This is a genomic window from Dyadobacter sp. UC 10 (assembly GCF_008369915.1).
Classification (GTDB): Bacteria; Bacteroidota; Bacteroidia; order Cytophagales; family Spirosomataceae; genus Dyadobacter.
The window spans coordinates 3296187-4218932 of the sequence record NZ_VSRN01000001.1 but is presented as its reverse complement, the minus strand read 5'-3'; the positions used below and the strand labels follow the sequence as shown (position 1 = coordinate 4218932).

Sequence of the window (922746 nt, the reverse complement as noted above, 5' to 3'; positions counted from 1 at the left end):
TATTAAATCAAAGCATACGACTGCGCTGGTCGGATTGTCGGGTGCTGGAAAAAGTACGCTTATCAATCTGCTGGTCGGATTTTATGCGCCCGATTCAGGCAGGCTTCTATTGGATGGTAAACCTTTGCAGGATTACGATCTTCCTTCCATGCGGAATGCGATCGGCATGGTACTTCAAAAGAACCACATTTTCAAAGGTTCCATTGCGGAAAATATCCGCTACGGCAAACTGGACGCTTCGTGGGAAGAGCTGATCGAAGCCTCCAAGAAAGCCTATCTGCACGACCAGATCATGGAGCTTACGAATCATTACGATACCGATGCCCAGATGCTTTCCGGCGGCCAGCAACAGCGGATCGCGATCGCGCGGCTTTTCCTTAAAAACCCGCCCATAATTATTCTGGACGAACCCACAGCCAGTCTGGATGCAATTGCGACGGAGCAGATCAAAAATAGTTTGGATGCTATCAAAAAGGACCGGACAGTTATCATTATTTCGCACAGCCTCTCCCAGATCCTGGACTCCGATCAGATCTATGTGATGAAAAAAGGACGGGTATCGGAACAGGGAACTCACATAGAACTTTACGAGCGGCACGGCATTTACCGCGAAATCTTCGACGCATCTGCCCGCAGCATGAACCTGGATAAGATGATCGGTTTCATGAACAGAGATTGAAGATAAAAAAATATTGTACTGTATGATCCAAAAGTCCGGCAGTGTCGTAAATATGGTCAGACCTGCTTGAAATCTGTTGAGAGATTAAGTACTCAGCAGGATCTGTTTGAATTGGTTAAGATCGTGCCGTTTGTTGCGGCCAATCAAAGAATACAATTAATTATTGTGGAGGGTAAGGTAATACATAGAGAGGGTGGCAGTGCCACCCTCTCTCTATTTTGTGTAAAAAAAGGCTCCCGTGAATATTCGCGGGAGCCTTTTACATTATATTTTGTCAATGATCCGAGCTAACTTTTTCCAGGTTAAACAGATCGTTCAATACATCAATTAGTGTTTCTGCCTCTCCGCGCTTGCAAGCAGCTTTCAGTTGGAGCACGGGAAGTTTCAGGATTTTTTGCATCATACTAGTGGTAATGCGCTCCACTTTTTCAAGTTCCAAATCGCTCAGGTTTTTGGTAAAACGGGTAAGCTCTTCTTTTCTGATCTGTTCCAGCGCTCCTTTCAGTTTTTGAATAGTAGGAGAAACAACCATTTCTCTTGACCAGTCATTGAATTCAAGTACTGCTTCGTCAATAATTTCCCTGACATGAGGTACCGCTCCCAGGCGGCGGTGCAGAGCTGCGTCCGCTTTGGAGCGGATGGAATCAATGGTATAAAGCATTACACCAGGAATTTCCTCTACTTCCGGAGAAACGCTTCTCGGAACAGAAAGATCAATGAAATATTTAAATGACATACCGCGCAGGCGAACCATCATTTCCTTTGTAAAAAAGGGCTCATTGCGGGCAATGGAAGATACGATAATGTCTGCTCTTGAAATCTCAGTTTCGATTTCGGAAAAATCAACCACCCTGAAACCGAGTGATACGCCCAATTCATCCGATTTGCTACGCGTCCTGTTCACCAGTGTGACATCTGCATTCGCGTTTTCAGCAAGATTTTTACAAACGTCCGTCCCGATTTCACCTAGTCCGACAATCAGAATTTTAGGATTCGGCATCAGTCCTTCCAGCATTTCAACAGCCGCATAAGATATGGAGGCGGCCCCGTCGCGGAAAAACGTTTCCTGAGCAACACGTTTGTTGGCAAAAAAGATAGTATGCAGCAAGCGGTGCAAAAACGGACCGGCCATATTCATATCGGCCGACCATTGATAAGCATGCTTGATCTGGTTTGGGATTTGCATGTCACCCACCACCTGCGATTGCAGGCCGGTAGCTACCTGAAACAAATGCTGAACCGCAAGTTCACCATCTTCAAAAGACTCGAAATATGCTTTAAAAAGATCAGTGTCAACAATACCCTTCTCGATGAGAAGTAACTTTATAATATCCTCATTCAGATCAGATGAGGCTGAATAATATATTTCGGTACGATTGCAGGTAGAGACAACAAGGACGTCAGAAACATCGAAAAAATCCTTCAGACGAAGCATGATGCTCTTTGCTTCCGCCTCATTCAATGCTAGCTGTTCCCTGATGGCAAGAGGAGCGTTCCGATGTGATAAGCTTATTAACTTGAACTGATTATACATCACTTTGTCTAATTCAATACACAAAAATACGGCACAAAATCTCAATAGAAAAGCTATAGCAGAGTAAGCGGTTTATTTAGAAAGCATTTAAATAAAAGCCTCTTTCACTACGCTAAGTAACGCTGCTGCACCACCTGAAAATATGAGTTTGGTCAGCTTTTGAGGTGATAAAGCTGTGAACTTAGGTTCGCTCAAATCCACTAAGCTTAAATAATTTGCGTTATTTGTATTGTAACATAAATTTCCGGCCGCTCGTGCCACGGCAACTGAATGATCAGCCAAACCCCAAAGCAAAAACCTCGATTCCGGCTGCACCCGGCAGCTATCCTAAACAGCCAGCGCCTGCGCAGGTCGCTGATGGATACTTATGATCAGAAAAGTGCGTACAAATATCTGATCGGCGTCATTTTGCTTTTGCTCAGCATTAGTTCCCTCTTTTATACCAACAAGCTTGTAGAAGAACTCGAACAGCGCGAAGAAAGAGAAGTGCAGCTTTACGCAGAGGGGTTGCGCTATGTAGTGAACAGCCCGCTTGACGAGAATTTCAACGTGGTTTATCAGGTTATTCAGGATGCGGTCAATTTTTACCAGATCCCGGCCATTTATGTGGATGAAAACAACCTGACTTCGCCCGACCGGACCATGAACATTGATTTTCCAACGACTGTGAGTGCTCAGGAAAAAGAGCGGATGATTCAGGAAAAACTGTCGGTTATGAAACTGGAACATCCTCCTATTCCGGTAGAGTTGGGTAAGGGCCGCACGGGTTATATTTATTACAGTAATTCGTTCCTGCTCACGCAGCTGCGATATTATCCTTTTTTACAGCTTTCCGTGATGCTTTTGATCGGCTACCTCGCCTACCTCGCATTCAGTTCTGCCAGAAAGGCCGAGCAGAACCGGGTTTGGGTCGGTCTGGCGAAAGAGACTGCCCACCAGCTGGGAACGCCGCTTTCATCGCTCATGGCGTGGGTGGAATATTTCAGGAGTGATCCCGCTATTGACCCATCTATTGCAGAGGAAATCGAAAAGGATGTGATCCGGCTTGAAATGATCACCACCCGCTTCTCAAATATCGGCTCCGTGCCGACATTGAAAGCAGAGCCGATTGCGGAAATTGTTCACAAGTTTGTTACCTATCTTGAAAAAAGGGTTTCTTCCAAGGTCAAATTCACTGTATTTGATGAGCTGGCTGACCAGCAAACGGCACTTTTGAACAAAAACCTGTTTGAATGGGTAATCGAGAACATCTGCAAAAACGCAGTAGACGCGATGGGAGGGATCGGCGAGATCAATGTTACGTTACAGGCACCTCCTCATACCAACGAATTGTGGATTGATATTGCAGATACCGGAAAGGGAATGACGAAGGCCAGTATGAACAAGATTTTCAATCCTGGTTTCAGTACAAAAAAGAGAGGCTGGGGACTCGGACTGACGCTTGCCAAACGCATAATTGAAAACTACCACTCGGGTAAGCTATTCGTAAAGAGTTCGGAGATCGGTAAAGGAACAACTTTCCGCATCATATTAAACGCCGGCACTGCTTGATAGTACCGGCGTTCTTTCTTCGATTTTTCTATTCAATTTTATCTGTAAACGGGAACTGTCACTTCGTCTGTGGGCGGATCCAGCTGATTGCTGATATGAAATGCCCTGTCGATGATACGGACTTTGAATTTCACTTTCGTAAGAACTGCGTTGTCCAGATACCTGAAAGGTATTTTGAGATCTAGCTTGCCCTTGATCGGCCCGGCTTTCCCGTCTGGTTTCAATAATGGAAAAAATTTGAAGCTGTCACCCTCCATTACTGTTTCCGACCAGGTACTATCCCTGTTTTGGATCATTGTTACGAGCTCATAGTTTGCAGGCATTCCCCAGCCAGGTACATTCTTATAGGCGGAGGTAAAGTCAGTTTTTTGAACATCTTCCGAGGATGCACCTAAATCTCCGTCACCATCTTCAAAATCCACGGTTATGGTCACCATTTCTGTCCGTTGCAGCTTTCCCGAAACTGTGTCCGTTTCGGTATACTGATCGATTCCATTATAGTAAATCCGCGGCGTCTCATCGAAATCGGGAATATCAACACATCCAGCCATAGACACCGCAAATAAGAGGAACAGGGAAACTTTCAGCTTCATATCACTTCAATTTTTAACTTTGTATTTATATTACTACGAAAGTAACAGTATTGGCACTTCAAAACAATATAGCGGCTACTGAACTCAGGCAGCGCCTCAGAAACCAGGTCCTGACATTTGATCCCTCCGATTTCGACGAGCTGGCGCTACAAATATTCCGTTACCAGGCCGAACATAATCTGATCTATAACCAGTTCATTAACCATCTGAACATCAACACTGAGCATATTACATGCCTTACGGATATTCCTTTTCTACCCATTCAGTTTTTCAAAACGCACACCATAACAACCGGCAGCATCTCAAAAGGCGAAGTCACTTTTCAAAGCAGTGGTACCACAGGACAGCAAACCAGTCACCACAATCTCTATGATCCTGCACTGTACCGTGCTGTTTCAACTCAGATATTCGAAGAAAAATACGGAGCCCTCGGCAACTTCCATATCCTAGCCCTACTGCCGTCATACCTTGAACGAAACAACTCTTCGCTCGTGTATATGCTGCAACATTTTATTGAGGAAAGCGGCTCCCCTTTTTCAGGCTTTTATTTGCATAACACTTCTGAAATGCTGAAAAGTCTTGAAAATCTGACCAGCAAACCAGATGGCAGGAAAATTCTTCTGATCGGTGTTACGTTCGCCCTGCTGGACCTTGCTGAGAGCGACTATGACCTCCGGTTTTTGCAGGAAAACCGCAACCTGATGATCATGGATACGGGTGGAATGAAGGGACGCAGGCGGGAAATGCTGAGGGAAGAAGTTCATGATATACTTATCCATGCATTTGGTGTGGACCATATCCACTCCGAGTATGGCATGACAGAGTTGCTTTCCCAGGGATATTCAGGTGGGGCGGGGCTCTTTACACCAGGCAGGACGATGCGGATCTTTTTACGCGATATCAATGATCCGTTATCGGTATATGACCACAACATCAGTGGCTCAAAAACCGGAGGTATCAATGTGATCGACCTGGCGAATCTTGATACCTGTTCATTTATCGAAACGCAGGACCTGGGCCGTTTCGGCAATAGCAACGGAAGCTTTTATGTGATGGGCAGATTCGACAATTCTGATATCCGCGGTTGCAATTTAATGATACTCTAAGGCGTTTTACCTCCATTATTATCTCATCCGGGACAACAGCGAGAACTTTAATGCGATTTTAATCAATTCGAGCTGATTGGGAATCAGGGCACTATCCGCAACTTTCTTTATATAGAATTATTCTAACGAATTCGATTTAGAATATTTCATAATTTAGTCGGATTGTTTAAAATTGTATTAATCGAATGTATTATTACATTTTGGATTGTTAACCAATATCATACCTATATCATAATGAAAAGACGTGATGCCCTTGGCCGAGTGGCGCTTTTGATGGGAGGAACCCTTTCCGCCCCAACAATGCTGGCTTTTCTGGAAGGTTGTAAATCCACTACTGATACGACTTCCGCTACTTCTTTCTCCTTTTCCCCCGAACGCAAGGCATTAGTGTCAGAAGTTGCCGAAATAATCATTCCAAAGACCGACACACCTGGCGCAAAAGATGCGAAAGTTGGTGAGTTTATCGAAAAAATGCTGAAAGACTGCTATGCTGAGAAAGATCAGGACAGCTTCAAGAAGGGTTTGGAAATGTTGGAAAAGAAGGATTTTATGAAATCTTCTCCTGCTGAACAGACGACCATCCTGAAAGAAATGGAAACGACAGCAAAAAATGAAATGCTAAAAGCTGCGACCGAGAAAAAAGCCAGAGCAGAAGAAGATAAGAAGAAATACACTGAGGCCGGCAAGGAATACAGCGACGCGGGTGTTCCATTTTTCAGGCTTATGAAAGAGCTGACTTTGCTGGGCTATTTTACGTCTGAAGTCGGCGCCACCCAGGCGCTGGAATATGTACCGGTTCCCGGAAGATACGACGGCTGCATTGATCTCAAACCAGGGCAGAAAGCCTGGGCAATGTAAAAAAATCAGGCGAATCAGGGTCACTGACCCATTTTCATAAAATCGATATTATTCACTATGAATCTCAATTTAAAAGCAACAAAACAAGCTACTTACGATGCGATCGTGGTAGGTTCCGGTATCAGCGGAGGCTGGGCAGCGAAGGAACTGACAGAAAAAGGATTGAAAGTCCTTATGCTGGAAAGAGGCCGTGATATCAAACATATTACAGACTATAAAACCGCTACCCTCGCTCCCTGGGAACTTGAACACAGAGGACGGGTTACCACAGTCGCAAAAGAGGAATACTGGGCCGGAATGAGAACCGGGTATACCGCCAATGAAGAGCATCGGTACTTGTTTGAAAACGACAGCGAGAACCCTTACGAAGAAACACGCAAATTCGACTGGATTCGTGCCTATCACGTGGGCGGCCGGTCACTGCTCTGGGGACGCCAGAGCTACCGCCTCAACCCGATGGACTTCGAAGCGAATGGGAAAGAAGGCATAGGAGTCGACTGGCCGATCCGCTATTCTGATATAGCGCCCTGGTATGATTACGTTGAGAAATTTGCCGGTATCAGCGGCGCGAAGGACGGATTAGATGTCTTGCCGGACGGAAATTTCCTTCCCCCAATGCAAATGAATTGCGTTGAGAAGCATGTGAAAGGTGAAGTGGAAAAGAAATTTGCAGGTCGCCATATCATTATGGGGCGTGCCGCTCACCTTACCCAGCCTCAGAATTTCCACACGGAACTTGGCCGTGCAGCGTGTCAGTTCCGTAATATGTGTATGAGAGGTTGCCCTTACGGTGCTTATTTCAGCACACAGTCAGCAACGCTTCCTGCTGCACAAAAAACCGGCAACCTTACCCTTGTACCCGATTCAATTGTTTCGGAAGTAATTTTTGATGACAAGCAGAATAAGGTGACGGGCGTTCGGGTGATCAACCAGAATTCACTTGAAACGATGGAATATTTCGCAAAGATCATTTTCATGAATGCATCAGCGATCGCTTCGGCTTCCATTTTGATGAACTCTAAATCAAAACGTTTTCCGAACGGGCTCGGCAATGACAGCGACCAGCTGGGCCGCAATATCATGGACCATCACCTCGCAGTAGGTGCCCGTGGAGATATGCCCGGATACGATGACAAATACTATTTTGGCCGGCGTGCAAACGGCATCTATGTACCACGCTACCGCAACTGGGGAACCGACAAGCGCGATTACGTGAGAGGGTTCGGATACCAGGGCGGAGCGAGTCGCGACAGCTGGGGACGTGGAGTGAATACCGACGGTTTCGGAGCAGATTTCAAAAAGCAGATCTCGCAGCCGGGCGGATGGAGCATGAACCTCGGTGGATTTGGTGAAATGATACCGGACGAGAAAAACAGATTCACTTTGCACCCGACAAAGAAAGACAAATGGGGACTTCCACTTGTCGTTTTTGATGCAGCTTACGGCGAAAACGAGAAGAAAATGCGCATTGATATGATGAACGACGCAGCGGAAATGCTAGAAGCTGCCGGTCTGAAAAATGTGGTTTCTTATAACGACGAGTCGAAACATCCGGGTATCGGTATCCATGAAATGGGTACGGCGCGCATGGGCAACGATCCGAAGACTTCGGTGCTTAACAAGCACAACCAGGTTTGGGGAGCAGAAAATGTATATGTGACCGATGGCGCATTCATGACCTCCGCTTCCTGTGTAAACCCCTCTCTTACCTATATGGCCATGACTGCAAGAGCAGCCGATCATGCAGTAAAAGAGTTAAAGAAAATGAACGTCTAAAGAAATCGAAATACAATTAGAAAGCCCTGCCAGGTAAATCCGGCGGGGTTTTTTCTTTATACTTCAACCTAAACCGGCATTGATTTGAAAGACACTCCTCTGGCTCCGATACAACGTGTTTCCTCCGTTGACGCCTACCGAGGCTTCGTAATGTTCCTCATGATGGCCGAAGTTTTGCGGCTTGAACAAATCTCTGAGTCATTTCCCGACAGTGCATTCTGGTCTTTCCTCGCATTTCATCAGAGCCACGTACCCTGGGTGGGCTGCTCTCTACATGATCTGATCCAGCCTTCATTCTCGTTCCTGGTTGGCGTTGCATTACCTTACTCTATGGCGAGCCGGGCGAGCAAAAACCAGAGCACCTCGGTCATGTGGTACCATACGCTCCGGCGATCGCTCATCCTGATCTTGTTAGGCATCTTCCTTCGTTCGACGCATGCTACTCAAACCAATTTTACATTTGAAGACACACTGACACAAATAGGCCTCGGATACCCGTTTCTCTTTGCGCTGGCTTTCGTGACAGAGCGTGTCCAGTGGGGTGCATTAGTTATCATATTATTTGCTTATTTCCTGGCATTCGCCTTCTACCCTACCCCCGGTCCTTTCTTCGACTGGTCTCAAACCGGCACTACTGCAGACTGGGAACACAACTTGAAGGGATTTGCAGCTCACTGGAATAAGAATACGAACATCGCCTGGGCGTTCGACAGATGGTTTTTAAATCTTTTCCCAAGGCAAAAGCCTTTCCTGTTCAATGGAGGCGGTTATGCCACCTTAAGTTTCATTCCTACCCTGGGTACGATGCTTTTAGGTCTTATTGCTGGTAAATGGCTGAAATCAGCACCATCTTATAACTGGCTGATCAAACGCTGTGTTATCACTGCCGCGATTTTATTCGCGATGGCGATCGTGTTGAACCTAACGGGAGTTAATCCGATCGTGAAAAAAATATGGACGCCAGCCTGGACGCTTTTTAGCGGCGGATGGTGCTTTTTATTGCTTGCAGCGTTTTATTACCTGGTGGATGTGAAGAACAAAAGATCTTTCTTCCTGTTTTTGATAGTAATTGGTACTAATTCTATTGCCGCCTATATTTTTGCGCATACTATTGACAGCTTTATAGATGAATCGTTCCGGATCAATATCAACCGAAATTATGATGTGATATTTGGCCCCGGATTAAAATCACTTGTAAGCGGAAGTGTGATCCTGCTGATCGAATGGTGGATTCTGTACTGGATGTACAAGAAGAAAATTTTCATCAAGATCTGACCCTATCTTTGACTTTACAGACAATCCGGCAATGCTAAAACTTAATGCAATCCATCATATTGCGATCATTTGTTCAGATTATGAGAAATCCAAAGCGTTTTATACCAACATATTGGGATTTAAAATAGACAGGGAGGTTTTGCGTGCGGAGCGGGAATCGTATAAGCTCGATCTTTCTTTGAACGGCCAATATTGTATAGAGCTTTTTTCATTCCCTTCTCCGCCTGAGCGCGTTTCCAGGCCCGAAGCTTGTGGATTGCGGCATATCGCCTTTCAGGTGGAAAATATTGAAGAGGCGGTCTATGCACTCAACACCAAAGGAATCTCCCCTGAGCCGGTTAGGGTTGACCAGTACACCGGCAAAAAATTTACATTCTTCGCTGACCCCGACCATCTCCCCATCGAACTATATGAGGTGTGAATAGTGTGAATCAGGCCGCGGCGGTGTAAGAGATGGAGTTCTTTCTATTGCCTTCAAGTTTACTCAAAACTTCATAAAACTCGCTAATACGGCTTAGATGCTCATCCAAAATGCGGCAAGCCTCTATCTCCCGATCCATATACGTTCTAAGGGATTTATATAACTGTAGCGTTGCGCCTTCGATCTTTTTCAGGCAGGCCGCTACCTCAGAAGGTGCCTTGGCATTTTCTAAAAGCTGCAAGCAAGCAAGAGAGGCGATCTGGTTGGTTTCGCTGAGCTCTTTGTCTGTCAGAAAACATTTGAAATAATCGTAAATCGATCGTATCTCCTTTTGAAACAGGACAGCACTTACGTGTCCCTGGCTTAACAATCTACGAAATGATCCCATACTGTCCTTCTTTAGAGCTTCCAGGTAAAGTAGCTCCCGGTTTTTTTGCTCATTCCACAATGCCCTGATAATTGGAACAAAGTTGTTGCTTCTGACATTCTCCATAACCCTCAAATTTTGACCGTGCCCACCTTTGCAAAAAATGTGTGCCTGATGAGTCAAACTGAGATGCCTTATGATTATCAAAACAACAATTCCAGCGTAAATGCAAAAAAGCCTGCAATAAAAAAAATTCGCCGGTTCGACAGGTTTTGAACCGGGATATAAGCTGGGGCGAATTCGCCATAACGGTCTCAGCTTTTGGGGAAAATACCGGGACCAAATCACATACCCGATCTGATATTTTTGTCCTGAACCGAAAGCACCTAACTTTGCCGGCTTAACAATATTTGAATGCAATCGGGGTTAAATAAAACAGCATCTTTTGCAGTGCCCATTTGAAATTTAAAAATATGCTCAGAGCAACTTCCTTTATTTTATTTACTTCCCTTCTTACGATTATATCTTGTAAAACAGCTGCGCCACCTCAGCAAACGGTCGCAGAGGATAAACCGCTGCTGGAAATCGGTAACGAAAAATTTTCAATTGATGAATACCAGAGTGCATATAACAAGAACAAGTTTGCTTCGGATTCCACCAAAGAATTAACGCCAGGAGAATACCTGGAACAATATACCGACTTAAAAATTAAGGTCTTACAGGCGAAACAAGATGGCAGGGATACAACCCTGGCTTACAAAGAAGAAATCGCTTCCTACCGGGATCAGCTGGCCAAAAACCACCTTGTCGACAAAGCGCTCGTGGAAAAACTGACCACTGAGGCCTATAATCGTTTGAAATTGGAAGTAAAAGCTTCCCATATCCTGATTGCCGTATCGGAAGACGCTTCACCGGCCGATACTCTGGAAGCACACCGTGCGGCGATTGCCTTAAAGGGCAGACTGGACGAAGGGTCTGATTTTGGCGAGATTGCTGCGCGTTTCTCTAAAGACCCATCAGCCAAAAAGAATAAAGGTGACCTCGGCTATTTCACCGCGTTCCAAACATTGTATCCTATCGAAACGGCAGCTTACAACCTTGCCATAGGGAAAATTTCTCAGCCTGTTCGAAGCAAAACCGGCTATCACCTCATCAAAGTGTCTGATCGACGAGCTAACCGAGGAATGATCCAGGTTGCACATATCATGGTCCAAATGGATACTACGGCTGCCGCAGCCCAAAAACAATCAGCAAAAACTAAAATTGATGAGGCCTACAAACTTTTGCAGGAAGGAGAAAGTTGGGGGGACGTTGTTGCAAACTATTCAGATGACAAACAATCCAAAAGGAACGATGGTACTCTCCCGCTGTTTGGGATCGGAGAAATGGTTCCCGAAATAGAGGAGGCAGCTTATGCGTTGAGCAAAACAAATGATTACTCGAAACCCATTCAAACGATATATGGCTGGCATATTATCAAACTCATGCAAAAGAGACCCATTGAAACTTTTGCTCTGATGGCGCCGTCGCTTCGTAAAAAAGTAGTGACTGACTCGCGTGGAAAGATAATTGAAGCTTCCAGAGCGAAACAACTCAGAAGCAAATATCATGTACAGGAATTTGCAGATCAGTGGCAGGAAATGGCGGGATTGCAGGACAGCAGCCTGATCACCGGCAAATGGGATTACCTGCGGGCTGTTACCAAAGATTGGTCTTCGAGTACTTTGTTCAAAATCGAGCAGCAATCCTACGATGCATTATCGTTTTTGAATTATGTGAAAAGGCGCCAGCAGCGCAGGCCGAAAGATTCCTCCCCGACAGTGATATTCAGACGGTACTACAATGAATATCTTTCCGAATGCCTCTTCCAATACGAGCGGGATCATCTTGAAGAAACTAATCCCGAGTTCAAAAGCTTGCTGAACGAAATTAAAGAGGGCGTACTATTTTCGCAGGTAATGGAAGAAAATGTCTGGCAAAGATCCTTGTCTGACTCTACCGGCCAGCAGCGTTTCTACGAACAAAATAAGAGCCGGTACAATTATCCGGAGCGTGCACTGGCCACCATTATCTCTGCCAAAGACACGCAAACGATCAATTCGATCAGAAAAATACTAGCTGTTAACCCTTACAAGCTGGAACGTAAATCGAGGGAAATACTTTTTGACAACGGTTCCACGGAAATTAGCCAGGCAGAGTCAGCCGCTCTGGAAGATCTTGCGATTATTATGCAGAAAAACCCGGATTACATTGTGGAAATAGCAGGATACCGTTCTGCTGATGAACCGGAAATGGCTTCTGCCTCGCGTATCAGGAACGTTATTAAATATTTAAATAAACAAAACATCCCTATTCTGCGTATTATAGAAAAAGACTATGGTTCTTTCAGGCAATCGGCAGAGGCCGATCGTAATCGCAGGGTAGCCTTCCAGTTTTACAGTCAGTCGATCAAAGACGTGGAAAAAGTATATAATTCGGATGCAATGGCTTCCGTTGTCATCGAGGACGGCTATTTCACCCGCGAAAACCGTTTGTTGGCGAAAGCGAAGTGGGCCACGGGCGAGCAACTTGCAGAAGAACCAGGAAGCGTGGCGTGGATTAATATCCGGAAAATTGAGCCGCCCCGGCCGAAAACTTTTCAGGAAGCGCGTGGCAGTGTCATTAACGATTACCAAAAGGAGCTGGAAAAACAATGGGTAAACCGTTTGCAGCAACAATTCCCGGTGAAAGTCAATGCAGAAGAATTAGAAAAAATTAAGCGTTAGGTGTATTTTAGCATTGTCAAATATTTAATGAGAAACCCGCAGGTGTTTAAAATCGGAATTAATAATCATATGAAAATAAACAAATTGATTGCTGCCCAGTTGCTGATGATCCTAGCGCTGTTTGTCAGCCTGAAAAGCAACGGACAGGGCCAGCAAGGTGTGACACTCGATAAAATCATCGCAAGGGTAGATAACCACTATATCTTGAATTCCGAGCTAGAAGAAATGTACAACCAGTACAAGGCAGAGGGCAGAACCGCCCCGGAAAAATGCCAGCTGCTCGAATCTCTGATCATCAACAAAATGCTGCTGGCCAAAGCTGAGATAGATTCTGTTTTGGTGGAAGACAAAGAAGTAGACGGTGAGCTGGATGCCAAAATGGGTTATATGGTCCAAAGGTTCGGTTCTGAAAAGAATATCGTCGAAGCTTACGGAAAAAGCATCGACAACCTGAAAGCAGAGTTGAGACAGCAGGTAAAAGATCAGAAGATCGTCGAGAAAATGCAGCGTACCATTTCTGGTAATGTAAAAATCACGCCGAGTGAGGTCCGCAAATTCTTCAATGCCATTCCCAAAGACAGCTTACCCTACATTCCTTCGGAGGTGGAGATAGGTCATATTGTCAAGCTCGGAACGGTTACCCGCGAACAAAAAGACAAGCTACGCCAGCAACTGATAGAACTGAAACAGCGCGCCGAAAAAGGCGAGGACTTCGCTACACTGGCGCAGATCTACTCGGAAGACCTTGGCTCTGCTAAAAATGGCGGCGACCTGGGTTTTGCCAAGAGAGGGGCCATGGTACCTGAATTTGAAGGCACCGCACTCGCACTGAAACCAGGAGAAATGTCCGACCCTGTCGAATCGCAGTTCGGTTTTCACCTGATCAAGCTGGTTGAAACCCGCGGTGCGGAATATCATGCCAGGCACATTCTGTTGCGTCCCGATTATAACAAGGGAACGGATATGTCCCAGGCGACCCGCTCTCTGGACAGTTTGAAAAAATTAATTGAAATTGATACGCTGAAATTCGCGAAAGCAGCTTTGGACAATTCAGATGATAAGATGACGGCTGAATCGGGCGGTTTGATCCAGGACAGAAATACTGGCTTGTCAAAACTTACGCTTGATGCTTCCATGGACCCTGCGCTTTATTTTGCGATTGATACCATGAAAGTAGGAGAAATGAGCCCGCCCATATCCTATCGTACTGAAGACGGGAGCAGCGCGATGAGGATACTTTGGTACAAAAGCAAATCCGAGCCACACACCGCCAACTTACGTGACGATTATGAAAAGCTGGCACAGATCGTGTTAAGCAATAAGCGGAATAATGCGCTTGAAGAATGGTTTAAAAAAGCACAGGGTGACGTTTTTATAAGTATCGAGCCTGAGTATAAAAATTGCCAGGTTCTTGGTTTGGCAGCAACCGGTAACGATATTTAGCGCTGATGTAATCATCTTTAAAGCAGAAACCTAAATCTAACCCACCATATTGTGAAGTATTCATCGGACGTAGAAGCTGCCGAAGCTATGAAAGTAGCTTACGAAAAGATCCGCAGTGAGATTGGTAATGTGATTATTGGTCAGGACGAGGTTGTTAAAAAGCTGCTTACCGCCATATTCTGCCAGGGACATTGCCTGCTGGTGGGTGTTCCGGGGCTGGCAAAAACCTTGCTGATCCAGACCATCGCTTCATCACTGGACCTTAATTTCAACCGTATCCAGTTTACGCCCGATTTAATGCCTTCTGATATTCTGGGATCAGAAACGCTCGATCAGAACAGAAATTTTAAATTCATTAAAGGGCCTGTTTTCGCAAATATTATCCTTGCCGATGAAATCAACAGGACGCCTCCCAAGACCCAATCAGCGCTGCTGGAAGCAATGCAGGAATATTCGGTGACGATCGCGGGAGCAAAACACTCGCTGGACAGACCGTTTTTTGTGCTGGCTACCCAAAACCCGATTGAGCAGGAAGGCACTTATCCCCTGCCAGAGGCTCAGCTCGACCGGTTCATGTTCATGATCCAGCTCGATTATCCTTCATATGCAGAGGAAGTCAACATTGTGAAAAACACGACCAGCGATAATCGTTACGAGGTTCAAAAAGTGATCAGTGCAGAGGAGATCAAGGATTTTCAGCATTTGGTACGCCGCGTACCGGTCACCGATCACGTGATTGAATACGCTGTTAAACTGGTTCATAAAACAAGGCCGGTAGCAGGATTAGCTGTAAAAGACACAAACGACTATCTCGAATGGGGCGCAGGTCCGAGGGCTTCTCAGGCATTGATATTGGCGGCGAAATGCAATGCATTGTTATCAGGAAAGTACTCGCCTGATATTGAAGATGTTAAAGCGGTAGCGTTACCTGTACTCCGCCACCGTATTATCCGTAATTTCAAAGCCGAAGCGGAAGGAATTTCTGTCGATGATATTATCGGCAGACTGGTCTAAAATATTAAATACTAAGTATAAAATGTGCAAGTCCGGGATTTGCACATTTTTTTGTTTGAGGGATATATCAATCAAAGCTTTTCAAATGGTTATTCAAGGTAAAAATTATATCGGCTACGCATTATCGGCTGAAAGCGACCGCACTTTTCAGTCTTACGTTCCGGAAAAAGATGTTTTTCTTCCAGAGAAATTTTACACTGCCACGGAAGAAGAAGTAGCGCAGACCATGCGGCTCGCTGAAAACGCATTTGAGAAATACGCACGCATTCCAGCAAGCCGCCGGGCCGATTTCCTGATCGCGATCACCGAAGAAATGCTGGCCATCGGGGACGAGCTGCTTGAAAGGGCAAATCGGGAAACGGGCTTACCAGCTGCCAGATTGCAGGGAGAACGTGCACGGACCATCAACCAGCTTACGCAATTTGCAGAACTGCTCCGCGAAGGCTCCTGGGTGGAGGCTTCTATTGACACGGCACTGCCATTCCGTGAACCTGTTCCCAAGCCGGACATTCGTAAAATGCTGGTTCCGATCGGGCCAGTTGTCGTGTTCGGGTCGAGCAATTTTCCTTTTGCCTATTCAGTGGCAGGAGTAGATGTGGCCCCCGCGCTTGCAGCGGGAAACCCGGTGATCGTGAAAGCGCATCCGGCGCACCCGGGCGTCAGCGACCTGACTGCCCAGGCAATCGTTGCAGCGGCAAAAAGAACAGGAATGCCTGACGGTGTATTCTCCATGCTTTATGATGAAGGGTTCGAAGTAGGCACTGCCTTAGTGAAACATCCTGTAACTGCCGCAGTAGGCTTTACGGGATCGTTTAAAGGCGGAATGGCACTTCATAAGCTAGCCCAGGAACGTGAAAACCCCATTCCTGTCTTTGCCGAAATGGGAAGCGTAAACCCAATAGTTATACTGCCGAAATACCTTAAAGATCACACGGAAGACCTTGGAAAAACCATCGCAGGCTCGGTCAGCCTGGGCGCAGGGCAGTTTTGCACCAATCCCGGACTTGTGTTTATAACCCGGTCCGAAGGGATTGATGATTTCAAGGAATCATATAAAAAAGGGATCGCCGGTACAGCATCGGCGACCATGCTGACCGCAGGTATTTGCAAAAACTTTTACCGGCTCAGGGATGAAGCGCTCGGGCAACCAAACGTGGTAAAACTTGTTGTTTCAGAAAATAAAAATGAAGGTAGAAATGAGGCGCAAGCTTCCATAGCGGAGGTTTCAGGAGCAGATTTTATAGCAAATCCAAAACTGCACGAAGAAGTTTTCGGTCCGTTTTCGCTGCTGGTCATTTGTGAGAACGCAGATGAACTTTTGAATGCTGTTTCACATTTGAAAGGACAACTGACCGCCACTTTAATGGCGGACGAAGCCGAGGCTGCCTCCTACCCTGCGGTGCTGCGGCAACTGGCTAAAATTTCGGGCAGGTTTATCATGAACGGAGTGCCCACAGGTGTGGAAGTATGTCCCTCTATGCACCACGGAGGCCCTTTTCCGGCTACTGTAGATTCGAAGTTTACATCCGTCGGCCGCCATTCCATCTTGCGTTTTGTGCGCCCGCAATCTTTCCAGAACTGGCCGGATTCACTTTTACCAGAAGAGCTAAAAAATAGTAATCCTTTGAAAATAAGCAGACTGGTAAATAACATTCTGACCAACGATACACTGGATCAGTGATTCCTCAGCAAAGATTCGGGATAACCTACCTTGGTTAAAAACAAACCTTCTGCCGGGGCCTGCGCTCCGGCATTTTTTCTGTTTTTTGAGATGATAACCTTTTCGAAATCAGCTACCGTTTTTCTTCCTTTACCGACTTCCAGCAAAGTACCTACGACAGCCCGTACCATTCCACGTAAAAACCGGTTTGCCTGAATATGAAAAACGAGCATATCTTCCGTTTCCGTCCAGGTCGCTTCTGTGATCGTACATCTGAAATTATTGACATTGGTATGGACCTTACTGAAACTTTCAAAATCACTGTACTTCAAAAGCAGACCTGCTGCTTCGTTCATCAGCCGCAGATCCAGATCGGCTTTTAACAAACAAGATTGACCGAACAAAAATGGATTTTTCCGTTTGGTAATGCGGTATTCATATTTACGGTAAGTCGCAGCAAACCGGGAATTGAGTTCATCTTCCACCAGATACAAATTCCTGACAGCAATATCTCTCGGGATCAGCCCATTTAGTTTATAAATGAATAAATCGAAGTCGGTAATGGGATTATTCAAATCAAAATGCGCGAATTGTTGTTCTGCATGTACGCCGGTATCCGTGCGGCTGCTGCCGGTCAGCTCAACAACTGTACGCAGGAGTTTCGCGAGGGCTTCTTCGAGTACCTGTTGAACGCCGAGCGCGTTATTTTGCTTTTGCCAGCCATTATAAGCTGTTCCGAGATAAGAAAATTCGAGAAAATAGCGCATAATGCAAAAGTAAGGCAAACGGCAGAGATTTGCGATTTACATTCCGAATTGCGGAATTTGTTGGGAAGAAGGTTAACTTTGAGAATTGGATAATTTCATTATTGTATGATTACGGAAGATAAAAAGGAAGAGAAAAGCCTGAATTTTATTGAGGAGATCGTAGAGGCTGATTTACAAGCAGGAAAATATACCCAGATCATAACCCGTTTCCCGCCGGAACCTAATGGGTACCTGCACATAGGGCATGCTTCGAGTATTTGCCTCAACTTTGGATTAACCAACAAATTTCCCGGCTATACCAACCTGCGTTTTGACGATACCAACCCGGTAACGGAAGATACTGAGTATGTTGAAAGCATCAAGAGAGACATTCGGTGGATGGGATTCGAGTGGGAAAACGAGCTATACGCTTCCGATTATTTCGATACTTTGTATGATTTTGCGACTTCTCTGATCAGGAAAGGCCTGGCTTATGTGGACGATTCTACATCTGAGGAAATCGCTGCGCTGAAAGGGACGCCGATCGAACCCGGCAAAAACAGTCCTTACCGTGACCGCAGCGTTGAGGAAAATCTTGCACTTTTCGAACAAATGAAAAACGGCGACTTCCCTGACGGCAGCCGCACGCTTCGTGCGAAAATAGACATGGCGCACATCAATATGCTCATGCGAGACCCCATATTATACCGGATCAAACACGCCAAACACCACCGGACAGGCGATAAATGGTGCATTTATCCCATGTACGACTTCGCGCACGGTCAAAGCGATTCAATAGAAACAGTAACACATTCTATTTGTACGCTCGAATTTGCACCCCACAGGGAATTGTATGACTGGCTGATCGGACAATTGAGTATATACCCTTCACATCAGTACGAATTCGCGCGCCGGAACCTCAACTACACCGTTACCAGTAAGCGAAAGCTTCTGCAACTTGTTCAGGAAAAACATGTTAGCGGCTGGGATGATCCGAGAATGCCAACGATCAGCGGCTTGCGTCGCCGAGGCTTCACGCCTGAGAGTATCCGCGACTTCTGCGACCGGATCGGCGTGGCGCGTCGTGAAAATATGATCGATGTGGGTCTGCTGGAATTTTGTGTGCGGGAAGATTTGAATAAAAAAGCATTGCGCAGAATGGTTGTGCTGGACCCTCTGAAAGTCGTCATCACTAACTTTCCGGAAGGCGAAACAGAGATCTGCCATAGCGAAAATAATCCGGAGGACGTTTCCACAGGAGATAGGGAAATTCCGTTTACGAGGGAGATATATATTGAGAAAGAGGATTTTATGGAAAATCCTTCCAAAAAGTATTTCCGCCTTGCCCCTGGCAAAATGGTCCGTTTGAAAAGTGCCTACATTATTCAATGTGACGATTTTGTAAAAGACGAGAACGGCGAGATCACTGAGGTGCATTGCAGCTATATTGAGAATAGCAAAAGTGGTCACGATACGACCGGCATTAATGTAAAAGGTACTTTGCACTGGGTATCCGCGTCGCATGCTGTCCCGACCGAGATCAGGTTGTATGACCGTTTGTTTTCAGTTGAGGATGTTTCTTCCGAGGAAGGTGATTTCAAAGACTACATCAACCCGGAATCTTTGCATATCGTCACAGGTTACGCCGAACCCGCTTTAATTGATGCCCAGGAAGGTGAATCTTTCCAGTTCCTGCGCAAAGGCTATTTCGTGAAAGATCCCGACAGCCAACCCGGCGCATTGGTTTTCAACCGTACGGTTACGTTGAGAGACAACTGGGCGAAAGCGGCGGAGAAGTAAAATTGGTCAGGTTCCTTTTGGGGGTATTTAATTAGATTGTTTACAAATAATCTTGTTTGACACGAAGTTTGATCTTATATTTGTGTAACAATTTCCACGATCAAATACTTTGCTGTCAGTGAATACCCCCAATGAATTGTTCAGTACTGCGAAAGGCTTTTGCGTACAATGTGATCTTACTTCCAGAATCCAACTTCATTTCGGCGAAATTCAAGCTTCTTTTAAACTCCGCGATTTTCTTGCATTTCGCCGGTTTATCAACAGCATAGACATTAGAAGCAAAATTTTTGATCTCTCCGACGAATCTGACTACGAGTTTGTTGAGGCTCCGCAACTGAACATTTACCACAAACTGACGCTTTGCGAACTTATCCAATTGCGTGAGCTGGTGAATGGTACGCACTTCGCGATCGAGCTCAATTCACTCCTCCACCAACTACTCTTTTTAGAAACAGAATCAGTCTAAATAGCTCATTCTTATCATCTTAGACCAATTCCAAATATCAAATTCGATTTGGATTGATGAACTTTCGCATGATATTTGTACTTGTAATAACAAATAACTGAAAGTAAACCATGAGAGATTTATTGAGACAACGGACTTCCCTGAAAGAGGAAATAGAGATACTTTTAAACAACCAGGTTAAGATGGAAGCCGAAGCTTCTGCCAAGTATATGGCAATGGCTGCATGGTGCGATCGCAACGGATTCAGATACAGCGCTAAATATTTTATGAAGCAGTCTGAGGAAGAAAGAGAACACATGGTGAAGATCTTCAATTACCTGATGTTTGTAGGCGGAAACGCAATTTCTCCCGAAGTATCAGCTGTAAGACAAGAATATCCTACTTTTAAAAGTGTCTTTGAAGCAGCCTTACAAAGCGAAATCGCGGTTACGCAATCTATCAACCGCATTGTAACGCAAAGCCGCAAAGAAGAAGATTATGCAACTGAAAACTTCCTTCAGTGGTTTGTAAAAGAGCAGACAGAAGAGGAAGACAATGCTCGTCATGCCCTTGAACTTTTCGATGTGATCGGCGAGGAAGGTACAGGCCAGTATTTTATCGACAAAGCAGTTGGTAAAATCGGACACGAAGATTAAAAAGATTAGAAATTATCAGTCTGAGGCTGCTTCTGCAAAGAGGCAGCCTCTTGTTTTTATGCGGCTTGAAAATCGTACGTCTTTGTTTCTTCTGGGATTAAAATAGGACGGAGGCAGACTGGAATCCCGACACTCTCTCAAAGTCAAGCCGCCAAGTTAGTTTTATCCGACAAAAAACAGGTTGATTAATGTCATTGTTAGGTGAGAATTATTTATCGTACATTGTCGCAAAACCTCGACGATAAAAATCCAGCTTCAAGGATTGTTAATATCATAGAGTCTCTCTTAACTTGTATTTTCAATAAACAAACATTTACTTTTTTACGCGGCCTATTATTAATTACCGCCGGTCATTCTGATTTCGCAGTTGCTCCAAAATTTAATCCTATTAAGTTTTCGATTGGTACGTCTGCAACAACTCCTGCACTAACCGAGGAATTTGAAATCACCATAACTGCCGAGCACATAAATATTTCGCAGAATAATGCATATGTATTGAAAGACGCAAACAACTTCAAAATAAAGCTTACCAATAACTATACTGTTTGATCAATTTTTCAAGGTTTAGTCACCACAAAAATCATTCGATCCTCATACGTTATTAAATCCAGGACACATTTGTTAGAAGGTACTATTTTTAACTGTTTTACAAACCATTATGCTTATAAACCAAACTTTACTACGTTTAAACAAATGGCATTGGCTGCTTTTGCTAAGCCTGGTTATGGGTCTTTCGCCCCAGCGTGTTACCGCGCAAGATGGCCCTTTCTGTGATGCCTTTCGCACCTTCGGCAATGGGGGGATGATGGGTCAGACTATATATTCCTTGTACACGCAGGACCAAACGGTGTATGCGGGGACCAATGACGGTTTATATATTTCGCCCGAGGGGCGCAATAACTTTGTCGCAATGATTCCAGGATATGGGGGTTTTAATGCGAATGGCTTGTACGCGGTGGGCCAGACGATATATGCCGGAACCCAAGATGGGTTTGGGTTATATATTTCGACCGACGGGGGCAGCAACTTTACCTACAGGACTACCGCCAGTGGGCTGGGGCATGAGTATGTGAGTGCAGTATACGTGGTGGGGTCAACGGTGTATGCCGCTACCGCTGGCGGGTTATCGATTTCGACAGACGGGGGCAACAGCTTTACCAACAGGACTACCGCCAATGGGCTGGGGGATGATGGTGTGAATGCCGTGTACGTGATGGGGTCAACGGTGTACGCAGCTACCGCTGGCGGGTTATCGATTTCGACCAACGGGGGCAACAGCTTTACCAACAGGACTACCGCCAATGGGCTGGGGGATGATTATGTGAATGCAGTGTACGTGATGGGGTCAACGGTGTATGCAGCTACCGCTAACGGGTTATCGATTTCGACCGACGGGGGCAACAGCTTTACCAACAGGACTACCGCCAATGAGCTGGGGGATGATTATGTGAATGCAGTGTACGTGATGGGGTCAACGGTGTATGCAGCTACCGCTAACGGGTTATCGATTTCGACCGACGGGGGCAACAGCTTTACCAATATGACTACCGCCAATGGGCTAAGGAATAATTATGTGTATGACGTGAACGTGATGGGCCAAATGATTTATGTCGCTACCGCGGGCGGGTTATCGGTGTGCAGTGCTGATCCACTGCCGGTCAGCCTGATTTCCTTTACGGCCAAGGCCCAGCCCAACCGTAAGGTGATCCTGAACTGGTCCACCGCCATTGAATCGGACAACGGCGGGTTTCTCATTGAGCGCAGTAAGGACCTGCGCGCGTTTGAAAAAGTGGGCCAGGTGGGGGAGCTATCGGCCAACAGCAGCACCCGCAAGGATTACCAGCTCATCGACCAGTTGCCTTACCAGGGCACCAGCTACTACCGGCTTACTCAGACTGACCTGAGCGGCAAGAAGACGGTATACCCGGCCATATCAGTGGTCATCCGCGATGAACCCTATGGGGTATACCCCAACCCGGTGGTTGGCGGTGATGAGTTTACGCTTCGCCTGGACGAACCTGAAACGGCGAAGGTGGGCTTCTATCATGTGGACGGTGGCTCTTTTCCCTTGCAAAAGAAGGGCGTTCAGGGCGGTAACCTGCTGCTGAAAACGAGAGCCCAACTACCGGCGGGTGTTTACATCATTACCGTTGAAGAACGGGGACTATTGCGAGAGCACCGCCTGGTTGTCGAGTAATGGCGGAGACTATCAAAAGTGTGGGCCAGGTGATTCTTTAATGAGCTGAGACAAACTGCGGGCGCAGGAGAAGTTACCGACCTGCCGGGCAAGCAAATGGGTTGCAACTACAAAACGGATCAGATTTCAAATTGCCATGTTTTAATCAACAGAAAAGTAAAGTGGAGATCAGGGGCCAAAAGCCCCTTTTTTCGTAGATGGCAATTAGCAATAAATCGAATGGATTTTCACCTGTTGCCATATTTTTTGATATTGTTGCTGTAATTGCTAGACAGACCCTATAAGGTAATGCAAACGAAACTTTTACTTCTTGTACTTGTCGGTATATTGACCGGGTGCGAACCGAACGATCCGTTTAAGCGGGCGAAAGCAACAGGAATGGCCATTAACGGCAATATGTATTACCAGACGAAGCTCGGAAAATGTTTTTGGGTTGATCCAAGTACAAATAAGCAGGTCTATGTTGCTAAAAAATACTGCGGTAAAAAATAAAGAATCATTGTTAAATTAATTGCAACACTTCATCAATAGTCAATTAAAATATGCCTCAGTTAACGATAAGGGCATTTTTATAGAATAATATGAATTACCTCGACGAATTTAAAAAATTCATTTTTAGTCATAACCTGTCGACGGGAGTGCGCCTGACCCTGGGCGCGATCATACCAAGTCTAATCTTCCAACATTACGGCATCCTCAGCGACATGATTGCATTTCCGCTGGGAACGCTGATCATCGGGGCGACGGATAATCCCGGCCCCTATCATCGCAGGCGTAATGCATTGCTCGTTGCGATTGCTACCTGTTTTGTAGTCGCCTGCATTACCGGGTTTCTGCGACACCTGCACTTCGTCATCTTCATTGAAATCATCGTTTTTGGAATGCTTTTCTCCCTGGTCGGCGTGTACGGTAACCGGGTGAACAGCATTGGATTGATCGCCTTGCTCGTGTTCGTATTTAATATCGACGATCACCTCAGTGGTAATATGGTCCTGCGTACTGCTGCGATATTCGCAGCTGGCGGGATATGGTATTTCGCACTTTTTATGATCCTTCAAAAACTGCTGCCCTACAAACTGATCCAGCAGCTTTTGGGAGAAAATTTTATTGAGCTGGGCAAATTGCTGTCCATTAAAGCCGACTATTATTTCGCGAACCCCGATTATGACGAACTGTTTAACAGAATGGTACGCCAGCAGGTTCTTTTGAGAGAGAATCATGAAAATCTGAGAGAGATACTTTTTAAAACCCGTGAGATAGTAACAGAATCGACCAATAAAAGTCGGATCCTGATGCTGATGTTCCTTGACAGCATTGACCTTTTTGAACGCATACTCAATTCTCAGCAAAACTATTCGAACCTGCACCGGGCATTTGACGACACCAAAGTGCTCCGGCTTTTCGGAACATATATTACCTGGCTGGCGGAAGAGATCCAGACGATTGGAATAGCAGTTCAAAGCGGCTTCGCCTCCCACCCGCGCCGAGATCTGGACGAAGCATTCAACAAATGTCAGAAAGCATTTGAGCGGATGCGTGAATACAAAATGACGCATGAAAATATGGAGGATTTTATCATGCTGCGTCAGATCCTCAACAGCTTACAGGACGTGACCGAGCGCGTGAAGAAAATGCACCGCGCCACTACCTACGATGCGGAGGTAGGAAAAGGATATTCTTTGAATGTCGAGGGAGATAATTTTATCCCCAAACAGGAATACCATCCGCGGATTTTACTTGATAACCTTTCGCTCAAATCAAGTCATTTCCGGCATGCGGTACGGGTCACACTTGGATTACTGGTCGGATATATAGCCTCTCTTTTTTTCGAGCTCGGACATGGTTACTGGATATTGCTGACCATTGTTGTGATATTGAAACCTGCATTCAGTATCACCAAAAAGCGGAACATTCACAGGATCGGAGGTACGTTGCTCGGAGTAGCGACCGGCTTTCTGATGCTATATCTGATCAAGGACAGTACTGCGCTTTTTATCTTCATGATGCTTGCCATGATCTTGGCTTATAGTTTTTTGAAAATCAACTATTTCATCGCCTCAACTTCCATTACGCTTTACGTCATACTTTCTTTCAATTTTTTGAATCCAAACCATATTCAATCCGTACTGGAAGATCGGGTAATCGACACTATTATCGGATCAGTGATCGCCTACGTGATTTCTTCTTACGTATTGCCGGTTTGGGAACATTCGCAGATCAATCAGTATATAAAAGATGCGCTGGATGCGAACCGCAGGTATTTTGACCTTGTCGCCGCCAAATTTACCGGCAAGCAACTCAATATCAATGATCTGAAAATCAGCCGGAAAGATGCCATTATCGCGATGGCCAACCTTTCCGACAATTTTCAGAAAATGCTTTCCGAACCCAAGAGACAGCAGTTGAATATGGAGGAGTACCACCAGTTTGTGGCCACCAGCCACATGCTTACATCCTATATCGCGTCCCTGTCAACTTATGCGCAGATGCTGGATTATTCCGAATTTTCAATGGAATTTGAACTGATGATCAGGCAGATAGACAGACAGCTGCTTGCCGCAGCAGATGTGATAGAAGGCAAAGCAAGCAACAGCTTCGAAATCGCAAGGGAGTCACTGCCGCAGAACCAGAAGCTGATCGAGCTGCTTGCGCAGCGGAAAAAGGAAATTAAAGAGCTGGGTATTGAAAAGGCAGATCAATCGCCGTCGAGGAAAAGGTTATCTGATTTGAAAACCATCAACGGACTTTTCGAATTGATCAGCACGATTACGATAGACGAAATTAAAATTTTACAAAAAATAAAGGCAGCCAGTGTTTGAAATGGAAGGATTATCAGGAACAGAAAGAAAGAATATCAAACCCGGCATTTCGGTTGCGATCGTTTTGAAAAAGGACCAGCGCAGCGGGACATTAACACACGGGATTGTCAGGGATATCCTGACCAAAGCTCCCGTTCATACGCATGGTATCAAAGTCCGGCTCGAAAGCGGCGAAATAGGCCGCGTTAAAATCATTAAATAGGTACGTTCAACACATCATCATGTCATCACTCCTTTTTACGCCGATAACATTAAAAAGCATTGAATTAAAAAACCGCATTGTGGTCTCCCCGATGTGCCAATACTCTTCCGTCGACGGGTTTGCAAATGACTGGCACCTGGTTCACCTGGGAAGCCGCGCGGTCGGCGGTGCAGCATTGATTATCGCTGAGGCTACCGCAGTTTCTGCCGAAGGAAGAATTTCGCCCGAAGATTTGGGCATCTGGAAAGATGCTCACATTGAAAAGTTAAAGCAGATTACGGATTTTATTTCAGCCCAGGGCACGGTACCGGGTGTACAACTTGCCCACGCGGGCCGGAAAGCCAGCACCTATCCGGCCTGGAAAGGCCGCGGACAAGTACCACTGGACCAGGGCGGCTGGAAAACGCTGAGTGCCTCTCCTATTGCGTTTCATGCCAACGAAGACGCCCCGCTTGAACTCGACCAGCCCGGAATAAATAAGGTAATCTCCGATTTTGCAGAAGCAGCGCAACGCGCTTTAAAAGCAGGATTCAAAGTCATTGAGATCCATGCGGCGCACGGATACCTTGTCCATCAATTCCTTTCCCCGCTTAGTAACCAGCGGAACGATCAATATGGTGGCGGCTTCGAGAATAGGATACGCTTTTTGTTGGAAATTCTGGAATCAGTGCAAAAGGTATGGCCGCAAGACCTGCCCATTTTTGTGCGGATATCAGCGACAGACTGGGCGGAAAATGGCTGGGATGAGGCGCAATCGACCAGGCTGTCTGCGATATTGAAAGAAAAAGGCGTGGCACTGATTGATGTTTCGTCCGGCGGTTTGGTATCAAATGCGAAAATACCGATTGGGCCGTCTTACCAGGTACCATTTTCAGCCAAAATAAAAAGAGAGACCGGTGCTATCACTGGTGCCGTCGGACTGATTACAGAAGCTGCGCAGGCAGAGGAAATATTACAGAACAACGAGGCTGACCTGATTGTTATGGCCCGTGAGCTCTTGCGTGACCCCTATTTTCCACTGCACGCTGCGCATGAACTGGGTGAAGACATTACCTGGCCTATTCAATATGATCGCGCCAAGCCCGCGACGTCAAAGTCCGAGGCACGCAGTCAGCATTAAAAACTACCGGAGCGAGATCGCCATTTGTAAAATCTCACGTAGCGTATCCACGGGCAGGTCTTCGGCGGGTTCGATCAGAAAGATCTTCATACGCGATCGTTTTTCTGCGAGTAGCTGCGGATGGTCCACCAATTTGCCGTCCACTATTCCCAGATACGGCCTGCCCGTCCTTTTTTCGGTCCAGATATAGCAGATCCTTTTTCCACGCAGCAGGTAAAACGGCATGCTATATCTCCATACCTCCGTGATCTCGGGATCAAATGCGAGAATGTAATGCCTGAGTGCATTTAAACAACTTTTTGCCGGTTCAGGCTTCTCCCAGAAAAATCGGTCAATATCCCTTAATACCACAGGTTTACGATTGTTTATCTTTGGTGTGAATTTATTCATTTATGTTGAATCCCAGAGTAGCACTTATCGTAGGCCTGATCAGCATCAGTATTTTCCCTGTTCTCGTGAAATGGGCACCGGTATCCGGTATTACCTCTGCCTTCTATCGCATGTTTTTCGGTTTTTTACTGATACTTCCCTACGTCTTTTTTACAAAAAAATTCACCTGGCCTGCCCGTGCGCTCTGGCTGCCGATCATTCTTTGCGGGATCATTTTTGCCTCCGATATAGCAGTCTGGAATTTATCGATAACACTTTCCAATGTAACACAAGCCACTTTGCTCGCCAATCTTTCCCCTGTTTGGGTAGGCGTCTGGTCATTCCTGTTCCTGCCGGATAAACCAAGAGCTACTTTTTGGGCAGGAACGGTCGTAGCCCTGGCAGGTATTGTCATCCTGATCGGGTTTGATCATTTTCTGGAAATGAAACTGGATGCCGGATTTGGCCTGGCAATGCTGTCGGGTGTGCTGTATGCGGCGTACATGATTTTAAGCAAATCAGTGCTCGACAAAGTGGATATCGTGACTTTTATGACGGTCAATATGGCCGCTTCAAGTATTTATCTTTTTCTGATCTGTATTTTCTTCGGACAGCCAATCTCCGGTTTCGAACCAGAAATATGGAGTATTTTCGTAATACAAGGACTGATTTGCCAGCTGATCGGGTGGCTGGCTCTCAATTATGCAGTACAGAAAATGGATGCCAAGCGGGTGTCACTCAGCCTGCTAAGTCAGGCGGTTGTGAGCGGGTTGTTTGCCTGGATATTTATTGGCGAAAAAATTACACTGCAAATGATAATCGGCGGGGTCGTGATCCTGGTGGGCATTGCAATTACCTACCAAAACAAAAAGCAAATAGGAGTCATTGAAAACACAGATAAGGATACTTAATGCGCTTCCGGTAGATAAATGATGAAGGTAGCCCCAATACCAGGTTTCCCTATGGCGTCGAGCAGACCTTTATGGTTTTCAACAATCTTCTTACAAATCGCCAGACCAATGCCCGTCCCGTCATAAGAACTTCTGCCATGCAATCGCTGGAATACCTGAAAAATGCGGTCCTTGAATTGCTGATCAAACCCGATGCCATTGTCGGAAAACGAAATGTATGTGTAATTCAGACCTGAGTCTGCCTCAGAAAGTGGAATCAGATGCCCCGCGATCTGTCCGGTTTTGATCTCTATAATTGGCCTTTCCCCCGGTCTTACAAATTTCAGCGCATTGGCAATAATGTTGGTAAAAAGCTGCTCGAACTGGTACACGATCACATTTTGGTGGGGCAAGACGTCACTCTTTATTACTGCGTTCTTTTGCAGGATTACCTCCGCAAGTTGTTCCTGTGCAATTTTCAGCACTTCGTTTAAATCAGTTTTTTCAAAATGCTTTTCAATCGCATTGGCACGTGAAAACGCCAGGAGATCTACGATCAGCTGCTGCATGCGGGCCGATGATGCCTGCATTCTGTTGAAGTAATCCCTTCCTTTTTCGGACAGATTCCCCAGCTCCGTTTCCAGGATACGCGTAGCAAAAGTCTGGATTTTCCGGAGCGGCTCCTGTAAATCGTGACTTGCTACGTAGGCAAACTGGGCAAGCTCCATGTTCGTCTTGATCAGTTCGTTATTGGCAACCGTCAATTCTTTGGTACGCTGCTGGACCTTAGTTTCAAGTTGATCTATAAAAAGCTTGCTCTCATGAATATCCGTGCTCGTACCGACCCACATCATAATGGTTCCATCCGGATTTCTTTGAGGGATCGCCCGGCTCAACTTCCATCTGAATTCACCGTCAAACCTTCTCAAACGATGCTCCCGCACAAAATCAGTCCCATTTTCGATAGAAATGTTCCAAAGGCGTGTGTTTTCTTTCAGATCGTCGGGATGCACAATATGCCGCCATAAATGCTTGTGCATTTCGGCAGGGGTAAGCCCGGTATAGTCGTAGACAGATTTATTAAAGTAATTTAGATTTCCCTCCCGGTCACCGGTCCAGACAAACTGGGGCATCGAATCTGCCAGTGTCCTGAATTTGCCCTCACTGGTTTTCAGCGCGAGTTCCGACTCTTTGCGGTCGGTAATGTCCATCATGGTACCCAGCATGCGATGGGGAATATGGTTGTCCTGATAAAGTACCTTCCCTTGCGTTCTGATCCAGTGAATAGATTTATCCGGGTGAATTACCCTGGCTTCGTAATAGTAACTGCCTGTTTTCAGAGCTTGCTCAAACGCTTTTTCAACAATGGAAAACCTGTCGTCGGGATGCACGTGGTCCCTCAATTCCGCGTGGGTCAGCAGTTTATACTCATCATACCCGAATAAGGTAGCCAGGCGACCGGAATAGATAATGTCTTTCGTTTGCAGGTTCAGATCCCAGGTAGCTAGCTTGGTACCATCGGTCGCCAGGGAAAGCCGGTCAGCCGCGTCTGAAATCTGCTGACGAAATTTCACCTTTTCCGTCACATCATTAGCTGATACCATAATTGCGCCCACTTTCCCGTCTAGCTCGAATATCGGGGCATATTGGTAATCGAGATAAAAGGTCCGCGTTCCATCCGGCCCGTCTACGAAAGCGACGGCTTCATTTTCTCTGTAGATCTTACCGGTTTCAAATACGTTTTTCAGTGCCGCGCCAAACTTCTGTTGTTCCAGTTCCGGAAATACATCGAACAATTTTCGGCCGACTACGTCCTTCTCCGCCCGTCTCCACAAATCCTTCAACATCGTTTCATTCGCGATACTGATCACGAAATCCTTGCCTTTGAAAATCGCCTTGGCAAACTGGGACTGGGTTACCAGGTTTCGGAACTGATTTTCGCTCCTTTGCAGTTTTTGTTTTGACAGAACCTGCTGGGTTACCTCCGTAGCCACCACGATAATACCCGAAATTTCACCAGAGGGCTCAACCAGGGGCTTGTATATGAAATTGAAATAGCATTGCTCTGTCTTGCCGAGTCGCCGGAGCGTTACTTCGAACTCATCGCCATGAAAGGGTTCTCCTGTTTCTAGTACGTTATTAAGGATAGGCTCCACGTATTCCTGCACTTCAGGCAGGGCGTCGAAAAGAAGCTTTCCGACCAGTTCGTCTTCGGAGCGTGCGACTATGTTCAGGTACGAATCATTGGCCATTTCAACCAAAAAAGTTTTTCCGCGCAGGATTGTTATTCCTACCGGAGCCTGCTTCATGGTATCTCTGAACCGGCTTTCGCTATGGTCTGATTGCTTGTTCCCATTCTCCCGGCTGTCAAGATTTTTATTGCCGGAGTTTGAAGGTTCGCTTGAATTGTTCACCAATTTTGTCCGAAGATGTATTTTACAAATTTAAACAGTGAACAAACGGAGTGGATTAATATTGATAGTGAAAATTCTCAGGAACCAGCTTCCAGTTGTGCTTATTCCAGTCGATATCGAGAACCTGCTTGATGGCCTGTTTCAGTTTGGGAAAAGAGCCAGGTTTCCTGATGAAAAAATTTGCACCACCCTGATAGACCCTTCTGACCATCTCTTCCTGTCCTGTTGTCGAGAAAATAACGACGGGTATTGACTCCCAGGCCTTGGTTTTCCTGATCTGCTCTAAACACTCGAAACCATTTTTCCTGGGCATATTCAGGTCCAGGAATATGACGTCCGGCGGAGGCGGAACGGTCGTTTCCATGAGATTGATCAGTTCAACGCCATCATTGGCAGTAAACAGTTCTGTCGAATTGCTTACCTCTCTCAGTGCATCCTCAAACAGCATGCAATCGTCTGCATCGTCATCTGCCAGAAATATTGATTTATTTGCTTTTGCGCTCATAGTTCAAAATTAAGGATTATTACAGATAACATAATCGTTGCTCAACACATTCCCCAAAACAGGCTTTGATCATCAGGCTAACAATCTCTGAATCACATACAAGTTAGTCAAATAAAGCTTTCAAATGAAACACACCCCTCTAAAATTCCCCTTCCAGTGACTCCTTTGGTTTCTTTTTGGCCTGGTGCAAACGGTAGTTTAAAGTAAGGTTTACCTGGCGTAACCTTCCCTGCGAACTGTTTCTAGCATAAAAGTTAAACCCTTCCGTGACAGACCGGAACCGGCGTGAGTTGAACACATCTATCACACTGAGTGTCAGCGTAGCATTGTTTTTCAGAATGTCCCGGGTAGCCGCCAGGTCCAGTGTAGCGAGCGCCTTTCTCCTCCCCTGCGGTGTTTGCTGGGGCGCCTCATAATTCCCTCTGAATTGCACGTCCGTTGTCTTCCATAATGTAAACCTGGACATCATTCTTACAAACCAGCTGTACGTGTCACTTTGGAAAGTCTGGTCCACATTCGCACCATCTGTGATTGCCCTGAAAAAATTCACGCTGTTATCTATCTTCCACCAGGTATAAGGATTAAAAGAGCTCGTAAATTCAGCCCCGTATGCATCTTCCGTGCCCAGGTTTTCAGGCCGGGTGTAGGAGCTCCCGTCTTCCTGGACATTCCTGATACTCGTAATTTTCCCGTTCGTATGCCGGTAATACAAGGAGGATGTCAGCGAGCCTTTCGACATGTATTTAATGTGCCCCAGTTCGAATGCATTCGTAAATTCCGGATTGAGATCGGGGTTACCGCTCCAGTAGTTCCTGTTGTCGCTGTAAGTCGCAAACGGGCTGAGGTCATTGTACTGCGGGCGACGTACGCGGCGGCTGAAACTGAGCTGAAATGCATTCTGCTTGGCAAAGTCATAAGTCACATGTACGCTGGGAAAAAGGTTGGCATAGCGTCTTTTATTCACTTCGCTGGTCTGCTTCAATTCCGTGGTAACACCCGTCCACTCCGCCCGCAAACCGGCCTGGTAAGAAAATTTCCCGGTTTTGTTACCAACAATCCCATACACCGCATTGATGTTCTCTTCATAAAGAAAATCGTTGGTAAGGTTCGGCAGCATGATCCAGCCGCCATCCTCGGCCCGCTGCGTCACGGCATAATCATTGGTCATGTCCCGCGAGCTGCTTCGTGCACCTGCTTCAAACTTACCGTCTTTGGCAAAGGGATGCACGTAATCGGCCTGGAAAAGCAGCTGCTTCTCCGTTTCATAGTTCACAGCCCGCTGTAAAAGCGGAGGGATCCCGGAGGGACTTCCGTCCGGGTCGAATACATTTTCATTGTAATACTGATCCGAATTCTCCCAGTTATCGAGGTAGCGCACATCAGCGGTAAATTCCTGTCCTTTCCTGTCAAATGTTTTCTTATATGTGATTGAATATTCTGAGTTTGGTTCGGTTTCTGTTTCATCCTGGGTTCGAACCGTGTAACTGGTCAGATTGTTGGTACTGCCGATATAATCCCTGTAATTGAGCGTCGAAAATCGCTTCCCCTTGCTCGTACGCCATGTATAGGCCCCTGTCAGGATATTTTTGGGGTTAAAATAAAAATCAATTCCTCCCCTGGCGCTATTGGCCATACCTTTGAGATTGCTCTTCATATCCCGCTCCATAATAAATGTGGAATCGTTGCGGTACAGCTCCTGGTACACGAAGTTCTTTCCGGGTGTATTGCGGTAAGACATCGTGTAATTGATGAAAAAGTTCAGGTTTTTACGCCGGTAATTTACATTGGCAGCAGCGCCATAGTTGGTAGGGTGACCTGTGATTATATCAAAAGACCCATTGATCCCCTCTTTCCGTTCTTTCTTTAAAACAATATTAATAACCCCGCCCATCCCTTCAGCTTCGTAGCGCGCTGATGGATTTGTTATAATTTCCACCCGCTCGATCATGCTACCCTGCAACTGCTGCAAGCCGCTTGCGCCCTTGATGCTCACCAATCCCGAAGGCTTACCGTCAATCAGTATACGTACATTCCCGCTTCCGCGCAGACTCACATTCCCTTCCACGTCCACAGCCACGGAAGGCACATTTGTGAGGATATCCACCGCCGTCCCACCTGCATTTGCCAGGTCTTTACCCACATTGAATACCTTTTTGTCCAACGACAACTCCATCGAGCTTTTCTCCGCCTGGACAGTCACTTCATCAAGTGTCCGCGCAGACGCGCTTACTTTGATTAATCCTAAATCCATGGGAGAATTGGAAGCGTTCAGTGTGATACCCGGCGTAACCTGTGCTTTGTAACCGATAAATTCGGACAGCGCATAATAGTTACCTGCCGCGATATCTACGATAAATCCGCCTGTCTCGTCTGTGATCGCGCCGCTCACAAAAGAACTATCAGCCGTCTTAAAGAGCCTGATACTGGCATACCCCAGCGGGCTGTTACTCTGACTGTCAATAATTTTACCAACAACCTTCAATTTCCCTCCACGCTGCGCAGATACCATATTCGCACCCGAAATCAGGAAAATTAAAATCCCTGCCGCTAAACTTCTCCTGATACTCATTCTGTTTTTGTAATATTTTTCAATAGATAATTGCCCTGATTTTGCTATCAATAGAAACCGTTTTGCCGGGCTGATTTACTCTAACCGGGCAGATATTAGAGTCAAATATCCCTCACTCTGAACTCTTAATTCGTAACTTTGCAACCTTTTTAGCGTATCCACAAAAGCCATGAAAGAAGAAGCATCACAAACTTTAAGATTAGCATTTCCAATTATTATCGGTGAGCTGGCGCAAATGGCGCTTCACCTGATCGACAGTGCGATGGTGGGTGCGATCAGCTACAAGCACCTGGCAGCCGCCGCACTCGTTATCAATGCGATGAACATTCCCTTCGTAATCGGGATCGGCATGACGATCTCCGTGTCACAAATGGTATCGCTCGCCAACGGAAAGCAGGATGCCCAGCAGGTATCGCACTATCTGTATAACGGCTTCATACTGTGCACGGTTACCGCGCTGTTGATTTCATTTTCACTGGTATCTGGTAAAAATGTACTGTATCACCTGGGCCAGGATCCCTATGTAGTCGAACTTGCGCTTCCATTTATGAAGTTAATGGGTCTTTCGATTATTCCGATGCTGCTTTTCATGACCTTGAAGCAGTTTGCCGATGGGCTTGAATACACCCGCACGGCAATGATCTTCTCCCTGGCCGGAATGCCGCTGAACATCGTGCTGAACTGGCTGCTGATCTACGGCAACTGGGGTTTTCCCCGGCTTGAGCTGGAAGGCGCAGGCTGGGCAACGCTGATCACGCGCAGTTGCATGTTCCTTGCTTTGGGTTATGTGGTACTCAGCCATAAAACCTTTGCCAGGTACATCGCAGTGCGTCAAAACCAGTGGAAACTCAAAACCAAAACTTTGCGAGAGCTGCTGCATATAGGCGTACCCAGCAGTATGCAGATCGGTATGGAAGCCGGCGCATTCGCTGTTTCGGGCATTATCATTGGTACCCTGGGCGCCGTTTCGCAGGCCGCACACCAGATAGCGCTTAACTGCGCCTCTTTCACTTTCATGGTATCCATGGGCCTTGCGCAGGCAGGTTCGATACGGGTAAGTAACGCGCTCGGCCGCACAGACTGGTTCAAGATCATCGTAATCGGAAAAAGTACGATCCTGACCGCCCTTATCTACGGTACCATCTGCGCAACACTGTTTGTCATCTTCCGGAACGTATTGCCGGTTGCATTCAACCAGGAGCCGCAAGTGGTGGAACTGGCAGCGCTGCTATTGCTTTTTGCCGCAGTATTTCAAATATCAGACAGTACCCAGGCGATCAGTGCAGGATTGCTGCGCGGGATCAAAGATGTAAAAACACCCACCGTGCTGATCGGAATTGCATATTGGGTCATCGGTATACCTGTCGGGTATCTGCTTGCATTTCACTTTAATATGGGTGCCTCTGGCATGTGGCTCGGATTAATCCTGGGCCTTACCCTGGCTTCCGGCTTCCTGATCACCCGCTTCCTTAAAATGGGCAGAAAGAACACACTGGCCACTGCGCCGGCCTGAGCAATGCAGCGCAGTCGGCGAAATACTGAACTGGGGTAAGGTTAGGTTGCAATATCACTCGTCAAGTCATTTTGACGGGAACGATCCGTTGTTTTTAATCATTATTCAACCAAGACCATCACATTATTTTCAGCCAGCACAAATGGATTTCAACGCCGCATTAAAAAACATCTTCGTCGAAGAGAAAGACGTTCCGCATGAGTTCAGCCTGCCCGAGCTCGTTCACCAGCGCGAATACCTCAGCAATGGTATCATGAAACCCTGGAATGGTCCTGTCCACGAAGTGTATTCGCCTGTTTGTATTAAAACAGAAAACGGGCTGCAACGAAAACTGATCGGCAGCTATCCGGTTTGCACGGCTGTCGAAGCGGAAGAATCCCTCAATGCCGCAGTAGCAGCTTACAACAACGGACGGGGAGAATGGCCTACCATGGGAGTTGCGGAAAGAATCCATTGCGTGGAGCAGTTTACCGGCAAAATGATCGAGCAGAAGGATATTATTGTGAAACTGATCATGTGGGAGATCGGTAAGTCTTTTGCCGACTCCGTGAAAGAATTTGACCGGACCGTTGAATACATTTATGCAACCATCGACTCCCTCAAAAACCTTGACAGGGATTCGTCAGGTTTCGATATTGTCGACGGTATTGCCGCACAGGTAAGGCGCTCGCCGCTGGGAGTTGTGCTTTGCATGGGCCCTTTCAATTATCCCCTTAACGAAACTTTTACAACGCTGATACCTGCCCTGATCATGGGCAATACTATTCTTTTTAAACCTCCGAAATTCGGTACGCTGCTGCATTATCCATTGCAGGAAGCTTTCAGGGACTGTTTCCCAAAAGGGGTTGTCAATATCATTTACGGAAGAGGAAACACGATCGTGCCTGGCTTGATGCACTCCGGCAAGATCAATGTGCTTACGCTCATCGGGTCGAGCAAAGTGGCCAACGAATTGAAAAAACAACACCCGAAAGTCAACAGGCTGCGCGCAGTACTGGGGCTGGATGCTAAAAACGCTGCAATAGTTACACCTAACGCGGATATTGATCTGGCTGTAAAGGAAATCATCACCGGCTCGCTCTCCTTCAACGGACAGCGCTGTACGGCATTGAAGATCATCTGGGTACATAAAAGCATTGCCGACCAGTTCCTGCAACAGTTTAGTGCCGCAGTTGCCCAGCTCAAATTCGGTATGCCGTGGGAAAAGGGTGTTTCGCTGACACCGCTGCCTGAAACCAACAAGATCGAATACCTTAACGATTGTATTTCCGACGCCATCGAGCACGGAGCATCGGTGGTAAATGAAAATGGTGGAAAGTCGGAGGGTGCGTTTTTCTATCCGGCTGTGGTTTATCCGGTCAATAGCAAAATGAAGCTTTACCACGAAGAACAATTCGGCCCGATCGTTCCTGTTGTGCCATTTGAAGACCTGGAAGAAACGATCGAGTTCCTGATCGAGTCGACTCACGGGCAGCAGGTCAGTATTTTCAGTAATGACGCGGACGAAGTTGCTGCACTCATCGACCCGCTCGTAAACCAGGTGAGCCGGGTGAATATCAACACGCAATGTCAGCGGGGACCCGATGTATTTCCATTTACCGGCCGCAAAGACAGTGCGGAAGGTACGTTGTCGGTAGCCGATGCGATCCGCGCATTTTCGATCCGTTCGCTGGTCGCCTTCAAAATGAATGAGACTAACAAGCAGCTTATTAATGAGATCGTGCACGAGGATACCTCTAACTTTCTGAGTACCAAGTTTATCTTCTAAGACGTTCTTTTTATATCACAGAAAAACCCTTCCCGCCTTCATCCGGAAGGGTTTTTACTTTACGGCACGGCCTGATCTTGAATAAAAATACAATAGTTACTAAATTCGAATCAGATGTTTTCACAATACCGGCATGGACGAATCAAGAGGGGATGAAATTTTCAGGCGCAATACTTCACAGGACGACGATGATCGTGAGCTTTTGCAGGAAAAGCTGAGCGTTATCTTTCAGTACTCTACGGATGCACATTTGCTGTTTGACGAAGATGGCATTATCGATTGTAACCAGGCAGCTGTAAAAATGCTGGGCTGTCAGGATAAGAGTCAACTCCTGTCTTTTCACCCCGCCATATTCTCCCCCGAATTCCAGCCCGACGGACAAAGGTCAGCTGATAAAGCGCGTGAAATGGACCGGCTTGCTTATGAAAGTGGCTACAACCGTTTTGAATGGATTCACAAAAAAATAGACGGAAAAGAATTTCCGGTGGAGGTTACGTTGAACCCGGTCCCTATTAATAACAAAAAGGTGCTGCTGGTCGTGTGGCACGACATTTCGGATCGAAAAAAAGCAGAGGAATCGATCCGTCGCAGTGAGGCAATGCTCAGTGAGTCGCAGCAGCTGACCCATAGCGGCAGCTGGGAAGCCGACCTGGTGACCGGGCAAAATTACTGGTCGGCCGAAGCTTTCCGTATCTTCGGACTGGAACCCGACAGTGCCGGGCCAGACACGGATGTTTTTTCAAAAATGATCCACCCTGACGATCTGCACCTTTACAAAACGCACATCTGGGAGGCCATCAACAAATTGTCGCCCGCCAGCTTCGACCTGCGGATCATCCTGCCCGATGGCAAGATCAAATTTATCCACGCGATCGGTAAACCATTTTCGGACGCAACCGGGAAGGTCGTCAAGCTTTACGGCGCGATCATGGACATTGACAACCAGAAGAAAACGGAGCAGGAACTGATCCACGCAAAGGAAATGGCCGAAATGGCGGCCATTGCCAAATCCCAGTTCCTGTCGACCATGAGCCATGAGATCCGGACACCGATGAATGCGGTGATCGGCTTCACCCATTTGCTTCTGCAGCAGAATCCCCGCCCCGAGCAAATGGAATATCTCAATATCCTCAAATTCTCGGCTGAAAATTTACTGGTCCTGATCAATGATATACTCGATTTCAGCAAGATAGAAGCCGGAAAAATCGAATTTGAGGAAGTGGATTTCAATGTACTTTCGCTCCTGGAAAATATCCGCTCCGGCATCCTTCAGAAGGCCAATGAAAAAGGGATCATGCTTAAATTGAAAGTGAGCAATCCTGTGAATGTGACGGTGGTCGGCGATCCCGTGCGGTTGGGGCAAATATTGACCAACCTTGTCAGCAATGCCGTAAAATTTACAGAAACCGGTAAAGTCATCATTTCAGCGGAAGTTACCCGGCGCGAAGGCGACCGGATTACCCTGGATTTTAAAGTAGAAGATACCGGCATCGGTATCCCCCCTGAAAAAATCGAAAACATATTCGACAGCTTTACCCAGGCCACTTCCGACACGACCAGAAAATACGGAGGCTCCGGACTTGGCCTGACCATTACCAAGCGGCTCCTTGAATTGCAGCAAAGCAAAATTTTTGTTGAAAGCGAGCAGGGAAAAGGCTCGGTTTTCTATTTCAGTCTTTCGTTCAAAGTCAGCGAAAAGCATTTTTCAGAACAAAACAATGGTAGTACTTCCAACAAATTCAGCCTGGAAGGAATGCGGCTTCTCATCGTGGAGGACAATGCGATCAATGTACTGTTGATGCGGAATTTCATGAAACAGTGGAATGTAACGTACGATGTGGCTGAAAATGGGCTGGTAGCACTCGAAAAAGTGCAAATAACCGATTACGACCTTGTTTTGATGGATTTACAAATGCCCGAGATGGACGGATACGAAGCTACTTTAAAGATTCGCCAGCTGCCGGCGATCATCGCACTTACCGCATCCGCCATGATGGATATTAAAGACATTGCATTCACCGTCGGAATGAACGATTATATCAGCAAACCTTTTACACCTGCCGAGCTGTATTCTAAAATAGCTTCCTATCGCAAAGACAAATCCCTGTAATTCAACTATCAAATTTTTCTCCGCCCGCCTGGCACAGTATTAATCCGGATAGCGACAACCAACCAGCTGCCGGCATTATGAGAAAGTCATTGTCAATGCTTTACCTGTTTATCTTTTGTGTCGCGGTTTCCTGCCGCGACGATGGTACGGCTACGCGCAGCCTGATCACCAATATGGATCGGGAATTTGTTCTGAATGCGGCCGATGAGGGACTTTTTCAAATCAGTGCGGGACAAGTTGCGTTAAACAACGGTGCGTCGGCGGAATATGCTGGCTTCGGACAATTGATGATCGACGCATATACGGCCTCTAATCAGCAGCTTCAAATTTTTGCAACATCAAATGACCTGGATATTCCCACAACATTGTCGGACAAAAGGCAACAACGGCTGGATACACTGTCGGGCAGAAAAGGAATGGAGCTGGATACGGTTTATGCAGCGGCTGTGGAGACTACCCATGCCGAAACCATTGTATACTTTGAATCGCAGGCAGGCTCGGTTACCGATCCGGAGTTAAAAAAATGGATCGAGAGCAGGCTGCCCGATCTGCGCCAATACCTGGATCAGGCCCGCGCGCTGAGTGATTCCCTGAATTGAGCAACCGGAAAGCAGGCGAATTGCAAGGGATTGATGACGGGCTATCGCCACGCTGGTACAGGATTTTACATTGAGTTCCGAAAAATCGACATTATCAACAACACGAACGCTATGACACCGCAAACGATTATCGGTATTTTCGAAACCAGTGAAGAGGCTGAAAATGCCCGGGCGGCATTGCTGGCAAATGGATTTGAAGACCGATCGATAGAACTCGACACCCACGTAGACACGGTGGATGAACTGGTAACTGACGGACAGATGACCGACACGACCGAGAAAACGGAGTACCCGCAAAATACTGAAAAGCAGGGCGCTATACTAACGGTGCAAGTTTCGGATGCAGAAGGCATGAACCTCGCAACTGACATTCTCAACGATCACGGAGCGATGGACGTAAACGAATTTTCCAGATCTACGCCTGACTGATCAGCTTAAATGCGAGTAGCCGTCATTTGTTAAGATATCCCTGCCATTGTGCTGCTGAAATTCCTGGACAATGTATTCCAATTCCGCACGGTTCTTAGGGTCTACACTGATGATGATCCCACCTTCCTTCACGCCTTCCTCGAAAGTATCCGTGTGCGTCGCAGGAATTTTGGAGCCGATAATTCCTCCAAGCGTCCGGCCTGTTAATGCCCCCGCAATGCCCGCAAATACCGGACCGGCAATTGAAATGCCGAGTCCGGGAATAGCCACGAGGCTAAGAGAGACAAACAAGCCGGTCACCGCACCGGTAGTAACTCCTATCGTTTTGCCACGCTCTTCCTCAGTACCCGGAGTCGACTCCGGCTCAGAATGATCATTCGCGTCGCTCAGATGCTTGTTCAGCGTTTCGTCTGACATCAGAACTGATATTTCATCTTCGGAATAGCCTCGTTTTAAAAGCGCGTGGTATGCTTTGTCAGCATCGCCCCGGGTAAGAAATACGGCTGAAACCGTTCCCGGTGAGTCGTAAGCATAGGTTGAAGATTCCATATCAAATATCGATAGTTACTGGCCGGTTACCTGATAGGTTTCGACGTTTTCTTCTTTTTCGGCAGGTTTGATGATCATCCGCAGGGACTGGTCTTTGGTGAAATAAGCTACCATCCAGTTATAAAGCGTTTTGATCCTGTTCCTGTGATTGATAAGAGAAATGAGATGTATAAACAACCAGGCCAGCCAGGCGATCACACCTTTGAAATGCAGCTTGGGAGAAGGCATATCCACCACCGCCTTTGCACGGCCTATAATCGCCATTGAACCCTTATCATGGTAAGCAAATGGTTTCAGCGGCCGCTTTTCCACTTGTGCTTTGAAGTTACGAGCCAGGGTTTTACCCTGCTGAATCGCTACCTGCGCTACCTGCGGGTGCCCCTGGGGGAAATTACTGTCTGACAGTTGCAGGCTGGCATCGCCTATTGCGTAAATATTGTGGGTACTGTTCACCAAATTATAAGCGTCGACCAGCATTCTGCGGCCGCGGCCGTAAGCTTCTGCCGGGATACCTTCGAAAACGATGCCGGTAACACCGGCTGCCCAGATCAGCGTTTTCGCTTCAATAAAATCGCCTTCAGTAAAGAAAACTTTATCGTCGGTGAAATCAACCACGTGGGTGTTCAGCTTGATCTTCACACCCAATTTGCTGAGTTCATTATAAGTATCCTGCTGCGACGCCACGCTCATCGGAGAAAGTAATGCGTCACCTCCGTCGACCAGGTAAATTTCGCTGCCTTTTCCGGCCAGCTGCGGATATTCTTTTCGCAGGATACCATTGCGCATTTCGGCAAACATTCCCGAGATTTCGACCCCGGTTGGGCCGCCACCTGCGATCACTACTGTGAGCAGCTTTTTTACCTCGGCCGGATCATCGCAGATCGTAGCCTTTTCCATTTGGAGCAGCAACTTATTGCGCATTCCAATAGCATCTTCGAGCGTTTTCATTGGAGTGGAATTGCGTTTTACATTTTCCATTCCAAAGAAATTACTCTCCGCGCCGGTCGCGAAAACGAGCTGATCATATTCCAGTTCGCCATTTGAAAGTATAATCCTGTTATTCTCGGGAACCACTTTCAGCAATTCGCCCAGCCGGAACTGCAGGTTTTTCTTTCCTGCAAATAATTTTCTAAACGGATAACTGATGCTTGAAGGTTCTAAAAAAGCCGTAGCAACCTGGTAGATCAGTGGTGGAAAGAAGTTGTAGTTATTCTTGTCCACCAGGGTTACTTCAAAATTTTTGTCTTTGGCAAGATCCAGCGCCAGGTTTACACCTGCGAATCCTCCTCCTATAATTACAATTCTCATATGTCCTGTTATTAGATCGGGGGTTATGATTTTAATAATTCAGGTTTAGGAGAGCTTCAACGCTTTATATATGCCAAATAGCATGCCAAGGCAAATCAGGCGACAGAGTCTGTCATTTTGCCCGACTTTTTAAGGTAGCGAATATAACCATAGGTTGCGCCCAGGATTACAATTACGACTATAAAAGCCGGGATCCTTGCATCTTCATCCGGGATGACTTGGGGATATCTAAAAATAAGTATCGCAAAAATACCCAACAGCCAGACCAGCAGGGTGTTATATTCCTTTAAAACCCAGCGCTTGTAATTGAACTGCATTCCATTGAAAGCATTTGAAATACCATTGAAATTGATCAGCCAGCGATTCACACGACTGCAATAAGCGTCGAACTGGGCGCCGAACTTGTTCCGCAAAAAGTTTTCCTCCGCCAATACGATGGCCTGATAAATAAACAGGAAAAGCGGCATAACCACTCCTACATAAAACAGAGAATTAGAAAGTATGCCCACACCCAGCAGCATCAGGATATTCCCAACATACAAAGGGTTGCGGCAATGGTTGAATATACCTTCTGTTACGAGTTTCTCGGCATACACTTTCTTGTCCTTACCGCCCCGGATAATATAGGCCAGACCGATCGTGATACCACGGATAATTTCCCCGGCGAAGGTTACAATCAGGCCAATTATGATAGGAAACAAATAGTAATTTTCCCCGAAATGCTCCGGTTTGAAAAGCATCGGAGAGGGAACGAAAAGTAAGAGATAAAGGAAAATGAAAAGATTATTCCTGTATTTGAAAAAGAAGTTACCGATTGCGATCATGATTTTTTATAAGCTATCATTCCTGAAAAATTATACCATTTAAAGAATATTTCGCAATCCGCGAAACCGGCCTCCTTCAACAGGAGCATGTTTTCAGATAACTTATATGGGATCAGAACGTTTTCGAGCGCCTCTCTTTTCTGCGAGATCTCGAGTTCGCTGTAATGGTTGCGCCTTTTGTAATTATAGTAATATTTAATGAAGTCGCGATTGAACACCGAGCTTTCGGAAAGTACTTTTTCGACCAACAAAAGAACTCCACCAGGATTCAAACCCTCATAGATATTACGCAAAAGCCGCTCACGGTACAGCGGACGGACAAATTGCATGGTCAAACAAAGTATAACGACAGAGGCGTTCGAGATCGGCAAATCTTCCTGCTGTAAGTCTGCTGCACGGAGGTCGTACGGACGGACAAAACCAGCTTCCTTGAATTTCAGATCACATTTTTCGAGCATTTCCGGCGATTCGTCAATGCCGATGAATTTAATATCGGAGGGTATTAATTTGTCTACCTCAATCAGTGTGGTGCCGGTAGAGCATCCCAGATCGTACAGATAAGAACCTTCTTTCACGTGATCAGCAGCAATTTCGGCAAGCATGCGCTGGGTTTCATTGTAAAAAGGAACCGATCTGCTGACCATGTCATCGAAGACTTTCACAACCGTAGTCCCGAATTTGAAGTCGGAAGCTTTGGTTATCTCATCCTTAAAGACCTGATCCTGATTGGTGTTTCCAATATTCTCCATTTGTCAGTAATGTTAGATTGCGTTTAGATTTGTTTGGGCAAGCACATTTTTTAATAAAAATCTAACCCAAATATCAGAACTTACTCCCTAAACTTTACTAACGAGCTGCATAATCCTGCTAACAACCTGCACGAAAAATTGGCACACAACCCCTTCAGGAAGGTTTGATCCGCTGTGTTATGGTCTTCCCCGTTGCTATCTCAGTACCTTTCAATTCTATAAAAACAACATTCGGAGACCAGAAAGTACCGCCGTCGATGCGGATAAAAACCCGGCTGAGAATACATTCCTTTTTGTTGATATGGGTGTAAACGTGGTATTCGTTGCGGGGATCTTTCCGCAGTGACAGCGGCAGCTTATTGTAAGCAACAGACCGCAGCTCGTATGACGAGTCACCCTTTTCCTTTACATTGATTCCGTAGGCAAACTTGCGCTGAATGTAGTTCAGCTCTCTCCGGACACCGCCGTCGGTGTAGCGTATCCAGAACATATTGACAGGATCCTTCGTGCTTAACTTCCCCTGCCTGTCGAGGTTAAGCTGGTAGCAGATCGTATTCTCGTTCGGGTCGCGCTGAATGTAAAACAGCAGGCCCGGGACATTTCTGGGAACAGGAAATTCGTCTGGGTCGGTGAATTTGCTGTTTGGCTCTTCAACTGTTGAGTATGTCCCTGAATACGAAGAAAGTATCAGGCCAACTGTGACCATCAACAGCTTCATCACGTATTTCATCGTTGATATTTGTTTCAATAAATGGCCTGGGCGATCATTTCGCGATCACATTCGCCATGAAGAACAACATGATTAACAGCCTCCTGGTTTCCGGAAAACGGCCCGGAGGACTGAATTTTTAGGGTTGCCATGGCCGCACCGAACTCCCCGGCTTCCTGCACATCCGCCCCTCTCACTTTTTTACTCAAATACCCCGCCATATAAGTATCGCCGCAGCCGGTCGCATCAATGACAGCGGTTGGGGTATATGCCGGGATCTGATAAAAATGATCGTCTTTGTAAACCAGCGAGCCCTTGCTGCCCAGGGTAATGATCACTTCTTTCACCCCCATGCCGGCCAGGATTTTGGCGCCTTCACGTACGTCGCTGGTTCCGGTTACCACTTCCATTTCGAATTCATTCGCTTTCAAAATAGAGACAAACGGCAAGGCTTCCTTTTTATCAGCCCAGTCGGTGTAGTACACCTTTTTATCTTTTACATATCTCAGATAACCCTGAATATCCAGCGAAACTTCTCCTTTCGCTGCCAGGCTTTTCAGCAGATCGATCTGAATATCATCGGAAAGCAACGGGCCGAGGTGGAAAATGCGGGCTTTGATATCCGGCATTTGCCCCATCGTAAAGGGCGCCGCTTTGTGCAGTACATTCTGCTCGCGGTGATCCTGGTTGGCGCTGTAAATATTTTCGAAGTAAACGGTGTAAGGACTTGTATGAGAGAATATCTCTATATTTTCTTCCCGCAAAGCCGCCAGGATGTGGCTTTCCTGCTCCGCAAGCGCCGTCACCAGCATATAATTGATATCAAACTGCCGCAATGCCTTTGAAAAGTAGAACGAGGTTCCACCAGGCATGTAGTTGACAGACTGGGTCGTAACTACCTTATCGAGGGTAATGTGGCCGATCGTACATATGTCGTACATGATAATTTCATTTAATTTCATCAGGTCGCTCTCGTGCCTGACAAAAGTTTTACAACTAACCCAAACTCTTTAAAACTTTCGTAATGTGTGCAAAATCCGTGATCTCGGTCACACCTTCCGGTGTTGCCAACTTCGGGCTGGTTTCTTCCCAACCAGCTACATTCAGCCAGACCGCCGGGCAGCCGAGCTGTCGAGCAGGCTGGATATCCTTTGAAAAAGAATCTCCAACCACTACACATTCCCCGGGTTGGAAACCCAGCGCGTCGATTCCAAGCTGATAAATCCGCGGATCGGGTTTCCGGACACCTACCACGGCAGATTCGATCACATTCTGAAAACAACCGGCGATGCCAAAATCAGCCAGGATATTATTGATGTTTCCGTAAAAATTGGAAACCATCACGAGCGGATATTCGAGTGCCAGCTCTTCCAGAACCTGTTTTGCATTCGTTACAGTGGTGTGTGCGAACTCATTACATTCCCTTGCAATAACTTCAATAGCCGAATCGTCGACCGAATGTCCATTTCGTTTCAAAAAACTAAACTGTTCAGTCAGTTTGAGAAAAAGCACATCGTAAAAAACGTGTTGCGGCTGCACAAGCGGCTTGATCGCAAGCGCCCTTTCTCCATATTTATACGCTTCACTGAAAGCATCCTTACTCACATTGACGTGGTTACGCTGGTAAGCTTCCCACAAAACATGCGCCCAATGGAGGCCGTTGGTATCAATCGTACCACCGTAATCGAATAGTATTCCTTTGATCATTTTTTGCTTTTGGCTATTGGCTGTTAGCTTTTGGCTATTAGCGGTTGGCGGTTGGCTTTAAGCCTTAGGCCTTGTGCCATATCGTTTGCGCCTTAGTCTATTTGCCCAGCTGTCTTAATTCTATTTCATTACAAAATCCGATATACCGAGAAAGCCTACACCAAAAAAGGCTAACAGCTAATAGCCAACAGCTCACAGCTTAACACTTTCCACCAATTCCTCCTTCATCTCTTTTTTTCCGCTCACCAATGCCAGCCCGATCACAATCCAGACGATCTCCCTGATCCGCATGACGATACCGATGAAAAGTCCGGGCGTGGCAGAAAGACCTATACTGCGTAATGCGAGAATTAACCCGCCTTCACGCGTGCCAAGCTGCATCGGGAAGAAAAATATCAGGTTGGCAAAAAGGGATGAACCCGAGCTGACGATCAGCGATTGCGAAAGTGTCATTTCCATGCCGATCGCGTGGGCGGTAAAGTAGATTTCGAGACAGCCTATTACCCGTGCTATGAATTCGTAAACCAGCGAAGCGTAAAAAACGCCGCGCCTCTGCGCATATAATATCCTGATCTGATCGTCGACCTCATACAGGTTTTCAGCATTTTTAAGCGCAAATTCACGCGCCTTATTTCCTACAAAAGGCAGCTTTTCAAGTACCCGGAACGTACTGACCAGAAAACCCTTTTTATATACATTGATAAACCAGTATCCCAATATCAAACCGACCACCAGCAAAATCCCGCAGCCCGCAAGCATTACATCACTCAACGGAACGACGGCCACGATCAGCACAATGCTCGCCAGCCAGAAAAGCACGTGCGAAAACATGTGCATCATGCTGTAAAGCAGCACGGAAGAAGTCGCTTTTTTCATCCCCAGCGCCGGTTTCAGTTCGAGGATCCGGTAAGGTTCCCCGCCTAATGCGACGAATGGTGTAATGTAATTGATCGCATAGCCCGAAATAGTAAGTCTTAAAACTGACCAGAATGACAGGTTGCTTTCGGGCAGCCGGGGCTCGCGGATGATCGCCCGGAACGCAAATGCATTCAAAATATAGATCAGCAGCCAGCTACCTATCACTGGTATAAACCAGACGCCGGTCAGCCGGATATTTTCCCAGATCACGCCAACTCCGGTGCCATAGATCATATAGCCAAGAGAAATGACGCCGATTGCCAGGAAAAGTGCCTTATATATTTTGGTATTCATTATTTTTTCCGTTCGTAAGCTTTTCGTAAAAATATTTGCTCACTTTCTCCTGGTTTACAATCATATAAATCAGGATCGGGTTCAGAACGAACATATCGAAGAAGAAATAAATCCACGACTGGTCGATAAAGAGCCACAGAAACAGGAACAATACGCGTGTGTTGAACTGAACGATATTGGTATACTTCATCAAAGGCCTGTTCTTCGCCCTGAAATCGGTTACCAGGTTTTCAGGCAGACCATTTTTAAACCGGTCCCTCACCAGCCAGAGCAACTTTTGCAGATTGGGCGAAAACTGCTCCTGCATTTTGGTATAATTCAGGTAAAACCGCGCCACGAATTTCATCCCAAAATTCGAAGTCCAGGTAAGTCTGTCGTATTCGGCTTGCAACTCGCGGCTGTTATCCAGCTCACTACCCGAGGTTCCTTTGATAAAAAACAAATGCACATTCCGGTAATAGTCCGCCATCGCCGACTGTACCACGTGCGAGGCGCCAGCCAAACTTCCCCAAACCCAGATCCAGCCCGACCAGCCTTCATCAATACCACGAAGGCACAATGCGACGTGAATTGCAATAAACCAGAAATCGCCCGCTGCTCCGTCTAAGATCCTTCCCAGCCGGCTCTTATCGTTTGTCATCCTGGCCAGCTGACCGTCGGCGCTATCGAGAGAATTAGCAAAAACCAGTAAAAGCATTCCTATCACATTGATCCACAGCTCCTGGTAATAGAAAAGGATACCAGCAGCGACGCCGAAGAAAATACTGACGATTGTGACCGGGTTGGGACGGATGCCCACTTTGGCACAAAACAATGCGATCTGATAACCAATCGGCCGGTAAAACCAAATGTCCAGCTGCTCCTCGGTATCCCGTGATTTCAGTGAGTTTTGAAAAGCAGAATTGCTGGTTTCCTCTTTTATTTCAGATTTTTCGGTAGTGGTGGTTGCCATTAATTATGGTTTGTAAATACTTCGAATATCCTGTTTGCAATATGTCCGGCTGCCTGGTCGCGGCAGGGTGCAAAGCTGGGCCAGTCGTTCAGGTCGATAATGCGGAACTGCCCGTCTTTGCCTACAATGGCATCCCCGCCATAAATATCGATCCCGACTGCCAGGGCCGCGTCGGTTGCTACTTGCTGCAAATTTCCGGCATCGAAAGCATAGTAAGCCGAGCTGCCGTTGACTTCCTGATATTGGGTGTATTTATGGTGATTGTTGTCGTAAGGATAAAACCAAAAGAAAAAGTCCGTGCCGCGCACGCCGTAAAATTTCACCAAATCGCCCACCAAATGCTCGGAAATCACTGCATCGGGAATATCGCGCAATGCATATTCGCGCAAAATCTCCTTGGCTTCTTCCCGCGACGCGGCAAATGAAACGTCCTCTTTGTGGATCGCGTGAAAATCACCCCGCTTGATCCAGTAACCTTTGCCTTTAATGTTGTCAAAAACTGTTTCTTCCTGATAACCGGTCGGGACAATGTAACTTTCCGCGACGGGGATATTGTTTTCGTTCAATGCATTGGTCAGGTTGGTGCGAAAGCATTTTTCTATTCCAAATGCCGAGTTAACGACCTGAATTCCCTCCTTTTCGAGCTTTTGCAATTTCGCCACCACTTCTTTTTGCCTTGCCATTGTAAAGATTTTTGACTGTCGCACTTCCTGCATCGCCAAAAAATCATCTTCACAACAGATCGTGACGCGGCAGCCCAATTTTTCAAGTGCTTTGGCCGTCAGCGAAAAAATCGCGTCGTCGTTGCCAATGTGATTCGGTGAAAATTTTTTGTTACGGTGTACGCCGAGTATTTCAATTTCATTCATACGCTGCCGGAAAACGCCCCGGTCTTTAAATAATTGGTGTCAGTTTGTAATGCGTTTTTAAACCAGATTTTCCTGATTTAAAAACAGTTCAGCAGTTTGTATATCGCTGATATGGTCCACGTCTACAATTTTAGAAAATGGATAAGCCTGTAATTCAATACCTTCTGAAAGCAGCTCGCGCTGAAAATTCCGCATCCGCGAAGTCCCGCTTTTGACGGACTTACCCAGCGTATCAATCGCTTTTTTACGCAAACAATAAATACCTCCTGAAACGAATGCGGTTGCCGGCTCTCTTGAATCCGTAAATGCCGTAATTTTTCCGTTTGTGTCGGCACTTACAAACAGCGGGCTTTCATCATCGACGAATGCGGTAACCGCCATTTGTCCTTCCAGCTCCCTATTGTTTTCAAATGCATCAATGAACGCACCGAATTCTTCTTCTTTAAAAACCGTATCCGTGGTAGTAAGACAAACTGCCTCTGTTTCAGGATATTGATTTAAAAGTTCAAATGCGCTGTGCAGCGAGCTGGGGGTTGATTTAATCAGCATATCAAGTGGCAAAGTCTTGCTTAGCTCAGTCAAATGTGCTTCAAGCTCGGGGGAATTTTCATTGATTATGATCAATATCCGCTCTGCCCTGTTTCGCATAAAAATGCCTATCAGCCTGTCGATCATCATTTCCCCGCACAGGGTAACCATCGGCTTAGGAAGCTGAAAGCCCTCCTTTGCCAGGCGCGAACCCTCTCCTGCTGCTATGATCGCATATTTCATAATTGGTGTCGTTTACTTTCTATTTTAAAAATCAAGTTTGAACCGCGCTCTCACCCCCCACTCGGAAACGGTTGGGTTGTCGAGATAAGTAAACCTTTTCACCAGGTCCACGCGCAATAGCTTGAATATATTCGCAACCCCGATGCTGCCTTCGATATAAGGTGCGCGGGATAAAGTATAGCTGATCGATTTGCCCTGCTCGTCGGTCGGGAACCGGTAGAGCGACGGATGCAATGCCGGATTGTTTTCATCCCTCAAACCTCCCATTAAGCCTTTAAAACTCACTACCTCACGCAGTTTTAGCTTTTTAAGCAAGGGTATTTTGTTGAATACAAATCCATTGAGATAATACTGTACGTCCAGACTGGCGTAATGATCACTCACAAATTCCAGGAAGTTCATGAGGTTGAATGAATTCAGCTGGTAAGCGTAGGATTGGTTCGCGCGGTGAATGGTCAGCAGCGGGAACAGCACATTTTTACCAAAAATATAACCACCTTCCGCCGTTATATCGGCGTAACCAAACTGTGACAGGTAAAACCTTTTAGCCACATTTCCGGAAAGGTTGTGATAACGGTTTTGTCCGGCGAAAACGCCTTTGATACCTGCATTATAGCGAACAGTAAATACCGGGTAGCGATTAATGATCGGCGTGCGATACAATTTCCCCTGGTAAAACTGCTCATGCGGCGCATAGCGCAGTTCAAGATTCGCCTCGGTATTGTTCAGCACACCCTGGTCGCTCAATGCTCCGTCGCTGTCGAGACTCTGGTATTTCAGAATTCCCGCCGCGCGCTGGCTCCATTGATTAAAGCCGATTTTATAAGAGAAGTGGTTCTCAAATTCCCTCACATATTCGAGTTTGTAAATATCATTGTATAACCACCGGTTATTGTCGCCCCGCTTGAAGGAAAGCAGCAGGTTATCTTCCTGCACAAACTGCAATTCCTGTCCCGGGATCTTGGTATCGCGCTGGTAACTCGCGCGGATATAGTTCAGCGGAAAATGATATACCGATTTGTTATTGATCGAATAGGTACCTGCTACGAAATATTTCCATTTTTCGTCCTTGAAACCATAGGCCGCATAAGTTTCGAAATACACGCGCTTGCTCAGTTCCTGTGTCGTTCTTCCACCAAACCGCAGCCTGAAACCTTCCACGGGATTGAAACTGTAAAAGGTATTGAACGGCCCGATCTCCACTTTCCCAAACGATTTGTAACCAGCCAGGAATAGCGTCGCAATGTCCATGGTACGCCGGAACGAAGGGATCGTTTGCAGGGTATCTATATTCTTGTAAATGTCCAGTTCTATCGATTCAAGCGGAATATGCCGGGCACTTCCCCAAAAGGACTCCCCTATTTTTACATCCGGGTTGTAGGCTATTTCTTCATTCGGGCCTTTGTAGATACTGTCCGCCCGGCTCTCGTTAATGGTGTAGTTCTTAAAGTTTACAACCCGCTGACCATATAATCCGGCGCTTTTTTCACCCAGTGCAAATTCCATCGCCAGGGTAGTTTTGGAGGGATGATATCGGCCGTCGGCGCTTTTCTCAAATTCAAGGCTCGCCTCTAGGTCGCGCATGAAATTGAGGTTAATACTTTTATTGACAGTCAGATATGCATTCTGCACGCCATATTTCCCGTCGAGAGTCACGTAAAGTTTACCCTCGAAAAGCATATCGGTTTTATTTCTCGGCACAAAACCTACTTCGATCAGCCAGGGTTCATTGGTTTTAATGGTATCCCTGATAAAGAATTTATAGAATGTAGGTGCCGTGTTTGCGATCGGGCTCAGCAATAGGTTGGTCGCAATGGAAATATCGTTATCGTAGATATTAATATCCTCGTACAACCTGTTGAAATAGGAACTTAACCCCTCATTATCAATGAATTTAGAATCAAACTCCGCACGACGGTTAGCGAGCACCAGCTGCTTTTTAGTATGCGGGTTTTTACGGAAATACACCTGGGAAAGCTTTTCCTGAATATAGGCCGGCAACATATTCTTGCCGCCCATAGACGCTGAATCCTGCTGTTTGAACAAAAACTGGTAGTTCTTGAAGATCCTTTTATCTTTAAAATCGTCAGAAAGGTTACTCAGCGCAAGCGAAATCTTTTCGTACTGCTCGTACTCCACGTAGTCATTACCAGCCATTTTGTTTTCATCCTTATGCGCAATTACCTCGCGGATCAGCTGCACAGCCGGGTTGTCCTTGTTACGGTAACGTCCTCTTCCTTTCACAGTTACCTCTTTGAGCATCGATGCATCCACCGACATTTTAATATCGATGACCTGCGAAATACCGGCGGTAATCGGTTTGTCAACACTCAGATAACCTACATAAGTAAACCGGATCTTTGCATGATCTTCACGCAAAGTCAGTGCGTAGCGGCCATCTGCATCGGAAGCAGTCCCCATGGTGGTTCCGGGGATCAAAATAGACACAAACGGGAGGGTTTCTCCTGTTTTTGCGTCGGTAACGGTACCTTTAATCGTTGTCGTATTTTGCGCTATGGCCGCTCCTGAAATAACCTGTACCATACAGGCCACCAGAGCAATTTTTAACCATACCGACTTAATTATCGTTTTCATTTTTGATGATCCTAATGCATGAGCTACCCGTTCACAACCGCCCGACTACCGATGCCAGAGGCCGTAGTTGCGATTATTAGATTCGATACCAGATCAAATCAGGTGCAATAATTAAAGCCACTTATTCTCTTTGTACCAGCTTAATGTTTCCGCAAGTCCTTGTCGCAGGTCATATTGCGGCTGGTAGTCCAGATTGTTCCTGGCTGCGTCTATACTACAGTTCCAGTTAGAAGCCGTAAGCTCTTTTAGCTTCTCTCTGTTTAAGACAGGTGTTTTGGAGGAAAAGGAATAAATGATGTCCAGTAAACCTGCCAGCCATTTTACCAGAATAATGGGCAGATGCGTCCGAAAAACGTTTTTCCCGCTGATCTCTTTGAACCTGTCAGCCAATGCGTAACGGTCGTAAGCATTTCCATCTGAAATGTTGTACACTGTTACGTCTTTCTTATTTTCAGTGAGTGCGGCCAGGGTAGCGGCTACCAGGTCTTTTACATACACAAAACTCAGTCGCTGCGGTTTGTCGCCAATGTAAGCATCCAGGCCGCCTGCCAGGGTTTTGAATAAAACAAACAGATCCTTTTCGCCCGGTCCGTAAACCGCCGTGGGTCTTATAATAGTTAAGGGCAATCCGCTGACCTTTTCCAGATATTGTTCTGCCAGCAGCTTGCTTTTACCATATTCAGTAACTGGCCCGGGCAGCGTAGTTTCCGTAATCGGTTGCTGTTCCGAGTAGCTGATTGGCCCTATTGCGGCCAGACTGCTCAGAAAAACAAATCTTTTTAACGGAATATCCGCTGACATCGCAGCCTGCGCCAGGTTGAGGGAATACTCGGCATTAACCAGATTATAAGCTGCTGCCGTTTTTTCCTTTGTTACTCCTGCCGCATGAATAATGTATGTATAGTGGCCGGCTTCCAGCAAGTTTTTCAAACTTTCACGGGAACCGAAATCTGCATTCACAATTTTCAGCGCAGCTGATTGGCCGGTCCCTGGTTCATGGATGAGTTTTTTCAAAAACGCCAGGTTACTGGTTGGTCGCACGGCGGCATCTACTTCCATACCTTTGCCCAGCGCCTCCTTAACCAGATGATATCCGATAAATCCGCTTGCGCCAGTTATGAATACCTTTTCTTTCATATCGGTTTTTCGTACAACCTGTATTTTTTGTACAGATTTCCGTTGATCTGCTCAATGGCGTGGTTGATCAGATAGTTATCTTCCAGCATCCAGGAGCATTCCGCCCTGACAATTCCCCTCGCTTTTCCGTTCTGAATAATTCGTCCGTAAAGGCAGGCTTCGATGCCCATTTTGCGAAAATCCTCTACCACACCCAGTGTGAGGACACGAATGCCTTTTATATTCTTTTTGCCAAAAAGCAATTTAAAAATGCCGGTTGGCAGCAGTCTTCCTTTCTTTATTTTGATTAATATCTCGTTGATATCCGGAATACCCAGTATGAATCCTACCAGCTTGTTATCCTTTTCAGCCACCAAACAAAACTCCGCCTCCAGGATCATTTTAAGGTCCTTAGCCAGGTAATTGAACTCATTTTCCGTCATGGGGACAAAACCCAGGTTTTTATCCCACGCAGAATTATATACTTCCCGGATCTTGGCAACCTCGTCGTCGAATTTTTTCAAATCGATCTTCCGGATCACCACGCCGCTTCTGGCCAGCCTGCCTTCCAGTGCGTCAACCAATTTTACCGATCGTTCATTAACAGAGGCCCTAATGATTTCGTAGGCAAAAAGGTCCGTTTTCTTTACCAGCCCGTTGTACTCCAGCAATGTTTGGTAATAAGGTGCATTATAAGGCATCATAGCAACCGGCGGACGATCAAAACCCTGGATCAGCAATCCGCAGGTGTCATTTGTCGAAAGGTTTACAGGACCCATGAGGGTATCCGCTCCTTTTTCCTTTATCCATTTGGTTGCTTCGCCGATGAGCAGGTCGACGGTTTCCTGATCTTCAATTGTGTCGAAAAAACCAAAAAAACCATCTTTCCGCTCTGTGAATGCATTATGGTTCGTATTAAAAATGGCGGCAATGCGCCCTATTATCTTGTCGTCTTCATAAGCCAGCATCGGCTGCACCTGCGAATGTTCGTAAAAGGGGTGCTTACCGGGGGTAAGCATGTCTTTCTGAGCTATAAATAGCTCAGGAACATAATTCTTGTCGTTTTGATAGAGGCTATGCGGAAAATCAATGAACTTTTTAAGTTCCGCAGGAGAGTTTACGTAGACGATTCGCTTCATAGTCGTTGTCTTTCAATCAGAGCTTCCGGACATACTTCGCGATATACGCGTGATATTTTGTCAACTGCTTCTTCTATCTGGCTGAAAGTATGCGTGGCCATCAGAGAAAACCTGATCAATGAATGTTCGGGCCGCACTCCCGGTGAAACAACGGGATTCACAAAGACACCTTCATCCTGCAATCGTTTTGTCATAATAAAAGTCTTGTCGTTGTCCCTGATATACAGTGGGAGGATCGGGCTCTCGGTCTGTCCGAGATCAAGTCCGTTGAACAACAGCAGTTCTTTGGCATATCTTGTATTGGCCCAAAGCCGCTCAATGTGGTGAGGCTCCGATTCAATGATATCCAATGCAGCTAATGTGCTTCCGACAGAAGCCGGTGTCATGCTTGCGCTGAACATCAGTGAGCGCGCGCGATGTTTCAGATAGTCAATTGTTGCGGCATCGCCTGCAATAAATCCACCCAGCGAGGCCAGAGATTTGCTGAAAGTGCCCATTACGAGGTCGGTGATATCAGATTGCCCGAAATAAGATGCAGTACCGGCGCCTTTTTCACCGATCACCCCTAAACTGTGCGCATCATCAACCAATACCGTTGCATCGAATTCAGCGGCGATTTTATTCAATTCAGGAAGCTTCACAATATCACCTTCCATACTGAAAATTCCATCGGTAGCGATCAGCTTGTCGGCATCGTCTGGCAGCAGACTAAGCTTCTTGCGCAAATCCTTCATATCATTATGCGCGTATTTGATCACTTTCGAAAAGGAAAGGCGGCTTCCGTCTATAATCGAAGCGTGATCGCTTTCATCCAGGAGCAGATAGTCGTTACGCCCTGTAAGACAAGACAATGCGCCGAGATTTGCCTGGTAACCGGTACTGAAAAGTACTGCATCTTCCTTGCCGGTATATTTGGCAAGCCTTCTTTCCAGTTCCTCGTGAATATCCAGTGTCCCGTTCAAAAATCTTGAACCTGCACACCCGGTACCATATTTCTGAGCTGCCTTTTGGGCAGCTTCAATGATATAAGGATGCGACGTAAGCCCCAGGTAAGAGTTGGAACCAAACATCAGGACTGTTTTTCCATTGATGATAACCTCCGTATCCTGTCCGGATTCGATTGGTCTGAAAAAAGGATAAAGACCTTTTGCCTTGATGGCTGCCGCGTCTTTGAATTCGGCTATTCGCTTATTTAGTTTTTTACCCATAAATAATTAATGTCAGAATCAACAGCTTCTTTTAAAGGATGCCGATAGGCGTCAGGCTGTGGCCCGAATAATTGAAATCAGGCAAATCAATTGGTGTTGTAGACTTTGCTTTTCATGTTTAGCATAGTTAAAGGATGCTGAGTAATAAGAGAATTGATATATCAACAATCCTGGCTAACGGTTAAACCACTTACCTTCCCTTCTAGTTCACAAATCTTGCTGCTCATTTTGTATTTTACCGTTAAAAACAAATTAAAATTTTTCATCAATTCCAGTGGCCTTTTACTCCCGGATATATTCATCACTGATGCTCAGTAGGTTTTGAATTGACATTTCCATCCTATTCACGATGTTACAGATATCAGATTATCGTCACAAGATTTTATAACCTCCTCATTATCTATTGATAAACCAAAATAATCTACCAGTATACGATCAAACACTCTTCAAGCAAAATAGTATGCCATTGCCTGAATCTTCCAGTTGAACGGAATGCCTAGACTCGAATTCAAATTTGCATTAAACATTGATCAATATGGCCCGGGAGCGTTTCCTCTCCAACTCATAATTTACCGGCGGTGAGCTAGCAGGATAAGCGTAAGCAGCAGATCAAATAAATGTTCATTTTAAATATTTGTTTAACACTCCGGCAAAAAATTTAGTCTTCCCGGATCAGATAATTACAGATCATCTCTTTCACATGGTTTTTGTGACTTTCCCCAAAGGCCTCAAACTCGTCTTCCGACATATTAAAAACTTTCTGATGCATTTCTTTTCCCAAAAACAGGAATTCCACGCAACTGGTCATTAACGGGAGGATACTTTCAATACGGATTTCCCGCAGCTTCCCTGCCTTAATACCTTCGTCGAGCTGCTGGTTGAATAACGTTGATTTGAGCTGATGATACAACGCCGTTTTTACCAGTAACCGCTCCGGTTCCTTATGAATTTCGTTCATAATGAAAATGATCAGGTCTGGCTCCTTTTTCATCATCTGGTAGTTGTTTTCAACCACCTCCGAAATTTTGGTTTTGATGTCGATAGGCTTGTTCAGGATGTCGATTACATTCTGGAAATATAGCCCCATCAGATCATTGAATATTTCCATAAACAACTTTTCCTTACTTCTGAAGTAATAGTTGGTTAAAGCAATATTCATATCCGCCTCTTTGGCAATATCGCGGGAGGTTGTCCCATCAAAACCTTTCTTTAAGAAAACCCGCTTGGCCGCCTCTCTAATTTTATCCTCGCTTTTTTCGCTCGCGCACTTCAAAATGTAGAACAGTTAGGTTGTAAATGGTTCAAAACAAAGTTTTTCTAAGAATGTGCTTCAAATTTCAGGAGTAAAAACGAATTGTACAAGCGTATGAAACGAATATTTTAAACATTCATTTAAAATATTCGTTTCATACGTAGTAATTCGTAAAAAAATACAAGAAATGATTATTGCCGGAGTGTATTCCATTCGGCAAGCTTGTCGCCGCTTTTCTCAACCAGCCAGACCGTGCTGCCGGGAAAGTTCTTTAAGATCTTCTTTGTCTTTTCGACGCCTGCAACACTGAATGCTGTTGCCAGCGCGTCGGCAATCGTACCGTCGGGGGAAATTGCGGTGGTACGAACATGGAAAAGCAGTCCGATCCCGGTTTTGGGATCAACAATGTGTGAGTACCTTACTCCCTCGTACTCCATGTATCGGTATGTTGGCCCGGAAGTAGCCAGCGCGATATTGGAGAGCCTGAGCGTTTTAAGGGAATCGCTGCCGTTTGAAATGGTTATATTCCACCCATCGGAGCCCGGCGGGGGATTGGTGAGGACAATTTTTCCACCCGCGTCCATCATTGCGGAAGTAATGCCCAGCTTTTTCAACTCTTTGACAGCCTCTTCCGCTGCATATCCTTTTCCAAGTCCACCGATATCGAGCCGCATTCCTTTTTGCGTAAGCAGGACACTTTTCGTATTGGCGTTAAGTTTCATCTTCGAAAAGCCGGTTTTGCTTCTTGCTGCTGCAATTTCTTCGCTGCTGGGAAAGATATTTTTCCGGGTAGCATGTCGCCACATTTGTACCACAGGCCCAAGTGTAACATCAAAAACTCCGTCAGTTTTTTCGCTCACCGAGCGGGAGATCGCCAGAATATCGAATAAATCTTTGCTGACGCGAATCCATTTGCCGCTGCCCGACTGGGCCGATAGCCGGTTAATTTCACTCCCGTCGCGGTAGTCGCTCATGATCTCGTTCAACTCCTCTACCCTCCCGAATGCTTTTTTAGCTGCTTCATCAGCAATTGAATCGCTTGCAGCATAAAATACCAGCTTGAATGGCGAGCCCATCAATCCTTTTTCAAAACTATACCGTTTTACCTGGCCGAATAATTGAACAGGCACACTGATTACCAGTATAATAGCGGTAATTAATAAGTTTCTCATGCACAGATCTGTAAATAATTAACGCGAAAATTACGGGATTTCAATCTTTTCAAGCGAAATCTGCTCTGAAAATGTAGGCAAAAAAAGAGGGGTACGAACCTCCCGGCCCGAACCCCTCCCTATTATTGCGGTATATGAATCAGCTATGGAAGTCGAATAGACTATTTCTGTCTGCATGCTGATGATGTGAACTCATTGCGTCCTTTATCATCCCGGCTCCGATAAACGGCAGGGAAATGATCGTTGAAATGATCATCGCTATAAATAAAATGGTTGCAAAGAAAAACTTCCCGCAATAATATATGGTGTTTGACAATATGCTCATGCTCACAATATTTATTTTGCTATTTTTCCTTTTTAAAGTTAAATTAAATAATCATGCCATCGAAATATTTGGTACGATTTTGCCATATTTTAAGAAGATTCTAATAAGTAATTTGAGCAAATACGTCAACTAGTAGCATAAATTTTACAAGATGTAGTACAAATGCCCGTGAAGGATAATACAAGATTTGCTTAAATGCGGTTTGGCCGACGCCGGTGTCGCCCGTGTCGAATTGGCTCTCTGATTAGCATTGTCCGGCCCCTTAAACTTCTATATTGCATCCATACTAATTTTGCATCCCCGTCATGAAGAGGAGAACCTTTGTCAATTTGGCATCCGCAGCCGGAATAGCCGCAATTTCCATGTCCTTCATAGAATGCACCCCTAGGGAGCAGGAAACAGAAGAGGATAAGTCGCGATCGGCCCTGGAAGAAATGACAGTAGCCGAAATGCAAAAGCGCATGAAGGAGGGAAAGCTTACTGCCCGGAAGCTGACCCAATTCTACCTTGACCAGATTAAAACCATCGATGAGAATGGCCCGGCATTGAAAGCGGTCATTGAGCTGAATCCCGACGCACTAGCCATCGCTGACGCTATGGACCGCGACCGTAAAGCCGGAAAAATCCGCGGAATCATGCACGGCATTCCGGTGCTTATCAAGGACAATATCGATACTGCAGACAAAATGCAGACTACTGCCGGCTCCCTGGCTTTGAATGGGCATATTGCCCCTGCCGACGCCTTCATCGTGAAAAGACTGCGGGATGCCGGGGCGGTTATACTCGGTAAGACTAATTTGAGCGAATGGGCCAACTTCCGTTCTTCCCGATCATCCAGCGGGTGGAGCAGCAGGGGCGGACAAACAAAAAACCCTTATGTTACCGACCGGTCGCCATGTGGATCAAGCTCGGGCTCAGGTGTGGCCGTCGCTGCCAATCTTTGTGCAGTTGCGGTAGGTACCGAAACCAATGGTTCTATTGCATGCCCCGCATCTATGAACGGCGTGGTAGGAATCAAACCGACAGTGGGGCTGGTAAGCCGGTCAGGCATCATTCCTATATCGAAAACCCAGGATACCGCCGGCCCCTTTGGCCGGACTGTAAGCGACGCGGCTGCATTACTTGGCACGCTCGCAGGCACCGACCCGGCAGACCCGGGAAGGTACAAGACAGAAAACTCCTTACCTGCCGATTATACCGTATTTCTTAATGCTGACGGGTTAAAAGGAAAAAGGATCGGTGTGGAGAAATCATTCTTGGACAGACACGAAGGTGTTGATAATTTGATAAAAAATGCGCTGGACCATTTGCGAAGCCAGGGAGCAATTATTGTGGAGATTGATTTCATGAAATCGCAGGAGGTGGACGGCGCCGAATCTGCTTTACTGCAATTTGAATTCAAAGACGGTATCAATAAGTACCTCACCGCTTCCAATGCAAATGTCAAATCACTGGAAGCACTTATCGAATTTAATAAGGCAAACGAAGCGGAAGTGATGCCCTTTTTCAAACAGGAGCTGTTTGAAAATTCCCAGGCCAGGGGCGGTCTCGACACTAAGGAGTATAAGGCTGCGCTTCAAAAGATCAATAAGGTCGCCGATTTGCTTGACCGCGAGTTTGAAAATAATAAGCTGGATGCGCTTTGCGGACCTGCCACAGGTGCGGCCTGGTGCATTGATCCCGTTAATGGCGATTTCTGGACAGGTTACGGTTCCTACGGACCAGCCGCTATCTCCGGGTTCCCTTCTATCACTGTTCCAATGGGTAATCTGAATGATCTTCCGGTCGGCTTATCATTTATTGGCAAACCATTTGGTGAACCGGAACTGATCGGCATCGCATATGCTTATGAACAGGTTTCGAAGCATCGGGTGGCACCGAAATTTCTTCCGACAGTCGGCAAAAGCTGACAATTGTACACACTTTGATAGTAGCAGTTTAACTGAATGTTCTTTTATCCAGAATAGAATCAATCATTTTCATGGATAGAAGAAAGTTTGTCAAAAATAGTGCGCTTGCTATTTGTTCCATGCCGGTAGTCGCCCCGGCGTTAATTTCATTAAAAAATACAGTCGATAAAATGCCCGCCTGGCTGCTGGCTATGGTTGCGCAAACTGATAAAAGCATTGAGTCCCTGCTTGCTTATCAGGTCAGAGATAAAAATAGTAGTGACCTGGGCGGGCTCAGGGATGGGTTTGACCTGCTGAATCCGCACAGTACCTCGGCCCTGATCCAATATGGCGCTTCCGGCCTTTTTTCACCGGCTTCAAAATACTACAGATCGACCGAGCTGCTGGAAAGTATGAATCTGGCTGCACTGTACCTGATTAAAACGCAGCATGAAGACGGAACGATTGATCTGCTTTCCACCAACTTTCACTCTACACCGGACACTGGGTTTTTGGTCAAAAGGCTCACGATGTCTTATGCATTGATGAAAAATTCGGGCACTCCCGGTGTGGAGAAGGTACTGGATAATCTCAAGACATTCCTGATACGTGGCGGAAATGCATTAAGCGTAGGCGGTATCCATACACCGAATCACCGCTGGGTAGTTTCGGCTGCATTGACCAAACTAAACGAACTCTGGCCAAATCCAAAGTATGTAGCGCGCATCGAACAATGGCTGGGCGAACATATAGATATAGATGCAGATGGTCAGTTCAATGAAAAAAGCACATTCATTTATTCATCACTTAGCGACAGACTGTTGATTACCATCGCGAAGGGCATGAAAAAACCTGAGCTGCTGGATAATGTGCGCAAAAACCTGAATATGACGATGTACTACGTGCATCCGAATGGTGAAGTGGTCACAGATGCTTCCGGCAGACAGGACAAGGCGATCATTGGCACCATGGAAAACTATTACTATCCGTACCGTTACCTCGCTATAAAAGACAACAACCCGCAATACGCTGCCATGTGCAGAATGATCGAGAAAACCGCAGGGCCTAAGACAGGATCTTTCATCGACTACTTTCTGACCGACCCTTCGCTTTGGGTTGAGCTGCCTGCCGAAAAGCCATTTCCGGTGAGTTATGTAAAAACATTTCCCAATTCCGGACTGGTAAGGATCAGGAGAAATAACCGTGATAGCACGCTGATCGCGAACAATCCCGTGTTTTTTACTTTTATGAAAGGAAATGCAGTATTGCAGGGGATAAGGTTCGCGTCTTCTTTTTTTGGAAAAGGCCAATTTCAAACAGAAAAAATCAATCAGAATGGAGATAAGTGGGAATTGATCCAAAAGCTCGACGGCCCCTATTTCCAGCCTTACCCGAAAGAATCCATTGCTCCCGACGGCGACTGGGAGAAAATGCCAAAGACTTATCGCCCGCAAAGTGAAATCCAGCTTCTGGAAACCAAAGTGACTATTATGGAAACGGCCGACGGAATGGCGATAGAGATCACCACCAACGGAACCGAGCGCGTGCCAGCCGCGCTTGAACTGATATTCCGGCCGGGCGGAGAACTGAAAGGAGTAACTAAAATTGAAAACACGAAAGATTCCTGGCTTCTCAAGGAAGGCACAGGAACCTATCAGTTCAACGACGACACCATTTCTTTTGGCCCGGGAATGGCTTTGCACAAAAACATTGCATTGAGGGGAGCATTGCCTATAATGGAAGCTCCAACTGTTTTTATAACCGGTTTTACACCTTTCAGGCACGTAATCCGGTTTCAATAAAGCGACGGGCTTCGTAAGCTAGTTTCGATCCAGCCATTCCAGGATGTAATCTGCATCTTCTTTCCAGGTAGGTAACCCGAGTACAAAATGGTTGCGGCCTGAAAATTCTTTGTATTCCAATACGGAGCCGTTTTGTTTGTAAGCTTTGAAATTTCGGTTGTTCAGATGGGCAGGAATGATATTGTCCTTATCGCCCGATGTCAGCAGCAGGGGCACGTGCGGTTTTGCGAAATCTACTTTTGCCGCAGCACTTAATCCGCCCCTGGCCACCGTTTTTGATTCAGGAATTGTATTTTCTTCGTAAGTCTTTTTCTGTTCTTCCAGGGTCATTCCGTTGGTGAAAGCATACTGCCAGTCTGAGAGCGACATTAAGTATGTTTTTTTGAGGGAAGTAAATAACCCTAATGCCTTCCAGCCTGCTCTCAAAAACGAGAATTCGTACGGAAAAACACCCTGAGGAGGTACTGAATGAATTGCTACTCCGGCGGCGCCCAAACCCCTGTTTATCAAGACCTGCGTGATCAGACCACCCAGTGAATGCCCTACAATAATTGGTTTTTCAGGCAGGCTTTTGATAAAATCCGCATAATGATCGATCAGCTCCGAAAGTGTAAGTGCCGCCAGATCTGTGTCATTTGGCTGTCTTTTTCTGAGCTCCGCTGCTGGCGCATCTTTGTGGGGCCAGGCTGGGGCGTAGGTAATATATCCTTTACTTTCAAAATACGTTTTCCATTCGTCCCAACCACTGTTACTAACAAATGCGCCTGTTACGAATACGACTGTTTTTGTGCTACTGGTTTTCATGATTTCTATCCGTTTTATACTGATTTTGAACTGCTTAATGTTTTGAACAAGACAAAATTCAGCACTGGGACGGACAATAATTTTAACCTGGGTTAAAATCGTCATTTACCTGTCATTCTTTTTCGGATCCTGCTGAGAGAAGGCCCCTGAATGCCCAGGTAGGAAGCAATATGGTACAGCGGAACACTATTAAATATATCAGGGTGACTGGAAATAAGGTCTAAATAACGCTGCTCCGGGGTAAGGAACATGAATGCCTCGGCTCTGGTCATCGCGATATTAAACGCAGTCTCAGCCACCAGTCGCCCGAAACGTTCCCATTGATGAGACTGTTGATAAAGCTGTGTGAGCTGATTGATATGGATATAAACAATGCTGGAATCGACCAGTGATTGCGTGTAATAGTTGCAGGGAGTCTGGGTAACAAAGCTTTTGTAAGAAACGACTACCTGGTTCTTTGAAAAGAAGAATACATTTTTTTCCTCGGCGGTTTCATCATTCACATAATAGGTCCTGAAAACACCATCTACGATAAACCCAAGGTGTTTACAAACGTTCTTGTATTCATTGTAAAACTCACCCTTGCCATATTCCCTCTTCTGCCAGTAAGGCAGCGACAATGCAAATTCCTTTTCGTCGATCCCTGCGAAGGATTTCAATGCAAGACCCAATGATTCGATTTCCGACATATTGTTTTAAGGATGGAGGACATAACCTCAGTTTCTTTTTATTACGAAAGCTGTTATACAATACAAATAACTACTAAAAACCTGAAAGCCAGTTACGTTATCTGACTAATATTAGTTAAATTTGATTACCTCCCTGCCTGCTTAAAGTTCCGGATTCAAAACGTCTGTCACAATGTTGAAAAAGACTTATATCCTACTTCTGGTCCTTTTTACTCACGTTTCCCTGGCCAATCAGCTGCTGATCCCGATGGACAAGTCGCAGACCAACCACCTGAAAGCTTACGGCCTCGCTTACATTTTGTTAAAAGGTGATATTGACGTGGACTGGCTGCTCAATTATCGTGGCGGCAGCTTTAAGGTGCAATACAGCAAATCAATCGAGAATGAATGCAAACTGCGTGCGATTTCCTACGAGATCATTTCGGAGGCTGCCAATGCGCAGCTGGTCAGCGATATCAGTAATCCGAATATAAATATGGATGTGGTCAAATTGCATAAGGCTGCCAAAATCGCGGTCTATTCTCCTGTTAAAATCAGCCCCTCCGAGTTTGAAAATACCGACGCCGTACTTCTGGTATTAAAGTATGCCGAAATACCCTTTGATATCATTTACGACGAAGAAATCCTGAAAGGTGAGCTGCCGAAATACGACTGGCTGCATTTACATCACGAAGATTTCACAGGACAATTTGGTAAAAACCTGCGGCGCACTTCGCAAGAGGACATCAAGGCGCAGGAAGCAATTGCAAACCGGTTCGGCTATACGAAAGTGCCACAAATGAAACTGGCAGTCGCCAAAGCAATCAAGGAATTCTGTGCAGGCGGGGGCTTTCTTTTTGCAATGTGCTCAGGCGCCGAAACTTTCGATATTGCGCTGGCGGCAGAAGGTATTGATATTGTAGATAACCTCGACGGCGACGGTATCGATCCGGATGCGCAATCCAAACTGGATTTCGAAAAGACCTTTGCATTCTATAACTTCAAGTTACAGCTCGACGAATATGAGGGGATGAATTTCTCCGATATTAATTCGTCAGCGGGGAGATATCGCGGCTGGGGTGAAAGCGACGTCTACTTTTCGCTTTTTGATTTCTCGGCCAAATGGGACGTGATCCCTGCCATGCTGGTCCAGAACCACGAAAATCTGATCCGGGAATTCTTTGGACAAACCACCGCATTTTCAAAATACACCGTCAAACCCAGCTCGCTCGTCATGGGAACCAGCAATTCATCTGACCGCTACATTTACGGAGAGCTCGGCCGCGGGCAGTGGACATTCTACGGTGGACACGACCCGGAAGGGCGCGGAGGTGGAGGCAGAAGAATGCCCACAGATCTGAATCTTTACCCCAACTCGCCGGGTTACCGCCTGATTTTGAACAACATCCTTTTTCCTTCGGCGAGAAAGAAGAAAAGGAAAACGTGAATGTTATCAATTCGGTTTTGAAGGATTTGACTAGATTTGTTGAAACAACATACTATGCGAGCGACGATCACAGACATCAATCAGCTGGATCTTAATGGAACCTACACTTACGGCGACTATTTGCTCTGGCGTTTTGAAGAGCGTTTGGAGCTGATTAAAGGCAAGATTTTCAAAATGCCACCCGCCCCCAACAGAAGACATCAAACAATTCTTGGACATCTTCATTTACCAATCGGCTCATTTTTCAAAAATCACTATTGTCAGGTTTTTCTTGCACCATTCGACGTTCGCCTTCCAAAAAAAAATCAAAAATACTTCGGACGGGAAAATATACACCGTCGTACAGCCCGACCTTTGTATAATTTGCGATGAGTCCAAATTAGACGACCGCGGCTGCATCGGGGCACCAGACCTGATTGTTGAAATCCTTTCTCCGGGCAATTCCCGAAAGGAAATGGACAACAAATTCGAGCTTTATGAAGAATGCGGCGTGCGTGAATACTGGCTGGTAGAGCCTGCGGAGAATGCCGTTTTCGTTTATGTATTAAATGAAATAGGGCAGTACGTTGGATTGAAACCCGCTGTAAACACCCTGACTTCCACGATTTTCCCGGATCTTAAAATTGATCTGGAGGAGATATTTGGCTGACACTTATATATACCCAACAATGAGCTTGCCGGCATATTCCGAAGCGCCAGGCCCTCCTACCAGCTCTTTCAAATGCGAGTAGTTTTGAAGCTGGACTTTATGTTTTATCCCTCCCGGGAGTATCGACCGCAGCTCTTCTACGAGCATCTTTTCATTCAAATCGCCCTGAATAAGCTCCCTTACCACTTCTTTTTCCATGATCAGGTTAACCAGGGAAATAAAGGGAACCTTGATCAGCCTCTTCGCGATCGCGTAAGAAAAGCCGCTGGTTTTGTAACACACTACCTCGGGTACCTGAAAAAGGGCGGTTTCTAATGTAGCTGTGCCGGAAGTAACCAATGCAGCAGCAGCTACATGCAGCAGATCGTAAGTACTTTCATACACAACCACCGATTTCCCTGAAATATCCGCCCTGGCGTAAAGCGACTCGGACAGGTTTTTTACACCAGCTATTACGAATTGATATTCCGGAAAATGCGGCTGGGCTTTGAGCATAATGTCCAGCATGCTCACAATCTCCTGCCGCCGGCTGCCGGGCAATAATGCAATGATCGGCTTATGTTCGTCGAGGTTATTCTTTTTTCTGAAATCTGGATCGGGTTTGAAGCTGCTGATCGCATCCATCAGCGGGTTGCCCACGTAATCTACTTTGTAATCAAATTTTTTATAAAAATCGACTTCGAATGGGAAGATCACGAACATATGATCCACGTTTTGCTTGATCTTCCAGGCTCGCTTTTGGTTCCAGGCCCATACTTTCGGCGAGATATAGTAGAAGACTTTGATTCCTTTTTTCTTAGCAAAAGCTGCAATGCGAAGATTAAAGCCGGGATAATCGATCAGTACCAGCGCGTCGGGCTGGTAATTGATAATATCAGCTTTGCATTTTTTCAAAAAACCGGAAATCCTGTGAATGTTCATCGCCACTTCCAGGAAACCCATGAAAGCAGTGTCTTTGTAATGGGTAACGAGATCCAGCCCTTCCGCCGACATCAAATCACCTCCCCAGCCACGAAAAACGGCATTTTCATCGTTTGCCTTAATTCCTTTTATCAGATTGGAACCGTGCAGATCGCCCGATCGCTCGCCGGCAATGAGGTAGTATTTCATTCAGGTTTTAGCGGTTAGCTTTTAGCTATTCCCTTTACGATTATTCTCCGTAATACTCCACGAAGTTCTTGGGGGTCTCGATCAGTTTTATGTAGTGCAGCTTCGAGTTGGGGGATGCGTTTTGAATGGCCGGGGCCAGTATATTCCAGATTTCAAGTACGAATATCTCGCAGGAAGCCATTTTACCTGCCATAAAATCGACGTCGAGATTCAGGTTCTTATGGTCTACTTTGTCTACGATTTTTTCCCTGATAATATCCCCCAGCACTTTTAGGTCGATGACGAACCCGGTATCGGGGTCGGGTTTGCCTTTTACAGTGACAATCAGCTCAAAATTGTGCCCGTGCCAATTATTATTTGCACAGGGACCAAAAACTTCCTGGTTCTTCTCTTCTGACCATGCCGGATTAAAAAGCCGGTGAGCTGCGTTGAAATGCTCTTTTCTGGTTACGTAAATCATAAAACTTCTTTGCACTTGGGAAATCGGATGCAAAATTACATTTTGTATCCGTAGTTTTGCAGTTCAACAAGCGTATCAGTAAAAAGAATCCTTTTAACCATATATTCTTCCCATGATTATCGTAACAGGTGCGGCCGGATTTATCGGCAGCGGATTGATCAGCCGCCTCAATCAGGACGGATTTCAGAACATTATAGCAGTAGATGATTTTTCAAAAATCGAAAAAGCTGACAACCTGGAAGGTAAGACCATCAAGGAGAAGGTAGAGAGAGATGCGTTATTTGAATGGATAGACGCGAACAGCCGGGATATCGAATTTATTTTCCACATCGGCGCCCGAACTGATACGACGGAATTTGACAAAGAGATATTCGACGAGCTGAATGTAAACTACTCGAAATCAATCTGGGAGAAATGTGTCGCCTACCAGATTCCGCTGGTATATGCTTCGTCGGCTGCTACTTACGGGTTGGGGGAAAATGGTTATGACGACAATGAATCTACATTGAATCAACTAAAACCTTTGAACCCTTACGGAGATTCAAAGAATGAATTTGATATCTGGGCACTGGAACAGGAAAAGAAACCTTTCTTCTGGGTTGGGCTTAAATTTTTCAATGTTTACGGACCAAATGAGTACCATAAGGGAAGAATGGCTTCTGTCATTTTTCATGCATTCAATCAGATCAAAAAAACAGAGAAGATGAAGTTGTTCCGGTCGCATAATCCGGAATACAAGGATGGAGAGCAAATGCGTGATTTTATCTATGTGAAAGACCTGATAGACGTCTGCATTTTCTTTATGCACCATCGTAAAGATTCGGGAATATATAACCTGGGAAGCGGGCAGGCACGTACATTCAAAGACCTCGTGACCAATACCTTTGTGGCAATGAGCAAAACTCCGGACATCTCGTATATAGATACACCGGAGGATATTCGGGACAAATACCAGTACTTCACAGAAGCCAATATGAGCAAGCTGCGATCCATTGGTTACAACCGTCCTTTCAGCACTTTGGAAGAAGGTGTTTCCGATTATGTGAAGAATTATCTGTCATCCGGGAGCTACCTTTAGGCCATTAAAGTCGACATTTTTGCGTATTTTTGACCTCTGCATTAAACTCAATGACGTTTCTCTGTGTTAACATAATTACCAGGCAAAGCGTGATAAATTAAAGACTATGAGCAAAGAAGAAGAATTGTTGGAGGAAATCACCAGTTCGGAATATAAATACGGATTTGTAACTGATATTGAAGCGGATGAAGCCCCTCCCGGGCTGAGCGATGATATTGTCAGGTTCATCTCCGCTAAAAAGAACGAACCTGAATGGATGCTCGAATGGCGCTTGAAAGCATATCATCACTGGCTCGGTATGAAAGAGCCTGAATGGCCAAATGTACATTACCCCGAGATCAATTTCCAGGCTATCAAATATTATTCAGCGCCCAAGAAAAAGAAGGCGGTCGAAAGTATTGAAGATATAGACCCCGAGCTGCGTAATACATTTGAAAGACTGGGTATTTCTCTGAATGAGCAGAAAAGAATTTCGGGTATTGCGGTAGACGCGGTAATGGATTCGGAATCTGTGTTCACTACTTTCAAAGGGACACTTAAAGAAAAAGGGATCATTTTTTGCTCTATCAGCGAGGCGATCCGCGAGCATCCGGATCTGGTTAAAAAATACCTAGGCTCGGTGGTACCTCCGCGCGATAATTACTATGCAGCATTGAACTCGGCGGTTTTTTCCGACGGATCATTTGTATATATCCCGAAAGGCGTTCGCTGCCCCATGGAGCTTTCCACCTATTTCCGTATCAATGCGGCAGGTACAGGCCAGTTTGAGCGTACATTGATAATTGGTGATGAAGACAGCCACGTCAGTTACCTTGAAGGTTGCACTGCCCCAATGCGTGATGAAAACCAGCTGCACGCTGCGGTAGTAGAGATTTTCGCACACGAAAATGCGAATGTGAAGTACTCCACCGTTCAAAACTGGTACCCTGGTGACAAGGACGGGAAAGGCGGTATTTACAACTTTGTAACCAAGCGCGGCCTCTGCGACGGTCGTGGATCTAAAATCTCCTGGACACAGGTTGAAACCGGCTCCGCTATTACCTGGAAATATCCTTCTGTGATCCTGAAAGGTGATAATTCAATCGGTGAATTCTATTCAGTTGCTGTAACCAACAATATGCAGCAGGCTGATACGGGTACCAAGATGATCCACGTTGGTAAAAACACCAAAAGCCGTATTGTTTCCAAAGGTATCTCGGCCGGAAAAAGCCAGAATTCATACCGCGGGTTGGTGCAGGTTTTCAAAAGAGCCGACAAGGCGCGTAACTTCTCCCAATGTGATTCACTTTTGTTGGGAGATAAATGCGGCGCCCATACTTTTCCTTACATCGAAGTCAATAACCCTTCGGCAACAGTAGAGCACGAAGCGACGACTTCAAAAATCGGCGAGGACATACTTTTCTACTGTAATCAACGGGGTATTCCCACTGAACAAGCTGTTGCATTGATCGTAAATGGCTATGCAAAAGAAGTCCTGAACCAGCTCCCGATGGAGTTTGCGGTAGAAGCTCAAAAACTACTGGAAATCAGTCTGGAAGGAAGCGTGGGCTGATCACGATGCCCTAAAATTTGCGATTTTATAGACAAAAAGCCTTTGATTAATCATAGGCTTTTTGTATTTTATTGACCTTTCTGATACAATACATCAACAATACCTTTACATGACGCATGTTCCGCAACTGATCGTAGACCTTTCTTTAATACTCACGATGGCGGGTATCATTACCCTCATTTTCAAGAAATTGAAACAGCCAATCGTGTTGGGTTATATTTTGGCCGGATTACTTGTTGGTCCTAATTTCCACCTCTTCCCTACCATCACCGACATCAAAACCATTGAGATCTGGGCTGAGATCGGAGTGATCTTTTTGCTATTCAATCTGGGCTTGGAGTTTAGTTTTAAAAAGCTTGTCAAAGTCGGAAATACCGCCGCGATTACCGGGCTTTTTGAAGTAACGATGATGCTGATCACCGGTTTTGTCACTGGCCAGCTGATGGGATGGAGCAAAACGGATAGCCTTTTCCTGGGAGGTATTATCGCAATATCCTCTACCACGATCATATTCAGGGCTTTTGATGAGCTCGGTATCAAAACCCAGAAATTCACCCGGGTCGTATTAGGCATTCTCGTCATCGAAGATCTCACGGCAGTTTTGCTGATGGTATTACTTTCCACATTGTCAATCAGTCAGCAATTTGCTGGTTTCGAGCTGCTGCAATCCATATTGAAACTATTCTTCTTCCTGACGATCTGGTTTTTGGGCGGAATTTTCGTATTCCCTACGCTACTAAGGCGCTACCGGAATCTGATGAATGACGAAAGTGTTTTAATCACCTCCGTGGCGCTTTGCTTTGGGATGGTATTTCTGGTCACTCAAGCGGGATTTTCTGCCGCACTGGGCGCTTTTATAATGGGTTCAATTTTGGCTGAAACTACGCATGCTGAAAAAATAGAGCATTTGCTGAAACCGCTGAAAGATCTTTTCGGCGCTGTCTTCTTCATTTCTGTGGGTATGCTGATCAACCCGGGATTGCTGGTTCAATATGCTGTGCCCACAATGATTCTGGTATTCGTAGTGATTTTGGGAAAAACCATGTTTGTCACAATGGGAGCTGTTATATCGGGGCAGCCTCTAAAAAAATCAATGCAATCCGGCATGAGCCTTTCGCAGATTGGTGAATTCTCCTTCATTATCGCCACACTAGGTGTTTCTCTCAATGTAACGAGCGATTTCCTCTACCCCATTGCAGTCGGCGTTTCGGTAATAACAACATTCACAACGCCTTACATGATGAAGGCATCGGAGCCTTTTTACAATTGGTTTGAAAAAAAGTTGCCCGAAAAATGGAGGCATTACCTCAACCGTTACAGCACAAGCACTGAAACTATTACGCAAACAACCCAGTGGCAGGAGATCCTGAAATCGTACGCGCAGACTGTTGTACTGAATTCGGTTGTCGTAATCGGGATTATTTTGGCCGCTTCCCGGCAACTTGCTGATCAGCTGCACAGGGTTGTGCCGGAAAACTATGTTACGAACTCAGTATTATTCGGCATTACCTTTCTGCTGATCTCTCCGTTCCTCTGGGCGCTTATTTTTAAGAGATCCAATCGAAAAGCCTATTCGGCCATTTGGCTTAGCCGCAAATTCAGTCGCGGCCCGTTGCTGCTGCTGGAACTGTCACGTGTCCTGGTTGCGATCTTATTGATGGGCTTTTTGCTCAGCTCCTTTTTTGCGACGCCCACAGCACTGGCCGTCGCCGCAGGTATTATGCTGCTGGGTTTTGCGATCTTTTACAGAAGGCTACAATTGTTTTACAGCAAGATCGAAGATCGTTTTTTACAAAATCTGAATGCCCGGCAACTGGAAGGAAGTGGAAAATCCAAAAGGATCTTACTTCCGTGGGACGCACATTTTGCTTTCCTGGAAGTTAGTGCCGACTCAAATCTGATCGGCAAAACGTTGCAGGAGCTGAAAATCCGGGAGAATTTCGGTATTAATGTCGTGCTGATCGAGCGGGGAAGCAAAACAATTTATTTACCCAAGCCAACAGAAGTACTGTACCCCTGCGACCGCATTGAGGTAATCGGGACCGATGACCAGCTGGACATATTCCGTGGACATGTGGAAATCAGTACCAGCGGTGACGTGTATATGGCGCATGAAGATACGATCGTATTGGAGCGGATTGAGGTTAAAAATGAATACAATATCAGGGGCAAGAACATCAGAAACAGCGGTATACGTGAAAAAACGCACGGTATGATCGTCGGATTGGAACGAAATGGGGAGCGCATTCTTAATCCCGACTCTTCTATGATCATCGAAAACCAGGATGTCCTCTGGATTGCGGGAGACCGAGATCTGATCAAAGAATTTATTAATACAAAAAGCAGCAACGAAGAGACGATATCGCAGGTTATTTCCTGACGAGACCTTGCAGGCCGCCGGTATGAACGGCGACAATAATAGCATTTCTCGAAAAATAGCCTTTTTTAATCAGGTCGAAGACGCCGTAAAGCATTTTACCCGTATATACCTGCTCCAGTTGAATATCAAACCTGTTTTTGAAATCATCTATAAAGTCTAAAAGTCCGGCATTCCATTTCGCATAACCACCGAAATGGTAAGAAGTCTGCAAATCCAGTATTCCCGGATTCTGGTAGTCTTGAATAAGCCCGTCGATTTCATCTTTCAAAAAACCACCACCTTTCAATGCTGAGAAAGCCACTACATTCGCGCCTGTACACAAAATTCCAGCTGCAGTTCCACCGGTACCCGCCGCCACGCAATAATAATCGGGCACAATCCCCAATTGGTTTTTCACCTCGGTAGTTAGTTCACTCACGCCGGGAAGCGCCAGTACGGAAGTTCCACCCTCCGGTATCAGATAGGGATAATCAAATTGCTGACTTAAGCTTGACTGATATTCTTCGGACTGTCGCAATTTGTATTCCTCGCGCGTGACAAAATGCAGTTCCATTCCTTTTTGCCTGCAAAACTGCAAAGTTGCACTTTCTTCTACCGGCCTCTCTCCCCTCACTATCCCTATCGCCTTTATATCCAGTTCACTACAGGCCGATGCCAGGGCATACAAGTGATTGGAGTAAGCACCGCCAAATGTAAGAACCCTGTCGATTTCGAGCTGCTTAACCTCTTTAAGAACATATTTAAGCTTACGCCATTTATTCCCTGAAACTTCCGGGTGAATGAGGTCATCTCGCTTGACAAATAGGCGCACTGCGGCTTTTTCACATAATTCATTATGCAGTTCCTGCAAAGGCGTCGGAGGCGAATGACTTAGTAAGTCCACTAATTTTGATATTTTTGTTTCCGTTCAATTTAAATAGAAATGTCCGAAGACCTTATTGAAGTTACGTCAGATGAAGACGATCTGTTTGAGCATTACCGGATTGTGGCCGACAAAGGTCAGGGTTTGATCAGGCTTGATAAATATTTGAACCTTCATGTGGCCAATGCATCGAGGACAAAAATACAAAACGGAATCGAGGCAGAGGCGGTCAGGGTAAATGGTCTTCCTACCAAAGCCAGTTACAAAGTAAAGCCGCTGGATATAATCACACTTTCGCTGCCGCAACCTCCGCGTGATACCGAAATTCTCCCTGAAAACATTCCGCTTGATATTGTTTACGAAGATGATGCGCTATTGATCGTCAATAAGCCAACCGGCATGGTTGTGCACCCAGCATACGGAAACTGGACAGGCACTTTGATCAATGGTCTGGTCTATCATTTCCAACAACTCCCTACGGGCCGTAACGGCGAAGGAAGGCCAGGACTTGTTCACCGAATCGATAAGGACACCTCTGGACTGCTGGTAATAGCGAAAACCGAATTTGCTATGTCCTTTTTGGCCAAACAATTTTCCGATCACACCATTGAACGAACCTATTATGCGCTGATCTGGGGAGAACCTAAGGAAGCAGAAGGAACGATCATAGGTCATATCGGGCGAAGTATCCGCGACAGACGAGTAATGGATATGTTCCCTGACGGCAGCTATGGGAAGCATGCAGTTACGCATTATCAGGTCATTAAAAATCTGCGTTATGTTTCGCTTATCAAATGCAATCTCGAAACGGGACGAACTCATCAGATAAGGGTTCACATGAAACACCTTGGCCACCCAATTTTCAACGATACAACTTATGGTGGAGATAAGATATTACGCAGTGTATCGAGCGGAAAATATAAAGACATGGTAGAAAGCTGCTTCGGCCTGCTACCAGGTCAGGCATTGCATGCAAAGTCACTGGGTTTTATTCACCCTACATCCCGGGAGTGGGTACAGTTTGATACCGAGCTACCTGAAAACTTTCAGGCAATTATCGAAAAATGGGAAAACTATTTAAACTACTAGTGGCAACAGGTATATTTTAGATTTAAGGTTGCTTTTAAGAAAAAACATCAGCATGACAATTTTAACCAGACAGGGAAAAGCAGAGGATATTCCGGCGATTTTTGAATTAGTAAAAGAATTGGCTATCTACGAGAGAGCGCTCAACCAGGTATCCAATAACGTGGAAAAAATGACGCGCGATTACCACGAAAAACTGTATGATTTTTTCGTAGCGGAATCCGATTCAAAGATCATCGGCCTTTCGCTCTACTATTTCCGGTATTCAACCTGGAAAGGAAAGCGGCTGTATATGGAGGATATCATCGTAACCGAATCCATGCGCGGAAATGGTATTGGAAAGATACTGTTTGATGCAACAGTGACCGCAGCGAAGGAAACCGGATGCACGGGAATGCTTTGGCAGGTTTTGGACTGGAATACTTCTGCGGTGGGCTTTTACCGCAAGTACGGCACCAACTTTGACAACGAATGGATTAATTGCAGCCTTGATTTTTAAGGGCCTGAGATTGACTTGTCCGAACAGATTCTACTTTAATAAATCGGGGCGCCGCTCCTTTGTCCTCTTAATAGCCTGCTCATAACGCCACTCCTCGATTTTAGCTTCGTGCCCGGACATGAGAATATCCGGCACTTTGTTGCCTTCGTAATCGGCTGGTCTGGTGTAAACCGGTGGGGCAAGCAGATTGTCCTGAAAAGAATCCGTCAGTGCGGAAGTTTCGTCATTTAAAACGCCAGGTAAGAGTCTGATAATCGCATCGGCCAGAACAGCCGCAGCGAGCTCTCCCCCGGAAAGTACGTAATCACCTATACTTATCTCTTTTGTGACAAACAGGTCTCTGACGCGTTGGTCAACTCCTTTATAATGGCCACACAACAAAATCAGATTACCTTTTAAGGATAACTGATTTACGGTTCGCTGCTGCAAAAGCTCGCCGTCCGGAGTCAGGTAAATAATCTCGTCGTAATCCCGCTCCTCCTGCAAAGACCTGATACATCTGGCAATCGGCTCAATCTGCATGACCATTCCGGCGCCTCCTCCAAATGCATAATCATCAATCGTGCGATGTTTGTTTGTCGAATAGTCCCGGATATCATGCACATTGACACTTACAAACCCACCCTGCTGTGCGCGCTTCAAAATAGAATGCGCAAAAAAGCTATCGAGCAGGCTTGGAACACAGGTTAATATATCAATCCGCATCATCCGGTGTATTTGCTGCTGAATCTTTGTCAAGATAAACATCCAGTAATCCCTCTGGCAGGTTTACAATAAGCTGTTGCTTTTCCTTATCGGCTTTCAAAACGATCTCAACAGCAGTTGGGATGAGTATTTCAGAACCCTGGTAATCCATTGCAATCAGATCCTGCCCATTCAGTGTATACACATCCCGAACAACACCCAGCGCGCCGGACGTTTGATCCACTACGGTAAAGCCCTTTATTTCGTGATAATAAAAATCCTCGTTACCAAGCTCTTCCAGGTCTTCCAGGGGAAGATAAAGCGAACTTCCTACAAGCGCCTGCGCTTTTGCCATTGAATCTACATCTTCGAAAGAAACAATGGCATTACTTTGCTTTTGAAGATTAATATCCTGAATAAAATATGGAACCAAATCTCCTTTGATTTCCACATAAACAGATTCCAGCCCATCATAATCATCCGGATAATCCACATCCAGATAAATTACCACATTGCCGGCCGTCCCGTGTGTTCTGACAATATATCCCAGTAAAAAACAATTATCCTGCGTCATGGATAATAAAAATTAGGATGAATATAAAAAAGTATGAGTCTGCACGGCATTACCGACAGACCCATAAAAAGTATTGAAGCAATAATTATTCCGCAGATTCTTCCTGAGTTGTAGCAGCAGGTGCCTCTGTTTCAGTTTCAGTTGCGTCAGAAACTCCTTCTGCAACTTCGTCCTGCACTTCTTCAACTTCTGTAACCGGCTCTGCTGGAGGCGCATTTTTCTTAGCAATCGCTTCTGCGCGAGTTTGGCTCACTTTACGTTCTGCATCCAGTTTCGCTTGCTTGTCAGCATCCTTTTTCTGCGTTAGGGTGTCAGCCGCAGTCGCTTTACGATCTGCTTTCGATCCTTTCCAATCTTCGAAACGTGTATCTGCAACTTCCTGTGTGATTGCACCTTTCAACACACCTACCTGCAAGTGCTTGCGCAATAAAACGCCTTCATGTTGCAAGATAGAACGCGCCGTATCAGTTGGCTGAGCCCCTTTCAAAAGCCAGTCAACTGCCTTATCCGATTCCAAAACGATGGAAGCAGGATTTGTACCTGGGTTGTAGATCCCCAATTTTTCGATGAAGCGACCATCACGTGGTGCTCTGGCATCTGCGACTACGATATCATAAATCGCTTTCTTTTTGCGTCCACGACGCGCTAACCTGATTTTAACTGCCATTATGAATTTGTTATAGCGGGAACTCGTCCCTGGATTAAACAGGGTGCAAAGGTAAGAAATTATCTCTGTTTATAAATATGGAGGCATAAAAAAAGGGAAGACATTGCTGTCTTCCCTTTTCAGTCTTTTGTTCAAATTATCTGCGGAAACCGGCAGGATAAGTTGAGCGGATTGAGTTGTTTGGCAAAATCTTGATCTCAACGCGACGGTTGGACTGCAGACCTTCAACCGTTGTATTCTCTGCGATCGGGCGGTACTCACCGTAGTATTCAGCAATGATACGGCTTGGATCTGTTAAACCGGCACGGATAAGGAATCTCTTAGCGGCATCAACCCTGCGGCGGGAAAGTGATACGTTGTAGCTGTCAGAAGCACGGGCATCTGTGTGACCTACCAGAACGATGCGGCAGTTGGTACGCATGTTCAGCAATTCAACCACTTTGCTCAAAGTTTCTTTCGAAGGATTACGGATTATTGCTTTGTCAGTATCAAATTCGATGTTGCTGAACAATGCTTCGCATTCGTCTTTCGGAAGGTTATTTTTGATAGCGTCTCTGATGATTTTATCAATATCGAGTGCAACACCACCACCTGAAACAATGCTACCGGCTGGTGTATTAGGTTCTTTGTCGAACAAATCTGCAACACCGTCGCCATCAGTATCAGTATAAAGACGTGGATCAACCGGCTTAGGCATATTTGCTTTTGCAATTGAATCCGCATCGTCCATAGTTGGATTGTAAGGTACCGGTATCAATTGCTTTGGATTAGCCCAACGAAGGTGGTAACGTCCGCTTGCAGCGTCATATTTACCGTCTTTTGCTCTCACTGCATTTTTACCTAGTTTGTAAGTCAAAGCAAGTGAAAGCATTCCGTAAGCGTCATTTCTAGAATCTCCCTTTGCAAATGTCCAGATACCCTGTTGTGAGTCATAGTCGCTCAACCCACCAACTGTTGCATCCATTTTCTCTGTATTTACAAAGTTATGTGTGTAATCCAAACCAAGGTCGAATCTTGGAGATAGCTCATAGTGCAATGTAAAACCAGCTGGAACTACCCATTCACGTGTATAAACTGAACCATTACGCTCCCATTTTCCCGCTGTTTTAGAGCTCTCGCCTGTATTAGTCGAGAAGTTGTCAGCCTGGCCAGTGTTCACATCTCTCCAATCGATATCAGTATGGTAGTAGATAATACCTGCTCCAAGGTGCGCATCAAACTTCCATCTGCGCAGCTTGTTGTAACCTAAAAGCAGACGGTTCAGATTCATTGTTCCATCCAATGTCACCTGAACAAAAGATGGACTATTGAAAGTGGCGCTATAAGTTCTGTCCGTCAGAGAGCTCTTGTGATTATCTTTCGCTCCCTGCAGGCGTCCATTATAACCCACAAGTTGAACACCAAAGATGGGCGACAACTGCTTGTTAATGGAAAGGCCCCAGCCTGCGGTGAATTCCTCTCTGTCCCCGCGCCTGAAGCCACTGTATTGCGATAAATCTCCGAAGAATTTTGTAATCCCCCCGTATCCGGTAATGGACCAGGTATTCATTTTGTTGGGTCCGTCATACGTTCGATTTTGGGCAGACGTATCCAAACTCAGCAGGGACAAACAAAGTAAAGCAACGTAAAGATTCTTTTTCTTCATGGGAAACACGCGTTATGTGATTCAATATTGCACTATAAAATAAACTCAAAAATAAGAAAAAAGGGTAAGCCTGTAAGCCGGATTCTGTTCTCCATGCGGTTTAACTGCCTGGAACTCCTACCATTTATCCAGGATTCAGGTCACCCTGAACCTCTAACGATCTACCCGTGCCGACGTTCCTGAGAACGGGGACGAGCAGCCCCACAAACCGACACCTATTTGATCTTTCAGCCCGTAAGGTTTACCGTGCCCCGACTGTCACCAGTCAGGCGGTGGGCTCTTAATCCACCATTTCACCCTTACCCCAACATTATAAAAAACATGCCAAGGCGGTATTATTTCTGTGGCACTGGCTGTCAACAAACCGTTCCCAATCTGCTGCCTTCCTGTTAGGAAGTACGGTACTCTGCGCTGCCCGGACTTTCCTCTCCGGCAAAATTACCGCAGCGGTAGGACAGCTCACTCCTTTCCTCTGACCACAAAGCTAACAAATACTTTCTTTTGATCAGCAGTCAATATACTATAAAAAGTAAAAATTTATGGTACAGATGCGCACTATTCTGTCCGTTTTCCTTCAAATTCACTTCAATCCATCGACCTTCAAATTCACTTTTCCGTGTGCAAAAACGACCGAATAAAGGTGTTTCGGAGTGAGGTAAACCTTGTCAGGCTGAATGTCCGAAAGCGTACCTTTTAGGGTAACTCCGTCTGTAACCTTGTAGTTACCAAGCGCTTTCTGAATGGTCTGCTTCGCTTCCGTGATCTGGTCGCCGACCGGGAATGTCATTTTCTTTTCCATCATTCTGCTAAACTGTCCCTGCAACAACCAACCCGCTGTGCGGACAATTGTATTTCTCGTTTCCAAATCATAATCAAGCCCTTTCAATGACAACTGCTGCGTCGCCGGATCGTAATAAGGGACGCCTTTTAAGTAAATATATCCTGAAATACTTCCCGCAAGCCCTGCCTTAATGACCAGTTTGTCGTTCTGACCATACAGCTCAACAGAAGTTACGTTCACTTTATATTGCCCACCTAAAAACGAAAAGGTTTCTCCCTTCATTTTTGCGGTTGCAAGCCGCGCTGCATCTTCGTAAGAAACGACACTGATCAGCCCGACTTTGAAATCATCGTTCACTTGCTGTGTAATTTGTAGATCGGGCAGCTTTTCGACAGCCGTCACGCTAGGCTTGGTGGCGGACGTGATGGTTTGCGTATACCCTTTGATTCCCAACACTGCTCTGATTACATTGTTCTTTGCCAAAAGCGGAGTCATCACCACACTTGTTGGCACTACTACCAGCCACGTATCAAACTCCTCCGCCAGCATTACCGGCTGCCTGACGATATTCCAGGCGAGTTCTGCATTCTTTTTCAATTCCAGATTATTCGCTACTTCCTGATCGATCGCCTCGGTTATTTTATCAAAATTCTTATTCAGCATTCTGCTGGCCATACTTTTGATCGGAATGTTCAACCCGGCCACTTTAATGCTGGGATCTGAGATCCAGTCGTAGCTGTCTACATAAGTCTCTGATTTAATCTGCCAGTTTGCGGCAATACCGATTTTGGAAATCAGTCGGATCCGTATAGAAAACTCCGTGTCCTTATAACCCGACATCGTGATTCCCAGCGGACTGACTTTATAGCCAGCACTCACCCAGATTTTTAATGGAACTTCAAATAAAAAAGAAGAGTCGATCGCTACGACGCGGATCGGACTGATTTTCCAGACTTTCGCTTTGATATTATCATTGTTATCATCCTGGTAGCTATTATCCTCATAAATCAGACCCTTAATCTTTGCATTGATCTGATTTTCGATCTCCGAAACCGGTAGCTCGATCGGAACATTCATGACGGACAAGTGTTTCTCATTCTGGATTGCCTTATCCGTGTACTTATATTCTTCCATAGGTGCTTGAGGAGAGGTGCTTTTGGAACGACACTGCCATTGGCTCCATACAATGACCGATAAACAGAACAGATATAATATCCTGGCCAGCAGGCTACTTGATTTTGACGAGGGTTGCACCGTATCCGAATTTATCTTTTAATGCATCTTTAAAATAAGCCACGTGCTTGTGCTTGCTCAGACGCCGGTGCAGTTCATTTTTCAATGCACCGCTACCCGCTCCATGGATAAAAGTTATTTCTTCCATACCATTTGCAATTGCATTCTCAAGGTTTGCTTCAAAAGCGCTGAGCTGTGTTTTCACTATATTTTCGTTAGAAATCCCGGCCGTATCGATCATGAGTTTTTCAATATGCAAATCAACTATCGTGTCCGGCTTTTCAACCTTCAACGGCTCTGAGCCTGCTCCTCTCAGCATGCTTTCTTTCAATGCAGCAGAAAGTTCTTTGTCGGTTAGAACCGGTTCTTTTTTAAGATTTTCCTCGTCGAGCTGATAAATAAATGCCTCTTTATCCAATACCGGTGCTTTTCTTTTGCTTTTATAAAAAGATTGGGCGCGGCATTTTATTTTTTTGCTCAAAGATTGAGGCAGCAGATGTTTCCCCTCCCTGAAATACAGCACATTCAATTCAAAAACCGGCCATTCTTCAAAATCCTTCATCAATACTTCTGCCAGCTTTTGCGACTGCCGCGGCTGCAAAACACCCGCTCCCAGCCCGGTCTGTGCCTGATTCTGAATGGACGAAGCCGTAAAAGGCAAAATCCAGTCCGTATTATTAATGATATGTACCGTCAGTGATTTATCATTAATTGATACAAATGCAAGGTAAATGCCTTTCTCTGCAAAGGGTGCATTGCGCGGAACGATCATATCCGACTTTGCAACAACCTTCCCAGGTTCCTGCCCCTTTTGCATCCGCTGCGATTCTACCGGCGAAATAGTAACCACTTCATTCCGCAGCACAGGAATCCTGAAACCGTCCTCAATTTCTATCTCAACCACATTCCCTGGAAGAAAAGCGTAGATAATACCTTCTTCTCTCCCATGTACCAGTCTTACTTTATCTCCGATGTTCATATTTAATGCGTTAATAACTCTGGTCCCTCCTATTCTCAAAAATAAAACGGCTTAAAATCGATACCATGCCTGCTGAACTGCAATGCAGGAGCAGGTATCTTTAAGGAATTGACAAGGAAGCCGATAGTACGAACAAATTTACTCTTTGTTTTGATCTTGGTCAGGTCGATATCAACAGACAAATAAAATTGCCGGTAAGGCCGGTAACCCATTTTCCGGCTCGTGGATACTTCTGCCGAAACCATGTCGTGAATCCCATAACCAACTGAAAAGCAGAGCCAGCCCGGCCAACTGCTTCCCGGAAAAAATGATTGCGGACTGGCAGACAACCAGTAGGTCTGCCCATTGTAATCTTTCAGCCAACTTTCTGTCAAACTCTTTCCCAGCAGCTCCGGCCGCACTTTCGCCAGACGGGTTGCGTGAAATGAAAACTTGGGATGAATACGGACTTCGTCCCATAATGCCACTTGGCCGAGATATAAAGCAGAGCCCGCGATATTGCCGATCATATCTCCCGGTGAGAATCCGTAATCGGGTGAAAAGCCGTCGAGGATTTCAATGGGGGTTTGGAAAATAATGCCTGAAATAGCCCCGTAAACAAGCATTTGCCTTTTCGAAATACCTGTTTTTTTATAAAGTGCAGCCGTGTGACGGGCGATCTGGAATGATGTGTAAACGTGCCCCACTTTGTCCATTTGAAGCCACTCGCGGGAATCGTCCTGAATCGTGAAGTTGGTGAGCGGCTGTTTGTACCAGGATTTACTCAGCCCGTAGATCGTTCCAAGGTACAAAACAGATTGAGCTGCAAAAATCCCCCGTAACATCGCATAATTTGGCCGCTTTATCCCGACCGAATCCGTTACATCAGTTACAGCGAGTGAGTCACTTTTTTGCGAATAAAGGGGTTGAAAAAAGCAAGTGAAAATAAGAAGATAAACAATTGCAATTGACTTCGAAATTCCGGAAAACACGATTTTAGTATCCGCCATGGTACTTTCTTAATCCCCATTCAGCGCCGAGCAGAAGTATCAGCAAAAAAAACAGCCATTTCATATAAATCAATTCAACCATTTCCTCAGAGCTGTCCAGACGGTCGGCGGGGCGTTCACTTTTTAACTTTTGTACGTAGGAAGCAAGCGAAGAGGGCTTAAGTAATTCACCACCGGAGCGGCCGGCAAGTTCCCGCAGCATGCCGAAATCGGCAGTGGTATTATTCATTTCCAGATCAACATTTTTGACAATAAACTGTCCGGCTGACCGCTCCTGACCTGCCCGCAAAGCCGTAGAAGCCATGTAGCGGTATACACCCTCCTGCAGGCCGGTCATATTAAACCTGGGCGATTCGCTGGAATGCGTATAGGTAAATTGCTTTGTTTTGCCTTTTTCATCCGTAATGTCCAGCTTCACTTCCTGCCCGAAAATCGGTTCGTAAATATCGTTATAGATCTCTGTCTGAAACGTTACCTGTTCTCCGGCTTCAAACTCATTATTGGTGGGATAAACCCTGAATTTACGCTTGTCTTCCCGTAGCGAAAGTATCTGAATCAGTTTCTGAAAAAGATTATCGACCACCTCCTGCTTATTGGTTTGTGCAAATTCTTCCTGTCGCCACTGCCACAATCCTTCCCCCGCGAGTACAGCTACTTTATGGTCACCGCTGGTGTTCAAAACGAGCAGAGGTTTGCTGGTATTCAAGGTCCCTACCTTCTGATAAAGAATTGTTTCTGTGCCTGAGGAAAGATTATATTCCCCAAACGGGACCGAAAGTGGTGGCAGCCTTTCCAGCAATTTCAGACTTTCTGTGTCAAAATTAAGCTGCTGAAATGCCGGATTGAAGCGTGCAGTAACTTTGTCAAGCTGGTTGTTGGAAGTATTGATCGTCAGCGAGCGGTTGAGCGAATTCGCCAGCGGCACTGCCGACTGGTTACCTAGTATAAAGAACAAAGGTGTTTTAGCGTCGATAAACCTCCTGATCTGCGCATTCCCAAGTCCAAGAACATTCGGTATCTGGTGCAGTATCACCAGGTCATAAGGTTTCGTAGCCGCGGGTACATTAGTGGAAATCGACAAAATATTAATATCCAACTCATAATTTTCATTCGCCTCTATCACGCTTCTCAGACTCTTAATATCCGGGTGCGGCGCCAGCGCCATGATCAGGACCTTTTGTTTACCGTCGATAATATCAATATACACATCCCGGCGATTATTCCGTTTGGAAGTCTCACCCGAGACCTGCCCGATTTCCAGCGTAAAATGCTGCACTCCCTTTTGAGCAGAAGTAGCCTTGAAATCAATCGCCTTGAAGAAGTCCGGCCGGTCGATCGCTACATTCTGACTTTGGATCACCCGCCCGTTTTGTTTGAGCGTGACCGTAGTTGCTTTGCCGGCAAGCCCGTTTGCAGCAATTTCAGCCCGGATCGGGAATTCGTTGCCGAGGTATGCGATCCGGTTATTAACCACATCTTTGATACGGATATCCAGATCCGGCACCGTGTCGCCCACGGCCAGCGGGCTCACTTTAAAAGGAAAATTGTTATAAGCCGGAGAAACACCCTGATTTACAATACCATCAGAAACCAGGATCACTTCCGTCAGGTTCCTGCCCTCAAAGTTGCTGCGGATCGATTGCAGCATGCCGGTCAGGTCTGTTTTATTTTTGTCAAAACGTATAGAATCGGGCTGCGTTTTCGAAGTACCGCTTAATGTCTCCATACTTACTTCAAAGCCGGAAGCATTCAATTGTCCGGTCGCTTCGGCCACGTCCTTCATGACGGCTTTCCCGTACGCTCCTACCGACTCTGAATCATCAATCGCGAAAACGATCTTGGCCTTATCGACAGAAGTTTCCGTCTTCCTGACCAGCGGACTGAGCAGCAGAAAGCAAATTAACGCAACCGTGATTCCACGGAAAGCCGCCAGAATATAGTTCCACTTTTTACCCCAGGAAGCAGTTGGCTGATACAACAGAAATGCATACAAAAGCCCGGCCGCAATGCAGAAAATAAGGAACCAGTAAGGAGTTTGAAAGATAAGTTCGGACCGCATGTGCTCAGAGTCAATAGCTGGCAATGTTACAATATACAATGAAACAGCCAGCTATTCTACAAACGAAGAAAGACACTAGGTTAACATACCACCGTCGACCTGAATGACCTGGCCGGTAATATATCTGGACAGATCCGAGGCCAGAAAAACGCAGGCGTCAGCCACTTCCTCAGGTTGTCCGCCGCGCTTCATCGGGATGGATTGTTTCCATTCCTCCACTGCTTTGGATTCTACCGCGCCGGTCATTTCCGTTTCGATAAACCCGGGGGCAACTGCATTGGACCTGATGTTACGGGAGCCTAATTCAAGTGCGATGGATTTTGTAAAACCGATAATACCTGCTTTGGAAGCCGCATAGTTGGATTGGCCTGCATTTCCGCTGATCCCAACCACGGAAGTGATATTAATGATCGATCCGCTTTTGGCGCGCATCATGCTTTTGGTAGCCGCTTTTGTCAAATTAAAAACAGATTTCAGGTTGATTCTGATTACCGTATCCCATTGCTCTTCGCTCATTCTCATCAACAGTCCGTCTTTGGTCACGCCTGCATTGTTGATCAGCACATCGAGCTTTCCGAAATCGGCTACTACATCGGTTACGAGCTGGTCAGCTGCCTGGAAATCAGATGCATCGGAGCGGTAACCTTTTGCCTTTACACCAAAAGCTTCGAGTTCCTTGGTCAGCGCCTCGCCTTTTTCAACACTGGAAAGATAAGTAAATGCAACATCAGCTCCCTCCTGGGCCAGTCTCAAAGCAATCGCACGACCAATTCCCCGGGAAGCTCCGGTTACCAATGCAACCTTGTTTTCTACTATTTTCATAGATGATTTATAAATCTGTCAAAAAGAATAAATGGTTGGCAAAAATAGGGTTTTAGACATTACTTAAGTGAAAAACGGAGCTATTTTACTGAGAAAGCCGGGCACCCGGGCGCCCGGGAACGACTATTTTCAAACCTTATCAAATGGATAGCTGTTGTCTTTTTACAGTAATTACTTAATAAAAACTTCAACCATGTCAGAATCATTAAAAACCGCATTGATAACCGGCGGGTCCAAAGGAATAGGGTTCGGGATTGCCCAGGTACTTATTAAAGAAGGAATCCGCGTCGCAATTACCAGTCGCTCCAAAGAGAACGCAGAGCAGGCCGCCGCCGAGCTCAACAAGATCAGTGAAGGTTTCGCGATCGGGATCGAATCGGATGTGAGAAACTATGAGTCGCAGCAAAATGCAGTGCAGACCATACTCAACAAATGGGGCCAACTGGATTATTTTATCGCCAATGCAGGTGTCGGACATTTCGCTCCGATTGAAGAACTTACCCCGGAACAATGGCAGGAAACAATTGATATTAACCTGACAGGCGTGTTTTTCAGTGCAAAAGCATCACTAGCTGCATTGACCAGCTCGAAAGGTTATTTCATCTCTATTGCAAGTCTGGCCGGAACCAACTTCTTCGAGAACGGAACTGCCTACAATGCAAGCAAATTCGGCTTGGTAGGCTTTTCACAGGCGATGATGCTGGACGTAAGGAAAGCGGGGATCAGGGTTACTACCATCATGCCCGGCTCCGTGGCCAGCGAGTTCAATAACCATTCACCTTCTGAAAAAGATGCATGGAAAATCCAGCCTGAGGATATCGGTCAAATTATTTCGGACCTGATCAAGTTGCCCGCACGCACATTGCCGAGCAAAATTGAAGTAAGACCATCTATGCCTTCCAAATAGGTCAGATTTTATACCACTTCGGATAAATCAAGACCGAGAAAAGCATTCCGGCGGCGACCAATAACAGCAGCGGAATTTTATACAATATAAGTAAGGTCAGCCCTACGAAGCCGAAAAGGAAAACTTTCAGCGGATCGTCGGGCTGACCTTCTTTTTTATAAAAAAACAAATGGATAACTGTCAGGATCGTTAGTCCCAATAAATAAACCTGCAAAATTTCACCCACACTTAAAGCCGCATTCCGGATTGCTGCGAATGTTTCCGGCAAAATAATGATCGCGTGAAATATCACAATGCGCATAAAGCGCCTAAAAGGCGATACCGGCATCGACCTGCCCCAGAGGCAAATTTCATTTTCCCACTTATAGTATTCAAACGAAATCCCGGAGTTTAAAAGGTAAGCCAGCGACAACCCGACGGCTGGTAACCGCAGATCATATACATCCGTCGAATAATAAAGCATTGTGCCGGTAGCACCCAGTATCGGCCCCAATTTTCCCACAAGCAAAGTGACGCCACGCTCCTGAAACAGCCACTCGACCGACCAGTATAACCAGGAAACCGGCCGTCGAAACGGCCATTTAATACCCCCCGCACTCGATATAGCTACATATCTGATAGGATTCCGCAGCCGCCATTCTGCGATGCCCGCCAGGAGGGCCGCAAGCAGTGGATAGTAGATGAAAACAGGCCAGATATTGGTCAAAATTTTGTCCTGGGCAGCAATTGAAATGAGGTAAACTCCATAATAGAGAATCGGCTGAAGGAATGCGAGCGCCATAAAAGTCAGTCTTTTTACCCGCACGAACACCGGCCAAACCCGGGCGTCGTAGATAAATGTGTATTCGGGTAATTTCCAGAGCTGATATACGAATTGCGCACAGAACAATGAATAAAGCAGCCAGATGCAGAATAAATACAGCATGCCATAGGATCCTGTCAGAAAAAAAACGGCGATGGCATGATGTTCCGCGCCGCCCATAAATCCGAAAAGAATGCCAAGCAAAACTAGGAACATTCCCGCACGGCGCCTGAAAAATTCGTAGACTGTGGAAGTGAGCAGCGTTTTCATGGCAGCGAAAGCGGAACAAGCGTCTTATTGCGCAGCCCGAAACTTTGCGTGATTTCCAGACCTTCCTGCTGAAAAGGCTGGTGCGAAGAAAGCAAAAATGTGACGCCCGATTCGTGGTAAGTCCGGATGATACCAAACAAAGCTTCTCTCGCCTGCTTGTCAATCGTGATCAGCGGCTCATCGAGAATAATGATTTTGGGATTACCTAAAAAAGCCAGCGCCAGCGAGACCTTCTTGACCATTCCACTGGAACAGCTGCCAAAGTTGTTTTTCAGATAATTGATGCCAAGCCGGGAAATAAGCTCGTCCGCCTGACCTTCCGGCGCCTTTTTGGCCTCGGCGACAAATGCGATCAGGTCGGCGGGCGTCAGAAATGCGGGGTACAAAGGTTCAGCTTCGCCCAGATTTAACCTTAACCTGTACTCGACCGGATGTTTTTTAAGATCAAACTGCCCATCGATCACTACAGATCCCGTGCAAGGCAGCATGCCCGATAATGTCCTGAAAAGCGTTGACTTACCTGCGCCATTTTCGCCCTGAACCCAGTAAATCCCGTGACTTATTGCAAAATGCGCAATTGCAAGAATTTCCAGATCTCCATACTGTTGGCGCAGGTCACGAATTTCCAGAACCATTCGACTTAAAGCGATTTGGTTTGCGGATTGTACCCAAACTCGTCGATCAGCTGCTGCAATGCGACGGATTCTTCATATTTGTACAGATCCTTGTTGAAAAGCGCGTCGTGGCCGGCATTTTTCAGACTGATCCAGCTGTGCGTCGCATAGGGATCGTAGTCGAAATGTTCAAAAGAATGGCCCAGGTTATTCATATCTGCAAACCATTTTACGCCCACATCCAGCCTGTCGTAACTTCCGAATGCGGAGCCCTTTCCGACCGGCAACGTATCTTTTCTGGTTTTTTCCAGATCGATCATCGCCACATATTCATTGAGCCGGCATTCGGGAAGCGGCCACGGAGCCGCAGGATCGACGACCTCCGTGTAGGTGGATGTGCGCGCCTGAGGATACTCAGCAGACAACTGCATTAATTCCTGATATCCAGGCTTATATTGTGTATAAGTCTCAGGCTGACAAAGTTTCGCCGCAAAAGCCGGGCACACCCAGCATTGACCAATATGGCCGATCCCGGAAGCTTCGCCAATGTGTTCGAGATATTCCTTCACCAGATCGCCTTTGAAATACACATCATTATGTATCACCAGCAGGTACTTTTTTCTGGATTTCTCCCAGGCATACTGATACCGGATCGCACGCCTGAACCATTTCAGTTTAAGTAAAAAGTTAAATTTCAAATTCTTGGTCCACAACCAGAAGCTGGGTTTGTAGTACACTATTTTATCCCCGAAATGATCGAAAATAAACTGAAAATTTGAAGGTTCAGGCTGCTTGGCTTCTTCAACGAAATAGATCTTATTGATCCATTGACCCGAAGTCTTCATTAAGGTAAGAAGGGTAACGGCGGTTTGATAGGGTTTGCCGTAAGCATTGATCGCAACGTCGACACTGGCTTTCTGAGGGGTCATGATGAAGCAATTTTATTTTCTTGTATAGATATTTTTCATGGTGATGATCCGCTTTGGAAATCCGAATTTCAGGGAAATCGGGTTACAAACAAAATCGCCGGCGGAGGATTAAGTAAGAGGTATCAAATCGCGGACGAAAATTTCGTATTTTTCATTTGTCGGGACACACTCGCCGAGTATATTTGAAAAAATTTAAATTAATAGAAGGGTATTTTCAAAAATATTAGAAACTATTCCTATTCCCCATCCTATGAAATCCAACCGCAGATCCTTCCTCCGCTTATCGGCTCTTGCTTTGCCATTTACAAAAGTGAATGAATTGTTTGCAAAAGCCCCGGCAGCGAACATGCCGCTGGTTGTATCCACCTGGGATAGCGGTAAAATCGCCAATGGCGGCGCCTGGCCGGTTTTGGAAAAAGGCGGCAGCGCATTGGACGCTGTGGAGCAGGCTGCGATCGAGATAGAAAATGAGGTTAATTGCTGTGTTGGCCTGGGCGGTAACCCGGACCGTGACGGTTTTGTAACACTCGACGCCTGTATTATGGATGATAAGGCAAATTGCGGCTCGGTAGCGTTTGTGGAGCGGATTAAACATCCTATTACCCTGGCCCGGAAAATAATGGAGACTACGCCGCACGTGTGTCTGGTAGGGGAAGGCGCACAGCAGTTTGCAGTCGCAAACGGCATTCCGCTTGAATCGGGTGAGCTGTCGCCGGACGCGAAGAAAGCTTATGAAGAATGGTTGAAAAAAGGCGAATACAAGCCCGTTATCAATATAGAACACCAGCAATCCAAGCCTGCAAAAGGGCACGGACCATTTGCGCCAAACCGTTTCGACGACGGCTCCTTTAACCACGATACGATGGGCACAATTGCCATGGACGCGAAAGGAAACCTGTCAGGCATGTGCACTACGAGCGGAATGGGCTTTAAAATGCGCGGCCGGGTGGGTGATTCTCCGATTATCGGCGCCGGGCTTTTTGTTGATAATGAAGTGGGCGCTGCGACTTCCTCAGGTCAGGGAGAAGAAGTGATCCGGATCTGCGGCACGCACACCGTCGTGGAGTTGATGCGCTCGGGACTTTCTCCGGAGGCAGCCTGCAAAAAGGCTGTGGAACGCATTATCAAGATCAATCCCGAAAAAGCAAAAACGTTTCAGGTCGGCTTTATCGCAATCAATAAGAAAGGTGAAGTAGGCGCATACTCGATCCAGAAAGGCTTCAATTATACGGTTAATGACAAAACCGGAAAGCAGCGGATTTTGAATGCCAAAAGCCACTTTGCCTGATTTTAGCGTTCGCGCTTTTACATTTATAATTTCCAGAAAACATGAATTTAAAGTTAAAAGCAATGCTGCTTGCAGCTTTGCTAACAGGAAGCATATCGTTTGCCCAGCAGCATGCTGAGCAGGATCATTCCAAATATGTTGCGCCGACCGATCCGCTGGTGCAGCAAAAGCTGGCCAAATGGCAGGATGTGAAATTTGGCCTGCTGATGCATTGGGGAACGTATAGTCAGTGGGGAATCGTGGAGTCCTGGTCACTTTGCCCGGAAGACGAAGGCTGGTGCGAGCGCCGCGGGCCGCATTCGCATGATTGGTACGCTTATAAAAAAGCCTACGAGGATATTGCCAAGACATTTAACCCCGTCAAATTCAACCCGGAGCGCTGGGCGCAGGCCGCTAAAAATGCGGGGATGAAATATGTGGTTTTTACAACAAAACACCACGACGGATTTGCGATGTTCGATTCCAAGTACACCGATTACAAAATCACCAACACACCATTTAAATCGAATCCTAAAAGCAATGTGACGAAGGAAGTACTGTCTGCATTCCGCAACCAGGGCTTCATGACAGGTACTTACTTTTCAAAACCTGACTGGAACACGGAGTTTTACTGGTGGAAATATTTCCCGCCAAAAGACCGGAATGCTTCCTACGACCCTAAAAAGCGCCCGGAGCTTTGGAATAAGTTCAAAGATTTCACCTACAATCAGATTGAAGAGCTGATGTCCGACTATGGCTCCGTCGACATTCTATGGCTCGACGGCGGCTGGGTGCGACCAATGAATACCATCGATCCGAATATCAGCTGGCAAAAAAGTATTCCTTATGAGCAGGATATCGATATGGCCCGCATTGCTAAAATGGCGAGATCACACCAGCCGGGACTGCTTGTGGTAGACAGAACGGTCACCGGTGAGTTTGAAAATTACGTTACACCCGAACAATCCATTCCTGATCATTATATGTCGATCCCGTGGGAATCGTGCATGACAATGGGCGATTCATGGTCATACATTCCGAAGGAGAATTTTAAATCGACTCAAAAACTGGTGCATACGCTGGTTGATATTGTCGCAAAAGGCGGGAATCTGCTTTTAAATGTAGCACCAGGCCCCGACGGAGAGTGGCACGAAGAAGCTTATACACGCCTCGAAGAAATAGGAAAGTGGATGAATGTAAATGGTGTCGGTATTTACGAAACCAAGCCGCTCGCCCCCTATCGTCAGGGCAAATGGGCGTTTACAAAAAAGGGGGATACCACTTATGCATTCTATCTGGCCGATGCAGGCGAAAAGCTGCCTGAAAGCCTGAAACCGGAAGGATTACCAATGCCAGCCAATGCAAAGATCACTTTGGCAGGAAACAAAAAAGCTTTGAAAATCAAAGATGGTGCAATCCAGATACCGGCGAAAATTGCAGCTGAAATCGGTCAGCGGCCGGCTTATTTGTTTGTGATTGATTAGGAAGGGAAGGATTTGTACTTCCTGCGGTATTCTATTACCATCCCATTTTTTTTAGATCATTGATCGGATACCTCGGCTCATTGCTTTCAGCACGCATGAATTCAAGCAGAAACAAATCTTCAGACTTTTCGCTTTCGATGATGTCAAGTTTTTTTTCATCTCGTCCGGCGTCCAGTTTCCACGTTGCTTTTTAACACTGAACGTTGGCGCCGGCATACCAATTTGTTCTGCCAAATAAGCATCCTTGAACCCAGACTCCTTGATCAACAGGCTCATGTTTTTGCTTAATTCCATATAGTCATCAACAATATTGAACATAGCATGAAATTATCTGGAACGTTGAAGTGTATTCAAACTTAAGAATGAAAATTACGCTTTTTGTTGTGTACCTACACCAGTTAAGCCGTTTCAGGCCACACATCAACATCACCTGATAAAATCATTAATCTCTTTCAAAAAAAACCGATCTTAGCTTTAAATTAAACCTGCACTTTACCTTTTACCATTGATGAGAAAATCCATAACTGCGCTCTTCCTCCTTACGGCGCTGAATACCTTCGCCCAAACTCCCCCAAAACCTTACGGCGCGCTTCCGGCTCCCAGACAGATACTTTGGCACCAGACAGAGGTTTACGGCCTGATACACTTTACCCCTACCACCTTTGAAAACAAGGAGTGGGGTTTTGGCGATGCTGATCCGAAGACTTTCAATCCAAGTGATTTTAATGCCGAACAGATCGTGCTCGCAGCCAAGGCAGGTGGCCTGAAAGGAATTGTTCTGGTAGCCAAACACCACGACGGATTTGCGCTCTGGCCGACGAAAACCACAGAATACAATATCTCCAAAAGCCCATTCCGGGATGGAAAAGGGGATCTGGTGAAAGAAGTGGCCGACGCGACAAGAAAACACGGACTTAAATTCGGCGTATACTGCTCGCCCTGGGACAGAAATAATGCGAAGTACGGAACGCCGGAATACCTGGCGATTTACCGCGAGCAGCTCCGCGAACTTTATACCAATTACGGAGAACTGTTTATGTCGTGGCACGACGGCGCCAACGGCGGCGATGGATACTATGGGGGCGCCAGGGAAAAACGCTCGATCGACAATACGACTTATTATCAATGGGATTCCACCTGGACAAACCTGACCCGCAAATTGCAACCTAATGCCAACATTTTCAGCGATATCGGCTGGGACGTGCGCTGGGCAGGCAACGAAGACGGCAGCGTGAACGAAACTTCGTGGGCTACTTTGACCCCAAAACCTTCGGAAGGCCAGAATGTAGCCGTACCGGGCCAGGCGAATGCGACTGAAAACCCGGGCGGCACCCGCAACGGAAAGTTTTGGATTCCGGCTGAATGTGACGTTCCATTGCGTAAGGGCTGGTTTTATCATCCAAATGAAAAACCGAAAACACCCGAAAAGCTATTTGATCTATACCTCAAAAGCGTAGGTCGCGGCGCGGCATTGGATCTTGGCCTGGCGCCCGACACGCGCGGACAGCTGCACGCAGACGACGTTGCTACATTAAAAGCATTCGGCGATCGCGTGAGCAAGACTTTTGCGACCAACCTGATCAGCCGGGCTACTTCGAAAGCAGTGAATGTAAGAGGCTATAATTCTATTTACAGCGCCAAAAATATCCTCGACGGAAAGCCGGAAAGTTATTGGGCGACGGACGATGATTTCAAAACACCCGAGGTGATCATGGACCTCGGCCAGCCGATCGTTTTTGATATCATCAGCATTCAGGAATTCATCAAACTCGGCCAGCGAATAGAGGAATTTGCAGTTGACGCCTGGCAGGACAATAATTGGAAAGAAATTCACAAGGGTACCAGCATTGGCGCCAAAAGGATCGTCAAACTGGAAGCACCGGTTACTACACAAAAAGTGAGGCTGCGGGTCACCAAATCGCCCGTCAGCATTGCGATTAGCGAGTTCGGATTGTACAAAGATTCGGAATAGCAAAAAAAAGGGTTGCCAGTCGGCAACCCTTTTTTTTGATTACTCTTTGGTCAAACGTGCCAGTCGCGCATACATTTCCAACATAGCGCCCTGATCAATCAGTGATTTTTCAGGTTTCCTGCCCATCAGGTTATGCTCGTCCCGCTCCTCTTTCCAGATCCTTTCCGCATCATCGACGAAAAAGCTGAAAATGCTTTTGTCCTTATTCACTTTATAAAGCTCCTCATAGCCGCGAAGTAACACGACATTGAACCAATAGTTTCCCGGCAATTTGTTGTTCACATAAAAGAAGTCCCGGGCCGCCTCAGCGATCTTATTTGCCTCATCGAGATACTTCTTTTCTTTGGTGATTTCATATAATAATACATTGGATTGCAGCATGGTACCCGTATTATAAGTGTACTTGGCCGAGTCAATTTTCATGGAAGGAATCTTGATCGCATCCCAGTAAGTACCGTCAGGAGAACGTAAATGTTTGTTTGTCCACGTATAAAGGTCCAGTGCCGTGTTCAGGTATTCGGGCTTTTTATTCAATTTGTATAACTGCAGCGCCACAAGGATTCCCGGACCATTTGAGCAGGTATTCTTTGTGTTTTTTTCATCCTCCTTCCAATAAAGACCGCCGCCTGATTTTTTGTCGTAACCCGTCATCATAAACCTGTAAATCTCCTCCGCCAGGTTCAGATAAGATGGATTCTTGTTCCGGTTATAGGCATCGAGCGCCGCAATCGCGATCCACTGATTATCATCATAAAACCGCGAATCCTTTTGCTCTTTTGTGACATAAGCCTGGTAACCCGGCGCCAGCGCATCATTATTTTTATACTTCGCAATTGCATTCAAAACCGGCTGCATCAGCTGGCTTTCCGAAAGCGTTGCCTCTGCCTCATTCTCGGCTTGCATTAATGCACAGAGCGGCCACAGGTACGAATGCGGCTTTTCATTTTTTCCATTCGTTTCAATATAAAGGCCAGATTTTTGATCATAAAATACCTCGTTGATATTCGCATTGATCAGCCTGATACGCTCCTGGTAATGAATGTTTTCCTGGGCATTGCCAGATAGGAAACAGCAACAACTAAAGAAGCTCAAAAGCCACGATCTTTTCAAAAGCATGATTATATCGGTTTGGTTACGTTCTTTAAACAACGCGGGCGAACAATTTTACCATCAGTTACATCTAACTTTTCACAAAGCGCCAACAGGAGCAAAAACCCAGTTTTATATTGCATTTAGGAAAATAATACAATTTTCTTTTGATATTTCAAGGAACTACGAAACACTATTTTATACAGGTTGCACATCACCTATATTTGATTCAGCAACAACCCTGACCGGACATTATAAAATAGTTATTCACCCTAAATCATCGCCTCCTTCAATAAAAAAAGGTGAATGATGTCGCCACATCACTCACCCGAAATAAACCCTCAACCAGATTGTGACCCGGATTGCTGCCCCGAAAGGAGCTTGGGATTTTGTTTGCCAATTTTTACAAACCAACAAAACGAACAAAAGTATGAAAAAAACCTTTTATCGGCGGATCTGCCCGACTAAAAATTTGAAAATCAGGCTACTACAAGTATTGACTATTCTCCTGCTCAGCGCGTTTCCGCTTGTTGACGGATATGCGCGGGCAGTGCCGGATAGCCGCCTGGAATTATCGCACGAACAAAACGCAGACCTTTCAATTAAAGGAAAAGTAACCGATGCAACCGGCGCTACTGTTCCCGGCGCCACAGTGGTTTTGAAAGGGAGCTCATCCGTCGGTACCACTACCGACGCGGATGGAGCCTTCACGCTTTCAGTACCCGACGGCAGTACTACCCTCGTCGTCTCCTCGATCGGTTACCTGACCCAGGAAGCGGATATCACCAACAAATCGCAGATTGATATTGTACTCCAATCGGATGTAAAGGCGTTGAGCGAAGTGGTCGTGACCGGATATTCTTCACAATCCAAGAGGGATATTACCGGCGCAGTTTCGACTGTTGATGCGAAGGAACTGACCAAAGTTGCTGCGCCCAATGTGGCCCAGCAATTACAGGGACGTGTTGCCGGGGTAACAGTGACCTCCAACAACACGCCGGGCGGCGAAGCGACAGTCCGTATCCGCGGTTTTGGGACGATCAATAACAATGATCCTCTATACGTGATCGACGGAGTTCCTACCAAAGGCGGACTGAATAGCATTAACCCGAATAACATCGAGTCCATGCAGGTTTTGAAAGATGCTTCTTCTGCCTCAATCTACGGTTCAAGAGCGGCGAACGGGGTTATTATTATTACTACCAAAAAGGGCAAAGCAGGCGCAGCGAGATTCACATTCAACTCACGCGCGGGTTTACAAACCGGTAAAGTAGACCTCGATCTGATCAAGGATCCGCAGCAATTTGGTGACCTCCTATGGACGCAGCGCCGGAATGCAGGGGTTTTGACAAATGGAAATCCTTCGCACCAGCAATATGGTAACGGGCCGAACGCAATGGTACCCGACTATATTCTGGCTGGATCGAACTACGGTCTCTCGGCAGGTGATCCGAAGGTTGACCCGTCACTTTACAATTATAACCGCGCCGGTTTTTACCAGATCGTGGAAGCGAACAAGGAAGGCACCGACTGGCACAAGGAAATCCTTCGTCCGGCTGCGATCCAGGAATATAATATTGGCGCAACAGGTGGTACCGAAACCGGCCGCTATGCGATTGCATTAAACTATTTCAAGCAGGACGGGGTATTGATCCATACTTCTTTCAACAGATATTCACTGCGTTCCAATACTGAATTTACCTTCAAAAAACGCGTGCGCCTGGGCGAAAACCTGGAAATCAGCTATACTGAAAACAAAGGTTATTACAACAATAACGGAACGTCCAGCTCAGCCAATAACCAGGACGGAAACCCGATCGGAAACGGGTACCGGATCCCTTCGATCATACCGGTTTATGACATTATGGGCAATTTCGCTGCAACCCGCGCAGCTGGACTGGGACCTGCTACCAACCCCGTTGCACAGCTTTACCGCACCAGAAATAACCAGGCGAATAACTTCCGCGCATTCGGTAACGCCTATATGGAAATCGATATCCTCAAAGATCTGACTGCGAAATCGAGTATCGGTATTGATCTGAACAGTTTCAACCGCGTCGGTTACACCCTGCTTGACCTGGAAGAGGCAGAAATTGAAGCTGCAAATGCATTGACAAATGAAAACGCGTACGATATCAACTGGACGTGGTCCAATACACTCAATTATAACAAATCGATCGGTACTGATCACAAGATCAATGTATTATTGGGAACCGAGGCGATCAAAGGTACCGGCCGCAACTTCAATGCGACGCGCACCACGTTTTTCTCCGAAGATCCGCAATATATGTTCCTGAGTTCGGGTACTGCGGGTATTAACAATGCAGGCGGAGGTTACGAGTGGGCGCTTTTCTCGCTCTTTGGAAAAGTTAACTATTCGTTGAAAGACCGCTATTTACTCGAAGCCACAGTACGTCGCGACGGGTCTTCCCGTTTTGGACAAAATAACCGTTATGGAACATTCCCGGCATTCAGTGCGGGATGGAGACTTTCCGAAGAAAGCTTCCTGAAGCCTGTCAGCTGGCTGGATGATCTGAAAATAAGGGCCGGCTGGGGACAAACAGGTAACCAGGAGATTGGTAATTACAACGGTTTCAGCACCTACCGCTCCAACCTGGGCTTGTCATCCTACCCGATCGGCGGCGGTAACAACTCGGTGGAGCCGGGCTTTGACACAGAAGCATTTGGTAACCCCAATGCAAAATGGGAAACTACCACGCAAACAAACGTTGGTTTGGACGCGACTTTCCTGAAAGGCATGTTCAACTTCAATCTTGATTTGTACAACCGTACTACTTCCGACATGCTTTATCAGGTAGCACTTCCTGCAACTCAGGGTGTTGCCACGATTCCTTTCGTGAATGTGGGTGAAATGAACAACAAGGGAATTGACCTTGCCCTGGATTTCAACAACAAAGCATTGAACGGCGACCTGACCTATTCAGTCGGAGTGGATTTTTCGAGCTACAAAAATGAAGTGGGTAAACTGAATAACAGTTCGTCAGCGGTATTGCTCGGCCCGGCGATCCGCAGCTACACCTGGACCCGCTCGGTCGCAGGCATGCCGCTTTATTCATTCTATGGTTTGCAAATCGACGGCATTTACCAAAATCAGGGTGAAGTCGACAAGGGCCCGAAATATCCTGGCTATGCAGCTGTGGGTAAATATAAATACCAAGACACCGACGGCGACGGCACCATTACCGACAACGACCGGGTGTTCCTGGGCAACCCCCACCCGGACTTTACCTATGGTATCAACCTGAACGTAGGCTACAAAAACTTCGATTTGTCTGCATTCTTTCAGGGTGTAAAAGGAAACGGCATTATCAATATGGTAAAGCGCTGGGTTGACTTTAATAATCAGGCGGGTAACAGAAGTTTACGCATGCTGAATGATTCCTGGACGCCAGAAAACCCCGACGCTGCTCTCCCGATTTTAGATGCCAACGATAGCCGCAGCCAGCAGCCTTCCAGCTACTTTATCGAGGACGGTTCTTATTTCCGTATGAAAAACCTGACACTCGGCTACACTTTGCCAGGTACTGTTTTGTCAAAAATCGGATTCGAAAGTGCGCGTGTCTACTTACAGGCTCAAAACCTTTTCACGATCACGAAATACAGCGGGATCGATCCTGAGGTAACTTCTGTGGGCGCGACGCCCGGCAGTACTGTATTGGGTGTGGACCAGGGGAACTATCCTAATTCCAAAATGTACCAGATCGGTATCAACTTCGGGTTTTAGTAATTGAGAAAAAACTTTTTATCTGTGAATAATAAGCGAATAGATATGAAAAAGAGCATATTAACTGCAATGGTTTGCGTAGGAATGCTGACTTCCTGCGGCAAAGAGTTTCTGGAAACCACGCCGCTGGGTGTTGGAAACGAGCAGTCACTTTCCAATAAAAATGGTGTCAACGCGGTACTGATTGGCGCTTACAGCTTGCTCGACGGCGTCGGCGCAGGTCCTGTAAATACGTCGTCGGTAAGCAACTGGATTTACGGTTCCGTTGCTTCCGACGATGCTTACAAAGGTTCGGACGTAGGTGACCAGGCGCAGATCACGACGATCGAGCGTTACATTCCACAGGCAGATATCGGTGCATACAACGATAAATGGGTGGCCGTTTACGACGGGGTTTCCCGCTCCAACAATGCGATCAAACTGACCGGCCTGGCAACAGACATGACCGACGCGGAAAAAGCGCAGGCATTGGGCGAAGCGCGTTTCCTGAGAGCCTGGTACCATTTCGAAGCAAAAAAGCTTTGGAATATGGTCCCTTACGTAGACGAAAACGTGACAGACTTCATTAATCTTCCAAACGATCAGGATATCTGGCCGATGATCGAGGCAGACTTCCAGTTCGCGGTCGATAATGTCTCTGCGACCAAAGCGCAGGTAGGAAGAGTAAGCAAATGGACAGCGAAAGCTGCGCTCGCCAAAGTACATATGTACCAGCAGGATTACGCCGCTGCCAAGCCGCTTTTGGACGATGTGATCAATAACGGCCCTTTTGCATTGGTCAACAGCTTCCACGACAATTTCAGGATCGCGACAGAGAACAACAGCGAATCTATTTTTGAAGTGCAGATGTCGGTAGGTGACGGCGGGAATGGGCAGAACGGTAGCTGGGGCGATAACTACAACTTTCCTTACGGCTCGGCGCCAGGCGGTTGCTGCGGATTTTACCAGCCTTCTCAAAACCTGGTAAACGCATTTAAAACCGACGCGGCGGGCTTGCCTCTGCTGGATACATTTAATAGTGTCGACGTTAAAAATGACGAAGGATTGGCTTCAACCGATGCATTTACTCCTTATGAAGGAACACTTGACCCAAGACTTGACTGGACCGTCGGTCGTCGGGGCCTGCCTTTCCTGAACTGGGGTGTACATCCCGGCAAAAACTGGATCCGTGACCAGGCATTCGGGGGGCCTTATACGTTCAAAAAGTTCTTTGCTTACAGCGGTGAAAATGCCGGCGCAGAATCGCCGCGTGCGAATGCTAACAATTACCGCGCGATCCGTTTTGCCGATGTACTCTTAATGCGTGCCGAAGTGGCTGTGGAGCAAAATGACCTGGCGACCGCATTGAAGATCGTAAACCAGATCAGGACGCGCGCGGGTAATGTGGTGGTGACCGATGCAAGCGGGAAGCCTGCTGCTAACTACCTTGTGAAGCCCTACCCTGCTTTCTCAACGCAGGACTATGCCAGAAAAGCAGTACGTTTCGAGCGCCGCGTGGAGCTTGCCATGGAAGGTCACCGGCATTTCGATCTAGTTCGCTGGGGCGTAGCTGACGTGGTTTTGAATGCTTACCTCACCAAAGAAAGTGTGAAAAGAAGCTATCTGAAAGGAGCCACGTTTGTGAAAGGAAAAAGCGAGTACTTCCCGATCCCGCAAGCTCAAATCGATATTATGGGGGCTGATGTTTTGAGGCAAAATCCTTAATTTTTATTAATGCCACGAATACGCGAATGAGGCACGAATGTATTAGTGCCTTATTCGCGTATTCGTGGCTCAAGACTTAATAGGTTTGCATCGTTCTTAATGTGTCGCAAGCTATTTTTCATAATGATAGCGACAACGGACAATGATGATTAAATCGTTCTCGACTTTATAAACCAGGCGATGCTCTTCGTTAATGCGTCTTGACCAATGGCCTGAAAAATTCGAGCGCAGCATTTCCGGCTTTCCTTTCCCTTCGAAAGGTGTCCGCAGGCACTCTTTGATCAATTCATTGATTTTCCTCGCGATAATTTTATCTGTTAATTGCCATTCCAGATAATCTTCCCAAGCGCCTGTCTGCCAGGCGAGCATCATGGTTCTATCAGATCCCGAAAAATGAACTTACCATTTTTAACATCGTCAATCGCCTTCAGCAAAAGCTCTCTGTTGCGAGGATCGCTCATTAAATAGTCGGTGGTGTCCATTTGGGCAGGCGATTCCTTTTGAGTTTTGATGGTCCTCAAAAAATTCCTGATCGCTCGTTTTTCCTTTTGTGACGGCACTGCAAGTCTCAACATAGTGAAGGTTTTAAAGATAAGTATGTGTTATGAAATGAGGAACCGGGACAAATATAGACAAAATCCCAGTTACCTGCTCCGTACCGACGAGCCCCTTACGATCAGTTCCGTTTTCAACACTTTGCGTTCATGCAAACTAATATTTTCAGCATCAACCAGTTGCAGAATCCACTCGGCGGTGGTTCGGCCCATTTCCAATGTCGGCTGCCGAATGGTCGTGAGCCCCGGCCCAATGTACGCTGACTCCGGATTATCGCTAAAACCGACTACCCCCAGCTCTTCCGGAATACGGATTCCCTTTTCTTTCGCGATCAGCATAATTTCAATCGCCGCAGAATCATTGACGGCAAAAATAGCATCGGGCCGCTCGGCGAGGTCGAGCAGATATTGACCGTAAATCCGCGCTTTTTGCTGGGTAAGCATCCCCTGGATCACCATGTGATCTTCAATACTTTTACCATATTTCTCCATCGCAGCCTGGTAACCACGTAACCTTTCACGGCTGACAAGCAGATTAAGCGGCCCGCCGAGGTGTGCTACTTTTTCATAACCATTCAGCAGGAGGTGCTCCACCGCCATAAATGCCGACTCAAAATCATTCGCTACCACTTTTGGAACGTCGATTTGTTCACAAACCCTATTGAACAGGATGAGCGGGATATCCCTTTTTTCAAACACACTTAAATGATCGAAATTGTTGGTTTCCTGTGTGAGCGAGATCAACAGGCCATCGACCCGGTTGGCGAGCATTGCCTTAGTATTCGAAATCTCAACCTGATACGATTCATTGCTTTGCATGATCGTGAGGTTGTAGCCGGCTTTGGTCAGCACCTCGTGCGCGCCTATAATCACATTGGGGAAAAATGGATTATGAAACTCCGGCACAATCATCCCGATCGTGTTAGTGCGGCTTTTTACCAGATTGTAAGCAAGCTGATTAGGCTGATAATCCAGCTGCGCCGCAGTATCCAGCACTGCCTGCCTCGTTTCAGGACTGATATCCGCGTGGCCGTGCAATGCACGGGAAACGGTTGAATTAGACACGCCCAATGTTTTGGCTATATCGATGATCGTGGTCTGGTGGCGCTTCCTTTTGAGCCGTACAGTCGTCGAAATGTCCTGTTCGGCAAATGTGAAATAGTAATTACAGGGTTTGCAAAGATAGCGCTGCTTGCCCCTGACGTAGCCCGCTTTCATAATCCCCTCCACCTGTCCGCACTTCACACATTTTATCATACAAATTGTATTATTTAAACAAACAGCCCGCTCATGCCCTGAAACTGCCTGCTACATATCCCCGATCACAAACATAAAGAATTATTATATTAAAAATACCTAAAACCATATATCGGTAACGTATTCGCAAACGTTACCGATACTTTTTGACGAATATTGAGATTTAATAGAATGTAAATAGGCTTGATTTAAGGGTTAGCAGCTGATAACTTCAATAAAAATCACCCTGCCTGCACTATTAAGGGGCATATTTCTCAATCATCGCAGCAGGCACGTGACGGAAATTATCTGTGTAGAATTGTATTATTCTGTTATTACAATCTAACCCTTTATCCTTTGTATGAAGAAACAAATACGAGTACTGTTCGGGCTACTTTGCTTATTGCTGAGCCTGACGCAAACCGCCTTCTCCCAATCGGGAACCGTTTCGGGAAAGGTGACTGATGAAAAAGGCGAGGTTGTTCCGGGAGCCAGTGTTACCGTAAAAGGAACGCAGCAAGGGACACTCACCACCGCAGAGGGCGATTTCAGCATTGATGCGCCTGCTAACGCCACGCTCGTTTTCTCGTTTGTGGGATACCTGGGAAAGGAAGTGAGCGTAAACGGACAAAGTAGAATCAATGTCACCTTGCAGACAGATACCAAAGCACTGGAAGAAGTCGTGGTTGTCGGTTATGGCACACAGCGCAAAGTTGAAACTACCGGCTCTATTGTCTCCGTTAAGGCTTCTGAACTTACGCAAACACCGGTAGCAAACCTGGCGCAAGGCTTACAGGCGCGGGTGGCGGGAATGCAGGTAAATCAGAACTCCGGTGCGCCGGGCGGGAATATCAGCGTCAGGATACGCGGGACCAACTCCATTAACGGATCCTCTGAGCCGCTTTATGTGATCGACGGAATTCAGATCTCAAATGGCGGGGGTATCACGGACGTCAGCCCGCTGTCTACAATTAACCCGAATGATATCGAATCGATCGAGGTTTTAAAGGATGCTTCTGCCTCGGCCATTTATGGCGCACGCGCTGCAAACGGGGTTGTTCTGATCACCACAAAAAGAGGGAAAAACGGTGCTACCCGCGTGACCTTCGACAGCTATTACGGAACCCAGAAAGTGACCAAACAACTCGACGTGCTGAATGCATCGCAATTTGCTCAGCTTGAAAATGAAGTTTTTAAAAACAATTATTACCCTGACCCTGCTTCACTTGGCGAAGGTGTCAATTGGCAGGACTACATTTTCAGAAAAGCCCCGATCCAGAACCACCAGCTTTCGGTGAATGGAGGCAATGAAAAAACACAGCTGGCGCTTTCTCTCAACTACTTCGACCAGCAGGGCACATTTATCGGTTCTGCTTTCAAACGATATTCTTACCGTGTCAACCTCGACCACCAGATCAGCAAGGCGATTAAGATCGGCACTAGTCTCATGGGAAGCTATTCGGTAAATGACGGTATCCAGACTGGCGGCGAAAACATCGGCGACGGCGGCGCGGTACTTTCATCTGTTTTGGGAGCAGCTATCGGCGCCCCTCCTACTTTGCAGCCTTACCGCCCCGATGGTACCATATTCCCGTTCGGCGAGCAGGCAGGAGGGCAGTATCGTGAGGTTACTAACCCGCTCAATTTTGCGCAGGTGAAAAATCTACGCTCAATCAAGAGAAACCTGATCAATGTATATGCGGATGTAAACCTGTTCAAAGGGCTTACTTACCGGGCTTCGTTTAATGTGGACCAGCGCGGGGAACTTTACGATTTTTACTCACCGAGATCTATTGTCAACAGAACCGACCTGAACGACAACTCGGGCTCCGGAACCAAGTCGAATGGCAATTTCCTGGCGCTTCTGCACGAAAGTATCTTAACCTACACGGCCAACGTCGGCAAAAACCATTCACTGAAAGCGACTGCCGTTTTTGGTACACAGCTTGAACAATCGAACAGCAACACGCTCAACGCCACAGGATTCCCGAACGATGCGACTGAAAACGAGGCCATGCAGCTTGCACTGACCCGGACCGTGAGTAGTGAACGGACCTCACAGCGTCTGGATTCGTATCTGGCTCGTGTCAATTATGGTTTCAAAGACAGATTCTTCCTTGACCTGACTGCACGGATCGACGGTTCCAGCAAATTCGGGGCCAATCATAAGTACGGATTATTCCCGGCAATATCAGCGGCTTACCGTATTATCGAAGAGCCGTTTATGAAAAGCGTTAACTGGATGTCGGACCTGAAACTGCGTGGTAGCTTCGGGATTACCGGCAATGCAGGAGGACTCATTCCATACCAGTCACTTGCCATCGCAGGCGCTACCGGCAGCAACTACATCATCGACCACACCTTCGTAACAGGTATTAACCCGACGGGCATTTCAAACCCTGACCTGCGCTGGGAGAAATCAACACAAAGTAATATTGGTATCGACATTGGCTTATTCAATAACCGCATTAGTCTGATCGCGGAGGCGTATTATAAAAAAACGGATGACCTGATCTATATCAAAGCATTGCCGATGAGTTCGGGGTATGGAAACATCCGCGGGAACTTTGCGGCACTGGAAAACAAGGGGCTTGAATTTTCGGCATCATCTCGTATCCTCGACGGGAAATTAAAATGGGACGTTTCGGCGAACGCGACCATTAATCGCAACAAGATTCTTGATCTTGACGGTGGAACGACGAAGGAACGCTTCATTACAACATACACGACCCTTACCGTTGGTCAACCCCTGGGAATGTTCAAAACGTACGTGTTCGACGGTATTAACCAAACCGGCGAGGCGATCCTGCCAGGGTATGACGGACGTGTCGGGGGCCATAAAGTAAAAGATGTCACAGGCGACAATGTGATTTCTGCCGCTGACCAGGTATTTGTAGGAAATCCCAATCCTAAGTTTATCTACGGAGTTTCCACAAACCTCTCATTTAAAGGGATTGATTTCAGCACATTCCTTTCAGGATCACAGGGTAACGACATTTACAATGCCAGCCGGCTGTCATTTGAAAACCCGCTGGGTCAACGGAATTTGCTCGCAGGCGTAGCCGATCGCTGGTCGCCGACCAATCCAAGCAACCAGTATGTAAGTGGTTTTCAGGGCGGACGTTTGCCTATTTCCAGCTACGTGGTCGAAGACGGGAGTTATCTCCGCTGCAAAAACATGACGCTCGGCTACACATTGCCGAAGTTTAAAGGAGTGGAAGGTATCCGCATTTACGCAAGCGCCAACAACCTGTTCACCATCACAAAGTACAGCGGATACGACCCCGAGGTGAATACTTACGCAGGTTCCAACACGGTGATCGGCGTCGACAACTTTGTATATCCCCAGTCGCGGTCGTTCCTGGGCGGCATTCAGGTGACATTCTAAATCCTCAAACAGCCATTTTATTTATGAAAACAAGATCTAAAATAGCAACATATATAGGTGCGCTCGGGGCTTCACTCCTGCTGCAATCCTGCGACCTGGAAGAGACGGTTTACTCTTCCATTTACACTGAAAATTTTTACAAGACCGCAGCCGATGCGGAGAAAGCATTGATTGGTGTTTACGGGGGAATTGCGGGAGTAGGCAACGCGCCTGCATTGACCATCGTGGCCGATTTCAGTGATGACCAGACTTATCCAAGAGGGGTGGTGGGCCGCAATACCCTTACACTGTTTACCTATGATGTCAACTACACGACGCAAAAAAGTAACGACCGTTTATTTGAGTCTCCTCAGCAAATCTGGCAATCCTGCTATGGAGGTATCGAGAAGGCCAACTGGCTGATCGCAAAGGTGCCGGATGCCTCAATGGACGAAACGCGTAAAAAACAGATTATCGGAGAGGCTTACTTTCTGAGGGCATTTTACCACTGGTTGCTGACCAAGAATTTCGGGGAAGTCCCTGTTAAAATCGCGCCGAGCTACTCCGAAGAGGATGCTTCCGTAGCAAAAAGCGCGAAAGCGGATATTTATAAACAGATTTACGCAGACCTGGAACAAGCTGAGTCAGCGGGATTGGCTTCCTTCCCGACTGTTGCCAAAGGCCGGGTCTCGCGCGAAGCGGCATTTGCATTACACGCCAAAGCCGCATTATACAATGAAGATTATCCGACAGCAATTGCAAAAGCAAAAGAAGTGATCACTTCGGGGAAACATGCATTGCTGCCTAATGTACTGGATGTATATCGTTACGATAATGAAGATGCTGCGCGGCTTGAAAACATATTCGCCTATGAGGTCGACCCGATTTCACCGGGATTGAGCCACCAGCTCGTCGGTTTATGCGGCCCTCCGGGAAGCGCGGGCCCCGCTTATGCAAGGACTTCTTACGGGTCGATGTTTGCATACCAGTCGTTTTTTGATTCGTTTAATCCTGCCGACAAGAGAAGACAATTACTGGACACCAGCTATATAGATAAGTCCGGCAAGGTCATATCCCAGCGCAACATCACGCCTATTACACCAGATGGTGTGCTGATCAAAAAATACATGGATCCGGTTTCGACCGTCGGTTTCATCCCCAACATTCCTATTCTGAGAATGCCGGATGTTTATCTGATCCTGGCAGAAGCAGAAGCCCGTCTGAACGGAGCCAATGCAGCAGCGCTTGAAGCAGTCAATGTCGTGCGCAAGCGCGCCGGTCTGCCCGATCTGAAAGCGGGAATTACAAAAGATGCATTGGTTGAAGCCATTTTACAGGAACGCGCGTGGGAATTCTTCGCCGAAGGTGACCGCTGGTATGATCTGACCCGCACCGGCAAATTCCTTACGGTCATTCCAAAAGCAGTCAATGCTGTTTATCCCGTTCGCAACGTCACCGCTAAAAACAAATATTTCCCTATTCCGCAGGATGAGCTCAATGCCAATTCCAAGATCGAACAGAATCCGGACTGGAAGTAACATGAATGAATGATTGATTGATTGAATGATTGAATAAATAGAAGCCGACAGCCGAAGTAATCTAATTTTATGCTCAACCTTCTGACCTTTTTCCTGCTCCTTCAAACTTCCCCTGCTCCGGACAAAGTGCGGGAGTTTACGGTCGTGGAAAATGATACTTTGAGCTATACTTTGAAGCTTGCACTGGATGATGCCGGCAGGCCGCAGTATTTTTTCAGGAACATTTTCACACCGGTTTGCTACACCAATGAATGCAAACCGGTGCATATTAATTTTTACTGGGACCTGCTGGGCAACTATATGCGCTTCGATCTGCCGCCAAACAAAGTGCTCACCAAAGTGGACCACGACGAGTTCAAGGAAGAAGATTACCAGAAGTTGCAGGACATTCTCGCGCAGCCTACCTCCATTTTTGCCGAATTGAAAATGGAAGACCTGATTACGACAGGCACCGAAAACCTGACCGACTCAGTAGACGTGAAGGCGGGGGCGACTTTAAAAACCATTAAAAATCAGGTGATAGATGGTGCGGTTTATACCTGCTATACACTCTGGCACATTGCATATGGGAAGGTGGTGCCGGAAATGCAAAAAATTATTGAAGAATACAGTGATGACAATTTGCTACACAGCTTTTTAAACAGCAGCAACTACCATTATCAATATTGGGCAATGGATAAAGTGGTGGATCCGAACGGCAATGTCCGGCGCAATTATGAAACTGATATTGAAAAGATTATCGGCGGAAAAAACATTTTCATAGCAAAGAACGCATTACAACGTGTGGGGGAAAGCTTTTTAGCAGGACAAGAAAAGCAAAGCTGGCTTTGGCAGACTTACCAAAAATCTCCCTACGCTTTACAGATCGCTATTCTGAAAAAACTGCAATCCGTCCCGGTCACCGACTCAGTCAAGGAAAACCTGAAAGCCAGTCTTCCCGAATCCAATCAAGAACAAGCATCGCTAATTAATCAAATATTGGCAAAAAACTAACTCATGAAAACATCTTACAAAATCCTAAATCCATTTAAGATCCCCGGGCTGAAGCCCGGGGCAATTGATTTTTTATTGAATTCCCGCCGGCTTCAGCCGACGGAAAAGACTATAGAAAAGACAATGGGAAATACGATGCTATCAGGACCAAAGCCCGGAACAATTGATTTCTTATTCAATGCCCGTTGGCTTCAGCCAACGGTATTGTTTCTAATATTTTTCTCTTTTTCTGTTTCTGCCCAAAATCATGTATTCGTTGAGACAGAATCGTTTGCAGACAAAGGCGGCTGGGTGATTGATCAGCAATCTTTTGTCGTAATGGGCTCATCTTACCTGATGGCGCATGGTATGGGGCGACCTGTAAAAGATGCTACCACCACGGTACAGTTCCCTAAAACCGGTAAGTACCGGATGTGGGTGCGGACAAAAGACTGGGCACCATTTCCGAAGGGTCCGGGGAAGTTCAGGCTGATTATTGATGGTAAACCTGTCGATATGGTCTTTGGAGAAAGCGGGTCGGATGAATGGAAATGGTATGACGCCGGGCAAATGGACTTGAAAGCCGGCCAGGTAAAGCTTGCAATAAAAGACCTGACAGGCTTCAATGGCCGCTGCGATGCCATTTTATTTACCGACGAGCTGAAATTCACCCCACCAAATAAGCTTGAAGGACTGACTGCCTTTCGCAAAAAACTTTTGAACCTCACCGACAAACCAATGGACGCTGGTCAGTTTGACCTGGTGGTCGTAGGCGGGGGGATTGCCGGCACCTGTGCTGCAATTTCCGGGGCAAGAATGGGACTGAAAGTTGCACTGATCCAGGACAGGCCCGTGCTTGGCGGAAACAACAGTTCGGAGGTGCGCGTGCATTTGATGGGGGACGTCGATAAAAATCATTACCCAAAATTGGGGCGGATTGTTCGCGAAATGGATAATGGTGATCCCGGAAACGGTAATCCGGATGCCAAAGAATATGGTGACGCGCGCAAGATTTCAATCGTGAAAGCCGAGCCTAATATTTCCCTGTTTCTAAACACGCATGTGTATAAAGTTGAAAAAGAGAATGATATCATTACTGCGGTGGTAGGCCGCGATATCGCTACGAACCAGGAAACACGGTTTGCCGGATCGTTCTTTACAGATTGTACCGGCGACGGAACCATCGGCTTTTTAGCAGGTGCAGAGTTCAGGATGGGACGAGAAAGCAAGGCCGAAACGGGCGAATCGCTGGCGGCTGAAAAGGCGGATGATTTCACACTCGGCACTTCCAACCTGTGGGCCTCCCTGCCGCGAGATACCGTTTCTTCATTTCCGGAAACACCCTGGGCGATCCAGTTTTCCGACGAATACCATATCGACGAACCCAAAGCCGACTGGCAATGGGAAACCGGCTTCGGGAATTTCAATACCATAACAGACGCCGAGAAAATCCGCGATCACAACCTCCGCGCGATCTACGGAAACTGGTCTTATCTGAAAAAGAACAAGGCAGCGAAATACGCGAAACATGAACTGGCGTGGGTTGCCTACATTGGTGGAAAAAGGGAATCGAGGCGTATTATCGGCGATCATATACTGAACCAAATGGATATTCAGGAAGGTAAGTTTTATCCCGACGGCTCGGTAACCGCTACCTGGACGATCGACCTGCATTTTCCCGACGCGAAGAACAGCAAGTATTTCGAAGGCCAGGAGTTTTTTGCCGGAACAAAACATATTAAGGTCGCTCCCTACACAATTCCTTATCGCTGCTTATATTCCAAAAACATTCAAAACCTGTTCATGGCGGGAAGAAATATCAGCACGACGCACGTCGCATTCGGCAGTACAAGAGTAATGCGGACTTGCGGAATGATGGGTGAGGTAGTCGGGTTCGCAGCTTCTTTGACAAAGAAATACAAAACCACTCCCCGGGGTGTTTATGAGCATCATTTACCGGAACTGATGGGAATCCTGAAAGGAGAAACAGTAGAGCCGCAGCCTTGAGTAACATACTGATTTGATGACTTTGAAAATTTCGTTTGCGCTTTTTTTAGTGGTATTGCAAATGCTTCTTACCCCGGTGAATGCGGAAACCGCCGGGGATGAGCGGATGATCTCTATTTCCGGCGAGGCGCAGGGTACTACCTATCATATTAAATATTTTGATCAGCGCAACCGGAATTTCAAAGTCCAGATTGACTCCATCCTCACGGATTTCGATCTATGCTTATCCTTGTATCGTAAAGATTCAGAGATCGTTACATTTAATAATAGTACCGGATCACACAAGTTCAAGTCGCCGTATTTTTATCCGGTTTTAAAAAAATCCAGAGAAATATACCTGGCCACAAAAGGCGCTTTTGATCCTACGATCATGCCGCTGACGGAAGCACTTGGATTTGGTGCCAGGCGTACCGATCCTGAGCTCGCTAACGTCGACTCACTGCTCCAATATGTAGGTTTTGACAAGATTCGCTTTGATGCCAGATCTATCACAAAAGCTAAAACAGGTATCAGGATCGATATGAACGGAATTGCACAGGGCTATTCGGTGGATATCATCAGCGCATTTCTCAGCAGTCAAAAAATAGACCGGTTTATGGTGGAGATCGGCGGTGAGGTGGTTTGTCGGGGAAATAAAAACGGGCACAGTCCGTGGGTAGCAGGAATTGAAAATCCGCTTAAACCGGGGACGCTCTTTGCCACTGCCAGACTGAGTGACCGTGCGATGACAACAGCTGGTAATTATCACAATCATTTCACCAAAAATGGCCGCGTTTTCAACCATATTATCAACCCAAAAACGGGCTCCATGGAAGAATCATCTTTGCTAAGCGTTACCGTTTTCGCCAAAGACGCAATCACCGCAGATGGTTATGACACCGCGTTTTTTGTCATGGGGCTGGAAGCGACAAAGCAATTTTTAACACAACACAGTGACCTCGATGCCTACCTGATTTACACCGGTGAAAACGGTAAAATCGAGGGTTACAGGACAAAAGGGATTCAGGAATTTATAACGGAAACACATAACCCATGAGAATAACTTCAGCGATATTATGTGCCTTCTTATTATCAGGAGCAGCATTTGGTCAGAAGAAACACCCGAACCAACTGAGCAATGATCATATTAAAGTTGTGTGGCAGGGAAAGGCAGACGGCACATTTCCGATCGCCACTTTACAGGTAAAAAAGGAAGGAAAGTGGATTGAAGGGCCAAAGCCTTCGGGTGAACATACTTTACTGTACTCAGCCACAAAACCCTCAACGGAACCTACCGAAACCTTTGAAAAAATTACAGGTGGGAAATTCCCGGAAGAGGCTTACCATTACCAGCAGGAACAATGGAAGGAAAGTATCAACGACGTTTCCCTCAACAAAGCCGGACAGGCGTTTCATTTTCTGCCGGGTAAAATGTTGATCAAATCGGATGCGATCGAATTTTCGAAAGAAACCGGGGTAGCGACTGTAACCTCCAACTGGCGCATCGACCCGCAAAACCCAACGGATGTTCTTGTTAAAATGACCGTTAAAGCGAAGGCGAAAGGTTACTTTTCAATGGCCACTCCTACGCTGGGAACCGTAGCCCAGGAGCAGCTCGGCTGGACTTCAGTACCAGGTTACTTCCAGGGAAACGCTTTGCAGAAGAATTTCGCATTGGCCTATGCCTACGGTCACGGCGTGCCCGACCGCCCGGTTGTGTATCGCGAGCGGTGCGCCACAACATTGAGCCCGCTCGTTACTACTAAAAACGGCGTCACATTATCTGTCATTCCGGAACCCGGACTGGCGAGAGATCCGTGGGCCAAAGACAAGATCACCCAAACGGACTGGCACATTGGCCTGTCGCATATGAACCGCAAAGGGCAGCTCGCGCCTACTATTTACTATCCGGTTCTGGGTGAAAAAAGCTCAGAACTCAATGCAGGAGAAGAATATAGCTTTTCTTTCCGGTATAGCCTCATTGCCGGTGATTGGTTCCAGGCGATCAAACATGCTGCAAATGATATTTATAAGTTTGACGAAACATTAAGCCTTCGTCAGAGCAAACAATCTCTGACCGATCGCATTGAAAAAATGCATCATTACCTTACTGATCCAAAAACTTCTCTCTGGAACATTGAAGAATTTAAAGGAAAACAAATAGGCGCGCAATCTTACCTCGGTGGTGTAGTGGGTTCGGATAAGGACGCGATGAAAAACTCAGATTATGGAGCAATGTGGATGCTGGCCCACGCCACAAACGACCCCGAGCTGACCGGCAAAGTGCTGCCTCCTGCCAAAAATTTCAAGCTCGTCCAGCAGCAAACCGACGAAGGCTTTTTTAAAGGTTCGGTGGAGGGGCAATACTACCTGGCGAAAAAGAAAAAGTTTGTCGAAGAATGGGGCGAGGTGGTCGAACCAATCGCGCTTACTTACTATGTCATGCTGGATATTGGCAATATGCTGCTTTTTGAGCCAGGTGATACCGAATTGAAAACACGCCTGAAATATGGTGCGGATAAACTGTTGAGCTGGCAAAAAGCCGACGGAAGCTGGGCAGTAGCTTATGACCGCAAAACGGAGCAAGGAGCATTCAAAGACATTAAGGATGTGCGGCCGACATTTTATGGAATGATCGTCGCCTATCGGCTCCTTAAAGATGAAAAATACCTGAAAGCTGCACAAAAGGGCGCTGATTGGTTTATTAAAAATGCAGTGGAAACGGGTTCTTTCCTCGGTGTGTGCGGCGACGCGCGTTACGCGCCGGATTTTGCAACCGGACAATCGGCGCAGGCTCTGCTGGATCTTTATGATTTTACCAAAAACAAAAAGTACCAGGACGCGGCTGTTACCTGCGCGAAAATCTACACCACTTCTATTTACACCCATCCTATCGCCAACCATAATCCTAAAACCGTCAACGGAATAGCGCGGGAAGACTGGGAGATCAGCCAAACCGGCCTGAGCTTCGAGCATGGCGGAATTTTCGGCTCCGCGACGCGCCATGGACCTATCCAGCTGGCCAGTCACGCAGGAATGTTTATCCGGATGTACAAGCTCACCGGTGAGCAGATTTTCGCAGATATGGCCCGTTCAGCTGCCATCGGCCGCGACGCATTTGTGGACAGCAAAACGAGTGTTGCGTCTTACTACTGGAATGCGATGAACCGCGGGGCCGGCCCCTATCCTCACCACGCCTGGTGGCAGATCGGCTGGATCACGGATTACCTGCTTTCGGAGGTGGAATTAAGATCCAATGGAAAGATCAGTTTCCCTAGAGGTTTCGTAACCCCAAAAGTTGGCCCGCACCAGACTTATGGTTTTGAAGCTGGGACCGTTTACGGCGATAAAGCGAAACTGGTTATCAAAGAAGGACTTGCCGAGCCAGATAAGCCTGCCATTGAATGCATTACCGCCCAATCGACGTCCAAAAACAGCATTTACATTATCCTGATGAACAATAGTTCTGCACAAACGGATTTTGCATTGAAAATAGATGAAACCAAAATCGGCGGATCAAAAAAGATTAGTGCATTGAAATGGCTGGAAAACAACCAAGCGGCAAAAATCGATCAAATAAAAATTCAACCATTCGAACAAAAAACCATCGAAATCCAATTTTAATCTGTTTCCGTCGCCTGAAGGCGGCGGCTATTGATTGATAATCTCTAATCAATTCCCGTCGTCTTCAGACGACGGACAATCATAAATCAATTTCAATTCAATTCCCGTCATCTTCAGACGACGGATAATCATAAATCAATCTCAATTCAATACCCGTCATCTTCAGATGACGAATAATCATAAATATGAATAGCTCAATTGATACAATCGTCATCCTCGTTTTCTCAGCGTTCGTATTGGGGATCGGAATGCTTTTCGCCCGGACGGGGCGGAATCTGAAATCCTTTTTTGCGGGTGGGGAGGCGGTTCCTTGGTTTATCGGTGGGTTATCACTTTTTATGAGTTTTTTTTCCGCGGGAACATTCGTAGCCTGGGGATCAATAGCTTATAAACATGGCTGGGTTGCCATTACCATCCAATGGACTATGTGCATTGGTGCACTGATTACCGCACTGTATCTGGCGCCACGCTGGAAGAGAACAGGTGCGTTAACAGCGGCAGAATTCATTCGGGAGCGACTTGGCTTACCTGTTCAGAAGACTTATATCTTCATCTTTACATTGGTTTCTGTCTTTATAAAAGGCTCGGTTCTATACCCTGTCGCCAAGCTTGTGAGTGCCTCGCTGGACTTACCATTAGTTCCTTGTACCGTTGGATTGGGGCTTTTTATGATTGCTTATACCGCGGTAGGCGGCCTTTGGGCAGTAATGGTGACGGACATTCTGCAGTTTGTGGTTTTGTCGGCCGCCGTGTTCATTCTGCTTCCATTGTCTTTTGATAAAGTTGGTGGCTGGGAAGGTTTCACCCAAGCAGTTCCTGACGATTTTTTCAATCTCTTGAATGGTGAATATACCCTTGGCTTCGTCGCCGCATTTGTCATTTACCACATCTGTTACATTGGCGGAAACTGGACGATGGTACAGCGTTATACAAGTGTGGATAGTGAAAAATCGGCTAAAAAAGTGGCATGGCTCTTTGCTGGCTTATACCTGATCAGTCCAATCATCTGGATGCTGCCGCCGATGATCTACAAGGCGATCAACCCTGCATTAACCGGCCTGGACACCGAAAATGCGTACCTGATGATCTGCAAACTGGTACTGCCTCCGGGACTATTGGGCTTGATGCTCACCGGAATGTACTTTTCTACCTCGGCCAGCGCCAATACAGCATTAAATGTCGTGTCGGCTGTTTTTACCAATGACATTTATAAAGGTATGGTCAACCCGAAAGCTTCCGACAAGCAGCTGATCCGGGTGGCGCGTGGTTCCTCCTGGTTTTTTGGTTTGGGAATGATCGGCATTGCATTGCTGGTTCCGGCGGCGGGAGGTATTGTGGAAGTGGTTTTGAGCATTTCAGCGATTTCTGGCGGTCCGCTTCTGGCGCCGCCGCTATGGGCGCTTTTTTCCAAAAGGCTGAATAGCACCGTCACGTTATGGGTAACCGGGATCGGACTTTCGGTTAACCTGTTTTTCAAAATTCTGGCCCCGCTCCTGCTGGATTTCAAACTATCGAGAGGAATGGAAACGATCGTCGGCGTGGGGCTTCCACTGGCACTTTTACTCGCCTATGAACTTTGGGCGCGCTCTAAAGACGTCATAGCAAAGGAATATCTGACCTATCTGGAAACCAAAGAACAAAAGCGCATTGATGCACTGGAAATCAATGAAGAAGAGGCGATTGAGATCAAACGTCAGAACCGTTTCGGCCTCCGCGTTATTACGGGTGCATTGCTTTTTACCGCTGTGATGCTTTTTATACTGAGTGTAATGACCACCTCCGGAACCATCGTCACCGCCGTCGTAGCCACCGTCGTGCTGTTTTCGGCATTGATTCCATTTGTAGCGTCCCGGAAAGTTAGTGTTGGCGAGATTTTACCAATTCAAGAAAATCATCCGCACGAATGACTCTTTACTTATAATCCTTTTCGAATTCCTTAACGCATTTTATGAACAACAAATTTAGAACGCTGCTTCTGATCGTTGCTTGCTGGATCTCTCAAAACGGCTTCGCGCAGTATCATATTAAAGATCCCGGGGCGATATCGCTGAATGGGGACTGGATGTTTGTGCTCGACCCGGCCGAGCTTGGACTGTCGAATCAATGGTATAAAGAAGGCGTGGCCAAATCTTCGCGACAGGATATCGTAACCGTGCCACATTGCTTCTCGACGGATCCGCGCTATGAATTTTACACCGGAACAGCCTGGTACCGTAAATCGTTTCCATGGAAACCAACCTCCGGCAAGCGTATAATCCTTCATTTTGATGCAGCTTATTATAAGACTTATGTATGGCTGAACGGTCAAAAAGTCGGCGAGCATGAAGGTGGCTATACGCCATTTAGCTTTGATGTAACTTCTTTGTTGAAAGAAGGTGGGAACGAGCTGGTGGTTGCAGTCAACAATAATACGTGGAAAACGAACACCATCCCGGGGGTAAAGGATAATGGTGATGTCAATGATTCGTTTGTCGGCTGGGTGAATTATGGGGGACTGATCCGTCCGGTTTACCTGACGATCGAGCCGGAGGTTTATGCTGAAAATATCAAGATTGAAACAACACCCGATCTTTCTAAAAACTCTGCGAGCATTACTGCGAGGATTCGTGTGAAAAACGCTTCTCAAAATGCAGCTGCGCCAAAAGTAGATATCTCGGTCTTTCATGACAAAAAACCTCTCGCATTGAAATGGAAAACAAAACCGACCAGCATCCCGGCCGGCCTAACTGCCCTTGTTGAGGCAGAAGCCAGCATTCCAGCCTCGCAGGTAAAGCTTTGGTATCTCGACCAGCCAAATTTATACGAACTGAAAGCTAACGTGGGCTCCGACTCGATCGGCTCAAAGTTTGGCATCCGAAAAATCGAAATCCGCGACGCACAGATCCTCCTCAATGGCAAGCCGCTGAAAGTGGGAGGTGGCAACCGCGTACTGGATTATCCCGGCCTCGGTTCCATGGAGCCGGACTGGCTTGTAGAAAAAGATTTCCGCCTGATGAAAGAAGCCGGTATGGAATTCCAGCGCCTGACGCATTATACACCGGCCGAATATTATTATGACCTCGCAGATAAATACGGTATGCTGATCATCACCGAAGTGGGTAACTGGCAGCTTACCGGCAAGCAAATGGACAATGATTCCATGCGCGCCAATTTCAAATCTCAGTTCCGGGAAATGGCTGAGCGCGACTGGAACCACCCGAGTGTGATCGCTTACAGCGTTGGCAATGAATATCTGTCCGAAGAACCCGCTGGTCAGCGCTGGACGAAGGACATGATTGCATTCGCCAGGGAGGTTGACCCTACGCGGCTATATACTTTCGCTACGATGAGGCTCAATGCATTGCCAGCGAAACCGGAGGACGAAGCAAGTCAGTATGTCGATTTTGTATCGACCAACACCTATGGCGGGCATGCCAAATCACTCGATCATATTCACAAACTATATCCTGATAAGCCTGTATTTATCAGCGAATGGGGTACGCGCTCGGACGGAAACGGAGGCGAGGCATATCAGGCGCAGCATATCAGGGACGTAATGGCCGAAATCCGCAAAAGACCTTACGTAGCCGGAGCTTCGTGGTGGACTTACAATGATTATCGCAGCAAATTATTCGGCACCAATGTAAATGGCTTTCGCCCGTGGGGAATCGTAGGTCCGGACCGTTCTCCACGCCGCGCCTACAAGGTTCATCAGGAGGAAATGTCGCCGTTAACGGTTGAAAAGGTCAGCTACCGGTCAGGAGAGCAAGGCACTAGCGCCTTGACTATTAAAGTTACAGCACGGGCTGATTTCCCTGCGCGCAGGCTATCCGGGTACTACATCAAAACTTCGGACACAAAGGTGAGTATACCCGAACTAAACCCCGGCGAGAGCAGGGAAGTACTTGTTCCGGTCCGGGGCTTTGAAGGGAAAGCGCATATTTCGATCTATAAACCAACGGGTTTCCTTGCGACGGAAGCTGAATTTGCATTGGAATAAAGCGCCTCGCTTTGAGCCATTGACGTAAAAAAATTTAACAAAATGATACAAGAAGAAGCTTCTGCGAAAAGAACACCGAAAACCATTGAATCTGCGGCTGATCTGGTGATTGTAGGAGGAGGATTAACGGGTACCTGTGCAGCAATTACCGCTGCCCGTGCGGGATTAAAAGTGATTCTGGTACAGGACAGGCCGGTTTTGGGTGGAAACTGTTCCAGCGAAGTCCGGCTTTGGATTCTTGGCGCCACATCGCACATGGGCAACAACAATCGCTGGGCACGCGAGGGCGGGGTGATCGACGAGATTATGCTCGAAAACATTTACCGGAATCCCGACGGTAACCCGCTTATTTTCGACACGGTATTATTGGAAAAAGTAGTTCAGGAAAAAAATATCACCCTATTATTGAACACCGCGGTTTTTGATCTTGATAAAAAACCGAATGCGGACGAAATAGACACCGTCTACGCTTTTTGCAGTCAGAACAGTACAAAATATGTACTTTCCGCACCGCTATTCTGCGACGCTTCCGGCGATGGGATTGTCGGTTTCCTGGCCGGCGCGGCATTCAGAATGGGCGCTGAATCGATGGAGGAATTTGGAGAAAAATTTGCACCGGACAAAGCTTACGGCGAACTCCTTGGGCACTCTATGTACTTCTATTCCAAAGATATAGGCCGGCCGGTAAAGTTTATTCCACCCTCCTATGCTTTGCAGGACATTACTGAAATTCCGAGATATAAGACCTTTAACCCAAAAGATTTCGGCTGCCGTCTCTGGTGGCTGGAATTCGGAGGGCGACTGGACACGGTGCACGACACCGAACAGATCAAGTGGGAATTGTGGCGAGTGGTCTACGGAGCCTGGAATTATATTAAAAATTCGGGGGAGTTTCCCGAGTCTGAAAATATGACCCTGGAATGGGTGGGTACCATTCCGGGAAAACGCGAAAGTCGCCGGTTTGAAGGTGACTATCTGATCAAACAACAGGATATTGTTAAGCAAACTGCATTTGAAGATACCGCGGCGTTCGGCGGATGGAGCCTCGACCTCCATCCTGCCGACGGCGTGTACAGCGACCAGTCAGGCTGTAACCAGTGGCACAGTAAAGGCGTATACAGCATTCCTTACAGGTGTTATTATAGCAAAAACATCAGTAACCTCTTCATTGCCGGGCGCATTATCAGCGCTACGCACGTCGCGTTTGCCTCAACCCGTGTCATGGCCACAAGTGCAGTGGGAGGACAGGCAGTTGGGATCGCCGCTGCGCTTGCTAAAAAATACAATTGCACGCCCCGCGAAGTAGGTACGCAGCATTTGGAAGAATATCAGCTGGAACTCTGGCGATCAGGCCAATATCTACCTCAAACGCAAATAACAGACCCTGCTGACTTGGCCCAAAAGGCGACGATTACTGCGTCGTCCAGTCTCCATTTGACCGAACTTTCAGGCTCGGGGCACTGGCTTGCGATCGAGCATTCCGTTGCGCAAATGCTGCCTGTGGCCGGTGCAGTTCCCGCCGTCACGATCCAGGTCGAGGCTTTGGAAAATACGGTACTGGAAGTGGAATTGCGCAAAAGCAGTGAGGTTTTCAATCACACGCCCGACGTAACGCTGGAAACCAAATCTGTTCAACTTACAGCCGGAAAACATGAGCTTACGCTGGAATGGTTGGCGAATATGCCGGAGAGTTGTTATGTTTTTGTTTGTCTGATGAAAAACAAGAGTGTGAAAGTCCAGTATTCCGATGAACGAGTGACCGGGCTGCTGACCGTTTTCAACGCGACGAACCCGGCTGTTTCCAACTATGGAAAGCAGGAACCAACGGAGGATCTGGGCGTTGATACTTTTGAATTCTGGTGTCCCCAACGCAGGCCCGCAGGTCGCAATCTCGCTTTTCGCCTCAGCGCGCCTATTTCTTTATTTGAGCCAAAAAATCTTTGTAACGGACTGCACAGGCCGATTTCTTCGCCTAATGCCTGGGTAGCAGATTTCGCTGACAAAAATCCTTCGGTAAAAATCGAATGGCAGGAACCGGTGACGATTTCGAGAATTGAGCTTGTATTTGACACCGATTCGGACCACCCGATGGAGAATGTGATTTATGTGCATCCGGAAACGGTTATGCCCTTTTGCGTGTGTGATCTGAAAATCGCGGATGAAAATGGACAGGTTATTGGAAAAATAGAAGGGAATCATCAGACCAAAAGAACCATATCGTTAGATACGCCGGTCGAGACAAAGTCACTGCATCTGACAATATTAAGCAAAAATGAGCACGTACCTGCTGCAATTTTTGAAGTTCGCTGTTATTGATCCGCGTCTGTTTTCAAGGCTGACAGTTCGCAATTTTCTTTTCTGACAAAATCAGGGGAAGGAGCGCAGGATCGATATGTGCTCTCCCTGTTCCTTTGAATTTTAATAATTAGACTTTAACTTTGCCACCCTAAATTACTCTACCAGAATAGTATACTTAATAGACTTTGAAGGAAGCGGCGGATTTAACACCCTCATCGGATATGAGCTCAGCAAACGACTGGGAATCTCTTCACGTAGCGTACATTGCTAGCGGAAATCCGGACGAAGACAGGCGACTGGCAGCGCTGGCCAGGGAAAAGGGACAGGTAGTTTATCTTCGCGACTTACCGGAAGAATCTGATGTCCGGTTCAACAGTACTGCCACAATTCCCGCAGCAATTTCTGAAAACAGAGCTTCGAAAAATCATACAAAGACACCGCTTACCTGGGAAACCATCCAGCAGAAAGTATGGGCTGCCACGATCAGGAAAAGAAGCCGGACGGAAGTAGCCGTTAATATTTTTTCTGCCATTGCGCTGATGATCGTCGGTCACCTGATCTTCACATTCTTCACCTACGACCGTCTCACGATCCTCTGGAACGAGCTCGAACTGAATGAAAATTTCTTCTACTATGTTTTGGGCGGCTTTGTGGCCCAGATGATCGACGGGGCCCTGGGTATGGCTTATGGGGTTACAGCAGCCACTTTTTTGCTCACCCTGGGTGTGCCTCCATCTGCCGTTAGCGCGAGTGTGCATAGTTCTGAGATATTCACAAGTGGTGTTTCGGGATACATGCACCTGAAATTCGGAAATGTCAACAGCAAGCTTTTCAAGAAGATTTTGTTCCCCGGTGTGCTGGGCGCAATTACCGGCGCTTATTTGTTGTCTTCCCTTGAACAATATATTTATATTATTAAACCATTAGTCGCCGTATATACGCTAATCCTGGGAATTCTTATCATACAGAAAGCGTTAAAAAAGCGGGTTGAGAAAAAGCCGATCCGGAAAATCGGCTGGCTTGCAATGGCAGGTGGGACGCTTGATTCGATAGGAGGCGGTGGCTGGGGGCCGATTGTAACTTCCACGCTGATCGCCCGGGGACGTCACCCGAAATATACCATTGGCTCGGTAAACCTGGCTGAATTTTTTGTGTCGCTGGCGAGCTCGATCACCTTTATCAGTATCATCGGATTTTCGCACTGGCAGGTAGTTTTGGGATTGATTTTGGGAGGAATGGTAGCCGCCCCTATCGCCGCAAACCTCTCACGCCGCCTGCCGATTAAAACGATGATGATCATGGTCGGAACAATCGTCGTTATTGTGAGCATCAGGATTATTTATATGGTTTTGACGGACTTGTAGGTGTTAGCGATTAGCTGTTAGCCGTTAGCTATTGGCTGTGGACGCTTCGGGGGTTTGTTTTGAGTTGAACAACGATACTACGAGATTTATATATTACTGAAATAAAAAAGGCCAAAAGCCGATAGCTAAAACCTAATTGCTAAAAGCCAAAAGCCAACAGCCTGCAAATGAAAAAACAAACCAAAGCAATACGGACCCAAACGAGCAAAACAAAGTATCGTGAGCATTCCACACCCCTGTTTCTGACCAGCAGCTTTACATTCGAGAGCGCTGAGCAAGGGAAGGCGCTTTTCGAAGAAACTGAGGCCGGAAATATATACAGCCGGTTTTCCAATCCGAGTGTACAGGAATTTGTAGACAAAGTCTGCATTCTTGAAGACTGCGAAGATGGTGTGGCTACTGCTACCGGAATGGCGGCGGTATTTGCGAGTATGGCGGCTTTGTTGAAAACGGGCGACCACATCGTGGCTTGTCGCGCATTGTTTGGTTCTGCGCATCAGGTTATTACTCAGATTTTGAGCAAATGGGGTATTACCCACACTTACCTGGACGCCGATGCATCGGAGGCGGATTGGGAAGCGGCGGTTCAGCCTAATACCCGGATGATTTACCTGGAAACGCCTTCTAATCCGGGCCTCGACCTCGTTGATCTTGCGATGATCGGGCGCATTTGCAAAAAACACAATATCATTTTTAATGTAGATAATTGCTTTGCATCACCCGCATTGCAAACTCCTGCCGACTATGGCGCGGATTTGGTTTTGCATTCAGCAACCAAGTTCATGGATGGTCAGGGACGTGTTTTGGGCGGTGTAGTTGTCGGTAAAAAAGAATATATCAAAGAGTTACGATTTTTCTGTCGCCAGACGGGACCATCTATGTCTCCGTTCAATGCGTGGGTTTTGAGCAAAAGTCTTGAAACCCTGAACCTCAGGATGGAAAAGCACGCGTCGAATGCATTACAGCTCGCGCAAGCCCTGGAAAAGCATCCTGACGTGAAACAGGTTAAGTATCCATTTCTGGCCTCTCACCCACAACACGAGCTGGCAAAACAGCAGATGAAAGCAGGCGGGGCAGTCGTGACGATTGAGCTGGAAGGCGGCTTTGAAAGAGTAGCTGCTTTTATGGATGCATTGGAAATCGCATCACTGTCGTCGAACCTGGGAGATACACGTACTATTGTGACCAATCCGAATACCACAACCCACGCAAAACTGAAGCCCGAGGAGAAAAAAGCGCTGGGTATTACCGAAGGTTTGATCCGAATTTCAGTGGGATTGGAAGACATCGAAGACCTCATCGAGGATTTCACGCACGCCGTGGAAGTGTCGGTGAAAAGTGATATATTGGAGTAGTAATCCATTTAAACAACTACATAATGCACACTGTAACAATTGAAATACCGGATGAATTGAGCAATAAGGAAGTCTCGCTTTCTATTGCCAGGCAACTGTATGAAAAAGACCTGGTATCTGCCGAGCAGGCTGCAAAATTGGCCGGTATGGAGGAGAAAGAATTTATTGCAAACGAGTTGCAGAAAGATCGGGCCGAATCCTGGTCTAAGATTAAATACAGGACTGCGGAGGAAGCTTTGCAAGAGCAGATCAAGAGACAAGGCTATACCGGTTTGAATAAAAAAGAAATGGATCGATTGAGGGACGAACTGGACATTCAGGAGCCACTTGAGCTACTCCTCTCGCAATTGACGAAATGAAGTATGTACTTGATACAAACATCATTTTAACCTATTTCAGAAAGCATTCCTCCTGGTACCGGATTGAAGAGACTTTCGGAATTTTTGAATCGGGAACACAAGTGATGATTCCCGCACCTAATAATAGGTGAATTGCGATCTCTTGCTATTCAGAATGGCTGGGGAAACCTGAAAATTGCTAAACTGGAAAAATTAATTACGCAATTTATTCCACTTTTTGACTTGACTGATGACATCGTAAATCGTTATGCCGAAATCGACGCATTCAGTCAGGGAAGGTTATCGGATAAAAAGCTGGATTGTTCAGCGAGAAATATGGGAAAAAATGATCTTTGGATTGCGGCGGTGGCGAGTACGCTAAACGCGACGCTGATTACCACCGACGGTGATTTCGATCATTTGAACAACCGGTTTCTCAATGTTGCCCGATTTGATTTGATATAAATTACACCATGAACGAAGCAATAATTTCATCTTTAAACGCCGCTATCGAAGGCAAAAACGAAACCGAATCACTCGCGATTCTGGCTGACCTTTTTCCTGGCGAAGTAGTGTTTTCAACCAGCCTGGGATACGAAGATCAGGTTATTTCAGACCTCATTTTAAAGAATAACCTGAACGTGAGTATTTTCACGCTGGACACTGGCCGGCTTTTCAGCGAGACTTATATGACGCTGCAAAAGACAAACAACCGGTACGACACCAAGATCAAAGTTTACTATCCGCAAACGCAGGCCGTAGAAGAACTTGTGAGCACCAAGGGCCCGCTTAGTTTTTACGATTCAGTTGAAAACAGAAAAGAATGCTGCTTCATCCGCAAAGTCGAGCCTTTGAACCGTGCATTGAATGGTGCGAAAATATGGGTAACGGGCATTCGCGCTAAGCAGTCCGGCAACCGCCACGATATGCCAAGATTGGAATGGGACGAAGCGCACCAGCTGGTGAAATTCCACCCTATTTTGCACTGGTCTTTTGAAGAAGTGAAAACTTATGTTAAGTCCAACGGTATTCCTTACAATCCATTACACGATAAAGGATTTGTAAGCATAGGCTGCGCTCCCTGTACACGGGCGATCCAGGAAGGCGAAGATTTCCGTGCCGGCCGCTGGTGGTGGGAAGATGAATCGAAGAAAGAATGCGGGTTGCATGCGAAATAGCTTTTGGCTTTTAGCTTTTAGCTTTTAGCTTTTAGCTTTTAGCGACAAGCTTTTCAGCGTTAATTAAGTGCATATAAAATATAAAAAGGCTGACAGCTAATAGCTAACCGCTAATAGCCAAAGCAACATTAATCTCGAAAGAAAAATAACAACCATGTCAATTTCAGTCAATGAGGCTTCGGTAGGTGCGGAAAAGAAAGCTCCGGATTATCTGGATCAGCTTGAAGCAGAAGCCATTTACATTATGCGCGAGGTAGCGGGACAGTTTGAGCGTCCGGCTTTGCTGTTTTCCGGTGGGAAGGATTCAATTACGCTGGTACATCTGGCGAGAAAGGCGTTTGCACCCGGCAAAATCCCTTTTCCGCTCGTACATGTGGATACAGGGCATAATTTTATCGAAGCAATCGAATACCGCGACAAGCTTGCCGAGCAAATCGGCGCAAAACTTGTGGTGAGATATGTGGAAGACACGATCAAAGCCAAAGGGCTGAAAGAGCAAACCGGCAAAAATGCAAGTCGTAACTGGCTGCAAACCTTCACCTTGCTGGATACTATCGAAGAATTTGAATTTGACGCATGCATTGGCGGCGCCCGCCGCGACGAAGAAAAGGCGCGTGCAAAAGAGCGTATCTTTTCGTTCCGCGACGAATTTGGTCAGTGGGACCCGAAACGCCAGCGGCCGGAGCTTTGGAATTTGTTTAACGGACGAATTCAAAAAGGCGAAAACGTACGCGTTTTCCCAATCTCTAACTGGACTGAACTGGACGTTTGGGCTTACCTGAAAAGAGAGGGTATCGAATTGCCTTCCATCTATTTCGCCCACGAAAGAGAGCTGATTTTGCGTGATGGAAAATTGCTGAACCATACTCCCGTGATTGAAAGTGACCCTGAGGATCAGATTGTGACGCGCCAGGTCCGTTTCAGAACTGTGGGCGATATGACCTGTACTGCGGCTGTTGAGTCGAGTGCAGCTACTTTAGACGAAGTGATAGCCGAAATCACGATTTCAAGGATCAGCGAACGCGGCGAAACCCGCATCGACGACCAGCAGACAGAAGCTGCGATGGAAGATCGTAAAAAGGGGGGGTATTTTTGATAGAGTTAGAAGTTCAGGAGTTTATGAGTTCAAAGTAAACACTCATAAACAGTACTCATAGACTTTAAACTCATAGACTTAAACTTACAAAAGTGGATTTACTAAGATTTATAACAGCAGGTTCGGTTGACGACGGAAAAAGTACTTTGATCGGTCGCTTGCTTTTTGACACAAAAAATATCCTGGCCGACCAGATGGAGGCCATCGAAAGAGCCAGCAAAAGCCGTAATACGGGAGAGATTGACCTTGCATTGCTAACCGACGGCTTACGTTCGGAGCGCGAGCAGGGAATTACGATTGATGTGGCCTATAAATATTTCCAGACACCAAACCGCAAATTCATCAGTATTGATGCACCAGGGCATATTCAGTATACCAGAAATATGGTTACCGGCGCTTCTAATGCAGATCTGGCAATCATTCTGGTAGATGCGCGCCATGGTGTGGTTGAACAAACACGCAGGCACTCATTGATCGCTTCCATGCTTGGAATACCTCATGTGATTGTGGCAATCAATAAAATGGACCTGGTCGGCAACTCGGAGGATGCTTTTCTTCAGATCGCTAAATCATACCAGGAACTTGCGCAGAAACTGAATATCAAAGACCTGACGATCATTCCGGTAAGTGCATTGAACGGGGACAACATTGTTGAGAGATCGGCGAATATGAGCTGGTACACCGGCGAAACGCTGCTTTCTGTTTTGGAAAATGTGAACGTACTGAAAGATCAGAACCTGGAAGACGGACGTTTTGCGGTGCAATATGTGATACGCCCTCAAACTGACGAGTTGCACGACTACCGCGGCTATGCGGGAAGGGTACAAAGCGGCAGCTTCAAAAAAGGCGACCTGATCAAAGTATTGCCTTCGGAACAGGAATCTAAAATCGCTAAAATAGAATTTGGCGGAAACGAAATAGAGGAAGCCTCTGTTTTAGAATCTGTAACGATATTGTTGGAAGATGATATCGATATCAGCCGCGGAGATACGATTGTTTCTTTGAATAATTCCCCGATCGTAAGCCAGGACATTGAAGCGCTGGTTTGCTGGATGGATGATAGAAAAACGCTGAAAGCAGGCAATAAATACGTGCTACAACACGGTACCGCGAGGTCGCGTTGTTCAGTCCGGGATATTGAATATCAGATCGATATCAATTCATATGAAAGATTGGATGAAGTGGAGAGCCTGAAACTTAACGACGTGGCCAGGATCGTTCTCAGAACGGCCCAGCCAATTGCATACGATCCCTATCAGAAAAACCGCGCAAACGGCGCAGCAATCCTGATCGACGAAACTTCGAATGTTACTGTGGGCGCCTGCATGATTGAGTAATGCCGGCGCAAGCCAGTGTCGGTGTTTTCAACGGCACCCTAACTGAAAATGTTGGTGACAACACCAACATTGGCCTAGGTGACAACACCAACATTGGCGTAGGTAACAACACCAACATTGGCCCTTAAAATATACTATCCCGATAGACGATTAGATTACCAGAAATATCACCATGAGCGAAATAATCATTTCTGACAAAGTATCCGCCGTTGCAAAGCGTGATATCGTTGATTTAAATCAAAAAATCAATGCATTTAATACGGGCGCGACGCCGGAGGAAGTCTTCCGGAAATTCCGTCTGACACGTGGCGTTTACGGTCAGCGCCAGCCGGGAGTGCAGATGATCCGTATCAAATTACCTTACGGACGCATTACAGCCGACCAGCTTGTGCGCATTGCTGATACTTCCGACAAATTCGCTACCGGAAACCTGCACGCTACGACACGTCAGGATATTCAGTTGCACTTTGTAAAACTTTCCGACTCGCCACAATTGTGGGCTGACCTGGAAGATGCGGGAATCACGCTGAAAGAAGCTTGCGGAAATACGATTCGTAACGTAACAGCGTCGTCTATCGCAGGTATTGATCCTGATGAACCTTTCGACGTGACACCGATCACGCATTCAATATTCACTTATTTCCTTCGCAATCCGATCAATCAGGATATGGGACGGAAATTCAAAATTGCGGTCTCGTCTTCCGAAAAAGACACTGCGCTCGCATTTATCCACGATGTGGGCCTGATCGCGAAAATGGGCGTGAATGCAGCAGGAGAGACTGTAAAAGGGTATAAAGTGTTGATTGGCGGCGGCTTAGGCGCGCAGCCTTTCTCGGCACAAACTGCATTTGAATTCCTTGAAGAAAAGGATGTAATACCATTTATAGAAGCATTATTACGTGTTTTTGATCGCTACGGAGAGCGGGTTCGCCGCCACAAAGCGCGGATGAAATTTCTTTTGAACGATCTTGGTCTGGAAGAAATGCTGGCGAAAGTGGAGGAAGAGCGTACTGCGGTTAAAAACAAGGTATTCGAAATTCCTGACGACCTGTTTGGTACGAAAGAAGTTGAATCCGTAATCTACGCCGATCGCGCCTCATTGAGTGAGGCGGACATTTTAAAGATTGCAGCTGAAAGCATTGATTCAGATAAGCTTGATACTTTCACAAAATGGCTGAGAACCAACACTTTCGAACAAAAACAAAAAGGCTGGCACGCAGTTCAGCTTCGCGTTTTATTGGGTGATATGCACTCGGATATTGCCCGCAGTCTGGCAAATGTGGTGCACCAATATGCGGCGGATGATATCCGCGTAACCGTAAATCAGGGTTACCTGCTCCGTTTTGTAAAAGGGGAAGACCTGGTTGCTATTTATCACGAACTTGCCAAACTTGGATTGGCTGCTCCCGGATTTGACAGCACGATGGACATTACGACCTGTCCGGGAACGGATACTTGTAACCTGGCGATTTCTAGCAGCTACGGAATCACCCGCGTACTTGAAGATGTAATGCGCGACGAATTTCCGGAAATGATTTACAATCAGGATATTAAGATCAAAATAAGCGGCTGCATGAACGGTTGCGGACAACATAATGCTTGTAATATCGGTTTCCACGGCAGCTCTATCAAGAACGGCAAACTGGTTCTTCCTGCGTTGCAGGTCCTGCTGGGCGGTGGTTTTTCAGGCGATGGTGTCGGTTTGATCGGGGACAAAGTAATTAAAGTACCGACCAAGCGCGGACCGGAAGTATTGCGTACGCTTTTCAATGATTTTGAGGCCAATGCATATGATGGCGAGTATTATAACCAATACTACCAGCGCCAGACTAAAAACTATTTCTTTCAACTATTGAAACCCCTCGCCGACTTGTCAACCGTGCAGGACGACGATTACCGCGACTGGGACCACGACGAACTGTTCAAAACCGAGATCGGTGTGGGCGAATGTGCAAGTGTGATGATCGATCTTGTCGCTACCACGATTACGGAAGGTCAGGAGAAATTGAATCTTGCCAAAGAAAATTTCGAATCGGGCGTTTGGGCGGATGCAATTTATCACGCTTATAATGTTTTGATTACCGGTGCGAAAGGTCTGCTGATGACCAAAGATGTCAATACCAACACACAATATGGTATTGTCAACGATTTTGAAACACATTTCGGACAGGATTTTGAATATGAGACCCCTGCGGAATTCCTGCTCCCTGAAAAAGCCGAAACACCTTTTAAATCGCTGGTTTTCAGTATTAATAAATTTGAACCAACCGAAGCATTTGCTACCTACTTCATAGGTACGGCAGGTAAGTTTCTTGATTTTGTCCGCAACACACGCGAGACACAATTAGCGGAAACTGGAGAACCAGCATTGCAGGAGCTCTCATTCGGAAAAGATAGTTAGGATTTGGCTGTTAGCTGTTAGCTATTAGCGGTTGGCTTAAAGCTGTTAGCCCAAGTATTAAGGTTAACCGCATTAGGCCGATAGCTAATAGCCAATAGCCAACAGCTAAAGGCTACCAGCCAACAGCTAAACTACATGAAACTCACATTAATCGGTGCAGGGCCCGGCGATCCGGACCTGATCACCTTAAAGGGCATCAAGGCTTTACAGAAGGCTAAAGTTGTGCTTTACGATTCCCTTGCCCACCCCGCTCTACTGGACTATTGCCCTGAGGATTGCGTTAAAATTCTTGTTGGCAAACGCTTTGGAAAAACCAGTTGCGGACAGGATGAAATCAACGATCTGATCGTCGAAAAAGCCAGACAATATGGCGAAGTGGTGCGTTTGAAAGGCGGCGATTCATTTATATTCGGTCGCGGCTATGAAGAGGTGATTTTCGCTGCCGGTTTCGGCATTGAATATGAGGTTATCCCCGGCATTTCCAGCAGTTACGCAGTGCCCGCTCTTGCAGGAATCCCCCTCACTTCCAGAGGAATAAGCGAAAGTTTTTGGGTAATTACCGGCACTACGAGAGCGCACCAACTCTCCAGAGACCTGCACCTCGCGGCACAGTCTTCTGCCACGGTCGTCATTCTGATGGGCTTGCATAAGCTGGAAGAAATTGTTTTAATGTATTCAGAGCTCGATAAGATGGACGAGCCTATCGCCATTATTCAAAACGGTACGCTCGAAAATCAAAAGGTGGTAACGGGAAAGATCAGCAATATTCTGCCGCTCTCGAAAGTGAGCGACATTGGCTCTCCCGCTATTATGATAATTGGAAAAGTTTCGGCACTACCGGATCTTTCACTTCAAAAAGTAACGGAGATCATGCAGGGAAATTCTGTTGCGGGGCTGGGAGATTAAAGCATTCTCAAAAACCAGCTGATGTCTAAAATTTTGCCTTTCTGGTAAAATTCCAGAAAATAAATAATCCCCGCCAGAATCAGATAACTCACGAACAGCCACTTTTTCTTGACTTCATACTGGTCGTGGTGATGTACATAATCATATACCATGGAAGCGGTGAATCCAAAGATCATCAGTGCAAAGGATAGCAGCCCGCAGTCCTGACGGTAATGCATATATGTATGCAATGCAGGCGCGCCCAGTACCAGGTACATCAGCCACATTCCAAACCCCATGCGGTACAGGTAAACACTCAGACGCCGATCATTCTTGATATCAAATAATCCTTCCAGCATGTTCATGCAATTGTTTGAAAGAGTGAATTTAAGAAAAATAGTAGACAAATGCCAACGTGTACTTACACATAGTATAACCCTGCTAACGTGTGTTTTGTCTCGATGAAACAACCCTTTTCTAAACTTCTGTTTGTCCTATTGAATCAAATTTCCAGGCTTTCATGGGAAAATGCATTCCGCCTTTCGGACTTTTTATGCTGGTCGGTTTTCCGGGTGGTCAAGTACAGGAAAAAAGTGATTTTCGAAAATCTCAGGAACAGTTTTCCTGAGAAAAGCGAGGCGGAGCTGCATTGCATAGCGCACGACTTCTATCGCCACTTCACAGATCTCATCGTTGAAACGATCAAATTCCGCACCGCTACACCACAGTGCGTGCGTGAAAGGATCGAAGGGGACATTGGTATGATGGAAAAATACTACGACAGCAAAACCAATATCATTTATCTGATGGGGCACCGGGGAAACTGGGAACTTGCCAACCTTTTTTCATCCCTCTGCTTCACCCACGAATGCATTGTGGTATACAGGCCGCTACAAAATCAGGCGTCCGATCAGTGGTTTCATGAACTCCGGACGCGCTTTGGCGCCAAGTTGGTTTCCATGGATAATATTTTCAAAGAACTACAAAAACCACGGGACAAACCGTATGTAGTGGTACTGGCAAATGACCAGTCGCCTAATCCTAAAACGGCGTTCTGGACCCAATTCCTGCACCAGGAAACGGGCGTTTTCCGGGGAGTGGAAACAATCGCGAGGCGTTATAATCTAACCGTATTATATGCAGATTTCAGTAAGGTGGCCAACAAGCGCGGCTACTATCATGTAGAAATATGCACGATCACGGACAAACCCAAAGAAGTACCCAACAATGCGATCCTCGAAACTCAGCTGCGCATCCTGCAAAGAGATATCGAAAACCAGCCGCATAATTGGCTGTGGAGCCATAGGCGATGGAAGCACAAAAGGCCCGAAATACTGAAACCAGAACAGCTACTTCGTTAGGGGACGGTTAATAGCAGGCCTTATTGAGGTCCGACCGGAACTATTTCTTTTTCAGAATTGCTATTTTTGAAGGAAAGAATTTATAGTAATGAAAACGTTGACCACCAGGCTGCTGCTGTTACTTCTTACAGCGATTTCCCGGCTCTCCTGGAAAAATTTATACAGACTTTCTGATACTTTCCGATACCTGATTTTTAACGTCGGCAAATATCGAAAAGCTGTTATCGTCGCTAACCTCCGGAATAGCTTCCCCTCCTATTCCGACGACCGGATCAGACAGATTGCTAGCGATTACTACCAGAATTTCACGGATATAATTTTTGAAACCATCAAAATGATCACCAGCCCCAAATCCGACCTGTTGGAAAGATTTGATTTGGAAATGGATTTGCTCAATTATTATTATGAACAAAAGCAAAACCTTGTGATCATGGCTGGTCACCTGGGAAACTGGGAAATGCTTAACCTGGTGGCTTCCGCCAAACTATCCTATCAGATCATCGTTGTTTACCATGAACTCGCCAACGATACTTTCGACGACTGGTTCCGCGGCTTCCGTACGCGATTCGGAACTGAAATGGTACCGATGAAAAATGCCATCTCCAAAGCACTCGAACCCCGTGACAAGCCTTTTTTATTTGTATTGATCAACGACCAGTCGCCCGTGCCGGACAAAGCTTACTGGACCCATTTCTTGCATCAGGACACCGGATTTTTCCGGGGAGGCGAACTGATCGCGCGTCGGTTGAATGCACCTGTGCTTTATATGGGTATATTTAAGGATCGGATCAGGAGGGGTTTCTATCGGGCGTATTTCCGGCTGATCACTGAGAACCCCAGACTGGAACCGACCAATGCGATCCTGCAAAGTCAGATCGAACAATTGGAAGCAGATATCATGGCGCAGCCCGATAACTGGTTGTGGAGCCACCGTCGCTGGAAGCATCGACGGCCGGCGGACCGGCGGCCGCCAAATCTGTTTCCTAACCAGCAACGTCAAACCACAAGAAGTGAGTAAACCGGTAAAATTCCTGATCCTCCGTTTTTCATCCATAGGCGATATCGTGCTGACGACGCCGGTGATCAGGTGCCTCAAACAACAGCACCCTCAGGCCGAGATCCATTATTTTACCAAAAGCAAATTTGAATTCCTGCTGCTCGACAACCCTTACGTCGACAGGATCTGGCTGCTGGAAAAAAATACAAAAGAGCTGCTCAGGCAGCTAAAAAAGGAGCAGTTTGACTACATTATCGACCTCCACACCAATATCCGCACATTAAGGATCAAATTCGCATTGCGCGTTCCTTCGTTCAGTTTCGACAAACTAAATGTGCTGAAATGGCTGATCACCCAATTTAAAATAGATTACCTGCCTGATATCCATATCGTTGACCGGTATATGGAAACTGTTTCATCATTCGGGATTACGAATGACGGGCAGGGCCTCGATTATTTTATTCCCTACAAAGACAATGTAGAACCGGACTGGCTGCCGCCCACGCACCGCGATACATTTGTGGCATATGCGATCGGCGGGCAGCATAATACCAAGAAATTACCCGTGGAGCGAATGATCGAGCTTTGCAAGAAAATCAACTATCCCGTTGTATTATTGGGCGGAAAGGAAGATTTTGAGAATGGGGAAATCATCCGGAATGCAATCGGAGACACGCTGATATTGAATACTTGCGGAAAGTATAATTTCAACCAGTCGGCATCGCTGATCAAACGGGCCGTCATCGTATTTTCCCACGATACGGGGTTGATGCACGTTGCTGCCGCTTTTAAGAAAAAAGTATATTCAATCTGGGGAAATACTGTTCCGGAATTTGGGATGTATCCCTATAAAACAGCTTTTGAAGTACTGGAAAGGCCCGATCTGGGCTGTCGGCCGTGTTCGAAAATCGGCTACAAAGCCTGCCCCAAAAAGCATTTCAAATGTATGAACGAGATATCCTTCTCTTTCCCTGTTAAAGAACTCCCGCCGGAAAATTAGTGTTACACTTCCTGATCAATCCAGGGTAATCCACAAACTAAATTCATGACAAAAAAAGTAAACGTAGGTTTGGTACAAATGAGCTGTACCGCTGATGTTGAAGCCAACTTTCAAAAAGCAACGGTCAAAATCCGCGAGGCTGCTCAAAAAGGTGCGAATATTATCTGCCTTCAGGAGCTTTTCAAATCCCTCTATTTCTGCGATGTGGAAGACCACGGCAATTTTGCCCTGGCCGAACCGATTCCGGGCCCTTCTACTAACCAGTTGAGTGCTTTGGCGAAGGAGCTCGGCGTGGTAATCATCGCTTCATTGTTTGAAAAACGCGCGCATGGATTATATCATAATACCACAGCAGTCCTGGATGCCGACGGAGCTTACCTGGGCAAATATCGCAAAATGCATATCCCCGACGATCCGGGCTATTACGAGAAATTTTATTTTACGCCCGGTGACGCTTCTTCGGGCGACCCCCAGGGAGAGGCGGGCGATCGCGACGGTTACCGGATATTTGAAACAAAATTTGCGAAGATCGGTGTGCTGATATGCTGGGACCAATGGTACCCGGAAGCTGCGCGGATTACTAGCCTGATGGGCGCCGAAATCCTTTTTTACCCGACAGCGATCGGCTGGGATACCAATGAAACCGATCCGGACACCAATGAGGAACAATACGGAGCCTGGCAAACGATCCAGCGTGGCCACGCAGTTGCGAACGGCGTTTATGTAGTTTCCGTCAACCGCGTGGGGCGCGAGGCTGATCAGCAGTTCTGGGGTGGTTCCTTTATTGCGAACCCGCACGGAAAGCTCCTCTACCTAGCTCCGCATGAAGGAGAAGTTACACATGTAGAAGAGCTTGATCTGGAAAGACTCGACCATTACCGCACGACCTGGCCGTTTTTAAGAGACAGAAGGATTGATTCATACCGGCCGATATTGAAAAGATATATTGACGCATAAAATAGATTGAAATATAATTATTCCCATTCACAGAAAAGTGAGCCCGAGATCGGAGGCTCACTTTTTTTGCTTTAAGGCGCTTACACGGCTTTATCTGCACAATTTTCTCATGACAACCAGGTGCTGCACCTTGAATCTCCTGTTATCATTTATAAACATCTATATAATAGACGTTTATAAATGATAAATGAGTTTATTTAATCCAGTAGATCACTAGAGAAGATTAAAAAATGGTTTAGTAAAATTTTTTATCAGATTATTACAATACGATTTTATATTCATTTTAAATCACCAATTTTTATTGCAAAAAAAGCTACTTATTTAATTTATTCTCTTGCATCTTTTCACATTCTCAGTATATTTGAGAAGTCGTTAAACGAATGACTGAACTTCAAGACCGAAGATATATTCCAGCCGCACATGAATATATCCGACTGTTGAGAGAGGAGCGTTCTGAAATCTAAATGGATTACACTTGATCCATTTGGCCCGTTCCGCCTCGAAAACAATATAATTTTTTAAAGACAGATTTTCCAATACCGTGGACAGGCAAACTGTTGACGCAAGGCTTTGCTTTACCTCAGCTTCGTTCATGTCTGTCCTCGATTAACGAGGGTATTGCTTTCCGGAAAAGCAGTGTTGCAAGCTTATGGCTGTGTTGTTCTGTCCATGCGAAAGTGTGTGCGGCGCACGGCAGTGTGGACACCACACAGCCATAACTTTTTTCTCCTGTTACTTTCTACCAACACATTTAACCCAACATCCTCATGCGTAAAGTTCTACTCTTAATAGTATGGGTATGCCTTTGCTCTCCGGCTGCATTTGCCCAGGTAAGGCAGCTCAGCGGAAAGATATTGGCGGCCGAAGATGGCCTTGGACTGGCCGGTGCATCTGTCATCCTGAAAGGAACGAATGTCGGTACCAATGCAGACGCGGACGGTAAATTCACTTTCTCGGTTCCGGGCGACGGGATTCTGGTTGTTTCTTATGTCGGCTTTCTGATCAAAGAGCTCCCGATCGGCAATCAGACGCAGTTTGACATTAAACTGGACGCAGATACCCGACAGCTTTCCGAGGTGGTTGTAACTGCATTTGGTATCGAGCGCGAGAAAAAAGCGCTGGGCTATACAGTACAGGAAGTAAAAGGAAGCGCGCTGACAGAATCGCGCTCGACGAACGTAGCAAATGCGCTTTCGGGTAAAATTGCGGGGGTCAGGATCCAGTCAAATGGCGGGCCGGGAAGCAGTTCTACCATTCAGATCCGCGGTTCTTCTTCCGTTTCGGGCAACAACCAGCCACTGATCGTGATCGACGGTGTGCCGATGGAACAAACCGCGAGCAAAACATTCGGAGGAGGAATTTCGGAAGTTAACCCGGACAATATCAAAGAAATGTCGGTATTGAAAGGACCTAACGCCGCTGCGCTTTATGGCTCACGTGCAGCCAACGGAGTTATCCTGATCACGACCAAAAACGGCCAGGGTACCAAAGGTCTCGGCGTAGATATTAACTCCAACATCACTTTTGAACGTCCCTGGATCAAACCTGATTTTCAGAATACTTACGGTGGCGGAAACGGTTACCGCACCTGGTACAACGACGGGTGGAGCGGCAGCATTACTGATCCCAATGAGATCGCACAGTACAGGTCGGTTTACGACTCAAGATATCCGCTGGCTGGTTCAGAAGGTACCGATGAAAGCTGGGGAGCGCCCATGGACGGACGCATGGTGAGACAGTGGTGGACTGGTGACGATGTTGCTCCACTGACTCCCCAGCCCAATAACTGGGAAGAATACTGGCAAACCGGCCGCACGATCACGAATAGTGTGGCATTGAACGGCGGAAACGACAAAGGTTATTTCCGCCTGGGCCTGAGCCGGGTAGATCAGAAAGGTATTATGTATTACAATGATTTTCACCGCAATAACTTCCGGATCAATTCGGGATATAACCTGACAAAAAACCTGAACATTACGCTTTCAGGAGAATATATCAAGTCGGGCTCGGACAACCGCAGCTACGCCGGCGGACAAGAGTTTATATGGTCGCATCGTCACGTTTCGTGGGATCAGCTGCGTGATTATGAAAGCTACGCAGACGTGCACAATCAGCGTGGCGCAGATACGGACCCGCCTCACTGGCAGCATACTTTCTTTACCAATCCTTATTTTAGTCAAAAAAACCTGCCGTCGGGCAATGAGAAGGACAGATTGCTGGGGAATATTGCATTGAACTACAAAATACTTCCTTCCCTGAGCCTGCTGGTACGTACCGGAACAGATTTCTGGAGCGACACCCGGATCAATGTTTCCAACTTTCTCCGCGTCCGCAATGGTGTTCGCACGCCGGGGCGGTTTTCAGAAGAAGTATTGCGCAGCCAGGAAACCAATTCGGATTTCATGCTGACTTACAATAAAGATATTACTTCTGATTTCGGTTTGAATGTGCAGTTCGGCGGTATTCAACGTAAAAACTATTATAAAAGAAATTACTTCTATGTGGGCGAAATGGTGGTCGACGGGCTGTACAATGCAGGCAACTCGGTACCGAGCCAGAACACCATTGAAAGTGAGATCAGGGAATCTGAAACACAAAGCTTGTTCGGAACCGCTAATTTCTCCTGGAAAGATGCATTGTTCCTGGACCTGACAGCGCGCAACGACTGGTCGAGCACATTGCCTTCGAACGCCCGTTCCTACTTCTACCCTTCCGCGTCTTTGAGCGCAGTAGTGACCGAATTGTTTGATATCAACAGTAATATCTTCTCTTTCGGTAAAGTCCGCGCCAGCTATGCGCAGGTTGGTAACGATGCAACTCCTTATCAGTTAGCACAGACATTTCTTGCAAAAGGCTCATGGAATGGCGCAGTCCCCAAATTCGGGGAGAACATCCAGATCGCCAACAGTAACCTGAAACCGGAGATCACAACCGGTTTGGAAATCGGCGCCGACCTTCGCTTCCTGAAAGGCAAAATCGGTCTCGATGTAACCTATTACGATCAGACCACGAAAGATCAGATCCTGGGTGTTGAAATTTCCAAAGCGAGCGGCTACAATACGCGTATCCTGAATGCAGGAAAGATCACCAACAAAGGAATCGAGGTTTCGATCTCGGGAACACCGGTTAAGCTGCCGGGCGGGTTCAGCTGGGATGTTTCTCTGAACTGGTCGCGTAACCGCAATAAAGTGGTGGAGCTGGCAGAAGGACTGACTACCTACACTTTGGCGACGCAAAGAGGTATGTCGTCGGAAGCCCGTGTGGGACAGCCTTACGGTACTTTCTATGGAGTTGGGTTTCAGAAATACAATGGTCAGGTCGTTTATGGAGCAAATGGTCTCCCGATCACCGCTGCGGGCCAGAACCTGGGTAATATCCAGCCCGACTGGATTGGCGGTATGATGAATACGCTGAACTACAAAGGCTTCTCACTGAGTGCATTGGTTGACGTTCGCGTCGGTGGCGATATTTATGACGAAGGTACCGGTACTGCCCGCTGGACAGGTCAATATGCGGAAACTGCGCTCGGCCGCGAAGAAGGTGTGATCGGTCAGGGAGTGCGCGAATTGACTGGGGCTGATGGTTCGAAATCTTACGTACCAAATGACATCATCGTCACGGCCAACCAGCTTTACGGTTACGCAAACCCAAGAAACTACCACGAGTCGGCGATTTTCGACGCGAGCTATGTCAAACTGCGTGAACTTTCGCTGGGCTACACTTTCAGTCCTTCTATTTTGAAAAAGATCAAAATCCAGTCTGCCAAAATATCGGTAGTAGGACGTAATGTGTGGATGATCTTCAAAAATACCCCTCACATTGATCCTGAGATCGACGCCAAAGGTGGCAACGAGCAGGGATTTGGCTACGGCGAACTTCCGAGCTCCCGCAGCGTAGGTGCAAACCTCTCATTGTCATTCTGATCCAGTCAAACGAGTTAGAGACTTTAAAGATTTTCGAAATGAAAAAAATATTTAATCATAAAACCATCTGGATGACGGCGCTGGCGGGGATTCTTACTGCTTCGAGCTGCACCAAGGACTTTGATGAAATGAACGTAAACCCGAACAGCCCTACGGCGATCGGGCCGCAGTACCTACTTCCTACCGGCATTGAAACTTCAATCGACCGGTACTGGGGACACAGGGACCGTTTTGAGCGGATCAATATTGATGCGGCAGAATTGTACGTACAGCATCTGACCCGGAATATTTACAGTAATGAGGGCGACGATTACACCGTTTCTCCTGCATTGCTTTCCAACAACTGGAAGGGCTTCTTCAACGATGGCCTGCTCAATTTCCAGCGCATGATCATGCAGACCAATCCGGAATCGGCTACTCCGAATGCGAACTATGAAGGCGTGGCGCTGGTCATGCGCAGCTGGGTATTTTCGTTGCTGACGGATATGTACGGCGCTATTCCGTATACGGATGCAATCAAAGGAACGGCGTTGGAACCGGTTTATACACCCAAATATGACGCAATGGATGTTGTATATGCTGGCTTACTGAATGATCTCAAAATAGCCAACGAAAAGCTGACAGTAGGCGGGCCGGTGATTGCAGGGGATATTCTTTACTCAGGGGATATTTTGAAATGGAAAAAATTCGCCAATTCACTTCGCCTGCGGCTCGCTAACCGCCAGGCTGCTAAAAAACCTGCTGAATCGAAGGCGGTCATGGCTGAAATTTTGGCTGACGCGACCAAATTCCCTGTATTTACCAGTAATGCAGACAATGCATCGCTGAAATGCACGACCGTACTTCCAAGCAACAACGAATGGAACCAGATCCTGATCCAGGGCGGCCGTACCGACTGGAATATCAGCAAAACGCTGGCCGACAAGATGAATGCAATAGGCGACACCCGCATTACCGTGTATGCAAATCCGAATAAAGACGGGGTGTACCAGGGACATGCGAACGGTTTGCCCGATGCGATCGCGACCAGCTACCTCGCGACCAGCTCTACGATCGGTACCGCATTCACAAAAGCCGACGCGCCGGAGGTGATCATGACTTTTGCAGAACTGAAATTTATTCTGGCCGAAGCAGTGCTCGACGGTGATATTACAGGTGATGCCAAGAAGTATTATGAAGATGGCATTACGGCTTCATTCGCACAATACAGCCTCACACCTCCAGCAGATTATTTTACAAAAGCGGGTGCGATAAGCAAGGAAAAAGTCCTTGAACAAAAGTGGATCTCCCTGTTTGGACAAGGTATTGAAGCCTGGATCGAATGGCGCCGGACCGGCTTCCCGGTATTCCCTGCACCGGACCCGAGAGCGGTACTAAATAACGGCGGTATCCTGCCGACGCGCTTCAACTACCCTGCCTCCGAATATTCATTGAACCAAAAGGCGGTTACTGAGGGTGTAAACCTGAACGGAGGAGCCGATGATATGAAAACCAAGCTTTGGTGGGCAGAGAAATAACCTTCTTTTTAACCAATCAAGAAATCAGAATTATGAAAAATATCAGATCTGCTATATCTGCAATTTGCCTGCTGGCACTGGTGACGCCCGGAATTACCTCCTGCAAAGTAGAGGATCCGTTTCTGGAAAGAGAGGTAGCGCCCGTACTGGTGGACATTGTCGGAGCCCCTTTCGGCGCACCTATTGCCAGCGAGCCTACTGTCACTTACGCCGCAACAGCAACGAAACTGACTCTATCAGCGCGCCTGCTTGAACTGGACAAGACCAATATCCTTGATCATACCAAAGGCATTGACTCCATTCCCGTACCCAATATTACGATCAAAATCACACTCCGCTCGGGCACTAGTCTTGGAGAAGTCACGTCTAATTCCGAAGGCCTGGTTACCATCGATAAAACATGGGCGGAGCTCGGCATTGCAGCCCCGAAAGCAGGCTCTATCAGCCGTATTTCGTGGACTGGAAACCACAAGGGCATTGCATTTACCAGATACTCACAAGTAGCCGCTAACTAATTGAAAAACAACCTAAGTAAGTTTATATTCAGCCGGTTTTTCTTAAATTGTACATCAGATTTTATTGATCACAAATTATCGTCACATATTACTAAAACTTTATAAAAATGAATCAGAAAATGGACCGTCGGAATCTTCTTAAATCCGGTTTAATGGCAATCGGAGGTATGACACTTGCCCCGCATTTAAGCATGGGCGCCTTCGCCAGCTCACCGTTGTCGCTGGATCCGGAGAACCGCATTTACCGCAGCCCCATGGTGAGAGAACATTTTTTACCGGATGATCGCAAAGCCCCAAAGATTATCGCAAAACTGAATGCCAACGAAAATCCATACGGTCCGCCAATGTCAGCGCAAAAAGCAGTGGCTGACTCTGTAAAAAACGGCAACCGTTACGCATGGAAGGAAATGTATGATCTTATTGATAAAATAGCCCAAAAAGAAGGTGTACCTGCCGACCATATCATGATGGGCCCGGGCTCTTCCGACCTTTTGGAAAAAGTGGCACTGGTCACTTTCATGAATGGAAAGGGAAACATTGTTTCCGCCGATCCCTGCTATATGTCGCTGGTACAGGTCGCCAAATCCGTGGGCGCAACCTGGAAGCCCGTTCCCTGCACAGCCGACTGGTCACACGACCTCAAAGCGATGGAAGCCGCAATCGACAGCGAAACAAAACTCGTGTACGTATGTAACCCGAACAATCCGACCGGCGCGATTACGAAAGGCCAGGACCTGCTCGATTTCTGTTCACGCGTTTCAGAAAAGGTGCCTGTATTTGTTGACGAAGCTTACATTGAACTTGCCGTAGGCGCGGACACTCAGAGCATGGTTTCATTGCTTACGCAAAAGAAAAATGTAATCGTAGCCCGTACTTTCTCTAAAATCATGGGAATGGCCGGTATCCGTGTCGGGTACATGGTGGCGCTTCCTTCTTACCTGGAAAGCATTAACAAGATCACACGCGGCGGAATGGGAATTTCCTATACCTCGATTTTTGCAGCCTCTGCCAGCCTCGACGACAAGGACTTCCAGGGAAACACCCGCAAGCTGAACCACGAAGCGAAACTGTATCTGTACGAAAACCTGGACAAAATGGGCTACAAATACATCCCGTCCTACACCAATTTTGTCCTGTTCCCTGTGACTATTTCCGGTAAGGAACTGCTCACCAAACTGAATGCAAAAGGAGTAGCAGTACGCGCATTCGATATCCAGAACAAGCCGTGGTGCCGCGTTAGTCTCGGCACGATGGATGAAATGAAAGCATTCGTCGGGGCGCTGGGGCAGTTGAGTTAGGGATTTTTTTAGGGGGGTATGGGTAGTTCGAGGTTGTTCGGGGGTTCGGTATTGTTCGAGGTCGTTAGGGGGTTCGAGGTCGTTTTTAATGGTTAGTAAATAGCATTAAAACAACACCGAACCATCTCCAACAACACCAAACACCTCGAACAACGCCGAACTACCTCCAACAACACCGAACTACCCTGAACCCATACCCCCGAACAAAGCCAACCCACTACCAACCATTGAACAACACCATTCAAATCCCTTTTGATCATGAGTGATGCATTGCAAAAAACCATAACACTCCTATTGCTGATTTCTTTGGGACTGCTCCTGAAGAGCAAATTCAAAAACAAGGACCAGACGAATGGGATCAAAGAAATCATTTTGTCGGTTGCATTGCCTTCCACCATCTTCATTTCCCTGATGAAGATCGACATTGACTCGTCGATGATCATCATTCCACTGGTGACACTGGTATTCAACTTTTTAATGTTCTTTTCAGCACCTCTGGCTTTCACACTATTTGGTATCGATAGAAACAGCCCGACCGGACGGACGCTGATCATGCTGATTCCCTCCCTTGCGCCGGGGCTTTCCTGTTTTCCATTTATCGCTGAATTTTTGGGTGAAAAAAGTCTTGCTATCGCGGCACTGGCAGATGTGGGCAACAAATTTTTCGTTCTGATTTCCCTCTATATTCTTGCAATGAATATGTTTTTGAAGAACAGCAACGATCAGGAAACCAGAATGGGCGGCAAGCTGAAAAGTCTTTTTGCCAGTATGTTCCAGGAGCCTATTAACCTGCTCATTTTCCTTGCGATCATTCTGCTGAGTTTGGGCATCAATTACAATACACTCCCTTCTGTTGTGACGGATCTCTTCGACAAAACCAGCGCGATGATGACACCGCTCGTACTTTTGTTCATCGGGCTTGCAGTTCAATTAAAGGAAGGAAAAAAACGCATTGTAGCAAGCATCCTGTTTTTCCGCGCTGGAATTACGATGCTGATCAGCGCAGGGATGATCTATGTGCTCAATATTAATGAACCGGCAATGATCCTGCTGGCAGTCGTGATCCCGTTGAGTGCGGCGAGCTTTTGGCCGCTGGCGCATATTTCGGCATTTAATATCAGGGAAGACGCGAAAGGGTTACCCAAAGAAAAACGGACATTTGACCTGGAACTGGCGGTATTGCTGCTCGCTTTTTCGCTGCCATTTTCGACCATATTAATCCTCGCGATCCTCTCTTCCGGCACTTTCTTCGCACACAACTCCACACTGATCACGTCCGGCTTAGTATTGATAGCGCTCGGAGCATTACCCAATGCACTCAGTAAGGTTTTTGTTAAAATGTCAAAAGCCTAGGCATTTTGAAGAATGCGCTGCCCGAAAACCCAACCGATTTGCACATTAAAACCTGCTAATGAATAAAATAATAAGTACCTCACTCCTATTGCTCGCGTCTCTGAGTCTTTTTGCACAAACGAATAGTAGCCCCGGAGAGCAGATCAAGTCGGAAGAAACGATCCGGGTTTCAAAGAAAAAGAAACGATATCAATACTTTTCGGGCAGCGCGCCGGTGACAATGGCCGATGGTACTGTTAAACCGATTGAGGACGTAAGAATCGGTGAGCATGTAAAAACCTGCAAAGGTGGAAGGTCTACAACTACCCAGGTAAAGCAGATCGATATATTCAACCAACCCTATTCTGCATTGACGGCCTTTTATCTTCGCCCGGTCACTGCTGCTATCAGCCCGGAAAACGAGCGGATTGTCCCTGCCCTCCTGATCGAAACGACACCCGATCACCGCGTTCAGACCAGTCACGGCAAAAAGCGGATGAGAAAACTGTCGAAAAAAGACGTGTTATACCATTATGAACCTGCTACCGGCCTGGTATCTATGTGGAGAATCGGCGCTGTCAAGGAAAATGCCAGGCGCGTCAATAAGGCGTACCACCTTGAAACCGTAGATGGCACTTACCTCGTAGATAATGTCATGGTCGCGAACAATTGATTTTGCCTTAACCCAAAACCTTTCCGACCTTTGCGGTTTAATTATTTACCAACCGCAATACCGTGTCTGAGCTTAATACTTCATTGACCCCCAAAGAATCAGGTTTCATTTTTCCTCCCGAGTGGTACCCACACCGGGCTACGTGGCTTACTTTTCCGCATAACGAAGCCTCGTGGCAGGGAGAAAAGCTGGCACAAATGCGGCCACAGTACCTGGCCTTCATCAAAGCGATCAGCCAGGGCGAAAATGTGGGGATTATTGCTGACAATGAGAACCTTAAAGAATTCATCATAGCCGAACTTTCCCGCACCGGCGTCGATCTTTCCAAAATCGAATTTATCATCAAACCTACCAACGATGCCTGGTGCCGCGATCACGGACCTTCTTTTGTGATCAATCCGGAGACAAAGCAGAAAATGATCGTGGATTGGGGTCACAATGCGTGGGGAGGCAAATATCCTCCCTACGACGACGATAACCGCACGCCTGCCGCGGTTGCGAAATACCTGAATTTACCGATTGTGAATCCGGGCATTATCATGGAAGGCGGCGCGGTGGAATTCAATGGCGCGGGAAGCATATTGACCAGCAAATCCTGTTTGCTCCATACCAATCGCAACCCGCATTTGAACCAGACAGAAATCGAAAAGTACCTCTGCGATTATTACGGCATGGAGCAGGTACTATGGGTGGAAGGCGGCATTGTAGGTGACGATACGGACGGACACATTGACGATACAACCCGTTTTGTGAATGAAGATACCGTGGTAGCCTGCGTAGAATCAAATCCGGAAGACGAGAACTACGAAATCCTGCACACCAACCTCACTATGCTGGAAAATATGCGGCTGGTGAATGGGAAGCAGCTGAATATCATCGAGCTGCCCATGCCGAAAGCGGTTGTAATCGACGGTTTCCGTACGCCTGGCTCCTATGCCAACTTCCTGATCTGTAATGCAGGTGTGATCGTACCGGTTTTCAATAATCCGAATGACCAGGTTGCAATTGATATTCTTGAACAAACCTTTCCGGGACGTAAAATTATCCCGCTCGAAGCTACGGAGATCATCTGGGGACAGGGTAGTTTTCACTGCCTCAGCCAGCAGGAACCTTTGATATGACAGCAGCCCCGGTACGCGCCGGGGCTCGTTATTTCAAGGCTGCTTTCTGCTGATCGTCACCGCTTCCATCACATATTTCCGATCGGATGAACTGCCGTCGTCATACCTGAAACTAATGGTGGGGTTTGCAGGATTGGCGTAGGTCAGGGCACTGTTGGCCACCGGAATGTCTTCAACCGTTATATTTCCGCTCGATTTATAAATGATCAGGTTATATGACGATTTACTCATATTCAGCGCGACAATGAAGGTGTGTGATTCATCAGGTGGAATATTGCCGGCGTGCTGCTCCTCCACAGTTGCTACATTTCTTATAATCGAAACGTCGCCCGACTGCGAGATGAAAAACCTTCCGATAATGGCAGCAGCGCCGTCGGTAATATCAATAGTAATTTTGCCGCCCAGCCCCGAATGTTTCGCTGTAAAATAAAACCACATTGGTTCCACAAAATTGGTTGAAATACCCTTGAAGCCCAGCCACTGATTATGAGCGGTCAGGCCTGACGCACTTACCTGCGTAAAGCTCAATGCCTTATTGCCCCCCGAAGCAACGATCCGTATCCTGGGTTCCAGTTCTGAGCCGAATGTCATTTCATCACCGGCAGGTTCGCCCGGCAAGTTTTTGGGCGGCAAAGTGCCTACCGTATTGCTTTCAAAATTAGCAGAGAGTATAGCAGTAGTCTTACACCCGGTCAGGCAGTAGCCGGCGATTAGCAGCAGCAGACAAAATTGAAATCCCTTCATGACACAGTTAATGTTTGGTTGTGTTCAAAAGTAGGATTTCACCGGCCTGATTCTCAGCGTACTTTTACTCGCTTGAGTATTCGGTAGCTATTCACCCAGGGAAGCCCAGTCGTCGCCTTCGTGTAAAAACACATTATAGTCTACAAAACCTTTGATCCCATCGGCCCAGCCTTTTTCGCTGTGCTGCCAGAATAATACCTTGGCATCGAGCGCGAGGTCGCTGATATCGTCGCGGGAATAGCCAGCCAGCCAGAGCGGGTAATCATCGAAGTTTCCGGCTATATATTTTTTGTAGAAATATTCATTAACGTAAATAATCGGCCGCACGCCGTAATGCTTTTCTATTTGTGTGAGCCAGTTTTTTACACCCTTAATAATGATGTCATCGGGTCTGCCAGCGTGCGTTTCCAAATCCAGTACCGGCGGCATATCCCCGGCTTCCATTGCGACCTGGCCTATGAAGTTTTGCACCTGCCTGTCGGACATCACCCGGGGGTTATAAAAATGGTAGGCCCCGCGTTTCATGCCTACCCTTTTCGCCTCGTTCCAGTTTCTTCTAAATTGTTTGTCAAGATGCGTCGCGCCTTCGGTCGCTTTGATGTACACGAAATCAATACCAACGTCCCCGGACCTGGTCTTTTTCAACTTGTCCCAATTGATTTTTGCATTGTGGTGCGAAACGTCGATTCCATGGATCGAATAACGCATCGGTAAGCGTATACCGAACTTGCTGACAAACTCCCATTGATTTTCATCCTTGCTGTCACGCCACCAGATCACGGCCGCGATCAGCAAAACTACACCTGCAACAATTGCCCATCCTTTGGGTGGAAGGGGTTTTAAGTAAGCTGTTTTCTTTGTGGAGGCTTTAATTTTCCTTTTTGCCATTGTGAGGTAAAAATACAAAAGTTCAGTGTTCCGCAGTTACAACCACTTATTTTCACATACTACCGCTCCTGTACTTTGTATTACATAGTACCTGTCGTCACCTATCTTTGTTATGTCCATCAGGGATAGCAGTCAGATAAAACCTTTAAACATTTATTAGCCATGAAAAACTTACTTAAATCAATCGCCTTCACAGTAGCATTCACTTTTGTTTTCGTTGCCAATACTTTTGCCGCGGATAAAGAGACTAAAAAAGTTACCAGCTTCGGCACCGGAATTTTCGCCTCAAAATCGGGCAACATTCATATTAGTGTCGACAAATATGCAGACTGCAATGCGATCGTGCTGGTAACCAATGACCGGGGACAAGTCATGTTCCGCGAGATAATCGGAAAGAATACTGAGAAATTCAGAAAAGCACTGAATGTCAAAAATTTGCCCAGCGGCATCTACACGATTCAGATAAGCGGCAAAGGCGAAAAGCTGACCAAAACCTTTGAATTGTCGGAACAACCTGTGGAGCGTGTGCTGGCCATTAAATGATAGCTGTTAGCCAAGAAGAAGCCCGGCGCATTTGGTTGCGCCGGGCTTTCTTTTGTATTGACACGAATCCTAAATCACCACATTGACAATGCGTTTTGGAACCACGATCACCTTTCTGGCTGGTTTTCCTTCCATCCATTTCAACACCGTTTCATTCGCAAGTACCGCTTTTTCGATTTCCTCACCAGGGGTATCCAGCGGGAAAGGAATCGAGATCCGCACTTTTCCGTTGATCTGTACGGGATATTCAAAAATAGCATCGATTACGTGCTGCTGCTCCCATTTCGGGAATGCCGCGCCCGAAACCGTCCCCGCTTCATTACCCAATGCAACCCAAAGCTCTTCTGCAATGTGCGGCGCATAAGGAGAAATCAGAATAACCAGCTCCTGCAAAATAGGTTTACTGTGACATTTCAAGCTACCCAGCTCATTTACACAAACCATAAAAGCACTCACGCCGGTATTGAAAGAGAAGTTTTCAATATCCTCTTCAATTTTCTTGATCGTTTTGTGCAGGATCTTTAATTCTTCCGGTTTCGCAGGTATATCTTTCACAACCGATTGGCCGGCGTCGTTATAAAAAAGGCGCCACAATTTGCGTATAAACCGGTAAGTACCGTCGATGCCGTGGGTATTCCAGGGTTTTGCCTGATCCAGCGGGCCGAGGAACATTTCATACAAACGCAGGGTATCCGCTCCGTACTTTTCTACGATGTCGTCGGGGTTGACAACATTGAATTTGGATTTCGACATTTTCTCGATCTCCACACCGCACACATATTTTCCGTCTTCGAGAATATACTTTGCGTTTGCTGCACCGATATCCGCGCGCGTCGCTTTGAATTTCTCAATATCCAGCACATCATTCTGAACTATGTTGACATCGACGTGCAGGCCTGAAACTTCATACTGATCACGCAATCCCGCACTGACGAAGGTCGGATTAGCGTAATCCTCACTTTTCACGCGGTACACAAAGTTACTGCGCCCCTGGATCATTCCCTGGTTAATCAGCTTTTTGAAAGGCTCTTCCTGAGGTACATAACCCCTGTCTTTCAAGAACTTATTCCAAAACCGGCTGTACAGCAAATGTCCGGTCGCGTGCTCGGTGCCGCCCATATACAAATCCACGTTCTGCCAGTAGTCAATCGCTTCCTGCGAAGCAAATTCTGACTGATTCTGAGGATCCATATACCTGTACCAGTACCAGCTGCTACCCGCCCAGCCCGGCATTGTGCTCAGTTCGTAAGCATTCCCAGAACCGTGCTGCCAATCCTGCGCCCGTCCCAACGGCGGCTCACCCGATTCTGTCGGAAGGTATTTATCTACGTCCGGCAGATTCAGCGGCAATTCATTTTCCGACATCAGATAAGGTACAGGAGTTCCGGTGCTGTCTTCTTTATAGAAAACCGGAACCGGCTCGCCCCAGTAACGCTGGCGGCTGAAAACCGCGTCGCGCAGCCTGTAATTGATCTTTCCTTTACCAATACCCTTTTCTTCCAGATATTGTATCAAAACTTTATTGGCCTCATGGAAAGTCAAACCATTGATCATTCCCGAGTTGATATATTTTCCTTCCTTCGTAGCGTCTGCCTGGGTTTCCACATCTTTCTGCGCATCCAGGATCGGAATGATCGGCAGGTCGAAATGCTTTGCAAAGTTCCAGTCACGCTGGTCCCCTGAAGGAACCGCCATGACTGCGCCTGTTCCGTAGCCCGCTAAAACATAATCGGCGATATAAACCGGTACTTTCTCACCATTGAAAGGATTGATCGCAAATGCGCCTGTAAATGCACCGGAAACCGTTTTCACGTCCGACATCCGATCCCGCTCCGACTTCTTCTGCGTCATCGCAATATACTCGTCAATCGCCCTACGCTGCCCGGCAGTAGTAATTTGATCCACCAACTCATGCTCCGGCGCGATCACCATGAAAGTAACACCGTAAATCGTGTCGACTCTTGTCGTGAACACTTCGATTGAAAGGGAGGATGGAGGAACGGAGGAAAGGGACAAAGGATTTCTTTCTCCTTCCTCCTTCCTCCCTTCCTCCATTATTTCAAACTTCACCAGCGCGCCGACCGATCTTCCGATCCAGTTGCGTTGTTGTTCTTTCAATGAATCTGTCCAGTCTACTGTGTCTAGTCCATCCAGCAAGCGTTGCGAATAGGCAGTAATGCGCATCATCCACTGGCGCATCAGTTTTTGAATAACCGGGAATCCGCCGCGTTCGGAAACGCCGTCTTTTACTTCGTCATTCGACAATACAGAACCCAGGCCAGGGCACCAGTTTACGGTTGCATCGGCCACATAAGTAAGTCTGTATTTCAGGGTAATCTTATATTGTTCTTCTTCCGACAATGCATTCCATTCTTCGGCTGTAAAAACAGGGGTATCTTCGTCAGATGGCGCATTAATCCCTTTATTTCCGCTTTCGCTGAATTTTTGGATGAGCGTTTTAATCGGCTCTGCCTGGTCCGTATCGTTATTATACCAGCTGTTAAAAAGCTCGCCGAAGATCCATTGGGTCCATTTGTAATAGCCCGGATCGGAAGTGCGCACTTCGCGGCTCCAATCGTAGCTCAGACCCAGATTTTTCAGCTGCTCAATATAGCGGGAAATGTTCTGCTCGGTTGTAATTGCAGGATGCTGACCGGTCTGGATCGCATATTGTTCGGCCGGCAGCCCAAAGCTGTCGAAGCCCATCGGATGCAGCACATTAAAACCTTTCAGTCTTTTGTAACGGGAATAAATATCGGATGCAATGTAGCCCAGCGGGTGCCCCACGTGCAGGCCAGCCCCGGAAGGATACGGAAACATATCCAGCACATAATACTTAGGTTTATCTGATTGGTTGGAAACTTTGAAGGTCCCCTTTTCTTCCCAGAAACCCTGCCATTTTTTTTCTATTTCCCAATGACTGTACTCACTCATATCTTATAATTTAATGCATTACGGAACTATAAATTGACCTTGTTCCGCAAGCTGCCCTGTGTTAGGAAGGTGACTTAAAAGACCATTTGGTCAAACGACGCGCAAAAATAGCGTTTTTTGATCTTATCAAGCTCTTTCGACTTCCAATAACCTGCAAAGCGGCCAAATTGAAGCGCTTTTGGGGAAACTAATGCCCAGGCACCGGCTGCAAACAGCTTTCTGAACCGGGCACAACTTTTTAATATAATTTAATAAAGAGGTGTTCATCATTCAAACTATCTAATTCATATCGCTATGAAAAACATGCTAATTGCGCTGTGTGCACTATTGATCAGTTATTCCGCATCAGCTCAATACGATCCTGCCTTCAGATTCGGTATTAAAGCGGGCGCTAACCTGTCGAATATCAATGGCAGCAACGATTTGTCCCTCAATTCGGGAGGAAATGCATTTGACTTCAAAGACAACGATAACCGCTCACTGGGTTTTGTAGGCGGTGTATTTTTCAGATTTGGTAAAAATGCATACATCCAGCCTGAATTTTTGCTTTCACAAAAAGGGGGAAAATTCAACGTTTACGAAGATGGTGTACAGAACTCGGACGGAAACGTCGATGTACGTTTTTCTAACCTGGATGTACCGGTTTTGTTCGGTATAAGAATCGCCAAGTTCTTCCGGATTAATGTTGGCCCGATGGCTTCTTTGAGATTAAACAGCAATGGAAAACTGGGCGATTCATTTGATGACGTAACCGGCGGCAATTCAGAGGCAGAATTCAAAAACCGCCTCGCCTACGGTTACCAGGCAGGTGTAGGAGTTGATTTCGGGCGTTTGAGCCTGGACGTACGTTACGAGGGAAACTTTACGGATGTTGTGAAGATCAATTTTAATAACGCGACCACTGCATCTCAGTTCGGCAAGAAAGGCAATCTGTTCCAGGCGACACTCGGCTTCTCTATTTTGTAAGCCAGGTGAAGCCAGCAGCAGAAAACGACGGGACCATCATTTGATCGGTCCCGTTTTTTCTTTGTTTCCCGTCGGGTTGAATCATCTGATTTCTACTTTTGCGTTTCTTTATTTAAATTGCCTGAGACCGAAACCCTTCAAATCAGGCTCTTTTCATCCAATACAGTGGCGATAAATACAGATAATGTTAGGTTGGTATTTGGATTAAAACTTAAACAGCTCCGGCTGGATAAGGGACTCTCCCTGAGCGAGCTATCTGCTAAATCAGGACTTTCCATCTCATATATCAACGAAATTGAAAAAGGAAAGAAATATCCTAAATCGGACAAAATACTAGCGCTGGCGCGCGCGATCGATGTAGACTACGACACATTGGTTTCCCTGAAACTCAGCAAACGCCTCGAACCCATTTCGGACCTGCTGAGCTCCAATATCCTCACCGAACTTCCACTCGAACTTTTCGGGATAGACCCGGCCAACCTGCTCGAAATCCTGTCCGACGCGCCCATGAAGATCAGCGCTTTTGTAGGCACACTGATCGAGATCGCGCGGAATTATAATATGTCGATAGAGAAATTCTATTTCTCTGCATTGCGCACTTACCAGGAAATGCATGACAATTATTTTGAAGATATCGAACTGGAAGCTGAACGTTTTCTGACCGAACAGGAAGTAGAGCCGGAGCGTCTGCTGGATGAAAATTACCTCGCCGAAATCCTGAAATCGAAGTTCAATTACACGATCGAACAGATTAACGAACGCACCAATCCTGAATTCTCAACGGTCCGCTCGCTGACGATCAATAACCCGCTGGGGAACCGGCTGCTGCTCAATGCGCATTTATCGTCTGTTCAGCGTGCATTCATTTACGGCCGCGAGATAGGGTATCTTCATTTAGGCCTGAAAAACCGCCTGCAAACTACCGCGCTGGTGGAAGCAGAGACTTTCGAACAATTGCTTAACAATTTCAAGGCTTCCTATTTTGCAAGTGCGATCATTATTAAAAGAAGTCTCCTGGTACCTGCCATTACCGACTTTTTTGCACAAAAAACGTGGCAACCTGAGCAGTTGATCCAGCTTATTCACGATTTCAATACCACTCCCGAATCGTTTTGTTACCGGCTCAGCAATATCCTGCCCCGCTATTTTGGCATTAACCAGATCTTCTTTTCGAGGTTCAATAATTTCTCCGGTCAGAATGTGTTCGATATGACGAAGGAAATGCACATTTCCCGGAAGCATTACCCGCATACAGTGCGGGACGAGCACTATTGCCGTCGCTGGGTGGCGCTCACGATCCTGAATGACCTGGCCGAACTGAACAAAAACAAGGAGCAGCCGCGTATATTGTGCAAGGCACAAAAATCCACCTACGTCGACACGCAGGACCAGTACCTGGTGATCAGCTTCGCACAGCAAATGTCGCCGACGCCGAATTTGAATGTAAGTGTTTCGATGGGCATTTATCTGGACGAGCAAACCCGTGAAAAACTGGCTTTTCTGGAAGATCCCAACCTGCCCTCACGGGAAGTAAACCAGACCTGCGAAAGGTGCTCGATTTACGACTGCCGGGAAAGGATCGCGGCGCCGGTTATCCTTCAGAAGAAATTCAAAAACGAGGCTTTGAGAAAAGCTTTGAAGAAAATTATTCCCTGAAAAAGCAGTGATTGCAAAGGTGTTAGGATAGTGATATTAGAAATTTCTTAAAACTTCGTCCATCGAATTATACGATGATGTACGCCGCTATATTTGCAAACTATTTGTAGATACGACTATGCCGGGCACATATAACTTGGAGGATTTTCTATTAAAGATTTCCGCTCCATTCTATCTGTTATTAATCGGGTTAGAGATCTTCCTGACACACCGCCAAAGCCACCACGACCATTCCACTAGACCCTCCTACACGTTTCGGGACAGCGTCACCAATGCAATCCTGATGCTTTGCAACGGCGGCATCGACCTCCTGTTCAGGGCATTCTACGTTGCTGTATTAATGTGGTTCTACAACCTCGCGATATTCCGTCCCCTTGAAAATCCCTATGTTTACTGGCTGCTGCTTTTTTTACTTGAGGATCTCGCTTTTTACACTTTGCATTATGTCGACCATCACTGCAGGCTTTTCTGGGCAGTGCACGTCACGCATCATTCTTCCGAGCATTTTAATCTGACCACAGGCTTTCGTTCATCGGTTTTTCAGCCGCTGTACCGTTTTATTTATTTTATTCCGCTGTCGATTTTTGGCTTTAATCCTGCTGATATCATTGTCATGTATTCGCTCACGCAGATTTACGGGATCATTGTGCATACTGAATATGTGAAAAAACTGGGCTGGCTGGAATATGTGCTGGTCACTCCTTCGCATCACCGCGTACACCATGCGAGTAATGTGCAGTATCTGGATAAAAATATGGGTATGTGCCTGATTATCTGGGACCGGATATTTGGCACTTTTCAGGAAGAGCTACCCGAAGTACCGCCGCGTTACGGGTTGACAAAATCAATGCGGCATGAAAATGTGCTGCAAACCGTCTTTTACGAATGGAAAGAAATCGGGCGGGATTTCAGCCAGCCGGTCGCTATTTCTACCAAATTAAAGTACCTGTTGAAATCACCTGGGTGGTCGCACGACGGGTCGCGGAAAACGAGCAGGGAGCTGCAGAGCAAGTTGTAGGATCGCACCGGACGTTTGCTATTTAAATGCATTGATGCCTGTAATTTCGGCGCCCAGGATCAGCAAGTGAATATCGTGCGTTCCCTCGTAAGTTACCACCGATTCCAGGTTCATCATGTGCCGCATAATCGGAAAATCGCCTGTTATGCCCATTGCGCCTAATATTTGCCGGCATTTCCTTGCCACTTCCAGCGCCATCTGCACATTGCTCCTTTTCGCCATCGAGATCTGCGCGGTAGTAGCTTTTCCCTCATTCATCAATACACCAAGCCGCCAGGAAAGGAGTTGTGCTTTGGTGATTTCGGTCAGCATTTCAGCCAGCTTTTTTTGTGTAAGCTGAAATGCGGCAATAGGTTTGTCGAACTGAATGCGTTCTTTCGCATACTTCACAGCCGTTTCATAGCAATCCACAGCCGCGCCGATCGCGCCCCAGGAAATACCGTACCTGGCTTTATCAAGGCACTGCAATGCACTTTTGATACCCGTAGCTCCCGGCAGCACATTTCCCTCAGGAATAAAAACTGAATCGAAAACCAGCTCGCCGGTAGCACTCGTGCGCAGCGACCATTTGTTGTGGATCTCGGGAGTTGAAAAACCCTGCATTCCCTTTTCCACCAAAACACCCATTACTTTGCCATCCTCGTTTCTGGCCCACACCACCGCGATGTCTGCAAAAGGTGCATTGGATATCCACATTTTCGATCCGTTGAGCAAATAGCCATCCTCCGTTTTCGTAAGGGTAGATTTCATACCGGCCGGGTTCGATCCGTGATCGGGTTCAGTTAATCCGAAACAGCCGAGCATTTCACCGGTTGCGAGTTGGGGAAGGTATTTTTGTTTTTGATTTTCTGAGCCGAATGTAAAAATAGGCCACATTACCAATGAACTTTGCACGGAAATCGTCGATCGCATGCCGGAATCACCTCTTTCGATCTCCTGACACATTAAGCCGTAGGAAATATAATCCAGTCCGCCGCCGCCATATTCGGGCGGGATGGTCGGCCCGAATACGCCTAATTCGCCAAATTTCCTGATCAGGTGAACGGGAAACTCAGCCTTCTGCGCACAAGCTTCGATGATAGGCTTGATCTCTTTTTCCGTAAACTCCCTCACCGTGTCAGCAATCAGGCGCTGCTCGGGAGTGAGAAGTTCGGAAATCTGGAGAAAATCGGTTGCGGGCATATCAGGCATACATTAGCTTGCCCTTCGCCTTCGGTATCTCGCGGTTGAGCTCCTTTGCCGTATCGATCCATTGTTCGATCACAATTTGCGCATTGGCAAGCGCTTCGCTTTGCGATGCGCCGTCGGCCATGCAGCCTGGCAGTTCGGGAACTTCTACGATGAACCTGTTATCTTCTTCGCTCCAATAAATGATGAGCTCGTATTTGCTATTCATAACTGACAAGCTTGTATTTCAAAATAATTGCTCTTACCTGTTTAATCTGATAAGGTTTGGCCTTGTTCCCATCAGCCTGGATATTTACAATTTCTACAATATTTTCCTTATAAAAAATTCTGTGACTACCTCCCGTTGTTTTTCTGTAAATCCCAGATTCAAAAGAATTGACCTTAAATCATTAAAACTAAATTGTTATCGGCTGCACCCGAAAGAAGTTTAAATATCAGTTTTTCAAATTGCCCCATCGCTTTGTTGATCAAACACCAAACACCCGTTTCACTTCAACCATATCCTTTTTATGTGCCTCGGTTGCGTTCATGGTTTTAGGTGAGGTCTTTTCCAAACATTGTTCCAAAACCAGGTGCGGTTTGATCCCTATTGCATGGAGCGAACTGACCAGCCGGGGGTAATCGATATCCCCTTCCCCAAAAGTCTCCTGCCAGATTTCGCCCTTTGATTGACGGATGTGCAGCTCGGTAATACGTTTTCCATACAATTTGACAATATCAAACAAAGCAACCTGAGAGTTGCCGGCACCCCGATATACCCAATGCACGTCGAGGCAAAGCGATACGTTTTTCGGATCAGTCGCTAAAAGCATATGGTGAAATTCCCGCGCCGCCGCCCGCAACTCAACGTCGTGCGTGTGGTAAGCGAGTGTCATTCCACGCTTTTTCAGCTCGGCGCCCAGCCTGTCCATATTTTTCGCCTGTTCAGCGAGTTGCGCATCCGACTTATTCTCTGCGCTGCCCCATTTAATAGGATTCGGGTTGGTAACAATGATTTTCGTATTCGCCGGTTTCAATGCCTCGGCAATCGATAGTACGGATTCGATGGATTTGCCCGCTTCCCCGGCGTCGTGCAGGGAAGTATTGACGTACACCGACGGCATTAACAGCTGATATTTCTTCAAAAGCGGCAAAAGTTTTGTCACTTCTCCTGCATTATTGAAAGCAGGCTCGTAAGCTTTCAGGCCGGTTGAAGCAAAATCGGCCAGTGAAGCGTCTGGATTTGCAGACCAATCTTTTCCGTCCCGGGCATAGAATGTTATCCAGGAATACTGATTGCAGGAAAGCGGGAACGGGGCCGCTTTTTCAACCTGACCGGCGGCCAAAAAAGCCGGTGTAGCAGCCAGTGCAGGTACTGCTTTGAGAAACTGACGTCGGTTCGTTTCCATATAATATTGTTGAAATTTACTATCAAAGTAGCATTAGGCAGGATGTTACCCAACCGATCGCCGCCCATTTCCTTTCAGTTTCAGCACCGGAATTTTTAACTTTGCATCAATTAAAGGATAAATCCCTTTCTTATGCATCATACGCTTCAACTTACGCTTACGCCGGAGATCGCGCTGGACGACGAACAGTTCCGTCAACATATTTTAAAAAAACTGCGCATCCGGGAGGCCGACCAGCCAATTATCCGCAAAACAAGACAGTCGATAGACGCCCGTAGCAGGCAGGTTAAGGTCAATGTGCAGGCCGAAGTTTATGTCAACGAAGCTGCCCCCACGCTGCTTACTTCTCATTTTGAATACAAAAACGTCAGCTCCCGCCCTCAGGCAATCATTATCGGCTGCGGCCCGGCCGGTATGTTTGCGGCGCTGCGACTGATTGAACTTGGCATTAAACCGGTTGTTTTCGAAAGAGGAAAAGATGTACGTGCGCGGCGCCGTGACCTTGCGGCTATTAATAAAGACCATATCGTCAATCCCGAATCCAACTACTGCTTCGGCGAAGGCGGGGCAGGTACTTATTCTGACGGAAAGCTATACACCCGCTCCAATAAGCGCGGCGATATTCGGCGGATACTGGAAATATTCGTCCAGCACGGCGCAAATGAGCAAATATTAATCGATACCCACCCGCATATCGGCACCAATAAGCTGCCGGTCGTAGTTTCGGAAATGCGCGAAAGCATTTTGAATGCAGGCGGCGAGATCCATTTCAACACGAAGGTGACCGACCTGATCGTTGAATCAGGGACGATGAAGGGCGTTGTTACCGAAGATGGTAAGGAGCATTTGGGTTTGGGTGTAATTCTCGCGACGGGGCATTCAGCGCGGGATATTTACACTTTGCTGCATTCCAAAAACATCCTGATCGAAAGCAAATCGTTCGCAATGGGCGTGCGCATTGAACATCCTCAGAATACAATAGATAAAATACAATATCACTGCACTACTGATCGCGGGCCTTACCTGCCCGCCGCTTCATATAGCCTGGTTACCCAAACGCATTACAAAGGGGTGCAAAGGGGCGCATTTTCTTTTTGCATGTGCCCGGGCGGCTTTATTGTCCCAGCGGCTACTGCTGTCGGCGAGGTGGTGGTAAATGGCATGTCGCCTTCGAAACGCGACTCTCCTTATGCCAATTCGGGGCTGGTGGTGTCGGTGGAAGAGCCGGATTTGCTGCCTTATAAATCTTTCGGTCCGATGGCAGGATTGCAGTATCAAATGGAAATGGAACAGCGGGCCTGCGCATTGGCGGGAGCCACGCAAACTGCACCTGCACAGCTGGCTACTGATTTTGTGCGATCGAGAATTTCGCCGGAATTGCGGGAAACGTCTTATCAACCGGGACTTCAATCGGTTGATTTATATGATATTTTACCAGAAAATATCGCGTTTCCGCTGCGGGAAGCATTAAAGGATTTTGGACAAAAAATGCGGGGATACCTTTCACCCGACGCCCAGCTGATCGGCGTTGAAAGCCGGACCTCCTCTCCTGTGCGGATACCACGTGAGCGGGAAAGCTGCGAGCATCCCGAGGTTAAAGGCCTTTTTCCCTGCGGTGAAGGAGCCGGATACGCGGGCGGGATTATGTCGGCCGCGATGGACGGAGAGCGCTGCGCCGAGCAGCTCGCGAAGTTATACGCCCCGGTTTAATACGGCGATTGTTATTTATTATATTTGTAAAATACCAATCACGCACTAATACTTCACACACACATTCCAGAAATCTTCCGAATGTTTGGAATGAAGTTTTTCTTTTACAGCCTGGAACATCTGCCTGTTCATATTCATGTAAGAAACTCGGATGGAACTGCTAAATTTGAAATAAACCCTGTCAGGCTGGTTGAAAGTCACGGAATTAAGCCAAAAGACCTGATCCTGGCAGAGGCTCTGGTTGAAAAGAACAGTGATTTGATTGCCGAAAAATGGCTGGAATTTCATGGAGAGTAAAACAGGTATCAACATTACCAATACAGTTATGAAGATCGTGAAAGTTTGGTTCGACGAGAATAATATATATGTTGTTACCGATAGCGGCCACACCATTGGCAATCCGATCAATTGGTTTGCCAGATTAAACGGAGCATCGCAACCTCATCGTGAGAATTATGAAATCGGTCCTGCCGGCGACAGCATTCATTGGGAGGACCTTGATGAAGATTTGAGCCTTGAAAGCTTTTTTGATTTTAACCGCGAATTGCACTATGCCAAAATATAGTTAATCCGCATTATCCCCAGACACCCCAAAGCCGCGATGGCATCACTGGAATCCTTTTCGTTATTTACTGAACAATTAACAAGAAAACTGAAGTACCCGCTGCCAGGTGACTCTGCGCACAAGCTGATGCAGGCTTCAAGCAAGCTGCGGCTTACTTTCAAACCCAATGCCCGCACACGCAAAAGCGCAATCCTGATCCTATTTTATCCGCATAAAAACGAAATATATTTCCCCCTCATCCTCCGCCCCGCCTACGATGGCGTGCATTCGGGGCAGGTCGCATTTCCAGGCGGCAGGTATGAGCTGACGGACAAGGACCTGATAAGAACAGCATTACGGGAAGCCCAGGAAGAAATCGGTTTGAGGCTGAACGACGTTAAAATTCTCGGTATACTCACAGAGCTGTTCATTCCCCCGAGCAATTTCTACGTATTGCCGGTCATTGCCGCCATGCCCTACCGCCCCGACTTCTACCCGGACCCACGCGAAGTGGAGGACATTTTCGAGATCAGGCTGGAAGAAATATCCGACATCAATATCATCGGATCCAGTGACATTCAAGTGCGTGGCGAACAGGTACATGCCCCTCACTATATGGTGCAGGGGTACAAAATCTGGGGAGCTACAGCGATGATGATCAGCGAGCTGCTGACCGTCCTGAACGCGCAGGAACCTGATATTGCAAACTGAGAATTATTGCTTTATTTGCTATATTAGCAGTTAATTCAAACCAATCTCGCGGTAATATTCGTCCTGTACCGTTCTTTCAGGCGGTGCAGTCCTTCATCGAAAGCCGTAGATTAAGACCTTACATTACTGATAGTTTAAAACCTGGTTCCTCCTTCATTTATGGACGAAAACGGAGCTACGCCTGACGTAGAAGATAGCGGATTGCATGATAAATTGCCCATTTCGGGTTTGTATGAAAACTGGTTTCTGGACTATGCCTCTTACGTAATTCTTGAGCGTGCGGTACCTGCTGTTGAAGACGGTCTTAAACCGGTTCAGCGGCGCATTATGCATGCGCTCAATGAAATGGACGACGGGCGTTTTAATAAAGTGGCCAATGTGGTCGGCTCGTCGATGCAATACCACCCGCATGGCGATGCTTCCATCTACGATGCGATCGTCAATATCGGCCAGAAAGAATTGCTTTTTGATACCCAGGGAAACTGGGGAGATATCCGTACCGGCGACAGTGCCGCTGCGGCCCGTTATATTGAAGTTAGGCTGTCACGGTTTGCCAAGGAGATCGTTTTTAATGACGATACCACAGACTGGCAGCTTTCTTACGACGGCCGGAAAAGGGAGCCGGTAACGCTTCCTGTAAAATTCCCCCTGCTGCTTTCACTGGGCGTGGAAGGTATTGCGGTTGGCCTCTCTACCAAGATATTGCCTCATAATTTCTGTGAGCTGATCGAAGCCTCCATTTCTATACTTCAGGGAAAAGACGTCACAATCTTCCCCGACTTCCTCACCGGCGGGCATATTGACGTTTCAAACTATAATGATGGTCACCGCGGTGGAAAAGTGCGGGTGCGTGCCAGGATTGAAGAAGAAGACAAGAAAATGCTTGTTATCCGCGACATTCCTTTCGGTACCACTACTACCTCCCTGATCGACTCCATTGTAAAAGCCAATGACGGCGGCAAGATCAAGGTCAAAAAGGTAGTTGATAATACGGCTGCGGAGGTTGAAATACAGGTACACCTGGCACCAGGCGTATCTCCGGATATTACCATGGACGCACTTTATGCATTTACGGAATGCGAAGTATCCATTTCACCAAACGCTTGTATTATTATTTCAGATAAGCCTCATTTTGTAGGAGTTACTGAGATTTTGAAATACAATACCCAGCAGACGGTACATTTACTGCAACGTGAACTCGAAATCAAACGACTCGCGCTTCTCGAAAAAATCCTTTACGGCTCTCTTGAAAAAATATTCATTGAAAACCGCATTTACCGCGATATTGAGGAGTGCGAAACCTTCGAGGCGGTAATCAGGACAATTGATAAAGGACTTGAACCATTCAAAGCGCAGTTCTATCGGGAGATCACAGATGACGACATAGTCGAGCTGACGGAAATCCGAATCAAGCGTATTTCCAAATATGACGGTTTTAAAGCCGACGAATTGATGCGCAAATGGCAGGAGGAATTGGCAGAAACCGAAGACAACCTGGCCAATATCACCCGTTTCGCGATCGATTATTTCCGCGACCTGCTCAAAAAATATGGAAAAGGAAGGGGAAGAAGGACTGAGATACGTGCATTCAACCAGATTTCGGCCAACATCGTAGCCGCCAACAACCAGAAACTATATGTTAACCGCGCCGAAGGGTTTATCGGATATGGTCTTAAAAAGGACGAGTATGTGATGGATTGTTCGGATATCGATGATATTATCGTGTTCAGGGGTGACGGTAAATGCCTCGTTACCAAGGTTCAGGAGAAAATATTTGTCGGAAAGGACATTATTCACTGCGCGGTTTTTGTCAAAAATGATGAGCGCAAAGTATATAACCTCGTTTACCTGGAAGGAAAAACGGGCGTTTCCTATATTAAAAGATGCCAGATCACGGCGGTTACCAGGGATCGGGAATACGATCTGACCCAGGGTTCTCCCAAATCGAAGATCACCTACTTCACCGCAAATGATAATGGTGAGGCGGAGATCATCACGGTAAGCCTCACAGCCCAGAGCAAAGCGAAAGTCAAGCAGTTTGACTTCAATTTTGCCGAGTTGCTGATCAAAAACCGAAGTGCAATGGGTAACATTCTGACCAAATATCCGGTCAGGAAAATTGTGATGAAGCAGGCCGGCCGCTCTACGCTGGGCGGTGTGGATATGTGGTTCGATCCGATCATCGGGCGCCTCAACCGCGACGAAAGAGGTGAATATCTCGGAAACTTCGGCCCGTCCGACAGCATTCTGGTGATTTACAAAGACGGATCCTACGAACTCACCAACTTCGACCTGACCAATCACTACGTACCCAATGAAGTGTTGCTCGTGAAAAAATTTGACCCTGCCCTTGCCATCACGGCCATTTATTTTGATGGCGGGCAGAAACAGCATTTTATTAAACGTTTCAACATCGAGACTTCCTCGCTGGACAAGAAATTCCTGTTTATCAGCGACGCCAAGAACAGCAAATTGCTGCTGGCCAGTGCGGACAAGCGGCCCGTACTTGAAATTGTATACCCGAAAACACCGCAGAAAGAACAAACCGCAGTGGAGTATCTGATTGAAGAAATGGTGGACTTGCGTGGCTGGCGCGCGATGGGAAACAAGCTGCCAAACGATAAATTCAAAGATATACGCTGGCTAGCCCCACTACCAGAACCTGTGGCAGAGTCAACAGAAGATCCTGAGCCGGTTGTAGAAGAGGATGAAACAAGTGAAGATGTAACCGATGGATCCGAACCGGAAGTTTTAGCTGAAAATACCGTTATCTTAACTGAAAAATCGGAGGATACCGCTGAAACTGAAGCAGATCAGCCAGCAGAAGAGAAAGAAAAACAGGTGAATGAGGAAGAGAAAGTAGGTAAATCAAAAAAAGACAATAAAAAGGGTCCGGATTCGAAAAGCCAGCTGGGTTTGTTTGGATGAACATAAGTATTAAGTCAGTGTAGCCCGGCGCCAGCGGCAACGAAACGGTCATTTTTTGCGTATAGTAAACAGATAGCAAGGCAACATTGCAAGTAACGTCGGCATGAGTGCGGACACATTCTGATTTAGGTGAAAAAAGCAATAAAGATCATATTAGCCTCACTATTCGCTTGCATGGTTTTCATCTTGCTTTGTAACTTGTGGGTAGTGTATTGTACAAGGCAATACAACTATTTCTCGATTGAAAGCCTGCCTTCCAACGATGTTGCATTGGTACTCGGTACAAGTCCGAAATCTGAAAAAGGGAAGGATAACCTTTTCTTCAAATATCGCATGGAAGCTACTGCAAGGCTATTTAAGGAAGGGAAGATCAAGTACATCATATTGAGCGGGAACAACGATTCGCAGTATTATAATGAGCCGCTTTCCATGCAAAGGGCGCTCCTGAATCTCGGTATACCTGAAAATGTAATGACCCTCGATTACGCCGGTTTCCGGACATTTGATTCTGTTGTCAGGTGTAAAGAACTGTTTAATCAGGACAACTTCACGATCATATCCCAGAATTTTCATAATGCCAGGGCACTGTATATTGCACATAATGAGGGCATTGACGCAATATCCTTCGCCGCACAGGATGTTCCGGACGGGTATTCAATGCGTACGCTGATCAGAGAATACCTGGCCAGGCCCAAAGCAGTTCTGGACGTGCACATTTTACGGCCGTCTGCGGATATAACCTCCAACAATGAGATCAGGAACAATGAGAGACCGAAGTGAGGGCATGCGTACGAGGCGATTAGCGGTTGATCGAAATGCTTTCTTTAATATCACAATATTCTTATTTCTACTTACATTAATCAGCTCGGGAAAAGCTGTATCACAAACAACCCATGTGATCAAAGGCCGGGTTACCGATGCCAGTACCGGCGACCCTATCCCCTTCGCCAATATTGCGATTAGAGCATCGCTCTACGGCACTACTACCAATTTTGATGGATTTTACCAGCTTCATTACAATCCGCCGGCCGACTCTATCAGCGTAACTTATGTCGGCTACGACAACCGCAGCAAAGCGATCCAGGCAGGGATAACCGAGCAAACAATCGACGTGCAGCTCGCTCCCGGCTCAACCCAGCTAAAAGAAGTAAAGATCTTTGCAGGTGAGAACCCTGCCTGGGCAATTTTACGTAAAATTGTGGCCAACAAAAGGAGTAATAATCCGGACAATCTGGGCGCGGTTGAATATGAGAGTTATAACAAAATCCAGATTGACATTGATAACCTTTCGGAAAAATTCAGGAACAGAAAGGCTGTCAAAAAGATGACGCACATTGTTGATAAGTATGATGAAGTGAAGGGTGAAAATGGCGAAACGATCATCCCTATCTTTATTTCAGAGTCAGTTTCTAACGTTTTTTATCGACGAGATCCTAAGAAGAAAAAAGAGATCATTAACAAAACGAAGATCTCGGGTGTAGGCCTTACAGACGGAAGCCTGACTTCGCAGCTGATCGGATCTTCATTTCAACAATATAATTTTTACAATAATTGGTTAAACCTCCTCGAAAAAGATTTCGTCTCGCCTATCAGCGAAAACTGGAAGCTATATTACGATTTCTACCTTGCCGATAGTGTCTACAATGGTTCCAGCTATGATTACCACATTGAGTTCGAACCCAGACAAGAGCAGGACCTGGCATTTACGGGGACATTCTGGGTAGATGGCGACACGTATGCATTGACGCAGATCGATGTCAATGTAGGTAAAAAAGCAAACCTGAATTTTATCGAAAAGATCAAAATTCAGCAGTCTTACGAACTTTTTGAAGACGAAGGCAAATGGGTTACTGCAAAAACGCGCGTACTAATCGACGTGGATGAACCCACAAAACAAACCGCCGGAATGCTCCTCAAATTTTATTCAGCCAACTCGAAGTTTAAGCTGAATGCCCCTCGCGATAATAAATTTTATGATACCGCGATCGAGCTGAAAGAAGACTACATGAAACATGATTCCGCTTTCTGGATCAAAAGCCGGCCCGAGGCGCTCAGTCCGAGCGAGCAACTATCATTCCAACTTGTTGATTCACTGCGGGTTTTGCCGGTCGTGAAAACTTATACCGAGATATTGAACATTCTTGTAAACGGATATAAGAAGATCGACAAATGGAATATCGATATCGGCCCTTATTTGTTTTTGTACGCTAACAATGCAGTGGAAGGGCACCGTTTCCGTATGGGTTTCCGTACAGACCCAGGTTTCAGCCGTAAATGGATTTTCAGTGGTTACGGCGCGTATGGAACGCGGGACAAAGCTTTTAAGTACGGCGCGGGAATGGACTATATCATCGACAGAAAACCCTGGACGATGGCGGGCATTTCCTATTCAAAGGATTTGGAACGTCTTGGGGTATCTGCGGAAACGATTGGCCCTAATACTCTTTTTGGGGCATTTTCGCGTTTCGGTGCATTTCGCCGGGCATACTGGCAGGAAGACATTTCTGCCTATTTCAAGCGTGAGGTTGTGAAAGGCCTGACGGGTAGTCTGCAGATCAGGCACAGGGATTTCAGGCCGCTGTTTCCCTTTGCTTACAAAACCAACCCGGAAGCCGGTATTGACTCGCCTACCAGGAGTTCTTTTGACATTACAGAAATTAATCTTGAAACGCGATTTGCGAACAAGGAAACATTCCTTCAGAATGACAACGAGCGGATTAGTATGGGCAACGGGAATTCTCCGGCATTTACGCTGCGCTACACGCTGGGAATCAGGAATTTCCTGGGAGGTGATTTTAATTATAACAAACTGTCTTTCAACGTAAAGCAAAGTTTTCGTACCGGGGTAATCGGGAGAACTTATTACAATATCACATTTGGACTGATCCCCTCGACACTGCCCTACCCGCTCCTTTATACGCCGCTGGGAAATGAGTCGCTGTTCTATGTGGACAATGCATTCAATATGATGCGTTATTTTGAGTTTGTCAGCGACCGCTACGTTTCCCTTCGGTTAGAACACAACTTTGAAGGCTTTCTGTTAAACCGCATCCCCGCTATCAAGAAATTAAAGTGGAGAATGCTCGCTACTGGAAAGCTGTTTTATGGCAGCATCAGCGACGCAAACCTTTCCCTGACTGCTTCAACCGACGAAGCAGGAAATGAGATCCAGCTGTTTAACAAACTGAAAGACAGACCGTATCTGGAACTGGGTTATGGGATCGATAATATTCTAAAAACCGGCAGGATCGACTTCGTCCATCGGCTGACTTACCTGGATAATCCTAACGTGACACCCTTTGCAGTGAAGATTTCTTTCTGGTTTAGCCTTTAACTACAGGTTACCAAGATCCTTTGCCGCGTAAGTCAGGAATACCGTTTCTCCTATCCCGACATTCAATTTATTCCTGTAAAACGAAAGCTGCTCCTTCCCATTCGTGCAGCGTATTTCCCAGTAGTTTCCATGAAAACGAATGGCTTCTACTTTTCCCTGCCATTTGCTTTTTTCCTGTTTCCGGGTAGCTTTGATCTTTTCCGGTCTGATGAAATATCGCTTCTCCCCGCTGCCAAGCCAGTTGATCCCTCCCGTCAATTCGGCTACATAGCTATTGACAGGCTGGTTATACACTTCCGACGGTGTGCCGATTTGAATGATCTTTCCATTTTTCAGGATAGCGATCCTGTCGGACCAGGCGAGCGCGTCCGATGACTCGTGCGTCACGAAAATGCAGCTGGTTTTTTGCTGCCTGCGCATACTTTCAATCGCATCGCCCAGTACGCGCCGGTTGTGGTTATCGAGATGCGCAAAAGGTTCGTCGAGCAATAATACATCCGGTTGCTCGGCCAGTGCCTTCGCTATGGCGGTACGCTGCTTTTCACCTCCCGACAACAACTTCGCTTTGTGGGTTCGTACAGAACCGAGCCCCGCAATTTCCAGCAATTCCGCTACACGCTCGTTACGGTACCCGGTATCATAAAAGCGAAGAGAATAGGCTATATTCTCTTCGACAGTTTGATTGGGAAAAAGCTCAAATTCCTGGTGTATCAACCGGATCGACTCATGCCCGGGAATCAATTCTCCGCTTACAGATTTCAGTTCATCCCCATTGAAGATAATTTTACCCTGATCGGAATCCAGAAACCTAGCAAAAATGCGCAGGAGCGTGCTTTTACCCGAGCCGCTCTCGCCCAAAATCGCCAGCCACTCTCCTGCCCTCAGTTCCAAATCAATATCAGAAAGTACAGGCTGGTCACCGAACTGTTTGGAAACCTTATCTGCGCGAAGAACCGTCTTATTTTTTGCCATTATTCCGCCCAGGTAACCTTGCCTTCAATGGGAGTCCGGCGGGCAGGTACTTCGGGGGCATCGTGGTAGCCCATGAAAAAGAGGCCCATACATTTTTGGTTTTCGGGAAGTTCAAGAAATGCGCCAAGCTCCTTCAGGACGCCCGGACTACTCCAATAGGAGCCTAATCCATAGGCTGTGGCAGTAAGCCACATATTTTGTACCGCGCACGCAACGGAAGCTGTTTCTTCCCACTCGGGCAGTTTGTCGGGGTGGAGCTCCGCATTGATAACAATTACGCAGCCTGATTTCAGGACTTTCTCACCGGCAGCGTCATAGCGCGCCTGCACATAAGATTCGGGAGGCGTAACGGTACGGTACCTTTCCGAGAAAAAGCCGGCAAGTTTGTTAAGGCTGGCACCTTTGAAAACGATGAATCTCCAAGGCTCCGTCAGCTTGTGTGTGGGTGCATAGTTGGCATTTTCAAGGATATTGCTGATCACCTCATCCGGAATCTCCTTCTGGATATAACTTGGAGGAAAAATGCTGCGTCTACTGCTGATGATTGTATTAATTGTCTTGACAGACTGTTCCATAACTACTTTTTTAATCTTAATAACTCAAAAACAAAGCTAACCATTATTCTTTCGGGGCTGTCGCCGGGGCTTTTTAAAACTGACAAATTTCCACGTTTAACTAAAAATTACCATCATGAGATGCTTCTTTGCCGTTAAACCACTATTTTACACCCTGCCTTTTTCAAAACGACTAAATTCATCCCCGAAAATTAAACAAAACCGAACGCTGATATGCTTGTTACTACTACCCCGAATATCGAAGGCAAAAAGATCATTAAGTACATTGGTTTGGTAAATGGCGAGGCAATTATCGGCGCCAATTTTTTCAAAGACTTCCTGGCAAACATCCGGGACGTAGTTGGCGGCCGCTCAGGCTCGTACGAACAGGGGCTTCGCGAAGCAAAAAGCATTGCGATCCGCGAAATGATGGACCAGGCACAGCGGCTCGGTGCCAACGCAGTAATCGGCGTGGATATCGACCTTGAAACAATAGGCGGAAACAGTTCCATGCTGATGGTCAGCGCAAATGGAACTGCTGTATGCTATGAATAAGCCGGATTTGACTTAAAAAACCTGTCTCGCGATCTGGGAAACATTATCTGATTTGCCCATTGTGTAAAAATGCAGTACAGGAACCCCATATTCAATTAATTCCCGGCACTGCTGTATTCCCCATTCGATTCCCACCTGGCGCACCTCCTTGTCGGAAGCACATTTTTCTACCTCTTTCACAAGGTCCTGCGGAAACTCAAGATGGAAGATCTGGGCGAGCACTGAAAGTTGTTTCCGGGTGGCAAGCGGTTTCAAGCCTGGAATAATGGGCACTGTAATACCCTCTGCACGGCACCTTTCTACAAAGCGGAAGTATTTTTCATTATCAAAAAACATCTGTGTAACAATGTAGTTGGCGCCAAGCTCAACTTTCTTGCGCAGGTGCTGGTAATCTGTATCGAAACTGGTCGCATCGAAATGCTTTTCGGGGTAACCAGCCACGCCAATGCAAAAATTGGTAGGAAACATTTCCGTTTCCGCGTGCAGCAAGATCCCTTTATTCATGTCACTTACCTGGCTTACAAGTTCGGAAGCATACGTGTGGCCTCCCGACTTGGGCTTAAAAACGCCAGCCGATTTCTCAGGATCACCGCGCAAAACCAGCACATTGTCGATCCCCAGATAATGGAGATCAATCAATACGTCTTCCGTTTCATCTTTGGTAAAACCTCCGCAGATTACATGCGGCACTGCGTCGACGTGGAACCGCTCCATTAACCTTGCACAAATCCCAACAGTCCCAGGCCTTTTACGGATAGGTACCCGCTCAATTATCCCGTCGGTCCCGACCCGGTCGATCAGTTCCTCCCGGTGATAGGTAACATCCACAAAAGGAGGCTTGAATTCCATGAGCGGTTCGATAGAATTGAGCAATTCATTAATATTCTGACCTTTTAATGGGGGGATAATCTCGATGGAAAACAACGTTTTACCGTTGGCCTGCTGAATAAAATCGGTTACTTTGGTCATGAAATGGTATGGCGTGTTCTGATAATGCTACAAATGAACACGATTTCGTTTTGCTAACCAATTAGTAGGGAACAAAAAAATGGCCTACCGCATTACAGTAGGCCATTCCACGTAAACCCTCCTCTATCAGTGTTCGTCAAAAATGTTATTGGGTTTCTGACGGGCGTCAGTCCCAGGCAACAATTTGCTTGACTGAATACTAATAACTAAAATTCTGTGCCAAATTATCAAACAAAGTGGGATAGAGCAATTTTTATCGAAGTTTTTTTTTAAAATTCGTAGTTTTACTACTACATTTTCTGGGAATATTCCAGTACCATTCAATTTTAATTCAACCGAGCCCTACTACCAGTGTTTATTAATTCAGCAAAGTTGGGAATTCGTTCCCCATTTGGTGGCTTTCACTATTTTTCTTTCGCTATTCTGGTCATTTCAATATGATCGATCTCGTCCTCCGGATATATTTCACTGGATTGTATAAAACCGAATGATTCGTAAAATCTTTTAAGATACAACTGTGCACCAATGCGAATAGTAACTTTGCCGTACAGTTTTTCGGTCATTCCGATGGAGATATTCAGCAATTCCACGCCAGCACCTATCCCCCTGGCAGCGGACGAAACCGCAATCCTGCCGATAGACGGATAAATATAGGATAAGCCAGGCGGCACTATTCTCGAAACGGCCACAAGGGCATCGTCGCGGTAGCCCAATAAGTGGTGGCAGAGCTGATCTTTGTTATCCATATCGAGGAAACAGCATCTTTGTTCTACCACGAATACTTGCGTGCGGAGGCGCAGCAATTGGTAAAGTTCTTCTTTGGAAAGCTCATCAAAAGTTTTGAATTGCCAGTTGAGGATCATTTTGTATATGTTATTCTTTGTGAAAATTTATTTTTTGCCTGATCTGTCCGTCTTTTTATTTTTGTGCAAAATATGATCACCTTCGTGTCATCTAAATCTTTATACAATTAACAATAACAAGCATGGGAAGGGCTTTTGAATATAGAAAGGCTAGAATGTTCAAGCGTTGGGATAAAATGGCCAAGACCTTTACCCGGATCGGCAAAGAAATCGTTCTTGCGGTAAAAAGCGGAACTGCGGACCCCGCTACCAACGCGAAACTACGTGTTCTTTTACAAAATGCCAGGGCAGCCAATATGCCGAAAGATACGATCGAAAGAGCGATCAAACGGGCAACCTCCAAAGATCAGGAAGATTATAAGGAAATGGTTTATGAAGGTTACGGCCCGCACGGTGTGGCGATTCTGGTGGAAAGTACCACTGATAACCCGACCAGGACAGTAGCCAATGTAAGAAGCTATTTTAACAAGCTCGGTGGCAGCCTGGGTACCATGGGAATGCTCGATTTCATTTTCGACCGTAAATGCATTTTCAAGATTAAGAACAATGCAAAAGACCTGGAAGAACTGGAATTCGAACTGATCGACCTTGGAGGAGAGGAAGTTTTTCTCGACGAGGAGACGGATTTGATCAATATCTACGGCGAGTTTTCTGCATTCGGTGCATTGCAGCATTATTTTGAAGAAAATGGCTACGAAATCGTAGAAGCTGACTTCGAACGCATTCCGAACGATACCAAGACTTTAAGTGAAGAAGAAGCTGCCGAAGTGGAGAAACTGATCGAGAAAATTGAGGATGACGACGATGTGCAGCGCGTGTACCATAATATGGCCTGAACCTAATGTAAGCTCAGGATTTCGTGCTGCTTTTTCATAAAATCAAATTTATTTCCGACCTCTTTTCCTAATAAGGAAGCGCCGACCGGGGAAGACGAAGAGACTGCCAAAACGGTCTCTTCATTTATTTTAACCGAACCCAGACTGACCGCGACGAAAAACCAGCCCGCAGTCGTTTCCAAAAGAGAGCCTACTGCAACGCGCTGGCTTTTTTCCCCCGGATTCACCCTTTCCAGAATCAGCCTCTCCTGGCGGGTTTGCTCAAACTGCCTTGCGTGCATATTCCTGTCGAGCTGCCCCATGGAGCGGGAAGTTTCATATTTGTCCCCCATTGAACTTTTGCCCTGGTCATTGGCCGATTCCTGTGCGGCTTCCATTGCATCCCAGGCCACGCGCATTCTTTCTTCCAGCAGCGATTTCAAATGTTGTAAAACGGTCGACTTTTCCATATCAAAGAATAAAGGTTCCCCCTTTTGGCAACCTTATTAAAACTACACTTGCCGGTAAAGTTAAGCGTTCAAAGATCCTGAATGACATTTTTGAAATTTTCTTGAGTACCAGAATTGCGGTCAGTTTTTTCTCAATGCCAGCTTCCTTGCTATCTTTGCGAAACTTTCATTGACAATTCACAATGACAAAACTTTCGGTCCGGCATTTACTTGGAATTAAAAACCTGAACGAGAACGACATCCAGACGATTTTAGATACAGCGACTGAATTCAAGGATGTCATCAACCGGCCCATCAAGAAAGTACCTTCCCTGAGAGATATTACTATCGCCAACGTTTTCTTCGAAAATTCCACCAGAACCCGATTGTCTTTTGAGCTTGCAGAAAAGCGGCTTTCAGCTGACGTAGTCAATTTTTCAGCATCCGGCAGTTCAGTCAAAAAAGGTGAAACCCTGCTGGATACGGTGAACAACATCCTGGCCATGAAAGTGGATATGATCGTGATGCGCCACAGCAGCCCGGGAGCGCCGCATTACCTGTCCACCCGCATACCTGCAAATGTTGTTAATGCTGGCGACGGCACGCATGAGCACCCTACCCAGGCGCTTCTGGATGCCTTTTCAATGCGCGAGAAATTGGGGGATCTGCAAGGGAAGAAGATTGCGATCATCGGCGATATTACGCATTCCAGGGTAGCTTTATCCAATATATTCTGCCTTCAAAAGCTGGGTGCCGAAGTAATGGTTTGTGGGCCTTCCACACTGATACCTAAACATTTAGGCGAATTGGGCGTAAAAATTGGTCACAATGTAAAAGAAGCGCTGGAATGGTGTGATGTAGCAAATGTGCTTCGTATCCAGCTGGAAAGACAGCAGATCAAGTACTTCCCCTCCCTCAGGGAATATTCGCTTTATTTTGGAATAAATAAACAAATGCTCGACGACCTGAACAAGGAAATCGTACTGATGCACCCCGGCCCGATCAACAGAGGCGTGGAATTATCTTCCGACGCCGCCGATTCCCACCACTCCATCATACTGAATCAGGTGGAAAACGGAGTAGCAGTGAGAATGGCCGTGCTTTATTTGCTTGCGCAACAATAACAAATTCTTCACCCAAAGTCTGGTACTATGTCAAACACGGAAGGAATGCTCCGCGAAGGCTCGCTCGCGAATAAGACGATCATAGTAACCGGCGGCGGGACGGGATTGGGCAAATCGATGGCTGGATATTTTTTAAAATTAGGCGCCAATGTGGTGATATGCAGCCGGAAAGAGGATGTATTGAAAAGCACTGTCGAGGAGCTGAAAGCGAGTTCAGGCGAAAATATCTTATATGTTCCCTGTGATGTCAGAAAGCCTGAACAGATCGAGAATGTGATCAGCAAAGCAATTGAAAAGTTTGGTCAGGTGGATGGCTTGGTCAATAATTCGGCCGGAAATTTCATCAGTCCGACTGAGCGGCTCTCTTACAAGGCAGTAGATGTGGTGGTGGATATTGTGTTGCGCGGCTCCTACTATTTTACATTAGCATTAGGTAAATATTGGATTGAAAAACAGATCAAAGGAACGGTACTAAGCATTTCAACGACATATGCGTGGACAGGTTCCGGCTGGGTGGTTCCGTCTGCGATGGCGAAAGCGGGTGTACTGGCGATGACCAGGTCGCTTGCATTTGAATGGGCCAGCCACGGTATCCGCCTGAATGCGATCGCGCCGGGTCCGTTCCCAACCAAGGGTGCCTGGGACAGATTATTCCCCAAAGAGCTTTCAGAAAAATTTGCATTCGAGAACAGAATCCCCCTCAAACGCGTCGGCGATCATCAGGAACTGGCTAATTTGGCTGCCTATCTCATGTCAGATTTTTCAGCATATATGACTGGTGAAGTAATCACACTCGATGGTGGCGAAGTGCTCTCTGCCGGACAATTTAATTTCCTCGGAGAAGTCACTGGTGATCAGTGGGATACGATCGAAAACCAGATCAAAAACGCGACCAGGAATCCCGGCAGCGGCCAATGAAAATTTTATTGCCGTTTTATTGGGTAATTTTGCGGGTTCCTTCGTTATTTGACAAAGGTTGAAGAAAACACATGAGAACAAGTTTTAACGTTTTGGCCCATATATTGACGGTAGCTGCTCTCGCCGGTTGCGCGTCATCCAACAAATCTGTCAAGCAATTGCCGGAGGCACAGGTCAGGTCTACGTCCACTCAGGAGGCCGCCCCCCTGGTCAGCGAAGAGCCCTCTCTCATTGCCATCCAGAGCAAATACATTTTAAAGGACACCACGCAAACCCGCGTCTATTTATACGTCGATGCGTACAAAGGTAAAAACCCGATAACACCGGCTGATTTTATCAAAACCTACAATCTCAACTATGTCATTTATTCCGACTATGGAACAAGGGAACGTTTGGGTTACGGTAATGTAAAACTTGACTCTTCGAATGTATCAACGTCAGGTCAGAAGATTGTGGTTTCTTATGACCTGAAAAGCCCGAACCGTGATTACGGCGTACTTTTGAGCGAGATCAGCCAGACAGGTACATTGGAGAAGGTATTGAATGATCTGACTATCCGATTCAAAAAACTGGATATCAATCAAACTTACGGCGTTTATACGTCCAGTAGCACGCAGCCATTGCAACGGCATTACATCAATTCGAATGAGTCGGTTGTAATAAAAAAGCTGTCCCCGGGAGATCAGCAGCAGCTGCATGTTTTTTACTATAACCACGATTTTGAACCTGCCGGCTCTCCGATGAATATCGCCAATAAGGGTATAAATAAATCGCTGGAAGTAGACAGTACCTTTACAATCCAGTCGGATCAGCCCTTGAAATTTGAAAAAGAGGGTTTGTACAATATCTTTTCCGACACTACTCAGGCAGAAGGATTAGGTTTATTGGTTGTAAATGAGCGTTTTCCAAAGGTTACGAGGCCACAACTTTTACTTGGCCCGCTGCTTTATATGAGTACAAATACGGAGATTAACGAGATTAAAAAAGCAGAGGATTATAAGAAGGCGCTTGACAAATACTGGCTGACGCTGATGAACGGGAATGCGCCGTTGGCGCAACAGTCGATCCGGTCGTTTTATAGCCAGGTGGAGGAAGCCAATCAGCTGTTTACAACATATAAAGAGGGATGGAAAACCGATAAAGGCATGATTTACATCGTGTTAGGGCCACCTGATAAAGTTCAGAGGAGCAAAGACCGCGAAGTTTGGAGTTACGACCAGCGCGGCAATGCCCAGAACGTCAATTTTACATTTAACAGAAAAAACAACCAATTTGTGGATGATCATTATGAACTGGTCCGGTACGCCGAATACCAGCCCATCTGGTATCCTGTAGTCGAAGCATGGAGAAACGGCAGTATACGGTAAGAAAACCCGCCCCAAAACAGTCCACGGCCGATATGGTCTTCGGGACACAGTCAGTATTAGAAACTCTCCGTTCGGGAAAAGAGATTGAAAGATTATTCCTGCAAAGGGAACTCGGTTTTTCAGAAATTGAAAAGCTCGCCAAAGAAACGGGCGTTCCTTTTCAGCGGGTACCTATTGAAAAACTGAATAGGATAACCCGCAAAAATCACCAGGGCGCGATCGCATTCGTTTCCCAGATCCAATACATGCCGCTGCACAATGTGCTCACGCAGGTTTATGAAGATGGAAAAACACCGCTGCTCCTGCTTTTGGACCGCATTACCGACGTTCGAAACTTCGGCGCAATTGCCAGAACTGCGGAATGTGCAGGTGTCCAGGCGTTAATCGTACCCACCAAAGGCGGCGCGCAGATCAATGCAGATGCGATGAAAACCTCTTCCGGTGCATTAAACTTCCTGCCAGTCTGCCGGGAGCCTAATTTATACGAAACGCTGTTATACCTCAGAAACAGCGGCTTACAGATTGTCGCCTGTACTGAGAAAACTGAAAAATCAGTCTATGATATTGATTTCTCAATTCCTACGGTCATTATCATGGGTTCAGAAGAAGATGGCATTTCAAAGGAATTCATCCATTTAGCCGACAGCGGCGCAAAGATCCCTCTCATCGGCCAGGTTGAATCGCTGAACGTATCAGTTGCCAGCTCGATTGTATTATATGAGGCTGTGCGGCAGCGGATTGGGAAGATCTAACTAAGTGCCCCTAACAATTACTCCTCTATTCTTTTATGCGTTTATTTTTACAATCCATTCTTTTTCTTGGCTTGTGTGTACTCTTGTTCGGCGGCTGCCGCAAGAAAAATACTGAGGTGCTTCCCGAAGGTGAAGTTATTTTGCCACGCGATATGGCGATTACAGATGCCGAGTATTCCAAAAAGAAGGACATTCTTGTGTACGTTTCTACCAATCCCAGCCAGCTCAATATTCTGAATCCTGCGCAAAACAGTACAGAAAAAGTAATGCTGGATTATGCTCCAATGAGCGTCTCCCTATCAAGCGACGGCAATTTTGCAGTAGTCGGATTTGATGCGCATCTCTCGTATATAGATTTAAATACGAGGAAAGTGATCAGTACCTATGACGTTGGCTGCGAAGCATTGGATATTGTTTTAGGTGATAACAAATGGGCGTACGTGTTTCCTAAAAGAGACCAATGGGCAAGTATCCATTGTATCGACCTGGCCAACGGAAAAGAGACATTATCCCAATATGCTTCGATTTACGCAGGATCAAAAGGGAGGCTTCACCCCTCCGGTAAATACCTTTATGTCACCGACAATTTTTTAGGACCTTCGGATATTGAAAAGTTTGATGTACAACAAGGTACAGCTACTCTGCTCTACGACTCTAAGTATCACGGCACTTACCCGGTTGAAGGCGATCTGTGGTTTTCGGAGGATGGTAAAAGGGTTTTTCTGAAAGGGCAGACGGTCATGAAACTGGCTGATAATCAAGAAGAAGATATGATATACAATGGGACGATCGCATTGGATACAATTACCAACACTGTAAACAAGATGAAAAGGATTTCCTCGCTGGACCATTCTGCGATTACAAATCGTTTGTTTGCCATTTCAACCGATTCGCTGGATAAGGGAAGGCCCAATTTACCTTATATTTACGTTTACAATGCGACCAATCTGGATTATCTCAGGAATATCCCGGTTAAAAAGGGAGCAACCGGTACCCCGACACTTGACCCGCAGTTTGTGTTCGTAAATTCTAAAGGCGATCAATTATATGTGATTACCAAAGAGCAGGAAGGCAATTCGATTAAATGGGCAATACAAGTGTTGTAAGTCCTGAACAATATCTTGAATGAAAATGCCCTGATTTCTCAGGGCATTTTCATTACTGACGGAAACTCTTCAATATCCAGCCGCCGCCCACCACATCGTCACCTTCATAAAAGACCGCAGCCTGTCCTGGCGCGATACCGTTTACGCCATCGTGAAAGCGCGCAACTATTTTATCAGGTTCAATCTGTTCGATTAGTGCCGGCGTCCCGTCGTGTTTGTATCTTACTTTGGTGACAGTTTCTAAAGGTTTTTTAAGTGAAGCATATTTTTGAAGATTTAGTTTGCCCACATACATTCCATCACGAAATAGGTCCGGCAAGTCTCCCAAAACCACTTCATTGGTTTCTTTTCTAATCTCCGTTACAAATGCTGGCTTGCCGAGCGCAATGCCGAGTCCTTTTCTCTGACCCACTGTATAAAACGGATACCCTTCATGCTTTCCGACAATAGTACCGTCTTCAAAAACAAAATTCCCGCCAGCCACTTCTGCTTCCAGACCTGGAATCCTTCTTTTTAAAAATCCACGATAATCATTGTCCGGCACGAAACATATTTCATAGCTCTCCGATTTGTTGACGAGGTCGATAAAACCCCGCTCTTTGGCCATTTCTCTGATTTCGCTTTTATGCAAATAGCCCAGCGGCAATTTTGTGCGAGCTAGACTTTCCTGTGACACGCCCCAAAGCACATAACTCTGGTCTTTCCAACTGTCTATTCCTTTGGAGACATAATATCTTCCGTCATTGAACTGCATATTGGCATAATGCCCGGTCGCGATGAATTCGCAATCCAGCCTATCGGCGCGGCGAAGCAAAGCATCCCATTTAATGTGAGTATTGCATAGCACACACGGGTTTGGTGTGCGGCCTTCGAGGTATTCGCCTGTGAAATGGTCGATCACGTAATCGCCGAACTCGGCACGGATATCCAGGATATAATGTGGGAATCCGAGCTCAACGGCGATATTGCGGGCATCATTGATAGAATCGAGGGAACAGCAACCGGTCTCTTTTTTGGTCCCGCCACTGCTGGCGTAGTCCCAGGTTTTCATGGTCATTCCGATGACCTCGTAACCTTGTTCGTGTAACATAACAGCTGCGAGAGAGCTGTCGATGCCGCCACTCATGGCGACAAGAATCCGTCCGTGTTTGCTCATTGTAGTAATCTGCCGAAGGTTGAATGCCTTCCGATTTGGTTTGATTTTGAAACAACCGAACAGATGTTCCTGCCCGGTTTGTTCCGCAAAGGTAGGCAATACTTGGGATTTAACCGGAAGACCGACATTTTACAAAATCACCTGCCGGATTATATTCTTGATATTCAGCTCAATAATCTCCGTCATACTTTCGCAATGCTGGTAATGGTTGTCTTTGAAATGCCTGGCTAGTCCTTCTCGCAGCTGATGAATGTTGTCTACTGTTGAGATATTATCCTTGATCGAAACATCGCGCAGCTCCCTCAGCCGGTGCCGCTCGCTTCTCGCCTGGTACATAATGGAGGACTGTTCTTCCTGCTGATATTGCAACACTGTTTTGTCCGTCAGATATTCCATCGCCAGTTCTACATAAGGCAGGTTTTCCTTGAAGAACTGTGGCATGTAAACTTTCAGGTTGCCCTCGTAAAACTGCTGATCGAAATCAATCGCTCTCAGCCGAAACTGAAAGTCGTCGAAATCGGGCGTAATCTGCATGACGAAATTGTATGCCCGCATATCGCCCAGCAGCGTAATGGTGCAGCGTTCGTTAAATTTTACGAACTCCTTCGCAATGCGGATCGGGTTATAATCCGTGTGCCGCAAGCGGGTTTTGGCAAATTCGTCCCCCGGAATTCCGGCAATGTGTTCTTCAATAAGTGTCTCACCATCAACCAGGTAGTTAACCTGGTTTGGCGAAAATATTTCTTCCAGCTCCAAACCATATATCCGCGAAGCATCTGCTTTTTTGACATAGAAATAATCGTAAATATCATTCAGCCGGTTCACAATTTTCACCCGGAAAGGATTGGAATTTCCGAATTTGCAATAGTCAATACGGTCAATATACTTATGCTCCACAATGCGCAGATTTCCGGAAGCTTTCAACATTGCATAAACCTTTTTCAAACCTGTATGCAGCCTTTCAAGTTCATGTGAGGGATATAGCGGACTCTCCCACAAAGTGTCCTTTCCATTTTTGTCAGTTACCGGAAAGGATTCATAAAAACTGAGCAAATCGTGGTAACTTACCGGTAAACGGGCGTCCCGCTGATAAAAACGCAGGTATTTCCGCAATTCGGGACTGACCGGATAAATCGGTTTTTTATTAATAATCTTAACATCTCCCTTTTCCATAAAGGAAGTTACACATAATTGACCGATAGTTTCAAGTCGATTCTCTGCCAAAATCTGCATTAAAAATTAATAGACTGCCTGCATGGGACTGATCGGAATAGTGGTTTGCGGAGGCGAGAGTTCCAGAATGGGGACGGACAAAAGTCAGCTTGTTTATTTTGAAAAGCCTCAATATGAACATGTAGCCGATTTACTTTCCGGCTTATGCAACGAGACGGTCATTTCCTGCAATGCAGCACAAATTGGAAGAATCGAAACGGAGTATCAAAAGCTGATCGACCTGCCTCAATTCTCCAACATCGGCCCGATTGGCGCATTGCTTACCGCATTTCATACTTTTCCTGAAAACGATTTTCTATTTATTGGCTGCGATTATCCGCTTTTAGCTAAGACTGACATTTCACTTTTTTACGATTCAATTCAGGAAGATTCTGTTGCTGCTGCCTTTTACAACAAGCATGAAAAGTATGAACCTTTGCTGAGCTGGTACTCCTCGAAAACAGGTTTGGATCTTTTCAGGCATTTTAAGTCAGGTGATTTGTCTTTACAGTCTTTTCTGCGGAATGCAAATGCGGATAAATATATTCCGAAAGATGAAACCGTAATGCAGTCGGTAGATACGCCGGAAGACTCTGCCAGGGTTACTGAGTTTTTAAAACAAAAATACAATGGTTAAAACGCAGCCAGCTTCTGTGGTTTCATGCCGGATTACAAAAGTAAACGCGGCGACAACTTCCGAAACGGGGGACTTTCTTGCTGTGGAAGAACCATTGGAAATCCGGATTGCATATCAGGAATCTGGCAGAGCGCATTGGAAAACTATTTCGGTTACCATGCGAACGCCCGGAAACGACCGCGAACTCGCCGCAGGTTTTTTGTTCACGGAAGGAATAATCCAGTCCATCAATGACATAAAAAAAATTGAATCGTCGGTATTTGAAGAAAATCTGGTACTGGTTACACTTTCCGATTCCTGCAGCCCAAATTTGCATACTTCCGAAAGGAATTTTTATACGACTTCCAGTTGCGGTGTGTGTGGAAAAACGAGCATTGATGCGATTACAACCGTTTTGCCCTTCAATCTTCCAAATACACTTCACGTAAACAGGGAATTACTCTTTACACTCGGTGCGCGACTGTCGGGACAACAAAATATTTTTGAAGAAACGGGCGGGTTGCATGCAGCTTCACTTTTTGCTCACGAAGGCACTTTGCTTCATCTTTGTGAAGATGTGGGCAGGCATAATGCTTTGGATAAACTGATCGGTGCCGCATTGCTGGCGGATCAGTTGCCGCTTGCAGGCAAGATACTTTTACTGAGTGGCAGGGCAAGTTTTGAACTGATTCAAAAGGCATTAATGGCTGGCATCGAGCTCGTTGCGGCAATAGGAGCGCCTTCCAGCCTGGCCGTGAAGCTGGCCGAAGCGCATCATTTGACGCTGGTAGGATTTTTAAAAAACGATAGATTTAATGTTTACACCGGCTATCACCGGATTACAGGTTTATGAAAATTAGAATTCAAAAAAATAAAGTGCGGTATCGTTTGTCAAAAACAGATGTAGCACAGCTGGCCGGCACGGGTTACCTGGAAGAACGAACTGCTTTTCCACAAGGCGAGCTGGCGTATGCGATCAAAAGTCAGCCGGCCATCGAAAAGCTCTCGGCTTCTTTTGAAAATCAGCACATTACCATATTTATTCCTGAGTCGTTCGCGCAAGACTGGCCGGATAATAATGTGATTGGAATCGATTCGGACATATTTGTCGGCGAGCAGGAAACGTTATATCTGTTAGTAGAAAAAGATTTCAAATGTTTGGACAATGATGCGGAAGACCAGTCTGACAACTACGAAAACCCGAACCAAACCTGCTGATTATGGCTGAATCGCCGATTTCCATTCCAGGCTCAGAGAATCCGGACAAGCTGACCGGCCTAAAAAAAGGCAAGATCAAAAAAGTAGCGGCGGGTATTCCGGCGGTTGTTTCCAGCTTTGAGAAAATCGTCAAAGAAGCCGGTATGCAGCGCGGAATGAAGGCGTTATTTAACCTGAATAAAAAAGGCGGCTTTGACTGTCCGAGCTGCGCCTGGCCGGATCCGGACGACGAGCGCTCGGGCGTGGCAGAATATTGTGAAAACGGCGCAAGGGCCGTGGCTGAGGAAGCTACCCAGAAAAAACTGACTCCCGATTTTTTTTCTCAAAATTCGGTATTGGAGCTCGGGAGGCTCTCTGATTATGAAATTGGCGGCAAGGGCAGGATTGCGCAGCCGATGGTTTTACCGGCAGGCGGCACGCATTATCAACCTATTACATGGAAAGCTGCTTTTTCAAAAATCGCATCGGAGCTTAACCGGCTCTCTTCGCCTGATGAAGCTGTGTTTTACACCTCGGGCAGAACCAGTAACGAAGCGGCTTTTCTATATCAGCTTTTTGTACGCGAATTTGGCACAAACAACCTGCCTGATTGCAGCAATATGTGCCACGAAAGCAGCGGCGTTGCATTGGGCGAATCGCTGGGGATCGGGAAGGGATCTGTAACGCTGGACGATTTTTACAAAGCGGAAGTGATTATGATACTCGGACAGAATCCGGGCACGAATCATCCCCGCATGCTCACCGCATTACAGAAAGCGAAATCCAACGGAGCGACGATCGTTTCCATTAATCCACTGCCGGAGACGGGGTTGATGGGTTTTAACAACCCGCAAAGAATGGAAGGGGTACTGGGCATTAATGCTTCGCTGACCGATATTTTCCTTCAAATTAAAATTAACGGGGACCTGGCGCTATTGAAAGCGATTGAGTCACTGCTTTTAAAAGAAGAAGATAGTAATCCCGGCGCAGTTTTCGATCAGGACTTCATCAGGCATAATACAGAAGGTTACGAAGCATTTGTCACGCACCTGAAAGCATTCAGCGCGGAAGAACTGGCATGGCAATGCGGGGTCCCTTTTACGCAAATTCAGGAAACGGCACGTTTGCTGGCTACTAAAAGCAAAATCATCGTTTGCTGGGCCATGGGGCTTACCCAGCACAAAAATGCAGTGGATACCATTAAGGAAATAGCCAATTTATTGTTATTGAAAGGCAGTATCGGCAAGCCTGGCGCAGGAACCTGTCCTGTGCGGGGCCATAGTAATGTTCAGGGAGACCGGACAATGGGTATTTTCGAAAAACCCACAGATCAACTCCTCAATTCCATCGAACGAAACTTCCAATTTTCTCCACCCAGGAAACATGGATATGATGTGGTTGATTCGATTAAAGCAATGCACGAAGGAAAGGTTGGTGTATTCTTCGCAATGGGCGGGAATTTCCTTTCAGCTACTCCCGACACCAGATATACCGCCGAAGCATTAAGTAAATGCAGGCTGACAGTACACGTTTCAACAAAACTGAACCGGAGCCACCTTGTGCACGGGGAAGAAGCGCTGATACTGCCTTGTCTCGGCCGGAGCGATATGGATATGCGAAGTGGTGAAAACCAGTTTATTTCCTGCGAAAATTCAATGGGGGTAGTACAAATGTCAAAAGGAGTTTTGCCGCCGGTTTCGGATATGCTATTGAGCGAGCCGGAGATCGTTTGCAGACTCGCGCAGGCGACATTGGGGAAACGCAGCCAGATCAATTGGCAAATGTATATTGATAATTACGATGTGATCAGGGCAGATATTGAGCGTACTATTCCCGGATTTGAGAAGTATAACGAACGTGTCCGGCAGCCTGCGGGATTTTACCTACCGAACTGTAACCGTGAAGGGAAATTTGATACTTCGTCTCAAAAAGCCCGATTCAATGTCGCCGAAATTCCGGTCAACCAGTTGGAAAAAGATGAGTTAACGATGATGACGATCCGTAGCCACGACCAGTTCAATACGACGATTTATGGTCTCAATGACCGTTATCGCGGCATTTATAACGAGCGGCGGGTAATTCTGATGAATGAAGCAGATATAGCAGACCGGGGTTTGCAGAACGGGAGTCTGGTTGATCTGCACAATGATTTTGGCGGCGTGAAACGCATTGCGCATAAGTTCCTGGTAGTTGCTTATCCTATTCCCAAAGGCTGTGCGGCAACCTATTTCCCCGAAACGAATGTGCTGGTGCCGATCGACAGCGTAGCCGACAAAAGTAATACGCCGACTTCCAAGCAGGTTGTGATCACAGTTTCGAAACATCATATTCCGGGCTCGGAAAATTAATATTGTGCTAATATTGCTTAGCAATACAAAGAGTAATTTTCGCCTCTGTCGTCGTTTAAAAAGTGACCGGAGTTTTCGGTATTTTTAATTCAGTCCAAATTTTTAAAATGAAAAAAGTATTTGCTTTACTCGCAGTGGGCCTTTTGAGCCTTACCACTTTTGAAGGTATGTCACAAAATAAGAACAAAGTGATCGCCCACCGCGGCGCGTGGAAGAATACCGGAGCTACTGAGAATTCTATCGGTGCGTTGGAACATGCGATCAAGCTCGGTTGCTATGGCAGCGAATTCGATGTGCATATGTCGGCCGATTCGGTGATTTTCGTGCTGCACGATCATTCTATCAAGGGTACGCATATTGAAAAGACCAATGCAAGCGAGCTGTCCAAGATTAAGCTTGAAAACGGCGAGTCGCTGCCGACGCTGGAAGCTTATTTGAAAGCAGGAGCGAAACAGAAGAAAACCAGGCTGATCCTGGAAATCAAAACTTCTTCAATGGGAAAGGAAAGATCACTGGCACTGGCGACGAAATGTGTGGAAATGGTCAAAAAGCTAAAAGTTGAAGACATCACCGATTACATCGCATTCGATTTTGATGTTTGCAAAAAAGTGAAAGAGCTGGCGCCGAAAGCGCACGTGGAGTACCTGAACGGAGATAAAACGCCTGACGAAATCGCTGCCGCCGGCTTAGACGGTATTGACTATCATTTCAATGTGTACAAAAAGAATGAAGATTACATTCCTGCCATGAAAGCCAAAAAACTGACCACGAACGTGTGGACAGTAAATGACGAAGCAATGCTGAAATCGTTTCTGGAAAAGAATGTGGATTTTATCACTACAAACGAGCCGGAATTGCTGCTAAGCATTTCTAAAAAATAAGCAATTCATCCGGTTGGAAATGGCTAGCCTATCTTAGCCATTTCCAACTGTCCGTTCGTTTCCTGCCAAACTCTGATCACCTGGGTGAGCTGTTTGTATTCGATCAAAAAACCGTCGTGCCCGTAAAGCGAATCGATTTCCTGAAAAACTGCGTCGGGAATATGGCGGGCCAGAAACTGTTGTTCAGAAAGTGGAAAAAGTAGATCGGACTTGATCCCCAGCACCAGTGTTTTCGCTTTTACCAAGCCCAATGCATGCACGATTCCACCACGGTTCCTGCCTACATTGTGCGAATCCATAATCTTGGATAGTACCCAATAGGAATACGCATTAAAGCGTTTCACGAACTTATCTCCCTGGTATTGCTGGTAAGAAGAAGCCCTGAAATCGTCGATCTGATCGGGGTTATCCCTTGCCTGCGTGAAATTATAGGTATCGTAATTACGGTATGAAAGCAATGCAATGGATCGTGCAGCCCGCATGCCCATTGCACCCGCTTCCGGGTGATTATCTTCAAAAGTAGGGTCCGCCTGGATCGCCATTCGCTGTGATTCGTTGAATGCAATTCCCCAGGGCGAATGCAATGCATTGGAGGCGATCAGTACGAGTTCTTCAAAAAGGTCAGGCACTTCCACCGCCCATTCCAGCGCCTGCTGGCCGCCCAGCGAGCCGCCGATGCAGATTTTAATTCGCCTGATACCCATTTCCTGCCGCAGTAAGTCCATCGCGCCGACAACATCCCTCACCGTAATCACCGGAAAGTCACGATAGTAAGCATTGCCGGTTTTTGGATTGACGGATAGTGGACCAGTTGAACCGTAGGCAGACCCCAGCACGTTGACGCAAACGATAAAATGTTTTGCCGGATCGAAATATTTACCTTCTCCTACCAGCCCGTCCCACCATTCAGCCGCATTGGAGCTTCCGGTAAGTGCGTGACAGATCCAGATGATATTGTTCTTTTCCGGGTCAATGGTTCCGTAAGTGGTGTATGATAGCTCAAAACCAGCGAGCTCTCCGCCCATTTCGAGGGAATAGGGATAGGGATGCTTGAATGTTTTTTGTTCCGACTGCATAGGTGCCAAAGCACATTTAAATATAAAATGTTGACGTCAGTGCCTGTTTTCAAATCGAAAACAGAAGTGACTGATACATCTGAAAAATAACTTTCAGTTGCAGGTGCGAGAATAAAGCCATTCGGCTTACGGAAATTTCTAACTGTAAGTACACGCGAATTGATTTTATATCTCCTAATAAATTAGGTGGGAATTAGCACCTTTCTCCATTGTGGTAGCAGGTTGCCAGAGGTTCGTAGAGCCCATTCTCTCGCCTCTTCTTTATAAATCAATCGCTGTTATGAGAAGCAATTGACTTGATGTTACAATATTAAGCGGGGATGCCTGAAAATGCAAATAAAGTAGGAAATTCTGTTTCCCGCCGCCCGGACATTTATGAGCTCTGGCGGAACAAAAGGCTATATTCAGTCGTTGCATTTTTACAGACGAATGGAATGCGATCGGGGCTAAACAACAACCAGGTAGCTCGATATTAGCACATTAACCCTTTAAAGTCAGTTCTATTGTACGGATTCATTGCTCCCGCTTACACTTACGGACAGTCGCATATTTCCCCTGAGGACCTGTACGGCACCTTTTTCCGGGATGTGCAGAATAGCCATATTTTCACGGATTCTAAAACCTTTGCAGACGCTATTCCGCTGGAAGATCCTGTATTGATCATCGAGCGGTATCATCACGAAAAACTCGCCGACGATTTTGATATTGAACAATTCGTAAGGCGCTGTTTCAGAATTCCGTCGCACATTGCTTCTACTTTCAAAGCGGACACCAGTATGTCGGTTTCCGACCATGTCAGAAAGCTCTGGCCGGTACTTACCCGCCAGCCGGAAAACCAGGAACGTGGGGGGTCGCTCATCCCGCTTCCCTATGCCTATGTTGTCCCTGGCGGGCGTTTCAGGGAAATTTATTACTGGGACAGCTATTTCACGCTACTTGGATTGAAAGAAAATGGCCGCACTGATCTCGTAGAGAGCATGATAAATAATTTTGCTTACCTGATCGACAGCTTCGGCTACATTCCTACTGCAAACCGGACTTACTACTTAACGCGCTCGCAGCCTCCGTTCTTTTCGCTGATGGTAAGGCTGTTCAGTGAAATGGAAGGGAAGAAAATACTTAAACGGTATTTACCGCAAATGCAAAAAGAATATGACTACTGGATGGAATCTGGTAGCACAAACGAGCCTTTCACCGCGCACCGCAGGCTTGTGAATTTGCCGGAAGGCGTGCAATTGAACCGATACTGGGATGACAAGGCCACGCCGAGGCCGGAATCTTTCCGGGAGGATGTGGAACTGGCCGCGCATGCCAATGAGAAATTCGGCACTTCTCACGACTCGCTGTACAGGCATATCAGGGCAGCGGCAGAATCGGGCTGGGATTTCAGCAGCCGGTGGTTTGAAGATGAAACTGATTTTGCCACGATCCATACGACCGATATTCTGCCGGTGGACCTGAACTGCCTGATGTACCACTTGGAGCAAACACTGTCCGAAGCCTATCTGCTTGCCGGGGATATGACCCTGCAAAGCGTGTATCTCGAAAAAGCTGCCCGGCGCCGCATGGCGATACAGCGTTATTTCTGGGATCCGGAAAAAAATTACTACATGGACTACGATTTCAAAAAACAAAATTTCAAGAAAGCCGTTACTCTTGCCGGCACGTTTCCATTGTTTTTTAAATTGGCGTCAAAGTCGAATTCGCACTATGTAAGGGCATATATCCGGCTTAATTTCCTGAAATCCGGCGGATTGCTGACAACCACAGTCAAAACGGGACAGCAGTGGGACGCACCAAATGGCTGGGCGCCGCTGCAATGGATTGCCTATAAAGGTTTGAGGAATTACAATTTTCACAGAACAGCCAATGAACTGTCGGCAGAGTGGCTGGGTTTGATCGAGAAAGAATTCAGGCACTCTGGTAGAATGCTTGAAAAATATAACGTTTCAGATACAAATCTGCTGGCTGGCGGCGGCGAATACGAGATACAAGAGGGCTTTGGCTGGACAAACGGGGTCTATCTCCGGATGAAAAATAAGAAGAGATAACCGTTTCGGGCACATATTAATTTTATATCATTCTAATAAATTATATTAAAAATTTCCTCCGGCACATTCAGGCGGTGGGAGATATTTTTAATACCTTGTATTGCTAACTGACCGATATTACATGAAACTTTCCTTATATCAAATAGACGCTTTCACAGATAAACTTTTTGGAGGAAACCCTGCGGCCATCGTGCCGCTGGACCAATGGCTTCCGGATGAAACAATGCTGAATATCGCCGCAGAAAACAATTTGGCAGAAACCGCATTTTACGTTCCTACCGAAGCCGGATTCCATATCAGATGGTTCACCCCGACTGTCGAGGTTGATCTTTGCGGACATGCCACGTTAGCAGCTGCCTATGTGATTTTCAATATTCAGAATTACGAAGGCAATTCGATCGTGTTTGATTCAAGAAGCGGAGAACTTCGGGTAGATTGTAAGGAGGATTGGCTCACACTCAACTTTCCGGTAGATCAGTACCACATCGCAGTTCCGCCTCCGGCCCTGGTGGAAAGCCTCAATACCACTACATTGGTGGAAGTTTATAAAGGAAAAACAGATTACCTGGTAGTCGTGGAATCGGAAGAAGTAGTTCAGAATCTTGACTTTGATATCATAGTCCTGTCCACAATTCCGGCAAGGGGCATTATTATAACCGCCGCCGGCAATGATGTCGACTTCGTTTCCCGATTTTTTGCACCTCAATCCGGCATTGACGAAGATCCGGTGACTGGTTCAGCTCATACTACATTGATCCCCTATTGGGCCGAAAAGCTCTCTAAGAACAGTCTGACTGCAAAACAGTTGTCGAAACGGGGCGGCTTTCTGAAATGTGAGCTTGACGGAGACCGCGTTCACATTGGCGGGCAGGCAAGATTATACCTCAAAGGTGAAATTCTGATCGAAGATTAACTCTTGTTTTTTCCGGTCAACTTTGATCTCTGGCCTGCATAGAGGCCGGCAAGCACCAAGCATGTCCCTAGGATTGTATAAATGGTAACAGGCTCGTCCATTAACCACCACGCAAAGAAAAACCCGAAAAGGGGACATAAGAAAAGCCACAACGCCGCCTTCACTGCATCGAGCCGCAGGAGATGAAACCAGCAGATCAACCCAATGATGGACACTGCCAGGCTCAGCCATAACACCGAACCCCAGAATGTGCCGTCAAGCCGGGTTTCCGAAAATTCGCTGAACAAAATGGTAGCGGGCAAGAGGAACACCCCGCCAAGGAAAACCTGCCAACCGTTTATCAGTAAATTCGGAAGCTCCCATTTTATCGACGCATAATAAACACTGGCGGCTGAAACGGCTATCATACTGATCAACAATATGGTAATACCTTCCGGAGTAGTATAGCTGTCGGCCAGAAGCGGGTATGTCGCTATCCCGATACCGGCCATGCCAAGTAAGATACCCAGCCATTCATCGCGTTGCGGCCGTCGTTTTAGCCACCAGGACGATAATAATACGATAATCAGCGGGTTGGTTGAAACAGCAAGGCTGCCGATCCCGGCGGCAGTATATTTCATGGCATACACGTAGAGGCCCAGATAAAGCGTTGTATTTAAAAAGCCGAAAAGGCTTAATTGCAGCCATTCACCCTTAGTCGGCAAGCGATAAGATGAATTTTTGTTAAATAAATAGGAAAAAGCGAGCAGTAAGATACCAGCGATAAAAAACCGGACGTTTGCCAATATCAGCGGCGGGGCCGATTGCACACCAAACTTAGTCGCTACGGAAGCCGAAGACCATAAAATGGAAAAGAGGATACCAATACTAATATTTTTCACACACAAAGGAAATTATGGGTCAAAAATAAGTGATGCTTCTCGGCTTCCGCCTGCACTTTTCATATTTTTGGGCATGCGTATTCAAAAAAATGTATTGTTCCTGGCTATTCTTCTATCACTTGCGAACATTCCTGCATTTTCCCAAAATCAATGGACTTACGACTTTAATAATGGGTTGAACCCCATCGAAACCGGCGGGCCGGCCCTCAAAGTACTCGGCCAGCCTGGTCAGTATATCAAAGAAAAAATTCCGGGGTCCGACTATCTCAACAGGACGATTTACCAATTTGAAAGTAATAGCGGTTTACAGTTTAACAACCTGGAAGCAAAAGGTTTTTTAAGCAAAAGCTTTACGGTTGAGATCTATTTTAAAATGAATGAGCTTGACAGCTGGAAGCGCGTTCTTGATTTTAAAAACAGAAAAAGCGATTACGGCAGTTATATCTATGACGGAAAGCTCAATTTCTACGACTATGCAATAGGCGAAAAAGCGCCTGTTCGTGCCAACCAGTATGTGCATTACGTTTATTCACGCGACTTTGAAACAAAGGTGATCAAGATGTACATCAATGGCCAATCGAAACTTGAATTCAAGGATCCGGGCACAGAGGGAATGCTCGATAATGATCAGGTACTCAATCTTTTCCAGGATGACCTGGTAGCCGGACATGAAGCAAGCGCGGGCTCTATTGCCCTCATTCGAGTCTATGACCGTGTGATGACGCCCGTTTTTGTCCGCAGGAGTTATCAGACCATCAGCAAAAATTTCAAGGAGCCAGTCGCCAAAAAGGAAAAAGAAGATCCACCGGTGGAGGAACCGGCAACAGAGGAACTGAAAAGGAATAAAAATCTGGCACTGGTAACCGGTAAAGTTTATGATGGCCGAGATCTGGCTCCGGTAAATGATGCCGAAGTGATGGTTCGTAAATCCGACAATGATTCCCTGGTCGCGCAGACAAAAACAGTTCAGGGGGTTTATAATTTTGAGCTGACGCCTTATGAGTCTTATAAAATATCCGCCCGGGCCGACGGTTTTCAATCACGGAGTATCAGCGTTAAAACCACCAATCGCTACGAGGAAGTCAAATCGCTGATCAGCCTGTCTCCGGAAACCTATTCGTCACCGCTAACTACTTTGTATTTTAATCAAAGCACCGAAGAGCTTGAAGGTAAGGCTGTTACCGACCTGGATTCGATGATAACTTACTTTCAAAAACATCCGGCCTTAAAAATTGTATTGAAAGGACATACAGATAATACCGGCAACTTTGAAAAAAACCTCGAGTTGTCCAACAGGCGTGTTGAAACGGTCAAGACCTATTTATTGACCAAGGGCATCCCGGCTGACCGGATCGAGGGGAACGGGTACGGATCAGCGCAGCCCAACAGGGTAAACCGCTCGGAGACCGGAAAGCGTTCGAACCGGCGTGTAGACATTTGGGCGGAGCCTATAAAAAGATAAAGCCACCTCATTGAGATGGCTTTATACTGACTATTCCTAAACCCTTAACCTTTTCTTTTCTTTTATATCTTTTTCGCCAGGTGATTGAAATTTATTAATTTCATGCTAACCAGGCTGAATACTTAAAGTAATGACATTGTAAATATTACTCCCTTTTTGAGCGATTAATCCTGCGCCTTAGCTTCTATCCTTTCAACTCCACCAGCACTGCGGCCTTAACCCTCTCTCAGCTGCCGTTATGGCCCTTTTGTCAGCTTATACGGCAACTCAGCTGAAATAATTGTCTTATCTACACAAATATAAAACAATTTTTATTAGCGTCATGGTTTAATTCAATTCTTATTTCCGCTAACTGTGATACAAATATCATAGATAATTTTGAAACTACAAAGAATCGAAACTTCACTAAACAGAATTATATTTGGAATGAAATATTTAATTAATGCAATTAATGCCAATATTATGCTATTTTTGAACTATTAGAATTTACAATATTTGGCAATTAATAGATTTAGCCAAACATTTAATCATCTTGAAATAATTATATTTTCTTTAAAAAGTACAATCATTGGTTATAATTATTCATTGCAGAATGTATCCCCAAAGTACAAAAAGTGATTACCATGTCACCAGCCTTGTCCAGATAGACAGGAAGTTCAGACATTTCCTCCGTGGAAAAAGGCTTTAAGACGTAATCTACTTGCCGTCCGCGTGGAAAATTATTCCCGATACCAAAACGAAGCCGGGGATATTCCGACGTACTCAGCAGTTCTTCGATGTTCTTTAAACCATTGTGCCCGCCGTGACTCCCTTTTGGCTTAATGCGCAATGTTCCAAAGGGCAGTTGCAGTTCATCCACGATTACGAGCGTATTTTCTGCACTGACTTTGTATTGGTCCATGTAATACCTTAAAGCCTTCCCGCTCAGGTTCATATAGGTAGTGGGCTTGATAAAATAGATCTGCCGCCCCTTGTATTTCCACTCCGCAACAAAAGCCAGCTTCTCAAAACTAAATTTGAAATCGTTCTGCGCTGCCAGTCTGTCCAGCACCATAAAGCCTGCATTGTGTCTGGTAAAAGCATATTCCGGGCCAATATTTCCCAGCCCGGCAATCAGATATTTCATTTGGTAAAAGTTTTTGATTTCATGATAGAGCACTTAATTTAGGCTAAAATTCAGGGAAAATACATGATACCCCAAAAACGATTGATATTGAGTAGCCCTTTGCTGGAAATAATGATCAGCCGGTTGTGCCAGCAATTAATTGAGAACCACCAGGATTTTTCCAACTCGGTGGTCATGGGTTTGCAGCCCAGGGGTATTTATTTTGCCGAACGCATCATTGCCGAACTGCGCGAGCGGACAGGGCAACATATTCCGTTGGGTTACCTTGACGCCACTTTTTACAGGGACGATTTCCGACGACGCGAATCGCCCTTAGTACCTAATAAAACGAATGTCCCGTTCCTGATCGAGGGTAAAAAAGTAATCCTGATTGACGACGTATTGGCCAGCGGCCGCATGGTCCGTGCGGCTTTGGACGCGATGACGGCGTTCGGACGCCCGAAAATTGTGGAATTAATGGTTCTGATCGACCGCCGGTACAACCGGGAACTTCCTATAGGGCCTGACTATGCCGGAATGAAAGTAAGTACTGTTGAAAGTCAACGCGTACAGGTTGAATGGAAAGAACAGGGGTTCGATGCCGACCACATCTGGCTTGTCGACTAATGATCACGGTTCCTAATCGGTTTTCAAGCCTACTTTGCCAATATCTTCCGTTTTGTAAGTCAGCTTATTGACGTAAAACACCTCCCTACCCTGCCCGATCGAAGAACTTCCAATACGCTGCATTCCGTAAGCGAGAAAGTACTGACCATACCAGGGTGAAAGATATCCGTCCTCATTATTTAATACCTTCTCTTTTTCCGACTTCGGATTGATTTTGAACTTTTCGGTTTCTACAACAACCTTATCCCTGCTGATTACCTCTGTGTGAATTTCACCTTCCTGCGGATAAGCCAGCACGAAATAATCGTCCACAGGAGTTACCTGCACCATTTCCTGCAAATCAAAGCTTGTTAAATCCTTGATCGTAATGCAATTATCCCACATAAACTTCCCGCTCCGGTCAAATCCGCACACGATCGCATGTGTGTACCGATAACCTTCCAGCGACCGGGAAATATAGGGCCGCGAAATGCCGCCGGAAATGATCGGGTTGGCGGAACGCTGATTGGGGTAATAGACTTCGGCCACAAGCACGATCTCATTTTCTGTCTGGATCAGCTCATGTACCAGCAGGCGATACCTAAACCGGTTTTCTTTACCGAGACTTTTCCTTTTACCTATTTTTTCAAGCATGCGCTGTTTTCGCCTGGGCTTCATGTAATTGAAAAAATTCTGCAATTCAGAAAATTCAATAAACTGTGGGTCAGCGGGTTTGTCGTTTTCAATATGTGTCACATACAGTCCCTGCGAATACTGCGTGCAGCCTACCGAATAATTTCCAATCAGGTAGGAATCGTCCGGATTTAATGGCACTATCTGCCCAGAGATAAAGCTGTAACGCGAGTCGCTTAATGTGGTACGTTTGAGAAACTTACCGTCATAGTTGTAAGTTTTTATCTCAAAAACACAGTTTTTCTTACGATAGGCATACGTAATCACATTGATATAACCGTCTACCTCATTGATATCCACGTTGTTGAGTTCTGTATTCTTTTCAAAGAGGCCGGGTAGCACCCTGGTCGTATGATCAAAGAATGAGTGTATGATCACAACCGGCCGTGACCTGTAATATCCCGACACCAATGCTTTGCTGCCGATTACCTTAAATTGCTGTACATCTACCCCCGCCAGCAGGTTGCCTTTAAACGTATCGATCGAACCGTCGCTAAAATTGAGCTGAAGAAACAAAAAACGGTCGGTATCCGGTTCGGCGAAAAGCCAGTACCCAAAATCAGCTCCCTTATAGGCCATTACCGGAATGTACCGGAAGTCGAGCTTGTAACCAGCCCGCCAGCTTACTTTAAACGTGGTATCATATTTAACAAATTGCCACTGCTCATTGCGGCTGCTCATATATCCGTCACCCCTGATCACAGACAATATACCCTGCTCACCAAGACTAAAAACTTCAAATTGTTCGGAGGCAGATGAATTCGTGGGGATTTCCAGCCTGTCCGACTGTTGTAATTGCGTCCATCCGATAATGGGCATAAAAACAAGCAGCCAAACTAACCTTATCCGAAAAGAAGGTAACAGATAATTGGGCATAACTTCTTCCTTCTGGGGTGTAACTCTCTTCAATATTTACCCTAATTTTGCATCAAAAAACAGAACATTACTATTAATATCAGAATATTTTCATTTAAATAAAAACATCAGAATTGTATCCGCATTTTGGAGAAGCAGTCTGACTTACACCATTTTTCATGACCATTGAGGAAATATTAAAGGCCGATATTCAAAAAGCGATCCAAAAGCATTTTGAAATCGACATCGAAGAGATCATCTTACAACCCACAAAAAAAGAATTTGAAGGATTCTACACGTTTGTAACTTTTACTTTAACCAGAACCGTGCGGAAAGCGCCGGCAGAAATTGGCCAGGTTATCGGAACAGAGCTGGTTGAAAGTTCCGCCGTGGTCGATGGCTTCAATGTAGTGCAGGGATTTTTGAATATCAGCCTAAAAGATCAGACGTGGCTGGACTTGTTTGAAACGATCAACAACCACCCTGACTACGGCACAATGCCTTCGAACGGTCAGTCGGTAATGGTGGAATTTTCTTCACCAAATACCAACAAACCGCTGCACCTGGGACATTTACGAAACAATTTCCTCGGCGATTCTTTATCCAGAATATTGAAAGCCAGCGGTTACAATATTGTAAAAACATGCCTTGTCAATGACCGCGGCATTCACATTTGCAAGTCGATGCTTGCTTATCGTGAGCTCGGAAATGGCGAAACGCCCGAATCGAGCGGGATTAAGGGTGATCACCTGGCGGGCAAGTATTATGTGATGTTCGATCAGGAATATAAGAAGCAGATCAAGGAACTCGTTGTCCAGGGAATGAAGGAAGAGGAAGCCGCAAAAAAAGCGCCGTGGATACTTGAAGCCCAAAGATTGCTTCTCCTTTGGGAACAGGGAGACGCTGACACGATTGCTTTATGGCAGAAAATGAATAGCTGGGTTTACCAGGGTTTTGGAGAAACTTACAATAAAATCGGCGTAAATTTCGACAAAACATATTATGAATCAGACACTTACCTGCTGGGGAAAGATATTATCGAAGAGGGCTTGCAGAAGGGTGTTTTTTACCGGAAAGAAGACAATTCGGTCTGGATCAATCTGACGGAGGAAGGTTTGGATGAAAAACTGGTGCTCCGCGGTGATGGTACTTCGGTGTACATTACGCAGGACCTGGGTACTACCGAATTAAAGAATAAGGATTTCCACAATGACCGCTACCTGTGGGTTGTTGGGAATGAACAGGATTATCATTTCAAAGTACTCTTCGCGATCCTGAAACGTCTGGGCCGCATTTACTCCGAAGGCTGCTACCACATCAGTTACGGAATGGTCGATTTGCCTTCTGGTAAAATGAAGTCGCGTGAAGGAACCGTCGTCGACGCCGACGACCTGATCGCTGAAATGATCCAGACTGCAGCGGACCGTACGCAAGAACTGGGCAAGATCGACGATTTCGACAGTGCGGAAGCGAAACAGCTATACAACCAGCTGGCTATGGGCGCTTTGAAATATTTTCTCTTGAAAGTAGACCCTAAAAAGAGGATGCTCTTCAATCCGCTGGAATCCATTGATTTTCAAGGACACACAGGACCATTTATTCAATACACTTATGCCCGTATCCGTTCTATTATCCGGAAAGCGGAGCAGGCCAGCATTCAGGCCGTGATTCCGGGTGATAATTATAAGCTGCATCAGGCTGAGCGTGAGCTGATTTTTTCACTTTCACAATATCCGTCGAAGGTAAATGCTGCTGCCAGTGAGTTTGCGCCTTCCCTTATTTCCCAGTATGCATTTGAGCTTGCGAAGGTTTATAACCAGTTTTATGCAGAGGTTTCGATATTCTCGGATCCGAACCCGGAAGCGACGCGTTTCAGGGTAGCTTTATCTCAGGTGGTTTCTGAAACAATTCGCAAAGCTTTGGGGTTAATGGGCATAGAAGTTCCCGAGCGAATGTAAGGGGCCAAAAGTGTTTATTCTTAAATTGTATAAACCATAACCAAAACTAGTATGAGCTTTTTAAAATCAATCCTGATTATGATTACATCCCTGATAACCGGCCTTTTCGTCGACAAAAGCGAAACTGCCGCAAGACCTGAAAATGCGCCGGCAGCAAAACAATCGCTGTATGATTTTAAAGTAAAATCTTTGGTAGGTGGCAAAACGGTTGATTTGAGCAAATACAAAGGCAAAAAAGTGGTTATTTTAAATGTTGCCTCCAAATGTGGTTACACCAAACAATATGCAGATTGGGAGAAATTCAACAAAGACCACGGAGACAAAGTGGTAGTACTGGGCTTCCCTGCTAACAATTTCGGCGGACAAGAGCCAGGTACCAGCGAAGAAATCGCAACTTTCTGTTCTGCAACTTACGGCGTGACTTTCCCGATGTTCGAAAAAGTGTCCGTACTCGGCGACGATCAGGCGCCGATATATAAATGGTTAAGCACCAAAGAATTGAATGGCTGGAACGATAAAGTACCGACCTGGAACTTCTGCAAGTATGTGGTGAATGAAAAAGGGGAACTAACCAATTTCTTCGCTTCCAAAGTATTACCGACTGACCCTGAATTCTTGAAATCTGTAGGGATTTAATAGTACATATTGACGGGCTGTCAGTTATCAGACTGGCAGCCTACATTGCCCTTCACTAATCTTTATAACACACATTGAAATGAAAGACATTATCGAAGCTAAACGCTATTTGTCCAACGCCAAAGAAATTCTTCGGGACAAAGCCATTAAAGAAAATGGACTTTACAGGGATCGGAAATATGTAAAAATGGCTGGGCACACAGCCTATGCAGGCGTGCTTGTTGCGCTAGACAGCATTTTAGGCGGAAAGAAAAAAGGCCGTAAAAGTGTAGACTGGTACAAGGAAGAACTATCAATAAGAGATAAAAAGATCCTTGGCGCATTTCTGGCTGCATACGATACACTGCATCTTTCAATGAGCTACGACGGCAATCTCAGTGCCAATGTCTCCAAGGAGGGGCTTGATCTCGCCGAACAAATTATTAATTGGGCAGAGCAAAAAGCCCAGGCATAACAACTTTATTTCGCTTCATTAAATGAATCCCTGGATTGAAGCCGCCCGGCCAAGAACATTACCTCTCTCCCTTTCCTGCATTATCATGGGCTGCTTTCTGGCTGCCTCCTCCGGCAGTTTTCACTGGTCGGTAGCAGCTTTAAGTGTACTTACTACTATCATTTTGCAGGTGCTTTCCAATTTCGCCAATGATTACGGTGATGCTGTAAACGGCAAAGATACCGAGCTGAGGGAAGGACCGCGCCGGGCTGTGCATTCAGGACATATTACTGCCGCATTGATGCTGCGGGCGATTGTGTGGTTTTCAGCGCTTGCATTGTTATCCGGTATTTCTCTGCTCATTATTGCGTTGAATGATGCGCCCAGGAATGCATTCTGGGTATTTCTGGGAATCGGTGTAGCCTGTATTATCGCGGCCATTACCTACACTGCCGGAAAACGTCCTTATGGCTACGTCGGCCTTGGAGATCTGTCCGTTTTGATATTCTTCGGCTGGGTAGGTGTGTTAGGTAGCAGTTATCTCCACACGCACCTTTGGGATTGGTCATTATTACTTCCTGCTACCAGTTGCGGCCTTTTTGCGGTGGGTGTTTTAAATATCAATAACATCCGCGACATTGAATCTGACCGAGTTACCGGCAAAAATTCGGTTCCGGTGCGACTTGGACGAAAAAATGCAATCAGATATCATTGGGTTATTCTGCTTACAGGAATGTTTTGCGTTTTATTCTACGCATTCCTCCACTTTTCAGGCGTTCAAAATCTGCTTTTTGTGCTCAGTTTTCCGCTATTCATTAAGAATGGCCTGGCTGTTTCCCGATTAAAGAAAGCACAGGAACTGGATCCTTACCTGAAACAGATGGCATTGTCTACCCTCCTCTTTGTTGTCCTTTTTGGGATTGGGGTGATTATATAAGACAGCTATTTCATGTAAGATCTGATCGCATTCCCCAGCAATTCGTAGCCCTTTGCATTGGGATGCAACCCGTCACCGAACAGCGACTCATCTATCTTGCCTTCCTTATTCAGGAACACTTTTCCCGGGTCAATAAAACCAATATTCTCCGCGCCTGCCAGCCGGGCTAATTGCTCATTCATAAGCTTGACACGCTGCTCCTGCGCGCGTCTTGGATAAATGCCGGAAAAGGTAATTTTTGCTTTGGGCTGACGATATTTCAGCGCGTCGATCAACAGCTTCCAGCCTGCTACAATTTCTTCGTCACTATTCAAATGCAGATTATTGGTGCCAATATTTACAAAAATCTCCCTGGCGTTAAAACCATCCAGCTCGCCATGGTAGATCCTCCATAATACGTTTTCAATGCGGTCCCAGCCGTAACCCATATTAACGGAGCTTTTGCCGAACGTCTTGTTCCAGGAGTCCTCCCCAACCGCACGCGGCCCTTTGGGTAAACCGCCCCAGAAATGCGTGATGGAATTACCGATCACAACTGTTGCCGGGGAAGTATTTTTGTTGTGTTCCAAAATAGCCAGATGCCGCGCCTCCCAATCGTAATTATTCAGCTCTCTGAGTTGGACAACAGGTTTCGCGGTCGATACTTCACCCTGGTATTCGTGCAGCACATTGCGCAAATGCTTTTCATAACCTTCGGCATAGCGCATCATACCCAGGTCGCTCTGGTGCGTGCCGTCAACAGTTGTTTCAATATCCTGGTCGAAATCCTTATTGGGGATCAAATACAGATTTTCAATGCCTTCTGATTTCAACTGCGCAAATGCGTTTCTCATCACTCCATTTATTTCCGTATAAAAAAGCATGTTCTGCGGATTCATAGACTCATCCGTATAACCCGCATGCTCGGCAAGCACAATAGGTGTGTCCGAATGTTTTTCTCGTATCGCTTTAACAGAAGCCAAAATTCTGCGCTTTACTTCCTCAGCCGTCATTGGTATTGCTGCATTTGGCCGTATAGTCAGATTAGGCAGGCAATCAAGGATAAATATCTTGGCGTCGATTTCATTCACCAGCTCCACCACCTCTTTCTCTAATTTCCCATTTCCTGAAAACGCCAGATTGATCAGCGGCCGGTCCATTTTTCGGCTCAATATGGAAGTCCAGGCCATACCCGGACGGGAGGCACAGGCCCCCTGCGCAATTGAAGTTCCATAAACGACAATCGGCTTGTCTGCCCGTACCGGTAAAGGAGTAAACTCAGTCCCTTCCTGCGTGCCGATTTCCAGCCATTTTACATTATTATATAGTGGCAAAAACAGCCGGTACTCTCTCCCTTTTTTATGGTAATTATCGTTGGCTGTAATGCCTTTAAAATCGTAGGTAATGGTATCTCCGAATGCATACTTTCCCGCAGCCCACCGGGATTCCCCTTCGCTGCTGACCGCATACAGGTCCACTCCGCTTACACCCGTCGCTTGCATGTGCGGCAAGGCGTGCCGGCCACCGACAGTATATCGCACTTTGATCTCGGGAGAATTGCTTCTGAACCGTATCATCAAACCGGCAGATTGGTTAGACAAGCCCCAGACTGCGTCCCTGACCACTTTTTCTGCCTTCGCTGGCAACCGGTCATAGGGATTTTTCAGATCTTTATCCCGCCACGCCTGGCCTTCAATCACCGGGAATGCGGCGCTCTGCGGATTCCACCAGTTGATTTTTACAATTTGAGCATTCGCGCCGAGGCAGCACAGTAATAAGGCAAAAGAGAGAAATTTGATCTTCATAAAACAAAAATGGATACCCTGTATTGCTACAAAGTATCCACCAGAATATTTCTTTCCTATTTCAGAAAACTATTTTACCAAAACGCCGTCGGCTATAAAGGTCAGTTCCTGTTTGGGTTCGGTGATTTTCGCAATTTCTTCCTTGCTCTGGCCTGCATCTTTGGCGTAATGCTGTAAATGCTCAACAGGTACCATTTTCTTCTGCGCCTCTCCTTCAAACACAACCGTTTTGCCTGCTATATCCTTTGGAACAAAAAATGCATAGTCCTTAAACATCACCCGCATTGTTTCACCATTGTCCAGCTTCACTTTCATCCAGCAGCCTTTCACCTGGCAGACCGACTCGACAGTGCCGCTCACTTTGGCATCCATTTCAGTTTTATCGCCCATCTTAGCCGGCAGTGCCGAAGCTTCGATCGCTTTTTTGTCGTTCACTTCTTTTCCGAACGTGTTTGCAGTTTGTGCATTTACATTGAAACCCGCCACCGCAAGACATAGTAGTATGAATAGTTTTTTCATTGAAATGATTGATTGATGATTCAATTAATTACCTGATTTAAAAGTTAATGGATCTTTGTTGCAATATATATTGATTTACTCCAATACCTCCACCCAGCCCTTGCAGTGATTACCCTGCGGCGTATCAACCACATAAAAATAAGTCCCGTTCGCAATGCCTTTGCCCCAGTCATTCTTATAATCGGTGGCTTTGTACACGAGTTTCCCCCAGCGATTAAATACTTCCAATGAAGCTGGCGAAACGGGCACGACGAAAAAATCATTTTTTCCGTCTGCATTCGGCGTGATCACATTTGCTAAGGTGAAGGGCGGGGCAGCTACTACTTTCTTCTCTATTCTCAATGGACAACCAGCTGCATTATAAGAAGTTAATGAAACAGTATATTCTCCCGGTGTTTCATATTGGTATTCGCCAACATCTTTGTCGTTTAAAGTATTCCCCTTTCCAAGATTCCATTCGTAACGCTGTGCACCCGCAGTTTTGTTATTCATCGCGTAACTGAAAGGTTCGTTGCAACCACCACCCGAAGTCACGATTTCAAAATCAGGCGCGTGGGTTTTGTCTACCTTCACAGTTATTTCCCGGAGCGGCCGGCAACCGTCTGCATACAGTCCTTCCACTGTATAAGTGGTCGTTTCGTCGGGTTTTACGGTCACGCTTTTCCCGATCGTTTCCGGCAATCCTTTTGCGGGAAACCACCGGTACTGAGGCGCGTCGCCGGACACGGTCAGCACTACCGGCGCTCTCTGGCAAGCTTCGGTATCCGCCATTTCGACGAAATCATTCTTTTTCTCAACCAGCACTTTTACCTTCTCCGTAACCTTACAGCCACTCGCATTGCTGATCTCCACGCTATACTCGGTCGTTTCTTTGACGATTGCAGTAGGATTCGCGACGGTGCTGCTGCTTAGCCCTGTGGCCGGCGACCATTTATATTGGGTCCCGCCTTCCGCAAGCAATTTCACACTTGAATTTTCGCAAACCGCAGTATCCGCTGTGACTTTTGCGCTCAGGGTTTCTACGATTATTTTTTTTTGAGCCACATCCATACGCTTGCAGCTCAGCCGGTTATAAGCTTTCAAAGTAACTGTATACTCCCCTGGCTTTGAAAATGTATATTCCGATTGCTCATCTTCCCGCGAGATCGTACTGCCGTTTACTTCCCAGATATAGTCAATACCTCCCTCGCTTTGGTTTACAAAAGTCAAAGCGAGCGGCGCGCAGCCGCGAAGTACATCTTTTTGGTTTCCTGAATAGACATCGAAGTCAGCCTCCAAACGATCAATATCAATTTTGAAAGCCGCATTGTTACAGTTGTCGCTATTATTCGTTTCCGACCAGGCTTGCGGTGTTACCGGAAAATGACTGCCGCCGCATGCACAGGTAGCATGGTAAATGGTGCCGTTCTTGTCAAACCGGCTGGTACCTCCGTCCACATGATCCCCCTGGATCTGGTTATCATCGCTCTGGCTGCCAAAATAGGTCGCATAAAGCAGCGATTTTGCATTTTGTTCAAGGATAGCAATATAAAAGTTGTTACCGTTAGTGCCAGGCTGAATTGCATCATCCGTCACTGGGAGTCCCCGCGTGCTGCTTGCCACATTGTTATTTGTACTGCTATTGACATTTCCTCCCCAACCCGCAATGTAGATATTGCCACATTCGCTGACCAGAAATGCAGTCGGCGAAATATCCGGCGCACCTTTTCCCGATCCTATTACGGTCGAAAAAATGCTTTTAGAAAGTGTCGCATCCAGTGCATGAATGAACTGTCCGCTTTTTGTATTCTGATAAACGCCCTGACTAACCGGGTATTCGCCTGTCGTCAGCCCGTAAACGTATACATTTCCGGCCGCGTCCGTATCGAGCAAATAGGCCCCATCTTCTTTTTCTGTTCCAAGATAAGTCAGTGCCACCAGCTTATCGGCCGTGTATCTGGCTACGAATGCGTCTTCAATCCCTTTTAAGGATTTTTGGTAAGAGCCTGAGATACTGGCCAATGTGCTGCTTTTGGAAGAACCGGTAATGTAGATATTCCCGCCGGGCAATGCTTTCAGTGAATAGGCTGCATCCTCTTTTTCTCCACCAATATAGGTACTCCACATCAAGGTGGTAAGCCCGGGATCGAGCCTCGAAACCACTCCATCCTGGCCACCCAGCATTCGGTTCTGCACGGGATTTTTAAGTGGAAAATTAGTCGAGTTAGTAGACGACACGATCAGTACATGATCTGCTTCATCAACTACAATTTCACCACGGAAAGCGTCGCCGTAATTTCGGATCGAAAATGATTCTGCACTGCTTACACCGTCGTTTCCCGAGCCGCCCAGATAAGTCGAAGCAGCCAGCTGTTTGCCATCGGCGCTCAGTTTTGAAATATAAATATCAGCCCCATTATTCAAGTCAAGTCCCGAAATAGGAACAACTTTAGTTCCCCCGCCAAACGCCCGCTGAAACGCATTGGTTCTTGTCGGAAAGTCTTTTGATGAGGTAGTACCAAGTATCAGCAATTCCTGTTTCGAATTCACTATCAAACTGTTAGGCACTTCCGTATCGTCTCCACCCAGGAATGTCGCGTAAATCAGATCCTTTCCGTCCGGACTGAATTTCATGATAGAAACATCAACCAGCCCTTCAAACTTCACCTGAAATGCACCGACCGTCGCAGGGAAATTTGACCCAAAGACCGTACCTCCGGAATACAGGTTACCTTGCGCATCATACGTAGCCGTGTGCCCCCAGTTGTCGGCGACAGCGCCGGAATAGGTAGAAAAAATAAGCTCGGGATCAATGGTGAGCTGCGCGCTTTTCTGATAACCTTTTGGTAAAATGAATTGGGCGGTATTGCCCGAAAGCGTAAATGCAGAAGGTACCTCAACTGCTTTGTTATTGATCTTCTGAAATGAATACGGTTCGGCTTCCCTGAACTGGCCCACCGAAGTTTTCACGATCACCTGCCCTTCCTTGCTCAGCGAAAGCTGCTCAGCGCCAGCATATTGCATTTTGATCTGCGAAGCATCCGCATTCGGGCTGACTATAAATTCGTATTTTAATTTTGATCGGTGAAGATACACGCGGAGATCGATGCCGGGGTAAAGATTTCCATATACCACTTCTTCAAAACCCCTTACATTACCTGCCCACTTAGTCTCATTCTGACCTAAAAAATAACTAAACCCGGTTGCGACGGGACTTTTCGGAGTGTGTTTAACCTGACCCGCCGCATTCGCAAATTTCACCTCCACGCCGTGCGCCGAAATTGTATTGAGATTCTGACGGGCAGCTGACGAAACAACCGGCGTTTTCGCGTGGCGCGCAGATACCGAAGCGGCATCGTAAAGCACATATACCATTGATTGGCTTTTGAGAAACAGGAACCCGCCTGGAATCTCGGCCCGGTATAGAATATCCTTTTCCCACTGACCGCGGTTTTCGATGAAATACATTCCGCCAGCCCGCGCTTTTCCGGCCAGAAAGGCCAGCATTGAAAGCATTACAAAAATTAACCGTAAAGTTTTGTGCATAGAAAAAGTGCTCGTATCCTATTTGAACGCAGAAACCGAGATGATATTTTCACAAAATTCATATTCCTGTTTTACGTTTGAACCGAGCAAAACAAGTTGATTCTGAGTGTAGTCCTTTACATGATCCAGGTACCATTGAATGCCCTGGACATCGAGATTTGTAGTAGGTTCGTCTAGAAAAATAATAGGCACGTCGGACATAAACGCAAGTCCCAGCTTGACCCGCTGCTTCATTCCGGAAGAAAAGTGGCGGATCACTTTATCTTTTGCGTGGGTAAGCTGAACAATCTCCTCAAAATCCTTCACCGAGAGGTTGTTTTTCAGTGGCTTGAACTTAACATGAAATTCGACCAGTTCGCGCAAAGTAAACTCCTCGATCAATTCAAGATAAGGCGCCGCGATAACAAGCTGTTTATACCAAAGGTCGGTTTCGACTTCCTTCCCATCAGTGTCAGTATATCGGATAGTGCCTTCCGAGGCAGGTACCATGCCGGTCAGCAGTTGCAGTAAGGTGGATTTACCACTGCCGTTTGGCCCCACAAAGGTGTAGGTCTGGCCGGCCAGGAGCTCGAAAGTAGCATTGCGGATAATCCACTCCTTTACAAATTTCTTTCCCAGTTTTTCAACAGATATCCGCACAATTCGTAGTTTTCAGCCTATTGGCAAAATGGTCGCTAAATTTTATCGCTCTTTTTATTCTTTTCCTCAATCGTCAGCTTCACCAGCTCAATGCGGGTATCCTGCATTGACACTACCTGAAACGAAAATGGCGGGATACTGACCGTTTCGTTCACATCCGGTAAGTCGCCGTAAAAATGGATCAGCATGCCGGCAAGTGTATCATAGTCACCTTCTGGTAATTCCCAGCCATATTTTTCATTTAAATAATCGAGTTCGTGGCGGGCAGAAAGTATGTAATTGTGATCGTCCAGCTGGCGTTCTGTCCAGTCTTCTGTGGTATCATATTCATCCTGGATCTCACCAAAAATCTGCTCTACCACATCTTCCACACTGATCAAGCCAGAGGTCCCTCCAAATTCATCCACAACCAATGCCAGGCTCCTTCTTTCTTCCAAAAACCGCAGCATAAGATCCCGCGCGGGCATTGCTTCCGGCACGATCATGATCGGCGTAATGATGTTGCTGATTTCTTTCGGTTTTTTAAATAGCGCCAGGGCGTGGCAGTAGCCCAAAACTTCGTCAACAGATTCCTTATGAACAATGATCTTGGAGTGCCCGCTCGACAGAAACGCGGTCCGCAGGTCCTCAATGCTCGCATTCACATTCACAGCAGAGATTTCCGTTCGCGGAATCATACAATCCCGAATACGTAAATCTTTAAAATCCAACGCATTAATAAACATTCTTTCCTCAATACTGTGATCATCAAAATCAGGATCGTCGGCCGAGATGATATCGTCGCGCAGTGAGGCATTCAGGATATTTTCTTTTACAAAAGGCTCCACCACCCAGTACAGCGGGGTCATTAGCCACTCCCCTAACCTGACGGGGAATGCTTTGAGATCAAGAATACGCGGAAAGCTTCTGCCTATTTTCACCCAACTCGTGTAACACAACATCCAGATACCTGCCAGCCCCGCGAAAAGTCCGACCACCAGTAAAATTTCCTGAAAACCCGATTGCAGCGCCAGATAGGGATAAATGGTAACGATTGCCATAAAACAGCCGAGTGCCACAGCAAGAAGCCGGATCATGCGCAGGATACGCCGCCAATAAAGTGTCTGGGTAACTTCCTCGATTTTTTCGTGGCGGAAAGAATATCGGTCCATCGAAATATCCAGCAGTACAGAGCGTACTGCGCCGAAATAGCCAGCGAGAATAAAGAAGAACAGGGTCAGGCCGAGTGATAGTGTGTTCATTTTTTTGCGGTTTTTCGCGGCTGCGGTTTATTCCCCTGCTCCTCCGGTTTAGCCTGTTTATTCGCTGCCGCTGCGGCTTTCAATCTACTAAACTGAAAAAAGAGCAGGCATATGATACTCAGCAACAAAAGCCAGTAGCTTTCGAAAAGCCCGGCCCTGCGAAATTCCAATACCCAAACCACAAAAAAGCCGAGTGCCAGTGCGAGGAGTATGGTTCTGGAAAGTTTTGAATTCATTTAAAAGAAGAAATAACCAATTTAACAGCTGATCCAGGCCGCCAGATTCAAAGATACACAGATTGTGCCAAAACGATTGTAAGTTGATAAATCTTCGTTTTAAGTCAGAATAAACCGTTTGTTTATCCTCCATTTTATGTAAAATACCTAACTTGCGGGTCTTGCCACGCAGTTCCTTTTTTATATCTGAATTGCTAAATCATTTCTTGAAAAAATATTATAAGTTACTATGAGCGAAACCACTAAACGCTTTGCAGCCGGTGTTGTCACCGGAGATGGAGTAAGCGAAATCTTCCGTCACGCCAACCAGAACAATTACGCCCTTCCGGCAGTTAACGTAGTAGGAACCAATTCAGTGAATGCGGTTTTGGAAACTGCGAAATCGGTAAATAGCCCGGTTATCATTCAGTTTTCTAACGGAGGCGCTATATTTTACGCAGGAAAAAGTCTTTCTAATGCAAACCAGCAGGCAGCGATTGCAGGCGGTATTTCCGGCGCGATGCACGTGCATCAAATGGCGGAGCTTTACGGCATTCCCGTCATTTTGCACACCGATCACTGCGCGAAAAAATTGCTTCCCTGGATCGATGGATTGCTGGAAGCAGGCGAAAAATATTTTGACCAGTACGGAAAGCCACTTTACAGCTCCCACATGCTGGACCTTTCGGAAGAGCCACTCGAGGAGAATATCGAGACCTGCGCTAAATATTTCGAAAGAATGGCGAAAATCGGTATGACACTTGAAATCGAATTGGGTGTAACCGGCGGAGAAGAAGATGGTGTTGACAACACTGATGTTGACAGCTCGAAACTGTATACCCAGCCAGAGGAAGTTGCTTTCGCTTACGAAGAACTGTCTAAAATTTCACCAAACTTCACGATTGCAGCTGCGTTTGGAAACGTTCACGGCGTTTACAAGCCAGGTAATGTGAAACTGGAGCCGAAAATCCTTCGCAATTCGCAACAATTCATTCAAGAGAAATTCGGCACTGCCGAGTTGCCGGTTAACTTCGTATTCCACGGCGGATCAGGCTCTTCACGTGAAGAGATTCGTGAAGCGATTGAATATGGCGCGATCAAAATGAATATCGATACGGATATGCAATGGTCGACCTGGGAAGGTGTTTTGAAATATTACAAAGAAAAAGAAGGCTATCTGCAAACTCAATTGGGTAACCCGGACGGACCAGATTCCCCAAACAAAAAATACTACGATCCACGCGTTTGGCTTCGTAAAGGAGAAGAAACCATGATCGCAAGATTGAAACTGGCATTCGAAGACCTGAATGCAATCAATCAGCTGGGATAATTTCCTTTTTTAAATACTATTGAAAAAGCAACCTGCGAGGGTTGCTTTTTTTTGTGCCCGAAATTCGAATAATCACTCAAATAAGCCTAATAATAATCTCCGCCAACCTGTTAATCATTTAACAGCATTATTCTACAATTTTAGTTTTTCAGACTATATAGATTGCAATGCACAAACAAGTGAGCTAATGGGATTATTATTTCAATTGCGTTATCCGCTCAGGAATATTTACACAACGATATCCAAAACAGATATACAATACAAATACCAATTAAGTCACCAAATTATATATGCTACGTACAAATCCCGCTAATATGTCCGGCGATTGGAAACAAACTCAGTTTCATCTTTCAGCCAATAAACTTTAATCAAATCAACAAAAGCTATGAAAAGAATCTGCCTCACAATTCTGATAATACTGAATTCCTGTACTTTCAAGAACCCGGTACAAATTAATATAGATACCGCTGAGTCGTATTATTGGTATAACAATGCCAAGATCCCGCTAAAATTAAATCCGCTTGAAACCTTCATTCTATTTACTGAATTTGCTGAAATAGACTCTGCCATTCAAGGGACTGTTCAGCATTCAATATTAGGGGAGGGTCTGGTACCTTATAAGACGAATCCTGCGAGAAAAAACCTGAGATGGAGCAGACTAAAAAGCAGTGAAATGATCCATGTTGAAAAGGAAGATATTCTTTACCAAGCCCCATCCTTTTTCAATGCCGCCGGAGAAATAGTCACCTTGTCCAATGTTTTTTATGTAAAGCTCAGGCAAGCAGATGACATTACAATTCTTGACAAAATGGCCGCGGATGCCGGTATCGAAATTATCGGAAGCGATGGTTCGACTTCGCTCTGGTACATGCTGGCTTGCACCAACAAATCAAAAGGAAATACATTGAAAATGGCCAACCAATTTTTTGAATCGGGCGCGTATCTGGCCAGCGAACCGGAATTATTAACAGATAACCAGGCCAGCTGCACCAACGACCTTAGCTCTGGCAGCCAGTGGTATTTCCAAAATACCGGCCAGACCCGCAGATTCACACACTGTGGTAGAGTCGCAATTATTCAATTTGTTTAGGATCGAAAATCACAAAGACTGCATTAATACAGTTCAAAAACAAAAACTGGTCTTGAAACCAGGCAAACACTCGATAGCTTTCGGTTGTTTATAACCGTTCCAATCGGATCGGAAAATGCGTGGGTGAAAAAGCTGGAAAAACATGACATTGTCGAATTGACATATCGATCTTATAAATATGTTAAATTCTAAGGTGAGACAACACTTGTAATCAGGTAGCCTCAGAAAAAATTCTGAGGCTTTTTTTGTGTCGATAATCGCGAATGCATACCGTTAAATAATTTTTCGATTATTAATTCCTGTATAGCCCGTTATCAAATCAAATAGGATACGTCTAAATCACAATTATCTACCAATATTAACTCGAAACAATAAGATAATCAACCTAATAAAAATAATCTTCACCAACCAAAAAATACTATGATCCACGCGTGTGGCTTCGTAAAGGAGAAGAAGCCATGATCGCAAGATTGAAACTGGCTTTTGAAGATTTGAATTGCATTAATCAGCTGGGATAATCGGATTAATTCCAATATTTAAGTGGAAAAGCAACCTGCGAGGATTGCTTTTTTTGTGCCGAAAAATTGCCAATCCCTACCGAGAAATAATTTGGGAGACTTACTACTGGCAAGCCTGTTACCAATTCAGATAGGCAACGTCTAAATCCCGATTATCTGCCGACACGGGTTCGGTAAGATAACAGTCACACAAACTGTTTCGGGATGAAGAAGTTCTATTTGTTTACCTTTTTCTGCACACGCTTTCTTTTCTCAGCAAACGCGCAAAACATTAATTACACTCCGCTTCACGACAATTCCATTTTTAACAGGAATATTGCAGCGAACGCGATAGTGGGAGGTACAAATGGCCAGGGAAGCGTTTCGCAAAGTGGCGCTGCCGCCTATTTAATATCGCTTTCCCCGCCTCCGGGAACAAATGGCGTCCAGCCAAATATTGCGATTGAATATAGCTCGAGCGGCAGAAATGGTCTCGTTGGTTCGGGCTGGGGTATTTCGGGACTGAGCGCGATTACCCGCGTATCTGCCAACCTGCATTATGATGATGCAGTCAGACCGGTCAGGCTGACCTCTGAGGATCGCTTCGCACTTGATGAACAGCGACTGATGTTGAAATCAGGAAGTTATGGGTCGGACAACTCTACCTATGGGCCGGAAATGGAGGATTTCTCCACTATAAAGGCGAAGGGAACCCAGGGTGCGGGCCCGCTCTATTTTGAAGTTCTCACGAAAGAAGGAGTTTTAATGGAGTACGGGAAAACCGCAGACGCACGATTTATGGATATCACCGATACCCACGTACTGTTTTGGCGACTAAATAAAGTAACTAATCCCGACGGCAACTACATTGAATATAAATACATCAACACCGATCGTGATCCAAGGATAGACGAGATCAACTTCACCGGCAATGCAGCGGCCGGACTTTTACCTTATAACAAGATCAAGTTTGCATACAAAGTAAGAGCCGACATCAACACCATTTATCAGGCGGGATCCCCGGTGACAAGCAAATACCTGCTCGACAAGATTACCCTAACCGCGGAATCAGCAGCGTTTGTAAAAAGTTACCAGTTCAACTATGGCCACGATGATATTAATTCATACTTAAAAGAGGTCATCGAAACCGGGCAGGACGGTGTATCATCCCTCAACGCAACGGTTTTCAAATATGGTGATCCACCTGTGCCATTCAGCAAAGATCCCGGCCCTGTGCTTCCGAACCCGCAAGTCGATTTCCTTTCGAGTGATTTTGACGGCAACGGAAAATCCGACCTTGTACTCGCTCACTATACGCCGTATCAGCTAAATACACCATGGGGATTGGTGATTGACAAAAAATACACCGCATTTAATGTATACCGGGACGGGGACAAAAATAAAGCGACCGGACTTATCAACCTGGATCCGGGAACGCAGATCAAAACCAATGCTTATCAACCGGGTGGTTATTCATTTTTGCGAGCCGACTTTACCGGCGACGGACTTGACGATATGCTCACCGCGGCAGTCAATACTGTCGGCAACCGTGAGGTAATAGGCAACATTAAAGTCTACAAAAGCAAGCTTTCGCCCGGGGGACAACTTTCGGATGCACTGCAGTTTACATCCACTACTATTACACGAAATACCTACCTGCACATCCCTGAGTCGAGAAATTATATTTTAAACGGCGACTTCGACGGCGACGGCAAACAGGACCTGTTTACACTTTTGGAGAAGCTTAATGCGGATAATTCGTCTGCCGGATTCGAAGCCGTTTTGACCAAGCTCGACGGTAATCTGAATCCGGCGAATCTCAAAATGATCAGAGATACCGACAATTCCAATGTGGCAAATACCTGGGCCACTGCAAGGCGCATTTTCATCATCGATTTTGAAGGCGATGGCAAAGATGATATCATGACGGTTGCGGGTAACCTCTGTGAGATACATACCTGCGTCAATCTGGCTGGTGGCAATAGCTATTTCAAAACAATCTTTTCTTCTTCAACGCTGATGAAGTCCATCGACCAAATGATATTGCCCGGCGACTATAACGGCGATGGCAAAACCGATCTGCTGTACCAGCAATACGCCGACGGACTGCAAAATTTCCTACCCTGGTTCAAAGCCATTTCCACTGGGACAAATTTTGAGAAATTGCCTTTTGCGATAGCATCCTCCAGTGGCGTGATCGTAGATAAGGACATATTGCACGCTGCCGATTTCAATGGGGACGGCCGCACAGACCTTTACCATCAGTACAAACATTCACAAAACAATCCCTCCAAAGCGGACATCTATTATTCTACCAATAACGGAAGCTACAACCAGTCATTTACGCCGAATGTTGACGCAACCTACGGACTCACAACTGTGCCATTTGATCTCAACGGAGACGGCCGTACAGAGATCCTTGTCCGCGAAGCGAATACGACAAACCTCAGTGTTATTTCACTTAAGAAAGGAGGCAGGGAGCATTTGCTTGAAAAAGTAGAAAACGGCGTTGGGTTGGTAACTTCCTGGCAATACAAGAATATGTCGGAAGGCGCTCCATTTTATGTAAAAGGTGTTGTAGGTGCAACAGATTATCCGTTTCACAGTATTCAGCTGCCCATCTATCTTGTCAACAAGTTCGATAACAAGGACGATGGTTACAGCGGCAACTCTTTCATTTACGAAGATGGACGACTCCACCGGAGAGGTAAGGGCTGGATCGGTTTCAGGAAAACACATTCATTTGACTTTATCGCCGGATATAATACGACAACCGAGAATGAATTCAATTCGACCTATTATACAGCAATACCGAAACAAACTACCGTAAACTATAATTTTGACGCACCTTCGGTTGTAGTAAGTAAAACGATACTGACCAATGAGATTGTGGTACTACCTTCCAAACAGTTCTGGTTCAAAACAACCGGTATTCATCACACGGCATTGGGCGGAGTCGTAACCACAACAGACAATTTGTTCGATGCTTTCGGGAATATTACTCAAAGCACAGTAGCTAAAAACGGGATTGAAACGACCGTTTCTAATGCAATATATCAACCGTTTCCAGGCATTGTTCCCAATAAACCAACATCAGTCACCACGACCGTCACACGGATCGGCCAGCCTGCGTTTGTTGTAACACAGGCACTTGACTATTATCCGATCGGTCAGCTTAAATCAAGAACAGATTTTGACGGACTTGCAAAAAGCGTTAAAACAGAATACACTTATTTCCCGCTTGGTAACTTGAAGAGCACAACAATAACTCCCTCAGGGCCTGACGTCACCGGGCCGCGTACCAGCTCACATTTGTATGATCCAAAAGGGAGATATGCACAAAGCAACACCGACTATCTTGGACAGATCACGAGTGCTACATATGATCCGAAATGGGGAGTACCACTCACGGAAACCGGAGAGAATGGATTGCTCACCACTTTTCAGTATGATGTTTTCGGGAGAAGCAAAAAGACAATTTTCCCCGAAGGATACCAGGTCGACCAGACCTATCAATGGAACGTTTCCGGTAATTCGGTCTGGTATACCGATATCGTACACCCCGGCAAACCCGATGTAAAAACATTTTATGACAAACTAGGAAGAGAAGTTCAAAGCCAGACAGAGGGCTTTGGAGGACAACAAATAACGCAAACACAGACCTACGACTTTCGTGGTAATATTGAAACTGCGACAGCCCCTTACAAGGCCGGCGAGCCGATTGTTACGGAGACCAGGAAATATGATGAATTTAACCGCATCTATGAAATTTCGTCCAGCATATCGCCGGTTGGCAAGTTGAGTCTCTCCTATTCATATAGTTCCGGAAATTTGATTACCACAAAAACGCGTCAGGGAACACTTGGCAACCAGGTTTCGACGACTACAACCGACCCTACCGGCAAATTGATCGGGGCTTCGGACGAAGGCGGCTCGCTGGCTTATTCCTATTACAGTCATGGCGGTTTGAAGGATATTAAACAAGCTGCCAACACATTGATCGCGAATGAATATGATGTCAACGGTCGCCAGACCAAACTGGCAGACTTGAATGCTGGTGTAACCAGCTATTTGTATAACGCATTGGGAGAACTGGTTAAGCAAACCACGGCGAATGGCGGAATCAGCACGATGCAATATGATCTGGCGGGCAGACTTAAATCCCGCATTGCACCGGAAGGAACCACTTCTTATGAGTACTATCCCGTCAACTCAGGAACGTCTTCCAATCAGATCAGGAAAATAACCGGATTCGCCGGGAATCTTGAAGAATATGGCTACGACAATTTCGGGAGATTGCAGACAGTAAAAGAAACAGTTGACGCGACGCCGCACACAACAACTTTTGGCTACAATATTTATGGCGATGTGAACTCTATCCTGTACCCGTCAGGATTCGGAACAAACCATCAGTATGATGCAAATGGTTACCCGACAACCATCAAGAACACAGCCAATACTATCACGATTTTTAACAATACCGGAATAAACGGGCGCGGTCAGGTAACTAACTACTCGCTCGGCAATGGGCTTTCCTCCGTGAATGAGTTTATCTACGGATTCGCCGCGAAGAAGCAGACTGCAGGAAAGCAGAACCTGAACATGGACTGGGAATATGGGTTGGCACTCCTGAAAAGCCGCAACGATATCATCAAAGGCAAAACTGAGACTTTCACCTATGACAATCTCGACCGCCTTAAACAAACGGACATCGGCGCATTGAGTCTGGTGACCAATTATTCGCCAAATGGGAATATTACCAGCAAAACAGATGCGGGAACCTATTCCTACGATCCATCCAGGATCAATGCGGTGACGCGCGTCACTAATCCTGCACCGTCACCCATCCCGTTGGTGCAACAGGATATTACCTATACTCCCTTCCTGCAACCTGAAAAGATTACAGAAGCAAGTACTACGAACGTTCCATTTGAGCTTACGTATACGTACGGAGCCGATTATGAGCGTATAAAAAGCGTTCTGAAACAGAACGGGAACATGGTAAATACCCGCTACTATTTTGGAAATTACGAAAAAAATATCACCGGAGCCGTCATCAGGCATGTTCACTATATCAACAGTGCAGCCGGCCTGTCGGCGATAGTAGTCAGGGAAGGTGGAGCAGATGCATATTACTATGTTTATACAGATCACCTCGGTTCTATCAGTACTGTTACCAACAATGCCGGAACAGTTGTTGCCGAGCAAAGTTTCGACGCGTGGGGAAGAAGGCGGAACCCGGCCACCTGGGCAGTATTGCCACCGACAGCCGCCACTGCATTACCGAACTGGCTCTACCGTGGTTACACCGGCCACGAGCACCTCGATAACTTTGGGCTGATCAACATGAATGGCCGAATATACGATCCGGTAGTCGGTCGTATGCTAAGCCCCGACAATGTAGTGCCTGACGCTGGGAGTACGCAGGGATTCAATAGGTATACCTATGCTATGAATAACCCGCTGAGTTATACAGATCCGGATGGGCAAAATCCGTTGCTGTTTGGGATGAAACTCGGACAATTTATTGGTTTAGGTATAGGCGCAATAGGTGGTGGTATAGCTGGCTATAAAATTGCTAAAAATAACGGAGCTTCGAACGGTGAAGCGATCGCAGCAGGTTTTGGAGGCGCGATTGTAGGAGGAGCACTAGGGTATGGTTTGGGGAGTATCAAGTACGGAAATCTGTTTGGCGGCGGAGTCGTTTCTCCGACCTCCTCTGTTGGCAATCTGAGTCCGATCTTGGATCCTGCACAAATGTATGCTAATTCCAGGGCGAGTATGCTGGTTAATAATCTCGCGAATGTTGGTATAAATCAGCTTTTACAACATCAACAATTAAAAGACATGACTACAAAATTCAATCAGCAACTGAGAGCTACCAATCAGTTCTTTCGCTCGATGAATAAGACTTTCAATGATATGCCAATCGACGAGGTCCAGCGGGCAGGACTTAAAATGAAGTTCTTCTACGAGCAAGTTAAGACTGGGGGGCCGTATGATTTAAAGAATGGTGAATACTCATTAGGAGCAATTGGATCAGCAACGATTTATAGAGGTCAGATTTTTGGACCACAAGACTACGGTAACTTTAATTTCGGAGTTGCTGCGAAAGCCTTCGGGTTGCCACTTACATTTTCACAAATGGGTGCAGGAGCGTATCAGATATATAGTGGATCAGCCCAATGGCCATGGTATGAGTCGTTTTTCGACGATCCAAGAGATTTTCAAATGATTTCGAAAGGATATAAAATAAAATGGAAAAATTGATGAAAGCTTACGGAACAAGCATTATACTAACCCTCTTGCTAATATCGTGTGCAACCACGGAAGATCGAGAGCATCTGATTTTTATAGACAAAATTGATCAAATTGAAGTAAATATGCTGACGGTTGATAGTATTATCCCCTTGCTTCCACCGCAAAATGACGCATCAAAAATTCAAAGTTATTTTTACAAGGTGCTAGATAAAGACACTATCCTCTATATCAATTTCCAAAAAATTGGATCTATATCAAAACCGTCAACTCATGGAAAGGTTGATTCAATTCTAAATGATAAAAGTAAATCTGCAAAATTCATTGCTGCTTCTAGGATTCTAGCTCGGAATAACCTGACCCATTGCCTTAATGATTTTTGTGGCTGGGTATATGTCTACAAATTCAGCAATGATCGTGGTGCCTATCGACCTGTTATATATAGTGACACCCTTAAACAACAATTGATGGTAGACTCTTGCGGCTTTACGATTATTGATAAAAAAGGAAATATTGTTTTACTAAAAGAAAAGTAATGCAAAACTACTATCTATTTAAACTTCCTGGGCAAGCAAGAAACATTTAAACTTAGGTTCGAAATTATCAACAAAGAATTTAATAAATTACCTATCAATGAGTCGCAAATTCGCTATCGCAGTATTTCTGATTAGGGTATTAAGCTGTCATCCTGACAATAACTACCGCAATTAACTGAAATTCAAAGAGCAAACAGAAATAGTCACAAAAAACATTATCAAGATGGACTCGCTTATCAATTTCTCACCTTTCAGAAATAGTTTTCAAAGTTGTTATATTGAACATAAAAACGAAGATTTTGCACTATATAACTGACAAGCAATACATAAAACAGAACTATTCTAGTATTGCTCGTGATACCAGTTACATTAACTCTATTGAGTTTAAAAAACAGCATTTAAGAACAGCACTCTTGCTCAACAATAATGATATTTCCCTTATTTTTTCACCTCGTGGATTCTTGGAATTTGTATTTTTCTATTCTAATGATCGTGGAATGTATCGCTCTATTGTTGTAAAAAAGAAAGAAGTTACAATCGAATCACTTAAAAAGTGCAAACTAAATGTAGTAGATTCTAGTGTGTATTTGTGGCTTACTAAATAGGCAAAATTGATATAAAACATTCGATTTATATGTCAAAAACTTTTTATACTCTAGATATAGATACAAAGCCTGAACTTTTTGAGTGGCTTGAAGGCTTACTTGGAGTCAAGCGGAATCCGAATAAGAATTTTTGGGCTCACGACATTACATATGCTGATAAGCGCCCTCCGATGACTGCTCCAACTGTTATCGGTCACTATCTAAATCTTTTAGAGTCCAAATATGAATTGCTCAAACAACATGGAATAAAATCATCCGATATCACGATATGGATGGTTTATGAATACAATAACGAATGTAACATGGAATTTCATCCGGAAGACACCAAAAGGCTTGGCGATAACGGTATTATTCTTTGTGTCTCTTGTTATCAGACTTCTGAAGAATAAACTACCAGGACATGACTCACTTTAAAAGTAATCTGGGACAAATGATCATGCTACTCTTAATTACATGTTTATACTACTCATGTCAAAAGAAGGAGTCGAAAGAACGAAATACAATAATGTTCAATGAAAATATTGATAGTGTCAGAATTATGTTACACTCAATGACAAACTGCCTGGAAAAGCTTCCGCCTGATAGCGATGGACTTAGCAACTACTATGTCAAAGATTCCCAGTTCTATGTTAACGGAGCCAGGTATATCATTGATGATACTTCGTCCGATCTTTCAGTCAACATAAGATCATATCTTAAAAGCAATCCCGATCTTATAAGCCTGGCATATCGCTTGAACGAAAACGGCATAACGGCTAGTCTCCCGTATACACAATGCAAGAAGCCATTATACTATTATCGGCCCACAATTGAAAACCATCGTGGTGATGATCGGTATATTGGTATTGAGGATAGTACCGGCTGCAAATACCTTGTAAATAATAATGATACAATATTAGATAGATACAAGGATTTGGTTTTGATTGCTGATAAATCAAACCCCATTTATCCAACGGAATAGAAAGAAAATCTTTTAGGCCCCTTCAAGGCAGAATAATTCTTTAAAGAAGTAAGAGACTTAAATATCGTAATACACTGGGAGCCGGAAGTGTACGACTAATTCATAGAATAAAAATTAGCTCGGTGCAATTTATCGAGATAACAATTAAGAAAATTGGATTAAAAGCAACCTCAGTCACAAATATGTCTTGTAAATTTATTATTATCTCCATTTTAGGAATTCTCGTTTATGTGCTGAACAGTTGCGCCACCGTTTACTCTCCCCCGGCCCAAATTTCATTAAATAAACAAGATTCACTCAATGGAGTTGCATTATTTTCCATATCTAATACTGAGGCACTTCTAACGAATTATCAGATTAGTATTTTCAATAATGATTTAAGGAAAATTTTTTTTCTGAATAAGTGGGTTAATGATATCGATTTAAAGAAAGATAGTGCACAAATATCTTATTCAGCTATTTTATTACCCAAGGGAAGTTACAGAGTTATAGGATGGGAGATGAGTTATCAAGACTTATATGTCAAGAAAGTCTACTTTTCGAGGGGCAACTTCTCAATCCCATTCACAATTCATGCTGGCAGGGTAAACTATTTGGGAGATTATCTTGCGGCAGTTACTTACGATACAAAAATATTAGGTGCCAGAGTACAAACTGGCGTTTATTATGTGGTATCCGATAGATTCGAAGAAGATTTTGGAGCAATCTCGAAAAAATTCCCCCAGCTGGATATAAATAAAGTCCTGCAATGCATCCCTGATTTCGCAGGATATAATAAATCCTATTCCGGTATGTACTTGAAAGGTGTCAATATTCCATGATAATTTAATCAATTCAATTAACATAAAAATGAAAAAACTATACACCGTCATCCTCCTCATTGTATTTTCTCAAACCACAAATGCGCAAAAGATCAGGTTTTTTTATGACGAAGCCGGCATGCGCGTAAAACGAGGGGAGGAAAACGCACTACCGGTAACACTGGTACGCTTCGATGTCAGAAAAATCGAGAAAGAGATGCAGATCGAAGCACTGCTGGAATGGGAAACATCAACCGAACAAAACAGCGATCGCTTTGAAATTGAGCGTAGCCACGATGGAAAAAGCTGGTACCTGGTCGGTACAGTTCCCGCAACAGGAGGCAAAAATGAAACGTCCCGCTATGACGCAATCAACGCTGCGCCGCTGGAAGGACAAAATTATTACCGGCTAAAAATGATCGACCGCGATGATAGCTTTGCGTACAGCCAGATCCGCAATATTTTTCTAGAATCGACTGCGGTTCTATACCCGAATCCAGTCAAAAACAGACTGTTTATTCAAGGGATTTTATGCAAGAGCGTGCAGGTACTTAACACTCGCGGGCAGATACTGATTGCTAAAGCCAGCGTAAACGAGGAAGGAATCGACATTTCGCATTTGCCGGACGGGACATACATTGTTAAAATAACAGGATCCGGCGGGGAAACGACTACCAGGACTATCGCCAAAAGGTAAGCTCAAACATCCGCCATCATCCGCTCCCGGTGCTTCTGTCCCCAGTTCCGCAACACCTCAATGACCACTTTAAGCGAATGTCCGTATTCTGTCAGCGAGTACTCTACCACTACCGGGATCGAGTCGTAAACGGTCCTTTTTACGAGTTCGTTGGATTCCAGATCGCGTAGCTCTTTGGATAACATTTTATCGGTAATACCGGGCACCTCCCGTGCGATCTGGGAAAATCGCTTGTTTCCGAACATCAGCGAAATGATGATCGGCAGTTTCCACTTGCCACTTAATACTTCCAGCGCGTCGCGTACAGGTAAAATGCTCTTTGTACAGTCGCCTTGCGTATGTCCATTTATTACAACCTCTGAATTTTTCATATTACACGAACTTGCTCAACTATCCTTTTGTATAGTACTTACAAATGTATAGCATAATTCTGTAAATTTGTGCCTGCGATTTGAGAATTAAAACGGTCGAAAATCAGAAAACAGCGATTAATATGAAAGTTGAAATATGGAGTGACGTCATGTGCCCTTTTTGCTACATCGGTAAAAGGAAATTTGAAAAAGCATTGGAACAATTTCCGCAAAAGGACAAGATCCAGGTGGAATGGAAAAGTTTTCAGCTCAACCCGGCTATGAAGACGGAGCCTGGAAAAAGCATAAATGATTACCTGGCGGAAGTGAAAGGCTGGTCACCGGATTATGCTGTGCAGATGAATGACCATGTGAGTTCGATTGCCGCTGAGGTGGGACTGGAGTACAATATGGATAAGGCCGTGGTTGCAAATTCATTTGATGCGCACCGCTTTGTTCAATATGCGAAGACAAAGGGCAAAGGCGATGATGCAGAAGAGCAGTTATTTAAAGCCTATTTTACCGATGGAAAAAACACTGCGGATCACGTGACACTGCTGGATTTGGGAACTCAAATCGGGCTTGATGCCGACGAATTAAAATCTGTTCTGGACGGATCAAAATTCAGCGACGAGGTTCGGAAAGATATTTATGAGGCGCAGCAAGTTGGTGCGCGGGGAGTGCCTTTCTTTGTTCTTGACCGAAAATATGCCGTTTCAGGCGCCCAGCAGCCGGAAACGTTTCTGGGAGCACTGGAAAAATCCTTCTCCGACTGGGAGAAAGTAAATCCCGAACCGTTGGTTTCCCTCGCCGATGGCGCCAATTGCACCGTCGACGGGCAGTGCGATTAGTCAGCCTGACATAACGGGGAACAGACGCGTTACTAGACAAAATCATTAATTGATACGGTTATAAAGCAGCTTCGACAGAGGCTGCTTTTTTTGTGCCCTGACTACCGGATTTTACAATCATTTTACCTTTTAATAATTCACGTACCTGTGGATAATCCACACCTCTTCTTCTGCCAAGTATCACATCTGTGTATGATAGATTGCACCGAAAATTCCATGCTGGTGTCACGACTGATAGCGTGTGCTGATAATCAAACCCACTCATCCCAACTTTTGCGATGAAATGATTAGAAGTATTTAATCCTGCTGATCAATCGCCCTAACACGGAACAGCCCTTCTAACAATCACACTAATCGATCACATGTGCGGCATTGCAGGATTCATAGATTATAACAGAGAATCAACCCAAGAAATCTTAGCTAACATAACGATGGAAATGCGCCACAGAGGGCCAAATGCATCGGGATGTAATACGTTCGAGTCAAATGCGGCGAAAATAGGGTTCGGCCACCAGCGACTTTCCATCATAGATCTATCTGAGTCCGGCAGCCAGCCCATGCAATTTGGCCACCTTTGGATTACATTTAACGGTGAGATCTATAATTACGAGAATATAAGAAAGGAACTGATTTCTGATGGCCACAGCTTTATCGGCAGTTCTGACACTGAGGTGATATTGCACGCTTTTGCTCAGTGGGGAATCGCCTGCGTCAACAGATTCATTGGCATGTTCGCCTTCGCGATATACGATCAAAAAACCGAAACGATACACTTCGTAAGAGACAGGGTTGGTATCAAACCATTTTTTTATTACTGGCATGACGGTCTCTTCTTATTCGCGTCCGAATTAAAAGCGTTTCACAAGCATCCGAAATTTAAAAAAGCGATCAACTTCGATGCAGTGGCGGCATTTATGCAACACGGAAACGTACCAACTCCTTATTGCATCTTCGACTATACCTACAAACTACAACCAGGACATTTTATAAAATTCGATATCAATAACAGAGCGTTCGAGATTAAGAAATATTGGGATGTTTATCATACTTATAACAAACCCAAATTAGACATTTCCTTTCAGGAGGCTGAGACGGAAACAAAAAGCGTATTAAAATCTGCGTTTCAGTACCGAATGGTATCTGATGTCCCGGTAGGCGTATTTTTGAGTGGCGGTTATGATAGCTCATGCGTCACCGCAATCTTGCAAGAAGATCGCGTCGAAAAGCTAAAGACGTTTACCATTGCCGTACCAGATATTGGCCTCAATGAGTCAGAGTATGCCAAAAGCATTTCCAACTATCTCGGCACAGAGCATTATGAATATAACTGTACCCGAAAGGATGCCCTGGAATTAATTTCCGATTTGCCTTATTACTATGACGAGCCTTTTGGTGATCAGAGCGCCATTCCTACCATGCTTTTGTGTAAAATGGCCTCGGAAGAAGTAACGGTAGCTTTGAGTGCAGATGCAGGAGACGAGGTTTTCGCAGGTTACAGTAGGTACGGATTTATGATGAAGCACGGCAGTACGCTTAATCGCATTCCGCCTCTTGTAAGAAGAGGGATTTCCGGAATGATGAATGTTATTTCTGCTGACCACATCCCTGTTATGAGAAATAGATACAATTTTCATAATCGGTATGAGAAATTCAAATCTTTGCTCAAAGATCCGTCAGCAAAGAATGTCATGTTAAGTCTCAGTCAGCAATTTGATGAAAATGAAATCAGTGTATTGTTTTACAAAAACATCAAATCGCTCGAAACAGCTTATCTGAATAATGGACTCTTTCAGGAATTCTACACGCCCCTTGCACACATGATGGCTATAGATTATCAGACGTTCCTGTCTGATGACGTGCTGCAAAAGGTAGACAGGGCATCTATGGCTTACAGCCTGGAGAGCCGGGAGCCCTTTACAGACCACCGCATCATCGAGTGGGCTGCTCAGTTACCTGACAAATACAAATATCACAACGGGGAGAAGAAGTATATTTTAAAAGAAATTGTTCATAAATATGTTCCAAAAGAGTTGATGGACCGTCCCAAGATGGGATTCCAAATTCCTATTGAAAATTGGTTAGCCACTGACTTGAAAAAACAGGTATTGTATTATTTGAGTGATGAGGAAATAGCTAAACAGGGTATTTTCAATCCGAATGTCGTCCGGAAATTGAGAGAAGGTTTCCTTTCGGGAAAGAAGGAATATGCACTTAAGATATGGTATCTGCTAATGTTCCAAATGTGGTACGAAAAATGGATGAATTAATAATCCCATATAAATCAGAGGATCAGACCCATAAGCTGGTACGGTTATAGAGTGATGTCAGCAAAAGCGCGAATTAGAAATTTCATCTAATTTGTGCTTATTGCAAAAAACGACAATTTCCTCTATGCGCTTCGCGTCGCTTCTCATCATTCTTGTTGGCTTACAGTCGCAGTTAATCGCGGGCGGATTAAAAGGCCGTATCTCTACGGCACAAGGAGAGGCGCTTTCCTACGCCGGCATTGCCGTAAAAGGCACAAGCAATGGAACCATGGCCAATGAAGAAGGCGAATACGAATTCGCCCTGGAACCAGGATCTTACGAAATTATTTTCCAATTTTTAGGTTTCAAAACTGTTTCGAAAAATGTGACGGTCGGTGCTGATTTTGTGGAGCTGAATATTACAATGGAAGAGCAGGCGCTGAATCTAAACGAAGCGGTTGTAGGCAAATCCAAAGAAGATCCGGCATACAGCATTATGCGCCGTGCGATCGCCAAGGCCAGATTTCACCAGCTTCAGGTGAGAGGTTACACAGCCAAGGTTTATTCGAGAAGCACTGCATTGCCTACAAAAATCCCGTACCTGCTCGAAAAAAGATTAAAAAAAGAAGGTATTCAGGAAGGGAAAGCGTTTATTAATGAGAGTGTTGCCGAAATAAAGTACCGCCGGCCGAACAGTTACAGTCAGCGCATTCTTTCTACCAGAAATAGCCTGGACAACAGCATTCCTTCTCCGAACGACTACATTCTCGCCAGCCTGTACAGCCCCGAAATTGCAGGCACGATTTCGCCACTTTCACCCAAAGCATTTTCCTATTATCGCTTTGAATATGAGGGTTATTTCGAGGATCAGGGGCAAATGGTGAACAAGATCCGGGTTATCCCGAAAGCTTATGGGGAAGGCGTATTTAAGGGCAGCTTGTTTATTCTGGAAGACCGCTGGGCAATCCATAGCTATAATTTGCAAACTACAACACGCGGCCTCAATATCTCTGCAAAGCAAATTTTCAGTCCGATCCAAAATGTCTGGATACCGGTCAACCAGCAATTCAGACTAGACGGGAGCTACCTGGGTTTTTCGGGTGAGTTCAAATACCTTGTCTCGTTATCTTATCAAAAGCTGGATGTTGATCCCGGTTTGAAGGAAGATATTGTCATCAATGATCACAAAAAAGCACCCGAAACTGCTGCAACCAAACAGACTCAAAATCTGGACAATCTAATCAAAGAGCAGAAGGAATTTTCAACCAAAAACTTCCGGAAACTCACAAGGAAATATGAAAAGGAGCAAAAAAAGCAAAATAATGCGGGGATAAGCGATAGCAGGCTGGTACGCTCGGATTCAATCGTCATAGATTCTATGGCCAACAAACGCGATACGACCTACTGGCAGACATTACGACCAGTTCCTTTGACGAAATCAGAAGTGACGAGCTATCGCATACAGGACAGCATTAAAGTTGTAAAAGATTTGAAGAATGAAAAAAAGCGGCCCGATTCGCTGTATTTCAAACCCACGCACCTGATAACCGGCAATACTTATTCCCTTGGAAACCGAAATACGTTTTATTTCAAAAGTCCAATCTGGGCGATCAGTTATAATACGGTTGAAGGCAATTCGGTCAACCTGATCACGGAATGGACAAAACGTTGGGGTAAGTCGTATTTCGTCAGCGCACGGCCTCTGATCCGCTATTCGCTTGGGCGCAAAAGGCTTTATGGAAACCTGGAAACGAATGTGGGCAATAACAAATGGAACCTGTCTTTGTCGGGCGGGGAAATGGCGAGTCAGATCAATAACAACAATCCGGTCCCGCCGCTGCCCAACAGTATGGCCGCGCGCTTTTTCGACCGGAATTTCATGAAACTATACCAGAAACAGTTTGGTAAAATCGAGTTTACGCTGCGCAATATCGCAGACGTTTTTACGCTCAATGCAGGTCTGGAATTCGAACACAGAAAAGAACTGTTTAATCTTGAAAATGCAAAACCGATCTTTTCCTGGGACAAATACAGCTATACCCCAAACCGGCCCATCAATAAAGAACTGCGCAATACCGGCTTCCCTGAGCATAATGCGACTGTCCTTGACCTCACTGCAACGATTCGTCCATGGCGTAGATTTCTGATTAAAAATGGGGAAAAACGTTACCTGCGCAGCCGCGGACCGTCTTTTATAGTTAATTACAAAAATGGACTCGCATTTGCCGGAGATGTTGATTACTCCTTATTGCAAGGCACAATTCGTCAGAATCTGAACCTGGGTCCAAGAAGTAATCTGGAATACTTCGTGAATGGAGGTGGATTTCTGAGTAAAAATCAAATGTACTTCCCTGATTTCCGGCATTTCATGGGCAATGAATTTTTCTTCCAATACGCTTATCCGCCCGATCAATTCAGAATGCTGCCTTATTATACTTATAGTACTGCTTCCCGATTCTTGCAGGCGCATGCGACCTTTTCGACACAGCGATTTGTCATTACCCGGATAGAAGCGTTGCGGACCACCGGCATTTCCGAGACGCTGCAACTGCATTATCTGAAAGTGCCGACGATCCGCAACTATACAGAGGTCGTTTACGGTATTGATGATATTCTCCGGATCCTCCGCCTGGAAGCCGTAGCCCAGTTTCACGGCAGCAAATTCCAGGGAATGGGCTGGCGGTTCGGTACGTCCATCCGGTTTGGCCGCTAATTTATTTGGCCGGGCCTCCTTTGAAACGCGGAGATCCGGTAGGTAGCGAAGGGTAGATATTATTATCGGGATTAATGTCCGCCATTCTCTGGCTCGGGTCGATCACGATCAGTGAAATGTCTCCAAGGTTTCGATCGATAGAAAAGTTATACTCGGGATAAGTCCAGCCCCAGTCTGTCAGTAACGTAGTTTTCGAATACAATTTCTCCATTTTCTCGCCCCGCATGATTTCCAGCGGAATGTAAAAGTGTTCCTGGGTACCATCTTTGTAAACCGCCACTACGTCCAGCGGCATTGGCATTTGGCCGATCCGTTCGATCACCACATCAGTTTTCGCCCCATTCGAAACCACTTCCTTGATTCCATAGTCGATGGTTTTGGTAGTACCGACAAAATCTTCCAGGTACCAGTCCAGTTCGAGCCCCGACTCTTTTTCCATGATCCGTTTCAGGTCGTTGGGATTGGGGTGTTTGAATTTCCATTCGTTGAAATAACGTTTCATACCGCTCGCCAGCTTATCCTGTCCGATAATGTAACCCAGCTGGTTCAGGAAAACGGCCCCTTTGGAATAGGCCCCCACAGAATACGCGCGGTTGCTATTATAGTGATCGGAATGTGTAGTCAAAGGTTCTTCCAGGCCGGATTTCGCCAAACTGCGGTAGCTGGCAGTGCTAGCCCGCTGCGCGTCGTTTTTTGAAGGAAAAAGATCCGCCATCACGAGGTTTTCGGCGTAGGTCGTGAAACCTTCATCCATCCAAGCATATTTCGATTCATTGGTACCCAAAATCATTTGGAACCAGCTGTGGATAGATTCATGAACAGTTACTCCCACCAGCCCCGACAGGCGCTGGCGACCCAGGATTAAAGTACCCATCGGATATTCCATTCCACCGTCCCCGCCCTGGATCACTGAATATTGCTTGTAAGGATACCTGCCAAATTTCTCATTCATAATCTGAAAACAACGCACGGCCATCGGCTGCATATCTTTCCAGTTCCTAATGATGCTATCATTTTCAGGCTGATAAAAAAAGTGGAGATCCAGATTTTCGTCCAGTTTCACCACATCATGCTTGTAATTTCGGTCCGCTGCCCACATAAAATCGTGGACTTCGGGTGCTATGAAATGCCAGGTCAGCTTTTCGCCGGACTTATGGTTTACTACTTTTTCTGTATATCCGTGTCCGATTTTGTCCGGATTTTGCAAATAACCCGTCGCGGCAATCGTATAGGCCGCATCCATTTTGATCTTCACATCGAAATCACCCCAAATACCATAAAATTCCCTGGCAATGTAAGGATTGGCATGCCAGCCTTCGTAATCATATTCAGACATTTTGGGATACCATTGCGCCATCGAATAGTCGATTCCCTCCTTGTTATTACGGCCTGTACGGCGGATCTGGACAGGTACCTGCGCTTCGAATTCCATTTCAAATGTGTGCTGTGTTTTAGGAAGAATTTTTTCCGTCAAAGTAACTTCAAGAATCGTCCCTACGACTTCGTATTTAACAGCCTTACCATTGTGTTTTAACGAAAGCACCTTTTCATAACCGATTTCGGTCGGCGATAATTTGGAGATCCTGTCCTTCACGCGCGCATCGGGGTCGGCAATTGTCCGGGAACGGACATCCATCTGGCTTCCCGGCTGAAATGCATTGAGATACAGATGATAAAAAACCTTGTGGAGGGTATCCGGTGAATTGTTGCTGTATGTAAGCTTTTGAGTTCCCTTGTACTGGTGTTTGGCGGCGTCAAAATCAATTTCCATCTGATATTTGACGCGCTGTTGCCAACGGTCGCTTTGTGCTGAAACCTTCGAAATAACAGCTATTGAAAGCAGCAGCAATACATTAAATTTCATTAGGTCTGTGATAATAGTTATGATGCAAAATAAAGGATTTGTGAGATCAAGGAGAATTTTCAACCGTAACCCCTAAACCAGATGTAAAACAAATAATCCGGCCTTATATTGAGTGAGCAGCAGGAAACAAGGCCATTTTTTCACCTTTATTGGGCATGATTCTCCCCAAAAAATAGCAAAAATGAAATTCAAAAAGCAAGATACAGCTGCCTGAAGGCAATTTTCGGCTTACTGGCTTTTGGCACATAATTGGTAATTAGCTGAGTATAAAAGTTATTTAAAACTTAACACTTTGTCAATTATGCTTAGATGGACCGTAATATTTCTGATCGTTGCTATTATAGCCGGTATTCTTGGATTCGGCGGAATAGCTGCAGGTGCTGCCGGAATTGCTAAAATTCTCTTCTTCGTATTCCTTGTACTTTTTGTATTAAGCTTATTAAGCCGCGGAGTCGGGCGATCCTGACGCCGGTTTGAGAATATGATTTGACATAACAAAATAAGAAAAGCGGTTTTAGACCGCTTTTCTTATTTATAAGCTATTCCCATTCAATAGTAGCCGGCGGCTTTGACGAAATATCATAGACGACCCGGTTAACTCCTTTTACACGATTAATAATATCATTCGAAACCTCCGCAAGGAATTCGTAAGGTAAATGTGCCCAATCAGCGGTCATACCGTCGATCGAAGTTACTGCGCGAAGTGCGACTACGCTTTCGTAGGTTCTTTCATCCCCCATTACACCTACACTTTGCACAGGCAGAAGCATCGCGCCGGCCTGCCAAACATCCTTGTAAAGATCCCACTTCCGAAGTCCTCCGATAAAAATAGCGTCGACTTCCTGAAGTATTGCCACTTTTTCAGGTGTAATCTCTCCGAGAATACGGATTGCAAGCCCAGGGCCCGGGAACGGGTGACGGCCAAGAATTTTTTCATCAATACCTAATGTACGGCCCACTGCCCTCACTTCGTCTTTGAACAAAGTATTCAGCGGCTCAACCACCTTCAATTTCATAAAATCAGGTAGTCCGCCCACATTGTGGTGCGATTTGATAGTCGCCGAAGGGCCTTTGATAGAAACCGATTCGATGACGTCGGGATAAATGGTACCCTGGCCCAACCACTTCACATCCTCGATCAAATGTGCTTCCTGATCGAAAATATCAATAAACGATTTTCCGATCGCCTTTCGTTTGGATTCGGGCTCCGATAAACCTGAAAGCGATTGATAAAAGTGCGATTTCGAGTCTACACCTTTGATATTCAACCCCATATCCTGATAAGAGTGCAGTACTTCGGCGAACTCGTCTTTTCTTAGCAACCCGTTATCAACGAAAATACAATACAAATTTGCACCGATTGCCTGGTGTACAAGCGTGGCCGCAACGGTGGAGTCAACCCCACCCGAAAGCGCCATAACAACTTTATCATTGCCAAGCTTTTTACGGAGCTGGCTTACAGTCTGTTCCACAAAAGACTCCGAGGTCCAGTCCTGTTTGCAGCCGCAAATTTTGGTTACAAAATTGTACATCAGCTTCTTACCTTCCGTAGTATGTGTTACTTCCGGGTGAAACTGGATGCCGTATGTAAGTTCGTCTTCGATCTTAAACGCGGCCACTTTAACCGATTCGGTAGAAGCGATCACATGGAAATTTTCAGGTGCGCGGACGATGGTATCGCCGTGTGACATCCAAACCTGCGAAGATTCGGACAAACCGGCCAGCAAAGAAGAATCGTTATCGTCAATTTCGAGCCGGGCACGACCGTATTCCCGGTGTTGCGAAGGCTTCACATCGCCGCCAAGTTCCTGCGCAAGCATTTGCGCGCCGTAACAAACACCTAAAACCGGAACAATTTTGCGAAACTGGTTAAGATCTATTCTTGGAGAATCTGCGTCCCGAACGGAACAAGGGCTTCCGGAGAGAATGACACCTTTGATATTTGGAGTTAGATCGGGGTAATTGTTGAATGGGTGGATTTCACAATAAACATTTAGCTCACGAACACGTCGCGCGATTAACTGAGTATACTGTGAACCAAAATCTAAAATCAGAATTTGTTCAGTCATATATATATGCTATCTAAAATGTAAAGGTAGACAGATTGACCGAAATCAAAAAACCTGCACCGACTAGAGTCGCTCGTCTCCTCGATCTTGCCACTCAAACTTTTTTTCGAGCACAATGCAACATTGTTTACTCCTTTTGTATCTATAAGCCGGTAAGCAGGCACACATTATCCGCTCATATAACATAAAAACCACTTGTGTAATCTAAGGTTCTATGTTATACCAAGTACTTACATTTGCAATGTACTGAATCTATCACCCCTGTACATTGAACATAATTTTATTAGCCATGAAGTTTTTATTAAACCTAACTGTAGCGTTGCTGCTTACTGGAAGTTTTGCGTTCGCCCAAAACACGGAACCGGCTCCGGGCCAGGGAAAAGTCTCCGGGTCCATTCTTGACGAAAAATCACAGGCATTTCCATTTGTGAATGTGTTGCTGCTGAAAGCCAAAGACTCCACACTTGTGAAGGGCCTGGCAGCCGACGAAAATGGCAAGTTCCTGTTCGATCAGGTCGCGACCGGCAAATATCTGGCACTTGTTTCCATGGTTGGTTACCAAAAGAATTACAGCAGGATATTTACGGTAGACAACAATGTGGTCGCTCTGCCCGTCTTCAATCTGAAAACAGAAACACAGGCACTGAATGAAGTAACTGTTGTGGCAAAAAAACCATTTATCGAGCAGGAGATTGATCGCACGGTTGTGAATGTGGAAAACAGCATTGTTTCCGCCGGTGCCACTGCACTTGAAGTGTTGGAAAGGGCTCCGGGCGTGACGGTAGACCAGCAAAATGAGCAATTAAAATTACGGGGAAAAGAAGGCGTGATCGTGCAGATTGACGGAAAACAGACCTTTTTATCCCAACAGGAACTCATCACACTTTTACGCAATACGCCCAGCGACAATATTGAAAAGATTGAACTGATCACCAACCCTTCGGCGAAATACGATGCCGCTGGAAACTCGGGGATCATCAACATCAAAATGAAGCGCAACAAGAATTACGGAACAAATGGAAATATCAATCTGGGAGGGGCGTGGGCACGTTACGGAAGAGGAAATGCGACGGCGACCGTCAACCACAGAGCCGGAAAAGTAAGCTCATTCATCAGCGGAGGCGCATTTTTAAACAAAGGGTTCAATAATAACGACATTTACAGAACCATTCCTTTTGAAGACAAAGTAACGATTTTCGACCAGCGCACCGAGCGTATAAACAAGTCACAATACTATAACGTGCGTGCTGGAGTCGATTATTTTGCAACAGACAAAACCACGGTTGGGGTGCTGGTTTCCGGATTTTACAATGAGTTCAGTAATCCTTTCGGACAAACCAATACCCGAATTCTGAACGAGGACCTGAGTTTGCAACGCACGTTCCGTACCAAGGTTTACAATGGCGGCAAGATGAACAATATCAGCACTAACCTCAACCTCAAACACCAGTTCAATGACAAAGGCAAAGAGCTGACATTTGATGTAGATTACGTGCGGTATGGAGGCAAAAAGAGCAGTAACCTCGACACCAAATATTATCTCCCCAGCGGTCAGCAGGACGGAAGCCCCGAAACAGTTCGCAACAATATGCCTTCGGACATCGATATCGCAGTAGCGAAACTGGATTACGCACAGCCGCTCTGGAAAGGTAAATTTGAAACCGGATTGAAATCCAGCTTTGTGGCTTCCGATAATGATATGGTTTTCGAAACCAAAGCCGACGACTGGGTACTCGACCCTACCCGCTCCAACCGTTTCAAATACACGGAGAATGTGAATGCGGCTTATGTGAATTACAATGGAAGTCTTACAAAAAAGTTGAAATACCAGCTGGGTCTTCGCGGTGAACACACGCATTCGATAGGTAATTCGGTGACTTTAAATCAGAAGCGCGACAGAAACTATATCAACTTTTTCCCAAGCGTGTTTTTGTCTAACCAGCTCGATACCAACAATGTGCTGAACCTATCGTACAGCCGCCGGATCGACCGTCCAAATTACCAGTCACTTAATCCGTTCGAATTTTATCTCGATCCATATACTTTCCAGAGAGGAAATCCAAACCTTAAACCACAGTATACCAACTCGTTCCAGCTTGTTCACGTTTACAAAAATTTCCTGAATACAACGATCGCTTACAGCCGGATCAAGGATATGATCGCCGACGAACTGCCACAGCAAATTGCTTCGGAAAATAAAACTTTTGTAACGTCAGACAACCTTGACAACCAGGATAATGTCAGTCTTACGATATCCTTTCCGATAAAGGTCGCGAAATGGTGGAATGTGCAGACAAATTTCACAGGGGTATACAACCATTACAATTCAGTATATCTGGAAGAGAAGCTGGAAATCAAGCAGGCATCCTGGAATATGTATGCAGCCAACCAGTTTACTATCTCAAAAACCTGGTCAGGCGAGATTTCGGGCTGGTACAACAGCCGCGCTTTTTACGGACTGTATCAGGCTAAACCGATGGGAATGATAAATGCCGGATTGCAAAAGAACATCTGGAATAAAAAAGGAACAATTCGTTTGAACGTCAACGATATATTCTGGACAAACAGGTTCCGCGGAAGAGCAGTGTATAAGGATATTGATTTCTTCGTGAAATCACAGTGGCCGAGCCGCCAGTTCAGGCTCACATTCACCTACAATTTTGGCAATCAAAATGTGAAAGGTGCCCGCCAGCGAAATACCGGATCTGACGATCTGCAAAAACGCGCTAACGGCGGAAGTTAGGTAGGAATCCCGGTCTAAGGGCCTGTATTCATAAATTAGTTAGGTTTGTTATGTAGAAAATCCATCCCGCGCTTTGCGGGATGGATTTCTTTTTTAAACCAAAACTATAAATCGAGATATTATTCTTCCAATGCAGCCACACCCGGAAGTACCTTACCCTCCATATACTCAAGCAAAGCGCCGCCGCCCGTAGAAACGTAGCTTACACGGTCGCCATAACCTGCATTATTAATCGCGGAAGCAGAATCGCCGCCGCCAATCAGGGAAAATGCATCGTTTTCTTCTGTTACCGCTACTACTGCTTCTGCAATCGCATTGGTACCTTGTGCAAAGTTCGGGAATTCAAAAACGCCCATTGGACCATTCCAAAGTACGGTTTTTGAGTTTTTAATGATCTCCGCAAATATCTTGGCTGTTTCAGGACCAATATCCAGACCTTCCCAATCGTCTGGAATCTCGCCAGCCGGTACTACTTTACGCTCTGCATCATTTGCAAATTTATCAGCAATTACCGAGTCAACAGGAAGGATCAGGTTCACACCTTTATCCTTGGCTTTCTGAACCAGTTCAAGTGTCAAATCTTGCTTATCTGCTTCTAAAAGCGACTTTCCGATGCTACCGCCCTGCGCCTTTGAGAATGTGTAAGACATTCCGCCGCCGATGATCAGATTATCCACTTTGTCTATCAGACGTTCGATGATCAGGATTTTATCAGAAATTTTCGCGCCGCCCATAATCGCGGTAAAAGGTCTTTCTGAATGTTCCAGCAACCTTTCTGCATTATCCAGCTCAGCCTGCATGACGTAACCGCAAACTTTATCTTTAAAAAACTTGCCGATCACGGCGGTGGAAGCGTGCGCACGGTGGGCAGTTCCGAATGCGTCCATTACCCAAACATCGCCTAGCTTTGAGAGCTTTTCAGCGAATTCTTCATTACCTTTTTCTTCTTCTTTATAAAAACGAAGGTTTTCAAGCAGAAGCACTTCTCCTGGTTGCAACGCGGCCGACAGTTCAGTTGCGCTTTCACCAATACAATCGTCAGCAAACTTCACAGTTTTGCCAAGTATCAGTGACAGCGGGTTTACCAAATGTTTAAGAGAATACTTTTCTGTGGGCCCATCTTTGGGGCGGCCCAGGTGCGACATCAAAATAACGGCACCTCCGTCGTTGAGAATCTTACTGATTGTGGGAATTGTAGCACGGATACGGGTATCGTCCGTGATTTCAAATTTGTCATTGAGGGGGACGTTAAAATCCACGCGGACCAGGGCCTTTTTCCCTGAGAAATCATAAGAATCTAATGTAGTCATGGGCAGTAAAAATTGTTTTCCATAGATAACAAATGTAATCCAATTTCTTAATTATATACCATATTAATCAGAAATGACAAGATTTAAAATAGGTATAATCCAATTTTAGCACTCAATTTTTCTAAAACCGGCATACTTAACAAAATTTTAATTCAGACTCATCTTTTGAAATCTTGCCGTAACTTTATACTTCCATTGAATTAGAAAATCCCGCTTAGATAGTCGTGCCTTCGGATCAAATTGCAGAGAATAACGGGCTTCATACAAGGTTAGAAACCGGGTCTCCAACCGGGTCTCCAACCGGGTTCCCAACCGACCTCCCACCGAAATATTACCATGAATATTTCAGCTATGTGCTGGAATTTGTAAGGAAGCGGTACTCCCATATTCTGACGGAAAAAGAGCTGGGTTTTCTGGAAACGTATGACCGGCTTTCCGAGGATGCTCAATGCCTTTTTATCCGTTTCAGTAACCGCAGCAAGTCTTTTTTCCGGGTTAACAGCCTCTCCTATTCCGAGATTTCCGACCTGCCCGCTGTACTCGAAGAGCTACATGAAAATGGATTTATAGAATCACTTTGCGACTCGCACGAAGCGCGTTTCAGCGAGATCATGGAGCTTTTTACCAAACCGGAACACCTGCTTTTTACCAAGATCCTGGGCCCGGATATCATGCCTGCCAAAAGCATTAAAAAGCCGGATCTGGTCCGCTGGCTGATGCACGAGTACGATTTCAAAACGCTGTGCGAAATCATTACCGAAACCGAGCCGGTGGTTAAGGTAACTTTCGAGGCGGAGGTGATGCTGATGAAGTTCCTGTTTTTCGGGAACCGGCACGCCGATATGACCGAATTTGTGATCCGCGACCTCGGCCACGTGCGGTTTCAGTCTTTCGATGAACAGTTTTTATCCATTCAGTTTGAAACCAGAAAGGAAGTCGATGATACTCTGACGGTTTCATTGATGAAAGAAACTTTTGATGTGATCAAAAACGAGCTGCCGCCAGAGGAAATCTACGACTGGTTTATGAACTGGTACGCAGGAAACGGCACCGGGCTCGCGCCAAAAGCATTACCTTCTTTCAATTCTCTGATTTTGAGAATAGGCGCCTGGCTGGAACGCAAAAAAATGCTCTCTCAGGCACTGGTTATTTACCAGCTTACCAACGATGCACCGGCCCGCGAGCGGCGTGTGCGACTGCTGAACAATCTGGGTGAGATCGAAGAGGCCCTGGCACTGTGCGAGGAGATCGCAGAAAACCCGCAGAATGCAGATGAACGCTATTTCAGTCTGGATTTTCAGGAAAGGATTAAGAATAAAAAGCGTAAGCTGGTCAAGCGGACTACCCAGGCTTTGAAGGATGCCGAGGCGATCGAAGTACCGATCTCGTTCCGGTTCCAGGTTGAATATGGTGCGCTGGAATATTACCGCGCGCTGGGCTACGAGGCTTTTTTTAGTGAAAATGAACCCTGGCGTGCCTTGTTCGGGCTGCTTTTCTGGGATATTATTTATGATACCAATGTGCAGACGATCCATAATCCGCTGCAACGCATTCCGTCCGACTTCTTTTTACCTGATTTTTACTACAAAAGATCAGCGCAATTGAAGGAGAGATTGGAAGCCGCCAGTTCGCGTGAGATTATCGACGAACTGGTTACCCAGACTTTTAATGATAAATACGGCATTACCAATGTGCTGGTACCCTGGTACGACGGCGCGCTGCACAAAGTTCTGACACTTACTTCCTTGTTATCGCCTGAGAAAATCCGCGCAGTGATGATGGAAATCGCATTGAACCTGCGCGAAAATACCCGCGGTTTTCCCGACCTGCTGGTCTGGAACGAAACGGATTATGCATTTATCGAAATCAAATCCCCAACCGATCACCTTTCTTCGCGGCAGCTGCATTGGCAACACTTTTTCAAAGAGCATGACGTTTCCAGCCGCATTGTGCGGGTGAACTGGATCAAGGACGAAGTTATTTCAGGATAAAATCTGCTACGACGGGCAAATGGTCGGAAGCATATTTCTCGTCGATCACCCGGGTATTCGAAGCTTTTAGTTTGTCGGATTTGAACATAATGAAGTCGATCGTTTTGTTCGGCTTTTCCACCGGGATTGTAAATCCGCATTCTGAACACGTTCTTTTAAAATGCTTGTCAAGATAGGCAATCACTTTGCTGTCTGGCACGGCATTGAAATCTCCGGCCAAAATCATCGGCAATTCTATTTTACCAAATTTTTCAATGATCGTCTCGGCCTGCAATACGCGGTTAGGTTCTTTCAACCCCAAGTGCGTGCTGGCGAAGATTACCTTCCGGTTATTCGGCAATGTAACTGTAACCGCAGCCACGGTCCGGTCCTCCTCCTTCATATCTGCGTGGATCGGCAATACATACTTTACTGAATCTGTGATCGGGAATTTTGACAACACAGCCACACCGTAATCGCCTCCTCCGTGGTCAATCGCTTTGGAAAAATAGAATTTCATGCCTGTCAGCGCGGCGATTTGCTGCGCCTGGTTCTTTCCTTTTCCTGATCTTTCCGTATTTACATCCACTTCCTGCAATGCGACAAAATCAGGTTTTTCCGCATTGATCACTTTGGCTATTGCTTCAATATCAATCTTATTTCCGGCAGAAGGCGGATTGGCGTGGTGGATATTGTAGGTCATTACCTTGAAACGCTGGTCTTTGAGTATTTCGGAATACTTCTTGGAAAAACCGGCGAGGGTAGCAAATCCTACCAGAATGAGCAGGACACGGAGCGCATTTTTCATAAAAATCTGATGGTTTAGGATTATTCAATCGCCAAAAATAAGCGTTTAGATTTTTTCCACGCGTGCTTTTTAATTTTGATTATCATTACGAAATCATTAACCACCCATTTTTATGAGGCTAAAATTTATTCTGCTGTGCCTGGTCATAATGGCAAGGCTGACTTGCACATTTGCCCAGACTAAGCCGGAGGATGTAAAAACATTTGCATTAGACAACGGAATGAAGTTTCTCGTGCTCGAAGACCATTCCATTCCCAATGCCAATATGTACATTTTCTGGAAAGTAGGCTCGCGCAACGAGGTGCACGGGATCACCGGACTTTCACACTTTTTCGAGCACATGATGTTCAATGGTTCCAAGAATTTCGGACCGAAAGAATTTGACCGTTTTATGGAAGCAAACGGCGGTTCCAACAATGCATACACAACCGAAAATGTGACTGTTTACACCGACTGGTTTCAGAAAGATGCATTGGAACCAATCTTCAAACTGGAATCGGACCGCATTGCGAACTTGTCAATCGACCCAAAAATGGTAGAAAGCGAGCGCGGCGTGGTGCTTTCCGAGCGCAGTACCGGGCTGGAAAACAGCAATTACCGGCTCCTGGGCGAGCTGGTCCAGTCCGTTGCGTTCCAGGAGCATCCTTATATGTTTCCGGTGATCGGGTTTGAATCCGATATTAAGAGCTGGACGCAGGAAGATCTGGAAAACTATTTCAAGACATACTATTCACCTAACAATGCAACGGTAGTAATAGTCGGGGATATTACTTTGGAACAGGTCAGGAAAATGGCAGACCAATACATGGCACCGATTCCTGCACGCGGGTTGCCGCCGAAAATCAGAACGATCGAACCGCCGCAAAATGGCGAGAGAAGGGTTACTACCTACAAGGATATTGCCACGCCAAATATTTTAATGGCCTACCACGTGCCTGAGACCAAGCACGCGGATTATTACGCGCTCGACCTGTTAAGCAGTCTGCTGACTTCCGGAAATTCGTCCCGGCTAACCAAATCGCTCGTCATGGATTCCACCCTGGCGACCAATGTTTCCAGTTTCACGGATCAAAGTTTTGACCCGAGCCTGTTTGTGATCTATGCCATCGCAGGCACCCATGTAACTGCGCCGGATCTGGAAAAAGCGATTGACAATCAGATCAATAGGGTGATTAAAGACGGCGTAAAGGAAGAGGAACTTCAAAAAGTGAAAAATCAGAAGCTGATGGAATTTTACCGGACATTGGAAACGATCAATGGAAAAGCAAATAGCCTCGGTAGTTACGACGTGTTTTTCGGAGATTATAAAAAAATGTTCGAAGCACCGGAACTGTATAAAAAAGTGACCGTGGAGGATATCAAGCGGGTTGCAGGCAAATATTTCACGGATCGTAACCGGACCGTGGGGTATCTTTTGCCAGAAAAATCAAAATAATCCGCCACTTCAACTCTTTTCACTGCTAACTTCTGAAATATGAAAAAGATACTATTTGTGTTTCTGGCCCTGATCACGCTGTCGGCCCAGGCGCAAAACACTTTCAAAATGCCGGCTTTCGAGCAATTCAAGCTCAAAAACGGACTTACCGTTTACCTGATGGAGCAGCATGAAGTACCGCTGATCAACGTTTCGGCGGTATTCGATGCAGGCTCGATCAACGATGGCGACCGATTCGGATTGGCCAGCATGACGGCAGATGCACTGCTTTTTGGGACCAAAAAGTACACGAAACCGCAAATCGAGGAAATGACCGATTTCGTGGGGGCGACGATCAACACCTATGCGGGCAAAGATATGGCGGGTATTACTTCTTCGTTTGCGGTGAAAGATCAGGAAAAGCTGTTTGACATTATCCAGCAGGTGTTAATGCACCCGGTTTTTGATCAGACTGAATTTGACAAACACAAGCAGCGTACCATTCAGCAGCTGGTGAGGCAAAAAGAAAGTCCGCGCGCGGTGATCGGGAGTTACATGAATGCATTCATGTTCAACAACTTTCCCTATGCAACCCCGGGAGAAGGAATACCTTCGACCATTGAAAAGCTGACAGCCGCCGACGTGAAAGCATTTTACGAAAGCAATTATACTTCCGGCCGCGGTGCCATTGCGATTGTGGGAGATTTCAAAGCAGCGGATATGAAGAAAAAAGTGACTGCACTTTTCGGTACCTGGAAAACAGCGCCTTACCGGATGGTAAAACGCGTGGCGCCTGACCTGGATTTTGAAAAAAGCCGCTTACTGCTGGTTGACAAGCCTGATGCCAGGGAAACTACGTTTTCAATCGGGGGCAAAGGAGTTGATTTCAATTCACCTGATTATGTGCCTGTGATGGTCGTCAATACGATCCTGGGCGGGCGGTTTACATCCTGGCTGAATGATGCATTGCGCGTCAATTCGGGACTTACTTATGGTGCAAGAAGCGCTTTTATCCGCTATAAATATGCCGGAACATTCTCTATCAGCACTTTTACAAAAAATTCCACAACAGTACCTGCGATCGATATGGCATTACAGGTGCTTGACAGTCTGCACAAAACCGGAATCAATGATGAAATCCTGAAATCGGCCAAAGCATACGTGAAAGGCAGTTTTCCACCTGCATTTGAATCGGCCGGGGCATTGGCGCGGCTGCTGACGGATATGCATATTTATAATTTCGACGAAAGCTATATCAATACATTCCAATCCAAAGTAGACGGGCTGACTACCGCTAGGGCGAAAGAAATTATTGACACTTATTTTCCCAAAGACAAGCTGCAATTCGTGCTGATCGGAAAAGCCAGCGAGATACGCGATCAGGTGAAAAAATATGGAGATATTACGGAAAAGCAGATTAAGGCGGATGGGTTTTAGGCGGAAGGCGCAGCTAAGTAGGTTTAGCGAGCTATTTTGCTTTTGACAGGAAACAGAATTTTAAACTATAAATCGACAAATGAAGCAAATCATCAGAATTGTGTGTCTGCTCGCGGCCACATTGACTTACCAGCAAAGCATCGCGCAAAGCAAGCCGGTGTATACAAATCCGATCGGATTGCAGGCTTATACATTCCGCGGAAGCTGGGGAAAGGGTATTGAAGCTACGTTAGACACGATCAAGTCGCTGGGTGTCACCGAAATGGAAGGCGGGCCAATCCAGGGGATGACCACCGAAGAATTGCGCAAGCAACTTGACAAGCGTGGCATTAAAATGGTTTCTATCGGTGCCGATTACAAAAAATTGGCAGAAAGCGCGGAGCAAACGATCAAAGACGCGAAAATCCTGGGTGCCAGGTACGTAATGGTAGCCTGGATTCCTCACACTGGAAAATTTGATCTTGAAACAGTTAAAAAAGCAGCTGCTGATTTTAACAAAGCTGGCAAAGCATTGAAAGAAGCCGGTATCGAACTGACTTACCATAACCACGGCTATGAATTCGAGCCTTACGAAGACGGTACATTGTTTGATTATTTAGTCAAAAACACCAATCCTGAATACGTAAACTTTGAAATGGACCTGCTGTGGACCGCATTCCCAGGCCAGGACCCTGCTGCATTACTGCTGAAATACCCGACCCGCTGGAAGTTAATGCACCTGAAAGACCTGAAAAAGGGCGTAGTTGGCAACCTCTCGGGAGGTACCCCGACAACAAATGACGTCGCATTAGGCACAGGCTCCATCGACATTGCCGCCGCATTAAAAGCCGCCAAAAAAGTAGGCGTAAAGCACTATTTCATCGAAGACGAGAGTCCATCTTATTTAAAGCAGATCCCTCAGACTATCGCTTATATTAAGGGCTTGAAGGAATAGGAAAAGGGTGGATGGAGGAAGGGACGATGGAGGAAAGGAGGAAGGGGACGATGGAGGAAGGAGGAAGTAAAATTTTCTGTTTCCTTTTCGTCCCTTCCCTCCTTCCTCCTTACTCCTTTCCTCCCTTTTCTCCCCATTCTTTCCTACTTTGCGCAAAAAATAAAAACATGGAACCTGCGCTGCTGAATAGTGTCCCTTCGCTGGACCTGGCCGATTTTACTTCCGGCAATATTGAACAAAAAGACCAATTTGTGGCCGAATTGGGCGATGCATTTACCAACATAGGTTTTGTAGCCATCAAAAACCACGGCCTGAGCGACGACTTGCGGGAGAAATTGTATGCTTCTGTACAGGAATTCTTCGCCCAGCCCGACGAGGTGAAAAGAAAATATGAATTCCCGAACCTCTTTGGGCAGCGAGGTTACATCAGTAAAGGAAAAGAAACCGCAAAAGGGTTTAAGGTAGCTGATTTAAAGGAGTTTTATCACATCGGGCAGCCTGAACCGATCGGCAATATGCCTTCCAATGTATTCCCGGACGGCTTTCCTGATTTTGAAAAATACACCCTGGAAGTTTATAAAACCTTTGAGCAAACGGGTAAAATACTGCTTCGCTCGATTGCGATTTACCTGCATTTGCCCGAGGATTATTTTGAAGACAAAGTAAAAAACGGCGATAGTTTGCTCCGCGCGCTACATTATTTCCCGATACCTAATCCTGAGCTCGTACCCGAAGGTGCTGTGCGGGCAGCTGCACATGGGGATATTAATCTGATTACATTGTTAATGGGCGCCAGTGCAGAGGGCCTGGAAGTGTTGCGCAGGGATGGACAATGGATCGCGATCACTGCATTACCTGACCAGATCGTTGTAAATGTCGGCGACATGCTCGACAGGCTGACCAACCACAAACTCAAATCTACCATTCACCGAGTGGTGAACCCGCCGCGTGAAAAAATGGGTACCTCGCGGTATTCAATACCATTCTTTATGCATCCGCGGGCGGATATGGATCTTACCAGTCTGGAAAGTTGCGTTACGGCGGAAAACCCTAAATTGTACACTAATATGACGGCCGGGGAGTTCCTGGACGAGCGTTTAAGGGAGTTGGGATTAAAAAAATAACTTAAGTACGCCATTGGCCGTTCCTCCGATTCGCCGGTTCAGATACATCATTTACCTGATGGATATCCTCTTGTTGTCGCTGACGGCATTCGGCGGACCGCAGGTACACCTGATGATGATGATCGAAAGGCTTGTCCGGAAGCGCCGTTACATTACCGAGGAGGAATTACTTGAATTACAGGCACTTTGCCAAATACTGCCCGGCCCGAGTTCTACGCAAACGGTGACTGCCATCGGCCTTAAAATTGGCGGTCAGCCGCTGGCTTATCTGACACTCATTGTCTGGTCGATTCCAGCGATGGTACTGATGACGGTCGCCGCGATCGGTATTCACTATCTGGAATCCAAATCCATTTCGCTCGATTTCACCAAGTTTGTAGGCCCGATGGCGGTGGCATTCCTGATGTACGGAGCATCTTCCATTGCCAGAAGAGTGATCCATAACACGCAGGGATGGACTTTTCTGATCATTTCTACCATTCTCGCCTACCTCTACCCTTCTCCCTACATGACGCCGGTGCTGATCGTGTTGGGTGGCGTTGCGGCTTCTCTGAATTTCAAGAAGCATGAAAAAATGGACAAAGCCCCGATCCGGGTGAAATGGCGGCCTATTATATTCTGGATCTCTGTGCTGGTGGCAGCCGCAATTGTGGGTAAGGTTACCAACTCACTACCTGTGAGGCTTTTTGAGAACTTTTACCGGAACGGCAGTCTCGTATTTGGTGGCGGGCAGGTTTTGATCCCTATACTTTACAATGAGTTTGTGGAGTTTAAGCATTACCTGACCGACCAGGAATTCCTTGCGGGTATGGCCCTCACACAGGTAGTGCCCGGACCTGTATTTTCGATTGCCACATTTGTAGGAAGCGTGTCGCTGCAAACGCACGGGATATTCGGGCAGATCGTGGGTGGTTTTGTAGCTACCGCGGGGATATTCCTGCCCGGGACTTTCTTCATTTTCTTCGCATACCCCTTCTGGGACCAGTTGAAAAAATATCGGGGGATCCGCGCCTCGCTCGAAGGCATCCACGCTGCCAGCTGCGGACTTACGATCGCAGCGGCCATTTTGCTATTTCAACCGATGATGACCGACCGGCAACCGCTTTTTACAGTTATTGTCACGATGCTCGTGCTCACATTTACCAAAACCCCCTCCTATCTGATTATCATAGTCGGGCTGGTGCTGGGGCTGGTGACGTAGCAATAGGTTACAGAGAGAATTGCAAAGGTTGTGTATATTTACCTAGACTTCATTACTAAACTTGACAGGCAGGTATATGCTTTTAGAACTGAATGACAATGTAATTAGTAGCACAGGACTCAATGAGGATGAATTGAGGATCGAGCTGGCTGCGCGTCTGTACGAAGATGAAAAAATAACCGTAGCTCAGGGAGGTACCATGACCGGTCTGGGGCGTATCAAGTTTCAGCAGGAGTTGGGAAAGCGTAGAATTGTGTGCCATTATGATGTTCCAGATCTACATGCTGATCTGGAAACACTAAATACATTATTTCGTGATCGTCGTAATTGACCAAATTGTCTTTTATCATTAAACCTTCATTAAACTTATTTAAAATGGCACATACTACTTCAAATCCAAAGATCCATGAAGGGCGCAATCTTAAACGTTTCCGCGAAATGCTAGGTATTAAGCAAGATGCCTTTGCATTTCAGCTCGGCGAAGATTGGAATCAGCAAAAAGTCTCACTTCTCGAACAAAAAGAAAAGATTGACGCCAACATTTTAAATGAGGTTGCCGCAGTTCTTAAAATACCTGCCGAGGCTATTCAACATTTTGAAGAAGAAAAGGCTATTAATATTATCACGAACACATTTAATAATCACGACCAGTCAAATGGGATGAATATCTACCCGACGTTCCATCAGCATCCTATTGATAAGATCATCCAATTTCATGAGGAAAAGATTGCATTGTATGAGCGAATGTTAAAGGAGAAAGATGAAATGATGGCAATGTTGAAGGAGGTGATTGAGAAGAAATAAAGAAGTCGCTTACCAACTTACATACTTGATAATACCCATAATAGCGTCAACAAAATTTAGAACATAGCATACATTAAATCCCTCTAATGAAATCCCTTCCATCTTTTTTTCTTTTCCTACTTTTAAACAGCTTTCTCGCGAATGCCCAGGTAAATACCTCTCCTGCATTCTTAAACAAAAGCCTTCCTGCCGAATCCCGGCAATGGGTTGATTCCGTTTTCGCTACATTAACTCCCGACGAGCGCATCGCGCAGCTGATTATGATACCGGCTGTTTCGGATGTAAAAAGGGCGCTCATAGATCCGAAAGCGAGTAGTCCGGCTCATGTTGAAAAGCTGATCCGTGAAAATAAAGTAGGCGGAATCGTTTTTTTCCAGGGCGGCCCGATGCCCCAGGCCAGACTGACGAATTTCTATCAATCCATTTCCAAAGTGCCTTTGCTGATTGCAATGGATGCTGAATTCGGTTTGGCGATGCGGATCGACAGCACCGTGCGCTATCCTTATCAAATGACGCTGGGCGCAATACAGGGAAACAACGACCTGATCTACGAAATGGGGGCACAGCTCGCCAGGCAGGCAAAAAGGCTCGGAATGCACATCAATTTTGCCCCGGTTGCAGACGTAAACAACAATCCTGATAACCCGGTGATCAGCTTCCGGTCTTTTGGTGAAAATAAATACAAAGTCGCTGACAAAGCGGTTGCTTACATGAGGGGAATGCAGGACAACGGGCTGCTAACCAGCGCGAAACACTTCCCCGGCCACGGCGATACCGGTACTGATTCGCACTACGACCTGCCACTGATCAAGCACGATGTTACCCGCATTGATTCGCTGGAAATGTATCCGTTCAAAGCATTGATCAGTAACGGAATCAGCGGGATTATGATCGCGCATTTGAGTATTCCTGCGTTGGACAAAACCCCTAACCTGCCTTCAACGCTCTCCAAACCGATTGTAACAGACATATTAAGGGACAAGCTCGGCTTCGACGGACTGATTTATTCGGACGCGATGAATATGAAGGGTGTAACCAAATATTTCCCCAACGGAAAAGCGGACGCGATGGGACTAGAGGCAGGAATGGACATTCTGGAATTCACCGAAGACCTGAACAAATCCATCACAGAAATCAAAAAAAGCATTGCCGAAGGTCGCATTACCCAGGCTGAGATCGATTTCCGCTGCAAAAAGGTATTGATGGCGAAAGCGTGGGCCGGATTAAACCGCTACAAGCCGGTCGACCTGAACAACTTATATGAAGATCTGAACCCAAAATCAGCTGAGCTGGTAAACAGGCTTTTGACAGAGAAGGCATTAACCGTTTTAAAGAACGAAAATAACATATTGCCGCTACGCGAACTGGATACTTTGAAAATAGCGTCTATCTCATTGGGCGCTGATACAATCACTACATTTCAGAAAACGCTCGGACTTTACACTTCGGTAGATCATTTTTTTCTTCCCGCAAAAGCAACGGACGCCCAGGTTGCAGCATTGAAGGCTAATCTTAAAAACTACAACCTTTTGCTGGTCGGCGTGCATTTGGGAAGTATCTCTCCCAGAACAAATTATGGGCTTACTGATCCGATGAATGCAGTTTTGCAGGATTTGATAGCGTCGAAAAAAGCGGTCGTTTCTGTCTTTGGCAATCCTTACGCATTGAATAAGATGACTAAGCCGGAACATGCAAAAGCATTGGTGATGGCTTATCAACTGACGCCTTATACACAGGACTTGTCGGCACAACTTATTTTTGGGGCGATACCAGCGAGCGGAAAGCTGCCAGTTACGGTGAATGCGCAGTTTCCTTACGAAACAGGTATTGAAACGCCGGCGATCGGTCGGTTGAAATATACCATTCCGGAAGAGCTGGGCATGGATTCGAAGGTTCTGACGCATAGAATCGACTCTATCGCCAATCTTGCCGTAACCCAAAAAGCAACTCCCGGGTGCGTGGTGCAGTTGGCAAAAGACGGAAAGGTATTTTTTAGAAAAGCTTACGGAAAACACACTTACGAAGGTAATGCGCCGGTAAAACTGAACGATCTGTACGATTTGGCCTCGGTGACCAAGATAACCGCTTCGACATTGGCATTAATGAGTTTGTGGGACCAGAAAAAGTTTGATCTGGACGCTACGATGAAGGATTACCTGCCCGATTTTGAAAAATCCAATAAAGCGGACCTGGACTGGCGGCACGTACTTACGCACAGTGCGCGGTTAAAAGCTTTTATTGTGCTGTGGAAAGAGGCACAAAAACCAGACGGCAGCTGGAAAAATAAGACATTCAGCACCAAACAATCCAGACGATACCCGACTTCCGTCGTGGGCGATAGTCTGTTCATTTTCAAAGACTACCCTGAAACCATATTCAAATCCATACGGGATTCGCCTTTGAATGAAAAAGAAGGATATGTATACAGCGACCTTTCTTTCATACTATATCCGCAGATCGTGAAAAGCTTGTCGGGAGAAAATTTTGAGGACTATCTTAAAAACCATTACTACCGAAAACTCGGCGCTAATACACTGACTTTCAACCCAAAAAGATTCTATAAACTCGAAGATATCGTTCCTACCGAGAAGGATACGTTTTTCAGAATGACGCAGCTGCATGGTCAGGTGCACGATGAGGCAGCTGCAATGCTGGGCGGATTGAGCGGGCATGCGGGTTTGTTTGGGGATGCGAATGATGTGATGAAAGTATGGCAAATGTATTTGCAGCAGGGCTATTATGGCGGACAGCAGCTTTTGAGTAAAGACGCATTGCTGGAATTCACGAGATATCAATACCCGGATCAGGGAAGCCGCCGTGGGATCGGCTTCGACAAGCCCTCATTCAAATATACCGGCAACGCACCGAAGTACGCCAGCCCGTCGAGTTTCGGGCACACAGGCTATACAGGGATAATGACCTGGGCAGATCCGGCCTGGAAGCTGAACTATGTATTTCTGTCCAACCGCGTGTACCCGACCCGGGAAAACAGCAAGATATCGACGCTCAATATACGTACTTCGATTATGGATGTGGTATACGAGGAGTTACTGAAAAAGTAGCGCAAATCGCTGCGGCGAACCTTATTATATGTCTACATTTGCAAAAATGACCTCACGCAATTATGGCACAACACTATCGGTTTGACAAAGAGAAAGCTTCTCGGCGGCCGGGCGTCACGCCGCTGAAAGATGCCATTGATCAGATGTTGGAAAAGTATAGGATCCGAACACGTTTTGATCAATCATACGTAGTCGCGCATTGGGATAAGATCATGGGTTCGGCGATTGCTACACGCACCAAAAAGGTATATATTCACGAGCGGACGCTGTTTTTGCAAATTGAATCGGCCCCGCTGAGAAACGAGCTTTTACGTGCAAAAAGCAAGATCATCGAGCTGATCAACCGGGAAATGAAGAGTGATCTGGTCGATGATGTGATTTTTATTTGAGGTACATTTGATGGAAACAAGACATTAAATAACATGGCCACACTAATAATCAACACTGAAAGTCAAGAAGTTATTGAAGCAGTAAAAAGCTTACTCAAGAAATTCAACGTATCCTATAATATCAGCGGGGAAAAAGCCTACGACCCGGAATTTGTCAAGAAGATCAAGCTCAGTGAGAAGCAGATCGACGAAGGCAAGGTCGTGACATACGAACCTGGCACTGATATATGGGATATCCTGAATACAAAATAGAATTTTCCGATAATGCTGCTGATGATTTGCGCTATTTCTTAAAATCAGGCCAGCTTGGTTTAATTAAGAAAATCAAAAACCTAATTGATTCAATTACGGAAAATCCCGCAAGTGGAATCGGAAAACCAGAGCTCTTAAAACACAATCTGGCAGGCTATTATTCCAGACGAATAGACCGCGAACACAGAATAATTTATAAGGTAGATCAACAAACAATTCGAATTCTTTCTTTGAGGGGACATTATTAATGTACCCTTTTATTTATGAATCAAATCAAACTTCCCCCTTTCCTAAAACCCGGCGATCAGATCGGGATTGTTGCCCCGGCTAGTGTCATTAAATATGAGGATATACTGGGGGGTATCGACATTTTTACAAACAAATGGGGATTGCGGGTAATAGAAGGCGACACATTAAGATCAGCCTTTAATCAGTTTTCGGCGAGCGACGAAATGCGGCTGGCAGATCTGCAGAGAATGCTGGATGATCCCTGCATCGATGCAATTATTGCTGCGCGCGGAGGCTACGGGTGCTCCCGCATTGTCGACCAACTTAACTTCGATCGGTTTCTGCAACATCCTAAATGGATTGTCGGATTTAGTGATCTGACCGTGTTGTTATCTCAGGTACTTCAACTGGGTTATGGCAGTCTGCACGCGCCAATGGCCAAATCCATTACAACTTACGGAGGTGAACTTGCGGAAGAATCGCTGCGGCAGCTCCTTTTTGGAGAAATGCCCGAGTACAAAGTCAATCCGCATGCATTGAACCGGAAGGGAGAAGCTACTGCAACTGTTGCGGGCGGAAACCTTTGCATTCTCAACCATCTGATCGGCTCCGAAACCGAAATCAACACAGACGGTACTATTCTTTTTATTGAAGATATCAGTGAATATCTGTACAATCTGGACAGAATGATGATTCAGATGAAACGTGCTGGCAAGCTTTCCAATCTGGCCGGACTTATCGTCGGACAGTTTACAGATATGAAAGATAACAAAGAGCCGACTTTCGGTAAGAATGCAAATGAAATCATTCATGAACATATTGCGGAATATGCATACCCGGTTTGTTTCGATTTTCCGGTAGGCCACGTGGGCGATAACCGGGCGATGGGAGTAGGAATGCAGGCAAAGTTTACGGTAACTTCTGAAAACGCCGCCCTTCAATTCCTGCCGGCTGTTCCCGCATTTATATAGATCAATGGAAAACTTCAAAAATAAGGTTGTGTGGATAACCGGTGCGAGTTCCGGAATCGGCGAGGCACTGGCTATTGCCTTCGCGCGGGAAGGCGCGAAGCTGGTATTAACAGCTCGCAGAAAAGAGGAGTTGGAAAGAGTGAAGCTGGCTACCGGCCTTCCTGATACGTCTGTGCTCGTATTACCGATGGATGTGACCGATCTGGAAATGGCAGGTCCGGCCGCGGAACAAGTCATTGCGCAGTTTCAGCGGATAGACATCATGGTGCACAATGCGGGCGTAAGTCAGCGCTCTTACATTAAAGACACTGATCTGGCGGTTTACCGGAATCTGATGGAAATTGATTTTTTCAGTACAGTAGCGCTGACGAAGGCGGTACTGCCATATATGACCAGACAAAAAAGCGGGCATTTCATTGTCATGAGCAGCGTCGCCGGGAAGATCGGTACGATAATGCGCTCGGGCTATAATGCTGCCAAACATGCCTTGCACGGATTTTACGATTCGCTGCGGGCTGAGGGTTATGTTGATAATATTAAAGTGACAACCGTTTGCCCGGGATATATACGTACCAATATTTCATTGAATGCATTGAATGAATCCGGTTCGAAATTTGGCAAAATGGATGCTAACCAGGCAAATGGAATTCCGGCAGAGGAATGTGCGCGACAGATTCTGAATGCGGTAAAAAAGGATAAAAAGGAAATCTATATCGGCGGATTCAAAGAGGTAGCCGCTATTTATCTGAAAAGGTTCTTCCCTACGCTGCTATTTGATCAGGTAAGGAAGAACATTCCTGAGTAGTCTGCATTATTTTTTTGGTTGTGCTTTGGCACCCTCCATATAATCCGTTGTGAGCCTGGCGAGTGACCTTACTCCCAGCACAAGGCTTCCTTCATCCAGGTAAAAGTCAGGCGTGTGATGCGGGGCAGCCTCTTCGGGATTTTTCCCTTTGGGCATTCCTCCCAGAAAGAAAAACAAACCAGGTACTTTTTGCTGAAAGTAGGAGAAATCCTCCGCGCCAGTCTTGGCAGGGATCAGACTGACGTTTTCTTTTCCGGCCACGTTTTGTAAAGTTCCGATCATCTTTTCAGTCAATGGAATGTCATTGACCGCTACCGGATAGAGAATATCAATTTTCACATCTGCTTTGGCTCCCGCGCTTTCTGCCACATTCGTAGCGATCTCATTGATCCGCTTGTGAACAAACTGGTGCATTCCCTCATCAAAGGTCCGTATTGTTCCCACCATTTTCACAGATTCCGGAATAATATTCTGTCTGATGCCACCATTGATCATGCCGATCGTAACTACTGCGGGGGCCTGCGTGAGGTTCAGGTTCCGGCTTACGATGGTTTGTAAAGAGTTGATGATCTGGGCAGAAGTGACAATAGGATCCACTCCGGACCAGGGGTAAGCTCCGTGTGTTTGCTTTCCGGTGACGTTGATCGTTAAAATGTCAACTGCCGCCATCGTCGGGCCTGGCTTGTATCCTATTTTGCCGACCTCAATTTTGGAATCGATATGCAGGCCAAAAACTGCATCCACCCTGGGATTTTCGAGCACGCCTTCTTTGATCATAAGCTCGGCGCCTCCTTCCTCTCCCTCCGGTGCCCCTTCTTCTGCCGGCTGGAATATGAATTTGACGGTACCCTGCAAATCACTTTTCATGGAAGACAGTACTTCCGCCACACCCATTAATATGGCCACGTGGGTATCGTGCCCGCAAGCATGCATTACACCCGTTTTTTGCCCGTTGAATTCGGCTGTAACAGTCGATTTGAACGGGACATCCACACGTTCTGTCACCGGCAAGGCGTCCATATCCGCGCGAAGCGCAACAACCGGCCCTGCCTTACCTCCTTTTAGTAAACCCACTACGCCCGTGTGAGCAACCCCGGTTTTCACTTCAATTCCTAATTGTTTGAGGTGGGCCGCGATCTTTTCGGCCGTCTTGAATTCCCGGTTACCCAGTTCCGGGTTTTGATGCAAATCGCGTCGCCAATCTGAAAGTTTCTTTTCGATTGACTGTGCCTTCTGATCAATTCGCGATACGAGCGCGGTTTGCGCGGCGGCGGCTTGCGCGAGAAACAGTGGTACTACCACCATTATTTTCTTTAAGAACATCAGGGTTTAAATTTTAAGTAAATATTAAAATAATACAATCGAAAAACGTGAATAAAAGTCAATAACAAAAACCACTGCTATTTAAAATTTGGCAAAATTCCTATTTAGAGGAATTCCATGAATCGGTACGTATATGAAAACCGTTTAATTATAAAAGTTAAAAGATGTTAAAGGTAATGATACGAAAAAGTTAACAAATGGAGGGTTATGTTAACAATTATATAACCATTGGTAGTTTTTCCCCGAAATTCAAACATTTACAAAATCGCTAAAAAAACCCGATATGAATTATAATATTTTCCAAAAACATAGCAGATACCAAACTATATTTTGGAAATTCGCAATAGAATCGTTGTAATGGTTAAACTAATAATTAATTTTGCAACATTGTGTTAACATAACAAAACTTATTCTTTAATCAGGTATGAGGAAGTTTCTATTATCATTACTGGGCTGCATGGTGCTTCTTAGCACGCAATTGTACGCACAGGATCGCGCAGTGACTGGCAAGGTCACAGCTGAGGACGGCTCCGTGCTGCCAGGTGTCAACATTTCTTTGAAAGGTACTACTCGTGGTACCACAACCGACACGCAGGGCGAGTATTCGATCTCAGCAGCGTCAGGCTCTACGTTAGTGTTCAGCTTTATCGGCTTTCAGTCCCAGGAAATCGAGATAGGCAGCCAAACTACGATCAATGTTTCTCTTAAGAATGATGTGAGCCAGCTGCAGGAAGTGGTTGTTACTGCCCTTGGTCAGGAGAGAAAAAGAAATGAACTGGTTTACGCTGCTCAGCAGGTCAATGCTGAACAAATCACACAGGCACGTAACCCGAGTGTAATGAATGCGCTTGCGGGTAAAGTAGCCGGTCTGGATATCAAGACAAACAACAACATGGGTGGATCGACCAGCGCGATCATTCGCGGTTACAAGTCCATTACAGGTAACAACCAGGCTTTGTGGGTAATTGATGGTGTGCCGGTTTCCAATGCCAACACCAACACATCCGACCAGCAGACAGGCCGTGCAGGAACTGACTACGGTAATGCCGCAGCAGATATTAACCCTGACAATATCGCTTCTGTAAACGTTTTGAAAGGTGCTGCTGCAACTGCATTGTACGGTTCACGCGCATCGAACGGTGTAATTTTGATCACAACCAAGCAAGGTCGTAAAAACAGTTTTGACGTAACAGTGAACAGCGGTGTGACCTGGGGCAAGATCGACAAATCTACGTTTGTAAAATACCAGAACGAATACGGCGCGGGTTACGATGGTGACGGCGCGAAAACGCGTTTCTACCGCGGTAACCTGGGATCTGGCGAAGGCAACATCACGCTTTTTGATGCAGATGCTTCTTTTGGCCCTAAATTCGATCCTTCCGTAATGGTTTATCAGTGGGATGCATTGGATCCAAGCTCACCTAATTACCAGAAAATGACCCCATGGGTTGCAGCGAAAAACGGCCCGGACAAATTTTATGAAACTGCTGTAAACTCAAACCAGAGCATCAGCATCACAGGTGGCGGTGAAAACACCACTTTCAAAGTTGGTTATACGCGGAATGATGAAAAAGGTGTGCTTCCAAATAGTAAGCTGAACAAAAACCTTTTCAACTTTTCAGCAAGCTTCGACCTGACCAAAAAACTGACGGTTCAGGCTAATGCCAACTACTCACAAATCAAAGGTCTCGGACGTTACGGAACAGGTTATGACGGCAAAAACCCTAACCAGCAGTTCAGACAGTGGTTCCAGACAAACGTTGATCTTTTGGAACAGAAAGATGCGTATTTCAGAAACGAGCAGAACGTAACCTGGAACTGGGCCAGCCCAACCAGACGTTTCGAAAACAACGGTCCTATTTATTCTGAAAACCCATATTACTCGCGCTACCAGAACTATTCGAACGACTCTCGTGATAACTTCTTCGGTTATGCACAAGCGATCTACAAAATCGCTCCGTGGGTTGACTTAACAGGACGTTTTGCATACAATGGAACGCAGGATTTTCAGGAAGAAAGAATTGCATTCAACAGTTCAAGCCCGGCGGAATACAGCCGCTACAACAGAGGTTTCAACGAAACTAACCTGGACGTAATCTTCAACTTCCGCAAAGCGATCACCAAAGACATCAACTTCTCCGGTTTGGCGGGAGGTAGCATGCGCAGATCGAAACTGAATGCAGTTAGGGCTATTACAAACGGTGGTATGGTTGTACCGGGGCTTTATTCCCTGCTGAACTCTATCAACCCGATTGAAGCTCCTTCTGAAACATATCAGCGCATTGGCGTAGACGGTCTTTATGCACAGGCATCGTTTGGTTACAAAGACCTTGTTAACCTTGACCTTACTGCAAGACAAGACAAATCGTCGACGCTGCCAAAAGACAACAATACTTACTTCTACCCTGCTGTTGGAGCTAACTTCAACTTCTCTAACCTTCCTGGCTTGAAAGCAAGCTGGCTGACAATGGGTAAACTGAGCGCCAACTACGCAGAAGTTGGTAACGATGCTCCCTGGGGAAGTACTTTGGATGTGTATGACAAACCGACTGGTCTTGGATCCATTCCTTACTTCACACTTCGTAACACAAAGAACAACCCAAATCTGAGATCAGAGCGTACAAAAAGCTATGAATTCGGACTGGAAACTGCTTTTCTTGAAGACCGTGTAGGTTTCAATTTCACTTACTACCGCTCACAGACGCTGGACCAGATCCTGCCTGTATCGATTTCTGCTGCAACCGGGTATTCTTTCAAGTATATCAACTCGGGTGAAGTGCAGAACAAGGGTATCGAGATCTCTGCCTACGTAACTCCGGTCAGAACTGCGGATTTCTCGTGGACTCTTACAGCAAACTTCGCGCGTAACCGTAACGAAGTGATCAGCCTGTATGAAGGTGTACAAAACGTACCTGTTGCCAACCTGCAAGGCGGTGTTTCTCTTAATGCTGCTGTTGGACAGCCATTTGGTGTTATCCGCGGTACAAACTTCGTATACCACAAAGACAATGGTCAGAAGGTAGTTCGTTCAAATGGTTTGTATCAGGCTACCCCAAGTTCTGCTGAAATTATCGGTAACCCGAATCCGGACTGGATCGGTGGTTTGAGCAACAGCTTGAAATACAAGACCATCTCTTTGAGCTTCCTGCTTGATATCCGCCACGGTGGAGATGTTTGGTCACTGGATCAGTGGTATGGTGAAGGAACAGGTCTTTATCCTGTAACTGCCGGTTTGAACGAATTGGGCAACCCAAAGAGAGACCCTGCGTACACTTACGATGCTGACGGTAAAAAACTGGGCTTGACCGACAAACCAGGCGGCGTGCTGTTCCCGGGTGTTAAAGCCGACGGAACTCCAAACGACGTTAGAGCTGAGAACTCAGATGGCAACGGAAACACTGCTTACGGGTACCCAGGTAACCCACCACGTGCGATGTATATCTATGACGCGAGCTACGTCAAACTGAGAGAGGTTGCGCTGACTTATTCACTGCCACAGGATTTTGTTTCCAAACTGCGCGCTTTCAAAGGAGTTGATGTTTCTCTGATAGGTCGTAACCTTTGGATCATCCACAAAAACATGAAATACCAGGATCCTGAAGAAGGTTTAGGTTCTGGATTGCTGAACGGCGCTGGTGGATACCAAAGTGGTGCATACCCTGCTGTGAGAAGTTATGGTTTCAATGTTAAATTCCGTTTCTAAAATATATATGAAAAGATTAATCATTTTCTTTCTCCCGATCCTGCTGATGACGGCCTGCGTCGACAGCCTGGACGATTACAATGTGGATGCAAAGCGTCCATCCGAAGTTCCGCCGGTAACTTTATTCTCAAATGCACTGAAAGGGCTTGCTGATACATTGACCAGCCCGAACGTAAACGTGAACAACTACCGCCTGTACGTTCAGCACTGGGCGACCACCACTTACCTCGATGAACCCCGCTACAATGTAACGGCGAGAACTGTTCCCCAGGCTTTCTGGCAGGGAATCTACAAAGGTGTCATCTCCGACCTGAACGAAGCCCGCAGGCTATTAAATGCGGACGAATTCATCGTTCCTGCCAACAAAACGGTACAACTTGCCCAGATCGAAGTAGTTGAGGTAATGGCATGGGCCACACTGGTCAATACTTTCGGAAATATTCCTTACACGGAAGCATTGAATACAGATAATGTACTTCCTAAGTACGACGACGCTAAAACTGTTTATGATGCACTGCTTGTGCGTCTGGATGCGGCTATTCCGGCATTCAGTACAACAGGGGTACCTTTTGAAAACGGAGATTTGCTTTACGAAGGCGACCTGGCACAGTGGGCTAAGTTTGCGAATTCGCTGAAACTTAAATTGGCGATGATCATTGCGGACAGTGATCCGGCGAAGGCCAAACAACTCGTTGCTGAAGCAGCGCCAAAAGTGTTTACTTCCAATAGTGACAATGCTGCTTTCCCTTATATCAGCACGCCTCCAAACTACAATGTGATCGCTCAAAACCTGAACCCGCTGTATTCCAGCCGTCAGGATTTTGTGGCAGCTTCTACCATCGTTAATCCTCTGAAAGATTTGAAAGACCCGAGGCTTCCTGCTTTCTTCACTACAAATGAAGATGACGTTTATGTAGGAGGAGCTTATGGATTTTCAAATACTTACTCTGCATTCTCTCACGTAGGTGACAACATCATCGAGCCAGATCTGGAAGGTTTGTTCCTGGATTACTCAGAAGTTGAGTTCCTGCTTGCGGAAGCTGTGGAAAGAGGTTTCATCGCCGGTTCAGCTGCCGACCACTACAATAAAGGTGTTGGCGCATCGATCGAATACTGGCTTCGCAATATCGACCAACCAGCTGCTACAATCACTGCGGCAACCGCAGCTTATCTTGCACAGCCAAAAGTTGCGTATACCACTGCATCGACCAACTGGAAAGAGAAAATCGGTTTCCAGAAATGGCTGGCACTTTACAACAGAGGCTGGGAATCGTGGGTTGAGTGGAGAAGATTGGATTTCCCGAAATTGCTTCCTCCAACAGGTGGTAATGCTCCTGCGGGACTTGCAATTCCTGTCCGCATGATCTACCCGATCAACGAACAAACGCTGAACGGTGCCAACCGTGAAGCTGCTGCAAGTGCAATCGGCGGCGACCTCGTGACTACCAAATTGTGGTGGGATAAATTTTAATCTCAGCAAATTCTTTCATGCAAAAAGGCGGGCTATGGTCCGCCTTTTTGCATTATCAGTAAAATACAATTTTGTCAGTAGAATGAGGTAACCGTTTGTTGACGAGTCAATATCTAAGATAATTTTGAGAAAAACCCATTTCACTTCCTATTCGAAGGCATTTGACAAAAACTGCACAAATAATCTTTTGAAATAAGATGGATTTCCGTTGTAATTGTCAGGACAAATATTATTTTTACAGACAAATTATTATATAACAAACCTAACTTAATGCGAAAAATTCTACTACCCTTTCTGGGAGGCTTGCTGCTGCTTTGCAGTCAGGCTTATGCTCAGAGCAGGGAGGTAACCGGGACGGTTACCTCCAAAGATGACGGGTCATTTTTACCCGGAGTTTCTATCAGGGTCGCCGGTACCAACACCGGAACGCTTACCAACGACAAAGGCGAATACAGCATCAATGCGCGCCCTGGTCAATCCCTCATTTTTTCTTTTGTCGGCTTCCTCAATCAGGAGCTGAAAGTGCCTGCCTCCGGTGGTCTCGATGTAACGATGACACTGGATGAACTTGCATTGAACGAAGTCGTGATTACAGCGGGTGGTCTTACCGCCCAGCGCCGTGAACTCGGTAACCAGTCAACTACGGTAAAGGCACAGGACATTGTGCAGGGCAAGCCGATCAGTGTTGCAGCCAGCCTCGCTGGTCGCGTGCCGGGTTTGCTGGTAATGGGCGTAAGCTCCGGGGTTAACCCGAATTACCGTCTGGTACTTCGCGGTAACCGTTCACTAACCGGTAACAACCAGGCATTGGTTGTAATAGACAACATCATTTCGACCAATGATATTCTTGGAAACCTCAATCCCGAGGACATCGAAGATATCCAGGTCCTAAATGGTGCAGGTGCAGCGGCATTGTACGGATCCGATGCATCCAACGGTGCACTTATCGTGACTACCAAAAAAGGGAAAGCGGGGGTGACGCAGTTCAGGGTATCGAATACGACCACTATTGAGAAAGTAAGCTTCCTGCCTCAATTGCAAAAAGGATTCGGATCGGGAACAACTCCGGACGATGTACCAAGTTACACTCCTTATGAAAACCAGCAATATGGTCCGGCATTCGACGGATCGCTTGTTGAAATCGGTAAACCGTTGCAGGATGGTTCCATTCAGACCGTCCCCTATTCCCCACAAAATTTCCGCGAAGATTTCTGGAATACGGGCGTAGCTAACCAGACCGACCTAAGCGTAACTTCGGGAGATGAAAAAGGCACGTTTTATCTTTCAGCACAGTATTTTAACCAAAAATCCACTGTTCCATACGACGAATACAAAAGGTACAGCGTGCGGGCTAACATTGTTCGTCACATCTACAAAAACCTGACAGCTTCGTTTAACACAAACTTCATCGCCAACCGTACCAATCAAAGCAGTGCAACCGGCGCGGCTTATCAAAACCTGCTTATGTCACCGTCGCACGTTGACGTGACCAAGTATGAAGACTGGCAAAACAATCCGTTTGCGAACCCTAACGGATATTTCAACGAGTATTTTCAAAATCCGTATTTCACGTTGGCGACCAACCGCTGGGATGCACGTAATGATTATCTGCAGGGGAATATGGAATTGAAGTGGAATCCGCTTAAACCATTGACTTTCACTTATCGCGTCGGAATGAGCGGCCGTAACCTTTCCGGAAAAGTGTTTTCAAGCAAATTCACTTATTCCGATTACACCAAGAGCATTTCGGGAAGTTCGAAGACAGATATTCCTGGCACAGTGGTAGATTACGCGGGTTATACAACTCAACTTGTCAACGACTTTTTAGCCGAATTTAAAACCAACCTTACACCGTCATTTAACCTGAATGTCGCAGTTGGTACTACTATCCGTGAAAACGCAACTAAAGCAATTGGTATCAATGCAAACGGACTTGTGATCGACGGACTTTATAATGTTGGAAACAGCCTTAACAATCCCGGTGCAAATGAAGGAAGCTATAAGGCACGTCAGATCGGTGTTTATGGAGAGGCGCGACTCGGGTTTAAGGAATTCCTTTACCTGCATGTAACAGCGAGAAATGACTGGCGGTCGATTCTGGCGAAAGAAAACAGATCGTTCTTCTATCCTTCTGCGGATATCTCTTTCATTGCCAGCGACGCTATTCCGGCTTTAAATAACTCGGATTTCCTGGAAAGCTTGAAAATCCGCGGAGGATATTCACAGGTTGGACAGGTTAACCTCGCAAACGCAGGCGCATTCGGCCCTATTCCGTTGAGCAATCTGGGCGCTTATGCATTGAACAGCACTTTCTCACAGGGCAGCAATTATCCTTATTCCAGCGGAGCTGGTTTTACGCTGGACAATACCCTTGTGTCTGCTGGTCTGAAACCTGAGATTACAACCGGTCTTGAAGGAGGAATCGATTTCGAATTTCGCCCGTGGAACATTGGTGGCGGTGTCACATTCTACAAAACCAATACTGTTGACCAGACGATTACCGTCCTGATCCCGAACTCGACAGGTTACAGTTCATTGAGAACAAACATTGGTGAAGTTGAAAACAAAGGCATCGAAGCTACTCTGAATATCACCCCGATCAAAACAACATACGGGCTTGAAGTTTCACTTGGTGCTAATTATACCTATAACAGCAATAAGGTAATTTCGTTGTCAGATCAATCCAACGAGCTTAGCTTGTCGACTTTGGGAACTGCCGCACGTGTGCTTGCGAAGGTAGGCTCTCCTTTTCCGCTTTTGCAGGTTACCCAGTACAACCGTGACCCCCAGGGCAGAATTATCGTAGATCCTAAAACAGGCTACCCGGCTACCAATGGTTCTTTCCACGATGTAGGTATCACGAACCCACCACATATCCTGGGTCTGAATGGCAATGTGGAATTCAAACGTCTGAGATTTAATATATTGTTTGAGTACCGCAATGGTCACTACATCTACAATGGTATATCAACTGGTTATGATTTCTCCGGAGCTGGTGTCCGCACTGGCTGGTTTAACCGGGACCGTTTCGTTATCCCGAACTCGTCTTACCTGAATGCAGAAGGAGAATACGTAGCGAACAACAACGTTGCTGTCAGAAGTGGTGGTGCGGATTTCTGGACTGATGGAACAAGAAATACCAACATCGGTGAAAACTACGCTAACTCGGCAGGTTTCTGGAAGTTGCGTGAAGCATCGCTGAGTTACGAGCTGCCTTCCTCAATCCTTTCTCCAACCAAAGTGATCAAAGGCGCGAGCATCAGCGTGCAGGGACGAAACCTGTTCATCTGGGTCCCTAAATCAAACCTTTACACCGATCCGGAGTATAGTGCGAATGGTGCTGACAGTAATGCCGTTGGTTTTACAACCCTTGGACAAACTCCTCCTGCACGCTATTTCGGAGGTACTTTATCACTAACATTCTAATTGAAATACTAATGAAAAGATATAACATCAGTTGGATGCTGGCGCTGCTTATCACAGCCCTTTCATCTTGTAGTGATTATCTCGATATCAATACAAACCCCAACAGTGCAACGCAGGCGGACGCTTTGCTGGTACTGCCTCAGGCCATCGTAGGTAGCGCTTCCATCAGCAATCAATTCAATAATTACGGTGCCCATCTCGGCGGATACATGGCCAATGCGGGCGGTTTCTCCGGTTTTGGCAACCTGTTCAACTACCAGTTGATACCAGGCGACTACAATGCACTTTGGGTGAATACCTACGATAATCTGAACGATTACAAATATGTGCTTGACCAGACGCAGGGTAATGATGAACTGGCTTACGCTAATGCAGCAGCGAAGATCATGACGGCCCTAAACTACCAAAAGCTGGTTGATGCATTTGGTGACGTTCCATACACAGAGGCATTGAAAAACAATGCCAACCTGACCCCCAAGTATGACGATGCGGCGACGATTTATCAGGATCTTGTGGTAAAGCTTGACTCTGCTATCACCATCATTGACGGCGCGGAATTTCCAAAATCATTGAACTCGTCCTCTGATCCGATGTTTGGCGGAGACATGACTAATTGGAAGAAACTTGCAAATACGCTGAAACTGAAAATGCTGATCCGGGTTTCAGGCGTTGCAGCTCTCAACTCATTTGTAACCGCGAGCTTTGCAGCCATGGACAAGCAGCTCGGCTTCCTGACCGACGATGCGATTGTTAACCCGGGTTATGTGAAAGACAAGCCAAATCCCCGGTGGAATTCCTGGGGCTACCAAACTACGGGCGCACTTGCCAACACTTCCCGTACTGTCACTGAATTTGCTTTCGGATTTTACAAAGGTCAAAAACTGACTGACAATGGAAGGGGATCGGTCATTTACAAAAACTTCACAACCAATACTCCGGTTAACCAACTTGGAAACGAGGTGGACGCTCCTACGATCATCACAAATTATTCTACCTGGTATACAGGTAATTTCAGCAGCTCTTCCAGCATTGGAAATGCGCTGGGAATTTTGAAAGGCCCAAGCCAGGGACAAGTGCTGTTACTACTCGCCGAGGCTGAACTGTTGCAGGCAGAAGCAAAGCTGAAAGGATTTTTGGCTGGTGATTTTGCTACAAATTTTGACGCCGGGGTTGCAGCTTCTTTCCGGTATTTGTATAAAGATGTGACCAATGTGGTATCTGCTGATAAGAATGTAGCGACCGATGTAGCAAAATACAAAGCGGATAATGATGAAAGTTATCTTGTCAATATAAAACTGGCTACCACGCCCGCCCAGCGGCTTGAGGCGATCATCACCCAAAAATACATTGCGGTTAATATGATCAACTCCGAAGAAGGTTACAACGAGTTCAGAAGAACAGGTTTCCCTGTTACGGCTCCTGCCGGCGATGGTTATCACAATATCGCCTCACTTCTTTCGACGTCTACCAGAGCCGACAAACTTCCCTCACGAATTTTGTACCCGTCTTCTGAACAGTCGTACAATGCTGCCAATTACCGTGCAATTAACCAGTTCACTGACCTTATCTTCTGGGATCCTAACTAATTAGAAATATGAAATTATCATTTAAAATAGCTGGTCTTTTCGTAATGGCGGCGGCGTTCTCCTCCTGTCTGAAGGACGATATTACGCTGGACCCGGACAAGTCGACCAATGTAATCGAGTTTAAAAATCCGTCCAGCTTTGTTTCGCCGAGCGGCAGCACTTATTCGATGTATTCAAAATCTTTTGACCTGGCGCCTGAGGCTGATTACGCGATCACCGTGAGCTACTCTGGCGCGCAAGTCGCGCCGGAAGACATTACTGTGACGCTGGGAGTTGACACTGCCGCTGTAACCCAATACAACGCAGAGCAGGAAGAAGCTTTTGATGTAATGGAGCCAAATCTGTATACAATTCCCGCTACGGTCGTAATTCCAAAAGGTCAGCGGACTTCCCAGGTACTGATTAAGGTGAAGCCATCGCAATTTGATTTCGCAAAAAACTATGTACTCCCGATTCAGATCAAATCGGCTTCTTCCGGTATTGTTAGCGGTAATTTCGGTACGATCCTGCTGGCTTTGAAAGCGAAGAACATTTATGACGCTACATACGAATCAACAGGATACGTATATCACCCGACTGCGCCCCGGGCAGTGCATGCGGAGAAGCATATGGAAACTGTATCACCAACGACTGTCAAAGTAGAACTTGGAGACTTGGGCGGCTCAGGATACTTTGCAAACGTGACGGTTGATCCGAAAACAAATAAGGTAACGATCACGCCGGCAGCAGGTGCCGCAGGTGCACCTTATACGCAGTTTGACACAGCGTTGCCAACTCCTTATACGCCGCAGTGGGATAATGCATCCAAAGCGAATAACACTTACGACCCTGCGACCAAGACCTTCTATTTGAGATATGGTTATATGGGAGGGAACGGATGGCGTGTTACAGAAGAGATTCTGGTTAGACACTAAGCGTTATTTAGTATAGAATTAGATTAACTTTCTCTGGTAGTATTTAAAAGCCGGCCATTTTGGTCGGCTTTTATTATATTGTACCTGATATTGAGTATATAAGCTCGTACTTTTCATAAATCATGAAAACATATGTCACTGTAGTCCGGGTTTTAGCGATGGTCTTACTCTTCGGCCTGATTGTGATGCTGATCCTATTCCGCACGCAGAATTGGGAAATCAGTCCGTTTTTTTACGCTATAGTCGGGCTCTTGTTAATATCAGTACTCTACGATAGTTTTAAAAACCGATAACGCAAATCCTGCACAGAACAGCCGGTTTGACATATTTAGTTAACTTTGGGAAAAACTGACCAAAAATAAAGTAATGGAGTTCCTTAAAAGCCAGCGTCTCAACAATCTCAAATATGAAATTCGTGGCGCTACGTATCAAAAAGCGTTGGAGCTTGAAAGCCAGGGATTTAAAATTCACAATTTAAATATTGGCAACCCAGCGCCTTTCGGTTTCGATTCACCGGATGAAATCGTTCACGATATCATCATGAATATGCGTAATGCGCAGGGCTATTCGGATTCCAGGGGTCTTTTTGCGGCGCGCAAGGCCGTGATGCATTATACACAGACGATCGGCATTCAGGATGTCGAGATCAATGATATCTTTATAGGAAATGGGGTAAGTGAACTGATCCTGCTTTCCATGCAGGCCTTGCTGAATCCCGGCGATGAAATTCTGGTCCCCTCCCCGGATTATCCGCTTTGGACAGCTTCAATCGCATTAAGCGGAGGCACTCCGGTCCATTATGTGTGCGACGAAGCCGCCGACTGGAATCCCGACCTTGACGATCTTGAAAAGAAAATAACCTCGCGCACCAAAGGGATTGTCCTTATTAATCCTAACAACCCGACTGGCGCAGTTTATGAAAAAGACGTACTTCTTCGCATTGCCAGGATCGCCGAAGAGCACGGACTGATCATATTCTCCGATGAGATTTACGACAAAATACTTTACGACGGGGCCGTACATTATCCAATGGGTTCGCTGGTCACCGACACTTTGTGCGTGAGCTATGGCGGCCTTTCAAAAAATTACCGCTCGGCTGGTTTCCGCGGAGGCTGGATGATTTTAAGCGGCGCAAAAAAGAAAGCGAAGTCTTATTCAGAGGGGCTCCTGCTCCTGGCCAGTATGCGGCTCTGCGCCAATGTACCTACCCAATATGCGATCCAAACTGCACTGGGCGGCTATCAAAGCATTAAGGAACTGGTAGCACCGAGCGGCAGGCTTTATAAACAGATGAACCTGGTTTATGACCGGCTGGTGTCAATACCTGGAATCACCTGTGTCAAGCCGAAAGGCTCCCTGTACGTGTTTCCGAAAATCGATCTCAAAAAGTTCGGTCAGAATACGGATGAACAATTCGTATATAACCTGCTCAGCGACCAAAAGGTACTTGTCGTAGCAGGAACAGGGTTTAACTACATTTCAAACGATCACTTCCGGATTGTTTTCCTGCCAACTGTTGACGAGCTGAACCAGGCAATGGACAAACTGGAATTTTTCCTCGAAAATCGTCGGGTGTTGTCGACCCGAACTGTGGAAGATATGATCGTTTAGTACGATCGATTTCACGTTGCTAATTATTTAAAATTCGGCTTATAGTCATAGTTATGCAGGATTCTACCGTTCAGGAAGCGAAGCGGCAGCGACTTTTTTTATTGCTCTGCGGAATATTTTTGACCAATGCTTTGATTGCCGAAATAGTCGGCGGCAAGATCTTTTCAGTAGAAGGCTTATTAGGTATTCCACCTGCAAATCTGCTTATCGGAGGCCAGCGGCTCGATTTTAATATGACCGCCGGGGTCGTCAACTGGCCTGTTGTGTTCATTACTTCGGACATTATCAATGAATATTTCGGCCGAAAGGGCGTAAAAAGGATTTCCTACCTCACAGCCGCCCTGATCGTATATACCTTCATCACGATTTTGGTTGCGACCAAGCTGCCGCCAGCGCAGTTCTGGCTCGACTTGAACAATACCGATTCGCTGGGTAATGTTTTTAATATCAATGATGCATTTGCCAAAATCTTCAATCAGGGCCTCGGCATTATGATTGGATCGATCACGGCGTTCCTGCTGGGCCAGCTGCTGGACGTTTTTGTATTTTCGTGGCTGCGCAGAAGAACCGGGAACCGGTTCATATGGCTCAGGGCGACCGGTTCGACGATGTTTTCGCAGCTGGTCGACAGTTTTGTTGTGATCGGGATTGCTTTTTACGTCTTTGGAAACTGGGATTTGAAGCAGGTTTTCTCTGTTGGCACGATCAATTATCTGTATAAAGGAGCAGTCGCAATCCTGCTTACGCCGGTGCTTTACATTGCCCATTATTTTATTGATAACTATTTAGGAAAAGCTTATGCGGAAGAGCTTTCCCACCGCGCGGCACACGAATAAAAATGCTATTTTAAAGAAATCTGCCGGCACATATTGTCCAGTATAATAGCAGTAGCAATACCCACATTCAGCGATTCAGCCTCTCCTATCCGGGGAATTGTAAGTCTTGAAGTAACGAACTCAGCTACTTCCTCGCTAATACCATTAGATTCGTTGCCCATTATAATGAAACCGCCGTTTAACGGAAATTCAAATTCATACAAAGACTGCCCGCCCAAAAAAGCACCGGCCACTGATTTACCCGAAGCATTCCCGGTGAGATATGTGGCGAGATCCGTGTAAAATGTTTGAACCCTGGTAAAAGAGCCTTTGCTGGCAGCAACCACTTTTGGATTGTAAAAGTCGGTCGTGTCATTGGAACAAACGATCTTGCGTATACCGTACCAATCCGCAACCCTGATGATCGTGCCGAGGTTTCCAGGGTCGCGGATATCGTCCAAAATCAATACAAATTCAGGTTTCTCCTGAGACAAAAAAACATTTTGCTTCGTTCTAGCAACAGCCAGACACGAATCGTTGGTTTGAAATGAGCCCACCCCTTCCAGCTCCTGCGCGGTAACCGTTTCTGTCACGGCGCTATGCAGGGATAAAATACTTGAGTATTTTTGCTCGAATTCCGGTGTTGTTAACAAGAACTCGATCTCATAATCGGAATCTAAGAGTTCGAGGACACTTTTTCCGCCCTCGACGATAAAAGACTGACTCAACTGCCTGTATTTCTTGACTTTAAGCGAGTTTATATATTTAATACGATTTTTTGAAAGCATTGAATATCAATTGTAGGGTTACATACAGCCTGCTAATTTTCCTTCTTTTTACAGGAGTATTGTCCTGCACACCCAAGTCTTCCACCACCAAAAATTTTTATCTCGGCAATTCTTCCATCAAAGGCAACCGCATTATAAACGATTCGGAACTGGATGCTTTGATACCTCAAAAACCGAACCGTCGGCTCCTCGGACTGCCATTTTTCCCTTATGTCGGGCTTTACCGCTTTGGTGAGATCTTTTATAACCGGGAAGAAAGACAGCGTAAAGTGATCGAGGTGACGCAAAATTATCAGAAAGAATCCCGTATTCATGAAAACGACCCTAAAAAGCTGGCAAAGGTGCAGCGTCGGTACGCCAAAAAACTGGAAAAAGCTCAGGTAAGAGCTACACAGGGCAATTTCTGGATGCGTGTTTTGGGAGAAGCGCCGGTTTATTTCAATCTCAGCGAAGTTGCTCAGAATGCTGAAAAAATGCAGCGGTACCTGTACAACAATGGCTTTTTCGACGCAAAAGTTGACTTTAAGCCCGACACCACCTTCAACCGGATCCGGGTAAATTATCTGGTGACCGAGAACCGACCGACGATCATACGTGACGTGTATTATCAGGTGAAAAACTACTTCGCAGATAGTATTATCAGCGCAAATGCCAAAAATGCAGTGCTGTCGGGAAAGAAGAGATATGACGGGGATACTTTTGAAGAGGAACGTGTCAGAATCGAAACACTATTGCGAAACCAGGGTTATCTGGGATTTTCGAGACAAAATGTGTCCTATCTCGTCAATGATACCATTACCAATGCACAGACAGACAGCAACTTCAAGTCTGTTGATGTAAATGTCCGAGTGGATATGCCTGGGAAAGACAATAACCCGGTCCGGTACAAGATCAATTCTGTCCATTTTGAGGTTTTGCCTCCCGTGGGCATGCCCGATTCGCTTTTCGTCAAAGACAGCAGCAGCTTGAATGGTATCCACTATACTTTTACAGATAAAAAGTTCTCAAAAAGAATACTTGACAGCAAAATTCAAGTGCGGCCAGGTGATTTTTACAGCCAGGACAAGGAGAGAAACACCCAGCAACAACTTTCCCTCACCGACCAGTTTGACTTCGTAAATTACAGCTACACGCTCGATTCCAGCGGAGCGGGCATTAACAGTTATTTTAAAGTCATTCCGCTCGAAAAGTATCAGATTTCCACAGATGTGGGTTTAAATGTAATACAGCTTCAAGGCGCTCCGGGCCCGTTCGCGAGTTTATCTTACAAGATCAGAAATGTTTTTAACGGACTGGAAAACTTTGAAGCTAACCTGCGCGGGGGTATCGAGCTGGTACCTGGTTTTTTGGGGGATCAGCAAATTTACCGGAGCGAAGAAATTGGTTTGAATACTTCCCTGATATTTCCAAGGTTGCTCACGCCAGGTAATTTTTTACAGCACCGAACTGCCAAATACAATCCACGTACTCAGGTGGGATTGGGTTATAATTACGTTAACCGGCCGGAATATACCCGCACCAACGTGAAAGTCGCGATGACTTATTCCTGGCAACCTACCAGCAAAACACTTTTTAATGTTTCGTTGGTTGATCTCAACATTTTGAACACCCAGAATATCCGCCCTGACTTTCAGAACCTGCTGGATACTCTTGAAAAACAAGGAAACAACCTTTTTACCAGCTTTCAGCGGTCATTTGTATCCGATATCAACGTCAATTTTGTTTACAATACCAACGCATTGATCGGGCGGCAAAAACGGGCCAGCTATTTCAGAGTCGCATTGGAATCGGGCGGTACGTCACTGAATATTCTGCCGCGGCAACGGGAAATGATCAAAAACGTGTTCGGTAATGACCTGCAATTTTACAAATATGTGCGCTGGAATGCGGACTATCGCCGCTATTGGCCGGTTGGCAAGAAATCTGCATTTGTTGCGCGGGTCAACAGCGGGGCGATTTATAGCTATGGAGACAGCAAGGTACCGCCTTATGAAAAGTACTTTTTTGCCGGCGGTTCCAATAGTTTACGGGCCTGGCTGCCGCGTCGGTTAGGTCCCGGCTCCGCGCCTCCGCGAAAAACCCTGAACAACCTCACCATCGAATCGCCCGGCGAATTTCTATTGGAAGGTAACCTGGAATGGCGGGGATATCTGGCCAATTTCTTCGGCGATATAAATTATGCGCTATTTATCGATGCTGGAAATGTTTGGAATTTAAACAGCACAGCGACTTCGCAGCAAAAATTTGATGGTCGTAGCTTCGGACGGGAAATCGCGGTAGGCACCGGCTTCGGCATTCGGTATGACCTGTCTTTTTTCATCCTAAGATTTGATTTCGGTATCAAAGTGTACGATCCTGCTGTCGAGAAGTTTGTACTGGATGAACTTCAATTCAATAAGCTTTTCAATCGGACCCAATCGAATTTCCTGAACATCAATCTGGGCGTGGGGTATCCGTTCTGATATTGTTTTGCATGGTCGCAATCCATGACAGTTTGTCAGTTTTTTATTGATTTCTTCCTATATTTGTAATTGTCCGCCGCTTTAAACCGCACCCGGAATCTGTTGTAGCTGCGTCCTTGCAGCCATTTAAAAGTGCCAAAGAATCCTTCTAATGGAGCAAAAAGTTGCCAGTTCGCTAAAAATATTGACCGAAGCAGATAAAGAAGCTTGTGAAACCGTGCGTATTTCGGAGAACGAGCCCGCTATTGGAAAAAAGAGACTTTTTATAGAAAGTTATGGCTGCCAGATGAATTTCTCTGACAGTGAAATCGTAGCGTCGGTAATGCGCAGTGCGGGGTATGCAACCACCTCTGACGAGCAAAACGCCGACGTCATCTTCTTGAATACCTGTGCGATCCGCGATAATGCGGAGCAGAAAGTAAGGAACAGGTTAAGGCATCTGAATTTTTTGAAACTCAAAAAACCCGGAATGCTGATCGGCGTGCTGGGATGCATGGCTGAGAGACTGAAAACACAGCTGCTGGAAGAAGAAAAAATGGTAGATATCGTCACCGGCCCCGATGCCTACCGCGATCTGCCAAGGCTGGTACAGGAAGCAGAGACTGGTCAGAAAGGTGTTAATGTTTTTCTTTCACGCGAAGAAACCTACGCTGATATTTCCCCTATCAGATTGAATTCCAATGGTGTGACGGCACTGGTATCGATCATGCGGGGCTGTGACAATATGTGTAGTTTCTGCGTGGTACCTTTTACCCGAGGTCGCGAGCGCAGCCGCGATCCGTATTCAATTGTGCAGGAATCGCGGGATTTGTTTGAACAAGGCTATCGCGAAGTCACCTTGCTGGGACAGAATGTAGACAGTTACAAGTGGGAAAACAAAGTAAATTTTGCGCAGCTGCTCGAAATGGTTGCAAAGATCAGCCCGGAACTGCGTGTCAGGTTCAGTACTTCACATCCGAAAGACATTACCGACGAGGTTTTGTACACCATTAAAAAGTACGACAACATTTGCAATTACATCCATTTGCCCGCGCAAAGCGGTAATAGCCGGATTTTGGCTATGATGAACCGAACCTATGACCGTGAATGGTATCTGGAAAGGATCGACAGCATCCGACGGATATTGGGAGAAGACTGCGGCATTTCCCACGACCTGATTTCCGGGTTTTGCAGTGAAACGGAAGAAGAACACCAGGATTCTATCTCACTCCTGGAATATGTGAAATTTGATTTCGGTTATATGTTCTCCTATTCCGAACGTCCGGGCACCCTGGCAGCCAAGAAATATCCGGATGATATTCCGGCTGATATAAAACAGAGAAGATTGGCAGAAATCATTGACGTACAGCAAAGGATATCTCTGGAAAGGAATCAGAGACTGATCGGTACAGTACAAAAAGTGCTGGTTGAAGGAACCTCCAAACGCTCAGATGATGATTTTTCCGGGCGCATGGATCAGAATAAAAGGGTCATATTCCCCCGGGAAAATTTCAAAGTAGGCGATTATGTCAATGTACTGATCACAGAATGCACGGCAGCGACCCTAAAAGGAAAAGCTTTGACAGAGGTGGAGGCCGTTTTTTGAAATTAATACGGATAAATAGCAGGTTTATCCCTTACACAGCTAATAGCCAGCGGCTGGTAGCACATCGCTATTTGAATGAATTCGACTGAAATACAAGCTATAAAGAACCGTTTCGGGATCATAGGTACTTCGCCCGGACTTAACCACGCAATTAACGTGGCCGTACAGGTAGCCGCCACCGACCTGACTGTGCTGATTACAGGGGAAAGCGGAAGCGGTAAAGAATCTTTTTCAAAGATCATACACAGTCTGAGCTCCCGCAAACACGGTCCCTTTATCGCGATCAACTGCGGCGCGATCCCGGAAGGAACAATCGATTCAGAATTATTTGGTCACGAAAAAGGTGCATTCACCGGCGCACTGGACGCCAGAAAGGGATACTTCGAGACAACCAATTCAGGAACGATCTTTCTGGATGAAGTAGGCGAAATGCCGCTTGGTACGCAGGCAAGGCTGCTCAGGGTCCTTGAAAATGGGGAATATATCCGGGTAGGCTCTTCAAAAGTTTTAAAGACCAATGTCCGCGTTGTAGCGGCAACAAACGTGAATCTGCTCGATGCGGTCAACCACGGCAAATTCAGGGAAGACCTTTATTACCGTTTAAATACAGTCCCTATTTACGTCCCGCCGCTACGCGATCGCGGGGAGGATATCCTGCTGCTCTTCAGGAAGTTTACGAATGATTTTTCCGAAAGATACCGGACCAAGCCAGTGCGCCTCGATAGCGAGGCCAAAGATTTGCTGCTCCAATATGCATTTCCAGGGAATATCAGGCAGCTGAAAAATATCGCTGAGCAGATTACAATCCTCGAAACGGACAAAGAATTACCGATCAGTACCGAAACGCTGAACCATTACCTTAACCCTGTGCAGCCAGCCAGCCGGAAAGCATTGGTCACCCTGCGCAACGGAGAAGACTCTGGCACTTCATTTTCAGAAAGGGAGCTTCTTTACAAAGTGCTTTTTGATATGCGGCGGGATATGACCGAACTGAAAAAACTGGTCAGAAACGTACTTGAAAACGACAAATACGGAGGAGAAATACTCAAAGATCACCAGGAGCTTTTCAGCTCGATCAATAACGTGGAGCCGGCTGTAAGTTCGCCTACCATTGAACCTTCGAGATTGCTCTCCCCGCCACCCGCCCGGATGGTGGATTTGGACAGGTACTCCGATGAGCGCAGTGAAATTGAAGACGTAATGCATGTTTCTGCCGAGGAAGAATCCCTTTCGCTGGAAGACAAGGAAAAGGAAATGATCATCAAAGCCCTGCGCAAGAATAATAATAAACGAAAGTATGCTGCGAATGCGTTAGGTATTTCCGAGAGGACGTTATATAGAAAAATCAAGCAGTATGATATTGAAGAATAAGTGGGCTAAATGGCCGTTGCGGGCTGATAGCAACAGTGTTAAGAAGTTTTTATTTTTATTCCTGGTTTTTAACAGTTCAGTTTTCCTTTCAGGCTGCGGCGTATATTCCTTTACAGGTACCAATCTTTCCCCCGATATCAAGACTTTCAGTGTCCTGAATTTTACGATGGGAACTGCCGGCGGCCCGTCCGATCTGCCGCAGCGTCTGACAGAAGACCTGAAAGAATATTTTCAGCGAAATACAAGTTTGACGAGTCAACCCGGCGGTGGCGACCTGGTTTTGGAAGGCTCGATAACTGGTTATGACGTACTTCCCGCAGCGCCTACCGCGAATGACCAGGCAGGTTTAAACAGGCTCAATGTGACGGTGCAGGTTCGTTATACCAATGCAAAAGATGAGACGAAAAATTTTGATCAGTCATTCACTTATTATGCCGATTTCCCTCAGGACCAGACGCTGAACCAGAACGAAGCCCGCCTCTTGCCCACTATCCGCGAAAATATTGTGCAGCAGATTTTTAATAAATCGGCCGCCGACTGGTAGGAGCCCATCGATTTTAATTAATTTCACCGTTTGAATCTAACTGAATAGCCGGGTATGGCAATTATTGAAAAAGAATCATTCAATCGGCTTGTCAAAGAACCTGCGCTTTCGGGAAATGAACTGATCACCGTGCTTGAAGCCACGATCAAGACATTTCCATACTTCCAGATTGCCCATTCACTGCTTGCAAAAGCCTCGGTAGGATCTGAAAAGCTGGACGAAACCCGCCCGAGAGCTGCCGTCTATGCATTAAGCCGGATCGCTCTGCAGCAACTTATTGAAAATAATACTGATCGCTATGATGCCGAAGTAACGGAAACGGAGGAGGTTTCTGAAAAGATTGAACTGCAAAACGGCGAAGATATCCTGATCAGTGATGTAGAACAGCAGGTAACTTCGCTTGCTTCACAGAAATCGGAAGAACAAAGGCGGCAGCAGCAGATCATTCAGGGTTTCATGAAGAAAAATCCGAGGATTAACCGCCAGGATAATAATCTTGACCCCATCGAGATCGATTTGAGCGGCAGGGTTGCCGAATCCTGGGAGGGAAGCATTGAAACCGAAGCATTTGCAAAAATTTTAATACGCCAGGGCAAAATCGAGAAAGCAATTGACATCTATCAAAAATTGATCTTGAAAAAACCGGAAAAAAGGAATTACTTTGCGAAAAAATTAAGCGAGCTATATCAGTAGTGGTTTGATGTGAAATGCTAGGTCATTCAGTCATTCAGTCATTCAGTCATTCAGTCATTCAGTCATTCAGTCATTCAGTCATTCAATCATTATTTATAAGGTATGTATTTGGGTTTGATTATTCTCGTGGCGATCGTCGCAGTATTGTTGATTCTGGTAGTTTTGGTTCAAAACTCAAAAGGTGGCGGACTTTCAAGTGAGTTTAGCGGCGCTGGTACTACTCAAATGTTTGGTGTTAAAAAAACAACCGATTTGCTAGAGCAAGTTACCTGGGGACTTGCCAGCGCTATCATTCTCATCTCACTTGCTTCTTATGTAATAGTAGGTGGCGACGACAATGGAGGCGGAATTAATAGTGTCAATGTAGACAGAGCACAAAATGCAGTAGTCCCTGGCGGTAAAATTGCTCCTGCACCTTCAGGTGACGCTACCGCACCTGCAGCAGGCCAGGAAACCGCCCCCGCGGCAACTACACCAGCCGCTCCTGCTGATACGAATAAATAATAACTTCCCGTCTTAAAAAAAAGGCTGTGAATTGCTTCATAGCCTTTTTTTTGTGCATTTAGTAGCCGGTCAGGCAATATTAATTTCCTTTAAAATCAGCTTTTTAGCAACCGGAAGCAAGGTTTCCTGCAAAGGATAATCGTATTTGGATTCGATAATATAGGTTGCCGGATTGGGAAGTGACCGGTCCTTTTTGGTCAGATCCACTTTAATCTGGGAGACGGAGTAGCCTAGTCCTATTCTCACTGTCTCCAAAAATCTGGTCTTTAAAATCCGCTCTTTCAATTCATCGTACAAAGCAACCTGGTAATGAAATACACTTACCATGGGTTGAAAGGTATGTAAAAACAGCAGGTAGCCCTCCTGCAAACGCAAGGGGACAATCCCCACCGGAGATATTGTCAGGTTTTCGGCAACCTCTGTGAAACGTTCCGTACCCTGATTAATTGACTTTTCAAATCTGGGAATCGCAAAATCAAGTATGTAATTCAGGTCCTCCATGTAAGGATCGTCCTGCAAAGCCTCTTCGTAGGTAAGCTGCCAGGTTTGCAGGTCAATACCAGTCAGGTTTTTCGGGAAAGAAGTCTTTATCTTCGTTTTATTCGCGCGGATGTTTTTACATGTCTCAAAGTGGAGCCGCAATTCAGGTAAGTGCGGATGTAAGCGGTTGAGATCAAACTCTTTATTGATGTGCTGCAAGTATGCCAGCAACACATACTTCTTATACTCGAAATCAAAAACACCTTCGGTAAGCCAGTTTTTATGCAGGTTTGTCATAGGGTCTTCTAATTGATGCCGATAAAATTTAGTCATTTTTAAAACCGGAAGCAACATTTTCCGGACACTGACAGTTTGGTAGCATTATAATCATATTGCTGCTCGGTTGAATACAAATTTGTCACACTCCCCGGAAAAAATGTCAGAGCCCTATTGCCTGGCATAGATTGTGCTTACTGGTTACCAGTCAAAACAATTACTGACAATCAAAAAAACAAACGTTTAATATTTATGTCAACTTTAGCAGAAATACAAGTGAACGTACAACCTCTGGCTGACCGTGTTCTTGTAGAACCAGCCCCAGCCGAAGAAAAAACTGCATTTGGTATCATTATCCCTGATACTGCAAAAGAAAAGCCACAACGCGGAACAGTAGTTGCGGTTGGTCCAGGTAAAAAGGATGAGCCACTTACAGTGAAAGTAGGTGATACTGTATTGTATGGTAAGTATTCAGGTACTGAGTTAGCATACGAAGGAAAGGATATCCTGATTATGCGCGAATCAGACATTTACGCCATCATCGGTTAATTGTCTGACAATTATTATTCATTAAGTTTCTCTTAAAGTTATTTCAAATTATTAACTGTTATGTCTAAGAAAATATTTTTTGACACAGAAGCACGCGACAAGATCAAGAAAGGCGTGGACACATTGGCTGACGCCGTAAAAGTTACATTGGGACCTCGCGGTCGTAACGTTGTAATCGACAAAAAATTCGGTTCTCCAAGCATCACAAAAGATGGTGTTACTGTTGCCAAAGAAATTGACCTGAAAGATCCTATCGAAAACATGGGAGCCCAGCTGGTAAAGGAAGTTGCTTCCAAAACTGCTGACTCCGCTGGTGACGGTACTACTACTGCAACTGTTCTGGCACAAGCGATCTATTCGATCGGTGTGAAAAACGTAGCAGCTGGCGCTAATCCAATGGATCTGAAACGTGGTATCGACAAAGCTGTCGCTATCATTACAAAAGATCTTGAAGCACAGAAGAAAAATATCTCCACTTCAAAAGAAATCGCTCAGGTTGCAACAATTTCTGCAAACCATGACGAAGAGATCGGTCAAATGATCGCTGAGGCGATGGAGAAAGTAGGAAAAGAAGGTGTTATCACTGTGGAAGAAGCGCGTGGTACTGAAACGGAAGTTAAAACCGTGGAAGGTATGCAGTTCGACCGTGGTTACCTGTCTCCATATTTCGTAACGAATACTGAGAAAATGGAAGCTGATCTTGAGCGTCCATATATCCTGATCTCTGAGAAAAAAGTTTCTTCGATGAAAGAGCTTCTTCCAGTTTTGGAAGCAGTAGCTCAAACTGGCCGTCCTTTGCTTATTTTGGCAGAAGATGTTGACGGAGAAGCACTTGCTACTTTGGTAGTAAATAAAATCCGCGGTGCATTGAAAGTGGCTGCTGTGAAAGCTCCTGGTTTCGGTGATCGTCGTAAAGCAATGCTTGAAGATATCGCTGTAATTACAGGCGGACAGGTTATCAGTGAAGAACGCGGTTTCAAATTGGAAAACGTTACTTTGGATTACCTGGGTACCTGCGAAAAAGCGATTATCGACAAAGACAACACAACTTTGGTAAATGGTGCAGGTAACTCTGAAGATATTCAGGGCCGTGTAAACCAGATCAAAGCGCAGATCGAGAATACAACTTCTGACTACGATCGCGAAAAACTTCAGGAGCGTCTGGCTAAATTGTCAGGTGGTGTGGCTATCCTTTATATCGGAGCTGCAACTGAGGTTGAAATGAAAGAGAAAAAAGACCGCGTTGACGATGCATTGCACGCAACCCGCGCTGCCGTTGAAGAAGGAATCGTTGCTGGTGGTGGTGTAGCTTATATCCGTGCTACTGCTGCGCTGGAAGGCGTTGAAGGTTCTAACGAAGACGAAAAAACCGGTATCAATATCATCCGTGTTGCTTTGGAAGCTCCTTTGAGAACCATCGTTTCTAACTCAGGTCAGGAACCATCTGTGGTTGTTCAGAAAGTGAAAGAAGGAACCGGCGCTTACGGATACAACGCGAAGGACAATGTATATACAGACCTTTTGGAGGCTGGTATCATTGACCCTAAGAAAGTTTCCCGTTTGGCTCTTGAAAACGCAGCATCAATCGCAGGCTTGTTGTTGACAACAGAATGTGTGATCGCTGACGAACCAGAAGAAGCTCCTGCTGCTGGTGGCCATGGCCACGGTGGCGGAATGGGCGGAATGATGTAATTCCGAAAGCATTCGTGCGAATAAAGAAAAACCGTCGGAACCCCGACGGTTTTTTTACTATCAACCAAAAATTAAAATATCCGTTCAAAACCTTCAAACGGCTATTTACTTACTCAACGTTATGAAAAACTTCTTCCTTTAGACGCAAGTCCATTGGTTCGGTCACATACTTGAGCAAAAAAAAATTTTGAAAATTTTAAGAAAGCATTTTTCCGTCCTGCATAACTAGCCGGCGGTCGGCCATTCCGGCGAGTTCTTCGTTATGGGTGACGATAATGAATGTCTGTCCGATATCATCCCGCAACTTAAAAAACAGCTGGTGCAGATCGAGCGCGGTATGCGAATCGAGATTCCCGCTGGGCTCGTCGGCCAGTACGATAGCAGGCTTATTAAGTAATGCGCGCGCCACCGCAACACGCTGCTGCTCCCCGCCTGATAACTGAGAAGGTAAGTGATCCATTCGTCCGCCAAGACCCAGCAAATCAAGCAGCTCTCTTCCTCTTTGCATTATCTCTTTTTCGCTGGTTTGTCCATTTATGTAGCCCGGCATGCACACATTTTCCAGCGCCGTAAACTCCGCGAGCAGGTTGTGAAACTGAAAAATGAAGCCGATCTTTTCATTCCTGAACCTCGCCAGATCTTTGTCTTTCTGATCGAAAACATTCACACCGTCAATGAAAACCTGCCCTTCTTCCGGCCTGTCCAAAGTGCCCAGAATATGCAGAAAAGTACTTTTGCCAGCACCCGAAGGCCCTACTATTGCGACGATCTCACCCTTTTTTACTTCCAGATCAATACCCTTCAAAACCTGTAAAGAACCATATGTACGCCTGATCCCATTTGCCTGAAGTAAATTCATGTTCTGATTGAAGATAATTGAGCTTATTCCTTCGCCCGTTTTGATTAATTCCTTAATTTGCCGTGAAAATACCAATTTACTTTTATACTCATGAATATTCACGAATATCAAGGCAAAAGCGTTCTTAAAAAATACGGTGTGCGTATTCAGGAAGGTCTCGTCGCCGACACGCCTGATAAGGCAGTGGAAGTAGCACGCGAGCTAAGCCAGCAAACGGGCACCAAATGGTATGTTGTAAAATCACAAATTCACGCCGGTGGCCGTGGTAAAGGCCGTATCGTTGGAACCGAGCAACGTGGCGTAGCACTTGCCAAATCAGTAGAAGATGTCAGGACGATCTCCAATAATATTCTGGGTAAAGTACTGGTAACTCACCAGACTGGTCCGGATGGAAAACGCGTAAACAAAGTACTTATTGCCGAAGACGTTTACTACCCAGGCGCAAGCGAGCCGAAAGAATACTATCTGTCAATCCTTTTGGATCGTGGCAGAAACTGCAATGTGATCATGGCCAGCACCGAAGGCGGGATGGACATCGAAGAAGTTGCAGAGCATACTCCTGAAAAAATCATGAAGGAATGGATCGATCCGAAAGTTGGATTGCAACCGTTCCAGGCACGTAAAGTAGCATTTGCACTTGGATTGGAAGGCGATGCTTTCAAAGAAATGGTGAAATTCATCACTTCCCTTTACAAAGCCTACGTAGAAAGTGACTCATCGATGTTCGAAATCAACCCGGTTTTGAAAACATCTGATAATAAAATATTGGCGGTTGACGCGAAAGTAGACCTGGATGACAATGCATTGTACCGTCACCCTGAACTGGCCGAAATGCGTGACACCAACGAAGAAGATCCTTTGGAAGTAGAAGCAGGTGCTAATAACCTGAACTACGTTAAATTGGATGGAAACGTAGGTTGCATGGTGAACGGCGCGGGACTTGCGATGGCGACCATGGATCTGATCAAACTTTCGGGCGGAGAGCCTGCTAACTTCCTGGATGTTGGGGGTGGCGCGAATGCACGTACCGTAGAAGCAGGTTTCCGTATCATTCTCAAAGATCCTAATGTAAAAGCGATCCTGATCAACATCTTCGGCGGTATCGTTCGTTGCGATCGTGTTGCTGCGGGTGTAGTGGAGGCTTACAAAGCGATCGGCGAAATTCCTGTACCGATTATCGTTCGTCTGCAAGGAACGAATGCCGAGGAAGGTGCCAGGATTATCAACGAATCCGGATTGAAAGTTTCTTCTGCAATAGAATTCAAAGAAGCTGCGGCGAAGGTTTCAGAAGTACTGGCCGAGCTGGGCGTTTAAAAATATCATATTGCTTCTAAAAATGGCGGCCGGTTTGGCCGCCATTTTTGTTTTATGAATCTGCGATGTCGGTGTTGTCCCGGCACCTCATATTGAACTTGTTGGTGACAACACCAACAAAGGCTAATTGGTAGCGCCCTTCGACTCCGCTAAAAAGGACAATCGTTTGTAGCATATGCTCACGCACTTTTTTTGCTACGCGTTTTAAACCAGTATCCAATACAAAACCATCGTCGTAACGAAGCTCAATAAACCCTGTAGGCCTGTCAAAATAGTATGCGTACGGTAAGTGTCTTTGGCTGAAATCCCTGTAAACTGTGATACTACCCAAAACCATGCATCATTGGTATGCGAAACGACCATTGCGCCGCTGCCTACTGCCATGACAACCAATGTGATTTGCACGGGCGTGACAAATCCGAGTGAGCCGAGTAACGGCGCCAGAATACTGGTAGTCAATACCATGGAGGATGTAGTGGAGCCTTGTGCCGTTTTAAAGAATACGGCGATAATGAATGCGATCAAGAGCAGGTAACCGCCAGACATTTCGTTATTCAGCAGCCACACGCTGACCATTTCCTTCAACGGAGTTTCCTTCAATATCGCGCCGAATGCACCGCCGGCACCTACCAGAACCAGCGTGGTTCCACAATGCTCGATCCCACTTTTGAAACACGCCATCATGCGCTCAGCAGCAGCTTCGGCAAATAGTGAATAACTGAAAAAGATCGCCAGCAAAAATGATACGAGCGGACTGCCGAAAAAACCCAGCCATTTAACCCAAACTTCCGGAAAGTCGAGGATACGTGCAAATGAGGCAAGTGTGATTAACAAAATAGGCAATACAATCGGCATGAATGCCTTCCACGCTGGTGGAAGTTGGTTTTCAGGAATCATCACAGGTTCCTCAACCGCCGCATCGGCGACAATCTCAACATTACGCGCATATTTTCCCGCAAACCAGGTGGAAAGAAACAGACTGGGTATTGAAACGATCAACCCAATTAAGATCACCAGCCCCACTGAATCTGCAATACCCAGATTACCGGCAGCGGACAAGGGTCCGGGAGTAGGCGGTACCAATGTGTGTGTTGCAAACAGCCCTCCTGAAAGCGAAAGCGCAACGGCCGCCAGTGGTCGACCGGTTCTCTTAGCCACGATCTGGTTCAGTTTATGCAAGATGATAAATCCAGAGTCGCAGAAAACAGGTATCCCCACAATTCCCCCGATTACTGACATTGCAAAAGCAGGTCGCTTTTCGCCGAAGAGCTTTAAGATCACATCCGCCACTTTGATCGCCGCGCCCGATTTATCCAGAATAGCGCCGATCACGCAGCCTAATATTACCATTAAGCCAATTTTCGACATCAATTCACCGAACCCCTTTCCAATCGTTTCCGCAAGTTTGTCAATAGGAAGTCCGGCAAAAACGCCTACCCCTATCGCCGCCAGCAGCAGCCCGACGAGCGGATGTAATTTGAAAACGGTGGAACTGAGGACAATGAATACAATCGCGGCAAAAACGATGATGATGATCATATATGGGATTTGTTACAAAAGTCCCATAACAGCTGCGTCGCCCATTACCGCGTTGGCGGGTCGTGGGTGGGCTTCGTTGAATACTTCAAGTTCTTTTTGGGTCAAGACCTTTGCAGGTTCTTCATCCACATTTCCCTGTGAATCCGTTACCGCTTTTAAATCCAGCTTTAAATGTTTAGCCATAAAGGCATACATCGCTTTTCTTTTGGAAGGGCCAAAGTCATGCTTTTCGTCTGGCAGGTGAACCGCTTCCAGCCTATCTTTCTTCCCGTATAAACCGTAAATGCTCTGGATAAAAGGAAACTCTACATTGGGTGTGTTTTTCGTCCAATCACCACCGTCTGAAATGAGTATCATAGGTCTGGGTGCGGCCAGCGCGGCTATTTCTACATTATTGGTCTGGTATTCTCCCTTTTTATGGATTGGCATTCCGCTTTCACAAACGCAACCTCCAAAGAAATAAGCCGACACCATCACTACCGGCACCGAAACCTTCACACGGTTATCCAATGCTGCCAGCAGGAAGGTCTGCGTACCACCACCTGATTCACCCGTTACCGCCACCCGCTCAGGATCTACGCCCGGAATGGTGAGTAAGAAATCCAGCGAGCGAATGCTGTTGATTGTCTGCAATTTGAGAGCCTTCGGCATTTTATGTTCACATTGCCTGGCGTCCCCCTGCCCTACCATATCCCAGACAAACACAATCGCCCCCATTCTCGCAAGCGTTGCACAGCGTTTCTGGGTCTGCTCTCGAAACCGGCCGTGCGGGTTCTCGCCATGTCCGTGCGGAGCGAGTATGCCCGCGTAAGATTTCTTCTTTTTTAATGGTTTGTATAAATTGCCAGTAACATAAATGCCCGGCATACTCTCGAAAGCCACACTTTCGATCGAGTAACCGTCCATTTCCTTTCTGCTGTGAATGATCGGCTTCGAAGTCGGTTTTACTGGCAACGTTTTCAGGTCCATTCCTTCACGGATCTGCCGACGGATCTGCTCGGCCCGGCTTTCCCAGGCGATTTTCGAAGTCGGAACGTGTTTTTCCAGGAATGCTTTGCCCTGTTCTTCGGTAAAATAGGCCCCCTGGCAAAGTTCGTGCTGCTGCGCAAAACATGCGGACGACAGGCCCAGCATGCTTAAAAGGATCGTAAAGGCGATTTTCATAAGGTAGAAGTAACGCGATTTGCCACAAAAAGCATTTCCTGAACGGAGAATACTGCTGCAGCGATTTTTAATGTAGTCTCAGAGGGGCGCTCCGCCGATGTTGGTGACAACACCAACATCGGCGCAAGCACCAGCAATGATGGTTCTCAAGTCAGACTATCGCCACTTTAATATACTTCTCCAAGATATGCGCCTCCACTTTCTTCACCATGCCCTTGTATTCCCCATCAATCTGAAAATGTGCTTCTTTATCGATGCACTCGATCACAGCGTCTTTTACAGAAATCACAGTCATGATCTCCGGGTTAAAATCCGTGTTGCCCGCGAGGATTTTAGCTGTTTCGATGAAATCCAGTTTCTTCGCAATTACAAGTTCAAAAAGCCCGTCGGCCATATCCCCTGCCGGATTGATTGTAACACCGGTACCATATTTTTGCGCATTAGCGATAATGACGATCAGCGCGTCCGTCTCGATCACTTCTCCGCCTGCGGTGATCTTCGCCAGGAAATTCTCGTGCTCGCTCAGCGTTTTCAGCATCTCACGTGCATAGCCAAGCTTACCGCGCGTTTCACTGTTTTCATAATTTTTGACCAAAAGTGCATTTAAACCCAAATCACTCAAATGCAAACTAATATCTCCATTAATAGAAACAGCATCCATATGCATGACATTGTCACCAAAAGCAACTTCAATAGCCTGGTCGATGGAACCTGAAAGGCCAAAATCGACTGATAGCCCGTTGGCAGAACCCGCGGGGATAATGCCCATGATCGTATCTAAACCAAAGGCTGCTTGCGCGACCAGTGAGATCGTCCCATCGCCTCCCGCCACGAGAATCCGTTCCGGCCTGATCGTCGTGATCATTTCCATGAGAATATCCAGATCCCGTTCGCCCGTTGTGGTATAAATGCGGAGATCGTATCCCTCCTGGCCCGTTTTTTCTATTACTCTTTCAAAAATTACGTCTTTGTTGACATCTCCGGAGATCGGATTAACAACCAGCAAAACTTTTCGTTCTGGAAACATATTGGCTAAATTAGGGACCAAAGTCTAAGTGGGTTAAAGATAGTTATGAAACGTTGTGACTTAAAGTTGTATCGCGGTTATGCGAATAAAAAGGAACTGGTCGTATTTGGACATATCGTAAAAAAATATCCCTCAGGTGATCGAAAATACACGCGTAGCGGCTTTCGGTATGCCCGGACCATCATTGAGCTGTTCTCTGTTAGGCCTATCCCGTTTCTGAAAGTTTTTCTAAAAGTGGGCAACCTCACGGCGGAAACTACCGCCGAGGCAGATGGCTATTTCAGGTTTCAGGTTCCTTTTGTCGAAAGTATGCCCAGTGGCTGGCATACCTACGAAGTGACCGTGGACGATGAAATCAATGGAAAGCAATTCCACGCAACCAGCACAGAAGAGTTTTTTGTCCCATATAAAAGTTCTTACGGACTGATTTCCGACATTGACGATACATTTCTGATCTCCCACAGCCGCCGCTCGTTCCGAAAACTGTTCCTGCTGCTTTCGCGCAATGTACAGGCGAGGAAGCCTTTCGACGATGTAGTCAAACATTACCAGCTGCTCTCTTTCGCAAGCAGGACTCACCCCCAGAAAGACAGTAATATTTTTTTTTATGTGTCAAGCAGCGAATGGAACTTGTATGATATGATTGTCAGGTTCGCCGAACTGAACGGTTTACCAAAAGCGGTTTTAAAATTAAAGAAAATCAAATCCGGCCTCGACGATTTCGTGATGACAGGCGGCGGCTCGCACCTGCACAAGCTCAGGAAAATCCATAATGTGATTAACTTTTATCCTGAACTACAATTTATATTGCTGGGTGATGATTCGCAGAAGGATCCCGAAATCTATGAAGAGATATGCCGGGAATTTCCTGACAATATCCGGGCTGTTTATATCCGGCAAACCAGAAAACGCAGCAAGGCACTGACTACCACGCTTTTAAAAAATATACAGGATTTAGGCGTTGATACATGTTATTTTGCGCATAGTAACAAAGCGATCATCCACTCGCTCGATCACGGCATCGTTTTTCAAACGCCTGCCGAGCCGGAAGTTTTACCCAAAGATATACTTTGAAACTTCCGCTAAAAGTGCAGCCGGAGTATCTATAATTGCTTCCTTATGAAAAAAATACTGATTGTAGAAGACGACCGCAGGATCGCTCAAAATATTTTCCGCGGGCTTGCCGCCGAAAATTTTGAAACAGAAATTGCATACGACGGCATTACCGGTAAGCAGCTCGCACTGGAAAAAAAGTTTGACCTGGTGTTGCTGGACGTCAATTTGCCCGGCATGCGCGGTTATGAGGTTTGTCAGCAGATCCGGATTTATAAACCCGCACTTCCCATTATCATGCTCACCGCTTATGGAGAGATCGAGGATAAAGTTGAGGGGTTGAACAGAGGCGCTGACGATTATATAGTTAAACCATTTGATTTCCGAGAATTACTGGCCAGAATCAACGCTTCTCTCAGAATATCAGAGTTAAATAATCCGGAATCCACCGACAAGATATTAAAGATTGCAGACCTGGAAATGAACCTGGGAACCAAGCAGGTAAAAAGGGCCGGTAACCCGATCGAACTTACTGCAAAGGAATTTGCATTGCTTGAATATTTCATGCAGCACAGAGGAAGGGTTGTTTCAAAAATGGATCTGGCCGAGCATGTATGGCACCTCAATTTTGACCCGGGGACAAATGTAGTGGAAGTGTATATCAATTATTTACGTAAAAAAGTAGACAAGGATTTTTCGGTTAAACTAATTCATACTCGGCCGGGAATGGGTTATATTATGAAAGAAGAATAGTTGATAGATATGAAAATAAAGGAACGTATCGCATTGCAATTTACGCTACTGGTGGCGGCGGTACTGCTATTATTTTCACTCGCTATTTACAGTGTTTCCGAACATTACCGACAGGAAGAATTTTATGACCGCCTGAAAAGCCGCGCTCAGACAACCTGCCGGCTGCTCGTCAAAGTGAAAGGGATAGATAAGGACCTGCTCAAAGCGATCGACCAGAATACCCTGTCCGAAATGCTCGATGAGAAGGTTTTGATATTCGACCGAAATAACGATATGGTCTATTCCAGCGTCGACGATAAACTCATCACCTACCAATCCTCTCTGCTGGACGAGGTAAGGGAAAAAGTGTATATCGAATTTCACCAGGGCGAAAACGAGGTGATCGGCTTGCTTTACCAGGACGAAAGCGAGCCGCTGGTAGTGCTGGCTTCGGCCTACGATACGTTTGGACACAGCAAGCTCGCCAATCTGAGACACACACTGGGATGGGGCTTGCTTGCTGGCATTGCGGTAACTGTGGGGCTGGGTATCTATTTCGCCGGGAATGCATTGCGGCCGATCAGCCGGATCAATGAGCAGGTATCGCTGATTACGGCGCAGAATTTATCTCAAAAACTGGACGAAGGCGACCGAAAGGACGAGATCGCGCAGCTGGCCATCAATTTCAATACCGTACTGGCCAGGCTAAACAATGCGTTTGAGCAGCAAAAAAGCTTTGTATCCCACGCTTCCCACGAGCTTCGTACTCCGTTGGCAGCGCTCAAATCCGAGATACAACTGGGTCAGCGTTTTACAAAAAATAATGCAGACCTGGAAGAGGTTTTCGGCAACCTGTTTTCTGATACCGAGCGGCTGATCAGCATTACCAATAGTTTGCTATTTCTGGCGCGGTCGTACGAGCATTCCACCAATTTCAAAATGACTTCGATCCATATCGAAGATCTCGTTTTTGTGGCGAAAGACGAATTGCTTACAACTCATCCAGAATACCGGGTAGATATCGACTACGAGCGCATTCCGGAAAATGAAAACGAAACGGTAGTGAAAGGAAATGAGGAGCTGCTAAAACGTGTATTCGTCAACCTGCTCGATAATGCCTGTAAGTATTCCGCCGACCGCCATGCCCGGATTATCATCGCGACTGATTCAAAATTCTGCACCGTAAAAGTGAAGGATAACGGGATCGGGATCGATAAAACCGAGTTGCCGAATATCTTTGACCCCTTCTACCGGTCGACCTCCGCAGCCGAGCAACCAGGCTTTGGAATAGGCCTTTCAATCTGTCAGCGCATCGTCGAACTCCATCACGGGAATATTTCGGCCAGCAGCGAACTGGGCGTCGGAAGTGAATTTAATGTGCAGCTAAACCACGTTTAAAAGCTGCTGCGCCCCTATTTTGCCATTCTAATTTTTTTCTAACGTTATTTTAAGCCTGCTGTAATACTGCCGTCCGAATATCGCATCATTCTAAAACAGAAAATATGCGAATTTACATGATCGGGCTGTTCATATTTTTGGCGAACAGCTTACACGCACAGGACACCCTCAATCTATCTATCAGGCAGGCTGACAGCCTTTTTCTCCAGAATAACCTTTCACTGCTAGCGGAAAAATATCAGATCGATATCGCAAAGTCCATTGAGGTGCAGGATAAGCTTTGGAACAATCCCACATTCGGTGTTGAAATAAGTGCCTACAACCCTTCCAGGGGCGCTTTCGATGTCGGCAGGAATGGTCAGAAGGCTTTTACCATTTCACAAATGATTACCCGTGCAGGGAAGCGAAACAAACAAGTGGCGCTGGATGTGGAATCGACGCGTAAAAGCGAGTACCAGTTTTTTGACCTGGTGCGCACACTGAAATTTGAGCTTCGGGAGATATTTTTCGAATCCTATTATCTGAAGCAGACAGTCGCGCTGTATGACAACCAGATCAATACGCTTACCAGCACGGTAACAGCATTTCAGAAGGAATATGAGCGTAAAAATATTTCGCTCAAAGAAGTCGTGCGCCTCAAAGCTCTGCTGTTCCAGCTTTCCAACAACCGGGCAGACATTCTTTTTGAGTTACAGGAAAACCAGCGCGACCTGCGTACCCTGCTGAGCATTGACCAGCCTGTAAAATCGGTCGTTGACAGTTCAGATATCCTCCGATACCAGCTCGATCGCTATACACCAGCTGCATTACAGGAAAAAGCATTGCAAAGTCGCGCTGATTTGAAAGTGGCCCAGTCGCAAACCAAGGAAGCGGAGCTTAACTATACTTTACAAAAGGCGCTCGCAGTGCCGGATATCGAGGTGGGAGCGATTTACGACCAGGCCAGCAATTATGTCAACAACTACTTTGGTGTGAACGCCTCTATTTCGCTTCCATTCTTCAACAGGAACCAGGGCAATATCCGGGCGGCAAAAAGCAGTATCGGCTACTATAAAACCGCCGAAAATGCACGTCAAAACAGCATTACGAATGAAGTAAATGCCGCTATTCAAAAAGTCAGTGTCGCCGACAAAGCATATCAGAGCGTAGAAAGTCAATTTTCTGATCAGTTTCAATTACTCAGCACCGGCATTTACGACAACTTCCAGAAAAGAAACATAACCCTCCTCGAATTCATCGATTTTATCGAAACCTACAACGAAAGCATTAAGGAGTACAACCGCCTGCAAGCAGACCGCATTAAAGTCTACGAAGAGCTGAATTATGTGGTTGGTGAAGAGCTATTCAATTGAAAATAACAAATATCAACATTCAAAAACGGCCTGGCCATTTCAATCCATGATGAAAAATATAGTCTGTGCAGCGGCATTTGCATTCGCTGGACTCGGTATCACCGGCTGCGAAAAGAAAAAGGAGGAAATCCGGGAGTCGAAGGCATTTATGCTTTCCGATACCATGATGAGCCGCATTACGCTCGATACTGTTCGCACGGAAGCTGTACGCAACGAACTGACCCTGATCGGCAAAGTGGTCCCGGACGAAAACCAGGTGATCAAAATTTACCCGCTTGTGGGCGGAAATGTGGAAGAAGTAGATGTGGAGCTGGGTGATAATGTTCGCAAAGGCCAGAAACTGGCCGTGATACGATCGGGTGAAGTAGCTGATTTGGAGCGGCAAATGATTCAGGCACAATCGGATCTGCTGGTAGCGCAGAAAAACCTTTCCTCGACCGAAGATCTCTTTGAAAGTAAACTGGTACCCGAACGCGACGTCATATCCGCACGCCAGATGGTTGATAAGGCACAAGCAGAATTGGGCAGGATCAAAGAGATTTTCTCGATTTATGGTCTGGGAAAATCTACGAATTACACAGTCAAATCCCCTATCAACGGTTTTATAATAGACAAAAATGTCAACCGCGGCATGCAGCTGAGGTCAGACAATACAGAAAGCCTTTTCACGGTCGGCCAGATCGCCGATGTGTGGGTGATGGCCAATGTCAACGAGAGCGATATTCCGAGGATTAAACTGGGTATGACGGCCGAGGTGCGCACGATCAGCTTTGCGGACGAGGTATTTAAGGGGAAAGTGGACAAGATATATAATGTGCTTGACCCTGATACCAAAGCGATGAAAATCCGCATTCAGCTGCAAAATGTTGGTTTTAAACTCAAACCGGAAATGCACGCAACAATAAGCCTGAATTTCGAAGAAGGCAGCCAAATGCAGGCGATCCCATCCAAAGCGATCATTTTCGACAGAAGCAAAAACTGGGTAATGGTTTTCAATGGTCGCAGCAAGATCGAAGCCCGCCCCATCAACGTATACCGCGTCCTCACCAACCGCGCCTACGTAACATCCGGCCTGCGGGAAGGAGAGCGAGTTATTTCTAAGAATCAGCTGCTGGTTTATAATGCAATGACTGAATGACCGAATGTGTGAATGACTGAGCCATCACAATTCACTCATTCACAAACTCACTCATTCACTCATTCACAATTCAGTCATTCGATCATTCAATCATTCATTAACCCATGAATAAATTCATCCGGGGGATCGTAGGATTTTCCCTTAAGAACCGCTTTTTCATTTTTTTTCTCACCGGGCTGATGGTTGTCGCCGGGGTAGTGAGCTACCGGAGTACGCCGCTGGAAGCATTTCCGGACGTTACCAATACCCAGATCATCATTGTGTCGCAATGGAACGGTCGGAGTGCCGAGGAAATAGAACGTTTTGTAACACAGCCGATTGAGATTGCCATGAACTCTGTCCAGCGCAAGGCAAATGTGCGCAGTGTAACCATGTTCGGGTTGTCGGTTATCAAGATTATTTTCGATGATGATGTAGAGGATTTCTTCGCGCGGCAGCAGGTGAATAACCAGCTTTCAACCGTATCGCTGCCCGATGGCGTAGCCCCCGAAGTGCAGCCACCTTACGGCCCGACGGGAGAGATTTTCAGGTATACCCTGGAAAGCAAAGATCGCGACAGCCGTGAACTGCTCACCTTGCAGAACTGGGTAATAGACCGCCAGTTACGCAGTGTTCCGGGCGTCGCCGACGTGGTTGCATTCGGAGGGAGGGAGAAAATATATGAAGTACAGGTTAATCCAACCAAACTCGCCAAATATGACATTACCCCCCTGGAAGTTTACGAAGCGGTTACGAAAAGCAATGTGAATGTGGGTGGGGATGTGATTGAAAAAAATGCGCAGGCTTATGTAGTGCGCGGGATTGGCTTGCTCGAATCTATCCCTGATATCGAGAACATTATCGTAGAGTACGTCAAAGGTTATGCAGTCCTTGTGAAAGACGTGGCTGATGTCCGGGAGTCGGATTTGCCACGGGTTGGACAAGTGGGGCTAGGTAAGAAAGATGATGTAGTAGAAGGGATCGTCGTGCAGCGAAAAGGTGAAAATCCAAGTGAGGTATTGGGGCGGATCAAAGAAAAGATCAGCGAATTAAACACGAAGGTCCTGCCTCCGGATGTAAAAATGGTTACCTTCTATGACCGTGACAACCTGATCGAATTTTGCGCGAATACCGTAAAGCATAACCTGATCGAGGGCATTGTATTGGTGACCGTCATCGTATTCCTTTTCATGGCCGACTGGCGTACAACAGTGATCGTATCGATCATTATCCCACTCGCGCTATTATTTGCATTCACTTGCCTGCGCCTGAAAGGAATGTCGGCCAACCTGCTTTCAATGGGGGCGATCGACTTCGGTATCATCATCGATGGGGCCGTGGTGATGGTAGAGGGTATTTTTGTAGCCCTCGATCATCTGGCGCACAAGAATGGCATGGCGCGATTTAACAGGCTGTCAAAACTTGGATTGATCAAAAAAACGGGCGGGGAGCTGGGAAAAGCCATTTTCTTCTCCAAGCTCATCATCATTACCGCTTTGATACCGATATTCAGTTTCCAGAAAGTAGAAGGGAAAATGTTCAGTCCGCTGGCCTATACACTTGGTTTTGCATTGCTGGGCGCACTGTTCTACACCCTCACGCTGGTACCCGTTCTTTGTTCATTTTTATTAAACAAAAATGTCCGTGAGAAAAAGAATCCGGTTGTTAATTTCTTCGACACTACCATTTCGCGTGGGTTTAACTGGTGCTATAACCACAAAAAAATCAGTTTGCTGGCAGCGACCGGATTTCTGGGCATTTCACTTTTCTCGGCTACCTGGCTCGGAACCGAGTTTCTTCCCCAGCTCAACGAAGGCGCACTCTGGGTTACGGCAGAGCTTCCAATGAGCATGGCGCTCCCCGAGAGTGTAAATATGTCCCGTGATATCCGTAAAGATTTGTCCACATTTCCCGAAGTAAAACAGGTACTTTCTCAGGTTGGGCGCTCCAACGATGGTACCGACCCGAACGGATTTTATTTCTGTCAATTTCAGGTAGACCTGCTTCCCAAAAAGGAATGGAAGCGAAAAATCAGTGTAGAAGAATTGACAGATGAAATGAACAAGCTACTTAGTAACTATCCCGGCGTGATTTACAACTATTCGCAGCCGATTGTGGATAACGTAGCGGAGGCAGTGGCCGGTTACAAGGCCAGCAACGGTATCAAGATTTTTGGAAGTAACCTGGAAGAATTGGAAAAATATGCAAATACAGCCATGGAGGCAATCAAAGATGTAGACGGGATTAAAGACCTAGGCTTGATCCGGAATATCGGTCAGCCTGAAATAAGTGTAATCCTGCATGATCACAAAATGGCACAATACGGCGTTAATACCGCCGATGCCCAGGCAGTAATTGAGATGGCGATAGGCGGTAAAACTGCCTCCATCTTATATGAAGGCGAACGGAAATTCGATATCCGGCTGCGCTACCAGGAACATTACCGCCGCGACGAGCAGGACATTAAAAACCTGATGGTACCAACAATGTCGGGTGGAAAGATTCCATTGAAAGAGATTTCAACCATACGTACGACTACTGGTGCGGCCTTTGTTTACCGGGAAAATAACAAGCGTTTTATCGGTGTAAAATTCTCTGTACGTGGCCGCGATCTGGGCAGTACCATTGCAGAAGCGCAGCGGAAAGTACGTGAAAAAATGACTGAGCTCCCGAAAGATTATTCCGTAGAGTGGGTTGGCGAATTCGAAAATCAGGTGCGCGCCACAGACAGGCTCGGACAGGTGGTGCCAATCAGTCTGATCGGGATTTTCATCCTGCTGTTCATTATGTTCAACAATGCGAAAGATGCCGGGCTCGTGCTGATCAATGTCCCTTTTGCGCTGATCGGTGGGATACTTGCTTTGCACGTCACGCATATGAACTTCGGGATATCGGCCGGAGTGGGTTTCATAGCGCTTTTTGGCCTTTGTGTCCAAAATGGTGTGATCCTGATCTCGGTATTCAATAAAAACCTGTCAGCCCGGATGCCACTCGACGATGCGATCCGGGAAGGGGTAAAAGCGCGTATCCGGCCCGTGGTCATGACTGCATTGATGGCAGCTATCGGTTTGCTACCCGCTGCGACTTCAACCGGTATAGGGTCTGAAACGCAAAAGCCACTCGCGATTGTCGTTATCGGCGGATTGATTACAGCAACCGTGCTTACTTTACTGATATTCCCGATCATCTACGGGTTTTTTAACCGAAAAAGCAAAACTGCTTATGCAACCTGATCGGCCCGTCACTCCGGCGATCCTGAGAAATCACTTTGATTGAAGGAATCGCCGGAGCAATCCGGCTTAAAGAAACTAGCGGTGAGGCTTATACGCGGCGCGAAAAGTCTTTTAAGAGTTTGTCACTTGGGTCATGCTTGCACCTCCTGTGGAAGGGCGTTCAGCTTGAAGGTAATGGTAAACGTCGTTCCTACTCCTACTTCGGATTGCACATCGATCCGCCCGTGATGCGCGTGGATAATGCTCATCGTTGTAGATAAACCGATCCCCATACCATTATTCTTACCCGTGAAATAAGGTTCAAATATTTTTTCCACATGTTCCTCGCTGATGCCGGAACCATTATCGGCAAAAATCACCTGAATGCTGTCGCCCTGACTTCTGGTAAATATCCGGAGGATACCCTTATCCTCTTCCATTGCCTCTATCGCATTCGTGATCAGGTTCAGAAATGCCATTTCAAGGGAAACCGGATCAAGCGGAATAGCCAGTTCCTCCTCTGCGAAGTAATTGACGATCTGTATTCTTTTTAATTGTACCCGGTCGAGTGCCGAACCGATTGCCTGTGTCAACACAGCATGCACCGAGTTATGAACCAGCTCAATATCCGTCGAAGTGGAAGGCTGCAAAAGCTGTGAAATTAAATCGTTGATCCTCGTACAGTTACGTTTGATGATCTGGGTATAAAATTTCTGATCTTCATCGGTCAGCTCCATTTCCAGCTGCTCCGCAGAGAGGTTCACGTTCGTCAGCGGGTTGCGGACCTCATGGGCGAGCATACGTACCAGGCGACCAGTAACGGCCATTTTCTCTGAAAACAAACGCTCCCGTTCCGATTGCTTCCTGGCAGTCATATCATGCAAACGTCCCTGAATGTACGGATGGTCATCATCCACTTCAACCGATGCAGAGAAAAGACAGTACTTCTTTTCCCCGTCTTTCGTAAGCAGCCGCACCTCGTGATCGTGAATAGTGTGGTCTTTGATGTTGTTCCAAAGCGCACTGAAATTTGGATCTTCGATAAGGTCCAGGATGTTACGAAGTTTGAGATTGTCCTCCGCGTACCCGGTCATCACACTGCCCGATGCATTCAGGTCGATGATGTTGCCTGCCAGGTCACTGATAAAGAGAAAATCGTTTGATTCTTCAAAAACGCGGCGGTATCTTCTTTCACTGTGTTTTAACGCCTTCAAAACCGAAGTCCTTTCCAGAGCATATCTAATGCTTCTTTCCAGTTTTTCCGCGTCCAGTTCACTTTTGATGAGGTAATCCGCAGCGCCCAGCCGCAATGCCTCTACGGCTATCTTGGTATCACCTTTACCAGTCAGAAGAATAATAGGCTCTTCACATTCGAACTGGCAGGCAAGATTGATCAGGTCGATACCCGTACTTTCCCCCAGCAGGTAGTCGAACAGGTATAAATCGTATTTTTTGGTTCTGATTTCCTTTTCAGCATCCCTGAATGTCGCGCACCAGGTAATATCGAATTTCCAGTTGACAAGGTCATTAAAGTATTCTCTGGTCAGGAAATAATCGTCCTCATCGTCATCAACGAGAAGCACCTTGATAAGTTTGTTATTCATCCTGCATCGTCCTTTACCCCACTAAATATCAAACTGCTTCATCTTATTATAAAGCGTCTTTCTGTCAATATTCAGCAAACGGGCCGCTTTACTTTTATTGAAATTAACATCGCGCAGAACCTGCATGATCATGTCATATTCAGCTTCGTTGGCTACCGTTTTCAGACTGGGCTTCGACTCGTCTGCGTCCACATTCTCTGCAATTCCGGAAATGGCGGGTGCAATTGCGGCTGGTTCTTCATCGAGATCTTTCAGCTTACGGTAATTTACGATTTCAAAAGGCAGTGACTTTTCCTCGATCAGATCTCCGTCAGAAAGTAATGTTGCTCTTTTGATCACATTTTTCATCTCCCGAAGGTTACCTGGCCACGAATAGTTAAGGAAATCGCTTTTTACTTCCTCAGAAAAACCACTCACATTCTTGCTCAGTTCGGCATTGGTTGTTTCCAGAAATGCATTCGCGAACAACATCAGGTCGTCTTTTCTGTTCCGTAAGGCCGGCACTTCGATCGTAAACTCGTTGAAACGGTAATAAAGATCTTCCCTGAACTTACCGGTTTTAGCCGATTCCAGCAGTCGCTCGTTACTGGCAACGATGATCCGGACATCCAGCTCAATCTCCTTAGAACCACCGATCCGTCGCATTTTGCGCTCCTGTACTACCCGCAAAAGTGCAACCTGGATTTCATAGGATAAATTGGAAACTTCATCTAAAAACAGGGTACCCCCATTTGCAAGCTCGAAATGCCCGATTTTGGTATTAAGCGCACCTGTAAAAGATCCTTTTTCGTGCCCGAACAATTCGCTACCCGCCAATTCTTTCGAAATCGCACCGCAATCCATTGCTACGAAAGGCATGTCTTTCCGTCGCGATCTGTTATGTATTTCCTGAGCGATCGCCTCTTTTCCAGAGCCGCTTTCTCCATAAATAATCACACTGAAATTGGTAGGGGCCACCAGGTCGACCTGCCGGAAAAGGTTATCCGAAACTTCGCTTGTACCCATAATGTAACCCGCTTTCGTCCGCGGATTCATCTTTCTGGCAGGTTTGGGGTTCGTTTCAGATGCTGAGCCTGAGGAAGCCGCTGCGGTGTATTCCTGCTCTTCGTTCTGAGAGGACTCTGCATCGGCAATAGCCTTTTTCACCGTAACCAATATTTCGTCTGGAAAAAGTGGCTTGGTAATATAATCGTAAGCGCCCAGTTTCATGACACTTACAGCGATTTTGATGTCTGAATAGCCCGTTATGATCAGCACAGGCACGTTTGGACGTTTCGCTTTGATGGCAGTAAGCAGCTCGGTTCCGGTGATATCGCCGAGGCGGAAGTCCGTCATTACAAGATCGGGCGATATGGATTCGATCAGTGCCAGACCATCTTTCCCGTTTTGTGCTGTTTCTACTATAAAATCATTCTTCGACAAAAATCTCTTCAACAGAAAACAAATATCTGCCTCATCGTCAACAACAACAATTTTTTTCATGCAGGTTTTTAGGGCTTAATATAGTTGATTTTAAATAGTCACTCTCAGTCTGGCCGTGGGTATATTCAATTGCTCGCGATACTTTGCTACTGTACGTCTCGCAACCGAGTATCCTTTTTCCGAAAGCATATCTGTGATCTGCTGGTCGTTATACGGATGTCTTTTATCTTCTGCAACAACGATTTCCCTGATCGCTTCCTGAATTTCCCTGTTAGACACTTCGGTACCGTCTTCATTGGTGACACCCTCCGTGAACAGGTCTTTCAGCAGCACGATCCCGAAAGGTGTCTGCACATATTTGTTTGTAGTAACCCTGGATACCGTTGAAATGTCCATACTAATGATTTCAGCAACATCTTTGAGGATCATCGGTCGCAGCTTTTTGACATCCCCCGACTGGAAATAATCGTATTGGAGCCTGACAATCGCTTTTAGCGTGCTAAGCATTGTATTCTCCCGCTGCTTGATGGCGTCGATAAACCATTTTGCAGAGTTCATTTTATTTTTCAGGAACTGATTCGTGGCCTTGTCGTTCTTTTGCTCGGCCATTTGGGTAAATACCTTGCTCAATTTCAGAGCAGGACTATTTCCCCATGTCAGCTGCACTTCGATCTCGCCATCCTCGGTATACCACAGCATGAAGTCCGGCTTAATACTTTCATTCACAATGGAATCGTTGCGCAGGCCAGAAGCAGGTTTCGGGTTCAGGGTTGTGATCAGTTGAATCGCCTTTTTCAGGCATTCTTCATCAAGGCCCGTAATGCGCATGATCTTGTCATAATTCCGCGAACCCAGCTCGTCGAAAGCATCTGAAACGATCCGGTAAGCCGATTTCCACGTGTCATTTTGGGTTTCCATACGGTTCAGCTGGATGAGCAGGCATTCACGCAGATCATTCGCCGCAATGCCCGGGGGATCCAGTTGCTGGATTATTTTAAGCATTGCATCCACTTCCTCCGTATCGATGAACATGCTGTTGGCGAACGAAATATCATCCGCAATCACCTCACTATCACGTCTCAGAAAGCCATCTTCATCCAAAGAATCCAGGACAAAATCCGCAATGAGCTGCTGCCTGTCATTCAATCTAAGAAAATGAACCTGTTGTTTGAGGTCGTCCCGGAATGAAATCGACTCCACCATAGGACGCGTATACAATTCATTGTCGGCCGACTGATTATTTGCGTAGGTTTTATAATCCGGTATATCGTCATCCCTGAACTCGTCCCAATCATAATAATCCTGAACGGAATTATCCTCCCCTGTCCCTGTATCTGCCGGATCCTGAAACTCGTCGGCAGTTTCTTCTGCTGCATTCTCCTCCTTCCCCTCTTCCAAAATCGGGTTTTCCTCTAACTCTTCTTTGATTCTCTGTTCAAGCTCCATCGTCGTCAAATGCAGCAAATTCAGCATCTGGATTTGTAATGGAGAGTATTTTAAGGTCTGCCTTTGCGTCTGCGTCTGTCTTTGCATAGAGCAAGTAAGGGTAAAATGGTAGTTCTCTTAATGCTTTAAATTTACGATTCTTTATCCAATCTTCGGGTAAGTAGGAGCCACGATCGCAAAGATTGCGTAGTTATTTCCACAGACTGAGTATTATAATTCAGAATGTAGAGACACTCTACACGGTCGGTGCTATTCGTCAGGTTTCAATTCCCATTTAACGACGTGGCGGCCCGGACTGAAAGCTTGAAGACAGATGCTGTCAAGCTTAGTATTTTCTTGGCATCGCAGCAAATATATTTGCCTGATAATCATAAGTATGGAGGGATCGCCGCTCGAAAAATCCGATTTTCTTCCGACTTACCGGCTCCCTCTTAATGATAGAAAAAACTTATTACAGTGCGATTTGTACATCCGCCGTCAGAGACCCGAATAAAAAGACAATTAAGTAACTAACAAAAGCCTTGCCGATTTCTCAGTAAATACGCAGGTGGTAAAAAATCCCCTCGCAAGATGTTCCCGATAAAACGAAAAAACCCTTCGGGCGAAGGGTTTGGAAATAAACGACACAGCGTGATTTAAGAGGCTGCTTCCGGCGTTTCATCGGTTGCCTTTTTGACCCACCTCAGACCTTTCAGGAGTAGTTCCCGACCTTCTTCGACGCCGTGTTTCAAAATTACTTTTTCTACAACCATGGGGACAACAAAGTTGAGAGGTGCGGGTAATCGTTTCAGCGCGGTACGGGCAAGTACTGCGCCTACGCCAATTCCTAATCCCTGCCCCGCGGCACCCGGCGCTCCTGCTGCGAGCATTTCTTTAAAGTATTCAACTGTATTTGTTACCGTGCTCTTCGGCTTTTGATCCGCTGGGGGATCGATGTTCGTTTCCATGTTGATGGGATAAAGTAGTGACCGGAACAATTGGATCCGGCCACTCAAATTTTAGTTAAAATCGTTGAATTCCCGCTTTGCAGTATCGGTGTACTCTGCGGCCTTATTTACAGCCTCGTCTTTGAGCGCCGAGCCTTCCTCTTTTAGATTGTCAGCAGCATCTTTAGCACTTTGCTTGCTCTTTTCAAGAGCGTCGATCAAGTCTCCGGCGAGACTGTTCGTTTTCCTTTTAATCTTCTTCCGCATTTTTGCTCCATCCTCCGGTGCAACAAGTAATCCGATAATTGCTCCCACGACAGCAGCTGACACGATACCTAAAATAACTTTATTACCTGACATAACTTTGGCTTTAACGTGATCAATCATTTTCAATAGGCAGGAAAAATCCTGTACCAAATGATACCCTTCCGAACATATTAACACAAACCATTAAAAATCAATACGATACGATTTAATGAACATCACTTGGTTTGGTTCAACATGTAAATAAAAATTCCTAAATAGCGGAAAAGCTTCGCAAGTTTTGCGACGACCAGACAGCATTGAATTCATTCGACAGGCGCTTTGGCGGAAAGCATTTTTTTAGGCACTTAAATGGCAGGGTTATTGCATTTGTAACCCAAATCGTAATGCACAGAGTTTTTGTAAAACCAGGCACCTCCGCTATTGATGACTAAATTTATATTTCCGACACAGCGCTATGAAGATTGTAATTATTGAAGATGAAAGGGATTTGGGAGCATTGATGCGCAATTTTCTAGTGAGACAACTTAATATCAGGGAACCCGAAACGGCTATTAAAGTAGCAGCGTCCTTAAACGAAGGAATGGCCTGTATTGCCCAGATGAAACCGGATTGGATATTCATCGACAATAACTTACCCGACGGAAAAGGCATTGGCGAGATTCAAAAAATCAGGAGTATACATTCGGACAAGAAAGTATTTGTGGTTACTATGAGTGCGATGACCAACCTGCGGGACGAAGCTTTCCGGAATGGTGCAGATTATTTTCTGGATAAACCGATCAGTTTCGTAGAGATCAAAAATATCCTGGCCCAGCACAGGGGTGAAATGCGGCCCTGAGAGCAGCTACAGCAATAAAATAGTAGAAAATTTTACATTACCTGGGGATGACCGATGGGAAAGGCGTAGAATTTTTTTCTCACAGACTCATTCTGACCACATTTTTGACCCTGTTTGCTCAAAATAGCACAGGACAACGGGTGCCTGCCCTATTCCTGGAACCAGGCAGCTTTACTTTCTGACTGCGGTATTTCACCCGCTTTTTCTTCTCACCTTCGTTTTTCTTCTTCCCGTAAGCAATCAGTTTGAAATCATATTCCGGAATGAAGTAATCTTCTTTGTATTCCGCAACCGGCAAAGGCATGTAATGCCTGCCGGGGAAAGTGAGCACGTCATACTCATAATCATACAAATAGATTGTTACGAACCCGTCCCTGCTATACTTGATGCCGATGTCTGAAAAAGGACTGTTTTCATCTGCGGAAGCGACAAGCCGCATCATTTCCTTCTGCTTGCCCTTCGCGAGTACGGTCATGTTATATTGAAATACCCGGTGCAGGGAGTCAATTTGCAGTGCTACGCCGAGATAATATTTGGCGTCTTTGATCCGCTCCTGGCCTGCATACATAACCGCAGTATTATTCAGCGCACTTTTGTCCTGATAAGTCTGATAGCTCAGTTTAGCTTCATCATATTTCTCGAGATACCGGTATACATTCCCCTGGTTTACATTGTAAAACTTCCGAGAAGGCGCTGCTTCCATGGCTTTTTTAAAATCCTCAAACGCTCCGTCATAACGTGCATTGGCCTCATTAACCTGGTGTTTTTGATCATGCCGGTTACCTATGTAAGCCTGAACGATACCGTGGTTGTTATGTAAAAAAGGCAGGTCTGGCTTTTCCCGTACGAGGCTATCGAAAAGTGCCATCGACTTATCGAGCTGATCGTTTTCGAGCAAGACGACTCCCCAGCCATTTTGCGCGTTGACATTGGAAGGGTTCAGTGAAACCGCCTTTTTGAATACGTTATAGCTTTTTTTATACATATCGAAGTGCAGCAATAAGTTCCCGTAGTTGCTCCACATCAAATCGTAACCCTGTTCGTATTGAAGCGCTTTTGACAGGAAAGTACCTGCTTCGGAATACCGTTTCTGATCGATCATGATTCCGCTCATACCTGCCAGCGCCTCATATCTCGTCGCGTCTAGTTTGATTGCCTTTTGAAAATCGTCCTGCGCTTCGCTGGTCTTTTTAAGGTAATATTCCGAAAATGCTTTTGTCACAAAAAGGTCGGCAAAGAACCGGTTATGCTCGTCCAGCGCCTTTTCCGCCTTCTTAAAATCCTTTAAAGCCAGGTCGTATTTCTGCTGCCCATAATATGAAACGGCACGGCCGAGATAGGCAGGCAAATACGTCGAATCCTTCTTGATGACCCTGTCGAAAAGTGTGAAAGCTGTCTGGTATTCACGCTTGGAGAGGTGAGTATTGGCGATACCTGATTGCAGGGCGGGTGTTTCCCTTTTCAGTGTGGAAGCCAGCTTATAGTATCGCTGCGCCTCACTGATCTGTTTTAAGCCATAATGGGAATGCGCCATGCCAAGATAAGCATCGCCTCTGAAGGTGCGGTCGTCCGTTTCGAGATAGGTAGAAAAAACAGCTTTGGCAGCACCAAACTGGTTGAGCGAAAGCAATGCATTCGCATATCTGATCTGCGCTTTCGGGTGCGTACGCGCCACTTTTTCGAAATCCTTCACAGCCCGCTTTTCATTCCCTGTCCGCATGAGCATATCTCCCCGCTGCAGCCGGTAAGCCATTTCATCTTTTTGCCTGATCGCCGCAGTTACTTCTTCAATTGCATCCTCCGTCCGTCCGCTGTATTTGTGGATCATTCCCAGATTATAATTCCACTTCCCTCCGCTGTTTTTCGAAGAGTTTCCGGCTGCGAAATCCGCTGCTTCACTGTATTTCTTTTGCTTTCCGAAAGCTACGATAGTATTCAGGTTCGCATGGGTACCGCCCGCGGCCTGACCGAAATCATTGCGTGCGGCGTCATACTTTCCGGAAAGCAAAGCAAAAAGCCCTCTGTTATAGCGGAAATGGGGTTCCTGATCATTCAGATCTAGGTCTTCCATGATATGAAAAGCCTTTTGATAGTTCCCGAGCAGAGCCAGAATCACTGCCTCGTTATTCATCTGCTGAACCGAATCAGACGGCTCAAAAGCATGTTTATGGTATAGGGAATAAGCCGCCTGCAATTCACGAATGCCGCGTTGATATGACTTTTCCCTTAACAATGCAGGATTGTTTTCTTCAAACGAACGGTTAAAAACCGGCAGCAAATCCTTGACCAATCTCTGACATTCACCAAACTCCTGAGCAGTAGCCTCCCCAAGACTTAACAAGGTCAGCATCAGCCATATACTTGACAAAACAAGTAAGTAGGTTTTCTGTACCATAGTCAAATAAAATGGCTCAAAAAGTCGTAACCTACGAGTTCTGCGTCAGAATTACAATTATTACTTTAACCGAAAGGTAAATCCTCGGTATTATATCATTTTTTCAAGAAATATTAAAACGACTAAATCAACAGTGAAGCATGCGCATTCAGGACAAATTTTCTCCCTTTTACAATCATCGTCAAATCGGCACCGGAAGTGTTCTCAACATGCACACCCTGAGCCGAAACTGATATTTTAAGCCAGCAGCCCCGGAAACCGAGACGGAAAGAATAGGACTTCCATTGTTCCGGTATATAAGGATTCAATACAAGGATCCCGTCTTTTACACGCTGACCTGCGAAACCTTTCACGATGCTCATCCAGGTTCCGGCCATCGATGTAATATGCAGACCATCCTCCGTATCATTATTGTAGTCGTCTAAATCCAGACGCGCGGTGCGGACATACATCTCATAAGCCTTTTCCTTTAAACCAAGTCCGGCCGCCAGTATTGAATGTACGCAGGGAGAAAGTGAAGATTCATGAACGGTCATCGGCTCATAAAATGCGAAGTTACGCCTGATCGTATCCTGATCGAATTCGTCTTCAAAGAAATACAAGCCCTGCAGAACGTCCGCCTGCTTGATAAAACAGGATCGCAAAATCCTGTCCCAGGACCACCGCTGATTGATCGGCCGCTGGTCTGCAATGTCTTCTACTGTCAGTATTTCCTTGTCCAGAAACCCCTGTTGCTGTAAGTATACCTGCCTTTTTTCATCAAAAGGCAGATACATATTGGCGACAATGTGTTTCCAGTCCGCCATTTCCTGGTTCAGCTTGAAATTGGTTTTAAGAATGATCTCGTTGAGCTTTCTGGAATCTTCTGTCCAGAGCTTTCCGATGATTTCGAGCGTGTAGCGCAGCGTCCAGGCGGCAATGTAGTTGGTATACCAGTTGTTGCTCACATTATTTTCGTACTCATTTGGCCCGGTAACACCCAACATCACATATTTCTCCTGCTCCGCCGACCAGTTGACACGTTGCTTCCAGAAGCGGGAAATGCCGATCAATACTTCGAGACCGAACTCACTCAGATAGCTCTCATCGCCTGTGTAGCGGGTGTAATCATAAATCGCGTAGGCAATTGCTCCGTTCCTGTGTATTTCTTCAAAGGTGATTTCCCATTCATTATGACACTCTTCGCCATTCATCGTGACCATCGGGTATAATGCGGCTCCGTCGGTAAAACCGAGCTTCTCCGCATTTTCGATCGCTTTTTGCAAATGTTTATACCTGTACACGAGCAGATTGCGCGCAACTTTCTGCTCAGCTGTTGCCAGATAAAACGGAATGCAATAGGCTTCTGTGTCCCAGTAAGTGCTGCCTCCGTATTTTTCACCGGTAAATCCTTTTGGTCCGATATTCAGCCGCTCGTCTTCGCCAGTGTAAGTCTGCCCCAGGTGAAAAATATTGAAACGAATACCCTGCTGGGCGGCTGGATTTCCTTCAATAGTAATATCATTTTTAGCCCACTTTTCAGCCCAGGCTGCCAGATGCTCCTCATACATTGTATCAAAGCCCTTTTCAAAAACACGCTGGACATATGCCCTGGCAGCCCCTAGGAGGGTTTCAGCAGCATAATTCGAGGAGGATAAATTGGCTCCGTACTTGTAAACTGTGAGGATTTCATTTTCTTTGACTTCTGCCTCTACCTTCGCCCCCACATATTTTTCCTTCCTGATTTCCTGGACAGAATCAACGGGCTTTCCATTTAAGATCACCTCAAATTTCATCGCCGACGCGACACGAAACTGCTCTACCCCGTAAGGATTTTCCTTCGTTTCCAGCACCAGACAGCCCCCGAAGTGCACGTTTTCAGCCGCTACTTCATTCCAGAACGATTCATCATAATTAGCATCCCGGTTCCTGATATTGCCGTCCAGATAAGGTGTTACTGTAAAACTTCCAGAAAAATTGAGCGGCACAATACTGTAACTGATCGCCCCGGCTTCATCATCAGCCATACTGCAAAAGCGCTTTGAATGGATCCTGACTCGCCTGTTTCCAGACAATCTTACCGTCGCAATACGTTCGAGTATTCCTTTTTGCATATCAAGTACGCGCCTGAATTCCTCCACTTCGCAGGTATGCAGATCGAGCATTTCGCCATCTATTTCAACGTCGATCCCGATCCAGTTGCAGGCATTCAGTACTTTGGCGAAATAGTGCGGGTAGCCGTTTTTCCACCAGCCAACCCTTGTTTTGTCCGGAAAGTACACGCCTGCCACATAGTTTCCAGGTAGCGTTTTACCTGTATATCGTTCCTCAAAATTGCCCCGCTGGCCCATCCGGCCGTTCCCAAGGCTCATCAGGCTTTCTGTTATTTCATTATATGCAGGATGGAAGCCATCTTCTATTATGCACCATTCGTCGTGAGTGATGTAATTTTTCATATCGGGGTAATGCTGGTGTTAAAAATAAATCAGGAGAGCGAATTGTTAAGACCTGCAAATGTATAGTTTTCAAATCCGGGAATGACAGTATCAGCCTCGGCGAGCACAGACTTTTCCCCTACCCCTACTGCATACATGCCGGCGGCTTTTGCCGATTGAACCCCCGCAACAGCGTCTTCAAACACCACGCAGTTTTCGGGAGCTATTTCCAGATCTGCGGCTCCAAGCTGGAAAACTTCGGGATCCGGCTTTCCTTTTGTAACCCGGTTTCCATCGACGATCGAGTCGAAATAGGAAAGCATATCAATACTTTGAAGGATTACCCGGGCATTTTTACTGGCAGATCCCAGGGCGATCCTGACGCCTTTTTCTTTGAGCTCATCTATAAAATGCCGCACGCCGGGCAGGGTGTCAGCTGGTGTCATTTCACTGCATAACTCCAGGTAGCGGATGTTCTTCCCTGTGGCCAGCTTAACCTTTTCTTCGTCAGTCAGTTCAACTCCGCCGATCGCCAGGATAATATCGAGCGATTCCATGCGGCTGATCCCTTTTAATAACTCGTTCTGGGCTGGTGTGAGATCAAATCCGAGTGCATTGGCGACCTCGCGCCAGGCTATATAATGGTACCTCGCGGTATCAACGATCACTCCATCGAGATCAAAAAGGCATGCATGAATAGAGGGCATATTTTCAAAATTAATATCTTGCAAAATAGTAAAAATTCCCAATCTCCTCCGCCGGGGCTTTCGAGAGGCCGATACTAGTGTAATATTTAAGAGAAAATCCAGGTCTTTATTCATTCCGTACAACCGCATTAAAGCAGAACCAGGCTATGTCCCCAGTTAACAAGAATAAGTTTGTTATTTATCAGATTTTCACCCGCCTTTTCGGCAACCAGAATACTACCAACCAATTTTACGGCACTATTGAAGAAAATGGCTGCGGCAAGTTCGATGACATTAACGATACCGCACTGAAAGCGCTTACCGACTTCGGTATCACACATGTATGGTACACGGGCATCCTGGAACATGCCACCCTTACCGATTATTCGCAATTTGGCATTCGTCCCGATCATCCGCTGATCGTCAAAGGAATAGCCGGCTCGCCGTATGCCGTGAAAGACTATTACGATGTAGATCCGGACCTGGCTGTTGATGTAAGCAATCGGATGCAGGAATTCGAGGCTTTGATCGCGCGTACGCATTCCCATCAGCTGAAAGCTATTATTGATTTTATTCCCAACCATGTGGCGAGACAATACCATTCCGACGCGCGGGCTGCCGGTGTGAAGGACTTTGGCGAAAATGATGAAGTTTCCGTGAGCTTCAGTCCGGCCAACAATTTTTACTACATTCCGAATCATGATTTTATTGTTCCGGAAGGCCACAAACCGCCGGTCCCGCTGGACGCCCCCTACCATGAAAGGCCAGCCAAGGCAACCGGAAATGATGTTTTTGAAGCGCAACCAAGCCAGTACGACTGGTATGAAACCATCAAGCTCAACTACGGTGTCGATTACCTGAACGGAAGATCCGCGCATTTTGATCCCATTCCTTCCACCTGGCTGAAAATGTATGATATTCTCAAATACTGGACGGAAAAGGGTGTGGACGGGTTCCGGTGCGACATGGCGGAAATGGTACCCGTTGAATTCTGGTCGTGGGTGATTCCGGAGATCAAAAAGGTGAATCAGGACATTATTTTTATCGCGGAAATCTATAATCCACAACAATATCACAATTATATCTATCAGGGCAAATTTGACTACCTGTATGATAAGGTTGGACTTTATAACTCGCTCCGACGACTGATCGAGGGGCACGGAACTGTGGAGGATATTACGAAAATCTGGCAGCAGGAATCGGGCGACATCAGCGAAAACATGCTGCGTTTTCTGGAAAACCATGATGAGCAGCGTATCGCGTCGCGTTATTTTGCAGGTAACCCGTGGCTTGCATATCCCGCAATGGTCCTCAGCGCTACACTTCATACGGGGCCGCTGATGCTTTATTTCGGTCAGGAACTGGGTGTTAATCCAACGGTTGCCGAAGGATTTCAGGGTGAAGACGGCAGGACTACTATTTTCGACTATTGGGGTGTCACCGAATTTCAGCAGTGGGTAAATGGCGGCCGCTTCAACACCGATCTACTGAACGAAGAGCAGCGAAAGCTCCGGTCTTTTTACGAAAGCCTGAATCATTTTGTACGGGATAATGAAGCTGTTTTTGCGGGAGAATTTTATGATTTGCAATATGTAAACGTTGACGGGCAGAGTTATAATTACGATAAAAAACTCGTTTACAGTTATCTCCGCCACACCAAAAACCAACGACTGCTCTTTATCTACAATTTCGACCGCGAAAGAACGATCGAAACGAATGTACAAATTCCCCAGGATGCGTGGAGTAACGTTTTAAAGCTGGAAAATACGACTCAATACAAGCTTATCCCTGTTTTTCCGGCCTTCGCTTCAAAACTTCAGCCGCAGGCCTCCAACATCACTTCAAGCGGCGTGCATGTAGAGCTGCCACCCGCATCGGCATTTGTATATGAGATCGTGAAAAAATAATCCGGTGAAAGTGCTGATGAAGCCGGCGCCTGGGTGGGCAGGCAGGTTTAAAACGACAGATCAGCATTGCAAATGGGCCTTATGATCATTATTTTTACGTAATTGCGAAGTTTGGAACGTATGCGACACGGCGCTCCAATTGCATTACACCCCGCTAAAAAATTTAAGTATGTTCAGAGTTGCAGTTTTTTCCATTCTTATCTCCATCACCGGCGCAGTTTATGCGCAGACGAACCTCCAAAAGGTTTTTGGACAGAAAATGGATTTGCCTGAAAGCAGCGATATCGGCACCCAGGTGCTCCGAATGAGTGAATCTTTCCTGGGCACTCCTTACGTGGCGGGCACATTGGAAGGTAATCCCACAGAAAAACTGGTGTGCAAATTCGACGGGCTGGACTGTACTACGCTAGTGGAAAGTGTAGTTGCACTCGCCGTGGCAAAAAGCGAAAATGCGACTTACGAAGCCTACAAAAATGAGCTGACGAAATTGCGCTACCGCGACGGCATTATCGACGGCTACCCTTCCCGGTTGCATTACATACTGGACTGGATGTATGAAAACGAAAAACGGGGCAGGCTGGAAAATATCACTGAAAAAGTCGGCGGAGTACCTTTTACGAAGAAGATCAATTTCATGACAAATCACGCCAATCTGTATCCTGCGATGGCTGAAAGTTCGGTTTGGGAAAAAATCAGGGAACAGGAAAGTGCGGTCAATACCAGAGAGCACAGCTACATTCCCAAAGCCGGCATTCAAAAAGCTGAGCCAATGCTGCATGATGGCGATATCGTTGCATTCACCTCCTCCGTGGAAGGGCTTGATGTGAACCACATGGGGATTATCAGCAAGATTGGCAGCAGGGCATATCTGATCCATGCCTCGCTTGGCGGCAAGAAAGTGATATTGACAAGTGTGCCGCTGGCAGAATACGTAGCTTCGGTCCCGAAACATACCGGCATGATCGTGGCACGTCTCAACGATATCTGATGAATGAATGAATTTCCTGGAAACACTTGATTACAAAAATGAACCCTGGCTGATTATACTCCTGTCGGGAGTCATCGGATTCATAATAAGTGCGTTACTTATTAATATTATCAAAATTGCCGCTTTAAAAAGGCAGTGGAGCGCGGTAAAAGCAATACGCGAAAACCTCACCAGCGTACTCTATTTTTTCGTTCCAATGGTCCTGATCACTGTCGCGACAAGGACTTACCTGGCCATTCATCCGGATTATCAATGGCTCTTCGCGATCAGTAAAATAGCACTGGTTGCCGCCACTACCTGGCTGCTCGTGCGTATTGTGATCATCGTTGAAAAAGTCCTGATGGATCATCTGGATTTCAATACGCCCGATAACAACCACGCGAGACGGATGTTCACGAAAATTAAGTTTGTCAAACGGATGATCATCATCCTGATCGTGACAATCGGACTATCAATATTGCTGCTTAGCTTCGAGAGCGTGCGGCAATATGGCGTGGGTATTCTGACGTCCGCTGGCATATTCAGCGTAATCATTGGTTTTGCCGCGCAAAAGTCACTTGCCAATTTAATGGCAGGTATTCAAATCGCATTTACCCAGCCTATCAAAATAGACGATGTGGTAATTGTGGAAGGCGAATGGGGCCGGATTGAGGAGATCAACCTGACCTACGTGGTTGTCAACATCTGGGACTTGAGACGGATTGTACTGCCGATCACCTATTTCATTGAAACGCCCTTTCAAAACTGGACAAGAAACGAGAGTGCGCTGATTGGAACGGCCTTTTTCCAGCTTAACTACCACGCACCTATCCCGCATCTGCGCGAAAAACTGAAAGAGATCCTGGACGCCACCCCGCTGTGGAATGGAAAATCCTGGGCATTGCAGGTTACTGATACGCAGGGCCAGCTGATGGTGGTCCGTGCACTGATGTCTGCTCGTAATTCAAGTGAAACATTCGACCTGCGATGCCACGTCCGCGAAAAACTGATTGAATTTATCGTTCGGGAATATCCGGAGGCACTTCCGTCCACCCGGATTGAAGACACCGAAAAACAGATCCGCGTATCTGAATGATCAAAAAATTAGCCCCCGAAAACTCCGGGGGCTAGTTGTTCTCTACTACTCACCTAACTCAATTTAATCGGGTACTGCTGTTGCCCCGCGGCATGCTGCCGGGAAGTGAATGAATATATAATGGGGTGCTTTGTCGCTGGTAAAATCAGCTACCTGATTTTGTGCTACAAAAGTGATTGAGAAGCGTTAAAGTCGCATTAACGCCGAATTAAAAGGAAATTAAAAGGGAGGAAATGTAATAGTAAAGGTTGTTCCTGAACCGAGGGCCGACGATACTTCGATGGCTGCCCCCTGCATATTGATAATGCGCTTGGTCAGCGCGAGGCCAATCCCGTAGCCAGCTTTCGTGATCGTGGCGTCGCTCCTGTAAAATGTATCAAAAATATAAGGCAGCTCAGTGGGCGCTATGCCTACCCCGCTATCCCTGAAATAAATCCTGATCTGATCATTACCAGTTTCCAGGGATACGTTAACTGTCTTATCATCAGAATATTTACATGCATTATCCATCAGGTTGCCGAATGCGGTCCTTAACAGGCTTTCGTCGCCAAACCTTTTGAGCTGCTCCTCATCGTCAGGGATTTTTTCATAGCTCACGTTTACATGATAGCCCGGATTTTTTTGTTCGGTGGAGGTTTTCGCCTGCCACAAAACTTCGTCGATGCGAACTTTGCTAAATGAGACCTTGAATGCATTTTCATCGGTACGGGCAAGTTCGAGCAACCTGTTTACGAGCTCATTCATTTCCCCGGCCTCGGCCCAGATACCCTTTAAAGCATCCTGGTATTCGCGTGGCGACCGCTCCTTCATCAGGCTCAGCTCCGCTTCGCTCATAATCAGTGCCAGCGGTGTACGCAGTTCGTGGGAGGCATGTGAAACAAAATTCTTCTGGGCTACAAATGCGATTTCAAGGCGTGTCAGCATTTGGTTGAATGTTTCCGCCAGCAATGCGAGCTCGTCCTTCTCCCTTCCTACTTTTACCTTTTCATGCAAATTACCCGCAGAAATGTTGTTGACCTGGTCGATAATATCTGCAACCGGCTTGATCGCGTCGTTGGCAAACTGCCAGCCGGCCACACTTACAAGTACCAATGACAATAGCCAGCCAATCAGGAGGATTTCACGTAACCTGTTGAGTTGGTTGATGCCCAGGTTATCGCTGGCAATGATCACTACGATCCACGGCTTGCGATGATCCTGCAAAATATGGCGGGTTACGATGACTTCTTTGTCGTGGTATTTCGTCCTGATTTCCTTCCCTCCCCGGGCATCCGCCAGGGATACTTTGGAAATGTTGAGATTTTCGGCTCCACTCCTATAAATGACAGAATCGGAGCCGTCATAAATGGTGATCTCTTCGTTCAGCAGGATTGTTTTGTTCTCCTTTTCTATTTTCTCTACATCTGCCCTGCTGATACCGTTGCTGGCTTCTACCAGCTGCGCAATGGTTTGTGCCCGCTCATTTAAAAATGAATAAAAACGCTTTTCCCTGTACTGATCATAAAAAAAGTAGATCGCCAGGCAAAAAAGCGCCATGATGGAGCCTACCAGCATGGTAAACATGAGTGTAAGGCGGGCCTTTATTGTCATTCTTCCTTAAATATATAACCCATCCCTACTACTGTGTGAATCAGTTTGTTAGGATAGTCTTTATCGACCTTTTTCCTTAAAAAATTAATGTAAACGTCGATCACATTGGTGCCTGTATCGAAACGGATGTCCCATACCTGCTCAGCGATATCAACCCGCGACACCACCCTGCCCCTGTTTCGCATGAGGTATTCGAGCAATGCAAACTCTTTGGCAGTAAGGTCAATGCGGTTGCCCGACCGGCGCGCTACTTTTTCGTCCAGGTTCAGTTCAAGGTCTGCAAGTGAAAGCACCTGGCTCGATTGCTCCCGGGCATTGTTGCGTTGGGATAGTACCTTCACCCTGGCGATCAGTTCGCGAAATTCAAAGGGTTTTACAAGATAGTCGTCTCCCCCTGCTTCAAACCCGTCGAGCTTATCGTCGATCGTACCCAGGGCAGTGAGAAAGAGGATCGGGGTAGACAAGCCATCGTTTCTGAGCTGCCTGGCCAGATCGTATCCGTTCAGCAGCGGGAGATTCACGTCGAGGATGATGACATCGAACTTATAATTAGACGCCATTTTTTTCCCAACCTGTCCATCATACGCCAGCTCAACTTCCCAGGATTGTTCTTCGAGCCCGCGTTTGAGAAAACCGGCTAATTTTGGTTCGTCTTCAACGACTAGGATTTTCATAGGAATGATCAAATGTTAATAAGCCAAATGTTGCACAGATTTCTACTTAAAAAAAGGCTGACCGAAATATCGGACAGCCTTTATGTCTATATCCACACCACTAGAACGTTGGCAGCATTCGCAATACCGCGCTCTATTATTATGCAAACTAAGAAAAATTTACAATAAATAACATGTTATTGATGAATATGCGAAATTTCATACAACCTCAATAGTAATCTGATCCCTGGTCGAAATCCGTGCGGTTGTCGAATGCACCATAGTCATCATCTTCTTCAAGCCGCATTCCTTTCACTGCTTTCTTGATCAATCCAATCTGTCCCGAGTGATAGACGTCATGCTGGATCACACCATGAATCAATGTATAATAGGAGTAATCACGGCCGGGCACGAATTCTTCCAGGAAACTGTCACTTTCCATCTTTTCCAGTTCTGAAATCAATTCTTCCTGCGATAAGCTCAACTCCATCTGGATTGCTTCCCATTCAAATTCGTCCACGATCGGAAATTTTTTCCAGTCCTTGTCCTGGGTTTTGATATCGAATTCGGCGTCTCCCTGGATCTTCCGAACTGCAAATATCCGCCAGGTTGTCATATGGTACACGATCTCCGCGATGGAATGCGTGTTATTGCTGAGCCGGACTTCCGCCATTTTAGGGGTCACGTCCCGCAAAGCTTCTACCACCGATGGGCCGTACCACGCTTCTTCGCTTTCGTACGAGTCATTGAGAACATCTATAATCCTTAAAATCTCTTCTTTTGTTTCCATACATATTGATTATTGCAAGGTGCTGCTGGTTCTTTTCAAACCAAAGATGATGATTATTGCCTTCTCCTTATTTACCGATATTCATTTTTTTGAATTGATATCTCCTGTTTTCGGGATACGACCAAACCGTTCCCAGATAATACAAAATTTATGTGTCTATCGGTTGCATGCAAGGCAATATCAGCCCGAGAATGTTACAACCAATTTTCAAAAAAAAAGGTCACTGCCAGTAAAGCAAACTATTTCGACCAAAAAATTGAGCCTAATTCTGTAAGAATAAAATTCTCGATTTCAAATTTCGTTTATTTAACAACTTTAAATGCAAGACCAAAAATGTTCAAGAAAGCTTCATTATTTCTCCTAATAGCGGGACTTGGATTGACTTCCTGTTCCAAAGACCCGATCAGTGACCTGTCCACCGAAGAATCGCTGGTGTACATTACCAACCATGACAAAGCAGCCAATTTCAAGCAGTACAAAACTTTTAGCATTGTCGACTCGGTACTCGTGGTTGAAAACGAAAGATCAGGCACGGCTCTTACCGACATCGACAGGGATGTCCTGACCCGAATTATTACGAAGATGCAGGGATTGGGCTATAAATACGTAAGCCCCAAAAGTAATCCTGATGTAGGTATTAACGTGGCCTGGATTACTAATACCTACCTGAACGTCGTTTCACAACCACTTTCGTCCTATTATGGCGGCTACTGGGGCGGCGGCTACGGATATGGTTACCCCAGTTATTACAGCTATTACGAAACCGCCGAAAGTTACTGGCTGATTTCCATGCTGGATTTCAAGAACCCCAACACAACCGATAAGACTTTCAATGTGATCTGGGATGCGCAGGTAAGGGGAGCTGGTATCGGTAACAGGCAGTTTGTGGATACAATGGTGGACTCGGTTTTTGGCCAGTCTGAATATTTAAAAGTCAACTAAAATGAAAAAAATAATAGTACTAGCCCTTCTTCTTGCAGGTGTTTTACCGGCTTTCGCGCAGGACGCGCCAAAGCTTTATACGCTGCCGTCTCCTTTTGAGCGGTACACACATTACCTGGCTACGGCTCGTCTGATGGGTGCAGTACCACTGGGCTCATTTGCCGACTCTTATATTGACAAAGCTTCTTTCAGGAATGCATCGATTTCTATCGAATGGGTATTAAGAAATTCCCCTATTTCGATCGGAGGTGAAATCGGTTCGACCTATTTTCAGAAACGTATTCCGCGTGCTTTTTATGAAGGTGAACAGGGAACTATCTCAGCAGTTCAAACCCGTACGCTATCACAATATCCTGTCGAGCTTTTTGGTAACTACCACTTCCTTCCTAAAACTTCGTCTATTCAACCCTATGCGCAGCTAAGTGGCGGGATCAGTATACTCGACAATGTGCTATATTACGGAACCCTTTCGTCCCAGCATCAAAAAATTGCTCCTAAATATGGCATAGGACTTGGTTCCAAATTCCTTTTCAAGAAAGACGGTTCAGTTGGGCTGGATGTCAGGGTAAAATATGACGGTACTGTCTACAAACACGACTATATTGAAAAAGGAATTTCATCAGTGAACGGATCGATCGGTTTGTTCTATCGCTGGTGGTAACCAATCGCTTGTGGTACGTAAAAACAAAATCTTGTCAAAATCATCTCTTATCTGGGCCACTGGAATTCTGATATTCCTGGCAGGTTCCGGCCTATGGGCCTGGAACCGCTTCGGCCCTTCCCAAAACAGGTATTATCCCGAAACCACAAAAGGGTTCCCGGTCGCTACTACAATCGATTCATCTTCAAATGCTTGTGACCTGACAATCAGGCGTTACCGGCAAATTGGTTCCGAGATGCAGTTCGAGCTTGCTGCGAAGGCAGGCGGGCTCGCTCCTTATGATGTGGAAATTTCACAATCCGGGAAAACGCAGACATTAAAAGATCTCCCGCACCGGTATGGAACCTGGCTCACTATCCAAAAAGCTGATCTTAATGCCGGAGAAGCAAGAATAAGGGTGGTCAGCCTCGGACAGCCTGGCTGCGAAACGACCGCGTCCTTCCATTTTGACGAGAAACTGAAAGAGGAAATTCCCGACGTTTCCCAGTGGATCCGGCATGGTAGCAAAGACAATTTTCTGGACGTTCGCCCGGTTTCAAGGGATGGGAAGCTCTTTTTAAAAGACTTTGCCAATTATAATGACGGCCGCACGAAAGTGGTGATGATAGACGGAATTGGTGTAAATGGCCTGGAAAACGGTATTGAAGTGCGGCCAGGGTATCTGTATTCGGTTACCGCCCGATGGATTGACGCTCCTTACAACGATTGGTGGAATGCATTAAAAAACCGTTCGGTACGTCAGCAAAATATCTGGATCTCAGGTAAAGTCGACAATCAGGCCAAGTCCGCATTGACCCGCATCGAGATCCCGGAATGGTTTTCACCTCCCCGCGGACTGAATGTTACATTTGACACGAAGTTTCCGGAATTTGACCCGATCAAAGATAAAATTGTGGCACAATACCGCCTCAACGACGAAGTTCCTTCCATCAACTACTACAAGCGTGGTATCGGATACCTGTTCAATACGGAAAAAGAATACCCTTCCAACAAACTGCATTATACCGCCACTCCTAATTATTTCAATGATAAAGACGAAAAATGGTTTGCAAAACTGACCAAAGAAGAGGTAGAAACATTGGCCGGAGTGCCCGGATTCGGCGTTTACGCACTGGACTTTGAGTTCTGGAACCAGCACTACCCTTCCGAGGTAAAACAGCGGCTGATCTGGTTTACAAATGTTATCCGTAAAAATCACCCCGAGATGCGGCTGATGGATTATTGGGGGGGAGGGGCTTACACGAATCCGCATATAAATACCGTCGGCGGCGCTAATCCGAAAGATTTCATCAAAGATTACCAGGAACCAAAGTCCAATAACTCGAATTTCGATGTATTGCCAAATGGCGAAAGTCTTCGGAAAGCGTTCACTGCTACGCCGATAGACGTTTATCCCAAGCCCATGTTCGCCATGGACGGGCAGGGCAATTCGCCTAACAATTTTGTGCTGCTTTCAGCAGTCCATTCGCTGCGGATTAACCAGCTGATTCCTTATCAGAAGGATAACAAATTTATCTTTTACGGCTGGAACAGGTATATGCCGCTTTACAAGGATCCTATTAACCCCTGGCACTACAACCTTACCGATCCAAAGGGGGAGTTGATCATGAATCAGCTGGAAATGATGCCGGCGAGTCAGGCGCTTAGCTTCTCACTGTTTTCATTGATCCTTTTTGACGGATACTATTTATGGCAGGATGGGCCGCCCTCCGGCAGCGACCCGAATGCATACAAGCTCTCGAAAGACGGCTGGGGCTGGGGCTACGAATGGTATCCAGCCGATGGAAAAACACCGGAGAACGAAGTAGGAAGAAACGCAAAAGGCAAAGGTGCCCCCTGGTACTGGGATTTTCCAACCGAATATTACGTGCTTGGGAATTGGATGGCGAAACAGGTTGAGGACGTGATCGTTGGTGGTACTGTCCAGGACTTGGCGTTCAATTTCAATGGGGACTGGATTACCCCTAAAAAAGAGCAGGCGCTCCTGGCCATTGACCAGAAGCAGCCTTTTATCACTTCAATTACAAAAGGAAAACAGATTGTTGTACTCGCTGTGGACAGCTTTCAGTCCCCGAATGCAGTCAGGACTACGAAAGTACGCCTCCCCGATGGAACGGAAACTAATGTGGAACTGTACGGAAACTGGCCTTCCTTGTACCGGGGCACGCTGACCGGGGCACGCTGACCGGGGCACGTTAAAGTAGGTTTTACGAAACCTTTATATAACTTCCAAGCCACTTTAAATGTGTGCCGTACTTGTGCATAATCTCCTGCACCGGGGGATCCTGCATGTGACCTAAAAATTCTACCAGAAACCATGTACGGAATGCTGCTTCGCCTCTGAGCGGCCGGCTTTCAATCTTGGTCAGATTAATGCCCCTATCATTGAAATCCTTCAAAAACTCATAAAGAACACCTGGCCGGTTCGTATTGGGAAGATTGGCAATAATGGTGGTTTTGTCTTCTTCACTTTTGATATTTACAAAATCCTTCGCCAAAATCAGGAAGCGCGTCCGGTTTTGATCGCTGTCCTCGATATTATCAAAAAGAATAGGAACCCCGAACAGACGGGCTGAAATGGATGAACAGATCGCCGCCGCATCCGGCTCCTCGGAAGCCATTTTTGCAGCTTTCGAGGTAGATTCAACCGGGATCAGCTCTACGTTCATACCTTCCAGGTATTCATGAATGAACTTGCCGCATTGACGGAATGCAATGTCCTTGGAATATATTTTTTTAATGTCTTTAAGGCTATCCGACTGCGAGGCGAAAGTAAAATGCACTTGCAACAGCACTTCCGCGACAATTGAAAGGTTCTTTTCCCGAAGAAAATCAACCGTTTCAATAACAATACCCTCCTGGTTATTTTCAATAGGTACCACCCCATATTTGGCCCGGCCGGTTTCTACACTTTCGAAAACCGAATGGATTGTTGGCAAGACCATATATTCGCTCATTGCGCCAAACCTGCCTTCGGCTGCCTGGTGTGTAAAACTTCCCTCAGGTCCGAGATAGGACACTCTTTCCGGTAGTTCCAGGTTGCGCGAAACTGCGAAAATCTCAAAGAAAATAGCGTCTATCGCCTGGCGGGTCAAGAGCCCGTTATTTCTTTTTTCAAGCCTGTCCAGGATCTGCTTTTCTCTTTCGGGACGGTAAATAATGGATTGCGACGATCTTTTCAGCTCCCCAACTTGCCTGACGAGCTCCATTCGCTCATTCAAAACGTTTAAAAGCTGATCGTCGAGTGTATCAATTCTATCTCTTAAATTCTGTAATTCCACAGATCGGTTTGTAAAAATGGTAGGATGCGATATCGGCCGGTGCGGCCCAGCCAGAATGCCGCCTGTACAATAGATACAATTGTAAAGACTTTACGCTGCTGATGTTACTTAATCGGTTAATGCAATGAGTTTTGGCGTGCTAGCCTGCCAGCGCAAGCTCTTCGATGTTCTTCTCAATTTTGAGGTTATCTATAATAAAACGTTGTCTTTCCGGCGTGTTTTTGCCCATATAATAGCTCAGCAGTTTCTGGATTGAAGTTTCCTTCTGAAGTATTACAGGTTCGATCCGCATATCTTCTCCGATAAATTTCCCGAACTCCTCGGGTGATATTTCTCCCAGACCTTTGAACCGCGTTATTTCAGGCTTATTGCCTAGTTTGCTGATCGCGTGCTGCTTTTCTTCGTCGCTGTAACAATAGATCGTTTCTTTTTTATTGCGAACCCTGAAAAGTGGTGTTTCCAAAACGAACAAGTGCCCGTTTCTAACCAAATCGGGAAAAAATTGAAGAAAAAAGGTCATTAGCAGCAAACGGATATGCATTCCGTCTACATCGGCATCGGTCGCGATGATGATGCGGTTGAAGCGAAGGTTTTCCACACCGTTTTCAATATCGAGCGCGTGTTGAAGCAGGTTAAACTCTTCATTCTCGTAAACGATTTTTTTGGTCAGGCCGAAACAGTTCAACGGCTTTCCTCTCAAACTGAAAACAGCCTGCGTTTGAATGTTCCGCGATTTGGTGATCGAGCCGCTGGCCGAATCCCCTTCTGTGATAAACAAGGTAGTTTCGTACCGCAAATCGTTTTTAAGATCGGTCAAATGCAGCCGGCAATCCCTTAATTTCTTATTGTGCAGGTTGGCTTTTTTGGCGCGGTCATTGGCCAGTTTTTTAATACCAGCCAGTTCTTTTCTTTCGCGTTCGGACTGTTCAATCCTTTTTTTCAATGCATCCCTCGATTCCGGGTGCATATGCAGATAGTTGTCCAGCCTTTCTTTTACGAAGTCATTGACAAAAGTGCGGACGGTTGTACTGTTCGGATCGGGTGTGATTGTATTGGACCCCAGTTTTGTTTTCGTCTGAGATTCGAAAACGGGTTCCTGAACCCTGATCGCCACTGCTGCACTAATCGAAGAGCGAATATCTTCCGGCGCGTAATCCTTTCCGAAATGTTCCCTTACGGCCTTCACCACCGCCTCTCTGAAAGCCACCAAATGCGTTCCGCCCTGCGTCGTGTATTGCCCGTTTACGAATGAGTAGTATTCCTCTCCATACTGGTTACCGTGCGTCATCGCAAACTCAATATCCTCTCCTTTCAAATGAATAATCGGGTAGCGGATCGATTCTGCATCGGTTTTGCCTCGCAGCAGGTCAAGCAGTCCGTTTTGGGATATATACTTTTCACCGTTAAAATTGATGGTCAATCCTGCATTGAGGTAGCAGTAATTCCATATCATACTATCCAGGTACTGCGGAATGTATTTAAAATTTTTGAAAATCGTGCCGTCAGGTTCGAACAGCGTGTGCGTACCGTTTCGCTGGCTTGTGGTTTCTTCCTTTGATTCGCGCAGCAATCCCCCCTGCTCGAACTCAGCGACCTTCATTTTTCCATCCCGAAAGGACTGCACCTTAAAGTAATGCGAAAGCGCATTTACAGCTTTGGTACCTACTCCATTCAACCCAACCGATTTTTGAAACGCACCTGAATCGTATTTCCCCCCCGTATTGATCTTCGATACACAATCCACAACCTTTCCGAGCGGAATACCCCGTCCATAATCGCGTACTTCCACCCGATGTTCAGAGATCTTGATTTCGATGGTTTTTCCATTCCCCATCATATGCTCATCGATCGAATTATCGACAATTTCCTTCACTAATACATAAATACCATCATCAATAGACGAACCATCCCCCAACTTTCCAATATACATCCCCGGCCTCAATCTTATATGCTCTTTCCAGTCCAGGGATCTTATGCTATCCTCGTCATATTGAACGTTTGTACCTTCCATTTTTATAATTATTCTTTTAGTCTTATTTCCGAATTTGAATATTGTATTTTAATAATTTCAGTTTTTTGTCGTTAGGCTGTTATACCTTTGAGCCAAGATCGGTAGCCCGATTAATAGAAATTGTTTAAAAATAGGAAAAATCTAATTTACTTTGCTATTACATACACATCCAAATACGACGCTGCCCGGATCCCAAAATCAAAAATACTAGTCTAACAGATAGGTTTCATGGATTTTCAGCATTTCAATAGTACAATAATTCTTCATATGAACAGATTCAGATTGACTAAAAGTTATAAATCCTTACTTCTTTATTTTCTTAGTTTTCTGATTTCTCTGCCCGCAATTTCCCAGGTAACACCCACTGCCCCAGCTACTCAGGCGCCAGCCACACAAGGCAATCAGGGAAATGCGCAGCAGACCGGACCAAGAAGTACCACGACCGGCAACACCCAAGGCAATACGCCGGGAAATGCTAATTCCCCCCAATCCGGAAATCAGCAAAATGGACAACAACCTGGAAATCAACAGGGAAATGACAGCCAGTCAAACGAAAAGGGCAAAAATCCTGCGAACCAGAACGGACAAAACGGCGAACAGAATAGTGATCAGAGTAAAGTCAACACTTCTACTTCTACCACGCTGACGCCAGAGGAAGAGGAAAAGGAAGCATTTCGCCAGAAGATCTACGGTTATTCCATTTTCGCAGATAAAAATCTGGATCCAATCCCTGATTTACAAATTGCTACGCCAACCAACTATGTTGTCGGACCTGGCGATGAATTGAACATTTACATCTATAACTACGCGGAAAGCACCTACGAGGGAGTCGTTAACAAAGACGGTAATATCCTAATTCCCAGGGTTGGCCCGGTGCAGGTTGCCGGTCGTACAATAGAAGAGATCCGGAAGATACTGATCGACAAGTTCGCGAAGTTTGTACCTGGGCTGATTGGCAGCGGAGGTGAAACCGCGCGTACGAAATTGATGGTAACGCTCGGCAATATCCGTTCTGTGAAGGTTTTTGTGACCGGGGAAGTTATTAATCCAGGCACTTATGAAGTATCATCGCTTTCGTCTGCGTTCAATGCCCTGTATCAGGCGGGCGGCCCCAATGAAATTGGATCTTTCCGCGATGTGCGTGTAGTGCGAAATGGAAAGGTCGTGTCACACATGGACATCTATGACTACCTCGTTAACGGTAAAATCGAAGGCGATATAAGGGTTCAGGATAACGATAATATTGTCGTTGGCTACTATTTAAAACGTGCAGAAATAACCGGTATGGTTAAACGTCCGGGTATTTATGAGTTAAAGACAGAAGAGAAACTTGGTGACGTGCTCAAATATGCCGGTGGTTTTCAGGATAAGGCGTATCGCGCAAGACTGAAAATTCAGCGGATTACCTCCAAAGAGAGAAAGCTGCTCGACGTTTCGGAAGGCGAATATGATAATTTTGAAATCGCGACAGGGGATTCTATTGATGTAGGTACCGTTTTAGATAGGTATGAAAATATTGTAACGATTGAAGGTGCGGTGATGCGTCCGGGCGATTTTTCACTCGACAGCAGCCCAACCCTCAAAAAATTAATTGAGAATGCCCAGGGTTTAAGGGAGGACGCTTTTGCTGGTCGGATCAATGTATTAAGAACAAGAGACGATCTGACATTGCAGAATATCTCCATGAATTATGTTGACCTGATCAATAATGTGGTGCCTGACCTCATCTTGACGCGCCTCGACCAGGTGATTGTACCTTCTAAATTTGATATGGCTGAATCTGCCTATGTAAGCGTAGAAGGTGAGGTGAATAATACGAAGATTGGTGTTAATGAGGGTAAGTTTCCTTTTACATCTGAAATGACACTGGAAGATGCGCTTGTACAAGCAGGTGGCCTTCGCGAATCGGCTTATACTTCCGAAGTGGAAGTTGTAAGGCGCAAACGAAATGGGGTTGCAGGTACCGCAAATGCACAAATTTCAGAAGTATTTAAATTTGACCTGAACAGGGATCTTTCGCTCAACAGCAAGGCTACGAATTTCAGATTGCTGCCTTTTGATCAAATCATCGTGCGGAAGTCGCCTAATTACGTGGAGCAGCAGACTGTTTTTGTTGAAGGCGAAGTGCTTGTGACAGGACCTTACACGATCGTCAATAAAAATGATAAGATCAGTGATATCATTAAAAGAGCAGGCGGACTCACAGAGTTGGCTTATCCGGAAGGTGCAACCTTACTACGTCGTACCATTGTTCGTGACCTTGAACAGCCTACTGATTATGAACAGGCTGAAATAACAGAAAATAGCATTAAAAAAGGCACAATCCTCGGCGACGTTCCTAATGTGAAAGAGGAGAAAATCGGTATCGTTCTTAAGAATATTTTGAAAAACCCTGGCTCTTTTGAAGATTTGATCGTACAGGAAGGAGATATTATCCGCATTCCGAAGCGTCTTGAAACAGTCCAGGTAGCAGGTTCTGTACTATACCCTACCACGGTTAAATATGGCAAAGGAATGTCGTTTACGGATTACATTTCGCAGTCGGGCGGGTTTACAGTGCAGTCTCTCCGCAAAAGCTCTTATATTAAATACCCTAACGGAAACGTGGACCGTACAAGAAGATTCCTTTTCTTTAACGTTTACCCGAAAGTTCAGCCTGGTTCAGAGATATTTGTACCTGTGCGGGCAGCCCCTGCGTTGAACACGCAACAGGCAATCTCAACAGCCACCGGCTTGCTGAGCTCGGTCATGGGATTAATAGTAACAGTATTGGCTTTTCGCTCAATAAGATAATGTCTCAAACACTCGCACCTGCACAACCGCAGCAAATTCCCGACGATGAACTGTCTCCAAGGGAGGTAGTTGAAAAAGTTATTGTTGTCAAAGATGCCATTATCCGCAACTGGAAAATGATCCTGCTGCTACCGCTGATCGGTTTCGGAATCGGATATGCATTGGATACTTATGTAAAGAAAGCGAACAAGTTCGAAGCAAACGTGGTGTTTAACCTCGGAGGCGGTAGCGGCCAGGGTGCTGGTTTTGGTGAAATGGCAGGCTTGCTTGGGCTGGGGTCAGCTCCGGACGCTAATATTTTTACGGGTGAAAACTTCTTTTACTTCGTGAAATCACGGCCAGTTTTGGAAAGAAATTTGATGAAGGAAGTGGATATTCATGGGAAGAAGGAGATTTTCGCCAACTTCTTTATCGATTCCAGCGGCATTAAAACTTCTGAATGGGAAGAAAGACCAGACTTGCATAATTTCCATTTCGTAACAAACGATCTAAAAAAATTGGACAGGAAGTCGAGGATCATATTAAATGAGATTGTAAAAAAAGCTGCGGATGCTACGGAGATCGCCTCACTGGATCGTAAATCGTCCTTTATTTCTATTTCTACCCTGATGGAAAACGAGGCGCTCGCAGGTATGTGGGTAACTACACTACTGAAAACGGTGGAAGAAATGTACACCGAAAACCAGACCCAGAAAACAAGAAAAACGCTTCGTTTGCTCCAGCATCGCGCCGACTCGCTTGCTACTGTGCTGGGTATAGCAGAACACAAGCTGGCAAAACAAATGGATTACAGTTCGCAAATTATGTTGCCGGAAGCTAAGGTTTCGACCAATAGTATGGAGCGTAAATCCACTTTCCTCCAGCAGCTGTATTACGAAGCAATGGCAAATGCAGAAAAAATGCAGATGTCGCTCGTGCGTGAAGCACCGCTTTTCACTGAAATCGAAGGAATTAAAGTCCCTCTTGATATGAAACAGGAGAACAAGAAAAATGCGAAGATAGGCGCCCTTGCCGGGTTAATGATCGCGTTGATATTTACTTATTTCAGAACAGTATTCAGTACTCCTGCAACCACAGTCAGAGTAGAACAAGCGTAAAAATGGCGGCGCAACACACAATTACAATCAAAGCAGGCGGTTCGGAAAAGGACTACTGGAAGGATCTCTGGCTTCATCGGCAGCTTTTATGGATTTTGTCGAAAAGGGACATCTCTGTACGTTACAAACAAACATTACTGGGTGTTGCGTGGAGCGTGCTGCGCCCTTTTATGACCATGACTGTAATGGTGTTTGTATTCAGTTACGTAGCTAAAATCGATAGTGACCCTGGGATTCCATATCCTCTCATGGTATTGAGCGGCCTGACTATCTGGACATTCTTTTCGAACACATTTCAGCAGATCAGCAACAGCATCCTGCTCAATTCGAACCTGGTATCCAAGGTATATTTCCCGAGATTGCTGATGCCGCTAAGTTCCATTGCGGTAGGTTTTGTTGATTTTTTAATCGCACTTGGCATTTTTATCGTACTTACTCCATTCTTTGACTACACGATAAGCTGGCAGATCGTATACATTCCTTTCTTTGTTTTACTTACATTTATTACATCGATGGGTTTCGGGCTGTTTTTTGCAGTATTGAATGTGCGTTTTCGGGATATCGGCCAACTGATTCCATTCTTAATTCAAGTCGGAATGTATGTGTTGCCGGTTGCTTATCCGAGTTCGCTTGTTAGAGATACCTGGTTTGAAAAATATTATAATCTGAATCCCCTTGTAGGCATTATCGGTGGTTTCCGCTGGTGTTTACTGGGAGAGAAATCGTATTTTAATCCACAAAGTTTATACTCGACGGTGATCATTTCCTTTTCGATTCTCGTACTATCTTTGATCTATTTTCGAAGGAAAGAGAACACATTTGTGGATCACATCTGAAAATTACACTAGGGCATGCCTGTCATTGTAGCTGAAAACATCAGTAAAAAATATATCATCGACCACCAGCGCAAAAGTGGGTCAACCGGCCTGCGTGATGTTGTGACGGAAACGGTCGACAAGTTATTTTCAAGAAAGAAGGCGCAGGATGATTTTTCGGACAAGGAAGAATTCTGGGCACTCAAGGATATTAATTTTAGTATCGACCAGGGCGACCGTATCGGTATTGTTGGTCATAACGGAGCAGGCAAATCGACTTTGCTCAAAATTCTCAGCCGGATTACCGAACCAAGTACGGGGCAGATCAAAATAGAAGGCCGTATTGCAAGCTTACTGGAAGTAGGAACAGGTTTTCATCCTGAACTTACCGGAAGAGAAAATATCTTCCTGAACGGGGCGATTCTCGGAATGAACAAAAGCGAGATCCGTGAATCCTTCGATGCCATCGTTGACTTTGCAGGGGTTGAGAAATTTCTCGATACTCCTGTTAAAAGGTATTCGTCAGGTATGTATGTGAGACTGGGCTTTGCTATCGCAGCTCACCTCAACCCTGAAATCCTGATCGTCGACGAAGTACTGGCAGTGGGAGACACCGAATTTCAAAAGAAATGCCTCGGTAAAATGCGGGACGTATCGGAAAGCGGGCGTACGCTGATATTCGTAAGCCACAACCTGACTGCAATCCAGGCACTTTGTAATAAATCATTTTATTTTGAAAAAGGCCGTCTGATTGATCAGGGAGAAACAACGCATATCGTTACGAATTATTTAAGCAAGGTTTCGCATAAATCCCTCGATAAGCATTGGGACAACATTGAAAGCGCACCAGGCAATGACCAGGTAAGGGTAAAGCGTTTCAAGCTATTCCCCGAATATCAGGACGACCTGAACCATATTGACGTTCGGACGCCTATCAATTTCCAGTTCGAATTCTGGAACCTGGTAGAAGGCGCGAACCTCAACTTAAGTATGCATTTATACACATTTACCGGTGAATGCATTTTTAATGTAGGCACGCAATCCGAAAGCTTCCCGAAAGGATTGGTCACCGGAACCTGCGAGCTTCCGGGCAATTTCCTTAACGACGGCTCTTACGTAGTCTCCATGATGATCGTAAAAGATACCAGCACGGTGCTTTACAACATGGAAGAAGCACTGGTATTTGATATTGAGGACTATCGTGAAAATGTTACCTGGTATGGCAAATGGCCCGGATATATTCGCCCCCAACTTAATTTTTCCATTCGCCAAACTGAACACGTAGTGAATGATTAATGTCACTAAAACCTTTCTGCCAGAACGGGAAGAGTACCTGAAATTAGTCCATGAAATATGGGACCGCGGCTACATCACCAACAACGGGCCTGTATTGCAACAGCTTGAAGAAGAGCTGAAAAAATATTTAAAAGTTGATCACCTTTATTTTTGTGGAAACGGAACCATCGTTCTGCAGATAGCGATCAAAGCGCTTGAATTGAAAGGGGAAATTATCACAACTCCCTTCTCTTATTGCGCCACTTCCAATGCAATCTTATGGGAGAATTGCACGCCCGTTTTCGTAGATATTGATGCGAAAACTTTCAATATAGATCCAGCGCTCATCGAGGCATCGATCACACCTGCCACTTCGGCTATCCTGGCGACGCACGTTTACGGAAATCCCTGTGATATTGAAGCAATTGAAGAAATAGCCAAAAAGCATAATCTTAAAGTCATTTACGACGCAGCACACGCATTCGGAGTGACTTACAAAGGCAAATCTCTGCTTTCCTACGGCGATCTCAGCACATGCAGCTTTCACGCTACCAAGGTTTTTCATACCATTGAGGGCGGCGCATTAGTATCCAATCACCCTGAACTGGACAAAAAGCTGCATTTATTGCGCGCATTCGGACACCAGGGCGATGACCTTTATTTATATGCGGGTATTAACGGGAAGAATTCCGAATTCCATGCGGCTATGGGATTGGTTAACCTGCCGCGCGTGGCGGAAATTATCCAGGCAAGAAAAGAAGTTTTCGATGCCTATGACAGCCTGCTGAACTGGGATCTGCTTTACAAGCCTGCAATCAGCAGCGATATCGAGTACAACTATGCCTATTACCCGGTCGTGTTTCCTTCGGAGGAAGTAATGTTCCGTATAATGGACGCTTTACGGGAACAGGAAATCATTCCCCGCCGTTACTTTTTCCCTTCGTTAAATACCCTTTCTTTCATGCCGCGGCAATTTGCTTGTCCGGTTTCTGAAGATATAGCATTAAGAGTGTTAAGTTTGCCTTTATATGTTGGTCTGCCCTACTCAGATATTGAGCGCATATCCGGCATCATTAATGGTCATTTATCACCATAATCGAATGGTACTTTTTTATTGGCTTGCCTTTTTTCTCTTTTTATACGGTATAGGATTTGTTGCAAAAAAGGTTGCTCAGCCTTCGCTTACTGAGTGGCTGCTCAGCTGTTTTGTCCTATTCACCGGAAGCATTATTCCCAGCGGCTTTATCCTCTCCGCCCTTGATCTCACCGCTCATGTTTACGTGTGGATCATCACCAGCTTCCTGATTCTGTCTCTTCATTATCTGATTTGGTCTTATCTGGTAAACGCTGGGCCGGGCTATTCTGTAAGATCTGTTTTATCAAATCGCCTGACAACCTTCAGGGCCTGGATCAGAGAGCTCTCTCCGTATCTGAAAGCGATTTTTCTGATCATGTTTTCCACGTTTGTATTCATCGGGGTCACGAATCTGATACTGGTGCTCTTTACCGCCCCGAACGAATGGGACAGCATGACCGGCCACCTCAATCGGGCGGTACGCTACATTCAGCGGGGAACGATGGCGCACTTTGGAGGTACAAACTGGAATATGGATACTTATCCTAAAAGCCTGACTACCATTCAGATTTACAGCTATTTAATTAGCGGAAATTTCGAAAATGCATTCAAGCTGATCCATCATGCCTCTTATTATATTTCTCTGGTTGCAGTGTTCGGCACTGCCCAGCGGATAGGCAGAAATTTGTCCGCAAGCTTCTTTTGCGCGCTGGCATACAGCCTGTTCCTCGACTTTTTAATGCAGGCTATTTCAACTGAGACGGATATTGTCATGACCGCCTATTTGAGCTGTCTGATGTACTTTCTTTTTACCTATTATTCAACCAGATCGAATAAGTACCTCTATTTCTCCGGAATGATTTTCGGGATCGTTTTTGGGCATAAAGTGACATTTGCACTGCTTCTGCCTTCGGTATTCGTGATCATGCTCTACACCGTATTCCTGGCACCTGATCTGAAAACTTTTTTTGCCCGGTTTGTCAAGCTCGGCGTTTCCATATTTGTGGCGATGCTCATTTACACCTTCCCAACCGGATATATCAAAAACATTATGGTTTTCGGGCATCCTATTGGCCCCCCGACTTCTTTGAAACACCAATCGGTCGAAAGAGCAGGACCTTTATCCAACCTTTTCGAACAGGGAAGCAGGAATATGGTCAGGTACGCTTATGATTTCTTTAATCTTGACGGTATCAGAAATGCGCAGTGGGGCTATAATCTGAATACGACCATCAGGAAACCTATTGTCGCCCTCGAAGATAAACTGCATATGCGGCTGGATGAGGAAACCGATTTCTCGATCCTGCCATTTTCCATGCAGCGGCGATTTCAGAACTACAATGCCAATCCTTACTGGGGCGTATTCGGATTTGCATTGACACTCCCCCTCGTCCTGCTGGTACTTGTGCGTGTGTTCCGGTCCAGGGTACATTGGTTCCTCGCCCTGGCATTCTGCCTTCATTTCGCAACATTATCGTATTCGGCACCCTACGATCCTTTTAAAGGGAGGTATTTTATAGAAACCGGCTTATTCGGCGTACTTTTTCTGCTACTGTTATTTTCACATCACCGCCTGTCGATCACCAAGCCGCGGCGTAATGTTTGGAAAGGTTACGTATTTGTGATTGTGGTACTGGCCTGTATTTCGGCCGTAATGTCGGTTTACCTCAATGTCCGCTGCCTGCCGCTGCCTGCCTACGGACACGAATCTGCCTTTAAAACCGAGCGCGTTAAATTTCAGACCATCGCGCGTCCCGATATTACGAAACCCTACCAGGCATTCGATTCAATCGTACCGCCGGATGCTACCGTGGCATTGGCAACCATCAATGATGATTTTGAATATCCATTGTATGGTGCGGAATTGTCGCGCAAACTGATTTCGATCAATCCTTTTGAACAAGGCCTGAAACCGATCCCAAAGGAAGCTGACTACCTGTTTTATGCCAGAAGCGTAGTAAATGATACGAGTAAGATCAAAGCTCTACCTACCGATATTCGCCTCGGTTCCGATACTACAATGACCAACCTGGATGTAAAAGGAGAGGATTATTATCTTCGGAAACTCAAATAGCTTCACATGACCATTGCAATCATGCAGCCCTATATATTCCCCTATATAGGCTATTTCCAACTGATCAATGCTGTTGATAAGTTCATTATCTACGATGATGTGAATTTTATCAACAAAGGCTGGATCAATCGAAATAACATACTGGTGTCGGGAAAAGCGCATCTTTTCACTATACCTTTAAAAGACGCAAGCCAGAACAAGCTCATTAGTGAAGTAGCATTGTCTTCGGGCGAACCCTGGCAGAAAAAGTTTTTAAAGACCATTCAACAGTCTTACCAGAAAGCCCCCTATTATCAAAAGGTTTTTGTTCTGATTGAAGAAATCGTAAATTTAGAAGTTAGTACCATCAACGAACTAACCTTGCATGCGCTGATCAGGACCTGCGCATTTATGGACATTAATACTGAAATTATCCCCTCCTCAACAATCTATAACAACACACATCTGAAAGGACAGGACAGAATTTTGGACATCTGCAAACAGGAAAATGCCAGACATTACATTAATCCGATCGGTGGAATGGAATTGTATGACAAAGGCAAATTTGAAAGAGAAGGGATTAAGCTCGACTTCATTAAAAGTCTTTCAGCTCCATATATCCAATTCAAAAATGCTTTTGTACCTTGGTTATCTGTAATTGATATCCTGATGTTTAACAGCCCCGAAGAGATCAGGAAACAACTGAAAGCTTACGAATTAATTTAGAATGGCCAAGATTATCATATTTGGAGTACTCGACACGGCAGAACTAGCACATTACTATTTGACTCATGACTCAGAGCATGAAATAGTTGCGTTCACTATTAACCGCCAGTATATAGATCAGGAATCTTTCAAGGGATTACCCGTTGTTGCATTCGAAGACGTAGAAACGCTCTTTCCGCCGACAGAACATTCCTTTTTCGCCCCGATGACCGGCCGCAATATGAACCGGAACAGAGAAGCGATCTATCATGAGGCCAAGTCCAAAGGATACCAGTTCATTTCCTACATCAGTTCCAAAGCCACCATTTTCGACAAAAGTGTTATTGGTGAGAACTGCTTTATTCTGGAAGATAATACCATTCAGCCTTTTACAACTGTCGGCAATAATGTGGTCATGTGGAGTGGGAATCATATCGGGCACCACGGGCAAATTAAAGACCATGTTTTCTTTACATCACATGTTGTGCTGTCAGGGCATTGCGTGGTTGAGCCATACTCATTTTTTGGGGTGAACAGTACGATACGCGATTATACAATGATCGCCCAGGGAACGCTTGTGGGCATGGCCTCGGCGATTACGAAAGAAACTGAGGAATGGGGTATTTACGTTGGCAATCCGGCTAAAAAGGTTCCTGGAAAACTGAGCTACGAAGCTTACTGATACATTGATATCTATGCTGGCCATGTATGAGAATGTCCCAAGTTTGAGATAGCGATAATTGTTAATGGAGCAAAAGAAAATACTTTTCGTCAGTCACGACGCGAACCGGGCCGGGAGCCAGTTGCTGCTATTGCAGCTTCTAAGGCTTTTGAAAGAGCGAGGTATCCCGATGCATCTTTTGCTTTGCAGCGGAGGAGAACTTGAAAAGGAATTTGAAGAAGTAGTGACCATTACCAGGCTCTACCAGAATAACAAAGTCGCCCCGACGCCCTTTACTGGAAAGATTTTAAAAAAGGTCAATCTGTACAAATTTTACGAAGAACACACGGTTCAGAAAGGGGCAGACAGAGTTGTATCCGAACTGGAAATGCAGAATATCGGACTTGTTTTCGTCAATTCAATCGCTAACTCCGGCGTCTACCACGACTTTCTGAAATTTCTGCACCATGTTCCGCTCGTACTTTTTGTGCACGAGCTCGCGATGTCGGTAAAAATGTATTCGCACGAAAAGCATCTGGCATTCATGCTGCACAAAGCCGATCACCTGATCGCTGTTTCTCATGCAGTAGCCAATTATTACGTTAAGAAATACGATTTCCCTCCTTCGCGCGTCAGTACATTTACACTGATCGACCACGAGCATATTGATCAGAAACTAAGAACAGTCCAGCACAATCTACTTGAAAAAACGCATAAAGTCCCGGCCGACGCGATCGTGATCGGAGGCTGCGGAAATGCCGAGTGGCGCAAAGGAAATGATATATTTAACTGGATTGCCAAGCGCGTAATACACAAAACGCAACCTTTGCCTGTGTACTTCGTCTGGATAGGCGCAGGGCCGCAGCATGAAATTTACACGCTGATTGAAAGCGATATACGTTTGATGGGTCTAACCGACAAGATTATCCTGATCCCTCCTACCCCGAATGCCCTGGATTATATCAATCGTTTTGACGTGCTCCTGCTCAGTTCACGGGAAGATCCTTATCCCCTGGTAGTACTGGAAGCAGCCTTACTGGAAATTCCGGTAGTATGCTTTGAAGATGCCGGCGGCGCACCGGAGCTCATCGAAAGCGATGCTGGCTTTGTGGTACCGTACGTTGATATTTCTGCTGCATCCGATGCAATCATTCAATTAATCCTTGATCCGGCACTGCGCGAAACACTGGGCCGCAACGGAAGAAAAAAGGTGTTAGAGCGGCACAATACCGATAAAAGCGTAGGCAGTATCGAAGCCATTATTCAAAAGTACTTACCTTTACAGGTTTCGGAACAGCAAAATCAATGACCATTGCCTTTACCATTTGCTCGATCAATTACTTAGCTCAGGCGAGGACATTAGGAGATTCACTCAAATCCACTAATCCGGATGTGAAATTCTTTATCGGGCTGGTTGATTCCCTTGAAGGCATTGCTTTCGAAAATCCCTACACAACTGAATTCCCAATGATTGAGATTGACAAGATCGAGATCAAAGATTTTCAGGAAATGGCGGAGCGGTATAATATTACTGAGCTTAACACGGCGGTAAAGCCATTTTACTTCACCTATTTTTTCAGGCATTATCCTGAGGCGACGGAAGTCATTTATTTTGATCCCGACATCATCGTCTTCCAGTCTCTTGAAGGTTTAATAAACTCACTGCAAAAACACAGTGCAGTGGTTACGCCCCACATTACAACACCTATCGAAGACCAGCTTACGCCGAATGAACTGCACCATTTAAATACCGGTGTCTACAATCTCGGTTTCGTTGCTTTCATGCGAAGTGAGGAAAATAACCGATTTATCGAATGGTGGGAAGAAAAATTAAGGTATGAATGCCTGATAGATCTCTGTAACGGACTTTTTGTTGATCAGAACTGGATGAATTTTCTGCCGGTATTTGTTCCCGATACCTTGATAGAAAGAAATCCCGGATACAACGCCGCCTACTGGAACCTGCACGAGCGCACATTTTCCTTTCAAAACGAACGGTTTATGGTCAATGGCGAATATCAACTGCTTTTTTTCCATTACAGCGGTTATGATCCTGCGAAACCGGAAATATTGTCTAAATACCAGGATCGTTTTGAGTTAGCGGATCGCACGGATCTTACCGAACTATTTGGAATTTACCGGAACAGCCTGTTATCAAAAGGAAATGCATATTACCGTAAATTCCCCTGTGCCTATATCAAGCCTGCGCCGGTTCGGCGGTACCAGCGGGTACGCAAATTTCTCAAAAAACCTATCCAATATGTGATTGGCCAATTGGAAACATTCTGATGAAAGAGCTTGTATCCGTTGTCATTCCTATCCTGAACCCCGAAATTGACCCGACCGAGGAACGGATTTTGCACCATTGTCTGGAAACCCTGCATCAGTATCCGTTGATATTCATCACATTCGAAGGTGCCGACCTCTCTATTGTGAAGGAGCATAATGAGGATATCGACGTTATTTACTTTCCGAAAAAATACTTTCAGTCACGCGACCATCTGGCTTCTCTGTTTTTGATGGAAGATTTTTACGACAGGTTCAACTGGTGTGATTTTCTGCTCATCCACGAACTGAATAGTTGGGTTGTGCGCGACGAACTCTACTATTGGTGTAAGCAGGGATATGATTATCTCACAGCCGCACCTTATTTCGACAATCCCGGAAAAATCTCAGATCATATTTTAAAAAGGCTTTCAGGACTAACTACTGACGAAAAAATACTATTCGGAAACGGTTATACCGATAATGGACTTTACCTTTGTCGGATTGAGCGAATGACAAAAACCTTGCAAAACAAACGGAAAGAGGCTTATCAATATCGGCACGAGGTCCGTTTGCAGCACGCAGACTCTGTTTTCTGGGATCTGGAAGCAAATCGTTTCTGGCCCCAGCTGAGAAAGCCTACTCATATTGTACGGAATCATTTCGCCCGAAACGTCATGCGAATCGGAAACAGCGACGCGCTACCATTTGCATTGACCGGCATTTGCCGATCAAATATCAGGGACCTGCCCTATTTTAACACCAAGCCGGAAGCCGATTAATCTTAAATGAATATTATCTATACAGTCTGTAACAGGACAAATCTGGCTCACGCACTTACTTTGGCTGATTCGGTGTCAAAATTTGAACCGGATACTGTTTTTTATCTTTGCTGGGTCGATGCGGCTCCGCTTAAAGAACTGCCTTCGCACATTCAGGCAGTTGATATCTCCCGGATCGAGATCCCGCGCTGGGAAAGCTGGGTTCAGGAATATTTTGATTTTGAACTTCTGGCAGCAGCGCGCCCGTGGGTAGCAAAATGGTTGCTAAATCTGCATCCCGATTGTGAATTACTGACATTTCTTGCACCAACCGTATTGTTGTATCAATCGGTGACGCCGGTTCTTGACCAGGGAACCGAATTTTATCTGACTCCAAACATTCTAAAACCGCTGGCTAAATCCGAAGTACTCGACGATAAACGGATTCTGAATGTCGGTATGTTTCATTCCGGGAGCTGGATATTGAAAAACAGTGAAACAACGAAGAAAACGCTGGACTGGTGGCGTAGTAGAACGCTGGACAGAGCTGCATTTGACCTTTGTAACGGAATGAATATGGATCAGCTCTGGATGAATTATATTCCGGTCTGGATTCCCAAAACAAAGATCATTTCAAACCCGGCGTGGCATTTTGGGCTGCACGCCATTTTAAATAATAGGCTCTCGGAAAATGCTGGAAAATATACGGTTGACGAAACTTCTCTTATTTCAGCAGACTTTGCCGGTTTAACTTATTTTGATGCCGTTTGGTCAAATCACCAGGCTTTGGCTGGGCAAAATCCCGCTTTTCAAAATCTGCTAAAACAGTACAAGGAAAGTCTGAAAAGTTATCAGAAGTACCTGCCGAATTCTGAACTGCCAGTATACGGAAAGCTGGCCTATATCCGCAAATACAGGGTTTTGAGAAATAACGTTGCCAAAAAGTTGTCGGCAGTTACTGAATATATTGATCAGTTTTAAACAGGATGCAATGCATTTCCTAGAAAAAAACACACATACGCTGCGTAAATTCGTATCCGGTCTGCAACTGAACGGAGATGCTGCACTAAGTAGCGTCAAAAATCTGCCGAAGCTTACTATTATTACGCCTTCATACAACCAGGCGCCGTTTCTTGAACGAACCATTCTCAGCATACTCAATCAGAACTATCCGAATTTAGAGTACCTGATCGTCGACGGCGGCTCTACCGACGAGAGTGTGGAAGTTATTAAAAAGTACGAAAAATACATTACCTGGTGGATTTCTGAAAAAGATAAAGGTCAGGTAGACGCGATCAATAAGGCGCTCAGAAGAGCAACCGGCGACTATATCAGTTTCCAAAATTCCGACGATGTATATTTTCCCGGCACTTTCAAACGTTTTGGAGAAGCAGCAGCGCAGTACAAGACCGATATTCTTTACGGTGATTTGTACATGATCTCAACCGACGACGAAGTGATTGAACTCTTGAAAACAACCTCATTCGATTTCGACTGTCAGATACTGGAAGGAATGCAGATCCATAATCAGTCACTTTTTTTCAAACGCGGACTGGTCGAAAAGTACGGGCTATTCGATGAAAGCTACCGTTTTGCATTCGATTACGAGTTTGTGACACGCTATACCGCTCACAAACAAACGACTACTAAGAAAATCGAAGGACTTGCCGGTGCACTACGCATTCACGCCGATGCCAAATCCTCGACGATCGCACACGTAGGAAGCGAAGAGCACAAGCGGGTGCAGGAATTGTACATTTCTACGAACAGTTCGGCGCTACTCAACAAAATCAAGTATCTTTGGTGCCGGGTCAGGAAAATCGTTTATTTCATTTCCCGATTCGATTTCAAATACATTCGTTACAGATTTTCCAAATGAATTGGAGCTTACTTAATGTAGCCAATAATTTTAATTATCTCAGATACTCGCTGGGCATCGCCATGATGTTCAACGGGTTTCCGCTGATATTTTTTATTAGAGATACGTTGGGCGTAGGTCCTGCCAGCAGCATTTTTACTGCTATTTTCTTCTCGTTTGCATTGGTTTTGATGGTTCCAATGCACCTATTCAAGCGGCTTTATAAACCGAATATCATCCTTTTCAACCTTGGCCTGGCGTTCCTTTTAATGGCGCTTTACTACTTCGTATTCTTTAATCATGTAGGTAAGTCCATCTCCGACGTTGGGAACTTCGTATTCACCTTCGGCTTTCTGGTCTTGCTTCTGCACGTTCCTAACGATGTGAAAGACACCCTCGTCATGGTGATTTTTCTCCTGTCTTTTTTCACGAACATCACGCTTGTTTACTCCCTGATCACCGACCCAAACTGGACGCCGGGAATGCGGGCCGCAGTGAATTTTGCTAATGAAGGGGCCCAACCAGGCGGTAATCCTCACATTACAGCACGGAATGGAGTGGTATGTATGCTTACCGCATTGATGATGCTCGGCAATACAAAAGGTCTTCTGACCCGTATTTTCCTGTTTTTTTCTGTATTGTTCGGGCTTGGTGTAGTCGTGATGTCTCTCGCCAAATCCAGCTACCTGGGCGTTGGTATTGCCGCTTTTGCCTTTTTTATTTTCCGGTTCAAAGTTTCCAACATCTTCTCCGCCATCGGAAGTGCATTCAAATTCAGAAATTTTATTTTTATCATTCTGATTCTGATTGGGATCAATTACTTCCTGTCACGCTATGGCGATATTCTAAACCTGCTTCTCGGCTACTGGGATATCTTTCAGGACCGGATTATGAATGTAATTTTCACATCTACAGGGGTCAGGCTTTCGGAAGAAGCGGATGTGGATTATTCCGCTATGGGCAGGGTGAGCGGTTTTGGAGAATTTATGGAAACCCTCTTTTCGTGGGAAGTATTTTTAGGCAGAGGCTATAAGGCCGAATATCTCGACGTTCCGATTTTGGAAGCCTGGGTAGACCAGGGGATATTCGGATTTCTGTTTTTCGCAAGCTTCAACCTGTTCCTTTTTCTGTTTGCGATTCGTGAAATTCGCAGGTATACCAACCCGCTGAGCACATTTCTGGCCTTTTTCTTTTTGTCGATGATGGTACTGCTGGTTACCGGCGGCAGACCTTATGATATTGCGTTCTGGTTTCCATATGCGGTTATGATTCGCTTCCTGGGAATCCGCTACATCGACAGCTACCAGAAAAAAACAGTCACAACGCAGCTTTCCACCGTTACCACTTAATCTTGTTCCATTTTCCGATCGCTTGCTTTACGCGCACCCGCGACAAGTCAAAATCATTCTCATGAAAGGCAGAGTCGAACAATTGGATGGATTACGGGGCATATTTTCGGTACTGGTCATCGCACATCATCACAACGCATTCAAAGACCATTATCTCTACAATAACTTCTTCGTTATCAATGCAAGCCTGTTTGTTGACTTCTTCTTCGTATTAAGCGGTTTTGTAATCGCATTAAATTACGTCGGCCGCATTCACACGCAGCGGGATTTTTTTCAATTCCTTAAAAAACGCTTTATCCGGCTTTACCCGCTACTGTTCTATACAGAAGTGATTTTTGTAATGGCCAATTTGCTGGGTGATCAGAGTTCGATGAAGAATGTCGGCAGCCTCGGGCTCTCCTACTATTTTTTCACTGCATTTGACGCGCTCACTTTCATGGGTTCCACGCCCATATTCGGATCCTGGATCAGCAACAACTATCCTTCCTGGTCTATTTCAGCCGAAATGATTTCCTATGTGGTTTTTGGGTTGGTAATCCTTCTATTACCCCGGTTTAAGTATCTGGCCTTTGTATTAATCACGATTTTATCTGCGATTTTTATCTATGCAAGAGGCGAATATCTGCTGGCTTACGATTATGGTTTTGTAAGAGGTTTGCTTTGCTTTTGCCTCGGCATTTTCACCCATTTTATCCTGGCCAGAAAAACCTTTCAACTTACAGCACTAGAAGTCCCATTCCTGATCGTGCTGCTTGCCGCTATGTATTTTGTCCATCACTGGCAGCTTAATTTATGTAAACTGATCTTTCCGCCGCTTTTTGCAGCAGGTATCATCATTTTTGCGAGCTCAAAGGGAACTATCAAACAAATGCTTTCCAGCAGGCCTTTTCAATATCTAGGCAAAATATCCTACTCCATCTACCTCAATCACGCCTTGGTACTGATATTCGTGAATGTGGTGCTCTTCCGGTTTATCAAATCGCAGCCCACGGACCTGATGATCGCGATTTCGCTCTTATCCTCCATTTTGCTTACTATTATTTATTCCCATTTTACATACGAGTTCGTAGAAATGAGATTTGGGAAATTTTTAAAGGACAAATTGAGTTAGTTATAAAGGATTTATTCACTTTATCTTTTTGAACCAAAACTCAAAACCATGGCAACTTTCGCGGAACTGATCAATGGAAATAAGCCTGTCCTTGTCGATTTTTCGGCAGAATGGTGCGGGCCCTGTAAAATGATGAAACCTATCCTGGATCAGGTAAAAGCTGATTTAGGAGATTCCACAACAATTATTAAGGTGGATGTGGATAAAAATAAGTCGGCCGCCAATGCATATAAAATCCAGGGCGTACCTACTTTGATCGTCTTTAAAAACGGCAAACCCATGTGGCGCCAGTCGGGTGTGGTGCAGGCTGATCAGCTTAAATCGATCATTAAGAAATACCTCTGATTTTTCCTCTTACCAATACTTAAACCTTTTGGAATCAATCAATAACGTCGACTTCACGGAAAGAAAACCCGGAGAATCTGCCTACGAACAGGTAACATTCAACAACTGCACATTTTCGGATTTGTCGGGCATCGACTTTATGGATTGTGTTTTCAAGAATTGTAACCTGAGTAACGCGCTGGTCAAAAACTGCAAATTCTCGGATATCCTATTCAGTAACTGTAAGTTGACCGGGGTGAATTTTTCGGAATCGAAAGACTTCGCATTTGCTGTAAAATTTGAAGAATGCATTCTGGACTACGCCATTTTTGAACGGAAAAAGTTGAGTAAATCCTTTTTCACTAAATGCAAGATCCACGGCGCAGATTTCACCCAGGCTGATTTGTCCAAATGCAAAATCCACGATTGCGACTTCTGGGACGCAGTTTTTGACAATACTAATCTGGCAGGTCTCGATTTCTCGACCAGCAAAAACTTTACGATCGACCCCGCTTCCAATAACATCCGAAAAGCCAAATTTCTATCCTCCGACCTGGCCGGTCTTTTGACCAGATTTGATATAATAATTAAATAGCATTTTGAAGCGCTGTCCATTTTTTGTTTCTTGATACTGCCAAATCTCAAAATCGATTCATGTCAGCTCACTTGTTTGCCGAAAGGGTTTTTACCGGATCAGAAGTTCTTGAAAATCAGCTCATTAAGATATTGGACGGCCAGGTTGCAGGAATGGAATATGCGGAGCCAGGCTCTCATATAACGCACGTTGCCAACCTGGCTCCCGGCTTTTTCGACAGCCACATCAACGGAGGTGAAAAATACTATTTCACCGAACGCGCTGACGAAGAGACGATTGAAGACATTTATTCGGCAAGTGTAAAAACCGGCGCCGCTTACGTACTGCCCACGCTCATTACTTCTCCGCACGAAAATATCCTGAAAGGTATCGAAGCAACAAGAAGCTTCATGGAGAAAAATCCTGGTTCAGGCGTATTGGGAATGCATTTGGAAGGTCCGTACCTGAACCCGGTCAAACGCGGTGCGCATTTGGCGGGCTTTGTCAGAAAACCCCTCAACCATGAACTGGAAGAGATTATTGAGGTGGGAAAAGGGGTAATTCGCCTGATCACGATTGCGCCGGAAATGTTTACCGAAGAGCAGATCCAAATGCTGCTCGACTCGGATATTACCGTTTCCGCCGGGCATTCCAATGCAACTTACGACGAGGCTACCAAGGCATTTTCGCAGGGTATTAACCTGGTTACGCATTTATATAATGCGATGTCAGCATTTGGGCACCGAGCTCCCGGACTGGTAGGAGCCACTTTTGATACAGAATCCGTGTACGCGCCGCTGATTATCGACGGCGTGCATTGCGATTTCGGCGCGGCGAGTGTCGCATATAAGATTAAACAAGACAAGCTTTTCCTGATTTCTGACGCACTGTTCCTGGGCGAAAAAGTGACGGAATTTAAGTGGGGTGAGTTTGACGCTTACCTGAAAGACGGCCGCTACACCAACTCCGACGGTAACCTCGCCGGCGCGACGATTTCCCTTGCCGACGCAGTTCGAAATGCAGTTCAGATTGTGGGAATACCTTTGCAGGAAGCGATCGAAATGGCGACGATCCGGCCGGCGAAAGCACTAAATCTGGCCAATCAAATAGGTCGGGTTGATGTTGGCTATCCTGCCGTGTTCACCATTTTTGACGACGCATTGAATACTTTTGAGGTGCTGAAATACTAGTATATTATAAGACAAGCAAACCTCCTGCGCGCAGATCCTGCCAGGTTTTGCTTTGGGTAAATATTTCAAAATTCCCTAAACCAGCAAGCTCGAATTCCTTTATAAACTTATCAAAATAAAAAGGTTCAGAACTGGAAATCAGTAGCTTAGAAAATATATTTACCAGCCACTCCCCGATCGCAACATCCGCCTCAATCGCCCATTCTTTCTTTTTATTAAAGAATACAAGTTCAGCTACTTCAATTATCCTTTTTCCCCGCTGCTCTTCAAATACACCCATTTCCGGCAAGCTTCCCAGCCAAACCACCAATGCATTCGGGCGACTGATCACATCTGGCAGCTCGCTGATACTTCTTTCAATATAATTGGGCGGAATGGAAGTAACCGGCACTTTGAAATCAAACCAGCGCGAATGCTGAAAATCCAGACAAACGCCGTGCATATAGTTGAACAACGATTTCCGCAAACCTTCCGAAAAACGCTCGTGCTCAGCGCCCAGCGGATCATCGTGTTCGAGATCGTTATTGGCAAACCGGCCGGTATCAGGTCCCAATCGCATGACGTCAAATTCCTCTGGATGCAACCCTACCGGACTATGCGCCGTCATCGCAAACCGGTGCCAGAAACCCGATTGAACAATCCCAGCCTGAAAAAGTTGCCGCACCATTTCCAGCGAATCGATCGTCTCCTGGGCGGTTTGTGTAGGAAAACCGTACATTAAATATGCGTGCACCATAATCCCCGCCTGCGTGAATGCATCCGCAACCCGCGCAACCTGGGCGACATTCACGCCCTTTTTCATTTTTTCCAATAGCCGGTCGGAGGCAACTTCCAACCCGCCGGAGATTGCAATGCAACCCGAAGCTTTCAGCAACAGGCAAAGATCGTGCGTAAAATTCTTTTCAAACCGAATATTGGTCCACCAAACTACTGTCAGTTTTCGACGGATAATTTCCAATGCCAAATCCCGCAGCAAGGCAGGCGGCGCGGCTTCGTCTACAAAATGAAAACCGTTTTGACTCGTTTGTGCGATGATTTCTTCAATGCGATCGCAGAGCAGCCCGGCGGTCATTGGCTCGTAGCGGCGGATATAATCGAGCGAAATGTCACAAAAAGTGCATTTCCCCCAATAGCAGCCGTGGGCGAGTGTGAGCTTGTTCCAGCGACCGTCGCTCCAAAGCCGGTGCATGGGGTTAACGATCTCAATTACAGACAAATAATCATTGAGCGGCAAGTCGCTGTAATCCGGCGTACCGGTATCTCTTTGCGCAATATCCCTTTCCCTCGCGCCATTGTGGTAAATCACCTCGCCATTGACGCGCGAATAAACCCGCTTCATCTGTCCCGCCTCCCGATTGCCGTCGAGGTGATCGAGCAGGGACATTAATGGCGCCTCGCCGTCGTCGAGACAGATAAAATCGATATAATTAAAAACCTTTGATTCTTTTAGTGAGCGCAGCTCTGTATTCGGAAAACCGCCGCCCATAACTACTTTAATAGCAGGATAATGCTGTTTTAAATATTGGCCACATTTAAAGCCTCCGTACAGATTCCCGGGAAAAGGAACAGAAATGCAGACGATATCAGGCTGATATTGCTGCAATTTTCTTTCCAAAACATCTTTCAAAGTCTGCGACAAAAGCGTATCCGGCATTTCCAGCACCTGCTCCATTTCATCAAAACTAGTAGCCGACCGCCCCAAACGCTCGGCATACCGACTAAAACCGAAATGCGGATCGATCGCTTCCTGGATCAGATCTCCCAGATCTTCGAGATAAAGCGTCGCGAAATGCCGCGCCTTATCGTGAATCCCCATTGTCCCAAACGCCCAATCCATATCTTCCAGCTGCTGAAAACGGCTGGCTTCGGGCAGGTAGCTGCGGTCGCAAATACTGTGCGCGAGGGTTGGATTTTTGTTTTTGAGAAAACGGATCACCGGGTCGATGGTGCTGATATATTCGTCGCGGAGGGAATAGATCCGAAAGCTATTTTCAGTCAGTTCCGCGTCGGAATCTTCGAGCTGGCGGAAAAGTTCGCCTAAACCTTTTGCAGAAAACAATTCCAGGATCACATCAATGCCGAGATCAGCCTGATAAGATTCCCGCCCCAGCGTATTCAAAAACCCTTTCAAGTAAGCCGTAGCCGGGTAAGGTGTATTAAGCTGGGTAAATGGCGGCGTGACGAAGAGTGTTTTCTTTTGCAAAACGAAGGTTATCTTTTAATACAAAGGTATGGTAACCGTTTTAAAGAACAGTATCTTCCGTAACTGGTTCACCTTCTAGCGACAATCACTCTCGTTTTTTCTTAACGCTACCCGCGTCGATCCGATCCAACTAGCTCTCAAAGAATCTAACAAGGGGCACTTGCAAAGCCTCCGCGATTTCCTGCAATGTATAGATCGTCGGGTTGACTTTCCCATTCTCAATTTTTTCGACCGCCTGCCTGTCTTTTCCACAAGCTCTTGCCAGATCGGACTGACTCCAACCTTTTTCGGTTCGAAGTGAAATGATCTTTTGCCCGATCTGTATTTGAAGTTCCTTTTTATTCACAGTGTGAAATTGTTAGAAAGAAATATTAACTACGTCCATTTGTTAATATGATTAATTTGTAAAATTAGAAATCGAACTAGCCCTATCGCTCCTTAAACCGGTATAATTGTAGTGAAACTACCGATCGTTATGCATTTATATCGCTTTTTGACTAGTCTTTATCTCCTGCTGCTCTCAGTATCAGCAACTTTTGCCCAAAACAAAACATACCTCCCGACTGCATTCCCAGACCGAGTTATTCTGGGGTATAAAGGAGATCCTGCAATTTCCCAGGCTGTCAACTGGCGCACTGATACGACGATTAAGGAAGCTGTCGCGGCTATTCACGAAGCTGATCCGTCGCCGGATTTTACGGATAAGGCGAAAATTGTTAAAGCTGTTACGCAAAAGGCGGTTTTTGATGAGCATACGGCATTGTATCATGAAGTGAACTTCACAGACCTCAAACCTGCGACGCAATATGTTTACCGGGTGGGCGATGGAAAAAATTGGAGCGAATGGTTTCATTTTACGACGGCTTCTGACCAATCTGCGCCGCTTTCATTCCTTTATTTTGGAGATGCGCAAAATGATGTCAGAAGCTTGTGGTCGCGGGCGGTGCGAGGGGCATATTCAACTTTGCCGAAAGCCAATTTTATGATCCACGCGGGCGATCTGATCAACCGGTCTAATAACGATTACGAATGGGGCGAATGGTTTGAGGCGGGCGGCTGGATCAATGGAATGGTACCAAATCTGGCCACACCGGGCAATCATGAATATTACAAAGATGGTTTGAAAGAGAAAGTGTCCAAACACTGGCGGCCACAATTTGCATTACCTGAAAATGGTCCGGAAGATTTAATTGAAACTGCCTACTATCTTGATTACCAGGGCAAAAGGTTTATTTTCTTAAATTCAGAAGAAGCTACTTCGGGAAAAAAGTCGCTGAACGAGCAAGCCGCATGGTTTGAAAAAGTAATCACCGAAAATCCGCAGCGCTGGAATGTTGTCATTCACCACCACCCGATCTACTCCACCAAACAAGGTCGCGACAACGATGAGTGGCGGGACAAAATGGAGCCGCTTTATAGGAAACACAAGGTCGATATTGTGTTGCAAGGCCACGATCACACGTATGGACGCGGTATCAATATTCCGGTCGGTCAGAGTCGGAAGAAACCCGATGGGCCGATTTATGTCGTCTCTGTAAGCGGACCAAAAATGTACGATATCGGCTTGCAGGACTGGATGGACCGGGCTGCCTCCAACACGCAGTTATACCAGGCGATCAGCATTGTGAACGATAAATTATCCTTCAAAGCTTACACCGTGAACGGAGATCTATACGATGCATTCGATCTTGAAAAAGACAAAAAAGGAGTGAATACGCTGACCGAGCTTTCCAATACACTGCAAATGCAGGAGCGTCTGAACTTACCTGCGCGTTACGAAAAAAGCTTCAAAGAGGCCGATTTAAAGGAATATAACCAGCGTTACCAGGATTATAAAAAGCGGAAAGGGATTAAGTAGGGCGCTACTTTTATCAAAACTATTGCCCGGCTGCCCAGAAAATAGCATTCCTGAAAATCGTCTTGTAAGCCTCACTTTCAAATAAAACCGGCGAGTGACCCATGAAAATGTAGACATTACGCGCCTTCATTTTTGGGTTAGACCAAATCACAGGATGATCGCCCATTTTTATTTTTGAATCGGGAGAGTAAGTCGATTCATCCACGCTTGCGATCACTTCCACATTGGGTCTCGGACTTTTGTCGTAGGTATACCATTCCTCTTTTTCAACCGAAAACGAAGCGGGAACGCCTTTCATAACCGGATGTTTTCGCTGCTCCACGTTAACCGTCGCAGCAGCGAAATCGGCAATGTAATTCTTGTAGCGAATACCGCCCATAAAATCAGAAAACCACGGCCAGATCTTAAAACCGTCAAATTCTCCTAGCAAAGTAGCGTGATGAAAACCGATCCAGCCGCCTTTTCCCTCATTTACATATTTTTCAAAGGCCGCCGCTGCCTCGGGTTTCCAGCCGTAGGGAACGTAATCGAGCTGGATAATAAGCTGATATTGACTTAAATATTTCTCTGTAATCGAATCTGTCTTGTCAATGTATTCAATAGTAAAATTGCTTTTTGCAGCCAGCGAATCCAGCCAGGGTTTGGCTCTTTTTGAATAGGCAATATGATGCCCGCCCGGCTCAGCCATCGCCAGCACCCTGAATTTTGGATTTTGCCCAAAAGACGTTTGGCCGATTGAAAGCAGTAAAATCAGGCAAATCGAAATCAGCCGGCTCAATTTCTTCATCAATTTCAGCGCTATGGGATTAAAATTTAATGCATTACCGGCAGTACAATGTGGCTGCTATTGGCAGCATCGTGGTGAATTGTGATTCTCGACTTCTGAAAATCGGATTCATTTGCCTCAAAAATGTTGATGAATTTCTGAGGATTGCGATCGACCAGGGGAAACCAGCTGCTCTGGATCTGCACCATTACCCGGTGGCCCTTTTTGAAAGTATGTGCGACTTCATTGAGCTTCACCGTTACTTTCTCCACCTTGTCTTTCGTAAATGGCTCAGGCTTTGAAAAACTGTTCCTGAACTTTCCCCTCAGCACTTCCGAGCGCACCATTTGCTGATAGCCGCCCATTTGCACTGGCCGCTCGCCTTCTTTGAGCGCAGGAACCGTGGAGTTAGCCGGCCAAACGTCGATCACTTTGACGATAAAATCAGCATCCGAACCTGTCATCGAAACCATCAGGTTGGCTACAATTTCACCGGTTAATGTAAGGTCTTCTGTCAAAGAATCGGTTTGAAAACTCAGCACATCAGGCCTGCGGGAGGCAAAACGCTGGTCTTCCGCCATATATTCGTTATTTCTTCGCGCACCAATTACGTTGGTATATGGAATTGGTTTAGCAGGGTCACTTTCATAACTGGTGGAACTTGGTTTCGACAAAAGTTTAGCAGGAGCCATTTTTCCATTACCGGCGAAGTTGTAGATTGTTGGGCGGACTCTAATCGGCGGCCATTCTTTATAATGTTTCCATTGGTTCGACCCTGTTTCAAAAACGGTAACCTCCGCCAAGTCAAAACTTCCTTTTCCTTTCAGATAAAAATTGAAAAATTTAGTCTCGATCTCTTCCTGAAAATACTTGTTGACATCGCCGCCAAACTGGTACTGCGCAAATCCCTTCCATTCCGGTGCCGCCCAGCCACCGTGCGTCCACGGGCCCATCACAAGTCTGTTATTATTGCCGGGAGACTGTTTTTCGATCGCCGCGTAGGTTTTCAATGCACCATACAAATCTTCCGCGTCAAACCAACCTCCTACTACCAAAACGGCAGGTTTGATATTTTTTAAATGGTTTTTGATATTCCTCGACTGCCAGAATTCATCGTAAACCGGATGCGCGGTAGTTTGTCTCCAGATGCTATTCGGATCAGCGAAATAAGGCGCGGCATTTGATTTTTTTAGTGGGCCAAAATCGAGGAAATACTGGTAAGCGTCGCTGTAACTGGCCTGGAAATGACTTTGGTAATTCTGTCCGTCGGCACTTTTCGGTCCGTCAAAACCACTGTAAAAACCGAAGTTATCCATCAGGAAAAATGCGCCATTGTGGTAACAGTCATCGCCGATAAATTCATCCGACATAGGCGCCTGCGGCGAAACTGCCACTAGGGCCGGATGCGCATCGGGCAATGCGGCCGACGAATAATAGCCTGGAAACGAAATGCCCGACTGGCCTACCTTCCCATTACTTTTCGTGTTTTTCAAAAGCCACTCGATCGTATCGTAAGTATCGCTTGATTCGTCTACGTCTTTTTTACTTTTCTTATTCGCAATCGCCGGCGTCATTTCGCGGAAAGTACCTTCACTTTTATACCTTCCTCGTGCGTCCTGATAGACGAAAATGTATTTCTCCTTCATCAAATGCGCGTTAGGTCCCAACGCGCGACGATAGTTATTGACTCCGTATGGTCGGATCGAATAAGGCGTGCGCTGCATTAAAATCGGGTAGGTCTGAGACGAATCGATTGGCGTATATATGGCGGTGAAAAGTTTCACGCCGTCGCGCATGGTAATGTATTGTTCTGTCTTTTTATAATTGCTCCGGACAAAGCCGGTGTCTTGCACAGCGACATTTTGAGCGAATGCTGAAAATGAGCATAAAAGCAAAATGTAAGAAAGGAAACTTATTTTCATAGCAGACAATTATGGGATGAAGAATGTGCTGACCAAAAATACAGAAGAAAGTGTTTGAGGTGCTTAAAACTTTTACCTTCCTGATTAATTGCCCCCGTTAACAATCGATGAAACGTCTTAAAAAAATCTTCATGTTATTCTTAATTCTACTGGCGCTACTGGTGGCCGGTGTCTTCATATTTATGCGGCAACCTCAATTTGGAAGAAAACCGACCGGCGCGCGACTGGAAAGGATCAAACAATCGCCGAATTTTCGTGGTGGCGAATTTCAAAATCAAAGTAATACCCCGGCCCTGGCTGAGGGGTCGAGTTATCTGAAAGTGATGACCAAGTTTTTCTTTGGAAAAAGCAAATTCAATATTCCCGACGCGCTTATTCCTTCGCAAAAGACTGATTTACTTAGACTTGATCCGAAAGAAAACGTATTGATCTGGTTTGGACATTCATCGTATTTTATGCAAATCGATGGCAAGACTTTCCTGGTAGATCCCGTACTGAGCGGCAGCGCCTCCCCTATTCGTTTTACCACTCCCAGCTTTAAAGGCAGTGACGTTTACGCTGTGGCGGACTTCCCTGCAATCGATTATCTGCTCATTTCCCACGATCATTACGATCACCTGGACTACAAAACGATCCTGGAACTGAAACCGAAAGTAAAACAGGTAATCACCGGCCTCGGCACCGGCGAGCATTTTGAATACTGGGGTTACGAACCTGCCAAAATCACTGAAAAAGACTGGAATGAAACGGTCGATCTGGGTGGGGATTTTAAAGTACATATTACTCCCGGGCGGCATTTTTCGGGCAGGGAATTTGCCCGGAATAAAGCGCTTTGGGTTTCAATGGTCTTGCAAACGCCCACTAAAAAGATATTCATCGGCGGCGATTCGGGTTATGATCACCATTTCAAAAAGATCGGTGAGCAATTCGGCGAATTCGACCTTGCATTATTGGAATGCGGCCAGTACAATGAAGCCTGGAAATACATTCATATGATGCCGGAAGAAACTGTAACAGCCGCAAAAGAGCTGCACGCCAGGAAATTAATGCCTGTTCACTGGGCCAAATTCTCCCTGGCTCTCCACGACTGGAACGAACCTATTCAAAGAGCCGCTATCGAAGCCAAAAAGCAAAATATGCCCCTTGTAACGCCACTAATCGGGCAGAAAGTAGATTTGGACGGCGAGCAGGTTTGGGAGGAATGGTGGAAGGGGCAGGCTTTGCAGCCTGAGTAGGATTTGTAAATTAAGCCAAAACAACTTCCCTCAGTTTTTCACCGAGTTCGTGAACAGCGACTTCTATTTTCTTTGTCTGGGCGGCCGACGGATACTTTGTACCGGCAACATAGTGTCTTACAAGCGAAGGATTTATACCGGCTCGCTTTGCGAGTGCGCCAACCTTTACATCATCGAAAATTTCGAAAAAAGCGCTCAGATCGTACACATATTCAAACTCAATATCCTCAATATTGATAGAGCGCCATTCATCGTAGGTTTTCCCATCAGCGATAAGAAAGTCTTCCAGCAACTCTTTCAGGTTATCAGTAACTTCGTCCAGCACTTTCCCACTTGTAACAGGAAGATAATCGGGGATGTTTTCAATGCGACCCCAAAGTTCATCGTCGCCCTTTTCTATTATAATTGATAGTTTCATAACAGTCTCATTTTAAGCCCGACATTTTCAGGATCTTGTTAAGTGTCCCAATAGGAATATCTTTACTCCCATGGCATGCAACTGGAATCGTTGCGGGAATTTCCCGATGTTTGAAAATCCGATGACTTCCCTTGCATCTCACTTCCTGCCAACCGCTTTCTTCCAGCAATTTGATTAGCTGCTTAGCATTCATAAAGATATAGTGTGTGAGTAAAACACAAAGGTCGCAAATTTGCGACCTTTGTCAAGTTTATTTTTTGATTTGAGCGACTATTTGTTCCAACTCCCTAATCCTATCCTCCTGCCGCAATGCCTTTCGCTGCAATTCAATGAATTCGTCTTTGCTGATATTAATATGATTAGAAAGTTCTTTCGTCTCTGAAAAAATAGGCTCTGCGCCTCCTACACCTAATAGCAGCCAAAAAGGGTCAACATTGAAGATTCGAACAATTTCTCCGATAGCATCTGCATTTAGACTCGCAGTACCTTTTTCAAATCTATGGTATGTAGCCTGCGCCATACCTATTCTTTTAGCGAATTGGGTCTCACTTAGTTGTAGAAAAGTCCTGAGTTTTACGACTCTGTTAAAATCAAACAATCCCATCAAAAAGAATAATTTTAATTCATTTCAAATATTTTTAATTCAAAATGAATTATATTTGCTAATCAAAACCTGTATAACGCAAATTACACATTATGCACATGGAAACAACTTCAATTCAGCGCACGGGCAGTTCGATTAAGCAACGGTTACTATTAAGGTTTGCGGAAGCCAAGAAAATCGTAGGAACAAACTGGCGCGACAAGCTTGCCAGGCACGATCCATTCTTCAATACCCGCGACGGTGAGGCATATATGCGGTCTGTCGGACAGGCATTCTCCGATCCCAAACGCGGGCACGTCGATCGGATTGAGATGGTTACTCTCGCTTTGGAGGAAATTGCCGGAATTGATGGAAAGGAAATTTGAGAACGGATTAAAAGGTAATCACTGCCAGTCAAACAAAAAGAGCCGCCCATTGCTGAGCGGCTCTTTCACTATTTATTAAGTGAAAATCAATCCAGCTTAGTAAAACGCAAACTTGAAATTTGACCGCTGTGAGAGATTTTCATGAAGTAGCTTCCTGAAACCAATCTCTTTACGTTGATGCGATGCACGTTTTTACCTTCCGAAATCCTGATCGGGGATGAGCCAACGTTCACGCCGGCCGCATTATAGATCAACACTTCCGTTTGACCGGCTGAGCGTGAAGAAAACTGGATATCCACATAATCCTGCGCAGGGTTTGGTGCTACCACCGTTCCCTGAATTATACCGGGATTAACCGAAATGACTTTGCTTTTTGTGAAAGTACCATCGATATCGATTTGCTTCAACTGGTAATAATTATTGCCGAGTAGCGGGCTTTCATCTACAAACTTGTACCATCCAGTGCGCTGGTCAGTCAGGGAAACGGTACCAAGTACTTCTTCATTTTTCAATTTATCGTCATAACGGAGTATTTCAAACTCTTTTCCGTCCTGCTCTGAAACCACTTCCCACGAAAGCTCAACACCTTTTTCAACAACTTCACCTTTGAAGTGTGAGACGTAAATAGGCAGCGGAACACCAATGCTGAAACGCTCAGCAGTAGCAGTCGATTTACACAATCCGCCTTGAATTTGCATTGTATAAACACCATTCGGCAGTTTGGCATAATCGACAATCGGGTGATTATTTTGCGGAGCTACCCGGTTCTGACGAACAGCGACATTCTGATCATTCAAAATCTTCCAGTCGATCGCATAAATGCCTTCTCCATCAAAAAGGAATTCTACCCGTGTATCACCTGAGCTTATCAGAGATTGCATGGTCGGCCCTTTCGGACAAGCTGTGCGGGTATCAGTAGCAGACACCGAAAAATTTCTTGTGGCAACAGCTGGTGCCTTGCAATCCAAAGCCCTCATTTCGAAAGTATATGTACCGTTTTTCAGATAATTGAATGTTACCGGAGCAGAATTTCCACCCAGCTTACCTGTCGCGCCGCTAGCTACTGCATAAGAACCTTGTAAAATACGCCATGAAAAAGTCCGCAGGTTATCGCCGCCGAAATTTACCGTCATACTTTGTGGCGTGATGGAACTGAACGATGAAACCGCAGGTCCGTTCACGCAGTCAGGGATAGTTACAACCGGCTCATTGATTGTGAAATCTCTTCTGGAAATTGTAGAAGTGCAACTTGCGCCTTCAATTTCAAGCGAATAATTACCCGGGGCCAGAGAGTTGAAATTGATATTGACAGTTTTACCGCCAGCAAGATCAGCGGTAGTGCCTGAACGCAATTCGGTATTGCCCGATTCAATTCTCCATTTCACAGTACTGATCCCATTGCCGGTGAATGTGAAGCGCAATGCAGTTTGAGTGATGTTTGTGATTCCTGACAAAGTCGGCCCTGATTCGCAATTATTCTGATTAACGATAGTCCCGGTTTTGACATCGCCAGGCCAATAGCAACCATCCAGCATTACTCTTGTAAACACACCATCCCATTTTGAGGCCATGTAACTACCATGCTCCTTGTTGATCGTCTCCGGCATCAGGCTCATATTGTAGTTAGTAGTACGCTCATCATCAATACCTTGCTTGATCATTACATACAACTTTCCATTTACGTACTTCGTATATTGATAGGTTGACCTGCCATCCTGCACGAAAACTCCCAGCAAACCCAGATTATCCATTACATGTCCGTTGCAGGTGATTCTTCCGTCGCCGGTGGTACCCAGCAGGTTCTGCGGCGCAGTACTCGGGTCTGGCCTGTTGATACAGCCCTTTATAATCGCTTCGTTTGTGGAATTATGCGGGTATCTGCCTCCTTTTAGGTTGTAGATAATATCAATATTGCTTTCTATTTTACCATTCCAATTAAGGTAGACCCGATTTTCAACAATATGGGTATAAACCGGCTGGTCATCGTTTGTCCTTCCCAGCAAATCCCCATGAACCCACGTTTCGCCACCGCACAATACGGCAGCAGCAGCCGGCGCAGCCACTCTGTTGGGAGCCTCGGTTGCTATTGTAAATGGCTTGTCGGCTAGCGCATAGGGATTATTAATCCTGTCCCCGCTCTCCACCAGCACCTTGTCGGTGTCAAAAGGCAAAACTCTACTGTCATCATTCGAAGCCGCCACAACCGGGCTGACACACCCTGCTGCAAAAACAAGTTTTAGTAGAAAATTCATAGATTGTAAAAATTAGTGAGCATTAAACCTGCATTTATTTATGGTTATTCAAAAAGTTATTCTATCGCGCGAACCAAATATACTACAAACCAATATAAATATTTCTTTTCCTTATAGAATAAAATTGCATCGGGAACGTTCCCCAGCCTTTGCGGATCGGTCTTCGAAGTCAGGATCGGGCAGCCATCTGAGTGTGTAATTATTTAATTGAGGGTTTTGTACCCTTTCAAAATGGCTAAGAGAGCGGATAAGCACAATTTGAAAACCACCAGAGAGCCGAATTGAAGCGGAGCAATGCGGGTTTCAACCTCATTTAAGGTATTTGGGCTCAAGACCAAAACTTGTGGAGCAACTTGGATTAAGCATATAATTGAGTAAGGCGATACAGGAAGAACTCAACGTTTCTTACCCCTCTGAACTGTGCTCTGAACGCTTTGATTTTCGCGTTGAAGGATTCGGCAGATGCGTTAGTGCTGCGGTTATCAAAGTAATTAACGATTGTCTTATAGTGGTTTTCAATCGAGCGGGCTACGGTATTGAATGACTTGAAGCCAGATTGCCGGACCTTTTCATGCCATTTGGCTAATCTGGTCAACCCATATATTTTTTCCGTTGTAGTCGTGAAGATGTTACTGAGCCCTATCGTTAGCTCGTACGCTTTTTTCAAATCGGGGAAGCGTTCAAAAAGAAGCAGGGCGCGTTCTTTTTGGCTGTCTGTCCAGGTATTGGGCTTTTTGTATAGCGCGTACCTGCTTCGAGCCAGTAGCTGTTTAATGGTGTCGCCATTAGATAATATCTCTGGATGATATTCATTCTGAGACATTTTAGCCTGCTCAATAGCATCGCTTTCCTGATCCAGGACTTCCCAGCGATGTTTGATCCGGATATCTTGGAGGGCATCAACTGCGAGTCTTTGAACATGGAAACGGTCAGTCACTCGCACCGCCCGTGGAAAGCATCGCTTGGCAATCAAGGACATACTGCCCGCCATGTCCAGGGTGATTTCTGACACTTTCTTCCGCAGTGGTTCCGGGATTTTGCGAAGTACTTCAATCACTGCTTCTGCCTTAGTTCCAGCCACTATTGCTACAATGCTGCCACGGCCACCTTTGGCAGATTTATTGGTAAGGATTGTATACAATTCGCCGTGCGAAAGACTGGTTTCGTCGATCGATAGATGAGATCCTAGGTTTTCGGGATACAAGAGCCATTTTTTTGCATGACCTCTTTGCTTCCAATCTTTAAATCCACTCTGAAAATCACGATACTGCCGTAGCAAAGCCCTACCATCAACGCCATAGAAACGACCAATGCTCCAAATATCATTAGCCCTCGTATCCACCAATTTCTTTTAAAAAATCCGCGAATTCAATAGTCATTCGCGTGCCTTCTGCTACTTCTGTCCAGTCTCTATGGACAACTTTGCCAGTCTTGGTATTGAGCCACCTACGACGTTTAATATGAAGGAATACCTTGTGGCCCCGAATTGGGAAATCCTGCAGGGTAATGGTGGGGAAATAACCTTTGGAGAGCAAGTCTGCCTTTATTGGATCAGCTTCTGGATAATTTTTCTCTTCCAAATAGACGTGATAACGTTCCTCTGACTTCTCTACATGGGTCAGTAAGTAATTCTCAATTATAAAATCCGGTAAGATTAACTCGATAAGCGGCAGGAAACTCTCCAAAACAAACTGGTTTGATTAAAAACACAAACCTAGATAAATCCTATCCGCTCCACAAGTTTTTGATTTGATCCACTAATGTAGGATCAAGACCAAATGTTGTGGAGCACCTTGGATTAAGCATATAACTTAGTAAGGCGGTAAAGGAAGAACTCGACGTTTCGAACGCCTCGGAACTGAGCTCTGAACGCTTTGATCTTTGCATTGAATGATTCTGCCGAAGCGTTGGTGCTGCGGTTATCAAAATAATTGACAATGGTCTTGTAATGGCTCTCAATCGAGCGGGCTACTGTATTGAATGCTTTAAATCCGGATTGTCTGACCTTTTCGTGCCACTTGGCAAGCCTGGTCAACCCGTATATCTTTTCAGATGTGTTTGTGAAGATATTACTTAGCTCCAGCGCCAGCTCGTATGCCTTTTTAAGGTCGGGGAAGCGTTCGAAGAGAAGTTGTGCTCTTTCTCGTTGGCTATCAGTCCAGGTACCGGGCTTTTTGTAAAGTGCGTATCTGCTGCGAGCCAGTAGTTGTTTGACGGTATCACCGTTAGCTAATATTTCTGGTTGATACTCTGTCTGAGAAGCCTTTGCCTGCTCAATGGCATCGTTTTCCTGGTCCAACGCATCCCATCGGTGTTTGATGCGGATTTCCTGAAGGGCTTCGACTGCCAATCTTTGTACATGGAAGCGGTCAGTGACGCGCACTGCCCGCGGGAAACAACGCTTGGCGATCATAGTCATGCTACTGGCCATGTCCAGAGTTATTTCTGTAACTTTTTTACGTTGCGATTCAGGGATTTTGCCAATGACCTCAATAACGGTTTCGGCCTTTGTTCCCGCTACGATTGCTACGATACTTCCTTTACCGCCCTTGGCTGCTTTGTTTGTAAGAATAGTATACAGTTCACCCTGAGAGAGGCTCGTTTCATCAATAGAAAGATGTGAACCCAGATTTTCAGGATATAAAAGCCATTTACAGGCATGAGGACGCTGGTTCCAGCTCTGAAAATCACTTAAATGAGTGCGATATTGACGCGAGAGACGTTTACCATTAACCCCATAAAGGCGGGCAATATTACTGGTACTGTGGGGGAACAAATCCGTCAATCTCCTTTAAAAAAAGCGCGAATTCTTTCGTCATTCGCGTACCATCGGCAACCTCTGCCCAATTTCGTTGTTCTATCTTCCCCGTGCGGGTATTAAGCCAGCGGCGACGCTTGACATGCAGGAAAACACGTCTATCACGGATGGGGAAATCCTGGATCGTAATTTCTGGCAGGAAGCCTTTCGATAAGAGAAACTGCTTGGAGCTGTCGGACTCTGAATAATTTTTCTCTTCTACATAAACATGGAGCAAATCCGATGATTTCTCCACTCTGCTTAATTGATAATAAGCCAGGATAAAATCTGGCAATAGATACTCCAACAGGGGCAAGAAACTCTCCAAAACAATTGATTTGATTAAAAATCACAAACCTAGAAAAATCCTATGCGCTCCACAAGTTTTGGCCTTGACCCCTAATGTAGAATATTTTAGAAGCTTGCCTAGAATTGATGCGGCAGTAAAACAAAAAAACCGCCTTAAAATAAGGCGGTTTTTGCAGTGATTGAAAGTGCTTTTTTGCACGGTTTGTGACCCATAGGGGAATCGAACCCCTGTTTCAACCGTGAAAGGGTCGTGTCCTAACCGCTAGACGAATGGGCCGACTGGTCTCCTACTTCGCGCGTTATTTCACACTTTCTTTCACTTTTTCGCTTCCTCTTTCCGAAAACGTGGTGCAAAGATGCACGGTCGATTTTATAATTGCAACTCTGGAAGCGAAATAAAATTCACATTTTTTATTATTCATTCATTTTCAGGCGCTTCAAATTGAAAATATTTTTTATAAGCTTATTTGAGAATATTAAATACCTGTAACTTTCTAAATTTGGGTTTGGGCATTCCTCATTTATTTACTGTCTATGCTAAAAACTATCCGCACGTTCCTGCTAGTGCTTTCCCTTCATCCACTGTTTGCTCAAACTACACCCCCAGAACAACACCTTGGCTTCCCGCTTGGCTCCAAATTCGCCTTTCACAGCCAGATACTGCAATATTTCACCCTGCTGCAAGCCCAGAATCCAGACCGGACAAAACTTGTACAATATGGCACCACCAATGAAGGCCGGCCGCTGATGATCGCATTCGTTTCTTCTCCCGAAAACATAGGTAAACTTGAAGCGATCCGTCTAAACCACTTGAAAAGCATTGGTCTTATAGAAGGGAAACCCGATGCCAGCGTACCTCCGATCGTTTGGTTAAGCTATAATGTGCACGGGAACGAATCTGTTTCAGCCAATACCAGCATGCGGGTATTATATGAGCTGCTCAACAAGCAAAATCCGCTCACCCAGGAATTTTTGAAAAATATGGTGATCATGATCGATCCGTGTATCAATCCGGACGGTTACGAGCGCTATACGCAATGGTACAACCGCGTACAAAACGCAGTACCGGACGTGACGCCTTTTGCATTGGAGCACGACGAACCCTGGCCGGGCGGCAGGTTCAATCACTATCTGTTCGATCTGAATCGCGACTGGGCCTGGCAGACGCAAAAAGAAACCCAGGAACGGATAGTGCTTTACAATCAATGGATGCCACATTTTCATGCTGATTTTCACGAAATGGGCAGTTCCAGGAGTTATTATTTCCCGCCGGCGGCCAGGCCTTTTCACAAAGATATCACCGCATGGCAGCGCCAGTTCAATGACATTATAGGTGAGTATTGCAAAAAGTATTTTGATAAAAACAACTGGACATATTTTACCAAATACAACTACGATCTCTTTTACCCGAGCTACGGCGATACCTGGCCTACTGTGAACGGAGCAGTAGGAGTGACTTATGAGCAAGGTGGCGGAGGTCGGGCCGGACTCGGTATAGAGAGAAAAGAAGAGCACGATACACTTACCCTTAGCGACCGTATTGCGCATCACTATGCAACCAGTTTGGCTACTTTGGAGGCAGTCCTTTCTCAAAAAGAAAAGATGGTATCTGAATTCATCAAATTTCATGAAAGCGCGACTAAGGCGCCGCTGGGTAATTTTAAAACCTATTTAGTCAAAACAAATGGCCGGGAAGAACGGATCAGGTCGTTTGGTAGCTGGCTTGACAAGCAGGGCATTGCTTATGGAATTGCAGGAAAGTCAATGAATACGAAGGGCACGGAGCTTACCAATTCCTCCGAAGAGTCCGTCAAAATAGAAAACAATGATTTGATTATCAGCGCATATCAACCTAAATCCAATCTATTAAGGGTCCTATTCGAACCGAAACCTGTTTTGGAAGATTCGGTAACTTACGATGTCACAAGCTGGGGATTGTCTTATATTTTCGGATTAAAAGCTTACGGCCTGAAAGAGAAGCTGGTACCTGCGAAATATTCGGCAGAAACTATAAAAAATACAGTACCGGGTTTCCCGGTGTACGCATACGTCGCACAATGGTCCGAGGTAGCCGATGTCGTTTTTCTCGCTGAGTTACTTAAAAATGGCTTTTTAGTCAAAACTTCTAATATCCCTTTCGAGATTGAGCATGTATCTTTCGGCGCAGGTGCGCTGATCATTACAAAAAAAGGGAATGAACGGGCCGATTTCGACAAGCAGGTTACCACAATTGCCACCAAACATTTCGTCAAACTTACGCCGGTCAAAACTGGTATGGTAACATCCGGTGCAGATTTTGGCGATGATCACGTTCCCGCTATCAATGCGCCAAAAGTGGTTGCAGTGAGTGGTGAGGGAATTTCACCCACCTCTTTCGGGGCAGTCTGGCACTACTTTGAAAAGCAAATCAATTACCCTGTAACAATCGTCAATGCGACAAGATTACTCACATTGCCGTGGAGTGAAATAGAAGTATTAATATTACCTGACGGAAAGTACGGCGATATTATCGGTGAAAAACAGCTCGAAGCAATGCACAACTGGATTAAAGCCGGGGGTAGACTCATCGCAATGGAAAGCGCTACGGACGCTTTTTTAAACAAACCCGGCTTTAACCTGAGCAGAAAATACTCAGAAAAGAAAAAGGACGCCGATTTTTTCAAAAAGTACGGAGATCAGGAGCGAGAAGGAGCCAGCGATTCGTCTCCTGGAAGCATGTTCCAGCTCACCATGGACGATACGCATCCGCTGTCATTCGGTTGCGGCAAAACTTACACAACGATCGTCAGGGACGCATACGAGCGAGAGTTTCTTCGCGATGGCTGGAACGTCGGATATCTGACAGAAGCCGGCTATAAAGCTGGTTTTGTAGGAAACAAAATGACAGGCAAACTAAAAAACACCCTCATTCTTGGCGTACAGGAAATAGGCGACGGAAAGATTATCTACATGATGGACGATCCCGTCTTCCGCGCCATGCTTTATGAGGGAAAGATCCTGTTTGCAAATGCGGTTTTCAGGTAGTTTTGAATGAGTGAATTGAGTGAATATGGTAGCAATGATAACCCATTCAGTCATTCGGTCATTCAGTCATTCAGTCATTCAGTCATTCAGTCATTCGGTCATTCAGTCATTGAAATACCTCACCGCCAACTCATAACCTTTCAACCCCAGCCCGCAGATCATCCCTTTGCAGCGGGAGGTAAGGTAGCTGTGATGACGGAAGGCTTCGCGGGCGTGGATATTGGAAATGTGAACCTCCAAGGCTGGTGTCGTCACTGCCGAAAGTGCGTCTGCGAGCGCAATGGAAGTATGCGTTAAGCCACCTGCATTGATAATGATCCCGTCGAATGTAAATCCTGCCTCGTGAATTTTGTCGATCAGCGCACCTTCGTGATTAGACTGGAAGTAGTGCAGCTCTATTTCGGGAAATGCGTTTTTCAACGTTGAAAAATAATCTTCAAATGACTGGTTGCCATAAACAGTGGGCTCGCGTTTGCCCAAAAGATTTAAATTAGGACCATTCAGTATCAATATTTTTTTCATTGATTCGTGCAGATTTTAATTTCGACATTGCTATGTGGCAAAGCTACATCAAACATTTCAAAAATTATCTGCGCCTCGAACGCTCGTTATCCGGCAATTCGGTGGAGGCTTACGTACGCGATGTGGAAAAGCTGGAAGAGTTTCTGTCGCTGGCAAAAATTGACCTTCCTCCCGCCCGGATTGAAGAAACCCACCTCACCGCATTCCTGAAATACCTGGCTGAAATGGGGCTCGCTGCGCATTCCCAGGCGCGCATGCTATCGGGGATAAAGGCTTTTTTCAAATACCTGTTGCTTGAAAACGAGATTCAGGAAGATCCTACCGAGCTCCTCGAATCCCCGCGCCTTCCCAGGAAACTACCCGATGTGCTTTCTTACGAAGAAATAGAGGAGATGATAGCAGCAATCGACCATTCCACCCCGGAAGGAACTCGAAACCGTGCGATTATTGAAGTTTTATATAGCTCGGGATTGCGTGTATCAGAGCTCACAGGGCTTTTACTAACACATTGTTATTTCGATATTGGCTTTTTAAGGATTCTGGGGAAAGGTGACAAAGTCAGACTGGTGCCGATCGGGAAAGAAGCGATCAAATACACACAGCTCTATCTGGAGCACGTACGGAACCAGATTGCGCCGGATAAGGACAGCGGAGATATTGTTTTTTTAAACCGCCGCGGCGGACAATTGTCGCGTGTCATGATTTTTCTGATGATCAAAGACATTGCTGAAAAAGCGGGGATTCATAAGACCGTCAGCCCGCATACTTTCAGGCATTCTTTCGCCACCCATTTAATAGAAGGCGGGGCAAGCCTGCGGGCTGTACAGGAAATGCTGGGCCACGAATCAATCACGACAACTGAGATATACACCCACCTCGACAGGGACTATTTGAAACAGATTATTACTGAATTTCATCCGCGGGGATAAACGTCATTTTACTTCTTTGAGTAACGAATCCAGTTTTAAAGAATCCGAATCAGGGGACGCTCCCGGCAATGCGCGGTTCAGTTGCTTGGGCTTGTTCCAGGGAGCGGTCGTGCGGCTCGACATATCATAGGATATGTAGGCGAAAAGCGACACAAACAGGATAAAGACTATAATGAATATCCTTCTGTTTTTATTTGATTTTTCCATTTTATTCGACTCCTCCTACCTGCTTCGGCGTTTTGTAAAGCACAAGATTGCCTGTCTTAGCAGATATTTCTTCCCATTTTTGATTGTTAAAGTCAACAAAAGCGACTCCGCCTTTTTTCATCGAACCCAGATTAGCCCCGGAAAGATACTCGGCAAAATAAGTGATATCAGGATTGTGACCAAACAGGATCAGGCAGGAAAAATCTTCCGGAACCGAATTGATCGCACTCAGGTATGCTCTTGGCCCCCCGTCATAAATTTCCTGTTTCTGGTTAATGGAGGCAGTATTCACGCCGAGCTGCTTTGCAAATATTTCCGCAGTTTTGAGTGCTCTTGCTGCCGGGCTGGAAATAAAAATATCCGGCTTTACATTCGAATCAGCTATCCATCTGCCCATTACTTCCGATTCCCCAAGCCCCTTATTATTGAGGTTTCTGTCAAAATCCCTGATCCTGAAAGTCTGGTCTTCTGCGGTAGCGTGGCGAACCAGAATGAGCGTTTTTTTCATCGCATTGTTTTTTTCCAAAAATACAGAATCCGCCTATCTTTCCTGTGACCGCATCGGCCAAAAAAATGTAGTATTTCTAAACCATTTAAAATCCCGATTCACCATTTGACATTATTTCCCCAATATTGCGCGACATTTAATCCGTATTTTTGTTCAACACGTAGCTTTAATTGAAAACTTCATATCGTTAATATAAAATGTTGCAATTCCTCAAATATGTGCTGGCCACTTTTGTCGGCATAATCCTGTTCATCTTCCTGTCTTTCTTTATTCTGGCAGGAATAGGGTCAGTGCTTTCTTCTGACGATGAAGTTACTATCAATGAAAAATCTGTCCTCAGACTCGATCTAAACCAGCCAATTGCGGAAGTTGGAGTTGAAAATCCATTCTCTGATCTGGGCGGAATGTTCAGCGGGAACGATGACGTTGTTGGGTTAAAGGATATTATCGCAGCTTTGAAAAATGCCCAGGCTGATAATAAAATCAAGGGCATTTACCTTAAAACAGAAAATCCGCAGGCCGGCTGGGCTACGTTGGAAGAAATCAGAAAGCAGCTGAATGAATTTAAAAAATCGAAGAAATTCGTTGTAACCTATGGCGAATCTTATTCTGAAAAAGGCTACTATCTGGCATCCGTAGCCGATAAAATATACCTAAATCCCGTTGGCGGCATTGAATGGAACGGGTTATCTGCTGAGTACAGCTTCTTCAAAGGCACATTTGATAAATTAGATATCAAACCACTGGTTTTCAGGGTAGGAGAATTCAAAAGTGCCATTGAAATGTTTTCCCGCCAGGATATGAGTGAGGCGAGTAAAAAGCAATCGATTGAGCTCATCACGGCAATCAATGATAATTTCCTGAAAAATATTTCAGCCTCACGGGGCATTTCCGTAGAACAGCTGAAAGGTCTTGCCGATTCCCTGGCAATTGAAAATCCGAAAGCGGCCCTGCAATATAAATTTATCACTAACGTGGGCTATCAGGACGAGCTGGATACTTATATCAGAAGAGAGCTGAAAGTCGAAGATAAAAAAGATATCTCCTTCGTAGGTGTAAATAAATACTTAAAAGGCCCATCCAAGGTTGAGGAAGGTGATTTCAATAAACGGATCGGCGTGCTGGTAGCCGAAGGTGAAATTACGTCGGGCGAAGGCAGCGACGAAAGCATTGGCTCTGAGAAATTTGTCAAAGAACTGAAAGAAATCAGGGAAAATGACAAGATCAAGGCAGTCGTAATCCGGATCAACTCACCAGGCGGAAGTGCATTGGCGTCGGATGTAATGTGGCGTGAGATCAAGTTGACCGCGCAGAAAAAACCGGTTATTGCTTCTATGTCGGACGTAGCAGCTTCCGGGGGCTACTATTTGGCAATGGGTTGTGATACCATTGTTGCACAGCCAAATACCATTACAGGCTCCATCGGTATTTTCGGCCTGGTGTTCAATGTAACTGATTTCATGAATAACAAGCTGGGTATAACTTTCGACGGTGTGGGTACCAGTCCACATGCCGACTGGCCGACTGCGACGCGTGAAATGACTGATTTCGAAAAGGCGATGATCCAGAAAAGCGTCAATGAAGGATACGAAACTTTCACCAAAAAAGCGGCGGAAGGCAGGAAAATGTCGGTTGAAAAACTGAGAAGCCTTGCTCAGGGCCGCGTTTGGTCTGGCGTAGAAGCAAAAGAAAACGGGCTGGTTGACGTGCTGGGAGGTGTTGATGACGCGGTGAAACTGGCGGCAAAAGCGGCCAAGTTAAGTGAAGGAGATTACCGTGTTCGCTACTACCCTGAAAAGAAGAAGCCTTTTGATGAATTTTTTGAAAAAGTAATGGGTGACGAGGAAGAGAAGCTTACGAGCAAGAACCTGGGAGAACTAGCTCCTTACGTGAAGATGTACAGGAAGCTTATGAACATGGGCGGTATGCAGGCGAGAATGCCTTTTGAGCTTGTAATCAAATAGACTCCTTTTAATTTTCAAACTAAAAAATCCCATCTGAACCTATCAGAGGGGATTTTTTGTTGGAATCAGCTGATTACCCTGCCGGTATTTTCATCGAGCTCCTGCCTTACAATCAGCACCGCGTGTTGATTGGGGGCGATTGCCACACCATCCAGCTTCGCGTATACCTTTGTAAATTCAGCCCCGAAATAAAGGATAATCGAGGAATAGTAGATCCAGGTCAGCAGTATTACAATAGATGCGGAAGTGCCGTAAGTGGCTCCAAGGTCAGATTTACCGAGGTAAAAACTAATGGCGAACTTGCCTATCAGAAACAAAATTGCTGTGAAACCCGCACCTACCATACATTCCTTCCATCTCAGCTTTCCGTCAGGCAGCACCTTGAAAATGACTGTGAATAAGGAAGTAATCACTGCCAGTACCAGCGCCAGGTTAATAATATAAAAGACTACTACCGAAGCTTCCGAAAAGTAACGTTCGAGTCTGCTGCTGAGTAAATCCACCACGGCGCTGGCTCCCAGCGACACGACGAGCAGAAAACCCAGTGTCAAAATCATTGAAAATGATATCAGCCGGTTTTTAAGATATTGCAGCCACCCCTTTTTAGGTTTGGATTTGATTGCCCAGATGAAATTGATAGAATCCTGCATCTCTGCAAAAACCCCTGTTGCACCGATAAGCAACGTTGCAATCCCTATCCCGGCCGCCAGACCCGATTTATTGGATAGCTCTGCATTTTTAAGGATTTCCTGCAACTGCTCTGCCGCACTTGCTCCAACCAGTCCCTTAATCTGACCAAAAAGCTCACCTTGAATTGCCTCCCTGCCAAAAAAAATGCTGAACACCGAAATGATGACCAGCAACATGGGCGCCAGGGAAAATATAGTGTAATATGACAGTGCGGCGCTCAGTTTCAACCCGTTGTCATTCATGAACTCGTTGAAACTCTCTTTAACAAGGGAAAAGTATAGTTTGATATTTTTCATGAAAATGACTTTCTGCCGGTTAATGATAATTCAATTACCGCGCAAACAGAAATATTCATGCCACTAAGGATCTCAGGAAAATTTGCCTGGCCTACAAAAGCAGCCCTGCCAGCGTTGCAGACATATAAGAAGCCAGTGTTCCGCATATCAAAGCCTTGAAACCCAGCCTGGCCAGATCGGCGCGGCGGGTGGGTGCCAGCTCACCAATGCCCCCAACCTGGATGGCGATGGAACTGAAGTTGGCAAAACCGCAAAGTGCAAAGCTGGTTATGACTACCGTTTTGGGATCCAGAGAATCTTTAACTTTTACCAGGTCCAGATACGCGACAAACTCATTGATCACCATTTTAGTACCCATGAGTGAACCGGCTGTTTCGATGTCTTTTGCGGGGACACCCATTGCCCATGCAAACACAGAGAATAGTTTTCCAAGCAAAAAGTTGAAACTTAACTGAGGAAATGAAAACAATCCACCTATATAACCCAGCAGGTAGTCCAGCAGCGCAACGAGCGCGATAAAGCCGATCAGCATGGCTATTACATTAAAACCGACTTTCAGACCTTCACTTGCGCCGCCGGCAATAGCATCGAGCAAATTGGCGTGGGTTTTCTGGATTTCCAGCTTAACTGCACCCTTGGAATCGGATTGAAGTGTTTCGGGAAAAACAATTTTAGAAATCACCAGGGCACCTGGCGCAGCCATCAGACTTGCAGCTATAAGATATGGTGCCGGTACACCAAGCGAAATATATACTGCCATGACACCACCGGCGATGCAGGCAAAACTTCCGGTCATTGACGCCATCAGCTCCGAATTGGTCATGTTCTTCAGATAGGGTTTGATCATGATTTGCGCTTCAACCTGTCCTACAAATGTGCTGGCGACATTGGAAAGCGCTTCTACTCCGCTCACGCCCATTAACCAGTACACACCCTTTGCAATAAAAGAAACCACGCGCTGCATAATGCCAAGGTGATAAAGCATATTTACCAAAACAGCCACGAAAATGATGGTAGGAATAATTTTAAAGAAAAAGACAAAGTCGTTGCCGGGACCAAAAGCACGCTGCATTAAGTCGGGCCTTACCAATGAGCTGAAAACGAATTCGGCACCTTTGTCTGAGAATGAAAGCAGTTTCTGGACTTTTTCCCCCAGCCACTGGAAAATTGCCTGACCAATGTCAGTGCGAAGAATGAAAACGGCTAATCCGAACTGAAGACCCAGGCCTACTCCCACAGTACGGTAATTAATTGCTTTTCTGTTGTTTGACATTGCAAATGCAATACCGAGGATCAGCAATATACCAAGCAGTCCCGTAAATCTTTCCATAAATATTTAATCGTCACTTTTACCCAAAGGTGCAAAATAACAACAAAATATCGGTATGTAAGACGAGGTTAAAAATATAGGAACCGACTAGATCATTTAGCGTTTTTGCCTGATTGAGCAATCACCTCGACGCTGTCTGCATGGCGATGAACTATTTTCCAGGCGTTGTTTTCCTTGCGAAAAACAACAGTTACCTGTAAATCCCTGGTTCGCCCGTTTACCATTTTGTAGTGCTCTTTTTGCAACAGGTAAGCCTGCTGCTCGCCTTCATTTCCGGCGATCTTTTCGAATGTATAGGAATCGATCTTCAATCTCGACTCCTCCGAATTGTTCAGGCTACCCTCAATAGCTTTCCAGCCTTTCAGTGCTGCATTTTTGCTATCATCCCAAAATGTGATCTCTTCATTTTGAAGCCACATCGATTTAAAAAGGCCCGGATTCCCATTGGCCATTTCCAGATTAGCCTGTTGTAATAAACTCACAGTTTCGTCAAACGAAGGTGCAACTTCCTGACTCACAGATACCATGTTCCGTAAACGATCCGGCAAAAACGGCTGACTGCTTTCCCTCGCTTTCGTTCTGTATTTAAATGAAGATGCAAGAAGTATCAGGAGAATGAAAACTGCAATATTTCTTTTCATGGCTAATAGACTATTTACTACTTCAACTTTATACAAATGTCTTATGGAAAATACTAAGAAAATAGAGTATAAATACCTGTTTGTAGCATGTTATGTGATTTATATACGTGATTTCGAGTCAAATAGTGTGCATTTGCCAAATAAAAAAAGGGAGTGAAAAATTCACTCCCTCAGGAAACGGTTACAAAATCAAATTAACTAATAGCCAAGAGTCGGTGACAACCACTTTTCGGTATCTTCTAATGACATGTTTTTTCTTCTTGCGTAATCTTCCACCTGATCCTTATATATCTTTCCGACTGGGAAATACCGGCTTTCCGGGTGCGAAAAGTACCACCCGCTGACGCTGCTGGCGGGATACATGGCGAAACTTTCGGTCAATTCAATGCCGATACTTTCTGCCTGAAGCAAATCAAACAACATTCTTTTCTCCGTGTGGTCGGGACAGGCAGGGTAACCCGGAGCCGGACGGATGCCCTTATACGCTTCCTTGATCAGCTCTTCGTTCGACAGGCTCTCACTTTTGTCGTAACCCCAAAGCTCCTTCCGCACTTTTTCATGCATTAACTCTGCGAGTGCTTCCACAAGGCGGTCTGCTAATGCTTTGACCATGATGCTGTTATAATCATCCTGATCCTTTTCGAATTTATCCACCAACGCCTCAATACCAACCCCGGCAGTTACAGCAAATCCACCCAGGTAGTCCATATGACCCGATTCCAGTGGAGCAATAAAGTCCGACAGGCAATAATTGGCCAGGTTAGAAGCTTTCTGACTTTGCTGACGCAAGTGATGCAGTACCGTCGCAGTATCTGCAACCAGCTCGCCTGCATTCAGGTTATCCTGGCCTTGCTGGCTGATTTTGTATTCAATATGACTATGAGATCCATGACGCTCGCAAGGAATTTCGCGGTTATTTTCTTCAAAGTGATGCAAAACAATATCATCCTGAATAGAATTAGCTGGCCAGAAACCTATAACGGCCTTCGCTTTCAAAGTTTTATCCCGAATAATTTCTCCTAAAAGCACGGCTGCATCCTCAAACAACTTCATTGCTTCGGTACCAACCACTTTGTCTTCGAAAATTTTGGGATACTTCCCGTGTAGTTGCCAGGTCTGGAAGAAAGGGGTCCAGTCAATATATTTGGCAATATCAGCCAGATCGTAATCATCATAAACCCTTGTTCCCAGAAATTGCGGCTTAGTGGCCACGAAATTTGACCAGTCGATTTTTGCCTTATTCTCGCGCGCTTTTTCAATACCGATATGTGCCTTCTCACCCCCGCGCTTCGCATGATCATCGCGCAGCTTGGCATATTCTGCCTTGATATCAGCCAGAACACCCGCCTGGCTCGACTCGCTCTGAATCAACTTCCCGGCAACCGGCACCGAACGCGAAGCATCGAGCACGTGAATCACAGGTCCGGAATAGTTAGGATCAATTTTTACCGCGGTATGAATGCGGGAAGTTGTGGCACCGCCAATTAAAAGTGGCGTTTTCAGGTTCCTGCGCTCCATTTCTTTGGCTACACCCACCATTTCATCCAGCGAAGGCGTGATCAGGCCCGATAAGCCGATGATATCGACGTTATGTTCCAATGCGGCTGCCAGGATCTTGTCAGTCGGTACCATTACGCCCAGATCGATGATCTCGTAATTATTGCAACCCAATACAACACCAACGATATTTTTACCGATGTCATGTACGTCACCTTTTACAGTAGCCAGCAATATTTTACCGGCAGAACTTCCGCCTTCGGATTTCTCAGCTTCAATGAAAGGCTGCAAATAGGCCACCGCCTTTTTCATCACCCGGGCCGATTTTACCACCTGCGGCAGGAACATTTTACCTTCACCGAAAAGATCACCTACAATGCTCATCCCGTCCATTAATGGTCCCTCAATTACCTCCAGCGGACGACTGAACAAATGCCGGCACTCTTCGATATCCTCATCGATATAGTCTGAAATACCCTTTACCAACGCATGAGAAATACGCTCTTTAACCGGAAGCTGCCGCCAGCTGAGGTCAGGGCCGCTTTGCGTTTTTCCCTTGTCTTTTACCGTTTCCGCGTAAGTCACCAGTCGCTCGGTGGCATCTGGCCTGCGGTTTAACAATACATCTTCGACCAGTTCAAGCACATCTTTGGGAATTTCATCATAAATACCGATCTGTGCGGCATTTACGATACCCATATCCATTCCTGCCCTGATCGCGTGGTATAGGAATGCAGTGTGGATCGCCTCGCGCACGGGCTCATTTCCCCGGAAACTAAATGATACGTTAGACACCCCGCCTGAAACTTTCGCGTGCGGCAGGTTCTCTTTGATCCAGCGTACTGCATTGATAAAATCAACCGCATAGTTATTATGCTCCTCCATTCCCGTCGCGACGGTCAGGATATTGGGGTCAAAAATGATATCCTCGGCAGGGAAACCGACTTCCTCGACCAGAATTTTATAAGCTCTCGAACATATTTCAATGCGGCGTTCCAGGTTATCGGCCTGTCCTTGCTCGTCAAATGCCATTACAACCGTAGCAGCCCCGTAACGTAAAACCGTCCTTGCCGATTCCTTGAACTTTTCTTCGCCTTCCTTCAAAGAAATAGAGTTCACGATCGACTTACCCTGCACACACTTAAGTCCCGATTCGATCACTTCCCATTTAGAGGAGTCAATCATCAGCGGTACTTTTGAAATATCCGGCTCGGAAGCGATCAGGTTTACGAAAGTCTTCATTGCCTCTACCCCGTCGATCATTCCTTCGTCCAGGTTCACGTCAATGACCTGCGCGCCGCTTTCTACCTGCTCGCGGGCGATAGTCAACGCTTCATCATATTTCCCTTCACGGATGAGCCTTGCAAACTTCTTCGATCCCGTTACATTACAACGCTCTCCGATATTTACAAAATTGGTCAGCGAAGTGATCTTAACCGGTTCAAGCCCCGACAGTTTCATAACCGTTTCGGCGGCGGGAAGCGATCTGGGTGCATGTTTTTTGGCAAGATCAGCGATTACCCGGATGTGGTCGGGCGTAGTTCCGCAGCAGCCGCCGATGATATTGATCAGGTTATCCCTCAAAAACCCGTCGATTACCTCGCCCATTTGCTCAGGCGACTCATCGTACTCGCCCATTTCGTTGGGTAACCCGGCATTCGGGTGGGCAGAAGTATAGAAAGGCGATTCTTTTGCTAAAATCTGCACATAAGGCCGCATTAAGTCCGCACCCAAAGCACAGTTCAAACCAACCGATAAGAGCGGCAAATGCGAAACCGAGGTAAGAAATGCCTCCGTGGTTTGTCCTGATAACGTACGTCCTGAGGCATCCGTAATTGTTCCCGAAATCATCACCGGAAGTGGCTGCCCTGGAACGTTTCGCCATGAATCCAGCCGCTCTACCTTTCCATTTTTAGCATCAACAAAAAATTGATCGATCGCGAAAAGCGCTGCTTTTGCATTCAAAGTATCAAATATGGTTTCAACCAAAAGCAAGTCACAACCTCCATCCGTCAACCCTTTAATTTGCTCATAGTAAGCCGTTACCAGCTGATCAAAGCTGATCGCACGGTATCCCGGGTTATTTACATCGGGAGATAGCGAAGCTGTCCGGTTGGTCGGGCCCATTGAGCCAGCTACGAATCTCGGTTTGTCAGGCTCCTTTTCCGTAAACTCGTCTGCAACTTCCCTGGCCAATCTAGCGGATTCATAGTTAAGCTCATAAACCAACTCTTCCATACCATAATCAGCCATTGCGATTGTGGTCCCGGAAAATGTATTGGTTTCGGCAATATCAGCCCCGGCCTCAAAATAGGCTGCGTGAATTTCCTTGATAATGTCCGGGCGGGTCAGTGAGAGCAGGTCGTTGTTTCCCTTCACATCCTGCGGCCAGTCGGCAAAACGGTCGCCTCTGTAATCATGATCCTCCAACTTATATCGCTGGATCATAGTACCCATAGCTCCGTCCAATACCAGAATACGGTTTTTCAGAATCTCGCGAATTTCCGCCTTGTCAGTTGCTATCATTTTATATATGCATTTAAAAAGTTCTGGTGATAAGTGCCCAAAAGGGTGAGCTTTACAAGTAACAAATTTAGTCCAATAGATTTTTTATTCAATAAATTGGAAAATATTAGACTAAACGTCTGACAATTCAACAAAACTTCCATCATTTATCTATATTCGAAGCCTGGTTGAATTGAATAAAGATATTCTATCTATGTATAATCTGGATGAAACTGATGCCAAAATCCTGCATTTGCTGCAACAGGACGCTACTTTGAAAACGCGGGAATTGTCGGAAAAGTTAAACTTATCGTACACGCCGGTTTATGAGCGGGTAAGAAGACTGGAAAAAGAGGGTGTGATCCGTAAATATGTGGCGCTGGTAGACCGGGAAAAAGTAGGCAAAAAACTGATGGCTTTCTGCAATATCGCGCTGAAAGAGCATTCTAAAAGTATGGGTGAAAAATTTGTCAAGGCAGTCACCGCGATGCCCGAGGTAATGGAATGCTTTAATATTTCCGGAGATTACGATTTTTTGTTGAAGGTGGTCGTAGACGATATGTCTCAGTATCAGCAATTTTTAATGCAAAAACTGGGATCGCTTGAAAATATAGGAAGTACGCACAGTTTGTTTGTAATGGGCGAGATCAAAAACTCGTCGGCACTGGAAATGCTCCCGGGTAAAAAATAAATACGGTTTCGAAAGATCCGAAACCGTATTCCAACTCACCCCTAACAAAAGTTCTTCAATCGCGGTGTAGTCGTGAAATTTGACTAAAACCGGTAATGTCTCTACGCATTTACTGCCGCTATAATCTGAATTACGCAGCCAATTCGCCGATTGTTGCAAGCAGAGTCACTTTTCAGACTACGTTAGATTGAGATTAGCCAATGTCCTGATTTTGAAAGAGATTGAGATTTTTGTAAATTTTTGCAACATATCATCGAAAGTCAACGTAAGTGTATGCAAGCATTAGATCCCTGACAATTTCGACCCCCTGACATTGCTATTTGGAAGAAAAATATCATTTAATGAGAACGACTTCGACTCCGTCGTAACTGCCTGCATTGCCGGTAACAGCCAGGCGCAGAGACATCTTTACAAACAGTTCTTCGGTTATTCCAAAAGCATCTGTCTCCGCTACACGTCCACTACGGAGGAAGCGGAAGAGGTATTGAACGAGGGTTTTTTGAAAGTCTTTAATAATCTGGGAAAGTACGATTCAACGCATCCGTTCAAAGCATGGTTGCGGACGATCATGGTCAATACCGCGATCAGCTACTACCGGAAGCATAAAAAGCATAGTGAGGATGTGATTTCACTGGAAGATGCTCCTTATCCTAAATTCGAGGAGGACGTAATTTCCCAAATCACTGCGGAAGAAATACTTCAGCTGATCCAGAAAATAAAGCCGGTTTACAAAAACGTATTTTTGTTATATGTAGTCGATGGCTACAACCACCGGGAGATTGCAGATTTGTTACAGATCAACGAGGCGACGGTACGCTCTCATTATGTGCGTGCAAGAGCCCGATTACAGCATTTAATCAAACAATATTACCCACATCTGTTTCCAAGCGATTGGGCCGTAAAGTCATTCAGAGGAAATGAAAACTAATACATTTGAGAACACTATACGCCGAAAATTAGAGAGTATCCAACCGGACTTTCAGGAAGCGGATTGGGCAAAAATGCAGAATCACATGCATGCCCACACGCCGCCGACGATTTGGCAGCAATATAGTTCATGGATCGGTTACGCCGCTGCCGCTTCGGTTACGACGGTTATGGCTTTTTTATATGTGAACCAACTTTCGCAAAACGACAATCTGGTTGCAGATGTAAAAAACCTGAAAAGCCAGATCGAAGTGATCCGGCAGCAGCCCGCACAGGCACCGGACACGGTTTATCTTGTCCAGGCTCCAGCTGATGGTGAAAGCTCTGAATATGTGGCTGTTAAATCGCAGGTTACCAGCCCACAACGATTTGTGCACCATGTTAAAAAACATACGCCAGCGGAATCCGGCCTTGCTATTCATTCAAATAGAGGGATTTCGGATAGTAATGATCTGGTATTAAATGGCCCAAATTTACCTGCGTTTTCGAAGCAGGCCACACAGGCAGAACTGGCTCAAAATAGCGTTGAAATTCCTGCATCTCCGGCAAATGAGGCATCTTCCGTAATTGATAATCAATCAATAACCAATTTCCCGGTCGGTGAAAACAGCCCGCTGCAATTGGTTGAGCTTTCGGCAAAAGCGCCTCTTGGTGTTAATAATAGTTCCTTCCTTTCCAGAAAGATGAATTACAGCCTGGCCAGCAGACTTTCTGCCAGGCAGATCCACAAGATTACCCGGTTTAATAATGATCAGATTGCCAGTGTAGCTGTGGGCGACAAAAAGGTTGAAAAGACTGCAAAAGCTGAAAATGTGATCCCGAAATTCAATATCAAAGCACCATACCGCTTCGGCGGCGGGGTTCAGCTTGAAGGAAACGGGACTGCAAAAACGGTTGTGGGAGAAGTACTGGTGGGCAAGAAATTTTCGATTACAGCTGGAATCAGCTGGCTGAAAGTGAAGCCGATGGAGTTTTTGACTGATAAAATATTTAAGGAAAAAATACGGAAGGATTTCAGAAGGTCGCATCCCGGCGAAGTGCCGCTGGCTTTGGATGTGTACAATATCAAAGTAAATCCCACTTTAGTACAGATCCCGCTTACGGTTGCTTTCAGGAATAATTTAAAAGATAACTGGGCCTATTATGCCGGAGTAGGAACGAATGTAACCCTGACTTCCCGCGAAAAAGTATCCTTCGACTGCGGAGCTCCGAACAAAGGTTATTTTACCAAGGAATTCGACAAAAAGACCAATACCCCGGTAATTAGCTCAGCCAATCTTTCCATGGGCATCGAGAAGACCTGGCATCCGATTGTGGTACAGGCGGAGGGTTATCTTTACACCTATTTTACACCGCTCACACCACTCAGTCCTTCTGCCGGGCCGGGGGTAAAATTGAAGCTATTGTACCAGATAGGCGGTAAAATGTAGATAATAACCTTTCAACTTTCGCGGGCATTCCTGCATTCGTGTCCGTGAAAGTCCTATTTTTGGTTTTTATTTACTCCCCTGTTAATAGCTTTTGAAATTCGCTGCAATAGATATCGGATCAAATGGTGCCCGCATGCAAATATCTTCGGTATTGCATGACGCCGGCATTTCCCGCTTCAAAAAAGTAGAATATGTTCGATTCCCGCTCCGGCTCGGCCACGACGTGTTTACCGAAGGGAGGATCTCGGAAATGAGCGAAGACCGTATGATGAAACTCATGCTCGCCTACCAGCTTTTGATGGAACTGCATGAAGTCGACGACCTGATGGCCTGCTCCACATCCGCCATGCGGGAGGCAGAAAATGGCTTGGAAGTCAGGGATAGGATCGAGCAACGCACCGGCATTCATATTCAAATCATCGACGGCCAGCGCGAAGCTGAGCTGGTTAATAATGTAGTCGTCAAATCGCTGAGCGACGGGCAATACCTGCACATTGATGTGGGTGGCGGCAGCACTGAGCTAAATTTGTATAAAGACAGGGTGAAGATCAATGCAAAATCATTTAAACTCGGTTCTGTCAGGCTGCTGGAAGGAAAAGAATCAAAGAACTCCTGGCAAAAAATAAAGGAATGGATCAATCAGAATGTGGATTACAGTCTGCCGATTGAGGCGGTAGGGACGGGCGGGAACATTAATAAGCTTTTCGATTTGTCCTCAAAACTGACTGAAAGCTCCACCAGCCTGGAAGAGATTGAGCGAATGCGTGATTACATCTCGCAGTTCACACTCGATGAACGGATCAATAAACTGCAATTGAACCCCGACCGCGCCGATGTAATTGTTCCTGCGGGAGATATCTACACATCTGCAATGAAATGGGCCGGGGCCGAAGTGATACACGTGCCCGACGTCGGGCTCAAAGACGGAATGCTTCAACTGCTTTATGACCGGGCCTGTAGGAGAAAAAAAATTTAGCAGATTGCTGACAGGCCAGTTTATCACCATACATTGTCAAGGTCTTTTGCCTCATATGAATGATTCCGGTCCGTGTAAACAGAGCCGGAATCTTCATTTTGGAGCATTAGCGGATCTTTCCTGTTCCATCTCGCAATAATAGCTACGGGAAGAAGTACCAGAAAAAAGATCAGTGTCAGCAAGATCCGGCCGTTAACAGCCCCCAGGATCTCTGCAAATCGCAGCCAGCCTTTCACGAGCAGCGAGCCTGCAACCGGAATCACAATTGAAATCACGCCTACCGTCACGGCAATGATCAGAAACCAGGGCTGCGCCTTTTCGAAAATTAAATGCAAAACGAGAAGTCCCGTAACGATAACCAGCTGTGATTTAGCTTCTTCTGTCTTTACCATAGTGTGATAATTTGAAACTAACCTGTGACGCCCCAATGCGTGACAGGTTGTGTCCTGAATAAAATACGCGATGACAAAAAGGTACTAGAATAATGTGTAAATGAATGGGGCAACCGCTGATCCGCCACCAATTACAATCAAAATACCGATCAAAAGAAGCACGAGAATCACCGGAGCCAACCACCATTTTCTTCGCTCCTTCATAAAGACAAACAAGTCAGTTAAAAAATCCATTTGTTATAGGTTAAATTATTTGAATGCTGAAAGCTATTTTCCGGATTGCATCGACTTGTACAAGCGTTCTGCTATCAATACATTGACTGCCGCACTCGCGTGGCCATCATTTTTGCCAACCGATCGCTGATTAGCTGGTATTTGAGCAATTCCCCCGCTAATTGACACCAGTTCAACTCCATTCACTGCCAGATAATTCTCAACGGGTTTGGTGTAACCGTTGCTCTTATCAATCTGAAAAAGAAAGGGGATAAAAACTGCATACATTTTTGTCTTTGTGCTGTCCTGGTATGCAATCAGGCCTGACAAATCTTGTAAATGCGCATTAAGTATGGTAGTGTCTGTATAGGCTTTCTGAACAAACTGCTCAAACGTGCTGAAACTGGCATGTGGCAGCTGCCAGTAAATGAAATTCGGCAAATAAAATCGACCGATAATACCTGAAAGCATACCCCTGACATCTGCATAGGGTTCGGTACCGGAGAGGGAAAGCCCCTTTTCTTTCGCTGCCTTCTCTATATCATTCGGAAAATACTGTAAAATAACGATGTCTGGTTTGAGAGGAAATTCATTTAATCGCTTCACTTCATCGCGTGTATCTGCGCCCGAAACCCCAAGGTTGTAAATGCTATACCGATCGGCGCCTAAACGTCGCTCCAGAATATTCGAAAAACGCTCGTCGACCGATTTCAGCCCGTGCCCTGCCGCGAAAGAATCTCCGATAACCAGTATGATCTTTTTCCCTTTGTCATCCAGAATCGGCTTATCCCTGAACCCAAGAGAATTAATAGGGCCCCAGTATTTTTGCCACCAGATTTGCGAAGCTTTTGACAGCACCCCTTCGTGACTTTGAGGAATATACATAAACAGAATTTCCAGCAAAATCAGCACTATGCCCAGCGTAGAGACTATTGTCAATATGTTCGCGGCAATACCTTTCCGGCTGGATTTCACGATTGCATAGTAAAATATCCGGATCATCTCGATGGTCAGCAATAGCCAGAAGGCCGTCTTTGCGAGCCGTATTTTGGGGCTGTCTGCGTGTGGAAAACCCGGGTAATCGAATTTAATCTGCCACTTATCGGGATAAAAAAGGAACACAAAAAGAATCGATAAAAAGGCGAGTCTTATAATGCTGGAAGTAGTTTTGGATAGCATATGTTCATCTTTTAATCAAGTACAAATTCCTCCTTCCAATTATCTTTTTCAATCCAATCCGGCTGCAATTTTTTATCAAACAGAAAATTACCCACAACCAGATAATCCATTCCGGTTCGCATGAAACACCGGTAGGCATCCTCAGGCGTACAAACAATCGGCTCGCCCCGCACATTGAAACTGGTATTGACCAGCACGGGGCATCCTGTCAGCTCTTTAAATGCACGGATCAGGTCATAGTAGCGCGGATTGGTACTTTTGTGCACAGTTTGTATGCGCGCCGAATAGTCAATATGCGTTACTGATGGAAGTTCGGATCTTTCGAAATATAGCTTTTCCCGAAGCCCAAGAGATTGGTAATCTGCCGGGACTGCCTTGCGCAGCCGTTCCGCAATGGGGTGAACCAGGAGCATGTAGGGAGATATCCCTTCAAAATCGAAGAAATCGGCGCATTCATCAGCGAGTACAGAAGGCGCAAAAGGCCTAAACGACTCCCTGTATTTGATCTTAAGATTGAGTTTTTTCTGCATTGCCGCATTCCTCGGATCTCCAAGGATACTTCTCGCTCCGAGCGCCCGAGGCCCAAACTCCATCCTGCCCTGCACCCAGCCCACTACATTTCCCGCCGCCAGCAGCTCCGCCACCCGCCTTGTGAGCGTGTCAAAATCTTCGAAACAGGTATACCCTGCCTTGTACTTCTTCGTAGCAAGGACTACATCCAGATCAGAAAACGTCGGCCCCAGGTAGGAGCCTTTGAGCGCATCGCCGCTACGCGAAACCTTTCTTTCCTGCTCAAAATAGATATGATAAGCAGCTTGTGCAGCCCCTAATGCGCCTCCCGCATCACCTGCGGCGGGTTGTATAAAGATGTCTTTGAATATCCCGGACTTCTGCAGTTTCCCATTTGCGACACAATTCAACGCTACGCCACCGGCGAGACATAGATAATCCGCCCCAGTTAGCCTCCGTGCTTCCCGTGCCATCAGAATCACAATCTTCTCTGTAACATTTTGTATAGCAAGCCCAAGATCACAATGCGCTTGCTCCAGAGCATCCTCCGGCTCACGCTTTTTGATCCCGAAAATGAGCTCCCACTTGGCCTCATTGACCATTTTAAGACCGGCAGCATAGTCGAAATAATCTTGATTTAACCAAATAGAGCCATCTTTTTTCAGATTAATCAGCTCATCCAGAATAAGTTGTTCGTACCGCTTGATATCCGGCGAACAGGCGTTTCCATAAGGCGCCAGTCCCATTAATTTATATTCACCCGAATTCACTCTGAAGCCCAAAAAATAGGTAAACGCAGAATATAGTAACCCGAGCGAATGTGGAAATTTCAGCTCTTTCAGAATTGTGATATTCCTGCCTTCTCCCAGACAGATAGAGGCAGTAGCCCACTCCCCAACTCCGTCGATCGTCAATATTGCTGCCTTTTGAAATGGAGAGGGATAAAAAGCACTGGCAGCGTGTGACAAATGGTGCTCTGGAAAAAGAAGCTTAATCTTCTTTTTTTTATCATAGCCCAGCTTGCCTAGTTCCTGACGGATCAGGCGTTTGAGAAACATTTTCTCTTTCAGCCAAACCGGCATTGCTGTGAGGAACGATCTTAAACCTTTCGGTGCAAATGCATAATAAGTCTCCAAAAGCCGCTCAAATTTGAGAAGCGGCTTGTCGTAGAAAACTACTGCATCCAATTCATTTATACTCACCCCCCCATACTCCAGGCAGAAACTAATTGCCCGAGACGGGAACGAAGGGTCATGCTTTTTCCGGGTAAACCGCTCCTCCTGAGCAGCAGCCACTATTTCCCCGTCATCAATCAACGCAGCCGCAGCATCGTGGTAAAAGGCTGAAACACCTAGAATCTTCATTTAGAGGACATTAAAACCGGTTTAAAATAAATTGAAGTTAGTAGAACACTGCTTTCAAAAGGAAATCGGCGAAAAAAATATGCCTGGCTCAGAAACACCAGTTCGTCCGGGCGGCCTTGGCAAGATTAATGATGCCAGAGACACTTGCCCGCCAGGATTCAGCGGTTTTGCTAAGAACCCGGAAAGCATTATATCTTGGGTGGACAGAGGTATGTGCGGGCATAGCTGACACTGAACTGACGGGAGATTTTCGGTCAAACCCAACTGGATAAAATAACAGGTTACTGCAAGAAAAACGTGCCTTGGCTGATTCATTCGAGACTTGCTGACAAGAAAGTACCCTCGAAAGTAATCGGAGTAAAAAAAGCGCTTTAAGTCAAACTACCGGTCGGTAGATTTGGACTAGCTAACGGAAGAATCAGGGAGCCTTCTTTTGGAAACCGTTATTTTGAAATGGGGCTGATACTTGGCGTTCGTTTCACGCGGCTCAGCTGAAAATAGCGTTTCAGCCTGATAAACGGATTTTCAAATAAATACCAAGAAACCGTCGCCAGCAAAACCAGGACAACGAGGCTTACCATTTTCAGGGAGTTCTCGGAAAATGTGAGGGTAATGTGCAGAAAGCGGTGCAGAAACTTAATGATAAAGGGTACTACAAGCGTGGGTACCAGCATATGGTAAACATACAGACCATAGCTGATCCGCCCGATATGACGCATAAATCCATTGTCCAGTATGCTGCCGATCACTGAAGGAAACCCTTTCTTATAGCTGGCGCGGGCAACCAGATAAAGGCAAAATAATGACATAGATGTTCTGAAAAACAACGTTTTCAGCCACGAATCTGTGTTATTCAAACATATATACACAAAAACAGCTAAACCTAAGATCGCGAGTACATTCAGGATTTTCAGGAATTTCTCGACGGATTTATCATAATAACTGACATAAGCCCAGATCCCGCCAAGCCCGAAAGCATCCAGGCAGGTTGGCATCAAAACGCCGTCGCTATACCCCAGTGTTGCGAGAACCCCTCTCGAAGCAATACCAAGAACTACGGTACCTATTAATGTACCTTTTAAAAACCTTTGCGGGACTGTAAGTACCACAAAAGGCCAGATTATATAAAATTGTTCTTCCACGGCCAGTGACCAGAAAGGGGAAAGAACATCCGACCAGTCGTGCAATTTTTCGATCAGAAAATTGGAAATATATAGCACATAGTACAGCGGATAATCGTATAACCGACTGGGAACCTGCGGTATAAAATCAATATACTGAATGCACCAGATAACGAGCAGCGTCAGATAATAGAGCGGAAAAATGCGCAGGATCCTGCGAAACATGAAGGTTTTGTAAGTAGCCCCAAGTCCGTGCTCAGCAAGATGGTTCCGGTTAGCAAGAAGAATGCGGGTGATCAGAAAACCGCTCAGAACAAAGAACAAAGTAACGCCAACCGGGCCATTTGCGATAACGTTAATTCCCTCGCCTTCTGGGAACCAGTGAAACAAAACCACGAGGGCAACCGCAAATGCCCGTAACCCGTCAAGTTGAGAAATATACTCCTGCTGCTTCTGCATGTGTCCATTATAACACACCAAAGAACGTGATTAATTAGTAAAAAGTTAGCTTAAAATTTTCACTGGCTTGTGATCCTCGTCCAGCGCTACAAACGTAAAAATGCCCGTAACTGCTTTCTCCCGGCCCTCTTCGTACATTTTCTCTACAAAAATATCGACGCGTACCTTCATGCTGGTATTACCTACGGTTTCCACCCTTCCGACCAGCTCGATGATCGTCCCGGCAGGAATAGGGTGCGTGAAATCAATGCGGTCAGAAGAGACAGTCACACATCTGAGCCTGGAAAAACGGGTGGCCGCAATAAATGCCACTTCGTCCATCATCGACAAAGCAGTACCTCCGAAAAGGGTATCGTAGTGATTGGTATTATTTGGAAAAACCGTCTTAAAAACGCGCGTTTCCGAAGCAGTAATTTTTTCTTCTAAGTTCAAGGTGTTGGTGGTTATTTGGGGTGTACGGGGTGGCTTAACTTGGTTCAGTGTTGTTCGGAATAGTTTGGGGTGGTTTGAGGTGGTTTGAAGTTGTTCGGTAGTTTGGTTCGAGATTGTTCGGAGTTGTTTGATGTGTCTCGGTGGTTCGAGGCGGTTTGGACGTGTATTAATATTGATATCTTAAACAGCCTCGTAATATCCCGAACCACTCTGAACGATTTCCAATTACCCCGAACAATCCTGAACAATTCCGAACCACTCTGAACGATTTCCATTTACCCCGAACAGTCCCAAACTATTCCGAACCACTCTGAACAATTTCCAATTACCCCGAACAATCCCAAACTATTCCGAACCACTCTGAACAATTTCCAACTACTTGACGCCTTCCCGCAGCAAGTTAGCCGCTGATATCATGTTTCGCAAAGCGGCTTCCGTTTCGGGCCACTTTCTGGTTTTGAGGCCGCAGTCCGGATTTACCCACAGATTGCGTGCCGGTATCACTTTTAATGCTTTTTCAAGCAGTAATACCATTTCATCGACGGTCGGGACGCGGGGGGAGTGGATGTCATACACGCCAGGCCCGATTTCGTTAGGGTAACTGAAGCTGGCAAAGGCATCCAGCAGCTCCATTTGCGAGCGGGAAGTTTCAATCGTAATCACATCCGCATCCATGGCCGCAATAGAATCGATAATATCATTAAACTCCGAATAACACATATGCGTGTGGATCTGAGTCTGATCGGCCACGCCGGCCGCACTCAGCCTGAATGCATCTACCGCCCATTTCAGGTAAGCAGACCAATTTGTTTTTCGCAAAGGCAGCCCCTCACGGATCGCCGGCTCGTCGATCTGTATTACCCTGATACCCGCTTTTTCAAGATCAACCACTTCGTCACGGATCGCCAGTCCGATCTGGAATGCAGTATCTTTCCTCGGCTGATCGTCGCGTACGAAAGACCACTGCAAAATGGTAACCGGGCCAGTCAGCATTCCTTTTACCAGTTTTTGAGAATTCGCCTGCGCAAATGCCGACCACTTCACGGTCATCGGCTCCGGTCTTTCCACATCACCATAAATCACCGGCGGCTTCACGCAGCGGCTTCCGTAACTCTGTACCCAGCCATTTTGGGTAAAAGCGAACCCGGAAAGGCGCTCGCCGAAATACTCGACCATATCATTCCGTTCAAATTCTCCGTGAACAAGCACATCAATGCCCAATTCTTCCTGCCAGCGCAGTGAGCTCACGATTTCCTCCCGAATGCGGACTTCGTATTGTTCCAATGTTAATTCGTTCTTTTTCAGGTTGGCACGAAGCAGGCGGACTTCGTCGGTTTGAGGAAATGATCCGATTGTAGTGGAAGGGAACAATGGGAGTTTCAGTTTTTCTAACTGGATCTGCTGTCTTATTTCGAAGTTATTTTGCCTGTTGAGATCAGCTTCCTTCACTGCTGTCAGCCGGGTCTTCACGTGCGGCTTGTGAATGAGCGGCGACTCCCTCCTGCTTTCTATTGCATTCTGGTTTTCGATAAAAGCATCGTCCAAAAGCAAGTCAGTACCCGCTAATCGGCATATTTCCACCACTTCTGCCAGTTTTTGTTTGGCAAATGACATCCAGTTTTTAATCTCCGGCGTCAATATAATTTCGTCCTGTTCGAAGTCAAGGTCACAGGGACTATGCAGTAAAGATGATGATGGCGCGATCATCAGCCGATCTTCTCCAAGTACATGGATGGCCTGGGAAATGAAGTCCAGCGATTTACGATAGTTGTTTTTCCAGATATTCCGTCCATCGACTACGCCCAGCGAAAGTTGGCGGGTTGAATGGGCAAAGTCTTCATGCTTCAACAATGCAGAAAGCGAGCTTTCGCCCCTGGTCAGGTCAATATGCAGCGCATCGACGGGCAGCTTGGCAGCGGTAGGCAGGTTATCTTCCAGTGCGCCGAAATAAGTCGCGACGAGGATCTTCAATTTCGGCACCGACTTCCTGATCGTCGCATAAGCAATTTCATATGCATGTTTTTGCTTCTCGGTCAAATCCAGTACCAATGCAGGTTCGTCTAGCTGTACCCATTGTGCGCCGCGGGAGTATAGTTCTTTTAATATAGATGTGTATACCGGCAGCAGGTTTTCCAGTAGATCAATTTTTTCAAAACCTTCCTCTTTTTCTTTTCCCAGCAAAAGATAAGTAACCGGCCCGAGCAGCACAGGCTTGGTTAAAATGCCTTTTTGCAATGCATCTTCAAATTCCAGGAATACCTTTTCCGAATATATCCTAAACTGCTGATTTTTAACAAATTCAGGAACCAGATAGTGATAATTGGTATCAAACCATTTTGTCATTTCCATCGCATTCAGATCCAGTCCGCCACGCTGGTAGCCACGCGCCATTGCGTAATAGAGATCAAGTTCCTTGTTGGATTTTCCATCTATTAACTGGTGATATCGTTCCGGAATTGCGCCCACTGTGAGCGACATGTCGAGTACCTGATCGTAGAGGGAGAAATCATTGGAAGGGATCAGCCCGATTCCGGCTGCTCTTTGAGTCTCCCAGTTTTCGTGGCGGATTTTGCGGGCTACTTTCTGCAGCTCTTCCCGGTCAATTTTGCCTGACCAGAACTTTTCGCTGGCTCTTTTCAGCTCGCGGCGGCTCCCGATGCGCGGGTAGCCCAGATTGTGTGACAACATAATACTAGTGTTAAAGAGTTAGTAAAAACCCTTTGAAAACACCCCCCATCCTGCTCCTGAGATCAGTACGTAACATAGGCGAAGGTAAACCCGGACTGGCTGACAGCGATTGCGCCGGATCATTTTCGATAATATGCATGGTAAATCAATGCCTGACCAGCCTCCGATCGTGAGAGAATAGCCATTGAGAGTAGCGGCAAGTCTCCTGGCTTATATCAATTTTCGCCGCCCTTCTCGTCGAAATGTTCTGGCTGTTAAGCTTTCTCATTTACAACAATGGGACACCTGGGCAAAAACCTGTTTCGGAAAAACCCGGAGCTGATATTTACAGTAGCACGACTGCCCGTGATTTGCACACGGTTCCTTTTTAGTTTGCTGGTATTGGATGAGGGTTCCAAAAGCAAAACCGCTACCCCGATTGACGGGCGTTCACAAAGAACAGCCCAAATTTAAATTGAAAATCCAGGCGTCGGAGAAACCGGGCTGATTTAAGTGAAATGGAGGAATATTCAATTTAGCGGCGGATATTTTATCTTTTTCAGCTGAAAATAATGGGCTTCAAAAGTGATTCTTGGCAGCCCATTATCATCGCTTTTCAATCTCACTCCCAGCCTCTTCATCCAATATGAACTCCGCATTGAAGTGATTTTGTAATACCGTAGCAGGAAATGCGGTTGTTACCGGGAATGCAAGTGCGCGGGCGATTACCGGTGCTTTGGCAGCTCCGGAGCCGATCAATATGGCCGTTTTTGATTCCAGAATGTGCCTGACACCGACCGTAATCCCTTTTGTAAGCGGCGTGGCTTTTTTGAAATATTTCTGCCCTACTTCCGCAGTCAGCGGGTCGAGCTCCGAAATGTGGGCGTAGGTGTCCCAGGGTGTACCAGGCTCATTCAAAGCCAGATGCCCGTTCATACCGATTCCAAGCACGATCAGGTCCAGGCCGCCCAGGGTTTCAACGATTTTATTAACCCGCACGCATTCTGCTTCGGGATCGATTGCCTTTCCGTCGAAAAAAACGATTTGATTTTCACGAAAGCCGATCGGCTTTAAAAAATCCCTGTCGAGCAGGTCGCGGCAGCTACCGTCATCATCGGCGCCAAGCCCGATCCATTCGTCCAGACCAATATAAATGCATTGCGAAAAGTCGACCGTTCCTTTCTGATTCGCAGCCGCCAGCGCCCGGAACATACCCAGCGGCGTACTTCCGGAAGGTAGACAAATTACCGCGTTCGGTTTTTTTGCAAGAAGCGTGATCACACGGTCGGCAGCCGCAAGGCTCATGGAATTGTAGTCGGGATAAATGCTGATTTTGGGCACCATTGAGTTCTAATCTTGATTTTTAAAGCATTCCAATCTAAACATTCTTTTCAAGGTGGTGAACATTTATCTTTAAAAAACACTAAAAACTAACCTGCCGAACCTAACTTTACCTTTCAATCGACAATTCATTTTTTACTACTTCTAAAAATAAAATGGAATACCGTATAGAAAAAGATACGATGGGCGAAGTGCAGGTACCTGCCCATGTATATTGGGGTGCCCAAACGCAACGCTCTATCCAGAACTTCCCGATCGCGCAGGATATCAATAAAATGCCGAAAGAAATTATCAAAGCATTTGCTTACCTGAAAAAAGCCGCGGCGATCACCAATTACGAAGCCGGCATTCTTCCAAAAGAAAAAAGTGACCTGATCGGACAGGTTTGTGACGAGATCCTGACAGAGCAACTCGACGACCAGTTTCCGCTAGTGGTATGGCAAACAGGCTCAGGTACCCAGTCTAACATGAACTGTAATGAAGTCATCGCCTACCGTGGTCATGTATTGCAGGGCGGCGACCTGGCTGATAAATCTAAATTTTTACACCCTAATGATGATGTAAACAAGTCGCAATCGTCCAATGACACCTACCCGACCGCCATGCACATTGCGGCGTACAAAATACTGGTTGACGTGACGATTCCGGGCATTATCAAGCTGCGCGATACTTTGAAAGCGAAATCGGAAGCTTTCAGGAATGTGGTCAAAATCGGCCGTACCCACTTTATGGATGCGACCCCGCTTACCCTCGGCCAGGAGTTTTCAGGATATGCTTCCCAGCTGGACCATGGCCTGCGCGCGATCTATAATACGCTTGCGCACCTTTCTGAACTTGCGCTGGGCGGAACAGCGGTTGGTACCGGTATCAATACGCCCGAGGGATATTCGGAAGACGTAGCCCGACATATTGCTACATTAACCGGCCTGCCTTTCGTGACAGCCGAAAATAAATTTGAAGCACTCGCCGCACACGATGCGATCGTGGAAGCGCACGGTGCATTGAAAACGGTGGCAGTAAGCCTGATGAAGATCGGGAACGATATCCGCATGCTTTCCTCCGGCCCCCGGTCCGGAATTGGTGAAATCCATATCCCTGACAACGAACCCGGCAGCTCGATCATGCCGGGAAAAGTGAATCCGACACAGTGCGAGGCTATGACGATGGTGGCAGCCCAGGTAATGGGAAATGACGTAGCGATTGGTATCGGCGGCTCAAATGGTCATTTTGAACTGAATGTTTTCAAACCTTTGATGGCGTACAACTTCCTGCATTCGGCAAGATTGATCGGCGATGTTTGTGTTTCATTTAATGATAACTGCGCAGTGGGCATCGAGCCGCTGCATGAAAATATCAAAAAGCATGTGAATAATTCGCTCATGCTGGTGACTGCATTGAATACTAAAATTGGTTACTACAAAGCTGCCGAAATCGCACAAACTGCTCACAAAAACGGCTCTACCCTGAAAGAAACGGCTGTTTCACTTGGTTACCTCACCCCGGAGGAATTCGATGCCTGGGTGAAGCCCGAGGATATGGTAGGAGATAACAAGTAAATTCATTCTTTTTCTGTTCAAATGCTCCGCTTTACCGACCGGAGCATTTGTTTTTTTCTAATGGAAATGAATATCAAAACCGAGCTGCTGGCTGACGAAAAACTGTCGAAAAGAAAGGCGACGCTGATTGCCGATCACGCGTGCACTTCCGAAGAAGCATTTGATGAACTTTTCAACTGCTTTATTTCAGACGATCAGCGTCTAACCCAGCGTGCGGCGCATAGCCTTAGCATTGCTGCGAGGCAATGTCCCTGGCTGATCGAACCCTACATTGGCACATTGGTAAAACAGCTGGCCCGCAGCGACGTGCACGACGCCATACTTCGCAATAGTGCGCGCATCCTGGAAGATGTTCCGATTCCGGAAGAGTACCACGGCGAGCTGATCGATATTGCTTTTAAATATGTTCTCGACAAACAAACTGCCATTGCGATCCGTGCGTTTTCGTTGACTATCCTGTATAATCTTTCGCTGATTTATCCGGAAATCAAAAATGAGCTCAGATATACCATTGAGGAGCGGATGGATTACGAAGGCCCGGCATTCATTTCCAGAGGCCGGAAAATTCTGGCACGCATTTAACTTAAAAAATCCCGGGAAATCATTTTACCTTGCTTTTTCAAACTTCCAAAAAGACAATGATCATTTATTGCCACTCCTTACTGGACAATGCATTAAGGGACAAACTTGCTGAAACTTTGTCGCAGCACGTTATCAATTACCGTACAGAAGACACAAGCGAAGAAGAAGCACGCGCCAACTTTGCACAGGCCGACTATATTCTCGGCAATCCACCCGGAGGCTGGTTCAGTAATGCACCGGAAAATCTGAAATTCTGGCAGCTCGACTCCGCCGGTTTCGATCAGTATGCATCGATTCCTTTGCGTGACAACGTAAAAGTGGCCAATATGGGCGACTGGTTCGCGCGTCCCTGCGCCGAAACCATCGTGGGAGGCGTACTTGCGCTTTACCGCGGCCTGGATACACTTACTTTATTGAAGCAAAAATCGGAATGGGTGGGTAGCAAACTGCGGACAGACCTGAAACTGTTATATATGCAAAATACGATCGTGCTCGGCGCCGGAACGATCGGCCAGGCGGTGAATGCGATTTTGAAAGGACTAGGCTGTGCCACGCACATGATGGCGCGTACTTCGCCCGACGCAGATTTGCACAGCCGCGAAGAATTACTGGAAGCATTGCCGCACGCAGATCTGGTTATCAACACCTTACCAGGCACCGCTACCCATTTTGCGAATGCAGAGTTTTTTACCAAAATGAAAAAAGGCAGTGTGTACGCAAGTGTAGGAAGAGGAAGTACTACGGATGAAAATGCGCTTCTGGAAGTTTTGAATTCGGGAAAGCTGGACGGTGCAGTACTGGACGTGACCGAAACAGAACCGCTCCCGGCAGACAGTCCACTATGGAAACTGGACAATGTGATATTGACCCAGCATACCGGCGGCGGTCACAGAAACGAGCATATGGGCAAAGTAGATTTGTTCCTTAATAATATTCTGGCTGTTGAAAATCACAGCAGCCCGGCGAATGAAGTCAACCTCTTGAAAGGTTATTGATGTATTTATAAAAATGAAAATGACAACCCCGGATTTAGATTTAGTAGCATCGATCAAAGACAAGTATTTCCAGCAATTTGGAGACGACCACGCGATCCAGGTATTCCGCTCTCCCGGGCGCATTAACCTGATCGGCGAACATACTGATTATAACAATGGTTTTGTGCTGCCCGCGAGTGTTGATAAGGCAGTCTATTTTGTGATCTCACCCAGGGAGGATAATCTGGTGAAGCTGTATGCTGCTGACCTGGATGAAACCTATTCCTTTTCGCTGGACGATCTCACCAAACCCGCTAAATCCTGGCCACATTACCAGATCGGGATTGTGGAGCAGATCCAGAAACGTGGCTTGGAGATTTCCGGGTTTCAGGCTGCTTTTGGTGGAAATGTGCCGGTTGGCGCCGGACTATCTTCTTCCGCTGCGCTGGAATGCTGCCTATTGTATGCGTTGGACGAAATTTTCGGACTCGGACTTGGCCGGTTGGATATTGTTAAAATGTCGCAAAAGGCTGAAAATGAATATGTAGGCGTACAATGCGGCATTATGGACCAGTTTGCTTCTGCTTTTGGCGTGAGCGAATCGGTAATGCGCCTCGATTGCCGCACGCTGGACCTGGAATATTTTCCATTTCCAATGGACGAATATATGATCGTGCTTTGCGACACAAGCGTGAAGCATTCACTGGCCAGCTCGGAATACAATACCCGCCGGCTGGAATGTGAAAAGGGAGTTGAGATATTAAAAAAATATGATCCTGCTATTCAGAGTCTGCGCGACGCTTCGCCTGAGTTGGTGGAAGCACATCGCGACGAATTGGGCGACGTGGTTTACCGCCGCTGCAAATTTATAACCGAGGAAATTCAGCGTGTGCTCGACGCCTGCGAGTTGCTCGTGGAAGGTAATTTACCTGCTTTTGGCAGCAAAATGTACGAAACCCACGATGGCCTGCAACATGAATATGAGGTGAGCTGTCCCGAGCTGGACTTTCTGGTTTTGCAGACCAGAAATAATCCTGATGTGATCGGTGCGCGGATGATGGGAGGCGGTTTTGGCGGATGTACCATCAATCTGGTAAAGAAAACAACCGTCGATGCCTTTGAAGAAGAAATGAAAGTTGCCTATCAAAAACAATACAATATAGATCTTCCCTGCTACCGCGTGAAAATCACTGATGGTACCGGCGAAATCGTTTAAATAAAATAACTGAATTTCCGGCTGCAAACGCTTAACCTTTGAATATGAAAAAGATACCACTTTTACTCACGGCTCTGATCGGTCTCACGCTTTTCGGATGCTCTCAAACAAAGAATGAAGAAAAAATGATCAGCACAATTTCCAAAGAAACATTCGGCGAACTTCCCGACGGCCAGAAAGCAGACCTGTACACCCTCACCAATGGTAACGGAATGACCGTCAACATTACCAATTACGGCGGCATCATCACCAAACTTACTGCGCCTGATAAAAAGGGAGAATGGACTGACGTGGTTCTGGGCTTTGACTCGTTGCAGCCTTATGTAAATGGTCACCCGTTTTTCGGTGCACTGGTAGGTCGCTACGGTAACCGGATCGCGAAAGGTAAGTTCAAGCTGAACGGACAGGAATATTCACTGCCGATCAATAATGGCCCCAATGCATTGCACGGCGGTATCAAAGGGTTTGATAAAGTGATCTGGAAGGCAACCGAAATCAAGGAAGATTCGGTAGTAGGATTGCAACTGGAATATGTCAGCAAAGACATGGAGGAAGGCTACCCGGGAACATTAACCGTGAAAGTAATCTACACGCTTGATAACGACAATGCATTGACTATCAACTACAATGCGACAACGGACAAAGCCACAGTGGTGAATCTCACAAATCACTCCTACTTCAACCTGACGGGTTTGAAAAGAGATATTCTGGATCATGAAGTTTCAATTTTATCCGACAGCATTGTGCCGGTTGATGCGACGCTTATTCCTACCGGCAAACTGAGAGCTGTGGAGGGAACGCCATTTGATTTCAGAAAACCTACCAAAATCAATGCGGGTATTAATAAGATTGACGACGAGCAGATCAAGAACGGCGGCGGTTATGATCACTGCTGGGTTATCAAAAGGACCGAACCGGGCCTGATGCTTTTCGCGACTGTGAAAGATCCTGAAAGCGGCAGGTTTATGGAAGTTTTCACGACCGAGCCCGCTGTTCAATTCTATACTGGTAATTTTCTGGACGGTAGTCTGAAAGGCAAAAACGCCACTTTTTCAAAGCGTTTCGGGCTTTGCCTCGAAACCGAGCATTATCCGGATTCACCGAATCAGCCACAGTTCCCATCGACTGTTTTGAATCCGGGAGATACTTACGAAACGACAACGAAATACCGCTTTTCAGCGAAATAAGGTATATTTCAAAAGTAATGTTACAAGCACCGCGCAGCCAGTTCCGGCAAAGCGCGGTGCTTATTTTTTGTCCAGTTCCGGATCTTTTTTGGTAATTTTGAAACATACACCACTATGCACGCTATGCCGAAAGTCATCGAATACTTTGGGATTATATTCTATTTTTATTCCAATGAGCACTTACCAATCCATGTCCATGTCTCTTACGGTGAGTTTGAAAGTATTTTCGAGATTTTCTTTGAGGATGGACATATTAGTAAAATAGCAGTTCGTAAATCAGTCGGAAAAACATCTCTGCCAGCTCAACAACTGCGTGATGCAAATCGGATTGTAGAAATGTACGCAAGTGATATTGTTAATAAATGGACTGACTTTTTTGTTCTCAAAAAGAAAATTAAAAGTACCAAAATCACGAAGCGACTATGACGCTAACATTAAAAGTGACCGACGCTAACTATTTATCAGACTACAAAATTCTTGTAAAATTTTCCGACGAGACAGAACAAATTGTCGACTTTGAGGATTTCCTGATAAAGAATACGCATCCTCAGTACGATAAATACCGTCAACCTTCGCAGTTCAGGAAATTTAAGATTGAGCGCGGGAATGTAGTCTGGGGTAAGGACTGGGACCTGATTTTTCCGGTAGACCAACTTTATTCGGGCAAGATCGATTCAATATTATAAACATCGTTTTCAAAATCGCCAATGCTAACCAGAACAGTCAAAATCAGCAATGTTACCAACTTATCCGACGCACGCTATTGTGCGGGAATGGGTGTGGAAATGCTGGGTTTTTCCATTGACGAGGATTCTCCGAACTACATTTCACCAAAGAAATTCGAGGATATATGTTCCTGGCTGGCTGGTGTTACTTTAGTTGCAGAAACCGCCGATTCGAGCGCAGAATCTATTTTAGCAAAACTTCAAAATTACCCTGTTCATGCGGTTCAAGTCGAGCAACCTGCATTGCTTGGTTATCTGAAAAGCGAACTGACATTACCCCTGATCCTGCGCATCAGCGTGGATTTGTACGAGGCTGACGAAATTCAGTCGCTACTCGACCGGTACGGAGACGCAGCCTCGAATTTCCTCCTGGAAAGTGACCAGAATGCCGAATTATCACCAAACTGGCTCGAAACGCTAAGCAACCTGGCTACGGAACATCCGCTCCTCATCGGGTTCGGCCTGAACAGCGACCTGGCATTGCATAACCTTCCCGAAAACGTCGGCATTGCGTTGCGCGGCAGCGAAGAGATCCGGCCAGGCTACAAGGATTTCGGCAGCATGATGGACATTCTGGAAGCATTAGAGGAACAATAAGCTTACTTCTGGTTCAGATTTTTAGCTTTCACTGAAAATATCCGCTTAACACGCCGTTTTACCGATAATAATTTTCCGGTTTACAGTATCTTGTATTACCTACTACCTTTGAATACAAATAAACGCTAAACTAATCATGGAAAAGAAATTGCATCGAATACCAGAACAGGCAGTTTTTGGTGGAGTAGCTTCCGGAATCGCCCAATATCTTCAAATAGATGTTGTTATAGTCCGCGTGCTATTCGTCGTGATGCTGCTATTACCCATTCCCCCAAGCTTCGGATGGACAGGTATTCTATATATCATTCTCTGGGCAGTGCTCCCAACCGGACCTGCGGTGGATGTTTATCCGGTGACCGGCGACCCATCCAAGCCGTCGGAACCATTTTTCGACAAGAAAAGGTCTGATCAGACAGTGATGATCCTGGGTGGTGTACTCGTCGTTTTCGGCGCGGTGATGTTACTTGACGATTTCCCGATCTGGTACGAATTTAAGCGTTATTTCTGGCCGATCATATTTATAGCAATCGGTGCATTTCTGATCCTGCGTCAGCGCGATAAGGACCAGGAAAACAATACGACTGTATACCCGACCACACCGCCTCCGGCAGATCCGATTACACCGGTGACACCCGAACCGGACCCGCAGCCTTACACTCCGTTCACTCCGGTAGCAGCTACCCCTGAAACGCACTTTCCGGAAGATCCTGAAAGCCCGAAATCAGATGACGAAGATGACAATCCGGTGATCAAAGTAAATTAGTAACCTCAATATAAATACCAGTAAGTCAACACTTTAATCTAAAATAGCCATGAACTTTCGAAACATTTTCTGGGGCGTTATCCTGATTATTACAGGCTCGCTGTTCCTTATTGAAGAATTAACCGCATTCGATTTTGGCCGCTTCTTCTGGCCAATCATCCTGATTACGACCGGCGGTTTGCTGCTGCTTCGCAATTTTCTGCATACTGATACTTCCAACAGATCAAACATCTAATCTATGAAAACCAACAGAGGCATTGTGTGGGGTGGCGTGCTGATCATTTTCGGGATGATCTGGCTGCTCCGAAACCTCAATCTTCTCAATATTAACTGGGATGAGGTACTTCCCTACTGGCCTGCATTGCTGATTTTTGCAGGTGCACTGTTACTGGTCGGAGGACGTGAACGTGGCTCGGCCGTCGGAGGTTTAGTTGCTTTGCTTATTACCCTGGCAGTTTTTGGCGGCATTGTCAACAAAACGCACCGTGCCTTTGATAACCGGAACAACTGGAATTTTGGCTGGGACGATTACGATCGTGACGATGACCACGACCAGGATCTGGGCTACCACGACGACAACGGTCACGATTCCGATGAGGAAAAAGACAGAGATTACCAGCGCGGGCACAGATCGGGCGATAACCGGCAAATCAATGGCACCTATAAGTACGAAATGGAGGATTTTATTCAAAAAGGGAATTTCAACCTCGAAGGTGGCGCAGGTTCGTTCAGGCTGGAAGGAAATACGGCCAAGCTTTTTGAAGCAAATACTAAAAGCACAATTGTTGGGTTTCTATCAAATACTTCTGTCAACAGGCTTGATAAATCTGCAACTGTAAATCTCAAAATGGAAGAAGGAAATGTCAAGATCAAAAATGGAGAGATTTCCAACCAGGCAAATATACAGTTGAATGAAAAACCAATCTGGAACATTGACCTGGGAATAGGCGCCGGAAAAGGGAATTTTGATTTCAGCAATTATAAGGTTGAGAAGCTGAAAGTGAGTACCGGCGTCGCAGATATGGATATCAAAATGGGTGATAAACTAGCTTCTTCCCAGATCGACATTGAGGCAGGTGTGGCTTCGGTAACGATTGATATTCCCAGATCTGTCGGCTGTGAGTTGCGGATCGACGGGGCTTTGAATGCCAAAAATATCGAGGGACTGGATAAAGTGGGTAGCGGATTATACCGCTCTCAAGGCTACGAAGGCTCAGAGAAAAAGATCATCATCGATTTCGAAGGCGGCTTGACCAGCATCAATATCAACAGATACTAATCTTCTCCCGGGCTACCCCGGTTGGTTCAAATGAATATCTTTGCAGTTTTCGCAAGGGTATTCATTTTTTTATGTCTGGTAAAATCAATAAAACGCTGGTATTGCTGTTGCTGCAAACCAGCCTTTTCGCTCAGAAACAGGAACTTCCCAAAGTGGAACAAAGTATGATCGCGCAGGGACTCGTCAATATCCGACAGGTAGACCCGGGCATATTGGTGGAGCTGAAATATTCTACGACTGATAATTTTCTAAAGAAAGACATTTACGGCGACCTGGACCGCGCCTATCTGCAACCCGAAATGGCGAAACGGCTGGCAAAAGCAAATGCCATGCTCGCGAAGGAGAAGCCCGGCTACAAGCTGCTGGTTTACGACGCCGCCCGACCTAACTCCGCGCAATATGCACTCTGGGACGCGCTGGACGATCTGAAAATCCCGGCAGGCAAAAAAACCATGTACGTCGCCGATCCGAAAATAGGCTCCAATCACAATTTCGGCTGCGCGATTGACCTGACAGTGGCTGATGAAAACGGGAAACCGCTGGATATGGGAACGAAATTCGATTTTTTCGGCCCGCTGGCGTACCCCAGATCGGAACAGGAAATGCTGAAAAAAGGAAAGCTGACGACCAAACAAATTGAAAATCGTCAGCTACTCAGGAAAGTAATGGTTCAGGCCGGATTCCGTGTGAATACAACCGAATGGTGGCATTTTGACGGCATGTCGAAGAGCCAGGCCAGGGCTAAATACGGGATGATCAAATAGATCAGTCGGCTCTTAACGTGCTGCCGCCTGACAGTTTTTTGTCGATGGCCGGATTACCCCGGTAACGCACAGCACTCGCGCCGTTTGCATCCACTTTCAGCAATTTCGAAACGCTAACCTGCGCCTGGCTCGCGCCGGAAAGGTTGATATCTGACTCTTCAACCGGCAGGTCAAATGCAATTAACTGTGAGGCTCCCGACAATTCGCCGTCCAGAAACTTAGCATTTCCCGAGAGTTTGAGTCGCGACGCACCCGTCAGGTCGAAATCCATTTCTCTGGCTGATCCGTCAAATTCACAACGCGACGCCCCGGAGAGTTCAACGTGGATCGAAGGAAGGTTTTCGAAACCAAGCAGCTTGGCATTTACTGCACCCGAGAAATTCACTTCCTCTACATCGGGCATCACGATGTCAATATCCATGCGTTTACGGTTATTGCGCCAGTCATCGTAGCGCGCAACCAGCTTTCCTTCGTGAACAAAAACGTCCAGATCGTCGAGATCATTCAGCTCTCCCGTGGCGGAAACAGAGAATTTAGCCCCGGAAACAACCCTTACTTGAAATGCGTCGCCCATTTCCAGCTCATCGAAATTTTGGAGATCGTAGGTTTCCGTATGCGTTCCGCGCGGTGGAATATGATCGTCGGATTCAACGTAAACACACGATTGCAGACATACAAACGAGAACAGAACTGAGGAAATAACTTTTTTCATGGCTAATAAATAATAAGTATGGATGTGTAATAAACGCTAGGAACTATTAAATGCCCCTTTTTTACCAAGACAACTCCCCCCCCGAGTCCCCCTATGCCAGAAATATTTTTTCCTCAAATGGGGGTAAAAGCAAGCAAGATTGTCATAAAAAAAAGGGATTTAAACTTGACCGCGACCGCTCAGACATATCATCAGCCGCTAATCGAAAGAGATTTTCTATTTTTGACCGAAAATCAAAAACAGAAATCCGTGCAACCTTCCGACCCAGATATAGTTGCTGCGATCAGGCGGGGCGACGAACAGGCGTTTGAAACGACTTTTCGTCAATATTACCCGCGACTTTGCAACTATGCCGCCTCGATGCTGAAAGATGCTGAAGAAGCCGAAGAGGTTGTGCAAACCGTTTTTCTAACGATCTGGGAGAAAAGACAGGATCTGGAAATTACGCTTTCTTTGAAGTCTTATTTGTACCGCGCCGTTCATAATCACTGTCTTAACCGTTTCAAACATGCTTCCGTGCGTGAAGTGCACCGGGAACATACGCTGCATTTCTCGAGTGAATCGTATGAATCGGTCACGGAGGTTATCCATGCGAATGAACTGGAAGAGCGGATCGAGAAGGCGGTGAGCATATTGCCCGAACAGTGTCAGAAAGCATTCAGGATGAGCCGCTTTGAAGAATTGAAGTACCAGGAAATAGCGGATCAGCTGGGGATCTCCATCAAAACCGTTGAAAACCAGATCGGCAAGGCGCTCAAAATCCTGCGTGTCGAGCTGGCTGATTATCTGCCTTCCATGCTCTGGCCTGTCTACTTATTTGTTGAACAATTAATCGCGTCTTTGTCATGAGCCAGTTTCACGAACACATATCGGAAGAACTGCTGGCACGTTACCTGGCAGAAACCGCAACCGAGGAAGAGAAAAATATTGTCGACAATTGGCGGGCTGTTTCCCTTGAAAATGAACAGGAACTAGCCACCTACCGCTTTATCTGGATGCATACCGCATCAATTCCGAGAAAAGTGGAAGTCAATACTGACCAGGCCTGGAATAAGGTTAAGAAGAAAATGGATCAGGGCCCCGCAGCTGTTCCGCTCCTGTCTTCCGAGCCTCGCCGGATTGATTTTGACCAAAGACCAGTTAAGAAAAAACTCCCCGTAACGATCTGGGCAGCAGCGGTTGTAGCCTTGCTGGTAATGGCATTTGGATGGTTTTTCATGCAACAAGAACAATCCAATTCGCTGACAGTCGCGACGACCAACAATACCAAAGAACAGCTTTTACCTGACGGGACAAAGGTTTTCCTGAACTATAATTCGGCGATCACTTATCCGGAAAATTTTAACGGAGATCTCAGAACCGTTTCCTTAATGGGGGAGGCATTTTTTGATGTGACGCCCGACAAAGAACACCCTTTTGTGATCGATGCAAACGGCACCGAAATTCGGGTTTTGGGCACTTCATTCAATGTAAAAGCGTATGAGAAAGCGCCGGTTCGCGTGGATGTGGCGACGGGAAAAGTGCAGGTAAGCAAAGCTTCGAAAAAGGTGGAACTGATGAAAGGTCAGAGCGCCGAAATTTCTTCGGACACCATTAAAAGCTTGAAAGCAAATATGAACGTAATGGGTTACCGCACGCAAGTCTTCGATTTCACGGCTACTGAGCTGAATGAAGTAATATCTACGATTCGCGACGGTTACCATGTTGATGTGCGGCTGACCAACGAGCAAATAGCCCAATGCAGACTGACCATTAGGTTTGAAAAAGAGCCGCTTGACGCGACGCTGGCCGTTATTGCGGAAACCCTCAACCTGGATCTGAGAAAAGAAGGTAAAGTATATTGGCTCGACGGAGATGGTTGTCAGTAAGATTTATAGCCCTCGGCCGATAACCAGGATCCGCATCACCCAACTACTGTTTCTGCTGGTCGCGCTAGCATTCATCAGTGCCGCACCTGCGGAGGATATCCTGGACAAACGCATTTCCATCCGGGTCAACAACCAGCCGCTCGACGAAACGTTGCAGCAGATCGGGGAGCTGGGAAATTTTAGTTTTTCTTACAGTCCGGATATGATCGATATCAAGGCACGGGTTTCCATAAATGCTTCGGATGAGCGCGTGAGAGACATTTTAAACGCGCTTTTTAAAAATAAGGTAACCTTCAAAGAGCGCCGGAAATATATCATTCTTCAAAAAAAAGAAGAACCGGAAAAGACTGAGGAACCGGAAGAATTCAATCTGAACGGTTACATTATCGACAATCGGACTGGCAATAAGCTGGCCAATGCAAGTATCTATGAGTCCGCAACACTGGCCTCAGCGGTGAGTAATCAATATGGTTATTATAAAATCCGGCTTCCGGCCTCAACCGGGACAATCCGCCTGGAAGTTCGAAAGGAAGAATATGTGGGTAAAAGCATTTCCATTACCAGCAAGCAGGATACTTATTTGCAGATTAACCTGAACCCGGATACGCTCCGCCCGATTTCGCCCATATCTCAAACATTCACCAGTGTTCCGGAAGATTCTCTCTATCATCGGATAGAGATCCCAAAAACGCAGGTAGCGTACTCAAAAGAGGCCATTTCAGATACTTTGCCGATCCGCGATTCCGACAACCATGTAATCGGAAGAGAATATGAACGGTTTGTTAAAACATACCAAAAAGTCCAGAACAGCTTTGTCAGCGCATTCGCCTCCGCAAAGCAGGCCGTCCATACCCGAAATATTACCGATACACTCTACCGACCTTTTCAGGCGTCGGTTTTACCTTTTCTTGGGACTAATCATGGGCTAAGCGGAAATATTATCAACGACTATTCCATTAATTTTCTCGCGGGCTACTCATTAGGAGTCGACAAATTCGAGATTGGTACTTTCGTCAACGTCGTCCGGGGAAACGTAAAGGGGTTTCAGCTGGCCGGAATAAGTAATATTGTCGGAAAAAATGTGAGTGGTTTTCAATATTCGAATTTCCTCAACCTGACTCTGGGAAATTTCGAAGGGTTCCAGGGTAACAATGTGATCAATTACACAGGTGGCAACTTTTCAGGCTTTCAGTTGGCGGGCGTCGGTAATGTCGTAGTCGGGACTTTAAAAGGATACCAATTTTCGCTGGGCTACAATTATGCCAACACGGTTCGCTCCGGTCATCAGATCGGGACAGTCAACTATGCCGATTCTTCTGCAACAGTACCTTTCGGGTTATTCAGTTACGTGCGCCGGAACGGCTACCGGAGGTATGAATTTGGAACTGATGAGTTCAGCTATTTCAATACTGCATTCAAAACAGGCATGAGCCGATTTTATAACATTTTCACGTTGAGCTTTAATGGAATGGCCCCTAACAAGCCGCTGGGAAGCCTGGGTTACGGTTTCGGGACAGCTCAACCGTTGGGAAAAGGCTGGGCGGCAAATGCAGATCTGACAGCAAGTGTCGTATTTTTTAAAGATCAGAAAATAGAAGAGATCAATGCAGGCCTGTTCAGGTTTTCAATATCGATAGAAAAGAAGCTTGGAAACAAATTTGCATTATTCGCAGGCCCGTCCGTCAGCCTCCTACTTTCGACAGATCAGGATATTCTGAAAATAACCGACCGAAAGGGGTTGCAGCCGATCTGGCTGGGAGCAGACCCCGGGTCAGGCCAGCAGGTTTACCACTGGCTGGGCTTCCAGGCGGGTATCCGTTTTTGCAATTAAAATCCGATCCTCTTTCGTCCATTCTGCACCGGACTTCCCTCGAAATAAGCTCTTAATTCTTCCAACTCACGTTCAAAACCGCCTGAAAGAATCGGGAAACGGCACCATGACCTTGGATCCAGATTAAGATCATCGAGATGGAAAGAAGGCGCATACCGTTCACGTTTCCACTGGTTGCGGCTCCATAACCTGAAAAATCTTTCAGTCCAGGCCAGTATTTGTTCATCCCCATACAAACCTTTATAGCGAACATGCAGGTTTCTGTAAGATTCCAGAGGCGACTTTTTATCCCGGATCGCAAGTCTTTCCAGCTCATTTAAAAATTCATAAGGCATCAGATCCGCCTCGTCTGTCTGGGTTTGGGCCAGCGGCCGGAGTTCCGCGGTAGGTTGCAGGCTGTTCACTTTTCTAAGTCCCTCAATGCGGATATGCTTTCCCTTCACTTCGCAACCCACTGTTTCCAGCCATCTTAACCATTGACGCAGATAAAATTTGTCGATACCAGCCAGCGGACTGATACTGCCCGCGGTATCCCCATCCATCGTCGCATAACCAACCGCAGCTTCCGAGCGGTTGGATGTAGAAAGTAACAGGTGATTGGACAAATTAGTCAGTAACCATACACCAGGGGCGCGCACCCTCGCCTGTATATTTTGCAGCGCAATATCATCCTGCTCCCAGGTCAGCTCCCTGTCTATTTGCCCCTCTATCAGTCCTTTATAGGTTTCAACCAGGCCATTGATATTGATATTATAAAATGTGGAACCAATGGATTCCGCGAGTGTTTGGGCCGATTCCAGGGTATCAGCCGAGCTGTTTTCTGTTCCCTGGTAAATGTTATGAATCAATGCCTTCGCCAAATCTTCTTCTGTTTCGGCCGACTGTATCTTTTTAATGTAAGACAGCTTTTCCTTCAACCGATCCATACCAATACTTTCATCGGCCAGCCGGATCATCAACCCGCAAAGTGCAGTACAAGCGCAAGAATCCGCACCTCCTGAAAGCGAGATCGTGAATCCGCTGGAGCGGCTTTTTCTCAGGTAATCAAACAATGCCAGACAAACCGCCCGGGCAAACTCTTCTTCCTTCAACGCGCCACCTTTTTCAAACGGCTCAATTTCAGGAACTTGCGGCAATACGGGTTCAATATCCGGAAAGTCGTACCGGGCCGGGACCCGCCAGGTCTTATCTTTTATTGCAGTTGCTATTTTGCTTTGAACCTGGCTTAGCCGGGTAATATCGGTGTCAATCACTGCAGTAGTGATCAGGAAATCTTCATAACTGAAACGCTGACTTGACGCCAGCAGCTCTCCGTTCGAAGCGATCATCGCATCACCATCGTAAATAGCGCGGCCCGCCTCGTTACCCAGCAAATTAGTATAGATATAACTACATGAAAAGGATCTGGAAGCGTCTACGACCAGTTTTTCACGCGTTAAAAATTTGTTGAATGCAAAATGGCTTGCGCTGGGGTTCAGTATAATATCAACCCCGCGCTCATAATGCCGGCGCGCCGGGCGGTTGGACACCCAGCCATCTTCACAAATCTCAAATGCAATTTTCACCCCATTCGAGCCGCCCTGGATCGGGCCGGTGGCAAGGTCAAAGATCACATCGCCGATCGGGTAAAACATCTGGTTCACCTCAATACTTTCAACCTGGCCGGGCTGCCACGGGCGAAACCACCTGGCTTCGTAGTGAATGCCGTTATTTGCAAGGTTTTGTTTACAATAAAAACCGGCGATCTGTTTATTGGAAATCAAACAGGCTGCATTATAAATGCTATTATTATGACGCACCGGAAGCCCTACCGCCAAGATCATCCCGGAAGTTTCCTGAACGATTTCAAGCAGGCATTTTTCAGCCTGTACCAGCAGATCGGGGGCAAAAAAATAGTCGTCGCAATTGTAGCCGGTGATACACAGTTCGGGCAAACAAAGCAGACTGACCTGCTGTTTTCTGGCTTCGCGGATAGCCTGAATAATGTTGCGTGTATTGGACTCCCACGCCATGGGCGTTTGATTGACTGTTCCGGAAGCTACTTTGATGAGTGGCATGAAAACTTATTCTGTTGAAGGACTTTTTTGACTTTCCAAAAACTACATGCCGGCAACTTAATAAAATTTGCCTTTTCGTACCGGTAAAGTTTTTCCCTTATTTTTGTCAACATACAAATTAATCAACTGATTCCCCTTGCAATTCCCCTCCTTCATCGCCAAACGCATCCGTCACAACGAAGCAGGGTCGTTTTCTGCAACAGTTTCCAGGATCGGCGTCGCCAGTATTGCGATCGGGATTTCCGTGGGAATTATTGCTTTCGCAGTGCTACTGGGCTTCAAGCAAACCATTCAGCAAAAGATTTTCCTTTTCGGCGCGCATATTAATATCAACTCTTATTCACAGGGGAATTCCTACGAGGAAGGCCCGATGCCAGTTCTAAATCCGGTTTCCATTGCATTACCACAAATTCCGGAAATAAAAAGATGGCAGACCGTCGCGCATAAATCGGGCATTCTGAAAACGCCGGAAGAAATTAAGGGCGTGATTTTAAAAGGTGTGGGCAAAGATTACGACTGGCAAACGTTCAGAAGCAGCTTGAAACAGGGCAGACTGATCAGTCACACAGATTCATCTTCCATCAAGTACGGTTACTCTTCAGAAATCCTGATCAGTCGCAAAATTGCAGCCGAGCTCCGGTTGAAAATCGGCGACGATGTGATCATGTATTCTCTGCAAAACCCGCCCCGTCCGCGCAAGCTGACGATCTGTGGTATTTACGATACGCAAATGGAGGAGTTTGATAATAATCTCATCATCGGCGACTTAGGTTTGGTGCAAAGACTCAACGGCTGGGGAAAAGATTCGGTGGGTACCTATGAGATTTACCTCAAAGATTTCCGTGACCTCGACAGGATCGCAAATCAGCTGAGAACTACCCTTCCGCCCGGCATATTCCTTCAAAAAGTGACCAGTACCTATCCGCAGATTTTCGACTGGCTGATCCTCCTCGACCGCAATACAGCCGTTTTCCTGACCTTAATCTTGTTTGTTGCCTGCTTCAATATGATCTCGATCCTGCTGGTGATGATCATGGAACGGACCCCTTTGATCGGTCTTTTAAAAACATTGGGAAGCCCAAACAGCCAGATCAGACGCGTGTTTTTCCGGGTGGGATTGTATATGGTGAGGCGCGGATTAATTATCGGAAACATAACCGGCCTACTGCTGTGCTGGCTGCAATACCAGTTTAAACTGATCCCGCTGGATCCGGTGAATTACTATATGGACACAGTACCCATCGTTTTTGACTGGCCTATTTTCCTGTCTGTCAATATAGCTACGGTAGTGATTTCCGGGTTAATCCTACTGATTCCTACACTGATCATTACCAAAATACAGCCCATTAAAGCATTATTATTCAAGAAGTAACAATTACGGGAGCAACTTGGAAAGCAAGCGAAAATCTGTTGTGAAATCTGTAACGGATATTATTTTGACCCTATTAAAATCCTTTGCCAGCGGATTCAAAATGTAATTTCTTTCTGAGGGAACGATGGCGGAAGGAACTGAAAACGTGATAACAGAAGAGTCGCTCAGTACCTGCTCCCCTATCCATTGCGAATAAGTAATGTCATCAGGCCAGGATTCTTTCAAGAGTTTTTCGTCGGTATGAAAGATTAAATCGCTTTCGTCAGGCAGTTCAATGCGTAGCAGCGCGATTCGCTGCATATTTTCCTGGTGGTTAGCATGGACAAATTTTTCCAGCAGAGCGAGTGAAATATGGGAACTCGTGTAAATGCAAGCCTTCCCAACCGGGTTCCACCTTCCGCCGAAAAGTTTGGCGCCGGTACCTGTCAGATCATCGATATACTGCCGCGCTGCCAGCCGGTATACCATCATATGTAAACTCCATGTTCGATCCTGCCCAGCTCATTGGCGATCAGCTTCACGCCCCAGAACGATTTCAGGGTCGAGAAATCCTGCATTTCGCCCAGTACCATACGCGGTTTTCGGAGCCAATCTTCTAATGCTTTGGGAGAAGTGAATACCTGCAAACCCAGATTTGCCATATTCTGAAGCTGATAGAGATGCTCGGCATACAGCCCTTCAAAAGGCTTGTTATCCTTCATATATCGTTGCAAAGTTCTGTCACTGATATGCAGAATATCCGCCCATTCCAGCTGCGTAAACGAAAGGCTCTGAGACAGTTGCTGAAACTGCCCGATACTAAATCCCTGAATCGTACGGTTCGCCAGGTACAATACCTCCGGCTCGGCCGCTATCCGCAGAGGCGCATCGTCGTCCAGCCTGTCATATGAGATTTTTTTCATGACACGAATATTGTCACACCAAGATACGACTTTTTTCGTGTTACCAAATAACCTTCTGCAAATATTCAGCTCCTTTCAACAGGGTTTCGTCATTTTTTGCGAAACAGAACCTCAACGTTTTGAATTGAACAGGTTGGCTATAAAATGCGGAAACCGGAATGGAAGCGATTTTAAATTCTCTGGTCAATCGCTCAGCAAGGGATACGTCGTTTTCGTCAGACAAACTCTGATAGGAGAGATTTTGAAAAAAGGTACCTTCCGCCGGTTTCGCGGTAAAACCAATACCCTCCACAGCCTGCAAAAACAGGTCTCTTTTCTGTTGATAAAAATCTGATAATTTTAAATAATGCCCGGGTTCCAGAAGATATTCCGCCACTGCAAACTGGAATGGGGTTACCACACTAAAAACGAGGAATTGATGGATTTTCCGGAATTCAGTAGTCAATGCAGCCGGCGCCAGGCAATAGCCCAATTTCCAGCCGGTCGTGTGAAATGTTTTACCAAATGAACCACAAAGGAAAGTGCGCGACGCAAGAGCTGGAATGGATGCCGCAGAAATGTGAGAGCTGCCATCGAAAATAATATGCTCGTAAACTTCATCGCTGATCACGTGCAGATCATACTTTTCCGCCAGTTCCGCCAAAGTCTGCAAATCACGTTGCGACCACACATTTCCCGTCGGGTTATGCGGCGTATTGATCAAAATAGCGACCGTTTTTTCACTGATCTTCGATGCTACGGCTTTCCAGTCGATGGAATCATACTGCGGATCCAGCGTGACGAATATCGGAATACCCCCACAAAGCTCGATTGCGGGGACATAACTATCATAAGCAGGCTCGAAAACGATCACCTCGTCTCCGGGATTCACAATCGTCGTAATGGCCACATACAAGGCCTCAGTAGCGCCACTGGTGATTGTAATTTCAGTTTCCGGGTGATATTCCCTGCCCGTAGATTCGTATGTTTTCTTCGAAATAGCTTCCCGTAAAGGCATTACCCCTGCCATCGGCGCATATTGATTTTTCCCCGACCGAATGTATTTATCAACCAATCGCTGCAAATCCGGCGAACAGTCAAATTCAGGGAAACCTTGCGACAGGTTGAGCGCCTGGTACTCCTCAGCCAGCTTTGACATTCTGGTAAAGATCGTCGTTCCTATATTCGGCAATTTGGATTTCAGCCGGGATGTAAAATGCATATTGAAAATTTTGCGATGGGTATTCCCCGAAATAACCTGACCTACTTATCCAGATCAATGAAAGAAGAAGTAAAATGCTTTTGCAGCAGGGGCCATTTGGTTAGTTCTTCTGCGATGAATTCGGGATAAATACGATTGACTGCCAGCTCACTCACATTGATCCATTTGAAAAGCAGCTCATCCTGCCCCTCGGCACCAAGAAAATCGGACTGGTCTTCCAGCGCGTGAATTTCCATTAGATAGTAAAATCCGAGCTCGTGGTATTTTTTTCCATTATAAACGAAGAAATTCTCAGATATCCACAGTAGTTCGCCTACCGACACTTCCAGCCCGGTTTCTTCCTGCATTTCCCTGGCCAGCGTATCTTTTGAAAATTCAAATATCTCGGCCCGTCCACCCGGCAGGCTCCAGAACTTATCGGAAGGTGTCTTGTGTAAAAGTACCTTTCCATTCAAAACCGCAACTCCGGCGACGCGATAATTGAAAAGGGCATCACCGACGGGAAGACTGATCATATTCTTTTGATTAATACAAAAGCAAATTTACGAATGCCCGGAAGACTGACGGATAATCAGCGAAGTTTTAAGGGAACGGATTTCGTATTCGGAGGTTTTTTGCGGATGTTCAATCAGCCGGATTAGTAGTTCGACCGCCTGCTGCCCCATATCTGTGGCAGGCTGCACCACGGCCGTCAGGGGTGGATTAAGTAAGTCGGCAACACCGATATTGGTAAAACCTACGATCGCGATCTGTTCAGGTATCCTGATCTTTTTTTGTTGCAAAACTGCCATACAACCCGTAGTAAGTTTGTCGCTGGCCGTGAAAATAGCGTCAGGAGGCTCAGGAAGACTCAGCATTTCCTGAATAGCCGCTTCATTTTCACTCACTACCTTTCCTCCGTAATGGCAGTATTTTACATAAGATTCATCCACAGGCAAACCATGATCCTCCAAAGCCTTTTTATATCCTGCCAAACGTTCGGTAGTGTTCGACAAATATATAGGGCTGGTCAGATGCGCGATGCGTTTCCTGCCCGACTGGATTAAATGCTTCGTCGCTTCATAGGCTCCTGCAAAATTGTCGGCGACCACCTTATGCGTTTCAATTTCCTTGGGTACCCTGTCCAGAAACACAATGGGCAAACCTCTCTCCATCAAATCCTGAAAATGGAACAGATCAGTGGTTAAACTTGCCAGCGATACAAGCAGGCCGTCTACTTTTCGTGAAACAAGATAGTTAGTATTCGCAACTTCCCGCTCGTACGAATCGTGGCTTTGAAATATGACCACATGATAACCAAGATTATACGCAATAGACTCAATCCCATTGATTAGCTGGGAGAAAAAGTGGTTTGCGATTTCAGGAATGATGACGCCGATCGACTTGCTTTTGCTATCCTTCAAACTCAATGCGATCGGATTGGGCCGGTAATTCATTCGTTCCGCATATTCCATTACCAGCCTCTTGGTTTCGGGATTGATCTCGTAACTGTTACGCAGCGCGCGCGAAACGGTTGAAGTAGACAAATTCAGCGCTTTTGCAATATCCTTGATTGTAATTGCTTCCAAAAGAAAATTGGTTTATTCCAACTTACAACCCGACCACAGATGATATATCTCCGATCCGGTCAAAGTCAAATCACTAATGAATTATAAACAGAGGGTAAGTTCAGGAATTTATCCCGGCAACTGGCAACGTTCCCGATAACGATTGCACAAAAAAAGACAATTCAGTATTTGATATTTCTAATTATTCGCTCTAAACTCGTTCAGGTGTAGTCATAGTAGAACAGACGTTAAATTTAGTCCTTACCCCGAAAAAGACAAATCATATTTTCACAACCAGGCTGCCGCTATGTTTGAGGCAGTCTTGTACAACACTGTCCATACCATGAATTATCTTTTTCGCGAAAAGCTCCGGCAACTCAGAAATCACCCCGGTGTGACCGTGCCTGAGGACTCGGTTTTTCAGTTACCCGAAAAAGTACTTCAATTCGGTACAGGCGCATTTCTGCGGGGACTTGCCGACTTTTATATAGACAAAGCTAATAGGCAGGGTGTTTTTAATGGCAGAATAGTGGTCGTAAAATCTACCGACAAAGGTGATTTAAAAGCATTTGAAAGACAAAATAACCTATACACGCTTTGCACACGCGGAATTATCGGCGGAAGGGTTGAAGAAGAGAATATCATTTCATCTGCAATCAGCAGGGTTATTAATGCCAAATCCCAATGGTCACTCGTGCTGGACCTGGCGCGCAATCCTGCGATCGGTATGATCATATCGAATACGACCGAAACCGGCATTCAGCTGGTTCAGGATGATATTTATCAGTGGCCGCCAGTCTCGTTTCCGGGCAAATTACTGGCATTTTTGTACGCCCGGTACGTTGCTTTTTCAGGTGCCGCCGACGCAGGAGTAGTTATTATCCCGACCGAGCTGATCCCTGAAAATGGTAAAAAACTGGAAGCGATCGTCCTCGAACTGGCTCACAGAAATGGGTTGGAAGCAGCCTTTATCGACTGGATTGAACAACATAACCAGTTTTGCAATTCACTGGTAGACAGGATCGTACCCGGAAAACCGGAAGAATCCGTTCATAAAGAACTGGAAGAAGAGCTCGGTTACAAAGACGAACTGCTCATTACGGCTGAGCCTTACCACTTATGGGCGATTGAAGGAGGTGACGAGATCCGTGCGAAAATTCCGTTTTATGGAATAGACAAAGGATTGGTGATCGAACCCGATATCGAACTGTACCGTGAGTTGAAACTTCGTTTATTGAATGGAGCGCACACGCTGGGAAGTGGGCTGGCATATTTGTGCGGATTCAGTACAGTCGTAGAAGCCATGTCAAACCCGAGTTTCGCTACTTTCATTTCAAATTTGATGCTGACCGAAATCGCCCGGGCTATACCGTATCCTGTTCCGGACGGGCTCGCAGCAGAGTTCAGCCGGCAGGTACTGGAGCGTTTCAAAAATCCGCATATTCAGCATCAATGGTTAAACATCAGTCAAAATTATTCCGCTAAGATTCAATCCCGGGTGGCCTCTACATTCCTGAACTACGAAAAACAACAAGCTCATTTCCCGGAATACGCAACCTTTGGCTACGCCGCCTATATTTATTATATGAAGCCTGCACGGAAAGATGGCGACAAATATTATGGGCTGGCAAATGGGGATTATTACCTGATCCAGGACGAAAAAGCTGCTTTCTTTTACCAAAAATGGCAAATGTCATCAATGGAAGAAACGGTTAAAGCGATTTTGAAAGACGTTACTATCTGGGGTAAAGATCTTAGCAAAGAAGAATCGCTTGTAACGGGAATTGCCGGACATTTGCTTTCTTTGAAACAAAATGGCGCGATGGAAACACTTGAAATGTTTCTGGCAGAAACGGAATATGCCTGATAAAATTAATGCTATGAAAAGATCGATTCTACTTTTTATTTGTTTTCTGCTGATCAATGTCTCAGCCTCTGCACAGTCCTCAGATGAAAAAGCGATTGCTTCGCAGGTGGAAAAATTGCGGGTCGCATTGGTGGATGGCAAAGAAGAAGCTTTGGCGAAACTGACCTCCCCTTCCCTATCCTACGGCCACTCCAATGGTTTGGTAGAAGATAAAAAAGCATTCTTGATTGCGCTGACCAGCGGCGAATCCAACTTTACCAAAATTGACCTGAGCGACCAAACTATCTACATATCAGGTGATGTAGCAATGGTGCGGCACAAGCTGAAAGGCGAAACGCACAACAAAGGAAAAGACCCCGCCCCGATCAGTCTCGGTGTTCTGCTGGTATGGCAAAAGTAAAAGGCGAGTGGCTGCTGCTGGGCAGGCATGCGTTCAAACTTCCATAAAGTGTTATAATAGGCAGCATATCCGGTGCACGTGAATGCGCCGGATAAGCTGTAATCAGGTTACCCTATTTCAGATTCTGCTCAGCGAAACAACGCATTGCATCCCGCATGAAAATTGCAAATTCCGGATTTGGCTTTTCGTCAATTAGCGTGTAGCGTTCATCGTCTGCATACAGCTGACCCAGGCCTGCATAAGCTTCTGCTTGTTGATCTGGTGATCCGGAGGTTCCCCAAAATCGCCTGATCAAAGCATAATGCTTCGCTATTTCGGTTTGTACCAGGGGCCCTTCCGGGTTTTCCCTGCTCAATACTGCAAGTCGCTCTGCTACCCGCCTGGATTCCGACATTAGTTCAGCGATTTCAGCCTTACTGAGTTTACCGAGTTCTTTTTCCGCATTTTCAACAGTTTCGGATCCCCACTTTTCTGCGGCTTCTTTCCGGTAGGCTTCTGCCTTTTCGCGAGGCAAGCCAGCATATAACTCTTCGTGATTCATCATAGCTCCTTTTTTTAGTTTAACGATTGTTTTTTCAACCGTAACAAGCAAAGTAGCGATCCGTTCTTTTCTGGCCTTCAATGCAGATTTGTGACTTTCAAGCGCTTGGATTAAGTCGAAATCAGGATCATTGAGAATTTGCAGGATCTCCTGCAGTGCAAAATCCAACTCTTTATAGAACAGGATTTGCTGCAACCGCAGAAGCTCTTTTTCCCCATACATCCTGTACCTGGCCTCGGTACGCACAGACGGCTTCAAAAGCCCCATCCGGTCATACAAATGCAGCGTGCGCACACTGACACCAGCAAGACGGGCGAGTTTTTTGACTGAATAAAGGATCATCTTACCTGTTTAAATGATTGACATCACAAACATAAGGTATGACGTAAGGTTAGAGTCAAGAAAAATTTTCAATTTTTCTTCAATGCGTAGGACGGTCCGGCGCAGGAGCAGATGCGTGGTATTTTTTTTGAATGATCGCCGCATACTTGTCCAGCAGCTCCATTACTTTTTCGTGCGACTTGGAGCGAACTACCAGCCCTACGTGATAAGGCTCTTCCATTCTCCACACAATTTCAGGATCATCGAAAACCGCCATGTTCGGCCGCTCCTGCCGGGCCAGGGATATGATAATGCCCGAATATTCCTTTCTTACCGGCGGCAGCTTGTAGTTGTCACCATTCGCCTCCGCGGTCTCCATTTTTGCCCATTCTTTCCAGAGGTTAATGCCGGAAGATGCGTCTACCATTTCGGACAAATTAGCGCCGCCCACGCGGGAAGAAGTTTCAAGAAAATAATACTTACCGTCGTCGTAGCAGCGGATTACTTCCGTATGCGACGCGCTGTGTTTGAGTCCGAACGCTTTCAAAAGGTCGATAGCGAGCGTTTCCAGCGCATGTTCCTCGGAAGAATCGAATGGAACGGTTACCGATCGGAAGATGCCGCCTCCGTGCGCTACATCGAAAGGAGGTGCGAGGTATTTGCTGTTCCAGGAAAATATAACCCTGCCATTATAGGAAATCGAGTCCACATGATAAACATCCCCCGGCTTGAACTGTTCTACCAGGTATGCATGCCTTTTATCCCCGAGATCGTGGATCGTTTGCCAAAGCTCGTCCGCATTTTCCAGTTTTTTGATTCCTGTCGCAGAGGCTTCGGAACGTGGCTTGATCATCCAGGGACCGGGATATTTTTCGATAAAGCGATTGATGTCATCGTCATTGAACAGCGAAGAAAATGCCGGTACCAATATACCCGACTCGGCAGCTTTGGTGCGCATTGCGAGCTTGTCCCTGAAATACCTGCCGGTAGTTTGTCCCATGCCGGGTATCCTGAAATACTCCCGGATATGCGCTGCTTTTTCTACATCAAAGTCGTCCAGTGCAACGACCCTGTCGATCGGCCTGGTCCGCATGACATAAGCCAGGCCGGTAATGATCTCGGACATATTATAAGTCCCGTCGGGTCCTTCCTCGATATAGAAAAACTCATCGACCGCCTCTCTTGCCCAGGGTTTATTTTCCAGCTTTTTGGCAGTGATCAGAAATACTTTGTTACCGGCTTCTTTACAGGCTTTGAGAAAATCGTTGCCTTTGAAATAGGTCGAAATACAAAGAAATGTCAGCGTCCGGGCCATATAAAACTTTTTTTGATAGGAAGTAGTATTGGTAAATCTAGCAAAAAGAAGCAATCAGGCAAGTAAAGCCATGGTTAAATTTCATGTTGTTTTGGTCAGATGGCGAACCGGCTACTACTACTGACGGAGTGACAAAGTCGACAAAAATTGCCTTAGTAAACGGATCCCGTAAGCAGTACCGGCGCGTCCCGGCGCAAACTCCGTGTCGCCGAAAGCGGTACCTGCAATATCCAGGTGTGCCCAGGCTGGGTGTTCCTCTGTAAAAACTTCCAGAAACTTAGCGGCGACAATAGCTCCCGCCAGTGGCTTACCGTGGTAATTTTTTACATCAGCAATATCGGAATTGATCTCTTCTTTGTATTCATCCCAAACCGGCAGCCGCCATACGCGCTCGCCCGTCGTATCGCCCGATCCGGCCAGGTCTGCTGCCAGCTGATCATTCGGAGTAAATAATCCCGCAGCCTCATAGCCCAGCGTCTGGATAACACTTCCGGTAAGTGTGGCGAGGTCGATCAGTATATCTGGGTTAAAATTCCGCACCGCATAACTTATCCCGTCGGCCAGAATGAGCCTGCCTTCGGCGTCGGTATCGATTACTTCAATGGTCTTGCCCGAATACGAACCGATGACGTCACCGGGCTTCACGGCCGCACCATCCACACAATTTTCGGTAGAGGGAATTACGCCGATAATGCGGACCGGTAATTTCAGCTGCGCCGCCAGCTCCACTATTCCCAAAACAGCGCCTGCGCCGCCCATATCGCTTTTCATCAGGTGCATATTGGCCGAGGCTTTAATGGAAATCCCACCGGTATCGAATGTGACGCCCTTCCCTACCAATGCAACGGTACGCTGATAATTCTCAGGCGTATATTCAGAAATGATCATGACCGGCGGCACGGCGCTGCCCTTATTTACAGCCAGCAATGCGTGCATTCCCAGCTTTTCCAGTTTCGTTTTATCCAAAACGCTTACCTTATAACCATGTTCCGCGCCCGACTTCACAGCCCATTCTGCCAGTATTTCGGGCGTTTTGTAGTTGCCCGGTGCGTTCATCAAATCCATAATCCGCATTTGCACAACTGCAGTTTTTTGGCCGGTTGAAATACTTTCACTCACAGCCGCCCCTTCCCCTGTCAGGATACGCAGGGTACCGTTCCGGAAAAAGTCGCTAAGGGGTTTTGGATTCGATTTATAGAGTTGCAGATTATATCCACCAAGAATAATGCCATTAACAGCATTTTCGACCCACTCCGCACTTTTGCCCCGGGCGTCGACAACAATTTCATCCGGCCAACGGTCTTTTCTTTTGAAAAAAAGTGACCGGAATAGCTTGATAATACCAGGCAGTTTCGGCTCCTTCCCAAGCCCCAGCCAGAGTTCTCTGGAAGAAAACCACCACACTTCGCCTTTCTCAGCCTTGAACATCGCCTGATTTTCCGGCTCAGCCCCTTGCTCATACGTTCGTATAGTAAGTACCTCCTCGTCTGCGTGGAATATCTGTTCTATTTGCATAGTCTATGTTTATGTAGATTGTTAAGCTGAGCGCGGTCGAAGCATATGCCCCGGCTGCGCCCTGCATGACATTCAATCATTCAATCATTCATCAATCCAATCCCCCTCTTCGCGTCGGCTTTCTCGGCTCAGGCCATGAGCCTGGTACACCTTTCGAGTCCAGCGGCATCACGATCTTGTCGCGGGAAGTTTTGGCAGGATCTTCGCTGGCCTGATACGCCATAATCGCCGCCAGGATCGCATTGCTTCTCACATCGTCGAATACGATCTTGTCGTAAGTATCGAGGTTAGTATGCCAGGTATAATTGCCATAAGACCAGCCCAGCGAGCTCAGCGAGAATGCAGGCGCGCCAGCCGCTACGAAAGAAGCGAAGTCGGAGCCGCCTGTGCCGGGAGCACCGGGAAAACGGGTATCAATAGGTGCCTTGATATTTTCGGGTACCTTCGAAAGCCAGCGACCCAGGTAATCGTATGAATTCACGAAACCTTGTCCCTGTAAGCTTACCACGCGGCCAGTCCCATTATCCTGGTTAAATACCGCCTGGATATTCTGAACGATTTCAGGATGGTCTTCCACAAAAGCGCGTGAACCATTCAAACCCTGCTCCTCGCTGCCCCAGTGGCCCACCAGGATCGTGCGTTTCGGATTTGGATATACTTTTTTCAGAATACGCATTGCCTCCATCATCACGATCGTACCCGTTCCATTGTCCGTTGCGCCGGTACCGCCGTCCCACGAATCGAAATGGGCAGAAAGGATCACATATTCATTCGGCTTTTCAGTGCCTTTGATCTCACCGATCGTATTGAAAGTCTGCGCTACGCCGGTTTCCTTAGCATCAGCCCGAACACTGATTTTCGGCGTGTGTCCCGACTCCGCCAGACGGTAGAGCAATCCGTAGTCTTCCAATTCAATATCAATAGTGGGCACCTTTTTGGTATAAGCGCCGAATATCTTATTTGCGCCAAAACCTTTTGACCAATAGCTCATTACCACACCGGCGGCCCCTGCTTTTTCGAGCGCAGCGGGTAAAGTGCGGCCGTTATAGCCCGTTTTTCTTAACCGGCTGGCCCACGCCTCGGTTTGTGCGTCGCGGTCCTTTTTCATTTTTTCAAATGATTCCTTCGTCGCAAACTCCTCCCAATTGTAATCCGGGCGACCGGTGGGCTGGTTCATGCTGATCATGACGAATTTGCCTTTCGCCGAAGGCAACCATTTCTGAAATGCAACAGAATCCGTTAAGTCGGGCAGGATGATTACGTCAGCAGTTACCGTTTTTCCACCGGTACCGGGACTCCACGCCAGCTGCATTCCCTGCAGGGATTTTACGCGCGGCGCTACCATATCAATATGCGAAATGCCTCGTTCCCAGCCGCGCCATTCTCCCCACTTCTCATTTTTAGCGGTGATATTCCAGCCCTTATATTTTTCCACAGCCCATTCGTGCGCCTGCTGCATCTGAGGGGAACCCACCAACCGGGGGCCGATCACGTCCATCAGCTCGTGCGCCAGCTTTTCAAGCTGCGAATTGTCTGTTGCTTCTTTTACTATGTTCTCAACAACGGGATCTTTTTGACCAAAACTTATAACTGCCTGAGACAAAAAGAGCAGGGTAATGAATAGGGAAACTTTTTTCATGGAATTAACGATTTAACAGTGTTTCTTTAAACTAATGTATAAAATACCACCGAGGCTTTGATAATCGTCTTGAAAAATTATAAATCGACATTCTGATTCTGTTATTCGGCCAGAACCCACACATTTCCCGGAAATGCTCAAAAAAATTACGGCATTCATATTTTTTGCAAACTACTTTGTCGGGATACTTGCGGTCGCACTTTCCATAGAAACGCTGGCCCAGCTGCATTTGCCGCTCAACTCCATACCATACTATCTGCTGATTTTCAGTGCAACGGTATTCTATTATACGATCGCCTATTCCAGCCCGCCGGGCAGTGATGTTTCGCCCAATCCGCGCACGGAATGGTACCGTACGCACCATCGGTTTATCAGGGTCAGTCAGTATTTTTTTTTCGCAGTCTGCCTGAGCATCGGATGCTGGCTTCTGGTGACTCGCTTTTCTGAGTTGATTAATCTGCCGGTATATTGGTGGCTGATGATGCTGGGAATATGCACGGCGGCAGTTTTGTATTACGGATTACTTCCCAAGTCTGTCATCTCATTCAATCTTCGGAATACGGGCTGGTTAAAAGCATTTGTGATCGGATTTGTATGGGCGGGGTTCGTGAATATTTTCCCGGTTGCTATGCTGAAAATCGAGCATGGAATCGATGTTCAGGAGCCCGCGTTTATGCTTTGGTTATTTGTAAAAAACTGGATGGTAATGTCTGCCAATGCGATCATGTTTGATATGAAGGATTATGAGGACGATGCCAATATCCAGCTCAAAACCTTTGCAGTCGCAATGGGTTTGCGGAATACGATCCTATATGTGCTCGTGCCGTTGCTTTCGGTCGGCCTGCTTTCCTTCCTGACACTCGCCTATTTCGCCGACCTCAGTCCGGTAACGGTGTTTTTCAATTTTATTCCGTTCATTTCCTACCTGATCGTAGCCTTCACGCTCCGCAAACCCAAAAGTGTCCTTTTTTATCTGATCGTGATCGATGGATTACTTTTGGTAAAAGCGGTTTGCGGCATTTCGGGAAGCTTTTTTACCAGCTCTATACACTAGCAGGACATGAAAAACAACTACGACCGCGTTGCGTGGTTTTATGATTTTCTGGGAGGTATTGTTTTTCAAGGGGCATTAATGCGGTCGCAACGGTCACTCGTCAGCTTTATTCAGGCACCCGCGCGCGTGCTGATCGTGGGCGGCGGGACTGGAAGGATATTGGAGGAAATCACCAAAATACATGCAAGCGGACTGACGATCATATATATTGAAATATCGGAGAAAATGTTGGAAAAGGCTCAAGAACGGAATTACGGCCTAAACCAGGTTTCATTTTTGTTGATGCCGGTAGATTACTTCCATACCGAAGAGGAATTTGACGTAATCCTGACACCCTTTCTTTTTGATAATTTCAGCCAGGAAAGAGCTGAGAACATATTTCGGATCCTTGATAAAGTACTGATTTCGAAAGGCATGTGGCTATTTGCCGATTTCAGGATTGAGGACAATAAGGCGACCAATTGGCGCAAATGGCTGTTGAAAGCGATGTATGCATTCTTCAATATCTTCCTGCAAATCGAAGCTAAAAACCTGCCAAATACTGCATCGTTATTCAAAAATGCAGGTTACCGGAAAATTTTCCAGGAATTTCATTTCAACCGTTTTATCCATTCCCTTGTTTTTAAAAAACCTTAAATCAGCGCGGCGCGGCGCCTTCCGAAAATGTAGCGCTCGTTGAAAACGATAATAGAAACCAGGATCAGCGAATAGCCGATAATCTGAACGGAATTGATCTGCTCGTGGAAGTAAAACAGTGCAATCGCAAAATTCATCAGCGGGTTGATGTAAAGTAATATCCCCATTGTCGAAGAAGTCACGCCCTGCAATGCATACAAATTCATATAAAGCGGGATGATTGTGAAGAGCGCTGCGATGACGAAAATTAAAGCGTAAAACGTCCACTCCGTCGGGACACCTTCGCTGTAAACCGGATAGAATGGTAGCAGGATCAGCGCAGAAAATAGAATCTGCACGGTAAGTACCAGAAATTTATCCAGGCCGATATTCTTCCGCTGGCTCACCAGATAAAATGCATAAGAAGCCGCTACGATCATGCTGTAAGCAATATCAGCTATACTATTAAAAGACAACAACATACAGCTAAAAACACTTATCGCAACTGCCGCCCATTGCCATTTACTGAGTTTTTCGTGTAATACAAAATAGGCGATCACGGTGGTCATAATCGGGCAGACCAGATAGGCAAAAGAGGCGGCTTTAATACTGATATGGTTCATCACATAAATAAAGAAGAACCAGTTGGCAGTGAGCAATACACCGCCCGATAATGTTAGCAAAATGGACCTGTTCCGTTGTTTTGCAGGCATTACTTTCAACAACTTAATATTTTCCCTCAATACTTTTTTCCTGAAAACCAGACTGATTACCGACATGATCACTGCGCAGAGAAAGACCCTGTAAAACAAAATATCGAGAGATGCGTAGGAAGACAACGGTTTAAGTGCCAGACTAAAAAATCCCCAGATCATGAAGGAAATGAATGCGGCGAGGTAGTATTTGGAAAATTTCATGCAATTGGAAGTCACCTTGATAGCTATCCAACAGCAAAAAATGAACGCGGGTTTCTTGCAGAACAAAATTTATAGGCTGTTTCCGGGAAGACTGAGTGACTTGCTTTGGCTCGGCTCAGGCTAAAAAACGCGTTTGCTGGAACCTAAGGCCGTACATTTACCTTGGTTAATAAAGGTATTTACAAAAACTAATATGAATTTTTCCGATATCAGACTGATCGCTACCGACATGGACGGTACGCTTTTAAACTCCAAACACGAAGTACACGAGTCTTTCTACCCCGTTTTTGACAAAATAAAAGAACATGGAATCGTATTCGTCGCGGCAAGTGGCCGGCAGTATTTTAATCTTGCCAAGACACTCGACCGGATCAAAGACCAGGTGATATTTGCCGCAGAAAATGGCAGCTACGTGGTTTTCCAGGATGAAGAAATCCATATTCAGCCCGTGGACCAGGATATTGTGCGTGAACTGATCACAATTGGCCGGACGATTCCAAACAGCTATCCAATTATTTGCGGCAAAAAGAAAGCTTACGTGGAAAGTGACGAGCCGGAGTTTATCAATCACCTGAAGCTCTATTTTGAAAAGTATGAGGTAGTGGAGGACTTACTTAAAATCAAGGATGATAAGTTCCTGAAATTCACACTTTGCGACCTGGCGGGTTCCGAAGTGAACAGTTATCCGCATTATAAAAAGTTTGAAGACGAATTACAGGTAAAAGTCTCCGGCCCGATCTGGCTGGATATTTCGCACAAAAAGGCTAACAAAGGCCGTGCAATGGAGGTCTTACAGCAAAAATTCAATGTAACGCCGGAGCAGACGATGGTTTTCGGCGATTATTTGAATGACCTGGAAATGCTCGAAAAGGCGCATTATTCTTATGCCATGGCAAATGCACACCCGGATATCAAAAAAATAGCCCGTTTCATCGCAAAAAGCAACGATGAAAACGGGGTAGTTGAGGTTTTGTCTGAATTAACAGATTAATTGCCTTCGGTGTATTTTTTAAAGATCGAAGTCGCCGTGTGACCGCCGAAACCAAACGTATTGTTCAGCGCGTAGTTGATGGTCTGATTTACTGACTCACCGAGGATAATATTCATTCCTTCCGGCACATTCTCATCCAGGTTTTCAGTATTGATCGTTCCCGGAATAATATCGTGTTTGACAGCAAGTGCACAAACGATACTTTCAACCGCGCCGGCAGCACCCAATAAGTGACCTGTCATTGATTTCGTCGCACTGATCGCAACGGCATGATCGCCAAAAACGGACTTGATTGCATTTAACTCGCTCATATCTCCCAAGCCGGTCGAAGTCGCGTGGGCGTTTACGTAATCGATCTGGTCAGGTGTGATACCTGCTTCTTTCAATGCTTTCCGCATGCCCAGCGCTGCACCCATTCCATCGGGAGGGGTACCTGTGAGGTGGTACGCATCCGCCGCCATTCCGCCGCCGACGATCTCTGCATAGATTTGCGCGCCTCTTGCTACCGCAAAATCGTAATCTTCCAGTATCAGTGCTGCTGCACCTTCCCCCATCACAAAGCCGTCGCGATCTTTATCAAATGGCCGGGAAGCTTTTTCGGGTTCGTCATTTCTTTTCGAAAGTGCCTGCGCCGCTCCAAAGCCACCGAGGGCAGAGTAGATAATAGCAGCCTCAGAACCGCCCGCCACCATTATTTTCGCCTTGTCCATTCTGATCGTATCAAATGCTGCGATCAAAGCAGTGTTGGACGAAGCGCAGGCCGAGACTGTACAGTAGTTCGGGCCGTGCAGTTTGTGACGGATCGAGATCACACCTGCCGCAATGTCGACGATCATTTTGGGAATAAAGAAAGGACTGAAACGGGGCACACCATCGGAGGCGTGAAATTCCAGCAACTGGTCTTCAAAAGTGCCCATCCCGCCATTTCCCGTCGCCCAGATCACACCGGCCTCATAACGGTCGGTAATGTCCATCGCCTCGAAATCCAGTCCGGCGTCTTTGATCGCCATATCCGAAGCCACAATGGCATATTGGGTATGCAGATCGTATTTTTTGAGTTCTTTCTTGTCGATAAATTCTTCCGGATTGAAATTGTGGACCTCACATCCGAATTGCGTCTTAAATTTGGATACATCTTTTTTTGTAATGGTAGCAGCACCGCTCTTACCATTCACGATATTTTCCCAGAATTCATCCACCGAATTCCCAAGGGGAGAAATCACTCCCAGTCCTGTAACAACTACTCTTTTCATAAAAATCTTTAACGGTTTCTCAGACTCCGGAATCTGTTACTCAAACTCCTCAGTCACTGGATCTTGAAACATCGTACCTACCCACTTTTGCACCTGCGGACCAATAATCAGTATCGCAGGAATAACGACAAAGTAGGCCATGCCCCAAGATTTCAGCCAAATCACCAAAAAATTGGCAACAAATCCAATATTTATAGAAATCAAAGTAAAGGAAATTATACCCGTCGTAATGACCCCCATGATCAATGCAAATGCGATTTTCTGTCTCATTTTTCCGATGAATTTCAGTGAATCATGTAGCCCTGATTTATCACGCCAGTTCAAGTCCGGGATTCATGGCCCGAAGCGCGTCGGAGGGTGAATTCAAAAACAGCTCGAACAATTGTGCGGTCCGTCCTACCCTTATTTCCTGTGTATCGCTTTCAAAAGCTTCCAGCAAGTCGTCGGCAACCTGTTTGGGAGGGATACCGTTCACCCCGCCTATTTCCTGGGAAAAATCGGTATTGACGAGTGGAGGCAACAGTTCGAATACTTTGATCGAGGTACTTTTACCAAGCGAAATCCGCAGTGACTGAGTGTACGAATGCAAAGCAGCCTTGCTGGCGCCATAGGTCGGAATAATGTGGTTGGGGACCAATGCTGCGATACTCGATACATTCACGATCGCCGCTTCACCCACTGACTTTAATTGCGGCAAGAGTGCGTCGGTCAGCCGGATAATGGATAAATAATTGGTCAGCATTTCGTCTTCCGCTATTTGACCCGCATCCTTTCCTTCGGCCAATTCATAATATGCTGCCCTACCTGCATTATTGATTAAAACATTCAGCTGCGGAAAGTCGTTTTTGAGCCTGGCCACGAGGGCGTTGACATCTGGCGCACTGGTCACATCGGATACCACCGCAGTAACGTTTTCAAGTTTGGCCGCCGCATTTTCCAGCCGACCTTTGTCGCGGCCAGTGATTATTACATGATTGCCGCGTTCTGAAAAAGCTTTGGCGATTTCAAATCCAATCCCGGCGCTTCCGCCTGTGATCAAAATAGTGTTTCCGGTAGTTTTCATTTTTCTGTTTTGTTTATAGATAAAAATAAATTAATATACCGATCGGTATATTTTTAAGTAAAATTTTTATGCCAAATCATCTATCATCTTTTGCACCGACTTCATGATCGCCTTCCGGTAAGTCAGCTTACCAGTTACCTTTCCAATCATAATCCCGCCTTCGATCAATGCAACGATTGCAATTGCAGTCTCTTCCGGATCAATGTGGCCGCTGAACTCATTATTGGCAATTCCTTTTTTTATCAGCCCTGCAATGGCGTTTTTCCAGTTGGTGATAGCATCTGAGGCCTTTTCGCGCAGCATCGGGTGGGTATCGTCGGCCTCGGTAGAGGTATTCAGGATCGGGCAGCCGCCGGCGGGAAAAGGATGGTGGAGAAAATTTTCATAAATGTCAACGTAAACGAGCAGTTTCTCCCTGGCGGTAGCTTTTTTGTTCATCTCAGCATTTACTGCAGCAAACATACATTTCAGATTATGGTCAAATGCAGCTAATGCTACCTCATCCTTATTTTCGAAATTTCCATAAATGCTGCCTTTCGTAAGCCCGGTTGCACTGATCATATCATTGAGGGAGGTTCCGGCATATCCCTTTACATTGAATATGGGTGCCGTTTTTTCGATGATAAATTGCCGTGTCCGTTCTGCTTTGCTCATTTCATTTCTGATTGACAATGCAAAAATATACCGATTGGTATATTTTTGCAAGCTTTTATAAATATTTATTTTAATACAAAAAGCCTGACCAACAATGATCAGGCTTAATTCTATCTCCCATAGCTAATTCCTTACCGGGCAGCAACACGCCAGATCGTACCGCCTGAATCATCGTTTACCAGCAAAGAACCGTCATCCATCACCGTTACGCCAGCCGGCCTGCCGTATACTTTCTTTTCGCTTTCTACAAATCCGGTTAAAAAATCCTCTGGCTTCCCGGCCGGCTTTCCATCTTTAAAAGGAACGAAAACCACCTTGTAACCAGCCAACGTCGACCGGTTCCAGGAACCGTGCTGGCCAACGAAAGCTCCATGATGGTATTTGGCTGGAAATTTGGTTTTGTCGTAAAAAGCCAGTCCCAATGAAGCGGTATGTGAACCTACCGGCACGTCGGGCACAATCGTTTTTGCCACCAGTTCCGGGTTTTCACCTTTCCTTCTCGGGTCTTCGTTTGGGCCAAAATAGGCATAAGGCCAGCCATAAAATCCGCCTTCCTTCACGCTGGTGATGTAATCCGGTACCAGCTCATCGCCCAGCTTATCTCTTTCATTCACAGCAGTCCAAAGCGTATTGGTACCAGGTGCCCAGTCCATTCCGACCGGATTTCTCAAACCGCTGGCATAAATTCTTTCACCGGTCCCATCAGGGTTGACTTCCAGAATATTCGCCCTGCGCTTTTCCTCCTCAATTCCATGGTCAGCTACGTTACTTGCGGAACCTACCGAAATGTAAATTTTGGAACCATCGGCATTGGCAATCAAATTCCTGGTCCAGTGGTTATTGTAGCCGCCAGCCGGCAGCTCAACGATCTTCTGCCCTTTGCCCGTAATCCTGGTTTCTCCCAATTTGTAAGGATACCGATACAATCCATCCGTATTGGCTACATAGAAATAATTGTTTAATACCAGCATCCCGAGCGGCCGTTTCAGCTTTTCCATGAAAATTTCGCGCATTTCCGGCTTACCGTCCTTATTCACATCGCGCAGCAAAGTGATCCTGTCTGCACTTTTTTGTGTCCCCGATTCGGCTACGAATATATCCCCATTGGGTGCAATGTAGCTCCACCTCGGACTTTCCAGTTTGTCGGCAAACTTGGTTACCGTGAATCCGGCAGGCGCTGTGGGCATTTTTCCTTCCGGCCAACCTGCCTCCTCGGGCCTGTGTTCAACGGATTTAGTTTCAAATGGAGCCGGTAAGTTGAGGTTGTCGGTCAGGGTGGCAACAGAATCCGGACCTTCCTGCCGGGCAGCTTCTTTTTCTTTTTCACTTACCTTGCTGTTACAGCCGGCAATGGAAAATCCGGTCAGCAAGCAAAACAGGGCGAATTGGTTGGTCTTCATATCTAATCGTTTTATAGCAAAAAAGCAGGTCAAAGTTTTTAAACCTTAACCTGCTTTTGCAATAATAATGCCAGTGGACCGATGGCTGATGCATTTATACTAATCCTCGTTCTTTCAGTACTGCCTGCTCGTCGCCCGTGATGTATGCGAAGATTTTCAGCTCGTCTTTTCTGTTTTGCAAAAAATAAATGACACTAAACTCGATCGAATCTTCATTCCCCTCTTTTTTATAAAACGACTCCCACCGCACATCGACGAGATAATGCATCTCGTTCAGTTCTGTGATATCGATTTGCCTGATCTCCATTTTAGTAATGCCTATCGACCGGTAAAAATCATATCCTTTGGGAACTGCTTCGAGAAACTGAGTATCATTTTTTCCACCCGTAATACCGACCGGGCTTGCTTCTACGAAAAAATCCGCAAACACTCTTGCTGTTTCTTCCGCCACCGACTCACCAGCCAAGCCTTCTTCAAAACGCTTTTCATACTCCTCGAAAAACGCCTGAATTTGGTCATTTATATCTTCCATGATTCCTTTCAGCTTTGTTGATTGCCAGGGAAAGAGAAAGAATTATGCCACATTAAATTGGGGTCAGAATGATACCGGCACTTCCACTATCGACTTTTCCCAGCCCATAAACATCTTCCCCGCTTTTTCGGATGTTTTTTCAAATACAATTGAGAAGTTTTCGATTGGTGCGTCTGCGGCTTTAACCGGAACTGTTACGCGGGCCACATCATTGGCTTCCTTATACTTATAAGCGCCCCAGTAATCCACGTCCGAGCTCAGGATCAGCGTCCACTCTTTTGCATTTGGAATAGCGAATAAGGAATATGTACCTGCTTTCACTTTCTTATCACCAAAAGTCGCATCCTGGTAGAATCTGATTTCGGTAGCTTCATCCGCACCTACCCGCCATACTTTACCATAAGGTTCCTGCTTGCCAAATATTTCCCGGCCTTTCAGGAATGGGCGGCTGTATGAAACTTTCACAAGTGCTTTATCACCGTCTTTACGGTCGTGTGCAAATCCGTCAGGAAAGTAGGCGATATCGCGCGGACTCTTATCCAAACCTTTGAATTTCTGGGCTTGCGAAGTGAATGCGATACAAATGAGCAACAGGGACAGGAAAATGTTCTTTTTCATAAAATGGATTTTTTAATTAAAATTTTGGCTTTAAAGTAATACAAAAAAGCGGAACGAGATCCGCTTTCCGTGTTGTAATATTGTAAATATCAGGTGAGCATTTTGCCTTTCAAAACCGGCCGGCTGTCTTTCGTATTTCCTAAAATCGCGAGGCTTCTTTTAAACTCTATTTGCAAATTATCCCCTTCAAACTTGCAGCGTACCGTTTCGTAATGCGCAGTTTCGATAAACCGCCAGGTCATTTCAAAGGTACTGTCATCGATCCAGGCTCCGTTGCAGGCGATTTTCGTCAATTTTTCACCCGGAACCGGAGTCAATACCAGTTTCAATGGCATCGTCGACAAATCGGTTAACCCTATTTTCCAGTTCCCTAACCCGTTCACTACCAGATGTTCGCCTCTGTCATCGTTCATCCTGAAAAGACACCAGCCTTTATCAAAGTCAAACGATACCCTCTTGATTTTTAAACTGTTGTCCGCTATTGAGAAGCTCTTTTCTTTCAGTTTCGCAGCCAGTTCAGCGGTTGGTTTTCCCGACGTAAGCGGCAGTGCAAGCGTGCCCAGCTTTTTCTGTAACTGCGCCTGCTCTTCTTTGTCCGAAGGCACGCCGGTTCCCTTTACCGACTTCAATATATGATTCCATACATGATCTAGTATCGCCTGCATATTCCCGGTTTCGCTTGTAATTGCCACTACCATATCTTCTTTGGGAAGCACAATGCAATACTGTCCATAAGCTCCGTCGCCGCGGTAGGCGCCATTTCTGCAACGCCAGAACTGGTAACCGTAACCTTGCAGCCAGTCGTTTTCCTCCTGAGGCCGGGAGCCGCCCTTGGATTGGATATGCGAGCGGGTAGCTTCCTCCACCCACGCCGCAGGAATAAGCTGCTTGCCATTCCATTCCCCTTTTTGCAGATATAACTGACCAAACTTGGCAATGTCCTCCGTTTTGACCCTTAATCCCCAACCGCCTGTATTAATTCCGTTCGGGTCGACCTCCCAATCCATTCCCTCAATGACCAGTGGATCAAACAATCTTGGTTTGAGATATTGCAAAAGTGTCTGACCGGTAATTTTCTGAATGATTGCGGAAAGCATGTAGGTAGCGCCGCTATTATAGACGAAAAATGTCCCCGGCTCGTGTTCCACGGGCAGCGCCAGAAAAGATTTCACCCAGTTTTTATTATCACCTCCCCGAACCGACCCGGTTGTATCCTTATCATGTCCGGTTGACATCGTGAGCAGATCTTTCACCCGCATGGCAGCCAGATTCGCACTGATAGTGGCCGGTTTTTCATCAGGAAAAAATGAAATTACTTTATCCTCCACTTTCAATTTCCCTTCCGCAACTGCCAGGCCGATCGCCGTAGAGGTGAAGCTTTTGCTCAGTGAATACAAGGTGTGACGTAGCTCAGGGTTGTAGGGTGCCCACCAGCCTTCCGCCACTACTTTTCCCTGCCGCAAGACCATCAAACTGTGCAAATTAAGCTTTTCGGCTTCCACCGCATTTACAAAATCCAGGATTCCCTTGGCAGAAACGCCCTGCGCTTCGGGAGAACTCCTGGTGAGCTGACCATAAGAAGGTACTGCCGCCCAGGAAGAGGCAGGTATTGCGCTTAAAACTCCCAATTGAAGCGCGCCAAATCCTAATTGCTGTAAAAACTCCCGGCGATTGTAAGACATTGTGATAAGGAGATAAATGTTCGTAATGTGCTGTATCAGGCTATCGTCAGACGTTTTGACCAATATGTTTCCAGGTAATGGTATCTTTGCGCTCTTTTAAATAACCGATTAACCGGCTGAAAACATATGTCTTTCGAATCTCTTGGCTTGTCTGAACCATTACTAAAAACCATCGCTGAACAGAATTATACTCAACCTTACCCTATTCAGGAGGCTGCAATTCCTGCCATACTGAAAGGAAATGATGTTTTGGGCATTGCGAAAACGGGTTCAGGTAAGACAGCGAGTTTTGTTTTGCCTATTCTTGAATTATTTCAAAAAATGCCAGCCGCTCCAAACCGGCATATATCCGCATTGATTTTAGTACCAACAAGGGAGCTCGCCGTGCAGGTAGGCGTTGTTTTCCAGACTTTTGGAGAAAGGCTTCCCCGAAAAGTGAAGACGCTGGCTGTTTACGGCGGTGTTTCTATCAATCCGCAAATGATCGGCTTACAAGGTGTCGAAATTCTCGTTGCGACTCCCGGCAGGCTACTTGATCTGCTTTCTTACAAAGCCCTCAATATCTCGCAAACACAGATTCTGGTTTTGGATGAAGCCGACAAAATGCTGAACCTGGGGTTTGCGGACGAAATGAAGGATATCTTGTTTCTATTGCCTAAAAAGCGGCAGAGCATTCTGTTTTCAGCGACATTAGGTGATGAAATTGATCAGATCAACAAAACGCAGTTGAAAGATCCGGTCCGCATTGAGATCGAAGAGGAAGAGCAGCATATAGATCAAATCAAACAGACAGCCTATTTCGTCGATCCCGACCGACGCGGGCCTTTACTGCGGTATCTGATCAAAACGCAGGAAATGCAGCAGGTTTTGGTGTTCGTTTCTGCCACGCGGACAGCTGACAATCTTGTGGAAAAACTAAACAAGAACGGAATTCAGGCGATGGCCATGCACAGTAAGAAAAGCCAGGGTGCAAGAACGGAGGCTTTGAACAAATTCAAATCGGGAAAACTGATGGTATTGGTGGCGACTGATCTGGTGGCGCGTGGTATCGACATTCAATTTCTGCCTTATGTGATCAATTTCGAGCTGCCACGCTCACCGAAGGATTACGTGCACCGGATCGGGAGAACCGGGCGGGCCGAAGCTTCGGGACAGGCCATTTCACTGATCTGCCCCGAAGACGTGCACCATTTCAAGATCATCCAGAAAAAAATGGGTAAGAAAGTCGAAATGTTCGAATCCTACGATCTGGAACTAATGGGTTACTAGTTCTTGGTTTTTTTGGCCAACTCCACAATATCCTGCTTGCTACCCGACCAGAATGCGATTTTCTGGCGGTTAAATGTATAAGTTACCGCCACAGAATCGCCGAAGCTGATAATAGCTGGATAAGAATATTCATCCTCCTTTTTGCCGGTTGCAATATCGATCTTATCTGTCCAGTTTTTACCATTATCATAAGACAAGATCAGCGAAAGCGGCGAGCGGGAACCCCAGTTTTCGTTGTCGGGATTGTAGGCAAGTACCAAAGTTCCGTCAGTCAGTTTTGCAACGTCAATGCCGCTGTTTGGATTAGGCAGATCTGTTTTTTTGATCTCGGACCACGTTTTACCAAAATCCTTCGAATCACTGCGTGCAATCACGCCGCCGGTTGTACGCACAAGCATATGGATATTACCCGGAGTAGATTCCCAAAGTGTAGGCTGAATAGCGCCTTTTCCTTTGATTTGCGCGGTATCGATCTTGAAATAAGGACTTTCTTTCCAGGTTTTGCCTTTGTCGGTACTTCTGTCTACAAAAACCTCCCAGCGATTCACTTCATTAGAAGAGCCAGCCAGCCAGTCGCCATTTGAAAGTTCAATCAATTTATTTTTAACGGGGCCTCTTCCACCTTTATCGCCAGTTACCAGCTCATAAGCTTCCGACCAGGTATTCCCATTGTCGGTAGAAGTTTTCACCCATGTTTCCCAATGCGCGATCTCTTTGCCCACTTTGAAATACAGGGTCACTTTTCCATCTGCTGTTTTTTGCAAAACGGGGTTCCAGTGTGCGTCTTCGCGAATTTTAGCAACTTCTACCGGCGTACTCCATTTGCCCGGCCTTCCTTTTGATACCCAGATACCGACATCCGGATTTTTCTCCTCGGTACCGCCAAACCAGGCGATCAGAAATTCGCCGTCGTCCAGGCGGACTAATGTAGATGCGTGACATTGCGGGAAGGGGCGGTCGTCACCAAATACGAATTCTTTGCTGGATGATAGCGAATCGGCCACTTCTTCCTTTGCCGTTTCCGACTTTTTCGAGTTGCAGGATGCCAGCAATACGGTCGCGGCCAATAGCGACGCAGCCAGGCCGGCAGAAAGATTTTTTGTAATGCGCATGATATGATTAAAGGATACGATGTTTGGAAAATACCTTTTTTCCAAACAAATGGGCTATTTACTTCAACAATTTCTTCAAATCGTCCATCACCATTCCGGGCGCTTGTTCTTCGTATAAAATCCGGAAAACCGCGTGAGTAATGGGCAGATTAACATGATATAATTTATTGATTTCATAGATACTTTTGGTAGCGTAATAACCTTCCGCGATCATCTTCATTTCCAGCTGCGCCGCCTTCACACTATATCCGCGGCCGATCATATTACCGAATAGCCGGTTCCGGCTAAACTGCGAGTAGGCGGTCACCAATAAGTCGCCGAGGTAAGCGGAAGAGCTCAGGTTTCGTTCGCGTTTGTCGAGGGCAGTTACGAGGTTACCTATCTCCTGCATGGCATTTGATACAAGCACCGCCTGGAAATTATCCCCGTAACCCAATCCGTGTGTGATGCCGCAGGCAAGCGCGATAATGTTTTTCATAATCGCTGCATATTCCACCCCGTACAGATCGTCGAGCGGATTGGCGGCTACGTATCGACAGGTCATTAATTTCGCAAAATCTTCCGCTGCCGGGCATTCGGTGGAGGCGATGGACAGGTAGGATTGTTTTTCGAGCGCCACTTCCTCGGCGTGACAGGGACCTGCGATCACGCAGGTGTCTTTGAGTTCAATACCAAACCTTTCCGAAGCCCAGTCGGTGATCAGGATATTCTGACCGGGGATCATTCCCTTGATCGCTGATACGATCCTTTTGCCCTCTAAGTGTTTGAGGGACAAATCCTGCAAAGCTTCCTCTATGAATGCAGCCGGGATCGCCAAAATCACATAATCTGCTCCTTTGACTGCATCGGTCGTTTTTTCAAACACCTTGATTTTTTTGGGCTGCAATACCACGTCGCTGAGGTAGCTCGGATTGTGGTGGTATTTCCTGATATGCTCAATATCGTTCTGATTGCGCAGCCACCACCGGATCTGGACATTATTTTGTTCGCATAATATCTTGATCAGCGCAGTCGCCCAGCTGCCACCGCCTATCACGGCTATTTTTGTTCCATTTAAAAAACTCATGCAATAGATGTTCTAAACCAATTCGACCCAAAAGCTAACAATCCGGGCTGGTTTCAAAAATGAGAAGTTTTTGACAGAAACTACAAAATTGAGGCTATTGTTTTGCAGGTGTTATCTGGTAGTAGTTGCAGAATCGTTGGAAGGTCTTAAACGCAAGATAAGCTAATTAGCTCATTGCTAACTGCTTACCTACAACCTCAGTGTTTAGGCATAAAAAATCCTTGCAGCAAAGCCGCAAGGATTTTCCTTTTTAACCTAAACTAAATCGAACTTATTACTTTTTTACAACGTATCAGTTTGCGTTTTCATTTGATTTTTTTTCGTCTTTTTTCACCTCTTCCTTCTTTTTTTCTACCAGGTCGCCATTGTTGAGATTTTTAGACACTGCAATGTAAGGTCCGGAGATAATTTTGTCGCCGGGTTTCAAGCCCGAAAGGATCTCGATATTTTCAAAATCGCTGATACCCGTTTTCACTTCTTTCGACTCCGCCTTTCCATTTACATCGACAAATACAACTTCTTTAATAACAACCTCTTTCTTGGGTTTTTTATCGTCTTCTTCCGAACCTCCATTGTCTTGAGCCGGGCCTGAAGGTGCTCCGGCAGGAGGGGTATTGCTACGGGTTGTTACCGCTGCGATCGGGACTGAAATCACACCGTTTTTACGATCGGTGATGATATCGACGGAAGCCGTCATACCCGGTTTGAACGGATAGGACTTTTTGGTCCGCGACGACATCAGGTCGCTGAAAGATTCGTTCAATATTTTCACCTTCACTTCAAATTCGGTCACTGCATCTGCCGAAGTACTGGATACTGATGAGCTGGAAGCCGTCGAAGAGGCCAGGCCGGCAGCTGTATTCGCTATTTCCTTCACGATCCCCCTGAACTTGCGTCCAGATGAACTATACGCATCCACATCGATTTCAGCTGTATCACCCAGCGAAACCCGCACAATATCATTTTCATTCACATTCACTCTCACTTCCATATTGGCAAGGTTGGCAATGCGCATCATCTCGGTACCGGCCATTTGGGAGGTACCTACCACTCGCTCGCCAGCTTCTACATTCAAAAGCGAAATAATGCCGCTTACCGGTGCAAAAATGCTGGTTTTGCGAAGGTTTTCTGCTGCGTCGCGCATACTGGCTTCTGCACTTTTAATATTGTAGAGCGCAGCGGATACATTCGCCTTTGCGGATTCAAGGTCTTGCAGAGCAACGCCATAGGTGGAGGAGAATTGCTCAAAGTCCGCCGCGGATATTACCTTGTCATTGAAAAGTTTTTTGTTCCGGTCGAAATTGGCTTTGGCCTGCACCAGCCTGGCTTCTGCCTGCGCTACCATGGCTTTTGTCTGCTCGTAGTTGGCCTTGCTGGAATTCACCGCAGCCTGTGCACGCGCCATTAAGGATTCGTAGTTGTCGGGACGGATTTTTAAAAGTAACTGACCCTTCGAAACCGAATCGCCCTCTGCGACATTCAAACTGATAATTTCACCCGAAACATCGGGACTCAGTTTCACTTCCACTTCCGGCTGTACCTTACCCGAAGCTGTCACCCGCTCGATAATATCCGTTTTCCCCACAGTCGCGTATTCAACTTCCGTGGTTTTCGGCTTGCCTATGTAACCCGCCTGCTTGGCCCCAAACAAACCAGCGACGAGAAGTAATACAAGACCTGCTGTGATCCACCAGATTCGTTTTGAAGATTTACGTGCCATATGATTGGGGTTACATTAATGATTGTTTGTTGTAATGAATGAGGGTTTTTATGATCAAAAATCCGAAAGCGGGCGGTTCATGTAGAAATCAAGGATTTTAGTCCTGAAAACATAGTCGTATTTAGTTTGCACCAGATTACCGTTCGCCCGGTCAAGATTGGCCTTGGCAATATTATACTCAACCGAATTGATCGCGCCCACGTCGAAACGCACCTGCGAAACCCTGAACGTTTCCTGCAATGCCCTCACCTGATTGGCGGTTGCCGAGTACCGTTTCGCGGCATTGGTCATATCGATATAAGCTTGCTCCACATTCTTGCGGATGGTCAGCTGTACCTGCTGCGCCTGGTATTCATAGGTTTTCTGCTGGATTTTCGCATTCGCAATATTGTATTTGACTCTGAAATTGGTAAAAATCGGAATGTTCAGATTCAGATTGATAGCTGAGTTTCTGTTAAAGTTCAGCTGATCGAGATAACCAAACGTGCGCAGGGCACCATTTTGCGTAGTCACTTTCTGTACGATCGGCAGCTGCTGGTCGTTCAAAACAATATAGTTGGTAGGCGATACAACCTCGGTAACTGTTTCCCCCGAGCCATCGGAAACAAATCTCTCTTTTGGCGCCACACTCGAAAACGCAGTATTAATTCCTCCACTCAATGTGAGCGAAGGCATTCCCGCGCCTCTGGCAAGATCTACATTGGTTTTGGCCGCTTCGATGCGCATATTAGCGGCCTTCATTTGCGGCAGGTTGTTCAATGCCGTTTCGTAAATCTCCTGGATCGTAGCGTCATAAGCTTGCAGGGACGGATCTTTCACTTCTATTTTTACTACATGAATATCCTCACTGCCGGGCATATTCATGTATTGTTTCAGGTTCAGCTTTGCGGTTTCCAGGTTATTTTGCGCATTTACGAGCGTGAGTTCGTCATTTGCCAGCTGTGCTTTCAGATCGAGTAAATTGCTTTCCGCCAGGGTACCCGCTTCTACCAGCTTGGCAGTGCGCTCTACCTGTAATTGAGAAGCATTCACCTGTAACTGCGCCACATCGATCAGCTCCTGGTTGGTGATCACCTGCAAATAGGATAGCGCCACATTGAGCATAATGTCGTTTCTCGCCGCATCAAGATCTTTCGCGCTCGCCTGGTAGTTGGCGTCGTTGAATTTAATATTGTTTTTGATCTGAAAACCGTTGAAAAGTGTAATCTGCCCGCCCAGCTGGAAATTATTGGAACTGATATTCCGCTGAACGAATTGGTTGGTAAAAGGGTCAATATTTCTACCAAAACTGAATCCCTGGCCAGCACTGAAACTGATACTCGGCCACCGCTGCCATTTAGACTGCTGATAAATGTTATTGTTGGATTGGACGGTAAGTTCGGATTGTTTGACCTGCGGATTCGTTTCGAGGGCTATCCTGATGCAATCTTCCAGTGAAAAAGTGTTAGCCGGCTGATTTACATCCTTTTGTGCAAGGGTAGCTTCTACTGGAAGAATCGCACAAATAATGGAGAAGAATAGTGCGGATTTTAGTAACGAATTTAACATGGGCCGTCCAGAGTTAGTTGATCAATATTAATGTTTAGCCTAAAAAACAACCATCCATTTTGTACGGACGGTTGCATATCAGGGTAAAAGGGTAATTCTGAAAGAGTATCAAAATCAGTGAAAAAATAAATATCCAAGCCATATTCCCGCCAAAACGCCCACGAAATCGGCGATCAAACCAGCCACGATCGCATATCTCGTATTCTTGATCCCGACTGAGCCAAAGTAAAGCGCTACGATGTATAAAGTAGTATCGGCTGAGCCTTGAAAAATACAGACAAGCCTGCCTACGAACGAATCAGGGCCGAATTCCTTCATCGCGTCGATCATCAATGCACGCGCGCCGCTTCCGCTCAGCGGTTTCATTAATGCGACGGGCAATGCATCCGTGAAATCCGTATTCATGCCTGTCAGAGCAAACAGGTATTTCAAACCGTCGATCAGGTAATCCATTGCGCCGCAGGCACGGAATGCGCTGATCGCCACCAGGAGTCCTACCAGGTAAGGAATAATCATTACAGTCGTACTAAATCCAGCTTTCGCCCCGTCAATAAACGATTCGAATACGTTGATTTTTTTATACAAAGCAATGCCAAGAAACCCGGCTATCACGGCCAGCAAAACGGAATTGCCCACAAAAATGGAGATCGTTTCGATTTGCTCTTTCGGCAAACCGGAGAGGTACCATAGCAGTAACGCGAGAAAAGCGGTAATACTGCCCAGCCAGAGCATAATCGTCCTGTTGAAAAGGTTGATCCGCTGCCAGCTTGCAGTGATAATCATCGCAACAACGGTGGTAATGTAAGTTCCTACCACACAGGGAATAAATATATCGGAAGGACTTTCCGCACCCAGAATTGCCCGCTGCGCAATAATAGACAGCGGGATAATCTGCAAGCCGGACGTATGCAAAACCAGAAACATGATCTGCGCATTGGACGCAGTATCCTTGCTCGGATTCAGGTCCTGCAAACTTTGCATTGCACGTAAACCAAATGGCGTGGCGGCATTATCCAAACCTAAAAAATTCGCAGAGAAGTTCATGATCATCTGTCCGTGGGCAGGGTGGTCTTTGGGAACTTCGGGAAAAAGCTTGTTGAAAAACGGCCCGATAATTCGTGCGAGCCGGTTGATAATTCCGGCTTTTTCACCCACATTCAGTATTCCAAGAAAAAAGGTCATTACGCCGGTCAGCGGAAGTGCGATATCCATCACAGCCACTTCGGCCATTTTAAGCATACCTTCGGTTACTTCCTTGAATGTCTGCACATCCCCGGTCAGCACGAATTTCAGAAAGGCGATTGCAAAGGCGATGACAAAAAAACCAACAAAAATATAGTTTAACGCCATAGTTTGAATCGGGAAAAGGAGGCAGGATTGATCATGATTTGTTTACAATGCATGAAGTAAAATATTGCATTTAATGCAAATAACAAAAGTATATTGCAAAGCAGGAACTCATCTCAAACCAAACCTGATTTCCAAATGAAGTATTGTTACCTGTTTGTCCTGGTAATACTGTTCGCATGCAAAGGGCAAAATGATGCAGATGGCACAGAAGCTCAATCTATTAAAGTGATAAATGATACGATTGCGCTGGAACGAAGAGAAGTGGAAACCGGCCCGGTGGCGAGTTTCAGCGAGAAAGTAAAAGATCCGCTCAATGACTGGCGGTTTTCAGTCGAAGTCTATGAAACCAGGTCTACCTTCGATTATTTGGTAAAATTGAAATACAAGGAACTCGAAGCAGAAGATAAATTGAAAATACCAAACTTCGGCATTGAACCGAAAGTGGAGATCCGGAAAGGCAAGGAAGAACAATCCTGCATTATTGGTTTTCTGGATAAAAAAGGGGAGTTTAAGGAATATAAACTCGTAAAGATTGAAAACGGGCAATTGAAGATCTCAACAATCAGGCATTATGCGCGGACGAGGTACAAGGTGAAGAAATAGGGAGGAGCGTCAGTTGCAAGATGTTTTTTAAACTCTTTTATTCCAATACTACACGGACACTTTTTGATTCTAGGTTCTTATAAATCAGCACGATCTGATACACGCCGCGCGGCAAATCAGATACGTTGAGCCGTAGCATTCCGTCAGTGGTTACATTGACAGATTTCAGCTCCCTTGACCCTGCTTCGCTGATTACTTTGATATGTTCGGGAATTTCGACAGCATCCCGCTCACCCAATGCAATATCGATATAATTACTTGCCGGATTGGGGTGAATGCTCGGAGTGGGCGTTGGCTTAATGCAATTATCGACACAAATCGTAATCCCCTTCTGCACCGACCCAAAACAATTACTGGCAAGCACAGTAATACCGTAGCAGCTATTGACATAAGAATTAAAATAAGCTGAGCCTCCATTGTAATTCAAAATCGTATTGGCCGGATCGCTGCTCACCCACGCGCCGAATGCAGTACCCGGTTCGGCAGTTTCCGCATGTAAAGAAACGCCCGACCCATTACACATAAAATCCGGCGAGCCGCCTCCGTTGGCCGTGACCAGTAAAGATGCCGGCAGTGGTGCGCTGCGTTTGACATTGATCGTATTACTGTAAGCCGAAGTAACTCCGCATACAGCGGAAGTAGCCGATACCTTAACAGTCCCGCTAGACATTCCGGTTATCTGTGCCGTATTGGTATTTCCGGAATTAGCAGTAATTCCTCCGGTTGTAACCCAATTGTAGGAGCTGGCGTGATTTGCAGAGGCGGTAATCGTCGTGGGATTGCAGAGCAGGATATCTCCCGAGTTGATGACTGGTTTGGTCGGGAGCGGTCTGGTGATAGCAAGTTGCGAGACTGTTTCAAGGTTAAGCACATCTCCCCGGGAGGCTACCACTTTAATAGTGCCGCCAGTATTTTTGGTGGGCGTCAATGTAATGGAGGAGCCACTTCCACTTTTCCCCCAACCTGCCGGATACGACCAGGCATAATTTGTCGCATTCGCAGCAGGAGTTACAGAAACCGTAATAGGAGCAGTACCGCAGCTGAACTGGTAACTGCCTGTATAGGCGACGCCATTGATTTTGATATTGCCCGGAGTTCCCAGGTATTTTATTGGGATCGTTTTTGTCGCTGTTAGACCAACCGGGCAATTGTCGCAACCGTTTGTGCCGCTTGCTGGCTTGGCAGTAGTTACTTTGATTGTTCCATTGCCATTCACATTGTTCCATTTTACATCAATAGCATAACTACCGTCACCTTCAAAGGTTGTTGCATTACTTTGAACGATGATTCCGTTTGTCACCTGCCATTTATACTTGCAGTTGTCTCCCGTATTGCATTCTCCGAAGCTGGAAATTTTGGCCGAATAATGATATTGGGTTTGGTCTGGGACAGCGCTATTACAGCCGGTAGGATCACAGGTAATCTGGATCGTTTGAGCATGAACAGTTGAAGCAAAAATCAGAATGCCGCAGTACAGGATTTTAACAAAGGATAAAGTTTTCATGAATAGTTTATTAAAAGTGATACGAAATATTTAGCAAGTGAATCGAATCGATTGTAATTGCCCATAGCTCATCCTTTGAGATAGTATCTCTATTATGGGCGATCAGACTTTGGCGTTGGTATTTTAACTCACCTGACAGTTCTGCCGAAAGGGAAAGGCGATTGAGTAATCTATACCTTACTCCCACGAATGGATGTGCAGAAAAATCATGTTTTCTAGCAGAATAGGCTAGGCCAGGATTGTGTCTTTCATAGTTGTATGCGAAACCAAGATCCACCCCAGAATACAATTGGTGCCGTTCTGAATTGAAATGAATTTCATAACCTATCCGCTGTCGGCCATAGCCATATTTGACAGTCGTAACACGAATTGTATCCAGGCGAGGACCATCTATGACGCCGATGTACTGGGCTGACTTTGTCTTTCCAAATTCAACATTGTCAATAGCCAGCCTGAATGCTCCCTTTTGGTTAGGCGAGTATCTGGCCATGAATCCCACGTTTCCATTTAAAAGGTGAGGGACTAAATGGAGTGTTAGATCCCATTTAAAGGGCAGTTTCGCATTTACTGCTTTCTCAGGCGGCTTCGTCGCCTGCTGACAGAAAGCGTTCATTCCCAGCCAGCAGGTAGCCAGCAACGGAAGGAGAAATGTCTTTTCCATAGATTAATTTGCATTTAGTTGATAATGCAAATCAAACACTAATTGATCAATCGATATCCTGCAAAAACCCAGCTTTTCAACCTACAAAAACCCAGAAAATTCAATAATTCGCACGGAGCTTGCTGACGTAGTTCTCGGAGATTCCCAGGTAGGATGCGATGTACTTTTGGGGTACCCGGGAAGTTAATTCTTTGGAAACGGCGTGGAAGGCTTCCAGCTTTTGTGCAGCTGAAAGCGCGCGCATGTCGCGCAGCAATGCAAGATGTTTTAGCCAGGATCTTTCTGCTATAATCCTTCCTAAACAGCAGATTTGAGGATAATCGAGATACAGCTGATACAGATCTGCGCGGTGAATGTAAATCAGCGTAGTGGGCTCCAAAGTTTCAATGCATTCGCAGGCAGGCACCTGGTTTACAAAGCTATCCGCGGCGTGGAAGAACTCATTTTCTTTAGCAAACCACTCCGTGTTATCATCGAACGTCCCTTGTTGATTGCTCGTCAGCAGGTAACCTCTGACCAGGCCAATTTTTACAAACCAGAGCTTGTCGCAGATTTCACCCTCCGATAAAAGCAGCTTGCCTTTCTTGACATTCGCAAATTTCAACTTTTGTAAAAACTGATCGCAAACCTGATTATCGATAGGCAGAATGCCCGAGAGGGTTGATAGAAATTCAGAATACATATTTTATAGTGTGAGGTAAGGTCCTAATGATGCAAGATGAAAATTTTGCGCCGCTTTTCTATACTACAAACCTGACTTTTGTGTACGGATAGGAACAAAAAAAGCCCGACTTTCGCCGGGCTTCATGCACCATTTGTAGTATTTGTAAATCAGGCCTTAAACACCTCATCCATCTTCTCACGGATCGTCAATAAACGTTTCCGGTCACCACCGGAAACCTCTGCGGAAGCCCAGCCGGAGTAGCCAATTTTGGTCAAAGCTTTATTCACTTCCGCCCAGTTGCAGTCGCCTTCCATGAATTCAACATCGAAACCTTTCCAGAGACCCAGGTCATTTTGCTTTTTGAAACTGAACTCTTTCAGGTCGAGCTTCAATATACGTTTGTCCAGCGCTTCGATCCAGGAAACTGGATAGCCATAGCGCAGTACATTTCCAACATCAAAATACCAGCCTACCATCGGGTGCTTGAATTCATCCACATAACGAGCCGCTTCAAGGGGACTGATCAGAAACTGGTTCCAAACATTTTCAAATGCGATTTTCACTCCCGTCTTCTCAGCAACCGGCAACAGCTTTCTGATTTCAGCCTGCGACCGCTCGTAAGCCTCTCCGTAGGTGGTAGTGGCATTCACTACGCCCGGGACAACGAGTACCGTAGTACCTCCAAAGGCTTTCGTATCGTGCAAAGCCTTTTCAATCGACTTGACACATTGCTCGCGCTTTTTGGGATCCGGGTCAGAAAGCGGCAATTTCCAATGCATGGAATTGACCGTTCCCGGCAATTCAAGCCCCGTTTTATCGCGGGCTTCCAGGACTTCCTTCATCGTGATCTTGTCGTCGGGAGAGTCGAGCTCTACACCGTCGTAGCCGAGGTCTTTTAATAATTTAAATTTGTCCATTACCGACAAATCTTCTTTGACCATCCCCCATTTCAGGCTTTTCTTGATCATGGGTTTAGCCAAAGGTGCAGTCTGCAATGCCGCTCCGGACACCACAGATGAAGTAACGGCCATAGCTGATGTAGCCATGGCCGCACTTTTTATAAATTCTCTACGCTGCATGGAGATCAGGAGAATGCAGTGATACCTGGTTTTGCAACTTCGACAACCGGAGGTTTCATATCGAAGCTGTAAGTATCAGGGCCCAGCTTTTCAGATGAGTTCATCGCTTCGTCCCAGGTAATACGCTTGCCTGTGTAGGAAGCCATTCTTCCCATGATCGCGATCAATGTGCTGTGTGCCATGAACTCGCCGTCGTTGATCAGCTTGCCGCTTCTGATAGAAGCAAATAGTTCGTTGTGCTCAGTCTGGTACATATCGTTTTGCGCACCTTCATATTTCCAGGGATTGGCTCCTGTAATCTCGTGTACGTTACGCGCACAGTTCACCATGGCCTTACCTTTCGTTCCGATCGTTTCAACGAGGTAGCTGTTTTCGCAGTTAGCCTGTTGTCTCGAATGGTGGAATCCTTTTACTCCGTTGTCGTAATCGTAAACTACCGAAAAGTGGTCGAAGATGTTACCGAACAAAGAGTCAGTCCGCACCTGGCGACCGCCTGTTCCTACCGCTGAAACCGGCAGCTTCCCGCCCATTGCCCACGACATCATATCAATACTGTGAACAGCCTGTTCTACAATATGGTCACCTGCAAGCCAGGTATAGTAAGTCCAGTTACGTAATACATATTCCGCGTCTGTCCAGCCCTGTACGCGTGGGAAAGACCACAATGTACCAGTATCGTAAGTATTGTAAATAGCAGAGATATCACCCACCGCTCCGTCGAGGATTTTCCCAAAGCTGGCCCGCTTTGGCTCGTGGTAACGCCAGCAGAAGCCCGACATCAATGAAACATTTTTCTGTTTTGCCAGCTTGGCAGCATCCAATACTTTACGAACACCCGGTGCGTCTACTGCCACAGGTTTTTCGCAAAATACGTGCTTACCTGCATTGATAGCCGCTGTCAAATGCTCAGGACGAAAGTGAGGAGGAGTGGCCAAAAGCACTACGTCAACACCTGATTCCAGAACCTTTTTATATGCATCGAAACCGATAAATTTGTTACCTTCTTCTACTTTTACTTTCGGACCGTGTATTTTGGTCAGGTTAGCAAGCGAAGAGTCCATTTTGTCTTTGAAAATATCTCCGACAGCGTGAAGAACTACATTCGGATCTGCTTTCAAAGCCTGATTGGCAGCGCCCGATCCACGTCCGCCGCAACCTATCAAACCGATTTTCAGCGTCTCAGCGTTAACACCGCCGAAAGCGCGGTTAGGATTTAAAATGGTAATAGCGGGTAGTGTGCTACCTGCCAGTGCCATGCTCGCCATTTTCAGGACATCTCTTCGAGAAGTACTCATTGTTATTAGGGATTAGGTGATAGAATTACCGAAAATTTGACTTTAAGATTATACTGCCACAGATTCAACGTATATCAAGGCAATAAAGATAAACAAATCTGCTATTTTTCTGCTAATGTAAAACCAAAATTTCAAATTGCGTGTTCGACCACACACAAAAGTTTAAATATGTAAATCAACGTTATTGTATACTTTTATACGCCCCAATCTCTATCTCTTAATATGGTTCAGGAAAATTTGCTCCTCATTATTTCCCTCCTTTTTGTAGTTGCAATGCTTACGATGGTAAGCGAAAAAATTGGCGTTTCTTACCCGATATTTCTTGTAATAGCCGGTCTTTTAATCAGTTTCATTCCCGGAATGCCGGTTCTGACACTCGCGCCGGACCTGGTTTTCCTGATTTTCCTCCCTCCACTTCTTTACAGTGCAGCCTGGAATACATCCTGGAAGGATTTCTGGGAAGCAAAAAGACCTATCAGCCTGCTTGCATTCGGACTGGTATTTTTTACCGCGACGGCAGTTGCTTATGTCTCTCACGCAATGATCCCCGGGTTCACGCTCGCGATGGGTTTTGTACTGGGCGGCATTATTTCACCTCCTGATGCCGTTGCCGCTACCTCGGTGCTGCAAGGTTTGAAAGTACCCAAAAGAGTTGTTACAATACTCGAAGGCGAAAGTCTGGTTAATGACGCATCGTCTTTGATCGTTTTTCGTGTTGCACTTGCCACGGTCGCCAGCGGCCAGTTTGTATTCTGGAAGGCAGGAGTAGATTTTTTGATGGTTGCAGCGATGGGTATTCTTATCGGGCTGGCGATTGCACACATTTTATATGTGGTACACCGCTTCTTTCCGACTACTCCGAGCATCGATACTGCCCTCACATTCATTTCCCCTTACCTGATGTACATTGCCGCTGAACATTTCCACTATTCGGGGGTGCTGGCGGTAGTGAGCGGCGGGTTATTCCTCAGCTTCCGGTCACACGAACTTTTCACGTACCAGTCCCGGATGCAGACCAACTACGTTTGGGAGACTGTCATATTTCTTTTGAACGGGATCGTATTCATTATGATCGGGTTAGAGTTGCCTGAGGTAATGCTGGGACTCGGCGCTTACACGGTAAGTGAAGTTATTTCCTATGCGGTTATCATCAGTCTGGTGACGATCGTGATCCGGATCATCTGGGTATTTCCGAGTACCTATATTCCAAGACTTTTGTTTAAATCCATCCGCGAAAAAGAAAGAAGGCCTGGCTGGCAGCCTGTATTCATTGTGGCGTGGAGCGGGATGCGCGGCGTAGTTTCACTCGCCTCCGCATTAGCAGTTCCCTTGACCGTCAACGGAGCAGCATTTCCACATCGCGACCTGTTTCTGTTCATCACATTCGTAGTAATCCTTTTCACACTTGTTTTGCAGGGATTAAGCCTTCCTTTTATTATTAAATGGCTTAAAATCGAAGATGATGGCGAGAATATGGAAGAGCAGAATGCAATGATGAATTCCCGGCTGGCGACAGTCAGCCTGGACTATATGAAGTCCAACTATGACGGTGAAATCGCCGATTTTGAACCATTCAGATTATTAAAAGAACGGTACGAAAAAATCATCGAAATGGCCGATGCTAAATTCTTGCATACCAGTGACGACTCCGCTAAAACAACGGTCAGAAAGTACCGCACCATGCTTTTGGAGATTATTGAAGTCAAAAGAGGTGAAATAACAAAACTGCGCAGGGAGCGGGCCTGCGCAGATGAGTTGATCAGAGGAAAAGAAAGAGAGCTCGACCTGGAAGAAGCCAGACTTCGGAAATCACCCTAGTCCCACGCCACTTCAACCACACTGTCTTTTAGGTCAATAGTAGTAAAACGTTCTCCATTCTGTCGTTTCAGAGATACCTTTCCATTCTGGATCTTCGCGATCTGCTGAGAAAGTACGTCTTTGTCATTCTTTTTCCGGTAAATAGCTACAACAGAATCCGCACTGCTCACCTCTACATCAATCGAGCGGCCTTTTGCCTTTACCATTTTACCATGATCCGGCAGATAAGGTGCTTTGGCGAGCGCAAGTGCACGGGAAGCCTGAGGCACGCCGTAGCCAACAAAATTGTTTCCGTAAGGATATAAATGGGATGATTTTTCGATCAGCGAGATCAGGTCCTTGTTGGTAAGCTTCGGATTAGCCTGCAATAAACAAGCAGCAAAACCGGTGATAACCGGCGCTGAAAGCGACGTTCCGTACAAAGAGAAACAAGATACATTTGGTTTTACATAAGGCAGAAATTCGGGGCCGACGCTGCTGTACCCGATTCTGTTCCACAGCTTTTCATTTGTAGCGCCCACGGATAATACCCCTTTTGCATCAGCCGGGGCAGATACAATCCCCCAGCTTTTATCGTCGCCTTCATTTCCGGCAGAAACGATCAGCATAATCCCTTTTTTGTCAGAAGCAATCTGTGCGGCGCGGGTAATTGCGCTCGTTTTTCCGTCCATCTGAGAAGGAGTATAGTTTTCTTTCGGATCTGAGAAACCTTTGGCGTAGCCAAGCGATGTATTGATCAATCGTACACCCAGACTGTCCATCCATTCCATCGCAGCGATCCAGTTATCTTCTTCGCCCCGGTATTCACGCATCGAATAGTCGGTGCGCGCGAGGTAAAATTTTGCATTGGTCGCCATCCCATACTGCACTTCATCCTGAAAATCAATGCCGGCAATAGCTGCCATTACCTCGGTACCATGCATATCTGAAAATGATTCCGCGGTGCTGAACAGCAGCTCTCCCTGGCGGCCGGGTTTGACATAGTCACGAATTCCAAGTATCCTTTTATTGGAGAAAATCTTTGCAAGAGCGAGCGAAGAATCTGCGCCATAAAACCCTGCATCGATCACACCGATCGTCACATCCTTGGCAGTATATCCTTCTTTTAAAAATAAATTGGCCTGAACCTGAGACATAACAGGTGCCATTTGCGATTTTTCAATCGGCTGTGTTTTAGCCACATAAAAACCCGGGTCGATCGGGATCACTTCCTTTACAAAATCCAATTCACGGACCCGCATGGCCTGCTCGCTCGTCAGCACTGCCGACACCGCATTCAACCACTTTGACTTGTTGATAATATTGACAGACTGCGCTTTCAGAGCCTGCTCATATTCCAGGCTGATCGGCAAATCGGTTTCATCGGAAATGGTAAGACCTAATTGCTGGCGACATTCCAGGGTTTGCAGGGAAACTGCGGGAGAAGATGCTAAGTCTTTGTTTTTGAGATATATCCAATATTTCGGAGCTGCCTGCAGTGCAGCGGGGATCAGGAACAGGGCGATCAATAGCAATCTTTTCATGGACTTAAATTTGTTAGGCACTTTCGTTTATTTGGTATATCAAAATCTGCATTCGGGCACAAAGCAACATTTTACAAATGCCGGCACCCGGACAGCTGCAATTTTAGAACAAGATAAACGTAATTTTGCAAATTAAATTACAGTTACAAAAAATACCAGGTATGCGCTATTCACGTATTGACAAGGCCCTTTTTATAGATAACAGACGCAAGCTGACCGCACTCATGAAACCAAGGTCTCTGGCTATTCTGAATTCAAATGATATCATGCCGACCAATGCGGATGGCACCATGGGATTTAAGCAAAACACGGATTTATTCTATTTGACCGGCGCTGACCAGGAGGAAACTATATTACTTATTTTCCCTGATCATCCTGACCCTAAGTTGCGGGAAGTGCTTTTTTTACGTGAAACCAACGAGCTGATCGCAGTGTGGGAAGGCGAAAAGCTGACTAAGGAGCAGGCGCGTGAAGTGACGGGCATTCAATCCATTTACTGGACGCACCAGTTTGAACTCGTTTTTGGCAATATCATTTTCGAAGCTGAAAATGTTTACCTCAATACCAACGAACATACCCGGAACGATTCTCAGGTGCAAAGCAGAGAAGCGCGTTTTGTACGTGATTTCAGAGATAGGTACCCGGTGCATACCTTGCTGCGACTGGCACCGCTCATGCACCAGCTGCGCGCAATCAAGCATCCGGTTGAAATCGAACTGCTAAAAAAAGCGTGTGAGATCACAAAATCAGGATTCGAGCGTGTTTTGAAATTTGTAAAACCGGGCGTGCATGAATTTGAGATCGAAGCCGAGCTCATCCACGAATTTGTCCGCAACCGTTCCAAAGGTTTTTCTTATCAACCCATTATTGCCTCCGGGGCCAATGCCTGCGTTTTACACTATATTCAAAATGATCAACCCTGCAAAGACGGTGACATCATCCTGCTCGACGTAGCAGCCGAATATGCCAATTACGGCGCCGATCTGAGTCGCAGTATTCCTGTGAACGGACGATTTACGAAAAGGCAAAGGGAAGTTTACGATGCGGTGCTGCGTGTCTTCAAATCCGCAAAGCAAATGCTGGTAACCGGCATCATCTGGGACGAATACCACAAGGAAGTAGGCAAGATCATGGAAAGTGAGCTGATTGGTTTGAAGTTGCTTTCAAAAACGGATATTGAAAAGCAGGATCCCGACTCGCCGGCCTACAAAAAATACTTTCCCCACGGCACCTCGCATTTCCTGGGACTGGATATTCACGACGTCGGAAACAAATACCGTCCCTTTGAACCTGGAATGGTATTCACCTGCGAGCCGGGCATTTACATTCGGGAAGAAGGTTTAGGAATTCGCCTGGAAAACAATATCCTGATCACCGAAACGGGCAATATTGACCTGATGGCGGACATCCCGCTTGAAGCGGAGGAGATTGAGGCAATTATGAATAGCTGATGTGATCATGTTTTTGGTAAATTTGTTTGCTGTGAGGGATAACATGGTTCGAAAGTGTTACTCCAATTAAAAATTATCACTATGGAAAGAACGCTCAATTTCAATATACCATTGTCATTCAATCAGTTGGTTGACCTGGTGAAGCAATTACCGGAGGTTGAAAAGAAGAAACTCGTATCCGTTTTACAAAATGAAGGGATGTCCGAAGCAACTTCAAAATCAGAGATATTGGATCATTTGAAAGATGATCTGATAGCTTTAAAATCGGGAAAGCTGGCAACCCGTCCGTTAAAAGAAGTTTTAAATGAGCTTTGAGGTAGTCGCCTCGGAAAATTTTATCCGAGAACTGAAAAAACTGTCGAAGAAGTATGCTTCATTAAGAGAAGAAATCGAAGCACTGGGAAACAGTTTGTCAATTAATCCTGAACAGGGAAAGGCACTCGGAAAGAATTGCTACAAGATCCGCCTTTCGATTAAAAGCAAGGGTAAAGGGAAAAGCGGCGGTGCTAGAATCATTACCTGCATTTTTCTATTGCAGGAAGTTGCGGTGCTCCTTTCAATATATGATAAGTCAGAAAAAGAAAATATTGAGACAAAGGAGCTTGAAAGACTGATAAATAGCATTGGCCAAATTGACTAACAACTAACAATAGTTTGATTAGCCGGGAGATTCAACTTCTTCCCGGCTTTTTATATTTATAAATGATAATCCCAAATGCAGCTTCTTCAGGAAGATATTTTCAAGCTATTGTTATCCTTTTTCCTCGGCGCTATTATAGGTACTGAGCGGGAATACCGGAGTAAGTCAGCCGGGCTGCGTACGATGATCCTGATTGCGGTCGGCTCAACGCTTTTTACAATATTGTCGATCAAAATCAGTGCGGATGCGGGCAGGATTGCGGCCAATATCCTAACAGGTATCGGCTTCATCGGGGCAGGTATCATTTTCAGGGAAAATAACCGGGTCGTCGGTATTACTACTGCCGCGATCGTGTGGGTTACGGCGGCAATAGGAATGGGGATCGGGGCTGGGTTTTATGAGATCACCGTCCTTTGTTTTGCGATCTCCGGTATGTCGCTTGTGATGCTGGCTCCGCTTCAAAAATTTATCCGAAAAAGAAGTCAGATCCGGAATTACAGGCTGGTTTGCCCGTTTCACCGAAAATCGCTCAAAATGTATGAAGACCTTTTTGATGAACTGAACCTTAAAATACTCCGTGGAGAGCAAAGCCGCGCAGGTGATAATATTACCGGTAGCTGGACATTGCAGGGAGCAGAAAAACAACACGATGAACTTACCCGGCGATTACTAAATGATACCGAGATTAAAGAATTTGACTTTTGAGTTTCCCGTCCTGAGTAAGGCTGACATTAGTTTTTGATTAAAATTAGATTTGAAAACCCCTAAAATAAGCTTTATAGCAGCACAAGTGCGTTATAATAGTTGTTGTGGAAACTTTATAAAGGGAATTACAGATTATTAATGAACAACCCGAAAAACCTGACTGATTTCGTCTTGTGACAGGCAAATCAGATTGATATTGAAAATATGTCCGACTTCATTAAACATAAACTTTGGGAAATCATCGGCCGGAACACTTCTGCTGCGGAATCTGAATGGTTGCAGCAGAAAAGCAACTCCGCGCCGCTGGAACTGATGACCGAATTTGTGGCGGCTCCCAGGTTTTTGTCAAAAAAAATTATACAGCCCTCCGAAGAGGAAAAGTGGGCGCTGAATACCGAGGTGCCCGGATTTTCGGTCGAAAACTGGTCGCTTGTGCGACTAAGCCGCGTTTGGCTCATCACGCAGCTGGATCCTTCCGGCAAGGAAGAATATGTCAAAAATGTGGAAACGCTTTTTGATACTGCGGAAATGAACGAGCTTGTGGCGCTCTATTCTGCATTGCCGCTACTCTCCTACCCGGAACAATGGCTTTTCAGGGCTACCGACGCGGTACGTTCCAATATGGGTTTCGTTTTTGACGCAATTGCGCTGCATAATCCTTATCCTGAAAAACATTTCAGCGAGCTCGCCTGGAATCAGATGGTATTGAAGACAATTTTCAATGATAAGCCGATTCATTTGATAGACGGCCTGCAGAACCGTGCGAATGAAAGACTGGCGATAACATTGTCGGATTTCGCGCATGAACGCTGGGCCGCTGGCAGAAGCGTTCCGCCGCAGGTCTGGCGCCTGGTCGGAAAGTTTATGACGCCAACTATTCTCGCAGATATGCAATATTTGTTTAATTCTGAGCATGACGGAGACCGGAAAGCAGCAGCGCTGGCTTGTTCGGAATCTCCACTTGGTAATGCCAAATATCTTCTGGCAAAATATACTGATCTTGAAAAATCGGTAAAATCCGGCGCATTGACCTGGGCCGAACTTGAAAATTAAAACTATGTGCTTAAACCCAAACGAAACCGCGCCAAACCCTTCCCACTTTGAAGAAAGTGAAGAAACCGCCGCTGCGCACCGCGATATAGCCTGGAACGATTACCGAGACCTGATCAAGGGAATGCGATTTTTCGATCCGCATATTCACATGGTTTCGCGCACTACCGACGATTACCAGGCAATGCACCAGGCGGGCATTGTGGCGCTGATCGAGCCTGCTTTTTGGGTGGGCCAGCCGCGTACCGGACTTTCCAGCTTCAAAGATTATTACAGCAGTCTGGTAGGCTGGGAAAGGTTCCGCTCTTCGCAGTTTGGTATCAAACATTATTGCACGATGGGCCTCAACTCCCGGGAAGCCAATAATGAGCCGCTGGCTGAGCAGGTAATGGAAATTTTACCATTATATATATACAAAGAAGGAGTTGTGGGTGTGGGTGAAATTGGTTTTGACGACCAGACACCCGCCGAGGAGAAATATTACAGACTACAACTGGAATTGGCCAAAGAAGCAAAGCTACCGGTCCAGATCCATACACCGCACCGGGACAAAAAGAAAGGTACAGAGCGCAGTATGGCGATCGCGATTGAACATGGTATCGACCCTTCGTGGGTGATTGTGGACCATAATAATGAAGAAACCGTGAAGAGTGTGCTGGACAAAGGCTTCTGGGCAGCGTTTACGATTTATCCGTTTACAAAAATGGGTAATGAAAGAATGGTGAAGGTAGTGGAACAATATGGGCCTGAACGCATTATGATTAATTCGGCTGCCGACTGGGGTATTTCAGATCCGCTGGCAATTCCTAAAACGGCTGCATTGATGAAGATGAAAGGAATTTCCGATGAAACGATCCGGCTGGTAACTTACCAGAATGCGATAGATGCATTTGGCAAAAGCGGCCAGATCGATGTGACCGATTTTGAAGGAGGTTATGAAATTGACCAGAGCGCGAAATTCCACGGAAACAGCATTTTGAGGGGCGGACAGCAGCCAGCTCCTGTTAAAGACTCCCTAGTGATCCGTTAAAGTGAGCACCATCAAACCTTATCTTCAGCTAACCCGCCCTGCCAATCTCGTGACAGCCATCGCCGATATACTGGCCGGTCTGGCGATCGCACAATTTACATTTTCCGACTTTTCACCAGCCTGGCTGGTCATTTCCACGCTCGGACTTTACGGTGGAGGTGTGGTGATGAATGATGTTTTCGACGCAAAACTGGATAGTATCGAGCGGCCCGAGAGACCTATTCCAAGCGGGAAGGTACCTTTAAGATCTGCAGCTTTACTGGGTATTTCGCTGCTGTTTCTGGGTATTCTGGCGGCGGCATTATTTAGTTTCCAAAGTGGCATGATCGCGATCATCGTGGCGATGCTCACGATACTATATAATCGTATTGCCAAACACCACGGATTTTTTGGTCCGCTCGTGATGGGTATGTGCCGCGGCGGTAATCTGATATTGGGCATGAGCGTTTTGCCCGAATCCTTTGAAAAATACGCCTGGATCGCTTTGCTGCCTATTGCCTACATTTTTGCGATCACAATGATCAGTCAGGATGAAGTGCACGGCGGCAAAAAACGCACTTTATACATTGCTGCATTGCTTTACACGATTGTACTGGCTGCACAGCTGACCATTTCGAGCCGGGAAGGAACTCATTTATTTACGCTTCCATTTGTTTTGCTGCACGCCTGGCTGATCGGCCGGCCGCTGTGGAATGCCATGCAAAATCCAATCGGCCCGCTGATTGGGAAAGCAGTTAAAGCCGGGGTAATATCCCTGATCGTAATGAATGCCTCCTGGTGCGTTGCCTTCGGGTTACTGCCGCTGGGAATCGCGGTTCTGGCACTGTTACCATTGTCAATGCTGCTGGCGAAGGTTTTCGCCGTAACTTAGTATTAAAAATAACCCTATTCTGCATTTCATGCCGTTTTCGATGCAAACCATACAACAGCAATTCAAAATAGAATACAATTATGCTGTGTTCTTTACGCAGCATTTATTTGACCCTGCCAATACAATACTCAGAGATTTTTTTGACCAATATACCGAGCAGGGCTTTCAGAGGAGGGCGCTGGTAATCGTAGACGAAGGTTTTGCCAAATTCCATCCGTCACTTTCCGGTGAAATCAGCGCGTACTTTGCGCAATCGGTACCGCATATTCAGCTCGCGGCTGAAATCATCACAGTACCCGGCGGCGAGGCTTGTAAAAACGACCCTGCCCTGTTCGAGCGTCTCGTAAGTGCCGTTGACGTACACGGTATCGACCGGCATTCATTTATCATCGCGATTGGCGGTGGCGCTGTGCTGGATCTGGTCGGTTACGCAGCCGCGGTTTCGCACAGAGGTATCAAGCTGATCCGCATTCCAACTACCGTACTGGCCCAAAATGATTCAGGGGTTGGTGTTAAGAACAGTATCAATTTTAAGGGAAAGAAAAATTTCCTTGGCACGTTCGCACCGCCAGTGGCTGTATTTAATGACTTAACATTTTTAAGAACACTCGACGACCGTGACTGGCGCGGCGGATTGGCCGAAGCTATCAAAGTCGCATTGATCAAGGATACTGCATTTTTTGAATGGATCGAGGCGCACGCAGATGCACTGGCGGGCCGCGATGAAGAAGCGATGGCCTACCTGATCCACCGCTGCGCAGAAATGCACACAGACCATATTGCCGGCGGCGATCCGTTTGAATTCGGCTCTTCACGGCCACTGGATTTTGGGCACTGGGCGGCGCACAAACTGGAATATCTGACTGATTTTCAAGTTCGTCACGGAGAAGCAGTTGCTATTGGTATTGCCCTGGACTGTGTGTATGCGGTCAAAATCGGCAAGCTGCCGGAAGATGATCTCACTCGTATTCTGGACGTTCTGACTAAGCTTGGGTTTGACTTATATCACAGCAAGCTGGCAGAAAACGATAAGATCAACCTCCGTAATGGTTTACATGAATTCAGAGAGCACCTGGGCGGCAGGTTGACAATTATGCTGCTGGAAAAAATCGGAAAAGGCGTGGAAGTACACGAGCTCGACGCCGATATTATCGCACAATCTGTTGATTATCTGGAAAGCTCAAAAATCATCCACGCATAATGATCACTCCTTACGGACACCTGACCTATTGCAGTAATATCCACCCCGGCGAAAAATGGGCCGACCACTTTCAGTCGTTGCGTGAAAACCTGCCATTTATAAAACAACAACTTTCACCCGACCAACCTTTTGGCCTTGGATTAAGGGTAGCAAACGAAGCCTCCATTGAGCTGAGTAAACCCGCGGTTTTGGCTGTATTCAAAAGCTGGCTTGCTGAAAACGATATATATGTATTCGTGATCAATGGATTTCCTTACGGCGGGTTTCACAATGTGGTCGTAAAAGACGATGTACACGCGCCGGATTGGACTACGATCGACCGGCTTGAATATACAATCAGATTATTTGAGATACTCGCTCAACTATTGCCCGACGGCATGCACGGAGGAGTTTCGACTCCCCCTCTCTCTTACCGTTTTTGGTGGGAAACCGAAGGCGACAAGGAAAAAGCAACCGAGCGCGCCACTTCGCATATTCTGGAACTGCTTGATAAACTGATCAGTATCGAAAAGGAAACAGGGAAATACCTGCACCTGGATATTGAGCCGGAGCCGGACGGAATACTGGATAATACCAGTGATTTTGTAAAATGGTATAAAGAAACTTTAATCCTCAGAGGCGAAGAATACCTCGGCGCAAAATATGGTTATACGGACCAGCAAGCTACCGACGCAATTTTGCGACACATTCAGCTTTGCTATGACATTTGTCACGCGGCTGTCGGCTACGAAGACCCGCAGGAGATATTGGATTCGCTGAATAAGGTAGGTATCAAAGTCGGCCGCATTCAGGTAAGTTCTGCCTTGAAGGTCAATTTCAATAGTGACGCTGGTATCAAACTGAAAGCGATCGAGACTTTTGACGAGCCGGTGTATCTGCACCAGGTGGTTTCGCGGAATGCCGATCATACAAAAAATCACTATCCTGACCTCAAAGAGGCACTTGCAGCCTGGGATGAAAACCAGCAGGAATGGCGCGTGCATTTTCACGTTCCGCTTTTTGTAAATAATTACGGCGTGCTGGAATCGACTCAGTCCGATATCATCAAAACCCTCAACATCCACCGGGAAAACCAGTTTTCGAGTTATATGGAGGTTGAAACCTACACCTGGGGCGTTTTACCGGAAGATATGCAGAAACCCATCGGCGAGTCTATTGTGCGGGAGCTGGAATGGGTGAAGAAAATTTTAAGTTATGAATAAAACAGTAGTCATAGATATAGTCGGGCTGAGTGTCAATCTGATCGGAGAACATACGCCATTTCTTTCCAAATACGTTAAAAAACGCGCGCTGACACCCATTAAGCCCGTTTTACCCGCCGTAACCACTACTTCCCAGAGTACGTACATTACGGGAAAGTGGCCGGCTGAAAACGGAATTGTAGGTAACGGCTGGTACGATCGCGAAGATTCAGAGATCAAATTCTGGAAACAATCCAACAAGCTGGTAAAAGGTGAAAAAATTTGGGACGCGGCGAAAAAGCTAGACCCAAATTTCACCTGCGCTAAAATGTTCTGGTGGTACAATATGTATTCAACCGCTGACTTTTCCGTAACCCCGCGCCCGCAGTACCATGCCGATGGAGTAAAAGCGCCCGACTGTTACGCATATCCGCCAGAAATGCGCGACGAACTGCAAAAAGAACTTGGTCAGTTCCCGCTATTCAATTTTTGGGGACCGAATGCAAATATTAAATCCACCAAATGGATCGCCGACTCTTCGATGTGGGTGGAGCGGAAGCATAATCCCACACTTACACTCATATACCTCCCGCATTTAGACTATTGCCTCCAAAAGTTCGGCCCTGATTTTTCAAAAATCAGTAAAGAGCTCGGCGAGATCGATACCGTTGTGGAAGAACTGGTTACGTTTTACGAATCGAGGAATGCGAAGGTGATTTTACTTTCTGAATACGGCATTAACCCCGTTAGTAACCCGATTCATATTAACAGAATTCTGCGCAACGAAGGTGTGATTTCTGTGCGGACTGAAAGGTGGTACGAGTTGCTGGATGCGGGTATTTCAAAAGCATTCGCCACTGCGGATCACCAGATTGCGCACGTTTATTTTAATGACGAATCTGTGAAGGAACGCATTACCCAGGTGTTGCGCCAGACGCCCGGCATAGATCTGGTATTGGACCGGGAGCAGCAAAAAGCATATCACATCGATCACGAGCGAGCCGGAGATCTGGTATTGGTCGCAAGGCCCGACAGCTGGTTTACCTATTACTACTGGCTCGATGACGCCAAGGCACCGGATTACGCACATCTGGTAGATATTCACAGAAAGCCGGGCTACGATCCGGTTGAGATGTTTATGGACCCGAAAAATCCATTGATCAAGCTGCGCGCAGGATATAAATTGGCGCGTAAACTGATGGGTTTCAGATATTTAATGGATGTAATTCCACTTGATGCTACATTGGTAAAAGGCTCGCACGGTAGCCCCAATGTTCCGAAAGAATATTTCCCGATCTGCGTGACCGACTCGCCACTTGAAAAAACTGAAATAGAGGCGGTTGATGTGTACGATATAATCTGGAAGCATTTGATTTAAAGCGGTTTTTAAAAACAAAAGCATTCATCGTGACGTTGACTTAACAAACTTCAACGTCACGAACTATGAAACTTCAATTCACCTACGGCTTCTCGCTGGCTTTTCTCATTCTTGCGTGCTCTTCTAAAGACACTGATATACCCGAAGTTCCCGAGATACCTGTCGACGGTATTACCTCAGCCGAAGCATTTCCTTCTCTCAAATTTGATTCTCCCGTCGAACTCGTGCAGGCTCCCGGCGACAGCTCGCACTTTTATGTGATTGAACAGGAGGGCACGATCCGGACTTTTGAGAACACCTCAAATGCTTCCAGCGCACCCGTTTTTCTGGATATCACGAGCAAAGTAACTTCCGGCGGCGAGCGTGGCTTGCTTGGCCTAGCTTTTCACCCGAATTATAAAACGAATGGTTTCGTGTTCGTCAATTATACTGCCGGCAATCCATTGAAAACCGTAATCGCCCGGTACAAAGCGAACCCGACCAACAACCTGGCTGACCCCGCCAGCGAAGTAGTATTATTTACTTTTAACCAGCCTTACAGCAATCACAATGGCGGTTCGATGCAGTTTGGCAAAGATGGTCTGCTCTATATTGCAACTGGTGACGGCGGCAGCGGCGGCGATCCGCAGAATAACGCGCAAAACCTTCAAAGCCTTTTGGGTAAAATATTGCGGGTAGATGTAAATGCCACTACCAAAGGAAATTATGGCATTCCTGCTGATAATCCTTTCGTTTCAAATGCTCAGAACGCGCTTCCTGAAATCTACGCTTACGGACTGCGAAATCCATGGCGGATCAGTTTTGATATGGAAAACACGAGATTGTTTGCCGGCGATGTGGGTCAAAATGAAAGGGAGGAAATTGATATTATCGTCAAAGGCGGTAACTACGGCTGGCGGCTGAAAGAAGGTACCGATTGCTTCAATCCAGCCTCCAACTGTGCAGGCGAAAACCTGATCGAGCCGATCCATGATTATGTACAGGGCAACGGCGACCGCTCTATTACAGGTGGTTATGTGTACCGCGGGAAAGCTATTGCGAGTCTGGCGGGTAAATATATTTACGGCGACTATGTGAGCGGCAAAATCTGGGCACTTGCATTGGAAGGTGATAAGAAAAAGGAAAATACCTTGATTCTTGAAAACCAGGGTTCAATCTCTTCCTTTGGTCAGGATTTAAACGGGGAGGTATACTTTTTGAATCACAGTGACGGAAAAGTAATGAAGCTGGTTAACGGTAAATAAGTTGAAAAACTGGCCTGTCATTTTATCTTTGCCGGAAATTTAAAAATATAGAAATGTCCAAAGTCCTAATAATTGGTGCGGGAGGTGTAGGAAGCGTGGTAGCGCACAAATGTGCAATGAACAGCCAGGTTTTCACTGAGATTTTACTGGCCAGCCGCACAAAAGCGAAATGCGATAAAATTGCCGCCGAGATCCAGGAAATGCACGGCGTAACCATTGAGACTGCGCAGGTTGACGCCGATATCGTCGCCGAAACCGTGCTGTTGATTAAACGCTTTCAGCCCAAGCTATTGATCAATGTAGCTTTGCCCTACCAGGATCTGACGATCATGGAAGCTTGTCTGGCAACCGGCGTACATTACCTGGATACAGCCAATTATGAGCCCAAAGACGTTGCCAAATTTGAATACAGCTGGCAGTGGGCTTATCAGGAAAGATTTAAAGAAGCGGGTTTAATGGCCGTTTTGGGTTGCGGCTTCGATCCGGGTGTGACGCAGGTTTTTACCGCTTATGCCAACAAGCACCACTTTGATGAAATGCATTACCTGGATATTATCGATTGCAACGCAGGCGACCACGGAAAAGCATTTGCTACGAACTTCAATCCGGAGATCAATATCCGGGAAATCACTCAGCCGGGGCGTTACTGGGAAAACGGCGAGTGGGTTGAGATCCCTGCGATGTCTATTCACAAGCCCATCGAATATCCCGGAATCGGGCCGAAAGAAAGCTACGTGCTTTACCATGAAGAACTGGAATCCCTGGTAAAAAACTTTCCTACCCTTAAACGTGCACGTTTCTGGATGACTTTCGGACAAGCTTACATCACGCATTTAAATGTGCTTGAAAATGTAGGAATGACGAGCATTAAGCCGATCAAATTCCAGGGAATGGACATCGTGCCGCTTGAATTTCTGAAAGCAGTATTGCCGGCTCCTGATTCTTTGGGCGAAAATTATTCGGGCCAGACTTCAATTGGCTGCCAGATCAAGGGAATTGAAAACGGCGAAGAAAAAACATATTATGTCTGGAACAACTGCGACCATGCTGAATGCTACCGCGAAGTGCGTGCACAGGCTGTGAGTTATACAACCGGAGTTCCAGCAATGATCGGAGCCATGCTGATGCTGACCAATGAAGAATGGATGAAACCGGGTGTCTATAATGTAGAAGAACTCAACCCCGATCCGTTCATGGACCTGCTTAACCAGCATGGACTGCCGTGGAACGAGCGGATAAATGTGACGCTTCCGCACGAATACTAACAATCGATAAAAAGAGAAACGCGGCCGAAAGCCGCGTTTCTCTTTTTATCAAAATTAGCCTTCCATCGTAATAGTGGCCCTCGTACAAACCCCACCTACCGGCGGATTAAACTTAGAAACACGGACCTTGATATTCGCTACCAGCGGGTAATGCTCCCTTATTTTATCAATTACATTGAAGCCGATGTGTTCCAGTAACTTGGCAGGCTCTTTCATTACTTTCGAGGCGATCTGGTAAATTGTCTCGTAATTCACCGTTTCGCTTAACTTGTCTTCCTGCGCCGCCTTAAAGAAATCGGTAGTGATCGTGATGTCGAGCGCATATTTATTGCCAATCCTTTGTTCCTCGGGATAATATCCGTGGTAAGCAAAAAATTCAAGTCCTTCCAGGCTGATTGTTCCCAAGGTGGATTAGATTTGATCGAAGAATGAGCCGCCGCCTGTCTTCTTAGGCTGATTAGTTTCACGCGGTCTGTTAATTGCCGGAGAGGTATCCCTCGCTCTTTCTGCTGACTTATGCATTTCAGCGAGCGCCTCGTTCGCCTCATCGGCCGCACTCCGCGCAGTTTCCCTCGGTCTGTTATACGCTACTTCTTCTCTAACCGGTTCGGGCTCCTCAATTGCATTCAATTCTTCTTCCTCAAAATCTGCGGCCGGAACCACGTCGTTTTCTTCATCTTCAACCGCTGCAACAGGCTCTGGTTCGGGCTCGCTGGCCACCGCCTCAGGCTCTTGGGTTACCTCAAACACAACATCCGGCTTGTCGTCCTGCATGATCACGCTCACCTCTTCTTCGGTGTGATCCTCTTCCTGATCGACTTCCATTTCAACGGGTTTAGGCGGAGCCTGGTAAATCCCTTTTTGAGGAATAGCAATTTCGGAAATATGTTGTTTGATTTCCTCCATCTTGTTCAAAACAGATTCCTTATCGTATTTCTGTTCAAAACGCTCCACTGTATCTATCGTATTATTAGCCAGCGAAGTCAGCTGTACAACCAGGTTATCCCTGAAGTTTTCAATGGCTTTAAAGTCGCGCTCCTGTCTTTTGACTTCCGATGCAAACTCCTCCTTGAATTCGCGTAATTTATCCTCTGTTTCGCGTATAATCTGGTTGGTTCTTGCCTCGGCCTCCGTTACCAGATCATTAGCCGTCGTTTTCGATTCTTCAATGCGTTTTTCTGCGAGTTCGTTGGCTTCTTTCTCGATAAGCTTACTGGTATCCTCGGCAGCTTTTAATGTGCGGAATAGCGTTGATTCAATGTCTTTAAGCTTACTAAGTTCTTTTTCAGCATATTCAAGCTGCATTTTCAGCAGACTATTTTCGCTGGAAAACCGCTCCCATTCCTGAGACAATGAGTTCAGAAAAGCATCAACTTCGTCCGGGTCGTAACCTCTGAAAATCTTCTCAAAAGTATGCTTGCGTATCTCTATCGCGGATATTTTCATGATGCATTCAAAGTATGTTACTTAGATAAAAACAGTCGTGTAAGTTAAAGATATATGCGTCATTTTTCAAAGTATTTACCAATAATACCATATTATAAGTATGCTATTCTGCTACTTCCCAGACCGAAATCATACGGTCGTCGCTGCATGATATTAATTGATTTTCAAAGGTTGTCCAGAGGAGTTTATTGACCGAAGTTCCATGTCCGGCGTGACGCGCCCGGTCGATGATTTTTTTCAGTCTGAACGTTGCAGCATCCCAGACTTTCACCGACTTATCCATGCTGCAAGTGGCAAAAAATTTCCGGTCGGGACTGAATGCGATGTCGTTGATCGCATACATGTGCGCGGGGATGTCGGTCACGATCCCATAAGCATCATTTACATCCCAGATTTTCAAGTGCGCATCGCGGCCGGTTGTGAACAGGTGATTGTAGTCCGGTGAATACTTAACGGAAAAGACGGAGTTAGCATGTGAAGTGATCGTTTTTTTTAAAGTAAATCCATCCAGATCGAAAATATGAACGTTGGAATCGCTGTCGCCTGCAGCGAATTCATTGGTGACTGGATTAATCGCGATCGAGCGGACACTTTTGGCGGCAACCTTAATATGCTTACGAATTGAAAAGGTAACAAGATCCATCACGACGATCACGCCGTCGCCTAATGCGATCAATGCATTGTTATCTGATATCTTAATATCAAATATCGCCGCAGCGGTAATTTTCGATGTTTTTTCGATCTTATTATTGACCGTATCCAGGACCTGTATCCCCTCATAGTTCTGCCCGATCCACAGCGACTTATCTGCAGGGTTCAGCGCAAGCGCGTATACCGAAGCCCCGGCCCTGGCTACCAGTTTTCCGAGATCCGGCTTATTTAAGTCCCATTGAATTACAAACCCGTCCCCGCCCGCAGAGTAGAATCCGTGAGTAGTATGATCTGAAATAATTGTATAAACACTGTCCCTATGACCGGAAAAAGTATCTATTTTGCGAATGTTCATTGTTATGAGCTTTTAGCTTTTAGCTTTTAGGTATTAGTTGTTGGAATTAACTCCGGGTTTCAAGTAACTCGGAAAGAGCAGAAGCCTGACTTCATGAATTTATTTTAAGAATTAAGCCTTTATTTTGCAATTCAAGCTGTAACCATTTCCATCCAATAACTAATGGAGCTAAACTAAAAGCCAATAGCTAAAAGCTAAATGCCAATAGCTACCAGCTAAAAACCAGCTCCATTCCGATTTAAACAGAATAACTATGCCGCTCGTTCATTCCGAAAGGATCGGGGAAACTTGCACCCTGCTATTATGGAAACTGACCGAAACGGAATCGGAGCTTCGTGAAAACCTTGGCGGCGGGTTCAATGCCGAAGAGTTGAACAACATCTCCCACCCACAGAAAATCCGCGAGTGGCTGGCCAGCAGAATGCTCATTAAAACGCTCGTCGAGCAATTTGGAATTGCTTATGCGGGTTTGCACAAAGACCAGCATGGAAAGGCTTTTCTGGTAAACAACGATTCACACATTTCTATCACGCACACATTTGAATATGTAGCCGTGGCTATCAATCCAGTCGCTGCAGTAGGAATTGATATGGAAAAAAGTGATCCCAAACTGCAGCGCACTGCAAATAAATACCTTTCTGTCAGCGAGTTTGAACACGCTGATAACGAGCTTTCGCGCCTGAGCGTGTACTGGTGTGCCAAAGAGGCGCTTTATAAAATGTACGGCAAAAAAAAGATCAGCTTCAAAGAATCTATTTTCATATTTCCTTTCCCGGCCGAAAACGAAATGGTGAGCGGGAAACTCACAGATGAAGATCTAATTCTCGACTCAAATATCCATGTCAGATGGTTTGACGGGCATTGCCTCGCCATCGCCCTGTGACTTAGTTATCCTCCATATCATCGAGCGTAGATTTCAGGATCTTCTCGATCTCCCTGATCTTGTCCTGCTCACTCGTTTTTTCGTAAGACAAAATCAGATTGCGAAGTACGCGCTGCACGATTTCAAGGTTGGTGCAGGGCTGATAAAATATCTCCTTCGATTTAATATTGAGTTGCGCGATATAATGGTCGATATCCGTTTTTGAAAAAATGATACCCCTGTTGAATACATTGATGTAAAACTGGGTATTGTCATTTTTATAAGTGAGGACGAAAAGATTAGGAAGATTTACCCCGTAAACAGGCAATCCCAATTTTCTTGCGACCAGCAAATAGATCACGCAAAGTGTGATCGGGTTACCACGCCGGCTTTCCAGAACCACATTGATCATCGAATTGGAAGGAGAATGAAAATTTTTGGTGTTAGCCGCAAAATTCATCGTCCCAAAAAACAGACTATTAATTCGTTTGATCTGATCTACCGCATTCATCTCCTCCTGAAACTGTATCCAGATATCGTAATAAAGCTGTTCGATTGTGGCTTTCAGCTTTTCGATAGACAGGTCGGGATAGTGGTAAGTTGCGATGATCCACATTCCTTCCAGGAGATCGAGCGCACCGCCGTTTTTCCAGGCCTGTAACCGTTCAATCATGATGCTGAGCTGCAGCTCGTGGATCAGTTCTTCTATTTTCCGCTGCACAATGGGATTGAAGCTTTCCTCCCACTCATTCTCCAAAAAAGGTATAACATTCCCCCCCAATGACAGAATTTTTTCCTCAACGTGCTGACTCACTTCATGATCTTCATCATCAAGCAAGGATATCAGTGCTTTGATTTCTTTCTTGTTCATTTTCCTCAAAATCTGCATTTTACTACCAACGGATAAATAAAAACATTTTTTTTTTATGGAAGTCAAATTTTCTACTTTTGCCCGGGAAAAAATTACGCCCCCTTACAGTCATTCTTGATAGTTATCATATCCTAAATTCCTTTGTATTGCATAATTTGAGGCATTTGGGCAGGCATTTAGTTCACGATATTCTTTAAAAATTGAGATTTTGGGCATGAAGATTCTTGTTACCGGAGGAGCCGGGTTCATAGGCTCCCACACTGTTGTTGAATTGGACAAAGCAGGGTTTGAACCCGTCATCATAGATAATCTGTACAATTCAAATCGGGATGTTCTCGAAGGTATAAAGCAAATTTCCGGCAAGGATTTTCCTTTTTATGAGATTGACTGTAATGATTCAGAGAAAATACGCGAGCTGTTTGCAAAGGAGCGTTTTGACGGAGTAATCCATTTTGCAGCTTATAAAGCAGTGGGGGAATCGGTAGAAAAGCCGCTTAATTACTACGAAAACAACCTGATATCTTTAATGGTCCTGTTAAGGGCAATGGCGGAATTTAATGTACCAAATTTCGTATTCTCTTCTTCCTGTACAGTTTACGGCCAGCCCGACGCAATTCCGGTTACTGAATCTACCCCACGAAAACCGGCCAATTCGCCTTACGGAAATACCAAGGCAATCGGTGAAGATATTATCCGCGACTTCATATATGCAAAGCCTGGCGTAAAGGCAATATCCCTCCGTTACTTTAATCCGATCGGAGCCCACGAATCTTCACTTATCGGGGAGCTTCCCAACGGCGTGCCAAGTAACCTGGTACCTTTTATTACCCAAACAGCCGCAGGCCTCCGCAAATCCCTCACCGTTTTCGGGAGCGACTACGACACCTCCGATGGTACCTGTATCCGCGATTTCATCCACGTGGTTGATCTTGCAAAAGCGCACGTAAAAGCGCTGGAGCTCCTGAATTCAGAAAGCCCTGATTACTACGATGTTTTCAATGTAGGAACAGGCGAAGGGTATACGGTATTGGAATTGATCAACACTTTCGAGCAGGTAAACGGCCTAAAACTAAACTATACGATCGGGCCGCGCCGTGAGGGGGATATTGAGAAAATTTACGCTCAGTCGGATAAAGTAAATAATGTGATGAAATGGCGTGCCGAGAAAACCATGGCCGAAGCACTTCGCGACGCCTGGAACTGGCAATTAAAAATAACAGCTGAATAAATGAAAAAGATCTTGATCACAGGTGGTGCCGGTTTTATCGGCTCTCACGTTGTACGCCGCTTTGTAACTTCACATCCGGATTATCATATATTCAATCTGGATGCGCTGACATACGCAGGAAACCTTGAAAACCTCCGCGATATTGAGAATGCACCTAATTATACATTTGTAAAAGGAGATATTGTCGACGCCGATTTCATTGAAAAGCTTTTTAGCGAAAATGACTTTTACGGCGTGATACATCTGGCTGCTGAAAGTCACGTAGACAGGTCGATTTCTGACCCGATGTCATTTGTGATGACCAATGTGGTTGGAACTGTAAATCTGCTGAACTCTGCAAAAAAAGCATGGAAGGATGACCTCGCCAACCACCGCTTCTACCACGTATCGACGGATGAAGTCTACGGCGAACTGCATGATCCTGGCACTTTCTTTGTTGAAACAACCAGTTACGACCCGCGGTCGCCTTATTCGGCTTCCAAAGCGTCGTCGGACCATTTTGTGAGGGCTTACCATAACACTTACAAGCTTCCTGTTGTCATTTCGAATTGCTCCAATAATTACGGACCGAACCATTTCCCGGAAAAGCTGATACCGCTGATGATCCACAATATCATTCAGAAAAAACCGCTTCCGGTATATGGAAAAGGGGAAAATATCCGGGACTGGCTTTTTGTAGAAGATCACGCAAGAGCGATCGATGTAATTTTTCATGATGGCCTGAATGGCGAAACCTATAACATCGGCGGGCACAACGAATGGAAAAACATTGATCTTGTACTGCTGCTGTGCGCTATTATGGACAAAAAACTGGGCCGTGAGGCGGGAGAGACAGAAAAGCAGATCACCTACGTTACCGATCGTGCCGGTCACGACCTGCGTTATGCGATCGACGCAACGAAGCTCTCGAACGAGCTGGGTTGGAAACCCTCACTTCAATTTGCCGAAGGTCTGGAGAGAACGGTAGACTGGTATCTTCAGAATGAGGAATGGCTGAATAATGTAACTTCGGGCTCATATCAGAAATATTACAGCGAAATGTATTCGGACAGATAGTCCAAAGGAAGATATTCATCGTTCCACAAAGAATTAAAATTTATGAAAGGCATTATATTGGCCGGCGGTTCCGGAACAAGATTGCATCCATTGACACTGGCGGTGAGCAAACAGCTTATGCCTGTTTACGACAAGCCGATGATTTACTACCCCCTCTCCATCTTAATGCTGGCGGGAATACGGGAAATACTAATCATTTCAACACCGCACGATCTGCCGCATTTCGAAAAGTTGCTGGGCGACGGAAGCAGGCTGGGATGCGAGTTCACCTATGCCGTACAGCCAAGCCCGGACGGACTTGCACAGGCGTTTATTATCGGGGAAGAGTTTATAGGGGATGATAAAGTTGCACTGATATTAGGAGATAACATTTTCTACGGTTCAGGACTATCTCATTTGCTGCAATCCAACAACGATCCTGATGGCGGTGTGATTTTCGCATATCAGGTACATGACCCGGAACGTTATGGCGTTGTGGAATTTGACAAATCAAATAATGTGCTGTCGATCGAGGAAAAACCTGTTACGCCCAAATCAAACTACGCAGTACCGGGTTTATACTTTTACGATAATGATGTCGTAGAGATTGCGAAAACAATACCACCTTCCCCGCGCGGAGAACTTGAAATTACAGACGTTAACCGGGTATACCTTGAACGTGGCAAATTAAAAGTAGGTGTACTCAACAGAGGAACCGCCTGGCTCGATACTGGTACTTTCCAGTCCTTGATGCAGGCCGGGCAGTTTGTCCAGGTTATTGAGGAGCGTCAGGGCTTAAAGGTGGGTTGCATTGAGGAGATCGCTTACAGAATGGGCTTTATTAATGCAGAGCAATTACATGAAATCGCCAAGCCACTCGTTAAAAGTGGATATGGTACCTATCTTGAACGCATTATCGCAAACGGCTGAAAAGCCGGTATTGCTTTTGTCCGGACGATATAAATGAAGTTTTTGGCAGAGGAAATAGAGGAGTATTCCGTGCTGCATACGGAAAATGAGAGTGAATTGCTGAGGTCTTTGAATCGCGAGACCCACGCCAACATTCTCAACCCTCGCATGCTCTCAGGACATTTACAGGGCCGGTTTTTATCCATGATTTCCAGAATGATCAGGCCCGACCGGATATTGGAAATAGGCACTTATACCGGATACTCTGCTTTGTGTCTGTGTGAAGGATTAAGGCCTGCGGGCAAAATCATCACTATTGATATCAACGAAGAGCTCGAAACCTTTACCCGCAATTTCTTTAACAGCACCGCTTTCTCCGCCTCCATCAAATATATCATCGGGAATGCTATGGACATTGTGCCGGAGCTTCAAGAAACCTTTGACCTCGTTTTCATTGATGCGGATAAAATTAACTATTCATCTTATTTTAATCTTTGTCTTGAAAAGGTCAGAAGCGGCGGTTTTATCATCGCCGACAATGTACTTTGGAGCGGCAAAGTAATTCAGCCGGGCGTTAAGATAGACAAAGACACCCAGGCCTTACTGGACTTTAACAAAATGGTCCAGGAAGACAGCCGCGTTTCTAATGTTCTGCTCCCAATCCGGGACGGATTAATGATACTTCAGAAAATTTAAGCACACCAGTAAGCCACTTACCAATTATTTATGGCCAGAACTTTCATTAACAACATCAAGTACCTAACAATCGCGTTGCTTCTGTCGCTAACTGCGACAAATGTAGTTTTTGCCCAGGGCATACCGGAAATTCCAACCAGTGTCTCTTTTGGCGGAATAACCGTCAAATTCGACAGAAATGCGCAAAATCTCATCGAAGAAGATGTTAAGAGCCTGATGGGCAATAAAAAGTTTTGGGAGGAAAAAATGGACCGGGCAATACTTTATTTCCCGATTGTGGAAGGGATATTAATGGACGAAGAGGTACCTATTGATTTCAAATACCTTGCAGTCCAGGAAAGCTCTTTCCGCCCGGATGTCGTATCTACTTCGAATGCAGTCGGCTACTGGCAGTTCAAACCGGAAACCGCCCGCGAGCTGAACCTAAGAGTTGACGATACGATCGACGAGCGAAAAAATATCAGCGCATCCACGCACGCAGCGGCCTGGTACCTTAAAAAGAATAATCAGCAGTTCAACAACTGGGTTACTACGCTTTACTCCTATTATCAGGGTGCCGGCGGTGTAAAGAAGATCATTCCCGCAAGCTGGGCTTATGCCAGAGAAGTGACGCTGACATCGAAGACAGATCGTTATATGCTCCGTTTTTTTGCGCATAAAATTGCGTTGGAAGCAGGCATAGAGCGCTACAAATCTCCGAATACATTTATACTGATGGAATCGGACTTCGGTAAAGGCAAAACGCTTGACGAAGTCGCAGGCTCCCTGGGTATTGCTTCTGCAGAGCTCAAGAATTATAACAGGTGGCTGGTTGATGGTGAAATACCTTCAGACCGTGAATATCTTCTCACTATCCCTGTACCGGTTGCACAGGTGGCTGCTGTTCGGGAGAAATTATCTTTGCCTCCGCAGCAAACCGCAGTTGCTTCTGTATATGAAGACACCGGTTATCCGGTCCTGAAAAGAACCTCTCCACCATCTCAAAACCCTGCTTTTTACGAAATTAATGGGTTGAAAGGCATCGAGGCTTCTGCTGGCTCCAAGCCAAGAGCGCTTGCAAAATCCGGTGGACTAAAAATGCCTAAGTTCATGCGGTACAACGATATGCAGGCTGAGATGCCGCTTATTCCCGGAAAAGTTTACTACCTCGCACGCAAGCATAAAAAAGCGTCGACGCCCTTCCATACAGCCCGGCCGGGAGATACCTGGCACAGCGTATCCCAGCAGTACGGCGTACGTCTGGTAAATCTCTTGAAATACAACCGCACTACCAGCCGCAACTACCCTATTGAAACCGGGCAGGTATTGTTCCTCACCAAGAAACGTCCTAGAAAACAACCGATCGAGATCATTGCGCCGCCGCAGGCAACTCCTCCGGCCAAGAAAGACTCTGTAATTGCGGTTGTAACTGAAAAAGCACCAGCAACGGCAGCCAATACAATTCCCGAAAAACCGTCCGGCCGGAAAAAGTATACACCTGTGCTCGTCGAAAAAACAGACGTACCTGCTCCTACTGAAACCAGAGCAGCTGAGCCGATAACCTCCAAACCTGCACCCGCCGCGACAGCCCCGGCTGTTGCGACCACTGAATCCGTCGATGCCGCGAAAAAACCGGCCATGCAGGAAAATGATGAACGAGTTGTGATCATTACTCAAGACGGTGCAGATGGATCTTTCAAAGCTGCAGAGGAAGAGCGCCCCGTTGCAAAAGCCGGTTCACCTTCCAAAGTGATTACCCCGAATGAAACCCGGAGCACCGCTTCAACCTCCGTATATGCCCGTCAGAAGGCCGCTGCCGAAGAACGCGCCGCGAAGGAAAGCGCTTCCAGAGATGCAGCCCGATCCGGTGCAGAAGCCAGGACGCATACTGTCGTTTCGGGAGATACCTATTTCGGTATCGCAGGCAAATACAACCTTTCATTGCATGAGCTATTGGAACTGAACAATATCAGCAGCAGAACCCGCCTCAGTGCAGGGCAAAAACTGATTGTGAGCAAAACGGGTAAAGAAACGGTTGCTAGCGCAGAGCCCGTGGCAACAAAAGCTGTTCCGGAAAAAATAGCTGTAACCCGCACTGCACCTGCCGAATCTTTCAGGACTCCCGAGGAAATCAAAGAGGAAACGAGACGTTCTGCAAATCCCGAAAGCGAATTTCATATGGTCGAGGGCGGCCAAACATATTACAGCATTTCCAAAGCATATGGCCTTTCTATCAAAGAACTCCTGGAATTGAATAATCTGGACGACTCTGACAGATTAAAATCCGGCCAGAGATTGAGAGTGAAACGCGAAGCAGGTAATGCTGCGGCAGACGATCGCATCAACCAAAATATTGGTGGAGCTGCTCAGACACACACAGTGATGGCCGGCGAGACGCTGTTCCGGATCGCTCAAACTTACCGCACCAACGTTGATGATATTAAGAGATTAAACAATATGTCGGGAAACAGCGTTATGGTGGGACAAAAGCTTAAAATACCCCAGCAATAGCAAAAAGAATATGATTTTAATAGACCACACCTGCATCAGTGACGATATTGAAGACCAGCTCTTTGTCTGTAACCTTGACAAATGCAAAGGTGCCTGCTGTGTAGAAGGAGATTCGGGTGCTCCGCTTGACGAAGAGGAAGTGGCGGTACTAAGCGAAATTTATCCGATGGTCGAACCATATCTTTCTGAAGAAGGTAAAAAAGCAATTGCCGAACAGGGTACTTCTACTAAAGACTGGGATGGAGATCATGTTACTCCGATCATTAACGGCCGAGAATGTGCGTACGCTATTTATGATCAGAGAGGTATATTGAAATGTGGTATTGAGGCTGCTTATCTGGATGGTAAGATCGGTTATAAAAAACCGATTTCCTGTCACTTATATCCGATTAGAGTCACTAAGTACGACGAATTTCATGCGCTTAACTATGATCGCTGGTCTATTTGCAGTCCTGCTTGTGACTTCGGCAAACAATTAGGCGTACCTGTTTACCAATTTTTGAAAGAACCTCTGATCCGCGCATATGGGACTGAATGGTACGGTCAGCTAAGCCGAGAGATCGATGAACGTCAGCAAGCAAGAGCAAATGAAAAAGGGTAATGCTTTTTTCAATGATGTGTATGATGTAGTGCGTCAGGTACCGGCCGGCCGGGCTACTTCCTATGGTGCAATTGCCAAATATCTAGGTAATAAAAGAGGCGCGAGAATAGTGGGCTGGGCAATGGGCAACAGTTACACGCAATCGGACATCCCCGCTCACCGCGTTGTAAATAGCCAGGGCGAACTTACCGCCAGGGCCCTTTTCGAAACACCGACGTCCATGCAGGAAAAACTGGAGCATGAAGGAATTACGGTTATGAACCATAGAATTCAGAACTGGAAAGAACGCTTCTGGGATCCAGAGAAAGAGTTATTATAACAAAAATCCCGGACAGGCCGGGATTTTTGCATTCATGGTGGGTCTTGAATTACTGCAGGGAAATCTCCTTTTCGACATTGCTTTCTATCTGCAATTCCTTCACCAGCTTATTTTTCCTATTCCGCAGCTCGAAAAAGTAAGTTCCGTCACGCATTTCGTCAAGGTTAAATACCCGGCGGTACTTGGAATTGACTTCGTCGAAAATTTCAGAGTAATAGACATTTCCGGCTTTATCTTTTACCACAACCCTGATCCTGTCGTTCGGATCTTTGTTGACTGCTAATCTGACCTTGTTTGTATTGGAGATTTTATACAGACCAGCATCAAAGGATATTGCATTGGCTTCCTTGCCTTCCAGGTTTTTCTTTTTGTCAGTTGTAAATGATGCAAGTGACAAAGTAAGCGCAACAGCGCAGAACAGGTTTGAAACGATTGAAATTTTCATGGCTAATAGCTATTTAAAGTTAGATCCATACATCTGCATGGTTGACCTATAACTAAAAAAGCATGTGCCACTATTTAAAAACACAGTGCCAAGCTCACACTTGGCACCACATATACTACTGATTATCAAATAATTGAAAATAATTTTGTCTGCTAAAATAAAACGTCTCAACCTACCTGCTGCTGTTCGTTACCGAACAGCCAATTTAAAAGCGAACGTTTCGAAAGGTTACAGCAAATCTAGATTTTATTTTTTCCCCTGCTTTCATTTGCAATCTTTTTGATCATCGGAAGCCGGCTCGCAGGGATTGGATGTTTGTAGTCCCAAAAGGCTGAAACACAAACGATTTTCCACTGTCCGTCGATCTTTTCAACCAATCTGACCTCTTTACTATGATGAAAGTTTTTCTCCTGCTTGTCACTATTAAACTGGTCCCAGGTCAGATAGGCCACATCGTCATCAAAAAACTTGAATTTCATATTTTTTCGTTCCACAATAGGGTGGCTGGAAACCGGCTCGGGATTATCCGCAATATATTTGCCTATTTGTTTGTTAATGTCCTCCCACCCGACATTTGAATCGAAGGTACCGTCGTCGTTACTCCACGCCTGGAATGCATAGTCGGTTTGTGCATAATTCGATTTCCAGGCATCATAGTCTCTCGCAAAAAAGGATTTTGTCTCGTTTTCGATTACTTCGGTGATGGCTTTCTTATCCCTTTCCTGATTGGCTTCGCGGGCAGCTTCCTCTTCTTTGGCTTTGTCAGTGCAGGAAATGCACAATAAAAACCCCGATAAAATGAATGACAGCGCTTTCATGTTTTAAAAGTTTAGATTGTTAAAAAATGATTCAACCCAATCTTTCATTTAACATCCATCAGATCACGCTACTCCTACATTATTATCATAAAGTTAATATTATTTTGCAAATAATCAAGAATATGCAGAGATTAAGTAACCGGGAGAAGGCAATAAGACTATTAGCAGAAACCCGCCTTATTTTCCAGATATAAAGGCTTCCCTGCTTTTTCCTTTGTTGTCGTAAAGTAGCCAGAGGCCGACGAAAGTGATCAGTCCATTAATGATGAGCCTTTCGAAGCCAAATTTGTACCCGTTAAACCATTCGGCGGAGTGATCGTTGATAATATATGTCAATATCGGAGCGAGAATACAAACCAACGGCACCCAACGATCTTTCACTGGCCTTTTGAGGAAAGCCCCGAACGCAAAAAGTCCGAGCAGCGGGCCGTATGTATAGCCCGCCAGGTCGAAAACAGCAGTGATGACTTCCTTACTGTTCAATCGGTTGAAAATCAGGATCACCAGATAAAATATGACCGAAAACATGATATGGACCCAGAACTTGATCGAAGACCTCTTTTCCTCCGGTCTTTTTTCTATTTCCATGAAATCGATACAAAAAGCGGTGGTTAATGCCGTCAGGGCCGAATCGGAACTGGCGTAGGTGGCAGCAGTGATACCAAGGAGGAAAGTGATTCCAACCAGTAAACCGAGATGGTTCAGCGCGAGCATCGGATAGAAATCATCTGTTCGCGCAGTCACCGGAATCCCTTGCGCTTCCGCATATACGTAAAGTAATGCACCCAGGGAGAGGAACAGGAAATTAACTATTACCAAAACCACGGTAAACCAGAACATGTTTTTTTGCGCCTCGCCGATGTTCTTGCAGGTAAGGTTTTTCTGCATCAGATCCTGATCCAGACCAGTCATAACAATCGCGATAAATACGCCTGCAAAAAATTGCTTGAAAAAGTTCTTCGGATCGTTGGTATCCCAGTAAAAGATTTGGGAATATTTACTAGAATCTACTGCGGACCAAATATCTCCTATTCCTTTGAGGTTCAGCTCCCTGGAAACCAAAACGATCGTAAGGATAACCGCCGTGATCAGAAAAAAAGTCTGAAGCGTATCCGTCACGATAATCGTTTTCACCCCACCTTTAAAAGTGTAGATCCAGATCAGAAAAATCGTAATCGCGACGGCGACTTCAAATGGAACACCGAGTGGTTTGAAAAGCGCCAGCTGAAGAACCTGGGCAGCAACATACAACCTTACCGCGGAACCGATTGTTCGCGATAAAAGGAAAAAGCCCGAACCGGTTTTGTAAGACCAAAAGCCAAACCGCTGTTCGAGATAAGAATAGATTGAGATCAGATTCAGACGATAATAGAGTGGCATCAGCACGGTACCGATCACCAGATAACCCAAAATATAGCCAATAACCACCTGAAAATAGGAAAACTGAATATTGGCAACTGCGCCGGGAACGGAAATGAATGTTACCCCTGAAAGCGAAGTCCCGATCATCCCAAAAGCTACCAGGTACCAGGGCGACTGGCGGTTTGCCGTAAAAAAAGTATTTGTATCCGCTCCTCTGGAAGTGTAAATCGAGACTGTAATCAGCATTCCGAAATAGACTATCAGGATGATCAGCGAGATGTAGGGATTCATTAAAAAGCGAGATTTGGATGAGTGGAGTGACTTATTAAAAGGCGCGGAACTTCTAATAATCTGCGTTTTTAATTAGATTTGCTAATCAAACAGAAATTTGGTTGTTATGCAAGCGCTGACAGAAACAGACGTAGAAATTCTGGAAGAAACGGTTGTCACCGACATTAAAAAGCTAGTTATTTATAATGACGATGTAAACACTTTCGACTGGGTAATAGATACTTTGGTAGAAGTATGCGGACACACCAGCGAGCAAGCTGAACAATGTACGATCATCATTCACTATAAGGGGAAGTGCTCGGTTAAGGAGGGTGCATTTGATGAACTCACCGGTATGCGGAACGAGATTTGCCGGAGAGGTATTTCAGCTGAAATACATTAACCAGTCAATTCTTGCGACACTAAAGTTCTTCCGGAATAATCATTTCAGAGATTATTCTTTCATCCATCATCCTTTGAATTCTTATGAATTATCCCTCACGCCTGATAGAGGATGCTGTAAATGAAATCTCCCGACTTCCCGGAATTGGCAAAAAGACCGCACTGCGGCTGGCATTACATTTGCTTAAGAGAGAAGAAGAGCAGGCAAGATCCCTCTCGGAGGCAATTGTGAATATGCGTACCAAAACAACTTACTGTGTCAAATGTCATAATATTGCGGATGAAATGTACTGTAATATTTGTGCAAACAGTAAGCGGGATCAGTCTACGATTTGCGTGGTAGTGGATACCCGGGACGTACTTGCAATTGAATCCACAAATCAATACAAAGGCCTCTATCATGTACTCGGAGGCATTATTTCTCCATTGGAAGGTATTGGACCATCTGATCTGTATATAGATTCGCTGATCCAAAGAGTTGAAAAACCGATGAATGATGACCCGGTTCAGGAGATCATCCTGGCGTTGAGCCCCACAATGGAGGGCGATACCACTGCATTTTATTTGCAAAAAAAACTCAGACCGACGGGGGTTAAGATAAGTACCATTGCCCGCGGCGTACCCATTGGCGGAGACCTCGAATATGCCGATGAAATTACGCTGGGCCGAAGTATCATAAGTCGAGTGGCTTATGATTGATTTAATAACAATTTCAATGCATCGTTATGAATAGGACAGACTTTTTGCGAACACTCGCTGGCGGCACGATCGCCGCAGGAGCATTTGCTAACCAGACCTTTGCCGGAGATTCCAACACAATCATTGCAGAAACCGCGCCATTTAAGCAAGCGCCACTTCCTTACGATTTCGGGGCGTTAGAGCCGAGCATCGATAAAACTACAATGGAAATCCATTACGGTAAGCATCATGCAGCGTATGTAAAAAATCTGAACGATGCAGTGAAAGGTACTGAATTTGAGAAAAAATCGCTGGAAGAAATCATTAAATCGGTAGGTAAAGCGCCTGCTGCAATCCGCAATAATGGAGGCGGACATTGGAACCATACTTTTTTCTGGGAAGTAATGGGACCAAAAAAATCAGCTGGTCCCACAGGCGCGGTTGCCGATGCGATCAATGGACAATTTGGCTCCCTGGACAAGTTTAAGGAAGAGTTTGGCAAAGCAGCAAGTACGAGATTCGGCTCTGGCTGGGCCTGGCTTGTCGCGAAAGGCGGAAAACTTTCGGTTGGCTCTACCCCAAATCAGGACAACCCGTTAATGGACGTTTCGGAATTAAAAGGTACCCCTATTTTGGGTTTAGATGTTTGGGAACATGCCTATTACCTGCACTATCAAAACAAAAGACCGGATTATATTAAAGCATTCTGGGATGTTGTTAACTGGGAAAAAGTAGCAGCGAATCTTAAAAAAGCTTAGAAGAACGGAGGAAGGAGGAAAGGGACGAAGGAGGAAGGGATAGCGAAGTTCTTACTTCCTTCCTTTATTCCCCTTAGTCTCTTTCCTTCCTCTATTCCTCTTTCCTGCCCTTGTTTCTCAATTACAATAAGAAGCGATCACCTTGTAGGCTTGCTGATAACCCAGCTCCCCCGCTTTGCTCAGATCCAGGCAGCCTTCATTTACTTCACCGAGACTGTTTTTCAAAATGCCACGCAGGTAATAAGCTTCCGGATAGTCAGAGCGGAGTTTGATCGAGCTGCTGAAGTCCAGCACTGCTCCCATCTGATCGCCGCTTGCGGATCTAACCATCGCGCGGGAAAAGTATGCGCTCGAATACGTAGGATTTAATTCTACGGCAGTTGTGAGGTCTTGCAATGCACTTTTAGTCTCCCCCACTTTGGCCTTATTCAATCCCCTGATATAATATGCTTCCGCACGCTCATTGGTCAGATTGTCTATCTTAATCGTCTGATGGACCTGGTCGCGAAGCTCGTCCAGCTTGTCTCTATTTATTTTACCAGCGTATGCAATCTTCTTAGGATCACCTACATAAGTGTTTTTCAGCTCAATGGATTTCGTCAGGTCGGCGATTGCGCCTCGCTGATCATTCAACTTTCCTTTTGCAAAACCCCTTCCATAGTACGCAACATAGTTCTCTGCGTCAAGCTGTATCGTTTTGTCGAAATCAATGATCGCTCCTGTGAAATCTTCCAGTTTATTTTTGGCAAAACCCCGGTTGGAATAGAGTTCGCTATCATTTGGACTCAGCTCAATGGCCCGGGTAAAGTCAGCACTCGCTCCCTGATAGTCGCCCAGTTGCAACTTCGCAATTCCACGGCCGGCATAAGCGCCTGTTCTTTTCGGACTTAGTTCAATTACCCTGGTAAAATCGGCCAGGCTTCCTGCATACTCCTGCAAATCCTGCTTACAGTTTCCCCTAGCATAAAGTGCGGCCAGCTCGTCGGGATTAAGCGCCAAAGCCTGATCGAGGTCTGCCAATGCATGCCTGTGATTTTTGAGTTTCGCATAGCTGACACCGCGGTTATAGTAACTTTTAGGCTCCTCCGGATTGATTTCAATCGCTTTTGTATAGTCTTCAATCGCTGCCCGAAAATCGTCCTGGAGACTCTTGCTAACACCTCTGCTCTGGTAATACAGGGGTTCCCTGGGATTCAGCTCTATTGCCCGATCGTAATCAAGAATTGCACCTCTATGGTCTTTGAGATTGGCTTTTGCAAGTCCCCGGTTGAAGAAGCTCGGTGCGTGCTCCGGGCTCATTGCAATAACCGACGAAAAAGCCTGTAAGGCGCCGTTGAAGTCTCCGGTTCCGGCTTTTGTATTTCCTTCTTCAAAAAATTCGGCGGCTGAACGCTGGGCTAGGATGGGATCAGAAAAAGTAAGCGCAATAAAAAACGCAATGCCAGATACTAAGACTTTCATGAATGTAAATCTTTTCCTCAAATCAGATATTTTTTCAATTATTCTATAAAAGTATTCAAATTCCTTCTCTGCATCAAAAAAACAAATACCCTTATTTTCCGTTGTTTTCTAAGACCAGTATCTTATAATATCCCTACATTTATGTTCATCATGAATATATTATTTCTCATATCACCTAACCACTTAGAATAACCGGAAGCATGAAAAAAATACTTATTGCCGGGTTAATTGTTGTAGCCGCATTAGCAGTCTATTTTGCTTTTTTTAAACCTGCTGGCTCTCCCGAGGTAGCCAGTGAGGCCGGGTCTTCGCCGCAGGAAGAAACGTCGGTTTATTTATCCGCCTTGAATGATCTGAAAGGCAACCAGGTTTCGATGGCTCAGGACAAACTGATATTTGTGAACGTATGGGCAACCTGGTGCGGCCCGTGCAATATGGAAATGCCTGGTATTCAAAAGCTTTATGATAAATACAAAGCGCACGAAAAAGTAGCTTTCTATATTATTTCGGACGAAGACGCTGAGACTGTCAACCCATTCATTGAGCGCAAAGGATACGACCTTCCATTTTTCCAATATGCGGGACCGTACCCTCCGGCGCTTGATGGAAATGCAATTCCACGGACATACATCATATATGACGGAAAGATTCTTGCGCAGGAAATCGGTGCTTCCAAATGGGACCGTCCTGAAATAATAGAGTTGATCGAAAAGCAGCTTGCACAGATTTGATAAGAACCTTATTAATGCAAAAAGGCGCTGGATCAGCGCCTTTTTGCATTATATCAATTAGGTTACTTACTCTACAACGAAGCTTCCTTTCATTAGTGCATAATGCCCTGGAAAGCTGCAAATGTAAGTGTAGGTTCCTTTTGCCGGAGCAGTGAATTCGATCGTGTCGCTTTCGCCACCGCCTACCAACTTGGTATGTGCAATGATGCTGGCTTTTTCAGATGCAGGAATGTATTCTGTTTCTCTTGCTGCTGCTGCTTTCGAACCGAAAGTCGCAACATCAACGCCTGACTTCAATAAAACCCAGTTATGACCCATAGCTGCTTTCGCAAGTTTACCAGAGTGCGTCAGGGTCAATTTCACTTTCTGGCCAGCTTTCACTTTAATTTCTTTCAGGTCAAACTGCATTGCGTCACTACCTTTTATGACGATTGTTTTAACTTGTTTAACATCGTTTACCTCTGTGCCGGCAGGAATCTTAGCTTCAACAGGGCTCGTAGTAACTGCTCCGAAAGCCAAAACTGCGGCAAGAAGCATTACGCCATACTTGGTCGTTTTCATGTTCTAAGTATTAGTGTACTTGTTTAATTAAATTTAACCTGTGCAATTTACAACACGGGTTTATAAAAAAACAATCCATTAACAATTGTTTGGAAAACAATACCTCAGAAGAGTATTTTGTACTGATCGCGCACCGCCCTGCCCACACATATTACCGATAGCACCATCATATAATGGTTGATATCCACCGGATCCATCGGGATCGGCAACTTGCCGGATTTGGTTGATAAGGCCAGGAGCATCATTGAAAAAACTACCCACAATGCGCTTTTCTGCCGGCTGGCGAGTCCGACACAAGATATTAGAAGTGCCACCAAAATGCATAGTGACTTGATAATCAGCCCGACATATTCAACCCGAAACCATGTGATGCAATAGAACAGCAATATCCCCAAAGCTATTGTAGAAGCCAGGAGGAACTTTCCGCCCTCATAACGCATGATCAGGCACCAGGAGCCCGAGACCAGGCACAGCGCCCCGAGAGTCATTTCTGCCGCGGTGACTATTTCATGCATATTTTCCAAGCTTTCTACCCCTGCAAACACCAGTAAGTCGGTTAGTGCGACTAGGGAAATGCTGAAAAGAAATATTCCCCAGAACCACCGTGCGACGGGCGGCTGGCTTTTGAAATACCTAAAAAAAATGAACAGACTGGTGACGGTTAAAACGAGGTTGGAAAATATATGAGGACTGCTAAGTATATCCATAAACACGCGTCATATAATCAAAAAAAGCAATTTACAAATTCTGGTTACATTTTGCTACTTCGTGCTTTTCGTTCTACTTTTACCAAAAAAACTGATTTACCAACATGAGCGTTTTAGTTAATAAAAATTCTAAGATTATAGTTCAGGGATTTACCGGTTCGGAAGGGTCTTTTCACGCCCAGCAGATGATAGAATATGGTACCAATGTCGTAGGTGGTGTTACCCCTGGTAAAGGCGGACTCTCTCATTTGGAGAGACCTGTATTTAACACTGTCGATCAGGCTGTTCGGTCTACGGGAGCAGACGTGGCTATCATTTTCGTTCCACCGGCATTCGCCGCTGACGCAATCATGGAATCCGCGGATGCTGGTATCGGCGTAATTGTTTGTATCACAGAAGGTATCCCTACCAAGGATATGATGCAGGCGAAAGAATATATCAAAAACAAAAACTGCCGCCTGATCGGTCCTAACTGTCCGGGCGTTATTACTGCGGAAGAATGTAAAGTTGGTATTATGCCAGGATTTATATTCAAAAAGGGAACTGTCGGGCTTGTTTCGAAGTCAGGTACTTTGACCTATGAAGCAGTAGATCAGCTGACCCGCGCAGGTTTAGGACAAACAACCGCGATCGGAATTGGTGGCGATCCGATTATCGGAACTACTACCAAAGAAGCGGTTGAGCTTTTGATGAATGATCCTGAAACTGAGGCGATCGTCATGATCGGTGAAATCGGTGGAAGCATGGAAGCTGATGCGGCCAATTACATTAAATCGACTGGTAATAAAAAACCTGTCGTTGGTTTCATCGCTGGTCAAACCGCACCGAAAGGCCGCAGAATGGGCCACGCTGGTGCTATCATTGGCGGTGCCGATGACACTGCAGAGGCCAAAATCAGAATTATGAAAGAATCAGGGATATTTGTAGCTGAATCACCTGCACTGATCGGCGAAACGATGTTGCTGGCCCTTGGAAGAAAATAATACTTACTTACGCATAAATTCATTAAGAGGGCTGAGGAAACTCCGCCCTTTTATTCTTATGAAGTCCATATCCGCAACATTCTTTTGGGCTTTCTTTACAGTACTTCTGCTCCTTGGCAGCTCTGCCACGAGCGCACCAAAAACCAATCCCCCCGATCGCTTTTTCCCCGTTTACAGTTACGAAAACGACTGGCTGGTTTACAATAGTCAGTATAAAAACTACGTCCCTTTTTCTCCCGGTGTTAATGAAGGAGCAAGATCCGCCAGCCTTTATATCGATTTAGTCAAAAACAGAAGATATTTCCTGTTACTTAGTTCTGACACAGAAAGCTATCTCTTCGTAGAAGGTGCGCTACAAAACCGAATTGAGGGGAACACCTGGCAGGAACTGAGTATTGACAGCCTTTTCAAAATCTATCGAAAGGATGAGTTGCTGGTAACGATTTACGGTAGCCCGGGTATTGCTGATAAAATTGCCCTATTGTGCAACAAAAAAAAACCAAATGACGCAATTGGGCTCAATACATCGCGCCCCAATTTTATCAACATCAAACCGATATCGTTTTCTCCGTTTGGTAACTTTGCAGTGATTGCATTAGTGCTGATCCTGATCCTGAATGCATGGATTTTCAACCTGAACCCGTTGTCATTTTTCCGCTTGATTAATCCAATCGAGTTTTTTAACAGCGACCCCCGCGACCAGGTTTCGAAAATTAATAAACCTTATAGTAATACAATTATTTTCTTCGCTCTGATCACCTCAATGTGGATGAGTTTCATACTCGTGTTTTTGTCTGTCAACAAACTTAATCTATTTTCCGTAGGCAGTATATTATCCGAGAAATCAAATACTTTGCTTATTATAGGTGACTTTCTGATCCTTTCGACCATCTTCTTTGTACTTACTTATGTGAAGTACATATTCATGTTACTGGCCGGAAATATGCTGAACCTTGACAAGCAGGTAGATGTCATATTCATCAAAATAGTACAATCCTCCTATATGTTCTACGGAGCTCTGTTCCTGATTGTATTTACGGTGAGCTTCAACCGCGCCAGCTGGATTGCTGATATGCGAACCTATATTCTTCTACCCTTTTTATTCTTCTATTTCGCCCGTTTTATTGCGCTATACGTGGTTACTAAGCCTCCTGGTGCTTTGATTAATCTCTATTTATTTTCTTACCTTTGCGTCATTGAAATAATCCCGCTCATCGTTAGTATGAAATTTGCCCTATAACTAACTGAGATGAGTCTGGACTAAACTAATGAGGATTTTACATGAGTGAGACAATCAATTTTGATCAGGAGAGGCTAAAAAAGGTGACCAGCCTGCTAGTAAGCCAATCCCGACCCGCCGACGAAAATTCACCCTATTATGAATTAGCCCGAAAGTATAATATCAAAGTTGATTTCAGGCCATTTATTCAGATTGACGGAGTCTCCTACAAAGACTTTCGCAAGCAAAAAATCAACATTCTGGATCATACTGCGGTAATATTTACGAGCAGAAATGCCATTGACCATTTCTTCAGGATTTGCAATGAGGGAAGAATCGAAGTGCCGGCGACAATGAAATACTTTTGTATCTCAGAACAAACCGCCAACTACCTGCAAAAATATATAGTGATCCGTAAAAGGAAGATCTTCACCGGAACGAAAACAGCCGCAGAGCTGATCGAACTGATGCGAAAGCATAAAAAAGAGAAGTTTTTGTATCCGTGTTCCGATGTAAGGAAAAACGATATCCCGGAATTCGCTGATACCGAAGAATTTCACTTTACAGAAGCTACTATGTATCAGACCATCCCTTCCGACCTTTCCGATCTGGAAGACGTGTATTATGATATCATCGCTTTTTTCAGCCCTTCCGGAATTAAATCTTTGTTCGAGAACTTCCCTGACTTCAAGCAAAATGATACCAGGATAGCAGCTTTCGGACCAACCACCGCGAAGGCCGTTGAAGATGCGGGACTGGTTCTGGATATCCAGGCGCCTCTCCCGAATGCGCCTTCGATGACCGGAGCGCTGGATTTATATATACGGCAAGCCAACCAGATATGACAGTTTTTTTATCAAAAAAGCCCTGGAAAATTTCCAGGGCTTTTTTGAGTTTATATCAATTTTTTTAAGCAATATGCGTTATGAATTAAAACTGAAAACCTTCGGCAAGTTCCTTAAACAAACCCAGCAGTATGACTTTGAAATTTACTATAAGGAGTAATAAGAATGTCCGATTACTTGCTATCATATTTTTAATACCCTTCATCGCTGTGGGCCAGAAAGATGCTCAGTTTAGCCTGTTCTCATTAAACCAGCTTTATCTTAATCCGGCAGCAGCAGGTGCTGATGGACTTACCAAATTTCAGCTTACGCACAGAACCCAATATGCAGGCTATCAGGGGACGAATCTCGACGATACCGGTGGCGCACTTTCCACGCAATTGTTTTCCTTCAGCATGCCCTTTAAAAATTTCGGGATTGGATTTTATGCGCTTAATGATAAAAGTGGCCCAAGAACCGATCAGGACTTTAAAGTGTCCGCAGCATATCATATTCCACTCGCCGGTGGCAAATTTCAGGTTGGGGCAAGTGCGGGCTTGTTTCGCCAGGCTGTCGACTTTGGGAAATTACGTGCCCGTGATCCGGACGATCCTTTGATTCAAACCGGCGTCATATCTGAAATCAACCCGGATTTCGCTGTCGGTGTGCGTTATGAAAGTGATGCTTTCTACGCAGGAGTTTCTCTCAATCATTTCCTGAAACCCAAGTATCAGTTAGGCTCCGACACAGGCACTAATCCATTGCCCCAAACTATCTACTTTAATGCCGGGGTCAACCTGGAATTGGGTTATTTGCTGGATATTCAACCAATTGTGCTTGTGAAGTCAGATATCAGTACACTTTCGGTTGAAGGTGGTGCAACTGTAACATATAATAAGCGCTATTGGGTTGGCGGTACTTACCGGCAGCAGGATACATACTTTATTTTAATGGGCGGGATTTACCTGTTGCAGGATCAATCCCTGCGTCTTTCAGGAGCCTATGATATGGTAATTGGCGGCAACCGGGCGAAAGCTGCTTCTTCATTTGAGGTCATGCTTTCCTACGCACTGCCATCTCCCAAATTTGGCAAAAAAACAATTATACGTACGCCAAGATTCCGGTTTTGATCCTCGTGACTGTTAATTTGGAGTATTCCAGTTCAAACTATTAAAATATCAATAGAAAACACATTTTACTTGGTTTTTTCCCAGCCGGTAGTTAATGTGAAACGATCAGTTTGTGAAACTTTAATTTATATTTGTAAAATCATCGGGCTTTATACCAATTCTCTTTTTTCAAACGTTAAGTCGATGGTTAATTGATTTCAGCAGCTTCAAGGCATTCATTACTACATTTTTGTCTCGCTGAATGACTCTGTTTCGGATTAGTTTTTTTGTTTTTTTCAATTATACTATATGGCATTGGCCGGCGTTTTTAGGCTACAGTTTATACTCAAATTTTACAAAACCACTATGAATGTGAAAGTGTTCTATCGGAATGGAGTCAAAAGCCTGCTTTTGGTAGCCGCTCTTATGCTCATGCAGAGTTGCGGATTTATTAAAAGTAAGTTTGGCAAGGGAGGAAAAGAAGAAAGCGGTATTTCAAATGGAGAGATTACAGCAACTGCCAGAAAAGGCTTTAAACAAACTACTCCGGCGGGCATGGTGGTGATACCATCCGGTTCTTTTGTAATGGGTCAGGCTGATGAAGATATTGCATCTTCGATGAACAATATGAACAGAAGGGTGACGATCAGTTCCTTCTATATGGATGACACAGAGATTACTAATAACGAATATCGTCAGTTTGTAAATGCACTTTTGGTTGATTCCGTATCGGTGTTAGGAGAGGAAGAAATCATGTCCAAGTACTATCCTGATACAACGGTATGGAAAAAAGATTTCGCATACTCAAACGGTGACCCATTCGTAGAGTATTACTACCAGCACCCAGGTTTCGACACATATCCCGTTGTAGGTGTAAGTTGGCTGGCTGCTCAATATTTCTCGAAATGGCGTACCAATCTTTTGCATGACTTTCAAAACCAGGAAGGGCAGTTTAACTCTACCGGTTTCCGCCTTCCTTCTGAAGCAGAATGGGAATGGGCAGCCCGCGGCGGTCGTGCAGTTGCTAAATATCCCTGGGGTAATCCTTATACAATGAATGCGAAGGGTTGCTTCCTCGCGAACTTCAAACCACAGCGCGGAAACTACGATGCTGACGGTTATCCTTATACCGGTCCTGCCAATGCTTACAATCCCAATGATTTCGGCCTTTACAATATGGCTGGAAACGTGGCAGAATGGACTTCTGATGCTTATACGGATAATGCTACTGCAATCGTTTGGGATATGAACCCTGAATATGATAACCCCGATGAACCTCGCAAGGTTGTTAAAGGTGGATCATGGAAAGATATTGCTTACTATCTTCAAACCGGCACCAGGACTTTCGAATATGAGACTGAGCGCCGCGCTTTTATCGGCTTCCGCTGTGTGATGGATAATGTAAACGACCGGGGAGGAGCTCGTGCCCGCCGTCGCTAAAATGATATTTCTAATAAAAAGAAGCAGCGTTTCAGTACTCTGCTTCTTTTTTACGATCTCTTCAAATCAAATAACACTTTATTAATATCAAATTTTTCACTGTAACTGATTTCAATTCGTATGGCTAAGAATAGCGGACCTAATTTTTTTTGGGATAAACTAGTACCAACAATATATAGTGCGGGTGCTGCCGTTGTAATTTTGGGAGCGTTGGCAAAGATTCAACACTGGGATTTTGGTGGACCATTACTGACCGCCGGTCTTGGCACAGAAGTACTTATATTTTTACTTTATGCGCTTCAGACACTAACACAATCCAGCGACAAAGATCCGGACTGGACACGTGTTTACCCTGAGCTTGCAGATGACTACAACGGACCAGCAATCACCCGCGGTTCTACACAAAGCAGCAATATCACTGCCAAGCTGGATAACATGCTTGACAATGCAAAGCTTTCTCCCGAGGTTTTTGATAGTCTTGGCAAAGGTTTCCGAAACTTATCAGACACTGTTGGTAAAATAACTGACCTTACCGATGCTACCGTGGCTACCAATGATTACGCAAGAAATGTCAAAACTGCTTCGACGGCAATCAGTGACATGAACAAATCTTATGGAGTTGCGATCAATGCCATGTCTTCTATGGCAGATGCTACAAAAGATGCTCAGTCCTACCGTGACCAGTTTCAGCAGATTACCAAGAATATGGGTGCATTAAATGCTGTTTATGAACTTGAATTGCAGGATACAACCAAGCATTTGAAGGCAATGAACGCATTTTACGGTAATCTGACTGCCGCTATGGAAAATATGGCAGATGCTACCAAGGAATCTCAGGTATTTAAAAATGAAATGTCTAAACTGACAACGAATATTTCGTCATTAAACGGCATATATGGTAACATGCTGACAGCAATGCGTGGCGGAAATGCCTGATTTATCCCCTAACAAGCGAATAGTAAATCCTCTGAGTGAATTATTAATTGTTTGTTATCATCAAATTATTCAATCACTGATAACTGATTACTGAACAATATGGCAGGTGGAAAAGAAACACCCCGTCAAAAGATGATTGGCATGATGTACCTGGTACTGACCGCGATGCTCGCATTGCAGGTAAGTTCAGCCATCATAGAAAAATTCATTCTTCTGAACAATTCTTTGGAACTATCCTCCGGAGCAGCTAATAAAATAAACCAGGAAACTGTACTCAAAATAAAAGCAGCTGTTGATAAGGCGGGAAACCGAGCTGCTGATGTTGCTGTAATTAAACAAGCCGAAGAAGTTCGCAAATTTACCGCAGACATTACTAATGAAATTAATACGCTTAAACAGGAAATTATTGGCAAAGCAGGCGGCGGATTAAATGAGGAAGGTGGAATTAAAAATCCCCAAGAAGAAGCAAAAGTCGCCGAGCTGATGATCGCAACCGGGAAAAGGGGAAAGGCATATGGTTTGCAACAAACCTTAAATGCCTACACCGAGCAGTTAAATAAGTTGTCTCCCAACAAGTTTCAGCGTTTAGCTCTGGATGGCAGAGAAGATCCTGTGGTTAAAGGCAACAAAGAGCAAAGAAATAAGGACTTCGCAGAATTGAATTTCGAATCGACTCCTGTTGCAGCAGCTCTGGCTGTTTTAAGTCAGAAACAAACAGATATTCGTCGGATGGAAGGCGAAGTATTGAATTACCTCGCTAGTAAAGTTGGTGCAGCTGACGTCAAGTTCGACCGCGTCCTGGCAATGGTCAGTGCTGATGCAAAAACTGTCGTAGCCGGTACCAAATTCAAAGGCCAGATGTTCATTGCTGCTTCGGCTAGTGGAATTACGCCAAGAATGAGCTTGAACGGTTCACCGGTAAAAGTTGAGAATGGCGTCGGTCTGATAGAGTTTACAGCTCAGGGTGGCGGATATAATGCAGAAGGTATCGTTAAAAGGGAATTGCAGGCGAGGATTACAATTCCAACTCCGTCCGGAAAAGATACGACATACACAATGAATCAGGAATACTTCGTTGTAAAGCCTACTTATCAGATCGAGACAGGAACTCTCCCGCCTCTTTACCTGGGTTGCGCGAACAAGCTGAGTATTCAAAGTCCTGCCCTGGGCGCACTTTGGGCTCCTAGTTTTACTACTGATGGCGGTGAAATTATCCAGAGCGGACAAAAAGGGAAATTCACAATTGTACCTAACCGGGCGCAGTTAAACATTACTGTCAGCAACGGCGGCAATGTCCTGGGCTCTGAACCTTTCAGGGTGAACAAAGTTCCTAAACCATCTTTGGAAGTGCGAGTTAATGGTGCGCCATTTGACGAAAGAAGAGGTGCTCCTGCCAGCGGCACGAGAAGCATCCAGGTTGTTGCGGTTCCAGACGAAAGCTTTAAGAACTTTTCACCCGAAGATGCTAAATTCCGCGTTGCCGAGGTGGAAGTATCACTGGCCCGCGGTACCCGTCGGATCAATGGTGTAACATTGAGAGGCGGTGGTGGATCGATATCTTCACTTGCACAGCAGGCACAACCGGGCGATCGCTATGTGATTACGGTTTTGAAGGTTGAACGCCAGAACTTTAAAGGTGCTGTGAACGAAGTTGAAATGGGTAACCAATTCAGACAGGTTACGCTATACTAATAAATACTTTTAGTCGTTGTTTGGACAATACAACTTTTGCATGATATGAGAAGAATGAATGGAAAAACGATTGCATGGTCTTTACTAACCCTGTCGCTTGGAACTGGTGTTGCAGTTGCACAGGAAAAAGAAGATTCGACTGCTAATTCTTTCTCGTCCCGACCTATCGCAGATGGCGATGTGATGATGAAGAGAACGCTATGGAGAAGGGTAGATCTAAAAGAAAAGCAGAACATTTCCATGTTCTCTAAAAATAATGAGATAACCCGGTATCTGTTAGAGGCCGCTAAGGCCGGCTTGATTGATGCTTATACGAATGACTCCTGCGCGACTAAAATCACTGGGGATGAACTTCATAAACGCGTTCTGATCCCTAACCAAACGGCTGGCCTGTCTGAGGAAGAAATTGCAGCTGGCTTTGGCGAACCTGCAAAAACCGATGATGGCTGGGGCGGAAAACCTAAGGCGGATGCCGCCAAGCAAACTCAGGCTGCGGACGACGGCTGGGGCAATAACGCAAAGAAAGACCCTAAAAAAGAAGAAGTTGTAGAAGACGATGGCTGGGGTCCTCCGAAGAAAAAAACAACTAAAAAAGGTATTTCAGACGCTCAGGTTGCAAAAGAAGAAACTCCTGTGGTTGAACAACCGAAAGTTGATTCTACCTTCGACCAGGTAGCCAGTTCGGAAGAAGAATACTTCCCTGATCAATTGAGTATTTTGGAAATAAAGGAAGATTGGACTTTTGATAAAAAGAGGTCCCGCCTTTACAATGATATTCAGACATTGACAATTATTCTTCCGTCGGAGCAGACAGCGACAGGCCTGGAAATTCCGGTTGCGTCTTTCAGATACAAGGACGTAGAAAGATTGTTCAGAAGTGATCCTAAAAAATACATCTGGTACAATACGCACAACACTGCACAGAATAAGAATCTGGCAGACGCATTTGACCTTCGTCTTTTTTACGGAAGGATTACCAAGTTCTCCAATGCCAATGATGAAGCTTTTCTTGACATTTACAATGGTGAAAAAGAAGCTTTAATCAAATCACTTAATTACGAGCAGGAGCTCATGGAGTTGGAACACGGTCTTTGGGAGTATTAAGATATTAGTGTGAATACATATTAAAGAAAGTCCCCGTCAGTTATGCTGGCGGGGACTTTCTCTTGCTGTAACATAATGAACTTGTGCCGACATAAGTTCGGTTTTATTAACTCCGAACCAGGTCTCGAGCTTTACAGCCTATTTGTAAAAAGCAACTTTACTAAGCATCAACAAATAGAGGTCGAAACCCCGCGGTCCCGGCCTCTACTGTTTGAAAGCTTAGAGGTGTTTCAACCCCTATTTCTTTTTGATGACTTTTACATCTGCTTCGCTCAACCCCAGCGCCTTCACTGCTTCGTTGTAATCTTTCCAGTTTATGTCCGAATTCACCTTTTCGAGATTTAGTGCTGGCATTACCAACACCCTAATTTCCTCAAACTTACGTTTCTTAACCTTCGCATTTGAAGTCCGGAAAATCGGAAAGAACAGGCCGTTCCCATCAACTACATAATAGTAACTGTAGCTGATAGCCTCATCCTCAAATAAAACGTGGCCAGGGATAGGAAAGTAAGCCCCGTCGTCCTTGATATATACCTGAAACGCGCCTTTCTCTACGGATGCAATTTCGTCATCGGTAAACTCAGCAAAAAAAGCAGTATCCCCTACTACCAGGTGGCCAGCCGTATCGGTCTCTATCTCGCCCATAAATGCGATTATGGAGCCCGCACCGCCGCCGCCTGTTCCATCTTCACCTGCCGGACCTGCCGGACCCGCAGGGCCAGCTACACCCTGGGGACCTACTTCTCCCTGAGGCCCTTCGGGACCTTCGCAGCTGCTCGTAAATAACACTACCGATCCTATCCAGGCGAATAGTAATAATTTTTTTAACATAATTTGTCAACGTTTAGATTGTGAACTAAAAAGAAAGAAATGGTGATAATACATACGCAAGGAGTTTCCAATATGATGCCTGAAAGGCAGTTTATCGCATAAATTATGGAAAAAAAACCATTATTCCTTTTTTGAAATGCCAAATAGCAAAAAGAAAAAACTCATAATAATTGCCGGTCCGACAGCAGTTGGTAAAACCGCCATTTCCATCAAATTGGCAAAAGATCTAAACTCAGAAATAATATCGGCAGACTCCAGGCAGTTTTTTAGGGAGCTCAATATAGGAACTGCAAAACCCTCGTCTCAGGAGTTGAATGAAGTTCACCATCACTATATTAATTCGCATTCAATTATAGAAAATTACAGCGCCGGGGACTTCGAAAGAGACGTTATCGCCCTGCTGGAAACTGTATTTGAGACTGCAGATCACATTGTTATGACCGGAGGCTCCGGATTTTACATTAAAGCCGTTTTGGAAGGACTTGATGACTTGCCTGTTCCGCTGCCAGGCCTGCGAGAATCTTTGACTGAAAGACTTCATACCGAAGGGCTGCATGTTTTACAGCAAGAACTTGAAACAATTGATCCGGCTTTTCACAATTCAAGTGAAATACTAAACCCTCAACGCGTTTTACGCGCTCTGGAAGTATATAAAACTACCGGAACGCCTATTAGCCAATTTCGTTTGAGAAACAAAAAAGAAAGAAATTTCGAACCGGTTTGCATAGCAGTGAACCGTGAACGAGCAGAACTATATCAGCGGATTGACACCAGGATTGACAGTATGTTAGCCGACGGTCTGGTTGATGAGGTTCGCGGCCTTTCGGGTTTCCGTACCCACCAGGCTTTACAAACAGTAGGTTACAAAGAAGTTTTTGATTTCCTGGATGGCACTTATGACGAACAGGAAATGATCAGGATATTGAAACAAAATTCAAGAAGATATGCCAAGCGCCAACTGACCTGGTTTCGGCATCAGGGGAACTTTGAATGGTTTGATGTGGAAGACTATGAGAAAATACTGGGCCACATCAGAGCGAGACTACTCGTTTAAAATCAGTTGTGGCCCATTTCTCCTTGAAAATGGGCCACGAAACCTAATCTTCCAATTCCCGATATGCCAGTATGCCTCCCAGAACATTTCTCACATTGCTAAAACCCTGCGATTCGAGGAACTTTGCAGCTTTACCGCTTCTTGCTCCCGAACGGCAGTGGATAATGATTTCCTCTCCTTTCAACGGTTCCAGTTCGTCCAGGTGATCCGGCAGCTCACCCAGCGGGATCAGGGTTGCACCCAGATTATCCTCTTCATATTCGTGTTCTTCGCGAACATCATAAAAATGAAGGTCTTCCCCTTCATCCAATCTTCTTTTCAATTCTTCGACTGTAATATCCATTATCTGATTATTTCGATAGACTATTTAAAGATTAACAATTTTTGTGCAAATGATCGTTTCCCGTCTGAGGCTCTTAGGAGATAAAGTCCATCCGGAAGTTGGGAGATGTCTTGTGACGTTCTGCCTGGAATTGTTGAAAAGGTTTTAGTAAGTACACCCTCTTTTGAAAAAATCTCAATCTGTTTTAGATTCTCATTTTTCCAATGCAGCTTCCCACGATTAGGATTAGGGAAAAAGACATTTTCATTAATCACCTCTTCATTTCCTGTAATGACACCCTGCGCCTTTTCGCCTAGATAAGGTCGGATCATGATACTTCCATTTAATCCTTTCTCCTGAATCCACTCAGTTCCCAAATTATAAAAGATGTGACTCTTTCCCAGCCTCGAATTTCTATCGAATCCAACGGTCACAGGTTGCTCGTTGATCTGTGTCCATCCAACGTAAAAAGTATCTGATACAGCAACCGGGCTCGCCAGTTTATAGTCAACAAATCCATCACGTTTGGCGGGATAGGAGACCGGGACTGACCGCTGCGCAATTATCTGGTCAGGTTTGCCATTCTTATTGCTGTAAAACTGAACAGTAAAGCTCTGACCGGCAATATCTTTATTAAAAGGAACTAACGCCAGCCTGACGCCACCGATCGTATCAGGCTTTGTAAGGACATATCTTGTCGCCACGCGCCCAAGCTTCTGATTTACCTGCACCCCATATTCTGCACTTCCATCATCAAAGGCGAAGTAATCTTTCAGGGTAACCCTTGAAACAATTGTATCGTTGTTCTTTAAACTGAGATTTGGAATTGAATCGGTTGTAGTTAAAAAAAACCGGCTTACCAGATTAATGCTGTCTGCCGTTGAAGCAATTGCAGGCGCGGTCAATTTTACCCCAAGCGGCTTTGACTTCAAAGATTCCACATAAATAGAACGCTGCACATTTCGCTGATATTCCTTCCCGCTCCGCTCGTCCGTTAATGTGAAAGTACTGGTGAGAATATTGAAGTTGTTGAAATGGTTGACTATATCGGTGTTAACCGAATCAGAAATCATTGACGCAGGCCTGACGAGATACTGCCGCAGGGGCATGGCGCTGTAAGTTTTAAGAAAAGGAGAGATTGGTTTTCTGGTTGCTACGTCAAATATAAAGGGTTGTCGTACAGACCTTTTTGTATCGAGATAGACATAATCCAAATGCCAGGTATCATAAGGGCCTGAGCCTCGTCCATACGACCTGAATCTGAACTGAAATGCTCCGTGAAAATAGAGCGGGTCGGAAATTTTGATGAATTTTTGAGTAAACAAGGTATCCGCCTCAAAGCCGTTCTGGTTCCAGACATTCGTCCATTCATTGTTCCGGTTCAAGAATTCTACACTCAAAAAATCACTGGAATCAGGTAGCTCGCCGAGTCCCTTTGCCATCCAATAAAAGCTCAGATAAACCGAGTCACTTACACTTTTACCCGAAAGGTTAATGGGTTGAGAAGTTAGCGTGTCGGTATAGCCCTGCCCGAGTGGATTTACAAGGTTATAAGGTACTCCGTTTACGCTAAGCCCGTCGAACGTGGCGATATTTCTGGATGGTTGTGTAGTTGAAAGGGTGTTATTAACATAAACCCCACTCCCCGGAAGCCAGTAACGCGAATCGGGTGCAGCGGTTTTTGTAGTAGAAAAGTCGTCGAAAAAAGGAAGTGAAACTACTCCGGTTCTTAATACGTTTTCTGTTGAAATTTCCTGTTCATAATATCCTTCTTCCAGCGGCACAAGCCTGAGCTGTGCAAAAGTGACCTTGCATTGCAAAAGCAGCAATACCCCGATACACAGAAACTGAATGCTGATATTGAATATGTTACGGTTCGGGTTGGCTACTTCCATTCTCAGTTGGTTCCAAAGACTGCGGTGTTACCCAAAGGTCAATTACATCTCCTATTCTTACATTACTTCCCGCATCCGGGTTTTGCCGGACAATTGATCCCGGTGCCTGTCCCTCCTCTGCCGGCAGCTCCATTTGCTGGCCAACTTTCAGCCCCGACCCTATTATAGCAATCTTGGCTTCGTCGAGCGGCATTCCAATTACCGAGGGTGCCTCAAATTGAGCGGTACCAAGCCCCTCGCCCAATTCCAGGTCAATTTTCGAACCCTTGGTGATCGGCTGACCGGGCAATATCTCTTTTCCATTGTATAACTGTCGAAGCACCGCATTCTGGGCCATATCCGGAACATATGAAATGTTTCCTTCCTCTAACCCAACACTTTTCAACAGCATCTGCGCGCTCCGGTGAGTCATGTCTGTGAGCTTAGGCATTTTGATAAGCGGCGCGGTGTTGGATACAACGGTGACGTAAATTTTCCGTCCTTCTTTCACCTTCGCACCCGGTGGTGGATACTGGGCAATAATAGTCAGCGGTTGAATATTGGCGACGAATGTGCAGTCGACTTCGTAGCGGAGGTCTCTGGTCTCCAAAAATTCTTCGAGGTCCGCCACACTTTTCTTTTTCAGATCCGGCACAGTAATAGCCTCGCCATGGTTTGTTGTGAAAGGCAGATAAACAAAAAAGAATCCTAAAAAGATTACCAGAAGAAGCGAAACGATAATTCCAATATGTATGAAGAGGTCCTTCCTGGACTGCGTACTTATTTTGGCCATGAATATATTGAATGCACGAAACTGGTATATACGGGTAAAAATAAACGTAATAATCTAAGAAGCCAATATGTTAAAGTGCATTAACGCCCAGAATTCTTTTAATATACTTACCTAAAATATCAAATTCCAGATTGACTGAATCGCCTGCCCGCAGGAAATGGAAATTTGTAAAGGAGTAAGTATAAGGTATTATAGCGACTCTAAACGAGCTTTGCTCAGAGTTGAAAACCGTCAGACTCACTCCATTGATGCATATTGACCCCTTTTCCACCGTGATATTCCCATTCGTAGCATCGTATTCAAAATCAAAAAGCCAGCTCCCGTCCCGCTCCTCCACATTTGTACAAATTCCGGTCTGATCAATATGACCCTGCACGATATGCCCGTCAAAACGCCCGTTGGCCGGCATACAACGTTCAAGATTAACCTTACTGCCAGAGGCCAAAGCCCCAAGATTTGTTTTCAAGAGTGTTTCTTCAATTGCAGTTACCTGGTACGACTCTCCGTCAACCGCAATCACTGTCAGGCAAACGCCATTATGGTTTATACTCTGGTCTATTTTAAAGTCCTTCGCCAGCGAAGATACAAGAGTGAAAGTTTTGTTTGTGCCCTGCTCCTCTACCTTCATTACCTCACCTACTGCCTCAACGATTCCTGTAAACATCTTAAATTGTACGTTTTGAAAACTCAAAGTTAAGACATCTTGCGCACTGTTACTTTCAGGTAATACATGATTCTTGGCTACAATCATCACAATAACTTTTCAATTTCGCATAGTTTGCGAACTTTGCACACAGCATTTTCAGCAGACAGGATGCGTCTGCTATCTTCCTAAAAATTTATAAATGAAAAAAGTACTGTTTATCGACCGTGACGGAACAATTATCGTAGAACCGCCTACTGACTTTCAGGTCGACTCTCTGGAAAAGCTTGAATTTTTGCCGAAGGCTATCTCAAACCTGCGCAAAATAGCAGAAGAGACTGATTATGAACTCGTAATGATCACAAACCAGGATGGATTAGGAACCGATTCATTTCCTGAGCCCACTTTTTGGCCGGCACATAATAAAATGCTGCTGACGCTTGAAGGCGAAAACATTCACTTTGCCGAAATTTTAATCGACCGGAGCTTCCCGGAAGAAAACCTTCCAACCCGAAAGCCCGGGATTGGTATGCTGACTTCTTACTTCTCTGCCGAATATGACCTGGCCAACAGCTATGTGATCGGCGACCGTCTGACAGATATCCAGCTCGCATTAAACCTTGGAGCAAAAGCTATTCTTGTTGCCGATACGCTGCCGGAAACCAATGTATCCGATCAAATGAAGCAATGCACGACATTGATTTCCAGGGATTGGGATAACATTTACGAACACCTGAAACTGCCTTCCAGAAGAGCGTCCGTAGAGAGAAATACGAAGGAAACTCAAATTAAAATCGATCTGAATCTCGACGGAAGCGGCAGGTCTGAAATCCATACCGGCCTGGGCTTCTTCGACCATATGCTCGATCAGCTGGCCAGGCATTCCGGCGCAGACCTGACGATCCGTGTAGATGGGGATTTGCATATTGACGAGCACCATACGATAGAAGACACTGCACTTGCGCTGGGAGAAGCCTATCGCCAGGCGATTGGAGATAAGAGGGGTATCAATCGCTACGGATTTCTTTTGCCGATGGATGAAGCCCTCGCCCAGGTTGCAATCGATTTTTCCGGCCGCCCCTGGATCGTTTGGGACGCTGATTTCAAGCGCGAAAAGATTGGCGAAATGCCTACTGAAATGTTCTTTCATTTCTTTAAATCATTTTCAGACACTTCGCTTTCAAACCTGAATATCAAAGTAGAAGGACAAAATGAACATCATAAGATCGAATCGATTTTCAAAGCCTTCGCTAAAGCCATTAAAATGGCGGTTAAAAGAGATTTGAAAGCACTTGATTTTATGCCCTCAACGAAAGGAATACTATAATTTTTTATTTAATTAATCTTCCACTTTGCTTTTTTTAGTTACTTTTGTTCTATTCAAAAGAACCGCTAAACGGATATTTTATGCAAATGACAATCATAATGATCGTTTTCTATATAGTTCTTTTAAGCGCGGCCTTCCTTGTCGGGCGTTGGCTTGAGAACCATGAAAAGGGTTGGAAAACAAATAAGTAAAAGGGTTGTTTAGTTACACCCTTTTTTTTATTTCCGGTGATTGTTGAACTACTTAAAATGCCTGGCTGCGCACATAATTTAAGCGCGAACAGAACGTTTTAGCCCCGTCAGCTGTTCTTTAATCGTTTCTCTAAATACCGTTGTACCTTGTTCAGAAAGCTCTGCCTCATATTGCTCACGACCTTCCTAATCTGTAAAGCCACAGATGTAGTTAGCTACTTGCTGGTCAAGGCAAAGGCATCTATGGTTTGTGATACTGGTACTTGCGACAATGAGAAAACTGAGTTGGAAAAGGTAAATGATGATCAGTTCTTTGCGGATCACATTGTCCATTTCGACAAATTTTGTCTCTCCATTCCACTCAAAGCCTCCTTTCTTTTCTCAATCAGTTTTCGGAACGAGATTTTCTATAATCTCATTTCGCCTCCTCCAGAGCTGATCTGATTTTTTCGATTTTTATTATTCTGTTATCCTGTATGATGATGGCAATTGATGCCACCATCCTAGTCAGTATATATTCCTATTGCTTTATTAAAATCAATAATTGAGAAATCATGATCAAATCATATCAGCAGCTTTTTGAGAACAACAAAAAATGGGTTAACGATATTACCCAGGAAAATCCAGACTTCTTTAATAACCTGGCGAAAGGACAAAGCCCAAAATTTCTCTGGATAGGCTGTTCGGATAGCCGTGTTCCGGCAAATGCACTAACCGGCACCCAACCGGGAGATATTTTTGTGCACCGGAATATAGCCAATATGGTGATTCACACCGATATGAGCATGCTCAGTGTCCTCGATTACTCAGTTAATGTACTGGGGATAAAACATCTTATTGTGTGTGGACATTATGGCTGTGGAGGTGTAATAACTGCGATGGGCAACAAACAAGTAGGTCTGATTGATAACTGGCTCCGTCATATCAAGGATGTTTACAGAGTGCATCAGGAGGAATTGAATGCTATATCTGATCTGCAATTGCGCAGCAACAGACTTGTAGAACTGAATGTGATTGAGCAGGTACGCGATCTTGCAAAAACGAGCATCGTGCAGAACGCGTGGGCCAACGGCAAGGAACTTCAGGTCCATGGGCTGGTATATGATATCAAAACTGGTATTCTACAGGATCTGGATGTGACAACGGACAACACCAACGATTTTGAGGATGTATACCGTCTGGAGAGCCCCCAGAGCGTTTGAGCAATCTGTTAAATAATCAACTAATTATCTTTTCGAATCAATCGTATGTCATTGAATAAGAATAATTTGTTCTCCAATCTCAAATACGATTTTCCCTCAGGGCTCGTCGTTTACCTGGTGGCCTTGCCCCTTTGTTTGGGGATAGCCCTGGCATCTACCGGCCGGCCCGACCTGCTTTTCTCAGGAATTATTGCCGGTATGGTCGGTGGTATAGTTGTTGGCTCGCTCAGCAGGTCATCCCTGGGAGTTGCCGGTCCCGCAGCGGGTCTGGTTGTGATCGTATTGAACGCACTTGACACCCTCGGCAGTTTTGAAGCCTTCTTGCTTGCAGTCGTGCTGGCAGGGGTGATACAAGTTGTCGCGGGATTGCTCAAAGCCGGTATTATAGGCTATTATTTCCCTTCGTCTGTTATCAAAGGAATGCTGGCAGCAATAGGTATTACTTTGATCTTAAAAGAAATACCGCATGCTTTCGGATATGATGCCGACTTTATGGGAGATGAAGCCTTTAGTCAAAAAGACGGACAAAATACGTTTACCGAATTATGGAATGCAGTCAGATATAGTAGCACTGGCGCCATTATTATCTCTGTCATATCTGTCGGTCTTTTGATTTTGTTTGATAGACCTTTCATGAAGAAAATACAGCTGTTCCGATTTGTACCAGGTGCATTATTTGTTGTAGCGATCGGAGTTTTGCTTAACCTGGCCTATGCAGCATTTGCGCCGGAGCTGGTTTTAACAGGAGAACACATGGTTCAGCTGCCTGTTGCCGCCACTCCCAGTGAATTTTTCAGTTTCTTCAAAACGCCCGACTTCTCTGCATTTCAGAGGGTAGAAGTGTATACGATAGCATTAACACTCGCCATTGTTGCCAGCTTGGAAACACTGTTGTCGGTAGAGGCTACTGATAAGCTTGATCCATTCAAGCGTAGTACTCCTACTAACAGAGAGCTTATCGCACAGGGAATCGGCAATATGACTTCCGGTTTGATCGGAGGTTTGCCCGTCACCCAGGTAATTGTCCGTAGTTCGGCAAATATTGACTCAGGTGGACGTACCAGAATGAGTACGATCATTCACGGATCTATATTGCTGCTTTCAGCGGTATTTATTCCGGCATTTTTAAATTACATTCCGCTGGCTTCCTTAGCGGCGATACTTCTGCTGGTCGGATACAAGCTGTCAAAGTTCGCACTTTACAAGAGTATGTACAGCCTGGGTAAGGAACAGTTCGTTCCTTTCATAGTGACCATCATTGCCATCCTCAGCACTGATTTGTTGAAGGGAATTGCAGTTGGTATGGTGGTGGCGATCTACTTTATCCTTAGAAAGAACTATCAGCATTCGTACCACTATATCAAGGAACAACATCGTGAAGGTGAGGTCATTACGCTTCAATTATCAGAAGAAGTGACATTCTTAAACAAAGGAAGTATCAACGCAACGCTTGAAAATCTTCCTGATGGAGCGACGGTTGTTATTGATGGTAGCAAATCGATTAATATTGATTATGATGTTCTTGAAATCATACAGGATTTCAAGAAGCATTCTGCTCCATTACGTAACATTACGGTGGAAACAAAAGGTATTAATGACGTTGAAGTGGTAGGCGGGCATTAAAAAAATCCCCCGGCTGAAATTCAGCCGGGGGAAATTAATCTGCAAATAAGTCGATAATCCAGGTTATTAATTCTTCTGTTTGAGTCGCTGAAGAAGCATATCGTTAAACGTCTTTTCAGCTTTGTATAACTCGATGACCTGAGCTGCGGAAATCACTTTTAAAAACCTGTTCTGGTATTCCTTTTCAAGATCAAGTTCCTTCTGCCTCAAATCCTGCACTTCCTTGAGATTGTTGAGCACCTGCTCATCCGTCTTCCCTTCCGCTTTTTTATCATTGACAATTTTCCTCTGAGCCCGGTGAATCTCACGCCTCTTTTGAGAAAATTCATTGTAAACTGGCCAGAATCCGGCCGACTGTTCAGGAGTCAGACTTAACCTGTTCGTAATAATGGCTACTTTGGCGTCCTGAATTCTCTTAATTTCTTCCTCGGATCGCCGCTGCGCATTAGCCGTAGAAAAAGCAGCTAAAACAAGCGCCATGGCAACCAAGAGATTTCGATATTGGTGGGTTATGACTTTATGCTTCATTTCTTTTATTCTGTTAGGATCAAATAATCTCATTCCCGGAAGTCGTTTCCTGGATTTGCTGACGTAAAATATCATCATCCAGTCCATCCAGGTAGTACAATACCGTAGAATCGGTGTCAAAAGCTTTTTGAACTACTTTATGTTCACTTAAATCGTAGTAACTGATATCCTCATCTTCCAGATAGTTGATGATGGTTGCATTACTGATCCCGCTCAAAGGTTCCTTGCCGAGAGATCCCTGTCTTTCGGGGACCGTCACCCACACCAGCATCAGCACAAGCGCCATCGCTGCCACCATCGCCGAGGCCCGTTGCCACGACCAGCTGACCACCGGCTTACGCACAGGTTCGGCCGGTATTCTCGATTGAATGATCTGAGGGAGATTATCGAAATAATCTTCGGGCACAGAAAACGGGACTTCCTTGCGAAGGTCATCCAGCCGTATACGTCCCTTGTCCATAATTCTTAAGATTTTTTACTTATTCAAAAGTTTGACTGTTCGCACTTGAAATGGTTTAATCGGTATCATTTAAAAAGTCTTCAATTTTTTTTGTTGCCCAGTGATAAGAGGCCTTAAGTGCGCCGACGGAAGTCCCGGTTATTTCTGAGATTTCCTCATAAGGCAGTTCTTCAAAATATTTAAGGTTAAATACCAGCCTTTGCTTTTCCGGCAGTTTTAATATCGCTTTTTGTAATTTTAGTTGAATGGCATCTCCGCTAACCTCGGGATCTGCTTCCAGCTTTTCACTGAGCTCATTCTCGACATCGTAAATCGGAATAAAATATTTTCTCCGCTTTTTATTCAGAAAATTGATAGCCTCATTACTCGCAATGCGATAAAGCCAGGTATAAAATTTCGAGTCTCCCCTGAAATTTTCAAGCGCAGTCCATGCTTTTATAAAAACATCCTGCGTAACATCATTTGCATCATCATGGTCAATCACCATCTTCCGTACCAACCAATATACCTTTTGCTGGTACTTTCGTACCAATTGGTTGAACGCGTTTCGACGCGTTTCCGGATTCGCAAAAAGGGCTAATAATTCTTCGTCAGACATTTAATCAGTACTAACCTGATGGCTAATTCCTTATTGTGGCAAGTAATGATTTATCCGCCAAACTAAAAATCAACATCAATCAATAATAACTTATTTTTTTTCTCGGTCAAACAAAAATTAAGCCCGGCAGAAGCAAAACCAAGGTTTTGTCGTCCCGCCGGGCTCATTTTCTATCAGAATAGTCGTCGTAAAACGACAGTCCGGTTATTTTCTTGCGATTGCACGTTTGGCTGCTTCCACGATATGCTTGGCAGTTAATCCGTATTTTTCAAGAAGCTGTGCCGGGGTTCCGCTTTCTCCGAAACTATCGTTAACAGCTACATATTCCTGCGGAACAAGCTTGTTTTTAACCAAAACCTGCGCAATACTGTCTCCTAGACCGCCTAAGCGGTTATGTTCTTCCGCTGAAACAGCACAGCCCGTTTTCTCAACAGATTTCAATATCGCCTCTTCATCCAGCGGCTTTATTGTATGAATGTTAATGATCTCTGCATTAATACCCTCCGCCTCTAAAATCTCACCAGCCTGGATCGCTTCCCAAACCATGTGGCCTGTCGCAAAAATGCTGACGTCAGTTCCTTCATTGACCATCCACGCCTTGCCGATCTCGAATTTCTGATCTGCATCGGTAAATACGGGAATTACCGGACGTCCGAAACGGAGATAAACCGGACCTTCATAATCTGCGATTGCGATTGTCGCCGCTTTGGTCTGGTTATAATCACAAGGATTGATTACTGTCATGCCCGGCAACATTTTCATCATGCCCAGGTCTTCCAGAATTTGGTGCGTTGCTCCGTCTTCACCAAGCGTTAATCCTGCGTGAGAAGCGCATATTTTAACGTTTTTGTTGGAGTAAGCCACACTCTGGCGGATCTGATCATAAACTCGGCCTGTCGCAAAATTGGCAAACGTAGTAGCAAAAGGAATTTTACCACCGATCGTTAAACCGGCAGAAAGACCGATCATATTCGCTTCGGAGATACCGCATTGAATGAACCGCTCCGGATTTTCTTTGATAAATGGCTCCAATTTCAGTGAACCCACAAGGTCAGCGCAGAGTGCAACCACATTCGGGTTTTGCTGACCAAGCACATGCATTCCGGCCCCAAAACCAGAACGTGTATCTTTCTTCTCAGTGAAGGTGTATTTTTTCATTTGTGAAGTTTCTTTTAAATAAATAATGACTTTAAGGGTTGTTGAAAGAGGCTTTTGAATTAATAATCGCCCAGGCTTTCTTCCAGTTGGCCCAACGCCGCGGCAAGCTGCTCGTCGTTTGGTGCTACTCCGTGCCATTTGTGGCTACCCATCATAAAGTCAACCCCAAAACCCATCCCGGTGTGAAGCAGAACCAGGATCGGCCTGCCGTGGCCGAGGCGGCTCTTCGCTTCATAAAGACCTTTTAATACAGCTGCCATATCATTACCTTCTTCAATAGAAATTACTTCCCAGCCGAAAGCTTCATATTTTTTACCCAAATCACGGTTGTTCATTACTTTCACCGTCGGGCCATCGATCTGCTGCCCGTTCAAATCTATGAAGGCGATCAGATTATCAACCTGGTGGTGAGGCGCAAATGTAACGGCTTCCCAAACCTGGCCTTCCTGCTGCTCGCCGTCGCCCATCAGCACGTATACCAATCCTTTGTCATTATTGAGCTTCTTCGCCACTGCTGCACCAAGCGCAACTGAAAGCCCTTGCCCAAGCGAACCGGATGCAATGCGGATACCTTCCAGGTGTTCATGTGTAGTTGGGTGCCCCTGCAATCTTGAATCAAGCTTACGGAAAGTAGCCAGTTCAGAAACCGGGAAATACCCGCGGCGGGCAAGCACACTATACCAAACCGGCGATATGTGTCCATTCGAGAGGAAGAAAAGGTCCTCGTCTGTACCATTCATGTCAAAAACAGGCTTTCCGCCTTCTTCCTTCAATTTGAGGCGCTCGAAATACAGTGCCACAAATAATTCAGTACAGCCAAGGGATCCTCCGGGGTGACCCGATTGGCAGCCATGTACCATGCGTACAATGTCCCTGCGAACTTGCGAAGCTACTTTTTCTAATTGTTCAATTTCCATTTTTATCTATTTTCTATTGGACTGTACTAGATCCGGCGGGCCTCTCTCCGTGAGCGACTTAGCCAGACAAATGTCTGCTTATTACGTTTGGTAAAATGACTTATTATTAATCAGTATTACCAAGAATTTGACCTGCGTGATTTTTGGATTCCACTTTTTGAATAATCTCCTCGATTACCCCTTGTTCATTAATGACGAAGGTTGTGCGTAGAACCCCCATATAATTGCGACCGAACAAGGTCTTCTCGCCCCAAACCCGATAATCCTCTACCATTTTATGCGTTGTGTCTGCAAGAAGCGGAAAAGGCAGGTCATACTTTTTTATAAACTTCAAATGCGATTTTTCATCATCGACACTCACACCCAGCACCTTATAGCCCTTTTTCAGAAGCATTTTATAATTATCCCGAAGGTTGCAGGCTTGTGTTGTGCAGGTCGGCGTGTTGTCTTTAGGATAAAAGTACAGAATCAGTTTTTTTCCTTTAAAATCTGAAAGTTTTACTTCCTTACCATTCTGGTCTTTGGCTGAAAATGCCGGTGCGGGTTGTCCCACTTCAAGTCCCATATACTATTTTCTACGTTTTTTTACCTTTTTACGGACAGGTACTGGCTCCGCAATTTCTGTCCGCAAGATAGTACTATTTCCCGCCCTGTCCGTCACTTCTACGATCAGCTCGCCCTCAAAAGGCTTTTCCCTGTCCAATTTTTCTGACCAGATATATGCTTTTTTATAATCATAATTAAGCAGTACCCACTCGCCGTTCACAAAAGCTTTAAACTGGCCTATCCCGGATGTTGCATCGCTGATATAGCCCCGGATCCTTGACTTACTGTGTTCAATCAACTTGACTTTGGGAGGAAGCGTGTCGGCCATGACAACGAATGTGCCCAGTTCTCTGGTGTCAAACCTGATCCTGTCTTCTTCCCAATTACCTCCCAAAAACCGGTAATAGCCATTCACATATCGGTAAACCCGCGCCTTTTCCTTATTCTCGGGAATATTTTCGGGCGAGAAGGAAACTGAAATGTAATCGTTGAGCGCAGTTCCGCGATTGTTGATCGTCAATGCATTGAAATTTTGCTGTCCGGTCAGAAATAATGTATCAAATAAGCTGGTATTCTTGAAATCAACCGCCCATCTTTCGCCCTGATAGGTGGAGGGAGCCGCCGGAAAAATCTGGCTCCTAAGGAAAGTTTTCACCGTTTTGTCACCAACCCTTACGGAATCGGGCCGGTACTCGCGGAGGTCTGTCAGAAATACGGCCGTTTCGTCTGCGTACAGATCAGGCTTGCTCTTAACCTCCTTGCCTGCTACATAATAGGTAATCAATGGAAGCGAGCTGCGATAGTATTTTGCTTTCACCACCAAAGTGTTTTCCTGTACCTCTGTCTGTACCCACTCGGGGCTTACTTCCATGTCATGAACCGGCAAAGGCTGGTTCCTGGCTTCTCCTTTGATTGTAAAGAATAACTCCGAAGAATTTTCGTAAGAATCAGATATTCTAATACTTACCTCGTGGCTTAACGTATCTGTAATATTGAGTTTACCCTGATAGGCATTGGTTTTGAACAGATTAAAGTTGTTTCCATCAGGAACATAACATTTCAGGAACCGTTGTCCTGTGGCCTGCTCGGTCTGGTAATCGATCAGGTTGTTATAATCTCTAGTGGAGGTGCTGGGGAAAATCTCAATATTATACGAGAATACCTCCTGCCCGTCCATTTTAATCTCAATGCATTGCAGCCCGTATCTGAAACCTGTACCTGTCATCTGATCGTGCGCAACGAGGTCAAACCCGATCATTCCTGTGGCCGTGACAGGTTCTTTGAGCCGATAAGAACCATTTTCCATTTTGACCGGCGCGTAAACCAGCCTGTTGAACTGACCATTGACGCGGCCATTGATGTCAAGAGGACGAATTGCCAGATTGACAAATTTCGGGGGAGTTACATCCCTGATTTCCTTAAACCCAAAATAAAGCGGATTGAGATAGTTGTTTTTAGAGTCGCGTATTTCAAAGTGCAAATGCGGACCAGCCGAGCCGCCGGTATTGCCGGAAAGCGCGATTACTTCACCCTTTTTTACAGCATATTTCCCTTCCTCCGGAAACAACTCGATTTCAAAGGTCTGCTGCTTGTATTGCTCCTGTCGTACATAGCTGGCCAGCGGCTCGCCGAATTTTAGTAAATGCCCGTAAACAGTCGTCTGCCCGTTTGGGTGACGCAGATAGATCACATTCCCATAACCGCTGCGCTGTACGCCCACTTTATATACATAACCCTCAGCAGCAGCGTAAACGGGTAAACCTTCCCGCTGCTGGGTCCGGATGTCGAGGCCGGCATGAAAATGATTACTCCGCAAGTCGCCCAGGCCGCCTGCAAGCGAATTGGGTAAGCCGGGACGGATCGGGAACTGGTAGTAATTTTTGGTATACGATTGTTTCTGGGCCAACGAAGGCTCGCCCACTGTCAGCAATCCCAAAGCAAAAAAACAGGTTCGGATAAATATCCGGGAACAATAATGCATGAAGAATGAATGATTGCGGCACCAAGGACCGGTAACTGGAAGATTATGGTTCACTTAACGAATAATTCCAGCATCTTCTTGCCTTCAATGAATGCGGTCAGCTTGTCCCCAATCTGCACAGCTGAAACGCCTTTGGGGGTTCCGGTAAAGATCAGGTCGCCTTTTTTCAGCATAAAGTATTTAGAAACAAACGATATCAGGTAGTTGATCCGGTACAGCATCATCGCCGAATTACCCTGCTGCCTTGTTTCCCCATTGATTTCGAGGCTAAAATTAATATCCTGAATATCAGCGAACTCACTTACGGATACGAATTCGGATACCGGCGCTGAACCGTTGAATGCTTTTGCAAGCTCCCACGGCAAGCCTTTGCTTTTCAGTTCAGCCTGCAGGTCTCTCGCTGTAAAATCGATCCCTATTCCGATCTCGTCGTAATATTTGTGTGCAAACCGCTCTTCGATATTCTTACCGACCCGGTTGATCTTGACAACAAGCTCCACCTCATGATGCACGTCTTTTGAAAAACCGGGGTAAAAAAACGGCTCTCCGATACGAAGCTGGGCCGTTTCAGGTTTTAGAAAAATGACGGGGGCATCAGGCTTTTCGTTGTTTAATTCCGCAATATGGTCTGCGTAATTCCGTCCGACACAAATAATTTTCATTCAGTTGAATACAGTTTAAAGGGGAATGATTATAAGAACAAAACTAACCACAAAGCGGCCAGTCACATAACTTTTGCTACAATTTTTCGGTGCGTATTCAGTTGTTTAAATAGACGCTCATTCTTGGATTCAGCCTGCTTTTTGAGTGTTCCGAAGATTTTTTTCTTAGTATTTTTGATCAAACATTGTTTCAATTCAAAGCTTGCGCATGAAGAAGCAAATTTCCGTTGCCACTTTTCTTACCTTTTCGATTTTATTATCTTTTCTGCTCTTTTCGTGCGATACCCTCCGCAAAACACCGGAAAAAAGCGTCACTTCCAAAAGCAGCAGAAGAACGCTCATATCTAAGAAACCCGCTGCCAGACCACCTGCGAGAAAGCCTGCCGCCACCACCAGGCCAGCGTATTCAAACCCGCGGAATACATCCGATGTACCCCAGGTCGTCCAGGTTGCCCGTACTTATACCGGCACACCTTACCGCTCGGGCGGAAATGACAAAAACGGCATCGATTGCTCCGGACTGATCTGTTCGGTTTATTCGGAAGTAGGAATGAAAGTCCCCCGGATATCGTGGCAGCAATCGGAATTTGGCCAGGAAGTGAGCCAGCTTAAAGATATCAAGCCCGGCGACTGGCTGTTCTTCGTTCCCGAAGCAGGCAAGGAAGGCTACGTATCCCATGCAGGCATTGTAACAGATGTCAGAAGCCCGCAGGAGATCATTTTTATCCATGCATCTACTTCCCGGGGCGTGAGGGAAGACAACCTTTTTTCGACCTATTTCAAAGGTCGGTTTGTGAAAGCAATGCGACCTTTTCAGGGCATTTAACCTCAATCAAAAAGGGCGAGCACTTTCGCGAATGATATATCCCGATAATCTTCAATGTACAGATTGCAAGGCGGCAATTCTTCGATTGTATGCGAGCTGAGCACTCCTACTACCCGCATCCCTGCATTGAGCGCAGCCGAAACTCCGGAAAACGAATCTTCAAAAACTACGCATTGATCAGGTGAAACTCGCAGATTGGCCGCTGAGGAAAGGTAAACTTCAGGATCAGGCTTGTGCTTCTTCACATTTTCACTCGCCAGGACAGAGCCGAGGTAATGTTTTACAGAAACCTTCCCCAATATCAATTCCAGATTGGCAAGCGGTGCCGACGTAGCCACGCCCAGCTTAACATTATGGCTTAGCAGGTCTTCTATAAAAGGAACAAATCCGGCAATCGGCTCGATAAAAGGTTCGTAAATCTGCCGGAACAGGCTTTCCTTTTCATCTTCCAGTTGAAGCAATTCGTCCCCTTCGACCACCCTTTCAAGAAAATGGCTGAGGATATAACTGTTGCTTTTTCCATACATATGCGCGGCGAAATCCGCTTCGGTCGGACTTAAATTCCGTTTTGAAAAGAATTCCTTAAAGGCTTTGGAATGATATGGGTTGGTATGGCAGATCACACCATCCATATCAAAAATTACTGCGATTTGATTTGTCATAGCGTAAAGGTATGCAACGAACATCTTTCAGGTTAAGTCCTAATATAGTATGGGGAGCATCCGGCCCGGGGGTGCAGAAAGGATTCAAGTTTTTTATTTCAAATGGTAAATTATAAGGTTATTCCATTAAATTTACCTTAGTGTATTCTCCAATAAATACCAGGAAACAACTTCACCGTCTCAATCTACAACCCTCTTATTGTCGACTATATTTATTAATTGTAGTGTATGAATGAACTAGAAAGGGTAAGCAGTGGATCCGGACCGCAATCTATTCTGAAACAAGAGAGAAACCTGAGTTCTGTTGAAGTATACGACCAATACGGTGCAATGGCTTATGGTATCATTCTGCAAATCATCCCGCAGCCGCATTTGGCACAGGAAATCTTAGTGAGCGTGTTCTCGTCACCCTTGCTGCAGTCATGCAATAGTTATCCGTTTTCATATGCTGCCTGCATTATCAAGCTTGCACGAGCAAAAGCCGTTGAGGCGAAGAAGAAATTGTCTGCTTTAACTCCCCTGGAAGAAGACTATACCCAACCGGCTGGAACGCCGACGCCACAGGTTATTTTTGACCTGGCTTTTCGCCAGGGATTTACCCCCGAAGAAGTTGCCGGAAAGCTTAACATGAGCAAGGCGGAGGTCCTGCGTAGTTTTCATGACTTTTTTAAACTAAACAATAACGCATAACACGGCACACATTGAAAACACAGGAATTCATTGAAAGCGGAATACTGGAAGCTCATTTGCTTGGACTTACAGATAAAAAAGAACAGGAGCAGGTCAGGGAAATAGTGTCTTCCGACCAGGCACTCGAGGAATATACCGTCCGACTCGAAGCCGGCATTAACCGATATTTTCAGAAAGGGTCAGTAAATCCGCCTGAGGCAGTGCGGGAAGTGGTTAAGCTGCGTACCGCACGGGACAGAAAAGAAAAGCACCAATTTACTAACGAAGACAATAGCCGCCGATATTTAGATGTAGAGGTTAATGATACCCATATTAAAGTGCACAAATTCTGGCGCCCGGCATTTATTGCTGTGTTCATTTTGTCCAAAATATTCCTGATAGCCGGACTATATTACTACTTTAAATCGGCGAGCCAGAAAGAGGAATTGCAAAAATTAAAAATGCAGCAGATAGAGCAGGTCAGATAGATTCCGAATCATAAAGATCATCAAAGAGTAAATCCGCATTACAGTATAATATGTTTCCATTCCGCGTAGGCCAGGGCTACGATGTTCACCAACTGGAAGAGGGCAGGCCGTTCTGGCTTGGCGGCATTCAAATTCCACATACACACGGCGCAAAGGGGCATTCCGATGCCGATATTATCTGTCATGTTATCTGTGACGCACTACTGGGTGCTGCAAATATGCGCAATATCGGCTATCATTTTTCTGATAAAGATCCGCAGTGGAAAGGCGCTGACAGTAAAATATTGCTATCGACGGTATTAAAAATGGTCAGGCAAAAAGGCTTTGAAGTCGGGAATATAGACGTTACCGTTGTTTTGCAAAATCCAAAATTGAACCCGCATATTCCCGCCATGAAAAGTTGCCTTGCTACCGTAATCGACATTTCAGAAGAAGACATATCTATTAAAGCGACTACATCTGAACATATCGGATTTGTGGGCCGGGAAGAAGGTATTGCCGGGCATTGCGTTGCATTAATTTACACTCCGGGCGTCTTGCCTAACAAATAACTACCTGACGAACCACGACATTTTTAGAACCCGATGAAAACCCTTTTTCTGCCACTAAGCCTTCTTATAACCATTATTTTCAGCTGCAAAGCACAGGAACCATCGCAAGTCACACAGCCGCTAGGCTTTGAAGAATACGATCCTATTTCTACTTTGAAAGTCGAAGAGCATCCTTTGAAGAGAGCTAAATTCCCTTTTATCGACGTCCACAATCATCAGTATCAGATGGCTAACCAGGACCTGAAAGGACTCGTGAAGCAAATGGATGATCTCAATATGGGCATCATGGTCAATCTGAGCGGCAGAGGATGGAGCCAGGAATGGAGCGAAGGTACTGCAACACTGAAAGGCTCGCTTGAAAATGTGGCTAGGAACGAGCCCAAACGTATTGCGATTTTCACAAACCTTCAATTCAAAGGCTTTGGGAATGCCGACTGGAGTGAAAAAGCGGTGAAGCAGTTGGAGGAAGATGTGAAAATGGGGGCGAAAGGCCTGAAAATCTACAAAAGCCTAGGCTTCAGCGGCATCAAGGATGATAAAGGAAACCGGGTTGCCGTGAGCGATCCAAGATTGCAGCCGGTCTGGCAGAAATGCGGAGAGCTGGGTATTCCTGTCCTGATTCACACAGCCGACGTACCCTCATTTTGGGATCCAATGGACCGTTACAATGAACGGTGGCTGGAACTAAAAACACATCCGGGCAGAAGGCGCGGCGCCAATGACCCTGTTCCATTTGACTCTCTGATCGCGGAACAACACCAAATTTTCCGTAAGAATCCAAAGACGACATTCATCAATGCGCATATGGGCTGGTATCCCAATAATCTCAAAAAACTGGACAGCCTGATGGTTGTATTCCCGAATATGTATGTGGAGATCGGCGCGGTTATAGCGGAATTGGGCCGCCAGCCACGTACAGCGAAGAAGTTTTTTGACAAATATCAGGACCGGGTATTGTTCGGCAAGGATAGCTGGGTTCCTTCCGAATATGCGACTTACTTCCGCGTTCTGGAAACCGAAGACGAATATTTCCCATACCACAAGAAGTACCACGCATTTTGGAGAATGTATGGAATGGGCCTGTCTGACGAAGTATTGAAAAAGCTTTATTATAAAAACGCCCTGAAAATCATTCCAGGGCTCGATAAAAGTCTCTTTCCGAAATAGCGCTATTTGAAATCCTTGGCTTCTTTGATCACAGACCGGTATTCCGCCTTGTCCAGACATTTCTTATAGTATTCTTTGGCTTTCGATTTATTACCTGCACGAGCGGCAATTCTCGCCAATCCGGCGTAAGCCAATGCGTGGTACTCCTTGGTGTATTGTGCGTCGTGCGGTGTTTTCAGCGCCAACAAATACTCTTTTTGCGCCACCGCATCGTTCTTTTCGCCCTTCTCTTCTATGATCCCCTGAAATGTTCGCCATGCGGCCGGATAAAATCCTGCGTTGATTTTTCTAAGATCAGCAACCTCCTTACGTGCCTCCTCGTACTTACCGGACAATATCAGGGCTTCGACATGCTTCATTCGAAAAATGGGGTTCTTCGGGTAAAGGTCTACCAGCTTTTCCATATACCCTACCGCTTTGTCTGGCCGTGACTCGTATTTCAAATAAACATGAGAAATATAAAAGTTAGACTCGGCACGTGTGATAGTGCCCTGTTTCGTGGCGATATCCATTTGTTTAAGTCCCAGCGCCTTGTCACCGCTTTTGAAAAATACGAGTAGCGGTTTTACGATGGGATGCTCCTCCGGGTACACTTCCACATAATAGTTATACATGCCTGAGGTGAAGTAAAACTCCGGATTCTTCTGGATCAGTTTCAGCCCCTCCACAAATGCATTGTAAGCCTTCTTCCCCTCTCCTGCCGCATTCATCATTTCTCCACGATAATTATAGAGCATTGCCATATAACCCCGCGCAACCATGGTGTAAAATACCGCTTCCGGGTCAAGGCTATTCTTCCCATACTTTTTATTGATCGCGTCCAGGCATTGATTGAGCTTATGCATATACTCTTTGGACCGCACCGGATTGTCCTTGATAGGCAGGTATTTCCAAAACAGTATAAATGAATCGAGAAGATGGGAAACCGGGTGATTGGGATACTTTTTCTCTACCAGACTGATCGTGGTCCTGGCCTCTTCAAACTCATAGTTGTAGATTTTATCTAGACTTGCCTGAACATTTTTAAGCGATACAGGATCATTCAGAAGCTGGGCATTCGAGTCGGTTGAGTAGTGAGAACAAAGAATTATAAACAGGAAATGTAGGATATACTGCATGACAACGACTATTAACTCAAACGGTTTGGTGGTATCCCAACTGAACATTAGCTTTGTTTATAACCCTATTTAGTGGTGATGGGTTTCTGTCGCGGGTTAAATAAGCCTTCAAGTTTTTGTAAAAATTTCGTTAGATCGACTATTATGATTCGCTATAAGCAGTTTACGCTGGAAAACGGCCTGAAAGTATTTGTGCATGAAGATTTTTCAACTCCAATGGCGGCTGTCAATATCCTGTACAATGTGGGTTCGAGGGATGAGGATGAAGAACGAACTGGCTTTGCGCACTTGTTTGAGCACCTGATGTTTGGCGGATCGAAAAATATTCCGAACTACGATATTCCTGTCCAGAACGTAGGCGGCGAGAACAACGCTTTTACATCTCCTGATATTACCAATTACTACATTACGTTGCCGGCCGACAATGTAGAAACTGCATTCTGGCTGGAATCCGATCGCATGTTAAGTCTTTCCTTTGACCCGAATGTATTGGAAGTACAGCGGAAAGTAGTCATTGAAGAATTCAAACAACGTTACCTCAATCAGCCGTACGGCGATATGTGGCTCAAATTAAGGCCACTGGCATATAAAGAACACCCCTATCGCTGGGCAACGATCGGTAAGGATATCGAGCATATTGAACGCGCCACGATGACTGATGTCCAGGATTTCTTTTTCCGCTTTTACAGGCCCAATAATGCAATCATGGTCGTAGCCGGTGCCGTTACTTTTGAGCAGGTGCAGCATTTGGCCGAAAAATGGTTTGGCAATATTCCGTCCGGCGCGCCTTATGTGCGGAATATTCCGAAAGAACCGGTACAAACTGCGGCAAGACATCTTGAAACGTCAGCTGCCGTTCCCCTGAATTCACTTATCAAAGTATTTCATATGCCCGGCAGGTACGAGGATGGATTTTACGCTGCCGATCTGCTGAGCGATGTACTGGGAAGAGGCAAATCTTCAAGACTTTACCAGCAATTGTTGAAAGAGAAATCACTTTTCAATAGTGTTAATGCCAGTATCACCTCGTCCCTGGATCCGGGCCTGTTGCTGATTAAGGGAAACCTGAACCCGGGTGTAAGCCTGGAAGATGCAGATCAGGCAGTTAACGAAGTTTTACAGGAAATTATAGAATTTGGCCCAACTGAGGAGGAAGTGACCAAGGTTAAGAACCAGTCGGAGGCCTCGCTTGCATTTTCTGAGGTAGAATTGCTGAACCGCGCCATGAACCTTGCATTCGCAGCTAATGCCGGTAATGTCGACTGGGCTAATCAGGACGCAGAGATCATCAGAGATCTGACGGTTAATGATCTGCACACGGCTGCAAGAAATATTTTGAACCCTGCGAACGGGTCTACCCTGTTCTACAGAGTCGATTCGAAAGAAATTGCTACCGCTTAGTCAGGGAAATACTTCTCGATTTCTTGCTGTGTCGGAAGGGTAATACAGGTTCACATCCGGATGCATGGTGTACATCCGGTAAGCCGATCCATCGGGGACCAGTATACCGCTGGACCTATTATCCCGGATGATCGGGTTTCCCGGGTATTTTTGCCAATGCAGCAAATCTTCGGATACTGCAACATTCGTTGACCATTCCCGCCAGTCTTTAAATGCAGAGGCATGGTAATAAGCATAATACAGGCCATTGTATTTGATAATCTGGTTCATCGCAACGGCAAACTGATCGTATTTTTCAGGGCCTGTATTCAGAACCGGCTCGTCCTGCACGTTTGTCCAGGTCTTCATATCTTTCGAAGTTGCAAGCCAGACAGCCACATCGTTTCGTTCGTAGAACAGATACCAGGTATCCTCTTCTTTCCAAACGGCTGGTGTCCCACGTGGTCCTGTTGAAATTGGTTTCCCGTCTTTAAGGCGTATATCCAGTCCGCCGCGATCCGTCCAATTGATCTTGTCACTTGAAGTCAGCAAATGGGCGACGTCATCTTTACTTTCAGCAAACATATAATACTGGCCGCCCGATTTGACTACACACATATCCTCAACCCAGATCGACGTATGTATTGGCTTGTCTCTGAACCTCTTCCAGGATATACCATCCGGCGAAGTAGCCAGTCCGAGATACTTGATCTGGTCGCCAGTGCTATTTTTGTAGCCGGTGTACCACATAAAATAAGTACTGTCTTCCTTCAAGATAAACCCTCTCTCCCTGATCTTTTCATCCCACGTGGCTGAATCGGCAGTTCCTGCAAAAACAGGGTTGCCCCTATAAGGTTCGAAGCTCACCAGCTTTTTGGGAAAGCGATTTTTCACTTCCTGTTTTTCTGTATTAGTGGTACAGGAAACAATACATAATGTGGCAAGAACGAGTAAGAAAGAGGTTTTTATCATAGGAATTAACGAATGGTCAGACCTGTGATTAATTTACTCGTTTTTACTTTAAACAGGCCAGTTGCCTTTAAACAAAAAAAGGCCATCGGTTTCGCGACGGCCTTGGTAGCATATTCAAACAAATTATTCAGGCAGGAATGTCAGGTAGCTAAAATTCTGTTCATTGAACATTTCCTGAGCAATATCCTGCAACTGTCCCGAAGTGATTTGCTCTATTTCAGAAAAAATTTCCGGAAGCGAGTCAACCCTGCCGGTATCCAGCAGGCTCTTTGCCATCATCAGCATAAAACTCATATTGCTTTCTTCCGACATGGCCAGCTGACCCATTAATTGAACCTTTGTCTGATGGAGCTGTAAAACAGAAAGAGGAACTTCCCTTACTTTTTTTAGCTCTTTGTGGATCAGCGAGATACTTTTATTCAGCTGTTTTTTTTCAGTACCGAAGAAAATCCCCATAAAACCTGTGTCCAGGTAAGGTGTGTAATTTCCTTCGATGGAGTAAACAAACCCGTACTTTTCGCGCAGTGAGAGGTTGAAGCGCGAGTTCATTCCCGGACCACCTAGCAAGTTGACCAGCATAAAAAATGGAAGCCTGCGATCATCTCCGAGTGCATAAGCCGGCTGCCCCATGGCACATTGCGCCTGAGAAATTGAGCGCTCCTTCTGCTGCTGAACCGGTACGTAAGAAACCGGCGCCTGACGTACCCTTGTTGTCTTTTTAGAAGGAACACTTCCCATGTATTTTTCTGCGACGCGTATTACCTTTGAAAATGGCAGCCTGCTCACAGAGGAAACAACTATCCGTTCCGTATCGATATTATCCTGGATAAACTTAAACAGGTCTTCTCTGGTAAAGGAATTAACCGTTTCGGTTATGCCAAGAATATTGTTTCCCAATGCATGGTCCGGAAAAACAAGCTGGTCAAAATCATCCTGGATCGCATCTTCCGGTGAGTCAATATACATCGACATTTCCTCTAAAATCACATTCCGCTCACGCTCTATTTGCTTCTCAGGAAAAATCGAATTAAATGTAATGTCCGTTAAAAGCTCCATCGCTTTTTCGAAATGATCATCGAGAACGGAGGCGTGAAAACAGATTTTTTCCTTAGTGGTATAAGCATTGAGCTCGCCACCTACATTTTCGAGCCGATTGATGATATGGTAAGAACTGCGTTTTTCAGTGCCTTTGAACGCCATATGTTCCCAAAAGTGAGCCAGACCTTGCTGATTCGGCATTTCATCCCGGCTACCAATATCCAGCATGATGCCGCAATGCGCTATTTGCGTGTAAGGGACCTGCTTGTGCGCGATCCTGATCCCATTGGCAAGCGTATGTGTCTGATATTCTTCTGTTAGCGAGAGGGAAGATGTTTTCGGGTTTCCCCGCTTGCGAACGTTATTTCTCTTCATTCCTTGATAACACAAAATACGCGCCAATAATTTTCGGCGGTATCCACAAAAATACGGACTTTTGCCCGGAAACCCTTGCATCGACATTTATGCGTATCGGATTTGACGCCAAGCGGGCCTTTGCCAATAAAACTGGTCTTGGAAATTATAGCAGATTTGTCCTCGAAGCGCTGACGCGTTATGAAGATCAAAACGAATACTTTGCCTACACGCCTAAAAACAAGCAAAATCTGTTTCCTTCTTTCCCCGTAGAGGCGGTCAGGCTTCCTGAATCCTGGCTTGATAAACAGCTCTCGTCATACTGGCGTTATGCTAACATTTCCAGCCAGTTGAGCAAAGAAGGCATCCAGGTTTTTCACGGGCTGAGTAATGAAATTCCGCTCGGACTAGCTCACAGGAATATTAGTTCGGTCGTAACAATTCACGACCTTATATTCGAAAAGCTACCCCACCTCTTCAAGCCGGCCGACCGCTTGATTTATCGCCACAAGTTCCGATCGGCCTGCGATCGCGCAGATCGGGTCATAGCAGTAAGCGAGCAGACTAAACGTGATTTAGTTGAATTATATAAAGTTGAAAATCACAAAATTGACGTAATCTATCAGGATTGCAGCCCGATTTTCAGAAACATTTTACCACAGGCTGCGAGAGACGAAATCCTGGCACTTTATGATATCCAAATGCCCTACGTTTTGTGCGTGGGTACCTTGGAGGAACGGAAAAACCAGCATCGGCTGGTAGAAGCATTTGCCGGTATTGATCAAAAGGATTCTTGCCTGATTTTAATTGGAAAACCTACGGGTTATTTAAATAAAATCAATGAAACAATCGCCAAATACAAACTTCAAAACCGGGTAAAGATTCTTCAAAATGTTCCTTCCGAACACCTTCCGGCTATTTATCAGCGAGCAGAGGTTTTCGCTTATATTTCAGTTTACGAAGGGTTCGGGATACCAATTCTGGAAGCTTTACACAGTGAAACCCCCGTATTGTCAGCAAGAGGTTCCTGCCTGGAAGAAGCAGGCGGGGCTGGCGGCCTGTATGCGAATCCCCTAAAAACAGAAGAGGTCAGCCACCAACTAAACCGTTTGCTGACTGACCATTCTCTGAGATATGATTTGGTAGAAGCCGGGAAACGCCACATTGAGCAATTTGAGGCCCAGAAAATAGCTGCGCAGCTTTCGGATCTTTACAAGAAAATCGCCCAGTAGCTCTTTCCTATTTCTCCCGGTATTGCTCTATGATCCTGAAAAGTGCCTTTTGCTTTTCGAGATCGGGAAAAAATTCAAACAACTGGGCGTGTCCGTCGTAATCCAGTGTGAGGCCTATTTCAAGATTGACCAATGCCTCCCGGTATTGACCGCCATGAATCTGATAAACAGCCATTCTGTAATAGAGATCCCCTTCCTCCGGCATTTCGTCAATCGCTGCCTGAAGCAGGTCGCAAGCCCGGGCATAATTCCCCTGCTCGAAAAGCACGTGGGACCATTTTAACCAAATATCGGGGTTTGATGGCTCAATTTCAGCTGCCTTTTCAAACGCTTCGAATGCTGATACCACATTGCCTACCTTAAATTCGGTTTCGGCAAGTGCAAGCCAATAGTCAGGATTTAGCTCCGTGATTTGGATCGCTTTACGTAAAAACCCTACAGCCTCGAACCAACGCCCGAGTTCGCTGAAGCAAATGCCCAGACCATACCAGCCATCATCCCATTGATTATCCAGTTTGACGGTCTGCCGGTAGTATTTGATCGCTGTTTCGTATTCACCGAGCTTTTCATAGCAAGTGCCCAGGCAGCAGCAGGTTTCAGGCTGTTCCCCTTCGAGTTCAATCGCTTTCAGATATTGCTCTTTTGCTTCTTCGAACCTTTCGAGGTTCATGTAGGAATTGCCTAGTTGGAAAAACGCCGATGCAAAATCACTTTTAACTAGCGTCGCGTATTCGTAGGCGTTTACTGCATCCTCATAACGCTCAAGCTTGCTGAACGCGATGCCCAGGTTATACCATGCGTGATGCGAAAACGGGTCCCGGTCGACCAGCTCATTGTAATAATCAAGATGACTTTCCAGCTGACCTACCAGGTCAAGGCAATGCGCTAATTCGTAAAGCGCACTTTCATTGTTCAGATTGTTTCTGAGGGACCTTTTGTAATATTTGATCGCGTCATCGTATTTGCCCCAGTTCTGATAGGTCTGACCGATCTGAAAATAAATCTCGTCCTTGTCATCGACGCGCTGCAGCAGGTTTTCCAGTAATTCGAGTGCCTCTTCGTACTCTCCCATCATATTGGAAATTGCAACCTGCATGAAAGAAATTTCAATATCTCCCGGATGGAACAACGATGCCCTTTCCAGTATTTCCTGGGCCTGCTCATGCTCTCCTCTGTTGGAATGCAACTGAACCATGTGCAGCAGCAGGTCCAGTGAATAGGGATAATCCGACAGTCCCAGCTCACATGCCCTGAACGCTTTTTCCCAATCCCCCTTTTCTATGTAATGTACGGTAACCTTCTCGTACGTATCTAAATCGAAAAAAACCGGCTCGCTATTCTTCAACATTCTTTCAAACCTGAGCAAGGTTTCCTTCATATAATCCTTTCTTTCCCCGAAATTTTTCTCCATCATACGGACCGCTAGATTAGAATTGAGGGCTTGCGCACCATTTTAATAAAAGAAAGATATAAAATTATTTCGCGCATTTCAAATCTTCCCAATCAATCTTTCGCTCACTCTTTTGACCGTTTTCTCGATGGGCTGGAACTCGAAATGCAGCGCATTTTTGACCTTGTTGTTCTTATATGTGACCTTTCTTGCCGCCGAACGTGCTGTTTCTCTGGTGATCAAAGGTTTTGTCCCGAGCAGAAATGTTCTCACGGCCTCTACCCGCCAGATCACACCCGCCAAGCCCGGCCCGACTCGCAGAGAAGCCCTTTTCTTATTCATATTGTCTGCAATCATATGGAACAGATTTTTGTAAGAAATGCTCCCCGCATTCAGCAAAAATCTTTCTCCGGAAATATCGGATTTGATCAAACGGAAGACAATCTCGGCTACATCCAGCACATCAACATAGTTGGCCAGCCCGTCAGTATAAAACGGCTTCTCCTGATATACATACTTGAATAGCTGTGTGCTGCTTTTTTTCCAATCCCCTTCACCCAGGATCAATGTCGGATTTACGATGACCGCATTCAAACCCTCGGCAATACCGCGCCAGACTTCCAGCTCGGCCAGGTGCTTCGTTTTGGCATATTCAGAATTTTCGGGCGAATTTTCCCAGCGGTGGGTTTCATCCAGTACCACCTCGTCGCCGGCTGTTGCTTTTCTCGGATCCGGCCGGCCAATTGCTGCGATGCTGCTTACAAAACAAAGTTTTTTGAGCTGGTACTTCAGGCAAACGTTGACCACATTCGCCGTTCCCTCTACATTGACCTTGTACATCATATCGCGGTCGGCCGGGACAAATGAAACAACTGCGGCAGTATGCACTACGCAATCAGTATCTTTGATCGCGTCTTCCAGCGAGCCTAAGTCGAGTATATCGCCTTCTATCCAGGATATTTCAGCATCAATATCTGAAAGCAGGCTTTTATCAGATGTTTTTCTATATATCGCTGAGACTTTGTGCCCCTCGGAAAGGAACTTTCGCGCAACTGCGCTCCCGACCAAACCCGTGGCACCTGTGATAAGAACTTTCATTGAGATTGGTTAATGAAATGCTGCTCCGAAGGTCGGCATTGAAAAGGTAAGGACAAAAAAATTCCCTCCGCGGCGGCGAAAGGAATTTGTTGCACAACCTATTTAACCTGCTACAAAGCTAACAAGCGGGTACGGTACTTTTCTAGTTTGGCGATTTCTGTGGAAACATCATCAGTTTCCGTCGCTGCAACCACAAACTCCTTTCGCAAATTCCCGCTAATTTTGATCCGACCCGTCTTCATCCCCTGCGTGATACCGGGGAGTCGCTCTTGAATAATTTTGTGATTCGCAAGACTTTTGGCGATCTGTCTATCGGTTTCAGATACCATCTTTCGAAATTGCCTCTGATCGATTCGTGTCTTCACCTTTTCAAGTCCTTCGATTATTACGGTATAATTACCATATTTTGAAGATATCAGCTCCTGAACGAGAAAACTTATGGTTTTGAGGTCAGTGGTTTTAACAATTTCATAGTCGACAAGCAACATTGACGCATATTTATGACGAAAGTATCCAACCATCACGCTATCACCCGAATGCTCGGACAGGAAAGCATTGTACCTCTGAATCAGCCTACTTTTTGAAATCAAATTAGATCTTTCATTTGTGGAGGGGGCTTTTATCGAAGACAAATCATGAACGCGCTTCACCATGCTCTCATATCGACTCTTGTTTCCAATGGTTATCTGGCCACCTGTCGGAAAAAAATCTTCATTGATCCGCACCTTTTTGAAATCGTAGGTGTACTGTTTTTCAACTTGCATTGAGTTGTCCTTTTGATTGCAACTCACTAAAATCAATTGGAACATGATAATACTCAGGACTAACGATTTCATAATGCTATTGGTTTGTTGTAGGAACTAACGCATACTGGCAACCTGCTGCTGCCTGCGCTGCAGCGTTAGTTCGGCATTAGAATCATTAAGACAAAAATCCCTCTCGGCTTGGAAAGGGATTTTCAGGAAAGAACTGATATTAGAATTTACTAAGTCTATCTGAGAGGTTATTCAAATTTTCACGACGCTTCCCGAAGCCTATCGCTTTCCATCCTTCCAAAAATATCCGCCCCTCTTTTATGTTTGGATTTTTCTCAAAAAATGCCTCCTTCTCTGCGATCATGAGCTTAATGTTTTTTTCCAGTTCAACTTCATCAATCTTACTCTCTTCTATTTGTTGCGCAAGCCTACTTTTCATGCTTCGAAATTCAATCGCCGAAATACTTCCTTTGATTTTGTCAAGGCAGCGAAGGATAAGTGAATATTCGCCCATCCTGGAATCGATCAGCTCATTGGCGTAAAAAGAAATAGACTCAGCATCATCACTTTCGATCAAACCCGCATTTAATAAAAGCTTGTGCGACAGCCCACTGCGAACAAAGGTATACTTATAGTCGTTTGAAGCGTATGATTTCAAGGCCGAGCGATAGCGTTCAGTTAGCGGTTTCTGAAAACCATTTTCAATCACGAATTCCCGAAAATATAACGCATACAGACTGTCAATAATCCGGGGATGCGCGATTTCATTCATTTCCGACAATTTGGAATCGTTTCCTGTGGCTTTTAACTCAGCATCTGCCTGTTTTGCGAAATCGGACTTATAGGTTGGGTAACTTATGTGCGCATCCTGAACAAGTCTCGCGCCGACCTGTGGATCATCTGTTTTTTCCACTGTATCATACGCCTTTGAGCACGACATGATTATCAAGCAGACCAAAAAAACTGTGACTATATTTTTCATGAATCCGGATCTTTAGTGATTAAATTTTAAACCTGTGAACAACCATATATTGCCTGAGCTTCACCGATTGATATATAATTGATAAATGTCCAGGATTGCCCCTCATGGGTGATGGTCTGAACAATTATGGCAGAGCCACTTGTCGGTTCACAGCAGTTTCCCGAGGCGGTGATCCATTCCATGCTCGATTTTCCTGACATAGGCGTTGTGATCACATCCTGCATTTTGCAGGGTTTTACAGCAAATAGTGTGTGACTGCAAGCCAGTAGCACTGTTAAGAGACTTATTTTTGTTTTTGACATGTGCATTTTTTAGTTTTTGGAATGATCTTGTATTGGCTGCGCAGCCGATGCAAACTTCCTTTTATTCCGAAAAACACGCAATAACAAAAACTGGACAAAACTGGACAAAACCGGACAACAGTGTTAGCCTCGGAATTGACGTAGTATTTCTGAATAGATTTTCGGGGGGATCAAGCCCGGCGGAAGTTGGATGTTTAACGCGTTAAGTTTGCGCGAAAGCGTCTTAACAGATATTCCGAGCTCGTTAGCCAGTTCCTGGCGTGTTCTGTAATGTTCAGTCATTCGTGAGTGTATAGGTTTACTTCACAATAATATTAAAATAATTCAACCCAAAAAATATCTTGCCCCCAGTCATGACTTGAAATACACCTGATCAGGTTCGCCGAGTAGATGGCTTTTACTACTTTTGTCAGACACAGCACACACGCTTATCTCTACATTAATAAATTCAAAGTAATGAGCATTTCAAATCCAAAAAGGTATACCGTTACCGCAGCCCTTATTTATGCAAATGGCCCCATTCACATCGGGCATTTGGCAGGCTGCTACATACCGGCAGATATATACGTTCGCTACTTACGGGCTACCGGAAAAGAAGTAGCATTCATCAGCGGGACGGATGAGCATGGGGTACCGATCACCATCAGAGCAAAAAAAGAAGGATTGACTCCTCAGCAGGTTGTCGATAAATACTATGCACAGATCGACGCAGCATTTAAAGAACTGGGCATTTCATTTGATATTTACTCCCGGACCAGCAAGAAAATTCACCACGATACTTCCCGGGAAATTTTCAGGGATTTGTACGAAAAGAAGGTTTTCGTTGAAGAAACGACCGAGCAATACTTCGACGAAACGGCTCAGCAGTTTCTGGCCGACCGTTACATTGTTGGAACCTGTCCGGTATGCGCAAATCCGAATGCTTACGGCGACCAGTGTGAACGTTGCGGTTCTACATTGAGCCCATTGGAATTGAAAGATCCACGCTCTATGCTTTCCGGCGCAAAACCCGTTTTAAAGGCAACCAAAAACTGGTATTTGCCCCTGGATACGCTCCAACCACAGATAGAGCAATATATCAGCAGCCACCCTGAGTGGAAAACTAATGTACTCGGACAATGCCAGTCCTGGCTGAAAGACGGCTTGAAGCCCCGCGCCATGACCCGCGACCTAGACTGGGGTATTCAGGTGCCTGTCGAAAACACGGAAGGGAAAGTACTTTACGTCTGGTTCGAAGCGCCTATCGGCTACATTTCCGCGACCAAGGATTGGCTTACGCAGCAAAACGGTTCTGATGAAGGCTGGAAAAAATGGTGGCAACCGAAGGAGAATGCCGAAGATGGCGAAACGAAACTTGTCCATTTTATAGGCAAAGACAATATCGTTTTCCACTGCATTATTTTCCCGGCAATGCTGATGGCCGAAGGAAATTATATTCTTCCAGATAATGTGCCCGCCAATGAATTTATGAACCTGGAAGGCGACAAAATCTCAACCTCGCGTAACTGGGCGGTTTGGCTGCACGAATACCTGGAAGAACTGCCTGGAAAGCAGGATGTACTCCGTTATGTACTGACTGCCAATGCACCGGAAACCAAGGACAGCGAGTTCACCTGGAAGGATTTCCAGACAAGAAATAATAGCGAGTTAGTCGGTATCTACGGAAATTTCATCAACCGGGCACTTGTGTTGACACACAAATTCTGTGATGGAAAGGTACCTGAAACTTCTGACCTGCAAGAAATCGATGTTGCTGTGTTAAAGGAACTGGCTGCTTTCCCAGGAAGGATTGGTGAGTCTATTGAAACATATCGATTTAGAGAAGCATTAACGTTAATTATTGATCTGGCTAGACTTGGCAACAAATACCTGGCAGATACCCAGCCCTGGCACGTGATCAAAACCGATCCTGCGCGGGTCAATACGATATTGAATATCGCTTTACAGATTTCTGCCACACTGGCGATTGTATCAGAGCCGGTTCTTCCATTTACGGCCCAAAAGATCCGGGAACAGCTCGGGTTCGATGGCGGGTTATGGCAGGATGCCGGCAAGCCCGATCTGCTTGTAGCTGGTCGCCCCGTTAATGAGGCCAGATTACTGTTTGAAAAAATGGAAGACAGTATAATCGAAAAGCAGATCCAGAAATTACACGACGCCAGGCGGCAAAATGAACTGGAAAGCAAAACGGTCAGCCCGGTAAAGCCTGAGATTCTATATGACGACTTTTCAAAAATGGACATACGGATCGCAACGATCGTGGAGGCTGAAAATGTGCCGAAAAGTAAAAAGTTGCTCAAATTGCTGGTTGATATCGGATTGGAGCAAAGAACTGTATTGAGCGGCATTGCCGAGCATTTCAAAGCAGACGAAATCGTAGGAAAAAAAGTACTGTACCTCGCAAACCTCGCACCCCGTAAAATGATGGGTATGGAAAGTCACGGAATGATACTAATGGCTGAACACCGCGACGGGAGTCTGGCGTTTGTGCAACCAGGAAGTGATGTTTGGAATGGAGGCACTGTTAATTGAAACCAACAGAGCAGCGTTGAAATTTCGACGCTGCTCTTCGATCTATTGAAATTCTCTTTTGACCTGGCTGTAGACCATCTGAATTTTGCTAACCAGCGCCTGGCATTCCCTGTCGGTCAGTTGGTCAATGGTATTGCTAACCGCATTTGAAATTATCTGACCATCATCATTGATTTTGACACCTTTCTGCTTGATACTGGATAAAATGCTCTCCCACTCTCCGATCAGGTCCTCCGAAAAATACCTGGGTTCAATAATATTGAAATAAGCAGATTGGGATTTTAACTTTTGCTTAAGTTGCCCTGATTCTGCCGGCACGTTGAGTTCTTCGACTAATTTGGTCAGCTCAATATAGGCGAAGATGTTAGATTTTTTCATAGCGTTGAGTTTAAGAGGGTAATTTAACTAAGATCTATGCCAAGATAAGAATATCAAACTCCAATTTTTATGACTTCATTAATGTTTACCTTATGTTAATATAAACTATTGGAAGGATACAATTTCAAATTATTTGGGTTACAAATGCGCAATATCTCGATCAAATCGCAGATTTAAGTTCTGCCCAACTCCCGTATACTATATTTCTATCGCAAAAAAAACCCAACAGTTGTAACTGCTGGGCGACTATAATTAGATACAAATTCAGAAATCTACCAACGTTCGATATCTACCTTCCGGTGATAATCGCCCTGCTCATTTCCATAAGGTAAAAACAGGACAAGGTGACGAAGCGAATCATCATATTTCGCTGAGATATGCTCAATGTCTACTCCATCCGGAATGACAAAGGTATTGATGAAACGAACAGTCTTCCATTGCTCTTCTTCGGGAAGGTTATCCTGTGAAAATATAGGTAATAAGTGAAAAAGCTTTAAATTATTCGTGTTTCTCTTACCTTTTACAACCTCTAATTGAAGGTCTTCAACTTCGATGCCTGGAATTTTCACAACTACTTCAAACCCATCGGATCCCTTATCAAGCTTGATGGCCGGCTCGCTCATTCCACCATTGATCGTGTTGATAAAATCTATGTTCATCAACATTTCCTGTGGTATTTTAGGTTTGCTTTCCATAGCTATCGCGTTTTAGGTTCACAAGTTTTAAACCATTAACGAAAAACTACGTGCCAAAGATTATTATCCTGGCAAAAAATAGAAATCATTGCACCTATAAAATTATGTAACTATTTGAATTTCAATTTATTAAATAAATTCATAGCAGCAACCTGTTTCTTAACACTGATAACGAACCGGTCAAATTTTCAGGCAAGCACTCCCCAATACGACAATTTGTCCTGTTTCAACACGCCTTCATCGATCATTATGCCCTAATCCTCGATCAGGCGCGATAATATCTCTTATTTTTTGTTTCAACTCCTTTGGTTCGGGGAAATGTCCTTCCCGTTTTCTGTCCCAGATAAGATGGTCGTCGAGCTTGATCGTATACCTTCCCGGGACTTCGGAAGGAATCAGTTGTACAGCCCGCAGATCGACGGTAAATGTGGTTAGCACTTCCTGCGCCATCCACGCAGCCCTCAAAAGCCAGCCGCATTTGGGGCAGTATTCGATTGTTATGATCGGTTTCATGTGTTGTATCTCAAATTTGATTTCAAATAACGTAAAAAAGCCGCGAAGGAGACCTTCGCGGCTTTCATGTGTTAACCTAACCCTTTAATCCTGATGGAAAGTTTTTTACAGAAACTTCCCTAACGCCTGACAAATGTATATTGTCATTGTTCGAAATTTTAGAGTGAAAATCCCCGATTGCAATGCCAGGTAAATATTGCGCCGAAGGTTCGTAATTATCCGTGGCCCAATAAGTAATATTACGTGATTTTTGTTTACAGCAGGCGTAAAAACGTTGATTTTCAACATTTTATTAAAGTAACCGTTAAATCAAAACAACCGGATTTTATTGGTCTTCATATATGTGGTGGTTACATTTACACATGTTAAATACTCGTTTAAAAAACTCTCATTTATATGGATGCTAAAAAGTTTACCGGTAAAGAAGGACAACTTATTTCCGCAGAACAAGCACTGGATATTATCAAACCGCACCTGGGCCGGGAGCGCGAAATTCTTGGAAGAGGTGACAATTTTGTAAAGGCCGAATTTTTTGGACTCCATACGTTCAAAGACCTGATCAATCTTTACGAGGAAAGTTGTGTCGGTTTTCGCGTATATTATGGCGTTAAGGACGAAGAGGATAATTCAGAGAACGAAAAAGTGACCGCGGGCCGACGGGTTGAAAAGAAACCTACGCCAAGACTGGTAATTGTTCCCGTTGACGCCTATGGTAATGATCTTACCAAAACTGCCCGGTTAGGAGGTATGAAGGATATGGCCGCAGAAAAAGAGGCTATGGTTGGCGGACCGGTCTGCCCTCGTCACTGTTGATTTTTTAATCACTATTCAATGCTAGAGATTTATTTCTCTTATTTTAAGAGGCAACCTCTTGCAAGTATTCCGGTTTTTTTAACTCTGTTGCCCATATTCCTGATATGGCAGCGCAAAGCCTATCGGGACAATACTTTTCTAATACTCGGCATTTACCTGATTGTTAAGTTCATAATTGACTTTGCTATGTTCGACTGGGCTTCACACAAAAGAAATACAGTAGTTTTATACAACCTGAATGTCCCCGTCAGATACGTATTATCCAGCCTGATATTTTACAAGAAACTGGAAACCAAACAGTTCAAAAAGTGGGTATTAGTATCAATACCCCTTTTTGTTATTTTTTCCGTCTGGGACACGCTGCATACAAATCCGTCACTCGGGGATATGCATAATCATAAGATGGTTTTGTATTCCACAACCGTTGAAAGTCTCCTGATGTTATTCTGGGTTTTACTATATTTTTACAATACCATACGCGCACTAAAAATCCCAAATTTGCTTACGTATCCGTTTTTCTGGGTATGCTCCGGTTTGTTGATTTACTATTCGAGCTTTCTATTTATAGCCCCGGTCTTTCATTATTCTTCCAAATGGGAAGAATGGCTGGAAATTGGTTTTTTAACTTACGTACCTTACATGTTTGAATGCGTAAGTATTATTCTTTTTAGCATTGGGATAGCGCAGTTTTCAGACGAACTATATGCAAAATAATGAAGAGCTGAAATTAGCATTACTGATAGCATTGATAGCAATGCTGATGATGGCATTTTTTGTGATCTCATTTGTCATGTATTACCAAAAACGAAAGTTCGAAGAAGAAAAAAAAATTAACGACATTGAAAAGAATTACAATCGCCTGCTTCTCGACACAGCGCTAAATTCAGAAGAAACAGAAAGACGGCGCATTGCTCAGGATCTTCACGACGACATTGGCACCATGCTTTCACTTACCAAGCTCAGCTTGAACCAGTTGAGCAAGCTCGTAAATGCCTCCGACAATGAAAAGCAGGAGCAGATCATGAAGAAGTCCCAGTCCCTGGTAGAAGAGACGATCCTGCATGTAAGAAGGATTACGAGAGACCTCGTCCCTACGACCCTGGAAAGGTTCGGGTTGCTGGAAGCCTTTGAAGAGTTTATTGATAAGTTAGAGGAAGACAACAATCTTGTAATTTCCTTTCATTCCAACACTGCTGAATTTCCACGACAAGGTCAAAAACTCGAACTCACACTTTACCGCATTATGCAGGAATTGGTAAACAATGCAATCAAGCATGCAAATTGTTCCAGCATCGAAATTTCTCTTGGAATAGAAAACGAGATGATAAGCCTGCGTGTTACCGATAATGGGATCGGTTTCGATCCTGAAAAAATAAAGGAAAATAACCTTGCTGGACTGGGTTTGCTGGGAATCGAAAGCCGACTGGCCATCGTGAACGGAACGGTGCAGTATGAAAAGCCGGTCAAAGGGCAAGGTTCCAGCGCTTGTGCACGCATTCCGGTAATGCCGATGCCGGAGAATAAACCCGAACCATTGCATCCCTTCCGAAGAGAAAAAGTGAATGCATGAATTACTATGAGAACACTTAAATTAGGAATCGCCGACGATCATGAGCTGTTCAGAAAAGGATTCATATCCATGCTGAGCGGCATACCCGATTTTGAATTCGTTCTGGAAGCAGCTAACGGACAAGAGCTATTGGACAGGCTTCCTGCCAACACGCCCGACATCATTTTTATGGATTTGCAAATGCCGGTTATGGATGGTATTCAGGCTACCGAGGCTGCTTTTGAGAGATTTCCAAACATTAAAGTGATCGTAGTTTCCATGTATAACGAGGACAGGTTTGTTATTCACATGCTTGAAAAAGGAGTGCAGGGCTATTTGCTCAAAGATACCAGCCCCGACGAAGTTGAAAAGGCAATCCGCCGGGTAGATGAGGAAGGATTTTACTACAATGACTTCGTATCCAAGGCAATGCACCGAAAAATGGTAAACCGCCAGGTTAACAAACACCCGTTTTTCCCCAATGCGTGTAATGTAGCATTGTCTTCAAGAGAAAAGGAAGTTCTACAACTTATCTGTGACGGGCTTTCTACGCAGGAAATAGGCGACAAGCTCTTCATCAGTGTCAGGACCGTGGAAGGTCACCGGCTCCGGGTTCTTGAAAAAACCGGAACAAAAAGTACTGCGGCAGCAGTTTCTTTTGCATACAAAAATCAGCTGCTATCCTGATTTAATTTCCTGGATTAGCCCCGCATTGCCAAATACTTTAAACGGATTTTATAGTATCTTACGTGCAGTAACCATTCGCTGCATGCTATGAAAGTATTGATTGTTTGCACTAATCACGACACCTATCCTGCTAAAACAACTAAAACGGGAGTATGGTTAAGTGAGTTGACGCACTTTCATGAAGTAATGACCAAACGGGGAATATTGATGGACTTTGTCAGCCCCAAAGGCGGAAATATCCCTGTCGATGAGCGCAGTCTTGATTTTAAAGATGAATGCAATGCCCGGTATTGGGATGATCCTGTTTTCCGGAAAAAACTTGAAAATTCGTCTAATCCTTCACAAATACATCCCGAAGACTATCGCCTGATTTACTTCGCCGGTGGACACGGTGCGATGTGGGATTTTCCTGACAATCAGGATCTCATTCAAATAACGAAAGCGATTTATGAGAAAAGCGGGATGGTTTCTGCGGTAAGCCACGGCGTTTCCGCGCTCTTGAATGTCAAACTTTCAGACGGTTCTTATCTCATTCAGGACAAGTATCTGACAGGCTACTCGAATATGGAAGAGACATTGATGAGCTTTGTCAGTGAAGTACCTTTTTATCTGGAAGACAGGCTAAAAGAACGTGGCGCGCACTTCACCAAAACCATGATTCCGTTCGTAGAATTCATCGAACTGGATGAGCGGCTTATTACCGGTCAAAATCCCGGTTCCGCAAAAAAAGTTGCTTCAAAAGCGCTGGAAGAACTATTCGAAAAGTAATTGATCAGGCTCCTATCCTGCTGTCCGAGAAAAGAGATTTGAATGTGGGCAGAATAAGGTCCTTTTCGGATACGAGCGGATTTGCTATTCCCCAGTCAATCCCCAGATCCGGATCATTCCACACAATGCCCGACTCCGATTCCTTATTATACACATTAGTACATTTGTAGCTGAAAATACTGTCCTCCATCGCTACGAAACCATGCGCAAATCCTTCGGGAACGTATGCGAAATTATTTCTGTCGCCACGAAGTTCAAATATTTCATACTGACCGAAAGTGGGTGAATCCGGGCGGATATCAACAGCGACATCCAGTACAACGCCAGAAATCACCCTGACAAGCTTTCCCTGAGCAAAAGGCGCATTTTGAAAGTGCAATCCCCTGACAACACCTTTTTTCGAGAAGGACTGATTATCCTGCACAAAATGGGTCGGCAACCCAAGATTCTCAAATACCTGCTTGTTAAAAGATTCAAAAAACATCCCGCGATCATCTTCAAAAACGCGCGGAAAAATTTCTACTAGACCTGATATGGATGTTTCTCGAATATGCATGAATGTGATCTTCCTGTAAATTATGGATGCGATGTTATTGTCATGCAAATTTATGAATCTATTGTTAGAGGTTGTAATTTCGGCGCAATATTTCCCAGATCATGACTTACAAAGAGCTATTCCAGCAGATATCAGCTAAGCAAACCTATCTCTGTGTGGGGCTGGATACTGACATCCGTAAAATCCCTTCCCACCTGTTACAAGCAGCGGACCCTGTTTTTGAATTCAACAAACAGATCATCGATGCTACCGCCGACTATTGTGTTTCGTATAAACCAAATATTGCCTTTTATGAAGCATTGGGCGGGAAAGGTTGGGAAAGTCTGCAGAAAACCCTCGACTATATTCCTGACTCCCATTTCACTATTGCCGATGCCAAACGCGGTGATATTGGCAACACTTCCGGTTTATACGCCCGCACATTTTTCGATCCGGCTTCTTCGGGACTCAATTTCGATTCAGTTACCGTGGCGCCTTACATGGGCAGCGACTCGGTTCTTCCGTTTTTAGAACATAAAGACAAATGGGTAATATTACTTGCATTAACCTCTAACTCAGGAAGTTCAGACTTCCAACGACTGCAATTCCAGGGTATCGATCTTTACGAGCAAGTACTCAAAACTTCCCAGCAATGGGCTGGTGCGGACCGGATGATGTACGTGGTTGGCGCCACGCAGGCATCCGAGTTTGAGAAAATCAGAGCAATTATCCCCGAACATTTTCTGTTGGTTCCCGGCGTAGGCGCTCAGGGAGGAAACCTGGAAGAAGTTTCAAAATTTGGAATGAACAGCAACTGTGGATTACTGGTAAATGCATCAAGAAGTATCATTTACGCGGGTAACGACACAAATTTTACCCAAAAGGCCCGACAGGAAGCCTTTGCAATTCAGCAGGAAATGGCAACCTACCTGGACCGCTACTGCAAATAGTTATTTAATTTTTGGCCAATCAAACAAAGCATCACCGTTATAGTCCATGCAACTCGCAGAACAACATACGCTCTCCATTCAAAATATCGACCCGACAGAACTCTTAAGTGCCTACGGAAGTCCCCTGTATTTATATGACGGCGCAACGATCCGTCGCAAAGCGGAAGAGCTGAAAAATGCTTTCTCCGGGGTAGATATGAAAATCAAATACGCGTGCAAAGCGAATACCAATCTTTCGATTCTACGGTTAATGCGGGAAATTGGCGTAGAGCTCGACGTGGTTTCACCCGGCGAGCTGGAAATGGGTATGATCGCGGGTTATGCTGCTAACCAGATTACTTTTACCCCAAGCGGTGTTCCGTTTGAGGAAGTGAGGGCGGCCGTGGACGCCGGCGCGATCGTGAACGTGGATAGCATACCACTTTTGGAATGGTTTGGCCAGACCTACGGGAATACGAAACCTTGCCTGATCCGCATTAAACCCAATGTAGCTGCGGGAGGAAATGCAAAAATCATGACCGCACACGCTGACTCCAAATTTGGTATCTCGGTTTTGCTTCTTGACGAAGTATTGGAAGTGGTCAAAAAATATGACATTAAAATTATAGGCTTACATCAGCATACCGGGTCAGACATCAAGGACGCGGAGCCTTTTCTGAAAGTTGCCGATATTCTTTTCGAAGCCGCCAAACGTTTTCCCGATCTCAAAATCATTGATTTGGGGGGCGGATTCAAAGTTTCCTATTTACCGGGGGACCATGTTACCGACATGGAATTACTGGGGAAAAATATTTCCGAACGATTCAAAAAGTTCTGCCTGGAATATGGAAAAACCCTGCAACTATGGTTTGAACCGGGCAAATTTCTTGTCAGCGAATCCGGCTTTCTGCTTGTGAAAACGACGGTTGTGAAAGAAGACCCTGCCCGGAATTTCGTTCACGTAGACTCGGGGCTCAACCATCTGATCCGCCCGATGATGTATGGTTCTTACCACCATATCCTGAACATTACAAATCCGGAAGGGCCGCTGAAAACCTATAATGTAGTGGGCTACATTTGCGAAACAGACACTTTTGCAAGCGACCGCGAACTACCCGAAGTGCGGCCCGGAGACGTGCTCGCATTTTTGAATGCCGGTGCCTACGGCATGACAATGAGCTCAAACTACAATGCCCGGTTACGGCCAGCCGAAGTTTTGATCGACAACGGAAACGCAAAACTGGTGCGCAGAAGGGAGACACTCGAAGACCTTTTAAAAACACAAACCGACATTTAACAATAGATTTCTGACACCTCGAAAAGCCGCCTGATTTAAACCGGGCGGCTTTTATTTTGACCTTTGCTTTCGCGCTAAATCTTTGTCAAATTATAGATACATTTAATATCAACTTAAATAACCAACTGACCATGAAACTAATATACTTCCTGGCTCTGACTGCTTCTATCACGTTATCCGGCAATCTCCACGCGCAATCTTCCAAATCTGCTTATGATTCCACATTGGCTAAAAAGCTGGGCGCGGATGAGTACGGGATGAAAAAATATGTGATGGTTTTTTTGAAAACGGGCACTGTTACAAATCTTGCGAAGGCCAAAACCGACAGTATTTTCATGCTACATATGCACAATATCGACCGGCTTGCGGACGAAGGAAAACTCGTCGTGGCCGGGCCATTTTTCAAGAATGACAAGTACCGGGGCCTTTTCATATTAAATGCAACTACTCTCGAGGAAGGTCAGCGGCTCGTAGAAACAGATCCAGCCGTGAAAGCCAGGCTGCTGGAGCCTGAAATGCTGCTTTGGTACGGCAGTGCTGCCCTGGCTGAAACTTTGGACATTCACAAAAGAATTCAGAAGAAAAGCATGTAAGCGATCACAACTGAGACATTTTGTCTTGATTTTCCCAAAATGGCTCGCACAAATGCCAGAATTTCCGATTTCGTAACGCGGCACACACTTTGCCAAGTGCTAATTAGCATTAAACAACGAAATCATCGCCATGAACTTTAACCAATATACCATCAAGGCGCAGGAGATAATACAGCACGCTGCGCAAATGGTCCAGGGCAATCAGCAACAGGCTATTGAAACCGGCCACGTTTTAAAATCCATATTAGAGGAAGATCCCAACACTTCCCAGTTTCTCCTTAACAAGCTCAATATCAGCGCGGATATTCTAAATAGCCGGCTTCAAAAGATATTGGACGGCTATCCGAGGGTATCGGGTGGTCAGCCTTATCTGGGCAACGACATGGCCGCTGCAAGCGGAAAAGCCCAGCATTATCTAAAAGAGTTTGACGACGAATTTATCAGTATTGAATTGCTGTTGCTGGGTATACTCAGCGGAAAAGACACCACAGCAACGCTGATGAAGGAGTTGGGTTTTGAAGAAAGGAAGCTTATCAATGCAATCAAGGAACTTAGAGGAAAAAATAACCCTGTGAAAGATCAAAATGCAGAAGCCAAATATCGCTCTTTGGAACGATACAGCAAAAATTTGAATGAGCTGGCCAAGGCCGGTAAGATTGACCCGGTAATCGGGCGGGACGAAGAGATCAGGCGCGTTTTGCAGATATTAAGTCGTCGTACTAAAAATAACCCTATTCTTTTGGGAGAGCCAGGAGTAGGCAAAACAGCGATTGTTGAAGGGCTCGCACAGCGTATTGTCCAAGGCGATGTTCCTGAAAACCTGAAATCCAAAACGATTGTATCCCTGGACATGGGGCTACTGATCGCCGGTGCCAAATATAAAGGTGAATTTGAAGAGCGGCTAAAAGCGGTAATTAAAGAGGTAACCGACTCCGAAGGCGAGATCGTACTTTTTATCGACGAGATCCACACACTGATCGGCGCGGGCGGTGGCGGCGAAAGCGCAATGGACGCTGCTAACCTGCTGAAACCTGCACTGGCAAGAGGCGAACTTCATGCAATTGGCGCTACTACTTTGAAGGAGTATCAGAAGTACATGGAAAAAGACAAGGCACTGGAACGTCGTTTCCAGGCTGTAATGGTCGATGAACCTAATATCCCGGATGCAATCAGTATTTTAAGGGGTATCAAAGAAAAATACGAACTGCACCACGGCGTGCGGATCCAGGACGATGCGGTGATCGCTGCGGTGGAGTTATCCAATAGATATATCAGCGACCGGTTTCTGCCTGATAAGGCTATTGACCTGATGGACGAGGCCGCTTCTAAACTGCGGCTGGAAATGGACAGTGTACCCGAAGAGCTCGACGAGTTGAACCGCCGCATTATGCAGCTGGAAATTGAACGCGAGGCGATCAGGAGGGAAAATAACAAAGACAAAGAAACCGTCCTGAATAAGGAAATCGCCGACCTCAGCGATGAGCGCAATACATTGAAAGCGCAATGGGAAAATGAGAAAGGCAAAGTCAATGAGGTCAGGACGCTGAAAGAGCAAAGCGAGCAACTGAGACTGGAAGCCGAGCAGGCAGAACGTTCCGGCGACTTTGGAAAAGTGGCGGAGATCCGGTACGGGCGCATTCCCGAAGTGCAGCGGCAACTGGAAATATTGCAGAATTCAGAAAATGAACAGAGCCTGATGCAGGAGGAAATCACGCCAGAAGATATTGCTGAGGTAGTGGCTAAATGGACCGGGATACCTGTCAGCAAAATGCTGCAAAGCGACCGCGAGAAGTTGCTGCAACTGGAAGAACACCTGCACCAGCGTGTGGCCGGACAAGCCGAGGCGATTGAGGTAGTGTCGGACGCAGTAAGGCGCAGCCGGGCGGGTTTACAGGACGCCAAACGTCCGATCGGCAGCTTTTTATTCCTTGGCCCTACCGGCGTTGGAAAAACAGAGCTTGCCAAAACACTCGCTGAATATCTGTTCAATGACGAAAATGCGATGGTGCGGATCGATATGAGCGAATACCAGGAACGCCACGCAGTAAGCAGATTGGTGGGTGCGCCTCCGGGATATGTGGGGTATGATGAAGGCGGACAGCTGACGGAAGCAGTTCGGAGAAAACCTTACAGTGTGATTTTACTGGATGAGATCGAAAAAGGCCACCCTGATGTCTGGAATATATTATTGCAGGTGCTTGACGAAGGCCGGCTCACCGATAACAAAGGCCGGGTTGCCAACTTCAAGAACACGATCATTATCATGACCTCCAATATCGGAAGCCATATTATCCAGGAAAAATTCGCCGAAGATGAGGGCTGGAACCATACCCTGATCGTAGAAGAAGCTAAAACGGCTGTTCTGGATCTGCTGAAAGCATCAGTAAGACCTGAGTTTTTAAACCGGATCGACGAAATCGTTCTGTTTGAGCCGCTGACACTACAAAACATCCGCAAGATCGTGGACATCCAGTTCAAAGGGATTCAGAACATGCTCCGCGAACAAGGTATCACGCTGGATGCTAGTGACGAGGCATTGACCAAACTGGGTGAAGATGGTTTTGACCCTGCATTCGGTGCACGACCGCTCAAAAGGGTAATGCAAAGAAGGATACTCAACGAGCTTTCGAAAGGTATCCTGAGCGGCCAGGTCGCCAAGGATTCGGTGATCATGATGGAATTGGACGCTCACGGAGATCTGATATTTGAGAACATTGGCAGTGTCGAGATTTAATTCTTGAAATAATTATAATAGAAAAAGCAGTCTTCCGACTGCTTTTTCTATTTAATAAGGTTTGGGGAAAGATAAGCTGAGGTTCCACATATGTAGATTGTGAGCTACGCAAACGTTTGAAAAATGGCTCCTACATGATGTTTACAATTTGGCATAATTTTTGTGCAATTAAATACCTGAATTATCTAAACCTTTATTCCATCACGAACTCCATGTTACAAACGCTAAATTCATTTAAAGTTGCAATTCTGGTTGCAGATGGATTTGAGCAAGTCGAAATGACCTGCCCCAGAAAAGTCCTAGATCGGATGGGCGCAACGACCCACCTGATCTCCCCGAACAAAGATCAGGTGAGGGGATGGAGCCACCTGGACTGGGGCGAAAAGCACAGGGTAAATGTGCCGCTTCAAATGGCCCGGCCGGAATATTACGACGCACTGTTGATTCCTGGTGGCGTCATAGGGCTTGATGCGCTGCGGATGCAACAAAAAGCCATTGATTTTGTGAAGTCGTTCTTTATCAACGGTAAACCCGTAGCCGCGATATGCCACGGGCCTCAGATATTGATCGATGCTGATGTGGTACTCGGACGAACGCTTACTTCTTACGCTGCCATCCGTCATGATCTTGAAAATGCGGGAGCGATCTGGATTGATCAGGAAGTGGTGACGAATAACGGTTTGGTAACCAGCCGAACAACCGACGATCTTTCCGCATTTACAACTTCCATGCTCAAAGAATTTAATCTTGAATTACAACATTGATATTCATTAGCAAACTATAAACGACAAAAAAAGCATCCATGCCAGGATGCTTTTTTTGTTTCCTATTACATTCAAAGTTATAATATTGCGCATTCATTAAAGTGTTCAATACTTCATGTCAGTGGTTTCTCTTCAAAATGTCTCGGTCCGAAAATATGAGATTCAGGTTCTTTCAGATGTCAATTGGGATATTGAAAAAGGGGAAAACTGGGCGGTGATCGGGCCGAACGGGGCTGGAAAAACGGTGTTGCTTGAAATTTTAGCTGGCAAATGGCCGGTACTCTCCGGCAAAATAAGCTACGGCTGGCAGGCGCCTTTGCGGGAAACTGTCGAGCTCGCTTCGAACGACTACTCTTTTAATCGGATTGTCAGCGCCGGTGCTGAGTACTATCAGCAGCGATTTCATGCTTACGAGGCCGAGCGCGCGCCTACCCTGCGTGAGGTTTTGACGGATCAGCTCAAACCGGTCGGGACGGTCGACGATAAGTCTGTGGACTTGCAGCCCTCGAAGGTGAGTGAAGACGAACTAGCCAGAGTTTCCAAATTACTTTCCCTCATTCATTTGCTTGATCATCCTTTTGTGACGCTTTCAAATGGGGAAACGCGTAGAATGCTTCTTGCAAAGTCACTTTTAAAGAAACCGAAACTGCTGATGCTTGATAACGCATTCAGCGGGCTGGACGTGCATTCCAGAGAAGTGTTGCGAAATGCACTCAGCCACCTTGCTAACGAAGGGGTTACTATTATTATGGCAACTACGGCGACTGAGATTCCTGCCTGTGTAACGCATGTTCTGGAAATGAATGAAGGCAAAATCATCAGAAAAACGAAGGTGTCTGATTTCAAAGCAGCTACCCAGCCAATCAAACATCCACAGCCAGATGCGGTCCGCCTGGTGGATTTCGGTTCACCCGAATTTACTGACTTCAACATAGCATTTGACCTACGCAACATCAAAATCAAATATGGCAGTGAGGTGATACTCGATAATGTAAACTGGAAAGTAGCGAAAGGTGAAAAATGGGCGTTGTCCGGCGCAAATGGCTCCGGTAAATCAACGCTGCTCAGCATTCTGACCGCTGATAATCCGCAGCGTTTCGCCAATGATTTCGATCTTTTTGACAAAAAACGCGGCGGAGCAGGTGCGTCGATCTGGGATATCAAGCAAAAGATCGGGCATGTTTCACCGGAACTGCACCTTTATTTTCCAAGAAATACGACGGTTTTCAAAACAATAGCGTCGGGCTTTTTCGATGCGACAGGGGTGTTTTTCAAAAAACTCTCAGAGTTACAGATTCGCCGCGTACACCAGGTCGCAGAGCTGCTGCATGTCGGTCAATTGATTGAAAAAGACTTTTCACAGCTTTCAAAAGGTCAGCAGAGAATGGTATTGCTTGCCCGGGCGCTGGTCAAAAACCCACCGCTACTAATCCTCGACGAACCATGCCAGGGACTTGATAGTGAAGCGATTGAATATTTCAAATCAGTGGTAGACGCGATTTGCGACACTTCGGACAGAACGTTGATCTACGTGTCACATTACCCGCAGGAAATACCTTCCTGTGTCACGCATTTCCTGAAACTTGAAAAGGGAATTGTTGTTCAGTAGGGTTCTTTTGCAAAATCCTTTTTCAGATTCATGACGATTGAAAGAGAGCTGCTTCCAAAACCCGGCACATATTGCGCGCGACCGTAACTGACCTCGAACCGCTTAATCCTCAGCCACAATCCAAAAGAAAACCCGGCCAATGCGCCCCGATCGGAAAGCCGCAGTTCCTGTCTGCGCAAATGATCATAACCCAGCAGGAGACGGAATTTTTTATGGATCAGCGCCTCCGCCCCGAGCGACAAATGCCGGCCGAGCTTTTCTGCAATTCCTACCTTTCTGGGCAGCCTGTTTCCATTGATATCGTAGGTAAAAAACAAGGCGGGATCATTGTACACCATGTCGAACCTATTGAGATGATGCGCAGTAACTGTCACTCTCACAGGCATATACTCAGGTTTAAACGTAATGCCCGCGCGAACATCCAGTGGCAAAACGGGCGTAGTGGCGCCGTTAAAGTTCTGTTTCAGGAAACCCATATTTTTGACCACAAAGCCTACCGTAAAATCCTCTTTCGGATGTTTAAAAACAGCGCCCCAGTCAAATGCCACTCCCCAGGTCTGATAAGTTTCCACAGACGCGCCTACGAATTTCACCGTCCCTCCTACCGAAAATGCGCCTATTGAATGCCCGTACCCGGCAGATAATCCGTAATCTGCCGCCCGGAATTCGCCGATCACATTCCCCATATCATCGGTTTCCTCCATGGTACCGTAATTCAGATATTGCAGCCCTACCGCCCAGACTCCGGGCTGTTTTCCCGCTTTTCCTGCATATGCCAGATTCAAAAATCTGGTATCAGCAAGGTAAGGCATCAGGTTCACCGAAGCATTGTCCGATTTAGTGGAGTCAAGTAATGAAGGATTCTGGAGAAATAGCGCAGGATCGTTGCCGGGAGCTGTTAAATGGTGCGTACCGAGCGCTGTATTTTTTGCCTGCGCAGGTAATACTAGAAAGTCAAGCTTGCTTCGTCCGCCAGTCGGCTGTGCGATTGCAGCCTGAGACAGCAGGGTCACCAGCATTGTAAAAATAAAAGCCTGGCCCCCTAACACCCTCATAAGTATCGATATTTCCCGAATCAGTAAAATGCCGCTATATTTATAACCCGTTGAAAACAAATGTAACCATATCGCCTGTATTACATGAAATCCGAATCCGCCGCAATTTCCAAAAAAGAACTATTAGATAAAAAAAATGCTGAGGCAGAACTCGGAGGTGGCGAAAAAAGGATTGAAGCACAGCACAAAAAGGGAAAACTGACAGCCCGCGAGCGGATTTCGGTACTGCTTGACGAAGGTACTTTTGAAGAAATAGGCAGGTTTGTCACGCACAGAAGCAGCGATTTCGGACTGGACAAGGAGCATTACCTCGGTGACGGTGTGGTTACAGGTTACGGGAAAGTAAATAACCGTCTTATCTATATTTTCGCGCAGGATTTCACCGTTTTCGGCGGCTCACTTTCTGAAACCCACGCCGAAAAGATCTGCAAGCTCATGGACCTTGCCATGAAAAATGGTGCCCCTGTTATCGGTTTAAACGATTCCGGTGGTGCGCGCATTCAGGAAGGCGTACTTTCACTGGCGGGTTATGCTGATATTTTTTACAAAAACACCCTTGCCTCCGGCGTTATTCCCCAAATTTCGGCGGTAATGGGGCCCTGCGCGGGCGGGGCGGTATATTCTCCCGCGATTACCGATTTTATTTTAATGGTTGAAAATACCAGTTACATGTTTGTAACGGGACCGAATGTCGTCAAAACTGTCACGCATGAAGAAGTAACCTCAGAGGAGCTGGGCGGCGCGATGACACACGCTTCCAAGTCGGGCGTAACGCATTTTGTAGCCCCCAATGAAGTGGAATGCCTTCTTTCTATCAAGAAGTTGCTGAGCTATATTCCCCAAAACTGCGAAGACGAAGCGCCGAGAGTACCCTATACCGCTGCAAATGAGCGGCGACCCGCGCTGAATACGATAATCCCGCCGAGCTCCAACCAGCCTTACGAAATGCGTGAGGTAATTACCGAGCTTACAGACGAGGGCAGTTTCCATGAAGTGCACGCGAATTTTGCGGAGAATATTGTCGTCGGCTTTGCGAGATTGGCGGGCAGAAGTATTGGTATCGTGGCGAATCAGCCGGCTGTCCTGGCAGGGGTACTTGATATTCACGCAAGTCAGAAAGCGGCGCGGTTTGTTCGTTTTTGTGACAGTTTCAATATCCCCTTACTCGTTCTTGAAGATGTACCAGGCTTTCTGCCCGGCACCGACCAGGAATGGAATGCGATCATTACAAATGGCGCCAAACTGCTTTATGCATTCTGCGAAGCGACGGTCCCGCGTATCACAGTGATCACCCGAAAAGCATATGGCGGCGCATATGATGTGATGAATTCTAAACACATTGGCGCCGACATGAACTACGCCTGGCCGAGTGCCGAGATTGCGGTAATGGGCGCAAGCGGCGCGGCGGAGATCATTTTCAAACGCGACATCGCCCAGGCTGAAAACCCGCAGGAGAAGTTGCAGGAAAAGATCACCGAATACACTGAAAAATTCGCAAACCCATATCTGGCAGCGAACAGGGGCTATATTGACGAAGTAATTTACCCCGAACAAACCCGTCAAAAACTGATCGCCGCCTTTGAAATGCTGGAAAATAAAGTGGCTGTGCTACCACGGAAAAAGCATGGTAATATTCCGTTATAGACAACCAACTTTTCAAATTCCGTTAATTACTGTTGGTATTCCCATAAAGCGACAGGCAGTTTTGGCCGGTTCTGAATATTGACCTAAATTGAAGGCTGTTACTTAATTTTATTTCCTAAATCACCTTAATCAATGAAAGAACAGAAAGGTACTTCTGCATCCAGAAGGAACTTTATCAAAGGTTCTATTGCCACACTGGCGACTTTTTCGATCGTTCCGCGCCACGTACTCGGCAAAGGCTTCCTCGCTCCGAGCGACCAGCTTACCAAAGCGATTGTGGGTACCGGCTCCATGGGCCGCGGCCACATTCCTTATGCAGGAACCAAAGTCGTTGCGCTTTGCGATGTGGATAAAAAGCATCTCGCCACAGCAGTAAGTATGGTCGACAAAGGTGTAAAAACCTTTTCCGACTACCGCGAACTGATCCAGCTTCCCGAAGTGGATATTGTGCACGTGGCTACCCCGCCGCACTGGCACGGGATCATCGCCGCCGACGCAGCCCGCGCTGGTAAAGATGTGTGGTGTGAAAAACCAATGACGCGTACGATCGGTGAAGGAAAACGACTGGTCGAAGCTGTGCAGCAGCACGGAAGGGTTTTCCGATTGAATACCTGGTTTCGTTTTGAAGATAATTTTTACGGCATGAGAACGCCTGTCAAACCTATTAAGAAGCTCGTTCAGAGTGGATTATTGGGCTGGCCTTTGAAAGTGACCGTAAGCAAGCATACCGGTTTTGACTGGAAATTTTATTGGGTTGGGAAAACAAACAATGCACCCCAGCCGGTACCAGCCGATCTGGACTACGAAATGTGGCTCGGCCCCGCTCCTTACAAACCGTATAGCGAGCACCGCGTGCACCAGACTTTCCGCGGCTACTGGGATTACGATGGCGGCGGATTAGGCGACATGGGCCAGCATTACCTGGATCCCGTTCAGTACTTTTTGGGAAAAGACGATACCAGTCCAGTGAGCGTGGAAGTGGATGCGCCGCAGCAGCATACCGAGGCGGTAGGCACGTGGAGACGTATTACCTACACTTATGAAGACGGTTGCCAGATCATTCTGGACGGTGAAGCGAAAGACGAAAAAGTCGCTTATATCGAAGGGCCGAAAGGGAAACTGTACCCGAATTTTAAATCCGACATTCCTGATCTGGAAAAGAAACTGGCAGCTTTCCCCGACCCCGAGCCACAGGTTACGGATTTTGTAGATGCTGTTAAAAACCGGAAAAAATTTGCGCTGAACGAAGAAAACGGCCACCGTTCCTGCACGATCGTGAATATGGGACTGGCTGCGTTGAGGCTGGGCCGCTCCCTGAAATTTGATCCCGAAAAGCAGGAATTTGTAGACGATGAAGGCGCCAACCGCCTGATCAACCAACCTATGCGCGGGCCATGGACCATTTGATCCACCGCATTTTACCAAAATCCTGAAACCACCTTACAGGCTCCGGCATTTGCCAAGGCTTCAAAAAAACAATGAAGAAAATCTTCTACCCAATTATAGCTGCGTACCTGCTTATTTCGCCGGTTTTCGCACAAACAGATGCTTCTCTTACTACCAAGATCGAAGATTTGTTCTCCAAACTTCCTGCCCAGAATGAGGCCGGATTGAAAAAGAATATGGCTGAACTGGAACAGCTGGGCAAGCCTGCGCTCGTTCAGATCGCCACCATGCTGACGCCGCTGGGCAAAGGTGATAATACCAAAATCCAGTATGCGCTCGGCGGTTTTACCTATTATGCCTCGCAAGCGGGCAAGGAAATTGCAAGAATTGCAGCTTCCGAAGCTTACAGTGAAGCTTTGGGAAAAGTAAACGACCCTGATTCGAAGAATTTCCTGATATACCAATTACAAACCGTCGGAAAAGACGAGTCAGTTAATGCGCTGAAAGGCTATCTCGGTGACGAACGTTTATCAGGTCCGGCGGCAAGAGCGCTGGCGAGAAATGGCTCCACTGCGGCTGGTACTGCGTTGTTCCAGGCTTTGGACAAAGCAAAAGGTGCCGCTCAAATCGCAATTATTGAGGCACTTGGCGATAGTAAGTACAAAGAAGCTGCGCCACAAATCGAGAAAACAGCGACGAGCGAAGATCTGCTTTTGCGCAAAGTGAGTCTGTATGCATTGTCAGAAATTGCGGCGCCTTCTTCGGAGCAGGTATTAATGCTGGCTGCGCAGAAAACTTTGTACGGTTATGATCGCAGTGATGCGGCGGCCGTTTATTTGAAATACCTCGCCAATCTTGCCAAAACAGGTAATGCTGCACTCGCTGAGAAAGCTGCGTGGGAAATTGTTAAAAATACACCCGACCCGAAGCAGGTAGCTACGAAATCGGCTGCGCTTAAAATCTATTCTGATATTAAGAAAAGAGAATCTGTACCTGCTCTGGTAAGTGCATTGCAAAGCACCAATCCGGAATATCGCGCAGCAGCCTTGAAGCTTGGTCAAAAATACCTGATGGCGAACGGAACGGCCCCGTGGCTGGCCGCAATGAAAAAAGCGACACCGGAAGTAAAGGCAGAGATCATTACAATGCTTGGTCACGCAGATTCGCAGGATGCGCTGCCTGCGATATTGAAATCACTTACTTCAAAAGATACGCAAGTAAAAAAAGCGGCGATTTGGGCGGCTGGTAAAATCGGCCAGGAAAGCAGCATTGCCAGCCTGATCACTGTAACAAAAACTGCCAGCCTCGAAGAGATTGAAACAGTTAAAAGTAGTCTCCTCACTATTAAAGGAGCCGCATTACCCGACCAGATCGCGAAAGCAATACCTACCCTGCCCGCTCCTGCCAAAGCCGCATTGATCGATGTACTCGCAGCGCGCGCGGCCAGTGACAAACTTCCGGTGGTTTCCGCACAGCTGAAAAGTACGGATCCGGCGGTCCGGAAATCAGCATTTGGCTCACTCAAATCGCTTGCAACTGCCAACGATCTGCCGCAGTTATTTACCTTACTGAATTCACAAACTGCACCCGAAGATATTGCTGCTGTCCAGCATGCGATTAGCGCGGTAGTGAAAAGCTCTGGCGAAACCAATGCGCAAACGGACCTGATCCTGAAACAAATGCAGTCGGCTACGGTGGAAAAACAACGCAATTACCTGCCGGTACTGGCCACGATCGGTGGCAAAAAAGCATTGGGATCTGTGGTTTCTTCTTATGAGAAGGGCGACGCTGCCACGAAAAAAACGGCGATCAGCTCGCTGGCGGCCTGGGCAGATGCAAGCGCCGCGAAGGAACTGTTAACGATTGCCGAAAAAACAACGGAGGCAGGAGAATTTGACGCGGCTTTGACAGGCTATGTTTCAGTTGCAGGCAAATCTTCGAAGACGCCTGTTTTGAAGGTAATCATGCTTCGGGAAGCAATGGGACTAGCCAAGACAGATACCCAGAAAGAGATGATTTTGAAAGAGCTCGCCAGATACCGGACCATCAATGCATTATTATTTGCAGGAAAATACCTGGATCAGCCAAACATTCAAACGATCGCCGCTCAAACTGTTGCTTCAATAGCTTTATCAAACAGAGACTTTTATGGAGCTGAAATCCGCGAGCTGCTGACAAAAGCATCTTCCCTCTTGAAAGGTAAAGACAGCGAATACCAGCAGCAGGCAATCACCCGGCATTTGGCCGATATGCCGGCTGGTGAAGGGTTTGTTTCACTGTTCAATGGAAAAGACCTGACAGGCTGGAAAGGTTTGGTGGCCAATCCGATAGCGCGTGCTAAAATGAGCGCAGATACCCTGAAAGCTAAACAGGCGAAAGCGGATGAAGCGATGAAAAAAGACTGGTATGCGAAAGACGGAGAGCTGATATTTTCCGGCCACGGCGACAATTTGTGTACGGTTAAACCGTACGGGGATTTTGAAATGTACGTAGATTGGAAAATCCAGAAAGACGGTGACGCTGGTATTTATCTGAGAGGTACGCCGCAGGTACAAATCTGGGATACTTCGCGCGTGGATGTAGGTGCTCAGGTAGGATCGGGCGGTTTATATAATAACCAGAAAAACCCGAGCAAGCCTTCCAAACTGGCTGATAATGCGATCGGTGAATGGAATACGTTTCACATCACCATGATAGGTGACCGCGTTTCTGTTGATCTGAACGGAGAAAATGTTGTCGACAATGTGATTCTGGAAAATTACTGGGACAAAAACCTGCCTATCTTCGCTTCGGAACAACTTGAATTGCAGGCACACGGGAACCAAATCAATTACCGCGATATCTATGTGCGCGAAATCCCGCGCAAGGAATTCGTCTTATCCGAAGAAGAGAAAAAAGAAGGTTTCAAAGTGCTTTTTGACGGTACTAATATGTTTGAATGGACCGGAAACAGAACGGATTATTTCATTGAAGGCGGCGAACTGGTTGTTGACCCGAAAAAAGGAGGAAAGGGAAATTTGTACACCAAAGATGAATACAGCGATTTCGATTTCCGGTTTGAGTTTCAGTTAACACCAGGAGCAAATAACGGTCTGGGAATCAGGACACCAATGCAAGGCGATGCTGCTTATGAAGGTACCGAGATACAAATTCTCGACAACGACGCCGATATATATAAAGATCTGAAGGAATACCAATATCACGGATCAGCTTACGGTATTATCCCTGCAAAACGCGGCTTTTTGAAACCTCTCGGGGAATGGAACTACGAGGAAGTGCGCGTGCAGGGATCAAAGATCCGGGTTACTTTAAATGGGACTGTCATTGTTGACGGCGACCTTGCGGAAGCCAGCAAAAACGGAACGCCTGATCACAAGGAACACCCGGGCTTGTCAAGAACTTCAGGTCATTTAGGTTTCCTGGGCCACGGTTCCCCCCTCAAATTCAGGAATATCCGGATCAATGACCTCAGCAAGCAAAAAACAGAACCGGTAGTTTCTGAGAAGAAGAAAGGGAAGAAACGCAAATAGACACCATAATGCGTTATTTCAATATTTAAAAAAAATTTAAAAAATGCCCAGCTTAATCAGTATGGGCATTTTTATTTAGCTTTGATATAACAAAAGCCAGATTGAGAACAATCGTCTATATCCTACTTTAAAAACCTTGTAAAAATGAAAAAGATTTTACTCACCACATTGATAGCAAGCTGCTTGTCGTTCGCTTCCAACGCACAACATTCACTCACTCAGTTATGGTCATCGGAAGCTAGCTTGCCGGTTCCCGAATCCGTACTTTTCAATAAGCAGGATAAGGTGCTTTATGTGGCACTCATCGACGGTAAAGCGGGAGAAAAGGATGAAAAAGGCGGAATAGCCAAAGTGGGTCTGGACGGAAAAATTATCGCAAAAGACTGGGTAACCGGTCTGAGCGCACCGAAAGGAATGGGAATATTCGGCTCAAAATTGTTTGTTGCTGACATCACCGAGGTGGTTGAAATTGACATCAAAACTGGCAAGATCTTAAAAAAGCATCCCGTAGAGGGCTCGAAATTCCTGAATGATGTAACGATTGACTCAAAAGGAAGTATTTACGTATCTGATTCTCAAACAAAAAAAGTACATTTAATAAAAGGCGGGCAGGTATCTATTTATGTTGAAAATTTGACTGGCCCAAATGGCTTGCTGGCTGTGGGGACAGATCTTTTAATTGCCGACAGTGGAACCCTGAAGAAACTTAGCCCTTCCAAAGAAATAACAGTTTTGGCAGAAGGAATGGATAAAAGTACAGACGGGATTGAAGAAGTTAAAAAAGGGGAGTACCTGGTTTCCTGCTGGGCAGGAGTAGTTTATTATGTGAAATCAGACGGCACAACTGAAAAGTTGCTGGACACCAGCGCGGATAAAACGAACTCGGCAGATATAGGATATGACGCTGCAAAAAAGATCGTTTACGTACCTACCTTCATGAAAAACAACGTAGTAGCATATCAATTGAAGTAAATATATTATAAACCTATAAACAATTATAAACAGGCGTTTCATGGACATTTTTGTTGGGAGTCTTTCTTTTAAGTTAAAGGAAAGCGAACTGCGTGAAGCTTTCGAGAAGTACGGTAATGTGAGCTCCGCGAAAATAATCATTGACAAAATTACACGTCAAAGCAAGGGTTTCGGGTTTGTAGAAATGCCTGACGAGAGCGAAGCAAGGCTGGCGATCAGTTCACTGAATGGTGCAGAAATGTACGGAAGGCCGTTAGTAGTGAACGAATCGCAGAAAAAGGAGCAAAGACCCGGTGAGAGCGGACCCGGTTCAAGGACAGATTCCGGAAGAGAAGGTTTCAATCGTCCGCGGCCCAACGATACTGACAACAGAAGCGCTGGAAGGAACGATAACATGGACGGAGGGCCTGCCAAAAGCAGCTCCGGAACCGGATTTGGAGGAGCAGGAAGCTTTGGAGGAGGTGGTTTCGGTGGAGGCAGCTCCTCTGGCGGAGGCGACAGATATCGCAGCCAGGACCGTAAACCAGGTGGTGGAAATGACAGGCCTTACGGAGATCGGGGCGGTCAGGGTAACAAATCCAAAACCGACAGCCGTTACGGCAGAGGAAATGAATTCAATAAGAAAGGCGGCGGGGGAAGCAAAAGGCATTTCAGCGACCGTGACGACGACGACAGATGGTAATTCTTGATTCCGAAATAAACAAAAACCCTGGAAGCAATTTGGACTGAACCCCAAAAGTTGGACGTTTTATAATTTAACGATTAGTGTGATGAGCCCGGTATTGTGCCGGGCTCATTCCATTTAAATTAAGCCTGATCCTGTCGTTGTTGTAGTAGTCGATATATTCCTTGATGTCTTCTTTCAGCTGGTCGGTGCTTTGGTATTTGTTCAGGTAGAACAACTCTGATTTAATGGTGCCAAAAAAGTTTTCAATAATCGCATTGTCCAGGCAGTTGCCTTTTCTGGACATGCTTTGGATAATACCCTTCGATTCAAGTATTTTTTGATATTTACTCATTTGGTATTGCCAGCCCTGGTCGGAATGCAGTACCAGATTTTCTGGCTTATTGATCTTTTTAAATGCCGTTTCGAGCATTTGTGTTACTTGCTTAAAATTAGCTGATTCGGACAGGTTGTAACTGATGATTTCTCCATTAAACAGGTCAATAATAGGAGACAGAAAAAGTTTTTTGTCTTTCACCCTGAACTCGGAGACATCCGTCGCCCATTTCTGTGATGGTTTTTCAGATTTAAAATCCCTGTTGAGAATATTGGGCGCAACCCTGCCTGTCTGGCCTTTGTAAGAGCGGTACCTTTTGAGACGGATCAACGATTTCAGGCCCATGGACTTCATCAGCTTTAAGACCGTTTTATGGTTGAGCTCGCTGCCCATCTTCCTGATCATCATTGTGATGCGACGGTAGCCGAACCTTCCCTTATGCCGATCGTAAACTTGCCTGATCTGCTTTTTCGCCTCCTTATACTTGCTGGCCTGAGCGCTATTTTTAATATGGTAGTAGAAATTGCTCCTGGGTATTTCAAAGAGCTCCAAAAGCAATTCAAGCGGATATTTCTGCCTTAACCCATGGATTGTCAACGCTTTTTCTTTTGCGCAGCTTCCTTCTGGCGGATTAAGGCATCCAACTTTTTTAGCAAGTCATTTTCTGCCCTCAGGCGCAGGTTTTCGTTTTCGAGCTGCTCTAACCGGGTCAATGGACCGTATGTTTTTATGATCTTGGGTTTGTTTTTCATAGACCTGGGCCTGCCACGGGCCGTGCTAAAACCATCTATACCAAACTGCTCATACTGCCGGACCCAAACATGTAAAGTACTTTTACTGGGTATTTTAAATTTGAAGCAGCACTCATTCAAAGATAAACCCTGTTTCTGATAAGCGAACACAACTTGTTGCTTAAATTCTATTGTGTAATCGCGCCCGTATTGCGGCAAAAGACTTGAACCGCCGCCTTGTTTATAGTGTCCCACCCATTTCTGTATACAGGACCTAGTAATCCCAAAGCGTCTGGCCAATTCATTAATACCACCTCCGCCTAAATAAGATTTTACAACCGCTAACCTCAACTCTGCACTGTGTTTTCTGTTTTTACCCATAAAAATACCCCCAAGAAGTGTCTAACTTTTGGGGGGCAGTGCAATTCCAGGGTTTTTTAATGTACTCAATCTAATGAAATATTGATCAGGCAGCCGCTTTAACTTTATTGTCTTTAAAGAACAGAACAAAAAGTACCAGTACAACCGCTGCAATACCTGCGGGTACCATCCAGATGCTTGTCCAATCTTTCACGCCACCCACCGTGTACATATCTGCAACCAAACCGGCGAGCCACGAACCAATTCCCATTCCAATTCCGTAAGTAGCGATTGAAATTAATCCCTGCGCTGACGACCGGTATTTTTCACCCGCTTTGCTATCGGTATAGATTTGTCCGGTTACAAAGAAAAAGTCGTAACAAACACCGTGGAGGATAATAGCGAGATACAATAACCACTCACTGTTTGCGTCACCATAACCGAAGCCTACAAAGCGAACAATCCAGGCGATCAGGCCGACGATCAGCATCCATTTTACACCTAACCTACTGAATGCGAGAGGAATTAAAAGCATAAACACGACTTCGGAAGCCTGCCCCAGTGACATTTTATTTTCTACATTGGTCATTCCTGAATCTGTCAGAGAAGGATTGGCCATTGCGTAATAGAAGGAAAGCGGAATGCAGATCAGCAGCGACGAAATAAAGAAAATAGCGAAAGACCGGTCTTTGAACAGCTTGAAAGCATCCAGCCCCATAATATCAGAGAATGAAGTTTTCACGCTTGGTTTCGGCGGGGTATCCGGAAGGAAGAATGAATAGATACCCAGGATTGCAGAAGCTACCATTGAAATTTTGAAGATCATAACGCTGTCACCGAAACCGTAAAAGCCGATGATATTCGTCACGACAATCCAGGAAATCGTTCCCATTACGCGTATCGCGGGAAAGTCTTTTTCAGAATTAGTAACCTGCTGCATGGCGATGGATGTCGTCAGCGACATCATGGGCGCGAATGAAATACAGTAAAGCAGGATAATTCCGAAGAAATTGTCGGCGCTGGTAATGCCGGAAAGAATGTAAAGCAGGATCGCGCCTGCAATGCTCAAAACGCCCAATACCTTTTGAGCAGCAAAATACCGGTCGGCGATCATGCCCACGAAGAAGGGAGCGATAATCTGCGCGATTGAAAAAGCAGCGTAGGCATTACCCACCTGGCCTCCGGTCGCATTGAGGGTAGTAAACATGTATTTACTCATTTGCCCGTACCACGACCCCCAGATGAAATACAGGAGAAACATCATGGCCATCAGCTGGAACCGCGTTGAATTTTTCATAACATAAAAGGAAGTAGGAGTTTTTGGTAGATAAAAGTGAATTACTTTTTAAGGAGTTTTTGAAACTCGTTTAATTTCAAGAGGGCCTCGATAGGAGACAGTGTGTTGACGTCAATCAGCGAAAGCTTCTCCTTAAGCTCCTCCAATTTCGGATCAGCCGGTTCAAAAATGCTGAGTTGAAAATTGTTTTTAGGGATTTCCTTGATCTTTTTGCTGTGCTCCTGGGTCATGTGTTCTTTTTCCAGATGCTGCATTATTTCGCTTGCTCTCAAAACAATAGGCTGCGGCATACCGGCTATTTGCGCGACATGAATACCAAAACTGTGTGCACTGCCGCCCGGTTTCAGTTTCCGAAGGAATATCACTCTATTGTCCACTTCCTTCACAGCCACATTGAAATTCTTGATCCTTGGAAAATCTTCTGAAAGCTGGTTCAGTTCATGGTAATGTGTGGCAAAAAGCGTTTTGGGACGACATTCATGCTGATTATGTAAATATTCCGTGATTGCCCAGGCGATCGAAACACCATCGTAAGTACTGGTTCCCCGCCCTATTTCATCCATCAGGATCAGACTGCGGTCACTCAGATTATTCAGGATACTCGCTGTTTCGGTCATTTCGACCATGAACGTACTTTCGCCCCGACTTAAATTATCGCTCGCTCCTACCCTGGTAAATATTTTGTCGACCAAACCTACCGAAGCCGATTTCGCTGGTACATAACACCCCATTTGCGCCATTAATACGATCAGGGCAGTTTGCCGTAGCAACGCAGACTTACCTGCCATGTTGGGACCGGTGATAATGATGATCTGCTGGGAAGCATCGTCGAGGTACACGTCATTGGGCACATAACTCTCCCCTACCGGAAGCTGCTGCTCAATCACAGGATGACGTCCCTGCTTGATATCGAGGCGGTTATCCTCCGTAATAACGGGTTTTACATAGTTATTTTTGGCAGCGACGGTTGCAAATGAGCTTAGCACATCAAGCGATGAAATGATCGCTGCATTTTTTTGAATGATATTAACATGCCCGGCAGCAGCAAGAACCATTTCATTGAAAATCCTCGATTCTATCGTCGCGATACTATCCTCGGCATTGATGATTTTCTCTTCGTATTCCTTTAATTCCGGCGTAATATAACGTTCAGCATTAACCAGCGTTTGTTTCCGGATCCATTCCGCGGGCACCTTGTTCTGATGAACGTGCGTCACTTCAAGATAGTAGCCGAAAACTTTGTTATAGGCAATTTTGAGAGAACTGATGCCGGTCCGCTCTATTTCCCTGTTTTGTAGTTGCAACAGGTAATCCTTGCCCTCATAAGAAATCGCATGCAGCTCATCAAGCTCGGCATCGACGCCCTTTTTAATCATTCGCCCCTGATTCGACAAAACAGGCGCATCTTCTCTCAGCTCATTTTCAATCTTATCGACGAGTTCCTTACATACATCCAGCTGATCTGCATATTTCAGCAATACTTCCAGCGCGGGTGTTAAGGCCTGCTCCACCTCAGTGTCCTTTTGCAGCTTCTTCCGCTCCTTATCAAGGAGTTTGTAAAGACTTTCCTTAATCGGCGCAATTTGTGTGAGCGATCTTTTCAGCTGTCCCAGTTCTTTGGGATTGACCCTTCTGACAGCCACCTTCGATATCAGCCTTTCCAGATCACCGATCAGTTTCAGATTTCCGACTACCGATTCATGCACACTGCGGTTGTTCAGAAAATGGCCGACAATGTTCAGGCGTTCTTCAATCGGAAGCTTTTCTTTCAGCGGGAGCACCATCCATTTACGCAATAGCCTCGCGCCCATTGGCGTAACCGTATGATCAAGGATCTGGATCAGCGGTACGCCACCTTCCTGCTGGGCATATACCAGTTCCAGGTTGCGGACCGTAAAACGGTCGAGCCAGACATATTTTTCTTCTTCAAGCCGGGTAATGCGCGCAATGTGCGCTATTTCCTTATGTTCTGTCTCTTTGAGGTAATGTAAAATCACACCAGCCGCAACGATGCCGAGCGGCAATGTTTCTATTCCGTAGCCTTTCAGGGTGGTGGTCTGAAAATGTGTGGTCAGCTGTTCATAGCCGTAATCGTAGCCAAAACACCAGTCTTCCAGCTGGTATGTATGATATTTGCCGCCAAAAAGCTGCGTGAATTCCTGCTTGTGTTTTTTACAAAAAAGAACTTCGGAAGGCGCAAATCCCTGCAGCATTTTGTCAATATATGCGGCATTTCCCTGGGACGTCATGAATTCACCGGTTGAAATGTCCAGGAATGCTATTCCGTAAAGATTTTCAGCACCGACGTGTACAGCGGCAAGATAATTGTTCCTCCTGGTATCCAGTACGTTATCGTTGTAAGAAACGCCCGGTGTTACCAGTTCGGTCACTCCTCTTTTGACTATCCCTTTTGCTGCGGCGGGATCTTCGAGTTGATCGCAGATCGCTACGCGTTCGCCTGCGCGTACGAGCTTTGGTAAGTAGTTGTCTAAAGAATGGTGTGGAAAACCGGCCAGCTCTTCGTGCGAGCCGCCATTATTGCGGCGGGTGAGCACAATGCCCAGGATTTTGGACGCCCTGATTGCGTCTTCGCCAAAAGTCTCATAAAAATCACCGACCCGGAATAGCAGTAACGCTCCGGGGTACTTCGCTTTAATCTGATTGTATTGTTTGTTAAGCGGGGTTTCTTTAGGTGCCTTTGCCAATTATCAGCCTTATTTTAAGAACAGGTATCTACAAAATTAAGCCTTCTATCCGGTTTGCCAAGTCTGTGGGTACGGTTTTGTAACCTTACAAAGCGTTCACTCATAGAAGCGGCGTGCCTCCGCGGACGTAACTTCCCATACGTCCCCTGAGTTAGGAAATTTTCCATTTTTATCAGCCAAAGAAATTTTTCCTATGGACCATCGAACCAGTCGCAGGGTAGGAAACCCAACTGCTGCGGTCATCCTGCGCACCTGTCTGTTCTTACCTTCATAAAGTGTCAGCGAAAGCCAGGAAGTGGGAATATGCTGCCTGAAACGGATTGGCGGATTGCGTTCCGGCAGTGCCGGCTCAGCTAGCTGATGTGCTTTTGCAGGAAGTGTCCGGTAGGATTTTCCGTTGATACTGATATCGACTCCCGCACCCAGCTGCTCGCACGCTTCCTCCGAAATGTCGCCTTCCACCTGCACATAATAAGTTCTTGTGTGCTTGTTTCTGGGTTCCAGCAATTTTGTTTTGAGATAATTGTCGTTAGTAAGCAGCAATAAGCCTTCACTGTCTGCATCCAGCCTTCCTACGGGATAGATGTCTTTGGCAAAAGTAAAATCCAGATCGGCCAACGTAGCGTGGTCGCCTTCACGGGAAAATTGTGAAAGCATTCCGAAAGGCTTGTAAATAAGGTAATATTGGAACAAAAGAAGATCGTTTTATCACGCCTGAGCGGATTATTTTAAAATTTCGGCCAGATCCAGCTCAAAGCCAGGCAGCACGGATTCGCCGGACAGTGTGACCTGAATGCTTTCATGTATCGTGATAGATCTGTCGGCTTTGTAGATATGTACTTTTTTGTCAAACCGGTCTATCAGCCAGGCAAGCTGTGTGCCGTTTGCGATGTATTCGTCCATCTTGTCAATGAGATATCTCATATCATCCGACTGTGAGCGAATCTCTACCACGAAATCAGGGCTTAGCGGCGCGAATTTTTCTTTTTGCTCGATTGACAAACTTTCCCAACGCTCACTTCGCACCCAGGAAACATCCGGAGAACGGACCGCTCCATTAGGTAACGTAAAACCCGTCGACGAATCGAAGACTTCGCCTAACCCATTTTCCTTATTCCAGATTCCCAGTTCAATGAGAACCTTTGAATTAAATCCGCCTGTGAAAGTTCCTGTTGGAGACATAACGATAACATTTCCTTGTGAGTCCCTTTCGAGCTCTAGTGTGTCATTCATCTGACAGAACTGAAAGAATTTCTCCTCACTCATCAGGTTTCCCATTTTTAGTGTCATAGGCAGTTGCAGTTCCATAACGTTTTGAGTAAAAGCTGCTCTGATCAAAAATACAAAAAAAGGCCCAGGGACGGAAGCTGGCATCGTCTAAACGGACGAAGTGCGCTATTGAATTTCCAACCATACGGGACAATGATCCGAATGGACAGCATCATTGAATTGCCGGCTGGCGATAATGCGATCCTTCAATGTATCCGCGACGGAAATGTAATCAATGCGCCAGCCTTTATTATTCGCCCGTGCTCCGGCGCGGTATGTCCACCAGGAATATTGGCGCAGATCCGGATTTTTGAAGCGGAAGGCGTCGGTATAACCATTCCCAAACCACTTCGTCATCCAGGCACGCTCCTCCGGCAAAAAGCCCGAAGACTTTTTATTCCGTACCGGATCGTGGATATCAATTTCCGTATGCGCGATGTTATAGTCGCCACAGATAATCAGGTTATGCCGCTCCTTTCTCAGTTCGTCTGCCCAGGCAAAAAAATCATCCAGAAAAGTCATTTTAACCGACTGCCTGATCTCCCCGCTGGTACCTGACGGAAAATAGCAGTTCAGCACGGTTATGTCCCCAAAATCTGCTCTTAGCACTCTGCCTTCGCGATCGTAAGCCGGGATATCGCAGCCTGCCTGCACCAGATCAGGTTTTATTTTCGAAAAAATCGCTACACCGCTATATCCTTTTTTCTCCGCCGAATGCCAGCCGATCAGCTCGTAGCCCAGCGCTTCAAAACCTGAAAGATCGACCACGTCGGGTGTGGCTTTTACTTCCTGGAAACATAAAATATCAGCAGTAGTGGTACTCAGCCAATCGATCAGCCCGTTTTTGAGGGCGGCCCTGATTCCATTAAGGTTATAGGTAAGTATCTGCATGTCAGGAGGATTTAATGTGTTTCAATTGATGACAACGCGCTTTCCGGTGAACTCCGACTTCCAGTCCCCACCAGTTTGCGACAATATGTAGACCCGGAATTCACCCTTGGGAAGCTTTAAATTAAAAAGTCCGTACCGGGAAGTGTTACTGTAATAGGAGCCGGTTTTAAGAAAATCGGCAAATTTATTAGGCATAGGCACGGCGGGCAGGACTAAATTCAGCGTATCCGAACTCAATATAAAATAGGACGGTTTAGCCGATCCTGCTGGCGGAGTAACCATCAACCGGTAGTATTTAGTAGGTATGTTATTGTCGGTATTCCGATAGTGGAATGTAGCGTTAAAATCGCCTCTGAATTCGCTCCGGGTGTCAGTTTTGGCGATTAGCTCGCGATGTGGCGGAAGGGTATTGAACTGATAAAAATCAGTTAAGCCGCTGGACTCCAAGTTGCTTACAAGGTTTTTCATCCGGGTCGGGTGATTCCAGAAAGGGATATCACCGAACAAATCACCGGCGGTAAGAAAGGTACTATAGTTTTTCCAGTGGTAACTATCTATCACCAGGTCATCGTGCATTTTCCGGATCTGAACAATGGAGGAATAATAGCTTACAAAATTGAGCGTCACAAAGCCAATACCCATCAGAACGGCAATCCATTTTCTAACCATTTGGCGGTTTTTCACCAAAAGAATAAGACAGACGTAAGCGACAGCAAGTAACGCGGCCCCGAAAATCATGTAGCGACGGGAAAACATATTTCCGCCGAACATGAAGTAATTGTTGAGCGGCCTGCTAATCACGAACATTGCGCCCGTACCCATTGAAAACATCATCGCGCCCCATAAAAACCAGTCGCTCCAAACTAGTTTCTGGCGGGTTAAAATCCGCAGGGACCAGCCGAGGAACAGTAGGAAGATCAGCCCGCCCAACAAAACGCACGCAACCAGGTCGGGCTGGAATTGCGAAACGAGGGGATGCCGGACATCGAGATACAATCCATTTCCCCAGAAACCCAGCACGAAAATGAAGTTATACAGAGGATGCGCCCACGCTTTCTCGCCGGTCGCAGCTACTACCTGATAATCAAACAAAAAGTAAAAAAGAATAACCCCTGCCGCCGCTACCAACCATCCCCCCAGCAGTTTATATCGCTTTTGAAACAATAGAATAATGATACCAATGATCCAGGCCAGCAAGCCGCTCCCGCTCGTGAAAGTGGTCAGTAAAGCTGCCAGTATGCCGAAGTAAAAACCCCTGTTATCTCCCTGACCTACCGCATAAGCTGTCAGAAAAGCGAAGAAAATCAGCGGGGTATTTTGCAGGGCAGCGATTCCCCAGTATGCATTTTCCCAATAAACAAGACTGAAAAGCAGATAAGGTACGGGGATGAAATAGAGGAAAGAAAGATTTTCCTTTTTGAGGGATTTGAACAAAAGGTAGGCCATTCCCAGCAACGCAAGGTTGCCGAGTATAATCTGCGTTTTGATATTTACGGTCCCTGTAAAAAACACCATAACCAGCATCACGATCCGCTCGAAGGCGAAGCGATGCTGGTTAACCTGTTCAAAAAGAACTTTAATCTTGCTTGGAAAATCCGGCGCCTGCTGATAATTATAGACCGTTTCGAGCAGATTGAAATCGTCGGTGAAAGGAATGTTGACGAGATGCGCGTCCAGGATCAGGAAAAAGTAGATAACCGGTGCAAAAATCAGGCTTACCCCCAGCCATTTCCGGGCTGATGAAAATTTTGGAACAAAAAATGAAACGCCAAGCAAAAGAAACAGCGCAACAACAAGTCCAAAATACGCTGCTAAATGAGGGTTATCTAAAAATAGCTTCAAAACAGTTTTACAATTGATGTGGTCCTGCCGGCTGCATTACTTTACACCGGTGATCATCTGGCTGGTAATCTCTTTTTCGAAGGTGATGTAGCCAGGATAATCGACTTGTTTACCCGCAATATCAAGCGTAGGCTTCACTTTAACCGTGAATTTGGTAGGCTTTGCGTCGGACTTTCCAGTGAGCGACAGGATCATATTCACAAACTGATCGCGTGTCTGATCGTTGGTAAGCAGCTGATATGCATTTGCATTCAGTTTCACGGGTACTCTTGTACTGCCGGTGCCGGGCATTACCTCGATCAACTGATTGAGATATCCGTTAAATATCTCGCTATTTGAAAGCAATACCTTGTATTCCAGTTGATTAATAGCTGCGCGTTTCTTGGTCGGATTGGTGATATCCAGATTAACCCGCAGATCCAGCGGCACATTTTTTCTTAACAGCCCCAATGCAAGCCCGGGATATTTAGCGAGATCAAAATCACTGAAACTGCGAAGGTTCCGGAACTCGCGGACATCAATTCCTGCCAGGTAAACACTGTCGACAGACTTGATGTCATATTTGCATTCACCGAAAGTCTTTGCCTCGGAAACTTGTTTTCCAACGCCGCAGGCTGATAATATGCCCGCAATCAGCACGACTAACCCAATAGATAGGCTCTTTTTCATTATAAAATATTTTTTGCAAGTTAAACAGTAGGTATCAGAACGCATACTGCGTTGGGGGATTATTACTTTAAGACTATATTTTTTTGCGTCGTTAAAGCAAGCATCTACATTTGCAGACTTTATTAATTCAATCTGAAATAATTTATGGCAAGCTGGTATTTAGGAAAGATCAGGTATCAAAAAGAAGACGAGGCTGGGAGCTTGAAAACGATCAATGAAGTGTATCTCGTTGACGCTGTGTCGTATACAGAATCGGAAGCGCGGCTTTACAAACAAATCGTTACCGGGGCAAGTGACTTTAGTGTTACCAGTATCACACGAATGCGCCTCGCCGACCTTTTTGCATATGAGGAGGGTGAACAGTGGTTTAAAGCCAAAGTGATCTATTTTTCTGTGGATGAAAAGAGCGGCAAAGAGAAAAAGATCGTGAATTACATGCTAGTGAATGCCGACGGAATTCAGCAGGCGCTCGACCGGATCAACGAGAGTATGCGTAACTTTTTGATCCCTTATGAAACTACCGATATCAATCTTACGCCGATCCTGGACGTATTCCCTTACACCGCAGAAGAAGATCAGGAACCCGAGATCCCTGCAAATATGCGGCCGCTTTCTGAAATAAAAGCGGAACAGGCATTGGCTGAAAGTGCATCATAAATAGCAAAAGGTCCGGTTTGTTTTTGTTAAAAATCAAAACCGGACCTTTCATTTAATCGTTAACTTTCACTTCGGGATAACCTTTCGTCACAGCCAGAAAAGGATCTTTTTCCAGACTTACCAATTTTAATATCAAATCCTTCGAATTGATTTCTGTGATTAAAAGATCAGAGGTCAGCAAATGCAGGTAATCAAACGAGACGGGCAAACTGACAGCACTTTCAACGAACTCAATGCCATAGAGCGGGTAGGAACTGAAAGGTGTTTTCGTCAGCCAGATTTTATCTTTAGTATCTGAGGTCGCGTAGCTGAGATCATATTCCAGGCTTTCCAGGCCAAAATCAACCCTTTTGTTCCCGGTTGGAATACAGTATGTGGCAAAATTTTCCTGCTGCTCGGCTTTGAACTCTGCATTCGGTTTCACCTCTTTCACCATTTCAACAATTCTCATTTTTTTGCCAGCATCGTCGGCACCGCAGAAGATATATTTCCCGTCGGGAAAAGCAATCACGAAATCAAATGATTTTCCTCTGTCCCCAAAACTGCTTTCTTTCTTAAAACAAAGTGCGCCTGAGACCGGATCAAGATAGATTTTGAGCTTGCCTGATGAATTGTCGGCTTTATTCTGGTAATCGAAAACCAGGGAGTGACTGAAATAATACTGCCCTTTTTCTGGCTTCCATTGCAGCGCTCTCTGCTTGTCGGCGGGGATTTTTTTGGGAGCTTGCGCAAATGAAGGCTCATACATCGCAAATAAAATGCCGGCCAGAATTAAAGTAAGGAAGTTCCTTTTCATCACAGATCTGTTTAGAGTTGCAAAGTAAAAAAGAGACTTCACAAAAAGCCAGACTAACTTATAATTTGAAAAATACCTTCCGACGCCTGTAATGCTATTACACTGGTCATTTCCCTTGAAGATCGTAACTTGCGCACCATTTGAATTGATCGCATGAAATACCAGTTTGAGACCAGAACCATCACGTTACAGCCGGGAAAGCGTATTTACTTTTCTTCTGATTATCATTTGGGAGTTCCCTCCCCCGCCAGCAGCCGGCAGCGGGAAAAACTGATCGTAAACTGGCTCGAAGCGATTGAGAATGACGCGCAGACCATTTTTCTGGTGGGTGATATTTTTGATTTCTGGTTTGAATACAAAACCGTAGTGCCGAAAGGATTCGTACGACTGTTAGGCAAGCTGGCCGAATTATCCGACAAAGGTATTGAGCTGATCATTTTCACGGGTAACCACGATATGTGGATGTCAGGCTACCTTACCGAGGAAATCGGCGCATCCATTTACCGAAATCCTGTCAGCTTCACATTCATCTCAGAGCAGCGGGCGACTAAAACGCTCGTTGGTCACGGAGACGGCCTCGGGCCGGGAGATACTACCTACAAATTTTTAAAGCGGATATTCGAAAGCCCGTTTTTTCAGTTGATATTCCGCCTGGCACACCCGGACTTCGGGATATGGATTGCAACTACCTGGTCAAAAAGAAGCCGGCTGGCGAATGTCAATAAAGGGGAAGAGCGGTTTTTAGGGGAAGATAAGGAGTGGCTTTTTCAATATTGTAAAGAAGTGCAATTTAGGAATCCGCACAAATACTACATATTCGGACACAGGCATCTCACGCTGGATATGCAGGTGAGCGCCGATTCAAGCTATATCAATCTTGGAGAATGGGTTACACAGCAACACTATGCAGTGTTCGATGGTGAGATTATTGAACTGAAAAGATTTACTCCGCAGCCGGCCTGATTAATTTGACCCGTTTTTTTTCTGAGTTTCCGTTTCGGAAGGGGGTATGAAGTCTTGTTTCGTAATATTTTCCCGGGGTGCCACATTCAGTTCTTTCCGCCAGTCTTTCTGCTTAAGATCTCCTTTTTTTACTGATTTTATAAAATTAGCCCAGGCGAAAGGATTCAGGAATGGAAAAGTAGTGGCAAATCCCTTTCCGGCAGCGGATTCGCGCCCAAACATCAGCTGATCCATCGAATACCTGTAATTGGTCTGCGCATTATTCGGGACCTGTGCAGCCATTCTGTTAATGTAGTCAGGGTCAGTACTTTTGGCCAGGGCCTCTCTGTCAGCCTGATCCGGCAGCTTTAATTCAAGAAATGCCTTTTTGAACTCTTCCTCAGTGGAGTAAGGATAAATTGTTACTCCGGAGAGTGTTATCACATCTTCCCGCAGCGCGACGATAGCCGAATAAATGTCCGAATTGTAATTTCTCGGGACGATGTGATATTGATTTTTATAACCCACATAACCGAAAATTATACTGTCACCTGGAAAAACTTTAATCGTAAAGGAACCATCGCTCCTCGATAATGTACCGCGGCCTGCATTGACGATAAAGATCGTCGCGCCCGGCAGGATTTCAGTTTGCTTTCCACCTACAACCATACCCGAGAAAACAATCGCCTTCTGCTCACCCTGCGCAAAAACCTCCGAACCAGCCAGTAGCCCAGCAATCACCAAAAACAATATCAAAAAACCACGTTTCATTCTTTCGAGATTATACTATAAAGACCTTGTTGCATTATTACTCTGGTCTTCAAAGTTTCATTTTCCAATGCTGATAGACCTTTTCGCTTGAAGTGTGTAAAAAAAATTGTTCCTACCTAAGAACGACCCGCATCAGGGAGGATTGCCTGCTGTTATTATAAAGGCGGGGCAGTCAGGAAAATAACTTTAAAAACGTAACTATAAACGGAGCGGAAAGCAAAAGGCCGTCGAAACGATCCAGAAATCCGCCGTGGCCGGGAATGCTGCTGCCAGAATCTTTGATCGCGATACTACGCTTGAAAAGTGATTCCACCAGGTCACCATATGTGCCCACTACCACGATAATTGCCCCTATACAATACCATTTCCAGGGCTCGAAGGTACGGAAATAATGCCCCAATGCAAATGCGATAACTGCGGCAAAAACGGCACTTCCCATCGCTCCTTCCCACGATTTTTTGGGCGAAATCCGCTCAAAAAGTTTTCTTTTTCCAAATTTGGTCCCTGCAAAGTAACCACCAATATCAGATGCCCAGAGCAGCAAGAGGCTACCGAGCACGATTTCGTAATTATAACTTCCGCCACGCATCGCCATCACAATGATCAGTGCAAATGGCAGTGCTACGTAGATAATCCCAAGGAAAGTAAAGCCAATATTTGTAAAAGGTTTCAGGTCGTTTTTTTTGTACAATTTGATAAAGAAGATCATCGACAGTAAGGGACTGATAATGAAATAATTTTCAAAAGGAACAATGTCCTGCTCTATTAGGTACGCAAGTAACATCATAACTGTGCCACAGAAGGTACCATAATATGTGAGCGGCTGATTTCCGTCGAGTCCGAGAAGCTTGTAAAACTCGAGCTGTGTAAGGGAGCTGATCGTGCAGAAAAGCAGTAGAAAGGTTAGTTCATTGTAGAGAATGCAACCGATAATTACGAATACGCCGGCAAGGGCGGTGATGGTTCTTTGCTGTAAGTTACTCAGATTGCTTAATCGCGTCTTCATTCATCAGTATCGTTTGAGCCTTAGGTAGTTCGATGGCAGGTACGTGCACTTCACACATACCAAAAATAGGATAACTGCTATCCTTTTTATTGACAATCACCGCCGCAATTCCATTTTGCTCCAATATTTCACGTGCTATCTCAGCCCTGATCATTTGAGTGCTTTGATAAGCTTTTACCCAGGTCTCGTCCATATTACTTTTAAAATTTTAAATTCACATTAATGGCGCACCGGCCATTGCTCACTCCCGCCTGCCTGTCTGATAAAACGCATTATTGCCAGTGACATAACGATCGAAATGACGATCAGCAGGACTGGCATTGCCTTCGTTTCTTCAATATCGACTTCGATGATTCCCAGGTTGCGCAGGTACATCATGATCAAAACAAATCCGTTATTTACAAAATGGGCCAGTACTGCGACCCAGAAATTACCGGTAAAGTAGAATAAATATCCAAATAACGCCCCCAGCATCATTCGGGGAAGAAATCCGTAGAACTGAAAATGTATCGCACTGAAAATTGCGGCAGATACCCAGATTGCCAGGTGAGCGTTCCCGGTTATGCGCAATAATTTCGTCTGGAGAACGCCGCGAAACAATGCTTCTTCACCCAACGCCGGCAGCAAGGTAACCACAAACAATGCGATCATCAGCTGGCCGAAACTTTTATAATTGGTGATAAATGCGGTCATAACCGAAAGCTGGTCCTCCTTTTGCCGCATCCATAGTTCCAGTCCCGACAATGCATCGGGCAGCTTCATCGACGCATTCCATTCGATAATCAAGCTATTGAAGGGGATAAAAACCAGTACAAGCATGAATGCCAGAGCCCAGATAACGGCGGGCGGATTTTTCCGGCTGTTAACGTGACTGATAGGCTTTCTTTCAATATATAACCAGAAAAGCAGTGAAGGCAGCAGGTAGGAAAAGAAGTGCACCGTTCCCTGAAGGATCATCAGCGCATTCCAGCCGTTTGGTACTTGTGCCGGATTGGTGATCAGATGATTAAGCAAAACGGTTACAGATTCCTGGTGGGAAGAAAAAAGCAGCGCCAGGATCGCTACTGCCAGAATATTACCCACTGCCATTCCAATGAGGATGAACCCTGTCAAAACCAATAAACTGCCCCACGCCGTGGGCGTTCGGGAAACAACCAGATCCTGATTACTATTTTGCATAATTGGTGTAAATTTACAGTTTATTATCAATTTAAAAATAAGCGCTTAACAACTGCGAGCTTCAAAAGTGCTATTGAAAACAGCCGTTTTAAACACTTTTCAACAGAAATGGTCAAGATTGGAAATATAGAACTGAGCGATTTTCCACTGCTCCTTGCACCTATGGAAGATGTAAGCGATCCTCCTTTCAGGGCGGTTTGCAAAGAAAACGGGGCGGATCTGATGTACACTGAATTTGTATCCTCGGAAGGATTGATCCGGGATGCGGCAAAAAGCGTGCAAAAGCTGGACATATTTGAATACGAGCGCCCGGTAGGCATTCAGCTTTTTGGAAGCGACGTCGAAACCATGGGCTCCTGCGCCGAAATCGCTTCGAGGGTACACCCCGATCTGATCGACATCAATTATGGCTGCCCGGTGAAGAACGTTGCTTGTCGCGGTGCCGGGGCGGCTCTGCTGCAGGATGTCCCTAAGATGGTAAAAATGACTGAGGCAGTGATCAAATCCACGCATTTGCCGGTGACAGTCAAAACGCGGCTGGGCTGGGATGAGAATACCAAGAATGTGCAGGAAGTAGCGGAACGCCTGCAGGATATAGGAATAAAAGCATTGTCCATTCACGGCCGTACGCGGGTGCAGATGTACAAAGGCGAGGCCGACTGGACTTTGATCGCCAAAATTAAGGAGAACGCAAGGATAACTATTCCAATATTCGGAAATGGCGACGTAGATACGCCGGAAAAGGCCCTGGAATACAGGAACCGTTTCGGGGTAGACGGTATCATGATCGGCAGGGCGACGATCGGTAATCCGTGGATTTTTAACGAAATAAAGCATTATATGCGAACCGGCGAAAAGCTCGCCCCGCCTACAATCGAGCAGCGTGTGGATGTATGCCGCAGGCACCTCGAATTTTCCATCCGCTGGAAAGGACCTGTCGCGGGTGTTTTTGAGATGCGCCGGCATTATACTAATTACTTTAAAGGGATGGAGCATTTCAAACCTTACCGGATGCGGCTGGTTGAGGCGATGACTTTCGAGGAGCTGGATTATATTTTAAAAGAGGTCGCCAACGATTACAGCGAAATCCTATGTTGAAAATAACGGTTGCTAACGATGCTCCTGTTGAAAACACGTCCGCGACCGATGAAGCGAGGGTGGTAACCATCGATAAAAAGCCGGAAGGCTGGCTGATCGGCGAGTCGCTCTTTGATGGCGATATGGTGCAGATCCGAGAAAACCTGTACCATTTGATCTGGAAAAATAAATCTTATAACATTGAAATACTGGGCAGTAACCCTGCTGATAAATCTTTCCGGCTGCTGATCAACGGAGCTGAATATTTTACGACTGCGAAAGATCGGCTCGACCTGCTGCTGGAAGGAATGGGCCTGCAAAACAGCGACTCTAAAAAGGTCAATAATGTCAAAGCACCTATGCCAGGGCTTATTCAATCGGTAGCTGTTGGGGAAGGTGATCAGGTCAGCAAAGGGGACATTTTGCTTGTGCTGGTCGCGATGAAAATGGAGAATGTCATCAAATCTTCCGGAAATGGCACCATCAGATCATTGAAAGTAGCTCCCGGTGAAATTGTTGAAAAAAACCAGGTATTAATGGAGTTTCAATAAATAAGTTGGTAATCTGAACTCTGTCCGCTTATTTTTACGACCGAAAACACCGATATCACAATCATGCCCGAACCAAAATACAAACGTTTATTACTTAAATTAAGCGGTGAAGCCCTTAACGGAGGCGACAAGGCCCAGGTGATTGATTTCAACATTCTTGACATTTATGCAAAAGAAATCAGAAGGATCGCAGATGTCGGGGTCCAGATCGCAATCGTAATTGGAGGCGGTAATATTTTCAGGGGCGCTTCGGTAGAAAAATCCGGTATCGACAGGGTGCAGGGCGATCATATGGGCATGCTGGCGACGGTCATCAATGGAATGGCGATCCAAAGCTCTCTTGAAAAACATGGTATTCAGACACGCCTGATGTCGGCTATTAAAATGGAACAGGTTTGCGAGCCTCTGATCCGTCGCCGTGCTATTCGCCATCTTGAAAAAGGGCGGGTCGTGATCTTCGGAGCAGGAACTGGAAATCCATACTTCACGACTGACACTACTGCTGGGCTGCGCGCCATCGAATCCGAATCGGAGGTAGTTTTAAAAGGTACCCGTGTCGACGGCGTTTATACAGCCGATCCCGAAAAAGACCCTACTGCTACCAAATATTCCAAACTGACTTTTGACGAGGCTTTGTCAAAGAATCTGAAAATCATGGATTTGACGGCCTTCACACTTTGTAAGGAAAACAACCTTCCCATTATCGTTTTTGACATGAACAAACCAGGAAACCTGTATGATCTGGTGATGGGAGAAAATGTCGGAACGCTTATTTCCAACTAGCAGAATAGCATATCTATATACAACAATGGAAGAAATAGAATTATATCTGGACGACGCCAGGGACACCATGGAAGGCGCTATCAAACACCTTATCATTGAGTTGGGTAAAATTCGGGCCGGAAAAGCATCGCCACAAATGCTGGAAGGTCTTCAGATCGAATACTACGGTTCAATGACTCCTTTGCAGAATGTTGCTACCATCAACACGCCTGATGCAAGGACGATTGCGATCAGGCCTTTTGAAAAGAAAATCATCAACGAAATCGAGAAAGCGATACGCAATGGAAATCTGGGCTTCGCCCCTTCTAATGATGGAGAAATGATCCGGATTTCAGTGCCTCCTTTAAATGAAGAGCGCAGAAGGGAATTGGTAAAGAGAGCTAAAAACGAAATCGAAACAGCAAAAATCAATATCCGCAATATTCGTCAGGACGCAAATAACTCCCTAAGGAAACTAACCAAGGAAGGAGTTGCAGAAGACCTGATAAAGGTAAGTGAAGACCGCGTGCAAAAACTGACTGACGGTTTTGTAACCAAAATCGAGCAGATCTTCAATGCGAAAGAAAAAGAGATTATGGAAGTTTAGTACCAACCATTATGTTATAAAGCAGAAAAACCCGCGAATTGCGGGTTTTTCTGCTTTATAACTATTTTGCAGCGCTGAATCCTTCAAAACCTCTGTGATTGGCTTCTTCGTACAGCCGCTCCTTCGGGAGATTCCGGAAGTAGTCATAAGTAATGCGCAAACCTTCCTCGCGCGATACTTTTGGCTCCCAGCCCAGTATTTCTCTTGCTTTGGTAATATCCGGCTGGCGTTGTTTCGGATCGTCCTGCGGAAGCGGTTTATAAACCACTTTCTGATCCGTGCATGTCAGCTTGATAATTTCTTCTGCAAACTGACCAATTGTGATTTCGCCAGGGTTCCCGATATTAACAGGCAGCGAATAGTCGCTCATCAACAGACGATAAATACCTTCTACCAAATCATCTACATAGCAGAATGAACGTGTTTGCGTACCATCGCCAAACACAGTAATGTCCTCTCCTCGCAAAGCCTGTCCGATAAATGCAGGCAATACACGTCCGTCATTCAAACGCATTCTCGGGCCATAGGTATTAAATATCCTGACAATCCTCGTTTCCAGATCATGGTAGCGGTGATAAGCCATTGTGATCGCTTCCTGGTAACGCTTCGCTTCATCGTAGCAGCCTCTCGGCCCGATCGGGTTAACGTGTCCCCAGTAATCTTCCGTTTGCGGGTGCACCAGAGGGTCGCCATAAACTTCCGAAGTGGATGCAATGATGAAACGTGCTTTTTTTACGCGGGCAAGCCCAAGCAGGTTGTGCGTTCCCATTGCTCCTACTTTCAGGGTTTGGATCGGGATTTTCAGGTAGTCGATCGGGCTGGCGGGAGAAGCAAAGTGCATGATATAATCCAACTCGCCAGGAATGTGAACATACTTGGTGACATCATGATGATTGAACTCGAAATTTGGGTCCGGCATCAGATGCTCTATATTACGCATATCGCCTGTAATCAGGTTATCCATACCGATCACATACATTCCTTCCTTCAAGAACCGTTCGCAGAGATGTGAGCCTAAAAAACCTGCGGCCCCGGTTATTAATACACGTTTCATTAAGAATGAGCTAAGTTTGATTTAAACAATTTTGATCAGGCCGGCACCACTTTCTCACGGCCAATGCTGTAATAGGTGTAACCCATTTCACGGATTTGATCCAACTCGTAAAGGTTTCTACCGTCAAAAATTACCCGGTTTTTAAGCAGCTTACCCATTTTTTCAAATTCGGGTGTGCGGAATTGCGGCCATTCTGTAAAGATAACCAATGCATCCGCGTCATCCAGTGCTGCATAAGGTGTGTGGCAGAAAGTAACCTTGTCACCCAATACCGCCTTTACATTGTTCATCGCCTCAGGATCGTAAGCTGTTACATTTGCACCAGCTTCCAGAAATGCCTCTATGTTTTCCAATGCAGGAGCTTCGCGGATATCATCTGTATAAGGTTTGAAGGCCAATCCCCAGACAGCAATTGTTTTTCCTTTCAGGTCCCCGCCGAAATATTCTTTGATCATTGGAAGCAATTTCTTCTTCTGATCATCATTTACATCCATGACTGATTTCAGGATGCGGAAGTCGTAGTTATAGTCTTTTGAAGTTTTAGCCAAAGCCTGTACATCTTTCGGGAAGCAGCTTCCGCCGTAACCGATTCCTGCAAAAAGAAAACGCTTGCCGATCCGGCTGTCGGTACCGATACCACGACGGATATCATCCACATTTGCGCCCACTTTTTCGCAAAGGTTCGCTATTTCATTCATGAAAGTAATTTTCATAGCCAGGAACGAATTAGCCGCATATTTGGTCATTTCGGCAGAGCGCTCGTCCATAAAAATCACCGGGTTACCCTGTCTTACCAGTGGAGCATATAGTTTCTCCATTACCTTTTTGGCTTTGCTGGAAGTTGTACCTACCACAACGCGGTCAGGCTTCATGAAATCTTCCACTGCAACACCCTCTCTTAAAAATTCCGGGTTGGAGACTACGTCGAAATCGACTTTTGCGTTTTGGGCAATCGCAGCATTTACTTTTTCAGCTGTTCCCACAGGAACTGTACTTTTATCAACAATAACTACATACTGATCCAGAATAGGGCCCAGATCGTTAGCTACTTTCAGGATATATTTAAGGTCGGCAGAACCGTCTTCACCGGGAGGTGTCGGCAGCGCAAGAAAAATAACCTCAGCTCCTTTGATACCTTCCACAAGATCGGTAGTAAAAATCAGGCGGCCTTCGGCAACGTTGCGATCAAAAAGTACGTCCAAGCCAGGCTCGTAGATCGGGATCTCCCCTTTTTGCAACATCTCGACTTTTCTTACATCAATGTCAACACATGTAACCTGGTTGCCTGTTTCGGCGAAGCAAGTACCTGTAACTAAACCAACATAACCTGTTCCAACAACTGCGATTTTCATAAAATGTGATAATTGTTATATAACCTATACCGTGAGTAACTAATTGAGAGCAATGGATTGGATTTATTCAAGTATGAACAACGCAACCGGTTGCAAAAGTAATTTTTTTCCATGAATGTTCACCGGCACGATCGTGATTTGTTCGTATATGGCTAGTGTATTTATCTAATTCTCATTATCATTGGTCACTATAAATAATCACCAACACTATGGATTCGGTAAAATCAGATCAGACACACGCGCAACGGGAAGAAACGTGCAACCTTATTAAAGATATGGTGCGCGATTTTGCGTCCGCTCAAATCGCTCCTAATATCAGGACGTGGGACGAACAGCAGCATTTCCCGAGAGAAATTTTCAGCCAGTTGGGTGAATTGGGGCTGATGGGCATGCTGGTTCCTGAGGAATATGGCGGCTCCGGGCTTGGGTATAAAGAGTATGTCACGGCGATTATTGAACTTTCAAAGGCCGATCCGTCCGTCGGATTATCCATGGCCGCTCACAATTCGTTATGCACCAACCACATTTGCATGTTCGGAAATGCAGCCCAGAAGCAGCAATACCTTCCCAAACTTGCGACCGGGGCGTTTGTCGGCGCCTGGGGGCTAACAGAACCTAATACCGGTTCCGATGCTGGTAATATGCGTACAACAGCTGTCAGAAACGGCGATGGATGGATTATCAATGGTTCCAAAAATTTTATAACAAACGGAAAAACCGGCGATGTAGCTGTTTTGATTACCAGGACCGGAGAGCCCGGTGACAAGCATGGCGCGACCGCTTTCATTATCGACCAGGGAACAAAAGGCTTCACTGCCGGCCGCAAAGAGGATAAACTCGGAATGCGCGCATCCGAAACTGTCGAACTCTTGTTCGAGGATTGCCATATTCCTGACAGCCAGCGGCTCGGTGAAATTGGTGACGGCTTTATACAGTCGTTGAAAGTGCTCGACGGTGGCCGGATCTCGATCGCCGCATTGTCTGTCGGAACTGCATTGGGCGCCTATGAAGCTGCATTGGCCTATTCGAAAGAACGGAAACAATTCGGTAAGGCAATCTCCGAGTTCCAGGCAATCGCGTTCAAGCTGGCTGATATGTATACGGATATTCAGGCTTCCACCCTGCTCACTTTCCATGCGGCCGCATTAAAAGATGCCGGTGAAAAGGTTACACTTCCCAGTGCCGCTGCCAAATATCATGCGTCGGAAACTGCGGTCCGGGTTGCCAATGAAGCGGTTCAGATCTTTGGCGGTTATGGTTTTGTAAAGGATTATCCGGCAGAGAAATTTTATCGGGACAGTAAGCTTTGCACTATCGGAGAGGGTACCAGTGAAATTCAAAAAATGGTAATATCAAAAGAAATATTGAAAGATTAATATTTCCAATGCCACCCATCCTGCCTGGTAACCGACAGGCAATTTTCTGTCGCATTGATATAACAACCGTTGCAACCCTATACTGGAATGGCTATTTTCGCACAGAACCTTAACTAAATATCATGACGACTTCACTGATAGTATTGCTGGTGCTCGTAGTATTCACGATCCTGATGACCGTGAAGGTAGTCCCACAACAAACTGCCTATATTCTTGAACGTTTAGGCAAATTTTATGCAGTACTTCAGCCGGGAATCAATTTCATCATCCCCTTTTTCGACCGGATCGCATATAAATATACTTTAAAGGAAACAGCAATAGATATTCCCGAACAGATCTGTATTACCCGTGACAATGTACAGGTCCGGATGGACGGCGTGATATTTATCCAGGTTATTGACCCAAAAAAAGCGGCTTACGGAATCGCGGATCATTCTTTTGCAGTAATTCAGCTGGCTCAGACTACCATGCGGAGTGAAATAGGTAAGCTGGATCTGGACAAAACATTTGAAGAACGTATGACGATTAACCGCGCAGTTGTAGAGTCTATCGACGAAGCCGCAATTGGTTGGGGAGTGAAGGTTTTAAGATATGAGATCAAAAATATCACGCCGCCACAAAGCGTTTTGAACGCTATGGAAAAACAAATGCAGGCTGAACGTGAGCGCCGGGCCGTGATTTTGCAGTCGGACGGTGAAAAGCAGGCCGCTATTAATGTAGCAGAAGGTCAGAAACAAAAAGTGGTTTTGGAATCTGAAGGTTTGAGGTTACGCCAAATTAATGAGGCCGAAGGGGAAGCTGCCGCACTCCGATCGGTTGCCGAGGCTACCGCTGAAAGTATCAGACTTGTGGCACAGGCTATCAATACAGAAGGCGGTTTGGAGGCTGTTCAGTTGAAAGTCGCCGACAATTATGTGGAACAGTTTGGCAAGCTGGCCAAAGCAGGCAATACCCTCATCCTGCCGGCGAACCTGGCCGACGTTAGCTCGCTGATCGCTACCGCCCTGACTGTTGTTAAATCATCAGAACCGAAAAAATAGTATGGACTTATCGCTGCCACAAATATGGCTGATCGTCGGACTGATTATGCTTCTGGCGGAACTGGTAAGTATCTTACTGGTCTTTGTATTCTTCGCGATCGGAGCTTTACTAACTTCGCTGCTAACATTACTGGGCGTATTGCCAACCACCGAAAGTCAGATCCTCGCATTTTCGGCTATTTCACTTATCTCTTTACTTGTACTCCGCAAACACGCCCGAAAATTGCTTGAACGTACCGGCGATTCCGGATATTCAGAGTTTGTAGGAGAAACGGCGATGGTCATTAAGGATATTCCAAATGATGGAGAGGGCAAAATATACTACCGCGGCGCAGAATGGAAAGCGCTGGCAAACAACCACAATTCAATCCCCGCGGGAAGTAAGGTAGTGATCAAGAAAACAGAAGGGATTGTGCTGATCGTGGAGGAATCGTAGGGGCTGTTGGCTATTAGCGGTTAGCTTTTAGCTTTTAGGAGTTAGCTTACAGATGTTCGCAATAGCAGCAAATAATTAATATTTGCTACAGCTAATTCCTAAAAGCCAAATTCCTAAAAGCTAAAAGCTAAAAGCTAATAGCTAAAAGCCAACAGCCAACAGCCACCCTCACTTCTTCAACGCCTCCTCCACCGCATTCCCAACATTCCCGCTTCCGGGCAGAATATGCAGTAATGCAGCGATAGTAGGGGCAATATCTGAAATATAAGTCCGCTTTAAGGTTTCGCCTTTATTTACACCCCAACCAAAAAGCACGAAGGGGACGTGGGTATCATAGTTATACGGTGTTCCGTGCGAGGTACCGGTAAATGTTCCGTAAAACCAGCCGGGCTGTGCAAGTACCTGAATATCTCCACTCCTTTTTGCATTCACATTATTTTTGTAAAGTTCGAGCTGATAAGTATTCAGTGGCGCATTTCCCATATCAGTCAGATCGATCACGTCAGCAATTCCCGGGACAGTCAGCGCTGATTCTCTCACGACCCGCGCAATATCTGCCACAGTAAGTTTTTTGTTTTTCAACAATACATGATCCAGGTAAAGCTGATTATTATCCGTGCTTACAATATACTTTTCTTTCCCAAATGCTTCATTCAACGCCTCGGTGACGGTTTTGGTCAGGACTTTTCTATCCACAAGCCCGGATGGCAATTTATGCTCAGCTGCGAAACCCGGGACGTCTACCACCCCATGATCGGCTGTAAGGAATACGGTATATTGCCCTTTACCAACGTAACCGTCGAGGAAATTGAACAGATCGGCCAGCTCGCGGTCGAGCCGGATATAATCATCCTGCTGCTCTATTGAATTAGGTCCTACCCTGTGACCAATCTTGTCGGGCGAAGAAAAGCTGATCGCCAGAAAATCCGTCTCAGCACCTTTTCCCAACTTTTCACCTTTCACAGCCTCAATGGCCATTTCCTTGGTGATGGTATTACCCCAGGGTGTATCTGCCACAACACCAAATGCATCACCCGCATACCCGGCCAATTCGTACGGAAACACAGGCCTTTTAGCCCCCGGCAACTTACCTTCCCAAGCCACATCGTCCGGCGAACTTTGTCCATAACTATCCGCCGACAAAAGCAGGTCCCAGCCCTTTTTCAGGTATTCAGAAGGCATTTTCTTCGCATTGTAATCCTTCGCCCATTGCGGGAGATCGTCCATATAAAAGGTACTGCTCACCCAGTTTCCCGTTTTAGAATCAAACCAGTAAGCAGCATTGGCAGTGTGCCCGGCAGGCAGAATAGAGCCTCTGTCCTTGATTGCGACACCTACCGTTTTGGAGCGGAAGTTGGTTGCAATGCGCAATTGATCGGTAACGGTGCTGGTTAGCAGATTCTTAGGCGACATTTTACCAACGCTACCCGTCGTACTGCCCACTGTTTTTACAGTACTATCTTCCACACAATAAACCTCCTGCTTTGCAATAGGATCAAACCATTCATTACCCACAATCCCGTTTATTGCCGGAACAGAGCCGGTATACACAGAAGCATGACCGGCTGCGGTAACAGTCAGCGCGTAGGGATAATGGTTATTTCTGCAATTGAATCCCTCATTCATCATCCGCTTAAAACCGCCCTCCGTATAAGAATCGTAATATCGGTACAGGTAATCGTAACGCATCTGGTCGACCACGATCCCCACTACGAGTTTCGGGCGGGCGATCGTGCCCGGTTTAGTTGCCGCTTTCTTTGTTTGCGCATTTGCAGCAAAGGCTACCAGCAGGCAAAGGATAATTTTTTTCACACTTAAAGGATTTAGATTTAAAATGGTATTCAAAAGATCTCCGGCAATGCAGTTCTACTTTTTCAAAGCTTCCTCAACCGGGTTACCTACATTTCCGCTCGGAGGCAGAATATGCAGCAAGGCGGCGATTGTGGGCGCTATATCGGCAATCGTGGTTCTGCGAAGTGTCTCGCCTTTATTCACACCCCAGCCGTAAAGCAAAAATGGAACGTGCGTATCGTAGTTGTAAGGAGTACCGTGGTCGGTGCCGGTGGCAAATGTGGAGGCAAACCAGCCTGGCTGCATAATCAGCTGCAAATCTCCGCTCCTTCTTGCATTGATATTGTTCTTATACAGTTCCACTTGGTAGGAGTTCAGAGGGGCTTTCCCTATCTCTGTCAGGTTGATTAGGTCAGCAACTCCATTCACTGCCAATACCGCTTCACGGATAACCCGATAAGCATCGGCAACTGTAACCTTTCTCTCTTTCAGTACCTTGTTATCAAAATAGATCTGATAGTTTTCAAAACCCGAAATGTACTCTGCTTCGCCAAAAGCATCATTCAAAGATTTTACAATAGCGCGGGTTAATACAGTCCCGGTCATGGTGCCGGCGGGTAATTTGTGGTCCTGCCAGAAACCGGGTACATCTGCCGCACCGTGATCTGCCGTCAGAAAAACGGTATAATTTCCCTTGCCCGCCCAGGTGTCCAGAAAATTGAAGAAATCAGCAAATTCCTGATCGAGCTTGATATAGTTATCTTCCTGCTCCACTGAATTAGGCCCGAAAGTGTGGCCAATGCGATCGGGTGTTGAAAAGCTCACAGCCAAAAAATCAGTATCCGCGCCCTTTCCCAGATTTTCTCCTTTGATCGCCGCAACCGCCATTTCCTTGGTTAAAGTATTGCCCCACGGAGAAGTGATCACAGGCCCGAATGCATCGCCCGCGTTCCCCACAAGATCATGCGGAAAAGTAGTTTTGTCATTGGAACTAAGCTTGCCTTCCCAAATCGCATCATCCTTGCTGCTTTGGGTATATTGATCAATCGGAAACAAGGTATTCCAACCCTTCCCCGCATATTCCGCAGGCTTTTTCAGGTTATTATAATCAGTCACCCACGTTGGAAGGGATTCCATATAATAGGTACTCGTGACGAAATTGCCCGTCTTGGAATCGAACCAATAAGCTCCGCTCGCCGCGTGCCCGGCCGGTAAAATCGACGCCCGGTCTTTGATTGCCACACCAATCGTTTTCGAGCGAAAATTGGTAGCAATACGCAATTGGTCGGTGACTGTACTTACTAATAAGTTGCGCGGCGACATTTTCCCTACGGTCACGTTACTGCTGCCAACTGTGGCGACCGTATTGTCTTCGGTGCAATACACTCCTTTTTTCAATGCTTTGTCGTACCATTCATTCCCTATAATCCCATTGATCGCCGGCAGTGAGCCTGTGTAAACCGCAGAATGCCCCGCTGCAGTCACGGTAAGCGCATACTGGTAATGGTTGTTCCGGCAATTAAAACCCTCGTTCATCAACCTTTTAAGGCCGCCTTCCCTGTATTTATCGTAGTAGCGGTACAAATAATCGTAACGCATCTGGTCGACCATCATGCCTACAACCAGTTTCGGGCGCGCAAGTTTGGTTGCCGGGGCTGCGGCTTTTGCTTTGGTCTGGCTGCTGGCCGGAAAATGACATATTCCCGCAAGTAACAAAGCGAAAACAAGGGATGAAATATGTTTCATGAGCATTTCTTTCGTACTGATAGATTTAAAGAAGATTTGGCAAAGTTAGAAATGTATGCCTTGTAAAGCAGAAAAACCGGCGCAATTTGCAACCGGTTTTCTGTTCTGTTTAAATACCCTTATTTTTTCTCACTCCCCCCCAGCTGGGCAGGCGCGCCAGTAGCAGCAGCGCCTTTTTTAGACTTTTCAAAATCCCCCGCTTCGATGATCACGAGCTTATTGTAATCAATGTGTTTGTTAAATGCCGATTTGATCTGTTCGGGAGTTAGTGCCTCGATCTTTTTCTCAAAATCAGCATCCCACTGCATGGTACGATTAAGGTAAAGGTTATTGGTCAAAGTACCAGCCAGCGACGCGTCCTGCGACCTCGCCACCTGCCGCGATTGCAAATAGCCCGATTTTGCCGCCTTCAATTCCTCTGCTGTAAACCCGTCTTTCAATGCTTTTTCAATCTCCTCTTTGAAAGCTGCTTCCAGTTTTTGTGCGTTTTCAGGTGCATAGATTGCATACGACATAAAAGTACCGCTCTTGTCGAGCGAGCTTGCCGAGAATTGCGAACCTACGCCATAACTCAGCCCGTCCTTCTGCCTGATACGCGTTGCAAGTCGCGAGTTCAGGAAGCCGCCGCCCAGCATATAGTTACCCATAATCAGCGCGGGGTAGTCGGGATCGGTATCTTGCAAAGGCATTCCCATTCCGGCTACGAACATTGCATTTGCTTTATCTGGCGTTTCCAAAGCTTTATTTTCGGCTTTTACAGGCTGGTACGGCGAGGCGATCCGTGTAAATGGTTTCGCGCTTTTCCAGCTGCCAAATTCAGTATTGATAATTTTCTCTGCCTCGGCTTTGTCAAAGTCGCCGACTATGGTTGCAGACGCATTATTTGAACCGTAAAAATCTTTGTGGAATGCCCGGATCTCGTCGATCGTAGTCGCTTTAATGCTCTCCACATCCTCGTCGAACGTACCTACATAGCGGATGTCGCTTTTTGGATAGGGGTTTGTAATCCGGCGATATTGGTTAAATGCGATCATCTGTGGCTCACTGCGCTGTGATTCAATGCCGGCCAGTTCTTCCTGTTTCAGTTTTTCAAATTCACCTTCATCGAATGCCGGCGTTTTTAATACTTCAGCTACCAGTTTCAATACAGCTGGCAAATTTTCCTTTGTTGTTTCAATATTAGCTCCTGCCTGGTTGCCGGCTCCGAAAAAACTCACCCTGGCTTTCAGTTTGTCGAATTCATCTTTAACCTGCTGACGTGTCTTGGTTTTCGTTCCTTTGTCTAGCATTGAACCAGTCAGGTCAGAGATCGTCGCTTTATTAGCCAGGCTTTTCTCATCCCCGTAACGAAGCGTAACCCGCGCCGCCACTACATTACCCCTGGTTTTCTTTGGCAAATAGGCTGTTTCAATCACATTCGGCTTTTCGGTCCTCGCCGTGCGCGATTCCACATTGGCTGGGGACGGATCAAATGCTTCTCCCTCTGCTACTACCGCCTCGCCTTTGTAATTTTTTACCAGTTCCTGCACATTTGGAGCTTCCGGGATTTCAGCCCGAACCGGTTTGGCGTCGGGAATGAATGTACCCAGCGTGCGGTTGGAAGGTTTAAAATAATCTTTACCCACCCTGGCAACATCTTCCGGCGTCACCTTACGAATGTTATCGCGGAAAAGAAATGCAAGCCGCCAGTCGCCAGTCGCAATAGATTCGCTGATACTAAGCCCCACGCGCTCCGAGTTCCTGAATTCCAGGTCCCAGTTTTTCAGGATGGTCGTTTTGGCGCGTTCCACATCCTCAGCCGAAGGTTTCAGGATCGCAGCAGAATCCAGCGTGGCCACGAGTGCCTGTTTCGCTTCGTCCAGCGATTTTTCTTTCAATATCTCCGCGCCAAAAAGAACAAAGCCCGGATCATACAATTGGAAACTGTACCCAAATTGGGAAGATGCTTTTTTGGTGTTGACGAGGTTTCTGTAAAGTCTTCCGTTTGGCTCGGTGGTGAGCAACTCGGTCAATACCTCCATCGCAGGATAATCGGCGTGTGAGCCAGGCATGATATGATACAATGCCATCAGAAACTGCACATCACCAGTACGCTTCAGTTCCACAAAACGCTCCCCGTCCTGAACAGGCTCCACAGTGTAGGATTTTGGGAGCACCCGCGTCGGTTTCGGTATTTTACCAAAATACTCATTGACCATCGCAATTGTTTTCGCCTCGTCTATCTTTCCCGCCACCGTCACGACGGCATTGTCCGGCTGGTAGTATTTTTTATAAAATGCCTGTAAATTTTCAATAGGTACGCGCTCAATGTCAGACCGGTTTCCAATCGTCGATTTTCCGTAGTTGTGCCACAGATAGGCTCCCGATATTACCCGCTCCATCAACACGTCAAAAGGGCTGTTTTCGCCGGATTCAAATTCATTCCTGACTACGCTGAATTCACTGTCAAGGTCTTTTTTAGCAATAAAAGAATTCACCATTCTGTCTGATTCCAGGTCTAGCGCCCATTTCAGGTTTTCTTCGGTAGCCGAAAAAGTTTCGAAATAGTTGGTGCGGTCGTACCAGGTAGTTCCGTTTGGCCGGGCTCCGTGCTCGGTAAGTTCCTGTGGTATATTCGGGTGTTTGGGAGAGCCTTTGAATACCAGATGTTCCAGCAAATGCGCCATACCCGTTTCACCATAACCTTCGTGACGCGAACCTACCAGATAAGTAACATTGACTGTAATGGTTGGCTTGGATGGATCGGGAAACATCAGCACTTTCAGGCCGTTTTCCAGGTTATATTCTGTAATACCCTCAACCGAAGTTACTTTTGTAACCCCTTTCGGCAGGTTTTGTGCCAGCGCCGGAACAGACAGCAGCGCAGCCAGCATCACGCTGACCATCTTTCTTTTAGAATTCATGACCATATCAGAATGAATTGGATTAGATTTACAATGCTTGAAAATACTTCAGAATAATTCCTGAAACAACGGGTTACGGATAAAAGGTATAGGCGGGTTTTGCAACATTTTGCAAACCTTTATGTGTATAGGTTTAAAATCAGTTTAAGGTATAATGACATTTAATAAAATCCCCAATTACGCCCTCATTACCATCGTGGCTGCCTTGTTGCTCAGCTGCGCCGGCGGAGGTATTCCCATCTCTACCAATACCAAATATCCCATTGAAGTATTGTACGAAAATCAGCCGGTCGAAAGGCCTTATTCCGAAATCGGCGTGGTGGAAATCAGCAGCGAAGACACACTTACTGACCGGCAGACAAAGGACAAAAGAATGATGTATCGGGGAAACGATGCTAAAACAAAGGAGCTCCTGACAGCGAGACTGGTCATCAAAGCACAGAAAATCGGTGCCGACGCACTGATAAATGTGACTTACAAATACTATACAAGTGTCAAAAAAGAGGGATATATCCTGAGCGGGCTGGCTGTGAGGTACCGGGGAGAGTGACCGTTTTTTGCTAACAAAAAATATCAGAAAATGCTTTTCAATACCGACTTATCTGACATGCCTATTGAGGCGGAATCGCGCGTAATTATCCGGTTTCAGGATTGCGACCCGCTCATGCATCTAAATAATTCCAAGTACTTTGAATACTTCTTTAATGCACGTGAAGATCAGGTTTCGAAGCTATACGGATTCAGTTATGAAGCGATGTACCGGCAGCTCAGAACCAGCTGGGTAGTGTACCAGCACCAGATCGCCTACGTGCGGCCGGCATTGATCAGCGAGTGGGTACGGATTACTTCCCGTGTGATACACTATAATGAAGACACGATGGTGACTGAATATTTCATGACCAACGATCTGAGAACAGAACTGAAAACAATGCTTTGGACAACTTCAAAGCACATCAGCATTGAAACCGGAAAACGGGTGCCGCATCCGCAGGAGGTTATGGATTATCTGAAAGCAACCTGTGTCCCGGGCATTGATTTCCCTGCTTTACAGTTTAATGAGCGTATCCACACGATCAAACACGGTTTGTCGGCGGGTGCTAACGTGTAGAATTCTTCTCTGAAATCATTTTTCTACCCGTAGTATCCTGGCGGGAAGAATCGACCGGGACTACATACGGAATCGTCACCGAAGGTTTAGGCATTACATTGAAACGATTGAAACTGCGCGTAAACTGCATGCTTACACCACCGGTTGTGACCGTGTTATTCAGTGAGAGCGGGTTTTGAACGTTCCTGTTGTAAGCTTTTACCCGCACCGAACCTCTGCTGTTCAGCCAATATTCGAGCGTCCATTCTCCCAGCAGGCTAGCTGCATCGTAGGCAGTGGCGCCTGTTTGGTTTTGGGCACCGGAAGTAAATCTTCCATCCCTGGTTACCCGGAAGCGGTCATTTAAAAAGCGGTAGGAAAAGCGCAGTTGCAGGTTATTCAATGCATTCTGATCCAGGGACAGGCCCGAAACACCCACTTCCAGGTTTTCATTAATCCCCGATGCCCATCGGCTGATCTGGTTAGAAACCAGTTCGCTAATGCTGCTGCCCAGAAAATTCTGGCTGCCCACTGTTGCGAGGCTGGTTTCCGGTAGTAATTGGTTCACTACCAAAAGGCTGCTCACCTGCCGGCTCAGTTCCTGTTCATCGGATTTAAGTTTGTTCTGAAAAGCTTCCAGTTGTCCGCGATAAGTGTTTAAAGAAGGATTATCGAGGATTTTGAGATCATAGCGGATCTGCGGCGCCATCAGCCTGTCCGATAATCCAATCGTCACCTCTACGGGATATCGCCTTGAAAGCGCATCATTGGTTGTAGCCACAGTACTGGTATTGGGCAAAACGCCCGCAAGCGAAACCAATTGGGTATAACCCGCTTTTACATCCAAAATAGCCCCGTAAGGGTCACCCGACCACACAATACGGCTGCCCGGCTTGATACTGAATTTCTTGTTAATTACATTTTGCAACGTGAAATTGTATTCTCCACGCTCAATTTCATATGTCCCCGCCATGGTAAAATCGCCCTGGGTATCGATATTCAGACTTAGCCTTCCGGAACCGTTTCCTCTCAAAATGTCGCCGGTCTGCCTGTCGAAAATGATCTCGCAGGTTGCCTCCGGGGTTAGGTTAAAGTTGAAATCCATTTTAATCCCACCTGCGACCTGGCTACGGCTGATTGAATCGGAATTGGTGGTTGCTGTACTGTCAACGGCTGGCAATTTGCTCACAAACTGAATGTAATCCTGGGTAGCCACCTCGGTTGCTCCGTCGAGGGGAATATATATTTTCGTGCCCTTGTTACTACTTACATTCGCCTCGATATTCAGGTTATTAATAGGCCCAAAAACAGCCACCGGACCTGTTACATAGGCGGTACCATAAAAAATGCTGTTGTCTTTCGCATTCGTATTCAGGATTTTAAAGTTCCGGAGGTCTGCATTGAAACCCAGCGAAAAATATTTAAAGCTATCGTGAAATACACCTCCGCGTACCAGCGCAGTGTTCCCGTCACCATCAGTTACGACGATATTGTTCACCGTTATTTCACTTTCTGTAAAATTAATCTTGTCATTAAAATGAAATACCGATTGTAAATAATCGAATTTCATCCGCCCCTGTTCAACCATCAGGGATCCTTCCAGCACCGGCGAGTCCACCTTGCCTTTGATCGTCACAGTTCCCTGCGCACTGCCACCGATATCCGATACAAGCCCGTCCGCAAAAGGTTCGAGTGCCTTAAAATCAATGTGGTTGAAAATCGCTTTCAGATTTAATGTGTTTTCAGCCAGCTTGGGGCGATAAGATCCTACCAGGTTGAACACCCGCCGCGCATTCTTGCTCAGCTGTGCGTCTACCTGCAACTCACTCGTAATCTGGTCCCAATCCCCGGTTCCCGACAGATTACCGAATTCGTATTGCGCGTAACCTAAGCTTTCGATATTAAAACTCGCATCCAGGATAACACTGTTGTAAACGTCCTTGACCCGGGCAGTCCCGTCCATAATACCCGCAAGTTTTGTATTCAAAACAGGGTTAAGGCTACCCAGACGAAAATTTTTGATATCCAGCAACATGCTTTTCTCCGGATTCTCAGAGGCGTTTCCGTTTAAAAATATGCGCTGCTTACCACTTACAAGACCTACATTAGACAGTGATATTTCTTTGCCGGCAATTGAAATTACGCTCTGCGAAGGAACCGTCCACTGTTCTTCCAGCAAACTGAGCCTGGAATCTTTGAAATTAACATCAAACCCTGCTGCCAGAAAACGGATTTCCCCCGCCAGATTGGCCTTGTTGGTACTCCTGACCTGGCGAATCGCGCCGTTGAAATCGATATGGTCCTCATCCCAGGTACCTTCCAGTTCGAGTTTTTCGGTAGGGACAAGTACACTGATTTGCTGCTGATCGGAAGTGACCAATATGGATGCAAGTACCTCGGCATTGTTAACGAATTTGGAAGTAGTGACATCCAACTCTGAATTCACAAACTGATTTGTCCCGTAACGCAACGTGTCAGAAATCGCATTCATGGTCAGTATCGCGGTGTTATCCATTCTAAAAACACCTTCTGCCCTCGCGCCCTTTGATATGTAGATATCCGGATTTAAAAACGCCAGGAACCGTGAGAGGTTTCTGGTTTCGACCTCATATTCGATTTGGTACCTGGCCTGGATAGCCTGGACGGGTTTTTTTGCATAATACTGAGCCCTGTTCGCTTCATTTTCGAAGAAATACAATTTATACTCGTCAATCAAACGGGTGAGGTCCTTCCACGAGCGGGTAGGCATAAAATCACCTTCCACCTTCGCGGACAGAAATTCACTGTCTAATCTTAATATCCGGTTTTGAGCTTGTTTTCGCGACGAAAATGTAAGCGTGTCAATGACGAGGTTCCGCTCCCGATTGGTCATCAACATATAGGTGTTCAGCAGTCTGGCATCCCCGGTTAAATCGTCGACAGTATTCCCGGTTACATTTACATTCAATTGTGTGCTGAGCGTAATGGAGTCGGCGGTAAAACCCAGCTGGCCTAAATTTGCCCTTTCGATAGTCCCCTGAACATCAAACGCATTCTGCTGTTTCGAAAGATCAAATTCGCCTTCCAGGTTCAACACCAGATTGGTGTCTCTGGCACTCACGAGCCCGTTGAAATACTGATTCTGAAGGTTTCCCTTTAATCTAATATTTCTGTAATCATAATTCCGGAACCCCACTCTGCCAACAAGCGCATTCATATCGGTGGTAGCAAACTGAAGTTCCAGCCCTTTTCCAAATACCTGACCTTCAAAATCAAGCTGCTGCCAGGTGTCTTCGCGATCAAGCAACTTTCCCAGCTCAAAGCGGTTAGTCTGGATTTTGCCTGAATAGGTGGTGGATTTGGGGTCAGCAATATGGAAAACAAGATCGCCGGCCACTTCGCCCATTGCAGACGACGCATTGGCAGTTACCGAAAAATCACCCAGTGTACCTTTAAAGCTCCCGTCAAGCAGTGTCAATCCAAATTTTTGAAGCGTAGAATGCATATCCCACTCGGGGTAATACTGGATCAGGTCTGCCGGTTCGATTTTGGAAAGTGAGAGCCTGATATCCATTTGCACGCCTTCGATCGTCGGTAAACCTTTGAAACCAAGGCTCCCGACAAGCCGGCTTGCCTTGCCAAAATGCAGATCGGTATTTGTCACCACAAAATCATCCACCTTCCCATTGAAATCCCCTGAAATCCTCCACGTTTCGTCCAGCGCATCGACGTAACTGGAGAAAAGGCCAAGGTCCCGGGAATCCACGTGGCTGCCTACCAGGTGCCCTTTCATTGTGACTTTATGATTAAAATCACCCAGTTCGCCGGAGCGGTTGTAGAAAAAAACCACCTCGTCTTTCAGGCGGGAGTTTCCAATATGCGCATCCAGTTCTTTCAGCTCCATTTTCTTTTGACAAAACAAAAAACGTGTATCCAGATCGTGCATTTCCAATCCGGTTTGCGCATCAATGGTTTTGAGGTTTTTGGCCACAAAAGAAATTGTATCACCCTGCACCAGGAAGTTTTTCAGGTCGCCATAAAGGTGATTCAGCTTGAAGTGAGAATAATCGAATACCCTTTTGCCTCTATCCCTGGGCCTGCGGGGATCGTCGTAACTGAATGTGCCGTCGATCACTTTCGATTTACCTATTATAAAAGGGATATTGTTTTCGGGAGCATTGGCGGGCCTCGGTATTGCGGGGGCAGTCAGCTCGTTGATCTTTTCGATGAAGCCATCGATATTAAGGTAGCCCGACTCGGGGACAATGGCAAGACGTACTTGGGGCTGAAATACATTCACCTCGTCGAGGTATATTTCCCGGGCGGCATTGTTGATGATATTATGCAGATCGAGATTGACATCAATCCGGCCCACGTCGATCATATCCTTCTGGCTGGTATCCTTAACCGACACCCCTTCCAGAGAAACCACATCAAACCACTTGATATTGACTTTTTGAATCGTAATGGGATAGCCCAGCTTTCCGGAAATGCGGTCGGCTGCTTCCTGTACGGCCCAGGTCTGTACTGAGGTAAGCTGGAGCGCAATGGTCAGGATCCCGAGCGCCAGCAGGGCGAAGATCATCACCACAATTAAACCATTGCCTAGGGCCCTCAAGAATTTAAACATATTACAGCTTCGCAGGCAATACTGCTTATCTTGTTGTTAATGCTTAATTTTGTGAATAATTCAATAGTTATGACCATCCTCGCCATTGAATCTTCTTGTGACGAAACCTCCGCGGCCGTAATCACTAACGGGGAAATCCGCTCCAATGTTGTTGCTACGCAGCTCATTCACACCCTTTACGGAGGAGTAGTGCCCGAATTGGCATCGCGTGCGCATCAGCAACATATTCTACCAGTAGCAGACAAAGCGTTGAATGACGCAAAAGTAACAAAAAAAGACCTGGATGCCATTGCTTTTACGCGTGGACCGGGCTTGCTGGGCGCGCTGCTGGTAGGTACTTCATTTGCCAAATCCATGGCGCTGGGGCTCGGCATCCCGCTGATCGAGGTGAATCATATGCAGGCGCACGTACTTGCGCATTTCATCGATGACCCCAAACCTGCATTCCCGTTTCTATGTCTGACTGTAAGTGGCGGACATACTCAGATCGTAAAAGTTTCGTCGCCGCTGGAAATGGAAATTATAGGAGAAACACGCGATGACGCAGTGGGAGAAGCATTTGATAAAACCGCCAAACTACTTGAGCTTCCCTACCCCGGTGGCCCGCTGATCGATAAATATGCCGCAGCAGGTGATCCGAACGCCTACGCATTTCCACTTCCTGAAATGCCCGGCCTGGACTTTTCTTTCAGCGGTATCAAGACGTCTTTTATGTATTTTCTACAAAAACAGGTGCGCGAAAATCCGGCGTTCATCACCGAAAATATAGCTGATGTATGTGCCAGTATTCAGTATACGCTGGTTGATATTTTATTGAAAAAACTAAAAAAAGCTTCCCGGGAAACCGGAATTAAGGAGATCGCGATCGCAGGAGGTGTTTCGGCAAATTCGGGCCTGCGCAAATCCATTTTAGAAATGGGCCAGAATCAGCGCTGGAATGTTTATATCCCCGCATTTGAATACTGTACCGACAATGCGGCGATGATCGCCATTGCGGCGCATTATAAATTCATCGAAGGCGATTTTTGCGATCAGACAGTGAGCCCGCTTGCGAGAATGGATTTTTGAATTGAATGACCATTAAATAAAATACACATCTGCATATGCACCTTTCAGAAATCTGGATCTATCCTGTAAAATCACTGGGCGGAATCCGGCTCAGTGAGGCGAAAATGGAAGAAAGAGGACTGCAATTAGATCGCCGCTGGATGATCATCGATGAAAACAATAAGTTCGTCACGCAGCGCACTTTGCCCAAAATGGCCCTGATAGATGTCTATGTGACCAGCGAAGGCTTAAAAATCCTAAACCGAACAGAGCCGGACAATGCATTTACAGTACCATTCCAGCCAGTTACTTCTCACCCCCGAACAGTCACGATCTGGGATGATGTGGTGGAAGCTGTTACGGTTTCTAATGAGGCGGATCAGTGGTTGAGTGAGCAACTCGGTTTTCCAGCGCAACTGGTAAAAATGCCTGAGAATACCGAAAGAAAAGCCGATCCGAAATATGCAAAAAATGGTGAAATCGTAAGTTTTGCAGATGGATACCCATTCCTGATTATTTCGGAAGCTTCATTGCAGGAACTGAATACAAAGCTCGAAAGTGAAATTACTATGCGGCGCTTTCGGCCAAATTTTGTAATCTCCGGAACTAGGCCATTCGAAGAAGATCAATGGAAGAATGTGAATATCGGTGCTGCGACTTTTGAAATAGTCAAACCCTGCGCCCGCTGCGTACTCACGACAATCGACCCACAGACAGCTGAAAAAGGCCCGGAACCACTTAAAACCCTGGCTACCTTTCGAAAATTCAATAACAAGATTATGTTCGGTCAAAATGCCGTAGCCAAGATATTGGCTACGTTGCGCGAGGGTGATATCGTTACGGTTGGAGCATAAAAAAAACGCCGGTCGATGGACTGAACCCCAAAAGTTGGACGTTTTATAATTTAACGATTAGTGTGATGAGCCCGGTATTGTGCCGGGCTCATTCCATTTAAATTAAGCCTGATCCTGTCGTTGTTGTAGTAGTCGATATATTCCTTGATGTCTTCTTTCAGCTGGTCGGTGCTTTGGTATTTGTTCAGGTAGAACAACTCTGATTTAATGGTGCCAAAAAAGTTTTCAATAATCGCATTGTCCAGGCAGTTGCCTTTTCTGGACATGCTTTGGATAATACCCTTCGATTCAAGTATTTTTTGATATTTACTCATTTGGTATTGCCAGCCCTGGTCGGAATGCAGTACCAGATTTTCTGGCTTATTGATCTTTTTAAATGCCGTTTCGAGCATTTGTGTTACTTGCTTAAAATTAGCTGATTCGGACAGGTTGTAACTGATGATTTCTCCATTAAACAGGTCAATAATAGGAGACAGAAAAAGTTTTTTGTCTTTCACCCTGAACTCGGAGACATCCGTCGCCCATTTCTGTGATGGTTTTTCAGATTTAAAATCCCTGTTGAGAATATTGGGCGCAACCCTGCCTGTCTGGCCTTTGTAAGAGCGGTACCTTTTGAGACGGATCAACGATTTCAGGCCCATGGACTTCATCAGCTTTAAGACCGTTTTATGGTTGAGCTCGCTGCCCATCTTCCTGATCATCATTGTGATGCGACGGTAGCCGAACCTTCCCTTATGCCGATCGTAAACTTGCCTGATCTGCTTTTTCGCCTCCTTATACTTGCTGGCCTGAGCGCTATTTTTAATATGGTAGTAGAAATTGCTCCTGGGTATTTCAAAGAGCTCCAAAAGCAATTCAAGCGGATATTTCTGCCTTAACCCATGGATTGTCAACGCTTTTTCTTTTGCGCAGCTTCCTTCTGGCGGATTAAGGCATCCAACTTTTTTAGCAAGTCATTTTCTGCCCTCAGGCGCAGGTTTTCGTTTTCGAGCTGCTCTAACCGGGTCAATGGACCGTATGTTTTTATGATCTTGGGTTTGTTTTTCATAGACCTGGGCCTGCCACGGGCCGTGCTAAAACCATCTATACCAAACTGCTCATACTGCCGGACCCAAACATGTAAAGTACTTTTACTGGGTATTTTAAATTTGAAGCAGCACTCATTCAAAGATAAACCCTGTTTCTGATAAGCGAACACAACTTGTTGCTTAAATTCTATTGTGTAATCGCGCCCGTATTGCGGCAAAAGACTTGAACCGCCGCCTTGTTTATAGTGTCCCACCCATTTCTGTATACAGGACCTAGTAATCCCAAAGCGTCTGGCCAATTCATTAATACCACCTCCGCCTAAATAAGATTTTACAACCGCTAACCTCAACTCTGCACTGTGTTTTCTGTTTTTACCCATAAAAATACCCCCAAGAAGTGTCTAACTTTTGGGGGGCAGTGCACGATCCGGCGTTTTTCGTATTGATATTGTTTAAGCTTCTGTCTCGCTTGCCCCGTTGGTTTGAAAGGGACTCTTCATAATACCTCGTTCTGAATTCCGAACAAAATTGATAATCTCGTCACGCTCATTTGACGGCGGAAGTTCCAGTTCTATTTTTTGCAAAGCTTCGGCATTATTCAGCCCGCGCATGAATATGTAACGGTAAATATTCTGGATCTCTACAATCTTATCATTGCTGTACCCTCTGCGTCTGAGACCTACGGAGTTGATACCCACATAGGAAATAGGCTCCCGCGCTGCTTTTGTAAATGGAGGCACATCTTTGCGGACCAGGGAAGCACCTGAGACAAACGAATGAGCTCCTATCTTAACAAACTGATGTACAGCACTTAACGCACTCACAATGGCCCAATCACCGACGTGTACATGGCCAGCCATTTGCACATTATTCCCAACGATACAATTGTTACCAACCCGGCAATCGTGTGCAACGTGTGCATAGGCCATTATGAGGCAATCGGAACCTACAACGGTTTTCCAATGCTCTTCTGTACCTCTGCTGATAGTTGCATACTCTCTGATCGTTGTATTGTCGCCGATAACAGTAAGTGTGTATTCATTGTTGTACTTCAGATCCTGCGGCGTTGCGGAAATAACAGCGCCGGGATAGATCCGGCAATTTTTGCCGATCCTCGCGCCCGAATTGATTACAGCGTGTGAGCCGATCCAGGTACCCTCACCAATCTCAACATCGGAATGGATCATGGCAAAAGGCTCAATCTCAACATTTTGAGCGACTTTCGCGTCAGAATGAATATATGCTAAGGTTGGTGTCATTTTTTCTTTACCAGGCTTGCTATCATATCAGCTTCACATACCAGTTGGCCCGCGACGTATCCACGGCCACTCATTTTTACGATACCTCTTTTCATCGGAGAAGTAAACTCGCATTTGAAAATAACGGTATCACCAGGGAAAACATTACGGCGGAAACGGCAGGCGTCTATACCTATCAGATAAGGCCAGTAATTATCAGGATCCGGAACGCTTGTGAGTACCAGGATCCCGCCGGTCTGCGCCATCGCTTCCAGTTGCAGAACGCCAGGCATAACGGGGTTTCCAGGAAAGTGTCCCAGAAAAAACTGCTCATTAATCGTTACGTTTTTCACCCCTACTACACTGTTTTCGTCCAGGGCGATGATCTTGTCGATCATTTGGAAAGGATAACGGTGCGCCAGCAGGTTACCGATCTGATTGATGTCAAATATCGGCGCTTTGTTCGGGTCGTATTGTGGAATATCTCCTTTTCCGGACTTGATCAGTTTCTTGATCTTTTTAGCCAGCGCTACATTCGCTGCGTGCCCGGGACGTGCAGCAAGTATCTGCGCTTTCAGCGGTCGCCCTACCAGAGCAAGGTCACCGATGAGGTCCAGCAGCTTGTGCCGGGCCATTTCGTTGGGATAATGCAGGTCTACATTATTCAATATCCCCTTGGATTTGTTGACACTCACTTTTGGTTTGTTCAAAAGTTGTGACAAATGATCCAGCTCACCATCGCGTACCTCGCGGTCCACGATCACGATCGCATTGGTAAGGTCGCCTCCTTTGATCAGGTTCTGGCGGTACAATGCTTCCAGCTCATGCAAAAAGACAAACGTGCGGCATTCTGCGATATCATCTTTAAATAAGGTAATATCATTTAAAGAAGCGTGCTGGCTGCTGATCACGGTTGAGTTATAATCAACCATCACCGTCAGCCTGTAATCAGAAAGCGGTAACGCGACCAGCTCTGTGTCTTTTTCCTTATTGATATAATGTACGTATTCGGGAACTTCAAAGTAATTGCGGTAGGCATTTTGCTCTTCAATCCCTGCGTCAAGCAGCGCGTCTACAAATTTGATCGAACTGCCATCCATAATGGGAGGCTCCGGGCCGTCAAGCTGGATCAGTACATTATCAATCTGTAATCCTACTAAAGCAGCGAGCGTATGCTCCACCGTATGAATGCGGGCTCCGTTCTGCTCAATGGTGGTCCCTCTTGAAAGATCTACCACGTTGTCCACATCGGCGTCTACAATAGGCTGATCCGGTAAATCGACGCGCTGGAACTTGTATCCGTGGTTGGCTGGCGCCGGAACGAACGTCATCGTCGCAACTACACCCGTATGTAAACCCACTCCCGTTACGGATACTGATCTGGAAATGGTTTGTTGTTTTTCGTTCATTAGAAATTCCTTTTCTGCATAAAGGCTCGTTGGGGTATTTGGGGTGATTTTACTATTGAAAATCAGAAGTTTCCTGCTTTCTTTCAAGATCTTTCAGGCGCTCCTCCATTTCAGGAAGCCTTCTTACCAGCGCCATGGATCTTAAATGCTCATTTAAATCACGTGCCGGAGATCCGGAAAGCGACAAGCCCTCTTTTTTAATAGACTTGCCTAATCCGCTTTGAGCCCCGATCTTGGTATTATTTGCTACTGTAATATGGCCAACCAGCCCGACCTGCCCCGCTATGACACATTGCTCGCCCACAATTGTCGACCCCGACACTCCGGACTGTGCCGCAATTACGGTATTTTTTCCAATCTCCACATTATGTGCGATCTGAACAAGGTTATCGATTTTAACTCCCTGTCTGATAATAGTCGATCCCATTGTTGCGCAGTCAATCGTTGTATTTGACCCGATATTGACATCGTCTTCAATGATTACGTTTCCTAATTGCGGAATCGTTTTATAGGTGCCGTCAGCTTGTGGTGCAAAGCCAAAACCGTCACCGCCGATCACAGCATTGGCTGAGATGACACAATTCTTACCAATTACTGTATTCTTAAAAATCCGTGCGCCTGTATGAATAACAGTATGATCTCCAATCGTCACATTGTCGCCCAGATAGGTATTGGGATAGATTTTAACCCCGTTGCCTACTACACAATTATCACCGATGTAAGAGAAAGCGCCGCGATAAACGTCTGCACCTACCTGGCTGTTGGTGCCGATAAAGCAAGGCTGCTCGATGCCCAATTTGTTTTGCGCAAGACGTTTTTGATATTCTTCCAGAAGAATGGTGAAAGCGGTGTAAGCATTTTCCACATATATTAAGGTAGTGGAAACCTCTTTTTTGGGAACAAAGTCCTTATTTACTATAACTGCGGAAGAAAGTGTGGAATAGACGTAAGGTTCGTATTTGCTATTGGCTAAAAAGGATATGCAGCCCGGACGCCCTTCCTCAATTTTAGCAGCCGAATCAATTGTAATTTTTTCATCTCCAACAATAGTTCCATCAAGCATTTGGGCAATCTCGCTGACAGTAAATTTCATATTTTTCGGCTAATTTCGGGTAATTTATTTCGAGTATGTTGCGTAAATTATTAAGACGGCTTCTTCTTGATTTGATCCTTACTAACCACGCAAAGATACATTTTTACCCCAACATACATAGTACTTGCGTACAATCTTAGTGAGCGCTTCAATGGTCGGAATGTCCGAAGCATCTGCAATATCAAGTAAAGTTCCGTTCTTCATTTTAACACGGATCGGGTCCTGCTCTTTTGCGTAAGCCCAATTGGCTGTTTCTCCTTCTACTAAAAAATAATCGAGATCTTCCCCCCTGACACCCGCGCTCCTGAGCTGTTCTTTCAGCGGTTCCAGGACTTCGACACCCGGGCGTTCCTTGTAAAACTGGATCTTAAACAAATCCCTGTTTAGTAATTTTCTGCATAAAACGGACAGAACCGGATCTTCGTGTGTTTTCCATGCTTTCACAGAAGCCCATACGTCATTATCATCCAAACCGTTGAAAGCCGCAATCAAATCAGGCTGGGTATCGAAGTCGTGCAGCGTGAAATTGTTGCGCAAAAACCTGTCAAAGTCCGGGGTGGCAAATAATTGATCCCCGTTGCTTGCCAGCTTCCGGGCACGGAAGAGGATCTGGGTGAGCATTGCCTGCGCACTCAGCAAGGTCTTGTGAAGGTAAACCTGCCAGTACATAAGCCTGCGGGCGTGCAGAAAATTCTCAATGCTCAGTAATCCCTTTTCTTCTACTACCAACTGATCATGACTGATATCCAGCATCTTGATCAGCCTGTCGGCACCGATAGAACCTTCGATCACGCCTGTATAAAAGCTGTCCCTGTTGAGGTAGTCCATCCTGTCCATATCCAGCTGACTGGAAATCATCTGATGAAAGAACCTGCGCGGATAAGTACCCTCAAACATTTGTATCGCAATGTCGAGCCGGCCTCCCATTTGCCTGTTCAATTCTTTCATCATCGCGAGCGTAATCGATTCGTGCTCCACGCCCGGCAGCATGACACTTTCAAGAACGTGCGAACAGGGGCCGTGGCCCAGATCATGCAGCAGGATCGCAGCCTGCGCCGCTTCCAGCTCCGGCTCCCAAATAAGGTGTCCTTTTTCCTGCAAAGCTCTGAGGGCCTGGCTCATTAAGTGCATTGCGCCAAGCGCGTGATGAAAACGTGTATGCAATGCGCCGGGATAAACGATATCGGCAAGGCCCAGCTGCTTGATTCTCCTCAGACGCTGAAAAAATGGGTGATCTACCAGGTCATAGAGCAGATCCGAGGAAATCGTGATAAACCCGTAGACAGGGTCATTGATTATTTTTCTTTTATTCAAAGCTATTTTTTCTCAAAAGTAATAAAAGAAGCAACGGACGAAAAAGGTTATTCTTACAGATAACGTTTGGAGATTTGGCGCCTTTCGCTAATTTTGCACCTCAATCACGCCCATGGCGCGAGGGCCTATAGCTCATTCGGTTAGAGCAACTGACTCATAATCAGTAGGTGCCTGGTTCGATTCCAGGTGGGCCCACTCTGAAAATCAAGGACTTACGAGGTAAAACTTGTGAGTCCTTTTTATTTGCTGCCCTTGGGAAGCGAATATGTGATTAGTCCGCGAAGTTGGGGGGCATCCCGGAGTTTCTTCGTAAGGCACCCTGGATTTTCACAAGTTCCCTTACTATAAACAGACGCCATCCCTGCGTCTTACTTTTAGACTTACAGTATCAAAAACAGGCTGTTGACACCGTCGCCGTGCCAGCCTGGGTGATTTATTTGTTACCTCCAGAAATTTTCTCATCCAATTTACTCTGCGCCAAAAATGCCCTGTAATCCCTGATGTTCAGCATGTCGTGCAGCGCCTTTTTCTTATCGGCTGCCTGATCAAAATAAGCTTTGCAGATTTGATAGCCTACCCAATAACCCAAGTCGGCTGGGCGGTCGGCTGTCTCCTGACTGCTGTTAGCAATCCAGTTTGAGTGGCGGTCCAGATACATTTCCTTTTTAAACTCTTCCCAAACCCTCCGTTCATTTCCAACAGCCCAGACATGAAGGCGCTGATTGGCCGTTCTGCCGCTGATTAGCTCCCCGATAAAATCAGCCATACCTTCCACAATCGCATAGCGGAGCAGGATGGTGTCAGCGGCCATGTTATTTTGTTGTACATGCACTAGCTCATGCGCTACCACATGCTTCAATTCGTTAAATGGCAACATGTTTTTTTTCTGCCACAAGTTCAATTCATGAGTGGGCGTACCCTTGCTCGCCGCCTGCATATCGACCCCCAAGATAGAGCCGTAACCGGTAACAGTTCCTCCTGAGCTCCATCCTCCGATTACAAAAGCTACACTGGGAAAAGTGGCAGGCTCGTACCAGTGTTTCAGATTCCGGAATATGACGCGGAGGGAATCCTCCAATGTGCTAACCTGTTCAGTGTTAGCCCTGATACTGGCATAATATTCGGGCATAATTTTAAGGTTGTGAACAAAACCTTTGATACCGCCGATGTTTGGAGTTTTAATTCTGTAATATTCCTGCAAATCGGGGGTACCTTTCTCGAAATATTCGGTGAGAAACAACTTCTGAGCGTTGGAAGAGTCTTTTTTATATCGGTCATAAACTTTCCAGAACAGCGCTATGTCGCTCGTGATCACCGCAACCCGATCGGGATCACGCTGCGCGTTTTCTTTGTCGAACATGTACCGTAGCAGGTGTGAATATGCCTGATACTTCCGGACCGCAGCCAAAGCAGGCTCTGATTCTATCCAGTTTTTATTGCTAAATCCATATAATTTTACGGCTTTTTCCAGGCTGACCAGCGCACTGTCCGGCATTTGGGCCATGGCGTAGAAATAGGTGGCGTTTACAGCGGGCTGTCTTTTGTATGCAAGTATCCTGCGGGCTTCACCCTCAGCATGATAGTTTCTGGCAGCTGCTTTATATTGCTTTGCTTCGCCCAAACTGTCTGCCAGCTTTGATATTTGTCTGCTCCCGGATTAAAATCCTGCGAAAAAATCTTAGTGGTTAAAAGAAGCGACATGGTTAGTACACATACCTGAATGACCTTCAATAAAACTGAATTACTCATTTTAAGATTTGAGGTAAATTTCGAATAGAATTTGAGTTTGGTTGACATCAAAAGGTAAAAGTAAGTTATAATTATGTGTAACATCCAGCAACTTATTGGGCCCTATTCAAACAGCAGCCGCTTTGAAATCCGGGCGGATAATGGTATGATTGCTGTTAGCTACTATAACCCAATTTATGCGGAAACCTCTAACGCTGACTTTGATTATCATCATTACCATTGCCCTCATCTACGGCGTTTCGCATTACATCGATATGCAAGGCTTTTCATTTGCGTGGATAATCAACTTTTTGCTAATGGGCTGCGTGCTTTATTTTACAGAAACGTTGAAGAGCCCGCTGACGAGTGCATATTATCAAGAAAAGGCCTGGGAAAAGAAAGGGAAAATATATGAGTACCTGGGAATCAATATCTTTAGAAAGATTTTGATATGGGTCGGATGGGAAAGGCTGAACAAGAAGTCAAACCCGATCCGGAAGAATACCCAAACTTTACTGCAGCTGCATTACCGCACGAAGCAGTCTGAATTCGGGCATGTTATCATTTTCATCATTGTGCTCGGATTCAATATCTTGGTAGCATTTAAATATGGATATAACAGGTCCATGTGGTTGCTGGTGCTCAATATCCTGCTGAATTTGTATCCGATTTTTCTTCAACGATACAATCGGCCACGCATAGAGCGAGCAATCAATCTGAGTAAACGCCAATAAAAGAGTTCTTTAACGCTCAATCCGTTATCACCATTTATGAGCTATTACTGTCTCCCTCCATTTATAATTCAATAGCCCCTTTTATTTAAGGTGCAATGTACCTTGTGATGCAATGGACCTACTCTTTTGCCAGGGAAATGTCGCTGTCGATATCGATCCTGCTATCTCCGCGACATAATCGATTCTGGTCGTTCAGGATGAGGGCACATAGACTTACAATCTAATCACAGGCATTCTCACCTTTGCTCCCGACCTCGATTTTCATAGGCAACCCTGCACCCATCGCCTATACCTTAACTGAAAGCGACATCGATATTGCATCGATCGTATATTGGTATCGTTACTCCTCGATCAACATAATTCTTCTGTATCAGGCCGATCCTTTGATACAATTATAAAGTATAAATAATATCTTGCACCCTTTCAACAATAGCATAATATCAATTAATTTTTAGCTTAATCGAATAGCGAAATACCTCAACAGGATGCTATTACCGACACATTGATCTGTTAACATTCGAAATCTGATCTCATCTAAACTGACGCCTATGATTACACCTTACGCTAGAGGATTACATTCTACTTCCGCAACCGCCGACTAATGGCGACAGTACGCCTGAATCATTCAGATACCAAATCCTAACTTAAGCTCATCAAAAATGGACACTTTCAGATCCTGCGGATATCCCGTGCGATATTTGCCAACCGCATTTTTTTCTTTACTTCTTCTAACGCTCTTTTTAACACAGGCTTCGGCAACAAACTTTCCTGCCGAAAAAACCATCAAGGGAAAAATCACTGATTCAGATAACAGCTCCCCGCTTCCCGGGGTTAATATCGTTGTAAAAGGCACAAGCCAGGGAACTTCCTCCAATTCGGAAGGGGATTTCGAAATATCAGTCCCCGACAACAATGCAATCCTTGTGTTCAGCTTCGTCGGCTACGAGAAACTTGAAATGCCCGTCGGTAATGAATCGACCCTCAATGTTTCTTTGAAGGTGGACAGCCGGAGTATGGAAGAAGTCGTCGTAATCGGATATGGAACTGTCCGTAAAACTGACCTTACCGGCTCGGTTGGAGCAATTAAGGGAGAAAAATTGCTGGACCGGCAGGCGACTAATGTTGCGCAGTCGCTGCAGGGACGGATTCCGGGCGTAGATGTTGCCGTCAATTCCTCTGCTCCCGGCTATCAGCCAAGGATCCGGATCCGCGGTGTAGGCTCTATTAATTCAAGCCTGGAACCGTTGTATGTAATCGATGGGATTGTTGGCGTGAGTAATCCCAACCTGCTGAATCCGAATGATATAGAATCACTTGAAGTACTGAAAGACGCATCAGCCACGGCCATTTATGGAGCACGGGGTGCAAATGGTGTAATCATCATCACCACCAAACGGGGAAAATCGGGGGCCACGCAAATATCCTATGATGTATGGGGATCCTATATCACGCCTGCCCGCAGACTGGGAACGCTGAGCGCCACTGAGTTCATGGATGTATACAATACGGCTTTCGACAATGCAGAAAAATTTGACGAGCAGGGTTTTAAGGATGGCAAATACGTTCGTAACCTACCCGCCAACTTTCCCAAATTATTCGATTCCAGCGGCAAACCACTCTATAATACCGATTGGGAAAAAGAAATATACAAACCCACTTCCGCCCAGAACCATGAATTTGCTATTCGTGGCGGTACCGACAAAACTGCTTACAGCATTTCCGTTGGCTATACTGACCAGGGAGGGTTAATGCGCAATTCTTCCCTACAACGGTATTCGGCCAAGATTACACTCGATAATGATGCTACAAAATGGCTAAAAGTAGGCGGTAGCTTATTTTTAAACAAAGCCATTATCAACGAAGTCGATGGTGGCTCAGGAGGCTTAAACGTACCCCGGATGGTTTTCGAGGCTATTCCAATCCTGCCAATCAATTATCCGGATGGAAGCTGGGGTAGAAACCGTGACTGGCCAGGCATGGAAGGTGGTGAGAATCCTGTCCGTATCGCAGACCAGCGTACCCAGGTAAATCCAAGAACGGAATTATTGGGACAGATTTATTCCCACATTAAATTCACCCCAGACCTGTCTCTCAGGACCAATTACAGCTACGAACTGCGTTTTGACAAAAACAACTTCTATTCAGGACGCGATTTGAACAACCTCTCTGCGGATCAAAAAGGTTCGGCCAGCATTTCTGCCAATAATGAGCTGTACTGGCAATTTGAAAATTATCTTAACTATAACAAAACAATCGGAACAGACCACAATATTTCGGCATTGGCCGGTTTGTCGTGGCAAAAACGTTCCTGGGAAAACTTCGGCGTGACGGCCCAGAATTTTATTGACGACTATTGGGGCTGGCACAACCTCAATGTTGGAAATACGTTGGTGAAACCGAATTCAAGTGATCAGGAATGGTCGTTGAACTCCTATTTCGGCCGTATTAACTATAACTTCAAAGACCGCTATTTATTCACAGTAACCGGTCGCTACGATGGTTCTTCGAAATTCGGGGTAAACAATAAATATGGTTTCTTCCCTTCGGCGGCAGTTGCATGGAATGTAAGTCAGGAGGATTTTCTGAAATCCAGCACGGTCATCACCAACCTCAAACTACGTGCGAGTTACGGTAAAACGGGGAACCAGGAAATCGGCCAGTATGCTTCACAGCAATTCCTGGGTACCGGCGACGTGTTGCTCGGTGGATCGAGGCAAACGGGTATGTGGCGCAATTCGTTTGGTAACCCCGACCTACGCTGGGAATATACCAATCAGCTGGATATCGGGGTGGACGTCAGTCTGTTCAATAACCGCATCGACCTGACCGCCGATTACTACCACAAGGTTACCAAGGATTTGCTGCTCAATGCGCCTATTCCGTGGTCAACCGGACTCAGCTCTGTTACACAGAATATCGGTTCTGTTGAAAACCGCGGGATAGAACTTGGATTGAATACCAGGAACATTTCCAATGAGAAATTTAGCTGGAGCACCAACTTCGCCTTTTCTACCAACAAGAATAAGATTTTGAAATTAGGTAAGAATGGTGACGATATTTTCCCTGGCCCTAACTTCCTGGGAAATACCAATATCCTGCGCATCGGGCACGCAGTCGGAACGCTTTGGGGATATCGCCGTCTGGGAACATACAGCTCGGATGAGGCAGAACTTGCTAAAACCTACAACCGCTTTCCGGGTGACCTGAAATGGGAGGATATTAACAAGGATGGTAAGATTGACGGCTCGGATGAAACCATTATCGGCCGCTCTTATCCAAAATGGAATTTGAATATTGGAAACAACTTCACGTTTGGGAAGTTCGACCTTTCTTTCGATATCCGCATCGTGATGGGCGTCAACACGGTGAATGCTACTAAACACTCCGTGGAGGATCGTCAGGCCATTGCAAGCAGCGCCCGTACCGTGTTAAATGCATGGACGCCCGAAAATCAGAACACGCATATCGCGCAGATCCGCCATTATAATGCGGGCTACGATACGCATATGGACGACTGGTGGGTGGAAGATGGTTCATTTATCCGCGGGCAAAACATTGTTCTTGGCTATTCGCTTCCTACCAAATACGGTAAAGTCAATTTTCAGAGACTGCGGATCTACGCGAGTGCGCAAAACTTCTTTTTGTCTGACAAATATTCCGGATACGATCCCGAGGCGCTTACGGGTTTTGGAGGTCAGTTAAATGCGAATATGGAGTTTTTCCAATATCCGCGCCCACGTACGTTCAGTCTGGGTTTGAATGTCACATACTGACAAGCATGTCATTTCAAATCGAATCCAAATATTAAAATTGATGATCATGAAAAAGAACATTATATATACCTGCCTCGCATTCGGACTCACTTTAAGTTCCTGCGAAGACTTCCTGAAAGAAAACCCGACCGGCTCGCTTACAACTTCTTCTGAGGTTTCCAGCCCGGAAATTGCGCGCGCTTTTGTGGACGGTGCTTTGTCGCAGATTACCGTTTTCAACAACGGCGGCGGTGGGTGGGGAGGCAACAACGCTTCGCTTACCGAATTCATGACTGGTAAAGCAGATGGAAATTCGCAAACAGAAGCTTTCAAATTCTTTGACCTTGAATATGACTCCCGCGCTTTCTATATCGACAACTGGTGGTCGGGCATGTATTCGGGAATTGCCAGGGCAAACCTGGCCATCCAGAAAGTAGGGGAAATCCCAACGTTACCTGCCGAAACCAAGAAGAACATGATCGCAGAGGCCAGGACCATGCGGGCTTTGTACTATTTTCAACTGGTGCGCATGTTTGGGGATGTACCTAAACTTACCGAGCTGGTCACATCGCTGGACGAAGTACAAACACCACGCTCGCCGGTGAAGGAAATTTATGACGAAATCATCATTCCAGATTTGCTGGAAGCCGAAAAGTCGACCTTGCCGTGGCGCGATGCGAATGGACGAACTTCAATGGGCCTGATCAAAACGCTTTTGGCCGATGTCTATCTGACCTATTCAGGCTTTCCTGTGCAGGGCGGCCCGCAGGGTTATGCAGAATCTGCCAAGCGTTCCAAGGAGATCATCGACAATGGCACGTATTCGCTTTTTACCGAGTACACCGACATGATTTTACCTGCAAACCGCAATACGAAGGAATTCATATTTCAGGTCCAGCATGAAAAGGATATCCGAAACAACGGTCTCACGCCCGTTACCCTGCCTGCGTTCAGGGGCATTGCAGCCTATTCCGATGAGTACGGCGGTCTTATCCCCCGCAAGGAATTCGTGGAAAGCTATGAAAAGGGTGACAAACGTGCGCAGGAGAAGCAGTTCTTTTATACCTACTACAAAGGACATCCCAACGATTATCCGGCTGGTGATGTGCGGAGAGACAGCCTGAACCTGGGCGGCTATTTTATCTATAAATATTTTGATAAACAGGCCGTTGACAATGATGCCAAAGCCAACATCAATTACACGATTTATCGTTACGCGCAAGTATTGCTCATGTATGCCGAAGCGTCCAACAGAGCAGAAGGAAAGCCAAATGCCCAGGCAATGAAAGCGCTCAACGACATCCGTACCCGTGCCAAGTTACCGGCCATTACTACGACCAATATGGATGAATTTGAAAAAGCGGTGTGGGCCGAAAGGTATTTTGAACTATGCTTTGAAGGTAAAATGTGGTTTGACATTATACGGACCCGGAAGGTAAGAAATGACGTTACGAAGAAATGGGATGATTTCGTAGGACACAGAACAGTGTACGGAAAGTCCTTTACCGAGAAAAACCTGCTCTTCCCGATTCCAAGACGTGAAACGGATAATAACAAATCCTTAGAGCAAAACCCTGGTTTTTAGTACCATAATAAACTCCCGTTGCAATACAACGACCTTGCCGGGCGACGTATTTCAACGGGAGTTTTTGCATTTATCACACTTCCATTAACTGAGTGGTTCCCTGGGAGCGCGTAATCCTAAATTCATGCTCATTGGTACAGGGTGAAAGACAAAGGATGTGTGTTCTTTTGCTATGCTTACACTTTAAATCACTACCTTTTCCAAATGATCCGGCGATTGACCCGATCGCCCGGGAATTCAGTAGCAACTATCAGACAAGTATTTAATCAGGCAAAAGACGGCGTAATGATCAAAACAGGTGGTACCCGATTTTTAGATATTGTTCTTCAACCACCTTCTTACGGCTGGATAGATAGTAGCGGAAATTTGATTGAACCAAGCAACAGGCAAATCGTGCGGGAGTTTTTTACGCGGCTGAACATTTTTGGTGACCGCAAGAACTGGCTGCCGTTTATGAGCTGGATGAAGGTATTGCTGATGATCCCTTTCCTCGGACTATTTATATTCGAATATTTCACCTGGACACTCCTCGCAGTTGCGTTTATATACAGCATGATCATCATGGGTACGCATGGGACGATCTGGCACCACCGGTATTGCACGCACGGTGCTTATACCTTTCGAAATGCCTTCTGGAGATTTTTCACAAGGAATCTGACAGTCAACATGGTACCAGAGGAAATTTATGCGATCTCCCACCATGTCCATCACGCAAAATCGGACCAGCCGGGAGACCCCTACAATGCGCAGGCGGGTTTTCTCTACTGCTTTCTGGCCGATGTAAATCACCAGCCTATCGCGAAAGATCTGACAGAAGCGGAGTATGACAAGGTGAAGCGGCTCATGAGCCACACCGGTGTAAGTGGTAACAGCTATTTGCAATACCAAAAATGGGGCTCGTATGTACACCCGCGCACTGCTGTTATTTCGTCCTTATTAAATTGGGGCTTCTGGTACGGGGCCTGCTTTCTGATTGGCGGCCACGCATTGGCCTGCACTATATTCGGGGCTGCCGGATTTTGGGCAGTGGGAGTCCGCACATTCAATTACGAAGGGCATGGAAAAGGCAAAAAAGTGCAACGGGACGGTGTGGATTTTTACAAAAAAGATAATTCCATCAATCAGTTATGGCCTGGCCTCGTTGCGGGCGAGTGGCATAACAACCATCATTTGTTCCCCCGGAGTGCAAGAAGCGGCTTTAAACCGCACCAGATCGATCTGGCCTGGTACTATATCTGGTTTATGAAAAGCATTGGCGCGGTAACCGCCTACAAGGATTTCAAACCGCAGTTTTACAAGCAATATTATCTGGCTACTTCCGAAAGCCTTAAAACGCAGCAGTTGCAGCGCGAAAGTGAATGTGCAGGCACACATCCTGATGTAAGTGCGTCTATTCCACAATAAAACCGAAACTTTCTTCCAGACCCACCGGCAAGATCGGGTAAATGTCGTTAATGCGATTGTTTCTTGATTTAATCCGGATCAGTGCATCATACTTTTCCGAGTCGCCAAGCATGCAAACACCTTTTGGCGAAGGCTCATTGGTTTGGGCGTAGTTAATAGCCGGATATATATCATAGGGACCCTTTTTCTTCGCAATAAAACCAATGTCCAGATCCCAGTAGCCGTTTCTGAGCACAGCATCGTAGCGGTAAGCGTCCACCTTATTACCAGTCCGCACAAAACTGTCGAAATGCGTATTGAAAACCCTGAAAATCGTAGTATCCATCGCAAAAGGAGATGTACTGGAGACAAAAGAGGCAGTAGTAAGCCGGAAAAACAATTGTAGGCGCCCTCTTACCAATACCGGCTTGTTATGCATCGAATCCATAAAAGCCTCGTGAATATGGGCGCGCATAAAAACCGTGTCCCCAATGTTCATTTTTCTGGATGTAGTCCAGATCTCTGCTTCCTGGTATCCAAATTTGTATTTCTGCGGCACAAAGGTTTCGCATTTTCGTTCCAGAAAATCAAGTTTAATAAAGCCACAGCTGGCACATAGCGCGGGAAGAATAAGTGTAAACAGTTGTTTCCATTTCACTTTCATGAACGATGAGATTTAGAGTCCAGAGAATCTTACTCAAATTAGAAAAAATCAAAACATAATTCGAATAAAACCATTTTACTTATTCTACTGCTCGCTTTCAGGCTCAGAATCAATCCGGCTGGCGAAAGATCTGTTCCTGAAATTGATTTATTTATTTGGACTTAATACAAATAGCAGCCTATATTTGCTCGTGCTTCTGCCTGGCTCGCTCGTCGCACTCACTTGTTTTCAGGCAGATCTTATGTTTCAATTACTCTAACTACTTCTTAAATGCGTACTAAATTATTGCTCTTTGCACTTCTAATCACGGCAGGTACTACTCAGCTATTCGCTCACGCACTGTGGATCCAAACCGCGCCGACAGGTAAAGCAGGTCAGAAACAGTCGGTCAAGATCATTTATGCCGAGCCGGGGGATAAACCGGAAAAATTGAGCGAATGGTATTCCGATGTTAAAGAATTCGAGCTCTGGCTTACTACACCGGACAACAAAAAAACCAAGCTTGCCACAGTGGCAGGAGAAGATCACTTTACCTCGGAATTCACACCCACTCAGGACGGCGTATATACCCTTTCGGTAGGGCATACTGCAAAAGAACTGGGCGGTGAAACGGTGTACCAGTTCAATGCAAGTGCGCTTGTGACAGTAGGTAAGGCATCTGTGGGGAACGACCCCTCGCTGAACAAAAATGAATTGAGCGTATTTGCAGATCCTGCCAAAACCTATAAAGTCAACAGCCCGCTCACTCTGAAAAGCCTGTTCAAAAACACTTCGAACGAAAAACTTTACGTCTCCATAGCATCTCCTTCTGGATGGTCAAAGCAGATCAGTACGGACGAACAAGGTTTGGCTGATTTTACACCCATCTGGCCGGGAACTTACTATATCGAAGTTTCCAAAAGCTGGAAGGAGACAGGAAAATTGCACGGAAAAGACTACAAATCATTCTGGCGTTCAGCGACTTTACTTGTTGAAGTTGCCAGATAGCTGAACACCGCAAGGCTCTCCGGGAACCAGTTCCCGGAGAGCCTTTTTTTATTATTCCTTCAAGTCACTCGTCGAAATGGTGTTATCTGAGGCTATAAATTCTTATTGTTTGAGCCACAAGCTACGTTCGGGAGGCAAAAGAATGATCGTGGCAGATCAGCTTCTGCAGTCGGATGGATATATAGACGGCGACGCACTGTGGCGGTCGTTGCGGAGCAATGGTATCCGGATCAGCCCTGCGACTGTGTACGACTCGCTCAACTGGCTTGTGAATGCAGGCTTTGCTGAACGGATCTTATCCGAAAGCAAAAAAAATCTTTTCGGAATAAAAGACCGCTTTAAAAAAAACACTTAGTTCCCGGCATTACAGGATTACCATAATGTCAGGATTCGGTTTATCCCTCTTCTCTAAGTATTCCCAGGACACAATATCTTCTTCCGGGTAAATGTTTCCGGTGTCTTCCGGCCCTTCATCTCCAATCGCTTCTACAAATGCCTTTGAGCCCTTTTTATATATTCCTTCTCTTGGTATCCCATTTATGTCAGTAAAAAGTACCAGCGACTGGTCTTCGGGAAGCTTATTATTTTTCATAGTCAATTTTTATTAGATCTCATTATTGGCAACAGAAGCTACTTCCGTGCGGTAATTAATATCAGATTCAGAGATTTCCGATTCTGATTCGTAACCCTTCTTAATTTCAAATCCGTCTGTGGTCATTTGAGGCATAAAACTGTTAGCCGCAGCGGAAAGCGCGGAAACCAAGCCAGGATTGGCACCCTGCAATGCAACTACCAGTTTGGCTGTCAGGGTAAGAACCACCTCATTTTCTCCGTGTTCGATCGCCTCGATGATCTCCTTCGCAGACTGTTCTGCTTTTTGGGAAAACAAAGGTGAAGAAGCCATGGTCTTGAACCAGGCATATTCCGCTTCGTGATTGCCCTTTACGGAAACGTTTCTCGGGCTTCCTGTTTGCATCAGGTTAGGGATGACCGTAGTAACCAGTATATTATCCCGTTTCAATTCCGCATGCAGCCCTTCTGAAAGTCCAACCATTGCAAATTTGCTCACACTATAAGGCAGTAAATGCGGCACGGAAATCTTCCCGCCTATCGAACAGATATTGGCAATCCGGCCCTCTGCCTGTTTTAAATAGGGAAGCGCAGCTTTGATCATGTAAAGCCCGCCCCAGAAATTGGTATCCATCGCCTCCTTATAATCCTCGATCTCCATGGCTTCCTGCGGCCCGACGACCATCGTGCCTGCGTTGTTGATCAGCACATCGATTTTCCCGAAAGCGCCGATCGTGGCCTCAACGATACGATGTGCATCCTGCTGTTCACTCACGTCGGCAGTGAGGGCCAGTATTTTCGCCCCGCTGGCAGTCAGTTCCTGCTCCGCCTGGTCGAGCTGTTCCGAATCTCTGGAACAAATCACCAGGTTAGCACCTTTTGTAGCAAGCTGGCGGGCTAATATTAATCCCAGGCCTCTTGCTCCACCCGTAATAATCACCACTTTATTTTCGAAATCGTACCGGGTTATATTTCTGTAAATTTTCCTGGCTGCTGCCAGCAGGCCCACCGCTGCAATCGCATATAAACCCCACTTTCCGGAGCCTGACAATACATTCTTTTCCTGAACCATAGTGATAGCTGTTAATGATTCAGGAAAAGGCTAAATTTTTATGCCTGCGCTGTTTTCCGGCCGTGACGATCGATATCAACCCTGTTCCTTGCCGGCAGTCGTGATAGATAAAAGTAAGAGAATGCTGACCTCCATGTCAGAAGCTCCTGGCAAATGTGACGAAATTGGCCCAGTCGTAGGTGGTCATATTATGCTCGCCTTCGCGATTGTGATATGCCATAGGCGCTTTGGGCAGCGGCTGGTCAATTGCGGGCGGGTTCTCAGGAAGGCTGGATTTCTTTCCGTATAAACCGTAGACTTTCTCTGCATGCTTCAGCGCCAGATATGTCCCTTTCGGGTCGGCCCAAAGGTCGTTGGAAGCATTGGTAGCATAAACCGGGCGGGGCGCTATCAATGCAATCAGCATATGCTGGTCGACAGGAAGCTCATTTTCGTTGTCATTGAATTTCTTATAATTGTTGTTAAACCAATGTGGAAAAGTAGTGTTAATCTTCGTGATCCGCTCTCCAAATTGCCGGCGTGCCAATGCAGCCCCGGTATTTCCTGAACAATTGGTGACGCAGGCCGCAAACCGCTGATCTTGCGAGGCTGCCCATAATGAAGCTTTTCCGCCCCGCGAGTGTCCCACAACAATCACTTTCTTGGCATTGATATCCCGGTCTGTTTCGAGATAGTCCATCACCCTGCTCGCTCCCCAGGCCCAGGCACCGATTGCCTTCATGCCATTATCGGCCGAAAGCTGTTCAGGGTACATCTGAAGAACACCCTCCGCATATTTTTCTTTGTCGTCGGGAGCAAGATCACTCACATGAAAAGCCGCAACAGCAAAACCGCTGTCGACGACCATTTCTGCGGACCAAAATTCGCTTTTCTTCTGACGGGTGGGATCGGTATTACTTTTCGGACGGTTGTTTATCAACACAAATACAGGAACGGGCCCTGACCGTTTGTTTGGAATAAAAAGGGTCAGATTGATCCGCACAGATTTCTGGTTCCTGAACACCTGAATAGCTACTTCCTTCAACGTTGCATTCCCCAGCATGGCCTGTTTGTCTTCGGAAACAACTGAATATTTTATACTATCCAACGAACGGGGCATCTGACCGTAAATGTTATTTTCAAATAGCCTGAGAATTTCCGGCCTTCTGGTTTTTTCCCATTGATTTTTATTTTTGATCTCTTTACCTGATACCGTTTTCAGCACTTCGGGTAAGGTATAGGCAGGCACTTTTGATTCGTCATAGTTTTGCGCCTGTGCGCTGGTCATCGCGACTAATATGACCGGCAGGAAACGGATCGATCTTAACATAAAGCGGTGGTTTTCTCTTTGAATAGAAAACCACCGCTTCTCACTTATTTACTGGGTTATTTAGAATTTTACCTCTCCCTCCTCTTCGCCCTGCCAATATTTGATCTGCTTTGCAGCAACGGTGATCATAGCAAGGCCGGGTGTATCCAGCCCTTCTTCGAACCAGGCGTCCAACTCTTCTACCCAATGCTCTTCCATTTTCTCGCGGCTGCGGGTCACATCAGCTCTTCCGGTAATTGAGATAAAAATGTCCTGCCCGCCCTGGAAACTCAGGTTAACACCATTGTCCATTTCAATGTCACTGACCATTCTCGACCCCTCCCAGGTAAAAAAGTGGGAGTTCCCATCGTATTCGACCTGCCGGTTGTTGCTCATAGGCCGGGAAGCGAGCATTCCGTTGGAAGTTGTGGTAGTAAGCATACAAATATCGAGATCCTTCATAATCTCGGCTACGTCCTGCAATGTTTTCTCTGCCATGGTTTCAGTTGTTGATTTTTTAACAGCAAATATCAAAATAGTGCCAGCGAAATTTTTTCACTGCCCCACCCAACCCCGGCCCCACTTCATGTAGTTTATTTTATTGACAGGGCGCCGCTGTTCAATTTTGTTCAACACTAAATTTGAAAGTCATGAAGACCGAAAAGTTAATCCTATTATGTATTGTGCTGGTTTTCTTCCAGCTGGTTGCCTGCGAGAGAAATCAAATAGATCAAGTGTCTCCGTCTCTGGCCCAAGCTCGAATAGGCGCGGACGGAGTTTCAGCTAACGGTAGAATTATTACAGACAAAACAGTCGGTATTAAGCAAAAAGAACCGATCAATTTCACATTGACCGACCCGAAAGGTGAATTTGTAATGTGGAGGGTATTACCAGCTCAAACAGTGATTAATAACGGCGCTAAGAGTATAATATACTTCCAGAAAGCTGGAAATTACCGCGTTTTCGCCATCGATAGTACAAGCCTGGACACTGCCTTTATCGATGTATCAGTTACCGATGAAGTTTATACGGTTCCGTCCGGCGAACAGGATTTCAGGAAAAATGAGATATTGCGGATCACGCCCAGCTGCTATCGAGATTCCGCCAACGTACTGGTACTGAATGCAGTGACTGACGGCACCTACAATTGCAAGAATAATGAGCTGGTCGTTTCAATACAACAGCGGGATAATTCAGAAGACCTTTACTACGATATTAATTATCACAAAATAGCAACCAGCCTGATGTGTGAAACCGGGGAAAATAAGCCCAGGAACACATTACATCTCGTCAATCCGGTCGCCGGAAAAATCAGGGGAAAATTTCAGATTGTATTCAATAATGAAACCTATTATGGGTCGTTTGTGAAAACAGGTAACAAATATGAATTTGACTGGCCCTACGAAAGCGGCGTGATATTCACCACCAAATCCATTTAGTCGATCGCCAACAGAGTCAGGCTGGCGACGAATGTTGCCAGCCCCTCTAATACCTCAGCTTGGAGAACCTAACAGAAATATTGGCCGGTTGCCGTCGCAGGGACCGCAAAAGTCAGGAAAAATTGTACCGGCAATTTTATCCTGTCCTTTTTGCGCTTTGCAGGAATTTCTTTGAGGAAAAGCACGACATACTTACTGCGATCAATAACGGAATGTTAAAGGTTTTCCAAAACATCGACCAGTATGAACCTGCGAAGGGCGAATTTTTCAGCTGGACTTATACCACCGTAAGGAATGCGGCATTGACGCTGCTGCGGGATCGCAAAACACAGACTTTCGACTATCAGGAAATCGCAGATTTCATGGGTTTTGAATCTGGCGAAAACCCTTTTGAGCAGCTGGCAGCCGGGGATATTCACATTTATTTATTACAACTCCCCGTCGCGACGAGACGGATATGCGGGTTGTTTTATCTGGATGGATTTGCTGTGAAAGAAATTGCAGAGGCTTTGCGGATCAGTGAAGGGACCGTCAAATGGCATTTGAGCGAAAGCCGGATGAAGCTCAGGGTTATCTTTGAAAAATCACTTTAAAGGGTGAAAAAGACAGACAAACATATCGGCAAATTTTTCCGCGACCCACTTCCCGAACCGGAGGTACCGGCCGACGACGCGTGGGCGGGAATGAATGATATGCTGCACGCAGCCGCAGGCGGAACTCCGGTTAACGGACACGCCGGAAAGTGGTTTTCAGGCTTGTTGAAGTTCAAAGGTTTGATTTTGTCATCTTTGATTCTGGTATCAGTTACAGGGTTTGTAATTTATAAAATAGCCGACTCCCCGGTTGCAACATCAGATCCGGTACCTGCATTGGTGCGATCGGAACAACCTGCAAATCCAGGCAAAACACTACCAGATGAAGCAGTATCAGAAAAAATCGAACAGTTTAGAGCAACACCAGAAATTCCCGAACCAGAAATAATAATACCTGACAAAAACCATAACAATCCCGAATCAGAAAAATCAATACTTACCAAAAAACAAAACAATCCTGAATCAATAACCACTGACAAAAAACTCCCAATTCCCCCAAAATCACCCAACCAAGCCCGTCGAAAACCCGAAGTGGGCGAATCAGAAGAGAACGCCCGGTCCTCGACCACCCTGGTAGAAAAAGTCGGCATGAATAAGGATCACGATGTTGCCGGGACGCAAAAAATATTACAAAATTCGTCAATAGCAGCCGCAGCACAGGAAAATGCATTCAATGGATTTACACCGGGCACTCACAGTTTGAGAACAGGCGCAGCGCTTTCTTCGGCGGAACAGTTCAACATACATAGCCTAAAACCTCTGAATGTGCATTTTCAGACATTTACCATCGATCTGGGCAGAAGGGTGATAGTTCAAAATCTTCCAAAACAACCGGAAAACCAAAGAAGTAAGTCAATCAGAACCTTCCATCTTGGCCTGGAATGGTCGCTGAATTCTTCGCTAAAATCCACAAACTATATTGCAACCGGCGCAGACAGTATTCCCCGCATCGCGCGGCTTTTGATACCGGGCGTTTTTGCCACTAAAACCTGGCGAAAAAGCAGCATCACAGTCAGTTACCTGCCATATCAATCCTATTTCGGAGACAACAAACTGATGCGTCAGGAAGTCGATTCCACCAGTACAGATTCTGTAAAAACATACAGTAACGCCCTATTTATCAAAGCAGTAGGGATGACTTTCAGCGCGCAATATCAATATCACGTCACCCGCCTTATTGCCCTGAACGCCGGCGCCTCTTACAACATTTTCACCTCAGCGCTTGTCAGGCCGCAAGCGCAAAACTGGCAGGGACAACTCCTCGACGGACAATTAGCGACGCTGAAAAAATCAAAAGAAATGTCACCTTACATTAATCCCCGCCTTTTCACATTAAAAGCAGGAGTTGCATTTACTCCGGGGCGTTTTCAAGCGGGATTGAATGTCATTTTGCCTTTGTCCAATGTTTCAAAGTCTTCGCAATTTCCGGTTAAAGCTTTGAATGGACAGGTTTATTTGAGATATCTGGTTTGGTAAATTTTAAATTTTAATCCCTACCGAAACCTGAAAACTACGTCCGTCCGAAGTCCAGATTCCCGCACCGGGATACATAGTAGGCCGTTTTGTAAAGTATTGTTTGTTCGTGATATTGTTTACACCCATTCGCAAAGTGTAGGCAGTGCCGAGACGCAGAGTCGCATTCAGATCCAATAATCCATAACCCGGCACTTTACCGATCGTCCCGTTTGCGGAAGGTTCTACCGTATTGAGCGGGTTAGCGAAGTTGGAACTGACATAACTGTATTGCAGCGTCGAGGAAAGCTTTTTGTATTGAAACTGAATACCGTTCCGGGAAATCCAGGTGGGCACACCTTCTACCCTATTGCCGGCCACGCTGGTATTTTCATTGTTCACGATCGCATTTCCCTTGATGTATTGTGCGTCGAAATAGGATGTTGAGGTAAAAACGGAAAGCTCGGTGGGCAAAGCCCCGCTGGAAGTTTTGAAGGGAGTATATTCAAGATAAGCCTCTACTCCCCGCGTGCGACTGTCGCCCGTGGTTGTGCGCAATAAATATGCGTTGTTATTTTCATCCCGCATGGAAACCGTCCCCATCCGGTGATTGATCAGCAACTGGAATACACTGATATCATATTTCAGAACATCTTTTACATTGCCGCTCACGCCCGCTTCCAGATTGTATCCGTATGCATCTTTCAGATTTTTATCCACGCGTTCCAATACCGATGCCGGAATAATATCCTTGAAAACGACCGGCCGGTATGCCTGCGAAAATCCGGCATAGGCGCGGCTGTTGCTACTGATCCTGTATTGCGAACTGATCCCGAATAATGGAAACTGGTGTTTAATCGTGTTGGGAAGGTTTCCCGGATCGTAATAAGATATTCTCCCTGTCATATCCGTAGCGCCGCTCTCAATCCTGAAACCCGGCGAGACTGTCCACTGCGGGGTTAGATAGATCATATTTTCGATAAAAAGGGCGATGTTATCGGTCGTCATGTATAGGTCACGACCAAAAGTTGGGTCGGTCAGTGTCAGGTCGAAATCGCTGCCGGTTGTTCCTTTACCCTGCTGCCGCCTGCGCAGTTTGTTGTGCATATATTGGACGCCGCCGGAAACGACATTGTTAATGCCGGCAAACTGGTATTGATGCAAAAGGCGCAGCTCGGAGGTGAAACTTTTGAAATTATCAATATCCACCTGCCGCGTGCGATAGGATTTAGTTATAGCGCTGATCGTATCAGGCACATTGGCAAATGCATCAAACATCACACTGTTCCGCGCGCCGTAAACGCCTGAATTAGTGAATTTGAGCTGGGTAGCGGGACTGATCTTCCAGTCTAATACAATGGAAGGAATATAAATGTCAGGATTAAAATAATTGCGTGAGCGCGTCGACTGCCTTGGATCAGCTTCAAACATCGCATCGGTCAGCGGGCCCGGGATTTGGTAAATGTACTTCGAACGCCCCAGTTCTGCTTTGATCCGCAGGGAAGGCGTTACTTCATAAGACAAACTCACAAACTGCGACTGCGCGTCGGATTTCGCGTTTTTACGATACCCTTTTGAATGCCGCGTCTGAAAATATGCCTGGTAAGTCAACTTCCCTACTTTCCCTCCAATCGCATTGTAAGAGCTGAAAAGTCCAAAAGAACCGGCAGAATTGATGGTTTCAAATGTAAAAGCGCGTGTCGTGTCCGGAGCCTTCGTTACGTAGTTGATCATCCCCCCAAACTGCGCACCGAATTGCAGCGAAGCAGTACCGCGCACCAGCTCAACCCGCTGCACCGATTCCATGGCGGGACTGTAATGACTCGCCGGGTAACCGTACATATCCGAATTGGTAATCACGCCGTTTTGCCGGATGTTGTATTCCCACGACCGGTGCGGGTCCAGGCCGCGGGTGGAAATATTGATCTGGTTTCCGCTTCCATCCATATCATAAACAAATACCCCCGGAATTTTAGCGAAAATATGCCTGCCTGTTTTTTCAGCAATATTCCCGTTAACTCCCTCCAATTGAACCACTTCACTCTTTTTGCCAGCGGTAATATAAGTATTGTGAACATCGGGAAGGCGCTCTGTATGGATTGTATTCTTTCGCTGCTCAATCGTCACTTCATTGAGGTCCAGCACTTTATCAAAGTGTTTTTTTTCATTTTGCCCAAAAGCACTGATACTTGCCGCCAAAAGTAAAGGAAGGGTGTAAAAAATGTATTTCATTCCGAATCTATTCATTCTATTAATTCACTTAACTCCTTAATACTGTTTCGTTTCCGGGTGGAATGTGCGCCAGCTGTGCCAGTATTCCTGGTATGCATTGATCCGCGTCAAATTTTGCCCCAAGCCGCCAAGCCGCTTTCCCAACAGGTCATAGCTCGCATTCTTCCCAAAAATCGTATCGTTCCGGATTGAATAGCTTTCCTGCCTATCCGGTCTTTCAAATGCAAAAAAGCTCTTGTTGTCTTCTGCAATAGTTACTAAAACAGGAACCGATCCTACCTGCTCATTAATCGCCTTCTCTTTCCCCAACCTGCGCCAGTCAAATGCTTTACTGCCGTCTTTGGTCTGAACGCCCACGATCCACGATTTATCTTTCCACGGAAGCGAATCGGCGCGCGTGAGTATCGACTTGTTTTTCCCTGATTCATAGCGGCTCATGGAATCGTATTTAGCCTGGTAGACGGGATCGGGCTGCATTACTTTGCTTTGCGGATGTAATTTGAGCCACTGGCCCAGTGAAGTCTGCGTAGTGGCCAGCTCGGGTAATGTTTTTCCTTTCGATGGTCCGGTAATAGCCTCACCATTCGCCTGCCGCCACCAGCTGCCGGTGGTTTCGTCTTCGAACATCGCATTAAAATGGTCCATTCCGACGAGCCTGAAATTTTCAATCTTTCCGTCGACTATTGGTTCAAAAACTCTTCCCGTGCGACAGACAGTACAGTAGGTTACCATGATCGGCTTTCCACCCAGCGTATCGCGGACCTGGTGGTGGTAGCCGATGAACTGGATCGGATAAGCTTTCGCTTCTCCATTTACTTCCGTGCCGATCACCAGTCTTTCCAGGTCGATTTTATTCGCAGCAGCATCCTGCATGAATACGGTTTGCGGCTGATAGAACATCGTATCCGCGGCCATTTCGTAGTTGGTAGCGTAGGTTATTCCCGCCGCCAGTATCAGCAACAGGCCGGGCAGCCATTTTAATTTACCCGTAAAAACAGAAAGTGAACCGACCAAAATCATCACCCAGAACACGATCCGAAAAGCCCAGCGCCAGGTGTGCAGAAAGTAGGCCGCATCAATGCTGTTCATCTGCTGGCTGCCGGGCATCGGCATGATGAAATACACTTTTGCGATTTCGTAAAGCAGAATGCCGGTTATACCTATGTAGAATAGCTTTTTCATTTGTTTTATCAATTGAAATCTAACGCCTGTGTAGGGGTTGTTACTTACGCCTGTGTTGGTGTTGTTACCAACACATCACGATAAGCGGTTGTCTGATTGTCGGTGACAACACCAACAATGGCAGAAAATTGTCGGTGACAATACCAACAATGGCGGTATTGACAACGCCAACAATGGCGGTAACGGCAGAAAAACAAAGAAACGGGTTCGCCAGGCGGCAAACCCGTTTGCTTAATATATTAACCTATGATATTCACAACTAAAATCACTTACTGCGCGCAGTGACGACCAGCGCGACAAGAAACGGCAGCGTAAACACGAGCAACGCATTTCCGAAACCTCCCAGCACACTGACCAGAGACCCGATAAAAAAAACCGCAGTAGCCGTAAAAAATCTGCCGACATTGAAACAAAAACCGGTAGCAGTACCCCGGATCGAAACCGGGAAAAGCTCCGGAATGTAGCTCGACAATGCGCCCTGGCTGATCCCAAAGCAAAATGCGAGTAAGGCAGTTTCCAGATATACGATCTCTGAAAATTTAGTATTGGTCAAAAACAAAATGCTGCAAATGATCAGGCAGGACGAGAAAACGCCTGTTAATGTTCTTTTTTTACCAAAACGATTCAGCAGCATTCCTGAAAACACCCCGCCTATAATGCCGCCTGAGCCCAGCAGGATCATAACTAGTCCGCGTTCTTTCTGTCCGTTTTCACCCGTCGCCAGTAAAGTTTGCACCCAGGTGGGCAGCCACGAGAATATCCCCCAAAGCCCGATCAGTACCGAGCCGAATATGATCGAGCCAGAGATCAGGTTCGCGCGGTTTTCGCCGGTAAGCAGCGCGACGGATTTTTTATCAGCAATATTTAAATTCTTCCATTTGACTGATTCAGGCGCAAGCAGGAAAATGAGCAGCGATGTAATGACCGGAATAATACCAATACCGAATGCGCTGCGCCAGTCGGAGAAGATCAGGTTCAGGCTGCCGGTGGTGACAATGCCGACAGGAAAGCAAACTGCCAGGATTCCCAGTATCACAGCCCGGTTTTTTTCCTCCCAGATCTCGGAAATGTAAACCGTCGAAATCAGCAAAACACCGCCTACGCCCATTCCAGTCATAAAACGAAAAGCCAGCAAGGTGTACCAGTTTGGAACAATGGTTACCAGGCAGGTAAATATCCCGTAAAGCGCGGTAACCAGCGTCAGCGACTTAACCCGGCCGATGCGATCACTCACAATACCGAATAGCAGCCCGCCGCACATCCATCCGTAGAGATATAGTGCATTAATATAAGCCCCGATCTCACCCAGCTGCGCCTCACTCACTGCGCCGCCGTTCAACTCGGGAATAGCGACTGGCAGATAAACCGACATTAATGTTGAAACAGTCCCGCTGAGCGTATAGCTCACAAAACACAACCCAAATGCCAGCCATTTTCCGGCCACGCTTTTCGATTCGATATTTGTTATTTCCAAAGTCTGCATAGCTGATCTTATCTGAATAACTGATCGAAATTCAAACTCACATAATACAATCCGCCCACTGCCGGAGAACCGTAAGCCTGCACGATGTATTTGTTGGTGATATTGGAACCGCCCACTTTCACCGTCGTTTTCAGCGAAGGAATGCGGTAGCTGATCTGCGCGTCGAGCAGGTTGTAAGCCTGTACTTTTCCGGGTGCGTTTTCGGTGAATGTTCCGTACCAGTCAAATGCAGCCTGCCAGTGCCAGGCGATGTTGAAGCCGAGTTTATCAGTCAGTCTCGGATTACCGAAAATCACATTGGTTTTCCATTCCGGCGTATTGAATGCTGGGATATTGTTCTTGTCCGCGTCGCCTATATTGAAATCGATCCACGTCGCATTGCCGCTCAGCTTGTAATTGCGCGGCAGCGAATAGGTAACGCCTGCGCTGACGCCCTGAATGGAAACCTGATCGGCCGCATTGGTATACAGCTGGAACAGTTGCCTGTCGGCTCCCAGAAGTTCGGCAGCAGCAGCAGGGTTGACCGTTCCATCCGCTAATAGAATATCTGATTTCGCCCGCGCCACGACTGTATTGATCATAAAGTCGGTGTACTGGCTGTAATAGTAATTGATATCAAACAAGAACTTTTTGCCAAACAAACCTTTGTAGCCAACTTCATAGCTTTTCACTTTTTCCGATTTGATATAAGGTACATTGGACTTGACCAGCTTGTCCTTATTTTTCGCAACTGCCTGAGGAAAAGGAGTTCCCTGCTGCATATCCGCGCCGAAAGCACTTGCAAATGCACCGAACGAAGCGATGGTTACGGAATTTTCATAAGCATTCAGTCCCTGCGAATTCACCGGTGCGCCACCCAAAATGATGATCGGCCCGACATTCAGCTTAATGAACTGATCGCTGACTGTCGGGTTACGAAATCCAGTTTGATATGAAGCGCGGAAATGATGGTTTTCGGTCGGAGAAAAAACGGCGGATGCGCGGGGTGTAAATCTGCCGTCGAAGTTTTCATTTTTGTCATAACGACCCGAAAGCGTGATTTTCAAACGTTCTTTCCACAAAGATTTGGAAGCCTGCGCAAATACGCCGTACTCCTGGTTAGTGAGGTTTTTATCCTTATCGTCAAAAAGTGTCCCGCCGGTATTGAGGAAATATTTGCGATAGTTACCTCCTATTTGCAGATTAAAAACCTTCAACGCAGAACTGAAATCGTACATTCCTTCCACGTGGCGCAGGCTGCATTCGCTTAATATACCAGCGCCTGAAAGTCCGCGCGTTTTGATCAAAAGATCTTTAGAGGTATTAAATGCATCTGAGCCCGGCAATATCCTGCCTTCGTCGGCGAAAGAACGGGCGGCATTGTGGTCTTTGGTAGTAACCCCGCTGATCGTCCCATTATAGGCAGCTGCATATCTTTCAAACCAGGTTGCGTCGGCTTTGTCGGGCATAACTGTCGCGCCGGCAAGGTCTTTCACCCAGGTGCGGTTAATATGCTGGCCCAATGCGCGGGTATTATAGGAATTAGTCGAAATTTCCTTGTTGGAATAGGCGCGTACGTAAAAATTGCTGCCCTTCAGTTCGAGTTTATGCTGGATGAATTTAAAATCATTGATCACAAACCGGTTACTACCTGTGTACTGCGCTGTCCCCTGGTTGAAATTCCCCTGGTAAATCGCTTCCAGCTTGTCGGTAATGCGATAATGCAAAGCTGCATTGAGTTTCAGACTATACACTCCGTAAGTAGCCAGGTCTTTTTCTTCGTAACCCGTCCTTGACACTCTTCCTATTTCCGGCAGCGTTTGCGCCACTTCGTCGCCGTAAATGTTCAGCAGATTTTTACCCGGGTTATTCGGTCCGCGGTTTGCGGCCGGTGTATTAGGGTCAATATCCGTGTAATCATTTGCATACCAGTCAGTTCCTTTCAAATAGGAAGCATTGACCTTGAATGCGAATTTGTCGTTGAATGCTTTCGCATATCTGACCGCCAGATCGTACATCGGCTTGGCGCCCAGGTCCGTTCCGTCGTTAATATGATTGACGCCAAATTTTGTCTGTGCGCTCAGGCCCTGGTATTCAAATGGATTTTTGGTGCGTGTATTCAGCATTCCGTTAAATGCGATCGGACCATATAACGCAGACGCCGCGCCCGGGATCAGCTCAGCGCTTTCCACATCAATATCATGCGGACCAAACAGATTTCCCATCGCAAAACCGAGGCCCGAAGGCTGGTTATCCACCCCGTCGACCAGCTGCAAAAAGCGGCTGTTACCGGTAGTATTAAACCCCCGCGTATTGATCTGCTTGTAAGTAAGGCTGCTGGTGACCATATCAAGCGATTTCATATTGATCAGCCCGTCGTAAAAATTAGCCGAAGGAGTCTGCTGAATTGCCCGCGCATCCATTTTTTCAATACTTACCGGCGAGCGGAGGATACTTTCTTCTACCCGCGACGCGGTTACTACCACCTGGTTCAATTCTTCAATCGCCGGCACCAGGTTGATACGCAGGTTTTCCGCGGTTGCGACTACTGCCTCCTGCCGCGCATATCCTACCAGTGAAATCACCAGTGTAGCCGGCAGTGAAGTATTTAATTCAAACAAACCGTCAGCATTTGTAACCGCCCCGGTATTCTTTCCCTTCACCGAAACAGACGCGCCTGAAACCGGTTTTTGAGATTCATTATCGTAAATATGCCCCTGAATTTTAGTCGATTGCGCTTTTGCTATTTGTGAAAACGCAATGCAGAAAAGCAGGGATAATAGGAGTAAATGTTTTTTCATAGGTCGTTTTTTGATAGCAGGAAGGTTGATTTTATTTTTTCAAATGATCATAACCATTGGGCAAACGGTTATAACCGTGTTCTTTTAAACGTTGTCCGAGCCCGAGGTAAAACTGCGGATCGGCAGGAGCGACAGTCGCCATTCCGTCTACATAGCGGTTGTATAGGCAAAACAGGGCGGCGATCAGCACCGTGTCGTGGATTTCAGTATCGGTAGCGCCCGCATTTTTCGCATTCGCAATAGATACCGGGGTTACAGCTTGTCCGCTCACCTGCACCATTTTCGCGATTTTCAGCAGTGATTTCATTTTCTCGCTTACAGGAGCGGTGTCAATATCTTTCTTAACCAGCTCGCAAGTTTCGCTTTCGCCCAGCAGCACGTCCGCAATAGCGGTATGCGCCGCTGTGCAGAATCTGCATTCATTCCCATGCGACACCACCGTCGCGATCAGCTCACGCTCTCCCTCTGTCAGGGTGTTCTCGCCCCTTAATAAAAACTGGGTAAGCACGCGGATTGGGTGCGCAGTTTCTTTACTGTATTCGAGCAAGCCGGTGATACCTGGCAAATGATCAGGTAGTGGAATATGTGGCATTTGGGAAATGTGCTTTTAATCCTGAGAAACCGGAAACCTTACATAACCAGTGAATGCCATACGTTGCCCCATCTCGCGATAAGCCTCGTTGTCTTTCGGCGCCCAGGTACCCAATCCGTCCACATACCTGTTGAACATGCAGAATGCTGCGGCGATCAGTACTGTATCGTGGATCTCTTTGTCGGTCGCTCCTGCTAAACGTGCGCTCGCAATATCCCCGTCCCCAACTTCCTTTCCACTCTTTTGCACTTTTGCCGCAATGTCAAGAAGCGCGCGTAGTTTGGTAGAGATTTCGATTTGCTGAAAACCATTTTTGATGTCGTCGATCAGGCTCAGGTCGCAATCCAGGTGCGCCATCGCAGCCGATGCGTGCGACGTGTGGCAGAAATGACAATTGTTCAAATGCGAAACGTAGGCGGCGATCAGCTCGCGCTCTCCGCTGGTGAGCGGAGAATCACCTCTGAGCAGCGTTTCGGCGAGCTGTTGCAAAGGTTCGGCAGTTTGCGGCCGGAAATTAAAAAGTCCTACTATACCCGGAAGCGATTCGTCGGGCAGGGTAATATGTGCCATTTGAAGAAAGAACAGTTTAGTAAATTCAGAATTCTTCCTTCCGCGCGATCACAGATAAACAGGATAAATGATCAGCATATAGTGATCATTCTGAGACTTTTACGGAAAGAATAAAAAATTCACTAAGCCTGATCAGGCGGCGGGGATGGTATGGAGAAGTGCGCCTCTGAGGTAAGGGCAGATGTAAATGAAGCGATTACTTCACGGGCGGGCGTCCATTCAAGCACATAAAATACATGCTTTCTGCCTTGCCCCATATATTCTTTCAGGAAGTTCTTCAATAAATTGGAATGCTGGCCTTTCTGATCTTCCGCTGACTGGCCTGTTACCTGATCATTGATTTTTGACACAAGGTCGGTGAACCTGTCCCGCGCATTCTGGTCAAATTCGCAATGTACGTACATGGTATCGTTCAGCAGCTGCTGGCTTTTCATCTGGTAAAATCGGCCCTCGTGCTGGATCTGACCTTCCACAGGTTCAGGGGCACTCCAGTTGGTCTGGTAAGGGACTGTTACGGGAATCTTAATTACAATATCCGCAGAGCCACCCGACTGCTCGATCAAATCCGTATTTGCTGCACTGACCTTATAACCTCTCTCCGACAGATAGACTATTGAATAGCCTATCATGTTATAGAGCAGTAGCCCGAAGAGCAGTATGGATAAAATCCTGCGCAATGTTTGAATATTGAAATTTTCTGGAATCCGCAAATATATAAAAAGCTTTCTATTGATTTGATGCTTTTACCCTATTTTTACCTCCGATTTTTCGCAATGTTGATTTTACTACGATATTCATGCCTTTCATCAATTTCAATTCGAAGAAAATTATAAAAATCTGGGATGGGATATATGGCACAATGGCTCATTCCGAGCAACAAACTTTCGGCCACTTTACGATCGACAGCGGAACAGTACTTCCCGAGCACAGCCATTTCCACGAACAATGGTGCCACGTGCTGGAAGGTGAGCTAGAATTTGATATTGCCGGGGAAAAAATGTTGCTAACAAGCGGGATGACTGCCTATATTCCTTCGCATGCGCCTCATTCGGCGGTTGCCCATACCCGATGCAAGGTGATAGACTGCTTCACGCCAGCACGTCAGGATTTTGTCGAACTCGAAAAGCAGGATCAGTAGTCACGCTATTCCTGCTCAATAAGTCGCCCTTCCGCCAGTAAGGTCGAAAGTAAAACCGGTAGTAAAACTGTTTTCCGGGGAGACGATGAACGCTGCCATATTCGCCGCTTCTTCCAGCGTTCCACATCTCTTCATTGGTATTTTATCTGTCATATACCTAACCTGCTCAGGTGGCATTGCATCCACAAGCGGGGTTTGGATCACGGCAGGGGCCAACGCGTTAATGGTTATCCCGCATTCTGCATATTCCTTCCCCTGCACTTTCGTCATTCCGATTATCGCGGCTTTTGATGCAGAATAAGCCAGCATTCCCGCATTTCCTTCCTTGCCAGCGATGGATGCGATATGTAATATGCGGCCGTATTTTCTTTCCAGCATATGCGGAATCACCGCTTTGGACATATAAAACGCGCTCATAAAATTGACGTCGAAAACCCTTCTCATATTTTCACTGCTCACCTCATGGCTTTTGACGTTGGTTATCCCCGTGATACCTACACAATTGACTAAAATGTCTATTCTTCCGAACCGGCTGATGATTTCATTGACCGATTCTTTGACTGCTTGTTCGTCGGTGACGTCCAGTGGTATTATCTTTTCCTGCTCGTTATTTCCAACATACTGTGCTTCAAGTCCTTCCTTGTCCAGATCGAGTAACGCTACGGTCAGCCCTTCGTTTAAGAGCTTATGACCGATTACCAGGCCCAGGCCCGAGGCAGCGCCGGTTACAACAGCTACTTGTGCGTTCGAATTAAGCATGCTGAGAATATTGTTGAGTTTGGTTTAAAAGCTTATTCTATCTTAAATTATACTTCCGGTTTAAAAATCGTAGTCACTTTGAAACTAAAAAACCGGCACTGTGTGAACAGATGCCGGTTTTTGAATGATTAACTTGTAATCTTACACGAGCTCACTCTCATACTGGATCCCGATTTGTGCAGCCGGGAAATTTGCAATTTTGTTGAACTCTGTGATTGCCAGGCTGACTTGTCTTTGGGAAATCCCGCTGTATTCAAGCATTAATAATTTAGCCTGTTGAGTTGTCGACCGTTTCATTTTCCAGTATTGAGGATGATTGGCTCCTATCGGTGTGCGAAAAAACATTTCTTTGGGCTCCTTTATCAAAACCTCGTATTCGGTATTAACCTGCGGATTGTCATTTAAAAAATAGCCTTTGACAACTATCTTCACCTCTCTGCCACTTTTTAGGTGGAAAATTTTCTCGTGTATCATAACGGTTATGTTTAAGAATTTCGGAATGGTTGACTGCTGCCGGCTAATTGATAAAATCAGAACTATTTATAATTCCGTACCAGCAGCTATTGCGATAATCCTTGCAAACATTAACACACGAGCTCATTTTTTTTCATAAAGTTTAGCCAACGGTCAAATATGTTAGCCTGCGGTTGATTTGATGTACTTTTGGCATCCAAAAAATTACAACAAACTGACCAGCAGCTCCTAATTCTACATTTCACGCTATGACATGGCCGATAAACTGGGCAGTATTATCCAGTATATTACCTCCACGCCGCAAGCCCAGCGCACAGGCTTCTCCCGAAAAAAACACGCCAGCCTGGTAGTTTCGTCCTTCCGAATCAGCAGGAAACGGAAAATACTCCTGATAGATCCGCGGCTGGCTACCATACTCACCTTCGACCGTTTCCAGTACCGAACCTCCTTTCTCCAGAATTGAAACATTTGCCCCTTCCCTGCCAAACAATACCTTGCTAACCGATTGTTTATGTGGCAGCGCATAGCGCTCGGTCTGCAGCAAAAGCGGGTGGTAAGGATATAAGTCCCACAAGACCTTAAGAATGTATTTAGATTGAAACAGCAGCGTGTAAGCAGGGTTAAGTATCACTGCCTTTCTGTTTTTTACGATCTGGGTTAGCATTTGTGCCAGTTCGGGCTCGTCGGAACCGATGTATTCCCACGGTACCAGCTTGAACCAGAAATCGAAGCGGATGAATTCTCCCGTAGTGGTGTCCTGAAAAAATATGCCGTCGCCGTTTGAAAATTCCACATCGTCGATAAACGCAAATTCAGTATCGAACCCGGCCTCACTTGCAGCGGCGGCCAGCACCGCCACATTCGTTTCATCTTCGGGATAATCCCGCATGGTTGAAAAAAGAATGGAAGGGGTCAGGTCCGGATTTGCATCTTTCAGATATTGGAACTGTCCAACAAGCGTTTCATAGAGTGTATTGAACTGCTTAGCCTCATCGAGCCCATTCATCCGCAAATGAGCCCACTGTACCACTGAAGTTTCTGGTATGCAGGTTGCTGTATCCGCGTTGAATTCGATTAGTTTGATCTGGTCGTTCTCAAACCCGCCGGCCAGATCGAAACGGCCGTAAAGATGAATATGCCGGTCATCATTCCAGGATATCTCGATCAGCTCAATCAGGTTTTCCGGAATCCCAAGGTCTTTATATATCTTATTATCAACAACATACTGCCCGGCTTCTACCAGCATATCATATAACGTATTAGCGGCGTCATAATATTGGTTCGCCAGCTCCTCCTTGATTACTACCACGTCATTTACCACATAAGGAACGGTATCCGTTCCGAGCATCCAATCCCACCCGGCATTGCGGAGTGCACGTTCAGGTCCATCGACCAGCGTTCTTACTTCTACCATTTTCAATATTGTTTAACCTCCGCTTCTGGAAGATGAGCGACCGAAAAATCCTTTTCTGCCTCCACTCGGCCTGGTATTGACCGTGCGCGTCGTGCGGGAAGCATCTACCTGTCTGAATGTGCTTTGCGACTTTTGGTACGCGGATGGATTGCTGTAAAATGCGCCCGGATTCTGCGGGCCGGAGTTACGGAAGTTGTTGATATAACCATTGCTGGAATTTCTGCCCAGTAAATAGCCCATTCCGCCGTAAAGCAGCATAGTGGATAACCCGCTGTGATGACCCACGTAAGACTGATTATTCTTGATTTCTTCGTCGATCAGCGCTTTTGCGGCTTCCGGGCTCAGCTTATCTGTGTGGCCGTCGAGGTATGTTACCACTGCGCCTGAGCTATCGGGCGGTACGTTATCTTCGCTGACAATCTTGAATTCGCCGGGTTTCACTTCCTTGATATGCGACCGGATCCCTTTCGTAAAAGTTGTCTCCTCATAGCTGTAAGCCGCTTCGTCCTCCTCATTGGAAGAGCAACTGCCCAGTGAAATGCCCGAGAGCAAAGCAATAGCCAGTGCGCCGCCGATACTGATATCCTTCACACTCCTGATGAAAGAACCTTTCCTTATTTGTGCCATACTATTGGTTTTGAATGCTGACAATATCTAAAAATACACTTTTTAACGGCGGCAAACTGCTACAATCTTTCAAATGGTACATTATTCAGGATTAAAATGCACAAATGCTTTACCAGCGGTTTTACCACCATTTTGAAAAAAATAAGGCATAACCTTTTGATAGATTATGCCTTGGTTACTAAAAATAATACCGCAGTTACGCTTTTTTAGCAATTTTTTCCAAAGCGCCCACCAGTTTATCGAGATCAGAAAGCTTGGTGTAAACGTGCGGGGTTACCCTGACACAATGGATATTTTCCCAGTTGATGCCCACTGTGTGAATCTTATAATCTTTCATCAGCTTTCCGTCGACTTCCTCGGGCTTCATTCCGTCGACACTTACCCCGGCAATCGCGCAGGAATATTCGGGCTTCATGGAAGTATGGATTTTAACGCCTGGAATTTGTGCTGCTTTTTCCGCCCAGTATTTTTTCAGGAAATGAACCCGCTCCTGTTTCCTTTTTGAGCCGATCCCCTCCTGAAAATTAATTGCCTCACCAATCGCCTGTTCAATTGGAAAGCTTCTCGTTCCCAGCGTCTCAAATTTCCGGATATCTCCACTTTTGGGCTGGCTGTTACAAAGAAGCGGCCAGATTTTCCCGATCTTGTCTTTTTTGATCCACATCATTCCACTGCCTACGGGCGCACTCAGGAACTTGTGCAGGCTGGTCCCAAAATAATCGCATTCCAGATCCGGTATCCTGTAATCCAATAATCCGAATGTGTGCGCCCCGTCGACTACCACTTCAATGCCTTTGCTGTGTGCCATTTGACAAATCTTTTTCACCGGCATAATCTGCCCTACCCAGTTGATAATGTGGGTTACGTGGATGATCTTGGTATTGGGCGTAACTGCATCGGCAAATGCTTTCACGATTTGCTCGTCGTTTTCAATCGGGAAATCGAAAGATAACTGTTTGTAAACCAGCCCATCGCGCATCTCACGCTGTTTCCATGCCTGGATCATATTCGGGTAATCCTGTATGGTACCGATTATTTCGTCTCCCTTTTGCAGCGGAAGTCCGAAAATAACGGTATTCAAGGCTTCGGTCGCATTCCTGTTGATCGCAATTTCTTCGGCGTCGCAGCCCGCCAGTTTGGCCAGGCGCTGGCGGAGTGGCTCACGGCCTTTGTCCATGATCCGCCACATATAATAGGAAGGTCCCTGCGCCGCTGCTTTGTTATATTTTTCCAAAGCTTCCTGCACAGCCAGCGGAGAAGGTGAAACTCCCCCGTTATTTAAAATGATAATTTCGCTTTTGCTGGCAGTATAAGCATCCTGGATCACCGACCAGTAATCTTCATTGTCACTACTGTCTGCTTTCCAGTATTTTTCTGCATTGCTGAAATGCTCTGCGTGGAGTTCGTTAAAAAGGCTGTCGACACCGAAAGCGCCCATGCCGAGGGCTGCGCTCTTTCTGAAAAAGGAACGGCGATTGTTCATAAGGTTGGGTTATAGGAAATGGTAATTGAGTCAGCTACAATTTATTGATAATCCGCGGGAATCACAATTACATCTCGGGATCGCTTTTTACAATGGATTGTAGCATCCACTCGTAGGTATTGTAAGGCTCGGGCATGCCAAGGCTGTCCAGTTGCAGGTACATCAGATGCACGTGCGTCGGCGAGCGTTTTTTGTACGCATTATAGCCGCTGCGACCCATTTCGGCGATTTTATCTCCCGCTCTCACACTTTGCCCGGGCTGTACTTCAACAATATTGTTGTGTGCGTAGTAAAATAGTCCGTCGAGGCAGGGATCGTAGATCCAGATCCAGTTTCCGCCGCGCAATTCGCTGTCGTATTTCCAGCCGGTTTCAGTCGCCAACACCATTCCTGACGTAAACGAAAGCACATTGATCGGCTTCCAGGTCCTGTCGTCGAGATTATCCTGATCTTTGTCTCTTACAAAAAGATCATGTGCGGGGTGACTTCCGGATACGTTCATATCAAAAAGATCAAACCCGTTTGGCCTGTATCCTTTCCCTCTCGAACCGATTGATTCCCTTGGCAGATAAGATTCGACCGGATACACAAAATAAGCGGAATCGATACCGCGACAGGTATCGGTCCTTGCTAACCTCCTGATATTACGCATTACTTCGCCGAAAGCATTACGGGCAGAATCAGGACTAATAGCAGAGTCGCGGATATCAAGCTGTATCTGATTAAATGCGGCGCAGTAGTCGGATAGTTCTGGTGAAGTTTCACTTTGATTGATAAAGGCCGAAATACCAACAATCAGCAGCAATCCCGCTGCTCTTTTTACTGTCATCAAAAACATTTTTATCATGAATCCTCTTTCCCCGAACACGTTGGTTTACTTACCGGCCAGCGCCGGAATATTAAATTAAAACAATACAAATGTATTTCTATTGCATTAAAAAGGTTCTATGCTTTCCTTTAAACCCGGAACACTAAACAAAAACAAAATGCAATACCGTCGTTTTGGACGCACAAACTGGCAGGTCAGTGAAATCGGATATGGAATGTGGGGCCTTGCCGGCTGGACCGGCTCCGACCGCAAAGAGACCGATGATTCGTTAAACCTGGCCGTGGAATCAGGTGTAAACTTCTTTGATACAGCCTGGGGCTACGGGGAAGGTTTAAGTGAGCGTATCCTGGGAGATCTTATTAAAAGATATCCTGGCAAAAAGATATATGCAGCGACAAAAATTCCGCCGAAAAACCGAGCCTGGCCGTCGAGACCAGAGTTTAAACTGGCTGATGTTTTCCCTGCAGACTATATCATCGAATACACTGAAAAAAGTCTTCAAAACCTGGGTACCGAGCAAATCGACCTGTTGCAATTCCACGTTTGGGAAGATAACTGGGCACAGGAAGACGAATGGAAAGAGGCGATTCAAAAGCTGACGCAGGAAGGAAAAGTGGGCGCCTGGGGAATCAGTATCAACCGCTGGGAGCCGGATAATGCATTAGAAACGCTGAAAACCGGGCTGATCGATGCCGTGCAGGTAATCTATAATATCTTTGACCAGGCGCCGGAGGACAATCTTTTCCCGCTTTGCCGCGAGAAAGATATTGCAGTGATCGCGCGGGTACCTTTCGACGAAGGCACGCTGACGGGTACATTGACCAAAGAAACCGTCTTTCCGGCCGACGATTGGAGATCCACCTATTTTGTTCCGGAAAATCTGAATGCGAGTGTCGACCACGCGGAGGCGCTGCGGGCAGATATTCCGGCAGGAATGACGATGCCGGAACTCGCATTACGCTTCATTCTGAATAATCCGGATGTACATACTACCATTCCCGGAATGCGAAAATTGCCACATGTACGCTCGAACGTAGCCGTAAGTGACGGAAATCCGCTTTCACCGAAAGTAGCTGATCTAATGAAAAACCACCGCTGGGACAGACAGCCAACCAAATGGTCACAATAACAAAAACCCCGCTTCCAATTCAGAAGCGGGGTTTTTTGTTTACCTATATAGATTACTATCAATCGAATACTTCCCGGGACCTGTGAAGAATAAGGTCAGATAAGTGAGCAGGAACGAGACTGCGTGTTCTTTTTTGGCAAAAGGATCCGGGCCGTGGACGACAAATGCCACGACGATCATCGTAAAAATGAGAGGGATCAATGCCGCTCTTGAAAATAAACCAAGTATCAGCAGCACCGAGCAGCCGAATTCCGCTAAGATCGTGAGAATGTAAGATAACTCTTCACCGATTCCGATCGGGTCGGCAAAAGAATGGTCACCGCTCAGGTAACCTGAAAGCTTCGCGTATCCGTGTGTGAGCATTAAACAGGATATGCCAACCCGCAGGGTCAGTATCCCAAAATCTGCCGATGCAGGCAGTTTAATCGGTTTTAAAAACTTCTTTAACATAAATCCATTGTTGTGTGAATAAATAATTCCCGGCCCGATCGTGGCTGGAAAAACTTCCTTTCACCTAACCGCAGATAGTAGCGAGATAGTTTCCCTAAAAAATTTCGTGCTGCCTGTATGTAGTATTTTTATTTGCCAAGTTATATTTTTAGATTTACCTAAATTATATTTCAGAGTAAATTAAATAATTGTTTTGAATACCTATGAAGCTATACATACTATTCATTCTGTGCATATTAGGAACAACTTCGCAAGCTCAATTTGTGTTGACCGGCAATATTTCGCTCGAAGGTCAAACGGAAAGCGCCTTTGGAGCCTCCGTTTATATTGAGCAGCTAAAAATCGGAACGACAGCAGATACACTTGGAAATTATCACATTGCCAACATTCCCGGTGGAACGTATACGGTTAGAGTCAGCTATATTTCAATGCCCACGATCACGGAGAAAAATGTATCTATTAGGCAGGACCTGGTCAAAAATTTCATTTTCAAATCGGGCGCGAATGCATTGGAAGAGGTAGTGGTGACGGGAACGATGAAGGAAGTCTCCAAGCTCGACAGTCCGGTGCCTGTGGATATTATCACTGCCAAATTTCTTTATAAAAACCCGGTACCCAGCATTTTTGAAGGGTTAAGCTATGTAAACGGTGTGAGGTCGCAGCTGAATTGCAATGTGTGCAACACTGGCGATATTCACATGAACGGACTGGAAGGCCCATACACCATGGTGCTGATTGACGGAATGCCGATGGTGAGCGGTCTTTCTACCGTTTACGGACTTTCGGGAATACCAAATAGTCTGATTGAAAGGGTTGAACTCGTAAAAGGACCTGCTTCAACACTTTATGGGTCAGAGGCTGTGGGCGGGCTGATCAATATCATTACCAAAAACCCATCCAAAGCGCCCATTTTCTCGGCGGACGCTTTCAGCACCAGCTGGCTCGACTACAATCTGGACCTCGGCATGAAACTGACTCCCGGTAAGAACGTCAGCTCGCTGATCGGGGTGAATTATTTTAATTACCAGAATCCGCTCGACCGCAACAAAGATGGATTTACGGATATGACGTTACAAAACCGGATTTCGGTTTTTAATAAATGGTCTTTCAACTTAAAAAACAACCGGCAGGCCAATATTGCTGCACGGTACTATTATGAAGATCGATGGGGCGGGCAAATGAACTGGAACAAAACTTTCCGCGGCGGCGACGAGGTTTACGGAGAAAGCATTTATACTTCCCGCTATGAAGTACTTGGCAACTACCAGTTGCCGGTGAGTGAAAAGGTCACCCTCCAATATTCGTTCAGTTCACATAACCAGAATTCCGTTTACGGAAATGTCCCTTTCCTGGCCGATCAGAAAATCGCTTTTGCCCAGCTGCTTTGGGACAAAGAAATCGGCAAGCATAACCTGCTGGTTGGTACGCCTTTCAGATATACCTATTATAATGACAATACCCCTGCTACCCGCTATCTGGACGGAAAAGATCATGCTGACAAGATTTATCTGCCGGGTTTTTTTGTGCAGGATGAAATTAAATCAGGCGCGCATTCGCTGCTGCTCGGTGCCCGATATGATTTCAATAGCCGGCATGGAAGTATTTTTACACCCCGGGCTGCCTATAAGTTCAAATTTAACCAGACTGACGTCGTTCGTCTGAATGTAGGTCGCGGTTTCCGCATCGTGAATCTCTTCACAGAAGACCACGCGGCACTCACAGGATCTCGGCAAGTAATTGTAAAAGAAGCACTTAATCCGGAGCAAAGCTGGAATGCAAATATCAATCTGGTGAAAAAGATCGTGACTGGCAGTTCTTTCATCGGTTTCGATGCCTCCGTCTTTTACACGCATTTTACAAACCGGATCCTGCCAGATTATGATACTGATCCCAACCAGATCATTTATGATAACCTCGACGGCTATGCAGTTTCAAAGGGGATCAGTTTGAACCTGGATTTCAATTTTCCTTTTCCGCTTAAAATAATAGCCGGAGGAACGTTAATGGATAACTTCCAGAAAGAAAATGGCGTACGTTTCCGTCCGGTGCTGACGGAAAGATTTACGGGCGTATGGTCTGTCAATTATGAGATCCAGAAAGCAGGTATTTCGCTGGACTACACGGGTAATATGTACGGACCAATGCGACTGCCGGTATTAAGCGAAGACGATCCGCGTGCGAGAACCTCGCCAATCTGGTCGCTTCAAAATATTCAGGCAACCAAGAAATTTGATAACGGACTGGAAATTTACGGAGGGGTTAAAAATCTGCTCAATTTCACGCCACCAGCCAACTCCATTGCCAGATCCAATGATCCATTTGATAAAAATGTTAAGTTCGACGATAATGGCCACGTGATTGCAACTCCCGAAAATCCCCACCGTCTTACCTTCGACCCATCTTACGTTTTTGCGCCTAATCAGACTCGCCGGTTATTTTTGGGAATGCGATATACGTTGAGATAAAACGTTGTAAATCTGGCTTGTAAAAAAATGAGGTTTATTAGCTTGTTTATAATTTTTCAAAGATCAATAACGTATACAGTATTGATATTCATTGATTTGAATAATTTTTGATTGTATATTTGTGCCATTGATTATTTAACACTACTTAATTATGGCATTAGCAAAACAATTTGTAAAGAGCAAGTCTGTTTACAAAGTAACATTTACTCTTCCCGCGGAAGCAGCCGCAGACGCAAAAACGGTAGCCGTTGTTGGCGAATTTAACGATTGGAATCCTGAGGCGGTTGTGCTTAAAAAACAAAAAGACGGATCTTTCAAAGGTATTGTAGAACTAGCTGCAGGAGAACACCAGTTCCGTTATATCCTGGACGGTGAGAAATGGGAAAACGACTGGGAAGCAGACAAATACGTGCCAGCAGGTGTGGACGAAAAAGCTGAAAATTCAGTGGTTGTTTGCAGCTAATTAGCTTTTAGCTTTTAGCTTTTAGCTTTTAGCTTTTAGCTTTTAGCTTTTAGCTTTTAGCTTTTAGCGACAAAAACCGGAGGTAGTTTGGCCTACTTCCGGTTTTTGTATTTAAATACGATAAAAAAGCTAACAGCCAATAGCTAACGGCTAAAAGCCAACAGCCCTAAACCTTAAACGCATCACTCTCCACATACGCCTTGATCAGCGCGTCTTCACCTTCGGCGCCGGATTGTGAATTTCCGTGCTCCATGCCCATGATGAATGATTTATTCTCTTTCTTGCTACGGTCGTAAATGTATTTGAAAATGTTTTTGTAGTTGATCTCGCCGGTTGTCGGCTCTTTTCTCCCGGGCTCGTCGCCAATCTGGAAATAGTCGATTTCACTCCATGTTTTGTCGATATTGTAGATCAGGCGGCCTTCGTTTTTCTGCATGTGGTAAATATCATACAGGATCTTGCAGGCTTTACTGTTCACCCCGCGGCATATTTCGTAGGTCTGCTCGGAAGTTCGCAGAAATAAGTTTGGTGTGTCGCTGAGCGGCTCCAGCACCATGACCAGCCCGTGCGGTTCCAAAATTTCTGCACCGCGGCGCAATGCATCTATCACATGTCCGGTTTGAACGCCTATGGGTAAACTTCTGTCAAAATCACCGGGCACAACAGTCATCCATTTTGCATTGACACGCTTCGCTACCTCGACGGCTTTCTTACATCCGTTGAGAAATATATCGATATACTCCTGTTTACCGGCTGCAAGGGTATTGGCTCCGTTTCCACCTTTATCTACCACAAAAACACCCATCTGCATCCCCAGGCGCGTCATTTCTTTCGCAATTGCCTCTTGTTCCTGCACCGGGCGGCCCATCATACCGTTGTCTTCAAGCGCCATAAAGCCATTAGCGGCCATAAATTTCAACTGGTCAATAACACCTTTTCCGGCTTTGTTCTGAAACATTCCGAAATGAGGTGCGTATTTGAGCTTAAACTGATTCTTGGCAGTTGGAGCCTGCTGGCCGGCAAAAGCATCATTAGCTGCCACTGCTGCACCCGCCAGGCCTAGTGTAGATTTTACAAAATTTCTACGAAGCATGTTTTTCTTTGAGTTATGTTTGAAATGTAAAGAAACGAAATGCGCCAATTTACCTCAAAACCGCACTCATTATTTTAAAATGCGTTTTTGTCAGGATCTTCGCTTCTTCCGCCTTTCTTTTCTCAAAGCAGGCTTCTCAGGTGCCTTTTCAGCTTCCTGCACTACCGGCTTAGGGAAATATGGTGCGAGCTGTGCTTTTATTTCCTCTCTGAATGCATTACGGACTCCGTCCAGTGCGCTTTCTTTTACTTCACCTGCCAGCCGGTTATCCACAAGTAACTTCACCACCGCTTCTTCTCCGGGCCAGCTTGCTCCAAGAAATTTCGCCGCGTTCGTGCGCACAGCAGCCGGTTCATCCGGGTTGACCGCCGTGGAACGCAGCAGGTAAACTGATTCGGCGCTTCCAACAGTTTGAATTGAAGCCAATAAAGCAATTTTTTTTGCTTCATTCATCCCCGCAAGTTTTTGGGTAACATAAGATATCCCGGCTTGTTCCAGGAGCAATGCCCCGGCGTCTCTTCCAAGCACATCCTCCGACTTTTCCAATGCCATCTTAAGTAGCCGGTCATTTTCTGATTCCAGCTCGTAACGTGTCATTAAATCGATATAATGCTCGGTACCATAAGTTTCGTTCAGCAATTTGTTCAAGGCTGATAATCCTTGCTGGGAGTTTTTTACAAATGATTTATCCAAATGCAGCAATGCCAGCTTACTCACTTCAATGCGGTCGCTTGCAGGAACTGTCAACACATTCAGCAGCGCCTGTGTTTTCTCATACCCTGCGCGGAAGAAATCGAATGCGCGGAAATACCTCAACCTACTCTTGAAATCTACTGAGGTATCAGCAGCGGCCTCCGTCAGATAGGGAATGGCTTGCCGGGTTCGCGCCAGCCAGATAATATCTTTACCGGCATCGGTGGCAGTAGGTTTACCTTTTTGTCTTTCAAGCCAGGCTGGAAAAATCCGTTCCCATTGATCAAAAGCACCGATACTCAGCGCTTCCACAGTCCAGCGGTCATTTCCTTTGTACTGCTTCGCCAGTTGCAGCCACACATCCAATGCTTCATAAGTGTGATTGTGGTTGATCGCGAGTGCGCATTCCCGCCGAACCTGCGGGTCGGGATCAGCAGTAAGTCTTTTGATATATTCGGTAGGATCGCTATTACGTTGACGCACAGCGCGTAAGGCAGTAATCCTGATATTAGGGTTCAAATGGCGAAAACCAATATCGAGTGCCCGGTAGTTGAAACCTTCAATGCGGTTGAGCACCCACAATGCCCTGGCACGCAGTTTCGGGCTTGCATTATACTTGTTGAAAAGCTCCTCAAGGTATGGTTCCGCATTCCACCCGTGCTTCACGCAGGCATTCCAGGCAAGGTAGCGCATCGACAAATTCGGGCTCTGTAATGCTTTAACCGCTTCCTCAGGGTTATTCAGATCGAAAACAGGTATTTGATACGGCACTCCCGGAGGCGCAACCCTGAATATTCGGCCACGGCTCTTATCCTTCATTTGATTAGAACCAATCACGGGATCATACCAATCGGAAATGATCAGTGAGCCGTCGGGAGCAACGCAAACGTCCGTCGGCCTGAACCATTTGTCGCGTGTACCTTCAACGACCGGTACAATTCCGGTCGATTTGTAGCCGGCCCCATCATTTTCCACCGGGAATGCACTTACGTATCGCTGTCCCGCGTCGGCAAGTAATATCTGGTCCCAATAGCGCCGCGGCAGCAGCTCTCCTTCATAGATCGTAATTCCCATCGGAAATCCAGAGCCCGTTTGCAGTAAATCCGGTACTACGCCCGGGTCGTTCTGATGCCAGTGCCTGCGCGGAATTTCGTCTTCGAGATTGGTCCGGTTGAGTCGCCAGCTGGCGCCAGTCATTTCATCGATATAACCGAAATTTCCGTTTTCCATTACATACGAAACCCGGTCGGCCCCATGTCCCGGCTCTTCCTGGTCCGACTGCCACATCGTTCCATAACTGTCGACAGCCACTTCAAAGCCGTTCCGAAAGTTTTCGGCCATTATTTCGACTTTGGTAAAATCCTGCTCACAGCGAAAAACAACGCCTTGTTTAAATTGTCTGAAATCGATCGGCCTTTCGTATTTATCAAGCAACGGTCTGTCTTTTCCATCGACAAGCTGCCTGCCTGCATTTCCGAAATTGAAATAGAATTTTCCGTCCGGCCCGAAAACGAATGCATGGATACCCGCATCGCTTTGCACCCCGCCTATTCCTTTAAACAAGATCTCTTTGGTATCGGCTTTATCATCGCCGTTTGTGTCAGTAAACAGCCATACATAAGGACTTTGTGACACAATGGCCTTATTACCCATTACCCAAATACCCAGCGGCGCATTGATTTCAGGGCCCTGGTAAAAAACCTTGGTAACATCCGCCTTTCCGTCACCATCCTTGTCTTCCAGGATCAGAATGCGGTCGCCCATTCCCAGTTCCGATTTTCCGTTAACGGCTGGGCGATAGTTGTAAGCTTCACAAACCCACACCCTGCCACGATGGTCGACGTCGATATTGATCGGATTGACTACATTTGGTTCAGAAGAAAACAGTGTCGCTTCCAAACCTTCGGCGACTTTTATACCCGCCACGGCATTGCGCGAAAAACGTTTTTCCGGCTCGGAAAGCGCCGCGTAGGCGCTATCTGGATTGGTAACAACCACTGAATCAGCAACAAATGTATCAGCAACCTGGGGAAAACCGTAATAAGGAAGAAAGGCGGCAACTACGGTAAAGAGAAATGCAGACTTAAAAAAATTGATATATTTCAAAACGACCTCTAGATTTCAAACTCTCAATAAACGTATAAAAATACCTTATGTTTACTGAATAAGGAAAGGAAGTCGGGAAAAGAATTGAAGCACTGCATCGGAGCCTTTTGGATTCTTGAGAGCTGATAATCGATTTCTGACAAAACCCGCAATGCAATATTTTCACCCCAGGTTTCAAATAGATATTCGGTCAAAATTTCATAGTCAGAAATAGCACGTTCTGTCCAATCAATCTCCCTCACCGGCCCGCGATTCTGCTCTTCATCTCGGAAATTTTGCTGTCGATCCTGGCACGGGCAGCTTTATCCCCAAGGATTCGGCCCTCGCGCAGGTCCTGCAATCCTTCGACAATTCCTAAACCAGCTGCTTCGGTTATACCTTCAAATACTGGTTGGTTAGACTCAAACTTATACTTGAAGCCCAGCTCTGTCAGCAATTTCTCGAGAACAGAAATATCTTTCTCATTCTCTATGTCTATTCTGAGTGTGTTCATAAGTTAAACTTAGCAAGCTTTCATTGATTATTCAAGAAGCGGGCCGCACATTATTTCTTCTTCAAACCGCTCAGATAATCGACCAACCCAACGAGTTCCTCGGTGGTCATGGCATCCTGTAAGCCAGCCGGCATCATGGAATCTTTGAGCTGCTTGATGGACTTCACTTTTGACATTTTGTATTCCTGTGTAGCTCCGCCGGGGAATTTCAATATCAGATCGGTTTCTGTTTTGCTGGCTACGATGCCGGTTACCACCGAACCGTCTTTGAAAGCTACTTCGAAGCCTTCGTAACCAAAACCAATGCCTGCACTCGGCTCAAAAATGGCAGCATACTGTGCTTCCTTCGGCAACTTACTGCCTATTTCAGACAGTTTCGGTCCAAAATCCATTCCCTCGCCGTTCACCTGGTGGCATACCGAGCAATAGGTTGCAAAAACCTGCTTACCCTTTGCAGCATCGCCTTTCATGCCGATCAACTCCTTCACTTCCGGGTGCCTCCGGGCAGTGGTAACACTTCCTTCCAGGTATTTCGCAGCTTCCGTTTTGACCGCTTTTCGCCACGCGCCACTCAGTCCCTTCACTGCGGCAACCTTTACATCGCCTAATAATTTTCCTTCTTTTAACAAAAGCAAAACCTGATCCTCACCGCTCATCGTTCCGCCGAGAGATTTGGCCGCTACGATTCGCTGTGCTACTGGGTAGCTTTCTGTGGTTGCCACTTCCCTCAAAATATCCAGCGATTCTTTGCTTCCTGCTGACCTCAGTGCAGTCAAAACCGCCTCGCTTTTTACCGGATCATTTGCTTTGATTGTCTTCCAAACCAAATCTCCCCCGCCCTGCTTCATCAACTGTGCTGCGGCTGCCGGACCTGTGCGGCTGGAAGACTGGCTGATCGCCAGATCCAGCAAACGCTGATTTTCAGAGCCTAACTCATATTTCGCGACCAGTTCCAGATATGCAGGTGTTCCATAATTGGCGTCCAGCAGTTTCTGTAGCGAAGCCATCGCTTCTGCATTCTGTTTTACAAAACCCGGATCTAAATGCCGCAACGCAAGTTCATTAACCTTATCCTGATCCTTACCGGAGCCTTTCATGATTTGAAGCAATGCCAACGATTTTTCATTCGCTGCCGGATTAAAGTCAAATGCACGAAAATAGCGCAGCCTGCTTTTCAGATCAGCTTTGGGATCTCCTGCCAGCGAAGCCAGCAAAGGCAACGATTCATTTCCTCTTGAACGCCAAACAATGTCTTTGCCAGCCTGCGTAGCAATGGGGTTACTGCCTGCTTTGGCAACCCAGGCTTTAAAAAACGAATCCCATTGATTATCAGCACCAATGCCTAATGCTTCCAGGTACCAGCGATCTTTCCCATCATATTGACTTGCGAGTTCCGCCCAAAGCGCAGGAGAGGACGGGGATGTATTATGATGTAATACCAAAGCGCATTCGCGACGAACCTGCGGCTCGCTGTCTTTTGCCAGTAATTTAATATAGCTCAGAATATCCAGATCCTTTGCTTCGCTCGCGGCCCGCAGTCCGGCAATGCGCATATCCGGGTTACTGTCTTTCACAGCCAGATCAATGTTCTTTTTGGCAGTTGACGACCATTTGCTCAATACCCATAAAGCTCTCGCCCGCATTCTGTAATCTGCATTTTTATCCTTGAATAACTTTTCCAGGGCCGGAGCCGCCTTTTCGCCCATTTTGTGCAATGCATTCCAGGCCTGAAAACGCACCGATAGGTTAGGGCTTTGCAATGCTTCCACTGCACCCGCTGTTGTGGTGAAATCGGCTTTTTTGAATCGGTAAGGAGTATTCGCAGGAGCCACCCTGTATATTCTTCCTTTTTTCTGGTCGCCTGCCTGGTGGCCGCCTACGCCGGGATCATACCAGTCGGACACGATCAGAGAACCGTCGGGAGCGACGCAAACGTCGCTCGGCCTGAACCATTGGTCCCTTTTTCCGTCAACGATATTGACGATTTTGGCGGTATAGCCCGCGCCCGACTTTTCAACCGGATAAGAGCGCAATACATTATGCCCCGGCTCGCAGTGGATCATCTGACCATAAAATTCCTTTGGAAGTAACTTGCCTTCGTACACAACCATGCCGGTGGGTGAGCCTGAGCCGGTTTGTAATAAGTTCGGCACAACGCCGGGATCATTCAAATGCCAGTGGCGATACGGAATGGAGTCTTCCATATTGGTCCGGTTGGCACGCCAGCCTGCGCCGGTCACTTCGTCGGTGTAGCCGTAATTTCCATATTGCATTACATAATTGATCCGCACACCCTTATTTCCGTCATCATCATTATCGGATTGCCACATGGTACCGTAACTATCTACGGCCACCTCGTAGTTATTCCTGAAATTGTTACCCAGCACTTCGATATTTTTGAAATCAGGATCGCAGCGAAAAACCATTCCCTGTTTCAGCTTTTTAAAATCAATTTCCTGGCCGTTTTTGTCAACAACCGGCTTACCCTTTCCGTCGAGGAGCTGACCGCCTTCATTTCCAAAGTTGAAATACAGCTTTCCGTCGGGACCAAAAACGAATGCATGCATACCGTGATCGTGCTGCTCACCGCCCAGCCCTTCAAATATCACTTCCTTTTTATCTGCCTTTAAATCACCATTTTCATCTGTAAACAGCCATACATAAGGACTTTGAGAAACAATTACCTTATTTCCCATTACCCAAATCCCAAGCGGCGCATTGATTTCTTTTCCCTGATAAAAAACATTGGTCTTATCGGACTTGCCGTCACCATCGGTATCTTCCAGCACGACAATCCTGTCGCCTTCATTGTTGACAGGGTTACCGTTGATTGCGGGACGATAGTTATAAGCTTCGCAAACCCAAACGCGACCCAGATGATCCACGTCTATATTGGTGGGATTGGTAATTGTTGGCTCTGACGCAAACAAGCTGGCTTCCAATCCTTTTGTTACAGAAAGGCCAGCGACAGCATATTTTGGCGACCGTTTCTGCTCTTCCGTCAGATCCTTATAGAGGCTATCGATCGTTGTACTTTCGAAAGTGCTCGGATTGGAACGCTGATAAGAAGCTACCAGCAAGCCAGCCAGCAGACACCCTGCCGGAAATAATATCAATGATTTTCTGAAGTTCATGAGGTGAATTAGTATAGGCCGGGAAAGCGGGACCGAATTGTGCTATTCTTAAATTAAAGATTGCTAATTTTAGAGTATAAGAGACAATCCACCTGTCATTTACTATCATGAACAAGACTTTTTTTTCCTTAATCGCTGTCGCACTGGCACTTCCGGTAGCGGCCCAGAAAATCCCTTCGCCTGATATTCAGATCAAGACCGCTGTACTTGCTGCGCCGTCCGAAAAACAGGCTGGCGCCAAAGTTTACGGTTATGCGGAAGATGGAACGTTTAAAGTATTGCGGGACGGCACCAACGATTACATATGCATTGCCGACGACCCGAAAAAAGATGATATCGGCGTTTCCTGCTACCACGCCGACCTCGAACCATTCATGGAACGCGGCCGCGTGCTGACGAAAGAAGGCAAGAATGCAAAGGCTATTTTTGATATCAGGGAAAAGGAAGCCAAAGACGGAACACTGAAAATGCCGAAGCAATCATCGACGCTGTTTGTGCTTTCCGGAACAAAAGACAATTATGATGAAGCAGCAGGCACGCTTAAAAACGGCTACTTGCGCTATGTGGTTTATATTCCTTTTGCTACTGCGGAAAGCAGCGGGTTACCGCTCAAACCGGATGTACCCGGAATGCCCTGGATCATGGACCCGGGCACGCACCGCGCCCATATTATGATCAACCCGGCCAAGCCCTGACCTACCGGTTTACACAAATACCTAATCTTCCTTCACGCTTTGAGGTATATCAAATGCGAAAATTTCTTTGTGTCGAAAAGAACCATTTATGAAAAAAATATTCCATAGTATTGCCTCCCTGAGCCTGTGCGCTATTTCTTATCAATCCATGGCACAAAACGAAACGATCAATCTCTGGCCGGAAGGCAAAGTACCGAATTTCAAAACCAGCGACGTTCAGGAAAAATCCGAAACCGATGCAAGTGGCATTCTGCGGATCAGCGGCGTAACGGTCCCTACGATGACCGCCTACATTGCACCAAAAGAAAAAGCGACCGGCGCGGCTGTTATGATCTGTCCGGGTGGCGGCTATGGCATCCTGGCCGCTTCGCATGAAGGAAGCGATTTTGCAAAGTGGTTCAACGACAGAGGTATTTCGGCATTCGTATTGAAATACCGCCTGCCGAATGCAAAAGCAATGGAGCATCAGCACGAAGTACCTTTAATGGACGCGATGCAGGCGATGAAGCTGATCCGCGAAGGTGCAGGTAAGTGGAATATCGACAAAAACAAGATCGGCGTAATGGGTTTTTCGGCCGGCGGACATTTGGCAGCGACACTTTCGACGCACCATAATATGGGCCCCAAAGCTTCCCCCGACGCAAAACCCGATTTTTCTATTTTGCTATACCCGGTCATTTCATTTCAACCCAATATCTCGCACGGCGGCTCGCGCGATAATTTGCTGGGCTCTGAAAAATCGGACGAGCTGATCAAATATTACAGCAACGAAATGCAGGTAAGTGACCAGACGCCGCCTGCGTTCCTGGTGCACGCGATGGACGATACCGGCGTACCTGTCGAAAACAGCATTCAATATTATCTTGCATTAAAAAACAAAAAAATACCTGCTGAAATGCACCTTTACCCAAAAGGCGGCCACGGCTACGGCATGCGCACCGAAGGAAAAGGCTCTCTTGCCAACTGGCCCGCCGCGATGGAAGGCTGGCTGAAAACAATGGGTTATATGAAGTAGTAAATTTGAAATGACCGCATTGAACCGCTTTTTATCCAATCAGAAATACCTGCTGTTTTTATTTGTAGCAATCGCCATTTTCGCGAGCCTGCAATCCTACTTTTCGCCGTTGAAAACCTTTGTGGAAGGCGGCAGACTGTACACAGCTTATAATAACTATATCATTTTCAAACAGTCGTTTTTCCATTTTCTGGAAGGAAAGGACTTGTATATCGAATACCTCGACGAACAGGGGGACCTTTTTAAATACAGTCCCACATTCGCGCTTGTCTTTGGGGTCTTTGCGCTCCTGCCCGACGTGCTCGGGCTTTCACTCTGGAATATCCTCAATGCAGCAGTTTTGCTTTACTCGGTATATTACCTTCCAAAAATTGACATTCGGACCAAAGGACTGATCCTGGTTTTCGTGGCGGTCGAGCTGCTTACAGCTGTACAAAACGAGCAAAGCAACGCGTTGATCGCCGGCCTGCTGTTATTCAGTTTCGGCGCGTTGGAACGAAGGCGTTACTGGCTGGCTTCCTTTTGTCTGGTCTCGACGATCTATATAAAGCTGTTTGGGATAGTTGGGCTGGCGTTATATTTATTGTATCCTGATAAACTGAAACTGACATACACCACAGCCTTCTGGGTCGTTGCTTTTACAGTTTTTCCTTTGGTAGCCGTTGATTTGGAACAGTTTGTGTTTTTATACAAAAGCTGGGGGAATTTGCTGTCGAACGATCACTCCATCTCTGACGGAATTTCGGTGATAGGTTGGCTGAGAACGTGGTTTGGTCTTGAAATGAATAAAACTTATGCGAGTGTGGCGGGGGCGATACTGTTCTGCATTCCGCTTTTGAGGATAAAAGCTTACTCAAATTTTACATTCAGGATATTGATACTGGCATCGGTGCTGATCTGGGTTGTGATTTTCAACCACCGGGCCGAATCGCCGACATTTATCATTGCTGTAACCGGTGTAGCACTCTGGTATTATGCGCAGGCCCCATCGAAGGGAAATTACGCTTTACTGATACTTACCCTGATTTTCACGATCCTCTCACCCACTGATCTGTTTCCGAGATTTATACGGAATGAATGGATGAAACCCTATGTAGTGAAAGCAGTGCCATGTATTTTGGTTTGGGGGAAATTAATATACGACCTGATTCTGGGACAGCTGCAACCGCGCAAATTCGAAGAGACCGGGCGACTTGAATGAAGGGCGTTACAGAAATCCTGCGGCAAGATCCTGTAACGCTCCATTCCGAACCTTAATTTGCACTCATCATCAATCTACTTACTTCCCTGACTTCGTCGGTCGACAGAAATATGTTCTTGACCACCTTTTCATGATCGTTTGAAACTTCGACGGTGTATGTTCCGTCCTGCATTGCCGCGAAGTTGAGCTTTTTCCCAAATTTCGTCACCCATCGGCTCACCAGTTCTTCGTGCAATACTTTGCCTTTGAAATCCATTATTTTAATGGACAAACGTTCCCCTTTTTCCTTTTCAAGAAGCAGGTTCATCGTTTCCGTATTTTTAACGCGGTACATGCCTATTCTGAATTTTTCGCAAGTGTTATTCTTGCATTCCGTTTTGGCCTCGACCGGGTCTATGGCGAATGCGTTTTGATTGAGCAGGCAAATACTGAATGTCAGCGCGGCGATTGTTTTCATCACGTTTTTCATGGCTTCCGAAGGTTATTGAGGTTGAGAAACTTTGAGTTTCCCCAATGATCACCTCTTCCCGCGCATTGTTGCACGGCTTATTTGAACGGAAAAATTACGTGTTGGACGGTTAACCGCCGATCGCGATCATTTCACGGTTGGTCTCATATTCAGACTTGGCCTGCTGCTCGGTAAAGCCCGCGTGGCCACCGTGCGCGAAATGTTTTTTGTAGAAATGCTGGTGAATCAGCTCCCGAACGTCCTTACCCTGCCTGAGCGGCGTGAGTAGGTCAGCCTCTGTAGTATCGAAAAGGCAATTTTTCAGCTTACCATCTGCAGTAAGGCGAATGCGGTTGCAGCCCTCGCAAAATGGTTGGGTGACGGTACTGATAACGCCGAATGTCCCACCCGCGCCGTTCACGTGGTAGCGGCGGGCAGTGTCATTTGTTTCAGGTTGGATTGCATCAAAATCAAACTCGCTACTGATTTGTGTTAGCAGATCGGCGTGCGACACGATTTTGGACATATCCCATTGATTCCCTTTAAAAGGCATAAACTCAATAAAGCGAACGTGCAGGTTCGGTTCGTCAAGGGTTAATCTCACAAAATCATTCACCTCATCATCATTGATGCCCCGCATCACAACCATATTGATCTTTACCACAAAACCTTCCGCCAAAAGCAACCTGATGTGACCGAGTGTCTGCGCAAAATGTTCTCGCTTTGTAATCGCTTTAAATCGATCTTCCCGCAACGTATCCAGACTCACATTCAGCGACTTAACCCCGGAATCTTTTAAAACGGGAATAAACTGATTGATAAATACGGCATTTGTTGTAAGTGTAAGCGAGGCAGGCAGCTGGCCAAGAGTGGCAATAATCTGCTGTGCGTCTTTCCGGATCAGCGGCTCACCACCCGTCAGCCGGATTTTCTCTACGCCCATTCCGACAAAAATCTCCGCAAGTGTACGGATTTCATCTGCCTGCATCAGCCACTTGGAAGGCATAAACTGCATATCTTCCTGCGGCATGCAATAGGTACATCTCAGGTTGCACTTATCCGTCAGCGAGATCCGCAGATAAGTGTGCTTGCGCCCGAATGTATCTATAATAGGTTGTGACATTTATTTTGTTTGAAATGAAAATCAGTGCTTTTCGCCCTCTAGTACGGAAAATACGTGTAAAATATGCGGAAACAACGCGTCAATATATTCCGTAACCCCTCCGGTGCTTCCCGGCATTGTCAAAACCAGTGAGTCACCTGAGAATCCGGCCACTGATCTGGAAAGCATGGCTGTCGGTATCCGGTCCTGTCCGTAGCTCCGCGCGGCCTCGGCAATGCCAGGTATTTCGCGGTCGATCAGCTCCGATACAGCTTCCGGTGTAACATCCCGGCGCGACAAACCGGTTCCTCCCGTGATGAGTATCATTTTATAACCCGTGTTCGTCCATTGCAATATCTGCTGCTGGATTGTTATTTTATCGTCGGGTACTACTACATAATCTGCGACTGAAAGATTGAACGCTTCCAGTTTCTCAATGATCTTTTTCCCGGACTTGTCTTCCCCATTTCCATTTGAAATCGTATCTGAGCAAACCAGTACTGCAATTTTCAGATCACCAGGAGCGGCTTTCCGGTCACTTTTTCCACCCTTCTTTTCAAGTAGCCGGATGTTCTTAATCTCAACACCTTTGTCGATCGGTTTGAGCATATCGTACATCGTCAATGCTACTACCGACGCGCCGTGCATTGCCTCCACCTCTACACCCGTTTTGTATATTGTCTTGACGATCAGTTCGATCACAATTTCCAAACCTTCAATGCGATAATTGACGGCAGTATATTCAATCGGGATCGGGTGACAATCGGGCAACAGGTCCGGCGTTTTTTTTACTGCCAGAAATCCGGCAGCTTTGGCCATTTCAAATACATCACCCTTCGGAACAGTCCGGTTCTTAATCGCGGCAATTGTCTCACCCTTACTCACCTGCACAACCGCCTGCGCCTTAGCAACCCGAAGTGTATTCGACTTATGCGTAATATCGACCATTTCTATTTTTTAATGAATGCCCTTCGACAAGCTAAGGGTGACAAAAAATCTCCTTCCTCCTTACTCCCTTCCTCCTTCCTCCCTTCCTCCCTTTACCCCCTTACCTACCTATTCTCCTTCCACCGAAAATCACCGGCTTCTCCAATCAGCTCTTTCCCGAAAATCGGGGCTTTGTTTTTAATTTCTTCAACTATAAACTCCGAAGCCTCGAATGCGGCGCGGCGGTGGGGGGACGAGACGAACACGAACAGGCTGATTTCTCCCGTCGGTACGAGGCCTAGGCTGTGGTAAATATGCAAGCAGGTAAGTTCAAACTTCGCAAATGCGGCTTCGCGGATATCGTAGAAAACATCGTTCGCCATATCCTCATAGGCAGTGTACTCTATTCCGGAAACTGTGCCTCCCTCCTTTTCATCTGCCCTGATCTGTCCTAAAAAGATCGCGTGCGCGCCAATGTTCGTCTTGGACTGGTGACTGGCAATAGACTTCGCTATAAAATCCGGGCTGATCGGGCCTTCTACAAATACTTTTCTTGGCTTGTGATTCTTTTCCATACCTCCTGTTATCCTCCCGCAAATGGTGGAAGAAGTGCTATCTCAGATTGTGGGTCAATAGGCGCGAGATCTTCGGATATCCGCCGGTTTACTGCGATTTTAAATTTCTTCCCAAGAAGCTCGGGATATTTTTCGGTAACCTGTTTACGAAAATCACCTACCGTAAGCTTACCGGTTTCGAGCCAGTTTTCCTCTGCCTGCCCCGTCACCTCTGCCAACATTCCAAAATACTGCACGTGCAAACCCATATTTTTTCGGTTCAAAATCTATCTGACTAAATTAAAATGGCAGCAAATGCACTTCTACCAAATCTCCCGCCGCCACCTTGTTCTGGCTGACAGGGAGATAAATAATTGCATCCGCCAGCGCAAAAGAGCGGATTGAAAACGATTCCTGTCCGTCGAGCGGAATTACAGAATCGTCCGCTATCGACGCCTTTAAAAATTCGTCGCGCTCACCGTCAAATGAATAACCATATTTGACCGGCAACTGCAATGCTTTCAAAAACAAATCCGTCCTGCCCGTCATTTTCCTGATCGCTGGCAATACATATTCATAGTAACACACCAGAGAGGATGCAGGATTCCCTGGCAAGGCGAAAAATAACTTTTCATCCTTTTTAGCAAATAGCAAAGGCTTGCCTGGTTTCTGTCTTACCTTGTAAAAAACGGTCTCTGCCCCGACCGCATTCATCGCCTCTCCTACGAAATCGTAATCTCCTACTGAAATTCCACCCGACGCCAGCACTATGTCGTTTTTTTCCACAAGTTTTTGCAACTCGGTGATGGTCGTATCAAGATCGTCGCCGGCGTAGCGGATTTCGATTTCCCTCAGCCCCTCTTGTTTCAATGCCGCGGCTATCATGCCGGAATTTGATTCGAATACCCTGCCAGCGACCATCGGCTCACCGGGCTTCAAAAGTTCGTCTCCCGTAATCAATAAGCCGATTTTCGGCTTTCTGCACACCTGAACATCAGTAATTCCCAGCCCCTGCAAAAAAGCGATACCGCCGGGTGAAAGGTAAGTTCCGGCTGTCAAAGCGGTAGTCCCCGCCATAATTTGCTGACCGATCCTTCGCACGTTCTTGCCCTCAGGAACCGGAAATTCATCGATAAAAACCTGCCCGCCCGCAACACGCGTGTGCTCCTGCATTATTACCGCAGTTGCGCCATCGGGAACGGGTGCGCCGGTAAAGATCCGCATTGCAAAACCGGGAGTAAGATTTTCCAGCTCCGTTTGTCCCGCCTTTGACTCGCCTTTCAATTGCAAGCCGGTACCAGCAGCGCTGATATCCGAATGCAGGATCGCGTAACCGTCCATCGAAGATTGCCTGAATGAAGGGAGGGACAGTGGCGCATTTATGTTTTCAGCTAGTACATAACCCACAGTATCAGCCAGTTTCCTGGTTTCCGGCGGCAAGACCGCCGCATGGGCAACAATTAATTGCTTCGCCTCGTTGACTGTAACCATATTCTAATAAAGAAGAAATGCAAGTTAGAATATTAGGGCTTTCAAAACCTTTTTTGCTGGGCAGTTTGTGTATAAAATCTTCAAAATCCAGCAAGGATAGCATTTTAGTACTAATTCCACATACGTGCAAATTTGCCTAAATAATTGTAAATCAAGCCAAAAACGGAGATATACTTTTTGTAACCCTTACTAAAATTATATCTGGCACGAAATTTTACGTTTCGCGATCACCGGTAATCACCCACTAATATTCCTAGCGGGTAACGATTCCCAGGTAATTTGACTGGCGATAGAGATCTGGGCCAAATACTATACCCTTTGTTTAGTGCTAATTAAAAATAATCAATTCACTGGAAATGAGTATTTTAGTAAAATTTGAAATATTTTAAATTCAATACCGTTATCTTTGCACCCCGGCTTTAAGCCAAGTAATATGTTTCACGAAATACAAAATGAATGATTAAACTTATCTTTATGGCCTTCTCAATCGCAATAATGGGCAATGAACCTGTGAGCGAGGTGGAGCTTGAAAAGAAGGAGCTGAAAGAAACAACAATCATTGATTCAGATCTTCTTGCTATTGACTTTTGTGGCGAAGCCGTTCCACTATCAGAGCTTCGAATCGCTGAGCGATACCAGAACATGATCAGAAATTACGATAATCCATCCTTTCGTAAGCTGATGACGAAGACCCAAAAAAGAATGCGCATTATCGAGCCTATTCTTAAAAAGTACGGAGTACCAGCCGATTTTCAATACCTGCCGCTCATCGAGAGCGCAATGAGTAACCAGGTTACTTCACACAAAGGCGCAGGAGGCTACTGGCAGTTCATGCCATCCACAGCAAAATATCTTGGACTGGTAGTAAATGAAACCAGGGACGACCGCAAGCATCTTGTAAAATCAACGCATGCAGCGGGCAAATACCTTCGCGAATTATATCGCCAGCTGGGCTCCTGGACATTAGTAGCAGCTGCTTACAATGCTGGCCCCACGCACATTCAAAACAGGATGGATTCCCAAAACAAGGACGATTTTTTCAAATTGCGCCTGAATTCTGAAACCGCTAAGTATATATACAAGATTCTGGCTGTAAAGGAATGGTTCTCCAATCCTGAAAGAAGCCGCGAATGGGGAAGTGGAGAGGTTTTGACACGCTTAACTGATTTCAAATCAGAGCAAAAGAAGGCAGAACTTGATTTGGCTAAGGTTGCAGCCGATTCATAAGCAATATCTTTTTATTGAGTATCATGCAAAGAAAAGGACTCATTCTCCTTTTCTTTGTGTTTTATACCACCAGCACCCAAATGCAAGGCTGGAATCTCAGCTTACTTTTCAAAATCTAGATTCTCTTTAACATGACAAAAGCGGAAATGATCACTGATAAGGGCACTATGCTCATCGAATTTTACGATGAAGACGCGCCGGGGACAGTGAAAAACTTTGTTGACCTTTCTAAAAAAGGTTTTTATGACGGATTGATTTTTCACCGCGTAATTCCTGACTTTATGGTGCAGGGTGGTGATCCTACCGGAACAGGACGCGGAGGCCCCGGATACAAAATCAAATGTGAGCTGACAGGTGGCAACCAATACCACGACCGCGGCGTACTTTCGATGGCGCACGCAGGACGTGATACAGGTGGGTCCCAATTCTTTATCTGCCACAGCCGAAATAACACGGCGCACCTTGACAGGAACCACACTTGTTTTGGAAAAGTAGTAGAAGGTGTTGATACCGTTGATCTGATCCGTCAGGGAGATAAAATTCAAAAGATCACAATTATTGAAGAGCAGGAAGCCTGATTTCCTGTTCGATTATAAGACAAAAGAGGGTGTCAAAGATTTCCTTGGCGCTACTCCGCTAAATGGCTGGACAATTTAACTTGCTTTGCAAATTGAATTATCCAGCCATTTGCAATATCGATTTAGTCAGGCGGAAATCACCAGAGGTTCTGAGCCTCCTCCCTCCACATCGTTTTTGTTTCAGGACGACCTGCATTTTTTTTCAATAAGATTGACCTGCACAAAATTAGGTACAGGGGTAAAATGGCTTTGTATCGTCAATTAGTTATTACTTTTGGCAAAAAAAGATTCTACTTTGATCATTGAGACACGCGCTTATGCCCGCGCAGGGTTACTAGGCAATCCATCTGACGGTTTTTTTGGAAAAACAATATCCATTTCGGTCAGAAATTTTGGTGCATCCATTTCGCTTTATGAATCTCCCGAACTGAACATTGAGGCTCAGCCGCAGGATTTAAGCACATTCCGAAGCATATTCCATTTGCGGGATACGGTCAGTATGTTGGGCTACAATGGTGGAATTCCATTGATCAAAGCCGGAATCAAGAAGTTCGGAGATTATTGCGAAGAACAAGGCATCCGCCTGCCGAACAAAAACTTTACTGTACGTTACCGCTCCTCCATTCCCCGGCAGGTTGGAATGTCCGGGTCCAGTGCAATTGTAGTAGCGCTTTTCCGGGCATTGATGCAATTTTATAAGGTTGAAATTCCTTTGGAGATCCTTCCGCAGCTGGTAATGGTTACCGAAACCGAAGAATTGGGCATCACTGCCGGGTTGCAGGATCGCGTTATTCAATGCTATGAGGGCTGTGTTTATATGGATTTTGATAAAAACATGATCGAAGAAAAAGGTCATGGACTTTATGAACGACTTAATCCTGAATTGCTGCCAAAACTTTATGTAGCCTATAATACCAATCTCAGCAAAGTATCAGGCAAGGTCCACAGCGATGTGCGAACGCGTTACGACCGTGGCGAAGCCCAGGTAATCGACGTACTTGGCCAGATTGCACAAAAGGCTGAGGACGGAAAAAAAGCTCTGGTGGAGGGCCGCGCCGACGATTTGCATCAGTTGATGAATGAAAATTTCGACCTGCGCTGCCAGATATATAACGTACCCGAGTCAAATAAAAAACTGATCAACGCAGCCAGGGCTTGCGGCGCATCGGCCAAATTCGCCGGGTCAGGCGGGACCATTATCGGAATTTACCGAGACGACGATATGCTGAACCAGCTTTTTGTACAATTGAAAAAGTTTAATGCCAGGGTTATTAAGCCGTTTGTGGTTTGAGTTTTTAGCTTTTAGCTTTTAGCTTTTAGCTTTTAGCTTTTAGCTTTTAGCTTTTAGCTTTTAGCGATAAACTCTGGTCTTAGACGCGCAGTTTCAATTTTAAAAAATACTTTTTATTTAATGCATGGCTGAGAGCCAATTGCTAACAGCTAAAAGCTAAAAGCCATAAAAATCCAACCTGAATATGATTCGTAAAGCCGTTATACCTGCTGCCGGACTTGGAACCCGGTTTTTACCAGCTACCAAATCGATGCCGAAGGAAATGCTTCCTATTATCGACATTCCTACTATTCAATATGTAGTGCAGGAAGCTGTTGACTCGGGAATTGAAGACATTCTGATCATTTCAGGCAAAGGAAAAAGAGCGATAGAAGATCACTTCGACCGGAATGTGGAGCTTGAAAGTCGCCTGGAAGAGAAGGAAGACCTGCTCTGGTTCAATGAAATGCGCCGTCTGGCTGATATGGCCAACGTTCATTTTGTTCGACAAAAAGAAGCCAACGGACTTGGAGACGCCATTTACTACGCCAGACATCACGTTGGTAATGAACCATTTGCAGTATTATTGGGAGACACAATCATGGACTCCGTAATCCCCGTTACACAGCAATTAATGGACACTTACGAGCAATATGGCGGATCGGTGATCGCAGTGGAGGAAGTCCCAGCCAATAAGGTAAACAGATATGGTATCGTGGGCGGAAAAACGTTGAGCGATTTCATCATGGAGCTTTCAACGCTCGTTGAAAAGCCAGCGATTGAAGCCGCACCATCCAACCTTGCAATAGCTGGCAGGTATATCCTGACTCCGGAAATTTTCAATACCATTGAACAAACGCCAAAAGGAAAAAATAACGAGATCCAGCTGACAGACTCGCTGCTACTGCTTTTGAAACGCGAAAATATCTATGCCCACCATATTGAAGGCAAGAGGCACGATATAGGCGACAAGCTCGACTACCTGAAAACGACAGTGGAATTTGCATTAAAAAGGAAAGAATTCGCTGAGCCCTTTCGAAAATTCCTGATCGATATTTTAGAAAAATAGTCTTTAATATTTGACCATAACCATGCAAAAACAGATCATTTTAAGCGGTGCCACCGGCAATCTGGGAGGAGAAGTCGTAAAAAAACTGGTTGGGCTTGGTTATGGTTTACATATTAATTTGAGGGCTCGTAGTGTAGCAAAGGATTTTGAACAGGAATCAATATCAACTTATCCCGCTGATTTATCCGATGCAGACCAGGCGGCTAAATTTGTCGAACATGCGATCAGCAAAGCGGACAGGATCGATGCGGGTGTTTTCCTGGCCGGTGGTTTCGCACCCGGGAAACTTGCCCAAACCAAACCGGAGGATATAGAGAAGATGATCATGATGAACTTCTTCACGGCATTTAATCTGGTAAAACCGCTAAAAGAACATTTCCAGGCGAATGGAGGAGGCCAGTTCCTATTTATCGGCGCACGCCCCGCATTGGTCCCTTCGCAGGGAGCAGCAAGTTTCGCATATACTTTATCAAAGTCCCTGTTGTTTCAGATGGCCGAGATGATCAACTCCGAAGGCAAATCCGGCAACATCACGGCTTCTGTAATCGTACCCAGCATTATTGACACGCCTGATAACCGGGATGCAATGCCGGACGCCGATTTCAGCAAGTGGATAGCAACTGGCGATATGGCCGAAGGTATCGCTTTTGTACTTAGCGAAACGGGCAGTAAATTGAAAGAAACTGTTTTGAAACTCTACAATAAGGCCTGAGCTATTCCTTTTTGGGCTCGTAATCGATTTCAATTACCCGCATTCCGCTTTCATCCACCTCGCCGATCATCACGCGTTCAATATTACCCGCCTTTTCCTTTACCTCAGCCTCTGCTGTTTTCTTATTTTTTACCTTCCTTCCATTCAAATAATATGTCGTACTATCCGCAGGATAATTGAAGGCATCATAGTAGCGTGATATCACCTTATAAGTAGGCTTCTGTCCGGCAGCTGCGGCACGAGGATCTACATGATCATAAATTTCCTTCCGGTTGCCCCTGATCTGCTCGTACGTTGGAAAAGTATCCTGTTTCTTGCTCTTCTGGGCAAAAGTATCTTCCAAATTCCAGAAAAAAAGTAATGCGAGAACGATCTGGATTTTCCTCATAGCCGGTTTTAGTAAGAGGTTAAAATAAATTCTGGTTATCCAATAACGTAATTTTCACCTGACTGATCATACTACGCTGCTTTTTCAGCACAGCAAACTCATAATGCCTGGTCTTGATCTTCTCTCCGACGGATGGAATGCGTCCGAACTTCCAGATCAGATATCCGGCCAGCGTTTCATATTCACTTTTCTTGCTTAGGTCGTGCGGCAGACAATCGTTCAAATCCTGAATCGAGATAGATCCCTGGGCGGTGAAACTGTTATCTCCCTCATTTTTGAACACAGGGGTCTCGTTATCATATTCATCCTGAATCTCGCCGACCAGTTCTTCCAGAATATCCTCCATTGTAATAATGCCATCGACTCCCCCATATTCATCCACGATGGCCGCCATTTGCTGACGGTTCACCTGAAAGTCACGCAGCAATGCACCGATTGGCTTTGATCCGTGAACCGTAGAAATGGGCCTGATCAGTTCCTGTAAGACAATATCCTTTCCCTGGCGCATTTTCAACAACAGGTCCTTCAAATGCAATACCCCGACAATCTGGTCCAATGTATCTTCATAAACCGGAATCCTCGAATATCCTTCCTCGATAATCTTTTCCAGTTTAGCCTCATTAAAATCGTTCATATCCACGCCCACAACTTGCGGCCTGGGGATCATGACTTGCCTGGCCAGGCGCTCCGAAAAATCGAAAGCATTTTTTATTAGGTCATAATCAGCGGCTTCTATCATGCCGCTCTCTTTTTGCTGCTGCACCAGGTACCTCAGCTCGTCGCTGCTGTGGACTTCACTGCCGTGCGAAGGCGTAATACCTACTGCTTTTAAAATGAAATTGGCTATTCCATTCAGTACCCAGACAATCGGCCTGAAGATAAGAAAGAAAATGTGCAGAGGATAAGACAGCACCAATGTCGTCGCTTCGGGTCGCTGAATCGCAATAGATTTGGGCGCCAGCTCTCCAAAAACAATATGCAGTACTGTAATGATGGCAAATGCAGCTGGCAGGGCAATCTGGTGCGCAAGTTCCGGATCGAGGGAAATACCCACCAGTTCCATCGCACTGATCAGGATTTTAGAAACAACCGGCTCTCCGATCCATCCCAACCCCAGACTTGCCAGCGTAATCCCAAACTGGGTAGCAGCCAGATAACCGTCAAGATTTGAAACGATTTGTTTCGATAAAATGGCCACTTTATTTCCCTCCTGCGCCTTTTGTTCCAACTGCGATGCCCTGATTTTGACAATAGCAAACTCAGCAGCTACGAAGAAACCATTCAACAGAACGAGTACTAATGTGATTAAAACCTGGATAGCCATTCAAGTATGTTAAAGTGTATTAAACCGCGCACTATGCTGCATTTTAACAAAAAATTGTACCATTGTGAAATGCGGATCATGTCCCGGTGTTTTAATGGTAATTTGAAGATGATTAGATTTATACTGGCCTGTTTGGTCGGTTTGAAAGTAAAAGAAATAACTAGAGCACGTTATGATACTTCGTTCCCCATCATCTGTATTACCACGCACTCTGGATGAATTTCAATGCCAGCGTAAAAGTTGTCTGGCATGTTTATCCTGAAAACAAAGTAATCTACGTTACACCTCCCGCAAAAACGTCTCCATCTGTACGGATCTCGATCTATGCTCGGCTGCGCCGGTAATGCCGGATTTCGCAATCTCAGCCAGGGACTTACTTTCAAGTACTGCGTAAATAAAACTCGCCACTACTAATCGCTATCTTAGAAAAAGCTCAATTTTTCGAGCTTTTTGATTACTTTGTATGCGTTTTCTCAACGAAAACCCATTATTCCGCATAAGCAATCATCTCAATGATCCCCAAAATCCAATTCAAAAAACCTTTACTACTTCTTGCTGCGACCACGGTGGTTGTAGTATCCTGTATGAAAATGGCTCCCACCGGCTCGACTTACAAAGCTGGCAAGACTTCTAAGACAAACAGTACTGCGGTTGTGATCAAGGAAGATGCCGCAACAGGAAAAGCAAGAGCCAAAGAAATTCGTGAGAAAACTGCCATTAAACTTGCCGATGGACTGAAACTCGACTTGTGGGCCTCCGATTCACTCGCTCCCGACCCGGTTGCAATCGCTATGGACGATTGGGGAAATGTGTATCTAAACCGTACTAACCGACAGAAAAACTCTGAGTTCGATATTCGCGGCCACCGCAACTGGATGACCGCTTCCATTGCATTACAAACCGTGGAAGAGCGCCGGGCATTTTTGCGCAGCACATTTGCACCCGAAAAAAGCAAAGAAAACAGCTGGCTCAAAGACCTCAATGCCGACGGTTCACACGACTGGAAAGACCTTGCAGTAGAAAAAGATGAAGTTTGGAAAATCCAGGATACCGATAATGATGGTATTGCAGATATTTCAACAAGAATTCTGGACGATTTTTTCGAGGAGGTAAGTGACGTAGCCGGCGGTTTGCTGATCCGTGCGAAAGATGCTTTCGTGGCGATCGCGCCAGATTTGTGGAGATTAAGAGATACCAATGGTGACGGTGTTCTTGACGAAAAAACTTCGATCAGTCATGGTTACGGGGTACACATTGGTTTCGGGGGACACGGCATGTCAAACCCTATCGAAGGTCCTGATGGAAAGATTTATTGGAATATCGGTGATATAGGCGCCAATATTACCACGGCCGAAGGCGTAAAACATGAGCATCCAAACTCGGGTATCATTGCGCGCTCGAATCCCGATGGAAGTGATTTCGAGATATTTGCCCACGGTTTAAGAAATACGCACGAATTTGTTTTTGACGAATACGGAAACCTGATCAGCTCAGATAATGACGGTGATCATCCCGGCGAAAGTGAGCGATTGGTGCATGTGGTCGAAGGTTCCGACGCTGGCTGGCGGTCGAACTGGCAGTATGGAAAATACACGGATCCTAAGAACAACAGTTATAAAGTATGGATGGACGAGCAGCTGTACAAACCTCGCTGGGAAGGACAAGCTGCCTATATTATCCCTCCAATCCAGAACTTCAAAAATGGCCCGACCGGTATGCAATACAATCCGGGAACTGCATTGGGCTCGGAATGGAAAAACAAATTTTTCCTGGTCGAGTTTGTAGGTAACCCTGCCCGCTCGCCGATCTGGGCATTCGGATTGAAACCAAAAGGTGCATCATTCGTATTGAATGGCGAAAAAAATATCCTCTCCGGCATATTGCCAACCGGTATCCGTTTTGGGCCGGACGGTGCATTATATGTAGCTGACTGGATCAATGGCTGGGATACCAAAAATTACGGCCGCGTTTGGAAACTGGATGTTACCGAAGAGAAAAACGACCTGAAAGCATTGCGCGCCGAGACTAAAAAGCTGATGCAGCTTAACTATGCCGAACAAAACGATGAGAAGCTTCTGCAATTGCTGTCTAACCAGGATATGCGGATCAGGCAGAAAGCACAGTTCGAGCTGGCGTCGCGTGGCGCAAAAGGCGCTCCGGTACTAAGCAAGGCAATCGCGCAAACAGGTAATCAGTTTGGCCGGATTCACGGGATCTGGGGAATGGGGCAATTGGCAAGCGCTGACAAGTCTTACGCGAATGTGTTAATGACTTTACTTAAAGATTCAGACGAAGAAATTGCTGTGCAGGCCGCCAAAGTACTAGGCGACGCACGCATTGCAGAAGCTGGCCCGATGCTGATCCCGATGCTTTCGAGCAAAAAACCACGTGCGAAATTCTTCGCGGCACAAGCGCTGGGCCGCATTAAGTACAAGGATGCAGTAACGCCGATCCTGAACATGATCAAGGCCAATAATGACGAGGATTTATATATCCGCCACGCAGGCGTTCTTGCGCTTTCGCGTATCGGCGAAGCAGAACCTATCCTGGCTCTGGCCAACAGTCCTGAAAAGTCACTCCGGACAGCTGCTGTCCTGGTTTTACGCAGAATGAAAAACGACAAAATCAGCGTATTCCTACAGGATAAAGACGAATATATCGTAGCCGAGACGGCCCGCGCGATCAACGACGATCTGTCTATCCCCGGTGCGTTACCGGCACTTGCTGCAACATTGAACACCACCAAATTCAAATCTGAGCCCTTACTTCGCCGGGCGATTAACGCTGCATTGCGGGTAGGCGGAGATGCACAATTAAATGATCTGATCGCATTTGCGAAACGCACAGATGTGGATAAGGAAATCAGGGCGGAGGCGCTCGCCACATTGGGAACCTGGGCAAGTCCGTCGGTAATGGACCGGGTTGATGGTCGCTACCGCGGCGTGGTGGAAAGAAGCCCTGCTGCGGTGCAAGCTAAAATTCAGCCAATTGTGGCAGACCTATTACAGGAAACCGATCCCGCTATCCTAATCGCTACCGCTCAAATGCTGACAAACCTGGGCGCTCAAGATAGTAATGAGGCGCTTGCCAACATTTTCAGCGAAAATAGGGACCCGAAAGTACGTTCTGCAATGCTTGTTGCCCTAAATGATCTGAAATACGCTGGTATGGAAACGGTGATGAAAAAGGGAATGACCGACTCCGATGCAGATGTGCGTACCGCTGCGCTTGGTATGGTTGGAAATGTGACGATGTCAAAAGAAACGCTTACTGATATTTCAAACACAATTTTTGACAAAGGAAGCGTGCGCGAGCAACAGCAAATGCTGAAAGTATTGGGCAGCTTGCCGGTTGCCAAAACCGAGACTATTTTCACAGACCTGATCGGCAGGATGAGCGACAAAAAATTGTCCCCTAGCCTCGCATTAGATCTTGGCGAAGCAGTAGACTCTACCAAATCGACTACCCTGGCGGCGAAACTTGCGCCGATGCGTTCTGCAGGCGCTACTGTGGCAGATTACCAGGATGCCCTATATGGTGGAAATGCCCAGCTGGGCCGCCGCTACTTCCTGACCAACTCTGCTGCTGAATGTGCACGCTGCCACTCGATCGGCGGACAGGGTGGTGAAGTAGGGCCTTCACTTTCCAATATAGGAAATGTACTTACCCGCGAGCAGATTTTGCAGGCGCTTGTCGAGCCAAGCGCGAGGTTGTCACCAGGTTACGGAATGGTGATGCTGACTTTGAAAGACGGAACGAGTGCTGCCGGGATATTGGCGCAGGAAAATGAGCACGAACTTGTTCTTAAAACCTCCGAAGCCGAACCTTTGAAAATCGCCACTGCACGGATCGCCAAGCGCGAAAATGTACCTTCCAGTATGCCGCCGATGGGTTCCATCATGTCAAAACGGGAAATCAGAGATGTGGTTGAGTTTTTATCAGGATTGAAAAAATAATTTTAGATTGCTGGCCCGGACGAAAATCCGGGCTTTATTTTGCCCTTTCAGCCCGACTGGCAGGCCGCATCTGGCAGGCATAGAATTTATGTGCATCGACCTAAAAAATTGAAATGGAATTAGATAAGAAAGAGGCAGAAATAGTCAGCAAGGCCATTCAGTTTTGGGAAGAGGACAATAAGATCTCGAAAGAACAGGCAACCGACCTGCGCAACAGCTTTCAGCTCAGAAACTCGAATGTGGACGCTATCGCGATCTATGCGTTGATTTCTGCTATTTCCTGCGGATTACTTGCATTCGGCGCACTGGTAATCGATGAAAAGTGGATCGAAACGCTGCGTACCAAATGGGGTCTTTCCGAGAATATCTTCGGGATCGCATTCTCGCTGCTCGCAGCATTTTTTGTGTTTTTGGCTAAGAGAAGACAAATCAAATATCCGCAGGCACGCGCCAGTAATGAAGCTTACAATATCACGATCATCCTGACCGTCGCCATTGCCGTGACGTACTGGACCCGCAGCTTTTCCGACGCGAACAGTAACTATGCTGTACCCTTGCTCGTCACTGCCGTCGTGTATGGCGGCATAGCTATACTGTTACATTCTACATTACTTTGGACGGTTATGATCCTCTCCCTGGCAGGCTGGTGGGGCGCACAGACTTATTTTTGGTCAAATGGCGGCTATCGGTTCCTGGGAATGAACTACCCCATGCGCATGACCGTTTTCGGTTTAGTCCTCTGGAGTTTTTCCTGGGTAGTTGAACGCATCGATTCGCTGAAATTCGTCCGGGAAATTACCTATACAATCGGGCTTTTTCTATTTCTGCTCGCCGCGTGGACATTATCGATTTTTGGCAATTACGCCGACTGGGAGGGCTGGAAGGTTTTAAAACAGGGGCATTTCTGGTACTGGGCGGTTGCATTTACTATTTTGCTGGCAGGCTTACTTTACTACGCATTTAAAAACAGGCTGGACACCCTGCGCGATTTATGCCTGGTCTTTTTTCTGTTGAATATATATACCCGGTACTTCGAATACTTTTGGGACCGGACCAATAAAGGAATTTTCTTCGCGATACTCGCACTTTCATTCTGGTTTGTAGGACGAAAAGCCGAGCAATGGCGAAACAAAACCGTTTCCCGATGAATAATATCAGACCAATCAGACAGAACGAAAAGGATCTCATCGCCTATCTTTTGAACCAGGCAGGCCTTGCTATCAACAGCTTCGCAATCAATGAAAATGTGGAGGAATACGAGGGAGGCAAAATGGGTAGTATTAGTCTGGGAGGAAATGTAGACGCTTATGCGGGTGATATTATCCAGGCGGAATTCGTGGATCAGGATGATGTTCCGGTGGTGATCACATTGACCAAAGATGAAAGCGGCCAGTTGCTGGACCTGGATTTCTGGAAAACAGATTTCTCCAAACTACTCGAATATCCTACTCCTGAAAAATTGGTCTTTTCCGGAGAAACCGGTCAGTAATCTGCCTAGGATTCTTCATAATCTAGTTCCTTTCCATACGTCTCTTCCATTTTGGATAATGCAAGCAACGCGAGTGCAAAGCACAAGGCACCAACCAGTGCGCCGGATTGTAAAACACCCAGCTCCGGTTTTAGGAATTGAAACAGAGGTAATGTAAGCAAAACAGTAGCGCGCACATTGTTAGCAACCGATGTAGTTACGGTAGCCCGGAGATTAGTACCAAACTGCTCGGCTGTGGTAGTCAGGAACATGGCAATATACCCGATTGAAAATCCGAGCCAGGTATAACAAATGTAGAGCGTCGTGGCCAAAGAGATACCTCCATAAATCAACCAGATTACACCCGCAAAGGTCATTGTCATCATTAATAAAATCGCCTTCCTCCGGGAATGCAGCCACTGACTTAATATCCCGCTGAAAAAATCACCCGTAACCACGCCGATGTAAGTATACAATACGCAGCTTCCGGCTGGCACTTCTTCCGCAATTCCCAGCGCTTTCGCAAATTCATTCCCAAAAGTGGAATAGATACCGATTACCATATACGTAGGTAACCCGATACCCATGCAACGGATATAACGCACAAACCGTGACCATTTCGTAAAAATAGACCACCAGGGAATCGGTCTGCTACCCCTGTTTTCCAGACTTTTATTAAAAACCGTAGATTCCAGGACATTGAATCTCAATACTAAAAGAACAAGCCCCATTCCGCCACCGATAAAATAAGCTGTGCGCCAATCGGTCAGTTTTACGGCGAAGAATGCCGCGATCGCACCGGCTAGTCCTACACTGGCTACTACCGAAGCTCCGTAACCCCTAAGTTCTTTCGGAAGAATTTCGGCAATGAGCGTAATGCCTGCGCCCAGCTCTCCGGCCAGGCCAAAACCGGCGATAAACCTGAGCAGCGAATAGATTTCAATATTATTAGTAAATCCGCAGGCGATATTAGAAAGGGAATAAGTCAGGATTGAGCCAAAAAGTACCGAGCGCCGACCCAGCTTATCTCCAAGAATTCCCCACAAAAAGCCGCCGATCAACAGCCCGGCTTGCTGCCAGTTGTAAATGTTGGCGCCGATCCGTGAAATTTCCTCCTCGCTCAATCCGAGGTCTTTGAGGCTTGGGACTCTGACAATATTGAAAAGCAGCAGGTCGTAAACATCGACAAAATATCCCAGAGAGACGACAATGACGGGTATGGTAAATACTGCGCTGATTTTAGGTTGCGTAGAAGTAACGGAGTGCATCTTCAGATTAAATCAAAATCACTTATCATTCTTCAAAAGGCTTCCTGCGCAGTGACTTAACAACCGCATTGCGCTGCTTGCTTTTCATTCGGTCGATCCTGGACGCGGCTGTCGGGCGGGTTGGGTTTCGTTTTTTGGGGATGAAAGTCGCCTGCTTAATAATCTGATCAAACTTTTCAATCACCTTTTCTTTATTTGCAAGCTGCGACCGCTCGGTTTGGTGGTATAATACCAATACCTGCTCATTCGTTAACCTGGACGAAAGCTTACTTATCAACAATTCCTTTTCACTACCGGTTAATGCCGCGGAATTTTTCACATCGAACCTCAACTCAACTTTGGTCTCAACTTTATTCACATTTTGCCCTCCCGCCCCGCCGCTGCGAGCTGTCTGAAATGTCAGTTCTCCATGAAGGGCTTCCAGATTTATCATTATTCTGTTAAGAGATATTGTTAACGCTTGTTAATGTTTTTTGTAAAAATAGGGCTATAAGCCTGATCAATTGTCTCTTTGAAAATCAGTTTTCATCTAGTACTTATTTAACAATCAAGCTAAATAGCTCTTTTACAATATTTTGATGACATGAATGTCGCTTATTCGGTTTATAAAGTCCTGGCAAATGCATTCAGGCAACCTAATGCCCCGATTATTCGTCATAAAAGTGTTATTAAACCCGCTACAAAAAGTTAAGTCCAAGAAACGATTTTTAAATACAGAAAACAATTTAAACATATAGCCATGAACACCATGCGCATTTTTCGGATCCTCGGCCTGTTCTTTATCTTGTCAGGCGGTGTTTCGGTTTCCAACGAAACGCAGGCTCAGCCCGGGGTAAGTATTTCGTTCCAAACGTTTTACAACGAATTATCTCCCTACGGAAGGTGGGTGCGTAACCCGCAGTTCGGTTCCGTGTGGATACCCGATGTTCCGAGAGGTTTCCAGCCTTATTCGACCAATGGATATTGGGAGGTTACCGAATATGGTAACACCTGGGTTTCTGACTATGACTGGGGCTGGGCGCCCTTTCATTACGGTCGCTGGTCTTTTGATGATTACAATGGCTGGTTCTGGATCCCGGATTACGAATGGGGACCCGCCTGGGTAAACTGGCGATCAGGTGGCGGCTATTATGGTTGGGCTCCGCTGGGTCCCGGGATGAATGTGAATGTCTCTATTAATCTACCCTCGTTCTGGTGGGTTTTCGTGCCGCAGAGATATGTCAGCTACCGCAACTGGTACAATTACTGCCCGCCGCGTAGAAGAGTAACGCACGTTTACAACCAAACCGTGATCATCAACAACTATTATCGCAGCAACAACCGCACTTATGTATACGGCCCTAGAAGGGATGAAATTGAGCGGGTTACCAGAAGAAGTGTGCCTGTGCGCACAATTGATGCGACGCCCAATGGCCGCGGCCGTGTAATCGTTGCGGGAAACAACCGCGGCGATAACCGCTACGACTCACGGGACGATAGCCGGGGCGCAAGAAGCAGATCAGACCGGAATGGAGCTGTCATAGATGCAGACCGTAATAGTCGCGGCAGCCGTGGAAACAATGATTACAATGGAAATGAACGCATCGGCGGCGGCGTTGACCGCAGCGAGCGGGATGGAAATACAGATCGGAACGAACGCAATGGAAGCATTGACCGCAGCGACCGGAATGGCAGATTGAATGACAATTCCACTGAACGACGTGGAGATTCCCGCATTGAAAGTACGCCCAGAATTCCTTCTGAAGACCGGGAGAATATGAGAAACAGCCGCAACCGCGGAAATGCAGAACCTTCCGCGCCGGTTGAGAACAGAAATAATAACCGCTATGAAGCGCCACGCCAGCCCGAGCGCAGCAATCGCGAGTCAGGTAACCCTGGTTACAGCTCACCGAGAAGCGAAAGATCAAGCCGCCCGAGCAGCGCGCCTGTGAACCCAAATCCTTCCCGTGGTTCGTACGAAGCACCGCAACGGGCAAGTCGACCGGAAAGAAGCGCTCCCGAGCCACGCGGCAATGGCAGATCTTCCGGAGAAAATGGAGGAAGAGGGGCCAGTGAAAGAAGCAGCCGTAATCCCAGATAATGTCAGTGTTAAATTTGAAAGCCGCCCGAATCACAAGTTCGGGCGGCTTTTTTGCTATAATATGCAGGATAAAAGTGTTATTTTTAAGCCTATTCTAAACCCATTTTTAATGGAAATACAGTTTGATATCGAGTTCAAGGAGAGTGCACCCAAGTACATTCAGATCATCAAATCGCTCTTGCAGGCGATCAGTAAAGGCAAGCTGAAGAGAGGTGACAAAATCCCTTCAATTAACCAATTGAGTGAGGAATACCTGCTATCGCGCGATACCGTTGAAAAAGCATATAAACACCTGATTAAGGACGGCGTTCTGATATCGGTGCGGGGGAAAGGGTATTTTATTAATCGGGTGGATATTGAAACTTCACTCCGTATCCTACTGGTTTTCAATAAGATCAGCAACTATAAAAAACAGATTTACAATGCATTTGTAGAAAATATAGGAAGGAATGTAAATGTAGACCTGCATATTCATCATTCCAATACAAACATTTTCAAAAACCTGATCAAAAACAGCCTGGGTGAATATGATTACTATGTGATCATGCCGCACTTTTACGAAAAGGCCGAAGATGCGATCGAAACGCTAAAACTGATCCCTGCCGAGAAGCTGATATTACTTGATAAGGATCTGGAACTGGGTAGTAAAAAACATTCGTCCGTTTTCCAGAATTTTGAAAAAGATATTGTATCTGCGCTGAATGAAGCGATTGACCTGCTGAAAGTCTACCAAAAGCTGATATTGATCTTTCCTACGATCATCAGATACCCAAAGGAGATTATCAAGGGTTTTCGGATTTTCTGCATTCAGCACGAATTTCAGCACGAGATCATGTACGACTTTCACGAGAACAGCGTAGCCGTGAAAGACACTGCTTATGTGGTGATCGAAGAGAATGATCTGGTGAACCTGATCAAGAAATGTAGGGAGCAGCAACTGGTAATCGGAAAGGATATTGGTATTATTTCCTACAACGAAACGCCGCTGAAAGAGATTTTGCTGGATGGAATCACAACGATTTCGACGGATCACGAGCAAATGGGAAGAACTGCCGCCGAGCTGATCAATGAGAATAAAAGGGCAATTGTTAAAAATCCTTTTACGCTGATTAGGAGGAAGTCGCTTTGAAATAAATCGTATATTGCCCACAATCTCAACGTTCCTTGTCTGATAAAAACGTTTAAACAACTAAACTTTTTGAAACATGGAACTAAACATGGAAACACTTTCCGTAAACACCTTTGTAAAAGACATTCGCCGGACCATCGATTTTTACGGATTACTTGGCTTTAAGATATCCATGACGGTACCTGATAAAGGTGACCCTATTTGGGGAATGATGACTAATGGTGGGATTACCATTATGATTCAGAGTCTTGCTAGTTTGGGTAACGAGCTACCAGATATTGACAGAGCCAAGTCTGGTGGAACTCTGATTTTCTATATCAAGGTTACAGGTATTCGTAGTTTTTATGAAGAAATAAAAGATAAAGTAGAGATTGTAAAAACACTAGAAAAGGCTTTTTACGGCGCTACTGAATTCACAATTAAGGATATCGATGGATTCCACCTAACGTTTGCTGAAACGGAACGTTAGCTATAGCTACATGCTTTTATAAAGAGATTCTCCATTTGTGGGTACACTAGTAGAGAATCTCTTCATTTTTACAATCCCGTAGCCACGGTTAATCTCCCGCGCTCGTTCATTAATTCTGTTCTGACTTTCAAATTTCTGAACATTCCGATCGGATCCAGGGAACCACCACTCAGGCGCATGGATTCGCGAACCAGCGGACGAACATCCGTTCTGAATGCATTTTGCAGTATTTGCTGGGCAAGTACGACGTCATTTTCATTCCGCGCCTGTTCCAGTTTTTTACGATCAACGATCAGCGACTGTGCGTAAGCCAGCAAGATCGCTTCCACTGATTGCAGCAAATCTTCCAATGGATCTTTTACATTGTGGCTTGCGTCGATCATCCACGCATAAGTATCGCTTGCACGACCTGCGCGTTTCATGCCTTCTACCAATTCTACGAAGATCAAAAACAGCATATAGGGCCGAATGCTGCCGACAGTCAGGTCGTCGTCACCATATTTGGAGTCATTGAAATGAAAACCGGCCAAACGACCTTCCATCATCAATGTAGCTACAATCTGCTCGATATTGGCGTTGGGTAAATGGTGTCCCAGATCGACCAGTACATCTGCTTTCGGACCGAGTTTCTGGCAGAAAAGCAGTGAGCTGCCCCAATCCTGGATTACAGTTGAATAGAAATTAGGCTCGTAGGCTTTGTATTCCACATATACCTTCCAATCTTCGGGAAGTGCGGCATATATTTCTTGTAAAGATTCAAGCGTATTCTGGAAAGATTTCACAAAATTTGATTGCCCTGGAAAGCAGGAACCATCTGAAAGCCAGATCGATAATGCTTTTGAACCCAGCTCTTTACCATATTTGATCACTTCAATATTATGCTCGACCGCCTGCTTCCTTACCTTTGGATCTACGTGCGAAAGCGAGCCGAATTTGTAGGATTGCTCCTGGTCTTTCTGATCCTGGAAGGTATTGGAATTGACGGCGTCGAATTTTAGGTTTACAGACGAGGCCAGATCCATAATGGACTGTGCCTGTCCGGGAATATCCCAGGGAATATGCAGCGAAATAGAGCCGCTGGAACGGTTTAATGCATGCAGCAGACCAACATCTTCAATTTTTTCTTCCAGTGAGCGCGGCTCCCCTACCCCTGAAAATCTCCCAAAGCGGGTTCCACCGGTTCCCAGAGCCCAACTTGGAATAGCTACCTGGAAATCAGCCAAAGCTTTTACGATATCGTTGGCATTGATCCCCTGCTCTGCCAGTTGTTCTTTGGCAAAAATGAATTGATTGTTATGCCTCGACAGTAAGCCGTCGTTATGCTGGTCTATCTGATATTGTTCAATCTTCATGGGTAAACGAATTTAAATGGAACAAAAAAACCGGGGCTTTTTGGCCCCGGCACATTTCACTCAATTTTATCTCAGGAATGCAGCAGGTACACCTCCATCCACGTTAATCACGTTTCCGGTACTCTTATTCAGCAATCCACTTACAAAAATGTAAACTCCGTTCGCGATATCTTCCGTATGGATTTCTGCATTCAATACGGTCCTTTTTGCATAGTAAGCCGGTAATTCTTCTACCTTGATCCCGTACGCTTTGGCGCGACCGGCAGCCCAGCCACTTTCCCATATCTTGCTTCCGGCAATTACAGCGTCCGGATTCACTACGTTCACACGGATTCTATCAGGACCCAATTCAGCAGCCAATAGCCTCGACATATGTTGCTGAGCCGCTTTTGCAGTTCCGTAAGCCACATTGTTCGGCCCGGAAACGATACCATTTTTGCTCGCAATATTAATGATATCACCACCCAATCCCTGCTGACGCATAATCGCTACCGATTCCTGAGAAACAAGGAACTGGCCTTTTACCAAAACATCCTGCAGGATATCGTAGTCCTTGATAGTTGTTTCCGCGATTGGTTTGGAAATAGAAAGTCCTGCGCAGTTCACTACGATATCCAGGCCACCATATTTCAATTTCGTTGCGTGCAATGCCGCCTTGATCTGCTCGTCGTCGAGCACGTTTGCTATGGTAGTATCAGAGAAATCTTTTCCAAACCTGGCATCGAACTCGGCCTTAGTTTCCGCAAGCGCTTTTTCGTCAATATCAGAAATAACCACACAGGCTCCCTCCTGCAATAATTTTTGAGCAATCGCTTTACCAATACCTCCCGAACCTCCGGTAACAAACGCAACTTTGCGGGATACCGATTTTTCTTTCGGCATACGCTGCAATTTTGCTTCTTCCAGCAGCCAGTATTCAATATCAAAAGCTTCTTGTTCAGGCAATGAAACGTAAGATGAAATCGCTTCAGCGCCCTTCATTACATTGATTGCATTGATATAAAATTCAGCTGCTACGCGGGCAGTTTGCTTGTCTTTGGCAAATGAAAACATCCCAACTCCCGGCAGCAAAATAATAACCGGGTTCGGGTCACGAACCGCAGGGCTGTTATCATGCTTGCAGCGATCATAATATGCCTGATAATCTGCCCGGTATGCTTCAAATTGCGGACGGATCTGGTCTAATATCTCCTGATCTGTTCCAGCCAGTTTTTCGAAAGGAAGATCCAGCACCAGCGGGCGGATTTTTGTTCTCAGGAAGTGGTCAGGACAGCTGGTACCAAGTGGTGCCAGTTTTTCCAGGTCATTACTTGCAATATATTCCAGTACGCGCTCGTCGTCTGTAAAATGACCGATCATCGCCTGCTTGTCAGACGCCAGTCCGCGCAGGTAAGGAACCAGTTTTCCGGCGATTTCAGCGCGGCGTTCCTGAGGCTCACTTTGCAGCTTCGCTCCTCCGAAAACCGGGCGGTTTTTGCCGTAGTTTGCATTCAGATATTCCGAAGCCTTTTCAATGGTATCTAATGTATTGATGTACGATTCGTACGCAGTATCGCCCCAGGTAAATAATCCGTGTCCGCCTAATACGATCCCGCGAATACCAGGATTTTCGGCAAGAGCCTGTTCCAGCTGCAATCCGAGATCGAAGCCCGGACGCTGCCAGGGCACCCACGCCAGTTCACCGTTAAATAACTCCTTGGTGATCGCTTCCCCTTCTTTTGAAGCCGCGATTGCGATCAATGCATCAGGGTGCAGGTGATCAATGTGTTTGAAAGGAAGCAGTCCGTGCAGAGGCGTGTCAATAGAAGGCGCCTTTGATTTGAGGTCGTAAATGCAATGGTTGAAAAGCTCCACCATTTCATCTTCAAATTCCAGTCCTCTGTATATGTTTTTGAGGCTATGCAATCTGTCAACGTATAAACCAGCCAGTCCGCTTCTTGTTAATGTTCCAATATCTCCGCCTGAACCTTTAATCCACATTACTTCAACAGGATTACCGGTAAGAGGATCTTTTTCGATCGTTTTACAGCTGGTATTCCCGCCTGCGTAGTTGGTAAGTCGGAGGTCGGCCCCTAACAGATTGGAACGATAAAGAAGAAGTGCCACCTGATCGTCGCCGAGGGAAGCCGCTTTTTCATCATCCCATAAATAGCTTACATACCTATACTGGCTCACTTTAGAACTGCTCATATTCTTTTAGTTATATTATATTTAATCGTTTTGAGGTAAAGAACCTTAATTCCCAGAAAGGGTTTGCCGTGACAAATACTACTCTGAAAAGGCTCACAAGAATAGAAAACAAACCCCTGCACACCGTCCTGTTGTATCCTGCATGTAGAAATAAATTGAGAATAAATGGGAGAATTATAAGCTTATATCTTAGCGTTAAATAAGTTTAATTTGCAAAAGCTATGTTTGTGATTATTTTGGTCCGGCTGCAACTCTTCGTTTATCATGCTTTTCAACTCATTTGGCTTTGCCTTCTTTCTGCCTGTCGTTTTCGTTTTATACTGGTTCGTTGCAAATAAATCTCTTCGATACCAAAATATTCTTCTCCTGGTAAGCAGTTACTTTTTTTATGGTTGCTGGGATTGGCGCTTCCTGTTTTTGCTCGCATTCTCAACAGCTCTGGACTTTTACAGCGGTCTCAAGATTTACAACTCCAAATCAGATAAGGCTCGGAAACGATGGCTGATCACAAGTGTTGTAGTGAACCTGGGGTTCCTCGGCTATTTTAAATATTGTAACTTCTTCATTGAGTCCTTTGCCGATCTTTTAAAACTTGCGCATATTGATGCTCATTTTCAGACGCTGAATATCATCCTGCCCATCGGTATCTCGTTTTACACATTCCACGGCCTATCCTATGTGTTTGATATTTACAACAGGAAAATACAACCATCTGTAAACGTTGTTGAATATTCCCTTTTCGTCAGCTTTTTCCCTTTACTGGTAGCGGGCCCGATTGAGAGAGCTACACACTTACTTCCTCAGATTGAAAAAACACGACAGTTCGATTATAATCGCGCAATTGATGGACTAAGGCAAATGCTTTGGGGTTTTTTTAAAAAACTTGTCATCGCCGATGGATGCGCCGATTATGTTAGCATGGCTTTCTCCGACCCGGAAGGATATTCAGGAAGTACATTACTTCTGGGCGCAATCTTTTTTTCGTTTCAGATCTATGGAGATTTTTCAGGCTACTCAGACATTGCATTGGGTACAGCCAGACTGTTTGGATTCGAACTGCTGCGTAACTTCACATTTCCCTATTTTTCAAGAGATATTGCTGAGTTTTGGCGAAGATGGCATATTTCGCTTTCGTCGTGGTTTAAAGACTACCTGTATTTTCCACTTGGAGGGAGCCGTTTCGGCAAATTGATTAGTATACGCAACACGATGATCATTTTCATGGTGAGCGGCCTTTGGCACGGAGCCAGCTGGAACTACCTGATCTGGGGCACGTATCACGGTTTGCTATTTCTCCCATTACTGATTTTTGGAACCAACCGAAAACATACCGAGATCATTGCGAAAGGGAGACTAATTCCGTCTATTACAGATATGCTAAGCATCGCAACTACTTTTTTTCTGGTTATGATTGGGTGGATCTTCTTCAGAGCTCCTGACCTCACAACAGCTTTGGAATATTTAAGGGGAATATTTAATACAAGCTTGTTAACTCCGCCGGAACCGGTAAGCCATTCATTCCTATACGTTGCATTGGCCTTTATGATTATAGTGGAATGGTTCCAGCGGGAGAAACAGCATGGACTTGAAATCAAAACCGCGATACCGGCACCTATGCGCTGGGCCCTTTACGTTGCGCTCTGTTTGATCTGCATTGCTCATTTTAGACAGAATCAAGAATTCATATACTTCCAATTCTAAAATTATGAAGCTATTCCTACTAAAAATAACATTTTTTACCGCTCTAATATGTGCTATTCTCACTTGCTCTCTCTTTTTCCTTCCAAATAACAGAGCGACTGAAAGCATTTTAGGAGCACTTCCTGCTAAACATAAAATCTTGGCAAGCCAGCATTCCCCCAAAATAATATTTGTAGGGGGCTCTAACCTGGCGTTTGGCTTAGATTCAAAGACCATCCAGAAACAGATCGGAATGCCCGTTGTGAATACCGGAATTCATGCCAGTATCGGACTAAAGTACCAGTTAAATGATATTTTGCGATTTATCAAAAAGGGTGACATAGTGATAGTATCTCCGGAATATGGCCAGTTCTACACACGTACGTTCTATGGAAACACCGAACTTGTGTCAGTGCTTTTCGATATTTTTCCGCAGGGAAGAAACCTGGTAGATTTAAAGCAGTGGCACCGGTTATCTACTATTATACCTCAGTACGCCGCGTCAAAATTGAGGTATCACCGGTCTCATTCCTATAACAGGGAAGTCGGCGTTTACGACAAAAGAGCATTCAACGAATACGGCGACGCTTACATCCATTGGGGATTACCTGTAAGACGTGTTGCTGCAAGTAAACGTGAAACGGGGAAAGAGGTTATCAATAGTGATTGTGTAGCTTTCCTGCAGCTAGTTGAAAAAAAAATCAACGCGAAATCCGCGCAAATGTTCATTTTGCCGCCCGCTTATCAATCCAGCTCATATGACAACCAAGCTACTTTAATACAAAAAATCTTTAATGAATTGTCTGATAAAGGATTACCAGTTCTCGCAAATCCAGCTAAATACAGGTTTGCCGATTCGCTTTTTTTCGATACAAATTACCACTTGACGAAATCGGGAGTAGATCTCCGGACAAGCATGGTAATCGACAATTTAAAGCAGGCTAACCTCTTCCAAGCGATTCACAATTAGCCTGGATGACAATCCTACTTCCAGACCAACCCCATATTCGCGAATAAAAATGCATAGATATCCGCCTGGGTTTCGAGTGCTTTTTTGGTATTGCTCGCGCCGTGACCGGAGTTGGTGTCAATGCGGATCAATAACGGATTCGTCGACGAATTACCTGCCCTGGCCTGCAGTTCAGCAGCATATTTGAAGGAATGCGCGGGCACGACGCGGTCGTCATGATCGGCGGTGGTGATCATTGTTGCGGGGTATTTGCCACCTTCTTTGATATTATGCAAAGGCGAATAAGCGTGCAATACTTTGAATTCTTCGGCATTATCGCTGCTGCCGTAATCTGCAATCCAGTTCCAGCCGATCGTGAATTTGTGAAACCGCAGCATATCCATGACGCCAACTGCCGGAAAAGCTACTTTGAACAATTCCGGCCGCTGGTTCATCACGGCGCCCACAAGCAAACCGCCATTAGAGCCGCCCTGAATAGCCAGTCTTTCAGGTGATGTATATTTTTCCTTGATCAGATACTCAGCGGCAGCGATAAAATCATCGAACACATTCTGCTTTTTCAGCTTCATTCCCTGCTCGTGCCATTTTTCTCCATATTCACTTCCCCCACGCAGATTAGCCTGCACATACACGCCACCCTGATCCAGAAACGGAATGCGGGTCGGACTGAAAGCAGGCGGAAGGCTTACATTGAAACCACCATAACCATATAAAATAGTTGGATTGGTACCATCCAGTTTCAAACCTTTTTTAAAAGTGATAAATGCAGGAATTTTTGTCCCGTCTTTGCTCGGGTAAAAAACCTGCCTGGTTTCATACTCTGCTGGCTTAAATGCGACCTCAGGCTCCCGAAAAACCTCGCTTTTCCCCGAACCTATTTCGTACCTGAAAATCGTCGGGGGATAATTGAATGACGTAAATGTGTAGAATACGAAACTATCTTCCTTTTCGCCACCGAATCCACTCGCGGAACCGAGACCAGGGAGTTTCACCTCATTTTCCAACTTGCCCGCAAGATCATATACGTACGCCCTTGTTGTAACATCTTTCGAATACGTAGCGAATAGTTTCCCGCCCGCTGTTCCGGCACCTTGTAAAGGCTCAGGATTTTCGGGAAGCACTGTTTTCCAACTGCCGGTTTTGGTTTCAAAGAGCATTACCTTACTGTTCGGCGCATTTTCATTGGTTTCAACTAAAAAGTTATCTCCCAGATTATCGATAATTCCATAGCTAAAATCTGTGATGTCTTCCTTGATCGCCTTAAAATCCCTTTCTCCTTTTTTCAATACCCAAACACTATTTCCATCTTTCCCTTTTCCCCTGTCGCTTACACTAAGTACCGCATATTGCTCATCCTCGGTAGTGCCCACAATATGAAAACGCTGTGGGTTTGCCGGGTCTTCAAAAACCAGCTTATCCTCCTGCTGTTCCGTTCCGACAGTGTGAAAATACACCTGGTGGTTTTCATTTTTGGCTGCCAGCGCGCTGCCGTCGGGCTTGGGATAGCGGCTATAATAAAACCCATTTCCCTGCCAGGCAGCTCCGGATATTTTCACCCATTCGATCTTATCCGGTAACATTGCAAGTGTTTTCATGTCCATAACCCCATACTCCTGCCAGTCGGAGCCGCCTTTTGACAATCCTACCACCGCATGCGCACCGTCTTTCGACAAGCTGAATGCTGATAGCCTCGTGGTACCGTCCACAGAAAGCTTATTGGGATCCAAAACAACTTCGGGAGCTCCTTTCAGGCCATTTTGGCGATATAATACCGCCTGATTTTGCAAACCGTCGTTTTTATAAAAATAAAAGTATTCACCTTTTTTGCTCGGAGCCGAATACTTAGGGTAATTGTAAGCTTTTTCGAGATCCGTGAAAATCTTTCCTTTAAACGGTATTTTATCCAGATAATCGAAAGTAATCTCGTTCTGGGCCTTTACCCATGCTGCAGTTTCCTCCGACCTGTCATCTTCCAGCCAACGGTACGGATCGGCAACCTTCGCTCCATGATATTCGTCGGTATGTTCAATTTTTTTGGTCTGTGGATATTGGATTTTCTGCGCAAAAATGTTTGCGCCGTGCAAGCCGGCAGCGGTAATGCTCATTACTATCAATTTAAATTTCATAATACTTATCAGGCGTTACTTGATCACATCAACTTCCAGCGCGCTGGCAGCGTCCGCCTGGTGAAATATGGTTTGCGTAGCAATCGTAAAGTCAGCATCCGCAGCTTTGTAAATATTATCGACATATTTCTGGGGATTCCTGTCAAATAACGGAAATGCAGTACTCTGCACCTGGACCATAATTTTGTGCCCTTTCTTAAAAGTGTGCAGTACATCCTGGAGGCGAAATTTGATATCAGTTACTTGGCCTGCCACAAGGGGCTCGGGTTTTTCGAAGCTATTTCTAAATCTTGCCCGCATGATTTCGCTTCGTACCATTTGCTGGTAACCCGCCAAAACTGTCTTCGTATCCTGCATATAGGGGTGATTTTTTTCGTCCCCGGGGTATACATCGATCAGTTTTACAAAAAAATCCGCATCAGTGCCTGTAGTGCTGATTTTAAGTAAAGCCGTAATTTCGCCTCCCAGTGTAATGTCCTGATCCAGTATGTCTGTTTCAAAAACCAGAACATCAGGCCGCGCAGCCGCGAAACGCTGATCTTCTGACATGTATTCAAACGGTGTAAAGCCCGACATTTGCTTGTAATTCGCCGTGTACGGAACTGGTTTTAAGGGATCACTTACGTATTCACTAACTGATTTTCCTTCTTTGGGTGCATTAAAATCCAGCTTACCTTTCGCATGGAAGAACAATTTTTTCTTTTCCACATTAGCTGTCGGCCATTTGTCGAATGTCTTCCATTCTTTTTTACCGGTGTCAAACAAATAAGCTTCCGGCAATCCGGTTTTTCCGTCTCCTGCTTCTTTGAGAAAATGTTTAAAGAATTTGGCTTCGATATTATTTTGATAAAAAGTGGCAATACTATCTCCGAAGTAAATGTCATTATGCAAAGTATGCCCCGTTTCGCGGCTCCACCGACCATGTCCGAATGGTCCTACCACAAGTGTGTTATAAGCTGACGGATTGTTCTTCTCAATGGTTTTGTAAGTATTCAGCGGACCGTACAGATCCTCGGCGTCAAACCAGCCGCCAACCGTCATAAACGCATGCTTAATACCCTTTAAGTGTGGCAGGATATCTCTTTTTTGCCAGAATTCATCCTTGTTCGGGTGCTCTACCGTTTCCTGCCAGTACCAGTTTTTTGAATAGTACTGATCAAAATTTTTCAATGAACCCATTTTCAGGTTGAATGTGTATCCGTCAGGCTCAGGCTTGATCATCTCACCTGCAAACCAGGAGGAAGTTGTCGGTTTGGGAGGCGTGATTCCAAAAACCGGGAATGTGAGATAATATCCTTGCGTAAAAGCGCCGTTATGATGAAAATCGTCGAAAAAGAAATCTGCAATCGGAGCCTGCGGCGATGACGCTTTTAGGGCAGGGTGATTTGAAAGCGCGCTTGCAGTCGTGTAAAAGCCAGGATAAGAAATGCCCCATTGACCTACCCTGCCGTTGTTGTTCGGTACATTTTTAAGCAGCCACTCGATGGTATCATAAGTATCCGAAGCTTCATCTACATCGGTCTTATTCTTTTTTTGATCGATATGAGGGGTCATATTCGTCCATTTCCCTTCACTCATGTAGCGGCCGCGTACATCCTGATATACAAAAATAAATTTATCCCGCATCAGTGTAGGGCTGGGCCCAAGCCTCGGAGGATATGCATCAGCGCCGTAGGGAGCCACGCTATAACACGTCCGCTGCATGAGAAACGGATATTTTTTACCTGCACCCGCATCTTTCGGTGTGTAAACAATCGTATGCAGCTTGACCCCGTCCCTGACAGGTATATCAAATTCTGCTTTCGAATAATTTTCCCGGATCCAGTTTTCGTAGGATTCAGTTTGTGCTTGGGCGGCAAATGCCAGAAGCACCAGCGCCGCAGTTAGTAGATTTTTAAGCATAATCCCGCTTTATCTGTTTTGCTTACTTTCTTTTGTAAAAATTCAATGAAACACTGCTGGCATTGGATCTTTCACTGAGTGTATAAAATCCGCTTCCGTCCAAATCAAAGCAAACGCTCTCTCCCTGCGGTTCAATTGCTACCGTTAATATTTTTCTGGAAGGTTTTGTGATCGTCTCCGCAATTGTCTGGCCCTCCTCTCTTCTCCAGTAATGCACTGCCAGATAAGTACGTACAAGAATTTCGCTGCCATCTCTTGAAATGGTTGCCCCTGTCGCAATAGATACTGACGGAATATCACCCACTTTTTCAGCAGTCATCATCTCACCTGTTGACTGTGGATATGGCAGCCTGTAGATACCTGAGGTCAATCCTTTTGCAATAACGAATATATCTTTCGTGACCGGGTCTACAATCAGTGACTCCGCATCTCTCGGACCATCGGGGTAAGTGAAGTTGATTTTTTCAACCATTGACTCATTAAAAAAAGCATTTGGATCATTGATTTCCCTCACCCGATAAATAGTGCATGAGGGAGCAGTTGGGGCATTGTTATTTCCTATATCGCCGATATATATGTAATTGGCTCCATCCGCAGGACCCGGACCGGATGCGACTTCCTCCCAGTCCCTGTTAACGGTCCCGGGTACATTGATTTCCTTGATCGACTTACCGTCCTTATTGACCAGATAAAGTGAATTAGGCCCCTGCGCATCCTGAATAGTCCATAAAAACCCGGACATACTGTGACTCTGTGCCAGGCCGGAAGCTTCATCGATAATTCCAGGCGCGATCGGAAATTTTTCAGGAACTGTTTCAAACTCATCGGAAATACCGAGTGGCGGTTCAGGCTCAGGGTGGCACGCACAGGCGAGACAAATCAAGAGCGATGCCGCGGTAATCCCGAGCTGGCTGCTCAGGCTTTTATATACACTCATAAAAACGTTTGCATGTTAGATTTGCTAAAAATACGTAGTTTTGCGGCATTTATTATCAGGCGCTTTCTATATATCAGTATTAAAATAGTTATATGTTACGTACACATACCTGTGGGGAATTAGGCTTAGAACATGTTAATCAAGAGGTTGTATTGTGCGGCTGGGTTCAGCGGGTTCGCGATAAGGGAGGAATGATCTGGCTTGATCTCCGTGATCGTTATGGGATTACCCAGCTCCTTTTTGAAGAGGGTAAAACACCAGCCGATGTGCTGGAAACAGCCCGGTCCCTTGGCCGCGAATTTGTTGTTTCCGCCAAAGGAACCGTGATTGAGCGCCTTTCGAAGAATGATAAGATTGCTACTGGTGATATCGAGATACGGGTATCGGAACTAAACGTTTTGAACCCGGCAAAACTGCCTCCTTTTCTGATTGAGGATGAAACAGATGGCGGTGACGATATCAGAATGAAATACAGGTATCTCGACCTGAGAAGAAATATCGTCCGTAAAAATTTACAATTGCGACACCAGGTTGCCAGGTACACCCGATCTTACCTCGACAATCTTAACTTTATAGAAGTCGAAACTCCGGTTCTCATCAAATCGACGCCGGAGGGAGCCAGGGATTTCGTTGTACCGAGTCGCATGAACCCGGGCGAGTTTTATGCATTGCCTCAATCTCCTCAAACATTCAAACAATTACTGATGGTAGCCGGATTTGACCGTTACTATCAGATTGTAAAGTGTTTTCGAGATGAGGATCTTCGTGCAGACCGCCAGCCTGAATTTACGCAAATAGACTGCGAAATGTCGTTTGTAACACAGGAAGATGTGCTCAATACCTTCGAAGGTATGATCCGGAACCTGTTTTTGAACGTAAAAGGGATCGAGCTGCCGGAAGTACCCAGAATGACATACGCTGATGCTATGCGTCAATATGGGTCTGACAAGCCAGATATTCGCTTTGAAATGAAATTCACTGAACTAAAAAGCGAAGGTCAGGATCTGACATCGGGCAAAGGATTTGGCGTTTTTGATGATGCAGGATTAGTTGTCGGCATAGCTGCCCCCGGTTGCGCTGAATATACACGGAAGCAGGTCGACGAACTGACGGACTGGATGAAGCGTCCACAGATTGGTGCCAAAGGTTTAATTTATGTCAGATACAATGCCGATGGTTCAATCAAATCGTCCGTTGACAAATTCTATACAGAAGAAGACATTAGGAAATGGATTATTGCGTTCAACGCTAAGCCAGGTGACTTACTCCTGATACTTTCCGGCCAGGCCGATAAAACGCGCAAACAGTTAAACGAGCTGCGCCTCGAAATGGGAACACGTCTTGGACTAAGGAATCCGGACGAATATCGGGTACTATGGGTTCTGGATTTCCCCTTGCTGGAATTTGGGGAAAGTGAAAACCGCTGGTTTGCCATGCACCATCCATTCACCAGCCCTAAGCCCGAAGACATTCATCTTTTGGACAAAAATCTTGGACTGGTGAGAGCTAATGCATACGATATGGTTATAAACGGCGTTGAAGTTGGCGGAGGTTCGGTTCGTATTTTTGAGAAAGAGCTTCAGCAAAAGATGTTTGAGATTCTCGGGTTTTCTTCTGAGGAGGCGCAGGAGCAATTCGGGTTCCTGATGAACGCATTCGAATTCGGCGCGCCCCCCCATGCAGGAATAGCCTTTGGTTTTGACAGGCTTTGCTCGATTTTCGGAGGTGCTGAATCTATTCGTGACTTCATCGCATTCCCGAAAAACAACTCGGGCCGTGACGTAATGATCGATTCACCATCGGTAATTGCTGACAGTCAGTTGAAAGAACTTTCTATTAAAGTTGAATAGTACTATTTGACAGCTGGATAAAGGAATCTGTTTTATAATAAGATTTCGTAGTTTTACCGAAACTTAGGATATTCCAAATCATACCGGTACCTGTAGGTACCGGTCGAAATACAAAACACTGCATGCATTATCAATCCGCTCAAAAGAAATACTCGAAAAGTGTTTTTTTGTTCTTCCTGATCATTTCAAGTCTTCCAATCTTTGCCCAGAATACAACCCCACAGGCTACACAGCCGACGACCCAGCCAACGGTAGACCCTTCACAGGTCACCAATACCCAGGCAGTGGAATTTTACAATCAGGCCAAAGGGGCCGGAATGTCGGACATGGATATTGAGCGCGCTGCGTTACAGCGTGGCTATACACTAGATGATATTTCAACAATCCGGAGAAGGCTTCAGCAAACGTCAAAGAACAACGCTCAAAACGACCCAAACCGGGATCAGATTGATGAAACCCGTGAGCAGGATGACCAGGATGAATTGGACGATGAAACGAATAATGAAAGGGATTCTACGGCTGCCGGAAGAGCGCGCGCAAGAAGGCTTAACAGAACTTTCGGGTCGGCCTTCTTCGGCAGGTCAGCTGCAACATTCGAGCCCAACCTACGAATACCAACTCCCAAAAACTACATTCTCGGGCCTGACGATGAACTGATCGTTGATATATATGGCAACTCGGTTGATAACTTCCGGATGAAAATCAGCCCGGAAGGAACCGTAAAAATGCTTAACCTGGCTCCGGTCTACGTAAACGGACTTACCATTGAGCAAGCAAATGAGCGAATTGTCAGCCGTCTCAGACAGGCTTACTCTACGCTTAACAAACCCGGATCTGGAACCTATTCAACCATCACGCTTGGTAACGTTCGAAGCATTCGGGTAATGATTATCGGGGAGGCGGTACGTCCTGGAACTTACACCGTATCCTCCCTCGCAACTGCATTTAACGCACTGTATGTCTCCGGCGGCCCGAATCGCAACGGATCCTATCGGAACATTGAGATCATCAGAAACAACAAGGTTGTGCGCAAGATCGACCTATACCGGTTTTTGATAGACGGAGATCTTCAGGATAACATTGCGCTTCAGGACCAGGATATCATATTGATCCGCCCATATGAAGTCCGCATTGAATTGTCAGGACAGTTAAAAAGAAGCGGAATTTTTGAAGCCAAACCAGGCGAGACTTTAAAGGATATGCTTAGGTATTCCGGTGGCTATTCACCAGAGGCTTACATGGATATGATCCAGTACCAGCGCAATACAGGCAATAACTTTGTGATCGGCACCATTGATTCGACTCAAATTTCTTCATTTATACCTAAGAATGGCGACATTTTTACCGTTAAAAGGATCCTGGATGTAATTGCCAACCAGGTTGAAATTCGCGGAGCGGTCACCAGGCCAGGTTTTTATCCTTTGGATGAAAGGACAAAGACTGTCAAGGAACTTATCAACATGGCGCAGGGAATCGGACAACGAGCATTCCTGAACCGGGCCTTACTTGAACGAGCCAGTGGAGACACTCAAACCGGCCTCGTTGCGATTGATTTAAGAAAACTCTTAAACAATGAAATCCCGGACATTCCATTGTTGCCGGGTGATATCCTCACAATCAAATCTGTCGAAGATTTAAAGGAATTTACTTATTTATCAATAGATGGATCGGTGATTAACCCGGGAGCATACTACTACTATAAGGATATCACGATCGCCGACCTTATTTTTCAAGCGGGAGGTTACACCGAAGGCGGTGTACCTTATCGGATTGAAGTTTCCCGCCGTGTTAAGAATGACACCATTGGTCTGCCGGATTCACAGAATGTGCGGATTTTCACGCTCAATGTTGCCGATAACCTCGTTCTGAATGAAGAAGATCAAAAATTCAAGCTTCTTCCTTATGACGTTATTTTGGTAAGGAAATCCCCCCGTTATGAAGTACAAAAAATAGTGACTGTTGCTGGTGAGGTTACGTATCCAGGGACTTATACAATTCTTAATAACTTCGAAAGAATCTCCGATTTATTCCCGAAGGTGGGAGGAATGAAGAAAGAGGCGTACATTGACGGAGCCCGGTTTTACAGGAATAGAGAGCTTGTAGCACTTGACCTGAAGGCTATTGTTGAAAAACCAACAATTCCCGCAAACTTACTGTTACAGGACGGCGACACGCTCTATATTCCCAAAAAGTCAGAAATGGTGCGCATCCAGGGAGGAGTTTACAACCCTTCGGTTATGAATTTCGACAGGAAATTCGATTTTAAAGAGTATATCTCCCAGGCGGGCGGATATACAGAAAGAGCCCGCAAAAACAGAGCTTACGTCTCTTATCCTAACGGCCGGACTCATAGAACAACTCGTTTTTTATTTTTCCGATCTTATCCAAAAGTTGAGCCCGGATCCGTAGTGACTATTCCAATGAAGGAACCGAAAATCGAGCAGCCTATGTCCCGTGGAGAAAGACTTGCGATTATCTCGTTATTCACCACGCTCTCTATTGCATTAATTCGAATCCTATAAAAAATAGTATGCCCGACACACAGCCTGAAAAAACAACCGATACAGTCGAAATCAGCTTTCTCGAGGTAATTGGTTTTTTCAAGAGATATTTGCTGGTTCTGATTGTTGCTGCATTTTTGTCTGCTATTATTGGAGTGGCAGCCAGTTTTCTGCTTGCCAAAAAGTTCACAGCCCAAACAATATTGTTACCCGAATTAGGATCTAGCAGAAACAGTTCATTTTTTAGCATGGCCTTAGGCGCGGGATCCGATCCAAGTGGAAAGTTGGTTCCTGAGCTGTATCCTAATATTCTCTCAACAATCCCTTTCGGACAGTATCTTTTAAAAATTCCGGTTGTGGACGAAAATAATGTTTCGTACCCCTCCCTGGAGCATTTTATGACAAGAGACAGTTCTCAGAGTTTCCTCTCCCGGCTGTTTTCATCCGGAAAGGCGCAACCCGAAAAACCTGCGGCAAAACCCTCTACCGGGGATACTAAAATCCTTTCATTTACCCCGAAAGAAGAAAGGATGGTAAATGCTGCAAGGAGCTTGGTTAGTGCTTCCGTTGGCACCAATGATGGAATTATTACCATAGAAAGTGAAATGACGGATCCTGTGGTTGCAGCAATATTGGTTGAAGCCAGCGAGAAATACCTCATTGACTACGTCACAGACTATACTGTTTCCAAGACCACGCAACAGGTTGAATTCTTGCAAAAACGCGTAGAGGAATCACGAAAAAGGCAACAAAGTGCAGAGTACGCACTCCAGGCGTATAGGGATACGCATAGAAATACATTTTTGAACGTTGCCAGGATCGAGGAGCAAAGGCTACAAGCCGAATATGTCCTGTCTCAGGCCATTTATTCCGACTTATCAAGTAAGCTGGAGCAATTTAAAATTCGGGAAAAAGAAGAAAAGCCTGTTTTTAAGGTTTTAGAGCCTGTTCGGGTCCCTTTGTCTAAAAGTAGCCCCAAACGGTTGTTCATAGGGATCATCTTTTCTGTGCTTGGCGTCTTTGTCACGCTCAGCTACATTATCTTTTTCAAAGAAAAGCTTCATAGAAAGCTCATGTAACTAGTCAGTACTATTAGAATAAGTTATAAACTAAATTTAAACAACATGCTAGATTTGACCGGTAAATCAATACTAATAACAGGAGGAACTGGTTCTTTAGGTAAAGCATTGACTGCAACGATTTTCAAAAGATGGCCGGATGTGAAAAGGTTAGTAATCTTTTCAAGGGATGAGCAAAAGCAATTCCAGATGGCGCAGGAATACACACCAGAAAAATACCCACAAATTCGTTTTTTCATTGGTGATGTACGAGATGAAGAACGTCTAAGAAGAGCTTTCAAAGGAATTGACTTCGTTATACATGCCGCTGCTATGAAGCACGTGCCTATTGCAGAATACAACCCTTCGGAATGTGTAAAAACTAATATTGACGGCGCGCAAAACGTTATTAATGCTGCCTTAGACACTGAAGTAGGCCATGTTGTTGCATTGTCAACGGACAAAGCTGCTGCTCCTATTAACCTTTATGGTGCAACGAAGCTGACTTCCGATAAACTATTCATAGCTGCCAATAACATTCGCGGACGTAATCCTATAAAGTTTTCCGTAGTACGTTACGGGAACGTGATGGGTTCAAACGGGTCTGTAATCCCTTTCTTTATAAATAAAAAGAAAAGTGGTGTATTACCGATCACCGTAGAGACCATGACAAGATTCAACATATCGTTGCAAGGAGGTGTTGATATGGTATTACATGCCTTGGAGACGGCCTGGGGTGGAGAACTCTTTGTACCTAAGATACCATCTTACAATATTCTTGATATTGCAAAAGCGATTGGTCCTGAATGTGAGCATCGTGTGATTGGTATACGACCAGGTGAAAAGATCCACGAAGAAATGATAACGACGTCGGACTCATTCTTCACTTATGATCTGGGGAAGTACTACGCGATTGTCCCTCAAACTCCAACATGGAATATGTCAGACTTCATTAACCATTTTAATGCGAAAAAAGTACCTGACGGGTTTTCCTATAATTCCGGAAATAATACAGAATGGGAAACAGTTGATAGTTTGCGTGCATTGATCAAGGAGCATGTAGATCCAGATTTCACGGTTTAACTTTTTCAGCAATGATCCCATACGGAAGGCAAAATATAACTGATGAAGATATTAAGGTTGTAACGGAAGTTTTAAAATCCGAATATCTGACTCAGGGACCCAATATACAGGAGTTCGAAACTGCGTTTGCTAACTATGTTGGAGCAAAGTATGCCGTGGCAGTAGCGAATGGCACGGCTGCTCTTCACTTATGCGCACTCGCATTAAACGTTTCTCCGGGAGATAAGGTTATCACAACCCCGATTACCTTTGCAGCCTCGGCGAATTGTATCCGTTACTGTGGTGGCGAAATCGTATTTGCAGAAATAGATCCTCTCAGCTATCTGATTGATATCGATTCTGTACGGAGTCTTTTGGAAGGGTCTCCAAAAGGTACTTACAAAGGTATTATTCCGGTTGACTTTGCTGGCAGGGCTGTTAATCTGGAAGATTTTAAAAATCTTGCAGAAGAATATGGCTTATGGATCATTGAGGATGCCTGCCATGCACCGGGAGGTTTTTTCAACGATTCCGAAGGCCAGGAGCAGCGCTGCGGGAACGGCAAATTTGCCGATCTTGCTATATTCAGCTTCCATCCGGTTAAGCATATCGCTTGCGGAGAAGGTGGAATGGTCACTACTAATAATATAGAACTATATAATAAGCTTCTTACACTCCGGACACACGGCATTGTCAAGTCGAACGATTTGTATGTGAATAGTATAGAACTTGCCGGAGGGGATGAAAATTATCCTGGCTGGTATATGGAGATGCAGACGTTGGGCTATAACTATCGATTGACAGACTTCCAGGCTGCCTTGGGAACAAGTCAGTTAAAAAGAGCCGATGAGGGTCTCGAAAAGCGGAGGCGAATCGCTGAAAAATATAACAGCGCCTTTTCTGGTAAATCTTTCATATCTGGGCAAAGTGGCGTAGAGGCCGGTCATGCCTATCATCTCTATATTATAGAAGTTGACAATCGTCTGGGTCTTTACAATCATTTGCGGGAGAAAAAAATCTTTGCGCAAATCCATTACATTCCGTGCCATTTAATGCCTTATTACCAGAGCTTAGGCTGGGAGATCGGTGATATGCCGATAGCTGAACACTATTATCGAAGATGTATCAGCTTACCAATGTATCCTACGCTGACGGATGAAGAGCAATTGTTTGTGATACAAACAGTCAATGAATATTACCATGAATAAATCCCTCGCCATCATTCCAGCAAGGGGGGGTAGTAAACGGATTCCGAAAAAAAATATCAAGGATTTTCTCGGAAAACCAATTATAGCTTACGCAATTGAAACTGCGCTGGCATCTGGTTTATTTGAGGAAGTGATGGTATCCACGGATGATCAGGAGATCGCTGATATTGCGAAAAATTATGGCGCGACAATCCCTTTTTTAAGGAGTGAAAAGAACTCGGACGATTTCGCCTCAACTGTTGACGTGGTTAAAGAAGTCGAGCATAAATATTTATCCCTTTTCTCCGATACATTTGACAGCATTTGCTGTATTTATCCTACTGCCCCACTTATACGAACAGAACATCTAGCAGAAGGGTTAAGGTTACTGAACAAGTCTGATTTTGATTCAGTATTTCCGGTTGTACCTTTCTCATATCCTGTTTGGAGAGGGCTGCAATTAGCTGGTGAAAAAATCGAAATGGTTTGGCCAGAAAATAAAAATGTTCGGTCCCAGGATCTGAAAACGGTTTATCATGATGCTGGTCAGTGGTATTGGTACAATCCATCACGAATTACTGACTCACTTTTTACCTCAAACAGCGCTCCGATAATCTTGGCTGAAGAAGAAGTACAAGACATTGATACGCTTTCCGACTGGTTGATGGCGGAGATGAAATTTCGATTACTTAATGAGAAGTAAACTATATATCAGAACGGATGGAAGCTCCAGTATTGGCCTTGGTCATCTCGTTAGATGCATAGCTTTGGCTCGGATGCTTAGTAATGACTTCGAGATATTTTTCGCGTGCAAGCAAATTCCTGACAGCATTGCTGGAGAAATAGAAACGGATGGTTATCATCTGATTCGGTTAAAAAATGACGACGACCTGACATCTATTTTGTCACCTACTGACCTGGTGGTTATCGACAGTTATGAGTTGGAAAGTGACTATCAAAAATCCATTAAACTGATCGGCTGCGGCTTGATTTGTATTGATGATTTACATGAGAAAACTACTTATGCTGACCTTATACTAAATCATACGCCTGGCGTTTCTCCCAGTGAATACTCGGCACAATCTTACACGCAATATGCGCTCGGACCCAAATATGCTTTGATCCGGCCGGCATTTTTGAATTTGGCAAAAAAAGGCAGGGCACATATCAAAAACGAGTCTGTTTTGATATGTTTTGGAGGATCGGACAGCAGAAATTTAACAAAACTTGCACTTGAAGTAGTGCTTGGCACGAAGCGCTTCAAAAAAATATTCGTTGTGACAGGTGCCGCTTATGCTCATCACGATTCTGTTAATAAGATTCCAGGCGCTGAGCAACATGTGTTTCATTATCGAAATATAAGTGCAGAAGACATGGCGCAATGCATGTCAGAAGTTGACCTTTGTATCGTTCCATCCAGCGGGATCTTAACTGAAGCGCTTACTTCGGGTGCAAAGATTATTTCTGGAATGTATGTTGAAAATCAACGCTTTGTGTTCGAAAACTACAAAAAATCGAATGCTTTCATCAGTGCCGAGGATTTTACCAGAGAAAACTTGACTGACGCAGTTGAGAATTATTTCAGCCAGGAACCCGGCACTAACCAGCAATTAATTGATGGGTTTTCCGGAAACCGAATTCAAAATCTTTTCCAGCAGTTATTATACGAGAAAGATTTTGCTCTCAGGGACTTGGCAATTGGTGATGCAGAGCTAACTTATAAATGGGCTGTTGATGAAAACGTTCGCAAATATTCCCTGAGTAAAGGCAAGATCGAATTTGAAGAACACATTAGCTGGTTAAAGCGCAAATTGCATGATCCGCAGTGCAGGTTTTATATTGCTTCATTTTCAGGGGAATCCATTGGAACAATCAGGTTTGACATTGCTGATCAGGAGGCTGTTATTAGTTATCTGTTAGATCCGGCATATCACGGCAAAGGTCTCGGAGCAACATTACTCAAGCGGGGAATTTTGTCTTTTAGCAATGCTCCGTATTTTGTAAATCGTATTTCCGGGATAGTAATGAGAGAAAACATCTCATCTTGCAAAACATTTGAACGGTTCGGATTTGCGAAACAATCGGATGGTGAGAATTATAAATACACTATGTATATCGATGATGAAAATAGGAAAATTTGAAATAAATAAGGACAGTCCTGTATTTATAATTGCAGAACTCTCAGCAAATCATAACGGCAGCCTTGAAACAGCAATCGCTACGATCAGAGCTGCGAAACGTGCCGGCGCTGATTGCATAAAGCTTCAGACTTACACGGCGGATACTATTACGATAGATTCGCGCCTGGATGATTTTCGCATTGGTGGAACAATATGGGACGGACAGTATCTTCATGATCTATATCAGGAGGCTTACACGCCTTGGGAATGGCACGCGGAACTATTTCGTGTGGCGGAAGAAGAAGGGCTGATTTGTTTTTCTTCTCCTTTCGACCCAACTGCTGTTGAATTTCTTGAAAATTTGAATGTTCCGGCTTACAAAATCGCATCGTTCGAAATCACTGATATACCGTTGATCGAATTGGTGGCTTCCAAGGGTAAGCCTGTGATTATTTCTACAGGAATAGCCACAGAAGAAGATATCCGCCTTGCCCTGGATGCTTGTGCCAGACAAAAAAATAATCAGATTGCATTGCTTAAATGCACTTCGAGCTATCCTGCGCCTATTGGTGAGGCCAATATGGTCATGATCAAAGATTTTACCGAGCGATTTGATGTAATTGCGGGTCTTTCAGATCATACCATAGGAAGTACTGTTCCAGTAGTTGCGACCGTTTTCGGCGCTAAAATCATTGAAAAGCATTTTATTCTGGACCGTTCGGTAGGTGGACCTGATGCATCCTTTTCAATGAATGAATCCGAATTTGCAGAAATGGTCAAATCGGTGAGAGAGGCCGAAAAATCCATTGGCATTGTAGATTATAGCTTGACCGATAAGCAACTGAAAGGAAAGGATTTCTCACGCTCTTTATATGTTGTGGAAGATATTAATGCGGGCGACGTGATCTCAACCAGTAACGTTCGCTCCATTCGGCCAGGCTTCGGATTGCATCCTATGTATTACGACCAAATTCTTGGAAAGGTCGCCTCGCAGGACCTTAAAAAAGGAAGTAGGATGTCGCTTGATAAGATAAATTAAGTCTTAAATTTATGATATCCAGTATAGCAGCACGCATATTCACATTCCTGGAACACAGCAAGTGGAAGTATACTTATTCCAATTATAGAAAGAAATACAACCTTCCGCCCTCATTTCTTTTTGGAGCTCATGGCACCTTAATTTATGGAGAGGGAACATTTTTAGCAGGGGAATGCTCCTACGTAAACCAGGCCTGGATACAGATTGCTAAAAACGCGTGTGTCAGAGTGGGTAGAAATTGTCGCATTGCACACAATGTCAGGATCTACACTGAAAGCATGGATCCTGACAGTGACCTCGATGTAGATCCCTGGGGAGACGCAGAAAAAAAGAAAAAATTGGGCGACGTAGTTATCGAAGACGGGGTCTGGATTGGCGCAAATGTTTTCATTAATCCAGGAGTGACGATAGGAAACAATTCTGTGATAGGAGCTAACAGCGTTGTAACAAAGGATGTAGCGCCAAATTCGATTATGGGTGGTGTTCCAGCCAGGCTCATCAGATTAAAACGCATTGAAATAATTCGCTAACGATCTCTTTTAGGAAAAATAACCAGAAAAAACTATGCAACACGACAAACAATTAGTAAGTAATTTCAAAGACCGCGGATGGTCGCTAATCAAAAATGTCTTTTCAACCGCAGAAGTTGCCAAGTTCAGAGAAATCGCGAATCAGCTCAAAAATGAGCAATACAGCGCTGATCTGCTAGGACACCCTCTTACAAGAACTATTCTTTTTGATGACCGGATACTCAGCACAGTAAAACAATTTCTGGGTACTGATGACCTGGTATATTTTGGTGATTCAAGCTGTACAATTTCCAAACAGCCCGGTAGCGCCCATTTTCATAAGGACAATCCCGATAAACTGAACGGTAACGGACCGGATTGGCAGGAAGAATATCCAGTCATTCGCCTGGGCATATACTTGCAAAATCATGACAGGTACTCAGGAGCGCTGGCGATCAGGGATCGATCTCATAAAACCAATGATCTAAAAGCAGGTTCTCCGTTTTATGTCGACAATCAGGTAGGAGATCTGAGTGCGTGGTATTTGACCACGACCCACGCCGGATATTCCAAAAGACTGAAAATCGCTCCCAATTTCTTCCTTAACACGTCTTTATACCGGTTTATTCCTGACTCTATGTTTGTTCCGGAAGAACAGTATAGGATAGCATATTTTATGACTTTTGGCAAACAGGGGCCACTGCTTGACAGATATTTAAGATATCTGAAAACAAGAGAATATATGGTTCAAGCCTGGAAAAAGTCAAAATATGATCAATCCTGTTTCGACTTTGCCGAAGCAAAAGGCATTCAATTAATCGACATGTATTCACAAGTGAAGGATGTCGATGAAACTACTCTAAATAAAGGTCATGTTGAGTTACCTAACTAACAACTCCTATCTAAAAACGAGATATCGCAATATTAGGAAACATCCTCTTGTCAAGAATAGTCTTCTTTATGTATTAACTGATGCAATTAATAAGGCTGTTCCTTTTCTGATTCTTCCAGTTTTAACGCATTATCTCATACCATCAGATTATGGCATCGTAGCTAACTATAACGTCTATATCAATTTTCTAATCATTTTTATAGGAATCAATGTTCAAAGCATTTTGTCCGTTAATTTTTATAAAATTGAAAAGTCGAAGTTATCTGAATACATTTTTAATATTGTAATTGTTGTTACAACGATGCTGCTTGCTTGTGGCATTGTTGTTCTTTTATTTAGCGAACAATTAGAAAAGTATTTGTCCGTTGGATTAAGCTATCTGCTGGCAGGCTTGCTAATTGCCGTCTCTCAGGTAATATCCTCTTTAAATCTTACGCTATGGCGTCTTGAAGAGCGTCCTATCTATTTTGGCAGTTATCAAATATCCCAGACAATTCTTGATACAGGGATATCACTTATTTTAATCATTGGCCTAAATATGAGTTGGGCGGGTAGAATTGCCGGGATCGGACTAAGCTCAGTATTATGTGCATTTTTCAGTTTCATCCTTCTAGCGAAGCGTGGTTATCTCACCTTTTCCTTCAATAAACAATACATAAAAGAAGCATTTAAGTTTGGCCTGCCACTTATTCCGCATAGCCTTAGTATTTGGGCTCGCGCAGGTGCAGATCGCCTTATTGTTTCAACATTTGCAGGTGTTTCTGCAAGTGGCTTATATGCCGCAGGCTTTCAATTCGGCCTGGTGATCTCCTTTTTGACTCTGGCTTTCAGCAATGCATATGCTCCCTTTCTGTATAAAACCCTTGCTATCGAGGATAAGCATCTTTTGGCAACAAAAAAAAAACAACTTGTAAAATTTACGTATCTATATATAGCAGGGTTGATGTTGCTCACTTTGATGGCTGTCTTTGGGTCGAACTTTGTGATTGATAATTTCCTATCCTCCAAATATTCCGGCACAAAGATATTTATAGGCTGGGCCTTATTTGCACAAGCATTTCAAGGTGTATATCTAATGTTCGCAGGTTTCATATTTTTTGCAAAAAAATCGGCATCGCTTGCCTGGGTAACATTTCTCTGCTCATCACTTCAGGTAGCTCTATCATATTTTCTTGTCAAGAAGATCGGGCCTGTCGGAGCCGCATATTCAAATTTCGCTATTAGTGTTTTGAATTGTTTCTTTGTAATGCTTCTTAGTTCGAAAGTCTATCAAATGCCGTGGCTTGAATTCAACACACTGTCTCCCAAACATTCTCTGGGGCGTTAATAGAAAATACTATGAAGAAAATAATGGTGAAGACAATCGTATCACTTGGCGAGAAAAGTCTTGCTTTCAGGAGCTTGTATTGCTGGGTTAAACGACGTGCTTCCCCTGATTTTTTAGAGATAGTTGAATCTCGAAAAAATCTAGACATATTTCAGATTTCGGAGCTAAGCCAGCCGCTACAATATCATCCCTTATTTTATATTGAGGACTGCAACTATTATGGAATTCTTTACAATCTGCTGAGCTATTCCGGGATTGACCTAAATGACAAGCAGCTGCCTAAACATGAAATCTATCTGGAACACGGAATAGTAATAGGCTCCTTGGTTAGAAATGACCTGGTCGAACTTGCCAGGAAAACATTGACTTTTAGTGATTACCGAATTGCATATATCACTGAGCATAGCAAAAAAATGCCAGTTTCAATTGGCCCTTATATTCACTATGCTGAATCGCTGCTAGATACTGCATTATTAGCAACGACAAAAGCTCAACTTGGCAAAACGTTATTGGTTTTTCCAAGTCATTCTATCGGGGCTGTTGGCGTGGAATTTGATCAGAAAGAATTTTGCAAGGAGATTGAAGGCAAGCGGGCAGGTTTTGACACGATTCTTGTGTGCCTATATTGGAAAGACATTCAAAATGGCGCGCACCTCTACTATGAGAAAATGGGTTATAAGATCACCACGGCAGGACATAGGGACGATCTGCATTTCCTCGGAAGGTTGAAATCAATTATTACATTATCCGATATGGTGATGTCGAACAGCACAGGCACACAAATCGGATATAGCATTTTGTTGAACAAACCAAATTATCTGTTCAAACAAAAAGTTTCTTTCGTTTCAAAGGAAAAAAGCGGTGATTTTCTTTTACAGCGCCACCATGATCCGAAAATCGCATTTTCGAAAGAGCGAGACAACCAGTTACTTTATGATGCATTTGGAAACTTTGAAATGCGAATTACAGAGAACCAATATAATTTAGTCAACCGAATATGGGGTTTAGATTGCGTTAAATCGAGAGAAAATTTGAGAGATATTCTTTTGAATAGGAATGTTTAAAAGGGGCTGCAATTTATGGACATTTCGTCGCTGAGCATTACAATCAAGAAGGATTACAAGTTGGATATCAGAAAAGCAATATGCTTTAACCTCCTCTTGATTGCCTTTTTTGATTCTTTTCCGGTCTATAATTCGATTCTCGCGGTTCGGGTGTTTGCGTATGGCCTGAAGTTTCTGAATCTGTATGCGTTTTTGTTCCTTACACTTAAGAATACGTATCGAAATTATCTTTTGGCGGTATTTATTCTTCCGGTTTGGTGGGCATATTACAATGAGGATTCAATTTTCATTTCCTTTCAGCTCCTTTACTCCGGGATATTGCCGTTATTAACCCTCGCTTTGCTAAAAGATGATGAGCGGTTTGCAATTGCTCGCTGGTATATAAAGCTCTTCATTTTTCTGATGATCGTCGGGATTCCTATCTATTTTTTGATAAATATTTTTGATATCCCTCCATTGTTTTCAATACAACGTGGTGAAGTCGGCAGGGGCAGGCTATATAGTAATTACTTGTTTTTCTATTGGACAAGAGCCGGAGTAGAAAATCGTTTCAGCTCCGTTTTTGATGAGCCGGGCGTTGTGGGTACAATCATTCCTCTAATTATATTTTATTACAGGCGAATGTTGTCGACATTTGAATACGTAGTCTTGATTATCTCTGGAATACTTTCGTTCTCTCTCTTCTTTCTCGTTTGCTTTTTACCCGTAATGTATTTCTCAAATACGAGAATGCTTCGACATAAACAGCTTCTTTTCCGGGTCGCATTTTCGGTCATCTTCATCTTATTTTCGTACGTTTCCTTCGTTTTTGCTGCTAGGAGTACAAAAGATGACCCAGTCTTATCACTAAAAATTTACCATCGATTTGAATGGAAAGATGATTGGATCGTAGGTGTTGTCAACAACAGAGATACCCGTATCCGCGGTTTTGAATCGATGTACCAGGGATTTATTGATGAAAGTGACGCAGATCTGTATACCGGAAAAGGTAAAGATTACATGCTGAAAGTATATGGTGGATCTACCCTTTCCTATCGTGTTTTTGTGCTTGAACGTGGGATTTTAATTCTTTTTTATTTAATCCTCTTATTCGGATCTTTTCATCCATGGCGAAAGTATTTCATATTCAGCTCAATTTCCCTGGTCCTGCTGATGCTCGTCTTTTTCCAAAGACCAATGTTATATACTATTAATTATTTTTTGCTTGTATATGTCGGTTTAAAGCTGTTTCAATATCAAACCGAATCCAGCTCTCATATTATTAAAGACAAACATGAAGATAATACACATCATTCCATCTCTTAACAAAGGTGGTGCTGAAAGATTTGTTGTGGATTTGTGCAATGAGCTGGCAATGATCGAATCAGTTGAGGTAATCTTGATATCGCTGAAAGATAATTTGATTGGAAAAAGTTTTATTTCCGAAATTAATAGTCGGGTAAGATATATTTCGCTTGCTAAAAAAGGTGGTTTTGAATTAAAAGTGCTTTTAAACTTGACTAGAATTCTTAAGAAAGAAAAGCCGGATGTTGTTAACACGCACATCAATGCAATTGAGTATATCAACATTAATCTGCTACAAAACTCGCCCCCAAGCAAAGTATTTCATACTATTCACAGTAAAGCGCAGCAAGAATGTCCCTACGAAGTACTGAGAAGAATGCGGAAGGTGTATTTCAAAAATGAGAAAGTAACGCCAATAACAATTTCTCAGGATGGGAAATCAACATATCAGCAGTATTACGGTTTAAATAATGACCATCTCATCCCAAACGGCCGCCCTTATCTCAAAACTACAAGTGAATTAGCCGAATTACAGAAACTGTATCCACCAAACCCTGCTGAATATTTACTTGTAAATGTCGGGCGCGTTGTAGACGTCAAAAATCAGGCGATGTTGGTCAAATCAGTGCAGATGTTCAATGAAATGCATGCTGAGAAAAAATGCAGACTACTTATTGTAGGCGACTTGCGTGATCAGCAGGTGGTAAGTGATTTGAAACGAACGGTAAATGGCGATCCTTTCATCCACTTGACCGGCGACAAAAATAATATTGCCGATTATCTAGCCATTGCCGATGCCTACTGCTTATCCAGTCATTATGAAGGAATGCCAATATCACTGATAGAAGCGTTTTCTATGGGTTGTATCCCGATATGTACATCGGTGGGAGGTATTCCTGAAATGATTACAGATGGAGTAAACGGCTTTCTAAGTAAATCTACAACTGCACAGGGTTTCCTGGACGCCATCAACAATTACCATACCTCCGACAAAAGACCCGAGATCAGAGAAAATGGTCAAAAAACATTTGTCGATAAATATCATATCGGCATTACTGCGCAACGATATTATGATCTATATCATGCAAGTTAGCATTGGCAAACATAAGCGACACAACTATGCATAATTTAATAAAGGCCGATCTGTTTCGTTATGAGGGGAAAGTAACCTCCAAGATTTTTTTACGAAGGCTATTTCTTACGCCCGGATTTGCTTATACATTCTGCCTTAGAAAAGCCGCCTTATCAAAAAATAAATCTCCGTTCTATATTTTCTGGAAAGTAATGTTGAGGCATTTGTCCCATAAGTATGGTTTTCAGATACCGGTCACTACCTCGATAGGTAAAGGGCTTTACATTGGTCATTTTGGCACGATTGTTATAAATGAAGGAACTATTATAGGATGTAATTGCAATCTGGCGCACACTATAACAATAGGACAAACAAACAGGGGGCCTCGTGCCGGAACCCCTGTAATCGGTGATTCAGTATGGATTGGTACCGGTTCCGTGATAGTCGGATCGATAACTATCGGCAATAATGTTCTTATAGCCCCTAACTCTTATGTTAACCAGGATATTCCGGAAAACAGTATCGTGGTTGGCAATCCCGTAAAAATCATCAGTAGCCCTGCCGCTACGGATGGTTATATCATTAACAAAACTTAAACTTCGCCTATGAGAAGCCCGGTATTTTTGATAATTATTTTTTTTCTGCAATCGTGCAATTTCAATGCCAACGCCCAACGCCGTGTATTGGCATTTGATTCCACCAAGCATTCGCTGAAAGTCAAAAAATCGGTGATTTTGCTAAACATTCAAAAAGACTTTGGTGCAACGCCAAATGATAAGACGAATGACCACGCTGCTTTCCAGGCAGCCGCCGATTTCATTAATAAGCGCAAAGGTCATTGTAAGTTATTGATTCCCAAAGGAACGTATATCGTAGGGAAACAGGATCTTCTCAAAAACAATGCTTATCTCTATCGTGGATCTGACGTATTACAAATTCTGAACTGCAATAATGTCAAAATCGCCGGTGAGCCTGGAACCATTCTTAAATATGATGTAGGCTTTCGGTTTGGCTCATTTAATCCAGCAGATGGCCTGAGCACCAATATTACAATGGACTGTACCCCAAAGACGAAGACATCGGCTGACAGAAGAGCGGACCTGGGAAGGTGTATCGTTCTGGTAAACAGCGCTAACATACAGATTGACAACGTCGTACTGGATGGAAACTTTTACGCGGAGACACTGAACAACATGAATAGTTTTAAGCTCAAGTGCATTGAATCTAAAAACAGTGCGTTTATGGCTGACAAAATTAATATAGGAGGAGGATACGGAGATTGCAACATACAGCTGGCCCACTACGGAATTTTCGTATTAAAGTCAGGAAATGTTACCATTAGTAATTCTACGACCAAACGCTTCGGCACTGATGGGATTCAGATTGCCAATTCCCATGAGTTGCCTGCTGAGAAAAACATAAAAATTGTAAATTGCGTAGTCGACTTCAATGCGAGGACGGGAATTGCGCTAACAGGAGGCGATAAGATTGATGTTATCAACACCTCAATAACTAATACCGGTGGGTGTGTGTATGCATCGACCGGAACCGGAGTTGACATTGAGGCACAGAGGGACGATAAGAAACAAGAAAAGCTCGTGACTAATGTGAATTTTAATAATTGCAAATTTAAAAACAATAGCTCTGGTGAAATACTGGCTAAATTTGGGCTTGGCTCGTCGGACGTTACGTTTGAGAATTGCAACATTCACAGTTCCACCAGGGCGGTTAATGTCGGGAGAAAAAACGTGGGTTACAGATTCATTAACAACAAAATTGGAGGGAACAAGGTTATTTTGCTGGATGATCAAAAGGTCGACGCCTCAGACAGAAACCACACCATTGATGCAAGCAAGATTAAAACTTCCAGAAGTTCCGAAGCTTCCAGAAGTTCCAGGACTTCTGCTGAATCGGTCATTTTTCGGGGCAACGTAATCGTCAACTAGATTTTGGCTTGGATAACCTATTAGTATCACGCGCTATGAATAGATTTTGATGAGATTATTAGTTGTTACAAATGACTTATCCCAGGGTGGCGCAGAGAAGCTTTTAGTATCTTCCCTTACTATTCTAAAACAAAAACAACTCCACGTCGAGCTCTTGCTGTTAAATGCAAAAGACTCAGTACCTGATTACCTGGTAACTTTGCGTAACGCGGGCATTGTGATCCATGATCTTCGAATGGCTAGTTTCTACAGTCCTATTTCTATTCGAAGAATACAAAGCTTTTTGAAATTGAATCGCTTTGATATCGTACATGTGCACCTATTCCCCTCACTTTATTGGGCTGCTATTGCACGATTGTTCGTAAACGTTAAGCCTTTACTGGTTTACACCGAGCACAGCACGCAAAACAAAAGACGGTCAAAAATATACTTCAGACCGGTTGAAAGGCTGGTATACAAATTATATTCGGCAATAATAGCCATTACCGAAAATGTAAAACAGAATCTGGATGACTGGACTGGGCAAGGTAAAAAGATAACGACGATTCAAAATGGGGTAGCTTTGGAATCCATAAGAAGTGCCAATGCAACAGACAGAGCGCTCCTATGCTCAGAGCTTGGTATCCCTAGCGATTCGAAATTGCTTCTTATGGCCGCAAGTTTCAGGTATCCCAAAGACCAGGGGACAATTATCAAGGCCTGCCAGCTTTTAGGAAACAAATATCATATTCTTTTAGCCGGCGAAGGAGATCTGCTAGAGAGTGTAAGAGCATTGGCTGTGAGTTGCAATGTATCAGAGCAAGTTCATTTTCTTGGTTTTAGGACGGACATTGCTATATTGATGAAATCAGTTGACATTAATATCCTTTCATCGAGTTACGAAGGAATGTCGGGAGTTACGTTGGAATCCCTGGCTGCGGGAGTACCATTTCTCGGGTCCGATGTACCAGGTATTCACGATATCGTTCCAAATGAGCTATTTTTGTTCAATCCTGGCAGTGAAAAGGAGCTTTCTGAAAAAATATTAATGATATTTGAAGACGCAGAACTTCAAAAAAAAATGGTAAGTCAAGCGACCAGTTATGTCAAAAATTTTGACATGGAACTGATGGCTGACAAGTATATCGCATTATACAACACACTGTTGGCGAAAAAGCATAAACGAATAATTGACAATCAATCAGTATAACAACACACATACTTCATTTGCATGGAACTATCTTCTCCCACACTTGACAAATCCCTTTCGAATCACACTATTGCCTGCCCGGTCTGTTTATCGAAGCTGAAGATTGTAGACGAAAAGATATTTTGCTCTAACAGTGAATGCACGAATCATGAGCATGAAATTCCAGTCATAAACAACAAAATTCCAGTGCTGGTTGATTTTGAGAAATCGATTCTTGACAGAAGCAGTATCGTCAAAACAGCGGGAGAAAGCCTGATTCCTCGTTCTGGAAATAAGTATGACGCGATAAAGAAAATATTCCTCGGGCGAGGAAAAAAAACTGAGTCCAATACCAGACTGTTTCTCCAAAGCCTGAAAGAATCCAACCAGCCGAATCCGACTATCCTGATTATAGGAGGTGGAGCAAAAGGGAATGGTACCTCGCTCTTATACGAGTCCGCCGATAATAACTTTCTTACTTTTGATATTTACGCCTCATCCAACACCGACTTTGTCGCTGACGGCCATAATTTACCAATTTCCAACTCTTCGATTGATGCAGTGTGGATACAGGCTGTCTTGGAGCATGTGCTTTACCCTCAGCAGGTTGTGTCCGAAATATACCGTGTCCTAAAAGATGGCGGAATAGTTTATGCAGAGACGCCGTTTTTACAGCACGTTCACGAAGGCGCCTACGATTTTACACGATTTACAGAAAGCGGCCACAGGCTTCTTTTTCGCCAATTCAAATTGATTGATTCAGGCTTTTTAAATGGTATAGGTACAGTACTGTTGTGGAATTTGCGATACTTTTTCTGGGGTTTGTTAAGAAATAAGAAAGCTGCCATAGCCATTACCTTGTTGTTTGGATGGCTTCGTTTTTTTGACCACCTCGTTCCAAAAAATTTCAATGTTGATGCTGCAAGCGGGGTATACTTTCTCGGTAAAAAAGATCCCAACTTCAAATTCTCAGATCGCGATATCATCAAGCACTATCAGGGCTACCAGAATTAGACCTTTTCCTTTATAGTATCTTCTATTTCCTTTACACTATCTTCTATCAACGAAGGTGAGCTTGCCTGTTAATGCAAATATTTCCGCATTCATCAGGGATCCTGCAAAAAGCTCACTCAGGCTACCGCTTTAAGTGGCCTGCATATCTCTGAGCGCCTTATTCTGTCATTTTAAGAGCACAACCTCTATCCTCATCATGCCTTTTGGGATTTTCTTCCCCGCTCCACCGCCAGCGGCGAGGGCATTTTCTAAATAATCAAATACCCCCGGAATTACACGCGGACTAATGGTTTTCGACACTCCGTAAGTTTGACGAGCCTGCGGCCAATAGCGGTATAATCGACGCACGCGCCGTCGGTGCACTTATTCACTTCCCACGCGTATCGCAACTGAATGCGCAAGGTATTGCTCATACCACAACATTCTACAACCCAGCCACCTACATCCTAGAACTTCTACTGAAAATAGCTCGAACGATAAGTAGAAATTATTTAAGCAAATATGTTGACTTCGATAAATGTTAGTACATTTGTTGTATAGTTACGATAGAATTAGTTCTACTATTCTGTCGGACAATTCACCCCGTGTTCACTTTTTATTATGAAAATCATACAACTACTATTAATTTATTTCACTACTGCCCTGGGATGCGCATTTTCAGCCATCGCCATATCAGCTCCTAAAATCGACCCCATTCGATTTTCGATTACCACGAAAGCTAATCAGGTGGCTATCGATGAGGAATTTACCATTGATATCAAGGCCAGCTTGATGAATATTCCGGCGAATACACTGTATATTTTTGAAGGTGCCAACTCTTTCAGACTTAAAGTAATACTACCGGCAGGGTTTCAGCAGACGGGAGGTTCGTTTTCTGATTTTAGCGGCGCCGAGCTTACCGCCGCACGGCCCTCAGTTACTTATCAAATCAGAGGGAAGTTTGTTACAAAAGAGAGCGGAGGAATTTTCCAGCTTCTAAGAAGTCACAAAAACGCAAACAACAGCAGTGACTATGTCGAGGCAGGAAGACTTTCCTTTAATATGTCAGAAGTCAGAGATGATCTACAAAATGGCGAAACAGCCAGAATCGACTTAACTCAGTCCTCACCTCCCTTGATGCCATACTTGACTATGGCTCAGCTAAGGGCTTCTGCAGACACTTCGACATCGGTTTTCATCACCGATAGTGGCCGGGCTGGAATCTTTAAACATAATCCATCATCATCTAAGACAGACGATGGTGCTCTGGTAATTGTTTCCTCAGGGAAAAGGTATGAGCGTGTATATGAACAAGCGGTGAATGTAGAATGGTTCGGGGCGAATGGGGATGGAGCTACGGACAATACAGCAATATTCCAGGCTGTATTAAACCGCGGTGATATAGGAACTATATATTTCCCAAAGCCGGCAATATCTTACAGGCTCAAAAACATGAGCATCCGGTCTAACAAGAATTTGATATTTGAAGAGGGTTCAGTCTTTGAGGGACTGGGAACACTTGGGCCGGAAGAACGCATGATGATGATGAATGCCGTTCAAAATGTGTCCATTAAAGGTTACAATGTTGTTTTTAAAGACCAGAAAGCGAAGTATACCAGCGGTCAGCAACGACATATCTTCACGATGCTGGGTGTAACAAATGTTGTCATAGAAGGTGTTGCCGCAAATGATAGCGGAGGAGACGGCTTTTACATCGGCTCCAGCAATCTCCGAAAGTATTCCGAGAATGTAAAGTTGATCAATGTGAGCGCAGATAATAACAGAAGACAAGGCCTATCGATTGTTTCCGGAAAAAATATTGAAATCATCAGCCCACTATTTACGAATAGCAAGGGAGAATATCCAAGTGCAGGAATTGATATTGAACCGAATCATGCGGATGAGTTTTTAGAAGGAATCAGAATCGTAAACCCCACTACCAAAAATAATGCCGGTGCCGGAATTACAATTCTGATTGACGATTTTAAAGGAACAGACCGTGTAGTTGATATTTCAATAAGCAACCATAGCGACGATGGTAGTATGTATGGAACATATATTTCGAAAGCAGCGGGAGCGATTGCTGGTTCCATTGTATTTCAGAATCCGATATGGAAAAATAACCGTACAAACGGACTCTGTGTAAGTAATTATAGTGCCGCTGCATGTCCCATTCAAATCAATGACGCAACAGTAATAGATTGTAATGTGGCAGGAACCGCCCACGCACTGTTTGGAGCCGCCTTTCTGATTTACCGGGAAGCAAATGCAGTGGGTGACGCCAACATCGGAAATGTTCACGTGATTCGTCCAAAAGTGTACGACACTCGAAGTGTTAAGAAAATATTTTCGGCGATCGCATTCGATGATGTGTCAAAAAAAGGGTCTGTAAAAAATTGCAGTCTGATTGACCCGGTCGTCTTTGAAGGCCTCGACCCAGTAAAGTACGTGCATTTCGCTGTTTTAGAGAATCTTGCTCTTTCTGACAAGCATCAGAAACTAACCTTTGATATAGCTCAGGCTAATCGTACACTGACCTATGGCTTTTTCAAGCGTGTCTTTCACAATGCAACATCAGCCGGGATCCGCACCATCTCTTTAAATACTCTACCTGCTAACTATCCTGAAATTACCTTTGAAGTGCGAGGACCACAAATACTGCGCCTGATCCCTGCTGCGGCAAATAATATTTTACCCATTTCAGCAGTGAATGGCAAATATATTCAAAGTAATACCATTGGCAGTAGCATAACCTTGTACAAAGTCTCTACAAACACCTGGCAGGTCAAGCACATGATCGGGACCTGGACTGTACAGCCATAGATTGCAGATATCATAAAGTTTATTCCGGGAACATCACATTGTTTTCAGAATAAACTTTATTTTTGCAGCCCATACACTATACTTATATGCAAAAGAAACCTCTAACCACAGAAAGAACTGGTATTTGCTCAGCTAACTCCCTCCTAAGGACAATTTATTTATTACTCATCTAGGGATACCAGTTTAATGACGAATAAAAACATCCTTCTCCTTGCGCACGACGGAGAAGATTTTTTCAAAGCGAGGATTTCTCTCGCGAAATTTCTCAGGCAAGAGGGTTATCAGGTATTTGTCATGCTTCCGCACGATTCATATACCTCTCTCATTAACGAAGAGGGTTTTACAGTCCAGAATTCCAGCCTGGAGAGGGACAACACGAACCCGCTGAATCTTATCAAAACTATCTTTGAAATTCGCAGCTTCGCCCGTGACAATGAAATCGCATTGGTCCACTCTTTCAAGTTCGTTCCCAACCTGATTAATTCTTTTTCAAATATACTAACGTCCAGAAAAGTTGTTCTGCACATTGCCGGGCTGGGGATAGCCTTTGCCAACACCGGACTGAAGTACCGCTTTCTAAAATTTGTTCAGCAACTGCTTTTTCTGATCCAGTTCCTCCGCGCCAATCTGGTCATTATTCAAAACCCTGACGATTATGATGATTTTCTGCTGAAAAAACATTTCAGGGATAAAATCAAGGTGGTAAAAGGAAGTGGTGTAGATGTTGAAAAATTTTCACCGGATATTGCTGAAACATCCCCAAAAAGCTCCAAGATCACCTTTTTATGCACTACCCGCTTGATCTGGGAGAAGGGCATAGCTGAACTGGCCGAAGCTTTCGAATCGCTGCCTGTTGATTTAAAAGAAAACCTGCAATTACTCATCATTGGTGAACCTGATCACAAAAATCCACGCACGGTTACCGCCGATTTTATTGAAAAATTTAAAACAAATAGCTTAATTCGTTTTCTGGGAAGGCAGAATAATGTAGCCCAGTTCCTTCATGCATCGGACGTTTTTATACTTCCGAGCTATTACCGGGAAGGTATTCCAAGAAGTATTCTGGAAGCGCTGGCGTGCGGTTTGCCGGTCATTACAACGGATGTTCCGGGCTGTAACCTGACGGTTATCCAGGATAAAAACGGCCTGGTCATTGAACCGCGTTCAGCGTCGGCGATCAGGGATGCGGTAATCAAAATGTTGTCCAGGCGAGATGAATGGAAGATCATGGGTCAGTCGAGCAGGCAGCTCGCGTTGGACGAATTCTCTGAGAAGACAGTTTACAGCCAAATAGTTAAGTTATATCGGTCATGAAAGTACTAGTAACTGGTGCAGCAGGTTTTATCGGTTTTCACTTGGTCAAGAAACTGATTGAGGATGGTCACAGTGTGGTGGGGATCGATAATATCAACGATTATTATTCAGTTGATCTGAAAATGGACAGGCTACGTGAATGCGGTATCGAAATAGCCGGTCACACTGACGGAAATTCTTACCAAAGCACAAATAGCAGCTACATTTTTTGCAAGCTTGATCTGACTGACATGGAAGAGCTGGCTCAACTATTTGAAGTTCATCGTTTTGATTATGTTGTAAATCTGGCCGCTCAGGCAGGCATTCGGTACAGCATGGAAAACCCCCGCAGCTATATCCGATCGAACGTTGAAGGATTTTTTAATGTACTGGAATGCTGCCGGATATTCCCGCCAAAAAAGTTGGTATATGCAAGCAGCTCCAGTGTTTACGGATTAAATACCGAACAGCCATTTGCGGTGGAGCAAAAATCGGAAACCCCGATCAATGTTTATGCCGCCTCAAAAAAGACAAATGAACTGATGGCGCATGCGTATAGCCATTTATATAACTTCACGACAATCGGACTTCGGTTTTTCACGGTTTATGGTCCCTGGGGCCGGCCTGATATGGCACCATTTCTTTTTGCGGATGCTATCACACAAGGCAAACCCATTACCGTTTATAATAACGGTCTGATGAAGCGTGACTTTACGTTTATTGATGATATTATTGATGGCATGGTCAGTGTTTTGAACACAGATCACACCACTAAATATCAGGTTTTTAATATAGGAAATGGCAAACCGGTCGATTTGATGCATTTTATAACATGTCTTGAAAAGGCATTCGGCAAAGAAGCGATCAAGAATTTTCGGGAAATGGCTCCGGGAGACATTCAGTCAACCTGGGCAGATACGGAAACACTGAAAAGCGCAACCGGATATGTACCAAAAATTGATATTGAGGAAGGTGTGGGAATATTTGCCAGATGGTTCGAGGCATATAACCGAATTGGAAATATTGCACATGCGGAATAGTGACCGTCTCTTATCAAATGACATGAAGGCAGTCAATCGAAATAATTCAATAATCCATCGATAGATACGCTTACTTATTTCGCTATTAAGTGTTTTCGCTTATTGCATCATTAAAAAATTATATTTATTTTATAAAAACATAATTTTCTTTTTAGAAACTTTATAGCTAAACTTGTGTCCCCAACACGTAAATCAACACAACACTATTTTTTTCATTAAAAATACACACATATGAGCAATACATACGTATCGGAGAAACGGTATATTCATCGCTTATTAAGTAAAAATTCCGTTTCTGAGGAGGTACTGATTGTCACAAGTTATGATTACTTTCTGCAGAAATACGATCTCGCTTTATTACTGAAAAAATATAAGGAGATCATTCTTATACCCCATAGTTCAGACGATGATTATCTGCTGAACCATACGGTAAGGCCACTGCTGGACAAATTTGAGAAGATCCACCTGGTTACTAATCCACAATACGATAGACGGAACCGGGTTATTTACGAACTGGTTGTCAGAAAAAACAAGTCGATCAGGATTAATACTGTTTACGACTTTTGCGAAAAAATCCTTAAGAAAGTCTACATCCCAGACGACGTATCTGAAATTAACCCCAATTTATTATCACTGCCCACATTCGGGAAGAGGGTGAGGTATCCGAAAAAAATTATCGACGTTTGCATTTCCATTATTCTCTTTCTCTGCACATTCCCACTCTGGATATTGAGCTATTTCAGGATAAAAATGCAGTCTCCAGGCCCCATATTCTATTTCCAGGAAAGAGTTGGGATGAATAACGAATCATTCAAATGTATTAAGTTCAGATCAATGGGTCTGGATGCGGAACAGAACGGAGCCTCATTCTCCAAGAAAAATGATAGCAGGACGTTCTCTTACGGCTCATTCATGCGGCAAACGCGCATAGATGAACTTCCCCAGCTTATCAATATTTTCAGAAGGGATCTTTCACTCATTGGCCCACGTCCGGAAAGACAGGTATTTACTGAGACTTTCGATGAAACTATTCCGTATTATAATATGCGGCATAATATCAAACCTGGAATTACCGGGTATGCTCAAGTAATGTATTCTTACGGTGCGGGAGTTTTTGATGCGCGGCACAAGTTGATGTACGATCTCTATTACATAAAAAACTGGAGTCTTTTTCTGGAACTCAAGATCATTTTACTGACCGCCGTTGTAATCCTTAGGAAAAGAGGCAGGTAGTGCCTTCACTATTGTCCTTTACCGGTATAGTCAACCACATCTGATGAGGGTTACTTTTATAATGCTGCTGATTTCAGTAGCTTTTTCCTCGAAGATTTTCTCGCAAGATTCCACGTTTCACTACGCTCTTGGGGTATCCGCAGCAGCGTCTTCTTCGTCTGTCCCTTTCTGGCTGCATGCCAACCGAAACGGCTCTGTGCCCACTCAAAAGTCATTCGCATTATTCGAAGCACGATTTCATAGGGTTTACAATCCAAATAATCCAAGGTTTTTTCAATGGTCAGGTGGCGCTGAACTAATCGGTAATGCTGGAAAAAAAACAACTGCCTTTTTTTCTGATTTGTTTATTGCAGGAAAAGCCGGACCGGTGGAATTGAGTGTAGGACAAAGAAGCCAGGCAACCGGGCTGGCGGATACTTTATTGACCAGCGGGTCCTTCGCAATGTCTAATAACTACCGTCCGTATCCCAAAATCGAGATCAGCACGGTACGCTTCGTTAGCATCCTGCCCCTGAATGATATCTTTTCATTCAAATTTTCTTATTCCGACGGACTGTTCGGGCCGGCAGATGTTCATTACGGAAATGTTAGCAGGATTAGCGAGAGCTATTTTCACCAAAAGTCGCTATATCTGAAACTTGGCCGTAACAGGCATCGTCTCAATCTTTTTGCCGGATTCAATCATCAGGTGATGTGGGGTGGCGAAGACAAAATTTTTAGCGGTGGCCTGGAAAGGAAGCAAGCGTATAACTACATCGTATTTGGAAAACCATGGGCGTCAAGCAGGGTTGGAAATCATTTTGGAACTATTGACGTCGCCGCAGACTGGAAGGGTGATCAATGGGGTTTCTTTTTGTATAGACAAAGTGTCTATGAAGACGGTTCGTTAAGCAATTTATCAAATCTGGCTGACGGTCTTAACGGTTTCAGGATCAAGCGAAACCAAACGAGCGATATGAGTCAAACATTTCGTATCAATACGGTTCTGATAGAATTCCTTTATACGAAAAACCAGGGAGGCAACATATTCGATTTCAACAGCGGCACTTTCGGCCGTGATAACTATTTTAATCATTACGTGTATAATAAGGGCTGGTCTTACAGGGGCCGAAGCCTTGGAACCCCACTTATAGCACCGCAGCACTTAGTCCGCGACGATTTACGCTCGTTCTATACGCTTTTTACGCCAAATAACCGGTTGTACGCTTATCACCTTGGGCTTGCTGCTTCTTACGGAAAAACCGATTTCACCTTCAGAGGCAGCCATTCATTTAATTTCGGGAGTTATTCTACTGAATTTCCCGGGATTGTAAGGCAAACTTCTCTTCTATTTACAATGAACATTCCTCTTTTCGATAAAAAAAATGATCGGTTGACCATCGATCTGGCTACGGATTTTGGCAAGTTGTTTCCGAATAGCGCTGCACTGATGGTCGGATGGAGGAAATCCGGTTTTATCCGATAACTTTGGCAAAATATCAATCGATCATCGGAGGAATAACTTCTATATCTTAAATGCCCGTTTCTGTTTGTCAGATTAGAATCTGCCTAATTCTATGCATTTCCTGCTTTGCGTTAAATGCGTTTTCTCAAGACTCAACACTTTATTACAAAGGTTCAATTACTGCGGCAGGCGCCACTGGCCGCACTCCATTTTGGGAATATGCCAATCAACATGGAAGCGTCCCTTTGGATGGAAACTTTGGCTTAGCCGATGTAGGGATATACAAAATTTACAATCCGAATAACCCGAGGCAATTTCAATGGAGCGGCGGGATTCAGGCGATAGGCAGCTATGGCAAATCAGGTAAAGTATTTTTATCAGATGCATATGTTGCAGCCAAAATAAATATATTCGAGGTCCTCACCGGACAAAAAAGAATGGTATCCGGGTTAATGGACACAACAATGACTTCCGGCTCGTTATCCATGGCAGGAAATGCGCGACCGTTCCCCCGACTTCAAATAGCCATCCCAAAGTATTTTCCTCTTTTTTTTACGAATAATTTTGTAGCGTTCAAATTTTCGTATTCCGATGGTTACCTTGGCTCAACCAGCATCAACTACGGCAGTGTAAGTCAAATCCCCAACTCCTACTTCCATCATAAAAGCCTGTATATCAGACTAGGAAGTAAGGCCGATCGCTATAAGATATTTCTGGGGGTAAACCACCAGGCTGTATGGGGAGGCGAGGCAGAAACCACGCCATTGCGGAAACTCAAGCCGTCGACGGCTTACTTGTACACTGTGATCGGCAAGACAGTCGATTATAGAAAGATCGGAAATCACTTTGGAACCGTAGATATAGGCGGAGAATGGAAAGGAAAAGACTGGTCCTACTTTTTGTACAGACAAAATATTTATGAGACCGGATCTTTGTTCAGGATCATCAATTATTCTGACGGACTCAACGGTTTAAGTGTGAAAAGGCTGACTCCCCTGCCAAAAGGATCGTCCTACTTCGCATTTCAATCCTTCCTGCTGGAAGTGCTTGGAACTCATAACCAGATCAACAAAAATCCGCTTTCAGGATTGAATATTTTCCGGACTGGCAATTACTATAACAGCTATTTGTTTAACCGTGGCTGGGCATATTACGGAAGCGGGATTGGTACACCGTTGATTCCAAATGCAGGCAATACCAGGGACGACTTACCGAGGAGTAAATCGGAGTTTACCAATAATAATCGTTTGTGGGCGTTCCATACTGGTATAACTGCTACCTGGATGAATCTGAAGCTTGCGTTCAAAGGCACTTATTCACGCAACTCGGGGTCGTTTGTCAGTTCTTTTGATTCCGTGAAACAGCAGGCATCCGTTATATTAAGTGTAGAAAAAAATGTCAGAATTATGAAAGGCGGCGCGGTATTCACAAGTATTTCTTCCGATTTTGGTGACTTATACGAAAATTCAACCGGCTTGATGTTAGGATTTCGAAAGAGTGGCTTTCTGGATTGACCCCGGTTTTCCGGTTTGAGTGCAATATGAAAACCAAAAAGTAATAACTATTTTTACCATAACAGCAACATTATACACGTCGCGGAAGCATGAGGGTATTTATATGAAATATCATTATTTTCTTTTTTTGTTGCTGTTGCCTTTTATCGGCTTTTCTCAATCCGACAACAAGCAGCCCGAAGTATATACAGATTCTACAACTAATTATGTTGAATTGCTGGGTTTCGGTACCACGAACGGTTATACTCCTTTCTGGCAGCAGGCAAATCAATTCGGAGTAGTACCGGTTCTCGGACCTTTTGGCTCTGTCCGGGGTGGAGTCGAGGGATACTGGCCGATGTCTGCGAATACCGGCAGAAATGTGTTCCGCGTTGGGGCCGGAGTCGAAGCCGTTGCCAATATAGGCGAAACCTCGAAAGTTCTCCTTCCTCAACTGCACGCAACGTTAAGATATAAAAATTGGGAATTTTATGTCGGCCGTAAGAGACAATGGGTGGGACTGGCCGATTCCACATTAGGTTCTGGTTCTTATGCTTGGTCCGGGAATGCACTTCCTATCCCCAAAATCCACATCGGAACTACCCGCTTCGTTCCGGTTCCTTTCACAAAAAAATGGATCTCGTTTCAGGCGTTTTATTCCGATGGTCTCTTTGAACGAGGCAGGCCGATAACCAGCGGGCTAAAATTCCATGAGAAAGCATTCTATCTCCGCATTGGGAAGGCTAACTCGACGTTCAAGCTTTATGGAGGCTTTAATCATCAGGTACAATGGGGTGGAAGAAGTAAAGTCGACCTGGGCCTGGCAGGAGAAGACGGAAACTTCCCTGATGGATTCGCAAATTATATCAGTGCTGTCACTGGCGCAATAGGCGGCTCAGGTGATGATATCGTACACTTTGACAGTACCAGCAGGATCGGGAATCATTTAGGCTCAATAGACGCAGCCATTGAAATTGAAACCTACGGAATGAGCCTATTCCTGTACAGGCAATTTGTTTACGAAGATGGTTCCCTGTTTTACTTAACCACGCTGAATGACGGTCTTTACGGCGCGAGGATTAGAAAGAAAAATTCGTATGGCGCTAATTTCGAAATCACTGAAGGTGTGTTTGAAATGTTATACACCAAAAATCAGGGCGGAGATATTTTTGTGCTCCAGAACGGAAAATACCGCGGGCACGACAACTATTTCAACAACCAGCAGGTACGTGATGGCTGGTCCTATTTTGACAGGACGATTGGTACGCCATTTATTCCTCCTACTTCTCAGACAGACTGGAAATGGCCGAGATATGCGAACAATTTTACCAGTAACAACCGCGTACTCCTATATCACCTTGGATTAAAAGGGACGCTTTTCAGGAGATTGGAGTGGCAGACAAAGCTTTCCTATTCGCTCAACTACGGTACCTACCTTGAAAAATACCTGAGCATCCCGAAACAATTCTCAGGTTTGTTTGCCCTGCAAACCAAAGTTGATGTCCTCGGCGGCCTTACGGTAAAAGGATCCTACGCAACCGATATCGGCGATCTTTACAGAAAAACCCACGGTTTTATGCTGGGGGTACGAAAGGACTTCTCTTTCTATTGATCTGCACTAAAAGTTCTCCCGGATCCGCGTAGCAAGTGCTGCCAGCTCTTCCTGCGATACCTTGATTTTTTCGCTAAAATCTGCGTCAGCCATGCTATTCAGTGGTAGCAAATGAACATGAGCATGAGGCACTTCCAAACCAATTACACTCACTCCTATTCTCAGGCACGGAACCGTTTTTTCAAGTGCCGGAACAATGCTTTTTGCAAACAGCAGCAGCCTCGAATAAGTATCGTCGTCGAGGTCAAAAAGATAGTCCACTTCCTTTTTGGGAATAACAAGCGTATGCCCTATCGCGATTGGAAATGCATCCAGAAACGCAAGAAACTCATCCGTTTCGGCAATTTTATGGGAAGGAATTTCTCCGTTTACGATTTTTGAAAATATAGAAGCCATTTTAAAAAGTTTAATTCACGTACCTCGCAACAAAATTATAGGCGCTGAACTTTCAGCCAGAATAAGTATTTAAAAACTCAAAAGTACTTAATATTGTGATCCAAATTTTTAACAAACACAACATGAATTACATGAATTGGAAAGCTTTCAGCAGAGCATCACTGGTAGCGATAATCGCATTGGCTTTTTCATCAAATGACGCCGAAGCACAGGGAAAAGGGAAATGGGTGACCCTTTTTGATGGAAAAACACTGAACGGCTGGCACAGCTGGCAGTCCGACGAAGTATTGCCACAGTGGAAAGTGCAGGACAATGCGATTGTTCTTACCGAAAAAGGAGGAAAGGACCTGGTTACGGACAAAGAATACGGTGATTTTGAGCTGGAACTCGAATGGAAAATAGCCGAGGCTGGTAACAGCGGGATCATTTACCATGTGATTGAAGATAAAAAATACTGCTGCCCGTACTCAACCGGCCCGGAGATTCAGATATTGGACGATGTAAAACACCCTGACGCGAAGGCTGGCAAAAACGGTAATCACAAATCGGGCTCACTCTACGATATGCTGCCACCTGACGATTTCAAAACGGTGAAACCTGCGGGACAGTGGAACAAGGCAAAAGTGGTAATCAAAGGCGGCCGCGGTGAAAGCTGGCTGAATGGCAAGAAAGTAGTTGATTTTCCAACTCAGGGCGGAGATTGGGAGAAAATGGTAGCCAACAGCAAATTCAAAACCTGGGAAGGCTTCGGCGCTTCGCCAAAGGGAAAAATCGCTTTGCAGGATCACGGCGACAAAGTTTCCTTTCGGAACATCCGCATCAGAGAGTTATAATATATCCATTTCAAGGGTACCTGACCAATACTCGCGGCTGTAAACCCGCTTGAAAGGCCAGTTTTTCATGCGAAGGAGAAGGGGCAGATAAGCGTGTGGTTCTTTTGACGACTTGCTCTCGTGATAGAGATCATCGTCTGTCAGGATCAGACCTTTATAGGCCCCTTCCGGTTTTACGGTAATGTCTCCGAATGGAAGCTCTTTTTTGTAGTCGGCGTTAAATTTGATAATACGCTCCTTCAGTAACCAGTCTGCCCGAAAATTCCTGACAGGTGCAGGAGAGGGCTCAAAACGGCCCTCTGATACTTCCAGTGCATATTCGAGATATGCTTTCAGAATCTTAGGCCCAGCATTGGCAGTTTGCTCAGTCTGTAACTGTGCCGGCCACAAGCTGGTAACGAAGTAAATACGTTCCCGTGCCCTGGTAATAGCCACATTCAGCCGGTTCTCTCCCCCGGGCATATTCAGGCTCCCGAATTGCATTAAAAGTTTGCCGCGCTCGTCGGGTGCGTAACCCATCGAGAATATGATAATATCACGTTCGTCGCCCTGGACGTTCTCTATATTCTTGACAAAAAGATCGGGAATACTTGTATTTTCCTTTTCGAGACTGTCCAGTATAGCTGCCTGCTGATAAAAATTGAATGTCACAATCCCCAGACTTTTACCCGTCAAAGCCAGTTCCCTCACCAGTTCTGTCACTTTCCCGACTTCAACCGTATTTATATTATTCTTCCAGACACCATCGGTTTTAATATACTGAATGCCGGGCCGGTTCGTATTAATGTCCCGAAACTCAGGTAAAAGTTTTAATGTCCCTTTATAAAAATTTTTGTTGGAAAAATCGATCAGGTCAAGTGACTGACTGCGGTAATGCCCCGTTAGCTGAAATTGCTCCATCGACTGCGCCGCCAGATCCAGCAGCGATTCGATTTCTATTGCAGCCGTAAAATCCTCCTCCCCGGTCCTATCCTCATATCTGACTTTGTACAAATCGCTCGGCGGCAACTGTTTGCTATCACCCGTAACAACGAGCTGTTTGCCTCGAAATGCGGCTGGCAAACCATATTCGGCATAGCATTGGGAAGCTTCATCAAATATTACCAGATCAAAAAGATTCTGCAGCATAGGAAAAATAGCAGATACCGCTTCGGGAGAGGCCATCCAGCAAGGTACCAGCGAAAAAACCTCCTCTGAATAACTGTCCATCAGTTTTCTGATAGGCCATATCTTCCGCTTTTTGGTTACCTGATGCCCTAGTTCCCGGTACGTTACTGGGTTCCCCAGACGGTTTTTTTCAATATCATGATAAGTCCCTTCCCGCAATTTGATAGCATTGATATCAATGCTAAGTTTCTGTTTTAATCTGATACTCGCCTGAAGTTCGGTTTCCCATTGACCCATTTTAAGAGATGTAACAGATCGGAGCTCAGGATATCTGGTCTCAATATGTTCAATCCAGGCTAGCTTGACGCTATTTTCAAATAGGTCAACCATTGCGTCAGTACTATTCAATCCGGTTTTTCTACTTTCTTCAACCACAAGCGAAGTGGTATTCTGCCAGATCAACGGCATTTCGGAAAAAATTCTGTCCATATCTGCCAGCGAATCGAAATCCCGGTTCAGCGAAATAAGAAGATCGCCCGCATAATCGTGTGGCTCCTGAATCAGTTTATCTATCTGCGCCGGCAACAGGTAAGGGAGCATTCCCTTTTCCATTCGGGTCCAGGTTTCCAACCACGCCCGCAGACCTTTCAACGTCGATTCAAATGAGGTGTAATCCAGGCATTGAGCTGCTATTTTTGTCAATATTGGATACCAGGGCTGCAAATTTGCCCGGACTGCGGCGTCCGCGGCGGCTTCTGCCTGCTTGAAGAATTGAGAATGAGCAACCCCGGGCTGACTGTCTTCATAATTTGACTTAACAAATTCAAACCCCAAACTGTCATTCCGCAACCAGCTCTCCAGCTCCTGCCGGTTCCTCAACCGTATCTGGAGTTTTTTGAGATCATCCAATGAAATGGAAAGTCCGTTTTCACGCGCTACTTTTTCAATTATCTTTTTTTCCTTCCCAAAAATCTCCCAGAAAAATCCGGAAACAGCTGATTCCTTCGATTCAACTGCTTTTTTAAGGGATATTGAAAATGCGCTTATGTCGCCGGCGCTCAGTGAAAATTCAATGCCTTCTTCCTGCAGAAAACCTTCTAATGTGTCGGCAGTTTGTCTGATAAAAGCAAGTCTTTCGTGACTATTGGCAGCTGATAAGATATAATTTTGAAACAAAAGCCATGAATCATCGGAAAGCAGGTCCAGAATGTCAGTGAACCTTTCCAGTGCTTCCGGTCTTTTCTCTAAAAACTGAGCAGAGAATTTCTCTGCAGTAAGTGCCTGGAATTTTTCTTTTTGTTTAGAAAAAGCTTCCGGCCAGTCACGAAGCATATTTTCCATATTTCGCAATTCAGCAATACCAAATTGTGCGAAACTTCGTCTGGGAAACCACTCGTGCTGATCAGAAATGTGAAAGGAATATTCACAATAGGTTTTCAGTTTTCTTTTGAAATCGTCCCAGGTATCAAGCCGGAAATGCCTGTATAGATCTTTAAGCAGAATATATGGGGATTGCAGGCTGCTTGTCAGATAGAGTTCTTTGATACTCACTCCCGCTTCATTTTCATCGAAAAGCGCCTTACGGAAAGCATTTAGTTCTAAAACAGTTTTATCAATAGCCCGGCTTTCCTGGGTGAACTGCCTTTCCAGAAAAACGGCATCCAAACTGTAATTCTGCTTGCGGTAAGCATCTACTTTTTCGATTTGTAAGGCTACCTGGCGATACAATTCCGGGCGGTCGTTTTTGAAATCATGGATAAGTGCCACGAAATCACTCATCCCGATGGTTTGAAGCCGCTGGTAGACTACATCCAATGCTGCCCTTTTCTGGCAGACAACCAATACCCGCTTACCCCTGGAGGCAAAATCGGCTGTGAGGTTGCATATCATCTGAGACTTACCACTTCCAGGGGGCCCCTGCACAACAACCGATTTGCCCGATTTGACATTCAATATAATTTCTTCCTGCGCTTCATCAATCGGGAAAGGTGTTAAAATGTCCTCTTCCTTAACACTGGCAACAGGTTTTGAATCCGGCTGAAGCACTTCAAGCTCTCTTTCGTCGTTCCTGATCAGCGGAATTGACAGAGAATTAATCTGCTGATTTTCAATCAAAATATTGTAATCCGGAACCAGATAGGATCCGGCCTGCGGAAATATCCCAAGCACTGCTTCCGGAAACAATTTCAGCTCGCCATTCCGCTCGTTTACTTCCAGCTCAGAAGATTTTTCAGCGCTAAATGAAATAAGCGTCTCGTCAAAAAGGGCCTGATTGAAATTGACCTTGAAAGGCGTTGTTTTCAGCCATTCATACAGCTGCGTTCTGAATTCCAGAAAATCCTTTGAGAAATCATCAAACGACTTTTCAAGTATATCGTCGGAAACAGCCGTTTCGTTGAAATGTGCATAGGCCAAAGCAAAGCTCTGATTCAACACAATATTGCTGTCCTCCCTCGGAAAAAGGCACCATTGCTCCCGGTCCATTTTGAGGTTGACCGGGAAAAACAGGAACGGCGCATGAATAGGCGTGCCGTCGGCCAGTTTCCCTTTTACAAAAGGATAACCTACAAACAAATCGCGCGAACCTCTCTCCTCTTGTATAAACTGCTCTGTCCGACTGATTTTCCGAAGCCTTTTACTGACCAGGTTTACTTTCTCATACCTCGAATCAGCAACGTCACAAAGGGTAACGCGGGCTTTCAATTGTACCAGCTGACTGATCAGCTCAACAGAGGGTTTGCCGAGCAGAAAATCCGTTTCATGCAAATCAATAAACTGCTCGGCTGCCAAATGCGTCAGCAACAGTGATTTATTTCGGGTACTAAGGTTGGTAAGTCGTTTTAAGTAAGCTTTCAGAATCCGGTCCATAAATACCAAAACGATTCCGAAGATCAACTATTGGACAAAACTTCCTTATCACTCGCTTTTTTCTCAGGAATAAGTACAGACGCCAGGATGCTGACCGCCAGAATTCCTAAGATGACGTAAAGCGAATATACTGTCTGAAAACCCATTTCTTCCAGCGGGGCATGTGCCAGCATTTTCCCGCCGATAAATACCAACAGAACACCCAGGCCATATTTCAGGAACCTGAACAGCCCCATGATGTTACTGAGGAAGAAGAACATGGAGCGAAGCCCCATGATTGCGAAAATGTTGGAGAAGAATACTACATAAGGATCTTTGGTAACCGAGAACACAGCCGGAACAGAGTCGACAGCAAAAATCAGGTCTGTAAATTCAATGATCAGAACAACCACGAACAAAGGGGTGATCAGCCATTTTCCTTTTTTCAATACGAAGAAATGCTCTCTCACGTACCTCGGGAAAACGGGTAGGTACTTGGCCGCGAATTTCACCACCGGATGCTTGGCAGGATCGATTTTCTCGTCCTCTCCGCCTTCAAAAAATATCTTCCCCCCCTGGTAAACGAGTAGTAAACCGAAGACGTAAATGATCCATTCAAAGCGCTGCATTAACGCAGACCCGACGAAAATGAATATGAAACGCATCACAATAGCTCCCAAAACTCCCCACAGCAACACTTTTTTATAATATTGAGGCCTTACCCCGAAAGAAGAGAATATCAGGATAATCACGAAAATATTATCGACCGAAAGCGCATATTCCAGCAGGTAACCCGTAATAAACTCGAGCGACATATTTTTTCGGTAAATCTCGACACTTGCTTCAAAATCACCTGGAACCAGTTTAAGGTGCGGTGCGTACTTCCTGGCGATGCCTTCCAGTTGCTCATAATTCACCATTCCGTGAATCAGGTCGCCATGGGTCCTGATGATCACATAGAAGACCATCGCCAACGCAATCCACGCAACGGTCCAGGCGGCGGCCTCCTTGAATTTAACTATATGGTCTTTGGTCTTGAAAAAAACACCCAGATCTAAAAGAAGCATGATGGTAATCATCACTATAAAGCCTCCGAAAAACAATACTTCGTTGGAAAACATGAAAAAGCTTTGTTAAAAATTCGATTCAAAAGAGAACATTCAGTCTAAACGGAACGTCGCGCCGCTTAACGGCACGGTTCTGCAACGATAAAGGTAATCAAAATATAAAATGGATAAATGAAATCGGACGGACGGTAATTATCGTGCCTGCATTCAAAATATTTTCCTGATATACTCAAATGGGCCGCTTCTGCACCTCAGTTGATATGTATAGCGAAAAAAATCACGCACCTCCGTCCTTGATTTACAATTTGTTAATCCCGGCACATGCTTTTTTTGCTAAATATTTCACATAAAAACTTGCGTCAAAAAAAGCGGCTACATACATTTGCACCACGATAAACGCATCGACTAATGCGAAAGTAGCTCAGCTGGTAGAGCGCGACCTTGCCAAGGTCGAGGTCGCGGGTTCGAACCCCGTCTTTCGCTCAGAGACACAAGCACCGGAGACGGTGCTTTTTTTCTCATAATAGTGCCAGAGTTCGATCAATGGCTGATTGCCGGGGTGGTGGAACTGGTAGACACGCAGGACTTAAAATCCTGTGAGCCGAAACGCTCGTACGGGTTCGATTCCCGTCCCCGGTACAAAAGCCCTTCAACATAAGTTGAGGGGCTTTTTTGCGTTTAATTCTCCAAGATCCCTATTCGGACTCCCTTTTGAATAATGGCAACAGATTTTTGGTTTGACTTCGCTTATAGTGACTAGACAGAACTTTTGGCATTATGAAGCTTGGTAGCCGTATACCGGCTCAAGACCAAAACTTGTGGAGCAACTTGGATTAAGCATATAATTGAGTAAGGCGATACAGGAAGAACTCAACGTTTCTTACCCCTCTGAACTGTGCTCTGAACGCTTTGATTTTCGCGTTGAAGGATTCGGCAGATGCGTTAGTGCTGCGGTTATCAAAGTAATTAACGATTGTCTTATAGTGGTTTTCAATCGAGCGGGCTACGGTATTGAATGACTTGAAGCCAGATTGCCGGACCTTTTCATGCCATTTGGCTAATCTGGTCAACCCATATATTTTTTCCGTTGTAGTCGTGAAGATGTTACTGAGCCCTATCGTTAGCTCGTACGCTTTTTTCAAATCGGGGAAGCGTTCAAAAAGAAGCAGGGCGCGTTCTTTTTGGCTGTCTGTCCAGGTATTGGGCTTTTTGTATAGCGCGTACCTGCTTCGAGCCAGTAGCTGTTTAATGGTGTCGCCATTAGATAATATCTCTGGATGATATTCATTCTGAGACATTTTAGCCTGCTCAATAGCATCGCTTTCCTGATCCAGGACTTCCCAGCGATGTTTGATCCGGATATCTTGGAGGGCATCAACTGCGAGTCTTTGAACATGGAAACGGTCAGTCACTCGCACCGCCCGTGGAAAGCATCGCTTGGCAATCAAGGACATACTGCCCGCCATGTCCAGGGTGATTTCTGACACTTTCTTCCGCAGTGGTTCCGGGATTTTGCGAAGTACTTCAATCACTGCTTCTGCCTTAGTTCCAGCCACTATTGCTACAATGCTGCCACGGCCACCTTTGGCAGATTTATTGGTAAGGATTGTATACAATTCGCCGTGCGAAAGACTGGTTTCGTCGATCGATAGATGAGATCCTAGGTTTTCGGGATACAAGAGCCATTTTTTTGCATGACCTCTTTGCTTCCAATCTTTAAATCCACTCTGAAAATCACGATACTGCCGTAGCAAAGCCCTACCATCAACGCCATAGAAACGACCAATGCTCCAAATATCATTAGCCCTCGTATCCACCAATTTCTTTTAAAAAATCCGCGAATTCAATAGTCATTCGCGTGCCTTCTGCTACTTCTGTCCAGTCTCTATGGACAACTTTGCCAGTCTTGGTATTGAGCCACCTACGACGTTTAATATGAAGGAATACCTTGTGGCCCCGAATTGGGAAATCCTGCAGGGTAATGGTGGGGAAATAACCTTTGGAGAGCAAGTCTGCCTTTATTGGATCAGCTTCTGGATAATTTTTCTCTTCCAAATAGACGTGATAACGTTCCTCTGACTTCTCTACATGGGTCAGTAAGTAATTCTCAATTATAAAATCCGGTAAGATTAACTCGATAAGCGGCAGGAAACTCTCCAAAACAAACTGGTTTGATTAAAAACACAAACCTAGATAAATCCTATCCGCTCCACAAGTTTTTGATTTGATCCCGTATACCTCCAATTCTTTTTACAAAACATGGCTTCATCCTACCAACTAAAAAGTATCGATATGCGTCCCGTCATAAAATGTTCTCCCCATGACAAAGCTTTTATTTGCGCTGACCATACCCTTATTTTTATTAGCCTGTAAAAAGGATAGCCCAAAACCAGACCCGACAATTCAAACTATTGTGGGAACGTGGAAACACACTGCTTACGAAAAAAATGTAAATGGGGTAAAAACTTGGGCCCCTATTGATGTTGAGCCCCACTACATGACTTTCAGGTCCGATGGTTTGATTGTTGACTCAAATGGTCTGCCCCAGTGCTGCGCACCAAAGGCATATTATGTGAATGGCGTACTGTTTGAAGTACAACCAAAGGAAACAGTACCAGTTAACGATCAATGTGGATTGGTGGACTGCATCAGCTGCGACACATGGAATATTGAACAAACAGAAAATGAGCTTATTGTTACTATTTGTCAGCCTCATAATCTAAAGTCAAAGTACATTCGGGAGTAATTTCTTCGGAGTGGTGGATAAGTAATTAAGGATTTGATAATCGTAATTCAAATCGGGAGCTTTTTATTCTTAAAAATCGGCGGTTGCTATCATTTCCTCCGCTAATACCATTTCTGATTTTCCCGTCCCGCATACTGCACAGCAATAGTTTTCGGGTAAGTCCGCAAATGGAACACCGCATGGAATAGCCTGGACAGGATCCCCAAAATTTTCATCATAAACAGTAAAACAATCTGGGCATTGGTGAATGTGCCTGGTGGATGACTCCGGATCATTCATCTCCGACGCCACCATTTGCATCTCCTCTTTCAGACGATTATTGTTGAACCTGCGGCAGAGCCTTTCCAGTTGCACTGCAAGCTGCATTTTATAAAGTCCCTTCTCGAAAAGGATCAGGCGGCGGCTGTTTGGGTTGAAATTTTCAGTAAAATAAATGTCGTATTGACTAAAAACAGCGAGCTGCCCGATGCGTAAAAGGGGCCGCTTTTTTATCAGTACGGAACCAAAAACTTCCGATTTGGGGCGCGTTTGTATACCGAAGCAAAGACCAAAAGTGCGTGTATCGTGTTTCGCGAAGTATCGTATCAGATCATTTTTCAGGATCGCGCCTTCGTCGTGATGATCCTCTGTTTGCCAGGCCAGCTCATTCGCTGCATGCCGGACGTTAATGTTATGTTTGCCCAGAATGCCGCTCCACTGATTCCGGTACTGATCCTCGATGTTTTTAATGATAATGGATTTCCAGGGTGTAAGACAAATTTCACCGATCTTCGTTTTTAGACAAAGCGCACAGACATCCAGTAAAAAATCTACCGTAAACAATTCATCCCTGCGGTATAATCCCAGCCAGGTCCGCGATTCATACCTGTTAAAGCCTTCGTAATAGGGTAAGGAAAAAGACGGTAGTTCCAATTCTTGTGCAGCTGGCTGCGAAATGTAGTGAATCCTTTCGCTGACCGCCTGAAACAAAGTTTTTTCCTCTGTCACATTTTCCGTCAACATGCATTCCTCCACAGCTTTCGCTACTTTCCCTATTTCATTCGTATAAATCAGCTCCCGCCACCGGAATACCACATTACTTTGCTTCGGTCGCACATACAAATACCAGAAATGCGGCTCGGGAGAAGAAATAAAATTGAGGTTGCCAGTAAAAAAAGGAGTAAAACTTTGGTTCGAATCCGAGATATTGATCTTTAATGCGGGTTGATAGTCAATGCTGTCGAGCACTGAATGATATTCATTTGCGACCAGCCACTGGCCCGTTTTAAAAACATCCTCCCCACAGTATGAACTTACTATATTCGGTTCCCGGTCGGTATTCAACTCATAACGGATCTCTTTTTGTTTAAAATGTTTTTCCAGAAACCGCATATCCTCATAATGCACGGTCATCAGCATCTGCTGACGAGAGCCAAAGCGCACTTTCCGTACATTTGCTTCACTTGCGGACAACAGCACTTCCTTCAAAAATCCTGGTGAAGCAATGCCTCCGGGGAGGTTGACTTTCACGGTGTAATAGTCTCTCATAATCAGAAATCTTAGATTGCAACCAGACTTTCCTCCACTATTTTTTTTAAGATTGACTTCACTTCCGGCTGGCATGATCCGCAACCTGTACCCGCTCCTGTTTTTGTACAAAGCTGCTGGAAATCGGTACAACCCTCCCTGATCTCCTTTTCCAGGTTTCCTTCCCCTACATTGTTACAGGAGCAAACCAACTTCCCCGAAAGCGGATCGGCCTGCTTGCTGGCGCGCAATAGCTGCAACCGTTTCTCCGAAAGTTCAGAACCGCTGGCGATCAGGTCGCGGAATTCAGCAAACTCATTTTTGTCCCCGATCATAATCGCCCCTACGAGCCTGTCGCGGTGAACGATGCATTTTTTATAATATCTTTTCGACTGATCTGTGAAAACGATCTGCTCATAGGCAGGATCATTTGGCGGCACTTCGGTGAGTCCGATGCTGCACAGATGCAATCCTTCCATTTTCAGGATATTGATGGAGATACTTCCTTTATAAGGTTGGGAAATGTCGCCCGCCAGATAATTGGCAATCACAGCTGCCTGCTCCTCCGCGCCGAGCGTTATGCCCCACATTTTGCCGTTCCATTCGGCAATTTCTCCCGCTGCATAAACAGATGGGTCGGAGGTCTGCATATAATCATTCACGACCACCCCGCGCTTGCATTCCAGCCCGGCTTCCTGGGCCAATTCAATATTCGGGACCGTACCCATTGTCATCACAACTACCTGACAATCCAGTTTTCTGCCTGATTTCAGCCGGATACCTTCTACTTGACCGGTACCCGAAAACGTGGCTACTTCATCGTTAAAGAACACTTCAACACCTCTGTCGAGCAACTCCTGATACAGCAATTCACTGGCAAGCGTATCCAGCTGCCTTTCCATAAACCGGCCGCTGCGCTGGATTACCGTCACCCGCGCATTCATTTCCAGAAAAGAAGCCGCTAATTCCAACCCTAATATACCACCGCCGACAATCACGGCGTGTGGGTCTTTTTGTTTTAAAAAGGGCAGCAATGCATCTGCATCCGGGCGCGAGCGCATATTGAAAATACCTCTTAAACGTGGCACTCCTTTTGGCATAAATGCACGGCTACCTGTACCCAGGATAAGCCGATCATAAGTGTGCTCCTGCCCGTCGGTATCGATTACGATCTTGTTTTTTCGGTCAATATTGGAAATGCCTAGTCCTTTGTGTACGATAATATTATGCTCCTCAAATTGATCTTCACGCAATCTGACCAGCTGATCCCAACGCTGCGCACCGCTGATATAGTCGGGCAGCATTACCCGGTTATAAAATGGATTGACCTCTTTGGAAAACACATGAATTTCATCCGCCTGATTCAATGCCCGATACGCATTGATAAAACCCAGACCAGCCGAGCCAGCTCCTATTATAATGATCTTTTCAACCGGTTTTTGGTACAAACAAACCTCAACCGCGGAAAATTTGAAATCCGGCTCCTTAGACCTGGGATCGACCAGAGAACTGGTGATGTTATTGGCTCTCACTCCATTGCTTCCCAATATTTTCCCCCAATGCATGGGAAGGAAACACAAACCCGGCCGCACGTCTTCGGTAACCTGCGCTTTTACCCGCACTTCCCCTCTCCTGCCCCGCACAATAACCAGGTTACCTTCACTGATATTGCGCTTTCCCGCGTCGTAGGGATGTATTTGTAAAAATGGTTGGGGAATGTGCTTGTTCAACTTTGCGACGCGACCGGTTTTCGTCATCGTATGCCACTGGTCCCTGATCCTGCCGGTCGTCAAAATCAACGGAAAATCTTCGTCCGCCGGCTCCGACGTATTTTCATCGTCGACCGCGTGGATCTGCGCTCTTTTGTTGGGAGTATAAAACTGGTGATCCGTAAAAAGCCGGGCGTTATTTTTCCTTTCTTCAAATGCGCTATTTTGTGCAGGGAATGGCCACTGTACACTTCTGTTTTTTTGTAAAACCGCATGGCTCACTCCGGTAACATCGATTTTAGTGCCGGCGGTGATTTTCACATATTCATCATAAACCTCGGAAACGGCACTATAACTGAATGAATTGCCAAAACCCATTTTGGCAGCAAACCGCCAGATAATTTCGGCGTCGGGCAAAGCTTCTCCCGGAGAGTTCACTACTTTGGGTAAATGTGTAATACGCCGCTCCGCGTTGGTCATCGTACCTTCCTTTTCCAGCCAGGCCGCCGCAGGCAATACAACATCTGCAAAATGCACAGTATCCGCCCGATTGGAAACATCCTGCACCACCACAAATCTCGCTTTCTTCAATGCACTTTCCACGGCATTCATATCCGGCATACTCACCAGCGGGTTGGTATTAATGATCCAGATCGCTTTCAGTTTATCATCTGCGAGCGCCTCAAACATCTCCGTAGCTGTAAGTCCGGGCTTGCTGCCAATCTCAGCCGGAGTACCCCAGAATGCTTCCAGCTCCTGTCGGTGCGTTGCGTTGGCTACCTCCCGGTGGCCGGGTAAAATATTCGCTAATCCGCCCGTTTCACGACCGCCCATCGCATTCGGCTGGCCGGTAAGCGAAAAAGGCCCGTTTCCCGGGGTACCGATCCTGCCGGTTATCAAATGCAGGTTAATGAGGGACAAATTTTTATTCACACCAATCACCGACTGGTTCAATCCCATTGTCCAAAAAGACAAAAATCCGCGCGACTGCCCGATCCAATCGGCCGCCAGCTCAATATCCGCCTTTTCAACACCGCATAGTTCCGCAGCCTCTGCGATCGTGCGCTGCATGACCTTTTCACAATAGGCTTGGAAACCGTCGGTATGATCGAGGATAAACTCATTATTCACATACCCTTTTTCAATCAATAACCTTCCTATTGCGTGATTCAGCACGATATCAGTGCCGGGAATGATTTGCAAATGCAGGTCGGAAGAACGCGCTGTATCGGTACGGCGCGGATCAACGCAAATAATTTTCACATCCGGATTAGCCGCTTTATGCGCCTCGATCCGCCGCCAGATAATAGGATGGCACCAGGCAGGATTGGCGCCCGTCACATACATAACATCGGCCGCCTCGATATCATCATAGCACACAGGCACGCTGTCCTCACCCAGTGCCAGCTTATAACCCATTACCGCCGAGCTCATGCAGAGCCGCGAGTTGGTATCTATGTTATTGGAGCCGATAAAGCCTTTAATCAGCTTGTTGACCAGGTAATATTCTTCCGTCAGGCATTGCCCTGAAACATAGAAGGCAACCGAATCAGGCCCGAATTTCTTAATGAATGTCTTGAAAACCGCAGCAGTCCTTTCCAGTGCGTCGTCCCAGGTTACCCGCTGCATCGGCATAGACCGGTTCATACGCATTTGTGGATACAACAATCTGTCCGACTGGTCCATTACGGTATAATGCAGGTTCATCCCTTTGGAACAAAGCATTCCCTTATTGGAAGGATGCTCTTTATCTCCTTCGAGGCTCAGCTGACCATTGCTTTCTTTCGTCACCACCACCCCGCAGCCTACGCCACAGTAACAGCAGGTCGATTTGTAGGATGTTTGAGGTGTTTTCAATGAGTGAATGATTGAATGAGTGAATGAGTAAATGGGGCACTGGTGCAATCAGCGGCAGTGAAACATCTCGCCCTTTCAATAACCGTTGGCTTCAGCCGACGGAGGTGCGACACTGCTAACGCTCAACTCCCCACGGCCTCAGCCGACGGCGAAAGGGTCTCTGCCATGACGGCCTGTTCCTTCTCAAAATTGATTAATGCGACAACCGCCGCAATACAGGCAATAGCGCCACCGATATACATAAATGCTTCCGAATAGGAAATAGAGCTTGATTTAAACAGAAACCCAGCCAGCACTGCGCCTACATTTCCGCCTGCTCCCACAATCCCGCTCACCGAGCCGATCGCTTTTCTGTTAATAAAAGGGACGATTGCGTATGTGACCCCATTCGCCATTTTGAGGAACATCGCGAAACCCAGCATCGTAATAACCGCCACTGCCAGGCTGCTGCTTTGCGCAAAAAGTGCTATTCCAATGCCTTCCAAACATAATAATGCGGCGAGCAACCTACCTTTTCCGATCATACCATACTTATTGCCCACCTTATCAGCCACAATCCCACCGATTGCCCTGGCGAAAATGTTCATGAAACCGAAAGCACCTGCCAGTATCCCCGCGGTAGCCAGCGAAGTTTCATAGTTTTCAAAAAAGTAAAGCGCCGCCACGTTATCAAATGTAATCTCTATCCCAAAACAAGCTCCGTAAGCCAGAAACAATGCCCAGGTACGCGGATCTTTGGCTGCTTTTGCCAATGCTCCTTTCGTTTTCACTGACTTTTCACTGGAAATTTCCAGGTCTTCAAAATTGCCGGCCGGGGTATCTTTTGTAAAACGATAATAAACGAATGCGAAAACGAAAAGCAGAACCCCGGGAATGATCATCGCCACACGCCAGGCCGACTCAGGCAGATAACCCATGCTAACGAAAAACCCGAAAACAAGCGGCATGACCATATTGGTGATCCCGCCGCCCAGGTTTCCCCATCCACCAGCTACTGCGTTGGCCGTACCCACAATTTTTTTGTCGAACATCACCGAAGTATGGTACTGCGTGATTACAAACGAAGCGCCGATCACCCCGATTGCGAGGCGGAAAAGCAGGAATGCTTCGTAGGAATGCACCAGCCCGACGGACATGACGGGAATAGAACAAACGCCCATGAGCGCCGCGTATGTTTTCCTCGGCCCCCACGAATCGCAAAGTTTGCCGATCAGGATCCTGGCCACCACCGTTGCAGCCACAGATGCGATGATAATATTACCAATCTGTTCCTTGCTCAGTCCAAGGTCTTTCTTAATAACTGTCATCAGCGGAGCCAGTCCAAACCAACCGAAAAAGCATAGAAAGAACGCAATCCAGGTAAGATGAAAGGTCCGCATTTGTACACCTTTGAAACTAAAAATATTTAATTTCTCAAGAGGTTTCTGAGTTGTTTCCATTGTAATAAGCGTTTTGAAATGATGATTTTAAGTCGGGGCTTACTTCAAAAAATCGGGTTTGAGTTGGATCATCAGGTAAGCCCAGTTAGCCATTTTCTGCGGATCTTTTACATTTTTAACCACCGCCAGACTACCCGTAGGAAGGAAAGTGCAATATCCGCCCTGGAAGCTGACCATATTGGTAAGGTTATAAGTGGCGATCAGGTCAAGCTCGCTCCCAAAATTAGATGAGAGCTTTTCGTCACGCGCATTTCTGACGACAGCAGCACTGGAAAACTGGTGCAGATCAGCCTGTATCGTCAGTTTCTGGGTAGGTTTGATAATGGTATTGATGTAAAAATCTGCCAGGCCGCCGCGACCAAAACCATTAGCCGCATAGAAGTAATCCATTTGTCCCCAAAACTTATGAGGCGTTCCATACAATGGATCAAAGGTGTGATTTTTGGCAGATCCTGCCGACGAGCCGGAAGTGTAATCAAAGCCAGGGCCTACTGCAAAATTGCGGGTCATATTGTACAAGCCGCGCACCGAATACATCCACGCGCTCAACGATTTTCCGTCTTTGTCTTTTCCGGTCTGATAATAGGCGCTGGCAGTCAGGTTCCAAAATTTGCCCAATGAAGTCTGCAGGTAAGGTCCGGCCGTAATGCGATTCCATGTGCCGGGACGCAGGTTTCTCGCCCCCGCTGAATCTAACTTATACTTTTGAAAATCATCTTTAAACAACAGAAAAGAAGCATTACCTTTTTTATATTTCTTGCCTAAATATGCAAACTGCATGGACTTATACATTGTACCAATGCCGTTTGTCCCAGCCGCGTAACCCACCGGAACTCCGTCGTACAAAACACCGCTCCTAACCTCACGGTTTTGGTTATACGCAGCACCTAGATGAGCAAGAAAACCATTGTTCTCAAATTTAACCAAAACACCGTCGTGGCGCCTCGCCTGCTGGAGCCAGTCCAGATTCCCCAGCAGCCGGCTCTCGTCATAAAGCAATTCCTGTCTACCGATTTTAATCGCAACTACTTTGCCGGATTTGGTTTTGTTCGTATCCAGCAGACTGATCTCTCCCCAGGCCTCGTGCAGCATCAGCCCATTCTGGGCCTGATTAGTGACCCTGTTATTGGTAGAAGCATCCTGCCCCCAGACCCGCACATCCTGCAAAGCTGTAAAAAATTGCATTCTATAACCTTTGTAACCTGCATTCAGCCTGGTACGCTGGGAGGTGAAGAATGCAGGCTTTTCACTTTTCGACAAAGGCGAACCCTGCCCGTGCAATAGTTCGGTGCGGGTACGGAGCTGGCCCGACAGACTGAACTGAGCCAACGCTCCCGGGGTTACCAGCAATGCTGACAAACCCGCTATTACCATGCATATAGCTGTTTTCATAGTGCAAAACTGGTTGGGGGATGATTAGCAAGCGATCCCGTTACTATGCAAATATTCCAATGCGTAAGCAGGATGCAGGGCCACAACTTCGCCCATGATCATAATCGCCGGGGTACCGATCTGGTGTTCCCTCACAAGCTGCGGCATTTCCCAAACCTGCCCCACCACACTTTTTTCATCCGGCCGCGTGCCGTTCTGAACAACGGCCATCGGCAAATGCCCGCGTCCGAAACGTTTGTAAAGTGCGCATATCTCATTCAGCTTGCTCATTCCCATCAATACCACCACGGTTGCTTTTGACTGTACCGCAAGTTGCAGATCATCCGAAAGCGCGCCGTCGCGGGTTGTTCCCGTGATCACCCAGAAACTTTCACTCACCCCCCGGCGGGTAACGGGAATTTCCATGGAAGCAGGCACCGAGATACAACTTGAAACGCCCGGGACAAGCTCAACCTTTAAGCCAAAATCTCTCGCATATTCCATTTCCTCATGGCCACGGCCAAATACGAATGGATCGCCGCCTTTCAATCGTACTACGTGGCCTTTCTTCCTGGCCAGCCGCACAATCAGCCCATTAATCTCCTCCTGAGAAAATGAAGGCTTACCCGCCTTTTTCCCGACGTAGATTTTCATGGCATGCGCGGGAGCAAATTCCAGCAGCGCGTTACAGGCAAGTTCATCGTACAATACGACGTCCGCTTTTTCCAGTGCCCTGATCCCTTTCAGGGTAATCAGCTCGCCGTCTCCAGGGCCTGCACCAACCAGTGTTAGTTTAGCTTCCATTTTTTTACAATTCAGGAGTGAATATTGAAAATGTACTATGAATAGTGTTTTATAACCATTCTATTTACTGCTTCAAAATTAGAAGCTATATTTTACAAAACAACTGTTTAACCAAAATTTATATTCACAATCAACCATATTTGCGAATATAAAATTAGGAAATTGACTATTTGCCATTTAGTTTTGAGAGTCGCAAATAGAAGACGCAACATAGTATAATTAAAATAATGCAATTAAATAATATTTGATTTACAAATTAATAGTTATTATATACTATGAATCAAAAATCAGGCACCAGAATCGTAGTGATCGGCAATGGAATGGTCGGTTTCAAGTTTTGTGAAAAACTGCTGGCGAAACGGCAGGCGGGTCAGGAAATCAGTATTACTGTATTTGGCGAAGAACCCCGCGTGGCCTACGACCGCGTGCATTTAAGTGAATACTTTGCCGGCAAATCCGCAGAAGACCTCACACTGGCGGGCGAAGATTGGTATGCCGAAAATGGCATAGCGATCTATCTATCCGATCCTGTCGTCGATATTGACAGGGAACAGAAGCTGGTTCGCTCCCACCATGGGATCGTAGTACAATATGACTACCTGATCATGGCCACCGGCTCGGGCGCGTTTGTTCCTACGATCCCCGGAGTTGAAAAGGATGGTGTTTTCGTGTACCGAACCATTGAAGACCTTGAACTGATTCAATCGTACGCACGCAAAGCCAAAAAAGGTGCGGTGATCGGAGGGGGATTATTGGGGTTGGAAGCTGCAAAAGCATTGCTTGACCTTGGCCTGGAAGAAGCACACGTAGTGGAATTTGCTACGCGGTTAATGCCAAGGCAGATCGACGAAGCGGGTTCCAGAATGCTGCAAAGCCAGTTGGAAAGCCTGGGACTGCATATTCATCTTTCCAAAAACACGCAGGAAATTACAGGCGGGGATTGTATTGAGGGAATGCAGTTTGCGGACCAATCGTTTCTGGAAGTCGATATGCTCGTGATTTCTGCGGGAATACGTCCGCGTGACGAGCTTGCCAAAATTGCGGGCCTGGAAACGCACCCGAGAGGCGGCATTATCGTCGATAATCAGCTGCAAACCTCCGATCCGAACATTTTTGCTATTGGAGAATGCGCCCTCGCGCACCATATGATTTACGGACTCATCGCGCCTGGCTACGAAATGGCCGATGTAGTCGCCACCAGGCTGACCGACGGCGCGAAGGAATTTTTGCCTTTCGATATGTCAACCAAGCTCAAACTGATCGGTACCGATGTAGCCAGTTTCGGTGACCCTTTCATAGAAGAGCCTGCCTGCACCACAGTGCGTTACGAAAATAAAGCCAAGGGGATTTACAAACGCATTAACGTAAGTCCTGACGGAAAAACGCTGCTGGGCGGAATCCTGGTAGGCGACGCGGAGCAATATAATATGCTGCTCCAAACGTGCAAAAGCAAGACAATCCTGCCACCGGATTCGGAAGATTTGATATTAGGATCGAGGGGCGGAGAAGAAACCGGTGCGGGCGTAATGAGCTTTCCCGACGATGCGCTGATCTGCTCCTGCGAGGCAATAACGAAAGGAATGCTTTGCCACGAAGTGAGCGAAAACGGCAACCATACCATTGATTCGATCAAGAAATCATGTAAAGCCGGCACGGGTTGCGGCGGTTGCATTCCGATGGTGAAAGATATTATCGCCGGCACATTGAAACAAAATGGGGTCTATATAAGGAATGTGGTCTGCGAGCATTTTGATTATTCGCGGCAGGAGTTGCTGGATCTGGTCAAAATGAATGGTTTGAAAACCTACGGAAACGTACTCGATACCTTCGGAAAAGGCGACGGCTGCGAAACCTGCAAACCGCTTGTCGCTTCGCTGCTGGCGAGTTTGTGGAATGAAAGCATTCTGCAAAAAGACCGAGCGCCTATTCAGGATTCGAACGACCGCTACCTGGCCAATATTCAGAAAGGCGGCACTTATTCGGTTGTTCCAAGAATCCCCGGCGGCGAGGTAACCCCGGAAAAACTGATCGTGATCGGGCAGGTGGCGCAGCGTTACGGCTTATATACCAAAATTACCGGCGGCCAGCGCATTGATTTGTTCGGCGCACACCTGGGCGATCTGCCGCAGATCTGGGAAGAGCTGATCCATGCCGGCTTTGAAAGCGGGCACGCTTATGGGAAATCTTTGCGGACTGTCAAAAGCTGCGTCGGCTCCACCTGGTGCCGGTTTGGGGTACAGGATTCGGTGAGTTTTGCGATTGAAGTGGAAAACCGGTACAAAGGATTGCGCTCGCCGCATAAGCTGAAATCTGCGGTTTCGGGTTGCATTCGCGAATGTGCCGAGGCGCAGAGCAAGGATTTCGGGATTATCGCCACTGAAAAAGGCTGGAACCTATATGTATGCGGAAACGGCGGTTCCAAACCGCAGCACGCACAATTACTGGCGACGGATGTGGACAAAGAAACCTGCCTCCGCCTGATCGACCGTTTCCTGATGTTTTATATCAAAACCGCCGACCCGCTGGCACGCACTGCAACCTGGCTGAATAAAATGGAAGGCGGCATCTCGTACCTGAAAGCAGTGGTAGTAGACGACGTACTGGGCATTGCAGCAGAGCTGGAAAGAGACTTGCAGCAGCTGATCGATGTCTACCAATGCGAGTGGAAAGAGGTAGTAGATAACCCTGAGCTAAGAAAGCGCTTCTCTCATTTTGTCAATACCCCTGTAAAAGATCCTTCGATTCAATTTGAAGAAATGAGGGAGCAGAAAAGAGCAAAGGAGTGGGTGTAGGTGGCTGTTAGCTATTGGCTACTAGCTATTGGCTATTAGCTATTAGCTGTTGGCTATAGCGAATGACCACTATCTGAACGATAAATCCGCAAGAACTAAAAGCTAACGGCTAAAAGCTAATAGCCAATAGCCAATCAATATTTCTGTCAATCAAAAAACCATTCATCCCATGGAAACCCAAACTAACATTGATACGCAAGTAACATGGCATATCGCCTGCCATGTAAGCGATATTCCCGAAGATGGCGGCGGCTGCGCGTTTATCGACGGCAAACAAATCGCTATATTTAACTTTGCCCGGCGGGGTGAATGGTATGCGACCGATAATGAATGTCCGCACAGACAGCAAATGGCAGTTTCGCGCGGGATGATCGGGAGCCACGACGGCGAGCCGAAAGTGGCTTGTCCTTTTCACAAAAAGACGTTTTCATTACAGACCGGGCAGTGTTTCAATGACGATGCCTATCAAATCAAAACTTTCCCGGTGATGGTCAGGGAAAACCTGGTGTACATCGGATTATGAGCAAATGGAGAGACTCGACAAACGGGTAGCAGGAAGTCTGACCAGGTTTTATGTAGTAGCACTCTGCGTAGTCGCATTGCTGACTATCAGTGGGTTATTCTTAATTCGGAGAACGATCAGCAGCCTGAACCACGATAGTCGCGTCGTGAATGTCGCCGGCAGGCAGCGAATGCTCAGCCAGCGGCTTACCAAGCTTGCTTTACTTAAAGCGAATAAAACTGCGCCGCAGGATCGTGTTCAGTTTTCGTCCCTTTTAAATCAATGGAAAACCAGTCACGAGCAGCTGGCTAGCCGGAGGTTACCTATTGAAAATGGCATTGTAACCTGGAAAAGCGCGGCACTGGATACGATGTTCCGGGAACTGGAACCTGTATTCAGTGAAATGTACAGCCAGTTTCTGGCGATTGATCAGGATAGTAGTGCCTCCCCGCAAATGCAAATTGCATTACAGGTGGTTCTTAGAAATGAGCCGTTGTATCTGGGCAAGATGGACAGGATCGTTTTCCAGTTTGACCAGGAAAGCTTTCAACGGCTCGAAAACCTGGAAAGAATAGAGTGGATACTCGATATTATGACCATTCTGGTTTTGCTGGCGGAGGGTTTGCTGATTTTCCGGCCGGTGGTCAACACGACCAGGAGAGTTGTGCGGATGTTGACCGAGTCGGAAGTCGCATTGCAGCTATCTAACCAAAAATTAAAAGAAGCAAACCTGCAACTGCTTGATGCACAGAATGAATTGTTGCGGGTGGAGGAAGAAAAATACGAGCTTCAACTGGCTGAGGACCGGATCCGGGCCGCTTCGCTGATCGAAGGCCAGGAGGAGGAGCGGAAAAGATTTGCACTGGAACTGCACGATGGCATCGGCCAAATGCTCACCGGGCTCAAACTGCATGCGGAGAAATTGAAGTCGGTTCAATTTCACGACGAAAAAAATCAGAGGCGATTTGAACAGCTGGTTTCTTTGATCCAGGATATTATCCAAACCACCCGCCAGATTTCCTTCAATTTAATGCCTTCGGTACTGAATGATTTTGGCCTTACCTCTGCTTTGAAATTACTCTGCGACCAGACTACCGAAGTTTCCGGGGCAAAGGTTGATTTTGAAGGAAATACTAACGAGCGGATCCCGATGAGCCGCGTTATGGAAACGAGTCTGTACCGCATTGCACAGGAAGCATTGAATAATGCCTTGAAGCACGCGCAGGCCAGCGGGATCAAGATTAAATTGGAACACACCGGGAATCGTGTTATTTTGGAGATCGCGGACAATGGAAAAGGGTTTTCGCTGGATAAAGTCAAAACCGAAAAGCATTCATTTGCGACAGGGAACGGGATGGAGAACATCCGCACCAGAAGCCAGCTCCTCAATGGAAAAATAGAGATCATTTCCAGAATTGACGGGGGCACTAAACTGGTCCTGGAAGTTGATTTATGAACTGATACTTAAAAAAAATGCCGATCAGGATATTGGTTGTTGACGACCATTCTGTTGTAAGACAAGGGATTATCACTTTGCTGGAAGACGAAGAGGACCTGCGTATCGCGGGCGAAGCTTCCGATGGGGATGAAGTGTGGGATATGGTCGAAAAAGTGAATCCGGACCTGATCCTGCTCGACCTGACCATGCCGCGCCTGTCGGGATTGGATGTGATCAAACAGATAGTCCCCGCCTTTCCGCATGTTAAAATACTGGTTTTCAGTATGCATACCAATCCAGACTATATTCTCACTTCCGCGTTAAGTGGCGCCTCGGGTTATCTTCAAAAAGATACGGGCCGAGACGAAATGCTGCGTGCGATCCGTGCTATTGCAAAGGGCGAGCTGTATTTTCCACCTTATGCCTCGTCCATTATCATTCGCAAGTTGCTTAAACAAGTATTGGTTACGCCGCAACCAGAGCCGGAAGCCGCAGAGCTGGAAGGAAAATTCGTTTGGAATATCCTGACGCCCCGCGAGCAACAGATCCTCAAATGCCTGATCGAAGGAATGAGCAGCAAGGATATTGCCGAAAAGTTCGAAATCAGCTCCAATACCGTTGCTAACCAGCGGGCAAGTATCATGAAGAAAACGAATGTGAAGAATACCGCAGAGCTGGTCAGCCTGGCACTGAAGAAATAAAAAAGGCTGCCCGAGAGCAGCCCAGTGTGTATAGATTCAGGAACTGGGATTATAACTTGACGTTCACATTAAAGCTTCCGTCGGTCAGTGTGCGTTTTTTAGTCCCGGTGGCGTCGACAGCGGTGAAACTGAATGTTCCTACGATATTGGTAGCCGTCTTTTTAGAGATCGTGATCGTGCCTTCCCCGCCATTAATCGTTGAAAAGTCTTCCTTATTCATGGTAAGCACTGCGAAATTTACTTCGTTGATCGGAAAAGTGCCTTCGTTTACTGTATTAGGAAGTGCGATCGCGACGATATCACTGGTTTTGCTATCAAGCCCATAGATCGCGTAATATTTATCGTTACCAGGAAAATTGGCGAGGGCATAAGAAAAATCAGGCGCATATTCCTTTCCATCTACTTTCACCCGGAAACCTGCTCCAGACGGTGCAGGTTCAGGATTTACTTCGTCCGATTTTTTGCTGCACGATGTCAGACCAATCATGCTAATAAAGACAATAAGGAATGCGATTTGTAAAGTTTTCATAATGCGTAAGAGTTGTTGTGTTTTGAATATGAATTTCGAATCGGAACAGGCTTTTAAGCCCTTATTTCCTTTTTGACATTTCAAAAGTAATACAACCCGGAGGCGGCAAATTCAGCAATATAGGTCAGGCAGGTTTTGGTTTAAACGTGGCGGAAATAATCTCAAAACCGGCGCAGTCACGCAAACCCCTGTACCATTCCCGCTTATTTCAGCTTTCCTGAATTGACGTAAAAATCTGATAACAAAGACAAAAACTCTTCTTTTCGTCGGCGCGAAACTTCAATTTCGGTATTATTACTCATCCAAACCTGCCCGCCGTCACCTTTAACGTACCGCTTAATATGTTCCAGATTAATGATATTGGATTGATGAACGCGGAAGAAATAGTAGTTGTCCAGGATTTCTTCGTATTCTTTTAATAACCGGGATACCACAATAGAAGGACCTTTGATCAGGTGAAATTTGGTATAGGAACCCAGCGACTCGCACTGGATAATATCGGTCATTTGGATAAAATGGATACCCTCCGCAGTGGGAAGCGCGATACGCTGATTTTCATTGCGTTTTCGCTCTATGAGCCTTGGACTTTTAGTAGGGTCTAAATGTTCCTGCAGAATCTGGATCTGCTGGGGATTTACCTTCGTCATTTTAGACATAAATTTCGCAACCGCTACCTGCAATTCATCGGGGTCAATGGGTTTCAATAAATAATCAATGGCGCTGAACCGAAAGGCGCGGATCGCGTATTCCTGGTACGCTGTTGTAAAAATCACCCCGAAATCGATCTTATCGAAGGTCGCCAGCAGGTCAAAACCAGATTTCCCAGGCATTTGAATATCCAGGAATATCAGATCAGGCTTCTTTTCACGGATCAGCCCGATCCCCTGGTCGGCATTCCTGGCCTGCCCGCAGATCTCCACTTCCGGGCAAATGAGCTGCAGCAGATTTGCGAGCGCCTCGCGGGCATTTGTTTCGTCATCAATAATTAAAGCGCGTAGCGGTTGATCCATTTTTCAAACGTTAGTAATTGGAATTATCATGATTACCCGCGTTCCGGCGGGCTTGTTATTCTCGTCGAAAAGATCCACCAGTTCGAGACTGGCATCGCTATCCTTTCTGCGCAGCGAATCAAAAATGCCTCTTGTCATTTCCTGTCCGCGGGAAATATGTCCTTCCGACCTCGGCGCAAACTCCCTCCCTACTCCATTGTCCTCGATCGTGCAAACAATATGCTTATCCCGCAGCCCGGCCGTAATGCTCAATTTTTTCTCCCCTTCTTTCGGCATCAGACCGTGCCATATTGCATTTTCAACATAAGGTTGCAGGAGCATGGGCGGCAGCTGGGTGTCGAGCAGCATTTCGTTTTCTTCGATATCAAACGTGTAGGTAAACTCGTGGTTGAACCGGAAAGATTCGATCTCCACATACATTTTGAGCGTGTCAATGATTTTTTCGAAAGACAAATACTGGTGGTTCGAATTTTCCATGATCCGCCTGACCAGCTTGGAGAACTTCGACAGGTACTTCGCGCCTTCCACGCCGCGATTGGTCAGCAGATAATTCTGTACCGAATTGAGAGAATTGAACAAGAAATGTGGGTTCATTTGCGATTGAAGCGCTTTTAATCTCCATTCCGCGATTTGCAGGTCGAGCTTATTGCGCTCCGCCAGCGTATTCACGCGCCAGCGCATCATACCCACGATCAGCGCTGCGATAGCCAGACCAATGAGTGTCCTGAAAAACCAGGTATTTGTAAAATAAGGCTTGACGGTCAACAGGACAACCAGCGGTTTTTCGCTTGTTACCCCTGAGCTATTGCTGCTCTTGACGCGGAGGGTGTAAGTCCGCGCAGGGAGATTGGTGAATGAAATGGTATTCTGGTTGCCCAGCTCAATCCAGCCAGAGTCAAAACCTTCCAGCTGGTAAGTGTAGTGATTTTGGGAAGCCGGCTCGAAATTGAGTGTTGAAAAATTAAAAGTAACCGCATTTTCATCCGGATGCAGCACGATCTCCCGGGCCAAATCCTGCTTCCAAGTTTTCCCTTTCACTTCTACCGTGCTCAGCACAATCTGAGGCTTCGTCGAATGCCTGTTAAGCTGCCTGATATTCAGTATATTAAAAGAATTGATATGACCAAGCAGCAGCTCATTTTCAGGACTATAAAAAAAACCTACAGGCGCATTGCTCCGAAGCCCTTCAATCGTGGTGAGGTACCTGATCCTGCCGGTTTTTAGATTGGCAATGTGGATACCCTCGTTGGTACTGAACCAGAGATTACCGTCCGGTGTTTCGGCGATATTAGCGCAATAGGTATCTTTCAGCGCAGCCGAGTTAAACTCAAACGTATTCAATATCCGGCCACCCGCAGATAGTTTAGAAACCCCGCCCCAGCTGGCGATCAGAATAGAACCGTCGGCGGCGACCTGTAATCCATTTATACAATCTCCCCCAATTTTTTGTCCACTATTTTCGGGCAGCTTTTCGATGTTGGTAAATTTTCTGCTTTTCTCGTCAAAAAAGAAAAGCCCTCTGGAACAGCTGGCGATCCATATTTTGCCATCTTTACCTTCCACGATGGACTTAATATAGCTTTCACGGGTCAGCTCTGCACCGTCTTTTTTATCCCAGAGGCTGATCTCACGATTGCTCGTCGGGTCTATTACTTTCAATCCCTCATTCAGACTGGCAATCCAAATCCTTCCTTTCCCGTCAACCAGCCCGTCGCGGAAATCCTGGTTTTTGAATAATGTCAATGCAGGCTGCCAACGCTCAAATTTTCCTTTGGCCAAATCGCCTGCAAAAATCCCTTTGTCGGTAAATGCAAACGGGCGGCTATTTATCCACCTGATCTGCTGCACATTAGCTTCGACAGGCAGTGCAATGTGCCGGAATTGATTCGTAGATACTGTCCATTCAAGTGCGCCGGAATGTGAAAGTCCAAGCAGCCATTTCCCCGCCGGTCCCGACTGGATATTCGTGATCTGGACAGGAAGTCTGACGATATTCGCCGGGATCACAACAGTGCGTATTCCGATATTGCGGTAACGGTATTTGTAAATGCCGGCGCTGGTCCCGATCCAAAGTATTCCATTTCCCTTATCATGGTATATATCCTTGATTTTGATACCGTTACTATAAAATTCAGGAAGATGATAGAGTTTTTTAGTATCAGGATAAAATACGCTGATGCCATCGTTTGTTCCAATGAATAGTAACCTGCGTCCATTTTCATCCCGCGATTCACGCGCACAGATCACGCTATTTTGCTCAAAACCCTTTTTAATGATCTCAAATGACTGATCAGCCGGTGAAAAACGGACCAGTCCATATTCGTAACCACCGATCCAAAGGTTGCCGGCTGCGTCTTCAGAAGCCCGGCTCAGCCTCACGAGAACGCGGTTTTGAGGCAAATCAGCGCGCTCTCCCAACACACAGATGAGCTTGTCGACCCTGCGGTCATATTTGAAAAGGCCTAATTCTGACACGATCCACAGGGTTTTGTCTGACCCCTCAAAGAAGCTCGCATATTGGTATACGTTTCCACCCGGTACAGAAGTGAAGGTGTAGCGATGAATTTTCTTCGTGGCCGGATCATAGCGTTTCACGGAAGTGTAGTCGCAAATCCAAACCTGGTCAAAAGAATCGACCATTGCCTGTTCGTGCAGGTCATTTCCCTGATCTGCATCGTCATAATCATTACGGGCGACGGTCTTTACGTCGAGGGTTTTGATATCGATCTTCACGATCCCCCTGGTATCAACCGATGTATAAATATCTCCTTTTGAGTCAGTTGAGATTCCGGAGCAGAGGCCCAGCGAAAGACTATCGAGCCGGAGAAATTGGTAACCGTCGTACCGGCAGATATTTCGGCCGGTGCCGATCCATAAAAAACCCTGCTTGTCCTTGGTGATGCACCAGATATCATTGGAAGGCAGCCCTTCTTTGGTAGTCAGGTGTTCCAGCGTCAGGATCGGCATTTGGGCAATGGTGTTCATGCAGGTTATCAAAACCAGAAGGAAAACCCTGAAATGCCTCATAAATGGAATTGTTGAGTGGCTGTATCTTCATCCTTAAAGCGCTTACCCTGAAAAGCATACGCATTGGACAGGAGGTATTTTCGCAAGCATGCTACCTGACTTCCTGCAAAGAAAATGGGCGCAGGTGGTCACTCTGAACGCTGCTCCAGATGCCGGTCAGCCGCAGGAGGCTGTTGTCTCCATTTTCGAATGTTCCTTTGAATGCGCCTGTGGTTTTGCCGTTTGAGGTTTCAATTATGATCAGCTCATTTTCCCCGTTCAAAGCGCCCACGAGCTCGACTTCTTTTTGCGAGTTGCTATGACGGTAGGAACCTTTGATAAAATTGTCGCTGAAATGCAGGCTCATTTGCAACGGGGAGATAGCGGCGGGCTTATCTTCCGTGGAGAAGCGCCCGACAAAATGCCGCAACCTGCCACTGACCTCGGTTTTTGTGCGGGGTTGTGCCAGAACGGTATATTTCTTTACGCAATAACAAACGACAAGTAATAAACTGAATGTCAGATAATTCAGAAAAGATTTCATAATCAGGTTCGTGAGTGTCGGTTAAAATAGTACCAGGGTCAGCAAAATGATCATAGTGATGACAACGAGCGCGATCCAGTCAAAACCACGGTCAACGAACTTGCGGAATTCCGTCCGAATGGTTTTGAAAAATTGTTTTCCGGAAATGTGCCCGCCGCTTGCCATGATCGTTTTGCATTTTAAATACTATCTTAAAACTCAGCATATTAAACGCATCAAAAAGCCACAATTCATATTTGGTGTAAAAGCCTGAAAAATGTGGTCGGAACGGCTTGATATGCGGATCGATGCGGCCTGTGGAGCAGGCGGCCGGCAGCGCGATTTTATTCTAAAAGACAGCCAACTTTTTCTACAAAAATATCCGCCGCGCTTGCCGGTAAGTCTTTTATTTAGGGACGAATTAATCTATATTTGAAGTTTATCAATATCCCAAAGAGGTTATTCCAAACCTTGATCAGCTTTTCGTCAACACTTACTATTAGCAGCAAATCAGATAATGAAAGTATCTCCCTCTGAGCCATTCAAGATTGTATATTCAATTCTGAACCATGAGTATTTGGGGTATATTTTTGAATCATTCGCCGTTCAGCTGAATGTCCAGGGAGAATTTACGTTTCAGATCCAGAATATCTCTTCAAAAAATGTAAAAGAATTCAGGAGCGGGCTTGATAGCCGGGATATTGAACTTGTGAAGCTGATCGACGATATTCAGCAGGACCTGGTTTTGCGGAAATTCAATACCAAAAAATTAAGCGCTGTTGACTTTTTCCTTAAAGTATATGACCCTCAGAAAGGTGACAAATTAATACAGGAAGCGATTGCAGGTTACCTCGAGAACTGCAAGGCAAGGATACTTGAAAAGCTCTCCGGAAAGGATATTTTCATCATGGGAAGCGATGGTAACCCGCTATGGAAACGCGTCGAAGTCGAGCCTGAGAAAGCCTCTATTCGCTTCCATTTCGTTAGAAATGAGGATAATACCCACTATTTCCCTACCATCAGGTATAAATATCAAAAGCTTGAATTTCAGTATAAAAACGCATTCCTGATCTGCGAAGATCCGGCATGGCTGATCGTCGACGGACATTTGTATAGTTTTGAGGGTAATGTCGACGGTAAGAAGATTAAGCCGTTTTTGAATAAAAAATTCATTGCGATACCCGGTCAGGTGGAGGAGCAATACTACGGTCGCTTTGTGGCCCCGCTGATCGCTTCTTACAATGTGGTAGCAAGGGGTTTCGAAATCCGGAACGTATCGTCTTCGCCAAAGACCATTCTGACGATCTCGGAATTTTCTTCTACACCTAAAAAAGCGGCTGTGCTTTTTCAGGATTCGGAAGATGTGGAAGTGCTGGAAGAAGAAGATAATGATGTCGCCTTTGACCTGTCGTTTCAATATGCAGGTTTTTCCTTTCACTATGACAGCTTTGCGCACCCTTCCAGTGTTCATATGGAAAAAAGGGGGAATGACTACTTTTTCAATAAGGTAAGGCGCAGCATAGATGTGGAAGGTGAAAATGTACGAATGCTGAAAGAATGGGGCTTGAATATGCGGAGCGGGAAACTGCAGATGCCAAAATCTCAAGCTTTCGGCTGGCTGCAAAGCAATGCTAACATGCTGGCCGAAAACGGAATCATCGTTCGTCAGAACACCAGCGACAGCAAACGCTATTTTCTGGGTTATTCTTCGCTGGATATTTCCATTCAGGAAGGGCGGGATTGGTTTGATATCAATGCAAAAGTCAGGTTCGGGGAATTTGAAATTCCTTTTATCGAGCTCAGGAACTACATTTTAAATCGTAAAAAGGAATTCCTGCTTCCAAACGGTGAAGTGGCGGTCATTCCCGAGTGGTGGTTTACCAAATATTCCGAATTCTTTTCATTTACCGAACATTCGGGGCACGACGATGCATTCCGCCTCAGGATGCACCACCTCGCGCTGGTCCAGGAGTTGCAGGAAGAAAACCTGGCGACTGCGGTGATCAGCCGGAAACTGGAAAACCTGCGCAATTTTCAGCAGATCGAGCCGGTAGTTCCTCCGGTGAATTTCAAAGGCACGCTGCGCCCCTATCAGAAAACGGGTTACGACTGGCTGCAATTTCTCAAACAATATCGTCTTGGGGGTTGTCTGGCAGATGATATGGGTTTGGGAAAAACGGTACAGACGCTGGCATTGCTGCAATCTGAGAAGGAAAATGGCACCGGCAGTCCGTCGATGCTCATCATGCCGACCTCGCTGCTCTACAACTGGCAGCTGGAAGCAAAACGTTTTACGCCCGACCTGAAAGTGCTGCTTTACACGGGCACAAACCGCGAGAAAGATACTTCTCAATTTGATCAGTACGATCTGATCCTGACATCCTACGGAATTGTGCGGCTGGATATTGATATCATTGAAAATTACCGGTTTAATTATGTTATCCTTGATGAATCGCAGGCTATTAAAAATCCTGCCTCAATAATCACAAAGGCAGTCCGGAAGCTCAATTCCACGCACAGGCTGGTATTGACAGGTACGCCGGTGGAGAATAATACCCTGGATCTTTGGTCGCAAATGACATTTGTGAACCCCGGCTTACTAGGTAATCAGACCTTTTTCAGGGACGAATTTCAAATACCTATCGAAAAAAAGGGTGACGAGGAAAAGACAAAACGGCTTTATAATCTGATCAAACCATTCATTTTGAGAAGATTAAAATCGCAGGTTGCGACTGATCTGCCGGAGAAAGTGGAAAGCGTTCAGTATTGCGATATGTCGGACGAACAGGAGAAAGCTTATGAAGAAGCGAAGGCATATTATCGCAATCTGATCCTGCAAAGTATTGACAAAGAAGGCATTTCAAGATCTCAACTCGTAGTGCTGCAAGGTCTGACCAAGCTGCGCCAGCTCGCAAATCACCCTGTAATGGTCGATCCGGAATATCAGTTTGGCTCAGGGAAGTTTGAAGATATACTGCACAAGATGCAGACTGTCATGAGTGAAGATCATAAAATATTGATTTTCAGCCAGTATATCAAGCATCTGGATCTATTCAGACACTACCTAGACGAGAATCAAACCAAGTACGCCTATCTCGACGGATCAACCAAAGACCGACAGGAGCAGGTAGAGACTTTCCAGGGTCGGGAAGACATTAAGATATTTTTGATCTCCTTAAAAGCAGGTGGATTGGGCCTCAACCTGACCGCAGCCGACTATGTATTCATTCTCGATCCCTGGTGGAATCCTGCTATCGAAGCCCAGGCCGTGGATCGCGCACACCGGATCGGCCAGGATCGCACGGTATTTACCTATAAGTTTATTACGAAAAATTCGGTGGAAGAGAAGATCCTTGCTTTGCAGCGGACTAAAAAGCAACTCGCCGATGATCTTATTTCTAACGAAGAAGGATTTATCAAATCGCTGAGCCGGGAAGATGTATTGAACTTGCTGGCGTAAGCCTTTGCCGGTGTTGTCACCGGTTGCGCCAATGCTGGTGTTCTCAACAAGCGCTATGCATCATGCTGAGTTGTTCCTCTTGCCCATATTCACTCGGACTGCATATTCCACTCCTGCCTCAACAGTAAATTCAACTGAGCCGCGTAATCTTGTAGGTGACGTAAATTATATATTGAATTCCAAAACTGCGTAGTCCATTTCGCCACCGGCTCGATTTATCGCTTAGCAAGTTGCATTGCTATCTAAAGACCTAATGATAAGCGCCTGTTGCCGCATAGCAGTTTCTTTGCTAATTATCGGCAAAAGACTTCCAATATTGTATTACTTAGCGATTTAAGGTGAAAGACAACGAGAAAATAATTAAGGAGCTGTCAACTAAAAGCCCCAGACAACGGCTAGGGGTTATACAGCGATTACTAACGTATGCTAAGCCGCCGCTTGTCGTAGCTCTACTTCTAACACTAAGAAAATTACAAGTGCCTAATGGTAGAAGACAAGTTGTGAACTTCATGGCTAACTCAAAAAACCCTTTTTACCTTGATAGCCTCGTTCAAGAGCTCAAGTTTACCCAGTACGACTATGTAGAGCGGGACATAGTGCTGGCCGCCCTAATAAAAATAGGTGCATTTGACCGATTCTTTGGCCATCGAAGGCCAGGCATTAATATTCAGAAAAAACTTTTCCTAATTAATAAACTAAAAGGTCCTAAGACCCTGATTCAAATACTTGAAAACGAAACTATTGATTTTGAAGAACTGGTAAAAAGCGTTGAGAGCGACACTTCTCATTGGACCAAGTAAGGTAATCTTACTCCAACACTAACTTTACCTTCACAATCTTGACTCTACGACTCCCTCTAAAACCCACTCTGACCGCATATTCCACTCCCGCCTCAAAAGCAAATTCAATTGCGCCGCGTGATGTTTCAAGTAACAAAAGTTTTTACCATGCCGGTATTGTCACAGGAATCGCTCAAGTTGGCGTCCTGCCGGAAGACCCTTGCTTTGCAGCGGACTAAAAAGCAACTCGCCGATGCTCTTATTTCTAACGAAGAAGGATTTATCAAATCGCTGAGCCGGTAAGATGTATTGAACTTGCTGGCGTAAGCCTTTGCCGGTGTTGTCACCGGCAACGTGCGACAAAGCGTCGTGCCAGGTTGTTGGTGACAACACCAACAACGGCAAACGCCGCCACTGAACTGAGTCAGTGACGGCGTCTTCGTAATATACTATTTTAAACCGACAATGCTGATGGTTCGCGACTGATCAACGCTTCACGATCGGGACCAGTAGAAATGAAAGTGATCGGCAGTTTTAATTCCTCTTCCAAAAACTTCACATAAGCCAGGAGCTCTTCCGGAATGGCGTCGAAATCGTGAATACCATCCAGCGACTGCTGCCAGCCCTTAAATTCTTTATAAACAGGCTCAACCGACTCGTCGCAGAGGTCGTAAGGAAGTTGTTCGGTCAACTTCCCGTCGGCCAGCTTGTATTGCGTACAAACTTTGATCGAATCAAAGATCGTCAGCACATCCACTTTCATCATGATCAGCTGCGTAACTCCGTTGATCATGATCGCATATTTCAATGCAGGCAGATCTAGCCAGCCGCAGCGGCGCGGGCGACCAGTAGTAGCACCGAACTCCCGACCTTCCTGACGCATTTTTTCGCCCACTTCGTCAGATAACTCAGTAGGAAACGGGCCGCTTCCGACACGTGTACAATATGCTTTGAAAATACCAAAAACCTCTCCTATTTGCTTTGGAGCAATACCAAGACCTGTGCAGGCACCGGCTGTCATGGTAGTAGAACTGGTTACGAAAGGATACGAACCAAAATCAATATCCAGCAATGAACCCTGTGCACCTTCTGCCAGAACTGTTTTGTTTTGTGTCAATGCATCGTTCACCAGGTACTCGCTGTTGACCAATGTAAACTGCTTCATGAATTCAATGGCTGCAAAGAAATTCTCTTCTGCTTTTGGCAGTGCTTCGGCGTAATCGAATTGATAAAAATCGAGAATGACTTTGTGGGCATCAACCAGTTTTTTGTATTTCTGGGCAAAATTTGGGGAAAGTACATCTCCTACCCGTAGACCAAGTCTTGCAGTTTTATCCTGGTAAGCCGGGCCAATCCCTCTTAAAGTTGAGCCTATCTTTGAATCGCCTTTCGACTTTTCGTAAGCAGCGTCGAGCAGGGAGTGTGTGGGCACAATGATGGATGCTTTTTTGGAAACATACAGATTGCTGATCAGGTCCAGATTGTATTTACCTAGATTCTCAATTTCTCTTCTGAAAACGATTGGATCCAGCACGACGCCGTTTCCGATGATATTCTGTATATCGCTACGGAAAATCCCGGATGGAATTTGGTGCAAAACATGTTTGATACCGTCAAATTCCAAGGTGTGTCCGGCATTTGGGCCGCCCTGAAACCGGGCTACAACCTGATATCGTGGCGCCAAAACGTCCACAATTTTACCTTTTCCCTCGTCTCCCCACTGGAGCCCAAGTAGTACGTCAACTTTCATTCAATTTTTGATTACTGAAACTAATATTGTACAGGCGGGCAGCAGGACAACCTGCTGCCCAATAGCAATGTGATTATCTGTCTTCGTAGGCTGCCGAAGTTTGCCGTGGCATTTCATTTCGGTTCTGGCAATTCTCTTTTGTACAATTGCCGTAAAAAATCAGGGAGTGGTGCATTACACTGAAATTGAGCATTTCTCCCACCATATTCTGAATGGACTGGATCCTTGGGTCACAGAATTCCATCACTTTATGGCAATCGGTGCAGATCAGGTGATCGTGCTGTTTATTACCGTATGATTTTTCAAACTGCGCCAGGTTTTTACCAAACTGATGCTTGGTTACAAGGTCACAATCTACCAAAACATCCAGGGTATTATAAACAGTAGCGCGGCTGACACGATAGCGCTTGTTCTTCATGCTGATATAAAGCTCATCGACGTCAAAATGATCTTCCCTGGTGTAGATCTCTTCCAATATCGCAAAACGCTCAGGTGTTTTACGAAGTCCTTTATTTTCCAGGTAAGCCGTCAGAATCTTCTTGGCGGCTTCGAAATTTGGTTTGCTGGCTTGTGGCATATCTGTGATATTCTTGCGCGAAAATACGCTTTTTTACAGTAAATCATAGTTAGTAAGGCAATTTAACAATAGCACGACCAACCAGATTTAATAACACTGCATATTGATAATGGTTCACCCAATTAAGTGTGACTGAGGTTGGTGTCGAAGCGCTGAACATTATAAACTCCCTCCACCTGTTCGAGTTTATTTATGAGAATATCCAAATGTCGGGTATCCTGTACATAGAGCTTGATATCTCCATTGAAAACACCGTCTTTAGTATCGATCGTGAGCCCTCGCATGTTGATATGCAGCTCGTTAGAGATAATCCTTGTCACGTCATTTACCAATCCCACGCGGTCGGTGCCTGACAAATACAGTCCGGCCAGAAACGCCTCATCCTTGTTCAATTCCCATTTCGCCTTAATAATCCTGTTACCGTGCTTAGACATGAGCTCGGCGGCATTCGGACAGGTCGTTCTATGAATTTTGATCCCCTCGTTGATCGTTACAAAGCCAAAAACGTCGTCTCCTGCGATCGGGTTACAGCAGGCAGCCAGCTTGTAGTCGATCTTGTCCATATCGTCGCCAATAAGCAGCGTATCGCTGTCGGCGCGGTCGCCGTGTATTTGTTTCAGGAATTTGGTAAACGTTTTACCATCGTTGGTACCATTCCCGGGAGGTGTATTATTACTGACGGCATCAGCGATCTTGCGCTCTTTGGTTTCCTTATCTCTCTTGAATCTCTTCAATTCATCGAGCTGAATATAACCTTTTCCGATCCGGTAGAAGAAATCGGTTGAAGTTTTACATTCAAAAAAGGCGCGCAGCTGATTCACTACCTCAGCGGTCAGATCGATACCCAGGATTTTGAGTTTCTTCTCGACCATCTGGCGCCCGTCGGTTTCGTAGCGACGGTTATCTTCTTTGAGAAAATCCTTGATCCGTGCCCTCGCTTTCGACGTAACTACGATACGCAGCCAATCTTCATTGGGTTTTTGCTTGCCGGAAGTAATGATTTCAATCTGGTCGCCATTATTGAGCACGTAGCTGATCGGCACCAATATCCCGCCCACTTTCGCCGCCATACAATGCGCGCCCACTTCCGAGTGAATATCGAATGCAAAGTCGAGCGCGGTAGCGCCACTTTGCAATACTTTCAGTTCTCCTTTTGGTGTAAAAACAAAAACTTCTTCATTAAACAAGTTGCTCCTGAATTCGTCCAGGAACTCAATAGCGGCTGTTTTGTCGCCAAAACCATTTTCGAGCGTCTCGCGCACCTGCGTGATCCATTGTTCGATATTGCCGCGGACTTTGGTATCGTTGCCCTTATATTTCCAGTGTGCCGCATATCCCTTTTCGGCAATCTCGTCCATGCGTGTCGTACGGATCTGCACCTCCACCCACTGTCCGCTTTTGCTCATGACCGTCGAGTGTAGTGACTGGTAACCATTTGCACGCGGCGTACTCAAAAAATCTTTTAACCGATCAGGGTTGGGTTTATAATGGTCAGTTACAATAGAATATGCCTGCCAGCAAATCGCCTTCTCTCGGTCATTTTCAGCCGAAGATTCGAGTACGATGCGAATGGCAAACAGGTCATAAATTTCTTCAAAAGGCTTACTCTGCTTGCGCATTTTATTCCAGATCGAATAAATCGATTTGGGGCGGCCTTTGAGGATGAAATTCAAACCGGCGGATTCCAGGTCCTGCGCGATCGGCTCCATGAATTTGGCGATAAAGCGATCACGGATGCCTTTCGTTTCTCTCAGTTTCCTGGCGATTGCCCGGTACTCCTGCGGCTCAGTGTATTTGAGGTACAGTTCTTCCAGCTCGGATTTAATGCTGTAAAGCCCGAGCCTGTGCGCGAGTGGCGCGTAGATAAATATCGTTTCAGAAGCTATTTTGAGCTGCTTGTCGCGCGGCATACTGTCGAGCGTCCGCATATTATGCAGCCTGTCAGCTAATTTGACCAGAATTACCCGCACATCATCCGACAACGTAAGCAGCATTTTACGGAAATTTTCCGCCTGCTGGGAAGATCCGTATTCGAACCTGCCGGAGATTTTGGTAAGCCCGTCGATGATCTTCGCGACTTTTTTACCAAAAAGCCGCTCAATATCTTCGATCCGCATATCGGTATCCTCCACCACATCATGCAGCAACGCCGCCACAATGCCGGTTGTACCTAAACCGATCTCCTCAACGACAATTTGTGCTACCGCAAGCGGGTGGTAAATGTAAGGTTCCCCCGATCGCCGGCGCATATCCTTGTGCGCCTCGACAGAGGTGTAGAATGCCTTTTTGATCAATTTGGCATCATTGTCCTTTAAGAATGGCTTGGCTGTACGTAATAACCTCCGATATTTTTTAAGAATATCCTTCCGCTCCTGTTCAAGATCTATATTGAGGGCCTCAACGAGTTGCTCCACTGCTGTTTTGTTATTGGTATCCTTCACCAAAATAACAAATTCCGGCGACATTTTTCAATATCCTGTTACCAAAAGATAAAATTTTCAAAAAAGCTTGCATCTATCTAAAAAATAGAAATACCTTTGCACTCCCAATTCGAGAAAGGGCAGCAATACTAACCCTTATTGAAGCTGGAAGAGTGAGCGGGCGTGGCGGAACTGGTAGACGTGCTAGACTTAGGATCTAGTGCCGCAAGGCGTGGGGGTTCGATTCCCTCCGCCCGTACGATTACAAGGGAATGACGGGGCATCAGATTCCTATCCCATTTAGAAAAATGTGCTGCTCCGTAGTAAGACCCGTCAAATGCCCTCAGGACTTCGTTTTGAGGGCATTTTTATTTTTCAATTCTGTTTTATACCCAAGGTGTTACCATTAGCATAAGCGAAATATGGAAGTTCTGTTAGAAAAAAGCTCACCAACGTTGGCTTCATTGAAAGTAACGTTAACCAAAGAAGATTACCAGCCTAAGGTTGATAAGACAATAAAGGACTATTCGAAAAAGGTAAACCTGAAAGGGTTCCGCCCCGGAAAGGTCCCTTCCCACGTGATCCAGCGTATGTATGGAAAAAGCATTCTGGTTGACGAAGTTAACAACCTGCTGAGCACTGCAGTTAGCAACTATATCAGAGAAAATAAACTGCAGGTTGTAGGTGACCCTGTACCTGATCGCGATAAAGCGGCTGCGGTGAACTGGGATACTGCCAGCGAATTTGAATTCAGCTATGATCTGGGCGTTGCATCCGATTTTGAAGTAAATCTTTCAGAACTGCCAGCAGTAAAAAGATATACGATCAATGTCGATGATAATGAACTGGTAAAAACTTTGGACAGTCTGCGCGAGCGCTTTGCCGACAGCATTCATCCGGACGTAAGTGAAGCCGGCGATATGATTTTTGGTGAACTGAAACAAGAGTCAAGCGAATTCACTACCCGCACTGCGATTCCTACGAAACAAGTGAAGGAGGAAGCAGTTGCGAAATTTGTCGGAGTGAAAAAAGACGACGTGATCACTTTCGATATTCAGGATACGTTCACTGACGAATCGGCGATTGCACACGTTACCGGCAAGAAAAAGGAAGATATCGGAACGCTTTCGGGCGATTTTGTTCTGACTGTTGAAGATATCACCCGCCAGGCACCGGCTGAATTGAACCAGGAGTTTTTTGATAAAGTATTAGGACCGGGACAAGCCGAAGGCGAAGAGCAGTTCAAAGAAAAAGTTCTCGAGATCATCAAAGGTAACTACGAGCGCGAAACTGAAGCGTTGCTTCGTCGCGATATCGAATTTGCATTGCTTGATAATATCGCAATTGATGTTCCTGAAGAATTTCTGAAAGAATGGCTGGAACGTTCTAACGAAGGAAAATTCACCCGCGAGCAGATCGAAGAGCAGTTTGAGGATTTCAAAAAATCATTGAAGCTGAGCCTGATCAAAAATAGGGTAGCCGACAAAGAAAGCGTTAAAGTTGAATATCCTGAGATCCTTGAATTTACCCGCAATATGGTAAAAGGTCAGTTTGGCATCTACGGTGACGACGATAATATGAAAGAAACAATTGATCGCGTAGCACAAGGCTATTTGGCTGACAAAGAACGCGATAACTATACCAGCATTTTCAATCAGGTATTTGATAACAAAGTTTTGGATATCATCCGCAACCAGGTTAGTACCGACGAGCAAACGATCGAAGTAAGTGAATTCGAGAAACTGGCGAAAGGCGAAGAAGTAGCTGCCTGATTTTAGTTTGCATTGAATATTTTTTACTGGCCCGCACAGGACGTCCGAAATTCGGGGCGCCATGTGCGGGCCAGTGTTTTTATTTAAAGCCGATCCGCTCGCGTTGTTGTCCCAGCTCCCGAACAATTCCTTCGCCAAACCACTGCCTGAATTTCAGCTTCCACTGATCCAGCTCGTTCTGGATCCTCCGGTTCTCTGCCAGCAGACGCGTATTTTCCTGACGCAGCCAGTCTGTTTCGGACATGGATACCGAATCGAAGCCCAGCATTTCCTGCAAAGGCACATCGAGTAACTTGGCAATATTTTCGAGCCTTGAAACGGATAATTCAGTTCTTCCTCTTTCCAGGTCGCCGTAAGCTGTGGTGGATAGGCCGAGCATATCAGCCATATTTTCCTGAGAAAGGCCTTTTTGCAATCTGATCAGGCGGATCTTTTCGGATAAGTTAGATGCTGCGCTCATAGTCGCTGTATTTATCTTTTTCAAAATCGTTACAATGCAATGTAGCTAACGTTATTAATATCTGCTCCTCGCAAATTCCGACAAATTATCGCAACAATTGACAAGGATTATTCAACGAAATAGTCAAATTTGCAACAACCGAATTAGTCGGCAGGCAGGTATTTATACAGAAACTAACATATATTGCTTTTTGTTCTGTTAAGCATTTAGCCCTTTAAATATAAATCCAATTAAAATTTAGTTGATCGATGAATCAAGGAAATGAATTTAGAAAATATGCTGTCCACCACCTTGGAATGAACGGCCTTACGGTGGACGGTTACATGAACCACACAGTTGAAAATATGACACGCTCAGTGATCGAAGAGCGCCCGATGAACTTCCGCGAAGTGGATGTTTTCTCCCGTTTGATGGCTGACCGCATTATATTCATGGGAACGGGAGTGGACGACAATATTGCGAACATCATTGTGGCGCAGCTATTGTTCCTCGAATCTGCTGACCCTAAAAAGGATATTCTGATGTATATCAACAGTCCCGGCGGATCTGTATACGCTGGATTGGGAATTTACGACACCATGCAATATGTAAGACCTGATGTAGCGACGGTATGTACCAGCCTCGCAGCCTCGATGGGCGCTGTATTGCTGGCAGGTGGAGCTGCCGGGAAAAGGGCTGCATTACCGCATGCACGAGTAATGATCCATCAGCCTTCGGGTGGCGCACAAGGGACTTCGGTTGATATCGAGATCACGACGCGCGAAATTGTAAAGCTGCGCCACGAATTGTATGAAATCCTTGCAAAACATACCGGGCAGACACCCGAGCAGATAGCTTTGGATTCGGATCGTGACAAATGGTTGAAAGCCGATGAAGCGAAAGAGTACGGTCTGATTGACGAAGTTTTGACCAGAGATAAATAATTAAGCAAAGTTGCAAAGCACCCGGATAGCTCGCCTGTCCGGGTGCTTTTTATTGTGCGGTTGATTTCAATTTGGTAAGCCGATCAAAAAACCGGAAATTTGTAGTACTGAACCAATGTTAACAAAATGCCAGAATCGGAAACGATAAATATAAGGCTGTTGTTAATTTGGTCTTTGCGGTTTTAATACCGATTTCAACATTCCGGGAACAGAGCCGGTTTTTTCAACACTGTATAAAATAACTCAATGGCACAAGTAAGTTGTTCGTTTTGCGGACGTAAGAAAAACGAAGTCGATTTATTGCTTTCCGGAATAGATGCACATATATGTAATCACTGTATAGCGCAGGGCCATCAGGTGATTACCGAAGAATTAGGGGCGAAGGAGGATAAAAAAGAGAAGAAGGGTAAGCTTCCCAAGCTGAAACCGATCCCGCCTACTGAAATCAAACACTTTCTTGAACAATACGTAATCGGTCAGGATGAAGCGAAACGCTCGCTGGCGGTTGCTGTTTATAATCACTACAAAAGGCTCAACCAGACTACCACCGAGGATGATGTTGTGATCGAAAAATCGAACATCATCATGGTTGGTGAGACGGGTACAGGTAAAACTTACCTTGCCAAATCCATTGCCAGAATATTGCAGGTACCATTCTGTGTGGCCGATGCAACTGTAGTGACGGAGGCAGGTTACGTAGGTGAAGATGTGGAGACTATCCTGACCAGGTTATTGCAAGCTGCTGACTACAATGTGGAAGCTGCCGAGCGTGGTATCGTTTATATTGACGAAATTGATAAAATCGCACGGAAGTCGGATAATCCGTCCATTACCCGTGATGTGAGCGGTGAAGGTGTGCAGCAGGCGCTTTTGAAACTCTTGGAAGGCTCGATCGTGAATGTACCGCCCCAAGGCGGACGTAAGCATCCAGACCAGAAAATGATCACGCTGAATACTGAAAACATCCTCTTCATCTGCGGGGGTGCATTTGACGGAATTGAAAGACATATCGGAAAGCGCATTAATACGCGCCCGATCGGCTTCTCAGGAGACAACAGGATCATCGAGATTTTTGATAAAGGTAACCTGATGCGCTACGTGACTGCGATGGACCTTAAATCTTTCGGGCTGATCCCCGAGCTGATCGGCCGCTTGCCAGTACTTACCCATCTGAATCCACTGGATCGCGAAACGTTGCGCCGGATATTGACAGAGCCTAAAAATGCTTTGGTAAAACAATACAGCAAATTGTTCGCGATGGAAGGCATTACCCTGCATTTCGAGGAAGCGGTGCTTGACTTCATCGTAGACCAGGCGATGACCTACAAACTCGGCGCGCGCGGCCTTCGCGCCATTTGCGAATCCATTATGACAGACGCCATGTTTGATCTGCCATCCCAGAAAGATGTCAGGGAATTTACGCTCTCTCTGGATTATGCGAAAGATAAATTTGAAAAGTCTTCCATGGCTATATTACGCTCAGTAGCATAAGAATAGCATACACATTTGAACGCCCGGCATCGCAAACGATGCCGGGCGTTTTATTTTTTATGGCAATAGTCCTATTTTGCAATAAAAAATAATAATAGCATGGAGACCTGGCTGGGAAATAAATCGATAGTAATCATAGGAGGTACGACGGGACTCGGTTTTTCTGCTGCCAAAGCATTTGTGAGAAATGGAGCGAATGTAGTCGTAGTGGGCCGCAATCCAGAAAACTGCCTTATTGCAGAGCTACAACTTGGCGGAACAGCCCGGGCGAAGCAGGGAGACGCCACACATGCCAATACAGCGATGGAGGCGATCCAGCTTTGCATTCGCGAATTCGGAAGTTTTGACGGACTTTACCATGTAGCCGGCGGCGGTGGAGAGAAATTTGGAGATGGTCCGCTGCACGAGCTGTCGCTCGATGGCTGGAACAAAACGCTCGACTGGAACCTAACTTCCCTGATGTTATCCAATCAGGCGGCTATCCGCACTTTTATAGGGATGAATAAAGGCGGCAGTATCTTGAATATGAGTTCGGTACTGGGTTTTTCACCTGCCCGGCACTTCTCAAATCATGCTTACGCCACTGCAAAATCAGCAGTAATAGGATTCTCGAAATCCATCGCCGCATCTTACGCTACGAAAAATATCCGCGTCAACGTACTTACGCCGGGCATTATTGAAGGTATTGACGGACAGCAAACCGACTCAGCCCGATTCGTGACCACCAAACAGGCTCTCGACGGAGGACGCTACGGCTTACCGGGAGACCTGGATGGAGCTGCTGTATATTTTATGTCGGACTACGCCAGATTTACTACGGGGCAAAATTTCACAGTAGACGGTGGCTGGGAAGTGAGCGATGGACAGTACTGAAGTAAATGCCTGCACAATGTGAACAATTCAAGAACGGAGCGGCGCTAATCAGTTTTTTGTTTTTATTCGCATAAATTCGCAATACCACCAGATAACTGTACTCCTATGGCAACCGGACCAATTGTAACACTTACAATCAATCCAGCACTCGACAAGAGCTCAAATGTGCCCCGCATTGTGCCCGACAACAAGCTACGCTGCGATACACCGAATTTTGAAGCCGGAGGGGGCGGAATCAATGTCGCCAAGGCAGTGCATCGCTTAGGAGGAAATCCGATCGCTATTTTTACAATTGGCGGGCCAACCGGCCAGCGTCTGCATAAGCTGGTGAAGAATGAGGGAGTGGAAACAATGGTTATAGAAACCAAACAATGGACGCGTGAAAACTTTCACGTGTTGGAAACCAGCACGGGTTTTCAGTACCGTTTCGGGATGCCCGGGACAGAGATGATGCCGACAGAGGTTCGCTCTATTCTCGAAATGATGGAAGAATTTGACCCGAAACCCTCCTATATCATCGCAAGCGGCAGCCTGCCTCCCGGAGTACCCGACGATTTTTACGGACAAATAGCAAAAATCGCCCACAAGCAAGGCGCGAGATTCATTGCCGACACTTCCGGCGACGCGTTGCGCTACGCCACTGAGGCAGGGGTTTACCTGCTTAAGCCTAATATCACCGAACTCAGCGAACTTGTGGGTGTCGACAAATTGGAAATGGATGAAGTAGACGATGCTGCACGCGCATTGATCATCCGCGGTCAGTGTGAAATTGTAGTTGTGTCGATGGGCGCTATGGGTGCGATGCTGGTGACGGAAGATCAGGTAGAACATATTCCAGCGCCGCCAGTCCAGCCGCGAAGTACAGTCGGAGCCGGAGATAGCATGCTGGCTGGTATTGTCTGGACCTTGTCACAAGGAAAATCGCATCGTGAAGCTGTGAGAATGGGAGTTGCCTGCGGAACCGCTGCTACCATGAATGCCGGGAGCGAATTATTCAAAATGCAGGACGTCAATCACCTCATGGACTGGCTAAACCGTTACGGAAAAAGATATTCTGCGAGTTAACGAATTGCGATTAACTTAAAATCATAGTAAGAAAATATCGGAACTGCCTTTTTCAACTAAAAGATTTCTCATGTCCGAAATACAATCACGCCGCCAGTTTGCTAAAATAACTGCCGCCGCCGCCGCGACCCTTACTTTTAAGCCATTTTACATTCTCAATGCCAAACCGAAAGCGGATGGGGAAACCATTGGCCACGGCACGCACAAGTACAAAGTACATCAGAGCTGGGGGAACCTGGATGCTTCAAAATTTCCGGTCAACAACTGCCACGAAATGGTGCAGGACAGCAAGGGAAGATTGATCATGGTGACGGATGAAATTAAAAACAATATCCTCATTTACGATCGGTCGGGCAAATTGCTTGAAAGCTGGGGACACGAATATCCCGGCGGCCACGGCCTGACGCTCTGGAACGCGAATGGAGAAGAATTTCTTTTCATTACGGATCCTAATACCGGCAAAGTTATTAAAACAGATCTGAAAGGTAAGGTACTGCTGACGATAGAACACCCTTCGAAAGTAGGCGCATACAAGGAAAAGGATCCATTCAAACCAACAGAAACAGCAGTAGGTCCCGATGGTACGCTCTATATCGCTGATGGATACGGTTCCAATTTCATATTAAGGTACAACCAGAAGGGAGAATTTATTGATAAGTTCGGAGGTTCAGGTGACGGCGATGCACAGTTTTCAACAGCTCACGGTGTGGCAGTAGATTATCGCGACAAAGCCAATCCTACCCTATTGGTAACTTCCCGGGCCCATAATGCCTTCAAAAGATTTACACTCGACGGTAAATACCTGAGTACCTTGTTCCTGCCCGGTGCATTCGTTTGCCGGCCTGTCTTTCAGGGTGAAAATCTGTTTGCCGGCGTGTGCTGGTCCCGTTTGAAGTATCTGAATCAAACACCTAACTCAGGTTTTGTGACAATACTTGATAAAAACAACAAAGTGATATCCAATCCAGGCGGGACAAAGCCAGAATATAAAAATGGTGAATTGCAGTTAATGGTACAGGAAAAACCCATTTTCATGCATTGCCACGATGTTTGCATTGACGGCGACCAGAACATTTACGTTTGTCAATGGAATGCCAAGAAAACTTATCCTGTAAAACTGGAAAGAGTTTAACAGATAGTCAGGCTGGTCTTTCAGCGGATCAGCCTGATCGTTATCCCATTGATCACCATCGTCCCCACCATTAAAATTCCGTAGGCCGAAGCAATCGGCATCTGCGGCACCAGCCAGGCCACCCCTACAAGGAAAGCTACAAAACCATAGCCAGCCAGCATTAAACCATACAATATCCTGGTCGCTGCATTGGAACCTTGTTGTGAATGGGTAAAAACAGCTAATGTTGAAGTCATGATTGGAAATGGCGTGAGGATACCACTCCATGTCGGTCCGAGATAATCAGCAGCCTGTGTTAATATGACTACGAAGAAAGTTGCTACGATCATTCTGAGTGGAATGTCGTAGGAAGGTTGCTTCCGGAAATCGGTTTTTTCTTTTGGTTTAGGAAAAAAATACAACACTAAGGTCAGTACAATCAAGTTCAGTACCGTAGCTGCGGGAAGAGAAATTTCCCGCCCGAGTGATAATACTGCAACTACAAAATATACTGAATAGCTGATCAGCACAGTAGGCAGCCAGGATAATCTTGCGGATAAAATTGAATAAACGAGGGCAAACAAAATAGTCCCTACCGAACCAAGCAGCGCGGAAGTAATCGTAGAAGCTGCAAAAGCCGGACCGTGTTCAAGTGCAATGTAAAATGATATTGGTCCCGCAACCCACGGAAACCCACCGATCCAGCCGCCCAGTCCTTCTCCCCATTTCCTGACAGCGAGCGTGACGCCTGCGATCAGCGGCGGCATTAAAAGGATTTTGGAAATCAGCAGGTACGACAACTTCGAAAACGATTGGAGGCACAAATTTACATTCTGCCTTTGAAATGAAGATAAGAAAGCCAAAATACTTGCGCAATTCATTTGCAACAAAGTTGCACTAATGCTATTTTTGCATCTTACAACGAAAGCAGATCTCTGTCAGCCCCCTGATGCTCCACAAGCGCCATTTTTTCTTAATACTATTTTTACTGAATACTCATTTCTCCTATGCCCAGAATCAAAACTGCGCTTGTTTTGTGAAGGGTGTTGTGAGAGATAAGCATACTGGCCAGCCGGTGGTAGGCGCTACGGTTCAGATCGTGGGGCAAAATAAAGGCGTTTTTACAAATGAATCGGGGCGATACGAGTTGCAGGACCTTTGTCCGGGCTCCTACACGCTTGAATGCAGAATTGTGGGTTATGCCGCATTTCAGCACAAGCTGGACCTCACAGCCGGGCACGAGGAAAATTTCAACCTGGAAGAGCAGGAAGTGCATTTACAGGATGTAGAAATTACCGCTCACCGATCGGAAGCGCCTTCTTCCCAGCCATTAACAACAATTTCCGGTGCCGATCTTGAAAAAACGCGGGGACAAAATTTAGGGGAAAGCCTGAAAGGAGTAACGGGTGTTACCACACTGCAAACCGGCTCTTCAATCGCGAAGCCCGTTATTCACGGTATGCATAGCAACCGGATATTGATTATGAACAATGGCGTACGCCAGGAAGGACAACAGTGGGGCTCGGAGCACGCGCCGGAGATAGACCCATTTATCGCGACCCGGTTATCTGTCGTAAAAGGCGCCGCGGGTGTTCGCTATGGATCCGATGCGATCGGCGGCGTTATTCTGGTCGAACCGGAGGAGTTGCCTTATAATAAGCAGCTAAGTGGCGAAATAAATGCGGTGGGTTTTTCGAATGGGCGGCAAGGTGTGGGCTCTGCTACATTGCAGGGCGGGATAAAAAATCTCAAAGGCTTTGCCTGGCGGGCGCAGGGAACCATCAAACGCGGAGGAAATATCCGTACACCCCGCTATTTTCTGGACAATACCGGGATCAGTGAAAAGAACTTTTCTTTGGGCGCAGGATACCGAAATAAGGGTTTTGGGATAGATGTTTTTTACAGCCGTTTTGCGACGCAGATCGGTATTTTCTCAGGCTCTCACATTGGCAGCGTGACAGATTTGTTAAATGTGATCAAAAATGGAGAGCCGCTTGTGAAGTCCGGGTTCAACTACAATATAGCCCGCCCAAACCAAAATGTTACCCACGAGCTCATCAAAGCTGAAACGCATTATCATTTTAAAAACGGCAGCGGTATCCAATGGACTTTTGCGAGGCAGCTAAACGACAGGAACGAGTATGACCTGCACCGCCCAAGAAACGATTCGATAGCCGCGCTCAATCGCCCGGAACTGACTTTCAAATTATCAACGTTAACAAATGATGTGGGCTGGGACCACAAACCAATTGCGGGAAAGCTGGCCGGACAGGTAGGAGTCAGCACTTTGTATCAATATAATTTAATGGACGGGCGTCCGCTGATTCCTAATTTCAACCAGTTCAATGTGGGTCTTTTCTGGATGGAAAGATTTGTAACAAAACAATGGGAACTGGAAGCGGGGATTCGTTATGATTACCGGACATTGAAAACCTACAGAATTGTAAACCGGGAGAAAATCGCAGATGATTTTCAATTTGCTAACTTTTCGGGTACAGTCGGTGCGACGAGAAATTTTTCCGAGCGGATTTCTGCCCGGGTCAATGCGGGCACAGCCTGGCGGGCACCCAATGTGAGCGAGCTGTTCAGCGACGGCGTGCACCATGGCGCAGCAGCCTACGAAAAAGGCGATGCAACGCTGCAATCAGAAAAAGCGATCAATACCACTGCAAGTCTGAAATATGAAGACGCAAAATGGTCAGCGGAGATTGGCGCCTACTACAATTACATTGCCGATTACATTTACTTAAAACCCCAACCTGACCCTATTCTTACTATTCGCGGTGCGTTCCCTTATTTCAAGTATACCCAAACAGACGCGTCATTCACTGGCATTGACCTTTCTGCAACCTGGCAGTTTGCAAAGCATACAACAATTGCAAGCAAGCTGAGCTACCTGCGCGTTTATGACCGGCGAAATGACAGCTACCTGGTTATGATCCCTCCGAACCGACTGGATAATGAGCTAAAATACGAGCTTCCGGGGACTGATGAAAAATGGCACAATACTTTCGTTTCAGTTGGCAATTTGCTAGTTGCACGCCAAAAACGGGTTCCGGCCAACAGCGATTTCCTCGCTCCGCCAAAAGGATACGCACTATGGAACCTGCAGGCGGGCACTTCCCTGCGTTTTTCAGAAAAACAGGAGCTTGAAATAGGGCTGAGTATTCAGAATGTCTTCAATACTGCATATCGCGATTACCTCAATCGATTCCGGTATTATGCCGACGATATGGGGAGAAATGCTTCCTTACGCCTTAAATGGAAGTTTGGGGGCTAATTACATTTCGGGCAGGTACCCTGGATCAGCAGATTGAAATTTTCGGGTTGATAACCCTGAGGTAATTGAACCAGCGGAATCCTCAGATTTTCAAGACAGTTTGTCTCGCCGCATTCATTGCACTTGAAGTGAATATGATCATGGTGGTGCTGCTCCTCCGAACAATTATGCGAACATAATGCATACCGCAATCCCTCATCGTCGAGTACTTTGTGAATAATACCTTTTTCAAGAAAAGTTTTTAAGGTCCTGTAAATGGTGACACGGTCGTAATTCTCACCCAATGCACCTTCTAAATCTCCGTGCGAAAGTGCGTTCTTTTTGGTGATGAATGTCGAAAGTACATCCTCACGGCAAGTGGTTGTACGAAGATGATGCCCTTTCAGTGTTTCCCTTAATTGATCCATTGTTTCCAATAGTTTGTTACTTCACAAAGTCTGTTGATAATAAAACCTTTCACACCAAAGTTAAGTTCTATCACTTACAATTTCTAAGTTGGCGCATCTGACGGAGGCCATGAAAATAAAAAATTTCTGCAACGCGGTTGCAAGTCGAACTTATATGTTCTATTTTTGCAACACTATTGTATTTAAATATGAAGTCAGTCCACTCACATAATAAAGCCGATTACATAGGAATTCTGGGTTCTGTGCTTTGCATAGTCCATTGTCTCCTTGTTCCTGCGCTGGCATTTGGTTCTGGCGTTGCTTCGCATCATTCACATTCGGGGCTTCGGTTTCTTGATTTCTTTTTTATTCTGATAAATGGTGTTGCTGTTTATTACGCCACGCGTCACCATAAGTCTGTACCTATCCGCGTAATGCTTTGGGTTGCTCTTGCCTTATTTTCGTTTTCTCTGATTTTCGAAGGAAAGCACGCGATTTTTACCTGGCTCAGCTACGCCGGCTCTGCGCTGCTCATTGTAGGCCATCTGATCAATCTATATATCTGCCAGATTGCGCCGAGGTTTAAAATGCGGGTTTCGTAAACCCCTATTTGTCATATTCTACTTCAAAACGATCAAGATCCGGCCTCACGGAGCGTTTTCTACCCAATTCATATTCAAAAATCGTCTTGCCCAGGTTTGCCATGAAAGGTAAGCCCACCGTGTCGTATTCATATTTATCGTCATTGAAGATCTCATCTTCATTACAGTAGATCATAGCTGTCAGCATAAATTCGATGCCTTTTTCAAAATCTACGATATAAGCATTATCGAGCAGAAAACCGTAAGCGTCGCCACTCTTGTTGAACAGCCTGATATGTCGCGGCAAACGCGTTTTTGTGGCTCCGAAAAGCAGGAATTTCACATATCCGTCATAGTAATCGTCGGTGTAATGTGCGGGATAGTCGGTTTCAACCGGAAACTGCGACATATATCTGTAGAGAAATTGGTAATCATCTTCCGTCAGGTTGAAACGCTGACTTGCGGGGACCTGCTCCGGAAAAAAAAGCGATTTCAGCATCCGGTGTTGCTCTTCCAGCGGAAAGCTATTTTTTGCTGTGAAATCAAAAGGCTCATTTACAAGCTGCCCGTCTTTCATAAATCCTTTTCCTACTAAAAGTGAGGCAGGCGCTTTGAATTCCTCAGCATTATATTGTGCCGGCTGCTCGTATACAGCCTTTCCATCTTTCTCAAACCTTACCGGATTAGTGTACCTGTTATTTTCTGCGCCGATGTTGGATTCGAGCCTGTGAATGATCCGCGTGTCGACATAACCCTTTTTGTGCAGACTATCATTCAGTTCCTGCTGCCCTATAAATTCATATAGCCTGTTAAAAGCGTCGTTATCACTCGCCAGGAGAATTTTCTTGGCGTAATGCGCGACGGATGGCAGGCCGTTCTCGGAGGTAGAATCTTTGGTGACGACAGTTTGCTCTGGCCGGCTTGCCCCTGTAAGCATGGGAGTATATTTATCTATGCCGAGCTTATTCAGTTTTTCAAAAGCCAATGCCACAGCGGGAAGCTTGACGGTACTGGCAGGATAGAAATACTGATCCTTATTGAGCCGGTAAGCATACGTCGTAAAATGCGGCTCGTTCTTTTTGTTCCTGTCAATGCGGGTGTACAGAATCTGAACCTGGTATTTTTCTGGATTTTTGAGGATTTCGGAGAAGCGTTCGGGATGCTTTTTCAGCAATTTTTCTATAAAACCATCGGATTGGATTTGCGCAAGTGTGGGTGATGCAAACAATGGTAAAAGCAAGAAAAACAAGAATTTATAACTTCTTCCGGAAATCATCGGTTAACCAGTAGCACATGTAAAACGAATATACAATTTTTATTTTAAAGGGTTGACGGAATTATATTTTACTGAGGCAAGGCTTTACTTATTATCTGTAAACTATGGCGACAATGGAAGAAAATAAGTTACGCAGCCGCGGCTGGTTTGGAAAGTCAGGAAAGGACGGGTTTATATACAGGGCCTGGATGAAAAACCAGGGCTACCCTGCCGATGAATTCGAGGGACGGCCGGTTATCGGTATTTGCAATACATTTTCAGAATTGACACCATGCAACGGCCACTTTCGCGAGCTGGCCGAATCAGTCAAAAGGGGAGTTTGGGAAGCAGGCGGCTTTCCGCTCGAATTTCCTGTGATGTCGCTCGGCGAGACATTGATGAAGCCTACCGCAATGCTTTACCGCAATCTGGCTAGTATGGACGTAGAGGAATCGATCCGCGCGAATCCGATCGACGGCGTTGTATTGCTTTGCGGCTGTGACAAAACTACCCCTTCGCTGGTGATGGGCGCAGCGAGCGTGAATATCCCTACGATTGTTGTTTCCGGCGGGCCAATGCTTACAGGTCGGTATCGCGGAAAAACCGTCGGTACCAGCGACGTCTGGCGTTTCAGCGAGCTTTATCGCAAAGGCGAGATGACGCAGGAAGAATTCACGACCTCTGAAGCCTGCATGTGCCGCAGCGACGGACACTGCGCCGTAATGGGTACGGCCTCCACAATGGCTTGCATGGTCGAATCGCTAGGCTTAACCCTGCCTGAAAATGCGGCCATACCGGCAGCAGATTCGCGCCGGAAAGTACTGGCCCATTTGTCCGGCAGGCGGATTGTACAAATGGTGCACGAAGACTTAAGGTTATCGCAGATTTTGACCAAAGAAGCATTTGAAAATGCAATTATGATCAATGCCGCGATCGGCGGTTCTACCAACTTTGTGATCCATTTGTTAGCGATCGCAGGAAGAATTGGCGTGGACCTTACGCTGGATGATTTCAACGATATATGCGCCCGGGTGCCGCTGCTGCTCAATTTGCAGCCTTCCGGCGGCTATTTTATGGAAGATTTTTATTACGCTGGCGGTTTACCGGTTGTCATTAAAGAACTGATCGGCAGGCTACACGACGGCGTCATCACTGCCAACGGAAAAACCATGGGCGAAAACTGCGCCAATGCAGAATGCTTTGACCCCGAAGTAATAGGAACATTGGCCGAGCCGATCAAAGACCTGACCGGACTGGCGGTTCTCAGGGGTAATCTTTGCGAAAATGGAGCGGTCATTAAACCTTCTGCCTCGCTGAACCCGGAGCTTATGCAGCACAGAGGCAAGGCAGTTGTGTTCGAAGATATTGACGACTACAAAGCGCGTCTCGACGACCCTGATCTTGACGTAGATGAAAATAGTATCCTTGTTCTGAAAAATGTAGGCCCGAAAGGCTACCCGGGTATGCCGGAAGTGGGCAATATGTCTTTGCCGAAAAAGCTGCTGGCGAAAGGCGTGATTGATATGGTACGCATCTCCGACGGCCGGATGAGCGGAACGGGATTTGGAACAGTTGTTTTGCACGTTTCGCCGGAAGCTGCCGTGTGTGGTACCCTTGCATTGGTCCGCGATGGTGATTTTATCGAATTGGATGTTGCAAACAGGAGGCTAAACCTGGAAGTATCCCAGGAGGAGCTGGAAACGAGAAAATGTGTCTGGAAACCGCTGGATTTGGGCTACAAGCGGGGATATGTAAATCTGCACATTAACCACGTTCTCCAAGCGCACGAAGGTGCCGACCTCGACTTCCTGAAAGGCGGTTCGGGCGATAAAGTGACAAGGGATTCACATTAATGCCCTATTCCAATGAATTTGACTGATATGAATAACTTACCATTTGACAACCAGGTAGCTATTGTAACCGGCGCAGGGCAGGGAATAGGATTTGAAATTGCGAGACAGCTTGCAATTCAGGGCGCTGGAGTCATTCTCAACGATGCCGACCAGTCGCTCGCCGCGGAAGCCGCTAAAAAAATCCGGAACAAAGGCGGCGATTGTGTTGCATTTGCGGGAGATGCGTCAAAGCAGGAGATGATCGACGGCATGGTCGACGAAGCTGTCAAATGTTTTGGTCAACTCACTATTTGTGTTGCAAATGCAGGTATTACGCTATTTGGCGACTTTTTTGAATATCCCGCTGACAAACTCCGTCAGGTTCTCGAAGTGAACTTAATGGGATCATTTATGCTTACTCAGGCTGCTGCCAAACAAATGCGCCAGCAAAAATCGGGAGGGCGCGTACTCCTCATGTCCTCGGTTGTAGGTCACCAGGCACACAAATTTTTAGGTGCCTATGCAATGACGAAAGCCGGACTGGAAATGCTGGCCAAAAATCTTGTAATCGAGCTTTCGCCCTATGGGATTACGATTAATACAGTAGCGCCGGGCGCAACATTAACGGAAAGAACTTTGGCGGAAGACCCTACCTACCCCAAAACCTGGTCGGCGATCACACCGATGGGCAGACCGGCAATTTGTGAAGATATCGCAAATGCGGCATTGTTTCTATTATCTCCGCATTCAGGGCATATTACCGGCCAAAGTCTGGTAGTAGACGGCGGCTGGACTTCCGTAAGCCCACTGCCTGACCTGAGTAATATGTCTGTTAAAAGAAATTAAGGATTATTCTCCCAGACTTCCGGAAAAAAGCTGCGCTTCCAGATCGTCGATACTACCATCTTTGGAAACAAAAAGCGCTCTTGGTTTGACAGACGCTGAGGGATTGGCTGTCATGAAGTTCCGGTATTGCTCATCCGTGATGATTTTAAGTGCCAATGCTCTTTTTAATACCATTGGAAAAGGCACTTTAAAGAACCCTGCGATATCGGAAGCAAGTGAATCGGGAATTTTGAATATATCATTTCTGAAAAAACTTTCAACCTCCTTATAAGGTAAAAGTGCTTCAAAAATCAACTGCTCCGAGCGGGCAGCCAGTGATGCTATATTGGAATACAATGTATGCAAGCCCAGCGAGACTGTGAGCAGGTGAATATGGTAGTTACGTTCGTTAATATCCGATTTTGCATTTACGAATACCCAGCCTTTTTGCCTGTAAATCGCTGAAAAACCTTTGAACGCCGGATCTACCATGTGCAACTGGGCTATTTTGATTCCTTCCGGGTAAGGCAGTTTATGACCGATCTGGTGGACAATGTCCTGTGCGTAAGAAATATCGGCTACTTCGCCCGCCGGCTCAATCATCCAGTCACCATTGACCAACCCATCAAAAAGCTGATCTCCCAACCGTTGACTTTCTACTTGTCCGAGATGCAGGACGATCCGGTTTCCACGAACAGAGAAGTCTAATGGGAGTTGGTTCTTTGGTTGCTTTTTGCGCATAGTGCTGATCGTGTTGAGGTGAGAACTTCAAAGATACACCCTTCGATTTTTCACTGCAATACCAAGTTCATTTTTATCTCCACCGCAGCGTGTTCAGTAAATGAACCATATCCTTTTGTAGATAATCAATTACCGGTGCCAGTGAGTCGTTTTTTGATGCAGAAGGGAAGTAAATAGCGCCCCGCAGAAAGTGCTGCGTGCTATCGGTTGTGTAAAACTGATACGGACTAGGCACGTCGCCTTCAATCTTAAACATAATAGCAGTACGGCCGCTTTTACTTAAAACCCGCTGTTCCTGAATAGAGGAAGCCCGGATCTGATGTTTGCCGGCGAGCTTGTAGCTGTCATCAATAAATGATTTCAGGCGGGAAGGATCATTGTTTATAGCCTTGTAAGTCAGCTGGATGTTGGCTTCTAATGCGGGATAATTGATGAAGATCCAATGCTTTTCCGCCGTTGAAAATGTATCCGGCTCCACTTTGGCAAACCGGGAAACTTCGAAAATATAGGGATGCTGCTCTGTAAGCTGCTGGTAATTGTGGTCCGGCAGCTCGATCCGGTTAAAGCCTTTTGGACGCGGCGCGTAAGTTTCCGCTCGTTGCTCCTTGTCGCCGCAAGACAATAAAAGCACATTGGAACATAATGCGATCAGGAATAAAAATCTTTTTGACATAAATACGGGGGCGAATTGCATTGCGCGCAAAACTAACGAAAACCGATTTATATTATTTCCGTAAAAGCATTCCCCTTCAGCACAAATGCGAAACCAGGAGCTGGTCTCGCATTCGATTATGGCAGACAAATGTTACTCAACTGTTACGGATTTGGCCAGGTTGCGTGGTTGATCCACATTCCGGCCGCGCATCACCGCGATGTAGTAAGATAACAGCTGCAATGGAATCACGGAAACGAGCGGTGTCAGGATTTCGTGGGTTGTCGGAACCTCAATCACAAAGTCCACCATGCCGGGGATCAGCGTATCACCTTCCGTCACAATAGCAATTACCCTACCTTTTCGAGCTTTCACTTCCTGAATATTGGAGACGATTTTCTCGTAGGAACTATCTTTTGTCGCTAAAAAAACAACCGGCATATCTTCGTCGATAAGCGCTATTGGTCCATGTTTCATTTCCGCGGCGGGGTAACCTTCGGCATGGATATATGAGATTTCTTTCAGTTTCAATGCGCCTTCCAAAGCTACCGGAAAATTCAATCCGCGCCCCAGATAAATAAAGTTGCGTGCATAGGTGAAGATAAATGCAATCTCTTTGATCTTGTCTGAACTCTCAAACATCTTCTCTACTTTGGCCGGAATATTTTCCAGCTCGATAAGCAGTTGCCGGTAAGCTTCTTCTGAAATCGTACCCTTCCTTTTTGCAGTGGCAATCGCTATCAATGTCAAAACCGTTACCTGAGCAGTGAATGCTTTCGTACTTGCCACGCCTATTTCCGGCCCTGCGTGCGTATATGCACCTGCATGCGTCGCACGGGCAATGGACGATCCTACTACATTGCAAACGCCAAAAATCGTAGCTCCTTTGGACTTTGCAAGCTCAATTGCAGCAAGCGTATCTGCCGTTTCACCCGATTGAGAAATAGCGATCACAACATCGTTTTCCTTGATGACCGGATTCCTATACCGGAATTCAGATGCATATTCTACTTCGACATTTATTCTCGCCAGTTCCTCGAAAAGATATTCGGCGACGAGGCCGGCATGCCACGAAGTACCACATGCCACAATCACGATCCGCTCGGCTTCGGCTAGCTTATCCATATAACTGCTGAGTCCGCCGAGTTGCAGATGGGCATCGTCAGCTCGTAACCTACCGCGCATGCTGTCACCGATCGAGCGCGGCTGTTCGAAGATCTCTTTGATCATAAAATGATCGTAACCTCCCTTTTCAATCGTTTCGAGCTCCATTTCCAATTTTTGTATGTATGGAATGGTCTCTGTATTATCGAGATTCTGAATGCTCAGCTTATCGTCCTTCACAACCGCTACTTCGTAATCGTCGAGGTAAACAACGTCTTTTGTATACTCAATAATTGGCGTTGCGTCGGAGGCGAAGAAAAATTCGTCTTCACCGATCCCGATCACCAGCGGACTTCCTTTACGCGCCGCAATCAGTTGTCCGGGATGATCGACTGACATTACCACGATCGCGTACGCACCTACCACTTCCTTCAAAGCCAGCTTTACGGCCGACTCCAGCGAGCCTCCCGTTTCGGACTGAATATCTTCGATGAAGTGAATCAATACCTCCGTGTCCGTTTCACTTTGAAACTTATGCCCTTTTTGAATGAGGTTTTGCTTGATCGAGGCGTAGTTCTCTATGATTCCGTTATGGATGATCGCCAGCTTGCGGTCATTTGAAAAATGTGGATGCGCATTGATGTCGTTGGGTTCTCCGTGGGTTGCCCACCTGGTGTGTCCGATCCCGATTGTAGCAGCTAAATGTTTTCCGCCCAGCTCAGCCTCCAAATCAGAAACCTTTCCTTTTTTCTTGTAAATGTTCAATTTCTCCTTTTCCAGCAATGCAATCCCTGAACTATCGTACCCTCGGTATTCAAGTCTTTTAAGACCTTTCAGGATCAGAGGATAAGCCTCCCTGCCTCCAACATAAGCCACTATTCCGCACATATTTTCACGAATTTGGTTTGAGTGTATGTTTAACAAAAAACCAAATTAAGAGCAATCACCGTTTCATAACAAGCTAATTTCTAATTAAATACTAAAAATTATCCAATTTCATCAGAGTGCTCGAACACATTAATGAAAATATTTTTGTGCTCAACAGAGATTTAAACAGCACAAAAAAACCGGTAACTGATCAGTTACCGGCCCGACTTGCTATAATTTGAGTGATTAGCTCATTAAATCTGTATACAGGTTATAATAAGATTCGGAGAAGTTCTCGTCCTGTTCGTTCAATTCCACACGTTTAGGTGCATCGTTGAATATCTGGTTGAGACTTTCGCTACAATGTTCATCTGCTTTCAGAACTGCATCTGCGTAGGCGCAACCTATTTTGACGAACCCTTCGAAATCTGCGGAATGCAAATGGGCCAGGGCCTCGTCACTTACATCCATTGCTTTCGCCTTGCTCTGCAAATCAGCGTCAAACTTATAATCAAAAGCATTGTTATGTACCGTAAACACACTTTTTGTATCCTTGAACATCGGATCGTTGCGGTAAGTGGTTTTCAGGTACAGGGGGATCAGGGCGGTCATCCAATCATTACAGTGCACCACATCCGGCGCCCAGCCCAATTTTTTAACCGTTTCAAGAACACCTTTGCAAAAGAAAATCGCCCGCTCGTCATTATCATCGAAAAAGTTGTTCTCCTTATCGAAAAACACAGATTTGCGGTGAAAATAATCGTCATTGTCAATAAAATATACCTGCAATTTGGCGTTGGGTATAGATGCGACCTTGATGATCAGTGGCTTTTCTTCATCTCCTACGGTAATGTTTATTCCTGACAGTCGAACTACTTCATGAAGCCTGTTTTTGCGTTCATTAATAAGACCAAAACGCGGAACTAGAATCCTGATTTCTGCACCTCTTTCCTGCATTGCCTGAGGGAGCTTTCTTACGTAATCGGCAACGTCAGTGGTTTGGAGGAAGGGATTGATTTCACTGGCTACATATAAAATTCGTAGTTTCTCCATAGATCTTTAAGCAGTTTGTGAAAAAAAGTTTTGCAAAATTATACAAAAAAAATCGCATTTTCAAAAGATATTCCAAACTAATTGTCATATTGCGCTCAGTTTGGGATAACTCATTCCAAATAATTGATTTTCCTACTCGCAGTACTTTTCGGAGATATAAAGCACTTTCGCATTTCAGGCTACTCCCCCTCAGATTTCAGTTTCTCATGGAAGTATTTACTTCAGTTGCCAGCCTCCGGAATTTCCTCGAACAACAAACTTTTCAACAACGCAGTATCGGCCTCGTACCAACGATGGGCGCACTTCACGACGGTCATATCTCACTGATTCAGTTATGCAAACGTGAAAATGACATAGCTGTTTGCAGCATTTTTGTTAATCCAACGCAGTTCAACAATCCCGAAGATTTACAGAAATACCCGCGCACACTGGAAGCCGATTGCGCAATGCTTGAAGCAGCCGGCTGTGATATCGTTTTTGCGCCCTCGGTAGAAGAAATGTATCCAAAGCAACCTGTCCTGAAATTCAATTTTGGCGCCCTCGAAACCGTGATGGAAGGCGCTTCCCGTCCGGGCCATTTCAATGGAGTCGGAATTGTGGTTTCGAAACTTTTTAATATCGTCAAACCGCACCGGGCTTACTTTGGCCAAAAAGACTTACAGCAGGTCGCAATCGTTAAAAAACTGGTATCTGACCTAAGTTTTGGACTCGAACTGATCATTGCACCTACAATTCGCGAAGAAGATGGTTTGGCAATGTCGTCACGAAACCGCCGGTTAAATGTTGAAGAAAGGGAAATCGCTCCGCACCTATTTCAGATCCTCGAATCCGCGAAAAGGAAGCTTTTAAAAGGGGAGTCGGTTGAAGAAGTAATTAGACAGGCAACTGCCGCATTTGACTCGATCGAGGCTTTTAAACTGGATTATTTCGAAATCGCAGATCTTAATACACTACAACCTATTACCACACCTGGCGCCACTGGCACAAACGCGATCTGCGTTGCCGCGTTTCTCGGGCCGGTGAGGTTGATTGATAATATTGTTTTTTAATGTCGCACTAAGCGGAGTCGAAGTGCATACATTTCGACTCCGCTTAGTGCGACAAACACTTAACTACCCAATTTCCAATCGCCGCGGTATTGGCGTTTTACGAATTGGTTTGCATCGTCGAAGTTGGTGATTTTCATATTGTTACCATCCCATAGCAATTTTTTGCGGCCTGGATAGTCGAAACCTTTTCCGTCGGCTCTTTGCTTGCGCAGGTTGTAGCTGCGTATTCCAAGGTTGCCCATTATTACGGTTTCGGTCAAAGGACCTGCGTAATCGAAGGAAGAGGTCAGCGCTTTGTGTTCTTTGCTGTTGAAACCAGCCTTGCAGGCGTCGGACCAGGAAACGTGGTGACCAAACTCCGGCATAGGCGTGTATTTATTTCCAAAATCACCTTTCTTATATTCCAGCTTTGTGCCGTCTTTCAAATATACTTTTGGATCAATACCATAAGTACCACAGGTCATAACGCCTTTTTCACCAATCAACATCACACCATTGCTGCTATCAGGCTCGCCCAGCGGATCGTTGGCGGGGATCAGATCCGGGTGGAAAGGGCGCAAGCCACCATCGTGCCAGGTTAATGTAACTTCTGATTTGTTCACCTTGTTGGCCGGGAATTTCAGCTGCACCCTTGACGATGGCGGGCAGCCTTCCGGAATATATTCAGGCGTCCAGTCTTTAATGAAAACCTGGCCTACGCTGCATTCCAGCTCCGTAGGATAACCCAATCCAAGCGTACGGAAAGCGGGGTCGATCAGGTGACAACCCATATCTCCCAATGCGCCGGTACCAAAATTCCACCAGCCGCGCCATTTGAACGGATGCCAGGCCGGATTGTAGTCGACCCAGTCCGCACAACCAACCCATAATTCCCAGTCAATATCTGCGGGAACGTCGAATTTGCCAGTAGGGACAGGAATACCCTGTGGCCACACGGGACGGTTTGTCCAAACGTGCGCTTCGTGTACATTACCAATTATTCCTTTATTGAACCATTCTTTCATCTGGTTCTGTGCAGGGTTAGAAGCACCCTGATTTCCCATCTGAGTTACTACTTTGTATTTCCGGGCCGCCTCAGTGAGCATACGGGCCTCATAAATGTCATGCGTGAGCGGTTTCTGAACGTATACGTGCTTCCCTCTTTGCATGGCCGCCATCGCAATAATAGCATGCATATGGTCGGTCGTTGAAACGGTTACAGCATCAATATCCTTTTCCATTTCATCGAACATCTTTCGGAAATCCTTGTACTTCTTGGCTGTCGGATGCAGTTCAAAATTCTTTTTAGCCTGTCCCCAGTCCACATCGCAAAGCGCGACAAGGTTCTCAGCCCCCTTATTCCAGGCATTATTAGTATCTGAAAAACCCTTCCCTCCTACACCTATCCCTGCTATGTTCAATTTGTCGCTTGGCGCGCGGTAGCCTTTACCTAAAACATGTCGCGGGACAATAAAAAAGCTACCAATTGCTGCTGCCGTGGTCTTTTGCAAAAAGTCGCGGCGTTTCACATCTTTTGGTTTATTTTCTCTACTCATCGGAATTTTAGAAAAATAAGTGGATAATATAAGTAAAGCCTTACGCTTCTGAATATTACTTCAAGCCCCTGAAAAAAGGCTGCAAGAGCCGGTTGGAACCGTAAAGCAGGGCCGTATGTTTTGATAGCTGCGTGTTATTCCTGTAACTTTGGGCAGTAATACGTTCCATTTTATCTCGACTTATTTTACCGGGTAATGCAAATAACAGTAATGAAATCGAAGATTCACCGTGTCAAGGTGACTCAGGCGGAACTGAATTATGTAGGCAGCATCACGATTGACGAAGACCTGATCGATGCGGCCGGACTTGTTGAAAATGAGCAGGTCCATATCGTTAACAATAACAATGGCGAGCGCTTTGTGACTTATGTGATCAAAGGCGAAAGAGGTTCCGGAATGATCTGCCTTAATGGGGCGGCGGCACGGCGCGTGCAGATTGGCGACATTATCATTATTATTGCTTACGGAACAATGACCCAGGAGGAAGCCAAATCCTTCAAACCCATGGTTGTTTTCCCCGACCATAACAATCACCTGGTCGGGTAGCGTTCTTCAATAGAACCCTGCACCCTATTCACTTAGCTATGAAAAACATTTTACGTTACGCCATTTCGCTGATTTTGGCAGGTGGCTTGCTTTGGTTTGTATTTAAAGATATTAATCTGGGTGAAATGCTCGACCGCTTTGCCAAATCCGACTGGCGGTGGATTGCGGTTTCCTGCTTCTTTTTAATGTGCGCACACGTTACCCGTGCCTGGCGCTGGGCAATGCTTATGGAGCCGCTGGGACATAAACCAAGTATTATCAACAGTTCAGTAGCGGTATTGACCGGATATTTTGCCAATTATATTGTTCCCCGGATGGGCGAGGTGACCCGTTGCGGCACCTTATACCGGCTTGAAAAAATCCCGGTCAATCTGAGTTTCGGAACGGTAGTGGCTGAACGTATATTTGATGTCATCGTACTTGTATTGATGATCGGCTTAAATTTCGTTCTCGAATTTGACCGGCTGAGCACTTTCTTCACAGATTTTTTTCAAAGTAAAGTAGGTGGTGAATCAGGTGGATCGGGTGGCGGATTATTGCTTTTCATTTTGATTGGCGGCTTGATAGTAGTAGCATCGATTGGTTTTTATTTATACAAAAACCTGGCCTTCCGCACCCGCTTACAGCAAAATGCATTGGTTGCCAAAATCACAGATTTTGCGAAAGGAATGCTCGACGGTCTGCTAAGCATTCGCAAACTGCGCAGCCCCGGACTATTTATCCTGAGCAGTTTAATGATCTGGGTACTTTATTACCTGGTTTCCTACGTATTGTTTTTCTGCATTCCCGAAACCTCCGACCTTGGACCGCTTGCCGGACTAACTATACTGGTAGTAGGTGCGATAGGTATGACGGCTCCTACCCAGGGCGGAATCGGAGCTTATCACCTTTTAGTTGGCAATGTGCTGGTATTGTACGGATTGACTCAAAGTGATGGTATCACATTGGCCACCTTTATACACGGGGCGCAGATGGTATTTATGCTGGCAGTAGGCGCACTGGCCTTTTTGTTTGTTTTGGTTAAAAACAATAAATCGGTAGATGAACCCGAAAAGATTTCTGCCTAGCGTTAAACAAGGCGCAGGAATAGTCTTACCTGATGGAAAATTAGTATGATTACATATTATTTTCCAATGAACAATTTACTTCCAACCAATGAATCTGACCGAGAGCAAGATACTCAGACTAGAAGAAGCAATCCCTACTATTGAAGCCTGGCAGCGTGGCGGCCAGAAAGTAGTATTCACAAACGGTTGCTTCGATATCGTTCACCTGGGCCATATTGATTACCTGGAAAAAGCCCACGCCCTGGGCGACCGACTGGTTTTAGGATTGAATACCGATGCATCTGTGAGCAGACTGAAAGGACCGTTGCGACCCGTTGTTAATGAATATGCACGCGCGCGTCTGATGGCAGCCCTCTCCTTTGTCGATGCTGTCATTTTGTTCGACGAACCGACGCCTAGTCAGTTGATAGAGGCAGTAAAACCTGACATTTTGGTCAAAGGCGACGATTATACCGTTGAAACTATTGCTGGCGCGGATTTTGTTTTAGGTAAAGGAGGTGAGGTAAAAACGATAGCACTTGTACAGGGTTACTCGACTACCGCGCTGATTGAAAAAATAAAACAAGGATATAAATAGGAAAAAGCTATGATGGGAGCATACATAATCGGTGGTATAGTAATGCTTGTGAGCTTGTACGTTCAGTGGCGTCTCAAGAGCAAGTTTGAAGAATATTCTCAGGTCGGCTTGAGCAATGGTATGAGTGGAAAGGAGATCGCCGAGACGATGTTGCGTGAAAGCGGCATTTATGATGTGCGGGTACTTTCGGTCGAAGGCCAGCTGACTGACCATTACAATCCTCAGGATAAAACAGTTAACCTGAGCCCGGACGTATTTTACGGCAGAAGTGTAGCCGCTGCTGCGGTTGCGTCTCACGAATGCGGGCACGCTGTGCAACACGCGACAGCCTACAAGTGGTTGCAATTTCGCTCTCAAATGGTACCATTCCTGAGCATTGCGTCACGCTATATGCAGTGGATCATTCTGTTGGGTATCGTTCTGATCAATACAACTGTTTTGCCGTTGACGATCGGTGTCGCGCTTTTCGCAGCGACTACGCTTTTCAGCTTTATCACATTGCCGGTTGAATACGATGCAAGTAACAGAGCGTTGGCGTGGATCCAGAAAAACAGGATTGTTAACGAAAAAGAATATGTAATGTCGAGCGATGCTTTGAAATGGGCTGCAAGAACATACTTAGTTGCTGCAATCGGTTCATTAGCTACATTACTTTATTATGTAAGCCTGTTAATGGGCCGCAGAGACTAGTCTTCGACTTCGCTCAGACGGACAATTTCGACTTCCTAGGCAGACAACCTTGTAAAGGCTGGAAAGAAAATTTTCCAGCCTTTACTATTTTTTGAGCTGATTCCAGTACACTACTACATTGTGCGTCGCCCTTCCTGAGGCGATCACATCCAGATCACTGTCGCCGTCCAGGTCGGCGATCGTCAGATCTTCGCAGGCTATCTTAATCTTGTCATCCAGGACAAATTCCTGCCACTTCCTGCCCGCGGGATCGGACCCTACAAAAATCCTTACGCCCGTCTCTCCCGACGCATTCGGATTTCTCCAGCCCATTACCACCTGGTCCCTGCCCTGCCCGAAAAAATCCGCACATGCCAACGCGTGTCCTTCCTTGATGTTGTTTGTTAGAACCGCACGGTTGTCTTTCGAATAAACGACCAGCTCACTCCCGTGCATAGGTTCAATAGTTGCAGTGAAAAGTTGATTCCCTCCCAGGCTTCCTGTTCTGATCTCACCCACTCCCTTGTCGGCCACCATCCAGTTACCCGAAGCAGCCCAGCCATCGGCACCATTCAGAAAAACCTGCACGCCTTCTTTTCCTGCAACAGAAAGGCCCAAAATGCGACCCGGCACTTCCATTGCATTCATATTGTGGGTCATATGCATATTCGTTTCCAACAGATCAAAGCCCCAGATCCCTTTTCTATTTTCAGGAACATCAAATAAAATCATTTTCACCCCGGCCCCTACTCCTCCTGCATTTCCTTCCCCATGCAACGGCAATACTGCAAGCTGGAAATCTCCGTCCGCTTTCTTAACCCATTGCATCCGGTGGATTGTTACTTCGTGATGCAGCCTCACCGGCTCCCAAAGCTTTGTGGGGTCGTCAGGCGCAGCGAGATAAAACACAGCTCCTGAAAGTTTGAGGTTTTTCGTTTCCGACGGATTCCACTGCGCACCTACCGCCACTTCAACTTTACCGTCTCCATCAATATCCCTCGCAGCAATACATACATTATCCTGTTCGGTGAGGTCCTTTGCCATGATGTGCTTCGCCCAGGCACCCTCATTTTTACCGGGATTTTTGTACCACACAATTTCCTTTTTATCTGCCAGCAGAATATCGATTTTTCCATCACCATCCACATCACCGGACGCCACACCATAGCCAATGCTGATCCTGTCATCAATCACCTCACCCTTGAAAGTAGCTGTTTGTGCGAAGGCACTTCCGGTCAGCAGCGTAGCGGCATATAGCAGTAGTTTTTTGTTCATAGTTTGAAATATTCAGGGTTAAGCCTAATAAAACTTTTGGCCTATTTTTTCACAATATACTTCAAAACCAACACTACGAGCTCTGAAAAAAGACTTTTTTGTGCGGCTTTGCCCTGCTTTGCATACTTTTGTAAATTAATGCGAATCAATTTGTCCTACATGAAAACTGTCCCTTTACATCAAGTTCACGTCGGTCTCGGCGCCAAAATAGTCCCGTTTGCAGGTTTTGAAATGCCTGTACGGTATTCGTCGGATCTGGACGAGCACCACACAGTCAGAAATAACGTGGGCGTTTTTGATGTGTCGCACATGGGCGAGTTCATGGTCACAGGCCCTAAGGCATTGGATTTGATTCAAAAGGTTTCTGCCAATGACGCCTCCGTACTGTTTGACGGAAAAGTACAATACAGTTATTTACCCAACGAAACCGGCGGTGTTGTGGATGACCTGCTGGTGTACCGGATCAGGGAAGATGAATACCTTCTCGTGGTAAATGCATCCAATATCGAAAAGGACTGGAACTGGATACAGGGCAAAAATAGTGAAGGGGTTGCCATGGAAAATATTTCTGATGCGACCTGCCTTTTTGCTGTGCAGGGACCCAATGCGACTGCAACATTACAAAAACTTACTACCGTGGACCTGGCTTCCATGGATTATTATACATTTCAAACAGGTGAAATGGCGGGCATCGCAGACGTAATCATTTCAGCGACCGGCTATACAGGTGCAGGTGGTTTTGAGATTTATGTTAAAAATGAATCTGCTGAAAAAATGTGGAACGCCATTTTTGAAGCAGGTAAAGAGTTTGGCATCAAGCCGGTTGGGCTGGGCGCCCGGGATACGTTGAGACTCGAAAAAGGATTTTGTCTTTACGGAAATGACATTGACGATAATACCTCACCCCTGGAAGCCGGACTGGGCTGGGTGACAAAATTCACGAAGGATTTCACTAATTCGAATGCATTGAAAGCCCAGAAAGAGGCTGGCTTAAACCGCAAGCTGGTTGGTTTTGAAATGATCGACCGAGGTATACCGCGCGGTCATTATGAACTTTGTGACGCAGATGGTAATAAAATCGGTGAGGTAACTTCCGGCACGCAATCTCCTACGCTTCAAAAAGGGATCGGAATGGGGTATGTTCCCGCCGCAAATAGCAAAGCTGATTCAGAAATATTTATAAAAGTCAGGGACAGGCTTTTAAAAGCTAAAATCGTGAAACTGCCTTTCGTAAAAAATTAACCTTTCTAAATCAGTACCGCTTTTCAGAATGAAACAACTTGACGTTTGTCTAACCCCCGATCTGCTTCATTTACATAAACTTGACAATTCCATTGTAGTGGTAGCCGATATATTCCGCGCCACCTCCTGCATGGTTACGGGGCTCGCCTACGGGGTTAAAAGCATTACCCCGGTCGCAAGTGTGGAAGAATGTAAATTTTTGCAGGATAAAGGATTCATCGCCGCAGCAGAGCGGGATGCGAGAAAAGTTGAGGGTTTTGACCTGGACAATTCTCCATTCAGTTATATGAACGAGCGGCTGATCGGCTCACAAATCGCAATGACAACTACCAATGGAACGTTATCCATTGCAAAGGCAAAATCTTCCGCGGTAAAAGTGATGATTGGATCCTTCCTTAATCTCGGAGCACTTGCCAGTCATCTCAGGACCGAACCTTACGATGTGCTGGTACTTTGCGCAGGCTGGAAAGGGCGCCCTAACCTGGAAGACACTTTGTTCGCAGGCGCACTGGCAGATGCATTAAAAGACCAGTTCATGTTGCTTGAAGACGGGACTTTAATGGCGCAGCGGCTATATGAACAAGGCAAAAAAAACCTGCTCGCCAGTGTATCAAACTCCTCCCACGTGCGCCGGTTACAGCGTTTGGGGATTCAAAAAGATATATCATACTGCCTGCAAACCGATTTGTATGATGTCGTGCCTGTACTTCGCGGGAGTACATTAGTATCAATGAATTAAAAATAAAAAAACTATACATGCTGCGATTTATCGTTCTGTTGATTTGTGGGTTAATGCTGGTTTGCAATCATGTTGATGCGCAAAGAAGAAACACCTCACCCCGAAGAACAATCCTTGCTCCCAGGAAAAAGGCCCCCGTTGAGCCGGCCAAACCTACGGCTACACAGCCCGATACATTGCCAAAAGCAACACCGGTGACAGCACCGGTAACAGATACAACCCGAGCAGCCACCGGCGCGGAAACTGAGCTGGATACCACCAGCGAAGCGACACCCGACAGTCTGACTGAAAGGGCCGCAGAGGAGAGACTGGCCAAAACGGAAAAACCGGCTGACAGTCTGCATTCCTATAAAATCACGATTGAAGATATCTCCTATTTAACAGTATGCCCGGGCACTAACATTACGATACCATTTACCACCAGTGGCCCTTTTGATGAGGGCAATACCTTCATTGCGCAGCTGATTGACGCCTCGGGAAAGACAATCCCTATTTCTTTACCAGTCAATAAAAGCCCTGTGAAGGCGGTAATCCCTTCCTATAAGATAGGCGGCGAAGTATACCGCATACAAATCGTAAGCTCAATACCGGTGGTAAGAAGTCAGGAAGTTCCGATCCGACTGCTGCAGGCACCTGCTGCCCGCATCGATTTTATGGACGGGACACAGTCTACCAGGACCATGCCGGGGCAGGAGGTACAGCTCAGGGTCAGCCTGACCGGGACAGCGCCCTGGTCGTTTCGGCTCTCGGACAGCACCATTGTAACACAAACACTTTCAAATCCACACTATCTGATTGTTAGACCGAAAGCGGTGAAAGCATACCGCATAGCAGGCGTAGCCAATGCGTGCGGGAGCGGTAGCACGTCGGGAGAGGCGATTGTCAATGTCAACGATAATCCGGAACCCAAGCTGGAATTGAAAGAGGTGGAAAAAATTGCCAAGTTATGCAGCGGGATACCGTTTCAGGTTCCTTTCAATGCAACAGGTAAATTCAAAGAGGGGAACCGGTTTGTAGTTCAAATCGCAGAGAGGACCGGTGCATTTAAAACGATCTCGCCACCGGATACAACAGGATTCATTAACGCCGAGATACCTGCGAATTACAAGCCGGGAGAGTATAAATTACGCGTTGTTTCTTCCGCTCCATACCTGGTGACCCAAACTGCGAACGTGTCAATTGTAGCCACTACGGTTACTACCCTTCAAAAAGATTCGCTTCGTTTGGGAGAAAATGAAACCGGTGAACTTACATTGAAATTTACAGGTGGAGGACCCTGGTTTGTATTGCTTTCCGATGGCACATATGAGAACAATATTCAAGAGTCGCCATATAAAATAAAGGTTAAGCCCGTTTACGACACAAACTATCAGATTACTTCTGCAGGCGGGCTTTGTGGTGTGGGTAAATTTTCCGGAAGCGCGAAAGTATCGGTAAAGAGCCCGCCAGCGAGCATTACCTTGGAAAAACTGCCGCAGAAAATGGTCTGCGCCGGGTCTACTATTGAAATTCCGTATAAAATAGAAGGCCGGTATAACGCGGGAAACAAATTTTCGGTCCAGATCACAGACAAATCGGGGCGTTTTGTAAATCTGCCGACTACGATCACACCTACAACAATGAAGGTAAAAATCTCTAATGCATCTGCAGGAGATTCGATCAAAACGCAAAAAATCAGGATCATATCTTCGTCACCGGCAGTTTCAAGCGCTATTGAGGAAATAGATGTCATCGCACCTGATCAGGCTATTGCGGAAATTTCGGGTAAAGGGGTTATTACTGCCGGAAGATCGACCAGAATTCAGCTCAAATTCAAGAACGGACTTCCACCCTGGTCTTTTACACTGTCGGACGGAACAGCTATTAACGGGACTTTTTTGAACCCGTACTTGATATCAGTTTCACCAACTGCAACTACCGAATATACGATCAGCTCTTTAAAAAGCGGCTGTGGCTCAGGTACCGGCAAAGGCTCGGCTATTGTGACGGTTGATAATTGAGATGCATTGTGTCAGGAATGGAGCCGTTTTAAAGCGAAGCGTTTAGGAAAATGAAGCCATTTTTGACTATAATCCTATTATTGACTTTTGCCCTGCCAAGGGCTCAAACTCAATCGCTTGCCCTGGGTAAATGGCAAACGCATTTCAGTCCGCTTTCAGGAAAAAACATCGTCGAAGCGAATGGGAAAATCTACTACACTACTTACAACGGCCTTTTCAGCATTGACACTGAAACCAAAGAGATCAGAAGCTGGTCAAAATCGGATGGATTCAGCGACATTGGGATCAGCTCTCTTGCATTTAAAAAGGAAAACGGTCTTTTGCTGGTCGCTTATCGAAGCGGTCTGATCGATTTTGTTTTCCTGAATGATGAGTCCTCTCCCGAGCGGATCGAAGCCTGGAAGATTCTTAGCGAGACTCCCGGTATCACTACAAGTAAGGCCGTCAACAAAATCGTTTTCAGAGAAATGCTTGCTTACCTCTGCACAGATTTTGGAATTGTGTTGCTCGACACCAAATTGCGTCAAGTCGAAGAAACTTACCGTTATATAGGCCCGGCAGGAGCACAGGTTTCCGTCAAAGACCTGGCATTTTCTTCCGACTCAATTTTTGCTGTGACTTCCTCCGGCCTACTCACCGCTTCCCTGCTGCCTGAGGTTAATCGGCAGTATTTTGCTAATTGGACAAAGATCGACGCGCCTGGGAGCCCAGTAAGTATTGCATTTTTCGATAGCAGATTTTATGGAGGTTTCAGCAGAAAAGGTTTGTTTGAACGAAATAGCAGCAACTGGAAAGAAGTTTTCAATTCAGAAAGTGATTTTTTTCAAACCAACCATTCGGAAAACCGGCTTGTGATAACAGAAACAAAAGGGATAAGAATAGTGGAGCCGGGGAATAGAGTGAATGCTGTATCGGATCCCGCCTTTCAGGCATTGTCTTCGGCCTTTCAAACAGAACCCGGCATTTTTTGGATAGCAGATAAAAAGAAGGGAATTATTACCAACCAGGACACCGACTTTCATGTTGTCGATTTTGAAGAGTCAGATACGACGATCTTCCCAAGGCCGGACTCCGTAGTGACCGACCAGGCTGGCTTAACCTGGTCGAAGTTACCGGATTACCTTGGAGGCGGTATCTCTGTCAAAAATGCGGATGGAAAGCAGCGCACCTTGTCAAGCATTACTGGCGGGGGCTCTCTTCCTTCCAATAGTATCAATAGCCTTGCAGTTGATTCAGATGGTTATGTCTGGTTTGCGAGTGACCGGGGAGCAGGCTACTTTGTGTCCGAAGGAGTGCTGGACGGAGGCCGGATAGACGCAATCTTGCCTGTGTATGGCAAGCGAAAACTTTTCAATACCGAAAAATGCACCGCAATAGCCGTTGAACCGGGCAACAGAAAATGGCTGGCCACTAGGACGGGGCTGCATCTTTTCAGTGCCGACGGAACTGAATTACTTGAAAAATTTGATACAGATAATAGCCCGCTGCCGTCGAACCTGATTTCTTCCCTTAAAATGGACGCGGAAAGTGGTTTGCTTTTCATCGACACACCTAACGGAATGGTTTCCTATCAGACCAGCTCTTCGGCGCCGGCAGAGAATTTGAGCGGGATTACTATTTTTCCTAATCCCGTTAGGCCGAATTATAGTGGAGCAGTTGGCATTAAAGGTTTGAAAGGTGAATCTTCGGTGAAAATCACCGAACTGTCTGGCAGGCTGGTTTACGAGACCAGGTCACAAGGTGGTACCGCTACCTGGAACCTGCTGGACTACACGAGTAAAAGGGCAAAGGGAGGAATTTACATGGTATTTATAGTTTCAGGAGACAGAACTGAGAAATTGGCAGGAAAACTGGCAGTTATTGATTAATGTTATATTAAAAAGCTTGCCGAAGCGAGCTTGTAAAGTATGATCGCACCTAACCAAACAGCACCTTACATTGTAGGAATAACCGGCGGCAGCGCATCGGGCAAGACGTTTTTCATGAAGAGTCTTATTGATTCTTTCGATAAAGGTGATATCACACGTATTTCACAGGATAACTACTATCGTCCCATTCACGAAATTCCGAGGGATGAAAATGGTGTTGAAAATTTCGATCTTCCCGAAACGATTGATCATCATCTCTTTGCTGAACATATAGCGGTGCTCCGGGCCGGCAGGGAAGTGCATCAAAAGGAATACACATTTAACAATCCGCTTATTAAACCCGAGATCCTGGTTTTTGAGCCAAGGCCCATTATTATTGTTGAAGGGATTTTCGTTTTTTATTTTCCTGAGATTGCAAGGTTGATCGATCTGAAAATTTTTGTCGATGCGAAGGAGCATGTTAAAATAAAAAGGCGGATCATTCGTGATAATAATGAGCGGGGTTATGACTTGGATGACGTGCTCTACCGATGGGAGCACCATGTAGCGCCAACTTATGATAAATTTATACAGCCGCTACGCTCCGAAGCTGATGTGATCATAAATAACAATGTCCGCTTCGACACCGGCTTACAGGTCCTGACGGGTTTTCTGAAAGGTAAATTAGCGGAAAGAGTACATTGAAACGGTATTTAAAAGAACCTCATCTATATTCAAATGATAACTATATGAACACATTTACACACATCTGTAAATCTGCTATTCGAAAGCTTTTCGCCACTTCACTTTTGCTTTTTGCACTGGATGGATGCAACCCGAAAAACACTGATCCTGTCGACGTGTATGAATACTTCCCCCTTGAAATTGGCAGGTTCGCCGTCTATGATGTCAAAGAGGAAGTCTATTCTACCGGCCAGGCAAATCCAGTGATCAAAACCTGGCAAGAAAAAGACAAAGTGGAAAACGTCAGCGAGGATGATAGCGGCGTTTTTACCTACACATTTTCGCGGTCGACCAGAAGCAGTGCAACGGAATACTGGACAAAGGCAAAGGAGTATAAAGTGCACAGGTACCCGGACAAGATTCTGACCAACATCGACAACCAGACCTTCTTTTCAATGGTTTTCCCTGTCGACACCAGAATATCCTGGAATGGAAATACTTACAATAACCGCGATGCGGAAAATTATCATTATGAAGACGTTAATATGCCAGGAAGTGTAGGGTCGCAAACTTTCGACAGAACTTTGCGCGTGGTTGAACGTAATGACAGTTCAGTAATCAACCGATATATTGGGATAAAACAATACGGACTGGGTGTAGGCCTCATTTCGGACAATCAGACATCTTTTGAATACTGTCAGGATGATGCTTGTATCGGTTCAGGAAAGATTGATTCGGGGGTACGAAAGGCGCGGACAATTATTGAGCACGGAGTTGAATAGTGTTAAAAAAAACAACTTTAGCCCCGGCGACAACTTCCTTTTTTTATATTTAATACCATGAAAATTTGCATATTAAATTTATGTCGCTAATTTTACGTCGGATACTGGTATATAATCATCTAATCAAAAACAAATGAGAACAGTGACATCGCACTCTACACAGACGAAAAAGTCTTATCGTAAGCCGGTACTTGTTAAAATGGGCTCTGTACGGAACCTGACAAGAGGTAAACTGGGCAGCCTACCTGATCTTACTCCTCCTGATGATTTCAAAACGGATGGTTGAGATTATAGTCGGTAAAATTTAAAAAGCTCCTAATTGTTAGTCGAAGGTTTAGTTGTCTTTAAGGATAGTTTCAAAGACAAATTCAGATTTCCAACGTCATCTTTTGACAAAACAATTAAGTCAGAATTTTTTTTTCTGGGAGCTAAAGATATTGGAAACGATGCTTACGAGCGGTTTCTCTTATCAAGCGTCTTTTTATCAAAAGAGACAACGTCAATAAGTAATTTTTTACATATTGACGTTGTCTCTTTTGATATATATAACAAAATACTTTCCGGCCCAGATAACACGCTCAGGCTTGCAATCTGGTATGATGAGGAGAACCACGAACTGCACCTTGCCAGAGAACTCTTCGGAACGATTCCACTCTATTATATTCATATTCCGGGCGAATTTCTTTTTTTCTCTACAAGCCTTTCCTCGATAGCCCACAACAGAACCTTACAGCCTTATCTGGCTCCAAACGTTTCCATGATAGTAACCTATCACCGGTTTCGAATGGACCTTCGAAATAGCGACTATTCCCGATCTTTCTATTCCAACGTGCGAAATCTGGCTCCTGGCCACATTTTGTCTGTTTCAAGAAATAGTGAGTCGGTCAGGCCGCACGTTTCATTTAAAAATGAAAAGTGGGCAGCTTACTCAAAACCAGATGAATTTGCTGAAGCTATCCGCGATATTTTCAGGCAATCTGTATCAGCTTCGGCTAGCGATGAATCTATGCTGGTTGCATCTCACCTTAGCGGAGGACTTGATTCTTCTTCAGTAAGTACGATGTTTAAGCATATTTATCCGGCTCGCCCATTGCATACGCTCTATCACAGGAACGACAGCAAAGAGATGGATGAAAGTCATTACTCCCGCAGCGTAGTTGAAAAAATCGGGTCCATTCACCATGAAGTTCGCCAGTCGGATGAAGATTTCAATTTAATCCAGCTCCACACTTCCCTTTTTGGAGAACCGGAAGTATCCACCCTATCTCCCTCTTTGATTACATCCCTTATGCCTTACGCCCGAAATTTGGGATGCGGCATTTTATTGCGTGGCAGTGCGGGCGATTCTGTGATTGGAAGCGGAATGGAAATCCTCGAGAATTCTTTCAGGGGAAAAAAATGGGCCGAGCTCCAACATTATCTCGAAAAAAGGGTTCCTCATTTTTCACTGGCCAGCAATTATACTGATTGGGACAGCTATTCTTTTGAAAAGCAATATGCACTGGTATTACAAAATTTTTTATACCACCGTTTTTCTGAGTACAGGTCAAAACCTGTCGCCGATATTTTTGCTTTATACAATGAGGTGAATAAAGCCATGGGCGTTTCGAAAAGCTATTTCCTGAAGCGCGCATTCGGCAATTTCCTGAAACGTTGGCTTCGCACCAGTGTAGCCGCTCCCCAATCTGTACTTAGAGATGAATATTTAGAGTTTTCCCAGCCTGAGGAAACCGGTATTGTTCTTCCGCGCTCACTCAGGGGAAATCTGGCCCCTAGGTATAGTGAATATTTTGAAGACGTGTTCACACCACGAGCTGTCGCTGCAACCGAGCAGCAGTTTGTTCTGGGTCAGTATTACGGCGTCAAGAACCGGGCACCTTTTCTTGACAAGCAGCTTTTTGAAATTTGCATGATGGTTCCGGATGCAATCAAATATGGCTCCGGAAAGGGCCGGGAACATTTCAGAGAAGCGATGAGAGGGTTACTCTCAGATGAAGTGATGGAGAGAAGTACGAAGGCTACCCTGGCCTCATCACACGGGCAAAAAATTACCCTGCGGCTTTATGAACAGGCTAATACTTTTCTGAATGACTCCAAATTGGTCTGGGAATATGTAGACCGGCGAAAATTTGATGAGCAGGTGGCAATCCTGAAAAATGAGAAAATACCTTATCCGGAAAAAGTAAGAACGTGGTTTCACGTTACCAGGACAATTTCCCTTGCAGCCTGGCTTGAATGGCTTGCTAAAACCAAAAGCCAGGCTGTTTAGGATTTATCTTAAAATCACGAATTTGCCCCGCACTTCCTCTAACTCGTTTTCGGCATTCGTCTTCGTTACCTTGTAAATAAAAAGTCCTGCGTGACCAGCTGTTGGCTGCCAATACCAGTCCTGCAAATTTTGACCTCTATTCTCTTTTGTTTCCTCTGCTACGACTTTTCCGGTCAGGTCATAAATCGTATATTTCAAGGATTTAACGTCACCATAATTGCCCAACTTCGTCTCGAGCTTGATATAAGACACGGCTGGGTTGGGGCTACAGACAACACTCATCCTCGAATCCGCGGTATTTTCAACTTTGAATTTGATACTATATGGTTGTACACCCGCATTGCCTGCCACGTCTGAAACATTCACCAATAGCTCGTACTCACCTTCAGGAAGATCCGTCTTCAGCAGCGTAATCATAAAAGACCTGCTTGACAAGGTGTCCATTCTGAAATCGCCGGCTGTATACTTAATGGGACGATATTCGCATTTATCGTCCCAGCAGGACTTAATAAAAACATCTATAAAGGATGTATCCGGCGAAATCAACCTGTTGTCTTCCAGGATAAAGGCCAATGTTGGATCAGGCGATACCGAAGCTTCATTTTTCAATGGAGCTTGATTGACCCTGACTTCCAGTACCGGCGGGATCAGGTCTTTCACTTTGGTCAGCGGATAACGGTTTTCACTATCGGCGGCATCCCAGTCTATTACCAGCTCCGCTATATTATTAGTCTCGTCCAGCTCAGCAATTGCATTTAGAGGATCAATGCGTACTTCAATCCTCTGAACCTCACGGTTCCGAAGTAACATGACATTGAGCGTATCCTGCAAAGCAAATGCGGGGACGATTTTATCAAGTGTCTTCTCACCTGTTTTGGAGTACGAAATTATCTTGACGAGCACCTTCTCATCCTGAAAATATCGTCCCTGATTATGCATTGCGATCGAAAGTCTCACCGAATCGGAAACACCGATTTTCTTGTCCTGACTTTGTGAATATAGCATCAGGCTCTCGTCAGGATCCAATGAATAGTCAGGTTTGGCAACGGTCACCAGCTTTAATGCTGGGTCGCCCTGTAACAGGGACTGATGGGCATTTGAAATTGTGTATGCACCCGGATCGCTGGCCATTACCTTGCTTGCCACGGACATCATGATTTTTCCAATCGATAAATTGATTGAGGCCGGATCCGTAAACATCGTCTTATATAATATTTCCAGATATTTTGCAGAAGGTGAAACAAAGCTTTCAAATGAATTAGCAATCACTGCCACAGAACCTTTCTTCGGCGCTAGAAGCCAATCCAGCGAAAGTGGATAGCGATTACTGGCGGTTGGGCTTGTATTGAACCTTGCGCTGAAAATGTTACCAACCCCACAGCCGTTGAAATACATCATCGGGTATTTGTTTACATTATTATATCTCCTCCCAACGTCGGTAGCGTAGCCCATATCGAGATCCGTAACTTCAATCGAACCGTGGCCAAAATAAGTGATGAGGCCCGCACCTTCGTTCACTTCGGGCGTAATATTGACAGATTCCACACCTGGTACACCCTGTTGTTTTGCAAATGCCTTTACATTGCCTCCAACAAAACCGCCTGTCACAAATGGTGTCAGCGAACTAAGCTGATTTTTAAGCTGACTAATTTCAGATGTTGACTTTCCTCCATTCAAATGCAGAAAAGTCTTTCTCCAGCCATAATCACCAGCCATATTTGATTCATAATCTTTCACCTTTTCTAGGTAATCCAGCACATGCTGATTCGTTATAGCAGACAGCCGACCAACGGGAATCGCTCCGACATCCTGGGCTGCACCACCCAACCCTTCGACGAGCAGAAAGTCAGATCCAGGGAAACCTATCGTAGGAACTTCATCCGGCAGCTCGCGTTTCATCCTTTCCACGTGGGTAATCGATCTACCCATCAGCAACAGATACTTATTTTTATCCGTAGTTGACAACGCGAAATCGACAAACCTACGTATCGCCAACGGACTGGGCTCTCCGAAATTGAATTGATTATAAATATCCTGAATCAGTACAACCGAAGTGCTAAATTTTCCACCCTCCTGGCTCGACCTGTAAGCGGCATATTGCTCCGCCCCTTCCTTCAGGTTAGCACTGGTTACTATGAAATAATTAGCAGTTTTGATATCGATCGCCTTGAAGTCGACAGATGTAATTTTCGTTGCGGGAACAGTAAATGATTCGCTTGTAACAAATAGTTCTGAAGATTTGGAGCTGTTACCCGGAACCATCAGATTTTTAGGGTCGCCAGCAATCAATTTTACTTTGTGTGGATCTGTGATGTCGAGTACGGTTGCATTATTGGGAGCTCCGGAAATAGTGATTCGTCCATATTGGCCGCTGATTCCGGGAAGTGAAAAGGTCGTCGACGGTCCTTTCCAAACAAATGCCGACGGATAAACCAGCTTGTAATAAGCAAGTGAAAATCTTTCAAGCTGTTCGGTACTGGTTGATTTTAGTGCCAACACGCCTTTATTATTCGCATCTACGTCTGTCGCTTCAATGTCAAAAGCCGCCTCACCACCGGAAAAACCCGAAATGTTGATCGTTTTTGCCAACCTGAGCGATTGCGCGTCTTTCCCAATATAAATTTCAATGGGGCGGCTGTTATTACTCCGGCCTTGCATCAGCATTTTTACAGATACCTTTTGTGCCGATGATTTATTTCTGTTAGCTAGTTCAAAAGGATAGCTGGCCTGTGTACCACGGATTATTGGCTTACTGGTCCTGCTTGCTCCCAACTCAAAAAAACTATTGTATAATGCTGCACGAATAGGATTTTCTATGCTGAACGAATATTCATCCTTGAATACATTCAATAAAATCGCATTATGAGCCGCAAGTGGGCTCACGGCAGGATCAACGGTCTTATTAACTTTTTCAGCACGGCTCCCGGCAGCATCTCCGACCGTCAGGAAATAGGCACTTTCATCTGAATAATGGCTGAAATAAGGATTTAGTCGACTGCTCATCGGACGATACAAAAGCGAATCCAGAGCTCCATCGTTTGGCACACCGAAAAAGGTGATCTCATTATTCTCGGTACTGATAATAGAAACCTGCTTGCCCCTGTGCCAGATCTGAAAAAGGGAAGGTTGGTTTTTGGGAAAGCCAGCCGGTAAGGAAGCCATTGGCACTTTGTGGATTCCCCGCTGGGAAACTGCAATCTTAACATATGGTTTACCGTAAGCTATCCAGTTGTTCGTATACGGAGCGCCCCACTGCGCAAAAACAGAAACTGAAACAAGTAAACAAAGAAGGATGGAGAAGGTAAAATTTTTCAAAGTCGTGTGCATTAATATTGGATAGGGATAAATAAAAAACACGGATAATATACATACGTCATTACCCGTGTTTTTCTTTTACTATTGCTTCACAATCTTTCTAAAATAAACATCATTGTTCTCCGTCTGGATTTTAATGATGTATTCGCCGCTGCTCAAGTTCGATAGGTCGACCTTGGTCCCCTTCCCTTGTTTTTTATAGACATGTCCCTTTTGATCCAGAACATCCCAATGAAGGATGTTTACAGGAGCATCCAGGTCAATATTAATAAAGTCCCTGGTCGGGTTAGGAGAAAGTACAAGCATGTCCGTATCAGGCCTTGTCACAGACACTATCTGAGAGTAGCTCACTTTTCCATCGACGGTCTTTCCATCTTTTACCGATATTTTATCTACCTGCTTCAGACGATAGTAACTTGTGGCTGGAAGAGGATCTGTGTCAAAGAATTGGTAATCAGAAGCCTGATCTACGGTACCTTTGCCTTCAACCATTCCAACTTCGGTGAAATTCTTGGCATTATAGCTTCTTTCAACGATGAAGTGGCTGTTGTTGGTTTCCCAAACCGTTCTCCATTTAAGCTCAACTCTTTTAGATTCCACCAGCTTCGCTTCGAAAGCGGCAAGTTCAACCGGAAGCGGACCCGATGTCATCAGGATTCTCAATGCAGGGTCACCTTGGAGAATGATCTGATGAACGTTTGCGCGGTCGAAATCGTAATAGGCAGCTGTCCTTCCATTCACGGCATCGCTGTAGGCATAGCCCTTTTCAAGCTTCGTTTTCAGTGCCACTTCCTGAACGATCCCTCCGATCGTCTTTCTTTCAGCATCTGTTTTGGGGAATATTTCCAAATACAGTTTGTCCAGGTACTCATTGGAAGTGCTTGCATAGGCGTCCCAGTCATTTCCGAATACTACGATCGCACCTTTATCGGGAGCAAGCAGCCAGTCAAGTGACATTGGCCTTCTGAAAGATGGGTTGGCTACCGGCTGGGAAAAAAGGTTAAAGCGATTATTGAACAGGTTATTTACTCCGCACCCATTGTAAAAGAGCACAGGATACTTGCCCGTATTATTGTAATTCTTGCTACCATCCATTACGTATCCGAAATCAAGGTCGGTAATATCAACCCCGCCATGCCCGAAATAGGTGATCATTCCTACGCCATTTACACCCGGCGCGGTCCCATTGACTTCCGGAGCGAGCGTTATGTATTGAATTGCATTGGCAGCCAATGTCTTATCCTTAACTTTTGGAATAACTTTTCCTGAAAAAGGAGCACTGGTGATCTTTGCGCTCGTAGCAATAAATGTCAAGTTCCCTTCAAATTCTTCGATTTGGTCTTGCCCTTTTCCTCCGTTAACATGCAGGATATTTTTCCGCCATCCCACGTTCTCCGACTGATTTTCGTAGGTTTTGACTTTCGCAAGGTAGTCGAGCAATTGCTGCTCCGTGACAGCAGCGATCCGGCCATAAGGGATCACAGGAACGTCGTCAGGAGCACCGCCAAGGCCATCAACCAGTAACAAGTCTGAGCCAGGGAAGCCTACCGTAGGAACTTCGTCAGGTATTTCACGAATAGCACGCTCATGAAAGGTAATCGACTTGCCAAGCAACAACAAAAACTTTTCCTTGTTATTGTCCGAAACCATGAAGTCAACAAAACGTCTGATCGCAACCGGGCTTGGCTCGCCATAGTTGAACTGATTGTATATGTCCTTTATCTTAATTACCAGCGGTTTATATTTTTTACCGGGAGAATCATCCTTCCGGTATTTGGCATATTCTGCAGCTGGATTAGCAAGCGCCTCATTGGTAATGATTAGATAATCATGGTTGCCAGGGGAGATAGCCGGAAATGTGACCGCAGTGGCAGGCACAGTGGTCACGTCTTTCGATACATAAAGTTTAAATGCACTGCCGTTCCTTGATACCATCATATCAGCGGCATTACCGTTGATGATCCTTGGCTTATCAGGAACCGTAATATCCAAAAAACGGAGTGTTCCGGCTGGCGGGTTCAGGATTGTAAACCTGGTATTCGACGCGGAAGCCGGGAAGTTGAATTCGTATGAATTCTGTAACTGCATGTCGATTTTCTGATCATACGTAATTGAATAGTAAGACACTGAAAATCCATCTGTCGCTCCTCCGGTCGATTTAAATCCAAGGATTCCTACTCCGTTGTTAATATCCTTGTCAAGCAGGTCGGCATTAAATTCTTTGTCGAGGAAACCGGTAACTGTGGTTGATCCTCTCAATTCCGTTGATGCTGCATCCTTCCCTGCCCAAACCTCGACAGTAGAATTGGCACTGAAAAGATATCCCCGTCCTTTTAAGCGAACGTGTAGTTTGGGCGCCGCAGATCCATGTCGTGCTTTTACCTCATAAGCGAAAGGTTCTGCCACATAGCTGGATACAAAAACGGTCGGCTTGGCATTCACTGTTGCCAGCGGCCTATTGTTAAATATCCTTGTACCTGTTGCCTGATAACCTTCCTCAAAATAACTGTTCAACGTTGCAGGTCTGCTCGGATAGGAAGTCATGTGTGAATGCTCTATCATGAACTTCTTGAAGAAAGTGAATTGGTGAGATTCCTGCGGCGTGACTCCTGCATCAGGTGCCAGCGTTTCCTGTACAGTTGGCGTGCGATCATTCTCGTCAAATGTCAGGAAGTAAGAACTTTCGTCAGAGTAAATGCTGTAATGCGGATTTTTCCTGGAAGTCGGCAAACGATAAAGCAACGCGTCAGAAGCTCCGTCGTTGGGTATTCCGTAAAATTCGATCTCTGTATTGGAAGCGCTTACGAGATCAACTTCGACACCTCGCCGGTATAAATGGAGCTTCGAAGGCTTATTCTGAAAGGCGGCCGGCAAGGCGACCTTGTACAAACCACTTTTGCTAACTCCGATTTTCAACCACGACTGGTTATACTTTCCTGCTAGCCACTCGTTCCCGCGCTTGCCGCTCCAGGGTGTCTGCGCGACAAGTTGAGCCCCAAATAGTGTGAGTCCGAATGAGAGGAGGAAAAAGAATTTTGTAAAACTTTTTGTGTTCATAAATTTTGAATTATGATAGTGTTATAGATTTTGCACAGCATTAATGGGCGCCAGACCCTAACTTCACGACTATACTGATATATACGAAAATTACAATAAAGCTACAATAACTTCAATATTGAAGCAAATTTACTATTAGGGAAACCGAAGTTTTCACGCCCGCCATGTATTCTACAAAACTTCGGCAGAATTGGTACAATTTTTGTGAGGTTTCTGGAAAAACTTGGCGTACAAGCTAAGTTTGCGGTATATCTGGCGATCTGTCCTAGGTATTTGTAACATTTCCTGTTTTATTTGTTTTCAACTTTTCTAGTCAAGTTACCAACAACTCTTTAACTAAAACTTATACAATTATGATTAAAAAGCTAATGTTCATTGCATGGATTGGATTGATCGGTGTTGGATTTGGCTGCGACGGCCCGCAGGGAGAAGTAGGCCCGGCAGGATCGAAAGGTGATCCGGGAGCTGCCGGAGAAAAAGGCGAGCCAGGAGAGCCCGGCGAAGATGGCATTGGAGCAAGAGAAATCTTAACAGGACCAGTAACTACTACAAGAGGCGGATATACACTTGGAAAAGCCAATCTGGCAACGGGAGATACTGCGATGATCGATAACAGTGTAATAGTAGTATTTATCAAAAGCGGAGGATTTTGGTGGGCTCAACCCGGAATCGTTCGTTTTGGGGACAACTGGACTAACTTCCATTTTGTAACAACACGCAGAGGAACTACGCTTTTCGTTGATATTCGTGCATTGACCTGGTCAGAAAATCAGCCGACAGCCCCGGAACGTCAACTTGAAGCGATCCGCGCAGTCATTATCCCAGCGGACAAACTCAGACAAAATGCAGAAGTGGATTGGAAAGACTACAAACAGGCGATGGCTGCACTTGGACTGAAAGAGTAAGCAGCAGGCACCGTTTTTATATAAGCTTTTGGAAAGCCATCCCGAATTCGGGATGGCTTTTTCATTTATAGTATTTGATCAAGAATGAATGTGCCCCGGTTTCTTAATTATTGGAACTAAAAAAGTTTTAATTGCCCCCAATCAAGAACTTATAACCCGCTATAACTTTATTTTTTTGATTTATACTATTTTCGAAACAAAAGGTGCTAAGTTAATTGTTATCAAGTAGCATTTTGTACTTTTCCGGGTTTTACACCCGCTAACATATCATAATCAATTCGTTATGAATACCAAAAAGTCTTCAAAAACGAGCACACCCGATGTAGTTTTAATCGGAGCCGGCATCATGAGCGCGACTCTTGGCGTGTTGCTTAAAAAGCTTAATCCGGCCATAACAATCTCCATATTCGAACGCCTGGACCGTGTGACCGCCGAAAGTTCCGATGCCTGGAATAACGCAGGTACTGGCCACTCCGCATTTTGCGAACTTAACTACACGCCCCAGCTCCCTGACGGTTCCGTTGAAACAAAGAAAGCAGTCAAAATCGCGGAATCTTTCGAAGTATCGAAAGAGTTTTGGTCACATTTAGTAGAGAGCGGGATAATCGATAGCCCTGCCACATTTATCTACAATATTCCCCACATGAGTTTCGTCTGGGGAAATGAGAATGTAGATTACTTGCGTAAACGCTACGCGGCGTTGACGAGCCACCACCTGTTCCGCGGTATGGAATATACCGAAGACAAGCAGGAGATCGAATCATGGATCCCGCTGGTAATGAAAGGACGGGATAAGGACGAGAAAGTCGCAGCTACCAGAATGCAGCTGGGCACCGACGTGAACTTCGGCGCATTGACCCGTGCCATGTTCGATTTTCTTGAAAACCAGGAAGGTGTTAATCTCTATCTCAATCATGAAGTAGAGGATCTTACACGCAATAAAGACCACTTCTGGACAATTGAGGTGAAAGACCGGGACACTCGAAAATCACGATACGTACAAACTAAATTTGTCTTTATCGGCGCCGGAGGCGGTTCGCTTATTTTACTTGAAAAGTCCCGCATTCCGGAAGGAAAAGGATTTGGAGGCTTCCCTGTAAGTGGTCAGTGGCTGGTTTGCAATAAGCCGGAGATCATTGAAAAACATCAGGCGAAAGTATATGGCAAAGCTTCCGTAGGCTCACCGCCAATGTCGGTGCCACACCTTGATACCAGGATGATTGACGGAGAAAAAGCATTGCTCTTTGGTCCATATGCTGGTTTTTCTACTAAGTTTTTGAAAAACGGCTCCTATCTGGATCTGCCACTATCCATTAAACTGAATAATATAAAGCCAATGCTGGCGGCTGGGATACACAACATTCCGCTGACCAAATATCTGATCGATCAGGTACGTCAGTCGCCGGAAGATCGCGTAGAAGCTTTGCGGGATTACCTACCCGATGCAAAGCTGGAAGACTGGGACCTGCTCAAAGCCGGCCAGCGTGTGCAGGTGATTAAAAAGGACGAAAAGGAAGGCGGCGTACTTGAATTCGGCACTGAAATGGTAACTGCGGCCGACGGATCGCTGGCTGCATTGCTTGGAGCATCTCCGGGTGCATCCACCTCGGTTTCTATTATGCTTGAACTGATCCTGCGTTGTTTCCCGGAAGCTAAATCTGCGGAATGGCAGGCGGAATTCAGGAAAATAATTCCATCGTATGGCCAGTCTCTTGCCAAGGATGAAGAACTCGCAGCCAAAACAAGGAGCTGGACAACAGAGGTGCTGCATTTAAATACCTCACATCTGGAAGAAGAGCTCACAGCTTGACGTTAAACGCAAAAATCCTCGCATGTAGCGGGGATTTTTCATGTCTCTGCCAAATCACTTTTATTCCATTAAAATGCCAGAGACCGCAGAAAATGAAGACCGTCGATCGCGATGGATTCCTTTGAAGGTTCGATAGTCCGCCATATGGAAGCCGCCTTCGCAATAATTTTCACGTCAGGAGTAAATGATTCTATTACAATATCCCCCTGGTAATTAATGTGGTCTAGCGCTGCGAAAATACGGTCCCAGTTGATCTGGTCCCCGCCAGGCGTACCCCGGTCGCTGCCGGAAGCATGTAACAGGCCCAGCTTACTTCCTGCATTCCTGATCGCCAGCGCGGGATCCTTTTCTTCCAGGTTCATATGAAATGAATCGAGATGAACCAGCAGGTTGTCGCTTCCTACATCTGCTATCATTCGCAATGCCTGATCGCAGGTATTCACCATATCAGTTTCATATCGGTTAAGCGGTTCAATCGCCAGCTTAACCCCGTTTTCGGCTGCATAGGCAGCGAGCTTACGGAGATTAGAAACTGCTGTGTGCCATTGTTTGGCTTTTTTATCTTCCTCATATAGGTCAGCCCTTCCAACCGAAGAATAAATTGGCCCAGCCACCAGCGTGCTGCCCAGTACCGGCGCAATATCAATGAGCGCCTGCACATATTCCATCGACGTGATCTGCTCCTTTTTATTTCCTCTCAAATCACGCCCCGGACCGGTTGCCGCGCATACCGAGCGACATTCCAGACCGGCAGCATCCAACGCCATTTTCACAAAAACCGGATCAATATGCGCAGGATCTTCAACTGCAATCTCAACGAAATCAAAACCCCATTCCTTGAATTTCGGAAACCAGGAAACGCCATCATTTGTAAAAGGTGAGGCGAACAAGTATGTGTTGATCCCGAATTTCATCCGTTTATTTACCTTTTTGCTGCGTCAGAACTCTCACACCTTTCTTATTGCCGGTAACAATATCCAGCAGCCCGTCATTGTTAATATCTTCAACAGTCACGTGTAATCCAACGCCCGAATTGCTGTCCACTTCATGCCGGACCCAGGTCGGCGTTTTGCCAGGTTTGTATTCAAACCAGTACACTACCGCCGGTTCAAATTCTCCCGGATCGTTTCCATGATGCGCAAAATACCTTTTACCGGTTATAAAATCGATATTTCCGTCACCATTGATATCCTTCATTTCCAGTCCGTGCGTTTGCGAAAAAGTGTCATCAATCGTATGGTGCCGCCAGATTATATTGCCCTGTGCATCCTTTTGCTGCTCATGCCACCAAACACCATAGTCGTGGGCCGAGGCACTCAATACGTCATTCAATCCGTCACCGTTCAGATCCAGTACGTACATCTGCGAGCAATCTTTGCCTAAATCCGCAGGATGAAACTTCCAGTCTTCCTTTTTTCCATGCTTGGCCGGCCCCTCCGCCGGGCCTTCCCACCAACCCGCCTTGACGAGCACATCTTTGCGCCCGTCTCCATTGATATCCCCATACCCTATTCCATGCGTGTACATGTGGGTTGAATTATTGGGATCGTTACTGATCGTATATTTCTCCCAGGCAACGTCACCTTTTTTTGCAGGACATTTCAGCCAGATTACTTTCTTGGCGGTAGGATCGTTACAAAGCAGATCAAGCCTGCCGTCACCGTCGATATCCACCATCATCGGCGACTCATTTCCGACAGATGAGTGAATCATATGCGCAGGCCAGTGTCCCGTTTTTCCTTTCGGGTTTTCATGCCAATATGCCGCCTTCCCCGGCCAGTCGATCCGGATCAAGTCAATCCAGCCGTCCTGGTTTACGTCCATTGCGTAGTCCAGAAATGAGTTGCTATACCCGCCATTTACCTGAAAAGTATCAGGTTTCATAATTTCATGCGCTTTCCAGGCAGGCGCTTCAAACCAGTACGCCCCGGCGAGAACATCCTTTTTCCCATCCTTATTCACATCTCCTATTGCAGCACCTTCTGAAATAAATCTTTTGGTCAGTTCTGTCTTTTTGAATTGAATATCCGCCCCTTTCTTCCCTTTTGTCTGAGCATGCGCATAGCAGGTGACCAATAATGCCAGCAGAAAGAGGTAGTTCATTTTGTGATGCATTGCTATTGTCTTTTAATTTTTTAAAATCTATCAATTACCTCATTCAAGCCTTTTCGTCACCCGGTGATAATTACTTTACACTTAGTAAATAATCCAGCAGCGCGTAAAAATCCTTTTCAGGTATGATATTCTTGAACTGGTCCGGCATCAATGTGTACTTGGAAGCCCGGTATTCTTTCATATCATTTTTGACTACTGCGAACTCCTTCCCCGTCATATCTGCAAAAACCATTGTTTCGCCTTCCGTTCTGCGATATAAGCCCGTTAGAGTCTGGTCATTTTTTAATGTGATATTATAAGTACGAAAGGCCTCGGTTATATTCCTGTTGGGGTCAAGAATCTTTTGGGTCAATGCTTTGTGTCCCCAGTTACCGATGCCGTCGAGCTGCGGACCAACCATTCCCCCCTGCCCTAAAATCTGGTGACAGCCACTGCAGTTCTGAATAAAAACTGCCTTTCCTGCGTCTGTTAGTCCCGTTGCAGGCTTGAAATTGGCAATTCGGGTATCGATCAGTTTCTGCCGTTCTTCCCGCTCATCGGCTCCCGCAGCAATATATTTTTGTATCTGATCTTGCTGACCTGCGTTGGCATTCACATCCAGCCTTTCTTTGACCGCGATTTCATTGGCAATATCCGGATTCGCCGACTCCTCTTTAAATGCCCCAAGTAAATAGTCGATCCCTTGCGAAGTGTTGGCAAGTACGGTAGCAATTGCAACCTGCAAATTACGTGCACCGCCCGCCAGCTGCTTTTTCAGCATTTCGTAAATAGATGGAGAAGGCGCCTGACTAATCGACGATGCCAGCTTTTCCCTCAAAACCGGCAATTCTCCCGGATCATCGAAAACCTCCGCCAGCACACTCACATTTGCTTTTGGATCTATATTCATCAATGCACTCGCCGCTGCACTGCGCACGGGATAATCCAGCCATTTGGCTTTCAGCATGTCTTTCAGTTTCGGTTCAAGTGCTTTAATTCTAAATTCACCTGCGATCCCGGCAGCTGCAACTCTCTGATCGGATATGATACCCGGCGCCTTGGCAGGAATTTCGAGTACCGCAGGTTCCAGCTTCCCAAATCCAACCGAGCCGGTCTGTGAACTGTCAACAGCCTCGATATAACCCATTTGCCCTGCGTAAGCGCTCAAATCAAAAGTGGCACTCTGGATCAGGTCTTTCCACTGACTGGTTTCTTTCTGATTTAAGCGATATTCTTTAATAATTTTTCCACCCTCCGCCAACCTCACCCGTACAGCATTCCGCGATACCCCCTTTTTTTCCGGCAGATTGTGAATATCGTTGTCAAATACATTCATTTTCAACGCCGCAGGCAACTTAAATGGCAACGAGTACAGCGCGCCCGTAGGGGCATAGCCATTTTTTTCACTTAAAATTATACGGAAAGCAGGCGTAATATCAGTCAGAAACTGCTCGGTGACAATCCAGGGATTGCCTGGCTCAGCCGTTTTCAATACCGGCCTGTTTTTCCAGGTTTCCCCACTTTCGGTGATACCTCCCAAAATTTTCGTCGACAGCGCATTACCCCAGGCGATCATCTTTTGTCCCGGTGCCATGCCACTTTGCTTCATCCCCGTCTGAATGGTATTGTATAGTGAAAGCTGCGTTTCCGTATTGTCCGCAAACCGGGTATTGATCAGATCAATCGCCTTTTCAAGCTGGTAAGGCGAAGCATACCTGGCTATATATTCCAGATTTTTAACCAGTTCCGTGGAAGGCAGATTATGTGATAATGTATAATCCAATACAAATGCCGCCGCTGAACTTGAAGGAACATCGAGCATTGCTTTTGTAAGCACCGCCGATTGTTCATCGCTCCATTTCATTCCCGGAATACGCCACAAGACACTTCGATTCAGCAAATTATCCCGGATCGCGAGCATGGCGGTATATTTTAAATGCGTGTCTCCGGAATCTGTCTGATCGTGTAATGCAAGTAAAAGCGGCACGTTTTCAATGCGTGGAAACTTACCCAAAATCTCCGCAGCAACCCGCCGGACGGAGGGATCGCTATCCGACCGAACTGCGTTTACGACCAGCGCATAAGTATCCTCAGAAATTGCTTTGTTTTCTTTTACAATGCGAAATGCGTGAACCCGGAGAACAGGATCATGATTTGTGATCGCCTTTTTCAAAATATCAATATCCAATGCCCCGAGCCTGTTCAAAATCCATAAACCATGAACCGAGGCAACCTTATCCTGCGCATTCAGCAGATTTTTGACAGGGCCTACCGCTTGCTCCTTCCATGTATCCACGATCCGGTCCGCTACTTTCAACCGCGTATTCAGCTGCGGATGTTTCAACCCGGCCATCAGCTGGTCCAGTGTCGCTTTCGACCAGTCGGTAACCGGCATATCCTGGTGCGGCTCGCTGCCTTTGTAGGTGATTTTCCAAATCCGGCCGCTCAGCCTGTCGCGGCCGGGGTGGTTCAATGCTACTTCATAATGTCCGATGATCCGATTGTAAAAATCAGCCACATAAATCGCGCCGTCAGGTCCCAGTTTCACATCCACCGGCCTGAACCACGGATCTTTGCTCACCAGAAGCGGCTCCTCTTTTTTAGAAACGGGCGTCGAACCGTTGAAGGTCATGGTATTGCGGTCAATACGGCAAGTCACTACATCCCCGGTGTAAAAGCTGTTCCTGTACTGTTCCGGAAACTGGGTACCGGTGTAGTAAACCAGCCCGGCAAGTGCCGTGGCCCCCAGATCATAGCTCATCATAGCAGGCGCAAAACCCAATCCTGCGGGCGCTTTTTTGCCAAAATGCGGATAATCGCCACCAGATATCAGCTGGGTGATTGGTTTTGTGTGACAATCCACTGAATACAAATATCCTTTTTCGTCATAAGCGTAACCAAACGGATTGACCCGCCCGAAAGTCGTTTGCTCCACGTGGCTGCCGTCCAGCTTTACCCGAAAGGTATTTCCTGAAGTCATCTTGATGGTATCTCCATCGGTACCTGCCACATTGGAAGTATTTGAAAAACCATGACAAACGTGCAACCAGCCGTCGTAACCGCGCATCAGGTTGTTCACCATCCCATGGGTGTCCTTGTGGCCAAAAGGCCCCAGGAGCACTTTTTTGCTGTCGGCTTTCCCGTCGTTGTTGTCGTCTTTGAAATAATACAGATTCGGAATACTGTACGCAATCGCACCGTCGGCTACGGGCATTACACCGATAGGAATATTCAGGTTATCGTCGAAATTTGTAAAAGTATCCGCTTTACCATCCCCATTTTTATCTTCCAAAATGGTGATCCGGTCCTTCCCGTCGCCCTGCCCTGCGGCAACAGGATATTCGGAAGACTGGGTGACCCAAAGCCGGCCCCTGTCGTCGAATTCCATATTGATCGGCTTGGTAATGTCTGGTTCGGAGGCGAAAAGGGTTACCTCAAATCCGGGCGGCAATATAAAATTCTTACGCTCTTCCTCTGGTGTTTTGAACTCGGTAGTGCGAATATGCTCGGCAAAAAGCTCCGGTGACAGCTGCGCGGAGCTTGAAATATTACTACCCTTAACAGCTTGATTTTTAGGAGCACTGCAACTTTGTGCATAAAGAAAAAGTACCGCGGATAAAGCGATAGTACCGCCAAGCCGGGACTTCTTGAAGTGATCATTCATTCCGGGATTGTTATGTTGAAGGTTGAGTTTAGGATAAAGCGATTTTCAGCATATAAAAGGCCAGAACGCGGGATTTTACTTTTTCGCATTCAATACCGCAGGGAATCAGTGTCAATTTTATAAAGGCACCGTCACGGACGATAAACATAATTTGCCCTCCCCGCAGGTGCGGCATCCCCATTGATCCAGAAATCCATCACATTTCCCTCCTCCTGCATATTATCGCTCCATTTGAACTCAAAATCGGGTTCGCCGGTGATACCCAGCAGCGACTTCGGGACCTTAATCTCCATTTTATTTTTATCGATAGAAAAGTCCACTTCCCCCGCCTTCGTCCAATTCCAGGCTGCGTCTGTTTTTTCTACAATTGCCTTCTTATCCGGGTTAATGCGGTTTATCACCACATCATATCCCTCCCAGCCTGTGTTTTTGTCCCTATCAACATTAATAAAAAGCCGCATCCAGCCCGGGTCTTCCCTGGGTGAAAGTGGCTGTGCAGTTTCTACATAGAAATACACAAACTCCTGATCACGCGCGACTTTCGAAAGCACAATATCATTCCGGCCGGTATTATTTTTATAAACCAAACTTCCCCAGCCCGGACTATTGCGATGAATTGTGTTGCCTTTGTGTGCGGTAAATGAAGGAGTTACTTTGTCCCATTCTGTGAATTTCCCGTCGATCGCAACTGTGGCAGCGCCCGATGTACGCTCAGGCGCAGGTAACCCTTTGAACTTCCGGATATTCGCCGCCATCTGATAATAATAATTGTCGCCGTGCCCGCCTTTCATTGGCTCGATATCCCGGCTGCCTTCCTGATCAAACTCATCCGGGAATGCATTGGTCTGCTCCTGCCACACGTCGTATCGGCCCGCAATCCATTCATTCCACCCTGTAATAAATATCAGTTCAGGGTTAATTTCGAGCGCCCTGTCAAACTGTTCCTGGAAATTAAAACCATAGTTCACCGCACCGGGTGTCGTTACCTGCCCATTTTTGTGGGTGTAGCTTCGCCCAAACGAGCCGGTTGCATTTAATGCGGTCAGGCCACGCGCTTTGGTCCAGTTTTGCGCTACGCCAACAGTCGCCTGTTCGAAAGTCCCGTCTGCGTTTTTCTTATAACCATGTTGCGGGAAAATTTCCAGCCAGCCCCAGTGATCCTCCTTTTCCGGACCTTTATTATATACAGGTTGTCCCGGCCGGAAAGTGAAAAATTCTCGCAATTCCTTCTCCAATGCGGGCTCGGCAGTCTTTCCTTTTATAGTTTGGGTAAACTCGGGGGAAGCCATAATAAACGGTTTTCCCTTCCACATAAACCAGAGGTCTTTGTATTTCCCTGGTTTATAAAGGTCAGTGTAAATTTCCCTGATGATCTCCTTTCCTCCGTCGGTCGTCCAAAAAGGGAGCATAAAGCATATCTGCGGTGTTTTGACTCCGTCTTTTCTCGCCTGCGTGAATACTTCACAGAGCTTCATATAAGACTCTTTCCAGGTCAGGTTTCCATTGGTACAATCAAAAATGATCATATCCACACCAGCGTCGGCAAGCATTTCGGCATGCTTGCGCAACAGCCACTCGTCGGTATCAATATAATACCCAAAAAGCGGTTCGGCCCAGAACCACGGACTTTTTCGCTTCGGCCAGATCGGATCATTGTAGTCGTGGATCGCTTTCGGATTGCGCGAGAGGTATTCGGTTACATTCAATGCTGGATTATTCTTCGCCTGCTGCGTGTGCCAGGTCCAGTAAAACAGTCCCACAAATTTTTCCTTCTTTAAATCCCCCGCATCCCGCTGATCAGGAAGCCTCCGCCCCACGGCATCAGTGGCAGTAACCAACGGACTGTAATTCTGTGCGAAAAGAATCTGAGAAAGTATCGCAAAAGTGAAAGTGAAAATCTTTTTCAAAAGCATATCATATGAATGATATAAAAAGGAATTAAGCATATCAGTCAATTGCCGTCGGCTTAAGCCGACGGGCATTGATGATTTGAGAAATTATTGGCTAATAATAAAATTGAATCTGCCGCCGGGGGCGGCGTCGCCGTTCACATACCAATCCAGCGGATTACCTTCTTCCTGCATGTTATCCGACCATTTGAACTCCATATTCAGAGGCGATTTCAGATTAACTAAAAAGGATTTAGGAATAGTGAGCATCATCTGATTACCGGCAGTCTGGTAAGTTATTTTCTTCACATCGTGCCAATTGCCCGACTTATATTGCTGTAAAGTGTTTCCTGAAACAACTCGGTATTCATACCCTTTCCAGCCGGTTGCTGCTTTCCGATCAATATCGAGGTAAAGCCGCATCCAGTTATCGCCAGAGTTAGGGGTAATTTCAGCGATTGTTTTTGCGTAGAAGTAAAGATTCTTTTGATCACCTGCCACTTTCATCTCGTCAAAATCATTTCTGCCGGTCTTGTTTACATAAACCACCGCAGGCTCCGTTTGTGCGCCAGGGTGGTTTCGTTCCTGGGTATCGCCGGTGTAGTCTTTGTAAACGGTCGTTACGGTTTTCCAGTCGTCGAAATTCTTAATGCTCTTTTCCGGGCCCAATGCAGGATTGGCCTCCACGCCTTTATACCGGCGAATATTGGCCACCAATTGCATGTAATAATGGTCTTTTAATCCGGCGGTCAGGGAGGGCTCAATATCCCGGCTGTACTCCGGACTTGCCTGATCACAGAACCAGGAATGCTCGGGATTTTTGTCGTGGCTCGGAAACTTTCCTGCAATCCATTCATTCCATCCCGTAACATACACAAACGGCGTGTTCTGCTTGATCGCAAAATCCCATTGCTCCTGTACATTATAACCATAAACAATATCCTTTTTCGGATCGCCCGGCGTACCATTGCGGTAGCTTCTGCCCCAGTTGTCTTTGTTGCCGTAAAAGGCAGAACCGCCCATTCCCGCAGTCGGGTTGGGATGCTGCGCCACAGATACATTGATGATTTCTGCCTCCCCTTTTGTATTATAATGTACTTTTTGCGGACGGGTAAATGAAATCCACGGCCAGCCATTTGTTTTCTGCGCCTCCGTTGGCCACTGCGATTCGCGGAATGTGAAAAAGGACTTGAAATTTTTACCTTCCGCCTCTTTGCTGATCCCAATGATCAGCGGCTTTCCGTCGAGCAGGTACCAGCAATCGGGATGACGGTATGGAGCGCTTTCCTTGTAAAACAAATCGTACGCTTCCTGCATGGTCTCGCCCGATTGTGTATTGGTATAAAAAACGATCTTCGGCGCTTTTCTGCCTTGTGCGCGCACTGCGTCCATTGCACGCATCAACGCATCTGCCTGCTTTGCATAGGTGAGCCGGTTGGTTGCATCCATTACCAGAAAATCAACTCCGGCATCCGTCAAAAGCTGTACGCTGCGCAAATGCACCCAGTAATCGTCTCCTTTGTAATATCCGTAAATTGGCTGTCCCCAGTAATACATTCCGGTCCCGTTCTTCGGGTCACCCCCCCAATCCGGATGATCAAAATCTTCAAGTACAGCAGGGTTTTTTGAAACAATTTCATTTAAATCCCAATGCCGGGCCGGGGCCACGTCGTGCCACAGGAAATAAAACATCCCGACCTGCCGGTTGCTTTTCGGATCGCCGACTGCATTATTCTGCGGAATAGTCCGGCCCAGGTCGTCGGTACCGGCCAGCGGCTGCGCCAGGACCCTCGCCCCGGCCAGCATCATCATTAAAATCGCTTTCTTCATAATTATCTGTTTCCCCGGGCTGAAGCCTGGGGCAATTGATTTTTTGGGGCTGGGCTTGCGGCTGCTTGCCGTTGCTGGTGTTGTCACCAGCACTTTTTTGGCAATGATGGTGTCACCAGCACTTCATGCGCTGACAGGTTGTTGGTGACAACACCAACAACGGCAATAAAACATCGGCATTTAATCCAGCCAGCCGGGGTTTTGCCAGTCGGCGCCGGATAATCCGATGATCTTGTCCACCTCGGCCTGATCGATCGGATACATCAGGTATTTGTCGGAAAATGCATTCCGGTTGGCGAATTTGAACCTTCTGTAAACGAAGTTAGTACCGCTTCTGGTGATCCGCATACCCGTTACAAACCGGTCGGTATCCGCCAGTATCTTCCAGCGGCGGACGTCAAAAAAGCGGTGCTCCTCGAATGCCAGCTCAATGCGGCGCTCATTTCTGTATTTTTTTTCAAAAGCTTCTTTGGTCATCCCTGCCGGGAAACCAGGCATTCCTGCCCGGGTGCGTACCATATTCACCGCCTGTCGCGCCGACATGCTTTGTGTACCAACCGGCACAGCCGCATCCGGGCCTACCGATTGATTAGCGGCTTCCGCAAAATTCAGATACAGCTCTGCCAGACGGAAAAGCCGGATCGCACCGTCGGCATCATTGTTCTGCCCAGACCTGAAATTGTTGAATTTGCGCAGATAGTAGCCTGTGCGCGTATGTTTGCGGTTGATATCTGAAATCTCTTCTGCACCTCCTACAAATGTTTCCACCTTTTTCCCGGCCGGCTGGTCCAGGTTCCTGACTGCGCCATTGTAATAAATTGAAGCATAAAAACGGGGATCACGACCTGTGTATGGATCTGTTTCCTTATAACCCGAAGCTGCATTAATGATCGGAGTCGTTCGGATAGCGTCGGAATAGCCGGTAATCGGGGCCTGGCCGTTTGCCATTTCATAGCTGTCCACCAGATCTTGTGTAGGACAGGGGCCGGTCCTTTCCATGCCAGGGTTGGTCGGCATGCCTGCAAACCGCCACACCTGCATAGCATCGCCTGCATGGTAAATCGTCTCCTTATCTGTTGCCCGCTGGTCGTTGGAACTTGTAAAAAAGTAAAGTGCGTAAGAATTCTGGGCGATGTTGGCGGCTGGTTTTTCGTCAAAGAGCCGGTAACCGTTTGCCAGACATTGACCCAGAGCTTCGGCAGTAATGGTTGTAGCATTTTGCCAGGTATAGGTTCCGTCGGTCCAGAGCGGGCTGGCCGCATAGGTTACCGCCTGCGATTTAACCGCATAAGCAACCGCTCTTGTCATGATGCCATATTGATTGTCAAATACATCCCACGATAAACCCTCTCGCGTTGCCGGATAAGACAATGCTTTATCACAATCTGCCAGAATGAATGTAACTACCTCCGCGAAAGTCGCCCTCTTATCCTGCGAAAAATCGTGGTCGATTTCGAGCGGCTTGTCAAAAATCGGCACCCCGCCGTAGCGTTTGATCAGTTGCAGATAGTACAATGCACGCAAAGTGTGCGCCTGGGCGATCCAGGAATTTTTTTCGCCTTCGCTGGCATACACCGTCGCTGTCTTTATATTCTCAATAAAAACATTGCATTTCCGGATTCCCTCGTAGAGTTTTCCCCATGGACTTCCATCTGCGGAATTAGTCGGATATGTAAGCGAAGTGACATTCCCGCCGTACCAGACAATGTATTTTGACCCCGGCGTGATATCGTCTGCATCCTGCGCCTCGTCGGTAAATGACGCGCGGTCCATGTAAGGTTTCGGCGTAAAACCGTAGCAGGAATTGAGGTAACCCCTTGTCCTGTTATAGTCACTGAAAACCTGGTCCATCGTAATGCGGCCGTCGCTGGGCAAGTCCAGCTTTTCGTTGCAGGAAACCAGCATGGCAACCACCGAGCATGTTAGCAGAAGTATTTTATATTTTTTCATCTCAATGAATTGAAAGATTTAGAAAATGACGCTGATACCCGCATTAAACACCCGGTAAACAGGGAAACCCGCAAAGCCGCCACCTTCGGGGCCGAAGTCTTTCGATCTCATTTTATCCCAGGTAATGAGGTTTTGCCCGCTTACCAGGATCCTGATTTTTTCAGCTAAAATGGCGCGGGATAATGTCGCCGGGAGTGTGTAGCCGATCTCTACATTTTTCAGGCGCAGGTACGAGCGGTTGTTCACGTAATAATCTCCTATTTCGTGGTTGACACTTTTACCAAGCGATAATGCTGGGGAAGTGATCTCTTCACCATTCGCATACCTTTCTGCTGTCCATGCATGGCGGTGCTGCGAACCGTATACACCATCAAAATCAGTTTCCCAAACGCCGATCGTATTCGCGGTATCGATGGTTGCGTAGTTACCCACACCCTGAAAAAGGAAACTCAGGTCGAAATTTTTATAAGTAAAACCGGCCGAAAGTGAATAAATCGTGCTGGGCAGCATTCCCGTTCCGATCGGCGCTTTGTCTCTTTCATCGATCTTGGAATCACCATTCAGGTCACGGTACTTCAAATCGCCGGGCCGTGGTGTCCCGAAGCCATATTCGAGGTTGCTCTGGTCAATTTCGGATTGAGAATTGAAATAGCCGTTTCCATTGCTGTAATCGACCAGATACCCGAATTTCTGACCAAAAGAATAACCTTCCTGCCATTTGCGATATGCATAATCCTTGGTTTTCAGTGCTTCATTCTGATTGATGATTTTATTCTTTGCATAGCTGATCATCAGGTTTCCGAAAACTGAAAAATCACGGCTCAACGCTTTGTGGTAGCCGAGGTTAATATCTACACCCTTATTCTCAAAACTTCCTGAATTCAATCTTGGGTAATTGGTCAATGGAATGCCCTGGTAAAGCGGGATCGTCGAAAGTGCGCTGACGATCATATTGTTCATTCTTTCCTGAAACACATCCACAGACAAATTCACCGCATTAAAAAAGCCGAGATCAATACCGTAGTTCTGTTTTTTGGAAATTTCCGCCTGAATATTGGGGTTGCCTACCTGTCCTTCATTGACTACATATTGCAGTGATCCGATGGGCCCGCCGCCCGCTACGGTCACATTATCGAGATAAGCATACCTGGCCAGCCCGCTCTCATCATTGGCGGTTTTGCCATAAGAAGCCCTCAGTTTCAGGTAGGTCAGTAAGCGGTTTTCCTTCAAAAACGCTTCATTTGAAATAACCCAGGCGGCCGAAATTGCTGGTGTTGTCGTGTAGCGGACGTTTCTCGCGTATTGTTCCGAACCCGAATAACCCAGGTCTAATTTTAGCAGATATCTGTTATCAAAACCATAATTCACCTCAAATCCAGAACTTACCCTGTTATAAGGCAGCATTCTCGCAGAATCGTTTTCAGCCCGCGTCAGGTTTTGGTAAAACATATAAGCCATCGCGCCTACCCGATGCCTGCCGAAGTCGCGCTGGTAATTCATGGCCACATTGTAGGTCAGGTGGTAATAGTAGGAATGCGATTTGGTATAGGCCAGCGGGGTGTTATTTTGTGCGCCTTTTTTGATATAACCTCCTCCCAAAGAATCACTGGCTTGCACCCAGCGCTCATAATCCTGCTTGGTTGCAAGACTTCCTACCGAATTGGTCTGGTAAGCCAGCCTGCCTGTCAGGTTCAGGCCTTTTGTAAGAAAGCCCATATCCAGGTCCAGCCCGAACTGCGAAGTAATATTTGTGACCGTATGCCGGGTGTACCCTGTCCGGTTCAGCATTCCGTAAGTAGGAGATTCGACGCGCTCGGTCGTAATTACCTGTCCGCCTTTGTCTATTACTTCTCCGGAGGCATCAACCACGGGCTGTGTCACCGGTCCGTAAACGGTTGAAGGTATCTGAAATATGCTTGAATACACATCTGCATTGCCCACGCCCGGCGTGCGCTCCCTTTTTACATTACCGCTCAAACGCACAAATGCTTTCAGGTAACGGTTCAGGTTCATGTCTACATTCGACCGGTAGTTTACCCAGATATTGTTCGCATTCGAATTGTAGTTGGTCTGGTCCGTTTTGAAATACCCTCCCTGGTGCATGAAGTTGATATTGGAAAAGAACTGCACTTTATCATTCCCGCCAGTCACATTTACACTTGCGCGCTGCATGTTGGCGAATTCTTTGATGTAACGGTTATACCAGTTGTTATTCGGGTACTTGGTCGGGTCCTGCCCGGAACGGTAACCTTCGATCTGCTGCTGACTGAAAAGGTAGTTTGCCCCCAGGCCGTCATTGAATGCCGACTGATTACGCATTTCCGCATATTCCGCCGAGCTGTAAAAAGGTGGCTTGGTCGTAACCTGCTGCATCGACTGATCAAAACGCGTTTTGATCTGCAAAGGCCCTTTTTTTCCTCTCTTGGTTGTGATCACCAGTAATCCGTTTGCTCCCTGGATACCGTACAGCGCCTGGGTAGATGCATCACGCAAGATGGTAATGTTGTCAATTTCGTTCGCAGTGATGTATTCAAGCGTCTGGTTACTGTTATAAGCACAAATGATCCCGTCGATGATCACCAGCGGGCCGCCGTCCCTGCCGGCCGCCAATCCCCTGATATATAAATTGGTGTTTGCCCTCGACAGCTCTGAAAACGTTTCCTGGGTGGTCAGGCCGGGCAGGCGTCCGGCCAGCGTCTGTGTCAGGTTTGCTACCGGGGCTTTTTCCAGTTCCTCTCCTTTTACAGTCGCCACGGAGCCAGATACTTCATTTCTGAGCTGTAAAGTATAGCCCAGCTGGATGACTTCATCTTTCTTATGGGCGTCCCATTTCAGCGTTACTTCAAGCTCCTGCTTATCGGCCACCTGGATCTTTTGGTTCCCGTAACCATAAAGTGAAAAAATGATGGCCTCGCTGCCGTCGTCGATACTCATCGCAAACTCCCCCTTATCGTTGGTAGAAGTGCCGTTTTTTCCATTCTCTGACTGGATATCCACACCTTTCAGCGGTTTTCCAAATTCATCGGCCACGATACCATTGATCGTTTCGGTCAGGTCCTGGGCAAGTACTGCAGTGCCAAATGTGCAGAGCAGCAGGAATGCCAGGGTAGCGGTAATGCCGGATTTTATATATGTTATCATACAAATGATCGTCTGAGTCGTTGAAAACTATGAATATTACCAGCCTGGATTTTGCCAATCGGTGCCTGTGATGGACCGCAGCCTGTTGGCTTCATTGAGCGGTATCGGTACCCACAGGAATTTGTTGGTATAATTTTTCCGCTCTGTTGCCCGCACATTCCGGCGCTTGTAGGTAAAAGTCCCGTTTGCATTGCGGGTAATTTCCATAGCTGTGATCCAGCGATCGGTTTTGGCCAGGTCGTCGGTTGGTTTCGACCAGCGACGAAGATCGAAATATCTGTTTTCTTCCATCGCCAGCTCCACGCGCCGCTCCGACCTGACCCGCTTGATCAATGCATCTTTGGACAATCCGGCGGGCAATGCAGGCATTCCGGCACGGGCGCGGATCTCGTTCACCGCTTTGGCGGCTTCGGCCAGTTGACCAGCCTCGGCGGCTGCTTCTGCATAGTTCAATATCACCTCCCCCAGCCTGAAAAGCTTCCAGTTCGCTCCCGCGATAGGATTATCGCCTCCGGAGTTGGGGTGTAAAAATTTGCGCTGATAGTATCCCGTCCGGGTCGCGCGGCGGGTGGTCGGGTGGATGCCCGTTTGCGGCTCACCTGCATAAGTAGAGATGATCCTCGTCCGGTTTCCGATCGGCGCAGGATAATTTTCCACCGATTCCGGCGCTTCCGCGAAATTCCACATTGCTTTTCTTTTTGAACCATTGTAATAAATGGAAGCATAAAAGCGCGGGTCACGATTGGCGTAGGGATTGGCCGGATCGTACGTTTTGTTGGCTGTATTATAGTTGGGCTGCAAATGCTGGTCATCGAGGTATGGCCTGTCCAGGTCGAGGACCGGCTGCCCGTCGATCGTTTCATAAGCATCCACCAGCTCCTGCGTAGGACATGTCCCGGATTTGTAGCCGTCTTGCGCGCCGATACCGTCAATATTCCAGATATTTCCCTGCCCGTCGCGGCTTTGGTAAATCGTTTCACGGTCGACCGGGCTGGCCGAGTAGTTCATAGTCTGGGTAAAATATTCATTGTAGATAGCGGTCTTCTCATTTTTGTTCGGACCAAGAAAAGCAACGTCAGAAAGATAAGTTTGCGGCAGGTTTACGCGATTGTAGAGTTCGTAACCGTTCGCCCGCAGGTTTTCAAGCGATTTTTTGTTGATCTCATAAGCTTCCTGCCAAAGGTTTTGTCCCGCATTATTCAGCGGACTTGCAGCAAACAGGATCATTTTGGATTTGATCGCCTCTGCCAGGCCTTTGTGTACCCGGCCACCTTCACTGCCCGTAGTGACACGCCAGGGCAGCTCAGCGGTAGCCAATGCCACGTCGCAATCCTCTATGATAAATTTCACCACTTCATAATAACTTGCTTTCGTCACGGTTGAAAAGTCCTGCTGAAAATCGTAAGGTTCTCTTTCGATCGGGAGTGCGGGACCAAACCATTTCAAAAGCTCTGAATAGTAGTAGGCCCGCAACAAATGCGCCTCCGCTTTCCAGCGCGCCCGGTCGGCCGGAACCCTGACGGTAGCTTCGTCAATGCGGCTGATAAACTCGGTACAGTTCCGGATCGAAGCCCAGTACCTGGCCCAGTAATCACCGTTTCCGGCGTCGGTACTGATATTGATAATCGGGTGGTTTGCCGCGGAAGCATCGCCATTATACATCCTGCCCGACATAATCCACGATTCAGCTTCTGCGTCGGTATCCCACGATTCGTCACTCCAGTTAACCGGCCCGCGGCTCCAGAAGAAATACCGGGTCCCTTTTGCGGGAATATTTGCGTAGCAGGTATTCAGGAAAGCCCCTACCTTATCATTATCTGCGAAGATCTCTTCCATAGTCAGCTTACCGTCAGGCGCCATGTCGAGCACATCTTTACAGGAGGTAAATGCAAGTAATGTGAGTAATAAAAAACGATATATCTTTTTCATATTTCTCTCCGATTAGAAAGTTACGTTCAAACCAAGGTTAGCCATTTTTGTTACCGGATATCCCAGTGAATCGTCGTTTTCAGGATCAAGATGGTTCATTCTCAGCTTCGACCAGGTGAAGTAGTTCTGCGCACTTACATACACCCTGAACTTGCTGATCCCGATCGCTTTCAGTGAGCCCGACGGCAGCGTATGACCCAGTGTGAGATTTTTCAGACGGGTAAATGAGCGGTTCATAATGAAGAAATCATTAGCTACGTGGTTGGTCGTACTGTGCGTGCTCAGGGCCGGATAGGTGATTTCGTCACCATTTGCATAGCGCTCCGGAGTCCAGGCCGACTTGTGGTAATCGAAATACGTACCACGGATAATGTATTCATATACACCCTGCTGCGCGTAATTCATCGTGTATTTCCCTACGCCCTGAAAGAAAGTAGTGAAATCAAACCCCTTATAATTCACAGTCAGTGAAAGTCCGTAAGTAACCCGGGGAATTGTGGAATAACCGATCGGCGCCTGGTCTTTGTCGTCAATTGTGCCGTCGCCATTCAGGTCCACGTATTTAAAGTCCCCTACCCGCGGCTCCCCGAAGCCATATTTGGTATTCGCCAGATAGCTGTCCAGTTCTTCTTTGGAATTAAAAAAGCCGTTTCCGTTGCTGTAATCGATTTTATATCCCCACGACTGGTTCAGTGAATAGCCTGCCGAGCGGTACCTGTGCGCGTAGCTTTCATCCCGGATCGACTCGTCCATGAACTTCACGGTATTATGGTTGTATCCATAGTTACCTGAAACCATGATGTTGAAATCTTTTGAAAAAGCCTTGTTGTATGTCAGCTCGATCTCGTAACCCTTGTTATCCACCAGGCCCATGTTGACCTTGGGGATATTGCCCAGCGGCACGCCCTGAAATTCGGGAACAGTACCCCGGCTGATCAGGATATTGCTTCGTTTTTCTTTGAAAAAATCAACAGTAAGGCTAAGGTCCCGCATGAACTGGAAGTCAACCCCGTAATTCTGTTTTGCGGCTACCTCCCAGGTAATACCCGGATTTCCCAGCAACCCGAGATTAATCTGCTGCCCCAATCCAAGGCTGCTCAACGGTCCGCCGGAGCCTACTACAATATTACTTTGGTATAAAAAACGCGGGCTGTCTTCTCGGGATGGTCCGAGAATATCATTACCTACTTTTCCATAGGAAGCCCTGAATTTCAGGTTGGTCACGTACCGGTTGTTTTTGAGAAAATTTTCATTGCTCAGCACCCAGCCCACCGATACAGCCGGAAAAAATCCGTAGCGATGCCCGGGCGCAAATTGTTCTGATCCATTGTAACCCATATTGACCTCAGCCAGATAGCGGCTATCAAAACCGTAAGTTGCCCTCGCAGCAACGCCCAGTACATTATAGGGAATCTCTCCCCTGGTAGTTTCCCAGGTATCCCGTTGCGCCAGGATCATCCCGCCTACATCATGTTTTTCGCCAAACAACCGCTGGTAATTGATTGACCCCTGCATGTTAATATTATAGCGGGAATCGGCGCCTTTGCGGAGTTTCAACAGGGTTTCATCATTTCTCTTGATCGCATAAGTCAGCTCGTCGGTGGCCGGGTTTACCTCCGCCAGGAACAGCCTTTCCGATTTATCGCCCTGCATAGCCGTAGTCGATTTGGAATCGTAGGAAACCATTCCTTTAATACTCAACCCTTTGGTGACGGTATTGCTCAGGTCCCATTCCATTCCGAAAGAGGCATTCAGATTCGAGCGGATTTCATTGCGGTAACCCATTCTGTTCATGATCTCAAATGCGGACCGGTCCATATACCCGGGATCCACAATCTGCCCCGGCGCTACACCGAAGCCATCAATGGTAGTGGGGCCGGGGGTAATAGGCAAAATGGTTTGTGCCTGGTATAGCAGATCACGCATCATCCAGTTGGTATCGTCTCCGTAAAGCCAGGCCGCAGGCATATTCACCTGCTCGATGTAACTACCGATATTCAGAAAAGATTTTAGCGAATTTGTAACCTTATAGTCGAGGTTGGCCCGAAAGCTGTACCTGTCCATTTTGGAAGAAGGATCATAACCGAGCACCGATTTTGGCTGGGTATTCAGATTCCCCCCCTGATGCAGATAGGCGCCGTTTACGAAATAAGAAACCTTGTCGGTTCCCCCTGTTACATTCATGTTGACCCGCGTTTGGGGTGCATACCTCGAAATGTATTCCCTGTAGTAATCGTGATCAGGGTACATATATTTCCTTACCATTGCCTTTTGCGCGTATTCAGGGTCACTCGGATCGAGGCCGGCGAGCGGGTTGGCATATTTATCCATTTGTTCCTGTGTAAAAGGAAGGGGTGTAATGCCGTCATTCTTGGAAGCCTCGTTGCGCAATGCCATGTATTCCAGTGAATGCAGGCGTTCCGGCTCTCGCGTAAAAGATGAAAAGCTTTGCTCGGTATTGATGGTGAGCTCCGTCTTGCCCGCAGAGCCACGTTTGGTAGTGATCAAAATAACCCCGTTTGCGCCCCTTACACCAAAAACCGCCGTTGCGGAAGCATCTTTCAGGATCGATACCGAAGCTACTTCATTGGCGTCGAGCGTGCGGATGTTGTCCCTGGGCACCCCGTCGATGAGGATCAGCGGGCTTTTTCCGTTGGTAGTGGCCGCGCCACGCAGGTACATCGTCGCATCATCGCGTCCCGGCTGGCCCCCACCCGATTGAATGGAGGTCAGGCCCGGTAAGCGCCCCGACAAGGAATTGGCTAAGCTTGCTGATGAACTTTGCTGTAATATTTCCGAACTGACAGACGAAACTGCACCTGTAACAGATACCTTTTTTTGTTCCCCAAAACCTACAACCACCACCTCTTCCAACGCCTTTTCATCTACTTTCAAACTCACATTCAGGTTGGTGACCGCACCGAGTGGTATTTCCTGGCTGATATACCCTACAAAGCTGAATATCAGCACAGTATTCTCTTCCGGCACCAGAATTTGGTATTCACCGTCGATGTTAGTAGAAGTTCCCTGGGTAGTACCCTTCACCACCACGCTTACTCCCGGGATGCCCGCTCCTTTTTCGTCGGTAACCTTTCCGGTCACGTCGCGGTCCATGATACTATTGCCTTCCGTGGCCTTCACTGGTTGCTGTTCAGAGGTTTTTTTGTCCGAAATCCTTTTCAAAAGGATCGTTTTTTTCGAAACCTTGTATTCAATCCCTAATGGTACGAGAAGCGATTCCAGTACTGCATCGAGCCGCTGGTTTTCTCCTTCAAAGGAAACCTTACGCTCCGCCCCAATGATCTCCGCACTATATACGAAGCGGATCTTGGTTTGAACTTCTATCTTTTCGAGCACTTTTTCAATATCCATTTCATTAACGGTTATTGATATACGTTGACTCAAAATCTCTTGTGCCCGAAGATCGTCGGCTGTTGCGATCTGCATGAAGAACAGCAGCAGAATACACTGGCCGACGGTGAATCTCATAACCGGCGCTATGATCTCATTCAAAAGTCGAAGTCTTCTCATAAGTGAATTGGGGTTAAAGTTTTTAGTCACATCCCTGGGAAATGACGGCAATCGCTCCGTCTCTGAGCACATATCTGGCATTGACCACCGAACAAATCATATCCATTTTTTCGGCCACCGGCTCATCGCCCAACTTCGCAGTGAGGGTACAGCTGGAAATTGCATCGGCATCAAACCGGATCACGACGCCGTAAGTCTTTTCAAGCAATGCAAATACCTCCGGAAGTGGCGTTCGCTTGAATTCGAATTCCTGTTTTTCCACCGGCAGGTCCAGCAGCACGGGCTCAGGCAATTTGCTCGCGGTCATGCTCCTGCTTTTCTGGTTGAAAGTAACCTGCTCGTTTGGCTTTAAAAGCATTGTTTTTTGCGCTGATCCTTTTTTAATATCGTTTGTTTCTATCGCCGAAACCTCTACTATCCCGGTTTTTACCACCAGTTTCACCTCATCGTCACCTTCGTTGGCACGGATACTGAAACTTGTTCCTTTCACTTTGGTTACCATCGATCCCGCGTACACGAAAAACGGTCGCGCCGGATTCTTGAGCACTTCGAAAAATGCCTCGCCAGTCATGGTAACCTCCCTTTTATCCTTGTCAAAAAATTCAGGATACGTGATTCGGGCATTCGTTTTGAGCACCACCGAGCTCCCATCCGGAAGGCTCACCAGCTGAATACCGTCTGTCTGATTGGTGATACGGATATTTTTCGCCTTTTTCGGCTGCACCTTTTCTGCCAGGCTGAACTGCATGCTATCCAGTGAACCCCGATTTTTATACAAACCGAAACCAACACCCAACGTCAGGATCAGCATTGCGGCTACTTTCAGCCAGTTGCCTTTCCACCATTGAAAATGCGGCTGGTCAGCCTCCGGGATCGACTCCATGATCTCATTAACCCTGGATCTGAGATCCGCCTCAGAAATCACATCCAGCTTCCCGCGTACCGACAGGAGTAATTCCCGTGCCTCCTCCATCACGGAAACCTGGTGCGGATTGTTTTCCGTAAAGTTTTTAAAGAATAAGTCGGACTCGCCATGATAAACCCACCGTCGGAATTTCAGATCTTCCAGCCAGTCTTTAACCTCGAAGCCCTTATAATTATTCATGGATTAATGAAATTATTTGCTTTAATACGATGAGTATCTCGTCAGCAAATAGTACCCATGAACCTGTGAATATTTTTATAAAAATTTTAATACCAGGAAATGTCGGAAAGAAGGATCAGGAAAACTGCTGCGTGGTGCCAGTATTCTCTTAGTTTTTGAATACCATATTGCAGGTAATTAGCCACTGCCTGGCGTTGCAAACCCATAACCACGGCGATTTCTTCGTATGAAAGGTTTTCGTAATATTTGAGGTATAAGGCTTCTTTCTGGCGTTTCGGCAATGATTCTATCGCCTGCCGGAGCCTGGTGCTCGTCAGCTGATCGGTTTCGTTGATGATCCAGTCAGATTCCGGCGAAATTTCATCGAAAGGTTCATAGCCGCTTATCTCGGAGAAAACGGACTGCCTCCTGCTGCGGCGTACCAAATTGTTTCTCAGCGATTGAAAAAGGTAAGGCCTAATCGCAGCAATTCCAGTCAGCGATTCGCGTTTTTCCCAGACAGCCAGAAAAAGATCCTGCAAACAATCCTTGATCATGTCACGATCTGCCGTAAAACGCGTGCCGTAGTGATACAGGGAAATGTAGTTGAGCTCGGTTATTTCGGCAAATGCATTCCTATCCCCGGCACAAAATTGCTGCCAACGGGTAACCATATAGGCTTCGGACGAATGTTCTGAATGCTCCACGGAAATCAGGGACAAAATTCATTGATAACTATTCCACTTCAATACATCCAACTAAATCTTGTAATCAGTATGTAAATATCAATGATGCCTTATCCTCAACTGTCCTGCGCTATCATGCTTTTATTTAAAAATTTCTCCGATTTGGTCAATACTCACGCCTAGTACCTTTTTAGAGATTCCATCGAGCGCTGCTTTGTCTCCTTCAAAATGATAAGTACGCTGGCGATGCGTTACTTTCTCGCCTTCCTTCAAAGCCAGGGCAGGTGAACTCGATTCGAGCTCATAAAAGGGTCCCATTTGTGTTCCGTCTTCCAGCTTTCCGTCATTATAAGCATTGAGCGCATCGCCGTCAAAAGGGTCTTTGTGGATTTCCCAGGTTGATTTCAGGTATTTACTTTTCTGGTCGAGGCTGAATTGGATAATGGTGAGGATACCATTTTCAGCGTCGTAGCTGCCTGCCACATTGCGGGCGGATCTTGGCGCGATGCCGATCTTGCTCCTGAACTTCCCGTCGGCTTTCAGGAATGCTACCGAATCCCGGACAATGAAGCGATCTGCCGGGATCTTTCCGAAATAATCATCAGTGATCGCAGGTTTTTCAGCCTCCTTTCTGGAAAACGGGGCGATGATGACGGTTTTGTCCGACGGCTTGAACATACCCAGCAGCCAGATTCCCAGCATTCCGGTTTCGGGTTTCCATTCCGAATCTTTATTGACGATGGAATTAACGGATTCATAAGCCACGCTTTTGCATTCTCCCAGCGTTTGCAGATCGAGGATGTTCAGGATATCCCGCTGACCGAGCATGGCGATCTTCCGGTTAATCTCGATGACGAACATCTGCCCTGAATAATTCTCAATGAACGCATTCACCTGAAAGCTGACAGACGAACTGTCGGATTCGGTGACTTTATAAGCGACGGTATCGATCAGAGCCGGGGTCTGCCAGTTTTCAAAATCGAACTTTGCGCCTTTTTTGAAATAAACCGAAAACTGCCCGCCCTCCGGAGAGAGCCAGAAACGCTCTTCGCCCCCAAATGCATTGATATGCGGCTGGTACACGCCGCTTTGTATGAGCTCATAGTTGATCCAGCCGTAGCTGTTTCCGGTATTTCCATTAGAAGTACTTGTCATCACGCGGCCCTGGTAAGCCGGTACGATAATCGCTTTGGACCCGGGGTTGTCCGGCGCGGTCAGTACGATCGTCTCTTTGTATTTGTTCAAAAACTCCCGGTCGTAACCAAAAGTCCCTTCGGCTGGCTGCTCCATGCTTTCTTTATTGCTGTTCTCGGTATTTTTCTGACAGGACACTGCTGCAAATGCTGTGATCAGAATTACTGCGAAAATGCTTTTCATGGCTATTCCCTGAGATAATTACCATATCCAACGACCAGCACGGAAAGAACAATCACCATAATCCCTGTGATCACCGTGGTAATCGTCTTTCTGCTGACTCCTTTCCATTCCTTCAATGCAAGCCCCCACGAGTTAGCGACCAATATGATGAACGCCATGTGCAGGATCCACGAACTTGGCCCGTTGCCCAGCTTGCTTTCTCCCATTCCATAAAAGAAGAATTGCATGAACCAGGTGGCACCCGCCAGTGCAGAGAATATGTAATTGGAAACCAGCGGAGTAGCCGAATTGGTGTAGTCGCCGAAAGTACGGTTACGGGCATTCAGGATCATACACCAGATAAAATTGGTAGTCAAGCCGCCCCACAGGATCACGACGTAGGTTACATTATTCTGGAACAAAAATTCGCCCTCTCCCGGGTTAGCTGCTTTCCAGATCGCATTCGCCTCTTCCGCCATGATCTTACCCGCATCGATTCCGAATGCAAAACAAGCGCTCAGAACACCGGAAATAATGGAAACAGTAAGTCCGAGGCCGATTTTGAACTCGCTTTTATCATCAGGCACAAACCCACTTCTGGTCAGGTCCTTATCTTTCATTCCGCCCGCTTTTCCACAAATGATGATACCGATAATGGAGATCAGCAGCCCCAGTAAAACCATTTGTCCCCAGGTATTCGTAAAAAGATCAGAAATAGTGTCTTTGCCTGGTTTTGGCTCAAATTGGTAGTAAATAGAAGGAATTAATGCCCCAAAAACGGAAGTAAGCCCAAGAATGATCGAACTGCCAAGCGAGACGCCGAGATAACGCACGCCCAGCCCGTAGGTAAGGCCGCCGATTCCCCAAAGCAAACCGAAAACATAGGTAACCAGCAATGTACCGCTATCGGTATGCGCGATAATTTCGGAAAAGCCGGGAATGGTCAGATATGCTGCTACCGGCGGGACGATCAACCAGGAAAAAAGTCCGCCGACAATCCAATAGGACTCCCAGGCCCAGCCTTTGACTTGTTTGTATGGAATATAGAAACTGCCGGAAGCAAACCCTCCGATAAAGTGAAAGATAACGCCAAGAAGAGCCTGCATGAATTTAGGATTTTATCATGTAAGGGCTTCCCTGCGGGTATCTACTCAACGATTACCTTTTTTACGATACGCTTTCCGCCGCTTTTTAATTCCACCAAATAAAGCCCTGACGGCCAGTTAACGGTAGCTATCTGACGTTCCGTATCGGCACGCACAGGTACCTCACTGAGCATTTCACGACCGCCGACTGTGAGGATTTTCAGGGTCCCGTTTAGTGTTGATGTGATGGTAAGATATTCGGTGGCAGGGTTTGGAAATACTCTGATTACAGGTTCATTTCCCGGCTCCACGCCCGTCACTTCAACGGGTAATACATTGGTAAGCAAGCGAATACCTCCTGCATTATTACCGATTGCGAGGTCTGGTTTTTTGTCCCCGTTCAGATCGCCTGCTACCAGCGAAAGGTAGTTGCCGAAATTTGGCGTGCCGGGTTTGCCGTTAATGCTGATCAACTCACTTTCACGCTCCGTCCATTTACCCCAGGCGGCGCCGTGAAAAATGCGCAGGTTGCCGGTATGGTCCACGGTAGCGAGGTCCATTAATCCATCCAGATCAAAATCCGCGGCTGCGACCTGCGGCGACCTCCCCGCAAAGTTGACTCCGACACCCGCAAATGCATCACTTTCCAACGCAAATGTAAATTGCTTGTTACTGCCCGTATTACTGTAATAAAACAGGTTTCCCTGCCCTCTTCCCACGAGCAAATCCAGGTCGCCGTCACTGTCGGCATCGAAAAAGTAAGGCGCGTCGCTGCTTGATAGTTCGGCAGGTAAGGCGATTGTTACTGCCTCAGCCAGATTAAGCTGAGCCGGCGCACCGGCTGCGGCTTTGTTGGGGATATACCGGTATTCCAGTCTCAGATTACTCAGGGAAACGCCAGAGAAGCCCAGGTCCGCCACACCGTCTCCATTGAAATCCGCCCGCTGTGGTTTAATATTGAATAATCCGATTGTAGCCGGTACATTAAGATAATTCTCTGATTCCACTGCAAACTGAGGCTCAGTCGCAGTTCCCTCATTTTTAAGCAGCCAAAAACCGCCACGAAAACCGTTCGTGCCCGGCACACCACCAGTCCCGATCAGCATATCCAGATCGCCGTCGCCATCGACATCGAAAAATGCGGGCGCGGCGTTTTCACCCACATCCAGCATCTGGTCTTGCAGTAAATTCTTCTGTTTAAGCTGAAAATTGGGCTTTACTGCCGTCCCTGCGTTATGATACAGCCAGCCCGACGATTTGAAATCGACCTTATTCAGATCGTTCGAAGGCAAATTGGGTGCAATGAGTAAATCGGGCACCCCGTCGAAATTCATATCCTCATAAAAAGCGGCTGGGAAAATGTGCATTAACACAGGATCATTAGCAGGATAGCTGTTGGAATAGGCGGTAAAATTAGCGATCAGGCCGCTGGCCGAATTTGTAAGAAACGAGATATGCTCATTACTGATGTGGCCAACGAGCAGGTCTTTTTTCCCATCCCCATTTAAATCCTGTAACAGAATAGAGTTACCTGCGTGCATAATCCGCCCGCCGTCCAATTTGACGACGCCACAATCCAGCCCGAAATCGAAACCTTCTGAAACGCCTTTGCTGAAATTACCCCAGCAATCACCGTTTCGCTGAAATACCGGATCTTTCGGATTTCCGAGACTATCCGGCACACCGAATCTTTCCATGCTCAGGTTCTGGTGCAGCTCGATATATGTTCCCGAAAAATCAAAGGTCAGCAGGTCCAGGTCGCCGTCGTCGTCAATATCCGTAATGCCCGGAATATCCGTCCCGGAAACCTGCAAATTGATATTTCCTGAAAAACCTTTGGTATAAAGCACTTCCTGCATCAATTTCCACGACCAGGAATTGCCTGATTTGACTTGCTGATACACGCTGATACCGAGCGAAGTACTTGCAAAAAGATCCTTACTCCCGTCCCCATTGTAATCGGCCAGGATCATCCAGTTATCGGCTTGCGGGAAAAGAGTTTCGTAATAGGGCGTGTGGATAAATTTCTTTTTCGCAGCATTGTCAGGGTCGGGCCCGGCGATGAAAGTGGTGACTTTGCTGTTGGTACGGTCAAATACGACCAGATCTTCTTCCGAATCATTATTTAAGTGCATTTTCAGGAACTGCGGCGCATTGATGCCTCCCGCCCAGGGATTCGACAATCGGGCACCTTTTGAAGTAACCGAGGTAACCGTATCGATTTTAAACCAGACCTGCTGCGAAAAGGAGGCGCGCGACAGACAAAGCGAAAAGATCAAAAGAAAGAGAGAGGTATATTTGGTTCGCATCGATGAGGAATATTCTATTAGTTTTGCAGGTTTCCGCGGGCGCCGTGCGGGCTTACGTTCGAGTCTCTCAAACCTAACGAAATAAGGCCTTATAACTTTATAACGACCAGCTTTTTCATGTTTACGACCACCGAAACACTTTATCAATACTTCAAAAAAGGGGCCCGCATTTCAACAGACACCCGGCAGGTTAGCGAAGGTTTTATCTTCTTCGCATTAAAAGGGGATAAATTTGACGGCAACCAATATGCAGCCGAAGCTTTGGCAAAAGGTGCGGCTTATGCAGTGGTAAGTGACGAAAATGTAGTCGCCGACCAGCGTTTTCTCCTCGTGGAAGATACGCTTTCCGCATTACAGGATCTCGCCAGATTTCACAGGAAAACTGTTGAATTTCCCGTCATCGCATTGACAGGATCGAATGGGAAAACAACTACAAAAGAACTGATAGCGAAAGTGTTGTCGATGAAATACAATACCTACGCGACTTCCGGCAATCTCAATAACCACATCGGCGTCCCGCTTACATTATTGTCGGTAGATCCTGCCAAACATGAAATGGCGGTGGTCGAAATGGGTGCCAATCACCAGGAGGAAATCGCGTTACTCTGCTCGATTGCATTACCCACCCACGGCCTGATCACTAATATCGGCAAAGCGCATCTGGAAGGTTTCGGCGGACAGGAAGGCGTGAAAAAAGGGAAAGGGGAGCTATTTGATTTTCTTTCCAAGAAAAAAGGGACGGTTTTTGTCAATTCCCAAAATGATGTGATCATGGAAATGGTAAGCAAACGGCGCGCCTTCGGTGAGATCGTTTTTTACAATTCTGAAAACAGTGCTGTCAATCCTACCCTATTATCGGACAACCCGGTGGTCAGTTTTCAATCGGGCGGAAAAACGGTGACTACGCATTTACCGGGCAGTTACAATTTTGACAATATCTGCGCGGCGCTGGCTGTCGGAAAGCAGTTTGGCGTCGAAGATGCAGATGCATTGGAAGCCATTGCGACTTATCAGCCTACCAATAACCGGTCGCAGATCGTGAAAAAAGGCTCCAATACGGTCATTATGGATGCTTATAATGCGAATCCTTCCTCGATGTCTGCCGCTATCGCCAATTTCGGCAAGCTGGATGCACCGCGCAAGATGCTGATCCTGGGTGATATGTTTGAACTGGGAGAGGCTGCGCCAGAGGAACATCTTGCATTAGGCAAACAGATTGCGGAACAACAATTTGACATCGTGATCCTTGCAGGTGCATTGATGCAGCACGCATTACCCGCACTTCCGAAAGCGTATTACTTTCCGGACAAATTCTCGCTTCATAATTGGGTTATGGACAACCCGCAAGAAAATACATATATCCTGATCAAAGGATCGCGCGGCATGTCACTCGAAACGGTACTTAATCTGATGCCCGAGTAGTCCGGGATTAAAAAATAATATCAGGAAAATCCTATTGTCTATATCAATGAATTTATTGATGATCTCTATAACATTTCTTTTCTGATAAACAGAATCAAATTCGTTTGTTTGATACAACTCTTTCCTGCGATAGTACCAGGCTGTAAGTTGTCTTGCCAGACCTTCGGTTGTAAGTTTGTAACACTAAAAAGTACAACTTATCAACTACCGAGCAATCATGGCAAATAGACTGTTATCAGTGGGATCACAATTCCCGGAATTCAAAAAAACATCAGTAGTATCTCTGGAAAAAGGCAACGAATTCTACGATATTACCTCAGAAGATCACAAGAATGCTGAGAAGTGGATGGTGATGTTCTGGTGGCCAAAAGACTTCACTTTTGTATGCCCAACCGAAATCGCTGAGTTCGGCAAGCACGTAGGCGACTTCGCTGACCGTGACACGATTTTGATCGGTGCTTCTACCGACAGCGAGTACGTTCACCTTGCCTGGAGAAAAAACCACGACGATCTGCGCAACTTGCAATTCCCAATGCTGGCTGATACTTCGAAATCATTGGCAGAGGAATTGGGCATCCTGGAAGAAAACGAAAAAATTGCTTATCGTGTAACCTACATCGTTGACCCACAAGGAATTATTCGCTGGGTTAGCGTAAACGACCTTTCAGTAGGCCGTAACGTTGGTGAAGTGATCCGCGTTTTGGATGCTTTGCAAACTGACGAACTTTGCCCTTGCAACTGGCAAAAAGGCGAGGCTACACTTGCTTAATCCACACCATCAAAACAGTTCACAACAGGCAGATTTACACGCCGGCTTGTGAGCTGTTTTTGTTTTTAAAAACTATACAAATTCGCAGACTATGTATCCATTTGCAGCAACGGGGAATACCAAGGATTCTCTGTATAAAGAAGTAAACCTGCCCGCAGAGTTCGACAGCGTACTGATCAACAAATTAGCCGCGCTTGATCACCGCTATCTGAAAGATTTGAAAGTGAATGTGAGCAATGTATTGAAATCGAATACATTAAACCGCAAAGAAGCACTTTTGATCGCGTTCTCCGTGGCAGTGAACGAAAAGAACACCGCACTGATCTCGGCCCTGGAAGAACTTTTGAAAAGCGAAGGCGCAGAAGAAAAGGAAATTGCAGAGGTGACTGCGTGCGTTTCTTTGATGAATGCTAACAATGTTTTCTATCGTTTCAGGCATTTCATGCACAAGGAATTTTACGATAATGCACCTGCCGGTATTAAAATGAGCATTATGGTCAATCCGGTATTAGGCAAAGAGTTTTTCGAGCTGCTGAGCCTGGTCGTGTCCGCATTGAACGGTTGTGAAATGTGCGTAACATCTCACGAGCAATCCGTACTGAACCACGGCGGCACACAGGCCCGCATTTTGGATGCAGTGAGACTTGGAGCCATCTTCAAAAGCTTCTCTACCCTTTTATAATTATATTGATTTCAATATCAAAAATCAATTCATCAATCTTTGAGCCGTCGGCTGAAGCCGCCGGCAATTGATTGGATTGTTTCTGGCTTCGCCAGAAAAACAAAAAAATCAATTGCCCCGGGCTTCAGCCCGGGGATCTTAGAGCTATCAATTTGTTGTCAGCAATTATTGATTGGATCAATCTGATCTCATTCTAAGAAGCTGATAATAGCAATGTTTCTTCCCCACATATTGGAAGGCTCAAAGTCTATTGTCAATTCGCTTTCATAGTTGTCTTCCGAAAAATGTTTTCGCAGTTTCAGCGGCATTTTTCCTTCATCGCCATTGTAGTAAGCGGTCATTGCATACCTTCCCAGTGGAACATCGACGATCCGGCCATAGTCCTCACTGTAAGGCGCTCCGTGTTTCAATTTCAGCGTCTTTCCCTTTGAACCATCGATCAGGTTTGCGACAGGTTCCAGGGTGAATTCGATGTTTTCAGAATCATGAATTGAACTCATGATCGCCCTGTTGACTTCAATCGTGGCTCCATAATGCCCTACTCCTTCAGGACGCGGGCCTGTCAGCTTAAACTTAAAATTTCTGACACCTCCATCGATACTCAGCTCTTCATACTTATCAGGGTCAAGATCCAGCTCGTAACGCTTCCCGTTGTACTCGCGGACTATCTGAGCAGAAGTCATAAAAGTACCGACACCCGGAAGCTGGATTTTGTAATTACCATTTTCATCCGAAGTACCCAGCGAGTAAGATGCATAAATCATCGTATTATCCGCTACGATCTTGGCGCCCTTTAACGGGCTACCATCGGTATTGGTCACTTTGCCAGTGATATATCCCTTCTCCGGCCGCACTTCATCGGGCGATGGATTTTCATCATCTGTACATGCATTGCCCAGCAGGATCAATCCCGCCAGACAAATAAATATTTTAAGCTTTCTCATGTGACGGATTGATTTTACTTATCGATTTTTTGCAGTTCCGTTTTCGTCACATCCTTTCCTGAAACCTCTTCGGACTTCACGATACCGATTCCCGGAACCGTCCACAAATGCACGGTATACACAACTGCAGTTTCCTCAGCCGGGAAATGTTCGGAAGTAAGCCTGGTTTCCAGGTCGTAACTAAACTCCCATTTGCTGCATTTGAAGGTCCCTGCGGGTGTAGTCACACTTTCTTCCGTAGTTACTTTTCCTTCGTGATAGATGACGGCACTTTCAATTTCGGCCGAAATAACGTCCCCATCCTCGGTGGGAATATCAAGTTCCAGATATTGATAAATCGGCTCCTTGCTAAAAGTCACTTTGCTTCCAACTGTACCTTTATTGTCAAAGGTCTGTCGCTGCGGAAAACCGGTCAGCTTTGAACTTTTGATGACAGCAAACTCACTAACGTACTTGTACATTGCATCGAGGCCGGCTGATGTAGCTATTTCGTTGGTGGTAAATCCACCTTTACTGAATGCCTTGTATTTCAAAACCATTGAACCGTCTTCATATTGATAATTATTTTCAATACTGAATACGTTGGTCCCGGCCGAATCCTTCACTGCCGTAACCCGTGTTACCAGCGTTCCGTGATCACCGTCACCTTCTGAGATTTTGTATGTGAAACGCTGATCTTTCGCAGGAATAATCGCTTTTTCGTCCGTTATAATATTTTCATCCGGCATTACTGCCTTTTCGTTGTCACAGGCTGAAAGTGACAGCACAGCAACCAGGAATAGCAGGATACTTCTGCCCCCGTACATGCCGGACAATGCTTCTATTTTCTTTTTCATGGCTTTTTGCTTAAATATTCAGAACTATAACTCTTATTGCTATACGTGTAAGAAATAGATATTAACGAGGTTTGAATGCGAGGTGGATGATCAGCATCGCAAAGCCCGTCAGAGAAAGATACCCTCTGATCAGGATGAATTTGAGCCACTCTGACCGCGCATTACTGTACTCCTTTTCGGTATTCAAAAGATCACTGTTGATAAGCTCGTTAACCGGCTCGCTGAACTTCAGAATCAGCACCATATCTGCGATCAAGAGGATAAAGGCAAGCAGAACAAAGCCATAGGACCAGAATCCTGTCGACTTATCAGCGATCAAAAACCACACGAACATAACAGCGAGCGCCGAGAGATAGAGGGCTTTGAATTTACTTCTGACTACCGGATCAACCGCTTTCCGAAGCTCGATGAAATGTTCGGACGGAATCTGATAAAGCGCCTTGCCAAACCCGAAATGATAGAATGCCCCCTGCGCTGCAATAAAAAAATAAAGGATTATCCCGATAATCCTGATAAGAGGAACTAACTCAGTTGATTTCATATAGCTTTGGTATTGATCGACCGAGCGGGCCCTTTTCGAGCTCATTGCTCAGTTTTTTGTTAAGATATTTCCGGGTCGACCTTTTACTGACATCCAGCTTCCCCTTCTCTTTTTGCTCTGATACGAGATCAATGCTCGTTGCGTAGTAACGTACAATTGTCGAATCGCTTTCCGGCAAAGTTTCCACAACCCAGAAACCTTGTTCAGGATACGGCTGCCTGAACGGACGCTGCTTTCCTGCCGCGCCGACTTGTATGCTGGCCACAAGAATTGCCGCCAGCAGCTTAATTTCTATGTTTGGCATGGCTGGATAAAGATTTGATCATGAGTTGTTTCAGAATAAGACGCTCACCGATCGGGGCTTTGACCTGGTCGAAATTTGTTTTGATAAGACTTCGGATCGCCGCCAGGTGCGCGCAGATGATCACCGGCGCAATTACCGCCGGCAAGAGTACAAACGGGGGATAGAAAGCAGAGACCACCGGCTGTTCAAAGGCGAAATTCTGGAACAGAAAAGGTGTCATCAGCGTCGATTTCAACACAACATTAACCAGCAGCCCAAGACTGATCAGGTTCCAGCTTACCATCAACTGCCATTTGATTTTCCCCTGCAATACCCCAAAATAATAAATGAGAGGAGCTGTCAAACCGGCCACAATATTCAGGTTTCCACCTTCAATCGTCATTTCCGCAGGTACTATCCCATACACGAAAAGCCAGTAAAGTATTACTTCCATCGGTGCCCTGACGACGTGGATAACCGTAAGTAAATGCATATCCATGCTGTCAAGAAACGCTTTGCCCGGCCTGGCAGAGAAGAGCCAGACCAGCAAAAACAATGGCAAAAGCGTCACCAATGAAAGCTTTAAAGTGATGGTATCGGTAGTTTTATAAAAACCGGAAGCCGACAGGACGCTCTGAAGGGTAACCCAGAATAGTAGGGCTATCCCGACGCTTGTGCTGGCACCTGCCGCTTTGTGGAACGTGAACACTGTGAGGAATGCGATCAGCCCGAAAATCAGGCTGACGCATGGGGTTAGCTCGTCCATTTCCCGCTATTCTTTCAACACCTTAGCTTCTACATTATCTGCATATACATTCGCGGTTTCTATGTCTTCATTTACAACCGCCTGATAATTCACGTAAATACCGTATCCGCCACTACCTGCGATGCGGGAATTCCTGATCTCCATTCTGGCACCGCCTCCGTACACTGCGATGTTGGTCTTTTTACCCGAAACAAGCGCAATGCTTCCGCCACCGTAGAAATCAACATGCTCCATCAGGTTTTTCGAGTTTTGCGAGAAGCAGATCATCCCTCTCCAATATGCCCGCTCATTTTCCGCCGGACGGATGATGATTTTGGAAGCCTCGGTACCTTTTGCGTAAAAGTAACCGTCATCGATCGACAGCCTGGCGCCACGGCCCATTTCCAGGATTACACCAGGCATCAGCTTCCAGTTGGCGTCCGAGCCTAGTCCTTCCATGATGCGGTAAGGTGTTTTGTCTTTAAAACCCGCCCAAATGATTTCTGTATTTAGATTCTTTGAAAGTGTTGAAGCATATATCTCTATAATATTTCGGCCATTTGCTTTTGAAAATACTGAGTTATAGTCCAGACTCGCGACATTATTCGCATTGAGCAAAATTCCGGCTTCGGTGTTTTCAGAGAATGTGTTTTTTTCAAAGCCAGACAATACTACCCTTTCTTCGATATACAATCCGTAGCCGTCATTCTTTTGAAACAAACAATGCTTGATGCTGATTTTCGCCCTGGATGAACCGATGACCGCCATACCTGCCTTGATTGTGTTGATCAGGGTCTTGCTTCCTGCGTGGGCCACCTCTACGTATTCCAACTCATTAGCCCCATTGGAAGACCTGAAAACGATACCTCCCCAAAAACCTTTTGTAGGCTCTTTGCCGATCAGTCGGATCGGCTTCAAAGAATCGCCTTTTGCCAGCAGGATACCTCCGTTATCATTCAGTTCCAACCGCGTATCCCGGGCAAAGGCGATAACCACCCCTGGTTTCAGCGTCAGCTCGGCATTGATCTGCACGTTCGCATTGACGATGTAATCGGGAATGTCCGGATTGGCCACCCGGTCTTCCAAAACTTTCTTATCCTTGATATTAGTTTCCAGCACGATAGGCTCAATCATTGTTGCCGTAACCAGGACCTTGTCGGCACTTTGTCCATTTTCGTTGCTGATCTTGACCTCAACTTCGTATTCCCCAGGCAGATCCGGCGTAAAGGCAGGCTTGCTATCGGTTGGTTTGGTGAGGGTTACATTACTTCCGGCGGGTTTTTTCGAGAAGGTCCAGCTGTATTCAAACGTTTTGTTTTCCGAATCCGTAGAACCGCTTCCATCAAGGTTCACCACATCTCCGACTTTCACATTCTGATCGGCACCCGCGCGGGCTGTAAGCGTTGCGGTGGGCTTCACATCTTCTTTGTCTTTACATCCCGCTATCAGCAGTCCCATGGAAAGGACTGCGAGCAGGATTCTTTTACTTTTTAACATGGCTAACTGGCTATTAACTTGAAATTGTTTCAACCATCATGCTGATGGCGCTGCAATTTTAAGCTGAAAAAATGAGGATAGGGAAGCATAGTTAGTAACCGTCGATTAACAACTTTTTTTATCGACAAACGCCATTTGTAGGAAGAGGGAGGAAGGAGGAATGGAGGAAGGAGGAATGGAGGAAGGAGGAAAAAGTCAATTCGAAGCTCCCCGGGGCTTCAGCCCCCAGGAAAAAATCAATTGCCCCGGGCTTCAGCCCGGGGATAAATAGATAAGGATCAGAAAATTAATTTGAAGCGGCGCTGGCAATCGTTTCTGAAATTGCGGCCGATGGGGAGTTCTTTGCCGTCGATTTCTATTTTGTGAGAATGATAACTCTCCACTTTTTCGACAGACACAATGAATGAACGGTGAATACGAATAAAGCTGTCCTCAGGAAGCAGCTCTTCCAGGAGACTTATTTTTTGCTTGGAAATCAACACTTTGTCCTTTAACACAACCTTAATGTAATCGCGCAGGCTCTCTATCCAATAGATATCGCTGACGTTCACCTTTACCATCTTCCGGTCGACTTTGAGGTACAGATAAATATCCTTATTGCTCACAAAGTTTTTCTGCGCGACCGACACAGACTGGTTGCTTATATTCAGACCGGTGAAAACCTTGTCGATAGCGCGTAGAAACCGTTCGAATGGAATTGGCTTCAATAGATAGTCAACCGCATTGAGATCAAAACCCTCGACTGCATAATCCTGATAAGCAGTAGTAAAAATCACTTTCGGCGGATTTTTAAGGCTTCTCAGGAGATCGGTACCCTTTAGCCCCGGCATTTTAACATCCAGAAACATGAGATCCACTTTCTGTTGCTGCAAAAACTGGAACGCCTGAATCGCATCCTGACAGCGCGCCACGATCTCTATCTCGCTGAAATTACCCAGATAGTTGTCGAGTACCTCAATTGCGTGGGGCTCATCGTCCACTAAGATCGCAGTTATTTTCATGGTTGGTCAGGGTTCGATACGCTTGTCGAGCGAGATTTCGAGGATAACGGCAAATACGTCATCTTCCTCTAAAATACGTAGCTGATACGCTGAGGGATACAAGATATCCAACCTTTTCCTGACATTCGCCAGCCCGATACTTACGTGGTGTTTTTTTTCTTCGATGATCGTATTCTCCGGTTTACTGTTCGCAATTTTAAATTTAAGAATACTGTTTTTAACCCTCAGATCTATATTAATCCAGGCCTGCCCGACCTGCTCACTGGCACCGTGTTTGAATGCATTTTCGACGAGCGGCAAAATCAGCAGAGGCGCAATTTTCTGTCCCGGTACGAGTCCGTTTATACTGAAATTAATGTCAAGCCGCTCTTCGTACCTGATTTTTTCCAGCTTAATGTAACTTTCCACAATGCGGATATCCCTTTCCAGCTCCACGATATCCGTATTGGCCTCGTACAACATATAGCGCAATATCTCCGCCAGCCCCATCACCACCGACGGCGATTGTGGCGATTGATTGAGGGTTAATGCGTAAAGGTTATTGAGCGTATTAAAAAGAAAATGGGGGTGTAACTGCCCCTTGAGAAAGTTAAGCTCTGCTTCAATAGCAGCCTGCCTTCTTTCGAACCACATTTTGAAAAATTTAATTGATAGGGCTATCCAAACGAAAATATTGGTCTGCTCAAACGCACTGATCAGATATACGGGCTTGGCGAGCTGTTCGCGGAAAGTACCGTGCAATTTGATCCAGTCGAAGGTGGGGTCTTTCTTTTTTACTGCCGCAAAAATGATCGGGTCTGCAACAAGTATTTCCATCAGCCGGAAAAGGAGCGTCGAACCGACTACGCATAAAATCAGGTACAGACTGAAAGCGATATATTTTTTCCGGTTGAAGAACCTGGGGATCAGCACATAAGCTATGCAGTAGAAGTAGAGAATATGAATAGGCATAAACATACCTACAATACCCAGCGACAGCCAGTAATCCGGCATTCCTGCCCCATAAATAAACGTCAGGACTATCAGGATAGCCAGCCAGAACAACACGTGCAATAAAATCCTTTTGTTGACCGGATCAGAAAGTATCGGGACATTTGGGCGCATGTACAAATATAATTAATTCACCACCCAAAGATTTAACCAAAAACGAGGGTAGACATACGTAGGGAAATTGTCGACAAACGGCATTGTTCTGTCTAGTTCACGACTGACAGACAAAATATCTTTCAAATCAGCCTGACACCATGGTTATGTCCGTAATAGTTGGCGATAACTCTTGCAAATAGATAAAAAATCCAAATTTCTACTCAAAACGGCAATTATCATCTACGAAAGTTCATTGAGGTGGTTTTTATATTTAATTTTGTGGCTTCCATAGATTTTCCATAAACAAATCCGAATAATGGCAACGTCAACAGAAACGTACATTCCTTACAAGGTAAAAGACATCTCGCTGGCCGAATGGGGGCGCAAAGAAATTACACTGGCAGAAGCTGAAATGCCTGGTTTGATGGCAATCCGTGCTGAATACGGCCCGTCGCAGCCACTTGCCGGTGCCCGCGTTGCAGGCTGCCTGCACATGACAATCCAGACTGCGGTTCTGATCGAAACTTTGACAGCGCTGGGTGCAGAAGTTACCTGGTCATCTTGTAACATCTTCTCTACGCAGGATCACGCAGCAGCGGCAATCGCAGCGGCAGGTATCCCGGTTTACGCCTGGAAAGGAATGAACGAAGAAGAATTCAACTGGTGCATCGAGCAAACGTTGTTCTTCGGTGAAGAGCGCAAGCCTTTGAACATGATCCTTGACGACGGCGGCGACCTTACCAATATGGTGTTCGATGAGTACCCCGAGCTGATCGATGGTATCCGCGGACTTTCGGAAGAAACTACGACTGGTGTTCACCGTTTGTACGAGCGTTACAAAAACGGCACATTGCATTTGCCTTCAATCAACGTCAACGACTCGGTTACCAAATCGAAATTCGATAACAAATACGGCTGCCGTGAATCGCTGGTAGATTCTATCCGCCGCGCGACTGATTTAATGCTTGCAGGTAAAGTAGCGGTTGTAGCTGGTTACGGTGATGTAGGTAAAGGCTCTGCGGAATCACTCCGTGGTGCAGGCTGCCGTGTATTGGTTACTGAAATCGACCCTATTTGTGCGCTGCAGGCAGCAATGGACGGTTTTGAAGTAGTAACGATGGACGAAGCTGCCAGCCGTGCGAACATTTTCGTTACTGCGACAGGTAACTACAAGATCATTACCGAAAAGCACTTCCGCAACATGCGTGATAAAGCCGTAGTTTGTAACATCGGCCACTTCGATAACGAAATCGACATGGCCTGGTTGAACAGCTCTTACGGTCACACCAAATCTCAGATCAAACCACAGGTTGACATCTATAATGTTGAAGGAAAAGACATTATCGTACTGGCGGAAGGTCGTTTGGTAAACCTGGGCTGCGCGATGGGACACCCTTCATTTGTAATGTCCTGCTCATTCTCAAACCAGACTTTGGCCCAGATCGAACTTTGGACCAACACGGCTGCTTACGAGAAGAAGGTATACGTTCTTCCAAAAGCACTGGACGAAAAAGTAGCTGCGCTTCACCTGAAGCACGTTGGTGCAAACCTCGATACTTTAACTGAGGAGCAAGCTGCCTACATCGGTGTTTCAACGGAAGGACCGTTTAAAGCGGAGACTTACAGGTACTAAGCAATTACATTAAGGTTCATAGAGAAACCCCTGCTTCGAATGAGAAGCGGGGGTTTTATTTACATAAGACCCTTAACGTCTGCTCATTACACCTTCCGTTAAATCATTGTTCTACATACTATTGCTTTGAGAATCTGAATTTTGACTAAGGCCTGACACTGGCTGAGACCTTTTGATCAAAATCAGTATGAAAAAACATTATCTCTATCCTGCTCTCGCTGCGTTAGCAACTGCAGCGTACATGTTCTGCTGTAACTATCCAGCAAAACTGACATATGCTCCTTTCACGTCAAGCGCCAAGGCTTTATCAAAAACAGACATTTTCCCGGAACAAACGGTTGCCGACATCCGGCAAAGTCTTACCCGGCGCGAATACAACATTTCGTACGACGATCAGAAAAATTCCTTCCAAAGCCCCAACCGCAAACACAATCTGCGTGCGTACTACGAACCAGGGACTCTCACAGTGGCGAACCGCATTGATTCTGCGGGTTTTAATTTCCGGCTAAAAATTGTGAACAAAGGCATTTTTGCTGATGACAACCAGATTTACAAGGCCTTGTCAAGCGCTGCAAAAGAAACCGCTGACAGCAAGCTCCTCATCAAACATCCTGGTTTTACCGAGGAATTTATCAATAACGAGGAAGGTATCCGCCAAAATTTTATCATAGAAAATGCTCCGGCCGATACAAAAGAATTAACTGTTAAACTTCTGGCGCAAGGGATGCATGTAGAGGATCTGCGTAACAATACCCTGCATTTTCATACAGAGAATAATAAAGAGAAGCTAATTTACAAAGGTCTCAAATGCTGGGACGCAACCGGAAAAACACTCGCTGCTTCTCTTGGATTGGAAAATGGTCTCATTGCAATCCATGTATCCGTTGATAATGCTGAATTCCCCGTCACCATCGACCCTATTATTACTAATGGAAACCCTGGAAATGCAAATGCTACCCTGGAAGGCAACCAGGCCCAAGCTGGGATGGGTGGGGCCGTGTCCAGCGCAGGTGATGTGAATGGGGACGGATATAGCGACGTGATTGTGGGCGCTTACAAATACGACAATGGTCAGGTCGACGAAGGAGCGGCATTCCTTTACTATGGGAGCGCGAGCGGGATCAACATAGCAAGTCCTGTCATGCTTCAATCCGATCAGAAAGATGCCAAGTTCGGGTGCTATGTCTCCTCGGCGGGAGATATCAACAAAGATGGTTTCAGCGATATCATCGTAGGTGCGTTTCTGTATGACAAAGGACAAACCAATGAAGGCGCTGCCTTTGTGTATTATGGTTCTGCGCAGGGGATCAGCACCACTGCTTCTGTGATTTTGGAAAGCAACCAGGCCGAAGCAAATATGGGCAATAGGGTCGGGCTGGCTGGTGATGTGAACGGGGACGGTTACAGCGATGTATTGGTTTGCGCCTGGACTTATGACAAAGGGCAAACCAACGAAGGAGTTGTGTTTTTGTATCACGGCTCGGCAGCCGGACTTAATACTAACACTCCCGTTATCATCGAGGCCAACCAAGCGGAGGCAATGATGGGGTTTTGTTCAAGTGGGGCCGGTGATGTGAATGGGGACGGTTACAGCGATATCCTGATCGGTGCCAGGCATTACGACAAAGGCCAAACCGACGAAGGTGCAGTTTTCATTTACCACGGCTCTGCCCTGGGCATTAACCCGAACAATGCGGCAACTATCCTGGAAAGCAACCAGGCAAATGCATACCTGGGCCACTCGGCGTCCACGGCCGGTGATGTAAACGGGGACGGGTATAGCGACATCATCGCAGGCGCCATTATGTACGACAAAGGCCAGACCAATGAAGGGGCTGCCTTTGTGCATTATGGCTCAGCGCAAGGAATCAATGTGGTAGCTGCAACCACCCTGGAATCCAACCAGGCAGAGGCACAATTCGGCAACTCGGTCGCCAGTGCCGGTGATGTAAATGGGGACGGGTATTCGGATGTAATCGTTGGCGCAATGCTTTACGATAACGGGCAGAGTAATGAGGGGGCAGCGTTCATCTATCAGGGTGGCCAGACAGGAATCTCGACCACTCCGATATCCACCTTGGAAAGTAACCAGGCCAGTGCACAGTTTGGCTGCAGTGTGACCAGTGCTGGTGATGTGAATGGGGATGGGTACAGCGATGTAATTGCCGGGGCAATTTTTTATGACAACGGGCAAGTGGATGAAGGTGGGGCGTTTGTTTGGAATGGGGGGGCGAATAATGTCTCACCTATCTCGTCCTTAAAATTAGAAGGCAACAAGCCTCTCGCTCAGATGGGCTGGTCTATTGCCAACGTAGGCGATGTCAATGGAGACGGTTACGATGATATTGGTATTGCGACAGACGGATACGATAATGGGCAAACAGGTGAAGGAGCCGTTTTTATCTATCACGGCGCTCATACCGGGCTCAATCCTCAGCCCATTGTTAAAATAGAAGGCAACCAGGAACATGCACGCATGGGCAACATTGCTTCTGCCGGCGATGTGAACGGTGACGGCTATGGCGATATAATTATTGGAGTCCCCCTATATGGAGCAAATAATGCTGGTGCAGCGTTCATTTATCATGGCTCAGCTCAAGGCATAATCAATACTATAAAGGCCAAACTCGAAGGTCAACAAGAGGAGGATGGGAATTTCGGCAATTCGGTGGCATGTGCAGGCGACATTAATGGTGATGGATATAGTGATGTCATTGTGGGTGCTCCGGGACTAGATGTGGAGCAGCAGCACTCCGATGAGGGAATTGCATTTGTTTATCACGGTTCTGGGAATGGCATAACTAACAACGCAATTACAAAAATTAATGGAAGCTCCAATGGATTTAATATGGGCGCTGTCGCAGGATTAGGCGATGTCAATGGAGACGGTTTTGGAGATGTAGCAGTTGGAAGTCCTTTCTATTCAGAGGTAGAAGCTTATGAAGGTGCGATTATGGTTCACTACGGTTCGGCTCTGGGTGTTAAGGCAAATTATGACTTAGTCCTGCAATCCGGTAAGGCCGAATGCAGGCTCGGTGGAAATGTATCACGAGCTGGTGATATCAATGGCGATGGATATATGGATCTGGTAGCGGGAGCAACGCACTACACTTCCGGTCAGCTGACAGAGGGTGCTCTATACGTTTATTACGGTTCACAGGGAGGTATTACTACGGTGCCAAAAATTATTGAAAGCAATGTTGCGTACGGCTATTTTGGCTCATGCGTTGCCAGTGGCGGAGATGTCGATGGGGATGGTTACTCCGACATTTTAGTTGGTTCTCTGGGATATTCAAATGGACAACCCAACGAAGGTGCAGCTTATATTTATCAAGGATCGGAATCTGGATTGAATTCGAACTATTCTTTCAAACTGGAAGGTAATCAAGAAAGTGCATTTCTTGGAAATTCAGTGTCCGGGGCCGGAGATATCAACGGGGATGGATTTAGCGATATTATTATGGGAGCTCACCAACATGACAATGGTCAACTTAATGAAGGGATTGTGTACATTCATTATGGCAACGGAAACGGAGGTAATCTCCGAAACAACCTCCGCCTCTACAACACCAACCTTACCACCCCAATCAACCAAACCCAATTCGCCCAGAATAACTTTGGGGCGGGGTTGTATGCTAAGTCTTTTCTGGGTGGAAATAAAGGGAAGCTGGTTTGGGAGACGAAACCGACTGGGCAGGGATTTTCCAAAGGGGCGAACAATGTAATCAGCAATAGCACGCAATCCTCTGGTTCGCAAAATACTTATGCCAATCTTGGGCTGCCAGGTACGGAACTAAAAAACTTGATTACCAAGCAAGGCCCTGCTACCAAGGTGCGGGTGCGGGTTAAATATGATCCCGCACTGGCACTGACCGGGCAGACGTATGGTCCCTGGCGTTACCTGCCTTCGTATCTGACCGGAAATGCAACTGCGCCGGCGCCGGAGGAGGAAATCCAGGAAACATTTTCCAGAAAAGCGTTGGCAGGCCCGTCAAACGAAGAACATATCAGAATTTATCCCAATCCGGTTTCTGACAAACTATTTATTGAGATCAGTGGAGAAAATGAGATCAGGAGTGCAAAGCTTTTAACAACAGTTGGAAAATCAGTTTTGACAACGACGGAAAATATCATGGATGTGAGCAAGCTTAGTCCCGGAATGTATGTTCTCGTCATTACGCATAAAAATGGTCACCAGACTTCACGAAAGGTTTTTGTAAATTGATGTTCAGTTAAAGGCCCTCGCTGCGTTTGTAGCGGGGGCTTTTTGTTTCTCGTCGGAGGAAAGCCGGTTGATAACGCAACCGAAGCCTGTTGCACATTGATGGATCAGGGTTCTGCAACTTTGATAGGAACACCAGATATATTCGGCCATTCTGTACTAAAAATCCTTCTCTATGTGCAAAAATTTACGTGTATATCTTTTCCTGACGTTCTGTATTCTTTGGCTGAATCAAGGGGCAGTTTCTCAGAGTTACTATCCGTCACAAAAGTATCCCGCCGAGCAACCAGGCAATAATCTTTTTGGGATCTTGGGAGTGATGTACAATCCTGTCCCGTACCCTGTCGTTTTAGGGGAAACTCTGTACCATGGGCCGACGACTTTCTATGCGACAGCATACCTCCTCGATCCGATCGGTGAATTTGACGGAATCCACCCGCTGCTACCCCTGAGCCCTTACTACACATCCGGAGTAGCGATGTGCTCCGTTAAGTGGCCTGAACTTCGATTGTTTGCTCCTATGGAAGTCGCGGCCTTGATTTATGATCCACAAAACGTGTTGCTAGACAAATACCTGCCTTTTGCATCTATCGTAACTACCTGGCCGCAAAATGGACCCTTCAATTCTCTTTCTTATTTGAATGATCCTCCAAATGGTTTTAAGCACCCCGTCAAGAGTGTATTCGCTACCAGCGTATTGGAAGCTACACAAAAGTTTACCCAATTCACGCATGACTTTTTTGGTTGGAACGGGATGGACAAAGAAGGAGATCAATGCATTACTACCGTTATCGATTTTAATCACCATGGTACCACAATGTATAGCCACAATGACACGCTGATCTATCATCGGATAGCAACTTACACGCCTGAGGCTCCCAGCGTAAGCCGGGACCTGATATCACACGAGATCAGCCACGGAATTTTACACCATGTTCCAACGCTTGGAAACCCAGCATACGACGGGTATGCCGACAACCCTATTCCGCTACACGCACTAATGGAATCATTTTGCGACATTATGGGCCTTTCGATGATGAACTTTTATGAAATAGAAAATGGAGGCGCATTTAACAAACCAAACTGGCGATACGGCACTCACCAGGATAATGGATACAGTTCATCCGTGCGGCCTTTTAACAAGCCAAAAAATTTCAATCACCCTTCTACGTATAATGGAAAGAACTTTCGAACTGTCTCCGATCCGAACTATGCGCCCCAGTCAAATGGAATGGTAGGGGATTACTGGTTCTATTTACTTGCATCAGGTGAAAAAAAGGAGGGCTACATTGACGACGATGCAGCTCTCGGCAAATTTGAAGTTTTACCATTAATCCCAAATGATAAATTCAGCAGTTACAAACTTACGCTGGACATTGTTTTCAAAACCTTCACAAGCGGAAAAATCACATTAACATCCGACTATCCTGATCTAAGGAAACAAACCCTTGCCACGATCGTTGAAATGGGTCACCCGGCCGGATCTCACATTTACAGACAAGTCATGAATGCATGGAGTGCAGTCGGCGTTGGGACTCCTTGGGCAAATACATACAATATAGAATGCCTTCCTGGCACCAATGCCCTGTCTTATTACAACGGCGATGTCCTGATTGCTGCTCAAAAAAGTACGAGGGACCAAAATCCGACAAGTGAGATGATGCTCACGCTAAATGACTGCACAGACATGCCAGGTATCCAAACTATGGCAATTGATCCGGAAACAGGTCAGTCAGCTCCATTGGTCGACGGCGACATGAACGGAGTCTTTTCTTACGAAAATGATGAGTCTTTATCTAAAGTTGCAGTAAGCATCCACAAATACTCTTCACTTGCAAATAGCTGGTTTAAAAATAAATTTGGCCACATTGGTCTGGATGGCACTGGCAGTTTCAAAATAACGAACGCAATTGAGCCCTACGATGGTTTGCCCCTGTATCCTGCATTTGAAACTTCTGATAGCATATTTTACTATCAAAACGAGGGTAAGTCGGCGAACAGGGACGAAATCAGCCGCCAATATTTCTTTGCAGTGAATTCCTTTTTGAAGAATGACCTATACCTGGGAACAGACAACTTAGAATGGCAGACATTGAGAGAAGCGTTAGCAGGGATTTTTGCACTAGCCATCAAGCGTGATTATGAGAGCGAGGCGCAGAACCCAGGTACCGAACAACTTTGGACGTTAAATGAAGATCTGGAAGAACCTGCGTCTTTAATGGATTTTTCTCAACCAAAGCTTTATGGACAACCCGCAGTATACAATGGGGTCAATTGGAGCCCGGATCCGAAGCGGAATTCAGGTTTTCTCAATCTCTTTTATTATTTGCTTATTCACAGTACCGCCGACTCAAATGGCCAGGATGAGGGTTATACGGATCCGGAATTGAACGGCAGGATTTATTTCGTGAACAAAATTGATAAAGAACTGGTATTGCGTGTCCTGTGGGAAGCCTATCGCTCAGTTTCTGTAAACGCCACCATCGAAGAATTCCGTATGGCGACCTTGTCAGAGCTTCACAAGTTGGACCCTGTGAAATACCACGCCAAATCCAAGGAGCACATTGCGTTTTACGACGCTTGGGCAGCTGTGCTGGGGTTGGGGGATTATGCCTCGACTTTGGCACATTTCCCAGAGGACGATGCGGTTGTGTACCCCTGGGCTATGAAGGTGGGTGTTGAGGCGGAATATCCGATGTACGAGAGCTACCGTCTTTTTGAGGTGAGCACCAGTATGGCATTCAATGATAATGTGGCGCCTGTTTACCGGTTTGTGAACAGCAGCGCCCCTGACCTGGAAACTGGTATGACCTATGGTTACATCAACCTGGAACCGGGCAAATACTTTGTGCGCTCTCACCTGGCGCAGGGCCCTGATTCCCGCGCGCATTGCGAAGCCACCGACGACCCCGGGTTTTGCGAATCGCTTTTAGGGAAAGAGAAATGGACATTGCCATACCCTGTTACTGCGGGGCCTGTCCCGGCTCCGGTGAGCATCTGGCCGCTGAAAGGGGAGACGGTGCCTGCCTGGTCGGGCTTTTTCAGCTTCGGCAGTGTGGTCGGCGCCATGGGCTATGATATGCATGTGAAAGACCCTGAGGGTACGGCTGCCGAGCATACTATCCCGGTTGACGTGCCCTATGACGAAGACGATCAAAGTGCAGTCATTAAGAAAAAGCTGGCCTTGTCTGCCAAAAAGCCTTACAGCTATGCTGTTGCGGGCAAGCAAAGACTGGGTTCAGAAAAGGCTGTCCATGTCTTGCCAGGCGGGCTGCTGCAACTGCTGACTGATGCTGAAAAAGAGCAGTTTAAGACTATTTACAGTGATTGGACAGAAGAGATTTCATTCGAGACCGATATGCCGACAATCACGCTAAAATCCCCTGCTGACGGCAAACATGTGCCGCTGTTTGGAGAAGATGTCGTTTTGCGTTCCACGCGGCTCAGCCCTGACGTGGCCGACTACTACCAGTTTTACCTGAAAGAGCCTTTTTATGAATCGCCCGCGAATGCAGAGGAAGTAGGTTCTGCGCGCTTTGCTGTCCATGTTCCTGGTTTGCAGGGTGTTGAAGACAAAAAGGCATACCACTGGGCGATGGTGCCGCGCAAAAAACCGGAGCCGCCTTTCATTGTCGAGGAAGAAGAAGGTGAAGTGGCCAAGTGGCACCAATTCATTGTTGACAAGAATTTGGCGCCCAAGCCGGAGGTGGACAATATAGATTGCGTGGAAGCTGGCAGTGAGCCGGTATTGCATTGGAAGACTGTGGCAGGGGCTCAAACCTACAAATTGACAGGTGTTAATGGGACCACCCAGACAGAGTTGGGATCGTATCAGACCGGGCAGCTGGCAGGCAAACTGTCCAATATGTCGACCTTTCCCAATAAGTATGTTTATAAAGTGGCTGCCGGTGTCATGGGCGCTGGCGGGGAATGGATCTTTGGGCCGGAGGCGATTGGGGATTATAGTGTTACCCCGCCCGTTCCTACGAATTTAAGCCCGGGTGATGAAAGCGGTGTGCCATTACAGGAAAACAACACTGTACATTTTAAATGGGACGATCCAAGTCAGGCAGGGAACTATCAATTTAAGCTGGTTAAACATGAAAATGGCTTTGTAGAAACGATATTGAGCACCATACTGACGGCAAGGGATATCTTGGTTGACAACCTGGAATTTGGCACAACGTATGAGTTCAATGTACAAGCTTTGGGCGCCAATGGCTGTAACAGTCCAACCATTACCCGCACATTTGAGACTGAAGCAGAACCGGAAAAGGAAAACAAACCAATCAATTCAGATTTGGCTTTTACTTTGGAGGAGTTGTCCTCAGATGATTTTGATATGATTATCAAAACACCATCGGGCTACACTTTCACTTATTCTGACATAGACAGGTATGTGCAGGACAACACAAGCGGGGCAGGCGAGGACATTGCATTCTTTACAGACCCCGAAGAAGGTCTGTATGAAGTTTCCGTTCGTATATTTTCAATCAATTCGAACAAATGTCCTGCATTCTTTACCATCAAGGCACTGGAAGACGGGAACGAAAAAGCGGTAATCGGTAACAATATCCAGGTGCCTTGTAATATATACTTTGTTGGGGCCGAGATAGGGCAGATCTTAAATGGCCAGGTAACGACTTTTAAATATACGTATTCGAAGTAATCCACCCATCAATAGAGAAATTATGGCAAATTGTTTTAAGAATTTCAACAGGCATCTTAGTTTGATTACAGTCTTGACCGTGACAATGTTCACCGGGCATTCCTCCATTGCACAAGAAAATGTAGGTGCAGTGTTGGAGCGTGGAATTGGATTCACATCGAATCTCAGTTATCCTGCGAAAAATTCGCGTGGGCGGGTATCGGCAGAACTGGGTGAGCGCCCTATCCCCGACCAGCCGGCGTCCCGTACGCTAGTCCAGAGCAAACTGGCGTTGTGGCCCAACCCTGCCAGCAGTGAAACCCGGGTGGCGGTCGAGAACATGACCGAACAGGCAGTAGGCGGCGGTTACACGATGCAGGTACACAGCACGGATGGCCGGCTGGTGCAGCAGCAGGCCTGGTCTGCGGGTCAGGGGCTGGATGTGACGCGTATCCCGGAAGGGACCTATATTGTCACTGTCCGGCGCGATGATCTGGTTTTCTCCCAAAAGCTGATTGTCAAACGACAATAGCAGCCCGTCAGGAAAGCAAGCATTGGACGAAAAAGTAGCCGCGCTTCACCTGAAACACGTTGGTGCAAACCTCGATACCTTTAACTGAAGAACAAGCTGCCTACATAGGTGTTTCAACGGAAGGACCGTTCAAAGCGGAGACTTACAGGTACTAAGCAATTACATTAAGGTTCATAGAGAACCCCTGTTTCGAATGAGGCGGGGGTTTGTTTTGTTAGTACCACCTTAAAAAGCCGAAAATAATCCTCCTGATCAGTAGCTGCAAGCCGTCTGATAATCGATTTATCAAGTATGCCTGGTTCTACAGAAATTCCATAACATTTTTTGGAACCTTCTGATTAGGTATACGATGAAATCTCCTATCCTCCTCTTAATTGTTTTTCTGTTTTTCAACGGATCATCTTTCGCTCAAAATAGCCGTCAGAGAGATATTGATGCATTTGCCAGCCAAACTGGCGCAATCACGACCACAGACAGGGCTACCAATTCTCTCAATCATCTCAGGTTTCCGATCGGCCAAGCGCTCAATCTGGAAGGCTCTTCGCCTGAGCAAAAGGCATTGTTTTTTATTACGAAGTATGCTAATCTGTTCGAAAGAAACCCGGCTAAAGATTCCTATCAGGTCAAAGAAGTTAAAAGAGACAACTACGGGCTTGATCACGTCGTCCTGCAACAATTCCATGATAGGGTACCCGTTTATGACGGGGTTTTAAAATTCCATTTTAATAAAGAAGGCAGACTGACTTCTCTGAACGGCAATTTCATCATCGCTGAAAACCTGAATGCAACTCCGTCAATATCATCGGAAGAAGTTGGGCAAACCGCGATCAAGCTGGTGACCGGGCAGAAAACCGGCAAGTTTGCAGCACCATTGAAAATCAATAAAAATGCGCTGTTTGTATTTCAAAAGGGTCTTGCGCAAGGCTATAAGGGGCCTCTGCATTTGGTCTATGAAGTGGAAGTACGCAATGATGCAGATGTCAGAGAGTTTTTGTATATCGATGCACATTCAAAGGAGCTGGTGGAACAGTTCACGGGCATGCACAGCATTGATCGCAAGTTGTATGAAACATCCGTTTCTGATCCCAATTTGAAATGGCAGGAGTCGGATGGAACCGGCGGGGCGAAGTACAATGCCCTGGATCAATGGCAGAAATCAGAAGTTGATGCGGCGGGGCATATTTATAATTTGATGAAGAATGCATTTGGGCAGAATTCGTATGATAATGCGGGGGCGGCGATGGTTACGGTTCATAACAATATCAATTGTGCCAATGCAAGCTGGAATGGCTCAACAGCTAATTTCTGCCAAGATGTTGCGGCTGATGATGTGGTTGCCCACGAATGGGCGCATGCGTATACTGAATATACAAGTGGACTCATATATGCCTGGCAAGCTGGCGCACTCAATGAATCATACTCAGATATATGGGGAGAAACCGTTGATCTATTGAACGCCTACTTTGACAATGGAGAAAACAACGGAATAAGAAATGCCTGCGGAAGCTCAACAAGATGGCGCACCGGAGAGCAGGCAACGGCCTTTGGCGGTGCAATTAGAGATATGTGGGATCCTACCTGCAACGGAGATCCTGGTAAAATTTCTGATCAACAATATTGGTGTGATAACGGAGACGCTGGCGGAGTACATTCTAACTCTGGGATTTTGAATCATGCATTTGCTTTATTGGTAGATGGCGGCAATTACAATGGAAAAACCATTCAGGGCCTCGGCCTCACAAAAGCAGCCCACATTTTCTGGCATGCCCAAGAGGTTCATATGACTTCAACGACAGACTTTGCGGCGCAAGCAGATATACTGGAAGCTTCTTTAACAGACTTGATTGGAATCGACTTACCAAAATTATCAACGGAAGCTGTTAACAGCGGTTTTTCAGGTATCAAAATTACGGCGGCTGACCTTTCAGAATTGTCCGAAGTAATTGCTGCGATTGAAATGAGAATAGAAAATAACTGCAGCTTTCAGCCACTATTTAAGCCGGTTGATGTGCTATGTGATGGTGCCTCTCCACAAAATGCATTTTTTTATGAAAACTTTGAAAATGGGATCGCCAACTGGACGCTTAGCACCTCAAGTGCTTATGGAAACTGGACACCACCTCTTTGGAAGATAAACAATACTCCGCCGGCTGGTAGAAGCGGGAAAGTAATTTTTGCCAGGAATACGGATGGAAATTGTGAAAATAATATCAAAAGCGGCTCGACAAATATCAGCAGCCCTCAAATTACAGTTCCTGTGGATGCTATTGGCCCCTTCACTCTTGCCTTTGATCACTTTGTGTCACTTGAATCTGGACGGGACGGCGGAAGTATTAGCTACAAGATTAACGCGGGAGCTTGGCAAAATATCCCAGAGTCTGCATTCATTGCCAATGGATACAACACAGTGCTGTTTGATTTTTTTTCTGGTGGAAATGAAGGTGCTGTAACCTCAGATTGGGGCCAGAGTCGAATCAATTTAAGTGCACTCGGACTCACCGCTGGCCAGTCGATTCAATTTCGATGGGAATTACATAGCGATGGTTGTGATGGATGGGAAGGGTGGTTTGTTGATGATGTTAGGGTTTATTCTTGTACCAGACCAACAGTGCAATTTACAGAAGCTGGTTCCTGGGTAAATGAAGGAGAAGCGAACATTTCTAATTCTGATCCATATGGATGCTTGCCTTTTATTGAAAAATCTGTCACAATTAAAATCAATAAAGCGCCTTCACATCCCGTAACTGTAACACTAAATAGCCCAACAGGGACTGCAAATAACGGCGTCAATTCGGATTACAGTATTACACCCGAATCGTTTGTCTTACAAGCGGGCCAGTTAGCTAAAGATGTCATTATAAGAATATACAATGATGCGTATGTTGAAGATAGCGAGTCCATCACGCTAAGTTATTCCTTGTCTAGCCCCGATGGAGGCAATGCAACGCCAGAAACATTCAATCAACAGCACGTTCTAACAATAACAGATGATGATATAATGCCTGGAACTGTGCAAAGCAATTTGATTTCCGCAGATTTCAATAATCATTCAATTCCCGCTGGCTGGAAAATTTCCGGATGTTGCAAGTATCCTGAAACCTGGGGTGTTGTCGACTGGGGGACTCAGTACTCATTAGACACAAGTGGCCCTCCATTACTTGCTATCTCAAGTGAACTGGGAAATGGGCCAATGGATCAGACGGTTGAAACTTCGGCCTTCAACGCTACTGAGCTGACATCAATAAATCTATCATTTTCGCAGTATTTGGGAATTTATCAATACGACTTCCCCGAACAGGCAATGATAGACGTTTGGGACGGAGCTTCATGGCATAACTTGCTCACACAAGATCAGGCAGGTGGAACATTGGGGTATTGGAAATCACCGTCCAACATCAATATTTCTATACCAATTGCCTATGCTAACCCTGCAATGAAAATTAGATTTAGGTATATCGCAAATTGGGATTACTGGTGGCTAATCGACAATGTTCAAGTTTCTGGAACTTACAAACCTGCGATTCAGAGTGCAGTCTCAACAACCCCCGACTCCCAATACCTAGGCCCAAACGCGACGGTCTACTTCCGTGACCCACAATCCAGCGATCTCATTGCCAAAATCAAAAACCTGACCGCCCACGATTATGGCTGTACGTCGGTTGAAGTCGACCGGGCCGGAACTGACAAAACGGCCTGGGTAGGCGGATACAGCATAACTACCAAAACTTTCAAAGTCACTCCAACCAACGATGATCTCAACGGAAATTATGAAATAACCCTATACTACAAAGCCTCAGAACTGCCCACTTTCAATGGAAATAAAATTAAGTCGATGGGCAAGAGCGAAGGCAGCATAGCCCAGGCGACTCTGGCAAACAGCATTTCTGCCCCCGCCAGTCTAGCTATTCTAAACTCCGACTTCGCTTATACAGCGACCTTCACTGGTGGTTTTAGCGGCTTTGGGCTTTCCGACGCGCCTGCGGGGGGCGCATTGCCGGTGACTCTGTCAAAATTCGAAGGGAAAAATACTGCCGAGGGAAATGTTCTTTTGTGGGAAACAGCTGCGGAAGTTAATAATGAACATTTTGTGATCGAGAGATCTACCAATGGAAAGGATTTTACCGCGATTTCAAAGATGGCGGGTGTTGGAACTTCGGCAATCACCAATAAATACAGTTTTACCGACCGTACCCTTGAAAGGGCATTGCATTACTATCGGCTAAAGCAGGTAGACAAAGACGGCACGTTCGCGTACAGCAAAATAATTGCGATACAATCGCCAGCTAATTCCGGCCTAAAATTTTTCCCCAACCCCGTGCAATCGACCTTGTTTTTTGAAATATCAGATCTTGATATTGAAACCTGTAATTTGACCGTAACTAACTCAGCAGGAAAAATTGTTTTGAGGGATGAAAAATTAGTTTTAGAAAATGGGAAAATAGCGTTAAATGTGTCACAGTTGGCTCCTGGAATTTATATAGTTACGGCGTCTACTCCTTCTGGCAATTACAATTTCTCTATAATCAAAGCTCCTTGAAATCATGAGGGCTTGTTCCTACTCTTACCGGCGCTACCGGCGTCGGAAACGAAATCCCATTCTCATCAAAAACTCGCTTCACGGCCTTCATCGCCAAACTTTTCGCAGGCCCCGGGCCGATCCTGGCTTGGTCGATCCAGAAAAGGATTTCGAAGTCAATGCTTTTTTCGGTGAACCTGGTGAAGTTCAGTTCAACTCGTTTCGTCTTTTGTAAAAAATCCAGCTGCGTGATGACGGATAGCGCCAGGTTTTCTACGACGACCAGATCGTCTTTGTAACCAATACTGCAATCAACCTGCACCCTTCTTTCACCTGAATAAGTGAAGTTTACGATCGGTTTCTGGAAGATATCCTTGCTCGGCAACTCAACTTGCTGGCCAGCGAAATTATCCATCTTTACCGACCGCAACCCGATGGACAGTACCTTACCGGTAAATCCATTGGTTTCGATCACATCGCCCACCTTGATCGGACGTTGAATCGCGATGAAGGCACCTGAGATAAAATTCGTCGTCAGATCCTGAAAAGCGAAACCCAGCGCCAGGGCCAGCACGCCGGCACCAGCCAGCAGGGAAGTAACCGTTTTGTCCAATCCCAGTACACCCAGGGCGAAAAACAGGCCGGACATCACAATAGCGATCCTGGTAATCGCTGAAACCAGGCTGACAAGCGCAATATTCTGAGACGCCCGGCCAAGTACCTTTTCCATAAACCGGCTTCCATACCTCGCCAAAAAACGGAAAATGACCAGGATCACGATAGCAATCACCATATTTGGCACGAAACGAATCCCTTCGTCAAACCACCTGTCCAGCTTTACAGCTATCGGATCAACCACTTTTGAAATCTGCGCAAAAATCATTTTTAGAACTTAGCTTTTAAAACAGGTTCAAATGTGATCAATTATCAGACAAAAATTAATCTGAAACGATATAAAAAACAGCAGCGACCAGGAAAATTCCCAGCCGCTGCTGCCATTTTGGATAAGAAAAACCTTAAAGCCTTGTGAGCAATTCCTGTTTTTTGGATTTAAATTCCTCTTCCGTGATCTGCCCTCTCTCATATAGCACATTGATTTTTTCGATCGTAGCGATGATAATATCCTGCGGGCTATTCCCTGTACTTTCAGTTCTCAAATCAGCAGTAGCAGTGACATCGTATACAATCCCGGGCGTAGGTTGCGATTGTTCTTTTACTGAACCGTCGCCCGGCGAGGCGTCGCCCGGCGAGGCGTCGCCCGGCGAACCGTCGCGCGGCGAACCGTCGCGCGGCTCTGATATTACCGGGAGATTGTGGAGGTCCACGTAACCATCCTGACTTGTGAACCTGTACGAATTGCCAGGGCCCTGCTGCTGTGATACACCGGTTATCTGATGATGCTTCGTATCGTAGATCGTTCTCTTTCCATCCTCATCGATCACAAGCCTGTGCACCGGCGAAAAATATGCATAGTGAAAACTGTTTTGAGAGCCGCTTGAAGTCGGGTTTCCAAAAACTGCCGGCCAGGTGCCGGTACCCTGCTTCTGATAACTTTCGTGAGACGCATGTTCTCCATTCGACAAATCAGCCGATTCTTCAAAAAGCACCTTGGAAGTTACCAGGTCCGAAAGCTCGTTACAGATTTTGTCCACGGTTGTTCTTACCGAACTATTGAACATATCCCCTACCATTGTCATTCCTCCGCGCATCCATTGTCCCTGTCCGCCCAGCTCGGCAATATTGAACTGTGCCATTTTTCCGCCGCCGTTGATAACAGCTTTGAGCAGCGTTTCTACCGACTCGGTTTTCAGACTATATCTTTCAGCAATCTCCGAAACGTGCTGCTGACCTTCTTTTGTTAACGCTTTCATAATTAATCCGTTCTTTTCGCTGACAATCACAAAAATAGTGCCATCGCAGCCTTTGTCATTTGGTGCTTTTGAGATCAATCCATCGCTTTTGCAGTTCGGATTGATCCCGAATACCGGTTTGTTCCCGTGCCAATGCACGCGCCTGCTGCATCCGCTCTTCGGTCAGCGGGTGCATACTGAGCAGCTTGCTGTAACCCGCTTTTTGTTCACCTTCCTGCAACAAACTAAACAAATCCACGAGGCCTTTCATGCTGATACCCTGCGTCCGGAATATGCGGGCCGCGTTTTCGTCAGCCTCCGTTTCCAGAGTCCGTGAATAGGTGAGGTTCAAAAGCATATTCGAGTTTTCTGCAATGATCGCGACGATACCGGTTACGTCACTGAAAATAAAGGAAATGAACAGGTAACCTCCCATACTTCGAAAAAGGCTTCTTAGCGAATGCTGGTAGTGAACGTGCGAGACTTCGTGGGCCAGAAGTGCTGCCAGCTCCTCTTTTGTTTTCATCTTCTTCAAAATCCCGTCAAATACTACAATATGTCCTCCCGGAAGCGCAAATGCATTCGTTTCCTCGCTTTTTACAACGCTGATCTGAATCGGATAATCGGTTCTGAAATCAATCGCCTTGGCGAAATGATTAATTTTTCTGGACATTACCTCATCCTTTTTGTAAGCCGAAGTAATGTTTTCATACAAGGTTTCACCCAGCCTGACTTCCAGTTGCCGCGGAATTTTAGCGGCAATTTGCCTGGCTGCGAATGGGAGGAGCAGGAAGTAGGTTCCGGCCAGCAGTCCAAGCAGAAGAAGGATTAGCGCGACCAGAGAGAGCGGGCTTTTCAGAATTGTATTCGAAACTTTCTTTTCGAAAAAAGTCCCTTCAGGATACTTTTCCCTGAGTACTTGAGGAAAGTTCTCTGCGCTGCATTCAATGGTTTGCTCAGAAAAATCGTGGTACCTGAAGATTGCCAGGTTTGTAAAGCCCTGTTCTGTAACAATGCGTGCGAGCTCCCAGCGAACTGTGTGTGGCCGGTCATTTTCCCCTAAAAACCGGATCAGCCAGTGATCGGGCATGAGTGTGAGCGTTGCTTCGCGCACTACCGGGGTTGTTCCATCATTATACCGCACACTAATATTTTCCATCATACTGATCGTTTACGCGCACACCGACCTAATATCGGTTTTTTCAGATAATGTTTCCTTCTAATGCTATAATTTCCGCAACTGCCCAGTCAGGCACAATTATTTTAAAAGCGTGAATGTCAAATTACACTTCAACAACAAGATCATGGATATTTACCAAATAGCAGCATGGAGTTCTCCAACTTACGGAGGCGGCGATCCGGCAGGTCCCCCAGAGAATCCGCCCTTTGATCCAAGGCCGGAAGTACCCTCCCCGGATATTCCTGAAGAAACGCCGCCGTTCGAAAAAGAGCCCGAAACACCTCCTATACAACCGGATCCGGGCATTCCTCCGGTAGAACCGATCGTACCAGAAGTAGATCCAATCAGGGAGCCCGGCGGGGAACCCGATATTCCGGCATTCAACTGACCTCTTGCAGGGTCAGTTTTTTTTGGGCCAGATTTTTTGAGATCTATTTTCCAGGCTCACATTTCTTCAAATATCTTCTACATCCACAAGAACTCGTGCCACTGCCAGAAAATGCCACTGGGCTTTCTCTGGGCAATGATAAAGCCATTTTGTGTCCCATCAAACGACAGCTTCAGTATTTTTTTCCCGGTGGTGACTAAAAATCATTACGAACAAATACTATATTCAAACTAATTTTAACTCTCCTCATATGAAATATCTTTTACTCACCGTCATGCTATTGACTGGCGTCAATGGCTTTTCACAGACTTATCGTCCACTTTCCGGAAAAATCGAAGCAGAAAATTACGATGCCATCTCAGGCGTTGGAACAGAATCCACCGAAGATACCGGCGGTGGCCTGGATGTCGGCTGGATGAACGACAGCAGCTATGTCGATTACAATGTAACGGCACCTTCCGCTGGTTTTTATACTTTCAAAGTACGTATTGCAAATGGTTTCAGCGATCAGGCTTCCTTACAGATTAAGGGAGCAAATGGAGCCGTTTTAGGGCAGAGAATACTTCCGCGGACCGGCGGAATGCAGGGCTGGGCAACCGTAAATATGTTTGCTGCACTACCCGCAGGAAATCAGACCATTCGTTTTTATGCTGAAAAAGGTGTTTTTGCGATCAACTGGTTTGAAGCCGCGCTTTCTTCGGTTTCGTTACCGGGAAAAATTGAAAGTGAAACTTTTGATATAGCCAGCAATGTGCGGAATGAAAATTCCCAGGGCACAAGCAGTGGGGCAAATGTGACTGATATTGATGACAACGATTGGCTCGACTATAATGTAAATGTTACTGCTGCCGGCACTTATACATTCTTTTTTCGTGTAGCCAATGCCTGGGGCGACGGGTTGATAGAAATCAAAGAGGGAAGCGGGCCTACACTCGGGCAGGTGAGCATTCCCCGAACCGGCGGGTGGCAAAATTACGTGACAGTAAGTACCACCGCGACATTGTCCGCAGGAAGCCACATTATCAGACTGCAGACCACACGGGGCGCATTTAATTTTGACTGGTTTGAAGTAGCGGGTACGGTACCGCTTTTAACCCAAAACCTGCCCGGAAAGATACAGGCAGAAGATTTTCACGCGATTAACGGCGTCCAGACTGAAAACTCAAATGATACCGACGGAACTGCCAATGTGAGCGGCATCGACAATGGCGATTGGATGGACTACCATGTTAATGTGCAGACAGCCGGCCCCCATGCGTTTCATTTCCGCGTTGCGAGTGCGCAGGGCAATGGATTGTTCGAAATTAAAAATACGTCGGGAGATGTGCTGGGCGCGATAAATGTACCCTGGACAGGTGGCTGGCAGACTTACGCCACTTTCAGCGACACCTTAAACCTTCCTGCGGGGCACCAGGTATTGCGGTTACAGGCCAGCCGCGGCGGATTTAATTTCAATTGGTTTGATGTACAGTCAATTACGATTCAAAAACCTGCCGGGCTTATCACATTTGCTGCGCTACCGGCCAAAAACGTGAACGATAGTCCATTTGCTTTAACGGCCACCAGTACCAATGCGGAGGTTCCTGTAACATTTTCTTCTTCAAATACTGCTGTAATTACCGTTGCGAATGCAGGAAATACCTGGCAGGCGACCATTGTAGGCGAGGGAAGTGCGGTCATAACCGCCTCCCAGACAGAAAGTAACTCATTTTCTGCTGCCCAGCCGGTTTCACATTCACAAGTGATCAACCCAAACTCACCCTCAGCCCCTGCCAATAAAATTACGATCGACGGCAAAAGATGGTACCAGCTTACCAATGCAACCAGCTCGCTTGAACCGCTTTTTGACGGTAATACCCAGGTAAGTGTCAATACCGGCTGGGGCAAGGTGATCAACGACTATGAAGCCTACTATCCCGTGCTCGAAGGTGAGCAAATGACCCTGCAAAGTATTAAGTTCTTCGATTATGAAGGCTCTGCCGCCCAGGCGCCTATGACATTATCGGTTATTACCAGCAACTGGGAGCGCATTGAAATCGCCTCTTTCAAAGGATATGAATACAATAGCTGGGTGGGCCCCTACCCGGATGCCCAAGTTGCGGAGGAGGATAAATTCAAGCTCAATGCGCCAATCGGCAATATCAGATATCTGGTACTGCGTATTCAGGGAATCCTGCCGACTGAAATAGAATTATACGGCAGCTACACGCCTCCAAGCCAGGGCGTCACGCCGGTACCGCACAAATCCGTCAGATTGGGAGATACTTTTGGTGTCAATGGTTATGAGTGGAATTTTGAAGTCGGCAACAATCCGCAGGTTATCAATGAACCGCTGATGAACGCAGCGAAGAGCTTTTCCGGATTCCGTCATTATATGGATTGGGAAAAACTGGAATCACAGCAAGGAGTCTATTCCTACAACCCCACGATTTCGGGGGGCTGGAATTATGATGCGATATACGAACGCTGCAAAGCAGAAAATATAGAAGTGCTTGCTTGCCTCAAAACACTTCCCGGCTGGATGTTAGACAGCTACCCGGCTGGCGAGCGTGACAATGAAAATGTACCTGTTCATTTCGGAATGGATTTTACGTTGCCGTCATCTTATATTGAGCAGGCAAAAATGGGTTTTCAATATGCGGCAAGATATGGCAGCAATAATGCCGTTGACCCCGCATTACTGAGCACCCACAGCACGCCAAGATGGTGGGGCGATGTTCCTAACGCTGTCAAAATTGGTCTTAATCTTGTCAAATACATTGAATGCGACAACGAGCGTGACAAATGGTGGAAAGGCCGTAAAGCTTATCAGACTGCGCGGGAATATGCCGCCAATTTATCGGCATTTTACGATGGTCATAAAAATACCATGGGGGCCGGAGTCGGTATTAAAAATGCCGACCCGAATATGAAGGTAGTGATTGCTGGCCTGGTAACAGGGTCGGATTATATCAAGGGAATGGTCGATTGGTGTAAAGAGTTTCGGGGCTACAAGCCTGATGGCAGCGTGAATCTTTGCTGGGATATCGTCAACTTCCATTTGTATATCGACAATTCAACCATGACACAAAGCGGCACTTCCACGCGCGGCACCGCGCCTGAAAATATCAATGCAAAGAAAATTATTGATGATTACGTAAAGACTTCCCACGAGTTTTCACAGGATATGCCGGTTTGGATAACAGAAACTGGTTACGATGTCAATCAGGGAAGCCCTTTGAAAGCAATTGCGATCGGCAGCAAATCGGAGCTGGTTACCCAGGCCGACTGGATCTTGAGAACTTCGCTCGTTTCGGCAAGGTCGGGGATAGAGAAGGTATTTTATTACCAAATGTATGACGACAATAATGGTTCGGGCATGTTCGGCACTTCCGGCCTGCTCAACTCAGACCAAACCCGCCGACCGGCAGCCGATTACCTTTTTCAGGTCAATAAACAGTTTGGCAATTACAGGTACAAAGAAACCCTTCATTCCGACCCTATCGTAGACCGTTACGAGCTGGACGGAAAATCAATGTATGTACTCACCGTTCCCGACGAAATTGGCCGCACCGCAGCATACACACTCAACCTGAATGAATCAGGTGTTGCGAAGATCTATACCCCGCAGGTGGGTAGTAATAATATGAGCCAGCAGCAACTTCCGATCGTTGATGGACAAGTAACCGTCACCGCCGGCGAAACGCCCATTTTTGTGATCGCTGACGCATCCAGCGCAAGAATGGCAGCCACCGAGATGCCTGCACCACTCCTTGAAGAAGCCGCACTTCACGCCGATGTAAGTGTGTATCCCAACCCAACCACCGATTACATTAGCATTGACCTCGCCAACGGAAAAACCTCGGAAATAGAAATTAAAATTTTCGAAGCCGGTACCGGCCGCCTGCATCACAAATCGAAAGTACGCAAGGCGGGCAATAAATTTTCCCACCGGATCAGTATTGCCCACTTGCCGGCTAATATGTATGTGGTAGAAATCAGTCAGGAACAGGAGCGAGCATTCCGGAAAGTCGCTAAAATGAACTGATCGCAAAAATGGCCTGATTCGTCAGGCCATTTTTACTAATATGCTGCTCCTACCACTCGCCGGTCGAGCCGGGCGTTGCTTTCCAGCCGGGCGATATTGAATTTATCGCGGTATTCTTTCGGCGTCACGCCGGTACTTTTCTTAAATAGTTGCCTGAAAGATTTCAGGTCGTTATAACCCGAATTAAGCATTACTTCGAGCACGCTCTGGTCCGTCTGGGCGAGCAGCTTTTTGGCAGCTTCAATCCTCGTACGTTGCAGATACTCGATCGGCGTTACGCCAATTGCCTGTTTAAACCGGCGAACCACATTGCGGCGGCTGGCCGGAATATCCTGGATCAGCGTTTCGATCGTGCTTCCGTCCTGGTATTCTTTTTCGATTTTTTGCTGGGCAAGATTTACCAGGCCGTCACCATGATTCTGGGGCGGAGAAAACGTACCGAAATAAGTCTGCTGCTCGCGGTCCATATCGATCGCGAACATTTTAGCAGTGCGCAGCGTAAGTTCTTTTCCGCAATAATGCTGGATCAGGTAAAGCATGAGGTGAAAACTGCTGGTTGCCCCACCGCTCGTGTATATCCCCTTGTCATCGGTCACCACGCAATCGCTTTCCATGATCACATCGGGGAAATTGGTTGCCAGTGCCTGGGCGGAATCAATATGTGTGGTGGCTTTGCGGCCATTCAACAATCCTCCTGCGGCCAGCAAGAATGCCCCGGTACAAAAACTTGCCAGCTCAGCACCTTTTTTATGTTGATCCACCAGCCAGGGAATACACATCTGATTCGCGTAAATCGAACTTTTCAGGTCACCTGCGCCGAATGCAGGCACCAGGACCAGGTCCTGCCGGGGAGCTCCGGCAATAGGCTGCATCTGATAAGATCCATTAAATTGGGCTGGCTCCTTTTCGGGTGAAAAAAGCGTAATATTAAAAAATGGCTCTTGCCCCGCACCCTGGCAAAAGATGTTGACTGATTCAAAAACATCGAGAATAGCCGCCACGCTTAGCAGGCGATGCCTATTCGTAATCAAAAGACCTAATTGTACCATGGCTAAAAAAGACAGATTAGATTTATAATGTGAGTTCGAAGCGGCCGCCAATATAGAAAATCTTTTGTCTCGAATGCCCCTATTTCATAATTATTTAGTGTTAGGTTTTTGTTAAACAGGGATTTGGTTGGATTTTTCTGGCCACGAATACACGAATTTCCACGAATGTTCTTCGCTGCTGCTCATCTTTTGTACTGCGTCTATTTGCGAACCTGATCACTTCCGGTGGCACGAAATTATTAACGGCCGGGTGAAACTTGTGTTTGAATCGATGAGAACCTTGAAGAGCTATTTGCTGGTGGTGTTGATGATCGGGATGCTGGCCTCGTGTAAGCCGGTGCCGGTTTCGCACTGGTTCCCGGTGACGCCTCAGGAACATTACGAGCGGGATTTACTGCGCGCAAAAATGGAGAAAACTGTGGCAGGGCAAACCTGGTTCAGGGTTGGGGAAGCTGTGTTGAGCGATTCGGTACTTTCGGTTGCCCCTTACAAAGAGCGTTTTTTCCTGGGAGATTCGGTTCCCGCCCAGGCAATCCGGCTCGACATTCCCGAAGGACGAAAACTTGTTATTACACCCAATCGGGAAGACGGCGACACGATCAGCCGCCTTTTCGTTGAATTGTACAAAGTAAAACGCAATGGTAAAGCCCAGCGCCTTGACTACCTGCGCCAGGACGGAAATTCCCTGACATATATTAACCATGAAAAGGACACGCTGCTGCTGAGGATGCAAACGGGCCTGAATGAAAAGCTGGCTGTATCGCTCTCTCTGTCGACCCTGCCATCACTCGCGTTTCCGGTCGCCGGTCGCGGTATGCGTGATGTTATCAGTTTTTGGGGGGCCGATCGTGATGGCGGGATACGGTCACACGAGGGTATTGATATTCGTGCGAAAAGAGGTACCCCCGTCGTCGCTTCAGAAAGTGGTTTTGTAACGCAGGCGGGAACAAATAACCTTGGCGGAAAAGTGGTATTTCTGTCTTCTCTGTCAAATCCATATTCGCTCTATTACGCGCACCTGGACAGCCAGCTGGTTTCTGCCGGACAGCGTGTTACGTTGGGTGATACGCTCGGACTAGTGGGTAATACCGGCAATGCAATTACAACTTCCCCCCACCTGCATTTCGGCATTTACCAGCGCGGCGAGGGGCCGGTTAACCCTCTGCCCTTTATTGATGACCGGCTGGAAAAATCACCCGGTTTGCCGGAAATCTCCGAGTGGTTTGGAGATACGGTTTCTTTAAAGAGAAAGGCTAACCTTTTTACATCCGCACAATTTCAAAAAAACGGGCTGATCCGCACACTTCCTGCAAATACTGTTGTGCGGGTAATCGGCGAAATGTCGAAAGGCTACCGCGTTCAACTGGACGATGGAACAAAAGGTTATATTCCTACTGTACCGTTACAGCAATATCATCGGCAGCCCGTCCAAAGCACAGCAGCTATATCAGAGCAAAGGGTCATGCAAAAATAAATGCCGGAAAAAATCTCCGGCACTTACTAACAACTATCCCAATTGAAACTGAATCCTACGCTCTTCCCAAATACAAAACCTAGTCTTTGCGGGCAGCAATTTGTATTGCCTGACCTTTATAAAACACTGAAATAAGCAACGTCCTGGCTTTATCAACGCTCCCAATTTTCCTGGTATGTTCATACAGATCGAAGCCAGAGCTGCCGGTACTGCTCAAATGCATCGTTCCCAAAATTTCATCAGGCTCGCGATCCTTGCCCAATGTTACCTTCATTGTCCCCGTCACCATCTGGGATGAAAACCTGTCAAGCTGGAAACAGATGCCGGCGTCGTTCAAAAGCACACTTTTTCCGTCAATTTCCAGAGTGGTCACTTTGTAGCTTCCGGCGATCTGCGCACCCGGATCGGGAGCGGGCGGCTTGCTTTCTCCTTCTTTTACACAGGAGAAAAGCAACCCGGCCGGGATCAATAAAACAAAAAACTTTTTCATGGCTAAATAGATATGTCGAAAAAGGAACTGAAAACTTCCTTTACCCGACAATACAAAGGTAGCCTCACATCTTTTTGTCAATCAATCCTCTAAAAGCAGGATATTTAAAAAATCATGCTTTTAGAGGATATTTCCGAAACGTTTTATTTCTGAATTTTGCCTTTACAAATTTTCTGCTCAATCCCTCTAAGCCACTTTATGAAATCAGTTTTAAAAGCAGCATTTTTCATCCTGCTATGCCTGGATGCAGCCGCGCAGAACAGTGATAAAAATGCGATTTTGAAACGCATTCAATCCAGCAAACAGGATACCAATCTCGTCCTCGCATACATTGAATACGGGCAGTTCTACGAAAATGAAAACCTCGACAGCGCGGGTAAATACTATCTGCGCGCACGGGACCTGAGTAAAAAACTGCGGTATCCCACCGGCAATTTCAAGTTCATTACAAATTATACATACATCCTCAATCTGAAAGGAAAGTTTGACGAGGCGCTGACATTAAATAAGGAAAGTCTGGTGATCGCGCAGGAAATGAAGAACCAGCTGAATATTGCGAAGAGCCAGGCCAATATAGCCGCCAGCTACACCTATCTGGGCAATTTCACAGAGGCCGTCAAATATTATCAGCAATCGGCCGATAACCTGGAAAAAATCGGGGCGAAGCAGTATCTGCCGCGGCTGTATGTCAATATCGGGTCGGCATTCGAGCACGCAAACCTTTTCGAAAAATCGCTGACCTATAAGCAAAAGGCAGTGGCACTGGCCCGGCAGCAGAAAGACAGTCTGCAACTCGCTGATCTGATCACCAACATTGGCAACACCTACTTCAATCTGAAACGATACAAGGAGGGTGAGATTAATTTCAAGGAGGGCCTTGTGATCGCTCAGAATGTAGGATCGGAAATATTTGTGAGCCAGGCCTATATCGGCTTGTGCCGGGTTAACCGGGTGCTCAAAAAGCTGGATAAGGCCAGAGAGTATGGCGAAAAGGGACTTGGCCTGGCCAGAAAATCAGGTAATGTATTCCTGGAAATGGAATCACTGCGGGCGTTGATGTATGTAGCCGAAGAAAATGACCAGCCCGAACTATCGGCCCAATACACCGAACAGGCACTTAAGATCGCCGAGGAAAATAAAATGACGGACCAACTGATCGAGCTCTATGACGATTATGCAACCGACCTGAGCCGGCAAAACAAACATAAACTGGCTTATGATTACCTGATGAAATATGTGCTTCTCAACGATTCTATTCAGGGCGCCGACGTTCAGAAACAGCTTCAGGAGCTGGACACCAAATATGAAACTGCACAGAAAGAGAAACAGATCGTCATTCTTGAAAACGAAAAACAGACGCGCAATACACTAATATACGGCCTTACCGGCGGCCTGCTCGTGCTCGTGGTGATCGCTGTGCTCATTTACAGGAACATTGTGATTAGAAAACGGATCGCTGAAAAGGAGGTAATGCAGCTGCAACAGGAAAAGCAGCTTGTCGCTACCAACTCTATTTTGAAGGGCCAGGAAGAAGAACGCACCCGCGTGGCCCGCGACCTGCATGACGGTCTTGGCGGGTTATTATCAGGTATTAAATTAACACTTAATTCCGTGAAAGGAAATGTAATCCTGCCCGAGGAAAGCGCCCTGACGTTTACCCGCGCACTTAACCAACTCGATGGAGCGATCGGTGAAATGCGCCGGGTTGCACACAGTATGATGCCCGAAGCGCTTGTCCGTTTCGGGTTGATCGACGCATTGACCGATTTTTGCGACGGTATCAGCACTTCCGGCTCCTTAAAAGTGACCATGCAGCATTTCGGACTTGAAAAACGGCTGGATTCTTCCGTGGAGATCGTGCTGTACCGCATTGTTCAGGAGCTTTTAAATAACGTCCTTAAATATGCTGAGGCGACAGAAGTGCAGATCCAGCTGACCAGGGTGGAGGGAACCGTAAGCCTCACGGTTGAGGATAATGGTAAAGGATTTGACCTGGGCAAGCTCGAACAGAACAAGGGAGCGGGAATACGGAATGTGCAGGCAAGGGTAGATTATTTAAATGGCCGGCTTGATATTCAGTCCGCGCCTGGGGAAGGCACTTCGGTCCTTGTTGAAATTGAAGTGTAAAATGAATTTCAAATTCTGATTATGAGCATCAAGATCCTGATTGTTGACGACCATCCGCTGGTATTGGAAGGTTTGAAATCGTTGCTTACCGATTGTGAAGGTATTGTAGTAACAGGAACTGCCTCCAATGCGATCGATGCAATTTCATTCCTGAAAAACAATGAGGTAGATATTGCCTTTTTGGATATCAATCTGCCCGATATTAGCGGGATTGACCTTTGCAAAAAAATCAAAGAGCAATTCCCTACTGTGAAAACACTCGCATTAAGCACATTTAATGAGCGGGCTTATGTTTCGAGAATGATCCAGAACGGTGCATCGGGATATTTGATAAAGAGTTCGGGAAAGGAAGATATCCTGGAAGCGATCAGGCAGGTGCAGGCAGGCGGTTATTTTATGAATGTTAATTTTGATCAGGCCACTTCTTCGGCACCACCCAAGACGGTCCCTTTTTTAACAAGGCGGGAAAAAGAAGTTTTGATTTTAATCGCCGAAGGCCTGACCAACCCGCAGATCGCCGAGCAACTTTTCGTCAGCGTCACCACGGTGAATACGCACCGTCAGAACCTGTTAATGAAGTTTGAAGTATCGAACACCGCCTCTTTGATCAAGCTTGCGGCGGGATTGGGGTTGATTTAATTGGATAGCGTTTTCTCAGGGCTTCGGCGATAATTTCCAATCCGGTCCGGATCTGGGAATGGCTCTCTACATTACCCAGCGATACCCGAAAACCATTGTTTCCTGAATCCTTTTCAACCTGATACGCCAGGCTCGTGACGACCTCGACGCCAGCGTTTTTCAACACACCTTCAAATGCAGTTACATTCATATCAGGCGCAAGCGGGATCCAAAGATGAAAACTGTTTTTGTGAGAAATGTATGTTTGTCCTTCCAAAATTTCACTTACTATCTTTTGCCGCAACGCACCTTCTGCGCGTTTCTCCTCAATAATACGATCCGCGGCTCCGCTATCAACTAGTTTACCGACCAGTTTCGTCATCAACGTGGACGCGCCACTGCTTGAAATACGTATCCCCTCAACCAGGTTATGATGCCATTTGGAAGGCGCCGCGATGTATGAGGATTTCAGTCCGGCTGCCAGCGGTTTTGCAAAGCTGTAAATATAAAAACTTCTCTCAGGCGCGAGATGGGCAAAGGTTAGTGGCTGCTGCGGTTCCAGAAAACCGTAGGCATCGTCGTCGATAAGTATTAAATCAAATTTTCTTGCCACTTCGACGATTTCCAACCGCCGTTTCTCAGGCATAACAATGCATAAAGGATTATGAATGGTCGGCATCAAATAGACTGCCTTTACATCAGTCTGACTACAAATACCCTCCAATGCATCCGGCAGCATCCCTTCATCATCAAACGGACAGGGAACAAGGGTTACATTCAACATCCCTGCTAATGCCTTAAATCCATTGTAGGTAATAGAGTCAGTTACGATAACTTTTCCAGAAAGTCTGGTACCCAGCAATATAGAAGTCATCGCATTATGCCCGCCTCCGGCAATGTATGTGTTATCAGCGCTTATTTCGTGGCCCGGCCGTGACAACCAGCCTGCAGCAATTTCCCTATCGTCCTCTGCTCCCCCTACCGGTGCCATTCGAAAATTCGCTTCTTCAGCGTTAACGTCCGCAAAAACTCCGGTCAGAATGTCGTGCTGCGATTTAGAAAGAGGATAGTTGAAGCGAAAGTCAATCATGAATCGGATGTTTCGAGATCTTTATTATTGAAGTTTATAGCAGTATTGATAAACACCTATGATCTGCTTTGCACCATTTAGAAGAGATAAGAATTGAAAGCACGAAGCGCCGAAATCTAAGGAATTAATTTGCTCTCTTCGGCATTGAACCACCAGGACCGCTACATACACTATGCCGCCGAAACCGGTCCAGCAGGCAGTGAAAAATGGAGTTACTTCCATCGGTATTACACATTTTGCTCGCCATGGATCCGCTTTTCGCTATTAAGTTCAGCCAGGCCACAAACGATTGCGCCGACCAGGCCGCCGGTCACGGCACCGGAAAAGCCGAACAATGAACCGCCCAGCATCGCTCCGCCTCCGATTCCCGACAATCCTGCGGTAATTACCGATGCCCAAGTTGTGTGTGTGATGTCTTTCATAAGTTTGTCAGATGCTTTTGTTAATATTTATGACATTCGATTTACAAAGAACCAACCAAAATTCATTGACCAAATGATCCTGCGGCAGCTCTTTTCAATTCGTCGCCAAACTCCCAAAAGGAAACACAGTCGATGCTACGTGGGCGCGGTTCATGATCTGGCCGAGCTCTTTGGCTTTGTCGGGAAATTGCGGGGTGAGATTGGTGGTTTCCGCAGGATCTTTTGAAAGATCATACAGCTCAACCAATGCGTCGGGGTTACCCGCTGCTTTCAGCCTGACCGCCTTCCAGTTACCCTGCCTGACTGCCTGCTTGCCGCCTTGCTCATGAAACTCCCAGTACAAGTATCCGTGCTTTTTCTGACCCGGCCTTCCTTTTAATGCATCGGTAAAAGAAATCCCGTCAATACCTCGCGGAGTTGCCGCCTGGGCCAGTTCAGCGAATGTGGGCAATATATCCCAGAAAGCGCCGATATAATCACTTTTTGAACCCGGCTTAATCACGCCGGGCCAGCGCGCAGCAAAAGGCTCCCGGATCCCCCCTTCATATAAATCGCGCTTCACTCCTCTGAAACCGCCGCCGCTGTTGAAAAATTTAGGATCGGCGCCTCCTTCAATATGCGGACCGTTGTCACTCGTAAAAATGATCAGCGTATTCTTGTCCAGGCCTTTTTCTTTCAGCTTTTGCAACACCTGCCCTACATATATATCCAGCCGGGCGACCATTGCGGCAAATGTGGCCCGGGGATATTCCTGAGAAGCATAACCGCCCTTTGTCGCATTCCGTCCATAATCAATTCCCTTATGAAATTTCTCTTCAAACTTGCCTTTGTATTGCTGGAAGATACTGTCGTCGGGAACAAGAAGCTCGGCATGCGGCAGGATATACGGCAGAAACAGAAAAAACGGTTGACGGCCATCCTGCTCTTCAACAAATTGCAATGCCTGCTTTTGGATCAGGTCCGGCGCGTATTCCTTTTGATACATCAGATTCTGGTTAGCTTCCAGCACGATTTTCCGGTTATTTTCCCAAAGGTGATTTGGATAGTACCGGTGTGCGAGGCTTTGGCAGTTGTAACCGTAAAACAGGTCAAAACCCTGTTTGCCAGGCTCCCCTTCGGAACCGACCGGCCCAAGTCCCCATTTACCAAAAGCCGCAGTCTTATAACCCGACTTCTTTAAAATTTCCGCTACCGTGGTAACCGAGTCGGGAATAGGGTGCTGTCCCTCCGGTTCGACCGCCTTGTTTCCGCGGATGTAAGTGTGACCGGTATGCTGTCCCGTGAGCAGAGAAGACCGCGAAGGGGCGCAGACCGAAGTCCCCGCATAAAACTGTGAAAAAATCATCCCTTCGCCAGCCAGGCGATCAATATTCGGCGTCTTAATTATTTTCTGCCCATTGAAACCGACATCTCCGTAACCCAGGTCATCTGCGAGTATAAAAACAATATTGGGACGAGCAGGCTTAGCTGGCTGTGCCGACGAAAACAGGGACAGCAAGCAACCAGCAGAACATATCGTGAAGAGAAATCTGATCTTCATAGGAACCTTTGAAAGCACGTTGGTATTCATTGAAAAAGACATTGTGCCCGTAGTAATACTTAACAAACGTTCTTAACGCATCACCTGACCTGCCGGTCTTGCATTTTTTCCTGTCCGCTGCTGCAGATCGTCTCCCAGGTCTTCCCGTGCAGCTTCTGCTATCCTTTCCAGGTCGGTTACGACATCAGGGTGCTGATCCAGTACATTATACCTTTCACCGGGATCGCGCGTAAGGTCGTAAAGTGCCTTCGGAAAAACATGGTCTTCCGGACTGGGGCCTGGCTGGCCATTTTTACCTGGCAACGAACCTTCGTATGTCCGGCCGGGGTGCTCGAAAACTAATTTCCAATTATGCTTTCTGACAGCTTCCAGGCTATTTTTCCGGTAGTAATATAGAAATTGCTCACGGGGCGTTCGGGTATCGTCGCCTTTTAAGAGATCCGTAAAATCAATACCATCGATCTTCTCTTTCGGCAGGCTGGCGCCTGTAATCCGCGCAATGGTAGGCAGAACATCGAGCGTGGAAAGCAGCTTGTTGGAAACGCGGCCCGCGGGCACTACACCTGGCCATCGGATAATACAGGGTTCGCGCTGCCCTCCTTCAAACGAAGTTCCTTTCCCTTCACGGAACCCACCCGATGAGCCCGCATGGTCACCATAATTTAGCCAGGGACCATTGTCACTGGTAAAAATGACCAATGTATTCCCGTCAATGCCCTGATTTTTCAGTTCTTTCATAATCTCCCCTACCGACCAGTCAAGCTCCATTAAAACATCTCCGAAAATGCCTCTTTCAGATTTGCCCCTGAACTGCGGCGACGCTGCCAGCGGCACGTGAGGAAGCGGATGAGGTACATATAAGAAGAACGGCTTGTTTTTGTTTTTACGAATGAAAGAAACGGCACGCTCTGTGATCCTGGGTGTCAGCTCACTGGCATCATCCAGTGTTTTAATCTCTTTGCCCGGTTTATTGCCTTCAATCCAGTGTAACGGAGGGTATTTTGCCCGTTCCTGCCAGGGATGCAGCGGCCACATATCGTGTGAATAGGGAATCCCGAAATACTCATCGAAACCTTGCTGCAGGGGCAAAAATTCTTGTTCGCTGCCCAGGTGCCATTTCCCGAAAATACCGGTTGCATATCCCTTTGCCTTTACAAGTTCCGCAATTGTCTCTTCTTTCGGATTCAGGCCCACTTTTGAAGCAGGGCCAAATGCGCCCGAAACCCCGAGCCTGTTTGGGTAACATCCGGTGAGCAAAGCTGCTCTGGATGCGCTGCAAACGGCCTGGGCCGCCATAAAATTCGTAAATCGCGTACCTTCCGCAGCCAGTTTGTCCAAATTCGGAGTTTTGTAACCGAGTGCGCCCGTCACCGACAGATCGCCATAACCGAGATCATCGATAAAAAAGAGTACGATATTAGGCGACTTAGCAACCGGCGTTGCCGCCTGAAATCCTGTCAGTAAACAGATGATAAAAAAAGCAATGGAAGCTAAAACGATTCGGAACATAAGGAATACTCAGATTGTGAATGAAAGGGAATTTATCAAATTATCTCTGTTTTAAGGTTCCGTGTGGCTTTTTGTTTGATAAATCTACGCCTTTCGAGCTGATCGGTTACTACCAATAAATGTTGACCCTTTCACTATTATATTCTTTCATTCACATTTTTTACAAAATTTAAATAATGCTTTTGGAAAATTAAATTCACATTTATATCTTTCGGGTACGTACCCGATATTCTCCTCATCAATGCATTTCTTCGCAGTGCATTGACCCATATTTTTTACATTCTTTAAAATAAAAATCTTTAACCGAAGCACTTTTAAAATTGCCGGGTACGTACCCGTTCATCGTTCCATCCTTTAAGCCGTTAAAAAATGAAGAAGATTAAACTCTACTATTTCAAATTGTTCGCGTGTTTATTACTCCTGGTACATGCGTTTCCCGTCACTGTCCTTGCGCAAAATGAAATTCCCGTCAAGGGAAAAGTGACTGATAAGCAGGCACAGACCGGCCTTCCGGGCGTGAATGTGGTTGTGAAAGGAACTGAAAAGGGCGTGAGTACAGATGTGGACGGTAATTTCACGATCAATGCTACGAAAGAATCGGTACTCGTGTTTTCATTTATCGGATATGACAAACAGGAAGTTACGGTAGGTAACCAAACGGTAATCGATGTAATTCTCCAACCTTCACTGACCAACCTGGAAGAACTCGTTGTGGTAGGTTACGGTACCATGAAGAAAAGCGATCTGACCGGCGCGGTTATGCGGGTGAACAAGGAAGCCTATCAAAACCAGTCTATGACCCAGCTTACGGATATGCTCACGGGCACGGTAGCGGGGTTTTACGCCAATCAATCCACGTCTGCGGCAGGCGGCGGATCGCTGGAAATACGAGGTCCGAAATCGCTGAATGCTTCAACCGAACCGATGATCGTGCTCGACGGGGTGATCTTCAATGGTAGTATCCGCGACATCAATCCATCAGATATTGAGACAATTGATATCCTGAAAGACGCCAGTTCTACTGCGGTTTTCGGAGCCCGGGCGGCGGCAGGGGTTTTGATGATCACTACCAAAAAAGGAAGCAAAGGCAAAACGACCATTAACTTTTCCAGCGAGCTGGGCATCACCGAGGTTGCCAATGATTTCAAGCCCTTTGATGCAAACACATACCTGGATTTCAGAAGGGACATATTGCGTGTGACCAACTCGGCAAACCCTGAATACTATTATTTTAACCCGCAAAAACTACCCGCAGGCGTAACCGTAGACCAGTGGAGAAAAGCCAGTGCCAATCCGCAGCCCGATAACACCGACGAGTGGCTGGGCAGATTGAGGCTATTCCCTACCGAGCTTGAAAACTACAAAGCCGGGAAGGCAGTTGATTGGTACAATAAAGTAATGCGCCCTGGTTTTCGCCAAAATTACGATCTGAGCATTGCCGGAGGCTCAGATAAATTCAACTACTACTATTCGCTGGGGTATACCAACAATGAAGGTGTGATCATTGGCGATAAATTTTCGGCCCTGAGAACGCGCCTGAATGTGGATTTCACCGTGACCGACTGGTTGAATGTGGGCGTTAACACGCAGTTTTCCGATCGTGACGAAAGCGCCGTCCCGGCTGATCTGTCAGGGATGTTCAATTCCAGTCCGTACGGTTCCGAATTTGATGCAAATGGAAATGTGAACTGGTATCCCCACGATTACCCGGGCGGTATCAATCCGCTGATCAATTACTACGGCCAGGATAAGTACAGGAAGATCAACAGCTTGTTTGCCAGCATGTTTGCAAAAGTAAAACTACCGTTTGGTATTGATTACAAGATATCCTACCAGCCGCGTTTTCAGTTTTTGAAGGACTATAATTTCTGGTCGTCGCAAACGATAGTGGGCGGAAACGACCATTCGAAAGGTTACGGAACGCGCCAGGAATCTTCGAATTATGAATTCATTTTAGATAATCTTCTGCATTGGAATAAACAATTCGGCAAACACAGCTTTGACGTAACCCTGCTTTACAGTACCGAGAAAAACCGAAAATGGTATACACAGATCAGCAACGAAATATTTGTCCCCAACCAAAACCTGGGCTTCAACGGGTTGCAATATGGTACCAACCCCGCACTGATGAACGGCGATTCGATCATTACCGGCGATGCGGTGATGGCGCGGCTGAACTACACCTTTAATGATAAATACCTCTTTACAGGCTCCGTACGCCGCGATGGGTATTCAGCTTTTGGTATTAAAAATCCGCGGGCGGTTTTCCCGGCAGCGGCGTTGGCCTGGCGGATTTCCGAGGAGGAATTCTTCCAGCTCGACTGGGTGAGCCAGATGAAACTACGGGTTTCGTGGGGTGTGAATGGAAACCGCGAAATCGGTGCATATTCAGCCCTGGCGCAAATGCAGCAGAATCTGTATTACGATGGTACTAATGTCCAGGTAGGCGTATACAATAGCACGTTAGCAAATCATGACCTGGTTTGGGAACGAACGCAGTCGGTCAATATCGGTGCTGATTTGAGTTTGTTCAAAAACAAAATCGATTTCAGCGCGGAATATTATGACATGACAACTACCAACCTGCTGATGAACCGTTTACTTCCACAACTGACCGGTTTTCAAAGTGTTACATCCAATTTGGGAAGGTTAGGAAACCGGGGCTTTGAAATGACCGTCAATACGGTGAATATGAACCGGTCAAAATTGAGCTGGCGGTCGAGCTTTGTTTTTTCGCTAAACCGTAACAAAATCAAGGAGCTGTTTGGCGATTATGAGACCGTTGAAATTGACGGAAAACAGGTAACCCGCGAGCTGCCGGACTATTCTAATGAATGGTTCCCGGGCCAGGCGATCGACAGGGTCTGGAACTATAATGTCACAGGTGTGTGGCAAACTGCCGAGAAAGATGCAGCCGCAGTTTACCGGATGGAGCCGGGCGATTTTAAGGCCGAGGACGTGAACAACAATGGCGTTTACGAAGCATTATCAGATAAAAAATTCATTGGCTGGGAGCGGCCGAGGTTCCGCCTGGGACTGCGTAATGATGTTAATTTCCTGAAATACTTTACTGCTTCCCTGTTTGTACGGGCTGATCTGGGCCACATCGGTTCGTTTGCAGAGGCATTGCACCGCGGTTCCGAAACTTACGACCGCCGAAATACCTGGGCTATCCCCTACTGGACTCCCGACAACCCGATCAACGATTATGCGCGTTTGAATGTAAATGAGAACGCTTTCGGTGGTGGTGTGATGATCTATAAGCCGCGTTCATTTGTCAGGATACAGGATCTTTCGCTGGGCTATAACCTGCCTTCCGGCATTGCCGAAAAGATCAGGCTGAATAACGCGCGTCTTTTTGCTTCGGTAAGAAACCTGTACACTTTCGACAAGTGGCCGGGCTGGGACCCTGAATCGGGTTATCGCCCCATGCCGAGGACTTATACATTCGGCGTCTCAGTGTCACTTTAATGTATTGCAATTCAAACTCTGAAATCATGAAAAGGATCCCCAACATATTATTTACAGTTTCGCTGCTTGCCGTCGCTGCGCTGTCCTGTACCGAAAAATGGCTTGAACCAAAACCGCTTTCGTTCTATACACCCGAAAATGTGTACACCGACAAGTCCGGATTCGAGTCGCTGCTGATCACGATGCGGAAAGACCTGAAAAACGAGAATACAGGCAATATCAGCTTTATGGTCAACGAATTCGCCGCTTCCGACCTCGGCGCAGCCAGCGTACAGTTAGACTTTTACAAGCTCACCCCGAATACCGACAGATACTACAAATTCCTGGCGATGTTCAACTCGGCATACAGCGCTATCAAAAATGCGAATGTGCTGATTTCCAGAATAGATAATATCAAATGGAGTACAGAAGAAGAACGTAACAGGCTGCTGGGCGAAGCCTACTGGCACCGGGCGTATTGGTATTACCGACTCGTAAACACCTATGGCGATGTGCCATTTATCGGAAAAGAACTCGTTGGTGCAAAACTGGATTTTCAGACACACAGCCGCTGGACTATTTTGAACAAGATCCAGGCTGACATGGAATTTGCGGTTCAATGGCTGCCGGCAACTGCGCCTGCGGGCGCGGTTTCGAAGGGAGCGGGTAACCATTTACTGGCCAAGATCTGCCTCGCCAATTTGCAGTTTGATAAAGCAATCGAGGCGGCTACCGCTGTAATCAACGGCCCGTATGCATTGATGCAAACCCGCTTTGGCGTAGCTGCCGCAGATCCAAAACGAAACGTGATCTGGGATCTTCACCGCCCGAAAAATTTCAATACAGTACAGAATACCGAAACAATCCTGGCCATAGTAGACCGCTTCGAAGCACCTCCGGGAGCAAAATCGGCTGGCCTGTACACTATGCGGCATTATAACAGCGCCTGGTGGAATGCGGTGGTGAGGGATAGCCAGGGAAAAGCCGGCACGCTCGCCTCGGGCCCGATGTACGATTCGCTGGGCAGGGGTAACGGAAATGTTCGGCTTTCACCATTTTACCAATACGATCTCTGGAAATTTGGTAACACCAACTGGAAAAACACGACGGATCTGAGAAGAAGCAATATCAACTGGGTAGACCTGGACGAGCTGCTTTATAACAATCCGGCGTCTGTCGATTTTGGAAAACCCATCAAGCCGCAGAATATGGCTGTACTCGCGGACACTTTTTATTCGCTTTACGCGATGCCGCACTACATTACGTACGTTCCGCAGGACGATCCCAAGGCTGCGCCCATGGGCGGAAATGGCGATTGGTATGTTTTCAGGCTGGCCGAGACTTACCTGCTGCGTGCGGAAGCACATTTCTGGAAAAACAACCCGGCGGCAGCTGCGGCTGACCTTAACGTAGTCCGTGCGCGGGCAAAAGCATTACCCGTCGCCGCCGGCCAGGTCACGCTGGATTTTATATTCGATGAACGTGCACGTGAGCTTTTCGCAGAAGAACCGCGCCACTCGGAGCTGGTGCGTGCTTCCTATATAACTGCCAAACTGAATAAGGGCGGCTACGACCTGGCAGGGTTCAGTACCAAGAACTACTATTATGACCGCGTATATTCCCGCAATAATTTTTACGAGAAAAAGGTATCGTATATCGGAAACATAGCATCCATCGCCCCTTTCCACGTGCTCTGGCCGATCCCTTCGATCGTGATCACGGCGAATACGCTCGCGGTCATCAATCAGAATGTGGGTTATGAAGGTGCTGAAAGGAATATCGCTCCGCTGGAAACCATTGAATAGCAATCATTTCTTAGGCTGCATCAAAGTATAAGCTACTTGGGTGCAGCCTTTATGAATATCAGTTATCCGTACATTGCTTTATTATTTTTGAGAAAACGCTCTTTATATTGGGCTTTTTAAGCCTCATGAGAATTCCGGATGAAAAAAGATAACACTTACTATGGCGTAAAAGAGATTGCGCGGCGGGCTAATGTGTCCATCGCGACAGTGGACAGGGTGATTCACAACCGGACCGGCGTTTCAGAAAAGACCAAGCAGAAGATCAACGATATCATCAAAGAGCTTGATTACCAGCCCAACATCCTGGCCAGCCGGCTTGCTTCACGCAAGATCATCACCCTCGCAGTCCTGATTCCCCGGGTGTCCGACGAAACCGATTTCTGGGAAGCGCCACTGAGAGGCATTGATCGCGCCGAATCGGAGATCAAAAAATACGGTATCGAGGTACTCCATTATTTTTTTGACCTGAATGATAAAAATTCCTTCGAAGAACAATCGCGCAAAATAATCGGGGAAGATGTCCAGGGTGTTTTGCTGGCGCCTTCATTTATTGAGGAATCCAAAGAATTCGTGAAGGCTTGTAACAAGAAAAAGATCCCGCTTGCTTTCATCGATTCGGACTTGCCGGGGCATGATAACCTTTGTTACATTGGCCCTCATTTATTTCAGAGTGGCTATGTAGGTGCCAAATTGCTTACTTACCGGTTAAAAGAAAATCACAAAGTACTGGTTGTCAACATTTCAAAAGAGATCGACAACTATAACTATGTGCAGATCGAGAAGGGATTCCGGGCCTATTTTACAGACCATAATCAGCCCTGCGAGATCATCGCAGCAGCAATTCCCGACACAGACAACCTATCGGTAACCAACGCGCTTACCCGCATTCTGCACGAGCACGAGAATCTGGAAGCGATCTTTGTAACCAATTCGCGCGTGTTTGCAGTTGCCTCCTTTTTGAAAAAAAGCAGCCGGACCGACATTTCGCTGATCGGGTACGATTTCCTGAAAGAAAATATCCATTACCTGAACGAGGGTCTGATCGATTTCCTGATCTGCCATAAACCAGAGGAGCAGGGGTTCCGCGGGTTAATGGCGCTTTACCAGAAACTGGTGCTGGGCACTCCTGTCGAAAAGGTGCATTTTATGCCTATTGACATCATTACCAAGGAGAACCACGCATTTTATCAGAACTGATTTTTTGCAAATTCAAATATGTTAGTATATTTACGGGTACGTACCCGAAGCATTTAAGCAAAAGCTATTCCTAAACACTTTTTCCCAGACATTCTATGCATTCGCTTAACAGAAGAACATTTATTCTACAATCAGCAGCTGCCGGCGCCGGGCTGGGTTTGCTCAATTTTCAACCGCTGTCGGCAAAACCGGCAGAAGGCAAGCGCGTCGGCATAATCGGTCTGGACACTTCTCATAGTATTGCCTTTACAAAAGTCCTGAATGCTGCGCAGCCGGACCCCGTTTTTGAAGGTTACAAAGTGACGGCTGCTTATCCTTACGGCAGTAAAGACATTGAATCCAGCGCAAAACGCATTCCGGGTTACATTGAAGAAGTGAAGAAGCTGGGCGTGGAGATCGTGGACTCTATCAAAGATCTGCTGAGTAAAACGGATGTGATCCTGCTGGAAACCAACGATGGCAGGCTGCATTTGCCACAGGCGCTCGAAGTTTTTAAATCAGGAAAAAAAATGTTTATTGATAAGCCTGTCGCCGCTTCTCTGAGCGATACGCTGGCTATTTACGAGGCTTCGAAAAAGTACAAAGTCCCCATTTTCTCAGCCTCTTCACTGCGCTACATCAAAGGCATTGAAGCAATTGATAAAGCAAAAGTATTGGGGGCGGATACATTCAGCCCGGCCGTTTTTGAGAAAACGCATCCCGATTTTTACTGGTACGGCGTGCACGGTGTGGAGACTTTGTACACGGTAATGGGAAAAGGCTGCAAAAGTGTCACCCGCGTACACACACCGGATACCGATATTGTGGTGGGAATCTGGGAAGACGGACGCACGGGCACATTCCGCGGCACACGGACCGGCAAGCACGATTACGGCGGAACTGTTTTCACCCAGGATGGAAACAAAGTACTGGGCCCCTATGGTGGTTACGAGCCTCTTTTAAAGGACATTATCAAATATTTCCAAACCGGCGAAGTACCGGTAACTCCCGAAGAGACGATCGAGATATTTGCGTTTATGGAAGCTGCCGACGAAAGTAAAAGGCAAGGCGGCAAAAATGTACTGCTTGAAACTGTGCTGGCGAAGGCCCGCAAAAAATAAGCCTAAGTTCCGTCACCCAAACCCGGAAATTTCATGAAACAATTTCTGAACAAGCTTTCAAGAAGAAGCTTTATCAAACAGAATTCTTTGGCCGGAGCAGGCCTAGTACTGGCCTCTGCCGGTGCTTCCAGCGCATTTTCCATTCATAGCAGCGCGGCACAAAAACCGGCGATACTCGGCGGCCCCTCGGCATGGAGCGCCTCAAAGTGGCCTACGTGGCCGCAGTGGAACCCGGAAACGGATGAAAAGCAGGTTTTGGAAGTATTAAGAAGCGGCGTTTGGTCTCGGGCCAATATGGTGACCCAGTTTGAGAAAGAATGGGCCGCAGCGCTCGGGGTTAAAAGAGCACTGGCTGTCGTAAACGGCACCAATGCACTGGTAACTGCGATCAATCAAATGGATATCAAAGGTGGAGACGAAGTACTTGTATCGCCATATACGTTTATTGCCACCGTTTCAGCAGTTATGACAAATGGCGCAATGCCCGTTTTTGTGGATATTGACCCGGAAACGTTTCAAATCGACCCTGCTAAAATCGAAGCGAAAATCACCCCGCGGACGAAAGCGATTATAGCCGTCCATATCCTTGGTTTACCCGCTGATATGGACAGGATTATGGCGATTGCCAAAAAACATAAGCTACTGGTGATCGAAGATGCCTGCCAGGCGCATTTGGCTGAATATAAAAAACAAAAAGTAGGCACGATCGGCGACGCGGGTTGTTTTAGTTTTCAAAATTCAAAGAACCTTCCTATTGGCGAAGGCGGCGCGGTCGTAAGCAACAACGACCAGTTTATGGACCGATGTTTCTCCTATACCAATTTTGGAAATCCCTATGGAACAGCCGTAGGGTCGGTGGGTACAGGAAGCATGATGCAGGGTACCAAACTGCGTTTTACGGAATACCAGGCCGCAATAGGTCTGGCGCAACTGAAGCGACTTGATGCACAAACCACGATCCGCCACGAGAATGCGGAATATCTGAAATCGCAGATCAAAGACATCCCCGGCATTGTACCTTACAAACTGTACGACAATGTAACGAAAGGCGCATTCCACCTCTTCCCATTCCGGTTTCACAAAGAAGGTTTTAAAAACCTGAGCCGCGACCTGTTCCTGAAAGCCCTGCAATCCGAAGGTGTTCCCTGCTCGAGCGGCTACGCAACGCTGAATACGCAGCCTTACCTGAAAGATACATTTGAGTCCAAAAACTATAAGAAAATGTATCCGAAGGAAATGCTTGATATCAACCAATACAACGAGCGGAATAAATGTCCGGTTAACGATAAGGTCTGTAACGAAGAGGCTGTGTGGTTTACCCAGAATATGCTGCTGGGAACAAAAGACGATATGAAGTCCATTGCAACGGCAATCGCGAAAGTGTACGCCCACGCCGATCAGATCAAAACCGCCAGCAAAAAATGAGGGCACTTTTATTGATTTCGATGGTTTTGCTGCATTCGCTGGTTTTTGCTCAAAGCAAAGGTTGGAAAGCAGGCGTGGCCAAAGTGGCGATCACGCCGGAGGGGTCGCTCTGGATGGCGGGATTTGCTTCGCGCACCCACGCTTCCGATGGCAAACTGCACGATCTGTGGGCGAAAGCTTTGGCGCTGGAAGACGCGGAAGGAAAGCAGGCAATACTGATCACAACCGATCTGCTCGGTTTCCCGAAAAGTATGTCTGACGAGATCAGGAACCAGCTTTTGGCAAAATATAAACTATCCAAAGCGCAGATTATCCTCAACAGCTCGCATACGCATTCGGGGCCGGTTTTAGGCAATGCACTATCGGATATCTATCCGTTACAGGCGGGCGATCAGAAGAAAATAGACGCATATTCCTCGGAACTGGTCAACCAGATCGTGACTTTAGCCGGCAATGCATTGAAAGCGCTGCAGCCTGCTGCTTTGCAATCGCAAAATGGCGTCGCGCGGTTTCAGGTCAACCGGAGGAATAACAATGCTGCAACACTCGATAGACTCACCGAAATCACAGGCCCGGGCGATGCGGCCGTACCCGTGCTGAAAGTATCTGACACGAAAGGTAAAATGCTGGCGATTGCGTTCGGATATGCTTGTCACCCTACTGTTCTGGATTTATACAAATGGTCGGGGGACTATCCCGGTTATGCGCAGATCGAACTTGAAAAGCTTTATCCCGGCACTACCGCCTTGTTTTTCCAGGGCGCCGGCGCGGACCAGAATCCACTGCCCCGTCACACGGCCCCACTCGCAATTCAATATGGAAAAACGCTGGCGGCAGCCGTAGAGCGTGTTTTGAGTGAAGATATGAAGACTTTGGAACCAAAACTGGCAACTGCTTATACAGAAGTTGAACTCGGTCTTACTACCGCTCCAACCAGGGAACAATTCGCTGCATTAGCTAAAAACACAACGGGTTACCAGCAAAGATGGGCACAAAGAATGCTTGAAAAAATCGAGAAAAACGAGCCTTTTACTACCTCCTACCCTTTTCCGCTACAAGTATGGAAACTGGGCAACCAGGCGATTATGACGCTCGGCGGCGAACTGGTAGTGGATTATGCGATCAATCTTAAAAAGATATTCGGGCAGGAAACCTTCGTTATGGGCTATTCAAATGATGTGATGACCTATATTCCAAGCGCGACGATCCTTCGCGAAGGCGGCTACGAAGGCGAGGCGGCGGCAATTGTGTACGGTTTGCCCGCAACCTGGGCTTCCGATGTTGAAATTCAGATTTTAAACGGAATGGTAAACCTCGCCAAACAGGCAGGTGTGACCAAACCGGAATCCCGTGTGATCAAAAACTGACGAAATAGTGACTTATTCTAACCCACAACTGTTTTTCGAGGCACCGGCCGACAAAGGTTTTTTAACTGCGAAACGTTATTATTCCGGCTTCGAGCGGGCACATGACACTTATAATGCAATTTCCGCCGCAAGCGACGGGAAAATCTACTATGTACTTTCTTCGGATAACCACGAAATCGGCGGCCAGATGTTTGCGTACGATCCGCGGACAGACCAGGTCACGTTTATCGCTGATTTGACCGAAGTATGTGGTGAAAAAGAATCAAAAGCAATCCCGCAAGGTAAAAGTCACGTGCGTTTTTACGAACGAAATGAGAAGCTGTACTTTTCTACGCATGTCGGTTTTTATCAATTGATTGACGGAATGGACCGGCTGCCCGAAACGCCACCAGCAGGTTACGGCCTGTATCCTGGCGGGCATTTCCTTTCTTATGACCTGAAAACCGGCGCATTTGAAGATCTGGCGATTGTACCGAATGGGGAAGGAATGGTTTCGATGACAATGGACCGCGAGCGTGGACATTTGTACGGGATTACCTGGCCGCATGGCAATTTCATTCATTATGATCTGGATCAAAATCAGCTGAAAAACCTGGGACCGATTTCGGGTGACGGTGAAGCCGGTACGCCTGGCGACGATTTCCGGTCGCTTTGCCGGTCGCTCTTTGTAGATGCGGAGCTTGGCGATGTGTATTTCTCGGTGGCTGAGGGTGATATTTTCACATATAATCCAGAAGTAGGCGCTGTCCAAAAGTTGCAGAATGTGGATTTGCGGCTCGATTACTTTGGCAAATATGACCCTACCCGCCCCGGCAGTATGTCGTACAACTGGCGGAAGATATTCTGGCACCCGGAAGAAAAAGTAGCGTATGGCGTACACGGTAACTCGGGTTATCTCTTTCGCTTTGATCCCCGCAAAGAGACTATTGAGATTGTGGAGCGCATTACTTCAAGTCCCTCGAAGAAAAGCGGGATGTTTGATCAGTTTAGCTACGGGTACCTCGGTTTTCAACTCGGTCCTGACCAGGAAACAATTTATTATCTCACCGGCGGGCCTGTTTATGTGGATGGAAAAAGGCTGAAAGGTGAGAAGCAGATTGCGAAGGGAGCAGCAAAGGGTTTGGAAAATTTGCATTTGATCACTTTCCATATCCCTTCGCAAACCTACACGGATCACGGGCCTGTGTTTTATGAAGATGGAGGAAGACCGACTTACGTGAATTCCATTGCAGTAGGCGCAAATGGCGATGTATTCACACTCGCCCGATTTGAGCATGAAGGGAAACTGATCGAGGATCTGGTGAAGATTCCGAATCCATTTACATAATCAAGTTCGCAGTGAGCAGAATACCAGTATTATTTCTATTTCAACGCTTTATTTAACCAAAAATATTAAACCTGAAACCCATGTCAAGCAATTCAAAAGATAATCAAAACGAGAACATTCCGGCGGTGTCGGGCGATGAAAATAACAGACGTGATTTCATTAAAAAATCACTTGCGGGAAGCGCGATGCTGGCATTTGGCGGCGTTTTACCCGGTTTTACTCCAAAAAGCTACGCGAAGATCATTGGCGCAAATGAGAAAGTGCGCGTAGGTATGATGGGCGTGAACAGCCGGGGACTTGCGTTATCTTCCAATTACGCATTGCAGCCCAATTGCGAAGTCGTTTCCATTTCGGATGTAGACTCCCGCGCTGCCGAAAAGGCGATCAGTACAGTTAATGAAATCGCCAAATACAAACCAGCGAATGTGCCTGATTTCAGAAAGGCGCTGGAAAATAAGGATATGGACGCGCTGGTGGTAGCGGCTCCGGATCACTGGCACGCACCTGCGGCAATATTGGCTTCCAAAGCAGGCAAGCACGTTTACCTCGAAAAACCATGCAGCCACAATCCGCATGAAGGCGAGCTGTTGATCGCGGCTGCGAAAAAATACAAGAATGTCATCCAAATGGGCAACCAGCGACGCTCCTGGCCGAATGTGGCTGGCGCGATCAAGGCGGTGCATGAGGGTGTAATCGGTCGGGTTTACTTTGCAAAAGGCTGGTATACCAACAACCGCGCGTCGATCGGTATTGGTAAAGAAGTAGCTGTCCCTTCATGGCTTGATTACGAATTATGGCAGGGGCCGGCGCCGCGTAAGGCTTATAAAGACAATGTGGTGCATTACAACTGGCATTGGTTTTGGAATTGGGGCACGGGCGAGGCACTCAACAACGGTACTCACATGCTGGATTTGATGCGGTGGGGTTTGCAGGTCGATTATCCGACCAGAGTAACTTCCTCGGGCGGGCGTTACCGTTACAAAGACGATTGGGAAACGCCGGATACACAAGTTATCAACCTCGAATTTGCCAACAATACCGCGATGACGTGGGAAGGCAGGAGCTGCAATGGCCGCACGATCGAAGGCGCCAGCGTCGGGGTTGTGTTTTATGGCGACAATGGTTCCCTGCAAATAGGCGAAGGCAATACTTACCAGATATTTGATTTGAAAAACAAGCTGGTAAAAGAAGCTAAAAACGACTTTGTGATCGACCCCCTCAATAAGATGAACCCATCACAGGGACTCGACGCGCTCCACATTCAGAACTTCTTCGATGGGATTAAAAAAGGCACCGCGCTGAACGCAGAAATCGTGGGCGGACACCAAAGTACATTACTCGCTCAGCTTGGGAATATTGCAATACGGTCGGGAGACACATTGAACATTGATCCCACAAACGGACATATTAAAGGGAATAAAGCAGCTGAGAAGTTCTGGAAGAGGGAATATCAAAAGGGCTGGGAACCTACGGTTTAATTTTCTTTTTGGTCCCCGGGCTGAAGCCCGGGGCAATTGATTGCAAGCGCTATTTGCACTAACTGACTAAAGTCCGGGGCAATTGATGCAGGCGCTATTAGCACTAACTGACTAAAGTCCGGGGCAATTGATTGCAAGCGCTATTTGCACCAACGCCACAGATCCTAAACTCTTTACATTAATGAAAGCAGTAACTCAATGAAAGAAGCAACAATCGCCGTCAAAGTTGAGACCCTTAGCCGAAACGAAACCAACATTTCGATCTTTCTGATCGGGGTGATGTTTTTCATTTTCGGTTTTATTTCCTGGGTCAATTCGATATTGATCCCCTATTTTAAAATCGCCTGTGAGCTGACCAGTTTTCAGGCTTATCTCGTCGCATTCGCGTTTTACATCGCCTATTTCGTCATGTCGGTACCTTCTTCCTTTTTATTAAAAAAGGTGGGTTTCAAGAAAGGTATGATGTTTGGTTTCTGGGCGATGGCGGCGGGGGCATTCATTTTCGTACCGGCAGCGATGACGCGCACTTACGAGATATTTCTCCTCGGTCTGTTCACCATCGGGATCGGATTGGCGATTTTGCAAACTGCTGCTAATCCTTACATCACCATTTTGGGCGCAAAAGAAAGAGCGGCCCAGCGGATCAGTATGATGGGGATCTGCAACAAGGCAGCGGGCATTTTGTCGCCGATCGTTTTTGCAGCAGTAATTTTAAAACCAACTGACACTGACCTCTTTGCCCAGCTCAGCACCATGGACGATACCCAGCGCGGCGCGGCGCTTGACGAGCTGATCCGCCGCGTAATCAATCCCTACATTGCTTTGGGCACTTTCCTGTTTGTGCTTGGATTTCTGGTATTCAAATCGCCCCTTCCTGAAATAGACACGGAGCACGAGAGTGACGAGCTGGCTTCTGTTAACGCGGGTAAAAACAGCATTTTCCAGTTCCCGCATTTAATCCTCGGCGCACTGGCTATCTTTCTGCACGTGGGCACGCAGGTGATTGCGATCGATACCATAATAGGTTATGCCAATTCAATGGGGATCGATCTGCTCGAGGCTAAAGTTTTTCCTTCCTACACTTTGTTCTGTACGATTTGCGGCTATTTGATCGGTATTGCATTGATACCGAAATTCATTAGTCAGGTCAATGCATTGCGTGTGTGCACATTGCTGGGAACCGCATTTACATTACTGATCATTTTTGCAAAAGGCCAGGTCGATTTCCTGGGACATAGCGCGGATCTTTCAATTTGGTTTGTGGTGTTGCTTGGTCTGGCCAATTCCCTGGTCTGGGCCGGAATATGGCCGTTGGCACTGGATGATCTGGGAAGATTTACCAAGTTGGGCGCTTCCATCATGATCATGGGGCTTTGCGGAAATGCGATCATGCCACTTTTCTACGGGTATTTTGCGGATCAGCTGGATGTGCGTCAGGCTTATTGGGTGCTGTTGCCTTGTTATTTGTATCTGGTGTATTATGCAATTTGGGGGCACAAGTTGAGGAGGTGGGGGTTTAGCTTTTAGCTTTTAGCTTTTAGCTTTTAGCTTTTAGCTTTTAGCTTTTAGCTTTTAGCTTTTAGCTTTTAGCTTTTAGCTTTTAGCTTTTAGCTTTTAGAGGGCAAGAAGCAAAGACAATAATATACTATTAGAACAAACAGAATTCTATAAATAAATAGCTAACAACTAACTGCTAACTGCTAACTGCTAACTGCTAACTGCTAAAAGCAAACAACAAATCATGCGCACTGTCATTACTAACTGCACACTAATCACCCCTTACCGCTATATCAAAAATGGTACGCTGGTAATTGAGGATGGAAAAATTGCTGGAATTCATCAGGGAGATGTTGATGTGCCGGGTGCTGAAATCATTGATGCGGGCGGACATTATGTGGCTCCTGGTTTTATTGACTTACACATTCATGGCGGAGGAGGACATGATTTTATGGACGGGAGCGTAGCGGCGTTTCTGGGCATTGCTGAAACGCATGCGCAATATGGTACAACCGCCATGGTACCGACCACTTTGACGAGTGAGAAAGAGGATTTATTGGAAACACTGGATTTGTATGAAAAAGCAAATGCAATCAATACCAAAGGCGCGCAATTCCTCGGAATGCATTTGGAGGGACCTTATTTTGCATTGAGCCAGCGGGGCGCGCAGGATCCCCGGTACATTCGAAATCCTGATCCCGCGGAATATGAAGAAGTACTCGCCTATTCATCGTCAATCACGCGGTGGAGCGCGGCACCGGAGTTGCCGGGGGCTATTGATTTTGGTAGAAGATTAAAACAAAAAGGCATTCTGGCGGCAGTGGCGCATACGGATGCGATTTATGAAGATGTGCTGGATGCTTATGAAAATGGCTACACGCTGGCGACGCACCTCTATTCAGCAATGTCTGGCGTGACGAGGCGAAATGCATTTCGTTATGCGGGAACCATTGAAAGCGCTTTTTTGCTGGATATGGATGTGGAGATCATCGCCGACGGCGTGCATTTGCCCGCGCCGCTTTTGAAGTTGATATATAAAATAAAAGGAGCCGACCGTACCGCATTGATCACCGACGCCATGCGTGGCGCCGGAATGCCGGAAGGAGAAAGCACACTCGGCTCACTGAAAAACGGCTTGAAAGTGATCATTGAAGACGGCGTAGCCAAGCTGCCCGACCGTACCTCTTTTGCCGGAAGCGTTTCCACGTTTGATCGCCTGGTTCGCACGATGGTACAAATCGCGGACGTTTCGCTGCTTGATGCAGTAAGAATGGGTTCGACTACCCCGGCGCGAATTATGGGCGTAGATCATAGAAAAGGCACGCTCGCTGCTGGCAAGGATGCCGACATTGTGATTTTTGACCAAAATATAAATATCCAGCGTACGATCGTCGCCGGAAAAACCATTTACCAAAAACCTTACTGATCGAGAATGAAAGTTGACAATCTGGAAGTTAAAATCTTTGAAACACGGCAGGAAATGGGTGAAACCGCGGCGAAAGCGGTGGCCGACAAGATCCGTGAATTGCAGGATATCAAAGAATTTGTAAATATCATCTTCGCTTCCGCGCCTTCGCAAAATGAATTTCTGACTGCATTGAGAACCGAAACCGGCATACGATGGGATAAGGTCAATGCATTTCACATGGACGAATATGTGGGCATCGCTGCCGACGCGCCGCAGAATTTCGGGTATTTCCTGAAAGTGCGTTTATTCGATCACGTGAACCCGCGTTCTGTTTCGTATCTCGACGGGAATGCTTCCGATCTGAATGCGGAGTGTGAACGTTATGCTGCGCTTTTGGAAAAATACCCGATCGATATCGTTTGCATGGGCATCGGCGAAAACGGGCATTTGGCATTCAACGACCCTCATGTGGCATTTTTTGACGATCCTCTGGTTGTAAAACAAGTGGAGCTCGACGAAGCCTGCCGCCAGCAGCAGGTGAATGATGAATGCTTCGATACATTCGACGAAGTGCCGGAAACTGCATTGACGCTTACGATTCCGACACTATTGAAATCGACTTACGCATTCGCAATGGTGCCCGGCGAGAAGAAGGCGCAGGCAATTTACCATACGGTAGAGTCGGAGATTCAAGAAGCTTATCCGGCGACGATTCTCCGTAAGCACCCGAACGCGATTTTGTATATTGATAAGGACAGTTCAGGGAAACTGAAAGAAATTTCGTCGTACAGTCAGGCGTAGTTTCGTTTTGAAACTATCTTGCAATTATTACCTCAATCCATTCAAATGAAAAAAGAACTCTTGACAATCGCTTTATTGAGCGCAATGGTATTTAATCAGAGCTGTAATTCGAAGAAAGAGGAAGCAAGTGACGAGGCGACGAAAAAACCGCTGAGTCTGATCGTAGTCGAGCCGGGTCATTTCCACGCGGCTTTGGTACAGAAATCAATGTATGACGATGTCGATTCGGTGGCTTATGTCTATGCAACCGAAGGTCCGGACGTGAAAGCTTATCTTGACAAAGTGGAGAAATACAACGCTGCTCCCGAAAATCCGACGCATTGGAAAGAAGAAGTATACACCGGCGCAGATTTCATGGACAAAATGCTGGCCGAGAAAAAGGGAAATGTGGTGGTTCTGGCTGGTAATAATCAGAAAAAGACCGATTACATTAAAAAATCCGTCGACGCAAGCCTTAACGTATTGGCCGACAAACCAATGGCGATTGATGCGGCAGGTTTTGATAAGTTGAAAGAAGCATTCGCCAGTGCGGAGAAGAACAAAGTGTTGCTGTACGATATCATGACCGAGCGTTATGAGATCACCAATACTTTGCAGCGCGAGTTGGCTTCCATTCCGGCGATTTTCGGAGAGCTGCAAAAAGGTACTCCTGAAAATCCGGCGGTGGTGAAGGAAAGTGTGCACCATTATTTCAAATACATTTCCGGCGAGCCACTCGTGCGCCCGACCTGGTTTTTTGATGTGGCCCAGCAAGGCGAAGGAATGGTGGACGTTACTACGCACTTGGTCGACCTGGTTCAATGGAGTGCGTTTCCTGATGTGTCTCTGGATTACAAAAAAGACATTGAGCTGCTGAATGCAAAACGCACTGCTACGCAACTGACACCCTCGCAATTCAAGCTCGTCACCAAAAGCGAAACTTTTCCTGATTTCCTGAAAAAGGATGTGAAGGATACTGTTTTGAATGTGTATTCAAATGGCGAGATGACTTACAAGCTGAAAGGTGTGCACGCGAAAGTATCCGTTCTGTGGAACTTCCAGGCCCCGGAAGGTACCGGCGACACGCATTACTCGATTATGAAAGGCTCGAAAGCAAACCTGATCGTGCGCCAGGGTAAAGACCAGAAATACAAGCCTGTTTTGTTTATTGAAAATACCGATAAGTCGAAAGCTTACGAAGATGGCGTTGCGGCGGCGTTCAAGGCTGTTTCAGATAAATATCCGGGTGTGGAATTGAAGAAGATTGCGGCGGGTTGGGAGATTACGATTCCTGCGAAATACGATACTGGTCACGAATCGCACTTCGCGCAGGTAGCGAATGCTTATATGGGATTTCTCAAAGCGGGCAAATTGCCTGAGTGGGAGGTTCCGAATATGATTGCGAAATATTGGTTGACGACAGAGGCGCTGAAGAAGGCGAAGAAATAGGCATCTGGGCGATGCCGATGCCCTGTGCCCGTTGGCTGAAGCCGACGGAAATTGATTCAATAACCGTCTGCTTTAGCTGACGGAAAAAAGCGAGCGAACATCTTGATGCCAGGACTGGCGCAGTGATGTTGCTCGCTTTTTGTTTAAAACAAATTCAACTGCTTGTCCGCCCTTTCCCAGCATAGGGAGCTCAATATCGATCCTACTTACCTCTTCCCCCGAAACAACGCCACCCCAACTTTCCCAAACAAACCCCTACCTGAAACGCCGCTCATCTTATCGCTCCGTTTTGAAACCATCAAATCGTCTCTATACTCCGCCGAAATGGTTAGTCGCGACCATTTGAGACCGGCCGAGGCTGATGCAACCGGAGCGACGCGCTGAAAGCCAAAAACATTTTTGACCGCTATATCCGCTATCTCACCATAGCCGGCTTTGCGCTGCACGATTGAGAGGAAGAAATTCCCGCCCAGTTTGCCGTCCACAAAAACCTTCAAGCGTGATTCCGGATTCAAATAAAGCCGCATGCCCGCATCCGCTGCAATCCTGTGATGCAGTTCCCGGATATAATAATGCGATGTGGTTTGGCTGGGATAATGAAAAAGCTGCGGGTGAATTTTCTTTTGCGCATAACCCGCCTGCCCCAGTACAGACCAGCGCGTATTCAACGACCTTTCAAAATAGAAACCCGCGCCCCACGAGCGGCTGGAAGAAAAATCCGTGATCAAACCCTCGTAATTGATTTCAGGCGCGTAACTTTTATGATACCAATCGCGCCCATATTCGCCCTGGACACCCAACTCCCAAGCCGGGGCTTTCTGCGCTTTTGCAGAAAAAGAAAGGAAAATGACAGCCGCCACCAAAATCGTAGAAAACTTGCTCATACACATTTACAGAAAAAGGTCAAACACATTGATTCCGAATGCTATATAATCATTTTTGTTCAAAATTTTTACTTTTTACCTGACGACGAATCCCCCACCCTGATCTCCTCCACATGCTCAAAAAATTCCAGCAACTCTTTGAAGGAAAAGTAAGTGTGATGCAATTCCGGTGCGTGGCCCAACTCTTGCAAGCCGAGAATGTATCCGTCAAACATCGCCCAGAGTTGCTCATTCCAGCGCTCCGCGGTGCTACTGCTCAATAAATCACGCACCATTTGTCCGTACGCCAGTAATACCGCGTCCGAGGGATCGGTCATGTGTGTTTTTGTGTTCATTTTTTCGGGTTTTTAATGTGTGAAATAATTTGTCGCCCATGATGGCGGCTGGGCGGCCGGAGCTTCTCACTCCCGCGCCACAAAGCACGGCTTCCGGTGAAAGGTACCCAACTTGCCCGGCGGGTATCTTACATCCAATGCAAGTAAATTACCCAAAAATTTAACGATGGATTTATATAAATTGCCTTTTCAACGAAACCCATTTCCGCATGACACCCACTACCTCCAACCCGAAGATCCATGAGGGCCGCAATTTGAAACGCTTCCGGGAAATGCTCGGAATCAAACAAGATTTCCTCGCCTTCGAGCTCGGCGAAGAATGGAACCAGCAAAAGATCTCGCTCCTCGAACAAAAAGAAAAGATCGATTCCGACATTTTGGAGCAGGTTTCGGCGATACTTAAAATACCAGCTGAGGCAATTCGGAATTTTGATGAGGATCAAGCCATTAACATTATCTCCAATACATTCCACGATCAGGCATATCTTGGAAATCCGCATTCAACTTTCACCGTCAATTCAATCGCCGAAATAAGAAGATTACACGATGAGAAAATGGAGCTTTATGAACGGATGTTGAAGGAGAAGGACGAGATGATGGGGAGGTTGGAGCGGTTGATTGGGGGGAAATAAACTTGTCGCGATAACCGTGCATTCTTCAATACAATGCTAGAAAAGAATCTATATATCATTGCGGGTTGTAACGGTGCTGGAAAAACAGCCGCCTCGTTTGCTATACTACCAGAGATTTTAGACTGCAAAGAATTCGTAAATGCGGATGAAATTGCCAAGGGAGTGTCTCCATTTCAACCAGAAAAAGTTGAACTAGAAGCCGGGCGAATTATGTTAGGCAGGGTTAATGAACTACTGAACGGAAATGACAGTTTTGCATTTGAGACGACATTATCTACACGAAGCTATAAGCCCAAAATTGAAGAGGCGAAGAAAAAAGGCTTTATAGTAACGTTGATTTTTTACTGGCTCAATGATGTTGAATTAGCGAAAGAGCGTGTCCGCATGAGAGTTTCAGAAGGTGGGCACAATATTGAGCCTGATGTGATTGAAAGGCGGTATGTAAAAGGAATCAAGAATTTATTTGATATCTACTTACCAATAGTTGATCTTGCTTTCATAATTGACAATTCCTTTGAAGACGAAGAATTAATCGCAAAAAGATCAAGAGATTATAGTTTAAATGTATTTCAAAAAGACAAATTTAATCAGCTTCGCAATTTTTATGAGCGTATTTGAAAAAGAGCTAGCATTGCAAGAAAAAATTTTATTGGGAATAAAAAGAACTCATGAGAAAGTTGTTGAGTTCAAGAAGCAAAAAGGCACTCCACTAGTTGTGATGAGAGGGAGCGAAATTGTTAAAATTAAACCTTGGGAAAAGTGAATCGTGCGCTTCAAGTAAAAATATTGGGACGCAAACTATGAGTAAAAACGTATTTACTATTTGATTAAGACACGATCTTGCATCTTGTAATTACATAAAAAATAGAACTTGGGGCCAGCAACATCTTCTAAGTGTTGCTACCGCTTAATAAGTATCTGGTTGAAACCTTTGTTGATGGAAAGTTTTTTGTTTGCTTATGTATTTTACCATCCTCTATATACATAACCAATGCCTATTCCTGATTTTGACCACAACTATGTACTTCCTCCACACCTTGGTGACCCAGTAAACAGAAATCATCTATCACCGTACCCTTGTACAAGTATTGAGCTCTGCCAAAAGTTCTCACATTCAGCTACCCGAGTAAGAATCCTGAAAAACTTCCTAAGTTTCAGAGAACAGTTGACTAATCACAGAGTAATCTTTGGATTTCAATGGCTTGACGGAAGCTTTTTGACAGACATTGAAACAATTGAAAGACGGCCGCCCAGAGATTTGGATGTAGTAACCTTTTTTGGTGGGATTTCAATAGCAGATCAGCAAACTATTTTAACCTCCTTCCCCGAATTTGGAAGCTCCCAGCTGGCGAAGGCTAATTATTTGTTAGATCATTATGCAGTTGATTATGCTTTTCGGCCAGAAGTAACAGTCGAACAAACACGTTATTGGATTCAACTATTTACACATTCTAGACTTGGAGTATGGAAAGGAATGTTACGAATTCCTCTAAATACACCAAATGACGATCGTACCGCGTTAGATTATTTAAATAGTTTGTGATATGAGCATCTACCGACAAACACAAAACCTAAAAGCTCAAATCGCTGATACAGAGTCACTATTAGAACTTGTCGGTGATCATCCGATAATGTCAGTTGGTTTAAATGAGCGGCTAAATACGCTCAAAGAAGAGTTAGACACCCTTCCACAAGAATCCTTTGAACCATCTATTGAGTTACTATTCAGTGGTAACGCTGTTGTTGGCTCTCGTGGAATCAAATCGCTTTTTATAAGTAAAGCACTTTCACCGTTTCAAGAAATGCTGAAAACTCAGGCCGCGCTAGAGAGGTTTGGCAAAGTTGGTAAAAGAGGTAAAGCCAGAAACGCAGTCAACACAGATCTCTATTTAACTGCTCTTCCATCTGGTTCTTTTGGAGTTGAACTAACTCAGCTACAAATGAATGATATCTTTGACAGTATCGATGTTTCAAAGGCGATGAAGAGTGTTATGTCGTTGATCAATGACTCTGCAACTAGTGACGAGGTATTCGAAGAGGCTGTTGAGAAGACTCCAAAACGAAATCTGAACAATCTGAAAAAATTTCTTAAAGAAATTGCCGAGGAGAATTCATTTTTAAAAATGGAAAGTGGAGAAGTTGGAGTTACGTTGTCACGAGAACAAGTTTATGATGCATTCGAACGTGTTTCTGCCGCAGATACCGAAGAAGAGGAATTGTTTATAAATGCTATTTTTCGAGGCCTATTGCTTGATTCTGGAAGATTTGAAATTCAAACCGAAGATGGAGGCAAGATATCTGGCTTTATAAGCTATGATTTAGATGAGGACCAACTCATTGAATATGATCACACTTTCTTAAATCAAGAATGCCAAATACATCTTCGAATACATAAAACTAGATTTAAGACAGGCAACGAAAAGACAGAGTATGAACTGCTCGAAATTAGCGAGTCGCGAGAAGTCTAGTTTTGGTACAAGGCTAGCAATACACCTCACTCCAACCACACCCCTTTCCCAGCCGAAAACCCCTGAAACCCTGTCACCCTCATCCTCCCGCACATTTCTTGGGATCAGTGCTACATCCCACCTGGTGCAGGCGATAGCAACCATTTGTTATGTGTGGTGCCTTTGTTTTTGGCGGGAAGGAGGTTTTCCACTCTGACAGGTTGCCGGGCGCCTAGCGTGCGATGCCCGGCGGGATTTGGAATGGCAGGGAGGCGAAGTCGATGTGATTGTCGCCGGCGTGCTTTGTGACAATATTAAGCTTGCTGCTTGGAATAGGAAAAGAAACCTTCAAAGCTTAAATCTTCATCAAGCTTCTCCCAATGAATTCCGAAAGGAGATAATTCGTAGCTTTCCCTTTCTTCGGTAGGTGCATTTAATAGTCTCGGGAACCACTTCAAAGGATGACTGCGCTCTTCACCAGATATGGTTTGGATAAATATGTTATCATCCTCGAACCAAACTCTTTTTACCTCAATTTCCATGATATTCTTTCCATTTAGCAATGATGATTTCCTTGTTTTCTTCGATTAAGGATTCTGCTAAACTAATGTCTTTCCTCTTTATACCTTTATTATCGATCAGCTTAACATGATTTACCTCAAACTTTGCTTCACCTGACAAAGCACCATAAAAAAAGACCCGAACCAAATAGCCCGGGCCTTCCATTATATCATCAAATCACCAATCAACTCACCTTCCCCATTACATACATCTCCTCCATCGTCGGTGATGGTACACCTCCTGCTTTTTCCAGCGTAATGGCGAATGCGGCTGAGCCTGGTTTTGTTGTTTTCATTTTCAAAACTTTCCCGCTAAACGCATTGTCCAGCACGCCCATATCCATCGGTGCAGGCTCGCCATTAACGATGCTCCAGAGCTGGTATTGCTTGCCTGCGGGCGGTGCCGGGAGGTTTTGTACGTCGAGCATTACTTCGTTCGTCTGCTGGTTCCAGAAGGCGGCAACAGAACTTTCGGGGGATTTCGGCATGCCGGCCAGTTTTACCACTTTATAGTCCGGGTTACGGTACATTCCAGCCAGCGATTCGCTGTATGAAAGACTGTTTTTCATGCCTTCCATTTCATCTTTCATGCTTCCTATCTCAGCAGTCAGCTGTTCATTGCTCCCTTTGTATTCGGTCATTTGAACGGCCGACCAGCCTGCGAAAATCGCCAGGAGTACCGAGGCGGCAACCGCGATCTTTGCCCACAAAGGAGCTACTTCCCGAACTTCCGGCTCTGGTCTTTCGAAAACGTCACTGATCACTTTTCCCTGATCCGAACTGACGACCTGAGTCGCGCCATCGTTTGCTTTAATTTCTTCCTGAGTGCCGGTTGTTGTACCGTCTTGAGTTTCATTATTCATTTCACCTTCGGAATCAAAATTTATCTTTGCGAAAATTGATTCTTTCAATGAAGCCGGTGGAGGAGTCTGATGTTTCAATGCATATTCTTCCAAAGCATTCTCAGTTCTCAGCAACTCTTCCTTGATCTCCGGGTAAATATGAGACATACACTCGACCTCCTGTTTTTCCTGAGGAGAGACAGTGCCCAATACATATTCTTCCAATATGCCGGACTCTATGTATGCTTGGATGTTCATACTGCAAAGTATTGTTTTAACTCTTGTAATGCGGTCCGGATCCGGGACTTGACAGTACCCAGCGGAATGCTCAGTTCTTCCGAAATTTCCTCATGCGTATAACCCTGAAAATAAGCCATATCAATCAGGATTTTTCGTTCCGGACGCAGCATGTCGATGATTGCCTTCATGTCCGAACTCGTCGTCTGTAAATCTTCGTACGCGTCCTTTTCGTTTCGGACAGCTATGTCGTCAATATCACTCATCACTGGTTTTCTGCCTTCCACCCTCACCGCGTCAATAGCGCCGTTCCGCGCGATATTCATGATCCATGTAAATAGCCTTCCCTTTTCCGGATTGTATGAAGCGATATTTTTCCAGATTTTCAGAAAGGATTCCTGTAACACATCCGCGGCTTTCTCCTCGTCCCTCAACGTTTTTGAAATGATATTAAACAAAGCTCCTGAGTAATGGTCGTACAGGAATTCAAATGCGGTGCGCTCATTCCTTTTGAGAGCCAGCACGAGTTCCTCTTCCGAGTATTTTACCTTGCTTGTCGCCAAGAGTCGCTTAACAGTTAATTGTAAATTACTTACCGGCAATCTAGCGAAATTTCCCAAGAACAAACCGGAGGCGTTATAAATTATTGTCCCCTGCGTCCTGTGCCCCGAATTCCGTAAATTCCTTTGTGATAAAAGAGAGTCTGACTTGATGTAAAAGACGATCATATTAGTGTGTTTTCATCTATATACGACTAAACACAGTTCCTTAGATCAAAAGGCGCGAACGTATTTATAACAGGCTCATTTCCTTAACGTTTCGACTTTCAAAAGCGTCATAACGAGGAAAAATGCAGTGAGGCTCAGCAGGTATATAATGTTCCGGGAATCAACCAGGCCTTTGCCCAGTGAAAGGTACTGTTCATCCAGCGAAATCCAGAGAAGCAACTCCGCCACAATACCTGTTTCGAGCAATTGAGAAACGGCACCAAACCCAATGTACCATATAAACGCAAGGAAGACACCCAGGATAAAGGCGACGATCTGGTTTTCATTCAATGCCGAGGCCAGTAAGCCCATAGAAACCACCGCGCCGCTGAAAAGAAGCAGGCCAATGTAAGATCCCGCAACAGCCGCAGAATCAATATTTCCCACCGGATTGCCCAGCTGGTAAATGCTGTAATAGTAAATAAGGGTCGGAAGAAGTGTAAGCAGGACCAGGCTCCAGTTGGCCAGAAACTTACCCAGTACCAGATCTACATTGGTGATGGGCTTGGTAAGCAGCAATTCGAGGGTTCCTGTCCGCGTTTCTTCCGCGAGCGAGCGCATGGTAATCGCCGGGATCAGGAAAATAAGTACGTAGGGTGCCAAACGAAAGAAGGAACCCATATCTGCATAGCCGTAGTCGAGGATATTGGATTCCGGGAAAACCCAGACGATCAGCCCTATTGCAGTCAAAAATACGGTCATCACCATATAGGCGATCAGCGAATTAAAAAAACTGCCTATTTCTTTCCGGAAGATTGCAAACACAGTGTAATTTTTAAAAACTCAACTTTCGACAAATCACTCAAAAATAGGTTTGTCCCGACGGATGATCGCGGCTATGATCAGCGAGATGATGAAGCCCGTGAGCACGTAACCGAACACGCCCATCACAAAAACGACGCCGGGCGACATAAATTTTTGAGAATACTCCATGGCCTGATCAATTTGTGAATCATCCATTCCACGGCGTTCCATATCCTCCCGCACCTGATCCATGCTTTGGGTAAGCAATGTATTGTCTATAAACTGGATATAAAACATCGTAAACGCGGAGCTCAGAAGGCCCATAATCGCGGATACCAGCGAGCCTACCCCCAAGCCTTCCCCGTAGCTCATAAACCCTTTGTTCTGCTCCCTGAAATTTTTCATCGCCATTACAATCGCGGCAATCATGAAAACGAAGGAAAGCGCAGAAAGGATCTTGTTTTGAGACAATCCGGAAACATTCAGGATTGTGGAATAAACCATGATCACAACAGAACCAAGTATGCCATATTTGAGGGCGACACGTGCAGTAGATGTTTGTTCTTCCATTGATATATCGTTTTCAGGTAGGTCGATAAATTTATGATTTATTATTATGAAATACACCGTAATCCTGCTTTCTGAAAATCAGCGAAATGATCAGGATGGGGATAATGCCCATGACTGTCTTTTTACTAACCTCATCCATGATGATTTCAGAAGTTTGCATACTTCCTACCCCGTTGTACATTTTCAGAAATTCAGCTTCGCCAATATTTTTGACGAGCTCAGCTTTTCCTTCCATCATCAGCGCCTTCATTTCCGCAATGTAACCGGTAAAAACAGCGGGGTCAATATACGTAACAAAAAAGTAGATCAGCCAGCCTGCGATCAATGCGCCAATCGTATTCACTACATAGCCAATCGTCAATGCCTCCCAAAGGTGCAGAAAACCATTTCCGACCTTTTTTCTGAAGTACCAGCAGGCGCCCGCGATCATGATAATGTGAATTCCAAAATCCATCACCTTGTTGTTCCCGAGCGGAATAATGCCCAGCAGATACAAACCGATGAAGAAAATAAAAACCAATATCCCGGTGGCCAACCCGAATAGCAGCGAAATTTTTAAAAGAGGCTTATCAAAATATGCTATAATCGATTTCATGCGTACCACTCCTGTTTTCCGTTGTTAATAACCCCTCTCACTTTTCCTTTCAGCTGCTGTCCCAAAAACGGCGTATTCTTTGATTTGGAGTAGCTTTTATCAAATGTCCAATCTGCTTCCGGATCAAAAAAGGTAAGGTTGGCTATTGCACCCTGCGCAATGCTGATCTCGGGCAGTCGTAATATCGCACGCGGCGTACTGGTGATTTTATCAATAATCGATTCCAAAGGCAAACCGCTGTGCATAATCGCCAGTGAAAAGAGCGTTTCCAGCCCTGTAATACCAAAATCAGCGTGATCAAATTCAAGGTTCTTGCTTTCTTCATCCTGCGGGCTGTGATCGGACACGATAGCGTCGATCGTACCGTCGGTCAGTCCCTGCCGCAACGCGTCCCGGTCCGCTGCAGAGCGAAAAGGCGGATTCACTTTCAGGTTTGTATCAAAATTGATCAGGTCCGCATCTTCGAATACCAGCTGGTGCGCTGCCACATCACAGGATAGAGGAAGGCCTCTTTTCTTTGCGTCGCGCACAATTTCCACACCAACTTTTGTTGATAGCAGCGAAATATGCAACACCGGATCGGACGTTTCGTACATGTTTTTTTCCAATGCATATTCCAGCAGCTTGATATCGCGGGTCAGCATCATTTCTTCGGCAAGTGAAGGGATTCCTTTCATGCCTGTCAAAGTACTCGTGATACCTTCGTGCATTTGTCCATAAAGCGAAAGCTGCGCCTCTTCCGGTCGGTTCATCAGCAATGCATTGAACGGGCGCAGGTACAGGATGGTTTTCAACAGCAGATCGGCACTTTGCACCGCGTGTTCACCATCAGTAAATGCAATAGCACCCGCCTGATGCAGATCGATCATTTCTGTAAAATCGACACCCTCCGCTTTTTTCGTCACAGCCGCTGCAGGGTGCAACTTAACAAGCCCGCCTGCTGCTGCCTGGCGAATGTAGTTCAGCGTATCCTTGCTGTGTACAACCGGGTTCGTGTTTGGCAGCAGTACGATCTCTGTAAATCCTCCGCGGGCCGCAGCAGCGCTTACCGAATAAAGGTCTTCCTTATGCTCGAAACCCGGATCACGTGAACCGACCCGCATATCCACCCAGCCGGCTGATACGCAAAGGCCGCTGAGGTCTTTAACCTGGACGTCATTTGCCGAAAGATTTTCTCCTATTTCTTTAATATTCCCGTCTTCGATTAAAATATCTCTTACCTGGCCATTTTCAGGCGATTTCTTATCGACAATACGGACTGATTTGATCAACAATTTCATATTCGTAATCTGGTAGCCGGACGTGTAATTTCTAATCCGGTTTCAAAAAAAAAGCTCCTGAATGGAGCTTAAACCTAATATATCAGGCGCCTATAAATTTTTGGTAATCTTCTGCGGACAATAAACCATCCCCATCAGCGGGCCCCGACAAGCTGATTTTCACCATCCAGCCACGACCATAAGGATCCGTATTCACAAGCTCGGGCTCTCCGTCCAGTTCCTCGTTCACTTCAAGCACAGTACCTGCTACCGGAATGAACAGATCTGAAACCGTTTTAACCGCCTCGACGGAGCCGAAAACTTCCCCTTTTTCAAGTGCATCCCCAACGGTATTAATGTCAACGTACACAATATCACCCAATTCATTCTGCGCATGATCCGTGATCCCGATTGTTGCCGTATCGCCTTCTATTAGAATCCATTCGTGATCCTCTGTGTACTTAAGTTCTGACGGGAAATTCATGATTAACAGGTAAGTTTTGATTGACTTTGAAGCGCAAATTACATGATGTGGGGTGTAATTTCCAAATCAAAAATTTATTCCGCCAAATTGAACTTCAACTGTACGCCACCCGAGGTACTGGCCCGGTAAAACGAGTTCGAAACAAGCGGGTCGTTAAAAGTGCGGTCAAAATAAAACTGCACGCTCAACCTGTTATTTACCATGTAATTGACTGTCGGCCGAAGCTGGAAATTGATGTTACCCGCGATAGGGATATTCTCTCCGTCGAATTTGCGCTGAATGGAGCGCGTATCCCGGAAAGTAAGACCAAGCTGCATGGTCATGTCGTTTTTCAAAGTCTTCTTGGTCCCGTTGATCTTGAACGGCAGTTTCACATTGTTTTTGGTAAAACCAATATTCACGGTCACATCCTGGTTAAACAGTTCCGCAACCTGCGAATTGGAAAGGTTCAGGGCGATCGTTCTGTCCCGGTTATATTCCATTCTGGCTGTAATGCGGCTCTGAGTCCGGAATTCCACACCTACAAGCGGCTGGAATTTTTCTGATAATGTAATGGTACTCATTGCAAATACCGGAATGTATTGCCCCAGATCATTCAGGCGGGACGATAGCGGATATCCGGTTACGGCCAGGTTTACATAAAGCGCCTCGTAATCCAGAGAAGACGTAAAATTACCGACACTGTAATTGGACAGATATTTATGCCTCAATGTAAAAGAGCTGAAAAGCCTCTTGAACGACGGCAACTGCGAAAGACCGTTATAGCTGAAATCCCAGTTCGGCATCGGGAACTTGAGGAACGGATTGGTCCGGACCGTATTCGGATCCTTGCCTGTGTATGCCGCAAAGAAAGACGAGATCAGCACGTCCTGCGACGTTTCATTGTATTCTCCCCCGCTGTTATTCTCCTGGTTCAGTCTGTCGCGGATAATGGCCCTGTATGCTCTGAATTTATCGAATACCGGCGACGAGTTATCCCTTCTCATTTTAGCAAATGCAGTCCTGAAAGACATGAAGGACATACTGAACTGTCCGTTCCGCAGCGGGCTTTGAGAAGCAAATCCACCGGAGGTATCGGGACGGTAGAATTCCTGGTAAGCATCCTGCCGGGTCAGCCTTGCTTCGATGATCAACCTGAAATCCTTGAAAGGCTCTAATGTCGTATTGGCTGAGAAATTCTTGGCAATCGTTTGCTGGAACGGCATGTTTTGTTGCTGGCTTGTGGTGATCCAGCCTTTTTCTGCCGCCTTTTTCTGGAAATTCCTGTCCTGCTGTCCCAACACAAACGGCAGCCCCGGAGCATTTGCATTATCTATCCCAAAATACTTCGGCGCCCTCAGATAGCCCGGCAAAGAAGTGGTTTCCAAAACCGAATAACTCACATTAATACCTCTGACCGTCATCAACGCACGCGTCACATTCTTCAGGATATCTGTTGTCCGCATATCGATATCCTCAATATCACCCGGACTCCTTGCGAAATTTTTTCTGCCGGCAGACGGAGTATTGGCGAACTTGAGATAGCGAAGCTTATTGTAGAGCAATACAAAATCAATCTTTCCGGTAACACCCCTATCCCGGCTATTTCTGATGATATCTCCAAAAGGAAGGCCGGTCGTATCTTTCAGGCCCAATGCATTCGCCTGATATTGATAGGTAATAGAGTGCTTATAATCTGCCGACATCCAGTCTGTCAGCGGTATTTTATCAAGGGGCAAACGGTAGGTGAGGTCTATTTTCTGGTCAAAATTCTTGATCCTGCCCAGTTTTTTGAAATTGCTCCAGAGTGAATCTTTCTTGGCTCCGGTATTGATATCGCCCATTGGCTCATCGATAATCGAACTTGCAGACGAACGATAAGTCAGGGTCGCGTTTCTGGTCAGGTTCCAGCCGAAATCATAATGCCTGTTAAACCAGAAGTACTTTTCATAAAGCGGCTGCATCCCGTCAATCGTCAGGTCTGCATTACGCAACTGCGTTTTAAGAAAACGCCGGTCCACATCCGTCGAAAGCTGGACCATATTAGGAAGAAGTGTGAGGTTAAAATCCTTGATAAACTCCGCCCAACGGTTAGTAGCTGTCCATTTTTTGAAAGGCTCTATTGCTTTCGGCTGGCTGCTGTAAACGTAGGTAATACCTCCTTTGTACATCCGCTGATTATATTCCTGGGTCAGCACATTCCGCCGCTGATCATCGCTGAAAGCATAGGTAAATGCAAAGTTTTCGAAATCATAAAAGTGATTCTTCGCGCCCGGCTTAGTCTTTATTTTCCTGACATTTGAAAAGTTAATGCCCCGCCTCACTGCATTTTCTTCAACCATTCGCCGGTAACCATCCCGTTCTTCGTCGGTCTGTAAATTGCCCAGGGAAGTATTGAGCGGCGTATCCGGGTCAAGCGGATTAAAGTGGGGCTTTACATTTCGCCGGTCGTAGCTCAAAAACAATGGAATGCTGAATCCCCAGTTCGCCGGCAGTAGCTTGTCCAAAGCGATATTGGAAGAAAATCCATATTCCTGTGTAAAGTTGCGGGAACGTTCGCCGATCCGCTGCTGCACGCTTCCAAAACCGAAGGTTTCCACGCGCCCGGAAGCAGTTAACGTTGCAAAATCTGCCAATTTAGCATCCAGCTGAGCGATTGCAGCTACTCCTCCCCGGTCGTCAAAGCCTTCGACGTGCATTTCATCTACCCACAAACAAAAGCTTTTAGGCCGCTCGTCTACCGACTTGGGGTTGCGCATCCCGATCATCATCACCCGCACAGAGCTCAAATCCGGGTTTCCCACGACAGACACTTTGTACCGGCCGTCGGCTGTCACGATTGTGTACGGCACGCTCAGGTTTTTATCGAGCTGGCGATTACGTTGTGCTTTCGCTTCAATCAGGTCTGCAAGTGCAATATTGATTTCGTTGCTTTCGGGCCATATTTCACCAGGCTGAGAAGCGGAAGGCGGGGTAGCCTGCAGTCCCGACAAATCTATCTCATAATAGTTCTGGGTAAGGTCTGTACCGATCCGCATAAACGTACCTACCATACCACTTTCATTCTGCTCGTTTTGCATGTGAACATACATCCGGAGTCTTTTCCGGAACAGCAGATCGAGATTTACATTTTTAAACACTGCTCTTGAATCTCCATCACGCAGGTCTGTCACACAAAGGCTCATGGATTGTTCGTTGAGCAAGAGCGGAGGCCTCTGCGTATTGTCCTGATCGCGTTTCCAGCCCGGAGGGATCGCATACTGATATTTATCAGCCCCAGCAGAACGGTTACTGTTTTCTTCAATGCTTACCGTTCCAACGGTAAACTTGGCATCGTAAGGTTCAGGTACTTCCTGCAGGCCGGGCGCATCCAGGTTGGAAGTATACTTCCGGTACTGCTGGCCCACCATTTGAAGCTGCGCAAAACGCAATACTACGGGCTGCTGGAAATCGGTCAGGTACATCCGCATAAAACGGATGGACTTGAAGCCGCTCATATTACCCACAATTCCGGAAAACTCTTTGATTGGCACTCTAAATAAATACCAGTTCTGTCCTCCCTCAGTTTCAGTTTTGTCGACCACAAACCCCTTCCCAACTGCAAGCTGATTAGGTTTCAGGTCAATTTCATATTCGTAAAAAGATTCGTTGTCATTAATCGTATTATCGACATTCATATCCTCCCCGTCGGGAACGTTGGTTGAAGCCGGCGTTACATCCGCCGTTCTTCCCTGACTTTCGGGCGAGTTGTTCTCCATTCCCAAATAATTCTTATACCGACCCAGCACTTTAACATTCGCGCTGTCCAGGTCGGCACCGAGGAAAAACTTAAAGTCGTCACCCGAGGGATCCGCAATAATCCGCTGCCTTGCTTCGGCAGAAAGATTGGCGGGAAGACGGTCAATATACTGTTTGAAAAATGCTTGTTCTTCCTGATTTGTCAAACCATCCAAACCGACGTCCTGCCTCTCGCGCGCACCGGATTCATTGCTGAATGCATTGATCAGGTACTGAGATTTGGTAGCATAGCCCCACGCCGTTGAATCTACATTGACGCCAACCTGCTTGGGAACAATGGGCAGCCCGTTTTCAAAATTGTAGCGCTCATCAGGAATTACATCTTCCGATATATCACCGAGGTTGAAAACCAGCTTACCGCCTGTTGTATTAGGTTTTTCATCACCAAAACCATCCCGAATCTTGCCATTTTCGTCATTGATAAATGGATCCAGCATCCAGAACTCGATACTCTCGATGTTCGCATTGTCAAAATCGTTGTCGGAAGTGATCGCCCTGCTGATCGCTCCGAAATTTTGCCGCGGATTTTTTAGCCGGCCATCAGTAGCAAGGTCGGTATTATAGTTATACATTCCGCGCTCGCTTGGGTAATAGGCAATATCCAGGACCTGCTGAGGATAAGTGATCAGCCCGGCGATGGCCCTCTTAGGAAATATATCGGTTGGCAGGAACAGTCTTTCATAATAATTTTTCCTGTCGGTGTCGTCAATATTGGCTGGTGGCTGATAACCGCCTCCAAGTCCTTGTGATCCGCCAAATATATTGTCGACTGTGTAGGCGGAGATTTTTGCCCTTTTGTAACCGTAGTTAAGTGTTTTACCATCCAACCCTTCCCTGAACTTGGTCGGTACGGCAGCCAAACGCCACTTTTGAGGCTGGCGGGCTAAATCGTAAACCGTTCTTGCAGCTTCAAAATCATCAACTAATGATCGGTTGTTCACGTCTTTCGAGACACCTGGCAATAATTTGGCAAATTCACCCTTGAACTGAATGCTTGACATTTCCTTGGTTTGGATCAAAGGCAATGCGTCCAGTAACTTGGTTAAAAAAGGAATGTCTTTGCGAAACTTTATATCGAAACCAAGCATGGTATTGTTAACCGGCTCATTGCCGATTGATACCCTTGATAAAAAGCCCGCGGGCCGCTCACGGTACTTGATTGCAGTAAGACCGATGCTCATATCCCGATTGACCAGGTAGTCGAGTCTGGTACCCAGTAGCGATCGGACCTGATTCTGGAACATATCCGGCCTCTCGTACTCGATCACAATTTCGCGACCGGAATTTAGGACACTATTATTGAGCAATCTCACCCGACCTATTTGGGCCTCCACAATATAATCAGAGCCAGCAGACAGCGGTACACCGCCTGACGTTACTGTCACAGAAGTTTCCAGTACACCAAAAGGCAACTGCACCTCAGCACCTCCGCTTGATTGGTATGAACCTTTGATAAAAAACTTATTACGCTCCGAAACCTGCTGCGCATCGATCATTGTCGTGCGGTACAGTTCGTTAAATACATATTTATTCCTGAATGCCTCCTCCCCGGCGCCGAACTTCCGCGAAAGGTTGCTTCCGAACGGCTCAAGTACGGGGAATATAATCCGCCCTGTTTTGCTGTCCATGGTAATACCATCCACGAAGTCGAAGTTTCCATCCGGCTGAAGGTCGTTCACCGGATTCAATCTGTCAAGGCCGGAGAGCCGGATCAGCGGCACATTGGCAATACTACTTTCCTGCAGGTTTGGATTATCAATACCGGTTTGGTCGTCTTTATATATAACCCGCAGTTGAAACCCCTGCTTGTCGATTTGACTGGTTCCGAGTGAATAAATATTTTTCATCATCAGGTCCCACATTGGAAGCTTTGTGTTGTTTCTGATGGTCGATGATTTCAAGAGCTTCAATGCGATTACTTCATTGTCCTTTCTTGCCTGGTAATCTTCTGTCAGTTCACCCACTTTGAAGGAGCGCCCGTTGAGGGTATATTCATAGGACACGGCCAGCACTTCATCATTTCTGAGTGCGTTGGTGAGGGATATATATCCCAGCTGTGGATGGAATGTGTAATCACGGTCTAGAATAAGCCGCTTTGCACCTCTCAGCAACTCGTAATCAACCGTTTTTTCTAACCCAAGCGCGGTGATAGCACTGTTGGTGTTATCCACCTGCCGGAATCCCGCATTGTCTTTCAGCGTCTCATACAGTCCGTTGGCTGCATTGTCAGCGGGTGAGGTAGAGCGGATAGGTTGCAAGCTGGGATTTGCAGATTTGTACGGAGCAGGTTCTCCAAGATCTGAAAATCCGACCACGTTCCGCAGTGACTCGGTAGTTGTGGTACGGTTAGTTACATAAACTTCAATGCGGGTCACAGTAACACCGGACGTAATAGTCGGTGTATTCTGTAATGAGCTTTCGTATATATTCCTGAAATACTGGGATAAAAAGAAGTTACGGTTTTCGTCATAAGTATCCGCGCGGAGCTCAAAGTCTCGGTTTTGGGCTCCTCCGCGCAATACGATCCGCTCTTTGCTTGATTTCTGCTGCGAGGCTACAAATGTTGCGTTTAACCTGCCGAACTGTAAATCAGTTTTTAAACCGAACAAATTCTGAACACCGGGAATGAGCTGACTATTGATCGCCCAGTTGATGTTTCCCGCCTCAATTTTCCGTATGAAGCTTTCTTCCGGATTTTTGTAGTTCAGCTTAATTGCATTCTCAAAGTTGAAGTTCGCTTTGGTGTCAAAATTGGTCTGAAAACCTAACTGATCACCCAGCCTCGCGTCAAAATTGATACTGATCTGTTCGTTAAAAATGAACTGGGTGTTACGTCTCTGCCGGATGGGGATTGCCGGGTTATCCAAAAACTGGTGCATTAATCCCAGGTCGAGCGAGACAAACCCGGTTGGCTTGAAATTGATAAAGTCGTCGCCGAGCAGCTTGGAAAGTGCCGGAGGAATATCAAGTTTCGGCAATAGCCCACGGGCGCCCATGGCGCTGTTTCCATCCTGCCTTCCTGCGTATTCTCTGAGCAAACTTTTGAAAGCCCTGTCTTCCTGGATCTTGTCATATGCATCCAGGTCCATGCGTTCAGGCGCGCGGAAATTCAGGTCACCTGCGGGCGTTTTAACTTTTTCGGTTACCGCAATTTTCCCGGTACTATCAAGTGTAATATTCGTTGAAATATTGGCGGGATCCCGCAGATAAAAGGGGGAGCGCGGCCGTGGTTCGGCGATGCGGTTGGAATAGAAGTCCTTCCAGCGCATGATCAGCTGGCTTCCCGACCGGTCAAGGGCTTTCCTGCTCGTGTCTTCGGGTATTGTATCAGCCAGAATAGCCCATTCCTGAGTCTGCTGTGAATATGGCTCGCCCGGGTCAGCCGACAGGTTAGCCAATAAAGCTCCTCCGGCTGAAATACTGAGTACTTTGAATAAAAGAGAGTAAACCGTTGATGACAAGGTAATATACTTATTTAGAGAAGGTTATACCTACAAACAAATCCATCAAGACGATTTTACCTGCGTAAAGATTTTTACCAAATATCATTGCGGTTCCGATTATCGAAGCGCTAGTTTTATTAAGTTTTCTACTGTTATTTCAGCCCCCTCCCGCTTGATGATCGCGTCGACACTTTTCTCGGCTGTAGCCTTGGGTATTCCCAAAGTGACCAGCGCGGCCAATGCTTCGCTTCTCAAAGTTCCGGAAGAATTGCCTGATGATTTCGAACCTGTTGATACCAGCTCTTCCTTGCGTATTTTATCTTTCAACTCCAGAATTACGCGTTGAGCAGTTTTAGAACCTATTCCTTTGATAGACTGGATCAATCTCAGATCTTCATCTATGATTCCCTGACGGATTTCAGATGATGAGAGAGATGAAAGCATTACAAGAGCCGTCGAAGGACCAATTCCTGAAATTGTGATCAGATCCAGAAAAAGCTTTTTTTCATCGTTCCCCCAAAAACCATATAGTAAATGCGCATCCTCCCGTATACTCAGAAACGTCACGAGCTTGCAACGTTCACCCAAATCGGGAAGAGAGGTATAGGTTTGTAATGATATACGTACTTCGTAGCCCAATCCATTTACATCAATAACCGCATATGCTGGATCTTTGTAAACTACAGTTCCGTTAACGTAGGCAATCATAAAAATAGTATGTGTACTGGGTGGTGTTGAATATTAGGTCGAAATAATCAGTTTTTGTCCAGGTTTAATGGAGTTGCCGCGGATCTTGTTGCGCTTTTTCAACTGACCGACTTCCAATCCGTAACGCTGCGAAATGATCCAGAGGGTATCTCCTTTCTGAACTGTATGGTAGCGTTTTTTTGCGTGCCGGGCAGGATTCGCAGCCTGTTCCTCAGGACGATAAGTAGCAACTGCGACTTTCGCTGCCGGGGCTGTCTCTTTCACTGTTTTGTAGATCACCAATCGCTGCCCTCTGTTGATCGCAGATCTGCGAATGCGGTTCCATTTTCTCAAATCTGCAACGCTCACGCGATACTTGCGGGAGATCGTCGACAATGTTTCTCCGCGACGTACCGTATGCGTAGATTTTTTTGTTCTGTCGCGAGCCACAACCTGCTCGGCCTCGCCGTCTTCCTCTTCGTCATCTGCGTAATTATTATTGCTTACGAGTGCATAAGGGAAAGACTTATTAACTCCCAAAGAATCAGTTGCGTTACTATCCGCTTTTGCGAGCAGTGTACCCTCCGGGAGTTTGCCGCTACATGCGACCATGATGGAATCCCTGTTACTAGTGAAGTAGGTGTACTGAACACTTGGCACTTTTAGCACAAAGTCACGCGTTTGTTGTGGCAGCGAAGTTTTGGTGATCTGGGGATTTAGTTTTTTAAGATCCTCAAAATTCATATCGCTCTGCTGGCAGAGTGCTACCAGATCAATATAACCGTTTACATGTATCGTATCGCTCGGGATCTGGAACTCTGTATTTTCCGGAAAAATGCCGTGATCATGACCATAATTCATCATATAGTTCATGGCTACATATTGCGGCACGTAAGATCTGGTCTCTCTCGGCAACACATTATAAATGGTCCAGAAAGTGGTACCTCTCGACCGGCGCATGGCGCGCTTCACATTGCCGGGACCAGTATTATAGGAGGCTAATGCAAGTTCCCAGTCGCCGAATATCCGGTAGAGTTGTTTAAGGTAAAGACAAGCTGCCTCCGTCGCCTTGGCGGGCTCAAAGCGCTCATCAATGTATTTGTCCTGATGAAGGCCGAATTCGCGCCCGGTTGCTGGCATAAACTGCCACAGCCCGCCGGCCCTTGCGTGAGATATTACGGTCGGATTTAACCCCGACTCAATCATGGAAAGATATTTAAGCTCAGTAGGAAGTCCGTGCTTGGCGAGTGCTTTCTCAAACATGGGAAAATACAGCGGCATTTTCTCCATCATGGTTTGAGTGAACTCGGCTTTTTTGTAGATAAAATATTCTACGAATTCATGGGAAGATTTGTGATAAGTAAGCGGAATCGATTTTTCCAGCTTTGCAAAACGGTTTTTCAGTAATTCCTGAGGAACCGAAGGGGTGGGGCCGATTTCCTCTACTTCTGGCAGGTAAGGCAGAAGTTCTTCTTCTTCCTTAGCTTCTGTCTTAAGTGTATCTGGCTCGAATGTTAATTTCTCCGTTGGAATTTCAGCCTTGACAGGCATGTTCCAGAATCCCGCACACATGGCTCCGAGCCACAATACTTTTTTAGAAAGCCTCATTAATTAAATGTTTTTTGAAGGTTAATCAATTCACGGTTTTCAATGGCTAGTCCCTGTCTTCCTGATGAATCAGAATAATCTTTGACACATTCTATTATTACTCACAAAAATTTACGTGCAGAATAATTTCGGGGTACCGCATCTTATTCTGGCACGATTATTTTTTTGTTACAATTGGTAAATACAGGCCGCTTTCAGCTGGAAATATTAAAAAACATCAGACCTGCTGACTTACACTGTATTCTTTGGCAACCTTCTTATTTAGTTTGGTCAGGTAATCGGCAAAAGCCAGCATTTTTTCTTCACCAAAATAAGGAGCCATTATTTGAATCCCGATAGGCATTCCCTGCTCATCCAAGCCGTTTGGAATGGCCACGGCCGGGTTACCGACGACGTTAGCTTGAACCGTAAAAATGTCAGCAAGATACATTTGCAACGGATCTTCTGTTTTCTCACCAATCGGAAAAGCTGTTGTGGGCGTGACCGGGGAAATAAAGAAATCGAACTGATCGAAGAACCGGTTCGTTTCTTCCCGCACCAATCTTCTAACGCGTTGCGCCTTGGTATAGTATGCGTCGTAGTAATTTGCGCTCAATACAAAAGTACCCAGCAAAATTCTTCTCCTCACTTCTGCGCCGAAAGCTTCTGTACGCGTTTTTTTATACATACTTTCCAGATCGCTCGCATCTGCGCTCCGGTGCCCGTACCGCACCCCATCGAACCGGGACAAATTTGAGCTGGCCTCGGCCGTTGTCAGGATATAGTAGGTAGGTAAAAGAGAGTCAAGCAACGACATTTCAACCGGCACAACTTCATGTCCTTCCGCACTCAGCCGGTTCAAAATTTCCTGAGTTTGCCGGCGAATATCCAAAGAAATCGCCTCATTATCAATCGTATCGCGAATATATCCAATCCTGGCTTTACCTTCCCATGCAAGGGAGGCCGAGTAAGCCGGTACCTTTTTAGTAGAAACTGTGCTGTCGAATTCGTCGCCGCCTGCCATGATTTCCAGTAATAGCGCTGCATCCGCAACGCTTTTGGTAATGGGCCCAATGCAGTCAAAAGAGGATGCATAAGCGATCAGTCCATATCTGGATATCCTGCCGTAGGAGGGTTTCAAACCAACTACTCCGCAAAAGGCCGCTGGCTGACGCACCGATCCGCCCGTATCACTTCCGAGGGAAGCGTGACACATACCTGCCTGAACCGCCACCGCCGAACCGCCCGAAGATCCGCCGGGAACCTTCGAATTATCAGCCGCATTGAGAACAGGACCGAATGAAGAATTTTCGTTGGATGAACCCATCGCAAACTCATCGCAGTTCTGACGACCTATGATGATTGCATCTTCGTCGATCAACCTTTGTACCGCAGTTGCGGTGTAAGGCGCCTGATAAGAATCCAGTATCTGACTTGCCGCCTGCAGGCCGTGACCTTTGTAGGAAAGCACATCTTTAATCCCGATCACTAATCCTGCCAGCCTGCCGGAGGTTCCATTAGCTAATTTAGCATCAATGGCAGCGGCTGCCGCTTTTGCTTCGTCTGCATATACCTCGACAAAAGCATTCAGATGGGCATTAGACTCTATTTTTTGCAAATAATGCTCCACTAACTTGACGCACGTCAAACCTTTTTCACGCAAATCTTCCTGAATTTCGGCCAGCGTCAGATACTCTTTCAATGTAAATTATTTGTGGGGTTGTAAATAAATAATCAGAGCCGTTAAGGGATTAGCTTAAAGGCTCTGGTTATACCTTGGATATGATGGAAGCGTTATTTGGGGTCTTCCATGCTTTTTTCAATATTCTCCTTAACGTCTTTGGTAGCGTTTTTGAATTCATTGATACCCTGCCCCAAACCGCGCATCAACTCAGGAATTTTCTTCGCACCGAAGAAGAGTAAAACGAACAAGGCAACGAAAAATATCTCCTGTCCCCCCAATCCCATAAATGCCAAAACGGTTGCTGATTCCATATCTGTTTCTTTTATAATGTTTACAAAAATAAAAATTCTTTTCTACAGAAACTACTAAATGGTTCTGTTTTATCCTATGTTAATCGTTTTTTCCTGCTTCTCCCAATCGCTGAATTTTCGGATATCATCCCCCAAAGTTTTCATCAGCCAAACTACCAGCGCAACATCATCGGTAACCCCCACAAAAGGCAGAAAATCGGGGACAAGGTCAATCGGAGAAACAAAATAAATTAACACTGCAACGATAGACAGCAAACTTTTCCACGGAAGGCTCTTGTACTGTCCGGAGGCATATGCCCTCACCATCCGGATCAGCACCTGAACACTTGACTGGAAATCGGACAAGTTGTTCTTAAAACCAACCCGCTGCAGCTTCCCTACCACATCCTTTGCCAACTCGAAAAGGCGGCCCGAGTTCCTGGCATAACGCCCCGCTTTCCCTGTTGCGTTCTTAAAAAAAATTGACTGTAAAATCCGTGAAATCATGGGTTCGTCCTTCATTATATTCAGGCAGAAAAAAGTGGTTCGTAATGCCAATATAACTATCAAAATACGTAAAAAATTGCATTTTGGATTACCCTGGTTACTTTTCTGGCAAAAAATCCCATTCCCCTTGGTATTAACAAATTATGTGTTCTACTTTTAGGAGAAAATTCAAAAAGCATTAATTTCTATTCAATTAACCATATTTCCCTATGAAGATCACTGTTGTAGGTGCAGGCGCCGTCGGTGCAACTACTGCCGATAATATTATTCGTCGTGAACTGGCAGAAGAAGTCGTATTGCTCGACATCAAGGAAGGTGTAAGTGAAGGCAAATCCCTGGATATGTATCAAACAGCGGCCTTACTCGGATTCAATACCAAGCCGGTCGGCTCCACCAACGATTATGAAAAAACGAAAGGATCTGATGTAGTGGTCATCACGTCGGGCTTGCCCCGTAAGCCGGGTATGACAAGGGAAGAATTGATCGGCATTAACGCAGGAATTGTAAAGGGTGTAACTGAAAATATTCTCAAATATTCACCCAAGGCAATTATCATCGTGGTATCTAACCCCATGGATACCATGACCTATCTTGCATTGAAAGAATCGGGTATTCCAAAGAAAAGACTGATCGGAATGGGCGGCGCGCTCGATAGCGCACGTTTTAAAACCTATCTGGCAATGGCAATGGATGTATCACCGCTTGATATTCATGGTATGGTGATTGGCGGACACGGTGACACGACCATGATCCCGCTAACCCGCCTGGCAACATACAATGGCATCCCGGTAAGCAGGTTCCTGTCTGCCGAGAAACTGGACAAAGTGGCGGCTGATACGATGGTAGGCGGCGCCACCTTAACAAAACTGATTGGAACCTCTGCCTGGTACGCACCAGGCGCAGCCACATTGCTAATGGTCGAAAGTATTGTCCGTAACCAGAAACGCATTGTTCCCTGCAGCGCTTACCTCAATGGTGAATATGGACAAAAGGATATTTGCATGGGTGTGCCTGTTGTACTCGGCAGAAATGGCTGGGAAAAAATCATTAATCTCCGCCTGAGCGATGCAGAAAAAGCGGCGTTTGAAAAATCAGCAGAAGCCGTTCGTTCAATGAATGGTGCATTGAGTTTGTAAAAATATTTGATTTAAGGTTACCAGCCGGCTCGTTCTCGCGAGCCGGTTTTTTTTCTGCCCAGCCTTTTATACACGATACGAACAGGCATCACGATAATTGAATTTTATAATTAAATATTCATAAAATTACATTAAAGTCTTTCGATTCACCTAAAACACACAGTTATATGAAAACAACACTATGCGCACTACTTATTGTTTTCACTTCGTTTTCGGCGCTTTCTCAGGCCATCAAAGGGAAAATTACGGACGAGAAAAACGGGTCAGCCTTGCCCGGCGTTTCCATTCTGATTCAGGGGACAAATAACGGTACAGTTACCGGTCCCGATGGAAACTTTTCGTTGAATGTTCCCGACGGTTCCTACAAACTCGTGGTTTCATTTATCGGTTACACACCAAAACTTGTGCCGATCGAGGTGACTGCCGGACAATCGTCAGCAGCTAACATTACGCTCACTGAATCTTCCGAACTCCTTAGCGAGATTGTTGTAACCGGTTCCCGCAGCGGCGGTCGTTCGCGTATTGACTCGCCGGTTCCGGTTGATATCATCCCGGTTTCCCAAATTACAAATAATGTCGGGCAGGTAGATATTAACCAGATCCTGACCTACATAGCACCTTCATTCCAGTCGTCCAGGCAAACTATTTCTGACGGTTCGGATCATATTGACCCCGCACAGCTACGCGGACTTGGGCCCGATCAGGTTCTGGTTTTGGTCAATGGTAAAAGAAGGCACCAATCTTCGCTCGTCAATGTCAACGGAACCGTCAACCGCGGCACAGTGGGAACAGATTTGAATGCAATTCCCGCTACGGCTGTCGACAAGATTGAAATCCTGCGCGACGGTGTAGCAGCGCAATACGGTTCTGACGCAATTGCGGGGGTTATCAATATCATTTTAAAATCCAGGACAGGACTGAGTGGAAATGTTTCCTACGGGCAAAATGTGACGGGTTATGAAAAGAACTATGTAATTAACTATGGAAACGATGAGTCCGTCGGCATTTCCGACGGTGGCACGGCCCAGGTAGGATTGAACTATGGCCTAAAAATTGGCCGGAAAGGCTTTTTAAATATCACTGGTGAATACGTAAACCGCGAGGCGACAAACAGAACAGGTACTTACACAGGTCAGATTTTCCCTGCTGCCGACGGCAAAATCATGGACGAACAATTGCTCGGACAGAAAGGGTTGACCCGAAACGACTTTGATATGCGGATTGGAAATTCGAAAGTGAAGGGCGGCGGAATTGTGTTGAATGCCAGTATTCCACTTTCTGACAATCTCGAATTCTACGCATTTGGCGGCTATAATAATAAAAAAGGAAATGCAGCAGGATTTTACAGATATCCCAATTCAGTTCCTGCTGCGGTGCGCACGAATGTTTTTGCTCTATATCCAAATGGCTTTTTACCCGAGATCAACAGCGACGTAACCGATATTTCTGCCGCAGGAGGTTTTAAAGGAAAATTCGGTCAATGGAAGTTTGACCTGAGCAACACATTTGGGAAAAATAATTTCGACTACACCATCTCCAACTCTGTCAATTACACACAGGTTAATACCGCGATGAATATCCAGAGAGCGTTCAATGCAGGCGGAAACGGTTTTTCTCAAAACACGGTCAACCTCGATCTTGGCCGCAAATTCGATGTTTTACACGGACTAAATGTCGCAATAGGCGCCGAGCAGCGAACCGAAAAATATACCATCACCGCGGGAGAGGAAGCCTCTTACAAAAACTATGACGTTGCAGCGGGTGTGGCTGCGGGCGCGCAGGTATTTTCAGGATTTTTTCCTCAAAATGCAGGTTCGCATTCCCGCAACAGTATTGCGGGCTATCTTGACCTGGAACAGGACATTACCAAAGCCTGGGTTTTGAGCGGAGCATTACGTTTTGAGAATTATTCTGATTTTGGCAATACGCTGAACTACAAGCTTTCCACCCGCTATAAATTTACAGACGGCATTGCCTTGCGCGCCTCGGCAAGCAGCGGTTTCCGTGCACCTTCCCTGCAGCAACGCTATTATGCTAAGACAAACACTCTTTTCGTAACCCAAAACGGGCAGCAGGTGGCGCAGGAAAGCGGAACATTCACGAACGACAGCCGGCCAGCTGAAATTTTGGGGATCCCTAAATTGAAACAGGAAACCTCGCAGAGTTTTACAGTAGGAACTACGATCCAGCTGTCAAATGCATTTGAATTGACCATCGACGCATACCAGATCGACATCGACGACCGGATCGTGCTGACTAATAATTTTAATGATGGCGGCAATGCGACATTGAAAGCACAGCTGGCCGCAGCTAATGCTACTACTGCCAATTTTTTTTCGAATGCGGTGGATACCCGATCGCGGGGAATTGAATCTGTTCTTTCCTACAACACAAAATTTGGAGGAAACCAATCGCTTCGGGCAGTTCTCGCAGGTACATTCATTCAAAACAAAGTGAAGAAAGATGCCGACGGAAAGCCAATTATCCACGTGTCGGACATTCTGGTGCAAACCAAACAAGTCAACACCTATTTCAATCGGGAGGATATGAGCCGGTTCGAAATTGCCAGCCCAAAAAACAAGCAAAGCCTGACTGTCAATTACAATATCGGGAAGCTTGGACTGATGCTGCGCGCCGTGCGTTTTGGAGAAGTTACCTACTGGGACCCGACAATTGACCCCACGAAACCTGACTCCTGGCCAGTCAATACATTAACAGGCCAGAAAGAAACCCTGGACCAGACCTTCGGCGCGAAGATCGTTACCGATATTGCTGTTAATTACAATCTGGTCAAAGGAATCAACTTGTCGGTTGGTTCAAACAATCTATTTGATGTATACCAGGATAAGCATACCCACTCCGGAAATGTCAGCCTCGGCCGGTTTGTATATTCCCGCCGCGTACAGCAAATGGGCGTAAACGGGCGGTATGTTTTTGCCAGAATAAATTTCAATTTCTAGCAAAAGTATGGAGCCGGTCTTTTGAAAAACCGGCCCCATACTTTTCTGAACATTATATCGAAATCTGGTATTGCAAAGTCCATGAGCCACGTCTTCCATTCGCTTCCAGCTCATTTGCATTGCTACTGTTGCGGTAAACCGGCCGGTTCTCGTAATTCAGGGACATTTTGCCGGTGTGGCCTTTGATCAGCCAGTTAATGCCCACGTTATAAACGCTCATACCATCCCGGAGGCGCTCATAGTTCGCGTATTGCAAGGATGCGTAAGGCATTAATGTACCCTGGTTTCCCAGCAATCCGTCTTTAAATTTATAACCTGCCTGTGAATAAACTACGCTTCCCGTCCCAAACATCGGGTAAGTATTTCCGTGAGTCCCTCCAACCCCGGCAATGGGCAGGGTAGTGCCAGTAGCCGGGTTCATGCTTCCATTGTAACGTAGATAACCTTTCCCATAGTCAGTTCCAAAATAACCCAAATAAGCAGAAACTGCACTTCCGGTCTGTGCATTCAAAGGCATATCCAGGTAGGCTGCCAACGACCACAAATTCATATTACTATAAAGTGTGTCAGTCATTTCCCTTCGCCAGGTCGCATTCTTTTGTGAGATAATTCCTGCCTCAATATTGAATACCCTGCGTTTGCCCAGATAGGTACCGGTCATGTAGCCTGGAGTAGTATTGTCTTCGGTATCAAAAATGTTATAGACCAGCAATGCATCGAACTGCTTGTGATTTTTTCGTTGTGAAAAACCGGCATTCTGGCTGATCGCGGGAGGTACTGCTCCATTTGTTTCCAGCGGGAAAGGGTCGGCTACCACGACGCGGTAATTGAACTTACCTACCTGCCCGCGACTGTAAACAGCAAGTTTTCTTGAAAACTGATCCGTCTGGTCCACCGTAGCCTGGGCAAATACAGGCACGTCCATTGTCATGATCGAACCGATACCTGGTTGAGAAAAACGGGACAGGCCATTCATAATCGTAAGGCCGCCTCCGAAGCGAATGAAATTGGCCCCTTTACGCTGCACCTCGTATTCACCCAAAGCATCATGAAAAAATGCGGCCACTTTCCGGTTACTTGGCGTACCAGCCGTATTGTACGCCGGAAAAGCGCTCACCTTATTGAAATTGTTCATCCCGAACTGGGTGTAAAAGAAGATTCGATCGGTAATCTGGCCGAATAGCTGCATACGGGTCCGCCTCAACCCGATGTCAAAAGTGTTGGTTTTTGGGTCACCTAAAACGGTTGTTCCCGGGTTGTTTTCATTCAACCGGACCCAGACCTGATTCGTAAACGTCGCCTTCACATAATGTGAACCGGATTCGTTAAGATTGTAGCGGATATCAGGTCGGACACTGTTGTTGGAATCTTTGACCTGAGCCCAGGCAAATGATGAACTGAGCAAAATTAGAGAAAGTACTTTTTTCATTTACTAACGTTATTGTTTTCACTGGCGAATAGCGCATTAGGCCTGTAACAAAGTGTTGAATCGATAATAAAGCTGTTACAATGATTTCCAGCCCGGCTCCAAACCGTTACGCACACTATTCTTTTTCTATCCGTAACCTAAATCATAAGGCACGGTCTGGTGGGGCTATACTTGTATTTTTGTTAATTTTCTTCCGATCATCCGCCCAGGAAACACCGCCGTTAATCAATTTTTTTACATCGGAATACAAAGCCCATAACCAGAACTGGGCGATCAGTCAACGCTCAGATGGCATTATTTATACTGCAAATTCGGACGGGTTGCTGGAATATGACGGGGGGGCTTGGAGACTGTACCCCCTTCCCGACGGACAGATTGTGAGAGCCGTTTTGTGCGACGATTCGGGAAAAGACCAACGGATTTATGTCGGTGGTTTCGCTGAGTTTGGATATTGGCTAAAACAACCGGACGGTCAGCTCAAATATTATTCTCTCAGCAAAAGCGCCAACTTTCAGAGTCTTAAAACGGAGGAAATCTGGCATATCCTTAAGACGCCCGACTACATTTACTTTCAGTCTTTTGCCAAAATTTATCGTTACGACGGAAAAAAGCTCACTGAAATACAGGCTGAGGGAAATTTCATGTTTCTGAAATATGTCCATAACCGTCTGCTTATTCATGTTATAGACCGGGGTATTTATGAATTAAAAGGGGACCGGTTTGAAAGTCTGCCCGGCACCGACGCACTTTCTTCTTCAATTGTTACTTCAATACTTCCGCTTTCCCGTGGCCGCATCTTGATCACAACTACGAAAAACGGTTTACTCGTCTGGGAAAATGGCGAGCTGCGCCCCTGGCAGATCTCACTCACGGACGAGCTGAAAAAGAACATTATCAACAAGGCCATCATTCTTTCCAGCGATAGCAGCATTGCGATCGGCACGATCCAGAATGGCGTTTACATCATCTCAAAGCACGGCGATTCTAAATATCAGTTCAATAAAGAAACCGGATTGCAGAACAATACCGTCATCGCACTGGCAGAAGATCATCGGCAAAAGTTATGGATAGGAATGGACCAGGGGATCAGTCTGGTAGAAATGTCGTCTCCAATCATTTCCTATCAGACCAACGACAATCCGCTTGGGTCGACTTATGCAGCTGCGCTCTGGCGCGGGCGGCTTTATGTTGGTTCCAATAAAGGAGTATTTTCAAAAAAGTGGCCTTCTTCCGAACCTTTCCGCGCTATTCCCGGGCTGGAAGGGCAAACATGGATGCTGAAAGTATTTAACGATCAGCTGCTCTGCGGGCATAACGACGCCACTTTCCGGATAGACGAGCGGGGTGCACACAAGATCTCCAACATAACAGGAGGCTGGGTAATGCTCCCTATTCCCAGCGGAAGTGATACCTTGCTTTTACAGGGAGCCTATAACGGAATGCATGCTTATAAAAAGAATAAGGACGGATACTGGACCTACGCGCACAGTGTAAAAGGCGTGCCGCCCACCCCTATCCGTCAGATTGTTCCGGATGAAAACGGCGTGTTTTGGCTGGCTCACGCCTATAAAGGACTTTTTTCGGCAACGCTCACTGCCAGACTGGATTCTGCTCTAACCTGGAAGGAGTTTAAATCCCCTGACCAGATACCAAGTGAATTTTCCGTAGAGATCATCAAGTGGAAAAATAAAATCCATATCCGGTCGGGAAATGGTTTTCTGAAACCCGGGCCCGGGCAGATACTCAGCAACAGCGCTGAATTTGCACCGGAAGAAGAGTCTTTCAAAGTCCGTACCGGCATTGGCGACGATTGGTTCAAGGTCTTTATCAACCGGATCACCCTTTATTCACCCGGCAAAGAGCCGAAAGAACTGCCGCTTCAGCTCATCAGAAACAGCGAAACCGTTATTCCTCTGACGAATAACCATTATTTCTTTTGTCTCGACAATGGCTACGCTTTGTTTAACAGGACTTTGAATCTGGACGAAGGTGGAGTCAGATTGGCCCCGGTTGTCAGGAGAGTCTCCAATCTTAGGAACCTGACCGAAACATTCCACCTATCGGGTAACCCGGCGCTTCCCGCTGAGGTACGTGCTTTGCGGATCAACTATGCCCTGCCTGAATATGGGCGCACTGTTCAGTACCGTTACCGGCTTCGTGGCCTCACCGACCAATGGTCTGAGTGGACGGATCAGAGTTTCGTCGAATTCACCAATCTGGAATCGGCCGACTATGTATTTGAAGTTCGCAGCAGCCTGAATGACCTTGTAACTGCTTACCGGTTCAGCGTGCAGCCCCGATGGCGGGAAACGCTCGTTGCCCGGATATTCTTTGCCTTACTGATTGCGGCAGCGCTGATCGGACTAATTTTCTATCAGGAAAAGCGCCTTGACAGACATCGCAAAAAACTGATTGCGGAGCAGGAAGAAAAATTACGCCAGCAGCGTCTATCCAGCGAAAGGCAGATCATGCAGATACAAAATGAAAAGCTGCAAAGCGAAATTCAGAGCAAAAGCCAGCAGCTCAGCAATGTGGCGATCAATGTAGTGCGTAAAAATGAGATACTGGAAGAGATCAGCAACGAGCTGAAACAGGTGAAAGCCGAACTTGGCCAGCAACTTCCGAATATCCATTATCAGAAACTATTGCATAGCATTGAGCGCAATGTGGCCGGCAAGGACGACTGGCTGCTATTCGAACAAAACTTTGATGAAGTGCACGAGCATTTCTTTAAAAGGCTGCGGCAATTCTGCCCTACCATCTCTCCTTCGGAGCTCAGGCTTGCAGCCTGCCTTCGCATGAATTTATCCACTAAAGAAATGGCCCCTGCCCTGGGGATTTCTGTCCGTGGTGTGGAAATAAAACGCTACCGGCTGCGGAAAAAACTAGGGCTTGGTATGGATGCCAACCTGGTTGATTACATGATGGACATTTAGCGCCATTGGATTAATCCTGAGCAAAACTTCATTCACAGTAAAAATCCTTGCATTATTCCAATTGATGTAGTGGTGATGTAGTCCATTTTTTGATTTACGCTATTCTTAGGATTTAAATTTGAAGACAATTAATTCTTTTAATAGTTCAATCAACTAATTGATACCAAATGAAAACTACTGTACGGCTACTGTACATCTTTTTGTTTCTGGCATTTGGAACACTATCCTACGCGCAGGACATTGATGTGACAGGAAAAGTAACATCTGCGACAGACGGCTCAGCTTTACCAGGAGCCAGCGTGCTGATAAAGGGGACTACAACCGGCGTCCCCACCGATGCCGAAGGAAATTTTGCAATCAAAGTCCCCTCGGGTCAAGCCATTCTCGTTTTTTCAATGATCGGGATGACGCCCCAGGAAATCACCGTGGGTACTCAGACGGTCATTAATGTCGGATTACAGGAAGACGCCAAGGCTTTATCCGAGGTGGTGGTTGTCGGGTATGGTACGCAGCGAAAACTGGATGTGACGGGTTCTGTGGTGCAGATCAAAGGCGAGGACATTTCGAAACAACCTTCCATGAATGCCGTGAGCGGCTTGCAGGGTAAGGTTGCGGGGGTTCAGATCAATAATTCGGGAAAACCGGGCGAGGCACCTCAAATCAGGATCAGGGGCGTAGGGACCGCTTACGGCAGTGCTAATCCGCTGTATGTCGTTGATGGAGTCTGGTTTGATGATATCAGCTTTCTTAATTCAGGCGATATTGAGAGCATGAACATTCTGAAAGATGCTTCCAGCCAGTCCATCTACGGTGTGAGAGCAGCAAACGGGGTTGTTTTGATCACAACTAAAAAAGGAAAATCCGGACAGGCTGTTGTGAATTACGACGGATTTGTCGGCTTCCAAAAAGTGACCAACCAGATCAAAATGGCAAATGCAAATGAATATGCCACAATGGTCAACGAATTGAGCCGGATCAATGGAAAGGAAGACGTTCTCGACCCGAGCCAATTTGGGGAAGGTACCGACTGGTACCACCAAATTCTCAGAAACGCACTGGTAACCAATCATCAGGTGTCGGTCAGCGGAGGCGGAGAGAAATCGACTTACAATTTCTCACTCGGATACCTGGATCAAAATGGTGTTGTAGAGAAAAATAACTTCAAGCGCTATACAGCCCGTTTACAAAGCGATTTCCAGGTATTAAAAAATCTGAAAGTAGGTTATACGGCTACTGGTTCATTCAGCAAGTCGAAAGATGAAGCAGGAGGTATTTTCCGGCAGTTATATGCAGCTGGCCCGGTTGTACCGGTTTATTACGACGACGGTACTTACGGTGATCCGACGGATTATAATCTGGGTGACGGTAACAACTTCAATCCTCAGGTAACCATTGATTTTTTCAATCAGAATACAAAAAAGACACTTCTGACAGGTAATGCTTACGCGGAACTCAACCTTTTCAAAGGCCTTACCTTCAAAACCAGCCTGGGGGGGCGCTATTCGCAGGACGAAACGCGGGCCTATGTCCGTGAGTACGTTGCTACATTTAAACAACGTAATACGACCAGCCAGTTGACTTTTACAAGACCGCAGGCCCGGTACTGGATCTTTGAAAATACATTGACCTATACCAAGGAATTCGGCGATCACAGTCTGACTGCATTGCTGGGACAATCTGCACAACGCGATCAATCATACAAACTGACAGCCAGTGCACTCAACGTACCGTATTCAAGTGAGGGGGATTTGTACCTGACCCTGGGCAATACCGACGGGCGGAATGTGGTGGACGAAGGTGATCTGGGAACCTATGCATCGTATTTCGGTCGCGTAAATTATTCTTTCGGTGACCGCTATCTGCTGAATGCTTCTTTACGTGCGGATGGTTCTTCCAAATTCTTCGAAGGCGGCAATGCATGGGGTTACTTTCCATCCGTGGGAGCCGGCTGGGTAATCAGCAACGAAGGCTTCATGAAAAGTCAGACCGTTTTCGACAATCTGAAACTGAGAGGTAGCTGGGGTAAAATCGGTAATGCTTCGGTTCCTTCCAATTTATCGACCCTCACCGTCGCGACCGGCGGTGGACTGGCTGCGATTTTTGGCGGACAGCTGAATACCGGTGCAAGCATCAATACCATCATCCCTCCCACTACTGTTTGGGAAAGAGGCGTCGGTACAGACTTTGGTATTGAGGCTGGATTTCTCAAATCCAGATTGACCATTGAACTGGATTATTATGTCAAGAAAACGGAAAGGGCAATTTTTGACATTCCTGTATTGACTTCAATCGGAACTGAATCGGGTCGTATTGTAGGAAACCAGGCAACTTTCCAGAATAAGGGTTTTGAATTTGCCCTATCCTGGCGCGATGATATTGGCGATGACCTTTCTTACAGCATTGGTTTCAATGGAGGTATTAATGACAACAAAGTTTTGTCGGTAACCTCAGGTGCTAATCCTATTTATGACGGGGGCGTCGGCCTGACGAGTGGCGCACTTGCAACCAGGACCGTAGTAGGTGATCCGATCGGTTCATTTTATGGATTTGTTGTTGATGGAATCTTCCAAACTCAGGACGAGATCAAGAATTCTGCACAGTCCAATGCAAAGCCGGGAGATTTTCGTTACCGGGATATCAGCGGAACCAACGGTACCCCCGACGGAGCTATCACAGGTCTGGACAGACAGGTAATCGGAAATCCAAACCCCAAATTCACCTACGGCATCAATACCAACTGGAACTATAAAAATTTTGATTTGATGCTTGATTTCCAGGGGGTTTCAGGAGTTGACATTTACAATGCAAACCTGGGCTGGCGTTATGGAAATGAGAACTTCACCAAAGACTACTTCGATAATCGCTGGCATGGTGAAGGAACTTCCAACACTTACCCTTCTGCCAACATCGGAGGCGGCCAGAATTATATGCCTAACACTTTCTTTGTGCAGAGCGGCAGCTATTTCAGGGTTCGAAATGCGCAGCTTGGCTTCACGCTACCGCAAACGGTTAGTGAAAAGATGAAAATCAGAAAGCTGCGCCTGTATGCGAATGCGCAGAATGCATTGAATTTCTTCAAATACAAAGGCTTATCTCCTGAGGTTCGGGCTAACGAAAACAAGCCTACCCAGGCGGGGATCGATGCCAATGTGTACCCGCTTTCGGCTACTTACAACTTCGGTATCAATGTTACTTTCTAATATCAGAATCAACATGAAGACTATAAATTTTAAGAACAATATTCGCAAAACCAGTCTGTACCTCGGGCTCGCGGGCTTGCTGATTATACCTTCTGCCTGCGATGAAAGCTTCCTGGACACCGACCCTCAGGGTAAGCAGGCGGGTACCATTTTCTGGCAAAATGAAGGGGATGCTACAAAAGCAGTGAATGCAATGTATGCGAACCTGAGAAGCTGGAACAATACTGCATTTGCACCAATTGCAGTCGAAAGTATAGGTTCGGACGATGCCGAGAAAGGCAGTATAGCCTCTGATGCACCTTTTTTCAATGACTATGATACATTCAAAATAGGGTCTACCGACGGGCAGCTGGGCGGCTTCTGGCAAGGTCAGTATCAGAATATCAATTATGCCAACCAGGTAATTGGAAATATTCCTGCTATCGCGATGGATGAAACGCTCAAAGCGAGGTATATCGCAGAAGCGAAGTTTGTCCGGGCATATTCACATTTCAGATTAGTCCGTGCGTTTGGCGATGTTCCCCTTCGGATGGCAGTACCAAAGGATGCGACCGAATATAACATTCCACGCACACCAAAAGCAGAAGTTTATGCTGCTATTGAGCAGGATCTGGCTGAGGCGGCTGCGGTGTTGCCGCAAAGTTACGGCGCCGCCGATCTCGGTCGTGTTACCAAAGGCGCCGCACTTTCGCTTCATGCAAAAGTGGCGATGTACCAGGCGAAATGGCAGCAGGTTTTTGACCTGACCAGTCAGGTGATTTCCTCAGGCCAATACAAGCTTTTTCCCCAGTACGAAGCACTTTTCCGTGTTCCGAATGAAAATTCAACCGAGTCTATTTTCGAAATCCAGAATGAACTGATCCAGTCGAATAAAGATGCCTCCAACTCCCAGTATTCTCAGGTTCAGGGTGTGCGCGGCGTTGTAGGCGGAGGTTGGGGTTTTAATGTTCCTACAAAAGCGTTGGCTGATGCATTCGAGACAGGAGATCCTAGAAGAGATGCTACGATCATTTTCCGCGGTGAAACCACTCCTTCCGGCGATGCGATCCCGGCAGTAGGCGATAATCCAATGTACAACCAGAAGTCCTATGTTCCATTGAGTATGTTCGTAAATGGCTTTAACGAAGGAGCGCAGCAGAACGTCAGAGTAATCCGGTATGCAGAGGTTTTGCTGATGAATGCCGAGGCGGCCAATGAACTCGGTAATGCCACTCAGGCGCTTGCTTCGCTCGAATTGGTGCGTGCGCGGGCCAGGGGCACGTTGAAAAATGTTCTCCCAAAGGTTACATTAACGGAGAAAACAGCCTTGCGCAACGCAATCTGGCACGAGCGGCACGTTGAGCTGGCGATGGAATTTGACCGGTATTTCGATGTGATCCGCCAGGGAAGAGCAGCCGAGATCTTCGGACCGAAAGGCTGGACAGCGAATAAAAATGAAGTATGGCCGGTTCCGCAGACAGAGATAGATCTCAGTGGAGGTACATTGACCCAAAATCCAGGATATTAATCGTAAACGCCAATTCTATCGATGAAAACTTTTAGAAGTAAACTGAACTTGATAATCGGCACCCTGCTGGTTACCGGAATGTCTTCGTGCTACGAAAAATTTGACCCTGAGAGTTATGCGCCTGCTGTTTCCATCGGCGGGTTCACAAGCTCGGCGGAGATAGCAGCTACAAACCTCGTCGCTTACTTCCCATTTGATGGTGATTATTCCGATGCCGTTTCGAAAACAGCGGGCGTCAATACCGGTACTGCTTTTGCGAATGGTCTGAAAGGCCAGGCCATGCGTGGAGCGAAAAACGGTTACGTGCTTTTTGAACCTACAACAGCGATTCTGGGGCTGCAAAGCTTTACCATGACCTATTGGGTCAACAGCCCTTCCACTACTGCTGCGGGAGGTGTTATCGGTTTGGTTGGACTTTCTAAAAAGGATGGATTTTGGGGAAACATTGACACTTTCTTTGAAAATGGAGGCACAGGTAATGACGGTATCTTCAAGGCACATATTCAGAATGACACCATAGATACCTGGGTTTCCAAAGAAGGGATTGTCAACCTTTACAACTCCTGGACGCATCTTTCGCTGTCTTACGATGCCCCCTCCTCTACTTTTTCTATTTACGTCAATGGTTCCAAAACCGCTACTGCCACGGTTGCCAAATTTGGCAATCTTAAATGGAAAAATCCGGGCAAAATGGTTTTCGGAACAGTTCAGTTTCAAACTTCACCAAGTCTGACCACCGCTTCCAAAGGAGAACCCTGGGCTAGTTACCTCACAGGCTCACTGGATGAAGTGCGTATCTATAATGTCGCTTTGAAAGACAATGAAATAGACGCGCTGGTCAAACTGGAATCAAGAGGAAAATAAATGCATTTTAAAAACCTGATACTGATCGGATTGTTACTATGGCTCGGGATCTCCTGTAAAACAGAAAGTGAACCCGGGCCTGAAAAACCTGTAATTCCCTCCTCCTTCGAATTCAACAGCCTGAAAGTCAACAACTCCTTCTCAGGTTTTAATTACAAAAACGTGAACCTGAAACCAGATATCAGGTTCACGTTTTCAACCACCATTAACAATACCTCCCTCACAGAAGGAATCACCTTTACCAGTCAGGCGGGTGAGAAAATACCTTTTTCTGCTACATTGGAAAACGGTGACAGCTCGGTTCTGGTAGTGCCGGCTTCTGATCTGGAATATTTAAATGCGTACACGGTTTCGGCAACAAAGGCATTGACGTCGAAAACCAATGGCACCCTGCTGAATGCGGTGGCTGTGAACCTGACCACGCAACTGGACAGCACCGATAAGTTTCCCGTTCTGTCGGACGAAGCACTGCTAACTCTGGTTCAACAGCAAACTTTTAAATACTTCTGGGATTTTGCCCACCCGGTCAGCGGGCTGGCCCGGGAACGTAACACCTCGGGCGACGTCGTGACCAGTGGTGGAAGTGGTTTCGGGATTATGACAATACCTGTTGCGATAGAAAGGAAATTCATTACCCGCGTCCAGGGAGCCGAACGAATGCAAAAAATTGCCGCTTTCCTGAAAACCAACGCACAAAAATTTCACGGTGCATTCCCGCATTGGTTAAACGGCGCAACTGGTGCAGTTGTCCCGTTCAGTGAAAAAGATAATGGCGCAGATCTGGTTGAAACCGCTTTTCTGGTACAAGGGCTACTCACTGCACGCCAGTATTTTAATGCAAATACAACTGTCGAAACTGCTTTGCGTGCTGATATCAATGCGATCTGGGAAGGTGTTGAATGGGATTGGTTTCAAAAAAGTAACGAGAATGTGCTGTACTGGCATTGGAGCCCCAATTTTGGCTGGGAAATGAACCACCAGATCCGGGGCTGGAATGAATGTCTGATCACTTACGCGCTCGCCGCCTCCTCTCCGACACATGGTATTTCAAAAGCCGTTTACGACAATGGCTGGGCCAGATCGGGAGATTTGAAGAATGGGAATAGCTACCATCATATTAACCTGCCACTGGGCGAAGCTTATGGCGGTCCGCTGTTTTTTTCGCACTACTCTTTTCTTGGACTCAATCCGACAGGCCTCGCTGACCAGTACACTAACTATTTCACTCAAAACAAAAACCATTCATTAATCAACTATAATTACTGCATTGCTAATCCACAGCAATTTAACGGATATAGCGACCAGTGCTGGGGACTTACCGCAAGCGACATTCCGAACGGGTACAATGCAAATTCCCCTACCAACGACAAAGGTGTTATCACGCCGACTGCTGCATTGTCAGCATTTCCTTATACGCCTGCCGAGTCGATGAAGGCCCTCAGATTTTTCTATTACAAGCTTGGAGATAAAATCTGGGGCCAATACGGGTTTCATGATGCATTCTCGCTGGATCAGCTATGGTTTGCAGACTCCTACCTCGCTATCGACCAGGGGCCGATCGTGATCATGATCGAAAACCATCGCAGCGAATTGCCCTGGAAACTTTTCATGAGCGCCCCGGAAGTGAAGACAGGCCTGAAAAAACTGGGATTTTCAAGTCCTAACATCAATTAAGTGTTATCTAAAAACTCAATCATGAAGATTTCCTTCTATTACATCCTTGGAATATTACTGCTGTTCGCGAAAGTGGACAGCCATGCACAGAAGAAAAAGTCTGCTACCACCACAAAACCGGCAGCCTTTAATGCCGCTGAAAGGCCTAAAAACCTTTCGGATACTGCACTATTAGAACTGGTTCAAAAACAGACCTTTCGCTACTTCTGGGAGTTTGGCCACCCGGTCAGCGGCATGTCACGCGAGCGGAGCAATATTGCTTTTGACTACGGCGACGAAGTCGTTACCACAGGCGGAACCGGCTTTGGAATTATGGCGATGATCGTGGCAGCCGAAAGAAAATGGCAGCCGCGCGATTCCGTCGCTGCGCGTTTGCTGAAAATGGTGAAATTCCTATCCAAGGCAGATCACTACCATGGGATATTCCCCCATTGGCTCAATGGCGCTACCGGGAAGATCGTGCCTTTTGGCAGAAAAGACGATGGCGGTGATCTGGTAGAATCCTCTTTTCTTTTTCAGGGATTACTGGCCGCACGTCAGTATTTCGACCGGGACAATGACCTGGAAAGAGATTTACGCAACCGGATCCAATGGATATGGAGTGAAGCAGAGTGGGATTGGTACACCAGGGGAAACCCTAATCAGCTTTATTGGCATTGGAGCCCAAATAATGGCTGGGCAATGAATTTTGAGCTGAGAGGATATAATGAAACCCTGATTACCTACATTATGGCGGCCGCCTCTCCACGCTACCCTATTACTTCGCAGGTTTATCATAAATGCTGGGCACAAAGTGACCATTTCAAGAATGGCAAAGAGTATCACGGAATCAAATTGCCGCTTGGCTTCGAGTATGGCGGTCCGCTTTTTTTCGCGCATTATTCATTTTTAGGGCTTGACCCACGCAAGCTGAAAGACCAGTACGCTGATTATTGGGAACAAAATGTCAATCACACTTTGATCAACTATAAGCATTGCGTAGAAAATCCGGGCAAGTTTAAGGGTTACGGTGAAAATAGCTGGGGACTGACCGCGAGTGATACATACAACGGTTACAATGCCCATTCCCCGACAAATGATTTTGGCACGATCACGCCCACGGCAGCGCTTTCTTCCTTTCCCTACACACCCAAAGAATCCATGAAAGCATTGCGTCATTTTTACGACGATCTGGGAGATAAAATTTGGAGTGAATATGGCTTCGTAGATGCATTCAACGAATCGCAGAACTGGTACGCAAAATCACACCTGGCGATTGACCAGGGGCCGATCATCGTGATGATTGAGAATTACCGTACCGGCCTGCTTTGGAAACTCTTTATGAAAGATCCGGACGTTCAAACCGGCCTTAAAAAGCTTGGATTTGAAAGCCCGGCTCTGGAAATAAGTAGTAAAAATTGATCACTTTTTGACCTAAATTAACCGAAAGACCAGCTAGCCACTGGTCTTTCGGTTTTAAAAAATATAATTGTATCTTGATGATGTTTTCCATCGAAAATGATTCGTTCGCCAGCCCTCATTTATACACGAAAATCATGGCAAAATATCACAAATTTACGATCCCTCTCCTGCTTTTCAACCTGCTGCTGATAACCGCTTCAGCGCAGATGTGGAAGGTTTCGGAACCCGAAAATCTTCCAGAAAAACGGCATGAAAATGCAATGGCCACTGCAAATGGAAAGCTTTACCTGCTTGGTGGTCGTGGGCTGAAACCGGTGGATGAATATGATTTTAAAAAGGATTCATGGACAAGTCTTGCTCAAACGCCGCTCGAGATGAGCCATTTCCAGGCGGTTACTTATAAAAATGAAATTTATGTACTGGGTGCGTTCACAGGCGGCTACCCGCACGAAATACCCATTCCTGATATTTACATCTTCAACCCCATCAAAAATGAGTGGCGCAAAGGTGCTGCAATTCCGGAAAACCGCAGAAGGGGCGCGGCTGGTGCGTTTGTGATGAACGACAAGATTTACCTGGTTTGCGGGATTCAGGATGGTCACTGGGACGGGCAGGTAACATGGTTCGACGAATTTGACCCGGCAACTGAAACCTGGAAGACGCTGCCCGACGCACCTCGACCGAGAGATCACGTGCAAGTGGCTGTTTTGAACAATAAATTGTATGTAGCAGGCGGCCGGCTTTCCACTGCGCGTATTAACCAGGTGCTGAATACAGTTATTAAAGAGGTTGACGTTTTTGATTTCAAAACCGGCAAATGGACTACGCTGCCGGCAGAGAACAACCTTCCTACTTTACGTGCCGGCAATACTACGGTAACTTTCGACAACAAAATCCTGGTGATCGGCGGAGAAAGTGACGCACATGTGGAAGCGCACAACGAAGTAGAAGCCTTTGATCCTCAGACAAATAAATGGGAGAAATTACCCTCCCTGCACCAGGGTCGCCACGGCACCCAGGCTGTTTCCCTGAACAAGAAGATATACATCGCAGCAGGTTCGGCCAATCGTGGCGGCGGGCCTGAGCTAAACGATATGGAAATCCTCAATAAGTAGCTGCAATTTTTAAAATATACAAATGAACCTACGCCAATTTGTCTTCTGTGCACTTTTGTCAGCTATTTCAATATCCGGCTTTGCACAAGAGCATAAATTCACCCGCGCCGATACGCTGCGCGGCTCCATTACACCCGAGCGCGCCTGGTGGGATCTGACTTACTATCACCTAAAAGTCAAACCAAATGCACAGGACAGCACACTGACCGGCAGTACTATGATCATTTACAAAGTATTACAACCGAATCAGCGCATCCAGGTAGATTTACAGCAGCCCCTGCTGATCAGTAAGGTAATCCAGGATGGCGAATCGCTTGAATTCAAGCGCGACGGTAATGCCTTTTTTATCGATCTGAAAAAGAAGCAGGAAACTGGAAAAACAGAAAGTATCGAGGTATTCTATTCAGGAAAACCGCGGCTGGCCAAGAACCCGCCCTGGGACGGTGGCGTACAATGGATACCTGATGGTCAAGGGAATACGATTATTTCAACCTCCTGCCAGGGACTGGGTTCCAGCGTGTGGTGGCCTTGCAAAGACCATATGTACGATGAGCCCGACAGCATGCAGATCAGCATCACTGTCCCTCAAAAAATGACCGACATTTCAAATGGAAAGCTGCTTTCCGTGGTTAAAAATGATGATAACACGCACACTTTCAATTGGGTAGTAAAAAACCCGATCAATAATTACGGCGTGAATATGAATGTGGCGAATTATGTGAGCTGGAACGAGACTTACAAGGGCGAAAAAGGCGATTTGCCTCTTAGCTATTACGTTTTGCCAAAAAACCTGGATAAGGCGAAAGAGCAATTTAAACAGGTACCGATGATGCTGAAAGCTTTTGAGCATTGGTTTGGGCCCTATCCTTTTTATGAAGATGGTTACAAACTCGTGGAAGTCCCTTACCTCGGCATGGAACACCAAAGTTCGGTGACGTATGGAAATGATTACAAAATGGGCTACCGGGGGCGCGATTTGTCCAACACCGGCTGGGGTTTGAAATGGGACTTTATTATCATTCACGAAAGCGGTCACGAGTGGTTTGCAAATAATATTACCTACAAAGATGTGGCTGATATGTGGGTTCACGAGAGTTTCACAAACTATTCCGAAAACCTGTATACAGAGTATTACTTCGGCAAAAAAGCGGGTTCTGAATATGTGATAGGAACCAGAAAACTGATCGAAAATAAAGCGCCGATCGTCGGAATTTACGGCGTGAACCACGAAGGTTCGAAAGATATGTATTACAAAGGTGGGAATATGCTGCATACCATTCGCCAGGTAGTGAATGATGATGAAAAATGGAGGCAGATTCTGCGTGGGTTGAATAAGACTTTTTATCACCAGACTGTCGATGGCTCGCAGATTGAAGAATATGTAAGCAAAGAATCCGGAACGGATTTAAGCAAGGTATTTGACCAATATCTCCGCGATACGCGCATTCCGGTTCTTGAATACAGTTTTGGAGGAAAAGGCCTGCAATACCGCTGGACGAACGTAGTAGCAGGTTTTGAAATGCCGGTAAAAGTGCAGGTGGGCTCCGGAAAAGAAGAATTTATTTACCCGACAACCGACTGGAAAACGATCAAGGCAAAGTCTGAGAAGAGACTGACCGTTGACCCAAACTTTTACGTAGAAGCCAAAGAAAGCAAGACTTCCTAGTCCCAGCATTCCATAATCAGCATATCCCCTTTTTGGGCGGAAATCCTGACCATCCCATCCGCTTCGGCCTCGTTGCTGTTGCCTGTGCGGTGGCCTAAGGTCAGGGTTTCGTTGTTTAAATTGTATTTCAGCCCGGAAGTTTCAATACCATCCACGGCTCCGATTGGGATCAAAGAAATCGGCGTGCCGGCGGCGTACCATTTTTCAAAAGTCCCGGTAAGCGGGAATATTTTAGAATAATCATCAAACATTACCAGCCTGATCTTGTCTTTATAGCGAACAAGATTAGTGATATTCGTAACTGCGTGATCAGCGCGACGGCCGGTTGCCCACACGATATTTGCAGCCGGAAAACCCCTTCCTATCAGAAAATCAATCCCCTTTTCAAGGTCTGTTTTCTCGGTATCTGGCGTGTTGACTATTTCAAGCGGTTGTTGCCGGGCAAGGATTGCTTCAAAATCATGCGGATCATCAAAATCACCCAACCAAACATCAACTTTAATACCCAGTTCGAGCACGCGGTAGATGGCATTGTCAAGCACGACGATGAACGGGCTCCATTCCAGCAGCTGCCCCAGTAACTCTTCACTGCAAGCCTCTCCATTGGCGATGATCAGCGCCGGCTCCTGCTTTTCGCGTACAATATGGTGTGATGACATTATCTATTATCTACTTTTTATCAGCGCAACCAGCTCCTGAAATTGATGATTCATCTCATCAAATCGCTGATCCATTCTCAATTCCAGATTATCGAGCCGCGCCTCAACCTTTTCCAACCGCTCTTCAAGCTTTTCCAACTGCCCTTCAAGCCTTTCTAATCGCCCTTCAACCTTCTCTAATCGACCTTCAAGCTTATCCAACCGCACTTCGATTCTGTCAATACGAACTACCAGGCGTTCGACCTTATCCTCCAATTTATCAAACCCGACTTCCAACCGGTCGACTTTCGTTTCCAGCCTGTCAAACCTGATATCATGATCATCGAGTTGATTGGTGATCACAACTAATTTCTCCTGAACATCCGCAAAGCCCGTTTGTACCAGTGTCGTCAGTGAGGCTAATCCTGTTGCTATCATTTCAATCTGCTTTCCATGTTCAACACATATATTCTCCAATTGATCAATTCTTTGTTCAATAAACATATTCGTGCGTGCTATTAAAGTGTGACCTGACAAAACGCCGGCAATATCTCCCTTAAAAGCATTTTTCGCAATCCCCCAAAAAGGGGTATTTATTTGCGGGTCATACCCCCAATTTTTTGGCTTTATTCCAATATGCATCCATTTCAGAAAGCGTCATGTCCGCCAGCGATTTTCCGTCGGCTTTGGAAGCTTCTTCCAGGTATTGGAAGCGGCGGATGAATTTTTTGTTTGTTCTTTCAAGTGCGGTTTCCGGGTTGATGTCAACGAACCTTGAATAGTTTACCAACGAAAACAAAAGGTCGCCAAACTCCCCTTCCGCTTCTTTCTGATCGATCGCCTGGCCTGTTTCAATATCAAAATGCTGCTTGAATTCTTCCAGTTCTTCCTGCACCTTTTCCCAGACCTGCTGCTTCTCGTCCCAATCAAAACCTGCGCCTCTTGCTTTTTCCTGGATACGCATTGCTTTTACCAACGCAGGCAAGGAACCTGGCACGCCCGACAATACCGATTTATTCCCTTCTTTCAATTTCAATTTCTCCCAATTCTGTTTCACAGCTTCTTCCGAATCAGCGACGGTATCTCCGTAAATATGTGGATGCCGGGAAATGAGTTTATCACAAATTCCATTTAAAACATCCTGTATATCAAATTGATAGCTCTTTTCGGGATCAGGCTCAGAGGCAATTTTGGCATAAAACACAAGGTGCAGCATGATATCGCCCAATTCCTTCCGGATCTCCGGCAGGTCGTTTTCCAGGATCGCATCGGAAAGTTCGTAAGTTTCCTCTATTGTCAAATGCCGCAGACTTTCGAGGGTTTGCTTCCGGTCCCAGGGACATTTTTCCCGCAGCTCGTCCATAATAGTCAGCAAGCGATCAAACGCCATGAGTTGGTCCTGGCGCTCTTTTGGAAGCGATTCAAAGTGTTTTTCCATAAAACAAAGATAGGCAAAGCAACCTTCACGGGCTCTTTTTAGCGTAGATTACTCCGCTTCCGAATGCAGTTTGACCAGAGAACTTTTTCAGTATTAAAATGTTAATCAAAACGTTAACTAAAAATTGCATCATTGAGCAAACCCCGCGGACCGCGTCCTGATCATCCAACTTCCGCAAATAATCAATCTTTCAAAAAGCGGTTCTCCGCACTGCAAAACCTGCCCAGATTTTTCCGGCTGGTTTGGCAAACCAACAAACTGCTCACGATCGGAAATGTTACGTTCCGGCTATTGAAATCGGCACTTCCGCTGCTGATCTTATACATAGGGAAGGAAATCATTGATCAGGTCGTTTTTCTGATCGATCACCGCGACAGCTCGCATCAATACCTCTGGCTGCTGGTCGGCGCTGAGCTGGCATTAACGATTATTTCCGACCTTCTCAATCGCTGCATCAGCCTTTTTGATAGCCTGCTGGGAGATCTGGTGGCCAACAAAACTTCCGTCGACCTGGTACATCACGCCGCCCGGCTCGACCTGTATCAATTTGAAAATCCGGTTTTTTACGATAAACTGGAACGTGCCCGGCGGCAAACGTCGGGACGAACTGTGCTGCTTTCGCAAACACTCGCTCAAATGCAGGATATGCTCACTTTGCTCTCACTGGGCGCAGGGTTGGTGATTTTCAATCCCTGGCTGATATTGATTTTGATCGTCGCGGTGATTCCTTCTTTTATTGGCGAAACACATTTCAATGAAAAAACCTATTCGCTCACGCGGAGCTGGACACCGGAGCGGCGCGAGCTGGATTATCTGCGGTATCTCGGATCGAGCGCTGAAACGGCAAAAGAAGTGAAGGTTTTCGGGCTGGAAAATTATCTTGCCAGCCAGTTTAAATCACTTTCCGACAAATACTTTCTTGCAAACAAAAAAATTGCGGTCGCACGTGCCGGCTGGGGTTATTTACTTTCAGCAATAGGGACTCTGGCTTACTATGGCGCCTACATTTTTGTACTCGCGCAGACGCTCAGCGGCATGATCACGATTGGTACGATGACATTCCTTTCAGGTTCATTCCAGAGAATGCATGCGATGTTGCAAAATATCATGAGCCGGTTTTCGAGCATAGCCGAGAATGCATTGTACTTGCAGGATCTTTTTGATTTTTTTGAAATACAACCCACAATACCTGCCAATGAAAACGGAGCAACTATTCCGCAGCCGATCAAAAAGGGGATTGCATTTGAAAATGTCGGTTTTAAATATCCTGACAACGATTTCTGGGCATTACGTAATCTTTCCTTTTTTATTCAACCAGGTGAAAAACTGGCATTAGTAGGTGAAAACGGAGCAGGAAAAACAACTTTGGTCAAACTGCTGGCTTCGCTGTACAAACCTACCGAAGGCCGCATCCTGATCGATGGCGTGGATTTGCAGGATTACCAGCTGGCCGATCTTCGGGCTAATATCGGCATCATTTTTCAGGATTATATCCGGTACGAAATGACTGTTGCGGACAATATTGCAGTCGGCGATATTGCGCATATTGACGATAAAACTGCCATTCAAAGTGCCGCAAATAAAAGTATGGCGCACGAGCTGATCGACCGGCTACCGAATCATTATGAGCAGGTCCTTGGAAAACGATTCAAAGATGGTACGGAACTTTCGGGTGGCCAGTGGCAAAAGATCGCACTGGCGAGGGCCTACATGCGCGACGCCCAGATCATCGTTTTGGATGAGCCTACCTCGGCCCTCGATGCGCGGGCGGAACATGAGGTTTTTAAACGATTTACTAATCTGATAGAAGGAAAAATGGCTGTGCTCATTTCACACCGTTTTTCTACCGTAAGAATGGCCGATCGGATATTATTTCTGGAGAAAGGCAAATTAATCGAATCTGGCTCTCACGATGAGCTGCTTGCCCGGGATGGAAAGTATGCCGAACTGTTTAATATCCAGGCGCAGGGTTACCTGTAATCAGAAAGGGATCCGAAAGTTGGTCTGGATCATATTGCTACTGCATTTCGCGATAATTTTACCTTCTGTATCGACGATCTTACCCTCGACATGAATGATATTTTTACCCGACCTGACCACCCAGGATTTGGCAGTAATTACATCACCCACTTTGGCTCCATGCAGGAAATCGCAATTCAGGTTTACCGAAACAAATGCGAATTCGCGACCTAATGCATACACCATCGTCCCGACTACTTCATCGAGGATCGTCGCAGCGATACCCCCGTGTAACCCGCCCATCGGATTTGTCATGTCTTCGCGGACTGTAAATTCGACTTCCATACTTCCCTCGCGGACGTCGATCAGCGTTCCGTTAAGCCATCGCCCAACCGGCGACTTGCTTTCACTGGCCGGCTTTCCAATGTACGCCTGAAGCTGGGCAAGCCGATTGTTTTCTCCGTCAATACTTGGTTTGGTTGAGTCTGTCATGATAAAATACTGGTGAAAAAAACGCAGGGAGCGTCAGTCGAAAAATAGTAATTATCGTAGAAATATCTATGAATCCAAGTCATTATTGTGGATTTAATTGCTATGTTTTGAAGGTTATTACTACCTTTACCGCAGTTTTTGCCAGAGATAAAAGCATACTCATATATGAATTTTACGTTATCGCAGGTCCCCGACCGTTCCCAAAAACCCCGTCAAAAGGGATTGACCATGGTAATGGATAAAGGGCTTAGTATCAGAGAGACAGAGGATATGTTATCAACTTCCTCCCCTTATATTGATATCGTAAAGCTGGGCTGGGCTACCTCTTACGTCAGTCCGAATCTCAACGAAAAACTGGCAGTCTACAAAAACGCCAACATACCTGTTTATTTCGGCGGCACACTCTTCGAGGCATTTGTTGTAAGAAACCAATTTGACGATTACCGCAAGCTGCTCGACAAATATGACCTGAAATACGCCGAAGTTTCCGACGGTTCCATTGAAATGAACCAGGACGTTAAATGCGAATATATCAGTACACTTGCCAAGCAGGTGACCGTTCTATCCGAAGTAGGTTCCAAGGACGAAAACAAAATCATTCCTCCTTACAAATGGATCCAGCTGATCAAATCCGAATTGCAGGCTGGCGCCTGGAAAGTGATCGGCGAAGCCCGTGAATCGGGTAATGTGGGCTTGTTCCGTGCGAGCGGAGAAGTTCGCCAGGGACTGGTTGAGGAAATCCTGACGGAAATTGCTTTTGAAGACATGCTTTGGGAAGCCCCTCAAAAATCACAACAGGTTTGGTTTGTAAAATTGCTGGGCGCCAATGTGAATCTTGGCAATATCGCGCCAAGTGAACTGATTCCGCTAGAAACGATCCGCCTTGGTCTTCGCGGAGATACATTTAACCACTTCCTGAATGCAAAGACCAAGCAAAAATGGAAGATCGACTCCAAATCATAAATACGCATTATCACTCACCTAATATTAGCTATGGAATTTCTAAGGCAGTTTATTGATATCTTTCTCCATCTGGACAAGCATTTATTCGACATTGTTCAGGAGTACGGAACGCTTACCTACCTCATTCTTTTTTTGATCGTATTTACTGAAACCGGTCTGGTAATCATGCCGTTGCTTCCAGGTGATTCGCTTTTATTCGCAGCTGGTGCGATAGCAGCCAATGAAAGCACCGGACTCAATGTCTGGCTGATCATCATTCTTCTGATCATTGCCGCGTTATTGGGTGATAACCTCAATTATTTTGTCGGTAAAAAATTGGGAGGGGAAATCAAGAAAAGAGAAAGGATCCTTTTTCTGAAAAGAGAGTACCTTGAAAAAACGGAGGCTTTCTATGAAAAACACGGTGGAAGCACTGTTATCATGGCGCGTTTCATTCCAATCGTGCGCACCGTAGCTCCTTTTGTAGCCGGAGCAGGAAGTATGAATTATTCCAAATACATCATTTACTGCGTCCTCGGCGCCTTGCTGTGGGTGCCCGCATTAACACTTCTCGGCTTCTTTTTCGGCAATATGGAAATCGTTAAGAAGAACTTCGAACTGGTGATTTTTGCAATCATCGGACTCTCAATATTGCCAATGATTTTCGGATATTTTAAGAGCAAATTCGCAAAGCCGACAGTGGTGTGATGGTTTTGGACTATTAGCTGTTGGCTATTAGCTTTTAGCTGTTGGGCAATTGTAATTTCAAACAAAAAATGCCTTGCATGTTGCAAGGCATTTTTTGTTACGCTAACGGCTAAAAGCTATTAGCCACTACTCAACTTCTCGAATAATTCGGCGCTTCCTTCTGAATCATAATGTCGTGCGGGTGGCTTTCTTTTACACCTGCTGACGTAATTTTTACGAACTGCGCTTTCTGTAAAGCGGCAATATCACCTGCTCCGCAGTAACCCATTCCGGCTTTTAAACCTCCTACCATTTGGTAAACGATCTCGGAAACCTTGCCTTTGAATGGAACGCGGCCTACGATACCTTCGGGAACCAGCTTTTTCACATCATCCTCGGCATCCTGGAAGTAGCGATCTTTTGAACCGTCTTCCATTGCTTCCACCGAACCCATTCCGCGATATGCTTTGAATTTGCGGCCTTCGTAAATCACAATCTCGCCCGGCGCTTCGTCACTGCCTGCGAGCATAGAACCGATCATGATCGTGCTTGCACCGCCAGCGAGTGCCTTGGTCATATCCCCTGAGAAACGGATACCACCATCGGCGATCACTGGTACGTCGGTGCCTTTCAGAGCTTCCGCTGCCCACATTACTGCGGTCAGTTGAGGAACTCCGATACCTGCGATGATACGGGTAGTACAGATACTTCCAGGACCTACGCCTACTTTCACAGCATCTGCGCCTGCGTCGGCCAATGCTTTTGCCCCTTCGCCTGTGGCTACATTTCCTGCGATCACATCGAGTTTGGGAAATTGCGCCTTCACAGATTTCAGTGCTTCGATCACTCCCATTGAGTGTCCGTGAGCAGTATCAAGGCTGATCACATCCACACCGGCTTTCACCAATGCTTCCACCCTTTTCAAAAGATCAGGTGTAACTCCAACTGCCGCACCCACACGCAGGCGGCCGTATTCGTCTTTACATGCATTCGGGTGGGATTTGCGTTTCAGGATATCTTTGTAGGTGATCAAACCTGTCAATCTATATTCTGAATCTACGATAGGGAGCTTTTCGATTTTGTATTCCTGCAGGATCTTCTCTGCGTCGTCGAGTGACAGACCGTCGCTGGCGGTGATCAGCTTGTCTTTCGTCATGATCTCCGTTACCGGTTTCGACATTTCTCTTTCGAAACGCAGATCGCGGTTTGTGAGGATACCGATCAGCTTGTGATCTTTGTCAATGACTGGAATACCGCCGATTTTAAACTCGCGCATAATCTGATGCGCATCGCCAAGGGTAGCTGTATCGTTGAGCGTGATCGGGTCGAGGATCATGCCGCTTTCAGACCGTTTTACCTTTCTTACCTGCTCCGCCTGCGCTTCCAGGCTCATGTTTTTATGGATTATTCCAATGCCGCCTTCCTGGGCCATTGCAATAGCCAGATCAAATTCGGTAACCGTGTCCATCGCTGCCGAAACTAATGGAATGTTCAGTTCGATGTTACGTGTAAGCTTGGTTTTTGTTGTTGTGTTGCGAGGAAGAATTTCTGAATAACCTGGTATTAGAAGAACGTCGTCGTAAGTGAGGGCCTCGAAGAGGACTTTGGATGGGTCTGTGCTCATAGCAAATAAACGATTGTTATTTGCCGGGCAAAATTAGCTATAAGTTTTAAGTCGACCAAAAAAAGGTGAAAACAAGTCCTTTTTAAAAATTATTAAAAAAATGGTAAAACAGTTTAGGGATAATCCGCTGTTGTTTGACCATACCTTTGTAATCCATTTTACGCTGGCATTTGATGAAGCCAATACTTACCGATGAACACCTGGTGATCCAGCTTTCTGAAAGCAGCAAGCGCGCTTTTGAGGAAGTATATAATCGGTATTGGTATAAGCTGTTTTGCATTGCCTACCATCAGACAGGCTCCAGGGAAGAAGCCGAAGAATTGGTCCACGACTTGTTCGAAAGTTTGTGGAACAGGCGTGCGGAGAGCAATATCAAACATCTCAGCTCATACCTGATCATTTCGATGAAGTACCTGATTACCAACCACATAAAATCAAAAATTACGTGGCGGAAGTATCAGGAATATGTACTGCTGAACAAAATGCAGGAAATGTCCACGACGGAAGAGAGGATCGAGTTTAATGATCTCTCCGAGGCGATCGACAAGGCTATGAAAAAACTGCCGGAGAAAACCAGCCGCGTTTTTCAGTTAAGCAGGTTTGAAAATCAGTCAGTGAAGAGCATTGCCAAAGAGCTTCATATTTCAGAAAAGGCGGTGGAATACCATATTACCAGATCGCTCAAGATTTTGAAAGATAATCTGTCGATCTACCAAAGCGATAATTAAGTATTTCCATGAACCAGTACGATTTTCAGCAGACCCTTCACAAATATCTTTCCGGCCAGCACACGCAGGAGGAGGAGGATTTTGTCCTGGAATATTTCAAAAACAATCCAATGGACGAATCTGCGGTTTTCGAAAATGAGAAAGACATCATCGGGAAGCGCATTCAAAAAAAGCTTTTCAGAACTGCATTCGGCAAGCCACTCATTTTGAAGCTAATACCTTTATTGGCCGCAGCGGCTACCATCTTAATAGCGATCGGCATTGGGGTTTTTGTTAAAAACGATCAGGCTCAAATGATGGCCAATGCAGATTTGAGCGCGGAAAAGGGTTTAATGGAATACAGAAACACATCAGATCAGCCGCAGAAAGTAACGCTCGAAGATGGCAGCATTGTGACTTTAAAAAAGAACAGCAGCCTGAGCTACCCGGGTCATTTCGGAGAGAGAAACAGGCAGGTATACCTGCACGGAGAAGCTTTTTTTCAGATCAAAAAGAATATAGCCAAACCATTTATCGTGCATTCCGGAGACCTGGTAACGAAGGTTTTAGGAACAAGTTTTAATATCAAATCTTACGACAAATCTGCATCCGTGGAAGTCCGGGTGAAAACGGGACGGGTTTCGGTGTATGAAGGAACCGAATCTCAATCCAGCACCAAAAACGGTGTAATTCTAACCCCAAACCAAAAGATTGTTTTTAACAAAAAATCCAGAAAAATGGAGTTTTCAATTGTTGAAAATCCTTCATTGCTTATCCCCGTCAGCGAAACGGAGTACGGATTTTCATTTTCCGAAGTACCGGTAAAAAGTGTATTCGCCTCCCTCGAGAAATCTTACGGAATTGATATTGTACTCGAAAACGATACGGCGGATTCCTGCCTCTTTACCGGCGATTTGAACGGATTGACCTTATTCGAGCAACTTGACCTGATCTGTAAGTCGGCCAACATTTCTTATGAAAGACGCGGTACCGCGCTTTTCGTTCAGGGAGCAGGATGTGTTAATGATTAAAAAAGATAAACCTCTAATAACTATGCATAAAAAAATACCCCTCAACCGGGTTGTTTACAGCGTCATGAAAATCACGGCCAAACAACTGCTGATATCTGTTTTATGCTGCGGCATTTCGTTCGCGCACTCCATTTATGGCCAGGAATTGCTCAATAAAGAAATTTTCCTCAAAACAGAATCCCTTGAAATCAAAAAGGTCCTGCAAATGATCGAAAAGCAGGCGGACGTGAAGTTCGTATATAGCACATCGAGCATTCAGAAATTACAGAATGTGACCTTGAAAGAAGTAAAAGGCCCTCTAAGTAAGGTACTTGATCAGCTGCTCACGCCACTCAACGTTTCCTACGAGGTAGTAGGCAGTTCGAGGATATTACTTCGCAAAAAGCCGGTCGACAAGGCAGGTTCGAGCGAAACGAGTAGTATTTCCTCCAATGCGGCCGACCGGACTATTACCGGAAAGGTAACCGACGAAAAAGGCGACGGACTGCCGGGCGTGAATATCCTTTTGATTGGAACGCAGCAGGGTACTTCCACCAACGAAAATGGTGAATACAGGATCACTGTGCCGGATCAGAATGCGACTTTGAAATTCTCTTTCATTGGCTACGTAAGTCAGGAAATCGCTGTGGATAAGGAAATGATCAATGTATCGCTGGCTCCCGATGTGAGTGCCTTGAAGGAAGTGGTGGTTGTGGGCTACGGTACACAGGAGAAAAAAGATATTACCGGAGCTGTTTCGTCTGTTAAAGGTGCCGACTTTCAAAACCTCCCCTCGGGCGGTGCACAGCAGGCTTTGCAGGGAAGAGCTGCGGGGGTCAATGTTGTCAGAAACGGAGGAGCACCCGGCGATGCGGGTTCCATTCAGATACGTGGGTTCGGTACAGTCAACAATTCATCGCCGCTGGTTGTTATCGACGGGATTCCATCAGGGACAATGAATGACGTGAACCCGAACGATATCGAATCCATCGAAATCCTGAAAGATGCGTCGGCTTCGGCGATTTATGGCACGCGGGCAGCAAACGGGGTAATCATCGTAACTACGAAAAGAGGCAAGTTCGACAATCCGCTTTCGGTGACTATTAATGGATACGCAGGTGTGTCGAACCGCATTAAAACACTCGACGTACTTACTGCCCGCGAACTGGCAACGTTAAAGCAGGAAGCTTATACTAACGACGGCCTGCCTGTTCCTGAGATTTGGAAAGACGAAAAGTACCAAACTCAGCTTACCAACTGGCAGGACGAGATTTTGCAGCAAGGCTCTACCCAGAATTACGACGCTTCGATCCGCGGAGGTAGCAAATATTCCACTTTTTCGATTTCAGGAGGTTATTACAAGGAAACCGGGATCATCGGGAAATCGAGCTACAAGCGGCTTACATTCCGCATTAATTCGGATCACAAAATAGGGTCGAGAATTAAGATCGGACAGAATTTCCAGTTTACAAATACACACAATACCGGTCCCGACACGCAATCTTCGCAAACTGGTTTGCTCTGGAGTGCAATACGCTTTCATCCGGGCTTACCGGTTCGAAACGCTGACAGTTCGTACGGTTCGACACAAGGATTGGGAGCATTCGGGGATATTAACAACCCGGTTTTCACGATCGATACGCAGGATAAAGACAATGCGCGTAACCGTTTTTTGGGCAGCGTTTTTGGTGAGATTGAAATTGCAGATGGCTTGAAACTCCGCGCAAACCTGGCTACCGACGCTACTTTCTCACAAAGTCACACTTTTGATGTAAAGATCAACGATCAGTTCCGGACAAATTCTTACAACCAGCTAAGTGTAGGGAACGATAAAAACTGGTCGTTTTTGCAGGAATATTTTCTTTCGTACGATAAGCGTTTTGGCCAACATTCTCTTGGATTGACAGGCGGCTACACCTCTCAGACATTCAATGATATCTTCTCCAACCAGTGGGGCCGCGATTTTCCAAGTGAAGATCCTTCGCTGCGATACATGCAGTATGCCGGAACGATCGTGGCAGTACCGCTGGGTAATGGCGGAAACGGCGGCAGGAGCTACGACGCATTGGCTTCGTTTTTCGGGAGGGTAAATTATTCGTTCAAGGATCGGTATTTGCTTACTGCGACAGTTCGCAGCGACGGCTCTTCCAAATTTGCTCCCGGAAATCAATGGGGCTACTTCCCTGCATTTTCGGCAGGGTGGCGAATTTCCGAAGAGGATTTTTTCAAAAATGCATTGCCGATGTTCGGCAACTTTAAGCTGACCGGCGGCTGGGGTAGACTGGGTAACCAGAATGTAGCTTCCCTGCAATATCTCGCTTTGATCAACTCTACGTACCGTTATGCATTTGGTAACGGAGGAGTACAGAACCAGGTTTCAGGTGCAGCGCAGAGTAGATTGGCTAACCTGCATATTGGTTGGGAAACTGCTGAAATGAGCAATTTCGGACTTGAAATGGAGCTTTTTAAAAACAGCCTCTTCTTCTCTGCCAACTATTTTATCAAAAATACCAAGGATATGCTGCTCGCACCGCCTTCAATAGGCACGATCGGGTCGGCTACAATCCCGGACCAGAATATTGGTCAGCTGCAAAATAAAGGTTTGGAACTGGAAGCTTCGTACCGTCACACGGTGGGCGACTTCACCTTTAATCTGAGCGGTAACGCGACTTTTATCCGAAACAGGATCACCAGACTTGCTACTCCCGGAGGTTTTCTGGCAACGCAGCTTTACGGTCGCGGCCAGCAGGAAATCGTAAGAACTTATGAAGGCCATCCTTACGGCACCTTTTATGGTTACAAAACCGATGGTATTTACCAGAGCCAGGGCGAAATTGATTCGGATGCCAATATCGCAAACGATTCCCGCCGCACCGACGGGCTGATCAAGCCGGGTGATGTCAGGTTTCAGGATCTGAATGGGGACGGAATTGTGGACGACGACGACCGGACGATTATCGGAAGCCCGCAACCAAAGGTCAACTACGGATTTTCGGCAGGCGCCAACTGGAAAGGATTTGACCTGAACCTGTTTTTTGTAGGGGTTGGTGGTTCCAAGATTTTCAATGCAGACAGAATGCAGGGACTCGACGCCAGCTATTCATTCAATCTATATGCAGAGGCAAATGACAGGTGGCATGGAGCCGGAACCGGCAATACGGTACCGCGCGTGAGTATTGATAATGCAAACCGGAATTTCCGCCCATCTGATCTTTTTGTTGAAAAAGGGGATTACCTGCGATTGAAAAATCTAACGCTGGGATATACAATTCCAAAAGATGCGATCGGCAAACTGAAAATGTCGCAGGCGAGGGTTTACGTGACGGGCCAGAATATCCTGACATTTACCAAATACTCGGGCCTCAATCCTGAACTGGGCTATGTGGGGAGCGTCGGCAATGGATCTTACAACCAGCTGAACGTGGATTATGCACAATACCCGCAAGCCCGCACGTGGACAATCGGCGCTACGATTTCTTTCTAAACCCAACGTTCAGATTTACACCGAAGACTTTCAGACCAATGAAAAAAATATCAATACTATCTGCATACATCGCGCTCGCCATGCTCACAAGCTGCGACGATCTGCTTGAAACCACACCTTACGGACAGGTCACTTCCCAGCAATACTGGCGGAATGGCGACGATGTAATCGCTGCCGTGAATGCGGTTTACGCGCCGCTGCTTGATGAAGACGGTTTTGCGCACACCGAATATACTTTCGATAATTGCTCGGACGATATGAACCGCGCCGGTGATCACTCGGATGAAACTTCGCTCGAAATGTTCACTTTCGATGCTTCCAACTCGCATATCCTCGCTACATGGAAAACGAAATATGAGGTCATTTCAAGAGCCAATGCGGTTTTGATCAATGCGCCAAAGGTTGAAATGGACGAAACTTTGCGCAACCGCAGTTTGGGTGAAGCGTATTTCCTGCGCGGCTTTGTATACTGGAGACTTTCACTGATTTACGGCGAAGTACCTATTTTGCTTGAAGAAGATGCATTGGCATTGAATTTCAACAAACCGAAATCCACACTGGCCGAAGTACGCGCGCAAGCTGAATCGGACTTTTTGAAAGCGGCTTCTCTGCTTCCCGTGTCGCACGCGGCCACAGAAGCGGGCAGGGTAACGCAAGGTTCTGCAAATGGTTTTTTGGCCAAATTGTATCTTTACGAAGAACAATGGGCCAAAGCGATCGAAGCAAGCACAAAGGTAACTTCCAATGCAGCCTATAAACTGGCGACCGGATTTAACCAGAATTTCGAGCTGGCTACCGAGAACAACCCTGAAATACTATTCTCGCTGCAATACGAAACCGGCTGGACGACAGACAACTCCCCTACGTTTTACCACACGCCACAGGCATTCGGTGGCTGGGGATTTCATGAGCCTATTGAGGATCTGGTTAAAGAATTTGAAACCGGCGATACACGTAAGTCTTCTTCCATTTTCAGTCCGGGGGATAAAGTGGACCGCAATGCGCAGGGCGAAGAAGTTTTTGCTAAAAATATGACGCGCGTAACTGGTTATGCGTTCAAAAAATATACGCAGTTCGCTGAAAACGGGGATATGAGCCAAAGTCTGAATGCACCGTTTTTGAGAACTGCGGATGTATACCTTCTGGCCGCCGAAGCGAAAATCCGGTCAGGTGCGAATGGTGACGCGGAGTTGAATGCAGTCAGAAAACGTGCGGGATTAGCAGCGATTACGAATGCGACGATGAAGCATATCATGCACGAAAGGCGCGTGGAATTGGCGGGTGAAAACGAGCGCCACCAGGATCTGATGCGCTGGGACAAAGCGGGTTTGATCGATATTTCAGCACATTACAAAATCGACCGCGGACCGAGCAAGCCGCCGCGTAACTTCATCAAACCAAAACATTACTATTTCCCGCTTCCGCAACGCGAGGTGGATTTGAGTAATGGTACCTTGATCCAGAATAGTAATTATTGATATTTTTGAGCAAATAAGTCAAGCCGGATATTGAAAAAGTTACTGATCTTTCTTGCGTTCTCATGGATATCGAGCAGTTGCTCGTCGCACGAGAAAGATATTGTTGGCTTGTGGAGAACTGATTCCATTTCCAATTATGTGAATGGATTTAGTTTTACCAATGATACCAAAGACGCGCACTGGTCTTATTTTGAGTACAGAAAGGACGGATCTTTATTCGAGCGGCGCAAGGGTGAATACAGAAAATCCGCCTATAAACTGATCTCAAAAGATTCGCTGGTTTACCTGGATTCGACTGGAAAAGTGATTAATGGTTATCAGATACTCGACTTAAATGAAAGGAGCCTGGTGCTTAAAAAAGCGCAGGCTCCATATCTTTCCGGTAAAAATCAGGAATTGTATCAGATCAGGTATTTTTCCAAAGCTTCTCCCAAAAACCTCGCAGCTGACCAGTAACCAGCTTTTTTAGCCGACCAATACCCTCACTTTCTTGATCCGCTTCTTATCCGCGGACTGTACTTTAAAGGTCACTTTCCTGTGGGTAGCTACTTCGCCTGTTCTAGGCAATCTTGAAAACAATTCGAGCAATAAGCCTGCAAGTGACTCGCTGTTACCTCTTACTTCTTCAAAATAGTCACTTTCCAGCCCCAAAATGCGGCATAAGTCGTTGATCAAAACCTTTGCTTCGAAAACGTAGGTATTCTCGTCTACCTGTGTGTAGTTAACTTCCTCGTCTTCATCATATTCGTCATTAATATCCCCGAATATTTCCTCAATAATATCTTCGAGCGTGATCAGCCCGCTGGTTCCGCCATATTCGTCCACCACGATCGCCATATGCACGCGCCTGCTCTGAAAATCCTTCATCAGGTCGTCCAGTCGCTTGCTTTCGGGGATAAAGTAGACGGGCCGGATCAGCTTTTGCCAATTGAAATGTTCGTCGAGATGAATATGCGGCAAGAGATCTTTTACATTCAAAATACCCTCCACGTGGTCCAGATCGTCGCGGAATATAGGAACCCGCGAGTAGCCCGACTTATTGATCTTGTCCATTAACTCGTGGAAATCAAGGTCAATATCAAATGCTGTAATATGCAACCGTGCCTGCATTGCTTTTCTTGCAATCGTCTGCCTGAAATTGGCGAGACCTCTTAAAAGGTCTGTTTCCTCTTCACTTTCCGCTTTTGCTTCCAGCATTTCGGTTGTGATCTGCGCGCCTTCCGGCGTGAATATGCCGAAAAAGTAACCCAATTTTAAAACTGGCTGGGTGAGTGGCTGGCAAATTTTGATCAAAAACCGGGTTAATCCTGAAATACGGGGAATGATTTCGTTCGCGCGCCTGGCTGCATTGTAGCGAACGATCGCATCCACCCAGATCCAGAAAGCAAGCAGGGCCAACCCCAGCCAGCGGAAATTTTCGTTTTGTGGGTTTTCTAAAAAAATCCAAACAAGCCGGACAGCCAGCAGTAACGCAAAAAGTGTGATTGCGCGCTGAACGAGCGATAATGCAGTTTGCTGAATGCGGGTAGGGAGTTGATTTTCCTCGTCGGGCTTCCGGTCCCAGGGGTTTTCCATTGCGCCGGCGGCCGCGTAGGCAGCCCGGATTCCGGAAAGGGATAATGAAAAGAGGAATAGAAAAATTACGAGGATTAAATCGTACGGAGCTAAGAAATCAACGGGTACAAATGCCCCTGCCAGAATGGATTGCGTACATTTTTGGGGAATTGAAATCCCCGTACGCGTTCGGGCAAGCGGGTCGTCACTGTCTGCGGTCTCCTTCACGGAATATAGGAAATTGTTGATTTAAATTTTCAATAAGATAAATGTAGTTATTATGCTGCTAAAAAGGTGCTTCCAGGCGTATAATTACATTTGTCTCTTGGCTGAACCAACGATTTAATCCTCAAAAAATCAAAATGGCAGATCGTCGTCATCATTACTGCCAGATGCCAGCGAAGGCGGGATAGGATCGGAAGAACGAGGCGCCTGGGCTGCTCTGGGCTGCTGGTTCTGCTGCTGATATCCTCCGCCGCTTTCTCCGCCGGGAGTGGAGCCGGATGGTCCGCCGAGCAAAGTCATACTATTGGCGCGAATAGTAACTCCCGTACGCTGCTGACCTTCTTTGTCCGTCCAGCTGTCGGTACGAATGCGCCCTTCGATATAGACCTGATTTCCCTTTTTAAGATATTTCTCTGCGACTTTGGCAAGTCCTTCCCAAAGTTCAATGCGGTGCCACTCCGTATTATCCACACGCTCGCCGCTTTTATTGGTATAGCTTTCGGTGGTAGCGATATTAAATTTTGCGACTGCTGAACCGCTTTCCAGGTAACGAACTTCCGGGTCACTACCCAGGTTACCGATCAAAATTACTTTATTAACACTTCCTGCCATGATTCTTAGTTGTGGATTGAATGAAGGTTTAAAGATAAAAATATAAAAACAAATGCGCCGCTAAATGTCCTGCTCAGTGATCCTGCCGCTGATCTTATCTTTCAAAATCAATTTATTGCGCCCATCGTGGGTTACTTCTTTTTTAATTAAATAGTAATCTTCATTATAGGAAACGTAGTTGGAAGGCTTCGTAACCCCTTCCTTTCCCCGCCACACAGGCAGCTCTACTTTCTCCCACAATTTGGTTTTGGCCGATTTATAAGCCGCATCGATCACGGCATTCACGACATAACCGTCATAAAAAGTCTCAGCCGGCTCGGTCCCTTTCTCAGCGGAGTTGAACATATCGGTAAACATGTGGTTATAACCCAGATCATTCACTTCATCCCCCACCGGAAATAACCAGCCCGTATTGCTTTCGGCCTTTTCGGCTACATATTCTTCTCCTGAGCCCTCCGAATTCTGGCCGGTGATGAACATTTCAAAACCTGTCCGCAGGAAATTGTTAATCCAGATCGTGCCTTCGGTTCCCATTACTTCATCGCGTAAATCCATTCCGCCACGGAACGTCCAGCTAACCTCAAACTGCCCGATCGCGCCGTTTTCATATTTGACCAATGCGATCGCATGATCCTCCGCATCGATCGGTTTCACTTGGGTATCTGCCCAGCACATTACTTCCACCGGCCGGATATCTTTTCCGATAAAATTCCTTGAAATCTCAATACAGTGACAGCCCAGATCCAGAATACAGCCGCCACCTGCCTGTTCGATATCCCAGAACCACTCGCTGTGCGGCCCGGGATGCGCCTCGCGGGACTTGGCCCAGATAATCCGGCCCAACGAACCGTTCTTCACGCTTTCCAGTGATTTCAGAAATTTTGGGGTATAGCAAAGATCTTCCAGGTAACCTGCAAAAATCCCCGCCTCTTCCACTGCCTTCATCATGCGCAAAGCCTCCTCGCCATTCCTCCCCAATGGTTTAGTGGAAACAACCGCCTTTTTATGTTTGGCGCAGAGCATCACAGCCTGCTCGTGAATATTATTCGGCAATGCAATGCAGACCATGTTAACATCCGGATGCGCGATTACCTCCTCCATATCGGAAGACCAGAAGTCGCAACCGTAATCGGCAGCAAACTTTTGAGCGCTTTCTTCACGGCGCGCATAAATGGCCACAACCCTGTCGCGGCCGCGCTGCCCGTGAATAGATTCAGCATAAAACCGTCCGATAAAACCGGAACCCAGCATTGCTATTTTTTGCATAATATCTTTGTCATTAATTGTCATAAATAGTCATTTTTAGTCATTGATTGTAGGAGGAACATTTAAAACAATAAATGACCATAATGACAATCAGTGACTGTCAATGACGATACCCTAAATTCCAGTCTTCACCTCCGACTCCCACCCAGTCGTTTTCAACGCCGGATCGTCTTCTTTTTTCAGGAAATCGGCATTGCCGAAGGAATTGGCTTCCCATTCCAAAAGTGCCTTGTCCGGTACAATCGAAACGGGCACTTTCCAGGAATTTGAAGTTTCTGCGTAGGCAATATTCGATTGGGAATTGTAACAGGATATCAGCGACCAGCGTGGATGATCGGACAAGTTCGCTTCGGACCTGTGCATCAGGTTACTATGAAAAAACAAGGCATCTCCCGGCTCGATTTCGCAATACACAAGTTCCATCGTTTTTAAGGCATGGTTCACCATTTCCATGTCCGCGCCTACCTGCTCACCGGCAAACCCATGATTTACGCGCCCCATTTTGTGCGAACCTTTGATCACCTGCAAACAACCATTTTCCTTATTAGCAGGCGTCAATGCGATCATCACGCTCATTAACTGGTCCGGAAAAATAAACTGATTTTTGTACCAATACCCATAATCCTGATGCCACTCCCACGCGCCTCCTACTTTTGGCTCCTTCTGCATCAGCTTTGTGTGAAAATGGCAAACCTGACTATCCTGCCCCAGCAACTGCCAGACCGAATTGACCATTCGCTCACTCCTGATCAGGTAGCCAAAAACGTCGTCGCCTGGCGTAAACCATAGCGAGAGCTTCGTTTTCTTGCCGGACTGGTCATTCAGATCCATTGCATTTTTCTGCATGACTGAATTTTCAACCGCCGTGCTATATAGCTTCGCAATTTCTTTTTCTGAGAAAAGGCTTTTCACGATCACATAACCATCGCGGTTATAATCTTCAACCTGACTGGAATTCAAACTAAAACTTGTCATAGCTATCAGTTTTAAGCGTTTACAGGTATTTCTCTTCTTTCAAAAAGGTATCAATTAAAATCGGCTTGGGAAGGGACTCGACCTCTTCTTTTGTGTAAAAAGTCAACTCTGCAGGCAAATCTATTGTATTGGTTTCCGAAATTTCCAGCCACCAGAATTTAACATGCAATCGCTGGTGGGTTAATAGGTGTGTATAAACTCTCGAAGTTATTTTCAGTATGCCATTTTGGAGCAAACGGGCCGGAAAATCCATACTCTGCAACTCATCCGGATCGTCGGTGGGTGAAGTAGATTCGATCATGTAAAAATCGTAAAGTCCCTGCCAGATATCCTTTGAGGGACGCTCTTTCATCGCCAGCTGACCACTTGATTCGAGTACGATATAATTAAAAAACCTTTGTTTCACCTTCAACTTTTTCACCTTCACAGGCAGCTTGTTCTGCATATTGTGGGCAAAAGCAAAACAGATATCTGTAAAAGGACAAATGTTACAGGCAGGAGAAACGGGCACACACTGCAATGCCCCAAACTCGATCATCGCCTGGTTGTAAGTAGCGGGATCATCGAAAGGTACCAGTTGCGCAGCCATCAACGCAAACTCCTTCTTACCCTGATTACTCAGCATATCAGCCTGAATGCCAAAAATCCGCGACATCACCCGGTACACATTTCCGTCAATCGCAGCAACAGCTTCCCCGAATGAGAATGAGGCAATCGCGGCCGCAGTATAATTTCCCAATCCTTTCAACTTTGAAAGTCCGGCTGCTGTTTCGGGAAACCTGCCACCGTACTCATTCACAACCTGTCTGGCAGTATAATGCATATTCCTGGCCCGGGAATAGTAGCCCAGGCCCTGCCAGAGGCGAAGTACATCACGTTCGTCGGCCTTAGCCAGATCGAAAACGGTTGGATAATTCAGTAAAAACTTCTCGTAATAGGGTGTTCCCTGAGCAACGCGGGTCTGTTGTAATATGATTTCCGACAGCCAGATTTTGTATGGATCGGTCGTCTGACGCCAAAGAAGCTTTCTATGATTTTTTATATACCAGAATTTTAATTTTTCGTTAAAGTGGCCAATCAGCTCTGTATCTGGTATCAATATATTTCCTTCATTATACACTGTTATTTAATCAATTAGAAAAAAAATGAAACCGTCATTCTTTTAAATTCTCTTAAAATTACCGTACCTTTGTGTTCCCAAAATTCAGAGGAGTAAGTAAATAAATGAAATAATATCCACTTAAAGTAAACAATCAAAGTGACTAAGGCAGACGTAATCGCACAGATTTCTGAAAAAACAGGTGTTGACAAAGGCGACGTTCAGCAAACGCTGGAATCGTTTTTCACCGTGGTAAAGGATTCCCTTTCTGAGGGCGAGAACCTTTATGTTAGAGGGTTTGGTAGTTTTATTAATAAAAAACGTGCGCGTAAAGTTGCCCGTAATATCTCGAAGGGAACTTCTATGATCATTGACGAGCACTTTGTACCTAGCTTCAAACCTGCCAAAGTATTTGTTGAACAGGTTAAGGAAAGTGACAAACTGAAAGCAGTTGCTGAAAAGTAATTGCCTGCCACCTAGGGTTATAATTTTATGAAAAAATCCATTTTTCTTTCTTGCGTACTTGCAGTTGCACTTGTTGGAACGCTATTCAGCCTTCCCAAGGTAGTTGTTAATACAAAGGGAAAGGACGTGGATCAGGAGAGGAGTCAACCTGCCGCAGCCTCTACTGAAGCTGCACCGGAAGCTGCTACCAAGCATGATGGAGCCGCTTTGACACCCGATCAATTGAAAACGATAGATCGGCTGAGAAGCGGCTTCAATCAGGCAAATGCGAAGGACAAGGCTTCGGCTGGAATTGAGCTTTCGAACAAATTCGCCGAGCTTCAAAAATTTGACAGCGCCGGATTTTACGCCGAACAGGTTGCGATTCTTTCTCCAACTGTTGAAAACATCCTTCGTACGGGCGACCGGTATTACGAGGCATATGGGTTCGCAGTAAACGACGAGAAAGCAAAGAACCTTGGCGCTAAAACCCGGGAATACTATGAAAAAGCGCTGAAACTAAACCCTGGCCTGCTGGCAGCGAAAGCCAATATGGCCATGACTTTCGTCAACACCGAGAACCCAATGGCGGGTATTCTCATGTTGAGGGAAGTGATAGACACAGATCCTACCAACGAACTTGCACTGTTCAATTTGGGGATCCTATCAATGAGATCAAATCAATATTCGAAAGCTTCTGACAGGTTCAGGCAGATCCTGACCAATAACCCGGCTAATACCAAGGCGAAGTTTTATCTTGGTCTTACATTGGTGGAGCTGGGCGACAAGGAGCAGGCTCGCAAAGTACTGACAGAAGTGAAGAAAGAGGAGAAGGATCCGGTGATCCAGCAAGCTATCGGCGAACTGGAAACCCGCCTGAACAATTGACAGACAACTGATTAAAGGAATTAATTTTTATTTATAAACGACATAATTATGCCTTGCGGAAAGAAAAGAAAAAGACATAAGATCTCAACTCACAAGAGAAAGAAAAGACTTAGAAAGAACAGACATAAGAAGAAATAATTTGCATGACCGGGTTTTTATAAGATCCGGTCATCCTTTCTTCACTACATTTGCAATACCCCATTTGATCTCACAAATAGCGGGCGGTTAAGTATCAACATTATATAGCCACTTAGTTGGTTGAACATTGAGTAACGAATTACTAATCAATTCTACTCAAAAGGGAGAACGTATAGCCCTTTTGCAGGATAAACGTCTTTTAGAATACCACGTCGAAACACCGGATCAAAGCTTTACCGTTGGGGATATTTACCTAGGTACTGTTCGAAAACTGGTAGCAGGCCTCAATGCCGCTTTTGTTGATGTCGGTTTTGAAAAGGATGCATTCCTGCACTACCTCGATCTGGGACCCAATATTAATTCCCTCAACAAGCTCACGAAGGAAGTTATTTCCAAAAAAGCGAATTCAGGCAAGCTCAACAATTTCAAGATGGAGCCTGAAATTGAGAAACTTGGGAAAATTGATAAGGTACTCTCCAAAAATCAGCCAATTCTTGTTCAAATCGTTAAGGAGCCTATTTCTACAAAAGGCCCCCGCCTCTCCTGCGATATTTCCATAGCTGGACGCTATATAGTCCTGGTACCGTTTTCTAACTCCGTCAATCTTTCAAAGAAAATTACGGACAAACAGGAAAGGAACCGCCTGCAACGTCTGATGTCTTCTATTAAGCCCGCTAACTTCGGTGTGATCATTCGCACAGTGGCGACGGGTAAAGATGTAGATGAACTTAACCGTGATCTGCAGGACTGCCTGGATAAGTGGGAAAACGGCATCAAAGCACTGCGCGACGCCAAGCCCAGGGACCGGATTATCGGTGAAATGAACCGCGCTTCTTCGATCATTCGTGATATGCTGAATGAATCATTTGACAGCATTACGGTGGATTCCAAGGAAGTTTACGACGATATCAAAGCGTATATCCACAACATTGCACCTGATAAGGAAAACATTCTCAGGCTGCATAATGGGAAAAATAAGTTATTTGAACAATTTGGTCTGGAAAAACAGATCAAGTCACTTTTTGGCCGTTCTGTAAGTCTCCCGAACGGAGGTTACCTGATTATCGAGCACACCGAAGCGCTTCACGTAATCGACGTTAACAGCGGTAACAAATCCAATTCCGAGGAGGATCAGGAAGCTACTGCACTGAGTGTCAACCTCGAAGCTGCCAAAGAAATTGCCAGGCAATTGCGGCTCCGGGATATGGGCGGCATTATAGTCGTCGATTTCATCGACATGAAAAAAGCAGAGAACAAGCGGACGCTTTTCGATGTGATGCGCGATGAAATGAAGGGAGACAGGTCGAAATATACCATTCTTCCACTTTCAAAATTCGGCCTGCTGCAAATT

Annotated in this window: 763 protein-coding genes, 5 tRNA genes, 1 other RNA gene, 3 pseudogenes and 2 riboswitches (2 of these 774 running past the window's edge); of the genes and pseudogenes, 427 read left to right on the top strand and 345 right to left on the bottom strand. The window is 45.9% G+C overall.

Annotated elements, in window-relative coordinates; all coding sequences use genetic code 11:
- Window positions 1-679, top strand: partial view of an ABC transporter ATP-binding protein gene (locus tag FXO21_RS17525; RefSeq protein ID WP_225865736.1) — the final stretch only. 1067 nt of this gene lie to the left of the window's left edge; 679 of the gene's 1746 nt are visible here — the last part of the coding sequence; its start codon lies off the left edge, out of view; its stop codon occupies window positions 677-679.
- Between the two features lie 274 nt (window positions 680-953).
- Here FXO21_RS17525 and hemA read toward each other — a convergent pair whose 3' ends face one another.
- On the bottom strand, window positions 954-2213 hold the full coding sequence (gene hemA / locus FXO21_RS17520) for a glutamyl-tRNA reductase (RefSeq protein ID WP_149641291.1): 1260 nt from the start codon (window positions 2211-2213) through the stop codon (window positions 954-956).
- A gap of 270 nt (window positions 2214-2483) precedes the next feature.
- Between hemA and FXO21_RS17515 the strand changes: the two genes are divergently transcribed.
- Window positions 2484-3764 (top strand): sensor histidine kinase, encoded by a 1281-nt coding sequence (locus FXO21_RS17515; protein WP_149641290.1) that lies wholly within the window; start codon window positions 2484-2486, stop codon window positions 3762-3764.
- A 38-nt stretch (window positions 3765-3802) separates the two neighbouring features.
- On the opposite strand, the gene FXO21_RS17510 is transcribed toward FXO21_RS17515, so the two are convergent.
- Window positions 3803-4357 carry a hypothetical protein gene (locus tag FXO21_RS17510; protein WP_149641289.1) on the bottom strand — a complete coding sequence of 185 codons (555 nt, stop codon included), beginning with the start codon at window positions 4355-4357 and terminating at the stop codon, window positions 3803-3805.
- A 50-nt stretch (window positions 4358-4407) separates the two neighbouring features.
- On the opposite strand from FXO21_RS17510, the gene FXO21_RS17505 reads away from it, so the two are divergent.
- From FXO21_RS17505 to gloA2, 5 genes are all read left to right on the top strand, one after another.
- The gene (locus FXO21_RS17505; RefSeq protein ID WP_149641288.1) at window positions 4408-5463 is read left to right on the top strand and encodes a LuxE/PaaK family acyltransferase; all 1056 of its coding nucleotides are present in this window, start codon (window positions 4408-4410) and stop codon (window positions 5461-5463) included.
- 234 nt (window positions 5464-5697) lie between these two features.
- Window positions 5698-6321, top strand: coding sequence for a gluconate 2-dehydrogenase subunit 3 family protein (locus tag FXO21_RS17500; protein WP_149641287.1), 624 nt, complete (start codon window positions 5698-5700; stop codon window positions 6319-6321).
- Between the two features lie 57 nt (window positions 6322-6378).
- Window positions 6379-8097, top strand: coding sequence for a GMC oxidoreductase (locus FXO21_RS17495; protein WP_149641286.1), 1719 nt, complete (start codon window positions 6379-6381; stop codon window positions 8095-8097).
- Between the two features lie 84 nt (window positions 8098-8181).
- Window positions 8182-9372, top strand: a complete 1191-nt coding sequence (locus FXO21_RS17490) for an acyltransferase family protein (protein ID WP_225865735.1) — start codon at window positions 8182-8184, stop codon at window positions 9370-9372.
- Window positions 9373-9403: 31 nt separating this feature from the next.
- Window positions 9404-9793: an SMU1112c/YaeR family gloxylase I-like metalloprotein gene (gloA2, locus tag FXO21_RS17485; RefSeq protein ID WP_149641285.1), complete on the top strand. Its 390-nt coding sequence runs from the start codon at window positions 9404-9406 to the stop codon at window positions 9791-9793.
- 10 nt (window positions 9794-9803) lie between these two features.
- Here the strand turns inward: gloA2 and FXO21_RS17480 are convergent, their stop codons facing one another.
- The gene (locus FXO21_RS17480; protein ID WP_149641284.1) at window positions 9804-10286 is read right to left on the bottom strand and encodes a hypothetical protein; all 483 of its coding nucleotides are present in this window, start codon (window positions 10284-10286) and stop codon (window positions 9804-9806) included.
- Between the two features lie 347 nt (window positions 10287-10633).
- Between FXO21_RS17480 and FXO21_RS17475 the strand changes: the two genes are divergently transcribed.
- From FXO21_RS17475 to FXO21_RS17460, 4 genes are all read left to right on the top strand, one after another.
- A complete protein-coding gene (locus tag FXO21_RS17475) occupies window positions 10634-12925 on the top strand; it encodes a peptidylprolyl isomerase (protein ID WP_149641283.1) in 2292 nt (763 codons plus the stop codon).
- A 69-nt stretch (window positions 12926-12994) separates the two neighbouring features.
- Complete coding sequence (locus FXO21_RS17470) at window positions 12995-14368, top strand: peptidylprolyl isomerase (RefSeq protein WP_149641282.1); 1374 nt, start codon at window positions 12995-12997, stop codon at window positions 14366-14368.
- 51 nt (window positions 14369-14419) lie between these two features.
- The gene (locus FXO21_RS17465; RefSeq protein WP_149641281.1) at window positions 14420-15382 is read left to right on the top strand and encodes an AAA family ATPase; all 963 of its coding nucleotides are present in this window, start codon (window positions 14420-14422) and stop codon (window positions 15380-15382) included.
- 85 nt (window positions 15383-15467) lie between these two features.
- On the top strand, window positions 15468-17063 hold the full coding sequence (locus FXO21_RS17460) for an aldehyde dehydrogenase (NADP(+)) (protein ID WP_149641280.1): 1596 nt from the start codon (window positions 15468-15470) through the stop codon (window positions 17061-17063).
- Here FXO21_RS17460 and truA read toward each other — a convergent pair.
- On the bottom strand, window positions 17057-17809 hold the full coding sequence (gene truA / locus FXO21_RS17455) for a tRNA pseudouridine(38-40) synthase TruA (RefSeq protein WP_149641279.1): 753 nt from the start codon (window positions 17807-17809) through the stop codon (window positions 17057-17059). The two genes, FXO21_RS17460 and truA, sit on opposite strands and share 7 nt — an antisense overlap.
- 105 nt (window positions 17810-17914) lie before the next feature.
- On the opposite strand from truA, the gene FXO21_RS17450 reads away from it, so the two are divergent.
- The 8 genes from FXO21_RS17450 to FXO21_RS17415 all read left to right on the top strand — a co-directional run bounded on the left by FXO21_RS17450 (window position 17915) and on the right by FXO21_RS17415 (window position 27027).
- Window positions 17915-19588, top strand: a complete 1674-nt coding sequence (locus tag FXO21_RS17450; RefSeq protein ID WP_149641278.1) for a glutamine--tRNA ligase/YqeY domain fusion protein — start codon at window positions 17915-17917, stop codon at window positions 19586-19588.
- A gap of 118 nt (window positions 19589-19706) precedes the next feature.
- The gene (locus FXO21_RS17445) at window positions 19707-20054 is read left to right on the top strand and encodes a hypothetical protein (RefSeq protein ID WP_225865734.1); all 348 of its coding nucleotides are present in this window, start codon (window positions 19707-19709) and stop codon (window positions 20052-20054) included.
- A gap of 110 nt (window positions 20055-20164) precedes the next feature.
- Window positions 20165-20689, top strand: a complete 525-nt coding sequence (locus tag FXO21_RS17440) for a ferritin (protein ID WP_149641276.1) — start codon at window positions 20165-20167, stop codon at window positions 20687-20689.
- A gap of 658 nt (window positions 20690-21347) precedes the next feature.
- Entirely contained in the window at window positions 21348-22886 is a 1539-nt protein-coding gene (locus FXO21_RS17435) for a ligand-binding sensor domain-containing protein (RefSeq protein WP_149641275.1), read from the top strand.
- 288 nt (window positions 22887-23174) lie between these two features.
- The gene (locus FXO21_RS17430) at window positions 23175-23378 is read left to right on the top strand and encodes a hypothetical protein (protein ID WP_149641274.1); all 204 of its coding nucleotides are present in this window, start codon (window positions 23175-23177) and stop codon (window positions 23376-23378) included.
- Between the two features lie 89 nt (window positions 23379-23467).
- Window positions 23468-25705: an FUSC family protein gene (locus FXO21_RS17425; protein WP_149641273.1), complete on the top strand. Its 2238-nt coding sequence runs from the start codon at window positions 23468-23470 to the stop codon at window positions 25703-25705.
- Window position 25706: 1 nt separating this feature from the next.
- The gene (locus FXO21_RS17420) at window positions 25707-25907 is read left to right on the top strand and encodes a YwbE family protein (protein ID WP_149641272.1); all 201 of its coding nucleotides are present in this window, start codon (window positions 25707-25709) and stop codon (window positions 25905-25907) included.
- A gap of 19 nt (window positions 25908-25926) precedes the next feature.
- On the top strand, window positions 25927-27027 hold the full coding sequence (locus tag FXO21_RS17415) for an NADH:flavin oxidoreductase/NADH oxidase (protein WP_149641271.1): 1101 nt from the start codon (window positions 25927-25929) through the stop codon (window positions 27025-27027).
- A 3-nt stretch (window positions 27028-27030) separates the two neighbouring features.
- On the opposite strand, the gene FXO21_RS17410 is transcribed toward FXO21_RS17415, so the two are convergent.
- Window positions 27031-27417 carry a DUF1801 domain-containing protein gene (locus tag FXO21_RS17410; protein ID WP_149641270.1) on the bottom strand — a complete coding sequence of 129 codons (387 nt, stop codon included), beginning with the start codon at window positions 27415-27417 and terminating at the stop codon, window positions 27031-27033.
- Window positions 27418-27419: 2 nt separating this feature from the next.
- Here FXO21_RS17410 and FXO21_RS17405 point away from each other — a divergent pair, with 2 nt between their 5' ends.
- Entirely contained in the window at window positions 27420-28307 is an 888-nt protein-coding gene (locus tag FXO21_RS17405) for a DMT family transporter (RefSeq protein WP_149641269.1), read from the top strand.
- Here the strand turns inward: FXO21_RS17405 and FXO21_RS17400 are convergent.
- From FXO21_RS17400 to FXO21_RS17390, 3 genes are all read right to left on the bottom strand, one after another.
- Window positions 28304-30700: a PAS domain-containing sensor histidine kinase gene (locus FXO21_RS17400; protein WP_225865733.1), complete on the bottom strand. Its 2397-nt coding sequence runs from the start codon at window positions 30698-30700 to the stop codon at window positions 28304-28306. The two genes, FXO21_RS17405 and FXO21_RS17400, sit on opposite strands and share 4 nt — an antisense overlap.
- 55 nt (window positions 30701-30755) lie before the next feature.
- Window positions 30756-31205 (bottom strand): response regulator, encoded by a 450-nt coding sequence (locus FXO21_RS17395; RefSeq protein ID WP_149641268.1) that lies wholly within the window; start codon window positions 31203-31205, stop codon window positions 30756-30758.
- 139 nt (window positions 31206-31344) lie between these two features.
- A complete protein-coding gene (locus tag FXO21_RS17390) occupies window positions 31345-33774 on the bottom strand; it encodes a TonB-dependent receptor (protein ID WP_149641267.1) in 2430 nt (809 codons plus the stop codon).
- Window positions 33775-33943: 169 nt separating this feature from the next.
- On the opposite strand from FXO21_RS17390, the gene FXO21_RS17385 reads away from it, so the two are divergent.
- The 5 genes from FXO21_RS17385 (at window position 33944) to FXO21_RS17365 (ending at window position 40193) form a co-directional block, all read left to right on the top strand.
- Entirely contained in the window at window positions 33944-35287 is a 1344-nt protein-coding gene (locus tag FXO21_RS17385) for an MATE family efflux transporter (RefSeq protein ID WP_149641266.1), read from the top strand.
- 142 nt (window positions 35288-35429) lie between these two features.
- A complete protein-coding gene (locus tag FXO21_RS17380) occupies window positions 35430-37055 on the top strand; it encodes an NADP-dependent glyceraldehyde-3-phosphate dehydrogenase (RefSeq protein ID WP_149641265.1) in 1626 nt (541 codons plus the stop codon).
- 133 nt (window positions 37056-37188) lie between these two features.
- Window positions 37189-39165 (top strand): hybrid sensor histidine kinase/response regulator, encoded by a 1977-nt coding sequence (locus FXO21_RS17375; RefSeq protein ID WP_225865732.1) that lies wholly within the window; start codon window positions 37189-37191, stop codon window positions 39163-39165.
- 77 nt (window positions 39166-39242) lie between these two features.
- Window positions 39243-39764 (top strand): DUF4142 domain-containing protein, encoded by a 522-nt coding sequence (locus FXO21_RS17370; RefSeq protein ID WP_149641264.1) that lies wholly within the window; start codon window positions 39243-39245, stop codon window positions 39762-39764.
- A gap of 33 nt (window positions 39765-39797) precedes the next feature.
- Window positions 39798-40193, top strand: a complete 396-nt coding sequence (locus FXO21_RS17365) for a hypothetical protein (RefSeq protein WP_149641263.1) — start codon at window positions 39798-39800, stop codon at window positions 40191-40193.
- Here FXO21_RS17365 and FXO21_RS17360 read toward each other — a convergent pair whose 3' ends face one another.
- The 17 genes from FXO21_RS17360 to FXO21_RS17280 all read right to left on the bottom strand — a co-directional run bounded on the left by FXO21_RS17360 (window position 40194) and on the right by FXO21_RS17280 (window position 58325).
- A complete protein-coding gene (locus FXO21_RS17360) occupies window positions 40194-40742 on the bottom strand; it encodes a hypothetical protein (RefSeq protein ID WP_149641262.1) in 549 nt (182 codons plus the stop codon). It abuts the gene before it with no gap.
- Between the two features lie 15 nt (window positions 40743-40757).
- Window positions 40758-42050: an NAD(P)/FAD-dependent oxidoreductase gene (locus tag FXO21_RS17355; protein WP_149641261.1), complete on the bottom strand. Its 1293-nt coding sequence runs from the start codon at window positions 42048-42050 to the stop codon at window positions 40758-40760.
- Between the two features lie 95 nt (window positions 42051-42145).
- Window positions 42146-42874 (bottom strand): methyltransferase family protein, encoded by a 729-nt coding sequence (locus FXO21_RS17350; protein WP_149641260.1) that lies wholly within the window; start codon window positions 42872-42874, stop codon window positions 42146-42148.
- On the bottom strand, window positions 42871-43623 hold the full coding sequence (cmoA, locus tag FXO21_RS17345; protein WP_149641259.1) for a carboxy-S-adenosyl-L-methionine synthase CmoA: 753 nt from the start codon (window positions 43621-43623) through the stop codon (window positions 42871-42873). The genes FXO21_RS17350 and cmoA overlap by 4 nt, the downstream gene beginning before the upstream one ends.
- A 154-nt stretch (window positions 43624-43777) precedes the next feature.
- Entirely contained in the window at window positions 43778-44353 is a 576-nt protein-coding gene (locus FXO21_RS17340; protein WP_149641258.1) for a DUF4833 domain-containing protein, read from the bottom strand.
- Window positions 44354-44367: 14 nt separating this feature from the next.
- On the bottom strand, window positions 44368-45273 hold the full coding sequence (locus tag FXO21_RS17335) for a PfkB family carbohydrate kinase (protein ID WP_149641257.1): 906 nt from the start codon (window positions 45271-45273) through the stop codon (window positions 44368-44370).
- 55 nt (window positions 45274-45328) lie between these two features.
- A complete protein-coding gene (locus FXO21_RS17330; protein WP_149641256.1) occupies window positions 45329-46039 on the bottom strand; it encodes an HAD family hydrolase in 711 nt (236 codons plus the stop codon).
- 192 nt (window positions 46040-46231) lie between these two features.
- Entirely contained in the window at window positions 46232-47251 is a 1020-nt protein-coding gene (locus FXO21_RS17325) for a lysylphosphatidylglycerol synthase transmembrane domain-containing protein (RefSeq protein ID WP_149641255.1), read from the bottom strand.
- Window positions 47232-48203, bottom strand: coding sequence for a CDP-alcohol phosphatidyltransferase family protein (locus tag FXO21_RS17320; RefSeq protein WP_149641254.1), 972 nt, complete (start codon window positions 48201-48203; stop codon window positions 47232-47234). Before FXO21_RS17320 ends, FXO21_RS17325 begins: the two co-directional genes overlap by 20 nt.
- On the bottom strand, window positions 48203-49072 hold the full coding sequence (locus tag FXO21_RS17315; protein ID WP_149641253.1) for a hypothetical protein: 870 nt from the start codon (window positions 49070-49072) through the stop codon (window positions 48203-48205). Before FXO21_RS17315 ends, FXO21_RS17320 begins: the two co-directional genes overlap by 1 nt.
- Window positions 49073-49129: 57 nt before the next feature.
- Window positions 49130-49843, bottom strand: a complete 714-nt coding sequence (locus FXO21_RS17310; RefSeq protein WP_149641252.1) for a nucleotidyltransferase family protein — start codon at window positions 49841-49843, stop codon at window positions 49130-49132.
- 24 nt (window positions 49844-49867) lie between these two features.
- Window positions 49868-52438, bottom strand: a complete 2571-nt coding sequence (locus FXO21_RS17305; RefSeq protein ID WP_149641251.1) for a DUF5686 and carboxypeptidase-like regulatory domain-containing protein — start codon at window positions 52436-52438, stop codon at window positions 49868-49870.
- A gap of 111 nt (window positions 52439-52549) precedes the next feature.
- Window positions 52550-53575 (bottom strand): NAD-dependent epimerase/dehydratase family protein, encoded by a 1026-nt coding sequence (locus tag FXO21_RS17300; protein ID WP_149641250.1) that lies wholly within the window; start codon window positions 53573-53575, stop codon window positions 52550-52552.
- A complete protein-coding gene (locus FXO21_RS17295; protein WP_149641249.1) occupies window positions 53572-54693 on the bottom strand; it encodes a hypothetical protein in 1122 nt (373 codons plus the stop codon). Before FXO21_RS17295 ends, FXO21_RS17300 begins: the two co-directional genes overlap by 4 nt.
- On the bottom strand, window positions 54690-55901 hold the full coding sequence (spt, locus tag FXO21_RS17290) for a serine palmitoyltransferase (protein WP_149641248.1): 1212 nt from the start codon (window positions 55899-55901) through the stop codon (window positions 54690-54692). Before spt ends, FXO21_RS17295 begins: the two co-directional genes overlap by 4 nt.
- Before the next feature lie 658 nt (window positions 55902-56559).
- Window positions 56560-57174, bottom strand: coding sequence for a TetR/AcrR family transcriptional regulator (locus tag FXO21_RS17285; protein WP_149641247.1), 615 nt, complete (start codon window positions 57172-57174; stop codon window positions 56560-56562).
- A gap of 170 nt (window positions 57175-57344) precedes the next feature.
- Window positions 57345-58325: an FAD:protein FMN transferase gene (locus FXO21_RS17280; RefSeq protein ID WP_149641246.1), complete on the bottom strand. Its 981-nt coding sequence runs from the start codon at window positions 58323-58325 to the stop codon at window positions 57345-57347.
- 630 nt (window positions 58326-58955) lie between these two features.
- Here FXO21_RS17280 and FXO21_RS17275 point away from each other — a divergent pair.
- Complete coding sequence (locus FXO21_RS17275; protein ID WP_149641245.1) at window positions 58956-60560, top strand: amidase; 1605 nt, start codon at window positions 58956-58958, stop codon at window positions 60558-60560.
- 71 nt (window positions 60561-60631) lie between these two features.
- Complete coding sequence (locus FXO21_RS17270) at window positions 60632-62341, top strand: hypothetical protein (RefSeq protein ID WP_149641244.1); 1710 nt, start codon at window positions 60632-60634, stop codon at window positions 62339-62341.
- Between the two features lie 18 nt (window positions 62342-62359).
- Here the strand turns inward: FXO21_RS17270 and FXO21_RS17265 are convergent, their stop codons facing one another.
- Together FXO21_RS17265 and FXO21_RS17260 are read right to left on the bottom strand one after the other, a co-directional pair.
- Window positions 62360-63145, bottom strand: coding sequence for an alpha/beta hydrolase (locus FXO21_RS17265; protein ID WP_149641243.1), 786 nt, complete (start codon window positions 63143-63145; stop codon window positions 62360-62362).
- Between the two features lie 101 nt (window positions 63146-63246).
- Window positions 63247-63834 (bottom strand): Crp/Fnr family transcriptional regulator, encoded by a 588-nt coding sequence (locus tag FXO21_RS17260; protein WP_149641242.1) that lies wholly within the window; start codon window positions 63832-63834, stop codon window positions 63247-63249.
- Between the two features lie 172 nt (window positions 63835-64006).
- On the opposite strand from FXO21_RS17260, the gene FXO21_RS17255 reads away from it, so the two are divergent.
- The 3 genes from FXO21_RS17255 to FXO21_RS29140 are packed head-to-tail and all read left to right on the top strand — an operon-like array spanning window position 64007 to window position 65909.
- A complete protein-coding gene (locus FXO21_RS17255; protein ID WP_149641241.1) occupies window positions 64007-65260 on the top strand; it encodes an asparagine synthetase B in 1254 nt (417 codons plus the stop codon).
- Window positions 65261-65314: 54 nt separating this feature from the next.
- Window positions 65315-65632: a Uma2 family endonuclease gene (locus tag FXO21_RS29145; protein WP_310586913.1), complete on the top strand. Its 318-nt coding sequence runs from the start codon at window positions 65315-65317 to the stop codon at window positions 65630-65632.
- Window positions 65532-65909, top strand: a complete 378-nt coding sequence (locus tag FXO21_RS29140) for a Uma2 family endonuclease (RefSeq protein WP_310586912.1) — start codon at window positions 65532-65534, stop codon at window positions 65907-65909. Before FXO21_RS29145 ends, FXO21_RS29140 begins: the two co-directional genes overlap by 101 nt.
- Window positions 65910-65912: 3 nt before the next feature.
- Here the strand turns inward: FXO21_RS29140 and lpxB are convergent, their stop codons facing one another.
- A complete protein-coding gene (gene lpxB / locus FXO21_RS17245; RefSeq protein WP_149641240.1) occupies window positions 65913-67019 on the bottom strand; it encodes a lipid-A-disaccharide synthase in 1107 nt (368 codons plus the stop codon).
- Window positions 67020-67059: 40 nt separating this feature from the next.
- Window positions 67060-67479, bottom strand: coding sequence for a 6-pyruvoyl trahydropterin synthase family protein (locus FXO21_RS17240; protein ID WP_149641239.1), 420 nt, complete (start codon window positions 67477-67479; stop codon window positions 67060-67062).
- Between the two features lie 112 nt (window positions 67480-67591).
- Between FXO21_RS17240 and rfaD the strand changes: the two genes are divergently transcribed.
- From rfaD to FXO21_RS17225, 3 genes are all read left to right on the top strand, one after another.
- On the top strand, window positions 67592-68557 hold the full coding sequence (gene rfaD / locus FXO21_RS17235; protein WP_149641238.1) for an ADP-glyceromanno-heptose 6-epimerase: 966 nt from the start codon (window positions 67592-67594) through the stop codon (window positions 68555-68557).
- A 106-nt stretch (window positions 68558-68663) separates the two neighbouring features.
- A complete protein-coding gene (sufB, locus tag FXO21_RS17230; protein ID WP_149641237.1) occupies window positions 68664-70109 on the top strand; it encodes a Fe-S cluster assembly protein SufB in 1446 nt (481 codons plus the stop codon).
- A 109-nt stretch (window positions 70110-70218) separates the two neighbouring features.
- Complete coding sequence (locus tag FXO21_RS17225; protein ID WP_149641236.1) at window positions 70219-72489, top strand: cation:proton antiporter domain-containing protein; 2271 nt, start codon at window positions 70219-70221, stop codon at window positions 72487-72489.
- Here the strand turns inward: FXO21_RS17225 and FXO21_RS17220 are convergent.
- On the bottom strand, window positions 72479-73372 hold the full coding sequence (locus FXO21_RS17220; protein WP_149641235.1) for a 1-aminocyclopropane-1-carboxylate deaminase/D-cysteine desulfhydrase: 894 nt from the start codon (window positions 73370-73372) through the stop codon (window positions 72479-72481). The two genes, FXO21_RS17225 and FXO21_RS17220, sit on opposite strands and share 11 nt — an antisense overlap.
- A gap of 39 nt (window positions 73373-73411) precedes the next feature.
- Between FXO21_RS17220 and FXO21_RS17215 the strand changes: the two genes are divergently transcribed.
- Both FXO21_RS17215 and FXO21_RS17210 read left to right on the top strand, forming a co-directional pair.
- A complete protein-coding gene (locus FXO21_RS17215) occupies window positions 73412-74440 on the top strand; it encodes an RluA family pseudouridine synthase (protein ID WP_149641234.1) in 1029 nt (342 codons plus the stop codon).
- Between the two features lie 52 nt (window positions 74441-74492).
- Window positions 74493-74936: a GNAT family N-acetyltransferase gene (locus FXO21_RS17210; RefSeq protein WP_149641233.1), complete on the top strand. Its 444-nt coding sequence runs from the start codon at window positions 74493-74495 to the stop codon at window positions 74934-74936.
- 30 nt (window positions 74937-74966) lie between these two features.
- Here the strand turns inward: FXO21_RS17210 and trmD are convergent, their stop codons facing one another.
- From trmD to fabG, 10 genes are all read right to left on the bottom strand, one after another.
- Window positions 74967-75641: a tRNA (guanosine(37)-N1)-methyltransferase TrmD gene (trmD, locus tag FXO21_RS17205; protein ID WP_149643529.1), complete on the bottom strand. Its 675-nt coding sequence runs from the start codon at window positions 75639-75641 to the stop codon at window positions 74967-74969.
- The gene (rimM, locus tag FXO21_RS17200) at window positions 75631-76194 is read right to left on the bottom strand and encodes a ribosome maturation factor RimM (protein ID WP_149641232.1); all 564 of its coding nucleotides are present in this window, start codon (window positions 76192-76194) and stop codon (window positions 75631-75633) included. Before rimM ends, trmD begins: the two co-directional genes overlap by 11 nt.
- 85 nt (window positions 76195-76279) lie before the next feature.
- On the bottom strand, window positions 76280-76861 hold the full coding sequence (locus FXO21_RS17195; protein ID WP_149641231.1) for a 30S ribosomal protein S16: 582 nt from the start codon (window positions 76859-76861) through the stop codon (window positions 76280-76282).
- Between the two features lie 136 nt (window positions 76862-76997).
- Window positions 76998-78506, bottom strand: coding sequence for an OmpA family protein (locus FXO21_RS17190; RefSeq protein ID WP_149641230.1), 1509 nt, complete (start codon window positions 78504-78506; stop codon window positions 76998-77000).
- Between the two features lie 57 nt (window positions 78507-78563).
- Window positions 78564-78972: RNase P RNA component class A (gene rnpB, locus FXO21_RS17185), an RNA gene on the bottom strand.
- Between the two features lie 114 nt (window positions 78973-79086).
- On the bottom strand, window positions 79087-80421 hold the full coding sequence (locus FXO21_RS17180) for a DUF4403 family protein (protein WP_149641229.1): 1335 nt from the start codon (window positions 80419-80421) through the stop codon (window positions 79087-79089).
- A 94-nt stretch (window positions 80422-80515) separates the two neighbouring features.
- The gene (locus tag FXO21_RS17175) at window positions 80516-81499 is read right to left on the bottom strand and encodes a Smr/MutS family protein (RefSeq protein WP_149641228.1); all 984 of its coding nucleotides are present in this window, start codon (window positions 81497-81499) and stop codon (window positions 80516-80518) included.
- Between the two features lie 35 nt (window positions 81500-81534).
- The gene (locus tag FXO21_RS17170; RefSeq protein WP_225865731.1) at window positions 81535-82323 is read right to left on the bottom strand and encodes a DUF2279 domain-containing protein; all 789 of its coding nucleotides are present in this window, start codon (window positions 82321-82323) and stop codon (window positions 81535-81537) included.
- A 151-nt stretch (window positions 82324-82474) separates the two neighbouring features.
- Complete coding sequence (locus tag FXO21_RS17165) at window positions 82475-84547, bottom strand: VWA domain-containing protein (protein WP_149641226.1); 2073 nt, start codon at window positions 84545-84547, stop codon at window positions 82475-82477.
- A 75-nt stretch (window positions 84548-84622) separates the two neighbouring features.
- On the bottom strand, window positions 84623-85369 hold the full coding sequence (gene fabG, locus FXO21_RS17160) for a 3-oxoacyl-[acyl-carrier-protein] reductase (protein ID WP_149641225.1): 747 nt from the start codon (window positions 85367-85369) through the stop codon (window positions 84623-84625).
- Between the two features lie 193 nt (window positions 85370-85562).
- On the opposite strand from fabG, the gene FXO21_RS17155 reads away from it, so the two are divergent.
- Complete coding sequence (locus tag FXO21_RS17155; protein ID WP_149641224.1) at window positions 85563-86276, top strand: SDR family oxidoreductase; 714 nt, start codon at window positions 85563-85565, stop codon at window positions 86274-86276.
- 1 nt (window position 86277) lies between these two features.
- On the opposite strand, the gene FXO21_RS17150 is transcribed toward FXO21_RS17155, so the two are convergent.
- From FXO21_RS17150 to FXO21_RS17140, 3 genes are read right to left on the bottom strand one after another with little or no spacing between them, the layout of a single operon-like run.
- Window positions 86278-87348: a hypothetical protein gene (locus FXO21_RS17150; protein WP_149641223.1), complete on the bottom strand. Its 1071-nt coding sequence runs from the start codon at window positions 87346-87348 to the stop codon at window positions 86278-86280.
- Complete coding sequence (locus FXO21_RS17145) at window positions 87345-87983, bottom strand: ABC transporter ATP-binding protein (RefSeq protein ID WP_149641222.1); 639 nt, start codon at window positions 87981-87983, stop codon at window positions 87345-87347. Before FXO21_RS17145 ends, FXO21_RS17150 begins: the two co-directional genes overlap by 4 nt.
- A 5-nt stretch (window positions 87984-87988) precedes the next feature.
- Entirely contained in the window at window positions 87989-88891 is a 903-nt protein-coding gene (locus FXO21_RS17140) for a hypothetical protein (RefSeq protein ID WP_225865730.1), read from the bottom strand.
- Window positions 88892-89141: 250 nt separating this feature from the next.
- Here FXO21_RS17140 and FXO21_RS17135 point away from each other — a divergent pair, with 250 nt between their 5' ends.
- The 3 genes from FXO21_RS17135 (at window position 89142) to FXO21_RS17125 (ending at window position 93614) form a co-directional block, all read left to right on the top strand.
- The gene (locus tag FXO21_RS17135) at window positions 89142-90179 is read left to right on the top strand and encodes an isoaspartyl peptidase/L-asparaginase family protein (protein WP_149641220.1); all 1038 of its coding nucleotides are present in this window, start codon (window positions 89142-89144) and stop codon (window positions 90177-90179) included.
- Between the two features lie 41 nt (window positions 90180-90220).
- Window positions 90221-91642 (top strand): alpha-L-fucosidase, encoded by a 1422-nt coding sequence (locus tag FXO21_RS17130; RefSeq protein WP_149641219.1) that lies wholly within the window; start codon window positions 90221-90223, stop codon window positions 91640-91642.
- A 508-nt stretch (window positions 91643-92150) separates the two neighbouring features.
- Window positions 92151-93614 (top strand): alpha-L-fucosidase, encoded by a 1464-nt coding sequence (locus FXO21_RS17125; RefSeq protein WP_149641218.1) that lies wholly within the window; start codon window positions 92151-92153, stop codon window positions 93612-93614.
- A 39-nt stretch (window positions 93615-93653) separates the two neighbouring features.
- On the opposite strand, the gene FXO21_RS17120 is transcribed toward FXO21_RS17125, so the two are convergent.
- A complete protein-coding gene (locus tag FXO21_RS17120; protein ID WP_149641217.1) occupies window positions 93654-94730 on the bottom strand; it encodes a glycoside hydrolase family 76 protein in 1077 nt (358 codons plus the stop codon).
- A gap of 403 nt (window positions 94731-95133) precedes the next feature.
- Between FXO21_RS17120 and FXO21_RS17115 the strand changes: the two genes are divergently transcribed.
- Together FXO21_RS17115 and FXO21_RS17110 are read left to right on the top strand one after the other, a co-directional pair.
- Window positions 95134-98448, top strand: a complete 3315-nt coding sequence (locus FXO21_RS17115) for a SusC/RagA family TonB-linked outer membrane protein (protein WP_225865729.1) — start codon at window positions 95134-95136, stop codon at window positions 98446-98448.
- 45 nt (window positions 98449-98493) lie between these two features.
- Window positions 98494-100152 (top strand): RagB/SusD family nutrient uptake outer membrane protein, encoded by a 1659-nt coding sequence (locus tag FXO21_RS17110; protein ID WP_149641216.1) that lies wholly within the window; start codon window positions 98494-98496, stop codon window positions 100150-100152.
- A gap of 111 nt (window positions 100153-100263) precedes the next feature.
- Here the strand turns inward: FXO21_RS17110 and FXO21_RS17105 are convergent, their stop codons facing one another.
- The 3 genes from FXO21_RS17105 to FXO21_RS17095 form a co-directional block, all read right to left on the bottom strand.
- Window positions 100264-100521, bottom strand: a complete 258-nt coding sequence (locus tag FXO21_RS17105; protein WP_225865914.1) for a Txe/YoeB family addiction module toxin — start codon at window positions 100519-100521, stop codon at window positions 100264-100266.
- A complete protein-coding gene (locus FXO21_RS17100; RefSeq protein WP_149641214.1) occupies window positions 100521-100727 on the bottom strand; it encodes a type II toxin-antitoxin system Phd/YefM family antitoxin in 207 nt (68 codons plus the stop codon). Before FXO21_RS17100 ends, FXO21_RS17105 begins: the two co-directional genes overlap by 1 nt.
- Before the next feature lie 69 nt (window positions 100728-100796).
- Complete coding sequence (locus FXO21_RS17095) at window positions 100797-101963, bottom strand: LacI family DNA-binding transcriptional regulator (RefSeq protein WP_149641213.1); 1167 nt, start codon at window positions 101961-101963, stop codon at window positions 100797-100799.
- Between the two features lie 340 nt (window positions 101964-102303).
- On the opposite strand from FXO21_RS17095, the gene FXO21_RS17090 reads away from it, so the two are divergent.
- The 18 genes from FXO21_RS17090 (at window position 102304) to cobA (FXO21_RS17005) (ending at window position 129681) form a co-directional block, all read left to right on the top strand.
- Window positions 102304-105330: a SusC/RagA family TonB-linked outer membrane protein gene (locus FXO21_RS17090; RefSeq protein ID WP_149641212.1), complete on the top strand. Its 3027-nt coding sequence runs from the start codon at window positions 102304-102306 to the stop codon at window positions 105328-105330.
- A 23-nt stretch (window positions 105331-105353) separates the two neighbouring features.
- Window positions 105354-106847, top strand: a complete 1494-nt coding sequence (locus FXO21_RS17085) for a RagB/SusD family nutrient uptake outer membrane protein (RefSeq protein ID WP_149641211.1) — start codon at window positions 105354-105356, stop codon at window positions 106845-106847.
- A 69-nt stretch (window positions 106848-106916) separates the two neighbouring features.
- Window positions 106917-107840, top strand: coding sequence for a hypothetical protein (locus FXO21_RS17080; RefSeq protein ID WP_149641210.1), 924 nt, complete (start codon window positions 106917-106919; stop codon window positions 107838-107840).
- Between the two features lie 3 nt (window positions 107841-107843).
- On the top strand, window positions 107844-109826 hold the full coding sequence (locus FXO21_RS17075) for an FAD-dependent oxidoreductase (RefSeq protein WP_225865728.1): 1983 nt from the start codon (window positions 107844-107846) through the stop codon (window positions 109824-109826).
- A gap of 16 nt (window positions 109827-109842) precedes the next feature.
- Complete coding sequence (locus FXO21_RS17070; protein ID WP_225865727.1) at window positions 109843-110862, top strand: FAD:protein FMN transferase; 1020 nt, start codon at window positions 109843-109845, stop codon at window positions 110860-110862.
- The gene (locus FXO21_RS17065; protein ID WP_225865726.1) at window positions 110859-113429 is read left to right on the top strand and encodes a glycoside hydrolase family protein; all 2571 of its coding nucleotides are present in this window, start codon (window positions 110859-110861) and stop codon (window positions 113427-113429) included. The genes FXO21_RS17070 and FXO21_RS17065 overlap by 4 nt, the downstream gene beginning before the upstream one ends.
- Window positions 113430-113614: 185 nt before the next feature.
- Complete coding sequence (locus FXO21_RS17060; protein ID WP_149641209.1) at window positions 113615-115336, top strand: sodium:solute symporter family protein; 1722 nt, start codon at window positions 113615-113617, stop codon at window positions 115334-115336.
- A gap of 41 nt (window positions 115337-115377) precedes the next feature.
- Window positions 115378-117408, top strand: a complete 2031-nt coding sequence (locus FXO21_RS17055) for a glycoside hydrolase family 2 protein (protein ID WP_149641208.1) — start codon at window positions 115378-115380, stop codon at window positions 117406-117408.
- Window positions 117409-117450: 42 nt separating this feature from the next.
- Window positions 117451-119724 (top strand): FAD-dependent oxidoreductase, encoded by a 2274-nt coding sequence (locus tag FXO21_RS17050; RefSeq protein ID WP_149641207.1) that lies wholly within the window; start codon window positions 117451-117453, stop codon window positions 119722-119724.
- A 203-nt stretch (window positions 119725-119927) separates the two neighbouring features.
- A complete protein-coding gene (locus FXO21_RS17045; protein WP_225865725.1) occupies window positions 119928-121070 on the top strand; it encodes a TSUP family transporter in 1143 nt (380 codons plus the stop codon).
- A gap of 167 nt (window positions 121071-121237) precedes the next feature.
- Window positions 121238-122425 (top strand): trans-sulfuration enzyme family protein, encoded by a 1188-nt coding sequence (locus FXO21_RS17040; protein ID WP_149641206.1) that lies wholly within the window; start codon window positions 121238-121240, stop codon window positions 122423-122425.
- Between the two features lie 23 nt (window positions 122426-122448).
- Window positions 122449-122784, top strand: a complete 336-nt coding sequence (locus FXO21_RS17035) for a UPF0175 family protein (protein WP_149641205.1) — start codon at window positions 122449-122451, stop codon at window positions 122782-122784.
- Between the two features lie 120 nt (window positions 122785-122904).
- Window positions 122905-123228 (top strand): PIN domain-containing protein, encoded by a 324-nt coding sequence (locus FXO21_RS17030; protein WP_149641204.1) that lies wholly within the window; start codon window positions 122905-122907, stop codon window positions 123226-123228.
- A gap of 8 nt (window positions 123229-123236) precedes the next feature.
- A complete protein-coding gene (locus FXO21_RS17025) occupies window positions 123237-123941 on the top strand; it encodes a phosphoadenylyl-sulfate reductase (RefSeq protein WP_149641203.1) in 705 nt (234 codons plus the stop codon).
- Between the two features lie 154 nt (window positions 123942-124095).
- Window positions 124096-125037, top strand: coding sequence for a sulfate adenylyltransferase subunit CysD (cysD, locus tag FXO21_RS17020; RefSeq protein WP_149641202.1), 942 nt, complete (start codon window positions 124096-124098; stop codon window positions 125035-125037).
- Window positions 125038-125129: 92 nt separating this feature from the next.
- Entirely contained in the window at window positions 125130-126374 is a 1245-nt protein-coding gene (locus tag FXO21_RS17015) for a sulfate adenylyltransferase subunit 1 (protein ID WP_149641201.1), read from the top strand.
- 172 nt (window positions 126375-126546) lie between these two features.
- On the top strand, window positions 126547-128775 hold the full coding sequence (locus tag FXO21_RS17010) for a HEPN domain-containing protein (protein WP_149641200.1): 2229 nt from the start codon (window positions 126547-126549) through the stop codon (window positions 128773-128775).
- A gap of 135 nt (window positions 128776-128910) precedes the next feature.
- Window positions 128911-129681: a uroporphyrinogen-III C-methyltransferase gene (cobA, locus tag FXO21_RS17005; protein WP_149641199.1), complete on the top strand. Its 771-nt coding sequence runs from the start codon at window positions 128911-128913 to the stop codon at window positions 129679-129681.
- Here the strand turns inward: cobA (FXO21_RS17005) and FXO21_RS17000 are convergent.
- Window positions 129678-130025: a hypothetical protein gene (locus tag FXO21_RS17000; RefSeq protein ID WP_409014756.1), complete on the bottom strand. Its 348-nt coding sequence runs from the start codon at window positions 130023-130025 to the stop codon at window positions 129678-129680. The two genes, cobA (FXO21_RS17005) and FXO21_RS17000, sit on opposite strands and share 4 nt — an antisense overlap.
- A 132-nt stretch (window positions 130026-130157) precedes the next feature.
- Between FXO21_RS17000 and FXO21_RS16995 the strand changes: the two genes are divergently transcribed.
- The 11 genes from FXO21_RS16995 (at window position 130158) to FXO21_RS16945 (ending at window position 144354) form a co-directional block, all read left to right on the top strand.
- A complete protein-coding gene (locus FXO21_RS16995; RefSeq protein ID WP_192579231.1) occupies window positions 130158-131021 on the top strand; it encodes a lysophospholipid acyltransferase family protein in 864 nt (287 codons plus the stop codon).
- Between the two features lie 88 nt (window positions 131022-131109).
- Entirely contained in the window at window positions 131110-132039 is a 930-nt protein-coding gene (locus FXO21_RS16990) for a lysophospholipid acyltransferase family protein (protein WP_149641196.1), read from the top strand.
- On the top strand, window positions 132032-133018 hold the full coding sequence (locus FXO21_RS16985) for a glycosyltransferase family 9 protein (RefSeq protein ID WP_149641195.1): 987 nt from the start codon (window positions 132032-132034) through the stop codon (window positions 133016-133018). Before FXO21_RS16990 ends, FXO21_RS16985 begins: the two co-directional genes overlap by 8 nt.
- A gap of 45 nt (window positions 133019-133063) precedes the next feature.
- A complete protein-coding gene (locus FXO21_RS16980; RefSeq protein WP_149641194.1) occupies window positions 133064-133975 on the top strand; it encodes a carbon-nitrogen hydrolase in 912 nt (303 codons plus the stop codon).
- Window positions 133976-134742: 767 nt separating this feature from the next.
- Entirely contained in the window at window positions 134743-137898 is a 3156-nt protein-coding gene (locus FXO21_RS16975) for a SusC/RagA family TonB-linked outer membrane protein (RefSeq protein ID WP_149641193.1), read from the top strand.
- A gap of 38 nt (window positions 137899-137936) precedes the next feature.
- Window positions 137937-139415 (top strand): SusD/RagB family nutrient-binding outer membrane lipoprotein, encoded by a 1479-nt coding sequence (locus tag FXO21_RS16970; protein ID WP_149641192.1) that lies wholly within the window; start codon window positions 137937-137939, stop codon window positions 139413-139415.
- Between the two features lie 32 nt (window positions 139416-139447).
- Window positions 139448-139930 carry a hypothetical protein gene (locus FXO21_RS16965; RefSeq protein ID WP_149641191.1) on the top strand — a complete coding sequence of 161 codons (483 nt, stop codon included), beginning with the start codon at window positions 139448-139450 and terminating at the stop codon, window positions 139928-139930.
- A gap of 107 nt (window positions 139931-140037) precedes the next feature.
- The gene (locus tag FXO21_RS16960; protein ID WP_149641190.1) at window positions 140038-141228 is read left to right on the top strand and encodes a pyridoxal phosphate-dependent aminotransferase; all 1191 of its coding nucleotides are present in this window, start codon (window positions 140038-140040) and stop codon (window positions 141226-141228) included.
- A gap of 258 nt (window positions 141229-141486) precedes the next feature.
- Window positions 141487-142581, top strand: coding sequence for an AEC family transporter (locus FXO21_RS16955; protein ID WP_149641189.1), 1095 nt, complete (start codon window positions 141487-141489; stop codon window positions 142579-142581).
- A gap of 58 nt (window positions 142582-142639) precedes the next feature.
- Window positions 142640-143233, top strand: coding sequence for a Hint domain-containing protein (locus FXO21_RS16950; protein WP_149641188.1), 594 nt, complete (start codon window positions 142640-142642; stop codon window positions 143231-143233).
- Window positions 143234-143295: 62 nt separating this feature from the next.
- A complete protein-coding gene (locus FXO21_RS16945) occupies window positions 143296-144354 on the top strand; it encodes an agmatine deiminase family protein (protein WP_149641187.1) in 1059 nt (352 codons plus the stop codon).
- A gap of 33 nt (window positions 144355-144387) precedes the next feature.
- Here FXO21_RS16945 and FXO21_RS16940 read toward each other — a convergent pair whose 3' ends face one another.
- Window positions 144388-145098, bottom strand: a complete 711-nt coding sequence (locus FXO21_RS16940; RefSeq protein ID WP_149641186.1) for a hypothetical protein — start codon at window positions 145096-145098, stop codon at window positions 144388-144390.
- Between the two features lie 87 nt (window positions 145099-145185).
- A complete protein-coding gene (locus tag FXO21_RS16935; protein WP_149641185.1) occupies window positions 145186-145986 on the bottom strand; it encodes a glycoside hydrolase family 25 protein in 801 nt (266 codons plus the stop codon).
- Window positions 145987-146148: 162 nt separating this feature from the next.
- Here FXO21_RS16935 and FXO21_RS16930 point away from each other — a divergent pair, with 162 nt between their 5' ends.
- Window positions 146149-146529: a T9SS type A sorting domain-containing protein gene (locus FXO21_RS16930; protein WP_149641184.1), complete on the top strand. Its 381-nt coding sequence runs from the start codon at window positions 146149-146151 to the stop codon at window positions 146527-146529.
- Window positions 146530-146598: 69 nt separating this feature from the next.
- On the opposite strand, the gene leuS is transcribed toward FXO21_RS16930, so the two are convergent.
- Window positions 146599-149463: a leucine--tRNA ligase gene (gene leuS, locus FXO21_RS16925; protein WP_149641183.1), complete on the bottom strand. Its 2865-nt coding sequence runs from the start codon at window positions 149461-149463 to the stop codon at window positions 146599-146601.
- Between the two features lie 294 nt (window positions 149464-149757).
- Between leuS and FXO21_RS16920 the strand changes: the two genes are divergently transcribed.
- The 3 genes from FXO21_RS16920 (at window position 149758) to FXO21_RS16910 (ending at window position 153103) form a co-directional block, all read left to right on the top strand.
- On the top strand, window positions 149758-150429 hold the full coding sequence (locus FXO21_RS16920; protein ID WP_149641182.1) for a porin family protein: 672 nt from the start codon (window positions 149758-149760) through the stop codon (window positions 150427-150429).
- Window positions 150430-150594: 165 nt separating this feature from the next.
- Window positions 150595-152085 carry a helix-turn-helix domain-containing protein gene (locus FXO21_RS16915; protein WP_149643524.1) on the top strand — a complete coding sequence of 497 codons (1491 nt, stop codon included), beginning with the start codon at window positions 150595-150597 and terminating at the stop codon, window positions 152083-152085.
- A gap of 136 nt (window positions 152086-152221) precedes the next feature.
- A complete protein-coding gene (locus FXO21_RS16910) occupies window positions 152222-153103 on the top strand; it encodes a sterol desaturase family protein (protein WP_225865724.1) in 882 nt (293 codons plus the stop codon).
- A gap of 18 nt (window positions 153104-153121) precedes the next feature.
- On the opposite strand, the gene FXO21_RS16905 is transcribed toward FXO21_RS16910, so the two are convergent.
- The 3 genes from FXO21_RS16905 to FXO21_RS16890 form a co-directional block, all read right to left on the bottom strand.
- Window positions 153122-154285, bottom strand: coding sequence for an acyl-CoA dehydrogenase family protein (locus FXO21_RS16905; RefSeq protein WP_149641180.1), 1164 nt, complete (start codon window positions 154283-154285; stop codon window positions 153122-153124).
- Window position 154286: 1 nt separating this feature from the next.
- A complete protein-coding gene (locus FXO21_RS16900; protein WP_149641179.1) occupies window positions 154287-154499 on the bottom strand; it encodes a type II toxin-antitoxin system HicB family antitoxin in 213 nt (70 codons plus the stop codon).
- 259 nt (window positions 154500-154758) lie between these two features.
- Window positions 154759-155679: a sugar phosphate isomerase/epimerase family protein gene (locus FXO21_RS16890; protein ID WP_149641178.1), complete on the bottom strand. Its 921-nt coding sequence runs from the start codon at window positions 155677-155679 to the stop codon at window positions 154759-154761.
- Between the two features lie 132 nt (window positions 155680-155811).
- Between FXO21_RS16890 and FXO21_RS16885 the strand changes: the two genes are divergently transcribed.
- From FXO21_RS16885 to FXO21_RS16855, 7 genes are all read left to right on the top strand, one after another.
- The gene (locus FXO21_RS16885; protein WP_149641177.1) at window positions 155812-157389 is read left to right on the top strand and encodes an NAD(P)/FAD-dependent oxidoreductase; all 1578 of its coding nucleotides are present in this window, start codon (window positions 155812-155814) and stop codon (window positions 157387-157389) included.
- A gap of 90 nt (window positions 157390-157479) precedes the next feature.
- The gene (locus FXO21_RS16880; RefSeq protein ID WP_225865723.1) at window positions 157480-157686 is read left to right on the top strand and encodes a DUF4160 domain-containing protein; all 207 of its coding nucleotides are present in this window, start codon (window positions 157480-157482) and stop codon (window positions 157684-157686) included.
- On the top strand, window positions 157676-157954 hold the full coding sequence (locus tag FXO21_RS16875) for a DUF2442 domain-containing protein (RefSeq protein WP_225865722.1): 279 nt from the start codon (window positions 157676-157678) through the stop codon (window positions 157952-157954). The genes FXO21_RS16880 and FXO21_RS16875 overlap by 11 nt, the downstream gene beginning before the upstream one ends.
- Window positions 157955-157990: 36 nt before the next feature.
- Window positions 157991-158644, top strand: a complete 654-nt coding sequence (locus tag FXO21_RS16870; protein ID WP_149641175.1) for an NUDIX hydrolase — start codon at window positions 157991-157993, stop codon at window positions 158642-158644.
- A gap of 159 nt (window positions 158645-158803) precedes the next feature.
- Window positions 158804-161572 (top strand): DNA gyrase/topoisomerase IV subunit A, encoded by a 2769-nt coding sequence (locus FXO21_RS16865; RefSeq protein ID WP_149641174.1) that lies wholly within the window; start codon window positions 158804-158806, stop codon window positions 161570-161572.
- A 174-nt stretch (window positions 161573-161746) separates the two neighbouring features.
- Window positions 161747-162352: a SanA/YdcF family protein gene (locus FXO21_RS16860; protein WP_149641173.1), complete on the top strand. Its 606-nt coding sequence runs from the start codon at window positions 161747-161749 to the stop codon at window positions 162350-162352.
- On the top strand, window positions 162321-164906 hold the full coding sequence (locus FXO21_RS16855) for a DUF5686 and carboxypeptidase-like regulatory domain-containing protein (protein WP_225865720.1): 2586 nt from the start codon (window positions 162321-162323) through the stop codon (window positions 164904-164906). The genes FXO21_RS16860 and FXO21_RS16855 overlap by 32 nt, the downstream gene beginning before the upstream one ends.
- Here FXO21_RS16855 and FXO21_RS16850 read toward each other — a convergent pair whose 3' ends face one another.
- Together FXO21_RS16850 and FXO21_RS16845 are read right to left on the bottom strand one after the other, a co-directional pair.
- A complete protein-coding gene (locus FXO21_RS16850) occupies window positions 164907-165878 on the bottom strand; it encodes an ABC transporter ATP-binding protein (protein WP_149641172.1) in 972 nt (323 codons plus the stop codon).
- Window positions 165878-166453 carry a nitroreductase family protein gene (locus tag FXO21_RS16845; RefSeq protein ID WP_149641171.1) on the bottom strand — a complete coding sequence of 192 codons (576 nt, stop codon included), beginning with the start codon at window positions 166451-166453 and terminating at the stop codon, window positions 165878-165880. Before FXO21_RS16845 ends, FXO21_RS16850 begins: the two co-directional genes overlap by 1 nt.
- A gap of 213 nt (window positions 166454-166666) precedes the next feature.
- On the opposite strand from FXO21_RS16845, the gene FXO21_RS16840 reads away from it, so the two are divergent.
- Window positions 166667-166987, top strand: coding sequence for a heavy metal-binding domain-containing protein (locus tag FXO21_RS16840; RefSeq protein ID WP_149641170.1), 321 nt, complete (start codon window positions 166667-166669; stop codon window positions 166985-166987).
- Between the two features lie 12 nt (window positions 166988-166999).
- Here the strand turns inward: FXO21_RS16840 and metF are convergent, their stop codons facing one another.
- Together metF and FXO21_RS16830 are read right to left on the bottom strand one after the other, a co-directional pair.
- Entirely contained in the window at window positions 167000-167956 is a 957-nt protein-coding gene (metF, locus tag FXO21_RS16835) for a methylenetetrahydrofolate reductase [NAD(P)H] (RefSeq protein WP_149641169.1), read from the bottom strand.
- Between the two features lie 404 nt (window positions 167957-168360).
- Window positions 168361-168819 (bottom strand): GNAT family N-acetyltransferase, encoded by a 459-nt coding sequence (locus tag FXO21_RS16830; RefSeq protein WP_149641168.1) that lies wholly within the window; start codon window positions 168817-168819, stop codon window positions 168361-168363.
- 122 nt (window positions 168820-168941) lie between these two features.
- On the opposite strand from FXO21_RS16830, the gene FXO21_RS16825 reads away from it, so the two are divergent.
- Window positions 168942-169655 carry a YebC/PmpR family DNA-binding transcriptional regulator gene (locus tag FXO21_RS16825; protein WP_149641167.1) on the top strand — a complete coding sequence of 238 codons (714 nt, stop codon included), beginning with the start codon at window positions 168942-168944 and terminating at the stop codon, window positions 169653-169655.
- 2 nt (window positions 169656-169657) lie between these two features.
- On the opposite strand, the gene FXO21_RS16820 is transcribed toward FXO21_RS16825, so the two are convergent.
- On the bottom strand, window positions 169658-170104 hold the full coding sequence (locus tag FXO21_RS16820; protein WP_149641166.1) for a transcription elongation factor: 447 nt from the start codon (window positions 170102-170104) through the stop codon (window positions 169658-169660).
- 182 nt (window positions 170105-170286) lie between these two features.
- On the opposite strand from FXO21_RS16820, the gene FXO21_RS16815 reads away from it, so the two are divergent.
- The 5 genes from FXO21_RS16815 to FXO21_RS16795 all read left to right on the top strand — a co-directional run bounded on the left by FXO21_RS16815 (window position 170287) and on the right by FXO21_RS16795 (window position 175350).
- Entirely contained in the window at window positions 170287-171207 is a 921-nt protein-coding gene (locus FXO21_RS16815; protein ID WP_149641165.1) for an aspartate carbamoyltransferase catalytic subunit, read from the top strand.
- 27 nt (window positions 171208-171234) lie between these two features.
- A complete protein-coding gene (locus FXO21_RS16810) occupies window positions 171235-172125 on the top strand; it encodes an SDR family oxidoreductase (RefSeq protein ID WP_149641164.1) in 891 nt (296 codons plus the stop codon).
- 71 nt (window positions 172126-172196) lie between these two features.
- A complete protein-coding gene (locus FXO21_RS16805) occupies window positions 172197-173492 on the top strand; it encodes a GWxTD domain-containing protein (RefSeq protein ID WP_149641163.1) in 1296 nt (431 codons plus the stop codon).
- A complete protein-coding gene (rlmB, locus tag FXO21_RS16800; RefSeq protein ID WP_149641162.1) occupies window positions 173468-174244 on the top strand; it encodes a 23S rRNA (guanosine(2251)-2'-O)-methyltransferase RlmB in 777 nt (258 codons plus the stop codon). Before FXO21_RS16805 ends, rlmB begins: the two co-directional genes overlap by 25 nt.
- 35 nt (window positions 174245-174279) lie before the next feature.
- The gene (locus FXO21_RS16795; protein ID WP_149641161.1) at window positions 174280-175350 is read left to right on the top strand and encodes a YncE family protein; all 1071 of its coding nucleotides are present in this window, start codon (window positions 174280-174282) and stop codon (window positions 175348-175350) included.
- 52 nt (window positions 175351-175402) lie between these two features.
- On the opposite strand, the gene mnmA is transcribed toward FXO21_RS16795, so the two are convergent.
- Complete coding sequence (gene mnmA / locus FXO21_RS16790; protein WP_149641160.1) at window positions 175403-176506, bottom strand: tRNA 2-thiouridine(34) synthase MnmA; 1104 nt, start codon at window positions 176504-176506, stop codon at window positions 175403-175405.
- A 129-nt stretch (window positions 176507-176635) separates the two neighbouring features.
- Complete coding sequence (locus FXO21_RS16785) at window positions 176636-177679, bottom strand: hypothetical protein (RefSeq protein WP_149641159.1); 1044 nt, start codon at window positions 177677-177679, stop codon at window positions 176636-176638.
- An 82-nt stretch (window positions 177680-177761) separates the two neighbouring features.
- On the opposite strand from FXO21_RS16785, the gene mobA reads away from it, so the two are divergent.
- From mobA to FXO21_RS16760, 5 genes are all read left to right on the top strand, one after another.
- Complete coding sequence (gene mobA / locus FXO21_RS16780; RefSeq protein ID WP_149641158.1) at window positions 177762-178355, top strand: molybdenum cofactor guanylyltransferase; 594 nt, start codon at window positions 177762-177764, stop codon at window positions 178353-178355.
- Window positions 178348-179187, top strand: coding sequence for a formate dehydrogenase accessory sulfurtransferase FdhD (gene fdhD / locus FXO21_RS16775; protein ID WP_149641157.1), 840 nt, complete (start codon window positions 178348-178350; stop codon window positions 179185-179187). The genes mobA and fdhD overlap by 8 nt, the downstream gene beginning before the upstream one ends.
- The gene (locus tag FXO21_RS16770) at window positions 179184-179552 is read left to right on the top strand and encodes a DUF7009 family protein (RefSeq protein WP_149641156.1); all 369 of its coding nucleotides are present in this window, start codon (window positions 179184-179186) and stop codon (window positions 179550-179552) included. The genes fdhD and FXO21_RS16770 overlap by 4 nt, the downstream gene beginning before the upstream one ends.
- Window positions 179553-179554: 2 nt before the next feature.
- The gene (locus FXO21_RS16765; protein ID WP_149641155.1) at window positions 179555-181879 is read left to right on the top strand and encodes an FdhF/YdeP family oxidoreductase; all 2325 of its coding nucleotides are present in this window, start codon (window positions 179555-179557) and stop codon (window positions 181877-181879) included.
- A 107-nt stretch (window positions 181880-181986) separates the two neighbouring features.
- Window positions 181987-182760, top strand: a complete 774-nt coding sequence (locus FXO21_RS16760; RefSeq protein ID WP_149641154.1) for a glycerophosphodiester phosphodiesterase — start codon at window positions 181987-181989, stop codon at window positions 182758-182760.
- Window positions 182761-182783: 23 nt separating this feature from the next.
- On the opposite strand, the gene FXO21_RS16755 is transcribed toward FXO21_RS16760, so the two are convergent.
- Window positions 182784-183836, bottom strand: a complete 1053-nt coding sequence (locus FXO21_RS16755; RefSeq protein ID WP_149641153.1) for a homoserine O-acetyltransferase family protein — start codon at window positions 183834-183836, stop codon at window positions 182784-182786.
- Window positions 183837-183998: 162 nt separating this feature from the next.
- A riboswitch (SAM riboswitch) is annotated at window positions 183999-184106 on the bottom strand.
- 233 nt (window positions 184107-184339) lie between these two features.
- Between FXO21_RS16755 and treA the strand changes: the two genes are divergently transcribed.
- Window positions 184340-185887: an alpha,alpha-trehalase TreA gene (treA, locus tag FXO21_RS16750; protein ID WP_149641152.1), complete on the top strand. Its 1548-nt coding sequence runs from the start codon at window positions 184340-184342 to the stop codon at window positions 185885-185887.
- A 121-nt stretch (window positions 185888-186008) separates the two neighbouring features.
- Window positions 186009-186800, top strand: coding sequence for a PhzF family phenazine biosynthesis protein (locus FXO21_RS16745; protein WP_149641151.1), 792 nt, complete (start codon window positions 186009-186011; stop codon window positions 186798-186800).
- Here FXO21_RS16745 and FXO21_RS16740 read toward each other — a convergent pair.
- Entirely contained in the window at window positions 186797-187681 is an 885-nt protein-coding gene (locus tag FXO21_RS16740) for a DMT family transporter (protein ID WP_149641150.1), read from the bottom strand. The two genes, FXO21_RS16745 and FXO21_RS16740, sit on opposite strands and share 4 nt — an antisense overlap.
- Window positions 187682-187754: 73 nt before the next feature.
- Here FXO21_RS16740 and FXO21_RS16735 point away from each other — a divergent pair, with 73 nt between their 5' ends.
- Window positions 187755-189143 carry an OmpA family protein gene (locus tag FXO21_RS16735; protein WP_149641149.1) on the top strand — a complete coding sequence of 463 codons (1389 nt, stop codon included), beginning with the start codon at window positions 187755-187757 and terminating at the stop codon, window positions 189141-189143.
- Window positions 189144-189708: 565 nt separating this feature from the next.
- Here the strand turns inward: FXO21_RS16735 and pth are convergent.
- Window positions 189709-190269, bottom strand: a complete 561-nt coding sequence (gene pth / locus FXO21_RS16730) for an aminoacyl-tRNA hydrolase (protein WP_149641148.1) — start codon at window positions 190267-190269, stop codon at window positions 189709-189711.
- A gap of 66 nt (window positions 190270-190335) precedes the next feature.
- Between pth and pyrR the strand changes: the two genes are divergently transcribed.
- Window positions 190336-190875, top strand: a complete 540-nt coding sequence (gene pyrR / locus FXO21_RS16725) for a bifunctional pyr operon transcriptional regulator/uracil phosphoribosyltransferase PyrR (protein ID WP_149643521.1) — start codon at window positions 190336-190338, stop codon at window positions 190873-190875.
- 12 nt (window positions 190876-190887) lie between these two features.
- Here pyrR and FXO21_RS16720 read toward each other — a convergent pair whose 3' ends face one another.
- Entirely contained in the window at window positions 190888-192456 is a 1569-nt protein-coding gene (locus FXO21_RS16720; RefSeq protein ID WP_225865719.1) for a hypothetical protein, read from the bottom strand.
- A gap of 125 nt (window positions 192457-192581) precedes the next feature.
- On the opposite strand from FXO21_RS16720, the gene argS reads away from it, so the two are divergent.
- The 4 genes from argS (at window position 192582) to FXO21_RS16700 (ending at window position 196366) form a co-directional block, all read left to right on the top strand.
- Window positions 192582-194360 (top strand): arginine--tRNA ligase, encoded by a 1779-nt coding sequence (gene argS, locus FXO21_RS16715; RefSeq protein WP_149641147.1) that lies wholly within the window; start codon window positions 192582-192584, stop codon window positions 194358-194360.
- Between the two features lie 78 nt (window positions 194361-194438).
- The gene (locus FXO21_RS16710) at window positions 194439-194996 is read left to right on the top strand and encodes a glutathione peroxidase (RefSeq protein ID WP_310586911.1); all 558 of its coding nucleotides are present in this window, start codon (window positions 194439-194441) and stop codon (window positions 194994-194996) included.
- 79 nt (window positions 194997-195075) lie between these two features.
- Window positions 195076-195450: a DUF5618 family protein gene (locus FXO21_RS16705; protein WP_149641145.1), complete on the top strand. Its 375-nt coding sequence runs from the start codon at window positions 195076-195078 to the stop codon at window positions 195448-195450.
- Window positions 195451-195472: 22 nt separating this feature from the next.
- Window positions 195473-196366, top strand: coding sequence for a 1,4-dihydroxy-2-naphthoate polyprenyltransferase (locus FXO21_RS16700; protein ID WP_149641144.1), 894 nt, complete (start codon window positions 195473-195475; stop codon window positions 196364-196366).
- A 5-nt stretch (window positions 196367-196371) separates the two neighbouring features.
- On the opposite strand, the gene FXO21_RS16695 is transcribed toward FXO21_RS16700, so the two are convergent.
- From FXO21_RS16695 to FXO21_RS16670, 6 genes are all read right to left on the bottom strand, one after another.
- The gene (locus FXO21_RS16695; protein ID WP_149641143.1) at window positions 196372-198150 is read right to left on the bottom strand and encodes an SGNH/GDSL hydrolase family protein; all 1779 of its coding nucleotides are present in this window, start codon (window positions 198148-198150) and stop codon (window positions 196372-196374) included.
- A gap of 69 nt (window positions 198151-198219) precedes the next feature.
- Window positions 198220-198669 carry a DUF4920 domain-containing protein gene (locus tag FXO21_RS16690; RefSeq protein ID WP_149641142.1) on the bottom strand — a complete coding sequence of 150 codons (450 nt, stop codon included), beginning with the start codon at window positions 198667-198669 and terminating at the stop codon, window positions 198220-198222.
- 75 nt (window positions 198670-198744) lie between these two features.
- Window positions 198745-202164 (bottom strand): DUF7948 domain-containing protein, encoded by a 3420-nt coding sequence (locus tag FXO21_RS16685; protein WP_225865718.1) that lies wholly within the window; start codon window positions 202162-202164, stop codon window positions 198745-198747.
- A gap of 48 nt (window positions 202165-202212) precedes the next feature.
- Entirely contained in the window at window positions 202213-202833 is a 621-nt protein-coding gene (locus FXO21_RS16680) for an ABC transporter ATP-binding protein (RefSeq protein WP_149641140.1), read from the bottom strand.
- 35 nt (window positions 202834-202868) lie between these two features.
- The gene (locus tag FXO21_RS16675) at window positions 202869-204074 is read right to left on the bottom strand and encodes a hemolysin family protein (RefSeq protein ID WP_149641139.1); all 1206 of its coding nucleotides are present in this window, start codon (window positions 204072-204074) and stop codon (window positions 202869-202871) included.
- Window positions 204071-204310: a hypothetical protein gene (locus FXO21_RS16670; protein ID WP_149641138.1), complete on the bottom strand. Its 240-nt coding sequence runs from the start codon at window positions 204308-204310 to the stop codon at window positions 204071-204073. Before FXO21_RS16670 ends, FXO21_RS16675 begins: the two co-directional genes overlap by 4 nt.
- 229 nt (window positions 204311-204539) lie before the next feature.
- Here FXO21_RS16670 and fbaA point away from each other — a divergent pair, with 229 nt between their 5' ends.
- The 8 genes and pseudogenes from fbaA (at window position 204540) to FXO21_RS16635 (ending at window position 217063) form a co-directional block, all read left to right on the top strand.
- Window positions 204540-205619: a class II fructose-bisphosphate aldolase gene (gene fbaA / locus FXO21_RS16665; protein ID WP_149641137.1), complete on the top strand. Its 1080-nt coding sequence runs from the start codon at window positions 204540-204542 to the stop codon at window positions 205617-205619.
- A 385-nt stretch (window positions 205620-206004) separates the two neighbouring features.
- Window positions 206005-206709 (top strand): hypothetical protein, encoded by a 705-nt coding sequence (locus tag FXO21_RS16660; protein WP_149641136.1) that lies wholly within the window; start codon window positions 206005-206007, stop codon window positions 206707-206709.
- Window positions 206710-207110: 401 nt separating this feature from the next.
- Window positions 207111-207227: pseudogene (locus FXO21_RS29230) on the top strand (class II fructose-bisphosphate aldolase); the annotation flags it as partial.
- A gap of 204 nt (window positions 207228-207431) precedes the next feature.
- On the top strand, window positions 207432-213476 hold the full coding sequence (locus tag FXO21_RS16655) for an FG-GAP-like repeat-containing protein (RefSeq protein ID WP_149641135.1): 6045 nt from the start codon (window positions 207432-207434) through the stop codon (window positions 213474-213476).
- A complete protein-coding gene (locus FXO21_RS16650; protein WP_149641134.1) occupies window positions 213476-214000 on the top strand; it encodes a hypothetical protein in 525 nt (174 codons plus the stop codon). The genes FXO21_RS16655 and FXO21_RS16650 overlap by 1 nt, the downstream gene beginning before the upstream one ends.
- Before the next feature lie 634 nt (window positions 214001-214634).
- Window positions 214635-214994 carry a hypothetical protein gene (locus FXO21_RS16645; RefSeq protein ID WP_149641133.1) on the top strand — a complete coding sequence of 120 codons (360 nt, stop codon included), beginning with the start codon at window positions 214635-214637 and terminating at the stop codon, window positions 214992-214994.
- A gap of 694 nt (window positions 214995-215688) precedes the next feature.
- Window positions 215689-216387, top strand: coding sequence for a hypothetical protein (locus FXO21_RS16640; protein ID WP_149641132.1), 699 nt, complete (start codon window positions 215689-215691; stop codon window positions 216385-216387).
- A gap of 28 nt (window positions 216388-216415) precedes the next feature.
- The gene (locus FXO21_RS16635; RefSeq protein ID WP_149641131.1) at window positions 216416-217063 is read left to right on the top strand and encodes a T9SS type A sorting domain-containing protein; all 648 of its coding nucleotides are present in this window, start codon (window positions 216416-216418) and stop codon (window positions 217061-217063) included.
- A 2-nt stretch (window positions 217064-217065) separates the two neighbouring features.
- On the opposite strand, the gene FXO21_RS16630 is transcribed toward FXO21_RS16635, so the two are convergent.
- Window positions 217066-217434, bottom strand: coding sequence for a winged helix-turn-helix transcriptional regulator (locus FXO21_RS16630; protein WP_149641130.1), 369 nt, complete (start codon window positions 217432-217434; stop codon window positions 217066-217068).
- 122 nt (window positions 217435-217556) lie between these two features.
- On the opposite strand from FXO21_RS16630, the gene FXO21_RS16625 reads away from it, so the two are divergent.
- The 3 genes from FXO21_RS16625 (at window position 217557) to FXO21_RS16615 (ending at window position 223223) form a co-directional block, all read left to right on the top strand.
- The gene (locus FXO21_RS16625) at window positions 217557-218264 is read left to right on the top strand and encodes a DsbA family oxidoreductase (protein WP_149641129.1); all 708 of its coding nucleotides are present in this window, start codon (window positions 217557-217559) and stop codon (window positions 218262-218264) included.
- Between the two features lie 362 nt (window positions 218265-218626).
- Window positions 218627-220531, top strand: coding sequence for an asparagine synthase (glutamine-hydrolyzing) (gene asnB / locus FXO21_RS16620; protein ID WP_149641128.1), 1905 nt, complete (start codon window positions 218627-218629; stop codon window positions 220529-220531).
- Window positions 220532-220655: 124 nt separating this feature from the next.
- A complete protein-coding gene (locus FXO21_RS16615; protein WP_149641127.1) occupies window positions 220656-223223 on the top strand; it encodes a DUF5686 and carboxypeptidase regulatory-like domain-containing protein in 2568 nt (855 codons plus the stop codon).
- A gap of 1 nt (window position 223224) precedes the next feature.
- Here the strand turns inward: FXO21_RS16615 and FXO21_RS16610 are convergent, their stop codons facing one another.
- On the bottom strand, window positions 223225-225087 hold the full coding sequence (locus tag FXO21_RS16610; protein ID WP_149641126.1) for a M1 family metallopeptidase: 1863 nt from the start codon (window positions 225085-225087) through the stop codon (window positions 223225-223227).
- Window positions 225088-225388: 301 nt separating this feature from the next.
- Here FXO21_RS16610 and FXO21_RS16605 point away from each other — a divergent pair, with 301 nt between their 5' ends.
- Complete coding sequence (locus FXO21_RS16605) at window positions 225389-225553, top strand: DUF1328 family protein (protein ID WP_149641125.1); 165 nt, start codon at window positions 225389-225391, stop codon at window positions 225551-225553.
- Between the two features lie 73 nt (window positions 225554-225626).
- On the opposite strand, the gene guaA is transcribed toward FXO21_RS16605, so the two are convergent.
- Entirely contained in the window at window positions 225627-227156 is a 1530-nt protein-coding gene (guaA, locus tag FXO21_RS16600) for a glutamine-hydrolyzing GMP synthase (RefSeq protein WP_149641124.1), read from the bottom strand.
- A 289-nt stretch (window positions 227157-227445) separates the two neighbouring features.
- Between guaA and FXO21_RS16595 the strand changes: the two genes are divergently transcribed.
- Window positions 227446-229899: a TonB-dependent receptor domain-containing protein gene (locus FXO21_RS16595; RefSeq protein ID WP_149641123.1), complete on the top strand. Its 2454-nt coding sequence runs from the start codon at window positions 227446-227448 to the stop codon at window positions 229897-229899.
- Window positions 229900-230018: 119 nt separating this feature from the next.
- Here the strand turns inward: FXO21_RS16595 and FXO21_RS16590 are convergent, their stop codons facing one another.
- Complete coding sequence (locus FXO21_RS16590; RefSeq protein ID WP_149641122.1) at window positions 230019-231209, bottom strand: phosphoglycerate kinase; 1191 nt, start codon at window positions 231207-231209, stop codon at window positions 230019-230021.
- Between the two features lie 224 nt (window positions 231210-231433).
- On the opposite strand from FXO21_RS16590, the gene FXO21_RS16585 reads away from it, so the two are divergent.
- Window positions 231434-233200, top strand: a complete 1767-nt coding sequence (locus FXO21_RS16585; RefSeq protein WP_225865717.1) for a VRR-NUC domain-containing protein — start codon at window positions 231434-231436, stop codon at window positions 233198-233200.
- Here the strand turns inward: FXO21_RS16585 and FXO21_RS16580 are convergent.
- On the bottom strand, window positions 233187-233987 hold the full coding sequence (locus FXO21_RS16580; RefSeq protein ID WP_149641121.1) for an endonuclease/exonuclease/phosphatase family protein: 801 nt from the start codon (window positions 233985-233987) through the stop codon (window positions 233187-233189). The two genes, FXO21_RS16585 and FXO21_RS16580, sit on opposite strands and share 14 nt — an antisense overlap.
- 112 nt (window positions 233988-234099) lie before the next feature.
- Here FXO21_RS16580 and FXO21_RS16575 point away from each other — a divergent pair, with 112 nt between their 5' ends.
- The 13 genes from FXO21_RS16575 (at window position 234100) to FXO21_RS16515 (ending at window position 246608) form a co-directional block, all read left to right on the top strand.
- Entirely contained in the window at window positions 234100-235422 is a 1323-nt protein-coding gene (locus FXO21_RS16575; RefSeq protein ID WP_149641120.1) for a M16 family metallopeptidase, read from the top strand.
- A 39-nt stretch (window positions 235423-235461) separates the two neighbouring features.
- A complete protein-coding gene (locus tag FXO21_RS16570) occupies window positions 235462-236838 on the top strand; it encodes a M16 family metallopeptidase (protein WP_149641119.1) in 1377 nt (458 codons plus the stop codon).
- A gap of 79 nt (window positions 236839-236917) precedes the next feature.
- The gene (locus tag FXO21_RS16565) at window positions 236918-237772 is read left to right on the top strand and encodes a sugar phosphate isomerase/epimerase family protein (protein ID WP_149641118.1); all 855 of its coding nucleotides are present in this window, start codon (window positions 236918-236920) and stop codon (window positions 237770-237772) included.
- 167 nt (window positions 237773-237939) lie between these two features.
- The gene (locus tag FXO21_RS16560) at window positions 237940-238896 is read left to right on the top strand and encodes an isopenicillin N synthase family dioxygenase (RefSeq protein ID WP_149641117.1); all 957 of its coding nucleotides are present in this window, start codon (window positions 237940-237942) and stop codon (window positions 238894-238896) included.
- Window positions 238897-238954: 58 nt separating this feature from the next.
- Complete coding sequence (gene chrA, locus FXO21_RS16555; RefSeq protein ID WP_149641116.1) at window positions 238955-240097, top strand: chromate efflux transporter; 1143 nt, start codon at window positions 238955-238957, stop codon at window positions 240095-240097.
- Window positions 240098-240158: 61 nt separating this feature from the next.
- Window positions 240159-240428 carry a UPF0175 family protein gene (locus FXO21_RS16550; protein WP_149641115.1) on the top strand — a complete coding sequence of 90 codons (270 nt, stop codon included), beginning with the start codon at window positions 240159-240161 and terminating at the stop codon, window positions 240426-240428.
- Between the two features lie 44 nt (window positions 240429-240472).
- Window positions 240473-240901 carry a helix-turn-helix domain-containing protein gene (locus tag FXO21_RS16545; protein ID WP_149641114.1) on the top strand — a complete coding sequence of 143 codons (429 nt, stop codon included), beginning with the start codon at window positions 240473-240475 and terminating at the stop codon, window positions 240899-240901.
- Window positions 240902-240987: 86 nt separating this feature from the next.
- Entirely contained in the window at window positions 240988-243963 is a 2976-nt protein-coding gene (locus FXO21_RS16540) for a glycoside hydrolase family 3 N-terminal domain-containing protein (protein ID WP_149641113.1), read from the top strand.
- Window positions 243964-244025: 62 nt separating this feature from the next.
- The gene (locus FXO21_RS16535; protein WP_149641112.1) at window positions 244026-244352 is read left to right on the top strand and encodes a DUF721 domain-containing protein; all 327 of its coding nucleotides are present in this window, start codon (window positions 244026-244028) and stop codon (window positions 244350-244352) included.
- Between the two features lie 33 nt (window positions 244353-244385).
- Entirely contained in the window at window positions 244386-244604 is a 219-nt protein-coding gene (locus FXO21_RS16530) for a DUF2683 family protein (protein ID WP_149641111.1), read from the top strand.
- Window positions 244580-244852 carry a Txe/YoeB family addiction module toxin gene (locus FXO21_RS16525; protein WP_149641110.1) on the top strand — a complete coding sequence of 91 codons (273 nt, stop codon included), beginning with the start codon at window positions 244580-244582 and terminating at the stop codon, window positions 244850-244852. Before FXO21_RS16530 ends, FXO21_RS16525 begins: the two co-directional genes overlap by 25 nt.
- Before the next feature lie 15 nt (window positions 244853-244867).
- Complete coding sequence (locus FXO21_RS16520) at window positions 244868-245803, top strand: S66 peptidase family protein (protein WP_149641109.1); 936 nt, start codon at window positions 244868-244870, stop codon at window positions 245801-245803.
- Window positions 245804-245807: 4 nt separating this feature from the next.
- On the top strand, window positions 245808-246608 hold the full coding sequence (locus FXO21_RS16515; RefSeq protein ID WP_149641108.1) for an SDR family oxidoreductase: 801 nt from the start codon (window positions 245808-245810) through the stop codon (window positions 246606-246608).
- A 6-nt stretch (window positions 246609-246614) separates the two neighbouring features.
- Here FXO21_RS16515 and FXO21_RS16510 read toward each other — a convergent pair whose 3' ends face one another.
- On the bottom strand, window positions 246615-247931 hold the full coding sequence (locus FXO21_RS16510; protein WP_149641107.1) for an amidohydrolase: 1317 nt from the start codon (window positions 247929-247931) through the stop codon (window positions 246615-246617).
- 424 nt (window positions 247932-248355) lie between these two features.
- Here FXO21_RS16510 and FXO21_RS16505 point away from each other — a divergent pair, with 424 nt between their 5' ends.
- From FXO21_RS16505 to FXO21_RS16475, 7 genes are all read left to right on the top strand, one after another.
- On the top strand, window positions 248356-251634 hold the full coding sequence (locus tag FXO21_RS16505) for a SusC/RagA family TonB-linked outer membrane protein (RefSeq protein ID WP_225865716.1): 3279 nt from the start codon (window positions 248356-248358) through the stop codon (window positions 251632-251634).
- A 7-nt stretch (window positions 251635-251641) separates the two neighbouring features.
- Window positions 251642-253105: a SusD/RagB family nutrient-binding outer membrane lipoprotein gene (locus FXO21_RS16500; RefSeq protein WP_149641106.1), complete on the top strand. Its 1464-nt coding sequence runs from the start codon at window positions 251642-251644 to the stop codon at window positions 253103-253105.
- Window positions 253106-253375: 270 nt separating this feature from the next.
- Window positions 253376-256531: a SusC/RagA family TonB-linked outer membrane protein gene (locus tag FXO21_RS16495; protein ID WP_149641105.1), complete on the top strand. Its 3156-nt coding sequence runs from the start codon at window positions 253376-253378 to the stop codon at window positions 256529-256531.
- A gap of 11 nt (window positions 256532-256542) precedes the next feature.
- On the top strand, window positions 256543-258117 hold the full coding sequence (locus tag FXO21_RS16490) for a SusD/RagB family nutrient-binding outer membrane lipoprotein (RefSeq protein ID WP_149641104.1): 1575 nt from the start codon (window positions 256543-256545) through the stop codon (window positions 258115-258117).
- An 8-nt stretch (window positions 258118-258125) separates the two neighbouring features.
- Entirely contained in the window at window positions 258126-259031 is a 906-nt protein-coding gene (locus FXO21_RS16485; RefSeq protein ID WP_149641103.1) for a BT_3987 domain-containing protein, read from the top strand.
- Window positions 259032-259397: 366 nt separating this feature from the next.
- A complete protein-coding gene (locus tag FXO21_RS16480) occupies window positions 259398-260642 on the top strand; it encodes a pyridoxal phosphate-dependent aminotransferase (protein WP_149641102.1) in 1245 nt (414 codons plus the stop codon).
- 53 nt (window positions 260643-260695) lie between these two features.
- Window positions 260696-261478 (top strand): queuosine precursor transporter, encoded by a 783-nt coding sequence (locus FXO21_RS16475; RefSeq protein WP_149641101.1) that lies wholly within the window; start codon window positions 260696-260698, stop codon window positions 261476-261478.
- Window positions 261479-261483: 5 nt separating this feature from the next.
- On the opposite strand, the gene FXO21_RS16470 is transcribed toward FXO21_RS16475, so the two are convergent.
- Complete coding sequence (locus tag FXO21_RS16470) at window positions 261484-262245, bottom strand: TrmH family RNA methyltransferase (RefSeq protein ID WP_149641100.1); 762 nt, start codon at window positions 262243-262245, stop codon at window positions 261484-261486.
- Here FXO21_RS16470 and tamL point away from each other — a divergent pair.
- The 6 genes from tamL to secG all read left to right on the top strand — a co-directional run bounded on the left by tamL (window position 262236) and on the right by secG (window position 269404).
- Window positions 262236-264707 (top strand): translocation and assembly module lipoprotein TamL, encoded by a 2472-nt coding sequence (gene tamL, locus FXO21_RS16465; RefSeq protein ID WP_225865715.1) that lies wholly within the window; start codon window positions 262236-262238, stop codon window positions 264705-264707. The genes FXO21_RS16470 and tamL overlap by 10 nt on opposite strands.
- 151 nt (window positions 264708-264858) lie before the next feature.
- Complete coding sequence (gene miaB, locus FXO21_RS16460; protein WP_149641099.1) at window positions 264859-266292, top strand: tRNA (N6-isopentenyl adenosine(37)-C2)-methylthiotransferase MiaB; 1434 nt, start codon at window positions 264859-264861, stop codon at window positions 266290-266292.
- 75 nt (window positions 266293-266367) lie between these two features.
- Complete coding sequence (locus FXO21_RS16455; RefSeq protein ID WP_149641098.1) at window positions 266368-267663, top strand: sigma-54 interaction domain-containing protein; 1296 nt, start codon at window positions 266368-266370, stop codon at window positions 267661-267663.
- Entirely contained in the window at window positions 267647-268207 is a 561-nt protein-coding gene (gene lptE / locus FXO21_RS16450) for an LPS assembly lipoprotein LptE (RefSeq protein ID WP_225865714.1), read from the top strand. Before FXO21_RS16455 ends, lptE begins: the two co-directional genes overlap by 17 nt.
- Before the next feature lie 54 nt (window positions 268208-268261).
- Window positions 268262-268900, top strand: coding sequence for a hypothetical protein (locus FXO21_RS16445; protein ID WP_149641097.1), 639 nt, complete (start codon window positions 268262-268264; stop codon window positions 268898-268900).
- Window positions 268901-269002: 102 nt separating this feature from the next.
- Window positions 269003-269404: a preprotein translocase subunit SecG gene (gene secG / locus FXO21_RS16440; RefSeq protein WP_149641096.1), complete on the top strand. Its 402-nt coding sequence runs from the start codon at window positions 269003-269005 to the stop codon at window positions 269402-269404.
- 69 nt (window positions 269405-269473) lie between these two features.
- On the opposite strand, the gene FXO21_RS16435 is transcribed toward secG, so the two are convergent.
- The gene (locus tag FXO21_RS16435; RefSeq protein ID WP_149641095.1) at window positions 269474-270181 is read right to left on the bottom strand and encodes a hypothetical protein; all 708 of its coding nucleotides are present in this window, start codon (window positions 270179-270181) and stop codon (window positions 269474-269476) included.
- A 231-nt stretch (window positions 270182-270412) separates the two neighbouring features.
- Here FXO21_RS16435 and FXO21_RS16430 point away from each other — a divergent pair, with 231 nt between their 5' ends.
- On the top strand, window positions 270413-270709 hold the full coding sequence (locus FXO21_RS16430) for a co-chaperone GroES (RefSeq protein ID WP_031526862.1): 297 nt from the start codon (window positions 270413-270415) through the stop codon (window positions 270707-270709).
- 60 nt (window positions 270710-270769) lie between these two features.
- Complete coding sequence (groL, locus tag FXO21_RS16425) at window positions 270770-272401, top strand: chaperonin GroEL (RefSeq protein ID WP_149641094.1); 1632 nt, start codon at window positions 270770-270772, stop codon at window positions 272399-272401.
- A gap of 196 nt (window positions 272402-272597) precedes the next feature.
- Here groL and FXO21_RS16420 read toward each other — a convergent pair whose 3' ends face one another.
- Entirely contained in the window at window positions 272598-273260 is a 663-nt protein-coding gene (locus FXO21_RS16420) for an ABC transporter ATP-binding protein (RefSeq protein WP_149641093.1), read from the bottom strand.
- Window positions 273261-273350: 90 nt separating this feature from the next.
- On the opposite strand from FXO21_RS16420, the gene sucC reads away from it, so the two are divergent.
- Window positions 273351-274574, top strand: coding sequence for an ADP-forming succinate--CoA ligase subunit beta (gene sucC, locus FXO21_RS16415; protein WP_149641092.1), 1224 nt, complete (start codon window positions 273351-273353; stop codon window positions 274572-274574).
- A gap of 204 nt (window positions 274575-274778) precedes the next feature.
- On the opposite strand, the gene FXO21_RS16410 is transcribed toward sucC, so the two are convergent.
- The 3 genes from FXO21_RS16410 to FXO21_RS16400 all read right to left on the bottom strand — a co-directional run bounded on the left by FXO21_RS16410 (window position 274779) and on the right by FXO21_RS16400 (window position 278304).
- Window positions 274779-276113, bottom strand: a complete 1335-nt coding sequence (locus tag FXO21_RS16410; RefSeq protein WP_149641091.1) for a GntP family permease — start codon at window positions 276111-276113, stop codon at window positions 274779-274781.
- Between the two features lie 12 nt (window positions 276114-276125).
- Complete coding sequence (locus FXO21_RS16405; protein ID WP_149641090.1) at window positions 276126-277277, bottom strand: alpha/beta hydrolase family protein; 1152 nt, start codon at window positions 277275-277277, stop codon at window positions 276126-276128.
- A 151-nt stretch (window positions 277278-277428) separates the two neighbouring features.
- A complete protein-coding gene (locus tag FXO21_RS16400) occupies window positions 277429-278304 on the bottom strand; it encodes a diacylglycerol/lipid kinase family protein (protein ID WP_149641089.1) in 876 nt (291 codons plus the stop codon).
- A 45-nt stretch (window positions 278305-278349) separates the two neighbouring features.
- Between FXO21_RS16400 and FXO21_RS16395 the strand changes: the two genes are divergently transcribed.
- The 6 genes from FXO21_RS16395 (at window position 278350) to FXO21_RS16370 (ending at window position 287189) form a co-directional block, all read left to right on the top strand.
- Complete coding sequence (locus tag FXO21_RS16395) at window positions 278350-279378, top strand: App1 family protein (protein ID WP_149641088.1); 1029 nt, start codon at window positions 278350-278352, stop codon at window positions 279376-279378.
- A 45-nt stretch (window positions 279379-279423) separates the two neighbouring features.
- Window positions 279424-280110 (top strand): response regulator transcription factor, encoded by a 687-nt coding sequence (locus FXO21_RS16390; RefSeq protein ID WP_149641087.1) that lies wholly within the window; start codon window positions 279424-279426, stop codon window positions 280108-280110.
- Between the two features lie 9 nt (window positions 280111-280119).
- Window positions 280120-281487 (top strand): sensor histidine kinase, encoded by a 1368-nt coding sequence (locus FXO21_RS16385; protein WP_149641086.1) that lies wholly within the window; start codon window positions 280120-280122, stop codon window positions 281485-281487.
- A 104-nt stretch (window positions 281488-281591) separates the two neighbouring features.
- On the top strand, window positions 281592-282839 hold the full coding sequence (locus FXO21_RS16380) for a TolC family protein (RefSeq protein WP_149641085.1): 1248 nt from the start codon (window positions 281592-281594) through the stop codon (window positions 282837-282839).
- A 49-nt stretch (window positions 282840-282888) separates the two neighbouring features.
- Window positions 282889-283977: an efflux RND transporter periplasmic adaptor subunit gene (locus FXO21_RS16375; protein ID WP_149643515.1), complete on the top strand. Its 1089-nt coding sequence runs from the start codon at window positions 282889-282891 to the stop codon at window positions 283975-283977.
- Window positions 283978-284081: 104 nt separating this feature from the next.
- The gene (locus FXO21_RS16370) at window positions 284082-287189 is read left to right on the top strand and encodes an efflux RND transporter permease subunit (protein WP_149641084.1); all 3108 of its coding nucleotides are present in this window, start codon (window positions 284082-284084) and stop codon (window positions 287187-287189) included.
- 131 nt (window positions 287190-287320) lie between these two features.
- Here the strand turns inward: FXO21_RS16370 and FXO21_RS16365 are convergent, their stop codons facing one another.
- The 5 genes from FXO21_RS16365 to FXO21_RS16345 form a co-directional block, all read right to left on the bottom strand.
- Complete coding sequence (locus tag FXO21_RS16365) at window positions 287321-288772, bottom strand: hybrid sensor histidine kinase/response regulator (RefSeq protein WP_149641083.1); 1452 nt, start codon at window positions 288770-288772, stop codon at window positions 287321-287323.
- A gap of 21 nt (window positions 288773-288793) precedes the next feature.
- Window positions 288794-290254 carry a sigma-54-dependent transcriptional regulator gene (locus tag FXO21_RS16360; protein ID WP_149641082.1) on the bottom strand — a complete coding sequence of 487 codons (1461 nt, stop codon included), beginning with the start codon at window positions 290252-290254 and terminating at the stop codon, window positions 288794-288796.
- A gap of 30 nt (window positions 290255-290284) precedes the next feature.
- Entirely contained in the window at window positions 290285-291727 is a 1443-nt protein-coding gene (gene rpoN / locus FXO21_RS16355) for an RNA polymerase factor sigma-54 (RefSeq protein ID WP_149641081.1), read from the bottom strand.
- Between the two features lie 548 nt (window positions 291728-292275).
- A complete protein-coding gene (locus tag FXO21_RS16350) occupies window positions 292276-292587 on the bottom strand; it encodes a hypothetical protein (RefSeq protein ID WP_149641080.1) in 312 nt (103 codons plus the stop codon).
- Window positions 292588-292638: 51 nt separating this feature from the next.
- The gene (locus tag FXO21_RS16345; RefSeq protein ID WP_225865713.1) at window positions 292639-292953 is read right to left on the bottom strand and encodes a YtxH domain-containing protein; all 315 of its coding nucleotides are present in this window, start codon (window positions 292951-292953) and stop codon (window positions 292639-292641) included.
- 334 nt (window positions 292954-293287) lie between these two features.
- Here FXO21_RS16345 and FXO21_RS16340 point away from each other — a divergent pair, with 334 nt between their 5' ends.
- Window positions 293288-293671 (top strand): response regulator, encoded by a 384-nt coding sequence (locus FXO21_RS16340; RefSeq protein WP_149641078.1) that lies wholly within the window; start codon window positions 293288-293290, stop codon window positions 293669-293671.
- Window positions 293672-293789: 118 nt separating this feature from the next.
- Here FXO21_RS16340 and FXO21_RS16335 read toward each other — a convergent pair whose 3' ends face one another.
- The 3 genes from FXO21_RS16335 to pgmB all read right to left on the bottom strand — a co-directional run bounded on the left by FXO21_RS16335 (window position 293790) and on the right by pgmB (window position 299187).
- Window positions 293790-296066, bottom strand: coding sequence for a tetratricopeptide repeat protein (locus FXO21_RS16335; RefSeq protein WP_149641077.1), 2277 nt, complete (start codon window positions 296064-296066; stop codon window positions 293790-293792).
- A 122-nt stretch (window positions 296067-296188) separates the two neighbouring features.
- Window positions 296189-298501, bottom strand: coding sequence for a glycoside hydrolase family 65 protein (locus tag FXO21_RS16330; protein WP_149641076.1), 2313 nt, complete (start codon window positions 298499-298501; stop codon window positions 296189-296191).
- A gap of 29 nt (window positions 298502-298530) precedes the next feature.
- Entirely contained in the window at window positions 298531-299187 is a 657-nt protein-coding gene (gene pgmB, locus FXO21_RS16325; protein ID WP_149641075.1) for a beta-phosphoglucomutase, read from the bottom strand.
- A gap of 146 nt (window positions 299188-299333) precedes the next feature.
- Here pgmB and FXO21_RS16320 point away from each other — a divergent pair, with 146 nt between their 5' ends.
- From FXO21_RS16320 to FXO21_RS16310, 3 genes are all read left to right on the top strand, one after another.
- Window positions 299334-301073 carry an alpha-amylase family protein gene (locus FXO21_RS16320; protein WP_149641074.1) on the top strand — a complete coding sequence of 580 codons (1740 nt, stop codon included), beginning with the start codon at window positions 299334-299336 and terminating at the stop codon, window positions 301071-301073.
- A 169-nt stretch (window positions 301074-301242) separates the two neighbouring features.
- Entirely contained in the window at window positions 301243-302061 is an 819-nt protein-coding gene (locus FXO21_RS16315; protein ID WP_149641073.1) for an N-acetylmuramoyl-L-alanine amidase-like domain-containing protein, read from the top strand.
- 7 nt (window positions 302062-302068) lie between these two features.
- A complete protein-coding gene (locus FXO21_RS16310; protein ID WP_149641072.1) occupies window positions 302069-303136 on the top strand; it encodes a mechanosensitive ion channel family protein in 1068 nt (355 codons plus the stop codon).
- A gap of 219 nt (window positions 303137-303355) precedes the next feature.
- Here the strand turns inward: FXO21_RS16310 and FXO21_RS16305 are convergent, their stop codons facing one another.
- The 3 genes from FXO21_RS16305 to FXO21_RS16295 form a co-directional block, all read right to left on the bottom strand.
- A complete protein-coding gene (locus FXO21_RS16305; RefSeq protein WP_149641071.1) occupies window positions 303356-304726 on the bottom strand; it encodes a sensor histidine kinase in 1371 nt (456 codons plus the stop codon).
- On the bottom strand, window positions 304723-305400 hold the full coding sequence (locus FXO21_RS16300) for a response regulator (protein WP_149641070.1): 678 nt from the start codon (window positions 305398-305400) through the stop codon (window positions 304723-304725). The genes FXO21_RS16305 and FXO21_RS16300 overlap by 4 nt, the downstream gene beginning before the upstream one ends.
- Window positions 305401-305608: 208 nt before the next feature.
- Window positions 305609-306169, bottom strand: coding sequence for a DinB family protein (locus FXO21_RS16295; RefSeq protein WP_149641069.1), 561 nt, complete (start codon window positions 306167-306169; stop codon window positions 305609-305611).
- Between the two features lie 333 nt (window positions 306170-306502).
- Between FXO21_RS16295 and FXO21_RS16290 the strand changes: the two genes are divergently transcribed.
- From FXO21_RS16290 to FXO21_RS16280, 3 genes are read left to right on the top strand one after another with little or no spacing between them, the layout of a single operon-like run.
- On the top strand, window positions 306503-307111 hold the full coding sequence (locus FXO21_RS16290) for a DUF4136 domain-containing protein (RefSeq protein ID WP_149641068.1): 609 nt from the start codon (window positions 306503-306505) through the stop codon (window positions 307109-307111).
- A gap of 1 nt (window position 307112) precedes the next feature.
- Window positions 307113-307772: a hypothetical protein gene (locus FXO21_RS16285; protein WP_149641067.1), complete on the top strand. Its 660-nt coding sequence runs from the start codon at window positions 307113-307115 to the stop codon at window positions 307770-307772.
- A 31-nt stretch (window positions 307773-307803) separates the two neighbouring features.
- Window positions 307804-309957: a hypothetical protein gene (locus tag FXO21_RS16280; RefSeq protein ID WP_149641066.1), complete on the top strand. Its 2154-nt coding sequence runs from the start codon at window positions 307804-307806 to the stop codon at window positions 309955-309957.
- 22 nt (window positions 309958-309979) lie between these two features.
- Here the strand turns inward: FXO21_RS16280 and pheA are convergent, their stop codons facing one another.
- Window positions 309980-311053, bottom strand: coding sequence for a prephenate dehydratase (gene pheA, locus FXO21_RS16275; protein WP_149641065.1), 1074 nt, complete (start codon window positions 311051-311053; stop codon window positions 309980-309982).
- Between the two features lie 139 nt (window positions 311054-311192).
- Window positions 311193-313064 carry a DNA topoisomerase IV subunit B gene (locus FXO21_RS16270; protein WP_149641064.1) on the bottom strand — a complete coding sequence of 624 codons (1872 nt, stop codon included), beginning with the start codon at window positions 313062-313064 and terminating at the stop codon, window positions 311193-311195.
- Window positions 313065-313331: 267 nt separating this feature from the next.
- Between FXO21_RS16270 and FXO21_RS16265 the strand changes: the two genes are divergently transcribed.
- From FXO21_RS16265 to nagA (FXO21_RS16180), 18 genes are all read left to right on the top strand, one after another.
- Window positions 313332-315857 (top strand): SLBB domain-containing protein, encoded by a 2526-nt coding sequence (locus FXO21_RS16265; RefSeq protein ID WP_149641063.1) that lies wholly within the window; start codon window positions 313332-313334, stop codon window positions 315855-315857.
- Entirely contained in the window at window positions 315857-316954 is a 1098-nt protein-coding gene (locus FXO21_RS16260) for a hypothetical protein (protein WP_149641062.1), read from the top strand. The genes FXO21_RS16265 and FXO21_RS16260 overlap by 1 nt, the downstream gene beginning before the upstream one ends.
- 2 nt (window positions 316955-316956) lie before the next feature.
- Window positions 316957-317790 carry an ABC transporter permease gene (locus FXO21_RS16255; RefSeq protein ID WP_149641061.1) on the top strand — a complete coding sequence of 278 codons (834 nt, stop codon included), beginning with the start codon at window positions 316957-316959 and terminating at the stop codon, window positions 317788-317790.
- Window positions 317791-317805: 15 nt separating this feature from the next.
- The gene (locus tag FXO21_RS16250) at window positions 317806-319065 is read left to right on the top strand and encodes an ABC transporter ATP-binding protein (protein ID WP_149641060.1); all 1260 of its coding nucleotides are present in this window, start codon (window positions 317806-317808) and stop codon (window positions 319063-319065) included.
- Window positions 319058-320140, top strand: coding sequence for a DegT/DnrJ/EryC1/StrS family aminotransferase (locus FXO21_RS16245; RefSeq protein ID WP_149641059.1), 1083 nt, complete (start codon window positions 319058-319060; stop codon window positions 320138-320140). The genes FXO21_RS16250 and FXO21_RS16245 overlap by 8 nt, the downstream gene beginning before the upstream one ends.
- A gap of 4 nt (window positions 320141-320144) precedes the next feature.
- Window positions 320145-322193, top strand: coding sequence for an ArnT family glycosyltransferase (locus FXO21_RS16240; protein ID WP_149641058.1), 2049 nt, complete (start codon window positions 320145-320147; stop codon window positions 322191-322193).
- Between the two features lie 6 nt (window positions 322194-322199).
- The gene (locus tag FXO21_RS16235; protein ID WP_149641057.1) at window positions 322200-322898 is read left to right on the top strand and encodes a WbqC family protein; all 699 of its coding nucleotides are present in this window, start codon (window positions 322200-322202) and stop codon (window positions 322896-322898) included.
- 1 nt (window position 322899) lies between these two features.
- Window positions 322900-323559: an acetyltransferase gene (locus FXO21_RS16230; protein ID WP_149641056.1), complete on the top strand. Its 660-nt coding sequence runs from the start codon at window positions 322900-322902 to the stop codon at window positions 323557-323559.
- 64 nt (window positions 323560-323623) lie between these two features.
- Window positions 323624-324847: a glycosyltransferase family 4 protein gene (locus FXO21_RS16225; protein WP_149641055.1), complete on the top strand. Its 1224-nt coding sequence runs from the start codon at window positions 323624-323626 to the stop codon at window positions 324845-324847.
- Entirely contained in the window at window positions 324844-325827 is a 984-nt protein-coding gene (locus FXO21_RS16220) for a glycosyltransferase family protein (RefSeq protein ID WP_149641054.1), read from the top strand. The genes FXO21_RS16225 and FXO21_RS16220 overlap by 4 nt, the downstream gene beginning before the upstream one ends.
- A complete protein-coding gene (locus FXO21_RS16215) occupies window positions 325827-326585 on the top strand; it encodes a DUF5672 family protein (protein WP_149641053.1) in 759 nt (252 codons plus the stop codon). The genes FXO21_RS16220 and FXO21_RS16215 overlap by 1 nt, the downstream gene beginning before the upstream one ends.
- 6 nt (window positions 326586-326591) lie before the next feature.
- Window positions 326592-327545 (top strand): hypothetical protein, encoded by a 954-nt coding sequence (locus FXO21_RS16210; protein WP_149641052.1) that lies wholly within the window; start codon window positions 326592-326594, stop codon window positions 327543-327545.
- A 10-nt stretch (window positions 327546-327555) separates the two neighbouring features.
- A complete protein-coding gene (locus tag FXO21_RS16205) occupies window positions 327556-328443 on the top strand; it encodes a glycosyltransferase family 2 protein (RefSeq protein ID WP_149641051.1) in 888 nt (295 codons plus the stop codon).
- On the top strand, window positions 328440-329771 hold the full coding sequence (locus FXO21_RS16200) for a hypothetical protein (protein ID WP_149641050.1): 1332 nt from the start codon (window positions 328440-328442) through the stop codon (window positions 329769-329771). The genes FXO21_RS16205 and FXO21_RS16200 overlap by 4 nt, the downstream gene beginning before the upstream one ends.
- 61 nt (window positions 329772-329832) lie before the next feature.
- A complete protein-coding gene (locus tag FXO21_RS16195) occupies window positions 329833-330882 on the top strand; it encodes an acyltransferase family protein (protein ID WP_149641049.1) in 1050 nt (349 codons plus the stop codon).
- Between the two features lie 48 nt (window positions 330883-330930).
- Entirely contained in the window at window positions 330931-331227 is a 297-nt protein-coding gene (trxA, locus tag FXO21_RS16190) for a thioredoxin (protein WP_149641048.1), read from the top strand.
- Between the two features lie 28 nt (window positions 331228-331255).
- Window positions 331256-331801, top strand: a complete 546-nt coding sequence (locus FXO21_RS16185; protein WP_225865712.1) for a pentapeptide repeat-containing protein — start codon at window positions 331256-331258, stop codon at window positions 331799-331801.
- A gap of 59 nt (window positions 331802-331860) precedes the next feature.
- A complete protein-coding gene (gene nagA / locus FXO21_RS16180; RefSeq protein WP_149641047.1) occupies window positions 331861-332970 on the top strand; it encodes an N-acetylglucosamine-6-phosphate deacetylase in 1110 nt (369 codons plus the stop codon).
- Between the two features lie 4 nt (window positions 332971-332974).
- Here the strand turns inward: nagA (FXO21_RS16180) and FXO21_RS16175 are convergent, their stop codons facing one another.
- Complete coding sequence (locus FXO21_RS16175) at window positions 332975-335173, bottom strand: B12-binding domain-containing radical SAM protein (protein ID WP_149641046.1); 2199 nt, start codon at window positions 335171-335173, stop codon at window positions 332975-332977.
- 130 nt (window positions 335174-335303) lie between these two features.
- On the bottom strand, window positions 335304-335519 hold the full coding sequence (locus FXO21_RS16170) for a helix-turn-helix domain-containing protein (protein ID WP_149641045.1): 216 nt from the start codon (window positions 335517-335519) through the stop codon (window positions 335304-335306).
- A 129-nt stretch (window positions 335520-335648) separates the two neighbouring features.
- Here FXO21_RS16170 and FXO21_RS16165 point away from each other — a divergent pair, with 129 nt between their 5' ends.
- Window positions 335649-337031 carry a purple acid phosphatase family protein gene (locus FXO21_RS16165; protein WP_149641044.1) on the top strand — a complete coding sequence of 461 codons (1383 nt, stop codon included), beginning with the start codon at window positions 335649-335651 and terminating at the stop codon, window positions 337029-337031.
- A 19-nt stretch (window positions 337032-337050) separates the two neighbouring features.
- Here the strand turns inward: FXO21_RS16165 and FXO21_RS16160 are convergent, their stop codons facing one another.
- Together FXO21_RS16160 and FXO21_RS16155 are read right to left on the bottom strand one after the other, a co-directional pair.
- Window positions 337051-337818: a ThuA domain-containing protein gene (locus FXO21_RS16160; protein WP_149641043.1), complete on the bottom strand. Its 768-nt coding sequence runs from the start codon at window positions 337816-337818 to the stop codon at window positions 337051-337053.
- Between the two features lie 26 nt (window positions 337819-337844).
- On the bottom strand, window positions 337845-339719 hold the full coding sequence (locus FXO21_RS16155) for a CocE/NonD family hydrolase (protein WP_149641042.1): 1875 nt from the start codon (window positions 339717-339719) through the stop codon (window positions 337845-337847).
- Between the two features lie 131 nt (window positions 339720-339850).
- Here FXO21_RS16155 and FXO21_RS16150 point away from each other — a divergent pair, with 131 nt between their 5' ends.
- Complete coding sequence (locus FXO21_RS16150) at window positions 339851-340954, top strand: MBL fold metallo-hydrolase (RefSeq protein ID WP_149641041.1); 1104 nt, start codon at window positions 339851-339853, stop codon at window positions 340952-340954.
- Window positions 340955-340964: 10 nt separating this feature from the next.
- Here the strand turns inward: FXO21_RS16150 and FXO21_RS16145 are convergent, their stop codons facing one another.
- The 3 genes from FXO21_RS16145 to FXO21_RS16135 are packed head-to-tail and all read right to left on the bottom strand — an operon-like array spanning window position 340965 to window position 341976.
- Window positions 340965-341372, bottom strand: coding sequence for a helix-turn-helix domain-containing protein (locus FXO21_RS16145; protein WP_149641040.1), 408 nt, complete (start codon window positions 341370-341372; stop codon window positions 340965-340967).
- 7 nt (window positions 341373-341379) lie between these two features.
- Entirely contained in the window at window positions 341380-341565 is a 186-nt protein-coding gene (locus FXO21_RS29225; RefSeq protein ID WP_149641039.1) for a type II toxin-antitoxin system HicA family toxin, read from the bottom strand.
- A 57-nt stretch (window positions 341566-341622) separates the two neighbouring features.
- On the bottom strand, window positions 341623-341976 hold the full coding sequence (locus FXO21_RS16135; RefSeq protein ID WP_149641038.1) for a helix-turn-helix domain-containing protein: 354 nt from the start codon (window positions 341974-341976) through the stop codon (window positions 341623-341625).
- Window positions 341977-342074: 98 nt separating this feature from the next.
- Here FXO21_RS16135 and FXO21_RS16130 point away from each other — a divergent pair, with 98 nt between their 5' ends.
- Complete coding sequence (locus FXO21_RS16130) at window positions 342075-342341, top strand: hypothetical protein (RefSeq protein WP_225865711.1); 267 nt, start codon at window positions 342075-342077, stop codon at window positions 342339-342341.
- Window positions 342342-342427: 86 nt separating this feature from the next.
- Here FXO21_RS16130 and FXO21_RS16125 read toward each other — a convergent pair whose 3' ends face one another.
- The 6 genes from FXO21_RS16125 to FXO21_RS16100 form a co-directional block, all read right to left on the bottom strand.
- Entirely contained in the window at window positions 342428-344593 is a 2166-nt protein-coding gene (locus tag FXO21_RS16125; RefSeq protein WP_149641036.1) for a T9SS type A sorting domain-containing protein, read from the bottom strand.
- A 358-nt stretch (window positions 344594-344951) separates the two neighbouring features.
- Window positions 344952-345935: an ISAon1 family transposase gene (locus FXO21_RS16120; RefSeq protein WP_225865555.1), complete on the bottom strand. Its 984-nt coding sequence runs from the start codon at window positions 345933-345935 to the stop codon at window positions 344952-344954.
- Window positions 345919-346278: an ISAon1 family transposase N-terminal region protein gene (locus tag FXO21_RS16115; protein WP_149638820.1), complete on the bottom strand. Its 360-nt coding sequence runs from the start codon at window positions 346276-346278 to the stop codon at window positions 345919-345921. Before FXO21_RS16115 ends, FXO21_RS16120 begins: the two co-directional genes overlap by 17 nt.
- A 113-nt stretch (window positions 346279-346391) precedes the next feature.
- On the bottom strand, window positions 346392-347369 hold the full coding sequence (locus tag FXO21_RS16110) for an ISAon1 family transposase (RefSeq protein ID WP_225865558.1): 978 nt from the start codon (window positions 347367-347369) through the stop codon (window positions 346392-346394).
- Window positions 347347-347646 carry an ISAon1 family transposase N-terminal region protein gene (locus FXO21_RS16105; RefSeq protein WP_225865559.1) on the bottom strand — a complete coding sequence of 100 codons (300 nt, stop codon included), beginning with the start codon at window positions 347644-347646 and terminating at the stop codon, window positions 347347-347349. Before FXO21_RS16105 ends, FXO21_RS16110 begins: the two co-directional genes overlap by 23 nt.
- A gap of 258 nt (window positions 347647-347904) precedes the next feature.
- A tRNA-Glu gene (locus FXO21_RS16100) sits at window positions 347905-347976 on the bottom strand.
- A gap of 257 nt (window positions 347977-348233) precedes the next feature.
- On the opposite strand from FXO21_RS16100, the gene FXO21_RS16095 reads away from it, so the two are divergent.
- Window positions 348234-350723 (top strand): M14 family zinc carboxypeptidase, encoded by a 2490-nt coding sequence (locus tag FXO21_RS16095; RefSeq protein WP_149641035.1) that lies wholly within the window; start codon window positions 348234-348236, stop codon window positions 350721-350723.
- A gap of 102 nt (window positions 350724-350825) precedes the next feature.
- Here FXO21_RS16095 and aroQ read toward each other — a convergent pair whose 3' ends face one another.
- The gene (gene aroQ / locus FXO21_RS16090) at window positions 350826-351245 is read right to left on the bottom strand and encodes a type II 3-dehydroquinate dehydratase (protein ID WP_149641034.1); all 420 of its coding nucleotides are present in this window, start codon (window positions 351243-351245) and stop codon (window positions 350826-350828) included.
- 32 nt (window positions 351246-351277) lie between these two features.
- On the opposite strand from aroQ, the gene xerD reads away from it, so the two are divergent.
- Window positions 351278-352174 (top strand): site-specific tyrosine recombinase XerD, encoded by an 897-nt coding sequence (gene xerD / locus FXO21_RS16085; RefSeq protein ID WP_149641033.1) that lies wholly within the window; start codon window positions 351278-351280, stop codon window positions 352172-352174.
- Between the two features lie 3 nt (window positions 352175-352177).
- Here the strand turns inward: xerD and FXO21_RS16080 are convergent, their stop codons facing one another.
- Both FXO21_RS16080 and FXO21_RS16075 read right to left on the bottom strand, forming a co-directional pair.
- A complete protein-coding gene (locus tag FXO21_RS16080; protein ID WP_149641032.1) occupies window positions 352178-352381 on the bottom strand; it encodes a hypothetical protein in 204 nt (67 codons plus the stop codon).
- Window position 352382: 1 nt separating this feature from the next.
- Entirely contained in the window at window positions 352383-352889 is a 507-nt protein-coding gene (locus FXO21_RS16075; RefSeq protein WP_149641031.1) for a SixA phosphatase family protein, read from the bottom strand.
- Between the two features lie 197 nt (window positions 352890-353086).
- Between FXO21_RS16075 and sppA the strand changes: the two genes are divergently transcribed.
- On the top strand, window positions 353087-354853 hold the full coding sequence (gene sppA, locus FXO21_RS16070; protein WP_149641030.1) for a signal peptide peptidase SppA: 1767 nt from the start codon (window positions 353087-353089) through the stop codon (window positions 354851-354853).
- A 65-nt stretch (window positions 354854-354918) separates the two neighbouring features.
- Here the strand turns inward: sppA and FXO21_RS16065 are convergent, their stop codons facing one another.
- The 4 genes from FXO21_RS16065 to metH all read right to left on the bottom strand — a co-directional run bounded on the left by FXO21_RS16065 (window position 354919) and on the right by metH (window position 361833).
- Entirely contained in the window at window positions 354919-355839 is a 921-nt protein-coding gene (locus FXO21_RS16065; RefSeq protein ID WP_149641029.1) for a YihY/virulence factor BrkB family protein, read from the bottom strand.
- Between the two features lie 91 nt (window positions 355840-355930).
- Window positions 355931-357169: a NupC/NupG family nucleoside CNT transporter gene (locus FXO21_RS16060; RefSeq protein WP_149641028.1), complete on the bottom strand. Its 1239-nt coding sequence runs from the start codon at window positions 357167-357169 to the stop codon at window positions 355931-355933.
- 92 nt (window positions 357170-357261) lie between these two features.
- Window positions 357262-357810 carry a nuclear transport factor 2 family protein gene (locus tag FXO21_RS16055; RefSeq protein ID WP_149641027.1) on the bottom strand — a complete coding sequence of 183 codons (549 nt, stop codon included), beginning with the start codon at window positions 357808-357810 and terminating at the stop codon, window positions 357262-357264.
- A gap of 198 nt (window positions 357811-358008) precedes the next feature.
- On the bottom strand, window positions 358009-361833 hold the full coding sequence (gene metH, locus FXO21_RS16050) for a methionine synthase (RefSeq protein ID WP_149641026.1): 3825 nt from the start codon (window positions 361831-361833) through the stop codon (window positions 358009-358011).
- Window positions 361834-362026: 193 nt separating this feature from the next.
- On the opposite strand from metH, the gene FXO21_RS16045 reads away from it, so the two are divergent.
- The 4 genes from FXO21_RS16045 to FXO21_RS16030 all read left to right on the top strand — a co-directional run bounded on the left by FXO21_RS16045 (window position 362027) and on the right by FXO21_RS16030 (window position 365836).
- Window positions 362027-362503 (top strand): Lrp/AsnC family transcriptional regulator, encoded by a 477-nt coding sequence (locus FXO21_RS16045; RefSeq protein WP_149641025.1) that lies wholly within the window; start codon window positions 362027-362029, stop codon window positions 362501-362503.
- Between the two features lie 313 nt (window positions 362504-362816).
- Complete coding sequence (locus FXO21_RS16040; protein WP_149641024.1) at window positions 362817-363431, top strand: RNA polymerase sigma factor; 615 nt, start codon at window positions 362817-362819, stop codon at window positions 363429-363431.
- Window positions 363421-364860 carry a hypothetical protein gene (locus FXO21_RS16035; RefSeq protein WP_149641023.1) on the top strand — a complete coding sequence of 480 codons (1440 nt, stop codon included), beginning with the start codon at window positions 363421-363423 and terminating at the stop codon, window positions 364858-364860. The genes FXO21_RS16040 and FXO21_RS16035 overlap by 11 nt, the downstream gene beginning before the upstream one ends.
- A 91-nt stretch (window positions 364861-364951) precedes the next feature.
- Window positions 364952-365836 carry a Ppx/GppA phosphatase family protein gene (locus tag FXO21_RS16030; protein ID WP_149641022.1) on the top strand — a complete coding sequence of 295 codons (885 nt, stop codon included), beginning with the start codon at window positions 364952-364954 and terminating at the stop codon, window positions 365834-365836.
- Window positions 365837-365859: 23 nt separating this feature from the next.
- Here the strand turns inward: FXO21_RS16030 and FXO21_RS16025 are convergent, their stop codons facing one another.
- The 8 genes from FXO21_RS16025 to FXO21_RS15995 form a co-directional block, all read right to left on the bottom strand.
- Window positions 365860-366228 carry an SxtJ family membrane protein gene (locus FXO21_RS16025; protein WP_149641021.1) on the bottom strand — a complete coding sequence of 123 codons (369 nt, stop codon included), beginning with the start codon at window positions 366226-366228 and terminating at the stop codon, window positions 365860-365862.
- 84 nt (window positions 366229-366312) lie between these two features.
- On the bottom strand, window positions 366313-366462 hold the full coding sequence (locus FXO21_RS28965; RefSeq protein WP_225865710.1) for a DUF5989 family protein: 150 nt from the start codon (window positions 366460-366462) through the stop codon (window positions 366313-366315).
- 33 nt (window positions 366463-366495) lie between these two features.
- Complete coding sequence (locus FXO21_RS16020; protein ID WP_149641020.1) at window positions 366496-367620, bottom strand: SGNH/GDSL hydrolase family protein; 1125 nt, start codon at window positions 367618-367620, stop codon at window positions 366496-366498.
- Window positions 367621-367631: 11 nt separating this feature from the next.
- A complete protein-coding gene (locus FXO21_RS16015; RefSeq protein ID WP_149641019.1) occupies window positions 367632-369494 on the bottom strand; it encodes a carbamoyltransferase family protein in 1863 nt (620 codons plus the stop codon).
- A gap of 443 nt (window positions 369495-369937) precedes the next feature.
- Window positions 369938-371074 (bottom strand): acyltransferase family protein, encoded by a 1137-nt coding sequence (locus tag FXO21_RS16010; RefSeq protein ID WP_149641018.1) that lies wholly within the window; start codon window positions 371072-371074, stop codon window positions 369938-369940.
- A 45-nt stretch (window positions 371075-371119) separates the two neighbouring features.
- On the bottom strand, window positions 371120-371506 hold the full coding sequence (locus FXO21_RS16005; RefSeq protein ID WP_149641017.1) for an acyl-CoA thioesterase: 387 nt from the start codon (window positions 371504-371506) through the stop codon (window positions 371120-371122).
- A gap of 375 nt (window positions 371507-371881) precedes the next feature.
- Window positions 371882-374194 carry a 5-methyltetrahydropteroyltriglutamate--homocysteine S-methyltransferase gene (gene metE, locus FXO21_RS16000; protein ID WP_149641016.1) on the bottom strand — a complete coding sequence of 771 codons (2313 nt, stop codon included), beginning with the start codon at window positions 374192-374194 and terminating at the stop codon, window positions 371882-371884.
- Window positions 374195-374372: 178 nt separating this feature from the next.
- Window positions 374373-374620, bottom strand: a riboswitch (cobalamin riboswitch).
- Window positions 374621-374779: 159 nt separating this feature from the next.
- Window positions 374780-375517: a glucosamine-6-phosphate deaminase gene (locus FXO21_RS15995; protein WP_149641015.1), complete on the bottom strand. Its 738-nt coding sequence runs from the start codon at window positions 375515-375517 to the stop codon at window positions 374780-374782.
- Between the two features lie 152 nt (window positions 375518-375669).
- Between FXO21_RS15995 and fumC the strand changes: the two genes are divergently transcribed.
- From fumC to FXO21_RS15935, 12 genes are all read left to right on the top strand, one after another.
- Entirely contained in the window at window positions 375670-377070 is a 1401-nt protein-coding gene (gene fumC / locus FXO21_RS15990) for a class II fumarate hydratase (RefSeq protein ID WP_149641014.1), read from the top strand.
- A 66-nt stretch (window positions 377071-377136) separates the two neighbouring features.
- Window positions 377137-377652 (top strand): hypothetical protein, encoded by a 516-nt coding sequence (locus FXO21_RS15985; protein WP_149641013.1) that lies wholly within the window; start codon window positions 377137-377139, stop codon window positions 377650-377652.
- Between the two features lie 56 nt (window positions 377653-377708).
- Complete coding sequence (locus FXO21_RS15980; protein WP_149641012.1) at window positions 377709-378647, top strand: D-2-hydroxyacid dehydrogenase; 939 nt, start codon at window positions 377709-377711, stop codon at window positions 378645-378647.
- A 13-nt stretch (window positions 378648-378660) separates the two neighbouring features.
- Window positions 378661-379842, top strand: a complete 1182-nt coding sequence (gene galK, locus FXO21_RS15975; protein ID WP_310586910.1) for a galactokinase — start codon at window positions 378661-378663, stop codon at window positions 379840-379842.
- Window positions 379843-379886: 44 nt separating this feature from the next.
- The gene (locus FXO21_RS15970) at window positions 379887-381029 is read left to right on the top strand and encodes an aldose epimerase family protein (protein WP_149641011.1); all 1143 of its coding nucleotides are present in this window, start codon (window positions 379887-379889) and stop codon (window positions 381027-381029) included.
- Between the two features lie 123 nt (window positions 381030-381152).
- Window positions 381153-381455, top strand: coding sequence for a DUF4160 domain-containing protein (locus tag FXO21_RS15965; protein WP_225865709.1), 303 nt, complete (start codon window positions 381153-381155; stop codon window positions 381453-381455).
- A complete protein-coding gene (locus FXO21_RS15960) occupies window positions 381452-381715 on the top strand; it encodes a DUF2442 domain-containing protein (RefSeq protein WP_149641009.1) in 264 nt (87 codons plus the stop codon). The genes FXO21_RS15965 and FXO21_RS15960 overlap by 4 nt, the downstream gene beginning before the upstream one ends.
- 21 nt (window positions 381716-381736) lie before the next feature.
- The gene (locus tag FXO21_RS15955; protein ID WP_149641008.1) at window positions 381737-382351 is read left to right on the top strand and encodes a hypothetical protein; all 615 of its coding nucleotides are present in this window, start codon (window positions 381737-381739) and stop codon (window positions 382349-382351) included.
- Between the two features lie 136 nt (window positions 382352-382487).
- The gene (locus tag FXO21_RS15950) at window positions 382488-383114 is read left to right on the top strand and encodes a PspC domain-containing protein (protein WP_149641007.1); all 627 of its coding nucleotides are present in this window, start codon (window positions 382488-382490) and stop codon (window positions 383112-383114) included.
- A gap of 49 nt (window positions 383115-383163) precedes the next feature.
- Window positions 383164-383349, top strand: a complete 186-nt coding sequence (locus FXO21_RS15945; protein WP_149641006.1) for a LiaI-LiaF-like domain-containing protein — start codon at window positions 383164-383166, stop codon at window positions 383347-383349.
- 3 nt (window positions 383350-383352) lie between these two features.
- A complete protein-coding gene (locus FXO21_RS15940) occupies window positions 383353-384393 on the top strand; it encodes a LiaF transmembrane domain-containing protein (RefSeq protein ID WP_149641005.1) in 1041 nt (346 codons plus the stop codon).
- A 71-nt stretch (window positions 384394-384464) separates the two neighbouring features.
- Entirely contained in the window at window positions 384465-385157 is a 693-nt protein-coding gene (locus FXO21_RS15935) for a M15 family metallopeptidase (RefSeq protein WP_149641004.1), read from the top strand.
- Between the two features lies 1 nt (window position 385158).
- Here the strand turns inward: FXO21_RS15935 and FXO21_RS15930 are convergent, their stop codons facing one another.
- Complete coding sequence (locus tag FXO21_RS15930) at window positions 385159-385869, bottom strand: head GIN domain-containing protein (RefSeq protein WP_149641003.1); 711 nt, start codon at window positions 385867-385869, stop codon at window positions 385159-385161.
- Window positions 385870-386091: 222 nt separating this feature from the next.
- On the opposite strand from FXO21_RS15930, the gene FXO21_RS15925 reads away from it, so the two are divergent.
- From FXO21_RS15925 to FXO21_RS15915, 3 genes are read left to right on the top strand one after another with little or no spacing between them, the layout of a single operon-like run.
- Complete coding sequence (locus tag FXO21_RS15925) at window positions 386092-386718, top strand: RNA polymerase sigma-70 factor (RefSeq protein WP_149643513.1); 627 nt, start codon at window positions 386092-386094, stop codon at window positions 386716-386718.
- Window positions 386715-387737: a FecR family protein gene (locus tag FXO21_RS15920; protein WP_149641002.1), complete on the top strand. Its 1023-nt coding sequence runs from the start codon at window positions 386715-386717 to the stop codon at window positions 387735-387737. Before FXO21_RS15925 ends, FXO21_RS15920 begins: the two co-directional genes overlap by 4 nt.
- Window positions 387724-389568 (top strand): carboxypeptidase-like regulatory domain-containing protein, encoded by a 1845-nt coding sequence (locus FXO21_RS15915; RefSeq protein ID WP_149641001.1) that lies wholly within the window; start codon window positions 387724-387726, stop codon window positions 389566-389568. The genes FXO21_RS15920 and FXO21_RS15915 overlap by 14 nt, the downstream gene beginning before the upstream one ends.
- Here the strand turns inward: FXO21_RS15915 and nadE are convergent.
- On the bottom strand, window positions 389565-391625 hold the full coding sequence (nadE, locus tag FXO21_RS15910) for an NAD(+) synthase (protein WP_149641000.1): 2061 nt from the start codon (window positions 391623-391625) through the stop codon (window positions 389565-389567). The two genes, FXO21_RS15915 and nadE, sit on opposite strands and share 4 nt — an antisense overlap.
- Before the next feature lie 136 nt (window positions 391626-391761).
- Here nadE and FXO21_RS15905 point away from each other — a divergent pair, with 136 nt between their 5' ends.
- Window positions 391762-392997: an ABC transporter permease gene (locus tag FXO21_RS15905; RefSeq protein WP_149640999.1), complete on the top strand. Its 1236-nt coding sequence runs from the start codon at window positions 391762-391764 to the stop codon at window positions 392995-392997.
- A 3-nt stretch (window positions 392998-393000) separates the two neighbouring features.
- Here the strand turns inward: FXO21_RS15905 and FXO21_RS15900 are convergent, their stop codons facing one another.
- From FXO21_RS15900 to FXO21_RS15880, 5 genes are read right to left on the bottom strand one after another with little or no spacing between them, the layout of a single operon-like run.
- Window positions 393001-393468: an RES family NAD+ phosphorylase gene (locus FXO21_RS15900; protein ID WP_149640998.1), complete on the bottom strand. Its 468-nt coding sequence runs from the start codon at window positions 393466-393468 to the stop codon at window positions 393001-393003.
- Window positions 393465-393899 (bottom strand): type II RES/Xre toxin-antitoxin system antitoxin, encoded by a 435-nt coding sequence (gene parS / locus FXO21_RS15895; RefSeq protein ID WP_149640997.1) that lies wholly within the window; start codon window positions 393897-393899, stop codon window positions 393465-393467. The genes FXO21_RS15900 and parS overlap by 4 nt, the downstream gene beginning before the upstream one ends.
- 40 nt (window positions 393900-393939) lie before the next feature.
- Window positions 393940-395100 (bottom strand): methionine aminotransferase, encoded by a 1161-nt coding sequence (locus FXO21_RS15890; protein ID WP_149640996.1) that lies wholly within the window; start codon window positions 395098-395100, stop codon window positions 393940-393942.
- A gap of 41 nt (window positions 395101-395141) precedes the next feature.
- Entirely contained in the window at window positions 395142-395615 is a 474-nt protein-coding gene (locus FXO21_RS15885; protein ID WP_149640995.1) for an NUDIX hydrolase, read from the bottom strand.
- Between the two features lie 27 nt (window positions 395616-395642).
- A complete protein-coding gene (locus FXO21_RS15880) occupies window positions 395643-396668 on the bottom strand; it encodes a LacI family DNA-binding transcriptional regulator (RefSeq protein ID WP_149640994.1) in 1026 nt (341 codons plus the stop codon).
- A 322-nt stretch (window positions 396669-396990) separates the two neighbouring features.
- Between FXO21_RS15880 and FXO21_RS15875 the strand changes: the two genes are divergently transcribed.
- Window positions 396991-398514 carry a tagaturonate reductase gene (locus FXO21_RS15875; RefSeq protein WP_149640993.1) on the top strand — a complete coding sequence of 508 codons (1524 nt, stop codon included), beginning with the start codon at window positions 396991-396993 and terminating at the stop codon, window positions 398512-398514.
- Between the two features lie 13 nt (window positions 398515-398527).
- Window positions 398528-398914 carry a nuclear transport factor 2 family protein gene (locus FXO21_RS15870; RefSeq protein ID WP_225865708.1) on the top strand — a complete coding sequence of 129 codons (387 nt, stop codon included), beginning with the start codon at window positions 398528-398530 and terminating at the stop codon, window positions 398912-398914.
- A 112-nt stretch (window positions 398915-399026) separates the two neighbouring features.
- On the opposite strand, the gene FXO21_RS15865 is transcribed toward FXO21_RS15870, so the two are convergent.
- The 4 genes from FXO21_RS15865 to FXO21_RS15850 all read right to left on the bottom strand — a co-directional run bounded on the left by FXO21_RS15865 (window position 399027) and on the right by FXO21_RS15850 (window position 404245).
- On the bottom strand, window positions 399027-399797 hold the full coding sequence (locus FXO21_RS15865) for a MerR family transcriptional regulator (RefSeq protein ID WP_149640992.1): 771 nt from the start codon (window positions 399795-399797) through the stop codon (window positions 399027-399029).
- Window positions 399798-399876: 79 nt separating this feature from the next.
- The gene (locus FXO21_RS15860) at window positions 399877-401091 is read right to left on the bottom strand and encodes an ATP-grasp domain-containing protein (protein ID WP_149640991.1); all 1215 of its coding nucleotides are present in this window, start codon (window positions 401089-401091) and stop codon (window positions 399877-399879) included.
- 117 nt (window positions 401092-401208) lie between these two features.
- On the bottom strand, window positions 401209-402606 hold the full coding sequence (locus FXO21_RS15855) for a leucyl aminopeptidase family protein (protein ID WP_149640990.1): 1398 nt from the start codon (window positions 402604-402606) through the stop codon (window positions 401209-401211).
- Between the two features lie 91 nt (window positions 402607-402697).
- Window positions 402698-404245 carry a M20/M25/M40 family metallo-hydrolase gene (locus FXO21_RS15850; RefSeq protein WP_149640989.1) on the bottom strand — a complete coding sequence of 516 codons (1548 nt, stop codon included), beginning with the start codon at window positions 404243-404245 and terminating at the stop codon, window positions 402698-402700.
- A 133-nt stretch (window positions 404246-404378) separates the two neighbouring features.
- Between FXO21_RS15850 and FXO21_RS15845 the strand changes: the two genes are divergently transcribed.
- Window positions 404379-405299, top strand: coding sequence for a UbiA family prenyltransferase (locus FXO21_RS15845; protein ID WP_149640988.1), 921 nt, complete (start codon window positions 404379-404381; stop codon window positions 405297-405299).
- A gap of 6 nt (window positions 405300-405305) precedes the next feature.
- Entirely contained in the window at window positions 405306-405935 is a 630-nt protein-coding gene (locus tag FXO21_RS15840) for a class I SAM-dependent methyltransferase (protein ID WP_149640987.1), read from the top strand.
- Here FXO21_RS15840 and FXO21_RS15835 read toward each other — a convergent pair.
- Window positions 405932-406831 (bottom strand): EamA family transporter, encoded by a 900-nt coding sequence (locus FXO21_RS15835; RefSeq protein ID WP_149640986.1) that lies wholly within the window; start codon window positions 406829-406831, stop codon window positions 405932-405934. The two genes, FXO21_RS15840 and FXO21_RS15835, sit on opposite strands and share 4 nt — an antisense overlap.
- Before the next feature lie 193 nt (window positions 406832-407024).
- Between FXO21_RS15835 and FXO21_RS15830 the strand changes: the two genes are divergently transcribed.
- Window positions 407025-407822: an HAD family hydrolase gene (locus FXO21_RS15830; protein WP_149640985.1), complete on the top strand. Its 798-nt coding sequence runs from the start codon at window positions 407025-407027 to the stop codon at window positions 407820-407822.
- Here FXO21_RS15830 and fabF read toward each other — a convergent pair.
- From fabF to FXO21_RS15790, 8 genes are all read right to left on the bottom strand, one after another.
- Complete coding sequence (gene fabF, locus FXO21_RS15825) at window positions 407819-409075, bottom strand: beta-ketoacyl-ACP synthase II (RefSeq protein ID WP_149640984.1); 1257 nt, start codon at window positions 409073-409075, stop codon at window positions 407819-407821. The genes FXO21_RS15830 and fabF overlap by 4 nt on opposite strands.
- Window positions 409076-409111: 36 nt before the next feature.
- Window positions 409112-409345, bottom strand: a complete 234-nt coding sequence (locus tag FXO21_RS15820) for a DUF2798 domain-containing protein (RefSeq protein ID WP_149640983.1) — start codon at window positions 409343-409345, stop codon at window positions 409112-409114.
- Between the two features lie 40 nt (window positions 409346-409385).
- Window positions 409386-410138 carry an SDR family oxidoreductase gene (locus FXO21_RS15815; RefSeq protein ID WP_149640982.1) on the bottom strand — a complete coding sequence of 251 codons (753 nt, stop codon included), beginning with the start codon at window positions 410136-410138 and terminating at the stop codon, window positions 409386-409388.
- Between the two features lie 66 nt (window positions 410139-410204).
- Window positions 410205-410792 carry a TetR/AcrR family transcriptional regulator gene (locus FXO21_RS15810; protein ID WP_149640981.1) on the bottom strand — a complete coding sequence of 196 codons (588 nt, stop codon included), beginning with the start codon at window positions 410790-410792 and terminating at the stop codon, window positions 410205-410207.
- 131 nt (window positions 410793-410923) lie between these two features.
- The gene (locus FXO21_RS15805; RefSeq protein WP_149640980.1) at window positions 410924-412192 is read right to left on the bottom strand and encodes a PQQ-dependent sugar dehydrogenase; all 1269 of its coding nucleotides are present in this window, start codon (window positions 412190-412192) and stop codon (window positions 410924-410926) included.
- 94 nt (window positions 412193-412286) lie between these two features.
- Complete coding sequence (locus tag FXO21_RS15800; protein WP_149640979.1) at window positions 412287-412724, bottom strand: hypothetical protein; 438 nt, start codon at window positions 412722-412724, stop codon at window positions 412287-412289.
- A 63-nt stretch (window positions 412725-412787) separates the two neighbouring features.
- On the bottom strand, window positions 412788-413342 hold the full coding sequence (locus FXO21_RS15795) for a DUF2911 domain-containing protein (protein ID WP_149640978.1): 555 nt from the start codon (window positions 413340-413342) through the stop codon (window positions 412788-412790).
- A gap of 89 nt (window positions 413343-413431) precedes the next feature.
- Complete coding sequence (locus tag FXO21_RS15790; protein ID WP_149640977.1) at window positions 413432-415024, bottom strand: serine hydrolase domain-containing protein; 1593 nt, start codon at window positions 415022-415024, stop codon at window positions 413432-413434.
- 126 nt (window positions 415025-415150) lie between these two features.
- On the opposite strand from FXO21_RS15790, the gene FXO21_RS15785 reads away from it, so the two are divergent.
- Window positions 415151-416293: a DEAD/DEAH box helicase gene (locus FXO21_RS15785; protein WP_149640976.1), complete on the top strand. Its 1143-nt coding sequence runs from the start codon at window positions 415151-415153 to the stop codon at window positions 416291-416293.
- On the opposite strand, the gene FXO21_RS15780 is transcribed toward FXO21_RS15785, so the two are convergent.
- From FXO21_RS15780 to FXO21_RS15760, 5 genes are all read right to left on the bottom strand, one after another.
- Window positions 416290-417405: a sialidase family protein gene (locus FXO21_RS15780; protein WP_192579229.1), complete on the bottom strand. Its 1116-nt coding sequence runs from the start codon at window positions 417403-417405 to the stop codon at window positions 416290-416292. The genes FXO21_RS15785 and FXO21_RS15780 overlap by 4 nt on opposite strands.
- Window positions 417406-417463: 58 nt before the next feature.
- Window positions 417464-418471 (bottom strand): NAD(P)H-dependent glycerol-3-phosphate dehydrogenase, encoded by a 1008-nt coding sequence (locus tag FXO21_RS15775; protein ID WP_149640975.1) that lies wholly within the window; start codon window positions 418469-418471, stop codon window positions 417464-417466.
- A 292-nt stretch (window positions 418472-418763) separates the two neighbouring features.
- Complete coding sequence (locus FXO21_RS15770) at window positions 418764-420191, bottom strand: efflux RND transporter periplasmic adaptor subunit (protein ID WP_149640974.1); 1428 nt, start codon at window positions 420189-420191, stop codon at window positions 418764-418766.
- A 54-nt stretch (window positions 420192-420245) separates the two neighbouring features.
- Window positions 420246-421739 carry a TolC family protein gene (locus FXO21_RS15765; protein WP_149640973.1) on the bottom strand — a complete coding sequence of 498 codons (1494 nt, stop codon included), beginning with the start codon at window positions 421737-421739 and terminating at the stop codon, window positions 420246-420248.
- 114 nt (window positions 421740-421853) lie between these two features.
- Window positions 421854-423089, bottom strand: a complete 1236-nt coding sequence (locus tag FXO21_RS15760) for a nucleoside recognition domain-containing protein (RefSeq protein ID WP_149640972.1) — start codon at window positions 423087-423089, stop codon at window positions 421854-421856.
- Between the two features lie 135 nt (window positions 423090-423224).
- On the opposite strand from FXO21_RS15760, the gene FXO21_RS15755 reads away from it, so the two are divergent.
- Window positions 423225-423692 carry a hypothetical protein gene (locus FXO21_RS15755; RefSeq protein ID WP_149640971.1) on the top strand — a complete coding sequence of 156 codons (468 nt, stop codon included), beginning with the start codon at window positions 423225-423227 and terminating at the stop codon, window positions 423690-423692.
- A gap of 37 nt (window positions 423693-423729) precedes the next feature.
- Here the strand turns inward: FXO21_RS15755 and FXO21_RS15750 are convergent, their stop codons facing one another.
- The 5 genes from FXO21_RS15750 to FXO21_RS15730 all read right to left on the bottom strand — a co-directional run bounded on the left by FXO21_RS15750 (window position 423730) and on the right by FXO21_RS15730 (window position 428865).
- Window positions 423730-425196: a hypothetical protein gene (locus tag FXO21_RS15750; protein WP_149640970.1), complete on the bottom strand. Its 1467-nt coding sequence runs from the start codon at window positions 425194-425196 to the stop codon at window positions 423730-423732.
- A 10-nt stretch (window positions 425197-425206) separates the two neighbouring features.
- On the bottom strand, window positions 425207-425857 hold the full coding sequence (locus FXO21_RS15745) for a hypothetical protein (RefSeq protein WP_149640969.1): 651 nt from the start codon (window positions 425855-425857) through the stop codon (window positions 425207-425209).
- A 100-nt stretch (window positions 425858-425957) separates the two neighbouring features.
- The gene (locus FXO21_RS15740) at window positions 425958-426539 is read right to left on the bottom strand and encodes a Crp/Fnr family transcriptional regulator (protein ID WP_149640968.1); all 582 of its coding nucleotides are present in this window, start codon (window positions 426537-426539) and stop codon (window positions 425958-425960) included.
- A gap of 149 nt (window positions 426540-426688) precedes the next feature.
- Entirely contained in the window at window positions 426689-427567 is an 879-nt protein-coding gene (locus FXO21_RS15735; RefSeq protein ID WP_225865707.1) for a sugar phosphate isomerase/epimerase family protein, read from the bottom strand.
- A gap of 38 nt (window positions 427568-427605) precedes the next feature.
- Window positions 427606-428865: a Gfo/Idh/MocA family protein gene (locus FXO21_RS15730; protein WP_149643511.1), complete on the bottom strand. Its 1260-nt coding sequence runs from the start codon at window positions 428863-428865 to the stop codon at window positions 427606-427608.
- A 252-nt stretch (window positions 428866-429117) separates the two neighbouring features.
- Here FXO21_RS15730 and FXO21_RS15725 point away from each other — a divergent pair, with 252 nt between their 5' ends.
- Window positions 429118-430713, top strand: coding sequence for a Na+/H+ antiporter (locus FXO21_RS15725; protein WP_149640966.1), 1596 nt, complete (start codon window positions 429118-429120; stop codon window positions 430711-430713).
- Here FXO21_RS15725 and FXO21_RS15720 read toward each other — a convergent pair.
- On the bottom strand, window positions 430710-432236 hold the full coding sequence (locus FXO21_RS15720; protein WP_149640965.1) for a S8 family serine peptidase: 1527 nt from the start codon (window positions 432234-432236) through the stop codon (window positions 430710-430712). The genes FXO21_RS15725 and FXO21_RS15720 overlap by 4 nt on opposite strands.
- A gap of 161 nt (window positions 432237-432397) precedes the next feature.
- Between FXO21_RS15720 and FXO21_RS15715 the strand changes: the two genes are divergently transcribed.
- The 12 genes from FXO21_RS15715 to FXO21_RS15660 all read left to right on the top strand — a co-directional run bounded on the left by FXO21_RS15715 (window position 432398) and on the right by FXO21_RS15660 (window position 444252).
- On the top strand, window positions 432398-433687 hold the full coding sequence (locus FXO21_RS15715; RefSeq protein ID WP_149640964.1) for an aminopeptidase P N-terminal domain-containing protein: 1290 nt from the start codon (window positions 432398-432400) through the stop codon (window positions 433685-433687).
- An 81-nt stretch (window positions 433688-433768) separates the two neighbouring features.
- On the top strand, window positions 433769-434002 hold the full coding sequence (locus tag FXO21_RS15710; protein ID WP_149640963.1) for a hypothetical protein: 234 nt from the start codon (window positions 433769-433771) through the stop codon (window positions 434000-434002).
- Window positions 433992-434327 carry a type II toxin-antitoxin system RelE family toxin gene (locus FXO21_RS15705; protein WP_149640962.1) on the top strand — a complete coding sequence of 112 codons (336 nt, stop codon included), beginning with the start codon at window positions 433992-433994 and terminating at the stop codon, window positions 434325-434327. Before FXO21_RS15710 ends, FXO21_RS15705 begins: the two co-directional genes overlap by 11 nt.
- A 75-nt stretch (window positions 434328-434402) precedes the next feature.
- The gene (locus FXO21_RS15700; RefSeq protein ID WP_149640961.1) at window positions 434403-435032 is read left to right on the top strand and encodes an MgtC/SapB family protein; all 630 of its coding nucleotides are present in this window, start codon (window positions 434403-434405) and stop codon (window positions 435030-435032) included.
- 204 nt (window positions 435033-435236) lie between these two features.
- Window positions 435237-436085, top strand: a complete 849-nt coding sequence (locus FXO21_RS15695) for an EboA domain-containing protein (protein WP_149640960.1) — start codon at window positions 435237-435239, stop codon at window positions 436083-436085.
- 4 nt (window positions 436086-436089) lie between these two features.
- Window positions 436090-437112, top strand: coding sequence for a TatD family hydrolase (locus FXO21_RS15690; protein ID WP_149640959.1), 1023 nt, complete (start codon window positions 436090-436092; stop codon window positions 437110-437112).
- Between the two features lies 1 nt (window position 437113).
- Window positions 437114-437983, top strand: coding sequence for a UbiA-like protein EboC (gene eboC / locus FXO21_RS15685; protein WP_149640958.1), 870 nt, complete (start codon window positions 437114-437116; stop codon window positions 437981-437983).
- Window positions 437984-438023: 40 nt separating this feature from the next.
- Window positions 438024-439184, top strand: coding sequence for a 3-dehydroquinate synthase (locus FXO21_RS15680; RefSeq protein ID WP_149640957.1), 1161 nt, complete (start codon window positions 438024-438026; stop codon window positions 439182-439184).
- Entirely contained in the window at window positions 439184-440386 is a 1203-nt protein-coding gene (gene eboE / locus FXO21_RS15675) for a metabolite traffic protein EboE (protein WP_149640956.1), read from the top strand. Before FXO21_RS15680 ends, eboE begins: the two co-directional genes overlap by 1 nt.
- A complete protein-coding gene (locus FXO21_RS15670) occupies window positions 440379-441743 on the top strand; it encodes an alkaline phosphatase family protein (RefSeq protein WP_149640955.1) in 1365 nt (454 codons plus the stop codon). The genes eboE and FXO21_RS15670 overlap by 8 nt, the downstream gene beginning before the upstream one ends.
- A gap of 65 nt (window positions 441744-441808) precedes the next feature.
- Entirely contained in the window at window positions 441809-442987 is a 1179-nt protein-coding gene (locus FXO21_RS15665; RefSeq protein ID WP_149640954.1) for a PQQ-dependent sugar dehydrogenase, read from the top strand.
- 14 nt (window positions 442988-443001) lie between these two features.
- Window positions 443002-444252 carry a saccharopine dehydrogenase family protein gene (locus FXO21_RS15660; RefSeq protein ID WP_225865912.1) on the top strand — a complete coding sequence of 417 codons (1251 nt, stop codon included), beginning with the start codon at window positions 443002-443004 and terminating at the stop codon, window positions 444250-444252.
- 54 nt (window positions 444253-444306) lie between these two features.
- Here FXO21_RS15660 and folB read toward each other — a convergent pair whose 3' ends face one another.
- The 3 genes from folB to FXO21_RS15645 all read right to left on the bottom strand — a co-directional run bounded on the left by folB (window position 444307) and on the right by FXO21_RS15645 (window position 446704).
- On the bottom strand, window positions 444307-444657 hold the full coding sequence (gene folB / locus FXO21_RS15655) for a dihydroneopterin aldolase (RefSeq protein WP_149640952.1): 351 nt from the start codon (window positions 444655-444657) through the stop codon (window positions 444307-444309).
- Window positions 444658-444663: 6 nt separating this feature from the next.
- Entirely contained in the window at window positions 444664-445698 is a 1035-nt protein-coding gene (locus FXO21_RS15650; protein WP_149640951.1) for a DivIVA domain-containing protein, read from the bottom strand.
- A gap of 103 nt (window positions 445699-445801) precedes the next feature.
- Entirely contained in the window at window positions 445802-446704 is a 903-nt protein-coding gene (locus FXO21_RS15645) for a WD40 repeat domain-containing protein (RefSeq protein WP_149640950.1), read from the bottom strand.
- Between the two features lie 253 nt (window positions 446705-446957).
- Between FXO21_RS15645 and FXO21_RS15640 the strand changes: the two genes are divergently transcribed.
- Window positions 446958-447587 (top strand): 4'-phosphopantetheinyl transferase family protein, encoded by a 630-nt coding sequence (locus FXO21_RS15640; protein WP_149640949.1) that lies wholly within the window; start codon window positions 446958-446960, stop codon window positions 447585-447587.
- A 1-nt stretch (window position 447588) separates the two neighbouring features.
- Here FXO21_RS15640 and FXO21_RS15635 read toward each other — a convergent pair whose 3' ends face one another.
- Window positions 447589-448437 (bottom strand): transglutaminase-like domain-containing protein, encoded by an 849-nt coding sequence (locus FXO21_RS15635; protein ID WP_149640948.1) that lies wholly within the window; start codon window positions 448435-448437, stop codon window positions 447589-447591.
- 214 nt (window positions 448438-448651) lie between these two features.
- Here FXO21_RS15635 and galE point away from each other — a divergent pair, with 214 nt between their 5' ends.
- Genes galE through FXO21_RS15600 form a run of 7 tightly spaced genes read left to right on the top strand, consistent with a single transcriptional unit; the run spans window position 448652 to window position 455715 of the window.
- The gene (gene galE / locus FXO21_RS15630) at window positions 448652-449665 is read left to right on the top strand and encodes a UDP-glucose 4-epimerase GalE (protein ID WP_149640947.1); all 1014 of its coding nucleotides are present in this window, start codon (window positions 448652-448654) and stop codon (window positions 449663-449665) included.
- The gene (gene rfbB / locus FXO21_RS15625; protein ID WP_149640946.1) at window positions 449666-450721 is read left to right on the top strand and encodes a dTDP-glucose 4,6-dehydratase; all 1056 of its coding nucleotides are present in this window, start codon (window positions 449666-449668) and stop codon (window positions 450719-450721) included.
- A gap of 42 nt (window positions 450722-450763) precedes the next feature.
- Entirely contained in the window at window positions 450764-451630 is an 867-nt protein-coding gene (gene rfbA, locus FXO21_RS15620; RefSeq protein WP_149640945.1) for a glucose-1-phosphate thymidylyltransferase RfbA, read from the top strand.
- Between the two features lie 33 nt (window positions 451631-451663).
- On the top strand, window positions 451664-452305 hold the full coding sequence (locus FXO21_RS15615) for an O-methyltransferase (RefSeq protein ID WP_149640944.1): 642 nt from the start codon (window positions 451664-451666) through the stop codon (window positions 452303-452305).
- A gap of 30 nt (window positions 452306-452335) precedes the next feature.
- Window positions 452336-454795 (top strand): LysM peptidoglycan-binding domain-containing protein, encoded by a 2460-nt coding sequence (locus FXO21_RS15610; RefSeq protein ID WP_149640943.1) that lies wholly within the window; start codon window positions 452336-452338, stop codon window positions 454793-454795.
- A 10-nt stretch (window positions 454796-454805) separates the two neighbouring features.
- Complete coding sequence (locus FXO21_RS15605; protein WP_149640942.1) at window positions 454806-455396, top strand: DUF3109 family protein; 591 nt, start codon at window positions 454806-454808, stop codon at window positions 455394-455396.
- Complete coding sequence (locus tag FXO21_RS15600; protein ID WP_149640941.1) at window positions 455383-455715, top strand: MGMT family protein; 333 nt, start codon at window positions 455383-455385, stop codon at window positions 455713-455715. The genes FXO21_RS15605 and FXO21_RS15600 overlap by 14 nt, the downstream gene beginning before the upstream one ends.
- Before the next feature lie 49 nt (window positions 455716-455764).
- Here FXO21_RS15600 and FXO21_RS15595 read toward each other — a convergent pair whose 3' ends face one another.
- The 3 genes from FXO21_RS15595 to FXO21_RS15585 all read right to left on the bottom strand — a co-directional run bounded on the left by FXO21_RS15595 (window position 455765) and on the right by FXO21_RS15585 (window position 458631).
- Window positions 455765-456160 (bottom strand): hypothetical protein, encoded by a 396-nt coding sequence (locus tag FXO21_RS15595; protein ID WP_149640940.1) that lies wholly within the window; start codon window positions 456158-456160, stop codon window positions 455765-455767.
- Between the two features lie 239 nt (window positions 456161-456399).
- Complete coding sequence (locus FXO21_RS15590; RefSeq protein ID WP_149640939.1) at window positions 456400-456978, bottom strand: Cif family virulence factor; 579 nt, start codon at window positions 456976-456978, stop codon at window positions 456400-456402.
- 177 nt (window positions 456979-457155) lie between these two features.
- Window positions 457156-458631: a sodium:solute symporter gene (locus FXO21_RS15585; RefSeq protein ID WP_149640938.1), complete on the bottom strand. Its 1476-nt coding sequence runs from the start codon at window positions 458629-458631 to the stop codon at window positions 457156-457158.
- 106 nt (window positions 458632-458737) lie between these two features.
- Here FXO21_RS15585 and FXO21_RS15580 point away from each other — a divergent pair, with 106 nt between their 5' ends.
- The 3 genes from FXO21_RS15580 to FXO21_RS15570 all read left to right on the top strand — a co-directional run bounded on the left by FXO21_RS15580 (window position 458738) and on the right by FXO21_RS15570 (window position 460448).
- Window positions 458738-459013 (top strand): ATP-dependent Clp protease adaptor ClpS, encoded by a 276-nt coding sequence (locus FXO21_RS15580; RefSeq protein ID WP_149640937.1) that lies wholly within the window; start codon window positions 458738-458740, stop codon window positions 459011-459013.
- Window positions 459014-459096: 83 nt separating this feature from the next.
- Entirely contained in the window at window positions 459097-459711 is a 615-nt protein-coding gene (gene recR, locus FXO21_RS15575) for a recombination mediator RecR (protein WP_149640936.1), read from the top strand.
- A 26-nt stretch (window positions 459712-459737) separates the two neighbouring features.
- Window positions 459738-460448, top strand: a complete 711-nt coding sequence (locus FXO21_RS15570; RefSeq protein ID WP_149640935.1) for a superoxide dismutase — start codon at window positions 459738-459740, stop codon at window positions 460446-460448.
- A 117-nt stretch (window positions 460449-460565) separates the two neighbouring features.
- Here FXO21_RS15570 and FXO21_RS15565 read toward each other — a convergent pair whose 3' ends face one another.
- On the bottom strand, window positions 460566-461909 hold the full coding sequence (locus FXO21_RS15565; RefSeq protein WP_225865705.1) for a tetratricopeptide repeat protein: 1344 nt from the start codon (window positions 461907-461909) through the stop codon (window positions 460566-460568).
- Window positions 461910-462109: 200 nt separating this feature from the next.
- On the opposite strand from FXO21_RS15565, the gene FXO21_RS15560 reads away from it, so the two are divergent.
- Window positions 462110-462640: a TlpA family protein disulfide reductase gene (locus tag FXO21_RS15560; protein ID WP_149640934.1), complete on the top strand. Its 531-nt coding sequence runs from the start codon at window positions 462110-462112 to the stop codon at window positions 462638-462640.
- A gap of 66 nt (window positions 462641-462706) precedes the next feature.
- Here the strand turns inward: FXO21_RS15560 and azu are convergent, their stop codons facing one another.
- Window positions 462707-463201: an azurin gene (azu, locus tag FXO21_RS15555; RefSeq protein ID WP_149640933.1), complete on the bottom strand. Its 495-nt coding sequence runs from the start codon at window positions 463199-463201 to the stop codon at window positions 462707-462709.
- Window positions 463202-463305: 104 nt separating this feature from the next.
- Window positions 463306-463908 carry a DUF6962 family protein gene (locus tag FXO21_RS15550; protein WP_149640932.1) on the bottom strand — a complete coding sequence of 201 codons (603 nt, stop codon included), beginning with the start codon at window positions 463906-463908 and terminating at the stop codon, window positions 463306-463308.
- A 104-nt stretch (window positions 463909-464012) separates the two neighbouring features.
- On the opposite strand from FXO21_RS15550, the gene sucD reads away from it, so the two are divergent.
- The 8 genes from sucD to porN all read left to right on the top strand — a co-directional run bounded on the left by sucD (window position 464013) and on the right by porN (window position 473215).
- Window positions 464013-464891, top strand: a complete 879-nt coding sequence (gene sucD / locus FXO21_RS15545) for a succinate--CoA ligase subunit alpha (RefSeq protein WP_149640931.1) — start codon at window positions 464013-464015, stop codon at window positions 464889-464891.
- A gap of 58 nt (window positions 464892-464949) precedes the next feature.
- The gene (locus FXO21_RS15540; protein WP_149640930.1) at window positions 464950-466131 is read left to right on the top strand and encodes a DUF4271 domain-containing protein; all 1182 of its coding nucleotides are present in this window, start codon (window positions 464950-464952) and stop codon (window positions 466129-466131) included.
- 41 nt (window positions 466132-466172) lie between these two features.
- On the top strand, window positions 466173-466955 hold the full coding sequence (locus FXO21_RS15535; RefSeq protein ID WP_149640929.1) for a uroporphyrinogen-III synthase: 783 nt from the start codon (window positions 466173-466175) through the stop codon (window positions 466953-466955).
- 131 nt (window positions 466956-467086) lie between these two features.
- Window positions 467087-468064 carry a PorP/SprF family type IX secretion system membrane protein gene (locus FXO21_RS15530; RefSeq protein ID WP_149640928.1) on the top strand — a complete coding sequence of 326 codons (978 nt, stop codon included), beginning with the start codon at window positions 467087-467089 and terminating at the stop codon, window positions 468062-468064.
- Window positions 468065-468409: 345 nt separating this feature from the next.
- Window positions 468410-469483, top strand: a complete 1074-nt coding sequence (gene porK, locus FXO21_RS15525; RefSeq protein WP_149640927.1) for a T9SS ring complex lipoprotein PorK/GldK — start codon at window positions 468410-468412, stop codon at window positions 469481-469483.
- Window positions 469484-469603: 120 nt separating this feature from the next.
- Complete coding sequence (porL, locus tag FXO21_RS15520; protein WP_149640926.1) at window positions 469604-470419, top strand: type IX secretion system motor protein PorL/GldL; 816 nt, start codon at window positions 469604-469606, stop codon at window positions 470417-470419.
- 99 nt (window positions 470420-470518) lie between these two features.
- The gene (gene porM, locus FXO21_RS15515; RefSeq protein ID WP_149640925.1) at window positions 470519-472111 is read left to right on the top strand and encodes a type IX secretion system motor protein PorM/GldM; all 1593 of its coding nucleotides are present in this window, start codon (window positions 470519-470521) and stop codon (window positions 472109-472111) included.
- Window positions 472112-472165: 54 nt separating this feature from the next.
- Window positions 472166-473215 carry a type IX secretion system ring subunit PorN/GldN gene (gene porN / locus FXO21_RS15510; RefSeq protein WP_149643510.1) on the top strand — a complete coding sequence of 350 codons (1050 nt, stop codon included), beginning with the start codon at window positions 472166-472168 and terminating at the stop codon, window positions 473213-473215.
- Between the two features lie 237 nt (window positions 473216-473452).
- On the opposite strand, the gene FXO21_RS15505 is transcribed toward porN, so the two are convergent.
- A complete protein-coding gene (locus tag FXO21_RS15505; protein ID WP_149640924.1) occupies window positions 473453-474046 on the bottom strand; it encodes a hypothetical protein in 594 nt (197 codons plus the stop codon).
- A 136-nt stretch (window positions 474047-474182) separates the two neighbouring features.
- On the opposite strand from FXO21_RS15505, the gene miaA reads away from it, so the two are divergent.
- A complete protein-coding gene (gene miaA, locus FXO21_RS15500; RefSeq protein WP_149640923.1) occupies window positions 474183-475100 on the top strand; it encodes a tRNA (adenosine(37)-N6)-dimethylallyltransferase MiaA in 918 nt (305 codons plus the stop codon).
- A gap of 43 nt (window positions 475101-475143) precedes the next feature.
- On the opposite strand, the gene FXO21_RS15495 is transcribed toward miaA, so the two are convergent.
- The 4 genes from FXO21_RS15495 to FXO21_RS15480 form a co-directional block, all read right to left on the bottom strand.
- Window positions 475144-475443, bottom strand: coding sequence for a rhodanese-like domain-containing protein (locus FXO21_RS15495; RefSeq protein WP_149640922.1), 300 nt, complete (start codon window positions 475441-475443; stop codon window positions 475144-475146).
- Window positions 475444-475463: 20 nt separating this feature from the next.
- Window positions 475464-477317 (bottom strand): T9SS type A sorting domain-containing protein, encoded by a 1854-nt coding sequence (locus FXO21_RS15490; protein WP_149640921.1) that lies wholly within the window; start codon window positions 477315-477317, stop codon window positions 475464-475466.
- On the bottom strand, window positions 477292-478089 hold the full coding sequence (locus FXO21_RS15485; RefSeq protein ID WP_149640920.1) for a PASTA domain-containing protein: 798 nt from the start codon (window positions 478087-478089) through the stop codon (window positions 477292-477294). The genes FXO21_RS15490 and FXO21_RS15485 overlap by 26 nt, the downstream gene beginning before the upstream one ends.
- A gap of 70 nt (window positions 478090-478159) precedes the next feature.
- Window positions 478160-478753 carry a riboflavin synthase gene (locus FXO21_RS15480; RefSeq protein ID WP_149640919.1) on the bottom strand — a complete coding sequence of 198 codons (594 nt, stop codon included), beginning with the start codon at window positions 478751-478753 and terminating at the stop codon, window positions 478160-478162.
- A 181-nt stretch (window positions 478754-478934) separates the two neighbouring features.
- Here FXO21_RS15480 and hisB point away from each other — a divergent pair, with 181 nt between their 5' ends.
- From hisB to FXO21_RS15460, 3 genes are all read left to right on the top strand, one after another.
- Entirely contained in the window at window positions 478935-480059 is a 1125-nt protein-coding gene (gene hisB, locus FXO21_RS15475; RefSeq protein WP_149640918.1) for a bifunctional histidinol-phosphatase/imidazoleglycerol-phosphate dehydratase HisB, read from the top strand.
- Window positions 480060-480804: 745 nt separating this feature from the next.
- On the top strand, window positions 480805-481452 hold the full coding sequence (can, locus tag FXO21_RS15465; RefSeq protein WP_149640916.1) for a carbonate dehydratase: 648 nt from the start codon (window positions 480805-480807) through the stop codon (window positions 481450-481452).
- 45 nt (window positions 481453-481497) lie between these two features.
- Window positions 481498-483075 (top strand): SulP family inorganic anion transporter, encoded by a 1578-nt coding sequence (locus tag FXO21_RS15460; RefSeq protein WP_149640915.1) that lies wholly within the window; start codon window positions 481498-481500, stop codon window positions 483073-483075.
- Window positions 483076-483141: 66 nt separating this feature from the next.
- Here FXO21_RS15460 and FXO21_RS15455 read toward each other — a convergent pair whose 3' ends face one another.
- The 8 genes from FXO21_RS15455 to FXO21_RS15420 all read right to left on the bottom strand — a co-directional run bounded on the left by FXO21_RS15455 (window position 483142) and on the right by FXO21_RS15420 (window position 489925).
- Complete coding sequence (locus FXO21_RS15455) at window positions 483142-483603, bottom strand: hypothetical protein (RefSeq protein WP_225865704.1); 462 nt, start codon at window positions 483601-483603, stop codon at window positions 483142-483144.
- A 19-nt stretch (window positions 483604-483622) separates the two neighbouring features.
- Window positions 483623-484063, bottom strand: a complete 441-nt coding sequence (locus FXO21_RS15450) for a hypothetical protein (RefSeq protein ID WP_149640914.1) — start codon at window positions 484061-484063, stop codon at window positions 483623-483625.
- Window positions 484064-484118: 55 nt separating this feature from the next.
- On the bottom strand, window positions 484119-484661 hold the full coding sequence (locus tag FXO21_RS15445) for an RNA polymerase sigma factor (protein ID WP_149640913.1): 543 nt from the start codon (window positions 484659-484661) through the stop codon (window positions 484119-484121).
- Window positions 484662-484865: 204 nt separating this feature from the next.
- Window positions 484866-485819, bottom strand: coding sequence for a transketolase family protein (locus FXO21_RS15440; protein WP_149640912.1), 954 nt, complete (start codon window positions 485817-485819; stop codon window positions 484866-484868).
- Window positions 485820-485878: 59 nt separating this feature from the next.
- Window positions 485879-486736, bottom strand: a complete 858-nt coding sequence (locus FXO21_RS15435) for a transketolase (protein ID WP_192579228.1) — start codon at window positions 486734-486736, stop codon at window positions 485879-485881.
- Window positions 486737-486842: 106 nt separating this feature from the next.
- Window positions 486843-487301 carry a thioredoxin-dependent thiol peroxidase gene (gene bcp, locus FXO21_RS15430; protein ID WP_149640910.1) on the bottom strand — a complete coding sequence of 153 codons (459 nt, stop codon included), beginning with the start codon at window positions 487299-487301 and terminating at the stop codon, window positions 486843-486845.
- 3 nt (window positions 487302-487304) lie between these two features.
- Entirely contained in the window at window positions 487305-489263 is a 1959-nt protein-coding gene (locus FXO21_RS15425) for a M23 family metallopeptidase (RefSeq protein WP_149640909.1), read from the bottom strand.
- A 50-nt stretch (window positions 489264-489313) separates the two neighbouring features.
- Window positions 489314-489925 carry a fumarylacetoacetate hydrolase family protein gene (locus FXO21_RS15420; RefSeq protein ID WP_149640908.1) on the bottom strand — a complete coding sequence of 204 codons (612 nt, stop codon included), beginning with the start codon at window positions 489923-489925 and terminating at the stop codon, window positions 489314-489316.
- A gap of 208 nt (window positions 489926-490133) precedes the next feature.
- Between FXO21_RS15420 and FXO21_RS15415 the strand changes: the two genes are divergently transcribed.
- Window positions 490134-490751, top strand: a complete 618-nt coding sequence (locus FXO21_RS15415; protein ID WP_149640907.1) for a C40 family peptidase — start codon at window positions 490134-490136, stop codon at window positions 490749-490751.
- A gap of 2 nt (window positions 490752-490753) precedes the next feature.
- On the opposite strand, the gene FXO21_RS15410 is transcribed toward FXO21_RS15415, so the two are convergent.
- Window positions 490754-491413, bottom strand: a complete 660-nt coding sequence (locus FXO21_RS15410) for an HAD family hydrolase (RefSeq protein ID WP_149640906.1) — start codon at window positions 491411-491413, stop codon at window positions 490754-490756.
- 228 nt (window positions 491414-491641) lie between these two features.
- On the opposite strand from FXO21_RS15410, the gene FXO21_RS15405 reads away from it, so the two are divergent.
- Genes FXO21_RS15405 through FXO21_RS15390 form a run of 4 tightly spaced genes read left to right on the top strand, consistent with a single transcriptional unit; the run spans window position 491642 to window position 494288 of the window.
- Window positions 491642-492103: a sigma-70 RNA polymerase sigma factor region 4 domain-containing protein gene (locus tag FXO21_RS15405; protein ID WP_149640905.1), complete on the top strand. Its 462-nt coding sequence runs from the start codon at window positions 491642-491644 to the stop codon at window positions 492101-492103.
- A gap of 11 nt (window positions 492104-492114) precedes the next feature.
- Entirely contained in the window at window positions 492115-492570 is a 456-nt protein-coding gene (locus FXO21_RS15400) for a hypothetical protein (RefSeq protein WP_149640904.1), read from the top strand.
- A 50-nt stretch (window positions 492571-492620) separates the two neighbouring features.
- Window positions 492621-493121 (top strand): 2-C-methyl-D-erythritol 2,4-cyclodiphosphate synthase, encoded by a 501-nt coding sequence (gene ispF / locus FXO21_RS15395; RefSeq protein WP_149640903.1) that lies wholly within the window; start codon window positions 492621-492623, stop codon window positions 493119-493121.
- Between the two features lie 33 nt (window positions 493122-493154).
- Complete coding sequence (locus tag FXO21_RS15390) at window positions 493155-494288, top strand: amidohydrolase family protein (protein WP_149640902.1); 1134 nt, start codon at window positions 493155-493157, stop codon at window positions 494286-494288.
- 2 nt (window positions 494289-494290) lie between these two features.
- Here FXO21_RS15390 and FXO21_RS15385 read toward each other — a convergent pair whose 3' ends face one another.
- Entirely contained in the window at window positions 494291-495406 is a 1116-nt protein-coding gene (locus FXO21_RS15385; protein ID WP_149640901.1) for a tetratricopeptide repeat protein, read from the bottom strand.
- Between the two features lie 144 nt (window positions 495407-495550).
- Between FXO21_RS15385 and FXO21_RS15380 the strand changes: the two genes are divergently transcribed.
- Entirely contained in the window at window positions 495551-496807 is a 1257-nt protein-coding gene (locus FXO21_RS15380; RefSeq protein WP_149640900.1) for a M16 family metallopeptidase, read from the top strand.
- Here the strand turns inward: FXO21_RS15380 and FXO21_RS15375 are convergent, their stop codons facing one another.
- On the bottom strand, window positions 496808-497758 hold the full coding sequence (locus FXO21_RS15375) for a glycoside hydrolase family protein (protein WP_149640899.1): 951 nt from the start codon (window positions 497756-497758) through the stop codon (window positions 496808-496810).
- A gap of 123 nt (window positions 497759-497881) precedes the next feature.
- A complete protein-coding gene (locus tag FXO21_RS15370) occupies window positions 497882-499171 on the bottom strand; it encodes a M16 family metallopeptidase (protein WP_149640898.1) in 1290 nt (429 codons plus the stop codon).
- Between the two features lie 89 nt (window positions 499172-499260).
- On the opposite strand from FXO21_RS15370, the gene FXO21_RS15365 reads away from it, so the two are divergent.
- A complete protein-coding gene (locus FXO21_RS15365) occupies window positions 499261-500382 on the top strand; it encodes a glycosyltransferase family 4 protein (RefSeq protein ID WP_149640897.1) in 1122 nt (373 codons plus the stop codon).
- Between the two features lie 7 nt (window positions 500383-500389).
- Here FXO21_RS15365 and FXO21_RS15360 read toward each other — a convergent pair whose 3' ends face one another.
- The 4 genes from FXO21_RS15360 to FXO21_RS15345 all read right to left on the bottom strand — a co-directional run bounded on the left by FXO21_RS15360 (window position 500390) and on the right by FXO21_RS15345 (window position 504538).
- The gene (locus FXO21_RS15360) at window positions 500390-501796 is read right to left on the bottom strand and encodes a tetratricopeptide repeat protein (protein ID WP_149640896.1); all 1407 of its coding nucleotides are present in this window, start codon (window positions 501794-501796) and stop codon (window positions 500390-500392) included.
- A 75-nt stretch (window positions 501797-501871) separates the two neighbouring features.
- Entirely contained in the window at window positions 501872-502870 is a 999-nt protein-coding gene (locus tag FXO21_RS15355; RefSeq protein ID WP_149640895.1) for an SDR family NAD(P)-dependent oxidoreductase, read from the bottom strand.
- 110 nt (window positions 502871-502980) lie between these two features.
- Window positions 502981-503634, bottom strand: a complete 654-nt coding sequence (locus FXO21_RS15350; protein ID WP_192579227.1) for a hypothetical protein — start codon at window positions 503632-503634, stop codon at window positions 502981-502983.
- A gap of 211 nt (window positions 503635-503845) precedes the next feature.
- Window positions 503846-504538, bottom strand: a complete 693-nt coding sequence (locus FXO21_RS15345) for a hypothetical protein (RefSeq protein WP_149640893.1) — start codon at window positions 504536-504538, stop codon at window positions 503846-503848.
- Between the two features lie 195 nt (window positions 504539-504733).
- Between FXO21_RS15345 and FXO21_RS29095 the strand changes: the two genes are divergently transcribed.
- Entirely contained in the window at window positions 504734-504862 is a 129-nt protein-coding gene (locus tag FXO21_RS29095) for a hypothetical protein (RefSeq protein ID WP_255486502.1), read from the top strand.
- 503 nt (window positions 504863-505365) lie between these two features.
- A complete protein-coding gene (gene metG, locus FXO21_RS15340) occupies window positions 505366-507441 on the top strand; it encodes a methionine--tRNA ligase (protein ID WP_149640892.1) in 2076 nt (691 codons plus the stop codon).
- 42 nt (window positions 507442-507483) lie between these two features.
- Here metG and FXO21_RS15335 read toward each other — a convergent pair whose 3' ends face one another.
- The 3 genes from FXO21_RS15335 to FXO21_RS15325 all read right to left on the bottom strand — a co-directional run bounded on the left by FXO21_RS15335 (window position 507484) and on the right by FXO21_RS15325 (window position 509027).
- On the bottom strand, window positions 507484-507819 hold the full coding sequence (locus FXO21_RS15335) for a hypothetical protein (protein WP_149640891.1): 336 nt from the start codon (window positions 507817-507819) through the stop codon (window positions 507484-507486).
- Window positions 507820-508091: 272 nt separating this feature from the next.
- Window positions 508092-508514, bottom strand: a complete 423-nt coding sequence (locus FXO21_RS15330; protein WP_149640890.1) for an Hsp20/alpha crystallin family protein — start codon at window positions 508512-508514, stop codon at window positions 508092-508094.
- Between the two features lie 237 nt (window positions 508515-508751).
- Window positions 508752-509027, bottom strand: a complete 276-nt coding sequence (locus tag FXO21_RS15325) for a SelT/SelW/SelH family protein (RefSeq protein WP_149640889.1) — start codon at window positions 509025-509027, stop codon at window positions 508752-508754.
- Window positions 509028-509423: 396 nt separating this feature from the next.
- On the opposite strand from FXO21_RS15325, the gene FXO21_RS15320 reads away from it, so the two are divergent.
- The 5 genes from FXO21_RS15320 (at window position 509424) to FXO21_RS15300 (ending at window position 512844) form a co-directional block, all read left to right on the top strand.
- The gene (locus FXO21_RS15320; RefSeq protein WP_149640888.1) at window positions 509424-509840 is read left to right on the top strand and encodes a hypothetical protein; all 417 of its coding nucleotides are present in this window, start codon (window positions 509424-509426) and stop codon (window positions 509838-509840) included.
- Between the two features lie 18 nt (window positions 509841-509858).
- Entirely contained in the window at window positions 509859-510554 is a 696-nt protein-coding gene (locus FXO21_RS15315; protein WP_149640887.1) for a hypothetical protein, read from the top strand.
- Window positions 510544-511410 carry a sensor histidine kinase gene (locus FXO21_RS15310; protein WP_149640886.1) on the top strand — a complete coding sequence of 289 codons (867 nt, stop codon included), beginning with the start codon at window positions 510544-510546 and terminating at the stop codon, window positions 511408-511410. Before FXO21_RS15315 ends, FXO21_RS15310 begins: the two co-directional genes overlap by 11 nt.
- A 6-nt stretch (window positions 511411-511416) precedes the next feature.
- On the top strand, window positions 511417-512076 hold the full coding sequence (locus FXO21_RS15305; RefSeq protein WP_149640885.1) for a response regulator transcription factor: 660 nt from the start codon (window positions 511417-511419) through the stop codon (window positions 512074-512076).
- 87 nt (window positions 512077-512163) lie between these two features.
- Window positions 512164-512844: a type 1 glutamine amidotransferase domain-containing protein gene (locus tag FXO21_RS15300; protein ID WP_149640884.1), complete on the top strand. Its 681-nt coding sequence runs from the start codon at window positions 512164-512166 to the stop codon at window positions 512842-512844.
- 4 nt (window positions 512845-512848) lie between these two features.
- Here FXO21_RS15300 and rfbC read toward each other — a convergent pair whose 3' ends face one another.
- Entirely contained in the window at window positions 512849-513400 is a 552-nt protein-coding gene (gene rfbC, locus FXO21_RS15295; protein WP_149640883.1) for a dTDP-4-dehydrorhamnose 3,5-epimerase, read from the bottom strand.
- 101 nt (window positions 513401-513501) lie between these two features.
- On the opposite strand from rfbC, the gene pyrF reads away from it, so the two are divergent.
- From pyrF to FXO21_RS15265, 6 genes are all read left to right on the top strand, one after another.
- Window positions 513502-514329 (top strand): orotidine-5'-phosphate decarboxylase, encoded by an 828-nt coding sequence (gene pyrF / locus FXO21_RS15290; protein ID WP_149640882.1) that lies wholly within the window; start codon window positions 513502-513504, stop codon window positions 514327-514329.
- A gap of 46 nt (window positions 514330-514375) precedes the next feature.
- Window positions 514376-515605 carry a diaminopimelate decarboxylase gene (gene lysA / locus FXO21_RS15285; protein ID WP_149640881.1) on the top strand — a complete coding sequence of 410 codons (1230 nt, stop codon included), beginning with the start codon at window positions 514376-514378 and terminating at the stop codon, window positions 515603-515605.
- A 131-nt stretch (window positions 515606-515736) separates the two neighbouring features.
- Window positions 515737-516198 carry a YciI family protein gene (locus tag FXO21_RS15280; protein WP_149640880.1) on the top strand — a complete coding sequence of 154 codons (462 nt, stop codon included), beginning with the start codon at window positions 515737-515739 and terminating at the stop codon, window positions 516196-516198.
- A 130-nt stretch (window positions 516199-516328) separates the two neighbouring features.
- Window positions 516329-518932: an ATP-dependent chaperone ClpB gene (gene clpB / locus FXO21_RS15275; protein WP_149640879.1), complete on the top strand. Its 2604-nt coding sequence runs from the start codon at window positions 516329-516331 to the stop codon at window positions 518930-518932.
- Window positions 518933-519144: 212 nt separating this feature from the next.
- A complete protein-coding gene (locus FXO21_RS15270) occupies window positions 519145-519696 on the top strand; it encodes a type 1 glutamine amidotransferase domain-containing protein (RefSeq protein ID WP_149640878.1) in 552 nt (183 codons plus the stop codon).
- Between the two features lie 115 nt (window positions 519697-519811).
- Window positions 519812-521305: an ATP-binding cassette domain-containing protein gene (locus FXO21_RS15265; RefSeq protein ID WP_149640877.1), complete on the top strand. Its 1494-nt coding sequence runs from the start codon at window positions 519812-519814 to the stop codon at window positions 521303-521305.
- On the opposite strand, the gene porQ is transcribed toward FXO21_RS15265, so the two are convergent.
- Window positions 521299-522360 carry a type IX secretion system protein PorQ gene (gene porQ / locus FXO21_RS15260; protein ID WP_149640876.1) on the bottom strand — a complete coding sequence of 354 codons (1062 nt, stop codon included), beginning with the start codon at window positions 522358-522360 and terminating at the stop codon, window positions 521299-521301. The two genes, FXO21_RS15265 and porQ, sit on opposite strands and share 7 nt — an antisense overlap.
- A gap of 84 nt (window positions 522361-522444) precedes the next feature.
- Between porQ and FXO21_RS15255 the strand changes: the two genes are divergently transcribed.
- The 5 genes from FXO21_RS15255 to FXO21_RS15235 all read left to right on the top strand — a co-directional run bounded on the left by FXO21_RS15255 (window position 522445) and on the right by FXO21_RS15235 (window position 530574).
- On the top strand, window positions 522445-524004 hold the full coding sequence (locus FXO21_RS15255; RefSeq protein ID WP_149640875.1) for an acyl-CoA carboxylase subunit beta: 1560 nt from the start codon (window positions 522445-522447) through the stop codon (window positions 524002-524004).
- A 132-nt stretch (window positions 524005-524136) separates the two neighbouring features.
- A complete protein-coding gene (locus tag FXO21_RS15250; RefSeq protein WP_149640874.1) occupies window positions 524137-525411 on the top strand; it encodes a Gfo/Idh/MocA family oxidoreductase in 1275 nt (424 codons plus the stop codon).
- A 71-nt stretch (window positions 525412-525482) separates the two neighbouring features.
- On the top strand, window positions 525483-528920 hold the full coding sequence (locus tag FXO21_RS15245; protein WP_149640873.1) for a family 16 glycoside hydrolase: 3438 nt from the start codon (window positions 525483-525485) through the stop codon (window positions 528918-528920).
- A 144-nt stretch (window positions 528921-529064) separates the two neighbouring features.
- Window positions 529065-529892 (top strand): SMP-30/gluconolactonase/LRE family protein, encoded by an 828-nt coding sequence (locus FXO21_RS15240; RefSeq protein ID WP_149640872.1) that lies wholly within the window; start codon window positions 529065-529067, stop codon window positions 529890-529892.
- Window positions 529893-529932: 40 nt separating this feature from the next.
- The gene (locus tag FXO21_RS15235; RefSeq protein WP_149640871.1) at window positions 529933-530574 is read left to right on the top strand and encodes an RNA recognition motif domain-containing protein; all 642 of its coding nucleotides are present in this window, start codon (window positions 529933-529935) and stop codon (window positions 530572-530574) included.
- 73 nt (window positions 530575-530647) lie between these two features.
- Here FXO21_RS15235 and FXO21_RS15230 read toward each other — a convergent pair whose 3' ends face one another.
- The 9 genes from FXO21_RS15230 to FXO21_RS15190 all read right to left on the bottom strand — a co-directional run bounded on the left by FXO21_RS15230 (window position 530648) and on the right by FXO21_RS15190 (window position 540657).
- Entirely contained in the window at window positions 530648-531445 is a 798-nt protein-coding gene (locus FXO21_RS15230; RefSeq protein ID WP_229245209.1) for an IS3 family transposase, read from the bottom strand.
- A 41-nt stretch (window positions 531446-531486) separates the two neighbouring features.
- Window positions 531487-532005, bottom strand: coding sequence for a helix-turn-helix domain-containing protein (locus FXO21_RS15225; protein WP_149638667.1), 519 nt, complete (start codon window positions 532003-532005; stop codon window positions 531487-531489).
- 85 nt (window positions 532006-532090) lie between these two features.
- Window positions 532091-533281: an MFS transporter gene (locus FXO21_RS15220; protein WP_149640870.1), complete on the bottom strand. Its 1191-nt coding sequence runs from the start codon at window positions 533279-533281 to the stop codon at window positions 532091-532093.
- A gap of 41 nt (window positions 533282-533322) precedes the next feature.
- Window positions 533323-535986 (bottom strand): DNA mismatch repair protein MutS, encoded by a 2664-nt coding sequence (gene mutS / locus FXO21_RS15215; RefSeq protein ID WP_149640869.1) that lies wholly within the window; start codon window positions 535984-535986, stop codon window positions 533323-533325.
- A 96-nt stretch (window positions 535987-536082) separates the two neighbouring features.
- On the bottom strand, window positions 536083-536679 hold the full coding sequence (locus FXO21_RS15210; RefSeq protein ID WP_149640868.1) for a pseudouridine synthase: 597 nt from the start codon (window positions 536677-536679) through the stop codon (window positions 536083-536085).
- A 30-nt stretch (window positions 536680-536709) separates the two neighbouring features.
- Window positions 536710-537294 carry a Uma2 family endonuclease gene (locus tag FXO21_RS15205; protein ID WP_149640867.1) on the bottom strand — a complete coding sequence of 195 codons (585 nt, stop codon included), beginning with the start codon at window positions 537292-537294 and terminating at the stop codon, window positions 536710-536712.
- 87 nt (window positions 537295-537381) lie between these two features.
- Window positions 537382-538146, bottom strand: a complete 765-nt coding sequence (locus tag FXO21_RS15200; protein ID WP_149640866.1) for an exodeoxyribonuclease III — start codon at window positions 538144-538146, stop codon at window positions 537382-537384.
- A 21-nt stretch (window positions 538147-538167) separates the two neighbouring features.
- Window positions 538168-539988 (bottom strand): hypothetical protein, encoded by a 1821-nt coding sequence (locus FXO21_RS15195; RefSeq protein WP_225865703.1) that lies wholly within the window; start codon window positions 539986-539988, stop codon window positions 538168-538170.
- 36 nt (window positions 539989-540024) lie between these two features.
- Window positions 540025-540657, bottom strand: a complete 633-nt coding sequence (locus tag FXO21_RS15190; RefSeq protein WP_149640865.1) for a hypothetical protein — start codon at window positions 540655-540657, stop codon at window positions 540025-540027.
- Between the two features lie 144 nt (window positions 540658-540801).
- Between FXO21_RS15190 and FXO21_RS15185 the strand changes: the two genes are divergently transcribed.
- Complete coding sequence (locus tag FXO21_RS15185; RefSeq protein ID WP_149640864.1) at window positions 540802-541314, top strand: DUF4494 domain-containing protein; 513 nt, start codon at window positions 540802-540804, stop codon at window positions 541312-541314.
- Between the two features lie 52 nt (window positions 541315-541366).
- Here the strand turns inward: FXO21_RS15185 and FXO21_RS15180 are convergent, their stop codons facing one another.
- Window positions 541367-542110 (bottom strand): hypothetical protein, encoded by a 744-nt coding sequence (locus FXO21_RS15180; protein WP_149640863.1) that lies wholly within the window; start codon window positions 542108-542110, stop codon window positions 541367-541369.
- Between the two features lie 153 nt (window positions 542111-542263).
- On the opposite strand from FXO21_RS15180, the gene FXO21_RS15175 reads away from it, so the two are divergent.
- Window positions 542264-543073, top strand: coding sequence for a UDP-2,3-diacylglucosamine diphosphatase (locus FXO21_RS15175; RefSeq protein ID WP_149640862.1), 810 nt, complete (start codon window positions 542264-542266; stop codon window positions 543071-543073).
- Here FXO21_RS15175 and FXO21_RS15170 read toward each other — a convergent pair whose 3' ends face one another.
- The 4 genes from FXO21_RS15170 to FXO21_RS15155 all read right to left on the bottom strand — a co-directional run bounded on the left by FXO21_RS15170 (window position 543074) and on the right by FXO21_RS15155 (window position 546008).
- A complete protein-coding gene (locus FXO21_RS15170; RefSeq protein WP_149640861.1) occupies window positions 543074-543823 on the bottom strand; it encodes a carboxypeptidase-like regulatory domain-containing protein in 750 nt (249 codons plus the stop codon). It abuts the gene before it with no gap.
- 172 nt (window positions 543824-543995) lie between these two features.
- On the bottom strand, window positions 543996-544829 hold the full coding sequence (locus tag FXO21_RS15165; protein WP_149640860.1) for a phosphatidate cytidylyltransferase: 834 nt from the start codon (window positions 544827-544829) through the stop codon (window positions 543996-543998).
- The gene (locus FXO21_RS15160; RefSeq protein WP_149640859.1) at window positions 544801-545022 is read right to left on the bottom strand and encodes a putative signal transducing protein; all 222 of its coding nucleotides are present in this window, start codon (window positions 545020-545022) and stop codon (window positions 544801-544803) included. The genes FXO21_RS15165 and FXO21_RS15160 overlap by 29 nt, the downstream gene beginning before the upstream one ends.
- A 26-nt stretch (window positions 545023-545048) precedes the next feature.
- A complete protein-coding gene (locus tag FXO21_RS15155; RefSeq protein ID WP_149640858.1) occupies window positions 545049-546008 on the bottom strand; it encodes a CPBP family intramembrane glutamic endopeptidase in 960 nt (319 codons plus the stop codon).
- Window positions 546009-546116: 108 nt separating this feature from the next.
- Between FXO21_RS15155 and dusB the strand changes: the two genes are divergently transcribed.
- From dusB to frr, 4 genes are all read left to right on the top strand, one after another.
- Window positions 546117-547106, top strand: a complete 990-nt coding sequence (gene dusB, locus FXO21_RS15150) for a tRNA dihydrouridine synthase DusB (RefSeq protein ID WP_149640857.1) — start codon at window positions 546117-546119, stop codon at window positions 547104-547106.
- Entirely contained in the window at window positions 547100-547636 is a 537-nt protein-coding gene (locus FXO21_RS15145; RefSeq protein WP_149640856.1) for an acetyl-CoA carboxylase biotin carboxyl carrier protein subunit, read from the top strand. The genes dusB and FXO21_RS15145 overlap by 7 nt, the downstream gene beginning before the upstream one ends.
- A 63-nt stretch (window positions 547637-547699) precedes the next feature.
- The gene (pyrH, locus tag FXO21_RS15140) at window positions 547700-548419 is read left to right on the top strand and encodes a UMP kinase (RefSeq protein ID WP_149640855.1); all 720 of its coding nucleotides are present in this window, start codon (window positions 547700-547702) and stop codon (window positions 548417-548419) included.
- Between the two features lie 25 nt (window positions 548420-548444).
- Window positions 548445-549005, top strand: a complete 561-nt coding sequence (gene frr, locus FXO21_RS15135; protein ID WP_149640854.1) for a ribosome recycling factor — start codon at window positions 548445-548447, stop codon at window positions 549003-549005.
- 61 nt (window positions 549006-549066) lie between these two features.
- Here the strand turns inward: frr and FXO21_RS15130 are convergent, their stop codons facing one another.
- The gene (locus FXO21_RS15130) at window positions 549067-550059 is read right to left on the bottom strand and encodes a UDP-glucuronic acid decarboxylase family protein (RefSeq protein ID WP_149640853.1); all 993 of its coding nucleotides are present in this window, start codon (window positions 550057-550059) and stop codon (window positions 549067-549069) included.
- 35 nt (window positions 550060-550094) lie between these two features.
- Window positions 550095-551411, bottom strand: coding sequence for a UDP-glucose dehydrogenase family protein (locus FXO21_RS15125; protein WP_149640852.1), 1317 nt, complete (start codon window positions 551409-551411; stop codon window positions 550095-550097).
- Between the two features lie 209 nt (window positions 551412-551620).
- On the opposite strand from FXO21_RS15125, the gene FXO21_RS15120 reads away from it, so the two are divergent.
- From FXO21_RS15120 to FXO21_RS15110, 3 genes are all read left to right on the top strand, one after another.
- Entirely contained in the window at window positions 551621-552787 is a 1167-nt protein-coding gene (locus FXO21_RS15120; RefSeq protein WP_149640851.1) for an acyl-CoA dehydrogenase family protein, read from the top strand.
- Between the two features lie 122 nt (window positions 552788-552909).
- On the top strand, window positions 552910-553827 hold the full coding sequence (locus FXO21_RS15115; RefSeq protein ID WP_225865702.1) for an SPFH domain-containing protein: 918 nt from the start codon (window positions 552910-552912) through the stop codon (window positions 553825-553827).
- Between the two features lies 1 nt (window position 553828).
- Window positions 553829-554263, top strand: a complete 435-nt coding sequence (locus FXO21_RS15110; protein WP_149640850.1) for an NfeD family protein — start codon at window positions 553829-553831, stop codon at window positions 554261-554263.
- A gap of 168 nt (window positions 554264-554431) precedes the next feature.
- Here FXO21_RS15110 and pafA (FXO21_RS15105) read toward each other — a convergent pair whose 3' ends face one another.
- The 3 genes from pafA (FXO21_RS15105) to FXO21_RS15095 all read right to left on the bottom strand — a co-directional run bounded on the left by pafA (FXO21_RS15105) (window position 554432) and on the right by FXO21_RS15095 (window position 560703).
- Window positions 554432-556075: an alkaline phosphatase PafA gene (pafA, locus tag FXO21_RS15105; protein ID WP_149640849.1), complete on the bottom strand. Its 1644-nt coding sequence runs from the start codon at window positions 556073-556075 to the stop codon at window positions 554432-554434.
- Between the two features lie 54 nt (window positions 556076-556129).
- Window positions 556130-557800, bottom strand: coding sequence for an alkaline phosphatase PafA (pafA, locus tag FXO21_RS15100; protein WP_149640848.1), 1671 nt, complete (start codon window positions 557798-557800; stop codon window positions 556130-556132).
- A 119-nt stretch (window positions 557801-557919) separates the two neighbouring features.
- Window positions 557920-560703 carry a M16 family metallopeptidase gene (locus FXO21_RS15095; RefSeq protein ID WP_409014752.1) on the bottom strand — a complete coding sequence of 928 codons (2784 nt, stop codon included), beginning with the start codon at window positions 560701-560703 and terminating at the stop codon, window positions 557920-557922.
- A 154-nt stretch (window positions 560704-560857) separates the two neighbouring features.
- On the opposite strand from FXO21_RS15095, the gene FXO21_RS15090 reads away from it, so the two are divergent.
- Window positions 560858-561253, top strand: coding sequence for a hypothetical protein (locus FXO21_RS15090; RefSeq protein WP_149640846.1), 396 nt, complete (start codon window positions 560858-560860; stop codon window positions 561251-561253).
- Window positions 561254-561283: 30 nt separating this feature from the next.
- A complete protein-coding gene (locus tag FXO21_RS15085; protein WP_149640845.1) occupies window positions 561284-561811 on the top strand; it encodes an acyl-CoA thioesterase in 528 nt (175 codons plus the stop codon).
- Here the strand turns inward: FXO21_RS15085 and FXO21_RS15080 are convergent.
- Window positions 561801-566354: a translocation/assembly module TamB domain-containing protein gene (locus FXO21_RS15080; RefSeq protein WP_225865701.1), complete on the bottom strand. Its 4554-nt coding sequence runs from the start codon at window positions 566352-566354 to the stop codon at window positions 561801-561803. The two genes, FXO21_RS15085 and FXO21_RS15080, sit on opposite strands and share 11 nt — an antisense overlap.
- A 114-nt stretch (window positions 566355-566468) precedes the next feature.
- Here FXO21_RS15080 and tsaD point away from each other — a divergent pair, with 114 nt between their 5' ends.
- Window positions 566469-567467, top strand: coding sequence for a tRNA (adenosine(37)-N6)-threonylcarbamoyltransferase complex transferase subunit TsaD (gene tsaD, locus FXO21_RS15075; RefSeq protein WP_192579225.1), 999 nt, complete (start codon window positions 566469-566471; stop codon window positions 567465-567467).
- A gap of 35 nt (window positions 567468-567502) precedes the next feature.
- Window positions 567503-568300 (top strand): MOSC domain-containing protein, encoded by a 798-nt coding sequence (locus FXO21_RS15070; RefSeq protein WP_149640842.1) that lies wholly within the window; start codon window positions 567503-567505, stop codon window positions 568298-568300.
- 50 nt (window positions 568301-568350) lie between these two features.
- On the opposite strand, the gene FXO21_RS15065 is transcribed toward FXO21_RS15070, so the two are convergent.
- From FXO21_RS15065 to FXO21_RS15040, 6 genes are all read right to left on the bottom strand, one after another.
- Window positions 568351-569148, bottom strand: coding sequence for an IS3 family transposase (locus FXO21_RS15065; RefSeq protein WP_229245209.1), 798 nt, complete (start codon window positions 569146-569148; stop codon window positions 568351-568353).
- Between the two features lie 41 nt (window positions 569149-569189).
- A complete protein-coding gene (locus FXO21_RS15060; RefSeq protein ID WP_149638667.1) occupies window positions 569190-569708 on the bottom strand; it encodes a helix-turn-helix domain-containing protein in 519 nt (172 codons plus the stop codon).
- Between the two features lie 72 nt (window positions 569709-569780).
- Window positions 569781-570587 (bottom strand): acyl-ACP--UDP-N-acetylglucosamine O-acyltransferase, encoded by an 807-nt coding sequence (lpxA, locus tag FXO21_RS15055; protein WP_149640841.1) that lies wholly within the window; start codon window positions 570585-570587, stop codon window positions 569781-569783.
- Entirely contained in the window at window positions 570584-571975 is a 1392-nt protein-coding gene (locus tag FXO21_RS15050) for a bifunctional UDP-3-O-[3-hydroxymyristoyl] N-acetylglucosamine deacetylase/3-hydroxyacyl-ACP dehydratase (RefSeq protein ID WP_149640840.1), read from the bottom strand. Before FXO21_RS15050 ends, lpxA begins: the two co-directional genes overlap by 4 nt.
- Window positions 571976-572027: 52 nt before the next feature.
- Window positions 572028-573068 carry a UDP-3-O-(3-hydroxymyristoyl)glucosamine N-acyltransferase gene (gene lpxD / locus FXO21_RS15045; protein WP_149640839.1) on the bottom strand — a complete coding sequence of 347 codons (1041 nt, stop codon included), beginning with the start codon at window positions 573066-573068 and terminating at the stop codon, window positions 572028-572030.
- 81 nt (window positions 573069-573149) lie between these two features.
- Entirely contained in the window at window positions 573150-574382 is a 1233-nt protein-coding gene (locus FXO21_RS15040) for an HD domain-containing protein (RefSeq protein WP_149640838.1), read from the bottom strand.
- 121 nt (window positions 574383-574503) lie between these two features.
- On the opposite strand from FXO21_RS15040, the gene FXO21_RS15035 reads away from it, so the two are divergent.
- Window positions 574504-574577, top strand: a tRNA-Ile gene (locus FXO21_RS15035).
- Window positions 574578-574815: 238 nt separating this feature from the next.
- On the opposite strand, the gene FXO21_RS15030 is transcribed toward FXO21_RS15035, so the two are convergent.
- The gene (locus FXO21_RS15030; protein ID WP_149640837.1) at window positions 574816-576003 is read right to left on the bottom strand and encodes a gliding motility protein GldB-related protein; all 1188 of its coding nucleotides are present in this window, start codon (window positions 576001-576003) and stop codon (window positions 574816-574818) included.
- Window positions 576004-576307: 304 nt separating this feature from the next.
- On the opposite strand from FXO21_RS15030, the gene FXO21_RS15025 reads away from it, so the two are divergent.
- From FXO21_RS15025 to FXO21_RS15010, 4 genes are all read left to right on the top strand, one after another.
- Window positions 576308-576844, top strand: a complete 537-nt coding sequence (locus tag FXO21_RS15025; protein ID WP_149640836.1) for a glycosyl-4,4'-diaponeurosporenoate acyltransferase CrtO family protein — start codon at window positions 576308-576310, stop codon at window positions 576842-576844.
- 659 nt (window positions 576845-577503) lie between these two features.
- Complete coding sequence (locus tag FXO21_RS15020; RefSeq protein WP_149640835.1) at window positions 577504-580617, top strand: SusC/RagA family TonB-linked outer membrane protein; 3114 nt, start codon at window positions 577504-577506, stop codon at window positions 580615-580617.
- A 46-nt stretch (window positions 580618-580663) separates the two neighbouring features.
- Window positions 580664-582181 (top strand): RagB/SusD family nutrient uptake outer membrane protein, encoded by a 1518-nt coding sequence (locus tag FXO21_RS15015; RefSeq protein WP_149640834.1) that lies wholly within the window; start codon window positions 580664-580666, stop codon window positions 582179-582181.
- A gap of 216 nt (window positions 582182-582397) precedes the next feature.
- A complete protein-coding gene (locus FXO21_RS15010) occupies window positions 582398-583585 on the top strand; it encodes a fatty acid desaturase (protein WP_310586909.1) in 1188 nt (395 codons plus the stop codon).
- Here FXO21_RS15010 and FXO21_RS15005 read toward each other — a convergent pair.
- Window positions 583572-584228, bottom strand: a complete 657-nt coding sequence (locus tag FXO21_RS15005) for a hypothetical protein (RefSeq protein ID WP_149640833.1) — start codon at window positions 584226-584228, stop codon at window positions 583572-583574. The genes FXO21_RS15010 and FXO21_RS15005 overlap by 14 nt on opposite strands.
- A 270-nt stretch (window positions 584229-584498) precedes the next feature.
- Here FXO21_RS15005 and FXO21_RS15000 point away from each other — a divergent pair, with 270 nt between their 5' ends.
- A complete protein-coding gene (locus FXO21_RS15000; RefSeq protein WP_149640832.1) occupies window positions 584499-585215 on the top strand; it encodes a DUF4198 domain-containing protein in 717 nt (238 codons plus the stop codon).
- Between the two features lie 109 nt (window positions 585216-585324).
- Entirely contained in the window at window positions 585325-585570 is a 246-nt protein-coding gene (locus FXO21_RS14995; protein WP_225865700.1) for a transcriptional repressor, read from the top strand.
- A 9-nt stretch (window positions 585571-585579) separates the two neighbouring features.
- On the opposite strand, the gene FXO21_RS14990 is transcribed toward FXO21_RS14995, so the two are convergent.
- From FXO21_RS14990 to FXO21_RS14975, 4 genes are all read right to left on the bottom strand, one after another.
- Complete coding sequence (locus FXO21_RS14990) at window positions 585580-585807, bottom strand: hypothetical protein (RefSeq protein ID WP_149640830.1); 228 nt, start codon at window positions 585805-585807, stop codon at window positions 585580-585582.
- A 12-nt stretch (window positions 585808-585819) separates the two neighbouring features.
- Window positions 585820-586857 (bottom strand): SDR family NAD(P)-dependent oxidoreductase, encoded by a 1038-nt coding sequence (locus FXO21_RS14985; RefSeq protein WP_149640829.1) that lies wholly within the window; start codon window positions 586855-586857, stop codon window positions 585820-585822.
- Between the two features lie 136 nt (window positions 586858-586993).
- Window positions 586994-588166, bottom strand: coding sequence for an alpha/beta hydrolase (locus FXO21_RS14980; protein WP_149640828.1), 1173 nt, complete (start codon window positions 588164-588166; stop codon window positions 586994-586996).
- Window positions 588167-588226: 60 nt separating this feature from the next.
- The gene (locus tag FXO21_RS14975; protein ID WP_149640827.1) at window positions 588227-588643 is read right to left on the bottom strand and encodes a pyridoxamine 5'-phosphate oxidase family protein; all 417 of its coding nucleotides are present in this window, start codon (window positions 588641-588643) and stop codon (window positions 588227-588229) included.
- A gap of 152 nt (window positions 588644-588795) precedes the next feature.
- Here FXO21_RS14975 and FXO21_RS14970 point away from each other — a divergent pair, with 152 nt between their 5' ends.
- From FXO21_RS14970 to FXO21_RS14960, 3 genes are read left to right on the top strand one after another with little or no spacing between them, the layout of a single operon-like run.
- Entirely contained in the window at window positions 588796-589584 is a 789-nt protein-coding gene (locus FXO21_RS14970) for a hypothetical protein (protein WP_149640826.1), read from the top strand.
- Between the two features lie 59 nt (window positions 589585-589643).
- Complete coding sequence (locus FXO21_RS14965; RefSeq protein WP_149640825.1) at window positions 589644-590177, top strand: RNA polymerase sigma factor; 534 nt, start codon at window positions 589644-589646, stop codon at window positions 590175-590177.
- A gap of 3 nt (window positions 590178-590180) precedes the next feature.
- Window positions 590181-591653, top strand: coding sequence for a hypothetical protein (locus FXO21_RS14960; protein ID WP_149640824.1), 1473 nt, complete (start codon window positions 590181-590183; stop codon window positions 591651-591653).
- Window positions 591654-591656: 3 nt separating this feature from the next.
- Here the strand turns inward: FXO21_RS14960 and FXO21_RS14955 are convergent, their stop codons facing one another.
- From FXO21_RS14955 to FXO21_RS14925, 7 genes are all read right to left on the bottom strand, one after another.
- Window positions 591657-593861 carry a TonB-dependent receptor family protein gene (locus FXO21_RS14955; protein WP_149640823.1) on the bottom strand — a complete coding sequence of 735 codons (2205 nt, stop codon included), beginning with the start codon at window positions 593859-593861 and terminating at the stop codon, window positions 591657-591659.
- A 36-nt stretch (window positions 593862-593897) separates the two neighbouring features.
- Window positions 593898-595043: a DUF3179 domain-containing (seleno)protein gene (locus FXO21_RS14950; RefSeq protein WP_149640822.1), complete on the bottom strand. Its 1146-nt coding sequence runs from the start codon at window positions 595041-595043 to the stop codon at window positions 593898-593900.
- A gap of 265 nt (window positions 595044-595308) precedes the next feature.
- Complete coding sequence (locus FXO21_RS14945; protein ID WP_149640821.1) at window positions 595309-596526, bottom strand: MFS transporter; 1218 nt, start codon at window positions 596524-596526, stop codon at window positions 595309-595311.
- Between the two features lie 8 nt (window positions 596527-596534).
- Window positions 596535-599306: a TonB-dependent receptor gene (locus tag FXO21_RS14940; RefSeq protein WP_149640820.1), complete on the bottom strand. Its 2772-nt coding sequence runs from the start codon at window positions 599304-599306 to the stop codon at window positions 596535-596537.
- Between the two features lie 31 nt (window positions 599307-599337).
- Window positions 599338-599898, bottom strand: a complete 561-nt coding sequence (locus FXO21_RS14935; protein WP_149640819.1) for a carboxymuconolactone decarboxylase family protein — start codon at window positions 599896-599898, stop codon at window positions 599338-599340.
- A 15-nt stretch (window positions 599899-599913) separates the two neighbouring features.
- On the bottom strand, window positions 599914-600468 hold the full coding sequence (locus tag FXO21_RS14930; RefSeq protein ID WP_149640818.1) for a carboxymuconolactone decarboxylase family protein: 555 nt from the start codon (window positions 600466-600468) through the stop codon (window positions 599914-599916).
- A 122-nt stretch (window positions 600469-600590) separates the two neighbouring features.
- Window positions 600591-601145, bottom strand: coding sequence for a hypothetical protein (locus FXO21_RS14925; RefSeq protein ID WP_149640817.1), 555 nt, complete (start codon window positions 601143-601145; stop codon window positions 600591-600593).
- 119 nt (window positions 601146-601264) lie between these two features.
- Here FXO21_RS14925 and FXO21_RS14920 point away from each other — a divergent pair, with 119 nt between their 5' ends.
- The gene (locus FXO21_RS14920; RefSeq protein ID WP_149640816.1) at window positions 601265-601606 is read left to right on the top strand and encodes a cupin domain-containing protein; all 342 of its coding nucleotides are present in this window, start codon (window positions 601265-601267) and stop codon (window positions 601604-601606) included.
- Between the two features lie 15 nt (window positions 601607-601621).
- Here the strand turns inward: FXO21_RS14920 and FXO21_RS14915 are convergent, their stop codons facing one another.
- The 6 genes from FXO21_RS14915 to FXO21_RS14890 form a co-directional block, all read right to left on the bottom strand.
- The gene (locus tag FXO21_RS14915) at window positions 601622-602365 is read right to left on the bottom strand and encodes an SDR family NAD(P)-dependent oxidoreductase (protein ID WP_149640815.1); all 744 of its coding nucleotides are present in this window, start codon (window positions 602363-602365) and stop codon (window positions 601622-601624) included.
- A 141-nt stretch (window positions 602366-602506) separates the two neighbouring features.
- The gene (locus FXO21_RS14910; RefSeq protein WP_149640814.1) at window positions 602507-602839 is read right to left on the bottom strand and encodes a hypothetical protein; all 333 of its coding nucleotides are present in this window, start codon (window positions 602837-602839) and stop codon (window positions 602507-602509) included.
- Between the two features lie 241 nt (window positions 602840-603080).
- Complete coding sequence (locus tag FXO21_RS14905) at window positions 603081-604253, bottom strand: glutathionylspermidine synthase family protein (RefSeq protein ID WP_149640813.1); 1173 nt, start codon at window positions 604251-604253, stop codon at window positions 603081-603083.
- A 12-nt stretch (window positions 604254-604265) separates the two neighbouring features.
- A complete protein-coding gene (locus tag FXO21_RS14900; RefSeq protein WP_149640812.1) occupies window positions 604266-604880 on the bottom strand; it encodes a hypothetical protein in 615 nt (204 codons plus the stop codon).
- 196 nt (window positions 604881-605076) lie between these two features.
- Window positions 605077-606363: an aminotransferase class V-fold PLP-dependent enzyme gene (locus FXO21_RS14895; RefSeq protein WP_149640811.1), complete on the bottom strand. Its 1287-nt coding sequence runs from the start codon at window positions 606361-606363 to the stop codon at window positions 605077-605079.
- Window positions 606364-606430: 67 nt separating this feature from the next.
- Complete coding sequence (locus FXO21_RS14890) at window positions 606431-607192, bottom strand: M23 family metallopeptidase (protein WP_149640810.1); 762 nt, start codon at window positions 607190-607192, stop codon at window positions 606431-606433.
- Window positions 607193-607349: 157 nt separating this feature from the next.
- On the opposite strand from FXO21_RS14890, the gene FXO21_RS14885 reads away from it, so the two are divergent.
- On the top strand, window positions 607350-608321 hold the full coding sequence (locus FXO21_RS14885) for an aldo/keto reductase (protein WP_149640809.1): 972 nt from the start codon (window positions 607350-607352) through the stop codon (window positions 608319-608321).
- A 39-nt stretch (window positions 608322-608360) separates the two neighbouring features.
- On the opposite strand, the gene FXO21_RS14880 is transcribed toward FXO21_RS14885, so the two are convergent.
- On the bottom strand, window positions 608361-608771 hold the full coding sequence (locus FXO21_RS14880; RefSeq protein WP_149640808.1) for a DoxX family protein: 411 nt from the start codon (window positions 608769-608771) through the stop codon (window positions 608361-608363).
- Window positions 608772-608974: 203 nt separating this feature from the next.
- On the opposite strand from FXO21_RS14880, the gene FXO21_RS14875 reads away from it, so the two are divergent.
- Window positions 608975-611236, top strand: a complete 2262-nt coding sequence (locus tag FXO21_RS14875) for a TonB-dependent receptor (protein WP_149640807.1) — start codon at window positions 608975-608977, stop codon at window positions 611234-611236.
- Window positions 611237-611387: 151 nt separating this feature from the next.
- Window positions 611388-611699, top strand: coding sequence for an isoamylase early set domain-containing protein (locus FXO21_RS14870; RefSeq protein ID WP_149640806.1), 312 nt, complete (start codon window positions 611388-611390; stop codon window positions 611697-611699).
- A gap of 166 nt (window positions 611700-611865) precedes the next feature.
- Here the strand turns inward: FXO21_RS14870 and FXO21_RS14865 are convergent, their stop codons facing one another.
- From FXO21_RS14865 to FXO21_RS14850, 4 genes are all read right to left on the bottom strand, one after another.
- Window positions 611866-612792: a hydroxypyruvate isomerase family protein gene (locus FXO21_RS14865; RefSeq protein WP_149640805.1), complete on the bottom strand. Its 927-nt coding sequence runs from the start codon at window positions 612790-612792 to the stop codon at window positions 611866-611868.
- A gap of 90 nt (window positions 612793-612882) precedes the next feature.
- On the bottom strand, window positions 612883-615591 hold the full coding sequence (locus FXO21_RS14860) for a PVC-type heme-binding CxxCH protein (protein ID WP_225865699.1): 2709 nt from the start codon (window positions 615589-615591) through the stop codon (window positions 612883-612885).
- 238 nt (window positions 615592-615829) lie between these two features.
- Window positions 615830-616084, bottom strand: coding sequence for a hypothetical protein (locus FXO21_RS14855; RefSeq protein ID WP_149640804.1), 255 nt, complete (start codon window positions 616082-616084; stop codon window positions 615830-615832).
- A gap of 50 nt (window positions 616085-616134) precedes the next feature.
- Window positions 616135-619218 carry a PVC-type heme-binding CxxCH protein gene (locus FXO21_RS14850; RefSeq protein WP_149640803.1) on the bottom strand — a complete coding sequence of 1028 codons (3084 nt, stop codon included), beginning with the start codon at window positions 619216-619218 and terminating at the stop codon, window positions 616135-616137.
- A 107-nt stretch (window positions 619219-619325) separates the two neighbouring features.
- On the opposite strand from FXO21_RS14850, the gene FXO21_RS14845 reads away from it, so the two are divergent.
- The 3 genes from FXO21_RS14845 (at window position 619326) to FXO21_RS14835 (ending at window position 622129) form a co-directional block, all read left to right on the top strand.
- The gene (locus tag FXO21_RS14845; protein WP_149640802.1) at window positions 619326-619913 is read left to right on the top strand and encodes a hypothetical protein; all 588 of its coding nucleotides are present in this window, start codon (window positions 619326-619328) and stop codon (window positions 619911-619913) included.
- A gap of 88 nt (window positions 619914-620001) precedes the next feature.
- A complete protein-coding gene (locus FXO21_RS14840; RefSeq protein ID WP_149640801.1) occupies window positions 620002-620928 on the top strand; it encodes an alpha/beta hydrolase in 927 nt (308 codons plus the stop codon).
- A 10-nt stretch (window positions 620929-620938) separates the two neighbouring features.
- On the top strand, window positions 620939-622129 hold the full coding sequence (locus FXO21_RS14835) for a glycosyltransferase family 87 protein (protein WP_149640800.1): 1191 nt from the start codon (window positions 620939-620941) through the stop codon (window positions 622127-622129).
- 52 nt (window positions 622130-622181) lie between these two features.
- Here the strand turns inward: FXO21_RS14835 and FXO21_RS14830 are convergent, their stop codons facing one another.
- The 6 genes from FXO21_RS14830 to FXO21_RS14805 all read right to left on the bottom strand — a co-directional run bounded on the left by FXO21_RS14830 (window position 622182) and on the right by FXO21_RS14805 (window position 626651).
- Window positions 622182-622598 carry a T9SS type A sorting domain-containing protein gene (locus FXO21_RS14830; protein WP_149640799.1) on the bottom strand — a complete coding sequence of 139 codons (417 nt, stop codon included), beginning with the start codon at window positions 622596-622598 and terminating at the stop codon, window positions 622182-622184.
- A 109-nt stretch (window positions 622599-622707) separates the two neighbouring features.
- On the bottom strand, window positions 622708-623700 hold the full coding sequence (gene moaA, locus FXO21_RS14825; protein WP_149640798.1) for a GTP 3',8-cyclase MoaA: 993 nt from the start codon (window positions 623698-623700) through the stop codon (window positions 622708-622710).
- 21 nt (window positions 623701-623721) lie between these two features.
- Window positions 623722-624627 carry a bifunctional molybdenum cofactor biosynthesis protein MoaC/MoaB gene (moaCB, locus tag FXO21_RS14820; RefSeq protein WP_149640797.1) on the bottom strand — a complete coding sequence of 302 codons (906 nt, stop codon included), beginning with the start codon at window positions 624625-624627 and terminating at the stop codon, window positions 623722-623724.
- Between the two features lie 104 nt (window positions 624628-624731).
- Window positions 624732-625181 carry a molybdenum cofactor biosynthesis protein MoaE gene (locus FXO21_RS14815; protein ID WP_149640796.1) on the bottom strand — a complete coding sequence of 150 codons (450 nt, stop codon included), beginning with the start codon at window positions 625179-625181 and terminating at the stop codon, window positions 624732-624734.
- Between the two features lie 8 nt (window positions 625182-625189).
- The gene (locus tag FXO21_RS14810; RefSeq protein ID WP_225865698.1) at window positions 625190-625444 is read right to left on the bottom strand and encodes a MoaD/ThiS family protein; all 255 of its coding nucleotides are present in this window, start codon (window positions 625442-625444) and stop codon (window positions 625190-625192) included.
- A 16-nt stretch (window positions 625445-625460) separates the two neighbouring features.
- A complete protein-coding gene (locus tag FXO21_RS14805) occupies window positions 625461-626651 on the bottom strand; it encodes a molybdopterin molybdotransferase MoeA (protein ID WP_149640795.1) in 1191 nt (396 codons plus the stop codon).
- 474 nt (window positions 626652-627125) lie between these two features.
- On the opposite strand from FXO21_RS14805, the gene FXO21_RS14800 reads away from it, so the two are divergent.
- The 5 genes from FXO21_RS14800 to FXO21_RS14780 all read left to right on the top strand — a co-directional run bounded on the left by FXO21_RS14800 (window position 627126) and on the right by FXO21_RS14780 (window position 631507).
- Window positions 627126-627878: a lytic transglycosylase domain-containing protein gene (locus FXO21_RS14800; RefSeq protein ID WP_225865697.1), complete on the top strand. Its 753-nt coding sequence runs from the start codon at window positions 627126-627128 to the stop codon at window positions 627876-627878.
- 131 nt (window positions 627879-628009) lie between these two features.
- Window positions 628010-628456 carry a peptidylprolyl isomerase gene (locus FXO21_RS14795; RefSeq protein ID WP_149640793.1) on the top strand — a complete coding sequence of 149 codons (447 nt, stop codon included), beginning with the start codon at window positions 628010-628012 and terminating at the stop codon, window positions 628454-628456.
- Window positions 628457-628751: 295 nt separating this feature from the next.
- Complete coding sequence (locus FXO21_RS14790; RefSeq protein ID WP_149643503.1) at window positions 628752-629747, top strand: mevalonate kinase family protein; 996 nt, start codon at window positions 628752-628754, stop codon at window positions 629745-629747.
- A 184-nt stretch (window positions 629748-629931) separates the two neighbouring features.
- Window positions 629932-630795 (top strand): UTP--glucose-1-phosphate uridylyltransferase GalU, encoded by an 864-nt coding sequence (gene galU, locus FXO21_RS14785; protein WP_149640792.1) that lies wholly within the window; start codon window positions 629932-629934, stop codon window positions 630793-630795.
- 22 nt (window positions 630796-630817) lie between these two features.
- Window positions 630818-631507, top strand: a complete 690-nt coding sequence (locus FXO21_RS14780; protein WP_149640791.1) for an SDR family NAD(P)-dependent oxidoreductase — start codon at window positions 630818-630820, stop codon at window positions 631505-631507.
- Window position 631508: 1 nt separating this feature from the next.
- Here FXO21_RS14780 and FXO21_RS14775 read toward each other — a convergent pair whose 3' ends face one another.
- Window positions 631509-631895 carry a hypothetical protein gene (locus FXO21_RS14775; protein ID WP_149640790.1) on the bottom strand — a complete coding sequence of 129 codons (387 nt, stop codon included), beginning with the start codon at window positions 631893-631895 and terminating at the stop codon, window positions 631509-631511.
- A 19-nt stretch (window positions 631896-631914) separates the two neighbouring features.
- Window positions 631915-633219 (bottom strand): hemolysin family protein, encoded by a 1305-nt coding sequence (locus FXO21_RS14770; protein ID WP_149640789.1) that lies wholly within the window; start codon window positions 633217-633219, stop codon window positions 631915-631917.
- 512 nt (window positions 633220-633731) lie between these two features.
- On the opposite strand from FXO21_RS14770, the gene FXO21_RS14760 reads away from it, so the two are divergent.
- The 3 genes from FXO21_RS14760 (at window position 633732) to FXO21_RS14750 (ending at window position 638664) form a co-directional block, all read left to right on the top strand.
- A complete protein-coding gene (locus tag FXO21_RS14760; protein ID WP_149640788.1) occupies window positions 633732-637175 on the top strand; it encodes a DUF7133 domain-containing protein in 3444 nt (1147 codons plus the stop codon).
- 113 nt (window positions 637176-637288) lie between these two features.
- On the top strand, window positions 637289-638323 hold the full coding sequence (locus tag FXO21_RS14755) for a hypothetical protein (RefSeq protein WP_149640787.1): 1035 nt from the start codon (window positions 637289-637291) through the stop codon (window positions 638321-638323).
- Entirely contained in the window at window positions 638320-638664 is a 345-nt protein-coding gene (locus FXO21_RS14750; RefSeq protein WP_149640786.1) for a DUF6984 family protein, read from the top strand. The genes FXO21_RS14755 and FXO21_RS14750 overlap by 4 nt, the downstream gene beginning before the upstream one ends.
- A gap of 5 nt (window positions 638665-638669) precedes the next feature.
- On the opposite strand, the gene FXO21_RS14745 is transcribed toward FXO21_RS14750, so the two are convergent.
- Both FXO21_RS14745 and arfB read right to left on the bottom strand, forming a co-directional pair.
- A complete protein-coding gene (locus FXO21_RS14745) occupies window positions 638670-639911 on the bottom strand; it encodes an MFS transporter (protein ID WP_149640785.1) in 1242 nt (413 codons plus the stop codon).
- A gap of 25 nt (window positions 639912-639936) precedes the next feature.
- Entirely contained in the window at window positions 639937-640344 is a 408-nt protein-coding gene (arfB, locus tag FXO21_RS14740; RefSeq protein ID WP_149640784.1) for an alternative ribosome rescue aminoacyl-tRNA hydrolase ArfB, read from the bottom strand.
- 306 nt (window positions 640345-640650) lie between these two features.
- Between arfB and FXO21_RS14735 the strand changes: the two genes are divergently transcribed.
- The 3 genes from FXO21_RS14735 (at window position 640651) to FXO21_RS14725 (ending at window position 643589) form a co-directional block, all read left to right on the top strand.
- Window positions 640651-641991, top strand: coding sequence for a DUF6600 domain-containing protein (locus FXO21_RS14735; protein ID WP_149640783.1), 1341 nt, complete (start codon window positions 640651-640653; stop codon window positions 641989-641991).
- On the top strand, window positions 641924-643120 hold the full coding sequence (locus FXO21_RS14730; protein WP_225865696.1) for a GntR family transcriptional regulator: 1197 nt from the start codon (window positions 641924-641926) through the stop codon (window positions 643118-643120). The genes FXO21_RS14735 and FXO21_RS14730 overlap by 68 nt, the downstream gene beginning before the upstream one ends.
- Before the next feature lie 88 nt (window positions 643121-643208).
- Window positions 643209-643589, top strand: coding sequence for a VOC family protein (locus FXO21_RS14725; RefSeq protein ID WP_149640782.1), 381 nt, complete (start codon window positions 643209-643211; stop codon window positions 643587-643589).
- 68 nt (window positions 643590-643657) lie between these two features.
- Here the strand turns inward: FXO21_RS14725 and FXO21_RS14720 are convergent, their stop codons facing one another.
- The gene (locus tag FXO21_RS14720; RefSeq protein WP_149640781.1) at window positions 643658-644941 is read right to left on the bottom strand and encodes a TIM barrel protein; all 1284 of its coding nucleotides are present in this window, start codon (window positions 644939-644941) and stop codon (window positions 643658-643660) included.
- 66 nt (window positions 644942-645007) lie between these two features.
- Window positions 645008-647131, bottom strand: a complete 2124-nt coding sequence (locus FXO21_RS14715) for a bifunctional aldolase/short-chain dehydrogenase (protein ID WP_149640780.1) — start codon at window positions 647129-647131, stop codon at window positions 645008-645010.
- A 264-nt stretch (window positions 647132-647395) separates the two neighbouring features.
- Here FXO21_RS14715 and FXO21_RS14710 point away from each other — a divergent pair, with 264 nt between their 5' ends.
- The gene (locus FXO21_RS14710) at window positions 647396-648832 is read left to right on the top strand and encodes an MBOAT family O-acyltransferase (RefSeq protein ID WP_149640779.1); all 1437 of its coding nucleotides are present in this window, start codon (window positions 647396-647398) and stop codon (window positions 648830-648832) included.
- Window positions 648833-648836: 4 nt separating this feature from the next.
- Window positions 648837-649781: a hypothetical protein gene (locus tag FXO21_RS14705; RefSeq protein WP_149640778.1), complete on the top strand. Its 945-nt coding sequence runs from the start codon at window positions 648837-648839 to the stop codon at window positions 649779-649781.
- 14 nt (window positions 649782-649795) lie between these two features.
- Here the strand turns inward: FXO21_RS14705 and FXO21_RS14700 are convergent, their stop codons facing one another.
- Genes FXO21_RS14700 through FXO21_RS14690 form a run of 3 tightly spaced genes read right to left on the bottom strand, consistent with a single transcriptional unit; the run spans window position 649796 to window position 654746 of the window.
- On the bottom strand, window positions 649796-651886 hold the full coding sequence (locus FXO21_RS14700) for a prolyl oligopeptidase family serine peptidase (RefSeq protein WP_149640777.1): 2091 nt from the start codon (window positions 651884-651886) through the stop codon (window positions 649796-649798).
- Window positions 651887-651922: 36 nt separating this feature from the next.
- Complete coding sequence (locus FXO21_RS14695; RefSeq protein WP_149640776.1) at window positions 651923-653809, bottom strand: CocE/NonD family hydrolase; 1887 nt, start codon at window positions 653807-653809, stop codon at window positions 651923-651925.
- A gap of 22 nt (window positions 653810-653831) precedes the next feature.
- The gene (locus FXO21_RS14690) at window positions 653832-654746 is read right to left on the bottom strand and encodes a PE-PGRS family protein (RefSeq protein WP_149640775.1); all 915 of its coding nucleotides are present in this window, start codon (window positions 654744-654746) and stop codon (window positions 653832-653834) included.
- Window positions 654747-654838: 92 nt separating this feature from the next.
- Here FXO21_RS14690 and aspS point away from each other — a divergent pair, with 92 nt between their 5' ends.
- From aspS to FXO21_RS14565, 25 genes are all read left to right on the top strand, one after another.
- Entirely contained in the window at window positions 654839-656596 is a 1758-nt protein-coding gene (aspS, locus tag FXO21_RS14685) for an aspartate--tRNA ligase (protein ID WP_149640774.1), read from the top strand.
- Between the two features lie 122 nt (window positions 656597-656718).
- A complete protein-coding gene (locus FXO21_RS14680; protein WP_149640773.1) occupies window positions 656719-659118 on the top strand; it encodes a polysaccharide biosynthesis/export family protein in 2400 nt (799 codons plus the stop codon).
- 8 nt (window positions 659119-659126) lie between these two features.
- Entirely contained in the window at window positions 659127-660176 is a 1050-nt protein-coding gene (locus tag FXO21_RS14675; protein ID WP_149640772.1) for a GumC domain-containing protein, read from the top strand.
- Between the two features lie 45 nt (window positions 660177-660221).
- Window positions 660222-661238, top strand: coding sequence for a UDP-N-acetylglucosamine 4,6-dehydratase (inverting) (gene pseB / locus FXO21_RS14670; protein ID WP_149640771.1), 1017 nt, complete (start codon window positions 660222-660224; stop codon window positions 661236-661238).
- An 11-nt stretch (window positions 661239-661249) separates the two neighbouring features.
- Window positions 661250-662425: a UDP-4-amino-4,6-dideoxy-N-acetyl-beta-L-altrosamine transaminase gene (gene pseC, locus FXO21_RS14665; protein WP_149640770.1), complete on the top strand. Its 1176-nt coding sequence runs from the start codon at window positions 661250-661252 to the stop codon at window positions 662423-662425.
- Complete coding sequence (pseF, locus tag FXO21_RS14660) at window positions 662418-663107, top strand: pseudaminic acid cytidylyltransferase (RefSeq protein WP_225865695.1); 690 nt, start codon at window positions 662418-662420, stop codon at window positions 663105-663107. Before pseC ends, pseF begins: the two co-directional genes overlap by 8 nt.
- Window positions 663097-664545 carry a UDP-2,4-diacetamido-2,4,6-trideoxy-beta-L-altropyranose hydrolase gene (pseG, locus tag FXO21_RS14655; RefSeq protein ID WP_149640768.1) on the top strand — a complete coding sequence of 483 codons (1449 nt, stop codon included), beginning with the start codon at window positions 663097-663099 and terminating at the stop codon, window positions 664543-664545. Before pseF ends, pseG begins: the two co-directional genes overlap by 11 nt.
- Entirely contained in the window at window positions 664523-665563 is a 1041-nt protein-coding gene (pseI, locus tag FXO21_RS14650) for a pseudaminic acid synthase (protein WP_225865694.1), read from the top strand. The genes pseG and pseI overlap by 23 nt, the downstream gene beginning before the upstream one ends.
- Before the next feature lie 11 nt (window positions 665564-665574).
- Complete coding sequence (locus FXO21_RS14645; RefSeq protein ID WP_149640767.1) at window positions 665575-666093, top strand: acyltransferase; 519 nt, start codon at window positions 665575-665577, stop codon at window positions 666091-666093.
- 34 nt (window positions 666094-666127) lie between these two features.
- Entirely contained in the window at window positions 666128-666964 is an 837-nt protein-coding gene (locus tag FXO21_RS14640) for a phytanoyl-CoA dioxygenase family protein (RefSeq protein ID WP_149640766.1), read from the top strand.
- A complete protein-coding gene (locus FXO21_RS14635) occupies window positions 666945-668291 on the top strand; it encodes a lipopolysaccharide biosynthesis protein (protein WP_149640765.1) in 1347 nt (448 codons plus the stop codon). The genes FXO21_RS14640 and FXO21_RS14635 overlap by 20 nt, the downstream gene beginning before the upstream one ends.
- Before the next feature lie 11 nt (window positions 668292-668302).
- The gene (locus FXO21_RS14630) at window positions 668303-669355 is read left to right on the top strand and encodes a hypothetical protein (RefSeq protein ID WP_149640764.1); all 1053 of its coding nucleotides are present in this window, start codon (window positions 668303-668305) and stop codon (window positions 669353-669355) included.
- Between the two features lie 231 nt (window positions 669356-669586).
- Window positions 669587-670660 carry a hypothetical protein gene (locus FXO21_RS14625; protein ID WP_149640763.1) on the top strand — a complete coding sequence of 358 codons (1074 nt, stop codon included), beginning with the start codon at window positions 669587-669589 and terminating at the stop codon, window positions 670658-670660.
- Window positions 670629-671732 carry a glycosyltransferase gene (locus tag FXO21_RS14620; RefSeq protein ID WP_149640762.1) on the top strand — a complete coding sequence of 368 codons (1104 nt, stop codon included), beginning with the start codon at window positions 670629-670631 and terminating at the stop codon, window positions 671730-671732. The genes FXO21_RS14625 and FXO21_RS14620 overlap by 32 nt, the downstream gene beginning before the upstream one ends.
- Window positions 671733-671758: 26 nt before the next feature.
- A complete protein-coding gene (locus FXO21_RS14615) occupies window positions 671759-672307 on the top strand; it encodes a serine O-acetyltransferase (RefSeq protein WP_149640761.1) in 549 nt (182 codons plus the stop codon).
- A gap of 9 nt (window positions 672308-672316) precedes the next feature.
- Window positions 672317-673657: a glycosyl hydrolase family 28-related protein gene (locus tag FXO21_RS14610; RefSeq protein WP_149640760.1), complete on the top strand. Its 1341-nt coding sequence runs from the start codon at window positions 672317-672319 to the stop codon at window positions 673655-673657.
- Window positions 673658-673706: 49 nt separating this feature from the next.
- Window positions 673707-674846 (top strand): glycosyltransferase, encoded by a 1140-nt coding sequence (locus FXO21_RS14605; protein WP_149640759.1) that lies wholly within the window; start codon window positions 673707-673709, stop codon window positions 674844-674846.
- 186 nt (window positions 674847-675032) lie between these two features.
- Window positions 675033-675839: a methyltransferase domain-containing protein gene (locus FXO21_RS14600; protein ID WP_225865693.1), complete on the top strand. Its 807-nt coding sequence runs from the start codon at window positions 675033-675035 to the stop codon at window positions 675837-675839.
- A gap of 600 nt (window positions 675840-676439) precedes the next feature.
- Complete coding sequence (locus FXO21_RS14595; RefSeq protein WP_149640757.1) at window positions 676440-678641, top strand: glycoside hydrolase family protein; 2202 nt, start codon at window positions 676440-676442, stop codon at window positions 678639-678641.
- Window positions 678642-678827: 186 nt separating this feature from the next.
- Window positions 678828-679955: a glycosyltransferase family 4 protein gene (locus tag FXO21_RS14590; RefSeq protein ID WP_149640756.1), complete on the top strand. Its 1128-nt coding sequence runs from the start codon at window positions 678828-678830 to the stop codon at window positions 679953-679955.
- A complete protein-coding gene (locus FXO21_RS14585) occupies window positions 679952-680974 on the top strand; it encodes an NAD-dependent epimerase/dehydratase family protein (protein WP_149640755.1) in 1023 nt (340 codons plus the stop codon). Before FXO21_RS14590 ends, FXO21_RS14585 begins: the two co-directional genes overlap by 4 nt.
- A 231-nt stretch (window positions 680975-681205) precedes the next feature.
- Window positions 681206-682207 (top strand): sugar transferase, encoded by a 1002-nt coding sequence (locus FXO21_RS14580; protein WP_149640754.1) that lies wholly within the window; start codon window positions 681206-681208, stop codon window positions 682205-682207.
- Between the two features lie 43 nt (window positions 682208-682250).
- On the top strand, window positions 682251-683672 hold the full coding sequence (locus FXO21_RS14575; RefSeq protein WP_149640753.1) for a capsule assembly Wzi family protein: 1422 nt from the start codon (window positions 682251-682253) through the stop codon (window positions 683670-683672).
- Between the two features lie 224 nt (window positions 683673-683896).
- Entirely contained in the window at window positions 683897-685165 is a 1269-nt protein-coding gene (locus FXO21_RS14570; protein ID WP_225865692.1) for a capsule assembly Wzi family protein, read from the top strand.
- 103 nt (window positions 685166-685268) lie between these two features.
- Window positions 685269-686756 (top strand): capsule assembly Wzi family protein, encoded by a 1488-nt coding sequence (locus tag FXO21_RS14565; RefSeq protein ID WP_149640751.1) that lies wholly within the window; start codon window positions 685269-685271, stop codon window positions 686754-686756.
- Window positions 686757-686762: 6 nt separating this feature from the next.
- Here FXO21_RS14565 and FXO21_RS14560 read toward each other — a convergent pair whose 3' ends face one another.
- Window positions 686763-687152 carry an HIT family protein gene (locus tag FXO21_RS14560; protein ID WP_149640750.1) on the bottom strand — a complete coding sequence of 130 codons (390 nt, stop codon included), beginning with the start codon at window positions 687150-687152 and terminating at the stop codon, window positions 686763-686765.
- A 122-nt stretch (window positions 687153-687274) separates the two neighbouring features.
- Between FXO21_RS14560 and FXO21_RS14555 the strand changes: the two genes are divergently transcribed.
- Window positions 687275-687985, top strand: a complete 711-nt coding sequence (locus FXO21_RS14555; protein ID WP_149640749.1) for a 3-keto-disaccharide hydrolase — start codon at window positions 687275-687277, stop codon at window positions 687983-687985.
- Here FXO21_RS14555 and FXO21_RS14550 read toward each other — a convergent pair.
- Entirely contained in the window at window positions 687980-691960 is a 3981-nt protein-coding gene (locus FXO21_RS14550; protein WP_149640748.1) for an AAA domain-containing protein, read from the bottom strand. The two genes, FXO21_RS14555 and FXO21_RS14550, sit on opposite strands and share 6 nt — an antisense overlap.
- Before the next feature lie 23 nt (window positions 691961-691983).
- The gene (locus tag FXO21_RS14545) at window positions 691984-693060 is read right to left on the bottom strand and encodes a TerC/Alx family metal homeostasis membrane protein (protein WP_149640747.1); all 1077 of its coding nucleotides are present in this window, start codon (window positions 693058-693060) and stop codon (window positions 691984-691986) included.
- A gap of 356 nt (window positions 693061-693416) precedes the next feature.
- Here FXO21_RS14545 and FXO21_RS14540 point away from each other — a divergent pair.
- Together FXO21_RS14540 and FXO21_RS14535 are read left to right on the top strand one after the other, a co-directional pair.
- Window positions 693417-693489, top strand: a tRNA-Gly gene (locus FXO21_RS14540).
- A gap of 70 nt (window positions 693490-693559) precedes the next feature.
- Window positions 693560-693645, top strand: a tRNA-Leu gene (locus FXO21_RS14535).
- A gap of 194 nt (window positions 693646-693839) precedes the next feature.
- On the opposite strand, the gene FXO21_RS14530 is transcribed toward FXO21_RS14535, so the two are convergent.
- Window positions 693840-694823, bottom strand: a complete 984-nt coding sequence (locus FXO21_RS14530; protein WP_225865555.1) for an ISAon1 family transposase — start codon at window positions 694821-694823, stop codon at window positions 693840-693842.
- Window positions 694807-695166: an ISAon1 family transposase N-terminal region protein gene (locus FXO21_RS14525; RefSeq protein ID WP_149638820.1), complete on the bottom strand. Its 360-nt coding sequence runs from the start codon at window positions 695164-695166 to the stop codon at window positions 694807-694809. The genes FXO21_RS14530 and FXO21_RS14525 overlap by 17 nt, the downstream gene beginning before the upstream one ends.
- Window positions 695167-695326: 160 nt before the next feature.
- Here FXO21_RS14525 and FXO21_RS14520 point away from each other — a divergent pair, with 160 nt between their 5' ends.
- Window positions 695327-695752 carry a hypothetical protein gene (locus tag FXO21_RS14520; protein WP_149640746.1) on the top strand — a complete coding sequence of 142 codons (426 nt, stop codon included), beginning with the start codon at window positions 695327-695329 and terminating at the stop codon, window positions 695750-695752.
- 69 nt (window positions 695753-695821) lie between these two features.
- On the opposite strand, the gene FXO21_RS14515 is transcribed toward FXO21_RS14520, so the two are convergent.
- The 5 genes from FXO21_RS14515 to cobA (FXO21_RS14495) all read right to left on the bottom strand — a co-directional run bounded on the left by FXO21_RS14515 (window position 695822) and on the right by cobA (FXO21_RS14495) (window position 704438).
- On the bottom strand, window positions 695822-697279 hold the full coding sequence (locus tag FXO21_RS14515; RefSeq protein WP_149640745.1) for a rubredoxin: 1458 nt from the start codon (window positions 697277-697279) through the stop codon (window positions 695822-695824).
- Between the two features lie 11 nt (window positions 697280-697290).
- Window positions 697291-700824 (bottom strand): nitrate reductase, encoded by a 3534-nt coding sequence (locus tag FXO21_RS14510; protein ID WP_149640744.1) that lies wholly within the window; start codon window positions 700822-700824, stop codon window positions 697291-697293.
- Between the two features lie 122 nt (window positions 700825-700946).
- Window positions 700947-702263 (bottom strand): NarK family nitrate/nitrite MFS transporter, encoded by a 1317-nt coding sequence (locus tag FXO21_RS14505; RefSeq protein WP_149640743.1) that lies wholly within the window; start codon window positions 702261-702263, stop codon window positions 700947-700949.
- A 39-nt stretch (window positions 702264-702302) separates the two neighbouring features.
- Window positions 702303-703655, bottom strand: a complete 1353-nt coding sequence (locus tag FXO21_RS14500; RefSeq protein ID WP_149640742.1) for an alginate export family protein — start codon at window positions 703653-703655, stop codon at window positions 702303-702305.
- Window positions 703656-703679: 24 nt separating this feature from the next.
- Complete coding sequence (cobA, locus tag FXO21_RS14495) at window positions 703680-704438, bottom strand: uroporphyrinogen-III C-methyltransferase (protein ID WP_149640741.1); 759 nt, start codon at window positions 704436-704438, stop codon at window positions 703680-703682.
- 275 nt (window positions 704439-704713) lie between these two features.
- On the opposite strand from cobA (FXO21_RS14495), the gene nirB reads away from it, so the two are divergent.
- From nirB to FXO21_RS14475, 4 genes are all read left to right on the top strand, one after another.
- On the top strand, window positions 704714-707230 hold the full coding sequence (nirB, locus tag FXO21_RS14490; RefSeq protein WP_149640740.1) for a nitrite reductase large subunit NirB: 2517 nt from the start codon (window positions 704714-704716) through the stop codon (window positions 707228-707230).
- Window positions 707231-707399: 169 nt separating this feature from the next.
- Window positions 707400-707753 carry a nitrite reductase small subunit NirD gene (gene nirD / locus FXO21_RS14485; protein WP_149640739.1) on the top strand — a complete coding sequence of 118 codons (354 nt, stop codon included), beginning with the start codon at window positions 707400-707402 and terminating at the stop codon, window positions 707751-707753.
- Window positions 707754-707757: 4 nt separating this feature from the next.
- Window positions 707758-709188: an ATP-binding protein gene (locus tag FXO21_RS14480; protein ID WP_149640738.1), complete on the top strand. Its 1431-nt coding sequence runs from the start codon at window positions 707758-707760 to the stop codon at window positions 709186-709188.
- Between the two features lie 17 nt (window positions 709189-709205).
- The gene (locus FXO21_RS14475; RefSeq protein WP_149640737.1) at window positions 709206-709871 is read left to right on the top strand and encodes a response regulator transcription factor; all 666 of its coding nucleotides are present in this window, start codon (window positions 709206-709208) and stop codon (window positions 709869-709871) included.
- 49 nt (window positions 709872-709920) lie between these two features.
- Here FXO21_RS14475 and FXO21_RS14470 read toward each other — a convergent pair whose 3' ends face one another.
- From FXO21_RS14470 to FXO21_RS28775, 5 genes are all read right to left on the bottom strand, one after another.
- The gene (locus FXO21_RS14470; protein ID WP_149640736.1) at window positions 709921-710400 is read right to left on the bottom strand and encodes a DUF6252 family protein; all 480 of its coding nucleotides are present in this window, start codon (window positions 710398-710400) and stop codon (window positions 709921-709923) included.
- Window positions 710401-710603: 203 nt separating this feature from the next.
- Window positions 710604-711410 carry a LytR/AlgR family response regulator transcription factor gene (locus tag FXO21_RS14465; protein WP_149640735.1) on the bottom strand — a complete coding sequence of 269 codons (807 nt, stop codon included), beginning with the start codon at window positions 711408-711410 and terminating at the stop codon, window positions 710604-710606.
- A gap of 3 nt (window positions 711411-711413) precedes the next feature.
- Entirely contained in the window at window positions 711414-714437 is a 3024-nt protein-coding gene (locus FXO21_RS14460; protein WP_149640734.1) for a two-component regulator propeller domain-containing protein, read from the bottom strand.
- Between the two features lie 91 nt (window positions 714438-714528).
- Window positions 714529-714960 (bottom strand): hypothetical protein, encoded by a 432-nt coding sequence (locus tag FXO21_RS14455; RefSeq protein WP_149640733.1) that lies wholly within the window; start codon window positions 714958-714960, stop codon window positions 714529-714531.
- A gap of 21 nt (window positions 714961-714981) precedes the next feature.
- Window positions 714982-715125 (bottom strand): hypothetical protein, encoded by a 144-nt coding sequence (locus tag FXO21_RS28775; RefSeq protein ID WP_192579223.1) that lies wholly within the window; start codon window positions 715123-715125, stop codon window positions 714982-714984.
- A 331-nt stretch (window positions 715126-715456) separates the two neighbouring features.
- Between FXO21_RS28775 and FXO21_RS14450 the strand changes: the two genes are divergently transcribed.
- The 3 genes from FXO21_RS14450 to FXO21_RS28770 all read left to right on the top strand — a co-directional run bounded on the left by FXO21_RS14450 (window position 715457) and on the right by FXO21_RS28770 (window position 719481).
- Window positions 715457-718399 carry a DEAD/DEAH box helicase gene (locus tag FXO21_RS14450; protein WP_149640732.1) on the top strand — a complete coding sequence of 981 codons (2943 nt, stop codon included), beginning with the start codon at window positions 715457-715459 and terminating at the stop codon, window positions 718397-718399.
- 338 nt (window positions 718400-718737) lie between these two features.
- On the top strand, window positions 718738-719199 hold the full coding sequence (locus tag FXO21_RS14445; protein ID WP_149640731.1) for a hypothetical protein: 462 nt from the start codon (window positions 718738-718740) through the stop codon (window positions 719197-719199).
- Between the two features lie 120 nt (window positions 719200-719319).
- On the top strand, window positions 719320-719481 hold the full coding sequence (locus FXO21_RS28770; protein ID WP_192579222.1) for a hypothetical protein: 162 nt from the start codon (window positions 719320-719322) through the stop codon (window positions 719479-719481).
- 151 nt (window positions 719482-719632) lie between these two features.
- Here FXO21_RS28770 and FXO21_RS14440 read toward each other — a convergent pair whose 3' ends face one another.
- The 3 genes from FXO21_RS14440 to FXO21_RS14430 all read right to left on the bottom strand — a co-directional run bounded on the left by FXO21_RS14440 (window position 719633) and on the right by FXO21_RS14430 (window position 723970).
- Window positions 719633-720928, bottom strand: coding sequence for an adenylosuccinate synthase (locus FXO21_RS14440; RefSeq protein ID WP_149640730.1), 1296 nt, complete (start codon window positions 720926-720928; stop codon window positions 719633-719635).
- Window positions 720929-721001: 73 nt separating this feature from the next.
- On the bottom strand, window positions 721002-721505 hold the full coding sequence (locus FXO21_RS14435) for a Fur family transcriptional regulator (RefSeq protein ID WP_149640729.1): 504 nt from the start codon (window positions 721503-721505) through the stop codon (window positions 721002-721004).
- A gap of 122 nt (window positions 721506-721627) precedes the next feature.
- Entirely contained in the window at window positions 721628-723970 is a 2343-nt protein-coding gene (locus FXO21_RS14430) for a RelA/SpoT family protein (protein WP_225865691.1), read from the bottom strand.
- Window positions 723971-724102: 132 nt separating this feature from the next.
- Here FXO21_RS14430 and FXO21_RS14425 point away from each other — a divergent pair.
- Window positions 724103-724184, top strand: a tRNA-Leu gene (locus FXO21_RS14425).
- Between the two features lie 163 nt (window positions 724185-724347).
- Window positions 724348-725697 (top strand): trigger factor, encoded by a 1350-nt coding sequence (gene tig / locus FXO21_RS14420; RefSeq protein ID WP_149640728.1) that lies wholly within the window; start codon window positions 724348-724350, stop codon window positions 725695-725697.
- Between the two features lie 79 nt (window positions 725698-725776).
- Here tig and FXO21_RS14415 read toward each other — a convergent pair whose 3' ends face one another.
- Window positions 725777-726157, bottom strand: a complete 381-nt coding sequence (locus FXO21_RS14415) for a helix-turn-helix transcriptional regulator (protein WP_149640727.1) — start codon at window positions 726155-726157, stop codon at window positions 725777-725779.
- 248 nt (window positions 726158-726405) lie between these two features.
- Here FXO21_RS14415 and FXO21_RS14410 point away from each other — a divergent pair, with 248 nt between their 5' ends.
- The 5 genes from FXO21_RS14410 (at window position 726406) to FXO21_RS14390 (ending at window position 731641) form a co-directional block, all read left to right on the top strand.
- Complete coding sequence (locus tag FXO21_RS14410; RefSeq protein WP_149640726.1) at window positions 726406-727080, top strand: ClpP family protease; 675 nt, start codon at window positions 726406-726408, stop codon at window positions 727078-727080.
- A gap of 246 nt (window positions 727081-727326) precedes the next feature.
- Window positions 727327-728571, top strand: coding sequence for an ATP-dependent Clp protease ATP-binding subunit ClpX (gene clpX / locus FXO21_RS14405; RefSeq protein ID WP_149640725.1), 1245 nt, complete (start codon window positions 727327-727329; stop codon window positions 728569-728571).
- Between the two features lie 99 nt (window positions 728572-728670).
- Window positions 728671-729444, top strand: a complete 774-nt coding sequence (locus FXO21_RS14400; protein ID WP_149640724.1) for an SDR family NAD(P)-dependent oxidoreductase — start codon at window positions 728671-728673, stop codon at window positions 729442-729444.
- Window positions 729445-729549: 105 nt separating this feature from the next.
- Window positions 729550-730509 carry a 1-phosphofructokinase family hexose kinase gene (locus FXO21_RS14395; RefSeq protein ID WP_149640723.1) on the top strand — a complete coding sequence of 320 codons (960 nt, stop codon included), beginning with the start codon at window positions 729550-729552 and terminating at the stop codon, window positions 730507-730509.
- A 70-nt stretch (window positions 730510-730579) separates the two neighbouring features.
- Window positions 730580-731641, top strand: a complete 1062-nt coding sequence (locus FXO21_RS14390) for an NHL repeat-containing protein (protein WP_149640722.1) — start codon at window positions 730580-730582, stop codon at window positions 731639-731641.
- A 20-nt stretch (window positions 731642-731661) separates the two neighbouring features.
- On the opposite strand, the gene FXO21_RS14385 is transcribed toward FXO21_RS14390, so the two are convergent.
- Window positions 731662-732420, bottom strand: coding sequence for a hypothetical protein (locus FXO21_RS14385; RefSeq protein WP_225865690.1), 759 nt, complete (start codon window positions 732418-732420; stop codon window positions 731662-731664).
- A gap of 236 nt (window positions 732421-732656) precedes the next feature.
- Here FXO21_RS14385 and FXO21_RS14380 point away from each other — a divergent pair, with 236 nt between their 5' ends.
- A complete protein-coding gene (locus FXO21_RS14380) occupies window positions 732657-734900 on the top strand; it encodes a TonB-dependent receptor (protein WP_225865689.1) in 2244 nt (747 codons plus the stop codon).
- On the opposite strand, the gene FXO21_RS14375 is transcribed toward FXO21_RS14380, so the two are convergent.
- A complete protein-coding gene (locus FXO21_RS14375) occupies window positions 734897-735307 on the bottom strand; it encodes a Fur family transcriptional regulator (RefSeq protein ID WP_149640720.1) in 411 nt (136 codons plus the stop codon). The genes FXO21_RS14380 and FXO21_RS14375 overlap by 4 nt on opposite strands.
- A 188-nt stretch (window positions 735308-735495) precedes the next feature.
- On the opposite strand from FXO21_RS14375, the gene FXO21_RS14370 reads away from it, so the two are divergent.
- Window positions 735496-735888 (top strand): MerC domain-containing protein, encoded by a 393-nt coding sequence (locus tag FXO21_RS14370; RefSeq protein ID WP_149640719.1) that lies wholly within the window; start codon window positions 735496-735498, stop codon window positions 735886-735888.
- A gap of 4 nt (window positions 735889-735892) precedes the next feature.
- Here the strand turns inward: FXO21_RS14370 and FXO21_RS14365 are convergent, their stop codons facing one another.
- Window positions 735893-737107, bottom strand: a complete 1215-nt coding sequence (locus FXO21_RS14365) for a serine hydrolase (protein WP_310586908.1) — start codon at window positions 737105-737107, stop codon at window positions 735893-735895.
- 149 nt (window positions 737108-737256) lie between these two features.
- Here FXO21_RS14365 and FXO21_RS14360 point away from each other — a divergent pair, with 149 nt between their 5' ends.
- Window positions 737257-738975 carry an IlvD/Edd family dehydratase gene (locus FXO21_RS14360; RefSeq protein ID WP_149640717.1) on the top strand — a complete coding sequence of 573 codons (1719 nt, stop codon included), beginning with the start codon at window positions 737257-737259 and terminating at the stop codon, window positions 738973-738975.
- A 27-nt stretch (window positions 738976-739002) separates the two neighbouring features.
- Window positions 739003-739800 (top strand): SDR family NAD(P)-dependent oxidoreductase, encoded by a 798-nt coding sequence (locus FXO21_RS14355; protein WP_149640716.1) that lies wholly within the window; start codon window positions 739003-739005, stop codon window positions 739798-739800.
- A gap of 3 nt (window positions 739801-739803) precedes the next feature.
- On the opposite strand, the gene FXO21_RS14350 is transcribed toward FXO21_RS14355, so the two are convergent.
- The 4 genes from FXO21_RS14350 to FXO21_RS14335 all read right to left on the bottom strand — a co-directional run bounded on the left by FXO21_RS14350 (window position 739804) and on the right by FXO21_RS14335 (window position 744196).
- On the bottom strand, window positions 739804-740520 hold the full coding sequence (locus FXO21_RS14350; protein WP_149640715.1) for a hypothetical protein: 717 nt from the start codon (window positions 740518-740520) through the stop codon (window positions 739804-739806).
- 73 nt (window positions 740521-740593) lie between these two features.
- Window positions 740594-741193: a gliding motility lipoprotein GldD gene (gene gldD / locus FXO21_RS14345; RefSeq protein WP_149640714.1), complete on the bottom strand. Its 600-nt coding sequence runs from the start codon at window positions 741191-741193 to the stop codon at window positions 740594-740596.
- A gap of 132 nt (window positions 741194-741325) precedes the next feature.
- A complete protein-coding gene (gene glmS / locus FXO21_RS14340; RefSeq protein WP_149640713.1) occupies window positions 741326-743164 on the bottom strand; it encodes a glutamine--fructose-6-phosphate transaminase (isomerizing) in 1839 nt (612 codons plus the stop codon).
- 225 nt (window positions 743165-743389) lie between these two features.
- The gene (locus tag FXO21_RS14335; protein ID WP_149640712.1) at window positions 743390-744196 is read right to left on the bottom strand and encodes a glycogen/starch synthase; all 807 of its coding nucleotides are present in this window, start codon (window positions 744194-744196) and stop codon (window positions 743390-743392) included.
- Between the two features lie 206 nt (window positions 744197-744402).
- On the opposite strand from FXO21_RS14335, the gene panC reads away from it, so the two are divergent.
- A complete protein-coding gene (panC, locus tag FXO21_RS14330) occupies window positions 744403-745245 on the top strand; it encodes a pantoate--beta-alanine ligase (RefSeq protein WP_149640711.1) in 843 nt (280 codons plus the stop codon).
- 59 nt (window positions 745246-745304) lie between these two features.
- Here panC and FXO21_RS14325 read toward each other — a convergent pair whose 3' ends face one another.
- On the bottom strand, window positions 745305-746780 hold the full coding sequence (locus tag FXO21_RS14325) for a Gfo/Idh/MocA family protein (protein WP_149640710.1): 1476 nt from the start codon (window positions 746778-746780) through the stop codon (window positions 745305-745307).
- A 195-nt stretch (window positions 746781-746975) separates the two neighbouring features.
- Between FXO21_RS14325 and panD the strand changes: the two genes are divergently transcribed.
- From panD to FXO21_RS14305, 4 genes are all read left to right on the top strand, one after another.
- On the top strand, window positions 746976-747326 hold the full coding sequence (panD, locus tag FXO21_RS14320) for an aspartate 1-decarboxylase (protein WP_149640709.1): 351 nt from the start codon (window positions 746976-746978) through the stop codon (window positions 747324-747326).
- Window positions 747327-747364: 38 nt separating this feature from the next.
- Window positions 747365-748393, top strand: a complete 1029-nt coding sequence (locus FXO21_RS14315) for a lysylphosphatidylglycerol synthase transmembrane domain-containing protein (RefSeq protein ID WP_149640708.1) — start codon at window positions 747365-747367, stop codon at window positions 748391-748393.
- Between the two features lie 88 nt (window positions 748394-748481).
- Window positions 748482-748970, top strand: coding sequence for a D-glycero-beta-D-manno-heptose 1-phosphate adenylyltransferase (gene rfaE2 / locus FXO21_RS14310; protein WP_149640707.1), 489 nt, complete (start codon window positions 748482-748484; stop codon window positions 748968-748970).
- Window positions 748971-748979: 9 nt separating this feature from the next.
- Window positions 748980-749660, top strand: coding sequence for a zinc metallopeptidase (locus tag FXO21_RS14305; protein ID WP_192579221.1), 681 nt, complete (start codon window positions 748980-748982; stop codon window positions 749658-749660).
- An 84-nt stretch (window positions 749661-749744) separates the two neighbouring features.
- Here FXO21_RS14305 and FXO21_RS14300 read toward each other — a convergent pair whose 3' ends face one another.
- On the bottom strand, window positions 749745-750914 hold the full coding sequence (locus tag FXO21_RS14300; RefSeq protein ID WP_149640706.1) for an FG-GAP repeat domain-containing protein: 1170 nt from the start codon (window positions 750912-750914) through the stop codon (window positions 749745-749747).
- A 159-nt stretch (window positions 750915-751073) separates the two neighbouring features.
- Here FXO21_RS14300 and gcvT point away from each other — a divergent pair, with 159 nt between their 5' ends.
- The 8 genes from gcvT to FXO21_RS14260 all read left to right on the top strand — a co-directional run bounded on the left by gcvT (window position 751074) and on the right by FXO21_RS14260 (window position 760477).
- Window positions 751074-752156, top strand: a complete 1083-nt coding sequence (gene gcvT, locus FXO21_RS14295) for a glycine cleavage system aminomethyltransferase GcvT (RefSeq protein ID WP_149640705.1) — start codon at window positions 751074-751076, stop codon at window positions 752154-752156.
- Window positions 752157-752184: 28 nt separating this feature from the next.
- Window positions 752185-752895: a 2-phosphosulfolactate phosphatase gene (locus tag FXO21_RS14290; RefSeq protein ID WP_149640704.1), complete on the top strand. Its 711-nt coding sequence runs from the start codon at window positions 752185-752187 to the stop codon at window positions 752893-752895.
- Window positions 752896-752912: 17 nt separating this feature from the next.
- Window positions 752913-754895, top strand: a complete 1983-nt coding sequence (locus tag FXO21_RS14285) for a hypothetical protein (protein WP_149640703.1) — start codon at window positions 752913-752915, stop codon at window positions 754893-754895.
- A gap of 62 nt (window positions 754896-754957) precedes the next feature.
- Window positions 754958-756763 carry a PorZ beta-propeller-like domain-containing protein gene (locus tag FXO21_RS14280; protein ID WP_225865688.1) on the top strand — a complete coding sequence of 602 codons (1806 nt, stop codon included), beginning with the start codon at window positions 754958-754960 and terminating at the stop codon, window positions 756761-756763.
- Window positions 756764-756802: 39 nt separating this feature from the next.
- A complete protein-coding gene (locus tag FXO21_RS14275; protein ID WP_149640701.1) occupies window positions 756803-757447 on the top strand; it encodes a uridine kinase family protein in 645 nt (214 codons plus the stop codon).
- A 44-nt stretch (window positions 757448-757491) separates the two neighbouring features.
- Window positions 757492-758208, top strand: a complete 717-nt coding sequence (locus tag FXO21_RS14270; protein ID WP_149640700.1) for a hypothetical protein — start codon at window positions 757492-757494, stop codon at window positions 758206-758208.
- Window positions 758209-758341: 133 nt separating this feature from the next.
- Window positions 758342-758494, top strand: coding sequence for a lasso RiPP family leader peptide-containing protein (locus FXO21_RS14265; protein WP_149640699.1), 153 nt, complete (start codon window positions 758342-758344; stop codon window positions 758492-758494).
- Window positions 758495-758527: 33 nt separating this feature from the next.
- Window positions 758528-760477, top strand: coding sequence for an asparagine synthase-related protein (locus FXO21_RS14260; protein ID WP_149640698.1), 1950 nt, complete (start codon window positions 758528-758530; stop codon window positions 760475-760477).
- A gap of 3 nt (window positions 760478-760480) precedes the next feature.
- Here FXO21_RS14260 and porU2 (FXO21_RS14255) read toward each other — a convergent pair whose 3' ends face one another.
- A complete protein-coding gene (gene porU2 / locus FXO21_RS14255) occupies window positions 760481-763792 on the bottom strand; it encodes a putative type IX secretion system sortase PorU2 (RefSeq protein ID WP_192579220.1) in 3312 nt (1103 codons plus the stop codon).
- An 81-nt stretch (window positions 763793-763873) separates the two neighbouring features.
- Complete coding sequence (gene porU2, locus FXO21_RS14250; protein WP_149640696.1) at window positions 763874-766849, bottom strand: putative type IX secretion system sortase PorU2; 2976 nt, start codon at window positions 766847-766849, stop codon at window positions 763874-763876.
- Between the two features lie 353 nt (window positions 766850-767202).
- Between porU2 (FXO21_RS14250) and FXO21_RS28765 the strand changes: the two genes are divergently transcribed.
- Both FXO21_RS28765 and FXO21_RS14240 read left to right on the top strand, forming a co-directional pair.
- On the top strand, window positions 767203-767754 hold the full coding sequence (locus tag FXO21_RS28765; protein WP_192579219.1) for a collagen-like triple helix repeat-containing protein: 552 nt from the start codon (window positions 767203-767205) through the stop codon (window positions 767752-767754).
- A 271-nt stretch (window positions 767755-768025) separates the two neighbouring features.
- A pseudogene (locus FXO21_RS14240) lies at window positions 768026-769564 on the top strand (malate:quinone oxidoreductase); the annotation flags it as partial.
- A gap of 68 nt (window positions 769565-769632) precedes the next feature.
- On the opposite strand, the gene FXO21_RS14235 reads toward FXO21_RS14240, so the two are convergent.
- From FXO21_RS14235 to FXO21_RS14170, 14 genes are all read right to left on the bottom strand, one after another.
- Window positions 769633-770478 (bottom strand): sugar phosphate isomerase/epimerase family protein, encoded by an 846-nt coding sequence (locus tag FXO21_RS14235; protein WP_149640694.1) that lies wholly within the window; start codon window positions 770476-770478, stop codon window positions 769633-769635.
- A gap of 4 nt (window positions 770479-770482) precedes the next feature.
- Window positions 770483-771679, bottom strand: a complete 1197-nt coding sequence (locus FXO21_RS14230) for an FG-GAP repeat domain-containing protein (protein WP_149640693.1) — start codon at window positions 771677-771679, stop codon at window positions 770483-770485.
- Window positions 771680-771749: 70 nt separating this feature from the next.
- The gene (locus tag FXO21_RS14225; RefSeq protein ID WP_149640692.1) at window positions 771750-775322 is read right to left on the bottom strand and encodes a PVC-type heme-binding CxxCH protein; all 3573 of its coding nucleotides are present in this window, start codon (window positions 775320-775322) and stop codon (window positions 771750-771752) included.
- 131 nt (window positions 775323-775453) lie between these two features.
- On the bottom strand, window positions 775454-777229 hold the full coding sequence (locus FXO21_RS14220; protein WP_225865687.1) for a hypothetical protein: 1776 nt from the start codon (window positions 777227-777229) through the stop codon (window positions 775454-775456).
- A 90-nt stretch (window positions 777230-777319) separates the two neighbouring features.
- A complete protein-coding gene (locus FXO21_RS14215; RefSeq protein ID WP_149640691.1) occupies window positions 777320-779041 on the bottom strand; it encodes a hypothetical protein in 1722 nt (573 codons plus the stop codon).
- A gap of 180 nt (window positions 779042-779221) precedes the next feature.
- Window positions 779222-780991, bottom strand: a complete 1770-nt coding sequence (locus FXO21_RS14210) for a RagB/SusD family nutrient uptake outer membrane protein (protein WP_149640690.1) — start codon at window positions 780989-780991, stop codon at window positions 779222-779224.
- Window positions 780992-781009: 18 nt separating this feature from the next.
- Window positions 781010-784132, bottom strand: a complete 3123-nt coding sequence (locus tag FXO21_RS14205) for a SusC/RagA family TonB-linked outer membrane protein (RefSeq protein WP_149640689.1) — start codon at window positions 784130-784132, stop codon at window positions 781010-781012.
- 36 nt (window positions 784133-784168) lie between these two features.
- Entirely contained in the window at window positions 784169-786061 is a 1893-nt protein-coding gene (locus FXO21_RS14200; protein WP_149640688.1) for a RagB/SusD family nutrient uptake outer membrane protein, read from the bottom strand.
- 12 nt (window positions 786062-786073) lie between these two features.
- Window positions 786074-789592 carry a TonB-dependent receptor gene (locus FXO21_RS14195; RefSeq protein ID WP_225865686.1) on the bottom strand — a complete coding sequence of 1173 codons (3519 nt, stop codon included), beginning with the start codon at window positions 789590-789592 and terminating at the stop codon, window positions 786074-786076.
- Between the two features lie 22 nt (window positions 789593-789614).
- Window positions 789615-790697, bottom strand: a complete 1083-nt coding sequence (locus tag FXO21_RS14190) for a FecR family protein (RefSeq protein ID WP_149640687.1) — start codon at window positions 790695-790697, stop codon at window positions 789615-789617.
- A gap of 86 nt (window positions 790698-790783) precedes the next feature.
- Window positions 790784-791383, bottom strand: a complete 600-nt coding sequence (locus tag FXO21_RS14185; protein ID WP_149640686.1) for an RNA polymerase sigma factor — start codon at window positions 791381-791383, stop codon at window positions 790784-790786.
- 120 nt (window positions 791384-791503) lie between these two features.
- Window positions 791504-792739, bottom strand: a complete 1236-nt coding sequence (locus tag FXO21_RS14180) for a DUF6786 family protein (RefSeq protein WP_149640685.1) — start codon at window positions 792737-792739, stop codon at window positions 791504-791506.
- A 2-nt stretch (window positions 792740-792741) separates the two neighbouring features.
- Window positions 792742-793824 (bottom strand): L-rhamnose/proton symporter RhaT, encoded by a 1083-nt coding sequence (gene rhaT / locus FXO21_RS14175; RefSeq protein ID WP_149640684.1) that lies wholly within the window; start codon window positions 793822-793824, stop codon window positions 792742-792744.
- Between the two features lie 41 nt (window positions 793825-793865).
- Window positions 793866-796112: a T9SS type A sorting domain-containing protein gene (locus FXO21_RS14170; RefSeq protein WP_149640683.1), complete on the bottom strand. Its 2247-nt coding sequence runs from the start codon at window positions 796110-796112 to the stop codon at window positions 793866-793868.
- Window positions 796113-796229: 117 nt separating this feature from the next.
- Here FXO21_RS14170 and FXO21_RS14165 point away from each other — a divergent pair, with 117 nt between their 5' ends.
- The 3 genes from FXO21_RS14165 to FXO21_RS14155 all read left to right on the top strand — a co-directional run bounded on the left by FXO21_RS14165 (window position 796230) and on the right by FXO21_RS14155 (window position 798985).
- Complete coding sequence (locus FXO21_RS14165) at window positions 796230-797534, top strand: UDP-N-acetylmuramoyl-tripeptide--D-alanyl-D-alanine ligase (protein WP_149640682.1); 1305 nt, start codon at window positions 796230-796232, stop codon at window positions 797532-797534.
- A 217-nt stretch (window positions 797535-797751) separates the two neighbouring features.
- Complete coding sequence (locus FXO21_RS14160; protein ID WP_149640681.1) at window positions 797752-798303, top strand: peroxiredoxin; 552 nt, start codon at window positions 797752-797754, stop codon at window positions 798301-798303.
- 91 nt (window positions 798304-798394) lie between these two features.
- Entirely contained in the window at window positions 798395-798985 is a 591-nt protein-coding gene (locus tag FXO21_RS14155; protein WP_149640680.1) for a carboxymuconolactone decarboxylase family protein, read from the top strand.
- A 188-nt stretch (window positions 798986-799173) separates the two neighbouring features.
- Here FXO21_RS14155 and FXO21_RS14150 read toward each other — a convergent pair whose 3' ends face one another.
- The 8 genes from FXO21_RS14150 to FXO21_RS14115 form a co-directional block, all read right to left on the bottom strand.
- Window positions 799174-799929 carry a carboxypeptidase-like regulatory domain-containing protein gene (locus tag FXO21_RS14150; RefSeq protein WP_149640679.1) on the bottom strand — a complete coding sequence of 252 codons (756 nt, stop codon included), beginning with the start codon at window positions 799927-799929 and terminating at the stop codon, window positions 799174-799176.
- A 14-nt stretch (window positions 799930-799943) separates the two neighbouring features.
- Window positions 799944-800765: a TapB family protein gene (locus FXO21_RS14145; protein WP_149640678.1), complete on the bottom strand. Its 822-nt coding sequence runs from the start codon at window positions 800763-800765 to the stop codon at window positions 799944-799946.
- A gap of 61 nt (window positions 800766-800826) precedes the next feature.
- Window positions 800827-801306: a hypothetical protein gene (locus FXO21_RS14140; RefSeq protein ID WP_149640677.1), complete on the bottom strand. Its 480-nt coding sequence runs from the start codon at window positions 801304-801306 to the stop codon at window positions 800827-800829.
- Complete coding sequence (locus tag FXO21_RS14135; RefSeq protein WP_149640676.1) at window positions 801293-801610, bottom strand: hypothetical protein; 318 nt, start codon at window positions 801608-801610, stop codon at window positions 801293-801295. Before FXO21_RS14135 ends, FXO21_RS14140 begins: the two co-directional genes overlap by 14 nt.
- A complete protein-coding gene (locus FXO21_RS14130; protein ID WP_149640675.1) occupies window positions 801591-802355 on the bottom strand; it encodes a hypothetical protein in 765 nt (254 codons plus the stop codon). The genes FXO21_RS14135 and FXO21_RS14130 overlap by 20 nt, the downstream gene beginning before the upstream one ends.
- A 6-nt stretch (window positions 802356-802361) precedes the next feature.
- Entirely contained in the window at window positions 802362-803831 is a 1470-nt protein-coding gene (locus FXO21_RS14125; protein ID WP_149640674.1) for a PKD domain-containing protein, read from the bottom strand.
- A 278-nt stretch (window positions 803832-804109) separates the two neighbouring features.
- Entirely contained in the window at window positions 804110-804832 is a 723-nt protein-coding gene (locus tag FXO21_RS14120) for a LytR/AlgR family response regulator transcription factor (protein ID WP_149640673.1), read from the bottom strand.
- 6 nt (window positions 804833-804838) lie between these two features.
- A complete protein-coding gene (locus FXO21_RS14115; RefSeq protein ID WP_149640672.1) occupies window positions 804839-805936 on the bottom strand; it encodes a sensor histidine kinase in 1098 nt (365 codons plus the stop codon).
- Window positions 805937-806234: 298 nt separating this feature from the next.
- On the opposite strand from FXO21_RS14115, the gene ahcY reads away from it, so the two are divergent.
- The 6 genes and pseudogenes from ahcY (at window position 806235) to FXO21_RS14085 (ending at window position 821490) form a co-directional block, all read left to right on the top strand.
- Entirely contained in the window at window positions 806235-807551 is a 1317-nt protein-coding gene (gene ahcY / locus FXO21_RS14110) for an adenosylhomocysteinase (protein ID WP_149640671.1), read from the top strand.
- Between the two features lie 187 nt (window positions 807552-807738).
- Window positions 807739-811776 (top strand): FG-GAP-like repeat-containing protein, encoded by a 4038-nt coding sequence (locus tag FXO21_RS14105; protein ID WP_149640670.1) that lies wholly within the window; start codon window positions 807739-807741, stop codon window positions 811774-811776.
- A 172-nt stretch (window positions 811777-811948) separates the two neighbouring features.
- Complete coding sequence (locus FXO21_RS14100) at window positions 811949-816442, top strand: M4 family metallopeptidase (protein ID WP_149640669.1); 4494 nt, start codon at window positions 811949-811951, stop codon at window positions 816440-816442.
- Between the two features lie 22 nt (window positions 816443-816464).
- The gene (locus FXO21_RS14095; protein ID WP_149640668.1) at window positions 816465-816953 is read left to right on the top strand and encodes a T9SS type A sorting domain-containing protein; all 489 of its coding nucleotides are present in this window, start codon (window positions 816465-816467) and stop codon (window positions 816951-816953) included.
- A gap of 22 nt (window positions 816954-816975) precedes the next feature.
- Window positions 816976-817108 (top strand): annotated as a pseudogene (locus FXO21_RS14090) (adenosylhomocysteinase); the annotation flags it as partial.
- Window positions 817109-817302: 194 nt separating this feature from the next.
- Window positions 817303-821490, top strand: a complete 4188-nt coding sequence (locus tag FXO21_RS14085; protein ID WP_149640667.1) for a M4 family metallopeptidase — start codon at window positions 817303-817305, stop codon at window positions 821488-821490.
- Here the strand turns inward: FXO21_RS14085 and FXO21_RS14080 are convergent.
- The 3 genes from FXO21_RS14080 to FXO21_RS14070 all read right to left on the bottom strand — a co-directional run bounded on the left by FXO21_RS14080 (window position 821477) and on the right by FXO21_RS14070 (window position 824481).
- A complete protein-coding gene (locus FXO21_RS14080; RefSeq protein ID WP_149640666.1) occupies window positions 821477-822352 on the bottom strand; it encodes a mechanosensitive ion channel family protein in 876 nt (291 codons plus the stop codon). The two genes, FXO21_RS14085 and FXO21_RS14080, sit on opposite strands and share 14 nt — an antisense overlap.
- Window positions 822353-822485: 133 nt before the next feature.
- Window positions 822486-823340 (bottom strand): SHOCT domain-containing protein, encoded by an 855-nt coding sequence (locus tag FXO21_RS14075; protein ID WP_149640665.1) that lies wholly within the window; start codon window positions 823338-823340, stop codon window positions 822486-822488.
- A gap of 55 nt (window positions 823341-823395) precedes the next feature.
- Window positions 823396-824481 carry a M48 family metallopeptidase gene (locus FXO21_RS14070; protein WP_149640664.1) on the bottom strand — a complete coding sequence of 362 codons (1086 nt, stop codon included), beginning with the start codon at window positions 824479-824481 and terminating at the stop codon, window positions 823396-823398.
- A gap of 142 nt (window positions 824482-824623) precedes the next feature.
- Here FXO21_RS14070 and FXO21_RS14065 point away from each other — a divergent pair, with 142 nt between their 5' ends.
- Both FXO21_RS14065 and FXO21_RS14060 read left to right on the top strand, forming a co-directional pair.
- Window positions 824624-824887, top strand: coding sequence for a filamentous hemagglutinin (locus tag FXO21_RS14065; RefSeq protein WP_149640663.1), 264 nt, complete (start codon window positions 824624-824626; stop codon window positions 824885-824887).
- 250 nt (window positions 824888-825137) lie between these two features.
- Window positions 825138-828914 (top strand): carbohydrate-binding protein, encoded by a 3777-nt coding sequence (locus FXO21_RS14060; RefSeq protein ID WP_149640662.1) that lies wholly within the window; start codon window positions 825138-825140, stop codon window positions 828912-828914.
- A gap of 35 nt (window positions 828915-828949) precedes the next feature.
- On the opposite strand, the gene FXO21_RS14055 is transcribed toward FXO21_RS14060, so the two are convergent.
- Window positions 828950-829963 carry a GlxA family transcriptional regulator gene (locus FXO21_RS14055; RefSeq protein WP_149640661.1) on the bottom strand — a complete coding sequence of 338 codons (1014 nt, stop codon included), beginning with the start codon at window positions 829961-829963 and terminating at the stop codon, window positions 828950-828952.
- Between the two features lie 271 nt (window positions 829964-830234).
- On the opposite strand from FXO21_RS14055, the gene FXO21_RS14050 reads away from it, so the two are divergent.
- Window positions 830235-831437 (top strand): peptidoglycan DD-metalloendopeptidase family protein, encoded by a 1203-nt coding sequence (locus tag FXO21_RS14050; RefSeq protein WP_149640660.1) that lies wholly within the window; start codon window positions 830235-830237, stop codon window positions 831435-831437.
- A 79-nt stretch (window positions 831438-831516) separates the two neighbouring features.
- On the opposite strand, the gene FXO21_RS14045 is transcribed toward FXO21_RS14050, so the two are convergent.
- Window positions 831517-831927, bottom strand: a complete 411-nt coding sequence (locus FXO21_RS14045) for a hypothetical protein (RefSeq protein ID WP_149640659.1) — start codon at window positions 831925-831927, stop codon at window positions 831517-831519.
- 198 nt (window positions 831928-832125) lie between these two features.
- On the opposite strand from FXO21_RS14045, the gene FXO21_RS14040 reads away from it, so the two are divergent.
- Together FXO21_RS14040 and FXO21_RS14035 are read left to right on the top strand one after the other, a co-directional pair.
- Window positions 832126-834054 (top strand): tetratricopeptide repeat-containing sensor histidine kinase, encoded by a 1929-nt coding sequence (locus tag FXO21_RS14040; protein ID WP_149640658.1) that lies wholly within the window; start codon window positions 832126-832128, stop codon window positions 834052-834054.
- 21 nt (window positions 834055-834075) lie between these two features.
- Window positions 834076-834693, top strand: a complete 618-nt coding sequence (locus tag FXO21_RS14035; RefSeq protein ID WP_149640657.1) for a response regulator — start codon at window positions 834076-834078, stop codon at window positions 834691-834693.
- On the opposite strand, the gene FXO21_RS14030 is transcribed toward FXO21_RS14035, so the two are convergent.
- The 4 genes from FXO21_RS14030 to FXO21_RS14015 all read right to left on the bottom strand — a co-directional run bounded on the left by FXO21_RS14030 (window position 834662) and on the right by FXO21_RS14015 (window position 839233).
- Window positions 834662-835762, bottom strand: a complete 1101-nt coding sequence (locus FXO21_RS14030) for an aminotransferase-like domain-containing protein (protein ID WP_149640656.1) — start codon at window positions 835760-835762, stop codon at window positions 834662-834664. The genes FXO21_RS14035 and FXO21_RS14030 overlap by 32 nt on opposite strands.
- Before the next feature lie 227 nt (window positions 835763-835989).
- Window positions 835990-836184 (bottom strand): hypothetical protein, encoded by a 195-nt coding sequence (locus FXO21_RS14025; RefSeq protein ID WP_149640655.1) that lies wholly within the window; start codon window positions 836182-836184, stop codon window positions 835990-835992.
- Between the two features lie 94 nt (window positions 836185-836278).
- Window positions 836279-837724, bottom strand: a complete 1446-nt coding sequence (locus FXO21_RS14020) for an arylsulfatase (protein WP_149640654.1) — start codon at window positions 837722-837724, stop codon at window positions 836279-836281.
- 72 nt (window positions 837725-837796) lie between these two features.
- The gene (locus tag FXO21_RS14015) at window positions 837797-839233 is read right to left on the bottom strand and encodes a sulfatase family protein (RefSeq protein WP_149640653.1); all 1437 of its coding nucleotides are present in this window, start codon (window positions 839231-839233) and stop codon (window positions 837797-837799) included.
- 369 nt (window positions 839234-839602) lie between these two features.
- Here FXO21_RS14015 and FXO21_RS14010 point away from each other — a divergent pair, with 369 nt between their 5' ends.
- The 12 genes from FXO21_RS14010 (at window position 839603) to FXO21_RS13955 (ending at window position 857516) form a co-directional block, all read left to right on the top strand.
- On the top strand, window positions 839603-842704 hold the full coding sequence (locus FXO21_RS14010; RefSeq protein WP_149640652.1) for a SusC/RagA family TonB-linked outer membrane protein: 3102 nt from the start codon (window positions 839603-839605) through the stop codon (window positions 842702-842704).
- Between the two features lie 26 nt (window positions 842705-842730).
- Entirely contained in the window at window positions 842731-844488 is a 1758-nt protein-coding gene (locus FXO21_RS14005; protein ID WP_149640651.1) for a RagB/SusD family nutrient uptake outer membrane protein, read from the top strand.
- A gap of 138 nt (window positions 844489-844626) precedes the next feature.
- Window positions 844627-845685, top strand: coding sequence for a LacI family DNA-binding transcriptional regulator (locus tag FXO21_RS14000; protein ID WP_149640650.1), 1059 nt, complete (start codon window positions 844627-844629; stop codon window positions 845683-845685).
- 95 nt (window positions 845686-845780) lie between these two features.
- Window positions 845781-846785 carry a Gfo/Idh/MocA family protein gene (locus FXO21_RS13995; protein WP_149640649.1) on the top strand — a complete coding sequence of 335 codons (1005 nt, stop codon included), beginning with the start codon at window positions 845781-845783 and terminating at the stop codon, window positions 846783-846785.
- A 33-nt stretch (window positions 846786-846818) separates the two neighbouring features.
- Complete coding sequence (locus tag FXO21_RS13990) at window positions 846819-848210, top strand: DegT/DnrJ/EryC1/StrS family aminotransferase (protein ID WP_149640648.1); 1392 nt, start codon at window positions 846819-846821, stop codon at window positions 848208-848210.
- Complete coding sequence (locus FXO21_RS13985) at window positions 848207-849577, top strand: neutral/alkaline non-lysosomal ceramidase N-terminal domain-containing protein (protein WP_149640647.1); 1371 nt, start codon at window positions 848207-848209, stop codon at window positions 849575-849577. The genes FXO21_RS13990 and FXO21_RS13985 overlap by 4 nt, the downstream gene beginning before the upstream one ends.
- 7 nt (window positions 849578-849584) lie before the next feature.
- Complete coding sequence (locus tag FXO21_RS13980) at window positions 849585-850904, top strand: hypothetical protein (RefSeq protein ID WP_225865684.1); 1320 nt, start codon at window positions 849585-849587, stop codon at window positions 850902-850904.
- Between the two features lie 80 nt (window positions 850905-850984).
- Window positions 850985-852382 carry a Gfo/Idh/MocA family oxidoreductase gene (locus FXO21_RS13975; RefSeq protein WP_149640646.1) on the top strand — a complete coding sequence of 466 codons (1398 nt, stop codon included), beginning with the start codon at window positions 850985-850987 and terminating at the stop codon, window positions 852380-852382.
- Between the two features lie 198 nt (window positions 852383-852580).
- Window positions 852581-853909 carry a sugar MFS transporter gene (locus tag FXO21_RS13970; protein WP_149640645.1) on the top strand — a complete coding sequence of 443 codons (1329 nt, stop codon included), beginning with the start codon at window positions 852581-852583 and terminating at the stop codon, window positions 853907-853909.
- A 214-nt stretch (window positions 853910-854123) separates the two neighbouring features.
- Complete coding sequence (gene nagA, locus FXO21_RS13965) at window positions 854124-855305, top strand: N-acetylglucosamine-6-phosphate deacetylase (RefSeq protein WP_149640644.1); 1182 nt, start codon at window positions 854124-854126, stop codon at window positions 855303-855305.
- A 6-nt stretch (window positions 855306-855311) separates the two neighbouring features.
- Window positions 855312-856088: a glucosamine-6-phosphate deaminase gene (locus tag FXO21_RS13960; RefSeq protein WP_149640643.1), complete on the top strand. Its 777-nt coding sequence runs from the start codon at window positions 855312-855314 to the stop codon at window positions 856086-856088.
- A gap of 45 nt (window positions 856089-856133) precedes the next feature.
- Window positions 856134-857516, top strand: a complete 1383-nt coding sequence (locus FXO21_RS13955; RefSeq protein ID WP_149640642.1) for a putative oxidoreductase C-terminal domain-containing protein — start codon at window positions 856134-856136, stop codon at window positions 857514-857516.
- A 206-nt stretch (window positions 857517-857722) separates the two neighbouring features.
- Here FXO21_RS13955 and FXO21_RS13950 read toward each other — a convergent pair whose 3' ends face one another.
- Window positions 857723-858400: a hypothetical protein gene (locus FXO21_RS13950; protein WP_149640641.1), complete on the bottom strand. Its 678-nt coding sequence runs from the start codon at window positions 858398-858400 to the stop codon at window positions 857723-857725.
- Between the two features lie 68 nt (window positions 858401-858468).
- Entirely contained in the window at window positions 858469-858735 is a 267-nt protein-coding gene (locus FXO21_RS13945; RefSeq protein ID WP_149640640.1) for a hypothetical protein, read from the bottom strand.
- A gap of 209 nt (window positions 858736-858944) precedes the next feature.
- Between FXO21_RS13945 and FXO21_RS13940 the strand changes: the two genes are divergently transcribed.
- The 5 genes from FXO21_RS13940 (at window position 858945) to FXO21_RS13925 (ending at window position 861835) form a co-directional block, all read left to right on the top strand.
- Window positions 858945-859367: a helix-turn-helix domain-containing protein gene (locus FXO21_RS13940; RefSeq protein ID WP_149640639.1), complete on the top strand. Its 423-nt coding sequence runs from the start codon at window positions 858945-858947 to the stop codon at window positions 859365-859367.
- Window positions 859368-859400: 33 nt separating this feature from the next.
- On the top strand, window positions 859401-859985 hold the full coding sequence (locus FXO21_RS13935; RefSeq protein ID WP_149640638.1) for a zeta toxin family protein: 585 nt from the start codon (window positions 859401-859403) through the stop codon (window positions 859983-859985).
- Window positions 859972-860130 carry a hypothetical protein gene (locus tag FXO21_RS28760; RefSeq protein ID WP_192579218.1) on the top strand — a complete coding sequence of 53 codons (159 nt, stop codon included), beginning with the start codon at window positions 859972-859974 and terminating at the stop codon, window positions 860128-860130. Before FXO21_RS13935 ends, FXO21_RS28760 begins: the two co-directional genes overlap by 14 nt.
- 228 nt (window positions 860131-860358) lie before the next feature.
- Entirely contained in the window at window positions 860359-860910 is a 552-nt protein-coding gene (locus FXO21_RS13930; RefSeq protein WP_149640637.1) for a DUF6932 family protein, read from the top strand.
- Window position 860911: 1 nt separating this feature from the next.
- Window positions 860912-861835 carry a hypothetical protein gene (locus FXO21_RS13925; protein ID WP_149640636.1) on the top strand — a complete coding sequence of 308 codons (924 nt, stop codon included), beginning with the start codon at window positions 860912-860914 and terminating at the stop codon, window positions 861833-861835.
- A 293-nt stretch (window positions 861836-862128) separates the two neighbouring features.
- Here the strand turns inward: FXO21_RS13925 and FXO21_RS13920 are convergent, their stop codons facing one another.
- From FXO21_RS13920 to FXO21_RS13850, 15 genes are all read right to left on the bottom strand, one after another.
- Complete coding sequence (locus FXO21_RS13920; protein ID WP_149640635.1) at window positions 862129-862356, bottom strand: DUF2442 domain-containing protein; 228 nt, start codon at window positions 862354-862356, stop codon at window positions 862129-862131.
- Window positions 862346-862540: a DUF4160 domain-containing protein gene (locus tag FXO21_RS13915; RefSeq protein ID WP_149640634.1), complete on the bottom strand. Its 195-nt coding sequence runs from the start codon at window positions 862538-862540 to the stop codon at window positions 862346-862348. Before FXO21_RS13915 ends, FXO21_RS13920 begins: the two co-directional genes overlap by 11 nt.
- 19 nt (window positions 862541-862559) lie before the next feature.
- A complete protein-coding gene (locus FXO21_RS13910; protein ID WP_149640633.1) occupies window positions 862560-863474 on the bottom strand; it encodes an anti-sigma factor in 915 nt (304 codons plus the stop codon).
- On the bottom strand, window positions 863471-864016 hold the full coding sequence (locus FXO21_RS13905; RefSeq protein WP_225865683.1) for an RNA polymerase sigma factor: 546 nt from the start codon (window positions 864014-864016) through the stop codon (window positions 863471-863473). The genes FXO21_RS13910 and FXO21_RS13905 overlap by 4 nt, the downstream gene beginning before the upstream one ends.
- Before the next feature lie 240 nt (window positions 864017-864256).
- Entirely contained in the window at window positions 864257-864985 is a 729-nt protein-coding gene (gldF, locus tag FXO21_RS13900) for a gliding motility-associated ABC transporter permease subunit GldF (protein WP_149640631.1), read from the bottom strand.
- Window positions 864986-865018: 33 nt separating this feature from the next.
- Window positions 865019-865534 (bottom strand): DUF4199 domain-containing protein, encoded by a 516-nt coding sequence (locus FXO21_RS13895; RefSeq protein WP_149640630.1) that lies wholly within the window; start codon window positions 865532-865534, stop codon window positions 865019-865021.
- 31 nt (window positions 865535-865565) lie between these two features.
- On the bottom strand, window positions 865566-866129 hold the full coding sequence (locus tag FXO21_RS13890) for a DUF4199 domain-containing protein (RefSeq protein ID WP_149640629.1): 564 nt from the start codon (window positions 866127-866129) through the stop codon (window positions 865566-865568).
- Complete coding sequence (locus FXO21_RS13885; protein ID WP_149640628.1) at window positions 866126-867409, bottom strand: dihydroorotase; 1284 nt, start codon at window positions 867407-867409, stop codon at window positions 866126-866128. Before FXO21_RS13885 ends, FXO21_RS13890 begins: the two co-directional genes overlap by 4 nt.
- Window positions 867410-867491: 82 nt before the next feature.
- Window positions 867492-867872: a glycine cleavage system protein GcvH gene (gcvH, locus tag FXO21_RS13880; RefSeq protein ID WP_149640627.1), complete on the bottom strand. Its 381-nt coding sequence runs from the start codon at window positions 867870-867872 to the stop codon at window positions 867492-867494.
- A 74-nt stretch (window positions 867873-867946) separates the two neighbouring features.
- Window positions 867947-875110, bottom strand: a complete 7164-nt coding sequence (gene sov, locus FXO21_RS13875; RefSeq protein WP_149640626.1) for a T9SS outer membrane translocon Sov/SprA — start codon at window positions 875108-875110, stop codon at window positions 867947-867949.
- A gap of 99 nt (window positions 875111-875209) precedes the next feature.
- The gene (gene ruvA / locus FXO21_RS13870) at window positions 875210-875800 is read right to left on the bottom strand and encodes a Holliday junction branch migration protein RuvA (protein ID WP_149640625.1); all 591 of its coding nucleotides are present in this window, start codon (window positions 875798-875800) and stop codon (window positions 875210-875212) included.
- A gap of 33 nt (window positions 875801-875833) precedes the next feature.
- A complete protein-coding gene (locus FXO21_RS13865) occupies window positions 875834-877387 on the bottom strand; it encodes a lytic transglycosylase domain-containing protein (protein ID WP_225865682.1) in 1554 nt (517 codons plus the stop codon).
- Window positions 877388-877604: 217 nt separating this feature from the next.
- Window positions 877605-879068, bottom strand: coding sequence for an Asp-tRNA(Asn)/Glu-tRNA(Gln) amidotransferase subunit GatA (gene gatA / locus FXO21_RS13860; protein WP_149640624.1), 1464 nt, complete (start codon window positions 879066-879068; stop codon window positions 877605-877607).
- 92 nt (window positions 879069-879160) lie between these two features.
- On the bottom strand, window positions 879161-879361 hold the full coding sequence (locus tag FXO21_RS13855; protein WP_031528639.1) for a Sec-independent protein translocase subunit TatA/TatB: 201 nt from the start codon (window positions 879359-879361) through the stop codon (window positions 879161-879163).
- Window positions 879362-879430: 69 nt separating this feature from the next.
- Window positions 879431-879862 carry a YkvA family protein gene (locus tag FXO21_RS13850; RefSeq protein ID WP_225865681.1) on the bottom strand — a complete coding sequence of 144 codons (432 nt, stop codon included), beginning with the start codon at window positions 879860-879862 and terminating at the stop codon, window positions 879431-879433.
- 194 nt (window positions 879863-880056) lie between these two features.
- Here FXO21_RS13850 and mdh point away from each other — a divergent pair, with 194 nt between their 5' ends.
- Together mdh and FXO21_RS13840 are read left to right on the top strand one after the other, a co-directional pair.
- Window positions 880057-880983 carry a malate dehydrogenase gene (mdh, locus tag FXO21_RS13845; protein ID WP_149640623.1) on the top strand — a complete coding sequence of 309 codons (927 nt, stop codon included), beginning with the start codon at window positions 880057-880059 and terminating at the stop codon, window positions 880981-880983.
- 167 nt (window positions 880984-881150) lie between these two features.
- Window positions 881151-883943: a TonB-dependent receptor gene (locus tag FXO21_RS13840; protein ID WP_149640622.1), complete on the top strand. Its 2793-nt coding sequence runs from the start codon at window positions 881151-881153 to the stop codon at window positions 883941-883943.
- Window positions 883944-883995: 52 nt separating this feature from the next.
- Here the strand turns inward: FXO21_RS13840 and FXO21_RS13835 are convergent, their stop codons facing one another.
- Window positions 883996-885372 carry a hypothetical protein gene (locus FXO21_RS13835; RefSeq protein WP_149640621.1) on the bottom strand — a complete coding sequence of 459 codons (1377 nt, stop codon included), beginning with the start codon at window positions 885370-885372 and terminating at the stop codon, window positions 883996-883998.
- Between the two features lie 179 nt (window positions 885373-885551).
- Between FXO21_RS13835 and FXO21_RS13830 the strand changes: the two genes are divergently transcribed.
- From FXO21_RS13830 to FXO21_RS13795, 8 genes are all read left to right on the top strand, one after another.
- On the top strand, window positions 885552-888308 hold the full coding sequence (locus FXO21_RS13830) for a triple tyrosine motif-containing protein (RefSeq protein WP_225865680.1): 2757 nt from the start codon (window positions 885552-885554) through the stop codon (window positions 888306-888308).
- A 167-nt stretch (window positions 888309-888475) separates the two neighbouring features.
- Window positions 888476-891508: a SusC/RagA family TonB-linked outer membrane protein gene (locus tag FXO21_RS13825; protein ID WP_149640619.1), complete on the top strand. Its 3033-nt coding sequence runs from the start codon at window positions 888476-888478 to the stop codon at window positions 891506-891508.
- Window positions 891509-891521: 13 nt separating this feature from the next.
- Complete coding sequence (locus FXO21_RS13820) at window positions 891522-893015, top strand: RagB/SusD family nutrient uptake outer membrane protein (RefSeq protein WP_149640618.1); 1494 nt, start codon at window positions 891522-891524, stop codon at window positions 893013-893015.
- Window positions 893016-893036: 21 nt separating this feature from the next.
- Window positions 893037-893879: a LamG domain-containing protein gene (locus FXO21_RS13815; RefSeq protein ID WP_149640617.1), complete on the top strand. Its 843-nt coding sequence runs from the start codon at window positions 893037-893039 to the stop codon at window positions 893877-893879.
- Entirely contained in the window at window positions 893880-895553 is a 1674-nt protein-coding gene (locus FXO21_RS13810) for a glucoamylase family protein (protein ID WP_149640616.1), read from the top strand.
- A 21-nt stretch (window positions 895554-895574) separates the two neighbouring features.
- Window positions 895575-896954 carry a glucoamylase family protein gene (locus FXO21_RS13805; protein ID WP_149640615.1) on the top strand — a complete coding sequence of 460 codons (1380 nt, stop codon included), beginning with the start codon at window positions 895575-895577 and terminating at the stop codon, window positions 896952-896954.
- Window positions 896955-897088: 134 nt separating this feature from the next.
- A complete protein-coding gene (locus tag FXO21_RS13800; protein WP_225865679.1) occupies window positions 897089-898069 on the top strand; it encodes a Kelch repeat-containing protein in 981 nt (326 codons plus the stop codon).
- Window positions 898070-898091: 22 nt separating this feature from the next.
- A complete protein-coding gene (locus FXO21_RS13795) occupies window positions 898092-899735 on the top strand; it encodes a M1 family metallopeptidase (protein ID WP_149640614.1) in 1644 nt (547 codons plus the stop codon).
- Here FXO21_RS13795 and FXO21_RS13790 read toward each other — a convergent pair.
- Genes FXO21_RS13790 through mazG form a run of 3 tightly spaced genes read right to left on the bottom strand, consistent with a single transcriptional unit; the run spans window position 899732 to window position 901811 of the window.
- Entirely contained in the window at window positions 899732-900394 is a 663-nt protein-coding gene (locus FXO21_RS13790) for a thiamine diphosphokinase (RefSeq protein ID WP_149640613.1), read from the bottom strand. The genes FXO21_RS13795 and FXO21_RS13790 overlap by 4 nt on opposite strands.
- A gap of 6 nt (window positions 900395-900400) precedes the next feature.
- Window positions 900401-901015 (bottom strand): hypothetical protein, encoded by a 615-nt coding sequence (locus tag FXO21_RS13785; protein ID WP_149640612.1) that lies wholly within the window; start codon window positions 901013-901015, stop codon window positions 900401-900403.
- Window positions 900978-901811, bottom strand: a complete 834-nt coding sequence (gene mazG / locus FXO21_RS13780; protein ID WP_149640611.1) for a nucleoside triphosphate pyrophosphohydrolase — start codon at window positions 901809-901811, stop codon at window positions 900978-900980. The genes FXO21_RS13785 and mazG overlap by 38 nt, the downstream gene beginning before the upstream one ends.
- 132 nt (window positions 901812-901943) lie before the next feature.
- On the opposite strand from mazG, the gene FXO21_RS13775 reads away from it, so the two are divergent.
- Window positions 901944-903791: an ABC transporter ATP-binding protein gene (locus tag FXO21_RS13775; protein WP_149640610.1), complete on the top strand. Its 1848-nt coding sequence runs from the start codon at window positions 901944-901946 to the stop codon at window positions 903789-903791.
- Here the strand turns inward: FXO21_RS13775 and FXO21_RS13770 are convergent, their stop codons facing one another.
- Window positions 903792-904262, bottom strand: a complete 471-nt coding sequence (locus FXO21_RS13770) for a PaaI family thioesterase (RefSeq protein ID WP_149640609.1) — start codon at window positions 904260-904262, stop codon at window positions 903792-903794. It abuts the gene before it with no gap.
- Between the two features lie 165 nt (window positions 904263-904427).
- Between FXO21_RS13770 and FXO21_RS13765 the strand changes: the two genes are divergently transcribed.
- Both FXO21_RS13765 and FXO21_RS13760 read left to right on the top strand, forming a co-directional pair.
- The gene (locus FXO21_RS13765) at window positions 904428-905225 is read left to right on the top strand and encodes a phosphosulfolactate synthase (RefSeq protein ID WP_149640608.1); all 798 of its coding nucleotides are present in this window, start codon (window positions 904428-904430) and stop codon (window positions 905223-905225) included.
- 30 nt (window positions 905226-905255) lie between these two features.
- Window positions 905256-905912 carry a DedA family protein gene (locus FXO21_RS13760; protein ID WP_149640607.1) on the top strand — a complete coding sequence of 219 codons (657 nt, stop codon included), beginning with the start codon at window positions 905256-905258 and terminating at the stop codon, window positions 905910-905912.
- Window positions 905913-906042: 130 nt separating this feature from the next.
- Here FXO21_RS13760 and guaB read toward each other — a convergent pair whose 3' ends face one another.
- Entirely contained in the window at window positions 906043-907515 is a 1473-nt protein-coding gene (guaB, locus tag FXO21_RS13755) for an IMP dehydrogenase (protein WP_149640606.1), read from the bottom strand.
- A gap of 173 nt (window positions 907516-907688) precedes the next feature.
- Here guaB and FXO21_RS13750 point away from each other — a divergent pair, with 173 nt between their 5' ends.
- From FXO21_RS13750 to FXO21_RS13730, 5 genes are read left to right on the top strand one after another with little or no spacing between them, the layout of a single operon-like run.
- Entirely contained in the window at window positions 907689-908243 is a 555-nt protein-coding gene (locus FXO21_RS13750; RefSeq protein WP_149640605.1) for an RNA polymerase sigma factor, read from the top strand.
- An 8-nt stretch (window positions 908244-908251) separates the two neighbouring features.
- Entirely contained in the window at window positions 908252-909253 is a 1002-nt protein-coding gene (locus FXO21_RS13745; protein WP_149640604.1) for a FecR family protein, read from the top strand.
- A gap of 22 nt (window positions 909254-909275) precedes the next feature.
- Window positions 909276-912716: a TonB-dependent receptor gene (locus tag FXO21_RS13740; RefSeq protein ID WP_149640603.1), complete on the top strand. Its 3441-nt coding sequence runs from the start codon at window positions 909276-909278 to the stop codon at window positions 912714-912716.
- A 38-nt stretch (window positions 912717-912754) separates the two neighbouring features.
- Window positions 912755-914194, top strand: a complete 1440-nt coding sequence (locus FXO21_RS13735) for a RagB/SusD family nutrient uptake outer membrane protein (protein WP_149640602.1) — start codon at window positions 912755-912757, stop codon at window positions 914192-914194.
- Window positions 914195-914224: 30 nt separating this feature from the next.
- Complete coding sequence (locus FXO21_RS13730; protein WP_149640601.1) at window positions 914225-914650, top strand: hypothetical protein; 426 nt, start codon at window positions 914225-914227, stop codon at window positions 914648-914650.
- A gap of 9 nt (window positions 914651-914659) precedes the next feature.
- Here FXO21_RS13730 and FXO21_RS13725 read toward each other — a convergent pair whose 3' ends face one another.
- From FXO21_RS13725 to mutY, 5 genes are all read right to left on the bottom strand, one after another.
- On the bottom strand, window positions 914660-915976 hold the full coding sequence (locus FXO21_RS13725; protein WP_149640600.1) for a transporter associated domain-containing protein: 1317 nt from the start codon (window positions 915974-915976) through the stop codon (window positions 914660-914662).
- Between the two features lie 129 nt (window positions 915977-916105).
- On the bottom strand, window positions 916106-916585 hold the full coding sequence (locus tag FXO21_RS13720) for a single-stranded DNA-binding protein (protein ID WP_149640599.1): 480 nt from the start codon (window positions 916583-916585) through the stop codon (window positions 916106-916108).
- Window positions 916586-916645: 60 nt separating this feature from the next.
- Window positions 916646-917851, bottom strand: coding sequence for a Gfo/Idh/MocA family protein (locus FXO21_RS13715; protein WP_149643491.1), 1206 nt, complete (start codon window positions 917849-917851; stop codon window positions 916646-916648).
- Window positions 917852-917965: 114 nt separating this feature from the next.
- Window positions 917966-918826 (bottom strand): phytanoyl-CoA dioxygenase family protein, encoded by an 861-nt coding sequence (locus FXO21_RS13710; protein ID WP_149640598.1) that lies wholly within the window; start codon window positions 918824-918826, stop codon window positions 917966-917968.
- Window positions 918827-918845: 19 nt separating this feature from the next.
- A complete protein-coding gene (mutY, locus tag FXO21_RS13705) occupies window positions 918846-919925 on the bottom strand; it encodes an A/G-specific adenine glycosylase (protein ID WP_225865678.1) in 1080 nt (359 codons plus the stop codon).
- Window positions 919926-920084: 159 nt separating this feature from the next.
- Here mutY and FXO21_RS13700 point away from each other — a divergent pair, with 159 nt between their 5' ends.
- From FXO21_RS13700 to FXO21_RS13690, 3 genes are all read left to right on the top strand, one after another.
- Complete coding sequence (locus FXO21_RS13700; protein ID WP_026631310.1) at window positions 920085-920390, top strand: HU family DNA-binding protein; 306 nt, start codon at window positions 920085-920087, stop codon at window positions 920388-920390.
- A gap of 27 nt (window positions 920391-920417) precedes the next feature.
- Entirely contained in the window at window positions 920418-921257 is an 840-nt protein-coding gene (locus tag FXO21_RS13695; protein ID WP_149640596.1) for a tetratricopeptide repeat protein, read from the top strand.
- A gap of 265 nt (window positions 921258-921522) precedes the next feature.
- A protein-coding gene (locus tag FXO21_RS13690) for an Rne/Rng family ribonuclease (RefSeq protein WP_192579217.1) crosses the window boundary here: on the top strand, window positions 921523-922746 show its 5' portion. 339 nt of this gene lie beyond the right edge of the window; 1224 of the gene's 1563 nt are visible here — the first part of the coding sequence; the start codon lies at window positions 921523-921525; its stop codon lies off the right edge, out of view.

Coding starts and splice junctions, on each gene's coding strand:
- hemA (WP_149641291.1), bottom strand. CDS start 2,213: ATGTATAATCAGTTCAAGTTAATAAGCTTATCACATCGGAACGCTCCT.
- FXO21_RS17515 (WP_149641290.1), top strand. CDS start 2,484: ATGATCAGCCAAACCCCAAAGCAAAAACCTCGATTCCGGCTGCACCCG.
- FXO21_RS17510 (WP_149641289.1), bottom strand. CDS start 4,357: ATGAAGCTGAAAGTTTCCCTGTTCCTCTTATTTGCGGTGTCTATGGCT.
- FXO21_RS17500 (WP_149641287.1), top strand. CDS start 5,698: ATGAAAAGACGTGATGCCCTTGGCCGAGTGGCGCTTTTGATGGGAGGA.
- FXO21_RS17495 (WP_149641286.1), top strand. CDS start 6,379: ATGAATCTCAATTTAAAAGCAACAAAACAAGCTACTTACGATGCGATC.
- gloA2 (WP_149641285.1), top strand. CDS start 9,404: ATGCTAAAACTTAATGCAATCCATCATATTGCGATCATTTGTTCAGAT.
- FXO21_RS17480 (WP_149641284.1), bottom strand. CDS start 10,286: ATGGAGAATGTCAGAAGCAACAACTTTGTTCCAATTATCAGGGCATTG.
- FXO21_RS17475 (WP_149641283.1), top strand. CDS start 10,634: ATGCTCAGAGCAACTTCCTTTATTTTATTTACTTCCCTTCTTACGATT.
- FXO21_RS17470 (WP_149641282.1), top strand. CDS start 12,995: ATGAAAATAAACAAATTGATTGCTGCCCAGTTGCTGATGATCCTAGCG.
- FXO21_RS17460 (WP_149641280.1), top strand. CDS start 15,468: ATGGTTATTCAAGGTAAAAATTATATCGGCTACGCATTATCGGCTGAA.
- truA (WP_149641279.1), bottom strand. CDS start 17,809: ATGCGCTATTTTCTCGAATTTTCTTATCTCGGAACAGCTTATAATGGC.
- FXO21_RS17450 (WP_149641278.1), top strand. CDS start 17,915: ATGATTACGGAAGATAAAAAGGAAGAGAAAAGCCTGAATTTTATTGAG.
- FXO21_RS17440 (WP_149641276.1), top strand. CDS start 20,165: ATGAGAGATTTATTGAGACAACGGACTTCCCTGAAAGAGGAAATAGAG.
- FXO21_RS17435 (WP_149641275.1), top strand. CDS start 21,348: ATGCTTATAAACCAAACTTTACTACGTTTAAACAAATGGCATTGGCTG.
- FXO21_RS17430 (WP_149641274.1), top strand. CDS start 23,175: ATGCAAACGAAACTTTTACTTCTTGTACTTGTCGGTATATTGACCGGG.
- FXO21_RS17425 (WP_149641273.1), top strand. CDS start 23,468: ATGAATTACCTCGACGAATTTAAAAAATTCATTTTTAGTCATAACCTG.
- FXO21_RS17420 (WP_149641272.1), top strand. CDS start 25,707: ATGGAAGGATTATCAGGAACAGAAAGAAAGAATATCAAACCCGGCATT.
- FXO21_RS17415 (WP_149641271.1), top strand. CDS start 25,927: ATGTCATCACTCCTTTTTACGCCGATAACATTAAAAAGCATTGAATTA.
- FXO21_RS17410 (WP_149641270.1), bottom strand. CDS start 27,417: ATGAATAAATTCACACCAAAGATAAACAATCGTAAACCTGTGGTATTA.
- FXO21_RS17405 (WP_149641269.1), top strand. CDS start 27,420: ATGTTGAATCCCAGAGTAGCACTTATCGTAGGCCTGATCAGCATCAGT.
- FXO21_RS17395 (WP_149641268.1), bottom strand. CDS start 31,205: ATGAGCGCAAAAGCAAATAAATCAATATTTCTGGCAGATGACGATGCA.
- FXO21_RS17390 (WP_149641267.1), bottom strand. CDS start 33,774: ATGAGTATCAGGAGAAGTTTAGCGGCAGGGATTTTAATTTTCCTGATT.
- FXO21_RS17385 (WP_149641266.1), top strand. CDS start 33,944: ATGAAAGAAGAAGCATCACAAACTTTAAGATTAGCATTTCCAATTATT.
- FXO21_RS17380 (WP_149641265.1), top strand. CDS start 35,430: ATGGATTTCAACGCCGCATTAAAAAACATCTTCGTCGAAGAGAAAGAC.
- FXO21_RS17375 (WP_225865732.1), top strand. CDS start 37,189: ATGGACGAATCAAGAGGGGATGAAATTTTCAGGCGCAATACTTCACAG.
- FXO21_RS17370 (WP_149641264.1), top strand. CDS start 39,243: ATGAGAAAGTCATTGTCAATGCTTTACCTGTTTATCTTTTGTGTCGCG.
- FXO21_RS17365 (WP_149641263.1), top strand. CDS start 39,798: ATGACGGGCTATCGCCACGCTGGTACAGGATTTTACATTGAGTTCCGA.
- FXO21_RS17360 (WP_149641262.1), bottom strand. CDS start 40,742: ATGGAATCTTCAACCTATGCTTACGACTCACCGGGAACGGTTTCAGCC.
- FXO21_RS17355 (WP_149641261.1), bottom strand. CDS start 42,050: ATGAGAATTGTAATTATAGGAGGAGGATTCGCAGGTGTAAACCTGGCG.
- FXO21_RS17350 (WP_149641260.1), bottom strand. CDS start 42,874: ATGATCGCAATCGGTAACTTCTTTTTCAAATACAGGAATAATCTTTTC.
- cmoA (WP_149641259.1), bottom strand. CDS start 43,623: ATGGAGAATATTGGAAACACCAATCAGGATCAGGTCTTTAAGGATGAG.
- FXO21_RS17340 (WP_149641258.1), bottom strand. CDS start 44,353: ATGAAATACGTGATGAAGCTGTTGATGGTCACAGTTGGCCTGATACTT.
- FXO21_RS17335 (WP_149641257.1), bottom strand. CDS start 45,273: ATGTACGACATATGTACGATCGGCCACATTACCCTCGATAAGGTAGTT.
- FXO21_RS17330 (WP_149641256.1), bottom strand. CDS start 46,039: ATGATCAAAGGAATACTATTCGATTACGGTGGTACGATTGATACCAAC.
- FXO21_RS17325 (WP_149641255.1), bottom strand. CDS start 47,251: ATGAATACCAAAATATATAAGGCACTTTTCCTGGCAATCGGCGTCATT.
- FXO21_RS17320 (WP_149641254.1), bottom strand. CDS start 48,203: ATGGCAACCACCACTACCGAAAAATCTGAAATAAAAGAGGAAACCAGC.
- FXO21_RS17315 (WP_149641253.1), bottom strand. CDS start 49,072: ATGAATGAAATTGAAATACTCGGCGTACACCGTAACAAAAAATTTTCA.
- FXO21_RS17310 (WP_149641252.1), bottom strand. CDS start 49,843: ATGAAATATGCGATCATAGCAGCAGGAGAGGGTTCGCGCCTGGCAAAG.
- FXO21_RS17305 (WP_149641251.1), bottom strand. CDS start 52,438: ATGAAAACGATAATTAAGTCGGTATGGTTAAAAATTGCTCTGGTGGCC.
- FXO21_RS17300 (WP_149641250.1), bottom strand. CDS start 53,575: ATGAAAGAAAAGGTATTCATAACTGGCGCAAGCGGATTTATCGGATAT.
- FXO21_RS17295 (WP_149641249.1), bottom strand. CDS start 54,693: ATGAAGCGAATCGTCTACGTAAACTCTCCTGCGGAACTTAAAAAGTTC.
- spt (WP_149641248.1), bottom strand. CDS start 55,901: ATGGGTAAAAAACTAAATAAGCGAATAGCCGAATTCAAAGACGCGGCA.
- FXO21_RS17280 (WP_149641246.1), bottom strand. CDS start 58,325: ATGAGAAACTTATTAATTACCGCTATTATACTGGTAATCAGTGTGCCT.
- FXO21_RS17275 (WP_149641245.1), top strand. CDS start 58,956: ATGAAGAGGAGAACCTTTGTCAATTTGGCATCCGCAGCCGGAATAGCC.
- FXO21_RS17270 (WP_149641244.1), top strand. CDS start 60,632: ATGGATAGAAGAAAGTTTGTCAAAAATAGTGCGCTTGCTATTTGTTCC.
- FXO21_RS17265 (WP_149641243.1), bottom strand. CDS start 63,145: ATGAAAACCAGTAGCACAAAAACAGTCGTATTCGTAACAGGCGCATTT.
- FXO21_RS17260 (WP_149641242.1), bottom strand. CDS start 63,834: ATGTCGGAAATCGAATCATTGGGTCTTGCATTGAAATCCTTCGCAGGG.
- FXO21_RS17255 (WP_149641241.1), top strand. CDS start 64,007: ATGTTGAAAAAGACTTATATCCTACTTCTGGTCCTTTTTACTCACGTT.
- FXO21_RS29145 (WP_310586913.1), top strand. CDS start 65,315: ATGCGAGCGACGATCACAGACATCAATCAGCTGGATCTTAATGGAACC.
- lpxB (WP_149641240.1), bottom strand. CDS start 67,019: ATGAAATACTACCTCATTGCCGGCGAGCGATCGGGCGATCTGCACGGT.
- FXO21_RS17240 (WP_149641239.1), bottom strand. CDS start 67,479: ATGATTTACGTAACCAGAAAAGAGCATTTCAACGCAGCTCACCGGCTT.
- rfaD (WP_149641238.1), top strand. CDS start 67,592: ATGATTATCGTAACAGGTGCGGCCGGATTTATCGGCAGCGGATTGATC.
- sufB (WP_149641237.1), top strand. CDS start 68,664: ATGAGCAAAGAAGAAGAATTGTTGGAGGAAATCACCAGTTCGGAATAT.
- FXO21_RS17225 (WP_149641236.1), top strand. CDS start 70,219: ATGACGCATGTTCCGCAACTGATCGTAGACCTTTCTTTAATACTCACG.
- FXO21_RS17215 (WP_149641234.1), top strand. CDS start 73,412: ATGTCCGAAGACCTTATTGAAGTTACGTCAGATGAAGACGATCTGTTT.
- FXO21_RS17210 (WP_149641233.1), top strand. CDS start 74,493: ATGACAATTTTAACCAGACAGGGAAAAGCAGAGGATATTCCGGCGATT.
- trmD (WP_149643529.1), bottom strand. CDS start 75,641: ATGCGGATTGATATATTAACCTGTGTTCCAAGCCTGCTCGATAGCTTT.
- rimM (WP_149641232.1), bottom strand. CDS start 76,194: ATGACGCAGGATAATTGTTTTTTACTGGGATATATTGTCAGAACACAC.
- FXO21_RS17195 (WP_149641231.1), bottom strand. CDS start 76,861: ATGGCAGTTAAAATCAGGTTAGCGCGTCGTGGACGCAAAAAGAAAGCG.
- FXO21_RS17190 (WP_149641230.1), bottom strand. CDS start 78,506: ATGAAGAAAAAGAATCTTTACGTTGCTTTACTTTGTTTGTCCCTGCTG.
- FXO21_RS17180 (WP_149641229.1), bottom strand. CDS start 80,421: ATGGAAGAATATAAGTACACGGATAAGGCAATCCAGAATGAGAAACAC.
- FXO21_RS17175 (WP_149641228.1), bottom strand. CDS start 81,499: ATGAACATCGGAGATAAAGTAAGACTGGTACATGGGAGAGAAGAAGGT.
- FXO21_RS17170 (WP_225865731.1), bottom strand. CDS start 82,323: ATGTTACGGGGGATTTTTGCAGCTCAATCTGTTTTGTACCTTGGAACG.
- FXO21_RS17165 (WP_149641226.1), bottom strand. CDS start 84,547: ATGCGGTCCGAACTTATCTTTCAAACTCCTTACTGGTTCCTTATTTTC.
- fabG (WP_149641225.1), bottom strand. CDS start 85,369: ATGAAAATAGTAGAAAACAAGGTTGCATTGGTAACCGGAGCTTCCCGG.
- FXO21_RS17155 (WP_149641224.1), top strand. CDS start 85,563: ATGTCAGAATCATTAAAAACCGCATTGATAACCGGCGGGTCCAAAGGA.
- FXO21_RS17150 (WP_149641223.1), bottom strand. CDS start 87,348: ATGAAAACGCTGCTCACTTCCACAGTCTACGAATTTTTCAGGCGCCGT.
- FXO21_RS17145 (WP_149641222.1), bottom strand. CDS start 87,983: ATGGTTCTGGAAATTCGTGACCTGCGCCAACAGTATGGAGATCTGGAA.
- FXO21_RS17140 (WP_225865730.1), bottom strand. CDS start 88,891: ATGACCCCTCAGAAAGCCAGTGTCGACGTTGCGATCAATGCTTACGGC.
- FXO21_RS17135 (WP_149641220.1), top strand. CDS start 89,142: ATGAAATCCAACCGCAGATCCTTCCTCCGCTTATCGGCTCTTGCTTTG.
- FXO21_RS17130 (WP_149641219.1), top strand. CDS start 90,221: ATGAATTTAAAGTTAAAAGCAATGCTGCTTGCAGCTTTGCTAACAGGA.
- FXO21_RS17125 (WP_149641218.1), top strand. CDS start 92,151: ATGAGAAAATCCATAACTGCGCTCTTCCTCCTTACGGCGCTGAATACC.
- FXO21_RS17120 (WP_149641217.1), bottom strand. CDS start 94,730: ATGCTTTTGAAAAGATCGTGGCTTTTGAGCTTCTTTAGTTGTTGCTGT.
- FXO21_RS17115 (WP_225865729.1), top strand. CDS start 95,134: ATGAAAAAAACCTTTTATCGGCGGATCTGCCCGACTAAAAATTTGAAA.
- FXO21_RS17110 (WP_149641216.1), top strand. CDS start 98,494: ATGAAAAAGAGCATATTAACTGCAATGGTTTGCGTAGGAATGCTGACT.
- FXO21_RS17105 (WP_225865914.1), bottom strand. CDS start 100,521: ATGCTCGCCTGGCAGACAGGCGCTTGGGAAGATTATCTGGAATGGCAA.
- FXO21_RS17100 (WP_149641214.1), bottom strand. CDS start 100,727: ATGTTGAGACTTGCAGTGCCGTCACAAAAGGAAAAACGAGCGATCAGG.
- FXO21_RS17095 (WP_149641213.1), bottom strand. CDS start 101,963: ATGATAAAATGTGTGAAGTGCGGACAGGTGGAGGGGATTATGAAAGCG.
- FXO21_RS17090 (WP_149641212.1), top strand. CDS start 102,304: ATGAAGAAACAAATACGAGTACTGTTCGGGCTACTTTGCTTATTGCTG.
- FXO21_RS17085 (WP_149641211.1), top strand. CDS start 105,354: ATGAAAACAAGATCTAAAATAGCAACATATATAGGTGCGCTCGGGGCT.
- FXO21_RS17080 (WP_149641210.1), top strand. CDS start 106,917: ATGCTCAACCTTCTGACCTTTTTCCTGCTCCTTCAAACTTCCCCTGCT.
- FXO21_RS17075 (WP_225865728.1), top strand. CDS start 107,844: ATGAAAACATCTTACAAAATCCTAAATCCATTTAAGATCCCCGGGCTG.
- FXO21_RS17070 (WP_225865727.1), top strand. CDS start 109,843: ATGACTTTGAAAATTTCGTTTGCGCTTTTTTTAGTGGTATTGCAAATG.
- FXO21_RS17065 (WP_225865726.1), top strand. CDS start 110,859: ATGAGAATAACTTCAGCGATATTATGTGCCTTCTTATTATCAGGAGCA.
- FXO21_RS17060 (WP_149641209.1), top strand. CDS start 113,615: ATGAATAGCTCAATTGATACAATCGTCATCCTCGTTTTCTCAGCGTTC.
- FXO21_RS17055 (WP_149641208.1), top strand. CDS start 115,378: ATGAACAACAAATTTAGAACGCTGCTTCTGATCGTTGCTTGCTGGATC.
- FXO21_RS17050 (WP_149641207.1), top strand. CDS start 117,451: ATGATACAAGAAGAAGCTTCTGCGAAAAGAACACCGAAAACCATTGAA.
- FXO21_RS17045 (WP_225865725.1), top strand. CDS start 119,928: ATGAGCTCAGCAAACGACTGGGAATCTCTTCACGTAGCGTACATTGCT.
- FXO21_RS17040 (WP_149641206.1), top strand. CDS start 121,238: ATGAAAAAACAAACCAAAGCAATACGGACCCAAACGAGCAAAACAAAG.
- FXO21_RS17035 (WP_149641205.1), top strand. CDS start 122,449: ATGCACACTGTAACAATTGAAATACCGGATGAATTGAGCAATAAGGAA.
- FXO21_RS17025 (WP_149641203.1), top strand. CDS start 123,237: ATGAACGAAGCAATAATTTCATCTTTAAACGCCGCTATCGAAGGCAAA.
- cysD (WP_149641202.1), top strand. CDS start 124,096: ATGTCAATTTCAGTCAATGAGGCTTCGGTAGGTGCGGAAAAGAAAGCT.
- FXO21_RS17010 (WP_149641200.1), top strand. CDS start 126,547: ATGAGCGAAATAATCATTTCTGACAAAGTATCCGCCGTTGCAAAGCGT.
- cobA (WP_149641199.1), top strand. CDS start 128,911: ATGAAACTCACATTAATCGGTGCAGGGCCCGGCGATCCGGACCTGATC.
- FXO21_RS17000 (WP_409014756.1), bottom strand. CDS start 130,025: ATGAACATGCTGGAAGGATTATTTGATATCAAGAATGATCGGCGTCTG.
- FXO21_RS16990 (WP_149641196.1), top strand. CDS start 131,110: ATGAAAACGTTGACCACCAGGCTGCTGCTGTTACTTCTTACAGCGATT.
- FXO21_RS16980 (WP_149641194.1), top strand. CDS start 133,064: ATGACAAAAAAAGTAAACGTAGGTTTGGTACAAATGAGCTGTACCGCT.
- FXO21_RS16975 (WP_149641193.1), top strand. CDS start 134,743: ATGCGTAAAGTTCTACTCTTAATAGTATGGGTATGCCTTTGCTCTCCG.
- FXO21_RS16970 (WP_149641192.1), top strand. CDS start 137,937: ATGAAAAAAATATTTAATCATAAAACCATCTGGATGACGGCGCTGGCG.
- FXO21_RS16965 (WP_149641191.1), top strand. CDS start 139,448: ATGAAAAATATCAGATCTGCTATATCTGCAATTTGCCTGCTGGCACTG.
- FXO21_RS16960 (WP_149641190.1), top strand. CDS start 140,038: ATGAATCAGAAAATGGACCGTCGGAATCTTCTTAAATCCGGTTTAATG.
- FXO21_RS16955 (WP_149641189.1), top strand. CDS start 141,487: ATGAGTGATGCATTGCAAAAAACCATAACACTCCTATTGCTGATTTCT.
- FXO21_RS16950 (WP_149641188.1), top strand. CDS start 142,640: ATGAATAAAATAATAAGTACCTCACTCCTATTGCTCGCGTCTCTGAGT.
- FXO21_RS16940 (WP_149641186.1), bottom strand. CDS start 145,098: ATGAAGGGATTTCAATTTTGTCTGCTGCTGCTAATCGCCGGCTACTGC.
- FXO21_RS16935 (WP_149641185.1), bottom strand. CDS start 145,986: ATGGCAAAAAGGAAAATTAAAGCCTCCACAAAGAAAACAGCTTACTTA.
- FXO21_RS16930 (WP_149641184.1), top strand. CDS start 146,149: ATGAAAAACTTACTTAAATCAATCGCCTTCACAGTAGCATTCACTTTT.
- leuS (WP_149641183.1), bottom strand. CDS start 149,463: ATGAGTGAGTACAGTCATTGGGAAATAGAAAAAAAATGGCAGGGTTTC.
- FXO21_RS16920 (WP_149641182.1), top strand. CDS start 149,758: ATGAAAAACATGCTAATTGCGCTGTGTGCACTATTGATCAGTTATTCC.
- FXO21_RS16905 (WP_149641180.1), bottom strand. CDS start 154,285: ATGCCCGCAACCGATTTTCTCCAGATTTCCGAACTTCTCACTCCCGAG.
- FXO21_RS16900 (WP_149641179.1), bottom strand. CDS start 154,499: ATGAATAGCAAATACGAGCTCATCATTTATTGGAGCGAAGAAGATAAC.
- FXO21_RS16890 (WP_149641178.1), bottom strand. CDS start 155,679: ATGGAAACGAACCGACGTCAGTTTCTCAAAGCAGTACCTGCACTGGCT.
- FXO21_RS16885 (WP_149641177.1), top strand. CDS start 155,812: ATGCATCATACGCTTCAACTTACGCTTACGCCGGAGATCGCGCTGGAC.
- FXO21_RS16880 (WP_225865723.1), top strand. CDS start 157,480: ATGAAGTTTTTCTTTTACAGCCTGGAACATCTGCCTGTTCATATTCAT.
- FXO21_RS16875 (WP_225865722.1), top strand. CDS start 157,676: ATGGAGAGTAAAACAGGTATCAACATTACCAATACAGTTATGAAGATC.
- FXO21_RS16870 (WP_149641175.1), top strand. CDS start 157,991: ATGGCATCACTGGAATCCTTTTCGTTATTTACTGAACAATTAACAAGA.
- FXO21_RS16865 (WP_149641174.1), top strand. CDS start 158,804: ATGGACGAAAACGGAGCTACGCCTGACGTAGAAGATAGCGGATTGCAT.
- FXO21_RS16860 (WP_149641173.1), top strand. CDS start 161,747: ATGGTTTTCATCTTGCTTTGTAACTTGTGGGTAGTGTATTGTACAAGG.
- FXO21_RS16855 (WP_225865720.1), top strand. CDS start 162,321: ATGAGATCAGGAACAATGAGAGACCGAAGTGAGGGCATGCGTACGAGG.
- FXO21_RS16850 (WP_149641172.1), bottom strand. CDS start 165,878: ATGGCAAAAAATAAGACGGTTCTTCGCGCAGATAAGGTTTCCAAACAG.
- FXO21_RS16845 (WP_149641171.1), bottom strand. CDS start 166,453: ATGGAACAGTCTGTCAAGACAATTAATACAATCATCAGCAGTAGACGC.
- FXO21_RS16840 (WP_149641170.1), top strand. CDS start 166,667: ATGCTTGTTACTACTACCCCGAATATCGAAGGCAAAAAGATCATTAAG.
- metF (WP_149641169.1), bottom strand. CDS start 167,956: ATGACCAAAGTAACCGATTTTATTCAGCAGGCCAACGGTAAAACGTTG.
- FXO21_RS16830 (WP_149641168.1), bottom strand. CDS start 168,819: ATGATCCTCAACTGGCAATTCAAAACTTTTGATGAGCTTTCCAAAGAA.
- FXO21_RS16825 (WP_149641167.1), top strand. CDS start 168,942: ATGGGAAGGGCTTTTGAATATAGAAAGGCTAGAATGTTCAAGCGTTGG.
- FXO21_RS16820 (WP_149641166.1), bottom strand. CDS start 170,104: ATGGAAAAGTCGACCGTTTTACAACATTTGAAATCGCTGCTGGAAGAA.
- FXO21_RS16815 (WP_149641165.1), top strand. CDS start 170,287: ATGACAAAACTTTCGGTCCGGCATTTACTTGGAATTAAAAACCTGAAC.
- FXO21_RS16810 (WP_149641164.1), top strand. CDS start 171,235: ATGTCAAACACGGAAGGAATGCTCCGCGAAGGCTCGCTCGCGAATAAG.
- FXO21_RS16805 (WP_149641163.1), top strand. CDS start 172,197: ATGAGAACAAGTTTTAACGTTTTGGCCCATATATTGACGGTAGCTGCT.
- rlmB (WP_149641162.1), top strand. CDS start 173,468: ATGGAGAAACGGCAGTATACGGTAAGAAAACCCGCCCCAAAACAGTCC.
- FXO21_RS16795 (WP_149641161.1), top strand. CDS start 174,280: ATGCGTTTATTTTTACAATCCATTCTTTTTCTTGGCTTGTGTGTACTC.
- mnmA (WP_149641160.1), bottom strand. CDS start 176,506: ATGAGCAAACACGGACGGATTCTTGTCGCCATGAGTGGCGGCATCGAC.
- FXO21_RS16785 (WP_149641159.1), bottom strand. CDS start 177,679: ATGGAAAAGGGAGATGTTAAGATTATTAATAAAAAACCGATTTATCCG.
- mobA (WP_149641158.1), top strand. CDS start 177,762: ATGGGACTGATCGGAATAGTGGTTTGCGGAGGCGAGAGTTCCAGAATG.
- fdhD (WP_149641157.1), top strand. CDS start 178,348: ATGGTTAAAACGCAGCCAGCTTCTGTGGTTTCATGCCGGATTACAAAA.
- FXO21_RS16770 (WP_149641156.1), top strand. CDS start 179,184: ATGAAAATTAGAATTCAAAAAAATAAAGTGCGGTATCGTTTGTCAAAA.
- FXO21_RS16765 (WP_149641155.1), top strand. CDS start 179,555: ATGGCTGAATCGCCGATTTCCATTCCAGGCTCAGAGAATCCGGACAAG.
- FXO21_RS16760 (WP_149641154.1), top strand. CDS start 181,987: ATGAAAAAAGTATTTGCTTTACTCGCAGTGGGCCTTTTGAGCCTTACC.
- FXO21_RS16755 (WP_149641153.1), bottom strand. CDS start 183,836: ATGCAGTCGGAACAAAAAACATTCAAGCATCCCTATCCCTATTCCCTC.
- FXO21_RS16745 (WP_149641151.1), top strand. CDS start 186,009: ATGAAACTTTCCTTATATCAAATAGACGCTTTCACAGATAAACTTTTT.
- FXO21_RS16735 (WP_149641149.1), top strand. CDS start 187,755: ATGCGTATTCAAAAAAATGTATTGTTCCTGGCTATTCTTCTATCACTT.
- pth (WP_149641148.1), bottom strand. CDS start 190,269: ATGAAATATCTGATTGCCGGGCTGGGAAATATTGGCCCGGAATATGCT.
- argS (WP_149641147.1), top strand. CDS start 192,582: ATGACCATTGAGGAAATATTAAAGGCCGATATTCAAAAAGCGATCCAA.
- FXO21_RS16710 (WP_310586911.1), top strand. CDS start 194,439: ATGATTACATCCCTGATAACCGGCCTTTTCGTCGACAAAAGCGAAACT.
- FXO21_RS16705 (WP_149641145.1), top strand. CDS start 195,076: ATGAAAGACATTATCGAAGCTAAACGCTATTTGTCCAACGCCAAAGAA.
- FXO21_RS16700 (WP_149641144.1), top strand. CDS start 195,473: ATGAATCCCTGGATTGAAGCCGCCCGGCCAAGAACATTACCTCTCTCC.
- FXO21_RS16695 (WP_149641143.1), bottom strand. CDS start 198,150: ATGAAGATCAAATTTCTCTCTTTTGCCTTATTACTGTGCTGCCTCGGC.
- FXO21_RS16690 (WP_149641142.1), bottom strand. CDS start 198,669: ATGAAAAAACTATTCATACTACTATGTCTTGCGGTGGCGGGTTTCAAT.
- FXO21_RS16685 (WP_225865718.1), bottom strand. CDS start 202,164: ATGCTTTCAATGCTGGCCTTTCTGGCCGGAAAAGCGCGGGCTGGCGGA.
- FXO21_RS16675 (WP_149641139.1), bottom strand. CDS start 204,074: ATGAACACACTATCACTCGGCCTGACCCTGTTCTTCTTTATTCTCGCT.
- FXO21_RS16670 (WP_149641138.1), bottom strand. CDS start 204,310: ATGAATTCAAAACTTTCCAGAACCATACTCCTCGCACTGGCACTCGGC.
- fbaA (WP_149641137.1), top strand. CDS start 204,540: ATGAGCGAAACCACTAAACGCTTTGCAGCCGGTGTTGTCACCGGAGAT.
- FXO21_RS16660 (WP_149641136.1), top strand. CDS start 206,005: ATGAAAAGAATCTGCCTCACAATTCTGATAATACTGAATTCCTGTACT.
- FXO21_RS16655 (WP_149641135.1), top strand. CDS start 207,432: ATGAAGAAGTTCTATTTGTTTACCTTTTTCTGCACACGCTTTCTTTTC.
- FXO21_RS16650 (WP_149641134.1), top strand. CDS start 213,476: ATGAAAGCTTACGGAACAAGCATTATACTAACCCTCTTGCTAATATCG.
- FXO21_RS16645 (WP_149641133.1), top strand. CDS start 214,635: ATGTCAAAAACTTTTTATACTCTAGATATAGATACAAAGCCTGAACTT.
- FXO21_RS16635 (WP_149641131.1), top strand. CDS start 216,416: ATGAAAAAACTATACACCGTCATCCTCCTCATTGTATTTTCTCAAACC.
- FXO21_RS16630 (WP_149641130.1), bottom strand. CDS start 217,434: ATGAAAAATTCAGAGGTTGTAATAAATGGACATACGCAAGGCGACTGT.
- FXO21_RS16625 (WP_149641129.1), top strand. CDS start 217,557: ATGAAAGTTGAAATATGGAGTGACGTCATGTGCCCTTTTTGCTACATC.
- asnB (WP_149641128.1), top strand. CDS start 218,627: ATGTGCGGCATTGCAGGATTCATAGATTATAACAGAGAATCAACCCAA.
- FXO21_RS16615 (WP_149641127.1), top strand. CDS start 220,656: ATGCGCTTCGCGTCGCTTCTCATCATTCTTGTTGGCTTACAGTCGCAG.
- FXO21_RS16610 (WP_149641126.1), bottom strand. CDS start 225,087: ATGAAATTTAATGTATTGCTGCTGCTTTCAATAGCTGTTATTTCGAAG.
- FXO21_RS16605 (WP_149641125.1), top strand. CDS start 225,389: ATGCTTAGATGGACCGTAATATTTCTGATCGTTGCTATTATAGCCGGT.
- guaA (WP_149641124.1), bottom strand. CDS start 227,156: ATGACTGAACAAATTCTGATTTTAGATTTTGGTTCACAGTATACTCAG.
- FXO21_RS16595 (WP_149641123.1), top strand. CDS start 227,446: ATGAAGTTTTTATTAAACCTAACTGTAGCGTTGCTGCTTACTGGAAGT.
- FXO21_RS16590 (WP_149641122.1), bottom strand. CDS start 231,209: ATGACTACATTAGATTCTTATGATTTCTCAGGGAAAAAGGCCCTGGTC.
- FXO21_RS16580 (WP_149641121.1), bottom strand. CDS start 233,987: ATGAAAAATGCGCTCCGTGTCCTGCTCATTCTGGTAGGATTTGCTACC.
- FXO21_RS16575 (WP_149641120.1), top strand. CDS start 234,100: ATGAGGCTAAAATTTATTCTGCTGTGCCTGGTCATAATGGCAAGGCTG.
- FXO21_RS16570 (WP_149641119.1), top strand. CDS start 235,462: ATGAAAAAGATACTATTTGTGTTTCTGGCCCTGATCACGCTGTCGGCC.
- FXO21_RS16565 (WP_149641118.1), top strand. CDS start 236,918: ATGAAGCAAATCATCAGAATTGTGTGTCTGCTCGCGGCCACATTGACT.
- FXO21_RS16560 (WP_149641117.1), top strand. CDS start 237,940: ATGGAACCTGCGCTGCTGAATAGTGTCCCTTCGCTGGACCTGGCCGAT.
- chrA (WP_149641116.1), top strand. CDS start 238,955: ATGGATATCCTCTTGTTGTCGCTGACGGCATTCGGCGGACCGCAGGTA.
- FXO21_RS16545 (WP_149641114.1), top strand. CDS start 240,473: ATGGCACATACTACTTCAAATCCAAAGATCCATGAAGGGCGCAATCTT.
- FXO21_RS16540 (WP_149641113.1), top strand. CDS start 240,988: ATGAAATCCCTTCCATCTTTTTTTCTTTTCCTACTTTTAAACAGCTTT.
- FXO21_RS16535 (WP_149641112.1), top strand. CDS start 244,026: ATGGCACAACACTATCGGTTTGACAAAGAGAAAGCTTCTCGGCGGCCG.
- FXO21_RS16530 (WP_149641111.1), top strand. CDS start 244,386: ATGGCCACACTAATAATCAACACTGAAAGTCAAGAAGTTATTGAAGCA.
- FXO21_RS16525 (WP_149641110.1), top strand. CDS start 244,580: ATGGGATATCCTGAATACAAAATAGAATTTTCCGATAATGCTGCTGAT.
- FXO21_RS16520 (WP_149641109.1), top strand. CDS start 244,868: ATGAATCAAATCAAACTTCCCCCTTTCCTAAAACCCGGCGATCAGATC.
- FXO21_RS16515 (WP_149641108.1), top strand. CDS start 245,808: ATGGAAAACTTCAAAAATAAGGTTGTGTGGATAACCGGTGCGAGTTCC.
- FXO21_RS16510 (WP_149641107.1), bottom strand. CDS start 247,931: ATGTTCTTAAAGAAAATAATGGTGGTAGTACCACTGTTTCTCGCGCAA.
- FXO21_RS16505 (WP_225865716.1), top strand. CDS start 248,356: ATGAGGAAGTTTCTATTATCATTACTGGGCTGCATGGTGCTTCTTAGC.
- FXO21_RS16500 (WP_149641106.1), top strand. CDS start 251,642: ATGAAAAGATTAATCATTTTCTTTCTCCCGATCCTGCTGATGACGGCC.
- FXO21_RS16495 (WP_149641105.1), top strand. CDS start 253,376: ATGCGAAAAATTCTACTACCCTTTCTGGGAGGCTTGCTGCTGCTTTGC.
- FXO21_RS16490 (WP_149641104.1), top strand. CDS start 256,543: ATGAAAAGATATAACATCAGTTGGATGCTGGCGCTGCTTATCACAGCC.
- FXO21_RS16485 (WP_149641103.1), top strand. CDS start 258,126: ATGAAATTATCATTTAAAATAGCTGGTCTTTTCGTAATGGCGGCGGCG.
- FXO21_RS16480 (WP_149641102.1), top strand. CDS start 259,398: ATGGAGTTCCTTAAAAGCCAGCGTCTCAACAATCTCAAATATGAAATT.
- FXO21_RS16475 (WP_149641101.1), top strand. CDS start 260,696: ATGCAGGATTCTACCGTTCAGGAAGCGAAGCGGCAGCGACTTTTTTTA.
- FXO21_RS16470 (WP_149641100.1), bottom strand. CDS start 262,245: ATGCTTTCAAAAAATCGTATTAAATATATAAACTCGCTTAAAGTCAAG.
- miaB (WP_149641099.1), top strand. CDS start 264,859: ATGGAGCAAAAAGTTGCCAGTTCGCTAAAAATATTGACCGAAGCAGAT.
- FXO21_RS16455 (WP_149641098.1), top strand. CDS start 266,368: ATGAATTCGACTGAAATACAAGCTATAAAGAACCGTTTCGGGATCATA.
- lptE (WP_225865714.1), top strand. CDS start 267,647: ATGATATTGAAGAATAAGTGGGCTAAATGGCCGTTGCGGGCTGATAGC.
- FXO21_RS16445 (WP_149641097.1), top strand. CDS start 268,262: ATGGCAATTATTGAAAAAGAATCATTCAATCGGCTTGTCAAAGAACCT.
- secG (WP_149641096.1), top strand. CDS start 269,003: ATGTATTTGGGTTTGATTATTCTCGTGGCGATCGTCGCAGTATTGTTG.
- FXO21_RS16435 (WP_149641095.1), bottom strand. CDS start 270,181: ATGACAAACCTGCATAAAAACTGGCTTACCGAAGGTGTTTTTGATTTC.
- FXO21_RS16430 (WP_031526862.1), top strand. CDS start 270,413: ATGTCAACTTTAGCAGAAATACAAGTGAACGTACAACCTCTGGCTGAC.
- groL (WP_149641094.1), top strand. CDS start 270,770: ATGTCTAAGAAAATATTTTTTGACACAGAAGCACGCGACAAGATCAAG.
- FXO21_RS16420 (WP_149641093.1), bottom strand. CDS start 273,260: ATGAATTTACTTCAGGCAAATGGGATCAGGCGTACATATGGTTCTTTA.
- sucC (WP_149641092.1), top strand. CDS start 273,351: ATGAATATTCACGAATATCAAGGCAAAAGCGTTCTTAAAAAATACGGT.
- FXO21_RS16410 (WP_149641091.1), bottom strand. CDS start 276,113: ATGATCATCATCATCGTTTTTGCCGCGATTGTATTCATTGTCCTCAGT.
- FXO21_RS16405 (WP_149641090.1), bottom strand. CDS start 277,277: ATGAAAATCGCCTTTACGATCCTTTTAAGCATGCTGGGCCTGTCGTCC.
- FXO21_RS16400 (WP_149641089.1), bottom strand. CDS start 278,304: ATGTTTCCAGAACGAAAAGTTTTGCTGGTTGTTAATCCGATCTCCGGA.
- FXO21_RS16395 (WP_149641088.1), top strand. CDS start 278,350: ATGAAACGTTGTGACTTAAAGTTGTATCGCGGTTATGCGAATAAAAAG.
- FXO21_RS16390 (WP_149641087.1), top strand. CDS start 279,424: ATGAAAAAAATACTGATTGTAGAAGACGACCGCAGGATCGCTCAAAAT.
- FXO21_RS16385 (WP_149641086.1), top strand. CDS start 280,120: ATGAAAATAAAGGAACGTATCGCATTGCAATTTACGCTACTGGTGGCG.
- FXO21_RS16380 (WP_149641085.1), top strand. CDS start 281,592: ATGCGAATTTACATGATCGGGCTGTTCATATTTTTGGCGAACAGCTTA.
- FXO21_RS16375 (WP_149643515.1), top strand. CDS start 282,889: ATGAAAAATATAGTCTGTGCAGCGGCATTTGCATTCGCTGGACTCGGT.
- FXO21_RS16370 (WP_149641084.1), top strand. CDS start 284,082: ATGAATAAATTCATCCGGGGGATCGTAGGATTTTCCCTTAAGAACCGC.
- FXO21_RS16365 (WP_149641083.1), bottom strand. CDS start 288,772: ATGAATAACAAACTTATCAAGGTGCTTCTCGTTGATGACGATGAGGAC.
- FXO21_RS16360 (WP_149641082.1), bottom strand. CDS start 290,254: ATGAAAAAAATTGTTGTTGTTGACGATGAGGCAGATATTTGTTTTCTG.
- rpoN (WP_149641081.1), bottom strand. CDS start 291,727: ATGCAAAGACAGACGCAGACGCAAAGGCAGACCTTAAAATACTCTCCA.
- FXO21_RS16350 (WP_149641080.1), bottom strand. CDS start 292,587: ATGGAAACGAACATCGATCCCCCAGCGGATCAAAAGCCGAAGAGCACG.
- FXO21_RS16345 (WP_225865713.1), bottom strand. CDS start 292,953: ATGATTGATCACGTTAAAGCCAAAGTTATGTCAGGTAATAAAGTTATT.
- FXO21_RS16340 (WP_149641078.1), top strand. CDS start 293,288: ATGAAGATTGTAATTATTGAAGATGAAAGGGATTTGGGAGCATTGATG.
- FXO21_RS16335 (WP_149641077.1), bottom strand. CDS start 296,066: ATGGTACAGAAAACCTACTTACTTGTTTTGTCAAGTATATGGCTGATG.
- FXO21_RS16330 (WP_149641076.1), bottom strand. CDS start 298,501: ATGAAAAATTACATCACTCACGACGAATGGTGCATAATAGAAGATGGC.
- pgmB (WP_149641075.1), bottom strand. CDS start 299,187: ATGCCCTCTATTCATGCATGCCTTTTTGATCTCGATGGAGTGATCGTT.
- FXO21_RS16320 (WP_149641074.1), top strand. CDS start 299,334: ATGTCCCCAGTTAACAAGAATAAGTTTGTTATTTATCAGATTTTCACC.
- FXO21_RS16315 (WP_149641073.1), top strand. CDS start 301,243: ATGTTCAGAGTTGCAGTTTTTTCCATTCTTATCTCCATCACCGGCGCA.
- FXO21_RS16310 (WP_149641072.1), top strand. CDS start 302,069: ATGAATTTCCTGGAAACACTTGATTACAAAAATGAACCCTGGCTGATT.
- FXO21_RS16305 (WP_149641071.1), bottom strand. CDS start 304,726: ATGACAATAAAGGCCCGCCTTACACTCATGTTTACCATGCTGGTAGGC.
- FXO21_RS16300 (WP_149641070.1), bottom strand. CDS start 305,400: ATGAAAATCCTAGTCGTTGAAGACGAACCAAAATTAGCCGGTTTTCTC.
- FXO21_RS16295 (WP_149641069.1), bottom strand. CDS start 306,169: ATGGAAACAAAAGAAGAGATTTTAAGGATTATAGATGTTCTCAATGAC.
- FXO21_RS16290 (WP_149641068.1), top strand. CDS start 306,503: ATGTTCAAGAAAGCTTCATTATTTCTCCTAATAGCGGGACTTGGATTG.
- FXO21_RS16285 (WP_149641067.1), top strand. CDS start 307,113: ATGAAAAAAATAATAGTACTAGCCCTTCTTCTTGCAGGTGTTTTACCG.
- FXO21_RS16270 (WP_149641064.1), bottom strand. CDS start 313,064: ATGGAAGGTACAAACGTTCAATATGACGAGGATAGCATAAGATCCCTG.
- FXO21_RS16265 (WP_149641063.1), top strand. CDS start 313,332: ATGAACAGATTCAGATTGACTAAAAGTTATAAATCCTTACTTCTTTAT.
- FXO21_RS16260 (WP_149641062.1), top strand. CDS start 315,857: ATGTCTCAAACACTCGCACCTGCACAACCGCAGCAAATTCCCGACGAT.
- FXO21_RS16255 (WP_149641061.1), top strand. CDS start 316,957: ATGGCGGCGCAACACACAATTACAATCAAAGCAGGCGGTTCGGAAAAG.
- FXO21_RS16250 (WP_149641060.1), top strand. CDS start 317,806: ATGCCTGTCATTGTAGCTGAAAACATCAGTAAAAAATATATCATCGAC.
- FXO21_RS16245 (WP_149641059.1), top strand. CDS start 319,058: ATGATTAATGTCACTAAAACCTTTCTGCCAGAACGGGAAGAGTACCTG.
- FXO21_RS16240 (WP_149641058.1), top strand. CDS start 320,145: ATGGTACTTTTTTATTGGCTTGCCTTTTTTCTCTTTTTATACGGTATA.
- FXO21_RS16235 (WP_149641057.1), top strand. CDS start 322,200: ATGACCATTGCAATCATGCAGCCCTATATATTCCCCTATATAGGCTAT.
- FXO21_RS16230 (WP_149641056.1), top strand. CDS start 322,900: ATGGCCAAGATTATCATATTTGGAGTACTCGACACGGCAGAACTAGCA.
- FXO21_RS16225 (WP_149641055.1), top strand. CDS start 323,624: ATGGAGCAAAAGAAAATACTTTTCGTCAGTCACGACGCGAACCGGGCC.
- FXO21_RS16220 (WP_149641054.1), top strand. CDS start 324,844: ATGACCATTGCCTTTACCATTTGCTCGATCAATTACTTAGCTCAGGCG.
- FXO21_RS16215 (WP_149641053.1), top strand. CDS start 325,827: ATGAAAGAGCTTGTATCCGTTGTCATTCCTATCCTGAACCCCGAAATT.
- FXO21_RS16210 (WP_149641052.1), top strand. CDS start 326,592: ATGAATATTATCTATACAGTCTGTAACAGGACAAATCTGGCTCACGCA.
- FXO21_RS16205 (WP_149641051.1), top strand. CDS start 327,556: ATGCATTTCCTAGAAAAAAACACACATACGCTGCGTAAATTCGTATCC.
- FXO21_RS16200 (WP_149641050.1), top strand. CDS start 328,440: ATGAATTGGAGCTTACTTAATGTAGCCAATAATTTTAATTATCTCAGA.
- FXO21_RS16195 (WP_149641049.1), top strand. CDS start 329,833: ATGAAAGGCAGAGTCGAACAATTGGATGGATTACGGGGCATATTTTCG.
- trxA (WP_149641048.1), top strand. CDS start 330,931: ATGGCAACTTTCGCGGAACTGATCAATGGAAATAAGCCTGTCCTTGTC.
- nagA (WP_149641047.1), top strand. CDS start 331,861: ATGTCAGCTCACTTGTTTGCCGAAAGGGTTTTTACCGGATCAGAAGTT.
- FXO21_RS16165 (WP_149641044.1), top strand. CDS start 335,649: ATGCATTTATATCGCTTTTTGACTAGTCTTTATCTCCTGCTGCTCTCA.
- FXO21_RS16160 (WP_149641043.1), bottom strand. CDS start 337,818: ATGAAGAAATTGAGCCGGCTGATTTCGATTTGCCTGATTTTACTGCTT.
- FXO21_RS16155 (WP_149641042.1), bottom strand. CDS start 339,719: ATGAAAATAAGTTTCCTTTCTTACATTTTGCTTTTATGCTCATTTTCA.
- FXO21_RS16150 (WP_149641041.1), top strand. CDS start 339,851: ATGTTATTCTTAATTCTACTGGCGCTACTGGTGGCCGGTGTCTTCATA.
- FXO21_RS16145 (WP_149641040.1), bottom strand. CDS start 341,372: ATGAAACTATCAATTATAATAGAAAAGGGCGACGATGAACTTTGGGGT.
- FXO21_RS29225 (WP_149641039.1), bottom strand. CDS start 341,565: ATGAATGCTAAGCAGCTAATCAAATTGCTGGAAGAAAGCGGTTGGCAG.
- FXO21_RS16135 (WP_149641038.1), bottom strand. CDS start 341,976: ATGGGATTGTTTGATTTTAACAGAGTCGTAAAACTCAGGACTTTTCTA.
- FXO21_RS16130 (WP_225865711.1), top strand. CDS start 342,075: ATGGAAACAACTTCAATTCAGCGCACGGGCAGTTCGATTAAGCAACGG.
- FXO21_RS16125 (WP_149641036.1), bottom strand. CDS start 344,593: ATGAATTTTCTACTAAAACTTGTTTTTGCAGCAGGGTGTGTCAGCCCG.
- FXO21_RS16095 (WP_149641035.1), top strand. CDS start 348,234: ATGCTAAAAACTATCCGCACGTTCCTGCTAGTGCTTTCCCTTCATCCA.
- aroQ (WP_149641034.1), bottom strand. CDS start 351,245: ATGAAAAAAATATTGATACTGAATGGTCCTAATTTAAATCTTTTGGGC.
- xerD (WP_149641033.1), top strand. CDS start 351,278: ATGTGGCAAAGCTACATCAAACATTTCAAAAATTATCTGCGCCTCGAA.
- FXO21_RS16080 (WP_149641032.1), bottom strand. CDS start 352,381: ATGGAAAAATCAAATAAAAACAGAAGGATATTCATTATAGTCTTTATC.
- FXO21_RS16075 (WP_149641031.1), bottom strand. CDS start 352,889: ATGAAAAAAACGCTCATTCTGGTTCGCCACGCTACCGCAGAAGACCAG.
- sppA (WP_149641030.1), top strand. CDS start 353,087: ATGTTGCAATTCCTCAAATATGTGCTGGCCACTTTTGTCGGCATAATC.
- FXO21_RS16065 (WP_149641029.1), bottom strand. CDS start 355,839: ATGAAAAATATCAAACTATACTTTTCCCTTGTTAAAGAGAGTTTCAAC.
- FXO21_RS16060 (WP_149641028.1), bottom strand. CDS start 357,169: ATGGAAAGATTTACGGGACTGCTTGGTATATTGCTGATCCTCGGTATT.
- FXO21_RS16055 (WP_149641027.1), bottom strand. CDS start 357,810: ATGAAAAGAAATATTGCAGTTTTCATTCTCCTGATACTTCTTGCATCT.
- metH (WP_149641026.1), bottom strand. CDS start 361,833: ATGATAGCAACTGACAAGGCGGAAATTCGCGAGATTCTGAAAAACCGT.
- FXO21_RS16045 (WP_149641025.1), top strand. CDS start 362,027: ATGTATAATCTGGATGAAACTGATGCCAAAATCCTGCATTTGCTGCAA.
- FXO21_RS16035 (WP_149641023.1), top strand. CDS start 363,421: ATGAAAACTAATACATTTGAGAACACTATACGCCGAAAATTAGAGAGT.
- FXO21_RS16025 (WP_149641021.1), bottom strand. CDS start 366,228: ATGGTAAAGACAGAAGAAGCTAAATCACAGCTGGTTATCGTTACGGGA.
- FXO21_RS28965 (WP_225865710.1), bottom strand. CDS start 366,462: ATGGATTTTTTAACTGACTTGTTTGTCTTTATGAAGGAGCGAAGAAAA.
- FXO21_RS16020 (WP_149641020.1), bottom strand. CDS start 367,620: ATGCTATCCAAAACTACTTCCAGCATTATAAGACTCGCCTTTTTATCG.
- FXO21_RS16015 (WP_149641019.1), bottom strand. CDS start 369,494: ATGAAGATTCTAGGTGTTTCAGCCTTTTACCACGATGCTGCGGCTGCG.
- FXO21_RS16010 (WP_149641018.1), bottom strand. CDS start 371,074: ATGCAGAAGCAGCAGGAGTATATTTCTCAACTTGACGGGTTACGGGCA.
- metE (WP_149641016.1), bottom strand. CDS start 374,194: ATGTTGTCACACAATCTGGGCTACCCGCGCATCGGGAGCCGCCGCGAG.
- FXO21_RS15995 (WP_149641015.1), bottom strand. CDS start 375,517: ATGGTGCCCAAAATCAGCATTTATCCCGACTACAATTCCATGAGCCTT.
- fumC (WP_149641014.1), top strand. CDS start 375,670: ATGGAATACCGTATAGAAAAAGATACGATGGGCGAAGTGCAGGTACCT.
- FXO21_RS15985 (WP_149641013.1), top strand. CDS start 377,137: ATGAATATCAAAACCGAGCTGCTGGCTGACGAAAAACTGTCGAAAAGA.
- FXO21_RS15980 (WP_149641012.1), top strand. CDS start 377,709: ATGATCATTTATTGCCACTCCTTACTGGACAATGCATTAAGGGACAAA.
- galK (WP_310586910.1), top strand. CDS start 378,661: ATGAAAATGACAACCCCGGATTTAGATTTAGTAGCATCGATCAAAGAC.
- FXO21_RS15970 (WP_149641011.1), top strand. CDS start 379,887: ATGAAAAAGATACCACTTTTACTCACGGCTCTGATCGGTCTCACGCTT.
- FXO21_RS15965 (WP_225865709.1), top strand. CDS start 381,153: ATGCCGAAAGTCATCGAATACTTTGGGATTATATTCTATTTTTATTCC.
- FXO21_RS15960 (WP_149641009.1), top strand. CDS start 381,452: ATGACGCTAACATTAAAAGTGACCGACGCTAACTATTTATCAGACTAC.
- FXO21_RS15955 (WP_149641008.1), top strand. CDS start 381,737: ATGCTAACCAGAACAGTCAAAATCAGCAATGTTACCAACTTATCCGAC.
- FXO21_RS15950 (WP_149641007.1), top strand. CDS start 382,488: ATGGAAAAGAAATTGCATCGAATACCAGAACAGGCAGTTTTTGGTGGA.
- FXO21_RS15945 (WP_149641006.1), top strand. CDS start 383,164: ATGAACTTTCGAAACATTTTCTGGGGCGTTATCCTGATTATTACAGGC.
- FXO21_RS15940 (WP_149641005.1), top strand. CDS start 383,353: ATGAAAACCAACAGAGGCATTGTGTGGGGTGGCGTGCTGATCATTTTC.
- FXO21_RS15935 (WP_149641004.1), top strand. CDS start 384,465: ATGTCTGGTAAAATCAATAAAACGCTGGTATTGCTGTTGCTGCAAACC.
- FXO21_RS15930 (WP_149641003.1), bottom strand. CDS start 385,869: ATGAAAAAAGTTATTTCCTCAGTTCTGTTCTCGTTTGTATGTCTGCAA.
- FXO21_RS15920 (WP_149641002.1), top strand. CDS start 386,715: ATGAGCCAGTTTCACGAACACATATCGGAAGAACTGCTGGCACGTTAC.
- FXO21_RS15915 (WP_149641001.1), top strand. CDS start 387,724: ATGGTTGTCAGTAAGATTTATAGCCCTCGGCCGATAACCAGGATCCGC.
- nadE (WP_149641000.1), bottom strand. CDS start 391,625: ATGCCACTCATCAAAGTAGCTTCCGGAACAGTCAATCAAACGCCCATG.
- FXO21_RS15900 (WP_149640998.1), bottom strand. CDS start 393,468: ATGATGGTATACCGGCTGGCAGCGCGGCAGTATATCGATGATCTGACA.
- parS (WP_149640997.1), bottom strand. CDS start 393,899: ATGAAAAAAATCTCATATGACAGGCTGGACGACGATGCGCCTCTGCGG.
- FXO21_RS15890 (WP_149640996.1), bottom strand. CDS start 395,100: ATGCATTTTACATCCCGGCTGAAATCCAAATTGCCGAATATAGGAACG.
- FXO21_RS15885 (WP_149640995.1), bottom strand. CDS start 395,615: ATGATCAGTCTTCCCGTCGGTGATGCCCTTTTCAATTATCGCGTCGCC.
- FXO21_RS15875 (WP_149640993.1), top strand. CDS start 396,991: ATGAATTATCTTTTTCGCGAAAAGCTCCGGCAACTCAGAAATCACCCC.
- FXO21_RS15870 (WP_225865708.1), top strand. CDS start 398,528: ATGAAAAGATCGATTCTACTTTTTATTTGTTTTCTGCTGATCAATGTC.
- FXO21_RS15865 (WP_149640992.1), bottom strand. CDS start 399,797: ATGATCCTTTATTCAGTCAAAAAACTCGCCCGTCTTGCTGGTGTCAGT.
- FXO21_RS15860 (WP_149640991.1), bottom strand. CDS start 401,091: ATGGCCCGGACGCTGACATTTCTTTGTATTTCGACCTATTTCAAAGGC.
- FXO21_RS15855 (WP_149640990.1), bottom strand. CDS start 402,606: ATGCAAATAGAACAGATATTCCACGCAGACGAGGAGGTACTTACTATA.
- FXO21_RS15850 (WP_149640989.1), bottom strand. CDS start 404,245: ATGAAAAAAGTTTCCCTATTCATTACCCTGCTCTTTTTGTCTCAGGCA.
- FXO21_RS15845 (WP_149640988.1), top strand. CDS start 404,379: ATGCTCAAAAAAATTACGGCATTCATATTTTTTGCAAACTACTTTGTC.
- FXO21_RS15840 (WP_149640987.1), top strand. CDS start 405,306: ATGAAAAACAACTACGACCGCGTTGCGTGGTTTTATGATTTTCTGGGA.
- FXO21_RS15835 (WP_149640986.1), bottom strand. CDS start 406,831: ATGAAATTTTCCAAATACTACCTCGCCGCATTCATTTCCTTCATGATC.
- FXO21_RS15830 (WP_149640985.1), top strand. CDS start 407,025: ATGAATTTTTCCGATATCAGACTGATCGCTACCGACATGGACGGTACG.
- fabF (WP_149640984.1), bottom strand. CDS start 409,075: ATGAAAAGAGTAGTTGTTACAGGACTGGGAGTGATTTCTCCCCTTGGG.
- FXO21_RS15820 (WP_149640983.1), bottom strand. CDS start 409,345: ATGAGACAGAAAATCGCATTTGCATTGATCATGGGGGTCATTACGACG.
- FXO21_RS15815 (WP_149640982.1), bottom strand. CDS start 410,138: ATGAAAACTACCGGAAACACTATTTTGATCACAGGCGGAAGCGCCGGG.
- FXO21_RS15810 (WP_149640981.1), bottom strand. CDS start 410,792: ATGAGCAAAGCAGAACGGACACGGCAATTTATCATCGAAAAAACGGCA.
- FXO21_RS15805 (WP_149640980.1), bottom strand. CDS start 412,192: ATGAAGACCAACCAATTCGCCCTGTTTTGCTTGCTGACCGGATTTTCC.
- FXO21_RS15800 (WP_149640979.1), bottom strand. CDS start 412,724: ATGGAAGATATAAATGACCAAATTCAGGCGTTTTTCGAGGAGTATGAA.
- FXO21_RS15795 (WP_149640978.1), bottom strand. CDS start 413,342: ATGAAAAAGAACATTTTCCTGTCCCTGTTGCTCATTTGTATCGCATTC.
- FXO21_RS15790 (WP_149640977.1), bottom strand. CDS start 415,024: ATGTCTTACAATCGCCGGGAGTTTTTACAGCAATTAGGATTTGGCGCG.
- FXO21_RS15785 (WP_149640976.1), top strand. CDS start 415,151: ATGTCTTTCGAATCTCTTGGCTTGTCTGAACCATTACTAAAAACCATC.
- FXO21_RS15780 (WP_192579229.1), bottom strand. CDS start 417,405: ATGCGCATTACAAAAAATCTTTCTGCCGGCCTGGCTGCGTCGCTATTG.
- FXO21_RS15775 (WP_149640975.1), bottom strand. CDS start 418,471: ATGAGTTTTTTAAATGGAACAAAAATAGCCGTGATAGGCGGTGGCAGC.
- FXO21_RS15770 (WP_149640974.1), bottom strand. CDS start 420,191: ATGGCACGTAAATCTTCAAAACGAATCTGGTGGATCACAGCAGGTCTT.
- FXO21_RS15765 (WP_149640973.1), bottom strand. CDS start 421,739: ATGTTAAATTCGTTACTAAAATCCGCACTATTCTTCTCCATTATTTGT.
- FXO21_RS15760 (WP_149640972.1), bottom strand. CDS start 423,089: ATGGCGTTAAACTATATTTTTGTTGGTTTTTTTGTCATCGCCTTTGCA.
- FXO21_RS15755 (WP_149640971.1), top strand. CDS start 423,225: ATGAAGTATTGTTACCTGTTTGTCCTGGTAATACTGTTCGCATGCAAA.
- FXO21_RS15750 (WP_149640970.1), bottom strand. CDS start 425,196: ATGAAAACTTTATCCTTTGTTAAAATCCTGTACTGCGGCATTCTGATT.
- FXO21_RS15745 (WP_149640969.1), bottom strand. CDS start 425,857: ATGGAAAAGACATTTCTCCTTCCGTTGCTGGCTACCTGCTGGCTGGGA.
- FXO21_RS15740 (WP_149640968.1), bottom strand. CDS start 426,539: ATGTATTCTGAATTTCTATCAACCCTCTCGGGCATTCTGCCTATCGAT.
- FXO21_RS15735 (WP_225865707.1), bottom strand. CDS start 427,567: ATGGCTACATCAGCTATGGCCGTTACTTCATCTGTGGTGTCCGGAGCG.
- FXO21_RS15730 (WP_149643511.1), bottom strand. CDS start 428,865: ATGGCGAGCATGGCACTGGCAGGTAGCACACTACCCGCTATTACCATT.
- FXO21_RS15725 (WP_149640966.1), top strand. CDS start 429,118: ATGGTTCAGGAAAATTTGCTCCTCATTATTTCCCTCCTTTTTGTAGTT.
- FXO21_RS15720 (WP_149640965.1), bottom strand. CDS start 432,236: ATGAAAAGATTGCTATTGATCGCCCTGTTCCTGATCCCCGCTGCACTG.
- FXO21_RS15715 (WP_149640964.1), top strand. CDS start 432,398: ATGCGCTATTCACGTATTGACAAGGCCCTTTTTATAGATAACAGACGC.
- FXO21_RS15710 (WP_149640963.1), top strand. CDS start 433,769: ATGGAAAGAACGCTCAATTTCAATATACCATTGTCATTCAATCAGTTG.
- FXO21_RS15705 (WP_149640962.1), top strand. CDS start 433,992: ATGAGCTTTGAGGTAGTCGCCTCGGAAAATTTTATCCGAGAACTGAAA.
- FXO21_RS15700 (WP_149640961.1), top strand. CDS start 434,403: ATGCAGCTTCTTCAGGAAGATATTTTCAAGCTATTGTTATCCTTTTTC.
- FXO21_RS15695 (WP_149640960.1), top strand. CDS start 435,237: ATGTCCGACTTCATTAAACATAAACTTTGGGAAATCATCGGCCGGAAC.
- FXO21_RS15690 (WP_149640959.1), top strand. CDS start 436,090: ATGTGCTTAAACCCAAACGAAACCGCGCCAAACCCTTCCCACTTTGAA.
- FXO21_RS15680 (WP_149640957.1), top strand. CDS start 438,024: ATGCAAACCATACAACAGCAATTCAAAATAGAATACAATTATGCTGTG.
- eboE (WP_149640956.1), top strand. CDS start 439,184: ATGATCACTCCTTACGGACACCTGACCTATTGCAGTAATATCCACCCC.
- FXO21_RS15670 (WP_149640955.1), top strand. CDS start 440,379: ATGAATAAAACAGTAGTCATAGATATAGTCGGGCTGAGTGTCAATCTG.
- FXO21_RS15665 (WP_149640954.1), top strand. CDS start 441,809: ATGAAACTTCAATTCACCTACGGCTTCTCGCTGGCTTTTCTCATTCTT.
- FXO21_RS15650 (WP_149640951.1), bottom strand. CDS start 445,698: ATGAAAATATCCGCGATAGAGATACGCAAGCATACTTTTGAGAAGATT.
- FXO21_RS15645 (WP_149640950.1), bottom strand. CDS start 446,704: ATGAACATTCGCAAAATAGATACTTTTTCCGGTCATAGGGACAGTGTT.
- FXO21_RS15640 (WP_149640949.1), top strand. CDS start 446,958: ATGCCGCTCGTTCATTCCGAAAGGATCGGGGAAACTTGCACCCTGCTA.
- FXO21_RS15635 (WP_149640948.1), bottom strand. CDS start 448,437: ATGAACAAGAAAGAAATCAAAGCACTGATATCCTTGCTTGATGATGAA.
- galE (WP_149640947.1), top strand. CDS start 448,652: ATGAAGATTCTTGTTACCGGAGGAGCCGGGTTCATAGGCTCCCACACT.
- rfbB (WP_149640946.1), top strand. CDS start 449,666: ATGAAAAAGATCTTGATCACAGGTGGTGCCGGTTTTATCGGCTCTCAC.
- rfbA (WP_149640945.1), top strand. CDS start 450,764: ATGAAAGGCATTATATTGGCCGGCGGTTCCGGAACAAGATTGCATCCA.
- FXO21_RS15615 (WP_149640944.1), top strand. CDS start 451,664: ATGAAGTTTTTGGCAGAGGAAATAGAGGAGTATTCCGTGCTGCATACG.
- FXO21_RS15610 (WP_149640943.1), top strand. CDS start 452,336: ATGGCCAGAACTTTCATTAACAACATCAAGTACCTAACAATCGCGTTG.
- FXO21_RS15605 (WP_149640942.1), top strand. CDS start 454,806: ATGATTTTAATAGACCACACCTGCATCAGTGACGATATTGAAGACCAG.
- FXO21_RS15600 (WP_149640941.1), top strand. CDS start 455,383: ATGAAAAAGGGTAATGCTTTTTTCAATGATGTGTATGATGTAGTGCGT.
- FXO21_RS15595 (WP_149640940.1), bottom strand. CDS start 456,160: ATGAAAATTTCAATCGTTTCAAACCTGTTCTGCGCTGTTGCGCTTACT.
- FXO21_RS15590 (WP_149640939.1), bottom strand. CDS start 456,978: ATGAAAGCGCTGTCATTCATTTTATCGGGGTTTTTATTGTGCATTTCC.
- FXO21_RS15585 (WP_149640938.1), bottom strand. CDS start 458,631: ATGAATCCCTACATCTCGCTGATCATCCTGATAGTCTATTTCGGAATG.
- FXO21_RS15580 (WP_149640937.1), top strand. CDS start 458,738: ATGCAAGCGCTGACAGAAACAGACGTAGAAATTCTGGAAGAAACGGTT.
- recR (WP_149640936.1), top strand. CDS start 459,097: ATGAATTATCCCTCACGCCTGATAGAGGATGCTGTAAATGAAATCTCC.
- FXO21_RS15570 (WP_149640935.1), top strand. CDS start 459,738: ATGAATAGGACAGACTTTTTGCGAACACTCGCTGGCGGCACGATCGCC.
- FXO21_RS15565 (WP_225865705.1), bottom strand. CDS start 461,909: ATGAAAGTCTTAGTATCTGGCATTGCGTTTTTTATTGCGCTTACTTTT.
- FXO21_RS15560 (WP_149640934.1), top strand. CDS start 462,110: ATGAAAAAAATACTTATTGCCGGGTTAATTGTTGTAGCCGCATTAGCA.
- azu (WP_149640933.1), bottom strand. CDS start 463,201: ATGAAAACGACCAAGTATGGCGTAATGCTTCTTGCCGCAGTTTTGGCT.
- FXO21_RS15550 (WP_149640932.1), bottom strand. CDS start 463,908: ATGGATATACTTAGCAGTCCTCATATATTTTCCAACCTCGTTTTAACC.
- sucD (WP_149640931.1), top strand. CDS start 464,013: ATGAGCGTTTTAGTTAATAAAAATTCTAAGATTATAGTTCAGGGATTT.
- FXO21_RS15540 (WP_149640930.1), top strand. CDS start 464,950: ATGAAGTCCATATCCGCAACATTCTTTTGGGCTTTCTTTACAGTACTT.
- FXO21_RS15535 (WP_149640929.1), top strand. CDS start 466,173: ATGAGTGAGACAATCAATTTTGATCAGGAGAGGCTAAAAAAGGTGACC.
- FXO21_RS15530 (WP_149640928.1), top strand. CDS start 467,087: ATGACTTTGAAATTTACTATAAGGAGTAATAAGAATGTCCGATTACTT.
- porK (WP_149640927.1), top strand. CDS start 468,410: ATGAATGTGAAAGTGTTCTATCGGAATGGAGTCAAAAGCCTGCTTTTG.
- porL (WP_149640926.1), top strand. CDS start 469,604: ATGGCTAAGAATAGCGGACCTAATTTTTTTTGGGATAAACTAGTACCA.
- porM (WP_149640925.1), top strand. CDS start 470,519: ATGGCAGGTGGAAAAGAAACACCCCGTCAAAAGATGATTGGCATGATG.
- porN (WP_149643510.1), top strand. CDS start 472,166: ATGAATGGAAAAACGATTGCATGGTCTTTACTAACCCTGTCGCTTGGA.
- FXO21_RS15505 (WP_149640924.1), bottom strand. CDS start 474,046: ATGTTAAAAAAATTATTACTATTCGCCTGGATAGGATCGGTAGTGTTA.
- miaA (WP_149640923.1), top strand. CDS start 474,183: ATGCCAAATAGCAAAAAGAAAAAACTCATAATAATTGCCGGTCCGACA.
- FXO21_RS15495 (WP_149640922.1), bottom strand. CDS start 475,443: ATGGATATTACAGTCGAAGAATTGAAAAGAAGATTGGATGAAGGGGAA.
- FXO21_RS15490 (WP_149640921.1), bottom strand. CDS start 477,317: ATGGAAGTAGCCAACCCGAACCGTAACATATTCAATATCAGCATTCAG.
- FXO21_RS15485 (WP_149640920.1), bottom strand. CDS start 478,089: ATGGCCAAAATAAGTACGCAGTCCAGGAAGGACCTCTTCATACATATT.
- FXO21_RS15480 (WP_149640919.1), bottom strand. CDS start 478,753: ATGTTTACAGGAATCGTTGAGGCAGTAGGTGAGGTAATGAAGGTAGAG.
- hisB (WP_149640918.1), top strand. CDS start 478,935: ATGAAAAAAGTACTGTTTATCGACCGTGACGGAACAATTATCGTAGAA.
- can (WP_149640916.1), top strand. CDS start 480,805: ATGATCAAATCATATCAGCAGCTTTTTGAGAACAACAAAAAATGGGTT.
- FXO21_RS15460 (WP_149640915.1), top strand. CDS start 481,498: ATGTCATTGAATAAGAATAATTTGTTCTCCAATCTCAAATACGATTTT.
- FXO21_RS15455 (WP_225865704.1), bottom strand. CDS start 483,603: ATGAAGCATAAAGTCATAACCCACCAATATCGAAATCTCTTGGTTGCC.
- FXO21_RS15450 (WP_149640914.1), bottom strand. CDS start 484,063: ATGGACAAGGGACGTATACGGCTGGATGACCTTCGCAAGGAAGTCCCG.
- FXO21_RS15445 (WP_149640913.1), bottom strand. CDS start 484,661: ATGTCTGACGAAGAATTATTAGCCCTTTTTGCGAATCCGGAAACGCGT.
- FXO21_RS15440 (WP_149640912.1), bottom strand. CDS start 485,819: ATGAAAAAATACACCTTCACTGAGAAGAAAGATACACGTTCTGGTTTT.
- FXO21_RS15435 (WP_192579228.1), bottom strand. CDS start 486,736: ATGGAAATTGAACAATTAGAAAAAGTAGCTTCGCAAGTTCGCAGGGAC.
- bcp (WP_149640910.1), bottom strand. CDS start 487,301: ATGGGACTTGAAGTGGGACAACCCGCACCGGCATTTTCAGCCAAAGAC.
- FXO21_RS15425 (WP_149640909.1), bottom strand. CDS start 489,263: ATGCATTATTGTTCCCGGATATTTATCCGAACCTGTTTTTTTGCTTTG.
- FXO21_RS15420 (WP_149640908.1), bottom strand. CDS start 489,925: ATGAAAATTATTTGTGTCGGACGGAATTACGCAGACCATATTGCGGAA.
- FXO21_RS15415 (WP_149640907.1), top strand. CDS start 490,134: ATGAAGAAGCAAATTTCCGTTGCCACTTTTCTTACCTTTTCGATTTTA.
- FXO21_RS15410 (WP_149640906.1), bottom strand. CDS start 491,413: ATGACAAATCAAATCGCAGTAATTTTTGATATGGATGGTGTGATCTGC.
- FXO21_RS15405 (WP_149640905.1), top strand. CDS start 491,642: ATGAATGAACTAGAAAGGGTAAGCAGTGGATCCGGACCGCAATCTATT.
- ispF (WP_149640903.1), top strand. CDS start 492,621: ATGTTTCCATTCCGCGTAGGCCAGGGCTACGATGTTCACCAACTGGAA.
- FXO21_RS15390 (WP_149640902.1), top strand. CDS start 493,155: ATGAAAACCCTTTTTCTGCCACTAAGCCTTCTTATAACCATTATTTTC.
- FXO21_RS15385 (WP_149640901.1), bottom strand. CDS start 495,406: ATGCAGTATATCCTACATTTCCTGTTTATAATTCTTTGTTCTCACTAC.
- FXO21_RS15380 (WP_149640900.1), top strand. CDS start 495,551: ATGATTCGCTATAAGCAGTTTACGCTGGAAAACGGCCTGAAAGTATTT.
- FXO21_RS15375 (WP_149640899.1), bottom strand. CDS start 497,758: ATGATAAAAACCTCTTTCTTACTCGTTCTTGCCACATTATGTATTGTT.
- FXO21_RS15370 (WP_149640898.1), bottom strand. CDS start 499,171: ATGAAGAGAAATAACGTTCGCAAGCGGGGAAACCCGAAAACATCTTCC.
- FXO21_RS15365 (WP_149640897.1), top strand. CDS start 499,261: ATGCGTATCGGATTTGACGCCAAGCGGGCCTTTGCCAATAAAACTGGT.
- FXO21_RS15360 (WP_149640896.1), bottom strand. CDS start 501,796: ATGATGGAGAAAAATTTCGGGGAAAGAAAGGATTATATGAAGGAAACC.
- FXO21_RS15355 (WP_149640895.1), bottom strand. CDS start 502,870: ATGAAAGTTCTTATCACAGGTGCCACGGGTTTGGTCGGGAGCGCAGTT.
- FXO21_RS15350 (WP_192579227.1), bottom strand. CDS start 503,634: ATGCAAGTTGAAAAACAGTACACCTACGATTTCAAAAAGGTGCGGATC.
- FXO21_RS29095 (WP_255486502.1), top strand. CDS start 504,734: ATGGCAGAGCCACTTGTCGGTTCACAGCAGTTTCCCGAGGCGGTGATC.
- metG (WP_149640892.1), top strand. CDS start 505,366: ATGAGCATTTCAAATCCAAAAAGGTATACCGTTACCGCAGCCCTTATT.
- FXO21_RS15335 (WP_149640891.1), bottom strand. CDS start 507,819: ATGAAAAAATCTAACATCTTCGCCTATATTGAGCTGACCAAATTAGTC.
- FXO21_RS15330 (WP_149640890.1), bottom strand. CDS start 508,514: ATGGAAAGCAAACCTAAAATACCACAGGAAATGTTGATGAACATAGAT.
- FXO21_RS15325 (WP_149640889.1), bottom strand. CDS start 509,027: ATGAAACCGATCATAACAATCGAATACTGCCCCAAATGCGGCTGGCTT.
- FXO21_RS15320 (WP_149640888.1), top strand. CDS start 509,424: ATGGATGCTAAAAAGTTTACCGGTAAAGAAGGACAACTTATTTCCGCA.
- FXO21_RS15315 (WP_149640887.1), top strand. CDS start 509,859: ATGCTAGAGATTTATTTCTCTTATTTTAAGAGGCAACCTCTTGCAAGT.
- FXO21_RS15310 (WP_149640886.1), top strand. CDS start 510,544: ATGCAAAATAATGAAGAGCTGAAATTAGCATTACTGATAGCATTGATA.
- FXO21_RS15305 (WP_149640885.1), top strand. CDS start 511,417: ATGAGAACACTTAAATTAGGAATCGCCGACGATCATGAGCTGTTCAGA.
- FXO21_RS15300 (WP_149640884.1), top strand. CDS start 512,164: ATGAAAGTATTGATTGTTTGCACTAATCACGACACCTATCCTGCTAAA.
- rfbC (WP_149640883.1), bottom strand. CDS start 513,400: ATGCATATTCGAGAAACATCCATATCAGGTCTAGTAGAAATTTTTCCG.
- pyrF (WP_149640882.1), top strand. CDS start 513,502: ATGACTTACAAAGAGCTATTCCAGCAGATATCAGCTAAGCAAACCTAT.
- lysA (WP_149640881.1), top strand. CDS start 514,376: ATGCAACTCGCAGAACAACATACGCTCTCCATTCAAAATATCGACCCG.
- FXO21_RS15280 (WP_149640880.1), top strand. CDS start 515,737: ATGAAACTAATATACTTCCTGGCTCTGACTGCTTCTATCACGTTATCC.
- clpB (WP_149640879.1), top strand. CDS start 516,329: ATGAACTTTAACCAATATACCATCAAGGCGCAGGAGATAATACAGCAC.
- FXO21_RS15270 (WP_149640878.1), top strand. CDS start 519,145: ATGTTACAAACGCTAAATTCATTTAAAGTTGCAATTCTGGTTGCAGAT.
- FXO21_RS15265 (WP_149640877.1), top strand. CDS start 519,812: ATGTCAGTGGTTTCTCTTCAAAATGTCTCGGTCCGAAAATATGAGATT.
- porQ (WP_149640876.1), bottom strand. CDS start 522,360: ATGAGGGTGTTAGGGGGCCAGGCTTTTATTTTTACAATGCTGGTGACC.
- FXO21_RS15255 (WP_149640875.1), top strand. CDS start 522,445: ATGAAATCCGAATCCGCCGCAATTTCCAAAAAAGAACTATTAGATAAA.
- FXO21_RS15250 (WP_149640874.1), top strand. CDS start 524,137: ATGAAAGAACAGAAAGGTACTTCTGCATCCAGAAGGAACTTTATCAAA.
- FXO21_RS15245 (WP_149640873.1), top strand. CDS start 525,483: ATGAAGAAAATCTTCTACCCAATTATAGCTGCGTACCTGCTTATTTCG.
- FXO21_RS15240 (WP_149640872.1), top strand. CDS start 529,065: ATGAAAAAGATTTTACTCACCACATTGATAGCAAGCTGCTTGTCGTTC.
- FXO21_RS15235 (WP_149640871.1), top strand. CDS start 529,933: ATGGACATTTTTGTTGGGAGTCTTTCTTTTAAGTTAAAGGAAAGCGAA.
- FXO21_RS15225 (WP_149638667.1), bottom strand. CDS start 532,005: ATGGGTAAAAACAGAAAACACAGTGCAGAGTTGAGGTTAGCGGTTGTA.
- FXO21_RS15220 (WP_149640870.1), bottom strand. CDS start 533,281: ATGAAAAATTCAACGCGGTTCCAGCTGATGGCCATGATGTTTCTCCTG.
- FXO21_RS15205 (WP_149640867.1), bottom strand. CDS start 537,294: ATGGAACTGCAACTGCCTATGACACTAAAAATGGGAAACCTGATGAGT.
- FXO21_RS15200 (WP_149640866.1), bottom strand. CDS start 538,146: ATGCAGATACTTACCTATAACCTTAATGGAATCAGGGCCGCCCTCAAA.
- FXO21_RS15190 (WP_149640865.1), bottom strand. CDS start 540,657: ATGAAAAAGAGCCTATCTATTGGGTTAGTCGTGCTGATTGCGGGCATA.
- FXO21_RS15185 (WP_149640864.1), top strand. CDS start 540,802: ATGGCAAGCTGGTATTTAGGAAAGATCAGGTATCAAAAAGAAGACGAG.
- FXO21_RS15180 (WP_149640863.1), bottom strand. CDS start 542,110: ATGAAAAGGAACTTCCTTACTTTAATTCTGGCCGGCATTTTATTTGCG.
- FXO21_RS15175 (WP_149640862.1), top strand. CDS start 542,264: ATGAAATACCAGTTTGAGACCAGAACCATCACGTTACAGCCGGGAAAG.
- FXO21_RS15170 (WP_149640861.1), bottom strand. CDS start 543,823: ATGAAACGTGGTTTTTTGATATTGTTTTTGGTGATTGCTGGGCTACTG.
- FXO21_RS15165 (WP_149640860.1), bottom strand. CDS start 544,829: ATGAAGACGCGATTAAGCAATCTGAGTAACTTACAGCAAAGAACCATC.
- FXO21_RS15160 (WP_149640859.1), bottom strand. CDS start 545,022: ATGGACGAGACCTGGGTAAAAGCTTATCAAAGCACTCAAATGATCAGG.
- FXO21_RS15155 (WP_149640858.1), bottom strand. CDS start 546,008: ATGCAAAATAGTAATCAGGATCTGGTTGTTTCCCGAACGCCCACGGCG.
- dusB (WP_149640857.1), top strand. CDS start 546,117: ATGGTCAAGATTGGAAATATAGAACTGAGCGATTTTCCACTGCTCCTT.
- FXO21_RS15145 (WP_149640856.1), top strand. CDS start 547,100: ATGTTGAAAATAACGGTTGCTAACGATGCTCCTGTTGAAAACACGTCC.
- pyrH (WP_149640855.1), top strand. CDS start 547,700: ATGCCCGAACCAAAATACAAACGTTTATTACTTAAATTAAGCGGTGAA.
- frr (WP_149640854.1), top strand. CDS start 548,445: ATGGAAGAAATAGAATTATATCTGGACGACGCCAGGGACACCATGGAA.
- FXO21_RS15130 (WP_149640853.1), bottom strand. CDS start 550,059: ATGAAACGTGTATTAATAACCGGGGCCGCAGGTTTTTTAGGCTCACAT.
- FXO21_RS15125 (WP_149640852.1), bottom strand. CDS start 551,411: ATGAAAATCGCAGTTGTTGGAACAGGTTATGTTGGTTTAGTTACAGGT.
- FXO21_RS15120 (WP_149640851.1), top strand. CDS start 551,621: ATGGATTCGGTAAAATCAGATCAGACACACGCGCAACGGGAAGAAACG.
- FXO21_RS15115 (WP_225865702.1), top strand. CDS start 552,910: ATGACGACTTCACTGATAGTATTGCTGGTGCTCGTAGTATTCACGATC.
- FXO21_RS15110 (WP_149640850.1), top strand. CDS start 553,829: ATGGACTTATCGCTGCCACAAATATGGCTGATCGTCGGACTGATTATG.
- pafA (WP_149640848.1), bottom strand. CDS start 557,800: ATGAAACATATTTCATCCCTTGTTTTCGCTTTGTTACTTGCGGGAATA.
- FXO21_RS15095 (WP_409014752.1), bottom strand. CDS start 560,703: ATGAATTCTAAAAGAAAGATGGTCAGCGTGATGCTGGCTGCGCTGCTG.
- FXO21_RS15090 (WP_149640846.1), top strand. CDS start 560,858: ATGACATTTAATAAAATCCCCAATTACGCCCTCATTACCATCGTGGCT.
- FXO21_RS15085 (WP_149640845.1), top strand. CDS start 561,284: ATGCTTTTCAATACCGACTTATCTGACATGCCTATTGAGGCGGAATCG.
- FXO21_RS15080 (WP_225865701.1), bottom strand. CDS start 566,354: ATGATCTTCGCCCTGCTGGCGCTCGGGATCCTGACCATTGCGCTCCAG.
- tsaD (WP_192579225.1), top strand. CDS start 566,469: ATGACCATCCTCGCCATTGAATCTTCTTGTGACGAAACCTCCGCGGCC.
- FXO21_RS15070 (WP_149640842.1), top strand. CDS start 567,503: ATGCACCTTTCAGAAATCTGGATCTATCCTGTAAAATCACTGGGCGGA.
- FXO21_RS15060 (WP_149638667.1), bottom strand. CDS start 569,708: ATGGGTAAAAACAGAAAACACAGTGCAGAGTTGAGGTTAGCGGTTGTA.
- lpxA (WP_149640841.1), bottom strand. CDS start 570,587: ATGACACCAACCTTAGCATATATTCATTCTGACGCGAAAGTCGCTCAA.
- FXO21_RS15050 (WP_149640840.1), bottom strand. CDS start 571,975: ATGAACGAAAAACAACAAACCATTTCCAGATCAGTATCCGTAACGGGA.
- lpxD (WP_149640839.1), bottom strand. CDS start 573,068: ATGAAATTTACTGTCAGCGAGATTGCCCAAATGCTTGATGGAACTATT.
- FXO21_RS15025 (WP_149640836.1), top strand. CDS start 576,308: ATGCGGAAACCTCTAACGCTGACTTTGATTATCATCATTACCATTGCC.
- FXO21_RS15020 (WP_149640835.1), top strand. CDS start 577,504: ATGGACACTTTCAGATCCTGCGGATATCCCGTGCGATATTTGCCAACC.
- FXO21_RS15015 (WP_149640834.1), top strand. CDS start 580,664: ATGAAAAAGAACATTATATATACCTGCCTCGCATTCGGACTCACTTTA.
- FXO21_RS15005 (WP_149640833.1), bottom strand. CDS start 584,228: ATGAAAGTGAAATGGAAACAACTGTTTACACTTATTCTTCCCGCGCTA.
- FXO21_RS15000 (WP_149640832.1), top strand. CDS start 584,499: ATGCGTACTAAATTATTGCTCTTTGCACTTCTAATCACGGCAGGTACT.
- FXO21_RS14990 (WP_149640830.1), bottom strand. CDS start 585,807: ATGAAAAATAATAAGCTTCCCGAAGACCAGTCGCTGGTACTTTTTACT.
- FXO21_RS14985 (WP_149640829.1), bottom strand. CDS start 586,857: ATGGTTCAGGAAAAGAATGTATTGTCAGGCTCCGGAAAGTGGGGTTTA.
- FXO21_RS14980 (WP_149640828.1), bottom strand. CDS start 588,166: ATGTTAAGATCGATCCGTTTCCTGCCGGTCATATTAGTCGCGATGACC.
- FXO21_RS14975 (WP_149640827.1), bottom strand. CDS start 588,643: ATGGCAGAGAAAACATTGCAGGACGTAGCCGAGATTATGAAGGATCTC.
- FXO21_RS14970 (WP_149640826.1), top strand. CDS start 588,796: ATGAAGACCGAAAAGTTAATCCTATTATGTATTGTGCTGGTTTTCTTC.
- FXO21_RS14955 (WP_149640823.1), bottom strand. CDS start 593,861: ATGAAATACATTTTTTACACCCTTCCTTTACTTTTGGCGGCAAGTATC.
- FXO21_RS14950 (WP_149640822.1), bottom strand. CDS start 595,043: ATGAAAAAGCTATTCTACATAGGTATAACCGGCATTCTGCTTTACGAA.
- FXO21_RS14945 (WP_149640821.1), bottom strand. CDS start 596,526: ATGCAGACTTTGGAAATAACAAATATCGAATCGAAAAGCGTGGCCGGA.
- FXO21_RS14940 (WP_149640820.1), bottom strand. CDS start 599,306: ATGAAAAAACATTTACTCCTATTATCCCTGCTTTTCTGCATTGCGTTT.
- FXO21_RS14935 (WP_149640819.1), bottom strand. CDS start 599,898: ATGCCACATATTCCACTACCTGATCATTTGCCAGGTATCACCGGCTTG.
- FXO21_RS14930 (WP_149640818.1), bottom strand. CDS start 600,468: ATGGCACATATTACCCTGCCCGACGAATCGCTTCCGGGTATAGTAGGA.
- FXO21_RS14920 (WP_149640816.1), top strand. CDS start 601,265: ATGCCTTTCATCAATTTCAATTCGAAGAAAATTATAAAAATCTGGGAT.
- FXO21_RS14915 (WP_149640815.1), bottom strand. CDS start 602,365: ATGCTTAATTCGAACGCACAAGTAGCTGTTGTAACCGGCGCTGCCTCG.
- FXO21_RS14910 (WP_149640814.1), bottom strand. CDS start 602,839: ATGATACACGAGAAAATTTTCCACCTAAAAAGTGGCAGAGAGGTGAAG.
- FXO21_RS14905 (WP_149640813.1), bottom strand. CDS start 604,253: ATGGTAGAAGTAAGAACGCTGGTCGATGGACCTGAACGTGCACTCCGC.
- FXO21_RS14900 (WP_149640812.1), bottom strand. CDS start 604,880: ATGGCACAAATAAGGAAAGGTTCTTTCATCAGGAGTGTGAAGGATATC.
- FXO21_RS14895 (WP_149640811.1), bottom strand. CDS start 606,363: ATGAACAATCGCCGTTCCTTTTTCAGAAAGAGCGCAGCCCTCGGCATG.
- FXO21_RS14890 (WP_149640810.1), bottom strand. CDS start 607,192: ATGACAGTAAAAAGAGCAGCGGGATTGCTGCTGATTGTTGGTATTTCG.
- FXO21_RS14885 (WP_149640809.1), top strand. CDS start 607,350: ATGCAATACCGTCGTTTTGGACGCACAAACTGGCAGGTCAGTGAAATC.
- FXO21_RS14880 (WP_149640808.1), bottom strand. CDS start 608,771: ATGTTAAAGAAGTTTTTAAAACCGATTAAACTGCCTGCATCGGCAGAT.
- FXO21_RS14875 (WP_149640807.1), top strand. CDS start 608,975: ATGAAGCTATACATACTATTCATTCTGTGCATATTAGGAACAACTTCG.
- FXO21_RS14870 (WP_149640806.1), top strand. CDS start 611,388: ATGGCATTAGCAAAACAATTTGTAAAGAGCAAGTCTGTTTACAAAGTA.
- FXO21_RS14865 (WP_149640805.1), bottom strand. CDS start 612,792: ATGCTTCGTAGAAATTTTGTAAAATCTACACTAGGCCTGGCGGGTGCA.
- FXO21_RS14855 (WP_149640804.1), bottom strand. CDS start 616,084: ATGAACACACTCAGAATAGACATAGAGAATGAGAAAGATATTTCTGTT.
- FXO21_RS14850 (WP_149640803.1), bottom strand. CDS start 619,218: ATGAACTTCAGAAAATCATTGATATTATTTCCGGCAGGGTGTCTGCTG.
- FXO21_RS14845 (WP_149640802.1), top strand. CDS start 619,326: ATGAACAAGACTTTTTTTTCCTTAATCGCTGTCGCACTGGCACTTCCG.
- FXO21_RS14840 (WP_149640801.1), top strand. CDS start 620,002: ATGAAAAAAATATTCCATAGTATTGCCTCCCTGAGCCTGTGCGCTATT.
- FXO21_RS14835 (WP_149640800.1), top strand. CDS start 620,939: ATGACCGCATTGAACCGCTTTTTATCCAATCAGAAATACCTGCTGTTT.
- FXO21_RS14830 (WP_149640799.1), bottom strand. CDS start 622,598: ATGAAAAACGTGATGAAAACAATCGCCGCGCTGACATTCAGTATTTGC.
- moaA (WP_149640798.1), bottom strand. CDS start 623,700: ATGTCACAACCTATTATAGATACATTCGGGCGCAAGCACACTTATCTG.
- moaCB (WP_149640797.1), bottom strand. CDS start 624,627: ATGGTCGATATTACGCATAAGTCGAATACACTTCGGGTTGCTAAGGCG.
- FXO21_RS14815 (WP_149640796.1), bottom strand. CDS start 625,181: ATGGAAAAGAATCACAAGCCAAGAAAAGTATTTGTAGAAGGCCCGATC.
- FXO21_RS14805 (WP_149640795.1), bottom strand. CDS start 626,651: ATGGTTACAGTCAACGAGGCGAAGCAATTAATTGTTGCCCATGCGGCG.
- FXO21_RS14800 (WP_225865697.1), top strand. CDS start 627,126: ATGGCCTTCTCAATCGCAATAATGGGCAATGAACCTGTGAGCGAGGTG.
- FXO21_RS14795 (WP_149640793.1), top strand. CDS start 628,010: ATGACAAAAGCGGAAATGATCACTGATAAGGGCACTATGCTCATCGAA.
- galU (WP_149640792.1), top strand. CDS start 629,932: ATGATTCGTAAAGCCGTTATACCTGCTGCCGGACTTGGAACCCGGTTT.
- FXO21_RS14780 (WP_149640791.1), top strand. CDS start 630,818: ATGCAAAAACAGATCATTTTAAGCGGTGCCACCGGCAATCTGGGAGGA.
- FXO21_RS14775 (WP_149640790.1), bottom strand. CDS start 631,895: ATGAGGAAAATCCAGATCGTTCTCGCATTACTTTTTTTCTGGAATTTG.
- FXO21_RS14770 (WP_149640789.1), bottom strand. CDS start 633,219: ATGGCTATCCAGGTTTTAATCACATTAGTACTCGTTCTGTTGAATGGT.
- FXO21_RS14760 (WP_149640788.1), top strand. CDS start 633,732: ATGATCCCCAAAATCCAATTCAAAAAACCTTTACTACTTCTTGCTGCG.
- FXO21_RS14755 (WP_149640787.1), top strand. CDS start 637,289: ATGGAATTAGATAAGAAAGAGGCAGAAATAGTCAGCAAGGCCATTCAG.
- FXO21_RS14750 (WP_149640786.1), top strand. CDS start 638,320: ATGAATAATATCAGACCAATCAGACAGAACGAAAAGGATCTCATCGCC.
- FXO21_RS14745 (WP_149640785.1), bottom strand. CDS start 639,911: ATGCACTCCGTTACTTCTACGCAACCTAAAATCAGCGCAGTATTTACC.
- arfB (WP_149640784.1), bottom strand. CDS start 640,344: ATGATAAATCTGGAAGCCCTTCATGGAGAACTGACATTTCAGACAGCT.
- FXO21_RS14735 (WP_149640783.1), top strand. CDS start 640,651: ATGAACACCATGCGCATTTTTCGGATCCTCGGCCTGTTCTTTATCTTG.
- FXO21_RS14730 (WP_225865696.1), top strand. CDS start 641,924: ATGGCAGATCTTCCGGAGAAAATGGAGGAAGAGGGGCCAGTGAAAGAA.
- FXO21_RS14725 (WP_149640782.1), top strand. CDS start 643,209: ATGGAAACACTTTCCGTAAACACCTTTGTAAAAGACATTCGCCGGACC.
- FXO21_RS14720 (WP_149640781.1), bottom strand. CDS start 644,941: ATGAAGATTGAACAATATCAGATAGACCAGCATAACGACGGCTTACTG.
- FXO21_RS14715 (WP_149640780.1), bottom strand. CDS start 647,131: ATGAGCAGTTCTAAAGTGAGCCAGTATAGGTATGTAAGCTATTTATGG.
- FXO21_RS14710 (WP_149640779.1), top strand. CDS start 647,396: ATGCTTTTCAACTCATTTGGCTTTGCCTTCTTTCTGCCTGTCGTTTTC.
- FXO21_RS14705 (WP_149640778.1), top strand. CDS start 648,837: ATGAAGCTATTCCTACTAAAAATAACATTTTTTACCGCTCTAATATGT.
- FXO21_RS14700 (WP_149640777.1), bottom strand. CDS start 651,886: ATGAGCATTACCGCTGCCGGCTTGCACGGCGCAAACATTTTTGCGCAG.
- FXO21_RS14695 (WP_149640776.1), bottom strand. CDS start 653,809: ATGCTTAAAAATCTACTAACTGCGGCGCTGGTGCTTCTGGCATTTGCC.
- FXO21_RS14690 (WP_149640775.1), bottom strand. CDS start 654,746: ATGAGTGTATATAAAAGCCTGAGCAGCCAGCTCGGGATTACCGCGGCA.
- aspS (WP_149640774.1), top strand. CDS start 654,839: ATGTTACGTACACATACCTGTGGGGAATTAGGCTTAGAACATGTTAAT.
- FXO21_RS14680 (WP_149640773.1), top strand. CDS start 656,719: ATGCATTATCAATCCGCTCAAAAGAAATACTCGAAAAGTGTTTTTTTG.
- FXO21_RS14675 (WP_149640772.1), top strand. CDS start 659,127: ATGCCCGACACACAGCCTGAAAAAACAACCGATACAGTCGAAATCAGC.
- pseB (WP_149640771.1), top strand. CDS start 660,222: ATGCTAGATTTGACCGGTAAATCAATACTAATAACAGGAGGAACTGGT.
- pseC (WP_149640770.1), top strand. CDS start 661,250: ATGATCCCATACGGAAGGCAAAATATAACTGATGAAGATATTAAGGTT.
- pseF (WP_225865695.1), top strand. CDS start 662,418: ATGAATAAATCCCTCGCCATCATTCCAGCAAGGGGGGGTAGTAAACGG.
- pseG (WP_149640768.1), top strand. CDS start 663,097: ATGAGAAGTAAACTATATATCAGAACGGATGGAAGCTCCAGTATTGGC.
- pseI (WP_225865694.1), top strand. CDS start 664,523: ATGATGAAAATAGGAAAATTTGAAATAAATAAGGACAGTCCTGTATTT.
- FXO21_RS14645 (WP_149640767.1), top strand. CDS start 665,575: ATGATATCCAGTATAGCAGCACGCATATTCACATTCCTGGAACACAGC.
- FXO21_RS14640 (WP_149640766.1), top strand. CDS start 666,128: ATGCAACACGACAAACAATTAGTAAGTAATTTCAAAGACCGCGGATGG.
- FXO21_RS14635 (WP_149640765.1), top strand. CDS start 666,945: ATGTTGAGTTACCTAACTAACAACTCCTATCTAAAAACGAGATATCGC.
- FXO21_RS14630 (WP_149640764.1), top strand. CDS start 668,303: ATGAAGAAAATAATGGTGAAGACAATCGTATCACTTGGCGAGAAAAGT.
- FXO21_RS14620 (WP_149640762.1), top strand. CDS start 670,629: ATGAAGATAATACACATCATTCCATCTCTTAACAAAGGTGGTGCTGAA.
- FXO21_RS14615 (WP_149640761.1), top strand. CDS start 671,759: ATGCATAATTTAATAAAGGCCGATCTGTTTCGTTATGAGGGGAAAGTA.
- FXO21_RS14610 (WP_149640760.1), top strand. CDS start 672,317: ATGAGAAGCCCGGTATTTTTGATAATTATTTTTTTTCTGCAATCGTGC.
- FXO21_RS14605 (WP_149640759.1), top strand. CDS start 673,707: ATGAGATTATTAGTTGTTACAAATGACTTATCCCAGGGTGGCGCAGAG.
- FXO21_RS14595 (WP_149640757.1), top strand. CDS start 676,440: ATGAAAATCATACAACTACTATTAATTTATTTCACTACTGCCCTGGGA.
- FXO21_RS14590 (WP_149640756.1), top strand. CDS start 678,828: ATGACGAATAAAAACATCCTTCTCCTTGCGCACGACGGAGAAGATTTT.
- FXO21_RS14585 (WP_149640755.1), top strand. CDS start 679,952: ATGAAAGTACTAGTAACTGGTGCAGCAGGTTTTATCGGTTTTCACTTG.
- FXO21_RS14580 (WP_149640754.1), top strand. CDS start 681,206: ATGAGCAATACATACGTATCGGAGAAACGGTATATTCATCGCTTATTA.
- FXO21_RS14575 (WP_149640753.1), top strand. CDS start 682,251: ATGAGGGTTACTTTTATAATGCTGCTGATTTCAGTAGCTTTTTCCTCG.
- FXO21_RS14565 (WP_149640751.1), top strand. CDS start 685,269: ATGAAATATCATTATTTTCTTTTTTTGTTGCTGTTGCCTTTTATCGGC.
- FXO21_RS14560 (WP_149640750.1), bottom strand. CDS start 687,152: ATGGCTTCTATATTTTCAAAAATCGTAAACGGAGAAATTCCTTCCCAT.
- FXO21_RS14555 (WP_149640749.1), top strand. CDS start 687,275: ATGAATTACATGAATTGGAAAGCTTTCAGCAGAGCATCACTGGTAGCG.
- FXO21_RS14550 (WP_149640748.1), bottom strand. CDS start 691,960: ATGGACCGGATTCTGAAAGCTTACTTAAAACGACTTACCAACCTTAGT.
- FXO21_RS14545 (WP_149640747.1), bottom strand. CDS start 693,060: ATGTTTTCCAACGAAGTATTGTTTTTCGGAGGCTTTATAGTGATGATT.
- FXO21_RS14520 (WP_149640746.1), top strand. CDS start 695,327: ATGACAAAGCTTTTATTTGCGCTGACCATACCCTTATTTTTATTAGCC.
- FXO21_RS14515 (WP_149640745.1), bottom strand. CDS start 697,279: ATGAGAGACTATTACACCGTGAAAGTCAACCTCCCCGGAGGCATTGCT.
- FXO21_RS14505 (WP_149640743.1), bottom strand. CDS start 702,263: ATGGAAACAACTCAGAAACCTCTTGAGAAATTAAATATTTTTAGTTTC.
- FXO21_RS14500 (WP_149640742.1), bottom strand. CDS start 703,655: ATGAAAACAGCTATATGCATGGTAATAGCGGGTTTGTCAGCATTGCTG.
- cobA (WP_149640741.1), bottom strand. CDS start 704,438: ATGGAAGCTAAACTAACACTGGTTGGTGCAGGCCCTGGAGACGGCGAG.
- nirB (WP_149640740.1), top strand. CDS start 704,714: ATGAATCAAAAATCAGGCACCAGAATCGTAGTGATCGGCAATGGAATG.
- nirD (WP_149640739.1), top strand. CDS start 707,400: ATGGAAACCCAAACTAACATTGATACGCAAGTAACATGGCATATCGCC.
- FXO21_RS14480 (WP_149640738.1), top strand. CDS start 707,758: ATGGAGAGACTCGACAAACGGGTAGCAGGAAGTCTGACCAGGTTTTAT.
- FXO21_RS14475 (WP_149640737.1), top strand. CDS start 709,206: ATGCCGATCAGGATATTGGTTGTTGACGACCATTCTGTTGTAAGACAA.
- FXO21_RS14470 (WP_149640736.1), bottom strand. CDS start 710,400: ATGAAAACTTTACAAATCGCATTCCTTATTGTCTTTATTAGCATGATT.
- FXO21_RS14465 (WP_149640735.1), bottom strand. CDS start 711,410: ATGGATCAACCGCTACGCGCTTTAATTATTGATGACGAAACAAATGCC.
- FXO21_RS14460 (WP_149640734.1), bottom strand. CDS start 714,437: ATGAGGCATTTCAGGGTTTTCCTTCTGGTTTTGATAACCTGCATGAAC.
- FXO21_RS14455 (WP_149640733.1), bottom strand. CDS start 714,960: ATGAAATCTTTTCTGAATTATCTGACATTCAGTTTATTACTTGTCGTT.
- FXO21_RS28775 (WP_192579223.1), bottom strand. CDS start 715,125: ATGGCAAGCGGCGGGCACATTTCCGGAAAACAATTTTTCAAAACCATT.
- FXO21_RS14450 (WP_149640732.1), top strand. CDS start 715,457: ATGAAAGTATCTCCCTCTGAGCCATTCAAGATTGTATATTCAATTCTG.
- FXO21_RS28770 (WP_192579222.1), top strand. CDS start 719,320: ATGTTTCAAGTAACAAAAGTTTTTACCATGCCGGTATTGTCACAGGAA.
- FXO21_RS14440 (WP_149640730.1), bottom strand. CDS start 720,928: ATGAAAGTTGACGTACTACTTGGGCTCCAGTGGGGAGACGAGGGAAAA.
- FXO21_RS14435 (WP_149640729.1), bottom strand. CDS start 721,505: ATGCCACAAGCCAGCAAACCAAATTTCGAAGCCGCCAAGAAGATTCTG.
- FXO21_RS14430 (WP_225865691.1), bottom strand. CDS start 723,970: ATGTCGCCGGAATTTGTTATTTTGGTGAAGGATACCAATAACAAAACA.
- tig (WP_149640728.1), top strand. CDS start 724,348: ATGGAAGTTCTGTTAGAAAAAAGCTCACCAACGTTGGCTTCATTGAAA.
- FXO21_RS14415 (WP_149640727.1), bottom strand. CDS start 726,157: ATGAGCGCAGCATCTAACTTATCCGAAAAGATCCGCCTGATCAGATTG.
- FXO21_RS14410 (WP_149640726.1), top strand. CDS start 726,406: ATGAATCAAGGAAATGAATTTAGAAAATATGCTGTCCACCACCTTGGA.
- clpX (WP_149640725.1), top strand. CDS start 727,327: ATGGCACAAGTAAGTTGTTCGTTTTGCGGACGTAAGAAAAACGAAGTC.
- FXO21_RS14400 (WP_149640724.1), top strand. CDS start 728,671: ATGGAGACCTGGCTGGGAAATAAATCGATAGTAATCATAGGAGGTACG.
- FXO21_RS14395 (WP_149640723.1), top strand. CDS start 729,550: ATGGCAACCGGACCAATTGTAACACTTACAATCAATCCAGCACTCGAC.
- FXO21_RS14390 (WP_149640722.1), top strand. CDS start 730,580: ATGTCCGAAATACAATCACGCCGCCAGTTTGCTAAAATAACTGCCGCC.
- FXO21_RS14375 (WP_149640720.1), bottom strand. CDS start 735,307: ATGGATCAATTAAGGGAAACACTGAAAGGGCATCATCTTCGTACAACC.
- FXO21_RS14370 (WP_149640719.1), top strand. CDS start 735,496: ATGAAGTCAGTCCACTCACATAATAAAGCCGATTACATAGGAATTCTG.
- FXO21_RS14360 (WP_149640717.1), top strand. CDS start 737,257: ATGGAAGAAAATAAGTTACGCAGCCGCGGCTGGTTTGGAAAGTCAGGA.
- FXO21_RS14355 (WP_149640716.1), top strand. CDS start 739,003: ATGAATAACTTACCATTTGACAACCAGGTAGCTATTGTAACCGGCGCA.
- FXO21_RS14350 (WP_149640715.1), bottom strand. CDS start 740,520: ATGCGCAAAAAGCAACCAAAGAACCAACTCCCATTAGACTTCTCTGTT.
- gldD (WP_149640714.1), bottom strand. CDS start 741,193: ATGTCAAAAAGATTTTTATTCCTGATCGCATTATGTTCCAATGTGCTT.
- glmS (WP_149640713.1), bottom strand. CDS start 743,164: ATGTGCGGAATAGTGGCTTATGTTGGAGGCAGGGAGGCTTATCCTCTG.
- FXO21_RS14335 (WP_149640712.1), bottom strand. CDS start 744,196: ATGGAGAAACTACGAATTTTATATGTAGCCAGTGAAATCAATCCCTTC.
- panC (WP_149640711.1), top strand. CDS start 744,403: ATGGAAGTATTTACTTCAGTTGCCAGCCTCCGGAATTTCCTCGAACAA.
- FXO21_RS14325 (WP_149640710.1), bottom strand. CDS start 746,780: ATGAGTAGAGAAAATAAACCAAAAGATGTGAAACGCCGCGACTTTTTG.
- panD (WP_149640709.1), top strand. CDS start 746,976: ATGCAAATAACAGTAATGAAATCGAAGATTCACCGTGTCAAGGTGACT.
- FXO21_RS14315 (WP_149640708.1), top strand. CDS start 747,365: ATGAAAAACATTTTACGTTACGCCATTTCGCTGATTTTGGCAGGTGGC.
- rfaE2 (WP_149640707.1), top strand. CDS start 748,482: ATGAATCTGACCGAGAGCAAGATACTCAGACTAGAAGAAGCAATCCCT.
- FXO21_RS14305 (WP_192579221.1), top strand. CDS start 748,980: ATGATGGGAGCATACATAATCGGTGGTATAGTAATGCTTGTGAGCTTG.
- FXO21_RS14300 (WP_149640706.1), bottom strand. CDS start 750,914: ATGAACAAAAAACTACTGCTATATGCCGCTACGCTGCTGACCGGAAGT.
- gcvT (WP_149640705.1), top strand. CDS start 751,074: ATGAAAACTGTCCCTTTACATCAAGTTCACGTCGGTCTCGGCGCCAAA.
- FXO21_RS14290 (WP_149640704.1), top strand. CDS start 752,185: ATGAAACAACTTGACGTTTGTCTAACCCCCGATCTGCTTCATTTACAT.
- FXO21_RS14285 (WP_149640703.1), top strand. CDS start 752,913: ATGCTGCGATTTATCGTTCTGTTGATTTGTGGGTTAATGCTGGTTTGC.
- FXO21_RS14275 (WP_149640701.1), top strand. CDS start 756,803: ATGATCGCACCTAACCAAACAGCACCTTACATTGTAGGAATAACCGGC.
- FXO21_RS14270 (WP_149640700.1), top strand. CDS start 757,492: ATGAACACATTTACACACATCTGTAAATCTGCTATTCGAAAGCTTTTC.
- FXO21_RS14265 (WP_149640699.1), top strand. CDS start 758,342: ATGAGAACAGTGACATCGCACTCTACACAGACGAAAAAGTCTTATCGT.
- porU2 (WP_149640696.1), bottom strand. CDS start 766,849: ATGAACACAAAAAGTTTTACAAAATTCTTTTTCCTCCTCTCATTCGGA.
- FXO21_RS28765 (WP_192579219.1), top strand. CDS start 767,203: ATGATTAAAAAGCTAATGTTCATTGCATGGATTGGATTGATCGGTGTT.
- FXO21_RS14235 (WP_149640694.1), bottom strand. CDS start 770,478: ATGAAATTCGGGATCAACACATACTTGTTCGCCTCACCTTTTACAAAT.
- FXO21_RS14230 (WP_149640693.1), bottom strand. CDS start 771,679: ATGCATCACAAAATGAACTACCTCTTTCTGCTGGCATTATTGGTCACC.
- FXO21_RS14225 (WP_149640692.1), bottom strand. CDS start 775,322: ATGAATGATCACTTCAAGAAGTCCCGGCTTGGCGGTACTATCGCTTTA.
- FXO21_RS14215 (WP_149640691.1), bottom strand. CDS start 779,041: ATGAAGAAAGCGATTTTAATGATGATGCTGGCCGGGGCGAGGGTCCTG.
- FXO21_RS14210 (WP_149640690.1), bottom strand. CDS start 780,991: ATGAAAAAATATAAAATACTTCTGCTAACATGCTCGGTGGTTGCCATG.
- FXO21_RS14205 (WP_149640689.1), bottom strand. CDS start 784,132: ATGATAACATATATAAAATCCGGCATTACCGCTACCCTGGCATTCCTG.
- FXO21_RS14200 (WP_149640688.1), bottom strand. CDS start 786,061: ATGAAAAAGATATATCGTTTTTTATTACTCACATTACTTGCATTTACC.
- FXO21_RS14195 (WP_225865686.1), bottom strand. CDS start 789,592: ATGAGAAGACTTCGACTTTTGAATGAGATCATAGCGCCGGTTATGAGA.
- FXO21_RS14190 (WP_149640687.1), bottom strand. CDS start 790,697: ATGAATAATTATAAGGGCTTCGAGGTTAAAGACTGGCTGGAAGATCTG.
- FXO21_RS14180 (WP_149640685.1), bottom strand. CDS start 792,739: ATGAAAAGCATTTTCGCAGTAATTCTGATCACAGCATTTGCAGCAGTG.
- rhaT (WP_149640684.1), bottom strand. CDS start 793,824: ATGCAGGCTCTTCTTGGCGTTATCTTTCACTTTATCGGAGGGTTTGCT.
- FXO21_RS14170 (WP_149640683.1), bottom strand. CDS start 796,112: ATGCGAACCAAATATACCTCTCTCTTTCTTTTGATCTTTTCGCTTTGT.
- FXO21_RS14165 (WP_149640682.1), top strand. CDS start 796,230: ATGTTTACGACCACCGAAACACTTTATCAATACTTCAAAAAAGGGGCC.
- FXO21_RS14160 (WP_149640681.1), top strand. CDS start 797,752: ATGGCAAATAGACTGTTATCAGTGGGATCACAATTCCCGGAATTCAAA.
- FXO21_RS14155 (WP_149640680.1), top strand. CDS start 798,395: ATGTATCCATTTGCAGCAACGGGGAATACCAAGGATTCTCTGTATAAA.
- FXO21_RS14150 (WP_149640679.1), bottom strand. CDS start 799,929: ATGAGAAAGCTTAAAATATTTATTTGTCTGGCGGGATTGATCCTGCTG.
- FXO21_RS14145 (WP_149640678.1), bottom strand. CDS start 800,765: ATGAAAAAGAAAATAGAAGCATTGTCCGGCATGTACGGGGGCAGAAGT.
- FXO21_RS14140 (WP_149640677.1), bottom strand. CDS start 801,306: ATGAAATCAACTGAGTTAGTTCCTCTTATCAGGATTATCGGGATAATC.
- FXO21_RS14135 (WP_149640676.1), bottom strand. CDS start 801,610: ATGCCAAACATAGAAATTAAGCTGCTGGCGGCAATTCTTGTGGCCAGC.
- FXO21_RS14130 (WP_149640675.1), bottom strand. CDS start 802,355: ATGGACGAGCTAACCCCATGCGTCAGCCTGATTTTCGGGCTGATCGCA.
- FXO21_RS14125 (WP_149640674.1), bottom strand. CDS start 803,831: ATGTTAAAAAGTAAAAGAATCCTGCTCGCAGTCCTTTCCATGGGACTG.
- FXO21_RS14120 (WP_149640673.1), bottom strand. CDS start 804,832: ATGAAAATAACTGCGATCTTAGTGGACGATGAGCCCCACGCAATTGAG.
- FXO21_RS14115 (WP_149640672.1), bottom strand. CDS start 805,936: ATGCGCCCAAATGTCCCGATACTTTCTGATCCGGTCAACAAAAGGATT.
- ahcY (WP_149640671.1), top strand. CDS start 806,235: ATGGCAACGTCAACAGAAACGTACATTCCTTACAAGGTAAAAGACATC.
- FXO21_RS14105 (WP_149640670.1), top strand. CDS start 807,739: ATGAAAAAACATTATCTCTATCCTGCTCTCGCTGCGTTAGCAACTGCA.
- FXO21_RS14100 (WP_149640669.1), top strand. CDS start 811,949: ATGTGCAAAAATTTACGTGTATATCTTTTCCTGACGTTCTGTATTCTT.
- FXO21_RS14095 (WP_149640668.1), top strand. CDS start 816,465: ATGGCAAATTGTTTTAAGAATTTCAACAGGCATCTTAGTTTGATTACA.
- FXO21_RS14085 (WP_149640667.1), top strand. CDS start 817,303: ATGAAATCTCCTATCCTCCTCTTAATTGTTTTTCTGTTTTTCAACGGA.
- FXO21_RS14080 (WP_149640666.1), bottom strand. CDS start 822,352: ATGATTTTTGCGCAGATTTCAAAAGTGGTTGATCCGATAGCTGTAAAG.
- FXO21_RS14075 (WP_149640665.1), bottom strand. CDS start 823,340: ATGAAAGCGTTAACAAAAGAAGGTCAGCAGCACGTTTCGGAGATTGCT.
- FXO21_RS14070 (WP_149640664.1), bottom strand. CDS start 824,481: ATGATGGAAAATATTAGTGTGCGGTATAATGATGGAACAACCCCGGTA.
- FXO21_RS14065 (WP_149640663.1), top strand. CDS start 824,624: ATGGATATTTACCAAATAGCAGCATGGAGTTCTCCAACTTACGGAGGC.
- FXO21_RS14060 (WP_149640662.1), top strand. CDS start 825,138: ATGAAATATCTTTTACTCACCGTCATGCTATTGACTGGCGTCAATGGC.
- FXO21_RS14055 (WP_149640661.1), bottom strand. CDS start 829,963: ATGGTACAATTAGGTCTTTTGATTACGAATAGGCATCGCCTGCTAAGC.
- FXO21_RS14050 (WP_149640660.1), top strand. CDS start 830,235: ATGAGAACCTTGAAGAGCTATTTGCTGGTGGTGTTGATGATCGGGATG.
- FXO21_RS14045 (WP_149640659.1), bottom strand. CDS start 831,927: ATGAAAAAGTTTTTTGTTTTATTGATCCCGGCCGGGTTGCTTTTCTCC.
- FXO21_RS14040 (WP_149640658.1), top strand. CDS start 832,126: ATGAAATCAGTTTTAAAAGCAGCATTTTTCATCCTGCTATGCCTGGAT.
- FXO21_RS14035 (WP_149640657.1), top strand. CDS start 834,076: ATGAGCATCAAGATCCTGATTGTTGACGACCATCCGCTGGTATTGGAA.
- FXO21_RS14030 (WP_149640656.1), bottom strand. CDS start 835,762: ATGATTGACTTTCGCTTCAACTATCCTCTTTCTAAATCGCAGCACGAC.
- FXO21_RS14025 (WP_149640655.1), bottom strand. CDS start 836,184: ATGAAAGACATCACACACACAACTTGGGCATCGGTAATTACCGCAGGA.
- FXO21_RS14020 (WP_149640654.1), bottom strand. CDS start 837,724: ATGAAGATCAGATTTCTCTTCACGATATGTTCTGCTGGTTGCTTGCTG.
- FXO21_RS14015 (WP_149640653.1), bottom strand. CDS start 839,233: ATGTTCCGAATCGTTTTAGCTTCCATTGCTTTTTTTATCATCTGTTTA.
- FXO21_RS14010 (WP_149640652.1), top strand. CDS start 839,603: ATGAAGAAGATTAAACTCTACTATTTCAAATTGTTCGCGTGTTTATTA.
- FXO21_RS14005 (WP_149640651.1), top strand. CDS start 842,731: ATGAAAAGGATCCCCAACATATTATTTACAGTTTCGCTGCTTGCCGTC.
- FXO21_RS14000 (WP_149640650.1), top strand. CDS start 844,627: ATGAAAAAAGATAACACTTACTATGGCGTAAAAGAGATTGCGCGGCGG.
- FXO21_RS13995 (WP_149640649.1), top strand. CDS start 845,781: ATGCATTCGCTTAACAGAAGAACATTTATTCTACAATCAGCAGCTGCC.
- FXO21_RS13990 (WP_149640648.1), top strand. CDS start 846,819: ATGAAACAATTTCTGAACAAGCTTTCAAGAAGAAGCTTTATCAAACAG.
- FXO21_RS13985 (WP_149640647.1), top strand. CDS start 848,207: ATGAGGGCACTTTTATTGATTTCGATGGTTTTGCTGCATTCGCTGGTT.
- FXO21_RS13975 (WP_149640646.1), top strand. CDS start 850,985: ATGTCAAGCAATTCAAAAGATAATCAAAACGAGAACATTCCGGCGGTG.
- FXO21_RS13970 (WP_149640645.1), top strand. CDS start 852,581: ATGAAAGAAGCAACAATCGCCGTCAAAGTTGAGACCCTTAGCCGAAAC.
- nagA (WP_149640644.1), top strand. CDS start 854,124: ATGCGCACTGTCATTACTAACTGCACACTAATCACCCCTTACCGCTAT.
- FXO21_RS13960 (WP_149640643.1), top strand. CDS start 855,312: ATGAAAGTTGACAATCTGGAAGTTAAAATCTTTGAAACACGGCAGGAA.
- FXO21_RS13955 (WP_149640642.1), top strand. CDS start 856,134: ATGAAAAAAGAACTCTTGACAATCGCTTTATTGAGCGCAATGGTATTT.
- FXO21_RS13950 (WP_149640641.1), bottom strand. CDS start 858,400: ATGAGCAAGTTTTCTACGATTTTGGTGGCGGCTGTCATTTTCCTTTCT.
- FXO21_RS13945 (WP_149640640.1), bottom strand. CDS start 858,735: ATGAACACAAAAACACACATGACCGATCCCTCGGACGCGGTATTACTG.
- FXO21_RS13940 (WP_149640639.1), top strand. CDS start 858,945: ATGACACCCACTACCTCCAACCCGAAGATCCATGAGGGCCGCAATTTG.
- FXO21_RS13935 (WP_149640638.1), top strand. CDS start 859,401: ATGCTAGAAAAGAATCTATATATCATTGCGGGTTGTAACGGTGCTGGA.
- FXO21_RS28760 (WP_192579218.1), top strand. CDS start 859,972: ATGAGCGTATTTGAAAAAGAGCTAGCATTGCAAGAAAAAATTTTATTG.
- FXO21_RS13930 (WP_149640637.1), top strand. CDS start 860,359: ATGCCTATTCCTGATTTTGACCACAACTATGTACTTCCTCCACACCTT.
- FXO21_RS13925 (WP_149640636.1), top strand. CDS start 860,912: ATGAGCATCTACCGACAAACACAAAACCTAAAAGCTCAAATCGCTGAT.
- FXO21_RS13920 (WP_149640635.1), bottom strand. CDS start 862,356: ATGGAAATTGAGGTAAAAAGAGTTTGGTTCGAGGATGATAACATATTT.
- FXO21_RS13915 (WP_149640634.1), bottom strand. CDS start 862,540: ATGGAAGGCCCGGGCTATTTGGTTCGGGTCTTTTTTTATGGTGCTTTG.
- FXO21_RS13910 (WP_149640633.1), bottom strand. CDS start 863,474: ATGAACATCCAAGCATACATAGAGTCCGGCATATTGGAAGAATATGTA.
- FXO21_RS13895 (WP_149640630.1), bottom strand. CDS start 865,534: ATGGAAGAACAAACATCTACTGCACGTGTCGCCCTCAAATATGGCATA.
- FXO21_RS13890 (WP_149640629.1), bottom strand. CDS start 866,129: ATGAAATCGATTATAGCATATTTTGATAAGCCTCTTTTAAAAATTTCG.
- FXO21_RS13885 (WP_149640628.1), bottom strand. CDS start 867,409: ATGAAATTGTTGATCAAATCAGTCCGTATTGTCGATAAGAAATCGCCT.
- gcvH (WP_149640627.1), bottom strand. CDS start 867,872: ATGAATTTCCCGTCAGAACTTAAGTACACAGAGGATCACGAATGGATT.
- ruvA (WP_149640625.1), bottom strand. CDS start 875,800: ATGATTGCCTACGTTAACGGAACTGTAGTTTACAAAGATCCAGCATAT.
- FXO21_RS13865 (WP_225865682.1), bottom strand. CDS start 877,387: ATGAGGCTTTCTAAAAAAGTATTGTGGCTCGGAGCCATGTGTGCGGGA.
- FXO21_RS13855 (WP_031528639.1), bottom strand. CDS start 879,361: ATGGAATCAGCAACCGTTTTGGCATTTATGGGATTGGGGGGACAGGAG.
- FXO21_RS13850 (WP_225865681.1), bottom strand. CDS start 879,862: ATGAAGGACGAACCCATGATTTCACGGATTTTACAGTCAATTTTTTTT.
- mdh (WP_149640623.1), top strand. CDS start 880,057: ATGAAGATCACTGTTGTAGGTGCAGGCGCCGTCGGTGCAACTACTGCC.
- FXO21_RS13840 (WP_149640622.1), top strand. CDS start 881,151: ATGAAAACAACACTATGCGCACTACTTATTGTTTTCACTTCGTTTTCG.
- FXO21_RS13835 (WP_149640621.1), bottom strand. CDS start 885,372: ATGAAAAAAGTACTTTCTCTAATTTTGCTCAGTTCATCATTTGCCTGG.
- FXO21_RS13825 (WP_149640619.1), top strand. CDS start 888,476: ATGAAAACTACTGTACGGCTACTGTACATCTTTTTGTTTCTGGCATTT.
- FXO21_RS13820 (WP_149640618.1), top strand. CDS start 891,522: ATGAAGACTATAAATTTTAAGAACAATATTCGCAAAACCAGTCTGTAC.
- FXO21_RS13815 (WP_149640617.1), top strand. CDS start 893,037: ATGAAAACTTTTAGAAGTAAACTGAACTTGATAATCGGCACCCTGCTG.
- FXO21_RS13810 (WP_149640616.1), top strand. CDS start 893,880: ATGCATTTTAAAAACCTGATACTGATCGGATTGTTACTATGGCTCGGG.
- FXO21_RS13805 (WP_149640615.1), top strand. CDS start 895,575: ATGAAGATTTCCTTCTATTACATCCTTGGAATATTACTGCTGTTCGCG.
- FXO21_RS13800 (WP_225865679.1), top strand. CDS start 897,089: ATGGCAAAATATCACAAATTTACGATCCCTCTCCTGCTTTTCAACCTG.
- FXO21_RS13795 (WP_149640614.1), top strand. CDS start 898,092: ATGAACCTACGCCAATTTGTCTTCTGTGCACTTTTGTCAGCTATTTCA.
- FXO21_RS13790 (WP_149640613.1), bottom strand. CDS start 900,394: ATGTCATCACACCATATTGTACGCGAAAAGCAGGAGCCGGCGCTGATC.
- FXO21_RS13785 (WP_149640612.1), bottom strand. CDS start 901,015: ATGCATATTGGAATAAAGCCAAAAAATTGGGGGTATGACCCGCAAATA.
- mazG (WP_149640611.1), bottom strand. CDS start 901,811: ATGGAAAAACACTTTGAATCGCTTCCAAAAGAGCGCCAGGACCAACTC.
- FXO21_RS13770 (WP_149640609.1), bottom strand. CDS start 904,262: ATGACAGACTCAACCAAACCAAGTATTGACGGAGAAAACAATCGGCTT.
- FXO21_RS13765 (WP_149640608.1), top strand. CDS start 904,428: ATGAATTTTACGTTATCGCAGGTCCCCGACCGTTCCCAAAAACCCCGT.
- FXO21_RS13760 (WP_149640607.1), top strand. CDS start 905,256: ATGGAATTTCTAAGGCAGTTTATTGATATCTTTCTCCATCTGGACAAG.
- guaB (WP_149640606.1), bottom strand. CDS start 907,515: ATGAGCACAGACCCATCCAAAGTCCTCTTCGAGGCCCTCACTTACGAC.
- FXO21_RS13750 (WP_149640605.1), top strand. CDS start 907,689: ATGAAGCCAATACTTACCGATGAACACCTGGTGATCCAGCTTTCTGAA.
- FXO21_RS13745 (WP_149640604.1), top strand. CDS start 908,252: ATGAACCAGTACGATTTTCAGCAGACCCTTCACAAATATCTTTCCGGC.
- FXO21_RS13740 (WP_149640603.1), top strand. CDS start 909,276: ATGCATAAAAAAATACCCCTCAACCGGGTTGTTTACAGCGTCATGAAA.
- FXO21_RS13735 (WP_149640602.1), top strand. CDS start 912,755: ATGAAAAAAATATCAATACTATCTGCATACATCGCGCTCGCCATGCTC.
- FXO21_RS13720 (WP_149640599.1), bottom strand. CDS start 916,585: ATGGCAGGAAGTGTTAATAAAGTAATTTTGATCGGTAACCTGGGTAGT.
- FXO21_RS13715 (WP_149643491.1), bottom strand. CDS start 917,851: ATGCAAAAAATAGCAATGCTGGGTTCCGGTTTTATCGGACGGTTTTAT.
- FXO21_RS13710 (WP_149640598.1), bottom strand. CDS start 918,826: ATGACAAGTTTTAGTTTGAATTCCAGTCAGGTTGAAGATTATAACCGC.
- FXO21_RS13695 (WP_149640596.1), top strand. CDS start 920,418: ATGAAAAAATCCATTTTTCTTTCTTGCGTACTTGCAGTTGCACTTGTT.